Here is a 922,746-nt window from a genome sequence, read left to right on the forward strand (position 1 = left end):
CTGATGATCTTGTTTGATATGAAAGGTGAAAGTATTGTCTTTGTCTACCACGGTGGAATCCACGATGACCGGTTTACCGGAGAAATTATCTTTGGACAGCCATACTTTCTGTGTTGCTTGTCCCGGATCAGTAAATTCAACGGTTCCTTTTACAGTGATAGATTTTACCGGTTTGTTCTGCTGGGCGAGCAGTACCACCGGAGCGGCCAGCATGGCCAGTAACACGCCTGTTTTCAGTCCTTTTCTCATGTTTTTTCAGTGTTGATGGTTTTAGTTATTTACTATAGTCAGCCTGGGATGGAGTGACGTTGCCAAAATAAACCTCCTGTTATTTTTTGGGGCAGATAATGGACATACCGGATACGTAAATGTATATTCCGGCCATTTGCAGGGATGAACCGTTTAACGGGTCTTTTGTCATATTTCCGCCAGGGCAAAGGCTTCCAAGGGTACCATCGCCCTTATCCAATGGACGAACCGGCGCCTCGGAGGGACGAAAAAAATAAGCCGCCACCGGTGCTGAAAAAAAGAGGGCATATATTATCTTCATCGTCTGTTAACGTATGCGGCATAATAAACCATACCGGTATTTTACGCACCTGGTGGTGTGGATGGCATTGATTCTTCTCTATGCTTATCCGGCTATTAAGGCCAACTGGCAAGGTCCTATGGCGCTAAAGTATGTGCTGGTACGGCAGGTATTGTATGGATGTATCAATTTTCAATTGTTTTTTCTGCTGGCATTTGTATGGTTGCCGGCTCCTGTTGCCAGGCGGCAATATCGCCGGGTGGTCGTCATCAGTTTATTGACTGTATGTGGGTTTGCGCTGATGAAGTATTTCATCGGATATGTCTTTTTCCCCGACCAGGTATTGATAAAAATGTTTGCCATGGTAGGTTATAAAAACACCTACATGAGCTTTCCCTATTATTTTCTGACGGCCACGAGAACGGGGCTGGGCGTGGCGTTGCTCGCCTATAGCTACCGGTTGCTGTTGCAGCGGCAACAAACCGGGCCTCAGGACCGTCAGCTGGCAACCGCCGCGGAAGCAGCACGGGAACGGTATGTACGGATGCAGGAAAATTCACGCCTGTTATTGCACCATCTTCAACAACTCACCCCTATCCTGGAAGATGAACGAAAACGGGACCAGGAAGGCGTAAAAGCTATCCTGCTGCTGTCTGATCTGTTGCGTTATATGTTGTATGACAAAGCCCTGGAGAAGGATACTGTCGGTCTGCCTAAAGAACTGCTCTATTTTGAAAGATATATCGCGCTCCGCAGCCTTTGTCACAGCGACCAGCCATTGACATTTTCTGCCAGTGGCGATACCCAGCAGGGCACATTGGCGGCCTTACAGTTACAACATACCACCGAAACGGCTTTACAACAGCTGCATAGCGGTCCGGTGGCCGTCCGGGTACAGGTAAAACCTGGTCGGCTACTACTCAGTCTTCAGCAGCATGCCGCCCCGGAACAACATTATCAATTTAAAATATATCCCGATCATGCCTGAGATACGCCGCCATACACGGGAGTTCATGCTATTGCTGGGCGGCTGGCTCGTACTGGCATACAGTAGTAACATGCTCACGATGCCCCGGTTTACGCCGGAGAGTCTCCGCTGGTTACATATCAACAGCAGTTTCCTGGGCCTGCTCAATTTTCTGTTATTCTATGGTTGCTATCGCTGGATAGCGGTGCCGCTGCTCGAAAAACAGCGCCGCCCACTGCTGCCCGGTATACTGTTATTGGTACTTCCCGTTTTTACCTTCCTGAAATACGGACTGATAAAGCTTTTTTTCGCTCAGGACCTTTTATTCCGGGGATATAGAATTGAAAACCACCAGCGGGTAGATATCTATATATCGCCGGCGGAATTCCTCGTAACGGGACTATGGAATAGTGCCATCATCGTGATAGCCGCCTTCTCCTTCCGCTTGTTCCTGCTCTGGCTACAGGAAGAAAAAAAACGGGCCACCTTGCAACAACAGCAGCTACAGGCCGAATCCGGCTTTCTGAAGATGCAGCTCAATTCCCATTTCCTGATCAATAGTCTCAACAGTATTTATTCCCTGGCGCTGATGGGTTCTCCGGAGGTGGTGAGGGCCAATAAAACATTGACACAGCTGCTGGCCTATATGGTAGACCAGCCTTCTGATATCGCCTACCAGGCGCCTGTCGCCGAAGAAATACGCTACTTACAGGATTTTGTGAGCCTGCAACGGCTGCGTACCGGTTTTGACGAAGGTGTTATTTTCAGTATGCCGGATACTTTGCCGGACAAAACGATTGCCCCCCTGTTGCTGGTACCTTTTGTGGAAAATGCCTTCAAACATGGCGTCAGTAACCGGCCAGGCAAGCCCGTCACCATTTCACTGGCCTGCAACGAACAACAATTATTATTCAGCGTACATAACTATGTTTCCGGGCAACAACGCGATAAAACAGGGGGTATAGGGCTGGACAATGTCCGCAAACGCCTGCAACTCCTGTATCCGGGCCGGCATGCGCTAACGATCCGGGATACCGGAGCAGAATATTTCAGTAACTTAGTAATCAATTGGTAAAGGTATGGGAGTAAAGTGTATCGTAGTAGATGATGAGCCACTGGCAGCGCAGGTATTGGTATCGTTTATCCATAAAACGCCCGATTTGCAGCTGGTGAAGGTTTTCCATAACCCTGTGGAGGCATTGGCTTTTGTGAAGCAGGAAAAGGTGGATCTTATCTTCCTGGATATACAGATGCAGGAGCTCAGCGGGCTGGAACTAATGCAGCTGGCGCCTCCGGGGGTGCAGGTAGTATTGGTATCGGCCTATGATGAATATGCTGTAGAAGGTTTTGACCGGGAGGCGATTGATTATCTGCTGAAACCCGTGTCTTTTGAGCGGTTTGCCAGGGCTGTGCAACGGGTACTGGCCCGCAGCACGGTCACCGTTTCACAGCCGGCCGGCACCGATTATATTTTTGTCCGTACCGATAAAAGAATCGTACGGGTAGATGTGAAAGACATCCTTTTTGTAGAAGCACTGCGCAACTACGTGGCCATCCAGACCGTCAAAACAAAGATCCTCACTTTACAGAACCTCCGCAGTTTTGAAGAGATACTGGCGCCATTCCGTTTTTTACGGGTGCATAAATCCTATATCATCTCGCTGGATAAAATAGATAGCATAGAAAAACAACGCATTTTCACGGGGGCTCATTGTGTACCTATTGGCGATGCATACCTGAAACAATTCATGGAAGCCATCAGTATGCCGCGATAGATTTAGTTTTGTTTTCTTGTGTATTTGGTCAGAATCACAATCAGCTGCCCTTCAATCTTTCCTTCAATCTGTTCTGTGTTGTCTTCCACCAGGCGGATGTTTTTTACAACAGTGCCCATTTTAGCGTTCAGGGTAGAACCTTTCACATCAAGGGATTTGATGAGCGTTACGCTATCGCCGTTCTGTAATACGTTACCGTTGCAGTCGCGGTGCAGCTCCACCACATCGTCATTGTCATGATCGCCGGTAGCCTGCGCCCAGGTCAGTGTTTCCTCATCGAGGTACATCATATCCAGGCTTTCCATAGCCCAGCTTTCCTTTTTCAGGCGGTGCAGCATGCGCCACGCCAGTACCTGGATACCCGGCACTTCGCTCCACATCGCCGTGGTGAGGCAGCTCCAGTGTTTGCTGTCCAGTTCCGCCTTACGGTCGATCTGCGCACGACAGGTGTCACAAATCAGTACGGTGCTGTCCGGGCCGTCACCGGAGCGGGGGGCCACATCATACATGTTCAGTTTGTCTGTTGCGCCACACAACTCACATTGGTGGCCGCTTCTCTGTTGTAGTTGTTCTTCCAGTTTCATAATTCATTCGCTAAAAATGCGGGGGCAAAGATACTGTTTTTTACGGGTACAGCCTTAAGCGGGGATTTTTTAACGGAGACAAGCTGTAAAATAACTCCCATTCTGTATCCATTTCCCCGATTGGATGAGTAAGGGTTTCCGCAGAATCGTTTCCTTAACAGCGGTCTATGCACGCTGGCATCATGGCGTATTCTTTGAACATAGCATATTAAAATCATGCTTATGTTATTTCCATCATTCATATCAACCATCCGGCGTAGACGCCCATCGTTTTTACGAAGTGCAGCAGCGCAGCGCATATGCGCTGGTGTTGACCCATCCGGCAATCCGGCTCCAGCGGAAAGCGAGACTGTAGAAGACACTGATTCTGTACTCGACGAAGAAAATAATCTCTCTGATGAAGAGGCCGACAAGATTGAATGGGAACCTGAAGAAGAACAAGAGGAAAGTTCAGGAAACGCCTGAACTACTGCCACTAACCCATTAAGTTCATCTATAACCATCACTTATGTTCACCCTGGGTATAAATGCTGCATTTCATGACTCAGCCGCCAGCCCGGTACCAGCCATACCCTTCGCCATATCGCAGTAATGCTGGTCACCTCCGCCGTGATCCCTTTTCTTTCGGTGTATTGGCATATCTATGGTATGATCAGGCACCGGTCATTTTTTACCTAACGATTAATGTTCATGATTATGTTACAGAATGTGCAACGTATTATCATGCTAAGGGCACTGAAACCGGGCGATCTTCTTTGCACTGTTCCTGCTTTCAGAGCGCTGCGGCTGGCTTACCCCAAGGCGCATATCACACTCGCCGGACTGCCATGCGCCGGGGCTTTCCAGGAACGATTCTCTCATTATATTGATACGCTGGTTCATTTTCCCGGTTACCCCGGACTACCGGAGCAGGAACCGGATAGCGCCGCATTCGCTGCTTTTATGCAACAGCAGCAACAGGTGCATTACGACCTGGCATTACAAATGCAGGGCAACGGCTCCATTGTAAACGATATCGTCCGGCAATGGAAAGCTACCTATACCGCAGGTTTTGTACCTACCGGCGAAAGGCCTCCCGGCCCGCTGTTCATCAACTATCCCGAACGGCTACACGAAATTAACCGGCATCTTCATTTGCTGGAACATACCGGTATACCGGCTACAGACACTATGCTTGAATTCCCGCTGACATCAGCAGATAAAAGGGCTTATGATGCGCTGGCATTAGGCATGGGTGGGTTTGAATACATCTGTATCCACCCCGGCGCCAGTGTGGCAGCCCGGCAATGGCCTCCAGCCTACTTCGCCGCCATAGCCGATTACCTCGCCAGCGATGGCTGGAAAATTATCCTTACCGGCACGGCACAGGAAAAACAGCTGACAGCGAAAGTAAAAGGATATATGCGGTTTCCGGTTATTGACCTCGCAGGAGGCACTTCATTAGGTTGTATGGCGCAACTGATCCGGAATAGCCGCGCCCTGGTATGCAACTGCACGGCCATATCCCATATTGCCGCTGCGATGGCCACACCCAGCCTCGTCATCAGCATGGATGGAGAACCACACCGCTGGGCCCCGCTCAATCACTATCTTCACCGTACCATTGACTGGACCCAACAGCCTACCATGGAACATATTTACCGGTTGGCCGATGAACTGATGGCACGTACCAACTATCGCCAGCCCTCCTTTACACCAACTGTAATACCTTGTTGACCGCCTGTAACACATTTTCCAGCCGAAAGGCCTGATAGATGCTACCGCACTGAAAAAATCAAGGCAAGTCACAAATAGCCCGGGCATTTATTCGCGGTGAAATACTTTCCTGAGTTCGTCCTTCGCTTCTTCCAATACCTTCTTCTGTTTTTCAGGAAGATTTTTGCCGGCCCTGTTGATATAAAAATTCAACATAGACATGGCCGACTGATAAGGAGTACCTTTACGACGATTGCTGCGGCTGGCGGAGCGTTTCAGGGAAGCGGCGATCTCCGCAGGATCGGTGGATTTAAAAATGCCGCCTTTCAGGTCCATGGCATTACTGGTGCTGGTTACCCGGGCCGACCATTTCCGTTTGGGGCGGGAAACTTTTCTTTTTGTTGTCATGATCTGTTTTTTTTAACACCATACAAAAAAAATGCCCCGGCAGTACCGGTTCTGTTAACCGTTTAATAACATCCCTCTCCCGGCCAGGATTACCGGGCCATTTTCCCCTCTTCCCATTCCTTCATTGCCATCGATTGGAAAAAGGATTACTTTTTTACTATCTTGGAAACGGGTATGTGCCAAACAGCCACCCACGTTATGTTGTATTATTGTTGATCATATCACTTTGTGCGTCATGAATACAGATGTTTTGAAAGAACAGGATTACTGGACCAGATTTCAAAACGGAGACCCTGTTGCCTACCGGCACATCTATGAAAAACACTGGGATAAGCTGTTTAATTATTGTTACCAGGTGATCCCGGATGCAGACGATTGTAAAGATGTGATGCAGGACTACTTCACCCAGCTCTGGCAGCACCGGGCAGCGTTTCCGGTACCGGACCGCACCGAAGCTTTCCTCATGACCCTGCTTAAATACCGGGTCATTGATGCGCTGCGCAAAAAACATATCCGTCATAAACATAGTCTTCTGTTTAAAGCCCTCCAGGATGCTGAAGGCACGGATGCCTATGCCCCGGTGCTATTCCGGGAAGAACTCGAAAAGTTCCATCAATATTTCAGTGAATTACCGGAGAAACTCCGGAGCGTATTCCGGCTGCATTACATCGATGCGCTCTCTGTGGAAGAGATCGCCACTCTTTCCTCCAAATCCAGCCAGACCGTACGTAACCAGCTGAACATAGCCTCCGGCAGGCTGCGGGCCCAGCTGAAAGACAGTCTTACCTCCCTGTTACTGTAAGGTTACGGGTGTTCAATACCATATTCCTTCATGAGTTTCTTTCCATAGCGGATGAGTGTTTCCACCACCGGAAGCGCCTCCTTTCCCTTTTCGGTAATGCTATACTCCACTTTAGGCGGCACAGCGGCATACACCTGCCGGTGTATCAGTCCGGATGCCTCGAGGTCTTTCAACTGCGTGGTCAGCATTTTATGCGTGATATGCGGAATATCTTTTTTGAGTTCGCCATAGCGCAGGGTCTTATCCCGCAGACGCCATAGAATAGGCATTTTCCAGGTACCTCCTATATGAGACAAGGCGAACTCTATAGGGTTATAATAAACTTTTCCGTCGTGCTGAAATTCCGGCATATGTGTATCAGTCCAATTCTTTCCTAAAAGTAAGTATTACACAAAAAAGTACATACTATCAGCGATAGATCATAAAAATCAAATTTGCATAAATAATTTTATAAACGATGGAAAAAATCAATCTGGCGGCCTTTAGAAAAGAACTGGAAGAGGCGGCCACCCGATGGTCAAAAGAAAAAATGCCGGTTAAAGATGTAACAGACAAACAAATACACCAGGATTTGTCCATCAGGATTTACCGGCAGCAAACCACTCCTGAAAAATTACCGGTACTGCTTTTCCTGCATGGCGGTGGTTGGGTAAGAGGCAATTTACAGACACATGATGACCTATGCCGTCAACTGGCTGCCGGCGGGCATTTTATGGTGATATCTGTAAATTACCGGCTGGCGCCGGAACACCCGTTTCCTTATGCCATCAACGACGCTTTCACCGCTCTGCAGTGGATAATTGCGCATGCAGATGATATCCGGGCAAACGCAGGCAGCATAGCGGTAGGCGGCGACAGTTCCGGAGGCAACCTCGCCATAGCCCTCTTGCAACAGGCAATGGAAAACGACATTACCCTGAAGGGACTGGTAGTAGCCTATCCACCGTTAAACTACCAATTCGACACGCCCTCCTATATTCAGTATGCGGAAGGGTATGGCTTAACGAAAGACCTGATGAAACAACTCTGGGATATGTACCTGGGTGATGTTACCCATGCAAAGAACCGTTTGGCCTCCGTGATACAAAACGATTTTTCCGGCTATCCTCCCACCTTAATCATTGGATCGGATAAAGATCCGCTCCACGAGGACGGCAGGCAGTTATTCAACAAAATGGTACTGGCCGCCGTGGCCGTTACCTATTCTTTTTACCCGGGCACCCGTCATGCCTTTCTGTTAAGAACCGCGATAGAAAAAGCCGCCACTACGGCGCAACAGGAAATCATCGGTTTTCTGAAAAACAAGATATTCATCTCCTGAAAAAAAAATTTCCATCGGAATGGTTATCTGTATGCCGGCATACGACTAAGCTACAGAAACCGTTTTCATGGGGCAGGATCAACCAACATCAGACATATTATACCAACTGATAGAAAAATACCGGCGGGGCGACTGTAGTCCGCAGGAAACAGCTTTGCTGCTGAAGTGGCTGGACGCCACCGGACAGCAGTTGCCCCCCGTAGAAGACGCTGACACCCTGCAGCTCAGCACCCGCCTGCGCGGGGAAATATGGGCTGAACAGGAAAGGTTATTTACCCTACAGGCGCCGGCTCGCTACCGGAAATGGCGTATACCGCTTACCGTGGGAACCGCTGCCGCTGTTCTTGTAGCCGCCCTGTACCGGTGGCCGCATCCTGCACCTGTTACAGTTCCCATCGCACAATCTGCCGGTGTATCCGCTCCGGTGGCTCACGATTCTGTTATCATGAATACCAGCGGCCATAAGCACCTGCTGCGGCTGCCCGACGGCACCGCCATCACTTTATGGCCACGTTCTACCCTGCACCTGCCGGTACCCTGGCCCGCCGCCGGCAAAGACATACGGCTCAACGGGGAAGCGCTGTTTGAAATCGCTCCCGATGCACATCACCGTTTTAGTGTCAATACCAAACGGTTTACCGCTACCGTGTTAGGAACCGTGTTTAAAATCATTGCCTACGACAGTGCCGCTACCGGCAGGCTACAGCTGATATCCGGCCGTGTGATGGTACACAACCGCCAGGAAAAAACAGCGCCGCTGTACCTGTCGCCCGGCGATAGCTATCATGCCGGCAACAACGCACAACGCCTGCTCCCCGCAGAGAAAACAACACACGCTCTAAAGGCTGTTGCTCCGGAGGAAGGTTCCTTCGTTTTTAAAGACAGTATATTTCACTTTAACAATACACCGCTAAACAAAGTATTTAATGCTATCAGCCATCAATACGGTATATCCATAACTTATGCGTCCACACTGCAATTGCAGCGGAGAAAATATACCGGCGACATCAAAACAACCAAATCATTGGATGACATACTGGTAACACTGGCTGCCCTGAATGACCTGCACGTAGATTCAACAGCCAGCGGTTATTTCATCAACAAAAAATAAAAATACGCTACACCATGTATCATCTTCCCCCGCGGGGAAGCAAGATTGTATTGTCCTAAAACTACACATATGAAGCTAAGACTACCTCCTTTGGCACTGGCCTTATTACTACTACTCCTGTTGCCCTGGCGATCGTTACAGGCGCAGGATAAAACAGCTATTAAAGGGCTGGTAACAGACGATAAAAATGTTGCCCTGCCCGGAGTGTCCGTAGAGATATCCGGTAAAATAGCCAAATACAAAGCCGCTACCGTCACCGATGAAAGCGGTCTCTTTACTTTCCGTAACCTGCCGGACAACAATTACATCCTGACGTTTTCGTACATAGGTTACAGTAAGAAAGTGGTGGACAACTACCGCTACAAAAAAAACGAAGTGCTGACACTCTCCGTTGAGCTGACACCGGAAGCCTCTACCCTCAACGATGTGATGGTAGTCGGTTACGGTGCCGTCAGAAAAAGAGACCTGACCGGTTCTGTAGAAAAAGTAAACATGAAAGACGCTATGAATGCGCCTGTCCGTTCCTTTGAAGAGTTCCTGGCAGGCCGTGTCGCCGGCGTACAGGTCAGTTCTGTAGACGGCCAGCCCGGATCCGCCATCAACATCGTGATCCGTGGTAACAACTCTATTTCGCAGGATAACTCTCCACTCTACGTGATAGATGGTTTCCCGATCGAAAATCCGGACAACAATGCCCTGAACCCGGAAGACATAGAAAACATCGAAGTGCTGAAAGACGCCTCCGCTACCGCTATCTATGGCGCCCGTGGCGCTAATGGCGTCATCATCATCTCCACTAAAAGAGGTAAGGAAGGTAAACCAACCCTCACTTTTTCCACCACCTACGGATGGCAACACAACCTGAAAAAGATAGACCTGATGTCGCCCTATGAATATGTGCGTTATCAGCTGGAAAGAGACGACAACCCTACTGATACTACCAGTCCCACTGCCATCTACCTCCGTGATGGCAAAACACCGGACTCCTACAAATCCGTAAAAGGCATCGACTGGCAGGACATGATGTTCCGCGACGCGCCCATGCGCAGCCATAACCTGTCGCTCTCCGGTGGCAACAAATCCACCCGTTACGCTATCTCCGGTTCGGCCTATGACCAGCAGGGCACCATCATTAACTCGTATTACAAACGGTACCAGGGCCGGGTACGGCTGGACCAGGAAGTCAACAAAAGACTGAAAGTAGGTATCAATATCAACTACAGCTATCTGCTGCGTTCGGGTATCAGTCCCTCCCCTGCCAGCAACAGCGTGGCCACCGGTCTGCTTTATGGCGTATTCGGTTCTGCCCCGCTCAACGCGCCACAGTCCGGCCCCGGCCTGGAAGAGGAACTCTTCGACGACAACATCGACATCGGGCAGGATTATCGTATCAACCCGGTCATCAACCAACGTAACCTGCAACGGAGAAACATCTCTAAAGTACTTACCGCCAATGGTTTTGCAGAGTATACCATCCTTCCTGAACTGAAACTGCGTGTAAGCGGTGGCGTAGACAACAGCCTGGTCCGTTATGAATCGTTCAACAACTCCCAGACACTGTATGGCAGCAAAAGAACTACACTGGGCGCTACTTATGGCGTTAACGGTTCCATCAGCTTCTCCGGCAGCGATACCTGGCTCAATGAAAATACCCTTACCTGGAACAAACGGTTCCGGAAAAAACACAGTATCAATGTAGTAGCCGGTATGACCGAACAGGGGGGCAAAACCTCCACCTATGGCTTTGGTTCCGGCAACCTGCCCAACGAAAGCCTGGGCCTTTCCGGTCTGGATGAAGGCACCCCCATGCCCAGCGCCACCCGCGCCGCTACCTCGCTGTGGAATATGGTGTCTTTCCTGGGAAGAGTGAATTACAGCTATCAGTCAAAATACCTCTTCACGCTTTCCTATCGTGCAGACGCTTCTTCCAAATTTGCGGAAGGCAACCGTTGGGCCTACTTCCCTTCCGGCGCGGTGGCCTGGCGTTTTTCCGATGAAAAATTCATGAAAGGGCTCTCCGTTCTGTCCGATGGTAAACTGCGCCTCACCTACGGCCTCACCGGCAACAACCGTGTAAATGATTTCGCGTACATGGCTACTTACGGATTGCCTATCGGCAGCACCTATATTTTCAACAATGCCTATCAAAGCAGCATGATACCGCGCACTATTGCCAATCCCAACCTGAAGTGGGAAACCACAGCGCAACTCAATGCCGGATTGGACCTTTCCTTCTTCCGAAACCTGTTATCCGTTACCGTGGACGTATACCGTAAACGCACCAACGATTTGCTGCTGAATGCCAGCATGCCCACTTCTACCGGTTATGCAGCTGCCTACAAAAACATCGGCAGTATGCAAAACCAGGGCCTGGAGCTGGCTATCAGCGCCACACCGGTGAACAAAAAGAACTTTACCTGGAACAGCAGCTTCAACATCTCCTTCAACCAAAGCAAGGTGCTTTCCCTGACGGAAGGACAAGAAACGATCACCGCTGCCGTTTCCTGGGACAATAACTGGTCCTCTCTCCCTGCCTATATTTCTAAAATCGGGATGCCGCTGGGTAACATCTATGGGTTCATCTGGGATGGCGTATACGGCTACGACGACTTCAACAAAACCACCGGCGGCGGTTACATCCTCAAAGACAATGTGCCCACCAACGGCAATACCCGCGGCCTCATTAAACCCGGTGACATCAAATACCGCGATATCAACGGCGACGGCGTAGTAAACGCTTCCGACTATACGGTTATCGGCAGGGGGCTGCCTATCCATACCGGTGGTTTCAACAACAGCTTTACCTACAAACAGTTTGATCTGAACATCTTTTTCCAGTGGTCTTATGGTAACGATATCCTGAACGTGAACCGCCTGCTGTTTGAAGGCAATATCTTCAAACGCAGTTATCTCAACCAGTTTGCCAGCTACGCCGACAGATGGACGCCGACCAACACCAGCAGTGACATGTTCCGGGTAAATGGTTATTATGGCGGCGGATATTCCTCCCGCACTGTGGAAGACGGCTCCTATCTCCGTCTGAAAACGCTGGCGCTGGGATACAACCTCCCCAGGAATATCACCTCCCGGCTTAAGATCAACAGCCTGCGTATCTATGCCGCCGCACAAAATGTAATCACCTGGACCAAATACAAGGGCATGGACCCGGAGGTGAGCACCTTCAACTCCGTGCTGACGCCGGGCTTCGATTATTCATCGTATCCCCGTTCCAGGACTATCACCTTTGGTGCCAACCTGTCTTTCTAAACCGTATAAAGCAATTGAACCATGAAACGATATTTTCTCTACAGCATATTCCTTTGCCTGGGGCTTTCCGGTTGTAAGAAATTCCTCGGCACCCAGCCAACGGATTTCCTGACGCCCGATGATTATTACAACACCGAAAGTAAACTCATGAGCGCACTGGCAGGGGCCTACCAACCGCTGTCATCCGCCGCCCTCTACGGCGATGCCATGTTCTTTTACCTGGGTTGCGGCACCGATGAATGTTTCCGTGCCACCGCTTCTTCCACCAGCGGCGCCTGGGTGTATAACTACGACTATACGGAGCCTTATGTCAATGGTATGTGGGCAACCCTTTACGTGGGTATTGAGCGTGCCAACCAGCTGATTAAAAACATCGATCTGGCCCCCATGGACGATACCAAACGAAAAGCCATCCTGGGAGAAGCGCTGTTTTTAAGAGGCTATTATTACTTTATGCTGGTGAGCACCTATGGTGATGTACCGCTGCAAACCAAGCCCACCGCCTCTCCCAGCGACATTACCCGTCCACGTACCCCGGCCCGGGAGGTATATGCCCAGATACTGGACGATATGCAGAAAGCAGAGAACTACGTGTATACCTCCACCAGCCTGGGCTACAGCAGCCGTGTCAGCAAAACTGCCGTAGAAGGTGTTCTCGCCCGGGTATGCCTTACCATGGCCGGGTACCCGCTGCTGGACAACAGCAAATACGCCGATGCCCTGAAATGGGCATCCAAAGTACAGGCCTCCGGTGAACATTACCTGATTTCCGCAGCTGTCAATCCCGACGGCGATAACAACAGCGGCTATAGCCAGGTGTTCGTCAACGAGATGCAGGAAAAATACGATGTCCATGAAACCATGTGGGAAGCCGAACAGAAAGGTAACCGCACCGACGGCTACACCTCCAACGGCCGCCTGGGCAATGATATCGGCATCGGCTATACGGCCCCTAACTACGCCGATTCCGGCTACTGCTACGGTACCGTCCGTATTACCGAAAGGCTCTATAAACTGTACGGCAAAGGGGATCTTCGCCGGGATTGGAATATCGGCGCTTTTTCCTACAATGCAGCCGGCGCCCGCGTATACTACGCCGCCAATAAAATCTATGACCGCTGCGCTGCCAAATGGCGCCGCACCTACGAAACACTGACACCAAAAGATAAAAACTATACCGGCACCAACTTCCCGCTGCTGCGCTATGCCGATGTGCTGCTGATGCTGGCAGAAGCAGAAAACCAGGTCAACGGTCCTACCCAAACAGCGTACGACGCCATCAATATGGTACGCAGACGGGGTTACGGCTTGCCGGTCAATACTCCCAGCGCAGTGGCCGATCTGCCGGCGGGCCTCGGTCAGCAAGCTTTTCTCCAGGCCATACAGGATGAACGCGCCCGGGAGCTTTGTTTCGAAACATTCAGAAGACCGGACCTGATCCGCTGGGGCATTTTCATCCCTACCATGAAAGCAGTAGCAGCAGAATTTAAAGCCTATAACGGCACCTACGCCTATGGCGCTATCGCCGGCAACAATGTGTCCGAAAAACATCTGCTGTACCCGATTCCCAGCAACGAAATTTCCGTTAACAAAGCAGCCGTGCAAAATCCCGGCTGGTAAATTTACTCTTCATGCAATCTTCGTATATACGTTTCCGATATATCGCCGCGATCGCCGTACTGCTGACCAGCATCGCCTGTAAAAAAGAGCTGCCGCTCAAATCGCCGGACTTCGACGCTACCGTAGCCAAAAACAGTTACAGCGTAAACGACACCATCGCATTTCAATTCAGCGGACAGCCGGATTTTATTACGTTTTATGCCGGTCTTCCCGGCAGCCGCTATGAATACCGCGACCGCACCACACAAGCCGGTACGCCGGTATTACAGTTTACCTCCGCGAGAGCGAATGGCAGTCAACCCAACTCCCTGCAGGTAATGGTATCCGCCGATTTCGCCGGCGTAGCTGCAGATACGGCCATTACGCTTGCCAACATCGGGAAAGCCAGCTGGACGGATATTACCGGCAAAGCGGTACTGTCTGCCGGCGCCGCTGCCAACTCCGGCCCGATCGATCTTTCGGACTTCGCCAACGCGGGGAAGCCTGTCTATCTCGCGTTCCGGTATACTGCTGTAGCCGGCTCCGTACAGAATAAGTGGACCATCACCAACCTGACGGTCAACAATAACCTGAAAGATGGCACCACTTACCTGATCGGCAATCTCAATGCTTTTAACACTGCTATTATCAACTACGGCAACTCCAGCTTCAGCCCCGGATGGGTGTCCTACAAGATCGCCAACACCTATGCCTGGACTATCTCAGCAGGTACTTCACTGGTGATCACCGGCGCCACCAATAAAGACCTCGCCGCCCCGGCGGAGGCCTGGGTTTTCATGGGACCGCTGAACCTGCAAAAGGTCACACCGGATGCCGGCGTACCCATTAAAAACGTGGGAGAGAACATGAGTAAGTTTCCTTACAACTACCAGTACACCACACCGGGTACCTATAAGGCTACTTTTGTAGGGGCCAACATCAACAAAGATCAACAGAAAAGTGTGGTAAAGACACTGGATATAACCATACGATAGGCCATACAGGTAAGCCTCCGGAACGTTCCGGAGGCTTACCCTTTATCTTCCCTGAAAATTCCCTCGTTCATATCAAAAAGACTTTTTATCTTTCCATTGTACCAGGCCCCTATAGCAGAGCTTTCCCCCGACAGACAATTATTCCTGAAACCCTGCCGTATCACACACATGACTATACGTATTCTGACAGGCATCCTTGCCTTTCTTTTTTACGCGGGTTGTCTCCAGGCACAGGCGCCGGCCGGCGTACATAGCTACCTCGAAACCATTGACATCGCTACCGGCAAACGCCGCGTGGTGTATTCCGAAGCGGCCCTGCTGGAAGCACCTAACTGGTCGAAAGATGGCCGTTACCTTCTTTTCAACAAAAAAGGCAGGTTATACCGGTACTGGCTAAACGACCGTATCGTGGACGAGTTACCTTTTGACAGTACCCTGCAGGCCAACAACGATCACGGTTTCTCTCCGGATGGCTCTCAACTGGCTATCAGCGGCGGTATCAGCGGTTCCCATATTTTCACCGCTTCCGCTGAAGGTGGTCCTTTGCAACAACTCACCGCACAGTCGCCCTCCTACTGGCATGGCTGGAGTCCTGACAGTAAAACGCTGGCTTTCGTCGGACTTCGTAACGGCGACTTCGATATCTACACCATTCCCGCTGCCGGAGGCCCCGAAAAGCGCCTCACCCGGGAGAAAGGCCTGGATGACGGGCCGGACTATTCTCCCGATGGCCGGTACATTTATTTCAATTCCTATCGCAGCGGCCGCATGCAGATCTGGCGGATGGCCGCTGATGGCCGCGACCCGGAGCAGCTCACCGACGACCGCTATGCTAATTGGTTTCCGCATCCCTCGCCCAACGGGAGATGGGTGGTATTTCTCAGCTTCATGGAAGACCAGCGCCAGGAACACCCTTTCGGAAAAGACGTGCAACTACGTTTACTCGACATCGTTACACAGACCGTTCGTGATTTAACACCGGTTTTCTTTGGGGGACAAGGCACAATCAATGTACCTTCGTGGTCACCCGATGGCCGGAAACTAGCCTTTGTATCATATCGTATACCCTGACATGCCCTGCCAACAGGCTTTAAAATACACGAGATGAAGAAGATATTAATCGGACTACTGATGGTAGTCGCCATGGAAACACATGCACAGGATGCAAAAATGAATGCCTACATCAACAACCTGATGGGCAAAATGACATTAGAAGAAAAAATCGGTCAACTCAACCTGGTAGTACCGGGAGGGGGCACCGTTACCGGTTCGGTGGTCAGCCAGGGAGTGGATGATAATATCCGTAAAGGCAACGTAGGCGGACTTTTCGGCATCACCGGTCCCGATAAAATCCGTAAAATACAGGACATCGCCGTTAAAAATTCCCGCCTGCATATCCCTCTTATTTTCGGGCTGGACATTATCCACGGGCACAAAACCATTTTCCCTATTCCATTAGGTCTCTCCGCTTCCTGGGATATGGGACTGATAGAACGCAGCGCCCGTATTGCTGCGCAGGAAGGTACCGCTGACGGTCTCTCCTGGGCCTACTCCCCCATGGTAGACATCAGCCGCGATCCGCGATGGGGCCGTATTGCAGAAGGTTCCGGTGAAGACCCTTACCTGGGCTCCCGCATCGCCGAAGCCATGGTGCGAGGCTACCAGGGCAAAGATTACAGTCAGGGTAACACCCTCATGGCCTGCGTAAAACACTTCGCCCTCTACGGCGCCGCAGAAGGAGGCCGCGACTACAACTCCGTAGACATGAGCCGCATCAAAATGTACCAGTACTATCTCCCTCCCTATAAAGCCGCCATCGATGCCGGCGCAGGCAGTATCATGACCTCCTTCAACGATGTGGATGCGGTGCCCGCAACGGCCAACAAATGGCTGCTCTCCGACCTGCTCCGCAAACAATGGGGCTTCAAAGGTCTGGTAGTAAGCGACTACACCGCTGTCAATGAAATGATGGCCCATGGCCTGGGCGACCTGCAAACGGTATCCGCCCTGGCACTCAAAGCCGGTCTGGATATGGATATGGTGGGCGAAGGATTCCTGACCACCCTGAAAAAATCATTACAGGAAGGTAAAGTAACACTGCAGGACATTAACAATGCCTGCCGCCGCGTACTGGAAACCAAGTACAAACTGGGACTCTTCGAAGATCCCTATCGTTATATCAAAGAAGACCGCCCCGCTAAAGATATCCTCACACCGGCCAACAGAAGCGCTGCGCGTGAAATTGCGGCCCGTTCCTTCGTGCTGCTGAAGAATGAACGGCAAACACTGCCGCTGGCCGGCAAAGGCACCATTGCCCTCGTAGGTCCGCTGGCCGACAGCAAAAACAACATGCTCGGCACCTGGGCCGTATCCGGCGACCTGCAACAGGCCATCACTGTCCGCGAAGGTATCCGTAACGTAGCCGGCAACAACGTAAAAGTACTGTACGCCAAAGGCGCCAACCTTACCGACGATACCACGCTCGCCAAAAATGTGAATGTATTCGGCCCCCGTGCCGAAATGGACAGCCGTACCCCCGAAGCCATGCTGCAGGAAGCGCTCGATGCCGCTAACAAAGCCGATGTGGTAGTTGCCGTATTGGGTGAAGCCTCCGAAATGAGCGGTGAAAGTGCCAGCCGCAGCAACCTCGACATTCCCGAAAGCCAGCAGATACTGCTTAAAGCACTGGTGAAAACCGGTAAACCGGTGGTACTCGTACTCATGAATGGCCGTCCGCTCACCCTTACCTGGGAAGATGCTCATGTGACTGCCATCCTTGATACCTGGTTTGCCGGCACCGAAGCAGGCAATGCCATCGCTGATGTGTTGTTTGGCCATTACAACCCATCCGGCAAAATCACTGCCAGCTTCCCCCGTAACGTAGGACAGATACCGGTCTTTTACAATCATAAACATACCGGCCGCCCACTGGAAGGCAACACTTTCCAGAAATTCAAATCCGATTACCTCGATGTTCCCAATACACCGCTGTATCCTTTTGGTTATGGCCTCAGCTACACCACCTTCGCCTACAGCGATGTGAAAGTAAGCAAGTCAAACCCCGCCGGTAACGAAACCATCACTGCCAGTGTCACCGTTACCAACACCGGCAAATACGCAGGCGAAGAAGTAGTGCAGCTCTACCTCAGCGACCCCGTAGCCTCGGTTACCCGCTCCGTTCAGGACCTCATCGGTTTCCGTAAAATATCCCTGCAACCCGGCGAAAGCAAGGAAGTATCTTTCCCCATTTCCACACAGGACCTGAAGTTCTATAACAGCAACCTCCAGTATGTATGGGAACCCGGTGAATTCATCATCCGCATTGGTACCAGCTCTGCGGAAACGAAGCCGGCGAAGATTGTTTGGAGCAAATAATACCTGATTATTATTCGCAGGAAACAAAGGAAAATCACAACGGGAATAAAAAAATAAAAACAGCCATGGCATCTTGTCCATGGCTGTTTTTATTTTCATCTACCTAAATAATAGCCGCCCAAATCACGAATCAGCGAAATCAGCAGTAATCATATCCGTCACTGTTAGAGATGTATTCCTCCCGATACCTCTATCCGTTGCCCGTTAATCCATCTGCCATCTTCTGTCAGCAGGAAAGCCACTACGCCGCCGATATCCTCCGGTAGCCCCACACGTCCCAGTGCGGTAGCATTCGCGATATTCTTGTTGATCTCCGGCGTATCCCTTACACGGCCGCCTCCAAAATCGGTTTCAATAGCGCCCGGTGCAACGGAATTAACCGCGATACGGCGTGGCCCCAGTTCCAGCGCCAGGTAACGGGTGAGGGAATCTACGGCGCTTTTCATGGAACCATAAATAGCGCTGCCGGCATAGGCAAAACGGGCCAGACCGGAAGAAAGATTAATAATCCGGCCACCATCGTTGAGCAAAGGCAAAGCCTGCTGTGTCAGGAAAAACACACCTTTATAGTGAATGTTTAATGCAGTGTCGAATTCTTCTTCGGTAGCTTCTGCGAAAGGTTTATACAAGGCTGTACCGGCATTGTTCACCAGGAAGTCAAAATGATCTGCCTGGAAAATATCTGCCAGCACTGTTTTCAGCCGGCGGAAGAAATCAGGAAACCCTTTGATATTACTGCTATCCAGCTGAAGGGCAGCTGCTTTACCACCGCTTTTTTCAATGGCCGCTACCACTGCATCGGCCTCGTCTTTACGGCTGTGATAGGTGATCACCACATCGATACCTTTTTCTGCAATGCGTAAAGCCATATTTCTACCTAGTCCGCGGCTACCGCCGGTTACCAGTGCTATTTTTTTCCGGGATGTCATAAATACTTTTTTTTGTTTGAATAATACAAAGGTAGAACCGTTATTGTTGCGGCTGGTTGTGCGTATCAATCCATTATTTGCAAAATTCAAATCAGGGGAAGATGACCGGCATTTCGTACCTTCGGATACTGTAAATCCGATTTACAATGGATATTAGTACGCTGGAAGATTTCTATAAAAAAACCAAAACCCGGGAACCGGAAGATGCTCACCGGGAGATCGGCCATTTTAACGTGTTTAAAACGGAAGAGGTCAGCAAACATGTGATGCCCTACAACCGGCGCGCTTACTATAAAATCAGCCTTATATTGGGAAAAAACCGCGCAGAATATGCGGACAAGGTCATACACATCGAAAAAAATGCCCTGCTGTTTGCTACACCAAGAATTCCCTACAATTGGGTACCACTGGACGACGACCAGCACGGTATCTTCTGTATTTTCAACGACGAATTCCTCACCCGCCATAAAAGCGGGGTGATACTGGAAGAGCTGCCCATCTATCGTCCCGGTGGTGTGCCGGTATTCCAGCTGTCCGATGAAGAGGCCGGTGAAATCCGGCACATCTTTCAGAAAATGCACAAGGAGCTGACGTCTGACTATCTTTATAAATACGACCTGCTGCGCAACTACGTCATGGAACTTATTCATTACGGCCAGAAACTACAGCCGGTCGGCATTTTAAACCCCGCACACAATGCAGCCGCCAGGGTATCCTCCCTGTTCACCGAACTGCTGGAACGGCAGTTTCCGGTAGCTTCCCCGCAACACCGCATCCGGCTGCGCACCGCAAAAGACTATGCCGACCAGCTGGCGGTACATGTCAATCATCTCAATAAAGTATTAAAGGAACAAACCGGCAAAACGACTACGGAAGCCATCAGCAGCAGAATACTGCAGGAGGCCAAAATATTGCTGAAACAAACAGACTGGAGCATCTCTGAAATTGCCTACAGTCTTGGCTTTGAAGAACTCGCCCATTTCTCTAATTTCTTCCGTAAACAAACATCGATAGCACCCAATGCCTTCAGGGGATAACTATCCCAGGTGCAGGTCCACCCGGCGGCCTGTTTTCACCGACTGATAAATAGCGTCGATGATCTGCAGGTCTTTTAATGCTTCTTCCCCGTTGACCGGCACCAGCGGCTGTTTACCTTCCAGCAGGATGCCAGCCATCTCGTCCATCTGCACGGTTTGATGCGTTTTATGTGGTTGTGTAAGTTCGCCTTTATGCGTACGCCCGCGGATAGGACCATACCCGGTAGAAGGCTGCAGCTCCGCGAAACCTTTCTCACCGTTTAAAAAGAAACGATCGAGGTAATTCATGTTGTAAGTGGATAAACAGGAAGCGACGGTACCATCCGGAAAGCCCAGCTGGAACTGTATGGTCTCATCTACGCCTTCCTTAAATTTCACCGGGTCGGTTTTGGTTTCCTGTGCCGTCACCCATACCGGCTCTGCACCCACCATGTAACGGGCGCCGTTGAGCGCATAAATACCGATGTCCATCATGGAACCGCCGCCAGCCAGGGCTTTGTTGAGCCGCCATTGAGTGGGGTCGCCAATACGGAAACCACACTGCCCCTGGAAAAACATAATTTTTCCAAACTCGCCGGCATTGCGCATCCTTATCACTTCCAGCGTCTTGGGTTCAAAATGCATGCGGTAACCTACCAACAACTGTACACCGGCCTTTTTACAGGCGGCAATCATTTCCCGGCCTTCCCTGGCATTGAGCGCCATAGGCTTTTCACAGATCACATGTTTGCCTGCGGCGGCAGCGCGCAGCACATTATCATGATGCAGGGCATTGGGTGTGGTCACATATACCACATCGATATCCGGATTGTTTTTGATTTGATCGAATGTATCGTAACTGTAGCAGTTCTTTTCGGGGATAGCGTATTTGTTTTGCCAGTCTTTTATTTTGGAAGGCGTACCACTGACAATGCCGGTGAGTTTGGCTTTGGTGCAGGACTGCATCGCTTCCGCCACGCGGTTGGCATAACCGCCAAGGCCCATCAGGGCGACTTTCAATACCGGCCCATCATACCGGGACATGGCAGCCAGGCTGGACAACGACGTCAGCGGGATAGCCATGGTGGCGGCCGCCACCTGTTGCAGAAAATTACGGCGTGTATGCATAAACGGGAATTTTAACGTACCTAATAGTACAAAAAAATATGCGTTCATGCAACACAGCCAGCCCGATAACGGACTGGCTGTGGATGTTTTTATTTTGTTATCAGCGGAAACACCGGACTTTCGAGGTGTGCCTCCTGCATATAACCTTCTATTTTTTTGACAATATCCGGATGAGCTGCGGCCACGTTATGCTGCTCTGCCGGGTCTTTATCGAGGTTGTACAGTTCCAGCGGCGCCTGCGCATTTTTCATCACGCCTTTACGGAAACCTTTCCATTTACCCATTCTGACGGCCTGGGTGCCATTATCTTCATGAAACTCCCAGTACAGGTAAGTATGCTGTGCCTGTTTACCTTTACCCGTGAGGGTAGGCACGATAGACACCCCATCGGTATAAGGCGGCTTAGGCGCACCGGCGATCTGCGTAAACGTAGGCATGAGGTCCCAGAAGGCGCCCATGAAGTTGCTACGGCTGTCAGCTTTCACTTTACCCGGCCATTTAACGATGAAGGGCGTACGAATACCACCTTCATACAAATCGCGCTTGTAACCACGCAAGCCACCGGAACCGTTAAAGAATACCGGATCAGCGCCGCCTTCCCGGTGTGCGCCATTATCGCTGGTGAAGATGACAATTGTATTTTGGGTAAGTCCCAGCTGGTCCAGCTTGTCGAGGATCTGGCCTACATAGGCATCCAGACGGCTGACCATGGCGGCGTAAGTGGCATGCGGTTTTTCCACGGAGGCATAACCCGGTACCAGTGCACCCGGACCATAATCATTGCCTTTATAAGGCTTTTCTTCAAAAGCATTTTCATACTGTTTGTAGTACTGGTCATCAGGTCCCTGTAATTCCGCATGCGGCAGGATAGACGGTACAAACAGGAAGAAAGGTTTGTTACGGTTGTTTTCAATAAAAGCCAATGTCTGCTGTTGGATTAACTCCGGCGCATATACTTTTTTCTGCGTGAGATCATTGCCTTCCAGCTCAATGCGTGTATTGTTGCTCCACAGATGTGTGGGATAATAACGATGTGATTGACGCTGGCAGTTGTACCCGTAAAATACATCGAAACCTTTTTTATCAGGCGCACCGCTGGTGCCTACCATCCCCAGTCCCCACTTACCGAAAGCGCCGGTTACATACCCTGCCTGCTGCAACATTTTAGCGTAGCTCTGAACGGTGTCTGCCAGCGGTTCCTGGCCTTCCGGCTGTATCTCCTTGTTGCCGCGCACAAAAGTATGGCCGGTATGCTGACCGGTCAGCAGCGAAGAACGGGAAGGCGCACAGACGGAGGTGCCGGCATAAAAACGGGTGAACAACATGCCCTGATGCGCCAGCCGGTCTATATTGGGTGTTTTGATTTTTTGCTGACCATAAACGCCCAGGTCGCCGTATCCCAGGTCATCAGCCAGGATAAACACGATGTTGGGCCGCTGCCGGGCCTGTAAAGACACCCCTGCCAGCAATAGGACTGACAGGAGCGGAAGAGCAATTTTTTTCATCATCACGTTCATATTTTACGGGTTATTTCCATCCGGGGTTCTGTCCCAGACTGGGGTTCAGCACCGTTTGATTGGATGGTATCGGATAAAGATAATAATAGTCAGGAAAAGGCGCGGGCGGCACTTTCTCGTAAGCGATATAGCCTTCCGTGGCGCCGTTTTGAATAGGGATAGGCGCAGTCGCGGCTACATCGGTACCTTTTTTAATCCACCGTCCCAGTTTCTGTTGTATGGCATAATCCATTTTTTTCCAGCGGCGCAGGTCATCAAAACGGAAGGATTCTCCCATTAACTCCACGGCACGTTCCCGGCGTATTTCCCAGAGTATAGGCGTTACCGTTACATCACGGGTAGGATCGTCCGGGATGGCAGCCAGCACTAAGGGCGCCACACCACCGCGGGCCCGGAGTTTATTAACCGTCAGATCGGCAACACCCTGGTCAAACTCACCCAGTTCATATTTGGCTTCGGCATAATTGATCAGCACCTCTCCCATCCGGAAAATGGGGGCGTCGTTGATGTCGGCATTCTGGATCATCTGGATCTTGTTGCTGAACTTATAAAAACGGTAACCGGTGTATGTTACGTCAAAAGGTTGTCCCTGGTTATCGTCCACAAAGTGCGGTTCCTGGCGTACAACAAGCCCTTGCCAGTTGAGGGTAGGCAGTGTTTTATTTTTAGGTCCGGAGATAGCGGCCATAACAGGGAAATACTCCGCATCAGCCGGGTTGCCGGTCGGTTGCCAGTTCATGCTGGGGTGATTGACCAGCACTTTAAACGGCGGTGGCACGGTAAAGTATAAACGTTTATCTCTACCACGAAACTCGGTGTACGGAGATTTATCGCCCGCGAAAGAAGGGCTGGTCCAGCGGGTTTGCCCGTCTGTCATCAGGTACATGTCCACCGCTTTTTTGGTAAGGTCCCAGCGACCGGCAGAGTTACGCGCCAGCGATGCCAGCGTATGCGATACCTGCGTTTGTTCGTACTGTTTATACAACAGGATACCTGGTACACCGGCCAGTGATTCGCTGTTAAAATCCAGATCGTAATTGGGATTCAGCTGCGGAAAATCTGCCACCAGTTTGGCGGCGGCGGCAGCGCTGGCACGCAGGTAAGGCAGCGGATCGCCCAGCTGATGGTACTTACGCCAGGTACCTTCTATCAGTCCGAAACGGGCAATCAACGCCCGCACGACATGTACGTTGATAGTGTTAGGTCCGTCACCGGCCGGCTTAATATGCGCTTCCGCCCATAACAGCTGGTCCAGTATTTTCTGCGTTACTTCCGCACGGGGGTTACGTTTGCCATAAAGCAGATCTGCATCGGCGTCTGACAGGGCTTTGTCTACCCACTGCACATCGCCGTATTTATTCACCAGGTTGGCATAACTATAGGCCCTGAAAAAATAGCCTACACTACGCCAGTGATCTTTATCCGGGGCAGAGAGCGGCGACTGGTCCAGGTTGTCCAGCATAATATTCACGGCCCGGATACGCGCGTAGGGATCTTTATAATCATCGGAGGCCGACGGAATGGTAACCCGTTGCCAGATCCAGTTGGACTCGCCATTGGGATTGGCATTCAGAAACAGGTCTGCGTCAATTTCCTTGTTCACACTGGCAGGGCTATACGCAGGAAATACTTCGTAAAACTGCCAGGCATATGCCTTAACGTTATCGTATTGGGTAAAAGTAGTTTTTTCCGTCAGCTGGTCTTTGGGCTGAAGATCCAGCCTGCCCTGGCAACTGTGCAGCAGCAAAGCGGCGGCAGCAACGGAAACAATATGTTGAATGCGGTTCATGATGCGTTGTTTTGCCGGTTAGAAATTGACGTTGATACCAAAGCTGTATTTTTTTAGGAAAGGATAAATACCGCCATCGCTCACGATAGTAGCGTCGGCTTCCATACCATCAGGCAGGTGATCGAAGGTGAACAGGTTTTCACCGGTTGCGAACACACGGATATTATCGATGAAAATACGTTTCAGCAATGATTTCGGCAGCGTATATCCCAACGTGATATTCTTCACCCGCAGGTAAGCGCCGTTGGATAAATATTTGGTTTGCACATAACGGCTCCTGTCGGAATTACCCGCGCCATCAGGATAACCGCGGGGATAAAACCCTTCAGGATTGGAAGGCGTCCAGTAGTTGAGATTGTGTTTATACATGGTACCGAACTGGTTGAGATAAGGCCAGTAGAGCTGATTACTGAGCCATAGGTCCCTTTTGCCGACACCCTGCAGGAAGAACGAAAGATCGAAGTTATTCCAGGAGGCGTTGCCGAAGATGCCAAACTGGAAACGGCGTTGGGTGTTACCAATCACTTTACGGTCCCCCGGATCGGCCAGGGTATTGTTGCCGGTAAAAATCTGGCCGTCACCGTTCAGATCTTCGTAGCGGATATCACCGGGGTTCTGCGGTACACCGCGATAGCCGGGGATGCCGGGCAACAGTTTCCCTTTTTGCAGGTTGGCATCCAGGGAGCCTTTTTCAAAATCGTCCACCGTATAAAAGCCACGGGTAACGAAACCCCATATCTCCCCGATTTGCTGACCGGTGTAATAGTTGTCCAGTCCTCCGTTGGCATTGATGCTCAACAGGCCGGCAGGATTATTATACCGCGTAATATAAGCACGGCTGTCGGACAGGTTGAAGCCAATGGAATAACTCACCGCACGAATTTTGTCTTTCCACGACATCTGCAGTTCCCAGCCCTTGGACTCCAGGTCTGCCACATTTTGCAATGGCGCGGCTGCACCGAGGATAGCCGGTAACTCAGCGCCTGGCGCCAGCATGTTCAATGTGCTGCGACGGTACCAGTCAAACGTTGTATTCAAACGGTCGTGGAACAAACTGATGTCGGTACCAAAATCGAGTGTGCGCACTGTTTCCCAGGTAAAGTCGGAGCTCACCAGTGCAGGCATGGCCAGCGATACGTAACGGATATTGCTGGTAGGGTCTGTCCAGCTGGCATTGTAAGGCTCCATGCCGGGAATATAGGGGTAGTAGTTAGGAACCCTGCTATTCGATTTATCCCATCTATACACTACCTGGTTACCGATTTCACCGAAGGAACCACGCAGTTTCCATTGAGAAAGCACAGGAGTAAGTGATTTCATAAACGGCTCTTCACTCACGTTCCAGCCGGCGGACACGGAGGGGAAGAAACCAAAACGATGTCCGGGTGCAAAGCGGCTGGAACCGTCAAAACGGCCATTCAGTTCCAGCAGGTACTTGTTTTTATAGTCGTAGTTGATACGGCCGAAATAGCCGCTGATGGCGTATTCACCGAAACCGTCGCCGCCGGCGATGGTGCCGGTGGAAGTAGACAGGGAAGGCACCTGCGGACTTAAAATATCCAGCCGGTTGATATTAAAACTTTCCTGTTTACTGATTTCCTGGTTGGTACCCAGCAGCAGCGTGGCATGATGTTGCCCCAGCGATTTGGTATAGCTGGCGTAGAGGTTCACGGCCTGGTATACGGTCTGGTCGTTGCTCCGCGTGTAACGGGTATTGTTGTTCAGGAATTGGCGGTCGTAGGTGGCAGCGTTGATATATTCATTCTTGCCCTGTATTTTCCGGTCGTCCTGGCTCTTTTTGTCGTAGGTATATTCTCCGGTGATTTTTAACCCGTTCAGTGGGTTGTATTCCAGTTTACCGAACAGGCGCAGGTTGTCGCCGAAAGTGGTGTTCACCGGTTCTGTTCTCACTACGTTATTGGGCGTATTATAAGGCAGTATATCACCGTTGGCCGCCTTGCCATAACCTGTAGGGATATACGAACTATAGGTGATAGCGTTATAGAACAGGCTGCCAAAATCGGCTGGCGTGGTACGGTCGCTTTTTTTGTAGAACAGGTTTACACTGGCCGTCAGGTTTTTAGTCAGCTCCGTACCCAGGAAAGCATTAAAATTATAGCGGGTGTATTTGTCTTTGTTGGTCACGAGGATACCGTCTTCACCTGTGTAGCCGCCAGACACACGGAAGGTAGTTTTTTCGGAACCGCCGCCGAAAGAGAAATTATGCATCTGCTCAAATCCACGGGTAAACAGTTCTCCATACAGGTCTGTTTCCGCCAGGGGATATTTCAGTCCGTTCACCGTCGTGTAGCCGTCCGGGTAAGTACCCGGATTTTGCTGGTAATCTTCCAGTAATTTCAGCCAGGTATTTACATTTTGACCGGTCCAGTAAGCGTTGGTGCCGAAGTCTTTCAGCGCACGGACCAGCTCCAGCGGCGTAGCTTTCTTCGGTAGTGTGGTAGGAGAGCTCCAGGTGAAGTTGGTAGAATAGTTGAACCGTATCGGCTGGTTTTTCTTACCTTTTTTAGTGGTCACCAGTATCACGCCGAAAGCGGCGCGGGCGCCGTAGATAGAGGCGGCAGCAGCATCTTTCAGTACGGTCACGTTGTCAATATCCCTTGGATTGACGTCGTCGATGTCCATCGGTACGTTGTCTACCAGCACCAGTGGCTCACCGCCGTTGATAGAGGTAAAGCCGCGGATATTGATAGCGGTAGAAGTGCCCGGTTGCCCGGAGCCATAAGTGATCTGTAAGCCGGGTACTGCGCCCTGCAACGCCTGAGAAGCGGAGCTGACAGGCCTGTCGCCCAGCACTTCATCCATTTTCACCGAGCTGACGGCACCGGTGAGGTTGGCTTTTTTCTGTGAACCGTATCCCACCACCACAATTTCATTCATGGCTGCAAGATCGTCCTGCAATACGATTTTCATATCGCCGCCGGCTTTGATTTCCTGTTGCGCATAGCCGATAAAACGGACGATGAGCAAAGAAGCCGCGCTTTGTACGTTGAGAGAGAACATCCCCTGTGCATCGGTAATAGTACCGTTGGCCGTACCTTTTTCGAGAATACTGACACCTGGCAGCGGTTCGCCTTTTTCGTTGGTGACCCTGCCTTTTACCGGCATCTTCACGACCACGGGCGACGTAACGCCGGCGGAGCTTTTGTTGCCGATCAGGATGATCTTTCCCTCTATCCGGTAAGAGAATGGCTGATGATATAGCACGCTGGTCATCACTTCATCGATAGAGGCATCTTTCACCCGTATATTCACGGGAGCGGCTTTCTCCAGCATTTCCGTGCTGAAGAGCACTTCATAACCAGTCTGTCGCCTTATTTCGGCGAACACTGTCTTCAGGGAAGCTTTTTCCAGTTGTAAGGTCATTTGCTGCGAAAATGCCGCAGCCGATACCTGCAGGAAAGCTACCGTCATCAACAGAAACGTCAGCTTCATAACATTTAAAAATTTTGTTAGGCACTGGTGATAGGGGCTCCTGGTGGTGGGACAAAGCCCCCCCTTGTATGGATTACTGAAATTCATACATTTGCTTGGTTAGGTGAAAGAATAGTTTACTGAATTAGCGTTCTGGTAGCTGTTGTACCTGATTGGTGACCGGTCGTGTTGGCGCATGACCGGTCCTTTTTTTGGTTGAATAAATTAAATTGTTCCTCCTTGTTTTTTAATGTCTGATACTGATCATATTATTGTTCACATTGAATTTAACGTCGCCGGTAAACTCCAGCATCCCTAAAGCCTTCGACAGCGGCACGTTCCGCGGGATAACACCATTGTAACGTACTTTTGGAATCGTCTTCAGGTCTACTGTTACATCATACCAGCGTGATAGTTGCTGCAATACTGCTGTCAGGTAGGTATCGTTAAAAATAAAATACCCGTTTTTCCAGGCGACGGCAGTATTGGCATCTACCGTTGCTTTGGACAGGGCGCCGGATTGGTGGCTAAGGCTGGCCTGTTCTCCTGGTTGTAGTATCATTTTATTGTTGCCTGCATGAACGCTTACCCGTCCCTGCAACAGCGTCGTTTGTACCTGTGCGTTGTCGTCATACGCATTCACATTGAAGTGGGTGCCTAGTACCTCCACTTCCTGGACTGCCGTATGTACAATAAAAGGTTGCCGGGCATTGGCCGCAATTTCAAAATAGGCTTCCCCTTTCAGTTCTACAGTACGGGTACTGCCGGTAAAAGTAGCGGGGTAACGCAGCGAAGACGCGGCATTGAGCCACACCTTGCTGCCATCCTGTAATACCAGCCGGTATTGTCCGCCACGGGGCGTGGTTATCTCATGGAAACCACTGCCGGAGCCCGTAGCTTCGTATACGATTTCTCCGCTGTCGCTACGGTATACCCGCAAACCGGCTTGCCGTGCTACGGCCTCGTCCTGCGCGGTGCCCAAAGTGATCTTCTTTCCATTGGCCAGTGTCAGCACTGCTTTATCGGTGCCGGCCGGCATATCCTGTTGCGCAACTGCCGCCGGCGGCGCTTTCTCTGCCGAACGCCCCGGACGCAGGTAAATAGCCAGCGCTATCAAACCGGTCAGCATAGCGGCGGCATACCAGTAACGGGGGATGCGGCGTGTTTTCCGGCGACCGGTACGCTGGTGTATCGCAGCCAGCATCCGTTGCTCTACCCCTTTGGTATCAGGCACAGGCAAAGTACGTTCGCCTGCTTCTTCCGCAGCCTGGCAATGCCGGAGATACAAGGCTGTCTCCTGGTCTGTAGCCGTGCCGTTACTGATTTTTTCCCATAAAAGCTGTAGTGTTTCCTGTTCCATAAGGATGTTCCTACCTATCAGGCACCTCAACAGGAGTGATCCCCCAAACTGTTTTTATTTTTTTTGAAGATATGGCGGAATCTCCCCCTGGATTGTCGTCTTCCCCCCGCCTGCATCCGGGGATTGCGGTTTACATTTGGGTAAATACTTTTGATCATGCGAAAACTAATGATGAAAATGTCGTTGTCTGTCGACGGGTTTGTTGCTTCTGCCGATGGAACCCTCGACTGGCTGTTCAAAACAGCTGACGAAAAATCCTCCGCCTGGGTCACCGAACTTTGCGGGTCAGCAGGATTACATATTATGGGCAGCAGGAGTTTTAACGATATGGCCCCTTATTGGCCCACTTCCACCCTGCCGATAGCCACCCCAATGAACGAGATACCCAAGGCTGTCTTTACCAGGAAAGGAATGACGGGCTTTGATCCGGCGGGAAGTACCGGCGCATTAAAGAGCGCCCGGCAATACGACACGGCTACCGGCAATGCTCCCAGCGCCACACTATCGCCGGCAGCAGCTTCCTGGGCAGAGGCAAGGATATTTAAAGGAGATCTGGCAACAGGCATCCGGGAACTCAAAGCGGAACCCGGCAAACCCATCTTAGCACATGGAGGCGCCGGATTCATGCGCAGCCTTATTGAAACAGGATTGATCGATGAATACCATTTAGTAACACATCCCGTAGCATTGGGAAGCGGGCTGCCGATATTTAACGGCCTTTCCAAAATACTGATGCTGAAATTGGCTGATGTAAAGGTTTTCCCGGGAGGTACGATTGCACATACCTACCATCCGGCCTAAGCAGGTTATAATAACAAGGACATACTTCCCAGTCTGACCCGCAATTTCTTCAGCGCTATCGTCAGCTGGTTTTCAACGGTCTTTTCAGAAATACCCAGCTGGCGGGCAATTTCACGGTTAGATAAATGTTCATGGCGGCTTAACTGGAAAACTTCACGGCAGCGTTCCGGTAACTCGCCGGTAAATCGTGCAATCATCGCTTTCAGTTCTTTCAGTTCCAGCTCCTGTTCATGATCACTAGCTTCACGGGCCAGCAGCACTGTTTCTGCGGCGAAAGCCGCCCGTACTTTCCGGTGCCGGAAATAATTCGCGACCTTATAACGAACGGCCATCAGCAGGTATCCCCGCAGGGTTGTAAGCACCAGGTGATCCCGGTGTTCCCAGAACCAGACAAACACATCCTGTACGATGTCCATCGCGGGCGCTTCTTCCTGCAACAAATAATAAGCGGAATGATAAAGGGTATGCCAGTGACGGCGGTAGATTTCATCAAATGCGGCTTCATTGCCCGACTTCATGTAGTCAAGCAGTTCACTGTCCTCGTATACGTGGTAAGCGGGCATTCGTTTGGTTGATGAAAATATTTAGCCTTACAAACAAAGCTATGAAAATATTTCAGGAAACCCAGCGGCATGAAAAGTTGGGGTACTACCCTGCCCATCCGGCATCTTCCGGATCACCGGAGAATACCAGCCGGAAAGTAGCGCCTTTGCCCGGCTCACTTTCTACTTCGATCTCTCCATTGTTCAGCCGCACAAATTCGGCGCATAATACCAGGCCAATACCGGAGCCTCTCTCACCGGCAGTGCCGTAGGCAGGTTGACCGTTAAAAGAAAACAAGGTTTCGCGTTTTTCGGCAGATATGCCTACGCCCTGATCGATGATATCAAGAAGTATCTTTTCGTCTTCGATGGCTGCGCGAATGGTGATTAATCCTTCGCGGTAACTGAATTTAATAGCGTTACTGACCAGGTTACGGATCACAATTCCCAGCTGGTGAGGGTCTGCATACACCAACAGGTGGTCGTCTACCTGTATGTCCAGTTTCAGGGCTTTCTGATAAATACGAGGTTCATAGGTGTTTAGGGCATCTTTGATTAAAAGAGCCAGCGACACGTCTTCCGGTTCGGAATGAATACCTTTCATTTGTCCGGCAGTCCAGCGTAACAGGTTACTCAGTGTTTCACCCAGTTGCGACACCTTCAGGTGCAGTTCCACGCCGGCAGCTTTCATTTCTGTCTCGCTGTAATGACCGTTGTTGAACATAAGCAGCAGGCCTTCCAGGGTAGCTAACGGGCTGCGGATATCATGCGCGATGACCGAGAGCAGTTTCATTTTATCCTGGTTCAGCACATCCAGTGATTTACGCTGATCTTCTGTCTGTTGCTGGAATTCCGTATGTACACTTTTAAAATAAATCAGGGCGATGACCACCATACCCAGCGCTATCACCAGGTTGGCCAATATCCTGCCGGAAGGCACCATAGGCGCCAGGTCCCAGATAACAGGAGCATAATACACAAAGGCGATGACTGAAATTATCAAGACAGAAAGGATTCCCAGCAACCATTTGTTATCATAGATAAGGTATATCAGCACCAATATCAGGATCAGGTAGAACTCCACGCCATTCCGGAAAAAGAAACCGGAAATACCATACAACAAAAGGCTCATGATAATGACTGCCGCTCTCGCTTGCAGATAACGCTGTTTTTTATTCAGATATAGCACCAGTACGTCGCAGCTGGTATGGATGAAATTTACCAACGCCAGCCAGGGCCGGTGTTGTGCCAGGTTAAGGATACAGAAGTAAAGGGTAAGTATGACGCCCGGAATACAGACAATGTTCAACAACCTGGTCCGTCTTGTTTCAATGAATGACAAGCCGGGATGTATCCCGGTGTTAACAATTGCATTCCAGTAGTTCGCGATTTTCCTAAAGAACATGGCGTGATTATATCTCAAGAGGAACCGCAAAAGTAATTCATCAGGGGCAAAAGTAATAAGGGTAGTTTTCCCGTTTTTATATCCGGGAGAAAACATAGATGCAAAAAAAATATCAATTCCAAAAAATTTATCATCCGGCGATGATCACCTGTATCCCTTGTTCCTGTAGTGTTCTCACGCTATCCGCCGGTACGAGGCTGTCGGTAACGATATAGTCCACCTCTTCCAGGCCACCGATACGGCCAATACCACGGCGGTTGAATTTGGAACTGTCCGCTAATACAACGACAGTTTGTGCCCGGTGTATCATTTTGGTATTAAGACTGGCTTCCGCCAGATTGGTGATAGAAAGGCCAAATTCCATATCGATGCCATCTACCCCAATGAAAAGCATACCACAGGAGATATCGTCCAGCAGCCGCTCTGCGAAGGAACCCGCCGCAGAAGAAGAGGTTTGATGAATGAGCCCGCCCATTTGCAACACCGCTATGTGCTGGCGGTTACACAGTTCCAATGCCACTTTCAGGGCAGGCGTGATGACCGTCAGCTGTTTGGATGGATGCAGGATGCGGGCCAGTTCAAACACCGTGGTGCCGGAGCCTATAATAATAGCATCGTTTTGCCCGATCAGTGGCAATGCCGCCTGTGCTATTTTCTTTTTTTCTTCCGATTGAATGAATTCCTTTTCATTGATTGGTTTTTCTATTGTATAGGGGTTACGGGTAGATCCCCCGCCTTTGGTCCGGAACAGCAGTTTCTTTTCTTCCAGCAGTTTCAGGTCTTTCCGGATAGTAACACCGGACACCTGTAAAGCATCACTCAATTCCTGGATATCCACTTTCCCTTTTTCCTGTAGTTGTTGTAAGATAAGCTGATGTCTGTCCGTGATATTCATGATGATCTTCTTTATGTTAAAATTCCTTTCACCAAATATAAAGTTATTCTATAAAAACAACGCTTCTAAAATCAACCTTTAAAAGAATTACAGTAGTAAGCTAGCCCCCGGAGTACATTTTCGGCATCTTAAAAATTATTTAAAAAAGTTAAATTCATTGTTTACATTTACTTTAATTTAATTAAATTTCATTTCATTTCCACTATTATGAATCACTTCCCGTCATCATAACAACGGGAGCATAAACAACATCTACCATGAATTCCACTACCCGTGCCTCTTTCTTTGACCGGGCAGGACTGCCGCCATCGCTGCTTTCCGGCTACCTCGGCATTATGATTTTTATGATGGGCGATGGTATAGAACAAGGCTGGCTTAGTCCCTACCTGGTAGCACACGGCATGACGGTGCAACAATCGGCCACCCTGTTCACCGTTTATGGCATCACCATCGCTGTTTCCGCCTGGTTTTCCGGCGTACTGGCCGAAGGCTATGGCGTTAAACGTACCATGCTTACCGGCTTAATACTATATCTGATGGGGACAGTCGGTTTTGTAGGTTATGGTATGCCCGAGCTTAATTATCCGCTGATGTTACTTTTTTATGCGCTGCGGGGTTTCGGCTACCCGCTGTTTGCTTATTCCTTCCTGGTATGGATCGCCTACGTTACACCACGGCAACAGCTGGGTCGCGCCGTAGGCTGGTTCTGGTTCGTATTTACCGGCGGGCTCAATGTACTGGGCGCCTGGTATTCCAGTTGGGCCATCCCCCGCTACGGGCATCTTACTACTTTATGGACGTCCGTATGCTGGGCATTGCTGGGCGCCCTCTTCGCGCTGGTGTTCAACAAAGGCAGCATCCGCCGCGAAAAAAACAACTCCGCCCAATTACAGGAACTGATAAAAGGCCTGACCATCGTTCGCCGGGAACCGAAAGTACTGCTGGGCGGCATTGTCCGCATCATCAACACCACGGCCCAGTTTGCGTTTCCGGTATTCCTGCCCATGTACATGGCTAGCCACGGTTACGACACTACGCAGTGGTTGCGCATATGGGGCACCATCTTCACGGCCAACATCATTTTCAACCTGCTCTTCGGTTTTGTGGGCGACCGTCTGGGATGGCGCAATACCATTATGTGGTTCGGCGGTATCGGTTGTGCCGCTACGACCCTGCTGTTTTATTATGCGCCACAACTATGGCCGGGGAATTTCTGGATGGTACTGGCTGCCGGCGTATTATGGGGCGCCTGCCTGGCCGGCTACGTACCCCTGTCAGCGTTAGTTCCGTCGCTCGTTCAAAAAGACAAGGGCGCTGCTATGGCTATCCTCAACCTGGGCGCGGGATTACCCGTATTCGTAGGTCCGGCTATCGTAGGCCTGTTCATCGGCATCACCGGCAATGCCGGCGTAATATGGATACTGGCCGCCTTGTATCTGCTCAGCGCTGTCATCACCCGCTTTATCACACTGCCCGACAATGCTAAAACCGCCCATCACGGGCACGTTTCAACGGAAAAAACACCTGTGCATACATGAAAATATTTGTCACCGCGCCCTATCATGAACAGGGCCTGCAAACACTCCGGCGACAGTTCGGGGAAGTAATCTACCAGCCCTGGAAGCCCCATGGCAGGGCCTTCAATGAAGCAGAACTGCTCACCATGCTGCAGGCGGCGCAACCGGATGCGCTCATCACGGAACATGACCAGGTAACGGAAAAAGTGATCACCGCCAATCCACAGCTACAGTTTATCGGCGTATGCCGTGGCACACCTTCCAACGTGGCAGTGGCTACCGCTACAGCCATGGGTATTCCGGTGTTCTTCACGCCTGCCCGCAATGCGCAGGCGGTAGCGGAACTATTCCTCTCCAATGTGATCCTGTTGCTGCGCCAGACAATGCCGGCCATGCAATGGCTGAAAGACCGGCAATGGCAGGCGGGCGCCCACGATTCCTACCTATACTTTAAAGGCAATGAACTGGCGGGCAAAACCATCGGCATGATCGGTTTCGGCGCTATCGGTCAACTGATAGCCCGTATGGTAAAAGATTTCCCCTGCCCTATCCAATTCTATGACCCCTATGTACCTGAACAGGGAACCTATCGCAAAACCACGCTGGAGGACGTGTTCGCCAGCAGCGATATCGTGTCGGTCCATTTACCTGTCACATCCGCCACCAAAGGCATGATTAACGGTCAACTATTGAAAATGATGAAAAAAGATGCCATATTTATCAACACAGCCAGGTCGGCGGTGGTACAACGGGAAGGCCTACTCGAAGTGCTGGAGAAAAAATTGATCCGCGGCGCCATCCTCGATGTATTCGATAACGAACCACCCGACGAACTGGATTACCGTATCATCGACATGCCGCACGTAATCGCCACACCACATATTGCCGGCGCCACTTTCGAAGTGGAAGACCATCATGTAAATATCATGAACCGCGCCCTGCTGCAATGGTATGCACAAGACAATAAACAAATCGCTGAACTGGCCAACAAAGACCTGCTTAAAGTCCATATGCCATGATCATACCCGACACATACATCGTTGTTGATATCGGTACCGGCAATGTGCGGGTAGCGGCTGTTTCCCCACAGGGACAGATACTGGGCGTAGCCCGGGAAGATATTCAGTATATCCGCGACCCGTTATATCCCGATGCGTTGTACTTTGAACCGGAAACACTCTGGCAGCAGGTACTGCGCCTCACTACCCAGGCAATGGGTAACATCCCCGGACACACCGTAAAAGCCATAACGGCCACCAGCCAGCGGGAAGGCATCGTACTGCTTTCTGCGGATGGCGCCTCGCTGATAGGGTTACCCAACATTGACCACCGGGGCCGGGAATGGGAACACCTCATCACCAACAAAAGCCGTGTGTACCAGCTCACCGGCCGCTATCCTACCTCGTTGTTTTCCGCACTGAAACTGGTCGGCATACGCGAGCGCCGGCCGGAACACTGGCAGGCCTGCACCAGCTTTCTGAGCATCAGCAACTGGATAGAATACCGCTTCAGCGGCATCGCCCGGTACGAACATTCACAAGCCTCAGAAACATTGCTGTATGATGTGGCGCGACAACAATGGAGTGCGGAACTCTGCAGCGTGTTTAACCTAAACGCCAGCCTGCTGCCACCATTGATAGCCTCCGGCAGCGTATTGGGCGCCGTGCTCCCGGAAGTGGCGCAACAGCTGCAGCTCTCCGCTGCCGCTGCCATCGTGGCCGGAGGCGGTGATACACAACTGGCTATTAAAAGTACCCGTCCCGCTGTAGACGATGTAGTCATCGTTTCCGGCACCACCACTCCAATTGTAAAGATAACGGACACGTATATACTGGATGAAGCAGAAAGAACCTGGACCAGCCGTGATATAGAAGCCGGCCGCTTTGTATTTGAAGCCAATGCCGGCGTTACGGGTCTCAACTATCAGCGGTTAAAGGAGATTTTTTATCCGAATGAAGATTATGCGGTGATTGAAAAAGAGTTGGCAGATAACCAGCATACTTTCTGTATGGCATCGCTGGGATCGCTGCTGGCAGATGAAAAAGTATCCCTTACCCGTGGCGGTTTTATTTTCCCCGCACCGGTATCCCATCTGCTCACCCGCGGTTCTTTTGTATGGGCCACCATGCTGGATATCGCCTGTTCTATTGTGCGCAATTACCATATTCTCGCGGAAACAGCCGGGCATCACAAGGAATACATCTGGGCCTGTGGCGGCGGTTTACAAAGCCGTATGCTGCGACAGCTCATTGCCGACCTCACCGGCAAACAGGTGAAGATCCGCAAGGCGTTTGAACAATCATCCGCTATTGGCGGCGCCCTGCTTTGCAATGAAGCGTTGCAGCGCAACATCGGCACCGATGATCCGGCAGAAATTATTCAACCGGCCGGTACCGCACAGCACCAGGCGCTCTTCGCCGAATGGGAGAAAACACGGCAGTATTTCAGAAACATCAACTAGTTATTATGCAAGCCTGTTTTATTGGCATTGATATAGGCACCCAGGGCGCCCGTGTAGTACTGATGGACCAACACGGGCAGCTGCGGGGCAGCCGCGAAAAAACATTCCCGTTACAGGCCGGTCTGCGGCAGGAGCAGTCGCCCCTTCATTGGTGGGATGCCTGCCAATCCTCCCTGCAGGCGCTGTTGCAGGATGATGCCGTCAAGCCATGGCTGCCCTTTATACGGGCGATGGCGGTCACTTCTACCTCCGGTACCATCATCCCCATCGATCACCGGCATGTGCCGCTGCATCCGGCCATCATGTACAGCGATACCCGGCAAACTGCTGCCGCACAGCAATGCAGGGAAGCAGCCATACGGTATAACCCTAACGGCTATACTGCATTTAATACTTCCAGCGGGTTACCTAAAATGGTATGGTTTGTACAGCAGTACCCGGAAAAAGCAGCGCAGCTGTATAAATTCATACATGCTGCCGATTACCTCAGCGGGCGCCTCTGCGGCCGTTTTGACATCACGGACCCTACCTGCGCACTCAAATCAGGATATGATATCCATCATTTGCGTTGGCCCGCTTATCTGTGGGAACAGTTGCCATTACAGGCTTCCTGGCTGCCGGAAGTAGTGCCGTCCGGCACCCCGATAGGTACTTTGCTACCTGAACTGGCGCAGCAGTGGGGCTTATCGCCGGAAGTTGCCATCGTGGCCGGCATCACCGACGGATGCGCGTCCCAGATAGCCGCCGGCGCCGTCAGGCCCGGGGACTGGAACACTACCATCGGCACCACCCTCGTGGTGAAAGGCGTTACCACACAGCCTATCCGGGACCCCGGCGGGGCGCTGTACAACCACCTCCACCCGCAGGGCTATAGCATGCCCGGCGGCGCCAGCAATACCGGTGCCGACTGGATCACGCAACAGTTCCCCGGAGCCGATCTGGCGGCGCTCAATGCGCAGGCGCTGGAGCGTATCCCGACGCGGCAGCTGTCATGGCCCCTGTTACAGGAGGGGGAACGTTTCCCCTTTGTATCGCCGCAGGCACGCGGCTTTGCGCCGGATGGCCTGTCCACCGTCGATCAATATGCTGCCGGTATGGAAGGCGTGGCTTTTATAGAAAGATATGCATACGAAAAAATTGCGCAGCTCAGTGGCGAAGCGGTACAGAAAATTTATACCGCGGGAGGCGCCAGTAATAGTCATACCTGGCTGACCATCCGCAGTAATGTTTTACAACTGCCGGTCATACGCATGAAACACACCAGCGGCGCTGCCGGAGCCGCCATGCTCGCCGCTTCCCGTACCTGGTACCATCACCTCACGGAAGCCGTTAGCTCCATGGCGCAGGAAGACATACAGGTACAACCCACGCCGGCGTTATCACGCGCTTATGAGGCGCAATACCGCCGGTTCCTGGAATTGCTGAAAGAAAAAGGATATATTTCGACCTATGAGCATGCTTGATATCTACCTGCTAAGACACGGGCAAACCGCCTGGAACGCAGACAACAACCGCTATTGCGGCCGTACAGACATCCCCCTCACCGCCAAAGGCCTGCAACAGGCCGAAGCCGTGCGGGCACAATTACAATCCGTTGTTTTTGAAAGCGTGTATTCCTCCCCGTTAGAACGTGCCCGGAATACCGCCGCCATCGCCAGCGGACGAACAGTCATCACCGACGAACGACTGATCGAAGCCGATTTCGGACAGTGGGAACAAAAAACAAAAGAAGAATTTATTGCCGAAGATCCTCAACTGTGGCATAACTGGAGCAATGATCCCGCTATACACCGCGCCGGTGGCACCGGTGAAACAGGGTTGGAAATCGTGACCCGTATGGATGATTTTTTCCAGTCACTGTTGCAACGGCACCAACAAGGTAATATCCTCGTTGCCGCCCATAACGGCGTAAACCGCCTGTACCTGGCCCATAAACTGGGCATGCCGCTGCGCAATTACCGGATGCTGATACTGGACAATGCGACTGTCACCGTTTTCCGGTTGTCAGACAACGAACCCTTTGCATTACATCATCTCAACACAAAATATTCATCATGATAAAAAAAATACTATTGGCAGCCTGCTTCCTGGGGGCACAACTATCTACCCGGGCACAACAACTGCACGTACTCAAAATCAGCAACAGTAAAGAGTTACAGGCATTCCTTCGTTATACCGGAAAAGACATCCCGTTTATCAGCGGCCATCGTGGCGGTGTTAACAAAGGTTTCCCCGAAAACAGTATCCCCGCTTTTGAAAACACGCTGAAACATACACCGGCCACTTTTGAAATAGATCCGAGGCTCACCAAAGACAGCGCTATCGTATTAATGCACGATGCCACCCTGGACCGCACCACCACCGGTACCGGTAAAGTATCCGACTATACGCTGGCAGAACTGAAACAGCTAAAACTCAAAGACGTGGAAGGGAACGTCACCGAATACCGCATTCCCACTTTACAGGAAGCTATTACCTGGGCCAAAGGGAAGACCGTGCTGATACTCGATAAAAAAGATGTGCCTTTTGAAATGACGGCGAACATCATCACTAAAAATAAAGCCGAAGGACATGTGATGATCACCGTTCATACCGCTAAAGAAGCTCGCTGGTATTATGACCGCAACAAGAATTTTGTATTCGAGGCATTCGTTAAAACTCCGGAAGCCATGGCATCCTATGAGGCCGCCGGTATTCCCTGGTCGCATATCATGGCCTACGTGGGCCCGGATAACAAACCCGAACTGAAACCACTATACGAACAACTCAACAAACGGGGCGTGATGTGTATGATCTCCACCGCGCCCACCTACGATAAACAAGCAGATGCCGCGGCCCGTACCGCCGCTTACCAGGCCATTATCCGCGACGGCGCCAGCCTGATAGAAGCCGACCGCTCTATTGAAGCTGCTACTGCGATTAAAGACCTGGTACCCGCGAAAAGCGGGAAGCAGCGGTTCTTTGGGAAAAAATAATTTATCTCACACCTGAACAACATCTTAGCCCAGGGCTTTTAGCCCTGGGTTTCGTATATTAGCCGCCCATCAACCTGTTTGCCATGAGTGCCCCGGAAAAACAATACCCTTTTTTTCACGATATGATCATCCGCTGGTTCCAGGGAGTGCTGACTACCCGGGAAATGATCGCCCAACTGGAAGCAGTGACTACACCCGAGCCCTATGAGCCCGGACTCACAGACCCGGTATCACTTTTTGAAACAGCGCTGGAAACCTACCATGCGGGCTATTTTTATGAATGGCAGGATTATAAACAATACGCCAAAGACACCGCGCCTACAGTAGCGGGCCTTACACATCAATTAACGGAACTGCTGGCGGGGCATCAGTCGCTCAACGAATTTATGGAATGGGGCGCCTGGCACAATATGGACGGCGGCGAAACCACCGGTGGTATCTTTGAAAACCGGAACATTGAATATTTCTGCCTGATATTTCTACCACAACATTACCGGCAGCTAAACACCGCCTTTTATGAAAAAGCAACCGGTATTATTGCGCGTAGCAACGATATCCCCTACGGCGCTTTTGTGATAGCCCTGCATCTATTGCTGGAGAAGGAATACAAAAGCCTGTATTATTTTCTGACCGCCTATATAGAAGGACATAAAACCGATGCGGAGCTGAACCTGTACCTGGAGAAAAAGTTCAGTCACCCGTTACCGGCCTTCCGTTACAACATCAGTACCTTCCCTTATCTCGATGCGTTGCATTCCGCCAGGGAAAGCAAAAGCAGCACCACGGCCTTTATGCAGCTGATGATGATATAGCGAACCTCCCAACAGGCTTTAATGCGGAAATCATATTCTCACTCTTTCCTACCTTTACCAAAATTTCAATATTATGGTAGCATTTTTAGGTATGGGCCTGCTCGGATCCAACTTTGTCAGGGCAATGATCAGCAAAGGAAAGCAGGTACAGGTATGGAACCGCACCGCCTCCAGGGCGAAAGCCATGGAAGCTGACGGCGCCAAAGCATTTGAAAATGTGGCAGACGCCGTAAAAGGAGCAGACAGGATTCATCTTACCCTGAAAGATGACGCCTCTGTAGATGAAGTATTGGCTGCCGCCAGCGCGGGACTGAAACCCGGTGCTATTATCATAGACCACACCACCACTTCCGCGGAAGGTGCCGTACAGCGCACCCGGGCCTGGAAAGAGCGTGGTTTTATGTATCAGCATGCACCTGTGTTTATGGGTCCGCAGAACGCATTGGAAAGCACTGGTAATATGCTGGTTTCCGGTGACCAGGAGCTGATCGCTCAACTGGAACCTGAGTTATCACAACTGACCGGCAAAGTGCTCAATTTCGGTCCGGACCCAGGTAAAGCAGCCGGCATCAAACTGATGGGCAACCTCTTCCTGGTGACCTTCACCGCCGGTCTTTCCGATATGCTCTCCCTCGCCAAAACATTGAATATCCAACTCGATGAAGTATTCTCCCTGTTCAACGAATGGAACCCCGGCGCTATGACCACCGGCAGGCTTAAACGCATGACGGCCGGCACTTACGACCAGCCTTCCTGGGAACTGAACATGGCCCGCAAGGATACCCAACTGTTTCTCAACGCCGCCGCACAGAACGGCGCCCGTCTCGCCGTTATCCCGGCTATCGCGGAAGAAATGGACCGTTGGATTGCCAAAGGCCATGGCAGCGAGGACTGGACCATCATCGCCAAGGACAATATTCCATCCTGATAGCTTATTAACCCCGGACGCCGGTCCGGGGTCATTCTTATCTTCTTAAACCCATGCCCGACCATCAAACAACCGCCCCTGCGCAGGAATGGAGAACAGCAGCTGCTTTCAGGGCCGGTGATCAACAACGGAAACATTATCTGCAGCAATGGCAGCTGGAACCCGACGGCAAGCCATTCAAAACATATGCCTGCTGGCTCCAGCCGGTACGATACCAACAACAACCAGCGATGCTGAAAATAGCCCTCGAAGCCGAGGAACAGCGTGGAGGACTGCTGATGCGCTATTGGAATGGTATAGGCGCCGCTAAGGTACTACAACAGGAAGGACCCGCACTGCTGCTGGAACGCATCCATGGCGGGCTACAACTGCGGGATATACAAGACGACGCCGCCAGCCGCATTATCTGCCAGGTGGCCGACCTGCTGCATGCTCCACGCGCCACACCGCCGCCCGATCAACTCATCCCGCTGGAAACATGGTTTGCAGAGCTGGCGCCGGCAGCCGATAAATACGGCGGCATCCTCCAGGATGCGCAGCTGATTGCACACGACCTGCTCCGGCACCAGCAGGAAATAAGCATATTACACGGCGACCTTCATCATGGCAATATACTCGATGGTGGCCCCCGGGGCTGGCTCGTTATCGACCCCAAAGGATTGTGGGGAGACCGCGCCTTCGATTATGCCAATATCTTCTGTAATCCGGACAAAAAAACGGCCCTCGCCCCAGGACGGCTGGCCGGACAGGTAGCCATTGTTGCTACTGCCGCCCGCATAGAGCCCACCCGCCTGTTGCGATGGATCATCGCCTATGGCGGCCTGTCCGCTGCCTGGAGCCTCAACGCGGAAGAAAATGCCACCATTGCGCTCAAAGTAGCAGAAATAGCCTACGCGCTCCTGTCATCCTAAATAATTTTTCATGCGAAAAAAACAACATCAGAAAAAACAGGTGCCCGTACACAAAGCCGATTTCGGTAATGGTATCGAAATAAAATACGTACAGCTAACGGCAGACACATGGATCACCAGGCCAGAGCCACACCGGGACGATTACTATATCTTTTTTCTGACTAAAACCGGTAGCCTGGAAATGCTGCTGGATTTCTCCCTGCAAAAAATGACCGGTCCCAGTATCGGTTATATCATACCGGGACAAGTACACCACTATGCCGGGAACACCAGCGTCAGCGGATGGTTCCTGGCAGTAGACACACTGCTGGTACAGGATACCTGGCGGGATATTTTTGATTCCTCCAAAGATCAGCAACAGTGTATCCCCCTCGATGACACCACTGCATTAGAGCACTGCCTCCAGCTGATACTGCAATATGATGCCCATCCTTCCGGCGATGCCCTGCAACGTAAAGTATTACATTCCCTCATCGATGCCTATATTGGTATGGTGGCTGCCACTTTCCGGCAGGCAAGCGATAAAGGCCACCGGCAGACCGACAGGGCGGCGGTCATTTCCCAGCAATTCATGGAACTGGTGAAAACACATTGCCTTATCCTGAAAAGCCCCGCCGCTTATGCTGATAAAATGAACCTCTCCCTCTCCTACCTCAATGAAGTGGTAAAAGGACATACCGGTTTTCCGGTCAGTCACTGGATACAGCAGGAGTCCTTACGGGAAGCTAAACGCCTGCTTTATTACACCGACCTTACTACCAAAGAAATTGCCTTTCGTACCGGTTATGATGACCACACCTATTTCTCCCGCTTTTTCCGCAAGCTGGCAGGGGAAACGCCGCTGACCTTCCGGGCCAGATACCGCGATTTATCCAACCATTCCCTGTGATCGTCTATTTTCCCGACACGGATTCATTCGTTGTTTTGCAATAAAATAACAACAATGGAATCAACGACCTTACCTCATCGCCGCATCGGGTTCCTGGAGAAAACCATTACCCGGCAAGGCACTGTACTGGATGTTCGTCATTGGGAACCGGCTACCTTTTACGAAATAGACCTGCACCTGCCGGGGGTTAATATGCACTCCTGGCAATCGCCGCCACATATCAAATGCCGCGTAGCGCCTTATCACTACCGCGACTATACGCCGGCACGCTGGAATGTAACGCTCCGTACCTGTACCCTTTTTGTGGATGCCGGTCATAACGGACCAGGCAGCGAATGGGCGAAAAGCCTTGCTCCCGGCGATGTTTTTCATTATCTCGGTGTAGACGGTACCCGGCAAAAAGTAACGGCAGGTACTCACCTGGTGATGCTGGGCGATCAAAGTGCGATTGGACATTTCAACGGACTGCAACAACTGGCATCTACCCATAGCTGGGTGTCGGGAATGATTGTTGTTCCGGACGCTCCACACCGGCAACATTTTACACAGGCCTTCCCGGAGCTGCCACTGGAAACAATGCCGGATGCAAAAACGCTGTTGGATCAACTGGAATGGCTGCCATTGCACCCCTCCTGGCGCTATTACCTCGCCGGCAATTCCTACCTCGTAGGAGCCCTCAGAAAACTGTTAAGAGCCAAAGGCTGTAGTAACGACCAGATACAGGCACAAGGTTTCTGGAAATAGTATTATTCCGTTTTCAGACTTTTGACAGGATTAGCCATGGCGGCTTTTATGGATTGAAAACCGATGGTCAGAAGCGCGATCAGCAATGCTATGATGCCTGATAACAGGAAGACGGTCCAGCTGAGCGGAATACGATAGGCATATCCGTTCAGCCACCGGCTCATAGCCCACCATGATACCGGCAGCGCAATCAGGTCGGCGATCAATATCAGGCGGATAAAATCAACGGTGAGTAAACGGACAATGCCGCTCACACCAGCCCCCAGCACTTTTCTCACGCCAATTTCCCGGGTACGCACCTGGGCGGTATACACACTCAATCCCAGCAACCCCAGACAGGACACCAGTACAGCAATACCGGCAAATACGTTGAACAACGCGCCGGTGCGGCGATCCGCCTTGTATATATCATCAAACGTTTCATCCATAAAGTGGTATTCAAACGGTACACCGGCACTATACTGATCCCATACCGATTTCAGTGCGGCAATGGCGCCTGGAGCTTCTCCACCGGCGGTTTTCATTAACATCAGGCCTGCCCGCTGAGGGAAATAGTATAGCACTACCGGTTGTATCTTGTCTCTGAAAGAAGCGAAATGAAAATCTTTCACTACCCCAATGATGGTACCTTCTTTCTGCCATAAGCTAAAACGCTTACCCACCGGATCTTTCAGATGCATCTCTTTCACAGCGGTTTCATTCAGGATATAATGCACAGAATCCGCCGGGGTACCGGAGAAATTGTTACCGTCCTTTAATTGTATTTGAAAGAAAGGAATAAAATCCTTCTCTACACTTACAGGGTATACCATGACGGTTTCTCCCGCTTCTTTGCCGTCCCAGGTATTGTCGCCGGATTGTACACTCAACGAGGCGATGTTACCGGAGGCGCGGACCATGCTTTTTATCTGCGGCTCCCGAAGCAGCCGCTCGCGGATAGCATCGTAATGATCGTTCCCTCCCGGCGGCATCGGGCACATCAGTACATGGCTTCTATCGTAACCGGGATGCTGTGTACGCATATAATGCAGCTGTTGCCGGATAATCAGTGTTCCGGTAATCAGTGCAATGGAAATCACGAATTGCCCTACTACCAGTGCGCGGCGGAAAACCACATCCCGGATACCTGCTACCATGACTCCTTTCAGGGCATTCAGCGGTTCAAAGGATGACAACATCAGCGCAGGATAAATACTGGATACCGCCAGGGTAGCCAGTCCGGTAACAACTACCAGTAGCCACAGGCGGGTACTCATAAAGTCGATGAACAGCTCTTTACCGGACAAGCGGTTGAACAACGGCAGCAATGCCCAGGCCAGCAATAGCGCCAATACCAGCGAAAACAGGAATAGGAAGGCTGTCTCCAGGATAAACTGTAAGAACAGCTGTCCTCTTCCGGCGCCAATGAGTTTACGCACACTCACTTCTTTCGCTCTCAGCACCGCCCTCGCGGTAGACAGGTTGACGTAGTTGATCGCAGAAATAGCGAGAATCAGGATGGCAATGATGGAGAAAATGCGGACGGTCTGCATACCGCCATCTGACCCATCTGCCTGGTACAGATGCATGTCTTTCAGCGGTTGTACCAGGTATTCGATATCAGTATCAGCCGGTTGGTGTTCCAGGTGGATATCCCGCAGTTTCTTACCCAGAGAGGCCAGTGCGGTACCCGGTTGCAACAACAGGTAGGTTTCAAAATCAAACTCTTCCCACTCATGATCAAAATCAACGCCGCTCCCGGCCTTTTTTTTCTCGTTTGCCAGCTGCATGGGAAAAAGCACTTCGCCCTGCATAAAAGAGTTACGGGGAAAATCCCGGACCACGCCACTCACCGTAAAACTGGTGTTGTCATTGCTCACCAATACTTTTCCCACCGCCGCCACGTCCCCGAAATATTTACGGGCCGCTTTTTCCGTCATCACAATACTGTGTACGTCTGTAAATGGTTTAGACGGATTACCCTGTATCAGCGGGAAGTCAAACAGTTGAAAGAAAGTGGGGTCGACAAAAAACATCCGGTTCGCAGAAAAGAGCCGGTTATTGTACCGGAAAGCCGAATACAGGTGGTTGCCCAATATCCGGATCATCCCTTTTACTTCCGGTAGCCTCGCCTGTGCATTGATGGCGATAGGCCCGTTGGTGACTGTCCAGATATGCCGGCTGACACCGGTGCCTACCCTGTTTTCCAGCCGGTACAGCTGATCTGCCCGTTGATGGAACCGGTCGAAACTACGTTCATCCTGCACCCATAGCAGGATCAGCAATCCTATGGCCAATCCGGTAGTAAGACCAGCGATATTAATCAGGGAATAAAACTTATTTTTTACCAGGTTACGCCACGTGGAAAGAAAGTAACTTTTAAACATGATACCGGGTTTTGATCAGTAGCATTCCACCAGCATAACCAACGCCAAGCTGGACAAGCTATATCTATCAAAATACTATAAATATAAAAATATTTTAAATTGTCCGGTTTTAATACACGCCCTGTTCAGTTATAGCTGTTTCTCCAGCATGATCATGTGTTTACAGGGAATACCATTTTCGTAGATGGGTTCGGGATAGTGTTGCAGGAAGAAGTTCTTGCGTATCTCCGTTATCTCGAAACCGCTGCGTTGATACAGATAAAGTTGCGCCACACTGGAGTTGCCGGTACCGATCACCAGTTTTTCAAATCCCAGTTCCCGGGCTTTTGCGGCGGCATCGGTCAGCAGTTGTTTACCTAAACCACGCCCCTGCCATGTTTCATGGATGGCAATATTTTTCACTTCTGCCTTTTTTTCTCCCAGCGGCGTCAGCACGTAAACGCCTATACGTATTTCCTGCATCAGCGCTACATACACAAAGGAATGCGGAACATACGCGTCAATCATCTCCCGGGAGGGATCGGCAAGCAGCAGCAGGTCATAGGGAAGAGCATCGTGCTTTTCCAGCAGTTGAATGGTTATATTTTCAGCAGCGGGCGTCATGGCCGGAAGATACATATTTCTGTTGTAAAAAGGCTGTCATCGGAGCATGCCGGTTTTCTTTAATGCCCCTGTCACCTGCGCAACCCGGCAAACGAGGCCTGCGCTGGCTTTCATCGTGGAACAACCTACCCATTCAACAAAAAAACCGGGATAAGAATACCCCGGTTTATAATTAACCTACAACTGTTATAAAAGATTTTTTGCTGCCAACAAGATGGACGAATGGCACGGCAGCGGCGGTTTATGCAGCACAAATACGGATTATACCTTATATTTTTAGGCTTCATGCTGATGTCTTACCCAAGGCCGTGTTTGCCAGCACAAAAGTAAGACGGCAAACCTTCGGAATCATTGCACATTTCCCTGCTTTTATTGTATAAAACAAAGAAAATGATCGGCGGTAGCGGCATGGTTTTTTAGGCAGATAAGGTGAGAAAACAGCTCAAGTATGAACCATTTCTCGTTAGAAGGAGAACATGTAAAGATAGACTATAGTAATCCGGCACTCCCTCCTGCCGCCAGAAATTTCATGCCTGATGTATATCGCGACGGGCCGGAATATTTCTGTATCTGGGGCGCAGGGTGCGACGGTGCTGTTCTCGGAACGGGAGAAACCGTGGAAGAAGCTATCAATGCATGGGAAACGGCCTATCATAACAAGACAGGCCGGTAGCGTACCGGTTTTATTGTTCATCCGTAAATCTATGTGTTATGCCAGCGCAAAAAAACACAACCAGTCCTGACCGTAGCAAGGAGCACAAAAGCGTTACAGATGAAGAAAAGTTGCACCCGGTTGATCCGCACGACAAACAACGGATAGCCGAACAAAGAAGAGCGACAGAAGATGTACCGGAGAAAACGCCCATCGATGATGAAGAACTGGCCGGCGACGAACCACTGCCGGAAGATCTGTAACCGCTATGATGACATTTAAAAGGGACCGCCTGACGGCGGTCCCTTCATATATACGACGGGGTTAGCTCCTCATCCCCGGTTAGCTTCGTCCGGGCATGTTTTCATATTACCGTTGTTTACAACGATACAGCTTAAAAATTACGCCCTGCCTGTAATCGGGCAGAGACGGCATATCCCTGTCCGGATGAGCAGGGAAATACCCATCCGGAGAGCGACTGAATGAGGAAGAAAAGCAACAAAAGGTTAGATAACTATCCCAGCCGGTTAGCTGGCAACAGCCACTTGTCTGTTATATTTATTGCGGTACTCCTGCGGAGAGAGTCCGGTAATTTTTTTGAAGGTCGTACGAAATGCTTTGGTGTCGGTATAGCCTACTTTATACATCACTTCCGTCACGTTTTCAGATCCGGTTTCCAGGCTATTTTTGGCCGCTTCGATTTTTACGCGCTGCATATATTCCACAGCGGTATTGGAGGTAGCTTTTTTGAAGCGCCGTTCCAGGTTGCGACGGCTGAGGGAGAACATGGCCGCCAGCTGGTCCACCGAAATTCTCTCAGAGAAGTTTTGTTCGATGTACTCCTGGGCTTTCCGGATAGGTTCATCATCGTGGCCTTTCTGGCCTTCAAAGATGATAAAGGCCGACTGGGTGCTGCGTTCAAACTCAATCTCGAACATCTTGGAACAGAGTACTGCCAGCTCCTTACCGGCATATTTCTCTACCAGGTAAATGATCAGGTTGTAGAAAGAAGCTGCCCCGCCGCTGGAGTAAATCCCTCCTTCATCGGTGATGATTTTTTCAGAAACCAGTTCTACATCGGGGAACATTTTCCGGAAGTGATGGGCCGCAAACCAGTGGGTAGAACATTTTTTACCGTCCAGCAAACCGGTAGACGCCAGCAGGAAAGCACCCACGCATAAACTGGCTACTTCTGCTCCCTTGTGATGTTGCTTCACAATCCAGGGAAAGAACTCCTTGTTCATGCTGATGACCTGCTGATAGTCGCCGTTGACCGCAGGAATAACGATAAGATCTGTTTGGCTGACTTCATCCAGGATAAGATCCGGGGTAACAGCAAAAAGACGGTGGTAGGTTTCTGGAGCCCGTGCAAGGCCCACCAGTTGCACTTTAAATAAAGGGGATCTGCCCGATGCGGCCAGAAAGTCATTGACCTTGTTAAACACAGTAAATGAACCTTCGATGCAAGATAGGGCTACATCACCTTTGGGGACGAGGATGGAGATGTGTTTCATATTCCAAATATAAAAAAAACCGTTGTCGTAAACAACCTCCTTTTTTGTCGGAAACGATACCCCCGGATGTAAAAATACGACAGTAAGTTTGTGGCCTGTAAAATTATGTATTACCGGTTAGCCAAAATAGCGAGAACAGTATTATCCTTTGGGGTGGGTCCGTTGTGGGGCTGGCTGCTGGAAGATATGGGGCTACTCCTCTGCGATATACTCATTTGCTGCCCATTTGATATTCAAATGAGCAGCAAACAAAGAAGGTTTATAATTCACGTATCCAAATGTTACGGAAGCTCAGCGGCTCGCTCTTATCGCCGTGGGCCTGCAGCTTGATAGGGCTTGCACCATGTGCCTGGCGGTAGGCTGCCTCACCGATGTACTGGGTAGGACCTTTCAGTTCCACGTTGTTCTGTACCAGTACCCCGTTAAACAATACGGTCACCCTGGCCGGGCTTTGTAACTTACCATCGCTGCCGAATACCGGCGCAGTCCAGATCACATCATATGCCTGCCATTCGCCTGGTTTGTTGGTTGGATTGGCTAAGGGTACAAATTGTTTGTAGATACTACCTGCCATGCCATTCGTATAAGTCTTGTTATTATAGGAATCCAGCACCTGTAGCTCATAACCCGCATCGCCTTTACCGATGGAAGCCAGGAACACGCCGCTGTTGCCTCTCCCCTGCCCGGTGCCGGTAATATTGGCCGGTACGCGCCATTCGATATGCAACTGGTAGTTATTGAAGGATTTTTTAGTTTCGATATTACCTGCCTGTTTGTTAACCGTCAGTATTCCTTTGGATACATTCCATTTGGCAGGGCTTTTATCGTCCGCCATCACCCATTGGTCCAGGTTGGAACCGTCAAACAGCACGACGGCATCAGAAGGTGCATCGCCGCATTTCTTACCAGGCTTTACTTCCGGCGGAACAGGGGTGTATACTTCCGTATCTTCAGGTTTTGCTTTCTTTTCCTGTGCCTGGGCAATGAAACATCCGCCTGCCAGGAAGGCTGTTAATATGATTTTTCCTTTCATGTTTATTTGTTGAGTTATGTTGATGATTAATTTTTTCCGGCGCCCAGCATCTTTGTAACGAGCTGTTGCCATTCGGTTTCCAGGTCAACGACCGGACTTTTTTCTCCGGCTCTGCGGTACCAGTAGTCGGCGTTCCATTGATCTCCTTCTACCCGGTGCAGATAAGCGTGAATATGGGCCGCATCATGGTCGGGCAAGTCCTGTACCAGTTCATGTGCCTGGTTCCAGTCTCCTTTACCGGCGTACCACAATGCCTGCAAATACACCGTCAGCCCGTCGGGCGGGCTGGCACCGGTCATAGCAGTCATAAATGTCTGTAAATTCATGGTGAGTGGTTTTGTACGTGGAATTATTTTGCGCACAAGATAGCTATTAAAATGGATTGTCGCAATGCGCCCTGTGAAAAGTCAGACTTACACCCCTTTAGGGTGGTAAAATGAGCGTAGGTTTGTATCAAAACCCAATACTATGCGTCAGCAACTGATCATCGATGTAGAAAACACCCGCACCCTGTTGCTGGACACCCTGTCCACTTTTGCAGCAGCAGAAATTGACAAGCAACCATTTGAAGGCAGCTGGTCACCCGGCCAGGTAGCGGAGCATATCGCGAAAGCCAGCGACTGCGCTATCGTGTATGGCAACGTAGCGCCTACCGAACGTCCGGCGGATGCACAGGTACAAGCCATCCGCGATGTGTTCCTGGATTTCACACAGAAATTCTCCTCACCGGAAATGATACTGCCTACACAAACCAGCCACGAGAAAGAAGCGCTGCTAAATGATATCCGTCGCCTTTGGGATAAGCTGAAACTCGCTGCTGAAACGGTTGACCTGGAAGATACCTGCCTGGACTTTGTGGTATACGGATTTGAACCCTTCACCCGGCTGGAGTGGATTCAGTTTATCAACATCCACGCACAACGGCATGTTCACCAGTTACAAAATATCAAAACCCGGTTAATCAAAGCAGGCTAACGCATAACGAATATACGCAGACATCTAAAAACTATCGAGGGACAGGTCCGCGCAATTAGCATGGTTCAATGTATGGCTACCCAGGGTTACCAGTGGATGATCGGCCCACATTTTTAACAACAACTGATTATCGGGAACAATACAATTCGCCCCGTTGATAAAGACGGTCACCGGTGTATGTAGAACCGTTATTTGTTGCAGCAGTTTTTCGTTGATGGCTTTCCGTTGGGCGGCAGTATAATCACCCGGTAAAGCCATCACGGGAGCGTCGTCAAGGGTGATGGCCACTTGCTTCTGCTGAGCAAAAGAGAGAAGAGGAAATAGTACGAGGGCAAACAGGAAATGTTTCATAAACAGGAAGATAAAACATCTGCCTGGCTATTGCAACAACTTCTCGTATGCCCGTCTTTTAGCGCCGCGGAAATCCACTTCGCCACAGTACACATATCCCAGCTTGTCAAAGATGCGCAACATCCCCTGGTTGTCGAAGTTGGTATCTGCCCGCAGGCTTACAATGCCCTTCGCACGGGTATATTCTTCTATGGATTTCATCATCTGCTGTGCCAGTCCCTGCCCCAGGTAATCTTCTGAAATAGCTACGCGGTGGTATACCACAAAGTCGCCGTTTGTTAACCAGGCGCCATCAATTGCTTCATACGCCGGTTCATCGTTGATCAGCAGGGCACAATATCCCACTATTGTATCTGTATCTTTATCTACCAATACATAACCGTAGCCATTTTCAATATCTCTGGCTACTACTTCCGGATTGGGGTATCCATCCTGCCATTGATCGCTGCCTTCGGCCTTTCTGCGGGCGATGGCTTTTTTTAAAATCTCCCAAATAGGAGCGGCATCGCCGGAAGTTGCTTGTCTGAATGCTATCTGCATGTTCATCTTAATTTATCACCGATGCAAATTGCATCAATATTACGGATTAGGAAAATGCTATTTTTTAATGGGAATGATCGGTAAAAACGATGGATGAGAATATATTATAAGAAACGTATATTTACGCATTTACAAGGAATTAACTATCTGAAAAATTTATTTCCCTAATTTTCTGCCCGGAACAAAATTGGTCATGCAGCTTAAGATTACATTAAACGCACTACAACCCGGATCTATTATCCCTATCAACTATCAATACCCACTGTCAGCAGCAATCTATCGAATCCTTTCCCGTGGCGATGCAGGTTATGCTACTTTCCTTCATGACATCGGCTACCGGAGAGCGGACTCTTTAAAGACATTCAAACTATTCACTTGCTCGGATATACAAGTACCCTTCCGCATTTACGAAGACAGGCTGGTACTGTTAAGCCAGGAAGCTACTTTTATATTTTCATTTTACCTGCCTAAAACAGCATTCACCTTTATGAAAGGGCTATTTATGCATCAGCATATGGAAATAGCCGATCATAAAAGCAAAACAACCTTTAAAGTGATCGCCGTAGAAGCGCTTCCCGACATCCCGGTTCCGAATGATGCTCAACTTCACGATATACTTCTGCAGCCGATATCTCCTATTGTGAGCGGCTATAAGGACACCAACGGTCACTACACTTTTCTTTCACCGGAAAATTCTATGTTCATCGATGCACTGATGTTTAATTGGTCGGAGAAGTATAAAACAGTCTACGAAGAAAGCAATACAACAGAAAACAGTCTTTCAGTAGTGATGTGTGATAAACCACTCAAATCAAGACTGATTTCGATTAAGGCAGGTACAAAAGAGCAAATAAGGATAAAGGGATATATGAACTTCCTGCTAAAGGCAAAAGGCGATTACAAATCCTTAAACCTGCTTGTCAATGGGGGCGTAGGCCTGTATAACAGCGTTTGTATGGGCAGTGTATTGGCCCAGATGAGTTAGGTAAGCCTTATCCTATGGTCCGATTAAATATAATAAAAGCGAAATATATCTAATATTAGCTTTCAATACCTTTGATAAGGAAATCATACCAAAAATAATCAATAATGAATTAAGAACGAAAAATAAAAAATGATATATCTAATATTAGTGAGGAAAATTGTATATTCACACTAACGAGATTTTCATTTATGAAAAAAAGTAACCTCGAAATTAACAAGCCGAGAGGCCCAAACCCTCCTTCATATGCAATAATTGCGACAGAGATCTAGAGGAAAAGTCCTTCTGTGAGATATGTAATAATAGATCTTTTACCAGCGATTGATATTATATGGACGTATTAAAAGAGAGCTACTATTCTAAACAAATACTTTCATGATAAACATCCTATCTGCATTTAACAACTCTCTTGACCCTGTGTTCAAGTCATTCGGTATAAAACCCAAAGAAGGCCTCCATATCCTTTTAAAGATTCAACAGGAAGGCGGTCATCTGTTCATTGATGAAGAGGCTATAGTACAGCATGCCTTCACACGGGATACCGAAACTACACCCGGACAAACTGATTTTCTGAAGCGATCCGCAGCCCTCTCAAAGATGGCATGGTGTATTGATACCAATAAGTGCTTTGACTTACCGACAAAAGCCATCCATTCCTGCTCTCCATATTGTATAGCAATCAAAAGGGAGAATCTAACCGGTGGATCCAAATACCAGGCTAATAGTAAATCTCAGGTATACGAAAGAATAGACAGCTACTTTGAAAAAGCGACTGCGCTTCTCGATTCAGACGAAGAAAGAGAAAAGGTGAATATATTTCGGCAAGCTATTAATTCAGAAGAAAAGTTTAATCGCCTGACCAGCGGGATAACAGTTTATGAAAAATTAAAGGATACCGACTATGTTATCATCTACCTTGACGCATCACTAGATAAGTATCAGGAAACCAACAACCGGTACTTAACAGATAAGCTCTTCAACACGAATGATTTCAATGTTGATTATCAAGGTTCAATTTATGGCACGAGCAACTACCTGAATGGTTATCCAACCAAAAAAATGTTTCTCACCCATCAAACAGCTTACTTTGACATCGCGCAACGGATAAGTTCTTCAGAAGCCCGGGCACTTTATGAGCTGGATGATATTCTTGCCAGGAACATATTACCTAATCCATTACCGATCTTCGATCCGCAAAGCCAGCTCAAATCTTCCATAGATGATATACGTCAATCATCTATCGCACTATTCCGACGTGAAGCCGAAGATGGGAAAAGAATCGGGTTCCGCGAAATAATGGAGGAACTGTATACAAATCATGATTTAAACCTTCATAGTTATTACCTTTTATTCTATGACAGAGGCGTCATAAAAGACTTTGATAAAGCCAGCAGTTTTGATTATTATCTACGGGACGAAAACGACAACGCCTGGTACGTTAAAGATTTCTTTAATACACGCTCTTCCTATTATATTGACAACGTGTTCCAACTCCAGGAGACAATCATACAGACAATTTTCGACAATAGTTTGGTCATGCGTACCAAAGATGGCTCGTATAGATATCGATACTTCGACGAAATAGATCCTCAATACTGTAAATCAGCCAAAACATATTTATTAGTTATAACCTACAGGAAAGCATTTTATGACTACATCTATAAGTCCAAACGGGAGGCAGTCACCCAACGAATGTTCGATACCATACTACAAACCAGTATACTGGAAGACATCAGGCTAGATAAGATGGATAACGGACATCACACTGAAGAACGGAATATACGGGAAAAGATGAATATTTGGTTTAGTCTTTCCAATAAATTCAACCTATCAAACCATAAACACTCCCACACCATGGCCACTAAATTTTATGAACACCAGGAATTCATAAAGAAACTTGCACGTAAGGAGACAGGTATCTCATCTGATGATCAGTATGCCTATACTGTAGGACAGGTAATATACTATTTGTTGTATCAAAGCAAATCTGCAGATACCAGTCATAAAATGTTATCTCCCTTTCTCCAGCAACATTATGCAGCGAATCTTAACAAAGCTATTTCGTTGCTCTTTAGTAAGTACGCACATGAAACTCCATCTAATAACTTTAAACATCCATTTGCGCAGCTTATGGAATACCAAACAAATACCAGTATAAATGACTTACTTCCATATATACTGGCCGGATACTTCTCGCATAACGAGCTATTTGCAGACCGTCCTGCTAAAGAATCTCTATCGGAGACTGTTGAAATAGAAAACAATCATTCTGAAAACTAAATCAACCTTATAAGATGAATACCCCTTTTAGCAACCGCGTATTTGGATGCAGTATTATCAAGGCAATCAATGCAAACTATAATGCTGATTTTTCCCATCAACCAAGAACACTGCCAGATGGCACCGTATATGCTACCGACAAGGCTATTAAATACAGCATACGAAACTATCTGTCCAAACATTACAACGACGAAAAGATATTCTATTTCAAGAGTATGAATGAAGAGATGCAACCCCGCAGTTTGGAGCAGACATATTCAAAATTTTTTGGTGAATTACCCAAAAGTGATAAAAAAGAAAACATCAAATCAAGAAAAGCGGTACTGGAAAACTTGCTCCAATGCATCGACATCCGTCTTTTTGGAGGCACTTTCGCAGCGAAAGACACCAATCTTTCTCTCCATGGCACTGTACAATTCACACACGGCGTAAACCGATTCGAGGAAAATCAGATATATTCAGAACAAATCTCTTCCCCCTTTAGAAACCCTGGTGGTGAGAACTCGATGCAAACAACCCTCGGTAATCAATTTAAGCTACGGGAGGGACATTATGTGCACCATTTTTCCATTAACCCCCGGAACCTGGAAGAAATGAACAAACAGGTAAACCATGCAGGTCTCAGTCAAACAGACATCACAAGATTAAAAGAGGCTATGAAAAATGGGGTTACCTATTATGACTCAGCAGCAAAGGCAGGCGTGGAAAATGAGGCATTATTGTGGGTACAGCTAAAAAATGGTTCTCAACTCGTATTACCGTCATTTGTGGAGCTGATCCATGTTAATAACAATCGAGAAATAGATCTCTCAAAGGTAGCAGCAATACTGTCCCGGGAAAATACTCAAAAAGAAATAGAGAAGATCGAAATCTATTATAATCAGGCCACTACCAAAATCATTAATGCTCCCGCAAATATGATCCACCACGAACTTAACTAGTTACTGAAATGAATGAAAGGCTGATTTCTTTCGACCTAAAATCTGATTTCGGATTTTTTAAAAATCCTGGTCACAACGAAGGTCTTCTTCAAACATACAACATCCTGCATAAACCGGCGCTTTTGGGTATCCTGGGTGCCATTGCTGGATTAAACGGCTATCAGAGAAAAGGTGAGCTACCGGAATATTATCTCAAGTATAAAAATATACCGGTGGGTATCCAGCCATTAAATCATAAAAATGGACTTTTTGGAAAAACGAGTGTTAAATATACAAATACTGTGGGATACGCTAACGAAGATGGTACGCTTCTAATTGAAGAATCGATGTTGGTTTCACCTGCTTTTCGTTGTTATCTTTTGTTGGATCTCGACAATCAGATAGAGGCAACCCTCTATGAAAGACTTGTCAATGAAAGCGCAACTTTCATTCCTTACATGGGAAAAAACGAGTATCAGGCCTGGATAACGAATGTTATAACAGATTACAGGCACGAGCCGATGTTTTCCCGCGACACTTTCAGCATAGCATCTATCTTTATTCAATCAGACAAGATACAGGCTCATCAAGCAGAGAGTATCCTTCCATTTATATTCAGCGACAACAATGCTCAACGCAGCTTCTGCCTCTTTGAAGTTCTTCCCGCCGGGTTTGATGAGCACTTAACACAGTATAGTTATAATAACTTCGTCTTCACAAACTGGCGTCTTGAATCCAGCGAGCTACCTCCTGACCTATATCAGGCTATCACATCAGATAACGAAGAAATAATCCTTCAATTATTTTAATGAGAAAATCGGTAAGTGATATTCTTAAAAGTGCGCCCGATCCAGCCAATCTGCTTAAAGACCATGGCCGTTATTGGGCGCACATTCACCCTGAAAGAGATCCGGAAATACTGAATGATCATGTATTGCTAGTTAACCAATACATGAAAAAGCTGGTATCCATACATGGATTGGACGCTATCGTCGACAAGCTCATTGACGACCTGGTAGCTGGTTGGCAAAATAGTGACATCGCGGGAGAAATGGTGAAACAAATGTTTGTATATAGTGTTGTATTTCACGATTGGGGAAAAGTGAATCCGTCATTCCAGGCCACCAGAATGGGTAACAAACTCCATTTCACCGCTGATAAAAACAGTCCACTTGATCCACCTCATGGTCACTCGCTATTAAGTGCATTCCTATACATTAGTTTTCACATAGACCAGATTATGAAAACTAATCTCTCTGACCCCATCAAACAAAACCTGCTCTATTGTGCTCTGCAAATGGGAATCCCTATTTTAAAACATCACAGTAGTTTGTTACCGGATAGCAGTCCCACAGATCCCAGAGGGTACAAAAATATCCGTTCTATTTTCGATGCGTTAACAACCTATCTTACTCAATACAATCTGCATTCAGATCTCCAATGCCTGAAACAGATTATCGCCAAAACCGAAGACATCTGGAAAAACACAGCTCCCAAAATCAACAACCACCATCCATTTCCCCTATTCGCTCTGGTAAAGCTTAACTTCTCCCTGCTTACGGCTGCCGACTACATGGCTACTCATGAATATATGAATGGAGAATATAGCAAGGCTGCCACAAATGACTTCGGGGTATTTGGAGGAGAGAAACTGTCCAAAATATTTGAACATTTTCGTCAATATGGACCCAACAACGCCATTTTTGAGAGTAGCCCTTCTTACAGATTTAGTTTCCCCCAAACAAGGAGCAAAGATAATCTCAACAAACTTCGGCAAGAAATGGGTATTGAACTACTTCAGACGATAAGTAAGACCACCGATGGCAGGTTGTTTTATCTGGAAGCTCCTACAGGAGGAGGAAAGACCAATCTTTCTCTGATTGCATGCTTATCTCTTTTAATGGCTAATCAGGAATTAAATAAGGCGTTCTATGTTTCTCCCGCCACCACGCTGATTACACAGACCTATAAATCCGTAAAGAATTCGTTGGGGTTAACTGAAAATGAAATAGCCCCCATTCATTCAAAATCAGGTTTACACAGCAGATCATCCTCGCAAGTTGAAGACGAAGCATATGGTAAAAACTATAAGGATTATATTGATCGTCTTTTTATTCTTTATCCTTTTACACTACTCTCTCATGTCAGTTTCTTTGACATTCTTAAGACCAATAAAAAGGAAGGTAATTACCCACTACACAGGTTATGTAACGCTGTTGTCATCATCGATGAGATACAAACCTACCCTCCTGACATCTGGGATAAATTGTTATTTCTCATTAGTCAGTATGCAAAATATTTCAATATGCGCTTTATTATCATGTCTGCTACACTCCCTAAAATAAACAGTCTGAATATTGGCTTACAGGAATTTCCGGAATTTATCAATTTGCTTCCCAATGCCGAAAAGTATATCAAGAATCTAAACTTTTCAGGGAGGGTTCAATTTGATATCGAGCTATTGAAGCGAAAAATCAGCCTGCAAGAGCTCGCAACAGTAGTAATAGAAAAGTCACAGCAGTATATCCAACAGCATGGCAGCTCCAAAACGCTTATTGAGTTTATCTTTAAGGGTACCGCTTTCGAATTTTTCAAAGAAATAAACAAACAAGACCACCCTTTCAGTCAGATATTTATTTTGTCCGGCACAATTCTGGAATCGAGAAGACGGGAAATCATCAACTATATTAAACGGCATTATAATAAGCCTGAAAATATTCTTTTGATTACTACCCAGGTAATCGAAGCCGGCATAGATATAGATATGGATCTTGGGTTCAAGAATATTTCATTACCCGATTTCGATGAGCAATTCGCCGCAAGAGTAAACCGGAATGCAATAAAAGAAGGTTGCTGGATATATTTATTCAATCTGGACAACTCCGGAAGAATATATGGTAACGACTACCGACACAAACAAATACAAGATAAATTAGGATACGATATCTACTACGAAATACTTCGCGATAAAAATTTTAAACTTCTATATGAAAGTGTATTTGCGCACATCAATGAAGGTAACAATCACAACTATTCGAATCACTTCCCACAATATAAACAACTCATTCGCAATCTTCATTTTTCCAAGGCCGATGAAGCATTCAAAATAATCGATCAACAAAACATTAATGTTTTTGTTCCCCTGTGGTTACCTGTTACTATTGAAAGTGAAACCGATGGATTGCCAGAAGATTTTTTTTCAGCGGATGAGCTGATATTCCTGGCAAAAATCGGCATATACCCTAACGACAATCATATAAACGGAGCCGAAATTTGGGAAATATATGAAAAAATGGTTTCCAAAAAGGCTCCTGACAAACGCTTTGATCTGGAAGTGCACATTAACTTAAAAACGCTGCATAGTATTATGTCCAAATTTACTTTTTCATTATTGTACTATTCAAAAGATCATAAAGCCATACTACATGGTTTTGGAGAAGATAAATTTGGGTACTTCTATCTATCATACTGGAATGAAGATAGACATGAAGGAAAAGTATATAACTATCAACATGGATTGAACAGCCAGTCTTTCTCAGACGCTAATTTTCTTTAATTATGCAGGTAAATGCAACATTAATCAATCTATATCATATTTGTCAAAGAGAAATGTGGTTTCATACACATGGTATCAACATGGAGCATAATTCCGACATCGTTTACGATGGGAAGTTGCTGCACGAGACCAGTTATCCTCAACGCCCTGAGAAGTATTGCGAAATCGAATTATCTGCACATTTCGGACAAATCAAACTAACCGGAAAGATTGATTTTTATGATGCGCAGGAGCGAATTATCCATGAAATAAAAAGAAGTAACAAAGCGGAAACCGCACACGAATGGCAAGTTAAATTTTACATTTGGCTGCTCCAGTTAAACGATATTCTCAACGCCAGCGCTATATTGGAATACCCCAAAATCAGAACGCTATCGACCATTCAACTAACCTCTGATGACATTATTTACTTACAAACGGTCATTCAGAAAATTGCATGTTTACAACAGTCTAATCAATGCCCAAAAACAATCCAGTCCAAAATATGTAAAAGCTGCTCTTATTTCGATCTGTGTTATATCGACGAATAATACACCCAATATCTATTTCATGAAGAAAAGCTACTACCTCTTTAATCCTGGGCGAATGAGCCGGCGTGACAATACTCTTAAATTCACGCCAGTAGACGAAAATGGGTTAGAAGGAGCCCCCCGTTATATTCCAGTTGAGTCTGTCAACACTTTATACACCTTCGGAAATTTAGATGCGAATAGCGCATTGTATAATTTTCTGGGAAGGGAACAGATCAGTGTTCACTTTTTCGATTATTATGAGCACTACACTGGAAGTTTTATGCCTAAAGATTTCCTATTAAGTGGCAAAGTAATTATTGCCCAAACAGCTTGTTACGGCAATCATACAAAAAGGATGGATATAGCAAAAAAAATCATAGAAGGTGCCTCCTTTAACATTCTTAAGAACTTACGCTACTACAACGGCAGAGAAAAGGACACGAGCCATCAAATTGACTCGATAATGCTGTTATCCCAACAGATTACTTCTCTAAACAGTATCGAAGAGCTAATGGGCATCGAAGGCCAGATCCGTCAAATTTATTACCAGTCCTTTGATTCTATTATCAATAATTTTGAAATGGGAAACCGGAGCCGACAACCTCCCAGCAATGAGGTCAATGCACTCATTTCTTTTATCAACATGTTGTGTTACACCCTATGTCTTGACATGATACACCATACACAACTTAATCCAACAATTAGTTTTCTACACGAACCAGGATACAGGCGCTATTCGTTAGCATTGGATCTATCTGAAATTTTCAAGCCCATACTGGTTGACCGACTCATTTTCACCCTCTTAAATAAAAAACAAATACAGAAAAGCGATTTCGATTTTCAGATGAATAGCTGTTTGCTAAAGGATATCGGAAGGAAAAAAGTTGTCAAAGCCTGGGATGACAAACTCAGTGAAACCATAAAACATCGATCTCTTGGTCGAAATGTTACTTATAAACACCTGGTAAAACTGGAATGCTATAAGCTAGTCAAACATATTTTAGACATTGAACCCTATAAACCATTCAAGGCATGGTGGTAGTAATTAATCCTTTAATTTCCTATAAATGTATATAATTTTAGTCTACGATATAGACCAAAGAAGGGTCGGAAAAATGCTAAAACTTTGCAGGCAATATCTCCATTGGATACAAAATAGCGTTTTCGAAGGTGAATTGACTGAAGTTAAACTTAAAGAGTTACTTCATCATGCTAAATCTATTATGGATCTATCATATGATAGCATCATTATATTTACCAGCAGACAGGAGAAATGGCTTGATAAAACCGTAATCGGACTTGAAAAGAACAATCTCGACAACATGCTGTAGTCGTCGATTGCCAGAAACACCTCCACTCAAAGCTACCACCAGATCATTATTTCCTTATAAACAATTGATTTTCAATTAAAAACAATAGTCGTCGCTCCCCGGGGGTAATCGTATTACTATCGATCGACGACTATCATTAAACCCAAATGAGGATAATAAATAACTTTTGTCGTTTATTATCAATACATTAGATAATAATAAATGAAGGGTATAATCAGGACCGTAATGGTATTGAAAGAAGCCGGGCCATATTCCTTTTTCGGTGCATTCCTTGTATAATCAGGACCGTAATGGTATTGAAAGTTTATTTTCTCCGTGATCACGATTATAGGGCGAGGTATAATCAGGACCGTAATGGTATTGAAAGCATCAAGTTCGCGACCTAAGTTCACCCACTGCGCAGTATAATCAGGACCGTAATGGTATTGAAAGTTACACCTGGGGTGGTGGTCCGGCCAGCACCCAAGTATAATCAGGACCGTAATGGTATTGAAAGAGGTGACACCGGTATCCTTTTGCCTTTTGTCGAGCGGTATAATCAGGACCGTAATGGTATTGAAAGTGGGTTATACTTTGATGATTAAAGGTTTAACAGACGTATAATCAGGACCGTAATGGTATTGAAAGTTTATGGCATCCTTATGCAGCCAACAACTTTCCAGCGTATAATCAGGACCGTAATGGTATTGAAAGTTAGGTATAGCCTATGCAGGAGCGCATCCAGATTGTGTATAATCAGGACCGTAATGGTATTGAAAGAGGAATGGTTAAAGGAAGAAGACCTTTTGCAGACAGTATAATCAGGACCGTAATGGTATTGAAAGGATGAATCACCCGCACGAATACCATACGCATAATGGGTATAATCAGGACCGTAATGGTATTGAAAGGACGATGAAGTATTTGCGGGATCTTGGCGCCTTAAGTATAATCAGGACCGTAATGGTATTGAAAGGTATCGCAGCAGCCTTAATGGCGCCATTCGTATAATGTATAATCAGGACCGTAATGGTATTGAAAGATATCCTCCAGTTCAAGTATCTCATTTTTACACGCTTGTATAATCAGGACCGTAATGGTATTGAAAGTTTGCAACCTGGCCAGTAGTCGTAGACGAGGGAGATGGTATAATCAGGACCGTAATGGTATTGAAAGTTGATTACGGACTGAGTGTTGACGGGGTTAACTACCCGTATAATCAGGACCGTAATGGTATTGAAAGACTTTAATAACGGGAAACCAACCGACGAAGAACAGAAGGTATAATCAGGACCGTAATGGTATTGAAAGATGAGAAACCGGGCCGTCCCGTTGGCAGTTATCGTTGTATAATCAGGACCGTAATGGTATTGAAAGGGAACAAAAAAATCCGCCAACCTGGGCGGATTCTTAGTATAATCAGGACCGTAATGGTATTGAAAGAAGCTTTCCGTATTGGCGGGCACCCGCTGGTATAGCGTATAATCAGGACCGTAATGGTATTGAAAGTGAACTGAAATATTATTTCCATACAAAATGATTTCAGTATAATCAGGACCGTAATGGTATTGAAAGATGGGTAAAGAATATTACCCAATCGCAGATTATTAGCGTATAATCAGGACCGTAATGGTATTGAAAGCCATAAGCCCGGATGAAAACGTAGGAACTAAGATCGTATAATCAGGACCGTAATGGTATTGAAAGGATTAAACAACTATTCAAAAACGAAAGTATGAAAAGTATAATCAGGACCGTAATGGTATTGAAAGTCTAAAGTTATCATAAATACCTTTGCCCAGATCCCGTATAATCAGGACCGTAATGGTATTGAAAGATCCATTCATAAGTATCAATCAATTCAATCTTTACCCGTATAATCAGGACCGTAATGGTATTGAAAGAGCTAAAATGAATGCTATACAGGAATTACCAAAGAAGTATAATCAGGACCGTAATGGTATTGAAAGGTGCACAACCAATTTGTTTTGCTAATTTTTTTAGTATGTATAATCAGGACCGTAATGGTATTGAAAGTCGAGTAGTATGAGAGAAATAACACTTGGTCAACATTGTATAATCAGGACCGTAATGGTATTGAAAGATGCCAGGATATTGTTGTTTTGCTTCCCACTGGATGGTATAATCAGGACCGTAATGGTATTGAAAGTCCACTGTTGACCTGGCACTCGCTGATGGGTCACCAGTATAATCAGGACCGTAATGGTATTGAAAGCGGGAATTAGGCAGCGCTGGTGCCGTATGGCATTCCAGTATAATCAGGACCGTAATGGTATTGAAAGGAACCTGCGGAAATGATGATGCTAAAGACCACCCAGTATAATCAGGACCGTAATGGTATTGAAAGTAACTACTCTCCTGTATAGTGTTGTACTTTTTACGGTGTATAATCAGGACCGTAATGGTATTGAAAGTTAAAATAAAAATAACACTTAACACTAAACGCACTAAAGTATAATCAGGACCGTAATGGTATTGAAAGCCGGCTGCTGATGCGTGACCGTAGTCACCGGCTGGTATAATCAGGACCGTAATGGTATTGAAAGAAAGGAACGCTTTAAGGTTTACGAAGACATCAATAGTATAATCAGGACCGTAATGGTATTGAAAGTGGATACAATAAATGCTTTCCCAGGATGGTGGAAGGTATAATCAGGACCGTAATGGTATTGAAAGGACCTTCTCCACGAAACACTGCTCCATATAACGGGGGTATAATCAGGACCGTAATGGTATTGAAAGGCAATAAGAACCTTAGAATAACCTTTACATGGAGCCGTATAATCAGGACCGTAATGGTATTGAAAGGTGCAAACGGACCGGCCTCGACCCGATGACAAGGCAGTATAATCAGGACCGTAATGGTATTGAAAGCGACTTCATGCTGAAACACGATAGGCCTCCAACTTGGTATAATCAGGACCGTAATGGTATTGAAAGTCAGCAGGCAAATTTTGCCTGTTGGTGAATCCGGTTGTATAATCAGGACCGTAATGGTATTGAAAGCATCCAGGAGGATCTTGAGTCGAAGCTTAAAGACTGTATAATCAGGACCGTAATGGTATTGAAAGTACAATGTATTATGGCTACGTGCTAAAAAAAAATCCGTATAATCAGGACCGTAATGGTATTGAAAGATTATATGAAAAGGGATTTATTACTAAAAACAGAGGGTATAATCAGGACCGTAATGGTATTGAAAGGGAACAATCCCAGGTATCACCGGCAATGTTGATCTGGTATAATCAGGACCGTAATGGTATTGAAAGTATTGTGCAGGCCACCTGCCGGCGTCCGCCTGAAGCGTATAATCAGGACCGTAATGGTATTGAAAGATAACGAATCCTTATCTGTCTTATCGTTTCCGACATGTATAATCAGGACCGTAATGGTATTGAAAGGTATTTCAACCGAACCATTGACGATCTGCTGACCACGTATAATCAGGACCGTAATGGTATTGAAAGACAATAGCAGCGAACCTTACACGCGATGAAATTCGGGTATAATCAGGACCGTAATGGTATTGAAAGATGCTACTTCAAGGGCTTTTGCTCCTATATTCATGTATAATCAGGACCGTAATGGTATTGAAAGCCCGGACGGGAAAATCCAATCCATCCGGAGTTGGACGTATAATCAGGACCGTAATGGTATTGAAAGTCGAGGATGAGCTGCGTTCCGGGAATCTCCCGCACCGTATAATCAGGACCGTAATGGTATTGAAAGGGATAAGACCCGACAGCTTTTGGCGGGAAGACAAGTATAATCAGGACCGTAATGGTATTGAAAGTGTAGTGCGTGCATCAAGCGGGCCGGCAACTTCTTTCGTATAATCAGGACCGTAATGGTATTGAAAGATAGTGTCGATTACCTTCCCATGGACAGCCACTACAGTATAATCAGGACCGTAATGGTATTGAAAGACATATTGCGGTGCCGTAGCCTCGGGTTACTTCGGTGTATAATCAGGACCGTAATGGTATTGAAACACAGTTATATTTTTCGGGAATCCATCTGACGGCGCGGTATAATCTGAACCATAGTGATATTGAAATCATATTGCAGCCTCTTGCTTAACAAGTTCTCTCATACGTACAATCAGGACCGTATTAAAGTTAGTTTTGATCGAAATTCCACCGTATATCTCTACAGGCGGCCACTTCCTGTCTTGTCAAAACTAAAATGATCGGTAAAAACGATGGATACGCGACGTATATACAGTTATTAATTAATTTATATACTTTAGCATCCAAGTAGGCGTTTATATACCAGACATATTTTATGAAGAAGTATTTTATTTACCTGTTGCCGCTATGCGCGACTTTTGCCTGTGCTGACAACCATAACCAACAAGGAAAGACCGACACTACCACGGCTACTGTTCACAATGTATCCGCTGCGCCGGGCGCCAATGCCAAACCGGGCGTCGATACCGATGCCGTACCCGCCTGGGCGGACTCACTGATCATTGCGTTCTCTCAGGAAACCAGCAATGAACTGATCCGTTTTGCCGCAAAGGAAAAAACGCTCGAATGGATGCTGGATGGGACCGAAGAAACAGACAGTGCTACTTACATGGTCTTTCACCTCGGTCACCACATGGAAGAGCCGGACCATACCGATCCGCGGTTTGCAACGGATGGTTGGGTATACATCAACACCCGGACAAGAAAACTATATGAATATGATGTCGCAGCCGACAACCTGATTCCCTGGCACAAAAAGTAATTTAACGTACCGAAGGCTGAGGAAGCAACTCCAGGGGTTCTTTCTTCACCACTGCTATCAATGCCTGTATCAGCGTCTGTACTTTTTCCAGTGTAGCGGTATCCGTGATAACTCCGTCGGCATTTATTTTTGCTTTAACACCTGAAATAACCAGCTGTGCGTCTGTAGCGATTTTTGATTCTATCATCAGCAAGGTACCCAACAGGGAAGCATGTGACTTCACACCGGAAGTACCTGCTGTAATCAGCGCCACCGGTTTTTGGGAAAACTCCATGGACGATACGGTCCAGTCGATGGCATTTTTCAGGGTACCCGGTACGCCGATCGCATATTCGGGTGTACAGATCAAAATAGCGTCTGCAGCGCGTAAACGTTCCCGGAAAGCAGTTACCTCCGCCGGTGGCTGATCCTGGTCCAAATCGGGGTTAAAATGCGGAATAGTGGTCAATCCTTCATATAGCTGCACCTCCGCAATATCTTTTGCAAGTGTGGAAATGGCATTTATCAACTGATGATTGGAGGATTGCTGGCGGGTGCTGCCGGAAATAGCGAGTATCTGGATCTGCTGAGACATACATTTTTTTTACAAGGCATAAAAATACGAAACCCCGGTTGCAAACAACCGGGGTTTCGTATTTTTTTATGCGGTCCGCTTCAGCTGTTGCATCGCTGCTATGATATCCAGCATCAGCGGTTCACTGGCGAATACTTCATGCATCGAGCCATCAACAGATTCAAAGAGATAATACTGCCCTACGCGGTATAAACGGGCATATCCGTCAGTATCGGCCAATTGGCGGACCAGCTCCACTTTCCGCCCCGTTGTTGCCTGGGGTAATGCCAGTGGATAAATCCGGCGTACATCGTCGTCTGTCCACCCTTCTCCCAGCACTGACTGTAAAGAGGGCGCGTCCAGCAGACCTGCCTCGCGGAGGCAATCTCCTTCAAAATTCATGAGCGCTTATTTTATCTTCACTACAAATAGTTGCGGAGAAACATCTCCCGGGAGAAGCCCCGATAAATTAATCACATAATCCTTCCCCTGCTGTTGTCCTTTGATTGATTTGTTGCAACCCAGAATACTACAGGTGGCATTCTTAGGAGCGGTATAGTTACGAATGCGCAGCTGTTGTTCAAAACGTGGCACAATGCAATATAAAGCATCTTTCCCGGTAGTGAAAAACATTTCTATATGCGCATGATCAGCAGCAGGTTCCACCATTTTCGAAATATTGTAACCGGACATATAACTGGCCTCTTTTATCTCCGGCCTTTTGCCCGCGCTCCACTGCCGTGTTTCATGCCATGATTTGGTTTCGTATATGGCCTCTCCGTTCACCTTCAGCCAGGCGCCCATATCCAGTAAACACTGCTGCATGATCACCGGTATCCGGCCATCGGCCGTAGGCCCGATATCGAGCAACAGGTTACCGCCACGGGAGACAATATCTGTCAGCAACAGTAACAGATCATTGCTCTTTTTATAATCGTCAGCCGTCTCCATCCGGTTGTATCCGTACGACTGGCCAATACCCTGGCTTTCTTCCCATACCACGCCCGGCTGCATACCACTGCCATATTCAGAAGTGAGATAAGTGGCGCCGTTATTTTTGCCCCGTGTATTATTGCCCCAGCGGTCATCTACCGCTACTTCATCCTTTACCGGCGATTCATTGTACAACCAGGCCAGCAGCTCGGTACTATGCCACGCGGTGTCCGACATCTCCCATTCTCCATCAGAAAAAATAACGGAAGGCTTGTAACGGGTCACCAAGTCCTTAAACTGCGGCATCATCACTTCCTTCACATAACGCTGCTTATCTGATTTATACAACGGATTAAACCATTCGTACAACGAATAATAATATCCCATGCGCAAACCTTCCTTACGCACCGCAGCAGTAAGATCGCCCAGCAGATCACGTTTAGGCGTTCCCGTTACTGCGTTCCAGGAACGGCCCCAGGAGGCGTCCGCTTGTTTATTATCCCATAAACAATATCCCTCATGATGTTTGGAAGTCAGCACTACATACCGGGCGCCGGAACGTTTAAATACATCGGCCCATTGGCCCGGATCGAAAAGCGAAGCGGTGAACTGTTTTTCCAGTTGCTGATAAGGTACGTCCGGCCCGTACTGTTTATCGTGGAAAGCCCGCACCTTAGCATGACTTCCCTCTTTGGTACCATCCAGGTTGTACCAGTACCACTCCGAATATCCACCAGGGCCTACCACGGCAAAAGATGGCACGGCATACACACCCCAGTGTATAAAAATGCCGAACTTGGCTTCATTAAACCAGGCAGGAATACCCCGCTTGTTAAGCGAGTTCCAGTCAGCCGTATATTTTTGCGCAAAAAGTGTGGAAAAACTGCACAGCAACCATGCCATGCCTGATAGCATTTTCTTCATGAATAATGGAATTTTAGCACTAACGTGAAATACGTGTCGAACAAGACTCAATATAAAACGCAGGTTCCCGAATTCCAAATGGAGGCCGTTTTTACTGTTTACCGGGCAACAATTTGCTGGGAGTAGTATTTTCCAGGTAAATAACAGCATCGTATTGATCCGGCAGCACACCGTATTCAAATTGCGCATTGCCATCAAGCGCCAGCGAACCAATACAGCGCAAGCGGACCTTATCCAATAACCACGAGGCACGGTCATCCCTCAGCTGCTCCCGGCGTACATCCAGGATAAAATCGCCGATACCGCTGGCTTGTGCATAACTTTCGAAAGCATGCGGCACCGGTGGAACCAGCAGATTATCTCCCCTCACCCCTTCTCCCCTTTTCACCGCTACATATTGCCCCTTTGCAGCGCCAAAGGCGATGACCACCATGTCTTTTTTGAAGGTTTTATCCAGGTGTCCTCCCATCGAACGGCCCGACCGCTTCACATGCCCGCTGTGTGCCCATAACACCAGCTTCTGGCCGGGATTTTGTTCGGTCAGCCACTTTACATTCTCCGCCATAGACTTATCCCGGTGCTCAATATTGCCACGATGCGTACTAACCGCAATCAGATATTGCTGCAATACAGTTACGTTGCGGGTATACCATGCCAGCGTACTATCGCCCATCAGTTGTTGATAATGTGCCCGTTTTTTTTCAAAAGCCTGCGCGATCAGATCCAATGGCACCTGTACCGACGCCCGTTCCTCCCGGTTCAGCGGTGCGGTATAACTATATCTTCCTTTAAATTTTTCACAATAAAAAACCACTGTATCCACCAGGGGTTTCAGCGTTGTGTCATACCGGTCAGCAAACTGTCGCAGGTTATCACAGGCGCCTCTGTGGAACTGCATATCAAAACCGGTGAATTGTACCATTTTATCCGGATGCGCTATGTTGTACGCCCGCATCCATTTAACCATTTCCAATACCTCTCTGGTGTTCCAGGTCCAGAAATACATAGCCTCAAGCGCCGCCTCTGCGGTGCCTTTGCCATATAGCACATATTCATTCATGTGTTTAGCTTCCGGCAAATTGGCTTCTATGGCGAAAACCCGGAAACCCATTTCCGTTACGAGAAATTCCAGCAACCGGTGTTTCATCCGGAATACCTCACTGGTGCCATGTGTACATTCCCCCAACGCTACAATTCCGGCATCTCCTATCAATGGCTTCAATCCCTGCAGATCTTCACTGCCATGACCGGCATCTACTGTTTTCAATGGCATAGCATGGTCTTTCAGCCACTTCAACTCATCAGTCTTCGCAGTCACTTCTTCCAATGGAATTAACTGCACATCTTTTCCATCTATCCAAAGCGCCAGACTATCCATCCACATCTTCCCATTACCGGTTAATAACCCGCCCAATGTAATCTGAGCAGCGGCCTTATCCAGCTTTAGCTCTATTTCGTATAAGGTCCAGGGTGTAGTGCCTTTAATACCGCGGCGGTACATATTATCAAACTCACTGGTACCATCCAGTCGCAGCCATAAACCGGCCCAACCGTCTGTTATATTTTCTGTGCGGACATATCCCCGGAGTTTGACTTTCTTCCCCTTATATTCCGTCGGCACCCCATAAGAGAGGGCAATAGCCGTTTTGGCATCACTGCTGTCTCTTTTCAACAACAGGGAATAACGCCCGGAATAAACCGTCGTGCTGTCTATCGAGGCTACATCGCCACGCTCTTTTCTAACGTCGATGTCCGTCCATGCTACCGGCAGGCCGGTATGCGCATCCATTTTTTCCATATCGAGATTATAGCGCTGTTGCGCCCATAACAGAGAAGGGAGAACGTGTAACAGTAATAACAGGATTTTTTTCATATAGGAATAAAAGGTCTTAATGACACTAAAATAACGGGAATGCGCAAAAAAAATTTTCTTTGTCTTCTTTTTAAAACCAACTGGACAACTTGATACTAATATAAATTTAATGTTTTTATCCCCCCTGCGGCACCGTTTTTGTGGCCTGCGCGCGTATGTGGAATGAAATACTAGAAAAAACGGACCATTTGCCCAACATCTTATGGGATTTGATGTTGGTGGGCATTTCAGTAATCGCAGGCTGGCTGATCAAGTTCCTGCTATCCCTGTTCCTGCGCAAGTCGGCGGCAAAAGACGGAGGTTTTTCACTGGTACACAGTGTACTCCTTCACCTGGGAAAAGCATTCAACTATTTCCTGCCATTACTCATCCTCAACATGTTGATGCCACTAATGCGGATACCTGCCAAAGATGCGCCCTTGTTGAGCCGCGTAGTGGAAATAGCATTGACGCTCTCTTTTGGCGCACTGGCCATCGGCGCGGTAAAGGTGTTGGAAGATTATGTGTATCACACCTATGATCTGAAAAAAACCAACAACCTGAAAGAGCGGAAAATCCGTACCCAGCTGCAGTTTATACGGAAACTGGCGATATCAGTTATTTTGATGCTCACAGCCTGTGTGATCCTGCTCAGCTTCGACAGCCTGCGAAAACTGGGCGCAGGGCTATTAACCGGCGTTGGCGTCAGCGGTATCATCATCGGTTTTGCCGCGCAGAAATCGTTAGGAAACCTGCTCGCCGGCTTCCAGATCGCTTTTACACAACCTATCCGCATCGACGATGTACTGGTAGTGGAAGGCGAATGGGGACGTGTGGAAGAAATTACCCTCACCTACGTAGTCCTGAATATCTGGGATCAACGCAGACTGATCCTACCGATCAACTACTTCATTGAAAAGCCCTTCCAGAACTGGACCCGCACCGGCTCAGAAATATTGGGCACTGCTTTCTTTTACCTGGACTATGCTACGCCGGTAGATAAAATCAGGGCTGTGTTCAACCGCCTGCTGGAAGCAAATCCGCTGTGGGACAAACGAGCCAGCGCACTCCAGGTAACGAACACGAGTGAACGTACCATCGAAGTAAGAACACTGATGAGCGCCGCTACTTCCGGTAATGCATTTGACCTGCGTTGTTATATACGGGAAGAACTGGTGAAATATATCCGGGAAAACCATCCGGAATGTTTACCCAAAACAAGGGCTATCGTGGATGATTCTTTGCTCGCAAAGGCGCAGAGGTCTTAGTTTGAATTAAGTGCGCAAAGGCCCGAAGATTACGCAGAAGATCAATTTATGTCTCAAAAAATATTGTCTTCTTCGTAATCTTCGGGCCTTTGCGCACTTATTACATATTATAATCTTTGCTTGCTTTGCGAGATAATTTTTCGGAGGATGCCTACCGCCTGCTCCAATTCTGCAGGTGTGGAAGATGCGAAACCGAGCCGCGTGTGATTTAATTTCATGCCCGGCACATTAAAACCCCGGCCATCATAAAAAAAGAGACCTTGCTGCAACGCCTTCTCCGCCACCGTCTTCAGGTTAATCTGCGGATCGAACCCTGTCCATACCGCCAAACCACCTACCGGTACCTGGAAATCCACTACGTCGCCCAGTTCGGAACGTAACAGGTCACAGAAATAATCCCGGCGTTCCCGGTATATACGCAGCGACTTACGCAGCTGCCGGTGTATCACACCGCTCTGTAACAACGCCGCAAAAGCATTTTCCAGCATCAGATCGCCCTGACGGTCCACAATACGCCGCAGTTTAGCCAGGTAATTAATTACATCTTCCGATCCCACGAGATAGCCTACACGAAAAGCCGGTGAAATCGCCTTCGTGAAAGAACCGCCATATAATACCATACCCGCCTTATCTGCACTGGCCAATGGCGCCAGCGGCTTACTGAGATAGTGGAAGTCATAATCATAATCATCTTCAAAAATGATGAACCCGTATTTTTCAGATAGGCGTAACAGTTGTAAACGCCTGTCCGCCCTCAGCACAATGGTTGTAGGATAATGGTGATGCGGCGTCACATACACCATGCGTATCTTTTTCTGCTGACAAAGCAGCTCCAGTGCATCGGTGTCCATCCCATACTCATCTACCGGTACGGTATGCAATTGGGCGCCGGCCTGTATAAAATTGGCGGCCGCCCCGGCCCATGACATACTGGTGCTCACCACATGATCACCGGCAGATACCAGCCCGGTCGCCACCAGGAAAAATCCCATGATCGTTCCCCTTACTATCAGAATATTTTCCGCCGTGGTGTTGAGGCCCCGGGTTTCATTCAGGTATTCGGAGAGCTCCTGCCGCAGGCGGAGCGAGCCGGTGGTATCACCGTAACCCAGCCTCACATAAGGGTTACCGTGCAGCAGTTGACTGCGGTAGTTACGCGTTAACTCCTCCAGCGGAGCCAGACGCGCATCCGGAAAACCGTCGTCCAGATGCAGGTGACTGCTCGCTTTCAACACCGGGCGGTTGAGGTGCTCCGGTACCGTAAAACTGAATCCGGCCGTCCGCTGGGGATTAAAGGTGGTCTCCCGGTTATCTGTCAACGTTTGTAAGGCGGTAGTAGGAAGATGACGGGCCACGAAAGTACCACTACCGGTATGACTTTCCAGCCATCCCTGGGTCAGCAGCTCATCGTAGGCACGTACCACCGTTTTGCGGTGCAATTGCAGTTTTTCTGCCATCTCACGGCTGCTGGGCAGCCGCTGGCCGGCATGCAGGGGGCCGGTCCGGATCAATCCCATTAACTGGTTCGCCAGCTGAAGGTACACTGGCTGCTTATCGTCCCGGTCTAACTGTAACAAAGAGAAAATTGGACTACTCATTTTATCTCAATCGGATGATGACACCGAGCCAATAAAGGTACAACTTTGTAAAAAATAATCGCCACATGCATCCTACTCCTCCACATCTCGCACCCAGCCGTTATCCTAAAAGGGCTTCCTACGATAAGGAAACCATTCATGCCATACTGGATGAAGCCCTCGTTTGCACCATCAGCTTTTCTGTTGACAACAGACCATTTGCCATCCCCACCGGCTTCGTACGCCATGAGGATAAAATATACATCCATGGTTCCGTTGGCAGTCATTTCATCCGCGAAATAGAAAAAGGCATCCCGGTATGTATTACCATCACCCTCCTGGACGCTATCGTGGTAGCCAAATCAGCATTCGATCATTCTGTTAACTACCGCTCTGTCATCCTGTTTGCCACCCCCGAAAAAATTGAGGACATCGAACTGAAAACAACCGCCTTCCGTTGGCTCACTGAAAAATTTGTTCCCAACAGCTGGGACTACCTGCGGCCTATCAGGGAAAATGAAGTCCGCAAAACCACCGTGCTAGCCTTCTCGCTCGATGAAGCCTCCGCCAAAATACGCACCGGTATGCCCGGCGAAGATGACGATAAAGACCTGCCCGTCTGGTCCGGCATCATTCCCCTGGAAACCCGGCGGCTGGCACCTGTGGCGGAAGATATCAGCAAAGACATACCGTTGCCGGCACATCTACAGGAACAGCGGTAAATATTTCCGCCACGTGGGTGTGGGGAGACCCGCATTATACCCGGGTTTCATAAATTCCCCCACCCCACGTCGTTTATACGCTCGCCTATTTTTATCTCCCGTAGTTTGTTCAACGATAATATAATAGATATCTTGTAAGATATCAGAACTATCATTGTCGCCCATGAACAACATCTCGCTATTGCAAAGTATCAGCGGTCTGCTGATTGGTATCGCGCTGATTGTGATATTGACGGCACGCTTCCGAATACACGCTTTTTTCGCCTTGCTGCTGGCCGGTTTGCTGGCCGGGCTCATCTTCCAGCTACCGCTGACGGATATACTCAGTACCATCAAAACCGGCTTCGGACAAATTATCGGTTCCCTCGGACTCCTGATTATTTTGGGCACTACGCTGGGCCTCATCCTCGAACATACCGGCAGCACCACGGTACTGGCCGCTTTTGTACTGCGGCAAACAGGCACGGGCCGTTCTCCGCTGGCATTGAATATTATCGGTTACCTGGTAGGCATGCCTATCTTCTGCGATTCAGGATACATTGTGCTCAGCGGTCTGAACAAAGCACTGGCATGGCGCTCCGGCGTATCCATGGTGATTATGGCTTCTTCGCTGGCAACGGGCTTGTACGCGGTGCATTGTATGATGCCGCCGCATCCCGGTATCACCGCGGCTACCGGCGTTATACAGGCAGATATGGGTAAAGTGATGTTATACGGCTTACTGATAGCTTTGCCAGCTTCTTTCTGCGGATATGCGTGGTCGTTATATGCCGGACGCCGCTTACCGGTCATCCGGCCGGAAGCCATGGAAACAGACGCAGCACCGGAAGCCCTCCCCTCCGTTTGGATGGCTGTACTGCCTATTGCAGTCCCCATCCTGCTCATTGCATTACGCTCCTTTTTTGCGCTGGAACAACAGACGTCCTCTCTGCCCGTGCAACTGCTGAATATTGCCGGTACACCGGAGGTCGCCATCACTATCGGCATCGGATTGGCATTGCCGGGTATGCAAAAGGGGCAGGGTGAAGGTTTTCGGAAAATATTACTGGAAGGCGCGGAAAAAGCGGCCGGTATACTGGTCATCATCGGCGGTGGCGGCGCTTTCGGCGCCATACTCGCCAAATCCGGCATCGGCGCCCATATCGCCAACAATCCCGCTATAACGGGCACGGGCATACTACTTCCCTTTATCGTTACCGCTGTTCTCAAAACTGCCCAGGGCTCTTCTACGGTCGCTATTATCACGGCGGCATCTATCATCCACCCATTATTACCTGCGTTGGGCCTCGATACGCCCAACGGCACCCTGCTCTGTGTACTGGCTATGGGCGCAGGTTCCATGATGATATCACATACCAACGATGCCTACTTCTGGGTTATCTCCCGCTTCTCCGGTCTCGAAGTAAAAGACATGCTCCGCGTATATACGATGGCCACGCTGGTGATGGGTATCGTCGCTATGTGCGGTGTATTCCTGCTGTCACGGCTGATGTTGTAATCAGAAAAAGATGGATGAGTGGTTACCACATAATTAAAATGAATGATTATTTTTCGCCCCTGACACAAACTAGCCACACTTCTTAAACTGATTCCACCTTTATGGACACGCGCAGGGAATTCCTAAAAAAATCTTTATTGCTTTCAGGCGCCGCAGGCGTCTCTACCATCATGCCCGCCTCTATACAACGGGCACTCGCTATCGATCCAACACCGGGCAGCACCTGGCTCGATGCGGAACACATCGTTATCCTGATGCAGGAAAACCGCTCTTTCGATCACTGCTTCGGCACGCTGCAGGGCGTAAGAGGCTTCCATGATCCACGGGCTATTCCGTTGCCCGACCTGAAACCCGTTTGGTTCCAGACCGACGACAAAGGCGATACCTATGCGCCTTTCCGCCTGGATATCAAAGATACTAAGATCACCTGGATGGGCTCCCTGCCTCACTCGCGGGCCAGCCAGGTAGACGCCTATAACGCCGGCAAACACGATCAATGGCTACTTGCGAAAAAACCAGGCAATAAACAATATGCACATATGCCGCTCACCATGGGGTACTTCACCCGGGAAGACCTTCCCTTCAATTACGCCATGGCAGATGCTTTCACGATATGCGACCAACATTTTTGCTCGGGTATGACCAGCACCACGCCCAACCGCTCCTTCTTCTGGACCGGCAAAATTACCAGCGAAGAAAACGGCCGCGCTAAAGTAAATATCCGCAACGACGACTTCAGCTACGGCAAACACACCTGGAAAACGTTTCCTGAGCTGCTGACGGAAAACAAGGTGAACTGGAAATTTTACCAGAACGATCTCAGCTGCGGCGGCGGCTTCAAAGGAGAAGAAAGAGCCTGGCTGGCTAACTTTGGCTGTAACCTCCTCGAATTCTTCGAAGCATATCATGTGAAGTTCTCCTCCCGTTATATCCAAACCCTGCTCAAACAGGCGGAAACGCTGCCGGAAGAGATCAACAAACTACAGGAAGCCTCTCCCTCCTCCGATGATGCCGCGCAGAAAATACGCGTGGAAATCGCGAAAAAACAAGAGGTACTGGACAACGCCACAAAAGAACTGGCGAAATGGAACAAGGAAAGTTTTGAGCAACTAAATGATGAGCAAAAACAACTGTACCGCAACGCTTTTGTGATCAACAGCGGCGATCCCAACTTCCGCAACGTTACTACCTTCCGCTACACCGACGATGGACAGGACCGCCAGGTAACCGTTCCCGCCGGCGATATCCTGCACCAGTTCCGCCAGGATGTACGGGAAGGTAAACTGCCGACGGTGTCCTGGCTCAGCGGCCCTCAGAACTTCTCCGACCACCCCAGTGCCCCCTGGTACGGCGCCTGGTACGTTTCAGAGATCATGGACATCCTCACCGGCAACCCGGAAGTATGGAAGAAGACCATCTTCATCGTTACCTATGATGAAAATGATGGTTACTACGACCACGTACCGCCTTTCTCCATCCCCGATGAAAACAAACCAGGCACGGGTAAGGTGTCCGGTGGTATTGACACGGAAGTGGAACATGTAAGACTGGAGAATGAACTGGCGCAAGGCATCCACAAAAAACAGGCCCGCGAAGCGCCTATCGGACTGGGATTCCGGGTACCGCTGCTCATCGCTTCTCCCTGGAGCCGCGGCGGTAAAGTATGCTCACAGGTATTCGACCATACCTCTACCCTGCAGTTCCTGGAAAAATTCGTGAATGGTAAATACGGCAAACAAATACACCTTGACAATATCAGTCAGTGGAGACGCGCTATCTGCGGGGACCTCACAGCTGCCTTCAGCACATTTGTACCCAACAAAGACAAACTCCCCTTCCTGCAAAAGGAAAAATTTGTGCAGGAAATCTATAACGCCCAGTTCAAAGGTATACCCGGCGGCTTTAAAAAGCTGACACCGGATACACTGGCACAGGTAACGGGGAAGACTACACCGGCCCAACTGCTGGCGCCACAGGAAAAAGGCGTACGCCCGTCACCGTCATTGCCCTATGAACTGTATGTGGATATTTCCCGGCAGCCGGGCAGCCAACAGCTGACGGCCACCTTCAAAGCCGGCAACCAGGTATTCGGCGCCTCCGCAGCAGGGTCGCCTTTCACCGTGATTGCCCCGGTAAAGTTCAAAGATGAAAAAGGGAATACCGATCAATGCCGCAACTGGTCTTTTGCTGTAAAAGCAGGCGACCAGCTCCAATACGAATGGCCGTTGCAGGCGTTTGAAAACAATCGCTATCATCTCCAGGTGAACGGTCCCAATGGCTTCTTCCGCGAAGCTACCGGTAATATGGAAGATCCGGCCCTTACGACTACGTGCACCTATGAACGAAATAAATCTTCCCAAAAACTAACAGGCAATGCGGTGCTCTCCCTGTCTAATAGCGGTAACCAACCACTGACAATCACCATCCGCGACAACGCCTATGGCAATAAATCCATTACCCGTACGGTCACCAAAGACCAGTTAGCGCTGATTACCCTGCCCCTGCAATCCAGCAAGGGCTGGTACGACTTTACCGTACAGGCGGAAGGCCATACATCCTTTGCCCGGAGATATGCCGGACGGGTGGAAACCGGCCAGGAGAGCATTACTGACCCGTATATGGGAAAAATATCGGGATAATTTATGGAATCCGGGCTGTTGATGGCATCATGCTGAAAAATGGTGAATGAAATATTTTCTTTTAATACTTTTCAACATGTCCAGCTTCGCATCCTGCGGCCAGCAGCCCGGTTCCTCCATGCCTCCGCTGATCCGCTATGATTCCATCGGCACAGGTATCCTGCAAATCAGCTTCGAGCCTGAAACACCCCTTTACGCCCATCCGGATGATACCCGGCCTTTTGACATCCTGAAGATCGAACAAGATAAGAATGGCAGTTATATCTTTCAGACCGGTGTGCTACAAAAACGTTTTGCCCCCTATCAGTTGTTTGCCGGCGATACGTATGAGTCAGGCCGGCAACATATACGGTCAGGTCTCGCTCACTTTCCACCGGCGCTGAAATTTCGCGTAGTAAAAGCCACCAGCCAATATTTCCAGGTGGTGATCAATGAACAGGAAAAGCTCACCTGCTTTATCCGCATCCATCCACATTACGCCTTATATCAGACAACGGCAGAAAGAGCATCCCACCTGAGCAGCCCCACCCCTGACGCCCACTGGTATCTCTATGAAACCTGGGAACATTTTTTACAACGTCTCATTTATGTAAGCGTTAAACCTGGTATCCCATTTTACGACGCTCCCGACGGAAAGAAAATTTCTCTGCCCAAACAGGAAGAAAATCAGTATTGTTGCTTTAAAGTAGGCGAGGTAAAGGGAGACTGGGCGCAGCTCCTGGACAGAGCAGACTACTACAAAAAAAAGAAACCTTACGGCTGGGTAAAATGGCATAACGGCATCACACCCAACATCCACATGACCGAAGTCGTATATAAATAAATCATTCCTAAAACATGCAACACTTACTGTTAATCCTTTCCACCATGTTCTCATTTTTTTCTGATTACCAGGGCCACGGCCCTGCTCTTCCTTCATTGCCCCACAATGATTCACTGGGCATAGGTCTTCTGCAGGTAAGTTTTATAGAGCCGATACCTTTATATGCTTCCGCAGAAGCCACACAGCCGTTTGATACACTCGTTATCAAACAAAAGAAGGATGGCAGTTATGCTTTCCTGACGAAAGTGCTGAAGAAAAACCTCGCCCCTTTCCGCCTTTTTGAAGGCGACACCAACGAAGGCGGCCGCCGGCACACCAACATGGGCTTGATTCATTTCCCGCCTGAATTACAGTTACGGGTGATAAAAGCTACCAGCACCCATTTCCAGGTGGTGATCAATGAACAGGAAAAGCTGACTGTTTTCATCCGGATAAACCCGGCCTACACGATGTATCATAAATTATTTGACAGGGAGCGTAACGCGTCAAAGACCGACCCCCGCTGGTATGTGTACGAAACCTGGGAAAACGTGCTGCAACGGGCCTACATCGTTCATATTAAAAAAGATATACCTGTATTCGAAAGCCCCGGTGGCGACAGGATTCCTTTCCCCAAACTGGAAGATGGCTGTGATGATTGTTTTCATATAGGAGAAATAAAGGGAGATTGGGCGCAGATGATAGACAGGCAGGACCGTAAAAAGAAACCCTATGGCTGGGTAAAATGGCGGGATGCCAAAACACTGCTGGTCACTTATATGGAGTTCGGATACGAATAAATAAAAGGCCCCGGAACAGGTATTTCACCTGCCCGGGGCAAAAGCGCTACACATTCATCATTACAGGAGCGCCCTTTTTCTTTTTGCTGGCATCGGCTGCTTCCATGAAGGCGATCATCTCGATCGTCTCCTGCGGTTCTACCGGCACTATGCCGGTTTGAAAGAAGGAAGCAATTTGTGTGACCAGGGGTTGATAAGAATTAAAATCACCGATAGGCATAATCGCTTTTTCTCCGAAAGCATGACCGCCAAAGCCATAAGGACCTTTAATCACACCGCGCAGCGTACCAATACGGCCATCAGCCCATACACCGGTTACCTGGTCCATATCTGCGGAGGTGGTACGGGTTACTTTACGGCAACCGGTACCCATCAGCGCAAACAGGATCTCCACTCCATGAATGCCATACCAGAAAAGATCCGGATGCGTTTTTTCGGTGGGTGACGGCGTGTACACGTCTGCACCGGCTACCTTGCCGATCTTGCCTTGTTTCACCTGTTGTACGCTATCAATAAAACGTAAAGCGGAAGAGGAGAATACGGGCACCTTATATTTTTCAGCGGCTTTAAAAATCGCCTTTGTATCAGCCAGGGAAGCGGCAATCGGCTTATCAATGAAAATACGTTTGCCTGCTTTAAACACCGGAAGCGCTTGTTCCAGGTGTACGCGGCCGTCGTTGGATTCCAGCAGAACAACGTCTACCTTGTCCAATAAAGCAGCGATAGAGTCCACTATCTCCACGCCCAATTCCTTTACCTTGGCCAGATTGCCGGGTACCATCTCCAAACTGGAAGCGATGTCTTTACTACCCTGGGGATAGGCGGCCACTACTTTAAACCCATGATAAGCCGGATCCGCATTGGGAGCATTGAACATTTTGGAAAACTCCACACTATGGGAAGTGTCCAGTCCGATGATGCCTATCCGTTTTCCCGCTTCAACGGGCGTACCGGCAAACAGGGAATTGGCCCGGCCAACGAGGCCGAGCCCAACACCTGTTATTGCCGCTGTTCTGAGAAATTTCCTGCGATCGTATGCGGTCATGATATTTATTTATTTTGAAATTTTTTGATTTACTGTTTATTTATCTTCCTTAAACAAAAAAACAAACAACAACAGAAAAACGACGGTAATGCCGGCAGGCACCAGCCAGATAGCCTGCCAGTCATATGCAGGTCCGGCGGGCGTAGCCTGACTAAAACGCCGTGCCACAAATCCCGATACATAGGAGCCTATCAGCATACCGATACCATAGGTAGCCAGCGTAATCAATCCCTGTGCTGCGTTTTTCACCGTTTCACCCGCCTTCTTGTCCGTATAAATTTGTCCGGTTACAAAAAAGAAATCGTAACACATGCCATGCAGCACTATACCGCCATAGAGCATCCAAACACCGGCGCCACTATCGCCATAGGCAAACAGGATATAACGCAGTATCCAACAGGCCATACCCAGTACCAGCATACGTTTTACGCCCATCCTGACAAACAGCAGCGGCATCAGCAGCATAAAGAGGAACTCCGATACCTGTCCCAGCGTCATTTTGCCGGCAGCGTTGCTCATACCGGTATGGTTCAGAAACGCATTGGTAAAGCTGTAATAGAACGCCAGCGGGATACACACAGCAATGGCGGTAATAAAAAACAGCCAGTAAGCGCGGCTTTTAAACAATACCAATGCATCCAGTCCCAGGATATCTGACAACTGCACTTTTTTCTTTACCGGCGGCGTGCCGGGAAGAAAAAAGCTGTAAATACCAAGCAACAGTGAGCTGGCAGCGGCAATATGAAAGGTGGCAGCGGTGGTTTCTACTTTCGCAAAACCAATCAGCAATCCGGCAGCAATCCACCCTACGGTACCGAATACACGTACGGAAGGAAACTCCCTTCCGGCATCTGTCATCTGCCGGAAGGAAATGGAATTGGCCAGCGACATGGTAGGCATATACAATAATGTATACAACAGGATCAGCCACCAGAAGCTGCCGAAATCCTGTACGCTGCCCGTTAGGTACAAAGTGGCTGCCCCCGCCAGGTGCAGCACGCCCAACACCTTCTGTGCGGCAAAAAAACGGTCAGCAATTAACCCCACAAAAAACGGGGAGATAATGGCCGCAATGGAAAGGTTGGCATAGGCTGCCCCTACCTGCACCGCGTCTGCTTTGAGCGCGGTGATCAGGTAAGTGCCCATGGTCACATACCAGGCACCCCAGGTGAAGTACTCCAGCAGCATCAGGACAGACAGTCGCACCCGTACGGAAAGGGACATACAATTAATTATTATTGGAGAAATTAATCCAGTCTACGTTAAAGAGATAACCATCTTTACCGTCAGCACTTTTGAATACAAAATACAGGTCATGCTGACCGGTAACCGGCTGTATGGCAGCGGAAACCGGTTTCCAGCCTGCGGTTGGACCGGCAGCTGCGGCGTTTCCGGCTTTCACCGTAGCGGTACCCACCAGTGGTCCGTCGCGTTTGTCGAGGTGCACTTCTATCACACCGCCGATGCCCTGTTCCTGAACGTTGAACTGCAGACTTTTTACACCATCCATAAAGAGATGATTAAAGCGGACATAACTGTTGTTCGGTACCGCCGTGTAAGCCAATCCTGCCGTGGTAATGGTGATCAGGCTTACATTACCTTCATCAAAGTCCTCTGCCTGCACCCGCGGATTTCTCAGCATGATATAATCCCGGCCTGTCAGTGACTCAATATTATGCGCACCCTTATCGGTATACGTGGCCATCAGCAGGTAACCGCCTTCTGTACCTTTACCGGCATGTGCTTTAAAGGACTGTACTCCCTGCATAGGCAAGGTAGCTCCCGCACTGCTGAGTGACAGGATATAACGTACAATCTCTTTGGCATCATCGGTAGACATATCCGGGTGAGCGGACATGGTGCGGTTGCCCCAGCTGCCGCTGCCACCGGAAATAACTTTAGCCGCCAGTTTATTCACATTAGCTTCGTTATCCGCATACCTTTTTGCTACCTCCTGTAAGCTGGGACCTACAGAAGCTGTATTCTCGGTGTGACAAGCCTTACAGTCCAGCGACCAGAACAACTGATGTCCTTTCGCAAACTTCGTATTGCCATTGCCGTTATTAGCCAATACCAACGCAAAGTCTTTTCCCATAGGGAGATAATCAAACGTAATTTTCACCTTGCTGCTGTCGGGTGTACCATCTTCGGGGTCCTGCACCGTCACTTTATAATCCAGTGCGGTATTGTCCCAGTAGAAGCTCTTGTTGGCCGTGGTCACGATCTTCACATCCGGTGGCGTGTTGCCCACTTTGATATCTACAGAAGAGGTTCCTTTACCGCCATGGTCGTCGGATACGGTCAGATCTACCTTGTAAATACCCGGTTGGGAGAAAGTATAATCTATCTGTTCACCGGTTAACTGTTTATCACCGATCTTCCAGGTATAAGTCAGTTTATCGCCTTTATCATAGTCCATAGAACCGGCAGCGGAGAGTTTTACCGTCATCGGCGCGCCGCCGTACAGTTGACTCGTGCGGATATTGGCCACAGGTTGACGATTGCCTTCTGAATACGTGATACGCACCAATTTAGCATTAGAGTTTTTGGAGAACCAGTTGGTACCATACTCCAGCATGTAAATGCTTCCATCGGGTGCAAACTTCATGTCTACCGGTGCAGCAAAATCAATGTTCTCCAGGAAGGGTTCCATCCGCAGGTAATTGCCCGCGGAGTCCAGCGTTACTGCCATAATCCAGTGGCGCATCCATTCGTAGATAAACAGTTTGCCGTTATAGTAATCAGATAATTTATAGGGGGCATCTTTGAACATATCGCTGTAAAACACAGGTCCGGCCATGGCGGTCTCGCCACCTTTGCCCACCAGCGGGAACACCGGTGAAGAGGCATCACCATACCATATCATCGCAGGTTGCGCCGGTGGCAGTTCTTTGATACCGGTATTATGCGGAGAATTATTGATCGGTTTCATCGGGTCCTTGCCCGGACGCTCTTTCATAGTAGCGTAGTCCAGCAACGGATAGGCTTCATTATTACCATTGAAGTAAGGCCATCCGAAGAAGCCCGGTTTCTTTGCCTGGTTAATTTCATCGAAGCTCAGGGTGCTGCCTTCCGCAGAGGGCACTTTGGTATCCGGTCCCACATCACCCCAGTACACAAAAGCATTTTTCATGTCTACAGAGAAGCGGTAAGGATTGCGGCATCCCATCACATAAATTTCAGGACGGCCTTTGGAACCGTCTTTGGGGAACAGGTTACCGTCCGGGATGGAATAGGTACCATCCGGTTCGGGTTTGATACGCAGGATTTTACCGCGCAAATCCATGCTGTTGGCGGAACTGGCCTGGTCGTCAGACAGTTCGCGGCCGGGTCTTTCATCAACCGGCGTATAGCCGTGTGTTTCTTCTGCATTGGTATTATCTCCAATGGATAAATACAGCAGATCGTTGGGGCCAAAGAACAGGTAGCCCGCAGAGTGACAGCAATAACGGCGCTGTGTAGGCACTTCCATCAGTATTTTTTCGGAAGCCATGTCCAGTTTATCACCATGCAGCTCAAGGCGCACCAGTTTATTGAACCATTTTTCACCAGCTGGCGCATAATAGAAATACACCCAGTGATTTTTTTCAAATTGAGGGTCCAGGGCCACTCCCAGCAGCCCGTCTTCAATACCGCTGAATACATCGAAGCGGCCAATGGTTTTCGTTTGCCGCAGCTGGGCGTCGTACATTTTCACACCACCTTTCCGTTCCACAAACAGTACGTTACCTCCCGGCAGGATACACATCTCCATGGGCTCATCCAATCCATGGTCCAATACCGTATAGGTGTAACGGTTAGTATCCGGCGGTGCAATGGTCAGCGATCTGGTATAATCCGGTAAGGCGTTATTGCCTACCAGGTAACGGATAGCCGGTTGTATGGTTGCAGCTGTAGCCGTAGCAGACACGATGTAGAGGCGTCCTTTATCCTGTTCCAGTTCCTTACCTTCCGGTAATGTATTCCATTCCCGCAGCCAGAGCCATCCCTGCTTTACAGTACCGCTGTCTTTCACCGCCAGGATACCGCCGCCGCCGGCTTCCGCATAACGTTTCAACGCAGGGATATCCCGGTAGTTAAGACTATCCGTCAGTGAAAAAGGGACACACACCGCACTGAAGCCGCGCAGGGAATCATCCTGGAAATACTGTCTATCGCCGGTCAGTACAATTTGCCAGCCTTCTTTTTGTCCGGCTTCCTGCAATTGTTTCACCCAGGCGCTTTCGGCATTTTTGGTATAACAAAGGATACGGGTAACAGAACGTTTTGCTCCACACGCGGTCAGCAATGCAAGCAATACAGGCAACCATAATTTCTTCATTGTTGTTGTTTAAAAGTCTATTTATGTTAATTACGAATTACGGATTACGAATTACGAATGAGGAGTTTGTTTACTGTATCAAATCCATTTTTTGCTGCCTTTAAAATTCTTTCCAGCTTATTATTCATATGAAACCTGCATTCGTAATTCGTAATCCGTAATTAGTAATTAGTATCCTGGGTTTTGTTGAATACCACCACCTGTACGGTCTATCTCCTGTTGTGGAATCGGGAACAGGTATTTTTTTCCGGAAGCCGGTGCTTTGAAAGCAGCACCCTTACCACCGGAATAAGGTTTCGTGGAATAATCTTTCATAGTAGACACATAGCTGTTCCAGCGCAGCAGGTCGAACAAGCGGCCATATTCACAACCCAGTTCTACACGGCGCTCGTGACGGATAGCCTTGTGCAGGTCGTCGCCGGCGGCCACTGCCGGCAGCGGGGTATTAGGCACTACACGTTTGCGGGAAACAGCTTCCACATCGGTACGGGAAGAGTTGCTGGCGCGGCTGCGTACCATGTTGATGTAATTGGCAGCTTCCTGTTTGTCGCCACCACTTTCTATCAGTGCTTCCGCATACATCAGCAATACATCGGCATAACGTACCAGGTGCATGGTCCAGGCATCGTTGCCCCATCCTTGTCCGCGGCGGCTGGCTACCAGGAATACTTTCCGGTTATGGTGACCGGTATTCGGATAAGAAGAGAAGTCCAGTGTTTCTCCACCGGGGAACACATCTCCCTGGTCCAGCACGGTGAAGAGTATACGCGGGTCACCCGCTTCGTATTCATCCACCAGGGATTGGGTAGGACAGTCAAAGCCCCATCCGCCTACGTTACGTGGCGAACAATACACCGGCAGTGTAGTGCCGTAAATGAACGCAGCCGGATCATCGCCGAAGATAATCGGGAACACTGCTTCCGGGCTCTTATAGCCATCTTTCAGGAACAGCGACTGGTATTGCGGGTCCAGGCTGAAAGCATGGGAATCGATTACTTTTTTGGCAGCGTCTCGGGCTTTGGTGTAGAGGGTTTTATCATCTTCCGCAAAGAAGAGATAAGCCCTGGCTTGTACCGCCCAGGCTACTTCTTTGGTAACACGGCCCAGTTCAGCAGCGGGTAAATCGTTACGGGAAGGCAGCGCTGCATCGTTACCTACCGCTTCCAGTTCTGTGGTAACGAACTGGAACACCTCATTGGAAGAAGCACGTACAATTTTGCTACGGTCTTCTACCGCCAGTGTTTTGGTGAGCAAAGGCACGCCACCGAATACACGAATCAGGTCGAGGTAATAGTAGGCACGCAGGAAACGTATTTCCGCCAGGTAGCGGCTCTTGGTTTTATCATCAATCAGATTGCCTTCCGTATCAATTAATTTGGCTCCGGGAAGGCGTTCCAGTGCCACGTTGCAATTACCAATGCCTTTGTAACAGGCCGCCCAGAAACCGTTGAGCGTTTCGTTATTGGCGAGTGCGCGGCCGAAGCCCAGATCCACCACAAAGGGACGGTCGTTGGCATCGGAACCGCCTTTATCACTTTCATCAGTGGCCATATTGCCCAACTCCGCGATGGCGGCCTGGTAGCCCCAGAAATCATAAAATCCGAGATAACAGTTCACCACCGTCTTAAAACCGGCATCCGGCGAAGTGTAAAAGTTATCATCCGTTTGTTTTCCCAGCGGCGGCCTGTTCAGATAATCCTTGGAACAGGAGACAGTCAGCAAGAGCATCAACAACGGTAAGGTATATACGATCTTTTTCATTACAGACAGTGTTAAGGATTAAAATTTAGCATTCACACCTACCATGAAAGTGCGGGCCTGGGGGAAATAACCCTGGTCGATACCGATCAGGCGCGGGTTAGCGTTACCCATTTCCGGATCGAGGCCGCTGTATTTGGTGAAGGTGAACAGGTTCTGTGCGCCTACGTATAACCGTAACTGTGGTATCTTCGCGCGCTCCAGCCATTTTTCAGGGAAATTGTAACCCAGCTGAATGTTTTTCAGCCGCAGATAGGAACCGTCTTCCACGAAATAATCAGACACGCTGCTGTTAAGCGCTGAATTGGAATTGATCTGGAAATATTTGTTGGTAGAACCAGCGCCATTCCAGGATTTTTCCAGGAAGCCCTGCGGAGCGTTGTACCAGCCGGTGCCTGACTCGGTATCGTAACGCAGGATGTTCATTACATCGTTGCCCTGTGAACCTTGCCAGAACATGCCCAGGTCAAAACGTTTATAGTTCAGGTTAATATTCAGGCCATATACGAAATCGGGCCAGGGGTTACCGATCATAGTACGATCGGCTGCATCCAGCTTACCGTCATTATTGATGTCTTTAAAACGGAGGTCGCCCGGACGGGAAGTACCTGCCTGCGGGCTTTTATCCACCTCGGCCTGTGTCTGGAAGATACCGTCTGTAAGCCAGCCATAGTAGTAACCTACCGGCTTGCCGGCTTCTGTTTTGGTAATGGTTTCTCCCAGGTGGGCCGGCGTATAGATAGGCTCTCCACCACCCATGCTCAGCACTTCATTGCGGAAGGTAGATACATTGAGGCGTACGTTATAGGATAAATCGCCAATCCGGTGACTATGGCCCAGGGAGAGTTCCCATCCTTTGTTCACCATGCTGCCGGCGTTGGTCCAGAAATCAGCCGGTGGATATCCCATGGTGCTGGGGATCGGTATCACGACCAGCATGTCTTTCACTTTTTTATTGTAATAATCCACCGTTACATCCAGGATACCGTCCCACAAAGTGAGGTCCAGCGCCAGGTCTGTTTGTTGGGAAGTTTCCCATTGCAGGTCAGGACTGGCCATATTCACACGGCCTGCGCCCAGGTAAGGGCTGCTGCTGTTGCCAAACAGGTAGCGGCTATTGTTGTCATAGGTCGACAGATACAGGCCGCTGCTGGAATTTACATATTGGTTGCCTACGGTACCATAGCTGGCTCTTAGTTTACCGCTGGTCAGCCATTTCAGGTTGGCATCCTTGATAAAGTTTTCTTCGGAGAAGCGCCATGCTGCAGAAGCAGAGGGGAAAGTACCCCAGCGGTGGCCGTCGCCGAAATACGACGTGCCATCGCGGCGTATATTGGCCGCCAGAATATAACGGTCAGCATATACGTAGTTAATACGTCCGAAGAAGGACTGCAGGGAATTGGAGTAGGTATAACCAGAAGCACCGGGGTTCAACGTGCCGGCGTTAATGATACGCATATCCGGATCGTTGCTCACCGCATTTTGTTTGGAAGCGCCATAGTTAAGTCCTTTCGTCAGCTCCGCAGAAACACCTGCCAATGCGGTGATATGGTGTTTACCAAACGTTTTGTCAAAATTCAGCGTGTTTTCCCATACAAAATAGTTGTCCCAGTCGGAGGTATTGCTATTGGTATTGTAGGTCGCGTAATCGAAGGAGTTCAGGTAATAAGATGGTGTGAAACCTTTAGAGATACCGCGGCTCAGGTCCATGCCAAAGTTGCTTCTGAACGTCAACGGCTCAACGATTTTCACATCCAGTGCGGCGCCGCCTTTGATAGCGATACCTTCCCATACACTCTGCTGCATACGTTCAACCTGTGCCACCGGGTTAGGTTTGTTGGTAAACAGGATACCGGCATATTGTGAAAACGGGTTGCTGGGTTCATAACGCGTCATGATACGCTGATAAAAAGAGGGCAGGCTTTTCAGGTCGTTACGGTAGACCGGTGTAACCGGATCTGCCGCCATAGCGCTGAAGATAGTGCCGGTGTAAGGGTTGTTCTCATCCACATTGCGGCGGTTTTCATACACCAGGCCGAAGTTGGTGGAGAGTTTTACACGGGTGCCGATATCAGAAGAAACACTTGTACGCCAGGTAAGACGTTCATAGCTGGAACCTTTCACGATGCCCTGTTGTTTCATGTAGCCTGCGCTGGAAGCGTATACCAGGTTTTTACCGGAGCCGCTCACACCTACGTTGTAGCTCTGGATAGGCGCGTTGGTTTGCATAATTTCTTTCCACCAGTCGGTACCGTTAGGGCCGCTGTTGTCGTTTACAAACTTCAGTACCTGCGCTACTTTCTCCGGAGTATCGATATCAGTGGGCAATGGTGCGCCACCAGCCGTATTGGCCCGTATTTTATATTTGATAAAGTCTTCTGCGTTGAGCATATGCGGACGCTTCCAGGCTGATTGCCAACCGGTATAGGTATCCAGGGTCACATGCATTTTGGAGTCGGTCCTGCTGCCTTTGCGGGTAGTGATGATCACCACGCCGTTAGAGGCCCTGGAACCGTAGATAGCAGCCGTAGAAGCATCTTTGAGGATGTCCATGGATTCAATATCATTAGGGTTCAGCCAGCCGATGTCTGTCTGCGGCAAACCATCAACGATATACAGCGGGGTGTTGCTGCCGCTGATAGAACCGATACCACGGATACGAACTACCGGAGGAGATCCGGGGCTACCGCTGCTTTGGGATACTGTTACGCCGCTCACCTTTCCCTGTAAGGCTTCCGCCGCGTTGCGCACCGGTACGTTGCGCAGGTCTTTGCTGCTAACGGAGCTGATAGCGCCGGTCACATCTTTTCTGCGTTGGGTACCATAGCCAATCACCACCACTTCATTCAGTCCGCTGGTAGATTCTTTCAGTACAATATTGATCAGTTGTTCGCGGGCGCCCACCGGGATTTCCTGCGAGATGAAGCCCATATAGCTGATCACCAGGATAGCGCCCGGATCGGCTTGCAGGGAGAAGTTACCGTTAGCATCGGTTACCGCACCCTGGCTGCCGCCTTTCACTTTCACCGACACGCCTACCAGCGGGGTACCTTTTTCATCGGCTACTTTACCGGTAACACGGCCTGCACCCTGTTCTGATTTGGGCGCAATAACCACCAGGTTGTTGTCTACAATACGGAAAGCCAGTGCAGAGCTGTCGAGCAGCCGCCGCATAATATCCGCCAGGGACGCGTCTTTCACCTGCAGGTCTATTTTGCCCAGCTGCCGGATGGAGGCATAGTTATAAAAAAAGCGGTAATCGCTTTCCTGTTGGATCTTCGTGAAGATCTTGTCTGCATCCGCTTTTACAAAGGAGAAGGTAAATTTCTCCTGCGAAAAGACGGTGGCGGAAGCATGCAAACAGGACAATAACACCACGACAAAACATAACTTCATAATGAGGAGTAGTTTGACTGTCTGGTTGAGCGCATAGGAAGCCCCTCCAAATCTTCTTTTTTTCATAGATTTGTTTTAGAAAGGTTTGTAAAGAAGGGTGTAAGTGAAGTTTCTCAGGCTGTCTTACCCCCGTACATACACATAAGCCTTTTGGGGAAGAGTATACTCTTCCCTTTTTCTTTTATGGACGAAGCTTATCTCATCCCTTATCCTGTTATCAGGTGATGCGTGCGTATAACAGTGTGTTCATTACAAGGTGGATTTTTGAGTTGATAAAATGTTGCTATGTTTGTTTATCTGGACAGGTAAACCTGTTGCTGTACTACTCTATAGTGGAATCCTGTGGTCATTTGTAACAGGTGCAGCGCTTTGTTGACATCCTCTTTTTCAAATACGCCGCTTAGAATTTCTTTCTTTAATGTTTCGTCTTCAAAAACAATATTGACATTAAACTGTCGTTCCATTTTGCGTGCTACTTCGGCAAAAGTTTCATTCATGAAAGCCAGTTTCTGTTGGCACCAGGCTGTTTCCATTACTACATCAGGGTCTTTACTGGCCGCCAGTTCCTGTACGCGGAAGTTGACGTGCGGTATACTATCCGCTTTGATGGTGGTCCGTTTATCCAGCGACAATACCAGTTTTTCGCGGGGCAGCAGCACCACTTTTTTCTCCGGGCTGTTGCGCATCATCACCTGTACCTTGCCCGTGATCACGGCTACTTCCGCTTTCTGATCGTCGCCATAGGCCCGTATATTAAAGGACGTGCCTAATACCTGAATAGCCAGGTTATCGGAGTGAACAATGAATGGTTTGTTATCATCTTTAGCTACATCAAAAAATACTTCCCCCGTTACCGTCACATCCCGGCTGCCGCCGGTAAACCGGGCATCATAACTGACCTGGCTTCCCGCATTGATCCATACCTGCGTACCATCCGGCAGCAATGCCTTAATGGTAGATCCCATCGGTGCGCTGATCTGTTGCAGCGCCAGCTCTGCCGGTTGTTTTTTCCTTACCAGCCACCACATACCCGCACCCACGGTTGCCAGCAGCACTGCCGCCGCAGCCCACCAATAGGGCCGTTTAGACGCCACCGGTAACGGTGTTCGCAACAGCTCCTCCACTTTTGCCCAGCCATCTTCCACTACAGCCGTATCCGGCGCAGGCGCCTCCACCGTGTCCAGCACGGTTTCCATAAAACGGTAATCCGGATGCTCCGCCAGCAACTGTTCCAATTCCTCCAGCTCTTCCCTGCTTGCTGCCTTGCCGGCTTTCCGCGCCATCAGCTCCAGTATTCTTTCTGATTTCATTGAATGGTTAGATGATACCTGTGAGAAGGACACGGATAAAAAGCGGATTCCCTAAAAGCGATGAAAAAAAATTTCAGAAAAATGTACGTGATTAAAAAACGAGGGAAGACATCCGCTTAAACCCGGGGCTGAAGCCCCATAAAAAAAGGCCAACCCCAAAAAGGGCCGGCCTCTCGTTGTTCATTCGTTCGTTTCGGTTTATACAAGACCGGTGGTCGTACACCAGAATGTATTTGGGGGAATAGTCGCCTTTTCAGCCTTCTGCTGACCGGGCTCATTTAATTTTACCAATTTGATTTTGGTAACATCCAGTTTCTTTTTTGTTTTCTTTTTCATAACAGAACGGTTTAACACAAAACATGGCGCCTACTCTTTTCTGAAGGTTTTCAGCTTTCCCTTATCCTAACAAATCAATCAGGTTTTTAATAGCGGGTAAAAGTGGAATATCCTTCAATTTACGAAAAGGCAAGTGAGATAATACCGCAGTCAAACCGTAGTGTGCTGTAAAAAGGGCTGAAGCGAGGCCGACATTTTTTTCATGGCGATGGTCAATTGTGCGTCTACTGTTTTGGGAGATATGTTCAGAATCCCCGCCACTTCTTTGTAGGACAGCCCATCTTCCCTGATCAGTTTAAAGATCATCCTGCACTTAGGGGGGAGCTGCCGGATGGCTGCTGCAATAGCGTCCTGTAACTCATGGGTCAGCAGTAACTGTTCAGCACCCGCACCCGGGCGCACCGGTGGCCCCTGTATATTGTCCAGGTCCATTTCCATGAAAGGTGTTACCGCCCTCAACTGGTTTAACGCCGTATGTTTCACCGCCACATACAGATATACCTTGATATTGTCTATCTCATGCAGCGTATGCCGGCGTTGCCATAGTTTCACAAATACGTCATTCACCGCTTCCTCCGCCGGCTGATGCTGCTTCAGGAATGCCAGTGCAAACTGGTAAAGCGGGTACATCTGCTGTTGGTAAAAAGCCTTGAATGCTTGTTGATCATCGTGAAATTGTATACGGTATAACAACTCCTTCATATTTCATCGTGCGTAAGCACAATATAAAAATAATTTAATAAACTATGGTAGTTTTTAAATTATTTTCTTAAATAAATCAGGATGAGCGGTTCATAAGGGTTTGCTAAAACGAATTATCTACACAGACAGGGAATTTTACCGTCAATCGGGCATCTGGATTTATCCATTCATCGGCTGACTTTTCAGTATATCCCATACCGTTTGTCCCGGTAATATCCGGAAAACAGGAATATTCAGGGCATAACGCTCACATAGGTGCCGGATACTTTGATCTATCTGCTCCGGGGCATAACGGGAAGAAAAATGGCCCAGTATCAGTTGTTGTACGTTGGTGGCACTCACCATTTCTATCACCTCTTCCAGCCGGCTATGCAGATTTTTATATGACGGATGGACAATCACCTCCTCCCCGCCCAGGAAAGTAGCTTCGTGAATCAGTATTTCCGTATCCTGCCAGGTATCGGGACCAGCCACCGGGGTATCGCCGGAATAACTCAGGATATTACGCCTCACCTCTATGGTGGTACTTTCTTTCCCCTGCCCTTGCCCAATTTTTCGTATATCCTCCTGGGTTAGTCCCGCCAGTTCCGGGCGCAACTTACGCCGCGTTTGTATCACCTTATAACCGAGACTGCGTATAACACCTGGGGCTGCACGTACGTGTTCATTGCGTAACGGTATCACCAGGATATCATCTTTAATCCGGATCTCATCACCAGGAGCAACAGGCATCCACACTGTTCCTGACACCTGCGGATCAAACCTTTTGGTAAAGGCTTCCAATGCCGGATAAGATCCGCCATCTCTCGGATAACAAATGACCGGGAAACCATCCCGCGCATTCAGCTGGTTGAACTGCAGCAAGCCCCCCAGATGGTCCCTGTCGGCATGCGAAAGAAATACATGGGTGATTTTTCTGCTTTTCTGCAACAGCGTGGCACTTACACCGTCTCCGGCGTCAAACAAAATGCCCAATTCGTTGATAAAATACCAGGTGGAAAATAAAGCCGTGGAGTAACCCGTAATCGTTAACGCTTTCATAGCCTAAAGCTACACAAATTAACGCCCGTTTTTTGCAACCAGGGTGTAAAAATAGAATGGGCGGGCATTGGAGGAATACTTAATTTTGTGACATGCGGATGTTATGATTGTCCTTACCGCATACCCTGATGATTTTCCAATAAACAAACATCATTAAATAACCTGTGCGTACATGACGTGCAGCTGCATTTTTGTGCCCATAAAACAAGCGTTATCATGAAAGAAAATATGACTGCAACGCCCCCTGCTCCCCAACCGGCCCATGCCTGTGAAGGCGGACATGAACACAAGCCCGGAGAAAAACATGACCACAACCATGATCATGATCACGGTCACGCCCATACGATGATGATATTCGGCAAAAACACCGAACTATATTTTAGCCTGCTTTGTGGCGCCACCCTGGCCATCGCCTGGGTACTCGGCCGTACCGGTATTGTTTCCGAAACAGGGCTGCTGCCTATTTTGATCGCTTCCTATATTTTCGGCGGCTTTTACACCGCGAAAGAAGCCATAGAAACCATCGCCAAAGGCGGTTTTGAAATAGACTTCCTGATGCTGGTAGCCGCTGCAGGCGCCGCCATTCTCGGCAAATGGGAGGAAGGCGCCCTGCTCCTGTTCCTCTTCAGCCTCGGCCACTCCCTGGAACATTATGCCATGGAAAAAGCACGCAAGTCCATCTCTGCTTTAGCGGATCTCGCACCGAAGACGGCCCTGCTCAAAACCAAAGACGGTACCAAAGAAGTAGATACCGCCGAACTCAAAGCCGGCGATATTATTATTGTAAGGCCCAACACCAAGATATCTGCTGATGGTATTGTGGTAGCCGGCACCAGCAGCGTTGACCAGGCGCCTATCACCGGGGAAAGTGTGCCCGTGGATAAAATACCGTTTGAAGACCCGGCCAATGCGTTGCAACAGGTAAAAGAACTACACGCCCGTTATAAAGTATTTTCCGGCTCTATCAACGGCAACGGCTCCCTGGAAGTGCTGGTGAGCCAGCCTGCCAACGATTCCACCATTTCCCGCCTGGTGAAAATGGTGAATGAAGCCCAATCCCAGAAATCGCCTACCCAGCAGTTCACCGACCGCTTTCAGCGCATCTTTGTGCCGGCGGTACTCACACTCGTTGTACTCTTATGTTTCGCGTTCCTGGTACTGGACGAACCTTTCAGCGCCAGCTTTTACCGTGCGATGTCTGTCCTGGTAGCCGCCAGTCCCTGTGCACTGGCCATCTCTACCCCCAGCGCCGTGCTCAGTGGCGTGGCCAGAGCAGCCCGCATGGGTGTGCTCATCAAAGGCGGCCGTCCGCTGGAAGACCTCGGCACCCTCACAGCGGTAGCTTTCGATAAAACCGGTACCCTCACGGAAGGCAAACCTAAACTGACCAATGTCATCCCGCTGAACGGCGAAAGTGAAAACGACCTGCTGCAGGCCGCTGTAGCGGTAGAAGCCCTCAGCGATCACCCGCTGGCGAAAGCCATTGTACGCGATGGTAAAGCCCGGCTGGGTAATGTCAATATTCCGGAAGCCCAACAACTGGAAGCTGTGCTGGGTAAAGGTATCAAGGCCACCTGGCAGGGCGCCCCGGTGTATATCGGTAACCTCGCTCTCTTCGAAGCGCTGGACAACCACCACCCCTCCCCGGAAATGACGGCACAGGTGCAGGAGCTGCAACAGGGCGGGCATACGACCATGATTGTACGAAAAGGGACTGTTTATGCCGGTATTATCTCCGTGATGGACACTCCCCGCCCCGAAGCGGAAGCCGTGCTTAAAACGCTTAAAAATGCGGGAATACGGCGGATGATCATGCTCACGGGCGACAACCAGAAAGTAGCCGACGCGGTGGCTAAACAAATTGGTATCACCGACGCCTGGGGTGATCTCCTTCCCGAACAGAAAGTGGAAGCCATTCAAAAACTGGCCCGCGACGAACATAAAGTCGCCATGGTAGGCGATGGCGTGAACGACGCCCCCGCTATGGCCAACAGCACCGTCGGCATCGCCATGGGCGCTGCCGGCTCCGATGTGGCGCTGGAAACAGCCGACATCGCCCTGATGGGAGATAAACTCTCCCTGCTGCCTTTCGCTATCGGCCTTAGCCGGACAGCCAGCAAAATCATCAAACAAAACCTCTGGATCAGCCTCGGTATGGTGGCGGTACTTATACCACTGACCATCACCGGCATCGCCTCTATAGGCCCCGCAGTGATGGCACATGAAGGCTCTACCCTGGTAGTGGTATTTAACGGCCTGCGGCTTCTCGCCTACAATAAAAAAATCCCGGGATGATCACCCCGGGATTTCCCCTCTTTATATAAAACATATCAGGCGTAATGCCGGCGTAAAATAGCGGCGATCTCCGTCAAATGATGGTTATCATGTTCACTGATTAAATACAATACATCCGCTAACGACATCAACTCTCCCAAACGAACATGCAGCGATTTTTTCTCCAGGTCGCCCGCCTGAAAATGTTCAATCCGTTTCAGGAAATTATCGCGTACCTGCCGGAAATGATATACCAGCTCACTGATAGGATACTGGTTGTGATGCGCAGCAGTGGTCACCTTGTTCTCCGGATCTGCGGGCGTTAACTCCCTGCCCGCCAGCAGGTCCTCCAGCCGCTGATCATGTATTAGTTCCAGGTCTGACAAATGACCGATGTGTTCCTTCACTGACCATCTGCCCTCTTCCCGTATCTCCATCAGGTCTTCCGGCACCAGCACCGTCATTTCATCCAGCCGCGGCGCACTGGCACGCAGGCGCTCCATGAAAAAAGGAACGTAATCTGCTGTATATCCAAACTGAAGCCGGCGCGCGGTCCATTTCATCAATGTTGACATAAATAAAGCCTCCTGTAACTGTAACGCACCGCGAGCAGAATTGTTGCCCTTTTTCCATTCATATATTTCCACTTGGGTATACCAGCGGAAGCCGCTACCTTCGACCCTGTTATTTATACCTCAAAACCAAAAATGTAACCACTTTATGAGAAAACTACTCACCGCATGCCTCATGCTGGTATCCGTATTAGTATCCGGACAAACGGCCACGCCTACCTTTAAATCCGTTCTGCTGTCGCAACTCCGTAGTACCCATAATCAAAAAGATTGGTTTGTACCAGCCAATACAGCGGTAGCCGGACTCACCGCTGAACAGGCCAACTGGAAAGACGGTAAAGGCAATCATTCCGTCGGACAACTGGTGCAACACCTGGTATTCTGGAACGAACGCAGCCTCGCCAAACTCCAGGGCAAACCTAAAAAGGAATTCAGCGGAGACAACAATGAAACCTTCGCCGATGTGAACAAAGTCAGCTGGGACGCTGCCGTCAAAAAACTGGATGAAATACTCACCGGACTGGAACAATACGTGGAAAAAGCAGATGAAAAATCCCTGGCAGCCGCCGCTGATGAAATAGCCCATATCTCTGCCCACAATGCCTACCATGTAGGACAGATTCTCTTCGTGCGCAAGGAACAAGGATCATGGAATCCAGAAAATGGGGTAAAATAAAAAATAAACAGCCGGGATATAACATCCCGGCTGTTCTCTTTTCTACTTTATAACCAGCTGTTAAAACGCCGGATAAACCAGCTTTTCACTATTTGGGTCAACACACAATAGGTTGCCAGTATAACAAACAGGAAAGGGAAATATTGGACAGGCAACGGTTCCATTTTAAGCGCCGCTGCCAGCGGCGAAAACGGCAGCAATATACCAATGGCCATCACCAGGGTTGTCAGTGCCAGTACGGGCGCTGTAGCCCAGCTCTGGATAAACGGCACTTTTCGGGTACGGATCATATGCACAATCAACGTTTGTGATAACAGACCTTCTATAAACCAGCCACTCTGGAAAAATGCCTGGTGCTCCGGAGCATTGGCCTTGAAAAAGAAAAACAACAACGCAAAAGTGATATAATCGAAAATAGAACTGATCGGCCCGATGAAAAACATAAACCGCGCAATACCGGATGCATCCCACTTTTTAGGCTCCGCCAGATACGCTGCGTCCATCCTGTCCCATGGAATAGCAATCTGGGAGATATCATACAACAGGTTCTGCACCAGCAACTGAATAGGCAACATCGGCAGAAACGGCAGAAAAGCACTGGCTCCCAGCATACTGAACATATTCCCGAAATTACTGCTGGCAGTCATCTTGATATACTTGATGATGTTCCCGAAAGTTCTCCTCCCATAAATCACACCTTTACGCAATACGGTGAGATCTTTTTCCAGCAAAATAATATCCGCACTTTCTTTGGCGATATCTGTTGCCGTATCTACAGAAATACCCACATCGGCTTCGCGCAAAGCGGCGGCATCATTGATACCGTCGCCCATGAAACCCACAGTATGCCCTTTCTGCTGTAATACTTTCACTACACGGGTTTTCTGCACCGGGCTCAGTTTGGCGAAAATGCTGATGTTATCAATTTCCTTTGTCAGCTCAGCATCGCTGATATTGTCCAGCTCCGGCCCTAGCAGAATATTATGAACCGGTATACCCACATCGCGGCAAATCTTTTTGGTCACGATTTCGTTATCGCCGGTCAGTACTTTCAAAGTTACCCCCAGCTCATGCAATGCTTCGATAGAAGGCCGTGCAGAAGGTTTGGCTGGGTCCAGAAAACCGATGAAACCGGCCAGCGTCATATTATTTTCATCCGCTACGCCATAGGTGAGCGCACGGCTGTCGAACTCTTTAATAGCCACCAGCAGTACACGCAACCCTTCTTCATTGAGCTTGCGGGAAATGCGAAGGATATGCTGACGCATGCCTTCGTCGAGTACCATGATGTTGTCGTTCTCTGAATGCAGTTCCTTGTCTTCTCCGGGGTTAAATGTATGTGAACAAAGGGCCAGCATTTCTTCCACGGCGCCTTTGCAGATAAGCAGGTGTTTACCGTTACGTTGCTGCAGTATCACCGACATACGGCGGCGCTGGAAGTCAAAAGGAATTTCATCAATCTTGGTAAAACGGTTACCACCCTGTAAATGCTCGTGTACTTCCACATGCTCCAATACGGCCTGGTCCAGCAGGTTTTTCAGGCCTGTCTGATAATAGCTGTTGAGATAAGCCCATTTGAGTACTTCATCATCATCCTGACCGAATACGTTCAGGTGTCTTTCCAGCACTATTTTATCGATGGTGAGCGTACCTGTTTTGTCGGTACACAGAATATCCATCGCGCCGATGTTCTGGATGGCATTGAGCCTTTTTACAATCACTTTGCGTTTGCTCATACTCAGCGCTCCTTTAGCGAGATTGGCGGTCACGATCATGGGCAGCATTTCAGGGGTAAGCCCGACTGCTACTGCGATAGCAAAAAGCAGGGCATCTACCCAGTCATGTTTCACCCATCCGTTGATGACAAAGATCAGCGGTACCATGACCAGCATAAAACGGATGAGCAGCCAGCTCACGCTGTTAACGCCTTTATCGAAACTGGTTTCAGCCCGTTTGCCGGTCAGTGTTTTACTGAAGGAACCGAAGTAGGTCTGATCGCCGGTGTTAATGGCGATAGCGGTAGCCGCACCGCTGACTACGTTGGTACCGAGATAACAAATATTCTCCAGTTCAAAAGGTACGCGGCGGTCTGCATCCGCGATGCTGAATTCCTGCTTTTCTACCGGTAATGCTTCACCGGTAAGCATGGCCTGACTCACGAAGAGGTCCTTGGATTGGATCACCCGGCAATCTGCAGGGATCATGTCACCGGCAGACAACAGAAAAATATCTCCCGGAACAATTTCCTGGATAGGTATCTCCCGGGCGCCTGTGGGAGCGCGTAATACCAGGGCGGTGGTTTTCACCATGCCTTTCAGTTTTTCAGCAGCACGGTTACTGCGATACTCCTGCCAGAAGCGTAATACAGAGCTGAGCACCACCATCACGCTGACAACCGTCACTGTTTTATAGTCCTGCTCTCCGGGCGCAGCCAGCCATACGTCCATGATGAGGGAGATAACGGCGATCACGGCCAATACGCCAATAAAAGGGTTGATGAATGCCTGTAATAGTTGTTTGTACCAGGCGGGGGCTTTTTTATGGGTGATTTCATTTACACCAAACACGCGGCGTTTGGTTTGAACCTGGGTTTCAGTAAGACCGCCTTCCTGGCTGTCCAACAGGTTCATGGTACCGGCCCTGTCACTCCGGGCCACCTGGCGGAGTTTTTTGGCTGCCAGTACATTAAAGCCATCTGCTGTTACCTGCTGGGTAAAGGGAATATGCCGCCTGATAGTTCCTGCTGCTGTTCTGATCATGACTGTAGAATAATTTAATGGTCAGCTGGGGCGGCCTGTTACAGGGAGGTCCCTAGCTTACATTACCGGTATGTCCGGGTCCTGCGTCCATAGTGATAAATGTTTGTTGACAGGACAAAAATACTACAGCCTGCACTGGCAGGCTGTTAGAGGGGCTTTAGAAAAATATTAGAAATTCATTAGAGCGATGACGATATGTGACAGACGGAATGCTTATTTTTAATGACCAATCTTCACTATCATGAAAACAATCACCAATCCATATCCCGAATGTGACTATACCCGTAAAACAAGGGCCCTGAGCGACGCTGTAGAACTACTACAGGGCAAATGGAAAGTAATGATCATCGCAGTGTTAGGTTGCCGCGGCCGCAAACGTTTCAGCGATCTCCAACAGGAGATAACCGGTATCGGCGCCAAAATGCTTACCCGCGAACTGCAAACACTGGAAATGAACCAACTGATAAAACGCACCGTCTGTTCTACCAAACCAGTCACCGTCCGGTACGAGATGACGCCCTACGGCCAGACGCTGCTAAAAATAGTGCTGGAATTGATGGACTGGGGCATAGCACACCGCAAACACATCATGTCCCCTACTCTGTCTGTAAACTCTTTATAGGATTTTGCGTGGCCGTCCGGATAGCCTGGTAACTGATGGTCAGCAACGCAATCAGCACCGCCGTACCGCCTGCCAGCATAAATACCCACCAGTGAATAGCAGTATGGTAGGCGTACTGATCCAGCCACCGCGACATCATCCACCATGCCAGCGGAAACGCTATCAAAGCAGACAATAGTACCAGCTTCAGGAATTCTATGGATAACAACCGGGCGATCCCCGTCACGCTGGCGCCCAGTACCTTGCGGATACCTATTTCCCTTGTTCTCCGTTCGGCTGTATAGGCCGCCAGGCCAAACAATCCCAGGCAGGAGATAATAATAGCCAGGGAGGCAAATACCCGCGATAAACGGCCAATCAGCTGCTCACTGCTAAACATAGCGTTGAACTGCTCATCTACAAAACGAAAATCAAAGGGGTAATCAGGATTATCCCGCATCATCACTTTCCCGATGCCCGCGATTGCCTTTTCAGGTTCGGCTTTAGCGGCTATCCGTACATACATTACTGCCGCATCATTTCTATGTTTGAAAAAAGCAACCGGGTCCGGTTTGGCATACATATCACCATAAACAAAGTCTTTCACGATACCCACAATCCGGTAAGGCCGGTAACGATCCCCGTCATCCGGAATCAGCATGTTTTTGCCGACACTACCCTCTGCTCCCATCACCCTGGCCAACGATGCCGTAATCACTACACTGAAACTATCTATCCCTTTGCCAGGCAGGAATCCCCGCCCTTCTGTCAGGTCCATTCCTGATGTGGCAAAAAACTCCGGCGTTATCATCCTCACGGAGATAAGCGTACCATTTTGCGGTGATCCGGCCCAACGAAAAGCGTTGGTATTATTACCTCCGTAAATAGTGGCATGATCAGACAAGGCCGCATTCTCTACGAGTCCTGTATTTAACAGGTCCTGCCGGATAGCGTCAAAATTTTGTTGCATCGTACCGGTAACGTTCAATTCCAGGAGTTTTTCCTTATTATATCCCAGCTTCCGGTTTTTTACATGTTCTATCTGCTGGTAGATGATGATCGTGGAAATAATCAGCACGATGGATACCGTAAACTGCAATATCACCAACCCTTTGCGGACAAATGCCGCCTGGCCGCCCGGCATTTTGAAGCCTTTTAATACCGCCAGCGGGTTAAAGGATGACAGGTATAGTGAAGGATAACTCCCCGCCAACAGGCCCGTCACAATGGCAATCAGCAACAACGCTACCCAATGCGCAGGGTGCTGTAGTCCTATCACCAGTTGTTTACCTGCCATCGCATTGAAAACAGGTAACAATGCGGCGATAAGCACCACCGCCAGTATAGTGGCAATAAACGACATCAACATCGCTTCCCCGATAAACTGTACAATCAGCCGGCCTTTGCCGGCTCCCAGCACCTTACGTACCCCCACTTCCTTAGATCGTTTTTCACTACGCGCCGTTGCCAGGTTCATAAAATTGATACAGGCAATGAGAATGATGATCCATCCGATGATAGTAAACAGGCGCACATATCCTATACGGCCACCGGATTGTTTACCATCCTGGAATTCACCCCGCAGCCGCCAGTCATTCATCGTAAACAGGAAAGGGGTAACCACCCCCTGGGGAAACTGCGCTTTCACATAGGCCGCCAACTGCCGGTTAATGACAGTCACGTCCGTTCCCGGCACTAATTCCACAAAAGTATTGATCGCATTATTATCCCATGATTTCAACCTCGGATTCTGATCGAGATAAGTTGGAAAAGGCGCCAGCCACTCAAACTTCAGCGTGGAGTTTTCCGGCAGGTCCTTTAATACCCCTGTTACCATAAATTCCTGCTGATTATCCATCTTCAGCATATTACCTGTTACGTTGGTCGTACGGCCGAAAAATTTTCGTGCAGCCTTTTCCGTTATTACCAGCGAATAGGGCTGCGTAAACGCGGTACGGGCATCTCCTTCTGTAAAAGGAAAGGTAAACATGCTGAATAACGTACTATCCGCATATATACCCGATGAATAGTAGGGCGTTTTACCATTATTGAACATAGCCTGTTTAGCACCCTCCGTCGTCCGGCAGGTATTGGCCACAGCCGGAAAATAGGCTTTCAGCGCCGGGCCGATCGGGCCGGAAGTTGACCAGAAAGTACGTTTATAACCATCGTACTGCCAATGCTGGAGCACCGCGTACAACCGGTCCTTCTTTTCATGCATACTGTCGTATTGCACTTCGTCTTCTACCCACAGGAAGATGATACCTGCACAGGCAATGCCTGTCAGCAACCCGAAAATATTCAGGAAGCTGTAAACTTTATTTTTCCATAAACTGCGGACTGCCGTCCGGAAATAGTTGGTAATCATACACAAAATTTTCCCAAACCGATGCCAACAACAATGTTATTCATATTCAACAATATACATATTTCACATTGTAAAAAATGTTCGCTTTTGATACAGATTTTGTTCAATTACGGATAACGCATCTTATCACGTTATCAGTTTAACTATATAAACAACACCGGCCAGCCTATGGAGCTTGCGCTCAGGCTGGCCGGTGATAAATAATAAGTTGACTATTGTGCGAGATAGGTGGGATCATCTCTCAGATCCATCCGCATTTCAACCAGGTGTTTGCTGAATCCTGCTTTCTCGTATGCTTTTACAGCGGCCTCATTCTCAGCATATACATCCAGCCGCAACTCCAGCACATCCTGCAAATAGGCCCACTCTTTCAGGAAAGCCAGGATTTTTCCATTGATACCTTTTCCGCGATAAGCAGGGTCTACATACATAAAACCCAGGTAGGCCTGTTTATCATGTTTGAGATAAGGCCGCGACGCCGGCTCAATACGGGCATACCCTGAACCTACAATCTGATTCCCGGCGACTGCTACAGCCACTTCCATATGATCTGCCGCTATCATCTGCGCAACATCGTAATAATGAATCTCTCCTTCCTTTAAAGTAGGATCATAGGGCCTTTCTGACGTGATAATGCCCTGCTCAAAAGTCAGCAGCAAGGGCAGGTCTTCCCTGACTGCCTTTCTAACGATGATTTCCATATACTGATGGGATTTTATTAACAGATAAACATTCACCTATACGATGCATAAATGTCGCATTTTATCTGTTGACACCCAACTATTCCGACCGCAAACTATACGCCGGATTCACCAATGCGGCCCTTATACTCTGGAAACTTACGGTTAGAAAAGCGATGGCCAGCACCAGTACAAAAGGGATGGCGAACAACCACCAGTACAGCTCCGTCCGGAAGGCGTATCCTTTCAACCACTGCGTAGTGCTGAACCAGGCCAGCGGCGCGGCGACGCCGAAAGCAATCACAATCAGCACCGCAAATTCACGGTACAGCAACCGTACAATTTCTGTTACGGAAGCACCCAGTATTTTACGGATACTGATCTCCTTGGTTCGTTGTACAATAGTGAAAGAAGCCAGGCCAAACAAACCCAGGCAGGCCACCAGGATAGCGAGGGCCGTAAAAACACCGAACACTTTTCCAAACCGCTGATCTGCCTTATATTGTTCGTCAAAATGTTCATCCAGGAAAAAATATTCAAATGGGCTGACAGGGAAAAAAGTTTTCCAGTTACGCTGCACAGTGGCAATGGTACTACTGATATTATCCGGCGATACGCCCACCGAAATATATCCTTTCACGCCGGGCGCCAAACAGAGGATCAGGGGTTCATATGCATCATGTAATGATTGCTGGTGAAAATCTTCTACTACACCCGCTATCTGCACCGTATCCTGAAAGAAGGCGATACGTTTACCAATAGCTGCTTCCGGCTGGTCGAAACCTAATCTCCGGATACCGGTACGGTTAAATATCGCTGCACCCTGATGCTCATCCATACCGAAGTTGCGATCAAAATTACGGCCCGCGATCAGCTTCAGATGATAAGCAGGTACAAAATCATAATCCACTCTGAAAAAGCGGAATTGTTTGCCCTCATTCGCGTTTTGTTCTATCAGCCGTACACCACCGGCATTCCAGGGAGAAGCCTCTCCGGGCACCAGCGACGATACGGTAACACTATGAATATTGGTCTCATGCATCAGCTGTTCCTTGAAAGCCTGTTGCTGTTGCATCCGGGTAGAATCTGTATAAATAATCGGCGGTTTTACGACCAGGGTCTGCGCAATGTTAAATCCCAGCTGTTGGGAACGCATAAACTGTATCTGCTTAAAAACGGTGAACATGCTGACCAGTAAAAAAATGGAAGCGGCAAACTGTACCACTACCAGCGATCTGCGTAATGTGCTGCCCTGCCGTGAGGAGATCGCTTTCCCCTTCAGTACTACTACCGGTTTAAAACGGGAAAGCACAAACGCAGGATATAACCCCGAAAGGAAAGAACCGACCACGAACAGTCCTCCTAATGCCATCCAGAAAGTCAGGTCATACATCAACGAAAAAGACAACTGTTGCCCCGTCACACTGTTAAACAGCGGAATAAAAAATACTACCAGAAACAGTGCCATCACGACTGCTATACTATTCAGGATAACGGATTCTATCATGAACTGGGCTACCAGCTGCGATCTGCGTGAGCCTACCGCTTTACGCACCCCCACTTCTACCGCCCTGTTAATCGCCCTGGCGGTAGCGAGATTAATGTAATTGATCCAGGCTATAACAACGATAAATAACGCAATGCCCATTAACAGGTACACCGTGTTACCCTGACCGTTAGTCTCCGTTTCCATCATCAGGTGGGAATACAAATGAATATCCTTCAGTGGTTGCAGCGAATACCTGGTCGTAAATTCTTTCGGTTGGTTCGCATAATATAGATTTTCCAGCGAGGAAAATTTGGCTTCCAGTTTTTGGGCATCGGTACCCGGGCGCAGCAACAGATAAGTCAGACAGCCATCCCACTGCCAGGCTGTTTCCGGGTCTCCCGGTTTCTCTCTGTCCAGGAAAGTGGCATAAGAGTATATTGCATCCGCCTTCAGGTGAGTATTGGCAGGCATATCCCGGTATACGCCGGTAACCTTCAACACCTCGTGATCATTTTGCCGGACGATTTTTCCTATCGGATCTTCCTGTCCGAATAATTTATGGGCGATGTTTTCCGACAGCACGATGGTATTGGGTTCTTTCAGTGCTGTTCTGGCATCTCCGCTGATGAGCGGCGTGGAGAAAATGCTAAAGTAGCTGTCACTCGCCACATAATATGATGCCACCTTCACACGGTTTTCCTGGTAGCCCAACATGACGGCATTCTTCTTTATCAGCTTCACATAATCCTCGATTTCAGGGAAAGCCTGTTTAAAATGATTTCCTACTGCATAGGCTCCTGCGGCCCAGCTGGTGCTCAGCTGCCCTTTTTCAAAGCGTTCCTGTTTCACCCGGTAAATCCGGTCTCCTTTTGCCTGGAAATTCTCGTAGCTCCATTCAAACGCCACATATTGCATAATCAACAGGGATGCGGCAATACCGATGGCCAGTCCCATAATATTGATACCAGAAAACACCTTGTTGCGGGTAATGTTCCGCCAGGCGATTTTAACGTAATTCTTCAGCATATGTAAAAGTTGATACCGGGAAGTCTCAATAAACCTGCCATTAGCCCATCTGCACGAGGGACGGGGCATTCGCTTCCGGCGCAATTTCCGCTTGTCCTGTATCCGTACATCGCCTGTCCGGAAATGAACGTTTCTGATTACCTTTATAACATGTACCGGCAATATAAACCACATCCGCTTCTCGAACCATATATCGATGCCTACTGGACCGTTATTTCTTCCACAGGATCGGCCTCGGTGAGCCGTATTCTGCCTGATGGCTGCGTAGATATCATCTGCAACCTGGGTGATGCAGCAGTGGGCGATGCGGAGCAAAACGAACGGATGGCCTCCGAAAAGGCGTATCTGATCGGTACCATGACGCACTACACCGATTCCTGTCAACCAGGCCCTACACACCTGGTCGGCATCCGTTTCAAACCGGCTGCCTTCAATTCCTTTTACCGGCTTCCCCTGCTGGACACCGCCGATAACTGCATCGAATTCGGACAGGAACTGGTGCCATTACTCCTGCGTGCCGGTGACAACTTCATTCCCGTACTCGACAAATACCTGCTGGAACGTAATACCCATGCTTCACGCGATATGCTGCCCATCATAGACACCCTCCATCGCCATCAGGGCGTTATCCGGATAGGCGACCTGGCCCGGACTCATTTTCTGACGCCCCGGCAGCTGGAACGGCAGTTCCTGAAACATACCGGCGTCAGTCCCAAAGCATTCGCCAATATCGTCCGCTACCAGGCCGTTCAACGGCATATCCGCAGCAAACCCGGTAGCAGCCTGCTGCAAATAGCCTATGACTATGGTTATTACGATCATGCCCACCTGACCAATGAAATCCGGAAATATACCGGGAAGGCGCCCTCTTCCCTGGTTACAAAATAAAGCCGGCCTCCGCCACAAAAAATTTTAAAATAATTGCCGGTGTTTAGATCTGGTTAACAAATGGCAATTTGAATAGCTGTATTCTTGCAGCATGGATTATTGTAAAAAAACCGGATGATATGGCAGGGCTACCGTATTTCACCAAACAAAACGACACATGGATATTTCATCAACCGAGCGTACTGATCTCCTACCACCAGGAGCTGTTATACGCGATGGACATCATGCATACCAGGCTGTTGACAGCCGAAAGAATTTTCCGCAAAATTATTACGGCCTGTGGTCATAACCATATTGATGCATTGTTATCGCTGGCGGTTATCCTGAACCGGACCGGGCGTCATATAGAAGGCAATGCCCTGATACACCGGGCACATCTGATTTGCATGGAAGCGTTGCCCGGCAATTTTATTCCGGGTACCGACGCAATTTACTGGAGTATACTGGAAAACCGCCCTTTTCTGCGTGCGATGCATGCGGTGATTGCAGAATACATCCGGGAAAAACAATATGAAAGAGCACTGGAAAAAATAGATTTTCTGTTAAAGGTCAATCAACCAGACGATACCCGGGCCGCCGTCCTGGCGCCGGTATGTTATATGCATCTGCAGCAATACCGCGAATACCTGGCATGGTATGAACAACAACCCGTGGAAAACCATACGCTGGAGCAAATCTTCTTTTCTTTCCTGGCGTTGTATAAACTGGGACTGACCGTCCAGGCAGGGGAACGCTTCCTCGAAGCACGGCAGGCATATCCGCACATGGCAGCAGAACTGCTGAAGTCCAGCCATCAATTTCCGGCAGATGAATTTTCGGCGTACCAGGCGCAGATACCGCCCGGCAGCAGGCAGGAAGCCTTTGTGTGCTGGCTGGCTGCTAAAGATTTATGGCAACAGGAAAAAGGATTAAAGAAATTTATTCGCACCATACTCAAGGAACCCGCAGGTTATTTCCGCAGCGAACGGATATGAAGCGTGGTGCCTTTAAAGTAATAGTCCACCGCACTGCTGTATTTCACTACATTCATAAAAGCATCCAGCGACTGGCAAGGGTCCATACAACCGGTAAAACGCCGCCGCGACATCTCCGGATCATCAAATATCACCTTGATGGCAAAACGCTGATCAATCATACCCCGGATATCATTCAATGACGCATTGTGATACACATAAATACCCTCCTTGCGCTGCGCACCGGGCAACTGCATATCCTTATACTCACGCACCACCGCTGTCGCCACTTTTTCATTCATCGCCAACTGCCGGATCACATCTTTTTCATGCCGCATCTGCCACCAGCCACTCCAGCATAATCCCAGCAAAATAACCGCAATACAAATCCCGGAAGCCCTGTAATTAAACGATGTAGCAATATCCCCCTGCACTAATTCATCTTCAATCATTAACCATCCTGCACCGGCATCAGTGACATCCTTTTTGGGGTCTATTTTACCTTCTTTCATTAAACGACGGTATTCACGGGCAACCCGCCTGGCATTGGGGACCCTGTCCATCAAATCAAATAATTCTTGTGTTTCGCTGTTGTTGTTCAAAGTCAAGGTTTTTGAGTATCAAAACATCAGTGGTACCGCCACAGTACCGGGTTTCATCAGGTATAGGATAAACAACATTACAGACTAGTCGCCGCTACGCGCTAAACCATATCCATATCATACGGATAATTCATGATAAGGGTTGTCATAGTTAGGGAATTATCTCAATAAACACATTATCCATACTCCCGGATTCCATGCCGGAAGCCATGCTGGCTACGCTATCGTTGTGATGTTATCGTGTTTGTTAGTTACCTTACTTTCGGCTCCTGGCCCGGGTTTGCAAACCATCCAGTAGTCAGTTTCCTGTTATTGTCTCTGCATGTTCCTGTGTATAAACGATAAATAATACCATTCGGATTTAAACGATGATGAACATGATTGCGACCGATTTCACTGATTCGCGATTCTATCACCATTTATTCCACGATCATACTTATATTTTATCCATTTCTACCCGTATTTTGATCATTTTGCTGTTATGATTCAGGTAGATGCTTTTGAACGCTTCCTATCATATGTTTATCCTAACAAACTTATCTACCCTATCATCTCTAAAAAATACCATAAAAATACAATTCAAATATATAACATATATGAACAAAATATATTTACCATAACAACATACTGCTCTTCCATCGCTGCATTCATCAGCGAAATCAGCACTAATCCTGGACCTCAGAGTTTCTTTAGAATTAATATCTATTTTTGGCCTGATGAAACTGCTGATCATAGAAGACGAACCTTCCCTGCGTAACAGTATACGGGAATACCTGGAACATCAGGGCTTTATTTGCGAAGTAGCAGCCGACTTCCGGGAGGCTATCGACAAAGTAGGCGATTATGAATACGATTGTATTGTGGCTGATATCGGATTGCCCTTCGGCAGCGGACTGGATGTGATCCGCGAACTTAAAACACTGAAGTCAAAGGCCGGTATCATCATCATCTCCGCCAAAGACTCCCTGGAAGATAAACTCAGTGGCCTGGAACTGGGAGCGGACGACTATCTGACCAAACCGTTTCACCTCTCGGAACTCAACGCCCGCATCAATGCCCTGCTACGCCGCAAAAACTTCGATGGCAACACCAGCATCAGTTTCTTTGAAATCACCATCATCCCGGCTTCCAAAACCGTATTGGTACATGATAAATCTATCACCCTCACCGGCAAGGAATACCAGCTGCTGGTCTATTTCATCGCCAACCAACACCGGGTGGTAACCAAATCAGCCCTGGCAGGACATCTCTGGGGTGATGCCTACGACCAGGCCGGATCATACGATTTTATCTACACCCATATCAAAAACCTTCGCAAAAAAATGCTGGAAGCCGGCGGCGAGGACTATATCAAAACGGTATACGGTACAGGATACCGTTTCGGCTAAACTGTACACATCGCCATGAAACTACTCACCAAAACCACTTTATATTTTATTCTCATCATGCTGCCGGTATTCGCCGCCGGCGCCTACTACCTGTTCCATAAATTCAATAAGGAAATCAAACACGAAACGGATGAAGAACTGGTCAACGACCAGCTGGAATGGCTCCGCTACCTCGATACCGCCAGCCTGGACAATCCCATCTTCCGCTTCCATACCCAGGAATTTCAACTCATCCCCACCGACCAGCCCATCCAAAAGAAATTTAAACTCAAAGGCGTTAACCTTTACCAGGAAACAGAAGATACCCAGGCGCCCTTCCGCGAACTGTCACAGGTCATCAGTATCCATGGAAAAAACTACCAGCTGATACTGCGCAAATCGATGATCGAAAAAGACGACCTGGCGAAAAATATCATCACCGTTATGCTGCTCGCCTTCGGCGGATTACTCGTTTTTGTCATCCTCTCCAACTGGTTCATCAGCCGTAATATATGGAGCCCCTTCTACCGCTCCCTCGATAAAATCCGGCAGCTGCAACTTAATAAAATGGAGACACTGCAGTTTAATCGCACTCCTACCCATGAGTTCAACCAGCTCAACGATGCGCTCAACCAAATGACGGACCGCATTCACCAGGATTATATCAATATGAAAGAACTCACGGAAGACGCCGCGCATGAAATGCAAACACCACTCGCCATCGCGCAAAGCAAACTGGAACTGCTGCTGCAGGATGAAAATCTTTCAGAAGAACAACTCAAAAACATCGGGCAAACCAGCGAAGAATTACAACGCCTCTCCCGCCTCAACCACAGCCTGCTGCTGCTGGCTAAAATAGAAAACCAGCAATATCCGGTAACCGAACAAACCGACCTCCATCCGGTACTCCTTAAATACCTTTCCCTGTTTGAAGAACTGATCCGGGAAAAAGAACTGACGGTGGACACCAAACTGGCGCCAGCCGCCCCCTGGCCGCTGCACCCGGCCCTGGCAGATATCCTGGTCAGCAACCTGCTGGGTAACGCCATCAAATACAATTACCCGGAAGGACGTATCAGTATCACCCTCACCCAAACATCCCTCACCATCTCCAATACCAGCAACCTGCCGGAAATACCACCGGCTAACGTGTTTCAGCGATTCCGTAAAAGCAACCAGGGCTATTCCAATTCCAACGGACTGGGACTGGCTATCGTAAAAAAAATCGGTGATTCTTACCGCATCAATATCCGTTATCAATACCGCAACGGCCTGCATATTTTTACTGCTACCTGCTAATACAGATTTACACCAGATTGTGTTCTTTTCTTTGTGCTGTAAAAAGAACACATCCATGCGACCACTTATGCTTACAGGCGCCCTTTGCATCGTACTGCTGTCAGCCAACGCACAGCAGCGTGTAACCGCTCCCGTTAAAGACACCACCCACAGAACAGATACCACCATCAGCAAGGTCTCCGATCTGAATGAAGTGATCATTACCTCTACCCGCAACAATAGCCGCATTGCCGATCTCCCCATGAAAGTAGAGATACTGGGCCACGAAGAAATGACGGAAGAAGCCGGTATCAAACCAGGCAACGTAGCCAGTATCCTGGGCGACCTCTCCGTGATCCATATCCAGAACACTTCCGCGGTAAATGGCAACAACGCTATCCGCATGCAGGGACTGGACGGTAAATATACCCAGCTGCTGCGCGACGGTCTGCCGGTGTATGAAGGTCTTAGCGGTAACTTCGGCGTACTGGCTATCCCACCGCTGGATCTGAAACAAATAGAAATCATCAAAGGCTCTGTATCTACACTCTATGGTGGTGGCGCTATCGCCGGTATGATCAACTTCGTGGCCAAAACACCCGGCGAAAAACCGGAACTGACCATCCTGGCCAACCGCAGCACACTGAAAGAGACGAACGTCAACGCCTATTACGCGCAGCGTTATGGCAAAACCGGTCTGACCCTCTTCGCCGGCGTTACCACCCAAAACCCGGTAGACGTGAACGATGACGGCTTCAGCGATGTACCCCGTGTACGGCAATATCTCCTGCATCCGCGTTTCTTCTGGTATCCCAACAATAACACCACCCTGGTAGCAGGCTACACCGGCACTATCGAAAAAAGGGAAGGGGGCGACATGCAGGTACTGAACGGGCATGGCGATAACGTACACTCTTATACGGAAAGCAACAACAGCGAACGCCATAGCGCCGATCTGCAGTTCACCCGTAAAAACCTCGGCGGCGGTACCCTTACCGTAAAAGGCGTGGCCAGTTTCTTCCACCTGGAAAATATAGCCGGTAACTTTCCTTTAAATGGCCGGCAAACCAACACCTACCTGGAAGCGGCTTACAACAAAAAAAGCGGCCGGCATGACTGGGTAGTGGGACTTAACAATACCGGTGAAATCTACCGCCGCGCCAACGGCGACAGTACCCTGCTGGGCAACTACACCTATAATACCATGGGCGCCTTCGCGCAGGACGGCTACCATTTCTCCGATAAAGTAATGGTGGAAGGCGGTCTCCGCGCCGATTACCACAATGTATTCGGCTGGTATGTGCTCCCCCGCCTGGCGATGGTATACAAACCTATAGATGGTATGAGTCTGCGTCTCAGCGGTGGTACCGGTTATAAATCACCGGCTATCTTCTCTGCACAAACACAAACCATCGGCTACCGCAACCTCCTGCCACTGGCCGCCGGACTGAAATCCGAAAGAAGTGAAGGCCTGAACTTCGATGGCAACTACAACACCAACATTGGTAAAGTAGAGGTGACCTTCAACCAGGCATTTTATTATACCCACATCAAAGATCCTATTCTGCCGGTAACCAGCGCTGCTGATCCGAATAAGATACTGCTGGACAATCAGCCGTATGCGGTAAACAGCCTGGGTACGGATACGTATATACGTTTAAAACTGGAAGCGCTGGAGTTATACCTCGGTTATAACCACACGGTATCCAAATACACAGATGCAGCTTCCACGAAAGTGGCTTTTGCGCCGCAGGACAAGTTTGCAGCTACCCTCGCTTACGAGATAGAAGAAAAATGGCGCTTCGGTATCGAAAACAGCTGGATCGGCAACCAGTACATGGAAAACAATCAGAAAGCGCCCAATTACTGGTTCTGGGCCGCTATGATTTCCCGTAAACTGGGCGAACATGTAACCCTGGTACTGAACGGCGAAAACATCTTCGATGCCCGTCAGGGTAAACACATGCCGTTGTTCACCGGTCCTGTGAGCAATCCGCAGTTTGCGCAGTTGTGGGGCCCTATCGATGGACGTACCATCAACCTGTCGGTTAAATTCGATCTGTAACAATTTCTGCTTTTTCTTTCAGGGAACGGCGTACCTTTGCGGGCACATTTATACAGCAATGAAATCTGCCAAAAATCGGTACGCCGTTCTTTTCGGTTTCGCCGGCCTATTCGTAGTACTGTCGTTTTTAGTACGTACCGCCTTGTTAATCTGGGCCTTCCCGCAAGCGGGCCTTCCCTTTACCGGTATCCTTTCCGTGTATGCAAAAGGTTTCGTGTACGATGTTGGCGTAGCCCTTTTCTTTACCGTCGCCTACGGTCTTTACCTGTTGCTGTTGCCGCAAAGGCTCAACAACACGGTCTTTAACCGCGTATTTACCTTTACCGGTTTTTTCCTCGCGCTGATGATCGTGATCTTCTCCTTCTTTGCCGAATTTACTTTCTGGGGAGAATACGCAGGCCGTTTCGACTTTATCGCAGTGGACTACCTTATTTATACGTACGAGGTAATCAGCAACATCAACCAGTCATATCCGCTGCCATTGCTCATTGGCGGCGTGATCCTGGGCACCGCCCTGCTTACCTGGTTATGCGCCCGCCGGGGTATATTCCGCAACAGTTTCCAATCCCGTACACCTTTTGCCAAAAGGTTAGTGATTTTTATACTCTTGCTGGGCGCCACAGCAGCACATGCTTTCCTGATCAGCAATGACTGGGCCGATAAAAGCAAAAACCGTTACCAGCAGGAACTTTCCAAAGCCGGCGTATATTCCTTTATATCCGCTTATTTGAACAATGAACTGGCTTACGACAAATACTACCTCCAGGAAGACGAACACAAAGCCTTCGCTACCATGCGCCGGCTGCTGCAATCTTCCGATGCGGAGTACCTGGAAAACGGCCAGAGTATCTATCGTAATATTATCGATACTACGGCGGCGGTAAAACCTAATATTATTATGGTCACCATAGAGAGCTTCAGCGCCGACTTTATGACCCGCTTCGGTAATAAGGAACATATCACACCGGTACTTGACAGCATCGCTCAAAACGGTATTCTCTTTACCAATATGTACGCCACCGGCACCCGTACGGTAAGAGGTATGGAAGCGCTTACCCTCGCGGTACCACCTACACCGGGGCAGAGTATCGTTCGCCGTCACAATAACGAAAACCTTTTCTCCGCCGCTACGATCTTCCGGAAAAGTGGTTATGAAGCCACTTTCTTCTATGGAGGCGATGGTTACTTCGATAACATGAATAAATTCTTCGGCAACAATGGTTATGATATCACTGATCGCCTGCGCCATCGGCTGGTAGATGATAAGCTGGCAGGCAAACGGACTAATATCCCCGATAGCGCGGTACAGTTTGAAAATGCCTGGGGTGTTTGCGATGAAGATATTTACAAAGCAGCCATTAAAAGTGCCGATGAGAAATTTGCCGCCGGCAAACCTTTCTATGATTTTATCATGACCACCTCCAATCACCGGCCCTTTACCTATCCTGGTGGTAAAATAGATATCCCTTCCGGTACCAGCCGCGAAGGCGCGGTGAAATACACCGATTACGCCATTGGCCGGTTCCTGAAAGCCATTCAGGACAAACCCTGGTATAAAAACACGGTGATTATTTTTGTAGCCGACCACTGCGCCAGCAGCGCCGGTAAAAACGAAATTGAAGTCAGCAAATACCACATCCCCTGCATTTTCTTCAATGTGCCTGATACTCCACCACAGGAGATACCGGTTATGTGTTCACAGATTGATATCTACCCTACCCTGCTGAAAATGTTGCACTGGTCGTACCACACCAACTTCTATGGCAAAAATGTGCTCGACAGCAGCTATCAGCCACGGGCCATGGTGAGCACCTACCAGAAACTGGCCTACCTGGAACCAGGTAAAATGGTGATTCTCAGTCCACAACAAAAAGCGCAATGCTTCACCTGGGACCCTGCCAAAAGCGAAGAACAACCCGCGCCAATGGACAGCGCACTGTTGTCACACAGCGTAGCTAATTATCAAACCGCCTATTCCCTGTTTAAAAACAATGGAATGAAGAAATAATAAGATATTGATCTGATGTTTTTTTGTAAATTTATGGAGGGGATTGCTTTTGCAATCCCTTCCGTTTGTTCCTGACCGTCGCCAGCTGTAGAAACGTTTTTTTTCAATATATAAAAGCATGCAACCTTTGCCGGACGCATGCTGTGAATGTGCCAAAACCCTCTAAAACCTGATTGCTCATGCTGGCAAGTCCCTTTTCTGGTAATAGTTCCAGAAACCTTCCTCCGGAAGACGGCAGTGATGAACAGACCGTTTTCCCACAGCAGAAAGCCCTCGATATTATATCCCGGCTGCATAACAGCTTTTTTGATCATAAGCCCACCCAGGTTTGCCAGGAACTACTGCTGGAACTGATTACGCTCACCGGTAGTGAAGGCGGATTTATGGGAGCCATGGAAAAAGACTATCATGACCGGCCCCACCTGGAAGTACAGGCCATTATCAATATTCACTGGCATAACAACGTACAGCAGTATTTCGGCGCCCGCCCCGAACGCGGACAACATTTCACCAACATGAACACCCTCTTTGGTAAAGTGTTGCTGGAAGGCGTACCGGTACTCAGTAATCACCCGGATGAAGACGAACCACAGTACCCGGCGGTATTCCGTAGTTTCCTGGGTATCCCGCTGCGCCACCATGGCGAAACCATCGGTTTGATTGGTCTGATTAACAATCCCGCCGGTTACCAGCCCGACATTGTGTCCCTGCTGCAACCGGTGGCACTTACCTACGGCGCCTTGTTGCACTCCTACCGGCTACGCTCCGGTAAAGAAAGCCTGGAATTGACCAATCAGCAACTGTTCACCGAACTGCATACCCTTACTTCTTCTCTTGATGATATTGTTTTTGAGGTAGATGAACGCCTGATATGTACCCGCATCTGGTGTAACCAGCAACACCTGCTCTTTTTTCCGGAAGAAGAAATAATAGGCAGATGTATTACCAACCTGATAGGTGAACATGCGCAGGCTTTCCGGCAGTTGGCCGATACCCTGCTCCGGACCGGAGAATCACAGTACTATGAATATGCCGACATCCGGCAGGAAATGCCTTACTGGTATGCCCTGAAAATGCGGCTCATGCCGGCGAGCGTCAGCTCACCCCGGCGTATCCTGTTGTTTATACAAAATATTACAGAACGTAAAAGGAATGAACTGGAGCTGCGGCAACTCAATGCCGACTATGCCCGGAACATCCAGATACTCGATATCACCCAGCAGATGGCCCACATCGGTGGCTGGGAATTCAGTCTCGTTACCGGACAGGTGTTCTGGACCAAACAGGTATACGCCCTGCGTGAAGTCCCGGAAAACTTCACCCCCATTTATAACGACCTGGTATTTTATCATCCGGAAGATAAACACCTGCTGGAAACGGCACAACGCGAACTGCTGCAACAGCATCAGCCCTATTGTGTAGACCTGCGGCATATTTCCGCCAAAGGCACCGTCAAATGGGTGCGGACCTCCGGTATTCCGGTATTTACCAATGACCGGGTAACCGGCTTCCGGGGTATTATCATGGATATTGACCAGCAGAAAAAAGCGGAAATGGAACTGGAAAATGCAGCCAGAAGCCGCAGTGAATTTCTCTCCATCATGAGCCATGAAATACGGACACCGCTCAATGCCATCATCGGTATTTCCGGTATCCTGCAAGACCAGCCCGGCGCCCAACATCCGGACCTGTTACAGAGCCTGCATTTTTCTGCCAACCACCTGCTGGGCCTTGTCAACGATATCCTCGATCTCAGTAAAATTGAAGCCGGCAAAGTAGCGCTGGAATGTACCACGGTAGACCTGCACGATCTGATACACGGCATCGCAGGCAATTATCAGCCTTTGGCCGCTGCTAAAGGCCTGGACCTGCATACCCGCATCGATCCTAATATACCGCAGCTGGTACTGGGCGATGCCGTGCGCCTCGGGCAAATACTCAACAACCTCGTCAACAATGCGGTGAAGTTCACCCATGAAGGACATATCAGCCTGGAACTGATACTGGAGAAGGCCGGCGGTACCTATGCCACCATTGGTTTCCGGATCACGGACACCGGCATCGGTATCCCACCGCATCTGCAAGCCCATATCTTCGATACATTCGTACAGGGCGATTCCGCCAATACGCGGGAACATGGCGGCACCGGGCTGGGACTGTCCATCACCCGCAAACTGGTGGAGCTGATGAACAGCCGGATAACGGTCGTCAGCGAACCACAAAAGGGAACTACTTTCCAGTTCTCCGTCGATTTTCGTATACCCACTACCGGTACCAGTCCGATAACGCAACAGGCGATTGATCCGGCCAATATGCTTCCAGGCATGCGGATGCTTATCGTGGAAGACAATAAAATCAACCGGCAGGTGATGCAGCTGCAACTCAATAAAACCGGTGCGGAAGTAACGCTGGCGACCAACGGACGCGAAGCCGTCGAAAAAATGAAGGACCAAACCTTCGACGGTATCATGCTGGATCTGCACATGCCCGAAATGAACGGCTTTGAAACCATTCCATACATACGCAACCTGCAGCCCCATGCTTTTATCGTAGTGCTCACCGCCGATATTATGCCCGATGCAATGGAACAGCTGCAACAGCTGGAGGTAAAGGATATGCTGGCAAAACCCTACAAGGCGGAAGACCTCTACCGGATACTCCACAGGTATAAAAGATGAATTACCTACATTTGCTGCATGTCGACAACAAAAGGAAACCTGTCGGCCAGAGACCTCGGGGTGATCTGGCATCCATATACCCAGATGCAGACCGCTCCTGCGCCTATTGGCATCGTACGCGGCGAAGGCGCCTGCCTGTACGATGAAGACAACAACGAATACATCGATGCCACCTCCAGCTGGTGGGTAAACATACACGGGCATGCCCATCCGCATATTGCACAACAACTGGCGGCACAGGCCCTGCAACTGCAACACTGCATCTTTGCGGGATATACACATCCGCCGGCAGTGAACCTGGCGGAAAGACTACTGCCCCTGCTGCCCGGCCAGCAGCGCCGCGTGTTCTATTCCGACAACGGTTCCACCGCCGTGGAAGTAGCCATCAAAATGGCGTTGCAATACTGGCATAACAAAGGACAGCGCCGGAATAAAATCCTTGCCTTTAAAAACGCCTACCATGGCGATACCTTCGGCGCTATGAGCGTCAGTGGCCGCAGTGTGTTCACCCGTGTGTTCGATGATTTTCTTTTTGAAGTGCATTTCCTGGATGTGCCTTCGAAAGACAATGTGGCAGATATTATCGCCACCATCGAAGCGACTGAGCAGGTCGCCGCGTTTATTTTCGAACCGCTGTTACAAGGCTCCGGCGGCATGGTCATGTACGACATCCCTGGTTTTGAGCAGCTGCTGCAATATTGCCGGCAACAACAGATCCTGCTGATAGCAGATGAAGTAATGACCGGTTTCGGCAGGACCGGCAAAAACTTCGCGATGGAATACCTGCAAACAGCGCCGGATATGGTATGCCTTTCCAAAGGCCTTACCGGCGGCAGTATGGCATTGGGTATCACTACCTGCACCAGCGATATTTATGACGCTTTTCTCTCCGCAGATAAACTGAAAACCTTGTTCCATGGTCATTCCTTTACCGCCAATCCGCTGGCCTGTACCGTAGCGCTGGCCAGCCTGGACCTGTTTGAGGACCCGGCCTGCGCGCTCAACCGGCAACGGATACACGAAAATCACCAGCGTTTCCTGCAGGAGCTGAAACAAATAGGCATCATTAAAAACGCCAGGCTGCTGGGTACTATCCTGGCCTTCGAATTGGTGACAGATAACGCTGACGGCTATACGAACAACCTGGCGGATTATCTGCATCGTTTTTTCCGAAGCAAACGCATCATGCTCCGGCCGTTGGGTAACACCTTGTATATCCTGCCACCGTATTGTATTACAGACGAACAATTAGCAGCCGTATATGACAGCATCCGCGCACTGGTGCTGTCACTTCAACCGGCATAAAAAAAGCGGCGAAGCATATGCTTCGCCGCTTTTTTTATCCTTCAAAAGAAATCACTTCACGGGAACAGATACTTTGGTATCATCCCATTCAAACACTACTGCGTTGCCTGGCAGGGTGAAAGTCAGTTTCTCTACCGGTGTTTTCAGCGTTTCGCGGGGTACTTTCACAGATACCACGTCTTCGCCTTTGTTTTTTTCGTAATCGTAGGCGCCCCATTGTCCCAGTTTACCATTCAGGATAACGGTCCATGTTTTGGCATCGGGGATGCTAAAGAACGTGTAGGTGCCGGCTTTTACAGGTTTTCCACCAAATACCACATCTTTTTTGAAAGTGATTTCAGTAGCTTCATCAGCACCGGTGCGCCACACTTTTCCCCATGGCTCCAGGGTACCGAAGATCACCCTTCCTTTTTTGGATGGCTGACCGTATACTACTTTAATGTCCTTACTGTCTGCGGTTACATGCGGGCTTTTTCTGGCTTTCTCCTGAGCAAAACCGAAGGTGGCGGCCATACAGAAAAAAGTAGCCAATAAAAGGTGTTTCATTGAAGCTATAGTTTTTGTGTTGAGGAATGAAGTAATACAACAATTTAGAACTAATAATCCGCTTCCACCGGTATTATTGGATAAATGGCAAAATAACTAAATATCTGATCAACGATGTACACAGAGGCTATCCAGCCGGTCGAGACCGTTGTTCATAACAGGGCCATAGATACGGTCTGCCAGGAATCCCCGGAGTTTCCACCACGGCGCCAGGCCGAGTTTGATTTCCATATGCCAGAAAACAGCGGTGCCTTTTCCATCAGCGCTGGGTTTCATTTCAAAACCAGCTTTTACCGGAGGCATATTTTTTATATCCATTGTATAATGCACGCCCTTATCCGGCTCACTGTCAATAATGGTGACTTTACCGCTGTTGAGTTGTCCTTCCCAGGAATAATAAGCGCCGGTACCGGCGGACTGTGCAGCGTATACCAGCCGGGCGGTAGTATCCGGCCGGCTCCAGGGGTTCCATTTTTCCCAGGCTTTGAGATTATTGACCTGCGCATATACAGAATCGATGGGCGCCATGATCACCCCGGTACGTTCTACCACAGCGGTAGACGGGAACATCAGCGACAACAGAAATACAAAAATACCCAGTACAACGATGCTGATGCCTAACAATTTAAAAAGACGCATAATGCTGATTAATTACGAACTACTAACCGTTTTATTCCTTCCAGTCCTTTCTCAAAGTCCCGGCCTACCCACTTATCCATCATCAGTCCCATCACCTTACGCAATGGATGCTGTCCAAGATTACAGGTCATGCTCCAGCTTACCAGGGTACCTTCGCTGACGGGGTCCAGCCGGAAACTTCCTTTGGCAATACCCATCCGCATGAAATCGGTATCGGTGGCAATATATTGTTCCGGCCGCGATTCGGTGATGGTCATATGTCCGTTACCGATATTACGGTTGTGGCTTTTCCAGCTGTAGCCGGCGCCGGCGCCGCTATCTTTTTCCCCATAGGTAATAGCGATATCCGGGTCCAGATCTTTCCAGGGCGACCACAACTCCCAGTTGCGGACCACATTGATTAACGGGAATATCTTTGCTGCCGGCGCAGGAATCATGAGCGAACGCTCCACTTTAACCACAGGGGGAAGAAATAAGCTGAATATGAAAAGCCCCAATACCAGGACGATCAACGCCCCCAGGAGAATAAAAAAGGCCTGCATGTAGCTGATTTTAGGTAAACCAAAGCTAATAAAAAAACCCAGCTACTCCCAACGGAATACTTTCACCGCCACGGCATATACCACCACGCCCCAGAGGGTTAAAATAGCGATATCCCAGCCTACATGCCACAGATGTTGCCCTTCAAACGCCACTTTACGCAGGGCGTCAATGAGATAGGTCAGCGGCATCACCTTACAGACAGGTTGCAGCCAGCCAGGGAAAGAATCAATCGGGAAAAAGGTTCCTGCCAGCAGAAACTGCGGTAAAGTCACAATATTGGCCAGCGGCGGAATAGTGCTTTCATTTTTAGCGATGCTGCTCACCACAAAACCGAAGCCCATAAACACCAACAGCCCAAATACAGACAGTACCAGCATCTCCAGGAAGGTAACCCAGCCATGTACCAGGGTAAAGCCAAAGGCAAAATGCCCCAGGCCAATAATCACCACAGAACTGATCAGCTGGAAAATCATACGGCTACAGGCCTCTGCCAGTACAATATAGGTGCGTTTGATCGGGGTAGCGAAAAAACGTTTTAATACAAGTGTCTGTCTTAAACTATAAAAAAGGAACGCAGTACCGAACACGGCGGCGCTCATCAGCGCAAAGCCCAGCTGACCGGGCAAAATGAAGTCAATGGTTTTAAATATACGCCCGGGGATCTCTTCTGTGGTAAAAGTGGCTACAGAAGGACGGGGGTAAATATGATCATCTATCTTGGTGGTCACTTCCTTCAATACAGACATCAAAATCGCTTTCTTATTGACATCGGAAGCAGTTGAAGTTTTGATATTTACCTGGAAATGAGGCAGGCTATCCGTTCCCTGCCGGGGAACAATGTTTAGAATGGCAACAATACGGCCTTTTTTCAGGTCATCTTCCATTTCAGCCGCCGGCTGATCGGTCACCAGCTTCAGCGTTTTCACCTTCGACAGGCCTTCATAAAAACGGTTGTTGATATCTGTATGCCTGTCCACTCCTACTTTCACGGATACACTGCCGCTACCAATAAATCCAAACACGAGAATGAATACAAGCGGGAACCCCAGACTAAAAACTACCGCCGAAGGGCTTCTGAAAATACCTCTTAAACTTCCTTTTGTTATAGCCAGCATGGCCCTCCATTGGCTGTACTTCACTCCGTTCATCTGAGTCTCATTTGTTAAAAAATCGCGTAAAACTACTCAAAAAATCAACGCCTGTAGCGATTTTTCGCATGTAACAGTCACTAGCTACCGGGAAAAAGGTGGTTTTCCTGCATTTTTTGTTCGTTTTTCCGCTTTTTTCACCCTTTTTTGATGATTTTTTGATGATTTTGCCTGGGAAAGATGATTTTTCGGGAGATGATCCCCCGATTTTTAAGTAGATTTTAATATCAATAAAAAAGGGTGTATCAAGCCTGATACACCCTTCCCTATTAAAATTTCTATCTGCTAAAAGCGGTAGTTGAAAGGCAGTCTGGCCTGTACATCACCCGGCATCTGCTGGATAGCTTTTACCTGCTGGTACAGATCGTAGTTCACACCCATCTCCTTCTTCACCATACTTTCCTGTACTTCTCCGCTCACATTTTTCAGTAAACGGGACAGTTTATCTTTCACCTCGGGGTACTCCACCATTCTATATTCTGACACCTTGGCCAGGCGGGCAGCGCAGGCAAGGGCTTCGTTTAAGCCACCGATCCGGTCTACCAGTCCCAGGCGCAGCGCATCGGTGCCACTCCATACGCGGCCCTGCGCGATACTGTCCACCACAGCGGCATCCAGCTTACGGCCGGCTACCACCCTGGATTTAAAGGAAGCATAGATGCTGTCTACCCCACTCTGGATAAAACGTTTCTCCACATCGTTCAACGGACGGGAGAGCGTACCCAGGTCGGCATAAGGCGCTGTTTTCACGCCATCGAAGGTAACGCCCAGCTTATTTTTGAAGAAGTTCTGCATATTGAACATGATACCGAATACCCCGATGGAACCGGTCAGCGTGTTCGGTTGCGCAAAAATGCTATCCGCCATGCAGGAGATATAATATCCGCCGGAGGCGGCATAATCGCCCATAGACACTACCACGGGCTTCACCTTCTTCGCCAGTGACAGCTCCCGCCAGATCACTTCAGATGCCAGTGCACTACCGCCACCGGAGTTCACACGGAACAGGATCGCTTTCACTTTTTTATCTTCTCTTGCCTTGCGGATATCACGAATGTAATTTTCACTGGCAATGACATTTTGTTTGTCGGTTTCGCCACCAATAATATCTCCCTGCGCATAAATCACCGCGATTTTATTGTCGCTGGTACCATTGCTCAGGCTCGTGGCGCTATTGTATTTCAGCAGGGAAACGAAATTAACATCCTCGTCAGCTTTCACGCCGGTCTGGCTTTTCAGTTCAGACACCACTTCATCGTCGTATTTAAGACCATCTACCAGCTTGTATTTCAACGCGTCCGGGGCTTCCCGGATCAGGTTTTCATTGGCATAACCATGCAGGGTGGCGGTATCCAGCTTGCGGGCCTGGGCGATACCGGTGAGGTAGTTACCATATAACTGTCCCAGGAACTCATTGGTCTGTACGCGATTAGCGTCTGTCATCTGCGATTCGCGGAGGGGTTCGGTAGCGCTTTTGAATTTACCGCAATAGAAAATTTCCGGTTGTATCTCCAGTTTCTCCAGGGTACCTTTTAAAAACATCAGCTGGGAGGAAAAGCCGGCGAAATCGATACCGCCTTTGGGATTCAGGTATACCTTATCGGCCGCGCTGGCCAGGTAATAAGCCTGTTGGGTCATTACTTCTCCATAAGCATACACAAACTTACCGGACTTCCGGAAACGCAGGATGGCATTGCGCAGCTCCTCATTTCCCGCGAAACCGTTGCCATTACCATCTACTTTCAGATAAATGCCTTTGATATTGTCGTCCGTAGCAGCATGTTGTATCAGCCGTACTGCCTGAAACAAACCGGGGATCTCCGACGCTTCATCTTTCATAAAAGACGCCAGGGGGTTGACAACTTTCTGTTCATTAAACGTCTGACTGGTTTGTAATACCAGTACGCCATTGGGGGAAATCGTTACAGGCTCGGAGGAAATAGCCTTCCCGATAATTATCAGCAGCACCACAAAACAAAGGCCCGCAAAAACGATGAAGGCCAGAAGGGCTGCAAGGAAAGTTTTAAAGAAACGCATACGTTTTAGTTAAAATGAAAGGGAAATGGAAAGATACATTTTTTCAAAAATACGGAATATGGCTACTTTTGGGCTTCAGAATATACATGAATACAGCAATATTACTTATAGGTGGCAACCTGGGCGACCGTGTCGCCAACCTGCAAAAAGCAGTGGAGCACATCGCTGCGGCAGCCGGAGCGGTAATAAAAACCTCCGCTTTATACCAGACAGCACCCTGGGGGGCCGTAGATCAGCCGGACTATCTCAACCAGGGCATCGAAATACAGACCAGTATGGACGCACTAACGCTGTTGCATACACTGCTGGACATAGAACGCCGTATTGGCCGTATCCGGCAGGAGAAATGGGGCGCCAGGGTCATCGATATAGACCTGATCTTCTTTAACGATGAGATCATATCCCTCCCTGAACTGAAATTGCCACATCCCCGGATGCACCTGCGCCAGTTTGTACTGATACCGCTCACTGAAATAGTGCCCGGTTACCAGCACCCTATACTGCATAAAACAGTGCAGCAGCTGCAACAGGAATGCCCGGACACCCTGCCGGCGGTTAAACTCGGCACGCAAAGCCTGGAAAGAGAGCAAAGGAGCAAAGAAAACGATTAAGCTCATCTCCATACACCTTACGCTTTACGTGTGCGAATCTATTCTATATCTTTGCTGCTTAGCTCACTTTACAAGCTTTGCGAGCAAAAAACGAATCCATGCACTACAAATTTATTACCATAGAAGGAAATATCGGCGCGGGTAAAACCACACTGGCCAATATGCTGGCCAAACATTTTTCCGCTAAACTGATCCTCGAAGAGTTTGCCGATAATCCTTTCCTGCCGCTTTTTTATGAACGCCCGCAACAATACGCCTTTCCCCTGGAACTATTCTTCATGGCGGAAAGATATAAGCAGCTGAAAGACATGCTGCAAACACAGGACCTGTTCTCCGATATCGTGATCTCCGATTATCTTTTCATCAAAAGCCTGCTGTTTGCCAAAATCAACCTGCCTGAAGAAGAATATTCCCTTTACCAGAAACTCTTTGATATCATCAATCCTCAGCTGGTGCAACCTGAACTGCTGATATTCCTCAACGCCCCTGTGACCAAACTGCAGGAAAACATCCGCCACCGGAACCGCTCCTACGAACAACAAATCCCGGACGAATACCTGCTCGACGTACACGATACATACATGCAGTATATCAAACAACACCCCGTTCGTACTCTCGTGATTGATACGACCAAAGTGGATTTCCTGCGGCAGCCCGGGGATTTTGAAAATCTGCTGAAAGCACTGGAAGAGGAGTATGAGCCGGGAACCCATTACCTTAAACTCTGATAAAGATGATTATCGGCTGGCTATCGCGGTCGCTGCAGTAAACCCGCTCGTCCAGGCGTGCTGGAAGTTGAAACCGCCGGTAATGCCGTCTACGTCCATCACTTCACCGGCGAAGAACAGGTTGGGCACCAGCCGGCTTTCCATAGTGGAAGGCTCTATTTCACTGAGGGTGATGCCTCCGCAGGTAACGAACTCTTCTTTGAAAGTGGTTTTACCTTTTACAGGACATTCCAGGCTGACCAGCATTTTAATAAAGCGGTTCTGCTCTTTAGCCGGAACATCGGCCCAGCGCATCTCTTCGGGGATATCTGCCTGTTGAAGTAAAAACTGCCATAGGCGTTGTGGCAATCCAAATGGATTTTTATGATGTATTTTCTGTTTGCCGAGGTCTTGCCGTAGCACCGGCCATTCCTCCCGGAGGGTGTTTTCGTTGTAGTCGGGTAACCAGTTGATCACTGCGGTAAAGGTGTATTGCAGCGATTGCAGCTCTCTGGCGCCCCAGGCGGATAAACGCAGTACCGCCGGGCCACTCATGCCCCAATGGGTGATGAGTACAGGTCCTTGCTCCTGCAGTTTGGTACCGGCAATTTTTATATGCGCCGTGGTAGCAACGCCCATCAAAGCGGTGATGGGATTACCCGGCATATTGAACGTAAACAACGATGGAGCAGGTGGAACAATGGTATGTCCTGTTTTTTCCAGCCAGCCAAATTTACCGGCTTGTGCATATCCACCGGCAGCAACACATACATAATCGGCCGCCAATGTACGGCCATCCTGCAATTGCAGTTGCCAGCGCCCATCTGCACTTTTTTCCAGCGCCGTTACTTCCCGGTTGGTTTCTACTTTTACATGGTATTTATCTGCTTCCCGCAACAAACAATCGATGATCGTCTGGGAATCGTCTGTTACCGGAAACATCCGGCCATCGGCTTCTGCTTTGAGTTTCACGCCCCGTTCCGCATACCAGGCAATGGTATCCGTCACAAAAAAGCGGGAGAAGGCTTTCCGCACAAAATGTTGCCCGCGGGGATAACGTTTAGTCATATACGTAATATCCGGCGCGTTGTGTGTAACGTTGCACCTGCCGCCTCCGCTCACCTTCACTTTGGATAACAGCTTACCGGTCTTCTCCAGCAGCACCACCTCCAACGAAGGGCATAAACGGGCTGCATTGACCGCACAAAAAAAACCGGCTGCACCGCCGCCGGCCACCACTAATCTTTTCCCGATTGAACTCATTAAAATCTTGTTAAAACCAAAGCTTGATCACGCAATAATAACAAACCTGCCGTAATCTTACCGTTTATTCTTTCCGAAGTTTATATTTTTGTCCTATTATTATATCCATTATTTCGGCTCAAAATAAAGTTCATGCAAGTGCACAACACCAAAAAGAGACGCCACCTGAAGTGGATGATCCCCGCTACCCTGCTGGCCGGAGTTATGGGCGCCGTGGCTGTAATGCCACCACCAGCCGACTGGTCAGATCATCTGGTTCAGGCTCTGCAACAATATAACACCCGGTTCCCGCAGGAAAAGGTATTCCTGCATCTGGACAAAGACTACTATGCCGCCGGCGAAACCATCTGGTTCAAAGGATATGTCACCCTCCAGGGATTACCCTCCACACAAGCCACTAACCTGTATGTGGAGCTGCTGGACAAGAATAACAACATCGTACAAAAGAAACTGTTCGCCGTTTTTAATGCCGGCGCACCCGGTAATTTTGAACTCCCGGAAACCCAGAAACCCGGCGTATATCAGCTCAGAGCTTACACCGCCTGGATGCTAAATTTCGACCCGGCCTTCACGTATTCCCGTACCATCGAAATATTTGACCCGGCGAAAAAAGGCCCGGCTGCCGACAGCACCGCTACCGACTTCTCGGTGCAGTTCTTCCCCGAAGGCGGTAACCTGATAGCCGGTCAGCCTAATACCGTGGCTTTCAAAGCGATCGACAACAACGGTTATCCTATAGAGGTAACCGGTACGGTAAAAGATCCTAAAAATGCCGCTATCAAATCTACACACGACGGGATGGGTACTTTTGAAGTCACCCCGGCCAATGGTACCGACACCTACGAGGCAGTCGTGAAAAGCGCTAAAGGACAAACTAAAACCTTCACCCTGCCGGCAGCCCTGACTACCGGCGCCTCCCTGAAAGTATTCAATAAAGGCGCCCGTATCTTCTATCAGGCCGTTCCCGCCAATATGGGCGATACCGCCACCAACAAACTGGTCATCATTGCCCAGATGGGACAGCAATTGGTATACAAGGCCAACCTCGATGTATCGGAAGGCCGTATCAGTGGCTTTATTCCGGCTGACAAACTGCCCAGCGGTATCCTGCAGATTAGCCTGTTCGGCCGCAATGGCCTCCCGCTGGCAGAAAGACTGGCCTTTGTACGTAACAACGACCGTATGGACATGGATGTACTGGAGTCTGATGTAGCCCGCGAGCCCCGCAAAAAAAGCACGTTCGTGCTGCGCCTCCCGGATACGCTGCAATCCAATATCTCCGTGGCCGTTACCGATGCGGATGCCGTACCGGCGGATAAAAACGCCGCCGATATCGTATCCACCCTGTTGCTGACTTCCGATATCAAAGGATATGTATACAATCCAAACTGGTATTTTAAAGACACCAACCCTGCTACCCTCCAGGCTCTCGACCTGGTGATGATGACCAACGGATGGCGCAGGTTTAGCTGGGAAAAAATCGCTAAAAATGAATTCCCCGACATCCGCTACCCTTATGAACAGGGCGTTACGGTGAAAGGGGTTACCACCGGCGTGAACGGACGCCCCATCGTAGGCGGTAAACTGGATATGATCATCAAATTACCGGTTGACAGCTCCTCTATGTTCGCCTCCGCTCCGATCGATGAAAAAGGAGAATTCAACATTGCAAACATGGTATTTCCTGATACTGCGTATATATACTACCAGGGCAGCGACGCTAAAAAAAGCAAAGATGTGAACGTGAAATTCGACATCCACTTCTTTGACCGCGCCACCCAGGTGAAAATACCGTATCCGTTGCGCATACCACCAGCAATAGACAATAACTCCCTGAAACTGTTCCTCGCTACCGCCGCCGAAAGCAACAAAGTAAACCGCGCTATCAATAACAAAACGGTATACCTGCAGGAAGTAAATGTCAACGCGAAAAAAATCAAACCGGAAGAAACAACGGAGAAACGTTATGCCTCCGGCATGTTCGCCGGCGGCGATGGTTACTCGTTTGACCTCACCAAGGAAAATCCGACTGCGTACAATATCTTCCAGTACCTCCAGTCCAAAGTGGCCGGTTTACAGATCACCGGTGATCTCAGTAACCCCAGCCTCTCCTGGCGTGGTGGTAAACCCGGTTTGTATCTCAACGAAATGCAGACCGATATCAGCATGCTGAGCACCTTATCCATCAACGATGTAGCGTTGATCAAGGTTTTCCGTCCGCCATTTATGGGCGGCTTCGGCGGCGCCAATGGTGCGATCGCGGTATATACCAAAAAAGGTGGTGACAACCCTCCTGCCAACGATCCGTCTATCAAAGGTTTCCAGCTGTACAAAAAAGCAGGTTATGCTATCGTGAAAACGTTCTACTCACCGGACTACTCCGTGAAAAAAGAAGTACACGCCCTCCCCGACAAACGCATGACCCTCTACTGGAACCCGAACGTAGCGATAGATACACTCACCCATACGGCTAAAGTAGAGTTCTATAACAACGACTTCTCCAAACGTTTCCGTGTAGTGGTACAGGGTATTACCGACGAAGGAACGGTAGGAAAGCTGGAACAGGAGTTCTAGTCTCGCAGAGGCGCAAAGCAGCAAAGGAGCAAAGATTATTGAAGTGAATATTTAGAAGCAAAGGAGCGAAGATCAGCATTTGATCTTCGCTCCTTTGTTTTCTTTGCCAGCTTATGTCATCTTTGCGCCTTTGCTGCTTTGCGCCTTTGCGAGAAAATTACAGCACCAGCAACGGCGTTATAACCCCAACAGAAACCCTGTACGTATCGTCGTTCACCAATCCAAATTTCGTTTGTGCATAACCGGTATACCGGTATATTCTGCCTACCATATTCAGAAACACCTTCAGATCATATTTATCAAATGGATACACTTCAATGGCTGGTATATATCCCCAGGCGGTGCGGAGTTTTTTGTTCTTATTGGGATCGGGGTTACCATCCCAATAGGCAAAGTCTACGAAGCCGGTGCCGGTCAGGTGTACAATCTTGCTCAGGCGTACATCGGCCCGGAGCCAGTGGCTCATATAGGTAACACCTTGTGCCGCTTTCATGCCCGGTATCCAGTTGGAGACAAGGAATTTGCGGTCCAGGTTTTCCAGGCTGAGTTTGAAGTCGTAGTCCAGTTTAAAATTGCGTAGTATCAGGGAGTTACCAAACGCAAAATAGTTCATGTATTGATGGGTGGCTTCCTTAAATATACTGTAGGACCAGATGGTGGTTACCTTACCGTCGAACAGCCTGCCGCGCCAGTTGATAACGGCAGCAAAAGGGAACTTGCTTTCGTTGATACCGGGGATGGAATCGTACAGTTCCTTGAACGTTTTCGTACGGCTATTAAGCAGCTGGAAGGTGAACTCATGGTTATGATTGGGCAGGTATCCCACACCGGCGCCGGAAAGGAAGTTATCCGAGTTTTCGATGATATCAGAATATTCATAGATCTGGATGGGGTTATCGTCAAATTCTACCCCGCCCCAGTCCGCACAGAGTTTACCGGCATATATCTTCCAGTGTTCACTGGGATCAAACCGCAGGTAGGCCAGGTCGGTAGAGCGACTGAGATTATCTACCGACTGGGTTTCCGGGTTGCGGGTATAGCGGTCGCGGAAGCGGAAATAGAGTTTATCGAGCACTTTCCCTTTGATTTCCAGGCGAAATTGTTCATTCACAAAGCGGGAGCCGGTGTAAGTGCCTTTATCAAATTCATTGCGGAAAGCATAACGCATATTGGCGATGATGTCCACATTGTTTAACAGGGGCGCCTTACTGATAGGAATGAGTGGTTTATAGAGCGTATCTTTCTTCGATTCCTGGTGCTGTGCTGTTGCAGCAAGCGGAAACAACATCATGCAGGCTACCAGCCAATTGCGGATATGCATAAAGGTTAAGTTTGGGAGTTAAAGAAAAAATATGGTCGTCTATAACAGGATGCCTGCCAGAAAGAACCCGGCGGCAACGGATACGGCTACACTGACAATCCCGGGAATCATAAAGCTGTGGTTGACCAGGTACTTCCCGATATGGGTACTGCCGGTGCGGTCAAAGTTGATGGCCGCCAGCAGGGTAGGATAACCTGGCAGAACAAAATCCCCGTTTACAGCCGGAAACATGGCTACCATATGGGCCGGCAGAATGCCCAGGGACAAGCCCAGCGGCATCAGTGCCTTGGTAGTGGCAGCCTGGCTGAAAAGCAAAATACTCAGTATGAACAAGGCAATAGCAAATGTCCAGGGTGCTGCCCGGACCATATTGCCCAAGGTACTCTCAATAACGCCGGTATTGGTTTGCATGAAAGTGGCGCTCATCCACACTACCCCGAAGATAGATACCACCGCCTGCGCACCGGAGTTAAACAAACTCGCTTTGGCTACCGCTGCAGCCGTAGTACGGCAAAACAACATGATAGCAGCTGCTGCGGCCAGCATCACCAGTTCTATCACCGCCGCCATTTTAATATGCCCGGTCGCATCCACTGCCATATTACTTTTCCCTTCGCCAAAAGAAGGCAGCATGTTCGGGAAAGCGCCTACCAGCACAATCAGCAATACCGCCAGACCGAAAATCAGCACCGATACTTTAGCTCCCGGTAACAACGGCGCCTTCGCTTCCTGTACATCCGTTTCTATACTGGCGGCAAATTCCGGGTCTTTCATCTTTTCCAGGAATACCGGGTCTTTGTCCAGCTCCCTGCCTTTCTTCCAGCATACCACTACCCCTGCCAGCGTACCAATGATGGTAGCCGGAATACATATCCGCAGGATGTCCAGCAACTCCACTTTTCCACTCAGGATAGTGAGTAATGCCGCCGTAGCGGCGGAAATAGGACTGGCCGTAATAGCCAGGTGCGCAGCGATCACGGAAATACTCAATGCCCGCTCCGGTCTTATTTTTTTCTTGGTAGATACTTCCGCAATAATCGGCAGCAACGAATAAGTGATATGCGCCGTACCCGCAAACAAGGTGAAAAAATACGTCACCAGTGGCCCCAGTAAAACAATCAGGGAAGGTTTACTCCGCAATATTTTTTCGGCCAACCGCACCAGGTAATCCATACCGCCTGCCGCCTGCAAGGTGGCAGCGGTAGTCACCACCGCCAGGATAATCAGCATCACATCTATCGGCGGATCGGCCGGCCGCATACGGAACAGGAAAATATACACTGCCAGCGCTACCATGCCCATTACGCCCAGGCCAATACCTTTCATACGGGCTCCCACCAGGATAGCGGCGAGTAATATTGCGAACTCTAACCAGATCATATAAAACAAGATGTGCTGCTGAAGATAATCAATATCGATATAATATTATAACATATAACTGTACCCTATTTCACAAAAGGAGAACAGGGTTCATAGCACTCACTTCCATACGCTCCGGGGGGCGTTATCATTGAATATTTGGTTATCTGGTTATCTGGTTATTTGGTTATTTACCTATTTACCTATTGATGACTATCTGGCTATTGGTGATATTTAAACTATTGGAGTCTTAGCCTTCTGGTTATTTCGTTTATCTATCTATATGTTGAACGGCCAATACCAGCCGTTCAACATACTTAAAACATCTTCCTTTATTATTATTCGCGTATGTCATCAAAAAATCACAAACATCCGCAAAATAATATCCGCTACCATCTCCCCACTACGCTTCGCAAATCAGCGAAATCATCAGCCCAGGGAATCATGGCCATCACAGTTACCGGTTGATGAACTGCGGCCTGATCATATTATCAAACGTATAAATCTCATCCCATTTATCCTGCGTGATCAGCTTCTTTTCCTTCACCACAATATCATGTACGGACTTACCGGTTTCCAATGCCTCACGGGCAATAGCGGCAGACTTCTCATATCCCAGGATGGGATTCAGCTGCGTTACAATACCGATGCTGTTCATCACCATCTGTTTGGTATGTTCCGCATTGGCGGTAATACCCAGGACACATTTCTCCCGCAATGTGCGACAGGCATTGCCCATATAGGTAATAGCGGTAAACAACGCGAAAGATATCACCGGCTCCATCACATTCAGTTGCAACTGACCAGACTCGGCGGCCATTGTTACGGTGAGGTCGGCGCCAATCACATAATAAGCGGTCTGGTTCACCACTTCGGGAATCACCGGATTTACTTTACCAGGCATAATGGAAGATCCCGGTTGCATCGGCGGCAGGTTAATTTCGTTGAGACCTGCACGTGGGCCTGAAGATAACAACCGCAGATCATTACAGATCTTGGAAACCTTCACGGCTGTACGTTTCAGCACACCGGACAACTGCACATAAGCACCGGTATCATTGGTGGCTTCAATCAGGTTCTCTGCCAGCTTCAGGTCCAGACCGGTAACTTCACACAGGTACTGGGTCACCAGCTCCGCATATCCTTCAGGTGCATTCACACGGGTACCGATAGCGGTGGCGCCCATATTGATTTCGGCAATCAGGCGTTTGCTGCTGTCTACCCTGGAGAGCTCTTCTTTCAGGTTGATGGCAAAAGCATGGAATTCATCACCCAGGCTCATCGGTACGGCATCCTGCAATTGGGTGCGGCCCATCTTCAGCACGTCATGGAATTCTTTTCCTTTTATATCAAAAGCATCCGCCAGTTTACCCAGCTCTTCTTTATAAACAGTGAGTTTTAAAATCAGGGCTATACGAAATGCAGTAGGATAAGCGTCGTTGGTGGACTGAGAGCAGTTCACATGGTTATTAGGGTGACAAAATTCGTACTCCCCTTTCTGTTTGCCCATCATCTCCAATGCCACATTAGCAATCACCTCATTGGCATTCATATTCACGGAAGTACCGGCACCACCTTGTATCAGATCACTCAGGAACTGATTGTCAAACTCCCCGCTGATGACGCGGTCACTGGCTTTGATAATGTATTCGGCTATATTTTTGTCCAGCACACCAAGATCGCGGTTAGCCATGGCCGCCGCCTTTTTCACATAACCCAGGCTCTTTACAAACAGGGGTTCCACTTTCAACGGAATACCCGTAATATGAAAGTTCTCCAGTGCGCGCAGGGTCTGAATACCATAATACACATCCTGCGGTATTTCTTTCTCCCCCAGGAAATCGTGTTCTATTCTCTTGGACATAAAATTTAATTTAGGGCGGGAAGTTAAACGCTTTTAAAACAACATAATACTCATAATTGTTGTAGTTTCATCTAAAGATTTTTCTTTACACTGTTGTTCTATTCGTAAATCATAATTGGCAATTCGTAAATTCTCATGATGTTCCGCATTTCACTGGTTTCTTTTCTATTTTTATTTTTCACGGAAAATGTCCTCTTTGCCCAACACCTGAGTCCACATTTTAATCCCCGCGAATACCATGAAATGCTGGCACTTAGCTCCCTTCAACGGGATACCACCCTTGAACAAAGCAATGCCAACGCTCCCCGCGATTACCGCCTGGTATACCGTTCCCCGGAAACAGGCCTGAAAAACCGCTGGGACCTGTGGGTGAACCGTTCCCGGGGAATCGCGATGATCTCTATCAGGGGTACTAACGGTACCGCCACCTCGTGGATGGAAAATTTCTACGCCGGTATGATCAGCGCCAAAGGTACCCTGCAACTCAATGACAGTACCACCTTTACGTATAAACTGGCGGAAGACGACAAGGCGTTTGTACATGCCGGTTGGCTGCTGGGACTGGCAGCCATGGCTCCCGATATTGTGCAACAAATCAAACGGTACTACCAGGAAGGCATACACGACTTTGTCGTTTTCGGCCACAGCCAGGGCGGCGCTATCGCATTTCTGCTCCGTTCCTACCTGCAATACCTCGACGGCATGCCCAAAGACATCACGTTTAAAACCTATTGCAGTGCAGCGCCTAAACCAGGTAATCTCTTCTATGCCTACGACTATGATTACATTACCCGCGATGGCTGGGGACTACGGGTAGTGAATGGCGCCGACTGGGTACCGGAAGTGCCCTTTTCTATTCAAACACCCACCGATTTTAATACCACCAACCCTTTCACCAATATTAAAAAGGCTTTCCGGAAACAGAAACTTCCGGCCCGGGTGGCACTTTCCTATATGTACGGACGGCTTAACAGGCCAACCAGAAAGGCCAGCCGCCGTTTCCAGCGGGTATTGGGTAAAATGGTACATAGCCGCGTAAAAAAAGTACTGCCGGAGTATAACCGGCCTGTATTTGTCAACAGTCACAATTATACCCCGGCAGGTACGCCGGTAATCCTATATCCCATCAAAGGATACGAGGAAAAATTCCATTTCGATGGTAAAAATATTTTCATCAACCACTCTATCAATGCCTATCGATGGTTGCTTGAACATATTTATCCGGAGAGCAAACCTTAATCGTTGCCCGATTTTTCCCCGGTAAACCAGTGTTCCTTATCCCTGAACAATACGTTAAACGTAGTGAGAGAACCGTAAATACGGGTGATATATTGTTGCATATTGACTTTCTCCTCATCGGTCAGCACCTTATGGCTGTTGATATTTTGTTCCAGTACACGCAGCCGGTCGCGCAACATTACTATTTTGTGAAAGAAAGTATCAATGGGCAGCTCCTTGGGTTTCAGTGCGGCATCGCCCGGTTGCAGGATGAGTGTACCGTTCCTCCAGCGGTCACCCAGCGGCACCACCTCTGTAACGCCACCCCATAAACGAAGAATTTTCAATAAGGATGTTTCCAGGTCGGAAGCCGTTTCCACTTCAGGCGTCTGGTTTTCTGCCACCAACACTTCAAACAGCGGATCTGTCTTGTCAACCATTTTGATACCATGGTCCATAAACGTAACGCGGTATTGCGCATACTTAACGCCTACAATCACGCCCGGACCAAAATGCGCGTGTTGTACCCTTGATCCCACGCCCAGTGTCAGTTCTTCCATGTGCTGATAATTTAGATATCAAACTTACTACTTTCGGATAAAGGAACCAATAGTACCCCTGGTTTCTCGCAAAGCGCGCAAAGGAGCAAAGATCATTGGAGCGATTATTAAGAAAGCAAAGGAGCGAAGATCAACTGTTGGTCCTCGCTCCTTTGCTTTCTTAATAAACTTAACAAAAATCTTTGCGCTCTTTGCTCCTTTGCGCGCTTTGCGAGAACTACGCGAGCACCTTTTCCAGGATACCCACCGCTTTCGCCAGTTCCCGGTTATTCAACGAAGCAAATCCAAAACGAATGGCATTAACCCCTTTGGTACCATGACTATACTGCGAACCGTTGCTCATACTTAACCCCATAGCCGCAGCGCTGACAGCGACCTGTTTCAGCGGGTACTTTTTCCGGAAACTGACCCAGGTGGCCATGCCACCGGCAGGCTCGGTGAACTGTACCCTGTTATGCAGCCGGGCCTGTAATAACTGCGTGAGCTGGTCCCGCCGTTCATGATATAGCTTATGCGATTTCTTCAGATGCCGGTCTATCGTGCCATCCGCCAATAATGCCGCCAGTGTTTCTTCCGAGAGGTTATCCCCTTGCAGGTCCATCAGTTTGCGCAGCCGCGACACCTGTTCCAGGAATGCAGCCGGCGCTACGATGAAACCGCTGCGGATAGACAGTCCCAGTAGTTTTGTAAATGAGCCGATATAGATCACGTTACCGCCATGGTCGCCACTTGCCAACGGTAATATGGGCGCTGAACTGTAATGATAATCGTAGTCGTAATCATCTTCCAGCACTGCCAGGCGATGCGTACGGATGATGTCCAGTAACCGCATCCTGCGCTCCGCGCTGAGTGTAACGGTGGTAGGGTGATGATGATGTGGTATCACATACAGCATGCGTACTTTATGCGTACGGCAAAGCTGTCCTACCGCTTCTACATCAATACCGTCAGCATCTACCGGCACCCGCAGCAGACGGGCGCCCAGCTGCTCAAAACACAGGTCCGCGAAAAAATAATCGGGACTTCCTACAATGACGTAATCCCCTTTTTTTATCAGCATGGCGGCAGTGAGATAGATGGCCATCTGCGCACCGCGCGTGGTCATCACGTTATCGAGCGAGAGCGTCAGTCCTCTGGTACCGGTCAGATAACGCACCAGTTCCTGTCGCAGCCGCATACTACCCATAGCCGAACCATATGTAAGCAGCTGATGATAACGGGGCCGCCGGATAATAGCACGGCTCTCCTTCATCCACGCTTCCAGCGGCGCTTCCCGCATATCGGCAAAACCATCGTTGATAATCAGCAGGCCGGCTTTGGCCGAATCATGGCGGGCAATATTGACAAAAGGAACGCTGCCGAACGAAAACGTAGGTCCGTTACCGTAAGGTGACACCGGTGATTGAAAAGAGCGGGGTTTGATATCCGGTAAATTAGTGGCTACCATCACGCCTTTGCGGGGAATGGCGGTAGCCCAGTCCTGGCTTACCAGCTCATCATAGGCTGCTACCACTGTTTTCCGGTGCAGACCTAACTGTAACGCCAGTACGCGACTACCGGGCAGTAACAATCCCGGCTTCAATACACCTTCTCTTATCAGGCCGGCAAAACGGTTGGCGATCTGCTGGTACACCGGTAGCCGGGCATCCCGGTCGATCGTGATCAATGTTTTATATGGCAGCATCTGGACTACTAATCGATTTAAATCTGGACTATTGGAAGCGTCCAGACAAAGCTAATTTTACAACACCAATTATGCAAAAAACAATCGTCATGAAAGAAAGATTTTTTATGCAGGAAGTGCAGCCGGAAGCATTCAAAACCATGGTAGCCATGGACAAGTACACTACTACCACCAATATCTCCCCGCTGCATCGTGAAATGATAAAAGTAAGGGCTTCCCAGCTGAATGGCTGTGCCTATTGCCTCGACAAACATGCGGCCGATGCCCGTAAACTGGGAGAAACCGAACAACGCCTGTTGTTGCTCAGCGCCTGGCGGGAATCGCCACAATTCACCGAAGAAGAAAGAATTATCCTGGCGATGACAGAAGAAGTAACCTTTATCAGTCAGCAGGGACTCACCGCCGGCACTTACAACAAAGCGCTGGCCTGTTTCGGATTGGAAACCACCGCCCAGCTGCTTATGCATATCATTTGTATCAACGCCTGGAACCGTATTGGTATCGCTACCCACCGGATACCGGGCCAGCATCATCCAACACCTGTAGAATGAGAACGGTAAAAATAGCCACCACCGATGCCGAAATAATGGCATGCGCCGAAGTGATCCTTGTCCTCCGGCCACATATTGCACCAGAGAACCTGTTGCCTCAGATAAAGGAAATGCAGCAGGAAGGGTATCATCTCCTGTATCTGACAACCGATGAAGATCCGGCCACTGTGGCCGCCATTGCCGGTTACCGCCACAAACACAACCTGCACAGCGGGCGTTTTATTTATATAGATGATCTGGCCACTCACCCGTCCTGCCGTGCGCAGGGATACGCCAGCCTGTTGTTGTATCATATCCGGGAGATAGCGCTGCTGGAAGGGCTTTCCATCGTTCAACTGGATTCGGGTCATGGCTTATGGCCTGCCCATCGTTTGTATCATGAACAGGGATTTTACATCTCTGCCCATCATTTCACACAAAAAGTATAAGCATAAAAAAAGCAGCGAAGCACGGTAGCTTCGCTGCTTAAAAACATCACAACAAAAAAACTATTCCTTTACCTTGTTCAGGAAAAATGATAGCTTGAACAATAGTTCATCCTGAAGGCCTGCTCTCAGTTTAGCCTCATCGTCGGTGATACCCAGGCGGCGTAACCGCTGATAATAGACGTAAGAACCGCCGATGAGCTCCAGGCATTCCTGTATCTTGCGTTGCACCTCTGCTTCTTTGGTGCGTTTCTCATATTCTTTTTTAGACAGTATTTTATCCACGAAGTAGAAGTTGTCTTTGTCTTCCACCCATTTATTACCATCGCGGTGCTGTGGTTTATATACCTCAAGATAACAATTATCCAGCTTTAAAACATCACCAAATTCTGCGCGTATATCAATCACCGTTGGTTTTTCTGCAGAAGGGTTGGCCAGCCTCTTTTTGATGAGATTGCTGATTTCAACGCCCATTTCATCGCTGCTCATCAGTATCTGGTTCAGTTCGGAAAATTCCAGTCCGATGGTGATACGGGTATAACCGCGGCCACTTTTGATTTTACCGAAAAGGCTGGGGGTGGTGTTTTCATCAAAGATGATGTCTTCCACCTGCACCTTGGTGATGGTCTTATAATCCGGTTTGTAGCCTTCCTCAGCCGGCGTAGGCCGTTTGTTGACCAGCCGGGCTGTTTCCTGGCGACGGCTGTGCTGGAAATAATCATCGATGAAGCGCAGCTCATGTTTTTTCAACTTGGTATATAACTCGTGCGAAGAGTAATTGTTCATTTTGCTTAACACGGCCAGATCATTCCAGCTGTGGTAGTGCTGCATTTTTTTCAGTTCCTCCAGGATATCGGTGGCAGCCATATTACGGCGATAATATAACTCGCCTACCAGGAAGAGGGCGTATTCCTGTGCCGGGTAGCCCAGTTCAGGCAATACGTCGTACGGGCTGCGTTTCTGCTCACGCGCCTGCTCCAGCATTTCCACGTCAGACATAACAGGCGCCAGCAGGTACTTGCGTGCTGCTGACCGCAGTTTTTTACTTACATAGTCCAGCAGCTGGTCGTTCATCTGGCTGTGATGTACAAAATCGTGCAGAATTTGTACAAAGCGGCGGGATGTCGGTAATCCAAACTGCATGAGAATATCGTTTTCCAGGTCCAGCACATCCTCCTTCGCAGGTTCCGATTTGCCAGGTTTTACCTTGTGCTCCATTTGCTGGTAACGCTGATAGTACTCCTGTAACTTCAGTTTAAGCTGATCCATAATATATATACAATTAATTATTAAACTACTTATCTCTAAAAAGGCCTGTTTTCAGGGGAATTGTCATTTTTTCTCTTTCAGGCTAACATACCACACCCCTATGGTCAGAGAACGGCCTGAAATCAGGTGTTCTGTGAGGCCATTGACCAATGATCCTACTGAATTTCAATAACTTAGTAAAAAGGGAATTATAATGGGAAGTGTGCAAAGATAGCTATTTTCATGCAGTGTACAAAGCCTCAAAACGCCTTCTGGCGCGGATTACATTAGTATATAATAACAAGCATGATGGCTGTAAAACGTACCGCAATGATTATCATTTCACTCCCTATTTTTTCGTGATATATAACTTTCTGAAAAAAATTTTAAAAAAGTATTTGGAAATTAAAAAAGCTTTGTGTTATCTTTGCACTCCCAACAACGAAATAACACACGCTGGAAGGGACAAAACGGTGGTTGTAGCTCAGTTGGTTAGAGCATCAGATTGTGGTTCTGAGGGTCGGGGGTTCGAGACCCCTCATCCACCCGAAAATGAAAAAGGCTTCTTCACGGAAGCCTTTTTTCGTTTTATATAAATCTGTTTTTCAATCAGAAAATTCAGCCAGTCAGATTATCTTCGCAACATTGTAAATAATATTCATTACTGATGATTTATCTGCTTCCCATTATAACCGCTCTGCTGGGTACATTCATTCACTACCTGGCAGTTCAACTGCTTTTCAAAAAAATATTACCTGCCCGCCAACAGGCCCTGGCCAAACAACTGGGCGCATTTGCCGGTCAACAGCTTTCCTTCAGCACCATCAAATCCAAACTAACAGATCCGGAAAAAATAAAAAATATTATTCCGCTGGTAGAAGCACACCTGGATACTTTCCTCCGCGAAAAACTCCCGAAAGCCATGCCGGTACTCTCCATGTTCATCGGCGACAGTATCGTTAACCAGATTAAATCACACCTGGTAGCTGAACTGGATACCCTTTTTCCGGTGATGATCAGTCAATACCTCGACAACGTGGAAAAAGATCTGAACATCGAAAAAATAGTAGCCGATAAAATAGCCGGTATCTCTGCCGATGAACTGCAAAAAATCAGTCAGCAGTTCCTGCACAAGGAAATCAGTCAATTCAAACTGTTAGGCGCTTTCACCGGTTTTGTCAGCGGCATTGCGGCAATAGTGATACTCATATTCTGTTAATTACTGTTAACCGGGTAGCTCTGTTAACTACTGTTAAGACCTTTTAGCGGTCTTTTTGGTGATTTCCTGCGCGTATAATTCCACTCATCACAATATCCGACCATTCACCACAGACCACCGATACATTTGCTGAAATCTGACAAACAGTGCGGATAAAAAACAGCAGGATGAAAAAACGCTACCTGGTACTCGCCGGCATTTTAATGTGGCAGGTACAGTCATTTGCCCAGGCTCCCGGCAGCGGGAGACCGGCGGCAGCGCAGCAAGGACAAGGCGGGAAAACACGCCCCGATATGCCACAGATAGGCCGGCTCTATGGTAAACTGATAGACGCCTCCACCGGAAAACCCATACCCTACGCTTCTGTAGCCCTGCTACGGCAACGCGACTCTTCGGTGGTGACAGGCATGCTCACCAAAAACAACGGTGAGTTTAACCTGGAAAGCCTCCCTTTCGGCCCTTTTATTGTCCGCATCAACTTCATGGGCTATACCACCCTGCAGAAAAAAATAAGCATCACGCCACAAACCACGGAACAGGACCTGGGCAACATCAAAATGCAGCCCAACGTAAAAAACCTGCAGGGCGTGGAAGTAACCGGCCAGAAAAGCGCCTTCACCATGGGCATCGATAAAAAGGTGTTCAACGTGGACCGCAACCTTACCAGTGTAGGCGGTACGGCTACCGATGTATTAAAAAATATACCCTCCGTCAATGTGGACCTGGACGGCAACGTCAGCGTACGCAATGCGGCCCCTAATATTTTTGTAGATGGTAAACCTTCTACCCTCACACTCGATCAGATTCCCGCTGATGCGATCGAAAGTATCGAACTGGTAACCAACCCCTCTGCACGTTACGATGCAGAAGGCATGTCCGGTATTCTCAACATCGTGTTGAAGAAAAACCGGAAAGCAGGCTTCAACGGCTCTGTACAGGCAGGTATCGGTACCGGCAACAAATACAACGCCGGCGGTAACATCAACGTTCGTCAGGGTAAATTCAATGTGTTTGCCAACTACAACATCAACGCCAACAGAAGCTGGGGCGAAGGCACCACTTCCCGCAGCAACTATAAAAGCGCCGGCGTAGCGGATACCAGCTTCCTGTTGCAAAACAGCAACAGCACCAGCAAACCGCTGTTCCAGTTCGGCCGCTTCGGCGCCGATTACCAGATCGATAACCGCAACTCCATCTCCCTGTCACAAAACATCGTAGCAGGCGATTTCAAAAACAATGAAGATCTCCTCAGTACGTTTTCCAACGGTAACCGTAACGTTACCGGGCTGAGTGACCGCTTAAACAACAATAACTTCAGCTTCCGCAACTACACTACCGCACTGGGGTTCAAACATACCTACGCTAAACCCAACAAGGAGTGGTCTGCCGATCTGAACTACAACAGGAGTTCCAACAACCGCAACGGTGACTATATCACACAAGCCATGAACCCGCAGAAAGAAAATCTCGGACAGGCGATGTACCAGAATAATACCACCGCCGGTAAAACGACGTTTATCACTATTCAAACAGATTATACCAACCCGGTAGGCAAAAACGGTAAACTGGAAGCCGGCGCTAAAGTCACGCTGCGCAATTATACCAGCGACTACCAGGTATTCGACAGGGATACCACCAATGGTCACCTCGTACCCAACTCACAGCTGTCTACCGCCTACAAATACAACGAAGAAATTTATGCCGGTTATGCCAATTTCTCCAATACTATGGGCAACTTTGGCTATCAGGCGGGTTTGCGTGTAGAACAATATGTGTATGCCGGAGAAAACAAAGGAGTACAATACAAACCTACCAAAGCGGTGCCCGGCTTCTTCCCGAGCGTATACCTCTCACAAAAACTGAAACATGACCAGGAATTGCAGTTAAATTATTCCCGCCGTGTAAACAGGCCTAATTTCTTCCAGCTGATTCCGTACCGCGACTACAGCGATCCGCAGAACCAACGCGAAGGTAATCCCAACCTGAAGCCGGAATACACCAACAGCCTGGAGTTTTCCTATGTTAAAAACTGGGGGACAGCCAACCTGTTGGGAAGCATCTATTTCCGTAATACCAATAACCTGATCTCCACTATCAGCACGCCGATAGGCGCCGATACCCTGCTCACGCAGTTTATCAATGCCAACAGAAGCAATTCCTATGGCGCGGAGATCACGGTAAAAAACCAGATCATCAAAGGATGGGACCTCACCTCCAACCTGAACCTGTATCAGACAGATATGAAGGTGAATAACAACGGACAAAATTTCAACAACAGCGGTTTCAGCTGGTTGGCGAAAATCAATTCCGAAACCAAGCTGCCGGCCAACTTCACCTTACAGGTGAGTGGTTCTTACCAGGCGCCTACCATTGCACTGCCCTCTTCCGGTGGTGGTGGCGGAGGCCGTGGCGGCGGAGGCGGTGGCGGTTTTATGATGATCCCCACTTCTTCACAGGGTACTATCAAAGGTTTCAGCACCGTAGATGTGGCTATCCGGAAAGATTTCCTGAAAAACAAAGCCGCTTCCCTGACCCTCAGCCTGTCAGACGTTTTCAATACCCGTCAATATGAGCTGAACCAGGCTACGCCAGCCTTTGCACAGGACTATATCCGCAAACGCGAGTCCCGTATCCTGAAGCTCAACTTCGCCTACCGTTTCGGCAAGTTCGATGCAGCGCTGTTCAAAAAGAAAAAACCGCAAAACAATAACGATATGCAAATGGGTGATCCCATGCAGAGTTTTTAACGGATTAAAGAAGGTGAATGCAAAACCACAGCCGGCAGGAAGCGCCATTGGCCCCCGCCGGCTATCTTTTTGATTAAACCATTCATCCCATTTAATCAACATTTTGAAGTCCGGCAGTTATTTTTATAGTTATTATAGATCAGCCAGAATAAAGGACAAGGATGCTAACATTACGGATGCTAAGATTACTCGCAGGGGTGACCCTGCTGCTTGCTGTTGTGCCTAACCTCTATGCACAAACGCCGGAAGGCGCACCGGTAAAAATGACCGGCAAAGTAGCAGACGCCGTTACCAATAAACCGGTGGAATACGCGTCAGTCGTGTTACTCCGCCAGGCCGATTCTGCTATGGTCACCGGTATGTATACCACGCCCGCAGGTACTTTCGCTTTTAATGCCGTTGTTCCCGGCGTTTACGTATTACGTGTCACCTTTATGGGGTACGAAAAACTGGAGAAAGCCGTGAAGGTGGTAGCCGGCAAACCCGCTTTTGCCGGTACTTTGCGCCTGCAAACGGCCGGTAAGGTGCTGAATGCCGTAGAAATCAAAGCGGAAAAACCCGCTTTTTCCATGCAGATAGACCGCCAGGTATTTGATGCCGGCAGCATGATCAATGCAGAAGGCGGTACCGGCACAGACATCCTGAAAAATATTCCCAGCGTAGACGTAGATATCGATGATAATGTAACCCTGCGCGGTAAAAGTGTCACCATTTATGTAGATGGAAAACCCTCCCCCTTCGGCGATGCTAAAACAGCCCTGCAGATGATTCCGGCGGAAAGTATTGACCGGGTGGAAGTGATCAACAACCCTTCCGCCAAGTTTGAAGCACAAGGTGGCGGCGGTATTATCAACATTGTCCTGAAAAAAGATAAGGCCATCGGCTATAATGTGATGTTCAACGCCGGCGCCGCTTCCCGCGGACAAGTGAACGGCAGCGCCAATGCCAGTCTGCGTATGCGCCGCTTTAACTTCTTCGGTAACTATAACGCCCGCTACGAATCTATCGGTGGCAGCGGCTACAGCTACCGCCAGAACCTCGTTCCCGATAGCAGCCACACTACGTTTTTCTCGCAGGACAGCCGTAACAACAACCGCAATGGCAATAACGGCGGCCGTTTCGGCTTCGATTATTTCCTCGACGATCACAATACCTTCACCATCGCGGAAGGCCTTAACCACAACTTCAACAAAAACGAGGACAACATCTTCCTCAATTATCTCGATGAACAAAAACAAACCCTCCGCAGCGGAGAACGGCATAATACCAGTCGCAATGACGGCTATAACAACAATACCAGCCTGAATTACAAACACACGTTCAAAAAACAGAACCAGGAGCTGACGGCCTATGTAAGCTATAGCGGCAACCGCTCCGGCAGCAACAGCGAATACCGTACCCAGTACCAGAAACCGGGCGTAGATACGCTTCCCAACCCCAACTGGCAGGATAACAACAGCAAAAACGGTAACCGGTTCTGGAACCTGCAATCAGATTATACCATGCCCCTGGGTAAAAAAGGGAAGCTGGAAGCCGGCGTGAAAAGCACTTTCCGGCATATCGGCAACGACTATACGGCAATGCTGTTCAACTGGGATATAAAAGATTTCCGGAAGAGTAACCAGCTGTCCAATCAATATGATTATGAAGAAGACATCCATGCCGGTTATCTCAACTTCGCCAATGCCATCGGCAACCTGGGCTACCAGGTGGGCGTAAGGGCAGAACAATCTTACCTGAAAGGCTATTCCTATACCCGGGACACAACGGTAGATAACAAGTTCTTCAACCTCTTCCCCAGCGTGTTCTTAAAATACAACATGCCTAAAAACCAAAACCAGAGCCTGGTATTCAACTATTCTACCCGTATAGACCGGCCCAACTTTGACCAGTTGCTGCCGTATATCAATAACTCCGATCCGCAGAATATCCGCACTGGTAACCCGGAACTGAAACCGGCGTTGTCGCATAAGTTTGAAACCAGTTATTCCGTATATTATCCCAAGAGCAATAACTACTTCAGCACCAGTGCCTATTACGCGCAAACCAATGACAACATTGACCGTATCAGCACGCTGGACACCATCACCGGCGTTACCACCACCCGGCCGATGAACCTGGCTACCCAGCAGAACATCGGCGGGAATGTATCTTATAGTATCAATCTTTACAAATGGTGGAAAGTCAATGCCAACCTTAACCTGGAATATAACCGCCTCACCAGTGTGATGCTGCAGAACGAAAACTTCAGCTATGGCCTGAATGCCAACACCCAGTTCCGGTTACCTTCCCGTATCAGTATAGAACTGAGCGGGCATTACCGCTCTCCCCGGATACAACCACAGGGCACTTTCCGGGCTATGAATGGTATAGACCTGGGCGTACGCAAGGAAGTACTCAGGAACAGGGCGCTGGTGATTGCATTGAATGTATCTGACCTGCTGAATACACAACAGTTCAGTTCCCATTACGAAACACCGGTGTTTATCCAGGATTATGAACGCAAACGCGCCACCCGCTTCATTCGGTTGAATATCCGGTACCGTTTTGGTAAAATGGACCCGAATCTCTTTAAAAAGAAAAAACAACAGCAGCAACAGGAAGAGGAGGAGAAACCACAGGAAGAAGAGAAACCTAAAGAACGCGGCAGATTGTAAAGACGAGGAGGGGGGTGGGCCAATCCCGGAATAAAAAACAAAGGGCCGGCCTCATCGGTCAGCCCTATTATCATCTTATTAATTCAACATTTATTTTTTTCCTGCCAGCATCGGCACAAAAGAGAAGTTATCAAACAGCTCCTGTTCCGTTTCGGTTTCACTGATTTTGGTGATGCGCAGCATTCGCTGCACTTCCTGACCACCTACGGGAATCACCATTTTACCCCCTATCTTCAGCTGCTGTACCAGCTTTTCGGGAATATGCGGAGCCGCTGCAGTCACCAGCACCTTATCAAAAGGCGCATAGGAAGGCAGTCCTTCATAACCATCGCCGTAAAACAGGCGCAGGTTGGGGTATTTGCTTTTAAAGGGGAAGACCTTCATCTGGTCAAACAGGCGTTTCTGGCGTTCGATGGTAAATACGTTCATCTTCAGCTCTGCCAGCACACAAGCCTGATAACCGCTGCCGGTACCGATTTCCAGCACCTTTTCGAACGGCCGGGGTTCCAGTAGCTGCGTCTGATAGGCTACCGTATAAGGCTGTGAAATCGTTTGTCCCTCTCCGATAGGAAAGGCCCTGTCATCATATGCGATGCTCTCGAAAGCCGTATCAAGGAAATAATGCCGGGGAATGTTGCCGATAGCCGCCAATACGTTTTCATCAGTAATACCTTTCTGACGGATACTATCAACCAGCTGCTTGCGTAATCCTTTTTGTTTATAAGTATCTTCATACCGCCTCATAGTGCAAAATTAACCATTACGCGACGATTTTCAATGATTTTGCCCGGGCGGAATTTCCCACATTCGTTTTTTTATTTTTATTTTACAATCTCTCCGGGCTATAAAGGCCCGGGAAAATTACATGATTATGGATATAAATATTCAAAACAAAGTAGCGCAATGGCTCAACGGCAACTATGACGCCGAAACCATTGCCACGCTGAAAAAGATGCAGGAAGGCAACCCCGACGACCTCAATGATGCTTTTTATCGTAATCTCGAGTTTGGTACCGGTGGGCTAAGAGGAATTATGGGTGTTGGTACCAACCGCATGAATAAATATACTGTTGGTATGGCCACCCAGGGCTTCGCCAACTACCTCAAAAAGGCTTTTGAAGGGGAAGTGAAGGTAGCGATCGCTCACGACAGCCGCAACAACTCCCGTTTTTTTGCTGAAACCGTAGCCAATGTATTTGCGGCCAACGGCATTAAAGTCTTTCTGTTTGAAAGCCTCCGCCCCACGCCGGAGCTCTCTTTCACCATCCGGCACCTGCAATGCCAGGGCGGCGTGGTACTCACCGCTTCCCACAACCCGAAAGAATATAACGGTTACAAAGCCTATTGGAACGATGGCGCCCAGCTGGTACCGCCACACGATAAAAACGTGATCCGTGAAGTGGAAAGCATCCTCTCTCCTGATGACGTAAAATGGACCGGCGGTGAAGCCAATATCACCCTGATCGGTAAGGAAGTAGACGAAGCCTACCTCAAAGAGTTACAGGGACTGTCCATCAACCCGGAGATCAACAAACAACAACACGACCTCAAGATCGTTTATACACCGATCCACGGTACCGGTATCACCATGGTGCCGGAAATACTGCAACGCTTCGGTTTCACCAATGTGACCATCGTGGATGAACAGGCTACTCCCAACGGAAACTTCCCGACGGTGGTGTATCCTAACCCTGAAGAGTCTGAAGCCATGAGCCTCGGCCTCAAAAAGGCCAAAGAACTGGATGCGGACATCCTCCTGGGTACCGACCCCGATGCTGACCGTGTAGGCATTGCCGTGAAAGACCTGAAAGGCGAATGGGTACTGCTCAATGGTAACCAGACCGGCGTACTGCTGTTTAACTATATCGTGGAAGGCCGCCGCCGTAAAGGACTGCAACAGCCGAACGACTTTATCGCAAAAACAGTGGTAACCTCCGACCTCATCGACGTATTTGCTGCTAAAAACGATATCAACTGCTACAATACCCTCACCGGTTTTAAATGGATAGCAGACCTCATCCGCCGGAAAGAACCACAGGAAACCTTTATCTGCGGCGGGGAAGAATCATATGGATATATGATCGGCAACAATATCCGTGACAAAGACGCCGTTTCCTCTGTGGCCATGATCTGCGAAATGGCAGCCTACGCCCGCAGCCTCGGCCAGTCGCTGTATGAACTGCTGGTAAACATCTACATGCAGTACGGCTACTACAAGGAACACCTGATCTCCATCACCAAAAAAGGCATGAAAGGCGCAGATGAAATTGCGGAGATGATGCGCGGCTACCGCGAAAATCCACCTGCTACCATCAACGGCTCTCCTGTAGTGACCCTGTTCGACTACCAGCTGCAACAGGTAAAAGATATCCAAACAGGCGAAATCAAACCGCTGGACCTGCCTAAATCCAACGTGCTCCAGTTTGTACTGGCCGATGGCAGCAAAATCTCAGCACGCCCTTCCGGTACTGAACCCAAGATCAAATTCTACTTCAGCGTAAATGCCCCACTCGATAACGCAGCCAGCTTTGATGCAGTGACCGCAGCCCTCGACAAAAAGATCGAAGGTATCATTGCCGACATGCACCTGAAATAATAAAACATACTCCCATCATAACATCCAAAGAGAATACTGCCCGCTTGTCCCTCCTCCCCCGTGGAGGAGGGCTGCCGGCAGGAATTTTTCTCCTCCTGCTGATTTCCCTGACCGCACCGGCCCAACAAAAGGTGCCCTTCTCTACCCTGCCCGATACCACCATCAAAGAAAGGGTATGGATACTCACCGGCGCCACGGCAGCCGTATATGGCACCGGCCTCGCCGTGCTCAGCACCGCGTGGTATAAAGGTTATCCCCGCTCTTCCTTCCACTTCTTCAACGATGCGGGAGAATGGAAACAGATGGATAAAGCCGGACATATTTTCTCCGCTTACTTTGAAGGAAAATACAGCCGGGAAATGTGGCGATGGTCCGGCCTGCCGCGTAAACAACAGATCTGGATCGGCGGCCTGAGCGGATTTGCCTACCAGTCGGTGATTGAAGTACTGGACGGGTTCTCTGAAAAATGGGGATTCTCCTGGAGCGATATGGGCGCCAATGCGATAGGCTCTGCCCTGCTGATCAGCCAGGAACTGGCGTGGGATGAACAACGGATACAGCTTAAATTTTCTTCCCATCCTAAAAATTATCCGGAAGGACCTGTTCATGAAAAAGCAGATCAGCTTTTTGGAAAAACATTCTGGGAGAGAACCCTCAAAGACTATAATGGTCAAACTTACTGGATGTCAGCCAACCTGTACTCTTTTCATAAAAACAGCACCTGGCTTCCCCGCTGGCTCAATATTGCCGTAGGTTACGGCGCTGACGGGATGTATGGAGGACGCGACAATACCTGGACTGACGCACAAGGCGTATACCATGACTATAGCCACATACGCCGCATCCGGCAGTTCTATTTGTCGCCCGATGTGGACTTTACCAAAATCCGCAGCCGTAAAAAGGGAGTGAGAGTGTTGTTCCAGGTATTGAATATGATGAAATTTCCCGCCCCTGCCCTGGAGATCAACTCACTGGGCAACGTAAAACTGCATGCCATCTATTTCTGACAGAAAGGCTTATTCAAAATAAGCCGCGATGATGTCTTCCCCCTGCATCTCTACCAGCACCATGTCCTGCAGGGTGGTAGCCAGTGAATAACCAACGAAATCTACTGACAACGGGAAAGACTTGTGTTTACGGTCTACCAGTACCGCCGTTTGTATTTTTTTGGGGAGATAAGCCAGCAGCGGCTTCAATGCGTAGAGCATGGTACGGCCGGAGTTGGCCACATCGTCTACCACCACTACTACTTTATCATTAAAATCAATGTCTTCAGAAACTTTTACATCACCCGGATGCTGTTTATCCAGGTGCAGGGATATGATCCTGGTTTTCAACGGAGAGATCTGTTCCAGTACGTCCGCTATTTTCCGGGCCACGATCATGCCTCTGTCCCAGATACCGGCGAGGATGATTTCTGTACCATCACTGTTCAGCTCATAGATCTCATAAGCGATACGCTCAATTTTTTTCTGGATGATATCCTGTGTAAGAATAATGTTCCTGCTTTCCATAGGCGCAAAAATAAGAAGTTCAGTTGTAGGAAGATGCTTTTAACAAAAATTTCCCCTTGAAAAGCGGAGAGCTAAAAAAAACATAAATTCGGGAGTCAAATCTAAGATAATGCGAATTGTACAAGAGTTACTGTTTATTATTGCCTTCGGGGTGGCAGTATACCTATTTTCCACGAAAGTGCGCCAGATCCGGCGGAATATCCTGCTGGGGCGCGATAAAGACCTCAATGACCACCCTGACCTACGCTGGAAAAACGTACTGTTGCTGGCCTTCGGCCAGAAAAAGATGTTCCGTAATCCGTTGGTAGCGGTGTTGCACTTCTTCGTGTATGCGGGCTTTATTATCATCAACCTGGAGATTTTAGAGATCATCCTGGATGGGATACTGGGCACACACCGTTTATTCGTTCCCGTATTAGGCGCGCTGTATCCTTTGCTGATCAGCGCTTTTGAAGTACTGGCCGTACTGGTAACACTGGGATGCGCTATTTTCCTGATTCGCAGAAACATCCTGAAACTGCGGCGGTTTATCAGCAAAGACCTCAACGGGTGGCCACGTTCCGACGCCAACTACATCCTGATCACCGAAATTGTGCTGATGCTGCTGTTCCTCACCATGAACACGGCCGATCAGCAAATGCAGCTACGGGGCAGCGAACACTATATCGCTACCGGTCATTTCCTGGTGAGCGGTAACCTGAGCGCTATCTTCAGCCACCTGTCCGACGGTACGCTGATAGCCATTGAACGTACCTGCTGGTGGCTGCACATACTGGGTATCCTGGCGTTTCTCAACTACCTGCCTTATTCCAAACACCTGCATATCATCCTGGCCTTCCCTAATGCGTACTATGCTAACCTGGAGCCTATGGGCGAAATGGAAAACATGCCTGCCGTACAACGGGAAGTACAACTGATGCTGCAGCCGGAACTGGCCGCCAACGAGCCTGCACCGGAAAGTATGCCCAAGTTCGGCGCCAAAGATGTGTTTGACCTTAGCTGGAAAAACCTGCTGGATGCCTACAGCTGTACCGAATGTGGCCGCTGCAGCGCTGCCTGTCCGGCTAACCTTACCGGTAAGGCTTTGTCTCCCCGCAAAATCATGATGGACACCCGCGACCGTGTGGAAGCAGTAGGGCGTAACATCAATGCCAACAAAACCTTTACGGATGACGGCAAAACACTGCTGCGCGATTATATTACAGAAGAGGAACTGCGTGCCTGCACTACCTGCAATGCCTGCGTACAGGAATGCCCGGTGAGTATCAGTCCGCTCGATATTATCCTGCAACTGCGCCGTCACCTGGTAATGGAAGAATCCAGCGCCCCCGGCGAATGGACCGGCATGTTCAGCAATATCGAAAACAATATGGCCCCCTGGAAGTTCAGCATGGACGACCGCGACAAATGGGCAACAGAAATGAATCAATAACGAAAAGCTAAAAGCGAAGAGCTATGCAGATAAAGACAATGGCTACATATGCCGCCAACGGGGAAACGCCGGAAATACTGTTTTGGGTAGGTTGCGCCGGCAGCTTCGATCAGCGGGCACAAAAAATCACCAAAGCATTTGCCACTATTCTCGACAAAACAGGCGTTCAGTTTGCCATCCTGGGAAAAGAAGAAAGCTGTACCGGCGATCCGGCCAGAAGAGCCGGCAATGAATTTATCTTCCAGATGATGGCCCAAAACAACATACAGTTGCTGAACATGTACGGCGTAAAAAAAATCGTCACCGCCTGCCCTCACTGTTTTAATATCCTGAAAAACGAATATCCTGCCCTTGGCGGCAACTACGAAGTGATACACCACACCACCTTCCTGCAGTCGCTGATCGATGAAGGAAAGATCAAAATGAAGGAAGGCGGCACTTTCAAAGGCAAAAAAATCACCTACCACGATTCCTGCTACCTCGGCAGAGGCAATGGTATCTACGAAGCTCCCCGCAAAGTGCTGGAAACCCTGGATGCCGAGCTGGTGGAAATGAAGCGTTGCCGCAGTAATGGCCTTTGCTGTGGCGCCGGTGGCGCGCAGATGTTCAAGGAAGAAGAGAAAGGAACCACCCGCATCAACTTTGAAAGAGGCCGGGAAGCGGTGGATACCGGCGCTTCCGTTATCGCCGCCAATTGCCCGTTTTGTATGACCATGCTGACAGACGGCGTGAAAGAGACCGGCAAAGAAGACGAAGTAAAAGTGCTTGACATTGCCGAACTGATTGCAATGAATATGGAATAATCAATTGTCTTAACTTTGCATCATGAATACGAAAGAACTAAACTTCCCTTCCGGGTTTTCTCCGGCTTCCAGGGTTTGGATATATCAGAGCAACAGACCATTCAATGAGCAGGAGATCAAAGAAATAGACGAACAGCTGCTTCAATTTACGGAACAATGGAACGCCCATGGCGCCCCTGTAAAAGGCTGGGGTAAAGTGGTGATGGGCCATGTAGTGATATTGATGGCTGACGAAACAGATACCACCGTGAGCGGTTGCAGCACCGATAGCTCCGTACGTGTCATCAAAAGCATTGAGAAACAATACAATGTGAATATGTTCGACCGCCTCCTGCTGGGTTTTGTGGTGAAAGACAAGGTACAGCTGCTGCCGATGGCTCAGCTCGCCTACGCGCTGGAGAAAGGGTTTATCGATGAGAACACCCTTTATCTCAACAATACAGTACTGAATAAGGCCGATCTGGACACCAAATGGCTGGTCCCCCTGAAGGATAGCTGGCTGGCGGCGAAGCTCGCACGCAAAGCGGTGTAGGGCCCGCAAAGACGCAAAGCAGCAAAGAGCGCTAAGATTGATGCGAAAATAGAAAAAGCAAATTAATGTCAGGAAATAGAAAAAGAAGAGCAAGATAATTTGCTCTTCTTTTTTTATAATATATAATCGCTTAATTATTAACAATAACAATTACCAGTAATTTCCATTCCTGGCCGATCTTCGCATTCATCTTCCTGCCAATCTTTGCGCCCTTTGCTGCTTTGCTCCTTTGCGTGATGACATTCTGTCATTTTTTAAGTTTTAATCCTTATTTTTGCTCTCCAAAATTTTTGTTAGGAATGCTGGACCAGGTTACAAAAGTGCATGATGAAAGCCGTCAGGGTGAAGCCTTTGCTCCCGTGACGACTGACAAGCAATCATATAATAAAAAATTCTATATAGAAAGCTATGGCTGCGCGATGAATTTCAACGACAGTGAAATCGTTGCATCCATTTTAAATAAAGAAGGTTTTGGCGCTACCCGCAATGTGGAAGAAGCGAATCTCATTTTGCTCAACACCTGTTCTATCCGGGAAAAGGCGGAACAGACCGTACGTAAACGGCTGACTGAATTTCACCGGATCAAAAAAGCCACGCCCGGTCTGCTGATCGGCGTATTAGGCTGTATGGCAGAAAGGTTAAAAACCAAATTGCTGGAAGAAGAAAAGCTGGTAGACATGGTGGTAGGCCCGGATGCTTACCGCGCCCTCCCTTCCCTGATTGCAGAAGCAGAAACGGGCCAGAAATCGGTGAACGTACTGCTGAGCCGGGAAGAGACTTATGGCGATATCAGTCCGGTGCGGCTGGATAACAACGGGGTAACCTCCTTTGTATCTATCATGCGGGGTTGCAACAATATGTGCACCTTCTGTGTAGTGCCTTTCACCCGTGGCCGGGAACGCAGCCGCGATGCGCATTCCATTATCCGCGAGGCAACCGAACTGTTTAACAATGGTTACCGGGAAGTAACGCTGCTGGGCCAGAACGTGGACTCCTACTACTGGACCAGCGCCGATGACAGTGAAACCGTAACATTCGCCCAGCTGCTGGAAAAAGTGGCGCTGATCAATCCTTTGCTGCGCGTACGTTTCAGCACCTCTCATCCGAAAGACATCACCGATGAGGTACTGTTTACCATGGCGAAGCATGAAAACATCTGCAACTATATCCACCTGCCGGTACAAAGCGGCAGCAACCGGATATTACAGCTGATGAACCGTACGTATACCCGTGAATGGTATATGAAGAAAGTGGAACGTATCCGCGAAATCATTCCGGACTGTGGTCTCTCTACCGACATCATCTGCGGTTTCTGCAGTGAAACGGAAGAAGAACACCAGGAAACGCTGGACATCATGCGCTTTGCCGCTTACGACCTGGCTTATATGTACTTCTACTCCGAACGTCCCGGCACACTGGCACAACGCCGCTACCAGGACGATATTCCGGAAGAGGTTAAAAAAAGAAGGCTGGCCGAAGTGGTGGAACAGCACCGGAAACAGTCAGAAATAAACATGAAAAACGATGTCGGCAAAACCTTCAAAGTGCTGGTAGAAGGCACTTCCAAACGCTCCGAAGAGCACCTGTTTGGTCGCAACGACCAGAACAAGGTGATTGTTTTCCCCCGGGAAAACTTCCAAAAGGGCGAATATGTGATGGTGAAGGTAGATAGCTGTACATCAGGTACACTTATAGGAAAGGCAGTACAGTAGCCTACCCGCTGCTGCCTGCTCATTTTTGGACCATTAAACAATCGGGTTACCACTTATGGACATACAGGCTATCAAAAACAGGTTTGGCATTATCGGAAACAGTCCCGCATTGAACTACGCCCTGCAGGTGGCTGCACAGGTAGCCAATACCGATCTCACCGTACTGATCAACGGGGAGAGCGGCGTAGGTAAAGAAGTATTTTCACAGATCATACATGCGCTCAGCGCCCGTAAACATAATCCCTTCATCGCTGTTAACTGCGGCGCTATTCCTGAAGGAACCATCGACTCCGAATTGTTCGGCCACGAAAAAGGTTCCTTCACCGGCGCGGTAGACAGCCGTAAAGGTTATTTCGAAACCGTGAACGGCGGTACCATTTTCCTCGATGAAATCGGTGAAATGCCGCTGGGTACCCAGGCACGCCTGCTCCGCGTACTGGAAACCGGTGAATACATCCGTGTAGGTTCTTCCAAAGTACAGAAAACCGATGTCCGGGTGATCGCCGCCACTAACCGCGATCTGCTGGAACGTACCCAACACGGTAAATTCCGGGAAGATCTCTACTACCGGTTGAATACCGTGCCTATCCGCGTACCGGCATTGCGCGACCGCAAAGAAGATATTCCTTTGCTGTTCCGTAAATTCTCCGTCGATTTCTCCGAGAAATATAAAACACCTTCCATCCAGCTGGATGATGAAGCCCGCCAGGTATTGGTCAACTACCCCTGGCGCGGTAATGTGCGTGAACTGAAAAATATCGCAGAACAAATCTCTGTATTATCATCCGATAAACTGGTTACCGCCAACGACCTGAAGAGGTTCCTGCCGGAAATACCGGAAGTCAACCGGCTCCCGATGCTGGCAGCCCCGCAGCACCAGCCGGGCAGTGGTGGCGACTTTGCCAGTGAAAGAGACATCCTCTACAAACTTTTCTTCGACATGAAAAAGGATGTAACAGAGGTGAAGAAAATGTTCTTCGATATTCTGCAGAATCCGAATATGGCCCATGCCAATGAATATCACCCGGAAAATCACGTATTGCACAGTTACCCCGCCGGCAATGAAATGACCGTACCGGCGCCTGTTATCAACAATACACAGCCCATTATCCTGGCCGATAACAAGATCGATCACCATGAGGAAGTGGAAGAAACACTCTCCATTGCCGACAAGGAGAAAGAACTGATTGTAAAAGCACTGAAGAAACACAAGGGCAAACGCAAGGACGCCGCCCTGGACCTGGGTATTTCCGAAAGAACACTTTACCGCAAACTGAAAGAATATAACATCGCCGAATAAACGAATTTTCAGCAGCATGACCACAACTATCAGAACATTCATCGCCTTTGCCATCATCGCGCTCCTCGGCGGTTGCAGTGTACACTATTCCACCACCGGCGCCAGTATTGATAACGAGGCCAAAACGGTGAACGTGCGATTTATTGAGAACAGGGCGCCGATCACCAACCCTACCCTCAGCCAGAAAATCACCCAGAAACTGCGTGATAAAGTCACTTCACAAACCAGGCTGACACAGGTAGGCGATAATGAACCCCGTGCTGACTACGAGTTCCGCGGCGCCATCACCGGTTATTCCTTCTCTAACGCTGCCGTGACCAACGTAGACAAGGCCGCCACTTCCCGTCTGAATGTGACCATCAATATCACTTTCATAAAACGGGTAGGCGATAAAAAAGGCTTCACCCAGTCCTTTACCCGTTCAGCCGACTTTAGCGCCAACCAGCTCCCCAGCGCCATAGAAAACAGCCTGCTGGAGAGCAATATTATTCCCGGTATTGTGGATGATATCTTCAACAGGGCTTTTGCTAACTGGTAATACCATTTGTTCATTTGGTTGTTTGATCATTTTGCACAGATTTTATATGCTGCACAAAATGATCAAATAACCAAATAATAAAATTTACTACATTAGGACTATGATCGCAAACACCATCATTGCACACGTCTTTTTGCAGGCTAGTCTGCATCAGGTAGATGTAGCCGCCATGGAACAACTGGTAACGGAATATCCCTATTTTTCTGCCGCCCGGCTACTGCTGGCCAGAAAGATATACCATCAGCATGGCGACCTTCAGGACCCTGCCATCAAAAAGGCGATGCTGTATAGCGGTCAGCCTCACCATTTTTATCATATCGTTACCCACGAACCGGTATTGGAAACCGTGGAAGACCGTATTTCGCCGGTGATTCCGGCAGATGCCCTTCCGGATGATGCACCTGTTTTGGAACATGCCGCAGTAGCGGATATGCCGATTGCCGCCCCGGCAGCACCGGAAACCTTTGCGGAGCCAGCGGCCGCCGAAGCTGAAACGGAGCTTGCTGCTGAAACCGGGCAGGAAGCAGCCCTGGCGGAAGCGCTGGTGGAAGTACCCCTGGAAACTGAAACGGAAGAAATACCCGCTATAGCAGCAACACCGGCGGAAGTTCCTGTGGAAACTGAAACGGAGCAGGCGCCCGCTGTAGCAGCAACACCGGTGGAAACGGAAGCAGCCCCGGTAGATACTCCTATGGAAGCTGAAATGCCGGTAGCAACAGCTACCAACGGGCTACACGATGAAGCAACCGCTGTTTCGGAAGCGATATTATCCGATATCCCGGAGCCGGCTGACATGCTGGCAGCACCGGAAACCAACCATACACCTCACCAGGCAGCCACAACGGAAGCAACAGATCATACGACTACAGCAGACGAACGGCCGATTAAAATATTCCCATTGGAGATACCAACAGCAGAAGAAACCACCTTAACGTTCCAACCGCTTTATACAGACGATTATTTTGCCTATAAACGGCTGAAAGACCCGGAAAATGCAGACGAACTCAGCATTCAGGGCGAAGCAGAGATGAAAAGCTTTACCTCCTGGCTGCGGCAGATCAAGGATAACTTCTCCGGCAGGAGCAGTAAAGACTGGTACCAGCAGCAGCTCCACCGCATTTACGACGAGGAGGAAGAACCGGAAGTATCTGAAACCGTGGAGAGAATGGCCATGGATTCCATCACTTTCAACAACGACATCGTATCAGAAACACTGGCAGAGATATGGGTACGGCAACACCAGTACCAACAAGCGATCAGGATATATCAAAAATTAAGTTTGCTTAATCCCGACAAAAACGCTTATTTTGCGCAGAAGATACAAGAACTAAAATCTTTAATAGATAAAAGCAAACGATAATATTTATGTTAATCATTTTTGGTGTCCTGATCATATTAGCCTGTGTGTTGTTGGGCTTCTTCGTGCTGATCCAAAACCCTAAGGGAGGCGGTCTGTCCGGTTCTTTTGGCGGTATTGGCAATCAGGTGATCGGGGTACGTCAGACAACTGACGTTTTGGAAAAAGGTACCTGGATACTGGCCGTTATCATCGCTGCACTGTGCCTGACTGCGCCTTTCTTTATTGGTAAATCTGCCAAAGTATCCAATGCTGCACCTACTGCTGTTGAAAGAGCTGGTGCTGGTATGCCTGCTCCCGCTCCTGCTCCGGCACAATTGCCTGGTGCTCAGCCTCAGCAAACTCCGGCTCCGGGTACTCCGGCTCCAACCACTCCGGGCAAATAATATCTTTCTACATAATATTTTATAAAACCTCGCCGTTAAAAGCGAGGTTTTTTTAATCACTACCCGCTCTACGAATGGCTAAAAAACGAAAACCTACCAACGTATGGCTTAAACGCAGCCTCCTCATTGCCGGCTGCCTGGCCGCAGGTGCCCTCGTATATTTCTCCTACCGGGTGTTTGGGCCCAATACAAAAGCTTTCGGCGATTCCAAATACTTCTACGTCCGTACCGGCAGCACCTATAACGATGTGCTGGATGGCCTGGAAGACCAGGGCATTGTCCGTAACCGCAACAGTTTCAATTGGGTAGCCAGGGAGCTGGGATATCCGTCCCGTATCAAAGCCGGCCGGTACAAGATTACCCATGGCATGAGCAACTTCGAGATCGCGAAACTGCTCCGCTCCGGTAAACAATCACCTGTTGTATTAGTGATCAATAAACTGCGCACCAAACAAGACCTGATCCGGAAAATCAGTACCAACCTGGAAGCCGATTCCAACGCCCTGCGCGCCCTGCTGTCTGACCAGGTATACCTCCGCCAGTTCAGTCTGGATACCAATACCGCCATGTGCGCTATCGTACCCGACACCTACCAGTTCTACTGGAACACCAATGCCGAAACTGTCTTCAAAAAACTGGAAAAGGAAAGGGAAGAATTCTGGACACCCGAACGCCGGGAAAAGGCGAAAGCCCTGGGCCTCAGCCCTACCCAGGTAACCATACTCGCTTCTATCGTAGATGAAGAAAGCAATAAACTGGACGAAAAACCCATCATCTCCAGTGTGTACCTGAACCGCTACCGCAAAGGAATGCGCCTGCAGGCCGATCCTACGGTGAAATTCGCACTCCAGGACTTCGGACTGAAAAGAATACGCGAAATACATACCCAGTTCGATTCTCCGTATAACACTTACCGTTATGAGGGCCTCCCTCCGGGCCCTATCTGTACGCCGTCCGAAAAAACATTAAACGCGGTACTGAACACACCCGAAACGGATTATTTGTACTTTTGCGCCAGGTCCGACTTCTCAGGCTACCATGCTTTCGCCGCCACCTACGCCGAACACCTGGTAAATGCCAGGAAATATCAGGCAGAATTGAATAAACGAGGATATTAGTATTGGGTTATTTTGTTATTTGGTTATTGGATTATTGAAGATGGCCGGATTCCATCTGAATAAACTCATATCCAATGATTCAATAAATAAATAAATAAATAACTAAATAGCAAAATAATTAAATAACTAAATAACACAGCATTGGTTTTTAAACCCGAAAACATCATCTTTCGTTCACGTCCTTACCGTTGGTTGGTTAACAGGAGTAAAACCCTTTACCTGCCTGGTTTTGAAGGACTACCGCTATATGATGTGCTGAAACATTTCGGGCAGGAAACCAAAGCAAGAGGTTTGGGCGACAGGGCCAGGGCTATCTCCTTCAACTTCCTGTTGGCGATACCGCCTTTCTTCATCTTTCTCTTCACCCTGGTACCCTATGTACCGGTGAAGAACATAGAACCCACCCTGTACGACCTGGCCCAGGATCTCACGCCCAACTACAACACCTACATGATTGTACGGGAAATGATCCACGACTTCCTCTATACACATCGTAACGGGCTGCTGTCAGTCGCTTTCCTCATGGGTTTCTTTTACTCCTCCAATGGTGTAATGGGTATCCTGCGCTCTTTCAGCAAAATAGAAGGCGCCGGTTTCCGGAAACGCAAATGGTGGCAAAACCGTTTGATTGCCCTGCAACTCACGCTGATATTAGTGATACTGCTGCTGGTAACCGTAGGCCTGATCATTATCCAGGGCGCTACCCTGCGCTGGTTATTTAACCTGACCGGTGTACATAACATCCCGCTGCTGACTATCATTGATGTGGCCCGCTGGATATTCATTGTGTTACTGTTTTATTCCGTCAATGCCGTGTTATACCGCATTGGCGCCGCTACTACCAAAAAGTGGAAGTTCATTACCGCCGGCGCTGCCGTTGCCACCATCTTCATGATACTGGTCACCATAGGCTTCTCCTGGTTTGTGAACAACTTCGGCAACTACAATAAAATCTATGGTTCTATCGGTACCATCCTGATCCTCATGCTGTGGATTTTCTTCAACTCCTTTATTTTGCTGGTGGGTTTTGAGTTGAATGCCAGTATCCGTGCGCTGAGCGATACACGGCTGGAAAGGGAAAAAACGCCGGAAAAACAGTCCGCCTAAAACATCACAGATGTTTTGCAGAAGAACAATGATAGCTATATGATATAAATCCACGCAACCTGAGCTGTTTCTATACTTTCTGAAGAGCGAAATTATTTACGATATCGTGCGTGACAAGTATTGCACTGTCCCGTTCCTGGCGATATTCGGCTATAACATCTTTCTCCTCCGATGCCGACATATTTTGCTGACTATATTGACTGACTTTGGGATAGAATTTAACCACAGTAACAGTCTTTTAAAATTTTTATTTTATATTTTTTTATCATATCTTTCTTAGGATTTTTTTGCCTGCTGTCAGGCTTTTTACTGTCGCATTGATTATATTTATACTGGACACGAATTCCTTTCATATGATGAAGTCCGCTCTCTACCTTGCCTGTGCCCTCGTTTTTACCGCTGCCCACCCGGCCGGCGAGAACCCGCTTGAACCCGGCGCACTGCTGCCCAAAGCAGATCTCAGATGCATGGATATTTCCGGAAAAGAAGTTTCGCTGAATAATATTAAAGGCGCTAATGGCCTGCTGGTAATCTTTGGCGGTAACCATTGTCCGTATATGGTCCGCAACCAGGACCGCCTGCGCCAGATCTGCACGCTGGCCCATAAAAACAGTATCGGTGTGGTGATGGTCAACTCCAATGAAGCCGCCCGTACGGAAGCTGAGTCTTTTTCAGCCATGAAGGCCTATGCAGCGGAACAGGCATTCCACTGTTTTTATATACTGGATAAAAATGCCGAACTGGCAAATGCTTTTGATGCCAACCATACGCCGGAATGTTATCTGTTCGATAAGAAGAGCCTCCTGGTGTACAAAGGCGCCATCGATGATAACCCCGGCAATGCAGATGCGGTAAAAAACCGGCACCTGCAAAATGCCATCAGCGAGCTGGTGGCCGGAAAAGCTGTTACTACCAACACATCCAGCACGCTGGGTTGTAATATTAAACGAAACCGCTGATTATTGTCCAACGAGGAATACCGCGTTGCTGAACATCAGTTTACCATTTTCCCAGAAACTTCTGAACAGCGGGTTATCTGCCAGTACAACCACGGTACCGTTACCCATTTCCTTTACACCGAACAATAAACCGTCCTTCAAACGGTTACGGGTATCTGCGCCTACAAAGCCGCTGAGGTAGTTGTCTTTCTTTAAAACACCTACATTCCAACCACCGTTGTCTATAAATTCATACAGCCGGCTATCCTGTTTCAGGGTATAATAAGTACCCGGATAACCAAAGGCCAGCGGATGTGTTGTATCTAACTGTACTTTAAAAATAGCGCCGGGAATAAACTGTCGTACACTTTCCCTTTCCCTGTTGGCATAAGGTTTCAGCGCGTCATAGGACGCGTCTTCCACCGGTTTGCCTTTTTCGGATACTGCTTCCTCTTTCTCTTTTTCTTTCTTCACCTTGATACCCCAATCAGCGCCAGCCAGCTGCTCTACGGCGCTTTCTATGGCTATCAGTTTGCCGCCGTTGTTTACCCATTCTTTCATACGCTCGTTGGAAGCCTTGTCCATAAATGTTTTATAATCACCATCGGCAAGAATCAGGATATCTGTTTTGTCCCAGTTTACAGCAGCGAGATTTCGTTCGTTCACTAACGCTATAGGATATTCCAGTTGCTGTTCAAAGAAATGCCAGATCTCTCCCACCCCCAGGGATGAAATACCATCGCCGGCTACCAGCACTACTTTGGGTGGTTTGATATAACGGATCTTGTCGGACCCGAAGTCGCCGCCTTTGTCTACAAATCCGGTAGATACGGCATCCAGTGTAATCTTATATTTATCGGCCTGGGAAGTGACATAGCTGTCAAACGTAGTACCGTTACCGTTATTACCGGTACGGGTAATCACCAGGGTACCTGCGGGGAATGTTTTACCACCGGACATAAAAGGCGCTTCAGTGAAACGCACTTTCATACCGCGTTTCAGCAATGCTGAAAGGAATTTTACATCCTTTACACTGTTCCACTGCGCAAGATAAGCATAAGGATGCTGTGCCGCCAGCGCCGTATTCTGTTGCATGGCCGGGGCATCTGCAGCAGGTGTCAGTGGCTGCTTAAGCGCGTAGGTGGTCAGTCCGTATACATAAGGCAAAGCCCAGGCGGTAATATCATACGTCACCGAATCAGTAAGGTGGGAAGTAGGCTCAAACAACACCCGCAGCATATTGGAACGGGGCTGGAAAGCGTTGATCACCAGATCTTCCTTATTGACAGAGAAGTTTTCCGTTTTACCGGTGAAGTAGTTAAATCCGCTGGCAGCAGCGGCATTGGCGCCATAACCAAAAGCAATATTGTTTTTACGCAACAGCTCTGCCAGTGTATTCAGTTTCTCGGGATTGCCGCCGGCTTTGATGACATATGACTTATAGCCGCCCTGCGGTTCTTTTTTAGCCTTATCAAAATACTGCACGTATTCTTTCAGGATACGGTCCGCCTGTTGGGAAGCCACTTCAATGGTAGACATACCGGTGGTGAAGTGATGGGCGATACGGTCTGTCAGCGTGAGGGTATCGCCATCGCGTTTCAGCACGGCTACGCCGGCGCGGCCACTGCCGCCCTGTTCGTAGGTCATGCCAATAGCGCCGTTGTACATCGGGTAAGTATCGCCATAGCTGGGATAAAACAGGTCGAACCGCTCTTTGGTGAAATAGAGCCAGCCTTCCTGGTCGAAATATTTAGCGTTATTTTTGCCGATCATCACCTGTACTTCCCGCTGCCATGGCGTAATAGCATCATGGAAAGGCTCTGCTGCCGGCGCAAAGTAGTAGGGCGCTTCAATTTCCTGTTCATGGAAATCCACATGCAGCTGCGGCATCCACTGGTTGTAGCGGGTTACCCGTTGCTGGGATTCCCGCTGCGTTTGCCATGCCCAGTCGCGGTTCAGGTCAAAATAATAATGATTCGGTCTGCCGCCGGGCCAGGGTTCATTATGTTCGCGGGAATAGCGGTTTACATCGGGCTGCAGTCCCCGTACCTGGTTGTAGAAGTTGACATACCGTTCCCGTCCATCAGGGTTGAGGCAGGGATCAATGATCACAACAGTATGTTGCAGCCACTGCTGCGTTTGTGCGTTGCCGTTATTAACCAGTTCATACAGCGTTTTCATGGCCGCTTCGGTAGATACAGCCTCGTTGCCATGCACATTATAGCTAAGCCATACGATCACGGGCTGGTCGGCTGGTTGTCCGCCTTTGGCCAGCGACATATCCAAACTATGCTGCCGGATCTCTTCCAACCGGCTGAAATTGGCCGGGGAAGCGATGGTAGCGGTGATCAGCGGGCGGCCTTCGTAGGTGGTACCATACTGCTCTACTTTCACATTTTTTGCGGTAGCAGCCACCTGTCTGAAATAATCCAGTACCCGGTAATGAGGAGTGAACTGACTACCCAACGGATAGCCCAAAAATTGGTCTGGTGTAGGGATCTGGGCCATGGCGGGGAAAAAGCCAAGCAGTAGCAGTGCCAGAAGTATGTGTTGGCGCATAGCAACGATTAGTTTATTCACGTAAGATAGGATTGTTTTGTTAATTTACACGCAAACAGAAGTATCATGCGTTTCCTGATTTTGCTGGGCTTGGCGGTCAGCACGGTATATACGGCCAGGGCCCAGTTCCCGGCTGAACAACTCCGGCCTTATGACTATAAAATAGAGAAAAATATTACCGTGCCTCATGGCGCTGTTGTGTCAGCCCATCCGCTGGCCAGCCGTGCAGGTGCACAGATATTGCAGCAGGGTGGTAATGCGATCGATGCTGCCATCGCCACCCAACTGGCACTGGCCGTCGTATATCCCGGCGCCGGCAACCTCGGTGGCGGCGGTTTTATGGTTGCTCACCTGTCTAATGGCAAACAGCTGGCACTGGACTACCGGGAGACAGCCCCCGCCCGGGCCAGCCGGGATATGTACCTCGACAGCGCGGGTAATCCCATTACTACGCTCAGCCTCGACGGACACCTCGCTGCCGGCGTACCAGGTACCGTAGCCGGAATTTTCGCCGCCATGAAATATGCAAAACTGCCGTTTGCCACGCTGATAGATCCGGCTATCCTGCTGGCGGAAAAAGGTTTTCCCATCACCGCTTCGGAAGCTGCTAACCTCAATGCCTCCAAAGCAGATTTCCAGCGGCTCAACACCGCGCCCACCGCGTTTGTGAAAGACCAGCCCTGGAAAGAAGGCGATACCCTGGTACAACCAGACCTCGCTCATACGCTGAAGCTTATACGAAAAAAAGGAGCCGCTGGCTTTTATGAAGGAGAAACCGCCGCCAACATCGTAGCGGAAATGAAACGGGGCCACGGTATCATGACCCTCGCCGATCTGAAAAACTATAAAGTACGCGAAAGAAAAGCACTGAGTTTTAACTATAAAGGCTATACGATCGTTACCATGCCCCTTCCCTCCAGCGGCGGCATTTGCCTGCAACAGATGATGGGCATGATCGAAAATTATCCGGTGGCACAATGGGGTTTTCATTCTCCCCGGGCAGTGCAACTGATGGTGGAAGTGGAAAGAAGGGCTTATGCCGACCGGGCACAGTTCCTCGGTGATCCCGATTTTGTGAAAGTTCCGGTAGCGCAGCTGACCAGCAAAAAATACCTTACCAGCCGCATGGCCGATTTTGTTCCCGGGAAAGCCGGTAACAGCGAAACCACCAAAGCCGGCGTACTGCCCGAAAGCGAAGAAACCACCCACCTCAGCATCATCGATGATAAAGGCAACGCCGTGGCCGTTACCACTACGCTCAATGGCCATTACGGCAGCCGTACCATAGTAGGTAAAGCCGGTTTCCTGCTCAACAATGAGATGGATGACTTCAGCGTAAAACCCGGCGTACCCAACATGTACGGACTGGTAGGCACTGAAGCCAATGCTATAGCGCCGGGTAAACGGATGCTCAGTTCCATGACGCCCACCATTGTATTACAACAGCAACAACCACTGTACGCCCTGGGTACACCTGGTGGTTCTACCATCATCACTTCCGTTTTTCAGATGCTGATGAACACCCTGGAATTCGGTCTCTCTCCGGCAGATGCCATCAACAAACCCAAATTCCACCATCAGTGGCTGCCTGATGAAGTAGCCGTAGAAAAGGATTTTCCGGAAGAAGTGATCACCGCTTTGCAGCAAATGGGCTATGCCATTAAAAAGCGGGGACCTATCGGCCGTTCCGAAATGATTAAACGCAATCCCGGCAATCATGTGCTGGATGCCGCAGCTGATAAACGTGGCGATGACAGCGCAGCCGGATACTGATATTTAGATATTTGGTTATTTAGTTATTTTTCTTTCAGCAAAGTTCAATCCTTAAATAATCAATACTAATTTATCACTTAAAGAATGGCGCAGACTTAGACCAATAATTAAATAACAAAATAATCAAATAACCAAATGCAACTATATCTTGATAGTGCCTTACAGCGTTTCCGCTCCTACTATGATATGGGCACCAAAACCATTGAAAGGCTGGATACCACCCAGCTGCACTGGCAACCACAGGGCGAGCCCAATAGTGTAGCCATGATAGTAAAACATCTCCGTGGCAATATGTTGTCGCGCTGGACCGACTTTCTCACCTCCGACGGCGAAAAACGTGACCGGCACCGTGATGAGGAATTTGAAGAAGACCAGGCATCGAAAGAAGTCGTTCTGCAACGCTGGCATGAAGGGTGGGCCTGCCTGCTCAATGCCATTGGCAGCCTCACGCCTGCTGATCTGGAAAAAACCGTTTACATCCGTGCGGAGGCGCACTCCGTGCTGGACGCCATTAACCGTCAAATGACCCATATCCCCTACCATGTAGGACAAATGGTATACCTCGGCAAAATGATCATGGGCGATCATTGGCAAAGCCTCTCTATTCCAAAAGGCCAGTCGGAAATCTTTAACCGGGCAAAATTCGGGAACTGATAAATTATGAAACTACGTACTATCTTTACCGTTATACTGCCGGCGTTGTTGTTCTTCGCCTGCAACACCGGTAAAACCGATGAGTTGCTGAAGCACAAAAAATGGCGGGTTTACGATGTGAAGGTCCCCCAGGGCGATCCGTATAACAACACCCAGCGTATACAGGCCAAAGACCTGAAAGATGGCTACTACAGCGATGTGTATTACCAGTTCCTGGATAACAGCGTTTTTGTGGCCACCATTGCCGGTAAACCGGATTCAGGCAAGTATTTCATACTCAGCAACGGCAAGGTGATCTCCGTCACCGCCTCCAATGGCTCCCGTTCTGCTGAAAATCTTGTCACCGTGGAAAAACTGGATGAAACACATTTCGATATGAAAGTAAAATCCGGTGATTACCACTTTATTCTATGCACCCGAAAAGAATAGCCGCCTATGCTTTTACATACCGATATTACCCCGGGAAGGACCGTCACTGTTGACAATCGCAGTTGCCTGTTTTTCTCGGGCTTTTCCTATCTCGGTTTACATCAGCAACCTGCTTTTAAAGCCGCCTTCACAGAAGGTATCCATCGTTATGGTACCCTTTTTCCTTCCTCCAGGGCCGGCAACCTGCGGCTGTCGCTTTTCGGTGAAATGGAGCATGCCCTTTGTAACCACCTGGGGCAACAAGCAGCGGTAGTGCTTTCCTCCGGCTATATGGCAGCCCAGGCAGCGGTACATTACGCCGCCACGCGCGGACAACTCCGTTATGCTCCCGGCGCTCATCCGGCATTATGGCTGGGCTCCCCGCAGTTGCCCGCCGGCAGCAGGTTACAATGGGAGCAGGATACCATCACGCTGGTGAATAGTCACCCGGATCATCATTTTGTAATCGTGACCGATACCCTGAATCCCATCACCGGGGAAATATTTGCCTTCGACTGGCTCCGGCAGCTACAACGCAAAGTGCTGGTGCTGGCAGATGATTCTCATGGCATCGGTATACTGGGACCGGAAGGACAGGGCAGTATTCATTATCTCCCCCGTACAGATCAACTGCATTACCTGATCACGGCTTCGCTGGCCAAGGCCTACAGCGTAGAAGGCGGTGTGGTGGCTGGTCATGCCGCAGATATTGCCGCACTGAAGAAAAACAGCTTCTTTACCGGCAGCACTCCCATGATGCCCGCCGGCGCCTATGCCTGGCTGCAGTGTGGCGATCTCGTCCGGCAGCAGCGGATCACGTTACAACAAAATGTGGCGTATTTCCTGCATCTGTCGGCCGGTTCCCGCATTCACAATCCACATGCCCTTCCTGTATTTATCCTGCCGCAACCGGCAGAAAAAATGCCGTTGCTGAACTATCTGGCTGAACGGGATGTTATTATTTCCAGTTTCCCTTACCCGTTTCCACACAGCCAACCGGTGAACAGGGCCATCATATCAGCACTGCATACCCAGCAGGATATATTAACCCTTTACCAGTTTCTGAAAGAATATGGTTACTAACAATTAAAAACCCTATCAGATGTTACGCCTACTGAAAAACATTGGTCCCCTTCTGCTGGCGCTGCTGGCACAGCTCTCCGGCAATGCACAGGGTAAATCCCTGTTATGGAAAGTATCCGGACAAGGCCTTTCCACCCCCTCTTACCTTTATGGTACCATGCACCTGGTTTGCAAAACAGACCTGTCGTTTCCGCCCCCGGTCACCAATGCACTGCACAACGCCCAAACGATGTGCATGGAAATAGATCTGATGGCCGACGGAAAAGAGAAAATGAAATCACTCATTTTCAATGAAGCAGATGATTATTCCCTGAAACAACTTTTTAATGCATCCGATTATTCCATGGTAGACCGTTTCTTCCGGGATTCCCTGAACTATGACATCAGCATGCTGGACAAAGCCAAACCGTTTATGCTCACCACCCTGCTGCTGATGAAGCAGGTACCCTGTTCCAGCCAGGAAATTGCGGCCCCCGACCGGGAACTAGCCACCATGGCAACCAATCAGAAAATTCCAATCGCTACGTTCGAAACTGTGGAATCCCAGATAGCCCTTTTCGATAGCATCCCGGATAAAATAGAAGCAGAGATGATTGTCCGCCTGGTAAAGGACATACAACATCACGACCAGGAAGCCCGTACGCTGGCAGATGCCTGGAAAAAACAGGACCTCGACAAACTGTACCAGCTGGTGATACAATCCCCCGACCTGAAAAACTACCAGGACCTGATGCTTTTCCGCCGCAATGCCGCCTGGGTACCGCAAATCAGGCAACTGATGGTCAAAGGACCTATATTCGTAGCCGTAGGCGCTGCCCACCTCGCCGGCAATAAAGGGCTGATAGCGCTGCTGCGCAAAGAAGGCTACACCGTGGAACCGGCCCTATAAGATTTAGGGATTTTTTGATTTGCGATTTTTTGATTTTGGGGACGATAAAGAGCGAAGATCAAAGCGATTAATTACCCGCTTTGATCTTCGCTCTTTATTCACGAAATCAAAAAATCGCAAATCAAAAAATCCCTAAATAACCCCTATTTTTGCCGGATAAACTTTGCTGCCTGAAAAAAGTTCGGAAAATACTAACTATCATTTTACTGTGTTTGTTAGGCCTGATCATTCTGGTGGGAGTATTAATCAATATACCCGCAGTCCAGAACCTGCTGGTGAGGGAGGTTACATCGCGTTTATCCGATCAACTTCACACACGGGTCGAAATAAACCGCGTCACGTTACGGCTGTTTAATAGCATGCAGCTGGAAGGAGCACTCATCGAGGATCAGCATAAAGACACCCTCCTGTACGCGGGCAAATTGCAGGTGCGCATTACTGACTGGTTCTTTTTTCAGGATAAACCCGTCATCAAATTTGTAGGACTGGAAGACGCACAGGTAAACCTGCTGCGGCCCCGCAACGATTCCGTCTGGAACTATCATTTCCTGGAAGAAGCCTTCTCCGGACCCAGCACACCCAAATCGCAATCACCCTCCAAAGGCATTTCCCTCGATCTGAAAAAAATCGACCTTCGCAACATCCGCATCAATCAAATCGATGCCTGGGTGGGTGAAGATATGCGCGGCTACGCCAAACGCATTTTTCTGGATGCCAAAAACCTGGACCTGCAAAAACACAATATCGATATACAGGAACTGTTCCTGGATAACCCTTACTTTATCGTCAGCAGCTATTCCTCCTCTCCATTGCGGCATAAGCGCCCTCACCTCACCGGTAGCCCCGTGCCCGACACAACTGCCCCGGGGGAACTGCGCTGGAATTACGGCAACTGGAAACTCCTGCTGAAAGAACTGCATATCCGCAATGGCATGCTGGGCGTAGATCAGCCCGATGACAGCACCAAAATAGAACCTGGCTACTTCGCGCCCAATCATATCCGTTTCGGGGAGATTAACCTGTCCCTCACCAACACCAGCCTGGTGAAAGACAGTATCATCGGCGATCTTACCATGAGCACCAAAGAACGTTCCGGCTTTGAAGTGAAAAAACTGACCAGCCGCTTTAAGATGTCGCCCGTAGAAATGGAGTTCTCCCAGCTGGACCTGGAGACCAACCGCAGTCATATCGGTGACTACTATACGATGCAGTACTCCGACATCAGCGATATGAACGACTATATCAACGATGTGTTTATGCAGGCCCGTTTCAAAGACTGTAAACTATCGTCCGACGATATTGCATTCTTTGCGCCGCCGCTATCTACCTGGAAAAAGGAAATCAAACTCAGTGGTAAAGCCCGGGGTCCTGTCAGCAACCTGAAAGCATCCGACATAGCACTGGAAGCCGGTAATACCACCCGCCTCAAAGGCAGTCTCGAAATGCGCGGTCTGCCCGATATCAACGAAACATTCATCGACTTCCATACCGAAGAACTGGTGACCACCGGCGCCGACGTGATGCAGATTATGCCGATTGTGAAAGAAGTGGATGCTATCCGCATGGACCGCCTTACGTCTATCCGCTTCCAGGGAAGTTATACCGGCTTTATCAATGACTTCGTAGCCTATGGCCAGTTTCAGACCAATCTGGGCCAACTCAGCTCCGACCTTAACTTTAAAACCGCCCGCGATGTACCGGTTTACTCCGGTAGCCTTACCAGCAAAGGCTTTGACGTAGGCGCCCTCTTTGATAACAACAACCTGTCCACCGTTACCCTGAATGCCAAAGTAGACGGGGCCGGCTTTAACTTCAAAACGCTTAAAGCCAGTGTAGACGCAGATGTACAGGAGATCGGATTGTTTGGGTACACTTACCGGAACATTAAAACCACCGGTACTATGAGCCGTAAATTCTTCAATGGCTCCCTCGCCTCCAGAGATCCTAATCTCGATATGGACTTTGCCGGCACCATCGATTTTAACGAAGCCCTGCCGGTATTCAACTTCCACTCCGACCTGCGCAAGGCCGACCTGAAAGCATTGCATATCGTGGAAGATTCCGTTACCCTGCAAGCCACGCTGGACCTCAATTTCGCCGGTAACAACATTGACAACTTCGACGGCACCGCCCGTATGCATGAAGTATCTGTCTACAAAGATGGTAAACGGCTGGAGTTTGACTCCCTGCGCATAGCTACCCATATGCAGGACAACCAGAAAGTACTCAGTTTAAATGGCAGCGAGGTAAGCGGTTATGTGAAAGGTTCCTATAAACTCATGGAACTGCCGGATGCCTTTCAGCTGCTGTTATACAAATACTACCCCAGCTATTTCCTGGCGCCGCAACGGCCGGATGTACAGGAGAATTTCACTTTTGCATTTCAGTTCGGCGAAGTGGAAAAACTGCTGAAAGGCTTTACCAATAAGTTCACCGGCTTTGATAACACGGCAGTTCAGGGTGCGCTCAATACCATGAACGGCGGTAACCTCGCCCTGAATATCACTGTTCCCGAGGCCGGTTATCTCGGCTACCGTGTGCAGGACCTACAGATAAAAGGTGATGGTACCTTTAACAAAGTCAACCTCAGTACCAGCATCGGAAAAGTACTGTCCGGCAACAATACCATCCTTCAGAACCCACTGATACTGGCCAGTTCCGGCAATGATACTTCCTACCTGAAGGTAGACCTCCAGGCGCAGGATACCTCCTCCCTCGATGGTTTTTATGCCCGTGTGATCACCGTGCACCAGGGTATAAAAATCAGCTTCCTCAACAGTGCTTTTACTGTGAATGAACGGCAATGGAATGTAACCCCTGGTAACGAAATCTACTGGAGCAAAGATTTCCTGACGGTGCGCAATCTGCGCGTCACCCGCAATGATCAGAGTATTACGGTGGAAACCAATGAATTTAACCCGGATGAATCGCGGTTTATCGTTACCCTTAAAAACCTGAACCTTCCCGACGTTATTCCGGCCCAGCTGATCACCACCCGTATTGAAGGGATTACTGACGGTACCATTCATATCACCGATCCGACACAAGATCTTGATATCACGGCCGCCCTGCGTACCCGTGAACTGCGTATAGACAACGACTCTATCGGTACCCTGAACGTAGACGGCAGCTACCTGCACCGCACCGGCACCGCTACATTCCTGGTAAAATCCGACAACGAAGGCAAAAATTTCCTGGCCCAGGGAAAAATCGGCTTATCTGCCACCAATAAGGATATTGACGCTTCCGTGGACTTCAATACCATGTCCATCAACCTCCTGAGCAAGTACCTGACAGGGTATGTGTCCGACTTAACCGGCGCCGTTACCGGTAAAGTGAATATTTCCGGTACCACCGATTTGCCCTCTATGAAGGGCACCTTACAGCTGGATACCGTAGCCGTTACCGTTGATTATCTGGGTACCCGTTACAAAATACCCAAGCTCAATGTCAATATTGATGATAACCTGATTGAGTTCGGCAATTTCACCGTCATCGATAAAAACAATACCAGGGGCAATGCCAGCGGTTATATCAGTCATGATCATTTCAACAAACTGAATTTCGATTTCGATGTGACCGGCCGCAATTTTGTGTTTCTCAGTACTACTGCTGCCGATAACGACTTGTTTTATGGAGATGTGTTGGCTGATGGGAAGGTATATTTCTCCGGTCCGCTGAACGATATGCAGATGCACGTTATCGCCAGGCCATTGAAAGGCACGCATTTTTATCTACCTATGTCCGACAGTAAAGACATCGGTAAATACGATTATATCATCTTCAAAACTTATGGTACAGAAGTAAAAGAGAACAAACGGAAGAAAGATAATACCAAGCTGACCGTGAAACTGGACATTGCCGCCAATCCGGATGCCCAGATAGATGTGATCCTGGACGCCACCACCGGCGATGTTATCTCTGCCAATGGTTCCGGCAACCTTCAGTTCATCGCCAATACCGAAGGGGATTTCAGCATGTTCGGCAACTACGAGATCAATAACGGATCGTACAATTTTACTTTCCAGCGGCTTACCAGCTGGAAGTTTGATATCGAAAAGAACAGTACCATTACCTGGAACGGCGATCCGCAGGAAGCCAAGGTGAACATTATCGCTAAATACTCCCTGCCCAAAGTGAGCTTGTATAACCTGCTGGGACAGGCGGCAGCCGTAAGTACCAACGACAAACTGGCTACCCGTACCGAAAGAGTGGATGTGCTCATCAACCTGCGCGGCGCGCTGATGAAGCCGGATATCTCCTACACCATTGAGCTACCGGATGTGGGCAGCCTCTCTTATGAAAGTGGCGTAGCCGCGAAGCTGAAAGAGATCAACAACGACCAGAACAAAGCTTTGCTGCAGATGTACGGGCTGTTGTTGTTTAACCAGTTCCTTCCGGATGATGCTACCACCAATGCTGCCGCCAACGTGGGCATTACCGGTAAAAACAGTGTGGGACAAGCGCTTTCCGCCCAGGCGTCCGCCATCCTCAACAATATTACCGGCGCCCTGCTCAAAGGCAGTGGTATAGGCGTGAACGTTAACTATCGTGCCTACAACGTAGGCGGTCCCGGCAGTGCCACCGATAACTCTTCGGTGGACCGTAACCAGGTGAGTGCGGGTATTACCAGTACGCTGTTTAACAACCGTTTCCGGTTGTATGCCGGTGGCGACTACGACTGGGGTAAGTCCTCCACCTCTGCCAATGCCAACCGGTTTGCCGGCGACTTCCGCATTGAGTACCTGTTGACGCCGGACGGCCGTTTCCGTATCAATGCCTTCAGCAAATCAGATTATGACGTATATAACCTGAACAACCGTACGAAATCCGGCGTCGGCATTTCGTATATCCGTGAGTTCAATCGCTTCGGCGAGTTGTTCCACAGTCAGCGGCGCAGTCGTACCCCGTTAATGGATTCATTGCGTAAAGCCGCTGCGCTGAAACCCAAAGAAGACTCCACTGAACAGCCATAAACCGGCATTAAATATTACCAGGTTCCTTTTTTGATCCTATCTCATCCCTCCCAGGGCTGAAGCCTGAGCCAGGGAATTTCTGAATTGAAGGAAATTGAACAAGATCTTAGCCCAGGGAAACCAGGGATCGATAACGCATAAAAAAATCCCGGAGCGGTCTGCTCCGGGATTCGTATGATTTAATAAAGCATTAGCCTTTGAGAATTTCGTGGCCCAGTTTATCTCTTTTAGTCCGCAGGTAATTTTCATTATACGGATTAGGATGGATTTCGATGGGTACGTTTTCCACTACTTCCAGGCCATAGCCGCTGAGGCCGGCCCGTTTGCGCGGGTTATTGGTGATGAGGCGGAGTTTGGTGATATCGAGGTGCCGCAGAATCTGGGCGCCTACACCGTAATCGCGTTCATCCATTTTAAAGCCGAGTTCCAGGTTGGCTTCCACGGTGTCGAGGCCTTCTTCCTGCAATTTGTAGGCTTTGAGTTTGTTCATGAGACCGATACCGCGACCTTCCTGGTTCATGTATAATATAAGGCCTTTCCCTTCTTTCTCTACCATCTGCATAGCGGCGTGCAGTTGTTCACCACAGTCGCAGCGCAGGGAGTGCAGGATATCGCCGGTTACGCAGGACGAGTGTACGCGTACCAGTACCGGTTCGTCTTTGGTCCAGTCGCCCTTTTTCAATGCCATGTGTATTTCACCGGAATTCACCTGTTTGAAGGCGATGAGTTCAAAGTTGCCGTATTTGGTAGGCATTTGTACCCTCACCCCTTCTTCGATCAGGGTTTCGGTGCTGAGCATGTAGGCGATAAGGTCCTGGATGGAGATCAGTTTCAGGTCGAATTTATCGGCGATTTCCCGCAGTTGGGGCAGGCGGGCCATGGAGCCGTCTTCATTCATGATTTCTACCAGTACGCCGGCGGGCTCAAAGCCTGCCAGCCGGGCCAGGTCTATCGTTGCCTCCGTATGGCCGGAGCGACGTAAAACGCCGCCTGTTTTAGCTTTCAGGGGGAAGATGTGTCCGGGTTTACCGAGTTCTTCCGGTTTAGTGTTAGGGTCGATCAGCGCTTGTACAGTTTTGGCTCTGTCGTGTGCGGAGATGCCGGTAGTGCAGCCATGGCCGAGCAGGTCTACCGATACGGTGAAAGGCGTCTGGTGCAGGGCGGTATTGTCTCTGACCATCAGTTCCAGTCCCAGTTCTTCGCAGCGTTCTTCAGCCAGGGGAGCGCAGATCAGGCCACGGCCGTGTGTGCTCATAAAGTTGATGATCTCCGGCGTAACGTTACGCGCTGCGGTTATAAAGTCGCCTTCATTCTCGCGGTCTTCATCATCTACTACGATTACCAGTTTGCCGTTCTTGATATCTTCTATTGCTGCTGCTATTGTGTCTAACATATATTATCCCTCCGGGTCAATGTTGAATGACCGCAAAGTTACGACTTAAACATGGGAAATGGTGAAGGAAACATTCTCTCCGGAAACGGAAAAACCCGCTGATGATTTGATGATTATACAGGGTAATTTTAACAAATAAGAAATTAGGCAAATAAGTTTGGCATGCAACAAGCAGGAATACCGTAAAGTTCAGTCTGGATAAAGGTTTTATGCATTAACAAATAGCTCGATTTGAGAAATCATAATTTTTTAACATTTTCTTAAACAAAGACAATGCAAATGTGGGTTTTGTAATGAAGCTATCAAAAAAATTTATCAAGGTTTAGTCAACATGCACGACTTAACAATTTGTTAATTCGGCGTTAAAGTTTTCCCAAACTTTTTTGGCACCTTTGCGCCATGAAACAAACTTCTCTAATCATGGGATTTAAAAAATTACTCTTTACCTTATCCTTATTACTTACAACGATCTTCACCTATGCACAGGTTACGACCAGTAGTATGATCGGTGTTGTAACGGATTCCAAAGGCGAAGGCCTGATCGGTGCCACCGTTAAGGCAACCCACACGCCATCCGGTACAGTTTATGGAACCACTACCCGCGTTGGCGGTGAATTCACCATTCCTAACATGCGCGTAGGTGGTCCTTACAAAGTGGAAGTATCTTTTATCAGCTACGGCACGGAAAACTTCAACAACATTTTCCTGCAGCTGGGTACACCACAAAAATTGAATGTAAAACTGACTGAAGGTACTACCAACCTCCAGGAAATCAATATCACCGCCAACAAAGTGGTAACACAGGGTAATGGCGGTACTGCACTGAACGTAAGCCGTACACAGATTGACAACATTCCTACGGTGAACAGAAGTGTACAGGACTTCGCAAAACTGAGCCCACAGGCATCGGTTACTACCAATGGCGGTGACGGTTCTCCGCTGGGTATTTCTTTTGGTGGTGCCAGCAATAAATACAACCAGTTTGCAGTGGATGGCGCCGTTACCAACGACGTATTTGGTTTGTCTGCTTCCGGTACCAATGGTGGCCAGGCAGGGGCTAACCCCATCTCCATCGAAACGATCGACCAGTTGCAGATTGTTTTAAACCCGTACGATGTTAAGCAAAGTGGCTTTACAGGCGGCGGTATCAATGCCATCACTAAGAGTGGTACCAACGATTTTCACGGTTCAGCTTACCTCTACCTGCAAAACAATAGCTTCGTAGGTAAAGCCCCGGACAGCACTCACTCCAAGTACGGCGATTTCAACAGCAAAATCTATGGAGCAAGCCTCGGTGGCCCTATCATCAAAAACAAATTATTCTTCTTCGCTAACGTAGAAAGAACAGAACGCAATAACCCGGTTGACTACAACCCTGCTACTGGCGCCAACAACGTAAAAGTTGATGAGCTGGCCCGTATTTATAATTTTGTAAAAGATAAATATGGTGTGGATCTTGGAAGCTATACCGACCAAACCCGCAACAAAACAGCTACCACTATCTTTGGCCGTGTAGACTGGAACATCAACAATATTCACAAACTAACTATCCGCCACAACTACCTGGATGCTTCCGACATCAATACCAATGGTCGTAATGCAACATCCAAGGCTACTTTTTTCAACAACTACTATTCATTCCCTTCCAAGAGCAATTCCAGTGTGATTGAGCTGAACTCCAGTTTTTCCAATAAACTGAGCAATGAATTGAGAGTGGGATACAATAATGTACAGGACAGAAGATCCTACCTCGGTCAGGCCTTCCCGACTATACAGATCACCGACAACAACAGAAACATCTACCTGGGTAGCGAGCCTTCTTCTACCGCTAATGCACTGGATCAGAAAATCTGGACATTTACAGATAACCTGACTATGTACCATGGTAAACATACCATCACCGTAGGTGCCAATGCCGAGTTGTACAACATTAAGAATACCTTTATTCAAAATGCATTCGGCGCCTACGCTTACGATTCTATAAACCAATTTCTCCTTGGCATGAAACCAAGACAGTATCAAATCAATTATACTACTGCCGACTCTACACAACGCGAGGGCGTTGGGTTTAAAGCGGCCCAGATTGGTTTTTACGCCCAGGATGAATGGAATATTCGCAGAAACTTTACCCTGACAGCAGGTGTAAGAGTAGACATTCCGATCTTCTCTACTACACCTCCGGATAACGTAGAGTTTAATAAAGACGCCAACTTCGCAGGTTACGCCACTACCACCATTCCAAAATCCAGACCGCTGGTAGCACCGAGAGTAGGCTTCAACTGGGACGTGACCAACGACGGCCAAACCATTATCCGTGGTGGCGCCGGTATCTTTACCGGACGCGTACCGTTTGTATGGATTTCCAACCAATACAATACCTCCGGTAATCTATACACCAACGTTAACCTCTCCGGCGCTAATTTACCCAATGGCGTTACCTTCCAGTATGACCCTAACAGTCCGTTCTATGGTCAATATACAGCGTCCATGCTGGCGGCTATGGGTGCCAATATCAAGAAAAACATCGCCAACATCAACCTGACGGATAAGAACTTCAAGTTCCCGCAAGTGTTCAAAACAAACCTGGCAGTAGAAAGACAACTGCCATGGGGCATGAAAGCAATTGTTGAAGGAAACTTCGCTAAAACCCTTAACAATGCTGTATGGAACAACCTGAACGTTATTCCAACCAATGACAGCGTGGCACTGGGTGGCGGTCTTAAACGCCCAACCTACAAACTGAAAACGCCGAACTGGGGTCCTCAGGTACTGTTGTTACAGAACACTAACGAAGGTTACACCTACAATATCTCTGGTGAACTGAGCAAAGTAACCAGCAACGGTTTGTTCGTTAAAGTAGGTTACTCCTATGGAGACGCTTACTCCCTCAACGACGGTACTTCTTCCACAGCCAGCTCCAACTGGAAATTTACCCCGAACGTTAATGGCCTGAACAACCTGGACAATGCTCGTGCTAACTATAGCATGGGACATCGTGTAATGGGTGTAATTGCCAAAACGTTCAAGTATGGCAAACAGAAAAACTTTGCTACCACTGTTAGTCTGTTCTACAACGGCCAGTCTGGAACACCTTACAGCTGGGTATACTTTAACCAGGGTAGCGACCCTACCGGTGATGATATCCCTGGTGGAAACGGTAACAACGACCTGATCTACATTCCGACCGCAACTGAATTAACTACTATGCGCTTTGATCCGATTACCCAGGGTAGCTACACCCGTACTGAAGCACAACAGCGTCAGGACCTGGAAAACCTGATCAGCAACGACAAATACCTGAGCAAACACCGTGGTGAAAACGCGAAGAGAAATGGCTCCCGTACACCGTTTGAGAATGTGTTCGACTTCAAACTGGCTCAGGTGCTGCCAATCTGGAAAAACCACAAAGTCGAAATCACTTTCGACATCCTGAACGTTGGTAACCTGTTGAACAAAGAATGGGGTCAAACCTACTTCATCAGCAACCAGGCTGCTACGCCAATCACCTACAGAAGCATGTCCAACGGTACTCCTGTATTCCAGTATGACTACAGAAGAATCGTAAATGGATACGGCGATGTAACTCCATACGTGATCAACAACTTCACCTCCCGTTGGAGAGGTCAGTTGGGCTTCCGTTATAGCTTCTAAGCTAATTACACTTTATAAAAAAGAAAGGGCTGACCGGAATGGTCAGCCCTTTCTTTTTTATAAAAACATCTTCTTTCCTAGCTAGATCTATAATTGCTGAAAGCAATTATTTTTACTATCTTCATAATAGATAAATTATTGGTTAACCTGCCCCGCAATTTTCGATACCATATACCTTTTGTTTTAATATCCTCAAATAAAAAATCTATCAAATGAAACCACAAACAGTACTTGTAGCAGCAGTCCTGTGCCTTATTTTTGCAAGTTGCAAAAAAACGGACACAGCAACTCAAACTCAAACACCCACTACATCGGTGCCTTCGAGCCAGCAACCTGTCATCTCCTACTTCCCGGTTAATCATGTGCCAGGCGAGATTGTGCACATAAAAAACGACAAAAACAACTTGTATCTTGAGAAAGAGACTAACGGATATCGCCTGGAGGGAGATATAATATTGACAGAAGCTCAGGTGCAGCATCTAAAAAACGAACCATTAGACAATGCCCGGGCAGTTACAACGGAGCTGGTCAAACTTTGGCCCTCCAGCATTGTCCCCTACACTATCGCCTCCAGTGCCAGCGGCTTTTCCTCAGCCATTCAACAAGCCATGCAGGAATGGGAAGCTTATACGCCAGTAAAGTTTGTTCCCAAAAATAGCAGCCATGCGGATTATGTAGAGTTTACCGGCTCCACGGTTGAAAGCAGTTCCCATATTGGCCGTACGGGAGGTAAACAGATTATCAACCTATACCTCGGTAGTGATTTTCCGGCAACCACTGCCAAACACGAAATAGGTCACGCTATCGGCATGTTTCATGAACAATCCAGGGTAGACCGGGATAATTACATTAATATCAATTGGAGTAATATAAAACCTGACAAAGCATTTAATTTTAAAAACTACGCAGAAACCGGAGAGGCTGGTATAGATCTTGGCACTTTTGACTTCTATTCCATTATGCTATACGGATCCAAAATAACGGATACTGACTTCGTCTATAACACCAACATTCTCACTATGACAAAGAAAGATGGAAGCGAATTTTTCAGTAATTTCTATCTTTCACAAGGTGATATTGACGCCGCTAAATACCTGTATGCACCCACAGTATATGTAAGCGTTGAAGATGATGATAACGACATGTCTAGCTACCCTGATGAGTACATTGTAGGAAATGCGAGTGCCAGTTTGTACTCGGACCGGGCATGTACAATCCCCACTACCAGCCCTTTTCCAGTCAAGGTAAACTGTGCAATCCAGGAAGATGTCTACAGTACGAATGGGACTGTCAGTTCATACACTTCTTACAAAACAGTAACGATACCCCCCAACACCCACTCCACGGGTATTTTATCTTCCTATAATAAAGTCATTAAAATATATGATGGCGCCAACATTTATAGATATGAAGCAACTTATGTCAGCGTTAGAGCTGGTGTAGGTTATAAACTCTATAATCAATAGTAACCAAGAGGGTACCTTTAAACCAGGTACCCTCCGTTTCTATTTATGATCTAAAAAATTCCATCCCCAAAAACACCCCCATCGCCCTCCCCCACGTCTCCTGATCATGCCGCCCCCCGGCTATCTCCAGGTATGCAATATCCTCCGGCTCCCGGTATCCCTTATCCTTCAATAACTGTATCAGGTCAAGCGTGTCATCAATACTATCAATCACCCCGTTCCCATTACGGTCCGCCGTTTCATCGGCGGTACCGCATTCAAAAAAGAACTGTAACCCCGGCCGGTAAGCGCTTTCCCGGATACGACGGTGCATGATACGATCGCGCTCATCGCGGTAGGCGGCATCCAGCGGGCGGCTACGCCACCATAAAGCGCCGGAAAACACGCCGGCCAGCTGGAAATACTGCGGATGTTGCCATACGATGTCCAACGCCGACAGCCCTCCCAGCGAAAACCCGGCAAACGCCCTGCGCACCTGTGCCAGCGCAGGATAACGCTGTTCCAGGAAGGGCAGCAGTTCCTTTATCACGCACTGAGTGTATACCGCCGCCAATGCACCGTCCCCCTGATAATCCGCTATGCCGGCCACCCCATACTCCTGGCGGCGGCGCGGCCCGGCATGGATAGCGGCTATCCATAAGCCTGGCGGCAGCGATGCCGGTAAAGGCGGTAGATCCTGCCCGTCATTGACCAGCAACAGTACCCCAGGGGTATTTGATTGCCGGTACAGGTCCAGCACGACTTCCCGGTGCAATGTCACCGCAGGGAATGTTAATTGATCCACTTGCATGTCAACAATTTACCGATAAACCAATAATCTTTTTTAAATTTAGCTAAACACTTTCCCATGACTGAAAACTACTATAAATGGCATTCGCCCAACCTGGGAAAGGAATTTGAGATGCTGGTATTCGGTGACAGCGGATACCCGTTACTACTCTTCCCTACTTCCATGGGCCGCTACTATGAAAGCAAAGACCGCGGCCTGATAGACGCCATCCGATGGTTTATCGATGAAGGACGTGTTAAGGTGTATTGCCCCGACAGTATCGATGCCGCCAGCTGGTATAACCGGAGTATTACCCCACAATACCGGGCGTATAATCATACCTGTTATGATAAACTGCTGATGGAAGAAATCCTCCCCCGTATGGAGGCAGAAACAGGCCGGCAGCGGATTGTAGCCGCCGGTTGCAGCTTCGGGGGTTATCATGCGGCCAACTTCGCTTTCCGCCACCCTGCCAGTGTGTCGTATCTCTTCAGCCTCAGCGGTGTCTTCGATATCAAATCGCGGATGGACGGCTATTATGACGATCAGGTGTATTACAACAACCCGGCCGACTTCATGCCGGACAACCAGGACCCTGATCTGTGGCGGATGGGCATCGTACTTGGCGCTGCCGAAACGGACGTTACCCGTCCGCAAAACGAACAATTTTCACAACTACTGGCTGCCAAAAATATTTCGCACTGGCTGGACATCAGGCCGCAAACGCAGCATGACTGGCCCGTTTGGCGCGAAATGCTGCCACACTATCTGTCACTTATCAAATAAACGTATGAAAAAAATCGGCATTTTATTCGGACAGGAGAACTCATTTCCGCAAGCGTTTGTAGACCGCGTTAACCGCATCAATCCTCCCGGCATCTTCGCAGAATTTGTCACCATCGACAAAGTACTGCAAGGCGCCGATAGCGGGTATGCCGTTATCTTAGACCGCATATCCCAGGATGTGCCTTTCTACCGCGCTTTCCTGAAAAATGCCGCCACCGCCGGCTGCGCCGTTATCAACAATCCGTTCTGGTGGAGTGCAGACGATAAGTTTTTTAACAATGCCCTGGCACAAAAGATAGGCGTCAACGTACCCCGCACGGTACTGCTGCCTTCCTATTCACTGCCGGACAATACCACCGATAAATCTTTCCGTAACCTGATTTATCCGTTCGACTGGAACACCATCTTCGACTATATCGGCTTTCCGGCCTATATGAAACCCTTTGCCGGCGGTGGCTGGAAACATGTATACCATGTGGAAGACAAGGATGATTTTTTCCGGTTGCATGGCGAAACCGGTCAACTGGTGATGATGTTGCAGGAAGAAATAGATTTCACCCAATACTATCGTTGTTTCTGTATCGGCGGCAACCAGGTGCGGATTATGCCGTATAATCCTAAAAATGCCCCGCAACTGCGCTACCAGTCCGATTTCAAAGGCAGCGACACCCTGATGCAACAGATCACAGACCAGGTAATAGCCCTGAACCAGTACCTGGGATATGATTTTAACACTGTGGAAATAGCCGTTCGCGGGGAAGTGCCTTATGCCATCGACTTCTGCAATCCCGCTCCGGATGCCGATATCAACGCTATCGGTGAAGAACATTTTGAATGGGTGGTGGAAACCAGCGCCCAATATGCTATTGAGCGCGCTATTGCCCAGAAACCGGGAAAAGACAATCTTACCTGGGGGCGTTTCATCCGCCCGGGCAGCGGCAAAAAAGCAGCCGCTAAAACCACGGTGGTAAAAGAAAAAACGACATCTCCCAAAAAAGCGGGCAAAACGCCGGCATCTCCCAAAAAAACAAAATCGAAAGAAAAACTATGAGATAGCCTTTCCTAATGCGTAATTCGTAATTTCGGGAAAATTTTAATCATGTTCAAAGCGTTTACGCTGGGTATTGAAGAAGAATACATGGTCATGGACCCCGGTACCCGGGAACTCCGGTCCCATGAACAAAAGATTGTAGAGCAGGCACATAAAGTGATCCGTGACCAGGTAAAAGCTGAATTTCATCAGGCGGTAGTGGAAGTAGGCACACAGATATGTGCCAATATCCACGAAGCACGCGAAGATGTGGCCCTGTTACGCCGCACCATCACACAAATAGCCGGCGATCTGGGCTTTAGCATCGGCGCTTCCGGCACGCACCCTTTCAGTAAATGGGAAAAACAACTCATCACCGACCATCCCCGTTATTTTGAGATCGTCAACGAAATGCAGGACGCTGCCAGGTCTAACCTGATCTTTGGCCTGCATGTGCACGTGGGCATGGAAAACCGGGAAATGGCCCTGCATATCGCCAACTCTGTCCGTTATTTTCTGCCGCATATTTTTGCGCTCAGTACCAACTCCCCCTTCTGGGAAGGCCGTAATACCGGCTTCAAATCCTTCCGAACCAAGGTTTTTGATAAATTCCCCCGTACCGGCATCCCCGATTATTTTGCCAGTATAGAGGAATACGATAACTATATCAAACTGCTGGTGAAGACCAACTGTATCGACAATGCCAAAAAGGTATGGTGGGACCTGCGGGTACATCCGTTCTTCAACACTGTGGAATTCCGCATCTGCGATGTGCCGATGACCGTTGATGATACCATTACCCTGGCAGCCCTCTTCCAGGCCGTATGCGCCAAAATTTACAAGCTGCGGATGCAGAATCTCAACTTCATCATCTACAACCGGGCCCTTGTCAACGAAAACAAATGGCGCGCCTCCCGTTATGGTATCGATGGTAACCTCATCGATTTCGGGAAAGAAATGGAAGTCAACACACGGTCACTCATATACGAATTACTCGATTTTATTGACGACGTAGTGGATGACCTGGACAGCCGTGACGCCGTGAACGCTACCGCCGCCATCCTGGAACACGGTACCGGAGCGGACAGACAGCTGAAAGTATACGAACAAACCCAGGACCTCGTAGCCGTAACAGATTACATCCACGGCCAGTTTCTGAAGAACTGCTGAGCCGGAATGGCGGATTACACGGCCGTAATTCGTAATTTTGCAGTATGCATCCAATCAAAAACAAGTGGAAAGTAGCAGTGCTGGATATGTATGAGGGGGTGGCCAATGAGGGCATGCGCTGTATCCGGGAAATACTGGTGCAATATGCAGCGATGCACGCACTGGACCTGCAATTCGATGAATTTGAAGTCAGACTGCAACAACAGGTGCCTGATACCTCCTACGATCTCTATATCTCTACCGGCGGCCCCGGTAGCCCTGTAGACAGCGAAGGCAGCGCCTGGGAACAAAAATATTTCGCCCTGATAGAAGATCTGCTGGAATGGAACCGCACGCAGGAACAGAAAAAACCCGCTTTTTTTATCTGTCACTCCTACCAGATCATGTGCCGCTATTACCGGCTGGGGAATGTGTGCAAACGTAAATCACCCGCCTTTGGCGTATTTCCGGTACATAAAACCGCCGCCGGCCTTAGTGAGAAAGTATTCAGCGCACTACCCGATCCCTTCTTTATCGTAGACAGCCGTAACTGGCAGGTAATAGAACTGGACCATGAACGTATCCACGCCATGGGCGGACAGGTACTGGCCCTGGAAAAAGAAAGGCCGCATGTACCGCTGGAACGCGCTACCATGGCCATTCGTTTCAATGATCATTTTATCGGTACCCAGTTTCATCCCGAAGCAGATGCGGACGGTATGCACATGTACCTACTCCAGGAAGAAAAGAAAAAACAGGTGGTGGATCATCACGGCATAGAAAAATATAACAGCATGCTGGAACAACTGACCGATCCGGATAAAATTATGCTGACACATGACCGGTTTATCACCACTTTCCTGGATTATGCCGTTTATGGAGAACTGACAGACAGACTCGCCGCTATTGTGCACCTGGAAGAAGTACCCGCCCATAACGACGATCAAAACACCTTTTTCTAATCCGTTTATTCCAATATTATGATACCCGAAGTCAGAAAGGCCTATAATCAACAGTTTACAGACACCCGCTACCAGCATTTCCTGGAAGGCATTGCTCAGGACGCCGGAATGGCACCCGCTTTCCGCGTAGCTGAAACACCGGTATTTGTACCCGCCGACCTGACCAACAAATTGATACAGGCCTGTGAAGAAATCGTCAATGTGATCCTGCGGCCCGACTTTAAATCGATTACACAAGACGCCATTCCCGCTGAACTGAAAGTGCCGCATGAAAATGAACATCCGCACTTCATCGTTATCGATTTTGCCGTATGCCGTGATGAAGCAGGCGCATTATCCCCCCAACTTATTGAATTGCAGGGCTTCCCTACCATGTACGCCTTCCAGGATGTGATGGCACGGCAGTTTAAAAACCACTTCAATATCCCCGGTCAGCTAAACAATTTTTTCAACGGCATCGATGAAAAGGCCTACTATCAGCTGTTACGCGATGTGATCGTAGGCGATCTGCCACCGGAAGAAGTAGTATTACTGGAGATTAAACCGGAAGAACAAAAAACACGCATCGATTTCCACAGCACGGAAAAATATATCGGTATCCGCACGGTATGCCTCACCCGGCTGATACAGGAAGGCAAAAAGCTTTTCTACATGCGTGATGGCGTTAAAACACCCATCCAGCGTATTTATAACCGCATCATTTTCGATGACCTGCAAAAACAAGCCGGTCACCTGGAACCACATGTAAACCTCTTCCAGGACCTCGATGTGGAATGGATCACGCACCCCAACTGGTTTTACCGTATCAGCAAATACACCATGCCTTTTATTCACAGCGAATTTGTGCCTAAAAGCTGGTTCCTGCACGAAATACCGGTATTACCTACCGACCTGGAAAACTACGTGCTGAAACCCCTGTTCTCCTTTGGCGGTCAGGGTGTGATCATCGACGTCACCCAGGAAGATATCGATAAAATTAAAGACCCGGAAAACTGGATACTGCAACACAAAGTAAAATATGCCCCTGCCATACAAACGCCTACCGGTCCGGCTATTTGCGAAATCCGCATGATGTATATCTGGCCGGACAGCTCTCCACGACCTATTTTAGTGCATAATCTGTCCAGAATCAGTAAAGGGAAGATGATCGGGGTAGGTTTTAACAGTACAGATACCTGGGTAGGCGGCAGCTGCTGTTTTTTTGAGTTTGCTTAACACTCATTTATTCAGCTCGTGCAACAGAGCAGCTTTATCAAACTTTTCACTGTTAATACTCAGTTCTATTGCATCAACCTGTTTTAAATCCGGCATAACTTTAAGCAATGCGGCTTTTTTATCATGTTTGATTTTCTTGTTGATATAAAACTCATGAAGGCAGAGCTTATCAAGCTGCTTTATTGTGACCAGTTCAGACAGATCCTTCAAGTGAAACATATTAGTCAGCCTTAATTCTTTTAACCGGTTTAATGCAGAAAAATCAAACAGTGCCGTGGAATTAAGTTCAAATAAAACAATCCTTTCAATATTTGAAAAACCACCTAAAAAGGCCAGGTCATTGATTTTGGACACCGCCGATATTTCTATGTTTTTTAAGGATGGCAAATAAGGAACAGTCAGATTGTCAATTTTGGAAGTAAACCCCTCCAGTCTGAGTGAAACCAAAGAAAGGTCCCGGATAAAGTCCAATGTATTAATAGCTCCTTTGCAGCTAATTGTCAGTTCTTCCAGTGATGTACATTGCGATATAGGCGATAAATCCTTGACAGCTCCCGAAACCATCAGACTTTTCAAGTGCTTCAGCTGCTGCAAAAATTTCAGGGAAATACTGCTATAGATGTACAGGTTTAACCTGTCAATTTCATCGATGGGATGGGTCTTTAAAACATCGATATCTTTCGCGCTGTTTATTTCAATATCTACGGTCATAACTAATGGGTTTTTCTTATTTCAAACCATTCCTGTATGCTATTGTTTGTTTGGTCTCCGGCCACGTAAAGGCTTTTACGGATATTACAAACCCTGCTATCCTTTTGCATTTTTAGTGAAATCCTATTTTCATTACCGATGCTCGTATATACGCTATCTGTGAGTATCCATCCGGATTGCAGCAGTTCATTTTTAATCAGGATGGTATCGGTTAAGTCGAAAGTGCTTTTCAGATAACCGACTTCCTTATTCTCCACTATAAACCATTGGGTATTCTCCACACCTGAATGAATGAGATCCACAGCGGAGGCGATCGTCAAATTGGGATCAAAACAGCTATTTGTGGTAGGTGGCGGAAGTGGTACCGGCGGTATGGGTGGTTCTCCTGGTATCGGTATTCCCGCCTCCGTCTGGAATTGATTGGGATCAAAGGCTGGCGGGATATCCTGTACTTCTTTTTTTACGGGTAATACTTCCGCTTTTTGAACGACGGCTGGCTTATGCTCCCTGCAACAAACCAGGAGCAGGGGTAATATGGTTAGTCTTACAAATCTCATCAGGGTAACATCAATTAATCATTTTATGGTTGTATTTACTTTTCAGGAACAACACCAGTTTTTTTGCCGCCGCAAACATCACTAAACCTAATACCCATCCTGATCCGATACCGAAAGCCACACCTCCCAGGATGGAGCCGTTTAATTGCTTCCATTCCGCTACCGTATTGATAAACAGAAAAAAGACAACGGAAACGATCGTACTCCCTACAATCGAAACAGACAGTAAAAAGGCCTTAAATCCTTTACTGACCGACTTTTGTTGCAGGCCAACCAATACTGAAGCGGAGATAATCCCCCCACTGATTAACAGGATCACCATCGACACAAAAAGTAACGCCAGTACAATACCGATGACCGCTACAATGACGAAAACCAGCGCCCCTATTAAAAGCATGGCTATTAAAAAATTATCCTCCTACCGGTTGACGGTATCCAATAAATACCCGCCTGCAGCCTGGTTCAGCAATATTGTTAATAGATTATTTAATGATGCCATTTATTTTAATTAAGGTCTCATTTTTCCACCGGATTCGCTGTTCTTCGCTTGAAAAGCCTTGCGCAGCATTGATACTGTCTAATATCTGGCTGGTATGTTTCAACCCAAAGTACTCACCGATATACAATATATCTTCATCCGGTATTTCATATTCCCACCATCTTAAAATTTCCTGGCAGAAAAGGCCATCCCAGGTAAAACATTCCCCGTCGACATCCACGTCTCCTTCGATATAATAGGTAGTGAAACCTCCCTTCAATGTATCGTAGGCAAAGATGGTGGCATGCGCATAGGCCAGAATGGGTTTATACCGGTCGATATGATATGCATCCTGCTCATTTTTTTTCAGATCGATAATACTGTAGGGATAAGTATAATCCTTATCCAGCCGATGTTTTTGCATAACGGCATCGGTGCATTTTTCATCGAACAGATCAAAAACAGAGGGCGGTAAATTTATTTGGGACATCAATTCCCTTATGTCTGCTTTGGTTACTCTTTCCATATCGGTATCAAATTCCTGCTGCCATGCCTGGTAATCTTCTCTGGGTCCAAATACAGGACGGGCTTTTTTCCGTTTTCTTAAAAACAACACCCCAAAAATCAGAAGTGTACTAATGAACACACCCAACAGGGGGTAGATAGATTGTGCCGCCATCAGCATTTATAATTTAGGGGGAATACAACTGCCTGTGTAAAACAGGCAGTTGTACGATGCTAAAAAAATTGTTTCCCTACAATAATGCCATACAGGGCGAACAGAAACAGTACCGCTACAGCCAGTAACTGAATGGGCCTGTACCTGAACTCGATACCTTTTTTCATAGCGTATTTGTAATACCCGAAGGTGCCGGCTAAATAGATTCCGGTGAAGGCTAATACCAGGTAATTAACTCCCATAGTTTTTCGTTTGGTTAATGGTTTGTGTTTTTAATTAATAAAGATGTATGTTATTTTTTCTGTTGTTCCAGTGCAACGATCCTTTTTTGCAGATCGATGATATACAGCGTCAGCTCTTCTACTTTCTGCAATAGTTGTTTGTTCATTTCTCCCAGGTCATGGCCATCCTTAGCTACCTCCGCTGCAGCTGGTATCCCCGGCAGGTGCTGATATTTTTCAATATAGTTTTCTACTTCCTGTAGAGAAGGCAGTGCATAGTTTTTATTGAAAACATAGTCGGGCCAGGAATCTGCGGTGGTACTTACTTTTACTCTTTGGGCAAGGACGCTGCCTTTTACCGCCAGCTTTGCCTGGGGATTGATGGTACCGATGCCTACGTTACCGTCCACACCAACATGGAAGAGGTTTTCCCAGCCAGCATGATACCCTTTTTCCCAAATCTGCCAGGCCTTACTCATAGGCCGGGCCCCATAACCAAGTATACCATTCTGTGTATCTGTTCCCCCGCTATAATTCGAAAATATATCACATTGGGAAGAAGTCGAATCCCTGGTGACAAAAATATAGTCTGCATTAGGCCTTCCCGTTCCATTAACATTCAGTACACCATTATTGGTCGCTACACCCAGCGAAAGTCCTCCAGCATTGTAAGTAACACCTACTACATCCGTGAAAGGAAGTTTAAAGAAACGATTGCCATCAAAATCACATTTCAGCCCATAATCAGCGGTGGTAGCCAGAAAGCCGGTCGGCGCCGTAGTGGTTTGACCAAAGGTACCATCTTCCGGTACCGGACTATAAATCATATGAACTGCCTTTATATACACACCTCCCCATTTGTAATTCGATTTCACCCAAAGTGCATTGTTAAACACGTAAAATGTAGCCGCAATTGGATTACCGGAAGTGCAACGAATTTCCATTCCATCAAATCTGTCGGGGGTATTATCCCATTTATCAATCCGGATCAGGTAAGTTCCCTGAGATACAAAATAATTGGCATCTCCCTGAATAGATAGCTCTATCATAGAACCATATCTATGACCCGGAGCATTTATCTGAGCTATTTTATAGTAGTAGAAATCAAAGTTACCACCTTCTACCTGTGTGGGTCCTATAAATTTCCAGGGAACCTCCGTTTGCGCCTGTGAGGCGAACGGGTAAATAAAAAACAATAAAATCAGCCAACAGCTTAATAGGTGTACTACTTTCATAAGTATATCGTTAAATGGTATATCGGAATAAACGGTTAACCTACATAAATTTTCAAATAACAGGAAACATAAAAATTCACACACGCTGCTTATCAATGTTTCCTGGAAGGTCGCGATTTTTTGGGCGTAGCGGGGATAATCTCTATCTCTCCAACCATTACATCCGGTTTTTTGATGACCAATCCTGTTATAGGCAATTCTTTTTTATAAACAGTTTTTTGGGTTTGTCCTTCAAAGCCGTATGCACCATCTACAACTAAAACTATTTCATTACCGGGAAAATTATCCGGAACAATGATACTAAAATTGCCTAGTGAGTCGGTTTCTGCCGACACACGGGTGCCTTTCAATACGATGTTCATTCCGGCGATAGGGCGACCGGAACGTTCTTCCACCAGCTTCCCTTTTATCTTGTTTTTAATACTATCCTGCTTAGGAAAGGTGGCCCCCTCCGTCCCAAAGTGATCTTGTAGTTGATATTGGGCCATACCTTCAGCCGGCTTTTCTTTTGCATACAGGAGGGTGGTGGTAGTCAGCAATAATAATCCTGCTGCTGCTATTTTATGCCAGCGTTTTGTATCCTGTTGCGGATGTACTGAAAGCGCCCTGTTCATTTGCTCATGGCTCATCCTGGCACAAACAGCCTGATCGGTATGATTGATAAAGTGAATAATTTCGTCGTCAGTCCATGACGCAAAATCAAAAACATGCCTGGCGCAAACGGAACAGAACTTTCCTTTTTCTGCATCCTCCATATTGGCCCAATCCTTTTTCTGACAAGGATTTTTGATTGACAATCGATAGGTTAAACTTTTCATGAAACGGGATTAACAACACTTATGACCGCAATTTTACGTTTTTTTTTGAATAAATGCACCTTTTGCTGATGCCTGCCAAAACCCTTTCAGATTTATTTTTTCCGGAAGATACCTATGCACAAATACACTGCGTTACCCCATCCTACCTTTACAATAAATATCTAACTTTATATCAATATGTCAACACAATTGCTATCCTATGTTTAGTAATCTGGCCATCGATGTGGCACTGGGACTGATATTTATTTATCTGTTATACAGCTTGTTAGCCTCCATTGTACAGGAACTGGTTGCCCGGCTATTCAACGCCCGGGCCCGGGTACTGACAAAAGCCCTGCGACGCCTGCTGGAAGATGATGACCGCAGCAGCGATCTGGGTATCTTCGGGCGTTTCACCTTTTTTAACTGGTTTTATGAGCTGGGATGGAGTGTGGTTTACTTCTTCGCACCCTTTCAGCACAGCCCTTTCCTGAAAAAGTTTTACCAGTCGCCTTCTATCCGTTATTTGGGAGAAAACAGCGCTTCTGCCCGCCCGGCCTATATCAGTCCGCAGATATTTTCCCAGGCGATGGTGCACCTGTTGCGCGGGCAACCGGAAGGCCATCCATCCGAAACAGCCGCCATCCGGGAAAGCCTGGCCCATAATACCCTGAAACTGGCGCCGGATACGCTCACCCATCTGCGTAATCTCTTTGAGGATGCACATCACCAGGTACCGGCCTTCCGCGTCAATATGGAAACCTGGTTCAATGAAACCATGACCCGTGCCAGCGGCTGGTACCGCCGCCAGACACAGGTATGGCTGCTGATACTGGGACTGGGCATTGCCGCCGCTTTTAATGTGGATACCATCGCTATTGCCCGTATTCTCATGAAAGATAAAAACGTACGGCAACAGATGGTCCAACTGGTGGCCAACCGGGAGCCATCCTACACCGCCTTAACGGACACGCTGCTACGAAAAAATGTACTGCACCGCGATAGCAGCTACTTCCGGCAGGACACATCCGTGAATATGATGTTTAAAGACACCGCCCTGCTGGGAGTATACGCCATCCTCCGCCAGGATGCCGGCGATGCCAAAAATGTGCTGGGTATCCGCCGCGACTGCGTAACCGATACTACGGGCGGCAAAAAGCAGCTCCATTGCGGCTTTACCCATCCCTATCAGAAAAATGGCTGGCTGGTACTGGCTGGCTGGTTTATTACGGCGCTGGCGATATCGCTGGGAGCTCCGTTCTGGTTCGATCTGCTGGGCAGAGTAGTGAAGTTCCGGAACCTGCCGCCACAAACGGCGAGTAGTAATCCGGGCGTATAAAGTAATATATCCGGCTGCTAAAATTCTACGTTATGGCCTCGCCACCGGTCATAAATCCCTCTATCCATGGGTTTTAAAACGTACTTTTGACTTGTCTCACCTTCTTCAAAACAACCTTTTATGAAACGCACCCATTTTTCTTCCGGCGCACAATGGGAAAACAAAGTAGGTTATTCCCGTGCAGTCCGCGTAGGCAACACCATCGAAATATCCGGTACCGTAGCAACAGACAACGATAAAGTGGTAGCACCCGGTGATGCCTATGAACAAACCCGCTTTATCCTGGCGAAGGTAGAATCAGTCCTCATCTCCGCCGGCGCCTCCCTGCACGATGTCGTGAGAACACGCATGTTTGTCACTGATATTTCCCGCTGGGAAGAATATGGCCGGGCCCATGGCGAGTTTTTTAAGGCCATCAAACCCGCTACAACGATGGTAGAAGTGAGCAAGCTGATAGATCCGGGGTATCTGATAGAGATAGAAGTTACGGCGATAGTGACGGACGAAACCCACAATCACCCATAGTTCCCAAGGTTGAAGCCTGGACTAATGATTTCGCTGATTAGCGAAGATGGAAGCGAAGATTAATACCATAAAATAATAAAGCGCGAAGCTTCACAAGGATGACATTTTATCTATCCTTGTCAAGCTTCGCGCTTTGCTCCTTATAGGTTATCAGTGTATGATCCGCACTCATCTCCGCTAATCAGCGAAATCAGTGTAAACCACAGTTATGCCTGCCAGTTCAGCATACCGCCTACCAGGTTCTTCACATTAGTGAAGCCCATGGTTTCCAGCAGCATACAAGCCTGACCGCTACGGTTACCACTGCGGCAGTATACGATCACTTCCTCATCTTTCAGGTGCTCAATTTCATCTACCTGCATAGACTGTACAAGGCCCAGCGGAATATGGAAGCCACCGATGTTAAATTCAGCACGTTCGTGCGGTTCCCGAACATCGAGGATATTCAGGGCTTCACCGTTGTCAATGCGCTGTTTCAGTTCTTCTTTTGTGATATTCTGCATGATGTTAAGTTTAAGTTAGTTTAAATGGTGGTTTATGTTATTGCTATTCTAATAACCTGATATCAGCGAAATCATGGCCAATCAATGACCAACAGCGGTTGAGTCTTTCACTGGTTTGGTAGCAGACAGCCACAGGTCCACGCTTTCACCGGCTCTTACCATGTTGAAGTCACCGATTTCATTTCTGCGGGTAGGTACCTGCTTGATGATAAAGGCGTTGGCGGTATCGGTTACGCCGGGATCGATGATAATAGTGCCGGCGCTCAGGTTATTGGCGTTCAGCATTTCCCTGGCTTCCGAGAAAGTGAGGCCCGTGAAATCAGGTACCGGGTTTTCGATACTACCTGTACCGCTGGAGATGATCAATGTAATATTGCTACCCTCCGCGATGGGTGTACCGGGTTTTATCCGTTTACCATTGAGTAACTGTTGTAATACCGTATTGGTAGCAAAATCCGGTTTATAGATAGTATCGCCTACATTGAGACGCATACTTTTCAGCATCATTTCAGCGCTGCGGAAAGTGAGACCTTCCAGGTCCGGCATTTTTACCATCGGTGCCACTACCTTATTGACAGTCAGGTATATGGTGCGACCAACTTTAACCCTTGCGCCTTTATCGGGTGTTTGTACCCATACAGACAAAGGAGGAATGCTGTCTATGTAGATGGAATCTCTTACATCGGCGTCAAATCCAGCTTTCTCCAGGATGGCCATGGCTTCTTTTACACTTTTCCCGCGCACATCCGGTACGGTCAGTTCTTCACCATGTTGGGTAATAACTCCCAGCAGTGAGAAAAACAACAGTGCCAGTCCAAAAAAGAACGCTATTACGACCAACAGGTTAATTCCGAAAGAGCGTTTGGTAATAAAGTCGAACACGTTAATGATTTAGTTTTAAAAATTATGAGCTACAAATTACGGATTACGAATGTCATTCGTTGTCCGCAATTATTTTTTCATGCATTCTTCCAGCACTTCACCGTAAAACTGTTGCAATGTTTTACCGGCAGCCCTTACCTGTTGCGGTACCAGGCTGTTTTCAGACTGGCCGGGCATAGTGTTGGCTTCCAGGAAGTACAGTTTGCCGGATGTTTCTTCGTAGATGAAGTCAATCCGGGTGATGCCTTTACAGTTCAGTTTATTATACAGGGTAGATGCCGTTTTTTGCACCAGCGCGGTAATGTCGTCGGATACCGGCGCCGGGGTGATTTCGTTGGATACGCCCGGGGTATATTTCGCCTCGTAGTCGAAGAACTCCTTGCTGCTCACCACTTCCGTGATGGGCAATACGTTGAGCGTACCGTTGGCCCGGTAAAGACCGATGGTCAGTTCCCTGCCCTTGATAAACTCTTCGATCAGCACCTGGCTATCTTCTTTAAAGGCTTTTTCGATGGCTGCGGGCAGTTCTTCAGCCGTTTTTACTTTAGACATGCCGATACTGCTGCCGCCTTCTGCCGGTTTCACGAAAACAGGCAACCGCAGTTCCTGCAGGATAGCAGCCGGATCATGCGGCTGGTCACGGAAGATATGCACGGATTTGGAGACGTTTACCACATCGAGGGCCGCCACCACTTTATTACAATAGCTCTTATTGAAAGTCAGCGCGGAGGTTACCATACCACAGCTGGTATACGGGATGTCCAGCATTTCGAAGTAGCCCTGCAGACGGCCGTCTTCGCCGGGGGTACCGTGGATACCGATAAACACCGCATCAAACTTTATCTTATTACCCCCGATGTTCAGGGAGAAGTCGTTTTTGTCGATTTCATAAACGGAGCCGTCCGCAGCGGTATGGCGCCACCCCTCACGGGTAACGATAATCTTATATACGGCATACTTGCTGCTGTCCAGGTTCTTCTCTATAGTTTCAGCGCTCTGTACGGATATTACATATTCTCCGGAATATCCGCCGGCAACCAAGGCGATGTTCTTCTTCATAAGATAAAATACAATAAGCGGGTAAAGTTAAAGGTTATTTGTTAATTGTCAACAGCGGGTCAGTTGGCGTTTTCATTAATTTCGGGCCGCTCTGCCGGGCGGTACAAAAAAGCCGCCCGGAGATTACCGGACGGCCTTTTAATGAGGTGGCTCACATATATTAGAGGTGCAGTCTGTCTTTCTTAGCCATCAGTTCATCTACTGTTTCCTGGTACATTTCGTCCGGTACACAGCAGTCAACCGGGCAAACAGCCGCGCACTGCGGTTCTTCATGGAAACCCTGGCATTCGGTACACTTGTTCGGCACAATATAATAGGTATCAACACTGATCGGGGCATTACGCTGATCGGCGTCCATCTGGCTTCCGTCCATCAGGGTATAGCCGCCTTTTACGGTCGTACCATCGGCCAGTGCCCATTCTACACCACCTTCGTAGATGGCATTATTGGGACATTCCGGTTCACAAGCGCCGCAATTTATACATTCATCTGTTATCTTAATTGCCATAGAGTAAACTTTTTTAGTAGTAAGCCATTAATTTTGTGGACAAATTTAAAATTTTCCCGGTTTAATTAAGTCAAATATTTATAACAGTTTCATGAACACAGCAGAAAAAGAAGCAGCATTGGTACGCCTGGGCCAGTATCTGGCCGGCGACAGCCCGGAATTGACAGCAGTAAAGGAACGTGCTTATTTAGCCAATGGCTGGTTCACGCCTGCATTTATCGACGACTCCCTCCGCAGCATCTGCCGGTATTACCTGGCCCCGGCCGCGCTGGAAGCCTGGTTCAAACAATATCCCGCTACCGCCCTGGAGCGCAGCCCTAAAAAGGTGGGCATCGTTGTAGCCGGCAATATTCCCCTGGTAGGGTTCCACGACTGGCTCTGCGGGTTTGTCAGCGGTCACCATGTCAAAATGAAACTTTCTTCTAAAGACGAAGTCCTGATGCGCCACATACTGGATAAAATGGCCGAATGGTACCCGGAAACAGCGCAACAGACCGAAATACTCGAGATACTGAAAGATTGTGACGCCTATATCGCCACCGGCAGCAACAACTCCGCCCGGTATTTCCATTACTATTTCTCCAAATACCCGCATATTATCCGGCATAACCGTACCTCTGCGGCCATCCTTACCGGCCGGGAAAGCGCTGCTGAGCTGGAAGCCCTGGCTGACGATGTAATGCTTTACTTCGGACTGGGATGCCGCAACGTTACCAAGGTAATGGTACCCGAAGGTTATGATTTTGAGTCCCTGCTCAAAGCCCTGGGTAAATATGACTACCTGGCCGACCACCACAAGTACAAAAATAATTACGACTATAACCTGGCGCTGTTCCTGCTCAACAACCGCCCTTACCTCACCAATGGCAGCATCCTGCTGCATGAAGCGGAATCCCTGTTCTCTCCCCTCAGTGTACTGCACTATGGCTATTATAAAGACATACAGCAGTTACAGGAAGACATGGCCGCCCAGCCGGACCTGCAATGCCTGGTGGGACAGCAATTTACCCCCTTCGGTAAAGCCCAGCAGCCGTCGCTCACGGATTATGCCGATGGCGTGGATACCCTGGCCTTCCTGCTGGAACTGTAGTCTTACTGCATTTATCCTACACAAAGGAGCAAAGATCCACTGAGGTCTCTGCTCCTTTGTCATTTCGTATCTTACCCGAAACTAACTTTTTGTCTTCCTTTTTGTTATATTGTCACGGCCCTGTGTTATCCTGTCAGCTTGTTTTTAGCTCTATTTAACGATTGATATAAAAATCTGTTAAAGTAAATACAGTATCATACGTTTGATTCGTTACCGCAACTAAATTTGTATCAGGGGCATATAAATTGATCTTACCTACGTTATTAAAAAATTACTTTATTTGGTATCACAACGCTAAACACACTATAATATGAAATTCAAGCAAATTGTTACAACAGTGTTGATCAGTGCTGTTACTGCTGTTGCTGCCATATTTGTGTATGGCAAATACTTTGAAGGCAGACACCCGGGCATTTTTCAAAACGGTTCCAATGACATTCCCGTAAACTATGCAAGGTATAACATGCCGGGCACCGACTCCAAAGTCAACGCTGTTCCCCCTTCCGATTTCGTGACTGCGGCCAAAACTGCCGTCCCCGGCGTGGTCCACATCAAAACGAAAATCAATCCCCGCCAGGTAACCAACGGACTTTCCAAAAGGCGCAGTATCCTGCAGGACCTCTTCGGTGACGAATTTTTTGGCGATGAATTCAATGGAGGCGGAGATGGCCGTCGCTACTATGTTCCCGGCCAGATGGCCTCCGGTTCCGGCGTACTCATTTCGGATGACGGTTACATCGTGACCAACAACCACGTGATTGCCGATGCCGATGAAATCACCGTTTCCCTGGCCAATGAAAATAAAACCTTCAAAGCCAAACTGGTAGGTACTGACCCCAGCACCGACCTGGCCGTGATCAAGATCCCCGCCAAGAACCTGCCTTACCTGCTGTATGGCAACTCCGACAACGTAGAAATCGGTCAATGGGTGCTGGCGGTAGGTTATCCGCTGAATCTCGACGCAACCGTTACCGCCGGTATCGTGAGCGCCAAATCCCGCTCTATCGGTATTAATAAAAGCGGTGGCAGAATCAACAACTCCATCGAATCCTTTATACAAACCGATGCTGCGGTAAACCAGGGTAACAGCGGCGGCGCACTGGTAAATACCGCCGGTGAACTGGTAGGTATCAACTCCGCCATCGCCTCTCCTACCGGTTCTTACGCAGGTTACTCTTACGCAATCCCGGTCAACCTTATCAAAAAGGTGGTGAACGACCTCCTGAAATACGGCAGCGTTCAAAGGGCTTACCTGGGCGTTAAATACGCTTCCCCTGCTGCTATCGCTTCCATGAGCGACGACCAGCTGCGGCAGATCGGCGTTAGACGCGACGTAAACGGCGTACAGATCACCGAAGTAATGGACAACAGCTCCGCTGCGGTAGCAGGCCTGCGCCAGGGCGATATTATCACCAAAATCAACGGTGTGGACATCGCCGGTTCCTCCCAGATGAGCGAACAGATTGCCCGCTACAAACCCGGTGATAAAATCAGCATTTCCTACATCCGCGATAACAAGGAGTATACCTCCAACAATATCACGCTCCGTAACTTACAGGGTAATACCGATGTGGTGAGAATTACCACACTCGACAGACTGGGAGCCGATCTCTCCGACCTCAGCAAGGAAGAAGCAGCTAATATTGGCGTGAAAGGCGGTGTGAGAGTTAATGATATCGGTACCGGCATCCTGAAAAAACAAACCAGTATGATACCCGGCTTCGTAATCCTGAAAGCCGGCAATACCCCGGTGAACTCTGTGAATGCGCTCAGCACCGTGCTGGAAAAAGAAAAAAATATTCAACTGGTAGGTTTCTATCCTCAAAGAGGCGGTAATATCTACTATTATAACATTAATATCAGCGGCGCAGGCGCAGAAAACCTGTAATCCGCCCGCTGGGCTATGTAAAAAACAAAAGGGGCTGGCCTAATAAGGTCAGCCCCTTTTAAAAATGTACAAGTAAAGTCTGGACAAACTAACAAGTAATAGCTAGATCTATGAAAACCCATAATGAAAATAAGATAAGTATATGATGTTAGGTTACACGACCTCGTGAACAGCATATTCCTTACAGGGAACGCACAAAAAAGCCGGTTAAGCGCATGGCTACCGGCTAAAAATGTTGCTATGTCAGACAGATTTACAGGTTAATCACCCCTTTTAACTGGGTAAAGAACTCGTCTTTTTTGCGGGAAGAAATCGGGATATTTTTCTGATCGCTCATCACTACTGCAGTACCCAAGCCTTTAATAATCTTCACAATATGGTGAATATTGATCAGGAAGGATTTGTGTACGCGGTAAAAACCTTTGTCAGACAACATCTCTTCATACTCTTTGAGTGATTTGGAGATCAGGTGCGACACGTTGTTGATCAGCTGTATTTTGGTATAACTGTCGAATGCTTCACAGTAAATAATATCTTTCAGGTCAATGACATTATAACCATCGTTAACCGGGATGACTATTTTCGAAAAAGCGTTATCATTGTTTTTAACGTAGTCTTTCAGAATGGAAGCCAGCTCATTGAGTCTTCCTTTTTTACTTTTCTTGACCTTTTCCAATGCATCTTCCACCTCGCTCACCTTAATCGGTTTCAGCAGGTAATCCAATGCCGCAAACTTGATGGCTTGTAAAGCGTATTCCTGAAAGGCAGTGATAAAAATAACCTCAAAGTTCAGCACAGGGAACATTTCCAGCAACTGAAACCCATTGTGCGGAGGCATTTCGATATCCAGGAACAGCACGTCAATGGGGTTGTTTTTAATCATTTCTGCCGCCTCATTGATATTCTGCGCCTCTCCAACTACGGTAACATCTTTACAATAGTTCTCCAGAATATTGCGCAAAATATGAATGTTGCGGACTTCATCGTCTACAATGGCAGCTTTTATATTACTCATAACATCTTAACAATGGGAATCAGAATTTCAACTAAGGTACCTTCCTTATTGCCGAAACCAGATTTAAATTTATCAATAATTTCTAACTTTCCAACACTTCCATTAAAAGATTTTATAATCTGCAATCTTTCCTTTATCACGCTCAGCGCGGTAGATTCGTGTTTTATCAGCCGGGAGCTTTTGATACTATTGGACTTGTCCCAACCGATACCGTCATCATCCACAGAACAATAGAGCAGATCATCCACCATTTCTATCCTGATTTCCAGGTAGCCGGCGCTGCTTTTTGGCGCCAGCCCGTGTTTGATCGCGTTTTCCACGATCGGCTGGATAATCATGGGGGGAATATAGATAGTGTAATCTTTTAATGTGTCTTCCATGATAAAATGGTAGGTAAACGAGTGCGCAAAGCGGATCTTCTCCAGCTCCAGGTACCGGGTCAGGAAGGCAATTTCCTCTTCCAGGGAAATATAGGATTTACGGGAGTTGTTGAGCATCTGGCGCATCAACGTAGCGAAATCTGCCAGGAAGTTCAGCGCCTGTTTCTCTTCTTTCTCCAGGATCAGGTGTTGTACCGAGTTCAGCGAGTTGAAGATAAAATGCGGATTCATCTGGTTGGTGAGCGCCTTAGCCTCCAGCTCCGCAATACGGCGGTTATATTCCGTTTTCCTTTTTTCTGCCTGTTTGATCCGTTTAACGATAAAACGCAGCACCACCAGGATCAGCAGTAATCCGGCCAGCAGGAGTATGCCTCTGGCCCACCACTGCTGGTACCACTGTGGTAATATGTTCACATTCAGGTTCAGTGGCTTGGACCAGTCGCTTTTGTACTTACGGGCCCGTACCATCAGTTTATAGTTACCTGGCTGCAGGTCGGGGAACGGGATGATGTTGGACATGGTAGTCACCCAGCCGTTGGTGGTATCGCCGGAGAAGTTGTACTGGTACTCTACCAGCTCGGGCAGGTCGAACACGATGGTACCGAATTCCGCTTCAAAAGAGGCTTTGCGTTTGTACAGGTGTACGAAGTTATCCCCTGGCAGATAGGTACTGTCGCCGTACCGGATATTGTTAAGGTAGATGACCGGCGGAACGCTGTCGACCGGCAAATGATCGCCTTTGAAATAACAGAGGCCGTTGGAGGTAGCGATGTACAGGATATCATCATCATAATACACCCCACGGATATCATCGGACATGAGACCGTCGTTGGAGGTGATATTACGGGTAATCGTCTGTCCTTTCACGTTAATCACCGAAACACCTTTATTAGTGGCCACGTACAGGTTCTGATGACCGTCATAATACAGTTGCTGGCAGATATCGCTGGCCAGGTTGTTGGCAGATGCGAGGTGTTTGATCAGCGTATCGCCATGCATCACGTAAATACCCTGGTCGGCGGTGCCTATCCAGAGGTAGCCGTCGATCCATTTCAGGTCTTTGATACTGAGCTTACGCAGGGAATCGCTTTGTGCCGGTTTCAGTTTGCGGGTCCCGTCTGTACAGGTATAAAGCCCATTGTTGGTGCCTACATAGTACAGGGAGTCGTTGACGCTGGCAATGGAAGTAACGATCATATCCAGGTCGGTGATCATATAATCATCCAGCGCGATGACCTGATTTTTTGCTGCTATCCTGATTTTCCCCTTCGGGGAGATGTCCACATCCTTCAGCATTTTCACCGCCTTCAGCTGTGCATAACGCTGGGTGACCGTATTAAACGACACCAGTCCGTTGTCGGTACCGATGAGTACCTCATTTTCCTTATACGGCAGGATGGACAACAGACTGTTGCGGCCGCTGGCCGTATCCAGTGTAAACTGGCGGATAACGCCATTGCTGGCGATGGTGTTGAGGATGCCGGCATTCTGTCCGACCATCAGCAGATCCGTCTTTTTGTCTTTATAGATACTGAAGATAGAGTGGGAATAGAGGCCGTTGGTATTATCGAGATAGCTGAAATAGAAGTTTTTGTAAGGGATGTTATATACACCGTCGCCAAAGGTGGTGATCCAGATGTTGCCATCGCGGTCTTTCAGGAGGGAAGTGATATTGTGGTTATCCAGTAGTTTGATAACTTTTCTATCTCCCTTAAAAAAACCTTTGATATAATACAATGCCCGCTGGGTACCTACCCAGAGGTTATCGTTATCGATACAAAGGTTGCTGATATCGTCTTTAATGCCCCAGTCCGGCCCGTTGAAAAAGCAGCTGATTTTCTGGGGTGTATAGGCAAACAGGGAATTGCGGAGCATGAGTATAGGTCCGTTGCGGATAGCGTCTACACTTTCATTATCTAACGGCAACGCGCATACGAATGAAATAGCGGGATTACCCGGATCAGAGAGGTTATCTACATGAAATCCTTTTTGCAGCGGGCGGAAAGCCTTGCTGTTGCGGAGCATGAAGAAAAAGTCGGTTTCAATGTTCCGTTTATCGTATTCTGTTTTTTTACCGTTGTAGGTAACAATGCGGTTATTGGAATTAAAGAAGTATACAAAGCCGGCGTCGCCTTCAAAGGCGTATTGCATGTAATGGCTGCGGCTATTGAATAACAGGGAGGAATCGTTCTCTTCGTTGTGAATATAGGTATGATCGTAGAAAGAGAGTTTACCGTTAAGGGTAAAGAACCATAGGCGTCCCCGTGAGTCAGCCGCGAGTTTGACCACATCGTTGTCGGTGAGGCCATCTTTTTTAGCATAGTTACGAAAGCGTTTGCCATCGAACTTACTGACGCCCGTAGGGGTAGCAAACCAGATGAATCCGTCTTTATCCTGTACGGCGGCATAAACAGTTGCGTTAGCCAACCCATCTTTTACATTGTAGTTGCGGATCATCAGGCCCTGGGCCCATGCGTTGTAACCTGTGCAAAAGATGACCAGCCACCATAACAGTATGAAACGGGTAATGGGCATCAATGTTGAATTACGAATTACAAATAACGGTATGATAGGTACCAATGAGGGAAAGAACCTATTGGCAGCTGATCAGTCGTAATTATTATTAATTACGGATTACGCATTACAAATGGTTTTCGTAATGCGTAATCCGTAACTGGTTTTAGTATGCTCTGGCAAACAATACGCGTTCTTTGGATGGTTTACCGGTAAGGACGCAGGTACCTGCTTCCTGTGGGTTGTCCAATGGAATACAGCGGATCGTTGCTTTTGTGAGTTCCTTGATTTTTTCTTCCGTTTCAGCGGTACCGTCCCAATGGGCGGATACGAAACCTGTTTTTTCGTCCAGTACTTTTTGGAACTCTTCAAAAGTATCTACGCGGGTGATGTGTTCATCGCGGAAGTTTTTAGCCCTGGTGAAGAGGTTAGTCTGAATTTCTTCCAGCAGTTCGCTGATACGGCCGGCCAGTCCATCGAGGGAAAGGCTCATTTTTTCTTTCGTATCGCGGCGGGCTACTTCAGCGACGTTGTTTTCCAGGTCTCTCGCGCCAATGGCGATACGAACGGGTACGCCTTTCATTTCGTATTCAGCGAATTTCCATCCGGGGCGGTTATTGTCGTTATCGTCGTATTTCACGCGGATACCGGCTTTTTTCAGTTCAGCTACGATGACGTTTACTTTTTCATCGAGGGCTGTTTTCTGATCGGCGCCTTTATAGATGGGTACAATCACCACCTGGAGCGGAGCGATGCGGGGAGGCAGTACCAGTCCCTGGTCGTCGCTGTGTACCATGATGAGGCCACCGATCAGGCGGGTAGAAACGCCCCAGGAGGTAGCCCATACGTAGTCCAGTTTGTTTTCCTTGTTGGAGAACTGCACATCGAATGCTTTGGCGAAGTTTTGTCCCAGGAAGTGGGAAGTGCCCGCTTGCAGGGCTTTACCGTCCTGCATGAGTGCTTCCACGCAGTAGGTTTCCACCGCGCCGGCAAATCTTTCGCTGGCTGATTTCACGCCACGGATCACGGGTACTGCCATGTATTGTTCCGCGAAGTCGCCATATACGTTCAGCATCTGTTCTGTTTCCGCGATCGCTTCTTCCGCCGTAGCGTGTGCGGTGTGCCCTTCCTGCCAGAGGAATTCGGCCGTACGCAGGAACAGGCGGGTGCGCATTTCCCAGCGTACCACGTTGGCCCACTGGTTGATCAGCAGGGGAAGGTCGCGGTAAGATTGAATCCAGTCTTTATATGTATTCCAGATGATGGTTTCAGAAGTCGGGCGAATAATGAGTTCTTCTTCCAGTTTAGCTTCCGGGTCTACTATTACCCCTCCGCCATTGGGGTCGTTTTTCAGGCGGTGATGGGTTACAACAGCGCATTCCTTGGCGAAGCCATCCACGTGGGCGGCTTCTTTGCTCATAAAGCTTTTGGGGATAAGCAGCGGAAAATAAGCGTTCTGGTGACCGGTTTCCTTGAATTTGACATCCAGGACGTCGCGCATGGCTTCCCAGAGGGCGAAGCCATATGGTTTGATCACCATACAACCTCTAACGGCAGAGTAATCTGCCAGACCACCTTTTATTACCAGGTCATTATACCATTTTGCATATTCTTCCGAACGGGCTGTGATCTCTTTACTCATAAAAAAAATAACTGATTTATATATCTTTGTCTGTAAGCCTAATTTTCGCTAATTTATCCAGTTAAAATTATCTTCCGGCAGAGCCGGAAACGAGGCCCAAACTGGCTTAGTTTTTGCCTCAAATATTTAAAAAGAAAATGTTACAAACCTACATGAAAATCATAAAGGTGCAAATAGTCCGGCCAAAATAAAATAACCCGTTCTGTAATTGTAACTTTGTTCCCTTATTATACGTTAAAAAAGTGTAAATTTACTATATAAATCACGTTAAAAATATATTTCAAATGAAACCTATACTATACATTGCACTGGCTGGTTCCCTCGCACTGGGCGCATGTTCCAGCACATATAAGACGGCCCAGACACCGGACGATGTATATTATTCTCCGCGCCAGCAGCAGCGGGCCTATGCTTCCAACAATGGTTCCAATGGTAATTCTGCTCAGGATGAGAACGCCAGATATACAGATTCGCCCGATGAGGATGGTGGCACTTATGTGACCTACGATGATGATCAGGGTGATTATCAACGCCGTATCAACCGTTTCGGCAGCAATGCCAACACTTACAACGGTGGTTACTGGGATGGTTACAATGCCGCCAGCAACATGTACATGGGCGGTTTTGGCTACGGCTACGGTCCATACAGCAGCTTCGGTTACAGCAGCCTGTGGGGTCCTTCCTTCAGCATGGGCTTCGGTTACGGTGGATTTTACCGTCCCTGGAGCTATGGTCTCGGTATGGGATGGGGCTGGGGTGGCTACCCTTATGTAGGCTCTTACTGGCCTTACTATGGTGGTGGTTACTATGGTCACTACTACCCTTATTACGCAGGTGGATATTATGGCGGCGGTCACTACGGCGGTGGATATTATACCCGTCCTTCCAATTCCTACGGTCCTGTCAGAGGCGTGAACGAACGTCTGGTACGTTCTGCCAACAGCTATAACGGTAACAGCGGTGGCGGTAATGCCGGTGGCAACAACTACTACCGTCCGGCAAGAGGCGCTTCTGCTCCGGTAAATGGCGGCGGAAATGGTAACTACGTACCGGGCAACACTGATCGTCCGCGCCGGGTGTTCCAGCAGTCCAGCTCCGAAAGACCGGTTATCTCCCGTCCTTCTGCGCCTTCCTATAACAATGGCGGCTATAACAACAGCAATAACGGCGGATACTCCCGTCCTAACCGTACAGAATATTCCCGTCCTTCTTCCCCGGCTCCCAGCTACTCTCCCCCTAGCGGTGGTGGCAGCCGTGTAGGCGGCGGCGGTGGCGGCAGCACCGGTGGCGGTGGTTACAGCCGTCCATCCAGAGGCGGTCGTTAATAAACTCATTCAAGATAAGCGTAGCAAAAAAACTACGCTTATCTTTTTTAAGGACATAAGTTTTACCTGTGTGTGAACGTTATAGCAGCAGTCGCAGCACGTTATTCATCGACATTCTGCCATTAGATCTCAATTTTTAAGTATATAGTTTTATGATGATTAAAAGACTTTCCCCTCTTTTAGCAGGACTCTTTTTATCCGTTACCGCCGCAGCGCAGAGCTCGAATGACGCTTTGCTCTACTCTCCCAACCAACCTTTCGGTACAGCCAGAGCACAGGCACTGGGAGGCGCAGGCATCGGCCTGGGCGGTGATTACTCGGCTGCACATACCAACCCTGCCGGCATCGGCATGTTCAAAACCGGCGAATTCCTCATCTCCGCAGGTTTAGGACTCACTAACAATACATCCAATTACCTGGGTAACAACATACTGGATAACAAAGGCAATAAAACCAACTTCCAGCTGCCGAGCATCGGCGTTATTTTCGCTACCAATAAAGGTACCGGGGATAAAGCCTGGAATAACGTGACTTTCTCCCTCGGATATACGCGTTTGGCCAACTACAACAATAAGATAGTGGTAGCCGGCAACAACAAAGTATCTTCCTTTTCAGATACCTGGATAGACCAGATGTGGCAATCCGACTCCACCGGCATGGAAAACAACTTTCCGCTGGGCGGCAGCCTTGCCTTTAAAACGGATCTGATTAACCGCTTCTTTCACCCTGATGGCAAGTGGGACCCCATGACCAACGCATCTCCTCAACGGCCTACCGGCGGACTCTCCAGCATTCAGCAACGGGGCATCATGGAAACACGGGGCGGACTCAACGAATTTGCCCTCGCCGTAGCCGGTAACTATGGTAACCGTTTATACATTGGCGGTAGCGTGAACCTCCCCAATGTGAACTACCGGGAAGATTTTACCGTGATGGAAGATGATGCCACCAATAATCCCAATAACGAATTCGGATACTTCGACTATCGCCAGTTCCTTCGGAGAACAGGGATCGGTATCGGCGCAAAACTGGGCGTTATCTATAAGGCTTCTCCCCGGTTCCGCCTGGGCGGCGCCTTCCATACGCCTACCTACTATAGCCTGCACGACAGCTATACCGCCGATCTCACCGCCAACACAGAAAACCTGAGCGGTACAAAATATGCACACTCCGATGACGTCACCAACGGCTACCCTGTAGAATTCGACTACAACTACGTAACGCCACTCCGCGCCATGGCCGGTGTGACCTACTTCTTCGGTGATATCACCCACGTCAGTAACACACAGGGCTTCATTACAGCCGATTATGAGTACGTAAACCAGTCGTCCGGTAAATTTAAAATGAGCAACTACCGTGAAGACGAAAAAGCGCTGAACCAAAATATCAGCGCCATCTATAAAGCCGTATCCAATATCCGCGTGGGCGCCGAACTGAAGTTCGCCACACTGTATGCTGCGAGACTTGGTTTTGCCTGGTATGGCAATCCCTACAGCAGTGACGCCTATAACGCCAGTGTAGACGCCTCCCGCAAAGTATACAGCGGCGGTTTCGGATACCGTAATAAAGGGCTGTATGCCGACCTGGCCTATAGCTACACACAAGGCAACGACCGTTATCGTCTGTATACCAGCACCACAACGGGTTTAACACCCAATGCCGCTACGCTGGATTATAACAGGAGTAATGTAGTGCTGACATTAGGTCTCAAATTCTAACTGTGAAGGCCATGATTATGGCTGATCTACATGATTAGCAGCGATGATGTTTAGCGAAGATTTATATTTTTATAGTGCTAAAAAATCCCCCATTGATGAGCATCAATGGGGGATTTTTCTTTTGATGATGTTTTGATGTTATTGTCAGGATTGCTCCAGTTGTTGCTGTACCCAGCTGGTGATCACCTCCGGATAACGGGGATCAAACCACTGGTAAGCGGTGTCTTTCCGGAACCAGGTCAGCTGCCTTTTGGCGTATTGCCGGGTATGTGTTTTAATATCTTCCACGGCCTTTTCGAGTGATAATTGGCCATCGAAGTAGTCGAATATCTCCTGATAGCCTACCGTGCGCAGGGCATTATGTTCCCGGTAAGGCAATACGCTTTCTACTTCCCCGACCAGGCCGGCTTCCATCATGAGGTCTACCCTTTTATGAATGTTTTCATGGAGTAGTTCCTTCGGCAGGTTGATACCTATTTTGATGACGCGGAAATCGCGCTGCGCTTTGGTAGCGGTACGGAAAGCGGTGATAGACTGACCGGTAGCTTCCAGTACTTCCAGCGCCCGGATAAGCCTTTGCGGATTCTGCGTTTCCGCGTTAGCGTAGAATACAGGATCGCGCAGCTGTAGCTGTTCCTGCAGCCAGGACAGCCCATGTTCCGCATATTGCGCATTGAGCGCTTCGCGGACACCTGGCGGGATAGCCGGCATATCATCGATACCTTCGCAGAAGGCACGGATATACAGACCGGTACCGCCGCACATAATAGCTACCTCATTATGCCGGAAGATGTCTTTCGCATATTGGAGGGCCAATTGTTCGTAGATACCCGCATTCACTTCTTCCCGGATGGAGTGGGAATCAATAAAGTAATGCTGAACAGCCGCCAGCTCCTCCGGTGTAGGTTTAGCCGTACCGATGCTGATTTCCCGGTAACATTGCCGGGAATCGGCAGAAATCACCGAAGTGCGGTACAATTGCGCCAGGCGTATAGCCAATGCCGTTTTACCGGAGGCCGTGGGGCCTGCTATGATAATGACTGTTTTCAGGTTATTAATTGCTAGTAGTTACTTTCCTCTTCGCTGCCGCCAAATTCATCGGCGCCCTCATTGTTTTCTTCCTCGCCTTCTTCACCGAAGCCTTCTTCGTCCATGCCCTCTTTGTTGAGGTCATATTTCTCTTCCATTTCCACGAGTTTGTCGCCTACCAGGCCTTTGGTACCGTATTGGCTGGGCGCCAGGCCTTCCTTGCGTACACATACAGGATAGGTCAGTTTAGCGTTTTCATCTTTGGAAACGCCGATCAGTTCTACGAGGAATGACCAGTTTTTGGCGAAATCGTAGAGATAGATGAATTTTTGGTTAGGCGCTTTCACCGCAGCAGCGATGGGAGTATCCGCCATGAGCAGGGGCTCTACTTTACGGGGCTGTTTATCCTCCTGAAGGATGATTTCCCGGCCACGTTGCCAGTTATCGTTGCTACGGAAGAAGGTAGCACCATGTTTGGTATCAAATTCAAAAGCCTGTAAAATGGCCGTATGTAATGCTAAAAAAGTCTGATTCGGCTTAATGGAAATGTCTCTGTAAACACTTTCATCTTCTTCCCAGTATACTCTGAATTTCAAAACCGGCATGACAATTTGGTTATAAGTTAGATAAATATATTAATTCCCAACGCGTGGTCAATGGCGCTGATGACAATTAACCGTTTTTTAATTCTGGTTATGTAAAATTACCAATTTTATTTAACTGGGGTTAGTTCCAGGGCTTTTGCTTTTTCCAACATAAAAGCGTAGGCAGCTTCATACGTGTTGGCAATTTCTCCATCGAGGATGGCCTCGCGGATAGCATTTTTGAGGTCGCCCACTATCCTGCCCGGCTTCAGGGCAAACGTCTCCATGATCATTTCGCCGGTAACCGGCGGTTGCCAGTTGCGGATACGATCGCTTTCTTCCACCTCCTTCAGCCTTGCGCGTACCAGTTCAAAATTCTCCAGATAACGTTTCACCTTGGATTTGTTTTTGGAGGTGATATCGGCCTCACACAAGAGCATGAGTGATTCGATATCATCACCGGCATCGAACAGTAGTCTGCGGATAGCCGAGTCCGTTATATTCTCCTTGGTGAGGCTGATCGGGCGCAGGTGGAGTTCTACCAGCTTTCTGACCAGCTTCATTTTATCATGCAGGGGTAATTTGAATTTGGTAAAGATACGGGTTACCATCTTCCCTCCCACCGCATCGTGGCCGTGGAAAGTCCAGCCGTGGCCCGGTTCAAATTTTTTGGTGGCAGGCTTGCCGATATCGTGCAGCAGCGCGGCCCAACGCAGCCAAAGGTCGTGTGTGTGAACGGAAATATTGTCCACCACCTGCAGGGTGTGGTAAAAATTGTCTTTGTGTCCTTTTCCTTCATACATCTCCACGCCTACCATGTCTATCATCTGGGGGAAGATGATTTTGAGCAGACCGGCTTTATAGAGCAGGTCCAGTCCTACAGAGGGTTTGGGGGAGAGCATAATTTTATTAAACTCGTCCGTGATTCTTTCCTGGGTGATGATGCGGATACGTTCTGCATTTTCCTGGATCGCTTTAAACGCGTTATCAGCGATGGTGAACTGCAGCTGGGATGCAAAGCGGATAGCGCGCATCATACGCAGCGGATCGTCGCTGAAGGTTTGTGCCGGTTCCAGGGGGGTACGGATCATTTTGAGGTCCAGGTCGGCCAGGCCTTCAAAAGGATCGATGAGTGTCCCGTAGTCTGCATCCCGTAGGCTGACAGCCAGTGCGTTGATGGTAAAATCGCGGCGGTTTTGGTCGTCCTGCAGGGTACCGGCCACCACTTCGGGATTGCGGGATTCGCGGCGGTAACTTTCTTTACGGGCGCCCACAAATTCTATTTCGAACTCATGCCATTTCACCTGGGCGGTGCCGTAGGTTTTAAAGAAGGCGACAGGTACATTATCGCCCAGGGCAGCAGCGACCTGGTGTGCCAGGGCAATACCATCTCCCACGCACACAACGTCCATATCTTTTGTTCTTCTTCCCAATAATTTATCGCGTACGAAGCCTCCGATCAGATAGGCCGGCACGCCCAGGTCGTGGGCCGCCAGCGCAATCTTCTCCAACACTTTCCGTTCCTGCAGGGAGCAGGGAATGTCTAATGGCTTGCTGCTGATCATATTAAAATTTTGTTCCTTTCGCTGAAATCAGGGCGCAAATGTAATAAATAATGGCGTTTAATCCCGGATTATGGCTATTGATCCATCTTTTCCAATCCTGATTATCCTGGAAGCCACACCGGTAGCGGCTTCATCCTGACGGTATTTTACCACATAATCTACTCCATTTACAATTTCCGGCGATACATCGGCGAAACTGGCCGGGGCTGGTTGGCCGCTGATATTGGCAGAAGTGGATACCAGGGGTTTACGCAGGCGTTTGAGCAGGTGGCGGCAAAAAGTGTCCTGCACAATACGGATGGCCACCGACTGATCCTCGCTGATAGCGTTGGCCGCCAATCCCAGGGCGCCTTCGTAGATCACCGTGGTAGGGCGGTTAAAACCAGCGATCAGTTCCCCCATGTCCGGGCGGGGGTTAGACACATACTGCAACAAATCCCGTACATCCGGCAGGAGTATCACGAGGCTTTTGCTTTCGCTGCGCTGTTTCAGTTCGTATACTTTTTTTACCGCTGCTTCATTAGTCGCATCACACCCGATTCCCCAGATCGTATCTGTAGGATACAGGATTAGTCCGCCGCTGCGTAATACCGGCAGTGCGGCGTTGATATCTTGTTCAAAATCCATCTGCTGTTATTTATTTTTCCAGGTCCACATATACCTTCATCATATCCGCCGCGCATTGCTCCGGTGTGAACCGGCGGGCATGTTCCCATCCTTTACGCCGCATATCCTCTACCAGGGAGGGTTCTGCCAGCACGCGGCGCATAGCGCCGGCAATATCAGCCGTGCTGAGCGGATCTACATACAGCGCAGCATCGCCGCCGGTTTCTCCAAAACAGGAGCCATGTGAAGTAATCACCGGCGTACCGCTCCACAATGCTTCCAGGATAGGGATACCGAAGCCTTCAAATATAGAAGGATACAGTAGCGCCACCGCACCCTGGTATAACAAAGGCAGAGCGCCGTTAGGCAGGCGTTCCTGCTCATTGAGCCATATTATGCGGGCAGAGAGACCGTTCCCCGCCAGGTATTCCTTTACTTTCTTTTTGTAGCTGCCGCCATTGCCCAGTATCACCAGTGGTACATCCACCGCACCTTTCAGTGTATTCATGGCCGTTACAATGCCCAACAGGTTTTTTCTTTCAATAACCGAGCCTACATACAGGAAATATTGACCGGGCAGGTGATAACGGGCACGAAACGCCTGTATATCTGCCGGTGTATGCGGGACCGCAAAAGCGGGATCACAGCTTTGGTATACCACCTCGATTTTGTCCGGGTCCGTATGATAAAAGGAAATCAGATCTTGCCGGGTTTGTTCACTGATAGCCACCACTTTATCCGCCTGTTCGCAGGCGTAGCGGGCTTTACGGCGATAGGTAAACACATCGATGGGGTTGTACTGTTGCGGGTATCTTTCAAAGATCAGGTCGTGCATGGTAACGACTGACTTTACGCCACTGCCGGGGATACCGAAAGGGATTTCGTGACTGAGGCCGTGGTACAGATCGATACCATAGCGTTGCAGATCTTTCACCACATAGCGGCTTCGCCAGGCCGATTTGAACCAGCGATGCCAGGTATTTCCAGGTAATATCACCGGCATACCTGGTGCATTGTACATATCTGTTTGTTTGGGAGCGAACAGGAAATACTGGTGCTCCGGGAAACCAGCTGCCAGGGAAGAGATCAGGGTACGGCTGTAATTGCCCAGTCCTGTATCGTTCTGAAAAGCACGCTTGGCATCAAAACCAATCTTCATATGTTGCGAAAATACGAAGTCCCACGAAAGAAATTCGTTATTCGTTATTTCATTTATTAGATATTACTTTTGCGAAAAAAGCACAAATGGATTTACAACAACAAATACAGGCTGCCTGGGCTGACAGAAGCCTGTTACAGGAAACGCAATATGCGGATGCTGTGAAAGCGGTAATAGAAGCGGTAGACAAAGGCAATCTGAGAGTAGCGCAGCCAACAGATAATGGCTGGGTAGTGAATGAGTGGGTGAAACAGGCTATCCTGCTGTACTTCACCATTCAACCGATGGAAACCATGTCAGTTCCGCCTTTCGAGTTTTACGATAAGATGAAGCTGAAGACCAACTATAAAGATCTGGGTGTGCGTGTAGTTCCACATGCGATTGCCCGTTACGGCGCCTATATCTCCAAAGGTTGTATCCTGATGCCTTCCTATGTGAACATTGGTGCGTATGTAGACGAAGGTACCATGGTAGACACCTGGGCCACCGTGGGTTCCTGTGCACAGATCGGTAAACACGTGCATCTGAGCGGTGGTGTAGGTATTGGTGGTGTATTGGAGCCATTACAGGCCAGCCCGGTGATTATTGAAGATGGCTGTTTCCTGGGTTCCCGTTGCATCGTGGTAGAAGGCGTGCATGTAGAAAAAGAAGCCGTACTGGGTGCTAACGTAGTGCTGACACAGTCCACCAAAATCATTGATGTGAGCGGTTCCGCACCGGTTGAATACAAAGGCCGTGTACCAGCCCGCAGCGTGGTGATTCCGGGCACTTATACCAAGAAGTTCCCTGCCGGTGAATACCAGGTATCCTGCGCCCTGATTATCGGTCAGCGTAAAGCTTCCACCGATCTGAAGACGAGCTTAAACGATACCCTGCGTGAGTTTAACGTAGCCGTGTAATATATTAAGAAGCAATAGGGCAGCGGATTTCGCTGTTTTATTGCTTCTTTTTTTAAATAAATTTGGCAGATATTAAAAAAAACCTACCTTTGCAATCCCTTTAACGAGGGACACAGCCCTGCCCAGATGGCGAAATTGGTAGACGCACTGTGTTCAGGTCGCAGCGCCCGCAAGGGTGTGCTGGTTCGAATCCAGTTCTGGGCACAAAAAGGACAAACTTCGGTTTGTCCTTTTTTGTTTTTATGCTGGGTGCAAATAGCATGGATTGTTTGTTTTAGTGTGTAATACGAGAACAACCTCTCCTGCTGGTACCAGTACCTTTTAGAGTGTGCATCCAATACAAATTAAAGCTGAAAATGAATAATGCCGGAGCTAGTTGAATACTTTTGTATATTTGTTTAAACAGGAAAGACGGGGGAACCATCCCCGCCTGTTAAATCCTGTATAAAGAAAGGGGCTTGCGTTTTTCGAATCAAGCAATGAGTTGGTTTTACTTGCAAGAACTCTAATGTGGTCAGTAGCATATATTGACTACACCTCCAATCTTCAGTTCAAAAAATCAGAAGACTATATAAATCAGTCTTCTGATTTTTTTAATCTCCAAATACTTTTTCCATTGTCATCTTTTTCATTTTCTACTTTGCCACTGCCTTTCAATCTGGTAAGTGCATTTGAAACGTTGCTTCTGGCCAGATTACTATCTTTTCCTGTATCACTGGCATAACTTTCAATAAGGCTACTCACCTTCACATTTCCATATTTACGAAGATAATTGAGTACAAAATCAGAGATGTCATGTTTACCTTTTGACATCGTAATCTTAGGGACGATATCAAGTGGCTTTCCATATTTGTCCATGTTAGCCAATATGAACTCTTTAAATCGAACCTTCTCAGTCCTCTCATTTTCAAGACGTTTAATAGACAAAGCCAATTCCTTCAACTCCTGGTCTATCTCCAAGATTTCAGCATCTACTTTTGAAAGATCTATTTGTACTATTTTTTTATCCATCTTTTCTTACTTACCATTCAAAATTAAATTTTTTTCCACAAATCCACTAGGTGACATTGAAATATAAAAAACTTTCATTCAGCATTTATTTTTGATAAAAAAATATCAAAAAACAGCAATTTAATATCAAAAAAACAAAAAAATTATGCTATAACGATCAAAAAAAATTCAATTCATGGGGCTTTAGTTAACCAAAATGAAAATTGGTTTGCCCTGCTTACTAGTGGTGCCTAATACTTTTCAATTTTAATATAATAAGCATTATTTCAACAATTTACAGGTATAAACTAGGAGAATATTCCCCGGAAAAAATGTTAATCATTTGTAAATATCGGATTCATTGCTAGATATCTGTTAACTATACAACACATATTTTATTATCAATTATTTAATATTAATTGAAAAACAAATATTTATTATCAAATAAAATATTTTCAGTCTATTACTAGAATCGTTATCTCTTTTTCAAAGAAGCTATATTTCTATAGTTCTCCAAGTCGAAAAAACGAAAAACTAGATAAGTTCCGATTGAAAACCAGACGTTTATTGATACCGCAGATTTTTCGGAAGCGGTTGAAAAATGGCAGCATGAAATCATCAAAGGAAGCACGACATTATTGCACTTTCCCGCATACGGATTTACCTCCAATCGCGCTTCCAAAAACAACTGAATTGTAAAATGTCCGCTGTCGGCTATGAGAATGTTTTTTGGAAATATCCGCGACAAAATTCAGGCCCGGGTATCGCTGTTCATGGGAGCGATTCATACAAAAGGCTCCTGAAAAGGAGCCTTATACATTCATACTGCGAACCGGCAGTTAACCGGTATACTCTTTCACCGGCGGATCAGGCTCCGTGCTTGCATACACCTGCCGCCGGAAAACAGGGTTTGCATCATTTTACCTATCCATTTATTATTACCTATTTTTTCTAAAGATGGGTGGCAGGCCAGGAATGCCATAACGTGGTGTAATGGTCGCCACCCTGTTTACTTCACAGGGTGGTTTCCATTACATTAAACATAAACAACAAAAAGGGTTGAACTGTATCGGTGGAGAACGGGTCTCTCACGGGCGGACGAAAGGCCTGTTTTTCCTTCATTTCGATTTTAGCGATTTAGATCAGGTGGAAATAAAGGGCAGCACCTGCTAGCAAGGCACTGCCTTTACCTCTTGTTTGCCATATCCATATCCATTTATAATTTGTTTCTACATACACTATTGTGGCATCCGGGCCCTGATGATATTTCCTTCGCGGAAAAAGTCCACGGCCCCGGTGGATGAAAGTATTGACAATGCTTCCTCCAGCGTTACAGCGCGGTTGATGGTAGCGCTGAACTGTAGCCTGGATACGCTATCCTCCGCTTCAAATTGTACATCATACCATCTCGACAGCAACCGGAAGATGTCATCCAATGTTTCATTATCAAAATCGAAGTATCCGTTTTTCCATGCTACTACGTGTTCAATATCTGCCTCCGCAACCCGGACGACCGCTTCTGATACCGGTTGATGGTTGACCCTTGCCTGTTGGCCCGGATGCAGCGTTACCGCCGCCTGGTAATTGTTCACTATTCTTATTTTGCCAGACACCAGGGTGGTGGCAGTAAATGATTCTTCATTATACGCATGAACATTAAATGCGGTCCCCAATACCTGCACCGTCTCATGTGGAGTGGATACCAGGAAAGGCCTTTTTTCCGGTTCTACTTCCATATATACTTCCCCGGTGACTTCAATCTGCCGCTTGTTTCCGAAGAACCTGACAGGATACCTGACAGTTGAGCCGGCATTGATCCATACACGCGTGCCGTCGGGCAGTACCAATTTAAGCTGGCCTCCGGCAGCTGTTCGTAGCGTATTATAGATGGGCCTTCCTAAGGCCGGATGACCGGCAGTATACCTCAGTTCAGCTCCCTGTTGTACAATCCTGGCTCCTCCTTCATTGATGACCAGGTTGCCGCTGTTACCCAGGGGCACCTGCGACTCATCCCCTAATACCAGCACCACTTTACCGGCCCGCTGTTGCAGGGAAACCAAGCGATGTTCCTCTCTCCACAAGCGCATGCTCCCGGCTGCTCCTATTAACACCAGCACCGCTGCAGCGGCCGTCCAGCGCCAGATTTTCAACCTTCTTACTTTTTTTCGACGTGCACTGATCCCCCCGATAATTTGCTCACGCATCGTTATATCTTCCGCTGCTGTCAGCGGTTGTTGCCAGATCCGGGCAACTATTTGCTCTTGTTCCGGTATATAGGCGCCCCTGGCGATCATACTGAACAGTACCCCTTTCTCCCTGGCTGTGATAGTATCAGCGAGATATTTGTCTGTCAGTTGCAGGAACTGTTCAGCTGAATGATACATAGTTATTTAATTGTAGGGTTTCATACTATAAAGACTCCGGAAAAAGCCAACAGGTGCAGTGCGTGAAAAAAAAATTTTCACGCACTGACTGAAAAAATAAGGTTCCTTTTCAGGGAACCTTATTATCTATCCATAATATATAATTACGAAACAATCAATTTATTATCTATCCCTGTAAGATACACTCACTATTTTACCAATATCGCCGGAGAACGACTGGTATAATTGTAAAGGAGCATTAGCGTCCGGCACATGATAGATATCCAACATACCTGAGCTGGAGGGGGCATCCGGCTCATAGGTACAGACGATCAGTTTTTTAGCAAGTTCCTGGTATCGGCTGGCATTGGCAGTACCATCATAGGTAAAAATGAACTGCTGGAACTTTATCAGCGAAATAGCCCTTGTGCCGTAATCCTTCATGAGTATACTACGGTTGTTGACAGGATCATATTCATAGAGTTTTCCGCCTGCACTATAGAACAGGTACCCGAGATCGGAACTTACGGCGAACTGGGTAGCTCCGGAGATATCGTCCCCGGTTATTTCGCTGTAGTAGTGCTGGGTACCAATGAGGGTAAACCGGGCAAGGTACCTTTTGTTATTCAGCCTGTCCTGTAATACGGCAAATACTTCTCCGCCGTTAAAGGGTACATGTTTCAGGTACAGCAGATCTTTACCCGTGTTAAAATCGAAGAGGGTGCTATTCGTATAGGGGATACAGGTAGTACCATTCCCCGGATACCGGTAAAAAGTCCCCTTATCTGTATCAAATAATACGCAGGTACTCAAAGCTGAAATTGACTGCTTGAAAGTAGCCCAACCGGAAGCAGAAAATCTTTTACCATCCGCTGTATTGTTGACCGGACCGACATACGAGTTCCTTAGAATGGCATAGACATTTTTATTGAGTGTTAATAGCCCATCTTTCGTGAGGAGGGTGCTGAACCGGGCGCCACTCCAGTCAGTTACTGCAGCCGGTACGTATTTTTTCATGTCATTGGCCGGACTGTATTCCAGCGTGTCCTGTCCCAGGTATACAAATTGTTTGCTGGTAGCTACAAAGGTGACATATATATCCTGTCCGGGGCGAGGGAAGTCTGAAATGGCGGTTTCCACAAATACAGGCGCACCTACAGGCGTGTAAGCAGTTCCAACTGTTTTCAGAATGTCAGGATAAACCGTATCCCTGTTGCCCAAATGAGACACCATGCTTAACCGGCTGTCGCCATTCCCTACATCAGACAACAATAACCAGCCTTCAAAACTGGGTGTAGTCATGGTTACATAAAAATAAGCATCCGTGAATACCCCGGTTCGTTTATCCGTTACACGGTAGTACATATAGTAAGTACCGAAACGGCGTAACCGGATAGCGGCATCCAGGTTCCTGGTAGTAGCAATAGTATCGGGTATCCATGAATAGCCCAGCACGTGATCGGCGACCCACAGGTAGGAATAGTTAGTAGTATCTTCCTGTTGCTCTTGGGTAAAAGACAGTAGTGGATTAACTTTCAGCCTGTCACCATAACTTACTGTGTAACTGCTGTCTATACCGGTAATAATAATCCTGTTAATGGACTCATACTGGTAATTGCCTTTGTCCTTCATACAGGCAACCTGCAGGAAAGTGGCCATGAGCCATAAATGTATATAGTGCCGTTTACGCATGTTGTCGGTTTCTGATAATGAAAAACATTATTGGATAATGGTAACCCTGAGTCGGGTGACCGAACGGGGATCATTACCAACGGGAGACGTATTCACCGGCAAATTCGCCGCGAAATGCTCATTGGATCCTAACTTGAGTATCAGCGTGACGGTTTTACCCTTCAAATCGGGGGATCGCTTAATGCGAAGGTGCCGCGTAGTTTGTATACTATCTGCCGGAATATAAAAACTATCTGCCGGAGGCAGCACATAATCCCGGTTCACCACAGCGGTGCTGCTATCTGATATCAACAGCTTAAATGGCCTATCGACAGAGGCCATTTGTCCTACTATGGCAAAACGAAGAGGCAGGGAGGTATCCTGTTGTACCCTGCTTTTCGTAAAGTCAATAATACTGGTATCTGACTGAAAGGCCCAATATCCCGGTATATACATGTAGATGCTGTTACCGCCTTCATAACCCATTAGCCCTTCCTTTTTGCAGGCAACGAAACACCAGAGGAGACATATCAACACACTGATCTTTTTCATACATGTTATTTTAGCGGAATGAGGTTTCGGATAACGGTAACGGTACTACGTACTGTGCGCTGGTCATGCGGGTAGTACCACCACCGAAGCCATTGATGACAACGGATTGATTAATCCGTTTGTAGTAGTAGAACAATTGTCCTTCTCCCCAAAACTCCTTCTGGTACTCCTTTGTCAGTTGGGCTTGCCGGTCCCCGTTTATTGTCAGCTTAGACAGGCCCCGGTTAGCGCGTACCGTGTTAAGCAACTCAGCAGCGCTATTATCGTCGGCAGCACCTTCAGCAGCGATGTAATACATTTCCGACATTCTTATTTCCGGTTGCAAATGCCGGAAAAGTTGACCAGGATCCGATACATCTTCATATTTATAAAAGGTTTTATCGAGCCTGTTGGAAGTTGGATCTATTATAAACCAGGACCGGTAGCGGTAATCATTCAGATCACGTTCATAGATATCATCCAGACGGCCGGAGGCCGGGATGAGTATCTGCCACTCCGGTTTAGATGCCAGGAACCAGGCTTGCCGGACGGTGTACAGGTTGATATTCTCTAGGCCGAACAGCACTTCAGACGAAAATACTTTGTCGGGATTGGCTATGCCCGGCGCAGTTGAAGCACCGGGACTCCAGGGAAACCAGGTGCCTGCGTCCGTGATCACAGCAGTAGCCACATCCCTGGCGGCTATGATATTCCCCTGGTATAATAATACCCTCGCATTCAAGGCACGTGCAGCAAAATAATTCATACGGCGGTTACGTAAACTGAAGAATACATCCTCACCCGAAGCGGCTATACGTACTCCCTGCGTACGAACGGGGTCTTTCTCCAATAAAGTAACAGCATGCGCAACATCCGCCAGTATATTAGACATCACTTTATTGGCTGGCAGGAAAGGTTGTACCTCCCATTTCGGTGCAGTAGGATAAGGAATAGCTGTTTTCGCTGAGTCAGTTTTGTATACCGGTCCAAAAAGGCGCAGCAGGTCGAAGGTAATAAACCCGCGGAGACCATAGGCTTCTCCCAGCATCAGCAGTCTTTCCTCCTGCGGGACCTTACTACTGTCCGATTCCAGTTGACTGATAAAAGTGTTCAGATTCAGTATGGCAGTATAACTACTATCCCACAACGTAGTGATATACTTTTTTGCATCCGCATCATGGTAGTTATAATGGGCAATCTGTCGAAACGGGTGATTATATACTTGTGTGATGTTATAATACTGCGCCAATACGTCCAGTGTAGTACAGGAATACTGGCCGCCATAAAGCGCCGGTTTAGCCAGGTTGAGGTATACACCATTCAGCGCACTACGGATGGTAGCGCGGTCACCGTAAACGGTACCTTCCAGCAGCCGGTCTTCCGGTTGTATCTCCAGGTATTTATTACAGGATACCAGGAAGGTTGTAAAGGCCAGAGCCAAAATACATATTACACGTTGCATAACTGGCGATTAAAAGAAAGCATTGAGATTAAAAGACACTGCCTTGCTGAACGGATATTCAATTCCTCTCTCTGATTGAATAGTTGACAACCGGAAAACATCATTCATAATCAATTCCAGCCGGAGCCCCTGCAATTTGCAGCGGTGCATCCAGCGATGTTTGTTGGCATACATTTCATATCCTGTGCTGATGGATTCTCCCGAGAGATAACTTTCGTGCTGGAGAAAACGGGAAGATATGGGTGTATTATCTGTAATACTGATTCCTTTAAATGCTGCCTGGTCACCCGGTTGTTTCCAGCGCAGCGCCAGGGCGCGTTTATCCTGGTTATTAGCCAGATCAGCAAAAGAGATATTTTCCACTTTGGAATAGAGCGCCTGGTTCATGATCAGCTGCCGTACACTGTAACGGAGATTGATTCCCAGCCGGAAACCTTTATAGGTAAAGTTAGAGCTGACAACACCCTGTACCAGCGGTCTGCCATCGCCTACCGGTGAGATGTCTGCAGGGTCGTAAATAAAGGTATGGGTACCATCTTTTTTCAGGAACAATTCCTGGCCGGAGACCGGATCGATGCCCAACGAGCGGACCGCCCACAGCTCATCAGGGCCATAGCCATCCAGGTAACGTTGCAGTGAATTGTACTGCAAAGCGGAATCGTTCAGGTTTTTGAGCAGGTTGGAGAATCCGCCGTACCGGCTCTTATAGAAAGCCCCCATCACCCCGAGGGTCCACTGGATATTTTTCTCCTGTTTGTAGACCGGTGAAAAATGAATGTTCGCTTCTACTCCCCTGCTAAGGAGAGAGCCCACGTTGAAAGCGTAAGTCGCCACTCCAACGGATGCCGGTTTGGTACCTACTACCACCAGTGGATTCGTATATTTTTCGTAGACATCGATCGTCGCCATCAGGCGGTTATTCCACAAACCTGCATCCAGACCAATATTGGTGCTGCGGGTACGTTGCCATTGCAATAAAGGATTACCCAGTTGCTGCATATAGAGCCCTTGTCCAAATACATTGTTATCCTTTTCAAACCCGAATACAGAGGTGGATACATAGGTACCCAGCGATTGATTACCGGTCATACCGATATTGGCGCGTATACGCAGATTATTTAACCAGGTCAGCTTTTGCACTTCCAGTTCATTGCTGACGTTCCATCCGGCGCCTATTGACCAGAAAGGAGCGTATTTTTTTTCGGAACCGAAGACGGTGGAGCCATCCAGCCGGTAGGTAGCATCAATATAATAACGGCTTTTATAAGCGTAGTTAATACTGGCCAATGCGTTGACACGCCGCGCTTTTGTTTTCTGAAAAACCGGTTTGGAGGAAAAGGGATAGCTACCGGCGTTAGCGGGATTGGGGCGTACGCCGGAGGGGAAACCCACGGCAGAAAAGCCGGTCACCGTTTGGCCTTGCTCCTGTATTTCCGAGCGCAGATTACCATTGATGCTGTGTACCTCATTCAGTACCTTCCGGTAGGTGAGCATGAGATTGCCCTGATAAGAGAAAGCATCCGTGCGGGTTTCGGTGTATTGTCCTTTCTGGTTGGCGGCCATTCCCTCAAACTGTGTATTATCGGAGGGGACAAAGACAACTGATTTACCACTGTTTTTAGCTAGTTGAAAGCCTCCGGAGATCCGCCATGATGGTGCAACATCGTAAATCAGGTTCAACAGGTCCTGCAGCAACAGGCTAGTAGTGTTGTTTTCGCCTCCCAGCCGGGTATTATACAAAGGATTAGCTACACGAAGGGTATCAAAGTCGTTGTTGTCGGTCACTACTCTGAAAACTTCCAGGTACCGGTCAGTATTCAGACTGCCGTCCGCTTTCTTTTTGCGGTAGTAGGGGCTGAGTTTTACATAATCACTGAAAGCGCCATAAGGAGATTCGTTGGCATCAGCACCGTTGATATAAAGTGAATTAGCCACTTTTATCTTTCCTCTTTGGTAGTTCAGGTCTATCATAGCGCCGGCTGTTTTCCGGTCGGAGCCTTTCATCACGCCATTCAATCCCCGGTAATTCAGACCGATGTTATACTGAAATTCATTGTTGCCGCCGCCGGCATTTACCGAGTGGGCCTGTGTAAAACTGTTGCGGAGCGGAGCAGTAAGCCAATAACTGTTCACACCGCTGACTACTTCCGCCAGGCGTTGGTTGTAAAGGTTATCATTATTAATACTGCCGGCATAAAAGCCCGGTTCATACAACCCTGACAGACGTTGAAATTCCAGGAGTTCGGCGGCATTCATCATATTATAATCACCGAGCACCGGTGCTTCCAGCCGCATAGTAGTGCTATAGGAAATGCGTAGTTCTCCTGGTTTGGGTCTCACGGTTTCTACCACTACTACCCCATTAGCCGCCCTTGAACCGTATAACGCCGTAGAGGCAGCATCTTTCAGCAAAGTAACGGAAGCGACCCTGTTCATATCCAGATCGATGATCTGTTGCAGTGTGGTTTCCATGCCATTGAGGATAAACAGCGGTTGATTAGGATCGTTGGAGAACTGGTCTCTTACGGTATTGGAAGAAAGTCCTGTTTTTCCCCTGACTTCCACCCGGGGTATTTGGTTAGGATTGGAACCGGCTATATTATTGGGTATTATCAGAAATGAAGGGTCCAGTGTTTTCAGGCTTTCCAGTATGTTGAGTGTACCGATGCGGCGTAGTTCCTGGCCGGTGAAAGTTGCCGTGGCCCCGGAGAAGATGGTTTTGTTGCGATGAAACATCCCCGTAGTAATGGTCACATCCCCCATAGTTTTGATGGTGGTGGTTAATTGTATTATTTTATGTCCATTCCAGGGTTGTATTTCCCGGGGGAGATGACCAACAAAGGAGACCAAAATGACTGTGCTTTCATGGGGAACCGTCAGCGTAAAATTGCCGGAGCCATCGGAGGTAGCGCCTATACGCGTTCCTTTCACCGCGATGGTGGCGCCGGGCAGCGGTTCCCCGTTTTCATTGGTTACCTGTCCCTGCAACAGCGAACCAGCCGGCGATGCAGGCAGCGGACTTTCTTCTTTTAATTGCCGGATGATAATCGTTTTATCCGGGCGGATTTCATAGGTCAGCATAACCGGCCGCAGGTATTTGTCGAGGATTGTATTGATGGAGGCGTCCTTTACCGATACGTCGATGCGTTTATTTTGCGGCAGCATGTTGTTATTATACACAAAGCGATAGCCAGTTTGTTTCCGGATCTGTTTAAACAGGTGGGGAAACGTCATATCCTTCCCGGACAACGTGATCTGAGCATAACAAACGGAAGCCACCAGGCAACCTGCCATTAACAGTAGGCAATAAATTCTCATCATCAATAAAACTGCTATGCGCGGTATGTGATTTAATGTTTCACTTCTCTGGCCCTGATGATATTTCCTTCCCTGGAAAAGTTCACCGCTCCGGTAGCCGCCAATTCTGACAATACTTTGTCCAGTGAAGCAGAGCGGGCAATGACCGCACTGAATTGCAGATCTGCCACTTTGCCTTCCGCTTCAAATTGCACATTGTACCATCTTGATAACAACCGGAAAATGGCTGACAATCTTTCGTTTTCAAAGTTAAAATACCCGTTTTTCCAGGCTATTACCTGTTCTATATCGGCTTCTTTTACGGGGATGTTTGTTGCAGGCTGGTGACTGACGGTTGCCTGTTGACCCGGTCGTAAGGTGACGGTCGTGTTATTACTGTTCACCACGCTGATTTTGCCGGACACCAGGGTAGTAAGCGTATATGGCTCTTCGTTATAGGCGCTGATATTAAATGCCGTACCCAACACCTGCACGGTTTCGTGGGGAGTAGACACCGAGAAGGGTCTTTTATCCGGCTGCACTTCCATGTATACTTCGCCGGTGACCTCAATCTGTCTTTCGTTACCGGAGAAAACGGCAGGATACCTGACAGTAGAACCAGCATTGATCCATAGGTGGGTGCCATCCGGCAGGATGAGTTTAAATTGTCCGCCGACGGCCGTCCGCAGGGTGTTGTAGGTAAGCGTGCCGGAGGCGGGGCTGGCGGCTGTATACGTGAGCTGAGCGCCTTGTTGCACCACATGGGCTCCGTCCTGGCTCATCACTTTGTTGCCGTTGCTGTCCAATGGTACCTGGGACTGGTCTCCCAGGATCAGTACCGCTCCGCCCGGTTGCACGACGGCCAATGGTGCGGGGCGGTCCTTTTTTAGCAGGAGCATGGTACCCACAGCGCCCAACAACAATACTGCTGCGGCCACAGCCAGCCATCGCCGGATGTTCAGTTGTTTTACTTTTGTCCGGCGTGCAGTGATATTGTTGAAAATCTGTTCCCTTAATACGATATCTTCCCCTGCTGTCAGCGGTTGTTCCCAGATTTCAGCCACTATCTGCTCCAGTTCGGGCAAGCAGGCGCCTTCGCTGATCATACTGAACAACAGTTCCTTTTCAGGAGCAGTGATCGTATCAGCCAGGTATTTATCTGTCAGTTGACGGAACAATTCCGATGTCTCATGCATAACTATTCTATTATATGCCGCAAAAATTCTTTTTTAATCGATGACCCTGCTAAGCAGCCAGATAATGAGCAACGTATGTCCGCCTCTTTCATGAATATAGGCTTTCAGCGTGTGCAGCGCTCTGATGATGTGGCTTTTTACGGTGGCAGGGCTGATATTCATCTGCTCCGCTATCTGTGCATGGGTAAGACCCTTTTCCCGACTGAGTTTATATACCTGTAATTGTTGCGGGGGGAGCCGGGTGAGGGCCTCCTGTATCAGCAGCGATGTTTGTTTGTATTCCATCACCATTTCAGGCGTCAGCTGGTCCTCCAGCGGAAGGTCATCTGCCAGCATTACAGCTTCCGTGGCTTTCTTTTTCAACTGGCTCAGGATGGTATTCCTGGCCACGATGAACAACCATGCATCGAAGTTTTCGACCTGAGGCAGGTGAGCCCGTTTTTCCCATAAACGGATAAACACCAGTTGCACCGCTTCGCGGGCATCATCGGGATCCCTAAGCATAGACCGGGCAACCTGGTAAATACGATTCCAGTGATGATCAAAAATGGAGCGGTAGGCACGTTCATCACCTCCTGCAACGCTTACCAGCAGGGATGATTCGTCGTATGATCTCGTGATAGGCAATGTGGATAAAAGATTAAAAGACTCTATCTAAAATAATTAAAAAAGCAATCTCTTATCATATATAAATATATACAATACATGCCATACTTCGGGGATTTTGAAGCAGGAAAGTGGTCAGGTAAATAAAGAAGCCGGCACCAAGGTCCACAGGCGTCAAATATGCCCTTTAGGAAAAGTTGTAATGGCCGAAAGGCAGACTACAATAATTAACAAGAGCATCAGGACGAATTCAGTAATTGTAACGACTTGCATGGGATACTTTTTTAAGGTTAGAAAATTATTTTTCTATTTTTATACTAAACAGTTTAACTATAAATAGGTTGACTAAACGTAATTTTTTGACTTCCACGTTATTCACTCATTTTTGACCTATGGCAAATCCGAAAGCATTGTTTTCCTGGATTGTTGCATTGCAATTGCTGATAACCGCCCCGTTAGCCGGGCAGATCCAGTGGCCGGCGGGACAAGTACTCCCCTCTTTCCCGGCGCCTGCATCCATGCAGGACCTGATCCTGCTTCGGGAGCCCGCTTCCAGTGCGGATGAAATGTACCTGTTTGCCTCCTTGAAAGGGATTGTGAACCGGAAACAACCGCGTATTTTCTCTTACGAAGGAGATGCATTTGCAGAAGGGCCCTATACCTGGTTGCAATCCCTTGGCTTCAAATGGACCGAGGTGGCGGACAAGTGGAGCCTTATCAGTAAATACCGCCCTGAAATAACCGGTTTAATTGTTTATGACACTGCGCAACTGCATACGGTCAACCTGGCAACGATGCTCGCCAAAGACCGGCGTGCATTGGTCGTATCTCCCCGGCTGTTATCCCGCTTAACCGCGGCTCCTTATCATCTGTCCGTGGTACTGGACTTACGGGGACAATTCAGCAGTAAACTACAGGTATATCAAACCTTATATAACACCTATTGGCCTCAGCTCGATCACCGGTTGCTGATTGGGTTGAATCCGAATGCCCATAAAGCCGCGTTGCGGGAATATGCCACCGCGCTGGGCGCAGCCGTAATATGGTTAGATCCCGCCGTACCGGCGGAAAGCGCGCTGCTCAACAACTTCCTCGCTTCCATGCCCGCAGGCGGTAATTTCATGGGATGGTGGCCGGAGGAAGCGCCGGGAATAGAGCGGGCTTCCCGCTATGGCATTGCCACCATTGCCAGCGACTGGTGCTCCAACCTCACGTTGCACAGCGGTACCCCACGGACTACCGGCATAAAGCCTGTTCCGCCCAAACCGGTATTACAGGCTAAACTTTACGTAGCTTTTATCCTCAGTGACGGCGATAACCTGCAGTACATCGAGCACCTGATGCGTAAACTCTGGAACAATCCGGACCGCGGCGCCGTTCCGATGGGATGGACCTTATCTCCCGCTATGGTAGATGCTATGCCGGGAGCGCTCCACTATTATTGGCAGACAGCCACTGATAATGACAACCTGATATCCGGTCCTTCCGGTTACGGCTATACGTATCCTAACAGCTGGCCCGATCAATCGCTGCTGGATGCCTTCGTCGCCAGAACGGAAGCCTACAATCAACGCGCAGGATTCCGGGTAGTTACCATCTGGAATACCATCACCGGAGGGATCAGTCAAAATACCGGTCAGACTTATGCCCGTAAAGCCCCCTCATTGCTGGGGATGACAGCCCAGAACACCGGCGGCGGGCTGACGGTTTACGACAACAGCCTGCCCGGCATGGCGCTTTCCTGTAACTACTGCACTAATGAACAGGCCATGAAAGATCATATTGCCGCAGCTTCCCGGGATTGGGACGGGCATACACCACGTTTTATTATCGTACAGGCGCAGCCGTGGCAGGGTGTTACCCCGACCAGTTTTAAAAATGTGGCACTCTCCCTGAGTACGGATTATGCAGTTGTACGGCCGGACCATATTTTTCAGTTGATACGGGAAGCGAATGGACTTCCGGTAACACCTTCAAAGAAATAGGCATTATCATCTATCTTAAAAAATGTAACTTGCCGCCCTAAACCCGTATCCCTAAAAATATGCATGATGCTAACCCGATGCCACAACGTAAGATCGATTTCCGGTTCATCCTGATATGTACCCTGATTAGTTTTTCGTACGCCTTTCTGATGGATTATGCCTTCTCGTTTTTGCAGCAGGATATCGGCGGATTCAAACCCAAAAGCGTTGCAGAAGCTATTTTTATGGCGGTAATACTGGCGCCACCCATAGAGACCTTCATTTGTCAGGCGCTCCCTTATGCCATTATTGGCATTTTCAGAGAGAGGCTACAGCATTGGTTTAAACACACCTATATCATTTTATCGGCGCTGTTCTTCGCTTTCGGTCATACCTACTCCAATGGTTATGTGCTGACCATGTATGTTCCCGGTATCGTGCTGGCGTATAGTTACGTTCATTCCAAAGAACAGTACCGGCCTGCCTTTACTACCACTATGCTCATTCACCTTTTATACAACGGACTGGCCCTGTTATGGAACTATTGTATAGCGGGCGCTTATTAAGCTGAATATATTTTATTATCTTTAACCGGATATACAATCTATACTATGGGACATCGCTTCGCCTCCAACACACCTCCGCCGGTAGCCTAAGGCTGAATAACCGGATTTCATACCACCTTCTGCCTGAAGGCAGGATCGCATTCGTATACACTTTATTGTTTGTATTCAAGGTTGTTTAGCCGCTGCATTTGCCGGTGGTTCATCATTCATATTTATTATACAATCTTGAAATGAAAAATTTGAAATATTCTTTCATGGTCCTACTGGGAGGAATCCTGTATGGCACGATGTCTTCATTTGTTAAACTATCCTATTCAAGGGGTTATTATGCCGCAGAAATAGCCTTTTCACAGGCGCTTTTAGCGGCGCTGTTGCTGGGTACTTGTCTGCTGATCGCCGGCAAGGGCGAAAAGCCAGACCGTAAGGGACTGCTGTCGTTGCTGCTGGTGGGTAGTAGTGCCGGGCTGACAAACTTTCTTTATTATCAGTCCGTCAGTTATATTTCAGCCTCGCTGGCGATTGTAATATTGATGCAGTTCACCTGGTTTAGTCTTTTACTCGAATGGCTTATTTTCCGGCAGCGGCCGGGCAGGCCAGCGTTGGTGACCGTAGCGTTTATACTGGTAGGTACCGTGATGGCCGGCGATTTACTGCAGCCGGGGCTTTCCTTCTCCTGGCAGGGACTGATGCTGGCATTGGCGTCGTCGTTTACCTATGCCGTGTATATTGTAGCCAACAGCAGGGTAGGTAAAGGCGTACGGTGGCAGGCTAAAAGCACGCTTATTATGACTGGTTCCGCCCTCACCATTTTCCTGATCAATGCGCCCGTCATTGTCTCTGCTAACCATTTCGGTTATACGTTTTTATCATGGGCTTTATTTCTGGCGATAGTGGGCACCACCATTCCCACAGCCCTTTTTGCCGCCGGTATTCCTAAAATCGGGGCAGGCACCAGCGCCATCCTGATGACCATAGAATTTCCCGTTGCCATTTTATGTGCCTATCTTGTATTACAGGAGGCGATCAGCCCCCTGCAGATAACAGGGATGATGATCATGCTGGCGGCTATCTCCGTCATGAATTATTACAAATCGTTAAAAAACTGATCATGTTTTATACCAGTGAAGTCAGGCATACACCACCAGCTGAATTTAAGACACCGTTGCAGGAAATGGTGTATACCCTGCTGCAGGAACAAAAGGTTTCCTTTGAACGGGTAGATACCGATGCAGCGATCACCATGGAGGATTGTATCCGGATCAATCAGCGCCTGAATATGAAAACAGTGAAGACGCTTTTTCTTTGTAACCGGCAGCAGACCCATTTTTATCTGTTCGTCACCACCGCTGAAAAACCTTTTAAGACAAAAGACCTGAGCAGTGTTTTAGGCATTGCACGGTTGTCTTTCGCCTCCGTGGAACTGCTGGACAAGCTGTTGGGCACCGCCGTCGGCGCGGCTACCATCTTCGGTGTTTTGCTGGACCCGGAAAATAAGATACAGGTAGTGATCGATAAAGAAGTGTTATCAGAAACCTGGTACGGCTGCAGTGATGGCACCACTACCAGTTATATGAAGATCAGTACAGCATGGGTGATAGATGATTTTCTGACTTATGCCGGGCATGAGCCAAAGATCATCGAAATATAAACGGATGATATCAAAAGGTTGTAAGGTAACACTTACAACCTTTGTTTTAATGCCGGATAAAACGGGGATACATATAACATTCATAGCCCAGTCCACCATCCCTGACCTCCAGCTCCACACTATCTACTGTTTGCGGAGCGATACTATCGGGCAATGTCATTTTTCTGCTGTAACCATTTTTCTCTACCCTCACCCAATTGTATGTTTTGCTAACACGGCCACCACCACTGCTGGTACCATGTTCCAGCACCGGCAACGTTACTTTGGATGGTTCACCTGCCAGCACATAATTAGTAGTCATCACGAGTGCCGGCGGTAACCAGGATAACAGCAAAAACATAGTGGCTATATAGCCGGGATTATTCAACCGACCACCCGTAGGATTATCAAAAATACGGTTAAGCCAGTTATGGAGCACGCGTGAAGTCCACCAGGCAAATGGTATCCCCGCCCCCAGGAATAACAACCACATATATATCCTGGGCATAAAAGCCAGTTCATTAAAAGCAAATTGTATTACATGCAGCATCACAGCGACCATGGCTACTATAAAATACCAGGTGCCCATTAGTATTTCTTTCCAGTTAATTTTCTTCTTCATTGTTTCAGGCATAGGCGTAATCAATACCTGAAAAATACTGCTTTTTAACGGCAGTACCTATATTTTTTCACCTTCCACTATACTTACTTCAGTGATGTCCAGGTCGATAATGCGGGTAAGCCGGAGACCGGAACGGCGGAACAGTTCATCAAATTCTGCGGCTGTCCTTTCTTTTCCACCGGTTACCACCAACATGTTTACGTCCATGAATTTGGAACCGTGTAAGCTGTTATCTTCAGGTACCACGCCATCAACGATCAGTATTTTGCTTTCCTTTTTCATGGCTTTGCTGCATACGCTCAGGATACGGATAGCATCTTCATCATTCCAGTCATGGATGATCATTTTCAACAGATAGGCGTCAGCTCCTGCCGGTACCTGTTCAAAGAAGTTACCGCTGATAGTGATACAACGGTGACGCAGCAATGGATCTGCGGCCAGGATAGCGGCCGTTTGTTCTACCACATAAGGCACATCGAATACAATGCCTGCAGGCCCCGGCGTCTTTTTCAAAATGGCCGACAGCAGCGCACCATTGCTGCCACCTACGTCAATGATCGTGTCAAAAACAGAAAAATCATATTTATCCAGGATAGCCGGGCTCAGGAAGCTTGTCACGTCGGTCATCGCCTTCATAAAGTTCAGTCCTTTGTCCGCATGTGTTTTGTAAAACTTCCACAGGTCGGCACCATAATGCACATCAAAGGCTGTTTTACCAGTCCGGACGCTACCTTCCAGATCGCCCCAGGGCGCATAAAAATCACCTAATTCAGCCAACACAAAGGCTTTCATACTACCTTCCACATCCGCCATTAATGCCGTGGCATTGGGAGTATTAACAAACATGCCTGACGACTGTTCCTCAAAAATGCCGTTGGCTGCCAGTAGTTTCATGACCCGGTGTAAAGAAGGAGGATGTGTTCCCGTTTCTGCTGCAAGTCCGGCAATATCCATTGGTCCGCCGGACAAGATATCCGCAAGATTAAGTTTGGCGGCGACATATACACAACAGGAAACCCAGTGATTGGTAATATGCCGGAGAATGCCGGCAGTATGCTCAGGAGTGACATGTAAATCAGTACGCATATAAATCGGTTTTAAACGTGGTATCTTTAAAATTATCCTGCCTGCCTGCAACAGGCATCGCAGTCAGGTGTTTTATATTTAAAAGATTATTGTAACCCAACAACACCTGAACAATCTTATGAAAAGATCCCACTGGGCAGAGCCCTACAAAATCAAGATGGTAGAGCCACTGCGAAAAACGTCTCCCGAGGAGCGCAAAAAACTGATTGCAGCTGCCGGCTTCAACACTTTCCAGTTAAAGTCAGCAGATGTATACATTGATCTGCTTACCGACAGCGGTACCAGCGCCATGAGTGACCGTCAATGGGCCGGGATGATGCTGGGCGACGAAGCCTATTCCGGCAGCCGTAATTTCTTTCACCTGGAAGAGGTCGTGCAACAGTACTATGGATACCGTTACATTGTGCCCACCCATCAGGGACGCGGGGCCGAGCACCTCATCTCCCGCCTGCTGATACGGCCAGGCATGTACGTACCGGGTAATATGTATTTCACCACCACACGGCTTCATCAGGAGCTGGCAGGTGGTAATTTTATCGATGTGATTATAGATGAAGCCCATGATCCGGACTCCGTTTTTCCTTTTAAAGGCAATATCGATCTGCAAAAACTGGAAGCTGTCATCCAACAGGTGGGCGCTGCCAATATTGCCTATCTCAGTTTAGCCACCACCGTGAATATGGCAGGCGGGCAGCCCATATCGCTGGATAATATGCGGCAGGTACGGCGGCTCACACAGCAACATGGTATCCGTATTATCCATGATATGGCGCGGGTAGCTGAAAACGCCTTTATGATACAGCAGCATGAGCCCGGCTATGAACATAAAACCGTGGCCGCCATTGTGAAGGAAATCTGTGCCCTTACTGATGGCGCCGTCATGAGCGGCAAAAAAGATGCACTGGTTAACATAGGCGGGTTCCTGGCATTGAATGATGAAGGATTGTATGAAGAAGCCAAGAACCTGGTGATCGTTTACGAAGGTATGCATACCTATGGAGGCCTTGCCGGACGCGATATGGAAGCGATGGCTATCGGCATCACCGAATCGGTGGAAGAGGCACATATCGCCGCCCGTGTATACCAGGTGCACTACCTCGGCAATCTGCTCAAAGAAGCCGGTGTACCGGTATTAAATCCTATCGGTACCCATGGCGTGTTCCTCAATGCCCGCACCTTTCTGCCACATATCCCGCAAACCAGTTTCCCGGCGCAGGCGCTGACCGTAGCGTTGTATGAAACCGGCGGTATCCGTTCCGTAGAACGTGGCATTGTATCCGCAGGCCGTAACAAAGAAACCGGCGATCACCACTATCCCTCACTGGAGCTGGTACGCCTTGCTATCCCCAGAAGGGTGTATACCCTCTCGCATATGGATGTGGTAGCCGATACCATCATAGATGCCTATGAGAACAGGTTCAACATCCCCGGACTGGCGTTTACTTTGGAACCGAAGTACCTGCGGTTTTTCCAGGCCAGGTTTGAACAGCTGGCGCTGCAAACCGCTCCTATCGCATAATGTATGAGTACCCAGCCGGTAACGGCTGGGCCTTACAAGCTAATTATACATACCATGGGATAAAATTGTAAGTTGCAGGGTGATGACCGATTTTTCACCTTTATTGCAGCTCGATAAGGAAACGCTGACCACGCTGGCCAATGCCTATAGCAGCTACGCCACTTACCTGGACAGCGGAGCGTCTGACGATTATGCCACTATCGCGGGCAGCTATATGAAAGCCGCCGGCTATGAGATGTTGTATAACCAGGTTGCCGCCAGGGAATGGTTTACCCGGGCCACGACATTCTTTACCCGCGCTACCGATACCTACGGTATTATTGCAGCCATCTGCAGTAACCAGTCCATTGATATGGATGCTGGTCCTGATCCTACGCCCGATCTGCAATTTTACCAGCTATTAAACAGCTATTTCCAGGGTACCGCTGTCGATATATCCGCCTGGCAGGAACCTGCCGGCAGGCTTCAAATACCTATCCGGTTGTACATAGAGGCGCTGGAAGCAACAGCAGATGCTACAACGGCAAATGAACTGGCGGCCATATGGAAGCCGCTACTCACGCGCATGCATACACGCCCGCGATTACTCAGTAAAGATACCCGGCGATGGCAAAGTCTCGAAGGGACTATTAATCCGATAGAACCCGAAACCGTGGCGACTTGTATAACATTGCTGGTGGTGGCAAACCGGCAGGGGATAACGTGGGAAGATTTGGAAGAGATGATCGGACAGCAGAAAGATGCGGGGTTTATTGCGGTGAAACTGGCGCTGGCATTGATGGCTGTAGCATAGAGCGTATCTAATTCTTAAACTTTTTATAATAACCACTGCTTAACCTCCAATAAACAAAGTCAACTTCAATGTCAGCCGGATTTCCGGCTAATTTTGCCACTTCCTTACAATAACCTGTTTTCAGCATGAGTACTAAGTTTGCCCGCTTTCTGAATACACAACAACAAATTGATGATTTTTTATCAGGACCATTAGGTTTGGATACATCTACTCTCCCGGAGGATGTTCCTGCAAAAATTATTACGTGTGAAAAAGGGGTATTGGATGGTCTTGAAAATCCGACTTCATTTTCCAATCATTACAGAGTTAAAAAATATACTGATCATAAACAAAGACTAGCTTTGCGGAACACTATAGTTCAAGAGCTATTCACCCAACAATTATTGGAAAACGATGACAACATTTGTCTTGGGAGAGGGGGGGCGATGCCACAAAACCCTACCAGAAAAAAGCAAGCCTTTATGCTAATAGGTTTGCCCGCATCAGGCAAGTCCAGCGTAGCAGCGCAAATAGCCCAAAATAAAGGCGCCGTGGTACTTGATTCAGATCTTGCCAAGCGGAAATTGCCTGAATATGCGCAATATCCATGGGGTGCTTCCCTCGTAAATGCGGAGTCTTCAATGATTGTTTTTGGTGATAAAAACGATCAGTCTTTTATATCACTGTACGAACAGGTTGTAAAGGAGAAGTACAATGTCGTTATTCCCAAGATTGGGGCGGAACCGGAAGATATCCTACCCTATTGTATTAATTTAAAAAAACTAAAATATAAAGTACATTTAACGTTGGTTTATTTACCCAAAGAAAAATCCACGGTCAGGGCGCTAAATCGTTATCTGTGCTCCAACCGCTACATTCCATTGACACTTATATTTGATGTCTTCAGTAACAATCCGGCATTAACCTACTTTAAGCTGAAAAATGCCAAACATGATTATTTTGATACATTTGGTATCATCAACACCGATGTTCCCCCCAAATCCTCGTTTTTACACACAGATATTTCCGGGAATACCAATCCAGCAAAAATGTATAAAAAAGCAAAAAATGCCCTAATTTAGTGTTATGAATACTTCCAAATCAAAAGACAAACGTACCACATCAACGGTCCTTCCCAAAGCAAAGAAATCCAGCTTCAGGAACCGTTACAACGCAGCAATGGTCATATTATCAGATATTACCAAAGCTGAAATTGATGCTATGAGTGCTGCAACCGACCGTGTATTAAAGCAAAAACAAAAAGCCTGAGTTCTACTTCACTCTTTTTATCCGCCTTACCACTGTATAATCCCCGGTAACCTCTTCCTTATAATTCAGGTAATCTGCAAAAATTTCCGGGTCTCTATAATAGGTACCTGCGCTCAGGTATCCCACATCCAGCCCACCGCCACCACAGAGATTACAACCGCCATCGCCGCCTTTGAGAAAGTAATCTCCCTGTCCCATTATTTCATAACGGTAAGGGTCATACGCTATTACCAATCCGAAGTGGTTGGGCGTTTCCAGGTAATTGCCTTCGTCTCCCGGATTGAAGTAGCGGTATTTTTTGTGATGATCGATGGCATCACCCCAGGGGTAAAACGAACGTGTTCCGCCGCCACAGAGGTATTCCCATTCATCTTCGGCAGGCAGCTGAAATCCGGTATTCTCTATTTCCGCCAGCAGTTCTTCATGGGACGAGGGTCGGTACAGAAAAGCGGTGATGTTATCACCATTCTTGATGAGCCGGAAACTGTCATTCACCGTATAATTCCATTGTTCACGGGAGGAGGCTTTCACTTCCGCGAATGTTTTCTCAAAATAATCATCGGATACAAGACGCTCGTCGGTAATATCTACCGGGAAATATCCGGTTGGCTGGTACCGCCGTTCCACGAGCATGGGGCCGATGGTAACGGTGCGTACGGGAGACAACCGTTCCCTGATATAGTCATCGATCTCGCCCAAACCCATACCAAACATTTCCCTGATGCTATCCCTGGTTTCGGCGGTCATATTCCAGGATTCCAGTCCCAGTACCACGGTATCGCCAGGCACAAAAACAAACTCCGCGCCTTTATAATCCAGTATCGCTGTGTAGGTATGCTGACCGAATTTGTGGAAGGTTTCAAAACGCTGCACAGTAAATTCCGGAAACTGTGTCCGGAGCAGCTGTTGAAGAATAGCTTCCGCCTCAGCCTGGGGCAATGCATTCCATGTCTTGCGGTCGTAAATCTGGGTTACGCTCATGAATGTAGGATGATTTTCAGCCCACTAATGTAGAAAATCTTTTTCAGGATTTAAGCAGGGAAGCATAGTGCCATGTTTGCAACCGGCCATTTCCGATAATATTGAACTCTACTTTTTGCGTGCTGTCTTTTCCCTTGAGCGTCAGGGTAATTTTGTTATCGCCTTTTTTCAGCGGGATACGCGAATAATAAATAGAATGCGGTAAGCTTTGCCAGTTGCGGGTATCCGCTTTTTCTGCCAGCAGCGTGAGCAGGTTAAATAACTCACCGGCGACTTCGTCATTTTTCCGGATCTCGTATTCTGCCAGTTTTTTAATGGCTAGCCGGGTGAGCGCCAGTCCCATTTCTTTCAGGAAACGTTCCTGTAAAGTACGGAAGGCCAGCTGATTCACATCTTCTACTTTTTCCAGGGTGGTGGAAAACGTACTGTCCCGTTGTATATCGGCAGCGGTGTAGTACAGTGGTTGTTCTACATAACTGGGGAAAGCCACCCGAAAGGCTTCCAGGTGGCGCCGTAACTGATGACAGGAGTCGCGTGGGAACAGGTTGAAATCGAAAGGTATGACGACTTGTGTATTAGGATCTGTAAATACAAAATTACCCGGACCTCTTTCTGTGAGGGTGAAGAAAAAATTTGTTTCCGCTTTTACCGGCGCCAGTCCGTTTTCCCAGATTACCAATACTGCACCACCGTCATCGCTGGTCGGTGGCTGGTATACCCGGCCAAACTGTTTTTCATAATAGGCCACCTCCTGACTAAAACCCAGTTGGGAAGCAGTATGTAAAAGATCTACCTGCAGTTGGGCAGGCATTTCCACGCCATAGTAGCGATGGTCCGGATTTTTAAGGAAAATATCCGCCGCGTTACGATAGGAAATAAAAGCGTTGTTCACATCGCCGGCGCTTTCGTATACGATGCCTTGTACAATCAGGGAGAAAGCATCGTTACTATATTTTTTATCGCTATTTTTTTTACGGTCGTTGAGGGCATAGGTGCCCAGTGTGATACGGCGGGCTTCCACTTCTGCTTCTTCCACCTGATGAAGTTTCAGATAGTTGATAGATTTGTAATAGTGGATCAGCAATCGTTCAAAATCTTCTCCCTGGTATATCTGCATAGCTGGATTCACCACCAGTCCCAGTGTCTGGTCCAGCACCTTGCTGCCACGGTGGCTATTTAACAGCGAGTCGGCTGCATTGAAATACAGGTTGCTTTCCTGGTATCGGCCCTGGAGGAAAGCGGTTTTTCCTTTTTCCATGTTAAACAGCAGTTTATTGCGGCCATAGCGGAAAAAGCGGGCTTTGTCCAGCTGACTGGCAGCATCGTCAAAACGGCCGTTTGACACCGCATCATAATAGGGAGCAACTGCGTTGTTATACGTACGGCATGAAAAAAAGAAGGGTATAGCCAATGAGAGTAGCAGCCACCACTTCCATTGACGAACGGAAATAAACATGATACGCGGTTAAGATAAAAATGTGCGCCGGCAAAACACAGACAGCACCGGCGCACGGTTACACACAGCGGTAACAGTTTGTAGGCTAATTCTTCACATATTTGGCGATCTTCTTATTGCCAATCCATTTTACTTCGTTGCTTTGCAGGTCGGTCAGTTCCAGGTCTACCTGATAATACACCACCATTTGCCGCTTATGTGAATCTACGATAGAGTTGATACTACCTTGCAATATATAGTCAGCCCCTACTTCGAGGCCCCATTTTTTCATGGTAGATACGGAAGCATTTTTTTGTTGATCTGCCCGTTCACCGCGCAGTTCCTCTCTTTTGGAGCCGCCCTGTACCAGTCTTACTTTCTGGGTAGTTACGAAAGAGCGTTCCATGTCTTTGATGAAAGTTTCCGCGTCGATGTGTTCATGGCTTTTGTTGGCGACCATGCCTACAATTACGACCGGTTTTTTACCGCCGTGTTGTTGCATGAATTCAGAGAGCCAGTTTTCGCCCAGGGCGCTGCCGATCATTTCTTCTGCGGTGAGCCGTGAGTCGGTATTATTCCAGCGGCCGCTGATATCGATCTGTTGTTTTTCATCTACCCGGGTTACCCTGCGGGGGGCGCATCCCTGTATAACGGCAGCAGACATAAGTATCCCGATAAATGCGGGCGCATTAATTTTAAACATCAGGTTGAAATTTTAAAAAAATGGTATACTAACGGAAAAGCATGTACGTACCTAAAGCCAGCGTAGTAGCCGTAGCCAGGTTGTACCATTGATAAGCAGGCGCATAGCTGTAATGGTGCCGGTAGCCATGATAACCGTAGCTATATCCCGGATAGCCGTAACCGTAGTTATAACCGGGATAGCTCCAGGAATCCCAGGCGCCCCAGGACCAGGCACGACGGCGTTCGCGGCGATCCTGCCTTCTTTGTTCCCGCCGCTCCGCTTTCGCTTCCATAAACTGGTAGGCCTTATACGTTTGTTGGCGGGTGGTACCTTCCTGTGCCGTCAGCGAATCTTCGCTGATCAGGTATAAGTTCATACTTTCCTGGTAGCGGGGGTTCTGGTCAGGCAGCAGTGGCTGCTGTGCTACAGCAGGCATGGACATGACAAGCAGGCAGGTAATAATACCAGCGCAGCAGCAGTGATGGCTCATAAAGTACCTCATAAAATTTGTTGTATTCATTATAGTGACGCATCCCGAAAAATCTCCCCCTACCGTAGGGCGTGTTAAAAAAGCGTTAAGGTGTTTTTACGAAACATTTTAAGGTGCGGGAACGTTATGCAAAACAAAACGGCTGTTATATATGTCGACCGTATCACTCCGCAGTGCAGCCGGCAGATGGGTGGTTACCTCCTCCATTCTGGCTTCAGCCATGGCTTTTATTGACGGTACTGCGCTCAATGTGGTACTGCCCTCCCTGCAGCGCAGCCTGCATGCTTCGGGAGCCGAACTATTTTGGGTACTGAATGCCTATATGCTGATGCTGGCAGCACTTATTTTGCTGGGAGGTACCTTGGGCGACCGGCTGGGACGGCGCCGTATCTTCATGACCGGCATTTTTATTTTCATGGCCGGTTCCGCCGCCTGCGGACTAGCAGGCACCGTTTTCTGGCTCATCCTGTTCCGGGTGATACAGGGTATTGGCGGGGCGTTGATGATCCCCGGCAGCCTGTCGCTCATTTCTTCCGCCATTGATGAGGCAGAGCGCGGGAAAGCCATCGGCACCTGGTCATCCGTGACCACGCTGGTGACCATTGGCGGCCCCATACTGGGCGGCGCACTGGCCGATGCCGGTTTATGGCGGTATATCTTTTTTATTAATATACCCATTGGCGTTATTGCGCTTTTATGCCTGTGGTGGAAAGTAAAGGAGCAGGAAATACCGGCAGAGGCGCCTCCGCAGGACTATCCGGGTGCGGTGCTCATCGTAGGCGGGCTCGCCCTGCTGAACTTCGGTTTCCTGCGGATGCCGGTGGCCGGTTTTGATAGCCTGCCGGCTTATGGCAGTATTATCGCGGGCCTGGCGCTGCTGGCAGCTTTTGTGATTACCGAAAAAAGAAGCCGGCACCCAATGCTGCCTTTATATCTCTTTAATAACCGTACTTTCAGTGGCGCCAATCTGCTGACTTTTTTTCTCTATGGCGGTCTTAGTGGCAGTATGTTATTTCTGTCGCTAAATATGGTGCAGGTACAGGGTTACAGTCAACTCGAATCCGGCCTTTCCTTTCTGCCCTTTACGCTGCTGATGGTATTCCTGGCGCGTTTGGCGGGCAGCATGGCTGATAAGTACGGTCCCCGCTGGTTTTTGATTATCGGGCCGTTGCTGGCGGGCACCGGTATGCTGTTATTATCATTGGTACAGGAAACCAGCGGGCCGGCCAGTTACTGGACCACTTTTTTCCCTGGCATTTTTGTGCTGGGCTTAGGGATGACGCTTACCGTGGCGCCACTCACTGCTACCGTGATGGGTTGTGTAGGCAGTCAGCTTTCCGGCACCGCCTCCGGAGTGAACAATGCGGTAACGAGAATCGCCGGGGTGTTTGCCGTAGCGGTTTTCGGGGCGATGGCGGTGTTGTTTTTCTCCGGCTCCATGTTGCCCTCCCTGCAAAATGTATCCCTGACACCGGCCCAGGAAACAGCCGTGATGGCGCAGACCGCCAACCTGGGGAATGCGGCGGTTCCGGAGGGATTATCCCGTCCGCAGCAGGTATTTATCTCCCATCTGTATCATCAGCATTTTATACAGACGTATGGAAAAATTATGGCCATGTGCGGATTCCTGGGATGGCTGGGCAGTATCATGGCCTGGATCTTTATCCGGAAGGATAAAGTCCCGGGAAAATAATGGAAATATAGGGACGGCGACGTAGTTTTGTTCAAACTACAGGTATGCGGTACCTCGCCTTCTTCCTCTATATGTGTTTATATTTTCCGGCCCTATCCCAAACTCCCGGTAAGATAATCTTCAGTAGCCAACGCAGCACCGGCGCCATCAACACATCCTACACCCTTACTCCGCAAAGCAACCTCTTTTTTACGGCATACCTGGATAGTCCGTTGATCCGTTATTTACAGGCATTGGCGCCTGACGCCGGTCAGCAGGTGCTGTTACAACAAGGCAACTATCAGTTTAGCCTATACGTAGATAAACACCTGTGTTATCAAAGCAATCTGCACCCCGGAGCGCCTTCGGCAGATGCCAAACTGAAAGACACCGTTATCAGCAAACCATTGATCTGCCATGATAAAGGCAGCGCCATGTGGAGCCAGTATTTCTGGATGCGGTTCCTGAACAACGGCGGTGATAGTGCGCTCACTGAAGGCCCACACCTGCTGACGATGGAAATAAGGCCTTATTTCAATGATCCTGCAAAAGGAATGACAACTGGTGCAGTGATAGCCCGCGGAGAACTGTCCATGCTGGTTAACCGCCAGCCGGTGATTGATACGGCACAGATCACATTAAACACGTTGAAGCCATATGATGGTTTACCGGTTTCCCACGATCACTTCAATCGCAGCACCATCAAACTACTCAAAGGCAATATAGAAGCGGGCGTCTTTCAGCAGATCACCAGCATAGCGGTGCTCCGCAACGGACAACTGCTTATCGAAGAATATTTTAACGGCTCGGGCCGGGATTCCATGCATGATGTACGTTCTGTTGGCAAGTCCTTTGCCAGCGCTATAACCGGCATCGCGCTAAGAGACCAGTACCTGAAAAACACAGATCAGCCGCTGTCGGACTTTTACGATCTTCATCACTTTAACAACTATTCGGCAGACAAAGCACGGACATCCCTGAAAACCTTACTGACCATGAGCAGCGGCTTTGATGGCGATGACAACGACGATCAGTCGCCCGGTAACGAGGAAAACATGTACCCAACGGACAACTGGGTAAAATTCGCGCTGGACTTACCTTTCAAGCCAACGCAACCTCCCGGGCAATGGCATTATTTCACGGCTGGCGTGGTGGTACTGGGCGATATACTGCACCAGCGCGTACCCGGTGGACTGGAAACATATGCTGATCAGCAACTTTTCCGGCCATTGGGGATCAAACACTACGCATGGCAGCATACCCCTCAGGGCGTCGCCAGTACAGCCGGCGGCATCCGAATGAATACCCTGGACTTTGCGAAATTCGGACTGTTATATCAACAACAGGGACGCTGGCAGGGAAAACAAGTGATCCCCGCCAGCTGGGTACAGCAGACCTTCACCCGGCATAAAGTTATCCCGGGCAGACAGGAAGAATATTACGGTTATCTCTTCTGGAATAAAACATTCCGTATACATGGCAAAGCGTATGAAGCGTACTACTGCTCAGGCAATGGTGGCAATTATATCCTGGTTTTCCGTAATGCACCGCTGGTAGTAGTGATTACCGCCGAAGCCTATAATCTTCCCTACGCCCATCCGCAGGTGAATAAGATACTGCAACAATATCTCCTGCCGGCAGTATTACCCTGATAATTCTTTTTTGGAATATCCGCAACTTATTTATACATTTACGTAACTAGTTACGCAATTAATTACAATATAGATGGAATTCTTCAATACAGTCGGCAAAATGGCCATAGGCAGCAGGTTACGGCTGCTAACCGACAAAATAACGGAAGATGCGGCCCAGGTGTACAGCATGTACGGCATCAGCATGCAGCCTAAATGGTTCCCGGTATTTTATGTACTGTCCCAGGGGGAACACAAAACGATTACGGAAATAGCCAAAGAGATAGAACATTCCCATGTATCGGTGAGCAAGATCGTGCGGGAGATGGTGCAAAAGGGTTTCATCAAGGAGAAAAAAGATAAAACAGACGGCCGTAAAACGCTGGTAGGCCTGTCTCCTAAAGGCATGGAGGTCAACGAAAAAATTGCCGCGCAATACCAGGATGTTAACAATGCCATCGAAGAATTATCTGCCCAAACAAAAAACGATTTGTGGAAGGCCATGGAAGAATGGGAGTTCTTACTGGAACAGAAATCCTTATTGCGCCGGGTACAGGAACAACGAAAACTACGGGAAAGCAGCTACGTAAAAGTGGTACCCTACGAAGCGGCTTACAGAAAAGCATTCCACGACCTCAACGAAGCATGGATATCCACCTACTTTAAAATGGAACCATCCGATTACAAAGCGCTGGATGACCCTGAAGGACATATCCTGCAAAAAGGCGGACATATTTTTGTAGCCCTCTACAAAGATGAACCGGTGGGTGTAGTAGCGCTGGTTCCGATGGATGATCCGGATTACGATTACGAACTGGCTAAGATGGCCGTTTCTCCGCTGGCACAGGGTAAAAGCATCGGCTGGCTGCTGGGCACTGCGCTCATCGCCAAAGCCCGCGAACTGGGTGCATCCAAAATATACCTGGAAAGCAATACCATCCTGAAGCCGGCTATCAGCCTGTATCACAAGATGGGCTTCCGGAAAGTGGCAGCCAGGGTTTCACCGTATGAGCGCGCCAATATCCAAATGGAACTGGTGTTATAAAAAACGTTGCTGTATCAGCGCCATAAAATCAGGACGGAATTTTTCGCTTAACGGAATACGTTTATCCGCAATGTGAATATGGTTATCCTGTATCCGCTCTATCTGGCTGGTATTAACGATATAGGAGTTATGTACGCGGATAAAGGGAGGGCCAAGCTGCTCCGCAATGTCTTTCAGGCGTTTGTATACCAATACTTCTTCTTTGCTGGTAACTACCCGTACATATTCTTTCTCTCCTTCAAAGTACAACAGGTCCTGCAGCCGGATACGCTGCAACGTTTTGCCGGACTTCACAAAGAAATAATCCTGCTGGTCGGGTTGTTCTTCTGCTTTTTCTACTGCTGTACCCTGCCGGAAACTGGCCTCTATTTTCTGACGTGCTGCCAGGAAACGGGTGAGCGTAATAGGTTTCAGCAGGTAGTCCAGCGTTTGGTAATTATAGCTGGCAGCAGCAAATTCAGAATAGGCCGTCGTAAAAACGATCTTCACCTGACTGGGTAGCAGCCCTGCCAGCTCCATGCCATTGAGCCGCGGCATATTGATATCGAGGAACACCACATCTGCCTTGTGATGTTTCAGACACTCCAGCGCTTCCAGCGCATTATAACATTTACCCACAATATGCCAGTCGGTAGTCTGCTGAATATGCAGTTCCAGCAGCTTTATGGCATTGGGTTCATCATCCACGATCAGGCAGTTCAAACTCATAATGGGACGGTTAAGGAGGCATTAAAATGGTTATCTGATCTGTCAGTCTTTAGCTCGAAGTTGTTACCATACAATAATACCAGGCGTTTTCGCAGGTTATCAATGCCTGAACCGCGCTGGCTGACGGCTACAACCTCCCGGGGCACTTCATTACGGGTACTGAAAGTGAGGTGGTTGTTCCGGCATAACAATGATATTTCTATCTGATTACGGGTGCTGGTTTTATCGATACCATGCTTAAAAATGTTCTCTACAAAGGTCATTAAAAGCATAGGCGGAATACGACAGTCTTCATCGACATCCTTGTTAAAGGTTAAACCAATTTCATGCCGGATACGTATTTTTTCGAGGGCGATATAATTTTCCAGGAACTTTATTTCAGTAGATAAATTGACTTTGTCTTTCGGGCTTTCATCCACAAAATAACGCATGATGTCCGATAACCTTTCTATCAGCAAAGCCGTGCGCGGCGCTTCCCGGAAAGCCTCATAATAAATGTTGTTAAGCGTGTTAAACAGGAAATGTGGCTGCACCTGTGACTTCAGCAGTTCCAGCTCCGTTTGCGCATGCTGCTGCTGCATTTTTTCTGTCTTCTGTTTTAATATAAAATAGGCAATAAAAATCCGCAGGATAAAACTGAGTAAAAAAACGGTGAGCATACCGGACAGGTAACGCATCAGGATCATCGTGGTTACGTGCTGGTCTTCTTTAGGATTAAAGAAGGTATTGTACAACCACATCATACCGTAGGTTCTGATGAGCACCGCCCCTATCAAAAATACCAGCACAGCCATGATATACTGTACCTTTCTGTTTTTCAACCACAAACGGGGATACAAAAAACTGATATTACCGTAAATCACCAGGGCATAAAAACCGGTGTTAAACGATGCATACGCGATTGCCTGTGTAAAGCCATCTTCCGGCAATAGTGTAAAAAACAACAGCAAAAACAACAGCCCCCACATACCCCATTGTATCCGTAACATGACAGACATCTCTTTAAAAATCTTCATAGCTGAAAATACAGTTTTTCCAAAGGTACCGGCTACTGGTTTCCATGGATGGTAGTATTCAATGATTTGGTTATTTCCCTCCATCTTTCCCTGTTTTTTTTCAATGAAGATGATGATACGGGAGATGATCACCTGTTGTTGAATTTATCGGGGAGATGATTGAATTAAGTTGATCCGCTGACGCGGATGACCAACATTTGCACGGTCAACAAAAGACATCAGTACTATGATTGTACGCTCCCTTCGTCAACCGCTATGGATATTATTTTTCGTTCTGTTTGCCGGGCAACAGGCTATCGCACAGGTGGATACGATCAGTCCACAACACCATCCCCTGCATACCAGCTGGCTGCAACCCGGCCTGCGGCAGTACCTGGTTTATTTCCAGTTTCCCGACAAGCCTAAACTACTCAATTTCTCTTTATGGATGCGGGAAGTCATTAAAAACCAGGATGTATTTGAAGTGAAACAAACGTGGTATAACGCAGACACCAACTATTTCAAAACTTTTTATTCCATCAACCGGGCCAGCGATTTTTCGCCGTTGTATCATTCCGAAACCGGTCATAACGGGCAGAAAGCCTATGATTGGTCAGCTACCGGCGTGAAAGCCGCAGATACGGTAGCCTTCAATAAAGCGGCTCCTTACCAGCTGGATTTCGACGGTCCCAATTACAACTGGCACCTCGATATAGAGACCTTTGAAATGTTGCCGCTGGCCGCCGGCAAAACTTTTTACATCCGGTTTTACGATGCTGGTCTGGACCCGCCGGCTTATGTCAAATACACCGTTACCGGCAGCGAACTGCTTACCACACTGGATAACAGGCAGGTAGACTGCTGGATGCTGCAGATCACCGGCAAAGCGCCACAGGGCTTCGACTATGTACAAACGTTCTGGATCAGCAAAGCCGGACATGAGTTCCTGAAGGAAGTTGACAGTTACAACGGTGTTTTCCGTTACAAGATAAAATTACCCGGACTCACCCCCAACTTACCCGAAGTACTCCGGCAAGTAGTCTTCAGCCGTTCACCGATAAAATTACCGGTTTCACCGAGGAGGTGATGCATTCAGCTGAAAAATCCTGTTTTCGGGTGTTACTTCCCGCTAATTTTGTATCATCAAAAGCAGGTATTATGAACAAAGTAACCGAAATGAAAGCTATCCGGCAGGTCAACGACGAAATTTACCGGTCGTTTGAGACGCTGGATTTCAAAGGGGCTGCCGTTCATCTTACAGAAGACTGCGACTATATCACTTTTAACGGCACGCACCTGAAGGGGCGGGAAGCATATGTGAGTTCCCACGAACAACTGATGAACAATTTTATGTTCCGCGGCGCCAGGCTGGAGGGAGAGATAGACCAAATGCGGTTTTTAAACGACCGTACCGCTGTGGTGATTGCCCGTGGCGCTATCCGCTTCCGCTGGCAGAAGAAAGCGCCTGAAAGCCGGCAATCCATTAATACTACGCTGTGGATCAAAAACAGTGAGGACCAATGGCAGATGGCTGCATTTCACAACTGCAGGATCAAAAAACCCGGCTTGCTGCAAACGCTGATGAACATGATTAGCGCTGATTCCGCTGATTCGCGGAGATAGCCAATAACTTATTGCATAGATGGCCGAAGATGCCCATCAGTTAGCCCCAAAAAAGCATTATGTTTGCTGAACTTTTCCAGGAAACATAATGCTTTTACTTTTTGCTTTTGCCGCTTTGCTGATGGTGCTCACGCCGGGGCCTAACATGATATATCTTGTTACCAGATCGGTAACCCAGGGCCGGAGGGCGGCCATGATTTCCCTGCTGGGCGTAGCCTGCGGCCTGCTGTTTCATATCACGCTGGTATCTTTTGGCCTGACCAGCATCCTGATGGCCATCCCATATGCTTATACTACCCTGAAGACAATTGGTGTGCTTTACCTGTTGTATATGGCCTGGCAAGCCTTAAAACCCGGTGGACGGGCAGTATTTGAGAGTAGCAGTCAGCTGAAGCATGATACGCCGGTCCGTTTGTTCAGTATGGGATTATTTACCAGTGTCCTGAATCCCAAGATAGCTGTGTTTTACCTGTCTCTTTTTCCCCAGTTCATCAAACCGGACCATGGTCCGGTGCTGCTACAGAGTCTCACCCTGGGCTTTATACAGTTGACAATCAGCTTTACAGTCAACAGCCTGATTATCTTTTCTGCCGCGCGGGTAACGCGCTGGTTCAGTGCCAACCCTGGCTGGGCGCGTGCCCAGAAATGGCTCATGGGCAGCGTTTTCGCGGGACTGGCACTGAAGATGGCGCTGGATAAAGGCAAATAGCCTAATCAATAAAACTTTTCTGGTCAGTTGGTTTGCCGCTTTCCACATGGCGGGAAGGAGCAAAATAATCGTAATAATACAGGTGGGCCTGCTCATACAGTTCCAGCTGCGGTTTCAGGCGTTCGATATATTGTTCGAAGTTCCGGGAGGCAGGTTGTGTCCACGCGGCTTCCGCCAGGGCGGAAATACGGGGGAATAACAGGAAATCCAGCCGTTTGGGATTGGAGATAGTTTCGGACCACAGGCAAGCCTGTACGCCGAGTACCTGTTTCTCATGACCGCTCACTGCCGGGATATTGGCAGCAGAAAAATTATACACCGATTTCAGGGTATTATACTCCCCTACCTTCCAGCGGCGGCCGATTTTATGCGTGCTGTCTTGTACAAAATCGAAATAAAAAGGCAGACGCGGACAGAGCACTACCTCATAGCCCTTATCCAAAGCCATTTTCAGCGCCTCCGGTTTATCATGGCGCCACCAGCATACGATGGTTTTGCTGACCGGCAAAGTGGCGGTGGCTATTTCATCCCAGGCCATTACTTTATTGCGCAGACTGAATACGGTATCGGCCATACGCTGAAAGAAATAATCCTCTACCTGTTTCCGGTCGCTGAGACCTTTCGCCTTCATGAGCCTGATGACACCGCTATCGCTATCCCAGGCTTTGTTCCCAAAAGACACTTCATCGCCGCCCAGGTGGATCATGCCGGCAGGAAACAGGGTGGCTGTTTCCCGCAGGATGTCAGCCAGGTACTGGTAGGTACCTTCTTTACCGGGATTAAACGTAAAGGAAGGGTATTTTTCCGTGCCGCCACCGTCGAAAGCCGGATAGGCTCTGTTGGCCGCGCTGGCATGACCGGGCATATCTATCTCCGGGATCACTTCAATGAAACGTTCTTTTGCATAGGCCACGATTTCGCGGATATCGTCCTGGGTATAGAAGGCTGCCGGCGCTTTCGGGTCGGTATGGTTACCGATACCGCCTACCGTGGTGAGCAGCGGGTATTTTTTGATTTCCAGCCGCCAGCCCGGCGCATCCGTCAGGTGCCAGTGAAAGCGGTTTAGTTTGTAAAACGCCATCCAGTCCAGGATGGTTTTTACTTTCGCTTTGCCAAAGAAAAAACGGGATTCATCGAGCATAAAACCGCGCCATGCATAACGGGGCGCATCGGTGATGTTCCAGCAGGGTACCCGGCGGGAAGTGCCGGTAGGCACCGTGTTTTCCGCCAGCTGCAGCAAAGTATTGATACCGTTGAAGATACCTTCCGGATGCGATGCAGTAATCACAGCGCCCGCTTTGTTCATCCTAAGCGTGTAGGCGTCGGGGTTATTGTCCCCCTTACCGCGTTCCAGGGTAATGACAGTTGCCTTTTTACCCGGACGGCCTTTTTCCGCTTGCGCAATACTAAAGCGGTGTTCCAGTTCTTTGCTGAGGTAAGTAGCCAGGGAGCTAAGTGCAGCGTCTTTGGCAACGATCACCACTTCGTCGTTGAGTATCATTTCACCGTTGGCACGGGAAGACTGCTCCGGCAGCGGAATAACAGGACAGGTCTGTTGCGCAGATAACGACTGGCAACAGACCCACATCAGGATACTTAAAAAAATCGGCTTCATTGTTCGGTTGATAATTTCGGGATGATAGTTTCGGAATGATCAACGCACAAGATACAGTTTTGCCTATATTTTCCTAAATACCACGATCCCATTGTGGCCGCCGAAGCCAAAAGTATTGCTGACAGCCACTTTCACGTCTTTTTCCATCGCCGTTTTTAATACAATCTGCAGGCTGGCAGGAATGGCAGGGTCTAATACGGTGGTATTGATCGTAGGTGGTATGATACCATCGGTGATGCTTTTGATACAGGCGATCGCTTCAATAGCGCCGGCAGCGCCCAGCAGGTGGCCTGTCATGGATTTGGTGGCGCTGATATGCAGATGGTCCGGCGCCGTGCCAAACAAGCGGGTAATTGCCGCGATTTCGCTCAGGTCGCCCACCGGGGTAGAAGTAGCGTGCGCATTGAGGTAATCCACCTGTTGCGGATTCAGTTCCGCTTCCTGCAACGCGCTTTTCATAGCCTGGAAGGCGCCGAGTCCTTCCGGGTGGGTGGCGGTCATATGGTAAGCATCAGCCGTCATCGCAGCACCGGCAACTTCTGCGTAGATATGTGCGCCACGGGCTTTGGCGTGTTCATATTCTTCCAGCACGAGCGCAGCGGCGCCTTCGCCCATAACGAAGCCATCGCGGTCCGTATCAAAAGGGCGGGAAGCCGTTGCCGGATCATCGTTGCGCACAGACATCGCTTTCATGGCGCAGAAACCGCCGACGGAAGCCGGTGTGATGGGCGCTTCCGAGCCGCCGGTGATCATTACTTTCGCTTTACCGAGGCGGATATAATTAAGCGCATCCATGATCGCCGTATTGGATGTAGCGCAGGCCGATACAGTGGTGTAGTTGATGCCCATCAGTCCGTATTTGATGGAGATCATCCCCGACGCCATGTTGGTAATGAGGCGCGGTACAAAGTAGGGACTGAAGCGGGGGTTGTAATTGCCCGTAACGTATTCCGTCACTTGTTCCTCGAAGGTTTGCATGCCACCCTGGCCGGAGCCCCAGATAACGCCGGTATCAAAAGGGTCCATGGCAGAGAAGTCGATGCCCGCATCGCTGATGGCTTCCGCTGCCGCCGACAGTGCGTATTGTGTAAAAGGATCTGTTTTCCGTATTTCCGCTTTATCCAGCGCTGTTGCCGCGTCATAGCCTTTCAGTTCACAGGCGAACTTTGTCCGGAAGCGGGAAGCATCGAAGCGGGTGATGGTTGCTGCGCCGCTAGTCCCTGCCACCAGGTTGTTCCAGAAGGTGGCCACATTATTTCCCAATGGCGTAACAGCGCCCATACCAGTGATAACAACTCTTTTCATAGTGTCTTTTTTTATGATCGTAAGTCTTCCAGCAATTGCCGGCTGATGCGGTCAAAAGTATCCGTGCCCATGACTCTTGCCATCAGTAAGGAAGATTGAAGATTGGAGATAACGAGCAGCGCTCTGTCGCCCGCGCTGCCTTTAAAATGAAAGCGTTTGTGCTGGCGGCCGTTTTCCAGGCAATCGGTCACCCATTCCAGGATAGCTTCCGCCATATCGCTTACTTTTTCCTGCATGCCGGGTGTAAGTGTTTCGTAGTCGGGCGCCAGGGAACCCATCAGGCATACGTTGCCCGCGTAGCAATGCTTACGGAACACATCGAACAAACGCCCTAACTGCTCGTCTTCCGGCAGCGGCTTCCACTGTTGTACATTATGCCGAAAACGTTCCATTTCTCCGGCAACCACTGCCATGCCCAGGTCCGCTTTGGAGGGAAAATGATAATGTACCGCGGCATTTTTCACTTCCAGCGGATCGGCGATGTCTTTATAACTGAAGGCGTTGAATCCTTTTACGCGAATCAGTTTATCCGCCAGGGATACTATTTTGTCTTTCATGACCGTCATACGCTATCGGTTAAAACCGGCCGCAAAATACTTACTTACCAGTAAGTAAGCAAATATTTTAAAATAAATTTGGTGATTTAAAATGAATGCTTACCTTTGCAACCCCTGATCACAATATCAGTTGCCCAGATGGCGAAATTGGTAGACGCACTGTGTTCAGGTCGCAGCGCCTGCAAGGGTGTGCTGGTTCGAATCCAGTTCTGGGCACGTAAACAAAAAGGCTTATAAGTTATCTTATAAGCCTTTTTTATTTTTAGTCAATATAGTCGATGTATGATAAAGAATGCATAGCCTCCGGAGATCGAAATATATTCCTATCCTTAAAGCCAAAGCTTTGTTGTTCTTTCAGGGCAGCGATCAGTTTAACCTGCGCTTCCACCTCATTACCAACAATCGGCAGATCCATATTATCAAAAACAAATCCCCTATCGTTGGAAGCTACAATTAACGCAATGGTCTCTATGGGAGAATTATGCGCATGCTCTCCGTATTTTTTTTCGTTAGCAGTGATCCCCTTATAAATACTATCAAAGCGATAAATCAACTGATTAATACATAATTCCGGCAGTATATCATCGTTGTACTCCTCATATCGGCGCTCAAGGATGCTTTTGGGATTCATTATCTCCCCGCTATCTTCATCCATTTCAAAGGGAAAGGTTTTTTCAAAAACTGACTTAAATGTCTCCATCTGCATCTTATTGCTTTCCACTATCTCCCAGCAACAATTCCACATATCCTTTAGCAGATCATACTCTTCCCGGTACTCATCCGAATATCTTCCTAAAATTTCAAATGGATAAGCAGTGTTCCATAAATTCCAGAACAACACATTTTCCGCTAAAATATGCTGATAGTCGCTTTGTACTAAATTTTGATATTCTCTATAACTCATAACGGTGCGGCGTTTTACAGGAAAGTAAAGTTCGATGTTTTTTATTTGCTAATCATTTGGCCAGTATCTGTATTAGTCGTAATTTCGCGCCCGGATTGTCATAAATATTAGAACAGAAATGTGGGATAGATTCTACTTTAGAGTTATTGGTGTTTTCGTAGTACTGAATGCCGTATTATTATATTTCAAGGATTGGATGTTGGATAATGGCGTACACCACAACGTACTCCTCTTCGGAAACCTCGCACTGGCTGCACTTTCAGCGTTTACTTACAACATGAGCCGCAAAGGCGTTCAAGCAGAAAGTAATAGTGTTTTTATGCTCCGTGTATACGGCGCTATGATCAGCAGAATGATGCTTTGCCTCGCAGGCATCACTATCTATGCTGTTGCCAACAGAGCCAACACCAGCAGGTATACCATCTTCATACTGATGTTCTTCTACGCTGTATATTCAGTAGTGGAGAATGTTAGTCTGCAGAAGATTGCCCGCCAGGAAAAACAAAGCTAAATCTTCCAATAAAGATATTCCTATAAGGAGAGGGCCGGAACAATCCGGTCCTCTTTTCTGCATGAATATATTTACGGACCTTTGTATCGCTAAAAGCAAAGGAATGAACGATCTGCATTGTGTTTATAACGTTCTCCATTTTATTGAAGCGAATGCTGATCAGCCTGTTTCCATTAAACAGCTGGAAGCCCTTTCACATTACTCCTACCGGAATATTCAACGGATTTTTAAATATACCTGCGGAGAAACCATCGGTGCCTATCAGAAAAGGCTGAGGGTAGAAAATGCATATAAACTGATGCTTTATACCACAGAAAATATTACGGCTATCGCCCTGAAAGTAGGATTTGCCAATCTGGCTTCTTTCTCCAAAGCATTCAAACAACATTTTCACTGTTCCCCTAAGGAGGCAAAGTCAAACAAAACACTATTATTCAGCGAAGCCAGTATCACCCCAATTGCATCCGGCATTATACTACAGCCCGATATCGTTTACCTGCCGCCTGTCCGGGTATATTACGAAAGTGCTTTTATTCCCTATGAAAACAATAACATTGAATTATTATGGCAGCGGTTCCTGAGGCATGACTTTTCCCGTACAGACATCACTTACTTTGGTGTGATAGCGGATGAACCCTTAATCAGGGAAGAACTTAATTGCCGCTACGACGCCTGTGCCTCCATACAGGCAAAGGATAAGGAACTACCCTCCAAAATGATACTGGGCGGCCGTTATGCGCGGTTTATACACACCGGCACTTATGAGACAATAGAAGAAACATATACCAATATTTACGCAGGCTGGATACTGGGATCTGCCCTGGAGTTCGGTCATACGCCGGTTATTGAAAGATATATCAAACATCCTGATAATACAGAAACGGAAGCAGCACAAGTGACCGAGATATTACTACCGATTAGCTAAGATTGTCAATTTTGGACAACATTTCACTGGAGCGTTGGTCTAGTTTTGGGGTATGACAAAACAAGACAAACACCATTTAATCATGCGTAAAATGACAAACCTACTGCTGTTTTTACCCGCATTATTATCGTCCTGCGGCAAAGAAATATCACCGGATCCTGGTCCGGCTCCGGCAGATACAGCCATTCAGTACACCATGCCGGAGGAATCCGCTCCTCATGAAGGTACCTGGCTCCAATGGCCCCACCAGTACCAATATGGCGTTACTTACAGGAACCGCCTCGATGCCACCTGGATAGCGATGACCAAAGAACTGCAGCAGGGAGAAAAAGTACATATTATCGCTTACGATCCCGCCGAGCAGGAAAGAATTACTGCGCTGCTAAATGATAATAATATCTCCCTAAACAATATTGATTTTAATATATATCCAACCGATGACGTATGGGCAAGAGACAACGGCCCTATCTTCGTCAAAGACAAAAACGGCCAATTATTCATTGAAGATTGGGGATTTAATGGTTGGGGACGAAAAGCAGATTATACCAACTGCAATAGTATCCCTTCCAAAATTGCCGCCGCCCAACATACGGCAGCCATCAACCTCAATGACGTAATGGTCAATGAAGGAGGCAGTGTGGAAATCGACGGGAAAGGTGTGTTAATGGCTTGCAAAAGCTCCATATTAAACAGGAACCGGAATCCCGGCATGACACAACAACAAGCGGAAGCCATATTTACCCAATACCTCGGCATCACCAAATTCATATGGCTGGAAGGTAAAGCAGGACTGGATATCACAGATATGCACATCGATGGATTTGCCAGATTCGCCAATGCTTCCACGGTCATCACTATGGACAAAGAGGATCTTTTATACTGGCAGGTGCCCCAGGATGATATCAATCGTTTATATGCAGCTACCAATAAAGCTGCCCTTCCCTATAAATTTGTAAAAGTGCCCCTCACACAAAATGATGTAGTAACCACCTACGGTAAAAACCTGGGCAAAGCATCCTACATCAACTATTACATTGCCAATAACAGCGTGCTGGTACCTGTCTATAATGACCCTCATGATGCAGCAGCGATCAACATTATTCAACAACTGTATCCGGATAAAAAAGTAGTCGGCATCGACTGTCGTAACCTCTTTGCCAATGGCGGTATGGTACACTGTGTAACACAACAGCAACCGCGGTAATACTTCCGGGGGTTATAGGTTTGTCTTACAGATAACCCTATAACTCCTGCGTTTACCAGATAATAATAGCTTTTCACCAATTTTGCGGCAATCCATTATTCTTTTTTATTATCCTTGTAATACCGGACCTGATCACACCCGCGCTAACCTCCTTTAACCCGCACTACACCTCCCTCATTTGTGTTTCCTCAATTTTTTAAACCACAAGATTATGAAAAGAAAATTGCTTATCCCTTTTGTACTGCCCGCACTGTGCTGCATCCTGTTTTTTAACGCCTGTATTAAATACCCGCCTATTACACCAGATAATAATGTGCCCAACGACCGGCTGCTGAAAACATGGCAGCTTACCTCCAATGAGATACCCACCAACACCTACCAATTTTATTACAATAACAAAAAACTGGTGGATTCCATCGTGCTTAGCCAGGGCATTAACTTCTTCACCTATCGTGTACATCGCAAACACAATGGTCAGATTGATAGTGTGGTAGCCACCGAATATCTGAATAAAGGCAGTGGTCACGTTTATTTTGTAGCCAGGAATTACCAGTACAGCAATGGATTAATCACCCACTATGATTACCATGTGTACGACAATTTTGGCAACCACGATGTAATGCTGTTTGACATTAGCCACGAACAGCAAAAAATGACTATCAGATACAACACTATTGCACACGAATTTACTTTTAATGACAAGCAGGATGTAGTCAGGATGAGAGACAACGGCGACCGTCCGTTCAACGGCACCTTCAGTTATAATACAGGTATTAATCCGTTGTTCTATGCAAGAGATCTCTATGCCATCATTACAGACCTGGCTACCTATAACTATGAATACCTGCTTTCAAAACACAACACCGTTAAGAAAAACTATAACGATGGTTATTCCGTGAATTATACCCATATATATGACGACAAGGGCAGGCTCACCAGGAGCGACTTTAAAGATGTAAGACATTTTGGTACCCAGTCATTTAGTTATACCTATTATTAAGCGTGTAGTACAGGTTCGGGAAATAAAACGGGCATCTCCGGAATGGAGACGCCCGTTTGGTGTTTAGTACGTTATGCAGCCACAGTGGCATTACAAATGTTGAGCACTCCAGTACTCACGCCAATAGTCGCCAGCGGTATTATAGCGCTTGGCTTTACCAGGGGTACTATAGGGGTAATCCAGTATATTCTCCTCCAATCTTTCCAACAGAATGCCTTCATAAGAAGCATATGGCCCTTCAAACACCAGCATCATTTGAGTCATATAAGAACGCATCGACCGGCTGCTGGTTTTTGCCACCACATAACTATCCATGAGGCTTATCTCCCATTCAATTTGTTTCTCAGGGAAACCTGCTTTTTTTAATAACGCTGGCAGGCGGCCAAGGAACTCCTCCCAGGTTCCTCCTATTGTTTTTCCCCGGCACACCACCGTCAACAATGAAGGTTCATGTACGTACATCACCAGTAGCTTTCCTGAGAAGCCGGTATTGAGTAAGGTAGCGTACCAGCTATGCAAAAGCTGGCCTTCAGCCCCTTTTGAAACATATTGTACAGTTTTCAACCGTGATGTATTCAACAATTTCTGAACTGCATGAAAAATAACAGGCATATATTTTCAATGTGAATATTAAAGAACATCTGATGCATATAAAAGTAGTACTAAGTATGGTACTTTGCTAATCTTCATCCCGCCGCAGCTTGTTTATCTCCCCCTTAAATCTTAGTTTAGCCATGAATTATTATTCGTATCGAAAAAATCAACCAGTAAATCCTGACCCATTGCCGGCGATAGCAGTGTTATACATATTAAGATGATGGCAGATTACACCTTCTATGCTGATGAAGAGCTGGTTCAACGGATGGCCGCTGACGATCACAACGCCTTTACTGAAATTTATAACCGGTATTGGAAACGCCTGTATACCTTAGCTTATGCCCGGCTACATTCCCGTGAACTGGCAGAAGATGTAGTACAGGATGTGCTTACCGGCCTGTGGCAACGCAGAAACCAGGCGATCATCCGGTCTTTGCCCGCCTATCTTGCCGCCGCCAACCGCTACGCCATATTTACCCAACTATCCAAAAATGCCCGGGTAACCACCATGGAAGACCTTTCCGAAGCACAACAGGCTGTTACCGATGAAACAGCTCAACTACATTTTCTGCAGCAGTCCATGAACAACCAACTGCAACAACTACCCGAAAAATGCCGCATCGTATTTGACTACAGCCGCAATGCCGGTCTTACCAACCGGGAAATAGCCGCCACGCTGCAGATCTCCGAAAAAGCGGTGGAGAAACATATTTCCAAAGCATTACAGCGGTTGCGTATGCAGTTCCGGAACTACTTCCATGCAATATTTCTGTATTAAAAATTTTTTTCTGCCCGAGGTAGGGTAAGACCCTTTTTTCCATACTTATATTTATAACACCTGTAAATGCTATAGCGAATGGACCAAAAAGAGCTGGCGATACTATCGGAGAAATACCTCGCCGGCACAGCCAGCGAAGCGGAAACAGACCGGTTACTGCAGTGGTATAATGCCTACGATGAACAGGAACTCACCGTGCATATACAGGCTGCAGCAGCGGAAACAGAAAGCAGTTTGCAGGCCCGGATGTATCAGCGCCTGCATCAGGCAACCCACCCGGCAGCGCGTAAACCAGTGCTCCGGATGCGGGACTGGTATGGAAAAGCAGCCGCTGCTGTATTAATCCTCCTGATGGCCGGTGGTGGGTACTATTTTTTTACCCGGCCACGGAAAAGCGTGCCCCTGGCGGCGGCAGCGCCTTCCACGGTACAACCCGGCAGTAACAAGGCTACCCTTACGCTCGCCGATGGGACGGTCATCAACCTCGACAGCATCGGTACCGGACCGGTAGAACTACAGGGCGTAAAAGCAGTCAAGACCCAACAGGGGCAGATCGTGTATAAAGACAACGGTAACGCCGCCGTTCACAATAACGTGCTGCGAACGCCCAGGGGTGGACAGTTCAGGGTGACGCTCCCGGATGGCACTAATGTATGGCTCAACGCCGCTTCTTCCATCAGCTATCCTACCGCATTTACCGGCAAAAGCAGGAATGTGTCTGTTACCGGTGAGGCGTACTTTGAAGTAGCGGCCGATGCCGTGCGTCCTTTTGAAGTCACCATGAACGATATCAGCATATTGGTATTGGGAACACATTTTAATATCAATGCCTACGAAGACGAACCGACCATTAACACCACCCTGCTGGAAGGTGCGGTGCTGGTAAAAACACCCGGCGCCATGAAACACCTGGAACCCGGGCAGCAAGCCAGGGTAAAGCCCGGCAGCGATCGTATCGAATGGCTGAAACATGCAGATGTGAACAGCAGCATCGCCTGGAAAAATGGTTATTTTTCTTTTGATGATGCAGACATTCCCACTGTTATGCGGCAACTGGCCCGGTGGTACAACATCGAAGTGTCCTATGCCGGTAATGTACCGGAAGGGACCTTCACCGGGGAAATCGGCAGGAACCTGACACAAAGCCAGCTGATGAAAATATTAACACAGGCGAGGATTAATTATAAACAGGAAGAAGGAAGAAAACTTGTTATCTATCCTTAGCCCGAAGTTATTGCAGACAATCTATAACCAACCATTGATAACATCCGGGAAGATAACCGGGGAAACCGTTTAACCAGGGCCGGGGCAAATACCCGGACGATAGCTATCCAATAACACATGTTATGAAATGCATGAGGTCCACCGGACTCGGGGAACTTATGTTTCATCCATAAAAAAACCCGGTGTCAAGATTGGCGTCCGCACCAGGTTTTGATTTGTTGGTTAACCCTTTTTACGGAAAGCTTCCTGCTGCCCTCTACAGGGCGGATGGGAAACATTTGTCAACCAAAAACCAATCTAAGGTATGAAAATTAATGTTGTTCGCAACAAACACAAAACGTTTGCATCAGCCGCAGGCCATATCCCTCCGGCATGTACAGCCAAAATCTGGAGAACAATGAAATTAACCGCACTTTTATTAACGGTGGCTGCACTGCACATTTATGCCGCCGGCAACTCACAGAACGTAAGCGTTTCCTGCCGGAACATGCCACTACAGCAGGTATTCAGCGTTATCAAACAACAAACGGGATTCGTGTTTTTTTACCGTAACCAGGACCTGTCCGATATACGCCCTATCTCCGCAGATGTACACGAACTGCCGCTAAAAACAGCCCTGGCGAAGATTCTCCAGGACAAACCACTGGTCTTCGATATCGAAGGCAATACCATCGTCATTTCCCGGAAACTGACACCGGCCGAAAATAAACCAGCGCAGCCGGATCTGTTTCCTCCTGACGATATCACCGGCAGGATAGTGGACAAACAAGGTAGCGCCTTGCCCGGTGTAACCATCCGGCTCAAAGGCACCAATGTGGCCGCTGTCACGGACCAAGCCGGTATTTTCGTACTGCACAATGCCGACGCCAGAGGAGAACTGCTCATCTCCTGTGTCGGATTTGAGCCGCAGACCATCGCGCTCAAAGGCAAAACCAAACTGGATATACAGCTCAATCCCAAAGTGGATGAGCTGAACCAGTATGTGGTGGTAGGTTACGGCAGCACCAAAAGAAAAGACCTTACCGGTTCTGTCGCTTCCGTCAATGTGGAAGAAGTTAAAAACGTTCCCTTTGCCAGTATCGACCAGGCGCTGTCCGGAAAGGCTGCCGGCGTACAGGTAACCCAGGCCGACGGCTCCCCCGGCGGCGTGGCTAAAATCCGTATCCGCGGCGGTACTTCGCTGCTGGGCGGCAACGACCCGCTGTATATCATCGATGGCGTGCAGGTCACCATTCAAAACCGGTATCTTCAAAACCAGGCGGAAGTAGTGAATCCTATCGAAAGGGCGGGCAGTGATGATCCCAATAATTCGGTAGGCGGATCTTTTGGCCGCGGTCTCAACAGCCTGGCAGGCCTCAATATCAGCGATATCGAAAGCATCGATATCCTCAAAGATGCTTCCGCGACGGCCATCTATGGCTCCAAAGCGGCTAACGGCGTTATCATCATCACCACCAAAAAAGGAAAACTCAATCAGAAGCCTGTACTGGAAGCCAACTACTACGCCGGTGTCAGTCAACCTATCCGGGAAAAACTGCTGAATGCAGAACAATATGTAACCCTGTTACAGGAAGCCGCCCGGAATAAAAATGCCGCCAGAGCTGCTGCCGGTCAAAGTCCTGACGCCAAGGCCACCAAAATACTCAACGATCCCCAAAGCCTGGGAACGGCCAATACAGACTGGTTGAAGCTGGTCCTGCGTAACGCGATAGCGCACAATGCCGACATCTCTGTACGCGGCGGCGGATCAGGTTCCCGGTACTATACCTCCCTCGCCTACACGAAACAGGAAGGTGTACTGAAAAGAACCGACTTCTCCCGTATTTCCGGTAAAATCAGCCTGGACAACGAAATTACCAACCGTTTCCGTATCATTACCAATCTCGATTACGGTTTCACAAAAAACAGTATCACCAACGGTATTTACCCCGCCGCCTTGTACGCCCCTCCTACCCTCCCGGCCTATAATCCCGATGGCACGCCTTACCAGTTCCTCGCATCACAGATCGGCGGCTACGACTACCAGGGCTTCCAGAATCCGCTGGTATTGCTGGATGGCATCAATACCGGCAAAACCGCGTCCCTGATAGGTTCTCTTTCCGGTGATTATGATATCATGAAAGAGCTGAAATTCAGAAGCACGTTATCTGTCAACTATAATAATTTCCATCAGCAGAACTATGTGCCCAGCACCGCTGTCATTGCCTCCGCCAGCGGCGTCAGCAATTCCAATGGTGGTACGGCATCACAGGGGCAAACGGAAGATGTAAACCTGTTCCTGGAAAATACCCTTACCTGGGAAAAACAATTCAACGAAAACCACCGGCTGACGCTCCTTGGCGGTACGTCCTGGCAGAAATACCGCTTTAATTCTTTTACCGCCAATGCCCAGGGCTTTCCGGACGATAAATACCTGAACAATATTTCTTCCGCCGCCATCACCCTCCCTGCCAGCGGCAGTTCCGGCCAGAATTCATTGCTCAGCTTTTACATGCGTGCCAACTATAACCTGAAAGAAAAATACCTGCTCACCTTCACCGGCCGCTCCGATGCGTCTTCCAAGTTCCCCGCCAATAACCGCGTAGGCTATTTCCCTTCCGGCGGCGCCGCCTGGCGCATTTCCGAAGAACCTTTTATGAAAAAGACGACCTGGATCACCGAGCTGAAACTTCGGGCCAGTGCGGGTTATACGGGTACCCAAAATTTCGGTGACCACCTCTATTACACCTTATACACACCAGGCTCCTACGGTGGCACTAACGCCCTCGTACCTACGCAGATGGGCAATAATAAAATCAAATGGGAGTCTACTTTACAGAAGGACCTGGGGTTGGACTTTGAACTATTTGGTTCCCGTCTCCGCGGTGTGATCGGGTACTATGAAAAAATTACCTCCGGCCTGTTGTTGTCCCAGCAGCTGGCACCCAGTTCTTCCTACAACAGCGTGATCGCCAATCTGGCTACCATCAGCAATAAAGGGCTGGAAATAGATCTCCGCTCAGATATCATCAAACAGAAAAACTTCCAATGGACAACATCCCTGAATCTCTCCGGTAACCGCTCACTGGTACAGGATATCAACAACGATTTTGCAGACCCCAACGATGCAGGAGCCACCTACCTGAACGCCAATGCGGTGGTACGCAAAGGAGAGCCACTGGGGCTTTTCTACGGCTACAAACAAACCGGCATTATCCGCGATCAGAAACAGCTGGACGAGTACAAACAAAAGTTCACGCTGGCTAAATACTTCGCGCCATACCTGAATATCGGCGATGCCATGTATGAAATCGGCAACGATGGATTTTATAAACGCGATGTGATAGGCAAAGCCCAGCCCCAGTTCTATGGCGGCATGACCAACACCTTCACCTTTAAAAACATCAGCCTGATCACCCTGTTTACTTTTTCTTATGGCGGTCAGATACTATACCTGGCAGATATCCAAAACCAAAACCTGGAGAGCTACGCCAACAGGGGCGTGAGAATACTGCAACGCTGGACACCGGAAAACCCCGGCGCCGACAGACCCCGGCTCCTGTTAGGTCAATATGGCGCCAATACCAGCAGCAGCGACGTTTACGACGCATCCTATGTGAAGCTGAAATCTGTCACCGTTACCTATCAGATACCGGCACGGGCGCTCACGAAAATGCATATACGCGATGCTTCTATCTATGCGTCTGCCACCAACCTGTTCACCATTACAAAGTATCCCGGTCCAGATCCGGAAGTCAGCAACAACCCCTACAGCCTGATCAACGGCAGCAACGATGTCAGCACCTTCCCTACGGTGAAGCAGTTTAACCTTGGTCTGCGTTTCGGATTCTAAAAACAATAAACCAGCTAATTACCATGAAAAGGATAAAATATACGATACTCGGTACTGTAGTCATGATGAGCATGGCCTGCAGAAAAGAACTGGGAAAATTACCGGAGAATGCCAAGGTAGAAGGCAACACCATCCTGGACCAGAGAACTTCTGAAATAGCGCTCAATGGTGTTTATTACCGGTTCGCAGCCGTCGACGCCGGCGATAACGTTACCAAATGGTTTGAACACCAGGTCCCTCCTGCTGCATTTGCCGGGTATTTAGGTTATGGGTATGGTGCAGACGATGCTGAAGTTAATAACAACTACGTCCGGTCCGGTTATGGAGAAAGCTACTGGACTTCTTCCTACCAACTCATCAACGCCGCCAATGGTGTTATCAAAGGCGTGACATCCCTGGATGATAAACTCTTTACCGGCAACCGTAAAAAACAGGTATTGGCCGAAGCTCGCTTCCTGCGGGCATATGCGCATTTTAAGCTATTGAGTTTTTATGGACAATGGTTTGACGTGAGCAGTCCCTATGGCGCCCTTATCCGCGAAGAATTTGTACAGGTAGACGCGTTACCTAAAGCCCGCAGTACCGTAAAAGACAGCTATGCAGCCATCTTTGCCGATGTAGACGACGCCATTGCCAATGCCCCTGCCGAAAACAAGCCCTGGTACGCTACCCGTTGGGCCGCGATGGCGCTGAAAATGCGTATACTGATGAGCCATGGGCAACCGGGAGATTATGAACAGGTAACCGCACTGGCAGATTCTATCATCCTGAACAGCCCATACAAACCCGAGCCGCAAACAAAAGACATCTTTTATACAAAAGGACTGAACAGTTCCGAAGTAATACTGGGTATCAAACCGCAGCAGAACCAGGAAAACTACTATTACGTACTGGGCCGCCAATACTGGCCGGGAGCCTCTGCGCTCTATGTAGCGAAAACAGCGCTGAAAGACCTGCTACAGCAAGATCCGCGTTCCGCCTGGATGATAGGCAGTGTAAACGCCCAATTACCGGACACCTATTATTTCCTGAAATATATCAAAGAGGGTACTACGCCTACCGTAACATCCGAAACCGCTTACGCCTTCCGGCTGACAGAAGTGTATTTGCTGAAAGCAGAAGCTATCATCCGCTCCGGTGGCAGCTTACAGGCAGCGCGTCAAATACTGAAAGACGTAATGGCCCGTGCCGGTGTAACCGATTATACCGCCGTGGATAACGCCACCTCTGTCAATGAAATGCTGAAACAGGTTTACCTGGAGATAGTCAGAAACCTGTTGGCAGAAGATGGCCAGGAATGGATGGCTTTATTACGGCTGCCACCATCCCTGATACAGGAGCTGCGGCCCACTGCCAACGATAAAATCAAATTTATTTTACCGATACCACATGCAGAATTCCTGAGCAATCCAGCTATCGGGTTGCAGAATCCGGGCTACGAAAAATAATTCACCGCAACACTTTCATAAAAACAAAATTTTCACATATGAAATACAATTGGGTTCCCTTCCTGCTGCTAGGTTTACCTGTAGTAGCACAATCAAAACAATCGTTTACGCTTAAAGGAGATATCAAAGGATTGCCTGACCGCTATCTGTATCTCAGTTATTCTGAAGACGCCGACCGGTACAGGACCGATAGCGTGATGGCCCACGGCGGAAAATTTACGTTCACAGGCGAACTATCGCAGCCCGTGCAGGCCAGTTTGTATATGGACAAAGAAAAAGCCATGTATGGCGAAGGCGATCTGGTATCATTCTTCATTGAAGCAGCGCCTTTGCAGGTAAAATCCGCTACCGGAAAACTGAAAGATGCCAAACTCATCGGATCTAAAGTGCAGCAGGAGCAGGATGCCCTGGAAGCGATGAAAGCACCGGTCATGAAAAAACTCAAACCATTATCGGCAGCTTATAATAAACTAAACAAGGAATACATAGCCGGCATGCGGGCAAAGAAATCCGAGGAGGCCCTGCAACCATTGAAAGATAAAATGGATAAGCTGAAAGAGCAGATGGAGCCACACTATGAGGCCATAGAGAAAATTGAAAAGATATTCATCGATAAATATCCCAACTCATATGTCAGTGCTCAAATACTGCGTTATCGGGTGAGCGGTATTCCCCTGCAGGAAGGCGAAGCGTATTATGCGCGTATGTCGCCCGAAATGCAACAGAGCAAAGACGGCATCGATATTAGAAAAACACTGGATGCACTGAAAGCCGGTTCACCGGGCAGCGTAGCACATGTTTTCACTAAAACGGACATCGATGGTAAAACACTGAACCTCTCCGATTTCAAAGGTAAATATGTAATGCTCGATTTCTGGGCCAGCTGGTGCGGTCCCTGCCGCAAAGGCAATCCACATCTGAAAGAGTTGTATGGCAAGTACAAGGACAAAGGGTTTGAAATCATCGGTATATCCGACGACGATTCCAACCACGAAGCCTGGAAAAAAGCCGTTACACAGGATGGTATCGGTATATGGCGGCATGTATTACGTGGTTTGGATTGGAACAAAAGAAAAAATAACCTGCCTAATCCGGAAGACATCAGTGATGATTACGGCATTCATTCCCTGCCGACTAAAATCCTGATAGATCCACAGGGGATGATCATTGGCCGGTATGGCGGCGGCGGAGAAGATGATGAAGCGATGAATAAAAAGCTGAAAGCGATATTTGGTGCGTAACACCATCATAACAGCCCGGGGGTTACTCCCGGGCTGTTTCTTTATATGCTTCCCTCCTTTTTGTTATTTTTACCAAAACGGACCTGCATGAAAACTTTTTTCAAAACATTATTTGCCTATAATCACCGTGTCAATCAACAACTGTGCGAAGTACTGATGGCCCATCCGGACCAATCATCCGAAAAAGCGCTGAAATTATATAATCATATACTCAATGGCCATCAGATCTGGAACAACAGGATAGCCGACCGCGGCCCTGTTTCCGGTATTTGGGATATACATACCCTGCAGGATTGCAAAGATCTTGACCGGTCCAACTATGTACACACGTTATCCATCATTGACCAGCTTGATATGAATGAGAACATCCATCATGCTAAGATCAAGGGAAAACCTTTTAACAAAAAAGTCAGTGAGATATTATTTCATATCGTGAATCATTCCACCTATCACCGGGCACAGATAGCGACGGAATTCAGGCAAAACGGATTAGAGCCGTTGATGACCGATTTTATTTTCATGGAGAATGAGTAGCCTTTTGAAAATTATCCAGTGAAAAATATTTCGTTTTCATGACTTCCCGTTTATTTTTGAAATGAATTATATCCTACACTTGTAGCATTACTTTTCTCAAAACGGAAAATCATTTAAAAGTTAAACGATCATGAAACCATTAGCTGTACCGGCATTTATGCTGATACTTTTCCTGTTCTCCTCCTGCAGGAAAGATCACAACAACAATGAACAACCTCAAAAAAAGCCTGCTGTTGAATTTATCAGCATGAAAGTGGATGGCGGCTTTTTTGTGGACTCACTGACAACCAAAAGTTTCTTTCAGCGATCCTCCGCAGCCAATTCCCTGCTGGAAATCGAAGGCATTGATACCGCCCGGGGAAAAGATTGGGCTAAAGTGCGGCTCTACGTGAGGATCAACCTGGGCGGGCATGAAATCAAAAAAGGAGTATATGATAAAGTGGCTTCCGGTATTGACAATTCCATAGACTGGCAAACTTATGCCGATGAAATAGTCCTGAAGGACGGTTACCGCGCTTCCGGTTCCAATCAGCGACATCCGGATGCTCCTTTCCGGATTGAGATCACCAGGGTTGATGATATTTTTGTGGAGGGCACATTCTACGGGAGAGCTTACGGTATAAAAGGTGAGAAGGAGGTTACGGAAGGTAAATTCAAAATTGCGAAGGAAAAAATAGAGAAGCTGAATTAATCAGGCTTAAACGAAAAAAACCGGTATTAGCGGCCTGCTAATACCGGTTTTACGTTTATTTAGGTAAAGTAATTTCCAGCAGTTTGATCGTATCATTTACACCCAATGCCGGGTGCGTAGAAAGAGGCATACTTGCGGATATCCGTCATATGTATAGTTTTTCGCTACATGAAAATTTGACGATTAAATCTGATAAAGATGCTCCTATTCCACCAATCCCAATGCTTTGAACAAGCGTTCATAAATAGCTTTTACCACCGCGTTTTTTTTACGGTTATAGGCACCCGCATCTTCCACTCCTATGGCGGCTTCGTATTTAATAGCCGCATAACGCTCCCGCTCCTCCGGATGCTGTCGCAGCCAGTTGCGAAACAGGATATGCCGCACCGCTTCCGGGCAATCCGGACTGAAAACATGCAGGTTCACCCGCGGATTCTCCTGCCGTAACATCCGGTGCTGGTACCAGGAAGGCTCTCTTACTTCCAGCCGGTAGCCGATAGCTTCCAGTGCCGGAACGTATAATGCTTCCTCCGAAGCATCTGCTACAATTACATCAATATCAATCACTGGTTTGGCCGGCAGCAGCGGTACGGCCGTAGACCCTACATGTTCTATACGCAGCGCTACAGGACCCAATGCCTGCTCAATATCGCCTTTCAGCTTTTCAAATAGTGCCGGCCAATGGGGATCATATGCTTCAATATGAATTTGCTCTTTAACTGGCACGCCGCTCACCCAGGGTATCTCATCAGGATCGGAATCCACCTGATGGATAATATCTTCCACAGTAAGCGAAGCGGGAATAAAATACAGGTTACGGTCAACAGACATCTCTTTTTTCGCTGCAAAATACAACATATAAAAACAAACCGGGGATGGCGCTGTTGCACAACGCCATCCCCGGATACAACCGATGATCTCTTTTAAATTTTCGTCAGGCTCACCTCCGTGGTTTGGGTAACGCCATTCGCGGCGCCTTCCAGCACAATCTTACCATTCACCGCACCGGCAAGTGCTTCTATCTGCAGATTGCCGCCCATCACGCTTACGTTAAAACCAGATGGCGCAGCAGCCACTCTTACTGTCACGTTGCGGGCAGTGCGTACCGGAATGTTGTACGTATTACCAGGCGTAAAAGAAAGACTGTTCTGGTTCACCCCTACATAAGCGCCGGTAGCTTTATTCAGCGGATTAGCGCGCATAAACTCCCACATATAGGTAATGATGTTATTCCAGTTGATGCCATGATCCGCTTCCGGAATGGAGTAAAACTCGATGTTACCATTACCGCCACCCCATTTGATGGGCAACAGCGTATAGTTACCGGCTACAATAGCCGTCTGACTCTTGATGCTGTCTTTCGGATAAAAACCGCCCAATACATCAGCCCATACCCGGATATTGTCCAGTGCGGCAGCATGATTAACGGTAGCGTCTTTCTGACCGTTAAAAGCGCGTACGGCGGTTGTTCTCACGGGCGCACTGAAATCGGTCAGTTTCATCTGTCCGGATACAGGACAGGCGGCAGCGAATACATCGCTCATCTCACGGGCCAGCACAAACGAAAAGATAGCGCCGCTGGAATGCCCGCAGGTGTAGATCCGGTTGGGATCTATAGTCGGTGTGGCGGCCTTAAAATACGCAATCATCGCTTTCACAAAAGGGATGTGCTTTTCGGAGAACTGCCAGTTGACCGCTCCCGGCTCTACGGTACCAGCCGGGAATACCGTAATCACATTGGCAGTATCAGCCAGGCGGTTGAGCGGGTCCTGGTTGGTCACGTTCAGGATCGGGTCCGGCGGCGCCTGCCCTGCGGTATAGGTATAACTGCCATGGAAATTAAATACGAGGGATATTGGTTTCTGTGGATTCAAAGAAACAGGCAGGTAGTATTTAAACACCCTTTGTACCATTTCGCCGGTAGGCATAGGTACGTCTAATACTATCCTGTTGATACCAGTCCGGAGCATGCCGTCAGGCCATTTATCAGGACCATCCGGATTAAAAAGTTCACCGGGAGGTACCTGCTCTTTCTGCTGTGGTGTGTATACACTGGTATCCTTTGTACAGGACAACAATCCTGCGGCAAAGGCCAGTACATAAATATATTTTTTCATGGACAAAGCTATTTGGTGTTTTTTGTCTTGACCGGCTTGGCTAACAGTCCTTGCGGTCTTAAAGAATATTCCCCGGCGCCGATAGCTGGGGGAGCGATCAGCGCTGCCCCTTGCTGCGGTTGCTGACGGATAATGTATTCCAGTATCCGGGCATAGTTAAAATGCGCAATACCATCTTCCCGGTTGGGTACATTATAGGCGGCATATTGCGCCAGCTTCGTCAGCACGGCCAATTGCGCGGCCGGCATGGTGGTGTTGTCATCACGCAACCTTACCATAAAGTCGAGATCGCCGCACAGTTCCTTATTACGGCTACCTGCCTGCAGGAACATACTATCTGCGAGTAGGCCTGCCCGTTGGTAGTCCTTTGTTTTCATCGCTTCTTCGAAACGGAGTTTGGACACCAGGTAAGCACGGCCTTCAAAAGCAGGTGCCTGCTGCAATACCGCGACATCACGCTCCCAGCGGTATAAGGCATACACTTGTTCGCCCACTTCTTCCTGACCATACAGGCGGCTGTATTTCTCCGGCTGGCGCAGCAACTCCTGGCTCAGCGGATGTTGCCGGTCTTTGATAAAACGGGTAAAGTATTCCCAGATCCTGGCGTTGCCAAGGTCCTGTCCTTTCAGGCTTATCAGCTGACGCAGTTTTTTATCTGCGGCATCGCGCTGATAAATACTGGAGAGGTAATAAGCCATGTTATACAGGAAGTCGGCGTCAGCGGCGCCCTGTTTCTCGCGTTCGTACAGGTATACGGAGTTTTTATCCTTGCTCAGCGCGGAAGCGCCGGTGAAAAGGAAGATGTCTTCATCCTGCCGGCTGGTGGAAAAATGCACGGCATTCTCTGTAGCCGGATCAATATAAACGAAAGTAGGATATACCTTCACTCCGTATTTACGGGCTAGTTCACTACCTTCCGGCGTCTCGGCATCAATTTTCAGGTTAATGAAATGACCGTTGTAAAAATCGCCGGTAGCGCGTGTTACAAACACCTCATCTGCCATCACCCTGCAGGGGCCGCACCATTGCGTGTAAAAATCTATGAAAATCAGTTTCTTCTCCTGCTTAGCCTGCTGCAGCGCTTCCTTCCAGCTGATATGGGAAAAACGAAGACCGTTGCCGGCATAGGCAGCCACTGAAAAAAACAGGGCTATTATGATCAGTATCTTTTTCATGATAATCAGATTTTATCAACCAATACACCGTTTGCGTTCACACCATCCCGCAGGTGGGTCTGGTATTTGATCTGTATGTCTACCGGGTTGCCGGATACGCTTTCATACTTTTGATCGAACTTCAAACTGATAGTGGCATTGTTAAACAACATTTTAATCACATCTCCGCGCAACGGGCCATCACCACTGGTGGTAGCGCCATAGCGGGATATCGCCATCAGCAGGTTCTGTTCCGTACGGGAGACGGTAAACGCCTTGATAGTAGCATCGTTGCTATATCCCATACTGCCCAGGTCTGCAATCACATCACCGGGAACAGCGCCGGTCTGTATGCCCTGTACATTATACCGGTAAACACGGCTACCGGAGCTAAACAACAGATAAGGGGCGTAACGCATCATATAAAAGCGGCTGTCCTGGTTGATCAGGCTGTTGCTTACTTCTACTTCTCCCAGTACGGCAAATGGCATGGTCGTCTGCTGTGTAGCGGTACCTGGCACTGTCAGGTAAACCAGCTTGGTTTTACTGCCATTATGCAGGATGGCCACACATTTATTGGGCGTGGAAGTATGAGAGGCATAAATCATTTTATAGCCTGGGTAGGAGGGCATATACTCCTTGTTGTCTTTGTCGAGGATCGTTAATGGACGCGAGCCATAATTGCTGTACAGGAACTTACCGTTAGTATTGTCAAACAACAACAAATAGCTGGACACATCGTAACCACGCATTTTTAACGTCGGCGATGTCTGCTGGGCATTGACGATAGAGGCGTAACACATCGCCGGTGCCAGGTAACCATTATTGTCCGCTTTCTGGTTCACAGACATCTTGCGGGTAAATCCGTCCATTACATTGAAATACAGCGCGCCACCGGATATCAGGTTTTGACGGCCCGACTGGTTTATACCACCATAAGGGTTATGGTTCCACATGTCTTGCTGGTAAGACACATACTCCGGTTTGTAACCGGATACGTCCGGCGCCGGGTATGGTGGCAACAAATTGGTGAAGCTCGCTGCTGTAATGTAATCCAGGCCGTCTTTCGGTCCCATGGCATGTTTGTCGAGGATTTTCAATCCTTCTGCTGTTAATACCTGTACACTGCCTTGTGTGGCCACATCCGTGAAAGGTATCTGGTTCTTTACATACACGTAATTGATGGCGATCTGACGCGGGTTGGTGCCCAGTGACTGGCCAAAACGCTGCTGGTAGTAGTTAACGGCGAAGTTGCCTTCTTTATCCAGGCGTTTGTAGGATAACTCTGCGGCGCCGTTGTAGTTGCTCAATACCACCAGCAGATCGCCGGCAGTAGAAGAGGCTACGCGTAAACTGAAACGGAAATAAGTTTTGGCGCCGTTGCTTTTGTCGGTTACCACAAAACGCCCCAGGTGCTCGCCAATGGAAAGGTTTACTTTCAGCTTCAGGTCTTTTTCTGTTGAGATGATATTTCTCGCCAGTTCCCAGGCGTAGCTGAACTTTGAATCGTCGGCATACTGGGTACCAGACAGCTCCACCCTAATATTCAATGAATCGTCCTGATCGCGCTCATAGCGGGCTTCCAGCCCTTTGAGCGAGACTTCATTCAATTCTTTATATTCGTAGTTCCCTTTGTCTTTATAGCAGGAAGATACTGCCGCTGCAATCAGGAACATGCCCGATAATAGTTTTATCTTTTTCATGATGCTATGGAACAAGTTTGTCAATTAATACCCTCGCATGGGTTTCCTGATCATAAGTAGGAATATTCGCCAGATAACTCCTCAGCGATGAGATGTAGGTTCCCACCAGGTTCGCGTCCATCGGATAATCAGCATTCTCATCCCTGAAGGAAGGATGGAATTGCATCAGTATCTTCCATTTTTCCGGATGGTAATAAGACAGGCCGAAACCTTCATATTTTTTCCACCATTTGGGTTCCGACAGGTAATTGTTGATATAAAGATCGATCACCGCGCCTCTGGTAGTGCCCTTGTCAAAGTCGTCGCTGCTCTCCATACGGAGCCGTAGCCGGGCATTCTCCTGCTTGATATGACTACTGCTTAACTGTGAGCGCAGCGCCACAACACGGAGGGTATCCGTAAAAAGCCCTTTCCCAAAAGTCTGCTGTGGGTTCAACACTTCATAATGCACCCCTTCTTTGGCTGTAGTGGAATCTTTATCGATGGAAAAGTGGTATTGCCGGTCTTTTGCAGCCTGCTGCCCCATTACCCGCACCGGAATTTTGGCGGTATCCCTGATAATATCATCGGGATGTTTTCCAAAGGAGAATAGCACTTTATCGTACTCAATTACTTTTCCATAGTACAAGTAGCTGTAAACGAAGTAGATCTTATCTTTTTCAGTATAGGTAAGACCGGCTTCTTTCGTGCAGGCGGCGCCTAATAACGCCAACCCACATATGATGGTCAGTTTTTTCATTTGCTCTTTTGATAGCGGTCAGAAAATCATGTTAACGGTTTCCGTTTTCCAGTTCCTTATCAGGGATCGGCAATACAAAAATGGTATTGGACGGCTCTATATCTCCCGTGCCGGCAGTATTGCGGATAGCGCGGTTCAGCCGTTTATAGGCAAAGAACAACTGCCCTTCACCAGGGAACTCCCGGATCATCTCTTCAAAAATATTATCCCGGCTGATGAAATGCCAGTCAGATACATTCCTGATACGGGCACGCCTCAACGTGTTAATGTATACTGCCGCCTGGTCCCGGTCTATATCATAGGAAGCCTCCGCCAGGATCAGGTACATTTCGGAAAGTTTAATCAGCGGGATTTTCGGGGAGAAGACCGGCATTTTAATGCGGGTGTACTTTGTTACCTTACCCAGGTCAAACCAAAACTGGTAACGGGCATCATCCATGTTGGCACCATAAACGCCGGAAGCATCGCCGAAAGGCAGTTTCGCAAATTCGGTAGCGTTCCCCTTTTTGGTTTCAAAATGCAACCTGGCAGACAAATCCGGAATAGAGTCGCTACGCAGGGAAAAGATATGTTCATCGGAGAAGAGAATATCTTTTTTGTTATCATCTACATCAATACTGGTTTTAAAGTCCAGCAGCCGGAACTTGTGGGAATCCACTACTTCCTTTGCACACCGGATGGCATTTACCTTATCGCCTTTAGCCAGGTAAACACGGGCCATCAGCGCACGCACCGCGTATTTATTCATGCGTGCCACATCTCTGTCTGCCATATTTTTATTGGCAGATAAATAAGGAACGTTGTTATTGATAGGATCTGCTTCATTCAGGTTGTCCCAGGCAGCTTCCAGGTCGGACAGCACCAGCTGGTAACATTCAGCCAGTGTATAGGCCGGCGGTAACGCCACGCCGAACTGTTTGTTATAGGGAATACCTTTTGCGAGATGATTAAACTTGATGTCTTCACAGAATAACCGCATCAGGTCAAAATGCAGGTAAGCTCTGAGCCCCAGTGCCTCTCCCAGCACCTTTTTCCGGATATTGGGACGCATCACGCTGCCATTTTTCTGTTCCCAGCGGATAATGTTATTGACAGCCGCGATATTACTGTACAGGTCTCTCCACACATCGTCTATCTCCTTCCGTACAGCGGCATCCTTGTACTGATAATCCCGCATTTGTTTATACTCCACCCCAATACCATTATAACTATAGTATTGTGCCAGCACGTCCAGCATTTCAAAACTCAGCTTGCGGCCATAGAGCTCCCGTTCCGCCATCTGGTTATAAGAGCCGGCCAGGGCATCTACGAAACCCTGTTCCCGGCTAAACAGTTTGTTTTCATCCACCTGATTGATCAGATCAACATCGAGCCATTTTTTACACGATGAAAATATCAGCATCAGCATGGCCAGTATCAAAAGCCTGGATTTCATGTGTGAATATTTAAAGGATGATAAAGATTTAGAAAGTGACATTGAAACCACCATTAAATGATTGTGCATAAGGGTACACTGTTCCCCGCTCCGCCTTCACGGTAGATAACCGCATCAGCTCTGTAGCGGAGCATTGCAGCCTGATTCTCTCTGCTCTCATCTTCCGCACCAGATTCATAGGCAGGTCGTAAGTCAGTGAGAGGGAAGACAATGACAGCAGGTTGTTGTCCTGTACAAAACGGGTAGTCTGATAAGTAGGTGACTCATCATCGATTCGTTTGTATTTGGCGGTGCTGCCCGGTTCCAGCCAACGATCGGACAATATCCTTCTGTCGGCGTTGTCGTAAGCCTTCACCCCTTCTATTTTGTTTTTCAGCGTGGTATTGAAAATCTTTCCACCTACCCGGTAAGAGAAGATAGCCAGCAGATTAAATCCTTTCCAGTTAAGATTGGAGCTGAAGTTACCTTCTACGGTAGCACGGGTATCACCTACCAACACTTTGTCCCGATAGTCGTAATCGAAAGTATATTCACCATTCCGTTTAATATAAATTTCATTGCCGGTAGCCGGATCGATACCGGCAGAACGCACCAGCAGCAGCGCGCTCTGAGAACGGCCTACTTCATAGGTACGCAGCGGGCGGGGACCAAAAGCAGCGGAATCTTTGTTGGCTTCAGCATTCATCGCCTGTAATGCGTTGGAGAGCTTTTGTATCCTGTTTTGGTTGCTCACAGCCGCCAGGGTAACACTCCAGTTGAAGTTACGTTTCGTGTCACGGATCAGGTTCATACGTACACGTACGTCTACACCACTGTTTTTCATCTGACCCATGTTCTCCACATAACTGGTAAAACCGGTGGATGGGGCTACGTCAATAGGCAGTAAGAGGTTATCGGTAATTTTAATATACCCGTCTACGTTAACCTGGAGGAAGTTGCGGAACAGGGTCAGGTCGCCACCTACGTTATACGATAAGGTATTCTGCCATCTCAGGGATGAGTTACCGAAACCCATCAGGCGGGCGCCGAGATCCCCATTGTAATAGCTGTTCTGGCTATAGCGGTAACTGGTAAGCGCCTGGCTGGAAGAGAAATTCACGGTACCGGTGCTACCTGCGGAAGCACGTATTTTCAGGGTGTTGGTATTAGCTCCCCAGAAACGTTCTTTATTCACATTCCAGGCCATACCCACCGCCCAGAACGGCGCAAAACGGGAATCACGGCCAAATTTGCTGGAACCATCTGTACGGAAAGAGGCATCGATATAATAACGGCTGTCATACCCGTAGTTGAGGTTGGCGAAAAAGCCGATCATCCGCGATTTATCAAATACGCCGGAAGGTTTGGAATTCTCCTTGAACTGTGCGGCATATTCCACAAACGTCATATCATCGTTCAGGAACCCGGTGGCGGCAAAACCACCACCCTCTTTAAAGTTGGTGAGTGCATTGGCGCCTACACCCAGATTAAATACATGTCTGTCGATGATTTTATTGTATGCCAACGTCACGTTACCATCCACATTCAGGGATTCGGTGTTGAGACTCCGGTACTCTCCTTTTTTCTCCGGTTTTTCTTCGGTGGCGTATTCGCTGGAGAAGGGTGAACGGTAGTATTCAGATTTTTCCAGCTGTTTGGTAAGGCTGGCACGGCCCTGCAGGCGCAGCGCAGGAATGATACGCCAGTCGATACTGAAGTTGTCCTGGATAGCCACGTACTTGTTAAAGTCCTTCTGCGGCAGGGTAGCATTGATCAGCGGGTTATCACGGCCACTGCTCAGTCGCTGAATGAAGTTGCCGTTATCATCATAAATGCGGTCATGCGGATTCTCTTTTGCAAAGATCTCGAAAGAACCATAAGGTGAGTTATGCCCCACCACTTCATCTACAAACAGGTCGTTACGTACCAGGAAATTTTGCCCGATATCGTAGTTAAAAGTGATACCGATGCCATTGCGTTTACGGTCGGAACCTTTCATCACACCACGGTCGTTATCGTTACGCAGGGTAATACCATACCGGAAATGTTTATCCCCTCCTTCAAAATAAAGATTGTAACGCTGGTTGATAGACGTACGGAGCGGTTTACTCAGCCAGTAAGTGTTAACACCTCTCAGTACTTCCTTGTATTTTTCGTTGTATTCGATATCCAGGTTCAACTGCCCATCATAACTTTTATTTTTATCGGTCCATTTACCGGCCAGTTTTTCGAACTGCAGTTTTTCCGCTGCATTCATCAGGTTATAATCCCGCAGATCCGGAACAGACACCATATAATTGGCATTGAGCGAAACGCGGATTTCACCAGCCTGCGGACGGATAGTGCGGATCACGATCACGCCGTTGGCGCCACGGGAACCGTACAATGCAGTAGCGGAGGCATCTTTCAGGATAGTGAGGCTTTCGATACGGTTCATATCCAGATCGTATACACGCTCTGCTCCTACTTCTACCCCATCGAGGATAAACAGCGGACTGTTAGGATTGGTTTTACCGTCATCGGCTGAACCGCGCAGGTCGAAACTGTTTTCACCACGGATCGTGATCTCCGGTACCCTGTTGGGGTCGGAGCCGAAGTCCATGCTTTCTTTCAGGGATACTGCCGCATCCAGCAGGGAAATAGCCTGTAATACGTTGGCAGTACCAACCTGGCGTATCTCCTGACCGCTCATGCTTTTTTCAGCACCGGTAAAAGATTCGCGTGTTTTAGTGAAGTAGCCGGTCACCACGTTTTCTTTCAGCTGACCAACAGACTCCTGGAGTTTTACTGTTATGGAGAAAGGCCCGGCGCCGGTTTTCAACGAAGCGGCCTGACGCTGCTCCACTGCGGCAGCGGCGTATTTGTTACCGCTCTTGCTGATCCGTATTTCCATCGGTTCATAGCCCATCATGGAAACGGTGAGCACGGCATGCTCGGGAATATTCTTCAGGGAGAACTGTCCGTGCGCATTCGTGACAGCACCGATATTGGCTCCTTTTACCCGTACCGAAGCGCCTGGCAGCGGGGTCCCCTGGGCCGACAGGATCACGCCCCTTATGGAATCCGGAGGAGCCACGGCTTCCACCGCCATGGTTGAAACAGCGGAAACAGCGGCTGTTTTTTCGGAGATAATAATGTTTTTACCCGCAATGCGGAACGTAAGGGGCTGATCTCTCAGGACCAGCTGCAGGAAATCAGCGACCGGCATATCGTGTACATCCAGCGAAGCCGCACGGGCTGTCTCCAGCACTGCAGCATTACCAAATACCACATATCCGGTTTGATTTTTTACGGCGTTAAATACCTTTTGAAGAGATGCCTGCCGTGCAGAGAACGAAACTGTCTGGGAAAGACCTGTTCCATGCACATGCATCATAGCCACTGTCAACAGGGCGATGGTTGATTTCATTGCGAACAGAATTTTGGTTACTGGCCGTCGCCTTCTGGGCCGCCCCGGAGGCAGCCCGCAGGCCCGGTGACAATCGGGATTTTTTTGCATAAATTGCATTGATTTGGTTGAGAAATAATGACTCCTTGAAACGGTATGTCAGATCAGCCGGATCTTCCGGCCGGCAGTACTCCACTACTGTCGGCTTTTTTGTTCCGGCTTACTTAGATCCTGGTTGTTTTAATAATGAACAAATAACCTAAATGAATAAATAACAAAATATCTCAGGGCATGACCACCAATCGGCGGGGCCCCTCCATGCTGATATGTACTTTTGAATCTTCCAATGCTTTTACAACATCTGCCAGTGGCAAGCTGCGGCCCAGTTCACCAAAAAACCGGATATCGGGTATCCCTTTTTCGTACACCACTTCCACATCATACCAGCGGGCCAGTTCGGCCATCACCTCTTTCAATGCCATGCCTTCAAAGTTGAAAATGCCGTTTCGCCAGGCCATCACATTGTCGGTATCCACTTTACCCACGGTGATTTTACGGGCGTCCTGCACTCGGGCCTGCTGGCCGGGCGACAGTACCACCGGTGCGTCTGGCGATGCGGCAGCAGCTACTTTCACGGCGCCGGTCAATAAAGTTGTCTTTACACTGCTGCCTTCCGGATAGGCGTTGACGTTAAATTGAGTTCCCAGCACCTGGATGGACGCATGGCCGGGTACTACTACCCGGAAAGGGACTTCCGCTTTTCCGGCCGCTTCGAAATAAGCTTCGCCGGTAACCTCCACCATCCTTTCCTTACCGGCAAATACAGCAGGAAAACGAAGCGTGGTGGCAGCATTCAGCCATACACGGGTACCATCGGCCAGCACCACATGGAACTGTTTTCCCCGCGGTGTTTGAATCACGTTAAACGCATCGGTGCCCAACTGCTTACCGGCAGGACTATACGAAAGCTGCCCGTCTTTAAAGGCAATATCCGCTCCCCCATCTTCCGCTACGGCGCCGGTCATCAGGCTATCCAACGGAATACGCCGGCCATCGGCGAGGGTGAGCATGGCTACGTCCGTATCTTTAGCGTGGACAGTAGCCGGGACTGACTGCCGCGCGAGCGCCGGCCTTCTGGCAGGGTGCGGGCGCCATAACAGGTACGCGCCTACGGCCAACAGCGAGACAACAGCAGCAGCCATGGGCCATCGTAAGGGGATAGTCCGGCGTGTAGGCGCCGGCGTACCCAAAATAGCATTGAGCACCGCTGTAGAAGCGGCAGCAGGCATCTCCACCTGTCCCCCTTTGGTATAGCTGTCCAATATCAGTGTCTTCAGCGTATCCTCTAAGGCAGGATCATTCATCAATGCAAACAGCTCCTCCCTTTCCGCAGGGGAAATAGTCTTATGGTAATATTTATCAAATAACAGTAACAGCCGCTCGTGCATAGGTGGATGGTCGGTTTATACTTAAGACAACCGCAAACAGGGCAACTGGTGAGTGAAGTGAAAAATTTTTTTTAGAACAGCAGGAAAAAGAAGGTGGAAAGTTTCCGGTAAGGCGCACAATAGCTTCTGACAGCTCTTACCGCGGCATCAAAATGACTTTTGACGGTATTAGGGGAGATCCCCATTTTTTCGGCTACCTGGGCTTTGGTCAGCTCCTCTTCCCGGATAAGCAGGTATACCTGTTTCTGTTGGGGTGGCAGCTGCTCAATGGCCTGCTGCAATACCCGCATAAACTCCGCAGCATTGGCGGCAGCTTCCGGCGATATAGCCGGGAGACCACCATCAGAAGGCCATAAACCGGTGCGTTCCCGCTCCCGTAAAAGCCGTTTCAACGCATTAAACGTATAGTTCCGGGCAATCGTAAAAATATAGGCTTCGAGGTTAATAATGGCCGGCAGCTCCTCCCGGATGGCCCATACTTTCATAAATACGTCCTGCACAATCTCCTCCGCTTCCACAGCGGATTCGGTGACACGGTAGGCTGTGGTGTACACGAGATCGCGGTAGCGGAGAAACAGCTGTGTAAACGCAGCCTGGTCTCCCTGTGCTACCAGCGCAGGAATGGTTGTATGATCGATGGTTGGTTCCAATAAATTGCCGCCAAAAATGATAAGAAGCCGCTAAAGTAGCGCAAAAAGAGATAAAACACAACCCCCTTTAGTATTTACGTTCGGTGGTATATTCCACCAAAGCCTCCAGGGCAGCACGAACAGGCGAATCCGGAAACGTATTCAGGATGTCCAGCGCCTGCTGACGGTATAATAACATCTTTTCGATGGCGTACTGAAAACCACCCGCTTCCTCCACGGTTGTCCGGATAAAGTCCATCGCCCCTTCCGTCACTTCTCCCGCTTTGATGATCTTCAGCAACTGCTTCCGGGTAGCGGCATCACAATGATTCAGCGTATATATCAACGGCAGGGTCATCTTTTTTTCCTGTATGTCATTCCCCAATGGTTTACCAACATCACTGCTGCCATAGTCAAATAAATCGTCTTTTATCTGGAAAGCCATACCCACATACTCGCCGAAAAGTCCCATGTTGGTAACCAGCTGCTCATCGCTGAAAGTGGACGCAGCACCGGCTTCACAGGCAGCCCGCAATAAGGTGGCGGTCTTCTGCCGGATGATATCATAATAGGTAGTTTCACTGAAATTGAGCTTTTGGGTTTTCCCCAGTTGGACCAGCTCTCCTGAAATGGTTTGTTCTATGGCTTGTGAAAAAATCTGCAGCGTTTTGTAATCACCGTTGAGTAACGGTAGCTGCACGGCTTTAATAAAAAGGTAATCACCCGTAAAAACAGCGGCACGGCTTTTCCAGAGCGCATTGATGGACCAGGCGTTCCTTCTTTTAGCAGAGTTGTCTACAATATCATCATGTACCAGGGAAGCGGTATGAAGGATTTCTACCATGGCAGCGGCACGGTAACTGACACTATTCAACGCTCCTCCCAAACGGGCGCATAACAGCGAAAAAACAGGTCTGAGCTGCTTTCCCCTGGTACTGCCCAGATACCGGGTGATCCTGTCCACCATCCCTACCGGGCTTTGTAACGCTTCTTCCAGGTATTTTCCGGTGACGATCATGTCCGCTGCAATAACATCCTTGGCTAATTGCATGTCGCTGTTATTTTGGGGCGAACTTATATATTTTTTTATAAAGATGATAAGATAACCTGCATCTTGACAATACCTTTAAATATACCGAACAAACCCTGGAATGTACCCTTGTGCCCCCTGCTGCCGGTGCTAATTTTGACGGATCATTCAAACAAAAATTTCAGAGAGATGACTAACGAAACCCTTACTGCCACAACAACTACAACAGGCCAACAACAATATTTTATCACCGGCGACGGGGTGCGCATCGCCTACCGGATAGACGGTCAGGAAGATAAACCCGTACTGGTACTGTCCAATTCTATCGCTACCAGCTATCATATGTGGGATATACAAATAGATGCCTTTACGCCGCATTTCAGGATACTGCGTTTTGATACCCGTGGCAACGGTTCCTCCTCCGCACCGGATGGCGACTATTCCATTAACCGGATGGCGCTGGATGTTATCGAACTGCTGGATCACCTGGGCCTGGACCGGGTGCATTTTATGGGATTGTCACTAGGTGGCTATATCGCGCAATACCTGGCTATTCACGCTCCAGAACGAATTGACCGGCTCATACTGGCGCACACTGCGCCCTATCTCGGCCCGCAGGATGGTTTTAATAACAACATCCGCTCACTCCGGGAAGCGCCGGACATGCAGGCATTTGCCCGGTCCTTTATCCATAACTGGTTCCCGGCAGCACTGATTACCGCTGAAGATCCCAGGATACAACCGTTCCGCGAAATGGTATTGGCTACATCGCCGGTGGGACTGGCAGGTTCTTTCGCCGCTGTGCGGGATGGAGATCTCCGCAACACCATATCCCTTATCGGCCGTCATACATTAATTATCGGCGGCAAATACGATACTGTTACCCTGCCGGAACACAGCGAACAATTGGCCGCTGCGATCAAAGGTTCCCGCCTGGTAATGTTGCCCGCGGTACATCTGTCCAATGTAGAGCTTCCCGAAGATTTTAACCGTATCGTAATAAATTTTCTGCAGTAAGCGCTATCTTGCCGGTCATTATCAGCTATGGAAACACCACTGATTGACCAGGACCTGTTACTCGAACGTTTCGACGGTAAAGGCGGATGGACTTTCATCCGCCTTCCTGATATGCCTAAAGGGCAGGGCTACTTCGGTATGCGGAAGGTACGTGGCTTTATCGACCAATACGAACTACCACCCTGCAACCTCATGCCTTTTAAAAAAGGAGTGATGATGTTGCCGGTAAAAGCAGCGATCCGTAAACAAATAAAAAAAGAAGCGGGCGACCACGTAAGGTTAATATTATATACGGCAGGTCAACAAACCCGGGAAATCATTCCCGACGATTTCCTGGAATGTCTGCGTGATGAGCCGGAGGCGCTGCAAGCCTTTCAGGCTATGCCGCAGGCGGAGCAGGAAAAATGCCTGCAATGGCTGATGGAGGTATCCGTGCCGGAAGCCAGGATACAACGCATGGCAGATGCCATTAATCACCTGGCCGCAGGCAGGAGTTATCTGGGCACAAAAATAAAATAGCCTGTCACTGCCATTAATCATGGGAGATATCGCGGTTATTCATCTGTTTGCGCATGTCTTCCAGTATCTTATTGGCTTCATCGCCCCGTGCATTTACAATGGGCAACATCCTCTTCGCATAAGAACTGATGGCGGTATCCTTTGCATTTGTGTATTGGGCCAGTCTGTCTGCTGTCCTTTTTTGTTCATGTACCATTCTCTTAATATACATTCTGTCCATGTCGTCTCTTTCCCGTAACAGACCTATTTCATCCTGATCATCCCTGGACAGTTCCGGCGCCAGTGTCAGTCCCTGCCGGTGTGCGATTTCCTGGAGCTGCAAAGTAGAAGCCGTCCGTTCCTTTACGATATCCTCCCCGAATTTTTTCACCCGCGCATCTTTCGCATGTTGTGAAGCCAGTTCCCCTAATTTGATTTCTTTGAGATCGGAGTTGGCCATACGGCCCAGGAAACTCCGTTCATCTACCGGTTCAACATTGGTTCGGCCCGTTCGTGTACTATCGCCAACACGCTCCTGTTCTGGTTTGTGTTGCTGCCCGCAAGCCATCAGCATCAATGCCAGCACAGGGATACAAAGTTTTTTCATGATCATCGCTTTAGAAAAAAAGAGCCTCAATTGCGGTGCCAGTTATAACAAGTTCTGCGGCTACATTTACTTCTTCGGCAAGCGGTTGTTGACAATCTTTTCCAATATGGCTTCTTTCTGATATTTGCTGATGGGGACCTGGAACGAACCCATGTGTAATACATTCCCTTCAATGGCGCTGATATGCTGTATGTTCACCACATACGACTTGTGCGGTTGTATAAATTGCTGTGCCGGTAACATCTCTGTCACTGATTTTAAGGTAGCATGGGTCAGTATCTTTTTTTCCGTCGTATATACGGCCACGTAGTTTTCCAATGCTTCTGCAAAAAGAATATCCTGGTATAACACCTTCTCCAGTTTCTTATCTGACCGGATAAAAAAATAAGGCGATACGGCCGTTTGCCGCGCGGCAAAAAAATCATAGGCTTTATTCGCCGCCTTCAGGAAACGTTCAAAGGATATCGGCTTCAGCAGATAGTCTAATACATCCAGCTCGAAACCCTGCATAGCATACCGTTCATAGGCAGTAGTAAAAATTACCTTCGGCGGGTTAGGATAATTTTTCAAAAACTCGATACCGGAAATATAGGGCATCTCTATATCCAGCAGCAACAGGTCGACCGGCTGTTGTTTTAATACCGTATTCAGTTGTACCGCATCTTCACAAACGGCCACCACTTCCAGGAAGCCTGTTTTGGCAGCGTAGCCCATCATGCCTTTGGAGGCCAATGGTTCATCGTCCGTGATCACACAACGTATTTTTACTGGGTTCATGTGGGTAATGTAAGTTTTAGTTCCGCTACGAATTGTTGTTCCCGGATACCGGCCATCAACCGGTGTTTGCCCGGATACAAAAGTTCCAGCCGCCGTTGCAGGTTCTCCAGCCCTATGCCTTTTTCCCGCGCAACTGCCAATCCCGCTATTTCCGGTGTTGTTTCCGGGATGGAATTCTGTACAAAAAAATAAATGTCAGCACCTTCTTTGCGCAGCTCCACTTGCAACAGATAATCTCCCCCCATATATTTAAAGGCATTTTCTACCAGTGGCAGAAACAGTAACGGATATACTTTTTCCTCCTTCAGTTGCTCATCGAAATGAAGTTGCAGCTGTAATCTGGTAGAGGAGCGGATCTTCTGCAAATCAATAAACTGCTGCATATACTGTATCTCCTGGCTGATATTTACTGTTTCCTGTTGATCGTATAGCTGGTACCGTAGTAAATCGGCAAACTGTTCCACTGTTTTTTTGGCTGCTACCACATCATCATCCATCTGAAAATAAATCGTGTTCAGTGCATTGAACAGAAAATGCGGATGGTATTGTGCACGCAGGAATTTCAGTTCTGTCTCCAGTTTGTCGGTAGTAATTTTTTCCAGCTGCATCCGGTTATGGATATATGCTTGCATATAAGCATGGCTCCTTTTTACACCGTAATAAATAAAAGCGTAAAACAAGGGGATGATGTTGACATCTATGAGGTCAAAAAATTGCAGGCCGTCATCCGTTAATGCTACCATCGGAGTCATGAATATGTTCTGTACCAGCAAATTGATCAGGAATACGCCAAGCAGCTCCTGCCTGATCCTTTTGGTGGGGAACTGGTCCTGCCAGCGTTGATCATAGTAGGCAAACAAACGGTGATAGGCATAAATAAACACATACCCCATCATCACGCTAAACGCCATCTCTATGCCGTTCAACGTCCAGGAACGTTGCCAGAACCGCATGCCCGACACGCTGTCGGTCAGCAGGCGAATGGTGAAATACGCCAACAGACCGTACAACGCAGGGAAAATATATCTCCGGAAAAACTTCATGTCAGCGGTATTACGGGTTGCGGTAAAGCCGGTTGAGTGGCGTTGGTGTTTGTTCCGGGCCGTTTGGCAGCAGGTTTCATGCCGAACAGAAGCCGCATCAGCCCATAAGGCCGGATCAACACATGGAAGATACTCATACTTATCATGAAAGTGACCAATACCGTAAAAATAAACTTCAATCCGATATCCTCCTGCAGGTTAGCCAGGTAAAAGGTTAATATCACAATCACCGTCTGATGCAGGATGTAAAACGGATACACTGCTTCATTGGCATAAGTCAGCACCCTGCTTTTCCGGTTCAGGTACCTTTTACCATATCCTACAATGGCAAACACCCACATCCAGGCACTGGCAGTAGCCAGGGCGGTATACGCCCAACCAGACCACCCCTGCCAGCCATGTTGAGGCTCCAGGCCATTCCACCGGAAATAGTTAATGATTATAATGCTCACAAATGCCAGGGTAAAAGAACTGCGGCGGTTACGCTCCAGGCTGTCCATTAACCGGGGATGGGCGATACAGATAAAGCCCGCCACCAGGAACAGCAGCCAGTAAGGGAAATAAGCATAGTCATGAATTAAATCGTTTGTTTCCCAATACATACGTGCCAGGAAAGCATGAGAGATCACACTGGGTAATATGAGCCCGTATATCCATTTACCTGTCGCCAGTATATCCAGTTTTTGCAGCCATTTCTTCCCTTCGGGAGATGACCACCAGACAAACAATGGCGCACAGAGGATATCGTATATCAACAGGTAGAGGATGAACCACAGGTGATGCCAACTCATATTACCTGTAGGATAGATGCCGCTGCGGAACATTGCTGCGTAAAATTGCCAGAAGTTACCCTGGTAGCCCTGTGTCACCCTCTCCATGTACACCTGTGGCGGCACAATTACCAATATCCCCAATAGCAGGGGAATAAACAGGCGCCGGAAGCGCAGGCCCAGAAATCCGCTGCCGCTACGACTTTGCAGCATGTAATAACTCACCGTGCCGGAAATAAAAAACAACAACGGCATCCTGAACCGGTGCAAAAAATCATTCATTTCCAGTAAAACGTGACTGGTAGCGTTGTTTTTGATATGCCATCCCCATTCGGCTACATAAGGCATGGCGGAGTGAAAAAACAAAACCCCCAGAATGGCAATGATACGTAGCCAGTCCAGGTAAGTTTGTCGGGAAGTGGTGTGCATAAAGTTCAGATTTTATACAAACCTACCCGCCAGCAAAGCCATGGTAAAAGATATTTGACGTGTGGACAGTTTAAGATGGTCAATAGGCAAACCGGGGTCAATAACCTGCCCGGGCAGCAGCAAAATCCCGTACAAACTGAACCATCTGTTCTTTACTGATGCCGCGGCGGCTATCCAGGTGCCATTTCAGTTCCCCATTCATCACAACCTGTAACCAGTAGTGTTTTGGGGGCGTTCCGATGGGTAATTTTGCTGCGGCAAACATACCAGGGTAAGATCCCTCATACTGCCGTACTTCCAGCACTACCTCACGGAGCGCATAACTGCACTCCCGCTCCATAAAAAAGCGTACATACACCACCGTTAGCCGGCCATCTGCTATCCGCATGCCAGTGGTAAAATTCAAACATACAAATACCACACAGGCGACGCCCAGCAAAAAGAGTGGAATAATAAGATCTTCCAAAGCTAATTCGTTGACGATAATCACTGCGATGGCGACAATTACCGTTGGTAATATCCAGGTAACCAGCTTATTCAGCCACTGCCACCCTGAGGCCATTTCAGTATTAATTACAATGGGTTCTTTCATGACACTACGTACAGGGACATACGTAAAAGTACGGAAAATAGCTACGTATTTTCACTTGTTATTTTAGTACAATACCTGTAAATTACCCTCAATTAAGCTATCCTATACCATGAATGACTTGCAGAATATGGCCGAACTGCACGCGGCCGGGGCTATTATCAAACACCAATCACCCTTTGCCAGCCTGCCTTCGCATGAAAATGGCTTTGAGTTACCCACTTCCATCCTCCAACAATGGGTTAAGCCCTACTATATGAATGTCGGTTCCGGGAATGACGAATGGATAGAACCTTTCCACAGGGTAAAATCGCTTATTACGTATGACTTGACAACTTTATTACTGGGCGATTTTAACTGGCGGACCCGGAAAGTGGGCGCTTATTTTGCCGCCGTCAACCACTACACAGACCTGGTAGATGTAATTGGCACTCATTTCCTTAAAAGTGAACTATGTTGTGTAGGCAGTATGTACACCCTTGTACTGGCCAGCTTCAACAACAGCCAAAGTGTGACTTACCTCGATAAGTATCTTCATTACTACCTGAAAAGACCGGATCTTCATTTCGATCAGCAATCCGCCATGGAAGCATCCCTCTACCTGGATGCCATCAATGGCACCAATCTCACCAGTCAGCATTTCCCCCACTGGGAAAGGCTCCGCCAGCAATGGCTGCACTCTTTCGGCCTCTCCCTGCAATACCTGGAAGAACAGCTGGCCGTTATTCAACACCTGCGAAATTGATTCCTATTACCGGGCTTTGTACCGATACAGGCCCGGTGACATTCTTCCTACCGCTATAGTATATTATAACGCAGTTTTATATTTTTACACGGATGGTGTTGACCATCACGATAAAATAAAGATTCCGTTATGAAAACAGGCTTTTTAACATTACTGGCAGCCTTATGGCTGCATTCCGCTTTCGCCCTTACCATTAATATTGCCGACCGGGGTGCCAAAGGAGACGGCCGGACCGACAATACCGCTATCATTCAACAGGCTATCCACGACTGCCGCCAGGGCACCCTGCTGATCCCCGCAGGCAACTACCTGACCGGGCCGCTGACATTATCTTCCGATATCCGTATCTACCTGGAATTTGGCGCTACGCTTACCGGTATCGCCGATATGGCCCGCTATCCCAAACCCGGTCAGGGTGGCGCTCCTGCCCTGCTATTCGCGGATAACGCAGCCAATATCACCATCGCCGGCGAAGGCACCATCGATGGCCAGGGCGATCATCCCGTTTTCCAGCTGGGAGATGACAGTAAAACAGGCGCTATCCGCCCCATGCTGCTGCATTTTATCAATTGCCGGCATATTGATGTAAAAGACCTTCATATCCGCAACTCCGCTTACTGGGTACAGAAATATGAAGGCTGTGACGATGTAAGTCTGCGGGCGTTAAAAATATACAGTCATGGCAACTTCAACAACGACGGCATCGATATCAGCGGCAGCACCAATGTTATTATCGCCGACTGCTACATTGATACCGACGATGATGCCCTCTGCCTCAAAAGCGAACCGAATGCCTCCTGTGAAAATATCAGTATCAGCAACTGCGTACTGCGCAGCAACTGCAATGCGCTGAAGTTTGGTACCGGCTCCCACAGCGGCTTCAAAAACATTGCAGTCAGCAATATCACTATTCATAAAGCGTCGGAAGACAACCGCCGCCACTGGAAAAAAACCTTCCCCTGGATGGGCATCACTGCGGATACCACCGTTATCTCCGGTATCGCGCTGGAAGTAGTGGACGGCGGCTGTATGGACCGGGTCGTGATTTCCGGCGTTACCATGCAGGATATACAAACACCCATTTTCATCCGGCTGGGCGACCGCCGAAAAGGACCAGGAAATACCGTCAGTACACTCAAAAACGTGATCATCAGTCATATCATCGCCAGCAGCAGCAGTCGCCTTTCTTCCAGCATTACCGGTATCCCCGGCCACCTGGTGGAAAACGTGAGCATCAGCCATGTACGCATCCTGGCGCCGGGTGGTGTGCAGCCAGGTTTTAATAAGTCAGTACCGGAAAACATACCTGCCTACCCGGAAAACCGGATGTTTAACTCCATCCTGCCGGCATCAGCGTTTTATATCCGTCACGCTAAAAACATCTCTTTTGAAGATGTGCAGGTACAAACGCAGGAACCCGATGCCAGGCCCGCTTTTGTGCTGGATGACGTGACCAGCTTTGATGCCACCCGCTGTCAGCTCAACGGCGTTACCGCTACCATCGTTCACCCATAGCTTTTTATGAGCAACAAATTTTGTCAATGGCTGGCAAAACCGTTATTAGCCGTATCCGGGAAGGCTCCCGGTATTAAGATGGGAGGCACTGTTATTACCAGGTTTTTACTGTAAATTAACGGTTAAATTCACCCTCATTACCCTCGCAGCAATGAAAACTATTTATCTGGCCGGCCTGTTACTGAGTAGCACCGCCACCCAAGCCTTATGTCAACAGTCGGACTCCCTCGTTACGCAGATACAGCAGACCTTTCAGGAAACTGCCGCTGCTACCAAAAAGCAACAGCGTCTTTGGGGTATGGACCTTTACGGGCCTATGCTGCTGGTAAATCCGGCTACGCGGGAGTTGTATGCCAACCTGCCGGATAGTGCCGGTGATCTGCAAAAGCAGGGCAACGTTTATACGGGCACGTTACCTAAAAAAATCAATATCGCCAATACATCGCTCTACTGGGAAGGCCGCCAATGGGCTATGGTCATGCTACCGTTGCCTACCAACCGCGACGAGCGTATTAACCTTGTGGCCCATGAGCTGTTCCATCGCGCGCAACCGGCGCTTCACTTCACAGCAAATAGTCCGGTCAACAATCACCTAGATAAAAAAGACGGACGGGTTTATCTGCAACTCGAACTTGCAGCGTTGTTACAGGCTATTGCGGCCGACAAAAAAGCGGTCCGGCAGCAACACCTGTTACATGCATTAACGTTCCGCCATTACCGTTATCAATTGTATCCTGGTGCCGATTCAACTGAAAATACGCTGGAACTCAATGAAGGCATCGCCGAGTTTACCGGCATGATGGTATGCAACCGTGACAGGGCTGCTTCCATTACCCATTTCAACAAAAACGTAGACAATTTTGTGCGCTACAACGCTACTTTCGTACGGTCGTTTGCGTACCAAACCACTCCCATGTATGGCTACCTGCTTTCCCAAATCCAACCAGGATGGAACCGGAACATCAACAGCCAGACACAGTTGACGCCACTTTTCGTACAGGCGTTTGGGTTATCCATTCCGGCGGACGTAAAAACGGCTGCTATGACCTTTTCAAAAGCATACGACGGCGATAGCATTATCCTTGTGGAAACAGCCAGGGAAAAGAAAATGCAGGAACAAATTGCCGCTTACACCAAACTATTCGTCACACTACCTCATACAGAACTTCGTTTTATAAATATGAACATCGGCTTTAATCCCAGTAACATTGTGCCGATAGATGGTCACGGTACTGTGTACCCCACCATGCGCATCTCCGATACCTGGGGTATTCTGACCGTTACTGAAGGTGGCCTGATTTCTACCGGATGGGACAAGGTGGTTGTTGGCCTGCCACAGACTTTCACGGAGCAGATCGTGACGGGCCAGGGTTGGAAACTGGAACTGAACAAAGGTTATACACTGGAGAAAAATACCGGTGGCGGATATTCCCTGAAAAAACAATAGTCTGTCAAAACGGCGCCCATGGCTGGCGCCGTAATTTTCACCCAAATAAAAGATATTTTAGTCTTTTATTAAAATAAGAATACTTACTTTTGTTGCAGCATCCTTGCAGGCGTCGTTCACCCGACGTTTAATTAAGGACAAAAAAGTATTTATTCATGACCGGTACAAAAGACATTACTCATATAACAGACATTCAACTACTGGTGGATAATTTCTACGGCAAAGTGCGGGAAGATGATCTGCTGGGGCCTATTTTCAACAATCTTTTGCAGGACCGCTGGCCGGAACACCTGGAAAAAATGTATCGTTTCTGGGACACAGTACTACTGGACAGTCACACCTATCACGGCGCGCCTTTCCATCCGCATGCTACCCTGCCGGTCAACCTGGTACATTTTGAGCGATGGGTACAGCTTTTCCGCGAAACGGTGTACGCTCATTTTACCGGAGCCAAAGCCGACGAAGCTTGCTGGCGCGGCGAAAAAATGGCGCAGATGTTCCTTTCCAAAATCGAATATTATCAGGGCCAGCCACCACTACGGTAGCCATCACAACCTGTATACCTATAAAACATTTTAAGATGGAAATCAATGAAAACACCATCGTTTTCTTTCCCCGTGCTATCGGCACCGAAAAATCACTGACCGGTAGTTGCCGGCTGTAAACAACAATGGCCGGCAAAGCACCGGGGGGTAGCTTTGACCGGCCATTTATCCAATTCTCACGATGGATTTACGGTTATTATCTATCGTTATGCCCGCGACCATGGCCACGGCCTCTGTTACCGTTATCGTGTCCCCGGTCATTGTCATTTCCACGGCCACGGCCATTTCCGTTATTCCCCTTACCATACATCGGATGCCCTTTTACCACATAGTACTTACTGTCTCTGCTATCGCGGATAATATCCTGCTTTCCATACCAGCCCGGTCCTTTATAACGGGCATACCTGCTTCTGTATACATCCGGATGCAGCCAGGGCTGCGGTTCGTTCACCACCACCTTATATCCCCGGTACACATCAAAATGATACCTGTTAGGTAACGCGGGCGAATAACGCCAGCTGTTTCCGTTTAAATAAACATATTCGCCCCGGGGAATATCATAATACACATCAATGTCCGGGAAATAATAATACTGTGCATAATCATACCCTACCGGTCCCCATACCGGCTGGTTACCGATATTCACATTGACATTCAGTCTTACCTGGGCCTGCACAGGCCTGTTAACCACTAAGACACTCATTATCAGTAAAGCAAAAAATAACAGCTTTTTCATGATAGCGTGATTTTATTATGATAAAGACAAAGGTAGTGCCAGTTTGGAAATGCTTTGCCAGCCAACGATTGCGCGAAATACAGGCGATTCCGTTGCCACCATAAAAAAGGTGCGCTGCCCATCATAGCAACGCACCAGCCCTTCCCACTTTGCTCATGTATGTTGTTCGTTAATACTTTAGTAGTCTGCCATGAGCATCAAACAGGATATCTTTTTTGTGGACTTCCGCTTCATAATTCACTTCTCCATTGGCCTTTGTAATCTTTGCCGCTTCTGCAATACGGACGCCTTTGTAATGTTCCTTCACATAATTGGTTACCGCCGCCGGCAGGGCCGATACAGCAATGGTTTCCTCTGTTTCCTGTAACGCTCCCGTTTGGCTATACACCACGGACATATGTTTGCCCTGATGCATGAAACCTGCTTCCAGTGCATCCCCTTCCTTTTCCCACTTCACCTGTTTAACATCGGGATAGGCTTTTTCAAATGCAGCTTTAGCGGCCGCAGGCACTTTTACCTGTGCTGCCGCTCTCGCCGTGATACCGGTGGCCATAACGGCCAGCAAAAGATACTTATACATAACCTGTGTTTTAACGGCAACCTACAACCCGTTTCTGTTTTCTTTCTGTGCCGCCGATATTCTTCCTCACTTTGTTGCCGGGTACGGACAAACCCATAGGCCTATACCCGTTAAATGCGAGGAAAGAGGATGGGCATCGCCTTTGCAGAGAAAATTTTAACAAACCTTTATCCTGTTATGCAGACATATCCGCAGATTCTTATAGCCGACGATGACCCCGAAGATGTTTTTATTATGGAAATGATGTGCAAGGAGCTGGCATTTTCAGAACATATTCATTTTGTGCCGGATGGCGTAGTAGCATTAGAGTATCTGGACGCATTACTGGAAAAACCGCTGCCGGCCCTGATTATTCTGGACCTTAACATGCCCCGCCTTACGGGCACGCAAACACTGGAATTGCTGAAACAACATACCCGTTACCACAATATCCGGGTCATCATTTACTCTACCTTCCTCAATGAAATACAGAAACAGCAATGTATTAACCTGGGGGCAGAAGCCTTCGTTATTAAACCGGATACCTACGAAGAAGGACTGGAGATCATGCAGCAATTCCGCGATTGCAGTCTCGGTAATTATTCTTTCCCCATCGCCAGCTGATCAGTCCGGCATAAATTGTCTGCGAAAAGCAGAAGGGTTCATACCCCGGTGCTTCCTGAACAGCCGGGTTAAATGGCTTTCATCGGTAAAGCTCAGCTCAGCAGCGATTTCGTTAATCCGGAGATCGCTGTGTTTTAACCGCGTCTCCACCAGTTTTAGTTTGTAGTTGGTGATATAATCCTGCAGATTTTCGTTGGTATGCTTTTTAAAATATCTCCCCAGATAACTCTGTGAAATATGAAAATGCCGGGCGATGACTGCCGCCCTTAAAGCTGGCGGAGAATAGATATTTTCCTGTATATAACCGATGATATCCAGTACCGGTGTGGCCGTATGATCTCCCAGCTGCGCGGGCAGCTTCATGGCAATGTTACGCGCTACCACTGTAATCAGCGTATTCACCAGCTGACGGACCACTTCATTGTGATATAACGGCCTGCCTGCCTGCTCCTGTATCAGCCCGGCCACAATAGCCGGTATCAACTGCTTGTCCGGCGCATAACTAACAATACACCCCGGCCGGTGGCTGGCATGCGCCAGGATAAATTCCATCCGGCGCGTCCATTCCTGCGTGTATAACAAAGCGGCCTCCTGGTTTTGCAGGTATATCCTGTTGAACCGGAGAAAGAAAAAATGCGTTTCCTCCTCTACTTCCAACAGATGAACGTCTTCCGGCGTTACCAGGAACAAATGCCCTTTACTATAGCGGAATTGATTGTTGTTGATGGTTTGCCGGCCAGTACCCTCCACAATGTATACCAGCTCAAAGAAATTATGCCCGTGCGTTGCCAGCGGACAGCTGTCCGTCCTGATTTCTACGATTTCAAAGGGCTGATGAATACTCTCCCTGGCCATGGTATGATCGGTTTGTTACAAAAAAAACGAAAAATAATACAATGAAACAACCGTTCAAATTGTACAATTTTACGTTATCAAAAATAACAATACCCTACAATATCAACAAATGAAAGTACTGATCATATTAGCGCACCCCGATCCCCGTTCACTGAACGCTTCGCTGAAAAACGCTGCGGTTGACATACTGCAAAGCCAGGGTCATGAAGTAGTGGTAACAGACCTTTATCAACAGCAATGGGAGGCTTCAGCCGGCAGACAGGACTTCCCTTATCTCCCTGCCGGTGAGCGGCTGTACTACAGCGCAGTCTCTAAAAAAGCGTTCCTCAGCAACCAGCAATCCCCAGATATCACCGCCGAACAGGAAAAGCTGAAATGGGCAGACGTGATCCTGTTCCAGTTCCCCCTGTGGTGGTTCGGTTTACCCGCCATCCTCAAAGGGTGGATAGACCGGACCTTTGCCAATGGCTTTGGTTACGGTACCGGTAGCCGTTATGGTAACGGCACCCTGGCTGGTAAAAAAGCGATGTTGATGATCACTGCCGGCGCTTCTGCCCAACAGCTGAGCCCTTACGGCATCAGCGGCGCTATTGAAGACCTGATGTTCCCGGTACACCACGGCGTATTCTGGTATGCAGGCGCCGCCCCGCTGCCACCGTTTGTGGTCAACGATGCCAACCAGGTGACCCCGGAACGGTTTGCCCTCATCCGCCGGGAGCTGGAACAGCGCCTGATCAGCATCCCAGACACAGCGCCCATTCCCTTCCGGAACGGTAAAACAGATTATGATGAAAATGGAATATTGCCGCCACATCTGACAGCCAATAAGCATGGGTTTGCCCTGCACCTGGCAGACTAACGGGAGCGCTCCAACAGGGCGTCCAGCCCCGCTTTGCCGCTGCCGTACACCAGCAGGGTAAATAACATGAGGATATAGTATAGCGGGATCTCAAAACCATTATTGCCGGCCTCGAAGCCGTTGGCCCAATGCACGGTGATAATAGCCACCACCATGCTGAACATCAGCGGCAGCGTGATATACCGTACCCAAAGTCCCAGCGTGAGCAATATCACGCCTGCCGATTCGGTGATAGCTACCACATAGGCGCTTACGTAAGGCACAGGAATATGTAGTTGGGCAAACCAGTCGCCGATACCGTGTATATCCTGCCATTTCAGCCGGGCAGGTTCAAAATAACCATAGGCCAGCACCAGCCGGAGTAATAGCAGAGGAATGTCTTTGAGCGCCGACAGGCGGCGTGCGTAGGAAGCGTAAGCGCGCATGGTTTTTCAGGGTTGAAAGCCAAACACAAAATGTTGCTGTTGCATGTCCGTTAAAAAAGCGAGGGTATCTTTTTCCAGTTCTTCCGTTACCGTTATACCCAGCTGTGGCGCATATTCCAGTATGTCCTTTACCGTTATACCTGCGGCCAGTTGCTCTATCACAAAGGCCAGCCAGGGAGAAATACCGGTAAATTTTACGTTGCCGGTACCCGGCTCCCGGTGCAGCAATACAAACCAGGCCCCTTTCTCCTTCAGCAGCCGGGCGCGGCGGGCTTCACGGTGAACGGGGTATTTGAAAGACAACAGCCGGTATTCCGGATTCAGCACCAGCGGTGTTTCCAGCCAATGGCCCGTTGACACAAAAGCTGCCGGGGCGATGTCTTCCATATTAAACACTTCAATCTCCGCCCATTCAAAAGCCAGTAAATCGCTGAGGTACGGGATGTCATATACGTCGTCCCAATTGTTTTCCACTGCGTAAGTGTAAAACTCCAGGGGTAGTTTCCATACCTGGTAGGAAGTGCAGGCGTGGCGGGCAAAAAAGGTGCGGACCATACCCTCCCATTTACGCGCCGGAATATTGGCGCAGGTAATGGGATAGGCACTTTCCATGGTATCTTTTACCATATGCCGGATAGCCTGCCGGTAATGTGTCAGCCGGTCGGGGGCCACACCGGGGAGCGTGGTACGGATACCGGTGCGGCAATGCTGCGTAAACCGGTGCTGTAACTGCGGTGTATCAGGCAACGAGCTCATGATGTTTCCATTGTTGGTGACAGATAGTTTTCAGCCGGGTCAGTTCCGCCTGCAGTTCGGGCATCTGCGGGATATTAAAATCCCGCTCCAGTAATACGGGAACGGGCCGTATCTGCCGGATGGTCCATTCAAACAGGTCGTATACCGGATCGGCAATAGGATGACCGTGGGTGTCCAGTATCATCTCCGGCGATACCTGTTCATGCCCCGCCATGTGGATATAAGCCACCTTGTCCAGCGGCAGCCGGGTAATAAAATCTTTTGCGTCGTAATGATGGTTAAAAGCGTTGATATAGATATTGTTCACATCCAGCAGCAGCTGGCATCCCGAGCGCTGCACCACTTCGCTGATAAAGTCGATCTCGCTCATTTCCGGCGATACGGGCGTGTAATAGGAAATGATTTCCATCGCCAGCGGCCGTTGCAGGTAATCCTGCACCTGCTGTATACGCCCGGCCATATGCAGGGCGGCATCCATCCGGAAAGGCATGGGCAACAGGTCGTACAGATGTGCGTTATCACATTTGGAATAACTCAGGTGTTCGGAATAAATACGTACCTGGTACTCGTCCAGGAAGGACTTTACATAACGCAGGAATTCCTTGTCCGGCTCCTCCGGGCTGCCGATAGACAACGAAAGCCCGTGACAAAGCACCGGATATTTTTCCACCACGCGGTGCAGCATCTTTTTCCAGTACCCACCGATATGCATCCAGTTTTCCGGTGCAAACTCTATAAAGTCGGGCGTGATCTGCGTTCCGCTGATCATCTCTTCCGCAAATTCGCGGCGAAAACCTAATCCTACCATGATTGACAGGTTTGAATGAAGCAATAACAGAAAGGCCGGGCCTATTGTCCCGGCCTTTCCAGGGGGAAATTATTTACCGGATTTGGTACTGTCGGCCTTGTGTTTGCCGCCGGCTTTTTTGCCTTTTTTAGGGGCGCCTACACATTTGCCTTCAGCGCATTTGCCCTGGGCGCATTTGTGCTCTTTGGATTTGGCAGCGGAAGAGTCTTTGGAGCAAGCCAGCTCCACAGTGTTCACAGCAGATGCGGTGCCGGTCAAAACGCTTCTGACAGCGGCGCCGGAGCCCAGGTTGGTATAACTAACCGGGTTGGCATTCGTTTGCAGGGCGGTTAAACCCAGGATAGCGCTGGCTACGAGAGAGCCGGAAAAGAGCATTTTTTTGTTGATTGATTTGTTTTCCATTTTTCGTGATTTTTTAGAAACTGAGTGAAATAGTCAAAGGATATAAAAAGAAGTAGTGGTCACGATGGGGGTTCTCGTTCTCTGATAGCCTTTACCAACCTGTACCTTGGCGGGTTTTCGTATAGCCTTGCTGTATAGATAAATGTTCGGAAAATGCGGAAAAGTACCCCTCAATTACTGCACCAGTTTTGCCCAGGGGGTTATTTTAGTCGTTTGCCTGTACAAGCATACGGAAAATTAAATGTTTTAGTTTTCCACAGCCGGCAAATATTTGTTATCTAATTTATGCTATTTTTGGCGGGAACGCTTTTGCGCGATTAAAAAAGGCCCATGAAAAATAAGATGCCCCCTGTAACCTCCGTTTATTTTATTTCATTGCTGAAGGCTTACTTGCGTGGAACTAAAACAAAACAGGAAGTCATACAGGACCTATCGGGAGATATAAACCTACAACCTGGTGACCTGGAAGATACCGGTGAAGATGTAACCCGCCTTTTACTGAGGACAGCGACCGCGATGCACGAGGACTATTATCAGGAAATTGTGGGGGCGCTCAGCCAGGCTACCGACTCCACGCCTACCCGCGAAGGTGTGATTCATCAGCTGGAGGCGCTGCTGGCTGGCCGCAGCAGCCAGAAAGACCTGCTGCAATGGGCTACCTGGCACAATGATCCGGGAGAAGATAATGGGGTCAGCTATTTTGAAGACCTGGCAGTGGACTATTTCTGTACCCAGCTATTACCCAATCCGGCAGAACCACTTACCACCGACCATTACCAGCAGGCACTGAAAATATTTAAAAATCCGCTCCGCAACCAGCTGAAAGACAAAGTGGCACTGGTACTGCTGTTTGAAAAGGAAAAACAACGGTTTCTGTTTTATGTGGGCGACTATATACAGGGTCATACCGCTCCCGAACAACTGGATGTATACCTGCTCAATAAATTTGGGATGGACCACTATTCTTTCCCTTACATGACTGCGCTCTCCAATATCATGTACGATCCGGCCAAATTACCGGCATTACTGAAAGTAGCGGCCGGCGGCCACGAATAGCCCTTCATTTTTTCAATACGGTATTTCTCACCCGGCTGAGCGATTCCCGGGAAGTACCCAGGTACGCGGCAATCTGGTGCTGTGGTATCCGCTGCTCAAACCAGGCGTAGGCCCGCAGGAACTCCTGGTACCGTTCTTCCAGGGGCTTTTGCAGAAACAACACCCGCCGCTGCAAAGCAATAAACGCCTGCTGCATGAGCATACGCCAATAGATATTCATCTGTGGAAAATCCGTAAACAACCGCTGCTGGCTGTCAAGATCCAGCTGTAATACCTCGCTTTCTTCCAGGGCGTCAATATGATAAATAGAGGGCGTAGCGGTGAGCATACTGTAGGGATCTGAAATCCACCAGTCTTCAAAGGCAAACTGCACGACGTGTTCCCGTCCTTCTTCATCGGTCTCGTATTGACGCAGACAACCTTTTATGACAAAATATTCTGACCGGCATACCTCCCCTTCTTCCAGCAGCAGCTCCTTCCGGCGCAGCTTCCGGTGACGGAAATAGGCGGGTAACAAGGCAATCTCCTCCTCCGTAAGGGAAATATACCGGCTGAAATGACGAAGCAGTAACGGATGCATAGCAAATAAGCTATTGCATAGTTACAATTTTTTAAGATTCCCCGCTCAGGGTACAAAACCCAGCTGCCGCATCAGGCTCAGCTCATCGGTTACCCGCCAGTGCTCCACAATTTGCCCGTTACGGATTTTCTCAATATTGATCTGGTTGACCGACACGGTTTTGCCGGTAGGCGGTAGCAGGAACAGGCTGTCACGCTGGGTACCGGTCATGACTACCCGGGCCACCACCATACTGTCGTTGGCAATGAGATCCTTTATTTCGAAATGCAGATCGGGGAAAGCCCGCCTGAAGGCCGCTATTATAGGTTTCAGGCCACCGGGACCGGGAGGCGGATTGGGCGTACTGGGCGTATGATTGATGTATTGCGGCGCCAGCAGATGGTCCAGCACCTCCAGATGGCCCTGGTTCCAGGCTTCGCTGAAGTACTGCCTTACGATCTCCCGGTGGTTATTTTCTGCAGGGGAAGGCTTACAGGCCACTGCGGCTAATAATACACAGAGCAGCGGCGACAACCGGCTGAAAGAAAAGTTGACAAACATAAAACAGGTTTATAATTGTCAAATCTCCTTACGGCCCTGCCGGCAAACAATGATATTTGTTACTGTTTTTTCAGGATCAACACCGTATCAGCTGACCATCAGGCTGCAACCACGCAGGGCTGAATTATCCAGGCGGCCCAGCACTTCAAAACGGCCATCACTATGGATTTTGCCGATATCTTCCGTAGCAATAAAAGCACAGGAGTAGATATTGGCCAGGTCAATGACGTTCATCACGCCGGAACCTTTGCCGGCGGTGAGTTGGAAGGGATCATTTTCATCGCGCAGCAGCACTTTCATCCAGGCGGGGGTTTCGAAATATCCATGCCCGCGGGAATAAGCCTGCGACAGCAGCTCAGTCATGCCATATTCTGCATGTACTACGGATACGCCTAACCGTTCTTTCAGGAAAGCATGCACTTCATCGCGGGTCCACTCTTCGCGGCGGCCTTTCATACCGCCGGTTTCCATTACGATGGTATGTTGCAGCTGCAAGGTATATTTCTCCGCAAAATCCAGCAGGCCAAAGGTAACGCCGATCAGCAACACCTTCTGTTGCCGTGCTTCCAGCGCCTGTAACTGCTGGAACAGTTTATCGTGTTCATAGAGATAAAAACCGCTTTCAGTATGCCCGCTGCGTACAATCATCTCCTGCACCATACACACCAGGGAAGAATGCCGGCGCTCCAGGTAGGAAGGCAGCAGTCCCACCACCACATAATCGGTCACCGGGCCATAAAACTGCTCGAATGCCGTCATAAAACTACGGGTATAAATATCCGCATCCTTTACCAGATGCCGGCTATTGACCGTCTGCGTGGTACCACTGCTTTCAAATACCAGCTGTGGCTCAAATTCGCCGCATACCACCTGATGGGATTTAAAAAACTGGATAGGCAGGTAAGGTATCTGCAGGATGCTGGTCACCCGGGCTGGTTGTATCCGCAGGGCATCGGTATAAGCCCTGTACAGGGTATTTTCCCGGTACTGGTATTGAAACATTTCCAGGGCGGCCGTTTCCAGGTCACCGGGTGTCAGGGAAAATATATAATCGGGCGAAACTACGCGCATGTATATCGGTCTTTAAAGACCACAAAGGTAGGGAGAAGAATAATTTTAGCCGAAGTAAGTAACAAATGTCTCCAAAAAAACGTTTTCCCATGGAGAGACAGAGATAGCTGAATATTTGTATATTTCCTAAATTAATGTAGGTTTGTTTTATGAAGAAATTCCTCTATTTGCTCCTGGCCGTGGGTGTATGCTATGCTTGTAAAAAAGATAAAACTGGCACTAAACCACTGGTATACTTTAAAAGCTATCAGCCGGACAGTATAACCCCAACGACTGAACTGTTCACACTCACCATGCGGGTAGAGGATGGAGATGGAGATATTGAAGACAGCATCTACTATGCGATATTGAAAGACAGCGAGATACAGCTTAGCAAAGACACCATCTGGGATGGAGCGAAAATGCCTAATATCGGGCAAAACAGGGGTAACAGCGTAAAAGCAGATGTGAGTATCCCCTTTGAGTCCATTAAATTTGCAGCCGGATATAACTGGGCCCCCAACGATAGCGCCCATTATCTTATTGTAATACGGGACAATGCCGGCAATAAGAGTGATACGGTAGCTACGCCAAAATTTTCGTTCCGGCGAAACCAATAGTCTTTCAAATACATTACATTTACAACTACCGGGATTCCTTAAAAGGAATCCTTTATTTTTTAGTGAAGATTTATCACTCATTTTCTGCATATGAATAAGATCGAGGAATTACAGTCGAAGATTAAAGAAGCCATGTTAGGCGGTGGGGAAGTAAGGATCGCGTCCCAGCATAAAAAAGGTAAACTGACTGCCCGCGAGCGGCTGCAACTGCTGATGGATGAAGGTTCTTTTGAAGAACTGGACATGTTGGTACATAACCGTAACCGTGGTATTACAACCGATCAGGAACAATTCCCCGGCGACGGCGTGGTAACCGGCTACGGTACCATTAACGGCAGGCTGACCTATGTGTTTTCCCAGGATTTTACCGTTTATGGCGGCAGCCTTTCCGAGCCGCATGCCCGTAAAATATGCAAGATCATGGACCTCGCCATGCAGAACGGCGCACCGGTAGTAGGCCTGAACGATAGCGGCGGCGCCCGTATCCAGGAAGGGGTGGTAAGTCTCGGTGGTTATGCCGATATCTTCTACCGCAATACCCGCGCTTCCGGCGTGATCCCCCAGATATCCGCCATCATGGGGCCCTGTGCCGGTGGTGCGGTATACTCCCCTGCTATCACCGATTTTATCATGATGGTGGAAAATACTTCCTACATGTTTGTGACCGGTCCCAATGTGGTAAAAACGGTGACCCATGAAGAAGTGACCTCTGAAGAACTGGGCGGCGCCCAAACCCACGCCACCAAAAGCGGCGTAACCCATTTCGCCTGTGCCAACGAGGTGGAATGCATCCAGAACATCAAAACATTGCTGAGTTATATTCCGCAGAACTGCGAAGAAACAGCACCGGTATATCCGTACGAACCAGGCAACGAACTGCGGGATGCGCTGAATACGCTCATCCCCACCAGTCCCAACCAGCCGTACGACATGAAAGAAGTGATCACGCTGCTGACCGATACAGACAGTTTCTTTGAAGTTCACAAAGACTTTGCAGACAATATCATCGTGGGCTTTGCCCGCATCGGCGGCCGTAGTATTGGTATTGTGGCCAACCAGCCAGCCGTACTCGCCGGCGTGCTCGATATCCACGCTTCCGTAAAAGGCGCCCGCTTTACCCGTTTCTGCGACGCCTTCAACGTGCCGCTGCTGGTACTGGTAGATGTACCCGGCTTCCTCCCCGGTACCGACCAGGAATGGAACGGTATTATCACCAACGGCGCCAAACTGCTGTATGCGCTCTGCGAAGCAACGGTACCCAAAATCACCGTCACCACCCGCAAAGCCTATGGCGGCGCCTACTGTGTGATGAACTCCAAACATATCGGCGCCGACCTTAACTATGCGTTCCCTCAGGCAGAGATAGCCGTGATGGGCGCTAAAGGCGCGGTGGAAATCATCTACAAAAAAGAAATCGATACCGCACCTGATCCGGAAGTGCGCACCAACGAACTGGTGGCCGACTATACCGAGCGGTTTGCCAACCCTTACCTGGCTGCCGAAAAAGGGTATATCGATGAAGTGATTCTGCCGGAACAGGCCCGCGCCAAACTCATCAAGGGTTTCAAAATGCTGGAAAATAAAGTGGTGAATATGCCGAGAAAAAAACACGGTAACATACCTTTGTAATCAATTACGAATGCCGAATTACGAATTACGAATGGGAACGTAATCGTAATCCCACGTAATTCGTAATTCGTAATTCGTAATTGAATGTTTAGGTCCATTTTCAATTTCATCCTCTTTACATCGGTATTCATTGCGTTATGCGCCCTGCTGATGATATGGCAAACCAATGAACTATTGGCCCTGCAATATCCCCAACGCACGTTTTACCTGTTCGTTTTCTTTTCTACTATCTGCAGCTATAACTTTCACTGGTACCTCACTCCCGGCTCCTATTCTTCTTCAGAAAGATTACAATGGGTGGACCGTTACCGGGACCTGATGCTGATACTTTGCGGGGTTGGACTGGCCGGCGCACTGTTTTATTTCTGGCCCCTCCGCAGCCATTGGCTGGTGCTCAGCGGCGGCGCTATCCTGACTTTTCTTTACTCCGCCCCCAAAGTACCTTACAAACCTTTTACCTGGCTGCGTAAAATCGCGGTCGGTAAAACGCTGTTCCTCACCGGCGTGTGGACCTACGTTACCACCCTGCTGCCGGCGTTTGTAGCCAACCAGGGACTCTCCTGGCCACTGGTGCTTTTTACATTGCACCGTTTCCTGCTGGTATACGCTATCTGTATCCTGTTCGACTACCGGGACATAGAATCGGACAAACGGGAGGGTATCCGCAGTCTCATCACTTACCTGGACTATAAAAGCCTGAACCGGCTGTACTACATTACCCTGTTGTTTTCAGCCCTTGCCGCCGGACTGCTGCAACCTTATACCACCATCCCGGTGATCATTACCCTGTTGGTACCCGTGGTGATTACCGGTATGCTCACCCGGAAAGCCCAGCACAATCCGTCCGACTACCTCTTCTATTTCTCACTGGACGGGCTGATGGCCCTCTCTGCCCTGCTACATCTGATACTGGTATACATCTTCCCTTAAAGAAGCCTTTGTCATAATGGGTAATTTGCTACATTTGTTTGATCGCAAAAAGCTATACTATTATGTCTAAAAAGCAGAAATCCATACTCACGAAGGAATCAATGGCATTCCTTAAAGACTATCTGAACAATCCCTCTCCTACCGGTTTTGAGAAAGAAGGACAGAAGTTGTGGCTCAAATATCTGACACCCTATATTGATGAACACGAGGTAGACGCCTACGGCTCCGTAGTGGGAATTATCAATCCTAAAGCACCTTTCAAAGTGGTGATTGAAGCCCATGCGGATGAAATCTCCTGGTTTGTAAACTATATATCTCCGGAAGGGCTGATCTACGTTATCCGTAATGGTGGCTCCGATCAACAGATTGCACCTTCCAAAAGAGTGAATATCCATACAGAAAAAGGTACCGTAAAAGCGGTATTTGGCTGGCCGGCTATCCATACGCGCCTGCGCAGCGCCGATGGCAAAGAACCACAACCCAAGGTAGATAACATCTTCCTGGATTGCGGCGCCCGCTCCCGTAAAGAAGTGGAAGACCTGGGTATCCATGTAGGCTGCGTTTGTACTTTTGAAGATGGTTTCGAGGAACTGAACTACGACTACTTCATCTGCCGCGCTATCGACAACCGCATCGGTGGTTTTATGATCGCGGAAGTAGCCCGTCTGCTGAAAGAGAAAAAACAACAGTTACCTTTCGGTTTATATATCGTGAATGCCGTGCAGGAAGAAGTAGGACTCCGTGGCGCTGAAATGATTGCCAAACGTATCAAACCGGATGTAGCCATCATTACCGACGTAACCCACGATACCACCACTCCGATGATCAATAAAAACATCGAAGGGGAAATCAAATGCGGCGCAGGCCCCAGCATCACCTATGGACCTGCTGTACACAATATCCTGCGGGACCTGATCATCAAAACCGCTAAGAAAAACGATATCCCGCACCAGCTGCACGCCGTAAGCCGCAGCACCGGTACGGATACCGATGCTTTTGCCTACTCCAATGATGGTACGCCTTCCGCACTGATCAGCTTACCGCTGCGCTACATGCATACCACCGTGGAAATGGTGAAACGCGACGATATCGAAAATACCATTCAGCTGATCTACCAGACTTTGCTGCAGATTACACCGAAAACGAATTTCAAATACCTGTAAGCCCTGGGCTACGATGTTTATCTCTCGTAAAAGATGGAGTTCTTCATTAAAAGAAAATGAGCAAGATCTTAGCCCTGGGTTCCCAGCGAGCCTCCTGGAGAGATAACCGTTTTTTTCAAAACTAAAAAGAAGAAGGCTGACCTATTGGGTCAGCCTTCTTCTTTTTAGCTGTTGTTACAAATCAACGGAAATAATCCCCCGCTGTCCGTACTTTCTCCACCCACATCCCTGAAGAGGGCAACTCCACATACTCACTCAATCCCACTTTATTGGCGCCCGGCGCCCAATCATAGGTGTATCCCATGCGTGTCCAGGGGTAGTGGTAATCCGTTGCCGTCACCAGTGGACGGTAATACGCAAAAATGATGTAGTTATTAAACCAGGTGGTGTAATCAGCCGACACGCCACTCACCAGCGAGTAACCGGTGGTAGTGGTATTGATAGCCGGATTACCTGCCGGACGGTATAACCGGGACGCCTGTACCCACACTTCGGCAATGTGTGTATTGCTTTTAGCGTTCCTGGGAGGTAATCCCAGCAGCTGGCAGATACGCTGCACGGTATCTGAGCCGGGTTTAAAGTCCTGTCCGATGCGGCTTTTCATTTGTTTGGGAATAAACAGCCAGGCTTCGCCCCAGGTGTTGTTGATAGAATCACCTTCCGGATAGCTGCCGGGGAAACGCATGAAAGTGGCCATCAGTACGTAATTCTGGCCGTTAATCGTTTTCCATTGCAGGTTGGGGTTGTCCGGTGTGATGGGCCACAGCGCGTTCGAGATTTCGCTGCTGTCTGCCACCATGGCGTCTGCCACAGCATGTGCATACAGGGTGTCCAGGTTATACACCGGTGTTGGTGGTGCCGGATCATCCTTTTTACTACAGGCAGAGAAAAAGAGGGCCGCGAGACAAACGCAAACGAGCAGTTTGCCGTTTAAAAAGGTGTTTTTCATAGCGATGGTTTTGCAATAGCGGGTGATGAATATTTGGTTATTCAGATATTTGGTTATTTTCTTTTGAGTGACCGCAAGTAACTATTTTCCAATGAAATAGACAACTTTTTCCTACTAAGGGTTTCTTTTGTCACCCGTGGACATTATATTTAGACTACATGAAAACCCTTTAATTATGCAGTCATTATTTTCAGCACTGCAGTATCCTTTTCCCTCAAGGATCCATCCAGACCATGTCTTGATTGAAAAAGAGATACCTGCATTTTTAGATGTTTACACTTTCCTTCCGCCTGATGCGCGCAAACAATTTGAAGCCGCCAACTTTGGCAGGTTAAGTGCCTTATGGTATCCGGATGTGCCATTTGATATGCTCATCCCCGCCGCCCGCCTGGTTGTATGGATCTTTGTTTTTGACGACCATTACGGGCCGCTCCCATTACCAGAACTGAAAAAAGCGCATGAACGGCTGATCGCCATTCTCAGGGGTAGCCTTCCCCGGCCGGAGGAAAACGCAGTGTTTCAGCAGTTTTCGTTGGTACATGAAGAACTGGCCTGTCATATCCGGCCCAACACCTGGATGACGCGTTACATCGAGAGCTGGGAGTATTTTTTTGAAGGTCAGCAACTCGAAAAACAGTACAGTTATAAGCAGGACCTGGTTTATCCCAGCATTGAGGAATATATGAGCCTCCGGGAAAAAGTAGGTGGTACTTACCCATACGTCGACATTTTGGAAATCACCTCCGGCTATATACTTCCTGCTCATATTATCACACATCCGGCTATTCAGCGACGGCGCTTTTTTGTGAGCCGGCTGGCCACCTGGGACAATGACCTGTTATCTTATGACAAAGAAAAACGGGATCACGAGGCGATGAACCTGGTGGCCGTTGTACAGCATGAATACAACTGCCCGCTGGAAGATGCCTATCACATTGCGATGGAGATGCGTAACCAACAGGTAGAGGCCTACCTGGACTTACGCATCAACTGGCCGGATTTTGGGGAACACCATGCCGCGGTGACCGATTATGCCGCCAGGCTGGATTGGTTGATCAGCGGCCATCTGGAGTGGTACCGGGATAATCCCAGGTACCAATAAAAACACAGCGGCCCGGAACAGTGTTCCGGGCCGCCATTGCAGAAACTATATATTTATGGCTGTACAAAATATTCCACTCCCAGGCGATATCCTTTCATACCCAGGCCACAGATAGAGCCTACGCATTTAGGCGCGATAAGTGAGGTATGCCGGAATTCTTCCCGGGCGTATACATTGCTGATATGAATCTCAATCACCGGTGTTTTAATAGCGGCGATGGCATCGCGGATGGCTACCGAAGTATGCGTATAGCCGCCGGCGTTAAGCAGGATACCATCATAGGAAAAGCCTGTCTGGTGGAGATAATTAATGATCTCCCCTTCCACATTATGCTGAAAGTAGCTGAATTCCACGTGAGGGAAAGCCTGTTGCAGCTGCTGAAAATATTCCTCGAATGATTCGTTGCCATAGATACCTGGTTCCCGCTTACCCAGCAGGTTGAGATTAGGCCCGTTGATGATGGCTATCTTCATAATGTTGACAAAAATAAGTTGATGAACGACGAAGATAATATTATTTGTTATCGCTGCCCCAGCGGAAAGTTTGCTGTTCCACGCCGGCCAGGTCAATGATACGGTCTACCACCGTTGCCGCTACATCTTCAATGGTAGCAGGCAGGCTGTAATAGGATGGTGTAGCCGGACAAATAATCCCCCCGGCCATGGCTACCGCTTCCATGTTGCGGATATGGATCAGGTTATAGGGGGTTTCCCTTACCACGCAGATCAGCTTACGTCTTTCTTTCAGCACTACGTCCGCCGCCCGGGTGATCAGGTCGTTGGAGATGCCGGTCGCAATACGTCCCAGGGTGCCCATCGAACAGGGGCAAATAATCATGGTATTAAATCTTCCGGAGCCGGAAGCAAAAGGAGCGTTGAAGTCCTGCTGTGTATAAAAACGGAAAGGCAACAGGCGGTAATCTTCATTCTTCAGTTCTGTTTGCCAAACGGTTTTGGCATTCTCGGTCATGACAACGGCCACCTCATCGAGCTGATCTGCGGCGGCATGGAGCTTATTGAGCAACTGCCGTGCGTAGATAGACCCGCTGGCGCCGGTAACTGCTACTACTATACGATGTTTCATGGTGCTATACGCTGATATAGCACAAAGCTAGTTTATTATCCGTTCAGGTGATCGGCAATCTCATCCATGCTGATACCGGTGTGGCTTTCATCATAGATACAGGCGCCGTTACGGATCAGCAACACCTGGGGAGATTCGTGCGGTACCCGGTACTGGTGGGCTATTTTACCGGATAAATCGCGGTAGGCCAATAAATCCAGGTAATAAAACGTTAACCCTTCCGGAACTGCGGCACGTTCCAGCCGGGATTTAGCCATAGAACTGATCGAACACCGCGTGCTGTGTTTAAAAATCACTACCGGCTGCTGCGCAGAGGCTTCGTTGATTTCGGATAGCTGTTCCTCACTGGTTAACGTTTTCCAATTCATAGTTATTAGCTGAGTTTACTGTGCGTCGCTGCCGGAGCTTTGGCCATCCCCCTCATCGGACATCCTAATTTCTGGTGGCTTGCGCAGGACGTTAAGAAAGCTGCAAAGATACAAACAAGACCGGCGCAGCCCAAAATTCTTACATACGAGTTCATGGGAGAAAATTTAAATGGTAAACGAAATTTCATAGGAATTTATGATAATGACAACTTTTTTAATCGTCTTTTGTAACGTTATTTTGCAAATATAATTAATACATTAAAAAAAACAACGATACATGTTAAATTTGGATATTTGAAAAATAGAAAAAATTCTCAATTATCCGGATGGACAACGGTCAAATAAACTATGGCAAAAGTACATTTTATCGCAATTGGTGGAAGTGTGATGCATCAGCTGGCCATTGCGCTGCGGCACAAAGGGTATGAAGTTACCGGCAGTGATGACGAGATATTTGAACCGGCATTGTCCAACCTGCGCCAGGCAGGTATTTTACCGGATGGCATCGGCTGGGACCCCGCCCGTATTACCCCCGGCATCGATGCGGTGATCCTGGGCATGCATGCCCGGGAAGACAATCCTGAGCTGATCAGAGCCCGGGAACTGCAACTGAATATATATTCTTTCCCGGAATACATTTACCAGGAAAGTAAAGATAAAACCAGGGTAGCCGTTGGCGGTAGTCATGGTAAAACCACTACCACCGCCATGATCATGCATGTGCTGCAATACAACCAGCGGCAGTTCGACTATCTCGTAGGCGCCAAACTGGAAGGTTTTACCCAGTCTGTCAACATTACAAACGCCCCGCTGATCGTTTGCGAAGCCGATGAATACCCGGCTTCGGTGATCGAAAAAAGGCCCAAGTTCCTGTTCCTGCATCCGCAGATAGCGGTGCTGACCGGCATCGCCTGGGATCATATCAACGTGTTTCCTACCTACGATATCTATAAAGAACAATTTGCCCTTTTTATCCGGCAGATGGAAGCCGGCAGTGTACTGATTTACAACAGTTCAGATACGGAGCTCAACAGCCTCGTGGCTGCCGAAGGCCGTCACCTGAAACTGGTACCCTACACCACGCCCATCCATATGATCCGGGAGGGGGTTACCCGCGTATTCTTCGACGAAGGGTTTGCCGACCTGAAAGTATTTGGCAGCCACAACCTGCTCAATATGCACGCCGCCAAGCTGGTATGCAATGAACTGGGACTGTCTGATGAGGAGTTCCTCGCCGGCATCGCTTCTTTTACCGGCGCCGCCAAAAGGCTGGAACTGGTAGCCCGGAGCGGGGACAGCGTTATTTACCGCGATTTCGCACATGCCCCCTCTAAGGTGAAAGCCACTATGGAGGCCACCCGGCAGCAGTTTCCCCAACGCCGGCTCATCGCCGTACTGGAACTGCATACGTACAGCAGTCTCAATGCCGGCTTCCTTTCCCAATACGAAGGAGCCATGGACCCTGCCGACGTAGCAGCCGTATATTACAGCAAACATGCCCTGGAAATCAAGCGTATGCCCGATCTGGAGCCGGCGCTGATCCGGGAGAAGTTTGGCCGCAGCGACCTGCATGTATTCAACGACCGTGCGCAGCTGGAAACTTTCCTGGCCGCACAGGACTATCACCAGGCCAACCTGTTGCTGATGAGTTCCGGTACCTATGACGGACTGGATTTCCCCTCACTGGCGAAGCTGCTACACAAATAATACGCTACCTTTGCGCAAATCAAAAAATCTCTAAATATCTAAATTTCGAAATATAATGCCTTCTTTGCTCCTCAAAAGGCCATTGGCCGTAATTGATCTGGAAACGACGGGTACGAATGTGGCCACAGACCGTATCATTGAAATTGCTATCATTAAAGTATTTCCGGATAAATCTACCCAGTCCAAAGTAAAACGTATTAATCCCGGAATGCCTATTCCGGCAGGATCTACCGCTATCCATGGTATTAAGGACGAAGATGTGAAAGATGCGCCTACCTTTAAACAGGCTGCCAATGAGCTGAAAATGTTCCTGGAAAACTGTGACCTGGCGGGTTATAACAGCAACCGCTTCGATATTCCCCTGCTGGTAGAAGAATTTTTGCGCACCGGTATGGAGTTCGACGTATCCAAACGCCGTTTTGTGGACGTACAACGTATTTTCCACCTGATGGAGAAAAGGACGCTGGCCGCAGCCTATAAATTTTACTGCGATAAACAACTGGAGAATGCACACAGCGCCGAAGCCGATGCGCTGGCAACTTACGAGATACTGGAAGCCCAGCTGGGCCGTTACGAACACCTGCAACAGGATATCGACGGACTGGCAGACTTCACCAAAGAAGAAGATTATATCGACTTCGCCCGTCGTATTGTGATGCAGGGCGGACAGGAAGTGTTCAACTTCGGTAAATATAAAGGCAGGCCGGTAAAAGAGGTACTGAAGGCTGAACCTCAATACTATGATTGGATGATGAAAGCCGACTTTCCGCTCAATACCAAGCAGAAACTGTCAGAAATATATCATAATATGATGTTAAAAAAACTGTAATATTTTTCCCGAAGAGGGTATCTTGCATCGTAATTGAATTATTTTCGCAGTACACAAAACTACCTCGGCTGAATTGGAAAAGCTTGTCATCATTCCTACGTACAATGAGAAGGATAACATCCGTAATATCATTGACGCTGTATTTTCCTTACAGCAGAATTTCCATATCCTGATTGTGGACGATGGTTCGCCTGACGGCACCGGCAATATTGTAAAATCATTGCAGCAGGATCATCCGGGTCAACTATTCCTGGAAGAACGTTCCGGTAAACAGGGACTGGGAACGGCTTATATCCATGGTTTCAAATGGGCGCTGGCCAGAAACTACCAGTACATTTTTGAAATGGACGCCGATTTCTCCCACAACCCCAAGGACCTGGTAAGGCTGTACGACGCCTGCGCCAAAGGAGGAGCCGACGTAGCTGTCGGTTCCCGCTACGTAAAGGGGGGTAAAACAGAAAACTGGCCCTGGGACAGGGCGGTGCTTTCTTACGGCGCCTCCATCTATGTGGGCATGATTACCTGGATGCCGGTAAAAGATCCTACTGCCGGATTTGTATGTTACCGTAATACCGTACTGGAAGCTATCAATCTTGATCAGATTCAGTTCGTGGGGTATGCTTTCCAGATAGAAATGAAGTTTACTGCCTGGAAACTGGGCTTTACCATTGCAGAAGTGCCGATTACCTTTAAAGACCGCCGCGAAGGTTACTCCAAAATGAGCAAAGGCATTGTCAAAGAAGGTGTCTTAGGCGTTTTAAAAATTCAGTGGCAGAGCCTTTTCCGGAGTTATAAAAAAAGAGTTACCAATTAATTAATTTGTTGTTGAGATATTTCGGTATTTGGGTATCTATCTTTGTATAGCATATCCAAATACCTGAATTTATTGAATGGCGGATGACGACTATTCGGTTCGCACAGAGTGTATGAAAAAAGCGTTTTTGCAGCTGCATCTTTCTGTATTTCTTGCAGGATTTACCGGCATTTTGGGAAAACTGATCTCTCTCAACGAAGGCCTGCTGGTATGGTACCGGTTATTGATCACCGCAGTTACCATGTATGTTTTGTTCCGCCTGCAGGGCACCTTCCGTAAACTTCCCTGGAAGGATATTGTACCTATTGGTGCTACCGGCGTAGTGGTAGCACTTCACTGGCTTTTCTTTTACGGCAGTATCAAATATTCCAATGTATCCATTGGAGTGATCTGTTTCTCGCTCACGAGTCTGTTTACCGCTATTTTTGATCCGCTGATCAACCGTCGCCGTTTTGATGTAGCAGAAATGCTGTTGTCGATGCTGACGCTTTTCGGGATTTTACTGATTTTTCATTTTGATACCCAGTACCGCACCGGTATTATCCTGGGCATTATCTCCGCTATGTTTGCCGCCCTGTTTACCGTGTACAACAAGCGGCTCGTAAAACGTTTCGATACCAATACCATTACATTTTATGAGTTGTCCACCGGTTTTGTGGTATTATCGCTGGCCATGCCTTTTTATCTTCACTTTTTCCCCGTCGCCACGCTGGTACCGGGCGTCTCCGACCTGGTATACCTGTTGGTGCTGGCCTGGCTGTGTACCATTTGCATGTACACGTTGAGCATGAATGCACTAAAAAAGATCTCTCCTTTTACAGTGAACCTGTGTTTCAACCTGGAGCCGGTGTATAGTATTGTACTGGCTTTTATCCTTTTCCAGGAAAACCAACATTTGAATAACGCCTTTTATGCAGGGCTGGGCTGTATTATATTATCGGTGGCGTTGCAGATGGCGCGGGTTACCTGGCAGCATCGCAGCGGCAGGGCGCTGGCCGGTTAAAACAGTTCCAGGTCCAGATTTTGGTAGGCCGCCAGGAAATGATTGTCGGCTTCCAGTTCTGTGATCAGGTAGTTGATCTGGCTAAGCTCACACACTTTCATACGTTGGCTGGAATTCAGTTTTTCCGCGATGCAGAGAACGGCCATCTTCTTGGAAGCCCGTAGCATGGCTCTTTTCACCTGTACCACTTCCCAATCCGATTCTGTCATGCCATCCTGTACGGAGAAGCCGTTGGCGCCCATGAGGCAGAGATCCACTTTTATTTCCGCCAGCTGGTTGATAACGGCAGCGCCTATATGAACATGCGAACTGCGGGAGAGCTGGCCGCCGATAGTGATGACCGTCAGGTTGGGATGTTCCACCAATTGAAGGGCTACCAGCGGGCTAATCGTAAAGAATGTCGCCCGGAGGTTGACCGGGATGGATTTCGCCAGTTCAATCATGGTGGTACCACCGCCGGTGAGGATCACCATATCATTCTTCAGTAGTTTCAATGTCTTTTCCGCAATCTGCTTTTTTGCGGCTTGTGCGTACACCGAATTGCCTTCATCGAACGGATAATGAAAAGAGCGGCTGATGGCGCCGCCATGTACTTTTAACACTCTCCCGTCTTCAGCCATCTCTTTCAGGTCGCGCCGGACCGTGTCTTCAGAAATGCTCAGCATGGCGCTGATATCGGTGGATAGAACTTTATTGTGCAGGTTGATCTGCTTCATGATAAACGCCTGGCGCTCTTCTTTCAACATGCTGTGGGGACTTTTTTGCTTGTTCACAAATGTAAAAAAAACAAATCCAAATTGATTATGCGTGTTTTAGCCGCTTTAATCATTAAATAAACGCAATTTCCCTTAAATTGCCTTTTTTTAACGAAACTTTATGTTATTTTCATGCAAGAAAACGCAAATAAATGAATGATTCCCGTGTACCTGATAGCTCATCTGCGTTCCGAACTGTAAACAGTAACCAATCAACAAATAAACTGTAATTGTCTATTTTCCAACACGTTATCATTAAAAACTTTTAAAACAGCCAACATCTAAATCTAAAAAACATGAAGAAAAGGCTACTTTTCATTTTCATTTTTTTGCTGGTTTATGCGAGTTCCTGGGCCCAAAATATCATTACGGGCACTGTTCTGGACAAGACCAACCAGCAACCCATTATCGGGGCTACTGTAACTGCCGGTAAAAAGGGTACTGTTACAGACGCCGAGGGTAAATTCAAACTGGATGCACCAGCCGGTACATTGGTGGTGCACGTTACCTTTATCGGATACAAGGCGCAGGATATACCAGTAGGCAAAGGCGCCATCCAGGTATTACTCTCTCCCGATGAACGTTCACTGGAACAGGTAGTGGTAGTAGGTTTCGGCTCTCAGAAAAAAGCCAACCTCACCGGCGCCGTGAGCACCGTGGATGTCAGCAAAAGCATGCAGGGCCGCCCCATCACAGATCCTTCCAAGGCGTTGCAGGGTATTTCACCAGGATTGAACATCCAGTTCTCCAATGGCGGGTTAACTGCTTCTCCCTCTATTAACATCCGTGGTACAGGTTCCATCAACGGTTCCAACCGCCCGCTGATCCTGGTAGATAATGTGGAAACACCTGACCTCACGCTGATCAACCCGGAAGATATTGAGAGTGTTTCCGTACTGAAAGATGCAGCTTCCACCTCCATTTATGGCGCACGTGCCGCTTTCGGTGTGGTGCTGATTAAAACCAAATCAGGTGTTCGTAACATGCCAACAAAAGTTACCTACTCCAACAACTTCGGCTGGAACTCCCCTACCAGCCTGCCGGATTTCGCAGATCCTGTACCGGAACTGACAGGGCTGATCAATGCTTACAAACGTACGGGTGCTAACTCTCCTGAACTGTTTGGTATGCAGCTGAGCAGACTGCGCGATGGTATCAAAAACTGGCAGGAGAAATACGCCAATAACCGCAAGGGTATTGAAATGGTGCCTGGTGAAGACTTCGATCTTCCTAACGCCGCCGGTGACCCCGCCTACTTCTACCGGGTATGGGACGTAAAAGACATCATGCTCAGAAAATGGTCTCCTCAACAAGTGCACAATCTCAGTGTACAAGGTGGCAGCGAAAAAGTATCCTACTTCCTGTCAGCCGGTTACAACAACACCGGCGGGGTGATGAAACTCAATCCTGACCAGGTAAAAAAATACAACATCACCGGTTCTGTGAATGCAGCTGTTACCAAATGGCTGGACCTGGACCTGAAAATGATGTACCGTAACTTTGAGTATGACTTCCCTTACCAATACCAGAACTACTTCCAATACATGTGGCGCTGGGGAGCCTACTTCCCTTATGGCACCTATCAGGGCAATTATTTCCGCCATACTCCCGGTTTCATAGCCAACGCACCCACCAACGATGTGGTAGACAACTATACCCGTGTAAACGTGGGCGGTACGCTGAAAATCACCAAAGACCTGAATGTTCGTGCTGACTATACCATTGCCCGTGACAATATCATGCGTCATGAGATCGGTGGTAAAGTAATGCTGTGGGATTTCTGGCAAAAATCAATGCCACTGGCAGATCTGGCAGCAGGTACTGTGGACAACCAAATGAGCTACAAAGCCAACCGTTATAAGGTAAATACCTTTAACATTTATGCTACCTACGATAAAAAGCTGAATAAAGACCACTCTATCAAAATAATGGCCGGTGCAAATGCTGAAGATGCAGATACCGTAGGTGTAAATGCCTCCAGATTAAGTCCGCTGGATCAGTCCAAACCGGAGTTTAACCTGGCCGTAGGTGATATGTCCACCAGCGGTATGCACCTGGCACGCGCTTATGCCGGCTTCTTCGGCAGGATCAACTATAACTACAAAGACAAGTGGTTACTGGAACTGAATGGCCGTTATGATGGTGCTTCTTCCTTCCCTCCAGGTGATCGCTGGGCATTTTTCCCATCTGCTTCCGCTGGTTACAGAATCAGCCAGGAAAACTTTATGCAGCCGCTCAGCAAGGTATTGTCTGACATGAAGATCCGTGCATCCTATGGTTCTTTGGGTAACCAGGACCTGGGTGGCGTTTACTACATCCCGTACATGGCTACGCCTAACCCGGTTAAAAACCCGGTTAACTGGATGGTAAACGGCGTATATGCACCCGGCGTTAGCGCTCCAATTGCCGTGACCAAATCACTCACCTGGGAAACTGTACGTACTATCGACATCGGTACAGACATCAGCCTGTTCAACAATAACATCAATGTTACCTTTGACTGGTATGAGCGCAACACCTCCAACATGCTCACCAGCAAAACGGTTCCTGCAACCTTTGGCGCCAGCGCTCCCAAGGTAAACAATGGTGCGATCCGTACCCGTGGTTATGAAATCTCCGTAGACGCCAACTATCCACTGAGGAAAGACTGGATGGTTTATGGTACCCTGAGCTTCTGGGATAACAAAACCGTTGTTACAGAATGGGACAACCCATCTATGCTGTTAACAGACAACTACAAAGGCAAACAACTGGGTGAAGTATGGGGCTTTGAAACAGACCGTTATTTCACTTCTCAGGCTGATGCAGATGCCTCTCCTAACCAATCCAAGCTGACTGACGGCACCTTCAAATTCGGTCCTGGTGACATTAAATACAAAGACCTCAATGACGATAAAGTGATTGATGGTGGTAAAGGTACCCTGGCTGATCATGGAGACCTGACACGCATTGGCAATACCTTGCCACGCTACCAGTATAGCATACGGCTCGGTACTTCATTCAAACAGTTTGATTTTGACGTATTGTTCCAGGGCGTAGGCAAACAAAACTATTGGGGCATCGGTGACCTGGCTATCCCACTGTACCGTGCCGGTGATATCATGTATGCCCACCAGCTGGACTTCTGGACACCAGACAACCAGAATGCCCGTTACCCGAATCCTTACCCGAACAATTCCAATGGTAAAGTGCTGGGCCTCACCTCCTCTTCAGGCGGCAACAACTTCTATCCACAGTCCAAATACCTGCTTAACCTGGCTTATCTCCGTCTGAAAAACATCACCCTGGGATACACCCTGCCGGATGCACTGACCAAACGTGCACACCTGCAGAAAATACGGGTATATGGCAGTGCGCAGAACATTGCCACCATCTCCAATGTAGGCGTTCCTATTGATCCGGAAATCACTACCGGTGAAGGCAACATCTACGGCAGGACCTGGCCATTCCAGAAAACCTGGTCATTCGGATTACAGGTAAACTTCTAAAACAGCAGCACATGACAAAGCGTATATATATACCCGTTATATTATTAATGATCATCGCAACCGTGGGTTGTAAAAAATATGTTGACAAAGGTCTGCCGGACACCTTTGACGATAGTAACTTCTGGAGAACAGAGGACAATGTCCGTGTGTATTCCTGGCCTTTCTATGAAATGTTCCTGGGTTATGGCAACAAAGGCTCCTTCGGTGACTTCTATTTCACCTCCCTGTCAGATGACCAGGCGGCGCCAAGTATCCAGCAACTGACGCTCAATATTCCCACCGGCAATTCAAAATGGGACTTTTCGTATGTCCGTAAGGCGAATATCCTGCTGGAACGGGTAGACCGGGTACAAATGGATGACGCCTCCAAAAATCACTGGAGAGGGGTAGCCCGCTTCTTCCGAGCGTTGAGCTATTTCAATATGGTAAAGGAATTTGGGGATGTTCCCTGGATGGGCCATTCCATGGATATCAGCGATAGCGGTTATATCTACAAAGGCCGCGATCCCCGCACACAGGTAATGGACAGCGTATTAAATGACCTGGATTATGCCATCACTAATTTGCGGGTAAAAGACCAGGATAATACCATCAATCAGTACGTAGCCCTGGCACTTAAATCACGTGTATGCCTGTTCGAAGGTACCTGGCGTAAATACCATACCAAAGACGCGCTACCGGGAGCTGATAAGTTCCTCCTGGCAGCGAAGGATGCAGCGGAAAAGCTGATCAACGACGGTCCTTTTAAACTGAATGACGTATATACTACTACTTACAACTCCCTGGACCTGAGTAACAACAAGGAAGTAATGTTGTGCAAAAAATACGTTCCCAGCTATCTGACCCACTCCCTGATCGGTTATCTGACCAGCAGTACTACCATGTCCGGCTTCACCAAAAATGCCATCGAGTCTTTCGTTTGTTCAGATGGGTTGCCAATAAAACTATCTCCGTTGTACCAGGGCGATGCAGATATTCAGCATACCAGGGCTAACAGAGACCAACGTCTGCTGCAGTCTGTTGATACCGTTTTGTGTTATGTCTACAATCTGAAAGATGGCAGACAAAGTTCCACCGGTTATCGCCCGACTAAATTCCTGAACCCGGCGGTAGCGAATATCGTAGCGCCCAATAACGACACCGACGCCCCCCTGTTCTGGCTGGCAGAAGTACTGCTGAACTACGCTGAAGCTGCTGCAGAACTGAATAATTTGGGTAAATATGCTTTCAGTCAGACGGATCTTGACAAATCAATCAACAAACTGCGTAAAAGGGCCGGTATTCCTGACTTGCAATTCATTGATGAGCAACATGTGGCTACAAATGGTGTAGCTTTCACTGACCCGGCCAATAATCATGGTGTTTCCTCACTTATCTGGGAAATCAGAAGAGAAAGAAGAGTAGAACTCATGCTGGATGGTTTCCGTTATTATGACCTGCTCCGCTGGATGCAAGGCGATAAACTGACCACTACCACCAACCCGGACATCACCAAAGGCGCTAAAGTACCGGCATCCACCGATCCTGCTAAAGTAGTTCCCAGGGATGCCAATGGCTATCTTCAGGTGTATACCACTGGCGCTTCCCGTGTGTTTGCTGAGAAAAACTATCTCCAGCCTATCCCAAGCGGACAGATTTCCCTCTATCCTCCCGGAAAGCTGACACAGAACCCAGGCTGGCAATAATTTCCATCGTGTGATCTGCATATGAGATAAAATCGAAACAACAAAAACCGGAAGCCCCCTGCCCAACTATTGGTCAGGGGGCTTTCCGGTTTTATACCGTAGCCCCGCCGCTGGTAAAAGTCTTTACACTTTTGCCCGAAAAATGTATACTTTGCGGGTATGAGAAATATGTTATTGGCCCTTTCCCTGCTGGGGGCCTCTTTTGCTTATGCCCAACAACCTGCCAAAAAGCCGCTGGACCATACCGTATATGACAGCTGGCAGAGTATCGGCACTAAACTGATCAGCAACGATGGACAATGGGTGGTATATACCATCACTCCGCAGGAAGGCGATGGTTCCCTGGTGATCTATGACCGTAAAACAGGCCAGTCCCATACCTTTTCCCGTGGCAGCAGCCCGGTGATCACCAACGATTCCCGTTACGTGGTATTCAGCATTAAACCGCTGTTTAAAGACACCCGCGAAGCCCGTATCAAAAAGAAAAAACCGGCCGAAATGCCGAAAGATTCCATGGGCATTGTAACACTCGCCTCCGGCGACCTGCAGAAATTCCCGGGCATCAAATCCTTTAAAACACCCGCCAAAGGCAGCGGATGGCTGGCTTATCTCGCCGAAAAACCCGCCGCCGATACCGCTAAAACCAAAGGCAAAACGGAGGCTAAAAAAGCCGATACCGACCGTGCCGACGACGATAAAAGCAGCAACGATAAAAGTGAAAACGGTACCCTCGTTATCCGTCAACTGAAAGACGGCAGCCAGGATTCCGTTAAAAACGTGGCGGAATACACTTTCAGCAAACCCGGTAACAACCTGCTGGTAGAAATTACGTCCGATAAAAAAGACTCCCTCTCCCGTACCGGCGTACTGCTGTGGCATACCGCCACCCGCAAAGCTGATACGCTGAGCCGCGGCTACGGCGATTATAAACAGTTCGCCTTCGATGAAAAAGGAGAACAGGCCGCCTACTTCGGTACCCGCGACAGCGCCAAATCACTGCAACAGTTCTACCAGCTGTTTTATTATAAACCAGGACAGGACAGCGCCATCACTGCTGCCGATAAAAACAGCAGCGGTATTCCCTCCCGCTGGACCATCAGCGGCAATAGCCTCATCTGGTTCAGCAAGGATGGTCAGCGCCTCTTCTTTGGCACCGCCCCCATCCTGCCGGTGAAAGACACCAGCATCGTGGATTTTGAGGTAGCGAAAGTGGATATCTGGAATTACAAAGATGATTACCTGCAACCCATGCAGCTCAAAAACGCTGATAAAGAACTGAAAAGAAGCTATGCCGCCGTTTATTATCCTGGTACCAAACGTATCCTCCAGCTGGGCGACCAGGACCTGGAAAACGTGGTAGTACCGGCAGAAGGTAACGGCCGCTATGCCCTGGGTTATTCTGATAAAGGAGAAAGAATCCAGCTGCAATGGATTGGCCGCACCCTCAAAACAGGCTATCTGATCAACATGGAAGATGGTTCCCGGAAAAAAATCAAAGAAAAACTGGATGGGTTCTATTCCATCTCCCCTGATGGCCAGTATATCGTGTGGTATGACCTGGCAGACAAACAGTACTTCTCCTATCATAATGCTACCGGTGCTGTAGTAAACATCAGCAAAAATATTCCCACCAAACTGTTTGATGAAGAAGACGATCATCCGGACGTACCCGAACCTTATGGCATAGCCGGCTGGCTCAACAACGATCGCTTCGTATATCTTTATGACCGCTACGATATCTGGGAAGTAGATCCTACCGGTAAAACAGCGCCTTCCATGATCACTTTTGGCAAAGGACGCTCCGGAAAAACCCGTTTCCGGGTACTGAAACTGGATGAAGAACAACGTTTCTACAATCCCGGCGATGTACTGGTACTCAGCGCTTTCCAGGACAGCAGCAAATACAACGGGTACTATTCCCTGAAACTGCGTGATAAAAATGAGAAGCTGCGCCGTCCACAGGAGCTGGTGCTGGCACCTAACAGTTATCTCGATCTTGTAAAAGCCAAAGACGCCAATGCTTTTGCGTATACCCGGGCCAGTTATACCGAATCGCCCAATGTGTATACCGGCGAATTGAATAAAGCGGTGAAAATCAGCAACACCAATCCACAGCAACAGGCATACAACTGGGGTACAGCCTCCCTCTATAAATGGACTACCTTCACCGGTAAACCGTCAGAAGGTATTCTTTATAAACCTGAGGATTTTGATCCCAACAAAAAGTACCCGGTTATTTTCTACTTCTACGAGAAGCTGACCGACGGCTTGTACAGCTACCAGGCGCCTGCGCCTACGCCTTCCAGGCTGAACATCTCTTTCTTTGTGAGCCGGGGTTACCTGGTATTTGCACCGGATATTACCTATGAAAACGGCTATCCGGGCAAGAGCGCCTACGACTACATCGTGAGTGCAGCCGAAGATCTGGCCAAACAACCCTGGGTAGATGGTAAAAACATGGGTATCCAGGGGCAAAGCTGGGGTGGTTACCAGGTTGCTTTCCTGATTACACAAACCAATCTTTTCAAAGCTGCCTGGGCGGGTGCGCCGGTGGCCAATATGACCAGCGCCTATGGCGGTATCCGCTGGGAAAGCGGTATGAACCGCCAGTTCCAGTATGAACACTCTCAAAGCCGTATCGGTGCTACCCTGTGGGATAAACCGGAGCTGTATATCCAGAACTCGCCGCTGTTTAACCTGCCTAAGGTAAATACGCCGGTGGCTATTATGGCTAATGATGCAGATGGAGCAGTTCCCTGGTACCAGGGCATCGAAATGTTCACCGGTCTGCGTCGTTTAGGCAAACCAGTGTGGTTGCTGAACTATAACAACGAAGCCCATAACCTGGTCCAACGCCAGAACCGTAAAGACATCCAGCGTCGGGAACAACAGTTCTTCGACCACTTCCTGAAAGGCGCTCCGGCGCCACAGTGGCTGGAATCCGGTGTTCCTGCTACCGAAAAAGGTATTAACTGGGGTTTTGATGTAAAATAGATCCCGTATTTCCATCATAAAAAGCCTGCATTGATCGTATCAATGCAGGCTTTTTTGCAGGGGTTATTGTGAATCAGGCAGATATATCAAATTCAATTAACATTTTTAAATATTGGATTTAAAACATATATTTACAATGAATAATCGCCACTTTAGCGTATGGTGTGATTTGCAGCGATAGCGATATCCAATAACACCTATTTTATTACCTATGAACTTCCATATCTGCCAACCCGGAGATGCACTGCGTCCTTTTGTCAAAGCTTTTTATTACTGGGAAGATGCTTCCTGTGGCCCGATACAGCTGCCACCGCATTTGTTTACGCTGGGCGACCAGTACATGGTATTTATGGCTGAAGGAGAAGCCACGATACAACCGGCGGCCCATGCAGCTTTTACGTTACCGCAGCATGCCGTCACCGGTCACTTTACCTGCGCCTGCCACCTGCAGGTAAAAGGGCCTGTGAAGATGGTGGTGGTGCAATTGAACGCCTATGGCTGTTACCGGTTGCTGGGTATGGACAGTGCCTCTTTCACCAACTACTACCGTAACCTGGACCTGCATGAAAACCCGGTATGGGCACAGCTGGGAGCCAGTCTCCGCCAGTTGCAGGAACCGGCTGCCATTACCACAGTACTGAACGGTACCTATCATCAGGTATTGCAGGCCAACGCACCCTGCCTGAAACAGGCCGATGAAATGGTAGATTACCTGCTGGCCAGACATGGAAACATTAGAATGGAAGAACTGGCGCAAACTTTTCAGCTGTCCAGGCGCACACTGGAGCGCTTGTTTAATCAGGTGATAGGCATGCCGCCGCAGCTGTTCGTGCGCATGGTGCGCTTCCGGAACGCCCTGCTGGCCTTGCAACAAACCAATACCACCGTACAGTCTACCGCCTACTACAACCAGGCTATGTTTATACAGGACCATTTGTTGTTCAACGGAGAGATGCCTTCCTGGTACAATATGCCCGCCACTATTGCCCACATGCCCGCTGCAACGATGCAACAGGTAGCAGTGGCCAGTTAGAAAAAAAAGGCTACATTTAGTAACTAACGTTACTAACCATGACAACTGCGATTTATATTGTTAAAGACGGAGACTATACTATTTCAACCGATAAATCGAGGCTCGATATTAACGTTATACACGGTTTTCTGGCCAACGAATCTTATTGGGCACAAAATATTCCTGTCAGTGTTGTGGAAAAGACGCTGGCAGGATCTTTATGTTTTGGGTTGTATCATCGGGACCGGCAAATTGGTTTTGCCCGATTGATTACCGACATGGCATCTTTTGCTTACCTGGCAGATGTGTTTGTGATACCCGATTACCGGGGCAAGGGACTTTCCAAGCTGCTGATGCGGGCCATACTGGAACATCCTGAATTGCAAACGCTGCGGAGATGGATGCTGGCTACCACCGATGCGCACGGGTTGTACCGCCAGTTTGGTTTCACGGAGTTACCGAATCCGGAGAAATTTATGCAGCTTCATCACCCGAATGTATATACGAAATAAACGATTCAATCAATTATACTACCCCATATGCAATATTCGGCTGCCCATTGGCGCGATCAATTAAAACTGCACCCACATGTGGAAGGCGGCGCCTTCCTGGAAACCTACCGTTCCGAATGGATGCTGGACATGAGCACCCTGCCTGCCGGCATGGGCGGTAACAGGAATGCTTCTACCTGCATCTATTTTCTGCTGGAAGAAGGACAGTTTTCCGCTTTTCACCGTATTGCCGCAGATGAGATCTGGCATTTTTATGATGGTCAGACGCTGACCATTTATGAAATTGAGCCAGGCGGCCGGCTGCATGTACATAAACTGGGCCGCGATATACAGAACGGTGAAAGCCTGCAGGTGATCATTTATGCCGGCAACTGGTTTGCCTCCCGGGTGGAAGTGCCCGGCGGCTACGCCCTGACCGGCTGTACCGTTGCTCCCGGCTTCGACTTCGCAGATTTTGAGCTGGCAGACAAAACCACCTTACAGGCAGCCTATCCACAACACGCAGCCCTGATTGACAGCCTTACCCGGTAATCTAACGTTAACGCCTATACTCCCGGCTTTTTAGTATTTTACAGCCGGAGCGGGTGATATATTACCGGCTTTGCTCAAACAGTCCGCATGAAAAAGATCCTCTATATTGTACCCATTGTACTGCTCGCCATCCTGCTTTTCTGGTTGGGCAAACGTTCCGGTACCACCCAGGTTAGTGAACAAGTGATTTCCAACAGCCTTATTGTAAAAGAGATTGCCGAACTGGCCAGCCTGGATGTACAGGGCGTGTCCAACATCAAAAGGAGCAACATTGAAGGCGATGGAAGCTGGAGCGATAACCTGAAAAAAGCATTCATGGAAAATACCGTCTGGGTATCTATCCCCTATCAGGCCAAATATGGGGTTAATTTAGACGGACAACAATTTAAAGTGGAAGTGAGCGATAAAAAGATCATTGTTCGTTTGCCGGCGCCTAAACTGCTCAGTTATGAGCTGAAGGTAGATCGGATGGAAACCTCCAACCGCAAGGGCTGGCTGTTATCCCAGGACGATGAGACCTATACCGCCGCACAAAAGCAGTTATACCAGACTTCCCGCAGCCAGCTGGAAACCAACCAGATCTATATTCAACAATCCAAAGACAAAATCCGGAAAGTGATGGAGCAGTACTATGCCCCTTTCCTGAAAGACCATACCCTTGAGATACAGTTTGATGGCGTTTCCACCGCCAAACCGGCACTGAACTGATCAAGCGGCATTTAAGGCAATATACCGAACCAAACTGCGTTTGGCCACCGGTAACAGGGTTTCATTGACCGGGAGCACCAACGGTGTTTCCACACAATATACTGCCGGGTTGGGCAGTTGATTGTTTTTCCGGATGAGAATGGTCTTAATATGTTCACAGGTATGTACCAGGTCCTTGGTATAAGCTTCCAGGTATTGCGTACGGATACCACGGTATTGTTCATCGTGCCGTTCAAAAATGGTGAGGTGGTAGCTGTATACCAGCGTATCACTGTAACGGCCATCACACAACAGCAGGTAACCGGCGGTATTTTCCAGGGGTACCAGTCCCACTGGTGAAATGTGCAGTTTATCCTGTACAAACTCGTAGATCTCCGTACCGTCGCGGATAGTGTCGTTCATCGCTGCCAGTCCGTATGCAATGATATCCTCCAGTTCCTGCATCATTTCGTCGTCCTCACTTACTTTTTCATATAACAGCATTAGTTTTTCCAGGTCGATACCGGTCAGCCGTTTCGGGAACTGTTGTTCCATCAGTTGTTTATTTTCTCTGAAAGCGCGAAGGTTGTTGAAATGAAAGACGATATCCGCCAGTTGGGGGTACAGCTTGTTCTGATTAAAGGCACGGTGAATGTCCTGCAGGTAGGATAACAAGGTGTATTTCTTCAATTCGAAGTCAATATAGCCGTCGGCAAACCAGGTTTCGCTAAGCGTTCCCATAAAGATGAATTTAATGGTCCTATCTTAATTTACGAAAATTTAGGGACAAAAGAAAGGTCACTTCCCTTGTTTTTTATGTTTAAATTATTCTTTCCAGGTATGAAATTCTGCTTTCATATCTCAAAAAGTTTTGCTAACTTTTATGGCCGAAATAATTAGTCCGTATTGTGACCTTCTACACCTATGTGATCTATTGAAAACCTCTTGGATTAACCTGTGAATGCGGTCTGATTATTAGCCAACGCGTATCCGATAACACCTAAAAACAAAGAGACAATTTATTTCACGCTGATGTAACAGATGTTCCATACAAGCGGCATTCCCTTGCCTGTAGTTGTGAACTGCCGGATGGCGGTTACAGGTTTGTTATGCCTGATCCTTCATGCAATTATTTTCCTCAAACAAAACCTTTCACATGAAAAAAATTCTAGCCATTGGCCTGTTGGCCGTCTTTGTGATCCTGGGTATCCTGTCGTTTAAGCAGGTATCCCACCCCATATTCTACTATACCTTTTCTACGAAAAAGATGCTAAAAATCCATCCTGACAAGGTGTTGGTGCGTTACCGGGATAAGGTCGCCAGGCAAACTGCTTCCGCCCGCATACAGCAGCTGGCGGCCGGTTCCCGGGAAGACTGGGTAGATGCCCGTACCGTGGTCATGGACCTGCCTTCCAAAAGCAATGCAGCAGGATTAATGGAAACACTGCGACAGCAGCCGGATGTGATCACCACCCATCCTATATATCTGGCGGATGATGTGGAAGAACTGGGGCTGACCGATGAGTTTATGGTGCAGTTCCGGGAGGGCATATCTTCCGTTTACATTGACAGTTTGAATAAGGCCTATGGAGTTACTATCCTTAAAAAGGCCTCCTTTTATTACCTGCTGCAAGCACCGGCAAACGCCAATGCCATGGACATTGCCAACCAGTACCAGGAAACGGGCATGGTTAATTTCTCGCATCCCAACTTCATCATGAAGCCACAGGTGAATGCCTATATTCCGAATGACCCCTATTTTTCTTCCCAGTGGAATTTCCGTAATACCGGGCAGCTTCTCAATGACGGGCATACCGGTACGGCAGGCGCCGATATTAAAGCCCCGGAGGCATGGGATATCACGAAGGGTAATAGTTCCATCGTGGTAGCCGTGATAGATGAAGGAGTCACCCCCAATCATCCGGACCTGCCTAATTCCCGGCAGGTAAGGCTTCCAGGCAGTAATTTTGGTGATGGTGACCCCAATGATCCGTCTGCTACCGGTAACATGAATCACGGGAATGCCTGTGCGGGTTTGATTGCCGCCACCCAGGACAACAATGAGGGTATCACCGGGTTAGCACCGCTGTGCAGGATTATGCCAATCCGTATTTTCCGTAGCAATGGGGACGGCGTGGCGGCCAACCTGATAGCAGATGCGCTCACGTTTGCCTATCAACATGGCGCCGACGTGATCTCCAACAGCTGGGGATTCAGTTCTGCAGATAACAACCTCGTTCCCGCCATTGTTACCGCCATTCAGAACGCAACCACTCAGGGTCGTGGCGGCAAAGGCTGCGTAGTGGCATTTTCAGCCGGCAATAATGCACAAAACAGCGCTGGTAACCATGGTTATGTTGGTTTTCCATCCAATGTAAACATTGATGGCGTATTGACTGTAGGCGCTTCCGACCGGTTTGACAGGCAGGCGGAGTATAGTCCGTTCTCTCAACCGCTTCAGGGCCGTGGCAGCATGATTGAGGTAGTGGCACCCTCGCACCGTGCTTATCCCACTCAGATATCCGGCGAAACGCTGGAAATATGGAGCATAGATGTTCCGGGTAATACCGGTTACAATCCCTGGTCTGATTATGACATTGTACCACCGGCTATCGGAGAGCAGTTGCCTTCCGCCGGTACCAACTTCAATGCGTATACCGGCCGCTTTGGCGGCACCTCTGCCGCTTGTCCGCAGGTGGCAGCACTGGCAGCGCTCATTTTGTCTGTGAATCCTAACCTGACACAGTTACAGGTGTACAATAACATCACCGGCTCCGCCGATAAAGTGGGAGGTTATAATTATGGCAGTACCGGCGCTAGCTTTGAAACAGGCTATGGCCGGATTAATGCGTACCAGGCTTTGCTGAAAACACTGTCCGCCATGAAACCTACTTTCTCTGCATCCAACCCCGCAAATATCTGCGGAGATGCTACTGCGAATTTCAGCATTACCCCTGTACCACAGGCCACCAGTTATACCTATACTATAGAAGGCGGCGCAGCAGGCGCCAATGTTGTTTTTACAACCAATAACCAGCTGACGCTGACTACTACAGCGACGACCGTCAGCCTGACTTTCCCGAGTATAATGGACAGTTATTATAGCCGGCTGTATGTAAAGGCAAACTTTGGCTCTTATTCCACCGCCAGCAACGATTTCCTTTTCTCTTATGTAGCCTACAATGTTCAATGGACTCCTGATTTTACCTGGAGCCATTGCGGAGGCCCGGGCGATTACTTTGATGTGGCTGTGACACCGCTGGCCGGTGCAAGCGCCTATTACTGGTATATCGATGACTTTTTGTATGATGTAACCACTGGTCCAAATTCCATCTGTGGTTCCTATAATGGAGAAAAAATACTGATGGTACAGGCAAAGACGACCTGTGGCATGTCCGCCAAGATGGGTGCAAACATCCCCTGCGCTTATGGACCAGCCCTAGCCAGAAACGTCAATAATGTGGTATTGTACCCTAATCCTGCTACCAGTGCCGTGACGGTGAATCTACTCCCGGTACCACCGGCTGCCAAAGATCAGAAAAAAGTACCGGCCACCGCGAAAATGGACAGTAAAACGCAGCAACCGGTTGAAAGCATCCGGCAGATCCTGATCCTCGACAAAATGGGTAACCGGAAGGGACAATATCAGTATCCGTCAGGGGTCAAAACAGCGACGATCAGCATCCAGCATCTTCCTAAAGATGTCTATTATCTGCAGGTATCTGATGGGGTGCATCAAAGCAATTTGCCGCTGATCAAAACAGAATAATGCTACTTTTTTAGCCGGTAAACCGGTGTAACATGGGACGGTAAAGGGTATTTACCGTCCCATTCATATAAAAAATAAAAACAATAACTATCATTTTAAGGGAACTAAACAGCAACTATTTCAACATGCATAAAATCATGTACAATATTGACTGTAAAGGGTTTCCAGGCAATTGGGGATTACCAGGACCACACCCTTGAGAAATATTTTTCAACCTTCATTAGTTTATTGATGTTTATTTCCTAACTTCAGTATATTATTTTTCATTTTTTTAATTTCAGTTATCATGAACATTTACGTAGCCAACCTGCACTACAGGTTGACCGATGAGGACCTGCACCAGATCTTCAGCGATTATGGAGAGGTTACCTCCGCTAAGGTTATCAAAGACCACGAAACAGGTCGTTCACGCGGTTTTGGTTTTGTGGAAATGCCTAATCAGGAAGAAGGAGCTAAGGCTATGGATAGTTTAAACGGCAGCGAAGTAGAAGGCAAACAATTAATGGTAAACGAAGCAAGACCTAAACAGCCGAATAATAATTTCAAAGGTGGTGGTAATCGTGGTGGCGGAGGAGGATATGGCTCCCGCGACCGTCGTTACTAAACCCTTATTCGGGCAAAAAGAATTTAAAGAGGCGCTTTAACCGGCGCCTCTTTTTATTTTGGGATTTTTTGATTTACGGATTTTTTGATTTCGGGGATGATAAAACCGATGATCATAGCGAATATAAAAAGCCCCTAAGCAATTGGTTGCTTAGGGGCTTTTTATATTCGCTATAATGATTCCCGAAATTCCAAAATCCGTAAATCAAAAAATCTCAAAATATCTCAGATGCTTCTTTTCGGATCGAAGTTTTCCAGTTCCTGGGCTACTGCGGTGAGGAAAGTAGCGCCGAGGGAGCCGTCTACGATACGGTGATCGTAAGACATGGAGAGGTACATCATATGGCGGATAGCGATAGAGTCGCCTTGTTCCGTTTCCACTACCACCGGGCGTTTTTTGATGGCGCCTACAGCGAGGATGGCTACCTGCGGCTGGTTGATGATGGGGGTTCCCATCAGGCTGCCGAATGTGCCTACGTTGGTGAGGGTGAATGTACCTGACTGTGTATCTTCCGGTTTCAGTTTATTCTGACGGGCAGCATTGGCCAGGCCGTTAACCTGTTTGCTGAGGCCTACCAGGTTGAGCATATCCGCGTTTTTAATCACGGGTACGATCAGGTTGCCGGAAGGCAGCGCGGTAGCCATGCCGATATTGATATCTTTTTTGATAATGATTTTATCACCATCCAGCGAGCAGTTGATCAGCGGGAAACGTTTGATACATTTCACGATGGCTTCCACGAACAGCGGGGTGAAAGTCAGTTTTTCGCCTTCTCTTTTTTCGAACTCTCCTTTTACGCGATCGCGCCATTTCACCATATTGGTTACATCGGCTTCCATGAAGCTGGTTACGTGCGGGCTGGTTTGTTTGCTCATCACCATGTGATTGGCGATCAGTTTACGCATACGGTCCATTTCCACAATTTCCACGTTGCCGTTATAGGTAGGGGAAGCAACGGTAGTGGTAACAGCAGGCGTGCTGCGTACTGCCGGTGCAGCCACTGGTTCTGCTACAGGCGTTACATCAGGAATTACTTTTCCTTCCCTGCGATCCGCTACATATTGCAGGATATCCTTTTTAGTGACACGGCCGTCGCTACCGGAACCCGGAATTCTTTCCAGGTCGGCAAAGCTGACGCCTTCCTGTTGCGCGATGGTGAGCACGAGCGGGGAATAGAATCTGGCGCCGCCGGCAGCAGGGGCTGCGGCGGGAGCTGCAGCAGGCGCAGCGGAAGGTACAGTAGCAGCGGTGAACCTTGGTTCGGCAGCCACCACCGGTGTGGCAGGTACAGGTGCAGGATTGGCCGCTGCATCGGCATTGGTATTGATACGTGCAATCACAGTGCCTACCGGTACCACATCATCTTCCTTGAAGAGTACCTCAGCGATAACCCCTTCTGCGATGGAAGGAACTTCGCTGTCCACTTTGTCCGTAGCAATTTCCAATACGGTTTCATCCACTTTTACGTGATCGCCCGCCTTTTTATGCCAACGCAAAATGGTGGCTTCCATGATGCTTTCTCCCATTTTTGGCATTACCAATTCTACAATGGCCATAAGATTGTTTTTAGCTTTAATGTGGACAAAAATAAGGGAATTGTATCAATTCAATCTGCCGTTCCCGGGCTTATTCCAAAATGAGCTTGCGCAGCTCATTCATGGCGTAAACAGCGGTCATCTGTGTATTTCGTTCCCGGTCGTACCGCAGCTGGTATTTTACCGTCGTCGTTTTTTCCTGGCTGCCTACCGCCACCCATACGGTTCCTACGGGTTTTTCGGGGGTACCGCCGTCGGGCCCCATGATACCGGAAACCGCGATGGCGTAGTCTGTTTCCAGCAATTGGAGCGCACCGGCAAGCATTTCCTTCACCGTTTCCTCACTGACCGCACCATGTGCCTGCAACGTTTCCGCCTTTACCCCCAACAGCTTCATTTTCATTTCGTTGGCATAAGTAATGGCACTGCCTTTATAATAGGCAGAGCTACCGGGGATAGCCGTGATCCAGGTGGATATTTGTCCGCCGGTACAGCTTTCAGCAGTACCCACTGTTTTACCCTTTGTTTTCAGCAGGTTGCCCAGCACCTCTCCTATGCTGATATCCTGGTCGGTGACCGTGATATCGGGCAACAAGGCCATCATTTCATGAAAATGCACCGTCAGTTCGGCCGCAGTGGTTACCTTGTCCTCCCCGAAAGCGGTGAGCCGCAGCTTCAGCAGGCTGTAGCTGGGCAGATAAGCCAGTTTGATATGCGGGGGCAATTTTGCTTCAAAAGCCGTCAACCGCTCCGCCACAAAGGATTCACCCAGCCCGGAGGTAATGAGCGTTTGGTGCATGACGGCGGGCGTATTAAAATGTGCCGCCAGTTGTGGCAACACATAACTTTCCATAATGCCTTTCATTTCATGCGGCACACCGGGCATAGACACATATATCTTCCCGTCTTTTTCAAACCACATACCCGGGGCGGTACCTCTTTCGTTGGCAATTACCGTACAGGATTCCGGTACCATAGCCTGTGCCACGTTGCGTTCCAATATCGGCAGTCCGCGGCTTTCAAAAATATGCAGTACCCGCTGCAGTGTGGCCGCATCCTGTACCAATGGCGTCTGGAAATATTCGCAGAGCGTAGGCTTGGTGATATCATCGGCCGTAGGCCCCAATCCACCGGTAATCAATATAATATCTGATAGTTCGGCTTCTCTGGCCAGGTTGGACAGGATATCTTCCCGTACATCGCCAATGGCTACACGCCGATGCACCCAGATACCCAACGCATTGAGTTCCTGCGCCATCCAGGCCGAATTGGTATCGATCGTTTGTCCTATCAGCAGTTCATCCCCGATGGTGATGATGCTGGCGGTTATTTTGCCCATAGTTAATCAAATGTCAAATGGCGGATATCAGTTGATCATCCGCCATTCGTAATTATTTAAAAAATGGTTCCAGCCGTTCTTTCAGTGCTGCCGGCAGGCCGGCTTTCTGTTTTGTTTTCACATCAATGAACACCAGCGTGGTAACGCCTACATTGAGCAGTTCCCCTTTTTCATTATACAATTCACTATGAAACTGTATCCGGGAACTTTTGGGTAGTTCTTTTAATATAGTCTTGACCGTTATCAGGTCATCGTAATAGGCCGGGCGCAGGTATTTTACATTCAGTTCCGCCACCGGCATGATCACGCCCTGTTCTTCCAGTTCCCGGTAGCTAAAACCCAGCTCCCGGATGGCTTCTGCCCTGCCTACCTCATAATACAGGCCATAATTGCCATAATAGAGATATCCCATCTGGTCTGTTTCTCCATATCGTACCCTGATCGTCGTTATACTGCTAAACATGATTCCATTTGTTTATTTTGATATTTTGTCATTTTTATATTTTTTTATTGGAGTATGCCTGGGTATTCTTTCAATAAAAAAATATAAAAATAACAAAATCCCTAAATGGGGCTATTTTCCAAGGGCGCCATCGATCGAGAACTTTCCGGGACCGGTAAACAGGATAACCAGGAAAGCTGTCAGATACATCAATGGCAGTTCTATCTTATCAAAATTAAAAGCCAGCAAGTCGGGCCGGTGTATCATCCCTACGATCACCCCCATGAGGATCACCAGGGGCACTGCGGCCAGCCTGGTCAGTAGTCCCAGCATCAGAAAAATCGAGCAAAAAACTTCTGCAAAAACGGTCATTCCCAATGAAAATTTATGTCCCACACCCAAAGGATCAGGAAAAGAATTCATTTTGGCAGCAAAATTGATCAGTTTGGGCCATCCGTGCAGTAGCAGCAAGCCGCCGAACATCAGCCGCAAAATCAGCATAGAAAAGCTCACTGCACCGCCGGTATAGCCGGTTGAGAATAGTTTTCTCATAGTAGGTAAGGTTTTTGCGCTATAAAAATATTTGGCGCAATATAGCGCAATAGCCTTTGTCGGGCAGCCGGAGTTATCCACATTGTTGGAAAACCGATCAGAAAAGAAAGGATATAACTTTTATATTTGCCTGGTTTGTGTCCCTGATACTGTTCCGTATAATACCTGGCGGGAAAATATTTCCGGCAGGGATTCGTTTTAAACGCATAATTCAAGATATAACAGCTAAAGCATGCACTTCATAAGAAAAGTTTATATTCCAGGACATCTGTACTTATCCATGCTGACTTTCGCCGGCGCAGGTATCGCAGGATTGCCCGCCGCCCACGCGCAGCAAACGCGTATTTACACCGATCCGGAAAAAGTATTCAAAGATGCACAACAGTACTTCCAGCAGGAAAAGTACAGCGTATCTATGCAGCTTTTCAAGCAAACGATCGATAACATCGATTATTTCCATGAAACCAACCGCGACCTGGTAAAGTCTGACGCCTATTATTATTACACTGTATGCGCCCTCAAACTGGGACAGGACAACGCAGAAAAAATAGCGCTGGAATACCTTAAAATATTCAACAACAACGCCCGCGAACAGCTGGTAAGCTATCAGCTGGGAAAATATTATTTCCATCAGAACCGGTTCAAAGACGCTATCCCGCTGTATGAAAAAGCCAGCATCGACAACCTCTCCAACGCAGAAATTGCCGAAGCGAAATTTGAACTGGCCTACTGTTACTTCAACGTCAAAGACTTCCAGAAGGCACAACCCCTGTTCGGCGGCATCCGTGAAATACAGGGCAAATACTATCTGCCGGCCAACTACTACTATGGCTTTATCGCTTACTACAACCACCAGTACGGCGATGCGCTCAGCAGCTTCCAAAAAGTAGTGGAAGATCCGAAGTATAAAAATATTGTTCCCTACTACATTGCAGAGATCTACTACTTCCAGGGCAAACACGACCAGCTGATCACCTACACCGAGCCATTGCTGCGGCAAGGTGGCCAGTACTACGAAGCAGAAATGAAACAACTGCTGGGTAAAGCCTACTTTGAACGTAAAGACTATAAAAAAGCATTGCCCCTGTTGCAGGAGTTCCAGGATAATTCCGAGGAAGTACGCAATGAAGACATCTACCAGCTGTCATATTCCTACTATCAGACCGGTAATCTCAACAAAGCCATCAGCGGCTTCAAACAACTCAGCAGTTCCAAAGACTCGCTGGGCCAGAACTCCATGTACCTGCTGGGTGACTGTTACCTGCGCACCGGCCAGAAAGCCAATGCCCGCAATGCTTTCGCCTTCAGCGCCAACAACAGTTCCAATGCTCAGCAACAGGAAATTTCCCGCTTTCACTACGGTAAACTCTCCTATGAGCTGGGCTACCAGGATGCAGCCCTCAATGAACTGACCCAGTTCGTAAAAACTTACCCCCAGTCAGCATACAACAAGGAAGCCCGCGAAATACTCGTGAGCCTCTTCATGAATACCAACAACTACCGCGACGGCCTGGCTACCATTGAACAGATCGGTGATAAAAACCCGACTGTACTCAAAGCGTATCAGAAAATAGCCTACGGCAGGGCTACAGAGCTGATCAACGATCAGCAGCTGGCGGAAGCCGATCGCCTATTGGACATCGCCATCAACAATCCATATGATGGGCAGACCAAACAGCTGGCCCAGTTCTGGAAAGCAGAAATAGCGCTGCGCCAGAACAAAACCGATAAAGCGATCACTAACCTGAACGCCTATCTGAGCAGCAATCCGCCGGTATCCGGCGAAGCCAATGCCCAAACAGCCAGCTATAACCTGGGTTACAGCCTGCTGAAACAGGACAAATATGCAGAGGCGCTGCCGCACTTTGAAACCGCCCAGAAAGCCAGTGGCCCTAATGCTACCCGGATCGCCAACGATGCCGCCCTGCGTGCGGCCGATTGTTACTACATGCTGCGCCAGTTTCCGAAAGCATTGTCGCTGTATGACCGCGTCATTAACAACAACGAGCCCGGCGCAGATTACGCTATCTATCAGAAAGCCATCATCCTGGGCCTGCAAGGCAAACAGGCAGATAAACTCGCCCTGCTCAAACAGCTGGGTAACAAGTTCCCCAGCTCTGATTTTGGTAACCAGACAGACATGGAAATCGCCAACACCTACCTGGCACAGGAGAAATACAACGAAGCGATTCCTTACCTGGAAAACGTACTGCAGAAACAACCCAACGGCGCCAATGCCCCCAGGGCACTGCTCAAACTGGGATTGTGCTATTATAACAAAGACAATGAAAGCAAAGCCCTCGCCTATTACCGTCAGGTGGTAGAGAAATTCCCGGGATCACCGGAAAGCAATGAGGCGCTGCAAAGCATCAAGTCTATCTACGTAGGTCAGGGTAAAACAGACGACTACCTCGCTTTCCTGAAAGCCAGCGGCCGCACCGTTACCGCTACTGCGGAAGACTCATTAGCTTATTCCGCTGCGGAAGCCCGTTTCACCAACAACGACTGCTCCGGCGCCATTGCCGCCTTCAACAGCTACATTCAGAAATATCCCAACGGTCAGTTTATTCTGCCGGCGAATTTCTATAAAGCCGAATGTTCCTATAACAACAAGGACTACGCCAGCGCGCTGCCGGCGTATGAGTTTGTGCTTTCCCGCAACAACAGTCTGTATGCTGAGCGTTCCGCCCTGCAGGCCGCCAATATCAACTTCTACCAGAGTAAAGACTATAACAAAGCGCGTACTTACTACCTGCAACTGCAGGACCTGGCTACCAGCAAGGAAAACAGCCTGGCTGCCACCAGAGGTTTATTGCGCAGCAATTACCAGTTAAAACGCTGGGATGAAGTAGGTAACTATGCAGAAATGTTGTTGTCTACCGCCAATATCAGTACCGACGACCAGATCATCGCCCATTTCTACCTGGGTAAAGCGCAGAAACAAGCCAAACAATTTGCCAACGCCATTACCGAATTCAAAACAGTGGCAGGTATGACCAAGTCAGAAACCGGTGCAGAAGCCCGTTATGATATGGCTGACTGTTACCTGCAACAGAACGACCTGGCTGCCGCAGAGAAAGCCGGTTTCGATGTTATCAAAAACACGCCTTCCTACGATGTGTGGGTGGCTAAATCATATATCCTGCTGGGCGATGTGTATTTCCGTCAACAGGACTACTTCAATGCCAAAGCAACTTTCCAGAGCATCGCTGAAAACTGCCCTATTCCGGAGCTGAAAGCCGAAGCCAAAGAGAAATTTGTCAAAGCAGAAGCAGCAGAAAAAGCAGCCGGAAAAAAACCGAAGAAACAGTAGCCATTGAAAATTTACGAATTTTCGGATTTTGAAATTTTGAGATTTCGGGAATTAAGACCAAATAGAAACATGAATATTCTCAACATACATCGCAAACGCGCTTTTATCATAGCAGGCATGAGCCTTGCAGGCATCCTTCATCAGCAGCAGGCCTGGGCACAGGAGCCGCTGAAACAGGAAACGATCGATATCATTTCCACCAATCAGCCTAAACTCCGCGACGCCTATAAACTGAACCTGACGGCCTCTCTGCCAAGCGTAGATACCAGCAGACCTGTGCTGACCTACAAAGTACCGGCACTGAACCTGAACTTCATGTACCAGGCCGCTCCCCTGAAACCGCTGGCATTGGGCAAAGACTCCCTGTCGCTGTTGCAGAACAACTTTATCAAACTGGGTTATGGCAATTACAAAACGCCATACGTACAGGCTGGTTTCGGCAGTGGCCGTAAAGATGTGTACAACTACGGCCTGTTTGTAAATTATACCAGCTCGCAAGGCAAGGAAATTGCTGACCAGAACTACAGCAACCTCAATGCGCTGGCTTCGGGTACTTACCTGTTGCCCGGAATGCAGCTGGACGCGAGCCTTGGTTATGACCGCAATACCATCCACTACTATGGTTACAACCATGATACGCTGAAATACGACAAAAAAGATATTGCACAGACTTTCAATACCGTGACCGCACAGGTAGGCCTCAAAAACCGTCCGCAAAACGACTGGGCATTTGAGTTTCAGCCCACGGTAAAGTTCATTGCTTTCAACGATTCGTATAAACGTACAGAGAATACCTTCATCGCCAAAATACCCGTGCGCAAGCAGGTGTTTGAAGACATCTATATCAAGGCAGAAGGCGTTTTTGACCTGTCTACCTACAAACAGGATAATAACCGCACCATCAACAACAATGTGGTGGCCATTCATCCTTCCGTAGACATCATTAAACCCGGATTTGTGCTGCATGTAGGCGTAAATCCTACCTGGACCAACGACAAGTTTTACCTGCTGCCGGACATCGTGAACGAATCGCACCTGGTACGCAAAAAACTGATCCTGAGCAGCGGATGGATTTCCTACTTCGATAAGAATTCCTACCGCAACCTGGCCAATAAAAATCCGTTCCTGAATGGTTTGATGGACGGCATGCTCAACACGCGTGTAGAAGAAAAATATACCGGCATCAAAGGTACGCTGGGCGGACATTTCAACTACAACACCAAATTTGCGTCCGTTACCTGGTATAATATGCCGTTGTTTGTGAATGACTCCGCAGACATGAAATATTTCACCACCCGTAACGAAGCGCAGCTGCGTGCTTTCCAACTGCATGCCGAGGTGGGGTATATAGAAGAAGAGAAATTCCAGGCAAGGGTTAGCTTCGACTGGTATAATTACAACAAACAGGAGACAGAAGTTAAACCCTGGCACCTGCCTCCTTTCCAGGGCGACCTGTTTGTACAGTACACCTTTGCTAAGAAGCTGCACCTGAATGCCGATCTGTTTGCGCTCAGCGGCAGTTATTATCAGTTGCCCAACAAGGATTTTGGCAAAACCAACGGCGCCTGGGACATGAATGCCGGCGCTTCCTATGACATCGGTAAAAACTTCAACCTGTGGTTGAACGCCAATAATATCTTCAATTCCCATTATCAGCGCTGGTACCTGTATCCTACCTATGGTTTCAACATCGTAGGCGGAATTATGGTGAAGTTCTGATTTTGAGTTAATTTAGTTGCTCGCAACGACACGAAGCAGCAAAGACGCAAAGATGATGATTTGCTGCTTTGCTGCTTCGTGGCTTTTCAGAATATTAACCGACAAACATCTCTCATGTTGATACTACAGCAATATATCCAGGAAGTACTGTTCAGGCAGCGGATTTGTGTTGTTCCCCACATCGGTACGTTTTCCATCCAGCATTTTCCCGCCCGGTATAACGCCGGTGCACAAACGTTGTTGCCTCCCCGCGACCAGGTGGTTTTCACCCAGACGTGGCAGGACGACGGCTCCTGCCAGGAATGGATAGCCCTGAAAGAGAACCTGGTACCCGCTGTAGCCCAAAGGAAACTGGAGAAATACATAGAAGAATTTAAGGCCGCCCTGCAACCCGGGCAGGCCCTGGAATTGCCCGGCATCGGTAAGTTACAGGGTGATTTCGCCGGTAACCTGCATTTTTATGCCGAAGAGTTACCGGTAGACCCTGCCGACCTGCCTCTTAGCCCGGTACAACGGCAGGAACCCGCTGCTCCCCCTGTAGTGGCGCCTACGGCCGCCCTGACGCCGGTGGAGCCACCTATGCCGCCGGAGACGCCGGTAGAGCCGGTTATGACCGAGGAAGAGGAAAATACGCTGGAAGCGGTAACAGAAGGCAGTATTTTCAAATGGTGGTGGGCCGTAGGCGGTGCGCTTATTTTGCTGGGCGGACTGGCAACCTGGTGGTATATCGGCCGTCAGGGCGGTGACCATGAGGTACCCGCCGGCGCACCAGCGGTATTCGTTATAACAGACACCACTCAGCACCATAAAACCGACAGTGTCGCTACAGCGCCGGCCGTATCAGATTCCATCTCTTATTTCATTGTTCTGGATGAGTACCAGGATAGTCTTTCCGCTGCCAAAAAGAAAGCTACGAGAGAAAGCTGGGAAAAGGAAAAAGGTACGGTGTTCGTGACATATCACCGGGACAACCGCTATAAAGTAGCCTTACCGGTAACATCCTTACCGATAGATACCACCAGTGAGTTACAGGCCGTAAAAAGCAAGTACGGCAAGGCCTACCTGGAACATTGATCCTTATTTGATCTCTGCCGCTACGATATCCAATCCTTCTGCGAAAGTATGAGGCTGATATCCCAGTTCCTTCACTGCCTTATCGATGATGAGACCGGTTTTAGCCGGGCGGGCAGCTGGCTGGGCAAAGCTTTTGGAGCTTATTTTTTCGATGAGGCTGGTATCCAGCTGAAAGTATTCAGCCGTTTTGAGCGCCATATCATAAGGAGACAGTACTTCTTTCCCTGAAATATTAAAAACACCGGTTGCTTTCTTTTCCGCTATCAGCAAGCATCCCTGCGCCAGGTCCTGGCAGAGGGTAGGCGTACGCCACTGATCATCCACCACTTTTATCTTTTTACCCTGCTGCAGGTTATTTTTTACCCAGGTAATCATGTTACTGCGGTGTGGATCGTTGGACACGCCGTATACCAGTACGGTGCGCACGATAGCCCATGACAGCTTGCTGTTGCGCACGAGGCGTTCTGCCGCTGCTTTGCTGGTACCGTAGTAGTTGATGGGATTGACCGGGGCTTCTTCATCATAGGGACCGTTGAGGCCATCGAACACAAAATCTGTAGAGAGGAAGATAAAGGAAGCATTTACTTTTTCCGCCGCATTGACCAGGTAACGGGTAGCGCCTACGTTGGTATCCCAGCAGGCGTCTTTGTTTTTCTCACAATCATCAACCTGCGACATAGCCCCGCTGTGGATAATCAGGTTGGGCTGATGTTTCTGGACCAGCTGCTGTACGCTGCCGGCATCCCGCAGGTTTACTGCTTCGTAAATGTAATGGTCGCGTTGAGGGGAACGGTTAGCACCTCTGCCTGTGGCTATTACATCGTATGTCTTGTTTTGGACGAATACCGGAATCAGATGCTGTCCCAGGAGTCCGTTACTACCTGTAATTAATACCTTCATAATGCCATATTAGTACGCTGTCTTTAAAGATAAGAAAAAATAGCTGTCGGCATTCAGCAATTAACGCCAGCGGCGGATTTTTTTTAGGAAGCAGCGCCTGTAGCCTATAAAAAAAGCTGGCAGAAAGCACAGTATTGTTGTCCTGTACTTTCTGCCAACGCTATAGGATAACGGGTAGACCGTTTATGGTTTCATACCCAGATTATACATAGTAAAGGACCACATATCCGTAGCCTCGTCAATCAGCTTGGATGTAGGTTTACCAGCACCGTGCCCCGCCTGTGTTTCAATGCGGATCAGCACCGGATTGGGACCCTCATTATCTGCCTGCAAGGTAGCGGCAAACTTAAAGGAGTGCGCCGGTACGACACGGTCGTCATGGTCCGCAGTCGTCACCATTGTCGCCGGATAAGACACGCCTGGTTTCAGGTTATGCAGCGGAGAGTATTTCAGGAGGTATTTGAAGTCTTCCGCATTATCGCTGCTACCATATTCTGTAGCCCATGCCCATCCGATGGTAAATTTCTGGAAACGCAGCATATCCATTACGCCTACCGCCGGCAGCGCCACTTTAAAGAGATCGGGGCGTTGCGTCATACAGGCGCCTACCAGGAGGCCTCCGTTGGAACCGCCGCGGATCGCTATTTTAGATGGATTGGTGTATTTTGTTTTCACCAGGTATTCCGCTGCGCCGATGAAGTCATCGAAAACATTTTGTTTCTTTTCCTTCATACCGCCTTTGTGCCACGCTTCCCCGTATTCGCTGCCACCGCGCAGTGCTACTACCGCGTAGGTTCCCCCCTGCTCCATAAAGTACAGGTTAGACACGCTGAAAGCAGGTGTTTGCGGGATATTAAAACCACCATAACCGTAAATCAGTACCGGGTTGTTGCCGGTGTTTTTCATGCCTTTTTTGGAAGACAGGAACATCGGCACTTTGGTACCATCTTTACTGGTGAAAAACACCTGTTTGGTTTCATATTCATCCGGATTAAATTTCACCGCTGCTTTGTTAAACAGGGTTGATTTGCCGGTTTTGATATCATAGCGGTATATTGTTGGCGGCGCTACAAAGGAGGTAAAGCTATAATACAGTGCCTGGTCTTCCTTTTTACCATCGAAACCGCTGGCAGTACCGATACCGGGCAGTTTGATTTCATGTTCCAGGCGGCCGCTGTAATCATATTGATATACACGGGTAGAAGCGTCTTTTAAATAAGACAGCAGCAGTTTACCGCCAGCATTACCGGTGCTTTGCAGTACTTCCTTTTTCTCCGGCACCACTGTTTTCCAGTTGGCTTCCGCCGGATTAGCCGGGTCCACCAGTACGATCTTATAGTTAGGCGCCTGGTGGTTGGTTACTACCAGTAATTTATCATCCACATTGTCTATCACAGCAGGTTCATTAGCGAAACCTTTTATCAGCAGGGAGAAGGATGTTTGCGCCGGATTTTTGGTATCGCGGTACCAGAGTTCCCGGCCGGAAGTACCTTCCGTAGTGGAGAGGATGAGGAAACGTTCATCTTCCGTTACGCTGACCGTGGCATTGCGGAGCGGGTGTTCCTTATCAACATAAATCAGTTCATCCTGTTCCTGAGGCTGGCCTACTTTATGGAAATATACTTTCTGGAATTCATTTTTCCTGGACAGTTTACTTTGTTCGTCCGGTTTATCGTAGCGGCTATAGAAGAAACCATCGCCTTTCCAGGAAAGGCCGCTGAATTTGATCCATTCCAGTTTATCGGAGAGCAGCTGGCGTGTGGCCACGTCCATGACAAATCCTTCCTGCCAGTCGGAACCGGCTTTAGCGATGAGGTAAGCAGCATATTTCCCGTCTTTGGAGAAAGAGAGCGTACCCAGCGCGGCGGTACCGGCGGCGGACAGTTTGTTAGGATCAATAAATACTTCCGGGGTACCGTCGGGAGTAGTGCTGCGGTAAATAACGGACTGGTTCTGGAGACCGTCATTTTTAGCGAAGTAATAATAGTTACCGTGTTTTATCGGAGCACCTGTTTTCGGGTAGTTCCAGAGTTCTTCCAGTCTTTTTTTGACCGAGGCCCGGAACGGGATGGTAGCGAGATAATCCTGGGTGACTTTATTTTCAGCGTCTACCCATGCTTTTGTTTCGGTACTGTGGTCATCTTCGAGCCAGCGATAGGGATCAGGGATACGGGTACCGTGATAGTTGTCTACGGTATCCACTTTTTTGGCAACGGGATACTGCCAGTTTTTTTGTTGTGCCATACCTTCCATCGTCAATAGACCCATGCCTAAAACCAACCAACTCTTATTAGTCTTTTTCAACATGCCTATATTTTTTAAAAAAATTAGCTACTTTGTTTGATTAAAATTAAATATTTAGGTTAATTCATAAGATATCTGTTAGAAAACAATTGCAAAATGTTATTTTTGTGCGCCTTTAAGATATTTTTTTAGCAATTTATATGAAAAAATTGAACAACATTGCAGTCCTTACCTCCGGTGGAGATGCACCGGGCATGAACGCAGCCGTTCGTGCGGTGGTAAGAACGGGCATTTATCATCAGCTGAATGTGTTCGGCGTCATGTACGGATATAGGGGAATTTTAAAAAATGAGATTTTCCCGATGGAGTCCAAATCTGTTGCCAACATTATTCAACGCGGAGGCACCATCTTAAAGACCGCCCGGTGCAAAGAGTTCTATGAATATGAAGGGCGAAAAAAAGCTTACGAGAATCTGAAGAAGCACAACATTGACGGTTTGATCGTGATTGGCGGAGATGGTTCGTTTAATGGAGCGCAGAAATTCAGCCAGGAATTTGATATTCCGTGTATAGGCTTGCCTGGTACTATTGACAAGGACATTGCAGGAACTGACAACACCATTGGTTTTGACACGGCAGTGAATACTGCGATTGAAGCCATTGACAAAATCAGGGATACTGCAGACGCGCATGACCGGTTGTTTGTGATCGAAGTAATGGGCCGTGATGCCGGTTACATCGCTTTACACAGCGGTATTGCCACTGGTGCCGAGCATATTATGATGCCGGAACGCAAAACTGAACTGCACGATATCATCGAAGAACTGCAGGCCAACGAACGCCGTAAAAAACTGGTAAATCTGATTGTGGTAGCAGAAGGTGACGACACCGGAGGCGCCAATGAAGTAGCACGCCGTATTAAAGAGAGTTGTCCGCAACTGGATACCAGAGTATGTATCCTCGGACATATCCAAAGAGGGGGATCTCCCACCTGTACCGACCGTATCCTGGCCAGCCGTATGGGCTATGCCGCTGTAGACGCCCTCCTCGAAGGCATTCACAATGTCATGATCGGGATCGTAAACGACAAGATCCATTATACCCCTCTGGACAAGGCTGTTAAAGCCAAACAGGAAATTGACCCCGAATGGTTTAAGATTGTTAAAATTCTTGCGAGTTAAAAAATAAGACTTATGAGTACAAAGGATCTATCGAAATACTATCACAAACAGATGGACAATGCTGCCGGCAGAGCACACTCTTCCCGCAAAACAAAAATTGTAGCCACTGTAGGCCCGGCCAGTGATACCTATGAACAGCTGCTGGCGCTGGTGAAAGCAGGCGTGAATGTATTCCGCCTCAATTTCTCGCACGGCTCGCATGAAGACAAACTGCGGATCATTGAATATATCCGTCAGATCAACAAAACCGAACCTTACAACGTAGCCATCCTGGGAGACCTGCAAGGCCCCAAACTGCGTGTTGGCGAAATTGAAAATAACGCCCTGCCGTTGAAAAAAGGTGATATCCTCACTTTTGTAAACGAAAAGGTGGTAGGTAATATGGAGAAAATCTACGTTTCCTACCCTGACCTGTACAAAGATCTGCGCGTTGGCCAGAAAATCCTGCTGGACGACGGTAAAATCGAAACCATCGTAAAAGAACTCACTCCTGCCGGTGAAATCAAAGCAGAAGTTAGCTTACCGGGTGTATTGTCTTCCAAAAAAGGCTTTAACCTCCCCGATACCAAAGTTTCCCTGCCGGCCCTCACCGATAAAGATATTGTAGACCTGGAATTTATCATAGACCAGGAACTGGACTGGGTAGCCCTGTCTTTTGTGAGAAGTGTAAAAGACCTGAGCGATCTGCGCAAAAGGCTGGAAGCACGTAACTCCAAAATCAAGGTGATCTCCAAGATCGAAAAACCGGAAGCTATCCAGAACCTGAAAGAAATCATCTGGGAAAGTGACGGTGTGATGATTGCCCGTGGTGACCTCGGTGTAGAACTGCCCGTAGAGCAGATCCCGATGATCCAGAAAGATATCATCCGCAAATGTATCCACCGTGCGAAGCCCGTTATCGTGGCTACCCAAATGATGGAGAGCATGATGGACCGCACCCGCCCAAACCGTTCCGAAATCACCGACGTAGCCAATGCCGTACTGGAAGGCTCCGACGCTGTGATGCTCAGCGGTGAAACCGCTACCGGACAGTTCCCCGAACTGGTTATCCAGACCATGAACAAAATCATCCAGGAAGTGGAAAAAGAAGCGATCATTTACAACCGTAACCTGATCCCTCACCGCCACTCCCCTACCTTCCTGAGCGATGCACTGTGCTACAACGCCTGTAAAATTGCAGAAGACCTGGATGCCGATGCGCTGATAGGTATGACCCAGAGCGGTTATACCGGCTTTATGCTGAGCAGCTACCGTCCACGTTCCCCGCTGTATGTATTCACCAAAGAAAGAACCCTGGTGAACCAACTGAGCCTCAGCTGGGGTGTACGCGCCTTCCACTACGAAGAAGAAGAAAGCCTGGATGATATCGTTTTCGATCAGATCAACATCCTGAAAGAAAGAGGTTTCATTAAAGTGGGCGATGTGTGCGTAAATACCGGTAGCACACCGGTGAAACTACACCTGCCTACCAATACACTGAAAATTACCCGTGTAGAGTAGTTAATACATCTGACATTCAAATAACGCAACAGGCTGGCCTTTTTAAAAGGGCCAGCCTGTTGCGTTTACGGACCCCATTTACGGGGGATGAAGACCTTAGCTATTTCTTTTTATAGGTGGCCAGGTATATAGTTAATGCTGTTAGTATCAGCAGGGTACCGGCGATACACACCCCGTTCCACTTTCCGATGGTCCATACCCACAGCCCGATTCCGGAGCCAAGGGAAGTACCTATAAAACTGGTGGTCATAAACACCGTATTCAGGCGGTTACGGGCTTCCGGTAACAGTGCGTATATACGTGTTTGGTTAGATACGTGAATACCTTGTAGTCCCAGGTCGATGGCGATGATACCGATGATGATTCCAATGATGTTTGCCTGGAAGACATAAAACATCGCGTAGCCTGCCAGCAGGAAGATAATACCATAGCCGATAGCGATACGGGGATTTTTTTTGTCAGCGATGCGTCCGATGAGCGGGGCGCCCAGTGCGCCGGCAGCAGCTGCCAGTCCCATCAGGCCGATCTGCTCACTCGTATACAGGAAAGGCTTCTCAGACAACAGGAATACCACTGTCGTCCAAAACATACCAAACATCGCGAAGCAGCAGGCATTAATAGCAGACGCTTCACGCAACATGGGCTGCTCTTTCGCCAGGGTGAGCAGGGATTTCATCAGTTCTCCGTAACTACCGGTAAACTGTGGCTGGCTTTTAGGGAATGAAAACCACATAATCACCACCAGCAGGGCACTGATACCCGCCGCTATCCAGAACATGGCTCTCCAGCCGAAATGATGCCCCACTATCCCGCTTAAAGTACGGGACAACAGGATACCCACCAGAAGACCGCTCATAATCGTACCGATTACCTTGCCCCGGTTGCTCACATCCGTGAGATGCGCCGCCAGTGGCAAAATCAGTTGAGGAACCACGGAGGTAAAACCGATCAGTAGTCCGGTGATTTTGAGCATCCCGATATTTTGGGAGAAACCAGCTGCCAGCAGCGCCAGTACTGCAGTGCTTGTCATGGCAATGATCTGGGTCTTACGCTCGAGTTTGTCACCCAGCGGTACACAGAATAAGAGTCCCAGCGCATACCCTACCTGGGTAAAGAAAGTCACCTGCCCTGCGTTGGCTTCGGACACGCCGAACTCCTGGCTCATCAGCACGATCAGCGGCTGACTATAATAAATATTAGCAACGATCAGCCCTGTACACAGGGCCATGATCATGATATTCCATCTGCTTAATGCCATATAACCTATCTTTTGGATAGGCAAAGATACAGAACGTTCATCCGTGATGAAAAGAGCGTTTAATATGAAATGGCTAAATTTGCAATTATTTACTGCTTACGGGCAAAAAGGTTACAGCTATGTTTACAAGTATCAATCCGTTTACCCAGGAGACTATTGCTACATATGCGCCGCATACCAAAGCGGAAATAGAACATAAATTACTGACAGGAGAAAGGGCTTACCGTACGTTGTTGCAAACATCGCTGGATCAACGCCGGGAATGGATGATGCAGGTAGCTGCTTCCCTTAAAAAAAATGCCACCGAACATGCCAGGATCATTACTCAGGAAATGGGTAAGACACTGAAAGAAGCCAAAGCCGAAGTACTGAAATGTGCCGGCACCGCCGAATATTTCGCAGAGAATATCGCAGCAATCCTGCAACCCCGGCCGATACAATCGGATGCCTATAAAAGTTATGTGAGTTACGAACCCAAAGGCATCATCCTGGCGATTATGCCCTGGAATTTCCCCTACTGGCAGGTTTTCCGTTTCGCCATCCCCAATATATTAGCCGGCAATACCGGGTTACTGAAACATGCCAGTAACGTGAGCGGCTGCTCGCTGGCTATTGAAAAAGTATTTATGGAATCCGGTTTTCCCGAAGGTACTTTCCAATCGCTGCTGGTATCTTCCCAGGACCTGGAGCCGATCGTAGCCGATCCCCGTGTACAGGGCGTTACCCTTACCGGCAGTACGCCTGCGGGTAAAAGTGTAGCCGCGCTGGCAGGTAAATACCTGAAAAAGACCGTGCTGGAGCTGGGTGGCAGCGATCCGTTTATCGTGTTAAAAGATGCCGACCTGGAAGCCGCAGCCAGAACTGCCGTACAAGGCCGTATGCAGAATGCCGGTCAGTCCTGTATCGCCGCCAAACGCTGGATCGTGGAAGAAGAAATCGTGCCCGCCTTCACTGCCGAAGTACGCCGTTTGCTGGAGAACCTCCAACAGGGCGATCCGATGGCAGAAGCCACCAATATGGGTCCTATGGCCCGGCCCGACCTGGCAGTCGAATTAGGCAAACAACTGCAGCAAACCATCAGTGAAGGCGCCAAACTGGAATTGGGTGGCACCTATGAAGGATGTAACTTTGCGCCGACCTTGCTGACTGGCGTTACCAGCAGTATGACCGCTTTCCGGGAAGAAACATTCGGTCCCGTAGCAGTGATCATTACTGCCGCCAACGAAGACGAAGCCATTGCACTGGCCAACGAAACAGATTTCGGTCTGGGCTCCGCCCTGTGGACCAGCGATCTGGACAAAGCCGCCCGTCTAGCTACCCGCATAGAAAGCGGCAACGTATTTATCAATGCCATGGTACGTTCCGATGCCCGTTTGCCTTTTGGCGGCGTTAAACAATCGGGTTATGGCAGGGAGTTGTCACTCGAAGGCACACACGAATTTTTGAACATCAAGACTATTTATATACAACAATAACATTTGATTATTTGGATATTTGGCTATTGAATTATTGACAATAGTTTTAATAACCAGGTAATTAAGTAACCAAATCACTAAATCTGTAAAATGACCACGTCCCTTAAACGAGAACGGTATACTCCCTATATCACTTTCTCCCGTCAGGAATGGGCAGGAACCAGCGGCGACGCGCTGTTGCAACTGCAGGACTACTATCACCTGGAACAATTACACGGCATGAATGAGCCGCTTACACAGGAAGAAATCACCCAGATATACCTTCCCCTGGCTCATCTGCTCAACTTATACGTTAAATCATCACAGGCGCTGCATAAAGCTACCAGCAGTTTCCTGGGCAGCCAGGAGCTGAAAGTGCCTTATATTATCGGTATCGCAGGTAGTGTGGCCGTCGGCAAAAGCACCACCGCCCGCGTGTTGCAAATGCTGCTGCAGGCATGGCCCGATCATCCGCGGGTAGACCTGGTTACCACCGACGGATTCCTGTATCCCAATAAAGTGCTGGATGCCAATAATATCATGAACCGTAAAGGTTTCCCGGAGAGCTATGATATCAAAAGACTGATCCATTTCCTCGCCGATGTAAAATCCGGCAAAGAAAAAGTGGCAGCCCCGCTCTATTCCCACCTGGAATATGACGTGCTGCCCGGTCAGCTGCAATGGATAGAACAACCGGATATCGTGATCGTGGAAGGGGTGAACGTGCTGCAGGTAAGACCAGGCCAGCAACAAAAAGATCCCGCCATCTTCGTGTCCGACTTCTTCGATTTCTCTATCTATGTAGACGCCGCAGAAAAAGATATCCGTAAATGGTATATCTCCCGCTTTGAATCTTTGCGGGCTACCGCTTTCCAGAATCCGGACTCTTTCTTCCACCGCTACGCACACCTTTCAGACACCGCCACCGTGGAACTGGCCACCCAGATATGGGAAGATATCAATAAACCCAACCTGGAGCAGAACATCGCTCCTACCCGGTACCGCGCCAGCCTGATACTGGAAAAAGGACATCACCATTTTGTGCAGTCCGTGAAACTGAGAAAGACCTAAACGTTTATTCGTTAGCGTTATATAACCAAAGAAAGTCCGTGTTTTTTTCTACACGGACTTTCTTATTTACCTAAATTGCAGGATGCAAATACAACATTTCCGCCACGCCACTATAGTGATTGAACTGGAAGGCCGTAAGATACTGGTCGACCCGATGCTCAGTCACAAAGACGCATTGGACACCGTACCCAATGCCGCCAATACCCGTCGTAATCCACTCATCGACTTTCCACTCAATGATATGGAACTGGCAACATTACTGTCAACGATGGACGCCGTTATTGTCACGCATCTTCACCGCGACCACTGGGATGTAGCAGCACAACAACTGGTACCCAAACACCTGCCGCTTTTTTGTCAGCCGGAAGATATAGCCACCCTTACCGCCCAGGGCTTTTCGCAGCTTATCCCGGTAAATACCACTACCACCTGGGAAGGTATTCGTATATCCCGCACCGGTGGACAACATGGTACCGGAGAAATTGGTAAACTGATGGCCCCCGTATCCGGCTTCGTACTGGAAGCAGGCGCTGAACGCATCTACATTGCCGGTGATACCATCTGGTGCGACGAAGTAAAGGCTGCACTCGATCAATATCAGCCTACGCATACCGTTGTGAATGCCGGCGCCGCGCAGTTCCTGACAGGTGATCCCATTACCATGACAGCTTCCGATGTGTTACAGGTATTACAACATCCTTCCAACACCCGCGTTATTGCCGTGCATATGGAAGCGATCAATCATTGTTACCTCACCAAAGAAGGGTTGAAAACAGCGCTGGGAGATGGTTTTGGAGAAAGATTACAGATACCGTAAAAATATTTTTTTGGAAGTATGAAATAAATACATACCTTCGCGCTCCATTCAACACAAAAAAGATGATTCCGTAGCTCAGTTGGTAGAGCAATACACTTTTAATGTATGGGCCCTGGGTTCGAGTCCCAGCGGGATCACAGAAAATAGAAAAGGCTTCAGAACATATTTGTTTTGAAGCCTTTTTTGTGTTTGATATCTGATCGATAAATATTGAGGGCTGCTGCAACTTATTGATTTGTAAAGGGAGTTAGGTTCGAGTCCCAGAAGGATGCTTAATGATACATTTGAACTTCTAACTATTATCATTGCCTAGTCGAACTCGTCAGAATTCAGAACTTGCTTAATGGAAATTTCAGCCAAGTAATAAATTAATTCAAGGATTTTTTCTGCATCTTCCTCTGATACTGTTATTCCTTCATTTGCTAGTATAGCTACTGCTTGCTTTGGTGTCAATTTCTTGTCTTTCATATTATGAATTATGTGTAGCCTATTTTCTTCATGATTCAATATAACCAGTAGGATAATGTTATTGGCAACGATTTAAATTTTTACTCGAGTACGGAAGTCTTTAACTTCAAAGTAAGAAAAACAAGAAAAGGCAAAGCGACAACCCATTGGTCGTCGCTCTTTATATTATTTGCCGGTTATTTCAAAGCATCCGTTCCTTTCATCCGTAATTTTACATAATCGGTAAACGGCAGTTTCATATCCAATTCCTTGAGCAGCGGCAACGGGATCGGCTCTGCAGTTACCATCATGGACCTTATCTGGTAAGTGTCATCGAGTTTCAGGAAGGCTGCCAGCTTATCGTAGTTATCGTGCAGCCACTGGTCGCGAGCAACATGCATGCCGATCCTGGCCTCGGCTTCTTTGCCGGGTGTTCCTAAGTATCGGTCTACCTCAGATTTCATTTCAAAAGCGTTACGTGCACCATAAATCGCCTTACACTCCAACGGGTAAATGATCTTATTGGTCTTATCAACAACCAGCACATCGACGTCCCCATAGTTTTTGTCAGCATCCAGATGCTTACCCTTTTCGATCTTCACCTCATGCGACACAACATAGAAGTCAGTATGATCGACGAACCACTGCCGCACGGCATTGCTGAACTCTTTGCCCCGTTGGTTGGTCATTTCGCCCATAAACGTTTTCATGGCCGCACTTTGAGCTATCAGTTTTCCCATTCCGATCATCGCTTGAAGGTTATGCAGGACATCAAAAAGGTGCCTATATCCATATCGATATACCTGTTTGTTTCCTTCCTGCATACGGACCAAGGGGCGCCGTAAATACGAAAGTGATCTGTTGTAGCGCCAAGGTGCGATATCTGGATACTTGTAAGGCGCTACCGGCTTATCTATCTGCGGCCGCTGCTGCAAGCTTAACAGGTCCAACGTTGCCCGAATCTGCTCCTCGGGAAGTTCAGGGATCGCTTTGACCAGCATGGCCACCAAAGTTGCTTCATCTACAGAAACGCAAGGTTTGCCATCTGCAATACCAACATCTACCAGCACCCCAAAAAGCTTCGCCAGCTGCGTGAGGGTAATACCAAACTCGGCCGCTGTTGCTGCATCCAGTTCCAGACTCTCCTTTGTAGGTGTAGCCGTTGAAGTTTTAGTAGTGGGTAGATACACGTCATTAAAATCCTCCTGGATCTTGAACACTTCCGTTTCCATCCGGGCGTGGCGGTACCGCTCGTTGAAGGTCCGGTCAAATGTCTTGTCAACACCAATCCTTCCGGAAGGCAATAGTCCCATCTCCGGATCATCGAGTTTGAGATGGATCGTATCGCTGAGTGTGCCCCAATCATTGACCGCATCCATAAGCGCGACCAGATAGTCTACATTGTCAACGTTTGGGCGCTTATTGCCCCTTGGGGGGTTAGAAGCTACGTATTCGATTAAGGAACGATAAGCCAATGCCGTGGGTACCAACAGCTTTCCCTGCTTCTTGAATTTGTCAAGTTCCTCCTTAAAGGACGAAAAGCATGCAATGCGGGCTGGTATGTAAACCTCCCTAAATTCGCGCGTCTGAATAGCCTTCTCGTTACGGGTCACTAAATACTCGATTAGCTCTGTACCATTATATTTGTTGATCTCGTCGGTCAACTGTTGGTTGAGCGTGGAGACAACATCATTGATCACCTGCACTTTGTCTTTGGCTTTGTCGATCTTTTCTGGAATTGCGTACCCCGCGCCCAGCCAACCGACCATCTGGTCTAAGACCATCGACACGTCCGCATCCTGTAAATAGCGCATATTTGGTAGGTTCCGCGGATCGACCCGAATGTTATGGATTACGTCTACGTATAGCAGCATCTTGGCATTCGGCGGCACCATAGTCCGCTCGATCATGGCCACCATCTCAATGTCGGTCAAGACAGGTAAAGCGCCTGATCTTGGAAGGCCATTTAGTCCTGTAAGAACAGCAGTCATCAGCGCCCGATCAGCCCTGTTATCGGCTGCGGCTGTAAGGTCTAAGATACCCGCCGGCACATATAAATCCAGTTTACGGTTAGATGACGTGCACACGATGTTGGTATCGCTGCGGTCTACCTTTGTGCTATCAATGCTACCTGGGTCCACCACCGCATCGTCGACTGTAACATTAATTTCAATAACCGGCAAATCTATCCCCTCCAACCACGGCTGTAGCTCGCCTTGCATCTTCATTAGCCAAAATAACACCGCCTCACATATCTGGCCACCCAGGGTGTCGTTGTTACCCTGCGACTCCTGTTCGCTAATGGCCCAAATAGGCTTATCGTAAAGGTCGAGCGCCAGCGCAAGCTCATGCTCTGTTCTGGGACCAAAAAAGATCGGGCCGTATCCCCGGTATCTTCGTACCATGGCTGTGACCAAACCGCTGCCGCCGTACTTTAAAATGCTATGTTCATCACGGTAGATCTTAACCTTCTGTCGAAACCCAGCAGATCCTGCCATAGGTATTAGCAATGCCCCTCCTTTTGAAACCGCGTCGTCGCTAGGCAGGATCGAGCCTTGGTTTTCATAATAGGTAACGTAGGCTTCCAGCAACCCCTCCGTATTAATTATACCTGTCCGGCTTCTGGCATATTTATAGGCCTTAGCGAATTTCCACAGCGTCAAATTGTCCGTATCCTTATGATAGGCCACCGCTTCGAGCTCACTGAGTGTGAAGTACAGCGTGTGGTCAGCATTGGGGGCCTCATTTATACTAAACATAAATTGCATACCAATTTCCGGAAGTACGTAAATGGTAAACACTTCTGCATCTCCGGGTTTGTATCCCGCCTTTATGGCCTGGGCTACCCGGTCGGCGTGTGCCGCGATAGCATTCGTATCTGCTCCCTGTGCTTGCACGATACAGATATGGGCATATTTTTGTCTGTCAAACTGAAAAATGTTGTCGAGAACCGCCAAATCTGGTGGCGCAGCAGGTATTGGCACCTCAACCGGCCTCAAGCCCATCTTCAAAAAAGCTTCGTTAACAGTAACGCCTACACCCTGGTAATAATCGGCCATGAGTTCATCCCGTGTGTTATAAAGGTCGGCTTGCTCATAAATATAATGTACTAAACCGCTGACTATGGTCGTCGGACCAACACAGATGTAGGTTTGATGAGTCTCCAACACCATCTTGCGCGTGATATACGGGTCTTCGGTAGCCGTACCGATGGCGGGGTCGCCAACATCAATAAGGAATTGTTTAATTGGAGTTGGCTCATAGCCCTTTTGGTGGCAACGGTCCTCGTACTCTTGTTTATCAATAGTTACTGCTTTCGCTAAAGCTTCTAACCTATGGGCATCTGGCACATCAATGTCGCGAGGCGTGGCATTGCTGTCGACGGTCTCATACCGGCCAAGCCCGGCCTTTTCAGCGATCATGTCAGAAAGAATAAGCATGGCCCCAGCCGTCATGCCTACGTTGCTGCGGAAATTCTCTGGTAGTGCACGATTGGTCATGGTGCAGAACAGCAACTGGCCTAGGAGTTCTGATTGCGCAGAAGCAATGCCCGGTAATACCGTGAAGTTGCCTCCAATAAAAATCACGTTCTCCGTAAAAGGTGATAATGGAGGATCTTCGTAACTCTTTCCATCCTTGTAATTTTCCACGACGTGCTTGATCTTGCCATAGTTGAGCGTGGGTTTGCCATCCTCGGCTTCAAAAAGCGGAAGGTATTCGGTCACTAATTGTTCAAGGCGAACGTTTTTACCGTGGTTAAGGGCATGCAGCTGCAGACCTGCCAAACTGGTCAGCAAATGATGGGAATTACCATCGACCAACTTTCCCAGTAAAGGGTGTTTGGTAACTTTAGGCTTCGGAGTTGCCGTCACTGCTTTCTTGTTCACGCAACACCGCTTATACTTTTTGCCGCTGCCACAAGGGCATGGCGCGTTCAATGAATAACCCATAACTGGTATTAATTACATTTAAAGTAGCATTTTGTACACGGCATTGCCGTTAGTCCAAAATGATGGCAAATTTACTGCTTCTTTTCTGATACGCTGACAGCCGGGGCATATGCATACGTGAACGAATACCATGAGATGTCGGCATAAACGAGCAACGTTCTTATCCCTAAGAGTGAAATTCAAGGGATGCTCCGTCAGCGTAGCATTGGTGGCTTAACACTCATTATGCTCAATTTTGCTTAGCCCTTCATAAAATTATCGAAGTCCGACTGCCATTTAGTGCGCCCCAAAGTTTTAAGAAATTCAAAAGCATAAACGTGACATCTTTTTAGTTTATCACCGCTTTCACAAGGGCAGGGATCATTTCTGCTTATCTTGTCTTTGTTTAGCAACGCCTGAAGAACTTTGACGGCCATGTCGGTCGTGAGGTGCAGCTCTTCCTGATAGAACTGCCTGACTCCATCGAAGCGATGACTGTACTCGCCATTGGCGTACTTTTTCTCCCTTTCACGATACAGGTAGTTAGCAAAGAACGGGTATACCCACTTTGAGAGGTAGGCCTGGATGCTGATACCACTTTTGGCCCGGTACAATAGCCTATGATCGATGTCCACACAGCAGAGGCCATCATCACCAATATGGTAATCAATGTCGCGTGGAATATCGTCGCTCTTTTCGTACAGCAGTGGAACAACATAGGGATAGGATATGGGTACCAGGATCTCAATTTGAAATGTACCCCAGTACATGCCAGCAGGATCGCAGATATCTACTTCACCGTTCACTCGCCATCCTTTTTTAGCGACAGTTGTGTAACGTAATTTCGGGAAAGCATCTGCAGCCTCACCGAAGTCACGTTCAAATACAGTTTTTTGGTTGGGCTTAACCATTAAAATAAGGCTTACTTGCGGACGCAATAGCACCAAGGCCAGATGTACTTACCTGTAGCGCAGGCTTCTGCTTTAGGTGAATGTTGCCGCTAAGATCTGTTGCAATAAATGACTGTTTCTTTAAAAAAGAAAGCCAGATAAAATCATACTGCGTGTAGTTGAACTTCTGGTCGGGAATCTGGAAGATATAACGGTCATTTTCGTTTTCTGTCCGTTTAGACACCGGTACAAAATGTTCTTTAACCTTGGGTGCTTCTTTAACGATGTTGTCGCCTACTACGATACCATTGCTATGGGCCTTTCCTTGCATTTTACAGGCTAGGCTAGTATGTAGGCTACAGGTAGTAACCTCGCTGATTTCTCCTATACCAGCCAAGGCCCAGACTACATCGGCATCATAGCCTAAGTCGATTCCGATACGGGTATAGATTGCCTCGATACCTTGCTCATCAAAAAGGTTCCGGAGATCCGTCTTTACAAAGTAGGTAAACATGCTGGCAAACACCAGCGCTCGATCCACGGCCGAGGATATAGGAATCGATTTGCCGCCAAAATAAACAAACAGCCCGTCCCCCTGAAGACGATGGACATAGCCACCCAGTACAAGGCAAGTGTGTATGGCTGCCCGTTGAATGGTATTGGTGATAACCAGCACTGTTTCCGGCGTGTACTTTTTAAACAGGTTTGTCGAACCCTTAATATCAACGAACATCGATACTATATAGTGCTTTTCAGTATCATTGGAAGACTTCAGATACGCGAAATCGGGGTGAAGACCGAGCTTTTGCGTAAAATCGGGCGTCAACCCAATTTCCCTTGCAAGCCTCTGTAACCCTGGTTGCAGCTGGTTTTTGGGAATTCTGTTATTCAACTTCTCATAAGTGAAACCCTTTTGGAACGTTTTGTCTCTTTGTCCAAAGCTCTCGTGGACCAGACGGTTTTGGGGGTCCATTTTGATCGCCTCTGCGATAGTAGATAAATAGTCGCTGTAAATTTCCATCTCCTTTATTTTAAATTTTTAACGATTGTGTAGATAAGCGGGATAAAGAATATAAACTGTATCATCAGTAAGGTGCCGGCAACAAATAGGCGCCTGAACTTTTTTCTGAGACCTTGCGCCAGCACATGTACTTGAGTGCGCAGGTCGTCCAGGCCTGCTTGCGCATCCTCAGCGGAAGACCGGGTATAGAAAGCTTGCGGTGTCATCTTCGCCACCGAACCGAAATACAGAAGCGATGTACCGCATGTTTTCAGAAAAGGCATCGATGTCCACATGGTAAATAAGATATTTGTAGTCCCTACGACCAAAAGAATAGCCATATTGATGTGTAGCCAGGCAGTGCACGCCACTTTATCCAATAAAGTGGGATAGGTAGCCAGTAGTCCCCCAACGATAGCAAGGCTCAACGTCAGAAATACATTGCATTTGTTGTTGATGCTGTCGTAGTAATGATCGTATCGTCCAATGCAAAAGAGTAATCGTTCTTTTTCTGTATTTTCCATCATATAATAATTTTATTCGCTTGGTAGTTTGTAGATAACGTACAGGGTACACATTTAACTAGCTTTTTTATTTGCCTTCAGACGCCGCCTTGATTAATCTTATCGTTTGATAATCAGCGTTATCGTTCTGCTCGCTTTGTCATATTGCTTATTTAAAGTATCTTCCTTACGTCAAACTTCATTACACCCTTATACCAGAACCGTTACCTAACGCTTTTAGGTATATTAATAGAACTTGCCATTGGATTGGAAGGAACTTGAAGCAGAAACTTTAATTGACCTGCTTGATTTTGTTAAGCTGAATGGCGACCAGGAAGAAAAAGCCTGGTCACAGGCTGCTTATACCAACCTTGTTATGCGGTTCCGAAGGGATTTACTGGAGAAGTGTACGATAATGTGTGGGAAGATCGGTCTTACTGAAACTGATGCGGAAGAACTGACAAACAGGGTTTTTGAGCGCTACTACAAATACCCCAATGGTTTTGATGTAAAAACTTCCAGGTCCAAAAACCCGGAAACCGCCTTCCGCCTCTATTTATTCGGCATAGCTAGGAAGGAATTGTGCGACTACGTTCATCCCGATGAAAGTCCATACGACGGCACAGAGAAAGTCATCACCTCTCTTATCGATCCTGATAAAGCATACGAGCCGGAAATGCTGAAGACTCTACAGGAAACCGAGGCTTTGATAGATAAAACGTTCGCTCAATTAACGCCTAACCATAAAATTATTTACCTGACGTACCTATACCATGAAAAAGAAGGAAGATACCTGCCTGCCAGGTTGCGGGACGAACTACAGGTTGCGGTAGGGGGCATTTCCAAAAATTCTATTCGGGTTTATAAGAAACAGGCTTTCGATCTCATGAAAAAAATTACTAATGGCTAAAGAAAAAATTCTCATAACGGAACAGAACTTATCCGAATGGATTTATTCGATAGGGATTCTTTTGCCATCGAATGAGGTGGAACTCGCACGCTTTGAAGCCCTTTATCCTACTGGAAAATTAAAAGTAAACGAAGCCAGCATTGATCCCCTTGCCATTATTAACGGTACAAGAGTTAGGAAGAATTTTTCTAATATCAGCACTACATCGACAGATGGAGAGCAGCAGGAGTTGCGGATGGCTGCCCGTAAGCACCAGGATCTGCCACCTGATATTATAGCTCTGATCAAAAGAAACCAACAGTCCAATGAACAACCGGATTCTCCCGAAAATAGTTAATGAAGTTCAGGCTGTAACTGAATATCTTTCCCAGCGTTTCTGCGATGGAGTAAAAACGGACCTTGCTGCTATCTGCCAAGACGAAAACATTAGCCTGATCTACGCGGAGTACCGCAATCACTTCGATGGAATGATTGTATGGGATACCCCAAGGTTTTATATTCACATTAATACCGAGAAAGGTAATCTACCAGACAGTAATCGTGGCCGGTTCAGCTTGGGACATGAGCTGGGACATTATTTTTTAGAAAGCCATCGTGCCGGCATCAGGTCAGGAATTATACCTCCCCATGCTTCCGTCAACTGCTTGGTTCAGGATGATAAGCTGGAGCTGGAAGCCGATTACTTTGCTGCTAATCTTTTGATGCCAAGGGAAAGACTGAGGCGATTTACCGGTGGCAGGAAGTTCTCCCTCGATATAATCAAAGAAATATCCGCAAAATTCGGTGTTAGTCTTACCGCCGCCGTGATACGGTTTGCCGAAGTTGGCACCCATGAGATCATGGTCGTATTTTCCCAAGACAATGTTGTCAAATGGTCGTACCGCAGTGAAAACTTTCCTAAAGTCGTCAATAAATTTAAGAAGGGAGGACCACTTCCGCCGACTTCTGTTGCGGGTGAGTCTTTTTTGAAAAGGAACGCTCGCTATACTGGTGTTGAACCAGTTGATTTCGAAGATTGGTTTATTTATAATGATTGGAAACCACAATGGCAACTGTATGAGCAATGTTGCTACTCAGACATTTATAACTATGTAATCAGTATTGTTTGGTTTAAATAGTCACCATGAGCACCAAGGCCTTACCGGATAAGCTAACATCCGTAGTGCAATCAGTACGAAGCTTACTGGACGATCCACTGATAAGCTCTCCTTACATTGGTTTTACATGTTTCCCGATTAGAGCATGTGCCAATGATTCCTTCTTGCTCGCTTAATACTTGCCAACATGGGGCTGGCTCGCAGGGCTATCGTACTAGGAACCAACATTTGCGTACTGAGAGTTAGCGGAAAAGGAGATATTGAAATTAACGACCATGTGATTGCGGTAATAAGTGACGTGCCCGTTCCTGCAACCCGAGCCAATAAGGATACGAAAGCGATGGAAACAGGATAAAAAGTATCGAGGAGAATGAGAGGACCTGTGATTTCACAAGGAGCGATTGTAAAATTCAAATATTTATAGCTGTACTCACTCAAGAAAAATATTACCTAATAATGTTATTTTGTCAAATATTGACAATGGTTAAGCGATTTCTGATAACTTTCGCAAATCATAGACAAAAAGGTTCGAGTTTTGTACCATAGGGATCACAGACAACTTGCAAACCTCGCGCATGGCGCGGGGTTTTGTTTTTTAGCTGAGCGTTTAGTCGAGTTCCTTTTGTATAACCCCGATTTCTTTCCCGTACTTTATACAGGTTAATCAGCTTTGACTAAGATACGAAAATCTTTATTGAGGTTTACGTGGTTACTTTAAGCCGTGTCAAAAAACGGATATTTCTTATATTATGGCTAATAAAAAACGCTGCACAGAATCCTATGCAGCGAGATAATTGAAAGCTACCCCTTAAAACGTAACGGTTAAAAACATCGAATAATCGTAACAGTTCCTTTGGACTCATACAGAGACATTTGATTGACAAGATAAAACTGTCAACCAAAGTCATAATTTGCATAGTTTAATAATCGTCCATATCAATATTATCAAAAGCTTCGTTTTTATATATCGGACAGTAAAATAGCAATTCCTTCATACCTTTTATTTTCTTAAATCCCCAAGACTGATAGTAATTACTCAATGACCTAATAGCAGCGGTTTTGTTTTTCTCAAATTTCTTCAAATCTAATTTGGGTAACAGCGCTTTTTTATTTTCGGGATGTTCAAATTGTAATGGATAAGGTTGTAGTATGAAAAGTTCACAATTATCGAAGCGCCAAACTAAATCCTTAAATACTTTTGCCCCGATGCCTTTGCCTCTGAATTTTGGTATAATGCCAATGGTCTCAATGATGCATAGTCTATTGCACTCAAAATCCAAATCAGGAAATTCTTTCAAAATAGATTTTTTAAGAGTTTGTTTCTCAAAATCATAAAAATCTTGACTATGACGAAAAGTATATTCATAGGTGTCAAACATTTCATAGATGCTAAAGCCTTCTGCTTCCGCTTGGCCTAAGGAAATGATTTTAAAATCCATTTCACCCGCATATTCGTTAAGGGAATTATCGGCATATTCACCCGCATATAGAACCGCTTTGTATTCTGTTATACAGTCGCTTGCTTCAGGAGTATGAATGCCAGATGAAAATCTGTATTCTATATTCAAACTTAATAAATCATCCTCTTCCTCAATAGGCAAGAAATCGCCAATCATTTTAATACGTTATTTTCTGATTAAAATAATAAAAAGGTAGCACCACACAATACGACAGAATGTGCAAAATATACTTTCTTAAATTAATTCTATCGTCTCCACCAGCCATTCCCTATGTTGTCATTTTGTATTTTGAAAGTAACATTTTTTTATGTTAAAATGATAATTGATATCGTCAGTACACCTCATAAACGGCAGATCCAGGAAACTCCAGAAAAGTAGTGAAAAAACAGTGGTAGATAAGTTTACTCAGCAAGGTACAGTTAATCGAATTCTTAGTTGATTTTAACACTGTTGACTGATACAAAGGCAGGGTAGAAAACGCTGACAGCCGTTTTTAAAAATTATATTTATACCATGCGCTGTTGTCTATTTATATTAGAGCATTATTTTTTTTCTATCAGTTTGCTTTTTTAAAAAAAAGATTCTATATTCATCTTAGCCTAATTTAAAGAACATCATATTTGATATGAGAACCCGCGTTTGACCCCTGTGTATTTTAAGTCAAATTCCTGTTCCACGTTTTTTTTCGAATGTCACTATAAATACATATTGAATCACCCTCATCACATGTGGCCTATTTCTGAACAAAGTAATGTTCATCATTACTACAAACGGATCTACGGCAAGGATTTGTGACCTAATTAAGTAAACCTATTTTTAATACAGTTAATGCCCTTTAGCGTATGAAACAACACGTAATTCCCGTTGGCCGGCAGAATAAATCAGCTTCCCGGTTACGTTAATTTTTTCAACAAACGAAAGTAGTCGTGCTCATTAGCCAGGCTCCTCCTTATTGGTTGGGCAGGATTGCTAATGCGATAATTCGTCTGCAACAAATATCCTGATTATTACTTGCGTCAGATATGGCGGTATACCATGTTGTCATGAATACCACCAGGAAAATATCTGATAGTAGCATTTACATCCCTAAAAAGTTTACCATGTTTTGGAATCTATCCGAACCCAGGCCCAATGGACCATTGGCCGCAAGTTTATTTTTAGAGTTAACCGCAGTAAAACTGTCATACACCACTTTACAACAGGAAGTGGAAGATCATCCCGATTATCCCAGTCTATTGAGTATTAGTGATGTTTTTAGCAAATATAAAGTAGATAATATCACCGCCAATTTCGCTCCCGCGGACCTGGAAAAAATTCCACCACCTTATATTACGCAAATAAAGGGATTGGAAAATGATACGGAATACTTTACCGTAGTAAGAAAATTCAACAACGATATGGTATCGGCATTCGATCCCGAGCGTAGGAAATGGAAAAATTATCGTTTTCAGGATTTTGCCGACCGCACCAGCGGCGTGGTACTATTAGCAGAACCAGGACATGATGCCGGCGAGCCGGATTATAAGGAGAAGCGGCGGGAGGAGCGGTTCAACAGTTTTAGTTTTTATGCGTTGCTTTCAGTGCTGGCCACCATATTTGCCACGGTTATCCTGCGTGCGTTTTGGCTGGCAGGTTTATCAATATTGCCTGCGGCAACCTTCTCACTGCTCTCCGTCATCGGGATACTGGTAGGTATATTACTGATATGGTACGAAATAGACAGGTATAATCCTGTTATCCGGCAAATATGCAAAGGTGGCAGGCGTGTCAACTGCAACGCTGTCCTGCAGTCGGATGCCGCCTATATTGGTGGCGTAAGCTGGAGTACGATTGGTTTAGCCTACTTCACCGGTCAGTTGATTTTTATGCTGACGCAGGGTATCACTTCCCCGGAAATACAAGCTATAACCAGTATAGTCAGTCTGTTGACGTTACCATATGTTTTTTACTCTTTATATTTTCAGTCGCGTATTGTAAAACAATGGTGTTTATTATGCCTTATAATACAAGCTGTTTTGATATTACAAGCTTCGATTGCAGCATATCAGACGGGTAAACTGACTGTACATTTTTCTCCTGAAGCGCTGGTACTATATATATTATTCAGTGTGACCTCCCTCCTGGCTATTCTTCAACTGCTTCCGGTATTGAAGAGAGCGAAAAGAAACAACTTCGTTAAAACACAGCTTAAACGCCTGAAATATGATCCGGTGGTGTTTAATGCTGTATTGCGTAAACAACGGAATATTCATGAAGACGCTGAGGGATTGGGGATTGTGTTAGGCAATCCCAATGCCGCCAACAAGATACTGAAAGTGTGTAATCCCTATTGCGGCCCCTGCGCTCATGCACATACGACAATTGAAAAACTATTGGAGAACAATCCGGATATTCAATTACAGATCATTTTTACAGCCACCAGTGACGACAAAGACCGTCGAAAATGGCCGGTACGGCATCTACTGGCCATTGCCGCCGATAACAATGAGTCGATGACTAAACAGGCTTTGGGTGACTGGTACCTGGCGCCGGAAAAAGATTATGATAGTTTTGCATCCCGTTACCCCATGGAGGATAAGTTGGCACGGCAGGATAATAAAATAGAGGCGATGCAAAACTGGTGTACAAAAATGGAGATCGCCCACACGCCAACCATATTTATCAACAATCATGAATTACCCGATATCTACGATATTCACGACCTAAAAAACTTCTTGTCTGTTTAACAACAGTCTTAACAAATTAATGGCCGGTAGATAGCGGTGCGCGCCCGTTAGCGAATGCCATTAACAGGCAAAGGCAGCCTATATCAAGCCTTTAGTATTTTTATTAACAACCTAAATTTAAACTGATGGAAAAGCTTAAATTAAAAGCGCTGGAACTGGGCGCAAGGGAGCTACTGTCCCGTGAACAACTCAGGAATGTACTCGGTGGAGTCGATGGGTCTGGCGGGACCGGTGGGTCCGGCGGGTCCGGTGATGATTGCCTGGGTGACAAAGTTCAGGCGTGTAAAGATAAAAATGAAGGAAACTCTTGCTGCTTTACCTATAGTGGCAGGCGTTATGATGGATTATGCCGGGCGTATGCACCCAATTACGTAAAACACTGTTCAGATCTGAACTAGATTTATTCAAATTTTAATGAAGGTGGCAATAGCCGCCTTCATTAAAATTTGAACATTTATTACTGAAATAATCACGACTATGTTATCAATTAGAATGCAGCTAACCTGCGCTATTCTGTTATTTTTCTTCCCGTTAACTGTTTGTGCCCAATCGGGCCTCCCCATACTGGAAGCTGGTTCCATTAGTGTAAAAGGCCAGGTAGTTATTCCGGGACCTATTAAGAAAGATAGTGTATGGCTGCTATTCCAAATTCCTCAACCATTTACAGGTGAATCCCGTGTATATAGAACATTACTCGATTCAGCCGGTAGATATACACTGAAAGTAAATACCGAAACAAATATCAGCCGATGTGCCGTTAGCACGGATATAGACATTACTAACCAGGTGATCATTTTTTTAAAAAGTGGCCAGGAAAATACGGTATCATTCGAGTATAACAATGATAAAATTATTAACAAAGTAAAGACCAGTTATAATGCAGGATTCTCTGAAGAAGAGCTTCTTCAGAGTCTGAACAAATTTGTGGAAATGATTGATGAAAGATCGGGCAAACCTATAGAACCTTTATACAACAAGGAATACAGTGCCTTTATAGATCACACCAATAATGTTTTGCAACGGAAACGCGGTATTCTGAATAAACCATTCATTTTATCCGAAAAGATGAAGGAGATTGTATTTAAAGACTATTCACTGGCCGTATATTATAATCATGTATTCGATTACCAAACTGAAATGGTTTTAAATTACAGGAATACGAATGATCATAGGATGCCGGATAGTGCAGAGATAAAGAAGCCTGTTCGGAAGGACTATGCATTCCTGAAAAACCTGGACCTGAATAATCGGCTATACCTGTATTGTTTTTCTTATCCCACCTTTACGCAGGAACTATTGAAAAATAATATATTAAATATCCCTCGTATCCAGGACACTCCTATTCAGGAATGGACCAAAAATGTGAAGGTGATATTAGGGCAACTGATCGGATTTGATCAGGGCATCTTCTATGATATGCTCGTGGGCAATGCCTACGCCATGCAATTTGAGCTTGAAGTAAAACCGCTCACACCAAAACAAATTGAAAATATTAAAAAGTACTATAAGGGAGGTAATTTGGAGAAAATCCTATTGCGCAAAAACCAGGAAATAGTACAACAATCCCAGCTAAAAGAAAGTCTAGTTATTAACAATACCCCTGCTGTTTCCCCCGAAGCATTGATGAACGCGATTATTTCCAGGTATAAAGGGAAAGTTGTTATTGTCGATTTTTGGGCAACGTGGTGCGTACCCTGTCTTGAAGCCATCAGAACATCCAGAAATAGCAAAAAGCAGCTCGCCGGTAAAGGTGCCATATTCGTTTATATAAGTAGTCCCTCATCGCCCAGGAAATTATGGGAAAGTCAAATACAAGGTATTGGTGGACAACAATACTATCTGACTACAGAACAGTGGAAGTTTCTGATGGATAGCTACAATTTCAACGGCATACCCAGCTACCTGATTTTCGACAAGAATGGGGAGTTAAAACAACGATTTACAGCTTATCCCGGCAACGAAGCGATGCAAAAAAAGATTGAAACGGTACTGGAAAGTGAATAAACCGTTTGACTTACCGCTAGCACCTATTTTTTAACCAGATGTAATTTTTCCTGATGTCATTTCCGTTTTACAGACAACTGAATGCGATGGATTGTGGCCCCACGTGCCTAAGAATGATAGCGCGCCATTATGGCAGGCATCATAATACAGATTCTATCCGGCAGAAAACCGGATTTGGGAAACAGGGTGTTTCGTTATTAGGCATCAGTGAAACTGCGGAGAAAATGGGTTTTCGTACGCGGGGCGTACAGGTTGGATTTGAGAAATTAAAATCGGTACCAATGCCGGCGATCCTGCACTGGAACCATAATCACTTTGTGGTACTGGTAGATATCAAACGAAGATCCGTTAAGATTGCAGATCCGGCGAGGGGCATCGTATCTTTACCTGTAAAAGAATTCGAGAAAAAATGGTCTACCAACAAAAACGAAGATCAACAACGGACTGGCACCGCGTTACTATTGGAGCCCACACCCGGTTTCTACGAAACAGGCAGCGAAAAGGAAAAAAAACTGAAATGGGGGTTTATCGCACAATACCTGAAAAGCAGCCGCTGGCAATTAACACAGGTATGTCTTGCTTTGTTGATGGGAATGTTCTTGCAGCTGGTCATGCCGTTCCTTACACAAAGTATGGTCGACAATGGCATAAACGCCGGAAATATGGAATATATCGTCCTGGTGTTATTTGCCCAGCTGATGCTTACCTTTAGCAGCACTATCATCAGCTTTATCAGGAGCAGACTTCAAATGGTCATATCCGGCACTATAAACATTTCCATACTTTCCGACTTCTGGATTAAACTTACCCGGCTACCACTCTCCTACTACGATTCACGTCACACCGGGGATACATTACAGCGCATCAGTGATAATAAACAGCTTCAATCTTTCCTAACAGGGCAGACACTCAACACGCTATTCTCGATGCTCAATTTTGCGATCTACGCTGTTATTCTGATAATGTATGACATCAATCTCTTTATGCTGTTTGCCATAGGGAACATACTTTATTTCGGTTGGATAAATATCTTCATGCGTTTTAGAAGAAACATAAATCATGAAATGTTTTCACTTTCCGTAAAGGAGAAAAACACAACACTTGAGCTCGTACAGGGTATGCAGGAAATAAGGCTTAACAATGCAGAGCAATTTAAACGCTGGGGATGGGAAAACACGCAGGTGCAACTGTTTAAACTCGATTTCAAAAGCCTTAATTATAATCAGTGGCAATCAGCTGGCGCATTGCTGATCACACAAGCAAAAGATATTGTTATCAGTTTTATGGTGGCACGGCTGGTGGTGAAAGGGCAACTGACATTTGGCGCCATGTTATCCATTCAATACATCATTGGGCAGTTAAGCGGTCCTGTGGCTCAATTTATAAGTCTGGCCCAGGGCGTACAAGATGTCAAAATCAGTATGGAGCGTTTGAACGAGATACATGAATTGGAGGATGAAGAACCGGCTGATCAAATCTTTACCCATCGTCTTCCGGAAGACAAAACTATCCGGATCAATCAACTTTCCTTCAGCTATCCCGGCGTCGGGAACCCTCCCGTACTGGAGGATATAGCGCTAACCATCCCCGGGGGAAAGATAACCGCCCTGGTGGGTGACAGCGGTAGTGGGAAAACAACCATATTAAAACTACTTCTAAAGATTTACACTCACTATTCCGGCGAACTGAAAGTGGGTGAGAATAACCTAAGCTTTATCAGTTCGGCATTCTGGCGGAGAAATTGCGGCGCCGTTCTTCAGGATAGTTATGTTTTCAATGATACTATTGCCAGAAACATAGCCGTCGGTGATGAATCTATCGATGAAGCACGTCTGATCACGAGTTGCAAGATAGCCAACATACTCTCCTTTATTGAAACCCTTCCGAATGGATTTAATACAAAGATTGGTGCTGAAGGAATAGGCATCAGCCAGGGACAACGCCAGCGGTTGTTCATTGCCAGAGCAGTTTACAAAAACCCGGAATACCTGTTCTTTGATGAGGCCACCAATGCACTTGACAGCAATAATGAAAAGGTAATTGTAGAAAACCTCAACGAATTTTTTGAAGGGAAAACAGTTTTGATAGTGGCGCATCGACTGAGTACCGTCAGAAATGCTGATAAAATTGTGGTACTGCATCGTGGGAAAATAGTGGAGGAAGGCACACACACCTCGCTAACCGCCAGGAAAGGATACTATTATGAACTGGTAAAAAATCAACTTGAACTGGGTAAATAATGGACGCAACTAAAAAAAATACCACAATCGTACCGGAGGAACCCGGAATCCGGCTAGAAGAACCGGTTGCCATATACACCATGGATATCCGTAATACCGTCATTAGCAGGTCGGAAGCCGTGGATGAGATCATCTCCCGTAAAACAGGATTTATGGAGCGATGGGCCCTGCTGTTTTATGCAGGGGTATTTCTTTTAATGGCATTACTCTCCTGGTTCATCAGATTTCCTGATATTATCGACGCAGACGGAGTACTTACCGCAGTAAATGCCCCCAAGGAACTACTTGTTAACCAGGAAGGACGTCTTGTAAGACTGTTTATACCCAATAATACCGTGGTAAAAAAAGGAAGTATCCTCGGCTGGATAGAATCTACAGGAGATCACACCTCCATACTTCGTTTGCAACGGCAGGCAGATAGCGCCATTATGCTGCTGGGCATGGGATTATTTCCAGCGTCTATCAGTAGCTTCAGCGGGCCATACCAGCAACTCGGTGAAATACAAAGAAACTACCAGGACTTTCTGAAAGCCAGAGAACAGTTCAGAGACTATACAGGTAATGGCTACTATATACGTAAACAGAAAATATTGCAGGACGACATAACGAGGATGCATCAGGAAAATGAAATTGTTTTCCGGCAAAAAGAACTGGCCGTGCAAGATATGAAAATGGCAGAATCAACTTTTAATATGCAAAGCAGGCTATTCGATCAAAAAGTGTTGTCCGAGGAAGATTTTCGCAAGGCCAAAAGTGTTTATCTCAACAAGGAAATATCTATCAGCAGCTATGACCACACAATTCTCAGCAACCAATCAAGATTAAGCGACAAGCAAAAAGAAATCGATGAATTGACACATGAAGTACAGCAGCAGTTAAGTGTATACCAGCAAGCGCTTGGGGTTTTTAAATATGCGCTGGATGAATGGGTAAAAAAATATGTCATTTCATCTCCAATTAATGGCAAGGTCACCTATTTGCTGCCCATGCAGGAAAATCAGCACTTGCAGCAAGGCCGGCAGATTGGCTATATCGTTCCGGATGCAGGCGCAGCCTACGTTGAAGCACAATTCCGGCAAGGAAATTTCGGAAAGATTGATACCGGCATGAAAGTCCGTCTGCAGTTTGAGGCATATCCTTTCCAGGAGTTTGGTGAAGTGTTGGGGACTGTTGCCTATATCTCCAATGTACCGGCAGATAGTGGCTTCCTGGGAAACATACGATTAACGGATAAACTCAAAACAACGCGACGCTACCACATCCCCTACAAAAGCGGGCTGAAGATCCATGCAAAAATTGTAACAAAAGACATGAGGCTACTGGAGAGATTTTATTATAACATCGTTAAATCGATGACCATGGAAAAATAGAAAAATAACTCCTCAAACAAATATCTTCAAAATCGTCAAACAGACATCCACAAAATAATAACATTTATGTATATCCCAACTTTTATTATTAACCTGAAAAAACGTCCCGACAGGAAAGAAAACGTTATAAAAACATTTCAAAACCGGGATCAATTTAACATTCAGATAGTAGAGGCAAAAGAAGATAAAATTGGCGCGGTGGGCCTATGGAACTCTATACAACATATACTGAAAGCAACAACCGATAAAGATGATTTTATTCTTATCTGCGAAGATGATCACCAGTTTACAGATGCTTATACCGAGGAGATATTGGAAAGTAGCATACAACAAGCAATAACACTCGATGCAGATATCCTGGTAGGCGGTGTTAGCTGGTGTGATGCAGCTGTACCGGTTACTGATCAACTATTTTGGGTAAATAAATTTTCCGCAACACAGTTTATGATCATCTTTAAAAAGTTCTTTGAAGTGCTGCGATCTGCCAGTTTTCATGAATATGATTGCGCCGATTATAAAATTTCAGCACTCTCAGAAAAAAAGTTCGTTATTTATCCGTTTATTTCAACCCAAAAGGGCTACAGCTATTCTGATGCAACACCAAAAAACAATCAGGAGGGATGGGTAGAAGAATTATTTGCATGCAGCACGGCCAGTTTTGATGCCATACTGAAAGTGAAGAATTTTTATCTGCAGCGCACAATCCCTGTTATCCTTCCTGAAATTGAGTATGAAAAAACCACAATTCCCACATATGTAATCAATCTGCCAGAAAGAAAAGAACGGCTCGCACATATCAGGCGGCAATTCGAAGGACGAAAGGAGTTTGAAGTGAATATTATAGAGGCCTGTAAACATGAGGTAGGTGCGGTCGGATTATGGTTAAGTATAAGAAAAATAATCACCATGGCGAAAGAAAGAGAAGAGGATGTGATTGTCATTTGTGAAGATGATCACGAGTTTACGGCAGACTACGCGAGAGATATCTTCCTGGAAAATGTGATAAAATCACATTACCAGAACACCGATTATATAAGTGGTGGTACCGGTGGCGTATCGCATGGAGTGATGATAGATGACAACCGTTTTTGGGCCAGCAATTTGCTATCCACACAATTTATCATAGTATATGCAAAGTTCTTTGATGCCATACTTGCGGAGCCATTTGATGAGAAAATTGTGGCAGACAGGAAACTCTCCGAAATGACCAGTAACAAAATGATCCTACATCCTTTCATCTCCGTCCAGAGAGATTTCGGCTACTCTGATATCACAGCCGCGCACAACGAACACAAAGGCCTTGTACAGGAACTATTTATAGCAGCATCCCAGCAATTAAGTATGATCAGAAAAATCCAAGACCATTGGCATAACAAAGATACCTGGCGCTGAAATTATGATAATTCCAAATACAACAATTCGCCGTTTAAAGACTACAGGATAACGAACCATACAACGCCGGAAAAATGCAAAGTATGCCAACGCTATCGGGACAGCTATTGGCATACCGCTGCAAGAAATTATTCCGCCGGGTAATACCGTTTTAACCAGCTGATTATCTTCGTAAAAACATCCATGGAAGCAGCTAGCCCCATCCCGTGTTTTTCTGTTGGATACAGTTCAAATTGCGTCGGGATATCCAAGGACACCAGTTTTTCATGCAGTTTTTTTGCCTGACTGACATCTACCAGCGGATCTTGTCCGCCGTGGAACAAGATAGTAGGCACACCGCTGGCTTTCGTGAGCTGGTGATAGGGACTGGCATCAAAGGCAATTTTGGCGGCAGCATCGGGCTCACCCAGCAGCCGGGTCACTTTTTCATCGGCATCTTTATTCTCCTGTCTTGTTTTTTTATCTGTGAAATCTGTTGGCCCCCATAAGTCTACCACTGTTTTTATCTGACGTAAGCTATCGCAGGCATAGGCGTATTGCATAGCGAGATAAGCGCCGGCGCTACCACCTATCAGGGCAAACTGGCTGCCATCGAATTGCAGCTTTTTAGATTTAGAAGAGATGAACGCCAGCGCTTTTTTCACATCGTCCAATTGAGCAGGGTAAATATTTTGATGGTCCCGGATCAGGCGATAGTTCATAGACACTACGCCGTAGCGTAGCCTGCCAGCCAGTTCATCGATGAGCTGTTTGGGAAATTCTTTTTTATCACCACCTGTCCAACCGCCGCCGTGTAAGTACACAATTATTTTTGTATTAGCAGCATGGTTTTCCGGCAGATAAGCATCCAGGGTATTATCTTCTCCGGAATCGCCATAGGGCACATTGCGCATTGTGATGTACCCGGAACTGCTGGCTACCGGGGGTAATGCAGCGCCCTTGCCGCCATCCCGCAGCTTATTTTTTTGCAGATAGCTGATAAGCGCTTCGGGATGATCGCTCTGCATACCTTGTACGCCCTTATTTAATACCGCATTCCAGGTGGCTGGGCCTTCCGAGGAAGATTGCGCATCCAGCCATACAGCAACGCCATGTTGCCGGGTAACCGCCAGCATGGCGCTATCGGTGACATTATCCAACACTTCGATAGCAAAGTTATCCAACAGGTAATTCAGTTGCGCCGGGGTAGTTACTTCCTCCGGTACGCTGGTCATCAGTGGCATTTGCGGCGCTGTTTTTCTCCAGGGCGTATATTGTTGTTGGCTATTGAGATAGACTACTATCTGTTTCTCCATCCCTGCGGCCTGTATTTGTTTCCAGGTTTCGGCAACATCGGCATCTTTGAAATCCAGGTAAACATTCACTTTCCCTTTGCTGGCACGTAACGCTTCTGCGAACGTGGGTACGCGGTAATCTTTTCCGTCTTTACTATTGACCTTTAACTGTTTGATTTCTGCCCAGGTGAGGTCGGCGACTTTTCCTTTACCGTTGGTCATACGATCTACGGTAGCGTCGTGCATGAGTACCAGTCGCCCGTCTTTGGTGGTGCGGAGGTCCAGTTCGGCATAATCGGCGCCGCATTGAATGGTGGCGGCAATAGCCGCCACCGTATTTTCCGGCATATCTGTATGGTTGCCGCGATGGGCGACTACCACAAATTTATTTTTGGCAGCAGGCAACGGCGCTGCCTGTTGCGCCATAGTGTTTTGCATGAACAGGCAGGCGCCGGCAAAAATGAAAAGGTATTTCATCATTACAGGATCTTTTTAGTATCGGTCACGAATACACGGGTACTGACCGTATAGGTGCCACCGGTAGGATTAACATACTGCAGGTCTGCATAAAAAGCGCGATAGCCACTGGCAGGCAGCGGCGTGCTTACTTTTACGGTAGACTTATGCGCCTGCCCCAGGCTTTGTGACGACCATTTTTCATTGCGGAAATCCAGGTCGGTGGAATTAGCTGTCCATAAGATAACATCTACCAACTGATCAGCCGTAGCTTTGGCGGTGAGTTTTACATTACCGCGACGGGTGCTGGTCGTCCAGCTGCACGCAGGATAGGGTTGTTGTGCGAGAGTGGTGCCAAAGAAAGCGCCGAGGCCTTCGAAGGCATGTTTTTTATCACCCAGGCTATGTCCTGCGTTAGGCGTATAGTTGAGCATGTTTTTACCGGGGATGCTATCGAGATAGTTTTTCACATTATCCACTACCCAGTACTCATCGTTGGTACCCATGAAAATCATTTTCGGCATCGTGAGCAGCTGACGATAGGAATAAGGATCTATCATAGTGTTGATGGCTTGTCCGCCTTCCGTATGTGCGGCCTGCGGGATACCGAGTTTCACGTAGTCTTCAATTTGTATGCTGTATTCTTTCCATGTTTTGATTTGATAGTCCAGGCTTACCGGCATATTCAGTACATCGATCACCATCGGTGCAATGGCAGCTACGCGGCTGTCGTTGGCGCCGGTGAGCCAGGTTGTCCAGCCGCGTTTGGAGGCGCCGGATACCACGAAGCGGTTCACATTTTGCGACAGTCTTTCTTTTGAAAACGACTGTACTGCATCCATCGCGCGCACAGCGCTTTTCACCATCGGGAAAAGCAGCGGCCAGGTATAGTCGCCATCTTCCTTGAACTGATGCAGGGTATAAGAGATGAGCGCATCTTCCGTCAGGTTTTTAAAGAGCGGCTGATTAGGTGTTTGCCTGAGTACGGCAGTAATGGCTTTATTGGTGGTCGCCATGGACGCTATTTGCTGATACAGTTCGTCCGTAGGGCCGTTCCAGTTAGGTTGACCATTTTTAACGGAGCCACCGGTGATGAACAGCAAGGCGCCATCATAGCTTACGTTGGCAGGTACAAAGATGGCCAGCTGGTGTGTCCAGGTATATTCCCGCCATTGCTGGGAGGTAAGTAAAATACTGTAGCATTTTACGTCTTTGATATTAAAAGAGTCTTTCAGCTCATAATGGAAGGAGGTATCTCCGTTATTCAGGTAGCTTTTCAGCGCAGTAGCCGGTGTGACGGTTTGTTGTGCAAACGCCGCAACGAGGAAAAGCAGGCTGACAAATAACGCCGTAGTTGTTTTCAGAAAACGTTGTTTCATATGGGACTAGTGATTTATAGTAAGATAAATAATGTTTTACCATGGTTTGCCGGTACCCTGAATAATCCACGGTTTGGACCAGGGACTGTTCTGCGGGCCGTTAGCGCCAAAAGCAGACCGGGAGGTTACTTCCAGTCGTTTCATGGCTTCCGTCACATTGGTTTTATTCAGGTTTCTTTCTTCCAGCATGTAATACAGCCGTACGGGTACTACCGGCGCCTTGGCATAGGGACCGGCGTGTAAGTTAGGGTATCCGGTGCGTTTATAGTCGGCCCAGGCCTCTGTGGCGGCGGTCCAGCTGGCGATCCATTTCTGGGTAATAATCTGTTCCTGGGTATTGTTGAACTTAACATTCGGCTGAGACAGATAAGCGGCGAGGCTGCCACCTACCCCCCAACTGCTGAAAGAAGCCTGTATACCGGCTTTGTAATGTGTTTCCGCATCGCCGGCAGCCCAGCCTTTTACAGCGGATGCTTCCGCCAGGATAAAATGTACTTCTGCGGCGGAGATCAGTCTGGCTTTCAGCAATGGTCCTTTCGCTTGTTTGTAGATGTCATTGAGCCAGGATACATGCGGATTCCGGGAACCCTGCGCCGCGTCCGGACTTAAGTTATATACCGCAGGACCGGGGATAGCCGGTGGTATCCCTACATAGTTTACATCCTGGTTAATATCTTTCAGTGACAGTCCTTTAGCAGCCAGAACATCCGGAGAAACGTATCTCACTTTCCTGTTCTCGCCATTTACAACGGTATCTACGGCTTTGTATACATTACCGGTACCGGGAGGGAGTTTATCGTCTACGACGAGGAAACATTGCACTTTATTGGCCCATATGCCCAGGCGCGGATCATGCAGTGTTTCCAGGCTGGTAACGAGGGTACTGCACATTTTCAGACGGCGGTAGTTGCTGCTATCGCTGTCATACGCGGCATTGGCAGGCCAGGAATCGGCGTTGCTGTTACCAGGGAAGGACATGGTAGCATCGTCTGCCGCGTCGGTGATGACAGGGTATTGGGTTGGGTTGGCCGCTATTTTTTCAATACCTGCCCTGGCGATGGCCGGTAGTTTCTCCGATAAGCGCATGTAATAGCGTAATGCGAGCGAATTAGCCATTTTACGCCATTTAGCGGGGTCTCCCTGGTAGTACACGTCCACCGCATCAATCGGCGCAGGATAGGCGCTCTTAGGCTTGGATAGCAGGGTATTGGCTTTTTCCAGGTCAGCGAGTATACCGGTGTAGATATCCTCTTGCGGGTCATAAACCGGTGTAGTGGCAGGAGGGCCATCTTCTCCTTTTAATGCCTGTGAATAAGGCGCATCTCCCCATAGATCGGTGATCAGTCCAAACATCATGGATTTCATCACCAGGGACACGCCTTGTTGCAACTCATTTTGTAAGGTAACAGCGCGGTTATATACCAGCTGATTGTTACGCAGGATATCGTAGTAGGCGGTCCAGCTATTACTGCCACCCCAGTCGTATTCATTGTGCGTGGTGGTCCATCCATCCTTTTGGGTATGTTGCATCACACCGGCCATATCCTGATAACCCAGGGTCACGATTTCAATACCTGCCTGGGTCAGAACGGTTGACAGGACGAGGTTCGGATTAGTGGTAACCGGATTGGAACCATTCGGGTTTTCATTCAGTTTCATCAGGTCCTTTTTACACGAGGTCATCGAAGTACCTAACAAACCCAGGCAAAGTATAATTGATTTAGTAACTGTTTTCATGTTGCTGTGTTAAAGGTGCTCTTAAAAAGTAACGTTCAGTTTAGCGCCCATGGGAATAGACCAGGGAGTAACATTGTATCTTTCAATGCCCTGCATAAATTGCATACCAGAGCCCTGTACGGTAGTAGAAGGCTGGTAGGCATTTTCGGGATCGATCCCAATTTTGGCTGCCGTCCACAGGATGATATTTCTGCTGTAGATGGCAATACTGGCATTTTGCACTTTCACGCCGGAGAGCAGGCGTTTGGGTAATTCATAAGAGAGCGATACTTCCCGCAGTTTCAGGTAAGAAGCGGGAAACAGGAATGCCCTGGTGAAAGCCCAGGCGGTACTGCCCGCGTAAGGAAGCGTAGTAGTACCGGCCCCTCCCAGGTTTTCAATATAGCCGGTGGGGTTACCGTTAGCATCGTATCCTTTGGCTCTTACACCTGGAATAAATACTCCACCGTAAGGCAGTACATACGGGCCATAGGCAAACCCATAACCATTGTATTCCGGTGTAGGGCCTCCCACTAAAGGGAACTTGTTGCCGCCGGGGATAATCAGTTCATCCTGGTGGCTCACGAGATAATCCCTTAGTTCCTGTCCTTTCAGGTTACCGGGATTGATGAGTTTATCGAGGAAAAGCTGTGAGTTACCTTTTTCTTCTCCGTAGCGGTAGGTCTGGGAAACGAAGTCGCCGCCGTTTCTCCAGTCGAAGGTCATGCTGAGGGTAAAGTTTTTATAGCTCAGCGTTGTTTGCATACCCATAATAAAGTTAGGGTTGAAGTTGCCTATTTTATTACGGGAATTCGTAGCGTCTTTACTTTGCCATTTACCGGTATTATCCAGTAGCGGATAGCCATAGTAGGGAGATGATTGATCGGTAACGGTTACCAGTTGTGCATCATAAATATCGCCGATGTCCTCTCCTACGTACGTCCATGCACCACCTTTTCCTTCTTCCCAAAGGGTATAGTAAGGCAGGTCATCAGGGAGTGAAATAATCCTTGTTCTGTTGCGGGTGAAGTTCACATTCACATCCCATTTCCAGTTTTTCTGTTGTACCGGTGTACCGCCGAGTGTTAGTTCCACGCCACGGCTTCTCAGCAAACCGGCGTTGATATTACGGGAGGAGAATCCGGAAGAGGGTGCTGTTTTAGGACTGAAGATCTGGTTTTTATTTTCCACCATGTAATAAGTGGCGGCAAAACGCAGGCGGTTCCTGAACAGGTTGATATCGGCCCCTCCTTCGTAAGAGGTAGCGATTTCCGGTTTCAGGAATGGATTGAGCAGGTTACCGGAAGTAGACAAGCGCGGGATATTACCCCAGGCTCCTGCATTATACAGGGTGGCCAGCAATTGATAGGGTGAGGCGTCGTTACCTACCTGTGCGGCGCCGGCCCTCAGCTTAATAAGATTAATATTGTCAGCGGTAAGGTGGGCCATTTCATTTACCAGCAAACTCAGGGAGGCAGCGGGATAGAAATAGGCGGCGGCATTCGGTAAGGTGCTGGACCAATCAGTACGACCCGTTACATCCAGGTAGGCCATACCTTTATAACCTACGTTTAACATGCCATAGATGCTGTTCACCCCTTTTTCAAACATAGTGCTGTTATAGTTCAGGTTTTGCGGTGCAATGTTCTGAATCGTGTATACCCCGGGTGTATTCAAACCGGTACCATCTTTAGTAGCATTAACAATGTTCTTACCGGTCTGATAGCGTTTGTTACCTCCTGCAGCAACAGAGAAGTCGAAGTTGCCGATATCTTTCTTATACGTCAGTAACACATCTATATTGCGTTCAAAGTTGCTGAGATTGATGATACCATAGGCCCCACCGGGATTGTTGACATAACTGTTGGCAATTTTTGTTTCTCTTTTTTCATTGTAGGTATCCAGTGAGTACCGGGCCATGAAACTGAGGGAGGTCAGTATTTTCCAGTCGGCCCGGATATTACCGAATACACGGTCTCTCACAAATGCATTCTTCACTTCATAAGCGAGGAAATAAGGATTATTGAATACGCCGTTGGCTTGCGTGCGTTGTTGCAGGCCTTCCTGACCGGGCATCCAGTAATCTTTCAGGTCGCGTATATCGATGTGCGGGGAGATAGTATAGGCCGCCTGTAAGGGATTGGCGCCTCTGTCGCCTGCCGGACGGTTATTGGAATTAGTGCGACTGAAATCCACATTGGTACTGAAGCTCAGTTTTGAATTGACCTGCAGGCTGGAGTTCAGGTTAAGTGCATTTTTGAACAGGTCGGTGTTAGGGATAATGCCTTTGCTGGTCATATTGGCATATCCTACCCGGTAAGCAATCTTATCATTGTTGTTTGCCAGAGAAACAGCCGCTGTGGTGGTCATACCGGTGTTCACAAAATTCTTCACATTGTTTTTGTGTGATACCAGTGGCATGGGAATGGCTTTGCCGTTCTGGTCTTTGGGGCTGTTCCATTGTACTTCTTCATAGCCCATATCCAGCTCTGCACCGAAGGTGCCATCAATATTTTCCGTAATAATGGTACCAAAGGGATTGGTGAGCATGTTACCGCTGCGCGATACCGGGATACCGGAGAACTGTCCGGAGCCGAATTTGGTTTGCCATTTCAGAAATTTATACGGAATGTCGAATACGGTATTTACGGAAGCATTGACGGTAACGCGGTTTACCTTTTTACCGGTTTTAGTGGTAATGAGGACTACGCCGTTACCCGCGCGGGAGCCGTATAATGCAGCAGCGCTGGGTCCTTTCAGAATGGTAACACTTTCGATGTTATCCGGGTTAATATCAGCTATAGCGTTGCCATAATCCACCTTGTTATCCTGACCGATCTGGCTGACATTGTTTATCGTGTTGGCCAGTGGAACGCCATCTACTACAAAGAGCGGCTGGTTGTCGCTGCTGAGGGAGGTAGCGCCGCGGATGACCATACTGACAGAGGAGCCGGGACCGCCGGTGGAATTGATGGTAACACCCGCTACTTTACCAGACATGGAGTTCAGCAGGTTTTCCTGTGTGACGCGGTTAAATTCTTTGCCACCGACTTCTTCCACGGAGAAACCCAATGCCTTTTTTTCCCTTTTAATACCCAGCGCGGTGACGAGTACCTGTTCCAGCTCTTCTACTTTTTTTTTCATGACGACTGACAGCGATAGTTTGCTGGAATCAGTAATCGTATAGCCTTTCAGGGTATCCGTAGTATAGCCGGCATAGTTAAAGATAAAGCGATAAGGACCGCCGGCGGGTAGTTTCGGAAAAGTAAAAATACCTTTTTCATTGGTCAGGGTATTGGCCAGTACCTGATTGTCTGCATTCTCTACTCTCACCATTACCCGTGCCAGTACTTCGTTGTTGGCGTTTTTGATAATGCCGATGGCGGCAGGATGGGCATTCTGCGCCAGCAAGCCGCCGATACAAAACTGCGACAACAGCAGCAGCCAAATCGGTTTTCGGGATTGTCGGATGTTTACACGCATAAAATATTTCATTTTTAGGCAAAAGGATTCACGGGCAGCCTTTTCAGGATGCAGTTAGTTACAGTTAAAGATGACTATATCCGGCTTACGGCGTTATGTAAATGGTATTGTTCGTTTGCTTTATCGTCAGGTTGTTTAAGGTGGCGATGGTAGACAGAAAATCAGTCAGGGATTCTTTGCTGCTATCGAATGTTCCGGTAAAGCTCATGTCTGTGAGCGTACCTTCCTGGTATTGGATGGTAAGGCGATATTTCTCCGACATCAGCCTGAAAATATTTGCCAGCGGTTCATTGTTGAACGTGAATATTTCCTTTGCCGGTTTCGCGGTCACCTGCTTTATGGGAGCGTTCCCCGTTTTATGAACGACTGCAGTCATTTTCACCGGATCAAAAGAGAGATCCTCTCCCGGCAGCAGATAAGTGGTTTTCAGCCCTTTCATGCCCGCCATACTGTCTGGCTGTACCCTTACCTTACCACTGATCAGTTGCACCCGGATAGGTCCTTTTGCAGCGTTCCAGGCGGTAATTTTGAAAACGGTCCCGAGGGCGGTAGTAGCCAGGTTACCCGTATGCACGGTAAAGGGTTTGTTTTTGTCGGGCGCCACTTTGAATACGGCTTCTCCCGTTAAAAATATTTCCCGCCCGGTAACCGCAAAAGAAGACAGGTACTTTATCTGGCTGCCTGGTTCCAGGTCAGCCTGACTGCCATCTTTCAAACGGACAGACATCATTTTCCGCGTATGATTGGCCTGTTGTACATAAGTATCCTGCACTGTAGCAGCATGGGTAACCGGTGTTACTGCTGCTACCGGCATTGCTTGCTGGTAATGGTACCTGTTCCATACAAAGCCGGTAACTACAGCACCCAGTACTGCCGCCGCTATCCATTTATAGTAAATGGTTTTTATCTTTTTCTTTTGCCAGGTACCTTTTTCAATGACGGTCAGCATTTTGTGGGAAACATCTGTCGACAAGGTATCCTCCGGGTGAAAAGAATGCCAGCTTTCTTCTGTTAACCAGGGCTGCAGCGCTTCCGGATGCTCCGCAAAATAATCGGCAACAGCCTGCTTTTCTGCCTCGCTACACTCCCCCCGGAAAAACTTCTCAAGTAATCTTGCTGGATGCTTCATATATAGTATTCGTTTGAAAACAGGAAATCCCTCACTGCTTAACAATAAGTAAATATTCGGGTAAGAAAAAGGATCAGCCAAGCCAGGCGACGATGGCCGGCAATAACAGTAACAGGGAATCTTTCAGTTGCCGAATGGCACGTACAATGTGGTTTTCAACAGTTTTGGGGGAGATGGATAACTGCCTGGCGATTTCTTTATGAGGAAGTCCTTCAAAGCGGCTTAGTTTAAAAACATTTCTCCTGGTGGGAGATAACTGTTCTATACTGTTATATACCCGCGTTAATTCTTCTTTCACGGTAAGATCTGTTCCCATGTGCCAATCGGGTGTTTCCCGGCTCATCGTTTCGGTATGCCGGTTTCTGACCTGTTGCTTGCGCAGGAGGTCCGTCATTACGCTCCTGGCTATACGGAAAAGCTGTACAGAAATATGGTAATTTGTTGATAGTTTTGTTCTTTTTTCCCAAAGTAATATGAAAGACAGCTGTACTGTCTCTTCAGACAGGTAAGCGGAATGTGTACATTTCAATACGTAGAAATAGAGCTTTGTATGATATTGCTGATATATCATTTTGAAACGCTCGATATTTCCATCCTTTATATCCTGTACGATACTTTCCATAATGACAGCAAATATCTGGTGGACCTAAACAAGATACAAGGAATTACTGATTATGTTATTGTTATTTTGGTAGCTCCTTACTTCTTCAGTTTCAATACTAACGGAGCAGTGGCGACGCCCGGAATAGTGACGGTGACAGACAAATCCAGGGTAGAATCACTTACATTTTCGATCCAGTGCGGATCATTGTTGCCTTTTTCGTTGGTGAGCAGAAATACCGCATCGTGCACATCCAGTTTCCAGGTGCCTGCATTACCTGCAGTGGGCAGAATCAAATCAGTGCAGCCTTTGATTTTGAATTTGCCATCGGCGCCAAACTGGTAAGTGTTGGTAGTGGTACAGGTAAGCAATGCGCCCGCCTGACCTAAAAGAGGCGCCAGTTTAATGATACTGGAGCCGGCAGGAACATTTTGCCCGCCGAGCTTTACCGGAACGGCAAAAACAATATCCTTTTGCTGCCAGTCGCCCGCTACCAGTCCGTATTTGGCAGATTTATCAGGAGCAGCGTCCTTGTTCTTTTTACAGGATGCCATTAGCAGCTGCCCCGCTGCCAATAGCGCCAGTACTTTTACAGGGATAGAATTACGCATAACTTGTTACATTAAATGATAGGGATGATGAATAACTTGTTACAGAAGCCGTTACTATGTATTCGTTTGAGAAAGATAAATCCCTCATCTGGTAACAATTCGTTCATATGGGGGGGTGCGACGGGTGTCATAATATGAAATATTCGAAGTATCTTTAATTGTTTCCCAAAGAAACCTATGCATATTGACTGCAGTTATCCCGATTTCACTAACCCATGAATACCTCTTTTGGGGTATCCCGTGTTTAAGCACATGCTGTAGTTTTAATGAATTATTCATTTTAAACACCTCTATCTATGACAGAAGCCAGACATATCTTTTTAGAGATTGACACTTATAGACTTCTCAGCTCTCCAACAACGGACGACCCACCAGCTGCGCTGGTGCTTGAAAACACCAGATTATTTGATCAGGGTTCCATGGCATTAGGCACTCCTATACAAAGCTTTTCCATTCTGGTGGAAAAAAACCAGGATATTTTCTTCACCATTCTTCCTCATTTATTGTACACGGACCATAAGCTATATTTCAATGCGTTGGTGGTGGGACCAGGCAAAATAGTAATCACCCCCTATCTGGATCCTGAAGAACGACCGGTAAGCTTTAAAGTGACCGTTGTGGAGGCCCCGGAGAATCAACAACTGGCATTCTCTCTTAAAGCGGTACTTCAATACCAGCAGGGTACTGAGGTTAAAACCATGAATCTGACGATTGATCCCGTATTAAGAGCGAATCAGGGTCACGGGGAAGATTAAATCGTCAGCAAATTGACCGGACCAAAAATCATATTGATCTTTTTAGGCCTTTTATTGGGCAGTAATGGTATCGTGAACGGCCAGCACCAGGACAAGGCAGACAGCCTTAAATTATTGCTGGCTGAAAATGACACCCTTTCTTCATTATCTAAAATGAGTATCCTGGCGCAAATCGCCGCCTATTCTTCTTCTCCGGATGAAGTGTTGCTGTATGCAAACAAGTTGCATGAAATGGCCTCTTCACACAAGAACACAGGCTATATCATCGAAGGGCTTCAATCCAGAGGGGTAGCTTACAGGTTAATGGGCAATTTAAAGAAGGCATTGGAAAGCCTGTTCTCCAGCGCTAGTCTGGCTATAGAAAACGGTGAGCATAAACGGCTGACAACCACCTACCTGGAAATCGCCAACACATATGTTGCCAACCACGATCTGAAGAACGCACTGCTGTATAATAAGAAGGCTGTCAACATCATAAGACAGTACGGCGATAAAGAACAATTAGCCATCAATCTGTTAAATACAGGGTATAGCTACTATACGCTTAATGAACTGGATTCTGCCTTGTTGCTTTACAATGAAGCCGCTCCCATTTTTGATACTATAGGTCTTGAAATAGGAAAGGCTTATACTGTTGGCAACAAGGCATTGGTAAACTGGAAGCAGGGACAATACGACCGTGCGGAGAAAGGATTGCTGCGGGCTATTGACATGCTTGGTCCATTGGGAGATCAGTTTGGCATTGCAGATTACCGCAATAAACTGGGCCGGATTTATGCCGAGCAGGGAAATACAGATGAAGCGATCAGGCATACGCTTAAAGCACTTACAATTTCCCGTGATCTGGATATGAAGGAGCAGGTCAGGGATGCCTGTCTGCTTTTATCAGAGCTCTACAGCACGAAGCAGGATTATGCCAAAGCATTCGATTATCAAAGCCGGTATGTTGTTTATAAGGATAGCACCGAAAATTCGGAAACGACAAAGCAGCTGGCAAATCTGAGAACAGAGTTCGAGGTGAGTGTGAAAGAAAAAGAAATCGCACTCCTGGAAAAACGCCAGCTCCAGAACAGGGTGTATATTATTGCCGTTGTTTTCCTGCTGCTGCTGGCAGTACTGATACTGCTGTATTTCCGGCAACGTTTTCTGAATGCCCGGTTGATTGTGGAAAAGCAGCATCAGCAGCATGACGAGAAAATCAGAAACCTGTTAAATGCGCAGGAAACAAAGGCTTTGCAAGCGATGGTGCATGGGCAGGAGCATGAACGAAAGCGCCTCTCCCATGAATTACATAATCACTTCGGCAGCCTGCTGGCTACTATCAAGGTGAATATGAATGCCATTGATGAAAAGGCCATATCCAATTACCATACCCTGAACGTATTGGTGGACCAGGCCTGCGCCGATATGCGCAACCTGTCACATTCCCTCAATATGGGCATATCTGATAATTTTGGATTGGTACCCGCCTTGAGGGAATTAACCGAACATCTCAAACAAGCCAATCAGCTGGAGGTAGAGTTTGCAGCATCTATGTGTCAGCAACAGCTCGATGCCCAAAATGAAATTACCATATACAGGATCATACAGGAACTGGTGAGCAATGTACTCAAACACGCAGAGGCTACCAAACTATCCATTTTGTTAACCTGTTTTGATGAAGAGAACCTGATCAATATAATAGTACAGGATAATGGAAAGGGATTTAATGTGGAAGATGTAGAACGGACCAAATCCGGCATGGGTTTAAAGAGCCTGAAAGAAATGATCACCAACCTCAATGCAGAAATCCGCTTTGACAGCAATCCCGCCAGCGGTACTACTGTCAACATCGATTTGCCCGTTATCTCAACGACACTCAACTAATTAAGTACAATTATGATAAAGGTACTGATAGTCGATGATCATCATTTATTTACAGAAGGACTGACTTCCATGTTTAAGCCGGAAGATGGTATAACGGTAGTGAGCGCAACCACGAATGGAAATGAAGTGCCCCATCTGCTGGATACTATTGAAACAGATGTGATCCTGATGGATATTGATATGCCTGTTATGAACGGAATTGCCTGTATGGATTTACTAAAAAACAAGGGATACGATAAACCGATACTGGTGCTCACTATGCATCAATCTATCAGACAGATTAAGGATGCGCTTGAAAAAGGCGCGCAGGGCTATATTCTCAAAGATGCCTCTAAAGCAGAACTGATACAGGCTATATATTCCGCCAATGAAAGAAAGAATTATTTTCACCCTAAAATCAATGACCAGGTATTCGACTTTTTCAGAAGTAAAAGCTCCGTTAAAAACAACCTGCATCAACTTTCCGACAGAGAAAAGGAAATTATAAAATGCCTGGCCAACGGCATGAACACTAAAGCCATATCCATTGCCCTTTATATCAGTGAACATACTGTAAAGACCCACAGAAGAAATATCATGCATAAACTGAATGTTAAAACTTCTGCCGAGCTGGTTATGCTGGCCATCGAGAAAGGAATTATCTGACGCTCTACCCTTATTTTGCCTCCCCCTACCCCTATTGGGGTATCCATTAAAACCACTCTTTTTCCTGATATCATCACCACCAGAATGTGACAACTTTGTGATGTCTTCAATGCGCATTGAAACAGACAAGGCGGTTCCGAAAAGCCTGAAGAGAGTAGGATAAACAAACATAATCTATTTCACTATGTCAGCAATCAACTGGAATCAAGGTCAGCTTATTACTATAGGGCAAGGGGATACTGCCACCTGTACCGGCGGACTAAATCAAGGTCAGATTTATGGTCTTTTCTTTTATAATTCTGCTGTAAATGATGCAGACACGAATGTTGTTATTACAGGCAACAACAACTTTCCTCCGGTAACCATTACAGTACCCGGAACAACTTCCAATCAGGGATTGGCAGCGATATGTTTTGTCAGTGGAGATGATACTACTACAATAGCTGCCGCTGTTCTGAATGGTAACCCGGGCGCCAGCATTCAGGCGTTCATTGGTAGTGTGAAAATGCCTACGAACACCTCCGGGATAAATAATGTGCTCCTCCCCCTGGATGGACAACAATACGCCTTCGCGAAGTTTACGCGCTACGCAGCGGTACCTGCATCGCATTGGTATGCAGCCCAGATTACGAGCAATATAAATGCATTCGTAACCGTACAATTTACCGAAAACACAGCAACACTCATCTGTGTGAATGCGCCCGCAAATGGGCTGGGTAACACATTGCAGTATTATGGCAGCACTGCAAAAAATCAGGTAACTACTCAACTTTACCCCCATCAATCGGCTGGCTGGAATCTGTCAGGCAATGGCACACAAACAGTGTGGATCAATGCCGACAGTGTTCAAAATTCACAGACTGCTACCATATCCGTACAATCTCTTACCGAGTTATTCAGTTGAATAATCCAGGGGCTTAACAAGCGAATATTAAGTACAGATACCTTCTTGCTTAATATTCGCTTTACTTTTATAGGTATATACCTGTAAAATAGGTAAGTAAAGTTCCTATTTCTTATAAATAAACCCTTCCTTCGATTCCATCCCTATAAAAAACATCTCAAAGGAAGGATGCAGCTTGGGCAAATTACCCAACTGCCCCACCGCATATTGCAACACCTCCTGTTGAAGGGGAAAAATTTCATACCAGCATTTCCTTTGCGTATAAAATTCGAAATTCTTCGGGATAGCGGTATTTTTCACACTGGCAATACGGGGAAAAGCATATTTATCCGGCTCATCATAATTGCGCGGAATGTTATCCATATCCGGTACGCGATCCCTTTTGGTAAGTTTCCCTTGTTCCAATTTTAAACGATAGCGCTTCTCCAAAGTTGCAAATAAATTTTTCCGGTATTGATCGCTGTTCTCAACATCGTCGAAAGAAATACTTGTTTCCAGCTCATAGATATTGGTAGCAATACAGCAGGTATACAACTCAATAGTATTGTATCCGGAGATCTTCTGAAATCCCAGATCGATCACGTTTTTCAGTTCAGTTACATAACCTTCTTTATTGAACTGCTCAAGATAGGGAATCATCTCCCCAGGGTATAAACGCCCGTTAAATAGTTGCATCGAATGGGTTTATTTATCAACAAAGATAAAAAACAACACCCATATCATAGCGGGCTTATCAAATACCAATGAATACGGTATTACATTTCGCCATATCAGTTAGATATGCCAACAAAAAATATCCCAAATAATTGTTTTGGTAATATTGTTTTAATTACATTTGATTACTGACAATAACCATGAAGACCGGATTTATTTCATTTGTAAACCCTTTCGTTCAGATGTAGATATTACCATTCCCGACTGTTTTTATTTTTGATTAAAGTGCTGATATCATTTCCCTGTTTATAGTGCCCGGTATACCCCTTGGACACGTAGGCATTGCTATTTTTACTGCGTAATAAAATAGTTGTTTATGAAAACCCTCAAACTGCTGTTATGGATGCTGTGTTTATCCTCATTTCCGGTGCTGGCACAGCATAAAAAAACCTCCAATAAGGCCCCCGACTATTCAGGAAAAGATATGACAGATCATAATTTCACTACCATGGCCAAAGATGCCCTGGTAGGCGCAAAATTTGTAAATTCTATCCTGAATGGTTGCCAGTTTGCCAATATGGACCTGACAAATGCGGATTTTACCGGTGCTGTGATGGGGAAATCTCAAAAAGGGCCTGTTAGCCTGGCTGGCGCCACGCTTGACCACACCATTTTTCAGAAAGCCGATATGAAATACGCGAACCTCCAATACGCAACTTTCACGGCTACCGATTTTACCAATGCACAGTTAATAGGCGCGCTATTTGGTCTGCATATGATGATCAAACCTGCCTCCGATAACCAGCGGACAAAATTTGTGGGTACAATTATGGATTTAGACCGGTTTCCGATTGCCCGCTGGCCCACGGTCTACTGGTCTTACACGGACCTCAGCAACAGCAGGATTAACGGGCTTACCTCTTCCTCTTTTTTATTTACTAACAGGAACATCTCCGGGGCTATGATGAAGGGGAATAATTTCACCAATTTCAAATTCCAGCATTGCATCATGACCGGCGCCGACCTTTCGGGATCTGACATGAGTTATACCGATCTGTCCGGGGCTACCTTGTATAACGCAAAATTTATCGGAACCCATTTCAACTACGCTAACCTGAGCGGCGTAAAATGCTATAACGCCAATAATGACGGCAGTCCCGACTTTTCCGGCGCCGTCATGAATAATGCCATCCTGCGCCATGGTGATTTCACCGCGGCAGTCATGTCGGGGGTATCTTTCTTAGGTGCGTTGGCGGATAGTTGTGTTTTTGACAAAGCGTTCTTTCAGTCGAATAACACATATAATGTCGCCGATTTTTCGAGCTCGGATATATCCTATTCTTCTTTCAACTCCAGTGCCCTCAATGCAGTTAAATTCACCAACGTTTATGCTATCAAAACGCTTTTCCAGGACGGTACGTTGCAGAACACCAATTTCACCGGCGCCGTCATGCCCCTGGCGGATTTCAGTAGCAGCAGCCTGCAGGGTGTTATTTTCGCCAATGCAATCCTGCAGTGGGCGAAGTTCAATAGTGCCACCATTCAATCTGCCAGTGGAGGCGCCGGAGTAGATTTCTCCTGTTCCCAGTTAGGCGGCGCCGACTTTACCAGCGCCAAAGTCACCAGTGCTAATTTTGCAGATGCCGTCATGATTCCCCAGGACTCCTGCTGCCAGCAGCTGGATGGATACCATTGCGGCACTATTACCATTAACCAGGAAGGCTATGGGGCTACCATTCTTCCGAAGCTGGGTAATGCTGTTACCTGTCCCAATGGAGATAATGCCAAATGCCAGGGATCACAATGGATTGTTCCCGGCTGGAATACCACTCATTGTAATCCGCAGCACGTTGCACAGGTAGTATGGACCAAACCTTCCTGCAACAACAATAACCAGGATACTACGGGCGTCATTCAGTTTACCGATCCCAATTTAAAACAGGCCATCATCGACTATCTCTTCAAAGGCGATGCCACCAAAAAGATTACCCGCGCATTGGCGGCACAGGTATTGGTACTGGATTGCTCTAATCATAATATTACCAACCTGGAAGGATTGGAATATTTTACCGCCATCCGGACCCTCAATCTGTCCAGGAACAAACTGACCGATGGCAGCTTCTTTCAAAAATTGAATTCCCTTAATACTTTGAGAGTAGCTTATAATAATTTGTCGGGTAATCTGAATTTATCAGGAGATGCCCAGTTGCTTTACCTGGACGCCTCCAATAATGCGATCACCGCTATCAAATTTGACCCGGACTGCGCACTGGCCTTTGTTGATGCTTCGGTTAACCAGATTACACAATTAGACTTCACGCAGCAGGTATATCTTAATTACCTGGATCTTTCCAACAACAGGCTTACAACGATAGGGGATTTGAGCAGTTTAAAATATCTTACTACCATCTTCCTGCAAAACAACTCCCTTACCAGCATCGGCAACCTGAAAAATATATTCGCCAACGGGACCAGCTTCCTTACCAGTATGGACCTGGCCTGTAACCTGCCTTTTAATTGCAGCTCCCTGGGGCTGGGGTCCACAGATGCAGAAAAGGATTTCCTGAAATACTCAAAATGTGGCGTTAATACCGGCTGCCGTAACGCAAAACGTAAGTAGTCCGCTTGTTAATCTCTAAATATGATCTGTTATGAAAAAAAACAATGTGCGTTGTTGGTCCAACCAACATAAGCAATATGTCATCGCCTGTTTCCTGGCATTAATCAGCATAAAAGGATTTGCGCAAACGCCTTATAGCTGCCCTTCCTGTGATTTACGGGGACATGATTTCAGTGGGCAGGACCTCACCAATGCGAACTTTTCTTTCGCCAAACTGGACAATGCCAACTTCAACAACAGTACGCTGAATGGGGCTATGTTTGATAATGCCAGTATGCAAGGCACCAGTTTCAGGAAAGCAAAAATCAATACCAGCGACAAAGGTCCTGCAAATTTTTCCAAAGGGGATTGCAGCAATGCCGATTTCAGCGGCGCTTCTTTAGAGAAGGCCGTTTTCACTTTTGCTAATCTTAACGGAACCATTTTTGACCACAGCAATTTAGCAGATACAAAATTTGGATTGAGACTGGTGATAAGAGATGCTAAAAATCCCAGGCCTCCGAGTTTTAAAGGCACCAAACTCCCTTGCGAATTAAAGCGGTTTATGCAGCATGATGATCTCAGCAAGGTCGAATTCCTTCCCTGCAAGACGTATATAGCGAATAAAAGCAAGGGGCGCAGAAAAGATGCCGGTGACAGCGTGTACGTATCCCCTACGGGTACCGATGCGGCTGGTTGCGGGACCGCAGGAAATCCCTGCAGGACGATCGACTACGCTGTTTCAGTGGCGCCTGCCAATGGTGTGATAGGATTGTCGGCGGATACATTTGCGATGATAAAACATATAGTGATAACAAAAAACCTTGAATTTGCCGGTGGCCTGGATGATCAGAATGAATGGGCGCCTACCCCCTATCAATCTTCTATTTCGGGCGGTCTGTACGGGCTTCCGATTTTCATTATTCCACCCGGAACTACCCAGGTAACCTTTACCAATTTGATGATGAGTGGTATTAAGGAAGGTAATAGGATATCCAGTATTGTATTACAGGCCTATAAAGGGACTACCATTTCTTTCAGTAATGTGAATATTTACGCAGGAATTCCCTCTGATGGGCTGGATGGGTTTACCGGAGGTGGTCCCACCTGTTGTCTCCTTTGCCAGAGCCAGAACTACGCCAATTGCGGCCCCGGGGGAACGGCCAACAGTTCGGTAAATGGCTTTTGTAGTTTTATCCCTTTCGGATGGGGAGGAAAATCCGGCGGAATGGGTGGATCGGGCACCAGCGATGCATGTTACATGTTGTGCCCCGGTGGTGGCGGATCTCAGGGTGGTGGTAGCTTTGGTATCTTATTGAGTGATGCTACACTGAACATTGACAACACCTCTACCATTACAGCCGGGGCCGGGAGCAACGGTGGTGCTGGCGGCGGTGGTGTTGTCAGCGCCGGCGGCGGCGCGGGAGGAAATGGTGGTCCGGCTGCGTGTATAGGAATGAATGGTCAATCTACGATCAACGGTAACTACAACGCCTATCCCGGGAAAGCGGGTAATCCGGGAAAAGGGGGTGGCAGTTCTTATAATCAGTCCAAAGGATGCTCAGGACAAAATGGCCAGGATGGATTACCTGGGATCTCTGCGCAAGTCATCCGTTTCTAATCAACTGATACATCTTTCCCGAAAACTTTAACCCGCATAAAACCATTTCTTATGTCTACCCAAAAATCTGCTGCGCAGTTATATATTTTTCATTCAGATCTATCCGACAGATTGCCCGGTGAAGATTACCGGGTATATATTGCAGGGAAACAATATCCGCTCGTGGAGCATACTGCTGAAACCCTTGCTGATGCAAGGAAACAGTTTCCTTCCCTGGAGAAATTTAAAGACAGTGAGTTAACCCATTATACGGCGCAACCTGTTGAAGTCCCCTATGGTTCAGTCATCCGCTATTCTATCCGGCATCAGAATAAAACAAAAACATTGCCCGGCAAAAATGGTATTCATCATGTAGCAATATTGGTTACACCGGCGCAAAGTGAGCATACTGCCGTTAAATCGCATGTCACCCATTATGTGGAGACAGCCAAAACACTTATCTCCCACCATTGCGATTTGAATTCGATGGATGCAACGGCAGCTGCCTGCATACAGGAGCATATGGACCAGTTCAAAGCGGCCGATACCTATGCTTTAATTTCGAACCTGGCCGCTGCGATGAAGGCTGCCGGTCCCCCGGCTACGGATTCCGGATGGGCGCATTATGTAGATTTTAATGCAGGAGATTTAGGAACACAGCAAGCACTCGTTCCTACGGATGATATTATGCAGCAAGCCGGTGACCCGATGACAGCCGTGCTGGTCAGTACTAAAAACGATCCGCGCTTGAAAGGGGCCTGCTGGCATGCTCAAACAGGCAACAGTGTTCAGTCTGCCGGTGAAAACGTGGCTAAAGACCAAGGTGTTTATCTCCCAAAACTATCAGCAGATGATAACTGGACAGCCGCACTGGCCGATACAACGGAAACCTATGGCCTGCAAGCAAGCATCCAGGTGGTGGACTCGGGGAAACGCCAGGTGGAACTAACGCTGAGCAATTATTACGTTCGTTGTCTGGGCGCGTATATTCAGTTCCTGGATGCCGATGGTAATGCGATGAACACCCCCAACTGGTACCCGGATGACGGTGCATTAGCCAGTGAGGTGATCAATGCGGTTAAACTGGATAGACCTGACTTGCGCTATTTAGGATGGGTGAGTGCCGTGGATACCGTTAAAGGTGTTATTGTGTCCGCTGTTCCCGGTCAACTGGTGGTAAAATTCACGTTCCCGGATGGCGCTGTTTCTGCCATTATCTATGGTGGCGGTTTTGGTATTGGCTGTCTCAACTTTGGGAAAGGCATGGTTATCGGAGCTGTTACCACCGGCCTGGTAAATTTTGTGGTCCCCTCTTTATTCATGGGTTTTGGAGTTGCTGCCCAAACATATAAACCGCTGTATCTGTTCCTGAAAAAACCGAAGTTGATTGCAGCAGCTGTAGTACTTGGTTTGGCATATTTCGGAGGAATGATCGGATATGATGGTATTGTCAACAAAAAGATAGATTGGAGTGCTATCTCCAGCCTCGGTCAAATTCTCTTTGATAAATCCGTCACCGCACTCCTGGGATGGTGTGAAGAACAAATGGCGGAAGGCGTCATAGAAGATGAAATCCCCTTTGCCGGATGGGTGATACTGGCGGTCAATATTGCCGCTGATGTGATGCAGATGTCGGAAACCATTATTGAACTGGTGAATTGTCCGTATATGATTCCCAATAATATTTCCACGACTATCACCAGCAGTCTTACCATTCATCCGGACCCCCGCCGTGGCGCCTTCCCGGCAGTACCTTCCGGCTCCAGGGCCAGTTACATTGCCAAGATGATTTACCAGAGCCAGAACAGGGCCGCCATTACCTCTGAACCGGTACCGCTGGACCCTTCCAGCTATCCGCCGGTGCTGAGCACCAGTTTCAGCAATACGCTTGGCGGTAAAGTAAAATTTGAAGTGGACTTTTACATTGACGACTGGATGGCAGGAAAAGCCACCACCGGCGTCCTGGAGAATAATGAAGACAACACCGCCAATATCACCTTATATCTTTTGCAAAAACCTATCCCGCTGGATAGTCATTCCATTTATCAACATACGGCCATATTGGGCTATACCGGGCAATACAGCTGGATACCGCAATCTCAACCACCTACCGCTACGCTGGCCAATGCGAATAACAGTCAAACCGGCAATGCCATCTCCGCATGGATGGGACTCGCTATCAGTCAGCGTTATGGTATGGTCGGACTTTCCTATAAAGCCTCCGGGCTGGGCATTACAGATTGTTCCAACCATGCTACCGGCCAGTTATATGCCTTCCTGAATGTGAATATTCCGGAGCTACCGATGACAAACGTGAAATTTCCCACCTGTGCCTTTTCGGGACTATCGCAATTGGTATATGATTGTTTTCCGCCCAAATTCCTGATGCAGGATGGTATGTTCCAGTTAGATAAAAATGGTAATCCGGAACCGGATCCTGCCTTCCCTGATTTGGGCAGTTATTATATCGATCCACGGAAAGCAGGTAATGATCCTTATAAGGATGGCGGATATTATCTGCGGAAAGTAAAGCTGGACGATACGTCCGGCACCTTTGACATGTCTGCAGGGCAGCCCGGTTATGGAAGGTTTCAATACTTCCCGGATGCTATTACCCTGCATCCTGGTAAACACGCCATTGCGGTGAATAGGAAAAACTGCAAGATGATGATCACTCCCCTGGCGCCGGACGGAGGATTACCAGATGGTAACATTCCCATGGCGCTCACTTTTGCCGGAAAAGCACTGGATTATAACGGCAGCAATGGCAGGGCAGGATTATTGTTTACGCCGGTGGCCATTACCTGCTCTTATGATGGAACTATACTCGTGTTGGAGCAACTGTTATCCGAAGGCCTCAATCTTGCCAGGATACAGGCTTTTGACCTGAACGGAAAGCCGGTGAGTTGTTTCTCCGATAGCAACCAGCCTTCTCCGATGTTAAGTCTGCCTGCAAACGTCACCTATCTGGACCTGGTAGCTGTGGGTGATAACCTATCGACTTTTTTGTTCGTACTATATTATAACAATGCCGGCGAAGCGCCGGGTGACTATAGCATGAGTATTTATCAATATGGTAAAAATGCGCCGGCAGGCAGCCTGTTGGTTACCACGCCCAATATTCCCGCTGCCGCCATTAATGTGGATATGTGGCATACCCTGTATACGCTGAACTGGCAGATGACGCAGGATGGGAATGGAAACAATGCCGGTCCCGGAGGCCGTACGGTACCCTCTGCCAGTGAGTGGTTACCACCAGTACCTAAACAGTGATTGCGCGGAGCGTAAAAAAAATTTGCAGAAGACGGCTCCGCACAAATAACAAAAGCGCACCGGGGTGCGCTTTTGTTATAATAAATGAGTTAGCTCAATCAGGACAGGCAACCGCCAGATAATTGATGTTAGAAGTGAAGGAAGGAGCCGCCCTATAGTAATAAGACCAGGTCCTGCAACCAGATACGTAGGATGGATCAACTTTTGAATGAACTGTTAGCTTAACATATAATCGAGGATCGGCGCGCATTTCTCCTTACAGGGTTTGTAGTAGGCGCCGTGTTTCCACGTGGCTGATTTAGGCGATAAACCCCACCAGAACTCGGCCAGTGCTAAAGGTTCCATCTGGTGCCGAAAGGCGTACTGCAGTAATTTTGGGCCGGCACATTCGCCGGCGCCGGCTGGTGGCTGCTTATAGCCGCGGGCAGTAAAAATGTCTACCATATTCTTTACATCGCCGGCCTTGTTGCGGAAGTTATATTGTTCCAGAATCCTCCGTTGCAAGCCGGTGGAATGGGTTTTACGCAATTCCTTCAACTGTGCGATAGCCGGCTGATGGCGAACGGCATCTTCCCGGCAGAGCATGTCAATTTCACGGTTGATGTCTGATAAACGGATCATCCCGGCATTCACAAAACCACCGGCTTCCAGTCCGTCGAATATCGGTTCCACAAAGCCATTGTGATGATTTTTATTAGCCAGTTTACCGGAAAATGCCGACAGATAACCCAATATACCAGACTGTGTCCGGACTACCAGCACCCCGAACATTTTACCGATCACGGCACCATTACCGTCGTTATCCAGGCCGAAGTTATGTTTCCATTCATTTTGCAGCGCCAGATATTGCTGAAGTTCAGCAACTGCTATTTCACAGAGTGGGTGCATGTCTCCATCCAGGCTGAAGGTAAGCGATTCAGCCATCAACCGGGCAGCGCCCTGGTCCGTAAAACGACAAAAAGCAGTATCTGTTTGTTGTTCCTGTTCTGTTACAGCGGGATAAGCGTCCGCTTCAATATCGATCATATACACGCGCCTCCCACCCCGCAGGGTGGCTTAAAGAGGCGCAAAGATAGGTGATTATGCGCCAATCCCTGTTATTTTTTCGGCATCCTGGGAGGTTGCTGTGCGTATTGATACATCAAATTAATCTTCCCGTTTTTATCAAAACGCCAGGTTTCCTGCAACTCTGTGGCTGTTCTTTTTCCCTGGGCATCCGTTGAAATCTGCCGGGTCCATACAATCACCCAATCTTCTTTCTTATCCTTACTTCTGAGAGGCACCCACGCATGAATAGAATCGATGAGCATGCCCAGCGGTTCTCTCATCTTTTTTGCCACCGCAAAAAGGCTATCCCTGCTGCCGGCAAACATACCGCCGTCAGCGAAAAAAATGGTATCATTTTCTGCGAAAGAAGGGATTGCTTTGTCAAGTACGTTGTTATCCCAATGTTGATACACGTTGAGCAGTGTTTGTACATTCTTTGTGCTGCCGATCTCAAAATCCGAAGAATAACTCGCCGTAAAAGGATAATTCAGGCTTTCCTGCTTTTCCGAACCGGCTCCGGAGGTGGTAGCAGTTCCCGTATTGGATTCGTTAGTACCGGAATTGCAGGCTGCTAGAATAGCAATTGCTACGAAAAGGGATATCTTTCTCATAATAATTGATTCTAAATGGTAAATAATACGTTAAGCCAGGCAAACTAAAAAAGCGGTGAGATGGGGTGTTCTTTCTTTACCCAAAGTTAAGCATTATTATACTGTCATCATAGTTTTATCGGCACGGCAGACGGCGTCTGACGAGGGAAAATCAACCTGATTTACTAAGTCCGGCCTACCCATTCATTGACCAGTTTCCGGTAGGTTTCTCCAATAGGCAGCCAGGTCCCGTCAGACATTTGTATCTGATTGCCTTCAATGACTTTGATCTTATTCAGGGGTATGATATAGGAACGGTGAATACGCACGAACTGACTGGCAGGAAGCTTATCCAATATATCTTTCATCGTTTCCAGCACCATAATTTTTTCATCGCTGGTGTGGATACGGATATAGTCCTTCAGTCCTTCGATATATAAAATCGAATCAGGCGCAATTTTGTAATGTTTCCGGTCGGCTTTTACAAACAAAAAGTCATCTGTATCATTGCTCTGAAATGTTTGCTGCCAGCGGTTATACTTCTCTATGCTCTGGTAAAACCGGTTAAAGGTAACGGGCTTCAATAAATAATCGATAACATGAAACTGATACGCATCCAGTGCATATTCAGGATAAGCAGAGATGATGATGAAATTATGTTTTTGATTAAAAAGCTGCATGAGCTCAATACCCGTTAGTTGTGGCATCTGAATATCCAGGAAAATCAGGTCTACCGTCTCCCTGTTCAACACCTCCATGGCTTTAAACACATCACTATCTGCATACAATACATTGAACTGCGGAAGCTTTGACACATAGTCTGCGATGAGTTTTACGGCAAATGGCTCATCATCCAATATGATACAATTTATTTTTTTCTTCATGGTAGTTTTATTGACAATTCGGCGGTAAACCAGTTCGCTTCATTGGTTAAATGTAACTGGTGCGCACCAGGATAATGGATTTCCAATCTTTTTTTCAGATTATCGAGCCCGATGCCGCCCAGCTTGTCTTTTTTTTGTGCTCCAATTTCGTTTTTTACCCGGAAAAAGAGCCGTTCCTTATCCGCCGTAATACTGATATCGATAGGATGTTTACTGGAAGCGGTTCCATGTTTTAAAGCATTCTCCACCAAAGGCGACAACATATAGGGCGGTATCTGTATATTCTCCCGGGCAATATCGCTGACAAAATGAATATAGCCGGCTTCCTGGTGCCGCAATTGCTCCAACTCAATATATGCATTGATATAATTGATTTCATCCAGCAACTGGATTTTTTCCTTTTGTGATTCGTAGGTGGTAAACCGCATCACCTGGCTCAATTTCTCAATGGCGGTCAGCGATTTGTCCGATTGAAAATAAACCATGGAATAAATATTATTCAGGGTATTGAATACAAAATGCGGGTTGATCTGCGCCTTAAGGAATTTAATTTCGATGTTCTTGTTCTCTTCCAGGATGGCTTTATTATACTCCAAAAGGCGGATGAAATAAATACCAAACCACAGCAAAGAACTGAAGATAATGGGCATACTGCTATACTGCAGGTTGTCCAGCATATAGTTGATAAAAGTGGGATCGGTATAATTGGTCTTGTTAAACAGCAGGGCCGTAACCACCTGCTCTGTCAACCATCTCAACCCGGTAAAAAACAGGTAGGAAATGAATATCCCGGCCAGTAATTTCCTCCATTGAAACGATCTGAACACCTGCTTCATCACTACGAAATAGTGAAAATAAAAGGTACTGATAAATACAATCAGGTAGGTTGTATAAAACAGGTCGGGGACAACCCATTCCACCCGGAAGCGGCTTTTTACAAAAGTGGCATAGGCTGCCAGCGCCCAAAACAGGAGGTGGATGACCAGTTCAGCCTTTTTTGATAGTGTCCCTTTATACAACATCGTATTCTTTTTACAAAAGTATTGATTTTGAGAGAGCTATGAAATCGGGTTTGTCGATCAACCGGAGGGGTTTGTCGATAAAAATAGTTTAAGGTATCCATTCCGGTGATTTTTGTGTCACAATTTAACTCACAACACATGAAACGGATTATCCTTTTATCGGCCATCATGCTGAATTATGTCTATGCTTTCAGCCAGCAGTTTTCTATCAAAGCAAAAGTTGTCGGCCAACAAAAAACGCCTATGGAATTTATGTACGTCACTTTGGTTAAAAATGACTCCGTGCCGGTACAACAAGCCATGACCGATACTCTGGGCCATTTCTCCATGAAAGCCGGGAAAGATAACTACCGTTTGATTATCAAACAATTTGGGAAAGAATACCTGAACAAAGCAGTCGCATTGGACCGGGATATGGACCTGGGCGTCATCGAAATACAGGAAGGCACCGCGTTACAGGGCGTCACCATTACCAGCCGGAAAAAAATCTTCGAACAAAAAGTCGACCGCCTGGTTTTTAACATCGAAAATGCCGTCATGCCTACCGGCGGCAACGCCCTGGATGCGCTGAAATCTACGCCGGGCGTCAGGGTACAGAACGATAACGTTTCCATAGTGGGTAAAGGGGAAGTGCTGGTGATGATAGACGACCGTTTGCAGAGAATGTCGCAGGAAGACCTGGTTACGCTGATGAAATCCATCCCGGCGGATAATATCAAAAGCATAGAGGTCATTACTACACCGCCGGCTAAATATGAAGCGGAAGGTAACAGCGGATTAATCAATATCAAACTGAAAAAGGCGAAGGCTAATACCTGGGATGCCAGCATCGGCGCATCCTATACGCAGAAGACCTATGCCAGTGGAAACCTTCAGGGATTATTCAACTATAATCATAACAAACTGTCATTACAGGCATCTTTCTCCAAAGGAAAACAACAATTATTAACCACTTCCGATAATCAGATATTCTACACCAACGAGCGCTGGATGCAGGAAACACGTACCAGGTCCGAAAGCGATGTAATGAGCGCCGGCCTTGGTGTTGACTATAAGCTGACCAACAAATGGACAACAGGTTTCAAATACCTGGGCAGCTTTACAGACCGGACATCCGGCAGTCAACCATTTACCACCCGCTTTAATAACACCACCGGAACCGCTGATGGTTTTGTTACCTCCACTGTAAATGCCGGTAACCAACCACAGATGAATGCCCTTAACTGGTACCATTCCTTTGCACTGGATACCACAGGGAAGAGCATTTCGGTCGACTTTGACTGCTTTAATTACCGGAAAACCGACAACCGTTTCTTTTCCGGGAACGAGCTGGATCATAAACAAAATATTATTCCGGGCAGCTTCTTTTCTTCAGCCAATACCAATATTAACAGCATCAACAACTATGCAGCCAAAACAGATATAACACTTCCGTATAAATGGGCCAACCTCAGCCTGGGTGGCCGGGTATCCTATACCAACACCAACAACGATCTCATTGTATACGACCATCATACGGGAACGCCTGTATTAAATACGGATCAATCCAATGTTTTTAACTACAAGGAGTACAACGAAGCATTGTATTTTTCCGCCAGCAAAAAAATAACCGATAAATGGGAAACCCAGGCAGGTATGCGAATGGAAGCCACCCAAACCAAAGGGTACTCCCAAAACCTGGACCAGACCAACAACAACCATTACATCAAACTGTTTCCAACAACATATGTTACCTATGTACCCAATGACAATCATTCTTTCTCGCTCAATTACAGCCGCAGGATTCGCAGACCGGATTTTGACTATCTGAACCCGTTTGTGGTTCGCAGCAACCCTTATTTTTATGCTGAAGGCAATCCGTTCTTAAAACCGTCCTATATCGATAACCTGGAATTTTCCTATGTAAAAAGCCAGCAATGGGTTAACTCGGTTTACTATTCCAGGGTAACCGACTTTGGACAGGAATTATCGATTGTGGATAACGCCACCAATATTACCAGGCTCACGCCTGTCAACTATGCCAATACTTATCAGATTGGGTTTTCCACCTCTTATAATTTAAACCGGTGGTCCTGGTGGAACAGCCTTACAGGCTTTAACGTAAACTATCAGAACGTTCAATCCAAAACCAGCTTCGTGCAATCTACAGATGGCTACAACGGTTATTTTTACACCAACAATGACTTTACACTCAACCGGTCGAAATCTGTTTTCCTGGGGGTTAATTACGCCTTACAGTTACCGGGCCGCTACCAGATCTTTCATATTGCCTCTTTGAATATCCTGGATGTGTCGATGAAGTTTTTGCTGATGCATAAAAAGCTGACGCTGACAGTTACCGGCGAAGATCTGCTGAATGCCCAACGTCCGCTCATCACCTATTATTCCAATGCCGTGAAGAACACCGTGCGTACCTATGGAGATAGCCGCGGGGGAAGGATTTCCATCAGTTATAAGTTTGGCAAAAACAGTATCCGGGTAAAACAACGGGATTTCGGTAATGAAGAGGAGAGAAACCGGGCGCAATAGGTACAAAACTATCTTTATTTTATCTTTGCGCGATAAATCAGTTGACAATGAAACCTTTTTCAGTTATGTGGCGGTTCATGATACTCGCTATTTTAGTATTGGCATGTGATAAAACCATAGCCCAGTCCGGAGATATAAAAGCTCCTACCAGCAGTGGGAAGTATTTGGGTACCTCCACAGATGAAGTAGGAAAGATAAGTGCAACGATAGGCAAATTGGCGGGGCGGATACCGGTTGGTAACCCGGAGCAGCGAACCAAAGGTGATGGCCAGTTTATTCATTGGTTTAAAACCGATGAGTCTCAACTGGATGGTGACAAACCCAAATTTCAGGTAATTTACGACGTAGATGAAGATAGTTGGGAAATCATCGGGATAACGATAGTGGGAGCCAGTTCGGAGGTACAGACAATTTACCAGGCACTTTTTGACCCGAAGTTTCAGTTAGGAAAACGCTTTGAAAGGAAAAGTGCCGATCTTACCCGTGGCGACGAAGATGTAGTTATGGAAAGTGGCTTATCGAATGGGTCCATCAAGATCATGATGACACCAAAAGCCAGAAAGGCCTATGAGAAGAAAAAGGCTAAAGAAAAAGCTTCCGCTTATGAGGAGAAGGTGAAGGCAAAAGCCTCGGCAGCTCCCATCAGCTACAGCAACTACCTGGGCATTTCAGTGGATGATATACCCCGTGTAAGTGAAAAAATAGGAAAGGTAATTGGCCTGGTACCTTCTGCTAAAATTGACCAGCAAAGCAAGGGCGATGGCCGCTTTATCCATTGGTTTAAAGACGATTGGGAGTTCCGTGTTTTTTACGACTTTGATGAAGATACCAGAAAAGTACTGCATATTGGAATAGCCGGTAAAAGAGCGCAGCTGCTTAAGATCTACGAAACGTTGTTTGATGAAAAATTTGTGCCCAAGAGCGATGGACCGCTGGATGCAACTGTCAACCATGGCACTGAAGAGGCTATTCTTCGCATGGGTTTTGATGATGGATCTATTATGATCTGGCCTGTAGAAAATACGGGAAAAAAGCGTAAAAAGTAAGTATATATAAATATAAAAGAGGCTGTATTATCAATATAATACAGCCTCTTTTATATTTATCAGGAAGGATATAATTCCTTTAATTTTCTGAAAGCTTTTTCGAGGTCTTCGTTTTGTACAGCAGGAGCAGGATGTTTCTTTATTTGTCTGTCGACATATTTAATCCTGTTTTTGGTGAGGGGGTGGCTGCTTAAAAAGGTAGGCATATTGACCGGTTGTTTGATGGAAGATAGTGTTTCCATTAAATGCAACATGCCATGTTGGTCGATTTTGTTGTCTTTCAGCAGGGTAAGGCCTTCCAGGTCGGCTTCTTTTTCATACTTCCGGGAATAGCTCAGTGAGTGTAGGGTATTGGCATTTTTGTACAGGCCGGAATAGGCGCCCATGCCGCCCAGAAACAGATCCAGCAACAAGGTGGTGCTCATGTCTTTACACAGCTTACGGGTGGAGTGACGGAACTTCACATGCGAGACCTCATGTGCTAAGAGGGCCGCCAGCTCTTCTTTCGTTTTGATTTTTTTCAACAATGCATCATACACAACGATATAGCCACCCGGTAAGGCATAGGCATTGTCAATTTTACTGGACTTAACAGAAAAGGTAAGCGTATCCGGTGTTTCCCAGTTTATCTTACCGGCGAACGCCGTCAGTAATTTACTGCCAGCGGTATCTGTCGTTTCATCGAGGGTGGATTGGGCCAGCTCACCCAGTTTTTTATCAAAAGAACGAGGGAGCGTTTGGGCTACCTGGTCAGCAAGAATAGGTAATACCACAAAATAACAGAGGCCCACAATCAGTAACAGTACCAGGGCGACGGTATATACCGCTTTATTACCTAACCGGAGCAACCATTCATGAACGGAGTAGCCCCGGTTAGCGTAATATAATTTTGAAAAGGCGCTGATGCATTCCGGATCATCTATTTCCAACCCGCCTTCGGCAGCTGTGCTGATGCGCAACTGCTTACCGTTCACCGACTGTACATTGATTTCTTTATACAGCCAGGAAAGACGGCTGCGTACCCCGTTTCTGTTCATCCTGAACTCCAGGTATTCCTGGTAGAACTGAATATCTACGGTAGTCAGCGCAGCTGTTTTATTATCGAAATATTTTCCGGGATACATGGCCTGTTTGCTTAGATGATGCTCAGATCGAGGAAGTCCGCCAGGTCTTCGCCCATAGCATTGGTGTATTCCTCTTCCGTTTGAGATAATTGTTCCAGCACCACATCGCCTTCAATTTCAATATTTTCAGCGATGAATTTAAACATATTCACCTCAGCCCAGGCATATCCGATACCCAGGGTGAAAATGATGATGAGCATATTCAGCAGGATCACGCCAAAAAACTTACCACCGGTAGCAGTAGAGCGGAAAGTATAGGATCTGTCACCCTGTGATAAAGTCATATGATCGATATAATATCTGAAAACATCAGCCTGCCACCAGAAGCCATAGATACCCAGGGTAATGATCGTCAGGAAGTAGCCTTTGATATTGAGCACGAAGAAATCCCAGCCATCGCCTTTGTATTTGAACTCACCGCTTCCGAAACGGATATTGCTGATAATATAGTTCCGCAGGTTGATGACCATCCAGGAGCCATAGAAGCCCAGGGTAACTACTGTCAGTAAAAATTCTTTAATAAAAAGGGCCACGAAAGCGGACCTGTCGCCACGGTATCCGAAGCGGATACCTCTCCAGGATGTTCTGGACCAGCGGTAGCGGCTGGCGCCGTGAATAACAAAAGGCAATAGCAGCGTTATCCCAACGAGGTACGCGATAATGCCGAGCGCGACATGCACCCTCATCAGGATGCCTATAATAATACCAAAGCCGATCAACAACCCGATGGCTTTGATGAAACCTTTGAACATCTCGTTTCCGGTACCACTAAAGGTAAAGCTGGAATCTTCCAGGGTGGTGGACTGGTAGAGATAATTTAATTTTTTGGCTTTCGCCCAGGGATAGTAAAGGCCTAAGGTAATAGCACATAACAGTGCGTTGACGATCAGGATACCGAAATAGGTTCCGCCGTTACCAATAAACTTCAACCTGGGAGAAGAAAAGAGGCCGCCCGGGGCAGGGGGCGTGTAGACTTGCTGCATAGTGTTAGGTAATAGGTTAATAAAATTTAAAAATAACAATTATATTGAATATTGTCAACACTTATACATATAATTTTTATTAAATTTGATATATTACCACCCGGTGGCAAACAATTTCCGCGCGCCTTTTATACCACATCGCTGATATTGCTGATAAGCCTGTGCTACCCGTTCATGGATAACAGCGGGCTTCTCCTGCTGTACCCATCCATTGATCACCGGCACCAGCGTATAGGCCTCCGGCGACATCAGGTGCGTAGTCCAGATCAGCGGTTGGGCGCCAGCTTTGCGGATGCTCTCATAAAAATAGGGTTTGCCGGCACAGGCGAAAATAGCGACATCCCTGGACTGGTTATCACTTTTGGCAGGAGTAACCGGAAGGGTGAAATCCATGAGACCATTGTGCCCTACAAACACGATCAGCCCTGCATATCCGCCAATACGCACCGTCCCGGAATCGACGACGATACCGGTCTTTTTTCGCCCCGCCGCATAGTCCAGGAAATCGGTAACGGTTTCTTTCATCTTAGCGCCATCATAGGCGTCAGCCACCAGGTAGGTACCGCTTTTCCGGTGCCTTAAAATAATACGTTCGTATATATTGTCAGCGGGATGAGACACCTGTTTGATAAACTGCCAGTCGGCCTGTTTTTTCAGAAAGGTCTTCACCCCATACCCGCAGCCCCAGTACAGGTTATTAGCGGGATCTTGTCCATTCCCGATCTTAGCGGGCACTTTTACGATGCCCTGGTATTTGTTATCACAGAGGGCTACCAATACATGAATCGTGGCACGCTGAGGATATACTTTCACACCCGTCAACAGGAGGCAACATAGCAGGGTTAATCTAAACATATGGTCGTTTTTCCGTGTAAGATGCAGGGAAGGTCTGATTCCATAAAGACTGGTTATTCATCCGGGTATTCTTTACCATCCCGCTTATCCAGCCACCCCTTTTTCCCGTTGGGTAATGTAAAGCGGATAAAATATCCGCTGTTTTCCCCCAGGGAACTGTAATGCGCATCTTGGGTGATAGGGAAATAACCGACCAGGTTATCTTTGTATATACGTAACGCGGGTACGTTACCATTTGTCTTTTCGATACTATCATAAACCACCGCTAAAACGGGTATCAGGGTATCATGTGCAGGCGCATAACGGTACCGGTACCTGGCGTAACTGTCATTGTTCAGGCGTATACTGTCCCGGGGCTTTTCATGCCTGCCGAAGTCAGCATTTCGCTCATCAAAAGTGGCGATCCCCCATTTATTATTTTGTTGTATCAGTATCCATAGCGGCGGAATGGCATTCCCCCGGATGAACATATCATTATCATCGAATGCCGTTTTATCACTGCCATTGATGAAACACAAGGTGGTACCAGCCGGGAGGCCATCGAAAATCACGGCCTTACTATGTTCGTGTTCCTGGGCAAATCCGCCCAGGGTAGCGGTTACGCCATAAGTTCCGTTTGTTAACTGATAACTGTAGGAGTTAACGGTACCGCATACGTTATAACCAATCACTATCCTCGGTGTATCAATGATTTTACCGGTGTTATCCAGGTAGACGGGCTTATTACCAATCAGTCCCTGCAGATAATAGTGATCCGGATAAAGTTGGCGGATACGGCCCGATACCGGCAGCCGTTTCAGCCCATCGTTATAAACAGTGTATTGTACGCCGCCGGCGGTGTTATCCCGGGTGATAACAAAATGTTTGTTGAAAAAAACGGAATCATACACGCCCGGCAATACCGGATTACCCCAAAGGTCTTCCAGCTGCTGCCGATGACCGGCAAGGGTACGGATACGGTAAAACTCCTGCAGTTCCTGAGATAGCGGATCACCGGGCAAAAAGGTCCTTGTGTCCTGTTTTACCAGGGTACCGTTACTGAAATCGGTATCTTCCCAACAAATGGTCATCCCCTTTCGCTCCGGAATGATATATCCCGCTATATCGCCTAATTTATCTATCAGGGCAATAATATGCCTGTTGTTCCCTATATCCAGCACACAGTAAGTGCACAGCGAGGCATCAGATACCCGCCACTGTCTTCCCGTATCTTTTTTTTCGCTGGTATAATAGGCGCCAAAACCTTGCCGGTTAACAGTATAACGATATGTCTGCCGTCCGAAAAGAAATTGATTAAAGGCTGAAAAACATTCCTTCCCAGGGCCGTCTTCGTCCCGGGTGTCTGCTATTGGTTTCTCCCACCGGTAACTGCTGAGCATACCCAGCAGATCCTTTACCGGCATGGGTTTAATATCTTTTACGGGCAACAGGCGATGTCCGCTCGCCCACCCTGCGGTATCCTGCCACTTATAGTCACGGTCAACCTCGATAACCGAGGTTGTGTTTCGTTCATCTTCCCGGCGGTCCCAGGCAGGTTTCAGGGTGATACCGATCTCTTTTAAACGAAAAATTCCAGGGCGATTATCTGCCTTAAAAAATGACATACGTCCTTTATGCAGGTCCAACACGTCCACACTATCCACCTGAAATACCTGCTGCGCCCATGCCTGCTGTTGTAACAGCAGCAATGCTATGATGAATTTCCAACTATGATTCACTTTCATCGGTAGGTTTGGGTACGTTAATCGTGGGTAATTTTTCGTTCCTGGCCTTTGCCACCCGGTAGTGCGACCAGTTTTCAATTTCCTGGTCACCATAAATGATCATTCTCACCGCCACATCTTTGGTGTCCATATCACCGACATACATTTTCTGATGATCCGGCACGTTTTCATAACTGGTCCGCAACAGTTCCTTATTTTCCTGCGTTGGCTGATCAAGGTATTGCTGGTAGGCTGCCCTGCAAACGTCGATGCTGGAGGGCTCCCCTTTTATCTCCCTGATCATGTCTTTTACCTCCAGTAATTTTTCCTGGATATCGTTGCTGTATTGACGCTTCAGGATTGTAAAACTTCCCAGGCCATAAATATGTACCCGGGCCTGGTCAGGGATTTCAGCAATGATGATTTCTTTTTGTATCAGTTCCTCGAATTCGGGTAAGGTAAGGCTGACCGTGTTTTCCAGCCGATGCAGGCCAATAGTAAGATCGGAGAAAACCACCACGTTGATCAGATAATACGCATCTGCCACCTTGTAAAACAAGTGGATGCCCTGACCGCCTATCTTATCCGGAAACAAATCATTTGCACTTCTTTTATGTTCCTTGTAGATGGAACCATTGGCGCTATCCCCTATCCTGACATTACCCACCATCTTTTCGCGGTATTGGTAGATGTTTTCCATGCGGGGATTTAGTGTTTTTATCAACGATAAAACATAATCAATAAAACTATCCCTGTTAAACAGCCAGGAGCCATTGGTGATGATCCAGCTGCCAAGACCATGGATGGAGATGGCTTCATTGTCCGGGATGGCTACTTCCACCCAGCCCCTTTTAACATCTTTTTTAAAGTGTTCGAGGTCCTCAAAATTCCAGCAATCTACTCTCCCATCGGCATAAACAGCTATATCCACAAAAAAGTAGCTGCCATTGTGAATAATGGCCGGAATTGAAAATCCTTCAACGACTTGTTTCCGGTAAACCGTGGTAGTGGGGTTAACTATCATTCTCTATATAGGTTTTATCACTGCGAAAATATCACTTTTTTGTTAATCCGATGTCCTCCATTCACATGGTAAGTATACGATTTTACCCACCCGTTTCCCAGCCATGTATTTTTCCATACTTTTTTCACTATTTACTAATGATTATCGGTTGCATTTTATAATGGCAACAGTGCAATAGCCACTGTACGGCAGTGATCTGTGCAATATTCATTTTACCTGTAACGATTATACTTTTCCGTTAGGGCTGCTGTATAGTAGCAAGGAGGGATTGTAGTTTGAGGGGTATTTTTCCACCCTTCAAACATAGCTGGTTATGAAAATCCCCCCGCTGATTTCTATTGTATTACTATGCCTGTTATGCTGGTCACACACTTCAGCCAACAGCAAATCTGCTCTCCCTGCCGACACTACGGTTGCCGCCCTGATCAGTGCGGCAGAATGGGATGTACTTTTTCCACACCGTTTTAATCCGGATGATCGTACCGGCGCCGGTACCCTGCCCACCAGTGCGGCTAAGGACTTCTATTCCTACGCCAATTTCGTGGAAGCAGTAAGGCGTATGTCCAACGTGAAAGTGCTGCTGGAAAGGCGCTGCGGCACTGATTATTACCGGATCACCCGTACCGACAAAACCACGGGCGTGTCTACCGTGATCAGAACAGATCCGGGTTTTAATGATCCTACCTGGAACGGGCTCGCCATTATTACCCAGGTACTGGACTATGGCACCTTTGTGGCAGAAGGCGATATCAACGCCCGTAAAAGGGAGCTGGTAGCCTTTCTGGCCAACATATCCCAGGAAACAACCGGCGGATGGCCTACCGCACCAGGCGGGCAATACGCCTGGGGATTGTATTTCCGGGAAGAACAAGGTTATGAAGGCACCAACAACATCGGGTACCGGGATGAGACCAACACCATTTATCCGCCTGCCCCGGGTAAGTCATATCATGGCCGGGGTCCTATCCAGCTCAGCTACAACTACAACTACGGTCAGGCCAGTGAGCTGATATTCGGCGACAAAAACATCCTGCTCGCCAATCCCGAAAAGGTGATACAAGATGGCGCCATTGCCTTTGAAACCGGTATCTGGTTCTGGATGGCGCCGCAGTACCCCAAACCATCCTGCCATGATGTAATGATTCCCGGTAAATGGACACCCACACCGGCACAACAAACCGCCGGTATGAAACCCGGTTTTGGCGCTACCATCAACATCATCAATGGTGGTCTCGAATGCGGCAGCGGACAAGAGAATACCAAAGCGCAGAGCCGCATCGCGCACTATCAGCGTTATGCTACTATCAAACAGGTAAGCCTGGAACTCAATGGCGGTAACAACACCGCCAACTGCGGATGTGCCAGCATGCCCCGGTTCACCGTTGACAACGGTGAATGTGCCAGCCTTACATCCATTCGTTTCGTACAACCCGCCAATGGCATCCTTTCCACCACGTCGTTAGGACCGGTTACCCTGGCCGTTACCAAAAATGATCCCCGTCGTGAGATCAGTAAAGTCCAGATTATTGTCAACGGCCAGTTGTTCAATGATTCGATCATACAATGGACGCCGCCGGCCTATAATAAATACACTGCCACGGCAAAGGGTATACGAAATGGACTGGATACCGTTGCTACCACCATCAGTTTTGCCGTTTGGAACAGCAATACTTTTGAAGGATGCGCCAATCTTCCGCAGTGGCAGGCTTCCCAGAACTATACCACCGCAGGAAATATTGTGCTGTATAACAACAATATCTATCGCAATAAATGGTGGGCCGGCAGTGCCAGCGTACCCGGAGCCAGCGACACCTGGGAACTGCTGGGCGCGTGCACCGGCGGGCCCCGGACAGATACCGGCTGCAGCGGCATTGCAGCATGGTTATCTTCCAAAGCCTATTCGGCCAACGACCAGGCGGTGTATAAAAACAAAATCTATAAAGCCAACTGGTGGACACAAAACAATCCGCCGGACCAGAACAGCGGAGCCGGGCAGCCCTGGACCTATATACGGGACTGCGGCGGCGCAGCAGCTATCAGTCAGGCTGCAAGCCCTGCGGCTACCGTGTATCCCAATCCGGTTACCAGCAATGTGCTGAACGTGAAATTCTCCGCACCGGCAGGAGGAAAATTTTATCTCTCTATTCTTAACAGTACCACCTTACAACCAGTGCAACAGGTACCGTATGCCTCCGCGCATGACGGCTACCATACCGTACAACTGGATGTAAGCCGTCTCCCTGCCGGCGTTTGGATACTGCAGATCAGTGGCGATGGCAACAACCGGAACAGCGCTGTTACCTTTATAAAAAATTAAACCCCTTTAATTCTCCGGCAGTCCTGCATCCCATTGGTATGCAAGGCTGCCGGCTTTTCTTGCAACATCAGAAAATTTAGTATTTTACAAACGCATCTTTATAACGGTTGTAAGAAGAAATTTTGTTAAACGATATGGATATCATCAACCCGGAAAATCAGTTCAAGAAGGCTTTACGTCTTTTAGATATTGGAAGAACAGAAGAAGCATCCGGTATCCTGCACGACATCATTACCCATATTGACCAGGAGCAGCATCCATTGCTCTTTATCCGGGCGAGCTGCGCTTTGGGGGAACTATTGTTTATCAACGGCGAAACAGCAGCAGCCCGAAAACACCTGCTCAACGTTATGCATACACTGCCGGATGATGACATAGCGGATTATGAAAAGTCTGTTGCAACGGACATACTCCATCAGATAGCAGACCGGGATAGCCGGGACCACATATAACATTCCCATATATATCTACAGCCTGCCTCTTCGTTTAGGCCTTTTCAATTAATTGTTGTACTTTCACGCCGCATTAGGTTTTTAACATAACATTCACAATGTTAAAATTAATAGGGAATCAGGTGCAAATCCTGAGCAGACCCGCTACTGTAAGTTCTATTAACACACTTTGACATTCTGCTAGCCACTGTTTTTAGTGAATAAAAATGGGAAGGCCGTCAACAGTGAGAACAAGCCAGGAGACCTGCCAATGCAGATAAATTTTAAAGCTTTCGAGGATGAGGCTTTGAATACAACTTGCACTGATTTATTTCGGGGTCTTTCGTTGTCGTATGTCATCCGTTAGTCGGACGAACTCAATTATTATATGTCAAACGCAGTAAGAACGTTATTGATAACGTTTTTAGCATTTATCTGTACCCACCTGTACGGACAACATCATCATCGTGACTCCATCCGCGTGGATACCGGAGCTGTAAAGACTTTGCGGGGTGTTACCATTTCAGCATCCGGATATAAGGAAGTGATCCCCGCGCAAAAACTCTCAGGCGAAGCCTTAAAGAGTTTAAACAGCTTTTCTGTAGCAGACGCTATACGATACTTCGCAGGCGTACAGGTAAAAGATTACGGCGGTATAGGCGGTTTAAAAACCGTGGATATGCGTAGCATGGGCACCAACCATATGGGGGTATTCTACGACGGCATACAGCTCGGCAACGCCCAAAACGGACAGATAGACCTTGGAAAGTTTTCGATGGACAACATCGAATCTATTTCTTTGTATAATGGCCAGAAAAGCGATATTTTTCAGCCTGCCAAAGACTATGGATCATCCGGCAGTATTTATCTGCGGAGCAGAAAACCCGTCTTCGATTCAACCAAAACTACCAACTTCAAAGGCGTTTTCAAAACAGGATCTTTCGACTTAATCAACCCCTCTGTATTAGTAGAGCAAAAGTTGACGGAAGATATCAACTTCTCTATCAGCAGTGAATACATCCGGTCATCCGGCCGTTATCCTTTTCGCTACAAAAGAATATACCATGATACAAAAGAGCTTGCCTGGGATACCACTGCCGTCCGACAAAACGGAGATATCAACGCACAACGGATCGAAAGCGGCCTGTATGGCAACTTGAATCGGGGCATGTGGAACGCCAAAGCCTACTTCTATAATTCAGAAAGAGGCATACCCGGCGCCATCGTCAACAACGTCTGGAAAAACGCACAAAGGCAGTGGGACAGGAACTTCTTCCTGCAAGGCTCTTTGCAAAAAAATATTATCAAAGGGTACGATATACAAGTCAACGCGAAATTCGCCAACGACTATATGCGTTACCTGAACCCTGATACTACTTTAATGCATATCGATAACAACTTCCATCAACAGGAATGGTATGGATCTATCGCCAACAAGTACAGTGTATCGAAAAAGATTGATATCAATTTATCCACCGACTTCCAGTACAATACCTTACGCTCCAACATGGAAGGCTTTGTGTTTCCCAGAAGGTTTACTTCCCTGGTAGCATTGGCCGGGGCAGCAGAACTGGGGAAACTGAAACTACAGGCCAGCATTTTAGGGACGTTTGTCAACGAGCGGATCACCATGGGAAATACTTCCATTGGCGACTCCGTGATAGCTGCATCTCCTAAAAGGGAGGTTACCCCGGCGGTCTTCCTCTCCTACAAACCTTTCCCCCAGGCGGACCTTAACATCAGAGCCTTTTACAAGAACATTTTCCGGATGCCTACCTTTAATGACCTGTACTACACAGATATTGGTAATGCCGCACTGGAACCGGAATACACGCATCAATACAACCTGGGTTTCGTGTATCGCAAAACCCTTGCTGGTACCGCATTACGTGAGTGGCAACTACAATCCGATTTTTATTTTAACCAGGTCACCAATAAAATAGTGGCCGTTCCCAAAGGCAGTGGTATGTATCGCTGGATGATGATGAACCTGGGCACTGTGGAGATAAAAGGTGTGGATGTAATCTCCGATTGGGCATTTGCGCTGCCGGAAAATATATCCCTGAATATAAGGGCTACCTACACCTATCAGTTGGCGCAGGATTTCACCAAACGATTAAATCCCACCCTGCAAAAACTCACCTATGGCGGTCAGATCCCCTATATTCCCTGGCATAGCGGTTCGCTTATTTCAAGCATACAATATCAGTCATGGCGCCTGAATTATAGTTTCATTTACGTTGGCGAACGTTATCATAATTCCGCCAATATACCCGCAAACTATGAACAGCCATGGTATACCAGTGATCTGTCGGCCTCAAAAAACTTTCAGTTTAAACGATACCGTTTCAGGATCGCCGGAGAGCTGAATAACGTATTGAACCAGGATTATGAAGTGGTATTGAACTACCCGATGCCTAAACGAAATTATAAACTCATTTTATCCGTTGAGCTATGAGAAAACACTCCTTATGCTTCATCGCATTGTTGTCTCTCTTCGTTGCCATGTCGGCCTGCAGGAAGGATGTAGAAGTATTTCCGGGTGATGATATTACCGTTGACACGGCATCTAAAAATACCTTCACGGGATTCTACCTTCTTAACGAAGGCAATATGGGCAGTAACAAAAGTACGCTGGACTACTTCGACTATGCGACCGGTGTATATAAAAGAAACATCTATGCTGCTATCAATCCAACAGTACCCAAACAATTGGGCGATGTAGGGAACGATATCGCCATTTATGGCAACAAGTTATACGCGGTGATCAACGCCTCCAACAAGGTAGAAGTGATGGATGCCAAAACAGCGCGCAGGATCGGACAAATTCAAATCCCCAACTGTCGTTATATTAAGTTCTATAACGGATACGCCTATATCACTTCTTACGCCGGCCCCATTCAAATTAATCCCAATTATACACAGAAAGGTTATGTAGCCAAGGTGGATACTGCCACTCTCGCTGTAGTGGACCAGTGTATTGTTGGTTTCCAGCCTGACTGCCTCGAAATTACCGGCGGTAAAATTTATGTCGCTAACTCAGGTGGTTACATGGGTGCAGGAAATACGGCCAATTATGAGCGGACGGTTTCCGTTATTGATCTGGCAACGTTTAAAGAAGATAAACGGATCGACGTAGCGTATAACCTCCATCATATTCTGGCTGATAAACGCGGCGATCTATGGGTTACTTCCAGGGGTGATTACAAGTCACTCCCGTCCCGGCTTTATTTTATAGACAAAACCACCCAACGGGTAACGGATACCGTGTCTATCGCCGTCAGCAACTACTACCTGGACGGAGACTCGCTCTACATATACAGCACAGAGTGGAGTAAAATAACACAATCCAATACCATTACCTATGGTATTGTAGATACCCGCACGCATCAGGTGGTCAGCCGCGCTTTTATCACCGACGGCACCAATAAAGAAATAGAAATCCCTTATGGTATCATGGTAAATCCTATCACCAAAGACATCTATGTAACAGACGCCGGGAACTATGTAACGCCCGGTATGTTGTACTGTTTTTCGAAAGAAGGGAAAAAGAAATGGAGTGTTGTTACCGGGGATATACCGGCCCACTTTGCCTTATTACCTAATCGCCCATAAAAATCAACCACCCGATACATGAAAAAAATTTACTTCCTGAAACTAATAGCAGCCGCTCTTTTACTGGCAGCGGCCTGTAAAAAAGAACAATACAATGCGCCGGATATTTCCGGCACCAAAGCAGATACTATCATACTGAACCTCGGCGACAAAATGGTGCTGGCGCCCAATATCACGAACCTGAAAGGCAATGAATATGCCTGGTCGGTGAATGGCAAAGAAACCGCTACGGGCCAGGTAAACTATACATTTGAGGCTACCGCTGCCGGAAATTATGAAGTGACTTTTAAAGCCAATAATAAAGGCGGTTCAGGCGAACAGGTTTTCCGGATATTGGTAGAAAAGCAGATCACCATTGCTATTGATGAACTACCCGCTGTTCCCATGTGCCAGGTAACCGACATCACACCTGTTGTTACAGGCCCCGACCGGTTCGATTACCAATACCTGTGGACAATCGGGGATTCTGTGATTGGCAAAAAAAGAAACCTGAGCTTTATTGCGCCGCAAGCCGGTACTTACGAGCTAACGCTTCGCACTACCGCCGGAAAACAAACCACCACCGCCACCCGTAAAATAACGGTGACGGCTGCACAGTATAACAATAACGCCTATATGGTGTTGGAATACGCGCCTTCTCCTGCTAAAAACCATAACTGGTCTGTCATCGGCTCTGCAGACTCCTGGAAGTACGGCGCGGAATATCCCCTCACCTACAACGATTTTTTAGCCAAAGCCACCGCCCTGCGGAAAGATAGCAAGTATCCGATGCTGGTCATCGGCTCCTGGGGTGGATCTGCTACGTTTAAATTTGATCACACGGTCGCCAATGCACCTGATAAAGCGGAGCTGGAACTGACTGCTATTTGCTCGCAGGCGGATGCTCCTACTGTATATGTCGCCTATGACCGCAACAAAAATGGTAAAGCTGACGCCGATGAATGGTATGAAATTAAAAATGATGATACAGGACTGGGAGTGATACCTAATTATGAAATGACTTTTACCTACTTAAAAACTGATAAAGACGAGAAGAGAATATACACCTCCTTTAGCTGGAAAGACAACCAAACCCAGTCTGCACAGGGCGAAGTATTAACCAATAAAACGTTCAGCAGTTCCATGACCAGCAGCGGCGCGTTCTCCACCAGAGGCTTCTTCCCGGGTTTAAGCATGGTTGATATCGCTTCCAAAAATGTAGCCATACTGGATGGCTGGAAAAATTCCTTTACCCGTAAAGGAAAACGTATTACCAAAAACCTGACAGGTACACCTTCCTTCCAGCAAACGCTGAACATCGACATTGATATGGCCGTCAATGATAAAGGAGAATATGTACAACTGCCGGGAATTGATTTCGTCAAAATTCAGAAGGCCGTATATCCTGTGGAGCTCGTCGATGGACAACGGACAGATGTCAATATGGAAGAAGGCAGGATGTTACATGTTGGCGGCATACTGGATAAAACACTCAAAAATTAAAGAAAGCCGGGCGTTTCCCCATTTAATAATAACCTAAAAATTACGACTTATGAAAAAGTCCCTTAGTAGCAAAACCCTTATAGTCGCCCTCTTCAGCCTGGCTGTCGCCACGTCCTGTTCCAAACAAAACGACCTGGTACCGGTGTCTGCACCACAGGCTGAAACCGTGAATGGTGGCGTAAAATCTACTTTAACCACCACCAGCACGATCACTTTTGAAGGAATAGGCAGCAGCTACATGGCTGGTCCTACTTCTTATGCAGATAACGCCTACGCCGCTTACACCGGCACTAAAATAGCGCCCTATGTACATACGCCCAGCAACCTGAGATTTGCCATCAAAGGCGCTGGTGGCTCCTCTCCTGTTAACTATTGGGATGGCGGATTTATCATTTCCAACTGGAACAATAAATCCAACACACCCGGCAAAACTGGCGATTGGTGGTATTCCTACCTCAACCAGGCCAGCGTTTACGCAGGTACTGATGGCGCCAAAAATGGCGGCTATAATGGCAGCAGCAACTTCGCAGTGTTGTTCGGCTATGTTGACAGCTATAATTCCAGCTACGTTACCCGTCCTGTCATGAACTTCACCAGCGGCAGCGGCGTGATAGACGGCATGTATGTATGCCTTTCTTCCTATACCTATGGCGTTATCATGAACGGTAATGCTTTTGGTTCATCCGGTGTGGCTACCCCACTCAAAGATGTAGCCGGTGGAGCAGGTTACTTTAAATTACTCGCATATGGCTTTAATGGCAGCACGCCCACCAATGGCGGCGCTCCTGTGGAAATCGATCTGGCGAGGTACAGCAACCATCTGCCTGTTGTAGCACCTTTAACCGCATGGACTTATTTCGACCTGTCAGACTTAGGCACTGTTACCCGTGTTGAATTTAACTTCGAAGGCAACGATTCCGGCGCCTACGGATTAAATACGCCCGCCTATGTGTGCATAGACAATGTGCAGGTGACGCAGTAATGGTGTAAACCATTACCGCGCCCGGCTTTCTTATCATTCAACAACAATTTTGCATCATGAATAATCAATTCAAATTTCTCCTTTACTTCTCCTGCGCTTTATTTTTAATCAGCAGCTGTAAAAAAGAGGCGGCAGAAACCCCGGAATCTGCCCCCGCCATCACAGGGGTAGAAGCATCGTATTATGTGGCTGTCAACAACGAACTGCTGCTTAAACCCACCATCGAAAACCGGGTAGACTCCCTGGTATGGACGGTGAATGGTCAACGAGCCGCCAATGCATTACAATATAATTTTAAGGTGAAGGATGCCGGTACCTATAACGTTGTCATCACAGCCTACAACCGGGGCAACATCATCCAGAAAGTGATACAGATTACCGTCGCCCGGTACCTGAGCCAGCAAACCAATACCAATACCATCTTAACGCTGGAAGCATCCGCCAAGTTTGCGGGTAAGAATGACGTAAAATGGGAAATAGTGTCAGCGCCGTCCGAGCTATACAGAATATCTGCCAACGGTGCGCCTACTGCGCTGTTTACTGCCGTTACGAAAGGTAGCTACCAGGTGAAAGTATCCTCCGGTGAGCTGATAGACACACTGCTGGTCAACGTACAACAACCGGAAAAGAGTCAGTCTCCTTTTACGGCTAAAGTGTTTGACTACCTGCCGGCGCCCGGCCAGTTTGTAAACGAACTGCCCAAATACGAAAAAGGCGATACCTATGAAACCATATTGGCCAAAGTAAGCAAAACGATTGTGGGAGAAGAAACCAGTTTCATCACCCTGGGTGGCTGGGGAGGTTATGTGGTATTAGGCTTTGACCATACCATCACCAACGTAGCCGGCAGACGCGATTTCAGAATTGAAGGCAACGCTTTCGGCGCCAACTCCAACCCACGCCCCAACCCTCCTTTTGGCGGTAGCTGTGAGCCAGGCATTATCATGGTGGCCTACGATAAAAACAAAAACGGTAAACCCGATGAGGATGAATGGTATGAAATAAAAGGCAGCGGCAGCACTTCCCCTGAAAATGAGCCCTGGTACACCGCGGCCATTACCGCAAAAGTGGACCTGCGTACACTCCGCAACTACGAAATGACCTATCAGCGTCCTGCCAACGAAACACCAGGTACCCCCGACGGAGTGGCCAGCATCAAAAACTATATCCAGTGGACCAACAACCAGGGCGAACAAGGTTATAAAATCAAAAACACCTTCCACTCACAAAGTTATTATCCGGCATGGGTGAAAGATGATAAGCTCACCTTCAAAGGTATCCGCCTCTCCCAAAACGGTATGGATGAAAGCGGCCAGGGCAGCTATTTCGTGTTGTACGCTTTCAACTACGGATATGCAGATAACTTCCCGAATAATGATGACCGCGCCGGCATCGATATCGACTGGGCGGTAGATAAAAATGGTAACAAAGTAAACCTGCCAGGTATCGATTTCGTAAAAGTATACACCGGCGTAGACCAGGAAAATGGCTGGCTGGGAGAAAACTCCACCGAAGTAGGCCGCGGCCAGGACCTGCATATGTCAGGTATCAACATTGCCACTATTCAACCATAATAAAAACCAGTAACCATAATAGAGAGAAAATTCAATCAGTATTTAGTTTTTATGAAAAAAAGTGTTTTAGTAATGGGGGCGTTGATCGCCGTCACCGCAGTATCCTGTTCCAAAAAAGATTCCAATGAGCCGCAGCCGGTGCCTGATGTTGCTATCGTGAATGTACTTGAGCAAAACAGCGTAGCACAGGAAGACACCCTGGTATTTAAAGTGAAGGCCGCTCCCGGAAGCACCCTGGCATGGGCTGTAGATGGCAAAGACGCTGCAGTGAAAGACACCCTCTTTAAATTTGCGACCACCGATTTAGGGGAGCACACGATTACCGTCACCGCTTCCAAAAATAACCTGCAGGCATCGTCTAAGGCGAATATCACAGTATACGGTAAATACAAATACGGCACCTTTGTACTGAATGAAGGCAATATGACCAGTGATAACGGCAGCCTTACCTTTATCAGTCCAAAAGGCGTGGTGACCGACAGTGCCTATTTTAAAGCAAACGGTACCCACCTGGGCAACGTGACACAGGATTTATACATCTATCGTAACAAAATCTATATCATCTCCCAAAACGGTAAAAAAAATGCGGTAGGAAATGGCTTCAACAATGATGGCTTACTGGTAGTGGCCAATGCGGAAACACTGAAGAAAGAAGGCGCCTATAACGATGAACTGTCTACCCTCAGCTGGCCTACACATGTAGCCGTGCTCAACGAGGAGAATATTATCATCCGGGATAACAACGGCTTATACAGATTTAATCCGCTCACCAAAGCACTCACTTTCATCAAAGGCTCCAGGTCCGCTGCCAAGCTCACCATGGCCGTTTCCAACAACAAAATCTTCGCTGCCGCCGGCAGTAAGGTATATGTGGTGGAAGCTGATAAAGACACGATCTCTTTTGGGCTGGATATGAAAGCCTCCGTGAGCGGTGTAGTAAAAGCCAGCGATGGTAATATCTGGGTATCCACTACCGGCGCGCCTTCCAAAATCTCGAAGATCAATTTCAGGGATTATTCTTTGATCAGAGCTAACGATGTCACCGCAGGCAGTGTGAGCGCTGGTTTCGGAGCTACGCCAGGCATTACCGCCAAAGGCGACACCCTGTATTTCAGCGGCGCCGGCACCAAATTATACCGTCATATTTTCAGCCTGGGTACCACCGAGTTTATGGCTGATGCCAAAACCATGGTGAAGGATGCCAATATCGTATATAACAATATCGCCGTGCATCCTATCACCGGTGAAGTGTATCTGAATACTATCAAAGGTTACGGTCCGGCTTACCTGACTAATAATACCAGTGTGTTTAATATGGCCGACAAAGTTATCTTAAACGCCAACTATCAAGACCATACAAGATTCCCTGCCGGTATCTTCTTTACCTGGTCTTTTTAATTCACCTAACCGGATACACGAATGAACGCCGAACCTGCGCTTGTCGCAGGTTCGGCGTTTTTAGTACATTTTCATACCATTTCAGGAGATCTGAACACTTTCGCCGGAATATTCCGGAAGACCTTTGTATCCTTAAATGATGCCACATGAAAATTGTACTTACCGGCTCGCTCGGCCATATCAGCCAGCCACTCACCACACTACTGGTAAAAGCAGGACACCAGGTCACCCTGATCAGTACCGACCCCCATAAAAAGAGCCGGATACTGGCTTTAGGCGCTCAGCCTGCTATCGGCAGCATCGGGGATCTGCCCTTTCTCCTGCAAACCTTTAACGGCGCCGATGCGGTGTACTGTATGAACCCGCTGGACTTCAGTTCCCGGGACCTGGACGCCTGGGACAATCATATGGATCATTATGTTCAGGCTATCCGGGCAACGGGCATCCGGCGGGTGATCGTACTTTCCGGCTGGGTAGCGCACCTGCTGCAGTCCTATCATCCGGAGAAAAAATTTGAGGCGCTGCCCGGCGTATCTGTTACCTTTGTCAGACCAGGCCCGTTTTACAGTAATTTTTACCATCTGAAAGAGATGATCCGTCACCAGGGCAACATTGTATCCAACTATGGCGGAGCAGACAGGATCGCCTTTGTTGCGCCGGAAGACATTGCAGCCGCTATTGCGGCGGAGATAGAAGCTCCGGCAGTTACAGGTTTTAAACCGCTTTATGTGGTCAGCGACGAGCTCACCTGCAACGAGGCGGCGCAAATTATAGGCGAAGCCATAGGTATGCCCCATCTCCAATGGCTCACCGTTCCCGGTGAACAGGTAAAACAAGGACTGGAAGCCAGCGGCGTATCGCCGGAAGTAGCAGCGTTACTGGTAGAAATGCAGGAAATAATGCATAACGGGAAAGCACAACAGGATTATCACCTGCATCAACCCGTTCGGGGAAAACAAAAATTGTCTGATTTTGCCAGGGAATACGCCACCTGGTACCATCAAAACTAGTATACTATGGCCGGAAACCTTCCTCTGAAAATAAAAAGTATCCAGGAGCTGTTACAGCTGCGGGGCTTGCCGGATACCAAACATCCGCTGATCAGCCTAATCGATATCACTGCGCTACCGGAACGTCCTAAGCCGGTTGATATGTCCCTGACCACCGATTTCTATTTTATAGGCATGAGCCGGTCCACCGAAGCCTGCCTGAAAATGAAATACGGACAACAGGAATACGATTTTCGATAAAGGGGTGATGAAATTCATCGCACCAGGGCGGATATTTAGTTTTAATACCGATGAAGTGGAAGACATTACATTGTCCGGATGGTTGCTCATGCTCCATCCGGATTTCCTCTGGAACCACCCGCTGGCACAGAAAATGCGGCAGTATGAATTCTTTGACTACTCCATGAATGAAGCGCTGTTTCTTTCTGATGAAGAAGAACAAACCATGACCGGCCTGTTTAAAACCATCGCGCAGGAATACAGTGCCCATATCGATGCTTTCAGCCAGGGTATTATCATCTCCCTGATAGAAGCCATGCTGGGGTATTCTGCCCGTTTTTACCAGCGGCAGTTTATTACCCGCAAAATTACGCATCATGATATTGTCCGCAAGCTGGATGCACTGCTGGAAAAAGCATTCACACAAGACGCACTGGAAGAAAACGGTATACCAACGGTAAAGGATATATCCCGGCAACTGAACATCTCCCCTAATTATCTGAGCGGCATGCTCAAAACACTTACGGGAAATAGCACCCAACAACATATCCAGGAGAGAATTATAGAAAAGGCGAAGGAGAGACTAATATTGACAGATTTGTCCGTCAATGAAATTGCTTTTGAATTGGGGTTTGAATATCCGCAGTCTTTCTCCAAGCTGTTTAAAACATGGACGAATATGTCACCTCTGGCTTTCAGAAAGGCAGGCAGATTTTAAAAAAGAGAGCCATCCCGCAGGATGGCCCTTCGCGTATGTATGTTAGAAGTATTGCGTCAGCTCTATGCCTTCCACACCGTAGAATGTTCCCGCTGCATCTGTATATTCCCGTGCCAGCATCACATATCCTTTATCTGCTTTGGGGGAGTTCAGGGTGAAGTTGGAGGAAATATTAGTACCGGCATATCCTTCTGAAGGCTTGGCGGCGTTCAACAAACGGAAACCGATATACGAATAAACAGCAGGCACATTCAGATCGATAAAAACGGTGCCATCTTCTTTCAGCGGAAATGTTTTTTTGATGGTAGGCTGCCCTCTTTTGGTTAACGTAATTTCTGCGAGGATGTCTTTTGCCGCCACTTTGCTATACTTTCTGTCGGGAAAGGTTAACAAAACACCTACGTTACCAGGCGTGATGGCCGGCAGCGGAGGCAACTTATCAATGATAGCCGTACCGTCATAGAAAAACTTAACAAAGTTCTTCATCTCCGTTCCATCGATCTTTTTTTCCAGCAAGCGTTCATTCTTTCCATTAAAAACAGCGAACGTAGTAGCGCCATTGGAAACCAGGTCAGCACTGACGTTTCCGGTGAAATAAAGACCCGGCGCCTCTTCGTTCGGTTTCACTATCCGGTCTCCGAGTTTGAACTGGAGCGAATCGGCTGCGATCAATCCTCTAACGCTGATATCGATGATCCGGTTCTCCGGATAAAATTCTTCCTGTGATTTGGTGCAGGAAAAAAAGAAGAGTCCTGCTATTAATACCGCCAGTGGGGATTTCTTCATAAAATGTCTTTTTAGAATTTATAATTCAAATTCAGGGTAAACCGCCGTCCGGTATGTGCTTTATAGGTCACCTGATCACCTTTGTCGTAGTTATCAGACTTACCCGGTTTCAACACAATATGTTTGGTGTAGAAAGATGGGTTGCCCAACCGTGGGTCCATCTGGTTATTTACATTTTTCACTTCCGCATCATATTCGTAGCTGGCGTCGTTGTTATAATACAGGATGCTTTCGTTGAACAGGTTGGAGATATTCAGCACTACCTCCAGGTTTTTATTGCGGAGACATTTATAGCTCAGCTGCAGGTCTGCTTTACCATAAGGCGCCTGCATCTCCGCATAACGAAGCATAGAACCAACGAGGGTATATTTTCTGCCTGTTTTGTTATACAGCACATTAGCGCCTAAACGGCCGCCGGTGTAAGACAGGCCTACGTTATAGCTGTAGGGTGATTGTCCGTATAAAGGACGGTTATCGCGGTATACTACTTCTTTGGTGATGGGAGATCCGTTCGCGTCTTTTTCCAGCGGGTTACCCTCCTCATCAATGGAAGTATAACCATAGGTGTCCACCTTACTGTTGTTTAAAGAGAAGTTACCGGTAAAACGAAGGTTACGGAGTGTTTCATGAATAAAACCGAAGTTCTTCTGCACATCTATTTCCAGCCCGTATACCTGCGCCCTTTTTGAATTTCTTAAAGTGAATTCGCTTTTATTGGTAGCGGAAAAGAAGTTATACATTTCGATAGGATCGGCCATATCGCGGTAATACACACCACCAGAGAGTACGTCACCCGGCTCAGGGTACCATTCTGCTTTAAAGTCATAACCATCGGTAATAGAGGATTTGACCGGTGTATTCCATATATAGGCGGAATACGCAGGATCGTAATAAGAGAAACGGTTCCTCTCTGCAAATTGTGGTCTGGAAACGGTTTTGGCATAAGCCAGGCGGAAGTTGAAATCACGCCATGGGCTATACGTAAAGTTAGCGGAAGGCAAATACCGCCACTTTTTATCTTCCGGCAGCGGTTTGTCCTCATTTCCATAACGTCCGTCATTCGGGTTTTGCAGCTCCTCATATTTATAGTATTCGGCACGTACGCCCCATACCAGCCTGAATTTACCGGCACGGTTGTCAAACATGGCAAAAGGTGCGTGCTGGAATACCTTTCCTTCATACTTTGAGTTACCGGCGTAAGTAGGTACCCAGGCCAGCCCTTTCTCACGGAAATTTTCGGGGTTCTGTAGCCGGGCAGCGGAGTTGTACAGGAACTCCCTGGGCAGGTTATTAGACAGGTTATACAACCCGGCTTCAAAATAATCCTGTGCCCCGTTTCTGTCGGCGCCAAAATAACCGAGTTTGAAAATTTGTTTTTCGCTGCGGATGTTAAAAGGGAAAGCGGCGGCCACGCTCCAGTTCAGGTCTTTACCCTTGTAGCTGTATGTACCACGGCTGAAAGGGAAACGGTTGGCAGAGTTAATGGTATTGGTAACCGGGAAGTTCACCACTTCACCGTTTACCATGGCGTTGGAATAACTCAGGTAAGTCACATCTTTCTGATTACGGCTGATGGAGGTATGGGCAAGGCTCCAGTCCAGATCAGCGATACGCAGGTGGTGACGGCCTTCCAGTTTGTGTTGTACAAAATCAGTGAACAAAGGTCTGTTTACTTCTTCAATAGCGGGAATATCTGTTTTGTAGTTGACCTGGTCTCTATTCCAGCCTACTACCCGGGTAAAGTCCTGGTTGAAGATATGGGAATAGATATTACGGAAGGCCAGTTTACTTTTAGGTGTCTGGAAACCTACGTTCAGCAAGGCGCCCCAGGTAGTATTAAAATTGTAGGTATTACCGGTATTCAGGTATGATGCATTAGGATGATCGTCTGCCAGGTTCAGTCCCAGCGCGTTTTGCCAGCCACCCCGGGAAATAAAGTCAATTTGTTCCCTTTCCTGTGAATTTCTGAAAGATACCGCCGCCACAGCTCCCAGCCTGTTCCTTTTTTCTTTACCGAGAGAGATGACCTTACCACCGGCCAGTTTAAGATGGAGGCCTAAAGGCGTGTTGCTGGAGTAGGTAGTAAAATTATCGTTCACGAATAAACGTGATTGTTCATAGAGTGCAGGGTTCTTCAACGGATCTTTATAAACATCGGTCTTCAGACCGTCCAGCGTTTTCACCTGCTCGCGGCCCGGCAGGTTTCGGCGGCCATCGTCAAAGCCCAGGAAGTCGTGTTTACCGGCTTTACGGCCCAATTGTTCCCGGAAGGTGCTGAGATCATTATAGGAAGTCCCCAGCGACACGGTGAGGAAGTTCTGATCAGGAATATCTTTGGTATTGACCTGTACATAACCACCGGTGAAGTTGGCATTCATATCCGGCGTAGGCGTTTTGCTCACCACGATATTATCGATGAGACTGGCCGGTATCAGATCGAATGAAAACGCTTTGCGGAGCGGTTCCGTGCTGGGTTGTGTAACACCGTCGATGGCGGTTTCATTCCAGCGTTCGCCCATACCACGTACGACTACATATTTTTTTTCGATGGTGGTTAAGCCGGTCACCCGAGCCAGTGCGTCGGCAGCGTTGTTATCCGGGCTGCGGGCTATTTGTTCAGCGGCGATACCATCAGACAAGGCAGCGGCGTTTTTCTGCTTCAGCAGCAGTCCGGAAACACTGGCTTTTTTGTACCCGGAAGTCACCACTACCTGGTCTAATGTATTGGTTTTGGCTTTCATTGCCACGGTGAGCGGTGTGTTGCCGTTATCTTTTACTACCACGTCTGTCACGCGTTGCGACTGGAAAGAGATATAGCTGATTTCCACCGTATAGGTACCAGGCGCCAGGGTGAAGGCATAACTACCGTCGGTGGTGGACTGGGTAACCCGGTTGTCGCCAGCGATGCGGATAGAAGCGCCGATCAGCGGTTCTCCTTTGTCGCTCACGATTTTACCGGTGATACGTCCGGGACGCACCGCCTGCTCCTGCTGCCGTGCAGGGGTACTGCCGGCAGGTTTTTCATCAATCATTATATGATCATTGCGTTGGGTAAAACGCAGGTTGGTGTTTTTCAGTACCTGTTCCAGGGCGCTTTTCACGGTGATATTGCCGGCACGCAGGGATACTTTAACCGAGCTGTATTTGTTGATATCATCCCCATAAACAAATTTAAAAGGGCTCTGTTGCTGTATTTCTCCCAGTGCTTCTTTTATAGTGCGGTTGGACAATTGCAGGCTGATCTTCTGGCCCTCCAGCTGCTGGCTGATAGCGGGCAGTGGCATCATCAGGGCGATGGCTGTCATGAAAAGCAACAGGTACTTTCCCGTTCGAAGCATCATGGTCAATAATCCTGATGAGGAAGTATTTTTTTGCATATTATTGTAACTGTTTTACTGATTGAATTTTTTGATTGGTAAATCCCCGGGAACTTCCCGGTGCTTGCGGTAAAGCCATTCGGACCGTCAAATCGTAGGGCTTTTTGCGAAAGGTGTCCTGCCGCCGGCGGGACACTTTTTTTTAATCGTGTCAGGTAGCGTTTCTATCCATAGTGATGTTTTAGGATTTATTGAATGGTGCATATTTTTCCATCTGCCGAAAGGCGGTAGCTGAACTTCCCCACAAAACCCAACATATCCAGTACTTCCATCAGAGAGGAAGCAGCGGAGAAAGTACCGCTAACCATATGTTTCGCGGCGTTGGTATTGGCGAAGCGGAACGTAACTCCATAGCGGCGTTCCAGGATGGTAGCCACCTCTCCCATGGTCATATCTGCCAGCATCAGGTCACCCGCCATCCATTGTTCCATATGGCTGATATCTGCCATCCCGGGCACCGCCTCGCCGGTGGCAGGATGGTAGGTGATTTTACGGCCGGCTGTTAACTGCGCCAGCTCCGTTACTTTTTCCTGCTGTACCATGCTGACGCTCACTTTACCGGTAGCCACGATCACTTCCTGTTCTTTTCCATCGTAAGCGGTTATACGAAAAGAGGTGCCCAGCACGCGGGTAAGCATGGTACCAGTCAGTATCGTGAAAGGATGCGCTTTATCCTGCTTTACATCAAAAAATGCTTCACCCTGTAATTCAATACTGCGGCCTGTTTGGGGATAGGTATCGGGATATTTAAGACGACTGCCTGCTGCCAGGTATACGACGGTGCTGTCGGGCAGTACATGCCGGGCCGGCACACCATTTGGGTTGGTCATCTCCACATAATGTATATCTGTACGGCCTTTCCCGGATTTCCATAAGGCCAGGCCGGACAAAATCATCAGTCCACCCCATATAGCAGCATAGCGCAGTGATTTACGCCAGTCGATAGTCCGGGATCGCTTGCCCTCGTGCACGGCTATACGTTGTTGCATTTCCTGTTGCCTCCGGCGTAACAGCTCCTGCATCTCCTCATTTTCTTCCGGTGGATAGTCCCAGGCCATCATTTCCCTGCGACGCATCAACTCATCCAGTATAGCCCTGCCTTCCGGGGTTTCCAGCAATATAGCCACCTGGCGGCGCTCTTCTTCGGAGCAACGGCCGTCCAGGAATTGTTGTAATAAATAGTGATCTGCTTTTCCCATGGTTGGAGGTTTACACACACCTCTGTTAAGAAAGACGCTATTGGGAATCGGGTACCACCTATGCGGATATATTTTTTTTGAAAAAAAAATCACGGTGGCAGTACCACCGTGAAGCGTGTTGAAAAAATGGAAAATGTCCCGGAGAATCCGGTTTATTATAGCAAGGAAGGAAAATCGCTGAGTAGTAAAAGCGGGATAATAGCGGAGGGTACGTTTTCTTTCAATCTTTTCCGCAGACTACTTAAAGCAGCCACCATATAGTTTTCCACGGTGTTTACCGAAAGGTTCATCCGCCGGGCAATTTCGGGATAGGTCAGGTCCTCTTCCCGGCTCAGGGTGAATACCTGGCGACGCTGCGGACTCAGCTCATTGAGGACGGCCCGGTAAGAATACTCCACTTCGGCAGACAACAACCGGTAGTCCGAAGGACGGTCCAGCTGCTGCTCCTCTGCCAGTTCCTCCAGATCGGCCATCACCGGGATATGACGGCGCATATCACTAATGATACGGTTGCGGATAGACCGGAAAAGATAACTGGAAAAGTTACTGATGATACGGATCTCATGCCGTTTTACCCAAAGGTGGAACAGCTGGTCCATGCACAACTCCTCCGCTCTCATGGTATCCGGCACATAACGGCATGCCAGGCGGAACATACGGGGGTAATACCTGCTGAACAATTCATTGTATGCCTGCATATCGTCATTCTGACAATACTGCCACAAATCCCCATCAGTAGCTTTTTTATGATCCATCGGAAATATGAATTACCGATGCAAATTTGCCTGTTTCAATATTACCTGCGTATTAAGTTTTTGTAACCACTACCAATCCTGACAGGTTTCATCGGCGCAGTTATCCCAATAATCGGCCGTGGAGACCTCTATCTTATCGTAGTTTTTCATCAGTAACGCTACCTTTCTGCGCTTATAATAGAGGATCATTTTCGAATGGTTGGGCATCCGTGAAAAATTATTTTCTTGTAGTTCTACCAGGAAAGCCGGGGCCGTAAATTTAAAGTTATCCGTTTCCGTTAGTACAAAATAGTCGTAAGGATATTCTTCTTCATACAAAGGTGTACCATCCCGCCAAACATCCACAAACGATTTATCATTGGCACTATGATAGGTACCTGCAACATCTAATATGGCAGAATAGTGGGTATCCTTATCAGCGCCTTCTTCAGCCAACCAATTGGTATCGCTGAAGATCATGATTTTATCAAAAGCGTAGGTACATAACCGTTCTCTGATTTCGTATGTTTCTTTCCCATCTTTAAACCGGGTCAGCTCTATTGTATCAAGTCCGCCTTCGTTGCATTTCCGTGTCACTACTTCTACCTCACTGTTATCCGTGATGTATTCAGAAGCGTCCTCATACCAGGTCTTACCGCATCCGTATTGTATATCCAGGCATTTCAGGTTTTGCCGGTACTTTTTTAACACCCGGACCCAATAAGAGCCAAATTCTCCATGGTAGTTGACCAGGTGCCTGAACAGGTTTTCCTGTTCTCCTTCACTCAGATGGGTATTATTCGTTTTTCTGATGCGCAGGTAAGCGGTGACAATGTTTGACATAGGATAGGAATAAAAGGGTCAATATAAATAATTTCATCCAGTCCCGGTTTCATATACATTAAATTACTAATGCTACGATTGTATTATCTTTTCAAGATCCCTTATAATTCCTCAGATTATTTTTATAACGTTGTGTACCATTCCCGATCACATGAAACGGTACGAGCAACAACCGGATGCAGCCTTAATGGCGTCCCTGCGCGAGGGCGATGGCCATGCATTCACGGAACTCTACCAACGTTACTGGAAACAACTGCTGGGCATTGCCTATGCCCATTGCAGGGAAAAGGTAACCGCCGAAGAGATGGTCCAGGAAGTGTTTATGAGCCTCTGGAACAGGCGGCACGAACTGTATATCGATAACGTGAACGCCTACCTGGCTACGGCCGTCAGACTCGCCGTCTTTAAACAATATGCCCGTCAGAAAAGAAGGCACCAGCTGGCGGAGCAAACCGCCGACCCGCTTATCGATAGCTGGGATGAAGAAAAAATATATACCCGCTTCCTGCAGCAACAAATTAACGGTATCGTAGAAACATTACCGGATAAATGCCGCCTGGTATTTAAATTAAGCAGAGAGGAAGGTCTCAGTATACCCGAAGTAGCCCGAAGAATGGGCATCGCGGAGAAAACCGCCGAAGCACATCTGACCAAAGCCCTGAAAGTGCTGAAGGTAAAACTGAACCGGCCTCATATCGGGCTACTCCTGCTCCTGAAATTATTGCTCCCCTGATTTTTTTTGAAACCCACTAAGGGTAGATGCCTGCCTTATGGTACATATTCCTGTGACCATCATTTTCCCGTTATGAAGATAATTAAACCGCATCCGCAAATTACTGCTATAAAAAATTATTGTATCCACTAAGGGTAAATACAAATTGTATGGTACATACCTGAAGAACAATAAAACAAACGCCTTGAACGACCATATACATCGCCTGATCGAAAAATACCTGGATGGCTCTATTACGCCCTCAGAAGAAGAAGCCCTCATGGCCTGGTACCAGGATCATCCTCCTTCAACAGTGGAATGGATCTCGGACAATACCGATGAGGAAGAGCAGGTACGCCTCCGTATGCTCACGCAACTAAACCGGCAAATTAACGCACCGCAGCCCCGCAAAAGGGCCTGGTATTATATTCCGGCAGCAGCGGCGTTATTGCTCATGTTCTGCCTGGCTGGCTATTTCTATTTTTCACGCATGCACGAAAATACGCCACCTGTTGTCGCGCAGCAGATCGTACCAGGTAGTAACAAAGCCATCCTCACGCTGGCCAATGGCGATCAGGTGATACTGGAAGAAGCGCAAAACGGCATCATCTCCCAACAGGGCAATACGGCTGTCAACAAAACAGACAGCGGACATCTCGCCTACAATACCCTCAGCGGCAGCAACACTTCGCCCATCGCTTATAACACCCTGCAAACACCTTATGGCGGCCAATATCAGATCACCTTACAAGACGGCACCAAAGTATGGCTCAATGCCGGTTCATCCCTTCGTTACCCCACTTCCTTCTCCGGTAATGAAAGAACAGTCATACTCAACGGGGAAGCCTATTTTGAAGTAGCAAAAGACAAAGCCCGTCCCTTCCTGGTTTCCGTCAACGCCGGTGCAGAAACACCCATGACAGTCCAGGTACTCGGCACCCACTTCAACATACACGCCTATGCCGATGAACAACGTAACATCGTCACCCTGCTGGAAGGCGCCGTCAAAGTGGGTTACGGCGAAAACAACCGTGTACTCGCCCCCGGTAAGGAGGCCATCCTGAACAAAACATCCGGCAAACTACAGCTGCAGGAAGGAGATACAGAAGCCGCCGTAGCCTGGAAAAATGGCTACTTCCTGTTTAATAATGAAAACGTAGCCGATATCATGAAACAGATCAGCCGCTGGTACGACGTGGAAATAAGCTACCAGGGCGATGTTTCCCGGAAAGCTATCGGTGGTAGTTTATCCCGCTCCAAAAATGTTACGGAAGTATTAAATATGCTGGAATTAACCGGAACTGTTCACTTTAAAATTGAAGGAAGGAGGATCACCGTTATGCCATAAAAACAACGACAGGAACGTATAAAAAACCGGGAGTGTTCCCGCACCCCCGGCCAGTTTGAGCGACTCCTGCAAAAACCAGGTTTCAACACTAGTATAGTCACAGTTATTCTTAAACCCAAACATCCAAATGTAATGAAATTTTACATACCGGTCGTGTGCCCGGAAGAAGCCGGCCGCACGTACAAAAAAATCCTGTTGATAATGAAACTGACCTTAGTTTTAATGATCGCAGCGTTAATGGAAGTCAGCGCCACCAGCTACGCCCAGAAGGTAACGTTATCAGCCAGAGAAATTTCTCTCCAGGAGGTATTCCGCCAGATCCGCAGACAAACTGCCTATAATGTGCTGTGGAATGTGGACATTTTAAAAGATGCCAAACCGGTAGCCATACAGGCCTCCAATGCCTCTGTGGAAGAGGTGTTACAGCAATGTTTCGCGCATCAGCCCTATACTTATACCATCCGCCAGAACACCATTGTGGTGACAAGGAAACCCACTCCTGCTATGGCTGCTATCACCATCAAAGGAAGGGTAACAGATATCAGCAATCACCCGCTACCGGGAGTGGCTATACGCTTAAAGGGTTCCCAAACCGGCACCGCCACGCAAAGCGACGGCGCTTATTCCCTTACCGTACCCGATGCCGGTGGCATACTGGAATTCCGATACCTGGGATACATCACCAAAGAAGTACCCATCAACGGTCAAACGATCATCAACGTACAACTGGAACAAACATCTTCCCAGCTCAATGAAGTGGTGGTAGCCTATGGTAAACAAAGCACCCGCAATGTGATAGGCTCCGTCGCTACCCTGTCCTCCGCCGATATCAAAGATCAACCCACAGGCACCTTCGCAGAAAGATTGCAAGGCAAGCTGCCAGGTGCACAGGTAGCACAAACTACCGGCCGCCCCGGACAAGGTATGGACCTGCGTATCCGCGGCGCCGCTTCTTTCACGTCCAATGTACGGCCCCTGGTAGTGGTAGACGGACAACCCATGCTGGGCGACCCTGACAATATCAACAACATCAATCCGGATGAGATAGAAACCTTTACCATTCTGAAAGATGCGGCTGCTACTGCCCTGTACGGCTCAAGAGCGGCCAACGGCGTAGTGATGATCACTACCAAACGCGGTAAAGCGGGCCTTACGCAAATCAATTTTAATTCCTACTACGGCTCCGCCTCTCTGATGAGGGAGCTGATACCGCCTGTCATGAATGCCCGGCAACTGGCCACTTACATGAAAGGATTTTATGAAGACAAAATTAAATACGAGGGGTATACCGGTGGTATTCCTGCCGTATATCAAAACCCGGATGATTACGGCGAAGGAACCGACTGGTTTGGTGTACTCACGAGAAACGCGCCCGTGCAGAACTACAGCCTGTCTGTCAGTGCAGGTAACGAAAAAGCAGCGGTCAGTGTTGTTGGCGGATATTTTAACCAGCAGGGCATCCTGCTTAACACCGGTTACAAACGTTACTCCCTGCGCGTAAACGCTGACTTCAATCCGGGCAAACGGGTAAAAATAGGCGTTGGCGTAGCGCCTTCCTTCCAGCTGGAACATAACAACCGTCAGGGCGCCGGTTTTAACGTAGATGGTCAGCGAGCCATCTTCGCCTCCGCTTCTATGATGCCCACCATGGGCTCTCCCTACAACCCCGACGGAACGCTCGCGCTGGGCATTTCAGGATTCACCAATCAGTTTGTATGGGCCAATCCATTAAGACAGTTGCTCGAAGTAAAAGATGACGCTAACCGCCTCCGCCTGCTGGCCAATATCTTCACGGAAGTAAAACTCACAGATCAGCTTACCTTCCGCACCTCCGGCAGTACCGATCTTAGCAATATGACCCGCAACCGGTTCATCCCTTCTACTTCCATCGGCGGTTTCAACGCCATGCCTATAGAGAATCCGCCGCCAGGGAATAACACCGCCCTGGGTGAATCCACTATCAACAACGACTATACGTGGCTGAATGAAAATACCCTGAACTATCAGCAGCAACTGGGCAAAGATCATTCTTTGGCATTGCTGGGCGGTTTCACGCTGCAACGTTCCACCAGCTTCTTCAGCGATATGGTAGGCCGCGATTTCCCGGACAACAGCGTTAGTTCTTTAAGCGCTGCTACCCGTTTTACGACGAATAAAACGGAGTTCAAAGCCTGGACGCTCATGTCTTTCCTGGGCCGTTTAAACTATAGCTTTAAAGACCGCTACCTGTTACAGGCTTCCATCAGAAGAGACGGCTCTTCCCGTTTCGGCGACCAGAACAAATGGGGAACCTTCCCTTCCGTAGGCGTCGTTTGGATAGCCAGTGACGAACCCTTTCTCAAGCACCTGACAAACCTGAGTATGCTGAAAGTCAAGGCCTCCTATGGTTTAACCGGCATGGCAGAAATAGACAACTACACCACCCAGGCAGGCATCGATAATTCCAATTACGTTTTCTCCACCGGTATGGCTCCCGGAAAAGTGCAAAACAGTCTCGGTAACCAGCGGCTGGCCTGGGAACGCAACCGGCAATTGGATATCGGATTCGATATTGGCCTGTTCGGTAACCGCATCAATTTCTCCTACGATTATTATGATAAGATGACAACCGGACTGCTGTTTACCGTACCGGTACCACAATCATCCGGCTTCTCCACCGTAAAGGACAACCTTGGCGATATTGCCCAATGGGGACACGAGTTTACGCTCAGCACCAAAAACATGGTCGGCAAATTCAAATGGAACACGGATTTCAACATCTCTTTTAACCGCAACCTGGTTAAACGTATCGGCTTAAACAATATTTCCTTTGCAGATAAACCAACGACTACCCTTTCTGAATTTACCGATTACCGTACCCTCGTTGGCAAACCGGTAGGACAGTTCTATGGTTATATCTTCGATGGCATTTTCAAAAATCAGGCTGAAGCAGATGCCGGTCCTAAATACTATGGCACCGGTACCACCACCCTCTCACAAGCCGGTACCGTACGTTTCAAAGATTTAAACGGCGATGGGAAAATTACCTTCCCCGATGACCAGACCGTGATCGGTGATCCCAATCCGACTTTTATCTTCGGTTTCACCAATAGCTTCCAGTACCAAAACTTTGATATGAGCATCGCCATGTCCGGCACTTATGGCAACAAGCTGAAAAATGGTATGCAGGAAAGTACCTACAACCTGGACGGCGTGTTTAACGGTCCGCCTGAACTGCTGGACCGCTGGCGTTCTCCGGAGAATCCGGGCAACGGCCGCGTGGCACGTACGCTGGCGAATACTACCGCAGCCTACCGCACCGATAACACCCTGTTTATACACGACGCTTCTCACCTCACCATCAACAATATAACGCTGGGGTATACACTGAGAAAGTTCAGGACTCCTTATATCAGAAACCTGAGAGTATATGCCTCCGCGCAAAACGTATACATCTTCACCAGCTACCCCGGTAATCCGGAAGTGAGCGCCGGTGGACTGGCATTTGTAACACAGCAGGGACAAGATCTGGGCGCATATCCGCTGCAAAGAACCTTCACATTTGGTTTGAACCTTGGCCTTTAAAAATCCGCACCACATGAAAAAGATTTCCTGTTTTATATTCGTGATATTAAGCCTGACGTCCTGCAAAAAATTCCTGAACGAAACTGATCCCAATAACATTACATTGGGCGCCTACTTCAAAACGCAGAATGATTTTGACCTGGCTGTCAACGGCGCTTATGCGCAGCTTCGTGGTCTTTATAACAGCAAAAGCGCCTGGACCATGGGAGAAATGCGTTCAGACAATACCCACTATGATTATAAATCATCCGATCAGGCCGTGGCTACTATCAACCGCTACAACGTAGCCGATTTCCTGGATGATAAATACAACAACCAGACACCCGCTAAATGGAATGCCGCTTTCGGCGCCATATCAGCGGTGAATGTGATCATTGATCATATCGATGATATTAAACTGCCGGATGCCAATCGTAATCTTATCCTTGGTCAGGTAAAATTTATCCGCGCCCTCTCCTATTTCGACCTGGTACGTTTTTATGGCGGCGTGCCCATTTATAAACACGCTCCGCTGAACCGCGAGGAAACCTACATTCCCCGTGCCTCTGTACAGGAAGTGTACGACCTGATCATTGCCGATGCCACCGATGCTGCCGCCAAACTGGATGCACCGGCATTTCCGCAAACCGGTCGCGCCACCAAAGGCGCAGCCTTAACCCTGCTGGGCGATGTATACCTTCACCTGAAAAAATATGACCTTGCAGAGCAAGCCTTGAAACAGGTCACCGCTATGGGTTACAGCCTCTTCCCCAACTACGGCGACGCTTTTGCGCTGGGCAATAAAAACGGGCGTGAATCGGTTTTCGAAATTCAGTTCAACACCGGACTGGCGGTTCCCCAGGCCAATACCGCGGCATCTGTATACAATTTCCTGCCACGGATGGCTAATACAACAGTAGTGACCGGTGTTAATTTCAACAGCATCACCGACGTAGGCGGTTTTAATACGCCCACACAGGACCTGATCAGCGCTTACGAAACCGGCGATCTGCGTCTTGATGCTTCCGTTGGTATCGCCGAAGGTACTTTTAACGCCACCGACGACTTTACGGCTACCGCGGTAAAATCGTCCGTGAACTACACCGCGCCGGCTGGTAAGGTAGGACGGCCATTTCCCCGTAAGTTTCTCCATACTCACGCCATCGGTAACCAAACCAACGACGACTGGCCGGTGTACCGTTACGCCGAAGTATTGCTGCTGCTGGCCGAAAGCCTGAACCAGCAAGGTAAATCAGGCGATGCGCTGACTTACCTGAACAATGTCCGGGAGCGTGCCTTTGGTAATGCCAGCCACAATATCACGACAGCAGACCAGGCAACCTTGCAGACACTTATCCTGAAAGAAAGAAGAGTAGAACTGGCTTTCGAAAACAAGCGCTGGCTCGACCTGGTACGGACCGGCAACGCCATCAAAGTAATGACCGACTTCGGTATCAAACAAAAGGCATTGTATCCATACCTGCAATCCGGTAGTTACAATGTAACTCAAAACAGGCTGCTGTTCCCGATACCCAACGCCGAAATGTTATTAAATGACAAGCTGACACAAAATCCTGAATACTAACTAAAAAGTATACACGATGAAAAATATCAATATCATGGCAGGTACTTCCTGCTTAAGGGTTCTCCGTGTTCATTGGATATTTTTTACCGCCATCGTATTGGCCATTTCCTGCAAACGGCAGGAAGCGGCCATACAAGCGGAAAAAGAAATGGTGTCTACCGGGAAACCACAAACAGAACTGGCTACCTGTTGCTGGGTATCCATTACCAACCAGGCCACCCGGAAAGTGGAAGTATACGATCCCGCAGATGCCAGCTGGACCACGCCCAAGTGGAGCTGGATGCCTGCCACCGCGCTGTCGTATAACGCTACCAGTGAGCTCCCCCTCTGGGATACGCCCACCGATGTTAAAGTCCGGAACAACACCGTATTTGCCAATACCGCGCAGGTGATCACCGCCACCTCCTATCGGCTGGCTACCATCGCCCGCTATACGGGAACGGGTACACGCGGACAGAAACTCTGGGTAATGGGTTTTAACGACACCACCCGGCTGCATGCCATGGAAATATTGCCGGACGGCAACAGCGTTGTCGCCAGCGCGGGCGCAGCATGGCCACAGGGCTGGATTCGTATCTATTCATCTTCCCAGCCTTCTCCCAATCATGGGGTGAATACACAGTACTATTTTATTTCCGCACATGCCGTCCTGTGGGACCAGACACACCAGGTGCTATGGGCCCTGGGCAATGAACTGCGGAAATACGGTTACAATACACCCCGGAGCGGCGGCACCATTACCAATCCCAAACTGGATCTGCTGACATCTTATACCGTGCTGCCCAGCGCCTGGGGGCATGATCTTGCCGCCGATGTGAATAATCCGGACCAGCTGTATCTTACTACTAACGGCGGCGTATATATTTTCCACATCTCTACCGGTACTTTCAGCGACGTACCCGGGGCGGCACAGGATACCTTTGTGAAAGCCATCAGCAGTCAACCCGGACAAAATACGCTGGTGGAAACAAAGCCCGGTGCAGGTTGTACGCTCAATAACTGGTGCACTTCCGTGGTTAACTTCTACAATGCTACCAACGGCGCTGCCGCCGGCTCTCGTACCGTTAGCGGAGCAGCCATTTACAAGGGAAAAACTTTCGATCCAAACTACTATTGATCTTATGAAGAAACTAATCATATCAGGGGCTGTCCTGTGTGCTACGATCGCCGCCTGCAGCAAAAATAACGGTAATGACACCACCGCTCCTCCAAAGCCTTCAATCGTGAATACGCCGGAACCATATCCCGGCTTTCCGCTGGCGCTCACCAATGGCGCTACCAAACAAATAGAAATCTATGACCCGATGGTTACGGACTGGAATGCTGCCAATGCCAAAACGGGACGGTGGTCTCCCACCACCACCCTCGGCTTCAGCACTGATGAAATCAACCGGTTTGGCGGTGGTACCGATTTTAAAGTACGCACTATCAACAGCATCACTTATGCAGCCCTCGCCGACAACTCCATGGCCGCTATTATCGCGTATCCTTCCGGGCAACGGGTATGGTCCAAAGTAATTAGCGGCAACCTGCATTCGGCGGAGCTGCTGCCGAATGGCAATATCGCCCTGGCAGCCTCCGATGGCAACTGGATCAGGGTATATACGGCATCTCAGGGGGCTAACAGCAGCACCTATACGGAGTTTCCGCTGGCAGCGGCGCATGCCGTTCTATGGGACCCGCAACTCCGCTGCCTCTGGGTAACCGGCCGGGATGTAGCCACCAAGGCACATATCCTCACAGCCCTGGCTATCGGCGGTACAGACGCGGCGCCCGAGTTAACGGAACTCACACAATACCGGGCAACGCTGCCCACCGCCTGGGGACATGAAGTCAGCGCGTACCAGGGCAATAAAAATCTCTTGTGGGTAACGACTAACGGTGGCGAATATGTGTATAACAAAACCACTAAAACGCTCTCCATGGCGCCTACCAATAACCTCACTTTTGTAAAAGGCATGGGCAACCAACCCAGCGGCCAGCTGGTACTGGTAAGGCCGGATGCAAATAAAAATCCGCGTCCGCAAATCAGTTGCTCCGCCAATGACTGGTCCACCAGCACCATCGACTTTTACACCGCAGGCGGCCAATGGCAAGGCTCCAGAGTAGTGAATGGCGCTTGCTTTTATAAAGTAAAAATTCTTGACGCGAACTATCAGTAACAAAAAATAGCAGCCTATGCAGAAAAATATTGCCCGGTTGCTGTGCAGTATCCTGGCCCTCGCCGCGGTGTCAGGAGCCACGCCGGCAACAGCACAGCAAAGATTCGAAGACGTAGCAGCCAGGTTTAAAAACCCTGGCCGGGATTACGGAACAGTGCCCTTCTGGGTATGGAATACGAAAGTCACCAAAAACAACATCGATTCGATGTTGCTGGATTACAGCAAAAATGATTTCGGCGGTATCATCATTCATCCACGCCCCGGACTCATTACTGAATATCTCTCCAAAGAATGGTTCGACTTGTTTGAATACGCCGTTCAGCAGGGCAAAAAACTGGGACTGAATATTTGGATATACGACGAAAACTCCTACCCAACCGGCTTTGGAGGCGGACTGGTAGGCGAAGCCATGCCGGAAGCCTACAACCAGGGGCAGATGTTGTACATGGAGGAAGTCAACCAGCTACCGGCTGACCTGTCGCCTTATTTCCTGTGCCTGAAAGAAGTAGACGGAGCGTTTAAAGACATCTCCCAACAGCTACAAACAGAAACCGGAAAAACAGGCCGCTACCAGCTATTCAAAAAAGTAAACTACCAACGCTCCAACCGCGGATCAGTGGCCGGTCCTATCGGGGTGTCCTATGTAGACCTGATGGCGAAGGGCGTCACCGAAAAATTTATAGATGTCACGTACAAAGGCTATGAAAAAGTAGCGGGCAAAGAATTCGGAAAAGCCATTAAAGGCGTTTTCTCCGACGAACCCACCATCATCAATGAAGGCCGGAACTGCGTACGCTGGACACCCGATTTATTCGATAGCTTTTACAAGCGCTGGGGATATGATCTGCGTCTGCACCTGGCCGCGCTCTTTAAAGAAACCGGCGACTGGAAACGGGTACGTCACAACTATTACGAAGTGCTGCTTCAGCTGTTTATAGACCGCTGGTCTAAGCCCGTGTATGCGTATATGCAGCAACATCATCTTACCTGGACAGGTCACTATTGGGAACATGGCTGGCCCAGTCCCTATCACGGACCGGATAACATGGCCATGTATGCCTGGCACCAGATGCCGGGCATTGATATGTTGTTTAACCAGTTTAATGAAGATAAACCCGTACAGTTCGGAAACATCCGCGCCGTGCGGGAATTAGCCAGCGTAGCCAATCAGCTGGGGAAAACACGTACCCTGTCGGAAACCTATGGCGGCGGTGGTTGGGAGCTTACCTTCAAAGACATGAAACGCCTGGCCGACTGGCAGTTTGTACTGGGCGTCAATTTCATGAACCAGCACCTGTCCTTTATGACGTTAACGGGTGCACGTAAATATGATTATCCGCCCAGCTTCTCCTATCATGAGCCGTGGTGGCCGTATTACCGGTATATGAATCATTATTTCACGCGCCTGTCCTACCTGTTGTCACAAGGGCAGCAGTATAACGATATACTGGTAATAGAGCCTACCACCTCCGCCTGGATGTATTACGCCAGAGATGGAGAAAATCAACGTTTCTTCGACATCACCAAAAAGTTTAATGATTTTGTGACGCTGATGCAACGCGCCTACCTGGAATATGACCTGGGTTCGGAGAATATTATCAAAGACACCGGCCGTGTAGCCGGCAACCGCTTTATCATCGGTAAACGGGCCTACAAAACAGTTGTGGTTCCGCCTGGTATGGAAAACATCGACGGCGGCACTTTCCGGCTGTTAAAAACGTATATGGCTGCAGGTGGTAAGGTCGTTTGTTTTGAGCCGCTGCGGATGGTAGATGGCGCACCTGATGCGGAACTATCGAAATTCAGTCAGCTGGCACAGGTGCAGGAAAGCAGCAGAGATGTGCTGTTATCCCAATTCCGCAACAACGGTTTTCAGCTTTCCGCTACCGGCGGTAATATGTATCACCAGCGCCGGAGGCTGGCTAATGGCGAACTGGTGTTGTTCACCAACGCCAGCATGACGGAAACCACTAACGGCAACATACACACGTCAGGCGCCGATGTACTCGAAATGGATCTCCATTCCGGGAAAATCTCCCGCTATGATTACGCCACACAAGGCAAGAAGGTACAGTTTACGGTGAATATTCCACCTGCCGGCAGCCTGATGTTGTTCATCGCGGATAAAAAACAAGCCGGTTATCAGCGAAATCCGCCGCCAGCTAACCGGGCAACAGTCAACGCTTCTCCCACCATCATCAGCAGAGCGGCAGACAACACGCTGACGATCGACTTTTGCGACCTGCAGCTATCGGATACCCTGTATACACAAATACACGTGGGCATGGCGTCCAACACCGCGTTTAAACATCATGGATTTACAGACGGCGTAGGTAATCCCTGGAATAACCGCACCCAGTTTAAGGATGCCATTGTAAAGCGAGACACCTTCTCTACCGGTAGCGGTTACACGGCGATTTACCGTTTTAACCTGGCAGATGGTGTTGCCTATGGAAACTTCAAAGCTGTGATAGAACAACCAGGGTTATGGCACGATGTAAAAATCAACGGCATCGCCGTTAAACAGGAACCCGGGCAATGGTGGCTGGACCGCTCCTTTGGCGTATACCAGATCGGCCGTTACCTGAAAACGGGCGATAACGAGCTGGCTGTGAGCGTAACACCCATGAGCGTGTATGCAGAGATAGAACCAGTGTATATTTTAGGCGATTTTAACCTGGAAGCTGCCTCCCGTGGTTGGCGCATTATACCGCCGCAGCCCATACAGCCTGGCTATTGGCGGCAGCAGGGAATGCCTTTATATAGCCAGGGTATCACTTATACCAAAACATTCCAGGCAGATCATCCCGGGGCCGCCTATGCCGTGGAATTAGGAGCATGGAAAGGCAGCGTTGCTGCCGTGAAAGTGAATGACTCCCTGGCCGGTATCATCACTGCCGAACCCGACAGGCTTGACATCAGCGGCTTCGTTAAAAAAGGAACCAATACAGTAGCCGTCACCGTTATCGGCAGCCTGAAAAACCTGCTGGGGCCTTTTTACAACAAACCCGCTCCCGGGCTGGTAGATCCGGGTAAATGGTACAATGTAAAAACGCAACCACCGGGGAATGAATATGATATCTATGATTATGGTCTGACAACAGATTATGAGATAAAGGTTATCCGCTAAATGCAGACAGCCGCCGGGAAATAACGTGTATTCCCCGGCGGCATTTTTTTTAGCAGAAATGGCCGTTACGGCGCACTTCATCATCACAATTGATAAAAGTGTGATAGGAAATCTTGCCTTTTAAGGTGTCTTTCTGGTCGCTCAGTGATCCAATAGTTGATTTGTTGACCATCAGTTTTTTGGTCAGAGACAGTTTTTTCTTTTTCATTTTCATAACATTTAATGGTAAATCCCCCCTGTCTTTTATTTGATTACACGGCCATGGGGTGGGTTATTCAGCACGGTTAACTTTATCCAAAGTGGTTTTTTGAGGATTTGATCATGGGTTAAACGATTGTTGTATCTAAAATACAAAATTTTGGCTCATATGCCGTGAGTAGTGCTAAATATTTTTAGGGCCTGTTGCATCACGGAATCTTTTTCAAACACTTTTTTATACATACCCTGTTTCTTCACCGACAGTTCAAGCGATTTCTTCCGGGAAGCATCCAGGTCCTTTCCTTTCAGTGTATCGGAGGCTTGCCAATGCCGCCAATGCACCCGGGTAATCTTTTTTCAACAGACAATGTAGTTTTTGTTCTCCCGCACCATCATTACCCACTATAATGTTGAAGGCTACACGTTCCTTTTGGGTGATGGCTTCTTTTAAAGCGATGGCCTTCCTGGGTTTACAGGCGCCCAGGCCGATTAACAACAGAAACAATGGCAGTTTTTTCATATGGTTACTATTTTTAAGTGGAATGACCATTATTAATATACTTCCACCCTATTTCAATCTCGTCATCAGCAACAACAGCATTAAACCCGAAAACATTTTTTCCCTATAACAATCTAAAGAATAAAAACAAAAATTGCAACATAAAAACCATATACACCAAAGCATCTGATAAAAAATGTAACACGTTCCCCCCAATTTTAAAGCAAATTTAATTTTCAACTATACCTACTTAATTGTTTTGATATTATTTTTGACGTCTGATGATGAGACTATTATATCTCCTGTCATTATGTTTTCTTTTATTGGGAAGCTATGCGCACGCGGACGAACTCCGTTTAGATCATTCTTTTCAACAGTGCATCGAAAACCCGGTACCTGTTACGTTGGCCACTATGCCCAACAGCAACGGGGTGATCTATGCCATTCCTTCCGGTAAAGAAAGTATAACCGACAGGTTGAAAGCAACGGAAATCGAAGAGGACTGCAATTCGGAATCCTTCAGGAAACTGTTGGAGACCGGCATTTGCCGTATCACCTCTTTTTATGCACTTCAGCCTGGATCTGTTCTTCCCAGCCTCTGCAGCCAACGCAGACCCACCCTGCCACACTTTTCAGGCACGGCGGCCGACAAGTTTATTGTCTACCGTGTCATCAGAATTTGATTCGTTCTTCCGCTACAGGTGACCTCCATCACCTGATATCACCATTTACCTATTGACATCATACTGTTGATCATGTGACCCACATCGCATACCCGCTATGCGACCGGGATTGTCATGCGCCAACCGACCTGAATCCAAGCATCATAAACTATATGAAAAGAATCGTCATGCTCATGGGCCTGTATGCCTTGTTGTGCCATACAAGCTGCAAATCATCCAAAGGAGAAGAAAAAGAAGAAGCTACCAAATTCCTGGTGACCACTCCATTGAAAATGGATACGACCATCACCAAGGAATATGTATGCCAGATACGTTCCATCCGCAACATCGAACTACGCGCACAGGAAAAAGGCTACCTGCAAGGCATCAACGTAGATGAAGGCCAGACCGTCAAAGCAGGACAACTCCTGTTTAAGATCATGCCCAAACTCTACGAAGCCGAACTGGCTAAATCTGAAGCGGAAACCAAAGCGGCAGAGATTGAACTGCAAAACACACAAACCCTGGCCGATAAAAACGTAGTATCCAAAAATGAACTGGCGCTGGCCAATGCCAAACTGCAAAAAGCAAAGGCGGAACTGGCACTGTCCAAAGTACACCTCGGTTTTACAGATATCAGAGCGCCTTTCGATGGCATCATTGACCGCCTGCACCTGAAACTGGGCAGTCTCGTCGGCGAAGGAGACCTGCTCACCACCCTCTCCGACAACAGCCACATGTGGGTATACTTCAACGTATCTGAACCGGAATACCTGGACTACCAGGCCAGCTTAAAAAGCAAAGGTCCGATGAAAGTAAACCTCCTGATGGCTAACAAACAGGTATTTAAATACCCCGGCACCGTAGAAACCATCGAAGGCGAGTTTAACAACGAAACCGGCAACATCGCCTTCAGGGCCAATTTTCCTAACCCGGATAAACTGCTGCGCCACGGAGAAACCGGTAGCATCCTCATGGACGTACCCCTGAAAAATGCCCTGATCATCCCACAAAAAGCAACCATGGAAATCATGGACAAAAAATATGTTTTCGTGATCGGGAATGACAATGTGGTGCATTTAAAAGCCATCACCATCGGTGCCGAAATGCCGGATCTGTATGTGATCAAAGACGGGCTGGCTGAAAATGATAAAATATTGCTGGAAGGTTTACGCAAGGTGAAAGACAACGACAAAATATCCTTCGACTTTGAAGCACCGGCCAAGGTGATCACCCACCTGAAGCTGCCAACGGAATAACATAAACCAAAAGCAAAAAGACATGTTCAATATATTCATGAAACGGCCGGTCTTTGCGATAGTGATATCCCTTGTCATTATCTTCATGGGCGTGCTGGCCATCAATACCCTCCCTACCTCACAGTTTCCCTCCATTGCACCGCCCAGGGTAATTGTGAGCGTAGCCTATCCGGGGGCCAGTGCCGATGTACTGGTAAAATCCGTACTCATCCCCCTGGAAAAGTCGGTCAACGGTGTACCAGGTATGAAGTATATGACTTCCGACGCCACCAGCGCCGGCGAAGCTAATATACAAGTCGTGTTCGACCTTGGCACCGATCCCAATCAGGCCGTAGTAAACGTAAAAAACCGTATCGAACAGGTAACCAACCGTCTCCCTGAACTGGTACAACGCGAAGGTATCGTGGTGAACATCCTTCAGCCCAACATGCTGATGTATGTGAACGTGTACAGTAAAGATCCCAAAGCTGACGAGAACTTCCTGTACAACTACTCCAATGTAAACATCCTCCGGGAACTCAGCAGGGTAAAAGGTATCGGTAACGCCCAGATCCTCGGTAGCCGCCAGTACGCCATGCGTATCTGGCTGAAACCCGACCGGATGCGGGCCTACAACGTGTCTACCGACGAGGTGATGGAAGCCCTGGGCAGCCAGAGCATCATCGGCTCCCCCGGCCGCCTGGGCCGAAGCGACGGCAAACGCTCGGAAGCACTGGAATATGTGCTGACCTACCAGGGAAGATATAATCAACCCGAACAATATAAAGATGTCATCATCCGCGCCAATGCGAACGGTGAACTGCTGCACCTGAAAGACATCGCCGACGTGGAACTGGGCAGCGAATTCTATGATATCTACTCCAATCTCAACGGACACCCCTCCGCGGCCATTGTACTGAAACAAACCTACGGCAGTAACGCCAGTGATGTCATCAAGGAAGTAAAAGCCAAACTGGAAGAGATGAAAGCGGATTTCCCGCCGGGTATGGATTATCAAATCAGTTACGACGTATCCACCTTCCTAGATGCTTCTATTGAAAAGGTACTCCATACACTGGGAGAAGCTTTTGTGCTGGTAGCCATTGTGGTATTCCTCTTCCTGGGCGACTGGCGCTCTACACTGATCCCCACCCTGGCGGTGCCGGTATCCCTGGTAGGCGCGTTCTTTTTTATGCAGGTCTTCGGTCTTACCATCAACCTCATCACCCTGTTCGCCCTGGTACTGGCTATCGGTATCGTGGTAGACAACGCCATTGTGGTGATTGAAGCGGTACATGCTAAAATGGAAGAAGAACACCTGGCCCCCTATGCTGCCACTAAAAAGGTATTGCATGAGATCAGCGGCGCTATCGTAGCCATTACTTTTGTGATGGCGGCGGTGTTTATACCGGTATCGTTTATGCCCGGCCCGGTTGGTATCTTCTACCGGCAGTTTGCCATCACCATGGCTACTTCCATCGTACTGTCCGGCGTAGTGGCGTTAACGCTCACGCCTGTACTCTGCGCTATCCTGCTGAAAAACAACCACGGCCAGCCGAGGAAAAAAACGCCCATCCAACGTTTCCTCGATGCCTTTAACCGGGGCTTTGAAAAACTCACGGGCAGGTATACACGGTTAATGGAAAAAATCGTTAACCGCCGTGTGATCACCTTTGCTATCCTGCTGGGCTTCGGCGCAGGTATCTTCGGTATCAGCCAGGCACTGCCCTCCGGCTTTATCCCCAGTGAAGACCAGGGCATGATCTACGCCATTATCCAAACACCGCCCGGCTCCACACTGGAACGTACCAACGATCTTGCTAAAAGAGTACAACAAATCGCTGAACACGTGGAGGGTATCGAGTCTGTGTCTGCACTGGCCGGTTATGAAGTCCTTACGGAAGGCCGCGGTTCCAATGCCGGCACCTGCCTGATCAACCTCAAGGGCTGGTCTGAACGTAAACACTCCGTGAACCAGATCATCGCTGAACTGGAAGAAAAATGCCGCGATATCCCCGGTGCTACCATCGAATTTTTCGGTCCGCCTGCGGTACCAGGCTATGGCGCTGCCGGCGGTTTTGCCCTGCGTTTGCTGGATAAAACCAATAGCGACGACTACAAGGAAATGGAAAAAGTAAACGATGAGTTTATGGCTGCATTGAGAAAACGTAAGGAACTCACCGGCCTGTTCACCTTCTACAGCGCCAACTATCCGCAATATGAATTGCAGATAGACAACCAGGCAGCCATGCAGAAAGGTGTTTCCATCGGTAAAGCCATGGACAACCTCTCCATACTGATAGGCAGTACCTATGAACTGGGCTTCATTCGCTTCGGTAACTTCCTGAAGGTATATGTACAGGCCGCCCCGGAATACCGGCGCTTACCAGACGACCTGATGAACCTCTACGTAAAGAACAACCGCGATGAAATGGTGCCCTACTCCGCATTCATGCATATACAGAAAACACATGGACTGAATGAGATCACCCGGTACAATATGTATAACTCCTCCGCTATCCGTGGGGAACCGGCAGCGGGATACAGCAGCGGCGAGGCTATTAAAATCATCGAAGAAGTAGCGGCTAAAACACTGCCGCACGGCTACGGCATCGACTGGGAAGGCCTTTCCAAAGACGAAGCCGGCCGGGGTAACGAAGCGTTGTACATCTTCATGATTGTACTGTTCTTCGTATACCTCATCCTGGCAGCGCAATATGAAAGTTTCGTACTGCCGCTGGCGGTAGTACTCTCGCTGCCGGCCGGTGTTTTCGGTTCTTTCGTGTTACTGAAATGTATGGGTCTCTCTAATGATATCTATGCCCAGGTAGGGCTGATCATGCTGGTAGGCCTGCTGGGCAAAAACGCGGTGCTGATCGTGGAATTTGCCGCGCAGAAACATCGTGCAGGCGTTTCCGTATATGATGCCGCGATAGAAGGAGCCAAGACACGTTTCCGTCCCATTCTGATGACCTCCCTCGCTTTTATTGCGGGATTGGTACCGTTGATTTTTGCTACCGGTCCGGGCGCCATCGGTAACCGCACCATAGGCGCCTCCTCACTGGGCGGTATGCTGATAGGGACCATTTTCGGTGTCATCCTCATTCCGGGGCTGTACTTCATATTCGGTAGCATAGCAGCCAAACGCAAACTGATAAAAGACGAAGACGAAAAACCGCTCACCGAAAGAAAGATACTCATTATAGAAGAAGCCGACAGCTTTAACGCAAGAAACTGATCATCATGTTAAGAACAAAATACCGATATATAGGATTCATCTGTCTTTCCCTCAGCTACGCCGCCTGTAAGGTGCCGGAGCTGACGGGAAAGACCGCCGGCCAACAGGTGCCGGAGCGCTTCAATCAGTCGCAGGATACCACCAACACCGCACAGGTACAGTGGAAGCAGTATTTCACGGACCCTAACCTGGTAGCGCTGATTGATACGGCCCTGAAAAACAACCAGGAACTGAATATCACCCTGCAGGAAATTGAGATTGCCCGCAATGAAGTGAGGGCCAGAAAAGGCGAATACCTGCCGTTTGTAGGTGTGAAAGCCGGCGCCGGGATTGATAAGGTAAGCCGTTATACCAATATCGGCGCCATGGAAGAAAACACGGAAATCAAACCCGGCAAGGAAATGCCGGACCCGCTGCCGGACTACCTGTTAGGGGTATACGCCAATTGGGAAATAGACATCTGGCATAAGCTGCACAATGCTAAAAAAGCAGCGGTGGCCCGTTATCTCTCCACTGTAGAAGGACGGAACTTCGTAATCACCAACCTGGTGGCCGAAGTAGCCAACTCCTATTACGAGCTGCTGGCGCTGGATAACCAGCTGGACATCGTAAAACAGAACATGGAGATCCAGCAAAACGCGCTGGAGATCGTGAAACTGGAAAAAGAAGCCACCCGGGTAACGGAGCTGGCTGTACGTAAATTTGAGGCAGAAGTGTTAAAAACACAAAGCCTGCAATACGATATCCAACAGCAGATCACAGAAACGGAGAACCGGATCAACTTCCTGCTGGCACGTTATCCGCAACCGATTACCCGCAACGGTCAGCGGTTCGATGAACTGGTACCGGCATCTATTCATGCCGGCATCCCATCTCAGCTGTTGGCCAACAGGCCGGATATCAGGCAGGCGGAACTGGCTATGGCAGCGGCACAGCTGGACATAAAAGTGGCGAGGGCTCAGTTCTATCCTTCCCTGGGTATCTCTGCCGGTATCGGCTACCAGGCATTTAATCCGGGTTACCTGTTGCGTACACCGGCCTCCCTGCTGTATTCCGTGGCAGGTGAACTGGCAGCGCCGCTGGTGAACAGGAATGCGATCAAAGCCACTTATTACAGCGCTAACGCCAAACAGATACAAACCGTTTACAACTACGAACGGACTATCTTAAACGCCTATGTGGAAGTAGCCAATCAGCTGGCAAAAATCAACAATCTCGAAAAAAGCTATGATCTGAAATCCAAACAGGTAGTAGCGCTCACGCAGTCTATCACCATTTCCAACGACCTGTTCAAATCAGCACGGGCCGATTATATGGAGGTGTTGATGACACAGCGTGATGCGCTGGAATCCAAATTTGAACTGATCGAAACAAAGAAACAGCAGTTAAATGCCATGGTAAATATTTACCAGGCCCTTGGCGGCGGCTGGAACTAGGCATGAGCGGTTCAAAACGGCAATAGCCGGCCTCGTGCCGGCTATTGTTTTTTGTTGTTGCAACAAGAATGCAGTAACAGTTTTTAACTTCAGTTTAACGAGAGCCCTTATATAGTATCTGTAGCAAACAAATCGATAGCCCAATGTAATGATAGCAACCAAAATCTGTCCGCCTGCTTCAGACTGTTATGTAAACCCAAACCCTCAAAAATCTGACAAATGAAAATGACTGTTAAACAGGCCATAGGCCTTGCCCTTGTGGTGGCTATTCTCTCCGGAGTAGTGTACTCCTGTAAAAGAGATAATGACCAGCAACTCGTTAACCAGGAAAAACAAACGCTTTCCGATGATGTAAAGCAACAGATCTCCAGCCTGGGGTATAGCACAGAAAATGCCCGGGTGGTGAAAGGTGGTTATGTGGTAGAAGGTGATATCTTTCTGACACATGAATCCCTGAATTACAAACCTAATTCCCCTGTTTTACGTATTGCCAATGATGAGCAATACCGGACCAATTGCCTGATTCAGGGCCTGCCACGAACCATCACGGTTACCGTTACCGGCCTGCCTGCTGGTTATGCAACAGCCACTGATATTGCTATTAACCGCTACAATGCGCTGGGTTTGCGGCTTAAATTTCAACGTATTGCCTCCGGTGGTCAAATCACCATCCAATATGCCAGCCTGGGCGCCGGCGTACTCGGGCAATCTGCCGGATTCCCTAATTGCACTACCGGCAATCCTCCCAGCCCTATTTATCTGAACTCTGATGCCAACGCCCTCGGCAGCAACCCTAACCAGAACTACCTGGCTACTGTAATTGCCCATGAAATTGGTCATACTATTGGGTTCAGACACACCGATTATTTCAACCGTTCCTACAGCTGCGGCGGCACACCTGTTAACGAAGGTTCTGCCGGCGTAGGCGCTGTATGGATTCCTGGTACGCCTACCGGCGCCGATCCAAACAGCTGGATGCTGGCTTGTATCCCGAACGGCGCAAACCGTCCTTTCAATGCTAATGATATTATCGCATTGAGATACCTGTATAACTAATAACAACAGCCAGGCAGGACGGGGTAGCTGTCATACATATACGGTATGCCGTCCGTTACATATAACTTATAAAGGTTGCTCTCTCCGTTAGGAATGAAGAGCTGGGACCTGTTTGTTGTAAACAGACCAGTAAAAAATCAAAGGGCCGGCAGGTAGCCGGCCCTTGTTAATGCAACCAGGCAGATAACCATCTTTCTATCAGGTAAAAACAGAATGCATGAAAAGTATTACATTTAATGCAGGTAACGCCCCCCTGGCGTAAGATTGTACTTTCAACGTTTAACTATATACGCAGGTATGCTCGAGCACTTTCCTTTTTATCTGGCGATCATCGTCCTGATTGTGTTGTTAATCATGCTGGGAAACAAGATCCGGGTAGCTTATCCGGTGCTGCTGGTACTGGCCGGACTGGCCGTCAGCTTTATTCCCGGTATCCCGGTACTGAAGATAGACCCTGAACTGATTTTCATTATCTTCCTGCCACCTCTGCTGTACGAAGCCGCCTGGGCCAACTCCTGGAAAGAGCTATGGCATTGGAGAAGGATTATCGGCAGCTTTGCCTTTGTCGTTGTTTTCCTGACCGCTATTTCCGTAGCGCTGGTAGCCAATTCCTTCATCCCCGGCTTTTCGCTGGCGCTGGGCTTTTTGCTGGGAGGCATCGTTTCTCCGCCCGATGCGGTAAGCGCCAGTGCCATCCTGAAGTTCGTGAAGGTGCCTAAGAGGCTGTCGTCTATCCTGGAAGGGGAAAGCCTGCTCAACGACGCCTCTTCCCTGATCATTATGCGCTTTGCCATGGTGGCTGTTGCCACCGGACAATTTATCTGGTACCAGGCAGCATTGAGTTTTGTGTGGATGATCGCCGGAGGCGTAGCTATCGGGCTGCTGATAGGACTGGTCTTTATCAAAGCCCATAAATGGCTCCCCACAGATGTGAATATGGATATTATCCTCACGCTGGTAACACCCTATGCCATGTATATTGGCGCAGAAGCGGCCCATGCCTCGGGTGTACTGGCAGTGGTGAGCGGCGGCCTTTTCCTCTCCTATCACCGGCACCGCTTTTTAAGCGGCTCTTCCCGCCTTCGGGGTGAAAATGTCTGGCAGAGCATCGTATTTCTGTTGAATGGCCTGGTGTTTATTCTCATTGGCCTGGACCTCCCGGAAATCACTGCCGGCCTCAAAAAAGAAGGCATCAGTTTTTACCAGGCTACCGGCTATGGCCTCATCATCACGGCCACGCTCATTGCAGGCAGAATGCTGGCAGGCTACGGCGCGCTGATCTTCACTAAAATAGCCAGCCATTTTATTACCGTGGCGGATAAAAACCCCGGTACCCGGGCGCCACTCATCATGGGCTGGACCGGCATGCGGGGTGTGGTATCCCTGGCAGCCGCCCTGTCTATCCCCGTCGCCTTTGACAACGGAGTTCTCTTTCCCCAGCGGAACCTGATCCTGTACATCACGTTTATTGTTATCCTCGTCACGCTGGTACTACAGGGCCTCACCCTTCCTGCCCTCATCAGAAGGGTTAAACTGCCGGACTTTAACGATCACCTGCCGGAAGAAGAAACAGAAATACTTATCCGGGAAGAACTGGCTACTGCATCGCTGGATTATATACAGCAATATCATGCGGAAGAACTGGAACACAGCTTTCACCTGCAAAAGCTGGCCAGTCAATGGCAAAACCAGCTACAGTCGGATGAAACAGTTGCTGTACCGGAACAGATAAAAACCGCTTATCAAAATATATTGAACCATCAACGCCAACACCTGTTGGATAAGAATAACAACAATGAACGTATCGATGAGGAAATCATCAGAAAATTCCTTCATCGGATAGATCTGGAAGAAGAAAAACTAAAACTGGACTAATGAAGAAATTATTCGGAAAAGCACCTGACCCATCCCGGAAAGCGTATTTCAACACACTCTCCAACTATAAAAACGGACAATTCCAGAACCAGATCGTTACGCCGGCGCTGGTAGAAGGACAAAGTATGCTCAAAGTACTCTGGCATTTCTTTGGTAAACATACCGACACCGAACCTAAATCCCCTATTCCTTTTGTGAATACGGACCTGAAACAGCTAAAACCGGATGAAAACGTGCTGGTCTGGTTCGGTCATAGCTCCTACTTCCTCCAGATTGATGGACGTAAACTCCTCATCGATCCCGTTTTCAGTGGTAATGCATCCCCTGTAAAAGGTTCGGTAAAAGCCTTTCCCGGCTCCAACCACTACCAGGCGGACGACCTGCCGGACATCGATCTGCTGCTGATTTCGCATGATCACTGGGACCACCTCGACTATACCACCATACAACAGTTGCAACAAAAAGTCAGCAAAGTGGTTTGCGGATTAGGCGTAGCGCAACATTTTGAATACTGGGGCTGGGATAAAAGTAAGCTGATTGAAAAAAACTGGTACGACAGTTTCACGCCACTGGAAAGTTTTCATCTTACCCTCACACCGGCCCGGCATTTTTCCGGCCGGCTTTTCAGCAGGAACATCTCCCTCTGGACATCCTATGTATTACAAACGCCCACCAAAAAACTGTTCCTCGGCGGCGATAGTGGTTACGGACCTCACTTTAAAGAGATCGGAGAACGTTTCGGTCCTTTTGACCTGGCGCTGCTGGAATGCGGGCAATACAACGAGCGATGGCCCTATATCCATTCCCTGCCGGATGAGATCATCCAGGAGGTGCGGGAACTGAAAGCCGCTCATTTTATGCCCGTACATAATTCCAAGTTCAAACTGGCACAGCATCCGTGGTATGAACCGTTGAAACAGGTGACCATGTTGGCGGAAGCGGCGCACCTGCCGGCTATCACCCCTAAAATCGGGGAAAAAGTCAATCTGGATCATCTGAATAAAAAATGGGAGAAATGGTGGGAGCAAATAAAATAGCACTATGAAACTGAAAGTAATCATCACAGGCGCCACCGGTATGGTGGGCGAAGGCGTCATGCAGGAATGCATGGTTAATCCTGCCGTAGAAAAAATCCTGCTGATCAACAGAAAACCATCCGGTTTTTCGCATTCTAAGGTATCAGAAATCATTCATCACAACTTTAATGACATTACCCCTATCATCGATCAATTGAGGGGCTATGATGCCTGTTATTTTTGTTTGGGTGTTTCGTCCGTAGGGATGAAGGAAGATGCCTATCGCGCTGTCACCTATACGCTGACAATGAACTTCGCCGGCAGTTTGGCAGCAGTGAACCCCGGCATGACATTCTGTTATGTCTCCGGCGCCGGTACCGACAGCTCTGAAAAAGGCAGACAAATGTGGGCACGGGTAAAAGGGAAAACGGAAAACGACCTGACAAAACTGCCTTTTAAAGCCGTATATAATTTCAGGCCCGCTTTCATGAAAGCTACGCCGGGAGCCAAAAAACTAAAAACACTCTACAAAGCACTCGCTTTCCTGTATCCTTTACTCAAGGCTATTGCACCCAATTATGTGCTTACGCTGGAAGCAGTAGGAAAGGCCATGATCAACATCACACTGAAAGGTTATCCCAACCATACGATTGAAGTAAAAGATATCGCCGCACTGGCAAAAGGCTAGCATCAGCCGACACTTAACGAAAAAAGCAGCCGGTCAATATTACCGGCTGCTTTTTCATTACTACTATTATGCTGAAAACCTATCTCGTACAATCTGCTCCCCATACCTGGTTATTTCTCGTAAAGCCAATTACCAGCTTGTCTTTGTTGATCGTAATCATACCCGTTCCGGAGGAACCAATATTGACCATCGTATTATCATCTTTCTTTTCAAATTCAACGCCGGTAAGATCGGGAATACCATCAGAGAACCTGAAATCATAACGGGTACCTACCTTGGTAACAAAAACACTTCCATTGGCCTGATCAACATTTTTATCTCCATCATGATAAGTGATCTTTCCTTTAAAGGTACCGGCAAAAATATCCACATCAGCAGGATCAGTATTTTTGCTACAGGAGTTAAACAGCAAAATGGCCACCAGCAATACGCCCATAATTTTCAGGAATGACTTCATAATATCAGTTTTGGTTAACCGATATTTTGCAATCGTTATACCAGGCACTCAACCATACGCATAAACGATTGTTTATCCGTCAGTTATAACTATCTCGCCTGTATTGGCATGGTACTGCTTGCTGGGTAGCGCAATACACACATGGGCAAGCCTCGCCCCCAAATTGGCCTTGCATGTTTTTACCGTCCGTGACGATTTCTATATTTCAATCGGCGCAATATCCGGTTCCACCCAGGATTTCCGTGCCTCTACAGAAAACAACACAGCAGCACTATAATAATGCAACAGCCATTTCCTGTCACTATACCGTGAACGGATAAACGCATTACAAGCTGTTGTCAATGACTTATCTTCCTGTTGTTGCAGAAATTTTTCAGCCACCCAAATCCAGCAGCGGGTAATGGTTTCATGGTACCCACTATGATCTGTATTGGTACCTCCCACGGCTTCATTAAAACGGGTAATGTTTTTCCTGGCTTGTTCCAACGCTGCATCCCTTCCATAACGCAGGTTGTAGGCTATCGCCATTACCAGGTGAGCCTCATGGGTCCATGCCGCTTTGGGCAGCGTTCCTGCTTCAAACTGATGTAATAAATCCAGTATATCCTTTTCCGTTAGTAATGTATAAGTCATGGCGAAATATACGCAATTGCCTGATTCTTTTTTTTTGCCTTTAATCATATACATATATGATGGAATTCTTCCTCCATAGGAACCTGAATAACATCTTAGCCCACGGCTTCAACCGTGGGTTTCGCGCAATTCGCGTGATTCGTAACACCCACAACACCCGCCCCTAAAACAAAAAAGGGCTTCCTGCCGGAAGCCCCCTTCTGTTAATTCAATGATGTCTGGAGTTTATCAAACCCATTCATTAACATGTTTTGCGTTACCCATGCTAATTTCACGGGCAGAAATGCTAAAGGAGATTACCATTGGGTTTTTGTTTTCGTAGTCAAAAGACTCTTCAAACTTAACCAGGTAACCTTCTTTGAATTCCAATGTTTTTAATTTGGAATCAGTGTCTCTTTTGTAGAAAGTGATGGTACCGTCTTTTCTTTCGAAATTGTTTACCATCCACTCAAAGAGTTCTGTTTTACCAGTTGACTCTACGGTCATTCTGATGCGGCCGCCGCGAGTAATCGCTGAAGGGCGTCCTGTTGCATCTGTTTCCTGGCTGAGATCGTAGGAGACATGTTGAACATTGTAGTTCTCTCCATTTACTGTAAAGACTGCTTTGAAGGACATGTTGGGTTAAATTTTTAAGGTTACAATAAAGAAAAATACCTATTAAAAAGGAAAAAGTATGAGCTTCAAATATAAATCAATTTTTCCTTTCCGTCAACTGTCCTAACTATTTTTTTCAGCTGTTAACAAAAATTTTTTATGATGATGAAACAGTATATCCGCTTTCGTTAATGTGCCCTGCTGTTAATTAACAGCATCTGGCGGCAGTTATCAAGATCCCGGCTTTTGCTCTCCAGCTTCCCGGTGAGGTCCATGACCTGCTCTTTCAGCCCGGCAATATTTTGTTGTGCGTTCTGTAATTCACGCAGCTGTTGCTTGGTTTGCTGTAGTGACAGGCAGGCCTGCACGACGTTGTCATAAAGACCATAATGCGTTACTACATCTTTGGGGATGGAGTTCCGCATTTCCGCCAGGGAACCGGCGATTACCTGGTCCATATAGTTTGCATTCTGATTAGGGAGATTAATAGAGTCGAGGTTATGTTTTACCTTATCCAGTTTCTGCAGGAACTCTGCCTGAAACGCCTGCTCTTCCCGGAAAGCCGTCAACTCCTTGCGCAGTGCGGCATTTTCCCTGGAGGGCACTTGATAATTTAAAAAGATAGCCACCACAAACAGTGCGACGGTAGTCACAAAAAATAATAGGAACCATAGGAAGGAAGCCGTTCTCTCCTGCTTGTTTAATACTTGCATACGAATCTGAGCTTTAGCTGTTAATTGTTTTAAATAAATTCAATATGTTGAAATTGCCAGCCCCGGCTCCGGACACAGCTTCCGGCGAAAACCATCACTACCCGGTCATGGAAAAAAAACGCCAAAAGCCACCTGCCAAAAGCCGGCAATTATATTCATCAATCTGTAAAGAACCAGCGCTTGGTTTTATGTTTACGCAGGTATTCTGAATCTTCGGCAGATTCTTCTTTCACAAAAATATTGCTGTCCTGTTTGCGGCCGATGTAATCCAGTCTGCTGAGGCTTTCAAAGAGTTTATTCACCGCACGCACAAACGGAATCATCGGTTGCAGGCACTCCCGCACATCCAGATGTTTATAACGGATATTGGCGCAATTCACCATCAGGTTCTCCAGTTCACCCTGACGCAGTTCACACCACTCCGATAAGTAATTGAGCAATTCTTCCTTACCGGCGCCGGCACGCTGATCGATAGCGTTTTTCATGGTACGTGCCAGTCCGGCGATGATTTCCAGCATCTGCGCGGGCGACTGGTTCAGTCCCAGCCAACGGAACTGTGTGATACGCGTACCCAGGAACTGCACCATTTTCTCCGTGATATACAATACTACCAGCGCCAGGTCATTGTTCTGGTTACGGCCATAGATCTTCTGTACAATGTGCACACCATACAATTCCATCTGTCCGAGGAACTGGTCCAGTTCGTGATACAGGTCCACCAGGGCCGGATGCGCAGTAACAATACTGCAGGGCGGTATATAATCATCGTCCATTTGCGGGCGGCCATCCGTTACCGTTATTTTAGCCAGCACCGCCTGGTAACTGCCCAGCTGCCCTTGTGGCAACTGCGACGCAGGCAATACATACAAACTATATTCCGGCGTGGCATACGGCAGGCGCGGCGGATCTTCTTCCAGCAAAGGCTCCCCGCTGGGTTGCCGGTTAAATGGATTCACCTGTATCAGTACGTAATAGGTATTCTCTGTGTGCTCCGGTTCCCAGTGATAGGTCGTTTCCGGGAAAGTAGTGGCATAACGCAGCGAATGTACGGTATGCTCCGGTATTTCAATACGGGCGCCCCCAGGCGTTACGGCCCTGCACTCGGTAAGTTTAATGCGCCATTGATGCTGATTGTCTGTCACAAACCAGCAGCGCAAAGATTCTTTCTGTTCTGCTTTAGGGGGTAACAAACCATAATTAAGCGCATTCACACCACAGGCAAGAGCATCCCGGATCTGGTCCAGCAACGCATTTTCCGTGTCAATAAAATGCTGCTTCTTTATCTTCATCCCGTCCACCCAGTTCACGGGAAAATGTTTTAATGGCTCTGCCATAGTAATTCGTTTAGGATAACACAATTCTGTTGCAAATGATCACGCTGTTCTCTTTGATCCCGTTCATGAACACGGCCTTGGCAGGGTCCAGTGTTTTAGCGGAGCCAAACCACCGGGGCTTCAGATGAAACACCCAGCCATAGGCTTGCCCGTTATCATCCACAAAATCAATCGGTGTATGCGGGTATCGGTCATTATAGTCATTGATGAAGTGATAGAACAGGTCGCCCAGGTCCATTTTAATAGGCGTACGGGCCCTGAAATAGGTCCGGCTGCTATCACCCCTGCCCTTTTCCATTTCGAGGCCTATAACGATCAGATCGCGCATTTCGTCCTCGTTCACTTCCGGTACGTCTTTATACATCGGGTATTGCCACCACTTATGCACTTTCACCGGGATGGCCATCATCCGTTCAAAAGTTTTGTAGACAAAGGTGGGTAACACAAAAGAGAACATACTGGTCAGCATCGGATAATAAAGGAAGGCATCCTTGTCGAGAAAACGGTTTACGAGTACAAATGCGACACCACCAAATAACCAGATCGCTACAATAAAGGCCAGCTCAGATCCCAGCGTAGTTTCATTGGCCCAAAAACGGGTGTACATAAAGTGACAGTGTAATATACCCAGCCCCAGAAACCATACTTCATAAAAAAGATACTGGTCCATCAGGTTCTTGTGGGTAAATAGGAAAGGGATGGAACTGATCACGGCAAAAATCAGCGTCATACATGCTAAATACAACAGTGCCTTCTTTTTAAAAAGACTGAAATTTTTAATGTATCTGCTAAGTAAAGCCACTATGATAGATCCTATGGCCATCACGCCGGCCAACATCAAATAGAATTTAGCGGTGTATCTCATAGCTCTTCCGGTATGTCAGGTTTTTCTTTTTTTGGGTTTTTAACATAACAGCGTTTTTTAGCGCGTCAACAATGTTAACAAAAATAATTCCACATCAGCACAAAAAAAGCACCTACAGGAAAAAATTATATCCCATAAGCCCCTCCTGTACCTGCTGATCGGACAAGGTTTTCTTCTTATCAGCCGGATCCGGCAGCAGCACTGTCTCCACATCTATATCCGCCGGAAACAGATATCCATAGCAGGTTTCCAGCAGCCTTCCGTACGATTGCCAGGGCAGGTAGTCATATACCCGTTGCCGTTGCAGCGGACCAATGGTCACCGTTGCCCGGGGCATGTCTGTATAAAACACTTCCCCCATCATGCTGTCTACCCCCAGCCGCCACTCCCCCAGCGGCACACCGGTAGCCGTTCGTACAGCCTGCGGCGTATGGTCCACGCTGATCTCCACTTCCTGCTCCAATACCAGCTGCAGGCAAAGCCGGATCATCCGGTAGTTGCCCGAAATGCGGTGCATATAAGGCAGGAGCTTTACCAATCTGTTAGAAGCCGCTCCGGGTAAGCCCTCAGGCAAATCCCAGAATTGGCTGAACAACTGGTCCGCATCCTTACCAAACACATCAAACAACAGATGTTTCTCCCGCTGCTCCAGGAATACCCGTTGCAGGAAAAATTCATTCTCCAATGGCTGGAAAAAACGCCGTGCCTGTAACTCCTCCTGCTGCTGTCGCTTATAACGGGCCACCATATCCGCAGTACCACGTACCTTGCGCTGCTCGGAGAATTCGTGAAAAAGTCCCTCCGGCAACCGGTCATATATGCCATCCCGTGACAACGCCAACACTACATAAGGTTGATAAGGCTGACTGTCATCCAATTTTACATGAAGAATATCTTTATTAAATGAACGGGTAAACACATTCTGCAACTGCACTACTACCTCTTCTCTGCGTACATGATTGTCCAGCAGCTCGCCCACTACCACTTCCGCCCTTACATCGTAAGGGAAGTCCGCAACGTGTGTTATAACATCTTCCAGTACCGCAGCCTTCTGGGCGTTGTTTACCATGAGGTTCTTTATTTTAGGTTTTTCGGGTCGCCGTCGTTAGCATAACTATCTAATCTCAACTGTTCTATGGTTATCCGGGCTAACTATCTGCCCCAAAAATAATATATTGCATTTATATGTGGCTCAAATTTTGAAAAAAGAAAAAACGCTTTTGCCAACATAGGCAAATTATCCAAAAAAACAGTAAAATTGTAAAAACCTGAAAAACCGATGGCCCCCCGCAAACCCGAAAATGAACACAAGGTAAACTCATTCAGACCCTTTGGTAAAATTGCCAGTCATGTTGACCCCATGGTACTGTGGACTTTCTTTGGATTATTCCTCATCAGCGCCGTACTGCTTGCATTTCAGCTGGATACACGCGAAGACTGCACCACTACCGACATTGTACTTAGTAACAAACAACATACTTCCGGCAAAGCCTACACGGTAGGTGAAGTCATTACCTTCAATGCCGATAATAAAGATAAAGACAGAAAGAATTTCTCCTGGGAGTTCGGCGACTCCTCTGCCCGCCAAACCGGCGCCCAGGTATACCACGCTTTCAACAAACCGGGTAGTTACATGGTAACCCTCGTTTCCGGTAAATGCGCCTGGAACAAGGAGATCATTATCATCGCTGCACCGGCAGGACCAGTAGCATCTCACCCGGACGTATTCCCCATCATCGATGGCCCCAGTGAAGTATTTGCCGGCAGAGCGGTAACCTTCACCAACAAAACACCGGGCGCCCACAGCTGGACCTGGCGCCTCCTGCAGGATAACGCTGAAGCACACTCGCAATCAGCGGTAACCTACACCTTCTCCTCCCCGGGAGAACGCACCCTGTCCCTCATCGTGAATGGCGATACAGCCCATATGGTGCTGAAACGGATCACGGTATTCCCGGCCAGGCCCATCGTCAGCGATCCCGTGCCTGATCCCGGATTCCAGCCGCCGCCACCACCGCCACCTGTTGAACCGGAAAAACCGAAAGGCCCCACAGCCCCGGCTGTAGCCGATGATGAATTCCTGTTCATGCTGTCCCAGGTGACCACCAAACAGAAAAGCGCAGGCGACTTCTCCAAATACCTGTGTGACAACCTGTCGGCACGCGTACTGCTCAACGATAAGGAGACAGACAATTTTGCGCACTTCTGCTCACGCATATACGGTAAAAAGAAATTCAAAATAGAAAAGGTAAACCTGATCAAAGACGCCAACGGATGTGTGAAAGAAATCAGGATCATGTACGACCGCAAAAAAGTATTGGGCATTTTTTAAACGATTCCCATGAAAGGAAAATATTATAAGCTACCGATGGACTTCTCCCAGCTGCTGCAAAAAAAAGACGTGCCGGCTGTTACCCTGGAAGAATCCGTAGCACAACATATTCACCTGCTGATCACTACCGTACTGGGGGAAAATAAAGACGACCCCCAGTATGGCTGTCAGTGGTGGGACAGTGATTTTGATATCAAAGCCTCCAACAACGAGGTAAAGGAACAGGTGGAAAATGCCGTTAAAATGTCCGTAGTCAAATACGAAAAACGACTGTCACAAATCCGCGTGGTAGCCGCCGTCAACCAGGAAGAACTGATGCTGGCGCCCGCCCGTAAGATGAAAAAAAAGATAAGGGTAACCGTTTCGGGCACACTGGCCAAAAACAATAACCCCTTCCAATACACCAGCTATTTCTACATCAGCCCGCTGTCTTACGATTAATAGTTATTTAACAAACACTCAAAAATCTTCGCGCCTTTGCGCTCCTTAGCGCCTTTGCGAGAACCCGAAATACATGAAAGAGAAAAAGGAAAGGATAAAAGACCGTATGCTGAAAACCGCTGCCCGCCTCTGGGGATACCCCGATGCGGAAGTGGAAACCTCTTTTGACCCCATCGTACAACTGCTGCTGGAAGCCTGCGCCAGCGAACTGGAGAAAATATCCGGCGAAGTGGACGTGTCTCACGCCCGCCTGGTGGAAAGACTGGCCCAGATCATGATGCCGGAACCCATCACCAGCGCACAACCAGCCTTCGGTATTCTCCACGCTATGTCTACTGAAACTTCGGCAGACATACAGGCCGATCATCAGTTTTATCATCATACCAAAACCGGGCACAACAGCCAGGACCTGTTCTTCTCACCGGTAACTACACACCGCCTCTTTAAAGGGCATATACAATACCTGTGCATTGGCAGTAAACTATACGAAACACGCGATAACTGGTTCAAGGAACAGATCCTGCAAGGCAATAGCCTGCCGGATGTAGCACCCAACCACCTGTGGCTGGGCCTCTCCTTTGAAGACGCCAGCCTCAGCTATGAAGGCATGTCGTTTTTCTTCGACCTGCGCAATATCCACCAGCAGGAAATGTTTTACCACTACCTGCCACTGGCGCGTTTTTTTATCAATGACGTGGAAGTACCGGTGAAATCCGGCTATCACCATAGCCGTCCTGCCGATGAAGAAGAAATAGAAAGAATGGTGGAAGTAGCGGTAGATAACAATGCCCGCTATAGCCAGCATATCCTGCAACGTTTTCGCAAACACTTCCTCACCATCGCGGATACCAGCACCCATAAAATCAACAACGCAGCCCCCCCGGAAGTATTTACCCACATCTTCGGCCGTGAAACAGAAAAGCTGCAGAAGGAAATACAATGGATACGCATCGAATTCCCGGAAGCGCTGCATCATACCCTGCTGGAGGATCTGTATTGCAGCATCAACTGCTTTCCGGTCATCAACAAAAAAAATAACGAACAGTCACTGAAACTGAACCGTTATCTCAATATCATCCCGTTACAAACTCCGGATATTTTCTTCGATATCAAAAGAGTATACGACCTGGAAGGAACCGACTACTACGTCCGCAACTTCACTACCGCCGGCCAGATGCAGGAAGGGGAACTGGTGGTACGCAGCAGCGGCATCGGCCGCTTCGATACCCGCGAAGCAAAAGAAGTGATTGCCTATCTCATGGAGGTAATCCGGGATGAAAGCTCCCTGTTCGAAGAAGTGAAAAACGATTACGTAACGAACCGCATGCGGGAACTGCATCAACTGATCGCTTCCCTGGAAGAACAGCTGCAACCCGGTTCCAACAAAGGCAACATTCCCTATGTGATGGTAAAGCCCAAAGAGAATGCGGCTTATATCTTCATTGAATTTTATTCTACCAACGGTACCGCTGCCAACAATATCCGTATGGGCAGCAAACTACTGGAATACGGCAGCATACAAACCAAACCTGGCAGCATTACCCTGCTGACCAACACGCAGGGCGGTAAAGGCCGGCTGAACATTGATGAAAAAATCAATCTCTATCGCTCACACCTGTTGTCTCACAACCGGGTAGTTACACCGGAAGATATCAAAGCATTGTGCCGTATCATCTATGGGAAAGAGTTAAAAACAGCGGCGGTTAACAAAGGCGTGAGCCTGCAGCCGGGCGGCAATGCGGGTTACGTAAGAACCATGGACATTAAGCTGCAACTGGTACGACCCCTTGCGCAATATCCATCTGCCAACCTGCATTATCTCAAAGAGGAATTACTGCTCCAGCTGGAAGAAAAATCTGCCAATACATTCCCGTTCCGGGTATTCGTCAACGATGTACTGATGTGAGATTCGATACTCAGCAATTTTACTTCGCCGCCGGTCTTTAACAAATCGAGCGGCACTCCTTTTTTACCATCGGTAGCGCAAAGGATAACGGTATTGCCAAAACCCAGATCCACATAAACACGGTTACTCACAATCCATCCTTTGCCGGATAAACTGGCATTGCGGCCAACATACACGCCATTCGCCTGCATATTGTCCAGCATATGAATATTCACCAGCTCGCCATCCCGGAAGGAGGCGTTGTTTTGCAGACGGGCAGTATATACGTTGGTAGATTGTTTGGGCAGCGCTTTTTTACCGACCGTGATACGGATCGTATTAAAATCCTGAAGATTCCCGGGAGAAGGTGTTTGCGGATTCGCAAATACGGAACCTTTGCTTTCCCTTTTGGCGAATACGTTGTAGCCAAAGCCGGGCAGGTATAATTCAGGGCTTTCAAACAGCTGTTTGATGGCGATGATTTTATAGATATACTGGGCCGTTTCATTATTCAGCATCAGCTGATAATAATCGCGGCTGCCCTGCCGCCGTATATTTTTGGAGATGTTACCGGCGCCGCAGTTATAAGCAGCTGCGGCCAGCGTCCAGGACTGCAGCTGATCGTGCAGCATCCGTATCAGTTTGCAGGCGGCATGGGTGGCTTTGATCAGGTGATTACGCTCATCGTAGTCGCCCGCAACCGTGAGGCCCAGCTCCGCGGCAGTTCCCGGCATAATCTGCCATACGCCCTGCGCTCCTACAGGAGAAGTAGCGTTGGTGAGCCCACTCTCTACAATAGGCAGGTATTTAAAATCCAGCGGTACCTGGTACTGTTGCAGAATAGGCTCTATGACCGGGAAATACATTTCCGCTTTAGACCGGAGCGCCGGCAGGTATCCCTGGTAACGAAGATTTCTTTTGATCACATCCATCAGCCGGAAGGATACGAAGTCCCGCTCCATAGGCACCACTTCACCGCAGAAATCAACCTGCTGCGCTATTACGGGGCTTGTGAAGAGACAAACAAATAACCCTATCAGATACCAGCGTCTCATGTTATTTTGTCAGCATATACTTCGGCAATGTACTGGCGGGCACATACAATACAAGTTGGGGCTTGTTTTCAGTCGGTTCCAGTACGATGATGATTTCATCATCTTTTTTGAATACCCTGGACGGCACCACAAAAACTTCCTGTGCTTCGCCATGTGCATCAATAGTCGCAGGGCCTTTCTTATACAGCAATGGCATCGTATGCAGTACGGCCGTATCTTTTTTCTCCTTGTGTATCAGGGTAGCTTTGACGAACTCGTACGGATCTTTGTTTTTATTGCGGATATGAAAGCAGAAGTAGTTGAGTGAACTAAGGGTCATGGCTTTGGCATAACCGAGGCTCACGCCGTCTACTTTCACTTCATAGTTGTGATTGACTTTACTGTCTTTTTTGAAAGATTCCGCCAGATCACTCACGGTAACGGTGTCCACCCCAACCAGCGGCGCACTGTCATCTTCCTCCGGTAGCCGGAAGGTGTTCTGGGGCTTGTTCCCCGAATCCTTGTCACCATGCCGGTTCTCTGGGACACCTGCTATGGCTGCCGGTTTTTTAGATAACACGTACCGCAGTTTGGCGAGATCTGCATTCTCCCGGAACGTCAGGATCATGTAGTGGATATTATCGCCTTCGCGGACAATCAGGTTGGTCGGTTTGGGTGCCGCGCTGACGGCTCTTACAACGGCCATGTTACCATCCACGATCCGATAATCGTAATCTGCGTTTTTTCCGTCACCGATCTGGAACGTTGTGATAGGTGATCCACTGGTAATAAGGGTAGAAGCTCCTCTTTTAGTCAGCACCGTATCGGTTCTGCCGACTTGCTGTGCCATGACTGAGGGGGCCGTTCCAATTAACAAACAAATTAAAATACTGCGCACGGATTTCATTGTATTTACGCTTAACAGTTGAGTTGGCTTTCAGGTTGTTTCACTCACCTGAAAAACAACCATAATAAAAATTAAATCGCGCCTGGCTGGCCACCGTTGTGCTGCTTCATCAGCTGTTCAACGATGACCATATATGGCGGTATCTGAAACTATTTGTCCTGTTCATAGGTGGTATCCCAATCTGTCGCATCATCTCCTTTCTGTCCTTCCATTTTGATGAGGAAGTTCTTAGCCGGGAAATAAGGCTTCAGGTGGATATCCAGGTGGATACGGTCTTTCTGAACAGGGTCCTGTTCAAAACGGCGTATATTAAAATCTTCAATCAGTTTATCCGGACCGGTGATACCATCGAGGAAACGAATGATTTGTTTCATGAGGTCCTTACGGGTATTGGCGTTGAAGTTTTCAAAAGCCCGGCGGTTGAGGAAATCCATCAGCACTTTGGTCACGAAGTCGAACACCCTTACTACAGAGTAGGTTTGCAGGCCGAGGTTGTCGCCGTTGAACAATGTTTTGGCGCTGAAGGCCATTACTTTACCGTATTCCTTTACCATGGGTACCAGTCCCATTTTTTCGAGGCTGGCGATTTCGCTTTTCTTCAGTTCAAAACGAACACCGTCTACTTCGTTCATGCCACCGAATTTTTTACCGGCTGTTACCTGCGACATGAGGGTTTTGTAGATTTTACCGGCGAGTGCACCCGAAGGTGGTATGTAGAGGTTATCCTCTTCTCCTACCTCATCAAATTTGCCGCGGCCTACGAGCCAGTTGCAGGACATGATCACGTTGGAGCGATGTATTTCGCCGCCGGTGAGGTTAGCCAGTTCAAACATCTCCATCACGTCGTCCGGAGCGTCGAGGTGAGCGAAGTCGGTCACCAGCATGGCTTTGTTTTCATGTGCTATTTTGGCCCATTTCTCCAGTACCTTGTTGGAACCGAGGTATCCCGGAATAACCAGCAGGCTGTAGTTGGTGCGCAGATCGAGGCGGTCGTAATTGGCCACCAGTTCTTCGCGGATAGCGTCGATAAAGCGGGTATTATCGAGGTCTTTCAGTTGCTCGAGTTCTACGTTGATGAAAGAGATATTTTTCACCTTGTCGGACTCTGTATTTTTGAAGAACAGGGCTACGTTGCGGTAGGCTTGTTCCAGTTCGCGGGTGGATTCCACTGCTTCGCCGAGATTCTTGTTCAGCACCTGTTCTGCCTCAGCGGCGTTTTCATTGCAGAAGTCTACCATCTCAGGCAGTTCTGTTGCTTCGGAGAGTACTTTTTCCCAGAGGGACAGTGTTTTCCGTAGTTTATCCCTTTCCGATTTTTTGCCGGCTTCCGTAAGGAAGATATTACGGCGGGCCTTACGGTCGGGATTCAGGTTTTGAGCGCCTTCCACGGCTGCTTCAATCAGGTCGAATCCGCCGTATTTAGCCAGCGTATCAATATTTTGGGCGAGGTTAACTTCTGGTTTGGCGGAAGACTGTTGTCCTGCATTTTGCAGGTCTTGCAGTTCCTCGTTTTTCTGTAATTCTGCCATAAGAAATGATATTATGTTCCGGGATAGGGGAACTGTTTAACTATTTTGTGTTCAGGTCTTTCAGCATGCTGCGTATAGCGCCCAGCATAGCTTGTCTTGCGTCCGGATCTGCGAGAGCCTGTTTCAGTATTTTGTTGGTCTTCAGGTTTTTCATGATTTTCAGGTATTGCTCTTTCTCTGTGGCGAGGTCGTTGAGGAAAGCGCTTTGTTCAGTGATACCCTTCACACCAAAATCGCCCAGGTGGTGGAACTGCAGTTTTTCCGGCACCGGGCGGCCTTCTGCGTCGTGAAAGCTCACGTTTACGCTGGGCTTGAAGTGTTCAAAAACATTTTCCACGGAAGTAAGCCCTTCCACGATTTCAGGCTTTACAGGTGCTTGCTGGGTGAGTTTTTCAGCAAACAGTGTACGGTTATGCGATATTTCCGCAATGGCTTCATTGGCGTCCAGTTTGACTTCTGTGCCACCAATTCCGTAGTTGTCATTCATAACAAAACAATTTTGAGATTTTCCAATTAGTAAAGGAGCCGGGTTATCGGTACCCTGTCCCTTTTTATTGTTTGAGGTTTTTTACTTGTTAACAGACCAATCCAACTGGTCTTCTTTCAGGTCGAGCACCACGGACATATCCTTCGCCAGGCTCCCGTCGATGATCATGCGGGACAGCGGTTTACGGAGCTGACCACGGATCACCTCCCGCAGCGGGCGGGCGCCGTAACGGGGCGAATAGCCCATCATGGCGAGGTGTTGCCGGGCTGCCGGTGTAACCGTCAGCGTGATTTCCTGCTGTTGCAGCAGTTGCAGGAGATGTTGCAGATGGATATCGAATATCTTCTCTACATTTTCCTGCCGGATAGGTCCGAAAGGAACGATCTCTGTGAGCCTGCCCAGGAATTCCGGCCTGAAATGACGGGCCATCAGTTCCATCAGCTGTTGTGATGGCGGGATCACACCCTGTTCAAAAGAAGACGCAATGGCGTCGCTACCGATGTTGGAGGTAAAGAGCACCAAAGCATTGGAGAAGTCTCCGGTTTTTCCTAATCTGTCGTGTAATTTCCCCTCATCCATGATCTGTAAAAAGATATCAAATACAGAAGGATGGGCTTTTTCTATCTCGTCGAATAATACTACTGCGTAGGGTTGTTGCCGTATTTTGTTGACCAGCAGGCCGCCTTCCTCATATCCCACATATCCCGGAGGCGCGCCATACAACAGGGCGGCTGCATGTTCTTCCTTAAACTCCGACATATCGAAGCGGATCATACAGCGCTCATCCTGGAACAAGAAGTCTGCCAGAGATTTGGCCAGTTCCGTTTTACCGGTACCGGTAGGTCCCAGGAAGAAGAAGGAACCAATCGGTTGTCCGGGCCTGCTGAGGCCGGAACGGGACTCCAGGATGGCGTCCGATACGGCTTTGAGGGCATGGTCCTGCCCTACTACTCTCTTGCGCAGGTGCAGGTCCATCGCCACCAGGCGTTCTCTTTCCTGTGACTGGATCTTACCCAGCGGAATGCCGGTCATTCCCGCAATCATGGTAGCCAGATCAACGGGCGTAACAGCTTTATGTTCAGCAGATACCACGACTGTCAGCTGGTCCAGCAGTTGTTGCAGGGCGTCGAGCAACGCGTTGGTATCTGTCATTTTTGTCAATGCGGAATCTATCTGCAATTTACCGGCAAGCAGTGCGCCCAGCCTGTCAGTCAGTTGCCTGTAAAACCAATGCAGGTCTTCACTTTGTAAGTGCTCCTTACCACGCAGCGTTTCCAGCTCTGCCCGGAGGGAGGCCAGCAATGGCGCGCCGGTATCCTGCGTAGCGCGGATAGCGGCCATGGTACGGTCCAGCAGGTTGATAGCGCTGTCCGGCAGGCAACGTTCCTTCAGGTAACGCCGGGAGAGGCGGATAGCTTCTTTGATAGCTTCGGGCGGTACCTGCAGCTGATAGAAACTTTCATACACGGGTACCACGGCTGTCATCATACGTACTGCCTGTGTTTCGTCCGGCTCTGCCAGGGTAACGGTTTCAAAACGATGCCGCAGGATAGCGTCCGGCTCAATGAGTTTACGGAAACCTTCCGGGGTGGTGGTACCGATCAGGATGATCTCGCCTTTACCCAGGGAGGCTTTAATAACGTTGGCCATACCGCCGCCGGATTGTTTATCGAGCAGGGTATGGAGGTTGTCTATAAAGAGTATATGCCTGCCCGTTTGTTTGAGCTGCTGGATGATCTGCAGGAGCCTGTCCTCCAGTTCATTTTTATAGGCAGCTCCGGCTATAAAGGCGCCGTAATCGAGCGCATATATATCGGACTGTTGCAATTGCAGGGGTACCTGTTTCTGAGCGATGGCATGGGCCAGTCCTTCCACCAGGGAAGTTTTACCAACCCCGCCTTCCCCAATGATGAGCACACTGGCGCGGTCTTTACGGGTAAGCACTTCCGTGAGCGCCCGGATATCGCCGTCCCTTCCTATCACCGGGTGATAGGTCTGTAACAGCTGCGGGTCGGTCATGCGGTACACATACTTCAGCGAGGCGGGCTTAATAGTGGCTGCGGTCGTTTTGCCGTTGGCGTTGTCCGGCCGGCTGCGGCCCTGTTCGCTGGCGGCTATCAGTTGCTCACGGGTAAAGGGGAACGATTTCAGCTGTTCGTAGGAGAAACCTACGCCGGGGGTACATAAAGCTATCAGCAGAGACCAGGCATCTGTTTCAGATTTATCCGCTTCCTGTGCTATATTGATGGCTTCCTGCAATACGGTAGCAGCGGCATCATCGGCCTCCGCTTCGTCTACGGTGCGGGATGTACGGGGTAGCTCGTCCAGTCTTACTTCCGCCCACTCTTCCAGGTAATATACATCTATGTTCATCTGATGCAATACCGGCGCAAGCCCCACCTCCTTATGCATGGCTGCACGAAGCAGGTGCGCAGGGGAATACTGCACATGATGATGATCTTTGGCTATTGCTTGGGCAATCCGGATGGCGGACTGCAGTTCAACGCTGAATATGGTCAATGTTGAAAGGGTCATTTGGATGATTCAAGGTTTTTCTAAAAAAGTTAACAATTACAACAACGCTGCTGCTTAACAAAAGCAGTTGGGTAAAGATACTGCGAAAACATTTACATAAAATTCTATCTGCAAGAAAATCTCACCGGAGGCTAATATTAAACTTTTCAAACACATTTACTGCAGGGGTAACGTCTATCCGCACACGGATTTCACAACCATCAAAACACAACACCAGCAAATATCTAAGTAAATCTACCGCAATTTTATCTCATTAAAAATAAAAATTATTTTAAACATAAAAATAATACATAAATTTTTTATCAGATAAAAAAATAAGCAGGGTACATAATATTATAATAGGATTCCACCCTATAAAACCCGGTAGTACGCCATACCAAAACAACCTTCCGGACATCAACATACCAAAATCCCAAAATGTCAAAATATTGGTTATTTTCGTATCAGCCTTTATTGAAAAGAGAACCTTAAAACACCAATAAACAAGAGACCATGAGAAAGACCTTTTGCCCGGAAATCCGTGTCATTACCTACTTTCACAGGGATCACAACATTCACACATTATAACGGAAACGATCACAACGATCATATAAACATCATATATCACCGTCATACCTTTGCCTAACTGCGTATAGTCATAGGTGGCCGGATTGTTAACACAAAAAAGGATTTTTTATGTCTTTTAAGGCAGAACTGATTATTGGCGGCAGAACAGCCAATGTACTGGAATGCAACTACGGCTTTTCACAGGGAACCGACGCTATCGGCAAACCCAGCACCATGCCCCGTGGTGGTACAATCTCCCTCGTACTGGAATCGGCCCGCGACACCGACCTGGTCCAATGGATGATATCACCGGAAGAAAAACGGGATGGTACCATCATCTTCAAACGCAGAGACCACGACTCCAGTCTGCGTACGGTGGAATTCACAGAAGGTATCTGTGTACAATTCCACGAAAGTTATCATCACTCCGGTGCCAGCCCCATGATCACCCATATCGTGATCTCCGCCCGGGAACTTAAAATCGGCAGCGTCGCCTTTAAAAGAAAATGGGAGGACTAGGCCATGGAGCATATCCCCGAAAATATCAAGGTGGCGGCCCGCTTTATCCTGATGGCATTACAACGTACGCTGACGGATATCCGTATGCATGAAGCGCCCGAAGGACGCAACCAGCGGAAGCCTCCGGCAAACAACCCTGCCGGTACCAGGTTCACCTCCCTCACAACACAGCTTCACCAGGGCCTCTCCACGATGGCGCTTCACCTGCCCGTGGTATTGTATAACGCCGGCCTGACAAAAACCGTGATCCCCGCTTCCCACCTCTGCTGCCAGCTGCAAAACAACCTGCTGGAGGTACAGGTACAGGATGTAGGTACTTTTGTGCTCGATATACAACGGAGCAACATGGTCACCTTTACGCGGCCCGGCCTGCCAGCCGCCAAAACGACAGATATCCTTTCCCGTTACCAGCGCTATACTTTGGCAGACTTCAGCAACCTGGTCAACCGTGATTTCAGCTACGGGAAAGATAAAGCAGCCGATGCGATACAAAAGAAACCTAACAAATTCCAAAAAGCATTGGCGGCTGTTAACCACAAACAATTTAATCACTTCAGCAAGGCACAGGAGATACACAAAGGGCTGCCCGCCAGCTACACCAGCCACTTTGACGATAACCCCAGGGATGCTTCCGGGCAACCTTCCAGATATTTTATATACATGCATACGGAAGATATCAATGGTGGTGATATCGATTTTAAAAACACCGGCGTGATAAAGATTAATCCGAAGGATTGATCCTTTTCACACAGGCATTTCCTTGACAAAAAAATTCTAAACCTGAATATTATGGGTGACGATAAATTTCTGAATAAGTCAACAATAGGTATTGAAGGCTACCCCGGGCCAGTAGAGTTTAAAAATGTAACCCTGGAACAAGCCGTTGGCAGCCATCACTATTTTAGTTTCCTGTGGCGGCCCGGCAGCCTGAGCAGCAGCCTCTCCTACCAGCAGGGAATCATTGAAAAATATATCGGTAAAGGCATCTCCATCAGCTTCGATAGTTTCCGCTTCAAAGGGCTCATCACCAGTATGGCTGTCATCGAAGAAGATGGCGCGGCTATCGGCTTCCAGGTATCAGGCGTTAGTCCTACTATCCTGCTGGACGATGTGCCGCAGAGCACCTCTTTTTATCAGCAATCCCTGCAAACAGTCATCCAGGGCGCCCTGCAGGATGCCGGCTCCGGCCTGTTGAAAACACAGGTGGTACCGGCGCATAAAGGCACGCTCCCCTATTGTGTGCAATACAACGAAACCGATTTCGATTTTATCGCCCGGCTGGCTGCCCGTTACGGCGAATGGATGTATTACGATGGCAACGCCCTCGTGATCGGAGAACCGCAGAAAGACGAAGTAAAACTCACCAAAAATGTGACCCTCCATCAGTTGAAAACCGTGGCCGCAGTAACGCCACAACGTATCAACTATGTATCATACGATATGATGAAAGCCTCTCCCCTGAGCGAAAAATCGCAAAAGGCGGAAGCGGGTTCCCATCCGCTGATGAACCTGTCGTCCAGCGCATCGGATGACCTGTACAGCTCCTCTTCCCAGAAACAAACGTTTGTGCATCACGGTTATACCCAGGACCAACTGAAACAGGTGAAGGAAGTACAAACAAAAGTGAATGCCGCCGCCTTCGTACGGGTAAGCGGTATCAGCGAACTGCCGGTGATGCCCGGTCAGCGTATCAGCATTGCCAGCGATACTAACCAGAGCGCCTATACGGTGATTTCTGCCACACACTATGCAGATACGCCCGGTAACTACCACTGCTCTTTTACAGCTATTCCGGCAGATGTAAAAGTTCCTCCGTACAGCAATCCCCACCTGGTACCGAAAGCCGATATGCAAAGCGCCATCGTGAAGGATAACAACGACCCGGAAAAGCTGGGCCGGGTAAGGGTGCAGTTTTTCTGGCAGCAACAAAATGATATGAGCCCCTGGGTACGCCAGGCTTCACCCGCCGCCGGCGGCGGTACCGGCTTCCACTTCGTACCGGAGGTAGGGGAAGAAGTGGTGATCGGCTTTGAAGGCGGCAACGCGGAAATGCCGGTGGTACTGGGCAGCAAATTCAACGGTAAATCCAAAAGCGGTTACGGCGATGCACAGAACAATATGAAAGCCATCAAAACCCGCAGCGGTAACCTGATACAGCTCGATGATAATTCCGGTAGTGTTACCGTGACCGACAAAAACGGCAGTACCATGATCATGGACGGTTCCGGTAATATCACGGTACAATCACAAACGCTGGTCACGGTTAAAACGGATGACAAAATAGTGGTGGACGCTCCTAACCAGATAGAATTCCTCTCCAAGGAAATTCACCTGAAAGGCACCAAAAAAGTGGTGATCGGTGAAGGCCCCGCACAAATCACGATAGACAACGTAGAAAATAAAATCACCACCGGCGCCGACAAACTGGAAACCTCGGCCGTCACCCTGCATGAGCTGAAAAGCAAGGCGAATATGAGGGTAGAAACCAAACACCACTTCACGGATGTTGAAACACATGCTATTAAAAGCATGAACTTTCAATTAGATGGGAAAACCGTTACCGACATCAAAGGTGGTACTGTAAATTTAAACTGCTGATGAATCAACATAATCCGATAGCGCTGGAGGTCAATAAAATACAGGCCTACTGGCGTAAGGCGGTCCACAACAACGAACAACTGCGACTGATCCGCCTGATGATATTACCGGAAGAAGCCAGGCTTTATGAAGGGTTTCTGAAACTGGAATCATCTCCCCATGGCCAACTGGAAGAGGTATTTGTCACTCACCTGACGTCTTTTGAAGGAGAAGACACCTTCAGTGCGGCGATCATCAAAGACTGGCTGACGACTTACGACAACAGCACCGCCCTGCTGCAGGACCTGGAAGCGCAAAACAGCGCTTTGTCCTGGGACCCGGCGCCTTTCCGGCAACTATCTGCCTCACCGGATAAACAACTGCTGCAACTGCTGCAATCTTTTCAGGCGGCGCTGCCACATCAGCCGCGAACGTTAGTACTGGCGCTGCTCCCCCGGCAGGTGAGCGATACGCGCAGTTTTACCCGCTGGCTCACCAAACTGCTGAAACTGGGCGTTCCTACCGGTGTTCGCATCACCGTGATAGACCACGTAGGAAAAGATTACCTGCTGATCAATGACCGGCCTTTTCCCGGGCAAATACTGTCGTTTCATGTGCCGCTGCAACTGGCGGAAGCCATTCAACGCCTCGCTACCAGCGGCAATCCCAACGATCCGGAAATCAGTTACCGCAAATGCCTGTTTGAAATGGGCAATGCAGCGAAAGATAAAGACATTAAAAGATTGCACTACTGGGGAGAACGTATGCTGGAATCGGCGCAACGCAGTGGTAACAAAGGACTCTTTGCCACGGCTCACCTCTCCTATGCAGGTATGTTGTTTAATTTTAAGAGAGATCCCAAATTGCCGTCCCTGCTGGATAAAGCCACCCGTATTTCCAAACAGGGCATGCAACAGGACGATAAGGCCTGCCTGCCCCTGCTGATACAGTCATACGGTTACCAGGGCGCCTATGCGCAGATACGCCGTAATTATATGACTGCCATCGAATGGTTCCTGCAACAGGCAGCGCTGGCAGAACAACACCAGTATCTGCCGCAGGCGATCACTTCCTGGTTCCAGGTGGTAGAACTCAGTCGTCGCAAGGATAGCAGCCGTTATCATACCTTCCTGGAACAAGCCTATAAATGCGGGCTTCCCATGACAGACGATGAAATCTCCTCTTCCGCCTATGCTTTCCTCGCAGCCGATTACTACGATTACGCCTATACGAATAAACAGGTTAGCCTCACCAGCGAGATAGACGAGCGGCTGGGTCGCGTTTTTGGCAAAGACTGGAAAGCGGAAGTGGATAAAATGAAAAAGTCTAAAATGAAAACGCTGATGCCTCCGCAGCTAAGTGAGGAGGAAGAAGAAGAAACGGAAGAAGAAACAAGCAAACAATAAACTGCTCTCAGGTGCGGGAAAAAGCGACGGAAGTCCAGATACTGCCGTTCTGCCGCAGATCGTCCACGATCTCCATCAAACCGGTGAAGTCCAGGTAAAAATCTGTCAGCAGCCGGCGATCGGTTAATGACTCCTGCAGTCCTGCTTCAAAATAGTCTTCTCCATGGCTGATGCCGATATAAATACGGTTGTTGGAAAACGACATGTACACCGGCGCCTGTGAGCGTTCCTGCAGGCGTACGATCTTCGCCAGCAGTGGCGCTGTCAGCAGCTGTTGCGCTTCGTCTGTATCTTTGGCGTAGGCCATAAACAACTTATTGAAGGCGGTATCAGCCGTGGTTACCTTTTTCCCCAGGTTCCAGGTTTCGATATAGTCGGTATCGGAAGTAGTCAGCTTTTCCATCATCGTGCTACGGGGAACGATGTACACCGGCGTGGTGAAGTAACGCGGGAACTGCGCTATAAACCAGGTACCTTCAAAGATCACGTCATGCCCCATTCCCCGCAGCGTTACTACCGGCATATGCGTTACTTTCAGATCGCACCACTGGAAACTGAGGTCACCGGTTTTACCGAACACCTGGTCGTTGCCGCTGATATTGTATTCCTGCCGGGTAAACAAACCGCTTTCCATAAACTCTTCATAGCTGGCATGGTTCAACGGCTGGTAGCTGAAAGCCGGATCTATAAAGCGGATGATGGGTTGTATCACTTTGTTTTTAAAGTCCTGTTTGTAATCCACCATTTCCTGCATGCCTTTTTGGTTGGCCATATAGCGCCGCAGGCCAAAGCTCAGCGCCAGCGTTAGCACCACACCGATGCCCAGGAACAGGAAAATGGACAGGCTGTTGGGGTTATTGTTTTCCTGCCGGGGGATGACTACCCACATCAGGAAAGCAAAAAAGAGGATGACCGGTACTACGCCCAGTATACGCATCCGGCGTACCCAGGCCTGGGCGGACTGGCGTTGATTTTCCAGTTGTTGCAGCTGTGCATCCAGTTGTTGTGCTACAAATGCATTGAATTCCTCGATTGTCTTCATACTGTTATAACAGCTTTATGCCGGGGTTGTTTAATTAGCGGACCAGTTGGCAGAAGGGGTATTTCCGGTAACGGCGCCGGCTCCTGCGGCGCTGACGAAAGCCCGGAAGGGTTGTACATTTTCTTCCGAAAGCGGCAGTTTATAGGACTGACGGCCCGTACCGATCACGATTTGTGCATATTCCATCGGGAACAACCGGATACGGATAACACGCAGCGGTAAAATCAGTTTATAGTCCGTATAGGTTTCCAGGTTACTCACCGCCTCTCCTTTCCTTAGCCGCGCTACAAACTCCTCAATTTTGGAAGGCCGTTTTTTTGCCTGCATCCACATAATGAGATAAGGGATCACCGGGCCGATCATCATTGCACCAAACATCAGGATCAGCAATAGCGGCAGTTCGGCCTTTGTTTTCAGGATGGAAGTCAATACCACTGCCATGAACAGGGTGGCCAGTATTTCTGCGGTGATCAGTGCCTGGATAATTTGTTTTTTATCTTTTTCGTGGATGGCCGTTAACGTAGCCTGTAGGTCTTGCAGACTTCTCATATGGTATGTATTACGTATATGGTTCTTCAATATCAGGGGTATGCCGGGTCAACCTTTCACGCCGACGAAAATAGCATAAAAAGCAGGAATATCAAAACGATCCTTTACTGTTTGCGCACGACCGGAGGAAAAGCAAAGTCTTTCCAGGCAGCCTCAGCTTCTTCCGGCGTGATATCTCCATCGTACACCATGACGCGGTACGTTAGCGTATAGTTGTTACCGTTAGTTAGTTTCCATTCCTTCATTTTGGTAGGTGAGTAGTTCAGCATGAGTTCACCGCCTTCCATGTTCTCCGGCCAAACGCGCAGCGGTTCCGGTGAATCATAGTTATCCGGTGCATTCATAATGAGCAGTCCTGATTTGCCTTCCGGTGTAACGCCGGTTATTTTCACCCAGCGGGCGCGGGTACTGTCGGCGTTTTTACGGGTTTTACCTTCAGAGGTGAGCACTTCGCTGGTGCTGGCAGTGAAGAAGGGCGTGGTACGCAGACCAAATCCGCCGCCGTAACGGTATTGCAGCAGGGTGATGCCTTCTTCCGTGGCGCAATGGAACAGGGAAGTGATATCCCAGCAGCGGCGCTGTCCATTGTTGGTGGACGGGTAGGCGCGAACTTTCCATGTTTCGTTGATGGCTACCTTTTCTGACCCGTTTTTCCCGAAAGCCACATGGTCCTGGCGGGCGCTGAATCCGCACCAGGCGTTGCCGTTGGTAACGGATTCCATTTTCACGAAACGTACTTTCCCTTCTTTTTTCTGTACGTTCCAGAAGTCGGTTTCTTTTCCCTCAAACAGGGTATGTGTCCATGGGTTCCAGATGCCCATATGATGCCGGTGGCCTGCGTTGGGGAAGGCGTTGGTCAGCACCGCCCCGTTGGGCGCCCACAACGGATGGATAAAAGCGCTGCGGCGGTATACGCTGTCGCTGCCGGCGGGTGGTTCCACGGTAGCGTAGTTGTATTGCAGAATATGTTTAAGTCCTTGTTGCAGCACCAGTGCCCCGTTGGCATCGGTTACCTGCATAACGGGTACCGTGGATGTTTTACGATTGGCTCTTTTCAGTTCATAAAACCTCCGGGCGCCGGCGGGGGTATGCCCTTCCAGTATCCACCAGAGTTCCCCGTTCGCCGCGGTAACGGCAACGGGCGTACGCTTTTTCCCCGCCACTTCTTCCAGCAGCAGGTCTTCCGTGTCTGCCGGCTGATCCAGCGGTATATGTACCACGCTGTTGTGACGGGCTATATCGCCGGCCTGTACGGTGTAACGGGCAATGACCTGTGCGGTGGTTTGCTGACCAGCCACCAGGCAGCCCAGCAGACATAAGTTCCGGAAAAGCGTTTTCATATGCAATCGTTTGCAACAAGGTACGTTTTCCTTTTTCACTATGCAAGTACTTTGCGTAGCGATGTGGTAATATTGTTAACAGAGACTTGCCGGGTATGCTTTTATTTTAATATTTTTAGCGTTTTAATGCATGTTTTTATGGCAAGCCCCGCGATTCATATGCTAACGACAAAACTCATTATAACCAATAAATCGGCCCTGGAAAAGAAGTATGGAGACCAGCATCCGGTCATACTGGATGACCTGAAAGCGCTACAGGCATTTGACGCCGGCAGGCAGCTGTCTACCCAACTGATTTTACTGGACGATGCCGTACAGATGCAGGCCTGCCAGTCCGCCCCGGTAACGGACATCACCGACGAAGCCCAGCACAAAAAAGCGATCGACGATCTGTATCGTTTTTATTCTCCCGGTTACATCATGCTGATCGGCGCACAGGACGTGATCCCGTTCCAGCGGTTAAAAAACCTGTTGAAAGACAACGACCCCGACAGCCTTATTCCCAGCGACCTGCCCTACGCCTGCGACGCGCCATATGACACTGATCCCGGCAAATTCATTGCCCCTACCCGGGTAGTGGGCCGCCTGCCGGATGTACCCGGAGGTAATGACGTCGCCTATCTGCGGTCGCTTATCAAAGATATTATGTCCACGGCGCCACAACCGGTCAGCCTGTACCAGTCCTACTTTGCGGCCAGCACATTTGACTGGCAGGACTCTACGCAAAACAGCCTGCAAAACATTTTCGGCAACAATACCAGCCTGCTGGTATTTCCCGGTACAGCTGCACTGGACGGCACCAACTGGTCTACCCAGATGGAACCGAAAACCCATTTCATCAACTGCCATGGCGCCATATATAACCCGGGATATTACGGGCAGAAGGCCGCTGATTTTCCATTGGCCATGCGTTCGGATACCATTGCCGCAAAACTGAGCACCGGTACCATAGTAGCGGCGGAATGCTGCTACGGCGGACAGTTGTACGATCCGCAAAAAAATGCAGCCAAACTGATGAGCATGGCCAACAGCTACCTTTTCAACCATGCCATCGCTTTTGTAGGCGCTTCCAACATCGCCTATGGACCGCCCACCGGCCAGGGACTGGCAGACCTGCTGACACAGTTTTTCCTGATCAATGTACTGAACGGCGCCTCTACCGGCAGAGCGCTGCTGGAAGCCCGGCAGCGGTTCCTGCATGAAATGGGCCCTACCCTCGACCCGTTTGAACTTAAAACAGCCGCCCAGTTTTACCTGCTGGGAGATCCTTCCCTGCAACCGGTTATCAACGGCAAAGACCCCAGCACCGACGGGGTGGAACAAACTTTTGTAAATACCCTGCAAAACCGCCGGGATAACATGGAAGCCCGGGGTAAAATGCTGGATACCTTTCTGGCAACGCCACAACATACCAGTGAGACACATGCTACCGACCCCGCCCTGGAAGCGGCCATGCATTCACTGCTGGGTGAAAAACAATTTACCACACCCCCGCCTGCCAAAACATTTATCAGTCACCATAAACATACCCAGGCAACTGCCACATCGGGCACTTCCATGCCATCTGTAAAATTTCATGTATTTTCGGAATCAGCAGCCCATGGAGAACGTACCACCACTAAAGTGCTGGTCGTAAAAGAAAAAAATAATCAAATACTGGGCTACCGTGAATATGTCAGCAGATAATCAAACCCCCGAAAAAAATATCGTCCGCCTCACAGGGCGGCTGGTATTGCGGACTTTCGGCCAGCGCTCCAAAAGCGAACACCTGGGCGTATACCTGGTCTGCGACCAGAAAGAATATCTCATACGCCCCGCCGGCGCCAACCCCTTCATGAATAACCCATTGATGAAGCTCGCCGGTAAAACCATCACCGCCGAAGGATATATCGTAGACTATGTATTCCTGGCACGTTCATGGGCAGAAGAAGATTCTTCCCCGGATACTACTATTTAGCGGGTTTTTTATTACTTTGGCATACAATGCATCCCGCACGCATGGAAGACAATAGTAACCTATGAACTTATCCTCTTTTGTAACCACCCTGGTCCGTGATGGACAAGTAACGGTATCCGCAGTGGTTCATCCTTTTTCCAACGATGACCTCAGAGAGACCCGAAACGTGTTGACCGATTACTACCAGCATGACCTCGCTGATATGCCCGGACAAGCCCCGGCTTTCGACGGCAATACCGCCCTTGGGGCTGCCGGATTCATTTACCGCGCAGCGCAACTCATCAAGCTCCGGCAGATAGATGATGCCGGTATAGCACAACTGTTGCCCGAATACCCCGGCGCTGCCAGCCCTGAAGCCGTTTATTCGGCCGACTTGTGCCTGCGTTACCTGCCGGACCTGCTTAGTATGGCCAAAAACCTGGCCCCCGCAGATCCACTGGTACAACGCCTGACTGAAACAGCCGCCCGGTGGCCGTTTTCATCGACCGGCACCAACATCTGCCCCACTGCCCCGGTCGCTGTCATCACCGAGCATCCGTCGTTGTTGCAGGCCTATACAGACCGCATCATCGCCAGCAAGGATGCCGGCAGATGCAACGACGTCACTGTGATGAACTCCGTAAAAGCAGCCCTGGGCAATTATGCCGACCTGCTATGGCCCGGCTTTCATGACAGCTTCCGGGACTAAGCATTCTTCATCACCCAATACCCGCCTATAGCGGAAAGACCATATGCTATGAACGAACAACTTATTGACAACCTGAACAACGTGCTGCAACAATTGAAGCACACCTTTATCGGCAGAGAAGATGTTATTGACCTGATGGGCATCTGTTTGGCCGGAAGGGAAAACCTTTTCCTGCTAGGCCCTCCCGGCACCGCCAAAAGCGCTATGGTAAAAGCACTGGCGAGCCAGCTCGATGGCCACACCTTCGAGTACCTGCTCACCCGCTTTACCGAACCCAACGAAATCTTCGGTCCCTTCGATATCCGCAAACTGCGGGAAGGCGACCTTGTCACCAATACCGAAGGCATGCTGCCGGAAGCCTCCTTTATCTTCCTCGATGAATTACTCAACGCCAACAGCGCCATCCTCAATAGCCTCCTGATGGTGCTCAACGAGAGAGTATTCCGCAGAGGACGGGAAACCCGCCCGCTGCCGGCACTGATGATCGTAGGCGCCAGCAACCACCTCCCGGAAGATGAAGCCCTGCAAGCGTTGTACGACCGTTTCCTCGTTCGCGTAAAATGCGACTACGTAGATCCGCAACTGTTATCTGCCGTACTACAGGCAGGATGGCAGCTTGAACAACAGACGACTACCACCACCGGAAGTATTAGTCACGACGACATCGCCACCCTGCAACAACAAATTGGCCTGGTAAACCTGGATACCATCCGCCCTGCCTATCTTACGCTGATACAACAACTCCGGAATGCCGGGCTGCTGGTATCCGACCGCCGCGCGGTAAAACTGCAACGGCTCATCGCTGCCAGCGCCTTAATCAGCAAACGCACCACCGCACAGCTTTCCGATATGTGGGTGCTGCGTTATATCTGGGATACAGAAGAACAACAGGCTATCATTGCCGCTATTGTGAATGAAGTAGTGAACAGCGAGCCAGTCACCCCACAGGAGCATCCCCGTGCCCGTTACAGCGGCCTCCCCGATGCCGATGAGATACACCAGGAAATACAAAAGATGACTACACAATGGAATGATAGCCACACCTCTCCCGCAACCAAAGCAGCTATCAAAGACCGTCTGCGTTATTTGAACGGGCGTTGTGAATGGATCACCAATGCTACCCAACGTGAATACGTCATGCAATCGATTAACGCCTTATGGCACCAAATCATGCAACAACCATGATGCCGGCATGGAAGGAAATCGTGCTGCAGCTTCCCCTGCACCAGTATACCGCGCTGGGCGCGGTGCGGCATCTGCCCGGACTGGAAATCGCCACCGACGGATCATCTGTCTGGCTGAAAGGTATTTCCGCCCCGGAAAAGCTGCACCCGCTGCTATTGCAACTACCGGCAATTTGTACCTGGTATGCCGACCACCGGCAACGGCTCTTTAAAAAAGGGGATATAACGCCTACGGCTATACTAAATAATACCCTCACCTGGCAATCGTTGTCGCAATGGCTAACAGTATCTCTGCCCGTATCGGGGATGCCCCATGCTATTACGGATAAAGCACCTGTCCGCCTGGTACCGGCAGATCAGCCGGAAGAAACAGCTGCCCTGCTCACTACGCTTGCAGCGTGGCGCACCTATGGAGAAACAGCGCCATTAGTGCGGTTACAGCGGTTATCCTTTGCAGCAGACAGCCAGGGGCGTGTGCTGATTATCGGATACCCGCTGCCAGCCATTCCCGGCAGGGAATATACCAGCGTACAGCAGTTACTGTTACCCGTAGGTTTTACCCTGCATCCCGCAGGGATAGCACCGCTGATCAGGCAACAGCTGGACCCGGAAAAGGAATACCTGCTACTGTTTCATCCTGATGGCAACTGGGAACGTATTCCGCAACATGCATTGGTGCCGGCTACCCGGCGCGGTATCCGCGCTACGCACCCCGGCACCGCCCAACCTGAAAAGTTATGAATACCTATTTTCAACTGAGCGGCGACTATTGCTGGCGCTGGAGTGAAGAAGGCCGTGTGATTGAGTTGCATAACGGTTTCACCGTTTGTTATACAGAAGCGTTGACCGGGCTGCTGCAACAAATGAATCCGCCCGGATGGCCACCGCTAAGCACCGTGCTGTTCCTGTTATGCGCCTGTAAGAACAACGATACACAAATAGCGCTTACCACCTGGAACCTGCGGGAAATAGTACAACGTATTTACCCATCCTCCCGCTTGCCGGAAAATACCGCTGGTATGCTGGAAGATGCCTGTCATTTGCTGGAATTGGTGCATGCCCTGCCGCTGGAACTACGGCAGTTGAACCAGCATGCCCACCTGATAACAACCCTGTTTGAAGGCTTTACACCGCATATAGACAGTCAGCAGGCCACCGCAGCGCTGGAACAGTTCACACCTGGTTATCATTATAACGCCAATGCAGTCAGCACGCTGGAGTGGGACTTATCCTGGCTTTCCCGGGCCGGGAAAAAATATACGGCCCTGCCGGAACTGGTACAGGCGCTGACAGCCGGTACCACCCGGCATTTGTCGCCACTACCGGCAGATCTGCCCTTACCGGATGCCAGCGACCTGTTGACACAGCTGGAACGGCATGAAAAAACCATTGGTATAAGCCGGCTGGCCCGGCGTATCATGGCCGCCATTCATGTGCCCATGCATACCTACAACAGCGGGGAACGCCTGCTGGGCGGCTTCTCCGACCTTGCCAACAAAGGCAATTATGACCGGTTATTGATTTCCGAACTGGCACAGGACGATTTGTTGCTGACTGCCCGCCTCGCCAATCAGGAGGCGCTATACCTGCGTAGGGAAGAAGTACCACTTAATCGAAAAAAGAAGGTGATCATCCTGTTAGACATCACTTTAAAAATGTGGGGCATACCCCGCATATTCGGTATGGCTGCAGCATTAGCCTGCCGGCTGCAACAGGCAAATGATACCGATGTCACCGCATGGGCGCTGGGGGAAGCCAATGTCTATCCCATCAACCTCGATACGCCCGATACTATGGAGCATGCCCTTTCCTTTCTGGACAACGGGCTGCATATCGTTCCGGCACTCACTTTTCTATTGGAAAAAAGACAAGAGGACACAGAATATTACCTGATCACCGGTGAAAAACCGGCCACACATCCGGATTTGCAGGCCATACTGGCTGCTCATCCACCCAAAGTGGATTTTCTGCTGACAGTAGACCGGGAAGGCGCTTTTCATTGTTATCACTATTCAGGCGGAAGAAAAAAACAGATCAGTCAGGCACAATTCGATCTGGAAGAAATTACACACCCCGGCATCCCGGCATCTGAAAAGAAAAAGGATACTACTGCGCCACTCTCGGCTATCCGGATGGAAGACCCGGTTCCCGTACGCCTCCCGGTGACAAACATGCGAAATAAACCAGGTTATCATTTTTACTGGTCTAACGATATTGTCTCCATTACCCGCGATGGCCGGGTAGAATGCAGATCACGTAACCGCACCGACGCCCGCGGCGGACTGGAATGCTGCCGGTATGTGGAACAAGGCGTTTATGAACTGATGGTACATGATCAGCATTCCTTCAGCCTGCTGGTGAATACCAATATGTATCCCACGCTGATACTATATCATTTTACACAGGAGGGCAACACGTTTTCGTATAAACGAATAGTGACCGATGCCCCGGCCAAAAGTTATGTTATTGAAACCAGCCGCTCCCTGTTCTGCCTGTATCCTACCTATATGGCAGTGGATGGCATTACGGGCGCCTATGTAGACAATGATATCATTTCTTTCGCTACAGCAGACTATCAGCAGGGTCAGAAGGAGGCTATACTCAAGTCCATGTTCAAAGAACTGAGCCGGCATGTTTTTGCCTTGTCTACCGTCAGCAAAATTTTCATTACCCGGGAGGGAGAACTGATTATACAAGGCAGGAAGTTATATATAGAAACCAGCAGCAAAGGCGCTACCAATCTATTAATAGCAGAGGCCAACCACCATACGCCGGATCGTGTACCGGTGAACAAAATGGTAGCCCCCTTACCCGGTAACCCGCTGATCAGGCAAACCCGTTTTACCTGGGCAGACGGCAGCTACATCGTCTCCGACACCCGGGGATTCCTGTTCCTGCGCAGTTCCGACGAGAGCATTCCCGACATAGTGATTGTCATGGCACTAAGCGCCCCTACCGCCGCCTGGACCAATGGCCACTTTACAGGCAATCCTTATTTCCAGCTGAACCCGGATGATACCATTGTCCGGGTAGCCGAATTCTACAATCAATACATTCTCCGGTTTATTGCACAATTACGATGAATCTAACAGTAGGTTTACAATATCAGGATAACGCTCCGCAGCCGGCCATTGCTGCGGCTTTCGTATACGGCCATAGTGCCGCTGTGTGGATGGAGGAAATAAGCCGGTGGCAGCTGCCTATGGAACAACTGACAGCGCTGGCCGTTCCTCAGCGCGACAGCGCCGCTACTGCGGGACTACTGGTACTGTTCAATGGCGTTGTTCCCCCTTTTCCGGAAAGATTGCAACATCCTTACCAGCGGCTACGTCGCCTGTTCATCCCCGTGAATGCAGTACTAACACCCGCCATGACCGATGATGAACGGAAAAATCTACTGATTTGGGATTGGCAATTGTTTCATCCTGTATTGGGCTTTACCGGCTTTCACCAGGAGCAGCTGATATCCTTGTCTTCCCTGCTGACGTTACCGGCACCATTGCCGGGCGACTGGGAACAGGCCCGCATGGGCACTTTCCCGGCGCCTTCCCTGCAAAGGATTTCATTGGAAGTCGTTACACTGGAAAGCATCTTCACCGATATACAACAACAAATCGGTCGGCTGTCGCCGGAAAACATTGCGCCGGCGGCGCCGGAGCCGGAGAACAACTCCCTGTTAAACAAAGCCAGATCTATATTTTCGGCTTTATTTAAACCGGGCACTTCCCCCGAGGTATCGCCGGATGAGCAACGCCGGCGGGCATTAGACCGCCTGCAAGCACTCTTTGATATAGATTTTAACAAAGCGCTCGAGTATGCAATCCCGTTAGGAGACGCCTATGCTTCACGGGGATCTGTTGCCAATGAAGGCACTTCGCTGTCCCGCCAGGATACGGATTTTTCGCTGGGTAAACTGGGAGGGGGCCAGCCTGTTGACTACTGGAACCTGTCCGGCTACAAGGAGCGGCTACGGGAAAAATATCAGATAGCTGCCCATAGAGCTACCCAGGCTGGCGATTACCGGAAGGCAGCCTATATTTATGCCCACCTGTTGAATGATTTCTGCCGGGCCGCCCAGGTACTGGAAAAAGGAGGATTTTACCGGGAAGCAGCCGTGTTATACACCGATCATTTGAAAGATGATAAAGCTGCCGCAGAGGTACTGGAAAAAGGCGGTTTCCTGGAAGAAGCCATACCCCTGTATATCAAGACCACACAATACGAGAAAGCAGGCGACTTGTTGATACAACTGCATCGACATGCCGCAGCGATGGAACAGTACCAGTCAGTGATAGACGGGGCGGTCAAACAAGAGGACTATCCCTTTGCCGCCAACATTGCCCTGCACAAAATGCAGGATAAGGAGAAAGCAGGTGAATACCTGTTGACCAGCTGGCATAAAAAGATAGCGCCGCAGCAGTCCTTGCGTCAATACTTTCAGCTACAGGACGATTCGCAGCTGCAACAAACGATTAACGACATATACCACCACCATACAGCCGCCGGCCAGGAAACAGACCTGCTGGCAGTATTGAAAACATTGACCATCCCTCATCCGGACCCGGCCATCCGGGATACGGGCGTTGAAATCGTTTATGACATGGCTAGTAAAAAAAATAAATTCCTCTCCTACCTCCGGGATTTCATACCGGATGACCTGCTGCTTTGGAAAGATATCAAACGGTATACCCGCCATACACCGGCATCATCCACCACCATACCAGCCCGGCGGGTAGTGCAGTTTGCGAAAGATATCAAATGGCAGTCCGGTGTACGGTTACCGCGGCAGATGGTGTTTTTAGGCCATCGCGGCAATCAGCTCTACCTGCTCAACTATAACATGGCCGATAAATCTGAGCTTATACTGCTGAAAGAAACAAAATCGACACCGCCGCCAATTACTATGATCGTAGATCCGGGAAGAGAAGATTATGTGTTATTGTTAAGCAACGATCTCTCTTCTGTGAATAGAAAGACCATACGGCCCGGAGACAGTACCCAGGATTTTATCTCCGTGGAAATGCCTGCCTGGACGCCGGGAAGTATACTGGCGGCTCAACTTAAGGGGAGCAAGGTTATGATGTTACATAATGCCGATGGCGCACTACACCTGGCCAGCTACCTGATGTTTGAACAAAAATGGCATACCACCGACTGCCATACAGGAAATCAACCGATAAAGATGGAATTTCGCCGGGGTAGAGTGCAGGAGACTTTCAGCTATCAGGGTTGTTACTATTTTTTTTCAGGATATAACCTGTTTCGTTGCAACCACGCTGGCGAAACCGAGTCTTTTGGGCAGGGCAATAAGGTATTATCGATGAGTCCATCCTTTACACCTGACAGCCTGAAACTGGCCATTGCCACAACAGACGGCGTACGGGTGCTGCTGTTTACCGGCAGCTCACTATCTGCCCAAAGCACCTACATCATAAAACCGGCAACATACGATACTGTAATGACCTGGTTACCCGGCAGTTTGCTGGCCATCGGAACAGAGCAGCGGGTGGAGATTTACAGGATCAGCGGCAGCCAGGCCAGTACCGCATTGGTGGCGGAACTTCATCTGACTGCCACAGTAAAAGCCATCCTGCTGATGCCACAGCCGGCGCAGATAGGTGTACTGGACGAAGCAGGGCTATTCAGCATTTTTGACCTGAAACTTTAGGCTTGTCTGAGCACAGCGCCCACACCGGGTCTGTCTGCATAAATAATACGGCCGTTATCAATGCGGATACCGTCAGCGGTGTCTTCTGCCAGTAACAGTGGCCCGTCCATGTCTACATAGTCCAGGAAGGGCAACAGATGCGCTACGGCAGAGGTGCCTACCGTGCTTTCATTCATACTGCCGGTCATTATTTTCATGCCGTACTGCCGCGCTTCTTTGATCATACGCAGGGCGGGCGTAATACCGCCGCATTTGGTGAGTTTGATATTGATACCGTGGAAATAGCCATGACAGCGGGCTACATCCTGTTCTACGATACAACTTTCGTCTGCTATCACCGGCAGTACCGATTTTTCAAAAACGGTTTTCATACCATCGCGGTCGGCGGCAGCCATCGGCTGCTCAATGAATTCCACGCCCAGTGGTTTCATGGCTTCGGCATTGCGCAGGGTTTCTTCCACACCCCAGGCGCAATTGGCGTCTACGCGGAAAATGGCGCTGGTATGTTTTCTCAGCTCCGCGATGATAGCAATATCTTCTTTGGTGCCCAGTTTAATCTTATAAATCGGCCAGGGAAATTCCTGCAGTTTTTTAACCATGTTATCAATGGTATCTATCCCGATAGTATAATCAGTCAGCGGATTATGGGAGATATCGAGGCCCCACACTTCATAGAGCTTTTTATTTTGACGTTTGGCGTACAGGTCCCACGCGGCCAGGTCCAGCGCGCAAAGGGCAAACATATTATCCTGCAATAACGGGAACATATCCTGCCAGAAAACTTCCGGTGTATCGAGGGTATAGTTTTCGATAAACGGGCGATGAGCGTTGATCGCTTCCATCAGGCGGGGTACGGTCATGTTGTAGTAGGAGTTGTCGGCCGTTTCTCCGAGGCCAGATAGCCCATCCTGCTGTAGTTCCACTACCAGTAAGGGTTGTACGTCTTTTGACTTCCGTGAAATAGTAAACGTATGGCGGAATTTCAGCTCAAAAGGATAAAGTGTGAGTTTCATTTTAAAACTTTCGTAATTCGTAATCCGTAATTGGTTTATTAATTCTGTATCTCCAGTAATGTTGTGTCACTGCGGGAATATTGATTCTTTCCTTATCCGGATGCTGCTGCGGTATATAACCGGCGGCTGCCAGCAGGTCCTGTATTTGAAAGATACGCCACATGGCGTTAGCCTGCAAGTGCTGGTTGATAATTTCCTTTATCAGGGATGCATCTGCGCCGGGAGGCGCCGGTGTATTATGTTTGAGTATTTGCCGGTAATATTTTTGGGAGATGCCTGCATGCTCCTCCCACCATCCTCTGAGGGTGCTCATATCGTGTGTGGACGGGGTCAGCACAGACAGGTAGGGCGCCTCAAAAATAGCGGCAAAATCAGCGCCATAGTGTTTGGGCATCCGTTGTACTTCCAGTCCGAGGATACCTTGCGCCTGCATGACACCAGGCACACAATGCGGTACCATGCCCAGGTCTTCTCCGCAGATGAGCATACGGGTGGCCCTTCTGATAAGTGGTAGTTTATGCATGGCTTCTTTCCGCCAGCAGCTCTCCTGCCGTACATAAAAGTAATCCTGGTATAATGCCTGTAAGCGTTCCTGTGTAACAGGGTCCAGCGCTGCAAAAGAGGTGGTGGAGGCCAGGTCGTACCGGGGATGGTACATCACTCTTTCTCCCTTGGTGACCTTTATCAGCAGCACGTCTGCTATCAGCAGGAACAGGGCTGTTTCCACTGCTTCCGGCAGGTGCAGGTCCCTGATTTTCCGTTGGGTATCGCAATGCGGCTGGAAACTGTAACGGCCATTGGGTAAAGATTGCAGATAGTGGTCTTTGATGATGCCCGCATAGCTGCCGAACAGCTGGTCCAGCCGGGATTCTGTAATCCAGGGCTGGCAAAAACGGTCTTCTTCAAAAGCAATGCCTTTCTGCAGTAGCTCCTCCCGGCTAACGGGAATGGCTGGATGAAAATAGCCCAGCAGCCCCTGTACCGCATGTTGCGGTATTTGCCATATCCGGAAGAAGCCCAGGATATGGTCTATCCGGAAGGCGTCAAAATAAACCGACATATGCCGGAGGCGTTGTTGCCACCAGTCGCAGCCATCGGCCGCCATTTTTTTCCAGTTATAGGTGGGGAAGCCCCAGTTCTGCCCTTCTGCGGTAAAGCTGTCGGGGGGCGCACCGGCCTGCATATCCAGGTGGTACAGGCCGGGGTTCATCCAGGCGTCGGCACTGTGCCGGGAGATACCGATGGGAATATCTCCCTTGAGGGCGATGCCCCGGCTGTGTACCGCTTCCACAGCAGCTTGCAACTGAAGATGCAGGTGATACTGTACAAAGAAATAAAAATGCACCGTATCCGCCGCAGCACGGTCGGTGATGACCAGCTCGTTGATAGCCGTGTAGTCGTACTCGTTATATTCCGGCCAGCGGGAAAAATCAGGCGTATGGTATTTATCACGCAGGTAGCAGAAAACGGCATAAGGCAGCAGCCAGTGTTCATTGGCGGCAAACCATTGCCAGTAGGCACGGGTTTGCAGTTTCTCCCCTTCCTGGTCGTAGATGGCTTTCAGGTAAGCCATCTTATAGGTCAGGACGGTTTCATAGTCTACTTCGTCTTTTTCGTTGAGCCATTGCCGTAAGGAATGAAACTGCCGTTGCAGCGGATGGCTGTCCGGCAGCGTTCCCACCTCCTGCAGCCGGATATACAGCGGATGCAGGGCAAAGGAGGAGATGGCCGAATAAGGGTAGGAGTCGCGCCAGGTCCAGGTGCTGATGGTATCATTCACCGGCAGCAGTTGTATCAGCTGTAAGCCTCCCTGCTGCGCCCATTGCGCCAGGGGGGCCAGGTCGGCGAATTCCCCGGTGCCAAAACCTTCGGCGCTGCGCAGACTGAATACGGGCACGGATACACCGGTACCTTTCCAGTGAGGGTAATGCAAACGGGCGAAGCCATCGTGCAGGACCGTTTGCCCATCCGTTGTGAAAGCCGGTAGCTCGCGGTCGGCGCCGTTTTCGTAACATTCGAAGGTATGTTGTTCCAGGTCGTAGACACCGTATTTATAGCGTACGCCGGTGATACCGGCCGGCAGTTCCGGCGCTGTGGTAAACCATCCCTGTGCATCGGGTTGCAGCAGCAGTGGTGTTTCGATGTTCCAGCTACCGAGTGACGGGATATTACCCAGGAGGCAAACCGTTTTGCCAGCGGGCAGCAGCGGGGCCTGTACGCGGAACTGGTGGGTAGCTTTGCGGCAGTCTGGTTGCTGTACCGGGTGACGGAAAAACACCCGTGTAAACGGAGCGGTTTGCCAGGCGTTTTCTGTTTGTCCGGCGTAGTTCCAGCTATCGATACAATGATAGGTTCCCTGTGCCGGGTCCAGCAATATTTCCCGGATGCCGCCTTCATAGGCGATTTCTTCCAGTTCTTTGAAGATGTATTGATATTGGAGAACAAAGGGTTCCGTAGTGTTGATATGGATCGTAGCGGTCCACCATTCATCGTTCTCCCATTGCAGACGGAGGGCCTGGTGTGGCACGTCATTACCCAATGCGGGAATATTTCCCAGCAGGTATAATTCCTGCCCGTAATGGGTGTGGTAACGAAGATAAAACCGTATTTTCTGATGCATCTGATCCCACAAAATAAAGATATTTAGGGATTTTTTGATTTGTGATTTTTTTATTTCGGGGGTAAAAAATGAGAAGACCGAAGCGATTGATTCGCTTCGGTCTTCCCGTTTATCGATTCACGAAATCAAAAAATCGCAAATCAAAAAATCCGTCAATCAGGATTATTTCACTTCTTCAAACTCTGCATCGGTTACACCGTCGGTACCTGCATTAGGCTGGCCTTGTTGCTGGCCTGCAGCAGCACCTTCCGGTTGGCCCTGGGATGCTTTGTAGATTTCTTCAGAAGCAGCGGTCCATGCAGCTTCCAGTTCAGTAGTCGCAGCATCGAGCTGTGCGCTGTCCTGGGATTTGTGTGCTTCTCTCAGCTTGTTGAGGGCTGTTTCGATGGTCGCTTTTTTATCAGCAGGCACTTTATCGCCGTATTCTTTCAGTTGTTTTTCAGTCTGGAAGATGAGGCTATCTGCTTTATTGAGCTTCTCGATTTTTTCGCGTTGTTCTTTATCGGAAGATTCGTTGGCTTTGGCTTCGGCTTTCATCTTCTCGATTTCTTCCTTGCTCAAGCCGCTACCAGCTTCGATTTTGATGTTCTGTGTTTTACCGGTGCCTTTATCTTTGGCGGTTACGTGCAGGATACCGTTGGCGTCGATATCGAAAGTTACTTCGATCTGGGGAACGCCGCGCGGAGCCGGAGGAATATCGCCGAGGATGAAACGTCCGAGGGTCCTGTTCTGGTTAGCCATTGGTCTTTCACCCTGCAGTACGTGGATTTCCACGCTAGGCTGACTGTCGGCCGCAGTAGAGAACGTTTCGGATTTTTTGCTTGGGATGGTAGTGTTAGACTCGATCAGTTTGGTCATCACACCGCCCATGGTTTCGATACCGAGGGACAGCGGGGTAACGTCGAGCAGCAGTACATCCTTCACTTCACCAGTGAGTACACCACCCTGGATAGCAGCACCTACGGCTACTACTTCATCGGGGTTTACACCTTTGTTTGGTTTTTTACCGAAGAATTTTTCTACCACTTCCTGAATTTTCGGGATACGGGTAGAACCACCTACGAGGATCACCTCATCGATTTCGGAAGTGTTCATACCGGCGTCTTTCAGCGCTTTGCGGCAAGGTTCCAGTGTTCTTTCCACCAGGCTGTCGCTCAGTTGCTCAAATTTAGCGCGGGTCAGTTTTTTCACCAGGTGTTTAGGCACGCCATCAACAGCGGTGATATAAGGCAGGTTAATTTCTGTTTCAGCAGAAGAAGACAGTTCGATTTTAGCTTTTTCGGACGCTTCTTTCAGACGCTGCCAGGACATAGGGTCTTTGTGCAGATCTACGCCTTCGTCTTTTTTGAACTCGTCGGCCAGCCAGTCCATGATCACTTTATCGAAGTCGTCACCACCCAGGTGGGTATCACCGTTGGTAGATTTTACTTCAAATACACCGTCGCCCAGTTCCAGGATGGAGATATCGAAGGTACCGCCACCGAGGTCAAATACAGCGATTTTAGTATCGGTATGTTTTTTATCCAGACCATAAGCCAGGGCGGCTGCGGTAGGTTCGTTGATGATACGGCGTACAGTCAGACCGGCAATTTCACCGGCTTCTTTGGTAGCCTGACGTTGTGCGTCGTTAAAGTAGGCAGGAACGGTGATAACCGCTTCCGTTACTTCCTGGCCCAGGTAATCCTCTGCCGTTTTTTTCATTTTCTGCAGGATCATTGCGGAAATCTCCTGCGGCGTATATAATCTGCCATCGATATCTACGCGGGTGGTGTTGTTATCACCTCTTACCACTTTGTAGCTAACGTGGGTCAATTCATTGCTAACCTCGTCAAAATGACGGCCCATGAAACGTTTTACTGACATAATGGTATTAACGGGGTTGGTAATAGCCTGACGCTTTGCAGGGTCACCTACTTTCCTTTCTCCGTTTTTCAAAAATGCCACAACAGACGGGGTTGTTCTCCTACCCTCATCATTGGCAATCACTACCGGTTCGTTACCTTCCATAACGGCAACGCATGAATTGGTAGTTCCTAAGTCAATGCCTATTATTTTTCCCATAGTATTAAGATTCTCCTTTAGTTGTAAGTTAAAAGTCGTATTTGTCTTACGTTTGTCAATGATTATGCCAAGCAAAAAAATATGAAATTATGTCAGTCAGGTGTCCTATATTTGAACAAGTGGATTGATTATTTGGTTATTTAGTCATTTGTACGACCCGACAAAATGGCCATGCAGCAGGCCATCCTGTGTGAGATTGTTACCCGTTCTTAGCCTCGCCTCAACTTTAGCAGCTATTCATCCCTAGCCTGTATTTGATCATTTTATCAGACAAAGCAACATTGTATCACTTAAGTGTTTTCTTATGAACAAATCCATTATCTGGCGGGCATCCTGTGCCCTCATGGCCCTTACGCCCCTCCTTAGCAATGCCCAGGACCAAACCTCATCAGCGGCTCCCGCCGTACAGCTTTTCAGAGGCCCCCAGGAATACAAGACATGGTCTATTGGCGTCAATGGCGGGCTCCTGGCTCCCGTAGCCGCCACCGGTGGCAGCAATGATTTTACCAAATGGCAGGCATCCGCCGGCTATGGCGCGTATGTAAAATACCAGCTGCTGCATTTTATGGCCCTGCGGGCCGATTATGTGGGTGGTAAACTAAAAGGCGACAACAGCAAAAACCTCGGTAACGGCATGCCGCCTTCCAGCCCCTACAGCTCTTTTGAAACCAAACTGAAATGGTCCGCCTCCCTGAATGCAGTATTTAATATCACCACGGTCAACTGGCTGTTCCGCAAGAACTTTGTGATGTTATACGGCTCCGTGGGCGGTGGTATTGCCGGCTACAACCCTACTCTTACTCCCACCGGCAGCAACAATTCATTCGACTATAAACCCAGCGGCTCCATTAAAGAACTGATCATTCCCGTAGGTGCCGGCCTTAAATTCAGGTTGTCTGAATTCATTAACCTGGACCTGGGTTATACCATGTATTATACCGATGGCGACAACCTCGATGGTTATCCCCACGGCCCCAACAAGGATAAGTTCTCCTATGGCTACGCCGGACTGGAATTTGCCCTCGGCAAAAAAGGCAAGCCCCAGCTGCAATGGCATAACCCCGCCGCAGCCACCTACGACGAGCTGGAAGCACAGAAAGCCTCTCTCCGTACCGCCCTCGACGCTGCCAGTCAGGCTAATGCCAGACTGACCGCCGATGTGGACAAACTGACCAAGGACAGTGACGGCGACGGTGTTTCCGACTTCTTCGATAAATGCCCCGGCACACCAGCCAATACCGCTGTAGACGGTGCAGGCTGCCCGCTGCCTCAACCGGTTATCGAGAAAAAGGAAGAAAAAGTAGTCATCACGGAAGAAGATAACCGCATTGTGAAAGAAGCCATCCAGAACCTGGAATTCGACTTCGCCAAAGCCAGTATCAAACCTCACTCCTACGCCGCGCTCGACAGAGTGGCGGAACTGCTTAAACGCAAAAACCTGAACCTCAAACTGAGCGGCCATACCGACAACGTAGGCAGCAAGGAACGTAACCTGGCACTGTCCAGAGAAAGAGCCGAATCCGTAAAAGCCTATCTCGTGGGTAAAGGGGTGAATGCTTCTAAAATCGAAGCTGTAGGATATGGTATGACCCAGCCTATTGCCAGCAATAAAACCGCTGCCGGCAGACAGAAAAACAGAAGGGTAGAGTTCACCATCTTCTAACCAGCAGTTTATCATCTCCATAAAAAAAAGCGAAGGTTGCTACAACCTTCGCTTTTTTCATTCGCCCTAATTCGTAATTTCATGAGATGGAAACTATGACAATCAGAAAAATTACACCTGCCGACAACCCAGCGCTCGCCCACATCATCAGAACCTCCCTGGCCGAATTTGGGATGGACAGACCCGGAACCGTTTATACCGATCCCACAACGGACAATATATCTACCCTGTATGATCTGCCCAGGGCCACTTATTTTGTAGCGGAAGAAAACGGGATCGTCCTCGGCGGCGCCGGTATCCATCCCCTGGACGGCGGAGAAGACCATGTATGTGAACTGCAGAAGATGTACCTGCTACCCGCCGCCAGAGGTAAAGGACTGGCCGGAAAACTGATTACCCTCTGCCTGGAATATGCCAAAGCCAACGGCTATACCCAGTGTTACCTGGAAACAGATCCCCAGCTCGCCAGGGCAAGACAGGTATATGAACAATTCGGATTCCGGTACCTGACAGGCCCTATGGGCAACACCGGCCATTTTGGCTGTGACAGCTGGATGTTAAAGGATTTATAGCCTTCCACGTTCCGTAGTTATTTATGCACTGCTCAAATCCGGCATAGTTCTTGGTCACTGGGCGGACATAAAAATACATATCATGAAAAAACTTATTCTGTCTGGTATACTCGCCATTGGTACTGTACTGGCAGTAAAAGCACAAACCGTAAAATTTGGTGTAAAAGGCGGTCTTAACCTGGCAAAACTCACCAACGAAAGTTCTGCTAAAACCCGTGCTTCCTTCTATGCCGGAGGCCTGGTAAACATTGCGCTCGACGAAAACTGGGCTATCCAGCCGGAGCTGCTGTATTCCGGACAAGGTACCAAAATGAAAGACAGTTTTCTGGGAGGGTTGATTACTACGCAAAGCACCGTTAAACTGGATTATATCAATATCCCCCTGATGGTGCAATACTCCATCGTTCCTGCGTTTTACCTGGAAGCAGGCCCACAGCTGGGTATCCTGGCCAGTGCCAAAGCAAAAGCCGGTAAAAACACCGTAGATATCAAAGACAATATGAAAACAGTGGATTTTGGTATCGGCGTAGGTTTCGGGTATAAATTCGATATGGGATTAGGCGTTTCCGGCCGTTATAACTTCGGGCTGACCAACATCTATGACAACAGCAGATATACCAGCAAGAACTCCGTAGCACAGATTGGTTTGTTCTATATGTTCTAATAGTGTAAACAGTATACATCATTGAAGGCTGGCCTTTGAGGCCAGCCTTTTTGCGTTTGAAAGCACACCTTAGCTTTAAACCCACTATCTTTGCTGCTCGTATTAATCATTTTCAGTATGAGTGTCGTACAATCCATTAGAACGGCTGCAGCTGCAGCCATTAAATCACTTTACAACCAGGACATCGCAGCGGCCGATATTTCGATCAATGTGACCAAGCCTGAGTTCCAGGGTGAGTATACCATTGTTGTTTTCCCTTTCACCAAATTCAGCCGGCAAAAACCAGATGAAACTGCGCAAAATATCGGAACCTGGCTTACTGCCAACCATCCTGAACTGATTGCCGGTTTTAATGTGGTAAAAGGCTTCCTCAACCTGGACATCTATCCGGGATACTGGACTGCATTTCTGCAACAGAACTACAACGACAAAAACATCGGTATACAGCCCTCCAACGGGAAAAAAGTGATGGTGGAATACTCTTCCCCCAATACCAACAAACCGCTGCACCTGGGCCACCTGCGTAATAACTTCCTGGGCTACTCCATCGCTGAGATCCTGAAAGCCAACGGCTATGATGTGGTGAAAGTAAACCTCGTCAATGACCGCGGTATTCACATCTGTAAATCCATGCTGGCCTGGCAACTGTTTGCCCATGGCGATACTCCGGAAACTACCGGCATCAAAGGCGATCACCTGGTAGGCGACTACTACGTGAAATTTGAATCCGTGGTGAAAGAACAAGCCGAACCCATCATCGACCGGGTACTGGAAAACGATTTCCAGGACTTCGAAGGCGCCGATGTGGAAAAACTCACCAAACTGGTGACCGCCCTGCATAAACCCGAAGTAAAAGCCGACAAGGATAAAACCGATAAAATTATGGGCGACATCAAAGAGATGTCCCGTAATAAAACGGAGATCATGCAGCAGGCTAAAATCATGCTGCAGCAGTGGGAAGCCGGTAACCCGGAAGTACGCCACCTGTGGGCCACCATGAATGGCTGGGTATACGAAGGTTTTGAAAAAACCTACAAACGCCTGGGCATCGACTTCGATAAAATGTACTACGAAAGCGATACCTACCTGCTGGGTAAAGATCTCGTTAACGACGGTCTGGAAAAAGGCGTGCTGTTCAAAAAAGAAGATAACTCTGTCTGGATAGACCTCACCGCCGACGGACTGGACGAAAAACTGTTGCTCCGCGGCGACGGCACTTCCGTATACATGACACAGGACCTGGGCACCGCCCGGCTGAAATACGACGACTACCACATGGAACAAAGTATCTACGTGGTGGCCGACGAACAAAACTATCACTTCAAAGTACTGCAGCTGATCCTGCAGAAACTGGGAGAACCTTCTGCACCCGGTATTTTCCACCTCAGCTACGGCATGGTGGAACTTCCCCATGGCCGCATGAAAAGCCGGGAAGGCACCGTGGTAGACGCCGACGATATGATCGAGGAAATGGTGAACACAGCGAAAGAAGCTACCCAGGTAGCGCTCGAGAAACATACCGACATCATGGAAGCCGAACTGCAGGAACTATATGAAACCATTGGCCTGGGCGCCATGAAGTTCTTCCTGCTGCGGGTAGATCCTAAGAAAAGAATGATCTTCAATCCGGAAGAATCTATCGAGCTGCGTGGCTTTACCGGTCCGTTTATCCAGTATGCACATGCACGTATCAAGTCTATCTTAAGAGAGACAGGCCCGGTAGAAGGACTGGAAAACTTCCAATACAAAGGCGACCTGTTGCCGCTGGAGAAAGAACTGATTGTACTCAACGAGCAGTTCCCCGGCATCCTCGCAGAGGCACACCGTGAGATGAGCCCCGCTGTGATAGCCAACTATGCTTTCCTGCTGGCTCAAACACTCAACTCTTTCTATGCCGAAAAAGTAGAAGGCGTGTATATTTATTCCATTCTGCGGGAACAAAATGAAGACAAGAAAAAATTAAGATTACAACTGATCACCCTTACAGCCAATACCATCCGTCAATGTATGAAGCTGTTAGGCATCAACGTACCGGAAAGGATGTAATCTTCTGCCGGATAAAATACAAAAAGGGCAAAGCAGTAACTGCTTTGCCCTTTTTGCTACCTTTACAACATGCACGATCCACTGATCCATCTTATTACCCAAAGCGTAAACCTCTCTGATCCGGAAAAGGAGTTGTGCAGACAATATTTTGAGCCGGTGTTATATCCCAAAAACCGGATACTGGAAGAAGAAGGAAAAGTTCCCCGTTACCTGTATTTCATTGTTAGCGGCTTTGTGCGTTTATTCCATTACAACGACAAGGGAGAGGAAGTCACCACGCATATCAATTGTCCCCCCGGCTTTATTACCTCCTATACGCATTTTGTAAACCAAACCCGGGCCGACGAAAACCTGGAATGTATCACCGGGTGTACACTTTTACGGATTACGAAGACCGATCTCGACCTGCTGATACAACAAAGTCCGGCGTTTAAAGACTTTAGTATCCTGGTGTTTCAGCAGTCTTTGTCCTACAATGAAAAACGCTCCAGGGAGCTGAGTACCCTGAGTGCAGAACAGCGTTATTTAAAACTGATGGACGAACATCCTGAATTGCTCCAACATGTTCCGATGCAGTATATCGCCTCTTTCCTGGGCATGAATCCCAAAAGTTTAAGCCGTATCCGCAAACAGATTAAGTAACATTTGTGACCTGTTATTGAAAAGGCAAGGCAGAACTTTGTCCTATCAAATCAATGGATATGACACAAAAAAATTTAGCGCTGGTATCCGGCGCCAATGGCCACCTGGGCAATAACCTGGTAAGATTACTGTTAAAAAAAGGTATTCCTGTGCGGGCTTCTGTCCGCAACCTTCAACATAAAAGTTGTTTCAAAGACCTGGATTGTGAAGTAGTACAGGCAGACATTACCGACAAGGCTTCCTTTAAACGGGCCTTGCAAGGGGTAGATACGTTTTATGCCGTAGGCGCTGCTTTTAAATTATGGGCTAAAGACCCGAAGAAAGAGATTTATGATGTGAACATGCAGGGCACGCGCAATACTATCACAGCAGCTGCTGAAGCGGGTGTAAGGAGAATTGTTTACGTCAGTTCCATTGCTGCACTGGACTATACCCATATTCCCACCAAAGAAAGTAATGGTTACAATCCTGACCGGCGGGATATGTATTATAACTCCAAAAATGATGGCGAAAAGCTGGCTTTTCAGCTGGCGAAGGACCTGGGTATTGAGCTCGTATCCGTGATGCCGGGAGCCATGATAGGCGGTGAGGCTTTTCTGCCGCTGAATGTCTCCTATGGTGTCTTAAAACTGATTTTAAATAAACAGATTCCGGTCGACACGGGGATTACGCTGAACTGGGTAGATGTAATGGATGTAGCAGAAGGCTGTTACCTGGCTGCACAGAAAGGACGGTCAGGCGAGCGTTATATTCTCGCCAATGAAAAATGTATGACGATAACGGACACGACTAAACTGGCGCAGGAGCTTTACCCGGCGTTACAACTCAAGGTACCGGGCGCCGTTCCAAAGTTTATGTTGTATGCTATTGCCGGGCTGATGGAGTTTTCAGCTAAACTGAAAGGAAAACCACCTTTGCTCACCACCAAGGAAATTGCCATGTTTTCCGGCTTGCAGCAGGATTTTGATATCAGCAAATCCAGGAACGAACTGGGATTTCAGCCGAAAGATAACCGGCAGGTGGTGAAAGAGGCGTTGGCTTACCTGCTGGCGCATCCCGAACTGCTGCAGGCATAAAAATAAACGCTGCGGTCCTTTGAGGGGCCGCAGCGTTAGCAGCTTACGGCCGCCGTGGCCGAAACTGCCGAAGAAAATACCACAGCTAGCAGCAACGAAAAAGGAGCTTGCCAGTCCTTGATGCGTCGTTTTTAATCCTTCCTCACTGTGGCAAATATCATTTAATAGTGCCTGTTGCTGTCGCTTTGTCGCAAAGGGCCATCCCTTTCTCCATCTCACCCTTACCCATATACGACTTTCCGAGCATAAACATAGCAAAAGCATTTGTAGGTTGCAAGTGTAATACTTTTTCCCATTGACAAACAGCCGCTTCAAAATCGCCCTTGCCATAAAAAGCCTGTGCCAGGTTGAACAGGATCTGTTCATCATCCGGCTGTTGTTGCAGTGCTTTCAGCAGGCAGTCAATACCTTTCTCTGTTTGTTCCAGCTGTAACCATGCGGCGCCGGTGTTGAACAGGAAAACCGCGTCCTGCCGGCATCCCAGCCTGGCAGCTTTTTCAAAGGCGTGCACCGCTTTTTGTGCGTCGGATACATTGAACCACATCATTCCCAGTTCGTACCAGGCAGCGGTATGGGTGCTGTCTATGCGCAGGTCCTGCTGATAATAGTATATGCTTTCCCGGTAGTTACCCAGCTGGGCGTACAACTGTGCCAGCTGATAGGGTACCATGCTGTTGTGTGGTTCTTCCTGCGCGGCCTGTTGCAGTGCTTCCAAAGCGTTTTCGTACTGATGCAGGTAATAATAACTCAGTCCTATCTGCCGGCTCATGTTGGGAGCGCCGAGCTGCTGTGCCTTACGGCAACAAAACAACGCATCTGCGTATGATTTCTTTTCAAAGTAAAGATCTCCCAGGGCACTATAGGCAGCAGTATAGTTACTATCCGCCCTGATGGCCGCTGCAAAACGCTGGCGGGCCACTTCCGGCTGACCGGATTTTCTGAAGGCAACTCCTTCCCGGTAAAGATCACGGGCTTTATCATACCAACTGTTCAACGGCGCTGCGGTAGCGGCAGATATGGTCAGCGTGAGCATCACAACATGCAGGCATAGGATAAGGCGGCTGGTCATTAGTTATAGGCTTCCTTACAAAGATAATATTATTTAAATATTTATATATATTATTATTTTGAGGATAGCTATCTGATAGCCAGTTACTTTTCCGTCATGTCAGCAGCAGAAAAACCCAGTGGCAGTAAGTCGTTGGCTTTATTGACGACATACACTTTACCGGTAAGTCCACCCAGGATAAGCCGGATAGGGCCTTCCTGGCGCAGTTCATATTCTGCCAGTGTTTGGCGGCAAACCCCACAAGGGGAGATCGGATGTCCGCTATCGCCATGCATATTATTATAGCTGATAGCAATGGTATCCACCGGAACATCGGGGTAAGCGGAGGAGGCGGCAGACAAGGCCACTCTTTCCGCACAAAGTCCCGCAGGGAAAGCAGCATTTTCCTGGTTGGAACCTGCCACAATTTCACCGTTCACCAAACGGATCACGGCTCCTACCTGGAAGTGGGAATAGGGGGCATAGGCGTGACGGGTAACATCCCGCGCTTCCTTCAGCAGCCAGGCATCTTTGTCATCCAGGCCAGTAATATCATTATATACCCAAAATTCAAATTGTTGCAGTTGTTTCTCCATAAAAAAAGTGTGAGGTTGTTTAACGTATAGCCTTTACCGGGGTACGCCTGAAACGGGGCTATAAAGGGGGTAAAGACAACTACGGACCGGCAACATGCCAGTCCGTAATTTACTCTAAAAAATATTTTCAGCCAGTGGTTATTTGATGCCTTTGAACAGGCGGCTCCAACGGATGCCGCTATCGCCATAGCTCATCCAGATGAGCCAGGCCTTACCTACTACGTGATCTTCCGGAACGAAGCCCCAGAAGCGGGAATCGAGGGAGTTATTACGGTTGTCGCCCATCATCCAGTAGTAGTTCATTTTGAAGGTGTAGCTATCGGCAGGCTGACCGTTGATGATAAATTTACCATCTTTTCTTTCGAGGGTATTGCCTTCATACACGCGGATTACGCGGTCGTAGATGGCAATATTGTTCTCATCCAGTTTTACGGTAGCGCCTTTTTTCGGAATATAGAGCGGACCGAAGTTTTCGTCTGTCCATTTGAAATGCGCCGTATCATGCGGGAACACCATGTTGTAGTTGAAGTCAGCGTAGCTGGATTCTTCGTATACGGTGATATTCTTCACGATCGGGAATTGTTTCAGCGCCGCTACATTGTCCGGTGTGAGGTTGTAGATATATTTAGCGTTGTCCAGCGTGTATTCAGGACCGGTAATACCCAGTTCCTCCAGGCGGCTGCTGTTGAGCTGATCGCCGGTTGTTTCCACCACGTATCTGTGCTGGCTTCCGGGAGGTACCGGTGCAGGCTGACCGTTGACATATACCGCGCCATGTATAACCTGCATCGTGTCGCCGGCTTCCGCCATGCAGCGTTTGATGTAGTTTTCCCTTTTATCTACCGGGCGGTGAATAATTTTATAGGAGTTATTAACAGCCTGCCAGCCGTTTTGTCTGACCATGTTGTAGTAGCTGGGATCGGGTGAATCGATGGCTACGGTGTCTCCTTCCGGGAAGTTGAATACCACCACGTCGTATCGTTTGATATCGGAGAAACCGGGGAGGCGTTTATATTTCCATTTAATTGCTTCGGAGTAGGCTTTGGTGGACTTGGTGAAAGGCATGGTATGATGCACAAAAGGCATTGCCAGCGGCGTCATTGGAATACGGGGGCCATAACTGATTTTGCTGACGAAGAGGAAGTCGTTTACCAGCAAGGTCTTTTCCATGGAAGGTGTAGGAATGGTATAGGCCTCAAAAATAAAAGTGCGGATAAGCGTGGCTGCTATGATAGCAAAGATACCAGCGTCCAACCATTCTCTCGCCGTAGATTTCTTTTTCTTTGGCTGACCTTCTTTATTTTTTTTCCAAAATGCCAGATTCATTCAAATACGCTTATTAGATGCTTAAAAAGGCAAATATAATATTCTGTTGTTAGTGAGACACTTTTCGCGGGGAAAAGTTTTCTTAAAAATAGCTTAAATAATACAGCTATAGCTATTAAAATTAAAAATAATGTTTTTAAACCGCAAATAGTTCACGCAAAGACGCAAAGACGCAAAGCAGCAAAGTACGCAAAGGTTTTTTAAGTTTAAAATAAGAAAGCAAAGGAGCGAAGATCAAATGTTGATCTTCGCTCCTTTGCTTTCTTTTATTCGCTTTAATAATCTTTGCGCTCTTTGCTGCTTTGCGCCTTTGCGAGCGTTATAACATTGTTTCCGTGAGGATACGGTTGATTTCCGCAGCGCGGTTCAGCACCATAAAATGACCTCCATCGGGGATTACATGGGTAGGCTTTACAAAACGGAGGGGAAAAGGCATGTCTTTTCCACCGTGTATATGCACCAGGTTGGAAGGCACGGCCTCGTTTTCCCAGTGCAGGATGGCATTTACCGCCCATCGCAGGTAACCGTAATCCCGTTTGGAGAGGTATTCCTGTACCAGCTGTCTTTCTGCCGGCGTTTCGATATTCAGGAATTTTTTAACCACCAGGCTTCTTTGCCGGTAAATCAGGGAATCGGGCAACTGGTGCAGGCGGAGTTTACGTACCCAGTTGTAATAAGGTGGTTTTTCCGAGGTGTGTTTTATGCTCGACAGCAGGATGTTTTGAGCCACAGGGCGGACACGGGCTATCTCCAGGCTCATGATACCGCCAAAAGACACGCCCATCAAAGAAATGGGCCCATCAGCAGTAATACCGCCGGCCATACGGGCGGCGTAACTGCCGATGGGCTCATCGGGAAGCGGTTGTATCCACTTCAGGTGATGTATCTCATAACCGGCCGGGAAACGCAGGTTGTTGAAGATGCGTTCATCGGCCCCGAGACCGCTAATGAGATACAAATGTCTGTTCATATGCTGTCAGATTCAGGAGCCTGCTTTTTTTCTTTCGCGGGTAGGCACCACAAAGTCTTCCACATCTTCCACGGTGATGGTTTTACCGGAGAGGATCACCAGTCTTTCCACCACGTTGCGCAGTTCACGGATATTACCTGACCAGTTATGGTTTTGCAGCGCCTTCATAGCGTCTTTATCGATAGCCTTGCGGGCGATGCCGTATTCATTGCATACCGTATCGAGGAAGTTGTCTACCAGCAGCGGCACGTCATCGCGGCGATCGTTCAGCGCCGCCACATGGATGAGGATCACGCTCAGGCGATGATACAGGTCGAGCCGGAAGTTTTTCTCTTCCACTTCCTTCAGCAGATCTTTATTGGTAGCGGCCACCACTCTTACATCCACGCTGATTTCCTTATCGCCGCCCACCCGGGTAATTTTTCCTTCCTGGAGGGCGCGGAGCACTTTAGCTTGTGCGCTGAGGCTCATATCGCCAATTTCATCGAGGAAAAGGGTACCGCCGGAGGCTTGTTCAAATTTGCCGATGCGTTGTTTCACGGCAGAGGTAAAGGAACCTTTTTCGTGTCCGAAAAGTTCACTTTCTATCAGTTCGCTGGGGATAGCGGCGCAGTTCACTTCCACCATCGGGCCGGAGGCGCGGTTACTGCGTTCGTGCAGCCAGCGGGCCACCAGTTCCTTCCCTACCCCGTTTTCACCCGTAATGAGCACACGGGCATCCGTAGGCGCTACTTTCTCGATCGTTTCCCGGATTTTCAGGATCGGGGCAGAATCACCGATCATTTCCGGTACTTTGTTCACCTTACGGCGCAGCGTTTTGGTTTCTGTGACCAGTTTGGTTTTATCCATCGCATTGCGCAGGGTGATCAGCAGCCGGTTGAGGTCCGGTGGTTTAGAGATATAATCATAGGCGCCTTTTTTCACGGCATCTACGGCAGTATCGATATTACCGTGGCCGGATACCATGATGATAGGCGTATCCTGGTTAACTTCCCGGGCTTTTTCCAGGAATTCCAGGCCATCCATTTTAGGCATTTTGATATCACACAATACTGCATCGTATTGTTTTGCCTGGAACATTTTAAATCCTTCCAAGCCGTCCGCAGCTTCATCTACCTTATAACCTTCATAGCTCAGAATTTCAGTAAGTGTTTTACGGATGCTTTTTTCGTCGTCAATAATTAAAATGTTAGCCATAGCGATTGTTGAGATTTATGATACCGGTATAGTCCGGTAGTAATCAGCGCCAAAAATAACGGAGATTTGGCTATTTTTTGATTTTGTTATTTAGATATTTAAAATGCAGCGAAGATTAATCGCATTAAATCTACGTAAATTAACATATGATTATCTCCGCTGCATTTTAAATATCTAAATAACAAAATTCGAAAATTCCTAAATGAAAAGTCTACTAACTTTACAGGGAATTAATGAGTAATTTTAACACAGCAATGAATTAGATCTGTAATTCCGTCCGCATATGAGCGATTTTCTGGAAGAATTAAAGCGGAGACACCAATTGGCAGCCGCAAATGCTTATCCCGCCACCAGTGCCGTAAGTGATTTTGCCAATAGTCTGATTAATTGGTTATTCCCCGAACATACCGGCCAGGTAATGGCCGACCCTGTTCTCCTGAAGGAGTATGGGCGCAAGCTGGAGAAGCAGCTGGAATCCCTGCTGCAACCGATGCAGCATCAGTTGCCCGAAGAAGCGGGCCATATCAGCCGGGCGTTCATGAGCCGGGTACCTGTGATATATGACGAATTAACCAAAGATGCAAACGCCATTTTCCAGGGAGATCCGGCAGCTACCTGTCTGTATGAAGTGATACGGGCATATCCCGGATTTTATGCCATCGCCTTTTACCGGATGGCCCATGCCTTGTATGAGCTGAAGATCCCGTTGTTACCCAGGATGATCACGGAGCTGGCGCATGCCCGCACCGGTATTGATATTCATCCGGGAGCGGTAATAGCGCCGTTCTTCTGCATAGACCACGGCACCGGTATTGTGATCGGGGAAACGACGGTGATTGGCCAGCATGTTAAATTATACCAGGGTGTAACACTGGGTGCGCTCAGTATTGAAAAAACCATGGCCCGCAACAAGCGGCACCCCACTATTGAAGATCATGTAGTGATCTATGCGGGCGCCACTATCCTCGGCGGCGACACTGTTATCGGCCATCATAGCGTGATTGGCGGTAATGTATGGCTGATACGGAGTGTAGAGCCTTTTTCCCGGATCTATTATAAAGCAGAGCATAAGTTTCTGGAGAGTAATCACGAATAACAACCCTTATGGCAACAATACTGGACCTCGTGGGCAATACGCCCATGGTGGAATTACAACGGATACCGGAGAACCCGGATGTTAAGATCTACGCCAAACTGGAAGGCACCAATCCCGGCGGGAGTGTGAAAGACAGGGCCGCCTATGGCATGATCAAAGGAGCACTGGACAGGGGAGAGATCCGCAGCGGTACCCGGCTGATAGAAGCTACCAGCGGCAATACCGGCATCGCTCTGGCGATGATTGCCAACCTGTTTGGGATTGAAATAGAACTGGTAATGCCGGCAGACTCCACCCGGGAGCGGGTGCAGAGCATGGAGGCCTACGGCGCCAAAGTGGTACTGGAGGAATCTATGGAAGCATCCATCGATTATGCCAATGCCCAGGTGGAAAAAGGCGGCTATGTGATGCTGAACCAGTTTGCCAATCCCGACAACTACGGCATGCACTATAAAACCACCGGTCCGGAAATATGGCGGGACACCGCCGGCCAGATCACTCATTTCGTGAGTGCGATGGGTACTACCGGCACTATTATGGGCGTTTCCCGGTACCTGAAAGAGCAGAACCCTTCCGTGCAGATCGTGGGCTGTCAGCCTACAGAAGGCTCTAAAATACCCGGTATCCGTAAATGGCCGGAGGCCTATCTCCCTAAAATATTCGATAAAACGAGAGTAGATGTGACCATGGACATTTCCGAAGCGGAAGCGCGTGCGATGACCAAAAGGCTGGCCAGGGAAGAAGCTATTTTCTGTGGTATGAGCAGCGGCGGCGCTATCGCAGCAGCCTTGCGGCTGTCGAAGGAACTCACCAGCGGCGTGATTGTGGCCATTATCTGTGACCGGGGCGACCGGTACCTTTCCAGTGACCTTTTTTCCTGATTTTGTGATTTACGGATTTCGGGATTTACGGATTTCGGGATTTATAAAAAGCGAAGACCTGAGCGATATATGTTTGCTCAGGTCTTCGCTTTTTATAAATCCCGAAATCCGTAAATCCCGAAATTTCAAAATCCGTAAATTCCCGGATTATTTCTTCATATACATTACTTCCTTCACCAGTTTCACGGTACGTTCGATATCCGGCATATACAGTTTCACCAGGTTAGGCGCGTAGTGCATCGGTGCATCCGGTGCGGTGATACGACGGATCGGCGCATCGAGGTAGTCGAAACCTTCTTTCTGGATGCGGTAAGCGATTTCGGAAGAAACGCTGGAGAATGGCCATTGTTCTTCCACGATCACCAGGCGGTTGGTTTTCTTCACAGATTCCAGGATGGTGAACCAGTCCAGCGGACGGATGGTGCGGAGGTCGATCACTTCCGCTTCGATACCTTCTTTTGCCAGTTCTTCTGCTGCGCCCAGGGCTACTTTCATCATTTTATTGAAAGAAACGATGGTCACATCTTTACCGGCACGTTTGATATCTGCTTTACCGATCGGGATGATATATTCTTCTTCCGGTACTTCGCCCATATCGCCGTACATCACTTCACTTTCCATGAAAACAACCGGATCGTCGTCGCGGATAGCCGCTTTGAGCAAACCTTTGGCATCGTATGGATTGGAAACGGAGATCACTTTCAGGCCCGGGATGTTAGCATAGTAGCTTTCGAAAGCGGTGGAGTGCTGAGCGCCCAGCTGGCCGGCAGAACCGTTAGGTCCGCGGAAAACGATCGGGCAACCAATCTGGCCGCCACTCATGGCGAGCATTTTGGAAGCCGTATTCAGAATCTGGTCTAATGCCAGCGTTGCAAAGTTCCAGGTCATAAATTCCACTACCGGGCGAAGGCCGTTCTGCGCAGCACCAACGCCAATGGCAGCAAATCCGAGTTCAGCGATCGGCGTGTCAATCACACGTTTCGGACCAAACTCATCGAGCATTCCCTGGCTCACTTTATAAGCACCATTGTATTCGGCTACTTCCTCCCCCATCAGGAATACCCGTTCATCACGGCGAAACTCCTCCTGCAGGGCTTCTCTTAAGGCTTGTCTGAAAGCTATCTGACGCATGCTATTCTTAATAAAGTTTGAAAGTTTAAGTGCCTGATTGTCGTAAGGCAGGGCAAAAATATTGTTTGTTGATGAAAAAGCAAAGGATTAATAATTAATATGACAAACCCAACCCCGTTATTTATTTATTTGATTATTTTTATATTTTAATATTTTTATATATTAATTAAACGGGTTAAATGCGCAAAAGAGCGATCGATTGCAGTCATCCGCACTAAATATTAAAATAATTAAATATCTAAATAACTACATATGGTAACGCTGACCATCCTCACTATCTGCTTTTTAACGGCTTTATCCTTTAAAATCAAAAAGGTAAAGTGGCCGGTAGCATTGGCGCTTACCTGGTATATCCACCTGGTCTTTCTTTTTTTTACGGTGATTTGCCTGTTCCTGATGATCAATGGGTATGGATTTAAGGGCACGCAGACAGAAAGGGTGTTCTTTACGCTCTATGCCGGCAGCGGCATGATCCTGTACGGTCTGAGCAAGCCCGGTACCGACGCCCGGTACGCCTACCTGCTGCTGCTTTTTGGTTTTCCGTTTATCCTGTTAGTGGGACTGATTATACCACCCTTCCGCATCTTCGCCCTGGTAGCCACGCTCACGCTGCTGTCTGACAGCGATTTCCGCCGCTATACGATCGACGATGACCATGCCCTGCAAAGCAAAACAAGCGGCATACTGTCAGCAACGCCTACCTACAGCCTGATTACGGATAAATACTGGTTTTTTGAAGAAATTACACCGGATGTCATCAACCCTAAAGAAACGGTAAAAAACCTGCGGTTGACTAAAAAAGGAACGGACAGCGTACGGGTACAATGGGGTTACGGACCCATGCGCAAAGACACGCTCCTGGTATTAGAATGATTTACGGATTTTTTGATTTACGAATTTTGGAATTTAAAATGCAGCGAAGATTACATCATATAACAAGTTCTTCGCTGCATTTTAAATTCCAAAATTCGTAAATCAAAAAATCCGTAAATCCCTATGCTTTTTCTATGATAATAGCGCTGGCGCCACCACCACCGTTACAGATGGCAGCTACGCCATAGCGGGCATTATTTTCATGCAGGATAGAATTGAGGGTTACCACAATCCTGGCGCCGCTGCAACCGATCGGGTGTCCCATCGCTACAGCGCCACCCCATACGTTCACCTTGTCCATCGGCATGTTCAGGTCTCTGGCGTTGGCAATCGGAACACAGGAGAAGGCTTCATTCACTTCTGCAAAATCCATATCGCCGATTTGCAGGTTAGCTTTCTTCAGTGCGTTCTGTACCGCTTTCACCGGTGTAGTGGTAAACCACTCAGGCGCCTGGGAAGCATCGGCAAAACTTACGATTTTGGCCAGCGGTTTCAGGCCCAGCTCTTTCAGTTTCTCTCCGCTCACCAGCACTACGGCAGCAGCGCCATCATTGATATTGGACGCGTTGGCAGCCGTGATGGTACCATCTTTCTGGAAAGTAGGTTTCAGGGTAGGTACTTTTTCGAGGATGACTTTTTTATAGTCCTCATCTTCCGACACGGTTACCACTGTTTTACCCGGCACTTCTACGGGTACCACTTCTTTTTTGTAATATCCTTTTTCCCAGGCTACCGCTGCGCGGCGATAACTTTCAATGGCATAGGCGTCCTGGTCTTCCCGGGTAATTTTGTATTCCGCCGCACAGAGTTCCGCCGCATTGCCCATGTGGAAATCTTTGTAAGGGTCCCAGAGGCCGTCGCGGATAATAGCGTCGGTAATGGTACCATGACCCAGTTTATAGCCGGTACGGGCTTTATCCAGGTAATAAGGCGCCTGGCTCATGCTTTCCATACCGCCGGCCACCACAATGTCATTATCTCCCAGCTGAATGCTTTGTGCACCCAGCATAATGGCTTTCATACCGGAAGCGCATACCTTGTTGATGCCGGTGGCAGGTACCGTATTCGGTAAACCTGCACCCAGACTGGCCTGCGTGGCTGGCGCCTGCCCCAGGTTAGCACTGAGTACATTACCCATATATACTTCATTGACCTTAGCGGCGTCTATGCCTGATTGCGCCAGCGCAGCTTTGATAACGGCGGAGCCCAGCTTTACGGCTGAAACACCGGACAACGTGCCATTGAAACCTCCAATGGGTGTACGTACTGCAGCTACTATAAAAACTTCTTTCATCTGATTAATAAGATTGATTTGGCTTGTTTGGATAATCTACCAAATATAAGGAAAGCTGATTTGGAAAAAACAGCAGGCGGCTAACGAATTTTGAGCGAAAAACAGCAAATGGTGAAAGCTGTTTAATGTATCGCCCGGGATTCGTTATCCGCCTGCTTTAAATGCCAGTTTTTATTGAATACTTATTAATACCGGCTTTTGTTTTTCCCTGCCGCTCACCTGCACGTAGTACAATCCTTTCGGCATATGGCTCAGGTCCAGCACCGCTTGTTTGTCTTTCATCAGCAGGCTGTGAACCACTCTGCCGCTGGTGTTATACACGTTTATCAGCAGCGGCTGCGCCGGTTGTTTTTCCAGTTGCAGGTAAACCGCACCGGAAGATGGATTGGGATAAACCGTGAGCGGACTTACCGTCAGTCCCCCGTTATCCAGGCCGGTGATAATCATGGCCAGTGGTGCTGAGATAGCGTTACAATCGCCACCGGCGCTTACCTGTACCTGGTAGCTGCCATCTGCTTTGGCCCGGATGGCCTTGCTGGTGGCGCCAGGAACCGGCATGCCGTTTTTATACCACTGGTAAGCCGCAGCAGTAGAAGATTCCAGGGTATCGCCGCGTTGTGCGATCTGTGGAATGGCCGGCATATTCACCACCTCAAACGGTGCAGACCAGGCGCTGTTGTCTGCCGGGCTGCTGGCTACCACCCTGATACGGTATTGTTTTCCGCAAGGCAGGTCGGCCGGCAGTTTAATATTTGCCGCTACCCTCGGATCAGTGGAAGCGAAGCTGACGATGTTGGTCACCACCGGCGCTGCAGCGGCCATAGCCCTGGCTCCGGGAATGGGGCCATTGTCTGCATTGGCCAGCTGTATGGTGTATACGTTATCAGCATGACGGGCAACAGGGAAGCTCACGGTAACGGGTACACTGTCTTTTACCTGTACAATGCGCGCGTTGCTGTCCACTACCGGCGGCAGTGGCGCCGGAACAGATACGATAATGGTATCTGCTACCGAATAGCCGTACCTGGTAGCACGGAGCCAGTAGGTACCGGGTTGCGTTACCAGCAGTGAATGCGTGGTGTCGCCGGTAGACCAGCGCCAGTTAACCTGATCGATGATACCGCCGATAGCATTATAACCACTCAGCAGTATTGGTTGAGCGTTGCGAAGTACGGTATCCGGGCCGAGGTTGAGTGTTATCGGAGGTGTGATGAGTACAGGGAGGAGTAAGGAATCTTTTAAGCCGAGACTGTCCTCTACCAGCAATTTTACCTGGTATGTACCTGGGGTTGCATAGGCATGTGTAGTATGCCAGCTGGTGGACGAAGTACCATCCCCGAGCGTCCAGGAAGCCTTTGCTGCGCCGGTTTTCACCACAGAAGTATTGATGAAGTTCATAGTGTATAAGCCATCGTTGGCACGTTGGACACTAAAGTTGGCTTTGGGTACCATTTCTGCTCCGGGGAGAACAATCAGCGCCGTGGTATCGCCCTGGCGGCCTCCATTGTCAAACACCCGCATCCGCACGGTATAGGCGCCTGTTTGCCGGTAACGATGTGTAACTGTCAATGCCTGCCATCCATTGGTCACAGCGGTATCACCATCTCCAAAATTCCATTTACAACGGAGCTGCCCACTGCTCATGTTTCCGGAAGTATTCGTAAAAGTCACGTCCAACTTATTAACGGGACTGACAACATAATTGAATTGAGGAGCCAGCGGACCTGACGGAGCTGTTGTCACCTTAATGCTATTCATTCCGACATAATGAGGCGCTGTCACTTCCACATAGTAAGTGCCAGGCTGTGTGACGATCAGCGACTTGCTATTGACCCCTCCGGGGTACCATACACAGGCGACGGTCGTATCAGAGAAATAGGGTTCATTTACCTTCAACTGAACCGGCGAGCCGGTGAAGGCAGTATCGGTACCCAGCACCAGTGGCGGCCATACCTTTACCTTTTCGCTGGTGGAATATACATAACCGTCGTATGTGGAGATCGTCATCGTTACCTGGTATGTTCCCGGCAGGGAGAAGGAATGCGCAACCTTATTATTACCGGTTACATCCGGCGAGCCATCTCCGAACGACCAAGTAATGGTGGCCGGGTTCAGTATCACCGATGTATTTTCGAAATAGATTTTTGACGCATCACCTGATCTGGCATCATAGTTCATCGAAACACGCACCACCGGCGGCAGTATTGCTATCGTATCTGTCGATACAAATCCATAGGCCCTTGCAGTCAGGGTATAAATACCCGGCGACGTTATAAGGATGTAATCACGGGTGGACCCGTCAGACCATGTCAGGCTGACATCCGGTAGGTTCGCGCGATAAAAGGAGTCCAGTATCTGACCAGCCCAAATGCCAATCACTAAAGTATCCGGCATCACTTTATCCGGACCGAGGTTTACTTTTATTGGCGGGGCGATATATATTCTTTGATAAGCCGTGTCTACGGGAGTACTTCCTCTCCACATTTTCACATGGTAGTAGCCAGGCTTTCCATAAGTATGTTTCGTCAGCAGACCGGAGTCAATGCGGGTAGTATCTCCAAAGTTCCAATAGGCAGTGCCAGGATATTGGGTGGATGCCGGGGCGTTGAATATCATAGTCAGTTGACCATCGGTATCACGTTTGGTGGTGAACGAATCACCGAAAGTGGTGGGAACGACCCGTATCGTATCGGTTCTTTTGAAACCGCCGGGGGCGGTGACAGTAGCCCAATAGGTATCCGTCCTGTTAAAGGTCGCCTGATGCCCTGTTATATAGTCAGGGTACCAGGTACAATGTACACTGGTATCTCCATAAAAAGGCGCATTGATTTTCAGGTTGACCGGAATTCCTTTGTATATGGTATCACCTTCGATATGTAATGCCGGCCAAACGGTTATACGCCGCCTGACCGTATCCATCTGCTGCGTAATGGAATCCATGGCAATCAGCTCCACTGTATAAACACCGGAAGCAGCATAGGTATGATTGACTACATCAGCAGTAACGTTGTTGGTACCATCTCCAAAATTCCAGTCATACAACACCTTACGACCGGGTGCAGTGGTTGCATTACCAGTGAACCGGAGCGTTGGGTTTTGTGTGTTATCAAAACTAAAATCTGCCTTCAATGAAAGGGGAGCAACGGTAATAGAACGTTGCGCCGAATCCTTTCTTCCTTTGACATCTACAAAATAGGCGGTAACCAGGTAAGTACCAGCCCGCTGGTAAGTATGTTTGGCGTTTTTTACATAACTGGTGGAGTTATCACCAAAATTCCAGGAATAACTACCCGGGTAGTAATAGTTGAGCTTTGGATAAAAACTGCAATTCAAACTACCGCCATCGTACTCAAAGCTCAACCGGAACTTGTCCAGCACCATGGTATCAGTATACGCCTGGGAGGGATTTTGCAGACAAGGGGTTACTTTCACCCAATATTTCCCGGGTTCAGTAATCTGAATATCTTCCGTAGCAGCGCCGGTGGACCATTCAATTTTAGCCGGCGGCATCTGACCGGGGCCCCAATAAAACCGCTGGGAGTATCTTAACCTCAAGGTGTCTCCTGGCTGGATAGCAGAGTCTTGTGGCAATCTAACCCTGTTGCTGTCAAAAGGTTCCCGGAGAATAACTTTTGTAAGAGAATCTACCTGGCCAATGCTGTCAGTCACAATCAACTTTACCGGGTTAGCGCCCCAATGAAGGTTTAAAGGTGGTGGTGTTAGTGCAGAAGATGTTGCACCGGACTCAAATACCCATTTTACACCAGCAATTCCGTTTGCCCCATGAGACCGGTTGTTTAGCAGTGCAATACCACAATTGACCAGCGCCGAATCTGTTAAATTGAAATCAGTTTTTACATAGCCTTTCGTGGTTACATACAGCGTATCCAGGTAGCGCCGGTCACAGTTGGGTGACGTGGATTCCAGGACATACATCCCCGGGGCTTTTATCTCCAGACAACGGGTATCATAAGTCTTTCCTTCGAATATCCAGCGGTGATCGATCTCTGTCTGTTCCAGTACAACCGGGCATTCTATAAAGGGGAAAGGATATATCACCTGTTTTACCCTGGGCGGATATCCAAATATCAGTATTCTGGTATCCACGATATTGATAACCGTAGTCAGCGAGTCAATATGCCCGTCCTTTTTTCTGATCCAAAGGCGGATTTTTTTATCGCCACCGGAACGATACCGGGTATTGTATACCCAATCGGTACTGTAAGGCAGCTGCCCCTGGCCGTCGTCCAGGTTTACCGTACAGGCGTCCACATCACTGTAGGGATAGGGTACATTAAACCGGAAGGTAGCTTTGTTTTCAGTACAATCCATCAACCGTGACCATGTCATGCTGATGGTATCAACAGTCGTTTTTTGGGGGGAAGGAGGCGCCGAGGCTAAAGCACGCCCATTTATCAGCCCAAAAAACAAAACAAACAATAGTAAAAGTCTATTCATACAGGGATAGATATAGGTAAACAAAAAATCATATAAAATTATATATAATTAATCATACAGGTCTTCTTTTCTTGTTATCTGATAAGTTGACATATTCCCGCTCCGGAGAAATTACCGTATGTTTGCAGTTGCATTGATCAGACCGTGATATCTCAACAATCCATACAACAGATACTCAGCCGCATTGATATTGTGGAGATTGTGGGTTCTTTTGTGAAATTGAAAAAGCGGGGCGCCAACTACATGGGCCTTTGTCCGTTTCACAACGAGAAATCCCCTTCTTTTACCGTGTCTCCCAGTAAGGAGATCTACAAATGTTTTGGCTGTGGTAAAAGTGGCAACGCCATCAGCTTTGTCATGGAACATGAGAAGTACTCCTATGTGGAAGCCATCAAATGGCTCGCACAGAAGTACCAGGTAGAGATTGAAGAAACGGAGGTGAGTCCGGAGCTGCGGCAGCACCAGCTGATGTCCGACAGTTTGTTCATTATCAACAGTTTTGCCAGGGAATACTTTACAGACACCCTGTTCAACTCGGAAGAAGGGCAGAATGTAGGGTTGAGCTATTTTGAAGAACGCGGGTTTACTGAAGAAACCGTTCGCAAATTCCAGCTGGGGTACTGTCTCAATCAGCGCGACGCCTTTGCCCAAACAGCACTGGCCAAGGGTTATAACCTTGAATACCTTCAGAAAACGGGGCTGGTGACCATGCGCAATGAGCAGCCGGCCGATAACTACCGGGGCAGGGTTATCTTCCCGATCCATAACCAGTCGGGCAAAATCCTCGGTTTTGGCGCCCGTATCCTGGTCAAATCGGACCGGGCCCCCAAGTACATCAATTCCCCCGAAAACGAAATCTACGTTAAGAGCCGGGTGCTGTACGGCACCTACTTCGCGCGGCATTCCATCGATAAACTCAACGAATGCCTGCTCGTAGAAGGTTATACCGACGTGATCTCCCTGCATCAGGCAGGCGTGGAAAACGTGGTCGCCTCCAGCGGTACCTCCCTTACGCAGGACCAGCTGCGGCTCATTAAAAAATACACCAACAACCTCACCATCATCTATGACGGTGACAGCGCCGGTATCAAAGCGGCGCTCCGTGGCCTTGACATGGCCATCGAAGAAAGCCTGAACGTAAAGCTGGTACTGCTGCCGGATAAAGAAGACCCCGACAGTTATGTACAGCGTATCGGTGCAGCCGCTTTCCGCACGTTCATTGAAGAGAACAAGCAGGACTTCGTGCTGTTTAAACTGCAGCTGAGCATGCAGGAAGCCGGCACCGACAGCAATAAAAAATCGCAGCTGGTCAATGAAATCGCGGAAACCATTTCCAAGATCGATAAAGCAGAAGATTTCACCCGGCAGCAGGATTATATCCGGCAATGCAGCCAGTTACTCAAAATCGACGAACAGGGTCTGATAGCCCTGGTAAATAAATACATCCGGGAAAGGCTTGTCAAACGCGAACAGGCGATTGCCCGTAATACCCCTGCCCCGGCAGAAGATGACGATGCGCTGAGCGAAGAAGCCATCGCCGCCATGGAAGCCGCTGAAACCGGCGTGTCTATTTCATCACTGCTCAACAAGGACGAAAAGCAGGAAAAAGAGCTGGTGAAGATATTGCTGCGTTTTGGCGATAAAGCTTTCAGTGAAGAAGAGAATAGTACCGTAGCCGATTATATTTTCCATCTCCCCTATGACTTTGAATCGCTGGCAGACAGCGAGATGGTAAAACGTATTCTGCGGGAATACAAACAGCTGTACGATGAGGGTAGTTTGCCTGATAAAAAATGGTTCCTGTATCACCAGGACCAGGAAATGAGCAAGTATACCGCCCTGATACTGGAAGACAAAGAAGCGGATTTAAGTGTGAACTGGAAGGAGCGATTTGAGATTGATACCGTTTATGGAGACAATGCCTATCTGAAAGATACTATTTCCACCACCAACTACCTTATTCTGAGGAAGATCAAAAAGCTGATCACGGAAAACCAGGAGGAAGCCGAGAAAGCCACTGAGATGGAGCATATCATGCGGTGCCTCGAGATGCAGGTGCACCTGAAAGCCCTGGAAAAGGAGCTTACCCAGGGCCTCGGTACTGTTATTTTCAAATAAATTTTACGGAATACGTTCCCATACCTGGAACGAGAAAGGATATTGGTTCTTTTCGTCTGCCTCATGGCGTTCGTCGCTCACCAGCGTCCATTCATTGCCATGTATGGCGGGGAAAAAAGCGTCGCCCGGCACTACAGCGTATACCCGTGTCAGGTAGATACGGTTTACCAGGTGCCATGCCTGTTCAAATATCTGGGAGCCACCGGTGATAAAGAGTTCCTCTCCTTCGAATGTTTTCGCCTTCTCTATGGCAGCATCTACAGAAGCAACCACATACACGCCTTCCGGCCGGAAGTCCGTTTGCCGGGTGATGACGATGTTGGGTCTGCCGGGCAGCGGCTTACCCAGTGACTCGAATGTTTTTCTTCCCATAACAATGGGTTTGCCCAGCGTAGTACTTTTAAAGTACTTCAGGTCGGTAGACAGGCGCCAGGGCAATTGATTGTTGATGCCGATCACGTTATTCTCGGATGCGGCCACTATAATGGATACCCTCATATCAAATCGCTACGGGTGCTTTAATAGCCGGATGGAACTGGTAGTTCACCAGCTCAAAGTCTTCATATTTAAATGCAAACAGGTCTTTCACGTCCGGGTTTATTTTCATTACCGGCAGCGGGAAAGGTGTTCTGCTCAGTTGCAGCTGTGCTTGTTCCATATGGTTGCTGTACAGGTGTACATCCCCGAAGGTGTGGATAAAGTCGCCCGCATCGAGGTCGCATACCTGTGCCATCATCATGGTAAGCAGGGCGTAGGAAGCGATGTTAAAAGGTACGCCCAGGAATACATCGGCGCTGCGCTGATAAAGCTGGCAGCTGAGTTTTCCCCTGGTTTCACCTTTGGCGGTATCCGGCGGTGTTACATAAAACTGAAACAGGCAATGGCAGGGACTGAGCGCCATTTTGGACAGGTCGCCCACATTCCAGGCATTGACAATAATGCGGCGGGAATCCGGGTTCTTTTTAATGGTTTCCAGGGCGATGCTGATCTGATCGATCACTTCGCCGGAAGTGGTTTCCCAGCTACGCCATTGTTTACCGTATACCGGGCCCAGATCGCCTTTTTCATCGGCCCATTCGTCCCATATGCTTACGCCATGTTCCTTCAGCCAGCCGATATTGGTATCGCCTCTCAGGAACCATAACAATTCGTATATGATAGATTTCAGGTGCAGTTTTTTGGTGGTTACCACCGGGAAGCCTTCCTGGAGATTAAATCTCATCTGGTATCCGAAACAGCTGGTAGTACCTGTACCGGTGCGGTCAGTTTTAACGGCGCCTTCCTTGATAATATGTTGTAATAAAGTGAGATATTGTTCCATAATCAGGGGGCAAGTTACGAGAAAAATATAACCTAAATAAGTCAAATAAAAAAGTGAAAATCCGTATGATTTTTCGTAAACTGACGTCCAAAATAGCCGAAAAGTAGTTACAACAGCCCATTTTCAGCCCACTGCCGGTAGGTGTACCCGATATTGAAAAGCCTGATCATTCCCTCATCGCCAGCAGGAAAAGTAAGAGACAATTTTTCAACCAAAAACAACTCAAACGCCATATTTCCCCACACCAAAATCTTTAATTCCACCAAACCTTGATTTGCTTATCAATTTAATCTAAACCAATTCGTGCTATGCTTCTACCAAAATCCAGCATGCTGGTGTTGCTTTGTCTATGCAGCACACTGGCCTTATTTGCCCAACAAAACATCACGGGCAGGATCAAGGATGCCACCAATGGCAATCCTATTCCCGGCGCCACCGTGCGCGTGCCCAACAGTAACAAGGGCACTATTTCCGATGTAGATGGCAAATATACGATCAGCGTCCCGGCAACGGTATCCCGCCTGATCGTCAGTTACACCGGCTACAAAACGCAGACCGTGGCCCTCGCTCCCGGCGCTACCACCCTCAACATCTCGCTGGAAGAAGATTTCGCCCGGCTGGATGAGATCGTGGTGACCGGTCTCGCTACCAATATCAAACGAAGTAACCTGGCTAACGCTGTAGCCACCATTTCCGGCAAAGAGCTGAATGGCGTGGCGCCGGCCCAGACTTTCGACGCAGCCCTCTCCGGAAAAGTGCCCGGCGCCCTGATCACGGCCAACTCCGGCGCCCCCGGTGGTGGTATCTCCGTGAAAATGCGCGGTATCACCTCCGTATTTGGCAACTCCCAGCCGTTGTATGTGGTAGACGGTATCTTTTTCAACAACAGCAGTATCCCCGCCGGACTCAATGATGTTACCGGCGCCGCTACCGCCGGCAACCCCAACAACCAGGACAACCCTTCCAGCCGTATCGCCGACCTGAACCCGGAAGATATTGAGAACATCGAAGTGCTCAAAGGCGCTTCCGCCGCCGCCCTGTACGGCGCCAAAGCAGCTGCCGGCGTTATCATCATCACCACCAAAAAAGGTAAGTCGGGCAAAACCAAAGTGACCCTCAACCAGGAAGTGGGTTTCTCTAAAGTGCGCCACCTCATCGGCGTACGGAAATTTACCGCCGAAACAGCCGCCGACCTGGGTGGCAGCGCCACCAGCACCGATCCTGATGTGATCGCCGCCCGCGCCGCGCTGAAAGCCCAGTTCGAAGCAGCCCAATCGGCCGGTAAAATTTATGATTACGAAAAGGAAATCTTCGGTCAAACCGGTCTTGTATTCAATACCGGCGTATCTATGAGCGGCGGTTCCGAAAAAACGACCTTCTACCTGGCCGGCAACCGCAGACAGGAACAGGGTATCGTTAAAAATACCGGTTACTTCAATAACTCATTCCGCCTGAACATAGATCATAAAATCAATGATCGTTTATCCGTAGGCGTTACCACCAATTACATTAACTCCTCCGCCGACAGAGGCGTGACCAACAACGACAACAATGGCGTTTCTTTTGGTGTAGCCCTGTCTACCACACCGGGCTTTATAGAGCTGCACCCCAACGCCCTGGGCGAATACCCGCGTAACGCGTTTGCAGCGTCCAACCCCATCGAAACCCGCGATAAGATGATCAACAATGAAGGCGTGAACCGTTTCGTTGGTGGTGGTAACCTCGAATACCGCCTTCAGCAAAGCAACCACTCCTCCACCAAAGTGGTGGTAAGAGCCGGTGTGGACTACTTCAACCTGAAGACCATGGCCGTTTTTCCGCGTGATCTGCAGTTTGAGGAAAAAGCCCAGCAAGGTCACTCCATCCAGGGTAATACCAACAATACCAATACCAACCTGGCAGGCTTCGTAGCCAACACCTGGACACCTCATGAGAAGTTATCGCTGACCAGTACCGCCGGCGCCACACTCGAAACCGGGTACATGGACAACATCGTTACCGTAGCTACCAACCTGGTCTCCGGTCAGACCAACGTAGACGCCAGCGGTAATACCACCACCCGTCAGTTCCGCCAGAAATACCGCGATAACGGTATGTTCATCCAGGAAGACCTGTCACTCATGGACGCCTTCACCATCAGCGGCGGCGTACGTTTTGACCGTTCCACCAATAACGGCGACTATCTCAAATACTACGTCTTCCCCAAAGGCGCCTTTGCCTGGAACATCAGTAAGATGCCTTTCTGGAACCTGGACAAGGTAGATAACCTGAAAGTACGTATCGCCTACGGCCAGTCCGGCAACGTGCCTCCTTACGGCAGTAAGTTCACCGGCATGCTGGGCAGCAATATCGGCGGGTTCCCCGGCGTACTGGTGGATAACCTGCTCGGCAACCCCGGTATTAAACCGGAAAGACAAACGGAACTGGAAATGGGTCTCGACTTCAGCCTGCTGAACGGCCGGATATCCATGGAAGCCACCTATTACAACAAACGCATCTACGACGTATTGTTAAGGCACAGCATCCCCTCTTCCACCGGTTATGCCAGCGAATGGAAAAACAGTGGCGACCTTAGCAACAACGGTGTGGAACTGGGCCTAACGGCCATCCCCGTCAACAACAGCAGCATTAAATGGACCACCAATGTGAACTGGTGGCTCAACCGCTCAAAAATGACGAAGCTGATTATTCCGCCATATGCCATTGGCGCTTTTGGTGCTTCCCTGGGAACTTTCTACCTGGAAGAAGGACAGCCCGTGACACAGATCAAGGGTATCGTAGACGATCAGCTGAAACTGGTAGGTAATGTAGAACCGAAGTTCCAGATGAGCTTTTACAACGATCTTACTTTCCTGAAAAACTTCTCCCTGCGTTTCCTCATTCACTGGAAAAAAGGAGGCGACAACATCAACCTGGGTCAGTTGCTGAACGACGGCGGCGCCACCTCACCGGATTACGATGACATGATCAACGGCAAAAAAGCCGGTGTATACAGGCCAGGCGGCGGCGCCGGTATATATGTACAGGATGCATCGTATATCCGTATCCGTGAGATCGGTTTGTATTATAATGTTCCGTTGAAGAATACCAAAACCATCAAGGGTGTCCGGTTGGGCCTTTCTGCCAATAACTTCTTCACCTGGACAAAATACGTAGGATATGATCCGGAGGTATCCAACTTCGGCAGCAATACCATTACTACCGCCCAAAGCCGCGGCAGCAATGGTTTATCTACCGGCGTAGACGTAATGCCTTTCCCTGCCAGCAAGCGGGCCAGTTTCCATGTAGGCATCGATTTCTGATCATTATCTGACCATCAAAACTGAAAACAAATGAAAAAACTGATTATATACCTGTCCGGCGCCCTGCTAGCCCTGAGTGCCTGCCAGAAAGATGAGATCAACAGTCTGAATACGCCCGTAGTAGGCCGTATCGTTGTCAATCCTTCCAAGAGCGACCTGTTCAACCTGGTGACCGGCGCCGAATCCGGTTTACGTAACAATGCCGGTACCTATCTCGATGGCGTAGGCGTGATAGGCCGTGAGATGTACCGTTTTTCCGGCTCCGAGCCCCGCTGGACCACCGACATGCTCGGCGGTGGCAGCAAGCAGCTGGATAACAACACCTTTTACATCACCAACCCTTTTGCCGCCCGTTACCAGGTGGCCCGTCAGTGTTTTATCCTGATGGAAGCGCTGAAAACCACGCGGAACGAAGTAGCCAGCGATGTGCAAAAGAAGGCCTTCCAGGGTTTTGCCAAAACGCTGATTGGTTATGAATTGCTGATGAACATCAACATGACCGATTCCAATGGCGCCCGTATTCCCGTAGCGGACAACGCCAACCTGGGCCCTATCATTACCAATCCCCGCATAGTAATGGATTCCGTGATCAAGTTCCTCGATGCCGGTAAGGCAGACCTGACCGGTTCCGAAGTAATTTTCCCGCTCTCTGAAGGATTTGCCGGCTTTAAAGATGCCGCCGGGCTGATTAAATTCAACCGTGCCATTGCCGCCAGGGTGCATATTTACCGCAAAGATTGGGCAGCAGCACTGGCTGCGCTGAATGAGTCCTTCTTCGACCTCAATGGTGCTTTCAATAACGGTGTATTCAGCACTTTCTCCACCAATGGCGGAGACCTGGTAAACCCCATGTATCTGCAACCCAATTCCACCGGTGAAATCAGGGTGGCGCATCCTTCTTTTATCGCTGACATCCTGCCAACGGACGACCGTAAGAATAAAACGGCCGTACGTACCTCCGCTGCCAGCAGCGTAGGGCTGACCAGCAACCGGGATCTGAATCTCTGGCCCAGCCTCAGCAGCCCTATTTCCATTATCCGGAATGAAGAGCTGATATTGATTTATGCCGAAGCCAAAATACAGCTGGCTCAGTTCCCGGACGCCATCGTAGCCATCAACAGGATCAGGACCTCTCACAATCTTCCCGTTTATGGCGATGCTGTTACCTCCCCTGCCCTTATCAACGAACTGCTGTATGAGCGCCGGTATTCGCTGTTCATGGAAGGTCACCGCTGGATAGATGTTCGCCGGTATCAAAGGCTGAATACACTACCGATAGACCGTCCGGATGACGATGTGTGGTCAAGGTACCCGCTGCCGATGAGCGAAACCAACCAGTAACTGTGATAGACATGATTATTGCTGATTACGCTGATTAGCGGAGATTGGCGTGTATATAAAAAGAACATCCCGCTTGATGCATTTATCAAGCGGGATGTTCTTTTTATAATTAATTCGAATTGTTATTGGTGTAGATGTTCGCTCTTATCTCCGCTAATCAGCGTAATCAGCAATAATCATGTCCATCGGCGTTACAGGCCGCGACGTTTCAGCTCTTTCCTGATCAGTCCCAGTTCACGACCCATCTGGCCGGCGATGGATGTATTTTCCTGTGCTCTGCGTATGAGGTAGGGCATTACATCTTTTACAGGGCCGTAAGGCAGGTATTTGGTAACGGTATAACCGGCATGTGCCAGGTTGAAGGTAATGTTGTCGCTCATACCGAGCAGCTGTGAAAAGCTAACGTGCGGGTGGTTATGCGGGATATTTTTTTCATCCATGGTACGGGCGGCGAGCATACAGCTGTTTTCGTTGTGGGTACCGATGAATACGGCGAGTTTGTCGAGGTGATTCAGGCAAAACTGTACAGCCGCGTTGTAATCTCTGTCAGTAGCTTCTTTGCTGGGCTGAATCGGTGTGGGGTAATTGTTTTCTGCCGCGCGTTTGTTTTCTTTTTCCATATAGGCGCCCCGTACCAGTTTAGCACCGAGGAGGTAACCTCCTTTGCTGGCTTTTTCCAGGGATTTTTGCAGGAAGGGGTAACGGTCGTGGCAATACATCTGGAAGGTGTTGTAAACGATCACCTGGCCGTGGTTGAACAGCGACATCATTTCGTCTGTCAGATCGTCCACCGGTTGCTGTATCCAGGATTCTTCCGCATCGATGAGCAGTCCTACTTTGTATTGTGCTGCTGCTTCAGCTACGGAATGCACTCTGGAACGTACCCGGATATATTCCTGTTGTTCCTGCGGAGAAAGGGTATCGCCGCGGTGTACTTTTTCCAGCAGTTCAAAGCGGGCAAAGCCGGTGATTTTGATAGCGATAAAAGGAATATCCGGTTTGCTGGCGGCGTACTGGATAGCGCGGATAAATTCCGGAACCGCATGATCGTAACTTTCTTCCCCTTCCATCGCTTCCACGCCATAGTCGAGTACCACGCCCACATGATAATTGCCCAGTTGCAGCGCTGTGTGTGCCGCTTCATCCAGGGTTTCACCTCCGCAGAACTGAGAGAATATCGTGTTTTTGATGATGCCTTTGATCGGTAAATGAAGTTTGAATGCCAGCGGCGTCAATGCTGCGCCCATTTTCACCAGCCATGGTTTCCCGATGTTACTGAAGAGAAAGTTGGCTTTTTTTAATGCTTTGTCGGTCTTTGCCTCAAACGCAATAGCCGTATTATCGAACGATAAAGTTAGCTGCTTTTCCATGGGGCGCAAAGTTAGGGTGCGCCTGGATTCTAAACAAAAATCATTATAATATCAGGGAATATTTTTAATAGCATAAACGGAAATTGTCTATTGCTTCACAAAAATTGTTGCGCGGGAAAAAAGGGCAGCGTGGCGGCTCCGGATTTTATCAAATATTCAATAATAGGAATATGATGTTTAATCCCTATGCTTAAAAATTTCAGGCGGTTCTTCCTCCTGCGCTGTGGAAAGCCGAAATTCTTGCCGGGTCCGTTTAATTTTACTTATTTTGGGGCTTTTCTGTTGACAAACACCCGGAATATGAAAAAATCCCGAACGTGGCTTTATGCCTTGATTTTAGTGGCCTTAGGTGTCATCGTTCTGCTGACCTGGAAATTACGGGAGCCGTCCTCTAAGACGCCATCCTATAGCATAGCCGATTTAAAGGCATCTGGCGTAACCTACGCACTTCACCAGGGGAAGACCGGCAGCCGGACGGAGATCACCTTACCGGACAGTACGACTGTTATCCTGAACTCCGCTTCCGACCTGCACGTTCCCAGTGATTATGCCAAAGGCAACCGCACCGTGATCCTCGATGGCGACGCATTTTTTGACGTGAAGCCCGGCAAGGACAGTTTCACCGTTGTCAGCAGTATCCTGAAAGCTACGGTGCTGGGCACTTCCTTCCGTATGCGCTCCTTCGCCAGCCAACAGGGCGCCACCTATTATCAGCTGACAGGTTCCAGCCGTGTGGGCAAATCCTACCATTCCGCTACCGACAACCAGCCGGAAATACTGGAGCGCGGCCAGATGGTGCTGGCCAACCGGGAAATAGACCTGCTGGAGAAAGAAACCTATCATGCCGAAGAACTGGAAACCTGGCTTTCCGATATCCTCCGCATACAAAACGCTAATCCGATGGCTGTTTCCCGTTTACTGGAGGATTGGTTTGGGGTAGAAGTGGAAATGCATGGAGACGCCTCCAAAGCCCGTATCATTACCGAAGCCCTGTTTTTCAACGCTTCCCTGGAGGAGGTACTGACCAACCTTGCCGGCCAGCAAGGGTTTAAGTATAAAATCGATAAAAATAAAGTCATCCTCAATTTCTAGTATATTCATCAACGTTATACAAGCCCGGTGTACCCTCACCGGGCTTTTTTATGCCTAAGGTGTCGGTCTGCGCCGTGACATGGTACTTCAAGGCAATTCACCCGACATTTTTGTAATTTTATATTAACAAAAGCGCTCCATTTATGAAAAAACTATCCTTACTGCTGCTCTCGCTGGGCAGCACGCTCGGACTGTTCGCACAAACAGCTCCCTGCTGCCATACCACCGACGCCGTGACAGAATTTACCGGGCTGGCCAACCGGGAAGACTTCCGGATGGCACACAAGGACCCTCTCCCCTATACCTACCAGGGCACGGCCGGCGCCGAAGTGAGCTTTTCCGCTCCGGATGGTAAAACCGCCTATGGTTTCCTGTTTAAGGCGAAAAAGCCTACCGACAAATACCTGTTTGTATACCAGGAATGGTATGGTTTGAATGACTATGTAAAAAAGGAATCAGAGAAATTGTACAACGATCTGGGAGGCAATGTGAATGTACTGGCGGTAGACCTGTACGATAAAGTGGTAGCCACCAACCGGGAAGAAGCGGCAAAAACCATGCAATCCGTGCCCCGGGAACGGCTGAAAGCCATTATGGAAGGTGCCCGTGGCTATGCCGGTAAATCAGCGCATATTGTTACCCTCGGCTGGTGTTTCGGTGGAGCGATCGCCTTACAATCGGCACTGGTCAATGGCAGCCAGAACCTGGGTACTGTGATGTATTACGGTATGCCGGAAAAAGATGTGAACGCCCTCAAACAATTACATGGTCCGGTACTTGGATTGTTTGCCAATAAGGATAAAGGCATTACTCCCCAAATAGTAGACGAGTTTGAACAAAATATGAAAAAGGCAGGTAAAACGTTAACGGTTAAACGTTATGATGCAGAACATGCCTTCGCTAACCCCAGCAATCCGATTTATAACAGTGAAGCCACAAAGGATGCATATGCGAATACGTTGTCTTTTTTAAAGAAACGGTTCCAGCTGTAACATTTACGGATTTTTTGATTTAAGAATTTTGGAATTTAAAAATGCAGCGAAGAACATGTTATATGACGTAATCTTCACTGCATTTTTAAATTCCAAAATTCTTAAATCAAAAAATCCGTAAATGCTAAATCGCTCCCAGGCGTATCAGCAGCTCTTTAGACTTCTTCACACCTTCTTCTTCAGACAATCGGGTGCCTTCATATTCGATCCCGATAAAACCACCTTTATAGCCTGCATCTTTTACGATTTGCAGCATACGTTTGTAATCGATGGTGGTTTCATTACCGGCATCGTCGAAATCATAGGTTTTAGCGCTCACACCTTTTGCAAAAGGCATTAGTTCCGTCACCCCTTCATAACGGTCATACTCTTCGAGGCAGGTAGTTTTAGCCCATGCTTCCGGTGTATTGTTTTCCGGTTTACTTCTTTTGATGCAGAAATTACCCAGATCCGGCAGCGTGCCACAGTTAGGCATATTCACCGTTTTCATGATGTTGCTTAACCATTTACCATTGGAAGAAAAACTGCCGTGGTTTTCCACAATCACATTGATACCATGGTCTTTACCGAAAGTAGCCAGTTTAGTGAGCGATTCAATAGCAGCTTTGGCCACATCTTCCGCTTTACCTTCACCGGCGGCGTTTACACGGATAGCGTGGCAGCCGAGATATTGCGCCGCTTCCACCCATTTGTAGTGGTTTTCCACCGCCTGCAGGCGTTTTTTTGCGTTCTGGTCTCCCATCTCCCCTTCCCCGTCGCACATGATCAATACACTGCGTACGCCGTTGTCATCAGCGCGTTTTTTCATATCGGCCAGATAAGCCTGGTCTTTAGCTTTGTCTTTAAAGAACTGGTTTACATACTCCACACCGGTAATACCGAATTCATTTTTTGCGCGTGCTGCGAAGTCGAGGTGGTTCATTTTACCGGCAAAGAGCGCCTGGTGGAAAGACCATTCGGCCAGTGAAATCTTAAAAAACAGCTCTTTAGCGGCGTCGGCACCGGAGCCGGCTCCTGGTTTGGCAGTGCTGTCCTTACCATCTTTAGTAGATTGCCCTTCATTACATGCTGCCAGAACTGATGGCAGCAAACCGAGGCCCATAGTGTACATGCCCATTTGGCGCAGAAACTGACGGCGGTTGTTGATGCTACTCATATAACGTGGGTTTTTAAAATTAACAAGTGATTAAAAGTATTGATTTCAACGGGGTAAAGCAAGTTTGTTGCCGGAAATAAAAAAATCCGGTCAATGACCGGATTTTTTTCTGATAGGAATAATATAGGCAGATAGGTTAGCCGTTGCCCAGGAACTGTATCACTTCTTTGATCACCGGCTCCTGCCGCATGATACGGAAATGCCCTTCGCCGGTGATACGCAGTGCGCGGATAGCCGGGTACTCCTGCACATAGGCAGTAATCTCTTTCTCGTCCACCAGCGTATCGGTGGTGTCATAAGCCATCAATATTTTTTCTGCCTTGATCTGATTGATATACAGATGCAGGTCCATTTCTTCGAGGTTTTCGTGCAGCCGCTGATGAATCAGCTGCCGCAGTGGTGGCATCACCACCGGGTGTATTTTGAAAAGTTGTAACGCTTCATTAAAAAATACCGGGGCGCTGAGTGCAGCACTCAGCATCACCAGTCGCGGTACCTGCACGGTTTTGCGGGACAGCGTAAGGGCTGCGTTTAGTCCTCCCAGTGAGTGCCCGATAATAGCATATAACGGTCCCGTTTGTACGATAATTTGTTCCAGTACATGCGCCCATTGAACCAGATTGGTGCGTTTCCCATCTGATTCGCCATGCGCCGGCGCATCGTAGGCAATTACTTCATATCCCTGGTGGACCAGCGTATGGATCAATTGCCGGAAATGAAAGGGGCTACCACCCCAGCCATGCAGTAACAATATTTTTTTATCCGATGTACCCCAGCGATAGGTGGTGATCTTTAGTGGCCGTTTATCGAAAGCGTAACGGGTAACCGTCAGTTGATCCAGCCGGGCCGTGCTACGCAGCTCCGATGAACGCGCTTTAGTACCCGGAGGCGTACAGTACAGGCGGTAAAACAGCCGGGCCGTTAGTCCGGGAAAGGGTTTGCTCATGCCGGATAGCAGGAAGGCTGTCATCCGTAATGACAACGGTAAAACCTGGTGTTGCATCTTTCAGACCGATTGGTTTATTATTTGGACTAAAAAAATCACTTACAGTGACGTTTGATTTCTTTCCTTAAAAAATCCAGTACTATCAGCATTTGCCGGTTGTTGTTGGTGATGCCGGTGACAAAAATCGCCCCTTCCAGCATGGTAAACATCAACACGGAAAACTTGTCCTCATCCCAGTCTTTTTTGAACTCCCCGTTTTCTTTGCCCAGTTGCACCAGTTGGCGGATACGCAGTTGAAAATACGCCACCAGTTCCTGCACTTTCTCTTTCAATATCGGGTTGGTGTCATCCGCCTCCACGCCGAAGTTGAGCATAGGGCAACCACCGGCAATATTGCGGTTGAGCGGAAAACGGGCATAATACGAGAAAAGCGCTTCGAACTTACGTATGGCCGTAGGCTCGGGGCCGGTCACCGCTTTAAGCCGTTGTTTTTCCTGCTCCGCGATGTAGTCGAACACCTCTGCCACCATTTCCTCTTTGGAGGAGAAGTTGCCATACAGCCCTCCTTTAGCCAGCCGGGTCGCCTCCATGATATCACTGATAGCCGTACCGGCTACGCCTTTTTGGTTAAAGATGGGCGCTGCCGTTTCAATGATAAACTGCTTCGTTCTCGCTGCTTTGTTCATAAAATTGAAATTAGACCTTTCGGTCGATTTTAGCAAATAAAAATGACTGGCGGGAGAAGATAAATTGCATTTCCGACACGTGTGATGGTGGGAGCATTCCCTTGAGACCCTGGGCCAGGATGTTTTTACTGGTATCCGTTAATGATGTGTGGCTTCACTTTAAGCCATATTGTCGAAATGAATACACCTATAAAACGGATCTGGTTGCAAAACCAACCTTTCTCTGTAAATAAGCCCATGGTGATTATAAGATACTGGAACGACATCTTAGCCCTGGGCTAAGATGCACCGAGTATATTATCCACCGCGGTGCCATAGGCAGCCCCGATCGGAATGGCGATATTACGGATATAAAGTGCGGTGCGGTCGGCCCGCTCTACTTTATCATTGGCGACGATATAGGAACGGTGCACACGGGTAAAAAGCGCCGCAGGCAGGAGGTCCATCGCTTCCTGCATGGACAGCCGCGAAATCAGCCGGCGGTCTTTCAGGATAAAATTCACATAGTTGCCGGCGCTTTCCAGGTACAGGATATCTTCCAGCATAATCTTAAACTGTTCGTATCCGCTTTTCAGGAAAATATACGGGAGGCTCTCTTTAGGCTGCGGATTTTGTTGTTTCAGCTGCCACAGGCTATGCGCCTTATTACAGGCTTTGATAAAACGGATGAGCGAAAAAGGTTTCAGCAGGTAATCCACCGCATCCAGTTCAAAACTTTTCACCGCATGTTCGGAATAGGCAGTGGTAAAGATGGTCATAGGTGGTTGTGGCAGACTGGCAATAAAATCCAGTCCGGATATATCGGGCATTTTGATATCCAGGAAAAGGAGGTCCACCTTTTCCCTGCTCAGAAACTCCATAGCTTCATATGCGTTGGTAAAATAGCCCTTAATATCCAGAAAAGGCACCATGGCAGCGTGATTCCTGATCACAGCCAGGGCTACCGGTTCATCATCAATTGCAATGGCGGCAAGCTTCATAACACTACATTTTCCAGTAACAAGATAGGGATTTACGAAATTTTACCAAGCAACAGGTTTTTCATCTGTCGCCATAGCTGGCGGTACTGCCGGTTTTCCCGGTGTTGCCAATCCTTTACAATAGCGGCGGCTTCTTCCCTTCGCAGCTGCCGGGTATTTTCAAATACTTCGTCCACGATTTCCTTATCAGCTGCTAACGCCGCTTCCTGGTAATGTTGCAATAGTTCCTTTCCGGCAGCGGTTTCCAACCGGGCGGCAGCCATGTTTTGGGCGGCGGCGCCGGCAATCCGTTCTTCGTACTCTCCTTTTGGCATCAGCACTTTACTCAGTAACGGCATAATTTCTATCAGGGTGATGATAAATACAATAAGCCGGTACCGTTGCTGCAGCGCGGGGTGCTGTTCGGTGAGCTCATGCAGGGCTTCTACCTGCGCCAGGAAACCATCGGTGAGGGTACTCAGATAGATCGTTTCCCTGAGACTGTCCGCGCTATGCATGGCTGCCAGCTGCGCCTGAAGCTGTTGTTCTTTCGGCGCCCAATCCTGTTGCAGGGCAGCCAGTTCATCTTCCGATTTCAGGTAAGCTGATTTTTTCACCCGGGCGACGGAAGACTCTCCTATTCTACCGGAACCGCCGGTACCGTCTGTTTCCCTGATATAAGTGTCTTTATAAAATTTCAGTTCCCGTGTTTGCTGTTCTACCCGTTGCCGCCCTCTGTCCAGCGCCTGCTGCAGTTCTGTCCGTTGACCGGCATTCATGGTGGTCAGTTGTTTACGGTAGGCTTCGAGTTTCGTTTGTTTACTCAGCTCCAGCTGTGCGATAATGTCTTTCTTAAACAACATCAGCACTACCGGCTGTGAAATAAATAATCCGATAGTAACGGCCAGCAATAAACGAAATGCGACCGGCATCAGCCGCAGATTGCCATTGCCGCGGGACATAGCGGCGATCAGCGTTCTGTCGATGGAGAGAATGGCGAAACCAAAAAACAACGCCAACGGCAGTACGATCATATCATCTTTGATGATGGTGGAGAAAAAATATCCCCAGGCCAGGGTGGCAAACAACCAGGTCACCATCACAGAAAGGCCAATGATACGATAACGCTCTTTCTCTGTTTTGCATTCGGCCAGTACATCGCCATCAGCCGCCGCCAGCCACCACAGGAAGCGGGTGATACCATCCGGCGCCGCAGCTGCTTTGATCTCATCTTTTGTATGTAAGTCTGTTTTCAACATCTTCCTAAAATCAATCTTTAACATCAATGGTCAGGTGAACAAAAAATTCATTGGCGGTATGCCGGATACTCAGCTCATGGCGATTAGGATACAACAGCGCCAGGCGCTCTCTCACATTATTCAGTCCAATGCCCATGCTGTCGCGCTCCGGATCATTCTCCGGACGCTGGTGTACAGTGTTGACCACATCGAAGAAAAGCTGTTCGGCGTTGCAGCTCAGCGAAATCACGATACGGGAGCGGTTACGCAGGCTGATACCGTGTTTAAAAGCGTTTTCCACAAACGGAATGAGCAACATCGGTGCTATTTCGTGCTCGCACTGGCTCTCATCGATATTCACTTCAATCAGGATATCCGGAGAAGACATTACGCGCAGCCGTTGCAGGTCGATGTAATTCTGAAGGTAAGCCACTTCCTTGTCCAGCGGAATTTTCGCCAGGTGGTTATCATGCAGCATAAAACGCATCATATCGCCCAGCTTCTGGATACCTTCGCTGGTACGCGGCGCCTCTTCCTGCAAAGCCGTACCATACAAGGTGTTCAGGGCATTGAACAGGAAATGGGGGTTGATCTGCGCCCGCAGGAAATCCATATTGGCGGTAGAATGCCCCAGCGCCGTTTTCAGGTTTTTCACCATCACAAGCTGCTTCTGGCGGGACTGGTAGAGGAACCAGGTCAACGGCAATACCAGGCCGGCAGATATCAGTACGCCAAAGATGAGCGCCGGTGGGAAAAATCCCCCGCCACCGTGGCGGATAGCCCGGATAACCATCGTCATCAGGAAATTTACGCCCAATATCAACAAGGCGATATCGCGGATAAAAAGCCGCTGATTGTGATGCACCAGTTTAAAATCGGGAATGATTTTATAATAAAGGATGAAACCAATACTAACGAAGACAGGGCCGAAGTACAGCATTGCCCGGAAAGCATCCCTGGAATCGTTGAACATCAGTGCTATCACCACCTCCAACCCTGCCAGTACCATCAACACCTCGCGGATGGTCTTGCGGTACTGGGGATTGACCACTATACGTTCATGCAGGTACTCGAAATAGATTTGCCGGAGGATATAGTAAACAATATACAATACCCCGCAAAAGATAGTAGTGATAAAAGCCGATTTCGCAAAATGCATGTGCGCCCCTCTCACCGTGTCGTATACGCCCAACAGGTAACCATTGTAGTAAGAAGTCGCCACCATCATCAGCAGGAAAAACAGCAGGCCTGTCAATAACAGCAGCAGCATCCCCAGCCACCATCTTTTTTTCTCCAGGAACTTAGGTACAATCACAAAGTTCACCATCAGGAAACCGCCATACACCAGTACAATACGGGACAGTGCAGGCAGCAGGTAGTGAATATAATAATCAAATACCTGGTGATAGCGGGCAAACTTGTACCCGTACATCTCTTGTAGCTCAAATACGTTGTAGATAATACTGGGATAGAGCAGGCCAAACATCAGCAGCAGGGCGAATCCTGTTGCTACACCAAACTCTAATTTCCTGAACTGGTCCATAAGCGGGAATATTTACGGCAATATTAGCCATTGAAAAGGTGCAGCCGGTCAAAATGGGATGAAAATACCGGATTATGGGATGAATCGCTGATCTTTATTATTTTCAGGTCCTTAAATGTACGCCTTATGAAAACTTCCAGCAGAAGAAAGTTCCTCGGCACAACTGCCACTTTATGCGCCGGTAGCGCCGCTGCCGCCATGCCGTTGGTCGCCGGCAAACCGAAATACCCTGTTTCCCACCATGTATTTTTCTGGTTGAAGAACCCCGGTTCCACTGCCGACCGTGACAAACTGGTGGAAGGTGTTAAAACGCTGTCCCGTATTCCGGCTATAGGAGAACTCCACGTAGGTGTGGTGGCCGGCACCGAAAAAAGAGATGTGGTAGATACCAGCTGGGCTGTATCAGAGCTGATCTTTTTCCGGGATGTGGCCGCACAGGCCACCTATCAGACACATCCCATCCATCTGGATTTTATTAAAAATTATGGCCACCTGTGGGAAAGAGTGGTAGTATACGACGCCTTGGAAGTATAAACCTTATCGATATGGCAACAGAGTATTGGATGCAGGGACCGGTAGCCGGTATCCCTGCTTTGTTACAGCCTGTGGCCCATGCGCTTTTACAGGCCAGGGCAGAAATAAATGCCCTGATGACCGGTTTTCCCGAAAACCGCCTCTGGGAGCAACCCGCCGGCGTGGCCGCTCCCGGCTTTCACCTACAGCATCTCCGGGGCGTGCTGGACCGGCTTTTCACGTATGCACAGGCGCAGTTATTATCACCGCAGCAACTCGAAGCATTAGCCGCCGAAGGGACACCCGGAGCCGGTTCCGCCGCCTTACTGGATGCTTTCAACCAGCAGGTGGATAAAGCACTGCAACAGTTGTCGCAGACCGATCCCGCCACGCTGACCGACTTCAGAGGCGTTGGCCGTAAGCAGCTGCCCTCTACCGTACAGGGATTGTTATTTCATGCGGCAGAACATACCATGCGGCATACCGGGCAATTGCTGGTAACGGTGAGTGTCATAAAAAAAGGGCTGTAACCAGCCCTTTTCATTTAGGTATTTAGTTATTTAGATATTTAGTTATTTTTTGGCGGGAAGCTGGTATCCTTTACCCTCCGTAACGCCCTTCCAGGTATCGGTGCGGAACGGCGCTGCCGGCAGTCCTTCCTTGTTAAAGAGATTGCCATCCGCCGCATCATCGGCCCAGTTGTACCGTACCGTTACCGGGGTAGCTACCTGGTCGCTGGACACGACTACTTTGCCGTTTATAACCGATGCTTTGGCATAGTGAAACTGTCCGTCAGCACCAGCTACTTCAAACCCTTTCAGGTAACCGTAGCGGTCTTTTACCATCAGGCCGGTGCCGGGGTCCGTGAATGATAACCATGCTTTATCTCCCTGGATATCCATGGATTTGAATACCGGTCCGGAAGGGACTACCGGTTTAGCATATACGTTTTTCAGCACATTAAACGCCAGCCTTTTACCCACATCCTGTTTATTCCGGGGATGGATATCATTTCTTTCTCCGATGTCTGTAATCACCGCCATGCCTGTATTAGGCAGGGACAGCGTCATCGCCTGCGCTTCCCGCAGTTCAGCCCAGGTGCTGCCATTGCGGCTATTTCCTTCTACTTTGCCGTTGTTGGCATCGAAACTGGCGAGTTGTACAAAATAAAAGGGAAAATCACCTTGTTTCCATTGATTGCGCCAATCGGTGATCATCAGCGGAAAAGATTGACGGTATTGGTAAGCGCGGCCTGCATTAGCTTCTCCCTGGTACCATATAGCGCCTTTGATACCGAACGGCAGCAGCGGATGGATCATGGCATTAAAAAGGCAAGCCGGATAACCATTAGGGCCGGTGATAGAATCAATACCCAGTGGTTCCGACATCATCTGGCGGAAGGTTTCACTACTGAGAAAACCTTTCCGGCTGATCCAGGCTTCCACCTGGGTACCGCCCCAGGCCGTATGGATCAGGCCTATCGGCACCTGCAGCTCTTTATGCAATTCACGTCCAAAGAAATAACTCACCGCGCTGAAATTGCCTACATTTTCCGGTGTAGCAGGATACCAGCTGGCAGCAGCTACATGTTCCAGCGGTTCTTTGGCTGCCGCTCTTTTTACCGTGAACTCCCGTATCTGCGGGTAATTGGCGGCCTGTACCTCCTCAGCAGCTTTGGTCACATCTCTTACATGAAATTCCATATTGGACTGTCCTGAGCAGATCCACACATCGCCCATCATCACATTATCGAAGGTGACATTGTTTTTGCCGTTAACCGTCAACACAAAGGGCCCCCCTGCTGCTTCCGGTTTCAGCTTCACCATCCATTTACCGTCGTTACCGGTTTTAACGGATTGTTTTTGCTCCTTGAACTGTACCGTTACTTTTTCGCCTTTATCGGCCCAGCCCCAGACATAGATGGGTTGGCTGCGCTGCAGGACCATCCCGTTGCCAAAAAATTCAGGTAAAGTAACGTTGGCGGATACACTCTCCGCTATTAACAAACAGGCTGCCAGCAGCCAGAACATTCTGATCATGGTTGATAAAATTTGCGTGCTTGGTTAGGGGAGAAAAAATACTAAAAAGAAAGTTCCGATGCAAGCTGCTTTTTTCCGGGGGCATATTATCATCGTATAGAAGCTGCACAGGAGTATGGTAATATTATAGCGTTAATATCATTGTTATGCGCTATTTTTATTACCAAAGATAGTTTGTATGTATGTAGTCACAGACTACCCTATCCTGGCGGCACAGTCATGTGTTGCCCGTTTTCAAACCAATATCCGACATCGCAAATTTGCTTTATGAGACATCTTCTTTTATGGCTGGCGGCCTTTCTTTTGCTGACCGGCGCACACGCACAACAGACTCAGAAACCGCCGCTACACGGCAAAAAATGGATGGCCGTTACCGGCAAACCGCTGGCGGCTACTGCCGGCTCCATGATTTTTCAACGGGGCGGTAACGCCGTAGACGCTGCCTGCGCCATGCTGGCAGCCACCTGCACCATGTGGGACGTACTCAGCTGGGGTGGAGAAACACAAGCGCTGATCTACAATCCAAAAACCGGGAAAGTGATTGCCATCAATGCTTTGGGCGTAGCTCCCACCGGCGCTACACCGGCGTTTTTTAAATCCAAAGGTTACGATTTCCCGCCGGAATATGGTCCCCTGGCGGCTGTCACGCCTGGTACTGCTGGTGGTCTTTGTTATATGCTGGCACAATACGGCACCATGAGCCTGAAAGAAGTACTGGCGCCGGCCATAGACATGGCGGCCGGTTACCCTATAGAAGCGCAGACCGCCAACAGTATAGAACGCGGTAAAAAATACATTCATCAGTGGCCTTATAGCAAAGCTGTTTTCCTCACCCATCCGGGAGAAAAAAGGGAAGCACCTGAAGCCGGAGAGTTGTTTGTGCAGAAAGACCTGCTGGCTACCCTCACCAAAATGGTGGAAGCAGAACAGGAAGCACTGAAAAAACACAAAAGCCGTAAAGAGGCTATCATGGCGGCATACGACCGCTTCTACAAAGGCGACATTGCCCGTGAATTTGTACGGGGTTGCCAGGAACAAGGCGGACTCATCACCCTGGAAGACCTGGCCCGCTGGAAGCCTGTTGAAGAAGAGCCTTTACATGTGAATTACCGCGGCATTGACGTATATAAACTGCAGGAATGGACACAAGGTCCCATGTTACTGCAAAGCCTCAACATTCTCGAAAATTTCGACCTGAAAGCCATGGGATATAATTCACCCCAATATATCCATACGCTCTATCAAACGATGAACCTGGCTTTCGCCGACCGCGACTTTTATTATGGAGACCCGTATTTCAATAAGAACAGGGCTATCGAAGGGTTACTGAATAAAGACTACGCCAAAGCGAGAGCTAAACAGATATCATCAGACCGCAACGATGCCGGTGCCGGTCCGGGCGATCCTTATCCCTATATCGGTAAAACCAATCCCTACCTGCATTTCCTGGAAGAGCGCAATGCCTTTATGGATACCAGCAACGGCCGTAAGCCCGGTGGCTTTGTACCCAAACACGACGCGACCGGCTTCCGGTCCACCAATGCGCCGGAACAGCTGTACGCGCAGCAGTCAGCCGACAGCGCCTACCATGACCGCCTCTGGCGCGGTACCACCAGCGTTGAAGCGGCCGATAAAGACGGATGGGTAGTATCTATCACGCCCAGCGGTGGCTGGCTGCCCGCTTGTATCGCCGGCCGCACCGGCATCGGTATGAGCCAGCGCCTGCAAAGTTTTGTACTGGATTCCGCCATTTGCCCTTTTAACGTGATAGCACCCGGCAAAAGACCCCGGGTAACACTGACCCCTTCCATGGCATTAAAAGACGGAAAACCATACCTCTCTTTCGCTGTACAGGGCGGTGATACACAAGACCAGAACCTGCTGCAGTTTCTTTTGAACATGGTAGATTTCGGTATGACCGTGCAACAAGCCACAGAAGCTGCGAATATCAATACCAATCAATTATGGTTATCCCTTGGCGGCAGCAAGGTAAGCGACCGTATGCCCAGGCCGGGAAGCCTGTTACTCAACAGTAATACACCCGAAAAAACGCGTAAAGTCCTGGAAGGCATGGGGTATCATCTCAGTTTTGAAGAACGTACCAGCGGGCCTATCAACGCTATTTTCCTGGACCGCGCCCACGGCACGTTGTGGGGAGGCAGCAGTAACCATGGCGAAGATTATGGAATAGGCTGGTGATAATATTTGGTTATTTGGTTATTTATTTATTTGATTATTTAAAGAACACCCGGGCATCCATTAAATAATCAAATAAATAAATAACTGAATAACTAAATAATCAAATGGTTTTCTGCCATACTTCGTGTATCGGTTCTCCTTTGGAGCTTAATCCGCTGTGGTCCCAGGAGTTGCCTTCCACTTTTCCTTTGAAGCTCAATGCTGCGCCTACACGGGAATTATCACGGGAGAAGAAATCAATTTTTTCTGTGTATACGCCATTCTGGAAAGTATAGGTACCGCCGCCGGTGCCAAAGAACTCCCCGGTATCAGTATTGATAGCCACCCACTGAAAGCGGCTACCGGTAAGAATTTTAACTGTTTTACGGGCGCCGGGTGTGATGGTATTCATTTTCCCGTTCTGTTCCCGGCCGGTGATTTTCCAGCTGCCTGCCAGCGGACCGTCTCCGTTATCTATGCGGGTCCATTCCACGCGCTGGCCACCACCCTGCGTGGTGATGATTTTTCCATTGGCATAAGATATAGGCACGTTACCTTCATAACCTACCTGGCTGCGTTCCTCCGTGTTGAATTCTATTTTTATGGACACATCATCACTGCCGGCCGCTTTCCAGGTACCGCCCATGGTATCAATAAAGCTGGTATCGCTATAGGTGGTGATCGAAAAATATCCCGGTGTAATCAGCAGGATGCTGTTAACACCGCCGGTGGAGGATTTCCATGCTCCCTGGATATTATCCTGCGTTTTCCCGATGGTCGCAAAGGCGCACAGGAAAGTCAAAAGAAGGCATAATGTTCTCATATAAAGCTGTTTTATAGTGAAAAATGTAGCTTACTTTGTCGCCTTGTTCTGCGCGGTGATGTCCTGCAGTGCGTTTGCTTCCATGCCGGTGTGTGCCAGTATAGCCGTAATAAACGCCGTTTTCCCTTCTACATAACTGTCAATATCATTCGGATATTTTGCCGCCAGTTCCTGTTTGAGCCGGCCGTATTGCCGGACCGCTTCGGGATGCTGCCGCAGGTAATTGCGGAGCTGCAAATGGTTTTTCAGACTGGTACAACCTTCCAGGCAAACATACAAATGATGGGCCGGCCATTGGGTACCGCTGCCATCCCGTGGAACGCCGTCATCATTTCTGCCGAAGGCTTCTCTGCCGGGAATGCCCAGATCGCCCCGCCAGGTATACCCTAATTGCTCCAGTACAGCCACTACCGGGGGTAAATCAGCCGGCTGCGAAATGAGTATGTCAATATCGAGGATCGGTTTAGCCGGCAGTCCGGGTACCGAAGTACTGCCTACATGTTCTATGCCAGTCGTCAGTTTGCCCAGCTGTGCCCGGTATATAGCGGCCAATTGTTCAAAAGTATCGGCCCAGGCAGTGTTGTAGGGCACTACGGTAATAGTTCGCTGTTCCATGGCTATCGGTTAGGTGTAATATAAAGATCCTGATTTTTTTGCGGAGACCCGCAGTTAAAATCCGTAAAAAATAGCCCTTTGGCTATATTCACCGCGATCGAATTGTAATAACACGTCATAACTACCGGCGCCATCGCTGTTGCTGGCCACAATATAAAGCCGGTCGTTTTTCCGGTCGTAGCATACGGATGTCAACTCAGGATTCGGGTTATACAAATCGCGTATAGCGTAGTCTGGTACTAACACCGCGCGGTTGCCGATCTGTATGGTAAAGGTATTGTACTGCCAGACAGGCAATCCGCCATCACTACCATAAAATATCTTCCCATCAATCTTGTCAATGATAGTATACCCATCCTGCAATCTGTTTTCTATTTTATGGTCCTTTTCCACAAAAGGTTTTGTGGTAAACATCACTGTTATGGAATCCTGCTGAAATACCACGCTGGAAGTATTCTGCTGCCGGACTTTGACTGACGCAAAGCTATCCAACGGTATTAAACGGGAACGATGAATATATCCACTGGTGATTTCATGTTTCCGGTAGTATTCCACATGGTGCCATTCCCCTTCCGTTTCCTGTATATAGGCCACCATGCCATCCAACAACTTACCGATAATTTTTTTAGAGACGCCTGCGCCTTCTCTTACATTCGTGTAACCATCCTTGTCGCGTACGATGGCAAATTGGGCTTGCAACTGCATTCCCCATAACAATAATACCAGTGCGCTAATAAATTTCATCGTTTCGTATTAATTGAAGGTGGGAAATCTATCGGTGCCAGTCCCATTGCTATCGCCAGCTGATTGATTTTCTCCGGCGTTAGCAGGCTTTTCTGCAGATCTTCCACTTTCAGGTTTTGTTGACTGCTTTTAAATAAATACGTTTTAAACGGATATTGGTTGGCCTCCCGGCTGAATGTTTCCCGGCCGGCTTCCAATAGTTTGCCGGCAAAGGTATCGAGTTTTTCTTTCAGCACCGGAAAGAGCGCTTCCAGCCGGAGCAGGCCCTGATGTACCTGATCCAGGTAGCTACGGGCTGCCGGTTCTTCTATATAAGCCAGTTTATCCAGCTGCCGCTTTATGGCCGTTAATTCCATCTCTCCCCAGTTTTTTGCCTGCAACACCGGCACCTGCCATTGCTGTTGTTCCGTTTTCCAGTAATCCTGTTCACACGCCACCTGGTGAATGATAAACCCCGGCAACTCCACTGCTGTAAGGTAACCACCATGACAGCAGCCGGTATCGATACCATAGGTATTGTTATGCACCAGGGGCTGATTCCCTACTACCCGATGGCCATAAATGACCGGCTTCTCCCCCATATACTTATCTGCCCAGTTAGCCTCCGGGTATTTTTTCTCCAGGTATTTTTCGCCGGCGGTAGCGCCACAAAGCACGTCCTCCCGCTGCGTTGCCAAGGGTACATCGTGTTCCAGGGCAGCATGTACGATGATGGCCTCCGGCGTTTCGTAATAATAGGGCAGTTGCGCCGCCCATTCCAGGAATGCCGGATACTCCGCTCCCAGCTGCAATTTGACAATATCCTGTGCATAATTGAGCACTCCGTTCAGGTGTTTACGCTCGTGGTTGCCCATCAGGACGATGGAATGGGGCCGCTGCCGGAAATAATGGTATACTTCCTTCGATTTGTTGCCACGGTCCACAATATCGCCCAGGGAGATCAGCACATCATCATCTGTAAGGCCTATCTGCCGGGTTAACATCATCAGCTCATCGAAACAACCGTGGATATCTCCGATGATAAAATGGCGAACTGTTTTCATACGGTCAAGGGTATACTACGCAAGATACATTTATTCTCCGGCCGGCGTCTATATGAAATACCGGATTTTTTGTCGTATTATGGCAGTCAGTAACCACGTTTCAGGGTAATGGAAAACGAACAATGAAGCTACTGGCCGCCATCAACCCGGCCATATAAAGTTTCTGTTAAGACTGGCGCATGGCAGATAAATATGCCAGAGGAGATACTACTTTTATTTTTTGTTTTTTCTTTAACGGCGCATTGCAGTACATGATCTCAGGAAAAGATTTAAAGAAAGAATGGGGGGAATTTGCCACACAGGAAAGCCAGAAAGCTTTTCACAGCATTTACATGCACTATTTCCACTACCTGTCTTACCTTGGACTGAAAAAAGGTTTCGGCAGTGAACAGGTGAAAGATACCATCAATGATGTTTTTCTGAAGCTGTGGGAAAGCCGGCAAAAACTGCAACAGGTACAGCATTTCCATAATTATATCCTCACTATTTTCCTGCGGACGCTTTTCCGGCAGGACAACCTGGATATAGACACCACCGTTATAGCCGGCGAAACACCGGACTGGCTGCTGACGGCTTCCGCCGAAGAGCAGCTGATTGCCCGGGAACAAAGCGTGCAGCTACATAAAACCGTCAGCCAACACCTGGAGAACCTGCCCTCCCGGCAACGGCAGATGATCTACCAGAAATTTTTCCTGAACCTGTCCTATGCTGAGATAGCCACCGCCAACGGGGTGTCTGTCAATACGGTGTACAATACCATCTACAAAACACTGGACAAGCTAAAATCCAGTATCAATAAGGAATTGATCACAGCGCTGATCTACCTGCTTTTTTTCTCCCACATTTTATTTTCTCAGGGAGTAGTGAAAATGGATTTTTTCTCCCTCTATTTATAAACAGCGTATGATTTATGTCTGAGAAAGACTTCTCTTACCTCGTTCAGGACGAGCGGTTCATTAACTACTGCCTGCAGCGGAACGCCGCAGATGTACAGTATTGGGAAGAACGGCTCCGTGAAGACCCTATGCTGGCCAGGGAAGTCGCAGCACTGAAGCCGCTGGTACAGGCACTCGCTACCGCTTCGCCACAACAGGAAGCGCAGCAGCAATGGGAGCAACTGCAACAACGACTGTCCGCCTCGCCTGCCGTGCCTCCGCGGAAAAGCCGCCTGGCAGCTTATCGCTGGCCTGCCGCTGCTGCCGTACTGGCGTTACTGCTATGGGGCGCCTGGTGGCTGAAACGACCGGCAGTAATACCAGTACCCGTAACACAAAAAAATACCCCGCAAGATATTCCGGCCGGCGGTAACAAAGCCACCCTCACCCTCGCCAACGGCGCCCGTATCCTGCTCGACGAGGCCGCTAATGGCGCCGTCGCCAGTCAGGGCGGTATCCAAATTCATAAAACGGCTAACGGTCAACTGGTATACACCCTTGCTGCCAACAACCCAGCTGCCGATACCGGCTACAATACCATACAAACACCTAAAGGCGGTCAATACCAGGTAAACCTGCCGGATGGCAGTAAGGTATGGCTCAATGCCGCTACCACGCTGACTTTCCCGGCAGCCTTCGGCCCCGGCGGACGCACCGTGACGCTTAACGGGGAAGCCTACTTTGAAGTAGCGGCCCTTCCTCACGCCCAACCATTTACCGTTCAGGTAAATGACCTGACCGTCGGCGTATTGGGCACCACGTTTAATGTAATGGGGTACAGCGACGAAAAAAATATCCGTACTACGCTGTTGACAGGCGCTGTGCGCGTTAGCCGGGGCAATACCAGTAATGTGCTGCAGCCCGGCCAGCAAGCTATCGGCAATAGTTTGCAGGTACAGGCAGCAGATACCGAAGAAGCCATCGCCTGGAAAAACGGCATGACTGTTTTCACCAATGCCGATATACACAGCATCATGCGGCAAATAGCCCGCTGGTATGATGTGGAGGTTGTTTACCGAGGAGACATCCCACAGCGGCTCTTCACAGGCAAAATACCCCGCGATGCCAATGTATCCAAAGTGTTGAAGATTCTTGAACTAAGCAATATTCATTTTACAATAGAAGACAGAAAGATTATTGTCACACCTTAACCATCCATCCTGACATGAAATAGCACTACGACACCAATATTTTCATGCCGTTCAAAAAAAACCGGTAGTGCTGGTAACACTACCGGTGGGCGCTGTTTTCTCAAAACTGCCCGTTTGAGCGCATGTCAACAATCCGCTACAGACGATTAAACACTTCACTCAAACTTTTCAAAAGTATGAAATTTTCTACGCTTTATGTTCCTCCAAAAGGACAATGGAAGAAGCATTGCAAAATCCTGATGATCATGAAACTGACGGTATTTTTACTCTTCGTGGCCTGCCTGCAGGTAAGTGCTGCCGGATATGCCCAGCAACTCACGTTGTCTGAGCAGAACGTACCACTGGAGCGTGTTTTTAAGAAGATAGAACAACAGAGCCGCTACCTTTTCTGGTTCGAGAATACCAGTCTTCACCCAACCCGGCCTGTCAGCATACAGGTGAAAGCAGCCACCCTGCAACAGGTACTCGACGAATGTTTCAGGGACCAGCCGCTCACCTACAGCATCGTGGACAACGTGATTGTGGTAACCGCTAAACCAGCGGCGCCCTTCAACCCACTCAACCTGCTACAGGTAAAAGGCCGCGTTACCGATGAAAAAGGCATCGGTCTTCCCGGCGCCATCGTCCGCATCAAAGGCAGTACAGACGTCACTTCTACCAATGCCAACGGGGAGTTCACCTTTAAAAATGCCGGCAACAATGCGGTATTGGTGGTATCCTACGTAGGGTACGTAACCCAAGAAATCCCTTACAGCGGCCAGGATGGCTTCACCGTGGTACTGAAAGAAAAACCTACCGGTCTGGATGAAGTGATCGTAGTAGGCTATGGCCAGGTAGCCAAAAAAGACCTCACCGGTTCCGTAGCTACCATCAAAGGCGAGACTTTTGAAAACGTGCCTATCCTCACACTCGATCAAATGCTGCAGGGCAAAGCACCCGGTATGCAGGTGACTTCTATCAGCGGTCAGCCCGGCGATGGTACCAGTATCCGTATCCGTGGCGGCAACTCCCTCAGCGCCAGTAATGAACCGTTGTATGTTGTAGACGGTATCATTGCTGCCGGTGATGAGTTTAACCTCAACCTGCTCAATCCTGAAGACATCGCGTCCATCGATGTATTGAAAGATGCTTCTTCTACCGCTATCTATGGCGCCCGTGGCTCCAACGGCGTGATCCTCATCACCACTAAAAAAGGGAAAACAGGCAGGGATCGTGTATCCGTCAACGTTAATTCCGGTTACCAGGAACTGCCGAAATTTATTGATATGATGAGCGGACCGGAGTATGCCCAGATGGTCAACGATCAGCTGGCATCACAAGGAAAGCCGGCTTTTTATCCCGATGTGAATAACGTACCCAACACCAACTGGCAGAAAGAAATTACCCGGGCAGCCAGGCAGAACAGCGTCACCGCCCAGGCTTCCGGCGGAGATGCCAAATCCACCTATATGATTTCCGGCAACTATGCCGACCAGGAAGGCATTATCCTCAACTCCGGCTTCAAACGTTACCAGTTCCGGTTGAATTATACGAGAAACATCTCTTCCAAAGTACAGGTAAATACCACGCTCAACGCCGGTAGCGGTCTTACCCAAAACAATCCCGTATCCCTCGGCGGCCTCGACTACTACTCCTCTGCACTGGGCGTAGCACCCAGTATGCCGGTGTATAAAGACGATGGTACCTTTGCCTTAAAAAGAGAATACAGCTCCGGTAACCTCAATCACCCGTTGGCACAGGCTACCTTTAGTTCCAATCCTATCCGCAGGAATAACCTGCTGGGTAATGTGACCATCAACTATAAACCCATCAAAGGCCTGACATTTAAAACCTCTTTTGGTACAGAACTTAACTTCACCAAAAACAATTCCTACTCCTCCGGCCAGATGCCGGTCGCTAAAGCCAATAATAACGGTGGTGTGGCCAGTGTAGCCACCACACAGGATATGATGTACCTGCTGGAAAACACAGTATCCTACAATCAAACCATCCGGAAAAACCATCGTATCGATGCAGTAGCCGGTATGACCTTCCAGACTGCCAACACCGAATATGTAAAAGCCTCCGGCTCCAAATACCCGACAGACGGGATGGAATACAACAACCTGAATGGCACCGATCAAAGCACATTTTACATCGGCTCCTCGTATTCGCAATTTGCGATCGTATCTTACCTGGGCCGCGTCAACTATGGCTTCAAAGACCGTTACCTGTTGACGCTTACCGGCAGAGTGGATGGCTCTTCCCGTTTCGCCGCCAATAACAAATACGCCTTTTTCCCCGCAGTGGCGCTGGCATGGCGGGCTATCGAAGAACCGTTCATTAAAAACCTGAACGTATTTTCCAATCTGAAACTGCGCGCTTCCTACGGTAAAGTAGGCAGCCAGGCAATTGCACCTTATGGCTCGCTGCCCACCCTCACCGGTTCCCGGTACATCCTCGGCAGCAATAGCAACACGCTGGGCTATGTGCAGGGCAATTATGGCAATGCTGATCTTCGCTGGGAAACGACCGGTCAGTATGACCTCGGCATCGAAGCAGGGTTCTTTAACAACCGACTCACCATTGAAGCCGACGTATATACGAAACGTACCAACGACCTGCTCAACAATAAACAGTTACCGGAGCAAACCGGCTATTCCAGCATCCGCACCAATATCGGCGCTATCCGTAACAGTGGGATAGAGTTGATGGTCAACACCGTTAACATCGACAGAAAAAACTTTAAATGGAGCACTTCCTTTAACATCGCTCATAATAAAAACAAAGTAGTGGACCTCGGCGGAGTAGATTATATCCTTACGCAGAACGTCAGCTATGCGGGTAATGTAAGCCGCCTTACCCTCAACGATCCGGTAGGTACCTTCTGGGGAGCGGACTACTATGGTACCCGTAAAACACTCGACAAAATACCCGGCGCCGTATCGCCTAATGCCGTACCCAGACTGGGTGAAGCGTTATACGTGGACCGTAACGGCGATGGTAAACTCAGTGTGGATGACTACCACGTAATCGGTGATGCCAACCCGCGCATCTTTGGCGGTATGGCCAACAACCTTACCTACAAACAGTTTACGCTCAACTTCTATATCTCTTACTCCGAGGGTAACCAGATCATGAACATCGCGGACGCCTTCTACAACTCCGGAGACCTGCTCTCCAACCAGTATAAAACGCTGGTCAACCGGTGGTCTCCACAGAACCCGAATTCAGACATCCCCGCTTTCTCCCGGGATTATATTCCCAACACCCGCTGGATATATGACGGTTCTTTTATCCGGCTGAAATCACTCACGCTGGGGTATAATATTCCGGCTAAAACATTGCGTGCCCGCTGGTTCCAGAACATCAATGTATACCTTTCCGCATCCAACCTGTTCCTGATTACCTCTTATCCGTATTATGACCCGGAAACCAATGCCTACGGCAGAAGTTCGACCGTACGTGGATTTGACGCCACCAATTATCCACAAAGCAGGACCTATGTGGCAGGCATCAAAATAGATCTTTAATCTCTCTGAAATCAGTACAACAACATGAAAAAGCTATATATACTTCTCAGCGCGGGCTTGTTACTGGCTTCCTCCTGCGGGAAGCAGCTGGTAGAAAATCCGAAGAGCGCCATCGGTACCAATACTTTTTATTCCAATGATGCAGAAGCCATCCTCGGTGTGAACGGCGTGTATTCGTGGCTGGGCACCTCCGGCGCTTTCAAAAGCAGCTTGTGGCGTGCGCTCGATGAAGGCACCGATGTGATCCGGGGCCGTATCTGGGTGAATGATCCGGTGCCTACCTATCAGTTGACCTCCTTTAATCCCGGTTATACTTCCGCTATCTGGACGACCATGTACCGCGGTATCAGCAACGCCAACCTGGTAATAGACAAAGTGAGTAAAGCGCCGGGAGTGAGCAAAAACATCAAAGACCGGGTAATCGGCGAAACGGAGTTCCTCCGCTCATTGTACTATTACTATCTCACCGGCCTCTTTGGGGATGTAGTATATTACGACGAAACCAATTACGCCATCGAAGCTACCCAAAGCCTGCCCCGTGTATCCGCTGCCGATATCCGGGAGAAACTGGTAGCTGCATTACTTGATGCAGAAAGTAAACTACCCGCCAAATTCACCGGCGCCGATGCAGGCCGTGCTACCAAAGGCGCCGCACAAACATTGCTGACCAAAGTTTATCTCTGGCAAAAGAAGTGGGACCTTGCGCAGAAAAAAGCGCAGGACATTGTAGATAGTAAGACATATGTATTACAAGCCAACTATGCCGATATTTTTACCGAGACCAATGAATTTGGCCCTGAAATTATTTTTGAAGTAGACTTTGAACCGGTGCTGAACGGTCATGACCATTCCGCCTGGTACCAGCCACAGAAGCAGGTGGGCGTAAGTCCGTTTGCAGGCCGTTCCTGGTATGGCACCTATATTCCGTACACCACTTTTGTAAACACCATCGAAGCCAACGACAAACGCCGTGCTTCCATTATCGCCACCAGCTATAACAACCAGCCTTTCCTGATAGATCCGGTAGAACAGATCAAAGCCTGGAGCGGACCTAAGTTCTGGCGGCTCAATACCAGCCAGGACAACGACGGCGGATTGGACATGTATGTTTTCCGTTATGCCGATGTACTGCTGATGCTGGCCGAAGCGGCCAACGAAAACGGGGATGCAGACAAAGCCCTCTCGGCTGTGAACGAAGTACGCAAACGCGCCTTTGGCGCCACAGGCGTATTTACCGCGCCGCTAAGCGCATCCGGTATGCGTGATTACCTGTTCAGAGAGCGTGCCGTAGAATTTTATGGAGAAGGCCAGCGCCGGCTGGACCTGATCCGGTGGGGTAAGCTGGTATCGGCCGTTAAAACAGCCGCCGCCACGGAAGACACCTATATTGCCACCAATATCCAGGATTTCCATGTGCGGTACCCCATACCCGCCATTGAAATTCAGAAAAACCCTAACCTCGCGCCCAACAACGACGGGTATTAAAAACCCGTCACCTGATTCAATCCAACAAAAGCCCGGAGCGTTTGCTCCGGGCTTTTGTTGGATTGATCGCTTCCCTTTTGTGATCCCATTTATCAAAAAAGCTGCGCCTCTAAACTAAAATCCCTATTTTGGCTACGTGAAATGGATTTCCAGATGCCAAAATCAAATCGTGATTTCCCGGATGACCAGGGGAAAGAGTTATGGGAGAAGATGAGGACCGGGGGTGATCAGTATGCCTTTGCCAGTTTTTATCATCATTATGCCAGCCGGCTTTTTCACTTTGCCAGCACGCTGTTGGGCGCCAGAGAGCCCGCAGAAGAAGTGGTCAACGATGTGATGCTGTGGACCTGGAAAAACAGACATACCCTGCCTGTAGTTGAAAAAGTGAGCGTATACCTCTACACCGCTACCCGGAACACCGCATACAACTATCTGAAAAAAAATGCACGCAACAGTATCGATCCGCTGGATGATCTCCAGTCCGACCTGTTGCAGTTTTCCCCTTCTCCTGAGCAACTGCACATTTCTTCCGAAACCGTGAAAAAGATAGAACAGGCTATTAACACCCTGCCGGGGCGTTGCCGCCTTGTCTTCAAACTAATCCGGGAAGATGGGTTGAAATACAAGGAGGTGGCCGATATCCTGGATATTTCCATTAAAACAGTGGAAGCCCAGATGGCCATTGCTATCAAAAAACTACACCAGCAGTTGCAGGAGATGACGGCATCTCCCAACAGCTAAAAAAATATTTTTCATCCCCTTTTAGGGGTTTTTGCATAAACAGGTTGCCTTATACAGAGAGGCATCTTTAGACAGAACTATCAGAACCAAGGATATGTTGCCTGAAAATATTTGGGAAATAGTGGCCCGGAAACTGTCCGGAGAAGCCTCTGAAGCGGAAGAGAAGGAATTGCAGGCCCTGATGGGCGAGCATCCCGAACTACGGGAAACCATACACGCCGCCGAAGCGCTGCACCTTACTCCTGCGGTAGAAAACACCGTAACGGAGATGTCCGCGCATGGATGGCAACAACTACAGCAGGAGATGCAGGATACCCCTGCCCCCTCCCGCTTTCGCATCCGTCGTTTGTTAATCCGTGCCGCTGCTATTGTGGTGATAGGATTGTTATCGTATAACTGGTGGCAACATAACAGTGGGACAAGCATTGCCACCGGCGATACCAAAGACAGCATACTGCTGCCCGATGGCTCCCGGATATTTCTGAATGCACACACCGTAGTGTATTATGCACGCAACTATGGCCATGGCAGCAGGGAAGTATCGCTCCAAAGCGGAGAAGCCTATTTTGAAGTGGCACAACAGGAAAACAATCCGTTTACCGTACATGCCGCAGACGTGGATATTAAAGTGCTGGGAACAGCCTTTAACGTACATCGCTCCGCCAACGGACAGGTGGATATTTTCGTGACCAGCGGCCGTGTAAAGGCTGAAAACAAACATGGCAGCAGTATGGTACTACAGGCCGGCGCACAGGTCACCTCATCGGAGAAATCACCGGATATCAGACCGGTAACCACTTCCCCTGAAAATGTATTGGCCTGGAAAACCAACCGCCTGGTGTTTAACCAGATGCCGCTCAGCCAGGTAGCCGTAGTACTGGCCAATTACTACCAGCTGGATGTAGTGGTAACGGACAGTGTCGTATCACACAAAGTATTACAGGCCACGTTCAACAACAAATCGCTGGACGAAGTGCTGGATATAATCGGAAAAGCCTTAAACGTCAACATTACACAGAAAAATAAAACACTTGAATTTCATCCGTAAAACAGTAAAAACATCAACCAAAAAATGCCATAGCGATGAACAGTGAACAATTCTACGCGCTGGTGCAAACAACAAAAAGAAGAACAACCATTTAAATTAAAACTGTATTCCTGGCCGTCTCCACGGGTGCTTCCAAAAGCGCCAGGAGATCTTATTCACTAAAAAACCAGCTCTAATGAAAAGAGTGCTATTACGCATGCAACCGCGCCACCGCGGGGGCAGGAAACTCCTTTGCCTGTTAATAACGGGCTCCCTGTTGACATGGCATAACCTGGTTTATGCCGGCGCTGCTTCCTGGCAGGACGATACCAACAATCCAAAAGTGTCGCTGCATATGACCAGGGCCAGTATGAGAGACGTGATCTCACAGATTGAGAAACAAACCCGTCTGTCTTTTGCCTATGATGTCAGCACGCTACCGCCACGGGAAATCAGCCTTAACATCGATGCACAACCGCTTTCGGAAGTATTACCTAAACTGTTTCCGGCCGACAAATTCTCCTACACCGTTAAAGGTGACCAGGTAATTATCTCCCTTCACAATTCCAAACCTGCTAACACCAGTAGTAATAATACTGGTACTGCCCAGGAAAAATTCGTAATCACCGGTAATGTTACCGACGGTATCAATGGATTGCCCGGTGTGACCGTGCTGGAAAAAGGCACACACAACGGTACCAGCACCGATGAAAACGGCCGTTTCCGTTTAGCCGTTACCGATAAAAACGCGGTATTGGTCATCAGCTTTATCGGTTACGAACCCCGCGAAGTGCCGGTGAAAGGCAGCGCTACCATACATGTGCAGTTGCAGACCGATCAGAAAAAGCTGGATGAAGTAGTAGTGACCGCCCTTGGTATCAGGAAAGAGAAAAAAGCCCTCGGTTATGCTGTACAGGAAGTAAAAGGTGAAACAGCCGTCAAAGCCCGCGAACCCAATGCCGTCAACTCCCTCGCCGGCAAGGTGTCCGGTCTGGTGATCACCACCCCTACCCGCCTGTTTCAAAACCCGGGTATCTATCTCCGGGGCGTAAAACCACTGATCGTAGTCGATGGTGTACCTATCAACTCCGACTCCTGGAACCTCAGCGCAGACGATATTGAATCCTACAGCGTACTGAAAGGTCCTAATGCAGCGGCACTTTATGGCTCACAGGGACAAAACGGCGCTATCCTCATTACCACTAAAAAAGGTACTACCGATAAAAGAGGTATCTCCGTAGAACTCAACTCCAGTACCCAGTTCCAGATGGGCTTCCTCGCTATCCCCACCAAACAGGAACAATATGGTCCGGGTTCCAACTTCCAGTATGAATACGTGGATGGCATGGGAGGCGGTACCAATGATGCAGATTACGATATCTGGGGGCCTAAATTTGAAGGGCAACTCATCACGCAGTATAACAGCCCGGTAGATCCGCAAACCGGCAAATTAGTGCCTATACCCTGGTTAAGCCGCGGACATGACAACCTGCGCAATTTCCTGCGCAATGGTTTACTGTCATCCAACAACATTGCTATCTCCGCCAACAACGACAAAGGTAATATGCGGATGTCGGTAACACAGCTCTATCAGAAAGGCGCGGTACCCAATACCAAACTGGGCGGCACCAACGTCAATTTCTCCGGTACGCTGAATGTCAACAAAAAAATGACGTTGTCTACTGCTATCAACTACGATAAACAGTATACCCCCAACTATCCGGACGCTACTTATCAGCCGTCCAGCCCTATTTACACACTGATGCTGTGGAGTGGCGCCGACTATGATATCCGCGATCTCAAAAACTACTGGATGCCCGGTAAAGAAGGGATACAACAACGTAACTTTGAATCTTACCAGTATACCAACCCTTATCTGACCGCCTACGAAGCCCTGCACGGTTACTACAAAAATGACCTGTACGGACATATCAAACTCAATTACGTTTTTGATGATCACTGGAGCGGCTACTTCCGCACCAACGTTAGTTCGTATGACCTCTCCGAAAGTAAACGCTACCCGATCTCCGGTTCCTATCGTTCCGGTGATGGCGGCTACTTCATTAAAGGTGGCTATAACCAGTCGGGCGAAACCTATTGGGACAATAACACCGATGTATTACTGAGCTACAACCATAAAATCGGTAAATCTTTTGATGTAAAGGCATCCGCCGGAGGCAACCTGCGGACAGTGAAATACAGCCGCCTTTATGCACATACCAATAATGGTTTATTGCTGCCCCAGCTGTGGACCGTGGATAACAGCGTAGATCCGCCGGGCGCAACTTCCACCAAAAACAACCGCCAGGTAAAAAGTGCGTATGCTTCAGCAGACTTCTCCTTCCGGGATTATCTCTTTTTGGGAATGACCGGCCGCATGGACCAGTCCAGCACCTTACCCGCCAATAAAAACGCCTATTTTTATCCCTCTGTCTCTTTGAGTGCGGTGATGTCAGACATCCTGCATCTTCCTGAAGCCATATCCTTCTGGAAACTGCGTGCCTCCTATGCCAACGTAGGCGGAGACATGGTAAATGATGATGGTACGGCAAAATACAACCTCTACAACAGCTACACTGTCGGTAGCCGATGGAATGGCAACCCGGCAGAAGTATACGGTGATATTCTCTACAATCCCAACATTCAGCCAGCCTTCAGTAAGTCTTATGAAGTAGGTACCGATATCCGTTTGCTCGACAACCGCATCGGACTCGATGTATCGGTATATAAAACACTGGATGGCCCGCAGATTTTCTATCCTGCCATCTCCGAAGCCTCCGGCTTCAAAACCCGGCAGATGAACGGCCTGGTGACGATGCGCAAAGGCCTGGAAATATCGCTGAATGCGTCCCCTATACGATCTGCAGGCGGCTTTAACTGGGATGTGCTGGTGAACTGGTCTACCTATCAGAAATATCTCAATAAAGTATATGATACCCTGAACGTATACAACCGGGTAAAAATCGGTGAGCGCATGGATCAAATCTTCATGACGGACTTCCAGCGTACGCCCGATGGCAAACTGGTATTGGGTTCCAACGGCCAGCCACGCTCCAACTCCTATGTTTCCAAAGTAGGTTATGCCAACGATAAATGGGTGGCTAGTATCATCAATACCTTCTCCTATAAAAACCTCTCCCTGCGTGTACAGGTAGATGGCCGTTACGGTGGTAAAATCATCAATTATCTCGACCAGAAGATGTGGCAGGGTGGTAACCATCCCCTCTCCGCCAATCAATACCGCGAAGCCGATTGGCAAAACCGCAACACAGCCGGCTATAAAGGTACCTATGTACCTGACGGCATGCAGATAACCAGTGGTTCCCTTCAGGTAGATGGCGATGGCAATGTCATTTCCGACAGCCGCAAGTTCGCCCCCAATACCACACCGGTGTTATGGCAAACATGGGCCAAAAACTACTATGGCAATGCGATCACCAACCTGTACGACCGCTCCTACCTGAAGGTACGGGAAGTAGTGCTGACCTACAACCTGCCGGCGGATCTGCTGAAAAGAGTGAAAGTCGTTAACAGAGCCAGTGTATCCGTAGTGGGCCGCAACCTGTTTTACCTGGCGCATGAAGGCGTGAGAGATATAGACGTTGACCAGTGGATAGATCAAAACGCAGGATTGGAAATGCCTTCCACCCGCAGCGTAGGCTTCAACATTAACCTTGTTTTCTAAAACATCAGACATGAATCGTAGAACCAGAAATATACTAGCCGCCTGCCTGATACCCGTGGCGATGACAGGCTGTAAAAACTTTGACGACCTGCGGGTAAATCCCAACGTGTCTGTAGTAGGCACGCCCAAACTGCTGCTGACAGGTCTTGAAATGGATATGATCGGAGGACAAGGCTCCGCTCAAAGTGGCTTCAATTCAGGTAGTGACCTCAGTGGAGATATGAGTAACAGTCCCTGGAATTATACCCATATGAGCAACCAGTTCCTTGTATTGGGCCACGACTACTATGGCAGCCAGGACTACACCTGGAATAATGGTCTCAGCTATTTTGGCAGTCTGCGTAACTCCGCACAGCTGGATATTGAAGCAGCCAAACAGGGAACGGAGCTGGCAGCGCCCTACTATGCCATCAATAAGTTTATCCGGACGTTCTATTTCCTTTCCATGACTTCCCAGATGGGGGATATTCCCATGTCCGAGGCCACCAAAGGCGCCGCTGCCGGTATTTACGCCCCTCGTTACGATGCACAGAAAGATGTGTTTCTGCAATGTTTCAAATGGATGGAGGAAGCCAACGACTCCCTTGCAGCCATCTCCCTGCGTAATCCCAGGGCTACCGTTGACGGTGACATCTTCTATGCCGGCAACCTGTTGAAATGGAGAAAAGCGATCAATACCTGCTATCTGCGCGAGCTGATGAACCTGAGCATTAAAATAAATGATGCTTCCCTGGACCTGAAAGGACGTTTTAACCGTATCATCAGCAACCCGGATAAATACCCGCTGATAGCGGACAATGCGGATAACCTGCAAATGAACTACAACGCCACGCAGAAAAGCAACAACTATCCGCTGTATCCTATGGAAGTAGGCGTACTGTCTGCCAAAAGAAACGCGCTGGGCAGCACCTACATCAATATCCTGGATTCCCTGCGTGATCCGCGTGTATTCATTATAGCCGCTCCCGCCGATTCCCTGCCTGCTGTTCCCGGCAATCCATTTGCCCGTTACAAGGGCGCTAATACCGGCGATCGCCAGGACCAGATTTACATCGATATCAACAAGGGTAAATACAGCACCTTTAAAATCAGCTACTGGCTGAGCAGCCCTGCCGGTGTTCCTGATATCCAGCTGGGCGCCAGTGAAACGCATTTCCTGATCGCGGAAGCCATCAACCGCGGCTGGATCGGGGGCGATGCGGCACAGCATTACCAGGACGGTATTACCGCCTCCATGAAGTTCTATGGTGTAACCGATGCGGATATTGCCGCCTTCCTGGCACAACCCATCGTACAATACGCCGGCAACAACGATACCGGGCTGAAACAGATACTCACACAAAAATATGTAGCCTTCTTCAACAACGCCGGATGGCAGGCATATTACAACTATCGTCGTACAGGCGTGCCCGTGTTTTCCATCGGGCCTTCCAACCAGAACGGCGGTAAGATACCCACGCGGTTTATCTACCCGCAGTCAGAATACCAGAATAATAAAGCAAACCTGCAGGAAGCCCTCAAACGGCAGTTTGGCGGCTCCGATACCCGGAATGACGTGATGTGGATGTTGAAGCCCTGATAACGAAGAAGCCGGTCTTTCAGACCGGCTTCTTTATTTAAAACGGTTGAATAGAAACCGCTTTGTACAACTTCGCAGGATCGTATATCACCCCGTCTTTGAGGACCAGCTTCGTATGCCGTACGTTGCTGATATTTTTCACCGGATCGCCTGCTACCAATATCATATCTGCCTTTTTCCCGACCCGGATACTACCCAGGTCCTTGCTTTTACCGGTATATTCCGCCGTACCAAAAGTAGCCAGCTGCAATACCTTTTCCGCCGGGATACCCGCTTTTACATACAACTCCAGTTCCCGGTGATAATCGAACCCCGGTGTACCGTCGGTGCCGGCTACAATACGGATACCATTATCATACAGCAGTTTGGTAAGTTTCAGGAAGGCATCAAACGAACGGATATACGTAGTATCCATTCCCGGGGGAACCGGTATGCCACCGCCGCCGGCACGCATACTGGGTTGTATTTGCACCGGGAAGTGATCAATAATCGTTTTGTTTTTTTCTGCCAATACCCCGTCCCTGCCGGTCATCATCGGTTCAAAAGCTACCAGGGTAGGATCAGAAGCGATCTGCCGCTGTTTCATCAACGCGATGAATTGTTTTACCGGCGCGCTGTTCAGGTCCAGGGAAGCCGCCCTTTGGGCAGGAATAGCAAATCGTTGGGGCGTACGCGTATCAATGGTATCTCCAAAGAAATTCAGGAATAACATATTCATATGCGTTACCTCGTTGTAGCCGGCTTCAATAGCCTGCGTGGCCGTCATATAAGCCGGTATGTGGCCGCACACGCGCATATGGTACTTTTTAGCCTCCGCTATCAAAGGTTTTACCCATTCCGGTTTAATGGTACTGTAAAGTTTAATCTGATCGTATCCTTTGGCAGCAAACAAGCGGACAAATTTTTTACCTTCTTCCACATTGTTAATCAGCATACCGGTAGGAGCAGCGGTAGGACCAGCACCGTCAATCAGGCCGCTGATCACCTCCAGGTGCGGACCTATCAGTTGCCCGTTATCAATCTGTTTTCTGTATGTCAGTAATACCGTATCGTTACCCATATCCCGTACATGGGTAACACCGGCGGCCAGGTGCAAAAGGCCTTCGGGGCCGTCGCCCATATGGACATGCATATCCCAGAAACCGGGTAACAGTGTTTGCCCGCTGCCATCCACTATCCTGGCGGCTTTTGCGGTGATCGGTTTGCCTACGGACACCGCTTTGATTTTACCTCCACCGACCAATACATCGGTATGCGGCAGCAAAGCGGCTTTCTCCGCATCAAAAAGTGTTACGTCACGGATCAGTATATCACCGTTTACCTTCTCAGGTATTGTTTTGGCCAGCTCGCTGTCGTGGGCCCGCTCAATTTTCTTTTGTGCCGCCAGTAGTTCGGGCACATATTTTTCGTACCCCTTCCGGATGGCCGAAAACCAGTCGCTCAGGACACCAAAGGAAATATCCTGGTCATCCACCCAAACATAAGCCGGTGTCATACTCATACCGGAAATACGGCATAAATGCAGGGACTTGTCGCCCGCTTTATACGGTAACACTTCTTCCAGCGTGCACTCGCCGGAAGGCAATAAGGTAATCTTGTTATGATTGGCTTTCAGCGCTTTGATAAGGTTGCCGCTTTCTCCATCCAGGTGTATATAAAACGCTTTCCCGGAGACAGTCTTGCTTTCGTTTTCAGCCTTATTCTTCCATTTCGCCACACCATCTGTCAGCGAAAAGTCTTCTGTCAGGGGCTTTTTGTAGTAATCCACCCCTTCCATGTGCGCATAGGTAGGAAACCCCTCTTTATCCTCCCGGTAAATGGTGTGTACACTGTCGCCTCTGCCGCGGTCGTTGTAATGGTACCAGGACTCAAAAGCGCCAGGGGATGTTTCCACCACCTTCTTTTCACCTTTGATATTTCCTGTTAAAATGAGAGCGTATTGAATCGTATCATGTTGCTGTGCCGGTGCAGTGAGTGGTGCACACAAAACGGACAGCAGAAAAATTCTGAAGATGGCATTACGGGGGATCATAAGCAGATAGTTATTTTGGATTGAAAGGAATGAAGTAAATATAACGAATATTTACCTCATTCCTTTCCTCCACCTGCCGGGATCATGATTACTTTTTCTTCAACAGGAAAGCCACCCGGCCGCCGTTGGTGGACTGTACGTCCAGATAGGGGCAGGTCAGGCGGTATTTACCTTCCTCATCTTTCCACAGATATCCGAATCGTTTTTCTCTTTCTATCAATCCACTACCGCCATCCAGCACCTGTTTGAAGGTAAAGAACAAATTACCTTCCCTTTCGGTGGCGGCCAGCAGGTATTTACCATACACCTGGTAACCGCTTTCTGTCAGGATAGTGGAATCACCGCTTACCTTTAGCTCCACCTCTACCTGGTCCCTGGAATCGCCGGCCTTTTCATTCAGCAGCGCAGTATAGGTACCTTTCCAGCTATCATTGATGGCCACGGTATTTCGTGGGGTCGTTCCTGTTACAATTTCCAGTTGAACATGATCTACATTACTAACATCGTCTACCGGCTGAGTACTCCTGATGTATACCGTATGGTTGTCTTTCCAGTAGAGCCCGGATACAAACCAGCGGTAAGGCTGAAAGAAAATCTTCCTGATCACATTATTCTCTACCGCATAAATACTGATATCTTCTGTAGGCGGCGTAACATTTTCGTAGGTTTCGTAGGGGTTGTATTGATGGCATATCAGCAACTTACTATCCGGTGATACCTGCGGCACATTCTGCAGTGTATCTTTTTGACCGGTAGCTTTATCGATAGCCAGGCAATAGCGCTGCTCATAGCCCTTTACGGTAACCAGGTACCTGTTGAGCGACGCAATATATCCGGCATATTTAAAGGATATCCTGTTTTCATCATGCGGCACGCCTTCATTATTTTTCAGTATTACCGGACCTCCCTTATCAGTAGGAATGTTTAATTCTCCATTCACAACAGGAAACTTCGCCGAATCGAGCGTGATCGGGTTGTTATAGGAGGCCTCATACTTTTTAAATGTTTCCCCCGTAATACTGCTGATTTCCACAGTAACCGGCGGCAGTATAGCCACAGCCTTCCCACTATCAGGCTTGCTGGCAGCAGTTACGCTGTCTGTGGCTGTTTTATTTTGCACTGCGCCGTTGCAGGCATATAGGAAAATTAATAACGATAGTAACTTTCTCATTCTTTTACTTCTTTATAGTTGGGACTGTAATGCTGAATATGCAAATGGTCATTATGATCATTGTCAGCATCATTCTGACAATGGTTCAGGAGCTGGTTGCCGTTATAGGTTTGAGACAACATGCTTTTCCAGCCGAACTTATACAGCGCATCATTGAATTTTTTCTGCCGGTCCACATCCATCGCTTTCCAGCCTGCTGTTTCCGAGGCGGAGAACAAATCAATTTTATCAATTGCTTTGTCTTTCCGCAGATAACGCAAGTCGCCGTTGTAGCCGTTTTTATGGGATTTGCTCGGAGAAGAACTACCATTGGCATGACTGAAGCCATTGAAAGTATAATCTTCATACCCACATTCCAGCAACGCACCCAACAGGCTGCCCAGTGTTTTGTCATTCACAAAGTACCGGACCGTGTTCAAAGTTAATTTAAATTTCACGTCGCCGTTGGCATAGTCTTTCAACTCCCGGATATCAATCAGATCCACCGTTTTACCACCGTAAGTAGCGCCGTAATTGTTATTAATGGTTTTAAAGTTAAATATTCCCAGTATATGTTCCTTTGAATTTTTATCGTGATAAACATATTTGTACTTTTTCTTGTACTCTTCTTTCACCTCTTTGGGCACCTGGCGTTCCAGGCGGCCATCGGCGTAAATGTGATAAGTCACTATTTCTTTGGCATCGAACACGCCGGGTTTCTGCTGGCAGCTGAAATCCGACGCTTTATGGCTTTTCCCTTCTTCATAGATTTCATTGATAGCTTCCTCAAACTCCCATACCTTGGATGAACCCTTTTTACCGGAATAGTATTTTTTTCTCCCTTTTTCGTCGAAATAATATTCATCCTTTTCCCGCTTAAACATCTTGTTATCATCATAAGCAGGGTTGCTGCTGTCGTACACCACATAGTTGGGCTCATCGCCATGACCACAGGCCGCAGGGTAGTTGATCGCCAGGTAGAGGTCTGTTTTGGATTTGTACTTCGCTTTATTTTTCGTCAGGAATTTCTCCACCCATTCCAGCTGTTGCTCCGCTGTCAGCTTCATCAGCTCGGAGCGTTTTACGCCCAGGTCCAGTGCAGCCGCTTTACCAATTTGTACCAGTCCAACGTACCCCTGGCGGGAGTCATCTTTATGGTCCTTGAAGGTACCACATTCAGGACTGAAGCTCCTGGAGCTTTCCAGCGCCATCACCGTCATCAGCCAGTTGGCGCCTTCGTTGTCTTTAGTAGGCAATCCCAGTTTAGCCGCCATCTGCACTACTCTTTTCCGGAAGGCACAACTTACCTTCGCGCCCCATACCAGGTCATATTTCTGGCACATACATTCCGTCACCGCCCTATCCATCGGCTCTCCCAGCACCGCCGGGGCCACCGGTCTGGTAGCGTTGTTCAACTTATCTGCCTGTGCAGCGGACAATTTGATATGATGGTAAAAGTTGATATCCGCCGGATTATACGCATTGGCATCGGCGATTTTCTCCGGGTACATATAATTTACCAGCGTCTTATCGTCTTTGGTCTTTTCATATTTCAGCACTACATAGAAATTACGCAGGGCATTATCCTGCGCAGCCACACCTGTTTTGAGTTTGGAGGTATCCAGGTTAATGGGCAACGTTTCATTCGCCAGCACTTTGAATTTGCTGTGCTGTACACATTTGTCTTCTGCCTTGTACTTGTTTTCCCACAGTTGAAAAATCAGTTCCTCCCCGGCGAGATTTTTTGTTTGTATGTGGATTTTTATTTTCTCTCCGTATGGATATACCTTATAGGCCGGATAGTCTGTACTGTCGAAGAAAGAAACGCTGACGATTTCCGGTTTTTTGCTGATATAAATAAAATTCCCTTTTTCATTTTCTGTAAGATGACTGGCTTTTGCCGGGAACCAAAACTTTTTACCCTCGGAATTGACTGTTTTGGTCCCCTGGAACTGAACCCCCGTAGGCTTTTGCAGCACACCGAAGAAAACCCGGTAGTAATCCCCCTGGAACCATAACGCAGATAACTTCTCCTTCAGGTCGTTGGTTTTCACATCCAGCCGTGCCTCTCCTTTAGCGTCGAAGGTAACGTTGCCTAAGTCTTTGATGTAGTTGATATCATCATCGCCGTCATATTCCAGCGCATGCAGGTTGACTGTTTCCCCTGTCGCTTTCGGGCTTACGATCACCGCTTTCAGGGTTTCGTTCCAGCCGGCTTTGGGTTTATATTTATTGTCAGCATCCGTAAAACACCAGCGGGTTATTTCCGCCAGATCGGCATTGATATCGAGTTTTTTGGAGGAACCGCGCATGGTGGCAGATACCACGAACTTACCTTTTGCCGGCGCGAACACATGTTCGCGGGTAGCGCCGCCGCCGCCGGCGGGCACCCAGGTGACAGGGCCATCCAGCTCAGGTTTATAGGGCATCAGCAGGTCCGCTATCAGCGTATATTGTTTACCCACTACCCACTGCGTATCTCCATCTTTCACACGCAGACCGGTAATTTCATTCTGTTTCACCTCAAAACACCAGTCATCCTCCGACCTGGCAGCATTGGCACTGGGCTTACCCTTTTTTGCATCCCAGGCATCAGCATGAGACACATAAGCCTCCACCACATACTTACCGGGTGTCATAAAATGGATATGACCATCCAGTTTCAACTGTGAACCGGTACCTACCAATTTACCGTTGAGCTGCCATTTAATGGCATCGTTCTCAAAGTCCTTTGCCGGCGAGGCGTAAGACATCTTAGATACGTTGAAGCTCATTGAAGTGCCGGGCCGGATGATATGGGTACCTTCCGTATTCGCCACGCTCACGACACTGTTAGCTTCAGATATCAGGTCCTTGCTCACTTCCTGCGATGTTCCTTCCGTGTCTCCCGGCAGCATCATGGCTGTCACCTTATAGGTCGCCGCACTATTCGCGGGGGTAAAAGTAATGGTATCCGTACCTGGTTCCGTGGGACCGGCAATCAGGTTGCCGGCGGCGTCTGTCACCCGCATGGATACACGTTTTTTCTCTTCCTCAGTGGCAGGGGCGATATCATATTTTGCGCCGATGGTAACTGGAACGCCTCTACGTACCCGGTACTGTTCCGGTTTTGCGTTCTTGCCCGGTATTGCAGGAATGATCCGGCCCATACCGGCGCCGATTTCAAACTCTTCTTTCAGGGAATTGTTCACCACGGAGACATCGATCGCGCAACGGGTATCGTCCTGTACATCGGGACCGGTTTTCCCGAAAGCGATCACCCGGTAACTGCCAATTTCATCAAAATTAAGGCTGAACGATGGGCCGGTCTCTTCAAAGACCTGGGTACCACCGTTACCGGTTACTTTCCAGCCTACCTTATCTTTATCCGCTTTAGCGGCATTATAATAACTGACTACTTCAAACTTGAGCGATTCGTTGGGCCGTACCCGTAATACCGGTACCGGAGCCGATTTGTCCGCAGCACTTTGCAGTTCCGGTGGAATACGTTTATCCGCCTTTACCTTGATCTGTTTTACCTGCGGCTTTTCCTTTTTGGAATCCGGTTTAGCTGCCATAGGATTGAGCACAGACAGGCTTTCCACTTCTACCTTATCAAAATGCGCCTGGGATACCGCCGCTTCCTGGCCGTGGTATTCAATGGAAATAGCACTGTCGCCGCCTGTAGCACAAGCCGCAGTACTCTCTTCCGTGAGAATTTTTCCGCCATTGGTGAGGGTTACTTTCTGGTAAAAGTCTTTCCAGGCGGTTACGCCGGGGGTACAGGCGCTCCGGGAAATGGAACAACTGCCGAAAGTACCGGCTTCAAATGGTTTACCGATATCTTTTGTACTGGCAATTGCTTTGGAATTACCGGCGTTATCATTGATATAGTCCTTGTCGTTAGCTATTACTTTTAGTTTGTCGACCGTGCTTCCGTACTTACAACGACAAACCGCTCCCTGTACTACAAAATGTTTATCAGCCATTTTACTACCTGATTAAATACAAACAATTTTATTTTCCCATCGCAGCATGTTCTTCCATACAAACAATGCCGATGGATATTTGATGGTGTTGATCTGCCTCCCTGACGGCCCATTTCCCTTCTAACTGCTGAATGTAGTGACGGGTGGGGGTTAACGTGCATTTGATATCCAGCTGTCCTTCACGGTATAGTGACGGCGTATCTGCGGACAGCACCCCTTTCTGCACAATCACATCGGGTACACTGCCGAAAGGGGTTCTGTTCTGTTGAATATCAAAAGACAAAGGCGGCGCAAAAGGAATAACAGGATAGGTTACTTCCCGTTGGGTTTTATAATTGGCAAACAAAAGGGGGAAATATATACCCAGGAAAAGATCGCGGGACAACGATTGCCGGAAGGCTTCCGGGTCCCGCAGCGTAGCATCCGTATGCTGGATATACGTTTCTGCCATCTCCCCGGTAAAATAACGTTCCAGCTGTACTTTCTTTTCCGTCCATCGTTGCAGAATGCCGGCGTAATTGGGTACGGCAGCAATGCGGCCTCCGTTTTCCAGCTTTACCTGTAAAGGATAAATGACACTGCCACATTGGGCGGCCAGGTCTCCTGCCAGGTAATCCCCTGCCAGTGAGCCGTTTATCAGTATATCCGTTCGCGTGATACTGAAAAACACCAAACTGCTATCTCGTGGATAGCTAAGCCGCTGTACGGTAGTATTATACCGGATCGTTTGTGGTGCAGCTGTTTCAAAAACAATGGTGACGGTATGGATACAGGGAGGCTGCGCTGGTACCAGCTGCCAGGTTGGGCTATCTGCCAATGGTTTTTTAAAAAAGGAAAAGGCCATACTTTTTTACAGCATTAATGACCGATATGGTTATTATAACTACCCTCCAGTTCCTGCCTGGTAAAGGTAAAATGATAGCTTCTGAACGAGTCATCGTAGTAAAAAGACGCCACGCATTCCGGGAACTTGGGGCTTTTATTCACCACCTGCCAGTAGGCATGACGCGCAATTTTAAAAGCCTCCTGTTTCAGGCTATCCTGTTTCAGGGAGTCTGTTTCCAATCCTGCGGGACTTTTAGCAAACGTCATGATGATCGCGTATTCTGTTTTTCTGGCGGTATCATTCATGAAGTAGTTAGGCTCCCGCCAAATGGACTGACAGTTATACGTGGTACGCAGTGAATCGAGATAATTTTTTTCAGCGGCAGTTAACTTGCTCACAGGTGGCGTAAATATCCACAATACGATAGCAAAACTATAGTAGTATACCACGCCGATGATGGCCAGTACCACGGCAGCAACGAGGATCCAGATTTTTGTTTTTTTGCGAAGGGCCATTATTCCTTTTTTAGATTGAATTAGTTACCAATTTACGTAATCATTTCCCTGATAGTGCTTATACATAGTATCCTTCTTTTTCAGTTGCCTGAATTGGGTACCTTTTTTCAGGCCGGTGGCGTGAAATAGTTTCTTTTTTGTTTTTGCAACAGCGAAGCCAGCGCCGCCCAGGCTGGGGGCCGACTCCGTTAAGGTCACCTCGCCTCCGGGCGTCAGCTGGATACTTTCCAGGTCTTCCAGCCAGTCCCACACGTAGGCCTCGGATTTCGTATACATGTGCCCGTATTCGTCGCCGGAAGGGTTCTTTACCTGACCGGCCGCCTGGACACCCTTGATATAGTTACCATCGTTCATATTCTTGAACATCAGCACCGGGTCTATGCTGATATCGATCTGGAAGGTACAGGAGGAGATGGTAGCCGAAAACTCACTTACGTCTGCCGGGGAAAAATGTACGACCTTTCTCACCTTCACCCCTTGTTCCCTTAATACACTCACAATCCCTTCCGCGTAAGCGGCGCCCATACTGTGCGACACCACATATACCGGTGTAAGGAACTGATCATCCGCCCCTTTCTCCTTAAAAATAAGCTGGTGGAAAGAGGACTGGGGATTATTGAGCCTGTCTGTAGCAATACGTTTCCCTTCATTAAACCGCAGTTTACCGGAAGACAGCATGGTATTGGCTCCGTTGATAAAAAGTTTTTTCTGTGCGTTGAAATATTTTTGTGCTGCCGTCACAAATTTATTGGCCCAGTATTCCTTGCCGGCGTCGCCGCCAGCCATGGGCAGGTCTTTGTTCCAATAGCCGTTTACAAACAGGATCACCGGCTCCGTTTCTTTAACGGTAGCGGCTACACTCACCGTTTTTACCGGGCGCTGGAAACAGGCAAATATCTTTGTTTGTTGTACAACCGTATGGGCATTGATTTTATATTGAATAGCCACCGTACCATCCTTTACAGTGCCGCCGGTGTGGATATGCGCCACCTGGCCGTCATCCAGCTGTTTGGACCACTGTACCTGTTGCAGCTCCTTATCCGTTGGTTTACGGCTGAACTGTGTAGCTTTAAAGACGTACCATTTTTCCTTATACATCACGTTGACCAGCTTGCCTTCTTCATCAAACGGGCCTTCCACTTTTTTAACCAGCAGGGTGTTCTTTTGGGTGGCTTCGTAGGTACCGAAGCGTACACCTTCTTCCTGGCCATGCATTTTTACGGATTTAGCTGCATTCAGCGTGGTTTCAGCGCTGCTGTTCCAGCGTACGCCTTCCCCGTTTTCCGTATATTTTTTGGAGATCAGGATGATGTTTCCTGCGTTTTTCTCTCCCATTGGTTTTCAATTTAAAAATGGTGGTGGGTTAATCAGAACAATTTTGATTTCTCGGCACTCTTGACTTCTACCGATTTGCCGGAATTAAAGGTCATTTCTTCTTTGGAGCTCTCCACTTTAATCTGTTCAGCTGTTTTCTCGATTTTCTTCGCCTGCACATCCATCCCTTCCATGGCTATTTTCGTGATATTGGTAGCCGTAAGTTTATAATCATTTACAGAGAACTGGTTCATGGAATCGCCGGCGTTGTGAAGGATATTCATGCCCGCAATCTGGCTCATATTCATACCGGCTACATGGGTCATGTTCGTACCCGCGTTTACGTCTACCCGTTCCCGTGCGTCCATAATAATATTCCGTGCATTGAGTTTAATATTCTCCGGGGCCGTGATGGTGATATTCCGGTTGTTGGTATCCAGTACTACGATATTACCGCCTTTGTCCAGGATCGTAATGCTTTCCTGGCCGTTGGTATCGTCCAGCCGGATGGTATGCCCGCTGCGGGTTTTGATGACTTTGATATTGTTCTGTGCATCGCCGTATCCCGTTTTGGCGTTACCGTTATAAGCCGCTGCAATGGCGAAAGGAGCTTCCGCATTGCCATTTTCAAAATCCACCCACACCTCCTCGCCTATTTCAGGAATAAAATAAAACCCTTTATCGGCGCCGCCATGCGGCTGCATCAGGCGTATCCACGGGGTTTGACCTTTCTGCCAGTTAAACCGAACCCGGATACGGCCCAATCCTTTGGGATCGTAATTATCCGTTACCACGGCGCTCTGTGCCTCGCAATAAGGCACATTCCCCAGCTCCATGTCCGGAGCGGCCGCCGATGCCGGGATGCCTTCAAAGAGGTTGTAATAATCGCCGTTACCATTACAATGATGTTCCAGGGCGGTGATCATAAACTCGCCGTGACTGGCGGTAGACAACACACTTTCCTGTATCTCGATCGTATCTCCCAACCGCAGGCCGGTGTTTTTGCTTCGTCCTTTCACCCGCACCATCTGTGCCATCCGCGCCTTTTTACGGCGCAGGGTGAGGTCGTCCAGTTCCGCTTTGGCATTACTGGTAAAGGCAAAGGGTACTTTATATAATGAAGACTGATGGTACAGCCTTTCGCTCAATGATTGGGCATGTTCTGTATAGGCATCTGTTTTTCCCGATGTCTTTTGCAGGGTGGCATCTTCCACTACCTGGTACTGACGGTAGTCAAACCCGTTCATCGCCTGGTTGTTGGGTTTAATCTGCAGCTCCAGGTCGAAATTGATCAGGTCTACCTGGTGCACCAGGGTCGTTTTTTGGGGCGTATACTGTCCGAATATCAGTTGCTGGCCATTGTAGAAAAACCATTCCCCATAGCGCTGCGACAGGCGGTGCAGGAAGTCAAACCCTGTTTCCTTGTACTGAACGATGTATTTCAGGGACCGGTTGGTTGCCGGTTTCACTTCCGGGCGGCTGGCAAAAGGATTACAGGCTTTCAGCACGGTATTCACAATCGCTTGCAGGTCCTGCTGTTCGTAAGCACGGATATGCGGGTCCGCATCCAGCAATACGGAAGGACCACTACCTTTAAAGATGCAGCTGCCGTTGGTACCATCGTCTTCCTTGCCGGCGCTGACGGCGGTAATAATACCGTTAAACAACATAGGACGGAACCCTCCGGCGGTTTCTACCGGCTGGATAGCGATTCGGATTTCTTTGCCCAACAGGGATTTACCCGCAGTAATAGGATGGTTACCCGATTTGGAAAGCCATTCATATCCTATTTTCAATTCAAAATGGTGATGTCCGGAAATAGTTTGTTCAAGACGAAATGACTGAAACTGTCTGAACTGCTCATCTTCAATAGATACAGTGGTTACGGTGTACAAGGCCATAGATTGCGGTTTGATATGGTATAGCTCCCGGGTTACCATGGGTTAATGGTTTTAGGGCAAGCCGGGTTAAGCTAACAAACAGGGTTTGAAATTAATGAAATTATATGACATGAATGTTAAATTTGTTAGTACCTCTATGAAAAGAGGTCCGACTAACATAAAATAATGTAAAAACCGGATCAGTAAAATACCAATTAGTGGGTATTTTTTAAATCGAAGACACTCCTTATCTTTAAATATACGCTACAAGCCAACACTGTCGATAGCCCTGTGGATACAATGATTTTTTAGCACGGTCTGCATAACTGCACAACAGGTGAGATCCCCTCATCATTTACCAGTAATTGCAAGTAGCCCTATACGTTAGCCGAGTCCCTATATTCAATTCAGATATCTTAATTATTAATTATGCGAGTGTATTACGCCCTGGTGGCACCCCTTATTTTGTTCATTACCCTTGAAATGACATCTACCGCGAATGCAGGTATCAATGGTCCCCGTTCCGCCTTCGTGGAAAAACCATTATCACTTACCAGGCCGGACACCGGTGCGCCGGTAATTTATCCGATAAAGCCAGCGGCGGGACACTCAGAACGCAAAACAACCAATAAACCTGCCTCAGATGAAAGAGAAAGCTCCCGGGAGACTATCATCTTTGATGCCACTGCCGATCCTATTCTGGTGGTTCCGGAATATGTGAAAGAAGGAGCAGCTATTTACATTCAATACCTGAATGTAAATCCGTGGGCAGTTGAGTCTAATCCTGTTTTTCAAAATATAAACAGAGATTATTCTACCGGGCTTAGTGAGTTACAAGGACAACTGGGTATCATGACCCAATCAAAAGATACTGGAAAAGTGAGTAAAGCTCAAAACGCTGCAGAGAAGAAGTTTATAGAAGAATATGAAAAACATGGAGACATTATAAACAAAACCTTCAAAGAGATTGAACAGAAAATAATGGTAGTTAATGGGATCCTTGAACTTGATTCTGTGTTAAAGGTTAATATGGCGAACCCAATGTTAACAAACAAGGAGCAGATAAGCGCCAACATTTTAAACCATGCACAGCAATATGGATTAGATAGTATCAACAAACTCACCAGCTTCGTGAAGGAAAACGTGAAAGAAATATATAAGGGGGCCTCGACAGTAAATAATGAAGTCAGTTATCTGGAAAGATTCCTGGAGGATACCAGGAAAGGTATTTCGGAAAAACAAAGGAAAGATTACACCGAAAAACTAGCCGGTTTCAAAAAGACAGCCGATGATTTGGTGAAGATTTACACGCCAAATTCCAAAATCGGAGCTTCCGCCTCCGCCCTTCAAGCCAATATCACCATGGTCTTATCCTTACCATTCAGCCTACAGCCTAAAAAAATTGGTGCGGCCCGTGGCGATTATTTCGAATTTTCCGATGAACTAAAAGACAAGAAGGGCAATTTGATCGTTAAAATTGACCCTCCGTTTCGTATTAAAACCTATGGTGGTACCAGAGTGGATTTTAGTGTAGGCATCGGGGTTAACATCTGGGGTAATGGTGCGGACTATCAGTTCAGAAAAAACCCCACAGATGCGCAAACCGGTCCTGATACCGCTAAGGTTATCCTCGCGGAAAACAAAAGCAATAAGGCACTTAAGTTCTCCCCGATCATCGGCATTCATTGGTACAAAACAACCCGGCATGCTGTTCAGACCATGTTAACGATCGGCGTTTCACCCGACTTCTCCACCCTGGCTGAATCCAGGCTTTCTGTCGGTGGCGGCCTCGGTTTTACATCCAGCACAGACCTACTGCGCAGGATCGTTATCAATGGAGGTATTTCCGTTGGCTATGCGGATAAACTAAAAAGTGAGTATCAGAACTGGGAAAGTTACAACCGATTCGCTAATGTTGATATTGCCAATATGACAACCAAAGTACCACAGGTAGGCGCCTTTATAGCCGTCACCTTTAACGTGGGCAGTTTAAGCAGCTCAAAATAGCTACAGATTATTCATCCCTAAAACACTATGTAATGCCAAGACAAATTATCACTCCGCTCGCAGCAGGACAAATCGGAAAAATGTCCGGCAGTCAACACGATGACTACCTTACCATTGTTGCCAAACTAATTCCTGCAGATGTTATCAGCGTATATCTCGCTGTGTTTAATATTATCAAACAATTAGTACACGGCGGTACTGAGCAACATATCTTACAATGGGTAATATTTATTGGAATTGGAGCAATTCTTCCTTTTTATCTCTGGCGTGTGGCTGGTGTAAAAGACAAGAAACAGATCGTTCTCAGCGCCATCGCTTACCTGATCTGGGTGTTATCTCTCGGAGGACCGTTTGGCAATTGGGGGGAGCTTAAACCAGAAACTATCGGAGCGATTATATTGCCAATATATACCCTGGTCGTTCCTATACTGACTTATCCGGTTACCGACAAAAATCCACCAGCGCCCGCTCCTCCCCCTGCTCCTGTACAATAAACGCATAAATCAACATAAGATGGCCAAATCACATCAAGGCAAAAAGGCCTCAAAAAAGATGGCTGTAAAACCGGCTCCCAAAAAAGCCACCAGGAAAACCGCTCCCAAAAAGGCAGTAGCAGCACCTGCTGCTGCGACCTTTCCCGGACACTGGGCCCCCGCCGCAATGCCGAAGATTCAGGGAAACAATAAAAAGTCTGCTACTACCAAACCTAAGAATCGCAAAACCACTACTGTTGAGAAAGGCACATTAACCACCATTCATGGGAAACATCCGTTCACAGTGACTGTCGATGATAAAAATGAGGTAGAACTGAAAGTGGCATTACAGAATTTTAATCCACATACTGTTAGCGGAGTGGAAAATCTTCAAAACCTGAAAGAACAGTTGATCAGTTTCCTGCAGCAACGCCCTGCAGATCAAACCACCGGAAGACGTAAGATCAGCGAGCTGCCGCGTTTTACCGGCGATCAGCTGGTGGTGTTAAATCCGGATATGGATGTTTCCACACTTGAGAAATTTGCTGCAAAAAGTTCATTGAAAATTGCCAGTAGCCGTGATTATCTTTCTCAACCCGAATCTGCGCTTGAACTGGCCAAAATGCAGGGCGACGGGATTGTGTTTCATGACCTCAATGTAGCGCTCATCAACAGTCAAAGTCAGGATAAGCTGGTAAAATTAATGAACAGCAACACCGGTTCAGGGAAATTCCTGAGCCGTGAACCAGAAAGATGGATTTATGCATTAAATGAATCGTCTTCAGTATCGCCAGCAGCTGCCTATATTGACGATAAAACAGCCAGCTGGGGTGTTCATGCCACAAACTGCATCCAATCCGCACTCACAGGGAAGGATATACGCTTGGCAATACTGGATACAGGATATAACAGTCAGCACCCCAACTTTAGAGGTAAGCAGGTGGTTTCCCGGTCTTTTATTCCGGAAAGTACAACCGCCGAAGATGATGAAGGTCATGGCACCATGTGCGCCGGAATAGCCAGTGGCCAATATCATGACATCCTGAAATACAGATATGGCGTTGCTTCCAACATAGCCCTGTATGTCGGCAAAGTTCTTGACAACCAGGGCAAAGGGCGGGAGGGCAATCTCATTACAGCAGTACAATGGGCGGTAGCTAATCAATGTAAAATCATCTCTATGTCATTAGGCAGTAGCGTAAAACCAGATGATCAAGAGTCGGTAGCCTTTGAAACAGTAGCAGCATCCGCACTAAAAAGAGGAACACTGTTAATTGCCGCCGCAGGTAATGAAAGTAACCGGAAGTACGGTTATATCGCTCCGGTTTTATACCCGGCCAATGGCCCTTCTGTAATGGCCATAGGGGCTGTTGATGCCTCCTTGCAGCTATACAACGATAGCTGTGGCGGCACGGCCGATGGAGGCGGGCAAATTGACCTGGTAGGGCCAGGCGTGAAAATTATCAGCGCTTACCTGGCTACCCAAAACTACGCGGTAGACTCCGGCACCTCGATGGCAGCACCTTTTGTGGCAGGCTTAGCCGCCCTTTATTGGGAACAGAACCCTACTGCCAGTGCCGCCGAAATATGGTTAAAATTAACACAAACCGCTAAACGACTGAATCTCAGCGCTACCGACGTCGGCGCCGGCCTCGCGTCTTTGCGGTAATTTGCTTAAATTTGGATAGGAACTTTTTGCTATCAAACCAGTCACCATGAGGTTTATTGCAACCGTGGAAGATGAGAACAACGTAGTTGAAATTGCAGAAAAGCTCAAGAAATTGGGCTTTTCTGTAGACGAAGTTATCTGGCTGGGAGGGATCATTATTGGACAGTTAAACGGGCGACCTATTAGCCAGGTCAAAATCGAAGGCGTAAAAGCCGTGGAGCAGGAACGAGAAATAAAAAAAAGCCGGCGGAGAACATGAACATACTACTTCCGGAGAAACAGATTTACTATTTTGAAACGAATGCTTTCCATGGCTTAATATTAAGATAACATTCACCCCAACATACCCGACCACAGGTCATTACATGCCAAAGAAGATATTAAAACCCACACATTACTCCTGCAAAAATTTAGTATTTGAAGAAAACCCCTATACTTTTGCACTTTCTGCACTCCATGGCATTTACCGAACTGACCGACTTAGACCTATGGCTTCAGGCAAAGCAAGATAAAGGCGTTGCCTTTAAAACACTTTTCGACAGGTACTGGGAAAAGTTGTACGTCTATGCCTTCAACCGGCTCAAATCCGAAGCGGATGCACAGGATATCGTGCAGGAAGTCATGATCAGTTTATGGTCCAGACGAGCCACGCTGGATATAGAAACCTCGCTGGCTGCCTATCTCCATACCGCTGTTCAATATGAAGTACTGAACCATTTTTCCCGCACCGCCAGGATGGCCGACCGTAGCATGGAATATGAGCAAACCATCTTACCGGAACTAAACAGCTATACAGCACCTTTGCATCTGAAGGAATTAGCAACGATGGCAGCGAATGAAATCACCCGGCTACCCGAAAAAATGCAACAGGTATACCGGTTACGCCAGGAAAAAAATCTCTCCGTAAAAGAAATCTCCGGCCTGTTAAACATCTCCGAACAAACGGTCCGGAATCAACTGAATGCCAGCTATCAAAAGCTTAAAAAGCATCTGAAAGAAGCTATCCTGTTAGCCATATTTCTACAGGGAAACTAGTTGTTAATAATTTGGTAACAATACCCCGATAGTTAAAATCCTGTTTTCGGAGGCATATAATCAGGAACCTGAAAAGTTCCTTGTTATATGAACACAGAAACATTTAGGGAAATAGTTGACAAGTATCTCCAGGGTACGGCTACAGCATCCGAAAAGAAGATAGTAGAGGCATGGCTGCAAGCCCGGCCTGAGGATAACGAACCTTTGCAGCACCCCAATAAACAGGCTATCCACGCCGCACTCTGGCAATCATTTACGCAGCGTACCGACTGGTCATCCGGGACATCCCTGCTGAAGTTCCATTCCTGGATGGGCTATGCAGCAGCTGCTGCGGTATTGCTTTGTTGCTCCATATGGTCTTATAATGCCTCATTAAAACAACCATCTCCCGCGGTACAAACGATTACCGCATTAATGGGCGCCGCCAAAACAATACAGCTGCCAGACAGTAGTATAGCCCATCTGTTTCCCGGCACCACCCTAACTATCCCTGATAACTTTAACACGCAGGAGCGGGCTATTATTCTCTCCGGAAGAGCTTTTTTCGAAGTAAAATCCAACCCCGGCAAACCTTTCTACGTACAGTCGGGCAAGTTATACACCCGGGTACTGGGTACCTCCTTTGAAGTAACGGCACCGGATAGTCTTCATACGACCGTTACCGTAAGCACCGGGAAAGTAAACGTACAATACGATGGCCGCCCACTGGCCGATCTGCTCCCCGGCAAACGGCTACGGCACAACGTACAACAAAACAATTTTGTTATCGACGAAGTAAATGCCCCTCTGCTCTGTGAATGGTGGAAACATGGAATGGTATTCAATCAGGCGCCTTTTGAAGAGGTGGTACAATCTATCTCCGACTGGTACAATGTACCTATAACCGTATCGGCTACAAAATGGCAACAGGAAAGGGTCACTATCCGGATCAAAGACCGGTCGCTGACGGAAGCACTTTCATTATTATCTGCCACTATCGGCTTTCAATATAAAAAAGAGAATAACAGGATCATCATTTATTAACCAACCTAAATCCCTGCTACACTTATGATCAAAGATTAAAGCCACAAAAAAACCGGTCTGCGTTTCCAGACCGGATGATGCTACGCTGGTATCTCACCACCGACGCAGCACTGTTAAACGCACAGTTCCAATAAGAAGTCTGTAACATCTAATTAATAAAGTTATGCAAAAAAAGATACGCTGTATCATTTGTTTTTTATTCAGTATGCTATCCCTGGCTATAAACACCGTTTCGGCACAGGTGACATCAAAATCCGTTCAACTTGTCAAAAAAGATATAAAGGGCAAGGAAGTCCTGGCATTAATAGAAAAAGTGGAACCGGTTCAATTCACCTACGGAAAAGAGGTCAGTGAGCGTTTGGACAAGAGCTTACACTTCAATACCACCAGTCCCTCTGTAAAAGAAGTGTTGGAAACACTGCATAAAACCGCCGGCATTGCCTATAGTATCAGCGATGGCGCCATTATACTAAAGCCGGCAACTGCTACCCCTGAAACCGGTGCCGCCATGGTAAACGGCCGCGTCGCCGGAAAAATCATCGACGAAGAAACAGGTGATCCGCTGCCGGGGGTAACTATACGTATAGGCAGTCTGGGTACTACCAGTAAAACAGATGGCTCCTTCAGTATCGCGCTGCCAAAAGGGAAATACCAGCTCCGGATCAGTTCCGTCGGATATGCTTCCAAACTGGTAACAGATGTGGACATAAAGGATGGACAAACATTTCAGCTGAATGTAACCATGAAACGGCAGAAGGGAACATTAACCGGCGTAGTCATTACTTCTTCCGCCAGCAAGGAAACGACTGCCTCATTGTATACCCGCCAGAAAAACGAAGCAGGCATCTCCAATGGTATTAGCCGGGAACAAATATCTGCGCTGCCGGACAAAAACGTAGGAGAAACACTGAAGCGTATTTCCGGCGTTAGTACGGTTGATAATCGCCGGGTGGTAGTACGGGGCATAGCAGAGCGTTATAACATCGCCATGATGGATGGCGCCGTGTTGCCCAGTACCGACGTACAGGTACGTGACTTCGAATTCGACATTATCCCCAGCAACCTGATAGATAATGTGGTGGTATCCAAAACCGCTACACCGGATATGAGCTTCGGTTTCGGCGGAGGCCTGGTACAGGTGAACACATTCGCTATCCCCAACGAAAATTTCACCACCATCAGTGCGGGCACCAAATATATTTCCGGCAGTACCGGCCACGACTTTCTGGGTTACGGCCGTGGTAAAAAAGATTACCTGGGATTTGACGACGGCAGCAGAAACCATTTCCCTAAAGATCTGATGGTTTTTACCAACGATAATTATAAACTGACTGACCCTAATGCCTTGCCTCCTGCTGGTGTGACACCGATCACCCCGGCCATGATAGCCGCACAAAACAAAAGAATAGGAGGCTTCGAACGCCTGGGTACCCGGACCTACACAGCAGCTCCCGGACAGAGCTACCAACTCAGCCTGGGCCGTAATTACCAGCTCCACAACAGCCGCTTCGGATTTGTAGGTTCCCTGAGCTATCGGAATGAACAGTCCATCGATGATATTCCCCGTTTTGAAAGAGGGAACTGGGAAAAACTGGGTAATACCCGTTATGATGCTGTCACCGGCGAAGAGCTGCTGCCCACCTTCTCCAATCAATACAACTATGTTACCTCCTGGGGAGCATTGCTGAACATGGGTTGGAGCGCTAAACACCACAAAATCACTTTACGTAATTTCTACTCCCGCGTTTTTAACAACCAGTTCTCCCGCATTGTAGGCTGGGGGAATGAAATCGGCGGTGAACTGCCGGAAATCCGGGAATATGACCGCCCCAAGTTCATTGATATGCTGCAAAACCGTATCAATGGTGAACATACGCTGGGTGACTTTAAGTTTGAATGGAACCTGGCGCGTAACAGTCTTACCAACAACGAACTGGATGCGGTAGAAGCCTGGCTCTATCCCTACAAAACGCTGAATGGAACCGTTTACAATGTCATGCCTACTGCGCTGACCAACCCCGGCTACGGGACTTTCAACAGAGGGCAATATTATTACCGCGAAACCAATAAAATAGCGGAAGGCGCGCTCAGCTATCAGCTGAAACTGGCGGGACAAAAACAGGTGGTAAAAGCAGGTTATCAGTTTATGGAACGGCATGGGCTGTACGACTGGATTATCCTGCCTATCGGTAACGTACAAACGGGAAACAATGTGTATCCCTTTGTACCGGTGCAACAATGGGGGCAGTTCCTGGATTTTAAAGATCCGCAGAAAGATCTCCTGTATTATCCGGCCGCTTTCTCCAGAAATGGATATGAGGGTAAGAATAACAACCAGGCATTATATGCTATGCTGGATAACCGATTTAACAAATGGCTTAGACTGGTGTGGGGCATCAGAGCAGAATACTACAAATACGAAAGATTTAAAAATAGCGCCAATGATCTGGCTATTGACAAGCTGATAGAACAAGGCGACAAAAACAAATATGTTGATCCGGAAACAGGGAAGATTGTAACTGCCACTGCCAACGCGGAAACAGAAGAAAAAGCCTGGCGTTACCTGCCTTCTGCCAGCCTTACTGCCACTCCGTTCAGCAACTTCAACATCCGGGCAGCTTATTCAAAATCAGTGGTTCGCCCGGCATTGATCGAAAACTCATTAATGATACGCTACGACCCCTCGGTGGCTGGTTACCGTCGCAATGAAGGTGTGTTATCCACTGTTATTGATCACTACGATCTCCGCCTGGAATGGTATCCCAAGCCAGGTGAAGTACTCTCCTTCGGTTATTTCTACAAATACTTCGATAAGCCGGTAGAACTGTACCGCAACTGGACAGATGCCAGCATGCGGGTATACCTCACCACCAGCAACTCCGAATGGGCGAAGGTACATGGTTGGGAAGCAGACCTGCGGAAGAGTCTCGGCTTCATGAATCCCGGCTGGAAGTTCCTGGATAATGTATACTTCAGTGGTAACCTTACCCTCCAGACATCTACCGTACAGGCGTCCCAGTATGAAAGCAAATCAATGAGCGCAGACATATACGGTAACACCTACTCCTACCGCACTAAAAAAATGGTGAAAGAAAAACGTCCGCTGTATGGCCAGGTGCCGGTACTATACAACCTCGGGTTGCAATACAGCGGCGATCGCCTGGGTGCTAATATCGCGTATAACCATATGGGTTATAAAACCTTCGCCACCGGTATGGAACCCAACATTGTAGAATACGAACGCCCCCGTAACCAGCTGGATGCACAGATCAGCTATTCCTTCCTGAAAAATAAAAAGCTGAATGTAAGGTTCAATATGAGCAACCTTACCAACAGCCCCTACCGCTTCTACATCAATAGCAGCGACACCTATAAACTTCAGGATAAATGGCAGGGACTCGCAGGCTCCTTTATCACCGCAACCGAATGGTCGGAAATCTATGAGTGGAAAGACGGCTTCTCCCAGAAATATGAAGAAGGACATTTAGAAACCTCCACTGACGGGAAAACCAAAGTGAGAGTAGGCGATAAAGAAACTTTTGTCCGGAAAGTAGGCGCTTCCTTTAGTTTAACCGCGGCCTATACATTCTAATGCTTAAAATCAAAAAAAATGAAAACGATCCATATACTTTTTGCCGTATTGACGGGCACACTGCTGGCCTGTAATAAAAAAGAGCCCGATTTTCTTTATGAAGACAATATGCTGGCTGTTACTGTGAAAGGGTACAACGGAAGCGAGGAATCGCTGGAAGTCAAACTCGATACCTTCCACGTTACCCAGGCAGACCCGGGAAAATTTGATGCTACCAAAGGTTGTATCATTCCTTTTAGCCAATCCACGGTGAATCTAAGCATCACGGAAAAAGGTACCGGTAAAGTAGTGATGAACAAAGCACTGAAAAAGGAAGATAGTCCCGCTACATTTGAGTTCTTTTACTTCAATGGACAAATGAACAAAATGCCCGAAATACCGGCATTTGAAGAGGGAAAAATAAAAATATCCTATATGTTCAACCCTACCGTTACCCACTATACGGAGCCGGTGGATATTGTGCTGGGTAAATACTACTTCACCCCAAAAGTGTTTGAAGAAATTGCCCGGATTAAAAATGTAAAACCCAATGAATTTTCAGCACCGGTAAGTATTCCGACGTTCTCTACTACCGGCCAGACTTACAACGGACAACCAACACCGGTACTGTTCCTGGTGTATGTATATAAAGCGGGTACCAACGAATTTTATACAGCAGGTTCTGCCTACACCTGGCACGCAACGTCCACCACCGCACCCAAGCCGGCCGCATCAGCAGCGTCTTCCAGGATATATATATTCGAAGAAGCACCCGCCGGTAACAGCATGAGATTCGTTAAAAAACTGGAATTGTAAAACACAACCAAAATGAAAAGACTTAAAAAGGCCGCACAGCTACTGTTCTTACTATCAACAGCTCTCGTAGCCTGCAACAAAGAAGAACTGCATGTCCGGAAAGCTATGCATGTAGTCATTAACGGCTATAACGGCTCCGAAAACGCACTCCGGGTAACGATAGACACCACCGTATACGCTGGTGATAAAGTATTTAAGCCAACGGAAAAATTCGAATTCAGTGTAGCATATGCTTACACCGAAAATCAACAACAGAAAACGGTAGTCATCACAGATACCGTCACCAAACAGGTTATCCTGCGTAAACCACTGCCATCCGGTGAAACAAAAGCCGCTATCAGCTTTTTATATCTCAATGGCAAAGTGCAGGAGGTACAACCACCGGCAGCAGATGTAGCTACCAATAAACTGGGGTTTTATATTCATTATACCGATAACGATACACCACTGGATATATTCCTTTTCAGAACAGATAGTAACGGTAAGGAGTACAGAACTTATCTGGCGAAGAATGTAAAACCTGGCAACTGGCTGTATACAGATTATTTAGCCGGAGCAGATTTTAATACCAAAACCAATGTAGATGATGCCGCCAGCCTCTGTTTCACCAGAACCGGCACCACCGATCAGTGGGCGTTTGAAGACAATGAAGGTAAAAGCAGGATAGCCGTTTCCGGTATGCAGTTACCCCTCGCCGGAGAAAAAGGATTAGTACAGCAATATGTAGTAACGCCGGGACCATTCATGCTGGATTATGCCAGAATGTATTTTCACCCGGACAGGGTGAGATAGCAGGCCTGACGTGTTGCCTCAAAAGCATGATGCTTTTGAGGCAACACGTTCAGTCAACCCTAAAAAATCCTCCTCCATTTTTGTTACAGCGGATACAATACCTGTGTAGCCTTGATGTCACCAGCTGTAAACCCATTCCAGGGGAGTACAGTTGAATTCATCACAGAGTTGGGATCTGTGAGTGGTGTTCCTGGTATCTGGGTACCTGTGGCCTGGTCAGTATGGTAAAAACCCACGGTGTGGCCAAATTCATGAGTGATAGCAAACAGCTGCTGGGTAGCGGAGAGGGTATTGTACTTGGAATTAATTTCAACAGTTACCCCGGGTTTGTTATCTGATGCAGGCAGATAGGCCCTGGCGATCCAGTTGGAATTTTCATAACCCATAAAAACGCGGGTATTGGCACTCGCCAGGTTGTTTACGATAGACAACCTCAACCGGGTACCGTTCACGGAATTCCAGTTAGCAACCGCACCCTGAATGGCTGTTACCCAAACCGGAGGCACCCCCGGATCAATGTAAAATTTCACGTTATTATTATAAGCATTCGAAATAAGGTAAGGTCCTCTCTTCTGTTCTGTTGCAGGTACACCAGAGCGCTGTTCAGCTTCCCAATCGGCTGTACGTTGTTTGAGGTCATTCATACCAATAATAATATCCCCGTCAATCACCACACGGTCTTTATCAAAGACAATATGCTGGCGATCAAAACCCTGATGAACCAGGTAATTGGTCATGCTTTCCTGCGCATTGGGTATTGGGGCAGGGTCTTTCAGATCTTTATCGCCCTTGGAGCAGGCAAAGAGGAGCGTTAATGATGCAATACAGATGAATGAGCTAATGTAGCATCCATTAGAATGTTTCATGCTAGACAGAGTTAGGTTAAACAAATAAATTAATATCAACCTAAAACTAAGACCTGTAGCGGAAACATGGTAGCAGTTCAAATTTTAATGCCCTGCGGTAACGGCTCACTGACTGACAGCCCCTCCCCTGCCTGCATCATTGAAAGCCCTGAAACGAAGTCCGGTTAAGTGTTTCAATGGTTGTTGATACAGTTTGCTTTTAATAGTTGGAATAGTGCCGTCTGTCGTATAGCGGATCTGAAAACCAGGAATATCTGTATTAACGCTCACCATCCCATTATCCAGCCTGATTGCCGGCGTAGGTATTCTATACGTATAGCCGCCACCGTAATAGTCCAACCGTTTCAGTTCTCTGCTGACTGATGTCGTGAAGGTATACCAGTCCCGCTCATACAACCGTTTGGATGCTACCGTATCTGTCGATACCGCCCACTCCGGTTGCGCAGCCCATGCTTTCTCCGACAAGGCCAGCAGCCTGGGCAAATACATATACTCCAGCCGATCCGGACTACTAACTGTTTCAGACCAAAGCAGGCCCTGAATACCATGTATATGTTGTTTCCCCTGTTCCGTCAGCGGTTCAAACTGCCGCAGCATCGACGCCGGTAAAGGCCTGTTCACATAATCTGTATGCTGGTTCTTCAGATAATCGAAAGGAATAAACTTATATGCCTGCTCCAGGTTGATAAACCCTCCCCAGTTAAAACCGGGTTCATCAAACTCCCGGACATAGGCCATATCAAAATAAAAATTGGTCACAAAAGATAGAATAACCTTATAGCCCGAATTAGCCAGTCTATACGCCAGATCTTCGTTACCAGCCATATTATTCCATACGTTCACATGGAAATTCCTATCCAGGAATAAAGGGTTCGGTTGCCATTTCTTGCGGCCGGGAACAGCCGGTTTCTTCAGCGCCGTTTCTTCCCAACCGGAGAAATATAGTTTTCTTTGTTCCAGCATGGTAGCAATACGGTCGAAGAAAAAATCCCACAGATCCGCCGCATTTTTTATTTCCGGATGTTTTTCCTTCAACGCATTCACAGATGGCGATCCCGTCCAAACTCCGGCAGGCACTTCATCTCCGCCAAAATGGATGGTCTGTAGCGGCGCGCCCGCTTCTTTGTACATGTCAATAATCTCATCTGTAACGGTTTCCAAAAAGTGATATACAGAAGGTAAAGACACATCCATCACATGATCATTCCATTGCTGTACCGAACGATACACAGAAGTATCTGCCATATCTCTGAGTAAATAAGCTTTTGCCCCGGCAGTATCGCCGGACTTCATCAGGCGATGATACCTCGCCTGCATCGAAATAATGGCCGCACGGGCATGCCCCGGTGTTTCTATTTCCGGGATCACGTCGATATGCCGGCGCTTCGCATATTGTAAGATTTCAACAAAATCAGCTCTTGAATAAAAGCCGCTGCCCGCCGGTCTCCCCGCCAATGGGCCGGACCCGTATGAAGGCATCAGACTTTCCTGCTCATTGATCCCGTGACCACGGTTAGCGCCTACACTGGTAAGTTCAGGCAATGCATGGATCTGTAATCGCCAGCCTTCATCATCGTTCAGATGAAAATGCAGCGTGGTAAACTTGTATAGAGAAAGCAGGTCTATCAGTTTCATCACCGCTTCTTTGGAATGGAAATTCCGCGCTACATCCAGCATCATCGCCCTAAACCCAAACAAGGGACGATCTTCCACTTCCACACATTTGACGGGTATGGTTTTCCTTTTCCCGGAGGTAGCATAGGCAGAAGGATCCAGCAACACTTTTAAAGACTGTATGCCATAATGAATATCCCTGGCGCTGTTAGCCGTAATCAGGATACCGGAGGGGGCTACACGAAGCTGATAACTGTTTTCTTTAACGGAGCTGTCTTTTTCAAATACGATGCTCTTTTGATTTTTATTTCCGTAAGAGATCTTCGGCCTCTTACCCACCAGCAATCCCAATTCATCCGCAAACAGCTGTACTTCGGCATCAAAAGCATGATCAGTGACCAGGTCAACGGCGGCGTCCAATTTAAAATAACCCGGCGTTTCTTTGTAAACAAGCGGCGTCGGGAATATTTCCGGCTGCTCCCGCTGCTGGGTTTTACCCCGTTCGTTGAGCAAATAACGCTGCGCGGAAGACAATTCCCGGTCGCCCTTAAACCGGTCCATTTGATGCATGTCTTCAGGGATGGATATTTTCACGTCGCGCAGCGGGATACCGATGCCGGCAGCCGTATCCCATACCAGATAAAATCCTTGCGGCGCATCGCTCTTGTTCACCACCCAGGAATTGGACACGAAGGACTGCTCCAGGTTTTCTCCCGGCCTCAGTGTCCCAACGTCTTTTCCCGGCGAAATATAATACAGCCCCCCATTGACATGATTGATCTTTAGCTGCGTCGTCCCTTCAACAGTACTCCATCTTTTTCCATGATTGAAATAGATTTTCCACCCCTTATTGGGAAATGTAGTTTTTCCGTTATTACGGATACCCATCGAAAACAACGTCTGGTCTTTCCCCAGGTAGTTGTTCTGGTAAACATGCCAACTGATTTCCAGTTGGTCGGTTGCCGGCCCTGGTTGGGCGACTGCACGGGTATCCGCTCCAAAAACCAACGCCCAAAGCAAGGCGTTAAATAATATCTTATACAATTTTCTCTTTTAAAACAGTCAACAACAAAACATTATTTAAGCCTTTTCAGCCTGTCGAGTAACACCTCAATTTTGGCATTCCTCAGCGCATTTTCCTGCATAATTTCTGCCGGATACATCACGGTGGAATTGAGTTCGGTAAACTTCCTGTCCAGGTCCTGGGTGCGCAAGGCCTCCAGCTCAGCCATCAGCGGCTTCAGTTTATCGGCCGTCATTTCCGGGGCATTCGCCCTGGCTTCTATGGATTGGTAGGAAAGATATTGTACCCTGATAGCGGTCATTAGCCGGTAATGCTCAAATTCTTTTGCATTTTTAACCGGCTTCAGTTGTTGCAGTATTGTCAATGCTTGCTTAGTACTGTCCAGTATTTGATCGATACTCAGATCGGTATTGACCGGCTTTCCCTGCGTAATCTCGTAGGGAACTGCGGATATGGCTTTCCAGAACATCTTCGCCTCATTGCTGCTCAAACCATATTGCGACTGGCAATAACCATTAATAAAACCTTCCGCATCCAGTGGCCTGGCGGTTTTAACGGATTCCAGGAAGGCTGCTATCAGCATATTAAATCCACTGATGGGATAAACATGCCGGATGGCATACAGGTCGATAATATCCCTGGTGGTTTCAAATACCGGCGAATACAATCCGGAGGTAGACCAGGAGGTCATGATGATACCTTTATATCCCAGTTCCCTGGCCATAGGCACGAAATCGGTAATATTCTTAAAGTGTTTCGCCCACTGGGTAAGGAAATAATTATCCGGATGACTTCTGATGGAAGGCGCTCCCCAGATCTCAAAGCCACTCTGCATCAGCTTTTGGTGATCACCAAACATATTGATGTCCCATCCGTAATTCCAATCGATAAAAATGGTCTCCTTAGGCAGTCCCTGCAATGCCTCCGGGTATTTTAAGGCGATATCTGCCCAGAGTACCGGTCTTTTACCCAATCCCACCACCACATCACAAAGCATTTTGATATAGTCGCCATACAACCTGCCAATGCCAACCGCTTTGATTTTTTTCTTAGACTCTTCCGAGTGGCCCAGCAGATACGTTTCATCACCGCCAATATGGATATAAGGGGAATTGTGCGTGGAGATAAGATCTTTATACAACGTAGTAAAGAGTTTTTTCGCCTCCGCTTCCCGTATTGGGTTTATCTGGGAGTAATCTTTCTGGTCCTCTCTCAGGTCTTTGTATTTGGGATTTCTCAGGATGTATTCCACATGCCCGAAGCTCTGTTGAAGCGGGATCACATCCAGATGAATAGCACTGCAATAGGCAATAAAATCCTTCACTTCTTCCCGCGTATAGGCATAGCGGTTAGGAATCAACGGTTCTTCCAGGAAAGGATAAGTTCCCTCCCATTCCATCACCAGTGTATTGATACCGCCTTTTACCAGCTGTGATGCCAGTTTTTTTAGTGCCGGCATGGGTATCACCTGGATACGCAGATCGAGATGAAAACCCCTCACCGGAAACGGGGAGACAGGATTATTCGATGCTTTTGTATACGCAGAACAAGTGAGCAAAAGCATCACGAGACAGATTATTCTTTTCATACCTGACTTAGTTAATGGCAATATCCAGCTTTAATGCCGATTCATAATAACCCCCATTCTGGTCTCTGGCCTCAAAAACAACCTGATCGGTATTACCAGACCCGTTATACAGATATTTAATCGCTCCTTTTACAATGTCCGCCTGTGAAAATGAAGCATTGGCCGCTAACGGAATACCGTATTTCACTAAAAATCCGGCTGCCGGAATTTGTTTTACGGTATAGGTAATATTTTTATCAGCGGTACCTTCCATTTTCAGGTTAGCGGGCAATAGGGTCGCCATCTGTTTCGTCGCGGAAACTGTCAGCGGGCTTATTGTTCCGGGTTTCAGCAGCGTTTGCGGAGGGGAGGTTAAAGCAATATAGGCAGCATAAGCCCCTCCTGAAAATTCCCTGGGCCGGAGTTTAATGAAATTATCCACATTATGTTTTAAAAACACGTTGATAAACGTTCCATTGTTGGCATAGATCTGGGTAACGGCGGAGGTGATATCAAACGACACCCATCCGGTAGTGGCGCCGGGTATGGGTAGCGTAGACATAGGAACAGCGTTGTAAGCGGGCGCATTATTCCAGGTAATGGTACTCTCGTTCCAGTCTTTGTTCTCTCCTAAATATGCAGCAAAAGAAAAAGTAGTGGCGGATGTTAAACCGGTGTTATAAATATACACATACATTCTGGCGGCGCCGATTTTGTCGCCAAAGGTTGGTTTTTCCAGTGGATACTGCATTACGCCGATACGGCCTACAGTAGCATCCGCTGCACTTACTGCCTTCAGATCAATGGTGGCCGGATCGTTGAAATTGGCATTGGAATTACCCGGCCCGCCACGAACGTACACATCTTTAGCCACCATAATTTTCTGTGTTTCCACAGGAGCGCCAGGATCAGCGTCATCTGGTTTGTCATCCTGTAAGCGGTAAAAAGTGAACTGGGCGGTCACCTGTGCCACCCCATTTTTAAACTCCAGGTTCTGGGACCTCACCAGGGCTGCAGCAGAACCCAGCGACGCGTCTTTGTTGATGTTCAGTATATACTGATCTGATGAACTGGCTGTTCTGGTGTAATAGATATAGTTTCCGTTAATGGTTTCTATTTTCCGGGTTTCATCGATAGCCAGGTCGGTAGATTTTATCTTTCCTTTCACGATCAGATCGCCCAGCAGGTTCTTCAGGATAACCGGCGGTACCGCGTCTATACTGGCATAACCGATGGTAGACAATAACTGCTTAACACCGTTATTGTTGAGGAATACCACGGTATAATCCTCGCTGGTGCCCAGCATATCCATCAGGCCTGCCCGTTTTACTGCTGCTGCAAAAAGATCGAGTTCTGTTAAACCGGTACTAAAGTCGGTTTGCAGATATTGTTGCAGCGTCATTGATTTCAGGTTGGCGCCCGCATCCGCTCCTTTACTGTCCTCGTTTTTCAGCAGTTCGAATTTACCGCAACCCGCTACAGCGAATACATACACACAGAGAAAAAATACTCTTAGGTAAAGACTAAATTTTTTCATCTTTAAATATTTTATTGATAATAGGAGTTTTGGTCCAGTGAAGGGTTTAATCTGATTTCTGTGAGACTGATAGGCCACAGATAATTTTCCGGTTTGGTGAGGCCATTGATAGGCTGCATCACTTTACTGGCTTTACCTGTACGCACCAGGTCAAACCATCTTTTACCTTCAAAACAAAGCTCCCTCGCCCGTTCATCCAGGATAATGTCTTCAATCTGGTCGGTATTCAGTCCGGCGAAAGAGGCATCTGTATATACAGCAGCCCCGGCCCGCTTACGGATCTGGTTCACCAGCGCCATCGCTCCCGGAACATCGCCGGTTTTATTCAGCGCTTCCGCACGTAACAGCAGTATATCTGCTAAACGGTAAACAATAATATTCTTATCATCTTGTGTACCCCGTACAAATCCCGATTTCTCAAAGAATTTCATGATACCGGAATTGGTATCAAAGTTGATTTTCGAGCGCAAATCAGTGGAAGTAAATTTACTGGAAAGATAACCGCTCGCTTTAAAGAAAGGCTGGAAGCCCAGGTCGCCATAAACGGTAATTAAAAACGACCGCGTAGCCCGCTCTGCAAAATTATAATCCACTTCAAATATGGATTCCGTTGAAAACCCTTTGGTAAACATCTGGGCATAAGCCGTATTGTCAATGAGTTCCGGGTTTACGTTATAATCAACCGTAGAGGAAGCATTGTACAGAGAAGCCAGTGAATACAGGGAATTACTCATGATTTTCTGTGAGATATCCAATGCCTTCGTGTATTGATGACGCCACATATAGAAGTCCATATACATGGCATTTACCGCTCCCATTGTAAACTGCGCCCTGGTAGCGGGCGCCGTGGCATAGGAAGCCGGAATAGGCGCTAATGAGGCAGAATCAAGATCGGCCTGTATCTGCGTATAAACAGCCGCCGTATCCGCACGCGGGATACTCACCGGCTGATTGGCATCCAAAAACGGTTCTGTTACCAGGGGTAATTTACCCCAGATCCGCGTCATGTAAAAATAACAGAAGGCCCGCATGGCAAAGGCCTGCCCCCTTACACTGTTATAGTCCGCCATTTTGCTGGAATAAAGCCCTTTGTTCTTCATCTCCAGGGTATTCTTTAAAATCAGGTTACACTGATTAATCACCCGGTAGAAATTATTCCAACTGGTAACAGGCAAACTGGAATTAAGATTATTGGTTAATAAATTCAACGTTTGGGAACTTAATGCCAGTGGATTTAACACCACATTATCAGCCCGGCCTTCTCCATATAAAACCGATCCGGGTCCCATGGCTCCCTGTAAAACAGTATAGGCGCCGTATAAGGCTGCAGTGGCCTGTGGAGGCTCAGTCCAGAAATTGGAACCGGAATAGGAAGTGGTAGGATCAATGTCCAGCGCCCTCTTGCAACCGAACGAGAAAACCAATGCAATCAATATCAGGCCGTAAATTTTATGATTTTGCTGTTTCATGTTACTTAAAGGCTAAAGTTCAATGACAAATTATAAGTTCTGGTTCTGGGGAAAGACCCACGGTCAACACCTACAGCGAGTGCGTTGGTAGAGGAGCTTACTTCCGGATCATATCCTGTATATGAACCAAAGGTGAACAGGTTCACTACCGAGAAGCCTACCACTGCATTGCTTACTTTCAGTCTCCCCAGCGCTTTCGCAGGGATCCTGTAATTCAACGCAAGATTTTGAATCCTGATAAAAGAACCATCTTCCACAAACCTGCTCGAAATAGCATAATTCAACATGGGATCTGTTTTCACCAATCGCGGAACATCCGTAATATCTCCCGGTTTCCGCCATCTTCTCAACTGGTCAGTTGTTAAATTCTGATCGTAGGGCGAAGCATCCAGGTTTCTTTTCACTTCATTAAATACATCATTCCCGAAGCTGTAGGTAATCAAAGTGGACAGCGTGAAATTTTTATAGCTGAATTCATTTTGGAAACCACCGGTAAAATCGGGATTGGGATTGCCGATCACCTGCAAATCAGCATCATTAATGATACCATCACCATTTACATCCTGCCAGATCACATCCCCGGCTTTGTAAACGGCGCCGTTGGCAGATCCCTGGCGGTAAGGCGTTACAACGCCGGTGGCAGCGTCGCGCTGATAAACATTATCTGCGTCGTTAGCATATACTCCCAAAGCTTTCAGACCGTAAAACACCCCTGCAGCCTCTCCCACTCTGGCCATGTTGTAAATATTCGGACGGTAGTCCTGGTTACCCGGCAGAGAGAGTACCTTGTTTCTGTTCAGTGATAAAGTAAAAGTGGAATTCCATTTAAGCTCCCGGTCTATATTGAGCGTGGAGAGCGTAAACTCCAGCCCTTTATTTTCCAGGTTGCCAAAGTTGGCAGGTACGGTAGTATACCCCGTTGTTCCGGGAACGGCTACATCAAATAAAAGCCCGGAAGTTTTTTTCAGATAGGCATCGGCGGTAAAACGGATTCTGTCCTCCAAAAAGGCCAGGTCCAGACCGATATTTACTTGTTTGGTGGTCTCCCATCGCAGGGAGGTATTGGAAACACCGTTGGACACAATGGCCACATTTCCCAGGTAAGTACCGGCGCTGCTTAAAGCGCCCTGCCAGGCGTAATTGCCGATGGACTGGTTGCCGGTTACGCCAAAACTTCCGCGGAGTTTGGCATCTGAAATAAAGCGGAGTGGTTTAAACCAATCCTCCTCCGACATACGCCAGCCGGCGGAGAATGAAGGGAAATAGCCAAACTTGTTCTGCGGTCCAAACCTCGAAGAACCATCTGCCCTCATCACCGCAGAGAAAAGATATTTTCCTTTGTAATCATAATTGGCCCTGCCGAAATAGGATAACAAACTATACTCCTCAATATTCTGGTTATACAGCGATACCACGGAGGTGCCGTTTATGGTGGTTATCTTGGCGTCAATCAACCCTTTGCCCACCACATTCACATTGTTGTCCGTAAATTTCTGATAAGACTGGCCCAGCAGGAAAGTCAGGTGGTGATTGCGGTTCAGCGTAGTATTATAGTTCAGCGTATTTTCATTGATAAAGGAATAGTTTTTACCGGTAGTCAGGTAAGAAGAACTGATTTGCCCCTGTGGTAAAAGCGCCTGCGGTGTAAAGTTTGTTTCCTCTGTATTGGAATAGTCCAATCCCAAAGTCGTTTTAAAGTCCAGGCCTTTAGCAAGCTTCACCCTGAAATCCTGATTACCGAACATCCTCCACCGGGCTATCTTATTAGCGGCCAATTGGGAGATCGCGATCGGGTTGGGCTTACTGCCCTCCAGTAAGGGGATAATCTGCCCGCTAATGGGATCATAGGGCGCGTAAACAGGCATTGTACTTAACGCCTGGTAGATGGCACTTTGATTACTGAGACCGGTGAGTATCCTGTTATAATTGTTGGTAGATATATTGAAGTTGGTATTACCGGAGATTGCCTTGCTGATATTGTAGTAAAGTTTTGCAGTGGCATAGGTCTGCTTAAACCTGGTATTGATGATAACAGGATCTATGTCTTTATACCCGGCACTGACGAAATAATTGATATTATTGTCTTTGGCAGCGCCTTTGATACTTACATCTGCCTTGTATTGAAACGCGGTGCGGTACATCAGGTCCTGCCAGTTATTGTTCCGGGAGTAATACGGATGCAGGGAATCGATGACAGATACCTTGGTGGTCTGCGCTCCCGTAAAGTTATACACCGCATCCATATACGCACTTCTGAACTGAGGGGCATTCAGCATCCCTATTTTCCTGGTCAGCGCAGCCACGCTTCCATTCGCCGAAAACTGGATCTCCGGTTTTTTAGCGTTCTTTCCGCTTTTAGTGGTAATGATGATCACCCCATTGGAAGCCCTGGACCCATATATAGAAGCGGTACCGTCTTTTAACACCTCTATGGAAGCAATATCCTGTGGATTTAAATCTGACAGGGGGCTAAACGTGGAGGCATCATCTACCAGCCCGCCGTTATAGGTATCTGAGTTGATAGGCACACCATCTACGATGTATAATGGCTGACTGCTGCCGTTGATGGAAGATGCGCCGCGGATTCTGACAGTAGCACCTGCGCCGGGCTCACCGGAATTGCTGGTGATCTGCAACCCTGCGATCTTACCCTGTAAGCTGGTGTTGACGTCGCCTAAAGCATGGTGGTCCATTTGTTTTTCAGTGATGGATCCTACGGCGCCGGTGACTTCCTTCACTTTTTGGGTACCGTAACCCACATTGATGACCACTTCAGAAAGTTGCCGTGGATCGGGCATCAGTTTAATATTTAACGTTTTACGGTCGCCAATATTAATCTGCTGGTTCTGGTAACCAATATAACTCACCACAATGACAGCACCCGGATTCAGCTTTACACTGAAATTCCCGTTTTTGTCTGTCGTGGCGCCCTTGTCAGTTCCCTGTACATGAACAGACACGCCGATTAAAATCTCGTTTGTTTTCCCATCGGTGACCTTCCCGGTAAGGGTAAAAGGATTGACCTGTGAGAAGGCGCTCAGCATGGAGAATGCGAGCAGCATCGTCATTAAGTATATCTTTTTCATAACGGTTTTACTTGGTTGATATATCCGCTCAGTATACCTGAGATGGACCTCTTCTGTTTAACACATGACAAAAAACGTTTACGTACACGGTAAGTAGCTAAAAAAAAGTTATTGTTACGGAGCGGGCGTAAATTTAAAACTCCTCACTACGATCTCCACTGGTTTCCCATCGCTGGGTCCCATGCCCCGGAAACACCATAGATTCATTTTCACCGGCATGGCCGCGGTAGGGATAATGGTGTTGGGTGGCAGAAAAGTATAGGTAAAAAACAGGTTGGTATCATCATTATAGAAACCATTCATACTTTTAAACACCACTGAATCTTTTGTCCAGGTATACCGGTGAGTACTGGATGTTCCGCCTGACTGTGTCCATGCCGTCCGCATATGTTGCGCCTTGCCGCTGCTGCCTGCTGCCGGATAAACGCTGTAATTCACATTCGGTTTAGCATCATCTCCCCAGCGGGCGAATTCCACATCCATCTCGTTAAAACCATCCGGCCCTCCATAGTGGAACAACCCGGCCACAATGTTTTTATCCAGGGTACTGACCGGTCCTTGTACCTGCCATTGATAAGTACCATAACCAAAGTTATCGACAGAGGTAATTCCTGCGCATACCCACTTAGCGGCGGTACTATCATAAGACACTTTCAGGTGAAGCAGTCCGGCTGCATCTACCCAGGCATTGCCGGCTGCCCATGTATTGGGTCCGGGTCCTATGCCGCTGCCGTTCTTAACGGTCCAATTGTAACCGCTGAAGTGCAGGGTGGTGGTGTTGACCGCCGTGGTCGCCGATGCCGGCGCAGATGGGCCCGGTCCCCTCCCCGACAGGACCATATCTTGTTTACAAGACAGTAAAATGGGCAGCATGAGAAAAAATCTATTCATAATGGTTGGCTTTAGATTGTTTTTGCTACATCCCTGTAAGTACGTTTAGGCACACGACTATGCTAATATATTAAAAAAACGGGTACGTACACGTTTTTTTTGAAAAAAAACATTTTTATCAGCTGATACGTGCTGCAGATACGCTGTTGACAGGCAGAAAATGAATGTCCCCGAAATAGTCCGGGCGGTGAAAATCAGGCCCCGGTGAAGTAATCTTATTCCAGCATAAATAATGCGGATGCGGCAGCCCATCGCCGCACTTATAAAAATTAGCCCTGGCGGTCATATCACTGAAGCCCGGAATCTCATGGTAGACAAAGGTTCCCGCAGGGATACACATCGTCATTTCCCAGTTGAACGCTCCTTCTATCACGGTAGCTTTAACCACTGTTTTGATCTGTCGCACTACCGCTTCGGGCAAAAGAACCCTGTTCAATTTTTGATTACCATAACCTATTTTGCCAATGCCCAGGCAATTGAACTCAATATTATAATAATGATCAGACTGGCCGAAGGCAATAAAAAATTCCACACAGTTATCAAGATGCACCTCACTGTTAACCGGCCGTTGAACAGCCTGGAAATAGTCATTATACACGGTAAAATGGAGGAGGATATCTTTCCCTGTATGTGCGATAGTAAAATCTGCAGTGCAATGGGTGGATATCTGAGGCCAGGAATTGTTCGTTAAATCATACCGGGGATAGACACGGAGCTTCTCTGACAGCAGATCTGCAGCAGCATAAGGATCTTCCTGCAGATAAAACACGTTTAAGTTCATGATAGAATTTGAATGATAATTAATCAGCCTGCCCTGTTTGCGGGCATAAAAAGCTGGCGCAGACGACATAGCGAAATCATGCGTAAAGTACTGTAAATCACGTTGCGTTAACGTACACGAAAAAACAAAACATTTTCTTTATTTCCAAACACGCGGGGCTATTCTTTTTTAAAAAGGAAGTTTAATTGATGTAGAAATCACAGTTTTCACTGGTGATGATATCAATCGGCATAAAATTGTTTTTTTCGCCGGTCCTGGAATGGAGCACAAACTGATATAAGGCCATCAATCCTTTATATCCCTGTTCCCGGGGCTTCTGGCAAATCAGAAAATCAATAATGCCCTCTTTGAGGAAGACAAGGTTCTCTTTGGTATAATCAAATCCTATTAAAATCGGTTGGGTGTCTTTTGTCTTTTTTAAATATTTCGCTACCGTGGAAACCCGCGAGTTGGTGACAAAAATAGCTGCTACAGGCTCTTTCCGCAGGATTTGCCCCAGCGCTTTGCTAACATGCGCATAATCTGTTTGCTGGATATCTATTTTCAGGATAGGACTCTCAATTTTATGATCTTTGAAGTAGTTCCTGAAGCCTTGCTCTTTACGGGAGAGATGATGCTGATCATCTATTTCCTGGGATATATTAATAATGAGGACCTTCTCTTTTCTTTTCACCAGGTATTTCATCAGGTGTGCAGAAAGATAACCGCTCTGATACAGGTCGGGGCCAAAATAACTCAGACTGTTATACCCCGGGATATCGGAATTGATAAATACGTAAGGTATTTTTTTACTTTCAAGTGCTTTGATGAAATGGGCGGATTCTTCAATGAAACTGGGCGCCAGCAGAACGCCCTGCACCTGGTCGAGGTCTATCCGGGCCACCTGTTCCAGGAAAGATTTTTTATCGTTTACCTCATATAAATAAGGCTGCACCGTAATACCATAGGGACTGATCTCCGCGCCGGCCTGTTCTATACCCAGCAGCGGGGCCTCCCAGTAGTTGGTTTCCTGTGAAACTTTCGGAATTAAAATGGCAAAGACAAGTTGTTTTTTAGACGCCAGTCTTCTGGCGAAGATATTAGGTTGATAATCCAGCTCCTTGATGATCGCATTGATTTTATCCTTGGTTTTCTTAGACACTCCCTTACGGTTATGAATAACGCGGTCTACTGTTCCAATGGAAACATTCGCTCTCCTGGCGATTTCCTTAACCCCGGTTAGTTCACTATCTTTTCTTGCCATAAATCTGAAAAAATTATCTAAAGATAATAGATTCGGTTTTTAATATCCCAATGGTTTAAATCCCGCTCTCCCTGATATATGAGGAGCCCGCAAATTACCACTATTTAATTTTACCGCTGAAATCACCGCTTGAGACAAATTTACTACCTTAGAATTATATAAGCACAGACAGTTATGACGGACAAGCTCATCCCCACTGAATCACTGGCGTAGCTTTACCAGGGGGCCGGCCAGGACATTCCATCAGACCTTCTTTACCAATCCGGTAAAGCATATTTTAATGTACGGGAGGCGTTGAGTTCGAACATCTTGGAAATTGCCTATGCACCGGGCTCTGAATACCCTTCTCACTTCAATAAACACTTCAGACAGGGGTCCACGGTAGCCGTAATTGCCATCAGCAAACGTGCTTTTTTAAAGACCTCTATAAAGGCGAAGCCTTAAAAGTATGTTCTCCGTCATCTGAGCTATTGACCCCACCATAGCGCCTTTCCTGGGCGAATATTTTCAGACAACCTGGGGCTGGTCATCCAACTTCATGCTCGTTGGTTACTTTGGACTGGCGTTCTTTATCATGGAACTGATCATCGAACGGCGAATCCATGAAAGCTGCGCAGCCATTCTGCCTGTCATCCATCACACAAGCCTATGGCAAAATGATCAAAAAACCGGACTTTACTTCCGGTATGGTCATCATCGGACTGAGCTATGGTATGATGCTGCTATACGGCATGTGCAGTTTTTTGATTGAACAACAATTACATTTCTCCCCCACTACAACAGATTATTATGCCATGTTTTCCGGTCTTTCTGTAATAATTGGCAGCACCACCTCCAGGATACTGGTAGGTAAAGCATTCTGCAAAAAAACTGATGATAGCCGATATGATGCAATTGCTGGTAGTGGCAGTCATGATACCTTTAACACACTACTACCACAATCTATTTACACTGCTCATCTATGTTTTCCTGCTGCACAGTACCGCCGGGGTTATCTTCAATAACCTCTTGTCGTATTGTTTGATCCGTTTTCCTCAATATGCAGGCAAGGCCAGCGGACTCACAGGCGGCGGGTTTGCGGTCGTTACTGCGGTATTAAGCTCCGTGATGGTCAATACTATTTCCATCAGCAATCAGATGATACTGGGAGTAACTTATGTATTATCATTATGATTACGTTTGTGATACTGGTGAGAACGAAATGGAAGGAAGGGAAGAAGTGGTGAAAGTATAACTTCTTCCAATACAATCTACATCGTTAAAAGCATAACTAATAAGGATTACGTCCGCTAAAAACCGGATATGTTCCTCAATTAGCTTTTTTACTGTCTTCAGAAACAGTGTCGAAGTCTAATTCTCCAACAAACCAACTCAGAAGTCGAGCCTATGTTAGCTATTTGCCGCAGGCGGGATAATTTCCACTAATAATGCCAATCAGGTCATATACCGCCCACTTACCTTTTCGGCGGTCAAATTCCTTCCTTTCCTCCTCAGTTAAAGCGGTTTTCACCTCAGCCAGAGAGTCCGGGATATGATTTTCCCTTAACAGATATGCTCTGATTTTCAACGGGTGGCTATTCCAATCAACTGTAAAACCAGCAACATCAGACCATCTGATTGAGATGTATTCGTTTTTGTCGATTATAGGAGCATTAAGGTATAACCTGGCATAATTAGTATCGGACAGAAAATTGGACCTGGTTACCATTGTTAAACACCTATCTCCGGTGGGAGACGAGATGGTATAGGTATGGGTAGCGGTACATCCTACAAGACACAGTAAAAATAATATTAGTAGTTTTTTCATGATTAACCTCCTAAAAGGGAGTGTAAAAATAAACTGTGTCTCCTGGTAATTTATAACTGTAATTTCAGATGATCACCAAATATAATTAATAACTGGGACACAACCAGACTGCAGTTTTGAAGGGGTCGTGTCAATTTTTTCCGGATGCTCCGGGCAGCCAGGTAGATTAATTTCAGCAGAGCCATATCGGAGGTAAAGGCTCCTTTGCTTTTGGTCACCTTACATACCTGGCAATGGAAGCCCTCGATAATATTAGTGGTGCAGATCAGCCTACGGATGGCTTCCGAATATTGGAAGTATGTAGTGAGCTTACCCCAGTTTCTGCACCAAGGGTCTATAACAACCGGATATTTCTTTCCCCATTTTTCGTCCAGCTGATTCAGTTGGTACTCTGCTTGTTCCTTGCTCACCGCCTGGTAAACCGGTTTTAAATCGGCCATAAATACCTTTCAGTCCTTATTGGCTATGTACTTGATAGAATTACGGTTTTCCGAGACATACATGCCCAAACAATTCTCTGCGTCCATCAGTGTTTATTCCAAGGATATTATAAACACATCCTATGACCATATCACCTCTTCTTTACCGTCTTCCAGTTTCCGTATATTGTGTATTTATCAAGACTTCACAAAACTTTTTCAAATATACCAATCACCTCTAGGAGGGTTAACTCATTCCCTTCAAGAAGAATGTTTTTATAAAAGGGATTAGTGGAGAGTGGTTTCAAAATGATCTGTTCGTGTTCCCAATAGCCGTCATCCCCTTGCTTTTTTTTACTAAAATATTTTTTAACCGTATAGCTCGATCCAAAATCGACGTCTTGCCTGTCAGTTAGTGCTACCAATACGATCTCTCCATTCCTGGTTCCCCCGGAATATTTGCGGAACAGGCAAATAGCACCGTTGGGAATTTCTTTATTCATAGATTCCCCAACCACTTTACAAGCAAAATGATCTTTGGAAATAGCGATCCCATCTTCCACCGGATACCAAATAGTTTCAGCACTCACCCTTTGCTGCTCGCTGAAGCTTCCGGCAGCTGCGCTTAGATCATACAAGGGAACACAATTAACATATGGTTTAAGAACGCTTTCTTTTGCAGTATCGATAGTATCAGATTCCCCAAATACCGGGATATATTTGGAAAAATATTCACGCAGCGCCTCATCGCAAACATACAGGTATGTTCCCTTAATGCCGCGTAACATCATTGTCTTATAAATATTGATAATAAAGCTTTTCAGCTGAGCAGTATTTTTGACACCATTTTTCCCATTCTTGTCGAAGTAGTTCTCCCTTCTGATGATGATTTCTCCCCTTTCACGGTCATATCCAATCTCGTTTCCCAAAATAATACCGGCGTAATTCAGATCATACCCCTGAACAGTATGAATACAACCTACTTCCCTGATAGCATCAGGGGAATTGATCCAGTCTTTATTAACGCTATTCCACTTTAATTTAATTGTTCCTATCTCAATATCAAAGTCTCTCTTTACTTTTTTCTTACCCTTCTTAGATACCCAGGGCCATGCAAACCCTGCTAACGTTCTGGCCAATTGTTCGGTCCTCTCCTTTTCTCTGATTTGGTCGATCATTTGTTGCAGATCATGAAAGAGCAGAAACTCATAATTTTTTATCTTAATTTTTTCTGTATTACGGGGAACGTCTCCATTCAGCAAACAGGTGATGAACTTTACATATTTCGCGCCTCCTTTCACTCTGAATTGTGAGTAAAGATATTCCGTTTTCGTCGTCACTGAATTTTTCAGCGAATCGAACGCCTTTTGAGGAACGTCTGATGGCCTTACCGACTGAAATTCATCATAAAAAAGAATATTCTTGGCCGATTGTTTCAAGACCCAATCAAGCTCATGATTTTTTTCCTTATCGAAGCCGAGTGCTTCAGAGGTTATATCAAAGACACCAAAATAACTGCCCAAGTTCTTTCGCTGACGAAGCCGATGGGCTTCATCAACCAAAACAATATCATAAGTATTTTTGCGAAGACCAGCTGGGCCCACTACCATTGCTGCATTTAACCCTTCTACGTTCCTGAATATTTTTTGCACCGTTGATCTAAAGGAATCTACAGCAATGACCAATGCCATTTTAGGATTTGGGAGCTTGCTCTTAAGCTGCAATACAAGATCTGCAACAACCATGTCCTCTGGTCCAAATGCGCCGAAGTTAAAATCGTCCGTGGGTGTATGCAACAACTTGAATAAAAATACCGCTAACACAGTTTTTCCCGAGCCGGCCCCCCCTTCAATTACAATACTTTTATAGTTGTCGTCCAGTAATGATTTCAGAATTAATATCAAACTCTTCGTCTGGTCTTCACTTAGGGACTTGTACGGTGAATATTTAAAAAGATCAGAATTATCGATCTGCCTCAAAGTATGCTTTACTACCTTCTCCCTAAGAAGCTTCTCCCAGATTGATCTGAAAATATTCGAATACAGTTCTTCTTTTTGGTAATAGTCATGATCTCGCAATCCAAGGTTTGCGTTGAGTAACTTGTACCCTCCATCTCCGGATAAATACTTGATACAGTTCGCCTCAATATCGAGCGTGGCAGACTTATTAAACTTGTTGCCGGAGATTAAAAGAACTTCATGCAACTTACATTTATCAGGATGACTTAAGTGGGTGGTAAGCCTTGTTATGATATCAACCGTCTCACCTACATATGCAGAAAGCTTCTTCTTACCGGTCTCCTTCAGCAGGTAAACAACCGGCCAGCGATTTTCCGCAAAAGGATAATCGCCCAAAAAGTCGATAACCTCAGCATTAAAACGGTGTGGACATATTGAAAATTCCGTGGTAAAACTCATAGGTCGTTATATTTCTTGGCGCTGCCCCTCGCTTTCTCGACAGGATATTTTAATGCATTGTTTTGGATCTTACGGCTAACAATTTCATTAATATCAAAATCATATTTATCCGCCAGTTGAATGGCGTAGGTAAAGATATCCGCCAATTCCTCCTTCACTCTTTCCTGATCTGCTTCCTCAGCATTTTTCCAGAGAAACAATTCATTCAGCTCACCTGCTTCAATACTTAATGCCAATGCCAGATCCTTGGCATTGTGAAACTGGCCCCAGTCACGTTCCTGATTGAACTGTCTGATTAGATTGATTAATGATTGCCAATCACCCATAAATACGTCTTTAATTATCCTAATTTAAGAAAGAATTCAGAAATAACTGCACTTCCGTGTCATAATAAGACAACCGTTATCGTAGAAGCATATATTGGCTTTGAAATACGCCGAATACCAACGCTAAAGATGTTTGGAAAATTACTTTACAACAGCTTAGAAAATACTTACCTGTAAAAACAAAAACAGCTACCACATAAGTGATAGCTGTCAGTATTTTCCCCGGAAGAAACCCGGGACTTTGTGATGTGGAGATGGCGGGAATCGAACCCGCGTCCAAACATATTCGTCGAAAGCTTTCTACATGCTTATTTATGCATTGATTTGTCGGAACTCAGCAGGGGCACAACGAACCAACCTCGTTCTTATCCGTTTAGCTTCAGTGCTCACTCACAGAAACCATGAGCACCTATCCCTATGGGTTTGATGATTCAGCGGCGGGAGTCGCATAAGGCGACAACTCCGGGCGGCTATAATGGGTGTCTAATCGCTGATTAGGCAGCCATGGCGTAGTTAGATTCGCCAATTAAAGTTTGAATATTCAGATTAACGTGCTAATTATCCAACGCACGACATGCTTACACTTTCAAAGACCTATGCTGTCAAAACCAGGCATCCCCGATTTCAGAACCACAAATATACAAAAAAAATATGGATTACGGAAATCCCGTAATCCATATCCTTTATAAAAATCAGTCTGTTTAGAACCATTTACTGATAATGTTCCGCCAGAAGTCCAGCCCGTTGGCCAGCAACAGCAAACCAAACAGGATGATCATACCGCCAATCTGCGCATATTCGAGGAACTTCTCGCTGGGCTTGCGGCCGGTAATGATCTCATACAACAGGAACAGCACGTGTCCACCGTCCAGCGCCGGAATAGGCAGGATGTTCATGAATGCCAGGATAATGGACAGGAAGGCTGTCATCTCCCAGAAAGTCAACCAATCCCAGGCTTCAGGGAAGAGGTTACCGATACTCATAAAACCACCTAAAGACTCACTCACCTTCACTTCTTTGGATACGAAGATCAGACGCAGCTGCTGTACATAAGACACCAGTTTATCCACACTCATCCTGAAACCGCCGGGAATAGCCTCTAACAGCGTGTATTTTTTAACCTTGAAATCAAAGAATTTATCCAGGTCCTGCGGATAAATACCCAGCCTGGCTTTCTCATCCAGCTTCATCGGGATAGTGATGGAATCTTTACCTCTCAGGATACCGATGTTGACTTCTTCATTTTTGTGTTTGCGCAGTTCTTTGGCAAAATCACTGAAATAAGGCACCGGTTTACCGTTGATGGATAACATCTGGTCGCCGGGCTTAAAAAGGCCGCTTTTATCCGCCAGGGAACCTTTTTCAAATTTCTCTATGTAGTACGGGAAACGAAGATAGGCAAACGGTTCCTTCTGCTTCAGCAAGGCGTTCACAAACCCTGCCGGGATGGGAATGCTCAGCTCCTGACCATCGCGCATTACCTCAATGGTTTTAGCTTCCTTGAGGATCAGCTGCCCGGAGAGGCTGCCAAATTTCTCTACTTTTTTATGACCCACGCTCACCACCTTGTCGCCATCACGCAGCCCGATGCTCTCTCCCAGGGAGTCTACGGCGATGCCATATTTCACGTTTTCCATGGGCAGGTATCTTTCACCCCAGTGCCACAGGATCATCGCATAAATAAAGAAGGCCAGTATCACGTTGACCGTCACCCCGCCGATCATAATGATCAGACGCTGCCACGCTGGTTTAGACCTGAATTCATAAGGTTGCGGGGGTAGAGACATCGCCTCTTTGTCCATACTTTCATCGATCATACCGGATATCTTCACATATCCGCCAAGGGGCAACCAGCCAATGCCATACTCTGTTTCACCTTTCTTTATTTTAAAGAGAGAAAACCAGGGATCAAAAAACAGGTAGAACTTTTCTACCTTGGTTTTAAACAATTTGGCGGGGATAAAGTGGCCCAACTCGTGCAATACGACCAGTATAGAGAGTGACAGTAACAACTGCCCGGCTTTCACCAATATTACCTCTGTTGTCATTTACTTATTTCAGCTTTAATCTGCCCAATATATCGGATTTAACAGATATTCCGGCAAAACTATTTGTTAATTTTCAACGGTTATTTTAGATAACGATAGCATTGATAAGGGATGCCGCATGTTCACGTGCGGCATTGTCGCACTCGTAATAATCATGCAGTGTCGGTGCTTCGATAAACGGAATTTTGGCAATGGTTTCCTCAATTACCTCCGTCATCTGCAGGAATCCGATCCTGTTACGCAGGAAAGCATGTACTACTTCTTCATTGGCTGCATTCATCACGCAGGCAGTGTTACCTCCCTTGTGCATGGCATCGATGGCGATAGCCAGGTTGCGGAAAGTTTTGGTATCCGGCTGTTCAAAGGTGAGCGAAGAGTAGTTCCGGAAAGAGAACCGTGGAAAATCATTGGCCAGGCGGTCCGGATATCCCAGTGCATACTGAATAGGCAGTTTCATGTCGGGCAGGCCCATCTGGGCTTTGAGGGAACCGTCTACAAACTGCACCATGGAATGGATAATGGACTGCGGATGTATCACCACTTCAATGTTTTCCGGCTGTAAACCAAACATCCAGCGGGCTTCGATCATTTCCAGCCCTTTATTCATCAGGGTAGCACAGTCGATGGTTATTTTAGCGCCCATCCGCCAGTTGGGGTGTTGAAGGGCGTGGTCTTTTTTTACGTTGATGAGGAAATTTGGCTTTTTACCGAGAAAAGGACCACCGGAGGCAGTCAGTATCACTTTCTCCACTTTGCTGAAAGGCTCTCCTACCAGGCATTGAAAAATAGCGGAGTGCTCGGAATCTACCGGGATCACGGGTACATTTTTCCGGCGGGCAGTGGCCATCACGATATCACCGGCAACGACCAGTGTTTCTTTATTGGCCAGGGCTACGGGAGTACCCTGTTCTATAGCCGATAAAGTGGGCGCCAGACCGGCAAAACCCATGATAGCGGCCAGCATCATGTCTATAGAGCTCCAGGAAGCCACTTCTACCATGGCTTTGGCGCCGGCAAACACTTTGATGCCTTTATCAAATAATACGTCTTTTACCTGCTTGTATTTTTCCTCGCTGCCTATCACAACCGCGTTGGGCTTGAATTTCAACGCCTGTTCAATCAGGAGGTCGGCATTCTGTTGTGCAGTCAGCACTTCTACACTGAACTTATCGGGATGCGCTGCTATCACCTCCAGTGCCTGTATACCAATGGATCCGGTGGACCCGAAAATGGCAATTTTTCGTTTATTCATTACGGTGATTTACTTTATTAATCTTTCACAGTGATGTGAACGCTGCTACAGCCGTCACACCTTATGGCTGCACGTATTTTATCAGTTCGTCGGCCAACTTACGGTCATTGCTTAAACGGGGCACCTTGTTTTGTCCCCCCAGTTTTCCAATTGCTTTCATATAGTCTATGAAGCCATGTTTGCGTACTGTTTTTATCTTCAGGGGTTGTAAAATATTACCAGTCAACAGGTCATCATAATAGATATTTTTCTGACGCAGATTATGGTCTACTTTCAGGGCAAATGCCTTCAGGTCCCGGGGTTCGTTTTCAAACTCCACAAACCATTCGTGGTAGGGCAATTCGCCATTCGTTTGTACCATAGGGGCCACCGTAAATTCGGTGATCTGCACATTTTCTTCGGCAGCTGCTTTCATCAGACTGTATTCCACTTCTTCGCCGATCACATGTTCTCCGAAGGCGGAAATAAAGTGTTTGATCCTGCCAGTCACCAGCAAACGGTACGGATTAGTGGAGATGAACTTCACGGTATCGCCCAGGTTGTACCCCCATAATCCGGCGTTGTTGTTGATGATCATAGCGTAATTTACGCCGGTTTGCACATCTTTGAGCGACAGTCGGGTAGGATTTTCATTAAAAATTTCCTGTGCCGGGATAAACTCATAGAAAATACCGGAGTTGGCATTCAACAGCAATCCTTCCTGTTCCTGCGAATCCTGAAAGGCAAAAAAGCCTTCAGAAGCCGGGAAAGTCTCTACCGTATGGATCGGATGACCAATAGAAGCCATCAGTTTGGCACGGTAAGGTTCAAAATTAACCCCGCCATATACCATCACGTCAAAGTTCTTAAATATCTCTTTGATCTTTTTACCATTGGTACGTTCCATCAGGCGGTCAAAGTACATCTGTACCCATGGCGGTATCCCACTGATCAGGGTCATATCCTGGTTAATGGTTTCCTCCACGATTTTGTCCAGCTTGGTCTCCCAGTCATCTATACAATTAGTTTCATATGAAGGAAGCTGATTAGTACGCAGATAGCGGGGAATATGGTGATTCACAATGCCGCTGAGGCGCCCGGTAGGGATGCCTCCTACCCGCTCCAGTTCCGGGGAACCGGACAGGAAAATCATTTTCCCGTCAGCAAAAGCGGTATTGCCGGTTTCGCCCATATAATTAAGGAGGGCGTTACGGGCGGTATCAATATGATTGGAAATAGAATCTTTGGAAATAGGAATATATTTCACCCCGCTGGTGGTACCGGAAGTTTTAGCCAGATAAATAGGCTGCCCCTTCCATAATACGTTTTGTTTCCCCTCCTTGATTCTTTCTATATAAGGTTTAAACTGCTCGTAGTCCCTGATTGGCACAGCTTGTTTGAACTCCTCGTAGGTATGAACTGCATCCAATTTATGGTCATTTCCAAACTCCGTCTTTTTACCCGTCTTTATCAGCTCGTCCAGGATCGCCTCCTGGTCTTCCACCGCCCTCAGCATCTCCTTCTTAAGCTTGTTGTGCACAATAGAAGCAAATGGTTTGGCTAGCAGTGATTTAAACTTCATGCCCTTTATTTTATAATTGAGAGTATATGATCTTTTTTTGATTTTTTGACGTATTCTCCGGAGGATGTCCCCGGATAGCCGTACTCCCATTGTATCCACGTTGGCAGCCCCGGCAGCAGTTTCAAAATCTAAACGACAAAAGTATACAAAATTGCGTTGGTTTGTACGGCAAGATAACTGTTTTTAATGCTTTGTCATATACCGCCGGAAACCCGGGTAACATGGCCCGGGATTTGTTAAAAAAATTTAAAATTCAAGAAAGTATGTATCTTTGAAAAGATTAAGTTTTTATCCGGCTTTTAATACGTATTTACATATATGAATTAAAAAAAGCCGGAAATCTTTGTTCAATTGGAAAACAATTGATACTTTTGCGGAAATTATATTTTGGATAATTATGTTTGCAGTTGTAAAAATCGCAGGTCAGCAATTTAAAGTAGAAAAAGACCAGGAAATTTTTGTACAGCAGTTACAAGGAAAAGTTGGAGACAAAGTGGAGTTTTCCGAAGTACTGTTGACAGACAATGCTGGTGCACTGACCGTAGGCACTGATGTAAAATCAGTAGTAAAGGCAGAGATCCTGAGCCATGTGCAAGGTGACAAAGTGATCGCTTTCAAAATGAAGAGAAGAAAAGGCTTCAGAAAGAAAGTTGGACACCGTACCCATTTCACAAAGATCCGGATCAATGAAATAGCTTAATTTATTTTAAGCTCATTATTTTTATTTAGAGACATATTAAAGTAATTATACAATGGCACATAAAAAAGGTGAAGGTAGTGTAAAGAACGGCCGCGACTCCCAGAGCAAAAGGCTCGGAGTAAAAATCTTCGGTGGTCAACCTGCTATTTCTGGTAACATTATCGTTCGTCAGAGAGGCACCGTTTATCATCCCGGTCAAAATGTAGGCGTTGGTAAAGATTTTACCATTTTCGCGTTGACAGATGGTGTGGTTGAATTCAGAAAAGGTCGCGAAAACAAGACTTACGTTTCTGTTAAAGCATTTGACACCACTGCTCAGGCAGAAGCCTAATCAGTGTTAGCCATAAAGTTTTTTTATACCCAATATTTTTTTACTAACCCAAATTCAAAAAACAATGGCAACAATTAAAAAAGCAGCTGCTAAGAAAGCTGCGCCTAAAAAAGCTGCTGCTAAGAAAGCTGCTCCTAAAAAGAAAGCTGCTGCTAAGAAAGCCGCTCCTAAAAAAGCTGCTGCTAAGAAAGCCGCTCCTAAAAAGAAAGCTGCTGCTAAGAAAGCTGCTCCTAAAAAGAAAGCTGCTGCTAAAAAAGCCGCTCCTAAAAAAGCTGCTGCTAAGAAAGCTGCTCCTAAAAAGAAAGCCGCTGCTAAGAAAGCCGCTCCTAAAAAGAAAGCCGCTGCTAAAAAAGCTGCTCCTAAAAAGAAAGCTGCTGCTAAAAAACCTGCTGCTAAGAAGAAAGCTGCTCCTGCTAAAAAGGCACCAGCTGCTCCTTCAGCACCAGCTGCTCCGGCAAACTAAGATCGGATTTACAAAATGTAGTTATAAAGAACCCGGCTTCTACGCCGGGTTCTTTTTTTGTATAGGCCTCAATCATCGTATCCCCCTCAATCCCCCTGTTCACACCCGGCTAAATTGTTATTCATGCTCCCTCGTCAATAAAAATACCTTCCTTCACGAGAGACAAACATCTTAGCCCATTTGAGATTCCCGCATAATTTCAGCGCCCGCCACCAATCACGAATCCCCTCCCCCGGAAACAACACCCCGGGAATGCATGAAATCCGTATTTTTACCACATGGACAATAATTCAATAGCCGATAATTTTTCCCTGCTGTCCAAACTCATGGATATCCACGGGGAAAACAGCTTTAAAGCCAAATCCTTCGCCTCCGCAGCATTTACCATCGAAAAACTGCCGGCTCAACTGAAAGATACTCCCCGCGATGAGATATTCCGGATCAAAGGTATCGGGGAATCTACCGGGAAAAGCATCCTCGAAATGCTCGATACCAGCAGCTTCGGCCTCCTGGAAAACTATCTCAGTATCACCCCGCCCGGTATCCTCGAAATCATGAAGATCAAAGGCTTGGGACCTAAAAAAATTGCGACCATCTGGAAAGAACTGGAAATAGAATCGATGGGCGAATTATTATACGCCTGTAACGAAAATCGCCTGCTGCTACTCAAAGGATTCGGCGAAAAAACCCAGGAAAATGTCCGCCAAAACATAGAATTCTACCTCTCCAACCGTAACCGCTTCCTCTTCGCAGAAGTGGAAAACACCGCAGCTGAACTGGAAAAACAACTCCGGGAACTGCTGGCGCCTGCACCGGTAGCACTCACCGGCGCTTTCCGCCGCCAGGAAGTCATCATCGATGAACTGGAACTGGTGATCGCGGCTACACCTGAAATATTACATGAACGCATTCCTACCCTACCCGGCTTCGTCCTCCAGGCGGTAAGCGGCACCAGTCAGGCATGGAAATACAACGATCAGCTCAATGTAGTCACCCACACCTGCGCGGCAGACGACTTTCACAGCAAACTCTTCGCTACTACCGGTGCGGCGGCTTTCATCGATAAATTCAACGCGGCTGGCGGCGCCTCCCATCTCCATAAAGCCCCTTCTGAAGAAGCTATCTTCAGCGCCGCAGGGATGGCGTTTATACCACCCTGCCTGCGGGAAGGACACAACGAAATTGAACTGGCCCGCCACCAGCAACTCCCTCAACTCATTACACCAACGGATATCAAAGGTATTATCCACTCCCACAGCCAGTGGAGCGATGGCCACGATACCCTGGGGGAAATGGCCGAAGCAGCCCAAAAACAGGGCTTCGAATACCTCGTCATCAGCGACCACTCCCGCTCCGCTTTTTATGCCAACGGCCTGAGCATCGAAAGAGTAATCGCCCAACAGGAACAAATCGATGAACTGAATAAACAACTGGCTCCCTTCCGTATTTTCAAAAGCATCGAAGCCGATATCCTCAACGATGGTACGCTGGACTACCCAGATGAAGTGCTGGCCCGCTTCGACCTCGTGATCGCTTCTGTGCACTCCAACCTGAAAATGACGGAGGAAAAAGCCATGGCAAGAATCCTGAAAGCGATCGAAAACCCCTATACGACCATCCTCGGTCATATGACGGGCCGGCTGCTGCTGAGCCGCAACGGCTACCCGGTCAACCATAAGGCGGTGATCGATGCCTGTGCTGCCAATAATGTGGTCATTGAACTCAATGCCCACCCACGCCGCCTGGATATAGACTGGACCTGGCTGCCCTACGCGCTGGAGAAAAAAGTACTGATCTCCATCGATCCGGACGCACACAGTATCAAAGGATACCGGGATGTTTATTACGGCACGCTCGCAGCACAAAAAGGAGGGGTCACCAAAACCAACAATCTGAGCAGCTTCGGTGTTGACATGCTCGATAGTTTCCTGCAGGAACGTAAAAAACAAAAAAATATCCCGTCATGATGTTACTGGCCCTCGCCGTCGCCCCGGGACTGGCCATCTGCCTTCTGATGTTCATTATCGACAAATATGACCCGGAACCGGTGGGCCTGTTGATCAAAAGTTTTCTCCTCGGCATGGTCTGCGTGATCATGCCGCTGGCATTTCAGCTGCTCGCCTCGGTATTCGGTTTCCGGGAAGCCAACGAAAACCTGTTCGATACGGCCTTCTTTGCCTTCGGCATCGTAGGCCTCTCGGAAGAAACGGCCAAATTCCTGGTGCTACGCCTCTACGCCTATCCTAAAAAGGCTTTCAACGAACCACTGGATGGTATCGTATATGCGGTGATGATAGGCATGGGCTTCGCTACCCTTGAAAATATCGCCTATGTCGGCCAGTTTGGTTTGGGCACCGGGGTAGCGCGTATGTTCCTCTCCGTGCCTGCCCACGCCACCTTTGCCATATTGATGGGATATTATGTGGGCCTGGCTAAGTTTATACCCGAACAACGCGACGCCCTCCTCTTCAAAGGAGTGATGACCGCCGTATTTTTCCACGGCGCCTTCGATTTTTTCCTGTTCTCCGGCAACAATATCCTGGCGCTGGGAGCAGCCGTTTTTACGCTCGTTATCGCCGCCAGACTATCTTACAAGGCTACCCGCAAAGATGTATTGCTCTCCAAAAGATTATTCCGGAAAGAAGTGAAAGGACCTGTGCTTCAGGAAGGGGAAGAAGACGACCTGTTATAATTATGGTTCTGCTCATACAAGACCCGGAGATTAGTTATCTTTGTAGCCGCCTTGCACTTTTTCAAACGGCTAACCGCTAAAAGCTAAATGCCTGTCTATGCGCTTTATATATGTCTATGATCCGCTTTGCGGCTGGTGCTACGGGTTTACGCCGGTAGTCATGCAGTTTCAGCAACTGCACAGCGGTGACATGGAATTTGATATCCTCTCCGGTGGTATGATAGTAGGAGATAACCGCCACCCGTTCTCTACGATGACGGCTTACATTCAGCGCGAACATACCAACGTGGAAGAGATGACAGGCGTGAAATTCGGACCCGCTTTTCTCGAAAAGCTGCTGCCTTCGGAAGAAATGATGGACTCAGAAAAACCCTCGGTGGCACTCACCGTTTTTAAGACTTACCAACCTGCCAACGCGATCTCTTTTGCACATGATATGCAACACGCGCTCAATTACGATGGACTGAGCCTTAATCACGACAGCACCTACCGGAAACTGATTCAGAAATTTGGCCTTCCGGAAGATGAATTCATCAGCCGCCTGCACGACGAGCGCCTGCGATATGAAACAAACCAGGAGTTCCAACTGGTACAGAACTGGGGCATCACCGGTTTCCCGGCTGCCATACTGGACACCGGAAAACAATTGTACCTCTGCGCCAGAGGATACACACCGCTCGACCGGCTGCAACAAACGGTCGATAACATTATTCAGGAAAGTAACCGTTTATAATACACAAATCATGTATCGCGTAAAATCAACATCAGTAGCCGACATTCCCGTTATACAGGAGTTGACTGAGAGAATCTGGAAACCAACGTACAAAAGTATCCTCGAGCCTGCACAAATCGATTATATGATCGATATGATGTACAGCACTGCTTCTCTGACGAAGCAACTCACAGAGTTAAATCACAAATTCATTGTCCTGCAGGATAATAAAAGACCTATCGGTTACGCTTCCTATAGCCCTACCGATACGGAAGGCGTCTATAAACTGCATAAAATTTACCTCGATCCCAGCTACCAGGGCAAAGGCGTAGGCCGTTTTTTCCTGGACACTGTTTGCCGCCAGGTGAAAAACCTCGGCGCTACCATCCTCGAACTGGACGTTAACCGCTATAATAAAGCCCGCTTTTTCTACGAGAAAATGGGATTCTCTACCTACGATGAGAAAGATACCGATATCGGTAACGGATATGTGATGGAAGACTATGTAATGAGGAAAACATTATAAAAAAAAGAGCCCGGTAAGGACATACCAGGCTATTCCCAAGTTAACCATTAAAAGACACAACTCTTTTTATTTTGAGTTATTTTATTAATTCCTTCTAACATTACCTACGATAAACGGATTATCGTGGATTTACAAATAATAAAAAAAGCAGCATCTTTTATATTTTAATATAAAGGATGCTGCTTTTAAATTTATTAAAGAAAAAATTCCCGCATAGTAACTATGCGGGAATGTAGGTGTTGCCTGAAACAGCGTATATCGGTTATTGATTCAAGCCAGGATTACTTAGTTGTCAACACTGTTCCTTCCTCGTTATCATCATCATGGATAACAGCTACTGCTTTATTCAGTTTCAGCTCAGGTGAAATCTTCAGCACACCGGCATTGTTGGCGGCTGTCACGTCACGAAGCTTCACCGCTACTACGGCATCGGCTTCTCTGATACGGTCGTTTACTACCGCTACCTGGATGTCTGTTTCGCTAAAGGCGCAGTCACCGGTGATTTTCACCATGTCGCCGTTCATGATCACGAACTTACGGCCATACGCGGCTGCACTCATGGAATCTACCCCGAAGTAAATGTTGATATCACTACCAGTACAGTTGGTCTGCACCGTTCCATCCGCCGCTTTTACCAGGATACACTTAAACATGCTCACCGGCGCGGTGGCGGATTCATTGGCATCGGTCAGTTTTACCAGCGTAATATGAGCCGCCTGGTCCTGGATATACTGGGAAGCGGAAATAGAGGTAACGTCACCGTTATAGCCTACAATGGCTTCGTTCTCTGCTTTGATTTCGCTGAGTACCAGCACTACGGTCTCGGCCAGCTCAAAACGGTTGTCATCTTTCACTTTTACAGACAGACTGGCTGTGCTGGCGCCATTCTCAATGGCAAACGGCGCTTTGATGCTGCTCACAAAATCAGCGCCCGGTAAAGCGGTACCATTGCCGAATTTATAGGTCAGCCTTACCGGTTTGGCGGTGGCGTTGATCAACGGGGTACCATCGCGTTTGAATAAACCTGCGGAGAATACCACATCGGTATTAGGTTCCGCGCCATTTGTACCGCCAATGAATTTCACCATGGCTGGCTGATCTAAAATGGTTACTTCGCCTTTTGCCTTTGTAAGGTGCAAATCCGACGCATCCATGATCTCTACATGGAAAGATTCTTTGCCTTCCAGCAGGTTATCACTTTTTACCGGTATCTGGATAGTTTTGGAGATAATAGCGCCTGCGGCAAATTCAGAAGGAACAAAGGAGATCGTACCTTCTGTAATGTCGAAATCGCCCTGACCGGCGCCGCCTTTATGCGGAATGGTTTTGTAATGTACGTTCACAGGGGTACGTACGCCATTGCTTCTGAGGAAGCCGGAAAGTGTGATCGTTAAGGAAGCGTTGGATAAACCATTCAACGGCTCAGACACCGCGATATCGTTAATGGATACGCCATGGCTGATTTTGATGATACGGTTGCCGTCTTCGTCACCACCGCCTGCTGCCAGGATTTCGCCGGAAGGGCTCATTAACAGGGAAGCCAGCGTGGTTTTAGCATCGTATTTGCCCAGCTGTTTGTCAAACATCAGTTCACCATCAGGGGTCAGTTTAATCAGGCGATATCCTTCCCGGGTGACTACACACATTTCATCATCTTCTGTGAGCAACAGGTGCTGGAATACGGTACCGGTGTTCTTGTTAACAACCTGTGTACCATCAGGCAGTAATTTGACGATTTTACCGGTGTTCATGCCGATGTTACCGCCAGCTGCTACTACTTTACCGTTTTTACCCACTTCCAGGGCGTACAGGGCGGCGTCCACTTCCTTGTTGAACAGCTCTGTACCATCCGGACGCAGCTTCACGATACGGCCTTTATCTTTCTCTTCTGCGCAGGCAAAAATCTGACCCAGGTCATTCACCTTCATGGCATTAAATTTACCATCTACGGTGCTGTATTCTTTATCGAATACCACCTGGCCTTCAGCGTTTACTTTGGCGATACGGCTGGCGTTGCCGGTACCATAGGCGCCACCGCCCATAGCGAGAAGGGAACCATCTTCCAGCAACAGCATTTTTTCAAATACAGCACCGGGTTTACCAAAAGTAAGTTCAAATTGTTTTTCACCTTTACCATCTACTTTTACCATAAAGGCTTTACCCTGACCGTCTCCTACGTCGCCGCCAACAGCCACAATATTCTCGTCTTCGTCGATCAATACATTTGTAAATACGTTGTGTGCACCAAAACCTTTATCAAATTCAATTTTACCTTCCGCGCTCATTTTGGTGATGCGGGCCTGTGCAGGCTTGCTGCCATCTACGCCTACGGTGATGTAGTTACCATGACGGTCGGCAATAATTTTGGTGAAATAACCACCCTGGCCATTGCCAATGCTTTTATCAAAGACAACTTCGCCGGTGGCGTTTAATTTGGTAATACGGGCGTTGCCGTATGCGATGGTACCGCCACCTACAGCGACCAGTTCGTTTTTAGGCAACAATAATAAATCCTGGTAAGCTACCAGCCCGCCCTTGTTTAAGCGGGTATTAAAAATAGGAGTTCCCGTGGAGGATAATTTGGTAATACATCCGTTATCCAATCCACCGCCGATAGCAACAATAGCATTGTTCTCCGCAATAGCCAGCTTACGGTACTGGTTTTTGGGAGCGCCCATGCTTTTGTTGAACACAACTGGCATTTCCTGGGCAAAGACCTGTGAGCCTATTCCCAGCAACAGCATTAGTGATGCAAACTTGTTCATTTTGTTAGTTTGATATACGCAATAAAAAATTCTGTTTACAGTATGGTGATTTCACACCTTCTATTCACCCCTTGGTTGCAGGATGAACTTCTCCCGGTCTATATCCGGCAAATACCGGCTGGCTACCAGCACCGGCCGGGGAGAGCCGGAATAGTTGATCCGGATACGACCCGCTTCTACCCCACGACTGAGCAAACACCCGTGATGCAAATTTGTTCATTTTATTAGTTTGAGATACGCATTAAAAAATTCTGTTTACTGTATGGTAATTTCACACCTTCTGTTCACCCCCTGCTGAAGAATGAACTTCTCCCGGTCCACATCCAGCGAATACTGGCTGGCTACCAGCACCGGCCGGGTAGAGCCGAAATAGTTGATCCGGATGCGATCCGCTTCTACCCCACGGCTAAGCAAACACTCCTGGATATAGGCGGCCCTGTTTTTAGACAAGGCCAGGTTGTATTTTTCGGTACCAATAATATCGGTATGCCCGTTAACGATGATTAACCGCTGTGGCTGGGCTTTCCAGATATAGAAGATGGAATCGAGCTTACGCCATTCCTTATCTTGCGGGATATAGGAATTAAGATCGAAGTACACTGCCCCCGGTATTTTCCACATAGATACAGGCATTCGGCTGGCGCTGTCGGCACTCAGCGTATAGGCGCTTACGTGAATTTCACTGCTATCGTTTGTTTGTTTTTTTCCGGTAGATGCGGACTGTGTCTTTCCAACGGCTGATGCCTGCCAGTTAAGTTGTTCGGGTTTACCATCTATGGTATGTTGCCCTTCATTGGGCGCGGTGGCGGCCGTTACGGCGCGGGCGGCTGTAGCAACAGCAGGCGCAGGATGGGCAAGGTTCTGCCAGGGTATCATCTCCGGCGAACTGTCCACCACATTATCGGCATAATCTTTTACTTCACGGGAAGACGTACTAACGGGAACGGCTGTATGTACCACCGCAGGCACGGCTGGTTTTTCCTCCGCTTTCACAACCGGAGCCAGGTTATCATAGGATTTATCCCCTACTAAAGTCAGCTGTTGACGGCCATCCGTCTCCATCATGGTATAAGGCACTTTGTCGTCGTCATTTACCGGCTTGCCGGGATAAGGCAGTCCCAGTTGTCTCAAAGGATTTTTCTTCAGATTTAATACATAGATATGGTCATTATCATGTACACCGGAACGGTCCGATGTAAAGTATAATAACAATTTGGATTCATCCAGCACAGCATTCAGATCGTCAAACTGGGTGTTCACCGGGTACGGCAGGTGTACCGGCCCTTCCTCCGGTTTCTTCAGGTCGATCATGAATATATCCAGTCCGCCAAAACCCTGTAAACCGTTGGAAGAAAAGAACAACTTGTCTCCCATAATAAACGGATACAATTCATTGCCGTTGGTATTTACCTTCGGGCCCATGTTCACAGGCGCTTTCCAGCGTTTTTCGGCTTTGTCCCAGTCAGTGTAGTAAATATCCGTACCACCCTGACCGCCAGGCATATCGGACGCAAAGTACAAACGTTTACCATTTGAAGCAACTGATGGATGCAGGAAAGACCAGGAATCTGAAGATTTTCCCAGTTTTACCGGCACCGGTTTACTCCAGGCATCATGATTTTCCTGGTAGGTAGCGGCCAACAGCTGCGTGCCGTTGTTATAATTGATGTAGGAATTTTTCTCGTTTTTAACATCGGTAAACCGGTTAGAGGTGTAAATCACTCTCTTTCCCTGATCGTAGAAAGAGGCCGGCCCGACCTGTAAAATGCCTTTCAGACTGTTGTTGAACGGCTCAATACCATCTTCCGAGATCATGTAAAGTTTGGAATTGGTGTAAAAAGACTGGGCTTCATTCTTCTTAAAATCATTGGAAAGAAAAACAATGTTGTCTTTATACAATGCCAGCCCATACTGGTATCCGGGTAAATTAAGCCGAAGGCTGTCTACCTTTACATTGCGAAGTGAATCGCGGTTATAGAAGTTGTAATAATTTACCAGCGATTCCTGCAGATTGGTAAAGCGGGCGTTGTTTTTATAGGCATTGGCATATACTTCGCTGGTTTGCCGGGCCTTTTCTACTCTGCCGGTACGTTTCAACAGATCAATGTAAGTGGTTACGTCTGTCACCAGCACATCGTCGCTGGGTTTGTAGAGCAGCTCATCATAGAGGCTGACCGTCTTTTCAAATTGCCGGGTTTCAAAATAAATACGGGCCAGCTGGAATTTTGCCTGCCGCCGGGCGTTTTCATTACCGCCGTTATTAATCGCTTCATTACAAAGCGATATCGCCCTTTCATATTCCTGTCTTTTAAACAATCGTTCCGCTCGCCGTACTTTAGACATGCTGCTGCCCATACCGCCGGATGTATGGTCTTTAACAAACGCGCAGGAACCTGTCATGATCAGCACACCCAGGAGAAGCGCCAGGTTGCCAACATGGTAATTTCGCAATCGTTCCGTGAAGAGGGATTTCATAACATTTTTTTTAGAAGTACCGCGGGGCCACCACTTTCCATTTGGACCAGGAAAAACGATAATTGATCATTACTTCGTGGGAAACTGTTTGTGCGCCTTTTAGGTTGGACTGCATGGGACTGTCATAAGAATATCCCAGTTGCAGGCTTTTGTTCAGCTGCACTTGTACAAGACCGGTCATCGTTTTTTCGGAACGCCAGGATGCGCCCAGCCATACCACATTTTTTAAGAGAATATTCGCGTTGAGATCATACTGCACGCCGGTGCCTTTTACGATCCTCAACAGCACATTGGGTTTGAGTTTTACGTTGTCATTAATGGTCAGTAGGTATCCGGATTGAATAAAATAATGCGATTGTACGGTCACTTTGTTCACACTGTTGCCCAGGTCAAAACTTTTAAACATAGGCGCTGATACACCTACAAAAAAGTGATCGGTAAACAACATGAAACCAAAGCCCACATCTGTTTTCCAATAACTCTGGTTCTGCGCAAATGCCGGGTCGGAGGTGGACAGGGAATTATTGTCTTCCCGGTATTGTGACATGCCCCCTTTCAGCCCCATGGCGAGGTATAACTTTTCGTTCAGCTTTACCCGTTGGGATATGTTAAAATGCACACCTGTCTGCGAATTCACCGTGATTTTTTCATTCATCAGCGACACACCCAAACTGGTGTTGGTAGCCTTCAGTGGGGTATAAAAAGAAGCGGTAGCCGTTTTGGGCGCCCCGTCAACACCCACCCATTGGTTGCGGCCAACGGCCGTCAGGCTGGAAGACTCGTCCATGGAGGGATAGGCCGGGTTAATGATCATTCCGTTAAACATATACTGGGAATAGATCGGCTGTTGCTGCGCCCACCCTTTCAGGCAGCAGCAACAGCATAATACTGTTATCCCTAAAGCTGTAATAAGTCGCTTATTCATAGGTATCAGCTTGAATATTTTTACCAATAATGATCTCAACGTTTGATGACAATAAATCCTGTATACCGCTCTACTTTGCCATCTACCCAAATCTGTATCTGGTAGAAGTAGGACCCATCGGGCACATCAGCACCTGACTGGCCACCGGTATTAGACTTGCCTTTGAAATTGTTGGATTTATTATCGTAATTACTTGTTTTGAATACGGTACCACCCCAACGGTTAAAGATCACCACCTCATTTTTCGGGAATTTCTCAATGTTGGAGATAAACATCAGGTCATTGCCCTGGCCGTCGTTGTTAGGCGAAATAGCCGGATGTACCTTGATCTTACCATCTTTTCCGTCGATGTAGTCGATCTTCCGGTTATTATCCAGGTGGAAGCGGCTCACGGAATCCGGTATACCATCACCATCAGAATCCAGGTCCAGGAAGTTGGGGATACCGTCGCCATCGGTATCATCGTCAAACGGATCACCGTTGCCGTTAATATCCTCCTGCTCGTCTGTCAGACCATCACCGTCTGTATCACAGGTTTTGCACATCGCATCATCGTTGAGGATAACACCGGTAGCTTTGACCGGATCACCGAATGCCGGTGTATTCTGGCCGGAAGGCACGGTTACGTTCTGCATCTTCACGATAAAGGTTTCATTCTGCTCAAAGGCGTCATCGCCGATGATATTCACCACTACTTCTCCTTCACCCTGGAACGCTGGTATCTTCGCCTGTGTGATGGTATTATCGAAATCTACACCTGGCGTGGCTTTGAAGTCGAGGAACGGATAACTTACCCCTTCTGTAGATTCTTCAAAAGCGTAGTTAATGGTGATGTCCCTGGAGCTTTTGCGGCTCATTTTCACCACGAAGCGGAGCGGTGTATTTTCTCCTTTATTACCTTCTTTCACGCTGAATTTTTCCGCAGCGAAAGCCAGTGTCAGCGGATCGTTATCATGTACCGTTACCTGTGCGGAAATGCTGGTACCTGCTTTGTAAATCGGCGTACCGCTGCCTGCTACGTATGGCAGAATGCTCGTTTTCAGGAAACCGTCATCGTCATTGGTGTCGTTATCAACCGCCGTCAGGGTAAAGTCCTTCGCTGTAGTGTGGGCCGGTAATACCACGGTGATCGTGTTGCCGTTCACGTTGGCGCCGGCTGCGGTAAAGCTGCGGGCCACGTCCTGCTCTACCTGCAGGCGGATAGGCAGATCACGCGCGGCGGTATTGGCAGAACGGATGCTGAAGGTTACCGGTTTGCCTTCGTCTACCGGCAGTCCATCGTTGATAATATCCACCACCAGGGTATCGTTATCGTGAATGAGTACATCCGCCTGGTATTTGGATGATAAAGGCCAGGTAACACCCGGAATATTACCGGTTACCGTTTTCAGCTGCACCTGTACATTTTCATCTCCCTCTACAATAGTATTGTCTATAGGGTCTACCTTGATATCGGCATAATTTTTACCCGCCGGTATCACAGTGGTACCGCTCAGCTTACGGTAACGGGTATCCGGTACGGCATTACCGCTTACGTCGTAAGTCACGGTAACATCTTTCACGGCCGACAGGTTGGTATCGGTAAAGTGCACTCTGAAATAGCCCGGGGTGGATGGCTCAGCCGCATCGGCTGTTTTTTCCACCATCATTTCACGGGCAGTGGCTTTCGGACCGGTAGCGTAACTTTCGTCGTCGAATACGGTCATCCGCACGGTATCACGATCATCCACATCAAAAGCGATATTTTTGTTAAACCGCTTCATCTGGGCCAGCATCAACGACATTTTCACTTCTTCATCTCCTTCTATCACGAGGTTATCGATCACACTCACGGGAACGGACACACTATTCTGTCCCTGTGTGATGGTAGCAGAGGTTTGTATGGGACTGATATTGGTGGTGCCGGCGATGCTGCTGACATAGAATACTACTTTCACATCGGCAGCAGCGGTATTGTTCCCCGGCAGTTTCACTACATAATTACCGTTGGTAGCGGGTTCGGCAGCGTCGTTGCCTTTGGTCAGGTGCACGCTCATATCGCCCACTTCCGGTATCAGTACCGGTGATGGTTGAATCAGGGTATATCCTGCTGTTACCAGCTGGGCCGTCAGTTGCAGTGTCTCGTCCCCTTCCAGCATGTTGTCGTCAATCATCTGCAGCGTATAGTCTTTGTTGTTGGTATACGCCGGTAATGTTACCGTAGCTGGTATACCGGCATAATCAGCGGCATCTGCCGTAGAAGCTGCGTCCCTGTTGATATTAATCTGGATAGCTTCTTCTGAAGTAATCTTGTCGTTGACAAATCCCACATGTACTGCTGAAGAGCTGTTTTCATGCAGGATGGTTGAATCTATCTTCACCTGCAACTTCAGGTTATTAGGGTCCAGCCGGGTAACGTCCTGGATAGTCAGTTTGAGGGTATCACCCTTCATACCTGCTATATTTTGAGGTGTTGCTACCGTTTGTAACAGCTGGTCTTTTTCGATGATAAAATCAGTCTCTGCATGTATGCTGAAAGTAACGTCCGGTTGCAGGGCCTGGATGGTGACTGTTTGCGGCAATCCGGTATAGTCGGTTGTCCTGGCTTGTGTGGCAGCACCTGCATACAGCGATACGTTAATGGCTTTACTGGAGGTTACGCCAGGCGCCAGCGATACTTTGGCGGTGTAGGAGTCTCCTTCTTTAATGGTAGTACCAGGCGTTACCGGGATAATGTGGATATAACCGGTAGCAGGGTCATCATGGGTTCTGTCCATGATGGTGATGGTTTCACCAGTCACCGGCATGTTCACGTCGCCGGTAGTACCATTCAGGATCACCGTTTCATCGTCTTCAAGCACCAGGTCTTTTTGGGCTTCGAGCAGTACAGGGTGAGTTTTGCCGCCACCCAGTTTCGGGATGGTGATCGTGAATGGGAAAGGGAACGGTTTATAATCATTGATGTCGGCAGTGGAAGCCGCGTCTTTGTCGATCGTCACAGTAATATCTTTACCAGCGCGTAATCCATCAGGCAGGTTCACACCAATCACGGTTCCGTCGCCGCCTTCATCGATGTTTTTCAGGGAAAGGGTCACCTTGATCGGTGAAGTGAGCGGATACTGCGCATCGTCAATATTCACTTCAAATCCATTGGTGGCATAGTTGCTGATACCATCGGTAGCGGTGGCAGCGATCACAAATTTTTCGGGACCTTCTACCAGGTCATCCGGCAGTATCTTCAGTTCAATCGTAGTATCGTTGGCGTTATTAAAGCTGAAGGCGTTGGCCATGGTATAATCGAGGTTCGCTTCGGCTTCACCGGCGGTTTGTGTGAGCGCGAGGCTAATGGGTACCTCTGTGGTAATGCCGGAGGGGAGACTGATATGTACCGATCCATTTTCTCCTTCTTTCGCGTTGGTTGTTTTATAGGGAGTCAGCGACAGTTTCAGGTTACCGGGCACCAACCGGGTCAGGTCCTGAATTTTCAGGGCCAGGTTGTTGACGGTATAACCAGCCAGTGCGGCGTTGATCAACAAGGTTTCATCTTTTTCCAACACCTGGTCGGTGTTGGTTTGTACCACATCAAAGGTGCGTGTTTTATCGGAGGTCTCCAGTTCCAGCAGAGAACTGATGAGTGTATAATCTTTGGGATCATTCGCTTCTGAAGCAGGATCTACGGTCAGTTGTACGCCTACTTTTTTGGCAGAGGTATAGAGGCGGGACACTGTCACGGTCAGCTTTTCTCCTTCCGGTATCAGTGTCTTATTGGCTGTGAGCGTGATTTTCCTCGCATCTGGTTTATTGATGGTGTTATCCGCGATGTGGATAGTGGTACTGGTTACCGGTAACACTGCATTACCGGGGTTACCGTCTACTATCAGGTCGGCATCATCATCCAGTACATCATTGTCTGTAGCCAGTATCTGCATGCTGGCGGTTCCTTTGGTCGGCTGGATGATCAGCTGTTGATTTAAGATAGCTGTATGGCGGTCATCAGTGGCCGTAGAGCTGCTGTTTTTCACCAGTTGTACTGTCAGCGGTATGGCTGTTTTCCAGCTGTTGGGCAGTGTAGCCGTCAGCGTGCCCCCGGCCGGGTCATTTTCAGTAATGGTAGCCGGTGTACAGCTCAGCGCAATAGGGTTGGTAGCCAGCAGCGGGTATTCCCGGTCGTTGATGGTAAAGGCCAGCGTAGCTGGATTACTGCTATAGCTGGTGCTGTAAGCATCACTGATGGCCGGTGTAATGGTCAGGTTTTCCTGGTTTTCCACCAGGTCGTCCTGTAATATTTTAAGGGTAGCTACCGGCGTAGGGTTGGCAGTGGTGATCTGTAACGGGTTGTCCAACGTATAGTCGTCGGTGGTAGCCGTGCCGGTAATGGCGCCCAGGTCTATATTAATAGGTATCTCCGTGGTAACACCAGCCGGAAGGCTGGCAGTGATGGTAGTATTATTATTTTCCGTGAGGGTGGTTTGCGGCACGGTGAAGGTAATTTTAGTGTTGTTGGTATTTCTCCGGGTAGCATCCAGCAGGGTGACAGTGGTATTATTCACCGTATATCCGGTAGCGTTACCTTTAACGACCAATGCCTTGTCTTTCTCAATCACCATATCTGTACCGGTGGTCACTACGTTAGCGGGCGTAGTATAGGCGCCGAGGGTATTGGCAGGCAACTCTATTTCGCCGACCAGTCCATAGTCAGCAGCAGCCGCATCTGTACCCGTAGGCTCAGGCGATAAGGCTATTTTGATTTTTTTGGCAGAACTGTAACCGTCTGTCAGTTTAATGGTAAACGGTGTGGCACCTCCTTCCGGCAGCGGATTGGTGACAGGCGCTATTGTAACGGTAACAGCAGAAGCATCTGTTTTATCGTGAATATTAAGCGTCACATCTGCACCGGTGCTGATACCAGACACGGATGTGGTGGTAGCGGTGGCTGCATGGATCACCAGTACGCGGTCATCTTCCAAAACAAAGTTGGGGTCCGCTGAAATGGTTTGTGGTACGGAAGCCTTGGCGCCCGGCTGGATACTGATAGCCGTTGGCAGTCCTTTGTAAGAACCGGAAGGTGCGGTAGTACCCGTAACCGTGCTGATGTCAAAGTCCAGTTTCACATCGGTAGCCACAATGCCGGCGGGAAGTTCTATCCAGCAATCAGCGCCGGGACCACCCTCATTAATATCATTGGCAGAAAGATGCAGTGTAGCCGGCGCCGTAAGTGGCAGCTGCGCATCTTTGATGGTGATGGTAGCCGGCGTCATTTTAAATGGCGTAGCGCTGCCATCGGAAACGGTAGCGGTCAGCGCAATGGTTTCATCGCCTTCTATTCTGGCATCATCTATCAGGTGAATGGCTCCGCTGAGCGGCGTATTACCGTTGAGCTTATCAGTAGGGATGGTAAGCGTATAGTCTGTATTGTCTGTAGCGGTACCACCTTTAGCCAGGGTAACGGTAATGGGTATATCAGTAGATACACCTGGAGGCAGACTGATATTGACCGTGCCATTGTAGCTTTCTTTAAAGGACATCGCAGGCAGGGTGGCGTCCGGATCTGCCGGAGTAACGGTAACGCCTAAAGTAATATTTTCCTCGTGGTTGCGGGTATCGTCTGTAATGGTAATCTGGGGACTGGTAGCTGTTTTAGCTTGTCCCAGCACATTAGCATCTGCCTGTATTTTGAAAACTTCGTTGCCTTCCAGCACCAGGTCTGGTTTTGCTGTGATCTTGATATCTGCACTGCCAGCGCCGTTGAGGATCGTCACCTTGGCAGGCATGGTAAAATCCGTGTTCAGCAAAGCAGTATTACCAGTTACGATAGACAGGTCAATATCCACATTTTCGGTTACGGTAGTAGTACCAGGCAGAGAGATGGTACCGGTAATCTCCGAGTTTTCATTGACCGTTGTTTGCGGGAAGTTGATGGTCAGGGTACGATCTTCGTCATCCACGATGGTATAGGTAGCTTGTTTTTTCGCGCCCAGCTGTACCAGTACGTTGGCTGCGATATCCTGCAGTTCGAGGGTGAGTTTACGGTTGTATTCCAGTTTATCGTTGCCTTTGATGGTTACATTGGTAACGGATACCAGTTGGTTGGCCGGATTGTTATAATCGCCGGCCGGGATGATGAAGCCGGCAGTAAAGGTGAAGTCTTGTCCTTCTACGGCCGGATGTTGTTCACCGGGAACGGCCACCACCTTCATTTCAGCGTAAACAGGCGTGGTGAGCACGCCCCCGGTTACTTTCAGTTTGAGGCTTTGTGGCGCGTGGTTGTCGCCGGTATTGCCTTCGTTGTCGCTGGCGTCGCCGGCAAATTCTACGTTAACGGCGGTACTGCCTGTTGATGTGGGATTAGATGTTGTTTCCGCAATGTCGTTATAAATGGCTTCGTATTCTGGTGTCGGTACACTGTTCTTACCCACTGCATCACTGTAAGCCAATGCCAGGCGGGCTCCCGCTGTTTGATTTCTGACTTTGTCATCCATCATAGTTTGCACACATAGATATTTGTCTACGGTAAGAGTTGTTAAATTGTCTATATAGGGAACCGTAACAGGATTAGAACCATCTATTGCAGCACCAAGACCCAGATAAGGCGCAGTAGCATGACTATTGAATTGCTTAGCTGAAACAAAGGCATGTGAATATATAGCGTTAATAGCCGGGGTACACATACGGGCTTCATGCCAAACGCCAACATACTTCACAAGGTGATCAGTAGGCCGGAAACCTTCGTTACAAGCACCAGCCGGGCCAGCTAAATATTGAGAAGGATTATAGACGTAATTAGTAGCTTGTTGCATAGCCAGGCGTTCCTCGTTGTACAACAGTACATTATATCCAATGTTGGTACCATTAAAAGAGTAATCGATCGTATAATAATTATTAGGCGCTATATAGGTGTAGGTACGGGTTATATAAACAGGAGCAACTGCATCACCGGGTGCCTGCACCGGTTTCATATCTGTGATTTCATTGAACACAAAGATCCTGTAGGGAGAAGCTGGAGACCCGTCTCCCAAAACAGGAGAAATGTAACGAACGCTTTGTTTGAGGTCCTGCGGAGCTGTTGCATCGTAAGTACTATGTTTAAATCTTACGTATTCACTGGGTCCTTTCCGCTGATTGGCTACATAAGATTCGGTTTTCCCGTTGCGGAACACCTGTATCTTGCCTTCATCATCCATTTCCAGCCGGAGGCCATTGCTGGGGCCGTTGCCTCCTCCGCTATTGATCACACGGATAGCCGGTTTAGTTTGTGCCTGCAAGCCGGCTGCCGCCAGCAACAACAGGATTAACAGAGATACGCAACGTCCTAGCATGGATTTGCCTTCCGGCAATGAATGCTGCTTCGATTTCATAGGATGGGACAGGACTAACATAAGCGTGTGTAAATTTCTATTTATACATATAGTTTTTAGTCAAAAAATGTAAAAAACAGTCCTTTGTAAAACCCTATATGCCTGTTAATTGGCTCTCCCCGGCAAACTTTTAACCTGAATACTTCATAGGCTGAAGCTGAAAAACCTTTTGCGTTGCCGGCAATTATTTGATATCAACTCCCATGGGACCGGGAAAGAATAAGACACACTGATTGCGCTTACTATGATGTTTAATAATTGCTCATACCCTACTTACTGTTCTTTACCACAAAACAATTAAATATAAAATCATATATTTTAATTTACAAACTTATAACATAATTTATATTAAATCAAATTTAATTTGATCCAATAGGGTTGGGTACGTTATAAGCCGATGATTAACAAAATTTTAGGGGGATACTGCGGTATAGACGGGTATGTCATTATGTAAAAAGTATAAATAACCCTAGATTTGCACAAAACTTTATTTAATGTCTACAATTGCGAAATCCAACATCGACTTTAGCCTTCCGTATAAGGTAAAAGATATGTCGCTTGCGGCCTGGGGTCGTAAAGAGATAGAGCTGGCAGAAGCCGAAATGCCCGGTTTGATGTCATTGAGAGAAGAATATGGCAATAGCAAGCCGCTGAAAGGTGCCCGTATTGCCGGCTGTCTGCATATGACTATCCAGACTGCTGTACTGATCGAAACCCTGGTACACCTGGGTGCGGAAGTACGCTGGAGCTCCTGCAACATCTTCTCTACACAAGATCATGCCGCCGCTGCTGTAGCTGCTGCCGGTGTTCCTGTATTTGCCTGGAAAGGCCTCAACGAACAGGACTTCGACTGGTGTATTGAACAAACCCTGTTCTTCGGTGGTGCTGACCGTCCGCTGAACATGATCCTGGACGATGGTGGTGACCTGACCAACATGGTACTGGACAGATACCCTGAGCTGATCCAGCATATCAAAGGCCTGAGCGAAGAAACAACTACCGGTGTTCACCGCCTCTACGAGCGCATGAAAAACGGCACTTTGCCAATGCCTGCTATCAATATCAACGACTCTGTGACCAAATCCAAATTTGACAACAAATATGGTTGCCGCGAGTCCTGCGTAGACGCTATCCGTCGCGCTACAGACGTGATGATCGCTGGTAAAGTGGCTGTTGTTGCCGGCTTTGGCGACGTAGGTAAAGGTTCTGCTGAATCCCTGAGAGGTGCCGGCGCCCGTGTAATCGTTACCGAAATCGATCCGATCTGTGCTTTACAGGCTGCCATGGAAGGTTATGAAGTGAAAAAAATGAACGACGCCGTGAAAGAAGCGGATATCATCGTTACCACTACCGGTTGCCGCGATATCATTACCGGCGAACACTTCAAACTGATGAAAGACAAATGCATCGTTTCCAATATCGGTCACTTCGATATCGAAATCGATGTCGCCTGGCTGAACAAAAACTATGGCAATACCAAAGTGGAAATCAAACCACAGGTAGATAAATATACAATCGACGGTAAGGACATCATCCTGCTGGCAGAAGGCCGCCTGGTAAACCTGGGTTGCGCTACCGGTCACCCTTCCTTCGTCATGAGTAACTCCTTCACCAACCAGACACTGGCCCAACTGGAACTGTGGCTGAATTCAGACCAGTACGAAAACAAAGTATACGTACTGCCTAAACACCTGGATGAAAAAGTTGCCCGCTTACACCTGAAAAAAATCGGCGTGGAACTGGACGTACTCACTTCTACCCAATCCGAATACCTCGGTATTCCGGTGGAAGGTCCATTCAAACCTGACTACTACAGATACTAGTCAATTACGAATTTAAAAGCAAAAGACCTGAGCGAATCATATTTGCTCAGGTCTTTTGTTTTTAAATTCCAAGCCCGAAAACAGCCCACCATTCGTAATTCGTAATCCGTAATTCGTAATTGATTTAGTACTTTTGCAACATGACAAAGCTGAGCGTAAACATCAATAAGTTTGCTACCCTGCGCAACGCACGGGGCGGCAACCTCCCGGACATACTCAAAGTGGCACAGGATTGCGAAAGGTTCGGCGCCGACGGTATTACCGTCCACCCCCGCCCCGATGAACGTCATATCCGTTACCAGGACGTAATAGACCTTAAACCCATTGTCACCACCGAATTCAATATCGAAGGATACCCCTCCAAAGAATTTATGGACCTGGTACTGGCCGTAAAACCACACCAGTGCACCCTGGTACCAGACCCTCCGGACGCCATCACCTCCAATACCGGCTGGGATACCATCCAACACCAGTCCCAACTGAAAGAAGTGATCAGCGAACTCAAAACAGCCGGTATCCGCGTTTCCATCTTCCTCAATGCTGAACCAGATAAGGTGGAAGGCGCCAAAACCGCCGGAGCAGACCGTATCGAACTGTATACCGGTCCCTACGCGGAAGAATATACGAAAGCACGTACCCAGCCGCAAAACCTGCAGCTGTTCAACGACTATAAAAACACCGCCCGCGAAGCTACTGATATCGGCCTCGAACTCAACGCCGGTCACGATCTGAACCTGGATAACCTCCGCTTCTTTAAACTGCATATCCCGCAACTGAAAGAAGTATCCATCGGTCATGCCCTGGTAGCGGATGCCCTGTATTATGGCCTGGAAAACACCATCCAGCTATATAAAAGACAACTGGCAGATCTCTGATTCATACTTCCATAAACTATTCAAAGGGCTGGCCAATAGGTTGGCCCTTTTTACGTTTGCGAGTACACTGGTTTGGTAGAAAAACGGATAATATCTCCGCCACGTGGACGGAGGGGTTACCTGGGTTCCCGTAAAAATTAAAGCCATTCCGCTGAGAGGAATGGCTTTAAGAACCCTTAAAACAATCAACATGATGCTCATACCGGGGTCACAACAAAACCGATATGAACTTTTAAAAAATTGCTACCAGGACTGGCAACAAAATTCGTTTATATTAAAACTAAAACTAATTTTTATATAACTGGCATTTATCGCTACAAGTCAATAACTATCGTCAGCCTTTCTCTGTCCATTCCACAATCTCCGCTTCCATCTTCGCTAATCAGCGAAATCAGCCAAAATCATGTCCATCACAGTTACTTCTTTAATAACGCTATTTCCAGCACTTGGTTCATTTGTTTTACATAATGAAACTTCATGCCTTTGATATATGAAGGATTAATTTCCTTTATATCTTTCTCATTCTGCCAACATAAGATAATTTCCCGGATACCTGCCCTTTTGGCGGCCAGAATTTTTTCTTTCAAGCCACCTACCGGCAACACCTGCCCTCTCAGGGTAATCTCTCCACTCATAGCCAGGTACGATTTTACCTTGCGACCGGTAAATAAGGACGCCAGCGCTGTGAGCATGGTAATACCGGCACTGGGACCATCTTTCGGCACGGCGCCTTCCGGTATATGCACATGTATACTCTTGGTATTGAAGATCTTCGGATTCAACTTCAGCGTTTCAGCATTGGCCTGCAGATAGGTCAGCGCCGTCAGGGCCGATTCCTTCATCACATTACCCAGGTTACCGGTCAGCTTCAGCTCCCCTTTCCCTTCACTCAAACTGCTTTCAATAAACAGGATCTCTCCGCCTACATAAGTCCAGGCAAGTCCTACAGCCACACCCGGAGGATTACCCACCTTATAGATTTCGTTGGAATAGCGGGGTTTACCCAGTATCCTCTCTACATCCGCATCCGTGATATTTTCGGGCAATTTATGCTCCATCGCCACTTCTTTGGCCAGGTTACGCATAATCGCGGCAAAGTGCCTGTCCAGCTCACGTACACCACTTTCACGGGTATAATCAGCAATCACATGTTCTATCACGGCGTTGCTCATTTTGAACTTCTGGTCCTGCAAGCCGTGCGCTTCCTTTTGTTTGGGCAACAGGTGCCGTTTGGCTATCTCTGTTTTTTCCTCAATGGAATAACCACTCAGGTCGATGATCTCCAGCCTGTCGCGCAATGCCGGATGGATAGCGTTGATGTTATTAGCGGTAGCAATGAATAACACCTTACTCAGGTCAAATTCCAGCTCCAGGTAATTATCGTAGAAAGTGCTGTTCTGCTCAGGGTCCAGTACTTCCAGCAGCGCTGAACTCGGATCTCCGCGCAGGTCGTTGCCGATCTTATCGATTTCATCGAGGATCATGACAGGATTGGCGGATTTGATTTTACGGATAGACTGTATCACACGGCCCGGCATAGCGCCGATATAAGTTTTCCGGTGACCTCTGATCTCGCTTTCGTCGTGCAATCCGCCAAGGCTCAACCGCACATACTTACGGCCAACCGCATTGGCAATAGAGCGGCCCAATGATGTTTTACCGATACCCGGAGGACCTACGAAACACAGGATAGGTGATTTCATGTCCCCTTTCAGTTTCAGTACAGCCAGGTATTCCAGGATGCGCTCCTTGATTTTTTCCATGCCATAGTGGTCATGGTCCAGTATTTTTTTCGCCTTTTTGAGGTCGTAGCTGTCGGTGGTAAATTCGCCCCAGGGCAGGTCCAGCAACAGGTCCAGGTGATTGTATACCACACTGTAATCCGGTGTGGTAGGATGCATACGCTCCAATTTCTCAATCCCTTTGGCAAAAGCTTCGGCAGCAGCGGGCGACCATTTCTTTTCTTCCGCCTTGCGCTTCATTTCTTTCAGCTCACGGTCGTTGCTATCGCCACCCAGTTCTTCCTTGATGGATTTCATCTGCTGTTGCAGAAAGTAATCGCGCTGTTGTTTGTCAAGGTCCGCCTTGGTTTTGTTGGTAATTTTATTTTTCAGCTCTGCCAGTTGCAGTTCTGTTTGCAGCAATTTCATCAGCAGTTCTGCACGGGTACGCAGGTTGTTGATTTCCAGCAGCTGTTGTTTGTCTTTCAGATCTGAATTGAGATTGGAAGACACAAAATGCACCAGGAAAGAAGCGTTCTCTATGTTTTTGAGGATAATGCTCGCTTCGGAAGGCAGATTAGGGGACAACTGAATAATCTGTGCTGCCAGGTCCTTAATAGAGGAGATATAGGCTTCAAACTCAGAATCGTCTTCCGCCGCTTCATCATGCAACAACGTCACTTTGGCTTTGAAATACGGATCTTCCGTTACAATTTCCTCTATTTTGAAACGTTTACGGCCCTGGATGATAATGGTAGTACCACCATCCGGCATCTTGATCAGTTTCACAATGCGGGCTACCGTACCTACATCACTCAAATCCGTTACACTGGGATCTTCAATGGTACTGTCCTTTTGTGCCACAACACCGATCAATTTGTCAGCTTTGTATGCGTCGTTAACTGCCTTTATGGATTTGTCCCTTCCCACCGTGATCGGTAAAACCACACCAGGGAACAGAACTGTATTGCGTAATGGTAATAATGCCAGTTCGTCGGGAATCGTTTCATCCTCCTGACCTTCCCCGTCTTCATTCAAAGGGATAATAGGCATAAACTCCATTTCATCTTCTGAATTTCCTAAATAAAATCTGTTCATCTGAGATATTTAATGCCCGGAGGACATTCTGGCAGAAAATACTGCGAAAACCTCCGTTTTTTTATGCATCCCTATATTGTCAAGTTTAGTGCCAAGTGACGAGTTGTCATCACGCAAAGGCGCAAAGCAGCCAAGAAGCAAAGAAGCGAAGATTATATTTGAGAATAAGTTGTATTGCTGATAACTTATTCTCAAATATAATCTTCGCTTCTCTTATAAGATACGGGCTTCTTTGCTGCTTGGCTGCTTTGCGCCTTTGCGTGATTACAGCGTCACACCCACACCCAGCTGAATGCTCTGGTTTTTCCAGTTGCTGGTGCTGGTAACGCTTTCAACACCTTTTACGTCATTGAAGCCAATGATATAACGGGCGCTGACATTGATGATAGGCAGCTGCAGCCACAGACCGGCCACACCGGAAATTTCACCACCTTTAAAGGCGGTATTGGCAGCACCAAATACTTTTCTGTCGCTCACCATAGCGCCGAACTGAGGACCTACCTGCAGTTTCAGGCGGGGCGTTCCCAGGTCGATGTTAGCCAGTAACGGAATGCTGAGATAGTTCAGCTTTACTTCTTTACGGTCATCGCTGGTGCTTACATCTTTATAGATATCGCTGAAGTTATCAGTGGTTTTTGTTTTAGTGGAAGAAAAGATCACTTCACCCTGCACACCAAAACCTTTTACCAGGTTTAACTGTGCGAAACCACCCAGGTGGTAGCCTAATTTAAATCCGTCCTGAAATCCTGTACCATCCAGTTTTCCAAGGTTAGCACCTCCTTTAAAACCAAAGCGCAGTAATTTTTGCGCGCTAACAGTTGTGGTCACGGCAGTCATTGCAAGCATTGCAACGGCGAGAAACAGTTTTTTCATAATTGTATTGTTGTTAATAATGGTTAAAATTATAGACGCCCGAACAGTAAAATACCCCTACGCTATCGCGGGAGATTCCCTGAATACAAATTCCGTGCTATTTGTTAAAGAAATCAGAAACTGTACGCCAGACGGGCGGTGAAGTATCCCATCAAATGCAGGTCTGTACCGGTTAACGGCTTAAATACGGTCAACGCAGGAGAGAACGTAAATTGATTAAAAAGGTAAGAAACATTGACGGTGCAATCCACCGCGCGGGCCTCAAAATCAGTGTGGTCTTCAAAATTCAGGATTTTACCCGGCCTCATTTTATCCAGTTTCATTTTGGGAGAACGGGTCACATAACGGAAAGCGGCCAGCTGGCTGTAATAATTGGCCGTGCCCAGTGTCAGCGACAAAGAAGGTTGCAGTAATAAGGCATCGCGGGAACACAATACACCATCAAAAACAAACGGATGCCGCACCGTGGCGATCACGTTAAAGTCGCTGCCACTCACATGTTCCTTTAAACGCGGCGTGTTGCTGCTATAGGCTCCCCAACCATAATCCAGGCCCACACCCGGTTGCAGCCACCACTTACGGTAATAGAAGTACGAAAATATTTCATTTTTGATGGGCGTCGCCGGAACATCGGTAGAATCAGCGAAAAGGTAACGGGTATAAGAAATACCGGTCACAAAGTTCCTGTTTTTCGTATAGTCGTAACCGCCGGTAAAATCCCACTCAAACCAGTGATTCTGATCGGTATTAAGGAGACAATACCCGCCGGCGCCGGCGAAAAAGCCACTTTTGTGATACCAGGTAAGAGAAGGGGATAGATACGCCTTCATGATGATCGGCGCATCCAGGTTGACGGTTTTACTGCCGTAAGCGGGATTGTTGCCATAGCTGAGCGCTGCCACTACTTCACTCTTCTGTTGTTTGTTCAACAGTGAGTCCAGCTGCTTTTCCAGCTCTGCTAAAGACTGGCCGTTAGCGAAAAAACTGCAAAACAGTAACAGACATGTCAGGAATATGCGCATTGAAAAGGTACTACAGCCGCAATATAGCGTATTTTGGGATCGGTTATTTTGATATTCGGTGAGTCCGGCTTTTAGAGCGGTGAATCATTTTTCTACCCGTTTATCCGCCAAATATCAAAATTCCAAAATTCTACACGAGGTCTATCACCGTGATTTCCGGTAGTACGCCTACCCTGCCGGGATAACCGAGGAAACCGAAGCCCCTGTTTACATACAGCCGTTGTTCCCCTGCTTTGTACAGGCCTGCCCATTCTTTGTAGAAGTATTGGGCGGGACTCCATTTGAGGCCGGGTATTTCCACGCCGAACTGCATGCCATGGGTATGCCCGGCGAGGGTGAGGTCGATGTCCGGGAATTCTGTGCGGATCTGGGCGTCCCAGTGGGTGGGATCATGTGACATCAGGATTTTGAACGGGATGTGGTCAATCCCTTCGTAAGCCCGGCGCAGGTCGCCATGGCGGGGGAAACGTTTGATAGCGCTCCAGTTTTCCACCCCCAGGAGGGCTATCTGACTACCGTCTTTTTCCAGTACGGTGTTTTCATTCATCATCAGCTTCCAGCCCAGTTCACCGTGGACCGCTTTCAGGCGCTCCAGGTTTTTCTGTTGCATCTCGCTGTGGCCCGCCGGCGTTTTGTCGGGCCAGGGGTAATAATCCCCATAGTCGTGGTTGCCCAGGGTAGAATACACGCCCATAGGCGCTTTCACCTGGCTAAATACGTCCATCCATTGTGCCATCTCATCGGCGCGGTCGTTGACCAGGTCGCCGGTAAACAGCACCAGATCAGCCTTTTGTGCATTGATCATGTTCACCCCTTTGATGACCGCCTCGCGGTTGGCGAAACTGCCGGAATGGATATCGGAGATCTGCACGATACGCAGGCCTCTGAAGGAAGCCGGCAGGTTTTTAAAAGCCAGCTTCAATTTATGCACACGGTAGTTGTATTTATTGGAGAACCCGTACAGCAGGGTGCCAAACAGGGAGCCGCCGGCGATGAGGCCCAGCCGGCTCAGGAACTGGGAACGGGAGATACCGTTTCCGGTACCGCTAGCCGGTACAGCGCTGTTGGCGGGGGAAAACCGCTGTATCAGCCATACGATGCCGCGACGAACGTCATCTATCAGCAAAAAGACCACTGCCAGCAGTTTGGCGACCACCAATCCCAGGAAAAGGGCCATCAGGTACGACTTCAGTTGTGAAGGCCAGCTATGCCAATGGATATAAGGCAGCAGCAGGACCATGAGCACACAAATACCGGATACCGCCCAGTAAGCGACGTAGGTAATGGCGCGTACCCTTGGTAAAGACATGTATACCATGGCTCTTACCGCCTGAAACACGTAAAGGTCCAACAAAAGAAGAAAAACGACTAATATAATAGAGTTCAATCCGGGTCGCATTATAAAAATTTGATATAAAATCCAACAGAACGGCAAATTAACACAAGTTCTCCGTCAGAAAAAGTTAAAACAAAAGAACTGCCGGGTATGCAGACGAATAACACGCCGATAAATTGCAGGGTTTTAAATTTATTTCAGGAAATAGGATTTATCGCCACATATACATTAATTATATATTAAATATCAATTATAGTGAGTTTTGTCCCACTCCGTACAGTTTGTGAATAAATAAATATACTACAGCGCCCGATTTGTTGGGATTCGTTGTATTTTTGTCCGATTCAGGTAACTTTTGACTGTTAATTACCCGGGTTAGTGATAGTGGCGGCGAAAGCCTAAATTCATCATACATAACCCGTAATTCGTTTTTTTTACCTAAAATTGAGACCATGAGATACACCAATTACGGTCATTCCTGCTTTGCAGTGGAGATAAAAGGCAAGCGGATCTTGTTTGATCCGTTTATTACGCATAATGAACTGGCTAAAAAGGTAGACATACAGGCTATCGGGGCGGATTATATTTTTGTATCCCATGGTCATGAAGACCATGTGGCCGACCTGATTACATTAGCGAAGCAGACCGGAGCCATGGTGGTATCCAATTTTGAGATAGTGACCTGGGCAGGCAAGCAGGGTATTACCAACCTGCACCCGATGAACACCGGTGGCAAGTGGAAGTTTGACTTCGGCACAGTAAAATGTGTGGCAGCGCAGCATTCCAGCAGTCTGCCGGATGGTTCTTACGGCGGCAATCCGATGGGATTTGTGTTTATGACGGAAGAGGGCAACTTCTATTACAGCGGGGATACGGCATTAACCATCGACATGGAGCTGATCCCGGATATTACTGAACTGGATTTTGCCGTTTTACCGATTGGTGATAATTTCACCATGGGCCCGGAAGATGCCATTGCTGCGGCCGAGATGATTGAATGTGAAAAAATAATCGGTATCCACTACGACACCTTTGGGTATATCAGGATAGACAAAAAGGAGGTCATGCAGCTGTTTGATGAAGCCGGCGTGGAACTGTTGCTGCCTGAAATAGGCAGTACCATAGAGGTTTGAGGAGGAAGCGATCCTGCTATTTTATCCTTTATCCTATAAATGAACCTTTGAATTTTTTAAATTACACAATGGCTAGAGTAATCGCAATCGCTAATCAGAAAGGTGGGGTAGGAAAAACAACCAGTGCAATCAACCTGGCAAGCAGCCTGGCCGTACTGGAATTTAAAACATTGCTGGTAGATGCTGATCCCCAGGCAAACAGCACCACAGGATTGGGCTTTGACCTGCGTAATATACAGCAGAGCCTGTACGACTGTATGGTAAACGATGTTCAGGCCAAAGATGTAGTACTGGAATCTGATACGCCCAACCTGAAAGTATTGCCCTCCCATATTGACCTGGTCGGCGCGGAGCTGGAACTGATCAATCATCCCAGCCGTGAGCGGGTGATGAAGCAGGTGGTGGATGCCGTTAAGGATGATTACGATTTTGTGATCGTAGACTGTTCCCCTTCACTGGGATTGATCACGGTAAATGCGCTGGTAGCGTCCAACGCGGTGATTATCCCGGTACAATGTGAATTTTTTGCACTGGAAGGTCTGGGCAAATTGCTCAACACCATCAAGATCGTTCAGAGCAGACTGAATACAGACCTGGAAATTGAAGGTATCCTGATGACCATGTACGATGGTCGTTTACGCCTCAGCAACCAGGTGGTGGACGAAGTGAAGCAGCATTTTGAAGAGAGTGTATTCAACACCATCATCCATCGTAATACCAAACTGGGTGAAGCGCCCAGCTTCGGTAAATCTGTTATTATGTACGATGCAGCCAGTACCGGCGCCATCAATTATCTGAACCTGGCTAAGGAAATACTGCAGAAACATAACTACACGAAAATTAAATCCAAAGACAAAATCTTAAAATGACCAATCCAAGTAAGAAAGAGGCGTTAGGGAAAGGTATCCGTTCGCTGCTCCAGAACATAGACACTGACCTGAAGCAAACTGCCAGCACATTAGGTGATAAAGCAGCAGTAGCTACAGTAACCGGTATTGAGCGTATTGCGCTGGAACAGATTGTGACCAATCCGAAGCAGCCACGTCGTGACTTTGATGAGGTTGCCCTTCAGGAACTGAGCCAGTCTATCAAGCTGCATGACATCATTCAGCCGATCACTGTTGCGAAACTGAGTAACAAAAAGTACCAGCTGATTGCCGGCGAACGCCGTCTGCGTGCCAGTAAAATGGCCGGTCTGAAAGATATCCCGGCTTATGTTCGCCTGGCCAACGACCAGGAACTGCTGGAACTGGCGCTGCTGGAGAACCTGCAAAGGGAAAACCTGAATGCCATTGAGGTTGGATTGAGCTACAAGCGGCTGATGGACGAATGTTCCCTTACACAGGAACAGGTGGCCGACCGCATGGGCAAGGAAAGAAGCACCGTCACCAACTATATACGCCTGCTGAAACTGCCACCGGATATCCAGGTAGCGGTACGCAACGGGCAACTGAGCATGGGCCATGCCCGTGTACTCACCGGCGTGGAAAACGTAGAGAACCAGCTGTTCGTCTACAACGAGATCCTGCAAAACGGCCTGTCTGTACGGCAAACGGAAGACCTGGCCCGCAAGATCAATCAGGCCGATAAAGGTAACCAGCAGAAAGTGGCAAAAGCTAAACTGCCACCTGCTTTCCAGAAAATACAAGATAACCTCAGCTCCCACTTTTCTACCAAGGTAAAGCTGGACAGAGGCAAGAATGGCAAAGGAAGCATTATGATTGAATTCTATTCAGATGATGAACTGAATAGCATCCTGGAAAAAATAGATTTATAAGGTGGCTGGAAGATCGTTCCATTTATTTCGTCGCTATGTACTGGTATGCCTGGCACTGCTGGTATTGGCACCTACGCTGAAAGCGCAGGACACTACCCATCGTCCTGTCATTGATACGCTGGCGCCTCCGCCGGATACAACCGGTAACCATGCCATGATCGGGGATACTACCGCCTCCATCATACGGGCGTCCCGTGCGCCGCACAGCCCGCGTAAAGCAGCCCTGTACTCAGCGATATTGCCGGGCCTCGGACAGGCTTATAACCACGAATACTGGAAAATGCCGCTGGTATACGCTGCAATTGGTACCTGTACCTACTTTTTCGTATGGAACATGAACGAGTATCGGACTTTCCGCGATGCCTACCGTATGTCAATGGACGGCAATCCGGAAACCAATGCTCCCGACCCGTTCCTGGCGAAACAATCATCACAGTATCTAAAGGCTTACCGGGACTATTACCGGCAGAACGTTGACTACTCCGTCCTGTTCTTTGTACTGGCCTATACACTGAATATCGCCGATGCCACCGTATTTGCGCACCTGCGTAACTGGGACATGTCTGACGACCTCAGCATGCGTGTTTCTCCGGCTATTATCAATAACCGGAGTTTAGGCATCAGCGTTAAACTCGCCATCGGTGGCGGCAAGAAAAACCAACGAACAGCCTGGATGGCTGGAAGGTAACCAACTCCTACTCATCATCAACCTAAAAAATAGCAAGCAAGGGTCATGAAAATAGCACTAATCGGATATGGTAAAATGGGCAAGGCGATCGATGCCATTGCTACTGCCAAAGGACATGACGTCATCCTGAGAATTGATCACGACAGTCTCTATCTGCTGGAGAAAGAACATCTCGGACAGGCAGATGTGGCCATTGAATTTACCACCCCCGAAACGGCTTTCCATAATATTCAAAAATGCTTTGAAGCCAATGTACCCGTTGTTAGCGGTACCACCGGCTGGCTCGATCAGCTGCCGGAAATCAAAGCACAATGCGAAAAAGGCCATCATGCCTTTTTACACGCGACCAACTTCAGCATCGGTGTGAACATCTTTTTTGAAGTGAACAAAAAACTGGCAACCCTGATGGCCAGCCAGCCACAGTACAACGTATGGATGGAAGAAATCCACCATACCCAGAAAAAAGACGCCCCCAGCGGCACCGCTATCACCCTGGCAGAACAACTGCTGGCTGCTGTTGACCGGAAAAAAGGCTGGGTAAACGAAGATACACAGCAGGCTGACATGCTGTCTATCATCTCCAAAAGAATAGACCCCGCCCCCGGCACGCATACGATTCATTACGCTTCTCCCATCGATGATATCACTATTACCCATACCGCCCATTCCCGCGAAGGCTTCGCTGCCGGTGCCGTTGTGGCAGCCGAATGGCTGAAAGGTAAAGCCGGTGTGTTTACAATGAGAGACGTGCTGAACCTGTAAGGTTTCATAATGAATTGAAAATCAATAATTATTTATTCCTGTCACGCTCCCCGATGGCTGCTGAAATATAAAAACTTATATTTGTCAGGTCAAAAATGTTCATTGCACCACGATAGCGTCATCCCAGGGATGCAAATAAGTCAGTATGTTATCTAAAAAAACACAATACGCATTTCACGCACTCATTCATCTGGCCGAAAATGTAGATAAAGGACCTATCCTGATCTCCGAGATTGCACAGGAGAAAAACATCTCCATTAAGTTCCTGGAAAACATTCTGCTGGAGCTGAAGAATGCCGGTATTCTGGGCAGTAAGAAAGGGAAAGGCGGCGGATATTACCTGATGCGCCCTCCCAAAGAGATTGCGTTGGCTAAGATCATCCGGTTGCTGGACGGGCCTATCGCCCTGTTGCCCTGCGTGAGCCTCAATTATTACGAGCGCTGCGAAAACTGTCGCGATGAAGCCGTGTGCGGCCTGAATGAAGTGATGAGCAAAGTCAGGGACGCCACCCTGAAACTGCTGGAGACCAAAACTTTAAAAGATATTCTTACCCGCAACGCATAAACAGCACGCGTGAAATTAATGGAGCCGGCCGGAAAATTTTCCGGCCGGCTTTTTTTATGCCTCTCCGCCCCCAGGGCTGAAGCCCTGGGTTTCGCGTATATCATCCGCCTAAATAAATACATATACGAATCACATCTGATCCAAAAACTAACCAAGCCCGCCCCCACAGCCGCTCTCCCAACAAACGACATTTTTTTCATTTAATAGTCTATCTTTTTTATAGGATTTATGTATTTTTGTACAGGCGTCACTGAAAAGTACGCGCTGGCACTAGGCAATTTATCTTTAAGGAAGATTACATGACAGACATTACCAATGCACTGGCTAACAAGCCGGTGGTAGAAGCCATACAATATCTCCTGGAGCAATATCCGGGTGCGGTGGCGTTTTCTACCTCCTTTGGCCAGGAAGACCAGGTAATCGCAGACATTATCTGGCGTAACCACTTACCCGTAAGGGTATTTACCCTGGACACAGGACGCCTGTTCCAGGAGACCTATGATGTAATGGACAACACCCTCGCCCGTTACAAACAGCCGATTGAAGTGTTTTACCCTGAAACAACGGCGGTAGAGAAACTCGTCAGCGAAAAAGGCCCCAACAGCTTTTACGAATCCGTGGAAAACCGCAAGCAATGCTGCGGCATCCGCAAAGTGGTACCGCTCGGCAGGGCCCTGGAAGGCGTAAAAGTATGGATCACCGGACTACGTGCCGAACAATCCGAAAACCGCCACGACATGCAGACGCTGGAATGGGATGAACAACGCCACCTGTATAAATACAATCCCCTCATTCACTGGGGATATGATGAAGTACTGGCTTACCTCTCCCAACACAATGTCCCCTATAACAAACTGCACGACAAAGGCTTTATCAGCATCGGTTGTGCACCCTGTACACGCGCCATCGGGCCGGGAGAACATCCGCGCGCCGGCCGGTGGTGGTGGGAACAGTCGCACAAAGAATGCGGCCTGCACGGATAAACGAAAACAGCCTTTGCAATCATAAAATCATTGTCACCCATGACACATCAGATAAACTGGGAATTTCCACAGGCGCTGGAAGATGAAGCCATCTATATATTACGTGAAACAGCCGCTCAATTCGAGAAGCCGGTATTGCTCTTCTCCGGTGGGAAAGATTCCATCACCCTGGTAAGACTGGCCCAGAAAGCCTTCTACCCGGGCAAAGTACCTTTTGCCCTGCTGCATGTAGACACCGGCCACAATTTCCCGGAAACCATCCAGTTCCGCGACTGGCTGGTCAATAACCTGGGGCTCGACCTCATTGTCCGCAATGTACAGGACAGTATCGACCAGGGTAAGGTACAGGAGGAAACCGGCAAATATGCCAGCCGTAATGCCCTGCAAACCGTTACCCTCCTCGATGCCATAGAAGAAGGAAAATTTGATGCCTGCATCGGTGGCGCCCGCCGCGATGAAGAAAAAGCCCGCGCTAAAGAAAGAATATTCTCCGTACGCGATGAATTTGGTCAGTGGAACGCGAAAATGCAACGCCCTGAACTGTTCGACATCCTCAACGGAAAAATCAATATCGGCGAAAACGTGCGTGTATTCCCCATCTCCAACTGGACAGAGCTGGACGTATGGAATTACATCCGCCGTGAAAAACTGGAAATACCTTCCATCTACTTCGCGCACGAAAGAGAAATCATTGAACGCGACGGCCTGTACTGGCCTTATTCGTCGTATCTCAATACTACCGCCGATGAAGTGCCTTTCCGGCAGAAAGTACGCTTCCGTACCGTGGGCGATATGACCTGTACCGCTGCCGTGCTGTCCGAAGCCGATAAACTGGAGGACATCATCGCAGAAATCATGGAAGCCAAAATCTCCGAACGTGGCGCCCGTATCGACGACAAACGCTCCGAAGCCGCCATGGAGAAAAGAAAACAGGCAGGTTATTTTTAACACTTACTTCTTACAGCAAAAAAGCGAACGCATATGGAGGTTTTACGTATAGCCACTTCCGGTAGTGTGGACGATGGGAAAAGTACCCTGATCGGCCGTCTTTTATACGACACCAACTCTATCCCCCAGGATAAAATGGAGGCATTACATGCCGCCAGCAAACGTAAAGGGCTCGACTTCACCGACCTGTCCCTGCTGACAGACGGCCTCGTAGCAGAAAGGGAGCAAGGCATCACCATCGATGTGGCCCATATCTATTTCTCTACCCCTACCCGTAAATACATTATCGCCGATACACCCGGCCATATTGAATATACCCGCAACATGGTGACCGGCGCCTCCAACGCGCAGGTATCCCTGATCCTCATCGATGCCCGCAAAGGCATCGTGGAACAAACACACCGCCACTTTTTCATCGCCAATCTGCTGCGCATCCCCTACCTGGTAGTATGCGTCAACAAAATGGACCTCGTGGAATACAACGAAGCCCGTTTTAACCAGATCGTGGAAGATTTCCAGCAACTGCTGGCCAGCGCCGATTTCAAAGGACAGGAAGTGAAATTCATTCCTATCTCATCGCTGTATGGTGAAAATGTGGCCACCCGCACCGGTAGCATCAACTGGTACCAGGGCCCTACCCTGCTCGATTACCTGGAACAGGTTTCCTTTGATCATGAAGATAGCCGTCACCCGGCCCGCTTCCCGATACAAAGCGTGATCCGCCCACGTACCACCGAATACCACGATTTCCGTGGCTTTGCCGGGAAAGTGGCCAGCGGCCATTTTAACGTAGGTGATGAAATCATCTCCCTTCCTTCCGGTCAGAAAAGCAGGATCAAAACCATCGAACAGTTCGAAAAACAACTGTCCACTGCCCATGCCCGCGAAAGTGTGGTCATCACCCTCGAAGATGAAATTGACAGCAGTCGCGGTAACATGCTGGTGAAGACCGGCAACGTACCCGAACAACGCAAAGAAATCACCGCTAACCTCTGCTGGATGGACCAGCAGAAACTGGTGAACGGGAAAACCTACCTGCTGCAACACGGGATCAACCGCGTCAAAGCCAGGGTACAGCAGATCCACTTCGTCATCGACGTTACCAGTAACCAGCATATAGACGGGAAAGTGGAAATGGGTCTCAATGATATCGGGAATGTTACGTTAAAAACAGCGCAGCCTGTTTTTGCGGATATCTACGCCGAAAATCCCGCCAATGGCGCGTTTATATTGATCGATGAGTTTAATAATACGACCGTAGCCGTAGGGACGCTAATCTGATATTGCAATATAAAAACGAAGGCCCGTTGAAAAATTCAACGGGCCTTATCATTTATTATACTCAAATCAAACAATATATGCTAAGCTAAACTCAGATGTTTTTAAACATGTCCTCCGTCATCTTCGCCAGATCGTACTCATGTTTCCAGCCCCAGTCAGCACGGGCGAGGCTATCATCCATACTGTTTGGCCAGCCGTCAGCGATTTGCTGGCGGTAGTCCGGTTCGTATTGAATGGTGAAGGCAGGAATATGTTTTTTGATTTCTGCTGCTATCTCTTTTGGAGAGAAGCTCATGGCAGAAAGGTTATAAGCTGAGCGCACAGATATTTTGGAGGCATCGGCTTCCATCAGTTCGATGGTAGCGCGGATAGCATCCGGCATATACATCATGGGCAGATAGGTATTTTCCGACAGGAAGCTGGTATAAGTTTGATGTTCCTTGGCTTCATGGAAAATTTCCACGGCGTAATCGGTAGTACCGCCGCCGGGAGCGGATTTATAGCTGATGAGACCCGGATAACGCAGGCTTCTGACGTCTACGCCATAACGGTGATTATAGTATTCGCACCAGCGTTCGCCGGCAAATTTGCTGATACCGTAGATGGTAGTAGGTTCGATAATGGTATGCTGAGGGGTATCCTGCATCGGGGAATTGGGACCGAATACAGCGATAGAACTGGGCCAGTATACCTTATCGATATTTTCTTCCTTGGCAATATCCAGTACGTTCAGCAGGCTTTGCATGTTGATATGCCATGCCAGCAGCGGATTTTTTTCGCCGGTGGCAGACAGGATCGCTGCCAGCAGATATACCTGGGTGATGTTGTGGCGGATGATCAGCACATGCAACATCTCTTTGTTCATCACATCCAGCGATACATAGGGGCCTGTTCCTTTCAACAGCTCATGTTCTTCCCGCAGGTCAGATGCCACCACATTGGCATCGCCATACATTTTCCTTAACGCCAGGGTCAGCTCCACGCCTATTTGTCCACAGGCACCAATAACCAGGATCTTGTCTTTCTTCATATCAACAGAAATTGTAGCAATAATTTGAGAGCGTAATATTAACGGGTTCGCCGGTATTTTCGTTCCACTTATTCACGCGCATGACAATGCTATAACAATAAAAACTGCCCTGGGTGAACTTTCTGATTCGGGATTACAAAAGTATGACAATTTTAACTTTTCGTATAGGAGACAAGGGAGTAGAGAGGGGGCCGTTAATGCCGGGAAAGACTATCTTTGCAGGGCGATTAATGACCCAATAGTTATAAAATTATGAAGCATTTAAAATCATTGTTCAAAGAACAATACAATCCGGAAAACTTTTTCCTGATTGCAGGGCCCTGCGTAATAGAAGAAGAAGAGCTGCTGATGACGGTAGCAGAGAAGGTATCCGGTATCTGTAAACGTCTTGCGATTCCTTATGTATTCAAGGCTTCCTACCGGAAAGCCAACCGTACCAGTGTACATTCCTTCACCGGCATCGGTGATGTAGAAGGATTGGAGCTGTTACAGAAAATAGGTAAAACTTTTAACGTACCGGTTACCTCTGATATTCACTCCGCAGCCGAAGCCGCTATGGCAGCAGCTTACGTGGATGTGTTACAGATACCCGCCTTCCTTTGCCGGCAAACAGATATCCTGTTGGCTGCCGCAGAAACAGGCAAGGTAGTGAATGTAAAAAAAGGACAGTTCCTGAGTGGTGAATCCATGAAGTTTGCCGTGGAAAAAATCAAAGGAGCCGGCAATGAACAGATTATACTGACCGAAAGAGGTACCACCTTTGGTTACCAGGACCTGGTGGTTGACTATCGTAATATCCCGGTGATGAAACACCTGGGCCATCCGGTGGTGATGGACTGTACGCATTCCCTGCAGCAGCCTAACCAAACCAGCGGCGTTACCGGCGGTAATCCGCAGATGATCAGCACTATTGCCAAAGCGGCTATTGCCACCGGTGCTGACGGGCTGTTTATTGAAACACATCCGGACCCCGCCTGCGCAAAATCCGACGGCGCCAACATGCTCCGTCTCGATCTGCTGGAAGAACTGCTGGAAAAACTGGTAGAACTGCGGAAGGTAGCCGTGAAGTTGTAAGGTCACGCTTTCCCCTCTTGTTGTTTTAATTCGTTTTATGTAAATTCATACAACACTAAAAACAGCTCGATATGATCAGTTTACACCATTTAAAAGCCGGAGATACAGTGATTACCAGCTATGCAGGTGTAGAGAAACCGGGGAAAGTTTTACAGGTGGATCATGAGGAAAAAAAAGTGCTGGTGACCACCGACAACGACACGAATGAGTTCTGGTATGACCTTGACAACCTGTACTCCATTCCGTTGGATGAGGCAACTTTATTACGGTTGCAGTTCCATGTGGATACTGCCCAGTCGAATAGCAGCAGTAAACTGTATGTGAGAGGGCCGTTTTCTGTCCGCATATATGAAAATGGCAACCAACCGCTGTTGCAGTTGCATTATCGTGACGAGACCAGGAACCTGAACGCGCCCATTACGCTGAATGAGTTGCAGAACCATTATCATGGTATGACCAATTTCCACCTGGAATAGTTTTCAGGTGAAACATATACGACAAAGAGGATGTAGCCGGGGCTCCGGTTACATCCTCTTTGTCGTTATACTGGCTGTTATTGGCAGTAGTAGGATACTTTGTAGAAAGTACAGAGTTTAACACTGTCCGGCCGTGTATAGTCCATGTACACCGTGTCCGGTTTTCCCTATGGGTCATACTTGTATATATAGTCATTGTACGCCGCCAATTGTTTGACATAGGCAACGCCATTATCAGGGTAGATCCAGTATGAGGTCCCGGTGATTTCTACTATCAACTCCCCTGAAAACGCAATTTTGTGTGGCTCTTCGGGTGGGGGAAATGCAGGTGCGGGTGCATGATTGTTTTTGTTGGATTTACAGGCGGGTAAATAACAACAAAGCAGCGCCAGGCTGGTGGCTGCTAATAGTTTTTTTCATAGGTTGATAATCTAATACTGAAATTTTCAATATTAAATATAACCAATAAATTACGAATTTTAAAAAATCTACAAGTATCGTAAGGGGTTCCTCCGGCCGTTGAGGATGTAATTTTTCATGTTCATCCAGAAAGCGAGGATCATGTATACAATAACGGGCGAGCCCATGGTGAGGAAGGTGGCGTAGATGAAGAACAGGCGGATGCGGGAGGTGGCAATACCTAATTTACCACCGATGGCGCTGCAAACGCCAAAGGCCTTCCATTCCAAAAAATCTTTTATCCGGTTCATATATCAAATGTATCAAATTTCACTGGTAAAAACAATACTGGCCGTCACTGCCGTAATTTAACAGGGGTGCGGCCGGAGCGTTGCGGGGACTGGTTAGCATAAACAGGGCCTAAAAATTTAATATAACATTTTTTAACAATTCTTTTAGAGATGTGCGCCAATTTGCCCCGCTTGTTTTTGCGGGAAAATTATCCGTCCATCTTCAGTAATTAATTTAAAAACTTGTTGTTTTTAGTTAATTTTGCGTGCAATTTTTAACCGCTCTTAAATTATTTTTTTCCCATGGTGTTTGATATTGACATGATTAAAAAAGTGTATGCGGCACTACCGGGTAAAGTGGAAGCGACCCGTCAGCTGTTAGGCCGTCCGCTCACACTTGCCGAAAAGATTTTATACGCACACCTGTATGCACCAACTACCACGCCTTTTGAAAGAGGCAAATCCTACGTTGAATTTGCGCCGGACCGTGTAGCCATGCAGGATGCAACCGCTCAGATGGCGTTGCTCCAGTTTATGACTGCCGGCCGTGAAAAAGTTGCGGTTCCCTCCACAGTACACTGTGACCACCTGATACAAGCCAAAGTAGGCGCCACACAGGATTTGGCGGCTGCTGTTGACACTAATAAAGAAGTTTACGATTTCCTTTCTTCCATTTCTGACAAATACGGTATTGGTTTCTGGAAACCAGGTGCCGGTATCATTCACCAGGTAGTGCTGGAAAACTATGCATTCCCCGGCGGTATGATGATTGGTACCGACTCCCATACGCCTAATGCCGGCGGTCTGGGTATGCTGGCTATCGGTGTTGGCGGTGCTGACGCGGTAGACGTAATGGCCGGCCTTCCCTGGGAGCTGAAAATGCCGAAACTGATCGGTGTGAAGCTGACTGGTAAAATGAGTGGCTGGACTTCCGCCAAAGACGTTATCCTGAAAGTAGCGGGTATCCTGACTGTAAAAGGCGGTACCGGTGCGATCGTGGAATACTTCGGCGAAGGTGCAGACAGCCTGAGCGCCACCGGTAAAGGCACTATCTGTAACATGGGTGCTGAAATCGGTGCTACCTGCTCCGTATTTGCCTACGACAGCAAAATGGCCGACTACCTGAAAGTGACCAGCAGAGCAGAAGTTGCTGCCCTGGCCGATGCGGTGAAAGAACACCTGCGTCCGGACGCTGAAGTGTATGCAGATCCTAAAAAATACTACGACGAAGTAATCGAGATCAACCTGGATGAACTGGAACCTCATGTAAACGGTCCGTTCACACCGGATCTGGCATGGCCTATCTCCAAATTCGCCCAGGCTATCAAGGAAAACAACTGGCCTGAAAAGCTGGAAGTAGCCCTGATCGGTTCCTGCACCAACTCTTCCTACGAAGATATCTCCCGTTCTGCGTCTCTGGCTAAACAAGCCATCGACAAACAACTGGACATGAAATCTGAGTTCACCATCACCCCAGGTTCTGAACTGGTACGTTATACCATCGAAAGAGACGGCCTGCTGTCTACTTTCGACCAGGTTGGAGGTGTAGTACTGGCTAACGCCTGCGGTCCCTGCATCGGTCAATGGGCCCGTCACATCGACGATCCCAACCGTAAGAACTCTATCATCACTTCCTTCAACCGTAACTTCGCGAAAAGAAACGACGGCCTGGCTTCTACCCACGCATTCGTAGCTTCTCCTGAAATCGTGACAGCACTGGCTATTGCAGGTGACCTCACCTTTAACCCGCTGACTGACACCCTGAAAAACAAAAACGGTGAAGACGTGAAACTGGACGAACCAACCGGTTATGAACTGCCGGTGAAAGGTTTCGCGGTAGATGACGCTGGTTACCAGGCGCCTGCTGAAGATGGCAGCAAAGTACAGGTGATCGTATCTCCCACTTCCGACCGTCTGCAGCTGCTGGAAGCATTCCCTGCATGGGAAGGCACCGATCTGAAAGGTCTGAAACTGCTCATCAAAGCTAAAGGCAAATGTACCACAGACCACATCTCCATGGCCGGTCCATGGCTGAAATACCGCGGTCACCTGGATAACATCTCCAACAACATGCTGATCGGCGCGGTAAACGCGTTCAACGATAAAACAGATACCGTTAAGAACTCCCTCACCGGTGCATACGGTGCTGTTCCCGCTACCATGCGTGCTTACAAAGCTGCCGGTCTCGGTGCAGTAGTAGTAGGTGACGAAAACTACGGTGAAGGCTCCAGCCGCGAACACGCTGCGATGGAACCCCGCCACCTCGGCGTTCGTGCTATCCTGGTGAAATCTTTCGCCCGTATCCACGAAACCAACCTGAAAAAACAAGGTATGCTGGGTCTGACTTTCGCCAACAAAGAAGACTACGACAAAATCCAGGAAGACGATACCATCGATATCGTTGGCCTGACTACCTTCGCTCCAGGTAAACCACTCTCCGTGGTACTGCATCACAAAGATGGCAGCACCGACGAATTCGCTGTAAACCACACTTACAACGAACAACAGATCGAGTGGTTCAAAGCCGGCGGCGCCCTGAACGTAATCCGTGCAGAAGCAGCCAAAAACAAATAAGCATTCAACCCAACGTTGAATATATCATGTGGAAAACGGGCAGATCATTCTGCCCGTTTTTCTTTTTAAATTGCCCCAGGAAAAATACATCGCCATATGTCCATACCCGTTATCAGCGACACCTGGACCCAGCTGAATCACCTGTATACCACGGATACGCCCCTCGTTCAACAAACCCTCAGCGGTATGCTCGATGCGTATACCACTCCCCAACGACATTATCATAATCTTCAGCATATAACACACCTGCTGGCACTGCAACAGCAGTACGCCAGCCAGCTCCGGGAACCGGACGTAGTACAATACGCCATCTTCTTTCACGATGTCGTTTACGACGTATTACAACGCGACAACGAAGCACAAAGCGCCGTTGCCGCCACCCGCTACCTCCGGCAAACCAGCTTCCCGGCAGCCAAAACAGCGGCAGTAGAGGAATTTATTGTAGCTACCCAAACACATGTCAACACACTGCAGAACACGGACCTGGACTACTTCCTGGACTTCGACCTGCAGATACTGGGCGCCCCGGCAGAGGATTACCAGGCTTATGTACAGCAAATACGCCAGGAATACAGTGTCTACCCGGATATCATGTATCGTCCCGGCAGAAGAAAAGTATTACATCATTTTCTGGAGATGCCCGCCATTTACCGGACCCGTGATTTTCAACAACAATATGAAACGCAGGCCCGGCAAAACATACAGGCTGAACTGGATACTTTATAACGGAAACAAATGCATATGAAAAACATCGTCGTTTTTTGTGGTTCCAGCGCCGGCAGTGAACCGGTTTACATGGAACAAGCCCGCCAACTGGGCGCAATACTGGCCCAACGCGGCATCGGATTGGTGTATGGCGGAGCCAAAGTAGGCCTCATGGGCGCCGTAGCGGACGGCGCACTGCAGGCAGGCGGTAAAGTGACAGGCGTACTTCCCCACTTTCTGCAACAGAAAGAACTGGCGCATGCCGGTCTCACTGAGCTGATACTCGTTGACACCATGCATGAACGCAAAACCAAAATGAATGAACTGTCCGACGGCGTTATTGCGCTGCCCGGCGGTTTCGGTACCATGGAAGAATTGTTTGAAATGCTGACCTGGGGGCAATTGGGCCTGCATCGGAAACCCATTGGCATGCTCAATGTAAACGGCTTTTACGATCCGTTGCATCAGCTGTCGCAAGCCATGACAGACAAGGGGTTCCTTTCTGCTTCCAACCGGGATATGCTGCTGTACAGCGATCAAATTGAGGACTTATTAACCAGGATGGAGCAATACCAACCTGCTGAAAAGCCGAAGTGGATTACACCGGCGCAAAGTTAGGCACGCAAGAAGTAGAGACCAGAGCGGATTTGAGTTCACGCAAAGACGCTAAGCAGCAAAGAGGCAAAGGAGCTGCTTCTTTCTTACAGGTCCGCTGTTGGCGCGGCTGCTGCTTCCCTTGTTATGGAGCGGGTCCGCCACAACGGTTTCTTTAACGTAAAACGGCGGACCAGGCTCACGCGCAGATTACCCGTTCCAAAAGCCTGGTAGGTATGGGCTTCCGGCATTTTACTGCGGGTAGTCATGCCTACATAGTGCACGCCTGCGAAATAACGGCTGGAATTATACCCCAGCGACGCCCGTATGGTATTGCTGAACTGAAGTCCCACGCTATGGCTCACGGAGCCGTCATCATAATGTAAACCGGTTTTGGCCGCGCCCAGGCCGGTAGTGACCGAGATAGACAGGAAAAAATGCTGCCGGTACACAAACGTGTGTGCGTAACCGATATTGGCCGCCAGGCTGGCTATACCGCTTTTATAATAGTGTTGTTCCCGCAGGAAGGTAGTATCCGCGATATTGTAGGGCACCAGGGAAGAATCTCCCTTAATATTCGCCAGAAAAAATTCACCTCCCACAATAAAAGACCCTGCACTTTTTTTCTGATATTCATTTTGCAGGTTGGGCGCCCGGTAAGAGAATCGTTTATCATTAAAAATATACTGGACATTCAGGCCCAGTCCCCTGTTGCGGATATCGGGGCGCTGGGGATAAGGATTCTGCCTGGCATATTCTTTTCCGAATACTTTCTCCGGATTAGCGATATAATACCCTTTATAACTCTGTCCATAGAAATCCACCACCAGCTTCCGCAGGTAGATATGCGACTGCAGGTCGATATACCGGGTATTGCCGAACCGTTCATTATGCCGGTTGATAAAGGGGAAATTAAACCCCAGGTTGATGCCGATAAAGCGGTAGTTGGCCCCTACACCTATGTTGAAGGGGGTATTGGGCCGGTATAATATATCTTTCTTTTGTTTTCTGTCGATGATATCGTAGCTGGTGTACTTACGTGAGCCATACAGGCGGAAGGTGATATCTTCCGTATGATCTTCTATATAAGCGGTATCATTCTCCGTTTGCAGCCACTTTCCGAATTTGCCCTGGGCTGCTGCGCTGATACTGCTTCCACATACAATTGCCAGTGTTACTAAAGTGCGTTTGGTCATAAGCGTTATTTGCGGTTGAAAATGCCCCTCACCGGACTTATTTGGGCAATTCAATGACTTCCAGTTGTTCAATCCGGCCTTCATTGAGCTGAAACCGGAGTAAGGTTTTTACCTTATGCCATCCTTGCTGGCCACAGGCGCCCGGATTCATATGTAACAATTGCAGTGCCGGGTCGGGCATCACTTTTAAAATATGCGAATGCCCACAGATAAAGAGTTTAGGCGGATCTTTTTTCAGTATCTCACGGATACCGGGGGTATATTTCCCCGGATAGCCGCCAATATGGGTCATTAACACCGCTACACCCTCCACGGTAAAGCGGAGTGTTTCGGGGTAACGGATACGGATATCCGCCCCATCGATGTTGCCATAAACAGCCCTGAAAGGTTTAAATGCCTCCAGCTGGTCAGCCAGTTCTACATTGCCGATATCTCCCGCATGCCATATCTCATCTACCCCTTCGAAGTATTTAAACACCTGCGGATGCAAATAGCTGTGCGTATCCGACATTAACCCGATTTTTTTCAACGGAATTACTTTATAGCTTTATATGATTATTTTTTACTTTAGATCTATGCAAAACTCCCCTGTACAAACGATCGCCTGCCTGTTGATTTGCTGTCCTGACCGGCCTGGTATTGTTGCCGGCGTATCTATGTTTTTTTTTCAACTCGGTGCAAATATACTCGATGCGAGTCAACACAGTACCGATCCGCGCGAAGGATTGTTTTTCATGCGGATGGAGATACAACTTGATATTACTGACAGAGCCGCACTGGAACAGGATTTCCAGGAAAAAGTAGCCACTCCCCTTTCTATGGATTGGCAGCTTCATTACAGCGATCAGCGTAAAAAGATGGCCATCATGGTATCTTCCTATGATCATTGCCTGATGGAGCTGCTGTGGCGCTGGCGCAACGGCGAGCTGGCAGTAGACATCCCGCTGGTCATTTCCAATCACACCCTGCTGGAAAAAGAATGCACTGCCCTGGGTATTCCATTCCATTATCTCCCCGTTAATGCCGGCAATAAAGCCCAACAGGAACAAACCACTATCGGGCTGTTGCAGGAACACCAGGTAGATTTTACCGTACTGGCCCGTTATATGCAGATCCTGTCGCCCCGCTTTGTAGGGTTGTATCCCCAGCGGATTATCAACATACATCACTCCTTTTTACCCGCCTTCGCCGGCGCCCGGCCTTACCTCAACGCCTATACGCGGGGAGTAAAGCTCATCGGCGCCACCGCCCACTATGTCACCAACGAACTGGACGAAGGCCCTATCATTGAGCAGGATGTTGCCCGTGTGAGCCACAAACACTCCGTTGACGATCTCGTGATGCTGGGCCGGGATATAGAACGGCAGGTACTGACCCGTGCTGTAAAGGCGCATATTGAGAATAGGGTGATTGTGCACGGGAATAAAACAATCGTCTTCTAACCGCAGGGCTAAGGGCTTCGCTGATCAGCGGGATTTAAGCGAATATCATTTCCGGGGATGAAACCCGGGGCTAATAAAAAATCCCCGTTGATAACAGTATCAGCAGGGATTTTTTTATGCTCGTTACAGCTTAGTGTTTATCTATAAACCTGGCCATTTTCTTTCCTGAAATAGCATATGCTTCCTTGATCCGTTCACCGGTATCGAAGTCCATACCCATGGCTACTCTGCCAGGGGCGTTATCCAGGGATATGGTGGCGATGGTTTTACTTTTATTGGCTGTTTCCACAATGCGTATTTCAGCATCGATGTAGGCGTTTTTACGCATCACGCCTACGTTGAAACCCGGCTCAACAAAAGTAGTATGAAAAATCAGGGTGTATTTGGCGTTGGCATAGTCGCCCACTTTAGTATCATCGCTGTTATCGTTAAAGAGTCTTTCGAAGCTGGGTTCAAAGCGGTCCTTACGATCATTTTTCCAGGCTTTGGCCCAGGTATCGCCTTTACCGGACTCTTTCTGGTTGTATTCAGTCGTTTTTTTCTGTACGTAATCCGCTTCATTATCGAACTTACCTACCTTGAGTTGATCATAGGTAAATTCAACATTCAGCTGTTTTTCATTTTTCAATGCGGACAGGTCGCCATCCACCAGTTTAATTTTCTGCGCCATAGCGGGGACGCCTGCTGCGAGTAGCCATGCCACTGCCGCCATTTTAGGAATTAATTTCATCATAGGTGATTTTCGGCAAAGCTATGAAAAGGGGAAAAGCAGACCGTACGTATTTATACCTATTTTTCCGGCGTTCCTCTTTTTAGGTTAACTTTAATACAATGCTGAAAAACATTCTGCACGAGTACCTGGAGGCCGCCTGCGCCACTATTGTGACCGCGTTTGAGCAGCTCCCTCACCCCTCCCGCCGGCAACAAGCTATTCATGCGCTGCGGGTGGGGAGTAAGAAAGTCCGGGCCCTACTGGCCGTAGCAGCCGAAATACCCGGCTATCAGCTAAAAACCGGCTCCTATCTGCGGGCACTTAAGCTGTTGCAAAACGTCGGCGGCATCTCCCGCGATACCCGTTTACAGGAACATTTCCTTACACAGCATGAAAAGACCATCGGCTGGCGTTTTTCCATCGCGCATTTGCTGTTAAAAACCCGGCTGGCTACGGCAGATGCTGCACTGGATGCATCGGTACAACGCCTTTCTGTTAAAAAACTAGCCAAACTACCCCATGCTTTCAAAGAAGCCATAGCAGACATTGATGAGGACGCCGCCATTGACGCCATCACGGACCACATGGCTACTGTGTACAGGGAAACTACTTTACCGGAAAGTAAAGCCCCTGCCGCCGCCTGGCATGAGCTCCGGAAGCGGATGAAACAGTTATATTATCAACTCAGTATCCTCACCCAATTACCGCATCATACACACCGGCACCGGGAACAGTTACGCCATACCAAAAAAGCCGGTGAATTATTGGGCCAATGGCATGATGCCAGCGAGTTATTGGTGTTCGTGAAAGAAACGGCAGCACATGTCAGAAGGGAAAAAATTCCGCTGCCCGAACAGGTTTCACAGCTGATAAAGCTGCTACAAAGAGAGACGAAGGAAAAGCTGGCAGAAAGCGTGAAACATTTACGGATTTTTTGATTTACGAATTTTGAAATTTAAAAATGCAGCGGAGAACATGTTATATGATGTAATCTTCGCTGCATTTTTAAATTTCAAAATTCGTAAATCAAAAAATCCGTAAATGTTCTATTCTTCTTCTCCGCAGTAAGCCATCAACGTTTCAAAGATGATAGCAGCGCCCAGTTTGGCTGTGCGGTTATCCTGATCGAGCGCGGGATTCAGTTCCGCCACGTCCACGCCCCGTACTTTTCCGCTATGCAGGATAGCCCTGTAACACTGCAGGAACATACCACCCGGCAAGATTCCGTTGCAGGCAGCAGCACTTACACCTGGCGCAAAAGCAGCTGCAAATACGTCCAGGCAGGTAGTCAGGTATACGTGGTCTACCTGGCTGAGGAAATGTTGTATGGCAGCCAGGAGTGTGTCTTTATCATTAAGATGGAAGGCATCGGCGCCTACATAGGTAGCCCCTTCTTCACCGGCGATATTAAAGAGCTGGCGGGTATTACCGTTTTTCTGGATGCCGAGGGCGAGATACTGAAATGTTTCTTTGCTGTGTTTGCAGTCCTGCGCCAGTTGCCAGAAGCCGGTGCCGGAGCTGGGGCCTTCTTCACCCGGCACACGGATATCGAAGTGAGCATCGAAATTGATCAGTCCCAGGGTTCCCTTTTGCTGTATGAATTTGCGGATACCACTGGCATGGCCATACGTAATTTCATGACCACCGCCCAGCAGTACGGGCAGGTAACCGGCCATCAGAATAGCTTGCACCGCTTCGCTGAGTACCAGCTGCGCTTCTTCCAGGGCGGTATCCACGCAAACGATATCACCGGCATCGAAGACGACTGCGTTTTCCGTGAAGTGAGCGGGGAAGTTGGCAATGGCCTTTCTCAGGGCGCCAGGGCCTTCAGCAGCGCCGATACGGCCTTTATTGCGGCGCACCCCTTCATCGCAGGCAAAGCCCAGGAATACGACCCCTTTCCGCCCTTTTTGCAGCGGTGGCAGCGGCGCCTGTAACAGGTCCACCGTGCGGATTACCTGATGCCAGCGCAGCAGGTCGGTTTCAGTACCATCGATACGGCCGGTCCACACGCTGGCCGCCGTTGGCCGGTAACTATCCTTTGTTATCATAAGTTTATTGAACTAATTCGCCTTTTTTCCACACCATCGCCGGTTTCATTTTACCCTGGTAATACAGGATATCCCTGAAATCGGCGGTGGGGTATGCTTGCATATCGGCGGCAAAACCAGGCTGCAGCTGACCGGCATCTTTTAATTGCAGTGCCGGTGCGGCCCTGTAAGTTAAAGCTGCCAATACTTCAGCTGTTGACAGTTTCTCCGCGGCACTCATGACCGCGCCCTGTATCAGGAGATCGCCCATAGGCGCAGATCCCGGGTTCCAGTCGCTCGCAATGGCCACCGATGCACCAGCATTCAGCAATCTGCGTGCCGGGGCATAATGCATCCCCAAACCCAGGGAAGCACCTGGCAGTACTACCGCCACGGTGTCAGACTTGGCCAGCAGCTCAATTTCCTGGTCGCTGCTCGCTTCCAGGTGATCGGCCGACAAAGCGCCGGCAGCTACGGCTACCGCTGCGCCGCCCGCGCTGAACTGGTCTGCATGCACCGTAACCGCAAATCCCTGTTGACGGGCTTTTTCCAGGTACCACAGCGCTGCCTTGGCGGAGAAAGCTGTTTCTTCAATGAAGATATCCACACGGTCTGTCAGTGATGCCGCTTTCAGCATGGGCAACAATTCATCGAGCGCCCATTGCAGGTATTCTTCTTCCGTACCGGAAAAATCGCGCGGTTTCATGTGTGCCGCCAGGCAGGTAGGTACCAGCGTAGCAGCGGTATGTAAGGATGCCTGCTGAATAGCCCGCAACATTTTCACTTCACTTTCAAAGTCAAGACCATAGCCGCTTTTCACTTCTATGGTGGTCACCCCTTCCTTCAGGTGGCGGTTGGCCCTGCCCACCGTATTCTCTACCAGGGTAACGAGATCGGCTACACGTGTTTTAGTGACCGAATCCCAGATACCGCCACCGGCACGGGCAATCTCCAGGTAACTTTTACCGGCTATACGCATCGCATAATCGCGGCTACGGTTACCGTCATAACAGATATGGGTATGGCAATCGATAAAGCCCGGCAGTAATACCATCGGTTTATCAATGAAGGCTACCTCACAATCCGGATGTTCCTGTAACAACTCCTTGTAGGGAGCGATGGCCACAATCTTTCCCTGGCTTAACACCACGCCGCCTTTTTCAATAACGGTCAGCTGTTCATCCTGCAATGTACCTTTCAGCGATAAGCCGCTCAGGGGAAGGATTTGCGAGAAAGGACCGAGTAATATTTTCATGGTGATTTTATTAATCATGAAATTTTCGAATTTTTTGATTTACGATTTTGTGGTTTGAATAATGCCAGGCATTCTCCAAATCAAAAAATCGTAAATCAAAAAATCCCTAAATTCTATATGTTTATGCCGAATTTCTCTCCGCACTGCTGTGCTATTTCGTAGCCAGCATCCGCATGGCGGAAGATACCCATAGCCGGATCGTTGAACAATACCCGGCTGAGGCAGGCCGCTGCGCGGTCTGTTCCATCGGCCAGTACGACCATACCGGCATGTTGGGAATAACCCATGCCTACGCCGCCGCCGTGGTGGAAAGATACCCAGGTAGCGCCACCGCCGGTATTCGCCATCAGGTTGAGCAGCGTCCAGTCGCTTACCGCGTCGGAGCCATCTTTCATGGCTTCTGTTTCCCTGTTGGGAGAAGCAACGGAACCGCAATCGAGGTGATCGCGGCCAATTACGATCGGCGCTTTCACTTTACCGGTTCTCACCAGTTCATTAAAGATCAGCCCTGCTTTTTCCCTTTCACCCAAACCCAGCCAGCAAATACGGGCCGGCAATCCCTGGAAGGCCACTTTTTCCTGCGCTTGTTTAAGCCAGTTGATCAGGTGGGTGTTTTCCGGGAAAGCCTCCATCAGTGCGCGGTCGGTGGTATAGATATCTTCCGGATCACCGGAGAGGGCTACCCAGCGGAAGGGACCTTTACCTTCACAGAAAAGCGGACGTATATACGCCGGCGTGAAACCGGGGAAATTAAAGGCATTGGGTTCACCGCCTTCCTTCGCAAACTCACGGAGGTTATTGCCATAATCGAAAGTCACCGCGCCTTTTTGTTGCATCGCCAGCATAAAACCTACGTGGCGGGCCATGCTTTTAAGCGACAGTTCACGGTAACGGGCAGGATCTTTCTTACGCAGTTCCAGTGCGGCTTCCAGCGTCATGCCATTGGGAACGTAGCCGTTGATCGGATCGTGTGCGGAAGTTTGATCGGTGAGTACATCGGGGATGATATTGTCTTTCAGCAGGCGTTCCAGCATATCGCCGGCATCGCTCACCAGGCCTATAGACAGCGGCTGCCCTTTCGCCACGGCTTCTTTGGCCCAGGCAACAGCTTCTTCGTAAGAGTAGGTCATCCGGTCGATGTAGCGGGTATCGATACGTTTCTGTATACGGGTAGGATCGATGTCGGCAGCGAGCATCACGCCGCCGGCCATAGTAGCCGCCAGTGGCTGGGCGCCACCCATACCGCCGATACCGGCCGTAACAATCAGTTTGCCGGCGAGGTTTCCACCAAAATGCTGACGGCCGCACTCCATAAAGGTTTCGTAGGTTCCCTGCAGAATGCCTTGCGTGCCGATGTAGATCCAGCTGCCGGCAGTCATCTGACCGTACATCATCAGGCCTTTGGCGCGCAGTTCATTGAAATGCTCCCAGGTAGCCCATTTGGGCACCAGGTTGCTGTTAGCCAGCATCACGCGGGGCGCTTGCGGGTGGGTACGCACAATACCGACCGGTTTACCGGATTGCACCAGCAGTGAATGGTCTTCATCCAGTTCCAGCAGGTTTTTCACAATTTTTTCCAGGGCTTCGCGGTTGCGGGCAGCCTGGCCAATACCGCCATACACCACCAGTTCATCGGGGTTTTCGGCTACTTCGGCGTCGAGGTTGTTGAGCAACATACGCAGCGGAGCTTCCGTCTGCCAGGATTTAGCATGCAGCTGTGTGCCGCGGGGTGCTTTATAGTGCGGGTGTGCCGCGTATTGTTTAATAAAGTCCAAACTGGTCATGGTAGATGCCATTTAAAGGTAATTGATGTTGTGCTGCGGCTTCGTTGGCTACGCGCACAAGAGACTGGTCCGTGATGATTTGGTGTAATGCTTCAATATCATAAGCGAAAATGCGGTCTTTGTGGGCAAAGCTCACTTTCCCGCGGGTATAACGGTGTACCGCTTCCAGGATGGGGCCGGATTTAAGCGGCCGGCGGAAATCCACGGCCTGGGCAGCATAGAGCAGTTCTATCGCCAGGATGTATTCCAGGTTACCGATGACCTGGTTGAGTTTACGGCCGCTGATAGAACCCATGGATACGTGGTCTTCCTGTCCGAGGGAAGTAGGCACGCTATCGGCGCTGGCAGGGAAACAGAGGGTTTTGTTTTCTGTTACCAGTGCGGCAGTGGTGTATTGCGGGATCATGAAACCGGAGTTGAGGCCGGCATCTTCGATGAGTAATTTAGGCAGGCCATATCTTCCTTCAATCATCATGTAGCTGCGTCTGTCGGAGATATTTCCCAGTTCCGCCGCCGCTACGGTAGCGTAGTCCAGCGGCAGTGCCATTGGCTGGCCGTGGAAGTTACCGCCACTGATCGTATCTGTATCGCTGAAGATGATAGGGTTGTCCGTCACCGCATTGAGCTCAATGGTAGTGAGTTCCAGCAGGTGCAGCCAGGCGGTGCGGGAAGCGCCGTGTACCTGTGGCATACAGCGGAGGGAGTAAGGGTCCTGTACCCGGCCACAGTCCACATGGGAGGCCATGATTTCGGAGTTGTCCAACATGGTTTTAAGGCGATGCGCCACCAGCTGGTTACCTGCGAAGGGACGGATAGCATGTAAACGCGGATCGAAAGGTTTGTGGGTACCCATGAGTCCTTCGAGGGAGAGCGCACCGATGATGTCTGCCGCTTCCAGGGCGTTGTACAGGCGTTGCACGGCTTTTACTGCGAAGGAGAGAATAAACTGGGTACCATTGATCAGCGCCAGTCCTTCTTTAGGGCCCAGTACTACCGGTTGTATGCCTTCCTGTTGTAGTACCGCTTCCATGGTAGTCACCTGGCCCTTGTACCATACTTTTCCGAGGCCGATCAGCGGCAGGAAAAGGTGCGACAGTGGCGCGAGGTCGCCGGAAGCGCCCACAGAGCCTTTCTCCGGCACCAGCGGGGTGACGTTGTTTTCGATATGCCAGATGATACGTTCCAGTGTGGACAGCGCCGCGCCGGAGTATCCCTGGGCCAGTGCATGCACTTTGGTGATGAGCATGATACGGGCGATCTCTTCGGGGATGGGATTACCTACGCCTACGCTATGGCTTTGCAGGATATTGTACTGCAGGGCGCGGGTATCTTCTTCCGAAATTTTGGTATCGCACAACGGGCCGAAGCCGGTATTGATACCATAAACCGTGGTATGCTGCGATACGATTGTTTGTACGTATCCGTTGCTGGTATTGACTTTTGCGATAACGTCCGGTGTGAGGACACCTTTCGTTTTGCCGGCGGCAATGTCGAGCACCACGCCTACCGTCAGTTGGTCGATACCGTATTTAAAAATATTACTCATGGGTAGTTTGATTTATAGATCAGGATTGTCTGGTGTATGATAAATCGTGTTGTTGCAGGGATTTGACTACTCTTTCCGAGAGTGGTTGTTGCTGAACGGCCTGTTCTACCTGGGCGATAGCTGCCAGCAGTTGCTGGCTTTGTTTATTTTCCGTGACCAGTTCTTCCATCGCTACCGAAATTGCCTGCCAGATGGGTTGTATCTGTTGCAGCATGTCCGTACCTTTTTTGGTGAATGCCACCAGTTGGCGGCGGCCATCATCTTTACAGGGCGTGGTTTTCAGCAGTCCCTTTTTACGGAGGTTGGTCACCATCTGGCTGACCGCGGAGTGGGATATTTCCAGTTGTGCCGCGATGTCGATGATGGGCATGGGTTGCTGGTTGGCCAGCAGGTAAAACACGGGAAACCAGCTGGCATCGAAGGGGATACCGGCTTGTTCATATACCTTGTTGACTTCCATCAGGAAGTATTCGCTGAGGCGGCGCAGGCGGCTGCCGAAGACAAGGTATCCGAGTGAAGGGTAAAAACTCATATCGGTTTACGGATTTTTTGATTTACGGATTTACGGATTTTAAATCCGTTTAAACCCCGGCTGACCTGAGTTATATAAGCGCTTATATATTTATCTTAAAAAAGATGATAAACGGGCGGAGAGCAGCCTAAGGAGGTCATCCGCGGTTATCATCAACATATAATCATCAGCATATAGCCATCTTCCTGCAATCATCTTCCCGGAAAAAAATTCGGGTAGAAGCAACAAATTATATAAGCACTTATACAATATTAGGAAAAAATTACCAGGCACCAAGGGATTCCGGAAATTTTTCTGACAGATGAGCTCCGGGGGAGTCCTGGAGTTCATCTGATCAGTTCCGGTATCCTTATTTGGATTTCTCCTGGTTTTCCTTATTACGTTTCATATCAAACCAAACGGGGGAAGTGTCTTCCACATCGCCGTTATAGTTGATAAAGAGTTCCTCTCCCCTTTTGATTTCGCGGCGGGTGATGATGCTCATGGTTTCGGCATCAAAATCCATTTCGTATTCACAATTGGGATTGTAGTCGTGGTTGTAAATGGAGCAGAACCCGAGCGCAATGCAGGAGCGGGTTTCCCGAGCGCCCCAGAGGAAAATGTAATTATGGAGTTTGGTGGTATCCACCGTCTCCGTATCGTCGTGAGACAGGACCAGCACAGGTGAAGTTTCGATCCGGGTACCGGCGGGTATCCTTTCTTTGGTGTACACGCCGCGGCCTCTTCCCTTTGACTTATCGATATACAAGTATGGCTTTATCATAGCACTTATGAAATAAAAGAAGGCGTAAAGTAAAGTTAAAGCAAGAAGTTATCAAAATCATGTTGAAAAATTTTAGGTTTGCGGCCCGATTAATTTGATTATTTGGTTATTTGATTATTGAGAGGCTTCTCTAAATATTCAAATATCAAAATAAAAAAATAGTAAAATGATCAACTACAACCCGAAGGACTGGTTTACCTTTATTTTCCGTATCCACAAAGCGGATACGGTGCGGAAGCTCTTTCCCATGTTTATTGCTTTAGCCATTTATTCCGCTATTGTAGCCTGGCTGGAGCTGTCTTACTGGAAACTGTCCGCCAACAGTGAACTCAAAAACATTTCCCTGATGCATGGCTTGCTGGGATTTGTGATTTCCCTGCTACTTGTATTCCGCACCAACACTGCCTATGACCGCTGGTGGGAAGGGCGTCGCCTGTGGGGCACGCTGGTCAACAGCAGCCGCAACCTCTCCATCAAACTACAGGCGATGTTACCGGCAGGTAATACCGAAGCCCGGGCCTTCTTCCGGGTAATGATCCCCAACTATGCCTTTGGCCTGAAAAACCACCTGCGCAGCATTTACAAGTCAGAAGAAATGGAAGCCCTGCCTGCGGGCCAGGCGCCGCTGGACCTCGACAAGCACATTCCCAACCAGCTGGCTACCCGGATTATGCAAAAGGTGGCAGAACTTAACCGCGACGGGCAGTTGACCGGTGAGCAGCTGATTGTGCTCAACAACGAGTTACAGGCCTTTACCGAAGTATGCGGCGCCTGCGAACGGATCAAAACCACCCCTATCCCTTTCAGTTACAGCGTTTTCATCAAAAAATTCATCTTCTTCTATATCATGACCATGCCCTTTGGCTATGTATTTAGCCTGGGTTACCTGATTATCCCCATGGTCGTATTCATCTTTTTTGTACTGGCCAGCCTTGAGCTGATCGCGGAAGAAATTGAGGATCCGTTTGGCCTGGATGCCAACGACCTGCCTACCGATACTATTTGCGCTAATATCCGTAAACACGTCGGAGAATTATTATAGTGATAACCCCGGAGGCGTTTTATTTTAACTTATTTTCGCGCATAGAGTCAAATTAGTACATGGAAAATGAAGCATTGCTGGAGAAATTTGGCACACTGAAGAAAGAAAAGAACTACCGTGAGCTCTCAGTGTACCTGGATGACCAGTTAATTACGGACATAGCGGAGTTGATCCATGATGACCCTGACAATGCAGGCATCATTATCAATCAACTGTCGATCTCCCGGGCGGCAGCGGCTTTCCGTATCCTGGACTTTCCCCTGCAGGAAGATGTGATCCGGGCGCTGGCCCCTGCCAAGATTGCCGAGTTGATGAACGAACTCCCTGCCGATGACCGTACCGCCTTCCTGGAAGAACTGCCCAGCGAAGCGGTAAAAGAGCTGATTAAACTGCTGGACCCCGAAGAACGGCGTATCACCCTTTCCCTGCTGGGCTATCCCGAAAACAGCGTAGGGCGTATCATGACGCCCGATTATATCGCTGTTCGCGAGGAATGGACCGTAAAACAGGTACTGGACTATATCCGGGAACATGGCAAAGACAGTGAGACCATCGACGTGATCTACGTTATTGACGAACGGGGCCATCTGCTGGACGACTTCCGTATCCGTGAATTCCTGCTGGTAGCCCCCGACACCGTGGTACATACCCTGATGGACGACCGTTTTGTATCCCTGCATGCCAACGACGACCAGGAAGAAGCCATCCAGGTATTCCGGATGGAAAACCGTGTAGCGCTGCCCGTAGTAGACGACCACGGCATCCTGCTGGGTATTGTAACCATCGATGATATGTTGTGGATCGCCAATGAAGAACATACCGAGGATATCCAGAAGATCGGTGGTACCGAAGCCCTGGACGAACCTTACCTGGATATGCCCCTGCTGAAGCTGGTCAAAAAGCGTGTAGGCTGGCTGGTAGTGCTGTTTATCGGCGAAATGCTGACTGCCACCGCCATGGGCTTTTTTGAAAATGAGATTGCCAAAGCCGTTGTACTGGCCCTGTTTGTACCCCTGATCATTTCCAGCGGTGGTAACAGCGGTTCCCAGGCATCAACCCTTATCATACAGGCCATGGCCCTGGGTGAAATCACCATCAGCGACTGGTGGCGCGTGATGCGCCGGGAAATCATCTCCGGTCTGCTGCTGGGCAGCGTACTGGGATGTATCGGTTTTGTCCGTATCCTGCTGTGGAACGGCCTTTTCCATACCTACGGCGAACACAGCGTACTCATTGGCGCTACCGTAGGCGTTTCCCTGGTAGGCGTAGTATTATGGGGTACCCTTTCAGGCTCCATGCTGCCGATTATCCTGAAAAAAGCCGGCGCCGACCCCGCTACCTCCTCAGCACCGTTTGTGGCTACGCTGGTGGATGTAACGGGATTACTGATTTATTTCTCCGTGGCGTTTACGTTTATGCGAGGCATCTTGCTATAGCTTTACGCAAAGGCGCAAAGCAGCAAAGAGCACAAAGGTTATTTGAGCGAATATTAAGAAAGCAAAGGAGCGAGGATCAACAGTGATCTTCGCTCCTTTGCTTTCTTAGTTAAACTCAGCAAAAAATCTTTGCGCTCTTTGCTGCTTTGCGCCTTTGCGTGAAACTAATAACAATCCTCCGTAAGGCTGGTCCCTGCTGATGTTTTACGGACAATAAACAACCAGTTGTATTCATTTTCGTTGATGGTGGTCATATGCGGTTTGGCGCGCAGGCTGTGCAATAGCGGCACCAGCGTGTTGCTGTGGCCAATCACGAGGATACGTTTGCCCCAGTCGCCATGACGGGTAATTTCATAAATCAATGATTCGCCGGTAGTATCAGCTTTATAGAAGCAGGTATCCAGGTGTTGTTTGATCCGCAGGCTATCGGCTGTTTGGATACTGCGGAGATAAGGCGTCAGGTAAATCTTGTCGAGATGGGCATCTTTCAGCCTTTCATACAACAGTTCCGCCCTTTGAAAACCCTCGGTAGTGAGGCTTGTATCCGCTCCGCCGGGGTGGCGTTCCGCATGCCGGACCAGGTAGAACTTCCCGGTCAGGAAAGTCGTGTCTTCCGTTACCGGTACCGGTTCCCGTACCGGCGCCTTGGGCTTGCAGGCAACCAGCATTACAAGGCAGAATATGAAGGACAGTAAACGCATAAGCTGCAGGATAAGGGACAGCCAACCGGCGTCCATCCAAATTTTGTAGCAATTTATGATTAAACTGTTACATTTATCACCCAACAAAATACTGAACCGCTATGACAAAATGGGTATTGCCCGCCATTATTTTTTTATCAGCCAACAGTCTGTATGCCCAGCAACCAGGGCCTCTCACGGTAGAAAAAATCATGCGCGATCCTAAATGGATAGGCACTTCCCCCGATAACCTTTTCTGGGGAACCGATAACCAGACCATATATTTCAGCTGGAACCCTGATCAACAACTTGCCGACTCCCTGTACGCCGCCGGTATCAAAAATCACACCCCGGTAAAAACGGCGGCTGCCGACCGCAGTCTGCTGGCAGCCAGGTCCAGAGGCCGGTATAATGCCGACAGGACCCTGCTCACCTATAGCTACCAGGGAGATGTGTACCTGCTGGAACTCAAATCCGGTAAGACTATCCGCATTACGCAGACTACTGCCGCGGAAACCAACCCTGTATTCAGTTTCGGTGATCAGCAGATCGTATATGAACAAAACCGGGATCTCTTCGCCTGGAACAGGAGCACCGGTCTTACTACCCAGCTCACCAGCTTCACCACCGGTAATAAACCGGCTCCGGAAAAAGATGAGCTGGAAAAAGGCAACGAACAGGAAAAGTACCTGAAAGCCCAACAGCTGGAACTGCTGACCATTGTTCGGGACAAGAAAACAAAAAAAGATGCCTCCACCGCCTTTAACAAACAAAACGAGCCTAAGTCGCTGCGTAAGCTGTACCTGGGTGATAAAAAGCTGAGTTACGCACAAATCAGCCCTGATGGCCGTTATGTGGATTACCATCTTTTTAAGGAAGCCGATGGTAAAAACACCATTGTCCCGGAATTTGTGACCGCTTCCGGCTTTACTACGGATATCCATTCCCGTGAGAAAGTAGGCGCGCCGCAGGATACCCGGGAATCGTTTATCTATGACCGGGAGAGAGATACCGTACTGTCAGTTGTGCTGACAGACCTGCCGGGTATCAGGGACCTGCCGGATTATAGTAAAGACTATCCCGGCAGAGACAGTGCGAAGGTACGCACCGTGAGCATCAGTGGCCTCAGCTGGTCCGATAAAGGTACCCATGCCATTGCCGACGTACGTTCCGACGATAACAAAGACCGCTGGATTGTGCTGGTGGACCTGAGCAGCGGAAAAGTAAAATCGTTGAACCGTCAGCGTGATGAAGCCTGGATCGCTGGTCCGGGTATAGGCTGGCTCACCAATACCAACCTGGGCTGGATCGATGAAAACACCTGCTGGTACCAGTCGGAAGCCAGTGGTTATTCCCATCTGTACACCACGCAGGTCGTTACCGGCGCTACCACCCAACTGACCAAAGGCAATTATGAAGTACAGGATGTAACCCTGTCCAATGATAAAAAACATTTTTACATCGTCACCAATGAAGTACACCCCGGCGAAAAACAATTATACCGTATAGGCGTGAACGGTGGAAAGGCAGAAAGGTTGACCGCTATGGAAGGAGCACACGAAGTGAGCATTTCTCCGGATGAGAAATGGATAGCCTATCGTTATTCCTACTCCACCAAACCCTGGGAGCTGTATCTGCAGCCAAACAGCGCAGGCGCCAAACCCGTACAGATCACCAACCTGGCGCAATCTGCCGAATTCAAGGCATATCCCTGGAGAGATCCGCAGGTGATTACCTTCACCGCGCGTGACAATCAGCAGGTATATGCACGGTTGTATACACCTGATGCGGCGAAGAAAAATGGTGCTGCCGTTATTTTTGTACATGGCGCCGGTTATTTACAGAATGCCCACAAATGGTGGAGCAGCTATTTCCGGGAATATATGTTCCACAACCTGCTCACCGACAAAGGTTACACCGTACTGGACGTGGATTACCGCGGCAGCGCCGGCTATGGTCGTAACTGGCGTACCGGTATTTACCGGTATATGGGAGGTAAAGATCTGGACGATGAAGTAGATGCCGCCAAATATCTGGCAGAAAAATTGCAGGTGGACGCCAGCCGTATAGGTATTTATGGAGGCAGTTATGGTGGCTTCATGACATTGATGGCCATGTTCACCAAACCCGGCGTGTTTGCAGCCGGTGCGGCATTACGTTCTGTTACCGACTGGGCGCACTACAATCACGGGTATACCAGCAATATCCTGAATGAACCGTTCACAGACAGTATTGCCTACCGCCGCTCTTCTCCCATCTATTTTGCAGGAGGATTGAAGGGCAGGCTGCTGATGTGCCACGGTATGGTAGATACCAATGTGCACTTCCAGGATATCGTACGGTTGTCACAGCGACTGATAGAACTGGGGAAAGATAACTGGGAACTGGCAGTATATCCCGTAGAAGACCACGGGTTTACTACTCCCAGCAGTTGGACGGATGAATACAAAAGAATCTTACATTTGTTCGATAATACATTATTGAAATAGCCTCGAAGGATAATAATAACCCTTCGTTACTGATTTAGGGAATATAGTGAACGGTGAGCCGGATATTAACATTCGGTTAATCGCGCGCAATATTCCCTTTTTCATTTTAAATTTCATGATGCGAAGAATGCACGTTATGTGAGACGCACGCGAATGAACCATATCTTATATTATATTTTATTAACATCAACTGATGTTATTTTAACAATTTACGCGATATTGCATGATCACCCTCATTTAAAAAAAGCTTAAACACATGTGTGGAATTGTAGCTTACATCGGGCACAGAGAAGCATACCCGGTAGTATTGAAAGGCCTTAAAAGACTGGAATACCGCGGTTACGACAGCGCAGGCGTAGCCATTATCAACGACGGATTGCGGGTTTACAAAAAGAAAGACAAAGTAGCGGCGCTGGAAGAATATGCCTCCAGTTTCGATATGCGCAGCCCCATCGCCATCGGGCATACCCGCTGGGCCACCCACGGCGAGCCATGCGACCGCAACGCACACCCCCACGTTTCCAGTGATGGAAAACTATCGATGGTACACAATGGCATCATCGAAAACTACGTACAGCTGAAACAGGAGCTGATAAAACAAGGACATGTTTTCCAAAGTGATACCGACACGGAAGTGTTGCTGCATTTCATTGAGGAAATCAAAAAACAAAACCAGTGTCCGCTGGAAGAAGCCCTGCGCATTGCGTTGAAAAGAGTAGTCGGCGCTTATGTGATTGTATTGATTGATGAAGATAATCCGGATACCCTGATTGCAGCCCGCAAAGGCAGCCCGCTGGTGATCGGCGTGGGTAAGGGAGAACATTTTTTGGCTTCCGACGCCTCTCCTATTGTGGAATACACCAAGGAAGTAGTATATGTCAACGATTACGAAATTGCCATCATCAAAGCAGATGAGCTGATCCTCAAAAACATCTCCAACGAAAGACAGACACCTTATATACAGAAGCTGGATATTGAGCTGGCAGCCATCGAAAAAGGCGGCTTTGCCCATTTCATGCTGAAAGAAATATTTGAGCAGCCCCAAACCATCTTCGATAGTTTGCGTGGCCGTCTGGATGCCAAAAAAGGTACGCTGACCATGGGTGGTATCCGCGAACATGCGGAATTACTCAGCAATGCCAAACGTATTATCATCGTTGCCTGCGGCACCTCCTGGCATGCCGGCCTGGTAGCCGAATACATGATTGAAGAACTGTGCCGTATACCGGTAGAAGTAGAATATGCTTCCGAGTTCCGTTACCGCAACCCGGTAGTAGGAGAAGGAGATGTGATCATCGCTATCTCACAATCCGGCGAAACGGCGGATACGCTCGTTGCCATTGAAGCAGCCAAAGAAAAAGGCGCTATCATCCTCGGGGTATGTAACGTAGTAGGTTCTTCCATTGCGCGTATGTCTCACGCAGGCGCCTATACGCACGCAGGCCCGGAAATCGGCGTAGCCAGCACCAAAGCCTTTACCGCGCAGCTGGCGGTACTCTGCCTGGTTGGATTGAAAATAGCCGCGCAGAAAGGTTCCATCACCCCGCAACGTTTCCAGCATCTGCTCGATGAGCTGGACCAGGTTCCGGAGAAAGTGGCTACCGCATTGAAACTGGACGACCAGGTACAAAAGATCGCCGCCAAATACAAAGATGCCCGCGACTTCCTTTACCTGGGACGTGGCTATAATTTCCCCGTGGCCCTGGAAGGTGCGCTTAAACTGAAAGAAATCTCCTACATCCACGCAGAAGGTTATCCGGCAGCAGAAATGAAACATGGCCCGATTGCACTGGTAGACGAACATCTGCCGGTAGTGATTGTCGCTACTAAAGACAGCTACTACGAAAAAGTAGTCTCCAATATACAAGAAATAAAAGCCCGTAAAGGTAAAGTGATTGCGGTTGTGACGGAAGGTGACCAAACCATTCCCGCCATGGCAGATGACGTTATTTTTGTACCTTCAGCAGATGAACTCGTTGCACCTATTATCTCCGTTATCCCCCTGCAACTGCTCGCCTACCACATCGGCGTCATGAAAGGGTTTGACGTAGACAAACCGAGAAACCTGGCGAAGAGTGTGACTGTTGAATAACTTAGATCTTATCCATGAACAACATCAAAAAAAAACCACTATCCGAACTGGGCTACAACTTCATTGAAGCCCCGATACCCAAAGGAAAAGACGAATACTACCTGCGTAACGAGCAATGGAGCCGGCAGGGCGAATACAGAAGATTACTGGCGCACGAGGTGGAATCCCTCGTGCGCAATGATAACAGCTCCGACGACTGGAACAATATTTTTGTCTCCAATGAATTTAACCCGCAACTGGTGCAACACTGTCACTTTTTTGGGATGGTGCGCATCGGTAAACTGGAACCTTATTATCTCGAGTTCCATAACCTGCGGTTGCCCGTTGGTCTGTACAACAGTACCATCTGTGCCTGCGACTTCGGCGACAACGTAGTGGTACATAACGTGAACTACCTCTCCCACTATATACTGGGCAACGAAGTGATTGTGGCCAACGTCAACGAAATGGCCACCACCGACTATGCCAAATTCGGGAACGGTATTGTGAAGGAAGGTGAGCCCGAAAGTGGCCGCATTCAGCTGGAACTCTGCAACGAAAACGGTGGTCGCAGCGTAATGCCTTTCGATGGCATGCTGCCCGGCGACGCCTGGCTCTGGACACGCTTCCGCGACGACCAGCAGCTGCAACAGCAATTCAAAGCCTTCACGGAAAAACAGTTCGATAAACGCCGCGGATACTACGGCATGGTAGGCGACCGCAGCGTGATCAAAAACTGTAAGATCATCAAAGACGTTACCATTGGTACCGATGCCTATCTTAAAGGCGCCAACAAGCTGAAAAACCTCACCATCAACAGCAGCAGTGAAGCAGCCTCGCAGATTGGGGAAGGATGCGAAATGGTAAACGGTATCATCGGCTACGGCTGCCGTGTGTTCTATGGTGTGAAAGCGGTACGTTTTGTCATGGCGTCCCACTCACAGCTGAAATACGGCGCACGTCTGATCAACTCCTACCTGGGTAACAACGCCACCATCTCCTGCTGCGAGGTGCTCAACTCCCTGATATTTCCGGCGCATGAACAGCACCATAACAACTCATTCCTCTGCGCAGCAGTGGTCATGGGGCAAAGTAATATGGCTGCCGGCGCTACCATCGGATCTAACCACAACTCCCGTGGCGCTGATGGTGAAATCATTGCCGGCAGAGGCTTCTGGCCCGGCCTGTGCGTAAGCCTGAAACATAATTCGAAGTTCGCGTCGTTCACGCTCATCTCCAAAGGGAACTATATGTCTGAACTACATATCAATATCCCTTTCTGCCTCGTGCTGAATGATGAGCATGACAACCGGCTGAAGATCATGCCCGGCTACTGGTTCATGCACAATATGTACGCCATTGCCCGTAACTCCTGGAAGTATGTGGACCGCGACAAACGTACCGACAAAACACAGCTGATAGAATATGATTACCTGGCCCCTGATTCTGTAGAAGAAATGTTCCAGGGCCTGGCTATTATGGAATCCGCTGTGGCTAAAGCCTGGTACGCCCTACCGGAAAACACGCCCAAAAAGGAACTAACGGAAAAGGATCTACGTAAAAAAGGGAAGGAACTGTTACTGCAACATCCGGAAGAAGTGGCCCGTTTAACGGTGCTGGTAACCGGTATGGAAAACAGCTCCCGCCAGGTGCAGTTACTGAAAGTGCACAAGGCCTACGCTATATTCCGCGAACTGATTATTTTCTACGGACTGAAAAACATCATTGCCGCCAACAAACCATCTTTCCTCGCGTTGCAGGCAGCTGTTAAAACAGCCAAACGCGGCGACTGGCACAACATCGGCGGACAACTGATGAAAGCGGAAACCGTAAATCTGCTTAAACAGAAAATCAGGAAAAATAAAATATCCAGCTGGCCACAATTACACGAACAGTATGTTGAAATTGGCAAAGAATACGTTTCCGACAAACTGCAACATGCCGTTGCCAGTATGCTGGAAATAAAAGAAGTATCTTTGAAAAACTTCACCCCTGCCCTGCTCGCAGAATGGCTGGAAGATTCTACCCGCACGATGGAATGGATAGCCTATAACATTCGCCATTCGAGGGAGAAAGATTACAAAAATCCTTTCCGCCAACTGGCTTACGAAAATGCCAACGAAATGAACGTAGTCATCGGCAGCCTGGAAGACAACGCCTTTATCCAGGAAACGCAGAACGAGCTGGGTGAGTATAAAAACAGGGTGAGAAAAATCATCAACGAATGGGAACTGTAGAAAAAACCAGATGCGGCTGGAGCCTGAAAGATCAACTGTATAAAGACTATCACGATCATGAATGGGGTACCCCCAGTCATGACGACCGCCATCTTTTTGAAATGCTTTGCCTCGAAGGCGCACAGGCCGGCCTTAGCTGGTACACGGTGCTCACCAAAAGAGAAAACTACCGCAAAGCATTCGATAACTGGGACGCTAAAAAGATAGTGAAGTACGATGATAAAAAAATCGCGCAGCTGCTGGAAAACGAAGGCATCATCCGCAACAAGCTAAAGATCAATGCCGTTATTACCAATGCCAAAGCCTTTCTGGCCGTGCAAAAGGAATTCGGCACCTTCGACAATTATATCTGGTCTTTCGTAAAACACAAACCTATTGTCAATAATTTCAAGACGCTACAGGAAGTACCTGCGAAAACAGCTATTTCAGACGCCATGAGCAAAGACCTGCTGAAACGCGGGTTTAAGTTCGTCGGTTCTACTATCTGTTACGCCTATATGCAGGCAACAGGGATGGTGAATGATCATGTTACCTCCTGCTATAAACGAGCCCGGAAACCCTGATGTGTATGATTTTTTGCTGATTTCGCTGATTTGGGGAGATGGGTGGGAAGATAGAAGCGATTCTTTTTAATAGCTTTTAGGGAGATGATTTTAGCGATTTATTTTTTTTTGCCGCCATTGATATTATATCGATGGCGGTTTTGTTTTTTATGGTTCTATCAGTACTTCTGACAGGCTTTTGTTGTTGATGAGCGTATAGTCGGTGAGGGTATTAAGGAAAAGGTACAACTGCCGCTTTTGCTGGTCTGTTAGCGGGATACCGTTTTTCACCAGCGGATCGGTGCTGGCCGTTACCTGTACGCCGTGATCATAGAAATCGAACACCTGGAAAATATCGAAGTAGCGGCCATCGTGCATATAAGGAGAGCTTCTCAGGATGTTGCGCAAAGAAGGTACTTTGAACTTGAGATAGTCTGCAGTGTTGTTGGTGATTTTCATGCGCCCCACATCGTTGAGTGCCGCGAGGTAAGGCAAGCCGTTGCTTCTGTAGGTGAGATCTGTAAACAGCGGTTCTTTATGACAGGCAGCGCACTTCTGCTGATACAACTGATACCCTGCTGCTTCGTCCGGTGTAAAAGCCGCCCCTGGCACTTTGCGGATAATGCTGTCGTACCGGGAATTGCCGGAAATCATGGTGGCCACAAACTGGGTAATGGCTTTGAACATCCGTTCCGTCGTCACCTCCTCCGTTCCAAAAGCCGCTTTGAACTGCTGCCGGTATTTGGGATCACCCTGCATTTTTTGGATCAGCTCTTTCAGGTCCACGCCCATTTCCTTATGGTCCGTCAGTGGTGTGAGGGGTTGTATCTCCAGGTTATTCACGCCGCCGTCCCACATTAGTTCCCTTTGCCAGATCATGTTGAAGATAACCGGCACCGAGCGGGTACCTTGTTGCCCGCCTACGCCGTGGCTCAGCGCATGGTCAAAATGTCCGAAGGCCGCGAACTGCTGATGGCAAAAACCACAGGATACGGTGCTGTCTTTCGAAAGGCGGTAATCATAAAACATAAAACGCCCCAATGCAATTCCTTCTTTGGTAAGCGGATTATTGGCAAAACTATATACCGGATCGGGGAAACCGGGGGGCAGTGCCAGCGTTACCGGCTCCGGACGGGCATTGTCCGGCCCGCCCCTGTTTTCCTTTTTACAGGCATGGGTCAGTACCAGGAGTATCCCGAAGGCAGCAGCGATATAGAACGCTTTATGGCGCATTATTGATTTTTAATAGAGAACATCTGTTGATAGTTATTGGCGATGTTAAGTGCCGCTTCGCCCGGTCCCATGATGACCGGTGTTTGGGCAAAGCTCGCCGCATTGGGAGCGAACCATTTGCCTACGTTGGCGACCACTTTGAAGTTCGGCAGCGCTGCGGTAAAGGGTATTACGCGGAAATTCACCGGTAACTGCACGGTTTTGAGCACGTTATAAGGTCCTTTGAATCCGCCCACATGCCATTCAAATCCTTTTGCAGGTAAGTCTATCGCATCCGAAGTACCTTCCAGTTTGGCCATGATATAACCGCTGTTCCAGGTCCAGAACATTCCATTTACAGGGTCTAACGCGCCCGACTGTACGCCGCTGTTGTTGCGGGCGCTATCTACCCCTATCAGAAAGCGGATAGCCGTAAACGTTCCCGCAGGCACACTGTCGAGTAATATACGTTTGGTGGAATCCACCGCGTCGTCTATCAGAAAGTAGGCCGATGCCAGCGGGATGTTTTTCCCTGCGTCATCTACCAATGCGAAATTGCTGAGATAATAGCGGAATTTGGTGACCAGGAAGGTTTCACCGGCAGGATTCGTATATGGTTGCGTATTCCTGACCAGCGGACTGCCATTCATTTCATGGGAAAATTCGAGCCCCAGCCGCGTGTAATAGGCCGGTGGCGGCGGGTCCTGGGCTTTGTCTTTTTTAGCGCATCCGGAGAGCCATAGGGTAGCGAGGCATAACAGGACACCACGGAAGATATAGGAAGTAAAAATCCGCAAAATCATGGTATTCCTTTTTGTTATCAGGAAGATACGATGATTTTGCGGATTAGCGGATTAAAAAAGAACGCCTAACTTCTGCGGTAACCTCTCCAGCCGTAATAGAAAACTACCACGAAACAGAGCATCGGGATACCGTAGGAAATGGCGGTGGAATACTTTTCTGTTACAACCCCCATCAGGTAAGGAACAGATGCCCCGCCCACGATAGACATCACAATAAAGGAAGCACCCTTTTTAGTATGTTTTCCCAGGTCTTTTACGCCGAGGGCGAAAATAGTCGGGAACATGATAGACATAAAGAAAAATACCGCGATCAGCGCGTAAACAGAAGCGGCGCCGCTGCCTGTCATCACAAAAGCGCATAACAGCACATTGACGAAGGCATACACCGCCAACAGCACGTTGGGTGCTATTTTGCGCATCAGGGCAGTACCTACGAAACGGCCGGCCAGGAACAACACCATGCCGGCAGACAGCAGGTAAGCCGCCTTTTCGTTGGAGGTACCCTGCCAGTATTCGGTGGCATAGTTGATAAACAACGCTCCTACACCTACCTGTGCAGCCACGTAAAAGAACTGCGCAATCACGCCGCCTACAAAGTGCTTATGGGCAAAAAGCGGTCTTTCATCTTTCATCACGGCTTCGCCTTCCGCCTCAGCCTCTTTGATTTCAGGCAATTGGGTACGGTAGAAAAATCCTGCTATCAGCAGTACTACAAAGCCGATCACGATATAAGTCAGCTGAACGCTGGTGAGGTCATCTTTCCCGCCACCGAAAAACAGTGCGCCACCGATTACAGGACCGAGGAAAGAACCCAGGCCATTAAAACACTGTGACAGGTTCAGGCGTTGTTCGGAAGACTCCTTCGGACCCAGTACCGTTACATACGGATTGGCAGCCGTTTCCAGGCAGGCCAGCCCGCAAGCGAGTATAAACAATGACAACAGGAAGAAGTCAAAATTCAGCGCCCTGGCTGAGGGATAAAACAGGAACGCGCCGGCTGCATATAGCAGCAGTCCCATGATAATTCCCTTCTTGTAGCCGAATTTGTTCATGAACATACCTGCCGGTAAGGCCATGATAAAATAAGCGCCAAAGTAAGCACCCTGCAGTAAAGTAGAGCGTTTGGGCGTAATATTGAGCACTTCCTGGAAGTGTTTGTTCAGCACATCCAGCAAGCCGTAAGCCAGTCCCCATAAAAAGAAAAGACTGGTTACCAGTATAAACGGAAAAAGGTAGTTGCCAGCCTGTTTCCCGTTGGATGGACTGCTGGTATAGGTGGAATTACTTACTGCGCCTCCGGCCATAACGAAGAGTTTGTTGTTTTCAGGTTAAAGTATAATGTATCAGTTGATGGGCAAATGCTTAGCTGATGGACCTGTCGAGGTGTGTATAACCTCCGTCAACGAATAATATCTGTCCGGTTGTATGCGATGAGCGGGGAGACAGCAGGAACACGGTAGTGTTGGCGATCTCTTCGGAAGTGGTCATCCGGCGTTCGAAAGGAATTTTGCTGGTGATAGCAGCCAGTTTTTCTTTTGGATCAGGCAGGGAATTGATCCAGGTCTCATAAAGCGGAGTCCATACTTCTGCCGGGATGACGGTGTTCACGCGTACGGAATGAGGCAGCAGTTCTACCGCCCATTCGCGGGTAAGCGCGTTGATGGCGCCTTTGGAAGCCGCATAGCCGGAGGTGTTACCCTGACCGGTAGTGGCTACTTTGGAGCCGATATTAACGATATTGCCTTTCGTGCTTTTCAGGTAAGGCAATGCGAAGTGTGCAAGATTGTAGTAGTGTGACAGGTTGTTTTGCAGCGACTGCATAAAACGTTCAGGGCTGCCGCTTTCCAGTCCTACCCCATCGTTGGCGCCGGCGTTGTTAACCAGTCCATCTATCTTACCATATTTTGCAATGGTTTCAGCGATTACTTTGCGGCAGTCTTCCACTGCAGACAGTTCAGCTTTAACACCATGTGCCTGTCCGCCCGCTGAGATGATCTCATTCACGGTTTTAGTGTTGTCTGCTTCATTTCTGCCGGCAATTACGACGATTCCTCCTTCTGCTGCTACCAGTTTTGCAATACCTTCTCCAATACCTTTGGCGCCGCCGGTAACGATAATCACTTTTCCCTGTAATCCTAAATCCATATACGCTTTATATTATAGATGATAAAATGAGATGGCATTGCCTCCCATAATGTTGTTTTGTTCTGATGTTGATAATTTATTGATGTAGCGGGTGATGATTTCTTTCACTTCGCTGTATTCCGCTGCCAGCAGGCATACCGGCCAGTCGGAGCCGAACATGAGCCGGTTGGGGCCGAAGCAATCGAGCACTACATCGAGGAATGGTTCGAAATGTTCCGGCTGCCAATGTTGCCAGTCGGCTTCCGTAACGAGTCCGCTGAGTTTACAGTATACATTCGGCGATTGGGCGATGTGGCGCATATGTGCAGCCCATTCATCCAGCGCGCCGGTTTTAAAATCCGGTTTAGCTACGTGATCTATTACGAAACGGTGGTCCGGGAATTTTTTCACAAACGCTGCGGTGGCTGTTAACTGTTTCGGATATACGAGGATATCGTAAGAAAACCCGAAATCGGCCAGGGCGGCGATACCGCGGCAAAACTCGTCCCCGAGCAGAAAATTATTGTCTGGTTCTCCCTGCACAATATGCCGGAAACCTTTTAGTTTGGGATGCGTGGCATAGGCCGCCAGATGCTCCCGTACAGCGGGATGGCGCAGGTCTGTCCATCCAACCACTCCTTTAATAAACGGATATTTATCCGCCAGGTCCAGCAGGAAAGCGGTTTCGTTTTCCGACTGGTCTGCCTGTACCGCTACACAACCGTGTACGCCGTTGGCGGCCAGCACGGGTTCCAGGTGTTCCGGAAAGAAGTCGCCCCGGATCACCTGCATGGAATCATCTATCCAGGCGTCGCGGATGGGATCATATTGCCAGAAATGCTGATGTGCGTCGATTACCATAAAATCATTTAGAGATTTTTTGATTTTCGATTTTTTGATTTTGTGGAGATTATGTTTGGCTCCCCGAAATCAAAAAATCGAAAATCAAAAAATTTATAAATCAAAAATCTTATCCATGATGATCCATTTCTCTCCGGGTTTGGCTACCGGCAATGCCTGCTGGTATTTCCACATCAGCTGTTCCCATTCCTGTACTGTAGGATTGGCAGCATCCATGGCGCCTTTGCGTTCAAAAGAGAAGGTATCGTTTACTTCCATGATCATAAACAAGCGGTTACCGGCGCGATAGATTTCCATGTTTTGGATACCGCTGTCGGTGATGCTTTTTTTGATCTCCGGCCATACGTCCCGGTGATAGTTTTCATATTCGGCTATCAGCTGCGGATCGTTGACCAGGTCCAGTGCCAGGCAATAACGTGTCATAAGCGGTTATTTATAAGCTACGGCTGTTTGTTTGGAAGTGCCCAGGCCATCGATGCCCAGTTCCACCACATCTCCTGGTTTGATGTATACCTGCGGGTTCATACCGAGGCCTACACCTGCCGGTGTACCGGTGGAGATCACATCACCCGGGAGCAGGGTCATGAACTCGCTCAGGTAGGACACCACTTTCTGTACATTGAAGATGAAGTTGGAGGTGTTGCCATCCTGCATTTTCCGGCCGTTAACGGTGAGCCATAAACGCAGATTGTTCACGTCTGCGATTTCGTCTTTCGTAGCCAGCCAGGGGCCCATTGGCGCGAAGGTGTCGCAGCTTTTGCCTTTTACCCACTGACCGTTTCTTTCCAGCTGGAAAGCGCGCTCGCTGTAATCGTTGTGCAGGCAGTAGCCGGCCACGTAGTCCAGGGCGTCTTTTTCTTCCACATAGCTGGCTTTTTTACCGATTACCACAGCCAGTTCCACTTCCCAGTCTGTTTTCTGGCTGTTGCGTGGAATGACCAGGTCATCGTTAGGGCCTACCAGGGCGGTAGTGCTTTTGAAAAACACGATCGGTTCCGTAGGGATCGGTGCATTGGTTTCGCGGGCGTGGTCGGCGTAGTTCAGACCGATGCACACGATTTTGGAAGGCCGTAAAAAGGGAGCGCCCAGGCGGGTACCGGCAGGTACCTGCGGACAGGAAGCGCCGTTTTGTTCCCACCATTGGGACAGGCGTTCCAGGCCGTTGGTAGCCAGAAATTGTTCGCCGAAATCTTCTCCAAAAGCGCTGACGTCAAACATGCCTGCTGCTGTAACAATGCCCGGTTTCTCTTGTCCCGGTAAACCAAACCTGATCAGTTTCATTTCAATATTTTTAATTGTTATCCTTTAGTCTTTCTTGATTTCTTTTAGCGTTTTCACCTGCAGCCGGCCATTGTCTACCTTCAGATCGATGAAAGGTTCTGCCTTGCCATCTTTTACGAGGGAAAAATAAACGTGGTCCGCCTCGGAAGTTTGCTGGATGGTAGGCTGATATCCTGTTGGGATACCGATGTACATGCTTTTTTGTACGCCACCGAATTCCACATACAGCTCCACGCTGTCGGGACTGTTGTCCGGCTTAATTTCCGCAACGAAATCGGCAATGATCTGGCCCGACTGCATGTTTTTGCTGTACTTTTTGGTCAGATTGCCGGTAGCCGATACTTTACCCAGGCCCATGGTGTTTTCCATGTATTTCCAGATGGGTTCCGGCGGAGCGGTAGCCCACAGGATTTTCAGGTCGTTGCCTTCCTGGCTGGCATGGTAATACCGTACGGCGTGGTTAGCCTTCAGCACGCCGATATAGGCGCTGTTGGGCTGGTCCCACAGTACTTTAAAGACTTCCGCATCTGGTGCGTCTTTTAATATTACCTGTTCAAAACTTTTTTCTTTTTTCAGATCTTTTATCTGAAACTTAATGGTGATCTGCTGGGTGTCTTTATCTCTGCCTGTAATTGCTACGTCCACTGTGCCTGCTGGCGTAGCAGGTGTAATGGAAGCAGTAGCAGCTGTTTCAGTGCCGTTATTTTTTGTTCCGGTTCCCGAATTACAGGCGGTAAAGGCAATTGCTGCCATGCCTACCAGCCATCCACGAAAATGTTGCATAATCGTTATTAATGATTGATGAATGAATAGGTTGAAAGATAATAACGTTCAGCTATATTCATCACATTCAATCTATTAATTATTTAACCTGATAAACCCGCCATCGATCGGATAATCCGTTCCGGTGATGAATCCTGCCTCATCGGAGCAGAGGTAGAGGGCCAGGTGACCCACTTCTACCGGCTTGGCCATACGGCCTATGGGCTGGGTTTTGCTGAGTTTATCAAACATTTCGGCTTCTTTACCGGGATAATTTTTGGCGATGAAACCGTCTACAAACGGAGTATGTACCCTGGCCGGAGAAATACAGTTGCAACGGATATTGCTGCCCAGGTAATCTTTGGCTGCGGAGAGGGTCATGGTGAGTACCGCGCCTTTGCTCATAGAGTAGGCAAACCTGTCGGGGATACCTACGCTGGAAGCGATGGAAGCCACATTGAGGATAACGCCGCCGCCCTGGGCTTTCATTTGTTTAATCACCGCATACATGCAGTTATAGGTACCTTTCACATTAACCTGGTATACCCGGTCAAAATCCTGTTCAGCTGTATTTTCCAGGTTACCCACATGTGCGATACCGGCGCAATTCACCAGGATATCCAGTTTACCGGCCTGTTGCGCGATGCTGTCCATCACATTGATCACCGCCGCCTGGTCAGCTACGTTGCAGGCATGTACGGTTACCTGTCCGCCTGCTGCCTTAATTTCCTCCGCCGTATGGCGGCCCCCTTCTTCATTCAGCTCTATAATATGCACGTTTGCACCCTGGGCGCCAAAAGTTTTGGCGATCGCCTGTCCTATGCCGCTACCACCTCCGGTGATAACCGCCACTTTGTGATCTAATCTGAACAGCTCCATATTAAAAAATTTAAGGGTTCTAAAATACCTAATTTACAACGCGGTTTACAATTGTATTTTCACTGTATTTCATACTTTCTTGCCTATTTTCTCGCAAAATTCAATAATTTCCGGAGCTAATGCGAGATTTTTCATCTATAGATGTCATGAGAAGACTAATATTAACGGCCTTGCTGGGGGGCCTCGTGCAGGGCGCTGTCGCCCAGCAGATCAAGCCCAATAAGTATGGATTGCCGGTAGTAGAAAATACAGCCCAATATGAGCAACTGGTAAAAAAGGACGGCAGCCAGCAGCTGGTGGACCTGGAGGAGTTTATCCCGCATATCCGGAAAGATGTGCGTTATGCCACCACCAATAATTTCACCAAACAGCGGTTGTATACCAACACGAAGATCTATCTCCGCCGGCCGGCAGCGGAGAAACTAAAGGCCGTACAAGCCGTGCTGAACAGGAAGGGATATACGCTGCTGATCTACGATGCCTATCGCCCCTACCGGGTAACGGAGGAGATGTTTAAAATAGTGCCCAACGACCTATACGCAGCCGATCCCCGCAAAGGATCAGGGCATAACCGCGGCGTAGCCGTTGATTTATCGATGGCCGATCTTAAAACAGGAAAGCCCGTGGCGATGCCAACGGACTTCGATGATTTCACCAAAAAGGCGCATGAGAATTATGTTCCTGCAGATCCGGTGGTAGCAGCTAATCGCCAATTACTGCGCGAGACCATGAAACAACACGGTTTCAAGGGGTCCCGCACAGAATGGTGGCATTTTTATCTTCCTGATTACAAAAAATATCCGCTCATGGATATCTTTTTTTAATTGATAACGATGGTATCAATAGCCCCATCAAACGGGCCCCATTTGTAATAATACGTGCCAGCCGCCGGTGTTTTAAAGGCGTAAGGCACTTGTTCCATGTGAAGCGTGTCTGAACAATCACATCCTGTACTCAGGGATTTCAGGTATATCACGTGTATACCGGAAGAGTCACGGTCTTCAAAACCGCCGAATCGTTCACACCGGGTGGTGTAATAACTGATGTTAAAACGGAGGCTGTCCGCTGCGCCTTGTACACGGGCGGCTTTCAAGGGTGGGTAATAATGGTCGACACAGGGAGTCTTATGACATCCCGTCGCTAAGAAAAAAAATACGACCCCAAAAAAGACATGGTTAAAATTCATAATGGGTAATTTAAGTGATCTTAGTTGTTTGCGGGAACGCTTTCTGCAAAAACTATGCTACAACCCATTTCGAATAAAAAACGGAGTTGCCGGTTATACACCGCAACTCCGTTTTACCTGTTGTTGGCAATAGTTAGTATATCTTGTTCAGCGCATCTACATAAGCGTGTACAGAAGCGTTCACGATATCGGTAGAATAACCGAAACCATAGAAGGACTGTCCTTTGTGTTTTACGCGCATATTTACTTTACTTACATCTTCACTACCGCCATGCATGGCCTGGATGCTGAATTCATCGAGTTCAATTTCATCCTTGATGATAGCATGGATAGCATTGATGGTAGCGTTTACCGGACCATTACCGGCGGCGCTGGCTTCGCGGTCTTCTCCGTTGATACGCAGTTTTACGGTAGCCATCGGACGTAGCGGATCACCGCATACTACTTGTAACAGAGTTACTTTAATGGCTTTATCATCGTAGTTTTTATTATCGCCGTCGCCCATCAGTTGCAGCAGGTCTGCATCGCTGATTTCTTTTTTGTTGTCGGCCATTTCGAGGAAACGTTGGTACACTTCATCGAGATTGATTTTTTCCATTTTGTAGCCCAGTCTTTCCAGGTGGTGTTTCAGCGCATGGCGGCCGCTACGGGCGGTGAGGATGATGGAATTGGAGTTGATACCTACGTCTTCCGGGTTGAGGATTTCGTAGTTCTCCCGGTGTTTCAGCACTCCATCCTGGTGAATACCGGAGCTGTGTGCGAAGGCGTTGCGGCCTACGATAGCTTTGTTTGGCTGCACCGGCATACGCATCATTTTCTCTACCAGTGTACTGATTTCGTAGATGCCTTTGGAGTTGATATTGGTATGATATCCCATTCCGTGGTGTGTTTTCAGGATCATGGCCACTTCTTCGAGGGAAGTGTTGCCGGCGCGTTCGCCGATACCGTTGATCGTACATTCCACCTGGCGGGCGCCGTTCATTACACCGGCGATGGTGTTGGCAGTAGCCAGACCGAGGTCGTTGTGGCAGTGAACGGAGATAATCGCTTTATCGATATTGGAAACGTGATCTACCAGGTATTTGATTTTTGCGCCGTATTGATCGGGCAGGCAATAACCGTTGGTATCCGGAATGTTCACAGTAGTGGCACCGGCTGCAATCACCGCTTCAATCATCTGTGCGAGATAAGCATTATCCGCGCGACCCGCATCTTCCGCAAAAAACTCCACATCATCGGTGAATTTACGGGCATATTTTACCGCAGCCACCGCGCGTTCCAGGATCTGTTCACGGGTGCTGTTGAATTTAAATTTGATGTGCATGTCCGAAGAGCCGATACCGGTATGGATACGCTTGCGTTTCGCAAAACGCAGCGCTTCCGCAGCCGCGTCAATGTCGGTGGTGTTTGCACGGGTAAGGGCGCAAATAACGGGTTCTGTTACTGCTTTCGATATTTCCACCACGCTCTGGAAATCGCCAGGGCTGGAGATGGGGAAGCCGGCTTCGATGATATCTACACCCAATGCTTCCAGTTTTTTTGCTACAATAATTTTTTCGACGGTAGTCAGCTGGCAACCAGGCACCTGTTCGCCATCACGCAGCGTGGTATCAAAGACGTATACACGATTTTTATCCATGATAGTGTAATATTTTCTATGAAGAAATTAGTTCAGGTTTTCCAGGACTTTAGCGCCCATGGCGTCTGTTCCCATGATGAATTCGTTCTCAGTATGTTTATTGGCGATGTCCATGGTCCTGTAACCCTGGCGCAGCGTGGCTTCTACTGCTTTAATCACCCGTTGTGATTCGGTTTTGAGGCCGAAGGAAATATCCAGCATAAGGGCGGCAGACAGGATAGATGCCAGCGGATTGGCAATGCCTTTACCGGCAATATCATGTGCGGAACCGTGAATAGGCTCATAGAAGCCTACTTTATCGCCTACGGAGGCAGAAGCCAGCATACCCATGGAACCGGCAATCTGGGACGCTTCATCGGTCAGGATATCACCGAACAGGTTACCTGTTACCACTACGTCGAAACGTTTCGGGTCCTTGATCAGCTGCATGGCAGCGTTATCAATGAACATGTGTTCTGTTTCCACATCGGGATATTCTTTGGCTATTTCCTGCATCACTTCTCTCCAGAGACGGCTGGCTTCCAGTACGTTGGCCTTATCTACGGAGCAAAGTTTTTTACGGCGGGTGCGGGCGGCTTCATATGCTTTGCGGGCGATACGTTCCACTTCATAACGATGATAGATCATCAGGTCGGAAGCGGTGTTACGGTCTTCTGTTCTTTTCTTTTCGCCGAAGTACACGTCGCCGGTGAGTTCGCGGAAGAAAAGGATATCTGCACCACGGAGTATTTCCGGTTTGATGCTGGAAGCTTCCAGCAGCTCATCAAACAGTTTGATAGGGCGTAGATTGGCATACAGGCCCAGTTCTTTACGGATCTTCAGCAGACCTTGTTCCGGTCTTACTTTCAGCGTGGGATCGTTGTCGTATTTCGCGTGGCCGATAGCGCCGAACAGGATAGCATCGCTGTTTCTGGCTTTCTGCAGCGTTTCTTCCGGCAGCGGGTCGCCGGTGGCTTCGATGGCTACGTGGCCCATGATGCCTTCTTCAAACGTAAACTGGTGGTGATAGTTAGCGGCTACCGCAGTCAGTACTTTTTGTCCCCAGGTGGTTACTTCCTGGCCGATGCCGTCGCCGGGTATTACCAATATTTTCTTCTCTACGCCCATATCAGGAGGTTGCTTTTTATGTTGTTGTTTTAGTGATTGTTAGAAATTAAACGCCCGGGTACCCTCATATTGTTCGATATCCTGACGAAGACTCAGCAAATAATCGATGTCGTCGTAACCATTGAGCAGACAAGTTTTTTTGTAAGCGTTGATATCGAAACTTTCCTGTTCACCGGTAGCTACGATGCGGATAAACTGGTTTTCCAGGTCTACTTCTATCTGTGCTTTCGGATCTGTTTCGATGGCTTTGAAAACTTTGTCGAGGAAATCTTCGCTGACCTGTACGGGCAGAATGAAGTTGTTGAGCGCATTGTTTTTGAAAATATCTGCGAAGAAGCTGCTCACCACTACTTTAAAGCCATAGTCTGCCAGCGCCCAGGCAGCGTGTTCACGGGAGGAGCCGCAACCGAAGTTTTTACCGGCTACCAGCACTTTACCGCTGTAGACAGGGTTGTTGAGCACAAAATCAGCTTTCGGCTGATTGTTGGCATCGAAACGCCAGTCGCGGAACAGGTTTTCACCGAAACCTTCGCGGGTAGTAGCTTTCAGGAAGCGTGCCGGTATGATCTGGTCGGTATCGATATTTTCAATGGGTACAGGTACCGCAGCTGAAACAAGGTGTTGAAATATTTTGCTCATAATAATAATGACTATTAGATTTTTATGGCGGCCACGCGTAATCTCACATAATCCGCATACAGCTGTCCGTTGCGGGTAGCCTGCGGGGCCAGCTCCTGCTGTACTTCCTGCAGGATTGCCTGTTTATCGTTTTCCGGCAAGCCGGCAAAAAAGTGATGTCCGAACATTTCCAGCCAGTCGATGATACCATTTTGCGCATCGGCCAGTTTGGTGGGGCGGTCAAAGAAATGGACCCTTTCCACACGGAAGCCGGCCTTTTCCAGCAGGGTGGCGTATTCACCGGGTGACGGGAAATACCAGAAGGGCTCGTATTGGTAACCTTTCGCTGCCATCACGCGGTCGAGCGTACGCAGGATACTGTCTACATTGCCTTTGCCCCCCATTTCGATAATGAGCCGGCCACCTTTTTTTAATTGGGCGTACATCCGGCTGATGGCTTTCTCCTTTTCCCGTACCCAGTGCAGGGTGGCGTTGGAGAAAATAGCATCGAACTGCTGTGGCAGGGAGAAAGTGGTGGCATCGCCTACTTTGAAGGTAACTTCCGGGAATGACTCCCTGGCAGTAGCAACCATAGCGGGCGAAGCATCGAGGCCGGTCACCCTGGCGCCGGTGGCAGCCAACTGGGCGGTAAGTTCACCGGTACCACAGCCCAGGTCGAGGATATCTTCCCCGGCTTGCGGTTGTAGCCAATCACCGATCAGGCTGTTACCATATTCAAACACAAAGGCGTGTTTGGTCTTGTATAAGTCGGCGTTCCACTCCATTTTGATATTTTGATATTTAGATATTTTTTGTCACGTCCATTACCCTGCCGGTGAGGGCAGCCGCCGCGGCTGTGAGCGGACTGGCCAGGAAGGTGCGGGCGTTAGGCCCCTGGCGTCCTTCAAAGTTGCGGTTGGAGGTAGAGATGCAATACATACCGGCAGGCACTTTGTCTTCATTCATACCAAGGCAGGCGGAGCATCCTGGTTCACGGAGCTGGAAACCGGCGGCAGCAAAGACTTTGTCGATGCCTTCTTCTTTGGCCTGTGCTTCTACCTGTTTGGAACCTGGTACGATCCATACCACCACATCGTCTGCCTTACGTTTGCCTTTCACGTAATCGGCCACCAGGCGGAGGTCTTCAATACGGGAGTTGGTACAGCTGCCGATGAATACATAGTCGATTTTTTTGCCGAGCAGGGTGCTGCCGGGCTCGAGGTCCATGTAATCGAGGGATTTTTTGAAAGAAGGTCTTTCTTTTTCTTCTACCTGTTCCAGTGAGGGGATGTGCTGGCTAACGCCCATACCCATCCCGGGATTGGTACCATAGGTGATCTGTGGTTCAATATCAGCGGCGTCGAAAGTGAGGACTTTATCGAACTGCGCGTCGCTGTCGGAGTAAAGCGTTTGCCAGTAAGCCAGCGCTTTGTCCCAGTCGGCGCCCTGTGGGGCGAACTGGCGTCCTTTAATATAATTGAAGGTAGTCTCATCCGGAGCGATCAGGCCGCCACGGGCGCCCATTTCGATGCTCATGTTACAGATGGTCATACGGGCTTCCATGCTGAGGTTGCGGATAGCGTCGCCGGCATATTCCACGAAATAGCCGGTAGCGCCGGAGGCGGATATTTTAGAGATGATGTAGAGGATGATGTCTTTAGACAGTACGCCGTTTTTCAGGGTACCGTTCACCTCTATTTTCATGCGTTTAGGTTTGTATTGCAGGATACACTGGGTAGCCAGCACCTGTTCCACTTCGGAAGTGCCGATACCGAAGGCCACCGCTCCGAAAGCACCATGGGTACTGGTATGGCTGTCGCCGCATACGATAGTCATGCCCGGCAGGGTGATGCCCAGTTCGGGTCCGATGACGTGTACGATACCCTGGAATGGATGACCCAGACCGTACAGCTCCACGCCAAATTCCGTTGTATTTTTGGTGAGCATCTCCACCTGGTGGCGGCTCAGCGCCTCTTTGATGGGCAGGTGCTGATCCATCGTAGGTACGTTGTGATCGGCGGTAGCCCTGGTTTTCTGCGGACGGAATACCGGGATACCACGTTTGCGAAGGCCGTCGAATGCCTGGGGACTGGTTACTTCATGGATAAAGTGCGTGTTGATATACACCGCGTCCGGATGTTCCGGCTTACTCATCACGATATGGCTGTCCCAGATCTTATCAAATAACGTTTTTCCCATCCTTAATGCTTTCCTTTTAAATTGTTTATACCTTCAAATCTAATGGTCAATATTTAATTGCCATATCGCTAAATTTGCTTTAATTACAACCTTTAAAACACATTGATACACATTAATTTATTGTATATCAACAACTTATAAGATTTTATTAACGATGCCCAACAGTCAAAGTGATGCTTTATTCATATTAATAAAAACGCTAACAAAAGCCGAAAAGCGGAATTTTCAGCTGGCATTTAATAAGAATAATACCAAGGACGACGTTTTGTTCATTCAGCTTTTTAATACGCTGGACAAAATGAAGGACTACGACGAGGAGCAGATACTCCGGAAAGTGCCGGACCTGAAGAAGCAGCAGTTATCCAACGTAAAAGCCCACCTGTACAAACACCTGCTATCCAGTCTGCGGCAGCTGTACAAACAGAAGGACCCGCTGATAGACCTGCGGGAACAGCTGGACCATGCCCGGGTGCTGTATAATAAAGGACTGTACAACCAGAGCCTTAAAATCCTGGCCAAAGCCAAAACCATGGCGGTGGAGCAGGAAGAAGTAATGCTGAGCTACGAAATTGTGGAGTTCGAGAAACTGATTGAATCCAGGCATATTACCCGAAGCCTGGAAAACCGGGCGGAAGCGCTCAGTGCCGAGTCCCGGCAAATAGAACATCAGCTGACGCATATCAGCCGCCTGAGCACCCTCTCCCTTCGCATGTACGGCCTCTACCTGAAACTGGGTCATGCCCGTAACGAGCGGGACGCCGACATGGTGAAATCGTTTTTTGAAGGACAGCTGCCACAGCGCGATGCGTCGCAGATGAGCTTCTATGAGAAGATATACCTCTACCAGGCTTCCTGCTGGTATTATTATATCCTGCAGGATTTTGTGATGTACTACCGGTACACGCAGAAATGGGTGGACCTGTTCAAACAATATCCTACCCTGCAACAGACCGATATGGACCTGTATATCAAAGCGCAGCATAACTTGCTGACGGCGCATTTTTACACGTCCAATTTCGAGAAGTTCAAAACTGCCTTGTGTGACCTGGAGCAGTTCATCCGGGCTAATGAAGAGCAGTTCCACGAGAATACCCGTACTTCGGCGTTTGTATACCTGTACACCGCCAAGATCAACCGTTACTTCCTGGAAGGCACGTTCAGTCAGGGTTTGGCTATGGTACCTGAACTGGAATCGGAGATCAGTAATCACACGCTGAAAATAGATCAGCACCGGGTACTGGTGTTTTATTATAAGATCGCCTGCCTATATTTCGGTAGTGGGGATAACAGCAAAGCAATTTTTTATCTCAATAAAATCATCAACCTGAAGATTGGCAACCTGCGCGCCGATATACAATGTTTTGCCCGCATTTTGCATCTCATTGCGCATTACGAGCTGGAGAACTACAGTCTGGTAGAATACCTGATTAAATCCGTGTATCACTTTATTTCCAAACACAAAGATCTTGGACTGGTGATGGAAGCGATCATGAAATTCCTGCGCCGTTATATCTACGCCAATCCCAAAGAGTTGCGCAGCGCCTTTCTGGACCTGAAAGACAGGCTGGAGCAGATTTCCGAAGATCCATATGAGCGCCGGTCATTCCTCTATCTCGATATTATTTCCTGGCTGGAAAGTAAGATAGAAAACATTCCGGTACAAGAAGTTATTCATCGTAAATTCATCAATAAAGAAAAAAGAATTTAATCACATGTCTGTTGAGAAAAAGTATCACTTTATTGCCTTCTGTGGCAGCCTGAGAAAAGGATCCTACAATGAGATGGCCCTGAAAGCCATGCAGCTGCTGGCGCCTTCGCACATTACCATCGAGCAGGTTTTTTACGACCACATCCCGATGTATAACGCCGACGTACATACGGAATTACTTGAACAGGTAGTGCCCATCGTACAGAAAATACAACAAGCTGACGGCGCCATTTTCGTTTCGCCGGAATACAACTACTCTATTCCCGGTGGACTGAAAAACGTGATAGACGTGCTTTCCAGGCACCCCGACAAACCGTTCAATGAAAAAGCTGTCGCTATTTTAGGCGCCAGTCAGGGTAATGTTGGTACCGCGCGGATGCAATATCATCTGCGGCAGGTGATGGTATTTTTGAACGCACATGTGGTAAATAAACCTGAGATCATGATTGCCAATGCGCAACATAAATTTGATGAAAACGGTAACCTGACGGATGAATTTATCCGTAAACAATTGCCGTTGCTGCTGGAATCGCTGGCAACGCTGAGTGACAGATTTCCGAAAGTATCTTAGCGGCTGTTATATTTCTAAACGCATGAGGGGCCATCGTACAGATGGGCCCTCATGCGTTTTTTATTTTATCCAGGAAGATGCATAGCTGCTATGGTTCTATATATGGCTCATAGCGGCGATACTGCCGGAAGAAAACAATCGCCGACAGCGCCTGCAGCAACAGGATAGCCAGCCATTCATAATGTCCCAGTATCATGAACAACACTACAAAACAGGTGATCAGTACATATCGTACGTGCAATTCGTTATTCATCTTCGGAAAATATAACAGCGAGCGGAAAAACATCAACAGGGAAAGCGCCATACAGAAAACCGTGAGCAAAGACAGCCATGACGTTTTCGTATAGGCGTTGACTGTAATCATCACTATTTCCGGTATCCAGATAATGAGATAGATAGCGGCCATGCGGCCATAGTGGCGGAGTGTGCTGACAGGCAGGTTCTCCATGAAGTTGAGCCAGGTATCATCAAATACGCGGTGATGACTGAGCAGTTGCAGGTGTAGTAATACGCTTAACATCACCCCCAGCTGCAGGCCGCGCAGGTCGAAGTAGTTGCCTTCATGCATGAGGAAAAACGTGAGCCACAGCACCATGGCAGAAACCAGTTTGGCCGTGAGGATACGGCGGGGGAACTGGGTGAACAGTTCGTACAGGAAATACAGTACCGGCGGTTTCGTGAAACGGCGGTTGATCCAGCGTTGCAGGTAACCGGTAAAAAAGAAAATATCCGGCTGGAACAGTTTCCGGTCGTATAACGCCAGCGGCCAAACGGACATGGCTATATTAAATACCAGGATGATACCGGCAGACACGTAATAGTGATGTTTCAAACCTATCAGCACAGCGATGCCGGCATATATCCATACCGGCAGGTAGATGGCGTTATGCAGCAGGAACCATTGCCGGAACCGTGTTTTTTTATCGAGGCTGCCCATAGTAGGATACAGGAATTCGTATCCCTGGCTTTGCAGTACTTTCATCATGAAGCCCACGCATTTGAGGCCATAGAGCGCCCATAGCGCCAGTACCAGCAGCAGGAAAGAGCTGCCTTCCAGGAACCCCATCATGAGAGAGCGGTGGTAGTTGAGCAGGCTGCCGCTGTCTACCACGCCAAAGAGGAGGTAAAACAGCACCAGGAAAAAGCCGGTGTTCTGGATATAGAACTGGGCCGTGAATATTTTTTGCAGAATGGCAGTGACTGAACGCATACTAATTGAGCGTAATATTTTTATCCGTTATCCGCAGGGTACCGGTGAGGGTGATCTCTTCCGGGTCCAGCGGCTGGTGGGAAGTAATGAGGAAAGTGGTGCCATTGGCGGACCAGGTGCGGACCAGGTCGTACATGATGGCCAGGGTGCGGGTATCGATGGTGATGAGCGGTTCATCGAGCAGGATCACTGCGGGCTGGCCGGTAAAAGCCAGGAGCAGCGACAGCTTTTTGAGCATCCCGCTGGAATAGGTGCTTACCGGGTTATTCACAAAGATATGCACCCCCATTCTTTCCGCGATGTCCGTGATCAGCCGGCGGTCGCCCCCTTTGGTGCCCAGGTATAGTTCCAGCAGATCGCGGCCGGTGAGGAAGGCGGGATAAAAAGGTTCCGCCTCCGCGTAGTTGATCAGCCGGCGGAACTGAACGGGATGGTCTTTGCTGCTCACATCGCCCCGGAGGCGGATTTCCCCTTTAAAAGGTATGAGTCCGGCCATCACTTTCATGCAGGTTGTTTTGCCGGCGCCGTTTTCACCTTGCAGCCAGTAGATGCCCGCCCGTAGTTCCAGGTGGGGGATATCCAGTACAGGCGCGTCCTGGTAATTCTTTTTAACCGCATGAAGGGCAATAACCGGTTCTTCTGGCATATATATAAGTTGATAAGCCGTAAATATGAAGAATTATTCCTTTAAATAATATATTCCGGTGTTCAATTTAACAAAAATTTGCCAGCGGCCTTTTTTGCACTGATCATCATTCTTTTAGCGGATTCCGTATAGGCATTGTGTATATATCTCCTCAAAATGTCATCATTTTTTCACATGGAAAAGATCTTTTATACACGTTATGCACACTTGCGTGAAACACGCTACAGCACTACATTTCAACAATGTTCACAATCTTTTTCCACACCTGTTGAAAACTAAAACTGCCCTCCCTCAAGTCGTTGCTTACATTTGTAACCTTGGACGTAAGGATTTTTAGGACATAGATGCTGGAAACGGGTAGAAGGTAAATGCGAGATATGCGAAATTTTCAGTATACCAACCCCACATAGGAAAAACCGAAAACCGCGACCCGAAGAATAAAAAATATTATTATGAGTAACGAGAATGAAATTCTTTTAAAAGAGAACAAGGACCGCTTTGTCTTACTACCAATCAAATTTCCCAAAATCTGGGAGCACTATAAGAAACATGAAGCGAGTTTTTGGACCGCAGAAGAGATTGACCTGAGTGCAGATATGAAAGATTGGGGAAATATGAACGATGGCGAGCGTCACTTTATATCCCATGTACTTGCTTTTTTTGCTGCCAGCGATGGTATCGTGAATGAGAACCTGGCCGTGAATTTCATGAGTGAAGTACAGATTCCGGAAGCCCGTTGTTTTTACGGTTTCCAGATCATGATGGAGAATATCCATTCTGAGACTTACGCGTTGCTGATTGATACCTATATTAAAGATGCAGCGGAGAAAGACCGGCTGTTCCACGCCATTGACACCGTACCTGCTGTGAAGAAAAAAGCAGAATGGGCGCTGCGCTGGATCGAGAACGGAACGTTTGCTGAGCGCCTGGTAGCTTTCGCAGCGGTAGAAGGTATTTTCTTCAGTGGCAGCTTCTGCTCTATCTTCTGGCTGAAGAAAAGAGGTTTGATGCCCGGTTTGACTTTCTCCAACGAGCTGATCAGCCGTGACGAAGGGTTGCACTGTGAGTTTGCCTGCCTGCTGTACAGCATGTTATCAGAAAAACTGAGTGAAGAACAGGTACACACCATCATCCGTGATGCCGTGACCTATGAAAAAGAATTCATTATTGAAGCCTTACCGGTAGCTCTGATTGGCATGAACTCCGACCTGATGTCTCAGTACATCGAGTTTGTGGCCGACAGATGGTTATCAGAACTGGGCTACAGCAAAATATACAATGCGTCCAATCCTTTTGACTTCATGGAAATGATTTCACTGCAGGGTAAGACCAATTTCTTCGAGAAACGTGTGGGTGACTATCAGAAGTCAGGCGTAATGGGCGGCAGCAAAGAAGCGCAGACCTTCAGCCTGGAAGAAGACTTTTAATTATTTGGGGATTTTTTGATTTACGGATTTTTTGATTTTGGGAGATTTAAAAATATTTCAACAAACAAAATTCGAAAATCAAAAAATGCCCACATTCCAAAATCATTTATCTAACCTCTTAAATTCACAAACCCATGTTCGTAATCAAGAGAGATGGACGAAAAGAAGCGGTGAAGTTCGACAAAATCACCGCCCGTATTGAGAAACTGTGCTACGGTTTTAATACGGAATATGTAGACGCAATAGATGTGGCCAAGAAAGTGATTCAGGGTTTATATGACGGGGTGACCACTTCAGAGCTGGACAACCTGGCTGCTGAAACAGCTGCCTCGCTCACCACCAAACACCCGGATTACGCGCTGCTGGCCTCCCGCATAGCTGTAAGCAACCTGCATAAGAATACAGAAAAATCGTTTTCCAAAACGATGCGCAAACTGTATAACTACATTGACCCTAAAACCGGTAAGAACGCAGCTTTGCTGTCTGACGAGGTTTGGGACATCATTGAGAAAAATGCAGACATCCTGGACTCCAACATTATTTACGACCGCGATTTTGCCTTCGACTACTTCGGTTTCAAAACCCTGGAGCGCTCCTACCTGCTGAAAACAGACGGTAAAGTGGTAGAACGTCCACAGCACATGTTCATGCGTGTATCTGTAGGCATCCACAAAGAAGATATCGAATCTGCGATCAAAACCTATAACCTGATGAGCGAGCGCTGGTTCACCCACGCTACGCCTACCCTCTTCAACGCCGGTACACCGAAGCCGCAGATGTCTTCCTGCTTCCTGCTGACCATGCAGGACGACAGCATCGAAGGTATCTACGATACGCTGAAACAGACCGCCAAGATCTCTCAGAGCGCCGGTGGTATTGGCTTAAGCATTCACAACATCCGGGCGACCGGTTCCTATATCAGCGGCACCAACGGTACTTCCAACGGTATCATCCCAATGCTGCGCGTATTTAACGATACTGCCCGTTATGTGGACCAGGGCGGCGGCAAACGCAAAGGCGCTTTTGCTATCTACCTGGAGCCATGGCATGCGGATATCTTTGAATTCCTGGACCTGCGTAAAAACCATGGTAAAGAAGAGATGCGCGCCCGCGACCTGTTCTACGCCCTCTGGATGCCGGACCTGTTCATGAAACGTGTAGAAGCTAACGGCACCTGGTCGCTGTTCTGCCCACACGAAGCACCCGGACTGCACGAATGCTGGGGCGAAGAATTTGAAGCGCTCTACGAAAAATACGAGCAGGAAAACCGCGCCCGCAAAACCGTGAAAGCACAGGACCTGTGGTTTGCCATCCTGGATGCGCAGATTGAAACCGGTACACCCTACCTGCTGTATAAAGACTCTGCCAACCGCAAGTCCAACCAACAGAACCTGGGTACCATCAAGAGCTCCAACCTCTGCACCGAAATCATCGAATATACCGACGCCAACGAAGTGGCTGTATGTAATCTCGCCTCCCTGGCGCTGCCCCGCTTCGTGAACGAAGGAGAATTTGACCATCAGAAACTGTTTGAAGTAACCTACCAGGCTACTTTAAACCTGAACAAAATCATCGACCACAACTACTACCCTGTAGAAGAGGCAGAACGCAGCAACCTGCGCCACCGCCCGATCGGCCTGGGCGTACAGGGCCTGGCTGACGCGTTTATCCTGATGCGTTATCCTTTTGAAAGCGAGCAAGCCAAGAAACTGAACAGCGAAATATTTGAAACCATCTACTTCGCTTCCCTCACAGCTTCCAACGACCTCGCCAAAAAAGATGGTCACTACGAAACCTTCCCTGGCTCTCCGGCCTCCAAAGGTATCCTGCAGTTTGATATGTGGGGCGTAACACCATCTTCCCGCTGGAACTGGGACGCGCTGAAAAAATCCATCGTAAAAGAAGGTATCCGTAACTCCCTGCTGCTGGCGCCTATGCCAACAGCTTCCACTTCCCAGATCCTGGGTAACAACGAGTGCTTTGAGCCATATACCTCCAACATCTACACCCGTCGTGTATTGAGCGGTGAATTTGTGGTGGTGAACAAACACCTGCTGAAAGACCTCGTAGAACTGGGCCTGTGGGATAATGACATGAAAACAAAAATCATTGCCGCTAACGGTTCTATTCAAAATATCAACGAGATTCCCGCTAATATCAAAGAACTGTATAAAACAGTATGGGAAATCAAACAACGCAGCCTGATCGACATGGCGGCCGATCGCGGCGCGTTCATCTGCCAGTCACAGTCGCTCAACCTGTTCGTGGATACACCTACTGCCGCCAAACTGACCTCCATGCACTTCTACGCCTGGAAAAAAGGACTGAAAACCGGCATGTACTATCTGCGTACCCAGGCAGCTACCCAGGCGGTACAGTTTACCGTTGAAAAACAAGGCGGTCAGCAGATCCAGCCGGTTATCGCCAAAGGCGGTGACGTTTCCATCGACGATATCCCTGAAGGGGCTGTTTGTACTATGGAAGAAGGTTGCGTTACCTGCAGCGCCTGATAACAGTAAAAGGGTTTATAAGTATAATTATCATGTCCCCGGCCTCAACAGCCGGGGATTTTTTTATCTGTTTTTGCGGGAAATAATATTTATATTGCCATTATCCTACATCATACCTTAACCCGTACCTATATATGAAATTCTATTGTATCATCATATTACTGTCGCTTTTCTGTTCACCCCTCCTTGCACAGGATATCCTGGCAAAAAAAGACAGTGTAGCCGCCAAAGTGCAGCAAGTACCGGAAAAATTCATTTCCACGGCCAAAAGCAAAGCCGACAAGCTGAATAAACAGGTCACCACCCGCACCAATAAAGCCCTGAAACGTTTCCTGAAAGAAGAACAGGCGATGCAGAAAAAACTGTCTAAAATAGACAGCGTTGCCGCTAAAAACATCTTCACCCGTAGTATCGACTCTCTGGGCAATTTACAGGCGCGTTTGAAAGGGAAACTGGGTAAGAACAAGGTAGCCTCCGCGTTGTCACAGCCAGACGGCCCCTACCTCGACAGCCTCCAAAACTCACTTGCTTTCCTGAAAGGCTCCGGCGACCTGCTCAAACAAAGCAAAGGCATTACAGACAAGCTCAATAACGCCACCCAATCCATGGATGCGTTAAAAGATAAACTGCAACAGGCAGAAGCGATCAAATCGTTTATCCGTGAGCGGAAACAACAGTTAAAAGAGCAACTGTCCCAATACACCGGCTTCACCAAAGACCTGCAGAAAATGAACAAGGAAGCCTATTACTACGCCCAGCAACTGAAAGAATATAAAGAGATATTCAAGGATAAAAAGAAAGCAGAACAGAAAGCGATGGAGATCATTAAAAAGGTACCTGCCTTTAATGACTTTATGCAGAAAAACTCCCAGCTGGCCGGTCTTTTTAACCTCCAGGGCGCAAGCGCTTCCGCACAGAGCCTGGAAGGCCTGCAAACCCGTTCACAGGTGGAACAACTTATCCAGCAACGGCTGGGCAGCGGTCCCAATGCCGGCGCCGCCGTGAGTCAACAAATGGCCGAAGCCCGCAGCAGACTCAACGAACTGAAAAGCAAATTCCCCGACCTGGACAACGCCGCCGATATGCCCGATTTCAAACCGAAAGAAATGAAAACCAAAAGTTTTCTGCAACGGCTGGAATACGGCAGCAATATCCAGTTCCAACGCAGCAACAAATTTTTCCCCACCACCAGCGACATCGCCGGACAGGTAGCCTATAAGTTCCATAAAAACGGCAGCGCCGGTATCGGCGCCTCCTATAAACTCGGGATGGGCACCGGTTTTAATGACATTCATTTCAGCGGCCAGGGCGCCAGTATCCGCTCTTTCATCGACTGGAAACTAAAAGGTACTTTTTACCTCAATGGCGGTTATGAACAAAACTACCAGCCCGATTTCGCCAGCGTAGCCAATGGTGTAGGCCAGGCCTGGACACCCAGTGGACTGATCGGTCTTAGTAAAAAGTATAAAATCAATAGTAAACTGAAAGGGAATATGATGGTGCTGTTTGATTTTCTGTATAATCAGCATGTACCGAGAACGGATCCGATTAAGGTGAGGATGGGGTATAATTTTTAGGCAGTGTCAATGGTATTATTTGGGTTTGGTCATTTGCCATTTTTTTGCTAATTTAATTAGGATTTTTTAGTTAAATATTTGAAAATGACAGCGGTGGAAAAAGAAATCGCTATCCAGGACGAGAGTATTATATAAAGTGTGTCAGTGAACAGTTAATTAACTTTAAGCAGATTAAAATCATAACTATAGTTATTCAAGATTTATAGAGACAAATTAAGTCCATTTTTCAATTTTTGCTTCAAGTTAAACCTAACATTATTATATCGGCTTTTTTCAATAAGCGATAAGAAATAAACAACATCTTCATTGTTAAGATTCCAATTTGAAAGCACTACTGCCAGTCTTACCAGCAGCTCTTCAACTATAGGGATAGCAACCTGTTCAGGATACTGACCTTTATACAAATTCAGAATTTCCAACAATCCACTATTGAGTTCATACATATTCTTTTTGGGAAGATATTCGCACCATGCAACTAAGTATTCCAGACAGAGGATCAGTCCTGGTCCGCTTTTCAACTGGACTTTACTTATCACTAATTGTATGTATGATTTATGTTTGTCAAATTCGGACTTATCGAATAACGCCACTGTTATTTCAGTTATCGCCTCATTAATGCTGGAGATATCATCTGAAGTAAGCCCTTTTAATGTATGTCGCTCAGCACTACCATCAAAGCACAATTGTATAACCTCGGAGCGAATTCTATTGAAATCAGGTTGTAATTTCAGCCTATCCAACTCCATATCTAGAAACCAATTCATTTCTTGCAACAAGGAAAAAAAATCATTAAACCTCGCTGCCCTTTTACTCCTAAAAGCCTTTATTTCTTCAAATTTAGGTTTCATTTTGGCATATAACTCCAATACATCTCTATTAGAGAATACAAGCCCTAGATCGTCTTTATGATCGCTACCACTTAATTCTCTTAGCTTTACAAAGCTACTTTTACTGGACCAGGACATCCTCCCCTCAGGAGTCAAGGAAATTCCCGTCGCCCATAGATGAGGGCTTCTTAAAAGTTCGCCAATGACTTTCTCCTGTAATTTCGTATCTCTTTTACAGTAATATGTTGCAACCGACCATAGATTTGGAGATCTAATAGCTGTATAGTCCATTTCAAGCAAGGCATGCTTGATTTGTTCGACTTGCGTCTTACTTAAAAAGATATGGATATTTCCAAGGATAAATAAGTAATCAGGAATCTTAGGCAAGATCAGCAGCATTTTATCTATGACAATAGAATCGATTTGTTTTTTGACACCCTTTAATGATTCCAGGAACGGATTTTTGGCCAAGATAAACAAGTAGTCAATAGCACTATTAATACACATCTTGTTTTCAACTGCTATTTGGAGGCAATCTGTTATTACTTCTGACACTACACCAACATCCTGACAGTAGCGGAGCCCTGATTTAATAAAGTCGAGTCTATTTCTTTTGTCTTCATCAAACAAACGACCATTCTCTCTTTCCGTCATCCACACTTTTAACAAAAAAGGTTGCCATATTTTAGGTTCGATGATGATGATAAACTCAGTCAAGAAAGTAAGTATGTTTTTGTTATACCTGGCAGGGGTATGCGATTCTTCGTATGCAACAGATAAAAACTCAAACAATTGTTTTGGATTCACAGAAATATCGGTGTTGTATGCATAATCCTGTCCAATTCGTTTGATATATTTTGGGTCACCGTATTGAAAGGCAAAAAACAAAACCGGCAAGGGATATCGTTGGTATACCTGCTCAAAAACCGGATATACTCTATCTTTATCCTGAAGATAAAATCTATCTCCAGAAAAATGAAGGCCTGTTTCTAACATCATCCCTAATAATTGTATACTCGATACAATTTTATCAGAATTCTCAAACAAAAAGGGACTTCCAATAGTCTCATCGGATTCGTATGGTGCGATTCTATTCTTTTCATTATTGAACAACGCAAGTGCATATTTCTGGTTATCGCTTAGCAACCGGAGTCCTTTCTGTTGCAATCTCTGTCGCTTTTCAAGCAAATTCTCATCTTGTTCTCCTGCAAGGAGCATGTGTTTAATCTCCATTGCATACAAATACTCCTGAGCAAGATTATACGTTTGTTCTTTAATCTGTTTCAACCCTTTCTTCCGGTCAGAAAACAACCAATATCCAGCAAGAGAGGTATTCCTGAAAGAGGAATTAAAATTATCGTTGAGGATTTTGCTCATTTTATTGAACCGAAACATCACTGCGGCTTCCATCAGGCTCAAAGTAACCACATCATTCGCATAACTTTCAGTTTTGATCTTCGCTAGTTGTCGCAATATCTTTTTTACCCGCTTGCTATTCGCCTTCCAAATAGCATCTTTTGCATCAATTTTCAGGTAACTATAATATAAATCTGTTGATACGCTCTTTGATCGGTCTAATAGTTGTTTGAATTTTTTATCTGTTATAAGACAAGAATAGGGAAGATACAAGTCCTCCAATGCCAGAACAATTGTACCCAAAAGTGTAACTTCAACTTCCTCATGCAATCCATCTTTGGGATATAGATCACTGGCTGCCAAGATAAACTCACATTTATAATGGTTATGCAAATAATCAAAAGACGGTATGCGATTATATGGTTTCAATTCTTTTAACTTATAATAAGTTTCACATACCTTTAAAATACTTTCCTCTTTTGAGGAACCTTTGGTTATCCGTGTTTTTATCCAATATTGCTCATATTTTTCCCTAGCCATCATTTCATATGAAATTTGAGGCAAGTCAGGAACAGAAATGTCGGCCAAATAATCCATTAATCTGTTTAGCAAATCACGAGTATTCCCAGGGCTTATTGGCTTATCTGACATTTTTTCGAGAAAATCAATACAACTTGAATGACCTAGAGGAATATGTACAATTCTATGATTTTTATAAAATTGCTGCTTATGAGAATCTGCAGGTTGAGTAGCGCGAGCATCAATAAAGTATATTTTTGTATCCTCTTTATCATCTCTTCGTTCGCGCATGATCACAGTCCTTATCCAGGATATCCATGCCATAAAATTCGCATCATCACCTGAAAATCCGATTAGACAAAAGCATCCTTGCAATAGTGATATTCTCATCAGCTGCGTAAATGCCTCATGACGTATAGGATAATGCTCATAATCCTCACTCGAAATAATATATCGCTTATTATACTCATTATCAAAACCAAAGGGATCACTATCATTTTCGGGCAACGAACCGTGCAGTTTTATAATATTTCTATTGCGTTTAAGAGCTAATTCGGAAGAATGTCTAACAACGTTGTAGGAGTCATTTATGGCATCTTGCAACTCCCATTTTTTCCGATTTAGTGCCTCCACTTGAGACTGTTCATATTGGATTTGATAAGCGAGTTTATTCTTTTTTCTCAACAACTCTTCACCCTTTCCGCTAAATTCTGTAGAATCTTCCTCAATACGAGAAAGCTCACCATTCAACTCATCAAAGTTCATAGTGCTATTTTGAATGTTTTGTTCCAACATTAAAATCTCATCTATGTATTCTTTTACCTGATCCTCCAATCCAGTAATGACTGTAGTATCAACACAAAATTCGAGAAGGTTATCATAATTTGTAGTGTAAATATTATTCCATGGCAGTTTTATTAGTTTTCTATGGACTTCCAGATCATGTTGACTTATTTCTGTATCCATAAATGTGCCGTTGTCAGATTGCCTTAAAAAAAGTTTCCCATTTTGCCGAATTGCCCTTGGAATATTTTCTTCAATGCAAACGTCCACAGTCTCTCGATATCCCATTTTGCGGATGTAGTCAGATATCACCTGTAGATAGTCGGTCTGTTCTAAGTATTGGTTCACCTGTGAAGTAACAAACGACTTGAATCTTTCGTCATCCTCTGTCGCCTTTATACCATTTATTCGTTCAAAGGCAGTTGGGTACACTTTCACATTCATCCTTCGTACCATTTTATCCAACAACTCCCACCACGACAGAAACAACTTATCATGAACATTTTTACTAAAGCCCGCACCAACAAGGACAGATAAGCTTTTATTTTTTAATGTTTGCTGCAGTTGTTCGAGTTCTTTAGGGTAATCCATTTAATCTGATAATTTATGGGTACTGAGTGATGTCAGGTAACACTCAATAATAAAATTATTTATGTTAATTGTCAAAGTTAACCATTCAAAAGTTGATTTGGACGCGTTCCAACATAAAAAAAGAGGGGCTTATTCCCCCTCTTCTTCTATTTCATAACCCCACGCTTCAGCCAGGGTATTATATTGTTCAGGCGGCAACCCAGGCTTATCATAATGACCGGCCAGTTTTTTCTGCCGCATAGCCTCATAAATGCTCACGGCACAAGCCACAGAGATATTCAGGGATTTGATAATCCCCATCTGCGGGATAATAAAATTACCATCTGCCAGCGACCTGATTTTTTCACTGACACCATTTTGTTCGTTACCGAATACCAGGGCTACAGAGCCGGTAAAATCGATGTCATAGAGGCCGATGGCGTCGGCGGACAAATGTGTGGTTAGAATCTTGTCGTACCGGGCACGCAGGGCGGCCACACATTCTTCTATACTGTCAAACTCATGGATAGTGAGCCACTGGATCGCACTGCTGCTGCTTCTGTGCCCCCATTTCTTTTGGCGCGGGGCCATGGTACTGATCACATACACATCCTGGATACCTACGGCATCACAGGTACGTAATACGGCAGAAACGTTATGCGGGTCCTGCACATCTTCCAATACAACTGTCAAATTGGCTTGTCGCCTGTTCAGGGTGTTGAGTATCCGCTCTTTTCTTTCTGGTGTCATACGTCTGATATTTTCACGATTAGCGCAAAAATAGTAAAAATGACAGGAAGGGGCGATTCTATCCCCTGGGAGCTTTGCTCCTTTCCGGGAAAAAACTACCTTCACATTCATAAAATTTAAAAGATAACCTATGCTCAAAAAAATCCTGAAGATTGTAGCGGTTACACTGGTAGTACTTATTCTGGCGGCTATCGCCATTCCTTATTTCTTTAAGGATAAGATCATCGCCAAAGTAAAAACAGAACTGAATAAACACCTGACAGCCAAAGTTGACTTTAAAGACGTGGATATCAGCCTGTTCCGGCATTTCCCGCGACTGGCAGTAGGACTCGATCAGCTTCAGGTGACCGGTACCGGCGAATTTGACGGAGATACCCTGCTGGCAGTTAAACAGATAGATGTAGCCCTCGACCTCATGAGCATCATCAAGGGCGGTAAAATGGATATCTATAATGTGGCCCTTATCAACCCACGCATATACGCAGTAGTGCACAGAAATGGCGCTGCCAACTGGAATATTACCAAGCCAGACACCACCACCCAGGCCAGCCCGGCGGATACCGCCAAAACCAGCTTCGCCCTGAGCCTGCAGCAATATAAAATCGAAGATGCAAAAATCAGCTACGACGATCAACAGGGCAATATGCAACTGATCATCGATGGCCTCACCCACCAGGGGAAAGGCGATTTCACACAAGACCAGTTCACCCTTTCCACCAGCACCGTAGCAGATGGCATCACCTTCCGCTACGGTCCCATCCCTTATCTCAATAGCGTAAAAACCAAACTGGATGCTGATATCCAGATCGATAATACCACGAGTACGTATACACTGAAAGATGGTAAAGCAGCGCTCAACAGCCTTGAAATAGCCCTGCAAGGCTTCTTTAAGCTGGTCAACGACTCCACTTACGGCATGGACCTCAGCTTTAAAGCACCGTCTACCAACTTCAAAGACCTGCTGTCGCTCGTTCCCACCGTCTATAAAGCTGATTTCGACAAAATCAAAACCAGCGGTAAAGCCGCTTTCGGCGGATATGTAAAAGGCAACTATTCCCCGGTACAAATGCCGGCTTTCGGATTGGACCTCAACGTAAAAGATGGTTTCTTCCAATATCCGGACCTGCCTAAACCGGTGAAAAATATCCAGATCGCGATGAAAGTCAGCAACCCGGATGGCGTTCCTGATCATACCGTGGTGGATATGCCTACCGGTCACCTTGAGATGGATAACACCCCGTTGGACCTGCGCCTGCAAGTGAAAACTCCGGTATCCGATATGTACCTCGACGGCGCCGCCAAAGGCAAAATAGACCTGTCTAAAATCACCCAGTTCGTTAAACTGGAAACAGGCACCGCCCTCAGCGGCCTCCTGGATGCAGACATCTCCGCCAAAGGCAACATGAGCGCTATCGAAAAACAACAGTACGACCGTTTCTATGCCGCCGGCACGCTGCAACTCAGCAATATGCTGTATAAAAGCAAAGACTATCCCGATGGCATCAACGTAAAAAATCTCTTGCTGCAATTCAATCCCAAAAACGTGACTGTAAAAGAACTAAGCGGTCAATACCTGGGTAGCAACTTCGAAGCCAACGGAGAAGTAAATAACCTGCTCGCCTATACGTTTAAAAACGCGCCGCTCGATGGCCGGCTCAACTTCAAAGCCGACCAGGTGAATGTGAACAAATTTATGGGCACCACCAGCAACACCGATGGGAAAGCCCCTGCTAAAGTTGATTCTGCTGCGATGATACCGTTTGCCGTACCGGCCAACCTGAACATCAGCCTGCAGACCGCTGTAGGCAAGGTTTTATATGATAAAGCAGAACTGAATAACGTTACCGGCACCCTGCTGCTAAAAGATGAAACCCTGACCATGCAACAACTGAAAGCCAACGCATTACAGGGTACCATGGAAATCAACGGCAGCTACAGCACCAAAAACAGCAAGACGAACCCGGATATCAACGTTGCCTACGATGTGCAAAACCTCGACGTACAACAAACCTTCTATACCTTCAACACTGTACAAAAACTGATGCCGATCGGTAAATTCCTGTCCGGCAAAATCACATCGCAACTGAAGATGCATGGTAAACTCGGTAAAGACATGAGCCCCGAACTCAACACCCTCACCGGTGATGGTAACCTCCTGCTGATACAGGGCTTCCTGAAACAATTCGCTCCGGTAGACCAACTGGCCAATACCCTCAACGTATCCCAGCTGAAAGACATCTCCCTGCGGGATATCAAAAACTACTTCGCCTTTGAAAACGGCCGCGTAAAAGTGAATCCGTTCAAAGTGGCGGTCAATGGTGTTACCATGAACATCGCCGGCTCCCATGGCTTCGACCAGTCGCTTGACTATACCCTGCAACTGGCGCTGCCCCGCAGCTTAATGGGTAATGCAGGCAACACACTGGTTAACAACCTCGTTTCACAGGCGCAGAATAAAGGCATCCCTGTCAACCTGGGCGACAGCGTACACCTGCAGGTACTGATGGCTGGGAATATCATGAAACCATCTCTCAAAACAGACCTGAAAGAAAGCGCCAACAACCTGAAAAACCAGGCCACAGAGCTGGTAAAAAATAAAATCGATACCGTTAAAAACGTAGTGCGTGATTCGGTGAACCAGATCAAAAACAATGCAGTCAACGCATTGAAAGACGAACTGAAAAACCAGTTGAGCGGTAAAAAAGATTCTACCGGAAACGGTAAACCACTGGAGAATGTGGGTAAACAAGCCGGTGAGTCGGTGAAAAACACGATCAATAACCTGTTCGGCAAAAAGAAGCCAGCGGCAACGGCGGATTCTACTAAACAGTAACGGCTATACGCATCTGATTTTTAAAAAAGCTCCTGATACATCAGGAGCTTTTTTCTTTATGAAAATATCCATTTTCCTGGGATACAGTCCCGAAAGCTATTTCTGATAACTATATTTTTTTCGTAACTTATAGTAACCAAACCCCTCTCCCATGTTCATGAATTTCGTGCATTCCACCTACTGTAATGCAGCTATTTTCGCTGGGATCATCTTCGTTTTTATGGGGTATTTTATCCGGCGTTACCCACCTGAAAGCAGCAAATCATGGTACGGCTACCGTAGTGCCCTGGCCACCCGCAGCCCTGAAATGTGGCAGGCTGCCAATCGGCATGCCGCCTATATTTCCAGGCGTATCGGTTTTATTCTGATACCTGCCGGCCTCGCCTGCGCGCTCTTCTTCGACAGGCAAACAGACTGGTTCTGGTACATCACCGTTGGCGCCGTCGTAACAGGCGCCATGTACATGGTAGGCTATACGGAATGGCAACTGCAACAAATAGATCCGGAAACACCGGAAGATAACGACAACTTATAAAAAAGCCCCCATTGATAGTATCAATGGGGGCCTATAGTTTTAAGCCATTCGTTTTTATCTTCGTAAATCAGCGATAATCATGGCTATCAGAGTTTCCCTTGTATATCATGTTCCGGTACTGCCTGGTAATTCTCTTTCATCTTCTTCAGCTTCTCTTTACCATATGCCAGACGGGTGATCACCACATACAGCACCGGTACAATGAAGATAGCCAGGAAGGTAGCGGTAAACATACCACCCAGTACCGTCCAGCCCATGGTTTTACGGGCTTCCGCACCGGCGCCGGAAGATAATACCAACGGCATAATACCCAGCAGGAAGGCCAACGATGTCATAATGATCGGACGCAGACGCAGTTTGGCTGCTTCTACGGCGGCGGTCACCAGATCCATGCCCCTGTCTACACGTTCTTTGGCAAACTCTACGATCAGGATGGCGTTTTTAGCCGACAGACCGATGAGGGTAATCAAACCAATCTGCGCATATACGTTGTTGCTCAGTTTAGGCAGGAACGTGAGTACCGTGATAGCACCGAAGGCGCCGATCGGTACGGCCAGCAGCACGGAGAACGGTACTGACCAGCTCTCGTAAAGCGCCGCCAGGAACAGGAATACGAAGATGATGGATAACGCGAAGATATATACGGTTTTGGAACCGGATAATATCTCCTCACGGCTCAAACCGGAGAACTCATATCCATAACCTTCCGGAAGCACCTGTGCTGCCACTTCCTTCAACGCATTGATGGCATCACCACTACTATAGCCCGGAGCCGGGTTACCGTTGATTTCCGCAGAACGGAACAGGTTGTAATGGGAGATCACCGGCGCGTTTTCGATCACTTTATAGGACGTGAGCGCACTCAGCGGCACCATAGCGCCGGAAGTGTTGCGTACAAAAAACTGACCCAGGTTTTTAATGTCTCCGCGATAGGAAGAATCCGCCTGCGTTACCACGCGGAAGTTACGGCCATATACGGTGAAGTCGTTGATATACGCACTCCCCATATAGGTCTGTAAAGCAGTGGCGATATCGGAGATCTTCACGCCCATCTTCTTGGCTTTTTCACGGTCAATATCCAGCTGATAGCCGGGCGTACGGGCCGTAAAGAAGGAGAAGGCACGGGCTATCTCCGGACGTTTGTTGACAGCGGCTACAAACTGCTGCAATACGCCTTCAAAGGCTTTAATATCGCCGCTTCCTTTCTGTTGTAATACAAAGGAGAAACCGGCAGTCTGACCCAGACCAGGAATCGCCGGCGGCGGAATTACCACCACATTGGCTTCCTTGTATTTGCTGAGTTTTTTCTGTACGGCAGCTACCATCCCGAATATCTGGAGAGAATCAGCTTTACGCTCGCTCCAGGGTTTCAGGGAACAGAAGATAGTAGCACTGTTGGATTTGGTAGAGAAGTTCACCGCATTCAAACCGCCCAATGCCGCATAGTGATTAATACCCGGCATGGAGTCGAGGTCTTTCATCATCTGGCTCATCACAGCTACAGTACGCTCTGTGGAAGAGGATTCCGGCAGGTCGAAGGTGATGATCAGACGACCTTCATCTTCCGTAGGAATAAAGCCGGTCGGTTTGGCTTTGAATAACATCACCGTACCTACGAAAACGCAAAGCAGCAGGATCATGGCGAAACGCGCAAACCGGATGCTTTTCTTCACGCCCATAGAATAACGGGAAGTAGTATGGCCAAACCAGCGGTTAAATTTGTAGAAGAACTTGTTCAGCCCTTTGGAATCTTTATCGAGGTGCATGGGCTTCAGCAGCAACATACACAACGCCGGTGTCAGCGACAGCGCCACAAAAGCGGAGATCAGCACGGAGATCGCAATAGTGATGGCGAACTGCTGGTACAGGCGTCCTACGATACCGGGAATAAATCCTACCGGCACGAATACTGCGGCCAGGATCAGCGCGATAGCGATTACCGGTCCGGAGATCTCTTTCATCGCCTGTATGGTAGCGTCTTTTGGCGACATCTTCTCGTGGTCTATATTATGTTGCACCGCTTCCACCACCACAATGGCGTCATCCACCACAATACCAATGGCCAGTACGAAACCGAACAGGGTCAGGGTATTGATGGTAAAGCCCAGCGGAATGAAGAAGATAAACGTAGCGATAATCGACACCGGAATAGCCAGAATCGGGATAATGGTGGCCCTCCAGCTCTGCAGGAACAGGAACACCACGATCACCACCAGTATCAGGGCTTCTACCAGTGTATGCACCACTTCTTCTATCGACACTTTCACCACCGATACGGACTCGAACGGCACTACATAATCTACGTCGTTGGGGAACTGTTTTTTCAGCTGCTCCATGGCTTCGGTCACGTTGGCGGCTGTTTCCAGCGCGTTACTACCCGGCGCCTGGTATACCAGGAGGTAGGCCGCACGTTTACCATCCACATAGTTGTTACCGGCGTAGTTGAATTTACCCAGCTGTATGCGGGCCACATCTTTCAGGTATACCAGCGAACCATCATTCGGACGGGTTTTGATAATGATATTACCAAATTCTTCCGGCGTAGTGAGACGGCCTTTGGTGAAGATGTTGTATTCAAAAGTTTGTCCGGTTTGTTGTGGCGGTGCCCCTACGGAGCCGGCGGTGATCTGCGCGTTCTGTTCTGCCAGGGCTGCACGGATGTCTTCGGCGGTAACGCCCATCTGCGCCAGCTTATCCGGTTTCAGCCAGATACGCATACTGAAATCATCCGCACGGGTGAAGATATCACCCACCCCTTTGGCACGCAGCAATGCGTCTTTCACATACACGTTGGTGTAGTTGTCCAGGAAGGTAATATCGTGTGTGCCTTTAGGTGAGTACAGGGCCACCAGCATCAGGATGCTGGGGTTACGCTTTCTAACGGTCAACCCTAAACGCTGTACTTCCTGCGGCAGGGTGGGCTGTGCGATGCCTACCCGGTTCTGCACGTCCAATGCGGCAATGTTGATGTCGGTACCTACTTCAAAGTTAACCGTCATACTCATCTGCCCGCTGCTGGTATTGTTGGTGGAGATGTAGGTCATACCGGGGGTACCGTTTACCTGCACTTCCACGGGCGTGGCCACCGTTTGCTCTACCGTCTGCGCATCCGCGCCGGTATAGTTACCGGTCACCTGTACGGTAGGGGGCGAGATCTCAGGATACTGCCCTATGGCAAGGTTCATCATCGCCAGTATTCCTACCAGTACCAGCACGATAGAGATCACTATCGCGGTAACCGGCCTTTTTATAAAAGTATCTGCAATCATGAGTTTCTGCTGTTGATTCTACTAATAAACTATTTCTTCTGCGGCGCGCCCGGTGCGGGTGGCATTCCTATCTGTATCCGGCCGCTGTCGCGCAAACGCTGGAAGCCTTCTACAATCACTTTATCACCGGCCTGGATACCGTCCATGATTACGATCTTGTCGGCAATCTTCGGTCCGAGGTGTACTTTTTTCTGTACGGCGATGGTGTCTTTTGCGACGAACACGAAGAATTCTCCCATCTGTTCGGTCACTGCTTTATACGGCAGTATCAGGCGGTGTCCCGACTGCTCATTGAGTACCTGTAATACGCCGCTCATGCCATCTTTCAGCTGATTGGCAGGATTGCTGAATTCAATTCTCACTTTCACGGTGGCAGTCTGGTTATCTACCCCTCTGTCGATCGCCAGTATACGGCCTTCATGCTGGTACATGCTGCCATCCGGCAGTTGCAGGCGGAAGGTGGAATCGCCGGCTGCGATGCTTTTGCCCTGCATGGCCGCAAAGCGGGGAATATCTGTTTCGTTGATCACAAAGTCAACGGCGATCGGGTTTTCGCTGGAGAGCGTGTTCAACAAGGTAGTACCCGGACTTACCTGTGCCCCCAGCCTTACCTGGGAGATACCGATACGGCCGGTGAACGGTGCTTTTACGAGGGAATAGTCCAGGTCTGTCCGTACAGCCGCCAGGTTGGCTTCCGCGGCAGCGAGGGCGCTGCGGGTAGTTTCCAGCGTAGCTTCTGCATTGTCCAGTATCTGACGGGCTACCGCGTCCTGCTCGGCGAGGCGTTTGTAACGTTCGTCGTCTTTTTTTGCTCTGTTGTAATTGGCTTTGGCACTGGCGATATTGGCTTCTGCCTGCAGGTAGGCAGCCTGGTATTTGCGACGGTCTATTTCATACAGGGGTTTTCCTTGCTGCACAACTTCCCCGTCCTTGAAGAAGATACCGGTGATAAAACCAGCTACCTGGGAGCGCAGCTCCACGTTATTGAGGGCGGTGACGGTAGCGGGGAATTTATCATAATAAATGGCCGGCGCTTCGGATGCCTCCGTAATATTTACTGGTGTAGGAGGCAGGGCTGGCGCTCCTTTCTGGGCGGGTCCTTTACAGGCAGCGAAGCCCAACAAGCCGGTAGCGCTGATTAAGACAAAGTGGTTCATTTTTTTCATATCCGATCCGGTTACCATTTAATAATTTGCAGTTAAGGTTCCTAATGCTTTTTGCAGGTCTATCTTGCTGGACAGCACCTGGTACATAGCGTTGTAATAGCTCAGCTGCGCTGTGCGCAGGTCTGTTTCTGAAATCAGCACATCCAGGTACGTTTTGATGCCTTCCTTGTATTGCAGTTGCAGCATGTTATATACGTCCTGTGCCATCGCCACATTTTCTTTCAGTGTATTGAAGTCGTTCAGGTTACTTTTATAAGTGGCCATCGCCTGTGCATACTGTGTATTGATCTGGTTTTTCAGGGTGGTGAAATCGTAGTCGATCCGTTGCAGCTGCAGTTCAGCCATTTTGATATTGTGTATCCGTTTGCCGCCCTGGAAAATGGGGAGCGACAGTTTCAGCCCCAGCAGGGAGTTGGGATAGTCTGTACTGTACAACTTGCTGAAGGATTGGTTCTGCCAGGCGAAGTTGTAGTTTACAAATGCTGACACGGAAGGCAGGAAGCTCCATTTGTTGTATTGCAGGTTGGCTTTCTGCAGGCTCTGTTGCGTTTGCAGTTGTTGATATTCGATCCTGTTCTGATAGCTGGCGGTGAGGGTGGTATCTTCTCCGGTGACCAGTTGTGCCATCTGTGTGGTATCATATACCAGTGGTACGTTACCAACACTTTCAGGATAACCCATCAGTTGTTTCAGGTATACCTGTTTGGCGGCGAGCACTTCGCGGGCAGATTTCTGTTGTGCGCGGGCATTGTTCAGGGAGATAGTAGCGCGTTTAAAGTCGATCTTATCTACCGTACCACTTTCATACTGGTTACGCGCATCTTTGAGACTACGTTCCAGCCGGATGATATCTTCATCCAACACCTGTATCTGCTGGTTGGTCAGCAGAATGTCATAATACGCCTTGCTTACATCGGCCACCACGTCTATCTGGGTGCGGACGATATTCTGCCGGCTTTGTTTTCGTACATCCTTTGCCGTATTGGAGGCCAGCAGCAGGTCGCGGGTAAAGATATTCTGGTTCAGTCCAAAACCTGCGTTGGAGGTATTGGCCACACCTACCTTAGTGGGGTTGCCGCCAAAAATGGAGGTCGGCAGTTCCAGGTAATGCTGGATGTTATAATCCAGGTTGATCTGCGGATACCAGTCGGCCAGCTTGCTTTTGATGGTCCGGTCGGTGATGGCTTCATCAATACGGGACTGTTTCAGTACCGGTTGATGGGCCAGGGCATACCGGATACAATCCTGCAGCGTGGCGCTGGTTAAAACGGAATCAGCGGGCTGCTGCGCATACAAGTGTGGCGATAGTAGTAATCCACAGGCAGCAGCCAAAAAGTAAAATGCTCTTTTCATAAAAGGCTTTTGACATTCAGTTCTTCATTGTACCAATCATAAGCATGAGAAATCTGCCAACACACCTGTTACAGGGCGCTCATGCTCTATTATGCTAAAGATTTCCTCTGCACACAGTCATCTGATAAATAATGACCACGACGACGACACTGCAATTGCAGGAGAACAGGTAGGTTCGATAAATTGCTGCTTAATCAGTTAACACCGTGGCATAGCCCATCGGCAACAACAACAACGATAACAGCGAGTAGGTAGGGTAACAGCTGATCTGCTACTTAGGTAAAATTGAAATTGAGGCGCTAAGATAACTTTCTCTAAACAAAAATCCACCCAATGGGTGGATTTTAACAATTACTTGAATTTTCTTCTCCGGTTATCCTTTATTACGACCGCTGAAAATATGTTTCTCTGCGTGATAGGAAGATCTTACTAACGGTCCGGCTTCTACGTAGTCGAGTCCCATGTTGTAACCGATCTCGCGTAATTCGGCGAATTCGTCCGGATGAACGAAGCGAACCACCGGCAGGTGTTTGGGAGTAGGTTGCAGGTACTGGCCCAGGGTGACTACGTCACAACCGTTATCGTAGAGGTCCTGCATGGCTTGTACCACTTCTTCCCTGGTTTCTCCCAGTCCGAGCATGATACCGCTTTTGGTACGCATACCGCCTTCTTTCAGGCGACGGATCACTTCGAGGCTGCGGTGATATTTAGCTTGAATTCTTACCTGTTTGGTGAGCCTTTCCACCGTTTCCAGGTTATGGGAAACGATTTCGGGGGCTACATCGATAATACGCTGCAGATTTTCCCATTGGCCACGGAAGTCGGGAATAAGGGTTTCCATGGTGGTTTCGGGATTCAGGGCCCTTACGGCGTTGATGGTATTGGCCCAGATGATGGAACCGCCATCTTTCAGCTCGTCCCTGTCTACAGAGGTGATCACCGCATGTTTTACCTTCATGAGGTAAATCGCTTCGGCTACACGCTGTGGCTCATCGAAATCCACTGCTTCCGGGCGACCGGTAGCTACGGCACAGAAGCCACAGCTGCGGGTACAGATGTTACCCAGGATCATAAAAGTGGCTGTGCCGGCACCCCAGCATTCGCCCATATTGGGGCAGTTGCCGCTTTCGCAGATGGTATGTAATTTATGGGTATCTACCAGGTTTCTCACCTGTTTGTAGTTCTCGCCTATCGGTAATTTTACGCGCAGCCAGTCAGGCTTCTTCACTCTGGTGGTGGCCGGTTCTGCTGCTATAACGGGTAGTTCTTGCATCGCTGAATCCTTTCTTTTGAAAAAACAAAGTTAACACTTATCTCCTATTCCAGCGCTTACCAAATTGCAGGCTAACATATGCATTAAAAAAGAACTGTTTATCTTTCTGTTCTGCCATGATCTGTATCTTTTTTGAATACGCTTCGGCGTTTACCCCTACCTCTAAAGCGCTGACGATTTCATTGAAATGCGCCCAATCGAACCGGAGGCCGGCCCGGGCGTGTAAACCGGGTACAAAATCCAGGTCGCTCCATCCTTTGCCAAATCCGGCCGCGCCAATGATCCTGTCTTGTTTGAGGAAGTTATTATTGGGGTTATTAGGGTCATATTTCACGTCCCGCTCTACCCCATCCTGGCCTTTTACGTTGACATAATAAGGTTTGAGCAGCCCTACCGTAATGCCGCCATAGTAGATCGCATCCACTTCCACCCCGTTTTTATTGGCTTTGCCGCCAATCAGGTAACGCTGACCGATACCCAGCTTAGCCTGGTAGAAGTTATTGGCTTTCCCATAGATAAACGGACGTTCTGTGAAATAATAACCGCTGCTGTTGGCGCCCTGGCGCTTGGTTTCTTTAGGGTCTTTTTTCTCTGCAAATTCAAACTGGAAGTAATTCACCACTTTCCGGCTCTTGCGGTAGCCCATTTCCACAAAACCGGACCAGCCATCGGTATTTAGCCGGGCTCCTCCCGAAAAATCACGCTGGAAAAGATTCTCTCCTTCTTCCTGTTCCCTGAAAACGGCAATGCGTTTCAGCTTACGCTGTTCTTTTTCACTTTTTTTGGTAGAAGAAGTCATGGGCGTCCGGTTGGTTGTTTGCGCGAACAACCCGCCGCTGATGGTTGCTAAAAATAGGATGATGTATAATTTCTTCACAGTGAATGGGCTATTATTGTAATAAATAAACGCTTGGATAAAGGTATTGTTATATTAATATTACAAACGTACCTAATTTTTTTTGAGTTTGCCAGCGCATCTTCCCCCCTCTTCCCTATCTACTAAAAATACACTTATTTTACAGTGATATTAAACGGATAAAACATCTTCTAAAAATAAAAATTATGGCAACATCGGAAATAATTTATACCGGCGAGCTGAGAACATCTGCCACCCACCTGAAATCCGGCACTGTAATTGAAACCGACGCCCCGCTTGATAACCAGGGCAAAGGGGAACGTTTCTCCCCTACCGACCTGGTAGCTACCGCTCTGGGTTCCTGCATGCTCACCATCATGGGCATCAAGGCCAGAGACAGCCAGTGGAACATCGAGGGCACCAAAGTAAGCGTCACCAAGATAATGGGTACAGAACCCCGCCGTATTACAGGCATCACGGTTGTTTTTGACATGCCGGCCGGCCATAACCTCGGCGAAAAGGAAAGGACTATTCTGGAAAGAGCCGCCCACACCTGCCCGGTAGCGTACAGCCTCCATCCGGATATTAAACAGGACGTTACTTTTAACTGGTAATCACGCAAAGGCGCAAAGCAGCAAAGAGCGCAAAGATTATATAAGCGATAAAGGAAGCAAAGGGGAAGATCCAAATTTGATCTCCCCCTTTGCTTCCTTATTTTTACTCGATTCAATCCTTTGCGCTCTTTGCTGCTTTGCGCCTTTGCGTGACTACCTTTGCGAGAGAATCCGCGTTCCCACTGCGCATTCCAGGCAGCGCTTCTGCTCACAATACTGCTGTTTCAGTTCCAGCATGGCCTGGGTACCCAATGCCTGTCCGGCGGGTACGCCCAGCTGTTCCCATGCCCGTATAATATGATTGTCTTCCGGCGGCAGTTCCTGCAATAATGTCAACGCCAGTTCCTGGTAATCCGGCCTGTGCCAGCAGCGGCCATACAAATGCAGAAGCGGCAGTACGCTGTTGATCAATACGGCATGCAATGCCTGCCGTCCGGGCAGCCGGGTTTGTGCTACCAGGTGTTGAAACCGGTAATGACTGCGCCAATACGGCGACGGGTGTACGAAAAACAGCTGTTCCAGTTCCCGCCGGGCCGCCACATCGAGCATACCGGCAAACAGGCGCCGGTGGCGCTGCAGCAGGGCTGCCAGCGTGGCAATACGTATGGATGGGAAGGAAGGCGGCCGCATCCGCAACCAGCGCCAGCTGTGGGCAGGCAACGGTTCCAACCGGTGCTGCATTTGCAGCCGCCGGTATTCCCGCTGTAACTGTAAGGGATACACGTCGGAGAAAGTGTCTTCCAGCAGGCCTGCCTGACCAAACAACAGCGCCTCCGTAGCCAGCGGCTGGTCGAGGTACTGTTGTAATAAACGGTAGGGCAGCGACTGTGCCAGCGCCAGGAAAGCCGGCGCATTTACCGGTGCGCCGTAACTGCGGGCTACGGCCCAATAGCAGGTCTCTTCCCAGTCGTACCGGTTGAGCGACAGCCAATGCAGCAGCTCCTGCTGGCGCCGCTCCCAGCGTTGTGCCAGGAGCCTGTCCTGCCACGACGCCCACACCAGTGGCGGCACCCGGCCTGCATGGGCGCTACAGGGCACAAAAGCGGCCGACAGCCGCAGTTCTTCATAACGCTGCAGCAGCAGGTTGGAAATATAGGGCTGCAGCTCCAGGCAACGTATATACCCGCCTATCCCTGCCGGCAGGTCATGTACATACACCACATGCAGGATAATCTGCCCGTACTGCGCGTTGCCGGCATGACCATGGCGGTACCAGTCGGATGAGCGCAGGTGTAATTCCACCGGTCCTGCCCATAAAACAGTCCCTATTTTTATCCGGGCGCCGGTAAAATCCGGGCCGCTGTGATGATTATGTGTACCGGGATGAATGACCTGTATGGCTTCGCCGTTAGTGGTTACCAGGCCTTCCTGCCTGTACAGGCGGCACTTCCAGATATGCTGGAAAAGCGCTTCCGAGAGCGGGGGGGTCACATGCATAAGATATGGTTGGTTAGTCAAACAATGTCTCTAAAGATAACGAAACGCCCGCAGCCCGAAAATAAATTTGCCGGTCAAAATTTGGAAAATTGATAAAACTGCTGTTACCTTTGCACCCAGTTCTTAACATCACTTATCCAGAAAGGCGGAGGGACTTGGCCCTGCGATGCCTTAGCAACCTTTCCAGATCAGCATTTGATCGGGAAAAAGGTGCTAATTCCTGCCCCGGTGTACCGGGGAAAGATAAGTTGGCAGAGATAAATCTTCACCAGATATATAATTGATTCATAGCTCTTCCAACACCCGGAAGGGCTATTTTTTTGCCTTCTCCCCACCACTTCCTGGAAATAAGGTTGTTAAAATAGATTTTTAATGATTAAAGTTGCACGAAACTGCGTGACTATTTCGTGACATCATTAAAATTTTATTAACATGAAAACAGCGACACAACTGATTCATAGCATTCCGGTAGACGAACTGACAGGCGCCATTTCAGTGCCTATCTATCAAACGTCCACTTTCGTGCAGGAATCACCAGGCATTAATAAGGGTTTTGAATTTTCGCGGGCCAACAATCCCACGCGTAAAGTGCTGGAAGAGCTTATCTGTGGCCTGGAAGAAGGATATGCCGGCTTCGCCTTCGCCAGCGGCATGTCTGCCATCGACGCTGTATTAAAACTGCTGAAATCCGGCGATGAAATCATGGCCGTAGAAGATACCTATGGCGGCATCTTCCAGATCTTCAACCACATGTTTGAACGTTTTGGCATCAAAGTAAATTTTGTGGACACCAGCAACCTGGATAAAGTATTGGCCGCTATCACGCCCAATACCCGCATCATCTGGCTGGAATCCCCCACCAATCCTACTTTGCGCGTCTCTGATATTAAATCTATCAGCAAGATTGCCAAACAACATAATATCCTGCTGGCGGTAGACAATACCTTCAGCACCCCGCTGCTGCAGCAACCACTAACCCTGGGCGCCGATATCGTGATCCACAGCGCTTCCAAATACCTGGCAGGCCACTGCGATGTGATAGCCGGACTGGTAGTGGTGAATTCAAAACCACTGGCCGACCAGATACGGTATAACCAGAACATCTCCGGCAGCATCCTGAGCCCCTTTGAAGCCTGGCTGACTATTCGCGGCATTGAAACACTCTACCTCCGGTTTGAGAAACAATGCAGCAACGCCAGCGCCATCGCCAACTGGCTCGCGGCCCATCCTGCGGTGGACAAAGTGTTCTACCCCGGACTGGCCACGCATAAAAACCATCATATTGCCCGCAAACAGCAGAAAAACTACGGAGCGCTCGTCAGTTTCTCGCTCAAAGCAGATAATATAAAAAATGCAATCCGCATCGTGAACGCTACCAAGCTGTTCAAACTGGCGGAAAGCTTCGGCGGCGTGAAAAGTATGCTGGCCCACCCGGCCACTATGACTCACCGCACCATCCCGGAAGAATTCCGGAAAAAAACAGGCCTGCAGGACTCCTGTATACGCCTGTCTGTAGGGATCGAGGATGCGGAAGACCTCATCAACGACCTGAAACAAGCGCTGGATAAATTAAACCATCCGGCCGGCAAACAAATTACTGTTTTACAATAGCTGACAGCCGCTCCAACGGCTGCCAGCACCAACCAATTATGAACTAAAGTATGGAAAACAAGATCATCAATCTGGGTATTTTCGGTTTCGGCGTCGTAGGCCAGGGCCTGTACGAGGTATTGAACAGAACAAAAGGTATTAATGCAAGAATCAAAAAAATCTGTATTAAAGACCCCAACAAATCAAGACCTATCGACAGCAGCTATTTTACAACGGACAAAAATGAGATCCTTGAAGATCCTACTATTGACGTAGTGGTGGAACTCATCAACGATACTGAAGCTGCTTTCGATATTGTGAGCACCGCACTGCGCAACGGTAAAGCTGTTGTGAGCGCCAGCAAACGCATGATCGCGGAAAACCTGCCTGCCCTGTACGAACTGCAGTCAGCCAACAAAGTACCGTTCCTCTATGAAGCCTCCAGCTGCGCTTCCATTCCCATTATCCGCAACCTGGAAGAATACTACGATAACGACCTGCTCAACGCAGTAGAAGGTATCTGTAACGGCTCTACGAATTATATTCTCACTAAAATATTTGAAGAAAACCTCAGCTTCGAAACTGCCCTGCAACAGGCGCAGGACCTCGGCTTTGCGGAAACAGACCCCACCCTCGACATCGAAGGGTACGATCCGAAATTTAAACTGGTGATCCTGTTGCTGCATGCTTTCGGTACCTTCGTGAAACCGGAAGAAGTATACAACTTCGGTATCCATCACCTCAACGATTTCGATATCCAGTTTGCCAAACAACGCAACTGTACCGTGAAACTGATTGCGCAATGCCGCCGCCAGAACGGAAGCGTGTTTGCCTACGTACTGCCGCATCTCGTAAAAGAACATAACCTGTTGTACGATGTATACAACGAATACAACGGTATCCTCCTCGAGAGCGCGTTCACCGATAAACAGTTCTTCGTGGGTAAAGGCGCAGGCGGTACCGCTACCGGCAGCGCTGTACTGTCAGACATCTCCGCACTGCTGTACAACTACCGTTATGAATACAAAAAAATCAAGCAGAACAACCAGCCCAATTTCACCAACGATGTGAAACTGAAAGTATACCTGCGCTACAAAACACCCGATCAGGTAGACCTGGCCGAGTTCTTCAATATCTCTGAAAAATATGAATCACCGGAGTGGAGATATGTAGTAGGTACCATCAACCTGCAGAAACTGAAAGATGCAGGCTGGCTGAAAAAGAAAGACGTTAACCTGTTGGTCCTCGAATAAGATATTAGTGTATAGATGCACAACCAACCAATTGCAACAGGGCTGGCCGAAAAGGCCGGCCCTTTATGTTTGGGAAAAAACGGTTTATAGCCCGGAGGGTGCAATCCCTGTTCCCGGGGCTTCCGCCCTGGACTAAAATGTTAACCGTTACATCTGGTTCAGTTCTTCCACCACCTTACTAACCGGAAGTCCCATCACATTGTAAAAACAACCGTTGATACTATCGATGCCTACCGCGCCAATCCACTCCTGGATGGCATAAGCGCCGGCTTTATCGTAAGGTTTGAAGTTATCCACATAATACACCACCTGCTCGGTGGTCAGTGGTTTAAAATGTACTGTTGTTGTTTGGGAGAAAGCCTTTTCACTGCCATTCCAACGGATCACCACCCCGGTGATCACCCGGTGTTCACGGCCGCTGAGTGCGGAAAGGATACGCACGGCGTCGTTCCGGTCTTTGGGTTTGCCGATGATGGTGTCATCCAGTACCACTACCGTATCTGCGGCAATAACGATATCTTCCGGTTTGCACAACTGCATGACGGCGACGGCTTTCTGTTGGGCGATATGAACAGGAATCTGATCGATGGCCAATCCCGGGGGATAGGTTTCAGCTGTTTCCACCACTTTCACTTCAAAAGGGATGCCCGCCTGTTCCAACAATTGTTTTCTGCGGGGCGACTGGGAAGCCAGTACTACGGGAGCACCTTTATACATTTTGGAATTTTGAAATTTTGTGATTTAGATATTTTAATGTTACAAATAACATTTAAAAAATATCATGGATAAAATACCGGTCAGCATGATCAATTTCACTATAGAGCTGACTTTGTGGTAATGCTCCGGCAGATGTGCCTTCCGCAATAACATATACGCATATACGCAGGGCACCTGTACCAGCACCACCAGGTATACGATCGCAAGATACCAGCCCAGTAAAAACACCCTTACTTCCACCGCAATGATGGTGATCTGCAAGGCCAGCAGCAACATATTACACAGTCTTTTCGCCGCCAATACCCCCCAGAGGATGGGGATGGTGCGGCAACCGTCTTTACTGTCGCCGATCATATCTTCCAGGTCTTTCACCACCTCCCGTACCATAGAGATGATAAAGGCAAACAACGCATATACGCCGATGATCTGTATCAGTTTACGGCCGGAGGGCGACATAATCGCTTCAAAGCTCTCATAGATCTGTTTCTCATAAAAACCCACTACCGATACCGACAGGGCAGTCAGCAGGGAGATGATCACATTACCGATCAGTGCCTGCCGTTTAAAAGAAGTAGAGTAAAACCAGAGCAGCAACGAGCAGATCACCTGGGTAAAGCCGAGGTAAATCTGACCGGTTTTCCAGGCCACGATAAATCCCAGCGATACGCCGGCCATGTTCAGAATGGTGTGCCAGGCCATGGCCCAGCGGCGGCTGATGATTTTATCCAGCACCATTTTGTCCGGTTTATTGACAATATCGATGTTGATATCAAAATAATCATTGATAATATACCCGGCAGCGGCAATCAGCACCGTAGAGAGAGCCAGCAGCACGAATTGCGGTACGGAGAGCGAAGGCTCTTCACCTGTGCTGCGCAGTACCGGCGCCACCACGCAGTACTGCAAAAGAAACTGGGTAAGGGCAATATAAATGAGGTTGGGGTATCTCACCAGCTTAAAAAACGCAGCCCAGAGCTTCATAGTGTTCTGTTTATTATTTCGATGCAATGCCTTCGTCCATCAGCCAGTGATTATTGAGCTTAAGGACTTTTTCTATTACTTCCCGTACGCAGCCATGGCCGCCGGTAACGGGTGATATATACCGGGAGATACTTTTGATCTCGCTGGCAGCATCCGCCGGACAGGCAGGCAGGGCGACCAGTTGCATCACCTGGTAATCAGGGATATCGTCGCCCATATACAGTATTTCTTCCCAGGTGAGATCATGCTCAAACACATAATCCTGGAGTTTTTCCTTTTTATCGAGTATGCCGGTATAGATATCGGTGATACCCAGCCCCTGCAGTCTGCTGACCACACTCTCCGATTTTCCGCCGGAGATGATGACCACCCGGTATCCCTTTTTCACGGCCAGCTGTAAGGCGTAACCGTCCCTGATGTTCATTTTGCGCGACATTTCCCCGCCGGGCAATAACTGCAGCGTTCCATCCGTCAGTACGCCATCCACGTCCAGTACAAAAGTGGTGATAGGCTTGAATAAAGCTAATACGTTCATCCGGCAAAAGTAATTTATTTCTGGTGTAAGCGATAAATGGCTTCGCTCATCACATCGTATATCTTTCTAAGTTGGTCGTTTCCTGCCAGCAGGGTACGGTGCAATTCCATCGTTGTTTCATCGTTGCGGAGGGCCGGACCCGTTTGCACCGTTTCCGGGGAATATTTCTCCAGCCGGTCGAATGTCTCCTTAATAATAGGTTGCAGCAGGGAGAAATCGAGTTGCTCCCGGTCGCAATACGCTTTCGCTTCGGCAAACAGGTGGTTGGTGAAGTTATTACACAGCACTGCGGTGAAGTGGTATTTCAGGCGCTGTTCCGAATCGGTGATGGTGATATGGGAGGCAATGCTGCCGGCTACGGCCTGGAGGCGTTTCAGCACCTCGTCGTTGCCTGCTTCCAGCATAATGGGTATGGGCGGGTAGTTTTTCAGCTCTTTGCGGATAGATTGCAGCGGGTACAGTACCCCGGTGTTGACCGATATCCGGGAGATGGCGCTCAGCGGTACCGCGCCGGCGGTATGGGCCACGATGCGTTTGCCCAGGCGGAGCTGATCGTTCAGTTCCGGGATAGCCGCATCACTGACCGCCAGCAGGTATACATCTGCCTCCATATTAATATCCAGCAGATCGGTGGTGAAGGAGGCATTCAGCATTTCCGCCAGTTCCCGGGTGCGTTCCGCATCCCGGCCTACTACCTGGGTAATCTGGTGACCATGCAGTTTCAGCATCTGCCCGAAACAATGCGCCACATTTCCGGTTCCAATGATGACTATATCCATACGTTAAAATTACAAATTACGGTTTTTACCCATTACAGGCCTCAGATTATAAATTATAATTATCTATTCTTTATTAACATTTAATATATGATCTTCTTTCATGCGGGCTGGTCCATATGTAAAAGGAGGGCAGGTCTTCCATGTATTCGTGATTCATGATTGGTAATTCGTACTTTTACCTTAAAAGAGGCCTTATTTTTTATTTTGAAGGTACTTTTATATAATTGCAAAATCCTATTAGTATTTATTTTACGATTTTTTACGTATTTAGCAGCACATTAAAGAAGCATACATGGCAAAAAATTTAGTTATAGTGGAGTCCCCGGCAAAGGCCAAGACCATTGAAAAAATTCTGGGCAAGGACTTTGAAGTCAAATCCTGCTTCGGGCACATCCGTGACCTGGAGAAGGACGACATGGGGATAGACATTGAAAATAACTTCAAGCCTAAATATGTAATACCGGAAGATAAAGAAAAGGTAGTAAAAGATCTGAAGAAGCTGGCGAAGGAAACCGATGAGGTTTGGCTGGCAACGGATGAGGACCGTGAAGGGGAAGCCATTTCATGGCATTTGTGCGAGGTATTAGGCCTTGATCCGAAAGAAACCAAACGTATCGTCTTCCACGAAATCACCAAGCCTGCTATTGAAAATGCCGTACAACATCCGCGCAAGCTGGATATGGACCGCGTAAACGCCCAGCAGGCCCGCCGTATCCTGGACAGGATTGTGGGCTTCGAGCTTTCTCCTGTTTTATGGAGAAAAATGAGCATGCGTAATTCCCTTTCTGCCGGCCGTGTGCAATCTGTCGCTGTACGCCTCATCGTGGAAAGAGAGCGGGAAATCAACGGTTTCACCGCCGTGAGCACCTTTAAAGTAGAGGCATGGTTCACCGGAAAAGATATCAACGGAAAAAATATCTCCTTTAAAGCAGAAGGGCCTAATAAGTTTAAAACAGCGGAAGATGCGGAGAAATTCCTCAAAGACTGTGTAAAAGCAGTGTATTCCGTTAAAGATATACAGGTAAAACCCGGCAAAAAATCACCTGCCGCCCCTTTCACCACTTCTACCCTGCAACAGGAAGCCAGCCGCAAACTGGGATACAGCGTATCCAAAACCATGTTGCTGGCCCAGAAGCTGTATGAAAGCGGTTTTATCACCTATATGCGTACCGACTCCGTTAACCTGTCCGATACAGCGGTAACGGAAATCGAAAAAGCTATTAAAACCAGTTTCGGCGACCGTTATCACCAGTTCCGCAAATTCAAAAACAAAAACGAATCGGCCCAGGAAGCGCACGAAGCCATCCGTCCGACCTATATGGAAAACTCCACGGTAGACGACAGCGACACCCGCAAACTGTACGAACTGATCTGGAAACGTACCATCGCCAGCCAGATGGCAGACGCTGAACTGGAAAAAACCATCGCTAAAATCGCTATCTCCACCAATAATGAGGAGCTGACTGCCAGCGGTGAAGTATTAAAATTCGACGGCTTCCTGAAAGTATACATGGAAAGCCATGACGACGAAGATATCAACGAAGAGGATACACAGGAAGGGTCACTGCCGCCACTGGCCGTAAAACAAACGCTGGACCTGAAAGAAATGAAGGCCACCGAAAGGTTCTCCCGTCCTGCCCCCCGCTATACGGAGGCCAGCCTCGTAAAAAAGCTGGAAGAACTGGGCATCGGCCGCCCTTCTACCTACGCGCCTACCATCACCACCATCCAGAAAAGAGGATATGTGGAAAAACGCGATAAGGAAGGCATCAAAAGGGAATATCGCATCCTGGTCCTGAAAGCGGATAACATCACGCAACAGACCGACAGCGAAAATACCGGCGCCGAAAAATCCAAACTGTTCCCTACAGACCTGGGCATGATCGTGACCGATTTCCTCAACCAGTACTTCAATTCCGTGATGGACTACGGTTTCACCGCTAAAATTGAAGAAGAGTTCGATGAAATCGCCAATGGCAGGAAGGTATGGAATAAAATGCTGAAAGAGTTTTACAGCCCCTTCCATAAAGATGTGGAAAACACGCTGGAAAACGCTGAACGCGTAAAAGGCGAACGCCAGCTGGGCGTGGAAGAATCTACCGGCAAACCGATTGTGGCCCGTATGGGACGCTATGGCCCGATGATCCAGATCGGTAAAGTGGAAGATGAGGAAAAACCCCGCTTCGCCAAACTGAAAGCTACCCAAAGCATCGAAACCATCTCCCTGGAAGAAGCGATGGAGCTGTTCCGCCTGCCCCGTAACCTCGGACAGTTTGAGGATTCGGAGGTAGTCGTTAACATCGGCCGTTTCGGTCCGTATGCCCAGCATGATAAGAAGTTCTATTCCCTGAAAAAGGAAATGGACCCTTATACCGTAGAGCTGGACGAGGTAGCGCCGCTCATCGTGGAAAAAAGAGCCGCGAAAGATGAACGGACCATCAAAATATTTGAGAAAGAGAAAATCCAGATACTGAAAGGACCTTATGGTCCCTATATTAAACAGGGCCTGAAGAACTTCAAGATTCCGAAAGAGAAAATAGATACCGCTGCCGATCTGACCGTGGAAGAAGCCAAAGCCATCATCGAAGAAGCGAAGGCCAATCCGCCCAAGAAAAAAGCGCCGCCGCGGAAGAAGAAAGCTGAATAACCCGTAAGGGCCGTATTACAAATGCTTATGCACGAAAACAAGGAAATAAATGCATTGTTCCACCTGTTGGATGATCCGGACCAGGAAGTGTTCGATACCGTTGCCAGCAAAATTCTGCTGTATGGTAAAGAAATCATTCCCAACCTGGAGAATTTGTGGGAGAATACCGTTGATGAAGCCATCCAGGAAAGGATAGAACTGCTGATCCACCGGGTCCATTACCAGGACCTGCAGGCCGCCCTGCGTGCATGGAGCTTATCGGACTTACAGGACCTGATGCAGGGCGCTATTTTGGTAGCCCGGTACCAGTTCCCCGACCTGGCCCCCAGTCAGGTACTCAACGAAATAGAACGCATTAAACGCAATATCTGGCTGGAACTGAATAATTACCTGACGCCGCTGGAGAAGATCAATGTGCTTAACAGCATGATCTACAATTACTTCGGACTGAAAGGGGAAGAAGTGTCCTATCAGCGGAAAAATCAGTTTTTCATCAACCAGGTAATAGAATCGAAAAAAGGAAATCCCGTTACCAACGGGATCATCTACCAAAGCCTGTGTACCATGCTGGACCTGCCGGTGTATGCCGTCAATATTCCCCGGCAGTTTATCCTGGCTTATTTTGATACTTTTATCGATTTTGAAGAACCGGTAGAACCGGAAGACCAGCGCATCCTGTTTTTTATTGATCCCATACAGGGACAGATTTATACCCAGCAGGATGTGGATACTTACCTCAAAAGGGTATCTGTACCTTCTGTTCCGGCTTATTTCAAGCCTCAGTCCAACAAACGCATTATCCAGTTTCTGCTGGAAGAGCTGGGCAAATGTTTCCGGGATGATAAAGATGCCTATCGCCAGGATGAATTAAGCAACCTGGCTTCCATGCTCGAAGAATAAGATTTACGGATTTACGGATTTTTTGATTTACGGATTTCGGGGATTTATGCATTGTAGCTCCATACATTAGCAACCAGAATGCTTAAACCCCGAAATCAAGAAATTCGTAAATCAAAAAATTTTCAAATAAAAAAGCCGATTGCTAAGCAATCGGCTTTTTTATTCTTGCAAGAATTGATATTATATGGTAATAATAGTCGATTACTTAGCAGGAGTTGCAGCAGCAGCAGAATCAACAGCTGGAGTTGCAGCAGGAGCAGCAGCAGCAGCGGAATCAACAGCCGGAGTTGCAGCAGGAGCGTCAACAGCCGGAGCAGCGTTCATAGTGTCTTGTTTAGTAGCAGTAGAATCGTTAGCAGGAGTAGAACCACCGTTACAAGCTACGAAGAACATACCAGCAGCGATTGCGAATACAAATACTTTTTTCATTTTAAGTTTGTTTTATTTTTTAAAACCGCGGCAAAGGTATTGAATAATTTTAGAATACACAATCTATTCATTCCCTTTTTTCACGACTATTTTTTACGGAAAAAGATTTTTACCGGCACCCCACTGAAGTTAAAGTTGGTGCGGATCTGGTTTTCCAGGTAGTTTCTGTAAGGCGTTTTCACATCATCGGGCAGGTTACAGAAGAACGCAAATGCCGGCGTATGGGTAGGCAACTGCGTCACGTATTTAATACGGATAGGAATACCTCTCACCACCGGTGGGTGGTAAGCTTCGATAGCTTTCAGCATTACTTCATTGAGACGGGAAGTCTGTACTTTGCGCTGGCGGTTTTCATATACGTCCAGGGCCGCTTCGATAGCTTTGAAGATACGTTGCTTTTCAATCACGGAAGTGAAGATGATGGGCACATCAGAGAATGGAGCCAGGCGTTGTTTCAGTTCCTTTTCATAGTCACGGGCTGTGTTGGTGGCTTTTTCCACCAGGTCCCATTTATTAACCAGCACCACTACCCCTTTGCCTTTACGGGCAGCGAGGCTGAAGATGCTGAGGTCCTGTGCCGTGATACCTTTTTCGGCATCCAGCAGCAGCATTACCACATCAGCCTCATCTACCGCTTTGATGGCACGGATCACGGAGTAGAACTCCAGGTCTTCGTTTACCTTCTGTTTGCGGCGGATACCAGCTGTATCGATGAGGATAAAGTCTTTCTGGTACATATTGTACCGGGTATGAATAGTGTCGCGGGTAGTACCGGCGATATCAGATACGATGTTACGTTCAGTACCGATGAGGGCATTGAGCAGGGAAGATTTACCCACATTCGGCTGACCGATGATAGCAATTTTAGGCACATCAGGTTCCAGGCTGGGATCTTCCATATCGTCGGTGATATTGGAGACCACGTCATCGAGGAGTTCACCGGTACCGCTGCCGCTCATAGAAGAGAGGAAATAGGTTTTCTCGAAGCCCAGGCTGTAGAACTCGGTCGCTTCCAACTGACGTTGGGCGTTGTCTACCTTATTCACCACCAGGTATACCGGTTTGGAAGTACGGCGCAGCAGGTTAGCCACTTCTGAATCGAGGTCGGTGATGCCGGTCGTCACATCGGTCATAAAGATGAGCACGTTTGCTTCATCCATGGCCACTTTCGCCTGTTTGCGGATTTCCCGCTCAAAAACATCATCACTGTTGGTCACAAACCCGCCGGTATCGATCACGTTGAAGGATTTGCCGTTCCAGTCGGCAATACCGTATTGACGGTCGCGGGTAACACCGCTCTGATCGTCCACGATAGCCCGGCGCTGTTCCAGCAAACGGTTGAACAACGTTGATTTGCCCACATTTGGGCGGCCCACTATAGCTACTGTAAATCCAGCCATTGTATTATTTCAATTACTACTTTTAAAATTACGGACTAGTACCCATATTCTTTCAGGAACAAGTCATTATCGCGCCATTTCCCTCTTACTTTCACGAATAGTTCGAGGAATACCTTCCGTTCGATGAATTTTTCGATATCCTGTCTGGCCAGTGTTCCCAGCTCGCGGATAGATTTCCCTTTTTCCCCGAGGATGATGCCTTTCTGGGTATCGCGGGTAACGATGATCTCCGCCGTTATTTTCGTCAGTGTTTCCTTTTCCTGGAACTGGGTAACGATCACGGTGGTATGATAAGGGATTTCTTCTTCGAACAGCTGGAAGATTTTCTCCCGGATCATTTCTGCCACGAGAAAACGTGTAGACTTGTCCGTGAGTGTATCATCCGGGTAGAAAGCGTTTCCTTCCGGCAGCAGGGCTACGATTTCCTGCATCAGTTCCTTCAGGCCTTTTTGCTGGCGGGCAGAGATGGGTACCACTACTTTGGCTTTTCCCCAGGCGCGGGCTTTTTCCAGCAACGCGTCCATCTGCGCTTTCTCCAGGTTGTCCATTTTGTTGATGATGAGGATAGCCGGTACTTTGAGCCGCAGGGAGTCGAACAGTTCGAGGTTCTCTTCCAGCGAGTCTTTCGCGTCCATGATCAGCAGAGCCACGTCTGCATCTTCCAGGGCGGACTTCACCGCACTCATCATTTTTTCGTGCAGTTTGTATTTCGGGTCAATAATACCCGGGGTATCCGAGAATACGATTTGATAACCGGGCTCGGTGATGACACCGGTAATACGGTGCCGGGTGGTTTGCACTTTAGGGGATATAATAGCCAGCTTTTCGCCGATGATGGCGTTGAGCAAGGTACTTTTCCCCGCGTTGGGCTTACCGAATATGTTTACAAAACCTGCTTTGTGCATGACTATCTAATAAAGGCTTGTGCTGCTTTTTCTCTAACTCAAACTTACGGAAATGAAAAGAGCCGAATTTCTTCGGCTCTTTCTGGTCTCTTTTACCAGCGCTGACACGCTTTTTTTGTAGCGAGGAGCGGATTCGAACCACTGACCTTCGGGTTATGAGCCCGACGAGCTACCTCTGCTCTACCTCGCAATGAGGGTGCAAAGATAGCATTAATTTAATTCGTGCCAAAACTTTTTTCAAAAAACTTCAAAAAGCCAACCATAACTGGTTGGCTTTCATATTGGAATGCATGTATTTTTTAGAAGGGCAGATCATCGGCAGGTTGTTCCTCCACCAGTTCCTGTTCGGGAACAACCGGGACCTCTGCAGGAACAGGACGGCGTTTTTCGTCATCCTTACGGCTGAGCAGCTGTACCTGGAATACCCGTAAGCGGAGCGCTGCCGAGGGCTGGTCGGCACGGTTAATATAACCTTCCGCCCTGGGGCTGCCTTCCACAAACACCAGGGTACCCTGATGCAGGTGCGGCGCCAGCGTTTCCCGGTTCCATAAAGAGCATTCCACCCAGGTGGTACGTTCTTCCAGTACCCCTTCGCGGTTACGGAAACGTTCATTGACAGCCACCGGAAAATTGAGCACCACGTTGCCGTTCACTTCTTTCCTGACAACATCCCGGCCCAAATGGCCGATTAACTGAAGTTTAATCATCTCATAAAGATTTATGGTTAAAAATTGATACAAGATGATTGAGAGAAGTGTACAAGGAAATTACGCAATTTCACGCAAACACAGCTTTTTTGTTTTATTACGCTATCTTTGTGACTTCGCAGGAACATTGCGATTTATGGGGTGCCTTACTTTTCAGGCTGAGATCACACCCACAGAACCTGGACCAGGTAATGCTGGTTAGGAATTGGAAAACAGAAAACACACATATTAGAAATGAAACAGCTGATGTTGCTGGTGCTGCTATCTATAGCAGGCACTGTACACGCACAATCCCTGGTTACCGGTACTGTTACCAGTAAAACCAATGGTCAACCCCTGGAAGGCGTTACCATATCTGTGAATCAATCCGGCGCCGTAACAGACCGCCAGGGACATTACACTATTCATCCCCCTAAAAAAGGACATTATACGCTGCAAGCCAGTTATATCGGCTATAAATCATACAGCGTAAACCTGCAGGCTTCCAACGCCACACAGGTGACTGACATCGCCCTGGAAGAAACCGGTCTGCTTGTAAAACCGGTAGAGATCAGCAGTATCCGTGCCGGTAAAAACGCACCGTTCGTCAACAGTACCCTCACCGCCGCCGACATCAAAAAAGCCAACCTGGGCCAGGACCTGCCCCAGCTGCTGGACCAGCAACCTTCCGTAGTCACCAACTCAGATGCCGGTACCGGTATCGGCTATACGGGCATCCGGGTACGAGGTTCCGATATCACCCGTATCAACGTTACCGTGAACGGTATCCCGATCAACGATGCGGAATCACAAGGCACGTTCTTCGTCAACATGCCCGACTTCGCCTCCTCCGTCAGCAGCATAGAACTGCAACGCGGCGTAGGTACCTCCACCAATGGCGGGGCCGCTTTCGGAGCCACCCTCAACCTCAGCACCAACGAATACCGCGACAAAGCCTATGGTGAAATCAACAGCAGCTTCGGTTCGTTCAACAGCTGGAAAAACACGGTCAAAGCTGGTTCCGGCCTTATCAACGACCACTTCACCATCGATGCACGCCTGTCTAAAATCAGCTCCGACGGTTATATAGACCGCGCCAGCTCCGATCTGCGCTCATTCTACACCTCCGCTGCGTATATCTCCAAAAAGACAGCGCTGCGCCTCAACGTCTTCTCCGGCAAGGAAAAAACCTACCAAGCCTGGAACGGCGTACCCGAAGCACTGCTCAAAACCGACCGGACCTACAACTCCGCCGGCACCAAAAAACCAGGCGCTCCATACGACAATGAAACCGATAACTACCAACAGGACCACTACCAGCTGTTCCTGAACCAGGAAATCAATTCCAGCCTCAATTTCAACGTAGCCCTTCACCTTACCCGCGGCCGCGGCTACTATGAAAACTACAAAGACAAAAGAGCACTGGCCGATTATGGTCTGCCTCCCTACGAACATAACGGCATCCGCATAGATACCACCGACCTCGTGCAACAGCTCTGGCTGAGCAACTATTTCTACGGCGGCATCTTCTCCGTGAACCGTACCGGCAACAAATTCAACTGGAGCCTGGGCGGCGGCTGGAACCGCTATACCGGCGATCACTACGGCAAAGTAATATGGGCAGCAGCCGGTATCGATAAAGACCACGAATACTACCGCTACCCCGCCGATAAAAATGATTTCAATATCTACTGGAAAGGAGAATATAAACTGACAGAAGCCCTGCGCCTCTTCGGTGAACTGCAATACCGCAACATCGCGTATAATATGAACGGCTTTGAAGCAGCGCCCACATACATGCCACATGTGAACTACAACTTCTTTAATCCGAAAGCAGGTATCTCTTATTATTTAAATCCCATGAGCCGGGTGTTCGCCTCTATCGCGGTGTCGCATAAAGAACCCAACCGCGTTGACTTTGAATCCAACTACGGCGTATCCCGGCCTACACCGGAAATACTCCGCGACGTAGAAGCCGGCTACTCCTGGAGCAACCACATCGCTTCGCTGCAGGCCAATGTGTACTACATGAACTACAAAAATCAACTGGTACAAACCGGTATGCTCACCGACGTAGGCGCCTATGTACGCACCAACATTCCGAAGAGCTATCGTGCAGGCGTTGAAGTGAGTGGCAACGTAAAACTGGGTAATATCTTCTCCATCGCCGCCAACGCCGCACTCAGTCAGAATAAAGTGCTGGACTACAACGCCATCACCTACGACGGCGACGGTACCGTTCACACACAGCACTTCAACAGAACAGATATTTCCTTCTCCCCCGCCTTCATAGGCGGATACACCCTGACAGCCCGTGCGCTGAAAGGTCTTACCGTAGATCTGATCGGGAAATATGTCAGCCGCCAGTACCTGGATAATACTTCCAGTAAAACAGCCAGTCTCAATCCGTATTATGTGAATAACCTGCGGTTTAATTACGTAGTACCGCAACCGTTATTCCGCGAGCTGGGTGTGCAACTGTTACTGAATAATATTTTCAATGCGAAGTATGAGCCGAATGGTAGTACGTATAGTGCTTATGATCTGGCGCAGCAGAAAGTGGTGTATGATACTTATTATTATCCTATGGCAGGGTTTAATTGTTTTGTGGGAGTGAATGTAGGGTTTTAAGCGAAGAATATAAAAGTAAAACGGGCATCCTCTGTTTGTAAGGATGTCCGTTTTTTATAGGTAGTACTAATTCTTATCGTTTACTATTTGTCACCTCGCAATAAAAGCTCTTTTCTACGATAGTGTCCTTAGTTAAGATACGGCCATAGTATTCATATCCCTTCTTAAAGGTAGTTTCGTTATAGTTCACATGTACCCAGCTTCGATTGGTTAATTTATTCCGTAAAAGAATACAAGCAGTTCTGCAATTATTCTCCGCTATTCTAAGCATAACTTGGACAGTGTCTCTATCCGATGGTAAAGGTAATCGATAACTCGCCCAATTAATTGAAGATGTGTTTTTTTGTACCTTGGTTGTATTATAGTAGATACCATTGATATAGGTGGACACAGTAATAACCGACATATTCCCACTACTGTTTTCTAAATACACATTTACATAATCGACCCGTCGGCATCCCACTATAAACAAACCCAGAATAATGAAAGCTAAAGTACCTTTATGCATATTACGTAGCTTAAGATTTATCAATTATTCACAATTAAGGGTATTCTCTGTCCTACAGAAGTATTCTTCCTGTATGGTTCCTTGTTTGTGGATGTATGAAAAAACCAATTGTTTGAATTTACTACACTTCGTTGGCTATTGCCACCCTGATTTAGCACGCCATTCTTTGCCATGTTATACATCGTCAAGATTTGAAGAGAGGTAAACCTATATCTTTCCTGGTCATAACTCATAAAGTTACCTGAGCCATTTTCTTTATGTTCCAATCCCAAATTGTGTCCTATTTCATGGACACCGCTCTGAATCATAAAGCGCATATTTGAGCTTTTTTCGATATATCCAATTTTGCCTTGCGACAAAGCAATCCCACCTGCTTCTCCACCGCCCAATTTCGGATCAGCTTTTCCTGTCACGTCACCAACAACCACCAAAAGGTGGTCGGAGGAGGACACATCGTCCATGCTATTAGCTACTGAAAATTGTGCATCAATTTTCCAAATTTCAGTGTTACCATCTACTACATTACTAGTACTCTTTTTATTTAGCGTACTGTTAATCCCTTCTGCCAAGTCTCCCGTTCCACTCCTGCAATTGCAACCACCACCTACTTTTACCCCTGCTAAATCGAGCACTTTGCCTCGAACGTGCAAGGTATTCGTTGTAGTTGTTGTTCCATCTGCATTTGTAACTTTTTTAGTGGTAGTCCAGGCACTGTCTCCATTAATATCAATATTTGAAATCGGATTATTCAGGGCATATTGGTATCCTGACAAAGAATTGTACTTTTCCGCAAACCTATCCTGTGTGAAAAACCGGCCAATCTGCGCATCATACATCCTCGCTCCATAGTCATACCATCCCAGCCCTGAACCATCTCTGAATTCTTTAGACTGTAATTCTTTTCCATTATACTTGAAGCTATTTTCCGGATAGCCAGATCCTTTCAACGCATTCGAACTAATCCCCGCCATCGTCAATCCAAACGGATAATAATGCGTTTCTTCTATCACCGGTCCGCCATCATGCACCACCATCAGATTATCAAAGAACACCTCCTGGGTACTTTCATTACTGGTATAAACATACAAAAATCCACTCTTTTTAACGACCATCTTATCCTGCGAAAGTGTTTGCAGCTGATCCGGCTCTGCTTTCACCTGCTTTACACCGCTGTTCTCCTCCACCATTTTGAATTGATCATCAAACAGTATGTAGTTTAGATAGGCCCTAGGCTTTTCTGATGGCTGATCCGGATTCTTTTCTTTCAACTGACGGTAATCATGATTGTAGAAATTGATATTAAACGGTGTACCGTTTGAAGCCACCGGTGCGCCATGCGTTGCATCAGCTGTGACAGTACCGCCAAATGTCGCAACCAGGTCGGCCACCATATTCTCTGCCGGAACAACCGGGTTGTTCTTATTAACCGGACCGTTGGATTTATAAAATGCCTTGCTGCTAACTTGGATCGTATCTCCAGCCATTACCCGCAGTACCAGGGAAGGTCCGATCTTTTTACCAGTACCCGTTGCCGTTAGTTTGGCAACAGACTCGTTTTTACCGGCACTTTCATCTGTAGGATAACCTACCGGTTTGGCTGAACGGGTGTTATCAACATTACTGAACAAAGCGGTTTCTTTTGTCGCCACCGGCATTTCCATGGTAGCTGCATAGATAGTAACATCGTTCTTTTCTGTCAGCACCAAGCGGGTATTGCCCAGGTGATCTTTGACAAAATAATCATAGATATACATGGGGGGCTGGTTGTTCTTGTGCACCAGTCGCAGCCGCCCTTCTTCGTGAGCAGCAAATTGCAAGGTATCATTTTGGTAGACGAACCCATTGATATAATCTGTGGTGGTTACTTTAGTAGCTCCGCCGGTATTATCGGTAACCGTCTTTTTTAATTTGTTACCTGTAGCATCATACTGATAGCGGATAATACCCTTACCCTCAATTGTAATAACTGTAGGGAGATTCAGGTGATTATAAGCGATGGACGCGATACCTTTGTTCAGGTCCTGTACCAGGTTACCCATTTCATCATAGTTATAATCATCACCAGCATTGGCACCGTTTTTAAAATCGCCCAAAGGAGAAACTACTGCGCTGGAATCATAAACGGCAGACAGTTTATTACTGTTAGGGCGATAGGTATAAGCCAACCGGTCTATCTGTGATTTGTTTACACCATCCATACCCCACTGACTCATTTTATTGATATTACCATTGGCGTCATAGGTAATCCAGTTTGTAGAGAAATCCATATTGTCCTTAGTCCAGGTAGCACCGGAGGTGTTCTGTTGACTGAAATTGGCACTCACTAACCGATTAACCCCATCATAATTATAACCGTACGCACGCGGCTTGGGATCATTCCAGCCTTTCCAGCGGATACCGGAAATATTGCCATTAAAGGTACTATCTGTAAAACCATAGTCATGTTTCAGTTCCTGGCCGAAATGAGAGTTGGCAACACCTCCATTCAGATAATCCTTGTTGATACTCCGCAACCATCCGCGAATATTATATTCATAGGAAAGTATTTCCAGTGGAACACCACTTGCATTCACACCCAACTGCTTTGTCTTTAACTGGCCCAGTTCATCGTAGTCATTCAGCGCAACGGTTCTTTGAAGATTATCCTGATCATTGAATCTCTTCTTTATACTCAGCAGGCGACCAGCGTCCGAATATGCCATGGTGGTGAGTATGGTAGTTTGCGGTGTAGCGCCACTACGCGGATTCTTGTGCCGCAGGTAAGTACTCAACACCTTACCATTAAAGTCATATCCCGTGGTAACAATATCCTGACCTCCGGAAACATTGTCGCTGATGACTTGTGACACCCGGCCTTTGTCGTTATAATAAGTGGTAGTGGTGAGCCAGGTATCTGTATCCAAAATACGGACGCGTGTTCCTGTTACCAGTCCCTTTGTCAGGTTGCTTTTACTCACTGCTTCAAAATAGCTGCCGGTAGCGTCAGGCTTAGTAAAATCGTCGGTAACCGCTGCCTGTACACCCGGAAAATCATATTTATCGTAGAACATGTAGGTGAGCGGTGTCAGCTGTGATGCCTGAATATTCGGTAGCGGATTGTTTACCGTTATATTAATTACATCGGTACCGGGACCGGTATTAATTTGCATCTCCAGTTCAGCGCCATTGGAATCGAAGCCGTTTTAAGCGGTGATTGGTTGTGAATGTAGGGTTTTATATCACATTGATTGGGCGCCTTCACAGGAAGGCGCCTTTTTATTTCCTCCTTATTCTCTTCTATTAGTTGACGTATTAATACTTTTACCTATTTCACCCACAAGATTTATACACATCTCTTTTCTTTCCAGATGATCAAACCTGCATGTTACATCTACTGTAGCACGTCCTTTGGGAGTCAAAAAAACCCGTCTTTCAACTATAAACCCGGGAAGATTCCGAACAAGTGGTATTTCATACATAATTAACAACATTTCTACACCTCTCTGCTTTCGTATCTCTTTATTTAGTACTACCATAGTAGGATCGAAATGCTGTAATCCTTTAATGTGATAAGGTATTAACGCCTCATATAAAGGGGTTGTATCTTTAGAGATTTCAACATCAACTTTAATTGTAGAATCCTCATTATTAAAGATATTCCAATACAAAATGTCATCTCCATAGATTGTACGAGGTGCCGTAGAGGCTTTAACACCAGGAGGGAGACTAAGTGCAAAAGCACCATCATATATTGATGTGTTCACTTCATCCTTATGAACACACCCAATAAATACTATTAATGCGAGAAGCCTTATCCATTTCATTCTATTCGATTTTGATTTTAGTACTGGGAATTGCTGTATTGTTCCCGAATCGACGCTGATAATATTGCTGAACCACTCCTTGGTTCTCAGCAGAAGATACAAAATCACCCAGCTTGTAACCTGTAGTTGGATTCAGTTTCCGTTGTTCGCTTGTGGGATTAACATATTTATAAACAGAGGCTCCTTTTGTCATAATAGAAAAATACGGTATCTCAGTATCGCGCATAGCTGGAGCAGCTAATTTACCATCTTGCCAACCGTTTACAAATTCAGATACTTTATCACCATTATGACCTAATCCGGCGTTATGACCAGCTCCATGATTAATCAGATATGCAGCGGTTTCTTCAAACGAAGCTTGCAGATCTTTTGCTGCACTCCTAGCTACGTCCGAACTAATAGCAATCACTTGTCCTCCTGGATTGTTTTCACTCTTTTCCGGGTTTGAAGTTCCACCACTCGATCCAAAGCTGGAATTTGAAAGCTCCGTCCCAAACTTCAAACCTTGATTGGTTACATAATCTGCCACTGCGTTCGTTTTACCGATCACTGCAAACCCATCAGTCTTATCCATTTTAGTTCTATCAAAATTCTTGGCGTTCACAATTCCCACTCTCGTCTTCAATCCCATTTCCTTGAAATTGGCATTTGCTTGTCTTCTGATTTCTCTCAATTCTTTCCTTGTTACCCCTGAGCCCTCAAGATTTACCAAGTAGATCATGTTATCTCTCCCATCAGGATCAATATATAAAATAGGATTATTCATAGCATAACCATACGGGCTTAACATATTATATTTTTCCACCTTAGGATCTATAGCACCCCACCGCCCTATCTGCGCATCATACATCCTCGCCCCATAGTCATACCACTCCAACCCGCTTCCATCTCCAAATTCCTTACTCTGCAACTCCTTCCCATTATATTTCAGCCTATTCTCAGGATAGTTACTTCCTTTAAGTGCATTCGAACTAATCCCCGCCATCGTCAACCCAAACGGATAATAATGCGTCTCTTCAATCACCGGTCCACCATCATGTACCACCATCAGGTTATCAAAGAACACCTCATGCGCACTTTCATTGCTGGTATAAACATACAAAAATCCGCTCTTTTTAATGCCCATTTTATCCTGTGAAAGTGTTTGCAATTGATCCGGCTCCGCTTTCACCTGTTTTACCCCGCTGTTCTCCTCTACCATTTTGAATTGATCATCAAACAGTATGTAGTTCAGATAGGCTTTAGGTTTATCCGATGGGTAATCCGGGTTTTTCTCCTTCAACTGACGGTAATCATGATTGTAAAAATTGGCATTAAACGGTGTCCCATTTGAAGCTACCGGTGCACCGTGCGTTGCATCAGCCGTAACAGTACCCCCAAATGCCGCCGCCAAATCGGCCACCATAGTTTCTGCCGGAACTACAGGATTATTCTTGTTAACCGGGCCATTGGATTTATAAAATGCTTTGCTGCTAATCTGGATCGTATCACCGGCCATTACGCGCAGTACCAGGGAAGGCCCGATTTTTTTGCCGGTACCCGTTGCTGTTAGTTTGGCAACTGACTCATTTTTACCGGCACTTTCATCAGTTGGATAACCTACTGGTTTTGCTGAACGGGTATTATCAACATTACTAAACAAGGCCGTTTCCTTTGCCGCTACCGGTGTTTCCATGGTAGCCGCATAGATATTAACATCGTTCTTTTCTGTTAGCACCAAACGTGTATTTCCCAGGTGATCTTTAACAAAATAGTCGTAGATATACATCGGAGGCTGGTTGGCGTTTTGTACCAGCCGCAATCGTCCTTCTTCATGAGAAGCAAATTGTAAGGTATCGTTTTGGTAGACGAACCCATTGATATAATCTGTAGTGGTGATTTTGGTAGTTCCACTGGTGTTGTCAGTAACGGTTTTCTTTAGTTTGTTCCCAGCCGCATCATATTGATAACGGATGACACCCTTACTCTCGATCGTGATAGCTGTAGGGAGATTCAGGTGATTATACGTAATGGAGGTGATACCCTTATTCAGATCCTGTATCAGATTCCCCATAGCGTCATACTCGTAGTCATAACCGGCATTGGTACCATCCTTAAAATCGCCCAATGGAGAATTAACGGTGCTGTAATCACGGACAGCGGCCAGTTTATTACTGTTAGGAAGATAAGTGTAGACCAGCTGGTCTATCTGCGATTTAATCCAACCGTCCATACCCCATTGGCTCATATTCTTGATATTGCCATTAGCGTCATAGGTGATCCCGTCAGTAGAGAAGTCCATTTGGTCCTTCGTCCAGGCAGCACCAGCAGTGTTTTGTTGACTAAAATTAGCGCTCACAAGCCGGTTGATACTATCATAGCTATAACCGTAAGCCCGTAGTTTAGGATCATTCCATCCTTTCCAACGGATACCGGAAATATTTCCATTGAAAGTGCTGTCTGTGAACCCATAATCATAATTCAGTTCCTGGCCAAAATGCGAGAATATGGAGTTTCCGTTTAGGTACTCCTTGTTGATGCTTCGCAGCCATCCACGAATATTATATCTGTAGGAAAGCTCTTCCAGTGATGTATAGTCGGCTTTAAAGCCCAACTGCTTCCTACTTAATTGCCCGAGTTCATCGTAATGATTAAACACAATAGTTCTTTTGAGACTATCCTGATCATTGAATTTCTTCACTACGCTCTCCAGGCGACCAGCATCCGTATAGGTCATTTTGGTGAGTACCGTCGTTTGCGGAGTAACGCCACTACGTATATTCTTATGCCGCAGATAGGTGCTTAGTACTTTGCCGTTAAAGTCATATCCGGTAGTAGCTATATCCTTACCGCCAGAAACGTTGTCGCTGATGATCTGTGATACCCGGCCTTTGTCGTTATAATAAGTTGTAGTGGTGAGCCAGGTATCTGTATCCAAAATACGGACGCGTGTTCCAGTTACCAGCCCTTTTGTCAGGTTACTCTTATTTATCGGTTCAAAATAACTGCCTGTGGCATCAGGTTTGGTAAAATCTTCGGTCACTGCCGCTTGTACACCGGGGAAATCATATTTATCGTAAAACGTATAGGTGAGCGGTGTCAGCATTGATGCCGGAATATTCGGCAGTGGGTTATTCACGGTAATATTGATTACATCAGTACTGGGGCCGGCATTAATTTGCATGTCCAGTTCGGTGCCATCGGAGTCGAAGCCATTTTCAGCAGTGATGCTCTTGGAGGCTTCATAAAGAGAACGATCATTGAAAGCAACCACCAGGTTAGCTACGCGCGGTACCGTGTAGCTGGTAGTACCGTTACCACCCGATACATAGTCCATGTTACGTTGCAACTCGTCACGGCGAATGTCTGAAGCAAACCAGGCTGTTTCTACCGGACGGTTCAGGTTATCGTAAAAAGTAACCAGCCATCGGTTTTGGTTATACAGGTTAACATCACGGGTAAAGACCAATCTGTCACGCAGATCATACACCATTTCCACCGGACCAGCACCGGGGACCTCTTTGGAGATCATACGGTTGCGGCCATCATAGGTATACCTGAAACATAATTCCATCGGCACCCCACTCGCACCCCAGTCATCCGTTATCTTTTCCACAGCCAATGGCGGGATCACTACACGAAGGTTGCCTATGTTATCGTATACATAGTAAGTGCAAAGCCAACCCATATGCACCATTCCATTAACACCTTTCAGTTGTGCTTTTTTCAGCACCACACGTCCTTCTTTATCTTTAAATTCAATTACCTGGCCACGGTTCTCATCTGTCACAACCTGTTTATACAGCTGACCGACCGGATAAATAGCTGTAGTAGCCGGATAGCCACTCACAGGCATTTGCCAGATACGCACGGAATCAGACTCCGTATTGACAAGATATTGTTGTGACACGCCATGTCCGCTGCCTTTTGCCCAGCTGTTGCCCGCTGCGTAAGTTGACTGGACACGGTTCAATGGAGAAGCCTCAAAATCTGTCTGGCTATAATAAATATTTTCTCCATTTGCGCCGGGATTCAGGTTATTATCCTGATAAAAAGTCCGCTGAGCATTAAAAGGATCCGTCTTAAATTTTCCATCTGTGGCTCCCTGGGCCGCATAAGGCAGGTATTTAAATTGCTCACGGCCGAACTCGTCGTATACCACCGGCGCTACGATATCATTGCCATTGCTGCTCATTCCTTTACTTACCGTCTGTAAAGGACGGCCCAGCCCATCAAAATACTGCGTATTTTGTTTCACTTCTTTAACCGTACGACCGGGAGCGGTAACCGCTGTGGCATCAGATATCGGCGCACTGGGTTCCCAGGTACGTATATAGTTGACCGTAGGAGTCGTATAGGCGGCCGGGGTATTCACCGGTGTGGCAGCTCGACGAACAACGCCGGGATTAGGGATATTCTGGGCTTGTACAGTCGTGCTTATCAAACCCAATGCGCAATACAAATATAGTTTTGACATAGAATTCTCTGTTAGGATCAATTTATTCGGTAACCGGGCGCTGATATTTATAATCCGTTTGTTTGAGGATCTTTCCATCCTTGTCTCTGATCACAGTTAACCTGCCGAAGCCATCATATTCATAGTAGATAGTACGTCCGGATGGATCAGTCATACTCGTCATCCCTACCTGCGGGCGGAAAGTATAAATAGTGGACATCGCGCCATCCAATGTGCGCAAAGGTGCCAGTGAATTACGTATTTGTGTTTCGTTATACAAATTGTTTATCGCCAATACATTTACCAGACCACTTACCGCTGAGTATGACATTCCCTTTATAGCTGCCACAGGATAGCTATTACCATACCCCCAGATAAAAGATTCCGGTTCATCATTCACCTTATGCTGCTGCAGCACATTACCAGCGGCATCGTACAGGTCAAATATCAGCCGCGGTTCATAACGGCGGTCCATTGTGACGCCACCTCCGCTTACTGAAGAAGGGTTAAAGTCAGTCAATACACCCGGAACACTTAACCTGAATACTGATTCAGGATAGGGCTGTGATGGCTTATAGGACACAAATTGCCCGAAAATGGTCCCCGGATTAGCATTATTACTGACTACAGTATACGTTTCTATCACCGGAGAAATAATATGACGTTGCTGTAAGTTTATGATACCCAAGGAGAGGTTATCACCGGGAATAACCTGATAATTGTTCGGATAACGGTAAAATTGCTGAACCGTTCGGCTACTCATCTCTTTTGTTACGGATGATACATTGAGTGAGCTGGTATCATATGCATAAGTGGTGATGTTGCGTATAGCATCTGTGGAACCGGAAGAGAACAGTATTGTCGTGTCAGAGGTAAGAGGCATCCACTCTGTTACAGTTCGATAATAGTCTGTTTTATACCGGGTTACCTTGTCCTTACCATCTGTACCAATGGGAGAAGCAACACAAAAGACAGTTTGCTGTGCTTTGAAGTTGCGTAGTTCATACTGAAAATCCGGGAGAACCGTATATACCTTCTTTTCTATTGACACCACCTTATTATCTTTTCCATAAGTGATCTTCTGCGTCAGCAGTCCCCGACGCCAATCATAGCTGGTACCGGGGGTATAAGGCGGCGCATATATAACGCCATCATCCGGATGCTCCACCGCTGAGGTAAAGTAGCTGACAATCTTATTGCTGCTATCTTTGGTATTGTAATACTCCGTAACTCGCCGGTATCCGACAACACCTCCCTGCGTACTACCCAATACCACACTGGATACAGAGGAATAACAATTATAGGACTGTTGTTTTCCACATTGCTGACCAGTTGTAGGTTCAGGGACATACTCAGTATAAGAATAGTCATACTTCGGTTGTTCCAAAGTCACGCCGCTACTATACATCGGATCATCCATTTTATAGCTATAGCTCCTTACCATATCATGATCATGGCTGATACCATCATAGCTGATGATCCTGGCTATCCGTACCCCACCCGCTGGTCTTACCGGAGGTTTCATCTCACTTGAAGTATAAGTATAAAATACATCGGCATTCGCCCTATCATAAGGGTTAACAACTTTAAGTATTAATTCATAGGTACCTGGCTGTAGGTCAATATAGTTTAATCCACTGGTGTATTTATCCACATACATTCCATAAGCATGAAACGGTGTACCACCTCCAATCCTTCTTAACTCTATCGTTGCCTCCGGATTCATACTTGCCCACGAAGCACATCCGGGCTTACTAGGTATACAATTTGATATCTGCCATTCGATAGAACCCTGCTGCCATTTATCAATCACAAAGGTAGTTTTCACCTGCCCCGGACCCTTGTTTTGCTCGTAAGTTAAAAAACCAGCCGCGGTGCCTTCTTTTTCTATTGGCGCTGGTACAAGTTGGCTACTCCCGATATAACTATACTCATTCCCTTCAAACTGAAACTGTGTGTATCCTCCGGTCGGATATTCGATCTTATTTAACAGACCTGCTGTCACATAAGCACTATCCGCCTCCCGGTTGGCCAGTTGCTCTGTGACACCGTTCTTCACAACAAATGGTATCATTCCTCTGTTTGACTTCCCGTTATAATATCCCCAATGATCCTGTGATGAAGATCCTACTGCCGGGATAAAATTCTCCTTGTAATAATTAAGTTTATAGGGCGGATGACTCTGTCCATTACCATCATATTCAATAACAGAATCCAACCTCAGCTTTTTACCGGAGGAATAATAATTGTAGTTTAACTGGAATTTTCTCAACCTGTTGCCCAATTTATCAAGATACACAATGGAGTCCACCTTCTTGTCATTCATATCTGTCCGGGAAGAGTAATGGAATTTAACAAGAAAATCTCTACCACTTATCGTATTTAAATACTGACCCTGGATAAACTGAGATGACGTAACCTTCTCTGTCCTGTCAGATATCGGACCTATTGAGTAGCCTATTTTCCTCGTCTCTGATACTGGCATATTTGAAACATTGTAGCTACTTTTATCATACGAGAAGATGATCGAATCCTAGCCATCAGGAGAAACCATACTAGTGATGTACCAGGCCTGCGGACACGATTTTTCGGTTTCGCTGTTACTATAGGATGTCCCTACCACTTCCTCAGCCCGGAATTCATAACTGTAACCATTTTCATCTACAATTTTCTTCGAGAATCCCGGTAAATCGGTAATCAATAGTTTAGCATAAGGGATTGTCTGATAACCATTAGCAAAATGTGCATATCTTCCGGAGCGGCCATTAAAATTGAAATAGTACAAATCGGCCTCTCCATCTTCCAAACCACCTGTAATTCTCCTGAGATAGGAATCTCCAAAGTCAGTAGCGCCATAATTAGTCAACGGTTTCCCTACCTTTTGTATATTGTTATATCCTAGCCCGTCCTCATCCGGAATCCCCCTCACTGTCCTGGTCACACAGCCGCCTGCATTCAGCGTCCATCCAAGACCGGTACGGGAAGCCATTTCATCCACCCGGATACCTCCAGCATGATAACTTAATGACAACGGAATTTTTAGCTGTCCGCTTCCAGCAGTGAAAAGCGGAATTTCAATGGAAGGAATACCTGTATACTGACTAACCGGAATCTCTCCATAACGTGCCAGCGCAGCAGCATTGGGCGGAGGGGGTACTGCATAGGAATTGACCTGGGTTTCATTAACCTGCGCCTTCACAGGCATACCAACATACAAGGACAACAGTACAAGAAGGCATCTTCTAAACAAACACTTCATAGGGAATATTAAACTATTTCTTAAAAATCATTTTTCAGGTGAGACTATACTCCACTCAGTGAAATATCTCATAGGTACATGCAATCTAAAATGGTATATCTCTTAAAGTTTTCAAGTCAAAAAATGGGTTAAACAGGAGCTTATAGCTGCTACATTTCCACAGGTTCGGGTTACACAATTATGTATGTAATATACATTATTCTAAAATAAACTTCCAGCAAAAAATACCAAACTGGATATAAGGTGGCCTTCACGATTTTTTCCAAATCACAATACATCCATTATCCTCCCTACTCTTAAATAATCAATTCCATAAACCCCATTTTCAGGAAGCGGGTCCACTCTATCAAGATCCCCCAATTTATCATACGTCTCCAGAAAATCATCTACATTCTCAACATGATCCAATAATCCAAAACTATTTAGTTTAATCGTCTCTAACAGACTCATCTCTCTGTTCTCGAAAATAGCATGTCTTATTAACGACCACCCTCTGAGAAGAACGATATCATATCCAAGCCACGTTATGTGCTGCGGTGTTGCTATTCCCGGCCCTTTAATTTGATTTAATCGATCTGAAGCTACTACCACCAGCTCATTCGTCAGCGCCATCTCTTTATCTATTGACAGAAAAGCAACGGCATCATGATATGCTTTCACCACTTTTATCCCTGTAAAATCAAGCTCAGAAACATCCAGATCAGCATATGTTTTCAAAAGGCTTTCCGGAATTTTCGATTGATAAAACCGGCTTTCTACATCGCGCCAATTTGATCTGTCTATACCATGATAGTATATACCTTCTATAGAAGGTGATAAGCTTTTTCCAACAACATCATCAAAAATGTGTGCAGGCTTTCTTACAATAACATACCCAGTTATCATAAATAACATCTATACTTTGACGCTATACTTATTGATCAAAATATTTCTTCCAGATCGGAGCACTCCAAAAACGTGTATCGTTTAGATTATACTTATGTAATGAATCATCTATTGCAAAAGTCCTAAAACAAGCTGCCCTCATTATATCAGATATTCGCTGTTCACTGTAGGAATTAGTATAAGTTGCTCCTGTCATTTTTAAGGTGATAGAGTCCGCCTGTCTAACCCCCAGGTAGCAAGTAGCGTCATAATACCAATTATACCTTTTATCCGGTAACAATTGTTTGCTTGTAGCATTTTTGGCAATAACCAGAATTCCCACCTTTTTTAAATCAGGACTATAAACAATACTGTCAATAATTATCTGAGTAGAATCGTCATATGCACTGCTATTAAAAAAATCCTCATGCCTCAATAAAGATTTTTTGAGTTGATGTATAATTTGAGTGCTATCCTGAATATAATTTTCTCCGGAAACTACTGTGTTGTTCAAAAATCCTACTGATGTATCAACATTCCGGTGAAAGGACATCCATCCATATATATATTTAAAACACAAGACCAATAGTCCAAGACCAACTAATATTATTACAAGTGTCGCTTTTCTTTTCATCATTACCTGAAAATAAAACACCCTCTCCGCTTAAACACGAAGAGGGTCGCTATTTCTTTATCAAGACAACTTAACTCGCCAGCAATTCCGCTATCGCCTTATCCACCGCGGCAAACGGAAACCCTTTCAACACCAGGTCCATCTGGGCGGCAATCTGCGCAGTGCAGAGGTTACCGATGCTTCCCTCGTGCGTATGTTTCACTTCTTTGGAAGGCGCAAAAGTACCATGTTCGATGTCCATGCCTACCTGTTTGTAGGCCTCGCGGAAAGGCGTGCCTTGCAACACCAGGTTATTCACTACTTCCACACTAAACAGGTATTGGTATTTTTCGTCATCAAGGATGTTCTCTTTGATACGGATGTTCTCTATCATCAGGCGACTCATATCGATACAATCGCGCAGTGTCTGGAATGCGGGGAACAGGTTTTCTTTCAACAGCTGTAAATCACGGTGGTAGCCGGATGGCAGGTTGGTGATCATCATGGCGATTTCATTGGGCAGTGCCTGCAATTTGTTGCCATGAGAGCGGATCAGTTCCCAAACATCAGGGTTCTTTTTATGCGGCATGATACTGGAACCGGTGGTCAGTTCATCCGGGAAACTGATAAAGCCGAAGTTCTGATTCATGAACATGCAGGCGTCCATGGCCATTTTAGCGATGGTAGCGGCGATACCGGCCAATGCAAAGGCAACGATCTTTTCGGTTTTACCACGGCCCATCTGTGCGTATACCACGTTATAGTTGAGGGTATCGAATCCAAGCAGACGGGTGGTCATCTCACGGTTAAGGGGGAACGAAGAACCGTAACCGGCAGCGGAGCCGAGGGGATTTTTGTTCACCACTTTGTAAGCGCCCTGTAACATGGTGAGGTCATCGACCAGGCTTTCTGCGTAAGCGCCAAACCACAGCCCGAAAGAGGAAGGCATCGCGATTTGCAGGTGGGTATATCCTGGCAGGAGATGATCTTTGTATTGCTCACTTTTCTGTTGCAACAACTTAAACAGGGCTTCTACGGAAGACACCAGTGTCTGTAACTCGTGACGGAGGAACAGTTTCAGGTCTACCAGCACCTGGTCGTTACGGGAACGGCCGCTGTGTATTTTTTTACCTACTTCACCCAAACGACGGGTCAGCAACAGTTCCACCTGGGAGTGAATATCTTCCACCCCTTCTTCCAGCACAAAATTGCCGTCCTGGATTTCTTTATAAATTTTTTTCAGCTCCTGTTTCAGAATAGTCAGCTCATCGGCTTCCAGCAACCCGATGCTTTGCAGCATAGTGATGTGTGCCATAGAGCCCAGCACATCAAACGGCGCCAGGAACACATCCATTTCACGGTCTTTGCCTACCGTGAATTTCTCTACGGCATCCAGCGATGCCTTGTCTTTTTGCCACAGCTTCATAAAAATTATATTTATCAGCAAATGCTTCGCGCTCTTTGCTCTCTTTTAAAACTTTGCGTGCAAACTTTGCTACTGGATCATCTCCAGCGTACGGATATAACTATCGATACCCGCTTTTATCTCTTCCAGGTAGATGAACTCATCAGCCGTATGGGAACGGGCAGAATCACCGGGCCCCATTTTCACGGAGGTAGCCGGTATCAGCGCCTGATCGGAAGTGGTGGGAGAACCATACCAGGTTTTACCCAGTGAAATACCTGCCTGCACAAACGGATGGTCCATCGGGATGAAGGACGGCCGCATCCGCATGGAACGGGGCTTCACTTCGCATTGTACATTCGCACGGATCACTTCCAGCAGCTCTTCCAGTGTGTACTGGTCCGTAGCGCGTACGTCTACTACAAAACTGCAATCAGCCGGTACTACGTTATGGGCTTTGTTGGAAGTATTGATCACTGTCACGCTCATCTTTACCGGTCCTAAGGTGTCGGACACATTAGGAAAACGGAAATCGCGGAACCAGGTAATATCCGGTAATGCTTTATACAGCGCGTTTTCACCTTCTTCACGGGCTGCGTGCCCTGCCTTGCCATACACGGTACAATCCAGTACCATCAGCCCTTTTTCAGCGATAGCCAGCTGTGTCAGCGTAGGTTCGCCTACGATCGCAAAATCGATGGCCGGCAGCCTGTCGAGAATGCTTTCGATACCGTTGGAACCGCTGATCTCTTCTTCTGCGGTAGCCGCCAGTGCAAAGTTGTATTGCAGGTCGGTACGGTGATAAAAATGCAGGAAAGTGGCGATCAGGCTCACGAGGCAACCACCGGCATCATTGCTACCCAGACCAAATAATTTACCGTCCACTACATCCGGACTAAAAGGATCACGGGTATACTGCGGATTAGGTTTTACGGTATCATGGTGGGAATTGAGCAGGATAGTACGTTTAGCCGGATCAAAATGTTTATTGATGGCCCATACGTTGTTGAGATGCCGCTCATGCGGGATGTCCATGGCAGTCAGAAAATCACTGATCACCTGGGCGGTACCATCTTCCTCCCGGCTTAAAGAAGGCGTGGCTATGAGCTGTTTTAACAGCGCCACAGCCACGTCGTATAATTTTTCGTTCCACATAGAGGTTAGCATATTAAAGTGCCCGCCACGGTGCCCGTGGTATTACTTCGCACATCATCGGCATGTCCTATCAGCACTTCCTTCACACCGTTGTCGATGGCGGAGAAAGCGTTCTGCAACTTGGGCAGGATGCCGTCTGTCAATATCTTTTCGTCGAGCAGCTGCTGGTAAATTTCTTTGTTGATGAGATTGATGACTGAATCATCGTTCTGCGGATCACGCAACACACCTTTCTTCTCGAAGCAGTAAATCAATCTTACCTGGTAATCGGCCGACAAGGCAATCGCCAGGGAAGCGGCGATCGTGTCTGCATTGGTGTTCAGCATCTGACCTTTGCCATCATGGGTAAGCGGGGCAAATACAGGTGTGATGCCTGCTTCCAGTAAGGCTTTCAGCGCGGCCGTCTGTACCATTTCCGGTTGAACATCACCTACAAAACCGTAGTCGATTTCTTTCACCGGCCTTTTGGTAGCGGGCATAATATTGGCATCAGCGCCGGTAAGCCCGATGGCATTGCATTGCGCCGCCTGCAGTTTGGCCACCAATTGTTTGTTGACCAGCCCGCCATACACCATCGTTACTACATCGATGGTAGCCGCATCGGTAATACGGCGGCCATCTACGTATTTGGATGCAATACCCAGCTGATCACCGATACGGGTGGCGATTTTACCACCGCCATGTATCAGTATCTTTTTCCCGGGTATGGTTGCAAACTTCTCCAGGAACGTCTGCAACAATACCGGGTTATCGATCACATTTCCGCCTACTTTGATAATAAACAGATCTATCATGATTATCCTTTCAATATTTCACTCAATACCGCCTGGGCTGCCCATACACGGTTGCCCGCTTCAGGGATGACGATGGACTGTGGTCCATCCAGTACTTCGTCTGCTATCACCACATTTCTTCTTACCGGCAGACAGTGCATTACCTTGGCTGTATTGGTATGTTTGAGTTTATCATTGGTCATCATCCAGCTGGGGTCTGTGCAGGTGATCTTACCGTAATCCCTATACGAAGACCAGTTCTTCACATACACAAAATCAGCACCTTCCAGTGCTTTGTCCTGGTTATGTTCGATGCGTGCATTACCGGAGAATTTCTCGTCCAGTTCATACCCTTCCGGATGAGCGATCACGAACTCTACTTCACCCCAGGCATTCATCCACTGCGCGAAAGAGTTGGGAACGGCCTGTGGCAGCGACTTTACATGTGGCGCCCAGGTCATCACCACTTTCGGTTTGCGTGGCTGCAGCCAGTTTTCCTTGATGGTGATCACATCTGTCAGGCTCTGCAAAGGATGCAGGGTAGCGCTTTCCAGGCTCACCACCGGTACGCCGGCGTATTTAATGAACTGGTTGATATATTTCTCAGTGTAATCTTCTTCTTTATTTTTCAACCCCGGAAAGGTGCGAATGGCCAGGATGTCGAAGTATTGCCCCATCACAGCGGCAGCTTCTTTTACGTGTTCGGTGGTATTGCCATTCATGATAACGCCATCATTCATTTCCAGCGCCCATCCTTCCTTGTCGATGTTGAACACCACTGCTTCCATGCCCAGGTTTTTAGCGGCCACCTGTGTACTTAACCGTGTTCGCAAACTGGGATTCAGGAATATCATTCCCAATGTTTTATTTTTTCCCAATTCCTTATCGCTGAAAGGATCTTTCTTATAGTTCATGGCAATGTCCACCAACCGCGGGACACTGGGCACATCTGCTGTTGAAATAAATTGCTTCATTATTGCTATTTGACTTCTTTTCTAAACGCTTCCAAAAACTGATCTGCATGGGCTTTGGTCAATGCCAGGGAAGGCAGCAGCCGGATTACATTCGGCTTAGCTTCTCCGGTAAAGATCTTGTGTACACCCAACAGGTTCTTTCTTACATGGGCCAGTTCTTCCGGCATCTCAATACCGATCATCAAACCACGACCCCTTACTTCTTTTACCTGGGAGAATTGCTGCAATTCCTCCATCAGGTAAGCACCGATGGTAGCGGCGTTATCGATCAGCTTTTCGCTTTCGATCACTTCCAGTACTGCCAGCGCTGCGGCACAAGCCAGGTGGTTACCACCAAAAGTGGTGCCCAGCATACCATGTACCGCTTTAAATTTAGGGGAGATGATGATGCCGCCTATCGGGAAACCATTGCCCATACCTTTGGCCATGGAATAGATATCAGCATCTATGCCGGCATGATCGTGGGAGAAAAACTTACCGCTTCTGCCATAACCACATTGTACGGAGTCTGCGATGAATACAGCGTTGTGCTCGTCGCACAGGTTCCGGATCTTCCGCAGGAAAGATTCACTGGCAACGTTGATACCGCCTACACCCTGAATACCTTCGATGATCACGGAAGATACTTCATGTTGTTTGAAAGCGGCTTCCAGCGCAGCTTCGTCTTCCCAGGGTAAAAACACGATGTTATCGGTTTCATTCACCGGCGCTACGATCTTTGGATTATCGGTAGCGGCTACTGCCAGGGAAGTTCTGCCGTGGAAGGATTTGCGGAAAGCGATGACTTTTTTTCTGCCATTGTAGAAAGATGCCAGCTTCAGCGCATTTTCATTGGCTTCCGCACCGGAGTTGCAGAGAAACAGCTGATAGTCCGTTTTGCCGGATACCTTACCCAGCAAAGCGGCCAGTTGTTCCTGCAGCGGCATCTTCACAGAGTTGGAATAAAAGCCTACTTTATGCAGCTGGTCGGTCAGTCTTTTTACATAGTGCGGATGTGTGTGACCAATAGAGATAACGGCATGACCACCGTACAGATCCAGGTATTCGGCGCCTTTATCGTCCCATACATTGGAACCGGCAGCTTTGTCTATAATAATATCGTTTACAGGATAAACGTCGAAAAGTTTCATGATGTCAGGTAAAAATTGAAAATGATAAAAACGGTTAGAATACGATGGACTTCAGTTTGAGTCCGGCCGTTTCATCCAGTCCACACATCAGGTTCATGTTTTGTACAGCCTGACCGGAAGCGCCCTTTACCAGGTTATCTTCGATAGAGTGGATCACCAGTTTATCACCCACTTTCTCGAGTTGCAGCAATACCTTGTTGGTATTTACTACCTGCTTCAGGTCAATCTGTTTTTCGCTCACATGCGTAAAAGGATGACCGGCATAGTAGTCTTTGTACAGCTGCACCGCTGCTTCCAGTGTCAGGTCGCTCTGCAGGTACGATGTTACCCAGATACCTCTGGGGAAATCACCACGTACCGGCACAAAGTTGATGCCTGCTTCGAAGCCGGGTTGCAACTGTACCAGGCTTCGTCGTATCTCTTTCAGGTGCTGATGATTCAGCACTTTATAGGTAGATATATTATTGGCCCTCCAGGTAAAGTGGGAAGTCGCCTGCAGGCTCTGGCCGGCGCCGGTAGAACCGGTGATGCCGGTGGTATGTACTTCTGTGAGCAGCCCTGCTTTAGCCAGTGGCAATATGCCCAGCTGGATAGCGGTAGCAAAACAACCGGGATTAGCCACGTTGCCGGCCTGTTTAATCTGTTCCCGCTGTAATTCCGGCAGCCCGTACACAAATTCCCGTCCCTTAACGCTTTCGCCTAAACGAAAATCCTGGCTCAGGTCTATTATTTTCACATGAGGCGCAACATCATTGGCCTCCAGGAATTTTTTGGATTCCCCGTGTCCGAGACAGAGGAACATCACGTCAATATCGTTGCTCAGCTCGGCGGTGAAAGACCGTTCTGTTTCGCCCAGCAAGTCGGCATGTACTGCGTACAACGGATTGCCCGCATTACTACGGCTATGCACAAACGAAATGGATACGTCCGGATGGTTCAGTAACAACCGGATCATTTCGCCACCGGTATAACCTGCGCCACCAACAATGCCTACCCTTATCCTTTTATCATTTGCCATTTTTCAGATGCTGATTTTAGAGAGAATTTTTAATCTGATGCCAGATCATGGTCTGGTTACCAAAAATTTTGCTGAAGCCTCTTACGTCTTCGCCTGACCAGCCACTGTTCATTTCGCCGTATTTGCCGAATTTGCTGCTCATCAGGTCGTAAGGCGACTGAATACCGGTTACCTGGAATCGATAAGGCATCAGGGTAACGAACACTTCACCGGAAACATGTTCCTGGGTATTTTGCAGGAAGGCTTCGATGTCGCGCATCACCGGGTCCATGATTTGTCCTTCGTGCATCCAGTTGCCGTAGAACTGCGCCAGCTGGTCTTTCCAGGTCAGCTGCCATTTGGTGAGCACGTGTTTCTCCAGTGCGTGGTGCGCTTTGATGATCACCATCGGAGCGGCAGCTTCAAAACCTACGCGGCCTTTGATACCGATGATGGTGTCGCCTACGTGGATATCACGACCAATAGCGAACGGTCCTGCGATAGTTTGCAGGTATTGAATGGCTTCAGACGGGTGACCAAATTTTTGATCATTCACCCCAATCAGCTCTCCTTTTTCAAAAGTCAGTTTTACCTGTTCTTCACCCTGCCTGGTCAGCTGGGTAGGCCATGCTTCTTCCGGCAACATACCATTGGAGGTCAGTGTTTCTTTACCACCTACGGAAGTGCCCCACATACCTTTATTAATAGAGTACATGGCTTTTTCAAAATTCACATTTACGCCTTTGGAACGCAGGTATTCGATTTCCGCTTCACGGCTCAGTTTCATATCACGGATCGGGGTGATGATTTCCACACCCGGGATCATGATATGGAATACCATATCGAACCGTACCTGGTCGTTACCCGCGCCGGTGCTGCCGTGCGCTACCGCGTCGGCGCCTACTTCTTTCACATATTCCGCGATGGCCAGTGCCTGGCTCATACGCTCTGCACTCACGCTCAGCGGGTAAGTATTGTTTTTCAGTACGTTACCGAAAATCAGGTATTTAATAACGCCGTCGTAGTAGGAACGGACCGCGTTAACAGTCTTGTGACTTTTAACGCCCAGGTTATAAGCGCGTTGTTCAATTTCCTTCAGTTCTTCATCAGAAAAGCCGCCGGTGTTGACGATTACGGAATGCACCTCATATCCTTTTTCTTCGGTCAGATATTTAACGCAATAGGAAGTATCAAGTCCTCCGCTAAATCCCAGTACTACTTTTTTCATTTTTACGACATCATTTATATATTCAGAACAATATTTTCAGACAGTATGTGACAGACTTCAGAACAGGAAGAATTTTTTCCTGGTGCCGGTAGCGCCGCCTTCTTTTTTGCTGTTGAGCAAAACAAATCTTTTAAATCTTAACCAGCGTTCGTAGAGTTTTATGTTTCCTTTAAATCTGCGACGTCTTTTTTTCTGGTGAATCTGGCCGCTGGCGCTCACAGCGAGCTGGTGAGCCGGCTGCTGATGGGGAACAGCTTCCTCTTTGGCTTTGGCATCCGCCATGGCCCGCTCTTCTGCTTCTTTCAGTTTCTCTGCCGGATCATATAACATGGCCGTGCACAGGCAGTTCTTCCGTTGTTTGCTGGTAAGGATATCGAAGTTTACACAGCTGCGGCAGCCTTTCCAGAATTCTTCATCATCTGTCAGTTCGGAGTAGGTAACAGGCTCGTAACCCAGCTCTGAGTTGATTTTCATCACAGCAAGGCCTGTCGTGAGACCAAAGATTTTGGAATCAGGATATTTTTCTCTCGACAGTTCGAAGATTTTCTTTTTAATGGATTTGGCCACGCCATGTCCGCGGAAAGCAGGATTCACGATCAGCCCTGAGTTGGCTACAAATTTTCCGTGCCCCCAGGCCTCTATATAACAAAAACCTACCCAGTCGCCCGTATCAGTTAATGCAATAACTGCCTTGCCTTCATTCATCTTTAGCTCTACATAGTCCGGTGAACGTTTGGCAATACCGGTCCCACGCGCTTTTGCAGACGCTTCCATCTCATCAGTGATGGTTTTTGAATAGTGTATATCGTCAGGTGTGGCTACCCTAACGATGATATGCTGATTTTCCAACTTTTTAAATTGAAATCGTGAATCAATAAACTAGATTGAAGTATTCCATTACGGAACATTCACCGGACATGGGGATATCCGGCGCGATAGCGGTTGTATGACAAGCGCTATCAAATCCTGGGTCGTCGGGAAAGGAATCTAAAGACATTGAACCCAACAGAATATACCCCTTTATTTAAAGCGGGATGATATGCAGAGATGTTGGTATGAGTTGCGGTTTTTTCCAACTTCAGTTCAGCGTTAAATTGTTATAAATATTGTCTTTAGTTTAGATTAACCGCAAAGTTATAATAATATCTTTTTAATCAATCGAATTTTTTTTGCAGAAAGCCGATTTTTTTCAAACCGTTAACAAAAAGGCGGCTGTGCCCAAAACGTCAGGGGCCAGCCGCCTTATACTTTAGATATTTATATACTATCTGGTGATCACGCCCAATTCGGCTACACTGGCCCGATTGTCATTTTCAGCGGCCGGGGTGAGGGCCTCGAAACGGACAAACCTGGCTGCCACCGGCGCAAAAGTGATGGTTTGTGTCACCGGGTTGTTTTTGATATTGGCAAAGCTGCCGGTCGCCACCGGTTTACCCCAGCTCTTACCATCAGTGCTGGTATAAAAAGCATACCCGTACACCACGCCGCCTGCGTGCTCGTTGGTAGTAGGCGTATAGGTAAATCCTTTCAGGCTCAGCGTTTCTCCCAGGTCTACGTCCAGCTGATACGGGTACCGGGTTGCTTTTTTGTCAGATACCCAAACGCTGGCAGGATTGCCATCAATGGCCCTGGCCGCTTCCGGCTGCCCCGCAGGCGCTACTACCTGCCATTTGGCGGGCGCTACGTCGAAGCTGGCTTTCACCTCCGGACTGGCAGTGTTCCCCTTCCGCAGGAATGCCCTGGCTTTTACCTCACCGCCACGAGGCAGACTGATCACTGTTTGCGGGGTGTACAGCGGAGAATTCAGCGTAGGCGCGGAACCATCTGTGGTATAATGTATTTCCGGGTCAGCGGAGGCTGCAGTGATGGTCACCTGGCCGTCTTTGCTCCGGTGGATCTCCGGCGTAGCCAGCATGCCCGGCGCTTCATACAGCTGGACTTCGCTGATGACCGGCGCCGCTTTGGCGTCGAGTATATTAATATACACTGCTGTGGTGGTATAGTCCGGCAAACGCAGGATACGTTTGTGACCGATGGTCGTTTCCCGGGCTATCTCCTTTCTTACGCCGTTATCCAGTATCTCTACGCTAAAAGCCTTCACGCGTTGCCCCAGCGCAATGTATTCCTGCAGCACCACGCGGTTGAAAGTAACCGGCTTTTTGAATGCCAGCTTCACCGTCGTTTGGGTGACGTTGTCCGGCGTAGCCCAGTAAGTAGCATTGGTGCCGTCGGTGAGATGCGCCACTTTTACCTCCGGATTATTCTTACGTGTATCCGTTGCCGTTACAACTGCGCTTTTAGCGAGGTTATTTTTGAAAGAGGCATCCAGCACGCGGCGCAGCTCCATCAAACGGGTAGAATCGTTGGGATGAATCACCCCGTCACGGTCGATCGGCACATTGAGGATCAGGTTACCGTTGCGGCCTACGGAGCCATAGTAGATGTCCAGCAGGGAGTTGACAGACTTCACTTTATCATCGGTATCCGGGCTGTAAAACCATCCCGGACGAATAGACACATCACATTCTGCCGGTATCCATTTTTCACCGTCTTCGTTGCCTTCATTGAGTGATTTAGTTGGCGGGCCGGCTGCACCAGGTGCAAAGCCTTTTACATTCAGCGTGCTCCAGTTGGTGGTGCCGGCGATGCCGTTTTCATTACCTACCCAACGGCAGCCTGGTCCTACGTCGCTGAAAATAACGGCGTTAGGCTGATGTTTATATACCACGCTGTGGAACAGGTCCCAGTCGTATGGTTGTTTCAGATTACCGCCATTAGCGCCGTCGAACCACTGCTCAAATACGGGACCGTAGCCGGTCAGTACTTCTTTCAGCGTATTGGCAAACACCTGGTTGTATTTATCGGTGCCATAATCCGGATGGTTGCGGTCCCACGGTGACAGATATACGCCGAATTTCAGGCCGTATTCCTTACAGGCGGCGGACAGTTCCGCCAGCACATCGCCTTTGCCATTTTTCCAGGCGCTCTCGCGTACCGTATGGGTGCTGTATTTGGATGGCCATAAACAGAAACCGTCGTGATGTTTGGCGGTGATCACAATGCCTTTCATACCGGCCTGTTTGGCCGTACGCGCCCATTGACGGGCATCAAGGCGGGAAGGATTAAATACCTTCGGGTCTTCATCGCCATGCCCCCATTCTTTGTTGGTAAACGTATTAGGGCCAAAATGGATGAACATGTAATACTCCATGTCATTCCAGGCTACCTGCGCTTTGGACGGCAGCGCGCCATAAGGCTGGATCTTCTGTGCCGAGGCCATGCCGCAGGCAAATAATCCGGCTAATAATAAATTGGTCTTTTTCATTGCACTGGATAAATTACAAATAACAGATATGCTCTGCATCCTACTCAGCGAAGATAATCTCCTTCCCTTACCGGATATGATCGGCGATTCTCTATTCATAATTGAATATTAACTAACAGTCGTTTGCATTTTTAGCCGTTTATCACAAAAATGTAATAAAAAAGGGATGCAGGTTGGTTTTCACGCGCCAAATTTTATAAATTTATTCCCTTCACAACGTATCATTATACGCTTTTTAAAAACTGAACAATGAATAAACAACCACTGCATCGCAGGAGTTTTCTCAAAAACACGGCGGCCGCAGGTATAGGACTCTCTATGCTCGGCTCCTCTGCAAAACTGTTTGCCAATGAAAAGAAACCCAAAGTCAGGATTGGCCTGATCGGCGTAGGCGCCCGCGGCCTGAGTCACCTCAGCCTCTGCCTGCATCGTGACGATGTTGATGTTGTCGCTTTTGCTGATCCTGATACAGCCTACACTGTACCCAAAGCAAGGGACATGATCAACAAGGTTTATGGCGGCAAAAGAAAAGTGGCTGAATACACCAACGGTCCGGAAGATTATCATAACCTGCTGAAGAGAGATGACGTAGATGCAGTAATCATCGCTACCCCCTGGGAATGGCACTCCATCATGGCTATTGCTGCGATGAAAGCAGGCAAAACCCCGGCTGTGGAAGTTTGCGGCGCCTCCGACATCCAGGAATGCTGGGAACTGGTGAACACCAGCGAAGCTACCGGCGTACAGGTTTTCGGTATGGAAAACGTATGCTACCGCAGAGATGTGATGGCAGTACTGAACATGGCGCGTCAGGGCCTGTTCGGCGAAATCACTCACCTGCAGGGCGGCTACCAGCACGATCTTCGCCAGGTGAAATTCAACAACGGCAAACAATACTATGGCGGTGGCGTGGAATTCGGCGAAAACGCCCTGTCTGAAGCGAAATGGAGAACCAACCACTCCGTTCACCGCAACGCTGACCTCTACCCCTCCCATGGCCTCGGTCCTATCGGTAACGTGATCAACATGAACCGCGGTAACCGCCTCATGACCATCACTTCCGTAGCTACCAAATCCCGCGGTCTGCACAAATACATCGTGGACAACAGCAGCGAAAACCACCCGAACGCGAAAGTTAAATTCAAACTCGGTGATATCGTTTCTTCCCTGATGACGACCAGCAACGGTGAAACCATCATGCTGTCCCACGATACCAACTCTCCGCGCCCCTACTCGCTCAACTTCCGCGTACAGGGTACCAACGGTCTGTGGATGGATGATCAGGACTCCATATATATCGAGAAGAAAAGCCCTTACGATCAGTGGGAAAACACCGGCAAACCGGAAGACGCCAACAGCTACTTCGGTAAATACGACCACCCGCTGTGGAAACGTTACGCCAACGACGCTAAAGGCGCAGGCCACGGCGGTATGGACTGGTACGTACTCAACTCTTTCGTGGAAAGTATCAAACGCGGCGCTCCTTATCAGCTGGACGTATACGATATGGCTACCTGGTACGCCATCACCCCGCTCAGCGAACAATCTATCCTCGAAGGCGGCAGCGTACAATACATTCCTGACTTCACCCGCGGTCGCTGGATGAACAGGAAACCGATTTTCGGATTAGATGATCAGTATTAACAGTAATACTAACATAAAAGAGAATCGCCCACCGACAATGTCAGTGGGCGATTCTCTTTTAATACAATATGAACAATAACCTTCGGTTATCCACACCTATACACGCGCATCAGGCACGCCGGCAGCAGCTTTCTGCACAGTAGTTCCATTCTCGATCGTCGTCACATAAATCTCCGGTGCCTTGCCAAACTGCTGTTGATAGCGTGTCGTCACAAAATCGCGGAAAGCATCTACCTGGTCCTGTTTTACCAGGTTAATGGTGCAACCGCCGAAACCGCCACCCATAACGCGGGCGCCGGCGACTTCTTTTCGTTCTTTAGCCAGTGCCACCAGGAAGTCCAGTTCCGGGCAACTTACTTCATACAATACACTCAAACCTTCATGCGTGGCATACATCAGTTGACCGAACGTTTGCAGGTCACCTTGTTTCAGCAACGCGGTAGCATCCTGTACACGCTGGATTTCTTCGATCACATATTTACAGCGATCGTATACTTTACCGGGCAGTTGCGCTTTCACGGCTTTCAGCATAGGCATGGTAGCGTCGCGCAGCGATTTTACGGCCGGATGTTGCGTCTGGATAGCTTTTACGCCTTCTTCACATTGCTGGCGGCGTACATTATATTCTGAAGATGCCAGGGAGTGATGCACCATGGAATTACACAGCACGATGCGGTATTCCGGGAAATCAAACGGGAAATATTCATACTCCAGGCTACGGCAGTCCAGCCGGACTACCTGGTCTTTTTTACCATGCAGGTTCGCAAACTGGTCCATGATACCGCATTTTACGCCGGGGAAGGAATGTTCTGCCCGTTGGCCCAGCAAAGCCATGTCCATACGGCTCATTCCATATTGGAAGATCTCGTCCAGCGCAAATACCAATCCGCCTTCTACTGCTGCGGAAGAAGACATGCCGGCGCCCACCGGGATATCACCGGCAATGACACAGTCGAATCCTTCCACCGGGTAGTTACCCTGTTGCAGCTGATACACCACGCCCATGAGGTAGTTGATCCATCCGGGAGTAGGCACTACATTGTTGAGATCGAAGGACACTGTTTCATGTGTAAAAACTGCGTGAACGTTACATTGACGGGTACCGTTTAACGCCACCGCATATACTATCTTTTTATCAATGGCGGCTGGCAATACAAAGCCGTCGTTATAGTCAGTATGTTCGCCAATGAGGTTAATTCTTCCCGGGGAGACTACGATCAGTGGATCTTTCCCAAATAACTGAATGAATTTCTCCCTTGTTTGCTGTATCATCAGAAATTTATTAAACGTAAAAATTACACCTAAAAATATTAAAAAAATTAAGAAATGCCAGCGAAAAAGATTTTTTGGGGGAGATGATCACCGGGGATGAGAGTATGATTGTATAAAAAGCGCAGCGGTCTGCATCCATAGGATGCAGACCGCTGCGCTTATATATTTTTATCAGGATATTATTTTCTGCCGATCTTATCTCCTACCAGGGAGTAGAACAGAATGTACACATAGCAGGGCACCATGCAATACAGGAACGCATGTCTGAAGTCGATGCTGCTGCTGTACAGGAAGTTGAACATGCTGTGCTGATCGAACATACCGCTGTATATCTGCGGGATCACGCCACCGCCGGCGATACCCATTACCAGGAGAGCGGAGCCGATTTTGGTGAAGCGGCCCAGACCGTCAATTGCCATCGGGAAGATAGCAGGCCACATCAGAGCGTTGGCCAGGCCCAGCAGTGCGATGAAAGTTACGGCAGAGAAGCCGGTGTTCATATAAGCGCCGATGGTGAACAGCACGCCCAGGATAGCAGAAATCTGCAGCCCTTTTTTACCGGTGAGGTATTTCGGGATGGTAGCGATACCGATCACATAACCTGCCAGCATGGCTACCAGGGTGAAGGTGGTGAAATAACGGGTGTCGGCGATGCTCATACCCAATGCTTTACCATATTGACCAATCACGTCGCCGGCCATTACTTCCACGCCTACATAAACGAAGATACAGAGCACGCCCAGAACCAGTTGCGGGAATTGGAATACGCTGGTTTTACCGGTAGTAGCCGCTGCAGTGGTTTCGTCTTCTGCGTCGGTGTCAATTTCCGGCAGGGAAGAGCGTTTCAGCAGGAAAGCCAGGATAGCCAGCACAATAGCGATAGCTACATAAGGACCGATTACACGGGAAGCGAGGCTGTCGAGCAGGGCTGATTTCTGCGCAGGATCTACTGCTGCAGCGATGTCTGCTTCCAGTTTCTCTGCCCCTTTCAGGATGATAGAACCAAGGATCAGCGGAGCCAGTGCGCCGGCTGTTTTGTTACAGATACCCAGGATGGAAATACGTTTAGCCGCGCTTTCCTTGGGACCGATAATACTGGCGTACGGGTTAGAGGCCGTCTGCAGCAAAGCCAGTCCGGCGCCCTGAATAAACAGACCGGTGAGGAACATACCAAAGCTGCGGGCATTCGCCGCAGGAATGAATACCAGGGAGCCAATCGCAATAATCAGCAGCCCTAACGCCATCCCGTTTTTGAAACCTGTCTTGTTCAGAATAAAAGAAGAAGGAATCGATAAAAAGAAATAAGCCATGAAAAAAGCCATGGTTACCAGCAGCGCCTGCGATACGTTCAACTCGCACACGATCTGGAAAAACTGGATCAGCGTTCCATTAAGCCAGGTAACAAAGCCGAACACGAAAAACAAAATACAGATGATTGCCATCGCCTGGCCGTACCCCGCCTTCTTGGAAGGTATATTCATTGTTGCTGTTTGGTTGGACATAGCTGTCTGTTTGATTTTTTAGATAAACGCGAACATAGTGAACTTCCGTTATATTTTATGCTACAATTCATAAATATATATGCTAAAACGTTTTACTATCGAAAAAAAATGCAACGGTTTATTGGGTTTTTTAGAAAATCCTTAAAAAATTATTATACATTTATCCGGCAAAATTTCACTGTAACTTAACACGTTTATGGCTCAGCAAACAAAGCAAGGCGCGCAAAGTACACATCCTTCGTTCTTTGTGCTTATACTGGTGTTCTTTTTCTGGGGTTTCCTGGCTGCATCCAACAGTATATTCATACCTTTCTGCAAATCTCACTTTAACCTTACCCAACTTGAGTCTCAGCTGATTGACTTCTCCTTTTACAGTGCCTATTTCATCGGCTCCCTCATCCTGTATCTGGCTTCTGCAGCACGAAAAGTAGATATCCTTAATAAAATAGGATATAAAAAGGGTATTATTTACGGTTTATTAATTTCTGTACTGGGGTCTGCTATTATGATCCCTTGTGTCAACAAAGAAAAAATTGTTCCTATCAAAGAAACCCTGAGTGACATCAGCAGTTTCCAGGTGGAACAACAACTGCAGACTTCCGACCGGCAGGTGAAAATCCGCCGCGAAAAAGAAAATGACACCTATGCTTTGCTGATCTCCGGTAATGCAACGGCAGATAAATACATCAGCAACCCACACCTCCTTGCTGAAATACCGCAGGGATTCACAAAAGACGAAGAGCATCACCAATATACAGGCATCTTCAAAAAATCCAGCCTGGAAAATGTGCTTAATACCCTGGGAACCGATCACCAACAGACAGTGACTTTCGGATACTTCGCACTGATTCTCATGGCACTGTTTATTGTGGCGCTCGGTTTCTCCCTGCAACAAACTGCGGCCAATCCATTTGCCATTCTGCTGGGCGACCCGGCCAAAGGCGCTCACCGCCTCAACCTCGCCGGCGGTATCAACTCCTTCGGTACTACCATCGGCCCCATCATCGTGAGCATGCTGCTGTTTGGTAACATCAAAGGCGGCGATATCAGTACCGATATCAGCAAAATCAACACCTTATACATCCTGCTCATTGTACTCTTCCTGGTAGCGGCGGCTATCTTCGCCTTTGTGAAAATGCCGGAAAGCACTGACCAGAACGAAGCCTTCGAAACATCTCCGAAAGCCACCAAATCCATTATCGGTATCACGGTCATGTTTATCCTGATCCTGCTTGGACTGGTATTAAAATACGAACTGCCTTTCTTCGTAGCCGGTATCGTTGGTATCATCGGCATCCTCTTCTTTGCTAAAATGTCCTCTGCAGGCGACAGCGAAGGTTGGGGCGCGATGAAATATCCACAGCTCACCCTGGGTATGCTCGCTATCTTTATTTATGTAGGAGTGGAAGTAACCATCGCCAGCAACCTCGGCGCGCTGCTGAAACATCCGGGATTCCTCACACCCAAAGGCCTGGCGGAGTCTGAACTGGACCCTTACGTGTCGCTCTTCTGGGGCAGTATGATGATCGGTCGCTGGACAGGCGCCATCAGCGTATTCAATGTTTCTAAAACTACCCGTAAAATTTTGTGCGTGATAGTACCTTTTGTGGCATATGGCGTCATCCTTGGTGCCAACGTCATCAAAGGCAACGATGTGAGTGCATTATATCCGTACGCTATCTGCATCCTGATTCAGATCATCGGCTTCTTCGCCGGTCAGGATAAACCTGCTAAAACCCTCATGGTATTTGGTTTGCTCGGCGTAGGTACCGTATTGATCGGTCTGTTCACCTCCGGTGCACTGGCTACTTTTGCCTTCATCAGCGGCGGCTTGTTCTGCTCCGTGATGTGGCCCAGTATCTTCGCCCTCTCTATCGGCGGCCTGGGTAAATACACCGGTCAGGGTTCCGCTTTCCTGATTATGATGATCCTCGGCGGCTCACTCGTACCTCCGGTACAGGGCGGTCTGGCAGACATCCCAAGCATAGGCATCCACGCGTCTTATGTTATTCCGGCGCTGTGCTTTGCGTATCTTGCATTTTTTGCATTTAGAGTTAAAAACATATTAAAATCTCAAGGAATCGATTATGAGTCAGCAACTAGTGGTGGGCATTGATATCGGAGGGACTAATACCAAATTCGGCATCGTAGATCGCAGAGGTAATATTTTGTGTGATGGCCGCATGTTAACAAACAAACATGAAGATGTAAACTGCTTCCTGGACGAACTGCATCAGCAACTGGCTGTACTGATCGCACAGGTAGGTGGTATCGAAAATATCAAAGGTATCGGTGTAGGTGCACCCAACGGCAATTATTACAATGGTAATATTGAATATGCACCAAATCTGCGCTGGAAAGGCGTAGTACCCTTAGCCAGCCTGCTCGAGAAAAAATTCGGGCTGCCGGCGGTATTGACCAATGATGCCAACGCCGCCGCACTGGGCGAACTGATCTACGGTGCTGCCCGCGGCATGAAAGACTTTATCGTGATCACCCTGGGCACCGGCGTAGGCAGCGGCATCGTCGCCAACGGCCAGCTGATCTACGGTCACGATGGTTTTGCCGGCGAACTGGGACACATTATTGTGATCCCCGGCGGCCGCTATCACCCCGGTACCGGCGCACGCGGCTCGCTGGAAGCCTATGCTTCTGCGACAGGCGTCACCAACACGGCGATCGAATTCCTCGAAACCCGTCCGGATGTGCCCAGCATGATGCGGGAACATACCAAAGAAGAAATCAATTCCAAACTGATCTACGAAGCTGCCATGAAAGGCGATCCGCTGGCCATGGAAGTTTACGAGTTCACCGGCGAAATCCTGGGCGCCGCCCTGGCCAACTTCGTGATGTTCTCCAGCCCGGAAGCCATCATCCTCTTTGGTGGCCTTACACAGGCAGGCGATGTGATCATGAAACCGGTAAGAGAGCACATGGAAAAAAATCTGCTGCCTATCTTCCAGAATAAAGTTAAATTGCTGTTCTCGGAACTGAAGGAAAGCGACGCCGCCATCCTCGGTGCCAGCGCCCTGGCCTGGGAAATGAAAGACTAGCCCACGGCTATCTGACAGCTAATAATAGTATATGAAAAATAGAAGGAATTTTTTGAAAACAGCGGCCCTCAGTGCCGCTGTTTTCTCTTTAGACAGTGTAACAGCAACGGCTGCACGCTCACAGGCCAAAGGCCCGGTGAAAGGTAAACCCATCGTTATCTCTACCTGGGATTTCGGTCGCGCTGCCAACGAAGCGGCATGGGAAATACTTAAAAAAGGCGGTCGCGCCCTCGATGCTGTAGAAGCCGGCGTACGCGTACCCGAAGCCGATCCGAACAACCATACCGTTGGCTACTCCGGTTATCCCGACCGCGACGGCCGCGTAACCCTCGATGCCTGCATCATGGACGAACACGGCAACGCTGGCTCTGTAGCTTCCCTCGAACACGTTACCCACGCCATTTCTGTGGCACGCCTCGTGATGGAAAAAACTCCGCATGTGATGCTGGTAGGCGACGGCGCCCTGCAATTTGCCCTGGCCAACGGTTTCCAAAAAGAAAACCTGCTCACCCCGGAAGCGGAAAAAGCCTGGAAGGAATGGCTCAAAACATCGGAATATAAACCGGTCATCAACATAGAAAATAAATCGTATAGCCCTGCTAACGGCGCTACAGCCTTCAATCCGCTGATGCTGCCGGGCAACGTATACAATCATGATACCATCGGCATGGTGGCCATGGATGCGGAAGGAAACCTCTCCGGCGCCTGCACCACCAGCGGCATGGCCTTCAAACTCCATGGCCGCGTAGGCGACTCCCCTATTATCGGCGCAGGCCTGTATGTGGATAACGAAATAGGCGCCGCTACCAGCACCGGCGTGGGTGAAGAAGTGATCAAAATCGTAGGCAGCCACCTCGTGGTGGAACTAATGCGCCAGGGCTATCCCCCGGAAAAAGCCTGCAAAGAAGCGGTAGACCGTATCGTGAAAAGAAGTCCTTCCAAAGCCAAAGAAATACAGGTGGGTTTTCTCGCCCTCAACAAAAAAGGACAATACGGCGCTTATTGCCTCCAGAAAGGATTCAGCTATGCCGTACTCAGCAAAGAGGTGAATAACACGCTGATTGACGGGAAACACTATTTTTAATTTTGGAATTTTTTGATTTACGGATTTTTTGATTTCAGGGATCGTTGAGTGCCCATCAAATCAATAAATCCGTAAATCAATAAATCCGTAAATCACTGCTTATGTCTTTTGTCCTCGAAATATGCGCTGCATCCGTCGCTTCCTGCATCGCTGCCCAAGAAGGCGGCGCCCAACGCATCGAACTATGCGATAACCTGCTGGAAGGCGGCACCACCCCCAGCTACGCTACCATCGCCATTGCGCGGGAAAAAGTTAAAATAGATCTCTACCCTATTATACGCCCCAGAGGCGGCGACTTCCTCTATTCCGACCTGGAATTTGAAGTGATGAAAAAAGATGTTCAGCTATGTAAAGAACTCGGTTGCAATGGCGTGGTAATCGGTATCCTCACCGCCGACGGCCGGGTAGATAAACACCGCTGTAAAGAACTGGTAGACCTGGCCTGGCCTATGGGTGTTACCTTCCACCGGGCCTTTGATATGACGGATAATCCTTTCGAAGCATTGGAAGCGATCATTGAAATCGGTTGCGAACGTATCCTGACCTCCGGCGCCCGTAATACTGCGGTAGAAGGCGCCTCACTGCTGAAAGACCTGGTAGAACGTGCCAACGACCGCATCGCCATCATGGCCGGTTCCGGCGTGAGAGCCAATAACATCGCGGAGTTAATCAAAACTACCGGCGTAACAGAATTCCACACCTCCGCCAAAGCCTATGAGGAAAGTGGCATGATATACCGCAATCCTAATGTGAGCATGGGCGGTATTCCCGGCGTACCTGAATACGGGATCTCCCAAACCCAACGCCAGGAAGTATTATTAATTCGTGAAAGAGGGGAAAAAGCCTTGCAGGAGATAAAACAGTAGGCTATCTTAGCAGAGAACAATCATATTATGCTGCACGGCCCCTGTACGGCCGTGCAAGCCATTTAAAAGTGAACAAGGAAATGAAAAAACTGATCATCGCAACCGGACTGTTGCTGGGTGCACTATGCGCGCAGGCACAAGTCAAAGGGGTCAAACATGTTATCCTCATCGGGATGGATGGTTTTGGCGCCTATTGTTTTCCGAAGGTGGACAATCCCAACATGAAACAGCTGATGAAGGAAGGCGCCTGGACACTGCAGGCACGCAGCGTACTGCCCTCGTCCTCCGCTGTCAACTGGGCATCCATGGTGATGGGCGCAGGCCCGGAAATCCACGGCTACACCGAATGGGACAGCCGTAAACCCGAACTGCCCTCCCGCACCCTCGATCAGTATGGTATGTTCCCTTCTATCTATACCATACTGCGCGAACAGAAACCTAACGCGGAAATAGGCGTGATCTACAGCTGGGAAGGTATCGGATACCTCTTCCCCAAAGCTGCGGTTAATAAGGACCTAGGCACCAAAGACAACGACAGTCTGGCCACAGCGGCGTCTGTAGCATATATCAAAGAGAAAAAACCAGACTTCCTTTTTATACATTTCGACCAGCCCGATGGTGTTGGGCACAATATTGGTCATAATATACAGCCCTATTTCGACCAGGTGAAAAAGAATGATGAACTGCTGGGCCAAATACTGCAGGCTGTAAAAGACGCCGGCATGTGGGATAATACTATTATCCTCCTCACTGCCGACCACGGCGGCATTAAAAAGGGCCATGGCGGCAAAACCATGGAAGAAATGCAAATTCCCTGGATCATCCGCGGACCAGGCGTACAGGCAAACAAAGCGTTGACGAACAGTGTTGTTACGTACGACACTGCTGCCACCATCGCCTGGATATTCGGACTGAAAACACCGCAGGTATGGACCGGGAGACCTGTAACTGAAGCTTTTAAATGATTTACGATTTTTTGATTTACGAATTTTGTGATTTATTGAATGATTTAATCCCCGAAATCCGTAAATCAAAAAATCGAAAATATCTAAATCTAAATGCTATGAAAAGATTGCTGCTCATCACCGTCGTTTGTTTGACAGGTTTATCACTTACTGCCCAAATGCAAAAGGTAAAAGTGCTGACCTACAACATTCACCACGGTGAAAACATGAAAGGCGTGCTCGACCTACAGGGAATTGCCAACGTGATTCTCGCTACCAACCCCGATCTGGTAGCGCTGCAGGAAGTGGACAGTGTTACCCAACGCACCAAAAACACCGACCAGCTTAAAGAACTGGCAGCAATCACCGGTATGTACACTTATTTCGCCAAAGCCATGGACTACGATGGCGGCGGCTACGGCACTGGGATACTTTCCCGTTTCCCGATCACAGAAGCCATTACCTTACCACTGCCTTCCATAGCAAAAAATGCGGTAGAGCCCAGGGTGGCCGGTATTGTTACCGTGAAGCTGCCGGGCGATAGCCTGCTGCACTTCATCAGCACCCACCTCGATGCCGAAAGATCCGCCGGTAACCGCATTGCGCAGGCAGGCGCCCTGGTGAAATATTTTAAGGAAACCAATACGCCCGTCGTACTGGCAGGCGATTTTAATGCTATTCCTGCCAGCAAAGAAATCAATACGTTAAAGAAACTATTCACAGACGCTACGCAACAGATGGGACCAACTTTCCCCTCCGATACCCCACGGGTTAAGCTGGACTATATCATGGTTCACCCGAAAAGCCGCTGGAACGTAACCGGAGCACGGATCATCGAAGAAGCCGTGGCTTCAGACCACCGTCCCGTACTGAGCGAACTGGAACTGAAATAATTTTATCATCATCATCGAAATGCAAAAAGTGTCAATGAAAAAATGGATCTACCTGTGCCTGCTGGGTGGCGCCGCCGCCCTGGGCAGTTGCTCCGGTTCGCGCCATGCAGACGCGCCTAAAGGAAAAGTGAGCATTATCCCGATGCCGGCCAGCGTAACAGAAAAACAGGATTCATTCCTGCTCGACAAACATACTGTGATCGTGGCTTCCGGTGAGGCTGACCGCAAAACAGCCGCCCTCTTCAACGCCTGGCTGAAAGAGTTTACCGGCTATGAACTGGATATCAAAGAACAAGGTGACAGAAACGCCATCACCCTGCATTCCGGCAATGACAGCACTAACGCGGAAGGATATACGCTCAATGCAGACAGCAAAGGCGTTACCATCAACGGTAACAGCAGCGCCGGCACTTTCTACGGCGTACAGTCGCTCATTCAGCTGCTGCCCGTACAAAAGGCGGAAGCCATGTACATTCCCGGCGTCAGCATCACCGACGCTCCCCGCTTTGCCTACCGTGGCCTTCACCTCGATGTGGGCCGTCACTTCTTCCCGGTGGAATTCATCAAAAAATATATCGATCTGCTGGCCATGCACAAGTTCAACACTTTTCACTGGCACCTGACGGAAGACCAGGGCTGGCGCATCGAAATCAAAAAATATCCCCGCCTGCAGGAAGTAGCCTCCAAACGGAAGGAAACGATGGTAGGACATTATTCGGAAGATAACCAGCAATATGATGGCAAACCCTATGGTGGCTATTATACACAAGAGCAGGTAAAAGAAGTGGTGAAATACGCTACCGATCATTTTGTGACCGTCATCCCTGAAATAGAAATGCCCGGCCATGCCCTCGCTGCCCTCACCGCATATCCTAACCTGGGCTGCACCGGCGGTCCCTATGCAGTAGGAACCAAATGGGGTGTGTTTGATGACGTGTTCTGCGCCGGCAACGACAGCGTATTCACTTTCCTCCAGGATGTACTGGATGAAGTACTGCCGCTGTTCCCCGGCAAATACATCCACATCGGAGGAGACGAATGTCCTAAGGTACGCTGGGAAAAATGCCCCAAATGCCAGACCCGCATGAAACAGGAAGGTCTGAAAGATGCCCATGCCCTGCAAAGCTATTTCATACAGCGCATGGAAAAATATCTGAACAGCAAAGGCCGTCAGATCATTGGCTGGGATGAAATCCTCGAGGGAGGCCTCGCTCCCAACGCTACTGTGATGAGCTGGCGCGGTATCGAAGGCGGTATCGCCGCTGCCAAACAGCACCACGACGTGATCATGACGCCGGGTAACTTCTGCTACTTTGACCACTACCAGTCACAAGGCCACAACGAACCACTGGCTATCGGCGGCTTTACCCCCGTGAGCAAAGTATACAGCTACGAGCCCGTACCGGCAGAACTGAGCAAGGAAGAAGCGAAATATATCAAAGGCGCGCAGGCCAACCTGTGGACAGAATACATCGCCAACACCGATTACCTCGAATATATGGTATACCCCCGCGCTTCCGCCCTGGCAGAAGTATTGTGGTCACCAGCCGATAAACGCAACTACGACAACTTCGTGGAAAGACTGAAAGTGCATGTAAAACGCCTCGATCAGAAGAAAGTAAACTACGCCAAACACGTATTTGAAGTTACCGGCACCGTAGCCGAAAACGACAAAGGCGTGGCCGTAAAACTCGACAGTAAGCTGGATGGTGGCAAAATCGTGTATACGCTCGACAGTACCGCTCCTACCCTGCAATCCACGGCCTATACAGGCCCGGTACAAATACAACAGTCCGGTACCCTCCGTGCGCAGGTATTCCAGGGCGACAAGCCCTTCGGCAACGAGTATAGCCAGCGTTTCCTGTTCCACAAAGGACTGGGTAAAAAGGTGACCCTCGCCACCCCGCCCGGCAAGGAATATGATCCGGGTAATGCCGCTGCACTGGTGAATGGTATAGAAGGCCTGGCCTCCTATAACGACGGGCAGTGGTTTGGCTATAACGGCAAAAACATGGAAGCGGTAGTAGAACTGGATAGCGTACAGGACATCCGACTGGTAGGTATGAATACGCTGAACCTGCGCAATAACTGGGTATATCCTCCCAAACAAGTCACTTTTTCCGTATCAGAAGATGGCAAGACCTATAAAGAGGTATATAAACAAACCGCCTTCAGCCAGACCGGTATTAACCAGGTAAGAGGTAAAGTAGATGCCCGCGGGCGCTTTGTTAAGCTCAACGTCACCAACTTCGGCACCATTCCCGCCGGAGCAGTAGGCGCAGGCAGCCCCTCCTGGCTCTTCATTGATGAAATGATCATACAATAATATAGCAAAATCGCCCGGCTTACAGGCCGGGCGATTTATTTATGAATGACTCCTACACCTAAAGCTGTTTAAAACATTGCCGGATAAGAATGTATTACAATATAAAAAACGTTCTTATTAAGTTAAAATAAATTTAAATTAAATAAGAGCTAAAATTTAGCAGAGATTAGCAGTATTTTTTTTAATTTTCCGGCTCGTTTTTAAACCGCATCTAATCAAAAACGTTTACAAATGACGATTAATCATCAGGAAATCGAACTGATTGACAGCTTTGAGCAAATTGCTGTGGAAATACACCCTTCTGCGAAAGAGGGTTCCAAAGCAGTAGCACAGGAAATTGCCGCGTTGATCCGCGAAAAAGCCGCTGCCAATCAAAAATGCGTGCTGGGTATGGCCACTGGCTCCACCCCCAAATATCTCTATGCCGAATTAGTCAGGCTGCACAAAGAGGAAGGGCTGAGCTTCAAAAATGTGATCACCTTTAACCTCGACGAATATTATCCCATAGAGCCGGATGCGCTGCAGAGCTACAACCGCTTTATGAAAGAACATCTCTTCAATCACATCGATATCCCGGAAGGACAGTACCATATTCCTGATGGCACTATACCGAAAGATCAGATCAAACAATATTGCGCTGATTACGACAAACGTATTGAAGCCGTGGGTGGTATGGATCTCCAGATCCTGGGCATCGGTAACAACGGGCATATCGGTTTTAACGAGCCGGGTTCCAACATCAACTCACACACCCGCCTGGTAACACTGGACAACAGCACCCGTCTGGCTAATGCCTACGAGTTCCCTAACATGAGCCAGGTTCCGCGTTTAGCCATCACCATGGGCCTGAGCACTATATTCAAAGCGCAACGGGTGATACTCATGGCATGGGGCTCTCATAAAGCTAAAATCGTTTGCCGCTCAGTAGAAGGTCACAGCACCGACCAGGTGCCTGCGTCCTTGTTACAACAGCACAGCAACTGCAAATTCGTGATCGACGAACAGGCTTCAGCTGAGCTGACCCGCTTCAAAGAGCCCTGGCTCACCGGCGATTGCGAATGGACTCCCGGTCTGACCCGCAAAGCCGTTACCAGCCTGGCACTGAAGCTGAACAAGCCCATTCTGATGCTCACCGATAAAGACTATAACGAAAATGGTCTCAACGACCTGATCGTTCAATACGGTTCTGCATACGAGCTCAATATCAAAGAATTTAACGGTATCCGCGACACCATCACCGGCTGGCCTGGTGGCAAACCTGGTCCGCAGTTGCCTAATCACCCTGAACGTTCCGAACCCGCTAAAAAGCGCGTCCTGATCTTCTCTCCGCACCCTGATGACGATATCATCTCCATGGGCGGTACCTTCATCCGCCTGCATGAGCAAGGCCACGATGTACATGTAGCTTACCAGACTTCCGGTAACATCGCTGTTACCGACGAGTTCCTGCTGCGTTTCATCGACTTCGCCGTAGGTTTTGAAGGCATGTTCGACATCGATAAAAGCAAAAGCTCCCAGATCCTGGACGAAGCCAAAGCATTTATCCGCGGTAAAAAACCAAGCCAGAAGGATACGCCGGAAAACCGCGCTATCAAAGGCCTGATCCGTCGCTGCGAAGCAAAAGCTACCTGCCGCTACGTAGGCATCCCGGAAGAAAATGCCCACTTTATGAACCTGCCGTTCTATGAAACCGGCCTGGTGGAAAAGAAACCAATGGGTCCGGAAGATGTGCAGCTGACAGTAGAACTGCTCCGCAAATTAAAACCACAACAGATCTATTGCGCAGGTGACCTCGCCGATCCGCATGGTACCCACAAAGTATGTCTGGATATCATCTTCGCTGCCCTCGACATCGTGAAAAACGAAGATTGGGCGAAAGACTGCTGGGTATGGCTGTACAAAGGCGCATGGCAGGAATGGGATATCCACGAAATTGAAATGGCTGTTCCTATGAGCCCTGACCAGGTACTCCAGAAACGCCTCGGTATCTTCATCCACCAAAGCCAGAAAGACGTGGTGCCTTTCCAGGGTACCGACCTGCGCGAATTCTGGCAACGTGCGGAAGACCGTAACGCCAACACCGCTAACCTGTACGACCAGCTGGGGCTGCAGAAATACGCGGCGATGGAAGCGTTTGTCCGTTACCACTTCATGTAGTTCACGCAAAGACATATTAAGAAAGCAAAGAGCGAAGGCCATGTCTGACCTTCGCTCTTTGCTTTCTTGTCATTTCTTATTAAATCCTTTGCACTCTTTGCCTCCACTGCGCTCTTTGCGTGAAAAAATCCTACATTTACCGCATGGATCTAACCCGTGCAAACGCTATGTCCGCTGCAACCCGCCTGGGTAACGTGGCAACATATGATACTACCCGTATGAATATCCGTCGCATAACAACAATGCCGGATGAGCATATTCCCCGTATCAACCAGTACGGAAACGCTTACCGCAAGATAGTGGCAGCGCTTATCCAGGACAAATAATTTAAATACCTTTCCAATTAAACCATTAAATTACAGTATAAACGAAAAGCCATCAATGGAAAACGATATCCTCATTGACTTCCGGTTTGTAGCCAAGGATAAACCCCGCTTCGGCGAATTGTTTCTGATCACAGGGGAAGAACATCCGAAATTCCCACCACGCAGCCAGACTTTTATGCAACTGGCGCCGCTGGGCTTTGAACAACTGGACGACTTTTTTGGTATTCTGAATGACGACCTGGAGGCCGGAGACGACGTGCTGATCTGGCTTTTCCCCATGCTCAACGGAGAAGAAGTATTTCACAACAGCGGTCCTTTCGACGCTATCCGCCTTTCGTATAGCGCACTGCGTAATGCACCCGCCAACATCGCCCTGCTGGAAAACTGTTTCAACGCCATCAAAGCTCTCCCCGATGTGGAAATCCGCTTCGACGAGCAAAAAATTACCAGCTTCGACGCCATTCAGAAAAAGAACGATGAAATAGTGGCCCACTGGCGCGCCAACAACGTGGAACCCGGCTCCGATGAAAGCCTCCTGATCGAAGAAGAAGATGAAGACTGGGATGAAGATGAAGATTGGGACGAAAGCGAAGACTGGGAAGATGAAACCGATTCGAAAAAAAATTAAGACATTGATACATAGCAGGCTTACAGCCTGCTTTTTTTATTCATATATTTTCGTACATTAGAGCATTACCTATAACTTACTACCACTACAACACCTGCCAACTGATGATGAACAACAAAGCCAGCAACAAAGGCCCGGCTACCTTATTGATCGTAGCCTGTTTCATTCTTGTATTGCTCATTTCCGGCATCCCTTCCGCACGCCGGATCAGTAAAAACACCTGCAAACCGGTAACCGGACAAGTGCTGGAAGTCAGCCAGAGTTCCCCCGGTTACGTGATCCACCTGAAAAATGATCCCCGGATCTATTATATCAAAAAGAACCTGCTCCCTGCTACCAATATCAACAGCCTGGAACAACAACTCCGGGGCCAGTCGGTACAACTGTTCACCGCCGCTGCCTGGTCGCCCCTGGACCCCTTCTCCAGCATGAAGGAAATCCGCCGGCTACAGATAGGCGATCACGTTATCTTCTCAGAATTCTGAGATCAACCTGCCATCGCTCCGGAAACAAAATCTCCGATTGGATAATTTTACCTATCTTACACTTTGTGTACCAATCAATTATGAAGAAATTTTGTTATCTGGCGCTAACGATGTTATTGTTTGCCTGCCATTCGGACAAACATAGCAGGTTTGGTAATGAAGATGAAACCACCGGCGCTGCTACTACTACCTCTGCCAAAAAGAAACCTGCCGGCAAAAAAACGGCTGCTTCCACCACCACAGCAGTACCTGTTGTCGGAGAAAGGGTATCTCCCGGTACCGTTATCCGCTCCGGTCCCAAAGGCGATATCATTGCCACCCTGGCCGACTATATACCCGTGCACTGTGCGCCGTTGAAAGATGGCTGGTACCCTGTCAGCGTAGATATTGACATTACCGGTGCCGAATATACGAAACCGCTGTTCCGCAAGGGCCGTAAACTCAAAGTCAATGGCGTCGAGGCCGGCGTACTGGAGAAAGATATCCGCCTGCCGGTGGCTACCAACGGCGAAAAAATGTGGGCTAACCTAAGCGGCTATACGGAGAAGAAAAATATCCGCGGCGGTACCGTCATAGAAACGGCATTGATCAACTATCTCCGTCAACATAAAGATCACCGCGAAGAAGATATGCAGGCCTTTATCCATAATTTTAAACTGGAAGAAGATAAATCCCTGCGCCCTTACACCCTTTATTTTAACTACGAAAGCGGTATCGACGATCCCAGCCCACTGTACCGGATGGTACTGGTTTGCCAGGGTAAACAACTGATCGGCGTGGTGCATTCCCGTCCGCTGGACCTGGCAGGCACTACTACCCGCAGGCTGCAACGCAACTTTTCCATCCATTATTTCAATGGCATTGAAAAGAGCCTCCAGGAAGACTTTGCGACTAAATTCAACAAGTTTATCGTTTCCGTGGATTAATCAAGGTCATAACCTGTGGTTATGGACTATCACTTTTGACCATTTGACTCCGGCAGCAAATGAACAGACCTTTGTGTCTGAAAAAATCAAGCTGCTATGCAATTACAAAAGACCGGACATACACGGGAGGCCCTGCATTTACCGAAACTAATTTTTATCGTGGCGGCTGCCGCTACGCTGTTACCCGTTGTTCAACCGCCGGTAGCCCTGTTATTGGGACTGGCACTTGCTCAAACCACAGGCAATCCTTTTGCGCACATCACCCCTAAAATAACACACTGGCTGCTGCAACTTTCCGTTATCGGACTGGGCTTCGGTATGAACGCCCACGCTGCATTACAGGCAGGTAAAACCGGCTTCCTGTTCACCGTCATATCTATTGCAGGAACGTTGCTACTGGGCGTTATCAGCGGACGGTTACTGAAAATAGAAAAAGGCACTTCCCACCTCATAGCCTGCGGCACGGCTATCTGCGGCGGCAGCGCTATCGCGGCTATCTCTCCGGTCATCAAAGCGGGCGAAAAACAAATCTCCGTTGCGCTGGGCATCGTGTTCCTGCTCAATTCCCTGGCACTGTTTGTATTTCCCGCAGTAGGCCACTGGCTGAACCTTTCCCAGCAGCAGTTCGGCTTATGGAGCGCCATCGCTATACACGATACCAGCTCCGTTGTAGGCGCCGCCAACAAATACGGGGAAACAGCTTTACAGATAGCCACTACCGTTAAACTCTCCCGCGCGCTCTGGATCATGCCGGTAGCTTTTATCACCACCCTGCTTTTCCGCAACAGCAGCGGCAAAATAAAAATACCCTGGTTTATTGGTCTCTTTCTGCTTGCGATGATACTCAACACCTGGGTGCCCGCTGTTGCCACCGTAGGACCGTTCCTCGTACACAGCGCTAAAACGGCGCTCTCCCTCACCCTGTTCCTGGTTGGCGCCGGTCTTACCCGGCAGGCATTCCGTGGGATAGGCTGGCAGCCGCTGTTACAGGGCATTGTATTATGGATATGTATTAGCGCGGGCGCCTTATTGGCTATCCTGCAACTGGTGAAGTAATTATTTTACGGGGGTGATTTTCCCGGATTCGATTTGATAATTTTACGATATATTTGATATTCAAGTCACGCAAAAATAACCAACAGACGACCAGCATCTCCCCCGAGAAACTATTCATCATCAACAACCAGTTAAAGTCCTTATGAGTAAGGCGCCATCTACCAAATCCAGTACATATGTGGCACTTTTCCGGGCCATGGAAAGTACCAAACCAGCTGAAGAACGGTTATTTCATGATCCGTACGCCGCAGCCTTTTTATCAAACTACCACCAGACGCTAATCTCCGGCTGTCGTATTCCTTTTTTCAGAAAACTGCTGGCGGCCTATATCCAGATACGATGGCCCGGTACGCATACCGCCGCCATCGCCCGTACTAAACTGATCGATGACATGATCCTGCAGGCTGTCCGTGAAGAAGACATCACACAAATCATTATTCTCAGCGCCACCTTCGACACCAGAGCGCATCGGCTCAACTTCGGTAAACCTGTCAGCTTCGTAGAAGTAGATCATCCGGACACCCAGCATTTTAAACAAAGCCGCCTCTGGGAACTGATCCCATCACCCGCTGTCCACCTGGATTATGTAAAACTGGATATGAACAAAGAGCAACTCGCCGATGTCATCTCTCCTTATGTGATCAATCAACGCCATCGTAACAAAACACTCTTTCTCTGGGAAAACCTCAGCACCCACCTGGAAGCAACACAGGCAGAAGCCATGTTCAGCTTCATCCGCAGCTTCCCACCCGGTACGCAGGTGATTGTAAGCTATCCCGATAAAGCGGTACTCGAAAACCCCGGTCACTACCGCGGTTTCTCCCGTATCAATAATACCCTGCGGCGTGCCGGTGAAAACTGGGATTATGGCCTGGACCCCAGGAACATCACGGCGTTTATGCATGAACGTAATATGATTGTTCGTTACGACGGCGGAGCAGATAAATACCGCCAACAATATTTTGGCGCGAAAAGCAACAACATGAAAGGTTATGAATACTTCCGCGTAGTAAGAAGCGAACTAAAATAACCATGCCGCTCCCGGTAAAATTCCGGTTATCAATCTTCGGGATTGCTCCGTATCTTCGGATAACCATTTACCAGGACAGACCATGCACATCCACTATTTTCAACATGTTCCCTTTGAAGGACTGGCCAGCATTGCAGACTGGATAGCCCGCACGGGGCATACCACCAGCCATACCCGCTGGTATGATGATGATCCCGACACCAGCGGTTTGGAAGAAGCTGACCTGCTCCTCATTGTAGGTGGTACTATGGGCGTGTATGAACAGGACCGTTATCCCTGGATGCAAACGGAACTGGACCTCATCAGGAAGGCTATCGGCCGTGGACAGAAAATACTGGGTATCTGCCTCGGAGCCCAGCTGCTGGCCTATGCCCTGGGCGCCAATGTATACCCGCATACGCAACCGGAAATAGGCTGGTTTCCCATAGACATCACTTTCCAGGAACAGGCAGCACCGCTCGAAAACGTGCTGCCACACCGGCTGAACACCTTTCATTTTCATGGCGATACCTTCGACGTACCCCCCGGCGCTACCCGCTTCGCCGCTTCGGCAGCCTGTAGCAACCAGGCGTACATTTACGGCGACCGTATCATCGGGCTGCAGTTTCATATGGAAATGAACAGCAACGCCATACTGGAGATATTACGCTGCAACAGCGGCGCTTTCGCAAACGAAGCGCCCTTCGTGCAAAGCCCGGAAAAAATAGAACAATACCTGTACCTGGCCAACGAAAACAATCAAACCATGTTCCGGCTGCTGGATTACCTGGCCGGACTATAAAAAAACAAGCTATTATGAACGCTGCTTTCGACGTATTGATCATAGGAGGAGGACCCATCGGAATTGCCTGCGGACTGGCCGCAAAAAGAGCAGGGCTCAGCTATATCATCATTGAAAAAGGTTGCCTCGTCAACTCGCTCTATAACTATCCCCTGTACATGACTTTCTTCTCTACTTCAGAAAGACTGGAAGTCGGCGGTATCCCCTTTGTATCCATCAATCCCAAGCCTTCCCGGCCGGAAGCACTGGAATACTACCGCCGCGTGACTACCTCTGAAGCGCTCAACATCAACCTGTTTGAGGAGGTAAGAGAGATAGCGCCACATGGACAGGAGTATTTTATCACCACTACCAAAACAGCCTATCATGCCCGCCATGTGATCATCGCCACGGGCTTCTATGATATTCCCAACCTGCTGGACGTACCCGGTGAGAGTTTGCCTAAAGTAACGCATTACTATAAAGATCCGCACTACTACGCTACCCGCAAGGTAGTAGTGGTAGGTGCCCATAACTCTGCCGTAGATGCCGCTTTAGAAACCTACCGGAAAGGTGCCCAGGTAACCATGGTCATCCGTGAAGGCGAAATCGGTAAAAGAGTTAAATACTGGGTAAAACCGGATATCGAAAACAGAATCAGGGAAGGATCTATTAAAGCCTATTTCCATTCTACCATCAAAAGTATCGAGGAACAAACGGTGACAATCAACACACCGGATGGAGAAGTCACTTTTGCCAATGACTTCGTTATTGCGATGACCGGCTACCAGCCTGATTTTGCGCTATTGAAAAATGCAGGTATCCAACTGTCAGACGATGCTAAAAAACTGCCCGTGTATAATCCGCTGACCATGGAAACCAATATGCCACATATCTATCTCGCCGGCGTAGTCTGCGGCGGTATGGACACCCATATATGGTTTATTGAGAACTCCCGCGAACACGCAGATAAAATCATACAATCAATTAAGATTTAGGGATTTACGGATTTACGGATTTACGGATTTTTGGGATGTATGACCCGAAGATTACCTTTTGACCCATACTATTAATGATGATCTCAAAATATGATCTTCGGTTAATACATCCCAAAAATCCGTAAATCCGTAAATCCATAAATCCGTAAATCAAACAATATTTACCTCCCGTTCCAGCTCCACTCCAAACTTTTCTGTCACACTATCCACTACCCGCTGGGAAAGCGCATAAATTTCACTGCCTTTAGCATGACCATAGTTGACCAGTACCAGTGCCTGTTTGGCATGTACGCCGGCATCCCCTTCCCGGAAGCCTTTCCATCCGCATTGTTCAATTAACCAGCCTGCGGCCAGTTTAAAATGACCATCGGCCAACGGATAAGCCACTACCTGCGGGAAAGCTGCTTTCAGCGCTTCGTATTTAGCTGCACTCACGGAAGGATTCTTGAAAAAGCTGCCGGCATTGCCGATTTTAGCGGGGTCGGGCAACTTGGAAGTGCGGATATTAATTACCGCCTGGCTGATAGCCTGGATAGACAGTTCTTTTACCCCCATGCGCTCCAGTTCTTCGTTGATAGCGCCATAGCTGGTATTAAAATGTGGTATTTTGTTGAGCCGGTAGGTAACGCTCAGGATAGCAAACTGATGCCGGTATTGTTTTTTGAAGACGCTCTCCCGGTATCCGAATGCACAGTCGTTGTTGCTGAAAGTCACTACCCGCCGGTCTTCCAGGTGCAATGCTTCCAGCGAATGGAAACAGTCTTTGATCTCCACGCCGTAAGCCCCGATGTTCTGCATAGGACTGGCGCCTACGTTACCCGGTATCAGTGACAGATTTTCGAGACCGGCCAGATCGGCGGACAGGCAGTATTGTACGAAGCCATGCCAGTTCTCGCCGGCGCCGGCTTTCACATATACGTGATCGTTATCCTCATCTACCACCTTCATGCCTTTGATATTATTTTTGAGCATGAGTCCATCAAAATCCTGTGTAAACAGGATATTGCTGCCGCCTCCCAGGATCATCCGGGGCACACCCTTTACCTGTGGCTCCTCCAGCAATGCCAGCAGCGCCTGCTCGCTGTCAAACGGGGCAAAGTAGCGGCTCGTTGCCGGGATACCAAATGTATTGTAGGATTGCAGCAGCACATTTTCTGATACCATAATAGCTTAACTTTATATAGAAGCAAATATATCAGAAATTGTATGAAAACTGCGATCGTCATCGGTGCAACCGGTCTTACCGGTACACATCTGGTATCTGCCCTCCTGCAGGACAACTACTTCAGCAAGGTGAAAGTATTGGTACGCCATCCCTGGGCACATCAGCATCCGGGCCTGGAAAGCGTTATTGTTGACTTTGATGACGAAGAAAGCCTTTCTGCTGCTATTACGGGAGATGTATTTTTCTCCTGCATCGGTACTACCATCAAAAAAGCCGGTACCCAGGAGAATTTCCGGGCAGTGGATTACGGTATCACTACCAGATGCGCCGCCATTGCACGCCGTAAGGATATCCCGCAATTCCTCATGATATCTTCCATCGGCGCTAACCCGAAATCTTCCAACTTCTACCTGCGTACCAAAGGACAAACGGAAGAGGCAGTGCTGGCCATGGGCTTTGTAGGCACCTATATTTTCCGGCCCTCTTTTCTGATCGGTCAACGCAAGGAATTCCGTTTCGGCGAATGGCTGGGGAAATATCTTATCCAGTTGTTCTACTTCCTGCTACAGGGCCGCTGGAAAAAGTACAGGGGCATCAAAGCATCTACCGTAGCGCATGCCATGGTACGGGTAGCCAAACAGTTTGATCCCGGAATGCATATCTTTGAATCAGACGCCATACAAAATTTAGGAATTTAGATACCTTCGTTACCATGAAACGACTTATATTCTTCCTCTCCGCTATATGCATTGCCAGCTTACCATTGTTAGGATTCGCCCAGATCAACAACTACTATCCCGGCACCTGGAAAGAAGACGTTCGGCCTGCCACCGTTACCGGTGCGGCAGCACAGTCGCCCTATTATATCACCAGCTATAAAATAGCGCGTGATTTCAATATCACCAACCGGGACAAGGCAGATGCCATTACCCACTATAAAACCACCTATAAAAGCATTCATATCAATACCGCTGCGGCAGCCGATAGCCTTACCCAGCTGGCGCTAACGCTGGAAAACGGGGAAGTGTTGCGCGGATTCCGTATCAGGGCCGTTTTCCCCGATGGCAAAACCGCCAATCTTACCGACCAGACAAGGTCCCTCAAACTGGCCGATGATCGTGTAGCCATTGTCGTGAGTAATATCCAGCTACAGGCCGGCAGTGAACTGGAATATGAACTGAATGTAAAAGTAGCGTTCGACTATGCCGGTGCAGACTATCTGCAATCCGGTATCGCCAGTGAAGAAACCCAATTTATGCTGGTAGCGCCCCGGCAAATGCAATTCCGCTTTCATCCGGCCAATGGCGTGCCTGCTGTGAAAGACAGTATCGCCAACAACAGTCATTTTCACCACGTAGCCCTGCACCAGGTACCGGCGCTGAAAGTCAACGACCTCTACTACTACCTGCCACAGCTGCAACGCATCGATTTTGCCCTGCATACTGTCACTTCCGGCAAAGATACCACCCGCCTCAGCTGGGATCAATTCGGACAAGATATTTATATCCCTTACGTGGCGATCAATAAAAACGAACAGAAACAACTGGAAAAAGAGCTGGAACGCTGGCCTTTTCTCAAATACCGGCTGCCGGTTCCACAACTCATATACCTGGTGGAACAATATATCAAAACAAATTACAGCCTCCGGCCAGCCAGCGATTTCTACGAGGCGCCCGATCTTACCACTATTATCCGGAACAAACAAACAGACCGGAACGGTATGGTGAAACTCATGATGGCCGCCTATTACACGCTGAATATTCCGGTGCAGCTGCTGGTAACTTCTTCCCGGGATACCATCCCCTTGCAGAAAGACCTGGTCAACCGCGCCGCTGCCAATAATATCCTGCTGTATTTTCCTGTCCAGGGACAAGCGCTGGCTCCTACGGAAACGAACACACGCTATCCCTGTTTTCCGCCGCTGTGGGGCAACACCCTGGCACTCCGCTGCCGCGATACGCTCGCAGGTAATGAAAGCAAGGTACTTACGGACTTTATCGTAACACCGCAGCCGGCGTACACCTTCAGCAACAGCACCCTGGACGCTACGCTCAGCTCTCTCAGTCAGCCGGTATGGAAGGTAAACCAGTCCTTCGGCGGCTACGGTGGCAGCAACGCCAAAGTGGCGTTTATGCAGGCCAATACACCAGAGCTGCGCAACAACATCTTCAACGCGCTGCTGCCTTTTGTACCCGGCACCCGCACTATGGTGTCTTTTGAAGCACAGAATGAGAAATTCTCCAACACACCGCTCGATAAACCCGTGGTAGTGAACAGTACTATCGAAACACCCGGACTCATTGTGCAGGACGGCGATCAATACATGATCAACATCGGTCAGCTGTTAGCCGGCCATCAGAGCTACCAGTTTACCATTCCGGAAAGTAACCGCCCCATAGAACTGGCTTTCCCCTATTACCAGGAAAGACGCGTACACATCGATCTGCCGGCAGGTTACACGATAGCCGATAAAGCAGCCTTCACAGCGGATATCACCCACAATAACGTGCTTGGCCTCAAAATGAGATGTGAGGAAGAAAACAACAAGCTGCACATCTATTTAATCGAATGGTACAGCCAGAGTGAATTTCAGGGGGAAGATAAAAAAGTAATGGGGCAGATGCTGGACAGACTGAAGAAACTACAGCTGCAATCGCTGGTACTGGTGAAAAAAAAGTAGTTATACACAATCCACGTCCGGTACAATCACCACCGAACGGAAACGTTTCTCTGCCAGCAGTTGTATAAAGTATTCCCGGAGCACCTGTTTAATATGGGCTATCACCCTGCTTTCGCGGGGTAGCTTAATCAACATCTCCTGCAGGTAATTGTTGCGGACCCTGGCTACCAGCGGAGCGGCAGGTCCTACCAATTGTGCGCCGATATGCGGTTGCAGCCAGCTGGCCAATATCTGCGCAGCCTGTTCTACCACCTGTTGGTTCTTATGCCGCAGCGTGAGTTTCAACACCCGGTAAAAAGGCGGATAACCAAACTGTTGCCGCTCGGCGATCTCCGCTTCATACATGCTTTTATAATCGTGTTCCTTTACGTAATGCAGTATCGGGTGACGGGTATTGCTCGCTTGTATCAACACCTTGCCCATGCCGTGTTTACGGCCGGCACGGCCACTCACCTGCTCCATCAGCTGAAACGCCCTTTCATTTACCCGGAAGTCCGGATAACTTAAAAGACTGTCGGCGCTGAGAATACCGACAAGATTTACATTGTCAAAGTCCAGTCCCTTTACTACCATTTGCGTGCCCACCAGGATATCAATTTCCTGCTCTTCCAGCAAACGGATCATTTTATTGTGACTGTCCTTGTTCCGTATAGAATCCACATCCATCCGCGCAATGCGGGCTTCGGGGAACAACTGTTGCAGGTCGTCTTCAATCTTTTCCGTACCAAAACTTTTCGGGATCAGCGATTGAGAACCGCAAGCTTCGCACGTATATACGTAAGGGTAGCGGGTACCACAATAGTGGCAATGCAGTTTATCCTGGTTGCGGTGATAGGTCAGCGATACATCACACTGTTTACAATGCGGTATCCAGCCACAGGTAGTACATAGCAGAAAAGGTGCATACCCACGCCGGTTTTGGAAAAGAATCACTTGTTTCTTTTCGGCGAGGCTCTGGGTGATGGCTGTTTTCAGCGCTTGTGTGAAATTACCGTCCATCGTTTTCTCTGCCATCTCCTGCTTGATGTCTACCACATCGATAGCCGGCATCCGTATGCCGCCAAACCGTTCGTTCAGCTCTACCAGCCCGTATTTGCCCTGTTTGGCGTTGTAATACGATTCCAATGCAGGCGTAGCGGAACCCAGCAGCACTTTGGCTTTAAAAAGGCTGGCGTAGTAGATGGCCGCATCCCGCGCGTGATAACGGGGCGCCGGGTCCTGTTGTTTATAGGACGCATCATGCTCTTCATCGAGGATGATCAGTCCCAGGTCGCGGAATGGCAATAACAGGCTGGAACGTGCGCCCAGCACTATTTGTACCTCACCGTTTTTCACCTTGTTCCAGATCTCTACCCGTTCATTGTTGCTGAAGCGGGAATGATAGATGGCAATACTGCTGCCGAAGTGTTTCTGCAGCCGGGTGATGATTTGCGCCGTAAGCGCTATTTCGGGCAACAGATACAGCACCTGCCGGCCGGAGGCCAGGCATTCTTCCATCATCTTCACATATATCTGCGTTTTGCCGCTGGAGGTAACGCCATGCAACAGAGTTACCTGTTTTTCTTCAAAGTGACGGCGAACATCCGCCAGCGCCACTTCCTGGGAAGGGCTCAGGTTAAAATCGATCTGTGCATCTACCTTACCGGTACGGATACGGTCGACCGTTCTTTTTTCTATCCAGAGAATATTTTTATCTACCAGCCCTTTCAATTGAGCGGTAGTAGCGCCGGATTTTTTCAGCAGCGCATTTTGTTTTACATCGCCTTCTGTTTTCTGCAGATGCAGGAAAGCGAGCAACAGCTCCATCTGTTTGGGAGCACGGCCCATATCGTTGAAAAGGGCTGCCAGCTGCTCTTCCTGATGATAGTCTGCATGCAGCTGTACAAAATTTTCTTTCTTCTCCCGATATACTTCTTTCAGCTCTTCATAAATCAGGCAGACCTTTTTCTCGATCAGTTTTTTGATGACAGAATAGACTTCCGATTTATCCAGGATGAGCTGTACTTCTTCAATACGCAGTTCCTTACGGATATGCAGCGCCTCCGCAATGAGGTATTCATCATCATCGAGACTGGTAAAATCATCGCCGAAGGCATCATTATATAACAACAGTGTTTCGCTGGACAGCTTCAGGTGTGCGGGCAAAGCGGCATTGAGCACTTCCCCTTCGCTGCACATGTAGTAGCTGGCAATCCACGACCAGAAGGCTAACTGTGTAGGATATACGACCGGATCTTTGTCCAGCATATCCAGCAGTAGCTTGGTTTTATAGGCAGGCGCCTGTTCATGTACCGCTTTTACGATACCGGCGTATTTTTTTTGTTTTCCGAGCTGTACGGCCACACGGCTCCCCGGCTGTAAAGCATCTTCCATGCTTTCAGGCACTGCATAGGTGTAATTTTTAGGAAGCGCCAGTGGCAGTATTACATCAGCGTACTTCATCCTACGGGTTGCAATGTGGGATAATGGCGGTATTTGCGGAGTTCCCGGTCCATGATATCATAAGTCTGTTGTTTCAGCGTGTTGATATCATCGAGGGTCAGTCCCGCTACCGGGATATTAGGCAGAAATACCACACGGCATTTGCCGGGGTTCAGTTTCATCAGGCTGTGGGGCAGGCGGTCGCCGGCGTCCACGTATAAAACAGGTTTGATAGGTATCTGCAATTCGATGGCCATCCGGAACGCGCCGTTATGGAAAGGCCGCAGGGGTTCACTGGTTTCATTGGTGGTTCCTTCCGGAAATACCAGCATAGAGATACCCGCTTTCAGCGCACTCATCATTTCCCGTACGCTCCTGGCGCGGGCTGCCGCATTGGAACGGTCTACCGGCACCACAGAATTTTTATAAATAAATCCGAAAAACGGAATTTTTGACATTTCTACTTTTCCCAGCGGGCGGAACGGTAAACGCATCACTTTTACTGCGATGGCCGCATCCAGGTAAGAACGGTGGTTCACCACATAGATACAAGGCTCTTTATCTCTTTCACATTCATATTTTCGGGTAACACGCATGCCTACCATCGGAAACCACACATGTGCCCAAAAACGCAGGAAATAAAAGATGATATTCCCACCTTTCTCCTTACCCAGCAAAGAAGCCAGGAAAATGGGCGGCAGGATCAGAAACATGATAGACAGGAAAACGATAGCGGCGTACACAACATAGATTACACGCAACGGTTTCAGTAGAAAATTCATAAACGCCTTGTAGAAATGTGAATGATGGCGGAAAACTACGACTTTTTTCTCGCAAAGGCACATAAGATAAGGTTAAGATCGCAAAGCCCCACCATATTTGATTAAATAACTAATGATAAAATAATAAAATGCAAGAATGATAAAATAATTCGGTCTCCGCTCCTTTGCGTTCTTAATAAAAAATAAAAAGCTTCGCGCGCTTTGCGTGAAAACCTACTCGCAGCTGCAACTCCAGTCTTTTTCCAGGTCTATGCAGGTGATTACTTTGGCATGTTGTGCGTCACAGGGAGCGAATACAATACGAAGATGCTGTCCTTCATGGGAATAACCTTCCAGCGCATAGGTCGGGCACGGTTGATCATTGGGATTGGACTTTTCCGGGTTAATCCTGCCTTCTGCCAATATTTCCTGCACCTCTTCTCTGGTCACATGACGGCATTCCATCCGACAAATGGCATGTCTGGTATACTCCAGGCGGGCCTGCCGGTTGAGCGTACCCTCCGCAATGGCCCCCGTCGCTCTGCCTGAAGGGGTTACTACCGGCTTCTCGGTAATCGGGGAGGAAGCCTTTTTGTTGTTTCCTTTCCACCACTCCTGATGCCAGCCGGCAAACAATAACAATCCCAGTAAAATTACGGGCAGATACTTTTGTAATGATTTCATATTCAATAAACAGGACTCACTTTCTAAGAAAAGCGGGTGTAAAATACTTAAAATTACTTACCTAACTATGACATAAAAAGTTCCTACCTTTGCCATCCTTTATGGAACAGGTTAAAACAGTAGCATTTCATACACTCGGCTGTAAGCTGAATTTTTCAGAAACCTCCACTTTGAGCAGGTTACTGGAACAGGATGGGTTTGTTAAGATGGATTTTGAAGATACGGCAGATGTGTATGTCATCAACACCTGCTCTGTAACGGATAATGCCGATAAGGAATGCCGGCAGCTGGTACGTCGTATCCAGCGGCGTGCTCCGGAAAGCATGGTGGTGATCACCGGCTGTTATGCCCAGCTGAAGCCCGAGGAAATTGCTGCTATTGAAGGGGTAGACCTCGTATTGGGCGCGGCAGAAAAGTTCAACATTACCGAACACCTGAAAACGCTCACCAAAGGCAACAGCGCTAAAATCTGCTCCTGCGACATTGAAGATGTCAACACCTTCCATGCCTCCTACTCTGTCAACGACCGTACCCGCACCTTCCTGAAAGTACAGGACGGCTGCGACTACAGCTGTACCTTCTGCACCATCCCCATGGCCAGAGGCAAAAGCCGCAGCGATAGTGTTAGCAGCGTAGTGGAAAATGCCATGCAACTGGCGGCCAACGGCGTAAAGGAAATAGTACTCACCGGCGTAAACCTGGGCGATTTCGGCAAAGGCCTCACCGGTGGTAAAAAAAGAGAAGAAACTTTTTACGAACTCATTCAGGAACTGGATAAAGTGGAAGGTATAGAACGTTACCGCATCTCTTCCATAGAACCTAACCTGCTGACAAACGAGATCATCGAATTTGTAGCCAACAGCCGCAAATTCATGCCTCACTTCCATATACCGCTTCAAAGCGGCAACAACGAAATACTGGGCCTCATGCGCCGCCGCTACCGCCGCGAACTGTACGCGGAAAAAGTGGCGCTGATCAAACAGTTCATGCCCCACTGCTCCATCGGGGTAGACGTGATCGTAGGCTTCCCTGCCGAAAGTGATGCTCACTTCCAGGATACCTACGATTTCATCCATAGCCTCGATGTGTCTTATCTTCACGTATTCACCTACTCAGAAAGACCGAATACCCCCGCACTCGATATCAAACCTGTTGTGCCGGTCAATGTGCGCCACGAACGCAATAAACAACTGCGTAATCTCAGCCACAAAAAACAACAGTACTTCCAGGAACAACACCTCAACGAAACCCGTAAGGTGCTGTTTGAAAACCATAATAAAGATGGTATGATGGAAGGTTACACAGACAACTACATCCGTGTAACCACTCATTTCCGCCAGGACTGGGTAAACCAGCTGGTGGACTGGGAACTGCGGTAATTGCGTGAGCTTTGCGACAGGTTTCCACATCATAACGTTGAAAATAGATACAGAGAGGATTCAACGATAATGCCAGCAATTATTTCGGGAAACCCGGGTCCGCCTTCACTTCATCGATCTGTTTGATGTGTCTCATGGTATGAGCGGCATTAAACAACAATAACTGGTAGGCATCTACCATCCCTAAATTGGGATCATTGGTAATATGCGCCCGCAACATGTCTTTAGTATTGGAGACATAATCAATCAGCTGATCTCTTTGTGCCACAAACGCATTGATGGCATCCGCAGGGGCAGCATAGTTATGTTTGGGCAGCCCAAATGGCGGTGAGGTCTGTTTCTTGCTGCGGTCTTCCACCATTGCGATCAACTGCTCATCTGTATACTTTAACGCCTTCTTTTTCTCCGGGTCCGGCGCTTCTGCCACCAGCTTTTTTTCTGCATCTATCATGGCTTTTTCGATGGCGGTAAGATGTTCCACACAATCAATAATAGACCAGCGATCGGCTGCCGGCCTGAATTCCAGCTGAGCGTCCGTCAGTCCTGCAACGGCTTTCAATAAATCATTTTTTGAGTCTTTCAGGCGGTTGATTAACTGGGCTTTGTTTTCATCATACTTTGTAAGCTGCAGCGGCATGACAGTGAAGCTGCAAAACAGTACTACGGCCAAAGACAAAAGTACTTTTTTCATAGCTGTAAATTTTGATGGAAAATGGGGTCGGTGAGTCACCACAAAGCTACGACAATCAGGGCATTTGTATCAACTCCAGGAAAGTATCGCGGGAAATGAAACCTGCGCCCAGTGAGGCGAGATGTTCCGTTTCCACCTGGCAGTCGATCAGTGTCAGCTCTGCCGCATAAGCCTGTACAAAAGTGATAAAGGCCGCTTTGGAAGCGTTGCTGACATCGGAGAACATGGACTCGCCAAAGAAGCAGGAACCTATTTTTATACCATACAGACCGCCTACCAGCTGGTCGTTCAGCCAGCTTTCCACCGACATGGCATAGCCTGCCTGGTGCAAACGGATATAGGCTGCCTGCATCTCGTCGGTGATCCAGGTGCTGTCCTGGCCGGCACGGGTAATATTACTGCAGCGGGCAATGACAGCGGGGAAATCGGCGTTATAGGTGATACGGAACTGGTTGCGGCGCAGTACCTGTTTCATACTGGCAGACACTTTCAGATCGGCCGGAAACAGTACAAAACGGGGATCGGGACTCCACCAGAGTATAGGTCGTTCATCGAACCAGGGAAAGATACCGGATCGGTAAGCCAGCAGCAGTCTTTCCACGGAGAGGTCGCCGCCTACGGCCAGCAGGCCATCCGGCTCTGCCAGGTGTACCGGAGGAAAAAGCAGTCGTTTATTGAGACGGAAAACGGGCATGGGTTAACGGTCCGCCATTTCTTCGATGGTAGCGCTGATACCTCTTTCCACCAACGCTTCCCACATGGGGCGCAGTTTGTGATATTCGCCTTCTTTGACAGCGTATTTACCATTATGATGAATAATCAGGGCGCATTGCTCCGCCTGCTGATGGGTATGACCACATACTTCGATCAGGGAAGCAATGACCCAGTCAAAAGTGTTGACATCATCATTCCACACTACCAGGCTGAAGGGAAACTGCTCGTCTTCTGCCACGAGTACGTCTTCCAATTCTTCTGTAAATACCTGTGTATTAGTTCTTTCGCTCATTTTTAAACAAAGCTTTACGCAAAATTACATGGATTATTCGTTAATTTATCCATATTTGACCCAGAGAAAATGATTATTTACGATTTGTTTATTTTCATATTTGCTGTTTCTACCCCATTTTACGGTATAGAAATGGTAAACAGACGATAAACAAAATAACTACGTGTTATATGGTTCATAGCTTGGTTTTATTGATGGATACCCATCTGCCCCTGAAAGATCCGGTACCTATTTTTTCACTGGTACTGTTCATCATTCTGCTGGCTCCCATTATCCTCCGCAAATTCCGTATCCCCAGTATCATCGGATTGATATTGGCCGGTATGGCTATTGGGGAGCACGGTTTCGGCATTATTGAAAAGGGTAGCATCGATTTGTTTGGCAAGGCAGGTTTACTGTATATCATGTTTCTCGCCGGCCTGGAACTGGATATGACGGAGTTCCGAAAGAACCGCTATCGCAGTATGGTGTTCGGCGCCCTGACTTTCTTTATCCCTTTGTTGCTCGGTTTTGTAGTCTGTACCTATGTACTGCATTTTAACTTCAAGGCTACCCTGCTGGTATCCAGCATGTTTGCCACCCATACGCTGGTAGCCTATCCGCTGGCCAGCAGACTGGGTATCACCAAAAACGAAGCCGTAACCGTAGCAGTAGGCGGTACTATCATCACCGATACTGCGGTACTGCTGATACTGGCAGTTATTACCGGCGCCCAGGTTGGGAACCTCGACACCTATTTCTGGGTGAAACTGGGCATTTCCCTGACCATCTTTGCCCTCATTATCCTTTGGCTGATGCCTGTACTGGGCCGTTGGTTTTTTAAGAAGATAAAGGACGATAAAACCTCCCATTTTATCTTCGTGATGGCCCTCGTATTCGCAGCGGCTTTCCTCGCGGAACTGGCCGGCGTAGAAGGCATTATCGGTGCGTTCCTGGCCGGATTGGCCCTCAACCAGCTGATACCGCATACCTCGCCGCTGATGAACCGTATCGAGTTCGTCGGTAATGCCCTCTTTATTCCGTTTTTCCTGATCAGTGTAGGCATGCTGGTAGATCTGCGCGTGCTGCTCAAAGGACCGGAAGCGCTGATCATTGCAGGCGCCCTGACCCTCATGGCCCTTAGCAGTAAATGGTTTGCCGCTTTCTTTACGCAGCTGATCTTCAAATACAGCGCTACTCAACGTAACGTCATCTTCGGCCTCAGCAGCGCCCACGCTGCTGCTACCATCGCGGTGATCCTCATCGGTTTTAATATGGGCATCGTAGATGAACACGTGCTGAACGGCACTGTGGTACTCATTCTCATCACCTGCCTGGTAGGCTCTTTCGTCACGGAAAATGCCGGCCGCCGCCTCGCCCTGCAGGAAGCAGAACAAAAACCCGAACTCCCCGATCAGCCCGAACGTATACTGGTACCGGTTTCCAACCCCGAACGTATTGAAGCGCTGCTCGATTTCGCGGTCATGATCAAGGATGCGAAAGTACCTACGCCTATCTATCCGCTGGCCGTTGTACAGGACAATGAGGAAGCACGAGATAAAATCCATCTCACCAATAAAATGATGGAAAAAGCAGTGATACATGCAGCCGCCACGGAAAGTAACGTACAGGTGGTTACCCGTATCGACCTCAACGTATCCGATGGTATTGCCCGCGCGGCAAAAGAACTCATGATCAGCGATGTGATCCTGGGCTGGACAGACAAAACCAGTACCACCGACCGCCTCTTTGGTAACATCTTCGGTACCACCATGGACAACGTACTACAAAGTGTATGGGAAACCGTATATGTATGCAACTTCCTGTACCCGCTCAACACTACTAAAAAAATGGTGCTGGTACTACCACCGAATACGGAATACGAAATAGGTTTTCTGCACTACCTGCAGAAAATGTTCCTGCTCGCCAAACAAGCCGGCGCCAAACTGTTGGTATTCTGCAACGCCAAAACGCAGTCTATCACGGAAGCGTTTATCACTCAGTCCAAACTAAGCGTGGAAGTGACTTTCAAACAATTTGAATCGATCGAGGACTTCCTGATACTCTCCCGCGAAGTCACCCGCGACGACCTGGTAGTAGTGGTAACGGCCCGTAAAGGCACGCTCTCCTATCACGCGTACCTGGAGAATATTCCGGGTAAAATGAGCCGTCATTTTAAAGACAACAACGTGATTCTGCTATACCCCGAACAAACAGAAATTGATTACCTGGAAGCAGGATTGCAGCCGGAAGATCTTACGCTCGCGCCTATACAGGAACAGCTGGCCAACCTGAATAAACTGGGTAAAGCGTTCAAACGTATCTTCAAAGGACCTAAAAAATAAAGGGGCATAAACGTACATTATGTATACAATTCATCATTCATATCAGGAATGATAAATATTTTTCAATCGCCTGAAACCACTTACACAAGTGGGTTTCAGGCGATTTGTTTTATAAAACTTCAAAAAATATTTGGTAGAATAAAAATAGTTTATACCTTTGCAATCCCATCGAACGAAAGGCTCGGCGGTAACAAAGAAAGAAGGGAGCTTAGCTCAGCTGGTTCAGAGCATCTGCCTTACAAGCAGAGGGTCACTGGTTCGAATCCAGTAGCTCCCACACTTCAGGTTATTTTGACTTATTAAAGGATCTTTTTTAGGGAGCTTAGCTCAGCTGGTTCAGAGCATCTGCCTTACAAGCAGAGGGTCACTGGTTCGAATCCAGTAGCTCCCACACACTTCATCGTACTTAAAAGATCTTTTTTCCGGGAGCTTAGCTCAGCTGGTTCAGAGCATCTGCCTTACAAGCAGAGGGTCACTGGTTCGAATCCAGTAGCTCCCACACAAAGCCATTCAGTAGTACTACTGAGTGGCTTTTTTGTTTTAATGCGTGAACCAATCACCTTTGGCCACTTACATAATACATCATTTCTCTTTTGCAATCTGTTCCCGGATTAATTGTTTTTCCCGTTCAAGTTCTGCTCTCAGCTCTTCTTCTGTTGGCAATACAAGCCGGTACTTGGATGCAAATAATTGTTTATTTTCTTCCAGTATGCTATACTTAACTATTGTATGGTCTTTTTCAGCACAAAGTATGATACCAATTGTAGGATTATCCCCTTCTGTTTTCTTCAGGTCCTCAAACATTCGGACATACATATCCATTTGCCCAATATCCTGATGCGTTAGTTCGTTTATTTTCAAGTCAATTAATACAAAACACTTAAGAATATAATTGTAAAATACCAGGTCAATGTAAAATACCTTGGTATCCGTCTTAATACGGTATTGACGACCTACAAACGAAAAACCCTTACCTAATTCCAATAAGAACGACTGCAAATTGTTGATTATCGCAGACTCAATTTCAATTTCTGAATATCCCGTTGGCCACTGCAGCCCCAAAAACTCTAAAACATATGGATTTTTAATCATGTCACTGGATGACACTTTCTCCATGTTCTTCTCGTCCATTAAGGCGGCTCTTTTATTCTGGGTAGATAATAATCGCTCATAATACAGCGTATTAACATTTCGTTCCAGTTGGCGTGTACTCCACGATTGCGCGGCTGTCTCAGCTACATAATAGTCCCTGGCAGTTGGATTTTCAACCCGTAGTAATATCCTATAATGCGTCCAACTCAATTCGGGGCGCACTGCGTCCCGAATTGGAAACGTCTGGTAAAATTGCCGCATACGACGTAATTACCGTTCTTCAAATCCCTTTCCAAACTCTTTTGTTAGATGTTTTGCCAACTCTTTTATAAGGTATGTACCATAGTCGGCTCTTTCTTTTCCTTGCTGTTCTTCCTCAAAAATACGTTTACCAATAAACCAATACGCTTCCACCATCGCGGAATTAATAGCCACATATGCTCTTTGTCTGGCCGCAAAAAGCATATCTCTGACATCTGTGAGAAATGATTTCTTAAGCATGAATTAGATTCTATAATCAAACTTACACGAAAAAATCTGGTTTCCTGTTGACAACCTCCGCTCAGATTCCTTATCCTACAAACGAAAAAGCGAAAACAGAAGTGAATGATTAAGTATTCACTTCTGTCTTCGCTCTTATCTATCTACGAAATCAAAAAATCGTAAATCAAAAAATCCCTAAATATTTACGGTTTCTTTTTCTTCTTCTCCGCTTTTTTAGCATAGTTCCCTTCAAAGAAACATTTAATGCCGCGGTAAGCGCCGCAACCGCCTGTTTCCCGGATACTCACACGGCCTGCGGAAAACTGGAAAGCAATACCACAGGAAGATTCTTTGTCTTTATACTCCCCTCTGTTACCGGCAATATAATGTCCTCTTCCACTCAGCTCACCTTTACAGCTGCCGTTGTCTTTGGAGAAAGTGATGAAAAACTGGAAGGTCTTACCATCTTCCCCATCGCGGATGGAAATCAGGCTCATGTCACCGGCAGTGTAATCGCCGGAGAACTTATGCTTACGCGGTAAGGTATCGATAGGATTAAAGATCTGTCCGGGGGTGGTAGGTCCGTTGGAGTTAGTCATGATCAACTGTACCGCACCTGTTTTATCTACCGCATAAAAATCTTCTCTCAGGGAGACGTTATTGGCGCCCAGTTTTTTCTCTGTGCTGATTTTGATCACATTTTTACTATCGATGGAAGTGTAGGTAACTGTCCCATCGCTGCTACCGGTATTGGCTATACGTAAACGGTTCAGGTATTTTCCTTTTTTGTCGAGCATACAGAGATAACCGGTAGTTTGAGAACGGCCTACGGCTTTAATAACCATGTAGTTGGTCAGGTTCCCCTGGATACGGGTCAACGGGAACAACTTCACTTTTTCTGTTTTACCATAATCTCCTTTGGTAAGTGTGTCCGTCAAAAACTGGTTCACCGCTGCGGTATCCACCGCCAGCGAATCGGCTATTTTCAGCTGCAGCGTGTCAGCATTTATTTTATACGGTAATGTTCCCGGAACGAATAATTCCTGGAAGTCTTCAAATGTCATTGGCTCATCAGCACCACTGCCAGTTTTCTTTTTGGATTTACAGGCTGCCAGTGCACCGATTGTCAATACTAATAACAGGTAACGCTTCATGCAAAGTTGATTCAGGGCGAAAAGTTAGATATAGTTTTTATATGTGCGCAGCTAAAATCAAAAAACATACCGGATGGGTAAAAGTTTAGAAAAATTATTTAGATTTGTCTAAATAATAATTTAGACGATATGAACTTATCTATTGCGGAAGAGAACTATGTGAAAGCCATATACAAGCTCCAGGACGGGGATACAGCAGTCACCACCAACGCTCTGGCCTATGAACTGGATACCAAACCGGCTTCTGTAACGGATATGGCAAAAAAGCTAAAAGAAAAACAACTGATAGACTACGAAAAATACCAGGGCATTACCCTCAGCTCCGAAGGCCGTAAAACAGCCCTGCAGATTGTACGCCGCCACCGGTTGTGGGAATGTTTTTTGGTGGATAAACTGGCGTTCAGCTGGGAAGAAGTACACGAACTGGCGGAAGAACTGGAGCATGTACGCAGCGAAAAACTGACCAACCGCCTCAGCGAATACCTGGGCAACCCAACAGTAGACCCGCACGGAGACCCTATCCCCGACGCACATGGCAAAATGGTTAAACCTCGTCCGCAGACATCGCTGGACCAGGCCAACGCCAAACGCCTGGTCGTCACCGCCGTTACCGACCAGTCCACCGCCCTGCTGGCATTCCTGAATGCCAAAGGCATCGGACTCGGTACCCAACTGGAGATCCTGGCCCATTATGAATACGATAACTCCATCGAAATCAAAATAAAACATGCACCTGCGCTCACTATCAGTGAACAGGTAGCTAAAAATATCATGGTAAGACCTGTTTAAGACTATGGACTACAATCGCGCAACGTCCCTGAGTGAGGTACATCAGAGCATCGATACCAATACTAAATCAAAGTGGAAAAAACTCTTCGCTTTCTTTGGTCCGGCCTACCTCGTCAGCGTAGGATATATGGACCCCGGCAACTGGGCCACCGACCTGGCCGGCGGCAGCCAATACGGCTATAAACTGATATGGGTGCTGCTGATGAGTAACCTCATGGCACTGCTGCTGCAAAGCCTCAGCGCCCGGCTGGGTATTGTACGCGGCCGTGACCTGGCACAGGCCAACCGGGAAACCTATCCCCGCAGCGTCAACTTCCTGCTGTATATCCTCGCCGAAATAGCCATCGCGGCTACCGACCTGGCAGAAGTGCTGGGAATGGCTATCGGGCTGCAACTGCTGACAGGCCTGCCCCTCATATGGGGCGTGAGCCTCACCGTGCTGGATACCTTCCTGTTGCTGGTATTACAGCGTTACGGCATCCGGAAAATGGAAGCCTTTATCGTAGCCCTGGTGGCTATCGTGGGCGTTTCTTTCCTGGTACAGCTGGTAATGGCCAGGCCCGATATGCGGGAGGTGGCACACGGCTTTATCCCCTCCATCCCGGATAATACGGCTTTATATATCGCTATCGGTATCATCGGCGCTACCGTTATGCCGCATAACCTGTACCTGCACTCCGCCCTGGTACAAACCCGTAAAATCAAACGCGACGATGCCGGTATCAAACAGGCATTAAAACTTAATTTCCTCGATAGTACCATCGCGCTCAACCTGGCCTTCCTGGTCAATGCAGCGATCCTGATCCTGGCGGCGGCCGTATTCTTTAAAACCGGCCGGACTGACGTGGCGGAAATACAGGACGCACACCAGCTGCTGGAACAGCTGCTGAGCAGCAAACTAGCACCCATACTCTTTGCGGTGGCATTGATCGCAGCCGGACAAAGCAGTACCGTTACAGGCACCCTTGCAGGACAAATCATCATGGAAGGTTATCTGCACCTGCGTATCAATCCATGGCTGCGCCGGCTGTTAACACGGCTGCTGGCCATTTTACCGGCTTTCCTGGTCATCCTTATTTCAGGCGAAAACCAGGTAGGCCCCCTGCTGGTATTCAGCCAGGTACTGCTGAGCATGCAGTTAGGCTTCGCCATCATCCCCCTGATCCATTTCGTGAGCGATAAACATACCATGGGCAAATATGCCATCAAACCGGTGACCAAGGTGATCAGCTGGGCCATCACCGCTTTGTTGGTATATTTGAATATGCGCATGGTGTACACAGAAGCGATCGGTTACATCTCCGGCAACGGCAGCGTTTGGGTAGACGGTATCATCATCCTCGCCTCCCTTGGCTTCATCATACTGCTGGTGATCACCGTGGTATATCCGCTGATCAGCCGCTACCGGCAGGAAACTACCGGCGGTATACATACGCCGCAGGTCTCCCTCGGCGAACTGGAGAAGCCGCAATACAAACGTATCGCCATGGCGCTGGAATTCAGCAAAAAAGATGAACAAATCATCTCCAATGCCATTGCTCACGGTAACGAACATACGGAGTACCTGTTGATACACATCGTAGAAAGCGCCTCCGCCAAATATTTCGGTAAGGAATCAGACGATTTTGAAACCCGCAAGGACCAGGAACAACTGGACACCTACCTCGCACTGCTGCATAGCCGCGGCATTAAAGCCAGCGGCATGCTGGGCTTCCGTCACCGCGCCAAGGAAATTGCCCGCATCGTTAACCACGAACAAGCCGACTTCCTCGTGCTGGGCGGCCACGGCCACAAAGGCATCAAAGACTGGATTTACGGGGAAACAGCCAACCAGGTACGTCACTTCGTAAAAGTACCGGTACTGGTAGTGCAATAAATGATATTCTTATCATGTTCCGACCAAATGATTTTATTTAGAAAGATTATTTATAATATTATGACATAAACAGTAACTATTTATCCAACGCCACACATTTAACCGATGACTCAATTGTTATACCCCGTCGGCCCTGAACGGGTATTTGAGGAGAAATTGCGCCCTACTCCCGCTTTCCGTCGACAAGCAGTGAAAGCAATAGCAGCTATCCTGTTATTTCTTTTCACCTATGTTATTTTACTGGCCGCAGCAGTACTCTTAGTGGTTGCCTGCGGCTACGCCGGTATATTCCTGATCTCCCTGTTTAACACGCTCACCATCATATTGGGCGGGGCACTGATATTCCTGGGCATTGCCGTACTTTATTTCCTCATCAAATTTGCCTTCGCCCAAACAGACAGTGATAAACCAGGCAGGAAAGAAATCACCGAAGCGGAACAACCGGAATTGTTTGCGTTTATCCGTCAGCTGACCCAGGACACCGGTACCCCTTTCCCGAAAAAAATATTCCTCTCTCCCGATGTAAATGCCTGCGTATTCTATCATTCCAGCTTCTGGAGTATGTTTTTGCCGGTACGTAAAAATCTGGAGATAGGCGTTGGCCTGGTCACCTGTATCAACCTGAGCGAGTTTAAAGCTGTCATGGCGCACGAATTCGGCCACTTCAGTCAACGCAGCATGAAACTGGGCAGCTTCACCTATAATGCCAACCATATCATCTACAATATGCTATATGATAACGAAGGCTATAGTGAGTTTATCAGTTCTGTCGGCAGCGTACATGCGATACTCGCCATTTTCGCCTATATCGCCGCTGGCGTGGCAACCGGTATCCAGTCTATCCTGAGAATCATATTCCGGCTTATCAACAAAAGTTACATGGGTCTGAGCCGCGAGATGGAATACCATGCAGACACCATAGCCGCCAGTGTTGCAGGCGGCAACAATGTGGTATCCTCCCTAGCCCGCATAGAAATGGCTTCCAGCTGCTATAACGCAGCATTAAATGCGGCCAACGAAAGACTCAACGACAAAAAACAATATTCCCTTAATCTGTACGACAATCAGCTCAGCTATTTCAAAGGCATTGCCTATGAATACAACCTGCCGCTGAAAAATGGGCTACCGGATATCACCTTTGGTTTCCTCACTTCTTTCGGCGCTTCCCGCATCAATTACGACGAACAATGGGCCAGTCACCCTACGCTGGAACAACGCAAAGCCAATATGGAAGCCGCAGATATGAATGCAATACCGAATGAAACCAGCGCGGGTCAACTGTTCCGGCAGTTTGAAACATTACAGCAATCCTTTACCCGCTATATCTATGGCGATCGTGCACCGATAGAAACCTGCACTGCCTATTCCGCTGATGAATTTGAGCAGTGGGTTTACCAACGTATCGATGACAGACGCCTGCCCGAAGCCTACAAAGGGTTCTACGACAAACGCCTCATCGACCCGAGAGACCGGGACCTGACACCTTCCGGCCATACACCCGTCACCCGCTTCGATGAATTATTCAACGATGCCAACGCTCAATTATGGACATCCATCAGCTGGAACCAAAAAGATATCGCCCTGCTGAAAGCCTTCCAGATGAAAGATGCCGGCATCACGCATTTCGATTTTGATGGTAACCGCTACAGTGTAGATGATTGTTACACCCTCATCGCACAACTGGAAGCGGAATTGAATATTCAGCAGGAAAAACTGCAGCTGCTGGACAAACAGGCCTTTGATTTCTTTCTCGCACATGCCGGCCAGTACAGGGAGAGCCTGCAACAGGCATGGCAGCAATACAGGGAAATTTACCTGCAACAGGAAGAACGCAAACAGGTACTGGACAACCTGGACAAAGCCCTGCGCAAACTGGTGGAAACAGAAACCTCACTCGGGCAGCGTTGCGTGATGCGCGACCAGTTCCTGCAGGAAGAGGAAGCCGGGTTGAAAACATTGCTACAACAGCTGCTGGACCAACAAGACAGCAGTATCGACGAATTGTTGTCTCCACTGTGTTCCGCATTTATCAGTTCCGGTTACCGCTACTTTGATGAGAACCAGAATATCTTCCTGCAATACGAGCTGGAAGCGCTGCTGCAGATCGTTAACAAACTGGCCCAGTCCTGGCAACAGTTGCAGTTAACAGCCTATAAATCCATGCTGGAAACGCAGCTGCGGCTGTATGAGCAGGCGCAGGCTGCCGTGCACGCCTAAACGATTAAATGCGTAATTTGGGAAGATAAAACGTAGCTTATGCAATCCATCTTCCGGCCCGGCGATGTTAAACACTTCACGCGTCACGTACGGGCAGAGGACTGCGCCGCTTTCGATAGCGGGCAGGTACATCCCGTGTACGCCACCTTTGCGCTGGGACGGGATGCAGAATGGTGTTGCCGGATGTTTGTACTGGAGATGAAAACAGACGCAGAGGAAGGCATCGGTACTCTTTTAACAGTAGAGCACCTCTCACCCGCCCTGCAAGGCAGCGAGGTACATTTTACCGCTACCATCACTGCTTTACAGGGAAATGAAATTATCTGCAGTTATGAAGCATACTGTGGGAACCGGCTGATTGCCAGGGGAACACAGGCGCAGAAGATATTACTCAAAGAAAAGCTGGAGCGCCGCTTTGCGGCATTATAGTCCCAATGCCGCTTTCAGCCGGGGATAGCCGGTTTTGCTCACCAATACCCGGGCCCCGCTACGCAGTATGGCCAGGTGGTTTTCTTTCTCATAAGGATCAATACGGGTTACCTGGTTCACATTGAGCATATACGAACGGTGCACCCGGGTAAACTGTTGCGGGTCCAGCGTTTGTTCAAAAAATGACATCGTTTTATTTTTCAGGAAACTACCTTCCTGGGTTACAATCTTCACATAATCATCTGCTGCTTCCAGGTAGTGAATATCCTGTACCGGGATGATTTTGATTTTTCCGTTGATTTTGATTACCACCCGGTTGTTTTGCATGGGCGTAGCCGCCGCGGTTTCCAGCAAAGCGGCGGTAGCGGCGGCATTGCTGTTATGTTGCTCCAGCCATTTCTGGAAGGCTTTATCAAAACGGTCGCGGGAAAAAGGTTTCAGCAGATAGTCCACCGCATGTACTTCAAAAGCACGGAGCGCATGTTCTTCAAAGGCGGTCGTAAAAATAACCGCCGGCATGTTTTCCACCAGTTCCAGCATTTCAAAACCGGTGATTTTGGGCATTTGAATATCCAGGAAGATGATATCCGGCTGATGTTGCTGAATGGCTTTTAATCCTTCAAATCCATCGTTGCATTCCTGCATCAGTTGTACCTGCGGGTAGCCGGTAAGGAATTCCTTTACCACTTCACGCGCCAGCGGTTCATCATCAATTATTACTGCTTTTATCATGTGTTTGTGGTACTTTAATGAGGGTGGTATAAATATTTTCCTGAGAACTGGTCTCCAGCAGGTCCTGCCGCGCAAACAGCAGGTATAGCCGTCTTCTGATAGAGGTGAGCCCGAAACCGGTGCCTTTATGGGGTTGCTGCAGTTCGTTGTCAAACGGGTTCTTCACTTCCAGCAGCAACATCCCTTCTTCTACATAAGCCCTGATGGTAATGGTAATATCTCCTATGGTATCATACAATCCGAACTTAATAGCGTTTTCTACTACCGGTTGTAACAGCATAGGCGGCATATACATGGTTTCCGCCGCTTCATCGTAACTAACGTTGGTGGATAAACGATGTCCGAACCGCACTTTCTCAATGTCCAGGTATAACTGCAGGTATTGCAGTTCTTCTTTCAACGAGATCCAGTGATCATGTTCCCGTTTCAGGGAGCCGCGGAGGAAGTCGGACAGCTTCAGTACCATTTCCCGCGCCTGTTCCGGGCGGATCATAATCAGCGCGTTGATAGAGTTGAGGCTGTTGAACAGGAAGTGGGGTTGCAATTGTTGCCGTAGTTTGTACAGTTCTGCTTCGCGTACGTTGGCTTCATTGGCTTCTCTCCTTTCCCTTTCCCCCTGTTCTTCTTCTTTATCATACCATAACTGGCTCCGGTAACCGATGCCGGCAATGATCATACAACCGACGATAAAATGAATGGGAATGGCGCTGTTCAGCCAATGCAGGTATACCGGGTCGGTATCGAAAGTGGTTTCCAGCAGCCAGTGACTAAAGAAAACCCACAACGCGGCCATTACAGAACTAACGACGGTTACATACAGGAACTTGTTGATACCGGCTCCCGGGCGGTAGTACGACAGGTTACGGCTGATCAGGAAACCGGCAGCGCCCAGCAACAGCACATGCACAGAGCTGTCTGAAATAGATTGCCATAGCGTGAGGTTGAACCAGTAATACAGCAGTGCGCCATACAATACCAGCCATATCAGGAAAGAGGTGAGGAAACTCCACCGGGAGTTTCCTTTATATAATTCTTTTGCCAAAAGCGCTTTATTTGATGTCCGTTTTTAAACGTTCACTTCAATATATTGTTGCCCCTGCAGCTGGGCGGATTTCATCTGCAGCCAGGCGAGATAGGAGTTGGGATCTCCCGGCTCCTCTATGCGGGAATACAGCTCCATGCCGTCTGTCAGTTGATCAAGGGTATATACTTCCGGTACGTTGATGAACTTCCATTGTACCAGTTCCTGTTGTTGGTTTTTGAATGCATATTGTTCCTGCATCCCGATTTCCCTTGCTTTCTGATAGGCTTCTTTTTTAGAGATAGCGCTGATCAGTCTCAACTGTTCATCGAACTGCGGTGTATGACTGCCATTACCGCAAATGATCTGATAAACTACTTTAGCAACAAACCAATACATACAATAAGATTTAAAAAGTTGGATAAGATACTGTGCTGAAAAGGTTTCCGTATGGCCCTTCAGGCGAAGCTTTTGATTTCCACTCCACCGAAAATACAGGAGCCTTTCAGCAGCAGTACTTTGTCTTTATCAATACTTCCCAAAAGCGCGGCAGGTCGTTTTTCTTCTACGCCGCCCATAATGGTAGAGATGTCTACTTTCACGGTCCAGTTGGCCGGTACTACAATTTCACATCCGCCGAAGATAGCGGTCACTTCCAGTGTTACCGTACCGTTGATATCTGCCTGCATCAGGTTCAGGTCTGTTCCGCCGAATATATTGGATACATAACCACCTTTAAAGTTTTTAGAGGTGACTACCTTCTCCATACCGCTGAAGCAGGAGGATATGTTGATAGTATCCATATCTGACGATATATCGCCGCTGGTGCGGTCTTTGGCAAAATACCGGGCATCGGTGAAGGGGTGTTCGTTATGCCGTTTAAACAAAGCCGTGATACCAATCGCTATCAACACTACCGGCCAGATAAATTTAGCCGTGTTATAAGGCCAATGCATAATTTCGCCTGCCAGGAAAATACCTCCCACTACGATCATCGCAAACCAGGGCCCACCTCTGAAGTTATGTTTGAAGCCTAATGCCAGGCCGACTACAATCAATATCATCTGCCAGGAGAAAACCCAGCCGGGGATATCCAGGTCGAGCCGCTGTAACAACAGGCTGGTACCTATCAGGATGAGGATCACACCGCCTATACTGCGGCCTCTTTTTCTTCTGGCGACAAAGTCATCTTTAATCATTGTCTTTCTTTTTTCATGGCTGGAATGTTTTAACAATACAAAAGTAGGACGGCAACAGCTGCTGTGAAAGGGCCTTTAGGCTAAAAATGTGCTTTTACCGGTAAAAAGCAGGAAAATACCGGTGAAAATATCTTCTCCTTTATTCCCCGGTGCCCAAACTCCGGTAAAACCGCGCCGGAAGCAGCAGAAATGACGATTTTATCTCCCTGAAAGCAGGAAATAAGGCAATTGTTTTACGTCAACCATAAAAAAGGTCTGAATAACATCTTAGCCCGGGGCTTCAGGCCTGGAACTAGATTTCAACCGTTACCAGGTCGGCCTCGCCGGAGAGCTTCTCCAGCACTTCCCGGAGCTGCTGTACCATTGGATCGGGGCCACAGATATAAAAATGCTGGTTGAAGTGGGAGATGTTGCGTTTGAGATAAGCTTCATCAATAATATGATGCTCATAACCGGGTACTTCTTCCCTTGTAATGGTATTAATGAAGTTGTTACCCAGCATCTGTTCAAATTCTTCTTTAAGTATAATGTCGGCGTAGGTGCGGTTAGAGAAAAACAGTTTGTTGTTGCCCAGCTGTCCTTTGCGTTGCAGGTCGCGGAAAATGGCGATAAAGGGTGTTACGCCGGCGCCTCCGGCGATAAAGACACCTTCTCCCTTATAATGGATAGCGCCCCATACATCGTGTATAATGAGGCTGTCGCCGGGTTTGATATGCCCCAGCAGATCTGTTACACTGTGATGGTCTGCATAACTTTTGATGGTGAATTCCAGGTGGTTCCATTCATTGAGACCGGTGAAGGTAAAGGGGCGGCGTTCATCTTCCCAGCCGGGTTTGTTCACTGCTACTTCGGTAGCCTGACCGGGTACAAAGGTGTATCCTTCAGGCTTTTCCACCTTATAACGTTTTACATTGTGCGTGACAGGAGTAATGGATAATACTTTAACGATATGGCTTTCCATAGTGTAGGTTTTCAGTTTGATATGAATATAGGATATTTTTTGCTCAGTGCAGTATCTGCGCAGATAGTGCGGCGAGGTCAGCTGCCCAGCGGGCATAGTCTTTCCCCGAAGGATGCAATCCGTCTTCCGCCACCAGTGCCGGGTCCTGTGCAGCTTCGCGGGTATAGGGTGTAATATCCAGCCAATGGGCGCCGGAAGCCGCCGCGATGGCTCTATTGGCAGCGTTGAAAGCATCTATTTCCCGGGCAATGGCCGCCTGGTCTCTGCCGGCCGCAAAGGGTGTTACCCCCCAATCGGGGATAGACAGTACCACTACATGCGTTACACGATGACCGGCAAAATCAATGGCCTGCTGCAGCAACAGGGAAAACTGCTCCCGGTATTCCTCCAGGCTACGGCCCCGGTATTGGTTATTGACCCCGATGAGCAGGGTGACCAGGTCGAAAGTGCCGGTAATACGGGCTTCCCGGATACCTTTTTCCAGCTCGTCGGTAGTCCAGCCGGTAGTGGCGATAATTTTGGGATCATCCACAGCGATCCCTTTACTACGAAGCAATTGCACTGCCTGTACCGGGAAACGCTCTGTTTCCGTTACACTTTCACCGATTGTATAGCTGTCACCCAGCGCCAGGTATGAATATGGGACCATCGGGATATTTTCTGTTTTATGCTGATAAAAAAATGAACAGCAAAATAGCATTAATCCTAACATGTACAAAAAGTTATATACCACTGCTTTTTCACATAGAATTAAGGAGAAAATTGACCTGCCATAAACCGGAATGCCGTACCTTTGCACCCGATTACACAATTACGTAACGCATAAAGAAACCGTTTTATGCCGGCAGAAAAAATATCGATGAACAACGGCCTGTTACAGGTCCCTACCCACCCAATCATACCATTTATTATAGGCGACGGAATTGGTCCGGATATCTGGAAAGCCAGTGTCCGCGTATTTGACGCAGCTATAGAAAAAGCCTATGGTAGTGAGCGGAAAATTGAATGGAAAGAAGTATTGGCAGGCGAAAAAGCCTTCCAGGAAACCGGCGAATGGCTGCCTAAGGCAACCCTGGACGCACTGAAGGAATACCTGGTGTCTATCAAAGGCCCCTTGTCTACTCCCGTAGGTGGCGGTATCCGCTCGCTCAACGTGGCGATGCGCCAGGAACTGGACCTCTACGCCTGCGTAAGGCCTGTACGTTGGTTCAACAAAGTACCTTCTCCTGTAAAACATCCGGAGAAAGTAGACATGGTCATCTTCCGTGAGAATACGGAAGATATCTATGCCGGCATTGAGTATATGACAGGTACACCAGAGTGTGAAAAACTGCTCAATTTCCTCCAGAATGAAATGGGCGTGAAAAAAATCCGTTTCCCGGAAACTTCTTCCCTCGGCATCAAACCGGTGTCTATCGAAGGTACAGAGAGACTGGTACGCGCTGCTATCCTGTATGCACTCGAACACAAACGTCCTTCCGTTTCCCTCGTACACAAAGGCAACATCATGAAATTCACCGAAGGTGGTTTCAAAAACTGGGGCTATGCACTGGCAGAAAGAGAATTCGGTGATAAAGTGTACACCTGGGAACAGTGGGAAAAAACCAAAAAAGAACAGAACGAAGAAGCTGCCAATAAAGAGCTGAAAGTTGCACTGGCAGAAGGTAAACTGCTGATCAAAGATGTGATCGCGGATAACTTCCTGCAACAGATACTGCTGGCACCACAGGATTACTCCGTAGTGGCTACGCTCAACCTCAACGGCGACTATATCTCTGATGCACTGGCGGCGGCTGTAGGTGGTATCGGTATCGCACCGGGCGCCAACATCAACTACGTTACCGGTCACGCTGTATTTGAAGCTACACACGGTACGGCCCCCCGCTTCGCCAATACCAACACCATGAACCCATCTTCCGTTATCCTGAGCGGTGTAATGATGCTGGAATACATGGGCTGGAAAGAAGCTGCCCATATCATTGTACATGGCCTGAGCACTGCTATCGCCCGCAAACGCGTTACCATCGACTTCTACAACCTGATGGACGACGCTACCCTGGTAAAAACCAGCGAGTTTGCCGATGAAGTGATCAAACAAATGCAACACTAATTGCCCGCTTAGCGCGCAAACATATTTACAGATAATTTAAAACAAGCAGGGAAAGCAAAGATCTATCTTATTAATTATGTTATTATATAATATAATTAATAACGGCAGATCTGCTTCCCTGCTTGTTTTTTTATGTTATTAAAGAATATCTTTGCCCGCTTTTGCAACACTTAACGTCCTTAGCCTGTGAAAATGTTTTGAAATTTTCCCAGCTATTTGTATTTTTCGTGATTATCCCTTTTAGGGACTTGCTTGAATAGTTGTTCGTTTTGTTGCTTTTAATCTAATTTTTTAAAAAAAACCGTAATGTCAAAAATTAAAGTAGCTAATCCGGTGGTAGAGCTGGATGGAGACGAGATGACACGGATCATCTGGAAATTCATTAAGGACAAACTGATACTTCCATACCTGGACGTAGAAATCAAATACTTTGACCTGGGCATGGAACACCGTGATGCGACCAACGACCAGGTAACTATTGATGCAGCCAACGCTATCCGCGAAACTGGCGTAGGTATCAAATGCGCTACTATCACCCCTGATGAAGCCCGCGTAAAAGAATTCAACCTGAAACAAATGTGGAAATCACCGAACGGCACTATCCGTAACATCCTGGATGGTACTGTATTCCGTGAACCCATCGTGATGAAAAACGTACCGCGCCTGGTGCCTAACTGGACTGCTCCTATCTGCATTGGCCGTCACGCTTTCGGTGACCAATACCGCGCTACCGATTTCGTTACCAAAGGCAAAGGTAAACTCACCATCAAATTTGAAGGTGAAAACGGTGAAGTGATCGAACATGAAGTATACAACTTCAAAGGCGATGGCGTTGCACTGGCAATGTACAACACCGACGAATCTATCAAAGGCTTTGCCCGCGCTTGTTTCAACCAGGCCCTGATGAAAAAATGGCCGCTGTACCTGAGCACCAAAAACACCATCCTGAAAAAATACGATGGCCGTTTTAAAGATATTTTTGAAGAAATCTATCAAAACGAATTCAAAACTGCCTTCGATGCTGCCGGTCTCACCTACGAACACCGCCTCATCGATGACATGGTTGCTTCTGCCCTGAAATGGAACGGCAACTTCGTCTGGGCTTGTAAAAACTACGACGGCGACGTTCAATCCGACACCGTTGCACAAGGCTTCGGTTCCCTCGGCCTCATGACTTCCACCCTGGTTACTCCTGATGGTAAAACCATGGAAGCAGAAGCCGCTCACGGTACCGTTACCCGCCACTACCGCGACCACCAGGCCGGTAAACCTACTTCCACCAACCCGATCGCTTCCATCTTCGCATGGACACGCGGCCTGGAATTCCGTGGTAAACTGGATAACAACCAGGAACTGATCAACTTCTCCCACGCACTGGAAGCAGTTTGTATCGAAACAGTAGAAAGCGGTAAAATGACCAAAGACCTCGCAGTTTGTATCCACGGCAATAAAGTGGAACACGGCAAACACTATCTCTACACAGAAGAATTCCTGGAAGAGCTGGACAAAGCATTGAGAGCAAAGCTCTCCATTTAGGGATTTTTTGATTTACGGATTTTTTGATTTCGTGGATCATTAAAGCGAATTATAAGAGCGAAAAAAAACCGAAGCAAATGTTGTTGCTTCGGTTTTTTTTATTCATTTTATCCGGTAAATAAAATCAATATCGTAAATCTTCTCCGCGCTGATGATCCACGAAATCAAAAAATCCGTAAATCAAAAAATCCCTAAATGTTTTCGCACCACCTTATCTTCTCCATAGATATCATCATAAAATACCAGGTTGCCATCTTTGCCTTCTGCCGTAAAATAGCGGAAATAAAGCGGGATACGCCGGGTAAGGTCTACCTGCCGTTTTTCCTCCCGTGCAATCCATGCCCGCACACTATCCCCTTTGTGGTTGGCCGTATCCGGTGAAGATACCAGGTACTGCGCCAGGCTGTCCCATTGCTGCACCCGCACACAACCGTGGCTCATGGCACGCATGGAGTTTTTGAACAACCCGCGGTTATTGGTATCGTGCAGGTATACGCTGTATTTGTTGCGGAAATTGAATTTCATGATACCAAGCGAATTATCTACCCCATCCATCTGCCGCAGTACATAAGGGAAATGGCCCTGGGACAATTTGCTCCAGTCTATCGTAGACGGATCTACGGCGTTGCCGGAAGCATCAATTACCTCCAGGTTTTTAGCCGCCAGATAGCCCACATTCTTTTTAATAGCCGGCAGCATCTCCTTGAATACAATGCTGTAAGGCACGCGCCAGTAGGGATACAGCATAAAGTTGGTCATGTAGGAGTTAAGAATAGGCGTACGGGTACGCGGTGTACCCACAATCACCCTGGATTCCAGTTTCACTTCACCACTGTCTACCACCTGCAACGTATAGCCGGGCAGGTTAACCATGATATATTGTTTGGGCAATGTATCCGGCAGTTTACGCCAGCGGTCCAGGTTTACTGCGGCCTGCATCACCCAGTCGTGCGTGCTGCGGTTCAGGGCCATCACCGTTCTTTTACCGGCTACGCCATCCGGATAGATGTTAAACTCTTTCTGGAAGGCTTTCACACCCGTTTTCAGCAAAGTGGTGTCTATTACTTTTCCGGCAGTATCGAGGTGACCGCTTTGCACCAACCGGTTGATGACCAACTGGCGAAAAGCAGCAGTATCGGTATAATTCAGGGGCAATGTATCCCAATGATACGGCGCATATTTTTCTTTAAAGGAACGAATACCTTCTTTCAGCGCCAGGTAGCCGGGATGTGTAGGTTCCAGGTCATGCAGCATGGTGGTTACTTCTCCCTGTTGCAAAGCCTGGTTCAGCTTAGTGGTGAGTTGTGCGTCTGTAAACAGGGAGTCGGCTTTCAGCGTCACACTATCCCGTGGGGCAGCGCCGAAATGCAGGTCAGAGGCCATTCTCATAAAGGCGTCGGTCAGCATCACATCCATCCGGGCCCATAAGGCGGCATCTTTTTTCGCGGCAGGATCGTTTTTTAACTGCTGCCAGGCCGTGCTCAGCGCCGGTTCATGGTAATGTGCAGGTAACAGGCCAACGTCTTCCGCCTGGTGGACAGCGTCTATCATGGTGGCTGCAGCCGCATTGGCTACACCATCTTTAGACCATCGGCTGGCATTGTCGTTTTCCTTGTAAAAATCCTGCAGGGCTTGGGGCCGGAAGGCGGGAAGACTATCTTCCATCAAACCTTCATTTTCGCGGATGGCGGTCAAACGTTCGCTGACACTTTCTTTTACCACTTCGTCCAGTTGCCGGATATTGGCGACAATCTGTTTCTTTTTGGGGGCGACGTGCTTCTTTCCTTGTCCACAGGCTAACAACAAACACACTCCAGAGCCGCATAACAAACTAAAAATAAGAATCTTGTACTTCATCTGTGTAATTCGATCGGTAAAGATATATAATTTCTGTGCCAAAAATAAAAATCCCGGAGCGATGGGCTCCGGGACAATAATAAGATAACACCAGGCGTACCGTTAACGGCAGCACTCTTTTTTGGTGAATAATGATGTTATAAATTTTAACACAGACAATAATACTTTTTTCATCTCCTGTTTTTTTAAAGAAGAGGCTACGGTGTACAGTAGCCTCTCTTTTCAACTAAAACTAAAACAACTAACTTCTAACAATTATAGTTTATCGAGGGGAATACGTTTGGGTGTTTTTACCTGTTTGAACTGGCTGGGCGTTAGTCCGGTCACTTTTTTAAACTGGCCCGACAGATGCGCCACGCTGCTGTATCCCATTTTATAACTGATCTCACTTAAACTCAACTCGTTGTAGTCCAGCAGTTCCTTTACCCTTTCAATTTTTTGCTGAATGATATATTGCTCGATGGTTACTCCTTCCATTTCTGAAAAAAGGCTGCTTAAGTAATGATAATCCTTTTGCAGCTTGCCAGCCAGCAGCGAGGAGAAATTCTCTCTCATTTCATCCAGCTCTGAATAGTGGACGGTTTCTACCACGATATTTTTGATCGCAGCTACCAGCTGCTGTTTTTTATCGTCTATCAGTAAAAAACCTTCCGCCTGCAAAGCAACTGAAATTGCCTGCAATTGTTGTTCAGTAACCTTTCCCTCCACAGTGGCTTTACCCAGTTGCATATCGGTTACCGTGAGTGGTGTGGCTTCCAGCACTGATTTAACTACTTTAATACAGCGCGGACAAACCATATTTTTTATGAACAGATCGGTTTTCACGCAGGCTTATTTTTTAATATTAAAAATGTTGTGTTCAATGCGCACCAGAAACGAATTGAACGAATTACGTGCCATATCCCCGGTAAGCTGTGTCCGGTACGACAAATCCAGTCTTGTAGTGCTGTTGAAAATAAACTGCACTGCCGGCGCTATATCCAGGTAAGAACCCCTTCCTGCTGCATCGGTATTGGTTTTACCCAACAGTTCTACATACAGGTTCAGATTGGTCTGGTTAAAGTTTTTATATCTCACCGGCAGCACCAGGTATCCTGCGGACAGGCTATAATTTACGGAATTTTTCGGGAACCCTTCCGGGATATTATCCTTTACATTGTTCATATAACGGGAATACCCTAACGTAGTAGACAAAGCCAGTTTATGCAGCAGCTGCGTAGCAATGATACCGCCCGACACACCGGAGGTAGCGCCTTCCAGGTCGATGTCCGTATTGTTGTACGGTTTCCTGGTGGCGGCTGTAGAGGGTAAGTACGGATTATCTATCACCGATCCCTTCACATAAGCCGCCATCCTGAAATGGGCATGTTGCTGGTCCAGGGAAAGAAAGCGGTATTTGGCATAAACGCTTCCGCCTTCCATCCGGATGGAGGACTGCATCATATTGGCCGCATAACCGATGGCATGTACCATAAGTTTTTTATTAATGCCCCACATGACTTCCGGTTCAAACCGCATACCGGTGGTACCATCATGTTCCATTTTAAAGAACTTGTTGGTAAGCCGGATACCGAGTGAATTGGCCGGCATATTACTGGCTGGCTCTGTGTTAACGTATAATTCCTGAGCTGTTGTTACCTGGCTGAAGGCACCCAGTGCCGCCGCCATCATCAAAATTTTGCGCATATACTGAAACCGGGAAGATTAAATAGTGACGTGATAAATCCTCTTAGAAGCTTTGGCGTCATGCGGTGTGCAGCAGTCGGCCATCACTCCTGTTTTATAACAGGACATCGTGGTTTCAGTTGAATATTTTTTGAATTGTTTGGAAGAAACGAAGTCTTTATCGATCACGGTGATGTCTTTGTCACCGTTCAGTACCTGATCTTTTACATGCATAAAGTGCAGCGTACTGCCTGCAAAAGGCACATGCGCATCGTTTTTCACTTTTACATCGCTGAAGTTGGCGGTCACCACCAGTTTACCGACAGAAAAACCGGCATCCTCCACTTTCTGTTTGATGGCATCAATACTTACCGCTGCATCCGGTTTGAAGTGGAGAATAAAAGTGGTGTTATCGAGGTCTGTATCGATTTTATCTACAAACGGCAGGGTTTGCAATGATTCCAGCGTAGCCCTTGAACACATGGCACAAGTAAGGCCGGAAGCCTGCAGGCTGGCTTTTTTATATTGCGCGTGGGCACCGAAAGAGATACTAAAAGCTACTAAAAGAATGGATAATATTTTCATGATCTGAATAGTTATAAATTAAAGAATACAGCAATACCATTACGTTTTCACGTAGAAAACATGCAAATGCAGGCTGTTATCAGATCAGGAAAACACAGTTGCGAAGGAACACGGGCATGGTGCCTATGTCCGGCGGATCATGCGGATAGCTACGTTGATGCAGTTGTAAAGCCGCCAGTGGTGCGGGTGTGGACAATATTTTTACCGGCAGCTGGAGGTCCATCATTACCGGGGCGCTCTGCTGTAAGGCTTTGGCGGCCTGATGAGAGGTGGTCACTTTGCAGAACTTCACCTCATTTTTACAGCAATCCATACTTTTTACCGGCCGGCCGCATCTTTTGCATTGGTCCTCATCAGGGAGGTTCTGCAGTTTTACGGACGCCAGTTTGCCCATGCAATAATGCACGTTCACCGTAAACCCGCTGGTAAGCAGCGTGTACAGAAGGGCAAAAAATATGGCGAAAAACCGTTTCATATGATGTACAAAAATACTACAATAAATTGTTTTTCGCCATAAATCTGGTCAAATTCCGGCTGCGCCGGCTATTTTAACATTTCTGTTTGTTACTTTTTTCCGGGAGATGCCTGCCTTTTTTCCAGCTGCTCCACCCTTGATTTCAAGGCTTTGTTCTCTTCCTGCGCCCGGATCATGTGCAAGGTGAGTTCTTCTATCTTCTGTAACAACAACCGGTTCATCTCCCCTAAATCTTGCCCATTCTCCGCTATTTGCTGGGCAGAAGGGATGCCCGGCAGGTGTCGGTTGGTGGTAATAAAAGCAGCAGTGCTGTCCAGGGAAGGAAGTTTATATTCCGGGTGGAATACGTAATCAGGCCAGTCGGCAGCGTTTTGGGTGACTTTGACTCTTTTGGCCAGGATATCGCCATTAACAGCCAGTTTGGCCTTTGGATACATGGTGCCGATGCCCACATTGCCATTAGGGTCGTCAATGCTGATAGGAGAATCAAGGCCTCCTAAAATATAGCGGGGAGGTTCCGCAGCTACCGGATCTGTGTTTAAAACAATAGCAACGGAAGACGGCGCGGGCCTGTCGATAGCTTTTACAAATACACCCTGGATATATAAACGATGACCGGGTTTAGGATAATCGGTACATCCGGCCATCCTGGCATCCAGCCTCCAATAGCCGTTATTATCTATTGAATGGGCTATCTGTACCTGATCATTCACGCTTGGTATTCTACTCCAATGATATCTGCTTTCTGCCGGTATTCCCCATTCGGTATGGATATCAAATTGATGCCCGGCGGCCTTTCCCCACGGAAACCAAAACCGGAGCTGAATAGTGCCACAATTAGGAAAGTTGTCTGATTTCTTTATTCCAACATAATATTCTCTCGTCCAACCAGCAGGTACAGGCTGCCAAAATAAGGCTTCCAGGTAATCATAATTCGTCCGGGTGACCTGTTGCCAGCCATTTCCGGAATAAATCACTGCAGCCCCTTCATTAAGACCAAAAATCTGAACAGGACCATATTCAATAGGTTGCTGGGCGGTAGCTGCCCATACAATGGTACACTGCCACAATACAGTTAACAGGAAACGTTTCATAAATAGAATGGGATAGGTTTACGGGTTACGGGTATAGGTTACACAAACAACAATATAAGGATATTTTCTGCACCTTGTACCCCCTGGGAAGAAATACAAGGTGCAGCTTTTATTAGTTAATAAACCACCAGCGCAGTCCCAATCTGAAATCGAAGTTATTGTAGGGATACAGCGGGGCGGAATGGTTATTCTGTGTAAAGAACACATTCAGGTTTTCTGCGCGCACAAAAGCGGAGAAGGACCTGATACGGAAATGCACAAACGCAGCCATATCCGGCGCGTTGTACTTCACTTTTGTGTCGTTCTGGTAAACAAACTGTCCGAGTAACGGAGAGTAGTCGTCTGCATTGTAAGATGTATTGTAACGGAATTCGAGACCTGTCATCAGGTTCAGGTTACGATACAACAGCTTTTCAAATGCAAAGCGGTGACGGGTCCAGAATGCAGGCACATTCAGCGGGCCTTCACCATGGCGCTGCTGGAACGCCACTTCTGCAAACCAGGAGAACGGCCGGATGGTGAATTTCTTGCTGAATACTACCTGTAACAGGTTAAACAGGTTCGGCGCCTGTGCACTGTGGTAATAATCCGCCATATACGTGTAGTTGGTGAACAGGAAATAGTTCACCGCCAGGTTGTATTGCAGTTTTTTGTTTTCAGCTGCAAACTGCAGCTGGGTGGTATTCTCCTTGGCCGTAGTGCTGTTATACCAGGTAGTGCGGCTACTGTTGAAATACTTGTATACGTAGGATGGCTCCCGGTTTACGTTGGTAACAGACAGTTTCACGTCGCCCAGCAGATCGTTGATATGCCGTCGCAAACTACCGTAAATACTATAGTCGCCGAGATTCTGGCCCACCACATAAAACTCGCCTCTGGCAGCAAAATCCCATAGTTTATTACGGGTTTTGTTACGGTATTCCCCGTGTAATGCCAGGTTGGAGAAATTGATATCCGCATCGAGGAAGGTACCGGAAATACTTTCAAACCGGGCGCCCAGGTTGATGAAGTGGCCCAGATTGCCCAATACCGGGAACTGTACCAGCGACAGGTCATTGGAAATCATTTTCCACTGATGTTTAGCCTGGATGGTATCACCCGGGATAAAATCAAATCCATAGTGCCGCGTATAGAACGTGGTATCCATGCTATTGTCGATGAACTGGTAGTTGTTGTTCTGAAAGTTGAACGTATACTGCACCCGGAAGATAGGCCGGTAACGGTAGTAGTCTGTCGTATCGTTGATGTGGATGGTATCTCCCCTGCCCCAGTCGTACTGTTGCTGGAAGAGGAAACCGGTTTCCTGGTACTGCGATTTCACCGGAATTTTGGTACCGAAGAACGCGTATTGGGTCACGTTCTGGTTGCCCAGGTTCACATCAATCGCCTGGCGGTTTTTGTATTGCGAGTTGGCCAGGAAGGTATCGTTTTTAATACCGCCGTTTTCACCGCCATTGAGTTTGTTGTAATAAAAACTGAGGTAGCTGTTCGCTCTTTTGTTTTTACTCTGGTAACGGGCGGTAAGCCGGTAGGTATCGTGGTTGGTAGTTTGTGTACGGAAATAACCGGGCGCATTCACTTTCCGGTAGTCGAAGGCAAAATTGAAACGGTCTGTACGGTTCTGTGTATGGGTGACGCCGATCACCTGTTCCTGTTTACTGCCTACAAGATAGTTCAGTTCAGAATAGGGGCGGTTCGTATTATAGAACCTTGCATTGGCGTGGGAGTTACCATACACGTCGTACGCATGAAAACCGGCGTCGAAGCCGGGTTTCATCAGTGGGGTAAAAATGATATTCCGGGCAGCCGAACCGCTGTTGCCCAGCGTCATGTAATTGGCCGGCACCTTCAGGAAGTCGATATTGAAATCCGCAATGGACGAGTCGATGGTGAAATCCGTCGGCTCCCCGAGGTAGCGGTAGGTCAATGTGAGGGTGTCCGGCTCTTCCGTGTGGTGCATGGTGTCGCGCTGCATTTTGCTATTGCCGCCGCCACCGCCGCCCATACTGCCGAAACGCCCGGTATTGAACTGTGCCATTAAGGAATGACTACCTGCCAACAGCAGGGCTATGATAATAAAAAGTTGCCTCATCCGAAAATGACAAAACGTTTATAGTTGCCGGATTAATTCACTAAAGATAAGCGTTAGCTTAGGTTCTGCCGCATTGGCCGCTTCCAGTACCTCTTCATGGGTGATCACGTTTTCCTCTTCACGGATGCCAATATCGGTGATAACACTCATAGCAAAAACTTTCAGACCGGCATGTACTGCTACAATCACCTCCGGTACTGTGCTCATACCTACTGCGTCACCGCCGATGATATGCATATATTTATATTCAGCCCTGGTTTCAAAGGTTGGTCCCTGCACTCCCACATATACGCCGGTATGCAGGTCAATATTGTGAGCAGCGGCAATTTGACAGGCTGTCAGAATCAGCTCTTTGGAATAAGGTTCGCTCATATCCGGGAAACGGGGCCCCAGCGTATTCTCGTTACGGCCACGCAGCGGGTGTTCCGGCTGCAGGTTGATATGGTCCCGGATGATCATCAGGTCGCCCACCTCAAACTGGGCGTTCATACCACCGGCAGCGTTGGAAATGAACAGGGTATGGATACCCAGTTCCTTCATCACCCGCACCGGGAAAGTCACCTGTTTCATGGAAAATCCTTCATAATAGTGGAATCTGCCCGCCATCGCCACTACGGGCTTGCCCTGCATGTATCCCAGGATCAGTTTCCCCGAATGCCCATCCACCGTAGATTCCGGGAAATGGGGAATATCACGATAAGATATTTCAATACTTTGTTCTATCTCTTTGGTCAGGTTACCCAGTCCACTTCCCAATATCACCCCGGCTACCGGCGTCTCCTGCCAGTATTTCCTGATATAGTCCCCAGCTGCTTTAATCTGGTCCGTTAATTCACTCATCTGTTTATGCTATTAATTAAAAGTCGGATTTAAAAATCAAACCGCGCAAAGTTATTTTTTAATTCACAAATGACTGCAGTTTTATATTTAAATCATAATGACCTATTTTAGCGGCAAATTTTATGCGATGAACTTACACGAGTACCAGGCTAAAGAACTGTTGAAAAAATATAATGTACCGGTTCAGGAAGGTATTCCGGTAGAAACACCGGAAGCAGCTGCCGAAGCTTACAAGCAACTGAAGGTGCAATACGGCAACGAGTTTGCAGTAGTTAAGGCGCAAATTCACGCTGGTGGACGCGGGAAAGGTAAAATCCGTGGAACTGAGCAGAGAGGCGTAGCGGTAGGAAAAAATGCGGAAGATGTGAAAACCATTGCAGGTAACATCCTCGGTGGTACACTGGTAACTATCCAGACCGGCGAAGCTGGTAAACTGGTAAACAAAGTACTGGTAGCTCAGGACGTTTATTATCCCGGCCCTAACCCGGTAAAGGAATTTTACCTGTCTATCCTGCTGGACCGCGCTAAAGGCCAGAACGTTATCATGTATTCTACCGAAGGCGGTATGGATATCGAAGAAGTAGCACACAGTACTCCTGAGAAAATATACAAAGAATGGGTAAAACCCAATATGCCCCTGCAGCCATTCCAGGCACGCAACATCGCTTTCAACTTCGGTTTAAGCGGCGAAGCGTTCAAAAACATGGTGAAATTTGTGACCAACCTGTACAACGCTTACGTAGGACTGGATTGCAGCATGCTGGAAATCAACCCGTTATTCAAAACCAGCGATGAAAAAATCATTGCCGTTGACGCCAAAGTAAACCTGGACGACAACGCCCTGATGCGTCATCCCGACCTGGAAGCCCTCCGCGACATCACGGAAGAAGATCCAACCGAAGTGGAAGCAGGCAAATACAACCTCAACTTCGTGAAACTGGACGGTAACGTAGGTTGCATGGTAAACGGTGCTGGTCTGGCTATGGCTACCATGGACATGATCAAACTGAGCGGCGGCGATCCGGCTAACTTCCTGGACGTAGGAGGTACCGCCAACGCACAAACCGTTGAAGCAGGTTTCCGCATCATCCTGAAAGATCCTAAAGTAAAAGCCATCCTGATCAACATCTTCGGCGGTATCGTTCGTTGTGACAGGGTAGCTCAGGGTGTAATCGACGCCTACAAATCTATCGGCAACATCAATGTTCCGATCATTGTACGCTTACAGGGTACCAACGCCAAAGAAGCAAAAGAACTGATCGAAGCCAGCGGCCTGAAAGTACAGTCTGCTACCTTGCTCAGCGAAGCTGCCGACCTGGTAAACAAAGCACTGAATTAATCATTTGATTATTTAGATATTTATAAAAGCGAAGACCACATTGTATAATGTGGTCTTCGCTTTTTAATTTTTGAAGAAAAACGGTGTAAGGAAAGACCGGAATCCATACCCATGGCTTCAGCCCTGGGTGACTGGGTTTTGAGGCCAACACATGGCGGAGAGACAAATTCATTCTTCCCCACATAAAGACACCAAAAAACAAAGGGCCGACCTGCTGGTCAGCCCTTGTTTTTAATTATCTTTTTTAGGAGGATATACCGCTTTCGGAGTGGCAGGTGTTCCTTTATCCTTTTCTTTATTATCTTCTTTAGGTTTGGCCGGTGTGACCGGCTTTTCCTCTTTAGGTTTGGTGGTTTCCGGTTTATCGGCTCCCGGGGAATACATATCCTCTTCACTGGTTTGATAATCCGATTCGGAACCGTTACCGATATCTTCCGCTTCCGCACCGGGCTTCACGTTGGTATCGAAATTGGAATAGGTTTCATCGGTCATATTGGCCGGAACCTGGAATTTATCGGTGCTATTAACTTTCAGTGTATTATCCGCAAATACTTTCTGCATAAATAAAGCCCAGATAGGCAGACCGGTGTTGGCGCCCTGACCGATACCGGTGGTGGCAAAATGGATAAAGTTGTTTTCGCAACCTACCCAGGCGCCGGCGAGCAATTTAGGTGTATAACCAATAAACCAGCCATCAGTGTTATCGTTGGTGGTACCGGTTTTACCAGCCATTTCACCCTGCATCTTATATGTACCGCGCATACGGGCGCCGGTACCGCCGGGCTGCAATACGCCTTCCATCATTTTCACCATGGTGTAGGACTCCTTCTCGCTGATGACTTCCCGCTTCGCAGGCGCAAATGTTTCGAGAATATTGCCGTAACGGTCTTCAATACGGGTAATGTAGATCGGTTTGGTATTGATACCTCTGCCAGGGAACATCGTATAAGCCTGTAACATTTCGTACAGGGATATTTCAGATACGCCCAGCGCAATGGAAGGATACGGCTCAATTTTGCTGGTGAAGCCAATTTTATTCTGTGCAAAATCGGCAAACGCTTTGGCGCCGATCTGTTTGATCAGGTAAGCAGATACCAGGTTGAGCGACCTGGCCAGCGCGCCGGCCATGGAAATGCTACCGCCTACGCTACCTTCGGAGTTACGGGTCAGTGTCCAGTTACCGATAGTGATCGGTTCATTGGGCAGCATGGTATTAGGCGACATACCGTTCATAATGGCAAAGCAATACAGGAACGGTTTAAAGGTAGAACCAACCTGGCGGCGGGTTTTAGCGACGTGATCATTTTTAAAGTAACGGAAATCCGGACCGCCTACCCAGGCTTTCACTTCCCCGCTTTCCGGGTCCATAGCCATGAAGCCGGCCTGTAATACCGCACGCATGTATTTGATGGAATCCATCGGCGTCATCACGGTGTCTTTCTCGTTCAAATCTGGTTCGGTAGAGCTTTTCCAGGCAAACACCTTCATTTTGGTAGGTGTATTGAAGGATTTGGTGATCTCTTCATCGGAGGCTTCCGCTTCTTTCATGTTGCGGTACCGGTCAGATTCTTTCATGTATTTGTCCAGGTACTGCGGCCATTTTTTCCACACGTTGCCGGTTTTCACATCATTTTGGGCCGACAGGTACTTTTGCAGGGTAGCCAGGTGTTTAGCCACGGCTTCTTCCGCATACAGCTGCATACGCGGGTTGATGGTAGTATATATCTTCAGGCCATCACGGTAAAGGTTATACGGTGTTCCGTCCGCCTTTTTATGGTCTTTACACCAGGCTTTCACCTCATCGCGCAGCACTTCACGGAAGTAAGGCGCCAGTCCTTTGTTATGGTCTATCTTATTATAGTGTAAAACAATCGGCTTGCTTTTAGCGGCTGCCGCTTCTGCCGGGGTGATGAATTTGGCATCCACCATGTTATCTATCACCGTGTTACGGCGTGACAGGGCCAGCTGCGGGTTACGGCGGGGATTGTAGAGGGTATTACCCTTCAGCATACCTACCAGGATGGCTGCTTCTTCGATGGAAAGGTGACCGGCATCTTTACTGAAGAAAGTGCGGGCGCCATTTTCAATACCATATACGTTATCACCGAAAGCAACGGTGTTGAGATAAAGCGTCAGGATTTCCTGTTTGGTGAAATTCCTTTCCAGTTTCACGGCGATGATCCATTCCTGCAGTTTCTGGAAGCCCCTGCTGATAGGATTGGTAGCACGTTGTTTACCCAGGTTATCGGTTTGCAGGTTCAGGGCCAGCTGTTGGGTGATGGTACTGGAACCGCGTTTTTTACCGATAAGCAGGTAAAAAGGAATAGCCAGGGTACCTTTCGCATCGATACCGGAGTTCTGGTAAAAGCGGGTTTCTTCCGTAGCGATCAGGGCGTTGATCACATTTTTGGAGATTTCGTTGAAGTCGCTGCTGGACCGGTCTACCTGATAATATTTGCCCAGTATGGTACCATCATCGGCAATTACCTCTGAAGCCAGCGCGGCACGCGGGTTTTCCAGTTCTTCCATGGAGGGCATGTTGCCAATAACCCGGAAATTGATCAATAAGATAAAGAGAACAAACAGTGCTAAAATACCAAACGCCACACGCCACAATATTTTCACCGATTTTTTCATGCGCTATATAAATTTGTTTTGCGGCGTACGCCGATTTTTTTGGACAGTTGCCTATCGTTGGCTGTTAAAATAAATAGATAATAAAAGGCCCCTAACAGCAATAAACAGGCCCTTTTACTAACAGTTTGACCCACAAATCTATTAAATATTTGCAGAATTCATGATTACCACCGGCATCCCTGCCGGATTTAACATTCCCTTATCCGGCATAAGTCCCTCTGTTGGCTGTAAAAACCTATATATTATTGTGTTACATAATTGTCCGTAAAAAACTTCCTGTAACCGATCAGGTCTTTTGTGCTGTTCAGCAATATGAAGTTATCCCTGGATATAACAAAAAAGGAATAATCTGCCGGCCTGATCCGGGGGATAATGCTGACAGCCGCTTCTTCCCTGATTTCATCAAAGTAAGTCAGTGCTTTGTCTTCATTCGGGAATATCCTGAATATCAGCATTGTTTCAGAAGGCGACAGCACAAAGCTGCCTACCTCAATCTTATCAGTGGCATGTTTGGAAGCATTGTAACGGGTAAACTGGTTCAGCCCTTCATCCATCAGCTCTTTGGATACGCGCTGGAACGCCAGCACTACGAAGTGCGGGTTATCGGCCGACAGTTTATAGGGTGTAACCGGTTTGGGCGGTGGTGGTGGTGCAACGGTAGCAATGGGCGCAGTAGGCACCACACCGGCTATCTGATTGGAGATGTGTGCCGAATCTGCCAGTGCAGCGGGTGTTTTACTTCCTTTCAGCTTGTCGACCAGCACCGGTTGCGGATTTTGCCAGGGGTAACGCATAGAAACATCTTCATCCACCAGCGGTGTACCGTTTTCATCTTTCCGGATCTCCAGTTTAGCGAGATAATTTACCAGCTCGTTGCGATGATCCAGCGCATCCAGCAAGGTTTTGGTCTGTTGCTGAATACCATCATCACCGGGATATTTGTTCATGACGGCCAGTACTGCTTTGCGGGATGCCTGGGTACTGTCAATGCCGATCAGCGTATCCTGTTTTACAAGGGCCATGGCTTCCAGCAGGTCAAATTTGCCCTGCATGAAGTTGACGCCATAAGTACTGTCTGCCCGGCGTTTAATAGCCAGGGCGCCTGCTGCGTCACCATTACGGAATGCCGTATAGGCGGAATCGTAGGTAGCGCTGACTACTTTTTTGCGGGCCAGGTCTGTATCGCGGTTACCGCCGGAGCGGATGATATCGGCATAGTTGGTATTACCGTACTCTTTCAGTACCATGTCTTTATAACGGCCTGCTTCGGCGGTGTGGTTCAATTTACCATGCCATACGTACAGGGAATACAGGATCTCCGGTTTACGTGGATGGTTGGGATATTTAAGCAGCAGCGAGTCGTAAGTTTCTATCGCCAGCGGGTAGTTCTCCAGTTTATCGTAGTACAGTTTGCCGAGCTCAAAACGGGCGTCCTGGTCCAGTTTCTGAGAGGCGAGCAGTTTATCCGGCGTCAGCGGCAGTCCTTGTGCCAGGCGTTCTCCGGTGATACTGTCTGGCGGCAGGTTATCTGTTTTGGCGGCGGTGGCGGCGTCTGTAGTCATTTCCACCGGGTTGTCGTTGTTATTGGCCATGTGCATGGAGCCGGTCTGGCTGCGGCGCCAGTTATCGGCTACGGAGCGGTTGCCCCAGCGGCGCTTAAACTCCGAGTAACCGGTCGATTTGCTGGCCGGGTTGTAGAAGTACCAGTCCCCTTTTTCTTCTTTGGGGGCGTAGGCGCCGTTGCTGTTGTTGCTCAGCAATGGATTATCATTGCTGCTGGCTGCCTGCGTGGCTTCTTTCTTTTTCTTTTCCGCGGCCGCGGTTCTCATGGTAGCGGCCAATTTCGCCAGGAAGATGTTGCGGTCCGATTCCGGTATGGCGGCAATCCGTCGCAGGCTGTCCTCCCGGTGGACGATGGCCTGTTTAGCCGCTACATCGGCCAGTACGGCCTTACGGACGTTGACAGTGGCCGCATCCACGAAATCGGGCGTCATAGTGCCGGCGGTGCTGTCGTAATATTTTTTAGCGTCCAGGTACTGGCGCTGATCGTAGTAGATATCGGCAATGGCTTTATAGGTGAGTGTGCGCTGCACCATGTTGTCACCGCCGGCTTTGAGTGATTTCTGGAGGTAACCGAGGGCAGCTTCCGCATCTGCCGGATAGGCCAGGGTACCCATGGTATAGAGGATAGCATCCCGGAAGCGGCTGAAACGCTCTTTTTTCAGCATATGGCGCAGGCCTTCCTGGCTTCGGGCGAGGCCTCCTTCTTCTTTGGCGTTGATCTTTGCGATCTGCAGGCGTGCCTGGAAGTCCATCATGGGATCAGGCTTACGGGCAATTACATCGCGGAACTGGTCCATAGCGGAATCCGGGTGATGTTGCTGCAGGTAGAGCTGACCGAGGATAAAAGACATCCTGGCTTTGGCTACGCGGTCGTGGCTTTTATCGATAGCCATTTTCAGCGGCTCTATGGTTTCAGGGTAGCGGCCCTGGCGATAGTTGCTATAGGCCCTTACTTCTGCCAGACCACCATCGAGGCGGTGGGGGAAATTGGGATCGGTGGTCAGGATATTGAGCAGTGCTTGCACTTCGTCGAATTCTTTCTGTTCCAGCAGGGTTTTGGCCCTCCAGAGGAAGGCATCGTTACGGGCGGACACGTGTTTGAAGCGGCCCAGGATGCCTTTGCGTTTTTCGCGTGTAGCGATGGAAATATGATCGTTTTCACTGGCGCCTACCACGGTTTTGTATTCATCTTTTTTCTTAGGCGCGAAGGTGATGTTGATATATTGAAAGGTTTTATTCGCATTTTCCAGGTCGCCTTCATAGAAGTAGGCACGTCCCATGAGGAGGAAACAGTCGTCGATCCATTTCCCTCTGGGGTCATGCAACTGGATAGCCATATTCGTTTTTTCTATGACGGAGTCCAGCTCTGTTTTGCTGAATCCCTGGCTTTGCAGGCTGGTAGGGTAAAAGGGCAGCAATACGTTATAGTTGTCCTGCCCGTCGCGGTTCACGGTTTTCACTACCCTGTCCAGCTTTACGCGGGCATGGAAATAATAGTTATAGCGGGTGGCCAGGTTCTGGAAGAACTTGCGTTTAAAATTCCAGTGTTTTTTTTCCAGCATCACTTCAGAGGGTGGGCGCCGGTCCTGTATACGCGGCTCTTTTGGTTTGAAGAGCGGTTTGAGGGCAGGGCGACCGGACTGGCTCTGGGGCGCCTGTTGTGGTTGCTGCTGTTGTTGCTGTGGTACCTGGTTACGGGGCTTTATTTGAGCAAAAACCGCCGGAGAACCCATGCACAACAATAAAAAAAATAATACCGGATAGCGACGTAGCGATTTATAGCAATTCATGGATGTGCCAGGGTGTATAGGCTATAATATATAACTATAAGTTTGAAAAAATATTTTAAAGATAGGATAAAATAGTGGATTGATTTGCGGGATTGATTAACTTTAGCCGCCTGAAAACGAATAAATCTCTATAAGCACACCAGAAAAATGGCCAAGAAGGGGAAAAAAACCAGCAGAAGAAACCTTGAGAAATTCAGTCATAAGTACCGTCTGGTAATTATGAATGAAGACACCTATGAAGAAGTTACATCTTTCAAATTGTCCAGAATGAGTGTGTATATCGCTTTGAGTACCCTGTTTGTGTTACTGGTAGCCATTACAGTGGCTACGGTGGTATTTACACCATTACGTTACTATATCCCCGGCTATGGAGACCTGAAACAGCGCAAGGAGTTTATCCACCTGAAAATGAGGGCGGACTCCCTGGAAACAGCCATTAATCAGCGGGACCGCTATCTGAAAAACATCAAACAAGTGATCAACGGGGAATTTACCGGCAAGCTGGACACCACCATGTTAAAAGTGCCGAAAGTAGACAACAGTACGTACTAAGACCAGAACTAAACTTTTATTTATTTGATAGTGATTGTTCGGGGGAAACCCATATCTGCAAAATAACCAAATTATCAAATAAATAAATATTTACATATTTTAATTATCTTACATTATTAAAGCTGAAAAACCTGAAAACCTATGTTTAATAACAAATCAAACTCAAAGGGAGACAACAAGGCGTTGTTGCCTACATCGACTGTTAACATTATAGGCAGCGGCACTTCTATCCAGGGCGATATCGTATGTGAAGGGGATATCCGGATAGACGGCCAGGTAAACGGGCTGGTATCAACGAAAGCCAAGATCGTGGTAGGTCCGGAAGGCGACATTACAGGCGACCTGGTATGTCAGAGCGCAGACATCCTGGGTAAAGTAACTGGTATTATTAAAGTAGATGAACTGCTGTTCCTGAAAGGCAACGCCCTGGTAAAAGGCGACGTTTACACGGCACATTTTGAAATGGAGCCAACAGCCAAATTCAACGGCCGTTGCTACATGGATGACCAGCAGCCGGAAACACAGAAACATGGAAAATCCGTCCTCCAGGAAGCCGAATAAGCGCAATAATCCGGTGCTGCGCTATGCCGGACTGGCGTTTCAGATGATGACCACATTAGGGTTAGGCGTATTTGCGGGATATAAACTGGACCAAAAAATTGGCTGGAAGTTTCCTGTATTCCTGATCATTTTTTCTTTATTGGCTTTAGCCATACTTTTGTGGCAAATTATAAAAGACACCCGTCGGTAATGAGTGATAGATTTTTAATCCGATTATTTTCGATTTTTGGCGTATTAAACGGTCTGATCATATTATTCAAACCCAGATTGCTGGACAACGGCCTGCATGTGTATGTGCTGATGGCCGGCAATCTGGCTTTGGCCCTGATCACCCTGGCCTCCTACCTGATGAGCCGTAAAGGGCTCGCTTCTGCCAACCACAATGCCTTCATCCGCGCAGTATATGGTTCTACCCTCAGCAAACTGATGCTGTGCGTAATTGGTATTGCCGTCTACGTACTTTCTTACCGGCCTAACGTCAGCAAAGTGACGATCTTTTTGCTGCTATTCCTGTACCTGTTGTATACTGTATTTGAAACGTGGAGCCTCTTCCGGCTTACCAGGCTAAAAAAGTAACTGACAGTGAAAAAAGAGGCGCCCCTGCATGCATTAGCGTCCTATTTGCCCGATGGCACCTTTGACCAGGTGATGGAGTTTCTGCAATTATATAAAGTGCATCTCACCATCACCCGGGAAAGGCAAAGCATACTGGGTGATTACCGTCACCCCGATGGACATGGAAAAGGACACCGGATCAGCGTCAACGGATCGCTGAATAAATATTCTTTTCTCCTTACTTTACTGCATGAGATCGCTCATCTCACCACCTTTAATAAATATGCCAACCAGGTAGCCGCTCATGGCAAAGAATGGAAACATGAGTTTTCCGTTATTCTCCGCAGCTTCGTAGGCAAAGGCTACCTCCCCGAGGATGTGGAACGGGCTGTCCGCCAAAGTATGATGAATCCCGCCGCCAGCAGCTGCGCCGACGAGAACCTGATGCGCGTACTGCGCAATTACGACGCCCGTAAAGACACCCACTTCCTGGTAGAACAACTTCCCCTCCATCAACTCTTCAAAACTAAAGACGGCCGCATCTTCCGTAAGGGGGAAAGAATAAGAAAACGCTACCGCTGTGAAGAGGTAGCGTCTAAACGTATTTATCTGTTTAGCCCGGTTTATGAAGTAGAACCGGTGGATTGATTTTTTGATTTACGGATTTACGGATTTTGGGGATTTGCCCACCTTTACTCTCCTGCATAGTGTAATACGGGGTAAGCCATCGCTTTATTGATCAGCTGTATACCCAGTTGAAGAATACCGGCTTCCGCAGCGGCCTGCAGCTTAGGCGCATCGTCCGTAGGTTTATGGTAATCATCATGTCCGCCGGTGTGGAAAAACAGGACCGGCACTTTACTGATATAAAAGTTATGATGATCAGAAGCGCCTTTACCGGCAGCATCGGTGAAATATTTAATACCTGGTTGCTGTACATCTTTAAACACCTCCGGCCATTCCTGTGCACTGCCGTAACCACCAATACCAATGCCTCTTTCAGGACTATAGCGGCCTATCATGTCCATGTTGAGCATAAAGTGCACCTTATCCAGCGGCATCAGGGGATGCGCGGTGTAATATCTGGAACCCTGCAACCCCAGCTCTTCTCCGCCGAAGGCGATAAACAGGAAATTAAAGGGTTCTTTACCCGCGTTTTTTACGTAATGACGGGCCAGTTCCAGCAGGCCAGCCACACCGGAAGCGTTGTCGTCGGCGCCATTATGAATTTGTCCGATCGGGTATTTACCATCAAACAGACCGGCGGTGCCCAGGTGATCGTAGTGTGCCCCGATGATAATCGTACGGGCGGCGCCGTTATCCAGGAATGCAGCCACGTTGCGACTGGAAATATTTTTATGTGCATTGCGGTCAAAGGTAAAATCCTGGAAATAGCTGTTGCCGTTAGCGGGTTTCAGTCCCAGTTTTTTAAACTGCCGGGCTACAAAACGACTGGCAGTGCGTCCTCCTTTTTCGGCGGTACCTCTCCCCTTCAGTTTGTCGGAAGCGAGATAATTTACGGTTTCCTGAATACGGCGTGCATCCGGAATAGTGTCCTGTGCATAGGCGGCAGACATTCCCCCTGCCAGCATCATCATCAATAACAAGCTTTTCTTCATATGACTATCGGTTGAAAAAAGCCCCCAGCTGTTGGCTGGGGGCTTTCACTATTTATTTTGGATAATTAGCGGTACTTATTTTTTGCGCTGTTGCATGTCCTGCTGGCGGCGCTGCACTTCTTCCAGCTTTTCCTGCCATTTGGATTTGGAAACAGGCTTTTTCTTGTTTTCCTGGATCTGCGCATGGATTTTGTCGTGGTTGATGACAAAAGTCTGGAGTACCCATTGCAACAGGATACTGATCACGTTGGACAGGAAGTAGTAGAAGGTGAGGGCCGCAGCCAGGCGGTTGAAGATACCCAGCAGCATGATGGGCATCATGTAAGGCATATACTTCATTACCGGGTTGCTCTGATCGGTCATACCACGGTTGTAGAAGGCCAGGATCAAGCTGGTTACAGTCATCAGGATGGTGAACAGGCTGACGTGGTTACCATAGAAGGGTATATTGAAGCCCAGGTTCAGGATAGAGTCGTAAGTAGACAAGTCCTTCGCCCACAGGAAACTTTCCTGGCGCAGCTCGATGGAAGACGGGAAGAAGCTGTACATCGCTACCAGGATAGGCAGCTGGAGCAGTGCCGGTAAACAGCCACCCAGCGGGTTTACGCCGGCGCTCTTGAACAGTTTCATTTGTTCCATACCAAAAGCCTGCTGGTCATCGCCATGTTTAGCGCGCAGTGCATCAATTTCCGGTTTCAGCACTTTCATCTTCGCCTGAGACACATAGCTCTGGTAGGTGAAAGGTGCTATCAGCAAACGGATAAAGAGAGTGAGCAGAATGATGATCACACCATAGTTACCGATAAATCCGCTGAGGAAGTTAAATACCGGGATGATGATCCATTTGTTCACATATTTTACGAAGGCGAAGATACCGGAGCCCAAAGGAATGATTTTTTCCAGGCCCAGATCGAAGGACTTCAGTGTTTTATAGTGGTTAGGGCCGTAGTAGATTTCAATCGGGAAAGAGAAATCGTTGGCGCGGTTGTAGGGAATTTGCAGGGTAGTGAATGCCTGTCCTACGATGTTACCGCTTTGTGGCACTTTGGTGTTCACATCTGCCGCGTCGAAGTTGCCGCTTTTAGCGATCAGCGTGGTATTAAAGAACTGTTGTTTTACACTGATCCATTTCAGTTTGTTGTCCAGTTTTTCGTGGCTGGTACGTTGCAGGGTGAAATAGTCGTGTTTATCGTTGGCAAACATGTAGTGCACCTGGTTGTTGAGGCGCTCGTTTTCCATGTCATGCTCCTGTTTGTCGTTCTGGCTGTTCCACTGCAGGGTCAGGTAGTTCTGATTGCCGGGGAGAATGTTCTGAAAACCAACCGCGTGTACGTTGTAATCAACGATGTAGCTGCCTGGTTTAATAGAATAAATATATTCCAGGTAGATAGCCGGGTTGGAAGTATTCAGGCGATAGCTGATGGATTGGGCGCCATCTGCCAGTTTTTGAACAGGGCTGGCGGTAAAGAACAGGTCGGCGCTGTTCAGTACTTTGTTGGCGCTGGCTGGTACTTCCACAGAGAGGCGGTTAAAAGACCCCTGGGCCAGCATTAAAGGACCTCCTTCAGAGGTTTTAAATTTCTTCAGTTGAACACTAACCGGTTGACCACCTTTATTGGAGAAAGTAACTTTTACGTCGTCGTTTTCCACCACTGTTGTTTGTACCGGGGCTACTGCAGCAGCAGCGAACAGGCCAAATTCTCCGGCCAGTTGTGCCTGGTGGGCGGAATCCAGTGTACCACCACCGTTAACGGCGGCAGTCAGTGAATCGGCAACAGGCGCTTTAGGCTTGTTCAGATTGGCAATGGAATCTTGCCTGGCTTTTTCCCTGGCGATATTTCCCTGTTGTTTCTGGTTATAGAAAATATATCCTACCAGTAAAACACCTAGCATTAAAAACCCAATAACCGAATTTCTATCCATGAAATGCAATTAAAATTTAGGCAGCAAAGGTAAGCATGATTTATCATTTGAGCACCCCTTTTTAGGTGAAAGGCCTGTTAAACAGGTAAAACCCATGGTGGCACCGGCTAAAACGGGGGCTGCTCCTGATTTTCCGATTATTTATATATTTAAAATGCAGCGAATACGGCTGCCTGGCCTATCCGCTGCATTTTAAATATTATACATTATTCAGTAATTATATATAAAGATTACTGGGCTACTTTTTCTTCCGCCACTTTTGTTTTACCATTTTTATTTTCCGCGTATTGTTTAGCGGCTTTAATAAAGGAAACGAAGAGTGGAGCGGGGCTTTCCACGGTGCTTTTCAGCTCGGGGTGGAATTGGGAGCCCACGAAGAACGGGTGACCAGGGATTTCGATCATTTCCACGAGGCCGCTTTCCGGGTTTTTACCGGAAGGGATCATGCCGGCGTTTTCGATCTGTTCCAGGTAGTCGTTGTTGAACTCATAGCGATGACGGTGTCTTTCGCTGATGGTAGTAGCACCACCGTAGATTTCAGATGCTTTGGAACCTGGTCTCAGGTCGCAGGTATAGGCGCCCAGACGCATGGTACCGCCTTTGGCTGTGATTTTCTTTTGTTCTTCCATCAGGTTGATCACCGGATGAGCGGTGTCCGGGTTCATTTCCACGGAGTGTGCATCTTTGAGGCCGAGTACGTTGCGGGAGAATTCCACCACGCTCATCTGCATACCGAGGCAGATACCGAAGAAAGGCAGGTCATTTTCGCGGGCATACTGAATAGCCACGATTTTACCTTCAATACCACGGTGTCCGAAACCCGGCGCCACCAGCAAGCCGTCGAGGTTTTTCAGTTTTTCACACACATTTTCCTGTGTAAGATGTTCAGAGTGAATATTCTGTACAATCACCTTGCACTCGTTGAGCGAACCGGCATGTATAAAGGATTCGAGGATGGATTTGTAGGCATCCTGGAGTTCCACGTATTTACCGATCAAACCGATGGTAACTTTAGATTTAGGATATTTGAGTTTATCCAGGAACTCGCGCCATTTGGTCAGTTCCGGCTCTTTTTCCACTGGCAGGTTCAGTCTTTTCAGTACGGAAACGTCCAGTTTTTCGCGCATCATTTCCAGTGGCACCTCGTAGATAGTGGGTACGTCATTGGCCTCAATCACCGCATCTACCTGTACATTACAGAACAGGGCGATTTTCTTTTTCAGATCGCGGTACATGGGTTCTTCCGTACGGCACACGATGATATCGGGGTGTACGCCATATTCGCTCAGCAGGCGAACGGAGTGTTGTGTCGGTTTGGTTTTCAGTTCCTTCGCTGCACGCAGGTAAGGAATGAGGGTGAGGTGTACTACCAGGCAGTCTTCTTCGCCCAGTTCCCACTGTAACTGACGTACCGCCTCAATGTAAGGGAGTGATTCGATGTCCCCGACAGTACCACCCAGCTCAGTAATCACGATATCATATTTACCATCTTTACCCAACAGCAGGATACGACGTTTGATTTCATCAGTGATGTGCGGAATTACCTGAACGGTTTTGCCCAGGTAGGCGCCTTCTCTTTCCTTGTTGATAACAGTCTGATAAATACGGCCGGTAGTCACGTTATTGGCCTGGGAAGTAGGCGTGTTCAGGAAACGCTCATAGTGCCCCAGGTCCAGATCGGTTTCGGCGCCATCTTCTGTTACGTAACATTCCCCGTGCTCATAAGGGTTTAACGTTCCCGGATCCACATTGATATACGGATCGAACTTCTGAATAGTCACTCTAAAGCCACGCGCCTGCAAGAGTTTTGCCAGCGAAGCAGCTATAATTCCTTTACCCAAAGAGGAAGTAACACCTCCCGTAACGAAGATATATTTTGCCATAAAAACTAAAATTCAGCTAAAAATACTTGACCTATAATGGGGGAAGTGCCAGATTGCGTTTGGTGTTATACCTGTCAAGTAAACTACTTCCGGAGGTCATGCAAAGTTACACAAATTTGCTTCGCTCCCAAGTTTTTTACGCAGTGGTTTTATTTGTTTGTTAATTTTTGCGGGTTTCTGTTCAGCTCTTATCATTGAACCACAGTGCGTTTTAAAGAATTTTCAAGTGAGCGAAATTATTTGTTAAAAACCTGCATTCACCTTTTCATTCCTGAGAGAGACTTTCGTTCCTACCAAATAGAAACTGTAAATTTGCGTCCGAAATACATAAATAAAAAGATGACTTTAACGCCTAAGAGAGCGCAGGACTCGCTCATACAGATGACGGAACTGGTTTTACCCAACGATACCAATACTTTCGGCAACCTCATGGGAGGCCGCCTGATGTACTGGATGGATATTGCGGCTGCACTGGCCTGTATGAAACACTGCAGCGCCCCCGTGGTCACCGCCTCCGTTGATAATATCTCTTTCGAGAATCCCATTAAACTGGGTAACGTGGTACATATTGAATCTAAAGTAAGCCGCGCCTTCAATACTTCCATGGAAGTACATATGCGCGTATGGGGCGAAGACCCGGTACAACAATACCGCTACAAATCCAACGAAGCATTCATGACTTTCGTAGCCCTGGACCCTAACGGCAACTCCCGTCCGGTTCCTGGTATCATCCCCGACACAGAAGAAGAAAAAAGATTATATGAGGGCGCCCTCCGCCGTCGCCAGCTTCGCCTGATACTGGGTGGCAAGATGAAACCGGAAGATGCGGATGAGCTGAAGGCACTATTCTTCGACAAGTAACCCGGATTTTTATGATTTTTGCTGATTAGCGGAGATCGAAAACATATTATAAATGTAAAAAAGCATCCCGTTTGATATCGTTATCAAACGGGATGCTTTTTTCAAGTTCTTTCATCTTCGCTACGATCTCCGCTAATCAGCGAAATCAGTAAAAATCATGACCATCATAGTTCTGCTTCTTTATAAAACTGCTCCAGAAACACCTCCATAAACCTGTGCCTTTCCTCCGCCATCGCTTTACCGGTAGCGGTATTCATACGGTCCCTGAGCAACAATAGTTTTTCATAGAAGTGATTGATAGTAGGGGCGGTATTGTTTTTATACTGCTCCCGGGTCATTTCCAGCACGGGTTTGATGGTGGGATCATAAATAGCCCTGTTCTTAAATCCGCCGTAATTGAAAGCCCGGGCGATACCGATGGCGCCGATGGCATCCATCCGGTCGGCATCCTGCACCACGTTCAGTTCGGGAGAACGGAAACCACCGTTGTTATGCCCGCCTTTGAAGGAGATATTCCGGATAATATTTTCTACATGAATCTTCACCACTTCCGGCAAACCCAGCGATGTCATAAAAGCACGGGCCTTCTCCGGACCGATATTTTCATCGCCGTTGTGGAACTTGGAATCTGCAATATCGTGCAGCAGGGCGCCCAGCTCTACAATCAGCTGGTCCACCTTTTCATGGACTGCAATCTGGCGGGATAACTGCCATACCCTGTAAATATGCCACCAGTCGTGGCCTCCTTCCGCCCCTTCCAGCGTTGTTTTTACATATGCTACCGTAGCATCGATAATTTCCTGATTATTTTGCATAACGGTAAAGATAATACGTAAAACTTTTCCGGCCTTCAGGCCGTTATCAGGATATGATACAGACTAAACGTGTATATGAAGATTTTTCTGAAAGCGATGGATACCGTATCCTGGTAGACCGCCTGTGGCCAAGGGGATTGACCAAAGAAAAAGCCCATGTGGATGAATGGCTTAAAGATATTGCGCCGAGTGATGCGCTGCGTAAATGGTTTCATCATGAAACCGGTAAGTTCTCCGAATTCCGTACCCGTTACCTGGCAGAACTGAAAGACAAAAAAGAGTTGCTGGAAGAGATCCGGCAGCGGGCCAAACATCACCGCGTTACCTTGTTATATGGGGCTAAAGACACGGAGCACAACCAGGCGCAGGTATTGCTGGAAGTGCTGAAGGGTTGATCAGGCGTTTTCGCCTTCCGGTCTTACGAGTACGTCCGTAATACTGTTCAGCTGTTTTACCTTGGCGGCAAAATCGCCTTTGAGTTTGTTGCGGATGATGACCAGTTTATGTAAAACCTCGTCGAGCGAATCCGGGATGGCCTCCTGTAGCACCTGTTTGAGGCGTTTGGCCACGGTAGGCGACTTACCATTGGTGGAGATGGCAATTTTCAGGTTGCCTTTTTGTACAATAGAGCCCAGGTAGAAGTCGCACAGTTCCGGCGTATCCGCCACATTAATTAATACTCTGGCACTTTTTGCCTTCTCCCAGACTTCATAATTCAGTTCCCGGTTATTGGTAGCCGCTATTGCCAGGTCTTTCCCCAGCAGATCGCCGCAGGAAAAGGGTTTGCGGATCAGTTCCACATTGGGATACTGGTGCACCAACGTCTCCAGTTCGGGCAGGAAATCCAGCGACACCACGGTGATATTGCTATCCGGGCTGTTTTGCAGGATGGCGTGCGCCTTTTCCAGTCCAATGTTGCCACCGCCTACCACGAGTACGTGGAGGCGGTTGAGCTTAAAGAAAACCGGGAATAACTGATTTTCCATTATACAGCGATTTTAAGTTCAGCGGCTACCTTAGTTTGAAGTGTGGCAAAATCTTCATGAAATCGTACTACCTCCCCTACTACGATGATGGCAGGATTGCAGAGCTGTTGAGCCGCAGCGATCTCCGTCAGATCTGCTACGCGGCCCATGCCGATTTGCTGATCGGGCAGTGTTCCGTTCTGGATAATAGCAGCGGGGGTATCGCCTTTACCGCTGGCGGCGAAGATGCCGGCTATTTCTGCCAGTTTGCTCATACCCATCAGGATAACCACGGTGGTATTGGCCTGGATGGCAAATTCCAGATCGCGGGAGAGGTTGCCGTTGCGGGTATTACCGGTAATCACCCAGAAACCTTCGCTGACGTTGCGGGCGGTAACGGGGATTTTATTGACACCGGGGACAGAAATAGCACTGGAGATACCCGGTACTACTTCTGCCGTGATGCCAAACTGTTGTGCAAAAGCTATTTCCTCCTGTCCGCGGCCGAATACAAATGAGTCGCCGCCCTTGAGCCTTACCACGCTGCCGTAGCTGAGCGCATATTTTACAATCATGCGGTTAATTTCATCCTGGCTGTACACATGCATGCCCGCCCGTTTTCCTACAAAACGGCGGAGGCAACCGGCCGGAGCGTAATCCAGCAATTCATTGCTGGACAAAGCGTCGTAGAGGATCACTTTGGCTTCCTGGATGGCTTTCAGCCCTTTTACCGTAATCAGTTCCGGATCGCCGGGACCTGCGCCTACCAATGTGAGTTTCGGTTGTATCTGTTGCATGATGTGTAGTATTAAGTGATGATGAAAATTTATGCCTGCGCCGGTTCAGCGGTTTTCTGCCGGTAAACCTGTGCTGCATTATAAAAAGCCTGTGCCTGCCCGAAATATGTCTTAGCGAAACTTTCCGTAGGCTCGTTCGCGTTAATCTGCAAAACGAGTGTTTTGAAATCCGTGTCAAAGCTGAATTTGCCGGTTGCCACGAAGTGTTTATCGAAATCGTTGATGATACCTATCTGTGTGTTGCCGCTAACATTTTCACTGAGCAGCAGTGCTTTCGCGCCCTGTACAAAAGAAGCGTAGGTGTGATAGATACCGTCTGCAAAAGCGCCGTTGCTGATGGCGATGTTGGCGAGATCTATTTTTTCTTCCGCTTCCAGCAGCAGGGTAGCTACCAGGTCGATGATTACGCCTGCACACTCCCCTACGCCGATGGCAGTGGCATAATTTTCTACCTGGCCCCAGTCGATATAATCACCGGGTGTAAGCGTAGTCAGGTCTGCCAGTGGTTTCAGCAGTTCATAAAAATATTTCTCTCCCTGACGGTCATAATATTGATTGAACAGCTCATTTTCCCCGCCGTTGATTTCGTAGTCGTGCAGCAGGCTGCGTAATGTATCCGGACCCCGGCGGCTGGGCACTTTAATCACCTTATCGGCCACACGTCCAATGCCGTCGCCTACGATACCGCCGCCCAGCAGTACCTGGAGAGCCGGCAATACTTTACCGCCGCTCTTCATGGACGAGCCATGGAAGCCGATGCTGGCGATACCATGCTGGCCGCAGGAGTTCATACAGCCGCTGATTTTTATTTTGATGTCTTTGTTGTAGATCAGGTCCGGGAACTCATCGATGATCACCGATTCCAGTACTTTGGAAATACCGGTGCTGTTGGAAATACCCAGGTTGCAGGTATCAGTGCCGGGGCAGGCGGTGATATCGGCGATACTGTCGAATCCTGGTTCCGCGAAACCGGCTGTTTCCAATACACTGTACACATAAGGCAGGTGTTCCGGCAGGATAAATTTAAACAGCAGGTTCTGGTTGGCCGTTACCCTTACATCATCGGCGATGACCGGGCGCAGCGCTTCAATCAGTTGCCGGCTGATAGCGGAACCGATGTTGCCCAGGGTGATTTTCACATAGGCGCCATAGTAGCCTTTTTGTTTCTGTTCAAAGACGTTGGTCTTTTTCCAGGCTTCATACTTTTGAGGGTTCTTAATGGAGTAGGCCGGTATTGCGCCGATCACGGGCGGAGCAGTAGCCACCCAGGCATCCGCGTCGATGGGTACGCTTTTCACTTTCACCGCTTTGTATTCTTCCTTGATGAGGCGTTCAAATTCCTCCATCCCGATTTTCTGGATGAGGAATTTCATGCGGGCTTTGTTACGGCTGGTTCTTTCGCCGTAGCGGTCAAACACGCGCAGTACGTTTTCGATGTAGGGAATGAGCAGGTCTGTTTCCAGGAATTCGTATACCGGTTTGGCCAGGAAGGGTTGTGCGCCCAGGCCGCCGCCTACCAGTACTTTGAAACCACGCACTTCTTTTCCGTCGATGATTTTTACTTTAGGGATCATACCGAAGTCGTGCATGAAAGACCAGGCAGTATCTTTATCTGAAGAGGAAAAAGAGATTTTAATTTTACGTCCCATTTCCTGGCTGACAGGGTTGCGCAGGAAATAGCGGAAGGTAGCGTCTGCATAAGGCGTTATATCAAATGGTTCCTCCGGATCAATGCCGGCGCGGTCGGAGGCCGTTATGTTACGGACGGTATTACCGCAGGCTTCGCGGATGGTGATGCCATCTTCTTCCAGCTTGTGCCACAGCTCCGGTGTTCTGTCGAGGCTTACGTAGTGGATCTGCACATCCTGGCGGGTAGTCAGGTGCAGGTTGCTGGTAGCATATTCGTCTGATACTTCTGTGATACGTTGCCACTGTTGCAGGGTCATTTTACCATAAGGTAATTTGATGCGCACCATTTGCACACCGGGTTGACGCTGACCATACACCCCTCTCGCCAGGCGAAGGCTACGGAATTTTTCGTCCGTGATAGCCCCTTCGCGAAACAGGCGGATCTTCTTCTCCAGGTCGATGATATCCTGTTCTACAATGGGATTTTCAAGTTCTGTTCTGAAGCTTTGCATAAAAAGTATTTTCAGGTGGTGGTAAAAATCGCTGGATGTTGATATTGGTTGCTACAAAAAAGCCCCCGACGTTTGCGGAGGCTTTCGTATAACTGAGATTAGTATAATAAACTTATCTGTGTTGCATACTACACGCGGTCCGCTGCTGCTATGCAACAACAATTATGACGGTGGCTGTTCATTATCGCTTCCTCATTATCCATATTCCCTATAATTTTAGTAGAGTAATACAAAGATAGAAATGCCCTTCGTCTTTCCAAAAATTTTTTTGGGTGGATAGAAGAGGAAGAGCTAAGGGCTGGCCAAGTGCCCAAGCGAGTGATTTTCTATTTTATATATTGATAATCAGCCGGATAGAGTTTAATATTTTCTTATTCATTATAACCTGCGCTTATCGGGGATAACATTTTGTTATGGGTGGTAGCCAATGAATATATTATAAATATTCATTATTTTCAATAACCGAAGTTTTTAACACCCGCTGAAACCCTGGCTATGAAAGAAATGAAAAAGACCCGCTCCGGATGGGCTACCACCGGATATAGATGGACGCTGGTACCGTTACTGTTGATATCGCTGGTACTTTTATACAGCGGAACCGCCCCGGACAAAATGAGCATCACCACCCGGGCAATAGTTATGATCATAAATGCTGTAACCGCGGGGTTGGCACAGGCCATTGTGAGTTTGTTTTAATTCCATGCCCCTTGTTATCTTTGCGGCGTAAAATGGAATTATGATCAATACGGTAATATTTGATATGGATGGCCTCCTGGTGGATTCCGAGCCACTATGGGGCATAGCGATGAGAGAAGTGTTTGCAACGGTAGGCGTTACCCTTTCGCCCGAACTAACCCACAAAACGACGGGGCTTCGTACCCGCGAGGTGGTGAGCTACTGGCACAGTTACTTTAAATGGGAAGGTAAAAGTTCCGACCAGGTTACCAACGAAATCATTGACAGCGTGACTGCCAAAATTATTGCGGAAGGTAAAGCCATGGAAGGATTACAGTATATCCTCGATTTTTTCAAAGAGAGAGATTTTAAAATAGGGCTGGCTTCTTCTTCTCCCCTGAGACTGATTGAAGCCGTACTGGCGCATTTAAACATCCGTGAACACTTCCAGGCAGTGTATTCCGCCGAATTTGAAGACTATGGCAAACCACATCCTGCCGTATACCTGGCCTGTGCCAAAGCGCTCAACAGCGATCCGCTGGACTGTATCGCCTTCGAGGACTCCGTTACCGGCATGACTGCCGCCAAAGCAGCGCGTATGACCACCGTGGTGGTACCTGAGCCGCACAACCGGCACGATCCGCGGTATGCACTGGCCAATATGCAGCTGAGCTCCCTGCTGGATTTCAACGACCAGCGCCTGTTGCTTTTACTGGAACACTAAATACATCCTTCATTTCAACCCCATGTTATTACCATGAAAATCATCGACCTGTCTAAGACGATCGAATACAATAAACAGGACCCCTGGTTTATGCGTATCCGTATCAAACACAAGGCACACCGGCAAAGCAAATCGTTGATCCGGTTTTTTTTGGGCCTGCCGGCAAAGCTTTTCCCCAAAGGATTCCAGGGCTGGGCAGACGATAAAATTGTGAGTATGGGCGTACATGCCGCCACTCACATAGACGCTCCCTGGCACTATGCGCCGGAAGTGAATGGTCAGCCTGCCAAAACCATCGATCAGATACCTTTGGAATGGTGTTATGGCGAAGGGGTGGTCATCAACATGACCCACAAGGCCGATTTCGAGGAGATAACGCTGGCGGATATACGGGAAAATCTCGCACAGACGGGTGCGGTGATTCAGCCGGGTACTATTGTATTAATTTATACCGGCCGTGATCAGTACATTGGTACCCGTGAGTATCCCATGCGGGGCACTGGTATGAGTGCGGAAGCTACCCATTGGCTGATAGACCAGGGGGTGAAAGTGATGGGGATTGATCAGTGGGGATTTGATCTTCCTTTAAAATACATGGTACAAAAGGCCAAGGCAGAAGGTAAAGATAATTATTTCTGGCAGGCTCACCTGGTGGGGCAGCAGAAAGAATACTGCCACATGGAGCAGTTGGTGAACCTGGGTGCTTTACCCGCCTATGGTTTTAAAGTAGCCGTTTTTCCCTTGAAAATAAAAGGCGCCAGTGCTGCGCCGGCCCGTGTGGTAGCTATCATTTAGGGATTTTTTGATTTACGGATTTAGGGATTTGAAATGCAGCGAAGATTATGTTATATGTTAGTCTTCGCTGCATTTCAAATCCCTAAATCCGTAAATCAAAAAATCTCTCAATAAAAAAACCCGTTCTGATGGTTCAGAACGGGTTTTTTATTATTTGTTGAAACGGATCTTATTGTGCGCTTTTTTCTTCGCCACCTTCAGATTGTTTCAGTTTTTCTCTCAGTTCAGCCAGTGCACCCAGGTCACCTAAAGTAGCTTTTTCTACTTTGCCTTGAATGTTTTTCACTGCTTTACGGGTTTTGTCAGCTTCAGCTCTTTTCTCTTTTACAACAGCTTCTTTTTCTTCAGCCTGTGCTTTTTCCCATACTCTGGTGTGAGAAACCAGGATACGTTTTTCGCTGCGATCGAATTCGATGATCATGAATTCTTTCACGTCTTCAACGTTGATTGGTTTTTCGTCTTCTGTTCTCAGGTGACGGGCAGGAGCGTAAGCTTCCAGGCCGTATTGCAGTTGAACAGTAGCACCTTTCTCATCTTTCTTCACCACAGTACCTTCGTGTACGGAGTTGATCGGGAAGATAGTTTCGAAAGTGTTCCAAGGATCTTCTTCGATCTGTTTGTGACCGAGGCTGAGTTTGCGGTTTTCTTTATCAATACCCAGGATTACTACATCTATTTCGTTACCTACTTTAGTGTATTCAGATGGGTGGTTGAAACGTTTGATCCAGCTCAGGTCGGAGATGTGGATCATGCCGCCGATACCAGTTTCCAGTTCAACGAACACGCCGTAAGGAGTGATGTTTTTAACGATGCCTTTGTGACGGCTATCAACCGGGAATTTGGTTTCGATAGTAGACCATGGATCTTCTGTCAGTTGTTTGATAGACAGAGACATTTTACGTTCGTCTTTGCTCAGGGTAACTACCACTGCTTCGTATTCTTCGCCTAATTTGAAGAATTCTTTAGCGTTGATAGGAGTAGAAGCCCAGGAGATTTCAGAAACGTGCACCAGACCTTCTACGCCCGGCATGATTTCCAGGAATGCACCGTAGTCTTCGATGTTAACCACTTTACCTTTAACTTTAGCACCTTCGGTGATAGTAGCTGGTAAAGTATCCCACGGATGCGGAGTGAGTTGTTTGTAACCCAGGCTTATGCGACGTTTTTCGTCGTCGAAGTCCAGTACAACCACGTTGATTTTCTGGTCCATCTGGAGCACTTCGCTCGGATGGGAGATACGGCCCCAGGAGATGTCTGTGATGTACAGCAGACCGTCCAGACCGCCCAGGTCGATGAACGCACCAAAGTCGGTGATATTCTTGATGGTACCTTCCAATACCTGGCCTTTTTCCAGTTTGGAGATGATATCCACTCTCTGTTGTTCGATGTCGCTTTCGATCAGTGCTTTGTGGGAAACTACGGCGTTGCGGATGGTTTCGTTTACTTTCACCACTTTGAACTCCATGGTTTTGCCTACAAACTGGTCGTAGTCGGTAACCGGTTTCACGTCGATCTGAGAACCAGGCAGGAATGTTTCCATACCGTATACGTCCACGATCAGGCCGCCTTTGGTTTTGCTGGTAACGGTACCAGTAACCACTTCGCCTGTTTTGTACACTTCCACGATTTTTTCCCATGCACGTTTTTGACGAGCCTGTTTACGGCTCAGGTGCAGGTTACCATCGCGGTCTTCTTTTTCTACTACCAGCACTTCCACTTCGTCACCGATTTTCAGACCCGGTAAGTCGCGGAATTCGTTCAGGGAGATCAAACCGTCGGATTTGAAACCGATGTTGATAACCACGTCAGTGTTGGTGATACCTACTACAGTACCGCTCAGCAGGGTGTTTTCTTCAAACACTTTGAAGGTGCTGTCGTAAGTCTGATCGTACTTTTCTTTTTCTTCTTTGCTGTAAGAAGAAACGTTACGTTTGTCCACGCTCCAATCGAAATCGTCGTGGGCAGTTTCAACTACAGGAGCCTTTTTTGTCGCAGTTTCTGCCGCAGCTGCCTGCGGTGCCTGTTGTTCTGCGTTTTGTTCGTTAATAATGTTGTTTTCGCTCATAAAAATGAAATTTAAATCCGGAATACCCGGACTCCCTGTTTTTATTGGGACGGCAAAAATACAAAAAATTCACCGGTCTGCCTCCTTTTTCCGGAAGAAATTCCCTGATCCAGCCCTCATTTAACGTTCTTTTCGGATATTTTTAAATCATATTTATAAAAAAATCACTGTATGGGCAAAATGCCCGGCAGAAATCACCGGTATTTTTCAACCAGAATGGTGAAAATTTGTTATTTATTTAGTGTCCAATTGCTGGTTGTTTGCAGTAGAAAAAGTTAAATTTCATCAACTGAAAATCTAACCCTGCAAAGGGTATTAATTCCCGGATTTTTATTTTAATTTGTGTATATGAACGGGACCTCATTTCAATCGGATATTCGCTTTTGGCTCAGACAAGGCAACACTGTCAATCAATTGCTCTTCTGGAATATTGTTGTTTTTCTTGGGATCAATATATTGTATCTCATTAATACCTTTTCTCCTGGTTCGCCTGCTTTTGCCTGGACACTTAACCAGCTTTCCCTGCATTCGGCGCCAGGCACCTTTATTATTAAACCCTGGGGACTGATCACCTACATGTTTACGCATGTAGAGATCTTTCACGTGTTTTTTAACCTGCTCAACCTGTACTGGTTTGGCAACCTGTTCCGTGGCTTCCTGGGCAACAAACGGGTGCTCCCCCTCTACCTGATGGGCGGTATCACCGGTGGCCTGTTATATCTCCTATGTTATAATCTCTTTTTACCGGGCCTGGCTTCCACTATGATTGGCGCCTCCGCTTCCGTGATGTGCATCCTGGTAGCCTGTGCTACCCTGATGCCCAACTACGAGATCGGACTGCTTTTCCTGGGCAACGTCAGACTGAAATGGCTGGCCCTGGGCCTCATCGTCCTCGGCGTGATCTCTATTCCCCATGGTAACCTGGGAGGTATCATAGCGCATATGGGCGGCGCCCTCTTCGGCTTCTTCTATATCCGTGCCCTGCAAAGCGGCACCGACCTTTGCAAACCACTGATCTGGCTCTTCGATGCCGATACCCGCCGGGAAGCCAAACAACTACAGACCCGTGCCAAGCCTAAAAAATCGCCGCTCAAAGTAGTGAAAAAGCCGGAAGACAATCACCAGCTGCGGCTGGACCAACTGCTCGACAAAATCAACGAAAAAGGCTATAATAGCCTGAGTGCAGAAGAAAAAGCCTGGTTGGACAAAGTGAGCAAAGAAAACTGATTACCTTTGTCTTTCAATTTTTCGCCCATTTACGCATGAAAACTTTCAATGTTCCGGTCATATACCGCAGTCCGCTGATCAGCGCTATCAAGAACCAACGCAAACAGCAGGACCGCATGAAAAAGGACTTCACGCCCACCACGCTTGACTTTGGTCCGCTGAAAATCCTCCTCGCCCGCCACTTTGGCTTCTGCTATGGTGTGGAAAACGCTATCGAAATCGCTTTTAAAACGGTTGACGAGAACCCGGACAAACGTATTTTCCTGCTCAGTGAAATGATCCACAACCCGCATGTCAACAACGACCTGCTGGAACGCGGCGTACAGTTTATCATGGATACTGCCGGCAAACAGCTGGTTCCCTGGGAAACCCTGCAATCCGACGATATTGTGATCATTCCCGCTTTTGGCACTACGCTGGAAACAGAAAACAAACTGGCTTCTCTCGGTATAGAACCGCTGAAATACAATACTACCTGCCCTTTTGTGGAAAGAGTATGGAACAAGGCGGAGCAGATCGGGAAAAAGTCCTATACCGTAATCGTGCATGGCAAACCCAAACACGAAGAAACCCGGGCTACCTTCTCCCACAGCCAGTTTAACACTCCTACCGTGGTGGTAAAAGATATGGCAGAAACAGAAAAACTGGCCCGCTTCATTACCGGTGAAGCAACAGCGGAAGAATTTTACGAAGCCTTTAAAGGCCAGTATTCACAAGGGTTTGATGTAAGCAAAGACCTGCAGCGTGTAGGAGTTGTCAATCAAACCACTATGCTGGCTACCGAAACCCAGGCGATTGCCGATTATATCCGCGACGTGATCGTGCGCCATTACGGTCTCACAGAAGCCAATACCGGCGAACGTTTTGCCGATACCCGCGATACGCTCTGTTATGCTACCAACGATAACCAAAGCGCGGTTATCGGTATGCTGCAGGAAACAGCCGATCTGGCCATTGTGGTAGGGGGTTATAACAGCTCCAACACCTCCCACCTGGTGGAACTTTGCGAGGAAAAGCTGCCCACTTATTTTATCAATGCGCCGGAGCAAATGCAGAACGTCCATCAAATTGACCATTGGGATTTTCATCATAAAGAAGAAATTCACAGTAATACTTTTTTACCGGAAAAAGAGCAGGTAACCATCCTGCTGACAAGCGGCGCTTCCTGCCCGGACGCGCTGGTAGAAGGCGTCATCCGCCGCTTATTGTCCTTTTATGGACTGGAGCATAAAGCCGACGAACTGGCCACGGTTGAATAATAACTATCATCTGTAAGCTGATTATTTTAAAACAGATCATAACAAAAAAGACACCTTCCGGTGTCTTTTTTCTTTGGGGCTAATCACGCTAGTAATGCAGAGAATAAAATTTATATATAGCGCTAAAATTGAAATCGTAACTCAAAAATAAATCATCCTGAAAACGCATGCAACAGCCATTTATTATCTGGTAGTTTATTGACTATAAGTGGCATAAATACGCCTAAAATCGGAAAGCTATTTTTGCCGTAACCGCAACGCAATCGTTTTCCATGGAAGCCTTGCCATTAGCGGCCGGACACTGCTGTTCCTTTAAAACTGCATCGCCTTTTTCAGGAAATCAGCCTTGCGCCGCCTGGATACTTCTACCTGTGCGCCATCGCTCATCAGGGCAAAACCGCCTTCTCCCTGGATATAGGATTGCATCTGCTGCAGGTTGATCAGATGCGAGTTATGCACCCGGAAAAAATCCACCTCTCCCAGCAATTCCTCAAATTCTTTCAAGGGCCGGGATACCATCAGGTTCTTTTTATCAGTGAAGAAGATGCGGGTGTAATTACCCGTAGACTCGCACCGTACAATGCTTTGTACGGGCATAAATACCAGTCCGTTGATAGTGGGCAAGGCAATTTTTTTGTGGGACTGCTGTATAGTTTTCATGTTTTGCAGGAACACATCCATCGGGGACAGGTTGCTGTCGTCCTTACGGCGTTGCTGCTTTTTTTCCCGGCACTTGTCCAGTGCATCCTGCAATTCCTTTACACTGAAAGGTTTGAGGAGATAATCCAGGGCGTTGAATTTGATGGCCTTGAGCGCATATTGTTCATAGGCAGTGGTAAAGATGACATCAAACCCCACTTTATCAAACTGCTTCAGTAACTCAAATCCGTTCTGGTGAGGCATTTCCACATCCAGGAAAACCAGATCGGGATGGAGTTCATCCACCAGTTCCTTTGCTTCCTTTACTCCTTTGGCTGATCCTATTACTTCTACGCCCGGGCACTTCCTGACTAACATTGTTTGCAAGGCATCAATACAATGTTGCTCATCATCAACGATGATAGCTTTAATGTCGCTCATGCTGTGGTAGGTTTAGCGGTACGGCCTCCGGCCGTCCGTTTTTTATTTATGCTAAAATATGAATTCGGCGGGTAAAATAATAGTCACCAGCGTACCGGCCGGTTCGCCGGCCGTATCCGCCAGGTCGGTGACCGTTACGCTAGCCTCTTTGTTATTGATTTTACGGATCAGATCAATCCTTCCCTCAGTCACTTTCATGCCTACGGAATTATGCATCTTCCCTTTCTTTTCCTTTATTTCCATAGCTTTCTGGCGGCCGATACCATTATCCGTAATGGAACATACCAGGCACCTGTCCTGCAGTACAATGTCGATATCGAGCAGGCCCTTGCCGTTGTGTTTGTGCACCAATCCGTGCCAGATCGCGTTTTCCACATAGGGTTGCAGGATCATCGGCGGAATGAGCACCTCCTCATCGTTGATGTCCGGACCTATGCGGATACTGTATTCGAAGATACCGTTGCAGCGGAGCGATTCCAGGTCGAGATACAGCCGTAGGGATTCCAGTTCCTTATTAAGCGTTACAAACGTATGCTGTGTATTATCGAGGATCAGGCGCATGAGGCGGGAGAATTTAGTCAGGTAATCTGACGCTTCTTCCTGGTTGTTACTCCATATATAACGGTGGATAGAGCTGAGGGAGTTGAAGATAAAGTGCGGATTCATCTGGGAGCGCAGGGATCTTAACTCCAGTTGCAGCGTTTGTTTGTTGGCTTCCAGGTTGCGGTGACGGATATAAAAGAAGCCGCCGATGATGGCCATCAGCAGAAAACCTGCCAGGGCGAAGATGAACATGACATTCCGTTTGGTCTTCAGTTCATTCACCACCTTTTCATGTTCCAGTGTTTTAATCTGGTTGTCTTTCCGGTCCACCTCATAGATAGCCTGCATTTGTTTTAACGCCATGGCTGATTTTTCATTGAGGATACTGTCTTTGTACAACAATGATTTGTCGGCCGCCTCCAGGGACCCCCGGAAGTCGCCACTAGCCCTATAATCGGCCGCCAGCGCCTTATAAGCCTCCATGAGCATGGATTTAAAGCCCCAAAACACGCTCAGGTCAATGGATTGCTGCATATACCTGCGGGCCTCTTCATGTTTGTTTTGTGCACTCAGGAGCTTGCCGATATTCAGATAACTTTCTGCCACGTGCACCTTATCATCTACCTTATCATTTACTACCAGGGCTTTCTGCAGGTATACCATGGCGGTGGCATAATCCTTTTTTTCTTTATAGGCAGCGCCGAGGGCGTTATAGCAGATCGCCATTCCCGTAGGATTGTCTATTTTCTGGTTGGCCGTCAGTGAGCGGTGGTAGTACTGGATAGCCAGGTCCAGTTTATTTTGTCCCTGGTAGGCATATCCCAGGTTACCGAGGTTAATGGCTACGCCAAGGTCGTTATGACTTTGTTCTTCCAGCTTCAGTGCCCGGTTGAAATGGCGGATAGCGTCTTCATAATTTTCCGCCGTCAGCTGGATATTACCGATGCTGTTGGTGGCTACGCAGACATTACGGACATCGTTGATTTGTTCCGCCAGTTGCAGGGCGCGGAGGTGGTAGTCGAATGCCTGTTGCAGCTTATCCTGCCGGCGGCTGTCCACTCCGGCGTTGTTATACGAAAGGCTCATCAGCAGGGTATCGTTGGCATCTTCCGCGTATTTGATGGCTTTTTCATGATAGTCTTCCGCCACCAGGTACTGGGATTTGTTTCTTTTAGCGGTACCCAGTTCATTATAGAGGAGTGCCAGGCTCCTGGAGGAGCGGAGTTTATGTGCCAGCGGGAGGGCTTCCTGCCAGAAGAGGTTTTCCGACCTGTCGAAAAAGCGGCTGTATTGTTTGCCGGCTTTGATGAGCAAAGACACCTTTGCCGTATCGTTAGGCAATGTCCGTATAGAGTCGAGGGTGCGGCAAGCCCGCAGGGAATCCTGTGAGGAAGCGATCCAGGTAGCTCCCAGGAGGAGCCAGCCTAAAAAGAACAGACTTTTTATAGACATTGGCTGAAATGTGACCCCAATTTAAGAAGAATTACGAATTACGAATTTGGGGATACCTGTGAACAAGGGGATTTTTCGCCCATCATGGAGAAAAAAGCGAAAGGGCGAAAGAATTCGCCCCTTCTTCCTATTAACCGAATACACCTACTGAAAATATGGAACAGTCATGGCAAGCCATGCCATCCCACATTTCTCTTTATGCCTTAGGCAAAGCGGGAATACAGCCGTGCCGGGCGGAATTATATATATCGTTAAGTTCAATAATCGGTTAATAGCAAAGGTTTTGTGGATATAGTGTACAAATAAGACTTTCATAAGACAGCGATATTTTATTCGCTGAAGCGATCACAATTTCAATGGTTGTCTTATTGCATGTTTATGCGGGCTGGCATAGGCCGGTCGCGCGCAAACATTGCCCACCTCAATAACCTTGATATTTCAGTTCCGATAAGGTTAAAGCATGGAAAACCCCGTCAAGTTGGCGACATAGTTTTGCATACAAATAAATAGCAGGAAATTCTTCAGGATGTGGAAAATTATTGGGATAGTCCGCTGGTGGTTGGGCAGGGACAAGGCAAATGTATAAAAGACTTTTAATAAAAGAAAATATTATTTCATGAAGTATGGGCCAATGTGGCATCTTCCACCCATTGCATCACGAGGTCCATCTGATCTTCCCGGCTTAACTGGCTGTTATCCAGTATAATAGCATCCTCTGCTTTGCGGAGGGGACTGATTTCGCGGTTCGCATCGATGTAGTCTCTCAGTTCCAGGTTTTGTTTTACTTCATCGATGGTAATATTCTTGTTCTTTTCGTACAGTTCTTTGAAGCGGCGTTCTACCCGGATAGAGATATCGGCGGTCATGAAGATTTTGAGTTCAGCGTGCGGGAATACCACGGTACCGATATCGCGGCCATCCATGACGATGCCTTTGCGGGCGCCCATCTTTTTCTGCTGGGCGACGGCAAATTCCCGTACTTCTTTTACCGCGGCCACCTCGCTCACTTTTTCTGCCACGAGCATTTCGCGGATCAGGTGTTCTACATTTTCTTCGTTGAGGTGCATTTCGCTGGCGCCGGAAAGCGGGTTGTATTCAAACTCGAGGTGTATATCTGACAAGGCAGCTACTACTGCCGGCTGGGAGGTCCAGTCCACGCGGTTTTGCAGGAAATACAGCGTAATTGCACGATACATGGCGCCACTGTCTATATAGACATAATCCAGCTTCTTAGCCAGTTGTTTTGCCAACGTACTTTTGCCACAGGAAGAGTAGCCATCTATCGTGATAATTATTTTTTTCAACCTTGCCTTTTTAGACCGCCTACAGATATAACCTCACAAAATTGAGGGAATTATGCGAAAAAAGCAAAACAAACCTTATGGTATCACTACCACTTTGCAGGTGTAGGCTACTTTCTGGGTGTCTTTATTGTAAAGCACCATGAAGTAGGTACCGGCAGGCAGGTTGCTGACGCTGATGTCATTGTCCTGGTGTACATCGTATTCACGCATTACCTGGCTCCAGGTATCGCGGAGCTGCATCATCAGCGGTCCTCTTACACCACGGATACGTACCTTGAAATTGCCGTTGTTCGGGTTGGGGAATACATCGATTTGTACAAATGGCGGTACCGCCCTGATTTCGGAATAGACTTCCTTGCCATTGCGGGAGACGGCTTTGATACGGTAGTAGGTCCAGCCGTCGTAGTCGTTGAGGTCCTGCAGTGTGTAACTTAATGGCACATTGCTGTTGCCGTTGACCGCCTTGGTAGGCACCGTGGCTATACGGGAGAAGACCTCTTCCCTTTCGTAGCGGCGTTCCACTTCAAACAGCAGGTTGTTGACTTCGCGGCGGGTAGTCCAATCGAGCTGCACCATCAGTGGTGCTATACGGTAGGCTTCGAAGCTGAGGAAATCGGCCGGTTTGGATTTGCCGACGAGGATTGTTTTAGCGAAGTATTCATTGGCGCCGAGGCCGGTGAACACACGCATATGCATGGTAGCCGGCGTAGCCAGGCCATTGGTGGTAAGAATACCGGGTTTAGGCACGGCAGGCAGAAAAGGTACCTGGTCCCATACTCCGCTGATAAAGCGGGTAATATAGCTGCTATCGCGTTCCGCCGCATAGGCCGGCAGTTCGTCCGGGTCCATGTGTTGCAGGATAACCGTAGCATCGCCGCCGGTACCGGCCCGGGTAATTTGCCAGGTTTTGTTAACGAAGCTGTCGGGATAAGCGCGGCCGGCGACTGACAGCGCATATACGCTATCGAAGGCGCGTACGCTGAACATATCCGTTGCGTTATCCAGCAGAATAGCCGCCGGCGTATAGCTGTTGACGGTAGTGCCTACGGGGAACACCACCTTATTCGCCGCCGTATTGATACCTGTGCGGTAGAGCGCGCCACCGGCAGTACCGGTACCGTTCACTACAAAACTTTGATCGCTGTAGCCGGTGATTGTACCGGGATTGTTTTCGCCTACCTGCAGGTTCCAGCCATTGAGGAAAATATGCCCGGTGGTGAAATGCAGGTTATTCCTGATTTTAAGATCGCTGAGGTCATCCAGGAGCAGGCCGGCGTTGTTGTTGATCTGCAGGTTGGGGAAGCTGCTCCCCTGCTTCGCCGCCAGGCTGTAGTTGCCAAAGATTACCTGTTGTCCGACATTGCCATACAGCGGGTTCTGCCCCAGAAAAACGAATTTACCGCCGGTACCGGAGTAGCCGTCGGTGCTTTCATCGGGCAACGTAGCAGCGTTGCCGTTAGTCCATTTTTTACTGAGGAAATAAAGGGTAGCCGAAGGATTGGAGCCCAGGATACCGTTGTTGATGAGATCTGAAAAGACACCTGAGTTACCGGAAAGCCATACGGAAGCGCCATCAGGGATGAAGACGCCCTGTTGAGCAGTTGCCGGGATCGTGAGCCCAAGCAATAGTATGACGATGATAAGTAGTTGTTTTTTCAAAATTGAATTTTATTGAATGATGGTAACGTTGAATTTGGTGCTGGGGAAGCCGGCACCGCCGGTTCCGGTATTGACAAAGGCCACCCGGATAGTATTGGTGTTAACAACTCTTACCCATGAAATGACAACAGTATTAGAAGTAAGATCTACCGTTGGGTTCAGGATTACCGTTGCGGCGCTCAACAGGGAAGGCGTACCGGTGGGCGTAGTAAAATCCTGAGTTGTTTGTGTTCGCTGGGTAAAATTGCTACAGCTGATATTCACCTGAAACTTAAACATGCCGGAGAACACTGTTCCACCAGATCCCATTTTAAAATCACCGTTGACATCCAAGGCCGCCGCCGGGCTACTCGTTCTGATACCCAGCTCTTTCGCGCCCCTGTCCCAATAGAAATTATCCGAGTCCTGTCCAACCTCTGAAGTAGCGTCACTGGTTTGGTTTCCGAAAATGACGCCTCCGTTACCGATTATCTTATCACCCTGTGTGGTTATCATTTTATACCATGGGTTGGTGGGAGGGCCAGGAGCCAATGGTTTCACAGCTCCTTTCCATTCTCTGACAGCCAGGGTATTTTTATCAAAATAAAGGTGGGTAGTGAAGTTGCCGGACCTGAAGGCGAGTACGCTCCAGGCATGGGCCCCGCTGGGCCCAGTCACGGGACCAAAGTCTACGGGTCCAGCTCCTGTATTGCCAGGCAATGGGCCTTGCCAGATTTTCATGCGGTACCGCTCATCCGGCACATCTGCATTACGGATATCTGTGCTCTCCAGCGTACCGTAAGTTGCGCCACCATTAACATCTTCACCCGGGATATACATTTGGGAGGCTGCATTCCATTTCAGTATTTCGCCGTCCTTAGGAGCGGTGGTGGCCACCGGGTTATTCTGGATTTTATTGGCGTTCCAGATGTTTTTGGCGCTGTCTACGTTGATGATCCACGTTCTGTCGGCAGAGAGATCCTGCTCACCAGCTGCAGCAAAATTAATCACGCCTGTTCCTGCCTGCAGCTTTATTTTACGGCTGAACAGGGCATTTTGGGTGACGATGACATCGCCGGTAGCGTTAATGGACAGGGTTTTGTTGTTTGCTGTGCCTGGCGTGACGGTCGCTATGTTGGTGAGGCGTAGTCCGGAAGTAAAGGTGGTTTCACCCAGGTCAACAGACTGGCCTGTTATTTCCACTCTGTTTTTAGGAATGGTAGTTCCCATCCCAAGTTTGGACATGATCGTTACATCGCCTGCTACTTTTAAGTCTTTCCCAATGTCGCCATAGCCATCAATATTGAAACTGGCGGGCTTCTGCAAGGTAGTCCCATTAACGATAAAATTCCCGGTAGCACCTGTTGGTGCTTTCGGTTCCCATTGGGTACCGTTGAAAGTCAGCACCTGGTTAGCGGCAGGCGTAGTCGTAGATATCGGGTAAGTAGCTAATTTGGCTGCATTCCAGATAGTCGCGTCGTTATCGGCATCGAGGGTAAAAGAAGGATTCGTACTGAGGTCTTTTGTTGCATTAGTAGAGGCTTTCATACCCGTACCGGCCTGTAAACTCAGTTTACTGGCATAGGGCAGGTAAAAAGTGCTGTAATCCGTAGCAACCGGTGCTATATTTCCGGCGGCATCAGGTGTACGACCAGCGAAGGTGAGTATGCCGGTATTACTGATAACGCCTGCCGGGCTTATATTAATACCATTGCCGGCGGAAAAAGTAAAATCCGCCACCTTTTTCCATGTACCATTTGCTTTAATGTAGAGACATTTTTCAGTTACATCCGTTACATATACAAACATACCGTCAGCGGCGTTGAACAGTGCGCCGCCAGCGGTGATAGCGCTTTTAGGCACTCTGTTCAGCAACAGGCCCTGGCTATCACTGTTGAGTTCCAGCAACGCTTCTTTTTTCAGTTGCGTTGGCTGAAGTCCCAGTTTCATTTGTTGTGCAGTGGTCCGGACTGAAAACAGGAGTCCCAGCCCCCATAAGGGTAAGTATCTTAAAACAGTCATCTTCATAAATTAATTACATGGAAATCGGCAGGGCAATACAAACGGTCATGTATACACGCATAACTACGTATATACATGACCGTTATTTCCTATTTTCTGATGATAAACCAGTTGGTACCGTCAGATTGCAGGGTTACGAAAGTCCAGTTGTTATAGATGAAGTAGTCTGTGCCGTCTTCTATTTTTTCAGTTCCGCCTGCGGTAAGGATTTGTAAGGAGTTATCCAGTGTACCGCCAATTTTTTTGATGGTAATCACCCGTCCTGTTCTGCCAGCAGCGGAGAGCAGTGTTATCGTGCGGTTTCCGGCGGTGCAGTCCATCAGGATCGTATTATCCGCATCCGTCATGGCATAATTACCGGATTGACGGGTAATATTGAGGGACATGGAGCCGGCCACCTGCAGCGTAGAGTTGGCGGTAGTAGCGAGATCGCCTACCATTACTTTGGAACCTGCATTCACATCGTTCTCAAATTTCTTAGGGCCTTTGAAAGTCTGATCAGTATTGGTTACCAGACCTCTGTCAACCGTTGGTGCAGCCGTAGGAATGTGAAGGGTCAGTGTATTGGTAGCAGCGTCTTCTTTATAGTGTACATCAGGACCATCGGTGCCGTTGGCGAATTGTCTGAATGCCGCAGTAGGCAATTTCTTTTGGATCACTTCACCGGTAGTACCCAACATAAGGACATTTACATCCGCATCAGTAGCGTTGGCTACGCTGCCGAGGGTTACTTTGCCTTTCAGTTCGGAGGTAGTGCCTACCTGTAAGGATTTGCCGATTACCGCGTCATCTTTCAGGTTGGAAGCACCGTTAACGGTCAGGCCGGAGTTGATGGTACCACCATTTTCAACGGTGATGCTGCCTTTGAAGGTTTTATTACCACCAATGTTCTGGGCAGTAGCGGTCAGCGCGCCGGGATTGTTTTCGTCTGCAGCGTGCAGCACCACATTCTGAACTTTATTCGCGTCGAGTGCGATACTGAGACCTTCGGCAACAGGCGTAGTGCTGAAAGAGCCTACCAGTATTTTGGTGGCGTTATCAAAGCGTTTCCAATCGTCCATGGAGAGCAGACCTGCTTTTTTCAGACCGTCCTGGGTAACAATGCTCAGGGTATGTACACCGGCAACTGATGAAAATTTATAATCTGCCGCATCGTCTGTTTCGAGTTTTTGTTTATCACCTGTTTCTCCATTGATAGAATATATGGCAGTTGTGAAAGCTGATTCACTGATTTTGCGTTTGGACACCTGGCCGGTAGCAGGATCTACCAACAGTACGTCTACACCTGCCGTCACCAGATCCAGTTTTTTCAGGAAGGCATAACCATTATCGATGATCAGCCCTTCTACGCCCTGGCCTTTCAGTACCAGTGGTGTAGCGCCGGTAGTACCCACGAAGCTGCCTGCCGGGGCATCATTACCGGTGAGTTTCCAGTTGCTGGTGGCATCCTTATCGTTTGCCATTTTTTCCCAGGCGTTGTTTCTTCTCACATAGAGCCCTTTTTCGCTGGCTTTGGTTGGGTCGGTAGGTGCGTAATACACGATCATACCATCCGGAGGTGTCAGGTTGTCGATATCAGAAAAGGTGGTGAGGCGGGGGAGCAACAGACCTTGTCTGTCTGATTGCAGTTCCAGTACGGAGGCTTTATTGATCTTGGTAGGTTGGTCGCCTACTTTGAGCTGTGCATGGACATCTGCTGCCAACAGGACAAAGCTTCCCAGTAAAACACCGCGGAATGCGACATGTAGAGATTTAGTCATTGGTATAAGGATAAATAGTTAAAATGATCTTCCAGTAGGCCACGCATGGGGTGGACTTTATTTAAGTTCGTGTGTTCGGTTATAAGGAAGTCAGTCTAAAGATATAGGCAAATTTATTATATGTATAAGAACTATATGTATATAATATTCTCATACACCAAACAATAGAGGTATATATTATTTTATGTGACAAAAGTATGTATTATAAATTTTCCAAAAATGACACTATTATGCTATATTTTATATTTTAATAATATTTTGTATACCTGATTTTTACCAGGTATTTGGGGGCTGCGATCGATTTCAACTTAACAAGTATGGGGTGTAGAAGCCCGACAGGCCTTCAAATTATCTTGAAAGCAGACAGGTTAACATTTTCATGTGAGTGCGGGGGTATTACGACATACAGCGAGGGGTTATGCCGGGTAAGGTGCAGCGGGTATCCCCCAGGATAGCTGCCCAACGAAACAGGAGGCATTGCGTCATAAAGTACAGGGCAATGACGGCATAAAACAATCGGCAGGCATCTGCCTAAAAAAATAAAAAACGGCTGCCAGTAGAAAGGCAGCCGTTTATGGATAATACTATTGCGTTGTTAATTACGCTTCAGATTTTTCTGATTTGCTTTTAGAAGAGTTGTTCTTCAAAGTGAATATCAGTTTTTGGTTTTCCTTATCGAGGTCAGCGACGAGGATATCACCATCATGAATGTTCATATTGAGGATTTCTTCCGCCAGCGGGTCTTCCAGGTATTTCTGGATGGCCCTGTGGAGTGGTCTGGCGCCAAACTGCTGATCGTAGCCTTTATCTGCCAGGAAGCCTTTTGCTTCGTCTGTCAGCTCCAGGCTGAAGCCCAGGTTATTGAGGCGTTTGAGCACGCTCTTCATCGTGATATCGATGATGGTATAGATGTGTTCTTTGCTCAGTGAGTTAAAGATGATCACATCATCGATTCTGTTCAGGAATTCCGGAGAGAAGGTCCGTTTCAGTGCTTTTTCGATCACTGATTTGGTATTTTCTTCTTCGCTCATGGATTTTGCCGAGGTAGTGAACCCTACGCCGGCGCCGAAGTCTTTCAACTGGCGGGCACCGATGTTGGAGGTCATGATGATGAGGGTATTTTTAAAGTCCACCTTACGGCCGAGGCCATCGGTGAGGATACCGTCATCCAGTACCTGCAGCAAGAGGTTATAAATATCCGGGTGTGCTTTTTCGATTTCATCGAGCAGGATCACGGAGTAAGGTTTGCGACGAACTTTTTCCGTCAGCTGACCGCCTTCTTCGTAACCAACATAACCCGGAGGCGCGCCGATGAGGCGGCTTACGGAGAATTTCTCCATGTATTCGCTCATATCGATACGGATGAGAGCTTCATCAGAGTCGAACATGTAGCGGGCCAGGGATTTGGCCAGTTCCGTTTTACCCACGCCAGTAGGACCGAGGAAGATAAAGGTACCGATTGGTTTTTTCGGGTCTTTCAGGCCTACGCGGTTACGCTGGATGGCTTTAGTGACTTTGCTGATAGCATCGTCTTGTCCCACCACGGCGCCTTTGAGGTCTTCGCCCATGCGGCGGAGTTTCTCAGTTTCGGCCTGAACCATCCTTTTAACGGGGATGCCGGTCATCATGCTCACTACTTCCGCGATCGCTTCTTCATCGATCGGGTAGCGTTTATGTTTCACTTCTTCTTCCCACATGGCTTTAGCGCGTTCCAGGTCTTCACCCAGTTTCTTTTCCGTATCGCGCAGCGCAGCGGCTTCTTCGAAGCGTTGACTTTTAACGACTTTATTTTTCTCCTGTTTGATATCTTCTATCTGTTTTTCCAGATCGAGGATATTTTGCGGCACATTGATGTTTTTAAGGTGAACGCGGGCGCCTACTTCATCGAGCACGTCGATAGCCTTGTCGGGCAGCAGACGGTCGGTCATGTAGCGGTCGCTCAGTTTCACGCAGGCATCGATGGCAGCGTCGGAGTAGCTTACGTTATGGTATTCTTCATAACGGGGCTTGATATTATTGAGGATCTGTATGGTCTCATCCACGCTGGGTGGTTCTACCATTACTTTCTGGAAACGGCGGTCCAGTGCGCCGTCTTTTTCGATATACATGCGGTATTCGTCCAGTGTGGAGGCGCCGATGCATTGGAGTTCGCCTCTGGCGAGGGCAGGTTTAAAGATATTGGAAGCGTCCAGCGAGCCGGAAGCGCCACCAGCGCCCACGATAGTATGAATTTCATCGATGAACAGGATTACATCGCGGTTCTTTTCGAGTTCATTCATAATCGCTTTCATCCTTTCCTCGAACTGGCCGCGGTATTTGGTACCGGCTACCAGGGCGGCGAGGTCCAGGCTTACCACGCGTTTGTCGAACAGTACGCGGGACACTTTGCGTTGCACGATGCGCAGGGCAAGGCCTTCCACGATAGCTGTTTTACCCACGCCGGGTTCGCCGATCAGGATAGGGTTGTTCTTTTTACGGCGGGACAGGATCTGTGAAACGCGTTCAATTTCCTGTTCGCGGCCAACTATCGGGTCCAGGCTGCCACTTTCGGCCAGCTTGGTGATGTCTCTACCAAAGTTATCCAGTACAGGTGTCTTGGATTTGGTATTGGTTTGTTTGGCTTTGGATGCAAAACTTTTGCGTTCATCTTCGAACTCCTCTTCACCCGGATCGTCGAATTCGGATTTGGGATCGGCAGATTTTACAAAGCCCAGTTCGTTTTTAAAAGTATCGTAATCCACGTCAAATTGTTGTAAGATTTGAGTACAAACGTTTTCTTTGTTCTTGAGGATGGAAAGCATGAGGTGTTCGGTTTCCACAGTAGCGCTTTTCAGTGCTTTTGCTTCCAGTACCGTTACCCGGATGACTTTCTCAGCCTGTCTGGTGAGGGGTAGACTGTTAATATTGGCAATATTCTTCCCAGTCTTATCTTTTACAGCCAATTCTACTTCTTTACGTAATTCGTACAGGTCTACGTTTAAAGCTTGCAGAATCTTTACGGCCGTGCCTTCGCCTTCGCGGATAATACCCAACAGCAGGTGTTCAGTACCGATGAAATCATTCCCCAGGCGTAAAGCTTCCTCTCTGCTGAACGAAATGATCTCCTTAACTTGCGGTGAAAAATTCTGGTCCATTGTGAGAATATTAAATGATCAAAAACCCTTACGGGGGCTTGCTTATACAATAATAACGAATAATTCTGAACTTAGATTATCACGCTATTTACTTTAGTTGAAGTTATTCCTTTTTTGCACTCCAACAACCTACACTTTAATAGTATAAGATTTATTTTTGTGTTGAAAGCGGGGATAGCATTCAAAATTACTTACGAGGAAAAAGCGGCTTTTGTTTTTGATCTCCTTTTTATTTAGTTTTTAATAGGCTGGGTTTCCCTCTTTAAATCGATTTTTTTTTACTAAATGTATAAAACAACGTCCAACGCATGAAATTCAAAATTGATACCAAAGAAAAAATTGTTGTTTTTTGTCCTGAAGAACCTGCATTGGATGCTAATTTGTCAGCCGAACTGATCTCCACGCTGGATTCCCTGCCGGAGCTGGAGACCCGCAATCTCATACTGGATCTTACTTTCGTCGAAAAATACGACCCCTCAACGGCACAGGTCATTTTAACAGTATACCAAAATATCTATGACAAGGGCCGTTCCTGTGCGCTTACCGGCGTTAACAACGCCTTAACGAAGGAGCTGAAGACCGAAGGCGGCGATATGCTGAACATCGCTCCCACCCTGGCGGAGGCCATAGACCTCGTTATGATGGAAGAGCTGGAAAGAGAGCTCCTGGACGGACTGGATTGATAAAAAAGGCGCCGTTTCCCGTTGTAGCCGGCAAAAGCCGGTCAGGGCGGGAGCAGGCAGCGAAACGTTTCATATTATGTTTGCAGTAACAATATTAGGCAATAACTCTGCTATCCCCACGCTGGACAGGCACCCCACCGCACAGATCGTTACCTGTGACGAACAGCTGCTGCTGGTAGATTGTGGCGAAGGTACCCAGCTCCGCATCGCCCAATACCGTATTAAGCGCAGTAAAATCAGGTATATCTTCATCAGCCACCTGCATGGCGATCATTATTTCGGGCTCATTGGCCTGTTAAACACGCTGAATCTGATGGGGCGAACCGAACCTCTCAGCCTGTATGCCCCACCGGAACTGGAACCTATCATACAGCTGCAGCTGGACTGTTCCGGTACCCAGTTACAATATGAGCTGTCCTTTGTACCGCTGCAGGCCGGTTACAGCGGGATTATCCTGGAAGACAAGGAGCTGACCGTACATTGTTTTCCCGTACAGCACCGTATTTCCTGCTTTGGTTTTTCTTTCACCATGCAGAAAAAGAAGCGGAAACTGATACCCGAACAAGCCCGGGCCTACGAAATTCCGGCCGCCTACTACAGTAAACTGCAGGAAGGAGCCGATTACGAGCGAAAAGACGGCAGTATCGTTAAAAATGACTGGGTAACGCTGCCGCCGGCCAAAGGCAAGCGGTATGTATATTGTGCCGACACGCTGTATGATCCAGGCCTGCTGCCCTGGGTAAAAGAGGCGGACCTGGTGTATCATGAGACCACGTATCTGCATGACCTGGAAACCCGTGCAGCAGAGCGGTATCACAGCACCAGCGTACAAGCCGCCACCCTGGCTGCTTCAGCGGCCGCCAAACGGCTGCTGATCGGTCATTTTTCTTCAAAATACACAGATTTACAACCTTTCCTGGATGAGACAAGGCCTGTTTTTCCGGCCACAGACATTGCGGAAGAGGGAGTTACCTATTATATTTAGGGATTTACGAATTTTGGAATTTACGGATTTTGGGATTTAAAAAAGCGAAGACCTGAGCAAATAACATAGCTCAGGTCTTCGCTTTTTTAAATCCCAAAATTCGTAAATCCGTAAATATCTAAATTCCTAAATGTTTCAGGTATTCGCCGATCTGGCGGTAGAGCGCATCTGTAGCGGGAACTACCGGCAGCCGGAATTGATTTTCCATAATACCGGCGTGACTCAGGAACGCTTTGATACCGGCAGGATTGTTTTCGGAGAACATCAGATCAAAGCCCTGCAACATTTTGTAGTTGAGCGTGCGGGCAGCAGGGAAGTTATTTTCCAGGGCTGCCTTTACCAGGGCGGAGAAGTCTTTCGCAAAATAGTTGGCAGCCACGGAGATGACGCCATCCATGCCGCAGGCCAGCTGTGCCAGAGCGAGTGCATCGTCGCCGCTGATCACGAGGAAGTCCTTCGGTTTATCGCGGATAATCTGCATGCACTGTACCATATCGCCGGAAGCTTCTTTCATGGCCACGATATTTTCCACCTCATGCGCGAGGCGCAGGGTAGTTTCCGCTGTCATATTACGGCCGGTACGACCGGGTACGTTGTAGAGTATGATAGGCTTCGGAGAAGCGGCCGCGATGGTTTTGTAGTGCTGAAAGATACCTTCCTGTGTAGGTTTGCTGTAGTAGGGAGCCACGCTGAGGATAGCAGCGGCTTCGTCCAGCGGGCATTTTTCCAGTCGTTTTACCACATCACGGGTATTATAATCGCCGATGCCGACTACCACCGGCACCCGCTTCGACACCTTTTCGAAAGTGAATTTTATCAAATCCAGCTTTTCATCTGCAGAGAGAGTAGGCGTTTCGCCGGTAGTTCCTAAAGTAACCACGTAGTTGACGCCGCCATCAATCACATAATTGATCAGCTTTTCCAAAGCATTCCAGTCTATGCTTTCATCTGCTTTAAAGGGTGTAACCAAAGCCACCCCGGTGCCTTTTAACTGTTCCATGTGTTTTTACGGGAAAAAATAAAAATTCGAATTCCGAAGGCCGAAATTCGAATTTTTTATTGTGATCTCTAAATTTTTTTTAGTGTTCTTCGTAAAAACCCATGCGGGAGAACTTATCGATACGTTGTTCGATGCGTACATCCGGATCGATTTTTTTCAGTTCAGCCAGTGTTTCTTTGATCTTTGTTTTCAGGATGGTGGCCATTTCATCCGGGTTTACGTGGGCGCCGCCGAGTGGTTCGCGGACCAGGCCGTCTACCAGTCCAAACTGGCTCATATAGTCGGAAGTAAGTTTCAGTTCTTCCGCCGCTTTTTCTTTGAAGTTCCAGCTACGCCAGAGGATAGTGGAGCAGTTCTCCGGGGAGATCACGGTATACCAGCTGTTTTCCAGCATTAATACACGGTCGCCGATACCGATACCGAGGGCACCGCCGGAAGCGCCTTCCCCGATGATGATACAGATAACCGGTACACGGAGTTTCACCATTTCGAAGAGATTGCGGGCAATCGCTTCAGCCTGGCCTCTTTCTTCCGCTTCCAGGCCCGGGTAAGCGCCGGGAGTATCGATGAGCGTTACAATGGGCTTGTTGAATCTTTCCGCCAGTTTCATGAGACGGAGTGCTTTACGGTAGCCTTCAGGGTTGGCCATACCAAAGTTCCTGAGCTGACGCATTTTTGTGTTCACCCCTTTCTGCTGACCGATAAACATGACGGTTTCTCCATCCAGGTCAGCGAAGCCACCTACCATGGCCTTGTCGTCCTTCACATTCCGGTCGCCGTGCAGTTCCATAAAATTGGTGCACATTTTTTCGATATACGCCAAAGTATAGGGCCTATCCGGATGGCGGCTGAGCAATACGCGCTGATATGGGGTGAGGTGGGTGTAGATGTTGAGACGGGTGTCTTCTATTTTCTGCTCGTATTCTTTTACAGTAGCAGAAACATCTACCCCGGATTTTTCACCATTCTCCTTCAGCTTAGCCAGCTGCTCATATAAATCCGCGATAGGTTTTTCGAAATCCAGGAATTGCATAATTAGTTTAATTGGTTAAAGATCGGGTGTAAAGATAGTGCTGAAAATTTTTTTTAAAAAAGATTTGCTTAATTGGGAACTTTGTTGCTATCTTTGCAATCCCAAAACGGAACAACATAACGGATTGGGATACAAAAAGATAGCTGGTTACAGCAATTATTTTTGAAGGATTGGTAGTTCAGTCGGTTAGAATGCCGCCCTGTCACGGCGGAGGTCGCGGGTTCGAGTCCCGTCCAGTCCGCGGAATTAAAGGAATAGACGTTGGTCTATTCCTTTTTCTTTTTCTTTTAAATATAGAGTAGGGGCAGGTTCCAGAGCGGCCAAATGGGGCGGACTGTAAATCCGCTGTCTTTCGACTTCATAGGTTCGAATCCTATCCTGCCCACCAGACCGGACAAGCGATTGTCCGGTTTTTTTGTTTTTTAGCGATATCACTACCCCCCGAGTCTCCCATCCAATAACGCATTCCCCGTTCAAGAGAAGAGCCAGCGTGTTCTAATTATTGTCCAATCAACTACCAGATAGTTTACAAGTGCCCCTTCTTCCTTTACATAAGGAACATATCAACTTATTGGAAAATAATTTATATTGTTGAAATTATACCGTCAATATAAATTTTGCTACTGTACTGTTTGATTCAACATATGCGGTATAAAATGTTCAGAAGCATTCCTTACCCGTGACATCCAAAATCAATGTGCCAACGATCCTTATACTGATTTTAAAACCTATTTTAGCATGAGGCCCTTACCACTATTCTCCTTTAGACACCTATTTTATTGTCTGACCTTTATTTTTTTCTTATCAGCATCTGGTCAGGACCAGAACGGGAACTCACCGTACAATATCATTCCGCCTTCACCTGCCGCAGCAGCCATAGACAAATTTGCGTTGGTTCCTGTAGGTTATTATACCGGTGTTCCCAACATTAGTATCCCTATTTTCAACTATAGTATTCCCCGTTTGAATTACAATATGGGGATTGACCTGAGTTATCATTCCGGCGGTATTAAAGTAGACGAAATGCCTTCCAATGTAGGTATTGGATGGGCATTAAATGCAGGAGGCTCCATTAACCGCGCTGTAGTGGGCCTACCTGACGACTATCCAGTGGTGGGCTTTATGTATGCGCCTCCTTTTGATCAAACGCAACAAAAGCTGGAGAAATACACCGCTGGCCAGGAAGACGGTGAACCGGATATTTTTACCTATAATTTCAATGGTATTTCCGGAAAGTTTTATGTGGGAAAACGAACCAATAGTGTTAATCAGATCATTCAGGCCAACCGGTCTGGTATAAGGATTGAATTTTTGCCGGACGGCACTTCTCCTGACAATGGCGCAATACAAGGATTTATGATTACCAACACCGATGGCGTGAAATATGTGTTTGACGCAAAGGAAACAGCATATACTTTTTATACTCATCTTAGACAGGTCAATTACACCTCTACCTGGCATCTTTCCAAAGTGATTCTTCCTGTACCAAATCTTACTATACAATATGAGTATCAGGGGTATGACTTTAATTACGTCGCGGGTAAATCTGAAACACGGGATTACCTGCTATCACAGCCGCGCACCGATGTCAAATTGCCACCTGATGAAACATTCAACACATCCTCCAGTATTGTCAGCATATTCGCCAAAAGAATTTCCAGGATTATATTACCCGGAAACAGAGATATCCGGTTTGTATATGGCCTGAACCGGACAGATCTCCCGGGAGACAGTCAACTCGACAGCATTATTTATGACACCAGAAATAACAGAGGTATCAAATTAAATTATGACTATTCGGTAGGCCATAGACTGACACTTAGCGGGGCGCAGGAATTTGCCGGTAACCAACGTAAGCCTGCCTACGTCTTTGCCTATAATCCCAATTTACCAGAGAGATTATCTTTTAGCCAGGACCATTGGGGATATTATAATGCGAAGCTCAATGTAACGCTGGTACCCAAGCTGGAAGACTTTGAAAAATCCGCTTTTCTTGGCTCCCGAAGCGGCGTACCTCCATTCAATGCATTGCGGTCAGGAGACAGGAGTCCCGATTCTGTGGCTGCACTGGCCGGATTACTCAATCAAATAACCTATCCTACCGGCGGTACCATCAATTTTGAATATGAATCCAACCGTATATCAGATACTATTATGCGTAGGTACTTCCGGAGCAAACCAATGTATACTTTTTTAAATGGAATGGAAGCAACACAGAGCAGAGTATTTACACTTTATAATAATAAAAAGATCCAATCACTTAATTTCGATTTTACTTTCAGCGATTATCCCTATGGTATAGAGACTCGTTTCACTTTTACATTTGCTATCAAAAGCCTGGACGATAGCAAGACCTATGCGACTTCCATGTTTGATTACAGTGCCACCCATGGCAAAACGGTTGTCCGTAATAATTTATTGGAGATGCCTGCCGGAGACTATAAGATTACATGGACTACCAACTACCCAGGACAATTAGATGACCCTTTCTCCTTTGCGCTACGATGGAATGAAATAGTACCGGATTCTCTCATCGCCACCAGTTTTGTTACAGGAGGGTGCAGGATAAAGAAGATCGACCTTAGAGACGGCATAACTAACATAGTGCAGTCCCGTAGCTTTAAATATGTCGGGGAAGACGGAATACTTTCTTCGGGTGTTGCGGGCAATATTCCCGGCTATTCCCGCACCTATAGAGTAGCCAGACTAATCACTGTCATAGACGGGGACAAAACATGGGTAGTTCCCACAGAAGCCACCTATCTCTCCAGATCCAGTTACCCTAATCAAACTATGTTATATACCTCCGGCAGTCCGGTAGGCTATAAAAGAGTAGAGGAAATACTTCCTTCCGGAAAAAATGTATATAAATATACTACGTTCGCAGATGTGGAGACCGGGAGCTTTGTCGAAACACAATTTCCATACCCGCCAACCTATCCGAGAGACTGGGCGTTGGGATTGTTAAAAAAAGGAGAGACTTATGATACCAATGGTAAACTGGTAAAAAAGAGTATCAACTATTATCAGACATTTTCGACGGGTAGTGACGTTGGTACGCTCGATGCGGTCAAGGCAGGTCAGTCAGAGTTTGCATATACTGACGATATGAGGCTCCCCGGAGATGAAAAATTTCTCTACTTTGAATATCCCACCCCCATGGGCTGTTCCTTACAGGACAGTACGATCCAGACACTTTATACAACTACCGGTGATTCCATCGTTACCCGGACCCACTATACCTATGAACCCATGTTCAATTGGAAGCATTACCAACCCCTGGCCATTGCGGAAGAAAACAGCACCGGATGGAAGAAGACTTATCTTACTTATGCGACAGACTATGCTGCCGGTACAGCCTTCATCGACAGTATGGTTCGCCGGAATATTATTACTGCGCCTATTGAGAAAGTGGAAATGCACGACAACCAGGTCACGTCCGGCAGTGTTACGCATTACAATCCATCTTATCCAGGCATGCCGGCACAAACATACCGGCTGGAAACAAACCAAGGCATTCCGTATAATGGCTTTAAATTCTCCAACCAATTGCCGGGAACATTGCCTGATGACAACAAAGCTGCTTTCTCCAAAGATGCCCGTTATCAATTGGAAAATATCATCACCACAGGAGATAATGCCGGCACTATTAAATCTGTACAAAAAAACCATGACGTACCTGTGTCCTACCTTTGGGGATATCAACAACAATTTCCCGTGGCGCGTATTACCGGCGCAACATATGAGCAGGCTGTCGCTTTAGTGGATTTGAATATCTTAAATAATCCCTCCAATGACCAACAGCTAAGAAATGAACTGAATAAAATACGGTTGGGGCTAAACAATAGCGCTATCGTTAACACCTATACGTATGATCCTTTAATAGGTGTCACCAGTGAGACAGATGCCTCCGGGAAAACCGTTTTTTACGAATATGACGCTTTTGGCCGCCTTCGGTTAGTGAAAGACCTTCAGGGTAAAATTGTAAAACAATTCGATTATCAATACCAGGTCCCCCCTACCCAATAACCGGGGGCCTTTTTGGGGAATTTTAGTACGTCAGAACACATGGAGGGAATATACCCGGCTATAAATCCATGGGCGTTTATATTCCCGGAGAAGATATTTATGTAGTGGGGGTGGTGAATTGCGATTGTATTTCGCCGACTAAAGCCACAGAAGAGATAGCGGTGATAGCATTAGAGGAGTTAAATAAGTGGATAAAAAGCGGTTGCCAAAAGCAACCGCTTTTTATCTACTTATTTCTGGAAAAACAACTTCTTCGGTGCTTCCGCGGTCATTTCGCAACGCAGTGAGGAACCGTTATTCAGCAGTTTGGTGATTTCGCCGGCGCCTTCTACCACAGTACAAACGCTGAAGTGTTCATCTTCAATCCGGGAAACAACAATTTTACCCACTGTTTTTTTACGGGTAATTTTTTTGCCGTCCACGTTTACCTCCACGGCATCGTATACTTTAAACTCGTCGCCTTCCCGGAGGTCAACTGCCTTGCCGGCAGACAGCAGCACTTTCACCGCGTCGCCGTAGGCGTTTTTCTCTTCGATAGAAGCGATGGTAGCCACCAGTTTAAAGTTGTCCTTTACGAATTTGTCCAGGCGGGCGCGGGTACCCATCAGGGCATCGTTGAAGCCGTTTTTACCCTTTCCGGTATTGGCAAAATTCCCGGCAGCCACCAGCTCGCCGGAGTTGACGTCCATTACTTTGACGTTATAGATAATCTCCGTTTGTGGTACAACGTTATTGCCGAATACCTGTATTTTTGCCTGTTTCTGGTCTTCCATGACACTCACCACATTCCCTATCAGCAGGTATTGGGCTTTCAGTTCCCTCATGGCAGCCAGCTGGGCATTTTCTGTGGGCTGCGCTTTTACTTCACTTAGTTCGCCCCGATCCACCAGGTCGAAACGTTTGGCGCGAACGAAAGCATCTTCCACTGTATTCTGAATAGCAGCCTGTTGACCGGTACTGTCAACACCCCTGAAGATAACACCAATAAGCGGTTTAGTTTGACCGAAAGCATAGGACGCCAGCAGCAGCGCGGCAGCCGTGATTATATTCTTCTTCATACTCCTGTTTGCCCGGAGGACCGATGACCCTTCGGATTGTTTGTTGGCTATAAGTTTGTCAGATTCAAATTTAGATGAAAAACGTATACGCTACCCAGTTATTATGCTATCAGGTACGGTATAGGAACGCATATATCAATTTTAACACGACATTAAGAATGCCGGTTTGCATAGGATAGTTTGCTGTCGACTTATTTTGCGCTGATGGGCGGTATTTTATATCCTGCCACTGCATTTACCAGATTCATTTTATCTGTTTTCAGTTTTTTGAGAAACGGTTCTATATCTTTTCCATAGGCCCGCTGACTGGCTGCCAGTAATACAATACCCGGTTGTTGCTGGTTGGTATTACGCTGATAACGGTATACGTTCCTTTCCACAATCTGTATTTCTTTGCCATCCTGCGAATTTTGGCTGATCAGGAAATCCAGGATATACTGCTGGTCCTTTTCGTAGAGGTTGTAGTTGACCAGGGGATTGACTGCCTTCTGTTTTTTCAGTTCCTCCACTTTCTGGTTGACCAGATCCGACACCGGTAAGTTGGTTTTCAGGAAATCGATGGTTACCAGGGATTTGAACTTCTCCAGGTTGTCGCCGGGTACCAGGTATTCCTGTTTATAATAGTCATTGCGGGGATGGGTAGACCATACCAGTCGATAGCTGGCATTATCCAGCTGCATGGGTCCCGGCACATTCAGATAGTCGTTGACTTTAGTTTGTGCCATTGCACCCGTTGCCCATGCCCCCAGCATCAGGCTGAAAAACATTGATTTTTTACGCATTTTCTTTCAGATAATAGTTAAAACATAATAACTGCAGATCATCGGGATTTTCCCAATATAATTCATCGAGTTCGTTGAGCCGTTCCTGTTGTTCTTCCGGGAGGTATTCATCCAGGTATTTGGGGATGTCCCACAATTCCTTGATTCGCTCATCATTCTTTACCGCCGCTATTGACTTTTCATATTCGGTGATGATGGCCAGGCTTTGCACAGCTCCCAGTTTACTCAGTATTTGCTGTGTTTTCTCAAAATTTTCATAGCCCCAGTTGCAGAAGTATTGGAGAAAACCTCCGTTATACATATCTGCTTCCAGCCGCCATATCCGTACTACTTCCTGGTCTTTTTCAGAGAGGCGTTCCAGTTTGCCGCCGTGCCGGTCGAAGAGTTGTCCGGTTACCTCAAACGAATAGTCTTCAAATGCCTGTCTTTGTTCATCTGTTTCCATCGGTTAATTTTCTGTTGATGATGATCAATGTTTTTTCCTTATCTGCTTTTTCTGCCTTGGGATAGATGATCAGCGCATAGGCATTTTCCTGTGTTTTATTTAAACCGGAGAGAATGAGTTTGTTGTGGGGAATGTTGATCACGTCTCCGGTCAACAGGTTCTTATACCCCTGTACCCCTTTGCTGTAAAACAGCTCTACCAATTGATGACCGCGAAGTACCATCCACCCGTTGCCAAATTCAGTATTAAAACGAATGGCGAAAGTATCAGGGCCGATATTCACCGGTTGCCAGGTGTTAAATACCGGATCTCCGAGGTTAAAAAGTTCCTGCCGGGTCACTGTTCCTGTACTATCTATTAACAGGAGTATAAGCTGCCCCTGGCCCTCTGTTGCCAGCAGGCAGCTGGTGGTATCAAAAGACAACGTTACCACTTCCAGGGGATAGTGCTTAATAGCAGGCAGCAGCCTGCGTTTCAGCTCCTCCCCCTTTTCGTTGAGCTGACGGTGCAGCCATTGCTCCTTTTCTTTTCCCAGCAGCTGTATTTCATCTGCCGCTATATATACTTTGTTTCCGGCCGGAGCAGGTATTCTGATATTGTTTTTCTTTTTGATGATACCATCTTTAAATACCGTTACCAGCATTTTATCTGGTTTGGTATCAGACCACAGGTCACGGTTATAAAAAACGGCCGTATCTCCGACTATCCCCATATAACGGCCGGTAAATGGCCGGTTGCCTTTAGGTTTCTCCGTCCCGGTCCTCTCGAAGACCGGTATGCTGATTTCCAGTTCTTTGTCCGGATGATAAGGTACTACAGAAACATAAGCATCGCCCGAAGGGCTGGTAAAAAGTGTGGGTAAAATCCCATCCTCCTCTTCATAACTATTGACAACAGCGCCTGTTGCATCTATCAGCGTATAAACCGTACGATAGGAACGGTCGTCATAAACATAACAAGCAATCAGCGTCTGGTCTTTATAGGAGATGTTATCATGGTGAGATACGCCTGTGGCGGCGGTCAGACTGGTGATCACGGCCGCCTCTGCCGGGCAGATCTCCACCTGGAATGGGAATATGGTTTTATTATTATTCATTCAGGGTATAATTAGCTTCCATTCGGTAGTTGCGTACCTATGGGGGTTAGCAAATATATTTCAGTTATTGACAATCAATTCTGTTTCAGGACGGGAAATTACTAAAAAAAATTTGCCTGTTGTGTCCTATTTCATCGAATTCAGTTGACATAAGGGTATAACAAACAACATATCACTTATGGACACTTTTCTCGCTCCCATCGAACATCCTAAGACACTCATCATGAAGCTGGTGTATTATTTCACCCGCAAACAATTCGGTAAAGTGCTGGCCCCGCTGAAAGTACATACGGTTCGGTTGCCCGCAGCCTTCGGTATGTTTTATGGTAAAGTCAGCAAACTGGATAAAAAGCTGACATTACCCGCAGAAACCGTGCTGCTGGTGCGGCAACAGGTAGCCCGGCTGAACATCTGCCTTTTTTGTATGGATATTGCCCGGTATGAAGTGATCCAGGCATCCATGGACAGCGCCAAGTTCGATGCTTTACCGGCATACAGTACCAGCCCGTTATTCACCCCGGCCGAAAAAGCCATGCTGGACTATGTAACCGAACTGACCCAGCATAAAAAAGTACATCCTGACACCTTTTCCCGGATGGCGATGTTTTACAACGAAAGGCAGATTTGCGAGGTAGTATGGCTGGTAGCCAGCGAACATGTCTACAACATCACCAATATCGGCTTAAATATTCATTCTGACATGCTCTGTGATCTGAGCAGGAAGCATTCGTAACCCCGGGCTAAAAATCCAGGGCTACGGGTGAATTATGACCGCATAAACAGGTCACCGGAAAAGAACTTTTTCTGCAATGCTTCCAGTTCTGCCACGCGGCCCCGGACGAGGTCTTCGTAGGCTTTGGAAGCAGTCGCAAAAAAGACAGGGTTTGTAACCATGCCAACCAGCTGATTCAGTCCGGTCGTGAAAAACAGCACGACCGGTATAGGAACCAGGAGGCTGTCTTTATAGTCATCGATGACGCTCATAATAAGCCGGATAAATTCCTGATAGGCCTGATCGTCCCATTCGGCTTCCATCCTTACTCTGAAGGTAAATTCTTCGTCGGAATCAAGGTATTCCAGGTATTTTTTCAGTGATTCTTTCATATTATAAACATGGAGGAGTATATCGTTTCACTACGGCATCCTGTTCGATAGAACCATCCACTAACAGTTCTGCCGCGTTTTTGGCCCATTTATTCGCTTTGTGGATATCGGAGCCTGGCGCCGCCCGGGACGCATCCCCCAGATGTTCAAGGCGGCCTTCCGGTGTAGTGAGGTCTAATTTAGTATTATTTACTTTATCCAGATCTATCTCTGCTACTTCAGTCCCTGATTTCCGGGCCCACCTTTCCGCAAACTTCCGTTCCTTGGTGAGGGAGATGTACTGGTCTTTATAGCCATCGTCGGAGCCATAACGTACATGGCTCAACGGTGTTTCAGCAGCGTTGGGATCTTTGGGTATGATGCCATTGTTTGCATCAAGATTGGTCATATCGTCTGTATGCAGGGCCCTGAACCAGATATCTTCCCAACCCCATATATCGATGTAGCCGTTGGTATCTTTTACGTAGGCATAGCTATTCCATCCGCCGGCGAAACCGATAGGGTCCGCGCTGATATAAACGCCTTCCTGTGGCGCATAATAGCGGAAGCGGTTATAATACAGTCCGGTTTCCACATCATCGTACTGACCGGGAAAGCGGAAAGGCACAAAATCGCGCGGGCCTTCCAGATGGCGGATATTGCCATCGATGTCCAGCTCGCTGCTCCAAACTTTTTGCCCTTCTGCATCATATGCCTCACAGGGGGTACCCAGGTGATCTGAAATGATGGACCATGCTTTACCGTCGGTGATTTTGGCAGCTACGTTAAAAGCGCCTTCTTCCCATATCCAGGTGTGGAGTTGTTGGGGCGGTACCGGTTCAGGGTGACTGGCTACCGTCTCTCCATTTTCATTGACAACGGTACGGGGCTGATCTTTTTCCGGGTAAGTCCATTCGTGGAGGAGTTTGTGTTTATCCCATACAAAACGGGTCACTTTTCCGTTAAATATTTTTTTCGTTCTTCTGCCGAGGCCATCGTATTGGAAAGAGACGGTTTTTCCGTCGGGGCGTACGACCGTTTTGAGCTGCCCGTTACCATACCATTCATATTCCCAGGTGGCGCCGGCTGTGATTTTCCGGACCAGGTTCCCTTCTTCGTCGTACAGGAGGCGGGCCTTGTCTGTTTCCAGCAGCCGGCCACCAGTCTCATATTGACGGTCATTGCGGAGGGGATTTTTAAAGATATTGCCCGCTTTATCCGGCGAGCGGTAATCCTGGCGTCCATCCTCATATTCTGCCCAGGTGAGGTTGCCGGTATCATCGTGACTGAATTTCACGCTGCCTTTTCCCTGTCCCCTGATAATTTGTTTGAGCCGGGCATTGGCTTCCCAATGGTACTGGCGGCTCCTTATCACGGATGCGCCGCATGTCACCGTGTGGGCATCCGGCGTACGTGCAAAGGCCGCATTAGGATGGTAAGTCCACTGGCTGTGGATATTTCCGGGCAGCAACCTTGTGGTTTCAAGGCCCAGCAGGTTGTATTGGATTTCCGCTTCCCAGTTGTTTGTCCTGATACCGGTGAGATCGTCCATAGCGCTCCAGCTGAATTGTATATCTGCGCCGAGACTGCTTTGGACAGCTATTCTTCTGCCGAAAGTGTCGTACTGGCTGTTGACCGTGTGTTCTTCCTGAATTTCACTGTAGAGCGTACCGGAAGCGTCTCTTACGAAGCGGAGCATATTATCAGGTGTGGACACGTCCAGCAGGCGGCCATTGCGGTCGTAGCTGAATGACTCCCAGGTACCGTCGCTGTATTCCACGCGGGACACCATGTTGTTGGAATTATATTCAAACTGTGTCCATTTGTTGCCGGGGCGGTGTATTTTGATAACCTTACCGGCGGAATCCCTTTCATAATGCCGGGTAACGCCATCGAAGCCTGTTTCACTGATAATGTCGCCATTGGCATTGCGACGGATGCGAAGCGCATCGCCGTTTTCGTTTACGATACCGGTCAGTTCCTGGTCGTTGTTATAGAGGAAATGTATTTTCCGGTCTCTCTCCTCCCGCAGCCGGATGTTACCAGTAGGCGTATAGGCATAGCGTACCTGGTGTTGTTTATCTTCCGCCGCAATGATGTCTTTATAAGCGTTATATTGAAGCTTAACCAGGTTATCAGGCAGCCTGATGGCTGTAACACGTCCCAGGACATCGTATTGGAAATGTTGTGTTTCACCCAGTGCGTTGTCTTTTTGGATGCATTGTCCCCAGGCATCGTATTTCCAGGAGGTTTCCGCTCCGCCGGGCATAGACATTGCCACCAGGTTAAAGTCCTCGTCGTAGGTAAGCAGCGTATGGTTGTTCGTATTATCTTCCACCTTGCATACCAGGTTGTTTTTATTATAGCGGAAAATGCGGATGTTACCATTTGCTTCCGTGAGCGTGTGCAGTAGTCCGGTATCATCACTATAAATGAATGTACGGGTGCTACCGGAGGGGTTGACAGATTGTATCAACCGGGACTCATCATCATAACGCGCCATGATCATTGAGCCGTCGGGAAGTTCTACTGCGGTACGGTTGCCGCGGTCGTCGTACGTATAGCCCGTTACGTTAGCCTCGCTGTCAATTATCCGGTACAGCTCCATGTGTTCCGTATATTCCAGCAGGGTGGAATTACCCATAGGAGCGGTGATACGGGTCACTACAAAATCCGGGGTATAATGCATGGTGGTAGTATGTCCCTGTGCATTGATGATTTTATTGAATCCTTCCCGGGGATAGTATTCGATACGGCCCTCCAGGACGCCGCCATCGCCATAGGTGTGGATACAGCGTTTCAATTTATCATATTCCCAGTAAAAAGACTGGCCATTGCGGTCCGTTTTTTTTACCATCAGGTGATCCCTGTATTCCATGGTAGTCGCCTGTTCCATTGCATCTGTAACAGCAATGAGGTCACCGTCGTCGTTGTAGGCATATTTTACCAGATGGCGTTGTTGCCCGTGGTGTTGCACGTTGATGTCCGTTATCCTGCCATCCTGGTCGGTAACGGCCAACAGATGCCTGCCGGCGCTGTCAATGATACGCTGCAAGCGGCCGTTTCCGTTGTAATGAACGCTGATTATAAACCCGGCTTCGCTGGCGATACTGATCAGCTGGTAGTGAGGCAGCTGCCGGTGTATTTTACGGAAGGTGAAAGTAAGCCTGCTGTTGTAACTGAACAACGTATATTCATCAGTGGCGTTGCGGGTCAGCAGCAGTTTTTCATGCCGGTTATATTCACTGTTACCAACGTAAGGCAGCGCGTCAAAAACAGCGCTACGGCCATCTTCCAGCAGTACCACGGTAGCATCCTCCTGTGGGAACTCGTGTACCTGCATATCAAAACGGGTATGTTGCCCACGTCCCAGCAGGCCTTTAAAGGGACTATCACTGTTCCAGGAACGCTCCCATTTCAGGGGAATGGGACCGGGCAGTTCAAAATCGGTACTGTCGTAAATAACGATGCCCTGTACCAGGTCTACCGGCTCAAATCCTTTCTTACAAAGCGTTTTACTCAGTTTATTGCTACCTATTTTGTTTTTGAGGGCATGATTGAATTTTGTCAGTCCTTTTTTACCCAGTTTGCCCAGTCCTTTCAAAGCGGCGCCGAAGCCGTAGGACATAATCAGGTTGAGCAATACGCCGGCCCAGTCCGGCACAAAAGGGCCGCCTACGTTCACCGGCTTACCAAAAGACAAGGGGATAGAATAGGAAGTAGGCAGATAAAGGCTTGGGATGGGAATAAACTTCTTTCCCGGCGTAAGTGACAGGGGAATACCGATGTCATTGCAGGTCATCAGCATATGTCCTGAGGGACTGAGCAGATTACCTTCCACCTTTACCTTTTTACTACCGAAGAAATTGACCGAGTCGTGGCCAATCATGGGCGCCAGGAGGAAAGGGCCTCCCATTGGAATATGAAACAGGAATATCAGTTTACCACTGGTATCACTTTTTCCTCTTGGCACGTGGTTGATCCGGGTAGTAGCGCCTATAAACGGTACATAGTCCATAGGATCTATCACCAGGCCGATGTATGGATGAGGCAACGGGATCGGAAATCCAAAGAGGATAACGAAGTGAATATCCAGCCCGATAACGGGGATGAGGTGCTTATTGGTAACAAGCATATAAAGACATGGTTTGGGCGCCCGCAGGCAGGTTTAACAACAAAAAACTAAAATTGGTCAACGAATATAAGTATAATTTAAAAATCGCCATCAGACAATTGTCCCCATTCCAGGGTCAATTAAGTCAGTAAAAAGTGGAAACCTGCCAACATGGCAAATAATATTTTGTAATTTAGCCAACAAGCAATCAAAAACCATTGTGCCCATGCCTATTGCAGACGCAGAACAATACCAATCCAGCCCCGGTTATCAACAGCTATACGAACAGGAAACACGACACCACTTGTTTCGCAGTTATATCCAGATTAAACCGACTTCCGACAGATCGCTACATACCAATATGCTTAAATTGGGTAAGGACGGTTATGTTAACAAAAAGTCTCCCGCTACCCTGCTGGCGGCCGTTTATTTTATACTCTTCATTTTCACGGTCATGCTCTGCCAGGGGCGGAAACCCATATTCGTTATCATGATGGCAATAGTGGTGGCCGCCGCCGTGACGCTGCTGATAAAGACAATATACAACTCCCAACCGAACAACCTTCTTATTGATCGTCGTGGTGTTACCATACAGGGGATACTGAGACCCTGGGAAGAAATCAAGGGCACCTTCATTGTCACCCGGGGAGAAGGCAAGCACATGGAATGCGACCTTGCACTGGCCTTACATAACGGGCAAAACGCCTATGTATCCCTGGGAGGCTTCGCGGTGATCAGTACCCGCACCGCTGCCGTAGCTACTGCTATCCGGCACTACCGCCCATAAACACAACGGCTGCTTCCGGTGAAGGAAACAGCCGTTGTGGCATTCATCGTTTATCCGTTTTTGTTAGTTGATACTGATAGTGGCTACCACCGAACAGTGATCGGACGCATATACTTTTTTGTCCGCTATATATCCTGTCAATGGTTGATGGGAGTTTACCGAAAAGCCGCTATTGGGCGTCGTCATGATATAATCGATGGTACGGTCCGGCTTATCGGACGGGAACGTGAGCGGGCATTGTTGCACACAGCCCAGGTTCATGAAACTCCGGATAAGGTCCATTGTCTGGGAAGCGGGCACCGCGTTGAGGTCGCCGGCCATGATGAGTGGCAGATCCAAACCGGTTACGATCTTCTTCAGCTCTGCAGCCTGCACCAACCGGTTATTTTCCTGCGCCAGGTGATCCAGGTGCGTAGATGCAAAATAAAAGTCCTTCCCTTCCTTATTCACCTTAATCATCGCCACAGAACGAAATTCCCCGCTAACAGCAGGATCTACCGGTAACCCATAACGTTTGCTTTCTTTAATGGGCAAACGTGACAATACCGCATCTCCGAACTGGCCTCCGCTTACATCGATGGCTTTGGTATAGAACCATTCCATGCCGGTGAGGGCCGCCAGCTCTTTCGCCTGATGCACCGTAGTGCCGGTGCGGTTGGTAAACACATCCACTTCCTGTAATGCGACGAGGTCCGGCTGTTGTTCGTTGATCACTTTGGCCAGCAGGGTCAGGTCTGCCGGGGGACCGCTACTGGCGCGGGCGCCGTAGATGTTGTAGGTCATCACCTTCAGCCGGACTTTCTCTTTTACCGGCAGTGTGGGGCCTTCATCATTCTTTTTGTCGGATTTACTGCAGGCAAATAATGTCAGCAGCAGTCCTGTTATCAGATATTTGCGCATAGGCGTGTGGGTTAAAAAGCGTTCACTTCAGCAATATTTGTCAGGTAGGTATCTCCCTGGCTGGTATTGATGGTAAACCGGAAGAACCTTGCCTGTCGGGCATAAGACAGGTAGATAGTGCTTACCTTCACGTTATCCAGCGTAAAAGTTTCCGTATAGTCCCATACGTTACCATCGAGGCTGGTTTCGATAATCATGTTTTTAGGATTACCGGTAGCTTTTACTTCGCCGGTGTTTTTATCGGTTCTGCCGGTGATGGCGAAGCCATGAAGGGACTGTGCCGCCTGCATATCAATAGTGAGGATATGTGGCGGGCCTGGTTTATTGGCTTTCCATTCGGTAGTCCAGTAGGTATCAACGTTTCCATCCAGCGCATGAATAGCATGACCGTTGGTAGCGCCTTCGCCGGTAGGTTCTTCAGAAGAGAACTTTGTTATTTTCCAGGATTGGCGGTCAAACAGCGGGAACGGGTTGCTGGTATATTTCGCGTTGATGAGGAAATACGTCGTACGCAGCGCTTCATTCACCTGAGCATCTGTAGTAATGCTGACTGGCAGCAGGTAATTACCCACACCATCCAGTTTGCCGGTGTTCACCCTGATTTTCAGTGCCGGTGTGCTGTATTTGCCGGCGGGGATGACTGCGCTGGATTGCTCCAGTTGGTAGGTCCCCTCCGGTAGTAAGGGATAATTAGTGTAGTTTTTGGTATTGAATTTCTCCACCAGCGCGGGGTTTGTCCGGAACTGCACCTGGATGTCCGCTGCAGGCGAGTGCGGGCCGCCATAGTTGGCGCCGTAGATAATGGAATCGGTACCGGCCGAACGGGTAAAGCTATACGAAGCCGGGCTGTTTACCGCCTGGGGCATATATACCACGGCGATGCTATCGGAAATATTACGGAGCAGGTCCTTATCCTGGCCGCAGCTGGCGAGCAGCATGGCCATACCACAACCTGTCAATATTTTCATTTTCATGATGAGTCGTTTAAGATCAGTAAAAGTGTTTACCAGCCCGGATTTTGTACCAGGTTTTTGTCGCGGTCCATTTCAGATTGCGGGATAGGGAACAGGTAATAGTTTTTGAGGAACACCCTTCTTTCAAATACCGTACGCTGATAAAAAACCAGGTCGGTGAGTTTCGTACCTGCGTCTACGTTCATACCATAGAAGTTGCCACCATCCGTTTGTTCCGCAATTTTCCAGCGGCGGGTATCGAAATAGCGGAGGCTTTCCAGCGCCAGTTCTACCCTTCTTTCATGGCGGATTTTATCCCGCATATCACTTTGGCCCAGGCCAGGCGTTACGGCAGGCAAACCGGCACGGTCACGGATATCATTGAGGTATTTAGCGATATCCGGGTCACCGGGGGCGTATTCGTTCAGCGCCTCTATGTAGTTGAGCAGAATTTCTGCATAACGCACCAGTACAAACGGTCTGGCGATATATTGCGAGAGCCTTGGGTTACTGTTGGGATGGATGTTTTTACGGGCGATATAACCGGTACGGGGGAAATCCCAGGAACCTTTTTTGCCGGTATTACCTGTAAAGAACGTTTCGATTACCTTGTTGCCTTCACTGTTATTGATCCACAGGCTGCCGTTGTAACTGACGTTTACGTAGAAACGCGGTTCACGGTTAACGTACATGTTGTAAGTACCGGCAGTAGTGTATTTGCCGGCAGCGGTAGAGAAGCCTGTTTCCACATAACCGGAGCCACCGTCTTTAATTCCTTTACCATTCTGCATTTCAAACTCATCGACCAGTTGCTGGGTTACCGCTACGGCCGCATAACCATTTGCCAGACGGGGAGTTGTGGATCTTTCCCAGTCTTTCAGGTTATTGGTAGTACGGGCGAAGATGACTTCGCTGTTCCAGGGGTCAATAAATACATCGCGGCAGGATAAATAAGGATCGTATTTTCCGGCAGCATCATTTTTACGATACAGCGAGAGTCCAAAATCACTGATTACATCGCGGGCGGCATCCGCAGCACGTTTCCATTTTTCTTTATCGTAGGCGGAGCTGATCAGCTGTTTACCATCGATATTGGTGAAGCCGGCATAATCTGTATTTCCATTGAACTGAGGGCTGGCAGCCAGGAGCAATACCCGGCTTTTAATGGACTTACAAACAGCCGCTGTAGCGCGGCCATAGTCGCCGGCGGCTTGTTCCGTAAAGTGTTTGGGTAGTTTGGTAGCAGCCAGGTCCAGTTCAGCAACAATATAATTTACGCATTCATCGTAACTGCTGCGCGGTTTCTGCATTTCAGGGGCAGAAGGTTCCAGGTCGCCGGCGATGGGTGTATCACCCAGCAGAATCACCGGACCATACTGACGTATCAGGCCATAGTAGAAAAATGCACGGAGGAAGCGGGCTTCCGCCTTGTATTTATCGATCAGTTCCTGACCGTTGGGTAATTCCTTTATCTCCTTATTCTCATCGATATGCTGGATAAAATAAGAGGCAGAGCGGATACCGCGGTAGTATTTGGACCAGGTGTCCATGTACCCCGAAGCCGCGCTCCAGTTACCCAGGTTGATGGGGTAGGTATCATAACCGGAACCGGGGCGGTCGTAGGTGATGTCCGCATCATCGGAACAACCTTCCCAGGGGGAGGTGTTGCGATATGCTTCGTTTGGTAAAGTAGAATAGATATTGGCCAGGTATTCTTCCGAATAACGTCTGCGGGCAAACACCTGTTCAATGGTAATACGATCATCGGGCACCTGGTTGAGGAAGTCCTTGTTACAGGACGGAGCCAGGAACGAAGTGCCGGCCAGTGCTAAGAAAGCGAGTTTTTTTATGTTCATTCCGAAGAAGATTAAATGTTAGAAATTCACGGCAATACCGACGGTGTAGGACTTGTTGCTGGAATAAGCAGCGCCTCTGCCATTGCCTACTTCCACATCCCACATTTTGAAGGGAGAGAAAGTCAGCAGGTTAACACCCTGCAGGAAGATGCTGGATGATTTAAGCCCGATGTGTTTTAACCACCGTTGTGGCAGGCTGTAGTTCAACTGTACTGTTTTCAACCGCAGATAGTCGCTGCGTTTCACCCACCAGGTGCTGGCAGCGTAGTTATCATTGAGGGAGCCAGCCATCATACGGGGATAAAATGCATCCTGACGGGGATTAGCTTCTGTCCAGCGATCGGTGATGTTATCGAAGAGATTTCCTCTTGCCAGGCCTTGCTGGAATGGCATGGTGCCTTCGCCGGTCAGCAATGCATCCACATGAGCAGCGCCCTGGAACAAAGCCGACAGGCTGAGAGATTTATACCCAACCGTAAAACCGAAGCCGTAAATAATTTCAGGAATATCGCCGTAGCCGATGGGCGCCTGGTCGTAGCTATCGATCACACCGTCGCCGTTAATGTCTTTGTATTTGATATCGCCGGCGCGTACATCGCCGGGTTGGCGAGGAGAATTACGGACATCGTCATCGCTTTCAAATAAGCCGAGGGCGATGTAGCCGAAGCGCTGGCCTACCTTCAGTCCTTTTCTTTCCAGCCAGGGATATTTCCACGCCGGATCATCATTCTCCACTACTTTATTTTTGTTGTAGGTGAAGTTGCCCAGCAACTGAACAGACACGTCACCAAAGCGGCGGTTATAGGTAACAGAAGCGTCGAGGCCTTTGTTATCGATGATGCCTACGTTACCGAAAGGTGCGTTGATCATACCGATATAGCCTGGCAGGGATTTACGGCGCAGGAAGATACCGCTGCGGTATTCTTTGAAGAGGTCCACCTGGAGGGACAGACTTTCATCCAGAACCTGTATATCAAAACCCAGGTTGGTTTTCCGGGAAGTTTCCCATTGTACGTCCACCGCATATTCCCCGATTTCCTTACCGGTATATTTCTGGTCCATGGTTTTGCCGAAATTATATTCACCGGTATTGGCCACGGTAGCCAGGTAAGCAAACCTTCTGCCATCAATATTGCTATTACCGACAAGACCATGGGAGAAACGTACTTTAAACAGCTGCACATAATCCTTCACCGGGTTGAAGAATTTTTCTTCCGACACTACCCAGCCCAGGCCGGCAGAGGGGAAGAAACCATAACGTTTGTCGGGGTAAAAGTTTTCAGAACCGTTGTAACCGAAGTTGAGTTCCGCAAAATATTTATTGCTGAAGCCGTAGGTAAATCTTCCCGCAAGGCCCTGGAAGCGGTAAGGCAAGGATGATTCAAGGGTTTCCACATAACTGTTGGCCTTATCGCTTTTGTTATAGAGCAACATACCGGACACATCATGTTTTCCGAAGCTACGGTTATAGTTCACCGCCAGTTCATTATACAGGGTGCGTTCACCGGCGTTGTTGGTCTTGCCATCGTAGGTGAGGTATTCCGTACCGATAAACGTTTGTTCGTAGATCAGTTTGCCATCGGCATCGCGGCCGGTAGCCAGCCAGGTATCAGGTGTTTTCGAATAGCGGTTGGTGGTATAGTTGTAGGTGTCAAATGAGAACATGCCGGTGACAGACAATCCTTTTGTTATAAAAGGCAGTTGCTGGGTAAGGCGCAGGTTGGAATACAGCTGGCTTTTCCACTGGTTGGCATAACCGGTTTGGGTGAGTGCCGCCCAGGCATTTTTTAAGCCGCTGCTGCGTACGTCTGCTATTTTACCATCCGGGTAACGGACAGGTATCTGTACAGGAGTCAGGTAATAAGCATCGGAGAAAATACCTCCTACACTGGTAGCCGGCTGGTTCACATTGTTCAGGTAGCCCTGAATACCCAGTTTAACCGTTGTTGTTTTAGAGGGCGTGAGTGTGATATTAGAAGTAACGTTGTAACGTTTGGAGTAGATAGAAGAATTGTATTTCGTCAGTTCGTCTACATTATATAAACCCAGTTCATCAAAATAACCAAGGCCGATGTAATACACCGCTTTTTCGGAACCGCCGCTGATGTTGGCGTTAGCGTTCCTCACCTTACCATGGTCGCGGAACAGTTCTTTGAACCAGTTCACATTGGGATACAGGTAAGGATCGCTGCCATCGCGCGTTTTCTGTATAGCCTCATCTGAGTATATAGGTACGCTGCCGCGCGTTTTCAGGGCTTCGTTGGAGATCTCCATATAGGTGGGACCGTCTGTGAAGGAAGGCAGTTTGGCAAACTGTGTGATACCTTCCGTATAACGAACGTTATAAGAGGGCTTCCCGGCTTTACCGGATTTGGTAGTGATGAGGATAACGCCGTTGGCCCCACGAACACCATATACAGCCGTAGCAGAAGCATCTTTCAGTACAGAAAAACTTTCGATGTCTTCCGGGTCTACGTTGGCGATGTTACGCGGTACCCCGTCCACCAGGGTAAGCGGGGCGCTGAGGCCTTGCGTGAAGGTAGAGATACCACGGATATAGATATTCGCATCGTTGGAACCCAGTTCGCCGCTGCGTTGTACCGATACCATACCCGCGATGCGGCCGCCGAGGGAATTGGTGAGGTTGGATACCGGTTGTTTCAGGTCTTTAGGAGAGATGGTAGCTTGTGCGCCTACGAGGCTGATCTTTTTCTGTTCACCGTAACCTACCACTACTACTTCTTCCAGGGAAGAAGAGGCTTCCTGCAGGATAACGTTGATTTTATCCTTACCGGCAACAGGCATTTCCTGTTTGCGGTAGCCGATCAGGCTGAACACGAGGGTAGCGTCTTCCGGGACAGAGAGGATATATTTTCCGTTCACATCGGTGCCGGTACCGATGCGGCCATCTTTCACCGCCACGGTTACTCCCACCATAGCCTGCCCGGCAGAATCCAGTACAATACCTGTGATTTCCCGCTTTGGGGCGTCCACGCCCTGGTGCACCTGAGAAGGTTTATTTTTTACAGCTACAGAAATAGTTGTTCCGGATGTTTTGAACTGAAGGCCTGTTTGTTTGTCGATGTCTGCCAGCAGTTGGGATACCGGGACCTTTTTGTATTGAAGAGAAACCCTGGTAGCAAAAGATTCCAGGGACTTATCAAATAGAAAGCGGAAGGAAGTTTGTTTTTCCACCAGGCGGAAAACTTCCACTATAGTGGCTTGTTTAACAGAGATAGTGACCGTTTGTTTGTCCGGCGCCTGTGCTTTGGACACCAGCGCGGGCGTTATCGCCAGCAGCAGGCAAAGGAATGGTAGCGCGACCTTTTTGGTAAGGCCACGGATCGTGGATAAAGATAGTTTCATACCTTAATTTTTGTAAGCGTTGTATGAGCGTGACCGTCTCATCTGGTTTTATTTTTCGCGGATTTTGATGATCTGTCCATCCTGTTCGTATTGCAGATTGTATACAAAACAGATAGACTCCAGCGTTGCGGTTAATGACGAATTGGTTTGCGTGCCGGACAGTACATGTTGGCCTATACCGGGTGACAGCAGAATGACTTTTACGCTGTACCATCTTTCCAGAATAGCCGCCACCTGTTGCAGGGTGAGGTTATTCATGTCGATGATTCCGTTTTGCCAGTTGCTCATCTGTTGTGGGTCTGTAGCGATGCTGACGAAGCTGGCAGCAGCATCATAGGTCACCTGGTCCCCTTTGCCGAGCAGTACAGATTTTCCTTCCGGGGAGCTGACCTGAATTTTCCCTGATACGACGCCCAGCTGTTGTGTTTCTCCGGGATATGCCCTTACATTGAAGGACGTACCCAGTACGCGGGTGCTGAGTGCACCGGAGCGTACCACAAAGGGTTTGTGTTCGTTGGCGCGTACATCAAAATAGGCTTCGCCTTCCAGGAATACCTCGCGGAGGGTGTCTGGCGTGGCCGCATAACGGATAGTAGACCGGGCATTGAGTATGACCGTCGTACTATCAGGAAGGGTTATACGCTTAATTTCACCATCCTTTGAGGTGACTGTCAGCAGGGCAGGCGTACGTTGTCCTATACGGGGCAGCAGCTGGTGCAACGCCAGCAACAGCATGACCGCAGCAGCATAGGGCAGCGTTTTGCGGAGATAGCTTTTCAGCAGGCGCATCCGGCGTTGGGGCGCCGCCTGTATTACTTTCTCCTTTAGCCCCGGCGGCAATGCCTCTCCGTCGGTTTGTTGCCATTCCCCATAGGGTAGCAGTTCATCCATCGCTGGTTGTTCCGTCATATGCAGGAAACGCCGCAGCTCTTCTGCGGTAGCCGTATGTTCCTGTATTTTCCTGATCAGCGCCTGCAAGTCCGTGGCATCGTGCTTCGTCATCTTTTTTAACTGGCTCTTTCCCTTATATACACGAAAAAAGAAGGGACTACTTAGTGAAGTGAAAATAAATTTATTGTTAACTGGTTGGCTTAGCAGAACAGCAGTAGTACGATTAATATATAGGCATCTTTTAATTCCGTACGGATCACTTTCAGGCTGCTATGGATATGCGCTTCCACGGTACGGACCGAGATGCCCAGTTTATCCGCTATTTCGCGGTGTGACAGGCCTTCTTCCCGGCTCATGCGGAAAACGGTGCGTTGTTTTTCGCCCAGTTTATCCAGCACTTGCAGGTATTGGCAGTGCAGCTCTTTATAATCCATGCGTTGACGGATAACATCCTCCGGATGCAGCAGTGCTTCCGAAGGCTCCATAGTAGCCAGCTGACGGGTAGCTTTACGCCGGATAAAATTCAGAATATGGTTACGGGCGATGGTAAAAAGCAATACCTGTATATCTGCCGTTTGATCGATTTTTTCCCGGAAATGCCACAATTTCAAAAAAATATCCAGCAGCAATTCTTCCGCATCTTCCTCGTTGCCGACCTTCTTTTTACAGTAGGCGAGCACCTTCGGGCCCAGCATGTCCAGCAGGGACCGTAAAGCGTCTTCTTCTCCGTGATGGAGGCGCAGTAACAGTTTTGGCGAAATCAGATTGGTTGTATTGTCCATGACGGAGACAAAATTAACATGCTATTATTAACACAAGGTTATGCCGCAGCTATTGTATAGTGGAATCATCATTGTTCTTCAGGTGGAATTGTTTCCGTCAATATTAATAAAAATTTTTTCAGTATTCCGCAAAAACTCCGTCTTTATAGCACCAGAGCCATTGTTCTCCCGGCTCCGCCGAAGAGATGACCGGATGTTCCGTCAGGTGATAATGTTGCGTCATATGTTTAGCCGGGGAGTCGTCGCAGCAAAGCGTGGCGCCACAGGTCTGGCAGGTGCGCAGGTGTAGCCAGGTACCATCCTGCTTAATACATTCTTCACAGACATATGCTTTCGCCGTTTTAATTTCCGTGATGGCTTTCAGATGAGAACAAAGTGTCATGATGCACTGATTTATTGGTGACACGATATGGTATTCAAATATACAAATAGTTAATATTGCAGCTAAAACGCCGTACCACATGATCACACCTACCGATGCCATTGCCTTACAGGAGCAGCTGCGAAGCCAGGTCATCACCACCGATATGCTTCCCCACCCTATCCGTACCATAGCCGGAACCGATGTGGAGTATGACAAGGACACCAACCTCATTGCCGGCGCCGTGGTGGTACTGGATTATGAAACCCTGTCGGTGCTGGCGGTAGCGTCCCATTGTATGGAAGTATCTTTTCCTTATATACCCGGACTTTTCTCCTTCCGGGAGATGCCGCCCTTACTGGAAGCCTACCGGCAGCTGAGCATAACACCCGACCTGATCATCTGTGACGGACAGGGCCTGGCCCATCAGCGTCGTTTCGGGCTGGCCTGCCATTTCGGAGTAACGTTAAACGTTCCCGTTATTGGCTGCGGTAAAACACGCCTCTGCGGCGAATATCACGACCTGGGTGAAAGCCGGGGCAGCATAGCCCCCCTGATAGCAGAAGACGACCAGGCGTTGATCGGCAACGCCCTGCGTACCCAGAACAGTATTAACCCCGTATTTGTTTCCGTAGGCCATAAAGTTTCCCTGGGTACTGCTACCGATATCGTCCTGAAAATGGCGACCCAATACCGGCTTCCCGAGACTACCCGGCTGGCAGATCATTATGCGCGGCTGGCTTTATTGGATTACAAATCAGCTCCAAACACGCCTCCAGCAAGCATTTAAATATTTATTTAAAATTAATTGTATAATTATTTGGTTGATTCAGATTAATATTTCTATATTTGCAACCCCAAACGGGGCCAACGGTTTGGCTGAAAGGCCCAACTGTAGCGAGGATTGGTAGTTCAGTCGGTTAGAATGCCGCCCTGTCACGGCGGAGGTCGCGGGTTCGAGTCCCGTCCAGTCCGCAAAAAGGGACAAATCATCAGAAAGATGGTTTGTCCCTTTTGTATTTGGGGGTATTGCACCCATATCATTGAAATGCCATTCAGAACAATTATCTTGAAGCACCACCAGGTAATTCGCCATTTTAACATTCAGACAATGACAATTGAATCTTTGATAAAAAAGGTAGACTTGTTACCAACCGTTATGTCCATTGAACAGGAATATGAAATTATAGCTGATGTAATGTCCATTTCTGCGAATGAAATATTACAAAATAAAAGTGCTTTCATTTCAATATTAGATTCGTTAGCAACTTCGCATATGGATAACGTCTATGAGGTCACAATAGAAAATTATCCGGAGTTTGTTAATTTTTCAAAATGGCTGTTATCTCTAAAAGAAAATTTGAATGACCCTATACTACTTGCATGGCTAAATAGTGTTTCAGACACTATGGAAGCCAAATTGTGGTAGAAATGAAATGCAACGAATCAAATGATAGCCGAACGGATGATAGCCTCCTTCTCCTCTACTCCATATATCCCGACGCCGCCAGAAACTTATCCAAATCAGCCAGCTTCTCATTATCTATATTGACAATAGCATCGATCGCTTTAGCCTTGTCTTTGGCATGGTCATAATAAGACTTACAGATAACATATCCTACAAAGTATCCGAGATCAACACCGTTATACAACCAGTCTTTTGCCTCTGTTCCATGCATATCCTTTTTAAACTTCTGCCATATTTCCTTTTCATGTGCCTTGCCGTATGTCATGTATGGCATTTTTATGGGTTGTTGCAACAATAATTCCGCCATAAAATCGCAGGCGCCTTCCACCAAACACATGCCCAGCAGGTTAGTGCGGGCATTGTCTTCCCTGTCTCCTCCGGGCTGCTGCGTATGGGTGAGTTCATGCGCCACTAGTTGCACAACACCTTTATTGTCTTTAAAAACGCCCTGTAAAAAAGGAATAAGCCCGGTTGCATTCGTAGTACTGTCTGAAGCGGCAATTTCTGTCCCTATCAGCACTTCTGTTTCGGTGGTGGTGCCTCCTGTTGAAAGGTATCCCATAGTAAAATAAATGGCCGGTGTTTTAAACCGGGGATATAGTTTTTTATAAGCCGTTATCAGTTTTTCCATATCGGCTTCATGTTCTTTTACTTTCAGGGTGTTAGGCCTGACAGATGTCCAGAAACCGGGATGTGCGAAAATGCTTTTCTGAAACCTGGCAGGAGTCCATTTTCTGAGGCGGATCATTTCTTTCAATCCTTTGGAGCCTTTATCCAGATACATGGTTTGTATGAGTTGCAACTGCTGTGCGGAGTCTTTCACGGTCTGTATGGTATCAAATGTTTTCCAAAACAGATCTATGTCTGAATAATAGACATTCGTTTGTGCGCGGAGAGAGATAGTAACAACTGACAGTAGTAATAAAATGAAAGTTTTTCTCATAAAGTGCATATAATAATTGGTGAAGGGAAACAGATAATAAATATACCTAAAAAAGAGAGATTTCGTCTATTGTTCTCTTGTGTTAAATTACAGGGAGCACTACGTAAATAGGGTGCGTAAGCGATCATTAATTTAACAGTGTTGACCTCTACAGCCGATAGCCTTCCTACCATCTAACTATACTATGCTATTCCAACATGAGATAAAACAACAGATCAATATTTAACCCTAAAAATCCAAAAAATGACACAAAAGAAAGAGCAGCTATCTACCCTGCTGCAGGAAGAACACACAGACATTTCGCAACCCCGGGTTGCATCATTGATGGACGCTGTCCTTACAGAGACGAGCGGTGATGAAGCCTATGGGGACATGTACGCCCGTGCTGCAGACGGCACCATGCGCCGGATCCCGATTGGAACAGTTGGACAACAGCTTACCGTTGCTCCGGACGGATTTCCCGCCTGGGCCAATGATATCACCAACACGATTGTGGTAAATGCAGGACAGGATCAAAACATTTCGGCAGCCAATACCAACTTGCAGGCAACAGCCAGTGATGTCAACAGTGCCATTACTTCCTATCACTGGACGAAACAATCCGGTCCTGTAGAACCTATTGGCACCGGGTTTAACGGAGGATCGTTTACACCGCTGAGAACCAGAACCTTTACCCCATCCGGGAGCGGAGATATCGTTTTCGACAATACGAACACGCTGCCTGGCGACCTGATCATACTGGATGGTAATTTCAGGTCTGTCCGGTTGGACAGTGTACAAGGCACTGCAGCTAATCCCATCGTTTTCAGAAACCCGGAAGGCCAGATCACCCGTATCGGCAATACTACCTGGGCTGCAAACGGAGGACCTTCTTATGCACTGCAAACATCCAATTCCAAACACTTCATTTTTGCAGGCACCCACTGGAACAATCTGTTATTTACAGGGTCAGAAATCAATACCATCAGTGGTGGTGGTGAACCTTATCGTTCTGCTTACAGGAACCTCTCGTTCGATGCATTCTCCGAAAAATTTGAGATCTGTTATTTTACCGTTACAAATGGTGGCACCTGCATCGTAGCAAAGACTGATCCGGTTGCCGGACAAAGCGCGACATGGTATCCCAATACAACCTTGCAGGATATATTGATTCACGACTTTATCATCGACAACCCTTACAATGAAGGGTTATATATCGGCCATACAGCTACTTACTGGGATTTAGCCACCAATACCCCTCATAATTCCGGTCCGTATAATCCGCCACCAGTCGGCGACCAGTACAAACAACCCATTATGATCAATAATGTGAAGGTGTGGAATGGCAGGATATTGAATACCGGTAAAGATGGTATTCAAATTTCAGCCTGCAGGAACATTGAAGTTTATCAGAACGAAGTTTTCAACTGGGCATCCGTTAATACCAACGACCGATCCCAACATAACGGTGGCATTCTGATTGGCGGCCGGGCTGAAACCAGCAACGTTCACGACAATATCACCCATGATTCCTGGGGCGAGCATTTTCAGTTCTATGGCACCGGCGCCGGTCATATCTTCAAAAACAATCTTTGCTACAATACAGATGCAGCGAACGCAAATGGCGATATGGCATATATTTCAGCAAGATCCGGCACTAATGACACGGAGAACCACCCCGGTCAGGTTACCCTGGAAGGAAATACTTTTTCAAGATCACATAGCTCCCTGGTAAGGGTAAATGGTTACTATAATAAAACCGGTGGTGCATCCGGCACCGACAACCTGCAGGTGATCATGAAACAAAACCTCCTGATGGCCCCGCTGAATAATGCCGCCGTTGATAATTACGACAGCTACTATGTATACACGGAAAATCCCCAGGATTATGGATACAGTGTTATCGTAACCAGACCGATGGCGGGTGTTGATGCCAATGTGCAATACCAAACCGTGGCTATTGCCAACGTGGATACCAACAACTACTATCTGCCCAACAACAGCGCGGTTACCCAGGGATTCAGGAAAACCAAACCTGTAGGTCCTCAGGTGGTATCTGGAGCGTCTGTGATCGTTACGCCGGATGCTGCAGCTACCGCAGTAACCAATATGGTCAGTGGCGTGTATGTGTTCAGGGTAGTAGCAGGTAATGCACTGGGACAGTATAAGAGCGATACCGTTCAGGTGACAGTAGTGCTGTAAAATTATCGGCTCTATATAGTAAACACTTGTGCCGGCTCATCTTAATAAGCCGGCACAAGTTGCTTACGGTTAATCCAACCGTGGTTTTATGAAATGTATTCAGGCACTCTTCCGCTACGACATCGTGATTTCATTCTCTTTTAACCGTTGATAAATCTGTTGTATCATACGGCTCTTAAACGCCTCCTCGTGGTGTACGTTCTGAATCCATACCAGTAGCTTCAGCACCACGTTGTTATCATTCATACTCTTCACCAATAATTCAGGCGCTACTTTGCCGATAATGGCATCTGAACCGGACACCTCTTCCAGGATAATTGTTTTAGCCAGCGGCAACGCTGTGGAGGGTGCAATGGTGAATAATAGTTCTGTTCGGATATGATTGTTGCTGAGTGTCCAGTTAATCAGTTTGGAAGATAACAGGTCGCCGTTAGGGACGGTCACTTCCGCCCCGTCTGTCGTCACCATTCTGCTGGACCGGATACCAATATCTTTTACCCGCCCTTTCTGTCCGGCTACTTCCACAAAGTCGCCGATTTTCAGGGGGCGCTCAAAGATGAGGATCACACCAGACACGAGGTTATTCACAATATTCTGTAACCCTAAACCAATACCTACACCCAGGGCGCCGAGTACAACGGTGATCTTGTCCATCGGCAAACCGGAAGCCGCGATGGCTATCAGGAAACCGGCGATCAGCACCAACAGGCGCAACAACAGCAAGCGGGTGCTTTTCTCTTTTACCTCACCTATCAGTTCATCATCTGTCTCTCCAAAAAAATAACCGATATACTTCTGGAAAAGATTGGATATTAACAGGATTACGAAGAACAACCCGATATTACCCAGTGTAAAAGAGGTGTTACCAATATTCCGGGGTTTAGTGATTAAATTGCTGATACCGGTATATAAGTCGTTATATAAATTCAGATTGGTGGTAAACACCATCAGCCATAACAATACCACCAGTGCTACCAGGATTTTGTGCAACCCGGCGCGTACCTTTTCAAAATCAAACCTGGCGGTAATACCACCTGCTATACGACTGGCCTGCATCTGGAGGTAAAAGGCTTCCTCTATGATCTGTATCAACACCGTGAGACCAATGATCTGCAACAACCCCGCAATCGCAGCCGTACTGTACACCTGGGCTATACTTAAACGGCCAAACAAGTTGAACAATGCCGCCAGTACATTCAATACTATGAAGATCATAGACACGATCCTCACTAACCTTCCGGCAGATAGGTTCTTGTAAATACGGAAATAAATAAACCCACCGGTTACGACGGACAAAACATTCAGTACCAGCATCCATATGCGTACACGTACATCCGGTACCACTACTGCCGCCGTTCCCATCGTCAGCATATACAAAACCACGATAGCGATCCAATAAACGAACATCCGGCGTTCCCACTTGCGCCAGAACAGGATGGTTAATAAAAACAATAAAAAAGACTGCAACGAATCCAGGTAAGCCGCCGGCGCGTTCAGGTCGAAGAACGAGGCGATATTAAACATGATCACCAGCGTAGTTAAAACAGGCAATGCCCGCAGGTACTTTATGTAGGGCGGTTGCAGCAATTCTTTTTTGCCGGCATTGTTGATTCTTTTGAATTGTTTATTTACCCGGAAGAAAAATACCAGTCCTATCAGGAACACCCATAACCAGGTACTGGAATGGTTACGCGTATAATAATCCAATATTCTGCCCAGTCCTTCGAAGGATTTGGATGACTGCTGCGTCAGTGTTGCAGCGGTGGAATCAGTCCGGATTTTATCGTCCCACAGGTAGTTATATTCTTTACTGAGCGACTTGATGCTAAAAACCCGCAGTTGTTCGTTGACTTTATTCTCCAGTTCTATCGCCTTAAAATAACTGCCGGAGATACCTGCCTGCAATACGGCGATCTTATCCAAATGTTGTGTGGTAGCTTTTTTAGCTTCATCCCATTTACCTTTCAGTTCTTTTAACTCCGGCAGGTAAAATTTCCGGAAAGTAGTATCTGCCTTGATTTGTTTGACAAAAGAATCTTTGGTGAAGGCCATCATTTCCGCATTCATACGCACGAGTTCCTTATTGTAGTCGAACAGCCGGGAGCGCCAGTCCTCCAGGTGTTCACGCATATCGGCCAGCAATACACGAAACATCTGCAGGTTGCGGATATTGAGCACTTTATTGTACAGCCTGAGGTTATCTTCAATAGTTTGCAGATTGGACTTTATTTCCGGGAGCTCTTCCCCCATCTCCCGTGTATCGAATCCCCGCGAGGTGATGTCGTTGATACGGTTCAGGGTGTTGTGCAGTTCCTCCATTCGTATCAGCAGGCTGTCGGCGCTCAGTTTTACAGGGCCGGGTACGGTGGTGGCGGCCACGGAGTCTTTCGCCGGTTGTGCGTTCACCGCGTTTCCCCCAAAAATAATCCAGCACAGGAAAACGAGTAATACGGTTGTCCTTTTTGTGGTTGATATGACCATGAGTATGTAGAAAATAAGGTTCCATTCAGCAGCTTATGCGCCGACAGGAAAGTTAAATAAGCATTTAAAGTGGTGACGGGTTATGGGGATCAATCAAAAAGCGGTATAAATATAAAGATATTTTTTCAATTGTATACGATCTTATCCCCTTATAGGTATTTTTATTGATGGCACTATCTTTTTTGCGTCAGGATCGACAAAGCAAGTATCAAACTTGCTACACCCGGTTCAAAAAATTTTACGACTTCGCATATTCTTTTAAAATCATACATTTATCAGACAATTGTGTTCAATCCTTATACCAAAAACAGTTTCATGAAACGTGTTTATTTGTTCCTATGCCTGGCAATTTCAGGCACTGTAGCCCATGCCCAAAAAACATCCATCCAATGGGGTGAAGAATTCAAACTCCGCAAAGGCAGCACCGACCTGCAGGTGATCGCCGCCGACAACGACGGGGCCTATCTGGAAGAGAGTCACATGGCGTTGAAAGCATACTTTTTAGTGGGCGCCACTTTCAGAGAATCCGCCTCCCTTGTAAAGGTGGATAAAAATCTAAACGAAGTTTACCGCAATGATTTTAACAAGGAACTGAGAGGAAAAGAATTCGTACAATTCTTTGCTATCCAGGATAAGTTGTTCCTGTTTTCCTCCGACTACAGCAAACGGGACAGAACTCTTTCCCTGTATGCCTCCGGCGTGAATAAAAAAACCGGGGAACTCACCGGGGAATGGAGAGAGGTTGCCATCTTCCAGCAGAAAGAAAAAAAAGACGATATCGATTTTAAAATTGACTACAACGCCGACAGTACGAGAATGCTCATTGTCAGCAGCATTGAAGGCGCTGAAAAAAATGAGTACAAAATCCAGGAGCTCGATAAGAATCTTAAAACCACCACCAAACCATTAATCATCCGGAATGGGTTTGAACGTAAAAAGTATCAGCTGGAAGACGTACTGTACACTACCGATCGCAAAGTAGTACTCGTAGGACGTATGTTTGAGTATGAAGAAGGTAAAAAGAAAAAGGAAAAATTCCTCGATTTTACCAACTACAATATCCGCATCTACGACGAAAAAGGAAAACAACAGGCAGAGATCAATACCGGCATCAACGGGAAATGGCTCTCCAGCACCAAACTGGTACAGGAGAAAAACAAAGACCTGGTGCTGGCCGCCTTCTACAGTAATGAGAAAAAAGGCAGAACAATCGATGGACTGCTGGTACAACGCATTAATGTAAACGATGGTAAAGTGATCTCTACCAGCGACAAACCGATTAACAACTCGCTTTTATCAGACGACCAGGGTAAGACGGACAACGACGATACCAATGATAAAGATGAGAGCAAGGAAGAACGAAAAATGAGAGCAGAGCTGGAAAAGATGAAAGATGAAGGAGAAGGTTTTTCCAGGTATATGCAGTTTCGTAAAATCTTTTACACCCCCGACAACGGCCTTGTTATTCTGGCCGAACAATACCGCCAGTATGTAACCACTACCCAGAGCTACAGCCCGGGTGTCAACGGCTCTCCAGCCAAGTGGCAATCCACCACCTATTCCACCTATCTGTCAGGCGATCTGATGATGTGTAAGATCGATGCTTCCGGCAATATCGGCTGGTTGCAGATATTACCCAAAAATCAGCGCGAAATACTGCAAGGGGGTACGCACTCCTCCTCTACAGGCTTTTCCTACACCACCGATTATTTCTTTGCCGGAAACAGGCCTTTTTACTCCGGATTTGGCGCTATCCAGACGGACGGCTCCATTCAACTGATGTTTAACGATCATTCCAAAAATGCCACGGTGACGCAGGCCGGCCAAAAAGCAAAAGGTATTAGCCGGTATGGTAAATCCGATTGTTACCTGGTAGATATTGATGCCGCTTCCGGTAAAGTGACCAGGAAGGTATTTTTCTCCAATACTGACATTCCGACCGCTATGCCGCGACTGGGCGCTATTGTAGGAAACGATATGTATATGGTAGGCAGAACAGACCGGGTATTCGGTAAAACAAAAATCGCCGTTGCCAGGGTGACGGTAAAATAAAAAAACAGCCCTGACGACTTCCGTTATCAGGGCTGTTTTCTTTTTAGTTCTCCCAGTATTCCGATGCATCTACCGGATCAAGATAAGTGCCGTCGAATCCTGCATTAAGGATTTTCTGCGTGTAGGAGTCGGCGTTACCATAAATAAATGCCTTCCATTCCGGCATCCAGTAACGGACATTGTAATTACCTTCCCATTTAGGGTCCAGTTTACCGAACCAGGCCGGCGGATTGTTCAGCCAGTCGGGATTCCAGTACCAGCGGTAATCTTCTGCCTGCCCTATACTCATGTAAGCGAGTACCAGGCGTTTGCCTCCATTTTTTTTCTTTTTGAGCGCGTTGATCTGATCTTTTGTCCAGGTAGTGCCATCCGTATCCGGGAACGCATCTATGATGAGTACATCATAATTGGTAGCCTTCAGGTTATTGATGTACTGATCGCTGGAGACGTTGATCTGATAAAGGAAATTTCTGGCATCTGCCAGGGTGTTGATGTCGTTGGCATTTTCGTGATACGGCGCTCCTGCCGGTATCGTTTTCAGCTGGCGGCTGGCCGTAGCGAAAGAGATAAAGCCATTGGCTTCATTTTTTTGATAAGATGCAGCGACATAGGCCGGTGTCTTGCAATAATCAGTGGTCATGACCGTCAGGTGGTTTTCCGCAGCGCGTTTGCAAAGGCTCAACCATTCCCTGGTATTGGCAGCGGGTGTAGGCACGTTATCATTGTTATCGTACCCATAGTATAACTCTTCCCGGCCTACACCGTCCAGCGCTTTGATGTACTCCGTTACGATGGGAGCAGCGGGGTTGCCGGTGGTCGTCAGCAGTTCCGAACTATTTTGTGCCACTACAATAAAACCAGGTTTGCGCGTTCGTGCCCAGGCGCTGATATCCTGGATAAAATTGCGCAGTTCCTGCCGGTAGTTGATTAGTTCCGTTCCGGGTTTAGGTGTTTTTTTGTCGCCGGTATCAATGGCGGATGTTTCCTTTTTGCTGCAAGCGGTGAGGCTTAACAGGCCGATCATGGCAAAGGTGAGGGTGCTACGTGAGCTACGCATGGTCAAAGGGTTTTAGGTTTTCCGGATATATAACGGCTAAAAAACAAAAACCCTCTGTTCCGGCGCATGAAATTTTCGTTACCGGTGATTGGCCTCATTATATTTTTCCAGTTCCACGATAAACTCCGTGCCTTTACCTTCTTCACTTTCAAACCATATTTTACCGCCGTGGGCATCCACAATCTGTTTGGAGATGGCCAGTCCGAAACCGAAAGACTCCTCGCCCATAGTACCCCGGCGTTTTACATCCTGCGACAGGTTGAAGATGTTTCCTTTTAGCGCATCCGGGATACCGATACCATTATCGCGGACAGTGATCCTGACAACGGCATCTGTAAGTTCCATGGATACCTCCACCATCCCGCCCACCGGACTGAATTTAACCGCGTTGGTAATGAGATTGGAAAATACGCGCCATATTTTTTCGCGGCTCGCCCATATAGAAGTATGAAAAAGGTTGACAATAATCTGTTGTTTTTTCTCGGCTACTTTTGTCTTTACCAGGTCCACACAATATCGCAGGGCTACATCCACTTCCACCTCTTCCTTTCTGATATCGCCGCGTAAATTCATGTACAGCAGGTTGCTGATCAGGTCCAGTGCCAGTTGGCCGGATTGCTGGATCATTCCCAATGCTTCCTTATTCTGCGGATCGGTGATATTACCATAATGCAGCAGGAAGTCGGCCATGGATATCATGTTGCCTACAGGGTTGCGCAGGTCATGTGCCACTACTTTGAGTATACGGGTATTATCCTGTTGACTTTGTTCGAGTATCCGTAATCCGTTCTCCAGGTGTTTATTTTGGCGGGAGATCACCCGGTTGAGACTTTCCAGCTTCTCACCTTGTTTTTTGGAACGATTCCAGTTGTGCCAGATGAGGACGCCGATAATAATTACCAGGATAGAAAAAATCAACATCACGTTGAGGTAGAAGTTTTTGACTTCATTCTGTTTTTTCAGGAGGTCCAGCTCCATTTCGCCGGAGAGGTAATTAAATTGTGTATTCACATCCAGGGCGCGGAATGGATCGTTTAGCCGTGCCAGTGAGTCCTTCATTTGCTGATAATGTTTCAGGAACACCAGCGCTTCACCGGGCTTACCGGTAGCCTCGTGGTATTGTGCCTGCAGCTCATTCCAGGATAGCTCCGACGAATTGTCCGGCAGGGAATCTATCGCGTTTCTCATTCTTTGTAACCCTGCCTGCGCTTCCGGAAATCTTTTTTGTGCCAGTTGCAGTTTAATCAGTTTACCCATGTTCAGCTGTGCGTCTCTTGGTTCTGTACCGGGTTGTATGTTGATGTCAATGCTCCTTTGCAACAATTTCTCACCGGTAACGGTATCTCCTTTTCGCAACAGCAGACTGCCTTTGTTCCCTAATACGACCGCTTCCGCCGCCAGCGAAAAAGTAGCGTGGTTACGTATTTTCAGGAACGGTGTTTTACGAAGCTGAATGTATCGCAGCGCACTGTCGTAGTAAAACAGGGCGCTGTCCATCTGATCCATCCGGTCAAATGCCAGGGCTATATTATCAAGTTCTGCCTGTTGATAACAAAAGCGATAGAAGGCATTTTCCGTGCAGTTGCCCATTGCGCTGAAGGCATCTTTAAAATGAGGTATAGCCAGTTTGTACTTGCCTTGCCGGTAATACACCATGGCCAGCCGGGCGCTGTATTCTCCCCGCGCACAGGTATCTTTCGCCTCGGCTATAAACGTTCTGCCTTCATAGTATAAGGAAAGGGCATTATCCAGTTTGCCTTCCTCACTATATATCTCCCCGAGATACATCAAGGCTTTACCGTATTCTACAGCGTATCCGGGCCGGTTGGTTTTCCCGGACAATACACGCAGGATGCTGTCTGCATATAGTCTTCCCCGGATATGGTCCTTTTGTTTTGTCCAGTAGTAGTCCAACAGGTAACGGTATTTCCAGGTCAGGTCCATGGGACCGGGATTGGGGAAACGGACATATACGGAGTCGAGTATGCGGATGGCGACAGGCATCTGGCCCGGACCCAGGAGATCTACTTTTTGAAAGACAGGCTGAAAGAACGCCGGATGGTCCGCATTATTGTTCCCTGAGCGGTTGCAGGCCAGCAGCATAATAAACAATAATGGGATCAACCAACACAATATCTGTTTGGGATACACGGATAAAAATTGCATTCAATAGAATTATTTTACTACAAACGACATCCTCATCTAAAGATGGTCAGTTCACCGAACATTCACCGCCAAATATACTATATTCATAATTGCAAAAAGTGCGGTTTTCCGGGCATTTCAACCAGGAAAAAACCGCATCATCGAATACATCATTTAGCGTACGCATCCGAGCAATCGCTTTACAGAAGCACCCTTCATTTTAGCTTTTACGTAGTAAAGGTTGTGTGCTGCAACGGAAGGAACCTCCTAAGCTGCGGGTAATGCGAAAATCCACATATTCTACCGTGATGCCATGGCCGGCCACCTGATCACCGATATGCCGGAAAACCGGGTCCGTCACATATACTTCCGGACTGAGTGGCAGTCCGTTCGTAGCCAGGTTGGTCGTTTCTTCGTACGTCACGTTGATACGGTCCCAGGAGCGCAGTCTTTCCGGGATACCGTCTTTAAACGCCGCCTCACATACCACCATCAGTCCTTCTTTAATCAGTCCCAGGGCGCAATCCAGGTGCAGTATATCCGGTTGCAGCCGTACTATCTCCAACGTATAACCGTAAGGGTGAAGCAGTTTTTCCAGCCACCGCGCACCGAGTGGATTAGAGGCCAGTCCGGAGCTTCCTACAAAAATATGTTTGCCCAGCACCAGCACATCCCCGCCTTCTATAAAAGGGCCGGGGCCCAATGTAAGATCATCTGCCGCCGCCACTTCCGGACGCGGCGAGGCGACATAGACACAATCGGCCGGGTACACCCGTTCCAGTATAATATCTCTCACCGGCAATACTTCCTGGCGACGATGCAATAAACGCATAGCGCTTTCTATGACCAGGTTACCCACGGTGAAAAACGGATCACGGGAAAAAAAATTAGCATAGCCCTCATCGCCGCCGGCCTTCTTTTCAGCATCAGTGAGACGGCGCGGACGTAGCACCTCCACCCCATATTTCAGCAGTACTGTTTTAAATGCTTCCCGTTCCTTTATCCATGCCTGCTGGCTCTCCGGATAGGCGTCACCGTAGTCCATCCCTGTTTTTGTATACAGTTCCGCCCGCGCTTCCGGTGTCAGAAATTTCACATCTTCTTCCCTGGGATACCTGGGCATACCGAATTCAGACTCGGCCAGTACCACCGTACGCAGCGGTGCAAATTCACTTTCAACAAAGATCATATGTTACCGTTTTAATCATCAATATAGCGAAGACATCAAATAAAAACGTTTTTCAACCGTGCAGTACCTTATTATTTTTTTTTAACATTTCATGCAACATTTCCTATCGTTTAATCCTTATTTATTCATCTCACCTTCCGACAATATTGCCCCCAAAAATTGTATGCATAATACCCCGTATGAATGACCGCTCCGAACGGAAGAAGCCCCTATCTGACAATTGTTTCATCATCTAAAACGTTTCCGATGAAAACAGTATTTAAAACCCCGCCGGCGATAAAATTCGCCCGGATATGTCAAAAAATTCTACATGCCGGCATGGCCGTGACGGTGATCAGCTTTTTATTGACCATTACCAGCTGCCGGAAAAATGATCATCATCCCGGATGTGGCGATTGTGACTGTGTCTCCGGCAAATACAAACAAACTAACCTGGTAGCCGATACTGCTGGTTTCAACGCCACCCGTATTGATCCTCATCTGATAAATGCCTGGGGCATTGCTGTTGGCTCAACCGGCATCTTCTGGTTATCCTCCAATGGCGACGGCTCCAGCGTTGTTTACGATAAAGGCGGTATGCCCCAGCGAAGCCCTGTCTTTATCCCTTCACCCTCCGGTAAAGGCGCCGGCGCACCTACCGGCGTTGTTTTCAACAACACTACCAGTTTCAACGGCGCCCGTTTCCTTTTCGCTACTGAAGATGGTACGATCCTGTCCTGGACTTCCGGCGACTCTGCTGTGATAAAGGCTGACCGCTCTGCCTTTAACGCCGTATACAAAGGCATTGCCCTGGCCAGTGACAGCGGCAAAAATTACATTTATGCAACCAATTTCCACAACGGTACGATCGATGTATTTGATACCGCTTACCATTATATCAGCTCCAAACCATTCCGCGATCCGGATATTCCGGCCGGCTTCGCTCCGTTTAATATCAGAAACATCGACGGAGTACTCTTTGTTACCTACGCCAAACAGAAACCTGACCGGCATGACGACCAGGCCGGCCCCGGCAACGGTTATGTAGACATCTACAAACCCAATGGCACCCTCATCCGCAGATTTGCTACACAGGGCACGCTCAATTCTCCCTGGGGCATTACACCAGGCTGCAGCGGTAACGAAGACGACGATGTCATCCTGATCGGCAACTTCGGCGACGGGCATATCAATGCCTATAACATGAGAGGTACTTTCCTGGGACAATTACAGAAAAACACCGGCCCTGGCCCGGTGATCATCGACGGCTTATGGGGCCTGGAAAGCAATGTGCCCTCCGCACCCGGACAACTGTTCTTTACAGCCGGCCCGAAAGAGGAGTCACATGGATTGTTCGGCTATCTGAAACGGTAACTGTGATGAGCATGATTATTACTGATTTCGCTGATTAGCGGAGATATGAGCGAAGCTATCAGCGAAGATGAGGTTTATTAGTGTGTGAAATGCAGGCAGGCGATGATGACCAGTGTTGCTGTGGCAATGGCTGCGATCGTCCGGATGGTATTGAGGCGGTTCCATGGCTGTTCAAAACGGCTGCGATGTGCTGCCAGCGCTGCAGGGTCATCCTGCAGGGATATCTTATCCAGCACATTGTTCAAGGGTACATTACCCGCTCCGGTTACGCCGAAAACGCCGATGAGGTAGGTGATGGTAGCTGCCAGCAGTAACCATCCCGCAGGCTGCATATCCTGCCGGAACACCAACCAGGTGCTGATCGGAAGCAAGCACACAGGACCTATAAATCCAATGAAAAAAACAGGATTCAGAATAGCCCTGTTGATAGATTGCATCGCCGCCAGGTAAGCCGCATCGGACAGCCGCCCCAGGCCGGGGTTGACAGAGCAGGAGTAAGCGTAGAAGAGCCCTGCCATCAAGGCGGAAGTAAGTCCGGTGATCACTAATAAAAACAATAGCATAGTAACAGATCAGGTTGAACCTAAAGATAGCTAACCTGCGAAAAACAGCGAGCGGAATTTTCCGGTATGGAAAATTCCGCTCGCTTGTTTTGTTTTTGGAAGATGATCAGGTTATTACCAACCCGGTGTTTGTTTGTACTGACCGTTGGTGCGGGCAATCTCATCCGGACTGATAGGCCATGCCATGTGTTTGGTCGGGTTAAAGTTACGTGCAGGCCAAACCTCCTGTATGGTATAGGGAGAAGCAGGATTCTGACGATCCGCGTGAATGCGGCCATGCAACGGTGCATTGATCTTCGCATAATCACCCCATCTTTTCAGATCATGGAAACGATCGGTCCATTCGCAGGCCAGTTCCACACGGCGCTCATGTTTCAGATCGTCCATGGTAGGATTGCTCACCGGTGTAAGCCCTACACGCGCCCTGATCTCGTTGAGCGGAGCAGCCGCTTCACCATTACGTCCCAGCTGAATCAGCGCTTCCGCTTTAAACAACAGTATTTCTGCATAACGCATCAGCGGCAGGTTCAGTGCCGTAGTAGGATAATCGGGACTGGGATTCACAAAGATATTGCTGGCCATATCACCGTTGGAACCGTAGCCATAAGGCTCCATGTATTTATTGATCTGGAAACCGGAGAGGCTGTTGGTAGACCAGTACAACATTTTCTGACCGATATACAAAAACGGATCACCGAATTTCAGAATGGTTACTTCCCTGCGCGGGTCGTTGGCTTCATACTCATCATACAGCTCTTCAGTAGGCTGGAAATAGCCCCAGCCGTTGAACTTGCCCCAACCTTTGTTTTCCAGTATCACACCGGGAAATTCAGATCCACCCTGTGTGCTGGATACTACAGACCAGATATATTCAGATGACCAGTTGTTGGCGACAGTGAAAACAGCCTGGTAGTTTTCGCGGGAAGTAGGTTTACCGGAAATCAGCGCCCGATGGCCCTCTGTGCGGATCTTATCGCACAGGTCAGGTATGGCCTGCCATTTGGACTTATCGAATTGCGCCCAGTAAGCATATGCTTTTACCATATATCCCCAGCAAGCCACTTTGTGTGCGCGGCCTCTGTCCTTGTCCTCGTAACTTTCGAAGAACGGCAGCAGGTCGGCTGCTTTCTGCAAATCACTGATGATTTTTGCGTAGTTGTCAGTCACCGAAGGCAATTGGGGTGCAATACGTTTGCCATATTCCGGGTTTTCCGGGCCGTCAAACGGTACGCCCTGATCTTTGTGTCCATACATGTAAGCCAGCCAGAAATGTGCGAAACCGCGCATAAAATAGGCTTCTCCCAGGGATTTTTTCCGGAGGTCTTCGGATACGTTCACCGCCTTCGGCGCATTTTCAAGCACCTGGTTAGCCGTGTTGATCATGGCATACAGACGTTTCCAGCCTTCTGTCAGGTAACCTTCCCGTCCGCTGGGGATGAAGTTTTTGATGTTTTCACCATCTGCCTTGGCACGGCCTACGATCAGATCATCGCTGGCATCCTGCACCCAGAACAGGTCGCGGCCCCAGGTTTCTTCATCTTTCATGGTGGTGTAAAGCGCAGCGCTACCCTTACGCAGGTCGTTGTCGCTTTTCCAGAAGTTGTCAATACTCGGCGCACCGGTAGGTTCAACATCCACCCAGTTTTGCGAGCAGCCGCTCCAACCGGCCATCATCGCCATCAGTGCTGGTATATAGAAATATTTCTTTTTCATGATAGTCAGTTTGATCAGAATTTAACATTAAGGCCGATAGAATAGGTACGGGAAACAGGGAACTGTCCGCCATCCAGACCGATACCTCCTACTTCAGGGTCCATACCGGTATATTTGGTGAAAGTGAGCAGGTTGTCACCGCTGAAGTATACACGCAAACCATTGTTCCAGCGCATTTTACCGAAAGTATAACCTATCAGCAGGTTTTTCAGGCGCAGATAGTTACCGTTTTCAAGATACCAGTCAGAAGCTGTCTGGAAGTTATTGTTTGCATCTTTCGCAGATATACGGGGAATGTTGGAACCGGTATTTTCCGGAGACCATGCATCCAGGATTTTATCCCAGCGATTGTATCCCTGTTCTGCACCGTTCAGGGTAGATTGTTTGAAAGCGTTGAACAGTTTCACGCCACCAACACCTTGCAGGAACAGGCTCAGGTCAAAGTTCTTCCAGGTAAAGCTGGCTGTAAAACCATAGGTCAGTTTAGGAAAAGCATTGCCCATATATACACGGTCCGCATCATCAATTTTACCATCACCATTCTCATCAATGAATTTCAGGTCACCGGCTTTTGCATCAGGCTGGATCTTATGTCCATCTTTCTGGTAGGCGTTGGCTTCCGCATCTGACTGGAAAATACCGGCAGATTTTATCAGCCAATAGGAATAATACGGCTGTCCTACTGTAGAACGATAAGGTCTCAGCACTGTTCTCCAGTTATCACCATGGGACCAGAAAGGGTTAGGGTTATCATCAATATATACCACGCGGTTTTTAAGCGTTGCCATGTTACCACTCAGGCTATAGCCCACCTCACCGATTTTGTCCTGCCAGCTGACAGCCAGTTCAAAACCTTTGTTACCGATTTTACCCTGGTTGATGTAAGGGGCTTCCATACCCATTGTATTGGGCCAGTAGGTATCCTGTTGTTTGATCAGGTCATAGGTAAGTTTATCGAAATAGTCGGCGGTGATAGTCAGGCGTTGTTTCAGCAGGGCGATATCGATACCGATGTCTGTTTGCTGGGATGTTTCCCAGGACAGGTTGGGGTTATACAGTTGATTAACAGACCATGCGTTGGTGAGCGGGCCGTTGCCACCGATCTGGTAGTTTTTACCCAGCTGCAGCACAGGGCGGCCATAGCCAATGGCAACGGAATTCATGTTACCGATACGGCCCCAGCTGGCTCTTACTTTCAGCAGGTCAACAGCAGGTACGTTGAAAAACGGCTCTGAACTGATTTTCCAGGCGCCGGTAACACCGGGGAAAGCTCTTCCGCGGTTACCGGAAGGGAGCCTGCCGGCAATATCATAACGGTAGCTACCGGTTACAAAATAACGATCGGACCAGCTATAGGAAACCCTGCCCACATAAGAAACGTTTCTGTCTTTCCACTCACGGTCGGTCGGGAGGTCCTGATCATAGATAGAAGCCAGTGGCATAAAACGGGCCCAATCAGCTTCACTTTCAAAACCTCTCGCGGCGATACCAAAGTTACGGTCACCGGCTTCTTGTCCTGTCAGGGACAGCATAGCGCCGATATTGTGCCGTTTGATGATTTTGTTATAGTTCAGTGTATTTTCCCATAACCAGTTATAGTCTCTTGTAGTGGAATAAGACAATTTGTTTTGGGCATTGGTTTTACCGGGTTCCAGTCTTCTGGGCTCGAAATTTTTATAGAGCGTATCTATCTGGCGGTAAGAGAAACGGGAAATAAAACTGAGGCCGGGAGCGATATTGGAAACGGTCAGTTCTGTCACCGACTGGATATCACTCTTTTTATTATAAGGCTGGTTACGCAGCAGGGTAGCTACCGGGTTTACGGCATCGCCATGGATACCCAGGTATTTGGAATCAACCGGACCTACGCCGCCGAAGGAACCGTCAGCATAATAAGGCGTAGCAGCACGGGGCATATAGATAGCAGAGAGGATTACGCCGGTATAACCGCTGGCAGTTTCCGCATCGCGGTTATTATTGTTGTTCCAGAAGATGTCCTGCCGTAATTTAACTTTTTTCGATATTTCGTAGTTGGCATTGAAGCGGAGAGAAATATTCTTGTTGTAGGTATTCAGTAATGTTCCTTGTTCATCTTCATAGCGTGCCTGGAAGAGGGTAGAGAATTTGTCGGTACCGGCGTTTACGCTGATGTTGTGACGTTGTATCATGCCGGTACGGAATATTTCCTTCATCCAGTCGGTACGGGTAACCTGGTCGTTTGGATTGAGGGTAGCATCCCATCCTGGCAGTGGTGGCCGTCCTGCGTTGGCATAAGCCAGGTTGGATACTTTAGCCTCATCTTCTGCGCGCAGCGATTGTAATGTACGCCATGCCTGTTTAGCGCCTACAAAGCTGGTGTATTGCACCTGCGGCAGACCTTTGGAAGCCTGGCGGGTAGTAACGAGGATAACGCCGGCTGCACCGGAGAAAGCACCATAGATAGCAGCAGAAGCCGCATCCTTTAATACTGTAATAGACTCCACATCTGCCGGGTTAAAAGGTGCGTTGGGTACACCGTCTACTACATACAATACACTTTCCTTACCACGGGAACCTACTCCACGGATCACCACATTGTTGGCATCGCTGGTATGACCACCATTGCTCACTACTGTGATACCAGGCACTTTACCCTGTATCATATTAGCTACGTCCATCACAGGGCGTTCCTTGATCTGTTTCATGTCGGGCACTGTTGCCACCGCGGCGGAGAGGTCACTCTTTTTAGCGGTACCATAACCGATCACCACTACTTCATCCAGTGCGGTGTTCCCGTTTTTCATCACCAGGTTGAGCGTATTGCTGCTGCCAGGTGTAAGTTCGGTGGTTTGATAACCTACATAACTAAAGCTGATAACAGGATTTTCAGTATCGATGGTCAGGGAATAACGTCCTTCCCCATCGGTAACGGCCCTGTTTTTCGTGCCTTTCACCCATACGGTGACACCGGGAATAGGTTCATTGTTCTCCGTTGTTACCCGGCCGGTGATGTGGCGGGTAACCACTTGTTTACCGGCTGCCGGTGCATCCTGCTGTGGTTGTGCTTTTCGTAACAGAATGGCTTTATCATTCACACTGTATTCAATGCCGGACTGGTTTTGAAGCAGGTGCAGGGCTTCATTCAGGGTAATGTTGTTAGCTTTGAAATCGTGGATCATGATCTTATCAAAATCCTGTTTCACATAATTAAAAGTAAAGCTGCTTTGGTTGCTTAATGCTTTTAGCACCTGTGACAAAGAAGCGTTGGACATGTCCAGTTTTACCTTTTCCGTCAGGCTGTTTTGCTGCGCAAACCCCATGGCAGCAGGGAGCAGGCAGCAGCCCAGCAACAGGAAGCGTTTCATGCCAGACAAGGCAAACCCGCCGCTGCGAACCCGATGGTTCGAGACTGTAGATTTCGTTTTCATCATAAAGTTGTTTTTCGGAGTGTTGTAGCTTTTTTAAAAAATCGTCACCTCTTTACCGGAAATTTTATACTGTTTACGACTGATATAACAAATATTGTCCAGCATTCCTGTGAAGCTGTCTGTTTCGAACATCACGGTAATATTCTTTTCTATGTCCTGTTTATTTTTCCAGTTAACGGCATAGCCATAACGGTCGCAAAGCCTTTCCACCGCGTCTTTAAACGGAATGTCAGTAGCAGTGAAGGCGCCGTTTTTCCAGGCGGCCACTTTATTGGCGTCTGTTTCATCGAGTTGCAACAGGCTGTCGCCGGTGCGACAGGCGGCGGCATAACCTGGTTGTAATACCAGCGGCCTGGCATTGGCCGGCTGTGCTTTTACCTGTACTTTGCCCTGCAACAGGGATACACGGGTGGTATTTTCACCGGCATAGGCTTCTACATTGAATTGTGTACCCAGTACCTGTATAGCCATATCGCGGGTATGCACTACAAAAGGGGCCTGTTCGCTGGCATGTATATCGAAAAATCCTTCTCCCGTCAGCGTTACACTACGTTCCCGCCGGTTAAAATCTTTTTTCCAGGCGATGGAGGCATGTGCGTTGAGCCATACCCGTGAGCCGTCCGGCAATGTTAATTGTTTGATGCCACTGGTTTCATTGGTGATAGTCACCATATCAGCCAATACCGGCGCAGAGGCCTGTTTACCGGCCCGTTGCTGCGAGAGCCAACCAGCGCCCGCCATCAGTACAATGCAGGCAGCGGCAGCCCATCGGATAGCCGGACGACGCCACCATGCCAACCTGGGGGCAGGCAATACGGTACGGCGGAACTGCTCCAGGAACTGTTGGCGGCGCAGATCTGCTTCCAGTCCTTCCAGGTCCACAGCCGTTCCTTCTCCCAGACTGTTATACCATTTGTCCAGGAGGGCCAGTTCTTCCGGCGTACATTTCCCCGCATGAAATTTTTCTAACAGGGCTTGTGCCCCGGGATAATTTTTCGGTGTCATCTACTAAAGAATACCCGATGCAAAAGAAATGTTAACTCGTCCAACGTTAAGGAATTGTAAACAACAACCAGGAGGATACCAGGCTGACAGCCAGTGAAGGATTGGCTTTAATATGCGTTTTTACCTGCTTCAGGGCACGGCAGTATAAAACGCGGGCGGAAGCGGCGTCGATATCCAGGATACCGGCAATCTGCTGGTAGGAATAATGATACCGTACCCGTAAGGTCATCAGCTGCTGCTGGCTGGGAGATAAGGTGTCCAAAGCCTCATGGAGAATGGCTTCCTGTAACCCGTACAGCTCTTCCTGGGCAAAGGCCCCCGGCGTTTCCAGCGAGTCATTCAACAATGTCTCCAGCTGTTTGAGATGTGCCTGATAACGGCCTGCCGTACGGTAATATTTGAATATGCGAAACTTGAGGGCATGTAATAAGTAAAATTCCAGGCCTTCATCTTTAGGCGCTGATTCCCACTTCTCCCATAAAGAAAGAAAAACATCCTGCACAATATCAAACGCGTCGTGTGCATTGGTTTTGGCTACTGCAATAGCCAGCAGTTTATTCCAGTAAATACCTACAGATTGCTCGTAATCCGCTACAGCATGATCTTTACAGGAAGTGATCGGTTTATGCACGGTCATAAAAGGCAATATAACAGTCTCAACAAAAGTAATTGTTCAATATTACGTGGATATTAATTTTCCCAGCAGTTTCGCCTGCTACGTGGTAAATGTTGCAACATCTGATTGATATTATACCAATATAATGCTGTTTTCTGAAAAAAGAAATACCTGTTTGGCCTGTTGGGTTTATTATCGTAAACTAGATAGATGGAATATGACGTGATTATCATTGGTGGTGGTCAAAGTGCATTGGCTGTAGCGTATTACCTGCGGCGTACCACATTACGGTACCTGTTACTGGACAGCGAAACACAACCCGGCGGCTCCTGGCAACATGGCTGGCATTCGTTGTCCCTGTTTTCACCGGCATTATGGAGCTCATTGCCCGGCGTATTAATGCCGGGTGGTCAACAATATTATCCCAGTCGCGATGAAACTATTGCCTACCTGCGGGCATACGAAGAGCGCTATCAGTTCCCGGTTCAACGGCCGGTGAAAGTATTGCAGGTGGAAAAACAAGGCGAAAGTTACCAGTTACACACCACTGCCGGTACATATCATTCCCGGGCAGTGGTCAGCGCCACCGGCAGTTTCGTGCATCCCTATATCCCCGATATCCCAGGTAAAGACCGTTTCCGGGGCACGATACTTCATTCCTCCCGGTACCGGTCACCCGAACAATTCCGGGGGCAGCGTGTAGCCGTAGTAGGCGAAGGCAATTCCGGGGCGCAGATACTGGCCGACCTGGCGCCGGTAGCTGAAACGCAGTGGATTACGCGGCAACCGCCGGCTTTCCTGCCGGACCATATAGACGGTAAATATCTTTTTGACGCGGCCACCATGCAGTATGAGGCCATGCAGCAGGGGAAGGACTTTCAACGCCCTTCCCTCGGGCATATCGTGATGGTGCCTGCGGTAAAAGCAGCCAGGGACCGGGGTGTTTATGAACACTACCTGCCGGCCTTCGATTATTTTTATGAAGAAGGGATAGCCTGGAACGATGGGAAAAAAGAAATAGCCGACAGCGTTATCTTCTGTACCGGCTTCCGGCCGGCATTGGAGCACCTGCGGCCTTTAGGCATCATACAGCCCGATGGCAAAATCAATACCCGCGGCACCGCCGCAACAGCTATACCCGGCCTATGGCTGGTAGGCTATGGGCAATGGACCGGTTTTGCTTCCGCTACCCTTATTGGCGTGGGCAGAACAGCGCGTAAAACGGTGGAGGAACTAATCGCCTACCTGCAACCGGGATCATTGTAAGGATATGGTCCTTGCCGTTGGTTTGGCGAATTCGGCCTTCAGGTCCAGCTTCGTTTGTTTGGCATTGTCCAGTTTATACACCAGCACAAACTCCATATCCGTAATATTAATAAAACTGGTATACAAGGTACCATAGGCTTTCCGGTAGGGACCTCCGGTGGCCATCGGCTGCACCGCTCTGGCAGCAATATTACCCACTTCTTTTAAGCCTACCGGCGAGCTGCTGGCTTGCAACTGCTGCACGGCCGCTTCCATAGCGGCATATCGCGGACAAGGATAGTTACCTTTCTCTTTATCGGTGAGTAAAAAATTGGTGGCCATCAGCACATTGTTTTGAATGTTAACCAGGTTTCTTTTGCCGTTTACCCATTCCACTACGGTGGCGTGCCCCTGGCGGTCGCCAAACAACAGGTGCCCGTCTGTCAGCGCTACCTTCTTTTCTTCCAGTAATGCCAGTGCTTCTTCCACGGTATGACACTGTGCGAGGATATCATCTCCCAGGTTACCTACGGGGTTATGATACCCTTTGACCCGGGCCACCTGCGGCGTAACGGCACCGTCAAAAAACAACCCCGCTTCGTTGATACCTCCCTGTGCATTTTTCCCCCAGCCATACCAGAGCCTTGCCAGCTTACCATCTGTATGCGGCTGGATGAGGATATACGGCGATACGTCAAACCAATAGTCTTCATTGTTAACCGCATAAATCTTCCCCGTTTTAGCGTCTATATAATATAAAATAGAACAGGCATGGGCGGAAAACAAGCCCGTCAACAAACACAGGCAGCAGCAGATCAACGTTTTCATATGTTGAAATATTTATTACCCGGAAGTTACAGGATCCTGCTACACCTGGGCAGGGAAAAATAGGTCAAGATAAATTATCCCGTTTTTTCCTGCCTCAGCCTTTGCCTGTTATCTTGCTAGACGGAGGGTACGCAGGGGTATCAATGCCGTATTTGTCCCAATGCCAGCGCATAGGGAGGCTGGCCGTTAGTCAGGCCCTGTAAATACAGTGTAAACGTACCTCTTTCAGTCAGTTTTATCCTGGGGATATCCAACAGGGTTTCCAGGGCGTCGCCTTTATATTGTTTGATTTTCACCTGGTACACGCCCCCTTTCACCGGGTGGAAAGCCGCCATAGCAGCAAGGTTGCGCTGTGTAGCCAGATATGGCACCGCGGTATGGGTAAGGCGGACACTGTCTGTTTCCCGGAACAGGTCCACAATCACGGGCGCCGCATTGGCGGAGAGATGTAAGAAACGTACCTGCGCGTTGCCGGCAGCCGGAACGGGGATATTATCGGGCACCAGGGTATAATTTAGTCTGGACGGGCTTCCACGGAGGGTATCATAAATAAACAAAGAGTATTTTTTCCCTTGTTCTATCCGCAGGCTGTCGGCGATGACCACCTTTCCATCCGCGGTTTCCACCATCAGGTCATCGGTATCTTCTGTTGTAACGCTTCTATAGGCGCTGCCATAGCGGTTGCTATAACTGCCATAGGATAATTTGTTCACCCTTCTTCTTTCATTGTACACTACACTCACGGGTCCGGCCTGCGGCGCCGCGTTCACTGCCATCAGCAGGGCCTGTTGAGCAGACGGCCTGTTTTTATCCCGCTCACAGGATGCCAGTACCCCGAAAGTCAATACAGCCGATAGCAAAATCTTCCAATTCATCATATATATAAAAAAGGGCAAAAATAAAGCTTGCCCATTCATAAGACATTAAAAAAAATAACTCCCCCTAGCCGGTAATACAAAATTAACAAGCCTTTCAGATTAAAAAACGGCTTTCACAGATTAGAATATTCTAATACACCTCGGAGAATGCGTGTGGTGGCTTAATTTAGCCTCACCTTACAATTATGAACATCTTATTGATAGAAGACGAACCCAGAGTAGCAGCATTTATCAGAAAAGGACTGGAAGCACATCAACATACGGTAACAGTAGCATACGACGGACAAGATGGCTGCCACGTAGCCATGCAATATGATTATGATTTGGTGATACTGGACCGGCTGTTGCCCACCCTCCATGGCCTGGAAGTGTGCCGGCGTATCAAATCCTTTAAAAAAGGGTTGCCCGTGCTGATGTTAACAGCCCTGGGCACCGTACGGGACAAAGTACAGGGCTTCGAAAGCGGGGCAGACGACTATATGCCCAAACCCTTCCATTTCGATGAGCTGCTGGCCCGTATACAGGCACTACACCGCCGCGGCCAGACCATTACCCCCGCAGCAGTGTACCAGGTGGCCGACCTGGAAATGAACTGCTATAACCGAACCGTTTTCAGGGCCGGTAAAGAGATTTTCCTGACCGTTAAAGAGTTTTCCCTGCTGGAAGTATTACTCACCAATAAAAACAGGGTGCTCTCCCGCGCACATATGGCTGAAACGGTGTGGGGCATCGATTTCAACAGGGGCACCAACCTGATAGATGTATACATCAACTACCTGCGTTCCAAAATAGACAAAGGTTTCTCCAAACCACTCATTCATACCGTCATTGGGGTAGGGTATGTTTTGAGAGAACTGTAAACATATGACTGTAAGAAACAGGTTATCCCTGCAATTCACCTTTCTCTTTGCCGTATTACTCCTGATGCTGCTGGCAGGCATCTATTCCCTGGTGGAAAGAAACCGTAAGATCAGTTTTTACGACAAACTGGAAGACCGGGCCAAAACCATGGCCCAGTTCTACCTTGCAGAGGATAACCTCTCCCGGGAAAGTTTCCTGGCCGTGCTGAAAAAATATCCCCGTTCCCTTAACCAGGAAGTGATCCGTATATACAACCACCAGTTTGAACCGGTATTCATTAAAGAAGATACCATCCGCTGGGATAAGGCTACCCTGCTGCAGGTGGCCAAAGACAAGCGGATGCGTTTCACCCGTCATGGTCAACAGGTATGCGCTATTTATTACGCCGATAATTCCGGTAACTTCATTATCGTAGCTACCGCCACCGACAGCGCCGGCATAGAAAACATGCGCACCCTGGCATGGATCATGACACTGGCCTTCCTCGCATCCTTGCTGATTACGTATATCCTGGGCCGTATTTTTTCGCGCATGGCGCTGACGCCTATCAATCATCTGATCGACAATGTACGGAGCATCAGGGCCTCCAGCCTGGATAAGCGGCTGCATGTCAATGAACACAAGACTGATGAAATAGATGCCCTTAGCATCACTATCAATCACCTGCTCGAACACCTGGAACAGTCCTTTGAGGCGCAAAGGGTATTTATCGCCAATGCCTCACACGAATTACGCACCCCCATCACCGCTATACTGGGCGAAGCAGAAATAGCACTGCTGCAAAACCGGAGTACCACCGAATACAAAGCCACACTTAGCAATGTAGTGGAAGATGCCACCCGGCTCACGCATCTGATCAGCAGTCTGCTGGAACTGGCGCAGGCCAATATGGATACCCATGATCTCCAACAGGTACGCATGAACGAATTATTATGGGAAGTAGTAGATGAATGGAGCGACAACGGCAAATACCCGGTACGGCTCTCATTTCGTTTCGGACTGGACGTTTCCCGTGTTACCATGCAAGGGCAACGACACCTGTTGTTTATCGCCCTGGGGAATGTCGTCAAAAACGCGATTAAGTTTTCCGCCGGTGAAGAAGTATACTGCGAGCTGCATTCCACCGATACCCATATCCATATCTCCGTTGCCGACAAAGGCATCGGCATCCCCGAAGGGGAAACAGAAAAGATATTCCGCCCGTTCTACCGCAGCGCGAATGCGATGTCATTCACCGGATTCGGTATAGGACTGTCACTAACGGAAAAGATCGTACGGCTGCATAATGGCACGATACAGGCAGATTCTGCTAACGGATACGGTACTACGTTCCGGTTTGCATTTCCCCGGTAATGTTTTATTTGATTATTTAGGTGTTGCATTTATGATATATCTCTCCGCCACGAGGGGTGAGGGCGTGTATCGGGAAACGTATTCACGATACCAAAGGCTAATGTCCTTACTAATTCGATAAAGAGAACGCCTTATTAATCCAATAGCCCAATAAACCGGCATTAGAATTTTCTAACAGCATTCTAACCACAACACCTCCTCCGCTTAATCCCGCTCTAATACAGCGCCAATAGCTTTGCATCTGTATTTCATTCTTTATTTATCACACAACTGATTATGCAGATCAAATCTATTTTCCTGTTTGTAGTACTGCTGACAGCATCGCTGGCCGGCATAGCCCAGCAACGGGCTATCCGGGGAACTGTTGCCGATTCGCTCACACAGCAGCCCCTTCCCGGTGTAACCGTATCCGTGCCGGGTACCGCTACCGGCGTAGTTACTGACGGCAATGGTCATTACAGGATCGTATTACCGGATGGTAAACATCAACTTCGTTTTTCGTATATAGGTTACAGTGACCTTTCCCTCAAAACAACACCGGGCAACGATATATTAAACGCCTTGCTCTCGTCTGCTTCACAATCGCTCAACAGTGTGGTGATCACCGGTTATACACAACAAAGCAAATCCCGTACAACCGGCGCCGTTACCAGTCTGCCTGCCAGTGTTACCACGCAGGCGCCAGTAGGCTCTTTCGACGTGATGCTGCAGGGACGTGCACCCGGATTATACGTGGGTACGCCTACCGGTCAGCCGGGAGAGGCCGGCCGTGTATCTATCCGTGGCCTCGGTTCCATTAACGGCGACGTAAACCCGCTGTATGTGGTAGACGGTGTACCCGTTGCCAATAACTCCTTCGCGGCACTGAACCCCGAAGATTTTGAAACCATCCATGTGCTCAAAGATGCTGCCGCTACCGCACAATACGGTTCCAGGGCTGCTAACGGCGTAATTGTCATTACCACAAAAAAAGGTAAGGCCTGGGAAGATGGAAAAGTGCGGGTAAACTATCGCGGTCAGTTTGGAGTGTCCGGCCTCAACAGCGGTAAGTGGGATATGATGAACACCGATCAACGGCTACAGTTTGAAGAAATACTGCAAGATCCTACCCTGCCAGGATGGGCTTATTCCCGTAACAATCCCAACAAAATAGTGAACGGTACCCTGGTACCCAAAACAGCAGAAGACTATACCTTCGGCTCCCAATACCTCGACAGTCTGCGTCTCATCAATACCGACTGGCGTAAACACCTGCTGCGCCAGGGTCGTATGCAGTCGCATTCCCTGAACGTTTCCGGCGGTAACGAAAAAACAACTTTCTATCTCTCCGGCGGCTATTTTAACCAGGATGGCATTGCCCTCAATTCCGGTATGGAACGCTACAGCCTGCGAGCCAACGTACAAAACCGCAGCGGCAGGTTTAAGACAACGCTCAACATGGGCATCTCCACCGCTACTATCAAATATATACAGGATGAAGGCGTAGCAGAAGAAGGCGGCGCAGCTGTCGGCGGTGGTGGTATCACCGAAAAAAATCCGATTGCCGCATTGTATTATGCGCTGCCTTATGAATCGCCCTATGGTAAGCCCGGACCTGGCCGCTATGGCGCTAATGCGCTCGATGCCTACGCTAACGCGCTGAAAAAAGACAACCAGATCAAAGCAGTGATGTCGTTGAATGAAACGGTGGAACTAACCAGGGATTTTCAACTGACTGGTACCGTAGGTATGGACTTTCAGCAGCACAACAACACCGATTACCTGAATCCCGACTCCTGGTATGGTAAACTGGTGAGCAATGGCAACCAGGGCTCCTATCAGCGGGGACTGACCAACAGACTGGGATTGGTAGCCACCGGTGGCGTACGTTATAACAGGCAGTGGGGAAAAAATCATGAAGTGGAAGCTAACCTGTTGTCCGAAATCAACAAAATAAAAGGCAATGGTTTCGGTTTTACCGGCTATGGCCTGGTACCAGAGTTGCCAGGCACACCCAGCGGTATTACGCCCGGCACACCCGACAATAATTTCATTCCTATCGTTAACGGACAAACGACACCGAACCGGCTGCTGATTTCACAGATCGCGTTGTTCCGTTATTCCTACGGCGACAAATATACGTTCTCCGCCAGCTTGCGCCGTGATGGCTCTTCTCAGGTACCTGCCGCCAACCGCTACAAATTCTTCTATGCCTTTGGCGGTAACTGGAACATCCTCGCAGAAGATTTTCTGAAAGACCAGCAAGCATTCAGCACCCTTCGTCTCCGTGCCAGCTATGGCCTCACCGGTAACGCCGGGGGCTTTACCAGCGACTTCGGTTTCCGTACCCTGTACAGCCCTGCCGATTACAACGGTAACAAAACGCTGATACCACTAACACCCGGCAACCCTGCCTACAACTGGGAAATGAACCGTATTGGCGACGTAGGCCTGGAATTCGGTTTCTTCCGCAACCGCCTGCGTGGTGAGATAGACCTGTACAACCGTGTTACCGAAGGATTGTTCGTCAACCGCAACCTCTCCCATACCACCGGTTTTGCGACCATCGCCGCCAATGCCGGCAAAGTGCGTAACCGTGGTATAGAGCTGATGCTCGAAGGCGACGCCATTAAAAACAGGGACTTCTCGCTCACACTGGGACTGAACCTCGCTTACAACAAAAACAAGATCCTGAGCCTGGGCGGAGAAGAACAGATATTTGCCGATGAAGCCACCATGAATATGGTAGGCCGGCCACTGGGCAGCTTCTATGCCGTGCGCTGGAAGGGTGTGGACCAACAAACCGGCGCTCCTATCTACCTCGATAAAGACGGCAACGAAACCAATACCTACAATCCTGACGATGCCGTACCCATGAAGGCCACTTACGATCCGCCACTGATTGGCGGCGCTACCCTGGGTATCCGGTATAAACGTTTTGACCTGAACGTGCTCGTGAGCTTCATCCATGGCATGTCCCGCCTGAATTATCCTGACCTGTACGCACATTCCGGCAGTCCCAACTACCGCCAGTACAGCCAGTCAAAAGACATGCTGGATATCTGGCAGAAACCCGGTGACATCAGCAAATATCCCGGTGCACAATACGCTACCTACTTCACCTCCCGCGATGTTACCAGCGCCGATTATGTGAAGCTGCGCAACGTCACCCTGGGTTACAACATACCCGTTCCCGCCCGCATGTCCGGCGCCATCCGTCACGTGAAAGTATTTGCCAGCGGCCAGAACCTGCTGTCCATCATGAAATGGCGCGGCTTCGATCCGGAAGATGCCAACGACATTGCCCAATACGAATACCCGATGCCACGCACTATTACCGGTGGCATTAACGTCACCTTCTAAAATTTCATCACCATGAATCGTATCATCAAACATATAGCGGTTGTTTGCTGCGCCGCCAGCCTTACTATATACACCACCTCCTGCAACAAAATGCTGGATGTCAAACCCACCGACCAGGTAGATGGTCAGGAGATCTTCAAATCACTTGCTACCTTAAACCGTGCCGTACTGGGCGTTTACGCCGGATGGGAACCGGAGTTCACCCTGCGTATCGGTTCCGTGATGGCAGATGAATGCCGCATCGGATTAAAAAATGCCGGTGTGAACGGTTCTGCCCAAAACCTTTTCAGATGGGCTTTTGCAGGAGGTGATGCAGAAATCGCTTCTCCCTGGACCAACGCTTACCAGGTCATCAACCGTGCTAACCGTATCCTGGAAGGAATAGACCATGTACCCGTAACCAATACTACGGAAGAACAGCAGAAGCAGCACTTGCGGGGAGAATTGCTTGCCATCCGCGCATTTGAGCACTTCGAACTGTACCGCAACTACAGTTATTCCGGTGTATACCAACCCGATGCCCTTGCAGTACCTTATGTTATCAGTTCAGATACAGAGCAAAAACCCTCCCGGCCTGCCAGCGCTGACTTTTTCCGTCAGCTGCAAAGCGACCTCGAAGTGGCACTCGCCTTATCCGGTGACAACGACGACGTAACCCGCATGAATACGCAGGCCATCTACGCCCTGCAGGCAAGAGTCGCTCTATACACCGGAAACTGGACTGCGGCCGCCGACAACGCTACCAGAGCCATGGGTAAAATGAACCTGGCCAGCCGGGAAGAATTCCCCGCTATATGGACCGATAAAAGCAATGCTGAAGTGATTTTTAAATTGAAACGGACCAACCTGAGCGAACTACGTCCGGGTGATATCTGGAAAAATCCTTCTATCGGTATCGTTTATTTCGCTCCTTCGCAGAAACTGTTAAACCGTTACGATGAAGACAACGACATCCGCTACAGCAGCTACTTTTATGAAGATCCGGCATTGGCCGCCGATGGACAGCTGTTGAACGTGATCCGGAAATATGCCGGGGAGGATGGCGCAGAAAACCGTAACGATGTGAAAGTATTCCGGGTGTCAGAAATGTACCTGATCAGGGCCGAAGCAAATATGCATCTTGGCAAACTGCCGGAAGCCGCGGCCGACCTTCATACCCTGTGCAACGCCCGTATACAGGGATATGAAGCGCCGGCATGGGCTGATGCCAGACAACTACAAGACGCAATCCTGGCAGAAAGATTCCGGGAACTGCCTTTCGAAGGGCACCGCTACTATGATCTGAAAAGACTGGGGCTGCCTATACAACGCGATGAGGCCGACCTGCAAGCCGGAGATACACAGACAGACCTGTTACCCTCCGCACTGTATTACTATTTACCGATCCCGCAATCAGAAGTATTAAGCAATCCAAATATAAAACCCAACAATAAAGGTTGGTAGAAAGTGCAACGGACGTAATCACGAAAAATGGGGCTTTATAACAATCAGCAAAACGAAAGGGGCAGTTCTCTACTGCCCCTTATCTATTTATCTACCTAAAAACATTGGCGCAAAATACCTCTTATTTGCCGCTATCACACATCATTCGTCCGGATAACCCGCCGTAATTTTGTATTGTCAACAACGATAAAAAACAATCTAAAATACTACATCATGGCAACCGCAACTCAAACAACGATTACCGTAGAAAGCACTATCAACGCACCGATTGAAAAAGTATGGCAATACTGGAGCGCACCGGAACATATCACCAAATGGTGCGCCGCTTCCGACGACTGGCATGCGCCCGAAGCCACCAACGACCTGCGTACCGGCGGTAAATTCAGCACCACAATGGCAGCAAAAGACGGTAGCTTCAGCTTCGATTTTGGCGGTGTATACACCGAAGTAAAAGAACACGAACTGATCGCTTACCAGCTGGGTGATAACCGTAAAGTAAAAATCATCTTCAACAGTTATGGTGATACCACCCATGTCACTGAAACGTTTGATCCGGAAGAAATCAACTCACCGGAAATGCAACGTGCAGGCTGGCAGGCCATCCTGGATAACTTCCGCAAATACACGGAAAACAACTAACACAACATATATCAGGCCGGGGCGTAAGTGCTCCGGCCTTCTTCTTCCTCCAGTAACTTCCGCGTATAGTCGAGACCGGTAGTATAGATCGCATCAAATTTACTGAAGTCGAACATACCGTATTGCCCCAATCCTTCCGGCTCTATAAAAAGACTGCATTGTTGTTTGCTTTTCAGTACCGGTTCCCGGATCGCCATGTGCAGTGTGCGTTCCATATTGGCCAGGAAGCCACCGGCCGCATTATAAGGCAACAACGGGTTCACATGTACGCCAATCACATTCCTGTATTTCTCCAACAGCGGTGCAATAGGTAAGTTACCCGAGAGGCCTCCATCTACATACGGTACCCCGTCGATCTCCACCGGCTGAAACAACATGGGAATAGTGGAAGCCGCCAATATAGCCGGTATCAGCGGCCCGTTATTAAAAATAGTTTGGTCCCCGTTCACGAAATTGGTAGCCGCTACATATAACGGCAGGGGTAAGGTTTCAAACGTAGTATGCCGCAGATGTTTGGTTAACGCCTCTTCCACTTTCTTCAGCGACAGGAAACCGGCACGCCAGTTTTTCCATTGCATGGACAGTCCCAGTTTTTGTTGCTGGAATATTTCTCTGACTTCATCCGTATCATATCCGTCACAAATAAATGCTGCAGCGATAGAGCCGGCACTGGTAGCCGCGATCACTTCAGGGAAAATCCCCCGTTCGGCAAAGGCTTTTAATACCCCGAGGTGGGCATATCCCCGGGCGCCACCACCGGACAAAACAAACGGACGTAACACAGGCATCGGGATGCGATTTTGATTAGGCTGCCAAGATAGCCAAAAAAGAAATGTATTGTTCGATTACGGACAGTCCCCTGTCCGCCGGTGAACAGCCTTTCACCGCCTCCCGCGGTACAGGCAAGGCTTTCACGAATGGCGCAGGCTGTCCTTCGCACTGGATGATAAAGTACCTTATACCACTATCGTAGGCGTTACAGCAGACTATCACCAGCAATCCATGAAAAGTGCGCTGCTGCCCATGATACATTGGTACCAGGAAATAGGGAATTTTTATACGATCAAAATAAGCAGCACCGATATACCGGCCACACTGGCGAAAATCAAGCAGCTGTGGGCAGCCCAGCATCCCGGTTATCCGTTCGATTACCATTTTATGGATGAGATGTACAACCAACAGTATAAAGGCGATGAACAATTTGGAAGGGTAGTGAAGATCTTCTCCGGCTTCACCTTGTTTATCACCTGCCTGGGTATTCTCGGTCTCACCGCTTTCAGCATCACCAAACGCAGAAAAGAAATTGGTATCCGCAAAACGCTGGGCGCCTCCGTGACCGGTATTGTCGCCTTGCTCACCAAAGATTTCGTATATCTGATACTGATAGCTGTCGTTATTGCCACACCGCTTACCTGGTGGGCTATGAGCCAGTGGTTGGACAACTTCGCCTACCACACCGCTATCACCTGGAGTGTTTTCAGCGTGGCCGGTATACTCACCATGGCCATCGCGTTGATTACGCTGAGTTTCCAAACAGTACGGGCCGCGCTGGAGAATCCGGCGCAGGCGCTGAAATCGGAGTAAAAGAAATTAATAATTCATAACAGATCAGCTTTAGGCGACATGTCCTATATTTGTTCTGTATGAAATTATTATTAATAGAGGACGAACCGGCTGTAGTATCTGTGATCACGCGCGGTTTGGCGGAAGCCGGCTATGAGGTAAGCGTAGCGCCTGATGGCGCCAGTGGGCTGCGTATGGCCCTGGACAACCCCTCTTTTTTACTGATCATACTGGATGTGATGCTGCCCAACATGAACGGAATAGAAGTATGCCGTGCATTACGCGCCGCGCAGCTAGCCACGCCTATCCTGATGCTCACGGCGCTGGGCACCACCGAAAACATTGTCATGGGGCTGGACAGCGGCGCAGACGACTACCTGGTAAAACCCTTCAAACTTGCGGAACTGGAAGCCCGTATCCGTAGCCTCCTGCGGCGCAAAAGTAATATAGCCGCTCCCGTTAGCATTCCTGAACAAGGGCTGCTACAGGTGGGTGACCTGGAACTGAACACCAACACCAAAGCCGCCATCAGACAAGGGAACACCATACAGCTCACCGCCACCGAATACCGGCTGCTGGAATACCTGATGAAAAATCCGCGTAAAGTATTATCCCGCATGGAAATACTGGAGCAGGTATGGGGTATCGACTTCAACATGAATACAAAAGTGGTGGATGTCTACATCAACTATCTCCGGAAAAAAATCAATAAAAAAAACCTGCCCGAACTGATACAAACCGTCACAGGACTGGGTTACATGTTGAAAGAACAAAATGGTGAATGAAAATACGCACTAAAATACTGCTCATCTTTTCCGGTCTCACCATCTCGACCATCATGGTGATGAGCATGCTTGTGTATTATTTTTCCAACCAGCATTCTTTTGAAGATTTTTATAAACGGCTTGAAATACGCGCCTATCTTACCGCCCGGGCTTCCCTCCCCTATTACGAAGCCGATTCCGTGATCTATAACGAAATCCGCGACGAACACCTGGAAAAACTGCCGGCAGAAAAGGAATACCTGTTACAGGTGACCGGCGATGGGCAGGTACGGCAGGACAGTACCCTGCAACTACCTATTTACTTCTACCAACAAGTACTAATCAACAGCAAGGCCACTTACCGTGAAGGCAACCGCTTTTACGAGGGGGTGCTATACAAAAGCAAACAAGGCTTATACATTGTTATCGTATCGGCTATTAACCAGTACAGCAGCGAGTATATGAGCTGGCTGCGTAAAATACTGCTGATCTGTTTTGTCGTATCGTCCGCTATCCTTATTGCCGGAGGCATCTTTTTCTCCCGTTATATTTTCCGGCCCATCCGGGATATTATGCACCAGGTGAAAAGTATCAGCTCCCGTAACCTGCACCTGCGGCTGAATGCGAAGGATAGCCGAGATGAAATAAACGAGCTGGCCACTACTTTCAACAATATGCTGGACCGGCTGGAAACCGCTTTCGAAACGCAGAACAACTTCGTTAGTAATGCTTCCCATGAGTTAAGTACCCCGCTGACCGCCATTATCGGCGAGGCAGAACTGGCCCTTAATAAAGAAAGGACGCCTGAAAAATACACCGCCGCCCTGCGCAGCATCCTCAGCGAGGCCGGCCGGCTGGAACATATCACCAAAAGCCTGCTGCACCTGGCACAGACCGGCTTCGACGGTAAAAAGCAGGACTGGGGCCAGGTACGTATGGATGAGCTGTTGTTTACCATCAAAGGCACGGTAGATAAAATACACCCCGACAACAAAGTAACGATTGACTATAGCCTGTTTCCTGAAGAAGAAGAAAAACTGTCCGTCAATGGCAACGAACAGTTGCTGGAACTGGCGTTGAGCAACATCGTAATGAATGCCATCAAATACTCCAACAACCAGCCCGTTTCCATCGCCCTGGCCGCCACCGATCAGAAGGTGCTTATCAACATCAAGGATCAGGGCATTGGTATTCCGCAGGCTGATCTGCCCTATATTTTCTCCCCCTTTTTCCGCGCCTCCAATACCGGGTTCTTTAAAGGTTATGGCATCGGTTTACCCCTGGCGATGAACATTATCCGTATGCACAAAGGCGATATTGTTGTAGAGAGCCAGGTAAACGTTGGAACCGAGATCAGGGTTGAACTTCCACTGTAGCGGCTGCTATTCTTACCGTTTTCTTACCACATTCTTACCATCTTTTAACCGGCTTCTTACCGCTTCCTAACCCCCTGCCGGTAGTTTTGTGATCATAAAAGCAAGAGCTATGAAAAATATACTCATTCCTACCGACTTCTCCATACGTTCATTGGGATATGTGCACAGTGTTGTAGCCCACTACCCCAACGAATCCGTGAATATCATTTTTATGCATGCCCTGCACATGCCCGACTCCTTATTTGACTTCATTACGTATACACGTAACAGCAGGCATATAGAACTGATCACGGCTGATTTTAAAGATGGTTGTGAGATCATCCGCAACAAGTATGCATCTTCTGTAAACAAGCTGAAAGTGGAGTTCTTTCACGGCAATACGCGGGTAGCCTTCCGCAACTTCTGCCTGGCGCAGAATGTGGATGTGATCCTGCAACCGGCAGATAATGATTTTATATGCCCTTCCAAGCGGAGTTACAATCCTGCGAAGCTGATTGCCGCATCCAAATACCCGCTGATTAAAACAACCCTGACCGGTTCCACCCGCAAGGTAATGGCCAAGTCCACTATCTCTGCGTTGTTGCAGGTGACCGAATAAACCTTTAAAACCAGGTGTTATGTTACTAAAGAAAAATATCCCCTTAAAATATGTATTTGGTAAAATCAAATACGAGATACTGCTGGTAACCGTATATACGATGGCTATCAGCACGCTCTACTACCGTTTTGATTTAACCTTTATCAGTATTCCGATATCCGTACCGATGGTGCTGGGCACTGTGTTGTCGCTGTTGCTGGCTTTCCGTTCCAATCAGGCGTATGATCGCTGGTGGGAAGCCCGGACCATCTGGGGCGCTATTGTCAACGATTCCCGTACCCTGACGCGGCAGGTCCTGAGTTTGATGGATGCCAATTATCAATCCGAAGAAATGCAGCATTTCCAGGAACGGTTTGTAAAACGACAGGCAGCCTGGTGTTATAGCCTGGGCCAATCATTAAGAAAAACAGATCCGGTTAAAGGTTTAGACAGGCTGATGTCCAGGAGGGAGTTAAACTATGTGATGAAGTACGATAATGTACCGGCTGCCCTGTTGTTTTTACATGGTAAAGACCTGAAAGAAGCGTTGAACAATGGCTGGATTAACCAGTACCAACAGGTGTGCATGGACGAAACCTTGTCCCGCCTGTGTGATTCCATGGGCAAATGTGAAAGGATCAAGAACACGGTGTTTCCGGCTACTTACAGCCTTTACACCCACTTCACCCTGATCTTTTTTATCCTGCTGCTGCCATTTGCCCTGATAGACGTGATGGGCTTTATGGAGATACCTGTGGTGATTGCGATTGCCTCTTCTTTTATGTTGATAGAAAAGATGGGCATCAACCTGCAGGACCCTTTCGAAAATAAACCTACAGATACGCCGGTAACAACTATAGCGCGTAATATCGAAAAGGACCTGCGACAACTGCTGCAGGAGCAATACGAGCCACAGGAAGAAGTGCTCGAGCCTGTCAGCAGGTATTATGTACTATAGACAATTCCGCTCATGTGTCAGATAACGTCTCAGACAAGGACGTAATTTTATAGCGTTATGAGTTCGTCCCCCGGTATATACCGGGGGATTTTCATGTCTGGCGCCCAGATGGGGTAAGTGGGGGAAATTGATTATCTTGGTATCATCATCAAATCCTTTTATCAACCCATACATGGCAAGAAACAATTCATTTCTCAGTGATCTGTATAACGAGGAGATAACCGGCGTTGCTTATAAAAACCTGCAGCTGAAGAAGAGTATCCTCTCCTCGTTTGCCAATCAGGGCAACACCACGATTGCAGACCTGAGCAAGGTGCTAAATGTGAGTTCGCCTAAGATAGCAGAGCTGATCAACGAGCTGATGGAAGCCGGTCTGGTAAAGGATTACGGCAAAACGGAATCCGCCGTAGGCCGGCGGCCCAACCTGTATGGACTGGAATCCAATTCCCTCTTTTTCCTGGGCGTAGAAGTAAAAAACAATCATATCAACATAGGCCTGCTTAATTTTCAGAAAGAGCTGGTCAAGTTCCAGGAGAAAATACCCTATGAACTAAGTAACACAGCCGCCTCACTGGACGAGCTTTGCCGGCTGATCAACCAGTTTATTAAAGAGCTGAAAGGCGCCGCCAGGAAGATTTCCGGCATTTGTATCAACCTGTCGGGGCGTATCAACTACCGCACCGGCTATAGTTACAGTTATTTTTATTTTAATGAAGAACCGCTCACCCGCATCATCGAAAGTAAGCTGGGTATCAAAACCTATGTGGAAAACGACTCCCGTTCCATGGCTTACGGTGAGTTCTGTAGTGGCGTCGTGAAAAATGAGAAGAATGTTATTTTCATCAACGCTGATTATGGTATAGCCCTGGGCGTTATGATCAACGGGGAGTTGTATTACGGTAAATCCGGCTTTGCGGGGGAGTTTGGGCATATTCCCTTTTTTGAGAACGAAATTTTATGCCATTGCGGAAAGAAAGGTTGTCTGGAAACAGAGACTTCCGGTCAGGCATTGGTGCGGCAATTCAAACAACGCCTGGCTGAAGGCGCTACTTCCGGCCTCACCAAAAAAATAGCCGTTAAGGACATTAGGCTGGAAGATATACTGGACGCCGCCAATCACGACGATACACTGGCGATTGAGCTGATTGCTGCTATCGGAGAGAAGCTGGGCAAAGGAATTGCGATCCTGATCAACCTGTATAATCCGGAGCTGATTATATTGGGAGGAGCCTTGTCCTGTACCGGCGAAACTATTTTCCTGCCATTACGAAGCGCCATCAACAAATATTCGCTGAGTCTTGTCAATAACGATACGCAGTACAAGCTGTCTAAATTAGGCAGCAGGGCCGGCGTTATTGGCGCCTCCCTGCTGGCCCGCAATAAACTATTCGATATGTTATAGGCTATGCCTTCCAGGGTAATGTTACCCATGGGCTATCGGGCGCCTGCAACAGGTGGTTCATATTGTTCTGCAATGTCTGGAAGCTGTCTTCTTCCACGCCGCTCCATACACAACGGGCAAACTGGTACGACAGTGACAGATGTTTCCAGGAGCTATATGTACGCCGGATAATGGGAATACAGCGGGTGATCTCTTCTACCGCCGCCTCATAACTGATGTATCCTGCATCATATCCTGCTCTTGCCAGGTTGATAATACGGGCAAAATCCCATATCAGCATATCCGGCTGCAGTTTGTCGTGGATCAGTTGTTTGCTGCGGAATAGTTCCAGTGCATCGCGGGTATTGCGTAAACGTTCCATTACAACCGCTTCTTCCAGTTCGTTGGCAGCGATGTACTCCCGCAGGAAAGCCTTGCTTTCTTTCATGGATACACTGTTAATAGCCTGGAGGATGATGTCATAATCAATCCGGTGGCCGCTCTCGCGGAGCCATGTAAACATGTCCAGCAATTCTTCCTGGCTGTCAATATCCCACCATTCAGATAGCAACTGACGGCATTCCTGTTTAGAAATACCTGTGGTAATGTCGTTGAGATACTGGCCGTTGAGGAAAGCCAGATCGGCTCCACAGGCGACGGCCCATTGTTGTTCCTGGGTTAGCAGGCTGGTTTTATTCAGTAGTACTGTTCCGGGTTCCCTGCAAAGCGCTTCTTCATCGGCATCATCGCCGGTAAAAAATTGATTAAACTGCTTCATATTCTCCGTAAACATATGCAGCGGGTCTGTTGTATTGACCGACTGTTCCATCTGCTGGCGGTACAGGTTAATCGCTTCGTTGCTCAGGCCCAGATTCTTCAGTTGCTGCCAGTACAGTTCCATATACTGCTGGGAATTCATGGGAAATGGTTTTTGGGTATGGTATGGTATTGTTATGTGTATTCTGCTACAATATAGGCATTCCCGTTATTATAACCAAAAACCATTTTGTGAGGCAACTTGACTTTTATGATTGACTATCAATAAATTAGATAAAACTGCTATTCTTCCGCGGTCTTGTTCCTCACCGCAAACAGGCTCAATCCGGCCGCTTTGCCGGGGCTATCGATGCCAGGTTATCAAGTAGAAAAGTGGCTTTCCAGCAGTCCGTTACTGCTTCTGAAAATACAGGCGTGAGCGTTATAATTTAATGGTTATTCCAATTGTGCAGGAGTATTTGCCAGGTTGCATATGTTTCCTCACCTTTGGGTTTGGTCTGCACATTATTCAATTTTAATATCATGAATAAAACACCCCGTAAAGGCGCGAAATCCATCAAGGATATTACGCCGGCAATATTACAACAACTCAACAGTGGCGCCATTGCCACCGTGAACCTGACCGAATGGCTGGCGGTGGACCAACGCACTTTGTTAACTCATCTGTTGCAACAACTGGACCGGCCACAGTATCTGTCTCCCGTGCTCGCTGCTGTGGACACGCTGAAAAAAGCGACCGTCAATACCATCAACGAAGCCATTGGCACCACCTTGCTGACACTTGCAACAGCACATCAGGACCGGGCCATTCTGCAGCAGCTGGCGCAGCATCCGGCAGATATGGTACGCTGCTGGTCAACCTATACCATCGGACGAAACCCTGCACTATCGCTGGAAGAGAAGCTATACGCCATACAACCGTTTGCAGCCGACGAACACTTCGGCGTCCGGGAAATTTGCTGGATGGCCGTTCGTCCGGACATTGCCACGCATATTGTTGAGAGTATCCATATCCTGTCCACCTGGACAACACATGCCAGTCCCAACGTAAGGCGGTTTGCCAGCGAAGCTACCCGGCCCCGGGGCGTTTGGTGCGAACATATCGAAGCGCTGAAAAAAAACCCGGAGATAGGGTTAACGATATTGGAGCCACTGAAAACCGATGAAGCACGTTATGTACAGGACAGCGTAGGCAACTGGCTCAACGACGCCAGTAAAACACGCCCCGATTTTGTACAGACGGTATGCGATCGCTGGCAAAGGGAAAGTAACAGCAAAGCCACTACGTATATTATCAAAAAAGCAATGCGGACAATAGAAAAATAATGACGGTTATCGGCGCACTGCGCAACGATCCAATAAAAGGCTACCCAGCGTTTCCCAATCGGGTACCTGCTCGTGGATTCCCAGCATATTGGCGATCGCAGAAAAAATCGCTGCTTTGGTATTACCGTTTTTCCGGAGATAATGTACAGAGGTAGCGCCGTCCGATTTGGAAAGTTTTTTCTCCGGCGTTTCCATCAGCAGGGGATGATGATAGAAAGTAGTGTTACCGAAACGGTCCATGCCAGCCTGTTGTGCCAGGTATAGCTGCGCCAGCGTGGAATCCCAAAGATCAGCGCCCCGCACAATCAGGTCTACCCCGAAATAGTCGTCGTCTATCACCGATGCCAGTTGATACGCTGCATGACCATCTTTTTTCCGGACGACAAAGTACTGTTGCTCCGGGGGCAGGGAGACTGGTAACATGCCGGTTTTCGTTTTCATCAACAGCGGTAGTTCCGCGCCGGTATTGATCCGCCAGCAGACCTCTTTTCCTTCCCAGGGTAATGCCCGGTGAAGACAATGACCGTCATACGACCCGTCAAATTGTTGAAGCCGGGACCGGGAACAGTCGCATGCAAACAATTTACCAGCGGCCTTCAGTGCCTCCAACGCCTGCAGGTACAGGGCTTCCCGGCCTACCTGCGACCATTGCCGCTGTAGCTCCTCCGGGTTACGTGGTCCTTCCTCCCAGGGTATGTCCAGGAAATGCAGGGTATCGAAGATATCCTGCACATATTCCGGGCGTACCCGTTGCTGGTCCATGTCGTCTATCCGCAGCAGGATAGCAGCACCGCTGCGGCGCGCCAGGGTGGCCGTCAGTACAAAAGACAACACATTACCCAGGTGGAGAAAGCCACTGGGTGTAGGCGCAATACGGGTTTTACGGTGCGCCGGATAGTCATAACGGTGAAGTATATTTTCTATATCGAAACGGGTTTTTCACAAAAATACCCTGCACGGCGTAAAAAAATGTGGTAATTATTTTGGAAAATAAAAAAAGAATTCTTTACCTTCGCACTCCCTTAGGGGAAGAGGATTGGTAGTTCAGTCGGTTAGAATGCCGCCCTGTCACGGCGGAGGTCGCGGGTTCGAGTCCCGTCCAGTCCGCAAAAAATTAAAAGCCTTCAAATATAGTTTGAAGGCTTTTTTATTTTAATCTGGCTTCAGGGCAAATATGCTCCTACACAATATTAAACAGCGATAGCAATTCAATAAGAATTCCTATCGCTGTTTTGTTTTTTCAGGTTCCATGCAAAGCACTGGTGCCACATAGGAAACTAAGGTTATTCTCTCATTGGGTAGTTAATCATAGGTCCCTGCTTTTAGCAAATAGCCGTAATCTTTCCAGTTCCTGATTCATAAGGGGAGCCATACTTTCCGTCTGGCTTCGTGCTTGTTCTATAAGATATTTAACATGACTCCAGTCATCCGTCTTTGCCTGGTGTCTGATCTCCCGCATCATCCCGGCAATATGGGACAGGCCTACATAATTATAGGTAGAAATGTGCGCGTGGGCCAGCAGATCAATTTGGGCTATGTCTTTGTTCAAAATGGCATCCTCCAGTGCTGTTAGTTTCGAATCTATTGAAGTAACATAATTTTCAAAAATCGCAACAGCATAACACTCGTTCAGCTCATATATAACATATAGTGAAGCATCGAGCCTTTTGTCGAATTCAAATCCGGACCGATAGAGAGCGTCACTCATATTAGGTTGATTTTGCAGGTTGGGGGGCCGTTAACATTAATAATTTACAATTGTAATAAATATCATTATCTTTCATGAAATAACAATAGATTAACAAATCCTACAATACACATATCATTATAAATCAATACATCATAAGAAAGTTGGCTTTCGGGAAATTTCACGCTAGACATCTTCCTCAAAAATAACCTGAAGTTTTGACCCTTAGTAAAATCCTACAACATGCATGTCAGACCTGCACCTCAAGGAAATTTCACTCATTTTAAAAACAGGATCACCAGGCTCATATCTACTATTCGGAATATAGGCACCGGAGGTATCGAAGATCAGGATAAAATAAAGAGAATAAGACTCACGAACGCTATTGGTACATCTATAGCTTTAATGGTATTATTAATTGCTCCAATAGGCATTGTGTTTACCAGGAATGCCATAATAGCCATTGCAGCCGGAATCGATATACTATTTACACTCTCCGTTCTTCCATTAAACCATTATAAAAAACATTTAACAGCCAGTTTGGTCGTTTATTTTTCTCAATGCCTGGCCGTAATAGCATTCGGTATCATTCTGGGAGGATTGATACAGCTGCAATGCGTGATAGTATTTTTAATTTCCATTCTCTATCTGCTATTTAAAGAAAAAAAACTTAGAATAGTTTGTTTGGTTTCGGCCATTCTCACCCTGGTAATTCTGCAAACAATCTACTATTTAAATTCAATTGTGTTGCAGCCACTGGGATTAGATACCGCATATATTATTCAGTCTTTGGCATTGGTTGGTTTATTGGTGCTGATTCTGGTTGTCAGCAGGCCATATGTGCAAAGTCATGACAACAATCCGGAACTGGAACGGGCCAATCAGTTTATAAAATTTTTTACCTATAAAATCACCCATGAGTTAAGAAATGAGTTGAATCAAATCAACCTGGCTTCTCATTTAATAAAAAAAGAAACAGCTACCAACAAAGAATTGGAGAACATAGGTAGTTTAATAGATATACTCAGAAATTCATCCAATGAAGCAAAAAATATTGTGAACAATGTGCTGAGTATGGCTAAAATTGAATCAGGTCAAATGGATTTGGTTGTTTTATCGCATTTTCAGACAGCTTCATTCTTTGAGAAATTTATCGCCGCTTATAAATTATTGGCCAGGGGAAGAGGAATTCAGGTAAAATTATTTATTGATGAAAAAATGCCTGCAGTGATCATTGGCGATACACTCAAAATAGGGGAGATAGTTAACAACCTGATGGGAAATGCCATAAAATATTCCCACAAATACAGCACTGTATATTTAAAAATTACTGCGAGCGAGAAGACATATCAGATTGATGTTATCAGTAAAGGAGAAATTATTCCTAAAGAAAAACTCGACCAGATATTCGATCCATTCATAACATCTAAAAGCAACAGGCAAACAGAAGGGACCGGATTAGGGCTTTCGCTTGTTAAAAATATTGCGGAAACATTGAATGGGAAAGTTACAGTAAACAATCCAATGCCCGAACATACGAAATTCTCTGTCACATTACCGCTTTGGGCAGGTACCCAGGAGGAAATTATAGAGGAAGAGGATGCCATGGATATTTTTGATTTCCCACACAACATCCTGATTGTGGATGATGAGGATATGAATTGTGTTTTATTATCCAGGGTGCTGGAAGATCTTGGCTGCATAGTAAAAACAGCGTCAAATGGGCTGGAGGCGCTGAATGCCATAGAGAAAAAATTACCGGACTTAATTATTCTTGATAGCGCCATGCCTGTATTAAACGGAGAAGAGACTTTGAATAAGTTAAAACAAGATAACAGAACGAAGAATATTCCGGTAGTGATCGCCACAGGAGATGCCTTCGCAGAAAACCAAGCCAAATTAATTGCGGCCGGCGCTTCAGCAATTATGTCAAAACCAATTGTGATTAAGGATCTCGCAAAAGTATTAACACAACATTTAAAACATCACTGTGACGATCAATTAAAATAGATGCTGGTGGAACAGTATTTATCTTCTATACAGCTTGTGCCACTGGTTCAGGCAATACTGTTTCCACGAAAATTGAAGACGGACGCTTATATCGTTTCGTATAAACCTGCCATAGCCAGCTGGCTTGTATACACTTTTCAATACCTTTTATATAGGAAGTCAGGGCGCCATTTTCCAGTTCATCAGTACCGGATAAATCGTGTGACTGCTTTTTAATTTTATCAATTAAATCCAATAATTCAATCAACATTTCCTGAACAATTTTTGCTGATTTAACGATCACTTCCGTCAGGGAACACGTCGGATCATTCAAAGCGACTATCGTCAGGAGATTCGCATCTGTTGAATGATCAACAACCTCCTTTTCAAAAGAGAAAAGGTCATTTGACAGGCATCCAAAAGCAGCAGTTAAAAAGTTTATTCTTTGTAAATAACGGTCAATTCCCAAATCTGAACACCAGTTCATATTCAAAAACTTACCGGCTGCATACTCAATAAGCATTACAATGTGATGCATCCCGGAAGTATGGCAACGCAGGTCAATGTACTCTTCTACCGATGAAATATATCCCTGTGCATCAGCGTTCCCATCTCTATGAGTAACATCAATATGATAACAATAAAGCTGCAGGAACTTTTCAAACCATGGCAAAGGGGAGGTACTTTTCATGAATGTAAGAATTTCAATGTTTGCCTTTTCGACCGATGTTGCATTTTCCGGCAATGAAAGGCGGCTATCGACATTGGCCATTCTTTTCATCAATTCCCTTGCTTCGGTTTGTTTTGCGGCATTTAAGTGACCGAAAAGGTCCCGGCCAATAATGTCATTGAGATAATAATCAATGGCGTTGTTCTCCACCATTGACACCAGCCTGTCAAACCGGGCGTCCGGATACAGAAAAAGTTCGCAGGTGATATAGTGCTTCGCCTGCTCAATCCAGATACCATGTTCTTCGCAGAATTGTTGTGCAATCTTAATGATGGTTTCACTTTGAGGATGAGGGTTCAGTGTTTGACAGTAGTCCTTTAGAGTAAAACTGCCGAAATTCAGAAAATCGGCGATAGAAAACATTGTACCAGCAGCAATAAGCTCATGGTACTGCGCCTGAAGCTGCCTCATTCTCGGGGCAGTCAGAGATAACTGTTTTTTCATAAATGTTATTTATTTAATATGTATAAAAATAGAATTCCGTGCTTTGAATTGGTAATCGGTGGACAGTCAGGCCCAAACCCGGAGCGGTATTTAAGCAATCGATTATTTGTGGCAATTAACGAAGCGTTACGATGGCAAATTGAGGTTCCAATCAGTGTTTTCAATTACTCCCCACTTAGTATCGTTATGAAACATTCTCTATTACAAGATAGCTAAAATGGACAAATTTTCTTTACGGGGAAAGCCGAATTTCTGTTAATTTCCCACTTCGTAAAGTATAAAGTTATGCTTTACGTTTTTTGGGTACTGCCGATCTTTTATAGGTCACATGTCCGGCAGCGATACCCGGTTACTTTCCCCCTGGGAAATCAACCCAATAATATAAACCGGACCCTTTCAATAAAGGGAACATCTTTTAAAAAGCACCATTAAAAGAACTGTGATTTGTTATGAAACTATTATACAAAATAGACCAGCAGCATTATCAGGAAACCAGCAAGAAAGATGTTTCGAATTATTCGGTAGCTGCTTTAGGGGAGAACCTGATTTGGGGCGACGTTTCAATAGAGGGGAACGGGAATACTTCATTGTCCTTCAAGGCAGATTTAATTAAGTTCTCTTATGATTTATATGATGTTTTGAAAAAATTAAAGACAAACAAAACGTCCGTCTACAACTTATATAATATGTATGAGCTTTATGAGCTGGAAGTAAAAACAGAGGCCGGTAATGTATTATTGAAGCTGGATAGAAAAAAGAAGGCTACATTTAATTATAATGATTTTTGCCGGGAAATATATACCCTCAAGCAAAACATGATAAATGATATAAAAACTCTTTTTAAAGATTATCACGATATTAGTAACATCGAAAAGTTATTTTCTCTATTATCAGAGAAATAGCATCAAAAGGAAAAACTTCAAAAATGAAACTCCTGCCCATATTCATCATCATCATTGTTTGTTCGTGTAAGCCCAAAAACGAACGGCCTGCAACAACTCATGCCGACAGTCTTCCTGTAGTAAACACAACAGATACCTCAGCCCCCGCAACATTTGAAGAACACCAGGACTCCCTCAGAAAAGTCATCCTCCAAAAAAAGGAAAATAAAATACTGAAAGAAAGTTTTCTGCAGGAAATGTATATCCGAAACACCGTAACCGTTGCAGGAGACAGTTTGTCGATAGACATCCCCTTTAACCTGCACGGAGCTGACTGTGGTGCACCAGACTGCTACTCCACAGATGTTAGCTTTGGTTTTAAATTGAAAGACTCCCTGGTATTCCCTCAAAAAATCGCCTTCCGTGAACATGAACATGGTTGTATCGGTACAGACAAAAAAATATCCGGCTATTTTCAATTAATGGAACAAACAGACAAATACCTTATCTATTATTCAGCCCAGCATAAAAGGGCACTGGTGTTATTTAGCTCCAACAAGGAAAATGGCACCACCGCCTACTATTTCACAGACGTAGCACGGGATCGCATAAACGGAAAAAACATATCCCTTATTACTAAAAATTATGATGAGGCGGATGAACACGCCGTTTATCCATTTACCAGTGCTGCCTTGTCGACCCCGGAGTATGAAAGCTTTCTTGAATAAAAAGACCTACCGTTTTGTAACCCAATACCACGAAAAATTGACAAGATAAGGTTAATAACTATAGCTATTTTTCATTACTTTAGCCCGAATAAGTAATGAGCTAACAATGGAGGATAAAATACTCTTGCATGCAATAGCAGAGGGGGATGAAACTGCATTTGTAAGACTATTTGAAACGCACCGGGCGAAAGTCTATTTCGTCGCTCAAAAGCTATTGAAATCGGACAACGAGAGCAAAGATGTTTTACAGGAAGTATTTACCACTATCTGGTTAAACCGGGAATCGCTCCGGGAGATCGAAAACTTTACCGCCTATCTCCACACCATGGTGCGGAACAATATTTACAGCAAACTAAGAAGAAAGAAAACCGAGACAAAAGTTATCAGATCCATTCAGGAAAACAGTGCCGACACAGACAGCGGCACCGAAGAGTCTATTAAGCTACGCGACCTGCAGGACACCATATCCCTGGCCGCCCGCTCATTAACCCCTCAGCAGAGACATGTGTTTCATTTAAGCAGAACAGCCGGATTTAGTCATGATGAAATAGCAGCTCAACTAAAGATCTCGAAGGAAACTGTCAAAAAACATATTATGGCGGCCAATAAGATTGTTCAAACCTTCCTGCGGGACCAGAGTTTCCTATTGGTTATTTTCCTATGCGTTTGCGATTATACACAAACCCCGGAGGAACCACTCCCCCCTTCACCCGAAAACCATATTACTCCTAACACATTGGTTTTAAACACACTAAGCAACACCGTTCTTTTCTAAAAAAATATTTTCATTTATGTACCCCTTTGCATAAATGTTATGCGTCTAATATTTTTAGAGGCCTTATATCAGCGTTTATGCAGGACAGATTGGTAGTATTATTCCACAAATATGTAAATGATAGCTGCTCCGCAGAAGAACTGGCGGAGTTATATGAACTGTTTTCCCTTACCGGAAATGAAACCGCTGCCAAAGAGCTGGTAGCCCAAATAGTTGAAGACGTTTACCAGCATCCTGCACAGATAAACACCTTCCTGGATAACACCGCTGCCGAAAAGATAGTAAACGATATCCTTTCCGGTACACCGTACGCTGCCATCAACACCCGGCCCACCCTACTTAACAGTTGGAAAAGATGGGCGGCGGCAGCAACCGTGGCCGCTTTGCTGGGCCTGGCAGGTTATTATGCCTACCATTCAGACAACAGGCCATCACCCAAAGTGCCTGCTTCCGGTTTGCATATAGCCGGTGGCAGTAACAAAGCTACCCTAACGCTCCATAACGGACAAACCATTGCCCTGGACAGCGCTCAAAACGGACTGCTGGCAATACAGGGAACAGGGCGCGTCATAAAAACCCAAACGGGTGAGATCATCTATAGCGCCGCCGATAAAAGTGATGAAATACTGTACAATAACATCTCCACGCCCCGTGGCGGCCAGTATTTCCTGCAACTGTCCGATGGCAGCAAAGTATGGCTAAACGCCGCTTCCTCCATCCGGTTCCCGGTAGTTTTTCCTAACGGGGAACGGAAGGTATACGTCACGGGAGAAGCCTATTTTGAAATACAACACCAGGATCAACCTATACCATTTATTGTGGAAGCAGACAATAAATCAGCGGATAATAACGGCTGCCGGGTGGAAGTTTTAGGAACCAGATTCAATATTAACGCTTATTCAAATGAGCCGTTTATGAGTACCACGTTATTGGAAGGGAAAGTAAAGGTACATGCTAACAGCACACGGCAATCCCGGGTATTGTTACCCAACCAACAGCTCAATATAACCCGGAAAGGTGAAATGAACCTCACCAGGCCGGCAAATATAGATGCCGTGATAGCATGGAAAAACGGGTATACACAATTCGCATCGGTATCCCTTTCCGCTGTGATGCGCCAGATAGAAAGATGGTACGATGTAAATGTTCAGTTTGAAGATCATGCCGCAGATATAACATTCACCGGCAAATTAAAACGCAATGAAAATCTGTCTGAATTCCTGAAAATACTAGACCTGAATAATATCAAATATGAAATAAACAATTCCACCATTATCATTAAAAAAGATCAATCAAACAGGGATCACTGAATTCACAAAAGCGCTTTTGAAATTTAAGAGGTACCAAAGTCTATTGCTCATTACTCAACCAAAAAAACATGATTTTTCCACAACCTGTATTCGGGAGAATACAACTATTGGCACGCCCTTACCTAACGTTATGCAAGATGAAAACGATCTTTTTGCTGCTGTTGGCAATCAGCATACAACTAAGCGCTACCTCTTATTCACAGAACATTACGCTGAAAGGGGAAAATATGCGTATCCCACAGATATTCGCAGCGATAGAAAAGCAGACGGAGTATGTTTTTTTCTACAAAGATGATGTATTAAAACAAACAACACCCGTTACAGTAAATCTGAATAATGTTTCCGTATCCGATGCGCTGGCCGTTTGCCTGAAAGGGCAACCACTCAGTTACTCGATTGTAGGACATAACATTATTGTTTTAAAATCAGATGCACCCAATCGGAATAACGCCTCGCCTTCCTCCATTCAACAGTCGCCCCTGCTGATTAAAGGGGTGGTGACGGACGAAAAGGGAATTCCTTTAACCGGTGTAACTATCCGGCTTAAAGGCACGCCCCTTGGTACCAGTACCGATGCCAACGGCCGTTTTCAACTTTCCGTTCCCGCCAACAGTTCCAAAATACTGGTGTTTACCTACGTTGGAACAGAAATGATAGAAATCCCGGTAACTAACGAGGAACCACTCAACGTACGCCTGAAACAAAAGGCGACGTTTCAGCAGGAAGTAGTCGTTACCGCCTATGGTATTAAACGTCAGCCTAAAGAACTGGGATATGCCGCTACAACAATCACCGGCAAAGAACTCAACCAGGCCGAAAACATCAACGCTACTTCCGGATTAATCGGTAAAGTATCCGGGCTTTCTATTCAAACACAGGACAACAACCTCGACCCCTCCTATAAAATTAACCTACGGGGCAACAGGTCCATCACGGGAAACAACACCGCCATTATAGTGCTGGATGGCGCTATTGTACCACCTGGCATCCTGAACAACATCAATCCCAATGATATTGAAAGTGTAAACGTCCTCAAAGGCAGCGCAGCAGCTTCCCTGTATGGTTCCAATGGCAGCAACGGCGCCCTGGTGATCACGACAAAGAAACCGGCGCCGGGTAAGACGGACATCAACTTCAAAACCAGCATACAATGGGAAAGTATTTCCAAACTGCCTAACCTGCAATATTCCTACGGTGGCTGGGGCGGCGAATCCCAGTACGTAGATCCCGTAACCGGACAAACGATGAATGTTCCTTTTGAAAATCAGCAATTCGGCCCTAAATACGATGGGAGTATCGTGGAAGTAGGCACGCCTAAACGAATATTCTATAACGACGGTACCTATAAAGACACGGTGATAAAGACGGCTTACTCCCCTAAAAAAGGGTCCCGCACCGATTTTTTTCAAACAGGCATCACCAAACAATATGACCTGTCGCTGGGTACCGCCACACAAAACACCGCTACTTATGTAGCTTTCCAGCGGACAGACCGCTCAGATATCATCCCGGAAAACAAGCTGACGAAAAACTTCTTTAAACTGAACGGAAGCACCAAATACAGCATTTTGAGCTTCGATTATGCCCTGGGTTATACCAACACCAATACAGACCAGATTTGGAACAGGGGAATGCTGTACAATCAGATCCTGAATTCTCCGGCATATATTGATTTAAACTGGTTTAAAGACGGTTTCTTTTCTTCCCCGGACAATTACTACAACGCCTGGAACGACAATCCCTGGTGGAACCTGCGCAATTTCCGCAACAAAAGCATCGACAATAAGTTTATAGGAAATGCGGCCGCTAAACTCGCTATAACAGACAACATAGAAGCCAGCTACCGGTTTGGTTATACCTACAGTTCCCTCAATTATAAAAACACCGGCAACGGCTGGCAATACTCCGATTATGAACAAAGTAATCCCTATAACATTCCCGGTGGCACCCAGGCATCGAACAGAAAGGTATTATTGCCCACTACCAGCGGCGGATCTATCTTTGAATCACATATCACCGGCGACTTACTACTGTCTTACAAAAAACAGTTGACCAAAAATATCAGCTCCAAACTCCTATTGGGCCACTCTGTAGTACAGGATAAATACAATACGGAAAGCTTTGGCGCCACCTCACTCGCGTTTAATGACTTTTATAACGTATCCAGTTATATCGGTCAGCAAACAGCCGGTGAAACCAAAGCAGCCCTTCATCAGCAGGCAGCATTTGCCGATGTGTCCTTCGGTATTAACCAATACCTGTTTTTACACGGCAGTTATCGTTTTGACTGGACCTCCATATTAACCGCCACCAATCGCAGGTTCTCCTATGGATCGGCAGATGCGGCATTCATCCTCTCGGATGCGTTGCCTCAGTTATTCGACAATCATGTGGTGAATTTTGGTAAGGTAAGAGTGGCTTACAGCCAGACCGGTCAGGTAAACCTCAGTACTATCAGTACTTATGGTGCTTATTTGACGATGCCCTCTTTCAACGTTGCCAACAATTATCCCTATAACAACAAAGTGGGCTATAGCAAAAATTTGCTGGCGCCTAATCCTGACCTGAAAGACGAAAGAACTACCGAAATAGAAGCCGGTATTGAACTTAGCTTCCTGAAAAACAGGATCAATTTCACAGGCACCATCTTTAAGCAAAGCACAAGAAACCAAACAATCCCTACGCAGGTATCTACCGCAACAGGTTTTTCTGCTATGCTTGTGAATGGTGGAGAGACCAGCAATTTTGGGATAGAATCAGATGTTAGAATTACACTCCTTGATAAACGGGCCGCCGGTTTCAGGTGGGATGTAGGCGCCAACTTTACCTACATTGAAAACAAAGTGGTGTCATTGCCTAACAACGGCGCCGATTTGTCCATGACAAACGATGCTTATGCCATCGTAGGTCACGCTTTCCCGGCCTTAAAAGTAACCGATTTATCCAGGGACCCTGCTACCGGAAAAGTGATTGTAGACGAAAATGGCTACCCCACCCGCGCTGCGGCTTATAAGTTTATGGGCTCTATTTTTCAGCCCAACCGCCTGGGATTAACGACCTCCGTTTCCTACAAAGACTTCGGTCTCACCATTGTGGCCGACTACAGAGGCGGTGGCGTATTGTTTAACCAGATTGGCCAAACACTGGACTGGACAGGTGCTTCCGAGCACTCTACCTACGGTAACCGCCAGCGGTTTGTATTCCCTAACTCCGTTTACGATGATGGAAGCGGGCATTATGTAGATAACCAATCCAGGCAAATTGCCAACGTATACCAGTTCTGGCAGTCATATAGCACCATAGGAACGCCTTACGTTACCAGCAACGCCTTCTGGAAACTCAGGGAAGTGGTACTCACCTATACCTTACCAGCTACCCTCTTCAGCAGATTTAAAACGATCAAAGGCGCTACCGTAGCGGTTACCGGCAGAAACCTGTTGATGTGGAGACCATCAGAAAATATCTGGACTGATCCGGAATTCAACCTGGGCGGCGCCTACAATGCAGATGGTACCACCAATACTTCTCAAACACCGCCAACAAGGTTCATCGGTGGCAGCATCAGCGTCAGGTTTTAATTTTTTCAACAGGAAATTCTTACAAATGAAAGTACTCACACAATATATCCTTGTTTTACTGCTGATAACGGGTGTATCAGCCTGCTCAAAATCATATTTTGACATCAATGACAATAATCCCAATAGTCCCAATAATGTAGCGATCGACCTGGTATTGTCACCACAGTTAAGAGACATCGCCTACCAGCAGAATATGGGCTCTAACGACATCACATTCTGGATGGGATATCTGACAAACGGTGGTGGTTCTTTCGTGAATTCATATGTATTCAACTACACCTTCGATAACAAATGGTTCCAGAATGTATGGAGCAGCTACTATAGCTATCTTGGTAATCTGCAATACATTGACCAGCATGCAAACGGCAATAACTTTTACAGGGGTATTGTCAAAACCATGAATGTTATTTGTTATCACAGCCTGGTAGACCTGTTTGGTAACATCCCTTACTCACAGGCGTTACAGATAGATAAATATCCAACCCCTGTATATGACGATGCCGCCGCTATTTACAATGACCTGTACCAGCAACTGGATAGCGCCAGAGACCTGATTAAAAACTGGACCGGTAATATCCCTAAAGGCGATATCATGTATAACGGCAATAAAACCAACTGGGTTAAATTTATCAATACACTTCAGCTAAGGCTCCTGCTCAGGGTAAGCCAGCTGAGCAACAAACCGCCGTATTACGCCACAGCATTACAAAACCTGTTGAGTAGCGCTGCTACCGATGGTTACATCTCCGGTGTACAAACAGAAGGCAATGTGAACCCAGGCTTTTTTAACCAAAGCGGAAAAGGGAATCCGTTGGTAGAAAGATTCTGGAATATCAGTCAAAATCAGCGGACGGCCAACTACAACAGCTTCCGGGCAAATGCAGCGGCGGTTAATTTTTACTGGGATGGATTTAATGGTTATGGCGACTGGCGGTTATACAGAATGTATGCCCCTTACGACAATAATCCCAACCACTTCAAAGGCGCCTATTTCGGTATGCCTACCGCTAATAACGATACCCTGTCAGGTTTAGCATGGGGCGACAACGTAAACGGCAGTTTCTCAGGTACCAATGGCTTTGGCATTATTAAGAATGTAAATCAACCTATTCCGCTGATCACCGCTTTTGAGAGTTATTTCCTGCAAGCAGAAGCAGCCTACAGAAACATAATTCCGGGCGATTATAAAGCACTCTACAAAGACGGGGTGCGTGCCAACTTCACTTATTTATACAAAGGCTCACTGCCAGATCCCGCCGGCAACCAGTTTTATCAGCCCAACGATGCTATTGCGGATGCCGACGGTTATATGGCACAAACGACAGGCAAGGTGAATAACTTTAACATAGACCTGACCACCGA

735 protein-coding genes, 12 tRNA genes, 1 other RNA gene, 4 pseudogenes, 1 CRISPR repeat array and 2 riboswitches (2 of these 755 cut by a window edge) are annotated in these 922,746 nt (G+C 48.0%); of the genes and pseudogenes, 376 read left to right on the plus strand and 376 right to left on the minus strand.

What is annotated here, in order from left to right:
* Positions 1–249 carry the start of a TlpA family protein disulfide reductase gene (locus ICL07_RS05525; protein ID WP_188086922.1) on the minus strand. The gene continues 981 nt to the left of window position 1, outside the view, so 249 of the gene's 1,230 nt are visible here — the first part of the coding sequence; it begins with the start codon at positions 247–249; its stop codon lies beyond the left edge, outside the window.
* Positions 250–328: 79 nt separating this feature from the next.
* Positions 329–550 carry a hypothetical protein gene (locus tag ICL07_RS05530; RefSeq protein WP_188086923.1) on the minus strand — a complete coding sequence of 74 codons (222 nt, stop codon included), beginning with the start codon at positions 548–550 and terminating at the stop codon, positions 329–331.
* 13 nt (positions 551–563) lie between these two features.
* Between ICL07_RS05530 and ICL07_RS05535 the strand changes: the two genes are divergently transcribed.
* Genes ICL07_RS05535 through ICL07_RS05545 form a run of 3 tightly spaced genes read left to right on the plus strand, consistent with a single transcriptional unit; the run spans position 564 to position 3,271 of the window.
* Positions 564–1,517 carry a histidine kinase gene (locus ICL07_RS05535; protein ID WP_188086924.1) on the plus strand — a complete coding sequence of 318 codons (954 nt, stop codon included), beginning with the start codon at positions 564–566 and terminating at the stop codon, positions 1,515–1,517.
* Positions 1,510–2,571: a sensor histidine kinase gene (locus tag ICL07_RS05540; RefSeq protein WP_188086925.1), complete on the plus strand. Its 1,062-nt coding sequence runs from the start codon at positions 1,510–1,512 to the stop codon at positions 2,569–2,571. Before ICL07_RS05535 ends, ICL07_RS05540 begins: the two co-directional genes overlap by 8 nt.
* Before the next feature lie 4 nt (positions 2,572–2,575).
* Positions 2,576–3,271: a LytR/AlgR family response regulator transcription factor gene (locus tag ICL07_RS05545; protein WP_188086926.1), complete on the plus strand. Its 696-nt coding sequence runs from the start codon at positions 2,576–2,578 to the stop codon at positions 3,269–3,271.
* 2 nt (positions 3,272–3,273) lie between these two features.
* Here the strand turns inward: ICL07_RS05545 and ICL07_RS05550 are convergent, their stop codons facing one another.
* The gene (locus tag ICL07_RS05550) at positions 3,274–3,855 is read right to left on the minus strand and encodes a PhnA domain-containing protein (RefSeq protein ID WP_188086927.1); all 582 of its coding nucleotides are present in this window, start codon (positions 3,853–3,855) and stop codon (positions 3,274–3,276) included.
* Between the two features lie 222 nt (positions 3,856–4,077).
* Here ICL07_RS05550 and ICL07_RS05555 point away from each other — a divergent pair, with 222 nt between their 5' ends.
* On the plus strand, positions 4,078–4,320 hold the full coding sequence (locus tag ICL07_RS05555; RefSeq protein WP_188086928.1) for a hypothetical protein: 243 nt from the start codon (positions 4,078–4,080) through the stop codon (positions 4,318–4,320).
* A gap of 231 nt (positions 4,321–4,551) precedes the next feature.
* On the plus strand, positions 4,552–5,571 hold the full coding sequence (locus tag ICL07_RS05560; protein WP_188086929.1) for a glycosyltransferase family 9 protein: 1,020 nt from the start codon (positions 4,552–4,554) through the stop codon (positions 5,569–5,571).
* Between the two features lie 87 nt (positions 5,572–5,658).
* On the opposite strand, the gene ICL07_RS05565 is transcribed toward ICL07_RS05560, so the two are convergent.
* A complete protein-coding gene (locus tag ICL07_RS05565; RefSeq protein ID WP_188086930.1) occupies positions 5,659–5,958 on the minus strand; it encodes a DUF3175 domain-containing protein in 300 nt (99 codons plus the stop codon).
* Positions 5,959–6,193: 235 nt separating this feature from the next.
* Here ICL07_RS05565 and ICL07_RS05570 point away from each other — a divergent pair, with 235 nt between their 5' ends.
* A complete protein-coding gene (locus tag ICL07_RS05570) occupies positions 6,194–6,760 on the plus strand; it encodes an RNA polymerase sigma factor (RefSeq protein ID WP_188086931.1) in 567 nt (188 codons plus the stop codon).
* 2 nt (positions 6,761–6,762) lie between these two features.
* Here the strand turns inward: ICL07_RS05570 and ICL07_RS05575 are convergent, their stop codons facing one another.
* Positions 6,763–7,110: a winged helix-turn-helix transcriptional regulator gene (locus ICL07_RS05575; protein ID WP_188086932.1), complete on the minus strand. Its 348-nt coding sequence runs from the start codon at positions 7,108–7,110 to the stop codon at positions 6,763–6,765.
* 107 nt (positions 7,111–7,217) lie between these two features.
* On the opposite strand from ICL07_RS05575, the gene ICL07_RS05580 reads away from it, so the two are divergent.
* The 7 genes from ICL07_RS05580 (at position 7,218) to bglX (ending at position 18,428) form a co-directional block, all read left to right on the plus strand.
* Positions 7,218–8,081, plus strand: a complete 864-nt coding sequence (locus ICL07_RS05580; RefSeq protein WP_188086933.1) for an alpha/beta hydrolase — start codon at positions 7,218–7,220, stop codon at positions 8,079–8,081.
* 67 nt (positions 8,082–8,148) lie between these two features.
* Entirely contained in the window at positions 8,149–9,192 is a 1,044-nt protein-coding gene (locus ICL07_RS05585) for a FecR family protein (protein ID WP_188086934.1), read from the plus strand.
* A gap of 69 nt (positions 9,193–9,261) precedes the next feature.
* A complete protein-coding gene (locus ICL07_RS05590) occupies positions 9,262–12,459 on the plus strand; it encodes a SusC/RagA family TonB-linked outer membrane protein (RefSeq protein ID WP_188086935.1) in 3,198 nt (1,065 codons plus the stop codon).
* 21 nt (positions 12,460–12,480) lie between these two features.
* On the plus strand, positions 12,481–14,079 hold the full coding sequence (locus ICL07_RS05595) for a RagB/SusD family nutrient uptake outer membrane protein (RefSeq protein WP_188086936.1): 1,599 nt from the start codon (positions 12,481–12,483) through the stop codon (positions 14,077–14,079).
* 11 nt (positions 14,080–14,090) lie between these two features.
* Positions 14,091–15,053 (plus strand): DUF5017 domain-containing protein, encoded by a 963-nt coding sequence (locus ICL07_RS05600; protein ID WP_188086937.1) that lies wholly within the window; start codon positions 14,091–14,093, stop codon positions 15,051–15,053.
* A gap of 168 nt (positions 15,054–15,221) precedes the next feature.
* Positions 15,222–16,124, plus strand: coding sequence for a TolB family protein (locus tag ICL07_RS05605; protein WP_188086938.1), 903 nt, complete (start codon positions 15,222–15,224; stop codon positions 16,122–16,124).
* Between the two features lie 33 nt (positions 16,125–16,157).
* A complete protein-coding gene (gene bglX / locus ICL07_RS05610) occupies positions 16,158–18,428 on the plus strand; it encodes a beta-glucosidase BglX (RefSeq protein ID WP_188086939.1) in 2,271 nt (756 codons plus the stop codon).
* A 164-nt stretch (positions 18,429–18,592) separates the two neighbouring features.
* On the opposite strand, the gene ICL07_RS05615 is transcribed toward bglX, so the two are convergent.
* Complete coding sequence (locus tag ICL07_RS05615) at positions 18,593–19,357, minus strand: SDR family NAD(P)-dependent oxidoreductase (protein WP_188086940.1); 765 nt, start codon at positions 19,355–19,357, stop codon at positions 18,593–18,595.
* 146 nt (positions 19,358–19,503) lie between these two features.
* Between ICL07_RS05615 and ICL07_RS05620 the strand changes: the two genes are divergently transcribed.
* Positions 19,504–20,394 carry a helix-turn-helix domain-containing protein gene (locus ICL07_RS05620; RefSeq protein WP_188086941.1) on the plus strand — a complete coding sequence of 297 codons (891 nt, stop codon included), beginning with the start codon at positions 19,504–19,506 and terminating at the stop codon, positions 20,392–20,394.
* Here ICL07_RS05620 and ICL07_RS05625 read toward each other — a convergent pair whose 3' ends face one another.
* The 5 genes from ICL07_RS05625 to ICL07_RS05645 form a co-directional block, all read right to left on the minus strand.
* On the minus strand, positions 20,395–21,501 hold the full coding sequence (locus tag ICL07_RS05625) for a Gfo/Idh/MocA family protein (RefSeq protein ID WP_188086942.1): 1,107 nt from the start codon (positions 21,499–21,501) through the stop codon (positions 20,395–20,397).
* A gap of 89 nt (positions 21,502–21,590) precedes the next feature.
* The gene (locus ICL07_RS05630) at positions 21,591–23,009 is read right to left on the minus strand and encodes an arylsulfatase (RefSeq protein WP_223151756.1); all 1,419 of its coding nucleotides are present in this window, start codon (positions 23,007–23,009) and stop codon (positions 21,591–21,593) included.
* Between the two features lie 19 nt (positions 23,010–23,028).
* Positions 23,029–24,807, minus strand: coding sequence for a RagB/SusD family nutrient uptake outer membrane protein (locus ICL07_RS05635; protein ID WP_188086943.1), 1,779 nt, complete (start codon positions 24,805–24,807; stop codon positions 23,029–23,031).
* Positions 24,808–24,825: 18 nt separating this feature from the next.
* Positions 24,826–28,260 carry a TonB-dependent receptor gene (locus ICL07_RS05640; protein ID WP_188086944.1) on the minus strand — a complete coding sequence of 1,145 codons (3,435 nt, stop codon included), beginning with the start codon at positions 28,258–28,260 and terminating at the stop codon, positions 24,826–24,828.
* 226 nt (positions 28,261–28,486) lie between these two features.
* On the minus strand, positions 28,487–29,599 hold the full coding sequence (locus tag ICL07_RS05645; RefSeq protein WP_188086945.1) for a FecR family protein: 1,113 nt from the start codon (positions 29,597–29,599) through the stop codon (positions 28,487–28,489).
* 156 nt (positions 29,600–29,755) lie between these two features.
* On the opposite strand from ICL07_RS05645, the gene ICL07_RS05650 reads away from it, so the two are divergent.
* Complete coding sequence (locus tag ICL07_RS05650; protein ID WP_188086946.1) at positions 29,756–30,400, plus strand: dihydrofolate reductase family protein; 645 nt, start codon at positions 29,756–29,758, stop codon at positions 30,398–30,400.
* 5 nt (positions 30,401–30,405) lie between these two features.
* Here the strand turns inward: ICL07_RS05650 and ICL07_RS05655 are convergent, their stop codons facing one another.
* The 3 genes from ICL07_RS05655 to ICL07_RS05665 form a co-directional block, all read right to left on the minus strand.
* Entirely contained in the window at positions 30,406–30,963 is a 558-nt protein-coding gene (locus ICL07_RS05655) for an RNA polymerase sigma-70 factor (RefSeq protein WP_188086947.1), read from the minus strand.
* Between the two features lie 85 nt (positions 30,964–31,048).
* Positions 31,049–32,347, minus strand: coding sequence for a sensor histidine kinase (locus ICL07_RS05660; RefSeq protein ID WP_188086948.1), 1,299 nt, complete (start codon positions 32,345–32,347; stop codon positions 31,049–31,051).
* A gap of 130 nt (positions 32,348–32,477) precedes the next feature.
* Complete coding sequence (locus ICL07_RS05665; RefSeq protein ID WP_188086949.1) at positions 32,478–33,242, minus strand: DeoR/GlpR family DNA-binding transcription regulator; 765 nt, start codon at positions 33,240–33,242, stop codon at positions 32,478–32,480.
* Positions 33,243–33,499: 257 nt separating this feature from the next.
* Between ICL07_RS05665 and ICL07_RS05670 the strand changes: the two genes are divergently transcribed.
* From ICL07_RS05670 to ICL07_RS05720, 11 genes are all read left to right on the plus strand, one after another.
* Positions 33,500–34,780 carry an MFS transporter gene (locus ICL07_RS05670; RefSeq protein ID WP_188086950.1) on the plus strand — a complete coding sequence of 427 codons (1,281 nt, stop codon included), beginning with the start codon at positions 33,500–33,502 and terminating at the stop codon, positions 34,778–34,780.
* A complete protein-coding gene (locus ICL07_RS05675; RefSeq protein WP_188086951.1) occupies positions 34,777–35,778 on the plus strand; it encodes an NAD(P)-dependent oxidoreductase in 1,002 nt (333 codons plus the stop codon). The genes ICL07_RS05670 and ICL07_RS05675 overlap by 4 nt, the downstream gene beginning before the upstream one ends.
* A complete protein-coding gene (locus tag ICL07_RS05680) occupies positions 35,775–37,220 on the plus strand; it encodes an FGGY-family carbohydrate kinase (RefSeq protein ID WP_188086952.1) in 1,446 nt (481 codons plus the stop codon). The genes ICL07_RS05675 and ICL07_RS05680 overlap by 4 nt, the downstream gene beginning before the upstream one ends.
* A 5-nt stretch (positions 37,221–37,225) precedes the next feature.
* Positions 37,226–38,683, plus strand: coding sequence for an FGGY-family carbohydrate kinase (locus ICL07_RS05685; protein WP_188086953.1), 1,458 nt, complete (start codon positions 37,226–37,228; stop codon positions 38,681–38,683).
* On the plus strand, positions 38,670–39,278 hold the full coding sequence (locus tag ICL07_RS05690; protein ID WP_246484980.1) for a histidine phosphatase family protein: 609 nt from the start codon (positions 38,670–38,672) through the stop codon (positions 39,276–39,278). Before ICL07_RS05685 ends, ICL07_RS05690 begins: the two co-directional genes overlap by 14 nt.
* Positions 39,275–40,195, plus strand: coding sequence for a glycerophosphodiester phosphodiesterase family protein (locus tag ICL07_RS05695; protein WP_188086954.1), 921 nt, complete (start codon positions 39,275–39,277; stop codon positions 40,193–40,195). The genes ICL07_RS05690 and ICL07_RS05695 overlap by 4 nt, the downstream gene beginning before the upstream one ends.
* A gap of 83 nt (positions 40,196–40,278) precedes the next feature.
* Positions 40,279–41,007 carry a hypothetical protein gene (locus ICL07_RS05700; RefSeq protein ID WP_188086955.1) on the plus strand — a complete coding sequence of 243 codons (729 nt, stop codon included), beginning with the start codon at positions 40,279–40,281 and terminating at the stop codon, positions 41,005–41,007.
* Positions 41,008–41,080: 73 nt separating this feature from the next.
* Complete coding sequence (locus tag ICL07_RS05705) at positions 41,081–41,935, plus strand: NAD(P)-dependent oxidoreductase (RefSeq protein ID WP_188086956.1); 855 nt, start codon at positions 41,081–41,083, stop codon at positions 41,933–41,935.
* Between the two features lie 53 nt (positions 41,936–41,988).
* A complete protein-coding gene (locus ICL07_RS05710) occupies positions 41,989–42,846 on the plus strand; it encodes an aminoglycoside phosphotransferase family protein (protein WP_188086957.1) in 858 nt (285 codons plus the stop codon).
* 10 nt (positions 42,847–42,856) lie between these two features.
* Positions 42,857–43,735, plus strand: coding sequence for an AraC family transcriptional regulator (locus tag ICL07_RS05715; protein ID WP_188086958.1), 879 nt, complete (start codon positions 42,857–42,859; stop codon positions 43,733–43,735).
* A 54-nt stretch (positions 43,736–43,789) separates the two neighbouring features.
* Positions 43,790–44,479, plus strand: a complete 690-nt coding sequence (locus ICL07_RS05720) for a siderophore-interacting protein (protein ID WP_188086959.1) — start codon at positions 43,790–43,792, stop codon at positions 44,477–44,479.
* 2 nt (positions 44,480–44,481) lie between these two features.
* Here the strand turns inward: ICL07_RS05720 and ICL07_RS05725 are convergent, their stop codons facing one another.
* Both ICL07_RS05725 and ICL07_RS05730 read right to left on the minus strand, forming a co-directional pair.
* Complete coding sequence (locus ICL07_RS05725) at positions 44,482–46,845, minus strand: ABC transporter permease (RefSeq protein ID WP_188086960.1); 2,364 nt, start codon at positions 46,843–46,845, stop codon at positions 44,482–44,484.
* Positions 46,846–46,974: 129 nt separating this feature from the next.
* Positions 46,975–47,463 carry a GNAT family N-acetyltransferase gene (locus ICL07_RS05730; RefSeq protein ID WP_223151759.1) on the minus strand — a complete coding sequence of 163 codons (489 nt, stop codon included), beginning with the start codon at positions 47,461–47,463 and terminating at the stop codon, positions 46,975–46,977.
* Positions 47,464–47,896: 433 nt separating this feature from the next.
* On the opposite strand from ICL07_RS05730, the gene ICL07_RS05735 reads away from it, so the two are divergent.
* Together ICL07_RS05735 and ICL07_RS05740 are read left to right on the plus strand one after the other, a co-directional pair.
* Positions 47,897–48,121: a hypothetical protein gene (locus ICL07_RS05735; protein ID WP_188086961.1), complete on the plus strand. Its 225-nt coding sequence runs from the start codon at positions 47,897–47,899 to the stop codon at positions 48,119–48,121.
* A 38-nt stretch (positions 48,122–48,159) separates the two neighbouring features.
* Positions 48,160–48,363 (plus strand): hypothetical protein, encoded by a 204-nt coding sequence (locus ICL07_RS05740; RefSeq protein ID WP_188086962.1) that lies wholly within the window; start codon positions 48,160–48,162, stop codon positions 48,361–48,363.
* Between the two features lie 264 nt (positions 48,364–48,627).
* Here the strand turns inward: ICL07_RS05740 and ICL07_RS05745 are convergent, their stop codons facing one another.
* The 3 genes from ICL07_RS05745 to ICL07_RS05755 form a co-directional block, all read right to left on the minus strand.
* Positions 48,628–49,614: a GlxA family transcriptional regulator gene (locus ICL07_RS05745; protein ID WP_188086963.1), complete on the minus strand. Its 987-nt coding sequence runs from the start codon at positions 49,612–49,614 to the stop codon at positions 48,628–48,630.
* A gap of 259 nt (positions 49,615–49,873) precedes the next feature.
* Positions 49,874–50,647, minus strand: coding sequence for a 3-keto-disaccharide hydrolase (locus ICL07_RS05750; RefSeq protein WP_188086964.1), 774 nt, complete (start codon positions 50,645–50,647; stop codon positions 49,874–49,876).
* A gap of 26 nt (positions 50,648–50,673) precedes the next feature.
* Positions 50,674–50,973, minus strand: a complete 300-nt coding sequence (locus ICL07_RS05755; RefSeq protein WP_188086965.1) for a hypothetical protein — start codon at positions 50,971–50,973, stop codon at positions 50,674–50,676.
* A gap of 142 nt (positions 50,974–51,115) precedes the next feature.
* Between ICL07_RS05755 and ICL07_RS05760 the strand changes: the two genes are divergently transcribed.
* A complete protein-coding gene (locus ICL07_RS05760; RefSeq protein ID WP_188086966.1) occupies positions 51,116–51,622 on the plus strand; it encodes a DinB family protein in 507 nt (168 codons plus the stop codon).
* Positions 51,623–51,646: 24 nt separating this feature from the next.
* Here ICL07_RS05760 and ICL07_RS05765 read toward each other — a convergent pair whose 3' ends face one another.
* Entirely contained in the window at positions 51,647–51,973 is a 327-nt protein-coding gene (locus ICL07_RS05765; RefSeq protein WP_188086967.1) for a polysaccharide deacetylase family protein, read from the minus strand.
* A gap of 27 nt (positions 51,974–52,000) precedes the next feature.
* Positions 52,001–52,513: a GNAT family N-acetyltransferase gene (locus tag ICL07_RS05770; protein WP_188086968.1), complete on the minus strand. Its 513-nt coding sequence runs from the start codon at positions 52,511–52,513 to the stop codon at positions 52,001–52,003.
* 193 nt (positions 52,514–52,706) lie between these two features.
* Between ICL07_RS05770 and ICL07_RS05775 the strand changes: the two genes are divergently transcribed.
* From ICL07_RS05775 to ICL07_RS05815, 9 genes are all read left to right on the plus strand, one after another.
* On the plus strand, positions 52,707–53,498 hold the full coding sequence (locus tag ICL07_RS05775) for a CRISPR-associated endoribonuclease Cas6 (protein WP_188086969.1): 792 nt from the start codon (positions 52,707–52,709) through the stop codon (positions 53,496–53,498).
* A gap of 372 nt (positions 53,499–53,870) precedes the next feature.
* Positions 53,871–55,775, plus strand: coding sequence for a hypothetical protein (locus tag ICL07_RS05780; protein ID WP_188086970.1), 1,905 nt, complete (start codon positions 53,871–53,873; stop codon positions 55,773–55,775).
* 14 nt (positions 55,776–55,789) lie between these two features.
* Positions 55,790–56,716 (plus strand): type I CRISPR-associated protein Cas7, encoded by a 927-nt coding sequence (locus tag ICL07_RS05785; RefSeq protein WP_188086971.1) that lies wholly within the window; start codon positions 55,790–55,792, stop codon positions 56,714–56,716.
* Positions 56,717–56,724: 8 nt separating this feature from the next.
* A complete protein-coding gene (cas5b, locus tag ICL07_RS05790; RefSeq protein WP_188086972.1) occupies positions 56,725–57,504 on the plus strand; it encodes a type I-B CRISPR-associated protein Cas5b in 780 nt (259 codons plus the stop codon).
* Positions 57,504–60,251, plus strand: coding sequence for a CRISPR-associated helicase Cas3' (gene cas3 / locus ICL07_RS05795; RefSeq protein ID WP_188086973.1), 2,748 nt, complete (start codon positions 57,504–57,506; stop codon positions 60,249–60,251). Before cas5b ends, cas3 begins: the two co-directional genes overlap by 1 nt.
* A gap of 2 nt (positions 60,252–60,253) precedes the next feature.
* Positions 60,254–60,781 carry a CRISPR-associated protein Cas4 gene (gene cas4, locus ICL07_RS05800; protein WP_188086974.1) on the plus strand — a complete coding sequence of 176 codons (528 nt, stop codon included), beginning with the start codon at positions 60,254–60,256 and terminating at the stop codon, positions 60,779–60,781.
* A 19-nt stretch (positions 60,782–60,800) separates the two neighbouring features.
* Complete coding sequence (gene cas1b / locus ICL07_RS05805; RefSeq protein ID WP_188086975.1) at positions 60,801–61,805, plus strand: type I-B CRISPR-associated endonuclease Cas1b; 1,005 nt, start codon at positions 60,801–60,803, stop codon at positions 61,803–61,805.
* Between the two features lie 25 nt (positions 61,806–61,830).
* On the plus strand, positions 61,831–62,094 hold the full coding sequence (cas2, locus tag ICL07_RS05810) for a CRISPR-associated endonuclease Cas2 (protein WP_188086976.1): 264 nt from the start codon (positions 61,831–61,833) through the stop codon (positions 62,092–62,094).
* 208 nt (positions 62,095–62,302) lie between these two features.
* Positions 62,303–66,152: a CRISPR direct-repeat array (repeat unit 30 nt; unit sequence GTATAATCAGGACCGTAATGGTATTGAAAG).
* Between the two features lie 226 nt (positions 66,153–66,378).
* Positions 66,379–66,825, plus strand: coding sequence for a hypothetical protein (locus ICL07_RS05815; RefSeq protein ID WP_188086977.1), 447 nt, complete (start codon positions 66,379–66,381; stop codon positions 66,823–66,825).
* 1 nt (position 66,826) lies between these two features.
* On the opposite strand, the gene ICL07_RS05820 is transcribed toward ICL07_RS05815, so the two are convergent.
* The 4 genes from ICL07_RS05820 to ICL07_RS05835 form a co-directional block, all read right to left on the minus strand.
* Positions 66,827–67,399: an NADPH-dependent FMN reductase gene (locus ICL07_RS05820; RefSeq protein WP_188086978.1), complete on the minus strand. Its 573-nt coding sequence runs from the start codon at positions 67,397–67,399 to the stop codon at positions 66,827–66,829.
* 66 nt (positions 67,400–67,465) lie between these two features.
* A complete protein-coding gene (locus ICL07_RS05825; protein ID WP_188086979.1) occupies positions 67,466–67,780 on the minus strand; it encodes a hypothetical protein in 315 nt (104 codons plus the stop codon).
* A 6-nt stretch (positions 67,781–67,786) separates the two neighbouring features.
* Positions 67,787–69,235 carry an alpha-L-fucosidase gene (locus ICL07_RS05830; protein ID WP_188086980.1) on the minus strand — a complete coding sequence of 483 codons (1,449 nt, stop codon included), beginning with the start codon at positions 69,233–69,235 and terminating at the stop codon, positions 67,787–67,789.
* Between the two features lie 91 nt (positions 69,236–69,326).
* A complete protein-coding gene (locus ICL07_RS05835; protein ID WP_188086981.1) occupies positions 69,327–71,108 on the minus strand; it encodes an erythromycin esterase family protein in 1,782 nt (593 codons plus the stop codon).
* Positions 71,109–71,296: 188 nt separating this feature from the next.
* Between ICL07_RS05835 and ICL07_RS05840 the strand changes: the two genes are divergently transcribed.
* A complete protein-coding gene (locus ICL07_RS05840) occupies positions 71,297–72,355 on the plus strand; it encodes a mechanosensitive ion channel family protein (RefSeq protein WP_246484981.1) in 1,059 nt (352 codons plus the stop codon).
* A gap of 107 nt (positions 72,356–72,462) precedes the next feature.
* On the opposite strand, the gene ICL07_RS05845 is transcribed toward ICL07_RS05840, so the two are convergent.
* Positions 72,463–73,953 (minus strand): aminotransferase-like domain-containing protein, encoded by a 1,491-nt coding sequence (locus ICL07_RS05845; protein WP_188086983.1) that lies wholly within the window; start codon positions 73,951–73,953, stop codon positions 72,463–72,465.
* Between the two features lie 65 nt (positions 73,954–74,018).
* Between ICL07_RS05845 and ICL07_RS05850 the strand changes: the two genes are divergently transcribed.
* The 5 genes from ICL07_RS05850 to ICL07_RS05870 all read left to right on the plus strand — a co-directional run bounded on the left by ICL07_RS05850 (position 74,019) and on the right by ICL07_RS05870 (position 80,393).
* The gene (locus ICL07_RS05850; protein WP_188086984.1) at positions 74,019–74,654 is read left to right on the plus strand and encodes a pyridoxamine 5'-phosphate oxidase family protein; all 636 of its coding nucleotides are present in this window, start codon (positions 74,019–74,021) and stop codon (positions 74,652–74,654) included.
* A gap of 163 nt (positions 74,655–74,817) precedes the next feature.
* The gene (locus ICL07_RS05855; RefSeq protein WP_188086985.1) at positions 74,818–76,152 is read left to right on the plus strand and encodes a GntP family permease; all 1,335 of its coding nucleotides are present in this window, start codon (positions 74,818–74,820) and stop codon (positions 76,150–76,152) included.
* A 101-nt stretch (positions 76,153–76,253) separates the two neighbouring features.
* Positions 76,254–78,791, plus strand: a complete 2,538-nt coding sequence (locus ICL07_RS05860; protein ID WP_188086986.1) for a phosphocholine-specific phospholipase C — start codon at positions 76,254–76,256, stop codon at positions 78,789–78,791.
* Positions 78,792–78,867: 76 nt separating this feature from the next.
* Positions 78,868–79,614 (plus strand): hypothetical protein, encoded by a 747-nt coding sequence (locus tag ICL07_RS05865; protein WP_188086987.1) that lies wholly within the window; start codon positions 78,868–78,870, stop codon positions 79,612–79,614.
* Between the two features lie 14 nt (positions 79,615–79,628).
* Positions 79,629–80,393 carry a hypothetical protein gene (locus tag ICL07_RS05870; protein WP_188086988.1) on the plus strand — a complete coding sequence of 255 codons (765 nt, stop codon included), beginning with the start codon at positions 79,629–79,631 and terminating at the stop codon, positions 80,391–80,393.
* Positions 80,394–80,439: 46 nt separating this feature from the next.
* Here the strand turns inward: ICL07_RS05870 and ICL07_RS05875 are convergent, their stop codons facing one another.
* The 9 genes from ICL07_RS05875 to ICL07_RS05915 all read right to left on the minus strand — a co-directional run bounded on the left by ICL07_RS05875 (position 80,440) and on the right by ICL07_RS05915 (position 94,302).
* Complete coding sequence (locus ICL07_RS05875; RefSeq protein WP_188086989.1) at positions 80,440–81,438, minus strand: Gfo/Idh/MocA family protein; 999 nt, start codon at positions 81,436–81,438, stop codon at positions 80,440–80,442.
* 36 nt (positions 81,439–81,474) lie between these two features.
* The gene (locus ICL07_RS05880; RefSeq protein WP_188086990.1) at positions 81,475–82,662 is read right to left on the minus strand and encodes a nucleoside permease; all 1,188 of its coding nucleotides are present in this window, start codon (positions 82,660–82,662) and stop codon (positions 81,475–81,477) included.
* A gap of 4 nt (positions 82,663–82,666) precedes the next feature.
* Positions 82,667–85,759, minus strand: coding sequence for a PQQ-dependent sugar dehydrogenase (locus ICL07_RS05885; protein WP_188086991.1), 3,093 nt, complete (start codon positions 85,757–85,759; stop codon positions 82,667–82,669).
* Positions 85,760–85,927: 168 nt separating this feature from the next.
* Positions 85,928–87,520 (minus strand): RagB/SusD family nutrient uptake outer membrane protein, encoded by a 1,593-nt coding sequence (locus ICL07_RS05890; RefSeq protein ID WP_188086992.1) that lies wholly within the window; start codon positions 87,518–87,520, stop codon positions 85,928–85,930.
* An 18-nt stretch (positions 87,521–87,538) separates the two neighbouring features.
* Positions 87,539–90,979 carry a TonB-dependent receptor gene (locus ICL07_RS05895; RefSeq protein WP_223151760.1) on the minus strand — a complete coding sequence of 1,147 codons (3,441 nt, stop codon included), beginning with the start codon at positions 90,977–90,979 and terminating at the stop codon, positions 87,539–87,541.
* Between the two features lie 227 nt (positions 90,980–91,206).
* A complete protein-coding gene (locus ICL07_RS05900) occupies positions 91,207–92,223 on the minus strand; it encodes a FecR family protein (RefSeq protein WP_188086993.1) in 1,017 nt (338 codons plus the stop codon).
* Positions 92,224–92,421: 198 nt separating this feature from the next.
* Positions 92,422–92,559, minus strand: coding sequence for a hypothetical protein (locus ICL07_RS05905; protein WP_188086994.1), 138 nt, complete (start codon positions 92,557–92,559; stop codon positions 92,422–92,424).
* A 150-nt stretch (positions 92,560–92,709) separates the two neighbouring features.
* Positions 92,710–93,261 (minus strand): RNA polymerase sigma-70 factor, encoded by a 552-nt coding sequence (locus ICL07_RS05910; protein WP_188086995.1) that lies wholly within the window; start codon positions 93,259–93,261, stop codon positions 92,710–92,712.
* A gap of 159 nt (positions 93,262–93,420) precedes the next feature.
* Positions 93,421–94,302, minus strand: coding sequence for an MBL fold metallo-hydrolase (locus ICL07_RS05915; RefSeq protein ID WP_188086996.1), 882 nt, complete (start codon positions 94,300–94,302; stop codon positions 93,421–93,423).
* Between the two features lie 216 nt (positions 94,303–94,518).
* On the opposite strand from ICL07_RS05915, the gene ICL07_RS05920 reads away from it, so the two are divergent.
* The gene (locus tag ICL07_RS05920; protein ID WP_188086997.1) at positions 94,519–96,597 is read left to right on the plus strand and encodes a heavy metal translocating P-type ATPase; all 2,079 of its coding nucleotides are present in this window, start codon (positions 94,519–94,521) and stop codon (positions 96,595–96,597) included.
* Positions 96,598–96,632: 35 nt separating this feature from the next.
* On the opposite strand, the gene ICL07_RS05925 is transcribed toward ICL07_RS05920, so the two are convergent.
* A complete protein-coding gene (locus tag ICL07_RS05925; protein WP_188086998.1) occupies positions 96,633–97,139 on the minus strand; it encodes a DinB family protein in 507 nt (168 codons plus the stop codon).
* Positions 97,140–97,296: 157 nt separating this feature from the next.
* On the opposite strand from ICL07_RS05925, the gene ICL07_RS05930 reads away from it, so the two are divergent.
* Positions 97,297–97,824: a DinB family protein gene (locus ICL07_RS05930; protein ID WP_223151762.1), complete on the plus strand. Its 528-nt coding sequence runs from the start codon at positions 97,297–97,299 to the stop codon at positions 97,822–97,824.
* Between the two features lie 47 nt (positions 97,825–97,871).
* On the opposite strand, the gene mgtA is transcribed toward ICL07_RS05930, so the two are convergent.
* A complete protein-coding gene (gene mgtA, locus ICL07_RS05935; RefSeq protein WP_188086999.1) occupies positions 97,872–100,583 on the minus strand; it encodes a magnesium-translocating P-type ATPase in 2,712 nt (903 codons plus the stop codon).
* A gap of 241 nt (positions 100,584–100,824) precedes the next feature.
* On the opposite strand from mgtA, the gene ICL07_RS05940 reads away from it, so the two are divergent.
* Positions 100,825–101,205, plus strand: coding sequence for a winged helix-turn-helix transcriptional regulator (locus ICL07_RS05940; protein ID WP_188087000.1), 381 nt, complete (start codon positions 100,825–100,827; stop codon positions 101,203–101,205).
* Here ICL07_RS05940 and ICL07_RS05945 read toward each other — a convergent pair.
* The 3 genes from ICL07_RS05945 to ICL07_RS05955 all read right to left on the minus strand — a co-directional run bounded on the left by ICL07_RS05945 (position 101,180) and on the right by ICL07_RS05955 (position 106,747).
* Positions 101,180–103,552, minus strand: coding sequence for an ABC transporter permease (locus tag ICL07_RS05945; protein ID WP_188087001.1), 2,373 nt, complete (start codon positions 103,550–103,552; stop codon positions 101,180–101,182). The two genes, ICL07_RS05940 and ICL07_RS05945, sit on opposite strands and share 26 nt — an antisense overlap.
* A 212-nt stretch (positions 103,553–103,764) precedes the next feature.
* Positions 103,765–104,253 (minus strand): GNAT family N-acetyltransferase, encoded by a 489-nt coding sequence (locus tag ICL07_RS05950; protein WP_188087002.1) that lies wholly within the window; start codon positions 104,251–104,253, stop codon positions 103,765–103,767.
* 79 nt (positions 104,254–104,332) lie between these two features.
* Positions 104,333–106,747 carry an ABC transporter permease gene (locus tag ICL07_RS05955; RefSeq protein WP_188087003.1) on the minus strand — a complete coding sequence of 805 codons (2,415 nt, stop codon included), beginning with the start codon at positions 106,745–106,747 and terminating at the stop codon, positions 104,333–104,335.
* A gap of 150 nt (positions 106,748–106,897) precedes the next feature.
* Between ICL07_RS05955 and ICL07_RS05960 the strand changes: the two genes are divergently transcribed.
* Both ICL07_RS05960 and ICL07_RS05965 read left to right on the plus strand, forming a co-directional pair.
* Complete coding sequence (locus ICL07_RS05960) at positions 106,898–107,635, plus strand: helix-turn-helix domain-containing protein (protein WP_188087004.1); 738 nt, start codon at positions 106,898–106,900, stop codon at positions 107,633–107,635.
* A gap of 119 nt (positions 107,636–107,754) precedes the next feature.
* Positions 107,755–108,609: a hypothetical protein gene (locus ICL07_RS05965; protein WP_188087005.1), complete on the plus strand. Its 855-nt coding sequence runs from the start codon at positions 107,755–107,757 to the stop codon at positions 108,607–108,609.
* Here ICL07_RS05965 and ICL07_RS05970 read toward each other — a convergent pair.
* Positions 108,585–109,190: a DUF4974 domain-containing protein gene (locus tag ICL07_RS05970; RefSeq protein WP_188087006.1), complete on the minus strand. Its 606-nt coding sequence runs from the start codon at positions 109,188–109,190 to the stop codon at positions 108,585–108,587. The genes ICL07_RS05965 and ICL07_RS05970 overlap by 25 nt on opposite strands.
* A gap of 716 nt (positions 109,191–109,906) precedes the next feature.
* Here ICL07_RS05970 and ICL07_RS05975 point away from each other — a divergent pair.
* The 6 genes from ICL07_RS05975 (at position 109,907) to bioA (ending at position 119,891) form a co-directional block, all read left to right on the plus strand.
* Positions 109,907–110,578: a response regulator transcription factor gene (locus tag ICL07_RS05975; RefSeq protein ID WP_188087007.1), complete on the plus strand. Its 672-nt coding sequence runs from the start codon at positions 109,907–109,909 to the stop codon at positions 110,576–110,578.
* A 15-nt stretch (positions 110,579–110,593) separates the two neighbouring features.
* A complete protein-coding gene (locus tag ICL07_RS05980; RefSeq protein ID WP_188087008.1) occupies positions 110,594–111,856 on the plus strand; it encodes a sensor histidine kinase in 1,263 nt (420 codons plus the stop codon).
* A gap of 55 nt (positions 111,857–111,911) precedes the next feature.
* Complete coding sequence (locus ICL07_RS05985; protein WP_188087009.1) at positions 111,912–113,900, plus strand: TonB-dependent receptor plug domain-containing protein; 1,989 nt, start codon at positions 111,912–111,914, stop codon at positions 113,898–113,900.
* Positions 113,901–113,958: 58 nt separating this feature from the next.
* Positions 113,959–115,908, plus strand: a complete 1,950-nt coding sequence (locus ICL07_RS05990) for an LTA synthase family protein (protein WP_188087010.1) — start codon at positions 113,959–113,961, stop codon at positions 115,906–115,908.
* A 179-nt stretch (positions 115,909–116,087) separates the two neighbouring features.
* Positions 116,088–118,586: an ATP-binding protein gene (locus ICL07_RS05995; protein ID WP_188087011.1), complete on the plus strand. Its 2,499-nt coding sequence runs from the start codon at positions 116,088–116,090 to the stop codon at positions 118,584–118,586.
* An 18-nt stretch (positions 118,587–118,604) separates the two neighbouring features.
* The gene (bioA, locus tag ICL07_RS06000; RefSeq protein ID WP_188087012.1) at positions 118,605–119,891 is read left to right on the plus strand and encodes an adenosylmethionine--8-amino-7-oxononanoate transaminase; all 1,287 of its coding nucleotides are present in this window, start codon (positions 118,605–118,607) and stop codon (positions 119,889–119,891) included.
* A gap of 51 nt (positions 119,892–119,942) precedes the next feature.
* Here bioA and ICL07_RS06005 read toward each other — a convergent pair whose 3' ends face one another.
* From ICL07_RS06005 to sppA, 5 genes are all read right to left on the minus strand, one after another.
* Positions 119,943–120,437 carry a DUF2911 domain-containing protein gene (locus ICL07_RS06005; RefSeq protein WP_188087013.1) on the minus strand — a complete coding sequence of 165 codons (495 nt, stop codon included), beginning with the start codon at positions 120,435–120,437 and terminating at the stop codon, positions 119,943–119,945.
* A gap of 108 nt (positions 120,438–120,545) precedes the next feature.
* Positions 120,546–121,076, minus strand: coding sequence for an SRPBCC family protein (locus tag ICL07_RS06010; RefSeq protein WP_188087014.1), 531 nt, complete (start codon positions 121,074–121,076; stop codon positions 120,546–120,548).
* An 8-nt stretch (positions 121,077–121,084) separates the two neighbouring features.
* Positions 121,085–121,618 (minus strand): SRPBCC family protein, encoded by a 534-nt coding sequence (locus tag ICL07_RS06015; RefSeq protein WP_188087015.1) that lies wholly within the window; start codon positions 121,616–121,618, stop codon positions 121,085–121,087.
* 42 nt (positions 121,619–121,660) lie between these two features.
* Complete coding sequence (locus tag ICL07_RS06020; protein ID WP_188087016.1) at positions 121,661–122,767, minus strand: ABC transporter permease; 1,107 nt, start codon at positions 122,765–122,767, stop codon at positions 121,661–121,663.
* 285 nt (positions 122,768–123,052) lie between these two features.
* Positions 123,053–124,804 carry a signal peptide peptidase SppA gene (sppA, locus tag ICL07_RS06025; RefSeq protein WP_188087017.1) on the minus strand — a complete coding sequence of 584 codons (1,752 nt, stop codon included), beginning with the start codon at positions 124,802–124,804 and terminating at the stop codon, positions 123,053–123,055.
* Between the two features lie 86 nt (positions 124,805–124,890).
* On the opposite strand from sppA, the gene folK reads away from it, so the two are divergent.
* The gene (gene folK, locus ICL07_RS06030) at positions 124,891–125,415 is read left to right on the plus strand and encodes a 2-amino-4-hydroxy-6-hydroxymethyldihydropteridine diphosphokinase (protein ID WP_188087018.1); all 525 of its coding nucleotides are present in this window, start codon (positions 124,891–124,893) and stop codon (positions 125,413–125,415) included.
* Positions 125,416–125,513: 98 nt separating this feature from the next.
* Complete coding sequence (locus ICL07_RS06035; RefSeq protein WP_188087019.1) at positions 125,514–126,143, plus strand: deoxynucleoside kinase; 630 nt, start codon at positions 125,514–125,516, stop codon at positions 126,141–126,143.
* Between the two features lie 9 nt (positions 126,144–126,152).
* On the opposite strand, the gene ICL07_RS06040 is transcribed toward ICL07_RS06035, so the two are convergent.
* A complete protein-coding gene (locus tag ICL07_RS06040; protein ID WP_188087020.1) occupies positions 126,153–127,385 on the minus strand; it encodes a BaiN/RdsA family NAD(P)/FAD-dependent oxidoreductase in 1,233 nt (410 codons plus the stop codon).
* A 132-nt stretch (positions 127,386–127,517) separates the two neighbouring features.
* On the opposite strand from ICL07_RS06040, the gene ICL07_RS06045 reads away from it, so the two are divergent.
* Positions 127,518–129,959: an MG2 domain-containing protein gene (locus ICL07_RS06045; protein WP_188087021.1), complete on the plus strand. Its 2,442-nt coding sequence runs from the start codon at positions 127,518–127,520 to the stop codon at positions 129,957–129,959.
* 157 nt (positions 129,960–130,116) lie between these two features.
* On the opposite strand, the gene ICL07_RS06050 is transcribed toward ICL07_RS06045, so the two are convergent.
* The 3 genes from ICL07_RS06050 to aspA form a co-directional block, all read right to left on the minus strand.
* Positions 130,117–131,280 (minus strand): porin, encoded by a 1,164-nt coding sequence (locus ICL07_RS06050; RefSeq protein ID WP_188087022.1) that lies wholly within the window; start codon positions 131,278–131,280, stop codon positions 130,117–130,119.
* Positions 131,281–131,319: 39 nt separating this feature from the next.
* Positions 131,320–132,660, minus strand: a complete 1,341-nt coding sequence (locus ICL07_RS06055; protein ID WP_188087023.1) for an anaerobic C4-dicarboxylate transporter family protein — start codon at positions 132,658–132,660, stop codon at positions 131,320–131,322.
* Between the two features lie 436 nt (positions 132,661–133,096).
* Positions 133,097–134,503 carry an aspartate ammonia-lyase gene (aspA, locus tag ICL07_RS06060; protein ID WP_188087024.1) on the minus strand — a complete coding sequence of 469 codons (1,407 nt, stop codon included), beginning with the start codon at positions 134,501–134,503 and terminating at the stop codon, positions 133,097–133,099.
* A 135-nt stretch (positions 134,504–134,638) separates the two neighbouring features.
* Between aspA and ICL07_RS06065 the strand changes: the two genes are divergently transcribed.
* On the plus strand, positions 134,639–135,742 hold the full coding sequence (locus ICL07_RS06065) for a lipase family protein (RefSeq protein ID WP_188087025.1): 1,104 nt from the start codon (positions 134,639–134,641) through the stop codon (positions 135,740–135,742).
* Here ICL07_RS06065 and ICL07_RS06070 read toward each other — a convergent pair.
* Together ICL07_RS06070 and ICL07_RS06075 are read right to left on the minus strand one after the other, a co-directional pair.
* Positions 135,739–136,281, minus strand: coding sequence for a hypothetical protein (locus tag ICL07_RS06070; RefSeq protein WP_188087026.1), 543 nt, complete (start codon positions 136,279–136,281; stop codon positions 135,739–135,741). The two genes, ICL07_RS06065 and ICL07_RS06070, sit on opposite strands and share 4 nt — an antisense overlap.
* 217 nt (positions 136,282–136,498) lie before the next feature.
* Positions 136,499–137,965, minus strand: a complete 1,467-nt coding sequence (locus ICL07_RS06075) for an aminotransferase-like domain-containing protein (RefSeq protein ID WP_188087027.1) — start codon at positions 137,963–137,965, stop codon at positions 136,499–136,501.
* Between the two features lie 89 nt (positions 137,966–138,054).
* Here ICL07_RS06075 and ICL07_RS06080 point away from each other — a divergent pair, with 89 nt between their 5' ends.
* Both ICL07_RS06080 and ICL07_RS06085 read left to right on the plus strand, forming a co-directional pair.
* Entirely contained in the window at positions 138,055–138,516 is a 462-nt protein-coding gene (locus ICL07_RS06080) for a carboxymuconolactone decarboxylase family protein (protein WP_188087028.1), read from the plus strand.
* Positions 138,513–138,944 carry a GNAT family N-acetyltransferase gene (locus ICL07_RS06085; RefSeq protein WP_188087029.1) on the plus strand — a complete coding sequence of 144 codons (432 nt, stop codon included), beginning with the start codon at positions 138,513–138,515 and terminating at the stop codon, positions 138,942–138,944. The genes ICL07_RS06080 and ICL07_RS06085 overlap by 4 nt, the downstream gene beginning before the upstream one ends.
* A gap of 60 nt (positions 138,945–139,004) precedes the next feature.
* On the opposite strand, the gene ICL07_RS06090 is transcribed toward ICL07_RS06085, so the two are convergent.
* The gene (locus ICL07_RS06090; protein WP_188087030.1) at positions 139,005–140,210 is read right to left on the minus strand and encodes a hypothetical protein; all 1,206 of its coding nucleotides are present in this window, start codon (positions 140,208–140,210) and stop codon (positions 139,005–139,007) included.
* A 452-nt stretch (positions 140,211–140,662) separates the two neighbouring features.
* On the opposite strand from ICL07_RS06090, the gene ICL07_RS06095 reads away from it, so the two are divergent.
* From ICL07_RS06095 to ICL07_RS06110, 4 genes are all read left to right on the plus strand, one after another.
* A tRNA-His gene (locus tag ICL07_RS06095) sits at positions 140,663–140,736 on the plus strand.
* A 120-nt stretch (positions 140,737–140,856) separates the two neighbouring features.
* The gene (locus ICL07_RS06100) at positions 140,857–141,408 is read left to right on the plus strand and encodes a DUF445 domain-containing protein (RefSeq protein ID WP_188087031.1); all 552 of its coding nucleotides are present in this window, start codon (positions 140,857–140,859) and stop codon (positions 141,406–141,408) included.
* 167 nt (positions 141,409–141,575) lie between these two features.
* On the plus strand, positions 141,576–144,155 hold the full coding sequence (locus ICL07_RS06105; RefSeq protein WP_188087032.1) for a TonB-dependent receptor: 2,580 nt from the start codon (positions 141,576–141,578) through the stop codon (positions 144,153–144,155).
* Positions 144,156–144,331: 176 nt separating this feature from the next.
* Positions 144,332–146,812, plus strand: a complete 2,481-nt coding sequence (locus ICL07_RS06110) for a TonB-dependent receptor (protein WP_188087033.1) — start codon at positions 144,332–144,334, stop codon at positions 146,810–146,812.
* Between the two features lie 90 nt (positions 146,813–146,902).
* On the opposite strand, the gene ICL07_RS06115 is transcribed toward ICL07_RS06110, so the two are convergent.
* Positions 146,903–147,556 carry a protein-L-isoaspartate(D-aspartate) O-methyltransferase gene (locus ICL07_RS06115; RefSeq protein ID WP_188087034.1) on the minus strand — a complete coding sequence of 218 codons (654 nt, stop codon included), beginning with the start codon at positions 147,554–147,556 and terminating at the stop codon, positions 146,903–146,905.
* Between the two features lie 127 nt (positions 147,557–147,683).
* Here ICL07_RS06115 and ICL07_RS06120 point away from each other — a divergent pair, with 127 nt between their 5' ends.
* Positions 147,684–149,408 (plus strand): phospho-sugar mutase, encoded by a 1,725-nt coding sequence (locus tag ICL07_RS06120; RefSeq protein ID WP_188087035.1) that lies wholly within the window; start codon positions 147,684–147,686, stop codon positions 149,406–149,408.
* Between the two features lie 44 nt (positions 149,409–149,452).
* Positions 149,453–150,415 (plus strand): DUF2279 domain-containing protein, encoded by a 963-nt coding sequence (locus ICL07_RS06125; RefSeq protein WP_188087036.1) that lies wholly within the window; start codon positions 149,453–149,455, stop codon positions 150,413–150,415.
* 9 nt (positions 150,416–150,424) lie between these two features.
* Here ICL07_RS06125 and ICL07_RS06130 read toward each other — a convergent pair whose 3' ends face one another.
* The gene (locus ICL07_RS06130; protein ID WP_188087037.1) at positions 150,425–150,922 is read right to left on the minus strand and encodes a phosphoribosyltransferase family protein; all 498 of its coding nucleotides are present in this window, start codon (positions 150,920–150,922) and stop codon (positions 150,425–150,427) included.
* Between the two features lie 109 nt (positions 150,923–151,031).
* On the opposite strand from ICL07_RS06130, the gene ICL07_RS06135 reads away from it, so the two are divergent.
* From ICL07_RS06135 to ICL07_RS06185, 11 genes are all read left to right on the plus strand, one after another.
* Entirely contained in the window at positions 151,032–152,354 is a 1,323-nt protein-coding gene (locus ICL07_RS06135; protein ID WP_188087038.1) for a 4Fe-4S dicluster domain-containing protein, read from the plus strand.
* Positions 152,355–152,377: 23 nt separating this feature from the next.
* Positions 152,378–153,157 (plus strand): (Fe-S)-binding protein, encoded by a 780-nt coding sequence (locus ICL07_RS06140; RefSeq protein ID WP_188087039.1) that lies wholly within the window; start codon positions 152,378–152,380, stop codon positions 153,155–153,157.
* 22 nt (positions 153,158–153,179) lie between these two features.
* Positions 153,180–153,689 (plus strand): hypothetical protein, encoded by a 510-nt coding sequence (locus tag ICL07_RS06145; RefSeq protein ID WP_188087040.1) that lies wholly within the window; start codon positions 153,180–153,182, stop codon positions 153,687–153,689.
* 299 nt (positions 153,690–153,988) lie between these two features.
* Positions 153,989–155,401 (plus strand): tRNA (N6-isopentenyl adenosine(37)-C2)-methylthiotransferase MiaB, encoded by a 1,413-nt coding sequence (miaB, locus tag ICL07_RS06150; RefSeq protein ID WP_188087041.1) that lies wholly within the window; start codon positions 153,989–153,991, stop codon positions 155,399–155,401.
* A gap of 55 nt (positions 155,402–155,456) precedes the next feature.
* Positions 155,457–156,701 (plus strand): sigma-54 interaction domain-containing protein, encoded by a 1,245-nt coding sequence (locus ICL07_RS06155; protein ID WP_188087042.1) that lies wholly within the window; start codon positions 155,457–155,459, stop codon positions 156,699–156,701.
* Positions 156,702–156,717: 16 nt separating this feature from the next.
* Complete coding sequence (gene lptE / locus ICL07_RS06160; RefSeq protein WP_188087043.1) at positions 156,718–157,239, plus strand: LPS assembly lipoprotein LptE; 522 nt, start codon at positions 156,718–156,720, stop codon at positions 157,237–157,239.
* A gap of 100 nt (positions 157,240–157,339) precedes the next feature.
* The gene (locus tag ICL07_RS06165) at positions 157,340–158,599 is read left to right on the plus strand and encodes a hypothetical protein (RefSeq protein WP_188087044.1); all 1,260 of its coding nucleotides are present in this window, start codon (positions 157,340–157,342) and stop codon (positions 158,597–158,599) included.
* Positions 158,600–158,604: 5 nt separating this feature from the next.
* Positions 158,605–158,982 carry a preprotein translocase subunit SecG gene (secG, locus tag ICL07_RS06170; protein ID WP_188087045.1) on the plus strand — a complete coding sequence of 126 codons (378 nt, stop codon included), beginning with the start codon at positions 158,605–158,607 and terminating at the stop codon, positions 158,980–158,982.
* A 74-nt stretch (positions 158,983–159,056) separates the two neighbouring features.
* Entirely contained in the window at positions 159,057–160,100 is a 1,044-nt protein-coding gene (mltG, locus tag ICL07_RS06175; protein WP_188087046.1) for an endolytic transglycosylase MltG, read from the plus strand.
* Between the two features lie 141 nt (positions 160,101–160,241).
* Entirely contained in the window at positions 160,242–161,207 is a 966-nt protein-coding gene (locus tag ICL07_RS06180) for a YihY/virulence factor BrkB family protein (protein WP_188087047.1), read from the plus strand.
* Between the two features lie 353 nt (positions 161,208–161,560).
* Positions 161,561–162,166, plus strand: a complete 606-nt coding sequence (locus ICL07_RS06185) for a redoxin family protein (RefSeq protein WP_246484982.1) — start codon at positions 161,561–161,563, stop codon at positions 162,164–162,166.
* On the opposite strand, the gene ICL07_RS06190 is transcribed toward ICL07_RS06185, so the two are convergent.
* Positions 162,167–164,704 (minus strand): M14 family metallopeptidase, encoded by a 2,538-nt coding sequence (locus tag ICL07_RS06190; RefSeq protein ID WP_188087048.1) that lies wholly within the window; start codon positions 164,702–164,704, stop codon positions 162,167–162,169.
* 66 nt (positions 164,705–164,770) lie between these two features.
* On the opposite strand from ICL07_RS06190, the gene ggt reads away from it, so the two are divergent.
* From ggt to ICL07_RS06220, 6 genes are all read left to right on the plus strand, one after another.
* Positions 164,771–166,477 carry a gamma-glutamyltransferase gene (gene ggt / locus ICL07_RS06195; protein WP_188087049.1) on the plus strand — a complete coding sequence of 569 codons (1,707 nt, stop codon included), beginning with the start codon at positions 164,771–164,773 and terminating at the stop codon, positions 166,475–166,477.
* A 135-nt stretch (positions 166,478–166,612) separates the two neighbouring features.
* Positions 166,613–167,131: a DUF1572 family protein gene (locus ICL07_RS06200; RefSeq protein ID WP_188087050.1), complete on the plus strand. Its 519-nt coding sequence runs from the start codon at positions 166,613–166,615 to the stop codon at positions 167,129–167,131.
* A 6-nt stretch (positions 167,132–167,137) separates the two neighbouring features.
* Positions 167,138–167,560 carry a hypothetical protein gene (locus tag ICL07_RS06205; RefSeq protein WP_188087051.1) on the plus strand — a complete coding sequence of 141 codons (423 nt, stop codon included), beginning with the start codon at positions 167,138–167,140 and terminating at the stop codon, positions 167,558–167,560.
* A gap of 6 nt (positions 167,561–167,566) precedes the next feature.
* Positions 167,567–168,622, plus strand: coding sequence for a pyridoxal phosphate-dependent aminotransferase family protein (locus tag ICL07_RS06210; RefSeq protein ID WP_188087052.1), 1,056 nt, complete (start codon positions 167,567–167,569; stop codon positions 168,620–168,622).
* 19 nt (positions 168,623–168,641) lie between these two features.
* A complete protein-coding gene (locus ICL07_RS06215) occupies positions 168,642–169,511 on the plus strand; it encodes a TraB/GumN family protein (RefSeq protein WP_188087053.1) in 870 nt (289 codons plus the stop codon).
* A 359-nt stretch (positions 169,512–169,870) separates the two neighbouring features.
* Complete coding sequence (locus tag ICL07_RS06220) at positions 169,871–174,487, plus strand: translocation/assembly module TamB domain-containing protein (RefSeq protein ID WP_188087054.1); 4,617 nt, start codon at positions 169,871–169,873, stop codon at positions 174,485–174,487.
* 190 nt (positions 174,488–174,677) lie between these two features.
* On the opposite strand, the gene ICL07_RS06225 is transcribed toward ICL07_RS06220, so the two are convergent.
* Entirely contained in the window at positions 174,678–175,880 is a 1,203-nt protein-coding gene (locus ICL07_RS06225) for a bifunctional 3,4-dihydroxy-2-butanone-4-phosphate synthase/GTP cyclohydrolase II (protein WP_188087055.1), read from the minus strand.
* Positions 175,881–176,300: 420 nt separating this feature from the next.
* On the opposite strand from ICL07_RS06225, the gene ICL07_RS06230 reads away from it, so the two are divergent.
* A complete protein-coding gene (locus tag ICL07_RS06230; RefSeq protein WP_188087056.1) occupies positions 176,301–179,531 on the plus strand; it encodes a TonB-dependent receptor in 3,231 nt (1,076 codons plus the stop codon).
* A gap of 212 nt (positions 179,532–179,743) precedes the next feature.
* Positions 179,744–180,997 (plus strand): M12 family metallopeptidase, encoded by a 1,254-nt coding sequence (locus ICL07_RS06235; protein WP_188087057.1) that lies wholly within the window; start codon positions 179,744–179,746, stop codon positions 180,995–180,997.
* Positions 180,998–181,040: 43 nt separating this feature from the next.
* On the opposite strand, the gene ICL07_RS06240 is transcribed toward ICL07_RS06235, so the two are convergent.
* Positions 181,041–181,787, minus strand: coding sequence for an alpha/beta hydrolase (locus tag ICL07_RS06240; RefSeq protein WP_188087058.1), 747 nt, complete (start codon positions 181,785–181,787; stop codon positions 181,041–181,043).
* A gap of 57 nt (positions 181,788–181,844) precedes the next feature.
* Here ICL07_RS06240 and ICL07_RS06245 point away from each other — a divergent pair, with 57 nt between their 5' ends.
* The 5 genes from ICL07_RS06245 to ICL07_RS06265 are packed head-to-tail and all read left to right on the plus strand — an operon-like array spanning position 181,845 to position 186,908.
* A complete protein-coding gene (locus tag ICL07_RS06245; RefSeq protein WP_188087059.1) occupies positions 181,845–182,552 on the plus strand; it encodes an esterase family protein in 708 nt (235 codons plus the stop codon).
* 4 nt (positions 182,553–182,556) lie between these two features.
* On the plus strand, positions 182,557–183,603 hold the full coding sequence (locus ICL07_RS06250; RefSeq protein ID WP_188087060.1) for an ATP-grasp domain-containing protein: 1,047 nt from the start codon (positions 182,557–182,559) through the stop codon (positions 183,601–183,603).
* A gap of 48 nt (positions 183,604–183,651) precedes the next feature.
* Positions 183,652–184,752: a carboxylate-amine ligase gene (locus ICL07_RS06255; protein WP_188087061.1), complete on the plus strand. Its 1,101-nt coding sequence runs from the start codon at positions 183,652–183,654 to the stop codon at positions 184,750–184,752.
* Between the two features lie 44 nt (positions 184,753–184,796).
* On the plus strand, positions 184,797–185,693 hold the full coding sequence (locus ICL07_RS06260) for a type 1 glutamine amidotransferase (RefSeq protein WP_188087062.1): 897 nt from the start codon (positions 184,797–184,799) through the stop codon (positions 185,691–185,693).
* Positions 185,694–185,711: 18 nt separating this feature from the next.
* Positions 185,712–186,908, plus strand: a complete 1,197-nt coding sequence (locus ICL07_RS06265; protein ID WP_188087063.1) for a hypothetical protein — start codon at positions 185,712–185,714, stop codon at positions 186,906–186,908.
* A 3-nt stretch (positions 186,909–186,911) separates the two neighbouring features.
* Here ICL07_RS06265 and ICL07_RS06270 read toward each other — a convergent pair whose 3' ends face one another.
* The 7 genes from ICL07_RS06270 to ICL07_RS06300 form a co-directional block, all read right to left on the minus strand.
* Complete coding sequence (locus ICL07_RS06270) at positions 186,912–187,619, minus strand: hypothetical protein (protein WP_188087064.1); 708 nt, start codon at positions 187,617–187,619, stop codon at positions 186,912–186,914.
* Between the two features lie 2 nt (positions 187,620–187,621).
* Positions 187,622–188,176 carry a hypothetical protein gene (locus tag ICL07_RS06275; RefSeq protein ID WP_188087065.1) on the minus strand — a complete coding sequence of 185 codons (555 nt, stop codon included), beginning with the start codon at positions 188,174–188,176 and terminating at the stop codon, positions 187,622–187,624.
* A 10-nt stretch (positions 188,177–188,186) separates the two neighbouring features.
* Positions 188,187–188,573, minus strand: a complete 387-nt coding sequence (locus ICL07_RS06280) for a hypothetical protein (protein ID WP_188087066.1) — start codon at positions 188,571–188,573, stop codon at positions 188,187–188,189.
* An 85-nt stretch (positions 188,574–188,658) separates the two neighbouring features.
* Positions 188,659–189,333: a hypothetical protein gene (locus ICL07_RS06285; RefSeq protein WP_188087067.1), complete on the minus strand. Its 675-nt coding sequence runs from the start codon at positions 189,331–189,333 to the stop codon at positions 188,659–188,661.
* A 59-nt stretch (positions 189,334–189,392) separates the two neighbouring features.
* Positions 189,393–189,575, minus strand: coding sequence for a hypothetical protein (locus tag ICL07_RS06290; protein WP_188087068.1), 183 nt, complete (start codon positions 189,573–189,575; stop codon positions 189,393–189,395).
* 50 nt (positions 189,576–189,625) lie between these two features.
* Entirely contained in the window at positions 189,626–190,789 is a 1,164-nt protein-coding gene (locus ICL07_RS06295; RefSeq protein WP_188087069.1) for a tail fiber protein, read from the minus strand.
* Positions 190,790–190,881: 92 nt separating this feature from the next.
* Positions 190,882–191,607, minus strand: a complete 726-nt coding sequence (locus ICL07_RS06300) for a carboxypeptidase-like regulatory domain-containing protein (RefSeq protein WP_188087070.1) — start codon at positions 191,605–191,607, stop codon at positions 190,882–190,884.
* Positions 191,608–191,806: 199 nt separating this feature from the next.
* Here ICL07_RS06300 and ICL07_RS06305 point away from each other — a divergent pair, with 199 nt between their 5' ends.
* Together ICL07_RS06305 and ICL07_RS06310 are read left to right on the plus strand one after the other, a co-directional pair.
* Positions 191,807–192,925 (plus strand): hypothetical protein, encoded by a 1,119-nt coding sequence (locus tag ICL07_RS06305; protein WP_188087071.1) that lies wholly within the window; start codon positions 191,807–191,809, stop codon positions 192,923–192,925.
* 120 nt (positions 192,926–193,045) lie between these two features.
* Positions 193,046–193,450, plus strand: a complete 405-nt coding sequence (locus tag ICL07_RS06310) for a RidA family protein (RefSeq protein WP_188087072.1) — start codon at positions 193,046–193,048, stop codon at positions 193,448–193,450.
* A gap of 206 nt (positions 193,451–193,656) precedes the next feature.
* On the opposite strand, the gene ICL07_RS06315 is transcribed toward ICL07_RS06310, so the two are convergent.
* The 4 genes from ICL07_RS06315 to ICL07_RS06330 all read right to left on the minus strand — a co-directional run bounded on the left by ICL07_RS06315 (position 193,657) and on the right by ICL07_RS06330 (position 196,402).
* Complete coding sequence (locus ICL07_RS06315; RefSeq protein ID WP_188087073.1) at positions 193,657–193,953, minus strand: rhodanese-like domain-containing protein; 297 nt, start codon at positions 193,951–193,953, stop codon at positions 193,657–193,659.
* An 81-nt stretch (positions 193,954–194,034) separates the two neighbouring features.
* Positions 194,035–194,835 (minus strand): PASTA domain-containing protein, encoded by an 801-nt coding sequence (locus ICL07_RS06320; protein ID WP_188087074.1) that lies wholly within the window; start codon positions 194,833–194,835, stop codon positions 194,035–194,037.
* A 69-nt stretch (positions 194,836–194,904) separates the two neighbouring features.
* Positions 194,905–195,894: a D-alanine--D-alanine ligase gene (locus ICL07_RS06325; protein ID WP_188087075.1), complete on the minus strand. Its 990-nt coding sequence runs from the start codon at positions 195,892–195,894 to the stop codon at positions 194,905–194,907.
* Positions 195,895–196,054: 160 nt separating this feature from the next.
* Positions 196,055–196,402: a 4Fe-4S dicluster domain-containing protein gene (locus ICL07_RS06330; protein ID WP_188087076.1), complete on the minus strand. Its 348-nt coding sequence runs from the start codon at positions 196,400–196,402 to the stop codon at positions 196,055–196,057.
* A 91-nt stretch (positions 196,403–196,493) separates the two neighbouring features.
* Between ICL07_RS06330 and ICL07_RS06335 the strand changes: the two genes are divergently transcribed.
* Both ICL07_RS06335 and ICL07_RS06340 read left to right on the plus strand, forming a co-directional pair.
* Complete coding sequence (locus ICL07_RS06335) at positions 196,494–197,492, plus strand: acyl-CoA reductase (RefSeq protein ID WP_188087077.1); 999 nt, start codon at positions 196,494–196,496, stop codon at positions 197,490–197,492.
* Between the two features lie 310 nt (positions 197,493–197,802).
* Positions 197,803–199,380, plus strand: coding sequence for a trypsin-like peptidase domain-containing protein (locus ICL07_RS06340; protein WP_188087078.1), 1,578 nt, complete (start codon positions 197,803–197,805; stop codon positions 199,378–199,380).
* Positions 199,381–199,633: 253 nt separating this feature from the next.
* On the opposite strand, the gene ICL07_RS06345 is transcribed toward ICL07_RS06340, so the two are convergent.
* The 3 genes from ICL07_RS06345 to proS all read right to left on the minus strand — a co-directional run bounded on the left by ICL07_RS06345 (position 199,634) and on the right by proS (position 204,931).
* A complete protein-coding gene (locus tag ICL07_RS06345) occupies positions 199,634–200,395 on the minus strand; it encodes a LytR/AlgR family response regulator transcription factor (RefSeq protein ID WP_078672331.1) in 762 nt (253 codons plus the stop codon).
* Positions 200,392–203,310: a sensor histidine kinase gene (locus ICL07_RS06350; RefSeq protein ID WP_188087079.1), complete on the minus strand. Its 2,919-nt coding sequence runs from the start codon at positions 203,308–203,310 to the stop codon at positions 200,392–200,394. The genes ICL07_RS06345 and ICL07_RS06350 overlap by 4 nt, the downstream gene beginning before the upstream one ends.
* 145 nt (positions 203,311–203,455) lie before the next feature.
* Positions 203,456–204,931: a proline--tRNA ligase gene (proS, locus tag ICL07_RS06355; RefSeq protein WP_188087080.1), complete on the minus strand. Its 1,476-nt coding sequence runs from the start codon at positions 204,929–204,931 to the stop codon at positions 203,456–203,458.
* 284 nt (positions 204,932–205,215) lie between these two features.
* Between proS and ICL07_RS06360 the strand changes: the two genes are divergently transcribed.
* Together ICL07_RS06360 and ICL07_RS06365 are read left to right on the plus strand one after the other, a co-directional pair.
* Positions 205,216–206,256, plus strand: a complete 1,041-nt coding sequence (locus ICL07_RS06360; RefSeq protein ID WP_188087081.1) for a hypothetical protein — start codon at positions 205,216–205,218, stop codon at positions 206,254–206,256.
* Positions 206,257–206,408: 152 nt separating this feature from the next.
* Positions 206,409–207,974: an OmpP1/FadL family transporter gene (locus ICL07_RS06365; RefSeq protein ID WP_188087082.1), complete on the plus strand. Its 1,566-nt coding sequence runs from the start codon at positions 206,409–206,411 to the stop codon at positions 207,972–207,974.
* 144 nt (positions 207,975–208,118) lie between these two features.
* Here the strand turns inward: ICL07_RS06365 and miaA are convergent, their stop codons facing one another.
* The 5 genes from miaA to ICL07_RS06390 form a co-directional block, all read right to left on the minus strand.
* Complete coding sequence (miaA, locus tag ICL07_RS06370; RefSeq protein ID WP_343071035.1) at positions 208,119–209,033, minus strand: tRNA (adenosine(37)-N6)-dimethylallyltransferase MiaA; 915 nt, start codon at positions 209,031–209,033, stop codon at positions 208,119–208,121.
* Positions 209,034–209,035: 2 nt separating this feature from the next.
* On the minus strand, positions 209,036–209,608 hold the full coding sequence (locus ICL07_RS06375) for an IS1096 element passenger TnpR family protein (protein WP_188087083.1): 573 nt from the start codon (positions 209,606–209,608) through the stop codon (positions 209,036–209,038).
* 107 nt (positions 209,609–209,715) lie between these two features.
* Entirely contained in the window at positions 209,716–211,152 is a 1,437-nt protein-coding gene (locus ICL07_RS06380; RefSeq protein ID WP_188087084.1) for a CCA tRNA nucleotidyltransferase, read from the minus strand.
* Positions 211,153–211,209: 57 nt separating this feature from the next.
* Positions 211,210–211,779 (minus strand): L-threonylcarbamoyladenylate synthase, encoded by a 570-nt coding sequence (locus tag ICL07_RS06385; RefSeq protein ID WP_188087085.1) that lies wholly within the window; start codon positions 211,777–211,779, stop codon positions 211,210–211,212.
* Positions 211,780–211,789: 10 nt separating this feature from the next.
* The gene (locus ICL07_RS06390) at positions 211,790–212,917 is read right to left on the minus strand and encodes a glycosyltransferase family 4 protein (RefSeq protein ID WP_188087086.1); all 1,128 of its coding nucleotides are present in this window, start codon (positions 212,915–212,917) and stop codon (positions 211,790–211,792) included.
* 86 nt (positions 212,918–213,003) lie between these two features.
* Between ICL07_RS06390 and ICL07_RS06395 the strand changes: the two genes are divergently transcribed.
* Together ICL07_RS06395 and ICL07_RS06400 are read left to right on the plus strand one after the other, a co-directional pair.
* A complete protein-coding gene (locus ICL07_RS06395) occupies positions 213,004–213,816 on the plus strand; it encodes a 2,3,4,5-tetrahydropyridine-2,6-dicarboxylate N-succinyltransferase (RefSeq protein ID WP_188087087.1) in 813 nt (270 codons plus the stop codon).
* Between the two features lie 120 nt (positions 213,817–213,936).
* Positions 213,937–214,020, plus strand: a tRNA-Leu gene (locus tag ICL07_RS06400).
* 372 nt (positions 214,021–214,392) lie between these two features.
* Here ICL07_RS06400 and ICL07_RS06405 read toward each other — a convergent pair.
* The 8 genes from ICL07_RS06405 to ICL07_RS06440 form a co-directional block, all read right to left on the minus strand.
* Complete coding sequence (locus ICL07_RS06405) at positions 214,393–214,827, minus strand: hypothetical protein (protein WP_188087088.1); 435 nt, start codon at positions 214,825–214,827, stop codon at positions 214,393–214,395.
* Between the two features lie 1,217 nt (positions 214,828–216,044).
* Positions 216,045–217,190 carry a FecR family protein gene (locus tag ICL07_RS06410; protein WP_188087089.1) on the minus strand — a complete coding sequence of 382 codons (1,146 nt, stop codon included), beginning with the start codon at positions 217,188–217,190 and terminating at the stop codon, positions 216,045–216,047.
* 162 nt (positions 217,191–217,352) lie between these two features.
* The gene (locus ICL07_RS06415; RefSeq protein WP_188087090.1) at positions 217,353–218,861 is read right to left on the minus strand and encodes a PKD-like family lipoprotein; all 1,509 of its coding nucleotides are present in this window, start codon (positions 218,859–218,861) and stop codon (positions 217,353–217,355) included.
* A 27-nt stretch (positions 218,862–218,888) separates the two neighbouring features.
* Positions 218,889–219,392, minus strand: coding sequence for a DUF4843 domain-containing protein (locus ICL07_RS06420; protein WP_188087091.1), 504 nt, complete (start codon positions 219,390–219,392; stop codon positions 218,889–218,891).
* 10 nt (positions 219,393–219,402) lie between these two features.
* On the minus strand, positions 219,403–220,833 hold the full coding sequence (locus ICL07_RS06425; RefSeq protein WP_188087092.1) for a RagB/SusD family nutrient uptake outer membrane protein: 1,431 nt from the start codon (positions 220,831–220,833) through the stop codon (positions 219,403–219,405).
* A gap of 9 nt (positions 220,834–220,842) precedes the next feature.
* Positions 220,843–224,154: a SusC/RagA family TonB-linked outer membrane protein gene (locus ICL07_RS06430; RefSeq protein WP_188087093.1), complete on the minus strand. Its 3,312-nt coding sequence runs from the start codon at positions 224,152–224,154 to the stop codon at positions 220,843–220,845.
* 29 nt (positions 224,155–224,183) lie between these two features.
* Positions 224,184–225,326, minus strand: coding sequence for a FecR family protein (locus ICL07_RS06435; protein WP_188087094.1), 1,143 nt, complete (start codon positions 225,324–225,326; stop codon positions 224,184–224,186).
* Between the two features lie 33 nt (positions 225,327–225,359).
* Complete coding sequence (locus tag ICL07_RS06440) at positions 225,360–225,953, minus strand: RNA polymerase sigma factor (RefSeq protein WP_188087095.1); 594 nt, start codon at positions 225,951–225,953, stop codon at positions 225,360–225,362.
* Positions 225,954–226,324: 371 nt separating this feature from the next.
* Between ICL07_RS06440 and ICL07_RS06445 the strand changes: the two genes are divergently transcribed.
* The 4 genes from ICL07_RS06445 (at position 226,325) to ICL07_RS06460 (ending at position 230,110) form a co-directional block, all read left to right on the plus strand.
* Complete coding sequence (locus ICL07_RS06445; protein ID WP_188087096.1) at positions 226,325–227,917, plus strand: GxGYxYP domain-containing protein; 1,593 nt, start codon at positions 226,325–226,327, stop codon at positions 227,915–227,917.
* A gap of 59 nt (positions 227,918–227,976) precedes the next feature.
* A complete protein-coding gene (locus tag ICL07_RS06450) occupies positions 227,977–228,462 on the plus strand; it encodes a CPBP family intramembrane glutamic endopeptidase (RefSeq protein ID WP_188087097.1) in 486 nt (161 codons plus the stop codon).
* A gap of 230 nt (positions 228,463–228,692) precedes the next feature.
* Complete coding sequence (locus tag ICL07_RS06455) at positions 228,693–229,568, plus strand: EamA family transporter (RefSeq protein ID WP_188087098.1); 876 nt, start codon at positions 228,693–228,695, stop codon at positions 229,566–229,568.
* Between the two features lie 2 nt (positions 229,569–229,570).
* Positions 229,571–230,110, plus strand: coding sequence for a prolyl-tRNA synthetase associated domain-containing protein (locus ICL07_RS06460; RefSeq protein WP_188087099.1), 540 nt, complete (start codon positions 229,571–229,573; stop codon positions 230,108–230,110).
* Positions 230,111–230,156: 46 nt separating this feature from the next.
* Here the strand turns inward: ICL07_RS06460 and ICL07_RS06465 are convergent, their stop codons facing one another.
* The gene (locus tag ICL07_RS06465) at positions 230,157–230,711 is read right to left on the minus strand and encodes a hypothetical protein (RefSeq protein WP_188087100.1); all 555 of its coding nucleotides are present in this window, start codon (positions 230,709–230,711) and stop codon (positions 230,157–230,159) included.
* A gap of 57 nt (positions 230,712–230,768) precedes the next feature.
* On the minus strand, positions 230,769–231,797 hold the full coding sequence (locus ICL07_RS06470; protein WP_188087101.1) for a methyltransferase: 1,029 nt from the start codon (positions 231,795–231,797) through the stop codon (positions 230,769–230,771).
* 118 nt (positions 231,798–231,915) lie between these two features.
* Here ICL07_RS06470 and ICL07_RS06475 point away from each other — a divergent pair, with 118 nt between their 5' ends.
* The 4 genes from ICL07_RS06475 (at position 231,916) to ICL07_RS06490 (ending at position 235,357) form a co-directional block, all read left to right on the plus strand.
* Positions 231,916–233,316: a tyrosine phenol-lyase gene (locus ICL07_RS06475; RefSeq protein ID WP_188087102.1), complete on the plus strand. Its 1,401-nt coding sequence runs from the start codon at positions 231,916–231,918 to the stop codon at positions 233,314–233,316.
* Positions 233,317–233,398: 82 nt separating this feature from the next.
* Positions 233,399–234,109 (plus strand): hypothetical protein, encoded by a 711-nt coding sequence (locus ICL07_RS06480; protein ID WP_188087103.1) that lies wholly within the window; start codon positions 233,399–233,401, stop codon positions 234,107–234,109.
* A 125-nt stretch (positions 234,110–234,234) separates the two neighbouring features.
* Complete coding sequence (locus ICL07_RS06485; protein WP_188087104.1) at positions 234,235–235,170, plus strand: zeta toxin family protein; 936 nt, start codon at positions 234,235–234,237, stop codon at positions 235,168–235,170.
* A 4-nt stretch (positions 235,171–235,174) separates the two neighbouring features.
* The gene (locus ICL07_RS06490; protein ID WP_188087105.1) at positions 235,175–235,357 is read left to right on the plus strand and encodes a hypothetical protein; all 183 of its coding nucleotides are present in this window, start codon (positions 235,175–235,177) and stop codon (positions 235,355–235,357) included.
* A 3-nt stretch (positions 235,358–235,360) separates the two neighbouring features.
* Here ICL07_RS06490 and ICL07_RS06495 read toward each other — a convergent pair whose 3' ends face one another.
* From ICL07_RS06495 to ICL07_RS06510, 4 genes are all read right to left on the minus strand, one after another.
* Positions 235,361–236,338, minus strand: coding sequence for a formylglycine-generating enzyme family protein (locus ICL07_RS06495; protein WP_188087106.1), 978 nt, complete (start codon positions 236,336–236,338; stop codon positions 235,361–235,363).
* Between the two features lie 43 nt (positions 236,339–236,381).
* Entirely contained in the window at positions 236,382–237,794 is a 1,413-nt protein-coding gene (locus tag ICL07_RS06500) for a COG3014 family protein (protein WP_188087107.1), read from the minus strand.
* An 85-nt stretch (positions 237,795–237,879) separates the two neighbouring features.
* Complete coding sequence (locus ICL07_RS06505) at positions 237,880–238,476, minus strand: penicillin-binding protein activator LpoB (protein WP_188087108.1); 597 nt, start codon at positions 238,474–238,476, stop codon at positions 237,880–237,882.
* A gap of 28 nt (positions 238,477–238,504) precedes the next feature.
* A complete protein-coding gene (locus tag ICL07_RS06510) occupies positions 238,505–238,960 on the minus strand; it encodes a hypothetical protein (RefSeq protein WP_188087109.1) in 456 nt (151 codons plus the stop codon).
* A gap of 139 nt (positions 238,961–239,099) precedes the next feature.
* Here ICL07_RS06510 and ICL07_RS06515 point away from each other — a divergent pair, with 139 nt between their 5' ends.
* The 3 genes from ICL07_RS06515 (at position 239,100) to ICL07_RS06525 (ending at position 243,296) form a co-directional block, all read left to right on the plus strand.
* Positions 239,100–240,641: an MFS transporter gene (locus ICL07_RS06515; RefSeq protein WP_188087110.1), complete on the plus strand. Its 1,542-nt coding sequence runs from the start codon at positions 239,100–239,102 to the stop codon at positions 240,639–240,641.
* A gap of 44 nt (positions 240,642–240,685) precedes the next feature.
* Positions 240,686–242,272, plus strand: coding sequence for a serine hydrolase domain-containing protein (locus ICL07_RS06520; protein ID WP_188087111.1), 1,587 nt, complete (start codon positions 240,686–240,688; stop codon positions 242,270–242,272).
* A gap of 73 nt (positions 242,273–242,345) precedes the next feature.
* The gene (locus tag ICL07_RS06525) at positions 242,346–243,296 is read left to right on the plus strand and encodes a bifunctional helix-turn-helix transcriptional regulator/GNAT family N-acetyltransferase (protein WP_188087112.1); all 951 of its coding nucleotides are present in this window, start codon (positions 242,346–242,348) and stop codon (positions 243,294–243,296) included.
* On the opposite strand, the gene ICL07_RS06530 is transcribed toward ICL07_RS06525, so the two are convergent.
* Together ICL07_RS06530 and ICL07_RS06535 are read right to left on the minus strand one after the other, a co-directional pair.
* The gene (locus tag ICL07_RS06530) at positions 243,291–244,004 is read right to left on the minus strand and encodes a LytR/AlgR family response regulator transcription factor (RefSeq protein WP_188087113.1); all 714 of its coding nucleotides are present in this window, start codon (positions 244,002–244,004) and stop codon (positions 243,291–243,293) included. The genes ICL07_RS06525 and ICL07_RS06530 overlap by 6 nt on opposite strands.
* A complete protein-coding gene (locus tag ICL07_RS06535; protein WP_188087114.1) occupies positions 244,001–245,020 on the minus strand; it encodes a sensor histidine kinase in 1,020 nt (339 codons plus the stop codon). The genes ICL07_RS06530 and ICL07_RS06535 overlap by 4 nt, the downstream gene beginning before the upstream one ends.
* Before the next feature lie 226 nt (positions 245,021–245,246).
* On the opposite strand from ICL07_RS06535, the gene ICL07_RS06540 reads away from it, so the two are divergent.
* From ICL07_RS06540 to ICL07_RS06550, 3 genes are all read left to right on the plus strand, one after another.
* Positions 245,247–246,086 (plus strand): DUF3108 domain-containing protein, encoded by an 840-nt coding sequence (locus tag ICL07_RS06540; RefSeq protein ID WP_188087115.1) that lies wholly within the window; start codon positions 245,247–245,249, stop codon positions 246,084–246,086.
* A 71-nt stretch (positions 246,087–246,157) separates the two neighbouring features.
* Positions 246,158–246,622, plus strand: a complete 465-nt coding sequence (locus ICL07_RS06545; RefSeq protein WP_188087116.1) for an SgcJ/EcaC family oxidoreductase — start codon at positions 246,158–246,160, stop codon at positions 246,620–246,622.
* 88 nt (positions 246,623–246,710) lie between these two features.
* Positions 246,711–247,331, plus strand: coding sequence for a LysE family translocator (locus ICL07_RS06550; RefSeq protein ID WP_188087117.1), 621 nt, complete (start codon positions 246,711–246,713; stop codon positions 247,329–247,331).
* Position 247,332: 1 nt separating this feature from the next.
* Here the strand turns inward: ICL07_RS06550 and ICL07_RS06555 are convergent, their stop codons facing one another.
* From ICL07_RS06555 to ICL07_RS06565, 3 genes are all read right to left on the minus strand, one after another.
* The gene (locus ICL07_RS06555) at positions 247,333–248,946 is read right to left on the minus strand and encodes a beta-N-acetylhexosaminidase (protein WP_188087118.1); all 1,614 of its coding nucleotides are present in this window, start codon (positions 248,944–248,946) and stop codon (positions 247,333–247,335) included.
* 63 nt (positions 248,947–249,009) lie between these two features.
* A complete protein-coding gene (gene fabF / locus ICL07_RS06560) occupies positions 249,010–250,251 on the minus strand; it encodes a beta-ketoacyl-ACP synthase II (RefSeq protein WP_188087119.1) in 1,242 nt (413 codons plus the stop codon).
* Between the two features lie 11 nt (positions 250,252–250,262).
* Entirely contained in the window at positions 250,263–250,817 is a 555-nt protein-coding gene (locus ICL07_RS06565; RefSeq protein ID WP_188087120.1) for a TetR/AcrR family transcriptional regulator, read from the minus strand.
* 123 nt (positions 250,818–250,940) lie between these two features.
* Between ICL07_RS06565 and ICL07_RS06570 the strand changes: the two genes are divergently transcribed.
* Positions 250,941–251,024 (plus strand) — tRNA-Leu (locus ICL07_RS06570).
* Between the two features lie 46 nt (positions 251,025–251,070).
* Here ICL07_RS06570 and ICL07_RS06575 read toward each other — a convergent pair.
* Complete coding sequence (locus ICL07_RS06575) at positions 251,071–251,712, minus strand: hypothetical protein (RefSeq protein WP_188087121.1); 642 nt, start codon at positions 251,710–251,712, stop codon at positions 251,071–251,073.
* 118 nt (positions 251,713–251,830) lie between these two features.
* On the opposite strand from ICL07_RS06575, the gene ICL07_RS06580 reads away from it, so the two are divergent.
* The 4 genes from ICL07_RS06580 (at position 251,831) to ICL07_RS06595 (ending at position 255,352) form a co-directional block, all read left to right on the plus strand.
* The gene (locus ICL07_RS06580) at positions 251,831–252,223 is read left to right on the plus strand and encodes a hypothetical protein (RefSeq protein ID WP_188087122.1); all 393 of its coding nucleotides are present in this window, start codon (positions 251,831–251,833) and stop codon (positions 252,221–252,223) included.
* Between the two features lie 103 nt (positions 252,224–252,326).
* Positions 252,327–253,148 (plus strand): AraC family transcriptional regulator, encoded by an 822-nt coding sequence (locus ICL07_RS06585; RefSeq protein WP_188087123.1) that lies wholly within the window; start codon positions 252,327–252,329, stop codon positions 253,146–253,148.
* A 91-nt stretch (positions 253,149–253,239) separates the two neighbouring features.
* Positions 253,240–254,352, plus strand: a complete 1,113-nt coding sequence (locus ICL07_RS06590) for an agmatine deiminase family protein (protein ID WP_223151764.1) — start codon at positions 253,240–253,242, stop codon at positions 254,350–254,352.
* A 211-nt stretch (positions 254,353–254,563) separates the two neighbouring features.
* On the plus strand, positions 254,564–255,352 hold the full coding sequence (locus tag ICL07_RS06595; protein ID WP_188087125.1) for a hypothetical protein: 789 nt from the start codon (positions 254,564–254,566) through the stop codon (positions 255,350–255,352).
* A 90-nt stretch (positions 255,353–255,442) separates the two neighbouring features.
* Here ICL07_RS06595 and ICL07_RS06600 read toward each other — a convergent pair whose 3' ends face one another.
* Positions 255,443–255,964, minus strand: coding sequence for a DUF6933 domain-containing protein (locus ICL07_RS06600; RefSeq protein WP_188087126.1), 522 nt, complete (start codon positions 255,962–255,964; stop codon positions 255,443–255,445).
* Between the two features lie 202 nt (positions 255,965–256,166).
* On the opposite strand from ICL07_RS06600, the gene ICL07_RS06605 reads away from it, so the two are divergent.
* The 7 genes from ICL07_RS06605 to ICL07_RS06635 all read left to right on the plus strand — a co-directional run bounded on the left by ICL07_RS06605 (position 256,167) and on the right by ICL07_RS06635 (position 265,697).
* On the plus strand, positions 256,167–256,727 hold the full coding sequence (locus ICL07_RS06605) for an RNA polymerase sigma factor (protein WP_188087127.1): 561 nt from the start codon (positions 256,167–256,169) through the stop codon (positions 256,725–256,727).
* Between the two features lie 78 nt (positions 256,728–256,805).
* Positions 256,806–257,951, plus strand: a complete 1,146-nt coding sequence (locus ICL07_RS06610; RefSeq protein ID WP_188087128.1) for a FecR family protein — start codon at positions 256,806–256,808, stop codon at positions 257,949–257,951.
* A gap of 397 nt (positions 257,952–258,348) precedes the next feature.
* A complete protein-coding gene (locus ICL07_RS06615) occupies positions 258,349–261,783 on the plus strand; it encodes a TonB-dependent receptor (protein ID WP_188087129.1) in 3,435 nt (1,144 codons plus the stop codon).
* Positions 261,784–261,806: 23 nt separating this feature from the next.
* Positions 261,807–263,231 (plus strand): RagB/SusD family nutrient uptake outer membrane protein, encoded by a 1,425-nt coding sequence (locus ICL07_RS06620; RefSeq protein ID WP_188087130.1) that lies wholly within the window; start codon positions 261,807–261,809, stop codon positions 263,229–263,231.
* A gap of 38 nt (positions 263,232–263,269) precedes the next feature.
* Entirely contained in the window at positions 263,270–264,472 is a 1,203-nt protein-coding gene (locus ICL07_RS06625) for a redoxin domain-containing protein (RefSeq protein ID WP_188087131.1), read from the plus strand.
* Positions 264,473–264,559: 87 nt separating this feature from the next.
* Positions 264,560–265,006: a DinB family protein gene (locus ICL07_RS06630; protein ID WP_188087132.1), complete on the plus strand. Its 447-nt coding sequence runs from the start codon at positions 264,560–264,562 to the stop codon at positions 265,004–265,006.
* 130 nt (positions 265,007–265,136) lie between these two features.
* Positions 265,137–265,697, plus strand: a complete 561-nt coding sequence (locus ICL07_RS06635; RefSeq protein WP_188087133.1) for a hypothetical protein — start codon at positions 265,137–265,139, stop codon at positions 265,695–265,697.
* 204 nt (positions 265,698–265,901) lie between these two features.
* Here ICL07_RS06635 and ICL07_RS06640 read toward each other — a convergent pair whose 3' ends face one another.
* From ICL07_RS06640 to ICL07_RS06685, 10 genes are all read right to left on the minus strand, one after another.
* Positions 265,902–266,555, minus strand: coding sequence for a GrpB family protein (locus tag ICL07_RS06640; RefSeq protein ID WP_223151766.1), 654 nt, complete (start codon positions 266,553–266,555; stop codon positions 265,902–265,904).
* Positions 266,556–266,620: 65 nt separating this feature from the next.
* Positions 266,621–267,814 (minus strand): CE1 family esterase, encoded by a 1,194-nt coding sequence (locus ICL07_RS06645; RefSeq protein WP_188087134.1) that lies wholly within the window; start codon positions 267,812–267,814, stop codon positions 266,621–266,623.
* An 8-nt stretch (positions 267,815–267,822) separates the two neighbouring features.
* Complete coding sequence (locus tag ICL07_RS06650; RefSeq protein ID WP_188087135.1) at positions 267,823–268,989, minus strand: thioredoxin family protein; 1,167 nt, start codon at positions 268,987–268,989, stop codon at positions 267,823–267,825.
* 5 nt (positions 268,990–268,994) lie between these two features.
* Complete coding sequence (locus ICL07_RS06655) at positions 268,995–270,671, minus strand: PKD-like family lipoprotein (protein ID WP_188087136.1); 1,677 nt, start codon at positions 270,669–270,671, stop codon at positions 268,995–268,997.
* A gap of 4 nt (positions 270,672–270,675) precedes the next feature.
* Positions 270,676–271,410 (minus strand): DUF4843 domain-containing protein, encoded by a 735-nt coding sequence (locus tag ICL07_RS06660; protein WP_188087137.1) that lies wholly within the window; start codon positions 271,408–271,410, stop codon positions 270,676–270,678.
* A 31-nt stretch (positions 271,411–271,441) separates the two neighbouring features.
* Positions 271,442–272,845: a RagB/SusD family nutrient uptake outer membrane protein gene (locus ICL07_RS06665; protein WP_188087138.1), complete on the minus strand. Its 1,404-nt coding sequence runs from the start codon at positions 272,843–272,845 to the stop codon at positions 271,442–271,444.
* 28 nt (positions 272,846–272,873) lie between these two features.
* Complete coding sequence (locus ICL07_RS06670; RefSeq protein ID WP_188087139.1) at positions 272,874–276,233, minus strand: SusC/RagA family TonB-linked outer membrane protein; 3,360 nt, start codon at positions 276,231–276,233, stop codon at positions 272,874–272,876.
* Positions 276,234–276,496: 263 nt separating this feature from the next.
* Positions 276,497–277,660, minus strand: a complete 1,164-nt coding sequence (locus tag ICL07_RS06675; RefSeq protein ID WP_188087140.1) for a FecR family protein — start codon at positions 277,658–277,660, stop codon at positions 276,497–276,499.
* 71 nt (positions 277,661–277,731) lie between these two features.
* On the minus strand, positions 277,732–278,310 hold the full coding sequence (locus ICL07_RS06680) for an RNA polymerase sigma factor (protein ID WP_188087141.1): 579 nt from the start codon (positions 278,308–278,310) through the stop codon (positions 277,732–277,734).
* 67 nt (positions 278,311–278,377) lie between these two features.
* Positions 278,378–279,340: a polyprenyl synthetase family protein gene (locus tag ICL07_RS06685; protein WP_188087142.1), complete on the minus strand. Its 963-nt coding sequence runs from the start codon at positions 279,338–279,340 to the stop codon at positions 278,378–278,380.
* A 168-nt stretch (positions 279,341–279,508) separates the two neighbouring features.
* Between ICL07_RS06685 and ICL07_RS06690 the strand changes: the two genes are divergently transcribed.
* Together ICL07_RS06690 and ICL07_RS06695 are read left to right on the plus strand one after the other, a co-directional pair.
* Positions 279,509–280,336, plus strand: a complete 828-nt coding sequence (locus tag ICL07_RS06690; protein WP_188087143.1) for an alpha/beta fold hydrolase — start codon at positions 279,509–279,511, stop codon at positions 280,334–280,336.
* A gap of 27 nt (positions 280,337–280,363) precedes the next feature.
* Positions 280,364–280,855 (plus strand): YdeI/OmpD-associated family protein, encoded by a 492-nt coding sequence (locus tag ICL07_RS06695; RefSeq protein ID WP_188087144.1) that lies wholly within the window; start codon positions 280,364–280,366, stop codon positions 280,853–280,855.
* A 13-nt stretch (positions 280,856–280,868) separates the two neighbouring features.
* On the opposite strand, the gene ICL07_RS06700 is transcribed toward ICL07_RS06695, so the two are convergent.
* From ICL07_RS06700 to ICL07_RS06720, 5 genes are all read right to left on the minus strand, one after another.
* The gene (locus ICL07_RS06700; protein ID WP_188087145.1) at positions 280,869–281,441 is read right to left on the minus strand and encodes a DUF4142 domain-containing protein; all 573 of its coding nucleotides are present in this window, start codon (positions 281,439–281,441) and stop codon (positions 280,869–280,871) included.
* Between the two features lie 66 nt (positions 281,442–281,507).
* Positions 281,508–282,218 (minus strand): LytR/AlgR family response regulator transcription factor, encoded by a 711-nt coding sequence (locus ICL07_RS06705; RefSeq protein WP_188087146.1) that lies wholly within the window; start codon positions 282,216–282,218, stop codon positions 281,508–281,510.
* Positions 282,215–283,261, minus strand: a complete 1,047-nt coding sequence (locus ICL07_RS06710) for a sensor histidine kinase (protein WP_188087147.1) — start codon at positions 283,259–283,261, stop codon at positions 282,215–282,217. Before ICL07_RS06710 ends, ICL07_RS06705 begins: the two co-directional genes overlap by 4 nt.
* Positions 283,258–284,460, minus strand: a complete 1,203-nt coding sequence (locus ICL07_RS06715) for an acyltransferase family protein (protein WP_188087148.1) — start codon at positions 284,458–284,460, stop codon at positions 283,258–283,260. The genes ICL07_RS06710 and ICL07_RS06715 overlap by 4 nt, the downstream gene beginning before the upstream one ends.
* 97 nt (positions 284,461–284,557) lie before the next feature.
* The gene (locus ICL07_RS06720; protein WP_188087149.1) at positions 284,558–285,052 is read right to left on the minus strand and encodes a hypothetical protein; all 495 of its coding nucleotides are present in this window, start codon (positions 285,050–285,052) and stop codon (positions 284,558–284,560) included.
* Positions 285,053–285,161: 109 nt separating this feature from the next.
* Between ICL07_RS06720 and ICL07_RS06725 the strand changes: the two genes are divergently transcribed.
* The 4 genes from ICL07_RS06725 (at position 285,162) to ICL07_RS06740 (ending at position 289,301) form a co-directional block, all read left to right on the plus strand.
* Positions 285,162–285,794 carry a DUF6000 family protein gene (locus tag ICL07_RS06725; protein WP_188087150.1) on the plus strand — a complete coding sequence of 211 codons (633 nt, stop codon included), beginning with the start codon at positions 285,162–285,164 and terminating at the stop codon, positions 285,792–285,794.
* Between the two features lie 129 nt (positions 285,795–285,923).
* Positions 285,924–287,309: a glycoside hydrolase family 28 protein gene (locus ICL07_RS06730; protein ID WP_188087151.1), complete on the plus strand. Its 1,386-nt coding sequence runs from the start codon at positions 285,924–285,926 to the stop codon at positions 287,307–287,309.
* A 151-nt stretch (positions 287,310–287,460) separates the two neighbouring features.
* The gene (locus tag ICL07_RS06735) at positions 287,461–288,756 is read left to right on the plus strand and encodes a hypothetical protein (RefSeq protein WP_188087152.1); all 1,296 of its coding nucleotides are present in this window, start codon (positions 287,461–287,463) and stop codon (positions 288,754–288,756) included.
* Between the two features lie 155 nt (positions 288,757–288,911).
* Positions 288,912–289,301, plus strand: a complete 390-nt coding sequence (locus ICL07_RS06740) for a group III truncated hemoglobin (protein WP_188087153.1) — start codon at positions 288,912–288,914, stop codon at positions 289,299–289,301.
* Positions 289,302–289,497: 196 nt separating this feature from the next.
* Here ICL07_RS06740 and ICL07_RS06745 read toward each other — a convergent pair whose 3' ends face one another.
* Together ICL07_RS06745 and ICL07_RS06750 are read right to left on the minus strand one after the other, a co-directional pair.
* Positions 289,498–290,037 (minus strand): hypothetical protein, encoded by a 540-nt coding sequence (locus tag ICL07_RS06745; protein ID WP_188087154.1) that lies wholly within the window; start codon positions 290,035–290,037, stop codon positions 289,498–289,500.
* 169 nt (positions 290,038–290,206) lie between these two features.
* The gene (locus tag ICL07_RS06750) at positions 290,207–290,617 is read right to left on the minus strand and encodes a PepSY-like domain-containing protein (protein WP_188087155.1); all 411 of its coding nucleotides are present in this window, start codon (positions 290,615–290,617) and stop codon (positions 290,207–290,209) included.
* A 177-nt stretch (positions 290,618–290,794) separates the two neighbouring features.
* Here ICL07_RS06750 and ICL07_RS06755 point away from each other — a divergent pair, with 177 nt between their 5' ends.
* A complete protein-coding gene (locus ICL07_RS06755; RefSeq protein WP_188087156.1) occupies positions 290,795–291,220 on the plus strand; it encodes a response regulator in 426 nt (141 codons plus the stop codon).
* Here the strand turns inward: ICL07_RS06755 and ICL07_RS06760 are convergent, their stop codons facing one another.
* Complete coding sequence (locus ICL07_RS06760; protein ID WP_188087157.1) at positions 291,221–292,075, minus strand: AraC family transcriptional regulator; 855 nt, start codon at positions 292,073–292,075, stop codon at positions 291,221–291,223.
* Positions 292,076–292,184: 109 nt separating this feature from the next.
* Between ICL07_RS06760 and ICL07_RS06765 the strand changes: the two genes are divergently transcribed.
* The gene (locus tag ICL07_RS06765; RefSeq protein ID WP_188087158.1) at positions 292,185–292,934 is read left to right on the plus strand and encodes an NAD(P)H-dependent oxidoreductase; all 750 of its coding nucleotides are present in this window, start codon (positions 292,185–292,187) and stop codon (positions 292,932–292,934) included.
* On the opposite strand, the gene ICL07_RS06770 is transcribed toward ICL07_RS06765, so the two are convergent.
* The 4 genes from ICL07_RS06770 to ICL07_RS06785 form a co-directional block, all read right to left on the minus strand.
* Positions 292,931–293,359 (minus strand): HvfX family Cu-binding RiPP maturation protein, encoded by a 429-nt coding sequence (locus ICL07_RS06770; RefSeq protein WP_188087159.1) that lies wholly within the window; start codon positions 293,357–293,359, stop codon positions 292,931–292,933. The two genes, ICL07_RS06765 and ICL07_RS06770, sit on opposite strands and share 4 nt — an antisense overlap.
* 6 nt (positions 293,360–293,365) lie before the next feature.
* Positions 293,366–294,115 carry an HvfC/BufC N-terminal domain-containing protein gene (locus ICL07_RS06775; RefSeq protein WP_188087160.1) on the minus strand — a complete coding sequence of 250 codons (750 nt, stop codon included), beginning with the start codon at positions 294,113–294,115 and terminating at the stop codon, positions 293,366–293,368.
* Positions 294,099–294,923: an HvfB family MNIO-type RiPP peptide maturase gene (locus ICL07_RS06780; protein WP_188087161.1), complete on the minus strand. Its 825-nt coding sequence runs from the start codon at positions 294,921–294,923 to the stop codon at positions 294,099–294,101. Before ICL07_RS06780 ends, ICL07_RS06775 begins: the two co-directional genes overlap by 17 nt.
* Positions 294,924–294,992: 69 nt before the next feature.
* Complete coding sequence (locus tag ICL07_RS06785; protein ID WP_188087162.1) at positions 294,993–295,325, minus strand: hypothetical protein; 333 nt, start codon at positions 295,323–295,325, stop codon at positions 294,993–294,995.
* A gap of 330 nt (positions 295,326–295,655) precedes the next feature.
* Between ICL07_RS06785 and ICL07_RS06790 the strand changes: the two genes are divergently transcribed.
* Positions 295,656–296,381, plus strand: coding sequence for a hypothetical protein (locus ICL07_RS06790; RefSeq protein WP_188087163.1), 726 nt, complete (start codon positions 295,656–295,658; stop codon positions 296,379–296,381).
* Positions 296,382–296,385: 4 nt separating this feature from the next.
* On the opposite strand, the gene ICL07_RS06795 is transcribed toward ICL07_RS06790, so the two are convergent.
* From ICL07_RS06795 to ICL07_RS06805, 3 genes are all read right to left on the minus strand, one after another.
* Positions 296,386–296,961, minus strand: a complete 576-nt coding sequence (locus ICL07_RS06795) for a Crp/Fnr family transcriptional regulator (protein WP_188087164.1) — start codon at positions 296,959–296,961, stop codon at positions 296,386–296,388.
* 45 nt (positions 296,962–297,006) lie between these two features.
* Positions 297,007–297,501, minus strand: coding sequence for an ester cyclase (locus ICL07_RS06800; protein ID WP_188087165.1), 495 nt, complete (start codon positions 297,499–297,501; stop codon positions 297,007–297,009).
* Positions 297,502–297,588: 87 nt separating this feature from the next.
* The gene (locus tag ICL07_RS06805; protein WP_188087166.1) at positions 297,589–298,572 is read right to left on the minus strand and encodes a LuxE/PaaK family acyltransferase; all 984 of its coding nucleotides are present in this window, start codon (positions 298,570–298,572) and stop codon (positions 297,589–297,591) included.
* A 149-nt stretch (positions 298,573–298,721) separates the two neighbouring features.
* On the opposite strand from ICL07_RS06805, the gene ICL07_RS06810 reads away from it, so the two are divergent.
* The 4 genes from ICL07_RS06810 (at position 298,722) to ICL07_RS06825 (ending at position 302,893) form a co-directional block, all read left to right on the plus strand.
* Positions 298,722–299,171, plus strand: coding sequence for a hypothetical protein (locus tag ICL07_RS06810; protein ID WP_188087167.1), 450 nt, complete (start codon positions 298,722–298,724; stop codon positions 299,169–299,171).
* A 90-nt stretch (positions 299,172–299,261) separates the two neighbouring features.
* Positions 299,262–300,800, plus strand: a complete 1,539-nt coding sequence (locus ICL07_RS06815) for an acyl-CoA carboxylase subunit beta (protein ID WP_188087168.1) — start codon at positions 299,262–299,264, stop codon at positions 300,798–300,800.
* Between the two features lie 84 nt (positions 300,801–300,884).
* On the plus strand, positions 300,885–301,730 hold the full coding sequence (locus ICL07_RS06820) for a UbiA family prenyltransferase (RefSeq protein WP_188087169.1): 846 nt from the start codon (positions 300,885–300,887) through the stop codon (positions 301,728–301,730).
* Positions 301,731–301,792: 62 nt separating this feature from the next.
* A complete protein-coding gene (locus tag ICL07_RS06825) occupies positions 301,793–302,893 on the plus strand; it encodes a M42 family metallopeptidase (RefSeq protein WP_188087170.1) in 1,101 nt (366 codons plus the stop codon).
* Between the two features lie 181 nt (positions 302,894–303,074).
* Here the strand turns inward: ICL07_RS06825 and ICL07_RS06830 are convergent, their stop codons facing one another.
* Positions 303,075–303,842, minus strand: a complete 768-nt coding sequence (locus ICL07_RS06830) for a hypothetical protein (RefSeq protein WP_188087171.1) — start codon at positions 303,840–303,842, stop codon at positions 303,075–303,077.
* A gap of 175 nt (positions 303,843–304,017) precedes the next feature.
* Here ICL07_RS06830 and ICL07_RS06835 point away from each other — a divergent pair, with 175 nt between their 5' ends.
* Complete coding sequence (locus ICL07_RS06835; RefSeq protein ID WP_188087172.1) at positions 304,018–304,944, plus strand: terpene synthase family protein; 927 nt, start codon at positions 304,018–304,020, stop codon at positions 304,942–304,944.
* Between the two features lie 53 nt (positions 304,945–304,997).
* Here ICL07_RS06835 and aroQ read toward each other — a convergent pair whose 3' ends face one another.
* From aroQ to ytxJ, 3 genes are read right to left on the minus strand one after another with little or no spacing between them, the layout of a single operon-like run.
* Positions 304,998–305,417: a type II 3-dehydroquinate dehydratase gene (aroQ, locus tag ICL07_RS06840; protein WP_188087173.1), complete on the minus strand. Its 420-nt coding sequence runs from the start codon at positions 305,415–305,417 to the stop codon at positions 304,998–305,000.
* 40 nt (positions 305,418–305,457) lie between these two features.
* A complete protein-coding gene (locus tag ICL07_RS06845) occupies positions 305,458–306,027 on the minus strand; it encodes a UbiX family flavin prenyltransferase (RefSeq protein WP_188087174.1) in 570 nt (189 codons plus the stop codon).
* A gap of 35 nt (positions 306,028–306,062) precedes the next feature.
* Positions 306,063–306,395 carry a bacillithiol system redox-active protein YtxJ gene (gene ytxJ, locus ICL07_RS06850; protein ID WP_188087175.1) on the minus strand — a complete coding sequence of 111 codons (333 nt, stop codon included), beginning with the start codon at positions 306,393–306,395 and terminating at the stop codon, positions 306,063–306,065.
* A 348-nt stretch (positions 306,396–306,743) separates the two neighbouring features.
* Here ytxJ and ICL07_RS06855 point away from each other — a divergent pair, with 348 nt between their 5' ends.
* The 4 genes from ICL07_RS06855 (at position 306,744) to ICL07_RS06870 (ending at position 310,748) form a co-directional block, all read left to right on the plus strand.
* Positions 306,744–308,102 carry a UDP-N-acetylmuramate--L-alanine ligase gene (locus tag ICL07_RS06855; protein WP_188087176.1) on the plus strand — a complete coding sequence of 453 codons (1,359 nt, stop codon included), beginning with the start codon at positions 306,744–306,746 and terminating at the stop codon, positions 308,100–308,102.
* Between the two features lie 55 nt (positions 308,103–308,157).
* On the plus strand, positions 308,158–308,931 hold the full coding sequence (locus ICL07_RS06860) for a 3'-5' exonuclease (RefSeq protein ID WP_188087177.1): 774 nt from the start codon (positions 308,158–308,160) through the stop codon (positions 308,929–308,931).
* A 73-nt stretch (positions 308,932–309,004) separates the two neighbouring features.
* Positions 309,005–309,745, plus strand: coding sequence for a polyprenol monophosphomannose synthase (locus ICL07_RS06865; RefSeq protein ID WP_188087178.1), 741 nt, complete (start codon positions 309,005–309,007; stop codon positions 309,743–309,745).
* A gap of 112 nt (positions 309,746–309,857) precedes the next feature.
* Positions 309,858–310,748 (plus strand): DMT family transporter, encoded by an 891-nt coding sequence (locus ICL07_RS06870; RefSeq protein ID WP_188087179.1) that lies wholly within the window; start codon positions 309,858–309,860, stop codon positions 310,746–310,748.
* Here the strand turns inward: ICL07_RS06870 and ICL07_RS06875 are convergent.
* Positions 310,745–311,494 (minus strand): DeoR/GlpR family DNA-binding transcription regulator, encoded by a 750-nt coding sequence (locus ICL07_RS06875; protein WP_188087180.1) that lies wholly within the window; start codon positions 311,492–311,494, stop codon positions 310,745–310,747. The genes ICL07_RS06870 and ICL07_RS06875 overlap by 4 nt on opposite strands.
* Before the next feature lie 305 nt (positions 311,495–311,799).
* Here ICL07_RS06875 and ICL07_RS06880 point away from each other — a divergent pair, with 305 nt between their 5' ends.
* From ICL07_RS06880 to ICL07_RS06910, 7 genes are all read left to right on the plus strand, one after another.
* Positions 311,800–314,991: a SusC/RagA family TonB-linked outer membrane protein gene (locus ICL07_RS06880; protein WP_188087181.1), complete on the plus strand. Its 3,192-nt coding sequence runs from the start codon at positions 311,800–311,802 to the stop codon at positions 314,989–314,991.
* A gap of 11 nt (positions 314,992–315,002) precedes the next feature.
* Entirely contained in the window at positions 315,003–316,676 is a 1,674-nt protein-coding gene (locus ICL07_RS06885) for a RagB/SusD family nutrient uptake outer membrane protein (RefSeq protein WP_188087182.1), read from the plus strand.
* A 159-nt stretch (positions 316,677–316,835) separates the two neighbouring features.
* Positions 316,836–319,670 carry a S9 family peptidase gene (locus tag ICL07_RS06890; RefSeq protein WP_188087183.1) on the plus strand — a complete coding sequence of 945 codons (2,835 nt, stop codon included), beginning with the start codon at positions 316,836–316,838 and terminating at the stop codon, positions 319,668–319,670.
* 211 nt (positions 319,671–319,881) lie between these two features.
* Positions 319,882–320,703 carry a helix-turn-helix domain-containing protein gene (locus ICL07_RS06895; RefSeq protein WP_188087184.1) on the plus strand — a complete coding sequence of 274 codons (822 nt, stop codon included), beginning with the start codon at positions 319,882–319,884 and terminating at the stop codon, positions 320,701–320,703.
* A gap of 38 nt (positions 320,704–320,741) precedes the next feature.
* On the plus strand, positions 320,742–321,194 hold the full coding sequence (locus ICL07_RS06900; RefSeq protein ID WP_188087185.1) for a GNAT family N-acetyltransferase: 453 nt from the start codon (positions 320,742–320,744) through the stop codon (positions 321,192–321,194).
* Positions 321,195–321,221: 27 nt separating this feature from the next.
* Positions 321,222–321,725, plus strand: a complete 504-nt coding sequence (locus ICL07_RS06905; RefSeq protein WP_188087186.1) for a cupin domain-containing protein — start codon at positions 321,222–321,224, stop codon at positions 321,723–321,725.
* Between the two features lie 87 nt (positions 321,726–321,812).
* The gene (locus ICL07_RS06910; RefSeq protein WP_188087187.1) at positions 321,813–322,433 is read left to right on the plus strand and encodes a DUF4230 domain-containing protein; all 621 of its coding nucleotides are present in this window, start codon (positions 321,813–321,815) and stop codon (positions 322,431–322,433) included.
* On the opposite strand, the gene ICL07_RS06915 is transcribed toward ICL07_RS06910, so the two are convergent.
* Positions 322,434–323,153 carry a hypothetical protein gene (locus ICL07_RS06915; RefSeq protein WP_188087188.1) on the minus strand — a complete coding sequence of 240 codons (720 nt, stop codon included), beginning with the start codon at positions 323,151–323,153 and terminating at the stop codon, positions 322,434–322,436.
* 415 nt (positions 323,154–323,568) lie between these two features.
* On the opposite strand from ICL07_RS06915, the gene ICL07_RS06920 reads away from it, so the two are divergent.
* Together ICL07_RS06920 and ICL07_RS06925 are read left to right on the plus strand one after the other, a co-directional pair.
* A complete protein-coding gene (locus ICL07_RS06920; protein WP_188087189.1) occupies positions 323,569–326,181 on the plus strand; it encodes a S8 family serine peptidase in 2,613 nt (870 codons plus the stop codon).
* A gap of 286 nt (positions 326,182–326,467) precedes the next feature.
* Positions 326,468–326,785, plus strand: a complete 318-nt coding sequence (locus ICL07_RS06925; RefSeq protein ID WP_188087190.1) for an RNA recognition motif domain-containing protein — start codon at positions 326,468–326,470, stop codon at positions 326,783–326,785.
* Positions 326,786–327,009: 224 nt separating this feature from the next.
* On the opposite strand, the gene ICL07_RS32600 is transcribed toward ICL07_RS06925, so the two are convergent.
* The 4 genes from ICL07_RS32600 to ICL07_RS06945 form a co-directional block, all read right to left on the minus strand.
* Positions 327,010–328,341, minus strand: coding sequence for a dihydrolipoamide acetyltransferase family protein (locus tag ICL07_RS32600; protein WP_188087191.1), 1,332 nt, complete (start codon positions 328,339–328,341; stop codon positions 327,010–327,012).
* 70 nt (positions 328,342–328,411) lie between these two features.
* Entirely contained in the window at positions 328,412–329,659 is a 1,248-nt protein-coding gene (locus tag ICL07_RS06935) for a CinA family nicotinamide mononucleotide deamidase-related protein (RefSeq protein ID WP_188087192.1), read from the minus strand.
* A gap of 52 nt (positions 329,660–329,711) precedes the next feature.
* Complete coding sequence (locus ICL07_RS06940; RefSeq protein ID WP_188087193.1) at positions 329,712–330,122, minus strand: acyl-CoA thioesterase; 411 nt, start codon at positions 330,120–330,122, stop codon at positions 329,712–329,714.
* 111 nt (positions 330,123–330,233) lie between these two features.
* The gene (locus tag ICL07_RS06945; protein WP_188087194.1) at positions 330,234–330,653 is read right to left on the minus strand and encodes a DoxX family protein; all 420 of its coding nucleotides are present in this window, start codon (positions 330,651–330,653) and stop codon (positions 330,234–330,236) included.
* A gap of 232 nt (positions 330,654–330,885) precedes the next feature.
* Between ICL07_RS06945 and ICL07_RS06950 the strand changes: the two genes are divergently transcribed.
* From ICL07_RS06950 to ICL07_RS06960, 3 genes are all read left to right on the plus strand, one after another.
* Positions 330,886–333,966, plus strand: coding sequence for a tetratricopeptide repeat protein (locus ICL07_RS06950; protein WP_188087195.1), 3,081 nt, complete (start codon positions 330,886–330,888; stop codon positions 333,964–333,966).
* 69 nt (positions 333,967–334,035) lie between these two features.
* Complete coding sequence (locus ICL07_RS06955) at positions 334,036–335,685, plus strand: porin family protein (protein ID WP_188087196.1); 1,650 nt, start codon at positions 334,036–334,038, stop codon at positions 335,683–335,685.
* A gap of 114 nt (positions 335,686–335,799) precedes the next feature.
* A complete protein-coding gene (locus tag ICL07_RS06960) occupies positions 335,800–336,759 on the plus strand; it encodes an HU domain-containing protein (RefSeq protein ID WP_188087197.1) in 960 nt (319 codons plus the stop codon).
* A gap of 3 nt (positions 336,760–336,762) precedes the next feature.
* On the opposite strand, the gene ICL07_RS06965 is transcribed toward ICL07_RS06960, so the two are convergent.
* Positions 336,763–337,659 carry an SDR family oxidoreductase gene (locus ICL07_RS06965; protein WP_188087198.1) on the minus strand — a complete coding sequence of 299 codons (897 nt, stop codon included), beginning with the start codon at positions 337,657–337,659 and terminating at the stop codon, positions 336,763–336,765.
* 183 nt (positions 337,660–337,842) lie between these two features.
* Entirely contained in the window at positions 337,843–339,966 is a 2,124-nt protein-coding gene (locus ICL07_RS06970) for a prolyl oligopeptidase family serine peptidase (protein ID WP_246484984.1), read from the minus strand.
* A gap of 137 nt (positions 339,967–340,103) precedes the next feature.
* Here ICL07_RS06970 and pfkA point away from each other — a divergent pair, with 137 nt between their 5' ends.
* Complete coding sequence (pfkA, locus tag ICL07_RS06975; protein ID WP_188087199.1) at positions 340,104–341,084, plus strand: 6-phosphofructokinase; 981 nt, start codon at positions 340,104–340,106, stop codon at positions 341,082–341,084.
* A 12-nt stretch (positions 341,085–341,096) separates the two neighbouring features.
* Entirely contained in the window at positions 341,097–342,584 is a 1,488-nt protein-coding gene (gene pyk / locus ICL07_RS06980; RefSeq protein ID WP_188087200.1) for a pyruvate kinase, read from the plus strand.
* A gap of 100 nt (positions 342,585–342,684) precedes the next feature.
* Here pyk and ICL07_RS06985 read toward each other — a convergent pair whose 3' ends face one another.
* Entirely contained in the window at positions 342,685–343,842 is a 1,158-nt protein-coding gene (locus ICL07_RS06985; RefSeq protein WP_188087201.1) for an MFS transporter, read from the minus strand.
* 119 nt (positions 343,843–343,961) lie between these two features.
* Between ICL07_RS06985 and ICL07_RS06990 the strand changes: the two genes are divergently transcribed.
* The 4 genes from ICL07_RS06990 to ICL07_RS07005 all read left to right on the plus strand — a co-directional run bounded on the left by ICL07_RS06990 (position 343,962) and on the right by ICL07_RS07005 (position 347,321).
* The gene (locus tag ICL07_RS06990) at positions 343,962–345,317 is read left to right on the plus strand and encodes an NAD-dependent succinate-semialdehyde dehydrogenase (RefSeq protein ID WP_188087202.1); all 1,356 of its coding nucleotides are present in this window, start codon (positions 343,962–343,964) and stop codon (positions 345,315–345,317) included.
* A gap of 90 nt (positions 345,318–345,407) precedes the next feature.
* Complete coding sequence (coaA, locus tag ICL07_RS06995; protein WP_188087203.1) at positions 345,408–346,367, plus strand: type I pantothenate kinase; 960 nt, start codon at positions 345,408–345,410, stop codon at positions 346,365–346,367.
* Between the two features lie 82 nt (positions 346,368–346,449).
* Entirely contained in the window at positions 346,450–347,184 is a 735-nt protein-coding gene (locus ICL07_RS07000; protein ID WP_188087204.1) for an MBL fold metallo-hydrolase, read from the plus strand.
* Between the two features lie 64 nt (positions 347,185–347,248).
* A tRNA-Lys gene (locus tag ICL07_RS07005) sits at positions 347,249–347,321 on the plus strand.
* Positions 347,322–347,493: 172 nt separating this feature from the next.
* Here ICL07_RS07005 and ICL07_RS07010 read toward each other — a convergent pair.
* The 6 genes and pseudogenes from ICL07_RS07010 to ICL07_RS07030 form a co-directional block, all read right to left on the minus strand.
* On the minus strand, positions 347,494–347,652 hold the full coding sequence (locus ICL07_RS07010) for a hypothetical protein (protein WP_188087205.1): 159 nt from the start codon (positions 347,650–347,652) through the stop codon (positions 347,494–347,496).
* Positions 347,653–347,828: 176 nt separating this feature from the next.
* Positions 347,829–351,518, minus strand: a complete 3,690-nt coding sequence (locus tag ICL07_RS07015; RefSeq protein WP_246484985.1) for a hypothetical protein — start codon at positions 351,516–351,518, stop codon at positions 347,829–347,831.
* Positions 351,519–351,581: pseudogene (locus ICL07_RS32775) on the minus strand (SEC-C metal-binding domain-containing protein); the annotation flags it as partial.
* 239 nt (positions 351,582–351,820) lie between these two features.
* Entirely contained in the window at positions 351,821–352,471 is a 651-nt protein-coding gene (locus ICL07_RS07020) for a YecA family protein (RefSeq protein WP_188087207.1), read from the minus strand.
* Entirely contained in the window at positions 352,464–353,471 is a 1,008-nt protein-coding gene (locus tag ICL07_RS07025) for a hypothetical protein (protein WP_188087208.1), read from the minus strand. The genes ICL07_RS07020 and ICL07_RS07025 overlap by 8 nt, the downstream gene beginning before the upstream one ends.
* 5 nt (positions 353,472–353,476) lie before the next feature.
* A complete protein-coding gene (locus ICL07_RS07030) occupies positions 353,477–353,977 on the minus strand; it encodes a Pycsar system effector family protein (protein WP_188087209.1) in 501 nt (166 codons plus the stop codon).
* 238 nt (positions 353,978–354,215) lie between these two features.
* On the opposite strand from ICL07_RS07030, the gene ICL07_RS07035 reads away from it, so the two are divergent.
* The 3 genes from ICL07_RS07035 to ICL07_RS07045 are packed head-to-tail and all read left to right on the plus strand — an operon-like array spanning position 354,216 to position 355,981.
* The gene (locus ICL07_RS07035; protein WP_188087210.1) at positions 354,216–354,863 is read left to right on the plus strand and encodes a sigma-70 family RNA polymerase sigma factor; all 648 of its coding nucleotides are present in this window, start codon (positions 354,216–354,218) and stop codon (positions 354,861–354,863) included.
* Positions 354,856–355,200: a hypothetical protein gene (locus tag ICL07_RS07040; protein WP_188087211.1), complete on the plus strand. Its 345-nt coding sequence runs from the start codon at positions 354,856–354,858 to the stop codon at positions 355,198–355,200. The genes ICL07_RS07035 and ICL07_RS07040 overlap by 8 nt, the downstream gene beginning before the upstream one ends.
* Positions 355,169–355,981: an ImmA/IrrE family metallo-endopeptidase gene (locus ICL07_RS07045; RefSeq protein ID WP_188087212.1), complete on the plus strand. Its 813-nt coding sequence runs from the start codon at positions 355,169–355,171 to the stop codon at positions 355,979–355,981. Before ICL07_RS07040 ends, ICL07_RS07045 begins: the two co-directional genes overlap by 32 nt.
* Before the next feature lie 899 nt (positions 355,982–356,880).
* Here ICL07_RS07045 and ICL07_RS07050 read toward each other — a convergent pair.
* On the minus strand, positions 356,881–357,576 hold the full coding sequence (locus ICL07_RS07050; RefSeq protein WP_188087213.1) for a hypothetical protein: 696 nt from the start codon (positions 357,574–357,576) through the stop codon (positions 356,881–356,883).
* Positions 357,577–358,520: 944 nt separating this feature from the next.
* Between ICL07_RS07050 and ICL07_RS07055 the strand changes: the two genes are divergently transcribed.
* The 5 genes from ICL07_RS07055 to ICL07_RS07075 all read left to right on the plus strand — a co-directional run bounded on the left by ICL07_RS07055 (position 358,521) and on the right by ICL07_RS07075 (position 367,152).
* The gene (locus ICL07_RS07055; RefSeq protein ID WP_188087214.1) at positions 358,521–360,146 is read left to right on the plus strand and encodes a vitamin K epoxide reductase family protein; all 1,626 of its coding nucleotides are present in this window, start codon (positions 358,521–358,523) and stop codon (positions 360,144–360,146) included.
* Positions 360,147–360,623: 477 nt separating this feature from the next.
* Complete coding sequence (locus ICL07_RS07060; RefSeq protein ID WP_188087215.1) at positions 360,624–362,150, plus strand: TlpA family protein disulfide reductase; 1,527 nt, start codon at positions 360,624–360,626, stop codon at positions 362,148–362,150.
* A gap of 53 nt (positions 362,151–362,203) precedes the next feature.
* A complete protein-coding gene (locus tag ICL07_RS07065; protein ID WP_188087216.1) occupies positions 362,204–364,390 on the plus strand; it encodes a peptidase domain-containing ABC transporter in 2,187 nt (728 codons plus the stop codon).
* Positions 364,390–365,760: an HlyD family secretion protein gene (locus ICL07_RS07070; RefSeq protein ID WP_188087217.1), complete on the plus strand. Its 1,371-nt coding sequence runs from the start codon at positions 364,390–364,392 to the stop codon at positions 365,758–365,760. The genes ICL07_RS07065 and ICL07_RS07070 overlap by 1 nt, the downstream gene beginning before the upstream one ends.
* Before the next feature lie 66 nt (positions 365,761–365,826).
* Positions 365,827–367,152, plus strand: coding sequence for a glycosyltransferase family 25 protein (locus ICL07_RS07075; RefSeq protein WP_188087218.1), 1,326 nt, complete (start codon positions 365,827–365,829; stop codon positions 367,150–367,152).
* A 128-nt stretch (positions 367,153–367,280) separates the two neighbouring features.
* Here the strand turns inward: ICL07_RS07075 and ICL07_RS07080 are convergent, their stop codons facing one another.
* The 7 genes from ICL07_RS07080 to ICL07_RS07110 all read right to left on the minus strand — a co-directional run bounded on the left by ICL07_RS07080 (position 367,281) and on the right by ICL07_RS07110 (position 377,801).
* Complete coding sequence (locus ICL07_RS07080) at positions 367,281–368,906, minus strand: glycerophosphodiester phosphodiesterase family protein (protein WP_188087219.1); 1,626 nt, start codon at positions 368,904–368,906, stop codon at positions 367,281–367,283.
* Complete coding sequence (locus tag ICL07_RS07085; RefSeq protein ID WP_188087220.1) at positions 368,906–370,261, minus strand: PhoPQ-activated pathogenicity-related family protein; 1,356 nt, start codon at positions 370,259–370,261, stop codon at positions 368,906–368,908. The genes ICL07_RS07080 and ICL07_RS07085 overlap by 1 nt, the downstream gene beginning before the upstream one ends.
* Positions 370,262–370,297: 36 nt before the next feature.
* The gene (locus ICL07_RS07090) at positions 370,298–371,998 is read right to left on the minus strand and encodes a SusD/RagB family nutrient-binding outer membrane lipoprotein (protein ID WP_188087221.1); all 1,701 of its coding nucleotides are present in this window, start codon (positions 371,996–371,998) and stop codon (positions 370,298–370,300) included.
* Between the two features lie 21 nt (positions 371,999–372,019).
* Positions 372,020–375,460 carry a SusC/RagA family TonB-linked outer membrane protein gene (locus ICL07_RS07095; RefSeq protein WP_188087222.1) on the minus strand — a complete coding sequence of 1,147 codons (3,441 nt, stop codon included), beginning with the start codon at positions 375,458–375,460 and terminating at the stop codon, positions 372,020–372,022.
* 85 nt (positions 375,461–375,545) lie between these two features.
* Positions 375,546–376,589, minus strand: a complete 1,044-nt coding sequence (locus tag ICL07_RS07100; RefSeq protein ID WP_188087223.1) for a FecR family protein — start codon at positions 376,587–376,589, stop codon at positions 375,546–375,548.
* A gap of 73 nt (positions 376,590–376,662) precedes the next feature.
* Positions 376,663–377,211 (minus strand): RNA polymerase sigma-70 factor, encoded by a 549-nt coding sequence (locus ICL07_RS07105; RefSeq protein ID WP_188087224.1) that lies wholly within the window; start codon positions 377,209–377,211, stop codon positions 376,663–376,665.
* 77 nt (positions 377,212–377,288) lie between these two features.
* Entirely contained in the window at positions 377,289–377,801 is a 513-nt protein-coding gene (locus ICL07_RS07110) for a hypothetical protein (RefSeq protein WP_188087225.1), read from the minus strand.
* Between the two features lie 296 nt (positions 377,802–378,097).
* On the opposite strand from ICL07_RS07110, the gene ICL07_RS07115 reads away from it, so the two are divergent.
* The 4 genes from ICL07_RS07115 (at position 378,098) to ICL07_RS07130 (ending at position 381,971) form a co-directional block, all read left to right on the plus strand.
* Complete coding sequence (locus ICL07_RS07115; RefSeq protein WP_188087226.1) at positions 378,098–378,556, plus strand: hypothetical protein; 459 nt, start codon at positions 378,098–378,100, stop codon at positions 378,554–378,556.
* Positions 378,557–378,568: 12 nt separating this feature from the next.
* A complete protein-coding gene (locus ICL07_RS07120; protein WP_188087227.1) occupies positions 378,569–380,422 on the plus strand; it encodes a tetratricopeptide repeat-containing sensor histidine kinase in 1,854 nt (617 codons plus the stop codon).
* A gap of 12 nt (positions 380,423–380,434) precedes the next feature.
* Positions 380,435–381,067: a response regulator gene (locus ICL07_RS07125; protein ID WP_188087228.1), complete on the plus strand. Its 633-nt coding sequence runs from the start codon at positions 380,435–380,437 to the stop codon at positions 381,065–381,067.
* 184 nt (positions 381,068–381,251) lie between these two features.
* Positions 381,252–381,971 carry a hypothetical protein gene (locus ICL07_RS07130; RefSeq protein WP_188087229.1) on the plus strand — a complete coding sequence of 240 codons (720 nt, stop codon included), beginning with the start codon at positions 381,252–381,254 and terminating at the stop codon, positions 381,969–381,971.
* 105 nt (positions 381,972–382,076) lie between these two features.
* On the opposite strand, the gene ICL07_RS07135 is transcribed toward ICL07_RS07130, so the two are convergent.
* Positions 382,077–382,646: a hypothetical protein gene (locus ICL07_RS07135; protein WP_188087230.1), complete on the minus strand. Its 570-nt coding sequence runs from the start codon at positions 382,644–382,646 to the stop codon at positions 382,077–382,079.
* A 355-nt stretch (positions 382,647–383,001) separates the two neighbouring features.
* Between ICL07_RS07135 and ICL07_RS07140 the strand changes: the two genes are divergently transcribed.
* From ICL07_RS07140 to ICL07_RS07150, 3 genes are read left to right on the plus strand one after another with little or no spacing between them, the layout of a single operon-like run.
* Entirely contained in the window at positions 383,002–385,245 is a 2,244-nt protein-coding gene (locus tag ICL07_RS07140; protein WP_188087231.1) for a pentapeptide repeat-containing protein, read from the plus strand.
* 31 nt (positions 385,246–385,276) lie between these two features.
* Entirely contained in the window at positions 385,277–386,845 is a 1,569-nt protein-coding gene (locus ICL07_RS07145; protein ID WP_188087232.1) for a pentapeptide repeat-containing protein, read from the plus strand.
* A gap of 51 nt (positions 386,846–386,896) precedes the next feature.
* On the plus strand, positions 386,897–390,097 hold the full coding sequence (locus ICL07_RS07150; protein ID WP_188087233.1) for an NHL repeat-containing protein: 3,201 nt from the start codon (positions 386,897–386,899) through the stop codon (positions 390,095–390,097).
* Between the two features lie 216 nt (positions 390,098–390,313).
* Here the strand turns inward: ICL07_RS07150 and ICL07_RS07155 are convergent, their stop codons facing one another.
* The 4 genes from ICL07_RS07155 to ICL07_RS07170 all read right to left on the minus strand — a co-directional run bounded on the left by ICL07_RS07155 (position 390,314) and on the right by ICL07_RS07170 (position 393,640).
* Positions 390,314–391,123 (minus strand): pseudouridylate synthase, encoded by an 810-nt coding sequence (locus ICL07_RS07155; RefSeq protein WP_188087234.1) that lies wholly within the window; start codon positions 391,121–391,123, stop codon positions 390,314–390,316.
* A gap of 71 nt (positions 391,124–391,194) precedes the next feature.
* On the minus strand, positions 391,195–391,755 hold the full coding sequence (locus tag ICL07_RS07160) for a hypothetical protein (protein WP_188087235.1): 561 nt from the start codon (positions 391,753–391,755) through the stop codon (positions 391,195–391,197).
* 164 nt (positions 391,756–391,919) lie between these two features.
* Positions 391,920–392,618, minus strand: coding sequence for a LytR/AlgR family response regulator transcription factor (locus ICL07_RS07165; RefSeq protein ID WP_188087236.1), 699 nt, complete (start codon positions 392,616–392,618; stop codon positions 391,920–391,922).
* Entirely contained in the window at positions 392,615–393,640 is a 1,026-nt protein-coding gene (locus ICL07_RS07170; RefSeq protein ID WP_188087237.1) for a sensor histidine kinase, read from the minus strand. Before ICL07_RS07170 ends, ICL07_RS07165 begins: the two co-directional genes overlap by 4 nt.
* 138 nt (positions 393,641–393,778) lie before the next feature.
* On the opposite strand from ICL07_RS07170, the gene ICL07_RS07175 reads away from it, so the two are divergent.
* Both ICL07_RS07175 and ICL07_RS07180 read left to right on the plus strand, forming a co-directional pair.
* Positions 393,779–396,169 carry an outer membrane beta-barrel family protein gene (locus tag ICL07_RS07175; protein WP_188087238.1) on the plus strand — a complete coding sequence of 797 codons (2,391 nt, stop codon included), beginning with the start codon at positions 393,779–393,781 and terminating at the stop codon, positions 396,167–396,169.
* Between the two features lie 47 nt (positions 396,170–396,216).
* On the plus strand, positions 396,217–397,215 hold the full coding sequence (locus ICL07_RS07180) for a hypothetical protein (protein ID WP_188087239.1): 999 nt from the start codon (positions 396,217–396,219) through the stop codon (positions 397,213–397,215).
* Between the two features lie 59 nt (positions 397,216–397,274).
* Here ICL07_RS07180 and ICL07_RS07185 read toward each other — a convergent pair whose 3' ends face one another.
* From ICL07_RS07185 to ICL07_RS07205, 5 genes are all read right to left on the minus strand, one after another.
* Entirely contained in the window at positions 397,275–398,339 is a 1,065-nt protein-coding gene (locus tag ICL07_RS07185) for a M48 family metallopeptidase (RefSeq protein ID WP_188087240.1), read from the minus strand.
* Between the two features lie 11 nt (positions 398,340–398,350).
* Positions 398,351–399,322: a YjgN family protein gene (locus ICL07_RS07190; protein ID WP_188087241.1), complete on the minus strand. Its 972-nt coding sequence runs from the start codon at positions 399,320–399,322 to the stop codon at positions 398,351–398,353.
* 93 nt (positions 399,323–399,415) lie between these two features.
* Positions 399,416–400,177 carry a hypothetical protein gene (locus ICL07_RS07195; RefSeq protein WP_188087242.1) on the minus strand — a complete coding sequence of 254 codons (762 nt, stop codon included), beginning with the start codon at positions 400,175–400,177 and terminating at the stop codon, positions 399,416–399,418.
* Positions 400,178–400,230: 53 nt separating this feature from the next.
* The gene (locus ICL07_RS07200) at positions 400,231–401,901 is read right to left on the minus strand and encodes a hypothetical protein (RefSeq protein ID WP_188087243.1); all 1,671 of its coding nucleotides are present in this window, start codon (positions 401,899–401,901) and stop codon (positions 400,231–400,233) included.
* On the minus strand, positions 401,885–402,904 hold the full coding sequence (locus ICL07_RS07205) for a DUF7638 domain-containing protein (protein ID WP_188087244.1): 1,020 nt from the start codon (positions 402,902–402,904) through the stop codon (positions 401,885–401,887). The genes ICL07_RS07200 and ICL07_RS07205 overlap by 17 nt, the downstream gene beginning before the upstream one ends.
* Positions 402,905–403,217: 313 nt before the next feature.
* Here ICL07_RS07205 and ICL07_RS07210 point away from each other — a divergent pair, with 313 nt between their 5' ends.
* The 11 genes from ICL07_RS07210 (at position 403,218) to ICL07_RS07255 (ending at position 416,650) form a co-directional block, all read left to right on the plus strand.
* Entirely contained in the window at positions 403,218–405,221 is a 2,004-nt protein-coding gene (locus ICL07_RS07210) for a glycoside hydrolase family 19 protein (protein ID WP_223151768.1), read from the plus strand.
* A 134-nt stretch (positions 405,222–405,355) separates the two neighbouring features.
* The gene (locus ICL07_RS07215) at positions 405,356–405,673 is read left to right on the plus strand and encodes a hypothetical protein (protein ID WP_188087245.1); all 318 of its coding nucleotides are present in this window, start codon (positions 405,356–405,358) and stop codon (positions 405,671–405,673) included.
* Positions 405,674–405,730: 57 nt separating this feature from the next.
* Positions 405,731–405,939: riboswitch (cobalamin riboswitch) on the plus strand.
* Positions 405,940–406,040: 101 nt separating this feature from the next.
* Complete coding sequence (locus ICL07_RS07220; protein ID WP_188087246.1) at positions 406,041–408,110, plus strand: TonB-dependent receptor; 2,070 nt, start codon at positions 406,041–406,043, stop codon at positions 408,108–408,110.
* Positions 408,107–409,267 carry a YncE family protein gene (locus tag ICL07_RS07225; protein ID WP_188087247.1) on the plus strand — a complete coding sequence of 387 codons (1,161 nt, stop codon included), beginning with the start codon at positions 408,107–408,109 and terminating at the stop codon, positions 409,265–409,267. Before ICL07_RS07220 ends, ICL07_RS07225 begins: the two co-directional genes overlap by 4 nt.
* 18 nt (positions 409,268–409,285) lie before the next feature.
* Positions 409,286–410,749 (plus strand): PKD-like domain-containing protein, encoded by a 1,464-nt coding sequence (locus tag ICL07_RS07230; protein ID WP_188087248.1) that lies wholly within the window; start codon positions 409,286–409,288, stop codon positions 410,747–410,749.
* Positions 410,750–410,798: 49 nt separating this feature from the next.
* Positions 410,799–411,731, plus strand: a complete 933-nt coding sequence (locus ICL07_RS07235) for a DUF4465 domain-containing protein (protein WP_188087249.1) — start codon at positions 410,799–410,801, stop codon at positions 411,729–411,731.
* Positions 411,732–411,787: 56 nt separating this feature from the next.
* The gene (locus ICL07_RS07240; protein WP_188087250.1) at positions 411,788–413,305 is read left to right on the plus strand and encodes a hypothetical protein; all 1,518 of its coding nucleotides are present in this window, start codon (positions 411,788–411,790) and stop codon (positions 413,303–413,305) included.
* A 51-nt stretch (positions 413,306–413,356) separates the two neighbouring features.
* The gene (locus ICL07_RS07245) at positions 413,357–414,703 is read left to right on the plus strand and encodes a DUF5074 domain-containing protein (RefSeq protein WP_188087251.1); all 1,347 of its coding nucleotides are present in this window, start codon (positions 413,357–413,359) and stop codon (positions 414,701–414,703) included.
* A 146-nt stretch (positions 414,704–414,849) separates the two neighbouring features.
* Complete coding sequence (locus ICL07_RS07250; RefSeq protein ID WP_188087252.1) at positions 414,850–415,713, plus strand: NmrA family NAD(P)-binding protein; 864 nt, start codon at positions 414,850–414,852, stop codon at positions 415,711–415,713.
* A gap of 6 nt (positions 415,714–415,719) precedes the next feature.
* Entirely contained in the window at positions 415,720–415,953 is a 234-nt protein-coding gene (locus ICL07_RS32685) for a hypothetical protein (RefSeq protein WP_343070986.1), read from the plus strand.
* A gap of 7 nt (positions 415,954–415,960) precedes the next feature.
* Complete coding sequence (locus ICL07_RS07255) at positions 415,961–416,650, plus strand: helix-turn-helix domain-containing protein (RefSeq protein WP_343070987.1); 690 nt, start codon at positions 415,961–415,963, stop codon at positions 416,648–416,650.
* 42 nt (positions 416,651–416,692) lie between these two features.
* Here the strand turns inward: ICL07_RS07255 and ICL07_RS07260 are convergent, their stop codons facing one another.
* From ICL07_RS07260 to ICL07_RS07280, 5 genes are all read right to left on the minus strand, one after another.
* Positions 416,693–417,436 (minus strand): hypothetical protein, encoded by a 744-nt coding sequence (locus tag ICL07_RS07260; protein ID WP_188087253.1) that lies wholly within the window; start codon positions 417,434–417,436, stop codon positions 416,693–416,695.
* A gap of 11 nt (positions 417,437–417,447) precedes the next feature.
* Entirely contained in the window at positions 417,448–420,813 is a 3,366-nt protein-coding gene (locus ICL07_RS07265) for a TonB-dependent receptor domain-containing protein (RefSeq protein ID WP_188087254.1), read from the minus strand.
* A 188-nt stretch (positions 420,814–421,001) separates the two neighbouring features.
* A complete protein-coding gene (locus tag ICL07_RS07270; RefSeq protein WP_188087255.1) occupies positions 421,002–422,012 on the minus strand; it encodes a FecR family protein in 1,011 nt (336 codons plus the stop codon).
* A 155-nt stretch (positions 422,013–422,167) separates the two neighbouring features.
* Positions 422,168–422,767: an RNA polymerase sigma-70 factor gene (locus ICL07_RS07275; protein WP_188087256.1), complete on the minus strand. Its 600-nt coding sequence runs from the start codon at positions 422,765–422,767 to the stop codon at positions 422,168–422,170.
* 69 nt (positions 422,768–422,836) lie between these two features.
* Positions 422,837–423,589: a hypothetical protein gene (locus ICL07_RS07280; protein WP_188087257.1), complete on the minus strand. Its 753-nt coding sequence runs from the start codon at positions 423,587–423,589 to the stop codon at positions 422,837–422,839.
* A 151-nt stretch (positions 423,590–423,740) separates the two neighbouring features.
* Between ICL07_RS07280 and ICL07_RS07285 the strand changes: the two genes are divergently transcribed.
* The 7 genes from ICL07_RS07285 to ICL07_RS07315 all read left to right on the plus strand — a co-directional run bounded on the left by ICL07_RS07285 (position 423,741) and on the right by ICL07_RS07315 (position 436,069).
* A complete protein-coding gene (locus tag ICL07_RS07285; RefSeq protein WP_188087258.1) occupies positions 423,741–424,322 on the plus strand; it encodes an RNA polymerase sigma-70 factor in 582 nt (193 codons plus the stop codon).
* A gap of 184 nt (positions 424,323–424,506) precedes the next feature.
* Positions 424,507–425,649, plus strand: coding sequence for a FecR family protein (locus tag ICL07_RS07290; RefSeq protein ID WP_188087259.1), 1,143 nt, complete (start codon positions 424,507–424,509; stop codon positions 425,647–425,649).
* 201 nt (positions 425,650–425,850) lie between these two features.
* Positions 425,851–429,213 carry a TonB-dependent receptor gene (locus ICL07_RS07295; RefSeq protein WP_188087260.1) on the plus strand — a complete coding sequence of 1,121 codons (3,363 nt, stop codon included), beginning with the start codon at positions 425,851–425,853 and terminating at the stop codon, positions 429,211–429,213.
* Between the two features lie 13 nt (positions 429,214–429,226).
* Positions 429,227–430,777 (plus strand): RagB/SusD family nutrient uptake outer membrane protein, encoded by a 1,551-nt coding sequence (locus tag ICL07_RS07300; protein WP_188087261.1) that lies wholly within the window; start codon positions 429,227–429,229, stop codon positions 430,775–430,777.
* Between the two features lie 16 nt (positions 430,778–430,793).
* Entirely contained in the window at positions 430,794–431,894 is a 1,101-nt protein-coding gene (locus ICL07_RS07305) for a DUF6528 family protein (protein ID WP_188087262.1), read from the plus strand.
* A gap of 4 nt (positions 431,895–431,898) precedes the next feature.
* Positions 431,899–432,939: a DUF6528 family protein gene (locus tag ICL07_RS07310; protein ID WP_188087263.1), complete on the plus strand. Its 1,041-nt coding sequence runs from the start codon at positions 431,899–431,901 to the stop codon at positions 432,937–432,939.
* A gap of 16 nt (positions 432,940–432,955) precedes the next feature.
* Positions 432,956–436,069 (plus strand): glycosyl hydrolase, encoded by a 3,114-nt coding sequence (locus ICL07_RS07315; protein WP_188087264.1) that lies wholly within the window; start codon positions 432,956–432,958, stop codon positions 436,067–436,069.
* Between the two features lie 49 nt (positions 436,070–436,118).
* Here ICL07_RS07315 and ICL07_RS07320 read toward each other — a convergent pair whose 3' ends face one another.
* Together ICL07_RS07320 and ICL07_RS07325 are read right to left on the minus strand one after the other, a co-directional pair.
* Complete coding sequence (locus ICL07_RS07320) at positions 436,119–436,277, minus strand: class I lanthipeptide (protein ID WP_188087265.1); 159 nt, start codon at positions 436,275–436,277, stop codon at positions 436,119–436,121.
* A gap of 255 nt (positions 436,278–436,532) precedes the next feature.
* Positions 436,533–436,787 carry a hypothetical protein gene (locus ICL07_RS07325; protein ID WP_188087266.1) on the minus strand — a complete coding sequence of 85 codons (255 nt, stop codon included), beginning with the start codon at positions 436,785–436,787 and terminating at the stop codon, positions 436,533–436,535.
* A gap of 260 nt (positions 436,788–437,047) precedes the next feature.
* On the opposite strand from ICL07_RS07325, the gene ICL07_RS07330 reads away from it, so the two are divergent.
* From ICL07_RS07330 to ICL07_RS07365, 8 genes are all read left to right on the plus strand, one after another.
* Positions 437,048–437,449: a hypothetical protein gene (locus ICL07_RS07330; RefSeq protein WP_188087267.1), complete on the plus strand. Its 402-nt coding sequence runs from the start codon at positions 437,048–437,050 to the stop codon at positions 437,447–437,449.
* Between the two features lie 152 nt (positions 437,450–437,601).
* Positions 437,602–438,687 carry an efflux RND transporter periplasmic adaptor subunit gene (locus tag ICL07_RS07335; RefSeq protein ID WP_188087268.1) on the plus strand — a complete coding sequence of 362 codons (1,086 nt, stop codon included), beginning with the start codon at positions 437,602–437,604 and terminating at the stop codon, positions 438,685–438,687.
* 22 nt (positions 438,688–438,709) lie between these two features.
* Positions 438,710–441,904, plus strand: a complete 3,195-nt coding sequence (locus ICL07_RS07340; protein ID WP_188087269.1) for an efflux RND transporter permease subunit — start codon at positions 438,710–438,712, stop codon at positions 441,902–441,904.
* 5 nt (positions 441,905–441,909) lie between these two features.
* A complete protein-coding gene (locus ICL07_RS07345; RefSeq protein ID WP_188087270.1) occupies positions 441,910–443,340 on the plus strand; it encodes a TolC family protein in 1,431 nt (476 codons plus the stop codon).
* Between the two features lie 219 nt (positions 443,341–443,559).
* Positions 443,560–444,396: a M57 family metalloprotease gene (locus ICL07_RS07350; protein WP_246484987.1), complete on the plus strand. Its 837-nt coding sequence runs from the start codon at positions 443,560–443,562 to the stop codon at positions 444,394–444,396.
* 297 nt (positions 444,397–444,693) lie between these two features.
* Complete coding sequence (locus tag ICL07_RS07355) at positions 444,694–446,271, plus strand: Na+/H+ antiporter (RefSeq protein WP_188087271.1); 1,578 nt, start codon at positions 444,694–444,696, stop codon at positions 446,269–446,271.
* Positions 446,271–447,308, plus strand: a complete 1,038-nt coding sequence (locus tag ICL07_RS07360) for an MBL fold metallo-hydrolase (protein ID WP_188087272.1) — start codon at positions 446,271–446,273, stop codon at positions 447,306–447,308. The genes ICL07_RS07355 and ICL07_RS07360 overlap by 1 nt, the downstream gene beginning before the upstream one ends.
* A 4-nt stretch (positions 447,309–447,312) precedes the next feature.
* Positions 447,313–447,975 carry a Rossmann-fold NAD(P)-binding domain-containing protein gene (locus tag ICL07_RS07365; RefSeq protein WP_188087273.1) on the plus strand — a complete coding sequence of 221 codons (663 nt, stop codon included), beginning with the start codon at positions 447,313–447,315 and terminating at the stop codon, positions 447,973–447,975.
* A 79-nt stretch (positions 447,976–448,054) separates the two neighbouring features.
* Here the strand turns inward: ICL07_RS07365 and ICL07_RS07370 are convergent, their stop codons facing one another.
* From ICL07_RS07370 to ICL07_RS07400, 7 genes are all read right to left on the minus strand, one after another.
* Positions 448,055–448,432, minus strand: coding sequence for a hypothetical protein (locus tag ICL07_RS07370; protein WP_188087274.1), 378 nt, complete (start codon positions 448,430–448,432; stop codon positions 448,055–448,057).
* A 198-nt stretch (positions 448,433–448,630) separates the two neighbouring features.
* Positions 448,631–449,065, minus strand: a complete 435-nt coding sequence (locus ICL07_RS07375) for a hypothetical protein (RefSeq protein ID WP_188087275.1) — start codon at positions 449,063–449,065, stop codon at positions 448,631–448,633.
* Positions 449,066–449,293: 228 nt separating this feature from the next.
* Positions 449,294–449,680 (minus strand): type VI secretion system tube protein TssD, encoded by a 387-nt coding sequence (tssD, locus tag ICL07_RS07380; RefSeq protein ID WP_188087276.1) that lies wholly within the window; start codon positions 449,678–449,680, stop codon positions 449,294–449,296.
* Positions 449,681–449,847: 167 nt separating this feature from the next.
* On the minus strand, positions 449,848–450,372 hold the full coding sequence (tssO, locus tag ICL07_RS07385) for a type VI secretion system TssO (RefSeq protein WP_188087277.1): 525 nt from the start codon (positions 450,370–450,372) through the stop codon (positions 449,848–449,850).
* Positions 450,373–450,530: 158 nt separating this feature from the next.
* On the minus strand, positions 450,531–451,706 hold the full coding sequence (locus ICL07_RS07390; RefSeq protein WP_188087278.1) for a hypothetical protein: 1,176 nt from the start codon (positions 451,704–451,706) through the stop codon (positions 450,531–450,533).
* Positions 451,707–451,716: 10 nt separating this feature from the next.
* A complete protein-coding gene (locus ICL07_RS07395) occupies positions 451,717–452,571 on the minus strand; it encodes a TssN family type VI secretion system protein (RefSeq protein WP_188087279.1) in 855 nt (284 codons plus the stop codon).
* A gap of 112 nt (positions 452,572–452,683) precedes the next feature.
* Positions 452,684–453,640 carry a hypothetical protein gene (locus tag ICL07_RS07400; RefSeq protein WP_188087280.1) on the minus strand — a complete coding sequence of 319 codons (957 nt, stop codon included), beginning with the start codon at positions 453,638–453,640 and terminating at the stop codon, positions 452,684–452,686.
* A gap of 210 nt (positions 453,641–453,850) precedes the next feature.
* Between ICL07_RS07400 and ICL07_RS07405 the strand changes: the two genes are divergently transcribed.
* From ICL07_RS07405 to ICL07_RS07415, 3 genes are all read left to right on the plus strand, one after another.
* Positions 453,851–454,903: a PKD domain-containing protein gene (locus ICL07_RS07405; RefSeq protein ID WP_188087281.1), complete on the plus strand. Its 1,053-nt coding sequence runs from the start codon at positions 453,851–453,853 to the stop codon at positions 454,901–454,903.
* Positions 454,904–454,912: 9 nt separating this feature from the next.
* Positions 454,913–455,344, plus strand: coding sequence for a GPW/gp25 family protein (locus ICL07_RS07410; RefSeq protein WP_188087282.1), 432 nt, complete (start codon positions 454,913–454,915; stop codon positions 455,342–455,344).
* A gap of 73 nt (positions 455,345–455,417) precedes the next feature.
* On the plus strand, positions 455,418–457,250 hold the full coding sequence (locus ICL07_RS07415) for a type VI secretion system baseplate subunit TssF (protein ID WP_188087283.1): 1,833 nt from the start codon (positions 455,418–455,420) through the stop codon (positions 457,248–457,250).
* Here the strand turns inward: ICL07_RS07415 and ICL07_RS07420 are convergent.
* The 5 genes from ICL07_RS07420 to ICL07_RS07440 all read right to left on the minus strand — a co-directional run bounded on the left by ICL07_RS07420 (position 457,160) and on the right by ICL07_RS07440 (position 463,721).
* A complete protein-coding gene (locus ICL07_RS07420) occupies positions 457,160–458,284 on the minus strand; it encodes a lytic transglycosylase domain-containing protein (protein WP_188087284.1) in 1,125 nt (374 codons plus the stop codon). The two genes, ICL07_RS07415 and ICL07_RS07420, sit on opposite strands and share 91 nt — an antisense overlap.
* A gap of 1 nt (position 458,285) precedes the next feature.
* Entirely contained in the window at positions 458,286–459,113 is an 828-nt protein-coding gene (locus ICL07_RS07425) for a hypothetical protein (protein WP_188087285.1), read from the minus strand.
* Between the two features lie 206 nt (positions 459,114–459,319).
* Positions 459,320–460,699: a DUF5458 family protein gene (locus ICL07_RS07430; RefSeq protein WP_188087286.1), complete on the minus strand. Its 1,380-nt coding sequence runs from the start codon at positions 460,697–460,699 to the stop codon at positions 459,320–459,322.
* Positions 460,700–460,739: 40 nt separating this feature from the next.
* Entirely contained in the window at positions 460,740–461,186 is a 447-nt protein-coding gene (locus ICL07_RS07435) for a hypothetical protein (RefSeq protein WP_188087287.1), read from the minus strand.
* An 81-nt stretch (positions 461,187–461,267) separates the two neighbouring features.
* Positions 461,268–463,721, minus strand: coding sequence for an AAA family ATPase (locus tag ICL07_RS07440; protein ID WP_188087288.1), 2,454 nt, complete (start codon positions 463,719–463,721; stop codon positions 461,268–461,270).
* Between the two features lie 675 nt (positions 463,722–464,396).
* Here ICL07_RS07440 and tssD (ICL07_RS07445) point away from each other — a divergent pair.
* From tssD (ICL07_RS07445) to ICL07_RS07460, 4 genes are read left to right on the plus strand one after another with little or no spacing between them, the layout of a single operon-like run.
* Positions 464,397–464,786 (plus strand): type VI secretion system tube protein TssD, encoded by a 390-nt coding sequence (gene tssD, locus ICL07_RS07445; protein WP_188087289.1) that lies wholly within the window; start codon positions 464,397–464,399, stop codon positions 464,784–464,786.
* A gap of 3 nt (positions 464,787–464,789) precedes the next feature.
* Positions 464,790–465,524, plus strand: coding sequence for a hypothetical protein (locus ICL07_RS07450; protein WP_188087290.1), 735 nt, complete (start codon positions 464,790–464,792; stop codon positions 465,522–465,524).
* A 51-nt stretch (positions 465,525–465,575) separates the two neighbouring features.
* The gene (locus ICL07_RS07455) at positions 465,576–467,384 is read left to right on the plus strand and encodes a type VI secretion system Vgr family protein (protein WP_188087291.1); all 1,809 of its coding nucleotides are present in this window, start codon (positions 465,576–465,578) and stop codon (positions 467,382–467,384) included.
* Positions 467,384–468,769 (plus strand): hypothetical protein, encoded by a 1,386-nt coding sequence (locus ICL07_RS07460; protein ID WP_188087292.1) that lies wholly within the window; start codon positions 467,384–467,386, stop codon positions 468,767–468,769. The genes ICL07_RS07455 and ICL07_RS07460 overlap by 1 nt, the downstream gene beginning before the upstream one ends.
* Positions 468,770–468,776: 7 nt before the next feature.
* Here ICL07_RS07460 and ICL07_RS07465 read toward each other — a convergent pair whose 3' ends face one another.
* The 3 genes from ICL07_RS07465 to ICL07_RS07475 all read right to left on the minus strand — a co-directional run bounded on the left by ICL07_RS07465 (position 468,777) and on the right by ICL07_RS07475 (position 471,700).
* Positions 468,777–469,811 (minus strand): DUF3137 domain-containing protein, encoded by a 1,035-nt coding sequence (locus ICL07_RS07465; protein ID WP_188087293.1) that lies wholly within the window; start codon positions 469,809–469,811, stop codon positions 468,777–468,779.
* 30 nt (positions 469,812–469,841) lie between these two features.
* Positions 469,842–470,360, minus strand: coding sequence for a hypothetical protein (locus ICL07_RS07470; protein ID WP_188087294.1), 519 nt, complete (start codon positions 470,358–470,360; stop codon positions 469,842–469,844).
* A 104-nt stretch (positions 470,361–470,464) separates the two neighbouring features.
* Complete coding sequence (locus tag ICL07_RS07475) at positions 470,465–471,700, minus strand: DUF6807 domain-containing protein (RefSeq protein WP_188087295.1); 1,236 nt, start codon at positions 471,698–471,700, stop codon at positions 470,465–470,467.
* A gap of 159 nt (positions 471,701–471,859) precedes the next feature.
* On the opposite strand from ICL07_RS07475, the gene ICL07_RS07480 reads away from it, so the two are divergent.
* The 7 genes from ICL07_RS07480 (at position 471,860) to ICL07_RS07510 (ending at position 481,197) form a co-directional block, all read left to right on the plus strand.
* Positions 471,860–473,386, plus strand: coding sequence for a C25 family cysteine peptidase (locus tag ICL07_RS07480; protein WP_188087296.1), 1,527 nt, complete (start codon positions 471,860–471,862; stop codon positions 473,384–473,386).
* Positions 473,373–473,657, plus strand: coding sequence for a hypothetical protein (locus tag ICL07_RS07485; protein ID WP_188087297.1), 285 nt, complete (start codon positions 473,373–473,375; stop codon positions 473,655–473,657). Before ICL07_RS07480 ends, ICL07_RS07485 begins: the two co-directional genes overlap by 14 nt.
* 61 nt (positions 473,658–473,718) lie before the next feature.
* A complete protein-coding gene (locus ICL07_RS07490; RefSeq protein ID WP_188087298.1) occupies positions 473,719–474,345 on the plus strand; it encodes a hypothetical protein in 627 nt (208 codons plus the stop codon).
* Between the two features lie 48 nt (positions 474,346–474,393).
* Entirely contained in the window at positions 474,394–475,530 is a 1,137-nt protein-coding gene (locus ICL07_RS07495; RefSeq protein ID WP_188087299.1) for an AAA family ATPase, read from the plus strand.
* Positions 475,503–476,270, plus strand: a complete 768-nt coding sequence (locus ICL07_RS07500; protein ID WP_188087300.1) for a hypothetical protein — start codon at positions 475,503–475,505, stop codon at positions 476,268–476,270. The genes ICL07_RS07495 and ICL07_RS07500 overlap by 28 nt, the downstream gene beginning before the upstream one ends.
* Complete coding sequence (locus ICL07_RS07505; protein ID WP_188087301.1) at positions 476,267–478,612, plus strand: hypothetical protein; 2,346 nt, start codon at positions 476,267–476,269, stop codon at positions 478,610–478,612. Before ICL07_RS07500 ends, ICL07_RS07505 begins: the two co-directional genes overlap by 4 nt.
* Positions 478,609–481,197, plus strand: a complete 2,589-nt coding sequence (locus tag ICL07_RS07510) for a hypothetical protein (RefSeq protein WP_188087302.1) — start codon at positions 478,609–478,611, stop codon at positions 481,195–481,197. Before ICL07_RS07505 ends, ICL07_RS07510 begins: the two co-directional genes overlap by 4 nt.
* On the opposite strand, the gene ICL07_RS07515 is transcribed toward ICL07_RS07510, so the two are convergent.
* From ICL07_RS07515 to dnaK, 3 genes are all read right to left on the minus strand, one after another.
* On the minus strand, positions 481,194–482,210 hold the full coding sequence (locus ICL07_RS07515; RefSeq protein ID WP_188087303.1) for a dipeptide epimerase: 1,017 nt from the start codon (positions 482,208–482,210) through the stop codon (positions 481,194–481,196). The two genes, ICL07_RS07510 and ICL07_RS07515, sit on opposite strands and share 4 nt — an antisense overlap.
* A 1-nt stretch (position 482,211) precedes the next feature.
* A complete protein-coding gene (locus ICL07_RS07520) occupies positions 482,212–484,830 on the minus strand; it encodes a 4-alpha-glucanotransferase (protein WP_188087304.1) in 2,619 nt (872 codons plus the stop codon).
* Between the two features lie 162 nt (positions 484,831–484,992).
* Complete coding sequence (gene dnaK, locus ICL07_RS07525; protein WP_188087305.1) at positions 484,993–486,891, minus strand: molecular chaperone DnaK; 1,899 nt, start codon at positions 486,889–486,891, stop codon at positions 484,993–484,995.
* A gap of 304 nt (positions 486,892–487,195) precedes the next feature.
* On the opposite strand from dnaK, the gene ICL07_RS07530 reads away from it, so the two are divergent.
* The 6 genes from ICL07_RS07530 to ICL07_RS07555 all read left to right on the plus strand — a co-directional run bounded on the left by ICL07_RS07530 (position 487,196) and on the right by ICL07_RS07555 (position 493,554).
* The gene (locus ICL07_RS07530; protein WP_188087306.1) at positions 487,196–488,554 is read left to right on the plus strand and encodes an OmpA family protein; all 1,359 of its coding nucleotides are present in this window, start codon (positions 487,196–487,198) and stop codon (positions 488,552–488,554) included.
* A gap of 95 nt (positions 488,555–488,649) precedes the next feature.
* Positions 488,650–489,126, plus strand: a complete 477-nt coding sequence (locus tag ICL07_RS07535) for a GNAT family N-acetyltransferase (RefSeq protein ID WP_246484988.1) — start codon at positions 488,650–488,652, stop codon at positions 489,124–489,126.
* A gap of 82 nt (positions 489,127–489,208) precedes the next feature.
* Entirely contained in the window at positions 489,209–489,790 is a 582-nt protein-coding gene (locus tag ICL07_RS07540) for a porin family protein (RefSeq protein WP_188087308.1), read from the plus strand.
* Positions 489,791–489,907: 117 nt separating this feature from the next.
* Positions 489,908–491,836, plus strand: coding sequence for an arginine--tRNA ligase (gene argS, locus ICL07_RS07545; RefSeq protein ID WP_188087309.1), 1,929 nt, complete (start codon positions 489,908–489,910; stop codon positions 491,834–491,836).
* Between the two features lie 69 nt (positions 491,837–491,905).
* Positions 491,906–492,478: a Crp/Fnr family transcriptional regulator gene (locus ICL07_RS07550; RefSeq protein WP_188087310.1), complete on the plus strand. Its 573-nt coding sequence runs from the start codon at positions 491,906–491,908 to the stop codon at positions 492,476–492,478.
* A 59-nt stretch (positions 492,479–492,537) separates the two neighbouring features.
* A complete protein-coding gene (locus ICL07_RS07555; RefSeq protein WP_188087311.1) occupies positions 492,538–493,554 on the plus strand; it encodes an NAD-dependent epimerase/dehydratase family protein in 1,017 nt (338 codons plus the stop codon).
* Positions 493,555–493,711: 157 nt separating this feature from the next.
* Here ICL07_RS07555 and ICL07_RS07560 read toward each other — a convergent pair whose 3' ends face one another.
* The 5 genes from ICL07_RS07560 to ICL07_RS07580 all read right to left on the minus strand — a co-directional run bounded on the left by ICL07_RS07560 (position 493,712) and on the right by ICL07_RS07580 (position 498,691).
* Positions 493,712–494,623, minus strand: a complete 912-nt coding sequence (locus tag ICL07_RS07560; protein WP_188087312.1) for a tetratricopeptide repeat protein — start codon at positions 494,621–494,623, stop codon at positions 493,712–493,714.
* A gap of 83 nt (positions 494,624–494,706) precedes the next feature.
* Positions 494,707–495,198: a cytidine deaminase gene (locus ICL07_RS07565; RefSeq protein WP_188087313.1), complete on the minus strand. Its 492-nt coding sequence runs from the start codon at positions 495,196–495,198 to the stop codon at positions 494,707–494,709.
* Between the two features lie 138 nt (positions 495,199–495,336).
* Positions 495,337–496,524 carry a signal peptidase I gene (lepB, locus tag ICL07_RS07570; RefSeq protein WP_188087314.1) on the minus strand — a complete coding sequence of 396 codons (1,188 nt, stop codon included), beginning with the start codon at positions 496,522–496,524 and terminating at the stop codon, positions 495,337–495,339.
* A gap of 319 nt (positions 496,525–496,843) precedes the next feature.
* On the minus strand, positions 496,844–497,494 hold the full coding sequence (locus tag ICL07_RS07575) for an alpha/beta hydrolase (RefSeq protein ID WP_188087315.1): 651 nt from the start codon (positions 497,492–497,494) through the stop codon (positions 496,844–496,846).
* A 12-nt stretch (positions 497,495–497,506) separates the two neighbouring features.
* On the minus strand, positions 497,507–498,691 hold the full coding sequence (locus tag ICL07_RS07580) for a sigma-54-dependent transcriptional regulator (protein ID WP_188087316.1): 1,185 nt from the start codon (positions 498,689–498,691) through the stop codon (positions 497,507–497,509).
* A 283-nt stretch (positions 498,692–498,974) separates the two neighbouring features.
* Here ICL07_RS07580 and ICL07_RS07585 point away from each other — a divergent pair, with 283 nt between their 5' ends.
* Entirely contained in the window at positions 498,975–499,787 is an 813-nt protein-coding gene (locus ICL07_RS07585) for a serine O-acetyltransferase (RefSeq protein ID WP_188087317.1), read from the plus strand.
* Positions 499,788–499,795: 8 nt separating this feature from the next.
* Positions 499,796–500,668, plus strand: a complete 873-nt coding sequence (gene cysM / locus ICL07_RS07590) for a cysteine synthase CysM (protein WP_188087318.1) — start codon at positions 499,796–499,798, stop codon at positions 500,666–500,668.
* 147 nt (positions 500,669–500,815) lie between these two features.
* Here cysM and ICL07_RS07595 read toward each other — a convergent pair whose 3' ends face one another.
* Positions 500,816–501,799, minus strand: a complete 984-nt coding sequence (locus ICL07_RS07595) for a pyruvate dehydrogenase complex E1 component subunit beta (protein WP_188087319.1) — start codon at positions 501,797–501,799, stop codon at positions 500,816–500,818.
* Between the two features lie 252 nt (positions 501,800–502,051).
* Between ICL07_RS07595 and ICL07_RS07600 the strand changes: the two genes are divergently transcribed.
* Positions 502,052–502,672, plus strand: coding sequence for a hypothetical protein (locus ICL07_RS07600; RefSeq protein WP_188087320.1), 621 nt, complete (start codon positions 502,052–502,054; stop codon positions 502,670–502,672).
* 121 nt (positions 502,673–502,793) lie between these two features.
* Here the strand turns inward: ICL07_RS07600 and ICL07_RS07605 are convergent, their stop codons facing one another.
* Positions 502,794–503,966, minus strand: a complete 1,173-nt coding sequence (locus tag ICL07_RS07605; RefSeq protein ID WP_188087321.1) for an acetyl-CoA C-acyltransferase — start codon at positions 503,964–503,966, stop codon at positions 502,794–502,796.
* 171 nt (positions 503,967–504,137) lie between these two features.
* Positions 504,138–508,316 (minus strand): T9SS type A sorting domain-containing protein, encoded by a 4,179-nt coding sequence (locus ICL07_RS07610; RefSeq protein WP_188087322.1) that lies wholly within the window; start codon positions 508,314–508,316, stop codon positions 504,138–504,140.
* A gap of 252 nt (positions 508,317–508,568) precedes the next feature.
* On the opposite strand from ICL07_RS07610, the gene dnaG reads away from it, so the two are divergent.
* Positions 508,569–510,542 carry a DNA primase gene (dnaG, locus tag ICL07_RS07615; RefSeq protein ID WP_188087323.1) on the plus strand — a complete coding sequence of 658 codons (1,974 nt, stop codon included), beginning with the start codon at positions 508,569–508,571 and terminating at the stop codon, positions 510,540–510,542.
* 3 nt (positions 510,543–510,545) lie between these two features.
* On the opposite strand, the gene ICL07_RS07620 is transcribed toward dnaG, so the two are convergent.
* Both ICL07_RS07620 and ICL07_RS07625 read right to left on the minus strand, forming a co-directional pair.
* Positions 510,546–511,040 (minus strand): dihydrofolate reductase, encoded by a 495-nt coding sequence (locus tag ICL07_RS07620; RefSeq protein ID WP_188087324.1) that lies wholly within the window; start codon positions 511,038–511,040, stop codon positions 510,546–510,548.
* 1 nt (position 511,041) lies between these two features.
* Entirely contained in the window at positions 511,042–511,863 is an 822-nt protein-coding gene (locus ICL07_RS07625; RefSeq protein WP_188087325.1) for a thymidylate synthase, read from the minus strand.
* A gap of 308 nt (positions 511,864–512,171) precedes the next feature.
* Here ICL07_RS07625 and ICL07_RS07630 point away from each other — a divergent pair, with 308 nt between their 5' ends.
* Both ICL07_RS07630 and ICL07_RS07635 read left to right on the plus strand, forming a co-directional pair.
* Positions 512,172–515,165 (plus strand): SusC/RagA family TonB-linked outer membrane protein, encoded by a 2,994-nt coding sequence (locus ICL07_RS07630; protein ID WP_188087326.1) that lies wholly within the window; start codon positions 512,172–512,174, stop codon positions 515,163–515,165.
* Between the two features lie 30 nt (positions 515,166–515,195).
* Entirely contained in the window at positions 515,196–516,506 is a 1,311-nt protein-coding gene (locus ICL07_RS07635; RefSeq protein ID WP_188087327.1) for a RagB/SusD family nutrient uptake outer membrane protein, read from the plus strand.
* 191 nt (positions 516,507–516,697) lie between these two features.
* Here ICL07_RS07635 and ICL07_RS07640 read toward each other — a convergent pair whose 3' ends face one another.
* Positions 516,698–517,876: a proline dehydrogenase family protein gene (locus ICL07_RS07640; protein ID WP_188087328.1), complete on the minus strand. Its 1,179-nt coding sequence runs from the start codon at positions 517,874–517,876 to the stop codon at positions 516,698–516,700.
* Between the two features lie 300 nt (positions 517,877–518,176).
* On the opposite strand from ICL07_RS07640, the gene ICL07_RS07645 reads away from it, so the two are divergent.
* Together ICL07_RS07645 and ICL07_RS07650 are read left to right on the plus strand one after the other, a co-directional pair.
* Positions 518,177–518,968 carry a FecR family protein gene (locus tag ICL07_RS07645; RefSeq protein WP_188087329.1) on the plus strand — a complete coding sequence of 264 codons (792 nt, stop codon included), beginning with the start codon at positions 518,177–518,179 and terminating at the stop codon, positions 518,966–518,968.
* A 143-nt stretch (positions 518,969–519,111) separates the two neighbouring features.
* The gene (locus ICL07_RS07650) at positions 519,112–519,960 is read left to right on the plus strand and encodes a dienelactone hydrolase family protein (RefSeq protein WP_188087330.1); all 849 of its coding nucleotides are present in this window, start codon (positions 519,112–519,114) and stop codon (positions 519,958–519,960) included.
* A gap of 124 nt (positions 519,961–520,084) precedes the next feature.
* Here ICL07_RS07650 and ICL07_RS07655 read toward each other — a convergent pair whose 3' ends face one another.
* The 6 genes from ICL07_RS07655 to ICL07_RS07680 form a co-directional block, all read right to left on the minus strand.
* On the minus strand, positions 520,085–521,116 hold the full coding sequence (locus tag ICL07_RS07655; RefSeq protein ID WP_188087331.1) for a sugar phosphate isomerase/epimerase family protein: 1,032 nt from the start codon (positions 521,114–521,116) through the stop codon (positions 520,085–520,087).
* A 136-nt stretch (positions 521,117–521,252) separates the two neighbouring features.
* Positions 521,253–522,119, minus strand: a complete 867-nt coding sequence (locus tag ICL07_RS07660; protein WP_188087332.1) for an alpha/beta hydrolase — start codon at positions 522,117–522,119, stop codon at positions 521,253–521,255.
* Positions 522,120–522,157: 38 nt separating this feature from the next.
* A complete protein-coding gene (locus ICL07_RS07665; RefSeq protein WP_188087333.1) occupies positions 522,158–522,748 on the minus strand; it encodes a TetR/AcrR family transcriptional regulator in 591 nt (196 codons plus the stop codon).
* Positions 522,749–523,026: 278 nt separating this feature from the next.
* Positions 523,027–523,728 (minus strand): LytR/AlgR family response regulator transcription factor, encoded by a 702-nt coding sequence (locus ICL07_RS07670; protein WP_188087334.1) that lies wholly within the window; start codon positions 523,726–523,728, stop codon positions 523,027–523,029.
* 32 nt (positions 523,729–523,760) lie between these two features.
* The gene (locus ICL07_RS07675; RefSeq protein WP_188087335.1) at positions 523,761–524,966 is read right to left on the minus strand and encodes a DUF4407 domain-containing protein; all 1,206 of its coding nucleotides are present in this window, start codon (positions 524,964–524,966) and stop codon (positions 523,761–523,763) included.
* 10 nt (positions 524,967–524,976) lie between these two features.
* Positions 524,977–526,488, minus strand: coding sequence for a sensor histidine kinase (locus tag ICL07_RS07680; protein ID WP_223151770.1), 1,512 nt, complete (start codon positions 526,486–526,488; stop codon positions 524,977–524,979).
* Between the two features lie 126 nt (positions 526,489–526,614).
* Between ICL07_RS07680 and ICL07_RS07685 the strand changes: the two genes are divergently transcribed.
* Together ICL07_RS07685 and ICL07_RS07690 are read left to right on the plus strand one after the other, a co-directional pair.
* Entirely contained in the window at positions 526,615–527,022 is a 408-nt protein-coding gene (locus ICL07_RS07685; protein WP_188087336.1) for a Dabb family protein, read from the plus strand.
* Between the two features lie 11 nt (positions 527,023–527,033).
* On the plus strand, positions 527,034–527,531 hold the full coding sequence (locus tag ICL07_RS07690; protein WP_188087337.1) for a DinB family protein: 498 nt from the start codon (positions 527,034–527,036) through the stop codon (positions 527,529–527,531).
* A gap of 42 nt (positions 527,532–527,573) precedes the next feature.
* Here the strand turns inward: ICL07_RS07690 and ICL07_RS07695 are convergent, their stop codons facing one another.
* Positions 527,574–529,040: a sialate O-acetylesterase gene (locus tag ICL07_RS07695; RefSeq protein ID WP_246484989.1), complete on the minus strand. Its 1,467-nt coding sequence runs from the start codon at positions 529,038–529,040 to the stop codon at positions 527,574–527,576.
* A 267-nt stretch (positions 529,041–529,307) separates the two neighbouring features.
* Between ICL07_RS07695 and ICL07_RS07700 the strand changes: the two genes are divergently transcribed.
* Entirely contained in the window at positions 529,308–531,239 is a 1,932-nt protein-coding gene (locus tag ICL07_RS07700; protein WP_188087338.1) for a gamma-glutamyltransferase family protein, read from the plus strand.
* Between the two features lie 100 nt (positions 531,240–531,339).
* On the opposite strand, the gene ICL07_RS07705 is transcribed toward ICL07_RS07700, so the two are convergent.
* From ICL07_RS07705 to ICL07_RS07720, 4 genes are read right to left on the minus strand one after another with little or no spacing between them, the layout of a single operon-like run.
* A complete protein-coding gene (locus ICL07_RS07705) occupies positions 531,340–532,041 on the minus strand; it encodes a membrane or secreted protein (protein WP_188087339.1) in 702 nt (233 codons plus the stop codon).
* A 30-nt stretch (positions 532,042–532,071) separates the two neighbouring features.
* A complete protein-coding gene (locus ICL07_RS07710; RefSeq protein WP_188087340.1) occupies positions 532,072–532,656 on the minus strand; it encodes a GrpB family protein in 585 nt (194 codons plus the stop codon).
* Between the two features lie 54 nt (positions 532,657–532,710).
* Entirely contained in the window at positions 532,711–533,400 is a 690-nt protein-coding gene (locus tag ICL07_RS07715) for an SH3 domain-containing protein (RefSeq protein ID WP_188087341.1), read from the minus strand.
* A complete protein-coding gene (locus ICL07_RS07720) occupies positions 533,397–534,443 on the minus strand; it encodes a metallophosphoesterase (protein ID WP_188087342.1) in 1,047 nt (348 codons plus the stop codon). The genes ICL07_RS07715 and ICL07_RS07720 overlap by 4 nt, the downstream gene beginning before the upstream one ends.
* Positions 534,444–534,622: 179 nt before the next feature.
* On the opposite strand from ICL07_RS07720, the gene ICL07_RS07725 reads away from it, so the two are divergent.
* From ICL07_RS07725 to ICL07_RS07760, 8 genes are all read left to right on the plus strand, one after another.
* Positions 534,623–535,339 (plus strand): RNA polymerase sigma factor, encoded by a 717-nt coding sequence (locus ICL07_RS07725; RefSeq protein ID WP_188087343.1) that lies wholly within the window; start codon positions 534,623–534,625, stop codon positions 535,337–535,339.
* Between the two features lie 14 nt (positions 535,340–535,353).
* Positions 535,354–536,529: a FecR family protein gene (locus ICL07_RS07730; RefSeq protein ID WP_188087344.1), complete on the plus strand. Its 1,176-nt coding sequence runs from the start codon at positions 535,354–535,356 to the stop codon at positions 536,527–536,529.
* A gap of 176 nt (positions 536,530–536,705) precedes the next feature.
* Complete coding sequence (locus ICL07_RS07735; protein WP_188087345.1) at positions 536,706–540,041, plus strand: TonB-dependent receptor; 3,336 nt, start codon at positions 536,706–536,708, stop codon at positions 540,039–540,041.
* Positions 540,042–540,065: 24 nt separating this feature from the next.
* Positions 540,066–541,526 carry a RagB/SusD family nutrient uptake outer membrane protein gene (locus ICL07_RS07740; protein WP_188087346.1) on the plus strand — a complete coding sequence of 487 codons (1,461 nt, stop codon included), beginning with the start codon at positions 540,066–540,068 and terminating at the stop codon, positions 541,524–541,526.
* Positions 541,527–541,679: 153 nt separating this feature from the next.
* Positions 541,680–542,267: an RNA polymerase sigma-70 factor gene (locus ICL07_RS07745; RefSeq protein ID WP_188087347.1), complete on the plus strand. Its 588-nt coding sequence runs from the start codon at positions 541,680–541,682 to the stop codon at positions 542,265–542,267.
* Between the two features lie 94 nt (positions 542,268–542,361).
* Positions 542,362–543,315 carry a FecR family protein gene (locus ICL07_RS07750; protein ID WP_188087348.1) on the plus strand — a complete coding sequence of 318 codons (954 nt, stop codon included), beginning with the start codon at positions 542,362–542,364 and terminating at the stop codon, positions 543,313–543,315.
* A gap of 175 nt (positions 543,316–543,490) precedes the next feature.
* A complete protein-coding gene (locus tag ICL07_RS07755; RefSeq protein ID WP_188087349.1) occupies positions 543,491–546,979 on the plus strand; it encodes a SusC/RagA family TonB-linked outer membrane protein in 3,489 nt (1,162 codons plus the stop codon).
* 10 nt (positions 546,980–546,989) lie between these two features.
* Positions 546,990–548,558 carry a SusD/RagB family nutrient-binding outer membrane lipoprotein gene (locus ICL07_RS07760; protein WP_188087350.1) on the plus strand — a complete coding sequence of 523 codons (1,569 nt, stop codon included), beginning with the start codon at positions 546,990–546,992 and terminating at the stop codon, positions 548,556–548,558.
* A gap of 37 nt (positions 548,559–548,595) precedes the next feature.
* On the opposite strand, the gene ICL07_RS07765 is transcribed toward ICL07_RS07760, so the two are convergent.
* The 7 genes from ICL07_RS07765 to ICL07_RS07795 form a co-directional block, all read right to left on the minus strand.
* The gene (locus ICL07_RS07765; protein ID WP_188087351.1) at positions 548,596–550,590 is read right to left on the minus strand and encodes an amidohydrolase family protein; all 1,995 of its coding nucleotides are present in this window, start codon (positions 550,588–550,590) and stop codon (positions 548,596–548,598) included.
* A gap of 88 nt (positions 550,591–550,678) precedes the next feature.
* On the minus strand, positions 550,679–551,761 hold the full coding sequence (locus tag ICL07_RS07770) for a hypothetical protein (protein WP_188087352.1): 1,083 nt from the start codon (positions 551,759–551,761) through the stop codon (positions 550,679–550,681).
* Positions 551,758–555,708, minus strand: a complete 3,951-nt coding sequence (locus ICL07_RS07775) for a DUF4280 domain-containing protein (RefSeq protein WP_188087353.1) — start codon at positions 555,706–555,708, stop codon at positions 551,758–551,760. Before ICL07_RS07775 ends, ICL07_RS07770 begins: the two co-directional genes overlap by 4 nt.
* Before the next feature lie 28 nt (positions 555,709–555,736).
* Positions 555,737–556,552 carry a hypothetical protein gene (locus ICL07_RS07780; RefSeq protein ID WP_188087354.1) on the minus strand — a complete coding sequence of 272 codons (816 nt, stop codon included), beginning with the start codon at positions 556,550–556,552 and terminating at the stop codon, positions 555,737–555,739.
* A 14-nt stretch (positions 556,553–556,566) separates the two neighbouring features.
* On the minus strand, positions 556,567–557,049 hold the full coding sequence (locus ICL07_RS07785) for a hypothetical protein (RefSeq protein ID WP_188087355.1): 483 nt from the start codon (positions 557,047–557,049) through the stop codon (positions 556,567–556,569).
* 24 nt (positions 557,050–557,073) lie between these two features.
* The gene (locus tag ICL07_RS07790) at positions 557,074–558,384 is read right to left on the minus strand and encodes a hypothetical protein (RefSeq protein ID WP_188087356.1); all 1,311 of its coding nucleotides are present in this window, start codon (positions 558,382–558,384) and stop codon (positions 557,074–557,076) included.
* A gap of 32 nt (positions 558,385–558,416) precedes the next feature.
* Complete coding sequence (locus ICL07_RS07795; RefSeq protein WP_223151772.1) at positions 558,417–560,264, minus strand: type VI secretion system Vgr family protein; 1,848 nt, start codon at positions 560,262–560,264, stop codon at positions 558,417–558,419.
* A gap of 408 nt (positions 560,265–560,672) precedes the next feature.
* On the opposite strand from ICL07_RS07795, the gene ICL07_RS07800 reads away from it, so the two are divergent.
* The 9 genes from ICL07_RS07800 (at position 560,673) to ICL07_RS07840 (ending at position 571,629) form a co-directional block, all read left to right on the plus strand.
* Positions 560,673–562,250: a hypothetical protein gene (locus tag ICL07_RS07800; protein WP_188087358.1), complete on the plus strand. Its 1,578-nt coding sequence runs from the start codon at positions 560,673–560,675 to the stop codon at positions 562,248–562,250.
* Positions 562,251–562,282: 32 nt separating this feature from the next.
* On the plus strand, positions 562,283–562,744 hold the full coding sequence (locus tag ICL07_RS07805) for a hypothetical protein (protein ID WP_188087359.1): 462 nt from the start codon (positions 562,283–562,285) through the stop codon (positions 562,742–562,744).
* Between the two features lie 19 nt (positions 562,745–562,763).
* Entirely contained in the window at positions 562,764–564,392 is a 1,629-nt protein-coding gene (locus tag ICL07_RS07810) for a S8 family serine peptidase (protein ID WP_188087360.1), read from the plus strand.
* Between the two features lie 46 nt (positions 564,393–564,438).
* Positions 564,439–564,651 carry a hypothetical protein gene (locus ICL07_RS07815; protein WP_188087361.1) on the plus strand — a complete coding sequence of 71 codons (213 nt, stop codon included), beginning with the start codon at positions 564,439–564,441 and terminating at the stop codon, positions 564,649–564,651.
* A 158-nt stretch (positions 564,652–564,809) separates the two neighbouring features.
* The gene (locus ICL07_RS07820) at positions 564,810–565,427 is read left to right on the plus strand and encodes an RNA polymerase sigma factor (RefSeq protein ID WP_223151773.1); all 618 of its coding nucleotides are present in this window, start codon (positions 564,810–564,812) and stop codon (positions 565,425–565,427) included.
* A gap of 87 nt (positions 565,428–565,514) precedes the next feature.
* Positions 565,515–566,450, plus strand: a complete 936-nt coding sequence (locus ICL07_RS07825) for a FecR family protein (RefSeq protein WP_188087363.1) — start codon at positions 565,515–565,517, stop codon at positions 566,448–566,450.
* A gap of 241 nt (positions 566,451–566,691) precedes the next feature.
* On the plus strand, positions 566,692–570,042 hold the full coding sequence (locus ICL07_RS07830; RefSeq protein ID WP_223151774.1) for a TonB-dependent receptor: 3,351 nt from the start codon (positions 566,692–566,694) through the stop codon (positions 570,040–570,042).
* A gap of 18 nt (positions 570,043–570,060) precedes the next feature.
* Positions 570,061–570,837 (plus strand): hypothetical protein, encoded by a 777-nt coding sequence (locus ICL07_RS07835; RefSeq protein WP_188087365.1) that lies wholly within the window; start codon positions 570,061–570,063, stop codon positions 570,835–570,837.
* A gap of 12 nt (positions 570,838–570,849) precedes the next feature.
* Positions 570,850–571,629: a hypothetical protein gene (locus ICL07_RS07840; protein WP_188087366.1), complete on the plus strand. Its 780-nt coding sequence runs from the start codon at positions 570,850–570,852 to the stop codon at positions 571,627–571,629.
* 83 nt (positions 571,630–571,712) lie between these two features.
* On the opposite strand, the gene ICL07_RS07845 is transcribed toward ICL07_RS07840, so the two are convergent.
* The 9 genes from ICL07_RS07845 to ICL07_RS07885 form a co-directional block, all read right to left on the minus strand.
* On the minus strand, positions 571,713–572,495 hold the full coding sequence (locus tag ICL07_RS07845) for a M57 family metalloprotease (RefSeq protein WP_188087367.1): 783 nt from the start codon (positions 572,493–572,495) through the stop codon (positions 571,713–571,715).
* Between the two features lie 105 nt (positions 572,496–572,600).
* Positions 572,601–575,153 carry a family 20 glycosylhydrolase gene (locus ICL07_RS07850; RefSeq protein WP_188087368.1) on the minus strand — a complete coding sequence of 851 codons (2,553 nt, stop codon included), beginning with the start codon at positions 575,151–575,153 and terminating at the stop codon, positions 572,601–572,603.
* A 32-nt stretch (positions 575,154–575,185) separates the two neighbouring features.
* Positions 575,186–576,721 carry a family 20 glycosylhydrolase gene (locus ICL07_RS07855; RefSeq protein ID WP_188087369.1) on the minus strand — a complete coding sequence of 512 codons (1,536 nt, stop codon included), beginning with the start codon at positions 576,719–576,721 and terminating at the stop codon, positions 575,186–575,188.
* A gap of 7 nt (positions 576,722–576,728) precedes the next feature.
* On the minus strand, positions 576,729–578,237 hold the full coding sequence (locus ICL07_RS07860; protein WP_188087370.1) for a CBM96 family carbohydrate-binding protein: 1,509 nt from the start codon (positions 578,235–578,237) through the stop codon (positions 576,729–576,731).
* 11 nt (positions 578,238–578,248) lie between these two features.
* On the minus strand, positions 578,249–579,706 hold the full coding sequence (locus tag ICL07_RS07865) for a RagB/SusD family nutrient uptake outer membrane protein (RefSeq protein WP_188087371.1): 1,458 nt from the start codon (positions 579,704–579,706) through the stop codon (positions 578,249–578,251).
* A 5-nt stretch (positions 579,707–579,711) separates the two neighbouring features.
* Complete coding sequence (locus tag ICL07_RS07870; protein ID WP_188087372.1) at positions 579,712–582,792, minus strand: SusC/RagA family TonB-linked outer membrane protein; 3,081 nt, start codon at positions 582,790–582,792, stop codon at positions 579,712–579,714.
* 114 nt (positions 582,793–582,906) lie between these two features.
* Positions 582,907–583,683: a glycoside hydrolase family 16 protein gene (locus tag ICL07_RS07875; protein WP_188087373.1), complete on the minus strand. Its 777-nt coding sequence runs from the start codon at positions 583,681–583,683 to the stop codon at positions 582,907–582,909.
* A gap of 118 nt (positions 583,684–583,801) precedes the next feature.
* The gene (locus ICL07_RS07880) at positions 583,802–584,464 is read right to left on the minus strand and encodes a carbohydrate-binding family 9-like protein (RefSeq protein WP_188087374.1); all 663 of its coding nucleotides are present in this window, start codon (positions 584,462–584,464) and stop codon (positions 583,802–583,804) included.
* Positions 584,465–584,645: 181 nt separating this feature from the next.
* Positions 584,646–585,707, minus strand: a complete 1,062-nt coding sequence (locus tag ICL07_RS07885; RefSeq protein ID WP_188087375.1) for a LacI family DNA-binding transcriptional regulator — start codon at positions 585,705–585,707, stop codon at positions 584,646–584,648.
* A gap of 602 nt (positions 585,708–586,309) precedes the next feature.
* On the opposite strand from ICL07_RS07885, the gene ICL07_RS07890 reads away from it, so the two are divergent.
* Positions 586,310–586,711: an MFS transporter gene (locus ICL07_RS07890; RefSeq protein ID WP_188087376.1), complete on the plus strand. Its 402-nt coding sequence runs from the start codon at positions 586,310–586,312 to the stop codon at positions 586,709–586,711.
* A 16-nt stretch (positions 586,712–586,727) separates the two neighbouring features.
* A complete protein-coding gene (locus ICL07_RS07895; RefSeq protein ID WP_188087377.1) occupies positions 586,728–586,880 on the plus strand; it encodes a hypothetical protein in 153 nt (50 codons plus the stop codon).
* Between the two features lie 684 nt (positions 586,881–587,564).
* On the opposite strand, the pseudogene ICL07_RS07905 reads toward ICL07_RS07895, so the two are convergent.
* The 7 genes and pseudogenes from ICL07_RS07905 to ICL07_RS07935 form a co-directional block, all read right to left on the minus strand.
* Positions 587,565–588,090: pseudogene (locus ICL07_RS07905) on the minus strand (transposase); the annotation flags it as partial.
* A gap of 49 nt (positions 588,091–588,139) precedes the next feature.
* Positions 588,140–590,350, minus strand: a complete 2,211-nt coding sequence (locus ICL07_RS07910; RefSeq protein WP_188087380.1) for a DNA/RNA helicase domain-containing protein — start codon at positions 590,348–590,350, stop codon at positions 588,140–588,142.
* The gene (locus ICL07_RS07915) at positions 590,347–590,676 is read right to left on the minus strand and encodes a nucleotide pyrophosphohydrolase (protein ID WP_188087381.1); all 330 of its coding nucleotides are present in this window, start codon (positions 590,674–590,676) and stop codon (positions 590,347–590,349) included. Before ICL07_RS07915 ends, ICL07_RS07910 begins: the two co-directional genes overlap by 4 nt.
* 246 nt (positions 590,677–590,922) lie before the next feature.
* Positions 590,923–591,296: a transfer-messenger RNA gene (ssrA, locus tag ICL07_RS07920) on the minus strand.
* A gap of 81 nt (positions 591,297–591,377) precedes the next feature.
* The gene (gene rseP / locus ICL07_RS07925) at positions 591,378–592,724 is read right to left on the minus strand and encodes an RIP metalloprotease RseP (protein WP_188087382.1); all 1,347 of its coding nucleotides are present in this window, start codon (positions 592,722–592,724) and stop codon (positions 591,378–591,380) included.
* A gap of 85 nt (positions 592,725–592,809) precedes the next feature.
* Entirely contained in the window at positions 592,810–593,976 is a 1,167-nt protein-coding gene (locus ICL07_RS07930; RefSeq protein WP_188087383.1) for a 1-deoxy-D-xylulose-5-phosphate reductoisomerase, read from the minus strand.
* 61 nt (positions 593,977–594,037) lie between these two features.
* Positions 594,038–595,537: a GH3 auxin-responsive promoter family protein gene (locus ICL07_RS07935; protein ID WP_188087384.1), complete on the minus strand. Its 1,500-nt coding sequence runs from the start codon at positions 595,535–595,537 to the stop codon at positions 594,038–594,040.
* Between the two features lie 397 nt (positions 595,538–595,934).
* Between ICL07_RS07935 and rplU the strand changes: the two genes are divergently transcribed.
* The 7 genes from rplU (at position 595,935) to ICL07_RS07970 (ending at position 600,961) form a co-directional block, all read left to right on the plus strand.
* Positions 595,935–596,237 carry a 50S ribosomal protein L21 gene (gene rplU / locus ICL07_RS07940; RefSeq protein ID WP_168811125.1) on the plus strand — a complete coding sequence of 101 codons (303 nt, stop codon included), beginning with the start codon at positions 595,935–595,937 and terminating at the stop codon, positions 596,235–596,237.
* Between the two features lie 52 nt (positions 596,238–596,289).
* Positions 596,290–596,568, plus strand: a complete 279-nt coding sequence (gene rpmA / locus ICL07_RS07945; RefSeq protein WP_113614786.1) for a 50S ribosomal protein L27 — start codon at positions 596,290–596,292, stop codon at positions 596,566–596,568.
* A 64-nt stretch (positions 596,569–596,632) separates the two neighbouring features.
* Positions 596,633–597,031 carry a hypothetical protein gene (locus ICL07_RS07950; protein ID WP_188087385.1) on the plus strand — a complete coding sequence of 133 codons (399 nt, stop codon included), beginning with the start codon at positions 596,633–596,635 and terminating at the stop codon, positions 597,029–597,031.
* 278 nt (positions 597,032–597,309) lie between these two features.
* Positions 597,310–598,998, plus strand: a complete 1,689-nt coding sequence (locus tag ICL07_RS07955) for a DNA polymerase/3'-5' exonuclease PolX (RefSeq protein WP_188087386.1) — start codon at positions 597,310–597,312, stop codon at positions 598,996–598,998.
* Positions 598,995–599,723, plus strand: a complete 729-nt coding sequence (locus ICL07_RS07960) for a PrsW family intramembrane metalloprotease (RefSeq protein ID WP_188087387.1) — start codon at positions 598,995–598,997, stop codon at positions 599,721–599,723. Before ICL07_RS07955 ends, ICL07_RS07960 begins: the two co-directional genes overlap by 4 nt.
* Before the next feature lie 97 nt (positions 599,724–599,820).
* On the plus strand, positions 599,821–600,456 hold the full coding sequence (locus ICL07_RS07965) for a DsbA family protein (protein WP_188087388.1): 636 nt from the start codon (positions 599,821–599,823) through the stop codon (positions 600,454–600,456).
* Positions 600,457–600,466: 10 nt separating this feature from the next.
* Positions 600,467–600,961, plus strand: a complete 495-nt coding sequence (locus ICL07_RS07970; RefSeq protein WP_188087389.1) for a GNAT family N-acetyltransferase — start codon at positions 600,467–600,469, stop codon at positions 600,959–600,961.
* Positions 600,962–601,242: 281 nt separating this feature from the next.
* Here ICL07_RS07970 and ICL07_RS07975 read toward each other — a convergent pair whose 3' ends face one another.
* The 5 genes from ICL07_RS07975 to ICL07_RS07995 are packed head-to-tail and all read right to left on the minus strand — an operon-like array spanning position 601,243 to position 614,481.
* Entirely contained in the window at positions 601,243–603,726 is a 2,484-nt protein-coding gene (locus tag ICL07_RS07975) for a Calx-beta domain-containing protein (RefSeq protein ID WP_188087390.1), read from the minus strand.
* A gap of 60 nt (positions 603,727–603,786) precedes the next feature.
* On the minus strand, positions 603,787–603,936 hold the full coding sequence (locus tag ICL07_RS07980) for a hypothetical protein (RefSeq protein WP_188087391.1): 150 nt from the start codon (positions 603,934–603,936) through the stop codon (positions 603,787–603,789).
* A 45-nt stretch (positions 603,937–603,981) separates the two neighbouring features.
* Positions 603,982–606,201 carry an OmpA family protein gene (locus ICL07_RS07985; RefSeq protein ID WP_188087392.1) on the minus strand — a complete coding sequence of 740 codons (2,220 nt, stop codon included), beginning with the start codon at positions 606,199–606,201 and terminating at the stop codon, positions 603,982–603,984.
* 10 nt (positions 606,202–606,211) lie between these two features.
* Positions 606,212–607,126, minus strand: a complete 915-nt coding sequence (locus tag ICL07_RS07990; RefSeq protein WP_188087393.1) for a PorP/SprF family type IX secretion system membrane protein — start codon at positions 607,124–607,126, stop codon at positions 606,212–606,214.
* Between the two features lie 35 nt (positions 607,127–607,161).
* Positions 607,162–614,481, minus strand: coding sequence for a Calx-beta domain-containing protein (locus tag ICL07_RS07995; protein WP_223151775.1), 7,320 nt, complete (start codon positions 614,479–614,481; stop codon positions 607,162–607,164).
* Positions 614,482–614,954: 473 nt separating this feature from the next.
* Here ICL07_RS07995 and ahcY point away from each other — a divergent pair, with 473 nt between their 5' ends.
* Together ahcY and ICL07_RS08005 are read left to right on the plus strand one after the other, a co-directional pair.
* Complete coding sequence (gene ahcY / locus ICL07_RS08000; protein WP_188087395.1) at positions 614,955–616,283, plus strand: adenosylhomocysteinase; 1,329 nt, start codon at positions 614,955–614,957, stop codon at positions 616,281–616,283.
* Positions 616,284–616,423: 140 nt separating this feature from the next.
* Entirely contained in the window at positions 616,424–617,158 is a 735-nt protein-coding gene (locus ICL07_RS08005) for a pyridoxine 5'-phosphate synthase (RefSeq protein ID WP_188087396.1), read from the plus strand.
* Positions 617,159–617,574: 416 nt separating this feature from the next.
* Here the strand turns inward: ICL07_RS08005 and lon are convergent, their stop codons facing one another.
* The 4 genes from lon to ICL07_RS08025 all read right to left on the minus strand — a co-directional run bounded on the left by lon (position 617,575) and on the right by ICL07_RS08025 (position 623,181).
* The gene (gene lon, locus ICL07_RS08010; protein ID WP_188087397.1) at positions 617,575–619,977 is read right to left on the minus strand and encodes an endopeptidase La; all 2,403 of its coding nucleotides are present in this window, start codon (positions 619,975–619,977) and stop codon (positions 617,575–617,577) included.
* Positions 619,978–620,241: 264 nt separating this feature from the next.
* Complete coding sequence (locus ICL07_RS08015; RefSeq protein WP_188087398.1) at positions 620,242–620,850, minus strand: porin family protein; 609 nt, start codon at positions 620,848–620,850, stop codon at positions 620,242–620,244.
* Between the two features lie 113 nt (positions 620,851–620,963).
* Positions 620,964–621,872, minus strand: coding sequence for a hypothetical protein (locus ICL07_RS08020; RefSeq protein ID WP_188087399.1), 909 nt, complete (start codon positions 621,870–621,872; stop codon positions 620,964–620,966).
* A 130-nt stretch (positions 621,873–622,002) separates the two neighbouring features.
* Complete coding sequence (locus ICL07_RS08025) at positions 622,003–623,181, minus strand: metallophosphoesterase (protein ID WP_246484990.1); 1,179 nt, start codon at positions 623,179–623,181, stop codon at positions 622,003–622,005.
* Positions 623,182–623,660: 479 nt separating this feature from the next.
* Here ICL07_RS08025 and ICL07_RS08030 point away from each other — a divergent pair, with 479 nt between their 5' ends.
* The 9 genes from ICL07_RS08030 (at position 623,661) to ICL07_RS08070 (ending at position 631,345) form a co-directional block, all read left to right on the plus strand.
* Complete coding sequence (locus tag ICL07_RS08030; protein ID WP_188087401.1) at positions 623,661–624,341, plus strand: metal-dependent hydrolase; 681 nt, start codon at positions 623,661–623,663, stop codon at positions 624,339–624,341.
* Positions 624,342–624,409: 68 nt separating this feature from the next.
* On the plus strand, positions 624,410–625,210 hold the full coding sequence (locus ICL07_RS08035; RefSeq protein ID WP_188087402.1) for a ParA family protein: 801 nt from the start codon (positions 624,410–624,412) through the stop codon (positions 625,208–625,210).
* Positions 625,207–626,118: a ParB/RepB/Spo0J family partition protein gene (locus tag ICL07_RS08040; RefSeq protein WP_188087403.1), complete on the plus strand. Its 912-nt coding sequence runs from the start codon at positions 625,207–625,209 to the stop codon at positions 626,116–626,118. The genes ICL07_RS08035 and ICL07_RS08040 overlap by 4 nt, the downstream gene beginning before the upstream one ends.
* A gap of 1 nt (position 626,119) precedes the next feature.
* Entirely contained in the window at positions 626,120–626,806 is a 687-nt protein-coding gene (locus ICL07_RS08045) for a DUF5683 domain-containing protein (RefSeq protein WP_188087404.1), read from the plus strand.
* A 45-nt stretch (positions 626,807–626,851) separates the two neighbouring features.
* Positions 626,852–627,568 carry a 4-hydroxy-tetrahydrodipicolinate reductase gene (dapB, locus tag ICL07_RS08050; RefSeq protein ID WP_188087405.1) on the plus strand — a complete coding sequence of 239 codons (717 nt, stop codon included), beginning with the start codon at positions 626,852–626,854 and terminating at the stop codon, positions 627,566–627,568.
* A 145-nt stretch (positions 627,569–627,713) separates the two neighbouring features.
* Positions 627,714–628,133 carry an RrF2 family transcriptional regulator gene (locus ICL07_RS08055; RefSeq protein WP_078672022.1) on the plus strand — a complete coding sequence of 140 codons (420 nt, stop codon included), beginning with the start codon at positions 627,714–627,716 and terminating at the stop codon, positions 628,131–628,133.
* A 299-nt stretch (positions 628,134–628,432) separates the two neighbouring features.
* On the plus strand, positions 628,433–629,116 hold the full coding sequence (locus tag ICL07_RS08060) for a phosphoadenylyl-sulfate reductase (RefSeq protein ID WP_188087406.1): 684 nt from the start codon (positions 628,433–628,435) through the stop codon (positions 629,114–629,116).
* A 39-nt stretch (positions 629,117–629,155) separates the two neighbouring features.
* Positions 629,156–630,064, plus strand: coding sequence for a sulfate adenylyltransferase subunit CysD (gene cysD / locus ICL07_RS08065; RefSeq protein ID WP_188087407.1), 909 nt, complete (start codon positions 629,156–629,158; stop codon positions 630,062–630,064).
* 33 nt (positions 630,065–630,097) lie between these two features.
* Complete coding sequence (locus ICL07_RS08070) at positions 630,098–631,345, plus strand: sulfate adenylyltransferase subunit 1 (protein WP_188087408.1); 1,248 nt, start codon at positions 630,098–630,100, stop codon at positions 631,343–631,345.
* Positions 631,346–631,436: 91 nt separating this feature from the next.
* On the opposite strand, the gene ICL07_RS08075 is transcribed toward ICL07_RS08070, so the two are convergent.
* Complete coding sequence (locus tag ICL07_RS08075; RefSeq protein ID WP_188087409.1) at positions 631,437–632,375, minus strand: NAD-dependent epimerase/dehydratase family protein; 939 nt, start codon at positions 632,373–632,375, stop codon at positions 631,437–631,439.
* Positions 632,376–632,627: 252 nt separating this feature from the next.
* Here ICL07_RS08075 and kdsA point away from each other — a divergent pair, with 252 nt between their 5' ends.
* Complete coding sequence (kdsA, locus tag ICL07_RS08080) at positions 632,628–633,449, plus strand: 3-deoxy-8-phosphooctulonate synthase (protein WP_188087410.1); 822 nt, start codon at positions 632,628–632,630, stop codon at positions 633,447–633,449.
* A gap of 71 nt (positions 633,450–633,520) precedes the next feature.
* Positions 633,521–633,925 (plus strand): hypothetical protein, encoded by a 405-nt coding sequence (locus ICL07_RS08085; RefSeq protein WP_188087411.1) that lies wholly within the window; start codon positions 633,521–633,523, stop codon positions 633,923–633,925.
* Positions 633,926–634,413: 488 nt separating this feature from the next.
* On the opposite strand, the gene ICL07_RS08090 is transcribed toward ICL07_RS08085, so the two are convergent.
* Complete coding sequence (locus ICL07_RS08090; protein ID WP_188087412.1) at positions 634,414–634,635, minus strand: PspC domain-containing protein; 222 nt, start codon at positions 634,633–634,635, stop codon at positions 634,414–634,416.
* 282 nt (positions 634,636–634,917) lie between these two features.
* Between ICL07_RS08090 and ICL07_RS08095 the strand changes: the two genes are divergently transcribed.
* The 3 genes from ICL07_RS08095 to ICL07_RS08105 all read left to right on the plus strand — a co-directional run bounded on the left by ICL07_RS08095 (position 634,918) and on the right by ICL07_RS08105 (position 638,511).
* Positions 634,918–637,188: an aconitate hydratase gene (locus ICL07_RS08095; RefSeq protein WP_188087413.1), complete on the plus strand. Its 2,271-nt coding sequence runs from the start codon at positions 634,918–634,920 to the stop codon at positions 637,186–637,188.
* A gap of 96 nt (positions 637,189–637,284) precedes the next feature.
* The gene (locus ICL07_RS08100; RefSeq protein ID WP_188087414.1) at positions 637,285–637,914 is read left to right on the plus strand and encodes an HD domain-containing protein; all 630 of its coding nucleotides are present in this window, start codon (positions 637,285–637,287) and stop codon (positions 637,912–637,914) included.
* 15 nt (positions 637,915–637,929) lie between these two features.
* On the plus strand, positions 637,930–638,511 hold the full coding sequence (locus ICL07_RS08105) for an LOG family protein (RefSeq protein ID WP_188087415.1): 582 nt from the start codon (positions 637,930–637,932) through the stop codon (positions 638,509–638,511).
* 83 nt (positions 638,512–638,594) lie between these two features.
* On the opposite strand, the gene ICL07_RS08110 is transcribed toward ICL07_RS08105, so the two are convergent.
* Both ICL07_RS08110 and ICL07_RS08115 read right to left on the minus strand, forming a co-directional pair.
* Positions 638,595–639,683 carry a DUF4421 domain-containing protein gene (locus ICL07_RS08110; protein ID WP_188087416.1) on the minus strand — a complete coding sequence of 363 codons (1,089 nt, stop codon included), beginning with the start codon at positions 639,681–639,683 and terminating at the stop codon, positions 638,595–638,597.
* A 37-nt stretch (positions 639,684–639,720) separates the two neighbouring features.
* The gene (locus tag ICL07_RS08115; protein ID WP_281389451.1) at positions 639,721–640,194 is read right to left on the minus strand and encodes a metallophosphoesterase family protein; all 474 of its coding nucleotides are present in this window, start codon (positions 640,192–640,194) and stop codon (positions 639,721–639,723) included.
* A 64-nt stretch (positions 640,195–640,258) separates the two neighbouring features.
* Between ICL07_RS08115 and purU the strand changes: the two genes are divergently transcribed.
* Positions 640,259–641,125, plus strand: coding sequence for a formyltetrahydrofolate deformylase (gene purU / locus ICL07_RS08120; RefSeq protein ID WP_188087418.1), 867 nt, complete (start codon positions 640,259–640,261; stop codon positions 641,123–641,125).
* A 130-nt stretch (positions 641,126–641,255) separates the two neighbouring features.
* Here purU and ICL07_RS08125 read toward each other — a convergent pair whose 3' ends face one another.
* The gene (locus ICL07_RS08125) at positions 641,256–641,858 is read right to left on the minus strand and encodes a hypothetical protein (protein WP_246484991.1); all 603 of its coding nucleotides are present in this window, start codon (positions 641,856–641,858) and stop codon (positions 641,256–641,258) included.
* Between the two features lie 98 nt (positions 641,859–641,956).
* Between ICL07_RS08125 and ICL07_RS08130 the strand changes: the two genes are divergently transcribed.
* Complete coding sequence (locus tag ICL07_RS08130; RefSeq protein ID WP_188087419.1) at positions 641,957–642,775, plus strand: CHAD domain-containing protein; 819 nt, start codon at positions 641,957–641,959, stop codon at positions 642,773–642,775.
* A gap of 108 nt (positions 642,776–642,883) precedes the next feature.
* On the opposite strand, the gene hutG is transcribed toward ICL07_RS08130, so the two are convergent.
* The 6 genes from hutG to ICL07_RS08160 all read right to left on the minus strand — a co-directional run bounded on the left by hutG (position 642,884) and on the right by ICL07_RS08160 (position 649,747).
* Complete coding sequence (gene hutG / locus ICL07_RS08135; protein ID WP_188087420.1) at positions 642,884–643,888, minus strand: formimidoylglutamase; 1,005 nt, start codon at positions 643,886–643,888, stop codon at positions 642,884–642,886.
* 4 nt (positions 643,889–643,892) lie between these two features.
* Complete coding sequence (gene hutI / locus ICL07_RS08140) at positions 643,893–645,122, minus strand: imidazolonepropionase (RefSeq protein ID WP_188087421.1); 1,230 nt, start codon at positions 645,120–645,122, stop codon at positions 643,893–643,895.
* Positions 645,123–645,235: 113 nt separating this feature from the next.
* On the minus strand, positions 645,236–646,906 hold the full coding sequence (gene hutU, locus ICL07_RS08145) for a urocanate hydratase (RefSeq protein ID WP_188088851.1): 1,671 nt from the start codon (positions 646,904–646,906) through the stop codon (positions 645,236–645,238).
* Positions 646,884–648,452, minus strand: coding sequence for a histidine ammonia-lyase (gene hutH, locus ICL07_RS08150; RefSeq protein WP_188087422.1), 1,569 nt, complete (start codon positions 648,450–648,452; stop codon positions 646,884–646,886). The genes hutU and hutH overlap by 23 nt, the downstream gene beginning before the upstream one ends.
* A 19-nt stretch (positions 648,453–648,471) precedes the next feature.
* Positions 648,472–648,984: a MarR family winged helix-turn-helix transcriptional regulator gene (locus ICL07_RS08155; RefSeq protein ID WP_188087423.1), complete on the minus strand. Its 513-nt coding sequence runs from the start codon at positions 648,982–648,984 to the stop codon at positions 648,472–648,474.
* A gap of 349 nt (positions 648,985–649,333) precedes the next feature.
* The gene (locus ICL07_RS08160) at positions 649,334–649,747 is read right to left on the minus strand and encodes an SET domain-containing protein (RefSeq protein WP_188087424.1); all 414 of its coding nucleotides are present in this window, start codon (positions 649,745–649,747) and stop codon (positions 649,334–649,336) included.
* 166 nt (positions 649,748–649,913) lie between these two features.
* On the opposite strand from ICL07_RS08160, the gene ICL07_RS08165 reads away from it, so the two are divergent.
* Together ICL07_RS08165 and mgtE are read left to right on the plus strand one after the other, a co-directional pair.
* A complete protein-coding gene (locus ICL07_RS08165) occupies positions 649,914–650,789 on the plus strand; it encodes a bestrophin family protein (RefSeq protein ID WP_188087425.1) in 876 nt (291 codons plus the stop codon).
* A 59-nt stretch (positions 650,790–650,848) separates the two neighbouring features.
* A complete protein-coding gene (mgtE, locus tag ICL07_RS08170) occupies positions 650,849–652,225 on the plus strand; it encodes a magnesium transporter (protein WP_188087426.1) in 1,377 nt (458 codons plus the stop codon).
* Positions 652,226–652,389: 164 nt separating this feature from the next.
* Here the strand turns inward: mgtE and ICL07_RS08175 are convergent, their stop codons facing one another.
* Positions 652,390–652,926 (minus strand): histidine phosphatase family protein, encoded by a 537-nt coding sequence (locus ICL07_RS08175; RefSeq protein ID WP_188087427.1) that lies wholly within the window; start codon positions 652,924–652,926, stop codon positions 652,390–652,392.
* A gap of 101 nt (positions 652,927–653,027) precedes the next feature.
* Between ICL07_RS08175 and ICL07_RS08180 the strand changes: the two genes are divergently transcribed.
* From ICL07_RS08180 to ICL07_RS08195, 4 genes are all read left to right on the plus strand, one after another.
* Positions 653,028–655,394 carry a S9 family peptidase gene (locus tag ICL07_RS08180; protein WP_188087428.1) on the plus strand — a complete coding sequence of 789 codons (2,367 nt, stop codon included), beginning with the start codon at positions 653,028–653,030 and terminating at the stop codon, positions 655,392–655,394.
* A gap of 256 nt (positions 655,395–655,650) precedes the next feature.
* The gene (gene glmS / locus ICL07_RS08185; protein WP_188087429.1) at positions 655,651–657,486 is read left to right on the plus strand and encodes a glutamine--fructose-6-phosphate transaminase (isomerizing); all 1,836 of its coding nucleotides are present in this window, start codon (positions 655,651–655,653) and stop codon (positions 657,484–657,486) included.
* 14 nt (positions 657,487–657,500) lie between these two features.
* Entirely contained in the window at positions 657,501–659,702 is a 2,202-nt protein-coding gene (locus tag ICL07_RS08190; protein ID WP_188087430.1) for a DUF4954 family protein, read from the plus strand.
* Entirely contained in the window at positions 659,690–660,265 is a 576-nt protein-coding gene (locus tag ICL07_RS08195) for a DNA-3-methyladenine glycosylase I (protein ID WP_188087431.1), read from the plus strand. Before ICL07_RS08190 ends, ICL07_RS08195 begins: the two co-directional genes overlap by 13 nt.
* A 147-nt stretch (positions 660,266–660,412) precedes the next feature.
* On the opposite strand, the gene ICL07_RS08200 is transcribed toward ICL07_RS08195, so the two are convergent.
* The 9 genes from ICL07_RS08200 to ICL07_RS08240 all read right to left on the minus strand — a co-directional run bounded on the left by ICL07_RS08200 (position 660,413) and on the right by ICL07_RS08240 (position 668,166).
* The gene (locus ICL07_RS08200) at positions 660,413–661,477 is read right to left on the minus strand and encodes a cytochrome-c peroxidase (protein WP_188087432.1); all 1,065 of its coding nucleotides are present in this window, start codon (positions 661,475–661,477) and stop codon (positions 660,413–660,415) included.
* Complete coding sequence (locus ICL07_RS08205) at positions 661,477–662,259, minus strand: MbnP family protein (RefSeq protein ID WP_188087433.1); 783 nt, start codon at positions 662,257–662,259, stop codon at positions 661,477–661,479. The genes ICL07_RS08200 and ICL07_RS08205 overlap by 1 nt, the downstream gene beginning before the upstream one ends.
* Before the next feature lie 65 nt (positions 662,260–662,324).
* Complete coding sequence (locus ICL07_RS08210) at positions 662,325–663,563, minus strand: sugar MFS transporter (RefSeq protein ID WP_188087434.1); 1,239 nt, start codon at positions 663,561–663,563, stop codon at positions 662,325–662,327.
* Between the two features lie 58 nt (positions 663,564–663,621).
* Positions 663,622–664,404, minus strand: a complete 783-nt coding sequence (locus ICL07_RS08215; RefSeq protein WP_188087435.1) for an L-fucose dehydrogenase — start codon at positions 664,402–664,404, stop codon at positions 663,622–663,624.
* A gap of 12 nt (positions 664,405–664,416) precedes the next feature.
* Entirely contained in the window at positions 664,417–665,244 is an 828-nt protein-coding gene (locus ICL07_RS08220) for an amidohydrolase family protein (protein ID WP_188087436.1), read from the minus strand.
* A 93-nt stretch (positions 665,245–665,337) separates the two neighbouring features.
* A complete protein-coding gene (locus ICL07_RS08225; protein WP_188087437.1) occupies positions 665,338–665,667 on the minus strand; it encodes an L-rhamnose mutarotase in 330 nt (109 codons plus the stop codon).
* A gap of 6 nt (positions 665,668–665,673) precedes the next feature.
* A complete protein-coding gene (locus ICL07_RS08230) occupies positions 665,674–666,525 on the minus strand; it encodes a fumarylacetoacetate hydrolase family protein (RefSeq protein WP_188087438.1) in 852 nt (283 codons plus the stop codon).
* Between the two features lie 24 nt (positions 666,526–666,549).
* The gene (locus ICL07_RS08235; protein ID WP_188087439.1) at positions 666,550–667,308 is read right to left on the minus strand and encodes a hypothetical protein; all 759 of its coding nucleotides are present in this window, start codon (positions 667,306–667,308) and stop codon (positions 666,550–666,552) included.
* Between the two features lie 75 nt (positions 667,309–667,383).
* Positions 667,384–668,166 (minus strand): SDR family NAD(P)-dependent oxidoreductase, encoded by a 783-nt coding sequence (locus ICL07_RS08240; protein ID WP_223151776.1) that lies wholly within the window; start codon positions 668,164–668,166, stop codon positions 667,384–667,386.
* A gap of 146 nt (positions 668,167–668,312) precedes the next feature.
* On the opposite strand from ICL07_RS08240, the gene ICL07_RS08245 reads away from it, so the two are divergent.
* The gene (locus ICL07_RS08245; RefSeq protein WP_188087440.1) at positions 668,313–668,990 is read left to right on the plus strand and encodes a M15 family metallopeptidase; all 678 of its coding nucleotides are present in this window, start codon (positions 668,313–668,315) and stop codon (positions 668,988–668,990) included.
* Here ICL07_RS08245 and ICL07_RS08250 read toward each other — a convergent pair.
* The 6 genes from ICL07_RS08250 to leuC all read right to left on the minus strand — a co-directional run bounded on the left by ICL07_RS08250 (position 668,987) and on the right by leuC (position 674,915).
* Positions 668,987–669,259: a hypothetical protein gene (locus tag ICL07_RS08250; protein ID WP_188087441.1), complete on the minus strand. Its 273-nt coding sequence runs from the start codon at positions 669,257–669,259 to the stop codon at positions 668,987–668,989. The two genes, ICL07_RS08245 and ICL07_RS08250, sit on opposite strands and share 4 nt — an antisense overlap.
* 226 nt (positions 669,260–669,485) lie before the next feature.
* On the minus strand, positions 669,486–670,991 hold the full coding sequence (locus ICL07_RS08255) for a 2-isopropylmalate synthase (RefSeq protein WP_188087442.1): 1,506 nt from the start codon (positions 670,989–670,991) through the stop codon (positions 669,486–669,488).
* A gap of 27 nt (positions 670,992–671,018) precedes the next feature.
* Positions 671,019–672,098, minus strand: coding sequence for a 3-isopropylmalate dehydrogenase (gene leuB / locus ICL07_RS08260; RefSeq protein WP_188087443.1), 1,080 nt, complete (start codon positions 672,096–672,098; stop codon positions 671,019–671,021).
* Between the two features lie 39 nt (positions 672,099–672,137).
* Complete coding sequence (gene leuD / locus ICL07_RS08265) at positions 672,138–672,737, minus strand: 3-isopropylmalate dehydratase small subunit (RefSeq protein WP_188087444.1); 600 nt, start codon at positions 672,735–672,737, stop codon at positions 672,138–672,140.
* A 14-nt stretch (positions 672,738–672,751) separates the two neighbouring features.
* Positions 672,752–673,501, minus strand: a complete 750-nt coding sequence (locus ICL07_RS08270) for a class I SAM-dependent methyltransferase (RefSeq protein WP_188087445.1) — start codon at positions 673,499–673,501, stop codon at positions 672,752–672,754.
* 16 nt (positions 673,502–673,517) lie between these two features.
* Positions 673,518–674,915 carry a 3-isopropylmalate dehydratase large subunit gene (leuC, locus tag ICL07_RS08275; protein ID WP_188087446.1) on the minus strand — a complete coding sequence of 466 codons (1,398 nt, stop codon included), beginning with the start codon at positions 674,913–674,915 and terminating at the stop codon, positions 673,518–673,520.
* Positions 674,916–675,213: 298 nt separating this feature from the next.
* Between leuC and ICL07_RS08280 the strand changes: the two genes are divergently transcribed.
* Both ICL07_RS08280 and ICL07_RS08285 read left to right on the plus strand, forming a co-directional pair.
* Positions 675,214–676,623: a hypothetical protein gene (locus ICL07_RS08280; protein WP_246484992.1), complete on the plus strand. Its 1,410-nt coding sequence runs from the start codon at positions 675,214–675,216 to the stop codon at positions 676,621–676,623.
* Positions 676,624–676,627: 4 nt separating this feature from the next.
* Positions 676,628–677,194: an NADPH-dependent FMN reductase gene (locus tag ICL07_RS08285; RefSeq protein WP_188087448.1), complete on the plus strand. Its 567-nt coding sequence runs from the start codon at positions 676,628–676,630 to the stop codon at positions 677,192–677,194.
* 88 nt (positions 677,195–677,282) lie between these two features.
* On the opposite strand, the gene ICL07_RS08290 is transcribed toward ICL07_RS08285, so the two are convergent.
* Both ICL07_RS08290 and ICL07_RS08295 read right to left on the minus strand, forming a co-directional pair.
* Positions 677,283–678,404, minus strand: coding sequence for a hypothetical protein (locus tag ICL07_RS08290; RefSeq protein WP_188087449.1), 1,122 nt, complete (start codon positions 678,402–678,404; stop codon positions 677,283–677,285).
* A gap of 1 nt (position 678,405) precedes the next feature.
* On the minus strand, positions 678,406–679,050 hold the full coding sequence (locus ICL07_RS08295; RefSeq protein WP_188087450.1) for an ABC transporter ATP-binding protein: 645 nt from the start codon (positions 679,048–679,050) through the stop codon (positions 678,406–678,408).
* 452 nt (positions 679,051–679,502) lie between these two features.
* Here ICL07_RS08295 and ICL07_RS08300 point away from each other — a divergent pair, with 452 nt between their 5' ends.
* From ICL07_RS08300 to ICL07_RS08310, 3 genes are all read left to right on the plus strand, one after another.
* Entirely contained in the window at positions 679,503–680,477 is a 975-nt protein-coding gene (locus ICL07_RS08300; RefSeq protein ID WP_188087451.1) for a ribonucleoside-diphosphate reductase small subunit, read from the plus strand.
* A gap of 134 nt (positions 680,478–680,611) precedes the next feature.
* Positions 680,612–682,987: a ribonucleoside-diphosphate reductase subunit alpha gene (locus ICL07_RS08305; protein WP_188087452.1), complete on the plus strand. Its 2,376-nt coding sequence runs from the start codon at positions 680,612–680,614 to the stop codon at positions 682,985–682,987.
* A gap of 134 nt (positions 682,988–683,121) precedes the next feature.
* Complete coding sequence (locus ICL07_RS08310) at positions 683,122–684,564, plus strand: coiled-coil domain-containing protein (protein ID WP_188087453.1); 1,443 nt, start codon at positions 683,122–683,124, stop codon at positions 684,562–684,564.
* Between the two features lie 200 nt (positions 684,565–684,764).
* Here the strand turns inward: ICL07_RS08310 and ICL07_RS08315 are convergent, their stop codons facing one another.
* Positions 684,765–688,640: an SIR2 family protein gene (locus ICL07_RS08315; protein ID WP_188087454.1), complete on the minus strand. Its 3,876-nt coding sequence runs from the start codon at positions 688,638–688,640 to the stop codon at positions 684,765–684,767.
* A gap of 129 nt (positions 688,641–688,769) precedes the next feature.
* The gene (locus ICL07_RS08320; RefSeq protein WP_188087455.1) at positions 688,770–689,369 is read right to left on the minus strand and encodes a TrmH family RNA methyltransferase; all 600 of its coding nucleotides are present in this window, start codon (positions 689,367–689,369) and stop codon (positions 688,770–688,772) included.
* A 130-nt stretch (positions 689,370–689,499) separates the two neighbouring features.
* On the opposite strand from ICL07_RS08320, the gene ICL07_RS08325 reads away from it, so the two are divergent.
* Together ICL07_RS08325 and ICL07_RS08330 are read left to right on the plus strand one after the other, a co-directional pair.
* On the plus strand, positions 689,500–692,202 hold the full coding sequence (locus tag ICL07_RS08325) for an AsmA-like C-terminal region-containing protein (RefSeq protein ID WP_188087456.1): 2,703 nt from the start codon (positions 689,500–689,502) through the stop codon (positions 692,200–692,202).
* Between the two features lie 151 nt (positions 692,203–692,353).
* Positions 692,354–692,737 (plus strand): SdpI family protein, encoded by a 384-nt coding sequence (locus ICL07_RS08330; protein WP_188087457.1) that lies wholly within the window; start codon positions 692,354–692,356, stop codon positions 692,735–692,737.
* A gap of 86 nt (positions 692,738–692,823) precedes the next feature.
* On the opposite strand, the gene ICL07_RS08335 is transcribed toward ICL07_RS08330, so the two are convergent.
* The 5 genes from ICL07_RS08335 to ICL07_RS08355 all read right to left on the minus strand — a co-directional run bounded on the left by ICL07_RS08335 (position 692,824) and on the right by ICL07_RS08355 (position 700,675).
* On the minus strand, positions 692,824–696,006 hold the full coding sequence (locus ICL07_RS08335) for an efflux RND transporter permease subunit (RefSeq protein WP_188087458.1): 3,183 nt from the start codon (positions 696,004–696,006) through the stop codon (positions 692,824–692,826).
* A 29-nt stretch (positions 696,007–696,035) separates the two neighbouring features.
* Entirely contained in the window at positions 696,036–697,172 is a 1,137-nt protein-coding gene (locus ICL07_RS08340) for an efflux RND transporter periplasmic adaptor subunit (RefSeq protein WP_188087459.1), read from the minus strand.
* A gap of 18 nt (positions 697,173–697,190) precedes the next feature.
* A complete protein-coding gene (locus tag ICL07_RS08345; RefSeq protein WP_188087460.1) occupies positions 697,191–698,525 on the minus strand; it encodes a TolC family protein in 1,335 nt (444 codons plus the stop codon).
* 373 nt (positions 698,526–698,898) lie between these two features.
* Positions 698,899–699,798: a lipoyl synthase gene (lipA, locus tag ICL07_RS08350; RefSeq protein ID WP_188087461.1), complete on the minus strand. Its 900-nt coding sequence runs from the start codon at positions 699,796–699,798 to the stop codon at positions 698,899–698,901.
* A gap of 37 nt (positions 699,799–699,835) precedes the next feature.
* Positions 699,836–700,675 (minus strand): hypothetical protein, encoded by an 840-nt coding sequence (locus ICL07_RS08355; protein WP_188087462.1) that lies wholly within the window; start codon positions 700,673–700,675, stop codon positions 699,836–699,838.
* A 185-nt stretch (positions 700,676–700,860) separates the two neighbouring features.
* On the opposite strand from ICL07_RS08355, the gene ICL07_RS08360 reads away from it, so the two are divergent.
* Positions 700,861–701,268: an OsmC family protein gene (locus ICL07_RS08360; protein ID WP_188087463.1), complete on the plus strand. Its 408-nt coding sequence runs from the start codon at positions 700,861–700,863 to the stop codon at positions 701,266–701,268.
* A 153-nt stretch (positions 701,269–701,421) separates the two neighbouring features.
* On the opposite strand, the gene ICL07_RS08365 is transcribed toward ICL07_RS08360, so the two are convergent.
* Positions 701,422–702,705, minus strand: coding sequence for a DUF2851 family protein (locus ICL07_RS08365; RefSeq protein WP_188087464.1), 1,284 nt, complete (start codon positions 702,703–702,705; stop codon positions 701,422–701,424).
* Positions 702,706–702,835: 130 nt separating this feature from the next.
* A riboswitch (SAM riboswitch) is annotated at positions 702,836–702,955 on the plus strand.
* Between the two features lie 182 nt (positions 702,956–703,137).
* On the opposite strand from ICL07_RS08365, the gene ICL07_RS08370 reads away from it, so the two are divergent.
* Positions 703,138–704,316, plus strand: a complete 1,179-nt coding sequence (locus tag ICL07_RS08370) for a trans-sulfuration enzyme family protein (RefSeq protein ID WP_188087465.1) — start codon at positions 703,138–703,140, stop codon at positions 704,314–704,316.
* A gap of 50 nt (positions 704,317–704,366) precedes the next feature.
* Positions 704,367–705,548: a homoserine dehydrogenase gene (locus tag ICL07_RS08375; RefSeq protein WP_188087466.1), complete on the plus strand. Its 1,182-nt coding sequence runs from the start codon at positions 704,367–704,369 to the stop codon at positions 705,546–705,548.
* A 147-nt stretch (positions 705,549–705,695) separates the two neighbouring features.
* Here the strand turns inward: ICL07_RS08375 and ICL07_RS08380 are convergent, their stop codons facing one another.
* Genes ICL07_RS08380 through ICL07_RS08395 form a run of 4 tightly spaced genes read right to left on the minus strand, consistent with a single transcriptional unit; the run spans position 705,696 to position 708,560 of the window.
* The gene (locus ICL07_RS08380) at positions 705,696–706,265 is read right to left on the minus strand and encodes a Maf family protein (protein ID WP_188087467.1); all 570 of its coding nucleotides are present in this window, start codon (positions 706,263–706,265) and stop codon (positions 705,696–705,698) included.
* 39 nt (positions 706,266–706,304) lie between these two features.
* Entirely contained in the window at positions 706,305–707,273 is a 969-nt protein-coding gene (locus tag ICL07_RS08385; RefSeq protein ID WP_281389460.1) for a geranylgeranylglycerol-phosphate geranylgeranyltransferase, read from the minus strand.
* Positions 707,260–707,781, minus strand: a complete 522-nt coding sequence (locus ICL07_RS08390; protein ID WP_188087469.1) for a KdsC family phosphatase — start codon at positions 707,779–707,781, stop codon at positions 707,260–707,262. The genes ICL07_RS08385 and ICL07_RS08390 overlap by 14 nt, the downstream gene beginning before the upstream one ends.
* Before the next feature lie 14 nt (positions 707,782–707,795).
* Positions 707,796–708,560 (minus strand): Rossmann-like and DUF2520 domain-containing protein, encoded by a 765-nt coding sequence (locus tag ICL07_RS08395; protein WP_188087470.1) that lies wholly within the window; start codon positions 708,558–708,560, stop codon positions 707,796–707,798.
* A gap of 292 nt (positions 708,561–708,852) precedes the next feature.
* Here ICL07_RS08395 and topA point away from each other — a divergent pair, with 292 nt between their 5' ends.
* Both topA and ICL07_RS08405 read left to right on the plus strand, forming a co-directional pair.
* Entirely contained in the window at positions 708,853–711,207 is a 2,355-nt protein-coding gene (gene topA / locus ICL07_RS08400) for a type I DNA topoisomerase (protein WP_188087471.1), read from the plus strand.
* A 27-nt stretch (positions 711,208–711,234) separates the two neighbouring features.
* The gene (locus ICL07_RS08405; protein ID WP_188087472.1) at positions 711,235–712,107 is read left to right on the plus strand and encodes a transglutaminase-like domain-containing protein; all 873 of its coding nucleotides are present in this window, start codon (positions 711,235–711,237) and stop codon (positions 712,105–712,107) included.
* A gap of 201 nt (positions 712,108–712,308) precedes the next feature.
* On the opposite strand, the gene ICL07_RS08410 is transcribed toward ICL07_RS08405, so the two are convergent.
* The 5 genes from ICL07_RS08410 to ICL07_RS08430 all read right to left on the minus strand — a co-directional run bounded on the left by ICL07_RS08410 (position 712,309) and on the right by ICL07_RS08430 (position 715,548).
* Positions 712,309–712,536, minus strand: a complete 228-nt coding sequence (locus tag ICL07_RS08410) for a hypothetical protein (protein WP_188087473.1) — start codon at positions 712,534–712,536, stop codon at positions 712,309–712,311.
* An 86-nt stretch (positions 712,537–712,622) separates the two neighbouring features.
* Entirely contained in the window at positions 712,623–713,936 is a 1,314-nt protein-coding gene (gene der, locus ICL07_RS08415; RefSeq protein WP_188087474.1) for a ribosome biogenesis GTPase Der, read from the minus strand.
* 35 nt (positions 713,937–713,971) lie between these two features.
* Positions 713,972–714,841 (minus strand): GTPase Era, encoded by an 870-nt coding sequence (gene era, locus ICL07_RS08420; RefSeq protein WP_188087475.1) that lies wholly within the window; start codon positions 714,839–714,841, stop codon positions 713,972–713,974.
* A 118-nt stretch (positions 714,842–714,959) separates the two neighbouring features.
* A tRNA-Met gene (locus ICL07_RS08425) sits at positions 714,960–715,031 on the minus strand.
* A 109-nt stretch (positions 715,032–715,140) separates the two neighbouring features.
* On the minus strand, positions 715,141–715,548 hold the full coding sequence (locus ICL07_RS08430; protein ID WP_188087476.1) for a single-stranded DNA-binding protein: 408 nt from the start codon (positions 715,546–715,548) through the stop codon (positions 715,141–715,143).
* A gap of 234 nt (positions 715,549–715,782) precedes the next feature.
* On the opposite strand from ICL07_RS08430, the gene ICL07_RS08435 reads away from it, so the two are divergent.
* On the plus strand, positions 715,783–718,158 hold the full coding sequence (locus ICL07_RS08435; RefSeq protein WP_188087477.1) for a TonB-dependent receptor: 2,376 nt from the start codon (positions 715,783–715,785) through the stop codon (positions 718,156–718,158).
* A 528-nt stretch (positions 718,159–718,686) separates the two neighbouring features.
* Here ICL07_RS08435 and ICL07_RS08440 read toward each other — a convergent pair.
* The 16 genes from ICL07_RS08440 to ICL07_RS08515 all read right to left on the minus strand — a co-directional run bounded on the left by ICL07_RS08440 (position 718,687) and on the right by ICL07_RS08515 (position 742,627).
* Positions 718,687–721,716 carry an RHS repeat-associated core domain-containing protein gene (locus ICL07_RS08440; RefSeq protein WP_223151778.1) on the minus strand — a complete coding sequence of 1,010 codons (3,030 nt, stop codon included), beginning with the start codon at positions 721,714–721,716 and terminating at the stop codon, positions 718,687–718,689.
* Positions 721,717–721,932: 216 nt separating this feature from the next.
* Positions 721,933–722,469, minus strand: coding sequence for a hypothetical protein (locus ICL07_RS08445; RefSeq protein ID WP_188087478.1), 537 nt, complete (start codon positions 722,467–722,469; stop codon positions 721,933–721,935).
* 1 nt (position 722,470) lies between these two features.
* Positions 722,471–726,925 carry a DUF6443 domain-containing protein gene (locus ICL07_RS08450; RefSeq protein WP_223151780.1) on the minus strand — a complete coding sequence of 1,485 codons (4,455 nt, stop codon included), beginning with the start codon at positions 726,923–726,925 and terminating at the stop codon, positions 722,471–722,473.
* Between the two features lie 22 nt (positions 726,926–726,947).
* Positions 726,948–728,978: an RHS repeat domain-containing protein gene (locus tag ICL07_RS08455; RefSeq protein ID WP_188087479.1), complete on the minus strand. Its 2,031-nt coding sequence runs from the start codon at positions 728,976–728,978 to the stop codon at positions 726,948–726,950.
* A gap of 459 nt (positions 728,979–729,437) precedes the next feature.
* Positions 729,438–730,163 (minus strand): hypothetical protein, encoded by a 726-nt coding sequence (locus ICL07_RS08460; RefSeq protein ID WP_188087480.1) that lies wholly within the window; start codon positions 730,161–730,163, stop codon positions 729,438–729,440.
* A gap of 267 nt (positions 730,164–730,430) precedes the next feature.
* Positions 730,431–731,048, minus strand: a complete 618-nt coding sequence (locus ICL07_RS08465; protein ID WP_223151781.1) for a hypothetical protein — start codon at positions 731,046–731,048, stop codon at positions 730,431–730,433.
* Positions 731,049–731,076: 28 nt separating this feature from the next.
* On the minus strand, positions 731,077–731,664 hold the full coding sequence (locus ICL07_RS08470; protein WP_188087482.1) for a hypothetical protein: 588 nt from the start codon (positions 731,662–731,664) through the stop codon (positions 731,077–731,079).
* Positions 731,665–731,731: 67 nt separating this feature from the next.
* The gene (gene argH / locus ICL07_RS08475; protein WP_188087483.1) at positions 731,732–733,066 is read right to left on the minus strand and encodes an argininosuccinate lyase; all 1,335 of its coding nucleotides are present in this window, start codon (positions 733,064–733,066) and stop codon (positions 731,732–731,734) included.
* A 69-nt stretch (positions 733,067–733,135) separates the two neighbouring features.
* Complete coding sequence (locus ICL07_RS08480) at positions 733,136–734,200, minus strand: M20 family metallo-hydrolase (protein WP_188087484.1); 1,065 nt, start codon at positions 734,198–734,200, stop codon at positions 733,136–733,138.
* A 5-nt stretch (positions 734,201–734,205) separates the two neighbouring features.
* A complete protein-coding gene (gene argB, locus ICL07_RS08485; RefSeq protein WP_188087485.1) occupies positions 734,206–734,994 on the minus strand; it encodes an acetylglutamate kinase in 789 nt (262 codons plus the stop codon).
* Between the two features lie 2 nt (positions 734,995–734,996).
* Entirely contained in the window at positions 734,997–735,947 is a 951-nt protein-coding gene (locus ICL07_RS08490; RefSeq protein WP_188087486.1) for an N-acetylornithine carbamoyltransferase, read from the minus strand.
* Between the two features lie 5 nt (positions 735,948–735,952).
* Positions 735,953–737,077, minus strand: coding sequence for an aspartate aminotransferase family protein (locus ICL07_RS08495; protein ID WP_188087487.1), 1,125 nt, complete (start codon positions 737,075–737,077; stop codon positions 735,953–735,955).
* A 34-nt stretch (positions 737,078–737,111) separates the two neighbouring features.
* Positions 737,112–738,095, minus strand: coding sequence for an N-acetyl-gamma-glutamyl-phosphate reductase (gene argC, locus ICL07_RS08500; protein WP_188087488.1), 984 nt, complete (start codon positions 738,093–738,095; stop codon positions 737,112–737,114).
* Positions 738,096–738,111: 16 nt separating this feature from the next.
* A complete protein-coding gene (gene argG / locus ICL07_RS08505; RefSeq protein ID WP_188087489.1) occupies positions 738,112–739,302 on the minus strand; it encodes an argininosuccinate synthase in 1,191 nt (396 codons plus the stop codon).
* Positions 739,303–739,359: 57 nt separating this feature from the next.
* Positions 739,360–740,151 carry a GNAT family N-acetyltransferase gene (locus ICL07_RS08510; RefSeq protein WP_188087490.1) on the minus strand — a complete coding sequence of 264 codons (792 nt, stop codon included), beginning with the start codon at positions 740,149–740,151 and terminating at the stop codon, positions 739,360–739,362.
* Positions 740,152–740,566: 415 nt separating this feature from the next.
* Positions 740,567–742,627 carry an alpha-L-fucosidase gene (locus ICL07_RS08515; protein ID WP_188087491.1) on the minus strand — a complete coding sequence of 687 codons (2,061 nt, stop codon included), beginning with the start codon at positions 742,625–742,627 and terminating at the stop codon, positions 740,567–740,569.
* A gap of 249 nt (positions 742,628–742,876) precedes the next feature.
* On the opposite strand from ICL07_RS08515, the gene ICL07_RS08520 reads away from it, so the two are divergent.
* A complete protein-coding gene (locus ICL07_RS08520; protein WP_188087492.1) occupies positions 742,877–744,271 on the plus strand; it encodes a Gfo/Idh/MocA family protein in 1,395 nt (464 codons plus the stop codon).
* A gap of 96 nt (positions 744,272–744,367) precedes the next feature.
* Here the strand turns inward: ICL07_RS08520 and galK are convergent, their stop codons facing one another.
* Together galK and ICL07_RS08530 are read right to left on the minus strand one after the other, a co-directional pair.
* Positions 744,368–745,543, minus strand: coding sequence for a galactokinase (galK, locus tag ICL07_RS08525; protein WP_188087493.1), 1,176 nt, complete (start codon positions 745,541–745,543; stop codon positions 744,368–744,370).
* 179 nt (positions 745,544–745,722) lie between these two features.
* Positions 745,723–747,045 carry a sugar MFS transporter gene (locus ICL07_RS08530; RefSeq protein WP_188087494.1) on the minus strand — a complete coding sequence of 441 codons (1,323 nt, stop codon included), beginning with the start codon at positions 747,043–747,045 and terminating at the stop codon, positions 745,723–745,725.
* A 196-nt stretch (positions 747,046–747,241) separates the two neighbouring features.
* Here ICL07_RS08530 and ICL07_RS32270 point away from each other — a divergent pair, with 196 nt between their 5' ends.
* From ICL07_RS32270 to ICL07_RS08610, 16 genes and pseudogenes are all read left to right on the plus strand, one after another.
* Entirely contained in the window at positions 747,242–749,161 is a 1,920-nt protein-coding gene (locus tag ICL07_RS32270; protein WP_223151783.1) for an MFS transporter, read from the plus strand.
* Positions 749,133–750,098, plus strand: a complete 966-nt coding sequence (locus ICL07_RS08540; protein ID WP_188087495.1) for an ROK family protein — start codon at positions 749,133–749,135, stop codon at positions 750,096–750,098. Before ICL07_RS32270 ends, ICL07_RS08540 begins: the two co-directional genes overlap by 29 nt.
* Positions 750,099–750,129: 31 nt before the next feature.
* Positions 750,130–751,182 (plus strand): glycosylasparaginase, encoded by a 1,053-nt coding sequence (locus ICL07_RS08545; protein ID WP_188087496.1) that lies wholly within the window; start codon positions 750,130–750,132, stop codon positions 751,180–751,182.
* Between the two features lie 101 nt (positions 751,183–751,283).
* Positions 751,284–752,048: a copper homeostasis protein CutC gene (locus ICL07_RS08550; RefSeq protein WP_188087497.1), complete on the plus strand. Its 765-nt coding sequence runs from the start codon at positions 751,284–751,286 to the stop codon at positions 752,046–752,048.
* Positions 752,049–752,128: 80 nt separating this feature from the next.
* A complete protein-coding gene (locus tag ICL07_RS08555) occupies positions 752,129–753,013 on the plus strand; it encodes an alkaline phosphatase family protein (protein ID WP_188087498.1) in 885 nt (294 codons plus the stop codon).
* 98 nt (positions 753,014–753,111) lie between these two features.
* Positions 753,112–753,885 carry an endonuclease/exonuclease/phosphatase family protein gene (locus tag ICL07_RS08560; protein WP_188087499.1) on the plus strand — a complete coding sequence of 258 codons (774 nt, stop codon included), beginning with the start codon at positions 753,112–753,114 and terminating at the stop codon, positions 753,883–753,885.
* Positions 753,886–753,919: 34 nt separating this feature from the next.
* On the plus strand, positions 753,920–756,211 hold the full coding sequence (locus ICL07_RS08565) for a glycoside hydrolase family 20 protein (RefSeq protein WP_188087500.1): 2,292 nt from the start codon (positions 753,920–753,922) through the stop codon (positions 756,209–756,211).
* 225 nt (positions 756,212–756,436) lie between these two features.
* Positions 756,437–758,368, plus strand: a pseudogene (gene nagB, locus ICL07_RS08570) (glucosamine-6-phosphate deaminase); the annotation flags it as partial.
* Between the two features lie 143 nt (positions 758,369–758,511).
* Complete coding sequence (locus tag ICL07_RS08575) at positions 758,512–758,694, plus strand: hypothetical protein (protein ID WP_223151785.1); 183 nt, start codon at positions 758,512–758,514, stop codon at positions 758,692–758,694.
* Positions 758,695–758,749: 55 nt separating this feature from the next.
* Positions 758,750–759,322 (plus strand): hypothetical protein, encoded by a 573-nt coding sequence (locus ICL07_RS08580; protein ID WP_188087503.1) that lies wholly within the window; start codon positions 758,750–758,752, stop codon positions 759,320–759,322.
* A gap of 104 nt (positions 759,323–759,426) precedes the next feature.
* A complete protein-coding gene (locus tag ICL07_RS08585; RefSeq protein WP_188087504.1) occupies positions 759,427–759,807 on the plus strand; it encodes a hypothetical protein in 381 nt (126 codons plus the stop codon).
* A gap of 80 nt (positions 759,808–759,887) precedes the next feature.
* Positions 759,888–760,733 (plus strand): hypothetical protein, encoded by an 846-nt coding sequence (locus ICL07_RS08590; protein ID WP_188087505.1) that lies wholly within the window; start codon positions 759,888–759,890, stop codon positions 760,731–760,733.
* 96 nt (positions 760,734–760,829) lie between these two features.
* Positions 760,830–761,789, plus strand: a complete 960-nt coding sequence (locus tag ICL07_RS08595) for a YeiH family protein (protein WP_188087506.1) — start codon at positions 760,830–760,832, stop codon at positions 761,787–761,789.
* A 142-nt stretch (positions 761,790–761,931) separates the two neighbouring features.
* Positions 761,932–762,819 (plus strand): class I SAM-dependent methyltransferase, encoded by an 888-nt coding sequence (locus ICL07_RS08600; RefSeq protein ID WP_188087507.1) that lies wholly within the window; start codon positions 761,932–761,934, stop codon positions 762,817–762,819.
* 82 nt (positions 762,820–762,901) lie between these two features.
* Complete coding sequence (locus ICL07_RS08605) at positions 762,902–763,600, plus strand: type 1 glutamine amidotransferase (protein ID WP_188087508.1); 699 nt, start codon at positions 762,902–762,904, stop codon at positions 763,598–763,600.
* Between the two features lie 14 nt (positions 763,601–763,614).
* Entirely contained in the window at positions 763,615–764,577 is a 963-nt protein-coding gene (locus ICL07_RS08610) for a YpdA family putative bacillithiol disulfide reductase (protein ID WP_188087509.1), read from the plus strand.
* A 150-nt stretch (positions 764,578–764,727) separates the two neighbouring features.
* Here ICL07_RS08610 and murB read toward each other — a convergent pair whose 3' ends face one another.
* The gene (murB, locus tag ICL07_RS08615; protein WP_188087510.1) at positions 764,728–765,741 is read right to left on the minus strand and encodes a UDP-N-acetylmuramate dehydrogenase; all 1,014 of its coding nucleotides are present in this window, start codon (positions 765,739–765,741) and stop codon (positions 764,728–764,730) included.
* A 42-nt stretch (positions 765,742–765,783) separates the two neighbouring features.
* On the opposite strand from murB, the gene ICL07_RS08620 reads away from it, so the two are divergent.
* Both ICL07_RS08620 and ICL07_RS08625 read left to right on the plus strand, forming a co-directional pair.
* A complete protein-coding gene (locus tag ICL07_RS08620) occupies positions 765,784–766,440 on the plus strand; it encodes an oxidoreductase (protein ID WP_188087511.1) in 657 nt (218 codons plus the stop codon).
* Positions 766,441–766,454: 14 nt separating this feature from the next.
* Complete coding sequence (locus ICL07_RS08625) at positions 766,455–768,422, plus strand: hypothetical protein (protein ID WP_188087512.1); 1,968 nt, start codon at positions 766,455–766,457, stop codon at positions 768,420–768,422.
* Here ICL07_RS08625 and priA read toward each other — a convergent pair whose 3' ends face one another.
* The 3 genes from priA to ICL07_RS08640 form a co-directional block, all read right to left on the minus strand.
* Entirely contained in the window at positions 768,423–770,864 is a 2,442-nt protein-coding gene (gene priA / locus ICL07_RS08630; RefSeq protein ID WP_188087513.1) for a replication restart helicase PriA, read from the minus strand. It abuts the gene before it with no gap.
* The gene (locus tag ICL07_RS08635; RefSeq protein WP_188087514.1) at positions 770,861–771,625 is read right to left on the minus strand and encodes a lysophospholipid acyltransferase family protein; all 765 of its coding nucleotides are present in this window, start codon (positions 771,623–771,625) and stop codon (positions 770,861–770,863) included. Before ICL07_RS08635 ends, priA begins: the two co-directional genes overlap by 4 nt.
* 213 nt (positions 771,626–771,838) lie before the next feature.
* Positions 771,839–772,288, minus strand: a complete 450-nt coding sequence (locus ICL07_RS08640; protein ID WP_188087515.1) for a DUF4258 domain-containing protein — start codon at positions 772,286–772,288, stop codon at positions 771,839–771,841.
* A 101-nt stretch (positions 772,289–772,389) separates the two neighbouring features.
* Here ICL07_RS08640 and mtaB point away from each other — a divergent pair, with 101 nt between their 5' ends.
* Complete coding sequence (gene mtaB, locus ICL07_RS08645) at positions 772,390–773,667, plus strand: tRNA (N(6)-L-threonylcarbamoyladenosine(37)-C(2))-methylthiotransferase MtaB (protein WP_188087516.1); 1,278 nt, start codon at positions 772,390–772,392, stop codon at positions 773,665–773,667.
* Positions 773,668–773,746: 79 nt separating this feature from the next.
* Here the strand turns inward: mtaB and ICL07_RS08650 are convergent, their stop codons facing one another.
* From ICL07_RS08650 to ICL07_RS08660, 3 genes are read right to left on the minus strand one after another with little or no spacing between them, the layout of a single operon-like run.
* A complete protein-coding gene (locus ICL07_RS08650; RefSeq protein WP_188087517.1) occupies positions 773,747–774,358 on the minus strand; it encodes a DinB family protein in 612 nt (203 codons plus the stop codon).
* Between the two features lie 55 nt (positions 774,359–774,413).
* Positions 774,414–775,052, minus strand: a complete 639-nt coding sequence (gene aat / locus ICL07_RS08655; RefSeq protein WP_188087518.1) for a leucyl/phenylalanyl-tRNA--protein transferase — start codon at positions 775,050–775,052, stop codon at positions 774,414–774,416.
* A 3-nt stretch (positions 775,053–775,055) separates the two neighbouring features.
* Positions 775,056–775,364 carry an ATP-dependent Clp protease adaptor ClpS gene (locus ICL07_RS08660; RefSeq protein ID WP_188087519.1) on the minus strand — a complete coding sequence of 103 codons (309 nt, stop codon included), beginning with the start codon at positions 775,362–775,364 and terminating at the stop codon, positions 775,056–775,058.
* 170 nt (positions 775,365–775,534) lie between these two features.
* Between ICL07_RS08660 and ICL07_RS08665 the strand changes: the two genes are divergently transcribed.
* The 4 genes from ICL07_RS08665 to ICL07_RS08680 all read left to right on the plus strand — a co-directional run bounded on the left by ICL07_RS08665 (position 775,535) and on the right by ICL07_RS08680 (position 778,187).
* A complete protein-coding gene (locus tag ICL07_RS08665; protein ID WP_188087520.1) occupies positions 775,535–777,688 on the plus strand; it encodes a cation:proton antiporter in 2,154 nt (717 codons plus the stop codon).
* A 202-nt stretch (positions 777,689–777,890) separates the two neighbouring features.
* Positions 777,891–777,965, plus strand: a tRNA-Val gene (locus ICL07_RS08670).
* 39 nt (positions 777,966–778,004) lie between these two features.
* Positions 778,005–778,079, plus strand: a tRNA-Val gene (locus tag ICL07_RS08675).
* 33 nt (positions 778,080–778,112) lie between these two features.
* Positions 778,113–778,187: transfer RNA gene (locus ICL07_RS08680), tRNA-Val, on the plus strand.
* 83 nt (positions 778,188–778,270) lie between these two features.
* Here ICL07_RS08680 and ICL07_RS32400 read toward each other — a convergent pair.
* The 3 genes and pseudogenes from ICL07_RS32400 to ICL07_RS08690 all read right to left on the minus strand — a co-directional run bounded on the left by ICL07_RS32400 (position 778,271) and on the right by ICL07_RS08690 (position 780,417).
* Positions 778,271–778,819 carry a PDDEXK nuclease domain-containing protein gene (locus ICL07_RS32400; RefSeq protein ID WP_343071036.1) on the minus strand — a complete coding sequence of 183 codons (549 nt, stop codon included), beginning with the start codon at positions 778,817–778,819 and terminating at the stop codon, positions 778,271–778,273.
* Positions 778,820–778,864: 45 nt separating this feature from the next.
* Positions 778,865–779,281, minus strand: a pseudogene (locus ICL07_RS32405) (DUF1016 N-terminal domain-containing protein); the annotation flags it as partial.
* 185 nt (positions 779,282–779,466) lie between these two features.
* Positions 779,467–780,417 carry a hypothetical protein gene (locus tag ICL07_RS08690; RefSeq protein ID WP_188087521.1) on the minus strand — a complete coding sequence of 317 codons (951 nt, stop codon included), beginning with the start codon at positions 780,415–780,417 and terminating at the stop codon, positions 779,467–779,469.
* A gap of 129 nt (positions 780,418–780,546) precedes the next feature.
* Here ICL07_RS08690 and ICL07_RS08695 point away from each other — a divergent pair, with 129 nt between their 5' ends.
* The 4 genes from ICL07_RS08695 (at position 780,547) to ICL07_RS08710 (ending at position 785,728) form a co-directional block, all read left to right on the plus strand.
* On the plus strand, positions 780,547–781,206 hold the full coding sequence (locus tag ICL07_RS08695) for a metal-dependent transcriptional regulator (protein WP_188087522.1): 660 nt from the start codon (positions 780,547–780,549) through the stop codon (positions 781,204–781,206).
* A 4-nt stretch (positions 781,207–781,210) separates the two neighbouring features.
* On the plus strand, positions 781,211–783,082 hold the full coding sequence (locus ICL07_RS08700) for an Nramp family divalent metal transporter (protein WP_188087523.1): 1,872 nt from the start codon (positions 781,211–781,213) through the stop codon (positions 783,080–783,082).
* Between the two features lie 105 nt (positions 783,083–783,187).
* Positions 783,188–785,299 carry a M48 family metallopeptidase gene (locus ICL07_RS08705; protein ID WP_188087524.1) on the plus strand — a complete coding sequence of 704 codons (2,112 nt, stop codon included), beginning with the start codon at positions 783,188–783,190 and terminating at the stop codon, positions 785,297–785,299.
* Positions 785,300–785,338: 39 nt separating this feature from the next.
* Complete coding sequence (locus tag ICL07_RS08710; RefSeq protein WP_188087525.1) at positions 785,339–785,728, plus strand: thioesterase family protein; 390 nt, start codon at positions 785,339–785,341, stop codon at positions 785,726–785,728.
* On the opposite strand, the gene ICL07_RS08715 is transcribed toward ICL07_RS08710, so the two are convergent.
* From ICL07_RS08715 to ICL07_RS08740, 6 genes are all read right to left on the minus strand, one after another.
* Positions 785,723–786,460 carry a LytR/AlgR family response regulator transcription factor gene (locus ICL07_RS08715; protein WP_188087526.1) on the minus strand — a complete coding sequence of 246 codons (738 nt, stop codon included), beginning with the start codon at positions 786,458–786,460 and terminating at the stop codon, positions 785,723–785,725. The genes ICL07_RS08710 and ICL07_RS08715 overlap by 6 nt on opposite strands.
* Positions 786,438–787,502, minus strand: coding sequence for a sensor histidine kinase (locus ICL07_RS08720; RefSeq protein WP_223151786.1), 1,065 nt, complete (start codon positions 787,500–787,502; stop codon positions 786,438–786,440). The genes ICL07_RS08715 and ICL07_RS08720 overlap by 23 nt, the downstream gene beginning before the upstream one ends.
* 24 nt (positions 787,503–787,526) lie before the next feature.
* Positions 787,527–787,880, minus strand: coding sequence for a DUF4288 domain-containing protein (locus ICL07_RS08725; RefSeq protein ID WP_188087527.1), 354 nt, complete (start codon positions 787,878–787,880; stop codon positions 787,527–787,529).
* A 59-nt stretch (positions 787,881–787,939) separates the two neighbouring features.
* Positions 787,940–788,680 (minus strand): LiaF transmembrane domain-containing protein, encoded by a 741-nt coding sequence (locus ICL07_RS08730; RefSeq protein ID WP_188087528.1) that lies wholly within the window; start codon positions 788,678–788,680, stop codon positions 787,940–787,942.
* Between the two features lie 292 nt (positions 788,681–788,972).
* Positions 788,973–789,641 (minus strand): ferredoxin reductase domain-containing protein, encoded by a 669-nt coding sequence (locus ICL07_RS08735; RefSeq protein ID WP_188087529.1) that lies wholly within the window; start codon positions 789,639–789,641, stop codon positions 788,973–788,975.
* Positions 789,642–789,684: 43 nt separating this feature from the next.
* The gene (locus ICL07_RS08740; RefSeq protein WP_223151787.1) at positions 789,685–790,290 is read right to left on the minus strand and encodes an SGNH/GDSL hydrolase family protein; all 606 of its coding nucleotides are present in this window, start codon (positions 790,288–790,290) and stop codon (positions 789,685–789,687) included.
* A 189-nt stretch (positions 790,291–790,479) separates the two neighbouring features.
* On the opposite strand from ICL07_RS08740, the gene icd reads away from it, so the two are divergent.
* Complete coding sequence (gene icd, locus ICL07_RS08745) at positions 790,480–791,751, plus strand: NADP-dependent isocitrate dehydrogenase (RefSeq protein ID WP_188087531.1); 1,272 nt, start codon at positions 790,480–790,482, stop codon at positions 791,749–791,751.
* A 306-nt stretch (positions 791,752–792,057) separates the two neighbouring features.
* Entirely contained in the window at positions 792,058–793,287 is a 1,230-nt protein-coding gene (locus ICL07_RS08750) for an NADP-dependent isocitrate dehydrogenase (protein WP_188087532.1), read from the plus strand.
* Between the two features lie 180 nt (positions 793,288–793,467).
* Here ICL07_RS08750 and ICL07_RS08755 read toward each other — a convergent pair whose 3' ends face one another.
* The 8 genes from ICL07_RS08755 to ICL07_RS08790 all read right to left on the minus strand — a co-directional run bounded on the left by ICL07_RS08755 (position 793,468) and on the right by ICL07_RS08790 (position 801,895).
* Positions 793,468–795,144 (minus strand): L,D-transpeptidase family protein, encoded by a 1,677-nt coding sequence (locus ICL07_RS08755; RefSeq protein WP_188087533.1) that lies wholly within the window; start codon positions 795,142–795,144, stop codon positions 793,468–793,470.
* A gap of 255 nt (positions 795,145–795,399) precedes the next feature.
* A complete protein-coding gene (locus ICL07_RS08760; RefSeq protein WP_343070994.1) occupies positions 795,400–795,969 on the minus strand; it encodes a helix-turn-helix domain-containing protein in 570 nt (189 codons plus the stop codon).
* A gap of 6 nt (positions 795,970–795,975) precedes the next feature.
* Positions 795,976–796,830 (minus strand): transporter family protein, encoded by an 855-nt coding sequence (locus tag ICL07_RS08765; RefSeq protein WP_188087534.1) that lies wholly within the window; start codon positions 796,828–796,830, stop codon positions 795,976–795,978.
* A gap of 18 nt (positions 796,831–796,848) precedes the next feature.
* Complete coding sequence (locus tag ICL07_RS08770) at positions 796,849–797,394, minus strand: heavy-metal-associated domain-containing protein (RefSeq protein ID WP_188087535.1); 546 nt, start codon at positions 797,392–797,394, stop codon at positions 796,849–796,851.
* Positions 797,395–797,473: 79 nt separating this feature from the next.
* Entirely contained in the window at positions 797,474–797,869 is a 396-nt protein-coding gene (locus ICL07_RS08775; RefSeq protein ID WP_188087536.1) for an HYC_CC_PP family protein, read from the minus strand.
* A gap of 89 nt (positions 797,870–797,958) precedes the next feature.
* The gene (locus ICL07_RS08780) at positions 797,959–798,963 is read right to left on the minus strand and encodes a hypothetical protein (RefSeq protein ID WP_188087537.1); all 1,005 of its coding nucleotides are present in this window, start codon (positions 798,961–798,963) and stop codon (positions 797,959–797,961) included.
* Positions 798,964–799,075: 112 nt separating this feature from the next.
* Positions 799,076–801,055: a putative porin gene (locus ICL07_RS08785; protein ID WP_188087538.1), complete on the minus strand. Its 1,980-nt coding sequence runs from the start codon at positions 801,053–801,055 to the stop codon at positions 799,076–799,078.
* Between the two features lie 18 nt (positions 801,056–801,073).
* Positions 801,074–801,895 (minus strand): purine-nucleoside phosphorylase, encoded by an 822-nt coding sequence (locus tag ICL07_RS08790; RefSeq protein WP_188087539.1) that lies wholly within the window; start codon positions 801,893–801,895, stop codon positions 801,074–801,076.
* A gap of 127 nt (positions 801,896–802,022) precedes the next feature.
* Between ICL07_RS08790 and sucC the strand changes: the two genes are divergently transcribed.
* Complete coding sequence (gene sucC / locus ICL07_RS08795) at positions 802,023–803,234, plus strand: ADP-forming succinate--CoA ligase subunit beta (protein WP_168810758.1); 1,212 nt, start codon at positions 802,023–802,025, stop codon at positions 803,232–803,234.
* 231 nt (positions 803,235–803,465) lie between these two features.
* Here the strand turns inward: sucC and ICL07_RS08800 are convergent, their stop codons facing one another.
* Together ICL07_RS08800 and porW are read right to left on the minus strand one after the other, a co-directional pair.
* Complete coding sequence (locus tag ICL07_RS08800; RefSeq protein WP_188087540.1) at positions 803,466–805,871, minus strand: penicillin-binding protein 1A; 2,406 nt, start codon at positions 805,869–805,871, stop codon at positions 803,466–803,468.
* Between the two features lie 242 nt (positions 805,872–806,113).
* Positions 806,114–809,167, minus strand: a complete 3,054-nt coding sequence (gene porW, locus ICL07_RS08805) for a type IX secretion system periplasmic lipoprotein PorW/SprE (RefSeq protein WP_188087541.1) — start codon at positions 809,165–809,167, stop codon at positions 806,114–806,116.
* Positions 809,168–809,371: 204 nt separating this feature from the next.
* Here porW and ICL07_RS08810 point away from each other — a divergent pair, with 204 nt between their 5' ends.
* The 5 genes from ICL07_RS08810 to ICL07_RS08830 all read left to right on the plus strand — a co-directional run bounded on the left by ICL07_RS08810 (position 809,372) and on the right by ICL07_RS08830 (position 811,540).
* Entirely contained in the window at positions 809,372–809,776 is a 405-nt protein-coding gene (locus ICL07_RS08810) for a hypothetical protein (RefSeq protein ID WP_188087542.1), read from the plus strand.
* A 141-nt stretch (positions 809,777–809,917) separates the two neighbouring features.
* Positions 809,918–810,337, plus strand: a complete 420-nt coding sequence (locus ICL07_RS08815) for a bactofilin family protein (RefSeq protein WP_188087543.1) — start codon at positions 809,918–809,920, stop codon at positions 810,335–810,337.
* Entirely contained in the window at positions 810,306–810,527 is a 222-nt protein-coding gene (locus tag ICL07_RS32780; RefSeq protein ID WP_188087544.1) for an AtpZ/AtpI family protein, read from the plus strand. Before ICL07_RS08815 ends, ICL07_RS32780 begins: the two co-directional genes overlap by 32 nt.
* Positions 810,527–810,913, plus strand: coding sequence for a hypothetical protein (locus ICL07_RS08825; protein WP_188087545.1), 387 nt, complete (start codon positions 810,527–810,529; stop codon positions 810,911–810,913). The genes ICL07_RS32780 and ICL07_RS08825 overlap by 1 nt, the downstream gene beginning before the upstream one ends.
* Before the next feature lie 6 nt (positions 810,914–810,919).
* Entirely contained in the window at positions 810,920–811,540 is a 621-nt protein-coding gene (locus tag ICL07_RS08830; RefSeq protein ID WP_343070995.1) for a SprT-like domain-containing protein, read from the plus strand.
* A 44-nt stretch (positions 811,541–811,584) separates the two neighbouring features.
* On the opposite strand, the gene ICL07_RS08835 is transcribed toward ICL07_RS08830, so the two are convergent.
* The 3 genes from ICL07_RS08835 to pyrG form a co-directional block, all read right to left on the minus strand.
* On the minus strand, positions 811,585–812,511 hold the full coding sequence (locus ICL07_RS08835; RefSeq protein WP_188087546.1) for a M20/M25/M40 family metallo-hydrolase: 927 nt from the start codon (positions 812,509–812,511) through the stop codon (positions 811,585–811,587).
* Positions 812,512–812,586: 75 nt separating this feature from the next.
* Positions 812,587–814,434 carry a membrane protein insertase YidC gene (gene yidC, locus ICL07_RS08840; RefSeq protein ID WP_223151788.1) on the minus strand — a complete coding sequence of 616 codons (1,848 nt, stop codon included), beginning with the start codon at positions 814,432–814,434 and terminating at the stop codon, positions 812,587–812,589.
* A gap of 230 nt (positions 814,435–814,664) precedes the next feature.
* Positions 814,665–816,317, minus strand: a complete 1,653-nt coding sequence (gene pyrG, locus ICL07_RS08845; protein ID WP_188087548.1) for a CTP synthase — start codon at positions 816,315–816,317, stop codon at positions 814,665–814,667.
* Positions 816,318–816,656: 339 nt separating this feature from the next.
* On the opposite strand from pyrG, the gene ICL07_RS08850 reads away from it, so the two are divergent.
* The gene (locus tag ICL07_RS08850; protein ID WP_188087549.1) at positions 816,657–817,178 is read left to right on the plus strand and encodes an acyl-CoA thioesterase; all 522 of its coding nucleotides are present in this window, start codon (positions 816,657–816,659) and stop codon (positions 817,176–817,178) included.
* 164 nt (positions 817,179–817,342) lie between these two features.
* On the opposite strand, the gene ICL07_RS08855 is transcribed toward ICL07_RS08850, so the two are convergent.
* A complete protein-coding gene (locus tag ICL07_RS08855; protein WP_188087550.1) occupies positions 817,343–817,993 on the minus strand; it encodes an HD domain-containing protein in 651 nt (216 codons plus the stop codon).
* A 53-nt stretch (positions 817,994–818,046) separates the two neighbouring features.
* On the opposite strand from ICL07_RS08855, the gene ICL07_RS08860 reads away from it, so the two are divergent.
* Entirely contained in the window at positions 818,047–818,388 is a 342-nt protein-coding gene (locus ICL07_RS08860; RefSeq protein WP_188087551.1) for a DUF488 domain-containing protein, read from the plus strand.
* Here the strand turns inward: ICL07_RS08860 and ICL07_RS08865 are convergent, their stop codons facing one another.
* Genes ICL07_RS08865 through ICL07_RS08875 form a run of 3 tightly spaced genes read right to left on the minus strand, consistent with a single transcriptional unit; the run spans position 818,389 to position 821,896 of the window.
* A complete protein-coding gene (locus ICL07_RS08865) occupies positions 818,389–818,979 on the minus strand; it encodes a precorrin-2 dehydrogenase/sirohydrochlorin ferrochelatase family protein (protein WP_188087552.1) in 591 nt (196 codons plus the stop codon).
* Positions 818,979–819,755: a uroporphyrinogen-III C-methyltransferase gene (cobA, locus tag ICL07_RS08870; RefSeq protein ID WP_188087553.1), complete on the minus strand. Its 777-nt coding sequence runs from the start codon at positions 819,753–819,755 to the stop codon at positions 818,979–818,981. The genes ICL07_RS08865 and cobA overlap by 1 nt, the downstream gene beginning before the upstream one ends.
* 29 nt (positions 819,756–819,784) lie before the next feature.
* The gene (locus ICL07_RS08875; protein WP_188087554.1) at positions 819,785–821,896 is read right to left on the minus strand and encodes a nitrite reductase; all 2,112 of its coding nucleotides are present in this window, start codon (positions 821,894–821,896) and stop codon (positions 819,785–819,787) included.
* A 495-nt stretch (positions 821,897–822,391) separates the two neighbouring features.
* Between ICL07_RS08875 and ICL07_RS08880 the strand changes: the two genes are divergently transcribed.
* From ICL07_RS08880 to ICL07_RS08890, 3 genes are read left to right on the plus strand one after another with little or no spacing between them, the layout of a single operon-like run.
* Entirely contained in the window at positions 822,392–822,592 is a 201-nt protein-coding gene (locus ICL07_RS08880; protein WP_188087555.1) for a hypothetical protein, read from the plus strand.
* Positions 822,593–822,632: 40 nt separating this feature from the next.
* Entirely contained in the window at positions 822,633–823,295 is a 663-nt protein-coding gene (gene hxpB, locus ICL07_RS08885; protein WP_188087556.1) for a hexitol phosphatase HxpB, read from the plus strand.
* A gap of 33 nt (positions 823,296–823,328) precedes the next feature.
* Positions 823,329–824,090 (plus strand): cyclase family protein, encoded by a 762-nt coding sequence (locus tag ICL07_RS08890; RefSeq protein ID WP_188087557.1) that lies wholly within the window; start codon positions 823,329–823,331, stop codon positions 824,088–824,090.
* 169 nt (positions 824,091–824,259) lie between these two features.
* On the opposite strand, the gene rpsA is transcribed toward ICL07_RS08890, so the two are convergent.
* The gene (rpsA, locus tag ICL07_RS08895; protein ID WP_188087558.1) at positions 824,260–826,155 is read right to left on the minus strand and encodes a 30S ribosomal protein S1; all 1,896 of its coding nucleotides are present in this window, start codon (positions 826,153–826,155) and stop codon (positions 824,260–824,262) included.
* Between the two features lie 348 nt (positions 826,156–826,503).
* On the opposite strand from rpsA, the gene ICL07_RS08900 reads away from it, so the two are divergent.
* Both ICL07_RS08900 and ICL07_RS08905 read left to right on the plus strand, forming a co-directional pair.
* The gene (locus ICL07_RS08900; protein WP_188087559.1) at positions 826,504–827,382 is read left to right on the plus strand and encodes a rhomboid family intramembrane serine protease; all 879 of its coding nucleotides are present in this window, start codon (positions 826,504–826,506) and stop codon (positions 827,380–827,382) included.
* A complete protein-coding gene (locus tag ICL07_RS08905) occupies positions 827,382–828,641 on the plus strand; it encodes a 4-hydroxy-3-methylbut-2-enyl diphosphate reductase (protein WP_343071037.1) in 1,260 nt (419 codons plus the stop codon). The genes ICL07_RS08900 and ICL07_RS08905 overlap by 1 nt, the downstream gene beginning before the upstream one ends.
* 312 nt (positions 828,642–828,953) lie before the next feature.
* Here ICL07_RS08905 and ICL07_RS08910 read toward each other — a convergent pair whose 3' ends face one another.
* The 7 genes from ICL07_RS08910 to ICL07_RS08940 all read right to left on the minus strand — a co-directional run bounded on the left by ICL07_RS08910 (position 828,954) and on the right by ICL07_RS08940 (position 841,574).
* The gene (locus tag ICL07_RS08910) at positions 828,954–829,721 is read right to left on the minus strand and encodes a LytR/AlgR family response regulator transcription factor (protein ID WP_188087561.1); all 768 of its coding nucleotides are present in this window, start codon (positions 829,719–829,721) and stop codon (positions 828,954–828,956) included.
* A 51-nt stretch (positions 829,722–829,772) separates the two neighbouring features.
* On the minus strand, positions 829,773–831,716 hold the full coding sequence (locus ICL07_RS08915; protein ID WP_188087562.1) for a tetratricopeptide repeat-containing sensor histidine kinase: 1,944 nt from the start codon (positions 831,714–831,716) through the stop codon (positions 829,773–829,775).
* 614 nt (positions 831,717–832,330) lie between these two features.
* Positions 832,331–833,020 (minus strand): (d)CMP kinase, encoded by a 690-nt coding sequence (cmk, locus tag ICL07_RS08920; RefSeq protein ID WP_188087563.1) that lies wholly within the window; start codon positions 833,018–833,020, stop codon positions 832,331–832,333.
* 75 nt (positions 833,021–833,095) lie between these two features.
* Complete coding sequence (locus tag ICL07_RS08925) at positions 833,096–834,679, minus strand: T9SS type A sorting domain-containing protein (protein ID WP_188087564.1); 1,584 nt, start codon at positions 834,677–834,679, stop codon at positions 833,096–833,098.
* A gap of 9 nt (positions 834,680–834,688) precedes the next feature.
* Positions 834,689–836,680, minus strand: a complete 1,992-nt coding sequence (locus ICL07_RS08930; RefSeq protein WP_188087565.1) for a hypothetical protein — start codon at positions 836,678–836,680, stop codon at positions 834,689–834,691.
* Between the two features lie 89 nt (positions 836,681–836,769).
* On the minus strand, positions 836,770–838,440 hold the full coding sequence (locus tag ICL07_RS08935; protein ID WP_188087566.1) for a hypothetical protein: 1,671 nt from the start codon (positions 838,438–838,440) through the stop codon (positions 836,770–836,772).
* Between the two features lie 599 nt (positions 838,441–839,039).
* Entirely contained in the window at positions 839,040–841,574 is a 2,535-nt protein-coding gene (locus ICL07_RS08940) for an ATP-dependent Clp protease ATP-binding subunit (protein WP_188087567.1), read from the minus strand.
* Positions 841,575–841,882: 308 nt separating this feature from the next.
* On the opposite strand from ICL07_RS08940, the gene ICL07_RS08945 reads away from it, so the two are divergent.
* Positions 841,883–842,257: an STAS domain-containing protein gene (locus ICL07_RS08945; RefSeq protein ID WP_188087568.1), complete on the plus strand. Its 375-nt coding sequence runs from the start codon at positions 841,883–841,885 to the stop codon at positions 842,255–842,257.
* A 76-nt stretch (positions 842,258–842,333) separates the two neighbouring features.
* Positions 842,334–843,242: a ribonuclease Z gene (locus ICL07_RS08950; protein WP_188087569.1), complete on the plus strand. Its 909-nt coding sequence runs from the start codon at positions 842,334–842,336 to the stop codon at positions 843,240–843,242.
* A gap of 118 nt (positions 843,243–843,360) precedes the next feature.
* On the opposite strand, the gene dapA is transcribed toward ICL07_RS08950, so the two are convergent.
* Entirely contained in the window at positions 843,361–844,242 is an 882-nt protein-coding gene (gene dapA, locus ICL07_RS08955; RefSeq protein WP_188087570.1) for a 4-hydroxy-tetrahydrodipicolinate synthase, read from the minus strand.
* A gap of 79 nt (positions 844,243–844,321) precedes the next feature.
* Positions 844,322–845,275: an acetyl-CoA carboxylase carboxyltransferase subunit alpha gene (locus ICL07_RS08960; RefSeq protein ID WP_188087571.1), complete on the minus strand. Its 954-nt coding sequence runs from the start codon at positions 845,273–845,275 to the stop codon at positions 844,322–844,324.
* 167 nt (positions 845,276–845,442) lie between these two features.
* Between ICL07_RS08960 and ICL07_RS08965 the strand changes: the two genes are divergently transcribed.
* The 3 genes from ICL07_RS08965 (at position 845,443) to ICL07_RS08975 (ending at position 849,304) form a co-directional block, all read left to right on the plus strand.
* Positions 845,443–845,516: transfer RNA gene (locus ICL07_RS08965), tRNA-Asp, on the plus strand.
* 61 nt (positions 845,517–845,577) lie between these two features.
* A tRNA-Tyr gene (locus ICL07_RS08970) sits at positions 845,578–845,663 on the plus strand.
* A gap of 350 nt (positions 845,664–846,013) precedes the next feature.
* On the plus strand, positions 846,014–849,304 hold the full coding sequence (locus ICL07_RS08975) for an RHS repeat domain-containing protein (protein WP_188087572.1): 3,291 nt from the start codon (positions 846,014–846,016) through the stop codon (positions 849,302–849,304).
* A gap of 230 nt (positions 849,305–849,534) precedes the next feature.
* Here ICL07_RS08975 and ICL07_RS08980 read toward each other — a convergent pair whose 3' ends face one another.
* The 4 genes from ICL07_RS08980 to ICL07_RS08995 form a co-directional block, all read right to left on the minus strand.
* Entirely contained in the window at positions 849,535–850,362 is an 828-nt protein-coding gene (locus ICL07_RS08980; RefSeq protein ID WP_188087573.1) for a hypothetical protein, read from the minus strand.
* 191 nt (positions 850,363–850,553) lie between these two features.
* Entirely contained in the window at positions 850,554–851,144 is a 591-nt protein-coding gene (locus tag ICL07_RS08985) for a hypothetical protein (RefSeq protein ID WP_188087574.1), read from the minus strand.
* Entirely contained in the window at positions 851,137–851,589 is a 453-nt protein-coding gene (locus ICL07_RS08990) for a DMP19 family protein (RefSeq protein ID WP_188087575.1), read from the minus strand. The genes ICL07_RS08985 and ICL07_RS08990 overlap by 8 nt, the downstream gene beginning before the upstream one ends.
* A complete protein-coding gene (locus ICL07_RS08995) occupies positions 851,576–852,685 on the minus strand; it encodes a hypothetical protein (protein ID WP_188087576.1) in 1,110 nt (369 codons plus the stop codon). The genes ICL07_RS08990 and ICL07_RS08995 overlap by 14 nt, the downstream gene beginning before the upstream one ends.
* Positions 852,686–852,863: 178 nt before the next feature.
* Here ICL07_RS08995 and ICL07_RS09000 point away from each other — a divergent pair, with 178 nt between their 5' ends.
* Positions 852,864–853,418 (plus strand): carboxymuconolactone decarboxylase family protein, encoded by a 555-nt coding sequence (locus ICL07_RS09000; protein ID WP_188087577.1) that lies wholly within the window; start codon positions 852,864–852,866, stop codon positions 853,416–853,418.
* Between the two features lie 32 nt (positions 853,419–853,450).
* Here the strand turns inward: ICL07_RS09000 and ICL07_RS09005 are convergent, their stop codons facing one another.
* Together ICL07_RS09005 and ICL07_RS09010 are read right to left on the minus strand one after the other, a co-directional pair.
* On the minus strand, positions 853,451–853,789 hold the full coding sequence (locus tag ICL07_RS09005) for a hypothetical protein (RefSeq protein WP_188087578.1): 339 nt from the start codon (positions 853,787–853,789) through the stop codon (positions 853,451–853,453).
* 1 nt (position 853,790) lies between these two features.
* Positions 853,791–857,903, minus strand: coding sequence for an RHS repeat-associated core domain-containing protein (locus tag ICL07_RS09010; protein WP_188087579.1), 4,113 nt, complete (start codon positions 857,901–857,903; stop codon positions 853,791–853,793).
* Between the two features lie 205 nt (positions 857,904–858,108).
* Between ICL07_RS09010 and ICL07_RS09015 the strand changes: the two genes are divergently transcribed.
* Positions 858,109–858,669 carry a hypothetical protein gene (locus tag ICL07_RS09015; protein WP_188087580.1) on the plus strand — a complete coding sequence of 187 codons (561 nt, stop codon included), beginning with the start codon at positions 858,109–858,111 and terminating at the stop codon, positions 858,667–858,669.
* A gap of 63 nt (positions 858,670–858,732) precedes the next feature.
* On the opposite strand, the gene ICL07_RS09020 is transcribed toward ICL07_RS09015, so the two are convergent.
* The 7 genes from ICL07_RS09020 to ICL07_RS09050 form a co-directional block, all read right to left on the minus strand.
* On the minus strand, positions 858,733–859,569 hold the full coding sequence (locus ICL07_RS09020; protein WP_188087581.1) for an endonuclease/exonuclease/phosphatase family protein: 837 nt from the start codon (positions 859,567–859,569) through the stop codon (positions 858,733–858,735).
* Positions 859,570–859,580: 11 nt separating this feature from the next.
* Positions 859,581–860,543 carry a BT_3987 domain-containing protein gene (locus ICL07_RS09025; protein WP_188087582.1) on the minus strand — a complete coding sequence of 321 codons (963 nt, stop codon included), beginning with the start codon at positions 860,541–860,543 and terminating at the stop codon, positions 859,581–859,583.
* Positions 860,544–860,572: 29 nt separating this feature from the next.
* Positions 860,573–862,378, minus strand: coding sequence for a RagB/SusD family nutrient uptake outer membrane protein (locus ICL07_RS09030; protein ID WP_188087583.1), 1,806 nt, complete (start codon positions 862,376–862,378; stop codon positions 860,573–860,575).
* Between the two features lie 18 nt (positions 862,379–862,396).
* A complete protein-coding gene (locus ICL07_RS09035) occupies positions 862,397–865,744 on the minus strand; it encodes a SusC/RagA family TonB-linked outer membrane protein (RefSeq protein ID WP_188087584.1) in 3,348 nt (1,115 codons plus the stop codon).
* A gap of 48 nt (positions 865,745–865,792) precedes the next feature.
* The gene (locus ICL07_RS09040; RefSeq protein ID WP_188087585.1) at positions 865,793–866,746 is read right to left on the minus strand and encodes a FecR family protein; all 954 of its coding nucleotides are present in this window, start codon (positions 866,744–866,746) and stop codon (positions 865,793–865,795) included.
* Between the two features lie 89 nt (positions 866,747–866,835).
* Positions 866,836–867,417 carry an RNA polymerase sigma-70 factor gene (locus ICL07_RS09045; protein WP_188087586.1) on the minus strand — a complete coding sequence of 194 codons (582 nt, stop codon included), beginning with the start codon at positions 867,415–867,417 and terminating at the stop codon, positions 866,836–866,838.
* A 118-nt stretch (positions 867,418–867,535) separates the two neighbouring features.
* Positions 867,536–867,799 carry a UBP-type zinc finger domain-containing protein gene (locus ICL07_RS09050; RefSeq protein WP_188087587.1) on the minus strand — a complete coding sequence of 88 codons (264 nt, stop codon included), beginning with the start codon at positions 867,797–867,799 and terminating at the stop codon, positions 867,536–867,538.
* 79 nt (positions 867,800–867,878) lie between these two features.
* On the opposite strand from ICL07_RS09050, the gene nfi reads away from it, so the two are divergent.
* The 3 genes from nfi (at position 867,879) to ICL07_RS09065 (ending at position 869,207) form a co-directional block, all read left to right on the plus strand.
* Positions 867,879–868,568, plus strand: coding sequence for a deoxyribonuclease V (gene nfi, locus ICL07_RS09055; protein ID WP_188087588.1), 690 nt, complete (start codon positions 867,879–867,881; stop codon positions 868,566–868,568).
* A 111-nt stretch (positions 868,569–868,679) separates the two neighbouring features.
* Positions 868,680–868,753, plus strand: a tRNA-Asp gene (locus tag ICL07_RS09060).
* Between the two features lie 136 nt (positions 868,754–868,889).
* Positions 868,890–869,207, plus strand: a complete 318-nt coding sequence (locus ICL07_RS09065) for a hypothetical protein (protein ID WP_188087589.1) — start codon at positions 868,890–868,892, stop codon at positions 869,205–869,207.
* A 55-nt stretch (positions 869,208–869,262) separates the two neighbouring features.
* Here the strand turns inward: ICL07_RS09065 and ICL07_RS09070 are convergent, their stop codons facing one another.
* Positions 869,263–870,189: a DUF2268 domain-containing putative Zn-dependent protease gene (locus ICL07_RS09070; protein ID WP_188087590.1), complete on the minus strand. Its 927-nt coding sequence runs from the start codon at positions 870,187–870,189 to the stop codon at positions 869,263–869,265.
* Between the two features lie 243 nt (positions 870,190–870,432).
* On the opposite strand from ICL07_RS09070, the gene ICL07_RS09075 reads away from it, so the two are divergent.
* The gene (locus ICL07_RS09075; RefSeq protein ID WP_188087591.1) at positions 870,433–872,370 is read left to right on the plus strand and encodes a hypothetical protein; all 1,938 of its coding nucleotides are present in this window, start codon (positions 870,433–870,435) and stop codon (positions 872,368–872,370) included.
* A gap of 114 nt (positions 872,371–872,484) precedes the next feature.
* Here the strand turns inward: ICL07_RS09075 and ICL07_RS09080 are convergent, their stop codons facing one another.
* Positions 872,485–874,851: a mechanosensitive ion channel family protein gene (locus ICL07_RS09080; RefSeq protein WP_188087592.1), complete on the minus strand. Its 2,367-nt coding sequence runs from the start codon at positions 874,849–874,851 to the stop codon at positions 872,485–872,487.
* 315 nt (positions 874,852–875,166) lie between these two features.
* Between ICL07_RS09080 and ICL07_RS09085 the strand changes: the two genes are divergently transcribed.
* Positions 875,167–876,903, plus strand: a complete 1,737-nt coding sequence (locus ICL07_RS09085; RefSeq protein WP_188087593.1) for a hypothetical protein — start codon at positions 875,167–875,169, stop codon at positions 876,901–876,903.
* A 43-nt stretch (positions 876,904–876,946) separates the two neighbouring features.
* Here the strand turns inward: ICL07_RS09085 and ICL07_RS09090 are convergent, their stop codons facing one another.
* From ICL07_RS09090 to ICL07_RS09100, 3 genes are all read right to left on the minus strand, one after another.
* Positions 876,947–877,960, minus strand: coding sequence for an endo alpha-1,4 polygalactosaminidase (locus ICL07_RS09090; RefSeq protein ID WP_188087594.1), 1,014 nt, complete (start codon positions 877,958–877,960; stop codon positions 876,947–876,949).
* Between the two features lie 78 nt (positions 877,961–878,038).
* Positions 878,039–880,126: a tetratricopeptide repeat-containing sensor histidine kinase gene (locus tag ICL07_RS09095; protein ID WP_188087595.1), complete on the minus strand. Its 2,088-nt coding sequence runs from the start codon at positions 880,124–880,126 to the stop codon at positions 878,039–878,041.
* Between the two features lie 199 nt (positions 880,127–880,325).
* The gene (locus ICL07_RS09100) at positions 880,326–881,294 is read right to left on the minus strand and encodes a dimethylarginine dimethylaminohydrolase family protein (RefSeq protein ID WP_188087596.1); all 969 of its coding nucleotides are present in this window, start codon (positions 881,292–881,294) and stop codon (positions 880,326–880,328) included.
* A gap of 246 nt (positions 881,295–881,540) precedes the next feature.
* Between ICL07_RS09100 and ICL07_RS09105 the strand changes: the two genes are divergently transcribed.
* Complete coding sequence (locus ICL07_RS09105) at positions 881,541–882,647, plus strand: TIGR03118 family protein (protein WP_188087597.1); 1,107 nt, start codon at positions 881,541–881,543, stop codon at positions 882,645–882,647.
* 77 nt (positions 882,648–882,724) lie between these two features.
* On the opposite strand, the gene ICL07_RS09110 is transcribed toward ICL07_RS09105, so the two are convergent.
* The 5 genes from ICL07_RS09110 to ICL07_RS09130 all read right to left on the minus strand — a co-directional run bounded on the left by ICL07_RS09110 (position 882,725) and on the right by ICL07_RS09130 (position 889,972).
* Complete coding sequence (locus ICL07_RS09110) at positions 882,725–883,210, minus strand: anthrone oxygenase family protein (protein WP_188087598.1); 486 nt, start codon at positions 883,208–883,210, stop codon at positions 882,725–882,727.
* A 114-nt stretch (positions 883,211–883,324) separates the two neighbouring features.
* A complete protein-coding gene (locus ICL07_RS09115) occupies positions 883,325–884,923 on the minus strand; it encodes a RagB/SusD family nutrient uptake outer membrane protein (RefSeq protein WP_188087599.1) in 1,599 nt (532 codons plus the stop codon).
* A gap of 14 nt (positions 884,924–884,937) precedes the next feature.
* Complete coding sequence (locus tag ICL07_RS09120; RefSeq protein ID WP_246484993.1) at positions 884,938–888,333, minus strand: SusC/RagA family TonB-linked outer membrane protein; 3,396 nt, start codon at positions 888,331–888,333, stop codon at positions 884,938–884,940.
* Between the two features lie 30 nt (positions 888,334–888,363).
* Entirely contained in the window at positions 888,364–889,335 is a 972-nt protein-coding gene (locus tag ICL07_RS09125; protein WP_188087600.1) for a FecR family protein, read from the minus strand.
* A gap of 46 nt (positions 889,336–889,381) precedes the next feature.
* Positions 889,382–889,972, minus strand: coding sequence for an RNA polymerase sigma factor (locus ICL07_RS09130; protein WP_188087601.1), 591 nt, complete (start codon positions 889,970–889,972; stop codon positions 889,382–889,384).
* A gap of 189 nt (positions 889,973–890,161) precedes the next feature.
* On the opposite strand from ICL07_RS09130, the gene ICL07_RS09135 reads away from it, so the two are divergent.
* Positions 890,162–891,217, plus strand: coding sequence for an ArsO family NAD(P)H-dependent flavin-containing monooxygenase (locus ICL07_RS09135; RefSeq protein WP_188087602.1), 1,056 nt, complete (start codon positions 890,162–890,164; stop codon positions 891,215–891,217).
* Here ICL07_RS09135 and ICL07_RS09140 read toward each other — a convergent pair.
* The gene (locus ICL07_RS09140; protein ID WP_188087603.1) at positions 891,209–892,024 is read right to left on the minus strand and encodes a carcinine hydrolase/isopenicillin-N N-acyltransferase family protein; all 816 of its coding nucleotides are present in this window, start codon (positions 892,022–892,024) and stop codon (positions 891,209–891,211) included. The genes ICL07_RS09135 and ICL07_RS09140 overlap by 9 nt on opposite strands.
* A gap of 140 nt (positions 892,025–892,164) precedes the next feature.
* Positions 892,165–892,902, minus strand: coding sequence for a DUF4397 domain-containing protein (locus ICL07_RS09145; RefSeq protein WP_188087604.1), 738 nt, complete (start codon positions 892,900–892,902; stop codon positions 892,165–892,167).
* A gap of 185 nt (positions 892,903–893,087) precedes the next feature.
* Between ICL07_RS09145 and ICL07_RS09150 the strand changes: the two genes are divergently transcribed.
* The 5 genes from ICL07_RS09150 (at position 893,088) to ICL07_RS09170 (ending at position 900,540) form a co-directional block, all read left to right on the plus strand.
* Positions 893,088–893,762 (plus strand): response regulator transcription factor, encoded by a 675-nt coding sequence (locus ICL07_RS09150; RefSeq protein ID WP_188087605.1) that lies wholly within the window; start codon positions 893,088–893,090, stop codon positions 893,760–893,762.
* A 4-nt stretch (positions 893,763–893,766) separates the two neighbouring features.
* Complete coding sequence (locus tag ICL07_RS09155) at positions 893,767–895,116, plus strand: sensor histidine kinase (RefSeq protein WP_188087606.1); 1,350 nt, start codon at positions 893,767–893,769, stop codon at positions 895,114–895,116.
* 276 nt (positions 895,117–895,392) lie between these two features.
* Complete coding sequence (locus ICL07_RS09160) at positions 895,393–898,458, plus strand: SusC/RagA family TonB-linked outer membrane protein (RefSeq protein WP_188087607.1); 3,066 nt, start codon at positions 895,393–895,395, stop codon at positions 898,456–898,458.
* 12 nt (positions 898,459–898,470) lie between these two features.
* Positions 898,471–899,901 carry a RagB/SusD family nutrient uptake outer membrane protein gene (locus ICL07_RS09165; RefSeq protein ID WP_188087608.1) on the plus strand — a complete coding sequence of 477 codons (1,431 nt, stop codon included), beginning with the start codon at positions 898,471–898,473 and terminating at the stop codon, positions 899,899–899,901.
* Between the two features lie 213 nt (positions 899,902–900,114).
* Entirely contained in the window at positions 900,115–900,540 is a 426-nt protein-coding gene (locus ICL07_RS09170) for an SRPBCC family protein (protein WP_188087609.1), read from the plus strand.
* 11 nt (positions 900,541–900,551) lie between these two features.
* Here ICL07_RS09170 and ICL07_RS09175 read toward each other — a convergent pair whose 3' ends face one another.
* Positions 900,552–901,328, minus strand: coding sequence for a patatin-like phospholipase family protein (locus tag ICL07_RS09175; protein WP_188087610.1), 777 nt, complete (start codon positions 901,326–901,328; stop codon positions 900,552–900,554).
* 214 nt (positions 901,329–901,542) lie between these two features.
* Between ICL07_RS09175 and ICL07_RS09180 the strand changes: the two genes are divergently transcribed.
* The 6 genes from ICL07_RS09180 (at position 901,543) to ICL07_RS09205 (ending at position 907,180) form a co-directional block, all read left to right on the plus strand.
* Complete coding sequence (locus tag ICL07_RS09180) at positions 901,543–902,124, plus strand: ABC transporter permease (RefSeq protein WP_188087611.1); 582 nt, start codon at positions 901,543–901,545, stop codon at positions 902,122–902,124.
* Between the two features lie 59 nt (positions 902,125–902,183).
* The gene (locus tag ICL07_RS09185) at positions 902,184–902,888 is read left to right on the plus strand and encodes a response regulator transcription factor (protein ID WP_188087612.1); all 705 of its coding nucleotides are present in this window, start codon (positions 902,184–902,186) and stop codon (positions 902,886–902,888) included.
* Entirely contained in the window at positions 902,885–904,243 is a 1,359-nt protein-coding gene (locus tag ICL07_RS09190) for a sensor histidine kinase (protein ID WP_188087613.1), read from the plus strand. Before ICL07_RS09185 ends, ICL07_RS09190 begins: the two co-directional genes overlap by 4 nt.
* 109 nt (positions 904,244–904,352) lie before the next feature.
* Complete coding sequence (locus ICL07_RS09195) at positions 904,353–904,841, plus strand: hypothetical protein (RefSeq protein WP_188087614.1); 489 nt, start codon at positions 904,353–904,355, stop codon at positions 904,839–904,841.
* Between the two features lie 19 nt (positions 904,842–904,860).
* A complete protein-coding gene (locus ICL07_RS09200; protein WP_188087615.1) occupies positions 904,861–905,778 on the plus strand; it encodes a bestrophin family protein in 918 nt (305 codons plus the stop codon).
* Between the two features lie 172 nt (positions 905,779–905,950).
* Entirely contained in the window at positions 905,951–907,180 is a 1,230-nt protein-coding gene (locus ICL07_RS09205) for an ROK family transcriptional regulator (RefSeq protein WP_188087616.1), read from the plus strand.
* A gap of 1 nt (position 907,181) precedes the next feature.
* On the opposite strand, the gene ICL07_RS09210 is transcribed toward ICL07_RS09205, so the two are convergent.
* Positions 907,182–908,078, minus strand: coding sequence for a DUF1266 domain-containing protein (locus tag ICL07_RS09210; RefSeq protein ID WP_188087617.1), 897 nt, complete (start codon positions 908,076–908,078; stop codon positions 907,182–907,184).
* A 380-nt stretch (positions 908,079–908,458) separates the two neighbouring features.
* On the opposite strand from ICL07_RS09210, the gene ICL07_RS09215 reads away from it, so the two are divergent.
* Positions 908,459–909,262, plus strand: a complete 804-nt coding sequence (locus ICL07_RS09215; RefSeq protein WP_188087618.1) for a DNA alkylation repair protein — start codon at positions 908,459–908,461, stop codon at positions 909,260–909,262.
* 6 nt (positions 909,263–909,268) lie between these two features.
* Here the strand turns inward: ICL07_RS09215 and ICL07_RS09220 are convergent, their stop codons facing one another.
* Positions 909,269–910,186, minus strand: a complete 918-nt coding sequence (locus ICL07_RS09220) for a glutamate--tRNA ligase family protein (RefSeq protein ID WP_188088859.1) — start codon at positions 910,184–910,186, stop codon at positions 909,269–909,271.
* A gap of 109 nt (positions 910,187–910,295) precedes the next feature.
* Between ICL07_RS09220 and ICL07_RS09225 the strand changes: the two genes are divergently transcribed.
* Positions 910,296–910,369, plus strand: a tRNA-Asp gene (locus tag ICL07_RS09225).
* A 199-nt stretch (positions 910,370–910,568) separates the two neighbouring features.
* On the opposite strand, the gene ICL07_RS09230 is transcribed toward ICL07_RS09225, so the two are convergent.
* On the minus strand, positions 910,569–910,970 hold the full coding sequence (locus tag ICL07_RS09230; protein ID WP_188087619.1) for a hypothetical protein: 402 nt from the start codon (positions 910,968–910,970) through the stop codon (positions 910,569–910,571).
* A gap of 222 nt (positions 910,971–911,192) precedes the next feature.
* Between ICL07_RS09230 and ICL07_RS09235 the strand changes: the two genes are divergently transcribed.
* Entirely contained in the window at positions 911,193–912,959 is a 1,767-nt protein-coding gene (locus ICL07_RS09235) for an ATP-binding response regulator (RefSeq protein ID WP_188087620.1), read from the plus strand.
* 25 nt (positions 912,960–912,984) lie between these two features.
* Here ICL07_RS09235 and ICL07_RS09240 read toward each other — a convergent pair whose 3' ends face one another.
* Positions 912,985–914,112, minus strand: coding sequence for a terpene synthase family protein (locus ICL07_RS09240; protein WP_188087621.1), 1,128 nt, complete (start codon positions 914,110–914,112; stop codon positions 912,985–912,987).
* A 449-nt stretch (positions 914,113–914,561) separates the two neighbouring features.
* Between ICL07_RS09240 and ICL07_RS09245 the strand changes: the two genes are divergently transcribed.
* From ICL07_RS09245 to ICL07_RS09270, 6 genes are all read left to right on the plus strand, one after another.
* Entirely contained in the window at positions 914,562–915,014 is a 453-nt protein-coding gene (locus ICL07_RS09245; RefSeq protein WP_188087622.1) for a hypothetical protein, read from the plus strand.
* A gap of 23 nt (positions 915,015–915,037) precedes the next feature.
* Positions 915,038–915,721 (plus strand): hypothetical protein, encoded by a 684-nt coding sequence (locus tag ICL07_RS09250; protein WP_188087623.1) that lies wholly within the window; start codon positions 915,038–915,040, stop codon positions 915,719–915,721.
* A 106-nt stretch (positions 915,722–915,827) separates the two neighbouring features.
* Positions 915,828–916,496, plus strand: coding sequence for an RNA polymerase sigma factor (locus ICL07_RS09255; protein ID WP_188087624.1), 669 nt, complete (start codon positions 915,828–915,830; stop codon positions 916,494–916,496).
* Positions 916,497–916,573: 77 nt separating this feature from the next.
* The gene (locus ICL07_RS09260; protein WP_188087625.1) at positions 916,574–917,806 is read left to right on the plus strand and encodes a FecR family protein; all 1,233 of its coding nucleotides are present in this window, start codon (positions 916,574–916,576) and stop codon (positions 917,804–917,806) included.
* Positions 917,807–917,943: 137 nt separating this feature from the next.
* On the plus strand, positions 917,944–921,384 hold the full coding sequence (locus ICL07_RS09265) for a SusC/RagA family TonB-linked outer membrane protein (protein ID WP_188087626.1): 3,441 nt from the start codon (positions 917,944–917,946) through the stop codon (positions 921,382–921,384).
* Positions 921,385–921,409: 25 nt separating this feature from the next.
* On the plus strand, positions 921,410–922,746 hold the 5' portion of the coding sequence (locus ICL07_RS09270; protein WP_188087627.1) for a SusD/RagB family nutrient-binding outer membrane lipoprotein. It continues 241 nt past the right edge of the window; the window shows 1,337 of its 1,578 coding nt (coding positions 1–1,337); it begins with the start codon at positions 921,410–921,412; its stop codon lies off the right edge, out of view.

This window comes from Chitinophaga qingshengii (assembly GCF_014529935.1).
In the GTDB taxonomy this organism is placed as follows: Bacteria; Bacteroidota; Bacteroidia; order Chitinophagales; family Chitinophagaceae; genus Chitinophaga; species Chitinophaga qingshengii.

Bases quoted from the DNA above. Each gene is read 5' to 3' on its own strand.
- ICL07_RS05530 (WP_188086923.1), bottom strand. From the start codon at position 550: ATGAAGATAATATATGCCCTCTTTTTTTCAGCACCGGTGGCGGCTTAT.
- ICL07_RS05535 (WP_188086924.1), top strand. From the start codon at position 564: ATGCGGCATAATAAACCATACCGGTATTTTACGCACCTGGTGGTGTGG.
- ICL07_RS05540 (WP_188086925.1), top strand. From the start codon at position 1,510: ATGCCTGAGATACGCCGCCATACACGGGAGTTCATGCTATTGCTGGGC.
- ICL07_RS05545 (WP_188086926.1), top strand. From the start codon at position 2,576: ATGGGAGTAAAGTGTATCGTAGTAGATGATGAGCCACTGGCAGCGCAG.
- ICL07_RS05550 (WP_188086927.1), bottom strand. From the start codon at position 3,855: ATGAAACTGGAAGAACAACTACAACAGAGAAGCGGCCACCAATGTGAG.
- ICL07_RS05555 (WP_188086928.1), top strand. From the start codon at position 4,078: ATGTTATTTCCATCATTCATATCAACCATCCGGCGTAGACGCCCATCG.
- ICL07_RS05560 (WP_188086929.1), top strand. From the start codon at position 4,552: ATGTTACAGAATGTGCAACGTATTATCATGCTAAGGGCACTGAAACCG.
- ICL07_RS05565 (WP_188086930.1), bottom strand. From the start codon at position 5,958: ATGACAACAAAAAGAAAAGTTTCCCGCCCCAAACGGAAATGGTCGGCC.
- ICL07_RS05570 (WP_188086931.1), top strand. From the start codon at position 6,194: ATGAATACAGATGTTTTGAAAGAACAGGATTACTGGACCAGATTTCAA.
- ICL07_RS05575 (WP_188086932.1), bottom strand. From the start codon at position 7,110: ATGCCGGAATTTCAGCACGACGGAAAAGTTTATTATAACCCTATAGAG.
- ICL07_RS05580 (WP_188086933.1), top strand. From the start codon at position 7,218: ATGGAAAAAATCAATCTGGCGGCCTTTAGAAAAGAACTGGAAGAGGCG.
- ICL07_RS05585 (WP_188086934.1), top strand. From the start codon at position 8,149: ATGGGGCAGGATCAACCAACATCAGACATATTATACCAACTGATAGAA.
- ICL07_RS05590 (WP_188086935.1), top strand. From the start codon at position 9,262: ATGAAGCTAAGACTACCTCCTTTGGCACTGGCCTTATTACTACTACTC.
- ICL07_RS05595 (WP_188086936.1), top strand. From the start codon at position 12,481: ATGAAACGATATTTTCTCTACAGCATATTCCTTTGCCTGGGGCTTTCC.
- ICL07_RS05600 (WP_188086937.1), top strand. From the start codon at position 14,091: ATGCAATCTTCGTATATACGTTTCCGATATATCGCCGCGATCGCCGTA.
- ICL07_RS05605 (WP_188086938.1), top strand. From the start codon at position 15,222: ATGACTATACGTATTCTGACAGGCATCCTTGCCTTTCTTTTTTACGCG.
- bglX (WP_188086939.1), top strand. From the start codon at position 16,158: ATGAAGAAGATATTAATCGGACTACTGATGGTAGTCGCCATGGAAACA.
- ICL07_RS05615 (WP_188086940.1), bottom strand. From the start codon at position 19,357: ATGACATCCCGGAAAAAAATAGCACTGGTAACCGGCGGTAGCCGCGGA.
- ICL07_RS05620 (WP_188086941.1), top strand. From the start codon at position 19,504: ATGGATATTAGTACGCTGGAAGATTTCTATAAAAAAACCAAAACCCGG.
- ICL07_RS05625 (WP_188086942.1), bottom strand. From the start codon at position 21,501: ATGCATACACGCCGTAATTTTCTGCAACAGGTGGCGGCCGCCACCATG.
- ICL07_RS05630 (WP_223151756.1), bottom strand. From the start codon at position 23,009: ATGATGAAAAAAATTGCTCTTCCGCTCCTGTCAGTCCTATTGCTGGCA.
- ICL07_RS05635 (WP_188086943.1), bottom strand. From the start codon at position 24,807: ATGAACCGCATTCAACATATTGTTTCCGTTGCTGCCGCCGCTTTGCTG.
- ICL07_RS05640 (WP_188086944.1), bottom strand. From the start codon at position 28,260: ATGAAGCTGACGTTTCTGTTGATGACGGTAGCTTTCCTGCAGGTATCG.
- ICL07_RS05645 (WP_188086945.1), bottom strand. From the start codon at position 29,599: ATGGAACAGGAAACACTACAGCTTTTATGGGAAAAAATCAGTAACGGC.
- ICL07_RS05650 (WP_188086946.1), top strand. From the start codon at position 29,756: ATGCGAAAACTAATGATGAAAATGTCGTTGTCTGTCGACGGGTTTGTT.
- ICL07_RS05655 (WP_188086947.1), bottom strand. From the start codon at position 30,963: ATGCCCGCTTACCACGTATACGAGGACAGTGAACTGCTTGACTACATG.
- ICL07_RS05660 (WP_188086948.1), bottom strand. From the start codon at position 32,347: ATGTTCTTTAGGAAAATCGCGAACTACTGGAATGCAATTGTTAACACC.
- ICL07_RS05665 (WP_188086949.1), bottom strand. From the start codon at position 33,242: ATGAATATCACGGACAGACATCAGCTTATCTTACAACAACTACAGGAA.
- ICL07_RS05670 (WP_188086950.1), top strand. From the start codon at position 33,500: ATGAATTCCACTACCCGTGCCTCTTTCTTTGACCGGGCAGGACTGCCG.
- ICL07_RS05675 (WP_188086951.1), top strand. From the start codon at position 34,777: ATGAAAATATTTGTCACCGCGCCCTATCATGAACAGGGCCTGCAAACA.
- ICL07_RS05680 (WP_188086952.1), top strand. From the start codon at position 35,775: ATGATCATACCCGACACATACATCGTTGTTGATATCGGTACCGGCAAT.
- ICL07_RS05685 (WP_188086953.1), top strand. From the start codon at position 37,226: ATGCAAGCCTGTTTTATTGGCATTGATATAGGCACCCAGGGCGCCCGT.
- ICL07_RS05690 (WP_246484980.1), top strand. From the start codon at position 38,670: ATGAGCATGCTTGATATCTACCTGCTAAGACACGGGCAAACCGCCTGG.
- ICL07_RS05695 (WP_188086954.1), top strand. From the start codon at position 39,275: ATGATAAAAAAAATACTATTGGCAGCCTGCTTCCTGGGGGCACAACTA.
- ICL07_RS05700 (WP_188086955.1), top strand. From the start codon at position 40,279: ATGAGTGCCCCGGAAAAACAATACCCTTTTTTTCACGATATGATCATC.
- ICL07_RS05705 (WP_188086956.1), top strand. From the start codon at position 41,081: ATGGTAGCATTTTTAGGTATGGGCCTGCTCGGATCCAACTTTGTCAGG.
- ICL07_RS05710 (WP_188086957.1), top strand. From the start codon at position 41,989: ATGCCCGACCATCAAACAACCGCCCCTGCGCAGGAATGGAGAACAGCA.
- ICL07_RS05715 (WP_188086958.1), top strand. From the start codon at position 42,857: ATGCGAAAAAAACAACATCAGAAAAAACAGGTGCCCGTACACAAAGCC.
- ICL07_RS05720 (WP_188086959.1), top strand. From the start codon at position 43,790: ATGGAATCAACGACCTTACCTCATCGCCGCATCGGGTTCCTGGAGAAA.
- ICL07_RS05725 (WP_188086960.1), bottom strand. From the start codon at position 46,845: ATGTTTAAAAGTTACTTTCTTTCCACGTGGCGTAACCTGGTAAAAAAT.
- ICL07_RS05730 (WP_223151759.1), bottom strand. From the start codon at position 47,463: ATGTATCTTCCGGCCATGACGCCCGCTGCTGAAAATATAACCATTCAA.
- ICL07_RS05735 (WP_188086961.1), top strand. From the start codon at position 47,897: ATGAACCATTTCTCGTTAGAAGGAGAACATGTAAAGATAGACTATAGT.
- ICL07_RS05740 (WP_188086962.1), top strand. From the start codon at position 48,160: ATGCCAGCGCAAAAAAACACAACCAGTCCTGACCGTAGCAAGGAGCAC.
- ICL07_RS05745 (WP_188086963.1), bottom strand. From the start codon at position 49,614: ATGAAACACATCTCCATCCTCGTCCCCAAAGGTGATGTAGCCCTATCT.
- ICL07_RS05750 (WP_188086964.1), bottom strand. From the start codon at position 50,647: ATGAAAGGAAAAATCATATTAACAGCCTTCCTGGCAGGCGGATGTTTC.
- ICL07_RS05755 (WP_188086965.1), bottom strand. From the start codon at position 50,973: ATGAATTTACAGACATTTATGACTGCTATGACCGGTGCCAGCCCGCCC.
- ICL07_RS05760 (WP_188086966.1), top strand. From the start codon at position 51,116: ATGCGTCAGCAACTGATCATCGATGTAGAAAACACCCGCACCCTGTTG.
- ICL07_RS05765 (WP_188086967.1), bottom strand. From the start codon at position 51,973: ATGAAACATTTCCTGTTTGCCCTCGTACTATTTCCTCTTCTCTCTTTT.
- ICL07_RS05770 (WP_188086968.1), bottom strand. From the start codon at position 52,513: ATGCAGATAGCATTCAGACAAGCAACTTCCGGCGATGCCGCTCCTATT.
- ICL07_RS05775 (WP_188086969.1), top strand. From the start codon at position 52,707: ATGCAGCTTAAGATTACATTAAACGCACTACAACCCGGATCTATTATC.
- ICL07_RS05780 (WP_188086970.1), top strand. From the start codon at position 53,871: ATGATAAACATCCTATCTGCATTTAACAACTCTCTTGACCCTGTGTTC.
- ICL07_RS05785 (WP_188086971.1), top strand. From the start codon at position 55,790: ATGAATACCCCTTTTAGCAACCGCGTATTTGGATGCAGTATTATCAAG.
- cas5b (WP_188086972.1), top strand. From the start codon at position 56,725: ATGAATGAAAGGCTGATTTCTTTCGACCTAAAATCTGATTTCGGATTT.
- cas3 (WP_188086973.1), top strand. From the start codon at position 57,504: ATGAGAAAATCGGTAAGTGATATTCTTAAAAGTGCGCCCGATCCAGCC.
- cas4 (WP_188086974.1), top strand. From the start codon at position 60,254: ATGCAGGTAAATGCAACATTAATCAATCTATATCATATTTGTCAAAGA.
- cas1b (WP_188086975.1), top strand. From the start codon at position 60,801: ATGAAGAAAAGCTACTACCTCTTTAATCCTGGGCGAATGAGCCGGCGT.
- cas2 (WP_188086976.1), top strand. From the start codon at position 61,831: ATGTATATAATTTTAGTCTACGATATAGACCAAAGAAGGGTCGGAAAA.
- ICL07_RS05815 (WP_188086977.1), top strand. From the start codon at position 66,379: ATGAAGAAGTATTTTATTTACCTGTTGCCGCTATGCGCGACTTTTGCC.
- ICL07_RS05820 (WP_188086978.1), bottom strand. From the start codon at position 67,399: ATGTCTCAGCAGATCCAGATACTCGCTATTTCCGGCAGCACCCGCCAG.
- ICL07_RS05825 (WP_188086979.1), bottom strand. From the start codon at position 67,780: ATGAATTTTGAAGGAGATTGCCTCCGCGAGGCAGGTCTGCTGGACGCG.
- ICL07_RS05830 (WP_188086980.1), bottom strand. From the start codon at position 69,235: ATGAAGAAAATGCTATCAGGCATGGCATGGTTGCTGTGCAGTTTTTCC.
- ICL07_RS05835 (WP_188086981.1), bottom strand. From the start codon at position 71,108: ATGAAAAAAATCCTGTTATTACTGTTACACGTTCTCCCTTCTCTGTTA.
- ICL07_RS05845 (WP_188086983.1), bottom strand. From the start codon at position 73,953: ATGAGTAGTCCAATTTTCTCTTTGTTACAGTTAGACCGGGACGATAAG.
- ICL07_RS05850 (WP_188086984.1), top strand. From the start codon at position 74,019: ATGCATCCTACTCCTCCACATCTCGCACCCAGCCGTTATCCTAAAAGG.
- ICL07_RS05855 (WP_188086985.1), top strand. From the start codon at position 74,818: ATGAACAACATCTCGCTATTGCAAAGTATCAGCGGTCTGCTGATTGGT.
- ICL07_RS05860 (WP_188086986.1), top strand. From the start codon at position 76,254: ATGGACACGCGCAGGGAATTCCTAAAAAAATCTTTATTGCTTTCAGGC.
- ICL07_RS05865 (WP_188086987.1), top strand. From the start codon at position 78,868: ATGTCCAGCTTCGCATCCTGCGGCCAGCAGCCCGGTTCCTCCATGCCT.
- ICL07_RS05870 (WP_188086988.1), top strand. From the start codon at position 79,629: ATGCAACACTTACTGTTAATCCTTTCCACCATGTTCTCATTTTTTTCT.
- ICL07_RS05875 (WP_188086989.1), bottom strand. From the start codon at position 81,438: ATGACCGCATACGATCGCAGGAAATTTCTCAGAACAGCGGCAATAACA.
- ICL07_RS05880 (WP_188086990.1), bottom strand. From the start codon at position 82,662: ATGTCCCTTTCCGTACGGGTGCGACTGTCTGTCCTGATGCTGCTGGAG.
- ICL07_RS05885 (WP_188086991.1), bottom strand. From the start codon at position 85,759: ATGAAGAAATTATGGTTGCCTGTATTGCTTGCATTGCTGACCGCGTGT.
- ICL07_RS05890 (WP_188086992.1), bottom strand. From the start codon at position 87,520: ATGAAAAAGATCGTATATACCTTACCGTTGTTGATGCTCTTGCTGACT.
- ICL07_RS05895 (WP_223151760.1), bottom strand. From the start codon at position 90,979: ATGAAAAAAAGAAGATTTGGAGGGGCTTCCTATGCGCTCAACCAGACA.
- ICL07_RS05900 (WP_188086993.1), bottom strand. From the start codon at position 92,223: ATGAAATCAGAAAGAATACTGGAGCTGATGGCGCGGAAAGCCGGCAAG.
- ICL07_RS05905 (WP_188086994.1), bottom strand. From the start codon at position 92,559: ATGAAAAAGAAAACAAAAAAGAAACTGGATGTTACCAAAATCAAATTG.
- ICL07_RS05910 (WP_188086995.1), bottom strand. From the start codon at position 93,261: ATGAAGGAGTTGTTATACCGTATACAATTTCACGATGATCAACAAGCA.
- ICL07_RS05915 (WP_188086996.1), bottom strand. From the start codon at position 94,302: ATGAAAGCGTTAACGATTACGGGTTACTCCACGGCTTTATTTTCCACC.
- ICL07_RS05920 (WP_188086997.1), top strand. From the start codon at position 94,519: ATGAAAGAAAATATGACTGCAACGCCCCCTGCTCCCCAACCGGCCCAT.
- ICL07_RS05925 (WP_188086998.1), bottom strand. From the start codon at position 97,139: ATGAAATGGACCGCGCGCCGGCTTCAGTTTGGATATACAGCAGATTAC.
- ICL07_RS05930 (WP_223151762.1), top strand. From the start codon at position 97,297: ATGAGAAAACTACTCACCGCATGCCTCATGCTGGTATCCGTATTAGTA.
- mgtA (WP_188086999.1), bottom strand. From the start codon at position 100,583: ATGATCAGAACAGCAGCAGGAACTATCAGGCGGCATATTCCCTTTACC.
- ICL07_RS05940 (WP_188087000.1), top strand. From the start codon at position 100,825: ATGAAAACAATCACCAATCCATATCCCGAATGTGACTATACCCGTAAA.
- ICL07_RS05945 (WP_188087001.1), bottom strand. From the start codon at position 103,552: ATGATTACCAACTATTTCCGGACGGCAGTCCGCAGTTTATGGAAAAAT.
- ICL07_RS05950 (WP_188087002.1), bottom strand. From the start codon at position 104,253: ATGGAAATCATCGTTAGAAAGGCAGTCAGGGAAGACCTGCCCTTGCTG.
- ICL07_RS05955 (WP_188087003.1), bottom strand. From the start codon at position 106,747: ATGCTGAAGAATTACGTTAAAATCGCCTGGCGGAACATTACCCGCAAC.
- ICL07_RS05960 (WP_188087004.1), top strand. From the start codon at position 106,898: ATGTACCGGCAATATAAACCACATCCGCTTCTCGAACCATATATCGAT.
- ICL07_RS05965 (WP_188087005.1), top strand. From the start codon at position 107,755: ATGGCAGGGCTACCGTATTTCACCAAACAAAACGACACATGGATATTT.
- ICL07_RS05975 (WP_188087007.1), top strand. From the start codon at position 109,907: ATGAAACTGCTGATCATAGAAGACGAACCTTCCCTGCGTAACAGTATA.
- ICL07_RS05980 (WP_188087008.1), top strand. From the start codon at position 110,594: ATGAAACTACTCACCAAAACCACTTTATATTTTATTCTCATCATGCTG.
- ICL07_RS05985 (WP_188087009.1), top strand. From the start codon at position 111,912: ATGCGACCACTTATGCTTACAGGCGCCCTTTGCATCGTACTGCTGTCA.
- ICL07_RS05990 (WP_188087010.1), top strand. From the start codon at position 113,959: ATGAAATCTGCCAAAAATCGGTACGCCGTTCTTTTCGGTTTCGCCGGC.
- ICL07_RS05995 (WP_188087011.1), top strand. From the start codon at position 116,088: ATGCTGGCAAGTCCCTTTTCTGGTAATAGTTCCAGAAACCTTCCTCCG.
- bioA (WP_188087012.1), top strand. From the start codon at position 118,605: ATGTCGACAACAAAAGGAAACCTGTCGGCCAGAGACCTCGGGGTGATC.
- ICL07_RS06005 (WP_188087013.1), bottom strand. From the start codon at position 120,437: ATGAAACACCTTTTATTGGCTACTTTTTTCTGTATGGCCGCCACCTTC.
- ICL07_RS06010 (WP_188087014.1), bottom strand. From the start codon at position 121,076: ATGCGTCTTTTTAAATTGTTAGGCATCAGCATCGTTGTACTGGGTATT.
- ICL07_RS06015 (WP_188087015.1), bottom strand. From the start codon at position 121,618: ATGCAGGCCTTTTTTATTCTCCTGGGGGCGTTGATCGTCCTGGTATTG.
- ICL07_RS06020 (WP_188087016.1), bottom strand. From the start codon at position 122,767: ATGAACGGAGTGAAGTACAGCCAATGGAGGGCCATGCTGGCTATAACA.
- sppA (WP_188087017.1), bottom strand. From the start codon at position 124,804: ATGCGTTTCTTTAAAACTTTCCTTGCAGCCCTTCTGGCCTTCATCGTT.
- folK (WP_188087018.1), top strand. From the start codon at position 124,891: ATGAATACAGCAATATTACTTATAGGTGGCAACCTGGGCGACCGTGTC.
- ICL07_RS06035 (WP_188087019.1), top strand. From the start codon at position 125,514: ATGCACTACAAATTTATTACCATAGAAGGAAATATCGGCGCGGGTAAA.
- ICL07_RS06040 (WP_188087020.1), bottom strand. From the start codon at position 127,385: ATGAGTTCAATCGGGAAAAGATTAGTGGTGGCCGGCGGCGGTGCAGCC.
- ICL07_RS06045 (WP_188087021.1), top strand. From the start codon at position 127,518: ATGCAAGTGCACAACACCAAAAAGAGACGCCACCTGAAGTGGATGATC.
- ICL07_RS06050 (WP_188087022.1), bottom strand. From the start codon at position 131,280: ATGCATATCCGCAATTGGCTGGTAGCCTGCATGATGTTGTTTCCGCTT.
- ICL07_RS06055 (WP_188087023.1), bottom strand. From the start codon at position 132,660: ATGATCTGGTTAGAGTTCGCAATATTACTCGCCGCTATCCTGGTGGGA.
- aspA (WP_188087024.1), bottom strand. From the start codon at position 134,503: ATGTCCAAGAGAATAGAACACGATTTCCTGGGGGAGAAAGAAATACCG.
- ICL07_RS06065 (WP_188087025.1), top strand. From the start codon at position 134,639: ATGATGTTCCGCATTTCACTGGTTTCTTTTCTATTTTTATTTTTCACG.
- ICL07_RS06070 (WP_188087026.1), bottom strand. From the start codon at position 136,281: ATGGAAGAACTGACACTGGGCGTGGGATCAAGGGTACAACACGCGCAT.
- ICL07_RS06075 (WP_188087027.1), bottom strand. From the start codon at position 137,965: ATGCTGCCATATAAAACATTGATCACGATCGACCGGGATGCCCGGCTA.
- ICL07_RS06080 (WP_188087028.1), top strand. From the start codon at position 138,055: ATGAAAGAAAGATTTTTTATGCAGGAAGTGCAGCCGGAAGCATTCAAA.
- ICL07_RS06085 (WP_188087029.1), top strand. From the start codon at position 138,513: ATGAGAACGGTAAAAATAGCCACCACCGATGCCGAAATAATGGCATGC.
- ICL07_RS06090 (WP_188087030.1), bottom strand. From the start codon at position 140,210: ATGGATCAGCTTAAACTGAAGTTACAGGAGTACTATCAGCGTTACCAG.
- ICL07_RS06100 (WP_188087031.1), top strand. From the start codon at position 140,857: ATGATTTATCTGCTTCCCATTATAACCGCTCTGCTGGGTACATTCATT.
- ICL07_RS06105 (WP_188087032.1), top strand. From the start codon at position 141,576: ATGAAAAAACGCTACCTGGTACTCGCCGGCATTTTAATGTGGCAGGTA.
- ICL07_RS06110 (WP_188087033.1), top strand. From the start codon at position 144,332: ATGCTAAGATTACTCGCAGGGGTGACCCTGCTGCTTGCTGTTGTGCCT.
- ICL07_RS06115 (WP_188087034.1), bottom strand. From the start codon at position 147,556: ATGAGGCGGTATGAAGATACTTATAAACAAAAAGGATTACGCAAGCAG.
- ICL07_RS06120 (WP_188087035.1), top strand. From the start codon at position 147,684: ATGGATATAAATATTCAAAACAAAGTAGCGCAATGGCTCAACGGCAAC.
- ICL07_RS06130 (WP_188087037.1), bottom strand. From the start codon at position 150,922: ATGGAAAGCAGGAACATTATTCTTACACAGGATATCATCCAGAAAAAA.
- ICL07_RS06135 (WP_188087038.1), top strand. From the start codon at position 151,032: ATGCGAATTGTACAAGAGTTACTGTTTATTATTGCCTTCGGGGTGGCA.
- ICL07_RS06140 (WP_188087039.1), top strand. From the start codon at position 152,378: ATGCAGATAAAGACAATGGCTACATATGCCGCCAACGGGGAAACGCCG.
- ICL07_RS06145 (WP_188087040.1), top strand. From the start codon at position 153,180: ATGAATACGAAAGAACTAAACTTCCCTTCCGGGTTTTCTCCGGCTTCC.
- miaB (WP_188087041.1), top strand. From the start codon at position 153,989: ATGCTGGACCAGGTTACAAAAGTGCATGATGAAAGCCGTCAGGGTGAA.
- ICL07_RS06155 (WP_188087042.1), top strand. From the start codon at position 155,457: ATGGACATACAGGCTATCAAAAACAGGTTTGGCATTATCGGAAACAGT.
- lptE (WP_188087043.1), top strand. From the start codon at position 156,718: ATGACCACAACTATCAGAACATTCATCGCCTTTGCCATCATCGCGCTC.
- ICL07_RS06165 (WP_188087044.1), top strand. From the start codon at position 157,340: ATGATCGCAAACACCATCATTGCACACGTCTTTTTGCAGGCTAGTCTG.
- secG (WP_188087045.1), top strand. From the start codon at position 158,605: ATGTTAATCATTTTTGGTGTCCTGATCATATTAGCCTGTGTGTTGTTG.
- mltG (WP_188087046.1), top strand. From the start codon at position 159,057: ATGGCTAAAAAACGAAAACCTACCAACGTATGGCTTAAACGCAGCCTC.
- ICL07_RS06185 (WP_246484982.1), top strand. From the start codon at position 161,561: ATGATGAAGTCCGCTCTCTACCTTGCCTGTGCCCTCGTTTTTACCGCT.
- ICL07_RS06190 (WP_188087048.1), bottom strand. From the start codon at position 164,704: ATGCGCCAACACATACTTCTGGCACTGCTACTGCTTGGCTTTTTCCCC.
- ggt (WP_188087049.1), top strand. From the start codon at position 164,771: ATGCGTTTCCTGATTTTGCTGGGCTTGGCGGTCAGCACGGTATATACG.
- ICL07_RS06200 (WP_188087050.1), top strand. From the start codon at position 166,613: ATGCAACTATATCTTGATAGTGCCTTACAGCGTTTCCGCTCCTACTAT.
- ICL07_RS06205 (WP_188087051.1), top strand. From the start codon at position 167,138: ATGAAACTACGTACTATCTTTACCGTTATACTGCCGGCGTTGTTGTTC.
- ICL07_RS06210 (WP_188087052.1), top strand. From the start codon at position 167,567: ATGCTTTTACATACCGATATTACCCCGGGAAGGACCGTCACTGTTGAC.
- ICL07_RS06215 (WP_188087053.1), top strand. From the start codon at position 168,642: ATGTTACGCCTACTGAAAAACATTGGTCCCCTTCTGCTGGCGCTGCTG.
- ICL07_RS06220 (WP_188087054.1), top strand. From the start codon at position 169,871: ATGCAGCTGGAAGGAGCACTCATCGAGGATCAGCATAAAGACACCCTC.
- ICL07_RS06225 (WP_188087055.1), bottom strand. From the start codon at position 175,880: ATGTTAGACACAATAGCAGCAGCAATAGAAGATATCAAGAACGGCAAA.
- ICL07_RS06230 (WP_188087056.1), top strand. From the start codon at position 176,301: ATGGGATTTAAAAAATTACTCTTTACCTTATCCTTATTACTTACAACG.
- ICL07_RS06235 (WP_188087057.1), top strand. From the start codon at position 179,744: ATGAAACCACAAACAGTACTTGTAGCAGCAGTCCTGTGCCTTATTTTT.
- ICL07_RS06240 (WP_188087058.1), bottom strand. From the start codon at position 181,787: ATGCAAGTGGATCAATTAACATTCCCTGCGGTGACATTGCACCGGGAA.
- ICL07_RS06245 (WP_188087059.1), top strand. From the start codon at position 181,845: ATGACTGAAAACTACTATAAATGGCATTCGCCCAACCTGGGAAAGGAA.
- ICL07_RS06250 (WP_188087060.1), top strand. From the start codon at position 182,557: ATGAAAAAAATCGGCATTTTATTCGGACAGGAGAACTCATTTCCGCAA.
- ICL07_RS06255 (WP_188087061.1), top strand. From the start codon at position 183,652: ATGTTCAAAGCGTTTACGCTGGGTATTGAAGAAGAATACATGGTCATG.
- ICL07_RS06260 (WP_188087062.1), top strand. From the start codon at position 184,797: ATGCATCCAATCAAAAACAAGTGGAAAGTAGCAGTGCTGGATATGTAT.
- ICL07_RS06265 (WP_188087063.1), top strand. From the start codon at position 185,712: ATGATACCCGAAGTCAGAAAGGCCTATAATCAACAGTTTACAGACACC.
- ICL07_RS06270 (WP_188087064.1), bottom strand. From the start codon at position 187,619: ATGACCGTAGATATTGAAATAAACAGCGCGAAAGATATCGATGTTTTA.
- ICL07_RS06275 (WP_188087065.1), bottom strand. From the start codon at position 188,176: ATGAGATTTGTAAGACTAACCATATTACCCCTGCTCCTGGTTTGTTGC.
- ICL07_RS06280 (WP_188087066.1), bottom strand. From the start codon at position 188,573: ATGCTTTTAATAGGGGCGCTGGTTTTCGTCATTGTAGCGGTCATCGGT.
- ICL07_RS06285 (WP_188087067.1), bottom strand. From the start codon at position 189,333: ATGGCGGCACAATCTATCTACCCCCTGTTGGGTGTGTTCATTAGTACA.
- ICL07_RS06290 (WP_188087068.1), bottom strand. From the start codon at position 189,575: ATGGGAGTTAATTACCTGGTATTAGCCTTCACCGGAATCTATTTAGCC.
- ICL07_RS06295 (WP_188087069.1), bottom strand. From the start codon at position 190,789: ATGAAAGTAGTACACCTATTAAGCTGTTGGCTGATTTTATTGTTTTTT.
- ICL07_RS06300 (WP_188087070.1), bottom strand. From the start codon at position 191,607: ATGAAAAGTTTAACCTATCGATTGTCAATCAAAAATCCTTGTCAGAAA.
- ICL07_RS06305 (WP_188087071.1), top strand. From the start codon at position 191,807: ATGTTTAGTAATCTGGCCATCGATGTGGCACTGGGACTGATATTTATT.
- ICL07_RS06310 (WP_188087072.1), top strand. From the start codon at position 193,046: ATGAAACGCACCCATTTTTCTTCCGGCGCACAATGGGAAAACAAAGTA.
- ICL07_RS06315 (WP_188087073.1), bottom strand. From the start codon at position 193,953: ATGCAGAATATCACAAAAGAAGAACTGAAACAGCGCATTGACAACGGT.
- ICL07_RS06325 (WP_188087075.1), bottom strand. From the start codon at position 195,894: ATGAAGAAGAACATCGCCTTGGTTGCCGGCGGATATTCCGGAGAATAT.
- ICL07_RS06330 (WP_188087076.1), bottom strand. From the start codon at position 196,402: ATGGCAATTAAGATAACAGATGAATGTATAAATTGCGGCGCTTGTGAA.
- ICL07_RS06335 (WP_188087077.1), top strand. From the start codon at position 196,494: ATGAACACAGCAGAAAAAGAAGCAGCATTGGTACGCCTGGGCCAGTAT.
- ICL07_RS06340 (WP_188087078.1), top strand. From the start codon at position 197,803: ATGAAATTCAAGCAAATTGTTACAACAGTGTTGATCAGTGCTGTTACT.
- ICL07_RS06345 (WP_078672331.1), bottom strand. From the start codon at position 200,395: ATGAGTAATATAAAAGCTGCCATTGTAGACGATGAAGTCCGCAACATT.
- ICL07_RS06350 (WP_188087079.1), bottom strand. From the start codon at position 203,310: ATGCCCATTACCCGTTTCATACTGTTATGGTGGCTGGTCATCTTTTGC.
- proS (WP_188087080.1), bottom strand. From the start codon at position 204,931: ATGAGTAAAGAGATCACAGCCCGTTCGGAAGAATATGCAAAATGGTAT.
- ICL07_RS06360 (WP_188087081.1), top strand. From the start codon at position 205,216: ATGAAACCTATACTATACATTGCACTGGCTGGTTCCCTCGCACTGGGC.
- ICL07_RS06365 (WP_188087082.1), top strand. From the start codon at position 206,409: ATGATGATTAAAAGACTTTCCCCTCTTTTAGCAGGACTCTTTTTATCC.
- ICL07_RS06375 (WP_188087083.1), bottom strand. From the start codon at position 209,608: ATGCCGGTTTTGAAATTCAGAGTATACTGGGAAGAAGATGAAAGTGTT.
- ICL07_RS06380 (WP_188087084.1), bottom strand. From the start codon at position 211,152: ATGATCAGCAGCAAGCCATTAGACATTCCCTGCTCCCTGCAGGAACGG.
- ICL07_RS06385 (WP_188087085.1), bottom strand. From the start codon at position 211,779: ATGGATTTTGAACAAGATATCAACGCCGCACTGCCGGTATTACGCAGC.
- ICL07_RS06390 (WP_188087086.1), bottom strand. From the start codon at position 212,917: ATGAAGATTGGTTTTGATGCCAAGCGTGCTTTTCAGAACGATACAGGA.
- ICL07_RS06395 (WP_188087087.1), top strand. From the start codon at position 213,004: ATGGATTTACAACAACAAATACAGGCTGCCTGGGCTGACAGAAGCCTG.
- ICL07_RS06405 (WP_188087088.1), bottom strand. From the start codon at position 214,827: ATGGATAAAAAAATAGTACAAATAGATCTTTCAAAAGTAGATGCTGAA.
- ICL07_RS06410 (WP_188087089.1), bottom strand. From the start codon at position 217,190: ATGTATCATTCAGCTGAACAGTTCCTGCAACTGACAGACAAATATCTC.
- ICL07_RS06415 (WP_188087090.1), bottom strand. From the start codon at position 218,861: ATGCGTAAACGGCACTATATACATTTATGGCTCATGGCCACTTTCCTG.
- ICL07_RS06420 (WP_188087091.1), bottom strand. From the start codon at position 219,392: ATGAAAAAGATCAGTGTGTTGATATGTCTCCTCTGGTGTTTCGTTGCC.
- ICL07_RS06425 (WP_188087092.1), bottom strand. From the start codon at position 220,833: ATGCAACGTGTAATATGTATTTTGGCTCTGGCCTTTACAACCTTCCTG.
- ICL07_RS06430 (WP_188087093.1), bottom strand. From the start codon at position 224,154: ATGATGAGAATTTATTGCCTACTGTTAATGGCAGGTTGCCTGGTGGCT.
- ICL07_RS06435 (WP_188087094.1), bottom strand. From the start codon at position 225,326: ATGCATGAGACATCGGAATTGTTCCGTCAACTGACAGATAAATACCTG.
- ICL07_RS06445 (WP_188087096.1), top strand. From the start codon at position 226,325: ATGGCAAATCCGAAAGCATTGTTTTCCTGGATTGTTGCATTGCAATTG.
- ICL07_RS06450 (WP_188087097.1), top strand. From the start codon at position 227,977: ATGCATGATGCTAACCCGATGCCACAACGTAAGATCGATTTCCGGTTC.
- ICL07_RS06455 (WP_188087098.1), top strand. From the start codon at position 228,693: ATGAAAAATTTGAAATATTCTTTCATGGTCCTACTGGGAGGAATCCTG.
- ICL07_RS06460 (WP_188087099.1), top strand. From the start codon at position 229,571: ATGTTTTATACCAGTGAAGTCAGGCATACACCACCAGCTGAATTTAAG.
- ICL07_RS06465 (WP_188087100.1), bottom strand. From the start codon at position 230,711: ATGAAGAAGAAAATTAACTGGAAAGAAATACTAATGGGCACCTGGTAT.
- ICL07_RS06470 (WP_188087101.1), bottom strand. From the start codon at position 231,797: ATGCGTACTGATTTACATGTCACTCCTGAGCATACTGCCGGCATTCTC.
- ICL07_RS06475 (WP_188087102.1), top strand. From the start codon at position 231,916: ATGAAAAGATCCCACTGGGCAGAGCCCTACAAAATCAAGATGGTAGAG.
- ICL07_RS06480 (WP_188087103.1), top strand. From the start codon at position 233,399: ATGACCGATTTTTCACCTTTATTGCAGCTCGATAAGGAAACGCTGACC.
- ICL07_RS06485 (WP_188087104.1), top strand. From the start codon at position 234,235: ATGAGTACTAAGTTTGCCCGCTTTCTGAATACACAACAACAAATTGAT.
- ICL07_RS06490 (WP_188087105.1), top strand. From the start codon at position 235,175: ATGAATACTTCCAAATCAAAAGACAAACGTACCACATCAACGGTCCTT.
- ICL07_RS06495 (WP_188087106.1), bottom strand. From the start codon at position 236,338: ATGAGCGTAACCCAGATTTACGACCGCAAGACATGGAATGCATTGCCC.
- ICL07_RS06500 (WP_188087107.1), bottom strand. From the start codon at position 237,794: ATGTTTATTTCCGTTCGTCAATGGAAGTGGTGGCTGCTACTCTCATTG.
- ICL07_RS06505 (WP_188087108.1), bottom strand. From the start codon at position 238,476: ATGTTTAAAATTAATGCGCCCGCATTTATCGGGATACTTATGTCTGCT.
- ICL07_RS06510 (WP_188087109.1), bottom strand. From the start codon at position 238,960: ATGAGGTACTTTATGAGCCATCACTGCTGCTGCGCTGGTATTATTACC.
- ICL07_RS06515 (WP_188087110.1), top strand. From the start codon at position 239,100: ATGTCGACCGTATCACTCCGCAGTGCAGCCGGCAGATGGGTGGTTACC.
- ICL07_RS06520 (WP_188087111.1), top strand. From the start codon at position 240,686: ATGCGGTACCTCGCCTTCTTCCTCTATATGTGTTTATATTTTCCGGCC.
- ICL07_RS06525 (WP_188087112.1), top strand. From the start codon at position 242,346: ATGGAATTCTTCAATACAGTCGGCAAAATGGCCATAGGCAGCAGGTTA.
- ICL07_RS06530 (WP_188087113.1), bottom strand. From the start codon at position 244,004: ATGAGTTTGAACTGCCTGATCGTGGATGATGAACCCAATGCCATAAAG.
- ICL07_RS06535 (WP_188087114.1), bottom strand. From the start codon at position 245,020: ATGAAGATTTTTAAAGAGATGTCTGTCATGTTACGGATACAATGGGGT.
- ICL07_RS06540 (WP_188087115.1), top strand. From the start codon at position 245,247: ATGATTGTACGCTCCCTTCGTCAACCGCTATGGATATTATTTTTCGTT.
- ICL07_RS06545 (WP_188087116.1), top strand. From the start codon at position 246,158: ATGAACAAAGTAACCGAAATGAAAGCTATCCGGCAGGTCAACGACGAA.
- ICL07_RS06550 (WP_188087117.1), top strand. From the start codon at position 246,711: ATGCTTTTACTTTTTGCTTTTGCCGCTTTGCTGATGGTGCTCACGCCG.
- ICL07_RS06555 (WP_188087118.1), bottom strand. From the start codon at position 248,946: ATGAAGCCGATTTTTTTAAGTATCCTGATGTGGGTCTGTTGCCAGTCG.
- fabF (WP_188087119.1), bottom strand. From the start codon at position 250,251: ATGAAAAGAGTTGTTATCACTGGTATGGGCGCTGTTACGCCATTGGGA.
- ICL07_RS06565 (WP_188087120.1), bottom strand. From the start codon at position 250,817: ATGACGGTCATGAAAGACAAAATAGTATCCCTGGCGGATAAACTGATT.
- ICL07_RS06575 (WP_188087121.1), bottom strand. From the start codon at position 251,712: ATGAGTTATAGAGAATATCAAAATTTAGTACAAAGCGACTATCAGCAT.
- ICL07_RS06580 (WP_188087122.1), top strand. From the start codon at position 251,831: ATGTGGGATAGATTCTACTTTAGAGTTATTGGTGTTTTCGTAGTACTG.
- ICL07_RS06585 (WP_188087123.1), top strand. From the start codon at position 252,327: ATGAACGATCTGCATTGTGTTTATAACGTTCTCCATTTTATTGAAGCG.
- ICL07_RS06590 (WP_223151764.1), top strand. From the start codon at position 253,240: ATGACAAACCTACTGCTGTTTTTACCCGCATTATTATCGTCCTGCGGC.
- ICL07_RS06595 (WP_188087125.1), top strand. From the start codon at position 254,564: ATGAAAAGAAAATTGCTTATCCCTTTTGTACTGCCCGCACTGTGCTGC.
- ICL07_RS06600 (WP_188087126.1), bottom strand. From the start codon at position 255,964: ATGCCTGTTATTTTTCATGCAGTTCAGAAATTGTTGAATACATCACGG.
- ICL07_RS06605 (WP_188087127.1), top strand. From the start codon at position 256,167: ATGATGGCAGATTACACCTTCTATGCTGATGAAGAGCTGGTTCAACGG.
- ICL07_RS06610 (WP_188087128.1), top strand. From the start codon at position 256,806: ATGGACCAAAAAGAGCTGGCGATACTATCGGAGAAATACCTCGCCGGC.
- ICL07_RS06615 (WP_188087129.1), top strand. From the start codon at position 258,349: ATGAAATTAACCGCACTTTTATTAACGGTGGCTGCACTGCACATTTAT.
- ICL07_RS06620 (WP_188087130.1), top strand. From the start codon at position 261,807: ATGAAAAGGATAAAATATACGATACTCGGTACTGTAGTCATGATGAGC.
- ICL07_RS06625 (WP_188087131.1), top strand. From the start codon at position 263,270: ATGAAATACAATTGGGTTCCCTTCCTGCTGCTAGGTTTACCTGTAGTA.
- ICL07_RS06630 (WP_188087132.1), top strand. From the start codon at position 264,560: ATGAAAACTTTTTTCAAAACATTATTTGCCTATAATCACCGTGTCAAT.
- ICL07_RS06635 (WP_188087133.1), top strand. From the start codon at position 265,137: ATGAAACCATTAGCTGTACCGGCATTTATGCTGATACTTTTCCTGTTC.
- ICL07_RS06640 (WP_223151766.1), bottom strand. From the start codon at position 266,555: ATGTTGTATTTTGCAGCGAAAAAAGAGATGTCTGTTGACCGTAACCTG.
- ICL07_RS06645 (WP_188087134.1), bottom strand. From the start codon at position 267,814: ATGAAAAAATATATTTATGTACTGGCCTTTGCCGCAGGATTGTTGTCC.
- ICL07_RS06650 (WP_188087135.1), bottom strand. From the start codon at position 268,989: ATGAAAAAGATACTGATCATAATAGCCCTGTTTTTTTCAGTGGCTGCC.
- ICL07_RS06655 (WP_188087136.1), bottom strand. From the start codon at position 270,671: ATGAAAAAGATAAAACTATTATCGGGCATGTTCCTGATTGCAGCGGCA.
- ICL07_RS06660 (WP_188087137.1), bottom strand. From the start codon at position 271,410: ATGAAAAAACTGACCATCATATGTGGGTTGGCGTTATTAGGCGCCGCC.
- ICL07_RS06665 (WP_188087138.1), bottom strand. From the start codon at position 272,845: ATGAAATCCAGGCTTTTGATACTGGCCATGCTGATGCTGATATTTTCA.
- ICL07_RS06670 (WP_188087139.1), bottom strand. From the start codon at position 276,233: ATGAAATCAACCATCGCCCTGTTGACAGTGGCTATGATGCATGTGCAT.
- ICL07_RS06675 (WP_188087140.1), bottom strand. From the start codon at position 277,660: ATGCACGAGCGGCTGTTACTGTTATTTGATAAATATTACCATAAGACT.
- ICL07_RS06685 (WP_188087142.1), bottom strand. From the start codon at position 279,340: ATGCAATTAGCCAAGGATGTTATTGCAGCGGACATGATCGTCACCGGA.
- ICL07_RS06690 (WP_188087143.1), top strand. From the start codon at position 279,509: ATGACTAACGAAACCCTTACTGCCACAACAACTACAACAGGCCAACAA.
- ICL07_RS06695 (WP_188087144.1), top strand. From the start codon at position 280,364: ATGGAAACACCACTGATTGACCAGGACCTGTTACTCGAACGTTTCGAC.
- ICL07_RS06700 (WP_188087145.1), bottom strand. From the start codon at position 281,441: ATGAAAAAACTTTGTATCCCTGTGCTGGCATTGATGCTGATGGCTTGC.
- ICL07_RS06705 (WP_188087146.1), bottom strand. From the start codon at position 282,218: ATGAACCCAGTAAAAATACGTTGTGTGATCACGGACGATGAACCATTG.
- ICL07_RS06710 (WP_188087147.1), bottom strand. From the start codon at position 283,261: ATGAAGTTTTTCCGGAGATATATTTTCCCTGCGTTGTACGGTCTGTTG.
- ICL07_RS06715 (WP_188087148.1), bottom strand. From the start codon at position 284,460: ATGCACACCACTTCCCGACAAACTTACCTGGACTGGCTACGTATCATT.
- ICL07_RS06720 (WP_188087149.1), bottom strand. From the start codon at position 285,052: ATGAAAGAACCCATTGTAATTAATACTGAAATGGCCTCAGGGTGGCAG.
- ICL07_RS06725 (WP_188087150.1), top strand. From the start codon at position 285,162: ATGAATGACTTGCAGAATATGGCCGAACTGCACGCGGCCGGGGCTATT.
- ICL07_RS06730 (WP_188087151.1), top strand. From the start codon at position 285,924: ATGAAAACAGGCTTTTTAACATTACTGGCAGCCTTATGGCTGCATTCC.
- ICL07_RS06735 (WP_188087152.1), top strand. From the start codon at position 287,461: ATGAAAACTATTTATCTGGCCGGCCTGTTACTGAGTAGCACCGCCACC.
- ICL07_RS06740 (WP_188087153.1), top strand. From the start codon at position 288,912: ATGACCGGTACAAAAGACATTACTCATATAACAGACATTCAACTACTG.
- ICL07_RS06745 (WP_188087154.1), bottom strand. From the start codon at position 290,037: ATGAAAAAGCTGTTATTTTTTGCTTTACTGATAATGAGTGTCTTAGTG.
- ICL07_RS06750 (WP_188087155.1), bottom strand. From the start codon at position 290,617: ATGTATAAGTATCTTTTGCTGGCCGTTATGGCCACCGGTATCACGGCG.
- ICL07_RS06755 (WP_188087156.1), top strand. From the start codon at position 290,795: ATGCAGACATATCCGCAGATTCTTATAGCCGACGATGACCCCGAAGAT.
- ICL07_RS06760 (WP_188087157.1), bottom strand. From the start codon at position 292,075: ATGGCCAGGGAGAGTATTCATCAGCCCTTTGAAATCGTAGAAATCAGG.
- ICL07_RS06765 (WP_188087158.1), top strand. From the start codon at position 292,185: ATGAAAGTACTGATCATATTAGCGCACCCCGATCCCCGTTCACTGAAC.
- ICL07_RS06770 (WP_188087159.1), bottom strand. From the start codon at position 293,359: ATGCGCGCTTACGCTTCCTACGCACGCCGCCTGTCGGCGCTCAAAGAC.
- ICL07_RS06775 (WP_188087160.1), bottom strand. From the start codon at position 294,115: ATGAGCTCGTTGCCTGATACACCGCAGTTACAGCACCGGTTTACGCAG.
- ICL07_RS06780 (WP_188087161.1), bottom strand. From the start codon at position 294,923: ATGGTAGGATTAGGTTTTCGCCGCGAATTTGCGGAAGAGATGATCAGC.
- ICL07_RS06785 (WP_188087162.1), bottom strand. From the start codon at position 295,325: ATGGAAAACAAATCAATCAACAAAAAAATGCTCTTTTCCGGCTCTCTC.
- ICL07_RS06790 (WP_188087163.1), top strand. From the start codon at position 295,656: ATGAAAAATAAGATGCCCCCTGTAACCTCCGTTTATTTTATTTCATTG.
- ICL07_RS06795 (WP_188087164.1), bottom strand. From the start codon at position 296,961: ATGCATCCGTTACTGCTTCGTCATTTCAGCCGGTATATTTCCCTTACG.
- ICL07_RS06800 (WP_188087165.1), bottom strand. From the start codon at position 297,501: ATGTTTGTCAACTTTTCTTTCAGCCGGTTGTCGCCGCTGCTCTGTGTA.
- ICL07_RS06805 (WP_188087166.1), bottom strand. From the start codon at position 298,572: ATGCGCGTAGTTTCGCCCGATTATATATTTTCCCTGACACCCGGTGAC.
- ICL07_RS06810 (WP_188087167.1), top strand. From the start codon at position 298,722: ATGAAGAAATTCCTCTATTTGCTCCTGGCCGTGGGTGTATGCTATGCT.
- ICL07_RS06815 (WP_188087168.1), top strand. From the start codon at position 299,262: ATGAATAAGATCGAGGAATTACAGTCGAAGATTAAAGAAGCCATGTTA.
- ICL07_RS06820 (WP_188087169.1), top strand. From the start codon at position 300,885: ATGTTTAGGTCCATTTTCAATTTCATCCTCTTTACATCGGTATTCATT.
- ICL07_RS06825 (WP_188087170.1), top strand. From the start codon at position 301,793: ATGTCTAAAAAGCAGAAATCCATACTCACGAAGGAATCAATGGCATTC.
- ICL07_RS06830 (WP_188087171.1), bottom strand. From the start codon at position 303,842: ATGAAAAACACCTTTTTAAACGGCAAACTGCTCGTTTGCGTTTGTCTC.
- ICL07_RS06835 (WP_188087172.1), top strand. From the start codon at position 304,018: ATGCAGTCATTATTTTCAGCACTGCAGTATCCTTTTCCCTCAAGGATC.
- aroQ (WP_188087173.1), bottom strand. From the start codon at position 305,417: ATGAAGATAGCCATCATCAACGGGCCTAATCTCAACCTGCTGGGTAAG.
- ICL07_RS06845 (WP_188087174.1), bottom strand. From the start codon at position 306,027: ATGAAACATCGTATAGTAGTAGCAGTTACCGGCGCCAGCGGGTCTATC.
- ytxJ (WP_188087175.1), bottom strand. From the start codon at position 306,395: ATGAATTGGAAAACGTTAACCAGTGAGGAACAGCTATCCGAAATCAAC.
- ICL07_RS06855 (WP_188087176.1), top strand. From the start codon at position 306,744: ATGGCAAAAGTACATTTTATCGCAATTGGTGGAAGTGTGATGCATCAG.
- ICL07_RS06860 (WP_188087177.1), top strand. From the start codon at position 308,158: ATGCCTTCTTTGCTCCTCAAAAGGCCATTGGCCGTAATTGATCTGGAA.
- ICL07_RS06870 (WP_188087179.1), top strand. From the start codon at position 309,858: ATGAAAAAAGCGTTTTTGCAGCTGCATCTTTCTGTATTTCTTGCAGGA.
- ICL07_RS06875 (WP_188087180.1), bottom strand. From the start codon at position 311,494: ATGTTGAAAGAAGAGCGCCAGGCGTTTATCATGAAGCAGATCAACCTG.
- ICL07_RS06880 (WP_188087181.1), top strand. From the start codon at position 311,800: ATGAAGAAAAGGCTACTTTTCATTTTCATTTTTTTGCTGGTTTATGCG.
- ICL07_RS06885 (WP_188087182.1), top strand. From the start codon at position 315,003: ATGACAAAGCGTATATATATACCCGTTATATTATTAATGATCATCGCA.
- ICL07_RS06890 (WP_188087183.1), top strand. From the start codon at position 316,836: ATGAGAAATATGTTATTGGCCCTTTCCCTGCTGGGGGCCTCTTTTGCT.
- ICL07_RS06895 (WP_188087184.1), top strand. From the start codon at position 319,882: ATGAACTTCCATATCTGCCAACCCGGAGATGCACTGCGTCCTTTTGTC.
- ICL07_RS06900 (WP_188087185.1), top strand. From the start codon at position 320,742: ATGACAACTGCGATTTATATTGTTAAAGACGGAGACTATACTATTTCA.
- ICL07_RS06905 (WP_188087186.1), top strand. From the start codon at position 321,222: ATGCAATATTCGGCTGCCCATTGGCGCGATCAATTAAAACTGCACCCA.
- ICL07_RS06910 (WP_188087187.1), top strand. From the start codon at position 321,813: ATGAAAAAGATCCTCTATATTGTACCCATTGTACTGCTCGCCATCCTG.
- ICL07_RS06915 (WP_188087188.1), bottom strand. From the start codon at position 323,153: ATGGGAACGCTTAGCGAAACCTGGTTTGCCGACGGCTATATTGACTTC.
- ICL07_RS06920 (WP_188087189.1), top strand. From the start codon at position 323,569: ATGAAAAAAATTCTAGCCATTGGCCTGTTGGCCGTCTTTGTGATCCTG.
- ICL07_RS06925 (WP_188087190.1), top strand. From the start codon at position 326,468: ATGAACATTTACGTAGCCAACCTGCACTACAGGTTGACCGATGAGGAC.
- ICL07_RS32600 (WP_188087191.1), bottom strand. From the start codon at position 328,341: ATGGCCATTGTAGAATTGGTAATGCCAAAAATGGGAGAAAGCATCATG.
- ICL07_RS06935 (WP_188087192.1), bottom strand. From the start codon at position 329,659: ATGGGCAAAATAACCGCCAGCATCATCACCATCGGGGATGAACTGCTG.
- ICL07_RS06940 (WP_188087193.1), bottom strand. From the start codon at position 330,122: ATGTTTAGCAGTATAACGACGATCAGGGTACGATATGGAGAAACAGAC.
- ICL07_RS06945 (WP_188087194.1), bottom strand. From the start codon at position 330,653: ATGAGAAAACTATTCTCAACCGGCTATACCGGCGGTGCAGTGAGCTTT.
- ICL07_RS06950 (WP_188087195.1), top strand. From the start codon at position 330,886: ATGCACTTCATAAGAAAAGTTTATATTCCAGGACATCTGTACTTATCC.
- ICL07_RS06955 (WP_188087196.1), top strand. From the start codon at position 334,036: ATGAATATTCTCAACATACATCGCAAACGCGCTTTTATCATAGCAGGC.
- ICL07_RS06960 (WP_188087197.1), top strand. From the start codon at position 335,800: ATGTTGATACTACAGCAATATATCCAGGAAGTACTGTTCAGGCAGCGG.
- ICL07_RS06965 (WP_188087198.1), bottom strand. From the start codon at position 337,659: ATGAAGGTATTAATTACAGGTAGTAACGGACTCCTGGGACAGCATCTG.
- ICL07_RS06970 (WP_246484984.1), bottom strand. From the start codon at position 339,966: ATGTTGAAAAAGACTAATAAGAGTTGGTTGGTTTTAGGCATGGGTCTA.
- pfkA (WP_188087199.1), top strand. From the start codon at position 340,104: ATGAAAAAATTGAACAACATTGCAGTCCTTACCTCCGGTGGAGATGCA.
- pyk (WP_188087200.1), top strand. From the start codon at position 341,097: ATGAGTACAAAGGATCTATCGAAATACTATCACAAACAGATGGACAAT.
- ICL07_RS06985 (WP_188087201.1), bottom strand. From the start codon at position 343,842: ATGGCATTAAGCAGATGGAATATCATGATCATGGCCCTGTGTACAGGG.
- ICL07_RS06990 (WP_188087202.1), top strand. From the start codon at position 343,962: ATGTTTACAAGTATCAATCCGTTTACCCAGGAGACTATTGCTACATAT.
- coaA (WP_188087203.1), top strand. From the start codon at position 345,408: ATGACCACGTCCCTTAAACGAGAACGGTATACTCCCTATATCACTTTC.
- ICL07_RS07000 (WP_188087204.1), top strand. From the start codon at position 346,450: ATGCAAATACAACATTTCCGCCACGCCACTATAGTGATTGAACTGGAA.
- ICL07_RS07010 (WP_188087205.1), bottom strand. From the start codon at position 347,652: ATGAAAGACAAGAAATTGACACCAAAGCAAGCAGTAGCTATACTAGCA.
- ICL07_RS07020 (WP_188087207.1), bottom strand. From the start codon at position 352,471: ATGGTTAAGCCCAACCAAAAAACTGTATTTGAACGTGACTTCGGTGAG.
- ICL07_RS07025 (WP_188087208.1), bottom strand. From the start codon at position 353,471: ATGGAAATTTACAGCGACTATTTATCTACTATCGCAGAGGCGATCAAA.
- ICL07_RS07030 (WP_188087209.1), bottom strand. From the start codon at position 353,977: ATGATGGAAAATACAGAAAAAGAACGATTACTCTTTTGCATTGGACGA.
- ICL07_RS07040 (WP_188087211.1), top strand. From the start codon at position 354,856: ATGGCTAAAGAAAAAATTCTCATAACGGAACAGAACTTATCCGAATGG.
- ICL07_RS07045 (WP_188087212.1), top strand. From the start codon at position 355,169: ATGAACAACCGGATTCTCCCGAAAATAGTTAATGAAGTTCAGGCTGTA.
- ICL07_RS07050 (WP_188087213.1), bottom strand. From the start codon at position 357,576: ATGATTGGCGATTTCTTGCCTATTGAGGAAGAGGATGATTTATTAAGT.
- ICL07_RS07055 (WP_188087214.1), top strand. From the start codon at position 358,521: ATGTTTTGGAATCTATCCGAACCCAGGCCCAATGGACCATTGGCCGCA.
- ICL07_RS07060 (WP_188087215.1), top strand. From the start codon at position 360,624: ATGTTATCAATTAGAATGCAGCTAACCTGCGCTATTCTGTTATTTTTC.
- ICL07_RS07065 (WP_188087216.1), top strand. From the start codon at position 362,204: ATGTCATTTCCGTTTTACAGACAACTGAATGCGATGGATTGTGGCCCC.
- ICL07_RS07070 (WP_188087217.1), top strand. From the start codon at position 364,390: ATGGACGCAACTAAAAAAAATACCACAATCGTACCGGAGGAACCCGGA.
- ICL07_RS07075 (WP_188087218.1), top strand. From the start codon at position 365,827: ATGTATATCCCAACTTTTATTATTAACCTGAAAAAACGTCCCGACAGG.
- ICL07_RS07080 (WP_188087219.1), bottom strand. From the start codon at position 368,906: ATGATGAAATACCTTTTCATTTTTGCCGGCGCCTGCCTGTTCATGCAA.
- ICL07_RS07085 (WP_188087220.1), bottom strand. From the start codon at position 370,261: ATGAAACAACGTTTTCTGAAAACAACTACGGCGTTATTTGTCAGCCTG.
- ICL07_RS07090 (WP_188087221.1), bottom strand. From the start codon at position 371,998: ATGAAAACAGTTACTAAATCAATTATACTTTGCCTGGGTTTGTTAGGT.
- ICL07_RS07095 (WP_188087222.1), bottom strand. From the start codon at position 375,460: ATGCGTGTAAACATCCGACAATCCCGAAAACCGATTTGGCTGCTGCTG.
- ICL07_RS07100 (WP_188087223.1), bottom strand. From the start codon at position 376,589: ATGAAGCATCCAGCAAGATTACTTGAGAAGTTTTTCCGGGGGGAGTGT.
- ICL07_RS07105 (WP_188087224.1), bottom strand. From the start codon at position 377,211: ATGGAAAGTATCGTACAGGATATAAAGGATGGAAATATCGAGCGTTTC.
- ICL07_RS07110 (WP_188087225.1), bottom strand. From the start codon at position 377,801: ATGCGTAATTCTATCCCTGTAAAAGTACTGGCGCTATTGGCAGCGGGG.
- ICL07_RS07115 (WP_188087226.1), top strand. From the start codon at position 378,098: ATGACAGAAGCCAGACATATCTTTTTAGAGATTGACACTTATAGACTT.
- ICL07_RS07125 (WP_188087228.1), top strand. From the start codon at position 380,435: ATGATAAAGGTACTGATAGTCGATGATCATCATTTATTTACAGAAGGA.
- ICL07_RS07130 (WP_188087229.1), top strand. From the start codon at position 381,252: ATGTCAGCAATCAACTGGAATCAAGGTCAGCTTATTACTATAGGGCAA.
- ICL07_RS07135 (WP_188087230.1), bottom strand. From the start codon at position 382,646: ATGCAACTATTTAACGGGCGTTTATACCCTGGGGAGATGATTCCCTAT.
- ICL07_RS07140 (WP_188087231.1), top strand. From the start codon at position 383,002: ATGAAAACCCTCAAACTGCTGTTATGGATGCTGTGTTTATCCTCATTT.
- ICL07_RS07145 (WP_188087232.1), top strand. From the start codon at position 385,277: ATGAAAAAAAACAATGTGCGTTGTTGGTCCAACCAACATAAGCAATAT.
- ICL07_RS07150 (WP_188087233.1), top strand. From the start codon at position 386,897: ATGTCTACCCAAAAATCTGCTGCGCAGTTATATATTTTTCATTCAGAT.
- ICL07_RS07155 (WP_188087234.1), bottom strand. From the start codon at position 391,123: ATGATCGATATTGAAGCGGACGCTTATCCCGCTGTAACAGAACAGGAA.
- ICL07_RS07160 (WP_188087235.1), bottom strand. From the start codon at position 391,755: ATGAGAAAGATATCCCTTTTCGTAGCAATTGCTATTCTAGCAGCCTGC.
- ICL07_RS07165 (WP_188087236.1), bottom strand. From the start codon at position 392,618: ATGAAGAAAAAAATAAATTGTATCATATTGGATGATGAGCCATTTGCC.
- ICL07_RS07170 (WP_188087237.1), bottom strand. From the start codon at position 393,640: ATGTTGTATAAAGGGACACTATCAAAAAAGGCTGAACTGGTCATCCAC.
- ICL07_RS07175 (WP_188087238.1), top strand. From the start codon at position 393,779: ATGAAACGGATTATCCTTTTATCGGCCATCATGCTGAATTATGTCTAT.
- ICL07_RS07180 (WP_188087239.1), top strand. From the start codon at position 396,217: ATGAAACCTTTTTCAGTTATGTGGCGGTTCATGATACTCGCTATTTTA.
- ICL07_RS07185 (WP_188087240.1), bottom strand. From the start codon at position 398,339: ATGTATCCCGGAAAATATTTCGATAATAAAACAGCTGCGCTGACTACC.
- ICL07_RS07190 (WP_188087241.1), bottom strand. From the start codon at position 399,322: ATGCAGCAAGTCTACACGCCCCCTGCCCCGGGCGGCCTCTTTTCTTCT.
- ICL07_RS07195 (WP_188087242.1), bottom strand. From the start codon at position 400,177: ATGTTTAGATTAACCCTGCTATGTTGCCTCCTGTTGACGGGTGTGAAA.
- ICL07_RS07200 (WP_188087243.1), bottom strand. From the start codon at position 401,901: ATGAAAGTGAATCATAGTTGGAAATTCATCATAGCATTGCTGCTGTTA.
- ICL07_RS07205 (WP_188087244.1), bottom strand. From the start codon at position 402,904: ATGATAGTTAACCCCACTACCACGGTTTACCGGAAACAAGTCGTTGAA.
- ICL07_RS07210 (WP_223151768.1), top strand. From the start codon at position 403,218: ATGAAAATCCCCCCGCTGATTTCTATTGTATTACTATGCCTGTTATGC.
- ICL07_RS07215 (WP_188087245.1), top strand. From the start codon at position 405,356: ATGGATATCATCAACCCGGAAAATCAGTTCAAGAAGGCTTTACGTCTT.
- ICL07_RS07220 (WP_188087246.1), top strand. From the start codon at position 406,041: ATGTCAAACGCAGTAAGAACGTTATTGATAACGTTTTTAGCATTTATC.
- ICL07_RS07225 (WP_188087247.1), top strand. From the start codon at position 408,107: ATGAGAAAACACTCCTTATGCTTCATCGCATTGTTGTCTCTCTTCGTT.
- ICL07_RS07230 (WP_188087248.1), top strand. From the start codon at position 409,286: ATGAAAAAAATTTACTTCCTGAAACTAATAGCAGCCGCTCTTTTACTG.
- ICL07_RS07235 (WP_188087249.1), top strand. From the start codon at position 410,799: ATGAAAAAGTCCCTTAGTAGCAAAACCCTTATAGTCGCCCTCTTCAGC.
- ICL07_RS07240 (WP_188087250.1), top strand. From the start codon at position 411,788: ATGAATAATCAATTCAAATTTCTCCTTTACTTCTCCTGCGCTTTATTT.
- ICL07_RS07245 (WP_188087251.1), top strand. From the start codon at position 413,357: ATGAAAAAAAGTGTTTTAGTAATGGGGGCGTTGATCGCCGTCACCGCA.
- ICL07_RS07250 (WP_188087252.1), top strand. From the start codon at position 414,850: ATGAAAATTGTACTTACCGGCTCGCTCGGCCATATCAGCCAGCCACTC.
- ICL07_RS32685 (WP_343070986.1), top strand. From the start codon at position 415,720: ATGGCCGGAAACCTTCCTCTGAAAATAAAAAGTATCCAGGAGCTGTTA.
- ICL07_RS07255 (WP_343070987.1), top strand. From the start codon at position 415,961: ATGAAATTCATCGCACCAGGGCGGATATTTAGTTTTAATACCGATGAA.
- ICL07_RS07260 (WP_188087253.1), bottom strand. From the start codon at position 417,436: ATGAAGAAATCCCCACTGGCGGTATTAATAGCAGGACTCTTCTTTTTT.
- ICL07_RS07265 (WP_188087254.1), bottom strand. From the start codon at position 420,813: ATGCAAAAAAATACTTCCTCATCAGGATTATTGACCATGATGCTTCGA.
- ICL07_RS07270 (WP_188087255.1), bottom strand. From the start codon at position 422,012: ATGGGAAAAGCAGATCACTATTTATTACAACAATTCCTGGACGGCCGT.
- ICL07_RS07275 (WP_188087256.1), bottom strand. From the start codon at position 422,767: ATGGATCATAAAAAAGCTACTGATGGGGATTTGTGGCAGTATTGTCAG.
- ICL07_RS07280 (WP_188087257.1), bottom strand. From the start codon at position 423,589: ATGTCAAACATTGTCACCGCTTACCTGCGCATCAGAAAAACGAATAAT.
- ICL07_RS07285 (WP_188087258.1), top strand. From the start codon at position 423,741: ATGAAACGGTACGAGCAACAACCGGATGCAGCCTTAATGGCGTCCCTG.
- ICL07_RS07295 (WP_188087260.1), top strand. From the start codon at position 425,851: ATGAAACTGACCTTAGTTTTAATGATCGCAGCGTTAATGGAAGTCAGC.
- ICL07_RS07300 (WP_188087261.1), top strand. From the start codon at position 429,227: ATGAAAAAGATTTCCTGTTTTATATTCGTGATATTAAGCCTGACGTCC.
- ICL07_RS07305 (WP_188087262.1), top strand. From the start codon at position 430,794: ATGAAAAATATCAATATCATGGCAGGTACTTCCTGCTTAAGGGTTCTC.
- ICL07_RS07310 (WP_188087263.1), top strand. From the start codon at position 431,899: ATGAAGAAACTAATCATATCAGGGGCTGTCCTGTGTGCTACGATCGCC.
- ICL07_RS07315 (WP_188087264.1), top strand. From the start codon at position 432,956: ATGCAGAAAAATATTGCCCGGTTGCTGTGCAGTATCCTGGCCCTCGCC.
- ICL07_RS07320 (WP_188087265.1), bottom strand. From the start codon at position 436,277: ATGAAAAAGAAAAAACTGTCTCTGACCAAAAAACTGATGGTCAACAAA.
- ICL07_RS07325 (WP_188087266.1), bottom strand. From the start codon at position 436,787: ATGAAAAAACTGCCATTGTTTCTGTTGTTAATCGGCCTGGGCGCCTGT.
- ICL07_RS07330 (WP_188087267.1), top strand. From the start codon at position 437,048: ATGATGAGACTATTATATCTCCTGTCATTATGTTTTCTTTTATTGGGA.
- ICL07_RS07335 (WP_188087268.1), top strand. From the start codon at position 437,602: ATGAAAAGAATCGTCATGCTCATGGGCCTGTATGCCTTGTTGTGCCAT.
- ICL07_RS07340 (WP_188087269.1), top strand. From the start codon at position 438,710: ATGTTCAATATATTCATGAAACGGCCGGTCTTTGCGATAGTGATATCC.
- ICL07_RS07345 (WP_188087270.1), top strand. From the start codon at position 441,910: ATGTTAAGAACAAAATACCGATATATAGGATTCATCTGTCTTTCCCTC.
- ICL07_RS07350 (WP_246484987.1), top strand. From the start codon at position 443,560: ATGAAAATGACTGTTAAACAGGCCATAGGCCTTGCCCTTGTGGTGGCT.
- ICL07_RS07355 (WP_188087271.1), top strand. From the start codon at position 444,694: ATGCTCGAGCACTTTCCTTTTTATCTGGCGATCATCGTCCTGATTGTG.
- ICL07_RS07360 (WP_188087272.1), top strand. From the start codon at position 446,271: ATGAAGAAATTATTCGGAAAAGCACCTGACCCATCCCGGAAAGCGTAT.
- ICL07_RS07365 (WP_188087273.1), top strand. From the start codon at position 447,313: ATGAAACTGAAAGTAATCATCACAGGCGCCACCGGTATGGTGGGCGAA.
- ICL07_RS07370 (WP_188087274.1), bottom strand. From the start codon at position 448,432: ATGAAGTCATTCCTGAAAATTATGGGCGTATTGCTGGTGGCCATTTTG.
- ICL07_RS07375 (WP_188087275.1), bottom strand. From the start codon at position 449,065: ATGACTTATACATTACTAACGGAAAAGGATATACTGGATTTATTACAT.
- tssD (WP_188087276.1), bottom strand. From the start codon at position 449,680: ATGTCCTTCAAAGCAGTCTTTACAGTAAATGGAGAGAACTACAATGTT.
- tssO (WP_188087277.1), bottom strand. From the start codon at position 450,372: ATGCAAGTATTAAACAAGCAGGAGAGAACGGCTTCCTTCCTATGGTTC.
- ICL07_RS07390 (WP_188087278.1), bottom strand. From the start codon at position 451,706: ATGGCAGAGCCATTAAAACATTTTCCCGTGAACTGGGTGGACGGGATG.
- ICL07_RS07395 (WP_188087279.1), bottom strand. From the start codon at position 452,571: ATGAGATACACCGCTAAATTCTATTTGATGTTGGCCGGCGTGATGGCC.
- ICL07_RS07400 (WP_188087280.1), bottom strand. From the start codon at position 453,640: ATGGTAAACAACGCCCAGAAGGCTGCGGTACTGGAAGATGTTATAACA.
- ICL07_RS07405 (WP_188087281.1), top strand. From the start codon at position 453,851: ATGGCCCCCCGCAAACCCGAAAATGAACACAAGGTAAACTCATTCAGA.
- ICL07_RS07410 (WP_188087282.1), top strand. From the start codon at position 454,913: ATGAAAGGAAAATATTATAAGCTACCGATGGACTTCTCCCAGCTGCTG.
- ICL07_RS07415 (WP_188087283.1), top strand. From the start codon at position 455,418: ATGAAAGAGAAAAAGGAAAGGATAAAAGACCGTATGCTGAAAACCGCT.
- ICL07_RS07420 (WP_188087284.1), bottom strand. From the start codon at position 458,284: ATGAGACGCTGGTATCTGATAGGGTTATTTGTTTGTCTCTTCACAAGC.
- ICL07_RS07425 (WP_188087285.1), bottom strand. From the start codon at position 459,113: ATGGCACAGCAAGTCGGCAGAACCGATACGGTGCTGACTAAAAGAGGA.
- ICL07_RS07430 (WP_188087286.1), bottom strand. From the start codon at position 460,699: ATGGCAGAATTACAGAAAAACGAGGAACTGCAAGACCTGCAAAATGCA.
- ICL07_RS07435 (WP_188087287.1), bottom strand. From the start codon at position 461,186: ATGAATGACAACTACGGAATTGGTGGCACAGAAGTCAAACTGGACGCC.
- ICL07_RS07440 (WP_188087288.1), bottom strand. From the start codon at position 463,721: ATGACCCTTTCAACATTGACCATATTCAGCGTTGAACTGCAGTCCGCC.
- tssD (WP_188087289.1), top strand. From the start codon at position 464,397: ATGTCTTTTAAGGCAGAACTGATTATTGGCGGCAGAACAGCCAATGTA.
- ICL07_RS07450 (WP_188087290.1), top strand. From the start codon at position 464,790: ATGGAGCATATCCCCGAAAATATCAAGGTGGCGGCCCGCTTTATCCTG.
- ICL07_RS07455 (WP_188087291.1), top strand. From the start codon at position 465,576: ATGGGTGACGATAAATTTCTGAATAAGTCAACAATAGGTATTGAAGGC.
- ICL07_RS07460 (WP_188087292.1), top strand. From the start codon at position 467,384: ATGAATCAACATAATCCGATAGCGCTGGAGGTCAATAAAATACAGGCC.
- ICL07_RS07465 (WP_188087293.1), bottom strand. From the start codon at position 469,811: ATGAAGACAATCGAGGAATTCAATGCATTTGTAGCACAACAACTGGAT.
- ICL07_RS07470 (WP_188087294.1), bottom strand. From the start codon at position 470,360: ATGAGAAGTCTGCAAGACCTACAGGCTACGTTAACGGCCATCCACGAA.
- ICL07_RS07475 (WP_188087295.1), bottom strand. From the start codon at position 471,700: ATGAAAACGCTTTTCCGGAACTTATGTCTGCTGGGCTGCCTGGTGGCT.
- ICL07_RS07480 (WP_188087296.1), top strand. From the start codon at position 471,860: ATGCTAACGACAAAACTCATTATAACCAATAAATCGGCCCTGGAAAAG.
- ICL07_RS07485 (WP_188087297.1), top strand. From the start codon at position 473,373: ATGTCAGCAGATAATCAAACCCCCGAAAAAAATATCGTCCGCCTCACA.
- ICL07_RS07490 (WP_188087298.1), top strand. From the start codon at position 473,719: ATGAACTTATCCTCTTTTGTAACCACCCTGGTCCGTGATGGACAAGTA.
- ICL07_RS07495 (WP_188087299.1), top strand. From the start codon at position 474,394: ATGAACGAACAACTTATTGACAACCTGAACAACGTGCTGCAACAATTG.
- ICL07_RS07500 (WP_188087300.1), top strand. From the start codon at position 475,503: ATGGCACCAAATCATGCAACAACCATGATGCCGGCATGGAAGGAAATC.
- ICL07_RS07505 (WP_188087301.1), top strand. From the start codon at position 476,267: ATGAATACCTATTTTCAACTGAGCGGCGACTATTGCTGGCGCTGGAGT.
- ICL07_RS07510 (WP_188087302.1), top strand. From the start codon at position 478,609: ATGAATCTAACAGTAGGTTTACAATATCAGGATAACGCTCCGCAGCCG.
- ICL07_RS07515 (WP_188087303.1), bottom strand. From the start codon at position 482,210: ATGAAACTCACACTTTATCCTTTTGAGCTGAAATTCCGCCATACGTTT.
- ICL07_RS07520 (WP_188087304.1), bottom strand. From the start codon at position 484,830: ATGCATCAGAAAATACGGTTTTATCTTCGTTACCACACCCATTACGGG.
- dnaK (WP_188087305.1), bottom strand. From the start codon at position 486,891: ATGGGAAAAATAATAGGCATTGACTTAGGAACTACCAATTCATGCGTT.
- ICL07_RS07530 (WP_188087306.1), top strand. From the start codon at position 487,196: ATGAACAAATCCATTATCTGGCGGGCATCCTGTGCCCTCATGGCCCTT.
- ICL07_RS07535 (WP_246484988.1), top strand. From the start codon at position 488,650: ATGACAATCAGAAAAATTACACCTGCCGACAACCCAGCGCTCGCCCAC.
- ICL07_RS07540 (WP_188087308.1), top strand. From the start codon at position 489,209: ATGAAAAAACTTATTCTGTCTGGTATACTCGCCATTGGTACTGTACTG.
- argS (WP_188087309.1), top strand. From the start codon at position 489,908: ATGAGTGTCGTACAATCCATTAGAACGGCTGCAGCTGCAGCCATTAAA.
- ICL07_RS07550 (WP_188087310.1), top strand. From the start codon at position 491,906: ATGCACGATCCACTGATCCATCTTATTACCCAAAGCGTAAACCTCTCT.
- ICL07_RS07555 (WP_188087311.1), top strand. From the start codon at position 492,538: ATGACACAAAAAAATTTAGCGCTGGTATCCGGCGCCAATGGCCACCTG.
- ICL07_RS07560 (WP_188087312.1), bottom strand. From the start codon at position 494,623: ATGACCAGCCGCCTTATCCTATGCCTGCATGTTGTGATGCTCACGCTG.
- ICL07_RS07565 (WP_188087313.1), bottom strand. From the start codon at position 495,198: ATGGAGAAACAACTGCAACAATTTGAATTTTGGGTATATAATGATATT.
- lepB (WP_188087314.1), bottom strand. From the start codon at position 496,524: ATGAATCTGGCATTTTGGAAAAAAAATAAAGAAGGTCAGCCAAAGAAA.
- ICL07_RS07575 (WP_188087315.1), bottom strand. From the start codon at position 497,494: ATGAACAGACATTTGTATCTCATTAGCGGTCTCGGGGCCGATGAACGC.
- ICL07_RS07580 (WP_188087316.1), bottom strand. From the start codon at position 498,691: ATGGCTAACATTTTAATTATTGACGACGAAAAAAGCATCCGTAAAACA.
- ICL07_RS07585 (WP_188087317.1), top strand. From the start codon at position 498,975: ATGAGCGATTTTCTGGAAGAATTAAAGCGGAGACACCAATTGGCAGCC.
- cysM (WP_188087318.1), top strand. From the start codon at position 499,796: ATGGCAACAATACTGGACCTCGTGGGCAATACGCCCATGGTGGAATTA.
- ICL07_RS07595 (WP_188087319.1), bottom strand. From the start codon at position 501,799: ATGCGTCAGATAGCTTTCAGACAAGCCTTAAGAGAAGCCCTGCAGGAG.
- ICL07_RS07600 (WP_188087320.1), top strand. From the start codon at position 502,052: ATGGTAACGCTGACCATCCTCACTATCTGCTTTTTAACGGCTTTATCC.
- ICL07_RS07605 (WP_188087321.1), bottom strand. From the start codon at position 503,966: ATGAAAGAAGTTTTTATAGTAGCTGCAGTACGTACACCCATTGGAGGT.
- ICL07_RS07610 (WP_188087322.1), bottom strand. From the start codon at position 508,316: ATGACATGGTCACGGTTGATGGATTGTACTGAAAACAAAGCTACCTTC.
- ICL07_RS07620 (WP_188087324.1), bottom strand. From the start codon at position 511,040: ATGAGGGTATCCATTATAGTGGCCGCATCCGAGAATAACGTGATCGGC.
- ICL07_RS07625 (WP_188087325.1), bottom strand. From the start codon at position 511,863: ATGGAACAATATCTCACTTTATTACAACATATTATCAAGGAAGGCGCC.
- ICL07_RS07630 (WP_188087326.1), top strand. From the start codon at position 512,172: ATGCTTCTACCAAAATCCAGCATGCTGGTGTTGCTTTGTCTATGCAGC.
- ICL07_RS07635 (WP_188087327.1), top strand. From the start codon at position 515,196: ATGAAAAAACTGATTATATACCTGTCCGGCGCCCTGCTAGCCCTGAGT.
- ICL07_RS07640 (WP_188087328.1), bottom strand. From the start codon at position 517,876: ATGGAAAAGCAGCTAACTTTATCGTTCGATAATACGGCTATTGCGTTT.
- ICL07_RS07645 (WP_188087329.1), top strand. From the start codon at position 518,177: ATGAAAAAATCCCGAACGTGGCTTTATGCCTTGATTTTAGTGGCCTTA.
- ICL07_RS07650 (WP_188087330.1), top strand. From the start codon at position 519,112: ATGAAAAAACTATCCTTACTGCTGCTCTCGCTGGGCAGCACGCTCGGA.
- ICL07_RS07655 (WP_188087331.1), bottom strand. From the start codon at position 521,116: ATGAGTAGCATCAACAACCGCCGTCAGTTTCTGCGCCAAATGGGCATG.
- ICL07_RS07660 (WP_188087332.1), bottom strand. From the start codon at position 522,119: ATGCAACACCAGGTTTTACCGTTGTCATTACGGATGACAGCCTTCCTG.
- ICL07_RS07665 (WP_188087333.1), bottom strand. From the start codon at position 522,748: ATGAACAAAGCAGCGAGAACGAAGCAGTTTATCATTGAAACGGCAGCG.
- ICL07_RS07670 (WP_188087334.1), bottom strand. From the start codon at position 523,728: ATGAAGCTTGCCGCCATTGCAATTGATGATGAACCGGTAGCCCTGGCT.
- ICL07_RS07675 (WP_188087335.1), bottom strand. From the start codon at position 524,966: ATGTTGAAAACAGACTTACATACAAAAGATGAGATCAAAGCAGCTGCG.
- ICL07_RS07680 (WP_223151770.1), bottom strand. From the start codon at position 526,488: ATGGACCAGTTCAGGAAATTAGAGTTTGGTGTAGCAACAGGATTCGCC.
- ICL07_RS07685 (WP_188087336.1), top strand. From the start codon at position 526,615: ATGAAAACTTCCAGCAGAAGAAAGTTCCTCGGCACAACTGCCACTTTA.
- ICL07_RS07690 (WP_188087337.1), top strand. From the start codon at position 527,034: ATGGCAACAGAGTATTGGATGCAGGGACCGGTAGCCGGTATCCCTGCT.
- ICL07_RS07695 (WP_246484989.1), bottom strand. From the start codon at position 529,040: ATGATCAGAATGTTCTGGCTGCTGGCAGCCTGTTTGTTAATAGCGGAG.
- ICL07_RS07700 (WP_188087338.1), top strand. From the start codon at position 529,308: ATGAGACATCTTCTTTTATGGCTGGCGGCCTTTCTTTTGCTGACCGGC.
- ICL07_RS07705 (WP_188087339.1), bottom strand. From the start codon at position 532,041: ATGAGAACATTATGCCTTCTTTTGACTTTCCTGTGCGCCTTTGCGACC.
- ICL07_RS07710 (WP_188087340.1), bottom strand. From the start codon at position 532,656: ATGGAACAGCGAACTATTACCGTAGTGCCCTACAACACTGCCTGGGCC.
- ICL07_RS07715 (WP_188087341.1), bottom strand. From the start codon at position 533,400: ATGAAATTTATTAGCGCACTGGTATTATTGTTATGGGGAATGCAGTTG.
- ICL07_RS07720 (WP_188087342.1), bottom strand. From the start codon at position 534,443: ATGAAAACAGTTCGCCATTTTATCATCGGAGATATCCACGGTTGTTTC.
- ICL07_RS07725 (WP_188087343.1), top strand. From the start codon at position 534,623: ATGGCAGATAAATATGCCAGAGGAGATACTACTTTTATTTTTTGTTTT.
- ICL07_RS07730 (WP_188087344.1), top strand. From the start codon at position 535,354: ATGTCTGAGAAAGACTTCTCTTACCTCGTTCAGGACGAGCGGTTCATT.
- ICL07_RS07735 (WP_188087345.1), top strand. From the start codon at position 536,706: ATGAAATTTTCTACGCTTTATGTTCCTCCAAAAGGACAATGGAAGAAG.
- ICL07_RS07740 (WP_188087346.1), top strand. From the start codon at position 540,066: ATGAAAAAGCTATATATACTTCTCAGCGCGGGCTTGTTACTGGCTTCC.
- ICL07_RS07745 (WP_188087347.1), top strand. From the start codon at position 541,680: ATGCCAAAATCAAATCGTGATTTCCCGGATGACCAGGGGAAAGAGTTA.
- ICL07_RS07750 (WP_188087348.1), top strand. From the start codon at position 542,362: ATGTTGCCTGAAAATATTTGGGAAATAGTGGCCCGGAAACTGTCCGGA.
- ICL07_RS07755 (WP_188087349.1), top strand. From the start codon at position 543,491: ATGAAAAGAGTGCTATTACGCATGCAACCGCGCCACCGCGGGGGCAGG.
- ICL07_RS07760 (WP_188087350.1), top strand. From the start codon at position 546,990: ATGAATCGTAGAACCAGAAATATACTAGCCGCCTGCCTGATACCCGTG.
- ICL07_RS07765 (WP_188087351.1), bottom strand. From the start codon at position 550,590: ATGATCCCCCGTAATGCCATCTTCAGAATTTTTCTGCTGTCCGTTTTG.
- ICL07_RS07770 (WP_188087352.1), bottom strand. From the start codon at position 551,761: ATGAGAAAGTTACTATCGTTATTAATTTTCCTATATGCCTGCAACGGC.
- ICL07_RS07775 (WP_188087353.1), bottom strand. From the start codon at position 555,708: ATGGCTGATAAACATTTTGTAGTACAGGGAGCGGTTTGTCGTTGTAAG.
- ICL07_RS07780 (WP_188087354.1), bottom strand. From the start codon at position 556,552: ATGGCCTTTTCCTTTTTTAAAAAACCATTGGCAGATAGCCCAACCTGG.
- ICL07_RS07785 (WP_188087355.1), bottom strand. From the start codon at position 557,049: ATGGCCCTTCGCAAAAAAACAAAAATCTGGATCCTCGTTGCTGCCGTG.
- ICL07_RS07790 (WP_188087356.1), bottom strand. From the start codon at position 558,384: ATGGGAGAGAAAAACGCAGGAAACATCATCCTGATCTCCAAAAAATAT.
- ICL07_RS07795 (WP_223151772.1), bottom strand. From the start codon at position 560,264: ATGGCCTTGTACACCGTAACCACTGTATCTATTGAAGATGAGCAGTTC.
- ICL07_RS07800 (WP_188087358.1), top strand. From the start codon at position 560,673: ATGCGAGTGTATTACGCCCTGGTGGCACCCCTTATTTTGTTCATTACC.
- ICL07_RS07805 (WP_188087359.1), top strand. From the start codon at position 562,283: ATGCCAAGACAAATTATCACTCCGCTCGCAGCAGGACAAATCGGAAAA.
- ICL07_RS07810 (WP_188087360.1), top strand. From the start codon at position 562,764: ATGGCCAAATCACATCAAGGCAAAAAGGCCTCAAAAAAGATGGCTGTA.
- ICL07_RS07815 (WP_188087361.1), top strand. From the start codon at position 564,439: ATGAGGTTTATTGCAACCGTGGAAGATGAGAACAACGTAGTTGAAATT.
- ICL07_RS07825 (WP_188087363.1), top strand. From the start codon at position 565,515: ATGAACACAGAAACATTTAGGGAAATAGTTGACAAGTATCTCCAGGGT.
- ICL07_RS07835 (WP_188087365.1), top strand. From the start codon at position 570,061: ATGAAAACGATCCATATACTTTTTGCCGTATTGACGGGCACACTGCTG.
- ICL07_RS07840 (WP_188087366.1), top strand. From the start codon at position 570,850: ATGAAAAGACTTAAAAAGGCCGCACAGCTACTGTTCTTACTATCAACA.
- ICL07_RS07845 (WP_188087367.1), bottom strand. From the start codon at position 572,495: ATGAAACATTCTAATGGATGCTACATTAGCTCATTCATCTGTATTGCA.
- ICL07_RS07855 (WP_188087369.1), bottom strand. From the start codon at position 576,721: ATGAAAAGAATAATCTGTCTCGTGATGCTTTTGCTCACTTGTTCTGCG.
- ICL07_RS07860 (WP_188087370.1), bottom strand. From the start codon at position 578,237: ATGAAAAAATTTAGTCTTTACCTAAGAGTATTTTTTCTCTGTGTGTAT.
- ICL07_RS07865 (WP_188087371.1), bottom strand. From the start codon at position 579,706: ATGAAACAGCAAAATCATAAAATTTACGGCCTGATATTGATTGCATTG.
- ICL07_RS07870 (WP_188087372.1), bottom strand. From the start codon at position 582,792: ATGAAAAAGATATACTTAATGACGATGCTGCTCGCATTCTCCATGCTG.
- ICL07_RS07875 (WP_188087373.1), bottom strand. From the start codon at position 583,683: ATGAATAGATTTTTTCTCATGCTGCCCATTTTACTGTCTTGTAAACAA.
- ICL07_RS07880 (WP_188087374.1), bottom strand. From the start codon at position 584,464: ATGAACTTAAACGTGTTTTATCTGCAGGAAGATCCTTATGCTGCTGCA.
- ICL07_RS07885 (WP_188087375.1), bottom strand. From the start codon at position 585,707: ATGGCAAGAAAAGATAGTGAACTAACCGGGGTTAAGGAAATCGCCAGG.
- ICL07_RS07890 (WP_188087376.1), top strand. From the start codon at position 586,310: ATGAAAGCTGCGCAGCCATTCTGCCTGTCATCCATCACACAAGCCTAT.
- ICL07_RS07910 (WP_188087380.1), bottom strand. From the start codon at position 590,350: ATGAGTTTTACCACGGAATTTTCAATATGTCCACACCGTTTTAATGCT.
- ICL07_RS07915 (WP_188087381.1), bottom strand. From the start codon at position 590,676: ATGGGTGATTGGCAATCATTAATCAATCTAATCAGACAGTTCAATCAG.
- rseP (WP_188087382.1), bottom strand. From the start codon at position 592,724: ATGACAACAGAGGTAATATTGGTGAAAGCCGGGCAGTTGTTACTGTCA.
- ICL07_RS07930 (WP_188087383.1), bottom strand. From the start codon at position 593,976: ATGAATAAACGAAAAATTGCCATTTTCGGGTCCACCGGATCCATTGGT.
- ICL07_RS07935 (WP_188087384.1), bottom strand. From the start codon at position 595,537: ATGAAGTTTAAATCACTGCTAGCCAAACCATTTGCTTCTATTGTGCAC.
- rplU (WP_168811125.1), top strand. From the start codon at position 595,935: ATGTTTGCAGTTGTAAAAATCGCAGGTCAGCAATTTAAAGTAGAAAAA.
- rpmA (WP_113614786.1), top strand. From the start codon at position 596,290: ATGGCACATAAAAAAGGTGAAGGTAGTGTAAAGAACGGCCGCGACTCC.
- ICL07_RS07950 (WP_188087385.1), top strand. From the start codon at position 596,633: ATGGCAACAATTAAAAAAGCAGCTGCTAAGAAAGCTGCGCCTAAAAAA.
- ICL07_RS07955 (WP_188087386.1), top strand. From the start codon at position 597,310: ATGGACAATAATTCAATAGCCGATAATTTTTCCCTGCTGTCCAAACTC.
- ICL07_RS07960 (WP_188087387.1), top strand. From the start codon at position 598,995: ATGATGTTACTGGCCCTCGCCGTCGCCCCGGGACTGGCCATCTGCCTT.
- ICL07_RS07965 (WP_188087388.1), top strand. From the start codon at position 599,821: ATGCGCTTTATATATGTCTATGATCCGCTTTGCGGCTGGTGCTACGGG.
- ICL07_RS07970 (WP_188087389.1), top strand. From the start codon at position 600,467: ATGTATCGCGTAAAATCAACATCAGTAGCCGACATTCCCGTTATACAG.
- ICL07_RS07975 (WP_188087390.1), bottom strand. From the start codon at position 603,726: ATGAACAAGTTTGCATCACTAATGCTGTTGCTGGGAATAGGCTCACAG.
- ICL07_RS07985 (WP_188087392.1), bottom strand. From the start codon at position 606,201: ATGAAATCCCTCTTCACGGAACGATTGCGAAATTACCATGTTGGCAAC.
- ICL07_RS07990 (WP_188087393.1), bottom strand. From the start codon at position 607,126: ATGAATAAGCGACTTATTACAGCTTTAGGGATAACAGTATTATGCTGT.
- ICL07_RS07995 (WP_223151775.1), bottom strand. From the start codon at position 614,481: ATGTTAGTCCTGTCCCATCCTATGAAATCGAAGCAGCATTCATTGCCG.
- ahcY (WP_188087395.1), top strand. From the start codon at position 614,955: ATGTCTACAATTGCGAAATCCAACATCGACTTTAGCCTTCCGTATAAG.
- ICL07_RS08005 (WP_188087396.1), top strand. From the start codon at position 616,424: ATGACAAAGCTGAGCGTAAACATCAATAAGTTTGCTACCCTGCGCAAC.
- lon (WP_188087397.1), bottom strand. From the start codon at position 619,977: ATGAACAGATTTTATTTAGGAAATTCAGAAGATGAAATGGAGTTTATG.
- ICL07_RS08015 (WP_188087398.1), bottom strand. From the start codon at position 620,850: ATGAAAAAACTGTTTCTCGCCGTTGCAATGCTTGCAATGACTGCCGTG.
- ICL07_RS08020 (WP_188087399.1), bottom strand. From the start codon at position 621,872: ATGCGCATATTCCTGACATGTCTGTTACTGTTTTGCAGTTTTTTCGCT.
- ICL07_RS08025 (WP_246484990.1), bottom strand. From the start codon at position 623,181: ATGTCTTTACCAAGGGTACGCGCCATTACCTACGTCGCTTACTGGGCG.
- ICL07_RS08030 (WP_188087401.1), top strand. From the start codon at position 623,661: ATGAGATACACCAATTACGGTCATTCCTGCTTTGCAGTGGAGATAAAA.
- ICL07_RS08035 (WP_188087402.1), top strand. From the start codon at position 624,410: ATGGCTAGAGTAATCGCAATCGCTAATCAGAAAGGTGGGGTAGGAAAA.
- ICL07_RS08040 (WP_188087403.1), top strand. From the start codon at position 625,207: ATGACCAATCCAAGTAAGAAAGAGGCGTTAGGGAAAGGTATCCGTTCG.
- dapB (WP_188087405.1), top strand. From the start codon at position 626,852: ATGAAAATAGCACTAATCGGATATGGTAAAATGGGCAAGGCGATCGAT.
- ICL07_RS08055 (WP_078672022.1), top strand. From the start codon at position 627,714: ATGTTATCTAAAAAAACACAATACGCATTTCACGCACTCATTCATCTG.
- ICL07_RS08060 (WP_188087406.1), top strand. From the start codon at position 628,433: ATGACAGACATTACCAATGCACTGGCTAACAAGCCGGTGGTAGAAGCC.
- cysD (WP_188087407.1), top strand. From the start codon at position 629,156: ATGACACATCAGATAAACTGGGAATTTCCACAGGCGCTGGAAGATGAA.
- ICL07_RS08070 (WP_188087408.1), top strand. From the start codon at position 630,098: ATGGAGGTTTTACGTATAGCCACTTCCGGTAGTGTGGACGATGGGAAA.
- ICL07_RS08075 (WP_188087409.1), bottom strand. From the start codon at position 632,375: ATGAAGAAAGACAAGATCCTGGTTATTGGTGCCTGTGGACAAATAGGC.
- kdsA (WP_188087410.1), top strand. From the start codon at position 632,628: ATGAAGCATTTAAAATCATTGTTCAAAGAACAATACAATCCGGAAAAC.
- ICL07_RS08085 (WP_188087411.1), top strand. From the start codon at position 633,521: ATGATCAGTTTACACCATTTAAAAGCCGGAGATACAGTGATTACCAGC.
- ICL07_RS08090 (WP_188087412.1), bottom strand. From the start codon at position 634,635: ATGAACCGGATAAAAGATTTTTTGGAATGGAAGGCCTTTGGCGTTTGC.
- ICL07_RS08095 (WP_188087413.1), top strand. From the start codon at position 634,918: ATGGTGTTTGATATTGACATGATTAAAAAAGTGTATGCGGCACTACCG.
- ICL07_RS08100 (WP_188087414.1), top strand. From the start codon at position 637,285: ATGTCCATACCCGTTATCAGCGACACCTGGACCCAGCTGAATCACCTG.
- ICL07_RS08105 (WP_188087415.1), top strand. From the start codon at position 637,930: ATGAAAAACATCGTCGTTTTTTGTGGTTCCAGCGCCGGCAGTGAACCG.
- ICL07_RS08110 (WP_188087416.1), bottom strand. From the start codon at position 639,683: ATGACCAAACGCACTTTAGTAACACTGGCAATTGTATGTGGAAGCAGT.
- ICL07_RS08115 (WP_281389451.1), bottom strand. From the start codon at position 640,194: ATGTCGGATACGCACAGCTATTTGCATCCGCAGGTGTTTAAATACTTC.
- purU (WP_188087418.1), top strand. From the start codon at position 640,259: ATGCAAAACTCCCCTGTACAAACGATCGCCTGCCTGTTGATTTGCTGT.
- ICL07_RS08125 (WP_246484991.1), bottom strand. From the start codon at position 641,858: ATGATGAAATTAATTCCTAAAATGGCGGCAGTGGCATGGCTACTCGCA.
- ICL07_RS08130 (WP_188087419.1), top strand. From the start codon at position 641,957: ATGCTGAAAAACATTCTGCACGAGTACCTGGAGGCCGCCTGCGCCACT.
- hutG (WP_188087420.1), bottom strand. From the start codon at position 643,888: ATGATAACAAAGGATAGTTACCGGCCAACGGCGGCCAGCGTGTGGACC.
- hutI (WP_188087421.1), bottom strand. From the start codon at position 645,122: ATGAAAATATTACTCGGTCCTTTCTCGCAAATCCTTCCCCTGAGCGGC.
- hutU (WP_188088851.1), bottom strand. From the start codon at position 646,906: ATGACCAGTTTGGACTTTATTAAACAATACGCGGCACACCCGCACTAT.
- hutH (WP_188087422.1), bottom strand. From the start codon at position 648,452: ATGAGTAATATTTTTAAATACGGTATCGACCAACTGACGGTAGGCGTG.
- ICL07_RS08155 (WP_188087423.1), bottom strand. From the start codon at position 648,984: ATGAGTTTTTACCCTTCACTCGGATACCTTGTCTTCGGCAGCCGCCTG.
- ICL07_RS08160 (WP_188087424.1), bottom strand. From the start codon at position 649,747: ATGATAAAGCCATACTTGTATATCGATAAGTCAAAGGGAAGAGGCCGC.
- ICL07_RS08165 (WP_188087425.1), top strand. From the start codon at position 649,914: ATGATCAACTACAACCCGAAGGACTGGTTTACCTTTATTTTCCGTATC.
- mgtE (WP_188087426.1), top strand. From the start codon at position 650,849: ATGGAAAATGAAGCATTGCTGGAGAAATTTGGCACACTGAAGAAAGAA.
- ICL07_RS08175 (WP_188087427.1), bottom strand. From the start codon at position 652,926: ATGCGTTTACTGTCCTTCATATTCTGCCTTGTAATGCTGGTTGCCTGC.
- ICL07_RS08180 (WP_188087428.1), top strand. From the start codon at position 653,028: ATGACAAAATGGGTATTGCCCGCCATTATTTTTTTATCAGCCAACAGT.
- glmS (WP_188087429.1), top strand. From the start codon at position 655,651: ATGTGTGGAATTGTAGCTTACATCGGGCACAGAGAAGCATACCCGGTA.
- ICL07_RS08190 (WP_188087430.1), top strand. From the start codon at position 657,501: ATGAACAACATCAAAAAAAAACCACTATCCGAACTGGGCTACAACTTC.
- ICL07_RS08195 (WP_188087431.1), top strand. From the start codon at position 659,690: ATGGGAACTGTAGAAAAAACCAGATGCGGCTGGAGCCTGAAAGATCAA.
- ICL07_RS08200 (WP_188087432.1), bottom strand. From the start codon at position 661,477: ATGCGCCATAAAGCGTTCTATATCGCTGCTGCCTTCGGGATACTCCTG.
- ICL07_RS08205 (WP_188087433.1), bottom strand. From the start codon at position 662,259: ATGATTTTGCGGATTTTTACTTCCTATATCTTCCGTGGTGTCCTGTTA.
- ICL07_RS08210 (WP_188087434.1), bottom strand. From the start codon at position 663,563: ATGGCCGGAGGCGCAGTAAGTAATTCCACCTATACCAGCAGTCCATCC.
- ICL07_RS08215 (WP_188087435.1), bottom strand. From the start codon at position 664,404: ATGGATTTAGGATTACAGGGAAAAGTGATTATCGTTACCGGCGGCGCC.
- ICL07_RS08220 (WP_188087436.1), bottom strand. From the start codon at position 665,244: ATGGTAATCGACGCACATCAGCATTTCTGGCAATATGATCCCATCCGC.
- ICL07_RS08225 (WP_188087437.1), bottom strand. From the start codon at position 665,667: ATGACACGTTATTGCCTGGCACTGGACCTGGTCAACGATCCGCAGCTG.
- ICL07_RS08230 (WP_188087438.1), bottom strand. From the start codon at position 666,525: ATGAAACTGATCAGGTTTGGTTTACCGGGACAAGAGAAACCGGGCATT.
- ICL07_RS08235 (WP_188087439.1), bottom strand. From the start codon at position 667,308: ATGCAACATTTTCGTGGATGGCTGGTAGGCATGGCAGCAATTGCCTTT.
- ICL07_RS08240 (WP_223151776.1), bottom strand. From the start codon at position 668,166: ATGGAGCTGTTCAGATTAGATCACAAAGTGGCGGTTATCACCGGAGGT.
- ICL07_RS08245 (WP_188087440.1), top strand. From the start codon at position 668,313: ATGAGAAGACTAATATTAACGGCCTTGCTGGGGGGCCTCGTGCAGGGC.
- ICL07_RS08255 (WP_188087442.1), bottom strand. From the start codon at position 670,991: ATGGATAAAAATCGTGTATACGTCTTTGATACCACGCTGCGTGATGGC.
- leuB (WP_188087443.1), bottom strand. From the start codon at position 672,098: ATGGGCGTAGAGAAGAAAATATTGGTAATACCCGGCGACGGCATCGGC.
- leuD (WP_188087444.1), bottom strand. From the start codon at position 672,737: ATGAGCAAAATATTTCAACACCTTGTTTCAGCTGCGGTACCTGTACCC.
- ICL07_RS08270 (WP_188087445.1), bottom strand. From the start codon at position 673,501: ATGGAGTGGAACGCCGACTTATACAAGACCAAACACGCCTTTGTGTTT.
- leuC (WP_188087446.1), bottom strand. From the start codon at position 674,915: ATGGGAAAAACGTTATTTGATAAGATCTGGGACAGCCATATCGTGATG.
- ICL07_RS08280 (WP_246484992.1), top strand. From the start codon at position 675,214: ATGAAGGACTACGACGAGGAGCAGATACTCCGGAAAGTGCCGGACCTG.
- ICL07_RS08285 (WP_188087448.1), top strand. From the start codon at position 676,628: ATGTCTGTTGAGAAAAAGTATCACTTTATTGCCTTCTGTGGCAGCCTG.
- ICL07_RS08290 (WP_188087449.1), bottom strand. From the start codon at position 678,404: ATGCGTTCAGTCACTGCCATTCTGCAAAAAATATTCACGGCCCAGTTC.
- ICL07_RS08295 (WP_188087450.1), bottom strand. From the start codon at position 679,050: ATGCCAGAAGAACCGGTTATTGCCCTTCATGCGGTTAAAAAGAATTAC.
- ICL07_RS08300 (WP_188087451.1), top strand. From the start codon at position 679,503: ATGAGTAACGAGAATGAAATTCTTTTAAAAGAGAACAAGGACCGCTTT.
- ICL07_RS08305 (WP_188087452.1), top strand. From the start codon at position 680,612: ATGTTCGTAATCAAGAGAGATGGACGAAAAGAAGCGGTGAAGTTCGAC.
- ICL07_RS08310 (WP_188087453.1), top strand. From the start codon at position 683,122: ATGAAATTCTATTGTATCATCATATTACTGTCGCTTTTCTGTTCACCC.
- ICL07_RS08315 (WP_188087454.1), bottom strand. From the start codon at position 688,640: ATGGATTACCCTAAAGAACTCGAACAACTGCAGCAAACATTAAAAAAT.
- ICL07_RS08320 (WP_188087455.1), bottom strand. From the start codon at position 689,369: ATGACACCAGAAAGAAAAGAGCGGATACTCAACACCCTGAACAGGCGA.
- ICL07_RS08325 (WP_188087456.1), top strand. From the start codon at position 689,500: ATGCTCAAAAAAATCCTGAAGATTGTAGCGGTTACACTGGTAGTACTT.
- ICL07_RS08330 (WP_188087457.1), top strand. From the start codon at position 692,354: ATGTTCATGAATTTCGTGCATTCCACCTACTGTAATGCAGCTATTTTC.
- ICL07_RS08335 (WP_188087458.1), bottom strand. From the start codon at position 696,006: ATGATTGCAGATACTTTTATAAAAAGGCCGGTTACCGCGATAGTGATC.
- ICL07_RS08340 (WP_188087459.1), bottom strand. From the start codon at position 697,172: ATGAAAAAAATGAACCACTTTGTCTTAATCAGCGCTACCGGCTTGTTG.
- ICL07_RS08345 (WP_188087460.1), bottom strand. From the start codon at position 698,525: ATGAAAAGAGCATTTTACTTTTTGGCTGCTGCCTGTGGATTACTACTA.
- lipA (WP_188087461.1), bottom strand. From the start codon at position 699,798: ATGCAAGAACTACCCGTTATAGCAGCAGAACCGGCCACCACCAGAGTG.
- ICL07_RS08360 (WP_188087463.1), top strand. From the start codon at position 700,861: ATGGCAACATCGGAAATAATTTATACCGGCGAGCTGAGAACATCTGCC.
- ICL07_RS08365 (WP_188087464.1), bottom strand. From the start codon at position 702,705: ATGCATGTGACCCCCCCGCTCTCGGAAGCGCTTTTCCAGCATATCTGG.
- ICL07_RS08370 (WP_188087465.1), top strand. From the start codon at position 703,138: ATGAAAACAGCGACACAACTGATTCATAGCATTCCGGTAGACGAACTG.
- ICL07_RS08375 (WP_188087466.1), top strand. From the start codon at position 704,367: ATGGAAAACAAGATCATCAATCTGGGTATTTTCGGTTTCGGCGTCGTA.
- ICL07_RS08380 (WP_188087467.1), bottom strand. From the start codon at position 706,265: ATGTATAAAGGTGCTCCCGTAGTACTGGCTTCCCAGTCGCCCCGCAGA.
- ICL07_RS08390 (WP_188087469.1), bottom strand. From the start codon at position 707,781: ATGAACGTATTAGCTTTATTCAAGCCTATCACCACTTTTGTACTGGAC.
- ICL07_RS08395 (WP_188087470.1), bottom strand. From the start codon at position 708,560: ATGGATATAGTCATCATTGGAACCGGAAATGTGGCGCATTGTTTCGGG.
- topA (WP_188087471.1), top strand. From the start codon at position 708,853: ATGGCAAAAAATTTAGTTATAGTGGAGTCCCCGGCAAAGGCCAAGACC.
- ICL07_RS08405 (WP_188087472.1), top strand. From the start codon at position 711,235: ATGCACGAAAACAAGGAAATAAATGCATTGTTCCACCTGTTGGATGAT.
- ICL07_RS08410 (WP_188087473.1), bottom strand. From the start codon at position 712,536: ATGAAAAAAGTATTTGTATTCGCAATCGCTGCTGGTATGTTCTTCGTA.
- der (WP_188087474.1), bottom strand. From the start codon at position 713,936: ATGGCTGGATTTACAGTAGCTATAGTGGGCCGCCCAAATGTGGGCAAA.
- era (WP_188087475.1), bottom strand. From the start codon at position 714,841: ATGCACAAAGCAGGTTTTGTAAACATATTCGGTAAGCCCAACGCGGGG.
- ICL07_RS08430 (WP_188087476.1), bottom strand. From the start codon at position 715,548: ATGATTAAACTTCAGTTAATCGGCCATTTGGGCCGGGATGTTGTCAGG.
- ICL07_RS08435 (WP_188087477.1), top strand. From the start codon at position 715,783: ATGAAACAGCTGATGTTGCTGGTGCTGCTATCTATAGCAGGCACTGTA.
- ICL07_RS08440 (WP_223151778.1), bottom strand. From the start codon at position 721,716: ATGTTCTACGATAAATATGATTTTCCGGGTGTACAGGCAGCGGTTACC.
- ICL07_RS08445 (WP_188087478.1), bottom strand. From the start codon at position 722,469: ATGAAATGGATAAGGCTTCTCGCATTAATAGTATTTATTGGGTGTGTT.
- ICL07_RS08450 (WP_223151780.1), bottom strand. From the start codon at position 726,925: ATGTCAAAACTATATTTGTATTGCGCATTGGGTTTGATAAGCACGACT.
- ICL07_RS08455 (WP_188087479.1), bottom strand. From the start codon at position 728,978: ATGATACCATTTGTTGTGAAGAACGGTGTCACAGAGCAACTGGCCAAC.
- ICL07_RS08460 (WP_188087480.1), bottom strand. From the start codon at position 730,163: ATGAAGTGTTTGTTTAGAAGATGCCTTCTTGTACTGTTGTCCTTGTAT.
- ICL07_RS08465 (WP_223151781.1), bottom strand. From the start codon at position 731,048: ATGATAACTGGGTATGTTATTGTAAGAAAGCCTGCACACATTTTTGAT.
- ICL07_RS08470 (WP_188087482.1), bottom strand. From the start codon at position 731,664: ATGATGAAAAGAAAAGCGACACTTGTAATAATATTAGTTGGTCTTGGA.
- argH (WP_188087483.1), bottom strand. From the start codon at position 733,066: ATGAAGCTGTGGCAAAAAGACAAGGCATCGCTGGATGCCGTAGAGAAA.
- ICL07_RS08480 (WP_188087484.1), bottom strand. From the start codon at position 734,200: ATGTGGAACGAAAAATTATACGACGTGGCTGTGGCGCTGTTAAAACAG.
- argB (WP_188087485.1), bottom strand. From the start codon at position 734,994: ATGATAGATCTGTTTATTATCAAAGTAGGCGGAAATGTGATCGATAAC.
- ICL07_RS08490 (WP_188087486.1), bottom strand. From the start codon at position 735,947: ATGAAGCAATTTATTTCAACAGCAGATGTGCCCAGTGTCCCGCGGTTG.
- ICL07_RS08495 (WP_188087487.1), bottom strand. From the start codon at position 737,077: ATGAAACTTTTCGACGTTTATCCTGTAAACGATATTATTATAGACAAA.
- argC (WP_188087488.1), bottom strand. From the start codon at position 738,095: ATGGCAAATGATAAAAGGATAAGGGTAGGCATTGTTGGTGGCGCAGGT.
- argG (WP_188087489.1), bottom strand. From the start codon at position 739,302: ATGAAAAAAGTAGTACTGGGATTTAGCGGAGGACTTGATACTTCCTAT.
- ICL07_RS08515 (WP_188087491.1), bottom strand. From the start codon at position 742,627: ATGAAAAAGACCAATTTATTATTAGCCGGATTATTTGCCTGCGGCATG.
- ICL07_RS08520 (WP_188087492.1), top strand. From the start codon at position 742,877: ATGAATAAACAACCACTGCATCGCAGGAGTTTTCTCAAAAACACGGCG.
- galK (WP_188087493.1), bottom strand. From the start codon at position 745,543: ATGATACAGCAAACAAGGGAGAAATTCATTCAGTTATTTGGGAAAGAT.
- ICL07_RS08530 (WP_188087494.1), bottom strand. From the start codon at position 747,045: ATGTCCAACCAAACAGCAACAATGAATATACCTTCCAAGAAGGCGGGG.
- ICL07_RS32270 (WP_223151783.1), top strand. From the start codon at position 747,242: ATGGCTCAGCAAACAAAGCAAGGCGCGCAAAGTACACATCCTTCGTTC.
- ICL07_RS08540 (WP_188087495.1), top strand. From the start codon at position 749,133: ATGAGTCAGCAACTAGTGGTGGGCATTGATATCGGAGGGACTAATACC.
- ICL07_RS08545 (WP_188087496.1), top strand. From the start codon at position 750,130: ATGAAAAATAGAAGGAATTTTTTGAAAACAGCGGCCCTCAGTGCCGCT.
- ICL07_RS08550 (WP_188087497.1), top strand. From the start codon at position 751,284: ATGTCTTTTGTCCTCGAAATATGCGCTGCATCCGTCGCTTCCTGCATC.
- ICL07_RS08555 (WP_188087498.1), top strand. From the start codon at position 752,129: ATGAAAAAACTGATCATCGCAACCGGACTGTTGCTGGGTGCACTATGC.
- ICL07_RS08560 (WP_188087499.1), top strand. From the start codon at position 753,112: ATGAAAAGATTGCTGCTCATCACCGTCGTTTGTTTGACAGGTTTATCA.
- ICL07_RS08565 (WP_188087500.1), top strand. From the start codon at position 753,920: ATGAAAAAATGGATCTACCTGTGCCTGCTGGGTGGCGCCGCCGCCCTG.
- ICL07_RS08575 (WP_223151785.1), top strand. From the start codon at position 758,512: ATGGATCTAACCCGTGCAAACGCTATGTCCGCTGCAACCCGCCTGGGT.
- ICL07_RS08580 (WP_188087503.1), top strand. From the start codon at position 758,750: ATGGAAAACGATATCCTCATTGACTTCCGGTTTGTAGCCAAGGATAAA.
- ICL07_RS08585 (WP_188087504.1), top strand. From the start codon at position 759,427: ATGATGAACAACAAAGCCAGCAACAAAGGCCCGGCTACCTTATTGATC.
- ICL07_RS08590 (WP_188087505.1), top strand. From the start codon at position 759,888: ATGAAGAAATTTTGTTATCTGGCGCTAACGATGTTATTGTTTGCCTGC.
- ICL07_RS08595 (WP_188087506.1), top strand. From the start codon at position 760,830: ATGCAATTACAAAAGACCGGACATACACGGGAGGCCCTGCATTTACCG.
- ICL07_RS08600 (WP_188087507.1), top strand. From the start codon at position 761,932: ATGAGTAAGGCGCCATCTACCAAATCCAGTACATATGTGGCACTTTTC.
- ICL07_RS08605 (WP_188087508.1), top strand. From the start codon at position 762,902: ATGCACATCCACTATTTTCAACATGTTCCCTTTGAAGGACTGGCCAGC.
- ICL07_RS08610 (WP_188087509.1), top strand. From the start codon at position 763,615: ATGAACGCTGCTTTCGACGTATTGATCATAGGAGGAGGACCCATCGGA.
- murB (WP_188087510.1), bottom strand. From the start codon at position 765,741: ATGGTATCAGAAAATGTGCTGCTGCAATCCTACAATACATTTGGTATC.
- ICL07_RS08620 (WP_188087511.1), top strand. From the start codon at position 765,784: ATGAAAACTGCGATCGTCATCGGTGCAACCGGTCTTACCGGTACACAT.
- ICL07_RS08625 (WP_188087512.1), top strand. From the start codon at position 766,455: ATGAAACGACTTATATTCTTCCTCTCCGCTATATGCATTGCCAGCTTA.
- priA (WP_188087513.1), bottom strand. From the start codon at position 770,864: ATGAAGTACGCTGATGTAATACTGCCACTGGCGCTTCCTAAAAATTAC.
- ICL07_RS08635 (WP_188087514.1), bottom strand. From the start codon at position 771,625: ATGAATTTTCTACTGAAACCGTTGCGTGTAATCTATGTTGTGTACGCC.
- ICL07_RS08640 (WP_188087515.1), bottom strand. From the start codon at position 772,288: ATGAAATCATTACAAAAGTATCTGCCCGTAATTTTACTGGGATTGTTA.
- mtaB (WP_188087516.1), top strand. From the start codon at position 772,390: ATGGAACAGGTTAAAACAGTAGCATTTCATACACTCGGCTGTAAGCTG.
- ICL07_RS08650 (WP_188087517.1), bottom strand. From the start codon at position 774,358: ATGAAAAAAGTACTTTTGTCTTTGGCCGTAGTACTGTTTTGCAGCTTC.
- aat (WP_188087518.1), bottom strand. From the start codon at position 775,052: ATGCCCGTTTTCCGTCTCAATAAACGACTGCTTTTTCCTCCGGTACAC.
- ICL07_RS08660 (WP_188087519.1), bottom strand. From the start codon at position 775,364: ATGAGCGAAAGAACTAATACACAGGTATTTACAGAAGAATTGGAAGAC.
- ICL07_RS08665 (WP_188087520.1), top strand. From the start codon at position 775,535: ATGGTTCATAGCTTGGTTTTATTGATGGATACCCATCTGCCCCTGAAA.
- ICL07_RS32400 (WP_343071036.1), bottom strand. From the start codon at position 778,819: ATGGACGAGAAGAACATGGAGAAAGTGTCATCCAGTGACATGATTAAA.
- ICL07_RS08690 (WP_188087521.1), bottom strand. From the start codon at position 780,417: ATGAAGCGTTACCTGTTATTAGTATTGACAATCGGTGCACTGGCAGCC.
- ICL07_RS08695 (WP_188087522.1), top strand. From the start codon at position 780,547: ATGAACTTATCTATTGCGGAAGAGAACTATGTGAAAGCCATATACAAG.
- ICL07_RS08700 (WP_188087523.1), top strand. From the start codon at position 781,211: ATGGACTACAATCGCGCAACGTCCCTGAGTGAGGTACATCAGAGCATC.
- ICL07_RS08705 (WP_188087524.1), top strand. From the start codon at position 783,188: ATGACTCAATTGTTATACCCCGTCGGCCCTGAACGGGTATTTGAGGAG.
- ICL07_RS08710 (WP_188087525.1), top strand. From the start codon at position 785,339: ATGCAATCCATCTTCCGGCCCGGCGATGTTAAACACTTCACGCGTCAC.
- ICL07_RS08715 (WP_188087526.1), bottom strand. From the start codon at position 786,460: ATGATAAAAGCAGTAATAATTGATGATGAACCGCTGGCGCGTGAAGTG.
- ICL07_RS08725 (WP_188087527.1), bottom strand. From the start codon at position 787,880: ATGTATTGGTTTGTTGCTAAAGTAGTTTATCAGATCATTTGCGGTAAT.
- ICL07_RS08730 (WP_188087528.1), bottom strand. From the start codon at position 788,680: ATGATTAAAGATGACTTTGTCGCCAGAAGAAAAAGAGGCCGCAGTATA.
- ICL07_RS08735 (WP_188087529.1), bottom strand. From the start codon at position 789,641: ATGGAAAGCCATATCGTTAAAGTATTATCCATTACTCCTGTCACGCAC.
- ICL07_RS08740 (WP_223151787.1), bottom strand. From the start codon at position 790,290: ATGGTCCCATATTCATACCTGGCGCTGGGTGACAGCTATACAATCGGT.
- icd (WP_188087531.1), top strand. From the start codon at position 790,480: ATGCCGGCAGAAAAAATATCGATGAACAACGGCCTGTTACAGGTCCCT.
- ICL07_RS08750 (WP_188087532.1), top strand. From the start codon at position 792,058: ATGTCAAAAATTAAAGTAGCTAATCCGGTGGTAGAGCTGGATGGAGAC.
- ICL07_RS08755 (WP_188087533.1), bottom strand. From the start codon at position 795,144: ATGAAGTACAAGATTCTTATTTTTAGTTTGTTATGCGGCTCTGGAGTG.
- ICL07_RS08765 (WP_188087534.1), bottom strand. From the start codon at position 796,830: ATGCGCAAAATTTTGATGATGGCGGCGGCACTGGGTGCCTTCAGCCAG.
- ICL07_RS08770 (WP_188087535.1), bottom strand. From the start codon at position 797,394: ATGAAAATATTATCCATTCTTTTAGTAGCTTTTAGTATCTCTTTCGGT.
- ICL07_RS08775 (WP_188087536.1), bottom strand. From the start codon at position 797,869: ATGAAACGGTTTTTCGCCATATTTTTTGCCCTTCTGTACACGCTGCTT.
- ICL07_RS08780 (WP_188087537.1), bottom strand. From the start codon at position 798,963: ATGAAACGTTTCCTGTTAACTGTATTGTGGCAGTGTACCATTGTATGG.
- ICL07_RS08785 (WP_188087538.1), bottom strand. From the start codon at position 801,055: ATGAGGCAACTTTTTATTATCATAGCCCTGCTGTTGGCAGGTAGTCAT.
- ICL07_RS08790 (WP_188087539.1), bottom strand. From the start codon at position 801,895: ATGAGTGAATTAACGGACCAGATTAAAGCAGCTGGGGACTATATCAGG.
- sucC (WP_168810758.1), top strand. From the start codon at position 802,023: ATGAACTTACACGAGTACCAGGCTAAAGAACTGTTGAAAAAATATAAT.
- ICL07_RS08800 (WP_188087540.1), bottom strand. From the start codon at position 805,871: ATGAAAAAATCGGTGAAAATATTGTGGCGTGTGGCGTTTGGTATTTTA.
- porW (WP_188087541.1), bottom strand. From the start codon at position 809,167: ATGGGTTCTCCGGCGGTTTTTGCTCAAATAAAGCCCCGTAACCAGGTA.
- ICL07_RS08810 (WP_188087542.1), top strand. From the start codon at position 809,372: ATGGCCAAGAAGGGGAAAAAAACCAGCAGAAGAAACCTTGAGAAATTC.
- ICL07_RS08815 (WP_188087543.1), top strand. From the start codon at position 809,918: ATGTTTAATAACAAATCAAACTCAAAGGGAGACAACAAGGCGTTGTTG.
- ICL07_RS32780 (WP_188087544.1), top strand. From the start codon at position 810,306: ATGGAAAATCCGTCCTCCAGGAAGCCGAATAAGCGCAATAATCCGGTG.
- ICL07_RS08825 (WP_188087545.1), top strand. From the start codon at position 810,527: ATGAGTGATAGATTTTTAATCCGATTATTTTCGATTTTTGGCGTATTA.
- ICL07_RS08835 (WP_188087546.1), bottom strand. From the start codon at position 812,511: ATGAAGAAAAGCTTGTTATTGATGATGATGCTGGCAGGGGGAATGTCT.
- yidC (WP_223151788.1), bottom strand. From the start codon at position 814,434: ATGGATAGAAATTCGGTTATTGGGTTTTTAATGCTAGGTGTTTTACTG.
- pyrG (WP_188087548.1), bottom strand. From the start codon at position 816,317: ATGGCAAAATATATCTTCGTTACGGGAGGTGTTACTTCCTCTTTGGGT.
- ICL07_RS08850 (WP_188087549.1), top strand. From the start codon at position 816,657: ATGACTTTAACGCCTAAGAGAGCGCAGGACTCGCTCATACAGATGACG.
- ICL07_RS08855 (WP_188087550.1), bottom strand. From the start codon at position 817,993: ATGCAAAATAATCAGGAAATTATCGATGCTACGGTAGCATATGTAAAA.
- ICL07_RS08860 (WP_188087551.1), top strand. From the start codon at position 818,047: ATGATACAGACTAAACGTGTATATGAAGATTTTTCTGAAAGCGATGGA.
- ICL07_RS08865 (WP_188087552.1), bottom strand. From the start codon at position 818,979: ATGGAAAATCAGTTATTCCCGGTTTTCTTTAAGCTCAACCGCCTCCAC.
- cobA (WP_188087553.1), bottom strand. From the start codon at position 819,755: ATGCAACAGATACAACCGAAACTCACATTGGTAGGCGCAGGTCCCGGC.
- ICL07_RS08875 (WP_188087554.1), bottom strand. From the start codon at position 821,896: ATGCAAAGCTTCAGAACAGAACTTGAAAATCCCATTGTAGAACAGGAT.
- ICL07_RS08880 (WP_188087555.1), top strand. From the start codon at position 822,392: ATGAAAGAAATGAAAAAGACCCGCTCCGGATGGGCTACCACCGGATAT.
- hxpB (WP_188087556.1), top strand. From the start codon at position 822,633: ATGATCAATACGGTAATATTTGATATGGATGGCCTCCTGGTGGATTCC.
- ICL07_RS08890 (WP_188087557.1), top strand. From the start codon at position 823,329: ATGAAAATCATCGACCTGTCTAAGACGATCGAATACAATAAACAGGAC.
- rpsA (WP_188087558.1), bottom strand. From the start codon at position 826,155: ATGAGCGAAAACAACATTATTAACGAACAAAACGCAGAACAACAGGCA.
- ICL07_RS08900 (WP_188087559.1), top strand. From the start codon at position 826,504: ATGAACGGGACCTCATTTCAATCGGATATTCGCTTTTGGCTCAGACAA.
- ICL07_RS08910 (WP_188087561.1), bottom strand. From the start codon at position 829,721: ATGAGCGACATTAAAGCTATCATCGTTGATGATGAGCAACATTGTATT.
- ICL07_RS08915 (WP_188087562.1), bottom strand. From the start codon at position 831,716: ATGTCTATAAAAAGTCTGTTCTTTTTAGGCTGGCTCCTCCTGGGAGCT.
- ICL07_RS08930 (WP_188087565.1), bottom strand. From the start codon at position 836,680: ATGACTGTTTTAAGATACTTACCCTTATGGGGGCTGGGACTCCTGTTT.
- ICL07_RS08935 (WP_188087566.1), bottom strand. From the start codon at position 838,440: ATGACTAAATCTCTACATGTCGCATTCCGCGGTGTTTTACTGGGAAGC.
- ICL07_RS08940 (WP_188087567.1), bottom strand. From the start codon at position 841,574: ATGGACCAGAATTTTTCACCGCAAGTTAAGGAGATCATTTCGTTCAGC.
- ICL07_RS08945 (WP_188087568.1), top strand. From the start codon at position 841,883: ATGAAATTCAAAATTGATACCAAAGAAAAAATTGTTGTTTTTTGTCCT.
- ICL07_RS08950 (WP_188087569.1), top strand. From the start codon at position 842,334: ATGTTTGCAGTAACAATATTAGGCAATAACTCTGCTATCCCCACGCTG.
- dapA (WP_188087570.1), bottom strand. From the start codon at position 844,242: ATGGAACAGTTAAAAGGCACCGGGGTGGCTTTGGTTACACCCTTTAAA.
- ICL07_RS08960 (WP_188087571.1), bottom strand. From the start codon at position 845,275: ATGCAATTCCTGGATTTCGAAAAACCTATCGCGGATTTATATGAGCAG.
- ICL07_RS08975 (WP_188087572.1), top strand. From the start codon at position 846,014: ATGAGGCCCTTACCACTATTCTCCTTTAGACACCTATTTTATTGTCTG.
- ICL07_RS08980 (WP_188087573.1), bottom strand. From the start codon at position 850,362: ATGAAGAAGAATATAATCACGGCTGCCGCGCTGCTGCTGGCGTCCTAT.
- ICL07_RS08985 (WP_188087574.1), bottom strand. From the start codon at position 851,144: ATGCGTAAAAAATCAATGTTTTTCAGCCTGATGCTGGGGGCATGGGCA.
- ICL07_RS08990 (WP_188087575.1), bottom strand. From the start codon at position 851,589: ATGGAAACAGATGAACAAAGACAGGCATTTGAAGACTATTCGTTTGAG.
- ICL07_RS08995 (WP_188087576.1), bottom strand. From the start codon at position 852,685: ATGAATAATAATAAAACCATATTCCCATTCCAGGTGGAGATCTGCCCG.
- ICL07_RS09000 (WP_188087577.1), top strand. From the start codon at position 852,864: ATGGACACTTTTCTCGCTCCCATCGAACATCCTAAGACACTCATCATG.
- ICL07_RS09005 (WP_188087578.1), bottom strand. From the start codon at position 853,789: ATGAAAGAATCACTGAAAAAATACCTGGAATACCTTGATTCCGACGAA.
- ICL07_RS09010 (WP_188087579.1), bottom strand. From the start codon at position 857,903: ATGCTTGTTACCAATAAGCACCTCATCCCCGTTATCGGGCTGGATATT.
- ICL07_RS09015 (WP_188087580.1), top strand. From the start codon at position 858,109: ATGCCTATTGCAGACGCAGAACAATACCAATCCAGCCCCGGTTATCAA.
- ICL07_RS09020 (WP_188087581.1), bottom strand. From the start codon at position 859,569: ATGCGCAAATATCTGATAACAGGACTGCTGCTGACATTATTTGCCTGC.
- ICL07_RS09025 (WP_188087582.1), bottom strand. From the start codon at position 860,543: ATGAAAATGAAAATATTGACAGGTTGTGGTATGGCCATGCTGCTCGCC.
- ICL07_RS09030 (WP_188087583.1), bottom strand. From the start codon at position 862,378: ATGAACATAAAAAAACTCGCTTTCTTAGCACTGGCCGGCACTTCGTTC.
- ICL07_RS09035 (WP_188087584.1), bottom strand. From the start codon at position 865,744: ATGAAACTATCTTTATCCACGATCCGTGGCCTTACCAAAAAGGTCGCG.
- ICL07_RS09040 (WP_188087585.1), bottom strand. From the start codon at position 866,746: ATGACGAAGCACGATGCCACGGACTTGCAGGCGCTGATCAGGAAAATA.
- ICL07_RS09045 (WP_188087586.1), bottom strand. From the start codon at position 867,417: ATGGACAATACAACCAATCTGATTTCGCCAAAACTGTTACTGCGCCTC.
- ICL07_RS09050 (WP_188087587.1), bottom strand. From the start codon at position 867,799: ATGACACTTTGTTCTCATCTGAAAGCCATCACGGAAATTAAAACGGCG.
- nfi (WP_188087588.1), top strand. From the start codon at position 867,879: ATGATCACACCTACCGATGCCATTGCCTTACAGGAGCAGCTGCGAAGC.
- ICL07_RS09065 (WP_188087589.1), top strand. From the start codon at position 868,890: ATGACAATTGAATCTTTGATAAAAAAGGTAGACTTGTTACCAACCGTT.
- ICL07_RS09070 (WP_188087590.1), bottom strand. From the start codon at position 870,189: ATGAGAAAAACTTTCATTTTATTACTACTGTCAGTTGTTACTATCTCT.
- ICL07_RS09075 (WP_188087591.1), top strand. From the start codon at position 870,433: ATGACACAAAAGAAAGAGCAGCTATCTACCCTGCTGCAGGAAGAACAC.
- ICL07_RS09080 (WP_188087592.1), bottom strand. From the start codon at position 874,851: ATGGTCATATCAACCACAAAAAGGACAACCGTATTACTCGTTTTCCTG.
- ICL07_RS09085 (WP_188087593.1), top strand. From the start codon at position 875,167: ATGAAACGTGTTTATTTGTTCCTATGCCTGGCAATTTCAGGCACTGTA.
- ICL07_RS09090 (WP_188087594.1), bottom strand. From the start codon at position 877,960: ATGCGTAGCTCACGTAGCACCCTCACCTTTGCCATGATCGGCCTGTTA.
- ICL07_RS09095 (WP_188087595.1), bottom strand. From the start codon at position 880,126: ATGCAATTTTTATCCGTGTATCCCAAACAGATATTGTGTTGGTTGATC.
- ICL07_RS09100 (WP_188087596.1), bottom strand. From the start codon at position 881,294: ATGATCTTTGTTGAAAGTGAATTTGCACCGCTGCGTACGGTGGTACTG.
- ICL07_RS09105 (WP_188087597.1), top strand. From the start codon at position 881,541: ATGAAAACAGTATTTAAAACCCCGCCGGCGATAAAATTCGCCCGGATA.
- ICL07_RS09110 (WP_188087598.1), bottom strand. From the start codon at position 883,210: ATGCTATTGTTTTTATTAGTGATCACCGGACTTACTTCCGCCTTGATG.
- ICL07_RS09115 (WP_188087599.1), bottom strand. From the start codon at position 884,923: ATGAAAAAGAAATATTTCTATATACCAGCACTGATGGCGATGATGGCC.
- ICL07_RS09120 (WP_246484993.1), bottom strand. From the start codon at position 888,333: ATGATGAAAACGAAATCTACAGTCTCGAACCATCGGGTTCGCAGCGGC.
- ICL07_RS09125 (WP_188087600.1), bottom strand. From the start codon at position 889,335: ATGACACCGAAAAATTATCCCGGGGCACAAGCCCTGTTAGAAAAATTT.
- ICL07_RS09130 (WP_188087601.1), bottom strand. From the start codon at position 889,972: ATGACCGTGCATAAACCGATCACTTCCTGTAAAGATCATGCTGTAGCG.
- ICL07_RS09135 (WP_188087602.1), top strand. From the start codon at position 890,162: ATGGAATATGACGTGATTATCATTGGTGGTGGTCAAAGTGCATTGGCT.
- ICL07_RS09140 (WP_188087603.1), bottom strand. From the start codon at position 892,024: ATGAAAACGTTGATCTGCTGCTGCCTGTGTTTGTTGACGGGCTTGTTT.
- ICL07_RS09145 (WP_188087604.1), bottom strand. From the start codon at position 892,902: ATGATGAATTGGAAGATTTTGCTATCGGCTGTATTGACTTTCGGGGTA.
- ICL07_RS09150 (WP_188087605.1), top strand. From the start codon at position 893,088: ATGAACATCTTATTGATAGAAGACGAACCCAGAGTAGCAGCATTTATC.
- ICL07_RS09155 (WP_188087606.1), top strand. From the start codon at position 893,767: ATGACTGTAAGAAACAGGTTATCCCTGCAATTCACCTTTCTCTTTGCC.
- ICL07_RS09160 (WP_188087607.1), top strand. From the start codon at position 895,393: ATGCAGATCAAATCTATTTTCCTGTTTGTAGTACTGCTGACAGCATCG.
- ICL07_RS09165 (WP_188087608.1), top strand. From the start codon at position 898,471: ATGAATCGTATCATCAAACATATAGCGGTTGTTTGCTGCGCCGCCAGC.
- ICL07_RS09170 (WP_188087609.1), top strand. From the start codon at position 900,115: ATGGCAACCGCAACTCAAACAACGATTACCGTAGAAAGCACTATCAAC.
- ICL07_RS09175 (WP_188087610.1), bottom strand. From the start codon at position 901,328: ATGCCTGTGTTACGTCCGTTTGTTTTGTCCGGTGGTGGCGCCCGGGGA.
- ICL07_RS09180 (WP_188087611.1), top strand. From the start codon at position 901,543: ATGAAAAGTGCGCTGCTGCCCATGATACATTGGTACCAGGAAATAGGG.
- ICL07_RS09185 (WP_188087612.1), top strand. From the start codon at position 902,184: ATGAAATTATTATTAATAGAGGACGAACCGGCTGTAGTATCTGTGATC.
- ICL07_RS09190 (WP_188087613.1), top strand. From the start codon at position 902,885: ATGAAAATACGCACTAAAATACTGCTCATCTTTTCCGGTCTCACCATC.
- ICL07_RS09195 (WP_188087614.1), top strand. From the start codon at position 904,353: ATGAAAAATATACTCATTCCTACCGACTTCTCCATACGTTCATTGGGA.
- ICL07_RS09200 (WP_188087615.1), top strand. From the start codon at position 904,861: ATGTTACTAAAGAAAAATATCCCCTTAAAATATGTATTTGGTAAAATC.
- ICL07_RS09205 (WP_188087616.1), top strand. From the start codon at position 905,951: ATGGCAAGAAACAATTCATTTCTCAGTGATCTGTATAACGAGGAGATA.
- ICL07_RS09210 (WP_188087617.1), bottom strand. From the start codon at position 908,078: ATGAATTCCCAGCAGTATATGGAACTGTACTGGCAGCAACTGAAGAAT.
- ICL07_RS09215 (WP_188087618.1), top strand. From the start codon at position 908,459: ATGAATAAAACACCCCGTAAAGGCGCGAAATCCATCAAGGATATTACG.
- ICL07_RS09230 (WP_188087619.1), bottom strand. From the start codon at position 910,970: ATGAGTGACGCTCTCTATCGGTCCGGATTTGAATTCGACAAAAGGCTC.
- ICL07_RS09235 (WP_188087620.1), top strand. From the start codon at position 911,193: ATGCATGTCAGACCTGCACCTCAAGGAAATTTCACTCATTTTAAAAAC.
- ICL07_RS09240 (WP_188087621.1), bottom strand. From the start codon at position 914,112: ATGAAAAAACAGTTATCTCTGACTGCCCCGAGAATGAGGCAGCTTCAG.
- ICL07_RS09245 (WP_188087622.1), top strand. From the start codon at position 914,562: ATGAAACTATTATACAAAATAGACCAGCAGCATTATCAGGAAACCAGC.
- ICL07_RS09250 (WP_188087623.1), top strand. From the start codon at position 915,038: ATGAAACTCCTGCCCATATTCATCATCATCATTGTTTGTTCGTGTAAG.
- ICL07_RS09255 (WP_188087624.1), top strand. From the start codon at position 915,828: ATGGAGGATAAAATACTCTTGCATGCAATAGCAGAGGGGGATGAAACT.
- ICL07_RS09260 (WP_188087625.1), top strand. From the start codon at position 916,574: ATGCAGGACAGATTGGTAGTATTATTCCACAAATATGTAAATGATAGC.
- ICL07_RS09265 (WP_188087626.1), top strand. From the start codon at position 917,944: ATGAAAACGATCTTTTTGCTGCTGTTGGCAATCAGCATACAACTAAGC.